Annotated in this window: 756 protein-coding genes, 1 tRNA gene, 7 pseudogenes, 4 riboswitches and 1 other annotated feature (1 of these 769 only partly in view); of the genes and pseudogenes, 584 read left to right on the top strand and 180 right to left on the bottom strand. The window is 63.2% G+C overall.

Going from position 1 to position 922,746, the window contains the following annotated elements; genetic code table 11:
• From B8V81_RS07625 to B8V81_RS07600, 6 genes are all read left to right on the top strand, one after another.
• Nucleotides 1-851: the end of an ABC transporter substrate-binding protein gene (locus tag B8V81_RS07625; RefSeq protein ID WP_342352562.1), read on the top strand. 913 nt of this gene lie to the left of the window's left edge; only the last 851 of its 1,764 coding nucleotides appear in the window; its start codon lies off the left edge, out of view; the stop codon is at nt 849-851.
• Nucleotides 852-1,061: 210 nt separating this feature from the next.
• Nucleotides 1,062-2,030, top strand: a complete 969-nt coding sequence (locus B8V81_RS07620) for an ABC transporter permease (protein ID WP_101808074.1) — start codon at nt 1,062-1,064, stop codon at nt 2,028-2,030.
• Entirely contained in the window at nt 2,027-2,998 is a 972-nt protein-coding gene (locus tag B8V81_RS07615; protein WP_101808073.1) for an ABC transporter permease, read from the top strand. The genes B8V81_RS07620 and B8V81_RS07615 overlap by 4 nt, the downstream gene beginning before the upstream one ends.
• Nucleotides 2,965-4,002, top strand: coding sequence for an ABC transporter ATP-binding protein (locus tag B8V81_RS07610; RefSeq protein WP_101808072.1), 1,038 nt, complete (start codon nt 2,965-2,967; stop codon nt 4,000-4,002). The genes B8V81_RS07615 and B8V81_RS07610 overlap by 34 nt, the downstream gene beginning before the upstream one ends.
• On the top strand, nt 3,999-5,027 hold the full coding sequence (locus B8V81_RS07605) for an ABC transporter ATP-binding protein (RefSeq protein WP_101808071.1): 1,029 nt from the start codon (nt 3,999-4,001) through the stop codon (nt 5,025-5,027). The genes B8V81_RS07610 and B8V81_RS07605 overlap by 4 nt, the downstream gene beginning before the upstream one ends.
• A 190-nt stretch (nt 5,028-5,217) precedes the next feature.
• On the top strand, nt 5,218-5,619 hold the full coding sequence (locus B8V81_RS07600) for a DUF2500 domain-containing protein (RefSeq protein ID WP_180968393.1): 402 nt from the start codon (nt 5,218-5,220) through the stop codon (nt 5,617-5,619).
• 301 nt (nt 5,620-5,920) lie between these two features.
• Here B8V81_RS07600 and lplA read toward each other — a convergent pair whose 3' ends face one another.
• The 3 genes from lplA to B8V81_RS07585 form a co-directional block, all read right to left on the bottom strand.
• Nucleotides 5,921-6,907 (bottom strand): lipoate--protein ligase, encoded by a 987-nt coding sequence (gene lplA, locus B8V81_RS07595; protein ID WP_101808069.1) that lies wholly within the window; start codon nt 6,905-6,907, stop codon nt 5,921-5,923.
• A gap of 138 nt (nt 6,908-7,045) precedes the next feature.
• On the bottom strand, nt 7,046-7,276 hold the full coding sequence (locus B8V81_RS07590) for a hypothetical protein (RefSeq protein WP_028600476.1): 231 nt from the start codon (nt 7,274-7,276) through the stop codon (nt 7,046-7,048).
• A gap of 292 nt (nt 7,277-7,568) precedes the next feature.
• Nucleotides 7,569-8,465 (bottom strand): phosphatidylinositol-specific phospholipase C/glycerophosphodiester phosphodiesterase family protein, encoded by an 897-nt coding sequence (locus B8V81_RS07585; protein WP_052333601.1) that lies wholly within the window; start codon nt 8,463-8,465, stop codon nt 7,569-7,571.
• 161 nt (nt 8,466-8,626) lie between these two features.
• Between B8V81_RS07585 and B8V81_RS07580 the strand changes: the two genes are divergently transcribed.
• The 23 genes from B8V81_RS07580 (at nt 8,627) to B8V81_RS07470 (ending at nt 34,261) form a co-directional block, all read left to right on the top strand.
• Nucleotides 8,627-9,064 carry a GtrA family protein gene (locus B8V81_RS07580; protein WP_101808068.1) on the top strand — a complete coding sequence of 146 codons (438 nt, stop codon included), beginning with the start codon at nt 8,627-8,629 and terminating at the stop codon, nt 9,062-9,064.
• Nucleotides 9,065-9,543: 479 nt separating this feature from the next.
• Nucleotides 9,544-9,846, top strand: coding sequence for a hypothetical protein (locus tag B8V81_RS07575; protein WP_101808067.1), 303 nt, complete (start codon nt 9,544-9,546; stop codon nt 9,844-9,846).
• Nucleotides 9,847-9,961: 115 nt separating this feature from the next.
• Nucleotides 9,962-10,735 carry a YveK family protein gene (locus tag B8V81_RS07570; RefSeq protein ID WP_043111925.1) on the top strand — a complete coding sequence of 258 codons (774 nt, stop codon included), beginning with the start codon at nt 9,962-9,964 and terminating at the stop codon, nt 10,733-10,735.
• Entirely contained in the window at nt 10,716-11,414 is a 699-nt protein-coding gene (locus B8V81_RS07565) for a CpsD/CapB family tyrosine-protein kinase (protein ID WP_028600479.1), read from the top strand. Before B8V81_RS07570 ends, B8V81_RS07565 begins: the two co-directional genes overlap by 20 nt.
• A 92-nt stretch (nt 11,415-11,506) precedes the next feature.
• Nucleotides 11,507-12,421: a UTP--glucose-1-phosphate uridylyltransferase GalU gene (gene galU, locus B8V81_RS07560; RefSeq protein ID WP_043111928.1), complete on the top strand. Its 915-nt coding sequence runs from the start codon at nt 11,507-11,509 to the stop codon at nt 12,419-12,421.
• A gap of 1 nt (nt 12,422) precedes the next feature.
• Nucleotides 12,423-13,322 (top strand): glycosyltransferase, encoded by a 900-nt coding sequence (locus B8V81_RS07555; RefSeq protein WP_028600480.1) that lies wholly within the window; start codon nt 12,423-12,425, stop codon nt 13,320-13,322.
• Between the two features lie 92 nt (nt 13,323-13,414).
• Nucleotides 13,415-14,839, top strand: coding sequence for a lipopolysaccharide biosynthesis protein (locus B8V81_RS07550; protein ID WP_101808066.1), 1,425 nt, complete (start codon nt 13,415-13,417; stop codon nt 14,837-14,839).
• A gap of 5 nt (nt 14,840-14,844) precedes the next feature.
• Nucleotides 14,845-15,834 carry a polysaccharide pyruvyl transferase family protein gene (locus B8V81_RS07545; protein WP_101808065.1) on the top strand — a complete coding sequence of 330 codons (990 nt, stop codon included), beginning with the start codon at nt 14,845-14,847 and terminating at the stop codon, nt 15,832-15,834.
• A gap of 104 nt (nt 15,835-15,938) precedes the next feature.
• The gene (locus B8V81_RS07540) at nt 15,939-16,586 is read left to right on the top strand and encodes a sugar transferase (RefSeq protein WP_052333616.1); all 648 of its coding nucleotides are present in this window, start codon (nt 15,939-15,941) and stop codon (nt 16,584-16,586) included.
• A 28-nt stretch (nt 16,587-16,614) separates the two neighbouring features.
• Complete coding sequence (locus B8V81_RS07535) at nt 16,615-17,547, top strand: GDP-L-fucose synthase family protein (protein WP_028600483.1); 933 nt, start codon at nt 16,615-16,617, stop codon at nt 17,545-17,547.
• Nucleotides 17,548-17,590: 43 nt separating this feature from the next.
• Nucleotides 17,591-18,586, top strand: a complete 996-nt coding sequence (gene gmd / locus B8V81_RS07530) for a GDP-mannose 4,6-dehydratase (protein WP_028600484.1) — start codon at nt 17,591-17,593, stop codon at nt 18,584-18,586.
• Between the two features lie 4 nt (nt 18,587-18,590).
• Nucleotides 18,591-19,964 (top strand): hypothetical protein, encoded by a 1,374-nt coding sequence (locus tag B8V81_RS07525; RefSeq protein WP_101808064.1) that lies wholly within the window; start codon nt 18,591-18,593, stop codon nt 19,962-19,964.
• A gap of 16 nt (nt 19,965-19,980) precedes the next feature.
• Nucleotides 19,981-21,129 (top strand): glycosyltransferase, encoded by a 1,149-nt coding sequence (locus B8V81_RS07520; protein WP_052333604.1) that lies wholly within the window; start codon nt 19,981-19,983, stop codon nt 21,127-21,129.
• 27 nt (nt 21,130-21,156) lie between these two features.
• Nucleotides 21,157-22,377 carry a glycosyltransferase gene (locus B8V81_RS07515; protein WP_052333605.1) on the top strand — a complete coding sequence of 407 codons (1,221 nt, stop codon included), beginning with the start codon at nt 21,157-21,159 and terminating at the stop codon, nt 22,375-22,377.
• Nucleotides 22,374-23,030 (top strand): WcaF family extracellular polysaccharide biosynthesis acetyltransferase, encoded by a 657-nt coding sequence (locus tag B8V81_RS07510; RefSeq protein WP_101808063.1) that lies wholly within the window; start codon nt 22,374-22,376, stop codon nt 23,028-23,030. Before B8V81_RS07515 ends, B8V81_RS07510 begins: the two co-directional genes overlap by 4 nt.
• Before the next feature lie 69 nt (nt 23,031-23,099).
• Nucleotides 23,100-24,467, top strand: a complete 1,368-nt coding sequence (locus B8V81_RS07505) for a glycosyltransferase family 4 protein (RefSeq protein WP_101808062.1) — start codon at nt 23,100-23,102, stop codon at nt 24,465-24,467.
• The gene (locus tag B8V81_RS07500; RefSeq protein ID WP_028600486.1) at nt 24,467-25,843 is read left to right on the top strand and encodes a sugar phosphate nucleotidyltransferase; all 1,377 of its coding nucleotides are present in this window, start codon (nt 24,467-24,469) and stop codon (nt 25,841-25,843) included. The genes B8V81_RS07505 and B8V81_RS07500 overlap by 1 nt, the downstream gene beginning before the upstream one ends.
• A gap of 61 nt (nt 25,844-25,904) precedes the next feature.
• Nucleotides 25,905-27,107 carry a glycosyltransferase family protein gene (locus tag B8V81_RS07495; protein ID WP_028600487.1) on the top strand — a complete coding sequence of 401 codons (1,203 nt, stop codon included), beginning with the start codon at nt 25,905-25,907 and terminating at the stop codon, nt 27,105-27,107.
• A gap of 33 nt (nt 27,108-27,140) precedes the next feature.
• Nucleotides 27,141-28,487, top strand: coding sequence for a UDP-glucose dehydrogenase family protein (locus B8V81_RS07490; RefSeq protein ID WP_028600488.1), 1,347 nt, complete (start codon nt 27,141-27,143; stop codon nt 28,485-28,487).
• Nucleotides 28,488-28,709: 222 nt separating this feature from the next.
• Nucleotides 28,710-31,445, top strand: a complete 2,736-nt coding sequence (locus B8V81_RS07485) for an S-layer homology domain-containing protein (protein ID WP_101808061.1) — start codon at nt 28,710-28,712, stop codon at nt 31,443-31,445.
• A gap of 94 nt (nt 31,446-31,539) precedes the next feature.
• Nucleotides 31,540-32,094: a hypothetical protein gene (locus tag B8V81_RS07480; RefSeq protein ID WP_028600490.1), complete on the top strand. Its 555-nt coding sequence runs from the start codon at nt 31,540-31,542 to the stop codon at nt 32,092-32,094.
• A 6-nt stretch (nt 32,095-32,100) separates the two neighbouring features.
• Nucleotides 32,101-33,306 carry a copper amine oxidase N-terminal domain-containing protein gene (locus tag B8V81_RS07475; protein ID WP_101808060.1) on the top strand — a complete coding sequence of 402 codons (1,206 nt, stop codon included), beginning with the start codon at nt 32,101-32,103 and terminating at the stop codon, nt 33,304-33,306.
• A gap of 43 nt (nt 33,307-33,349) precedes the next feature.
• Nucleotides 33,350-34,261, top strand: a complete 912-nt coding sequence (locus B8V81_RS07470; protein WP_101808059.1) for a hypothetical protein — start codon at nt 33,350-33,352, stop codon at nt 34,259-34,261.
• Between the two features lie 1,065 nt (nt 34,262-35,326).
• Here the strand turns inward: B8V81_RS07470 and B8V81_RS07460 are convergent.
• Entirely contained in the window at nt 35,327-35,689 is a 363-nt protein-coding gene (locus tag B8V81_RS07460) for a helix-turn-helix domain-containing protein (RefSeq protein WP_028600493.1), read from the bottom strand.
• A 359-nt stretch (nt 35,690-36,048) separates the two neighbouring features.
• Here B8V81_RS07460 and B8V81_RS25700 point away from each other — a divergent pair, with 359 nt between their 5' ends.
• From B8V81_RS25700 to B8V81_RS07445, 3 genes are all read left to right on the top strand, one after another.
• Nucleotides 36,049-37,077, top strand: a complete 1,029-nt coding sequence (locus B8V81_RS25700; protein WP_244912726.1) for an HNH endonuclease — start codon at nt 36,049-36,051, stop codon at nt 37,075-37,077.
• A gap of 446 nt (nt 37,078-37,523) precedes the next feature.
• The gene (locus B8V81_RS07450) at nt 37,524-38,072 is read left to right on the top strand and encodes a CAP domain-containing protein (RefSeq protein ID WP_323744206.1); all 549 of its coding nucleotides are present in this window, start codon (nt 37,524-37,526) and stop codon (nt 38,070-38,072) included.
• A 490-nt stretch (nt 38,073-38,562) separates the two neighbouring features.
• On the top strand, nt 38,563-39,219 hold the full coding sequence (locus B8V81_RS07445; protein WP_228551653.1) for a 3D domain-containing protein: 657 nt from the start codon (nt 38,563-38,565) through the stop codon (nt 39,217-39,219).
• Between the two features lie 80 nt (nt 39,220-39,299).
• Here B8V81_RS07445 and B8V81_RS07440 read toward each other — a convergent pair whose 3' ends face one another.
• Together B8V81_RS07440 and B8V81_RS07435 are read right to left on the bottom strand one after the other, a co-directional pair.
• A complete protein-coding gene (locus tag B8V81_RS07440; protein ID WP_028600496.1) occupies nt 39,300-40,139 on the bottom strand; it encodes a polysaccharide deacetylase family protein in 840 nt (279 codons plus the stop codon).
• A gap of 154 nt (nt 40,140-40,293) precedes the next feature.
• Complete coding sequence (locus B8V81_RS07435) at nt 40,294-41,550, bottom strand: methyl-accepting chemotaxis protein (RefSeq protein ID WP_101808056.1); 1,257 nt, start codon at nt 41,548-41,550, stop codon at nt 40,294-40,296.
• Nucleotides 41,551-41,818: 268 nt separating this feature from the next.
• On the opposite strand from B8V81_RS07435, the gene B8V81_RS07430 reads away from it, so the two are divergent.
• A complete protein-coding gene (locus B8V81_RS07430; protein ID WP_028600498.1) occupies nt 41,819-42,247 on the top strand; it encodes a hypothetical protein in 429 nt (142 codons plus the stop codon).
• A gap of 72 nt (nt 42,248-42,319) precedes the next feature.
• Here the strand turns inward: B8V81_RS07430 and B8V81_RS07425 are convergent, their stop codons facing one another.
• From B8V81_RS07425 to B8V81_RS07415, 3 genes are all read right to left on the bottom strand, one after another.
• Nucleotides 42,320-42,538, bottom strand: coding sequence for an alpha/beta-type small acid-soluble spore protein (locus tag B8V81_RS07425; protein ID WP_028600499.1), 219 nt, complete (start codon nt 42,536-42,538; stop codon nt 42,320-42,322).
• Between the two features lie 72 nt (nt 42,539-42,610).
• Nucleotides 42,611-43,468 carry a TIGR03943 family putative permease subunit gene (locus B8V81_RS07420; RefSeq protein WP_028600500.1) on the bottom strand — a complete coding sequence of 286 codons (858 nt, stop codon included), beginning with the start codon at nt 43,466-43,468 and terminating at the stop codon, nt 42,611-42,613.
• A 19-nt stretch (nt 43,469-43,487) separates the two neighbouring features.
• Nucleotides 43,488-44,486 carry a permease gene (locus B8V81_RS07415; protein WP_028600501.1) on the bottom strand — a complete coding sequence of 333 codons (999 nt, stop codon included), beginning with the start codon at nt 44,484-44,486 and terminating at the stop codon, nt 43,488-43,490.
• 451 nt (nt 44,487-44,937) lie between these two features.
• Between B8V81_RS07415 and trpS the strand changes: the two genes are divergently transcribed.
• On the top strand, nt 44,938-45,921 hold the full coding sequence (gene trpS, locus B8V81_RS07410; protein WP_101808055.1) for a tryptophan--tRNA ligase: 984 nt from the start codon (nt 44,938-44,940) through the stop codon (nt 45,919-45,921).
• 140 nt (nt 45,922-46,061) lie between these two features.
• On the opposite strand, the gene B8V81_RS25150 is transcribed toward trpS, so the two are convergent.
• Nucleotides 46,062-46,229 carry a hypothetical protein gene (locus B8V81_RS25150; RefSeq protein WP_164820167.1) on the bottom strand — a complete coding sequence of 56 codons (168 nt, stop codon included), beginning with the start codon at nt 46,227-46,229 and terminating at the stop codon, nt 46,062-46,064.
• A gap of 135 nt (nt 46,230-46,364) precedes the next feature.
• Here B8V81_RS25150 and B8V81_RS07405 point away from each other — a divergent pair, with 135 nt between their 5' ends.
• Nucleotides 46,365-46,586, top strand: a complete 222-nt coding sequence (locus B8V81_RS07405) for an alpha/beta-type small acid-soluble spore protein (RefSeq protein ID WP_028600503.1) — start codon at nt 46,365-46,367, stop codon at nt 46,584-46,586.
• Between the two features lie 145 nt (nt 46,587-46,731).
• On the opposite strand, the gene B8V81_RS07400 is transcribed toward B8V81_RS07405, so the two are convergent.
• Nucleotides 46,732-47,718 (bottom strand): metal-dependent hydrolase, encoded by a 987-nt coding sequence (locus tag B8V81_RS07400; RefSeq protein WP_028600504.1) that lies wholly within the window; start codon nt 47,716-47,718, stop codon nt 46,732-46,734.
• A gap of 180 nt (nt 47,719-47,898) precedes the next feature.
• Between B8V81_RS07400 and B8V81_RS07395 the strand changes: the two genes are divergently transcribed.
• The gene (locus B8V81_RS07395) at nt 47,899-48,189 is read left to right on the top strand and encodes a hypothetical protein (RefSeq protein WP_101808054.1); all 291 of its coding nucleotides are present in this window, start codon (nt 47,899-47,901) and stop codon (nt 48,187-48,189) included.
• On the opposite strand, the gene gerQ is transcribed toward B8V81_RS07395, so the two are convergent.
• Together gerQ and B8V81_RS07385 are read right to left on the bottom strand one after the other, a co-directional pair.
• Complete coding sequence (gerQ, locus tag B8V81_RS07390) at nt 48,186-48,629, bottom strand: spore coat protein GerQ (protein ID WP_043111933.1); 444 nt, start codon at nt 48,627-48,629, stop codon at nt 48,186-48,188. The two genes, B8V81_RS07395 and gerQ, sit on opposite strands and share 4 nt — an antisense overlap.
• A 52-nt stretch (nt 48,630-48,681) precedes the next feature.
• Nucleotides 48,682-49,104, bottom strand: a complete 423-nt coding sequence (locus B8V81_RS07385) for a cell wall hydrolase (protein WP_101808053.1) — start codon at nt 49,102-49,104, stop codon at nt 48,682-48,684.
• Nucleotides 49,105-49,395: 291 nt separating this feature from the next.
• On the opposite strand from B8V81_RS07385, the gene cyoE reads away from it, so the two are divergent.
• From cyoE to B8V81_RS07365, 4 genes are all read left to right on the top strand, one after another.
• Entirely contained in the window at nt 49,396-50,292 is an 897-nt protein-coding gene (cyoE, locus tag B8V81_RS07380; protein WP_052333607.1) for a heme o synthase, read from the top strand.
• 74 nt (nt 50,293-50,366) lie between these two features.
• A complete protein-coding gene (locus B8V81_RS07375) occupies nt 50,367-51,002 on the top strand; it encodes an SCO family protein (RefSeq protein WP_028600506.1) in 636 nt (211 codons plus the stop codon).
• A gap of 93 nt (nt 51,003-51,095) precedes the next feature.
• Nucleotides 51,096-52,028 (top strand): AEC family transporter, encoded by a 933-nt coding sequence (locus B8V81_RS07370; RefSeq protein WP_028600507.1) that lies wholly within the window; start codon nt 51,096-51,098, stop codon nt 52,026-52,028.
• 90 nt (nt 52,029-52,118) lie between these two features.
• Nucleotides 52,119-54,488, top strand: coding sequence for a bifunctional diguanylate cyclase/phosphodiesterase (locus B8V81_RS07365; protein ID WP_101808052.1), 2,370 nt, complete (start codon nt 52,119-52,121; stop codon nt 54,486-54,488).
• Nucleotides 54,489-54,594: 106 nt separating this feature from the next.
• Here B8V81_RS07365 and B8V81_RS07360 read toward each other — a convergent pair whose 3' ends face one another.
• From B8V81_RS07360 to B8V81_RS07355, 3 genes are all read right to left on the bottom strand, one after another.
• Nucleotides 54,595-54,969, bottom strand: a complete 375-nt coding sequence (locus B8V81_RS07360) for a toprim domain-containing protein (protein ID WP_028600508.1) — start codon at nt 54,967-54,969, stop codon at nt 54,595-54,597.
• Nucleotides 54,970-55,170: 201 nt separating this feature from the next.
• Nucleotides 55,171-55,308, bottom strand: a complete 138-nt coding sequence (locus B8V81_RS25145) for a hypothetical protein (RefSeq protein WP_164820166.1) — start codon at nt 55,306-55,308, stop codon at nt 55,171-55,173.
• A gap of 131 nt (nt 55,309-55,439) precedes the next feature.
• Nucleotides 55,440-56,603, bottom strand: a complete 1,164-nt coding sequence (locus B8V81_RS07355; protein ID WP_101808051.1) for an MFS transporter — start codon at nt 56,601-56,603, stop codon at nt 55,440-55,442.
• 203 nt (nt 56,604-56,806) lie between these two features.
• Between B8V81_RS07355 and B8V81_RS07350 the strand changes: the two genes are divergently transcribed.
• The 17 genes from B8V81_RS07350 to B8V81_RS07270 all read left to right on the top strand — a co-directional run bounded on the left by B8V81_RS07350 (nt 56,807) and on the right by B8V81_RS07270 (nt 76,434).
• Nucleotides 56,807-57,235, top strand: coding sequence for a hypothetical protein (locus B8V81_RS07350; protein ID WP_028600510.1), 429 nt, complete (start codon nt 56,807-56,809; stop codon nt 57,233-57,235).
• A 51-nt stretch (nt 57,236-57,286) separates the two neighbouring features.
• Nucleotides 57,287-58,654, top strand: coding sequence for a transglutaminase domain-containing protein (locus tag B8V81_RS07345; protein WP_101808050.1), 1,368 nt, complete (start codon nt 57,287-57,289; stop codon nt 58,652-58,654).
• 251 nt (nt 58,655-58,905) lie between these two features.
• On the top strand, nt 58,906-59,874 hold the full coding sequence (locus B8V81_RS07340; protein WP_052333610.1) for a metal ABC transporter solute-binding protein, Zn/Mn family: 969 nt from the start codon (nt 58,906-58,908) through the stop codon (nt 59,872-59,874).
• Complete coding sequence (locus B8V81_RS07335; protein WP_101808049.1) at nt 59,871-60,812, top strand: metal ABC transporter ATP-binding protein; 942 nt, start codon at nt 59,871-59,873, stop codon at nt 60,810-60,812. The genes B8V81_RS07340 and B8V81_RS07335 overlap by 4 nt, the downstream gene beginning before the upstream one ends.
• A complete protein-coding gene (locus B8V81_RS07330; RefSeq protein ID WP_028600513.1) occupies nt 60,809-61,777 on the top strand; it encodes a metal ABC transporter permease in 969 nt (322 codons plus the stop codon). Before B8V81_RS07335 ends, B8V81_RS07330 begins: the two co-directional genes overlap by 4 nt.
• Before the next feature lies 1 nt (nt 61,778).
• Nucleotides 61,779-62,663, top strand: coding sequence for a metal ABC transporter permease (locus B8V81_RS07325; protein WP_028600514.1), 885 nt, complete (start codon nt 61,779-61,781; stop codon nt 62,661-62,663).
• Nucleotides 62,664-62,828: 165 nt separating this feature from the next.
• Nucleotides 62,829-63,884 carry a glycosyltransferase family 2 protein gene (locus tag B8V81_RS07320; RefSeq protein WP_028600515.1) on the top strand — a complete coding sequence of 352 codons (1,056 nt, stop codon included), beginning with the start codon at nt 62,829-62,831 and terminating at the stop codon, nt 63,882-63,884.
• A 190-nt stretch (nt 63,885-64,074) separates the two neighbouring features.
• Nucleotides 64,075-64,827 carry a Cof-type HAD-IIB family hydrolase gene (locus tag B8V81_RS07315; RefSeq protein ID WP_028600516.1) on the top strand — a complete coding sequence of 251 codons (753 nt, stop codon included), beginning with the start codon at nt 64,075-64,077 and terminating at the stop codon, nt 64,825-64,827.
• Nucleotides 64,828-64,829: 2 nt separating this feature from the next.
• Nucleotides 64,830-65,318, top strand: coding sequence for a DUF456 domain-containing protein (locus tag B8V81_RS07310; RefSeq protein ID WP_028600517.1), 489 nt, complete (start codon nt 64,830-64,832; stop codon nt 65,316-65,318).
• Between the two features lie 49 nt (nt 65,319-65,367).
• Nucleotides 65,368-66,096: a ThuA domain-containing protein gene (locus B8V81_RS07305; RefSeq protein ID WP_101808048.1), complete on the top strand. Its 729-nt coding sequence runs from the start codon at nt 65,368-65,370 to the stop codon at nt 66,094-66,096.
• Between the two features lie 229 nt (nt 66,097-66,325).
• The gene (locus B8V81_RS07300; RefSeq protein WP_043111935.1) at nt 66,326-68,011 is read left to right on the top strand and encodes a putative polysaccharide biosynthesis protein; all 1,686 of its coding nucleotides are present in this window, start codon (nt 66,326-66,328) and stop codon (nt 68,009-68,011) included.
• 77 nt (nt 68,012-68,088) lie between these two features.
• Nucleotides 68,089-69,651 carry a copper amine oxidase N-terminal domain-containing protein gene (locus B8V81_RS07295; protein WP_146000461.1) on the top strand — a complete coding sequence of 521 codons (1,563 nt, stop codon included), beginning with the start codon at nt 68,089-68,091 and terminating at the stop codon, nt 69,649-69,651.
• A 26-nt stretch (nt 69,652-69,677) separates the two neighbouring features.
• The gene (locus B8V81_RS07290) at nt 69,678-70,022 is read left to right on the top strand and encodes a thioredoxin family protein (RefSeq protein WP_028600519.1); all 345 of its coding nucleotides are present in this window, start codon (nt 69,678-69,680) and stop codon (nt 70,020-70,022) included.
• A 2,150-nt stretch (nt 70,023-72,172) separates the two neighbouring features.
• Nucleotides 72,173-73,102 (top strand): COX15/CtaA family protein, encoded by a 930-nt coding sequence (locus tag B8V81_RS07285; protein WP_028600520.1) that lies wholly within the window; start codon nt 72,173-72,175, stop codon nt 73,100-73,102.
• Complete coding sequence (locus B8V81_RS07280; protein ID WP_101808046.1) at nt 73,099-74,871, top strand: UbiD family decarboxylase; 1,773 nt, start codon at nt 73,099-73,101, stop codon at nt 74,869-74,871. Before B8V81_RS07285 ends, B8V81_RS07280 begins: the two co-directional genes overlap by 4 nt.
• Before the next feature lie 25 nt (nt 74,872-74,896).
• A complete protein-coding gene (locus B8V81_RS07275) occupies nt 74,897-75,622 on the top strand; it encodes a Cthe_2314 family HEPN domain-containing protein (RefSeq protein ID WP_028600522.1) in 726 nt (241 codons plus the stop codon).
• Nucleotides 75,623-75,648: 26 nt separating this feature from the next.
• The gene (locus B8V81_RS07270; RefSeq protein WP_028600523.1) at nt 75,649-76,434 is read left to right on the top strand and encodes an SDR family oxidoreductase; all 786 of its coding nucleotides are present in this window, start codon (nt 75,649-75,651) and stop codon (nt 76,432-76,434) included.
• Between the two features lie 59 nt (nt 76,435-76,493).
• On the opposite strand, the gene B8V81_RS07265 is transcribed toward B8V81_RS07270, so the two are convergent.
• Nucleotides 76,494-76,739, bottom strand: a complete 246-nt coding sequence (locus B8V81_RS07265; RefSeq protein WP_028600524.1) for a NifU family protein — start codon at nt 76,737-76,739, stop codon at nt 76,494-76,496.
• A 67-nt stretch (nt 76,740-76,806) separates the two neighbouring features.
• On the opposite strand from B8V81_RS07265, the gene B8V81_RS07260 reads away from it, so the two are divergent.
• Nucleotides 76,807-77,076: a YuzB family protein gene (locus B8V81_RS07260; protein WP_028600525.1), complete on the top strand. Its 270-nt coding sequence runs from the start codon at nt 76,807-76,809 to the stop codon at nt 77,074-77,076.
• Nucleotides 77,077-77,099: 23 nt separating this feature from the next.
• Here B8V81_RS07260 and B8V81_RS07255 read toward each other — a convergent pair whose 3' ends face one another.
• The 3 genes from B8V81_RS07255 to B8V81_RS07245 form a co-directional block, all read right to left on the bottom strand.
• Complete coding sequence (locus B8V81_RS07255; RefSeq protein ID WP_028600526.1) at nt 77,100-78,167, bottom strand: NAD(P)/FAD-dependent oxidoreductase; 1,068 nt, start codon at nt 78,165-78,167, stop codon at nt 77,100-77,102.
• Nucleotides 78,168-78,246: 79 nt separating this feature from the next.
• Nucleotides 78,247-79,350, bottom strand: coding sequence for an aminofutalosine synthase MqnE (gene mqnE, locus B8V81_RS07250; protein WP_028600527.1), 1,104 nt, complete (start codon nt 79,348-79,350; stop codon nt 78,247-78,249).
• Between the two features lie 303 nt (nt 79,351-79,653).
• Nucleotides 79,654-80,532 carry an AraC family transcriptional regulator gene (locus B8V81_RS07245; RefSeq protein ID WP_028600528.1) on the bottom strand — a complete coding sequence of 293 codons (879 nt, stop codon included), beginning with the start codon at nt 80,530-80,532 and terminating at the stop codon, nt 79,654-79,656.
• Between the two features lie 134 nt (nt 80,533-80,666).
• Here B8V81_RS07245 and B8V81_RS07240 point away from each other — a divergent pair, with 134 nt between their 5' ends.
• Both B8V81_RS07240 and erpA read left to right on the top strand, forming a co-directional pair.
• The gene (locus tag B8V81_RS07240) at nt 80,667-81,446 is read left to right on the top strand and encodes a phytanoyl-CoA dioxygenase family protein (RefSeq protein WP_028600529.1); all 780 of its coding nucleotides are present in this window, start codon (nt 80,667-80,669) and stop codon (nt 81,444-81,446) included.
• A 171-nt stretch (nt 81,447-81,617) separates the two neighbouring features.
• Entirely contained in the window at nt 81,618-81,977 is a 360-nt protein-coding gene (gene erpA / locus B8V81_RS07235; protein ID WP_028600530.1) for an iron-sulfur cluster insertion protein ErpA, read from the top strand.
• A gap of 142 nt (nt 81,978-82,119) precedes the next feature.
• Here erpA and B8V81_RS07230 read toward each other — a convergent pair whose 3' ends face one another.
• The 4 genes from B8V81_RS07230 to B8V81_RS07215 form a co-directional block, all read right to left on the bottom strand.
• On the bottom strand, nt 82,120-82,437 hold the full coding sequence (locus tag B8V81_RS07230; protein WP_028600531.1) for a DMT family transporter: 318 nt from the start codon (nt 82,435-82,437) through the stop codon (nt 82,120-82,122).
• Between the two features lie 56 nt (nt 82,438-82,493).
• Complete coding sequence (locus B8V81_RS07225) at nt 82,494-82,826, bottom strand: DMT family transporter (protein WP_028600532.1); 333 nt, start codon at nt 82,824-82,826, stop codon at nt 82,494-82,496.
• A 202-nt stretch (nt 82,827-83,028) separates the two neighbouring features.
• Nucleotides 83,029-83,607, bottom strand: coding sequence for a TetR/AcrR family transcriptional regulator (locus tag B8V81_RS07220; protein WP_028600533.1), 579 nt, complete (start codon nt 83,605-83,607; stop codon nt 83,029-83,031).
• 182 nt (nt 83,608-83,789) lie between these two features.
• The gene (locus B8V81_RS07215) at nt 83,790-84,116 is read right to left on the bottom strand and encodes a hypothetical protein (RefSeq protein ID WP_028600534.1); all 327 of its coding nucleotides are present in this window, start codon (nt 84,114-84,116) and stop codon (nt 83,790-83,792) included.
• Nucleotides 84,117-84,354: 238 nt separating this feature from the next.
• Here B8V81_RS07215 and B8V81_RS07210 point away from each other — a divergent pair, with 238 nt between their 5' ends.
• The 4 genes from B8V81_RS07210 (at nt 84,355) to B8V81_RS07195 (ending at nt 89,120) form a co-directional block, all read left to right on the top strand.
• Nucleotides 84,355-85,143, top strand: a complete 789-nt coding sequence (locus B8V81_RS07210) for a response regulator transcription factor (protein ID WP_052333611.1) — start codon at nt 84,355-84,357, stop codon at nt 85,141-85,143.
• A 70-nt stretch (nt 85,144-85,213) separates the two neighbouring features.
• Nucleotides 85,214-86,341 carry a sensor histidine kinase gene (locus tag B8V81_RS07205; RefSeq protein WP_052333612.1) on the top strand — a complete coding sequence of 376 codons (1,128 nt, stop codon included), beginning with the start codon at nt 85,214-85,216 and terminating at the stop codon, nt 86,339-86,341.
• A gap of 90 nt (nt 86,342-86,431) precedes the next feature.
• Nucleotides 86,432-87,208 carry an ABC transporter ATP-binding protein gene (locus B8V81_RS07200; protein ID WP_028600536.1) on the top strand — a complete coding sequence of 259 codons (777 nt, stop codon included), beginning with the start codon at nt 86,432-86,434 and terminating at the stop codon, nt 87,206-87,208.
• Nucleotides 87,183-89,120 carry an ABC transporter permease gene (locus tag B8V81_RS07195; RefSeq protein WP_101808044.1) on the top strand — a complete coding sequence of 646 codons (1,938 nt, stop codon included), beginning with the start codon at nt 87,183-87,185 and terminating at the stop codon, nt 89,118-89,120. The genes B8V81_RS07200 and B8V81_RS07195 overlap by 26 nt, the downstream gene beginning before the upstream one ends.
• Before the next feature lie 139 nt (nt 89,121-89,259).
• Here B8V81_RS07195 and B8V81_RS07190 read toward each other — a convergent pair whose 3' ends face one another.
• Nucleotides 89,260-89,772, bottom strand: a complete 513-nt coding sequence (locus tag B8V81_RS07190; protein ID WP_028600538.1) for a hypothetical protein — start codon at nt 89,770-89,772, stop codon at nt 89,260-89,262.
• A gap of 444 nt (nt 89,773-90,216) precedes the next feature.
• On the opposite strand from B8V81_RS07190, the gene B8V81_RS07185 reads away from it, so the two are divergent.
• Both B8V81_RS07185 and sda read left to right on the top strand, forming a co-directional pair.
• Entirely contained in the window at nt 90,217-90,867 is a 651-nt protein-coding gene (locus tag B8V81_RS07185; RefSeq protein ID WP_028600539.1) for a YheC/YheD family protein, read from the top strand.
• Between the two features lie 231 nt (nt 90,868-91,098).
• Nucleotides 91,099-91,242: a sporulation histidine kinase inhibitor Sda gene (gene sda / locus B8V81_RS07180; RefSeq protein WP_043111940.1), complete on the top strand. Its 144-nt coding sequence runs from the start codon at nt 91,099-91,101 to the stop codon at nt 91,240-91,242.
• Between the two features lie 448 nt (nt 91,243-91,690).
• On the opposite strand, the gene B8V81_RS07170 is transcribed toward sda, so the two are convergent.
• Nucleotides 91,691-92,686, bottom strand: a complete 996-nt coding sequence (locus tag B8V81_RS07170; protein WP_101808043.1) for an NAD(P)/FAD-dependent oxidoreductase — start codon at nt 92,684-92,686, stop codon at nt 91,691-91,693.
• 203 nt (nt 92,687-92,889) lie between these two features.
• Between B8V81_RS07170 and B8V81_RS07165 the strand changes: the two genes are divergently transcribed.
• From B8V81_RS07165 to B8V81_RS07140, 6 genes are all read left to right on the top strand, one after another.
• The gene (locus B8V81_RS07165; RefSeq protein WP_101808042.1) at nt 92,890-94,083 is read left to right on the top strand and encodes an NAD(P)/FAD-dependent oxidoreductase; all 1,194 of its coding nucleotides are present in this window, start codon (nt 92,890-92,892) and stop codon (nt 94,081-94,083) included.
• Nucleotides 94,083-94,349, top strand: coding sequence for a hypothetical protein (locus B8V81_RS07160; RefSeq protein ID WP_101808041.1), 267 nt, complete (start codon nt 94,083-94,085; stop codon nt 94,347-94,349). The genes B8V81_RS07165 and B8V81_RS07160 overlap by 1 nt, the downstream gene beginning before the upstream one ends.
• Nucleotides 94,350-94,584: 235 nt before the next feature.
• Nucleotides 94,585-96,357 carry a cache domain-containing sensor histidine kinase gene (locus B8V81_RS07155; RefSeq protein WP_101808040.1) on the top strand — a complete coding sequence of 591 codons (1,773 nt, stop codon included), beginning with the start codon at nt 94,585-94,587 and terminating at the stop codon, nt 96,355-96,357.
• A gap of 133 nt (nt 96,358-96,490) precedes the next feature.
• A complete protein-coding gene (locus B8V81_RS07150; protein WP_052333613.1) occupies nt 96,491-97,945 on the top strand; it encodes an ABC transporter substrate-binding protein in 1,455 nt (484 codons plus the stop codon).
• 102 nt (nt 97,946-98,047) lie between these two features.
• Complete coding sequence (locus B8V81_RS07145; RefSeq protein ID WP_228551651.1) at nt 98,048-98,971, top strand: carbohydrate ABC transporter permease; 924 nt, start codon at nt 98,048-98,050, stop codon at nt 98,969-98,971.
• Nucleotides 98,968-99,843, top strand: coding sequence for a carbohydrate ABC transporter permease (locus B8V81_RS07140; RefSeq protein ID WP_028600546.1), 876 nt, complete (start codon nt 98,968-98,970; stop codon nt 99,841-99,843). Before B8V81_RS07145 ends, B8V81_RS07140 begins: the two co-directional genes overlap by 4 nt.
• A 74-nt stretch (nt 99,844-99,917) precedes the next feature.
• On the opposite strand, the gene hemQ is transcribed toward B8V81_RS07140, so the two are convergent.
• Nucleotides 99,918-100,664: a hydrogen peroxide-dependent heme synthase gene (hemQ, locus tag B8V81_RS07135; RefSeq protein ID WP_028600547.1), complete on the bottom strand. Its 747-nt coding sequence runs from the start codon at nt 100,662-100,664 to the stop codon at nt 99,918-99,920.
• 185 nt (nt 100,665-100,849) lie between these two features.
• Here hemQ and B8V81_RS07130 point away from each other — a divergent pair, with 185 nt between their 5' ends.
• From B8V81_RS07130 to B8V81_RS07100, 7 genes are all read left to right on the top strand, one after another.
• Nucleotides 100,850-101,137 carry a YuiB family protein gene (locus B8V81_RS07130; protein WP_028600548.1) on the top strand — a complete coding sequence of 96 codons (288 nt, stop codon included), beginning with the start codon at nt 100,850-100,852 and terminating at the stop codon, nt 101,135-101,137.
• A 210-nt stretch (nt 101,138-101,347) separates the two neighbouring features.
• The gene (locus B8V81_RS07125) at nt 101,348-102,859 is read left to right on the top strand and encodes a replication initiation and membrane attachment family protein (protein ID WP_101808039.1); all 1,512 of its coding nucleotides are present in this window, start codon (nt 101,348-101,350) and stop codon (nt 102,857-102,859) included.
• 36 nt (nt 102,860-102,895) lie between these two features.
• A complete protein-coding gene (gene dnaI, locus B8V81_RS07120; RefSeq protein ID WP_101808038.1) occupies nt 102,896-103,867 on the top strand; it encodes a primosomal protein DnaI in 972 nt (323 codons plus the stop codon).
• A gap of 894 nt (nt 103,868-104,761) precedes the next feature.
• Nucleotides 104,762-105,886, top strand: coding sequence for a sulfate ABC transporter substrate-binding protein (locus B8V81_RS07115; protein ID WP_028599273.1), 1,125 nt, complete (start codon nt 104,762-104,764; stop codon nt 105,884-105,886).
• A gap of 49 nt (nt 105,887-105,935) precedes the next feature.
• Nucleotides 105,936-106,769 (top strand): sulfate ABC transporter permease subunit CysT, encoded by an 834-nt coding sequence (gene cysT / locus B8V81_RS07110; protein WP_028599272.1) that lies wholly within the window; start codon nt 105,936-105,938, stop codon nt 106,767-106,769.
• A gap of 12 nt (nt 106,770-106,781) precedes the next feature.
• Nucleotides 106,782-107,672 (top strand): sulfate ABC transporter permease subunit CysW, encoded by an 891-nt coding sequence (cysW, locus tag B8V81_RS07105; protein ID WP_028599271.1) that lies wholly within the window; start codon nt 106,782-106,784, stop codon nt 107,670-107,672.
• A 3-nt stretch (nt 107,673-107,675) separates the two neighbouring features.
• Nucleotides 107,676-107,867 carry a YezD family protein gene (locus B8V81_RS07100; RefSeq protein ID WP_028599270.1) on the top strand — a complete coding sequence of 64 codons (192 nt, stop codon included), beginning with the start codon at nt 107,676-107,678 and terminating at the stop codon, nt 107,865-107,867.
• A 137-nt stretch (nt 107,868-108,004) separates the two neighbouring features.
• Here B8V81_RS07100 and B8V81_RS07095 read toward each other — a convergent pair whose 3' ends face one another.
• From B8V81_RS07095 to B8V81_RS07085, 3 genes are all read right to left on the bottom strand, one after another.
• On the bottom strand, nt 108,005-109,237 hold the full coding sequence (locus B8V81_RS07095; RefSeq protein ID WP_052333324.1) for an MFS transporter: 1,233 nt from the start codon (nt 109,235-109,237) through the stop codon (nt 108,005-108,007).
• Nucleotides 109,238-109,335: 98 nt separating this feature from the next.
• Nucleotides 109,336-109,617: an ArsR/SmtB family transcription factor gene (locus tag B8V81_RS07090; RefSeq protein WP_028599269.1), complete on the bottom strand. Its 282-nt coding sequence runs from the start codon at nt 109,615-109,617 to the stop codon at nt 109,336-109,338.
• Nucleotides 109,618-109,759: 142 nt separating this feature from the next.
• Complete coding sequence (locus B8V81_RS07085) at nt 109,760-109,912, bottom strand: YqzM family protein (RefSeq protein ID WP_101808037.1); 153 nt, start codon at nt 109,910-109,912, stop codon at nt 109,760-109,762.
• A gap of 282 nt (nt 109,913-110,194) precedes the next feature.
• Here B8V81_RS07085 and uvrC point away from each other — a divergent pair, with 282 nt between their 5' ends.
• Nucleotides 110,195-112,120, top strand: coding sequence for an excinuclease ABC subunit UvrC (gene uvrC, locus B8V81_RS07080; RefSeq protein WP_052333323.1), 1,926 nt, complete (start codon nt 110,195-110,197; stop codon nt 112,118-112,120).
• Between the two features lie 78 nt (nt 112,121-112,198).
• Here uvrC and B8V81_RS07075 read toward each other — a convergent pair whose 3' ends face one another.
• Complete coding sequence (locus B8V81_RS07075; RefSeq protein WP_052333322.1) at nt 112,199-113,821, bottom strand: CPBP family intramembrane glutamic endopeptidase; 1,623 nt, start codon at nt 113,819-113,821, stop codon at nt 112,199-112,201.
• A 247-nt stretch (nt 113,822-114,068) separates the two neighbouring features.
• Nucleotides 114,069-114,253, top strand: a riboswitch (cyclic di-AMP (ydaO/yuaA leader).
• A gap of 70 nt (nt 114,254-114,323) precedes the next feature.
• Between B8V81_RS07075 and B8V81_RS07070 the strand changes: the two genes are divergently transcribed.
• The gene (locus B8V81_RS07070) at nt 114,324-115,676 is read left to right on the top strand and encodes a TrkH family potassium uptake protein (protein WP_052333321.1); all 1,353 of its coding nucleotides are present in this window, start codon (nt 114,324-114,326) and stop codon (nt 115,674-115,676) included.
• A gap of 21 nt (nt 115,677-115,697) precedes the next feature.
• Nucleotides 115,698-116,375: a potassium channel family protein gene (locus B8V81_RS07065; RefSeq protein WP_028599267.1), complete on the top strand. Its 678-nt coding sequence runs from the start codon at nt 115,698-115,700 to the stop codon at nt 116,373-116,375.
• A 40-nt stretch (nt 116,376-116,415) separates the two neighbouring features.
• Here the strand turns inward: B8V81_RS07065 and B8V81_RS07060 are convergent, their stop codons facing one another.
• Nucleotides 116,416-117,348, bottom strand: coding sequence for a LysR family transcriptional regulator (locus B8V81_RS07060; protein ID WP_028599266.1), 933 nt, complete (start codon nt 117,346-117,348; stop codon nt 116,416-116,418).
• Nucleotides 117,349-117,594: 246 nt separating this feature from the next.
• Between B8V81_RS07060 and B8V81_RS07055 the strand changes: the two genes are divergently transcribed.
• From B8V81_RS07055 to sdhB, 3 genes are read left to right on the top strand one after another with little or no spacing between them, the layout of a single operon-like run.
• Nucleotides 117,595-118,260, top strand: coding sequence for a succinate dehydrogenase cytochrome b558 subunit (locus B8V81_RS07055; protein ID WP_028599265.1), 666 nt, complete (start codon nt 117,595-117,597; stop codon nt 118,258-118,260).
• A gap of 27 nt (nt 118,261-118,287) precedes the next feature.
• Entirely contained in the window at nt 118,288-120,036 is a 1,749-nt protein-coding gene (gene sdhA, locus B8V81_RS07050; RefSeq protein WP_028599264.1) for a succinate dehydrogenase flavoprotein subunit, read from the top strand.
• A gap of 18 nt (nt 120,037-120,054) precedes the next feature.
• Nucleotides 120,055-120,825, top strand: a complete 771-nt coding sequence (gene sdhB, locus B8V81_RS07045; protein WP_028599263.1) for a succinate dehydrogenase iron-sulfur subunit — start codon at nt 120,055-120,057, stop codon at nt 120,823-120,825.
• A 1,417-nt stretch (nt 120,826-122,242) separates the two neighbouring features.
• Here the strand turns inward: sdhB and B8V81_RS07040 are convergent.
• Both B8V81_RS07040 and B8V81_RS07035 read right to left on the bottom strand, forming a co-directional pair.
• Nucleotides 122,243-123,175: a hypothetical protein gene (locus B8V81_RS07040; RefSeq protein WP_028599262.1), complete on the bottom strand. Its 933-nt coding sequence runs from the start codon at nt 123,173-123,175 to the stop codon at nt 122,243-122,245.
• Between the two features lie 173 nt (nt 123,176-123,348).
• A complete protein-coding gene (locus B8V81_RS07035; protein ID WP_028599261.1) occupies nt 123,349-123,657 on the bottom strand; it encodes a winged helix-turn-helix transcriptional regulator in 309 nt (102 codons plus the stop codon).
• Nucleotides 123,658-123,819: 162 nt separating this feature from the next.
• On the opposite strand from B8V81_RS07035, the gene B8V81_RS07030 reads away from it, so the two are divergent.
• A complete protein-coding gene (locus B8V81_RS07030; protein ID WP_028599260.1) occupies nt 123,820-124,215 on the top strand; it encodes a DoxX family protein in 396 nt (131 codons plus the stop codon).
• Nucleotides 124,216-124,480: 265 nt separating this feature from the next.
• On the top strand, nt 124,481-125,302 hold the full coding sequence (locus B8V81_RS07025) for a DUF695 domain-containing protein (RefSeq protein ID WP_028599259.1): 822 nt from the start codon (nt 124,481-124,483) through the stop codon (nt 125,300-125,302).
• A 9-nt stretch (nt 125,303-125,311) separates the two neighbouring features.
• On the opposite strand, the gene B8V81_RS07020 is transcribed toward B8V81_RS07025, so the two are convergent.
• From B8V81_RS07020 to B8V81_RS07010, 3 genes are all read right to left on the bottom strand, one after another.
• The gene (locus B8V81_RS07020) at nt 125,312-126,238 is read right to left on the bottom strand and encodes an EamA family transporter (RefSeq protein ID WP_228551649.1); all 927 of its coding nucleotides are present in this window, start codon (nt 126,236-126,238) and stop codon (nt 125,312-125,314) included.
• A 190-nt stretch (nt 126,239-126,428) separates the two neighbouring features.
• A complete protein-coding gene (locus B8V81_RS07015; RefSeq protein WP_028599257.1) occupies nt 126,429-127,238 on the bottom strand; it encodes a histidinol-phosphatase in 810 nt (269 codons plus the stop codon).
• An 11-nt stretch (nt 127,239-127,249) separates the two neighbouring features.
• Nucleotides 127,250-128,152 carry a LysR family transcriptional regulator gene (locus B8V81_RS07010; RefSeq protein WP_028599256.1) on the bottom strand — a complete coding sequence of 301 codons (903 nt, stop codon included), beginning with the start codon at nt 128,150-128,152 and terminating at the stop codon, nt 127,250-127,252.
• Between the two features lie 237 nt (nt 128,153-128,389).
• Between B8V81_RS07010 and B8V81_RS07005 the strand changes: the two genes are divergently transcribed.
• Nucleotides 128,390-129,712 carry an MFS transporter gene (locus B8V81_RS07005; protein ID WP_101808036.1) on the top strand — a complete coding sequence of 441 codons (1,323 nt, stop codon included), beginning with the start codon at nt 128,390-128,392 and terminating at the stop codon, nt 129,710-129,712.
• Between the two features lie 135 nt (nt 129,713-129,847).
• On the opposite strand, the gene corA is transcribed toward B8V81_RS07005, so the two are convergent.
• The 3 genes from corA to uraA form a co-directional block, all read right to left on the bottom strand.
• On the bottom strand, nt 129,848-130,783 hold the full coding sequence (corA, locus tag B8V81_RS07000) for a magnesium/cobalt transporter CorA (RefSeq protein ID WP_101808035.1): 936 nt from the start codon (nt 130,781-130,783) through the stop codon (nt 129,848-129,850).
• Nucleotides 130,784-131,587: 804 nt separating this feature from the next.
• Nucleotides 131,588-134,713, bottom strand: a complete 3,126-nt coding sequence (locus B8V81_RS06995) for an S-layer homology domain-containing protein (RefSeq protein WP_101808034.1) — start codon at nt 134,711-134,713, stop codon at nt 131,588-131,590.
• A gap of 311 nt (nt 134,714-135,024) precedes the next feature.
• On the bottom strand, nt 135,025-136,323 hold the full coding sequence (uraA, locus tag B8V81_RS06990; RefSeq protein ID WP_101808033.1) for a uracil permease: 1,299 nt from the start codon (nt 136,321-136,323) through the stop codon (nt 135,025-135,027).
• A gap of 226 nt (nt 136,324-136,549) precedes the next feature.
• Nucleotides 136,550-136,659: riboswitch (SAM riboswitch) on the top strand.
• 117 nt (nt 136,660-136,776) lie between these two features.
• Between uraA and metA the strand changes: the two genes are divergently transcribed.
• The 4 genes from metA to mqnC all read left to right on the top strand — a co-directional run bounded on the left by metA (nt 136,777) and on the right by mqnC (nt 141,526).
• Nucleotides 136,777-137,694, top strand: coding sequence for a homoserine O-acetyltransferase MetA (gene metA, locus B8V81_RS06985; RefSeq protein ID WP_028599252.1), 918 nt, complete (start codon nt 136,777-136,779; stop codon nt 137,692-137,694).
• A gap of 24 nt (nt 137,695-137,718) precedes the next feature.
• Nucleotides 137,719-138,888 carry an aminotransferase class I/II-fold pyridoxal phosphate-dependent enzyme gene (locus tag B8V81_RS06980; protein WP_028599251.1) on the top strand — a complete coding sequence of 390 codons (1,170 nt, stop codon included), beginning with the start codon at nt 137,719-137,721 and terminating at the stop codon, nt 138,886-138,888.
• Nucleotides 138,885-140,084 (top strand): trans-sulfuration enzyme family protein, encoded by a 1,200-nt coding sequence (locus B8V81_RS06975; RefSeq protein ID WP_043111415.1) that lies wholly within the window; start codon nt 138,885-138,887, stop codon nt 140,082-140,084. Before B8V81_RS06980 ends, B8V81_RS06975 begins: the two co-directional genes overlap by 4 nt.
• 308 nt (nt 140,085-140,392) lie before the next feature.
• Nucleotides 140,393-141,526, top strand: a complete 1,134-nt coding sequence (gene mqnC, locus B8V81_RS06970) for a cyclic dehypoxanthinyl futalosine synthase (protein WP_028599250.1) — start codon at nt 140,393-140,395, stop codon at nt 141,524-141,526.
• A 1,856-nt stretch (nt 141,527-143,382) separates the two neighbouring features.
• Here the strand turns inward: mqnC and B8V81_RS06965 are convergent.
• Entirely contained in the window at nt 143,383-144,504 is a 1,122-nt protein-coding gene (locus tag B8V81_RS06965; RefSeq protein WP_043111414.1) for a GGDEF domain-containing protein, read from the bottom strand.
• Nucleotides 144,505-144,709: 205 nt separating this feature from the next.
• Between B8V81_RS06965 and ytxC the strand changes: the two genes are divergently transcribed.
• The 3 genes from ytxC (at nt 144,710) to B8V81_RS06950 (ending at nt 148,944) form a co-directional block, all read left to right on the top strand.
• Complete coding sequence (gene ytxC, locus B8V81_RS06960) at nt 144,710-145,657, top strand: putative sporulation protein YtxC (protein ID WP_052333319.1); 948 nt, start codon at nt 144,710-144,712, stop codon at nt 145,655-145,657.
• A gap of 349 nt (nt 145,658-146,006) precedes the next feature.
• Nucleotides 146,007-147,947: a threonine--tRNA ligase gene (gene thrS, locus B8V81_RS06955; RefSeq protein WP_101808032.1), complete on the top strand. Its 1,941-nt coding sequence runs from the start codon at nt 146,007-146,009 to the stop codon at nt 147,945-147,947.
• Nucleotides 147,948-148,101: 154 nt separating this feature from the next.
• Nucleotides 148,102-148,944 (top strand): 3D domain-containing protein, encoded by an 843-nt coding sequence (locus B8V81_RS06950; protein ID WP_101808031.1) that lies wholly within the window; start codon nt 148,102-148,104, stop codon nt 148,942-148,944.
• A 47-nt stretch (nt 148,945-148,991) separates the two neighbouring features.
• Here the strand turns inward: B8V81_RS06950 and B8V81_RS06945 are convergent, their stop codons facing one another.
• Nucleotides 148,992-149,450 (bottom strand): Lrp/AsnC family transcriptional regulator, encoded by a 459-nt coding sequence (locus B8V81_RS06945; RefSeq protein ID WP_028599248.1) that lies wholly within the window; start codon nt 149,448-149,450, stop codon nt 148,992-148,994.
• 384 nt (nt 149,451-149,834) lie between these two features.
• Between B8V81_RS06945 and liaF the strand changes: the two genes are divergently transcribed.
• From liaF to serC, 13 genes are all read left to right on the top strand, one after another.
• Nucleotides 149,835-151,001: a cell wall-active antibiotics response protein LiaF gene (gene liaF / locus B8V81_RS25140; RefSeq protein WP_244912725.1), complete on the top strand. Its 1,167-nt coding sequence runs from the start codon at nt 149,835-149,837 to the stop codon at nt 150,999-151,001.
• Nucleotides 151,002-151,011: 10 nt separating this feature from the next.
• Nucleotides 151,012-152,049: a sensor histidine kinase gene (locus tag B8V81_RS06930; protein WP_101808030.1), complete on the top strand. Its 1,038-nt coding sequence runs from the start codon at nt 151,012-151,014 to the stop codon at nt 152,047-152,049.
• Nucleotides 152,046-152,708 carry a response regulator gene (locus B8V81_RS06925; RefSeq protein WP_101808029.1) on the top strand — a complete coding sequence of 221 codons (663 nt, stop codon included), beginning with the start codon at nt 152,046-152,048 and terminating at the stop codon, nt 152,706-152,708. Before B8V81_RS06930 ends, B8V81_RS06925 begins: the two co-directional genes overlap by 4 nt.
• Nucleotides 152,709-152,862: 154 nt before the next feature.
• A complete protein-coding gene (locus B8V81_RS06920; protein WP_028599244.1) occupies nt 152,863-153,282 on the top strand; it encodes a YugN family protein in 420 nt (139 codons plus the stop codon).
• A gap of 198 nt (nt 153,283-153,480) precedes the next feature.
• The gene (locus B8V81_RS06915) at nt 153,481-155,079 is read left to right on the top strand and encodes a S1C family serine protease (protein WP_101808028.1); all 1,599 of its coding nucleotides are present in this window, start codon (nt 153,481-153,483) and stop codon (nt 155,077-155,079) included.
• 137 nt (nt 155,080-155,216) lie between these two features.
• Nucleotides 155,217-155,912, top strand: coding sequence for a response regulator transcription factor (locus B8V81_RS06910; protein ID WP_028599242.1), 696 nt, complete (start codon nt 155,217-155,219; stop codon nt 155,910-155,912).
• Between the two features lie 2 nt (nt 155,913-155,914).
• Nucleotides 155,915-157,390, top strand: coding sequence for a sensor histidine kinase (locus B8V81_RS06905; protein WP_101808027.1), 1,476 nt, complete (start codon nt 155,915-155,917; stop codon nt 157,388-157,390).
• A gap of 87 nt (nt 157,391-157,477) precedes the next feature.
• Complete coding sequence (locus tag B8V81_RS06900) at nt 157,478-158,428, top strand: 4-hydroxy-3-methylbut-2-enyl diphosphate reductase (protein ID WP_028599240.1); 951 nt, start codon at nt 157,478-157,480, stop codon at nt 158,426-158,428.
• Nucleotides 158,425-158,979 (top strand): DUF2062 domain-containing protein, encoded by a 555-nt coding sequence (locus tag B8V81_RS06895; RefSeq protein ID WP_101808026.1) that lies wholly within the window; start codon nt 158,425-158,427, stop codon nt 158,977-158,979. The genes B8V81_RS06900 and B8V81_RS06895 overlap by 4 nt, the downstream gene beginning before the upstream one ends.
• A gap of 1,469 nt (nt 158,980-160,448) precedes the next feature.
• Nucleotides 160,449-162,845 carry a glycosyltransferase family 39 protein gene (locus B8V81_RS06890; protein ID WP_180968392.1) on the top strand — a complete coding sequence of 799 codons (2,397 nt, stop codon included), beginning with the start codon at nt 160,449-160,451 and terminating at the stop codon, nt 162,843-162,845.
• A 189-nt stretch (nt 162,846-163,034) separates the two neighbouring features.
• The gene (gene aroF, locus B8V81_RS06885) at nt 163,035-164,096 is read left to right on the top strand and encodes a 3-deoxy-7-phosphoheptulonate synthase (RefSeq protein ID WP_028599237.1); all 1,062 of its coding nucleotides are present in this window, start codon (nt 163,035-163,037) and stop codon (nt 164,094-164,096) included.
• Between the two features lie 332 nt (nt 164,097-164,428).
• Nucleotides 164,429-165,853 (top strand): type I glutamate--ammonia ligase, encoded by a 1,425-nt coding sequence (gene glnA / locus B8V81_RS06880; protein WP_101808024.1) that lies wholly within the window; start codon nt 164,429-164,431, stop codon nt 165,851-165,853.
• Between the two features lie 220 nt (nt 165,854-166,073).
• Nucleotides 166,074-167,162 (top strand): 3-phosphoserine/phosphohydroxythreonine transaminase, encoded by a 1,089-nt coding sequence (serC, locus tag B8V81_RS06875; protein WP_101808023.1) that lies wholly within the window; start codon nt 166,074-166,076, stop codon nt 167,160-167,162.
• Nucleotides 167,163-167,292: 130 nt separating this feature from the next.
• Here the strand turns inward: serC and B8V81_RS06870 are convergent, their stop codons facing one another.
• Nucleotides 167,293-168,018, bottom strand: a complete 726-nt coding sequence (locus tag B8V81_RS06870; RefSeq protein ID WP_028599234.1) for a response regulator transcription factor — start codon at nt 168,016-168,018, stop codon at nt 167,293-167,295.
• 116 nt (nt 168,019-168,134) lie between these two features.
• Here B8V81_RS06870 and trmL point away from each other — a divergent pair, with 116 nt between their 5' ends.
• Together trmL and B8V81_RS06860 are read left to right on the top strand one after the other, a co-directional pair.
• Nucleotides 168,135-168,599, top strand: a complete 465-nt coding sequence (gene trmL, locus B8V81_RS06865) for a tRNA (uridine(34)/cytosine(34)/5-carboxymethylaminomethyluridine(34)-2'-O)-methyltransferase TrmL (protein WP_101808240.1) — start codon at nt 168,135-168,137, stop codon at nt 168,597-168,599.
• A gap of 211 nt (nt 168,600-168,810) precedes the next feature.
• Nucleotides 168,811-169,059, top strand: coding sequence for an AbrB/MazE/SpoVT family DNA-binding domain-containing protein (locus B8V81_RS06860; RefSeq protein WP_101808022.1), 249 nt, complete (start codon nt 168,811-168,813; stop codon nt 169,057-169,059).
• A 290-nt stretch (nt 169,060-169,349) separates the two neighbouring features.
• Here the strand turns inward: B8V81_RS06860 and B8V81_RS06855 are convergent, their stop codons facing one another.
• Nucleotides 169,350-170,942, bottom strand: a complete 1,593-nt coding sequence (locus tag B8V81_RS06855) for a helix-turn-helix domain-containing protein (RefSeq protein ID WP_028599231.1) — start codon at nt 170,940-170,942, stop codon at nt 169,350-169,352.
• Nucleotides 170,939-172,789 (bottom strand): sensor histidine kinase, encoded by a 1,851-nt coding sequence (locus B8V81_RS06850; protein WP_052333316.1) that lies wholly within the window; start codon nt 172,787-172,789, stop codon nt 170,939-170,941. Before B8V81_RS06850 ends, B8V81_RS06855 begins: the two co-directional genes overlap by 4 nt.
• 223 nt (nt 172,790-173,012) lie before the next feature.
• On the opposite strand from B8V81_RS06850, the gene B8V81_RS06845 reads away from it, so the two are divergent.
• The 5 genes from B8V81_RS06845 (at nt 173,013) to B8V81_RS25135 (ending at nt 179,209) form a co-directional block, all read left to right on the top strand.
• Nucleotides 173,013-173,894: a carbohydrate ABC transporter permease gene (locus tag B8V81_RS06845; protein WP_028599230.1), complete on the top strand. Its 882-nt coding sequence runs from the start codon at nt 173,013-173,015 to the stop codon at nt 173,892-173,894.
• Nucleotides 173,891-174,724, top strand: coding sequence for a carbohydrate ABC transporter permease (locus B8V81_RS06840; protein ID WP_373864125.1), 834 nt, complete (start codon nt 173,891-173,893; stop codon nt 174,722-174,724). The genes B8V81_RS06845 and B8V81_RS06840 overlap by 4 nt, the downstream gene beginning before the upstream one ends.
• Before the next feature lie 218 nt (nt 174,725-174,942).
• On the top strand, nt 174,943-176,244 hold the full coding sequence (locus B8V81_RS06835; protein WP_043111412.1) for an ABC transporter substrate-binding protein: 1,302 nt from the start codon (nt 174,943-174,945) through the stop codon (nt 176,242-176,244).
• Between the two features lie 208 nt (nt 176,245-176,452).
• Nucleotides 176,453-177,781, top strand: a complete 1,329-nt coding sequence (locus tag B8V81_RS06830; RefSeq protein WP_028599227.1) for an ABC transporter substrate-binding protein — start codon at nt 176,453-176,455, stop codon at nt 177,779-177,781.
• 606 nt (nt 177,782-178,387) lie between these two features.
• Nucleotides 178,388-179,209 (top strand): hypothetical protein, encoded by an 822-nt coding sequence (locus B8V81_RS25135; protein ID WP_180968391.1) that lies wholly within the window; start codon nt 178,388-178,390, stop codon nt 179,207-179,209.
• Between the two features lie 124 nt (nt 179,210-179,333).
• On the opposite strand, the gene B8V81_RS06820 is transcribed toward B8V81_RS25135, so the two are convergent.
• Nucleotides 179,334-180,083 carry a DUF2161 family putative PD-(D/E)XK-type phosphodiesterase gene (locus B8V81_RS06820; RefSeq protein WP_101808021.1) on the bottom strand — a complete coding sequence of 250 codons (750 nt, stop codon included), beginning with the start codon at nt 180,081-180,083 and terminating at the stop codon, nt 179,334-179,336.
• Between the two features lie 248 nt (nt 180,084-180,331).
• Between B8V81_RS06820 and B8V81_RS06815 the strand changes: the two genes are divergently transcribed.
• The 4 genes from B8V81_RS06815 (at nt 180,332) to B8V81_RS06800 (ending at nt 186,022) form a co-directional block, all read left to right on the top strand.
• Nucleotides 180,332-182,227 carry a PrkA family serine protein kinase gene (locus tag B8V81_RS06815; RefSeq protein ID WP_101808020.1) on the top strand — a complete coding sequence of 632 codons (1,896 nt, stop codon included), beginning with the start codon at nt 180,332-180,334 and terminating at the stop codon, nt 182,225-182,227.
• A 401-nt stretch (nt 182,228-182,628) separates the two neighbouring features.
• Nucleotides 182,629-184,173, top strand: coding sequence for a circularly permuted type 2 ATP-grasp protein (locus B8V81_RS06810; RefSeq protein ID WP_101808019.1), 1,545 nt, complete (start codon nt 182,629-182,631; stop codon nt 184,171-184,173).
• A complete protein-coding gene (locus B8V81_RS06805; RefSeq protein WP_028599223.1) occupies nt 184,167-185,159 on the top strand; it encodes an alpha-E domain-containing protein in 993 nt (330 codons plus the stop codon). The genes B8V81_RS06810 and B8V81_RS06805 overlap by 7 nt, the downstream gene beginning before the upstream one ends.
• Complete coding sequence (locus B8V81_RS06800; protein ID WP_028599222.1) at nt 185,156-186,022, top strand: transglutaminase family protein; 867 nt, start codon at nt 185,156-185,158, stop codon at nt 186,020-186,022. Before B8V81_RS06805 ends, B8V81_RS06800 begins: the two co-directional genes overlap by 4 nt.
• 52 nt (nt 186,023-186,074) lie before the next feature.
• Here B8V81_RS06800 and B8V81_RS06795 read toward each other — a convergent pair whose 3' ends face one another.
• From B8V81_RS06795 to B8V81_RS06770, 6 genes are all read right to left on the bottom strand, one after another.
• Nucleotides 186,075-187,163, bottom strand: coding sequence for a GerAB/ArcD/ProY family transporter (locus B8V81_RS06795; RefSeq protein ID WP_101808018.1), 1,089 nt, complete (start codon nt 187,161-187,163; stop codon nt 186,075-186,077).
• Between the two features lie 17 nt (nt 187,164-187,180).
• Nucleotides 187,181-187,414: a hypothetical protein gene (locus B8V81_RS06790; protein WP_028599221.1), complete on the bottom strand. Its 234-nt coding sequence runs from the start codon at nt 187,412-187,414 to the stop codon at nt 187,181-187,183.
• An 11-nt stretch (nt 187,415-187,425) separates the two neighbouring features.
• Entirely contained in the window at nt 187,426-188,637 is a 1,212-nt protein-coding gene (locus B8V81_RS06785) for a Ger(x)C family spore germination protein (RefSeq protein WP_101808017.1), read from the bottom strand.
• On the bottom strand, nt 188,634-190,133 hold the full coding sequence (locus tag B8V81_RS06780; protein ID WP_101808016.1) for a spore germination protein: 1,500 nt from the start codon (nt 190,131-190,133) through the stop codon (nt 188,634-188,636). Before B8V81_RS06780 ends, B8V81_RS06785 begins: the two co-directional genes overlap by 4 nt.
• Before the next feature lie 223 nt (nt 190,134-190,356).
• Nucleotides 190,357-191,331, bottom strand: a complete 975-nt coding sequence (locus B8V81_RS06775; protein WP_028599218.1) for a LacI family DNA-binding transcriptional regulator — start codon at nt 191,329-191,331, stop codon at nt 190,357-190,359.
• 83 nt (nt 191,332-191,414) lie between these two features.
• Nucleotides 191,415-194,795, bottom strand: coding sequence for a GH36-type glycosyl hydrolase domain-containing protein (locus B8V81_RS06770; protein WP_101808015.1), 3,381 nt, complete (start codon nt 194,793-194,795; stop codon nt 191,415-191,417).
• Between the two features lie 271 nt (nt 194,796-195,066).
• Here B8V81_RS06770 and B8V81_RS06765 point away from each other — a divergent pair, with 271 nt between their 5' ends.
• The 3 genes from B8V81_RS06765 (at nt 195,067) to B8V81_RS06755 (ending at nt 198,159) form a co-directional block, all read left to right on the top strand.
• A complete protein-coding gene (locus B8V81_RS06765) occupies nt 195,067-196,308 on the top strand; it encodes a sugar ABC transporter substrate-binding protein (RefSeq protein WP_028599216.1) in 1,242 nt (413 codons plus the stop codon).
• 99 nt (nt 196,309-196,407) lie between these two features.
• Entirely contained in the window at nt 196,408-197,292 is an 885-nt protein-coding gene (locus B8V81_RS06760; protein WP_028599215.1) for a carbohydrate ABC transporter permease, read from the top strand.
• A gap of 12 nt (nt 197,293-197,304) precedes the next feature.
• Nucleotides 197,305-198,159 (top strand): carbohydrate ABC transporter permease, encoded by an 855-nt coding sequence (locus tag B8V81_RS06755; protein ID WP_028599214.1) that lies wholly within the window; start codon nt 197,305-197,307, stop codon nt 198,157-198,159.
• Between the two features lie 36 nt (nt 198,160-198,195).
• On the opposite strand, the gene B8V81_RS06750 is transcribed toward B8V81_RS06755, so the two are convergent.
• Nucleotides 198,196-198,999 (bottom strand): YheC/YheD family protein, encoded by an 804-nt coding sequence (locus B8V81_RS06750; protein ID WP_028599213.1) that lies wholly within the window; start codon nt 198,997-198,999, stop codon nt 198,196-198,198.
• A 219-nt stretch (nt 199,000-199,218) separates the two neighbouring features.
• On the opposite strand from B8V81_RS06750, the gene B8V81_RS06745 reads away from it, so the two are divergent.
• The 4 genes from B8V81_RS06745 to B8V81_RS06730 all read left to right on the top strand — a co-directional run bounded on the left by B8V81_RS06745 (nt 199,219) and on the right by B8V81_RS06730 (nt 210,470).
• Entirely contained in the window at nt 199,219-200,688 is a 1,470-nt protein-coding gene (locus B8V81_RS06745) for a phenylacetate--CoA ligase family protein (protein ID WP_180968390.1), read from the top strand.
• The gene (gene sbnA / locus B8V81_RS06740) at nt 200,688-201,680 is read left to right on the top strand and encodes a 2,3-diaminopropionate biosynthesis protein SbnA (RefSeq protein WP_043111411.1); all 993 of its coding nucleotides are present in this window, start codon (nt 200,688-200,690) and stop codon (nt 201,678-201,680) included. Before B8V81_RS06745 ends, sbnA begins: the two co-directional genes overlap by 1 nt.
• A gap of 88 nt (nt 201,681-201,768) precedes the next feature.
• Entirely contained in the window at nt 201,769-202,734 is a 966-nt protein-coding gene (locus B8V81_RS06735) for an ornithine cyclodeaminase (RefSeq protein WP_028599211.1), read from the top strand.
• A gap of 779 nt (nt 202,735-203,513) precedes the next feature.
• The gene (locus B8V81_RS06730) at nt 203,514-210,470 is read left to right on the top strand and encodes a pullulanase (protein ID WP_101808014.1); all 6,957 of its coding nucleotides are present in this window, start codon (nt 203,514-203,516) and stop codon (nt 210,468-210,470) included.
• Between the two features lie 387 nt (nt 210,471-210,857).
• Here the strand turns inward: B8V81_RS06730 and B8V81_RS06725 are convergent, their stop codons facing one another.
• Nucleotides 210,858-211,583, bottom strand: a complete 726-nt coding sequence (locus B8V81_RS06725) for a MerR family DNA-binding transcriptional regulator (protein ID WP_307719985.1) — start codon at nt 211,581-211,583, stop codon at nt 210,858-210,860.
• Nucleotides 211,584-211,741: 158 nt separating this feature from the next.
• On the opposite strand from B8V81_RS06725, the gene B8V81_RS06720 reads away from it, so the two are divergent.
• The gene (locus B8V81_RS06720; RefSeq protein WP_028599208.1) at nt 211,742-212,623 is read left to right on the top strand and encodes an alpha/beta fold hydrolase; all 882 of its coding nucleotides are present in this window, start codon (nt 211,742-211,744) and stop codon (nt 212,621-212,623) included.
• Between the two features lie 86 nt (nt 212,624-212,709).
• Here B8V81_RS06720 and B8V81_RS06715 read toward each other — a convergent pair whose 3' ends face one another.
• The gene (locus tag B8V81_RS06715) at nt 212,710-213,333 is read right to left on the bottom strand and encodes an FMN-dependent NADH-azoreductase (RefSeq protein ID WP_028599207.1); all 624 of its coding nucleotides are present in this window, start codon (nt 213,331-213,333) and stop codon (nt 212,710-212,712) included.
• Between the two features lie 238 nt (nt 213,334-213,571).
• On the opposite strand from B8V81_RS06715, the gene B8V81_RS06710 reads away from it, so the two are divergent.
• From B8V81_RS06710 to B8V81_RS06700, 3 genes are read left to right on the top strand one after another with little or no spacing between them, the layout of a single operon-like run.
• On the top strand, nt 213,572-214,405 hold the full coding sequence (locus B8V81_RS06710) for a phosphotransferase family protein (protein WP_240479030.1): 834 nt from the start codon (nt 213,572-213,574) through the stop codon (nt 214,403-214,405).
• On the top strand, nt 214,402-215,166 hold the full coding sequence (locus B8V81_RS06705; protein ID WP_180968389.1) for a GNAT family N-acetyltransferase: 765 nt from the start codon (nt 214,402-214,404) through the stop codon (nt 215,164-215,166). Before B8V81_RS06710 ends, B8V81_RS06705 begins: the two co-directional genes overlap by 4 nt.
• The gene (locus B8V81_RS06700) at nt 215,163-215,342 is read left to right on the top strand and encodes a hypothetical protein (protein WP_028599205.1); all 180 of its coding nucleotides are present in this window, start codon (nt 215,163-215,165) and stop codon (nt 215,340-215,342) included. Before B8V81_RS06705 ends, B8V81_RS06700 begins: the two co-directional genes overlap by 4 nt.
• Nucleotides 215,343-215,399: 57 nt before the next feature.
• On the opposite strand, the gene B8V81_RS06695 is transcribed toward B8V81_RS06700, so the two are convergent.
• Nucleotides 215,400-215,882 carry a DinB family protein gene (locus B8V81_RS06695; protein ID WP_028599204.1) on the bottom strand — a complete coding sequence of 161 codons (483 nt, stop codon included), beginning with the start codon at nt 215,880-215,882 and terminating at the stop codon, nt 215,400-215,402.
• A gap of 115 nt (nt 215,883-215,997) precedes the next feature.
• A complete protein-coding gene (locus tag B8V81_RS06690) occupies nt 215,998-217,620 on the bottom strand; it encodes a stalk domain-containing protein (RefSeq protein WP_028599203.1) in 1,623 nt (540 codons plus the stop codon).
• A 174-nt stretch (nt 217,621-217,794) separates the two neighbouring features.
• Between B8V81_RS06690 and B8V81_RS06685 the strand changes: the two genes are divergently transcribed.
• Nucleotides 217,795-218,289: a DUF6933 domain-containing protein gene (locus B8V81_RS06685; RefSeq protein WP_028599202.1), complete on the top strand. Its 495-nt coding sequence runs from the start codon at nt 217,795-217,797 to the stop codon at nt 218,287-218,289.
• A 71-nt stretch (nt 218,290-218,360) separates the two neighbouring features.
• Here the strand turns inward: B8V81_RS06685 and B8V81_RS06680 are convergent, their stop codons facing one another.
• Nucleotides 218,361-219,794 (bottom strand): SpoVR family protein, encoded by a 1,434-nt coding sequence (locus tag B8V81_RS06680; protein ID WP_028599201.1) that lies wholly within the window; start codon nt 219,792-219,794, stop codon nt 218,361-218,363.
• A 160-nt stretch (nt 219,795-219,954) separates the two neighbouring features.
• Here B8V81_RS06680 and B8V81_RS06675 point away from each other — a divergent pair, with 160 nt between their 5' ends.
• The 13 genes and pseudogenes from B8V81_RS06675 to B8V81_RS25685 all read left to right on the top strand — a co-directional run bounded on the left by B8V81_RS06675 (nt 219,955) and on the right by B8V81_RS25685 (nt 232,101).
• Nucleotides 219,955-220,530, top strand: coding sequence for a Uma2 family endonuclease (locus B8V81_RS06675; protein WP_028599200.1), 576 nt, complete (start codon nt 219,955-219,957; stop codon nt 220,528-220,530).
• Complete coding sequence (locus tag B8V81_RS06670) at nt 220,530-221,420, top strand: aminoglycoside phosphotransferase family protein (RefSeq protein WP_028599199.1); 891 nt, start codon at nt 220,530-220,532, stop codon at nt 221,418-221,420. The genes B8V81_RS06675 and B8V81_RS06670 overlap by 1 nt, the downstream gene beginning before the upstream one ends.
• A 150-nt stretch (nt 221,421-221,570) precedes the next feature.
• A complete protein-coding gene (locus B8V81_RS06665; RefSeq protein WP_052333311.1) occupies nt 221,571-222,218 on the top strand; it encodes a TetR/AcrR family transcriptional regulator in 648 nt (215 codons plus the stop codon).
• A gap of 15 nt (nt 222,219-222,233) precedes the next feature.
• The gene (locus B8V81_RS06660) at nt 222,234-223,430 is read left to right on the top strand and encodes a YhgE/Pip domain-containing protein (RefSeq protein ID WP_101808012.1); all 1,197 of its coding nucleotides are present in this window, start codon (nt 222,234-222,236) and stop codon (nt 223,428-223,430) included.
• Nucleotides 223,431-223,554: 124 nt separating this feature from the next.
• Nucleotides 223,555-224,640, top strand: a complete 1,086-nt coding sequence (locus B8V81_RS06655; protein ID WP_052333310.1) for a glycoside hydrolase family 88/105 protein — start codon at nt 223,555-223,557, stop codon at nt 224,638-224,640.
• A 290-nt stretch (nt 224,641-224,930) separates the two neighbouring features.
• Complete coding sequence (locus B8V81_RS06650; RefSeq protein ID WP_028599196.1) at nt 224,931-225,170, top strand: hypothetical protein; 240 nt, start codon at nt 224,931-224,933, stop codon at nt 225,168-225,170.
• 251 nt (nt 225,171-225,421) lie between these two features.
• The gene (locus B8V81_RS06645; protein WP_028599195.1) at nt 225,422-227,239 is read left to right on the top strand and encodes an APC family permease; all 1,818 of its coding nucleotides are present in this window, start codon (nt 225,422-225,424) and stop codon (nt 227,237-227,239) included.
• Between the two features lie 221 nt (nt 227,240-227,460).
• Complete coding sequence (locus B8V81_RS06640) at nt 227,461-228,339, top strand: VOC family protein (protein ID WP_043111445.1); 879 nt, start codon at nt 227,461-227,463, stop codon at nt 228,337-228,339.
• Between the two features lie 84 nt (nt 228,340-228,423).
• Nucleotides 228,424-228,687, top strand: coding sequence for a DUF3886 domain-containing protein (locus B8V81_RS06635; RefSeq protein ID WP_028599193.1), 264 nt, complete (start codon nt 228,424-228,426; stop codon nt 228,685-228,687).
• Nucleotides 228,688-228,899: 212 nt separating this feature from the next.
• Nucleotides 228,900-229,187 carry a hypothetical protein gene (locus tag B8V81_RS06630; RefSeq protein ID WP_028599192.1) on the top strand — a complete coding sequence of 96 codons (288 nt, stop codon included), beginning with the start codon at nt 228,900-228,902 and terminating at the stop codon, nt 229,185-229,187.
• 3 nt (nt 229,188-229,190) lie between these two features.
• A complete protein-coding gene (locus B8V81_RS06625) occupies nt 229,191-229,964 on the top strand; it encodes an alpha/beta fold hydrolase (protein WP_101808011.1) in 774 nt (257 codons plus the stop codon).
• A gap of 719 nt (nt 229,965-230,683) precedes the next feature.
• Nucleotides 230,684-231,598, top strand: a pseudogene (locus B8V81_RS25690) (glycoside hydrolase family 43 protein); the annotation flags it as partial.
• Nucleotides 231,565-232,101, top strand: a complete 537-nt coding sequence (locus B8V81_RS25685; RefSeq protein ID WP_244912741.1) for a carbohydrate-binding protein — start codon at nt 231,565-231,567, stop codon at nt 232,099-232,101. The pseudogene B8V81_RS25690 and the gene B8V81_RS25685, both read left to right, overlap by 34 nt.
• A gap of 82 nt (nt 232,102-232,183) precedes the next feature.
• On the opposite strand, the gene B8V81_RS06615 is transcribed toward B8V81_RS25685, so the two are convergent.
• Together B8V81_RS06615 and B8V81_RS06610 are read right to left on the bottom strand one after the other, a co-directional pair.
• Nucleotides 232,184-232,519, bottom strand: a complete 336-nt coding sequence (locus B8V81_RS06615; RefSeq protein WP_028599189.1) for a type II toxin-antitoxin system PemK/MazF family toxin — start codon at nt 232,517-232,519, stop codon at nt 232,184-232,186.
• Nucleotides 232,516-232,782, bottom strand: coding sequence for an AbrB/MazE/SpoVT family DNA-binding domain-containing protein (locus tag B8V81_RS06610; RefSeq protein ID WP_240479028.1), 267 nt, complete (start codon nt 232,780-232,782; stop codon nt 232,516-232,518). The genes B8V81_RS06615 and B8V81_RS06610 overlap by 4 nt, the downstream gene beginning before the upstream one ends.
• 235 nt (nt 232,783-233,017) lie before the next feature.
• On the opposite strand from B8V81_RS06610, the gene B8V81_RS06605 reads away from it, so the two are divergent.
• The 8 genes from B8V81_RS06605 to B8V81_RS06570 all read left to right on the top strand — a co-directional run bounded on the left by B8V81_RS06605 (nt 233,018) and on the right by B8V81_RS06570 (nt 244,735).
• Nucleotides 233,018-234,316 (top strand): ABC transporter substrate-binding protein, encoded by a 1,299-nt coding sequence (locus B8V81_RS06605; RefSeq protein ID WP_028599187.1) that lies wholly within the window; start codon nt 233,018-233,020, stop codon nt 234,314-234,316.
• Between the two features lie 109 nt (nt 234,317-234,425).
• On the top strand, nt 234,426-235,313 hold the full coding sequence (locus B8V81_RS06600; protein ID WP_028599186.1) for a carbohydrate ABC transporter permease: 888 nt from the start codon (nt 234,426-234,428) through the stop codon (nt 235,311-235,313).
• Nucleotides 235,314-236,153, top strand: coding sequence for a carbohydrate ABC transporter permease (locus tag B8V81_RS06595; protein WP_028599185.1), 840 nt, complete (start codon nt 235,314-235,316; stop codon nt 236,151-236,153). It begins immediately after the preceding gene.
• Nucleotides 236,154-236,178: 25 nt separating this feature from the next.
• Nucleotides 236,179-237,924, top strand: a complete 1,746-nt coding sequence (locus B8V81_RS06590; RefSeq protein WP_028599184.1) for a family 43 glycosylhydrolase — start codon at nt 236,179-236,181, stop codon at nt 237,922-237,924.
• Nucleotides 237,925-237,986: 62 nt separating this feature from the next.
• A complete protein-coding gene (locus B8V81_RS06585) occupies nt 237,987-239,471 on the top strand; it encodes an extracellular solute-binding protein (protein WP_240479027.1) in 1,485 nt (494 codons plus the stop codon).
• Between the two features lie 21 nt (nt 239,472-239,492).
• Nucleotides 239,493-241,337 (top strand): cache domain-containing sensor histidine kinase, encoded by a 1,845-nt coding sequence (locus B8V81_RS06580; RefSeq protein ID WP_052333309.1) that lies wholly within the window; start codon nt 239,493-239,495, stop codon nt 241,335-241,337.
• Nucleotides 241,312-242,943 (top strand): response regulator, encoded by a 1,632-nt coding sequence (locus B8V81_RS06575; protein ID WP_180968388.1) that lies wholly within the window; start codon nt 241,312-241,314, stop codon nt 242,941-242,943. The genes B8V81_RS06580 and B8V81_RS06575 overlap by 26 nt, the downstream gene beginning before the upstream one ends.
• 19 nt (nt 242,944-242,962) lie before the next feature.
• Nucleotides 242,963-244,735: a glycoside hydrolase family 2 protein gene (locus B8V81_RS06570; RefSeq protein ID WP_101808009.1), complete on the top strand. Its 1,773-nt coding sequence runs from the start codon at nt 242,963-242,965 to the stop codon at nt 244,733-244,735.
• Nucleotides 244,736-244,847: 112 nt separating this feature from the next.
• Here B8V81_RS06570 and B8V81_RS06565 read toward each other — a convergent pair whose 3' ends face one another.
• Both B8V81_RS06565 and B8V81_RS06560 read right to left on the bottom strand, forming a co-directional pair.
• Entirely contained in the window at nt 244,848-246,926 is a 2,079-nt protein-coding gene (locus tag B8V81_RS06565) for a serine hydrolase domain-containing protein (RefSeq protein ID WP_101808008.1), read from the bottom strand.
• Nucleotides 246,927-247,125: 199 nt separating this feature from the next.
• Nucleotides 247,126-249,189 carry a prenyltransferase/squalene oxidase repeat-containing protein gene (locus tag B8V81_RS06560; protein ID WP_101808007.1) on the bottom strand — a complete coding sequence of 688 codons (2,064 nt, stop codon included), beginning with the start codon at nt 249,187-249,189 and terminating at the stop codon, nt 247,126-247,128.
• A gap of 122 nt (nt 249,190-249,311) precedes the next feature.
• Between B8V81_RS06560 and B8V81_RS06555 the strand changes: the two genes are divergently transcribed.
• Complete coding sequence (locus B8V81_RS06555; protein ID WP_028599177.1) at nt 249,312-249,413, top strand: hypothetical protein; 102 nt, start codon at nt 249,312-249,314, stop codon at nt 249,411-249,413.
• A 136-nt stretch (nt 249,414-249,549) separates the two neighbouring features.
• On the opposite strand, the gene yhbH is transcribed toward B8V81_RS06555, so the two are convergent.
• Nucleotides 249,550-250,695 (bottom strand): sporulation protein YhbH, encoded by a 1,146-nt coding sequence (gene yhbH, locus B8V81_RS06550; RefSeq protein WP_028599176.1) that lies wholly within the window; start codon nt 250,693-250,695, stop codon nt 249,550-249,552.
• A 181-nt stretch (nt 250,696-250,876) separates the two neighbouring features.
• Here yhbH and B8V81_RS06545 point away from each other — a divergent pair, with 181 nt between their 5' ends.
• The gene (locus tag B8V81_RS06545) at nt 250,877-251,260 is read left to right on the top strand and encodes a DUF423 domain-containing protein (RefSeq protein ID WP_028599175.1); all 384 of its coding nucleotides are present in this window, start codon (nt 250,877-250,879) and stop codon (nt 251,258-251,260) included.
• Between the two features lie 112 nt (nt 251,261-251,372).
• Here B8V81_RS06545 and B8V81_RS06540 read toward each other — a convergent pair whose 3' ends face one another.
• Entirely contained in the window at nt 251,373-251,840 is a 468-nt protein-coding gene (locus tag B8V81_RS06540) for a hypothetical protein (RefSeq protein ID WP_101808006.1), read from the bottom strand.
• A 194-nt stretch (nt 251,841-252,034) separates the two neighbouring features.
• Here B8V81_RS06540 and B8V81_RS06535 point away from each other — a divergent pair, with 194 nt between their 5' ends.
• Together B8V81_RS06535 and B8V81_RS06530 are read left to right on the top strand one after the other, a co-directional pair.
• Nucleotides 252,035-252,622: a biliverdin-producing heme oxygenase gene (locus B8V81_RS06535; RefSeq protein ID WP_180968387.1), complete on the top strand. Its 588-nt coding sequence runs from the start codon at nt 252,035-252,037 to the stop codon at nt 252,620-252,622.
• 69 nt (nt 252,623-252,691) lie between these two features.
• Nucleotides 252,692-255,220 (top strand): diguanylate cyclase domain-containing protein, encoded by a 2,529-nt coding sequence (locus B8V81_RS06530; RefSeq protein WP_052333308.1) that lies wholly within the window; start codon nt 252,692-252,694, stop codon nt 255,218-255,220.
• Between the two features lie 560 nt (nt 255,221-255,780).
• Here B8V81_RS06530 and uxaC read toward each other — a convergent pair.
• Nucleotides 255,781-257,181 carry a glucuronate isomerase gene (gene uxaC / locus B8V81_RS06525; protein ID WP_101808004.1) on the bottom strand — a complete coding sequence of 467 codons (1,401 nt, stop codon included), beginning with the start codon at nt 257,179-257,181 and terminating at the stop codon, nt 255,781-255,783.
• Between the two features lie 149 nt (nt 257,182-257,330).
• Nucleotides 257,331-258,329 carry a LacI family DNA-binding transcriptional regulator gene (locus tag B8V81_RS06520; protein WP_028599171.1) on the bottom strand — a complete coding sequence of 333 codons (999 nt, stop codon included), beginning with the start codon at nt 258,327-258,329 and terminating at the stop codon, nt 257,331-257,333.
• A 196-nt stretch (nt 258,330-258,525) separates the two neighbouring features.
• Here B8V81_RS06520 and B8V81_RS06515 point away from each other — a divergent pair, with 196 nt between their 5' ends.
• Nucleotides 258,526-260,790, top strand: a complete 2,265-nt coding sequence (locus tag B8V81_RS06515) for a helix-turn-helix domain-containing protein (protein ID WP_101808003.1) — start codon at nt 258,526-258,528, stop codon at nt 260,788-260,790.
• A 92-nt stretch (nt 260,791-260,882) separates the two neighbouring features.
• Here B8V81_RS06515 and B8V81_RS06510 read toward each other — a convergent pair whose 3' ends face one another.
• Nucleotides 260,883-261,761, bottom strand: coding sequence for a carbohydrate ABC transporter permease (locus B8V81_RS06510; protein ID WP_028599169.1), 879 nt, complete (start codon nt 261,759-261,761; stop codon nt 260,883-260,885).
• A 399-nt stretch (nt 261,762-262,160) separates the two neighbouring features.
• On the opposite strand from B8V81_RS06510, the gene B8V81_RS06500 reads away from it, so the two are divergent.
• From B8V81_RS06500 to B8V81_RS06485, 4 genes are all read left to right on the top strand, one after another.
• Nucleotides 262,161-263,018 (top strand): ABC transporter permease, encoded by an 858-nt coding sequence (locus tag B8V81_RS06500; RefSeq protein WP_240479031.1) that lies wholly within the window; start codon nt 262,161-262,163, stop codon nt 263,016-263,018.
• Between the two features lie 31 nt (nt 263,019-263,049).
• Entirely contained in the window at nt 263,050-264,600 is a 1,551-nt protein-coding gene (locus B8V81_RS06495; protein WP_028599166.1) for an extracellular solute-binding protein, read from the top strand.
• Between the two features lies 1 nt (nt 264,601).
• The gene (locus B8V81_RS06490; protein WP_052333307.1) at nt 264,602-265,774 is read left to right on the top strand and encodes a glycoside hydrolase family 88/105 protein; all 1,173 of its coding nucleotides are present in this window, start codon (nt 264,602-264,604) and stop codon (nt 265,772-265,774) included.
• Between the two features lie 68 nt (nt 265,775-265,842).
• The gene (locus B8V81_RS06485) at nt 265,843-266,160 is read left to right on the top strand and encodes a YunC family protein (RefSeq protein ID WP_028599165.1); all 318 of its coding nucleotides are present in this window, start codon (nt 265,843-265,845) and stop codon (nt 266,158-266,160) included.
• Nucleotides 266,161-266,225: 65 nt separating this feature from the next.
• On the opposite strand, the gene mtnA is transcribed toward B8V81_RS06485, so the two are convergent.
• Nucleotides 266,226-267,317, bottom strand: a complete 1,092-nt coding sequence (gene mtnA, locus B8V81_RS06480; RefSeq protein ID WP_101808002.1) for an S-methyl-5-thioribose-1-phosphate isomerase — start codon at nt 267,315-267,317, stop codon at nt 266,226-266,228.
• Between the two features lie 60 nt (nt 267,318-267,377).
• Nucleotides 267,378-268,589, bottom strand: coding sequence for an S-methyl-5-thioribose kinase (gene mtnK, locus B8V81_RS06475; RefSeq protein WP_101808001.1), 1,212 nt, complete (start codon nt 268,587-268,589; stop codon nt 267,378-267,380).
• 129 nt (nt 268,590-268,718) lie between these two features.
• Between mtnK and B8V81_RS06470 the strand changes: the two genes are divergently transcribed.
• From B8V81_RS06470 to sufB, 6 genes are all read left to right on the top strand, one after another.
• On the top strand, nt 268,719-269,351 hold the full coding sequence (locus B8V81_RS06470) for a DUF1802 family protein (RefSeq protein ID WP_228551637.1): 633 nt from the start codon (nt 268,719-268,721) through the stop codon (nt 269,349-269,351).
• 156 nt (nt 269,352-269,507) lie between these two features.
• A complete protein-coding gene (gene sufC / locus B8V81_RS06465; RefSeq protein ID WP_028599161.1) occupies nt 269,508-270,287 on the top strand; it encodes a Fe-S cluster assembly ATPase SufC in 780 nt (259 codons plus the stop codon).
• 20 nt (nt 270,288-270,307) lie between these two features.
• Complete coding sequence (gene sufD, locus B8V81_RS06460) at nt 270,308-271,606, top strand: Fe-S cluster assembly protein SufD (protein ID WP_028599160.1); 1,299 nt, start codon at nt 270,308-270,310, stop codon at nt 271,604-271,606.
• On the top strand, nt 271,603-272,829 hold the full coding sequence (locus B8V81_RS06455; RefSeq protein WP_101808000.1) for a cysteine desulfurase: 1,227 nt from the start codon (nt 271,603-271,605) through the stop codon (nt 272,827-272,829). The genes sufD and B8V81_RS06455 overlap by 4 nt, the downstream gene beginning before the upstream one ends.
• Nucleotides 272,816-273,259, top strand: coding sequence for a Fe-S cluster assembly sulfur transfer protein SufU (sufU, locus tag B8V81_RS06450; RefSeq protein ID WP_101807999.1), 444 nt, complete (start codon nt 272,816-272,818; stop codon nt 273,257-273,259). Before B8V81_RS06455 ends, sufU begins: the two co-directional genes overlap by 14 nt.
• Nucleotides 273,260-273,298: 39 nt before the next feature.
• On the top strand, nt 273,299-274,696 hold the full coding sequence (gene sufB, locus B8V81_RS06445) for a Fe-S cluster assembly protein SufB (RefSeq protein ID WP_028599157.1): 1,398 nt from the start codon (nt 273,299-273,301) through the stop codon (nt 274,694-274,696).
• A gap of 821 nt (nt 274,697-275,517) precedes the next feature.
• On the opposite strand, the gene B8V81_RS06440 is transcribed toward sufB, so the two are convergent.
• On the bottom strand, nt 275,518-275,991 hold the full coding sequence (locus B8V81_RS06440) for an ImmA/IrrE family metallo-endopeptidase (protein WP_101807998.1): 474 nt from the start codon (nt 275,989-275,991) through the stop codon (nt 275,518-275,520).
• A gap of 34 nt (nt 275,992-276,025) precedes the next feature.
• On the bottom strand, nt 276,026-276,379 hold the full coding sequence (locus tag B8V81_RS06435) for a helix-turn-helix domain-containing protein (RefSeq protein WP_084137343.1): 354 nt from the start codon (nt 276,377-276,379) through the stop codon (nt 276,026-276,028).
• 210 nt (nt 276,380-276,589) lie between these two features.
• Here B8V81_RS06435 and B8V81_RS06430 point away from each other — a divergent pair, with 210 nt between their 5' ends.
• From B8V81_RS06430 to B8V81_RS06325, 23 genes are all read left to right on the top strand, one after another.
• Nucleotides 276,590-277,294 (top strand): RNA polymerase subunit sigma-24, encoded by a 705-nt coding sequence (locus B8V81_RS06430; protein WP_146000460.1) that lies wholly within the window; start codon nt 276,590-276,592, stop codon nt 277,292-277,294.
• A 340-nt stretch (nt 277,295-277,634) separates the two neighbouring features.
• Nucleotides 277,635-278,033, top strand: coding sequence for an HK97 gp10 family phage protein (locus B8V81_RS06425; RefSeq protein ID WP_101807997.1), 399 nt, complete (start codon nt 277,635-277,637; stop codon nt 278,031-278,033).
• Complete coding sequence (locus B8V81_RS06420; protein WP_101807996.1) at nt 278,030-278,443, top strand: hypothetical protein; 414 nt, start codon at nt 278,030-278,032, stop codon at nt 278,441-278,443. Before B8V81_RS06425 ends, B8V81_RS06420 begins: the two co-directional genes overlap by 4 nt.
• Entirely contained in the window at nt 278,433-278,675 is a 243-nt protein-coding gene (locus B8V81_RS06415) for a hypothetical protein (RefSeq protein WP_101807995.1), read from the top strand. Before B8V81_RS06420 ends, B8V81_RS06415 begins: the two co-directional genes overlap by 11 nt.
• Nucleotides 278,676-279,989, top strand: a complete 1,314-nt coding sequence (locus B8V81_RS06410; RefSeq protein WP_101807994.1) for a phage tail sheath family protein — start codon at nt 278,676-278,678, stop codon at nt 279,987-279,989. It begins immediately after the preceding gene.
• Complete coding sequence (locus B8V81_RS06405; protein ID WP_101807993.1) at nt 279,990-280,457, top strand: phage tail tube protein; 468 nt, start codon at nt 279,990-279,992, stop codon at nt 280,455-280,457.
• A gap of 136 nt (nt 280,458-280,593) precedes the next feature.
• Entirely contained in the window at nt 280,594-281,016 is a 423-nt protein-coding gene (locus B8V81_RS06400) for a phage tail assembly chaperone (RefSeq protein WP_043111402.1), read from the top strand.
• Nucleotides 281,017-281,069: 53 nt separating this feature from the next.
• Complete coding sequence (locus B8V81_RS25970) at nt 281,070-281,198, top strand: hypothetical protein (RefSeq protein ID WP_255309683.1); 129 nt, start codon at nt 281,070-281,072, stop codon at nt 281,196-281,198.
• Between the two features lie 21 nt (nt 281,199-281,219).
• On the top strand, nt 281,220-283,676 hold the full coding sequence (locus B8V81_RS06395; RefSeq protein ID WP_028599148.1) for a phage tail family protein: 2,457 nt from the start codon (nt 281,220-281,222) through the stop codon (nt 283,674-283,676).
• 42 nt (nt 283,677-283,718) lie between these two features.
• Entirely contained in the window at nt 283,719-284,456 is a 738-nt protein-coding gene (locus B8V81_RS06390) for a LysM peptidoglycan-binding domain-containing protein (RefSeq protein WP_052333304.1), read from the top strand.
• Between the two features lie 4 nt (nt 284,457-284,460).
• Nucleotides 284,461-285,453: an XkdQ/YqbQ family protein gene (locus tag B8V81_RS06385; protein WP_028599146.1), complete on the top strand. Its 993-nt coding sequence runs from the start codon at nt 284,461-284,463 to the stop codon at nt 285,451-285,453.
• Between the two features lie 3 nt (nt 285,454-285,456).
• On the top strand, nt 285,457-285,753 hold the full coding sequence (locus B8V81_RS06380; protein ID WP_028599145.1) for a DUF2577 domain-containing protein: 297 nt from the start codon (nt 285,457-285,459) through the stop codon (nt 285,751-285,753).
• The gene (locus B8V81_RS06375; protein WP_052333303.1) at nt 285,750-286,121 is read left to right on the top strand and encodes a DUF2634 domain-containing protein; all 372 of its coding nucleotides are present in this window, start codon (nt 285,750-285,752) and stop codon (nt 286,119-286,121) included. The genes B8V81_RS06380 and B8V81_RS06375 overlap by 4 nt, the downstream gene beginning before the upstream one ends.
• Complete coding sequence (locus B8V81_RS06370; RefSeq protein WP_101807992.1) at nt 286,114-287,190, top strand: baseplate J/gp47 family protein; 1,077 nt, start codon at nt 286,114-286,116, stop codon at nt 287,188-287,190. The genes B8V81_RS06375 and B8V81_RS06370 overlap by 8 nt, the downstream gene beginning before the upstream one ends.
• Nucleotides 287,183-287,767, top strand: coding sequence for a putative phage tail protein (locus tag B8V81_RS06365; protein ID WP_028599142.1), 585 nt, complete (start codon nt 287,183-287,185; stop codon nt 287,765-287,767). Before B8V81_RS06370 ends, B8V81_RS06365 begins: the two co-directional genes overlap by 8 nt.
• Entirely contained in the window at nt 287,764-288,048 is a 285-nt protein-coding gene (locus B8V81_RS06360) for a hypothetical protein (RefSeq protein ID WP_028599141.1), read from the top strand. Before B8V81_RS06365 ends, B8V81_RS06360 begins: the two co-directional genes overlap by 4 nt.
• Nucleotides 288,049-288,050: 2 nt before the next feature.
• Nucleotides 288,051-290,462, top strand: coding sequence for a hypothetical protein (locus B8V81_RS06355; RefSeq protein WP_028599140.1), 2,412 nt, complete (start codon nt 288,051-288,053; stop codon nt 290,460-290,462).
• Nucleotides 290,459-291,019 carry a hypothetical protein gene (locus B8V81_RS06350; protein WP_052333302.1) on the top strand — a complete coding sequence of 187 codons (561 nt, stop codon included), beginning with the start codon at nt 290,459-290,461 and terminating at the stop codon, nt 291,017-291,019. The genes B8V81_RS06355 and B8V81_RS06350 overlap by 4 nt, the downstream gene beginning before the upstream one ends.
• Nucleotides 291,020-291,175 (top strand): XkdX family protein, encoded by a 156-nt coding sequence (locus tag B8V81_RS06345; protein WP_084137341.1) that lies wholly within the window; start codon nt 291,020-291,022, stop codon nt 291,173-291,175.
• A 40-nt stretch (nt 291,176-291,215) separates the two neighbouring features.
• Nucleotides 291,216-291,530, top strand: a complete 315-nt coding sequence (locus B8V81_RS06340; protein WP_028599139.1) for a hypothetical protein — start codon at nt 291,216-291,218, stop codon at nt 291,528-291,530.
• A 24-nt stretch (nt 291,531-291,554) separates the two neighbouring features.
• Nucleotides 291,555-291,836, top strand: a complete 282-nt coding sequence (locus B8V81_RS06335; RefSeq protein WP_101807991.1) for a phage holin family protein — start codon at nt 291,555-291,557, stop codon at nt 291,834-291,836.
• Entirely contained in the window at nt 291,829-292,830 is a 1,002-nt protein-coding gene (locus B8V81_RS06330; RefSeq protein WP_101807990.1) for a peptidoglycan recognition protein family protein, read from the top strand. The genes B8V81_RS06335 and B8V81_RS06330 overlap by 8 nt, the downstream gene beginning before the upstream one ends.
• Nucleotides 292,831-292,870: 40 nt before the next feature.
• On the top strand, nt 292,871-293,947 hold the full coding sequence (locus B8V81_RS06325) for a glycine-rich domain-containing protein (protein ID WP_101807989.1): 1,077 nt from the start codon (nt 292,871-292,873) through the stop codon (nt 293,945-293,947).
• Between the two features lie 84 nt (nt 293,948-294,031).
• Here B8V81_RS06325 and B8V81_RS06320 read toward each other — a convergent pair whose 3' ends face one another.
• The 3 genes from B8V81_RS06320 to B8V81_RS06310 form a co-directional block, all read right to left on the bottom strand.
• Complete coding sequence (locus B8V81_RS06320; protein WP_101807988.1) at nt 294,032-295,087, bottom strand: HD-GYP domain-containing protein; 1,056 nt, start codon at nt 295,085-295,087, stop codon at nt 294,032-294,034.
• Nucleotides 295,088-295,183: 96 nt separating this feature from the next.
• Nucleotides 295,184-296,227, bottom strand: coding sequence for a ThiF family adenylyltransferase (locus B8V81_RS06315; RefSeq protein WP_101807987.1), 1,044 nt, complete (start codon nt 296,225-296,227; stop codon nt 295,184-295,186).
• Nucleotides 296,224-297,033 (bottom strand): molybdenum cofactor biosynthesis protein, encoded by an 810-nt coding sequence (locus tag B8V81_RS06310; RefSeq protein ID WP_101807986.1) that lies wholly within the window; start codon nt 297,031-297,033, stop codon nt 296,224-296,226. Before B8V81_RS06310 ends, B8V81_RS06315 begins: the two co-directional genes overlap by 4 nt.
• Nucleotides 297,034-297,160: 127 nt before the next feature.
• On the opposite strand from B8V81_RS06310, the gene moaA reads away from it, so the two are divergent.
• From moaA to ytvI, 7 genes are all read left to right on the top strand, one after another.
• Nucleotides 297,161-298,156: a GTP 3',8-cyclase MoaA gene (gene moaA, locus B8V81_RS06305; protein WP_101807985.1), complete on the top strand. Its 996-nt coding sequence runs from the start codon at nt 297,161-297,163 to the stop codon at nt 298,154-298,156.
• 31 nt (nt 298,157-298,187) lie between these two features.
• On the top strand, nt 298,188-298,679 hold the full coding sequence (locus B8V81_RS06300; protein ID WP_101807984.1) for a hypothetical protein: 492 nt from the start codon (nt 298,188-298,190) through the stop codon (nt 298,677-298,679).
• Nucleotides 298,680-298,736: 57 nt separating this feature from the next.
• Complete coding sequence (locus tag B8V81_RS06295) at nt 298,737-300,182, top strand: bifunctional metallophosphatase/5'-nucleotidase (protein ID WP_101807983.1); 1,446 nt, start codon at nt 298,737-298,739, stop codon at nt 300,180-300,182.
• 116 nt (nt 300,183-300,298) lie between these two features.
• The gene (locus B8V81_RS06290; protein ID WP_028599130.1) at nt 300,299-301,420 is read left to right on the top strand and encodes an HD-GYP domain-containing protein; all 1,122 of its coding nucleotides are present in this window, start codon (nt 300,299-300,301) and stop codon (nt 301,418-301,420) included.
• 150 nt (nt 301,421-301,570) lie between these two features.
• Nucleotides 301,571-302,701, top strand: a complete 1,131-nt coding sequence (gene yfkAB, locus B8V81_RS06285; RefSeq protein ID WP_052333300.1) for a radical SAM/CxCxxxxC motif protein YfkAB — start codon at nt 301,571-301,573, stop codon at nt 302,699-302,701.
• 60 nt (nt 302,702-302,761) lie between these two features.
• Nucleotides 302,762-304,111: a hemolysin family protein gene (locus tag B8V81_RS06280; protein ID WP_101807982.1), complete on the top strand. Its 1,350-nt coding sequence runs from the start codon at nt 302,762-302,764 to the stop codon at nt 304,109-304,111.
• A gap of 97 nt (nt 304,112-304,208) precedes the next feature.
• Complete coding sequence (gene ytvI, locus B8V81_RS06275; RefSeq protein ID WP_028599127.1) at nt 304,209-305,240, top strand: sporulation integral membrane protein YtvI; 1,032 nt, start codon at nt 304,209-304,211, stop codon at nt 305,238-305,240.
• Between the two features lie 92 nt (nt 305,241-305,332).
• Here the strand turns inward: ytvI and B8V81_RS06270 are convergent, their stop codons facing one another.
• On the bottom strand, nt 305,333-306,061 hold the full coding sequence (locus B8V81_RS06270; RefSeq protein ID WP_101807981.1) for a YwaF family protein: 729 nt from the start codon (nt 306,059-306,061) through the stop codon (nt 305,333-305,335).
• Between the two features lie 463 nt (nt 306,062-306,524).
• Here B8V81_RS06270 and B8V81_RS26245 point away from each other — a divergent pair, with 463 nt between their 5' ends.
• The 3 genes from B8V81_RS26245 to B8V81_RS06250 all read left to right on the top strand — a co-directional run bounded on the left by B8V81_RS26245 (nt 306,525) and on the right by B8V81_RS06250 (nt 307,820).
• The gene (locus tag B8V81_RS26245) at nt 306,525-306,740 is read left to right on the top strand and encodes a spore coat associated protein CotJA (RefSeq protein ID WP_028599125.1); all 216 of its coding nucleotides are present in this window, start codon (nt 306,525-306,527) and stop codon (nt 306,738-306,740) included.
• Nucleotides 306,741-306,749: 9 nt separating this feature from the next.
• Nucleotides 306,750-307,031 (top strand): spore coat protein CotJB, encoded by a 282-nt coding sequence (locus B8V81_RS06260; RefSeq protein ID WP_028599124.1) that lies wholly within the window; start codon nt 306,750-306,752, stop codon nt 307,029-307,031.
• Between the two features lie 219 nt (nt 307,032-307,250).
• Nucleotides 307,251-307,820 (top strand): manganese catalase family protein, encoded by a 570-nt coding sequence (locus B8V81_RS06250; protein ID WP_028599122.1) that lies wholly within the window; start codon nt 307,251-307,253, stop codon nt 307,818-307,820.
• Nucleotides 307,821-307,907: 87 nt separating this feature from the next.
• Here B8V81_RS06250 and B8V81_RS06245 read toward each other — a convergent pair whose 3' ends face one another.
• The gene (locus tag B8V81_RS06245; RefSeq protein ID WP_052333299.1) at nt 307,908-308,258 is read right to left on the bottom strand and encodes a hypothetical protein; all 351 of its coding nucleotides are present in this window, start codon (nt 308,256-308,258) and stop codon (nt 307,908-307,910) included.
• 185 nt (nt 308,259-308,443) lie between these two features.
• Here B8V81_RS06245 and B8V81_RS06240 point away from each other — a divergent pair, with 185 nt between their 5' ends.
• Nucleotides 308,444-310,321, top strand: a complete 1,878-nt coding sequence (locus tag B8V81_RS06240; protein WP_052333298.1) for a PAS domain S-box protein — start codon at nt 308,444-308,446, stop codon at nt 310,319-310,321.
• A complete protein-coding gene (locus tag B8V81_RS06235) occupies nt 310,318-311,010 on the top strand; it encodes an HAD family hydrolase (protein ID WP_043111399.1) in 693 nt (230 codons plus the stop codon). Before B8V81_RS06240 ends, B8V81_RS06235 begins: the two co-directional genes overlap by 4 nt.
• A 733-nt stretch (nt 311,011-311,743) precedes the next feature.
• Here B8V81_RS06235 and B8V81_RS26115 read toward each other — a convergent pair.
• From B8V81_RS26115 to B8V81_RS06205, 6 genes are all read right to left on the bottom strand, one after another.
• The gene (locus B8V81_RS26115) at nt 311,744-313,540 is read right to left on the bottom strand and encodes a YheC/YheD family protein (RefSeq protein WP_101807979.1); all 1,797 of its coding nucleotides are present in this window, start codon (nt 313,538-313,540) and stop codon (nt 311,744-311,746) included.
• Entirely contained in the window at nt 313,497-314,477 is a 981-nt protein-coding gene (locus tag B8V81_RS25965) for a GNAT family N-acetyltransferase (protein ID WP_052333297.1), read from the bottom strand. The genes B8V81_RS26115 and B8V81_RS25965 overlap by 44 nt, the downstream gene beginning before the upstream one ends.
• A 1-nt stretch (nt 314,478) precedes the next feature.
• On the bottom strand, nt 314,479-315,645 hold the full coding sequence (locus tag B8V81_RS06220) for a YheC/YheD family endospore coat-associated protein (RefSeq protein ID WP_028599120.1): 1,167 nt from the start codon (nt 315,643-315,645) through the stop codon (nt 314,479-314,481).
• Nucleotides 315,645-317,015 carry a YheC/YheD family endospore coat-associated protein gene (locus B8V81_RS06215; protein WP_028599119.1) on the bottom strand — a complete coding sequence of 457 codons (1,371 nt, stop codon included), beginning with the start codon at nt 317,013-317,015 and terminating at the stop codon, nt 315,645-315,647. Before B8V81_RS06215 ends, B8V81_RS06220 begins: the two co-directional genes overlap by 1 nt.
• Nucleotides 317,016-317,055: 40 nt before the next feature.
• Nucleotides 317,056-318,210 (bottom strand): YheC/YheD family protein, encoded by a 1,155-nt coding sequence (locus tag B8V81_RS06210; RefSeq protein WP_052333296.1) that lies wholly within the window; start codon nt 318,208-318,210, stop codon nt 317,056-317,058.
• A 69-nt stretch (nt 318,211-318,279) separates the two neighbouring features.
• Nucleotides 318,280-319,656 carry a YheC/YheD family endospore coat-associated protein gene (locus B8V81_RS06205; protein ID WP_043111398.1) on the bottom strand — a complete coding sequence of 459 codons (1,377 nt, stop codon included), beginning with the start codon at nt 319,654-319,656 and terminating at the stop codon, nt 318,280-318,282.
• Nucleotides 319,657-319,908: 252 nt separating this feature from the next.
• Between B8V81_RS06205 and B8V81_RS06200 the strand changes: the two genes are divergently transcribed.
• Nucleotides 319,909-322,965, top strand: coding sequence for an ATP-binding response regulator (locus tag B8V81_RS06200; RefSeq protein WP_146000459.1), 3,057 nt, complete (start codon nt 319,909-319,911; stop codon nt 322,963-322,965).
• A 3-nt stretch (nt 322,966-322,968) separates the two neighbouring features.
• The gene (locus tag B8V81_RS06195; protein ID WP_101807977.1) at nt 322,969-323,739 is read left to right on the top strand and encodes a response regulator; all 771 of its coding nucleotides are present in this window, start codon (nt 322,969-322,971) and stop codon (nt 323,737-323,739) included.
• Here the strand turns inward: B8V81_RS06195 and B8V81_RS26240 are convergent.
• A pseudogene (locus B8V81_RS26240) lies at nt 323,692-323,940 on the bottom strand (transposase); the annotation flags it as partial. The gene B8V81_RS06195 and the pseudogene B8V81_RS26240 overlap by 48 nt on opposite strands.
• A gap of 477 nt (nt 323,941-324,417) precedes the next feature.
• Here B8V81_RS26240 and B8V81_RS06185 point away from each other — a divergent pair.
• The 13 genes from B8V81_RS06185 to B8V81_RS06125 all read left to right on the top strand — a co-directional run bounded on the left by B8V81_RS06185 (nt 324,418) and on the right by B8V81_RS06125 (nt 357,035).
• Nucleotides 324,418-329,685: a hypothetical protein gene (locus B8V81_RS06185; RefSeq protein WP_101807976.1), complete on the top strand. Its 5,268-nt coding sequence runs from the start codon at nt 324,418-324,420 to the stop codon at nt 329,683-329,685.
• 31 nt (nt 329,686-329,716) lie between these two features.
• Nucleotides 329,717-337,339 carry an S-layer homology domain-containing protein gene (locus B8V81_RS06180; RefSeq protein WP_101807975.1) on the top strand — a complete coding sequence of 2,541 codons (7,623 nt, stop codon included), beginning with the start codon at nt 329,717-329,719 and terminating at the stop codon, nt 337,337-337,339.
• Nucleotides 337,340-337,421: 82 nt separating this feature from the next.
• Nucleotides 337,422-346,163, top strand: coding sequence for a chitobiase/beta-hexosaminidase C-terminal domain-containing protein (locus B8V81_RS06175; protein WP_146000458.1), 8,742 nt, complete (start codon nt 337,422-337,424; stop codon nt 346,161-346,163).
• A gap of 52 nt (nt 346,164-346,215) precedes the next feature.
• Nucleotides 346,216-346,902, top strand: coding sequence for a S1C family serine protease (locus B8V81_RS06170; RefSeq protein WP_180968386.1), 687 nt, complete (start codon nt 346,216-346,218; stop codon nt 346,900-346,902).
• A gap of 63 nt (nt 346,903-346,965) precedes the next feature.
• Nucleotides 346,966-347,310, top strand: a complete 345-nt coding sequence (locus tag B8V81_RS06165; RefSeq protein WP_028599112.1) for a YlbF family regulator — start codon at nt 346,966-346,968, stop codon at nt 347,308-347,310.
• A gap of 431 nt (nt 347,311-347,741) precedes the next feature.
• On the top strand, nt 347,742-348,068 hold the full coding sequence (locus B8V81_RS06160; protein WP_180968385.1) for a glycoside hydrolase family protein: 327 nt from the start codon (nt 347,742-347,744) through the stop codon (nt 348,066-348,068).
• A 101-nt stretch (nt 348,069-348,169) separates the two neighbouring features.
• Complete coding sequence (locus B8V81_RS06155) at nt 348,170-348,445, top strand: hypothetical protein (protein ID WP_101807972.1); 276 nt, start codon at nt 348,170-348,172, stop codon at nt 348,443-348,445.
• 100 nt (nt 348,446-348,545) lie between these two features.
• Nucleotides 348,546-348,734 (top strand): YjfB family protein, encoded by a 189-nt coding sequence (locus tag B8V81_RS06150; protein WP_101807971.1) that lies wholly within the window; start codon nt 348,546-348,548, stop codon nt 348,732-348,734.
• Nucleotides 348,735-349,107: 373 nt separating this feature from the next.
• Nucleotides 349,108-350,301 carry a GntR family transcriptional regulator gene (locus B8V81_RS06145; RefSeq protein ID WP_101807970.1) on the top strand — a complete coding sequence of 398 codons (1,194 nt, stop codon included), beginning with the start codon at nt 349,108-349,110 and terminating at the stop codon, nt 350,299-350,301.
• 147 nt (nt 350,302-350,448) lie between these two features.
• Complete coding sequence (locus B8V81_RS06140) at nt 350,449-351,429, top strand: carbohydrate ABC transporter permease (protein ID WP_101808238.1); 981 nt, start codon at nt 350,449-350,451, stop codon at nt 351,427-351,429.
• Nucleotides 351,419-352,339 (top strand): carbohydrate ABC transporter permease, encoded by a 921-nt coding sequence (locus B8V81_RS06135; RefSeq protein ID WP_101807969.1) that lies wholly within the window; start codon nt 351,419-351,421, stop codon nt 352,337-352,339. The genes B8V81_RS06140 and B8V81_RS06135 overlap by 11 nt, the downstream gene beginning before the upstream one ends.
• A gap of 85 nt (nt 352,340-352,424) precedes the next feature.
• A complete protein-coding gene (locus B8V81_RS06130) occupies nt 352,425-353,897 on the top strand; it encodes an extracellular solute-binding protein (RefSeq protein WP_101807968.1) in 1,473 nt (490 codons plus the stop codon).
• Between the two features lie 120 nt (nt 353,898-354,017).
• Complete coding sequence (locus B8V81_RS06125; protein WP_101807967.1) at nt 354,018-357,035, top strand: alpha-mannosidase; 3,018 nt, start codon at nt 354,018-354,020, stop codon at nt 357,033-357,035.
• A 79-nt stretch (nt 357,036-357,114) separates the two neighbouring features.
• Here the strand turns inward: B8V81_RS06125 and B8V81_RS06120 are convergent, their stop codons facing one another.
• Nucleotides 357,115-359,952, bottom strand: coding sequence for a GxGYxYP domain-containing protein (locus tag B8V81_RS06120; RefSeq protein WP_219623311.1), 2,838 nt, complete (start codon nt 359,950-359,952; stop codon nt 357,115-357,117).
• A 286-nt stretch (nt 359,953-360,238) separates the two neighbouring features.
• Complete coding sequence (locus B8V81_RS06115) at nt 360,239-362,275, bottom strand: amidase family protein (protein ID WP_101807966.1); 2,037 nt, start codon at nt 362,273-362,275, stop codon at nt 360,239-360,241.
• A 224-nt stretch (nt 362,276-362,499) separates the two neighbouring features.
• Between B8V81_RS06115 and B8V81_RS06110 the strand changes: the two genes are divergently transcribed.
• The 8 genes from B8V81_RS06110 (at nt 362,500) to B8V81_RS06075 (ending at nt 369,883) form a co-directional block, all read left to right on the top strand.
• Nucleotides 362,500-363,846, top strand: coding sequence for a DRTGG domain-containing protein (locus B8V81_RS06110; protein ID WP_052333287.1), 1,347 nt, complete (start codon nt 362,500-362,502; stop codon nt 363,844-363,846).
• Nucleotides 363,847-363,983: 137 nt separating this feature from the next.
• Nucleotides 363,984-365,333, top strand: a complete 1,350-nt coding sequence (locus B8V81_RS06105) for a right-handed parallel beta-helix repeat-containing protein (RefSeq protein WP_101807965.1) — start codon at nt 363,984-363,986, stop codon at nt 365,331-365,333.
• Nucleotides 365,330-365,986, top strand: a complete 657-nt coding sequence (locus B8V81_RS06100) for a nitrous oxide reductase accessory protein NosL (RefSeq protein WP_101807964.1) — start codon at nt 365,330-365,332, stop codon at nt 365,984-365,986. Before B8V81_RS06105 ends, B8V81_RS06100 begins: the two co-directional genes overlap by 4 nt.
• A gap of 3 nt (nt 365,987-365,989) precedes the next feature.
• Nucleotides 365,990-366,808 (top strand): ABC transporter permease, encoded by an 819-nt coding sequence (locus B8V81_RS06095; RefSeq protein ID WP_101807963.1) that lies wholly within the window; start codon nt 365,990-365,992, stop codon nt 366,806-366,808.
• Nucleotides 366,801-367,553: a heme ABC exporter ATP-binding protein CcmA gene (gene ccmA, locus B8V81_RS06090; protein ID WP_052333284.1), complete on the top strand. Its 753-nt coding sequence runs from the start codon at nt 366,801-366,803 to the stop codon at nt 367,551-367,553. Before B8V81_RS06095 ends, ccmA begins: the two co-directional genes overlap by 8 nt.
• Nucleotides 367,554-367,619: 66 nt before the next feature.
• Nucleotides 367,620-367,748 carry a hypothetical protein gene (locus tag B8V81_RS25960; RefSeq protein ID WP_276203377.1) on the top strand — a complete coding sequence of 43 codons (129 nt, stop codon included), beginning with the start codon at nt 367,620-367,622 and terminating at the stop codon, nt 367,746-367,748.
• 2 nt (nt 367,749-367,750) lie between these two features.
• Nucleotides 367,751-368,260 (top strand): TlpA family protein disulfide reductase, encoded by a 510-nt coding sequence (locus B8V81_RS25130; protein WP_052333283.1) that lies wholly within the window; start codon nt 367,751-367,753, stop codon nt 368,258-368,260.
• A 948-nt stretch (nt 368,261-369,208) separates the two neighbouring features.
• Nucleotides 369,209-369,883: a hypothetical protein gene (locus B8V81_RS06075; RefSeq protein WP_028599100.1), complete on the top strand. Its 675-nt coding sequence runs from the start codon at nt 369,209-369,211 to the stop codon at nt 369,881-369,883.
• Between the two features lie 103 nt (nt 369,884-369,986).
• Here the strand turns inward: B8V81_RS06075 and B8V81_RS06070 are convergent, their stop codons facing one another.
• The 5 genes from B8V81_RS06070 to B8V81_RS06050 form a co-directional block, all read right to left on the bottom strand.
• Nucleotides 369,987-370,475, bottom strand: a complete 489-nt coding sequence (locus B8V81_RS06070) for a FixH family protein (RefSeq protein ID WP_028599099.1) — start codon at nt 370,473-370,475, stop codon at nt 369,987-369,989.
• Between the two features lie 17 nt (nt 370,476-370,492).
• Complete coding sequence (locus B8V81_RS06065) at nt 370,493-371,893, bottom strand: PepSY-associated TM helix domain-containing protein (protein WP_084137322.1); 1,401 nt, start codon at nt 371,891-371,893, stop codon at nt 370,493-370,495.
• Between the two features lie 239 nt (nt 371,894-372,132).
• Nucleotides 372,133-372,462, bottom strand: a complete 330-nt coding sequence (locus B8V81_RS06060) for a YtpI family protein (RefSeq protein ID WP_043111396.1) — start codon at nt 372,460-372,462, stop codon at nt 372,133-372,135.
• Nucleotides 372,463-372,753: 291 nt separating this feature from the next.
• Nucleotides 372,754-373,275: a sporulation membrane protein YtrI gene (locus tag B8V81_RS06055; RefSeq protein WP_052333282.1), complete on the bottom strand. Its 522-nt coding sequence runs from the start codon at nt 373,273-373,275 to the stop codon at nt 372,754-372,756.
• 9 nt (nt 373,276-373,284) lie between these two features.
• Nucleotides 373,285-373,611, bottom strand: a complete 327-nt coding sequence (locus B8V81_RS06050) for a YtrH family sporulation protein (RefSeq protein ID WP_028599096.1) — start codon at nt 373,609-373,611, stop codon at nt 373,285-373,287.
• Nucleotides 373,612-373,805: 194 nt separating this feature from the next.
• Here B8V81_RS06050 and B8V81_RS06045 point away from each other — a divergent pair, with 194 nt between their 5' ends.
• Nucleotides 373,806-377,027 (top strand): DNA polymerase III subunit alpha, encoded by a 3,222-nt coding sequence (locus tag B8V81_RS06045; RefSeq protein WP_180968384.1) that lies wholly within the window; start codon nt 373,806-373,808, stop codon nt 377,025-377,027.
• A gap of 1,097 nt (nt 377,028-378,124) precedes the next feature.
• On the opposite strand, the gene B8V81_RS25955 is transcribed toward B8V81_RS06045, so the two are convergent.
• Nucleotides 378,125-378,253: a hypothetical protein gene (locus B8V81_RS25955; RefSeq protein ID WP_255309748.1), complete on the bottom strand. Its 129-nt coding sequence runs from the start codon at nt 378,251-378,253 to the stop codon at nt 378,125-378,127.
• A gap of 375 nt (nt 378,254-378,628) precedes the next feature.
• Here B8V81_RS25955 and B8V81_RS06040 point away from each other — a divergent pair, with 375 nt between their 5' ends.
• The 8 genes from B8V81_RS06040 (at nt 378,629) to ppk1 (ending at nt 387,037) form a co-directional block, all read left to right on the top strand.
• Complete coding sequence (locus tag B8V81_RS06040; protein WP_101807961.1) at nt 378,629-379,129, top strand: phosphatidylglycerophosphatase A family protein; 501 nt, start codon at nt 378,629-378,631, stop codon at nt 379,127-379,129.
• Nucleotides 379,130-379,508: 379 nt separating this feature from the next.
• Nucleotides 379,509-379,697 carry a hypothetical protein gene (locus tag B8V81_RS06035; RefSeq protein ID WP_028599093.1) on the top strand — a complete coding sequence of 63 codons (189 nt, stop codon included), beginning with the start codon at nt 379,509-379,511 and terminating at the stop codon, nt 379,695-379,697.
• 41 nt (nt 379,698-379,738) lie between these two features.
• Nucleotides 379,739-380,629 carry an acetyl-CoA carboxylase, carboxyltransferase subunit beta gene (gene accD / locus B8V81_RS06030; protein WP_101807960.1) on the top strand — a complete coding sequence of 297 codons (891 nt, stop codon included), beginning with the start codon at nt 379,739-379,741 and terminating at the stop codon, nt 380,627-380,629.
• Nucleotides 380,619-381,707 (top strand): acetyl-CoA carboxylase carboxyltransferase subunit alpha, encoded by a 1,089-nt coding sequence (locus B8V81_RS06025; protein ID WP_052333280.1) that lies wholly within the window; start codon nt 380,619-380,621, stop codon nt 381,705-381,707. The genes accD and B8V81_RS06025 overlap by 11 nt, the downstream gene beginning before the upstream one ends.
• A 208-nt stretch (nt 381,708-381,915) precedes the next feature.
• On the top strand, nt 381,916-383,670 hold the full coding sequence (gene pyk / locus B8V81_RS06020) for a pyruvate kinase (protein WP_028599091.1): 1,755 nt from the start codon (nt 381,916-381,918) through the stop codon (nt 383,668-383,670).
• A gap of 164 nt (nt 383,671-383,834) precedes the next feature.
• Nucleotides 383,835-384,359 carry an acyl-CoA thioesterase gene (locus B8V81_RS06015; RefSeq protein WP_028599090.1) on the top strand — a complete coding sequence of 175 codons (525 nt, stop codon included), beginning with the start codon at nt 383,835-383,837 and terminating at the stop codon, nt 384,357-384,359.
• The gene (locus B8V81_RS06010) at nt 384,356-384,802 is read left to right on the top strand and encodes an FxsA family protein (RefSeq protein WP_028599089.1); all 447 of its coding nucleotides are present in this window, start codon (nt 384,356-384,358) and stop codon (nt 384,800-384,802) included. Before B8V81_RS06015 ends, B8V81_RS06010 begins: the two co-directional genes overlap by 4 nt.
• A gap of 147 nt (nt 384,803-384,949) precedes the next feature.
• The gene (gene ppk1, locus B8V81_RS06005) at nt 384,950-387,037 is read left to right on the top strand and encodes a polyphosphate kinase 1 (protein WP_101807959.1); all 2,088 of its coding nucleotides are present in this window, start codon (nt 384,950-384,952) and stop codon (nt 387,035-387,037) included.
• Between the two features lie 74 nt (nt 387,038-387,111).
• Here the strand turns inward: ppk1 and B8V81_RS06000 are convergent, their stop codons facing one another.
• Nucleotides 387,112-388,662: a Ppx/GppA phosphatase family protein gene (locus tag B8V81_RS06000; RefSeq protein WP_101807958.1), complete on the bottom strand. Its 1,551-nt coding sequence runs from the start codon at nt 388,660-388,662 to the stop codon at nt 387,112-387,114.
• Between the two features lie 346 nt (nt 388,663-389,008).
• Between B8V81_RS06000 and citZ the strand changes: the two genes are divergently transcribed.
• The 4 genes from citZ (at nt 389,009) to B8V81_RS05980 (ending at nt 393,256) form a co-directional block, all read left to right on the top strand.
• Nucleotides 389,009-390,121, top strand: coding sequence for a citrate synthase (gene citZ / locus B8V81_RS05995; RefSeq protein ID WP_028599086.1), 1,113 nt, complete (start codon nt 389,009-389,011; stop codon nt 390,119-390,121).
• 123 nt (nt 390,122-390,244) lie between these two features.
• Nucleotides 390,245-391,540: an NADP-dependent isocitrate dehydrogenase gene (gene icd, locus B8V81_RS05990; protein WP_101807957.1), complete on the top strand. Its 1,296-nt coding sequence runs from the start codon at nt 390,245-390,247 to the stop codon at nt 391,538-391,540.
• A gap of 119 nt (nt 391,541-391,659) precedes the next feature.
• Entirely contained in the window at nt 391,660-392,610 is a 951-nt protein-coding gene (gene mdh, locus B8V81_RS05985; RefSeq protein WP_028599084.1) for a malate dehydrogenase, read from the top strand.
• 82 nt (nt 392,611-392,692) lie between these two features.
• Nucleotides 392,693-393,256 (top strand): hypothetical protein, encoded by a 564-nt coding sequence (locus B8V81_RS05980; RefSeq protein WP_101807956.1) that lies wholly within the window; start codon nt 392,693-392,695, stop codon nt 393,254-393,256.
• 56 nt (nt 393,257-393,312) lie between these two features.
• On the opposite strand, the gene B8V81_RS05975 is transcribed toward B8V81_RS05980, so the two are convergent.
• Both B8V81_RS05975 and B8V81_RS05970 read right to left on the bottom strand, forming a co-directional pair.
• The gene (locus tag B8V81_RS05975) at nt 393,313-394,161 is read right to left on the bottom strand and encodes a nucleotidyltransferase domain-containing protein (protein ID WP_101807955.1); all 849 of its coding nucleotides are present in this window, start codon (nt 394,159-394,161) and stop codon (nt 393,313-393,315) included.
• 31 nt (nt 394,162-394,192) lie between these two features.
• Entirely contained in the window at nt 394,193-394,957 is a 765-nt protein-coding gene (locus tag B8V81_RS05970) for an AAA family ATPase (RefSeq protein ID WP_101807954.1), read from the bottom strand.
• 95 nt (nt 394,958-395,052) lie between these two features.
• Here B8V81_RS05970 and B8V81_RS05965 point away from each other — a divergent pair, with 95 nt between their 5' ends.
• The 5 genes from B8V81_RS05965 (at nt 395,053) to B8V81_RS05945 (ending at nt 400,356) form a co-directional block, all read left to right on the top strand.
• Nucleotides 395,053-395,559, top strand: a complete 507-nt coding sequence (locus tag B8V81_RS05965; RefSeq protein WP_101807953.1) for a hypothetical protein — start codon at nt 395,053-395,055, stop codon at nt 395,557-395,559.
• 107 nt (nt 395,560-395,666) lie between these two features.
• The gene (gene recQ, locus B8V81_RS05960) at nt 395,667-397,838 is read left to right on the top strand and encodes a DNA helicase RecQ (RefSeq protein WP_101807952.1); all 2,172 of its coding nucleotides are present in this window, start codon (nt 395,667-395,669) and stop codon (nt 397,836-397,838) included.
• A gap of 191 nt (nt 397,839-398,029) precedes the next feature.
• Nucleotides 398,030-398,455, top strand: coding sequence for a hypothetical protein (locus tag B8V81_RS05955; protein ID WP_101807951.1), 426 nt, complete (start codon nt 398,030-398,032; stop codon nt 398,453-398,455).
• A gap of 145 nt (nt 398,456-398,600) precedes the next feature.
• Complete coding sequence (locus tag B8V81_RS05950) at nt 398,601-399,554, top strand: sugar kinase (RefSeq protein WP_101807950.1); 954 nt, start codon at nt 398,601-398,603, stop codon at nt 399,552-399,554.
• A 4-nt stretch (nt 399,555-399,558) separates the two neighbouring features.
• The gene (locus B8V81_RS05945; RefSeq protein ID WP_028599076.1) at nt 399,559-400,356 is read left to right on the top strand and encodes a DeoR/GlpR family DNA-binding transcription regulator; all 798 of its coding nucleotides are present in this window, start codon (nt 399,559-399,561) and stop codon (nt 400,354-400,356) included.
• Nucleotides 400,357-400,628: 272 nt separating this feature from the next.
• Here B8V81_RS05945 and nagA read toward each other — a convergent pair whose 3' ends face one another.
• Together nagA and nagB are read right to left on the bottom strand one after the other, a co-directional pair.
• Nucleotides 400,629-401,801, bottom strand: a complete 1,173-nt coding sequence (gene nagA / locus B8V81_RS05940; protein ID WP_101807949.1) for an N-acetylglucosamine-6-phosphate deacetylase — start codon at nt 401,799-401,801, stop codon at nt 400,629-400,631.
• Nucleotides 401,774-402,541, bottom strand: a complete 768-nt coding sequence (nagB, locus tag B8V81_RS05935) for a glucosamine-6-phosphate deaminase (protein WP_052333279.1) — start codon at nt 402,539-402,541, stop codon at nt 401,774-401,776. Before nagB ends, nagA begins: the two co-directional genes overlap by 28 nt.
• Nucleotides 402,542-402,770: 229 nt before the next feature.
• Here nagB and fni point away from each other — a divergent pair, with 229 nt between their 5' ends.
• Nucleotides 402,771-403,841, top strand: a complete 1,071-nt coding sequence (fni, locus tag B8V81_RS05930) for a type 2 isopentenyl-diphosphate Delta-isomerase (protein ID WP_101807948.1) — start codon at nt 402,771-402,773, stop codon at nt 403,839-403,841.
• A 15-nt stretch (nt 403,842-403,856) separates the two neighbouring features.
• Here the strand turns inward: fni and B8V81_RS05925 are convergent, their stop codons facing one another.
• Genes B8V81_RS05925 through B8V81_RS05915 form a run of 3 tightly spaced genes read right to left on the bottom strand, consistent with a single transcriptional unit; the run spans nt 403,857 to nt 407,441 of the window.
• On the bottom strand, nt 403,857-404,999 hold the full coding sequence (locus tag B8V81_RS05925) for a Ger(x)C family spore germination protein (RefSeq protein ID WP_101807947.1): 1,143 nt from the start codon (nt 404,997-404,999) through the stop codon (nt 403,857-403,859).
• Nucleotides 404,986-406,113, bottom strand: coding sequence for a GerAB/ArcD/ProY family transporter (locus B8V81_RS05920; RefSeq protein WP_101807946.1), 1,128 nt, complete (start codon nt 406,111-406,113; stop codon nt 404,986-404,988). The genes B8V81_RS05925 and B8V81_RS05920 overlap by 14 nt, the downstream gene beginning before the upstream one ends.
• Nucleotides 406,110-407,441: a spore germination protein gene (locus B8V81_RS05915; protein ID WP_101807945.1), complete on the bottom strand. Its 1,332-nt coding sequence runs from the start codon at nt 407,439-407,441 to the stop codon at nt 406,110-406,112. The genes B8V81_RS05920 and B8V81_RS05915 overlap by 4 nt, the downstream gene beginning before the upstream one ends.
• A 150-nt stretch (nt 407,442-407,591) precedes the next feature.
• Here B8V81_RS05915 and B8V81_RS05910 point away from each other — a divergent pair, with 150 nt between their 5' ends.
• From B8V81_RS05910 to B8V81_RS05900, 3 genes are all read left to right on the top strand, one after another.
• A complete protein-coding gene (locus B8V81_RS05910; RefSeq protein ID WP_101807944.1) occupies nt 407,592-408,335 on the top strand; it encodes a class I SAM-dependent methyltransferase in 744 nt (247 codons plus the stop codon).
• Entirely contained in the window at nt 408,332-409,480 is a 1,149-nt protein-coding gene (locus B8V81_RS05905; RefSeq protein ID WP_101807943.1) for an MBL fold metallo-hydrolase, read from the top strand. Before B8V81_RS05910 ends, B8V81_RS05905 begins: the two co-directional genes overlap by 4 nt.
• A gap of 88 nt (nt 409,481-409,568) precedes the next feature.
• The gene (locus B8V81_RS05900; RefSeq protein WP_101807942.1) at nt 409,569-409,925 is read left to right on the top strand and encodes a cupin domain-containing protein; all 357 of its coding nucleotides are present in this window, start codon (nt 409,569-409,571) and stop codon (nt 409,923-409,925) included.
• A gap of 224 nt (nt 409,926-410,149) precedes the next feature.
• Here B8V81_RS05900 and B8V81_RS05895 read toward each other — a convergent pair whose 3' ends face one another.
• Complete coding sequence (locus B8V81_RS05895) at nt 410,150-410,704, bottom strand: phosphatidylglycerophosphatase A family protein (RefSeq protein WP_028599068.1); 555 nt, start codon at nt 410,702-410,704, stop codon at nt 410,150-410,152.
• Nucleotides 410,705-410,842: 138 nt separating this feature from the next.
• Here B8V81_RS05895 and B8V81_RS05890 point away from each other — a divergent pair, with 138 nt between their 5' ends.
• The 3 genes from B8V81_RS05890 (at nt 410,843) to rdgB (ending at nt 413,524) form a co-directional block, all read left to right on the top strand.
• Nucleotides 410,843-411,928 carry a GerMN domain-containing protein gene (locus tag B8V81_RS05890; protein WP_101807941.1) on the top strand — a complete coding sequence of 362 codons (1,086 nt, stop codon included), beginning with the start codon at nt 410,843-410,845 and terminating at the stop codon, nt 411,926-411,928.
• A 199-nt stretch (nt 411,929-412,127) separates the two neighbouring features.
• Complete coding sequence (gene rph, locus B8V81_RS05885; protein WP_101807940.1) at nt 412,128-412,874, top strand: ribonuclease PH; 747 nt, start codon at nt 412,128-412,130, stop codon at nt 412,872-412,874.
• Nucleotides 412,871-413,524, top strand: coding sequence for an RdgB/HAM1 family non-canonical purine NTP pyrophosphatase (rdgB, locus tag B8V81_RS05880; protein ID WP_101807939.1), 654 nt, complete (start codon nt 412,871-412,873; stop codon nt 413,522-413,524). The genes rph and rdgB overlap by 4 nt, the downstream gene beginning before the upstream one ends.
• A 1,136-nt stretch (nt 413,525-414,660) precedes the next feature.
• Here rdgB and asnB read toward each other — a convergent pair.
• Nucleotides 414,661-416,505: an asparagine synthase (glutamine-hydrolyzing) gene (gene asnB / locus B8V81_RS05875; protein ID WP_028597474.1), complete on the bottom strand. Its 1,845-nt coding sequence runs from the start codon at nt 416,503-416,505 to the stop codon at nt 414,661-414,663.
• 160 nt (nt 416,506-416,665) lie between these two features.
• On the opposite strand from asnB, the gene B8V81_RS05870 reads away from it, so the two are divergent.
• Both B8V81_RS05870 and B8V81_RS05865 read left to right on the top strand, forming a co-directional pair.
• Nucleotides 416,666-417,013 carry a hypothetical protein gene (locus B8V81_RS05870; RefSeq protein WP_028597475.1) on the top strand — a complete coding sequence of 116 codons (348 nt, stop codon included), beginning with the start codon at nt 416,666-416,668 and terminating at the stop codon, nt 417,011-417,013.
• Nucleotides 417,010-417,351: a hypothetical protein gene (locus tag B8V81_RS05865; RefSeq protein WP_028597476.1), complete on the top strand. Its 342-nt coding sequence runs from the start codon at nt 417,010-417,012 to the stop codon at nt 417,349-417,351. Before B8V81_RS05870 ends, B8V81_RS05865 begins: the two co-directional genes overlap by 4 nt.
• A gap of 98 nt (nt 417,352-417,449) precedes the next feature.
• Here B8V81_RS05865 and B8V81_RS05860 read toward each other — a convergent pair whose 3' ends face one another.
• Nucleotides 417,450-418,391 (bottom strand): YihY/virulence factor BrkB family protein, encoded by a 942-nt coding sequence (locus B8V81_RS05860; RefSeq protein ID WP_228551624.1) that lies wholly within the window; start codon nt 418,389-418,391, stop codon nt 417,450-417,452.
• A gap of 180 nt (nt 418,392-418,571) precedes the next feature.
• Here B8V81_RS05860 and B8V81_RS05855 point away from each other — a divergent pair, with 180 nt between their 5' ends.
• Nucleotides 418,572-419,528 carry a DNA-binding transcriptional repressor DeoR gene (locus B8V81_RS05855; RefSeq protein ID WP_028597477.1) on the top strand — a complete coding sequence of 319 codons (957 nt, stop codon included), beginning with the start codon at nt 418,572-418,574 and terminating at the stop codon, nt 419,526-419,528.
• A gap of 162 nt (nt 419,529-419,690) precedes the next feature.
• Here the strand turns inward: B8V81_RS05855 and B8V81_RS05850 are convergent, their stop codons facing one another.
• Both B8V81_RS05850 and B8V81_RS05845 read right to left on the bottom strand, forming a co-directional pair.
• Entirely contained in the window at nt 419,691-420,119 is a 429-nt protein-coding gene (locus B8V81_RS05850; protein ID WP_028597478.1) for an EamA family transporter, read from the bottom strand.
• A gap of 172 nt (nt 420,120-420,291) precedes the next feature.
• Nucleotides 420,292-420,368: transfer RNA gene (locus tag B8V81_RS05845), tRNA-Arg, on the bottom strand.
• A 361-nt stretch (nt 420,369-420,729) separates the two neighbouring features.
• On the opposite strand from B8V81_RS05845, the gene B8V81_RS05840 reads away from it, so the two are divergent.
• The 9 genes from B8V81_RS05840 (at nt 420,730) to yihA (ending at nt 432,300) form a co-directional block, all read left to right on the top strand.
• On the top strand, nt 420,730-421,461 hold the full coding sequence (locus B8V81_RS05840; RefSeq protein ID WP_240478926.1) for a hypothetical protein: 732 nt from the start codon (nt 420,730-420,732) through the stop codon (nt 421,459-421,461).
• A 99-nt stretch (nt 421,462-421,560) separates the two neighbouring features.
• Nucleotides 421,561-422,862, top strand: coding sequence for a trigger factor (gene tig / locus B8V81_RS05835; protein WP_028597479.1), 1,302 nt, complete (start codon nt 421,561-421,563; stop codon nt 422,860-422,862).
• A 231-nt stretch (nt 422,863-423,093) separates the two neighbouring features.
• On the top strand, nt 423,094-423,690 hold the full coding sequence (gene clpP / locus B8V81_RS05830) for an ATP-dependent Clp endopeptidase proteolytic subunit ClpP (protein ID WP_028597480.1): 597 nt from the start codon (nt 423,094-423,096) through the stop codon (nt 423,688-423,690).
• 24 nt (nt 423,691-423,714) lie between these two features.
• A complete protein-coding gene (clpX, locus tag B8V81_RS05825) occupies nt 423,715-424,968 on the top strand; it encodes an ATP-dependent protease ATP-binding subunit ClpX (protein ID WP_101807938.1) in 1,254 nt (417 codons plus the stop codon).
• A 125-nt stretch (nt 424,969-425,093) separates the two neighbouring features.
• On the top strand, nt 425,094-426,203 hold the full coding sequence (gene ispG, locus B8V81_RS05820) for a flavodoxin-dependent (E)-4-hydroxy-3-methylbut-2-enyl-diphosphate synthase (protein ID WP_028597482.1): 1,110 nt from the start codon (nt 425,094-425,096) through the stop codon (nt 426,201-426,203).
• Nucleotides 426,204-426,346: 143 nt separating this feature from the next.
• Nucleotides 426,347-427,411, top strand: a complete 1,065-nt coding sequence (locus B8V81_RS05815) for a serine hydrolase domain-containing protein (protein ID WP_180968383.1) — start codon at nt 426,347-426,349, stop codon at nt 427,409-427,411.
• Between the two features lie 133 nt (nt 427,412-427,544).
• On the top strand, nt 427,545-429,245 hold the full coding sequence (lonB, locus tag B8V81_RS05810; RefSeq protein WP_028597483.1) for an ATP-dependent protease LonB: 1,701 nt from the start codon (nt 427,545-427,547) through the stop codon (nt 429,243-429,245).
• Between the two features lie 38 nt (nt 429,246-429,283).
• The gene (gene lon, locus B8V81_RS05805; protein ID WP_101807936.1) at nt 429,284-431,683 is read left to right on the top strand and encodes an endopeptidase La; all 2,400 of its coding nucleotides are present in this window, start codon (nt 429,284-429,286) and stop codon (nt 431,681-431,683) included.
• Nucleotides 431,680-432,300 carry a ribosome biogenesis GTP-binding protein YihA/YsxC gene (yihA, locus tag B8V81_RS05800; protein WP_028597485.1) on the top strand — a complete coding sequence of 207 codons (621 nt, stop codon included), beginning with the start codon at nt 431,680-431,682 and terminating at the stop codon, nt 432,298-432,300. Before lon ends, yihA begins: the two co-directional genes overlap by 4 nt.
• Before the next feature lie 142 nt (nt 432,301-432,442).
• Here the strand turns inward: yihA and B8V81_RS25655 are convergent, their stop codons facing one another.
• Entirely contained in the window at nt 432,443-432,661 is a 219-nt protein-coding gene (locus B8V81_RS25655; RefSeq protein WP_228551621.1) for a hypothetical protein, read from the bottom strand.
• 15 nt (nt 432,662-432,676) lie between these two features.
• Here B8V81_RS25655 and B8V81_RS25650 point away from each other — a divergent pair, with 15 nt between their 5' ends.
• The 24 genes from B8V81_RS25650 to B8V81_RS05680 all read left to right on the top strand — a co-directional run bounded on the left by B8V81_RS25650 (nt 432,677) and on the right by B8V81_RS05680 (nt 459,715).
• The gene (locus tag B8V81_RS25650; protein WP_228551619.1) at nt 432,677-433,060 is read left to right on the top strand and encodes a non-ribosomal peptide synthetase module; all 384 of its coding nucleotides are present in this window, start codon (nt 432,677-432,679) and stop codon (nt 433,058-433,060) included.
• A 295-nt stretch (nt 433,061-433,355) separates the two neighbouring features.
• A complete protein-coding gene (gene speD, locus B8V81_RS05790; protein WP_028597487.1) occupies nt 433,356-433,754 on the top strand; it encodes an adenosylmethionine decarboxylase in 399 nt (132 codons plus the stop codon).
• Nucleotides 433,755-433,985: 231 nt separating this feature from the next.
• The gene (hemA, locus tag B8V81_RS05785) at nt 433,986-435,353 is read left to right on the top strand and encodes a glutamyl-tRNA reductase (RefSeq protein ID WP_101807935.1); all 1,368 of its coding nucleotides are present in this window, start codon (nt 433,986-433,988) and stop codon (nt 435,351-435,353) included.
• A 162-nt stretch (nt 435,354-435,515) separates the two neighbouring features.
• Entirely contained in the window at nt 435,516-436,232 is a 717-nt protein-coding gene (gene ccsA / locus B8V81_RS05780) for a cytochrome c biogenesis protein CcsA (RefSeq protein ID WP_244912724.1), read from the top strand.
• Nucleotides 436,233-436,266: 34 nt separating this feature from the next.
• Nucleotides 436,267-436,914, top strand: coding sequence for a precorrin-2 dehydrogenase/sirohydrochlorin ferrochelatase family protein (locus B8V81_RS05775; protein WP_101807933.1), 648 nt, complete (start codon nt 436,267-436,269; stop codon nt 436,912-436,914).
• Nucleotides 436,915-436,926: 12 nt separating this feature from the next.
• The gene (gene hemC, locus B8V81_RS05770; RefSeq protein ID WP_101807932.1) at nt 436,927-437,889 is read left to right on the top strand and encodes a hydroxymethylbilane synthase; all 963 of its coding nucleotides are present in this window, start codon (nt 436,927-436,929) and stop codon (nt 437,887-437,889) included.
• Between the two features lies 1 nt (nt 437,890).
• The gene (cobA, locus tag B8V81_RS05765) at nt 437,891-439,468 is read left to right on the top strand and encodes a uroporphyrinogen-III C-methyltransferase (protein WP_043110894.1); all 1,578 of its coding nucleotides are present in this window, start codon (nt 437,891-437,893) and stop codon (nt 439,466-439,468) included.
• Nucleotides 439,469-439,592: 124 nt separating this feature from the next.
• The gene (gene hemB / locus B8V81_RS05760; RefSeq protein WP_028597491.1) at nt 439,593-440,594 is read left to right on the top strand and encodes a porphobilinogen synthase; all 1,002 of its coding nucleotides are present in this window, start codon (nt 439,593-439,595) and stop codon (nt 440,592-440,594) included.
• A complete protein-coding gene (gene hemL / locus B8V81_RS05755; protein WP_028597492.1) occupies nt 440,591-441,910 on the top strand; it encodes a glutamate-1-semialdehyde 2,1-aminomutase in 1,320 nt (439 codons plus the stop codon). The genes hemB and hemL overlap by 4 nt, the downstream gene beginning before the upstream one ends.
• Before the next feature lie 3 nt (nt 441,911-441,913).
• Complete coding sequence (locus B8V81_RS05750) at nt 441,914-443,161, top strand: RluA family pseudouridine synthase (RefSeq protein WP_219623310.1); 1,248 nt, start codon at nt 441,914-441,916, stop codon at nt 443,159-443,161.
• 169 nt (nt 443,162-443,330) lie between these two features.
• On the top strand, nt 443,331-444,842 hold the full coding sequence (locus B8V81_RS05745) for a LysM peptidoglycan-binding domain-containing protein (protein WP_028597493.1): 1,512 nt from the start codon (nt 443,331-443,333) through the stop codon (nt 444,840-444,842).
• A gap of 542 nt (nt 444,843-445,384) precedes the next feature.
• Nucleotides 445,385-448,045: a valine--tRNA ligase gene (locus B8V81_RS05740; protein WP_028597494.1), complete on the top strand. Its 2,661-nt coding sequence runs from the start codon at nt 445,385-445,387 to the stop codon at nt 448,043-448,045.
• A complete protein-coding gene (locus tag B8V81_RS05735) occupies nt 448,045-449,415 on the top strand; it encodes a bifunctional folylpolyglutamate synthase/dihydrofolate synthase (RefSeq protein WP_028597495.1) in 1,371 nt (456 codons plus the stop codon). Before B8V81_RS05740 ends, B8V81_RS05735 begins: the two co-directional genes overlap by 1 nt.
• A gap of 5 nt (nt 449,416-449,420) precedes the next feature.
• On the top strand, nt 449,421-450,833 hold the full coding sequence (gene murC / locus B8V81_RS05730) for a UDP-N-acetylmuramate--L-alanine ligase (RefSeq protein ID WP_028597496.1): 1,413 nt from the start codon (nt 449,421-449,423) through the stop codon (nt 450,831-450,833).
• A gap of 222 nt (nt 450,834-451,055) precedes the next feature.
• Nucleotides 451,056-452,588 (top strand): SPOR domain-containing protein, encoded by a 1,533-nt coding sequence (locus B8V81_RS05725; RefSeq protein WP_101807931.1) that lies wholly within the window; start codon nt 451,056-451,058, stop codon nt 452,586-452,588.
• A gap of 72 nt (nt 452,589-452,660) precedes the next feature.
• Nucleotides 452,661-452,903, top strand: coding sequence for a DUF4321 domain-containing protein (locus B8V81_RS05720; RefSeq protein ID WP_028597498.1), 243 nt, complete (start codon nt 452,661-452,663; stop codon nt 452,901-452,903).
• Between the two features lie 38 nt (nt 452,904-452,941).
• On the top strand, nt 452,942-453,715 hold the full coding sequence (locus B8V81_RS05715) for a Maf family protein (RefSeq protein WP_101807930.1): 774 nt from the start codon (nt 452,942-452,944) through the stop codon (nt 453,713-453,715).
• A gap of 162 nt (nt 453,716-453,877) precedes the next feature.
• Nucleotides 453,878-454,564 (top strand): RadC family protein, encoded by a 687-nt coding sequence (gene radC, locus B8V81_RS05710; protein WP_028597500.1) that lies wholly within the window; start codon nt 453,878-453,880, stop codon nt 454,562-454,564.
• A gap of 42 nt (nt 454,565-454,606) precedes the next feature.
• Complete coding sequence (locus B8V81_RS05705; RefSeq protein WP_028597501.1) at nt 454,607-455,632, top strand: rod shape-determining protein; 1,026 nt, start codon at nt 454,607-454,609, stop codon at nt 455,630-455,632.
• 38 nt (nt 455,633-455,670) lie between these two features.
• On the top strand, nt 455,671-456,528 hold the full coding sequence (gene mreC, locus B8V81_RS05700; protein ID WP_028597502.1) for a rod shape-determining protein MreC: 858 nt from the start codon (nt 455,671-455,673) through the stop codon (nt 456,526-456,528).
• On the top strand, nt 456,525-457,046 hold the full coding sequence (gene mreD / locus B8V81_RS05695) for a rod shape-determining protein MreD (RefSeq protein ID WP_043110895.1): 522 nt from the start codon (nt 456,525-456,527) through the stop codon (nt 457,044-457,046). Before mreC ends, mreD begins: the two co-directional genes overlap by 4 nt.
• Nucleotides 457,047-457,105: 59 nt before the next feature.
• Nucleotides 457,106-457,768, top strand: coding sequence for a septum site-determining protein MinC (locus tag B8V81_RS05690; protein WP_028597504.1), 663 nt, complete (start codon nt 457,106-457,108; stop codon nt 457,766-457,768).
• Nucleotides 457,769-457,771: 3 nt separating this feature from the next.
• Nucleotides 457,772-458,563 (top strand): septum site-determining protein MinD, encoded by a 792-nt coding sequence (gene minD / locus B8V81_RS05685; protein WP_028597505.1) that lies wholly within the window; start codon nt 457,772-457,774, stop codon nt 458,561-458,563.
• Nucleotides 458,564-458,569: 6 nt separating this feature from the next.
• Entirely contained in the window at nt 458,570-459,715 is a 1,146-nt protein-coding gene (locus B8V81_RS05680; RefSeq protein ID WP_101807929.1) for an FtsW/RodA/SpoVE family cell cycle protein, read from the top strand.
• 226 nt (nt 459,716-459,941) lie between these two features.
• Here the strand turns inward: B8V81_RS05680 and B8V81_RS25515 are convergent, their stop codons facing one another.
• A complete protein-coding gene (locus B8V81_RS25515; protein ID WP_219623315.1) occupies nt 459,942-460,028 on the bottom strand; it encodes a putative holin-like toxin in 87 nt (28 codons plus the stop codon).
• 206 nt (nt 460,029-460,234) lie between these two features.
• Between B8V81_RS25515 and B8V81_RS05675 the strand changes: the two genes are divergently transcribed.
• From B8V81_RS05675 to yajC, 24 genes are all read left to right on the top strand, one after another.
• Nucleotides 460,235-461,443 carry a M23 family metallopeptidase gene (locus B8V81_RS05675; protein ID WP_052332945.1) on the top strand — a complete coding sequence of 403 codons (1,209 nt, stop codon included), beginning with the start codon at nt 460,235-460,237 and terminating at the stop codon, nt 461,441-461,443.
• Nucleotides 461,436-462,314 (top strand): site-2 protease family protein, encoded by an 879-nt coding sequence (locus tag B8V81_RS05670; protein WP_028597507.1) that lies wholly within the window; start codon nt 461,436-461,438, stop codon nt 462,312-462,314. Before B8V81_RS05675 ends, B8V81_RS05670 begins: the two co-directional genes overlap by 8 nt.
• Before the next feature lie 52 nt (nt 462,315-462,366).
• Nucleotides 462,367-463,632, top strand: a complete 1,266-nt coding sequence (locus tag B8V81_RS05665; protein WP_043110896.1) for an Rne/Rng family ribonuclease — start codon at nt 462,367-462,369, stop codon at nt 463,630-463,632.
• Nucleotides 463,633-463,790: 158 nt separating this feature from the next.
• Nucleotides 463,791-464,102, top strand: coding sequence for a 50S ribosomal protein L21 (gene rplU, locus B8V81_RS05660; protein WP_028597508.1), 312 nt, complete (start codon nt 463,791-463,793; stop codon nt 464,100-464,102).
• Nucleotides 464,103-464,112: 10 nt separating this feature from the next.
• A complete protein-coding gene (locus B8V81_RS05655; RefSeq protein ID WP_028597509.1) occupies nt 464,113-464,448 on the top strand; it encodes a ribosomal-processing cysteine protease Prp in 336 nt (111 codons plus the stop codon).
• A gap of 17 nt (nt 464,449-464,465) precedes the next feature.
• Nucleotides 464,466-464,777, top strand: a complete 312-nt coding sequence (gene rpmA / locus B8V81_RS05650; RefSeq protein WP_028597510.1) for a 50S ribosomal protein L27 — start codon at nt 464,466-464,468, stop codon at nt 464,775-464,777.
• 78 nt (nt 464,778-464,855) lie between these two features.
• Nucleotides 464,856-465,590: a Spo0B domain-containing protein gene (locus tag B8V81_RS05645; RefSeq protein ID WP_028597511.1), complete on the top strand. Its 735-nt coding sequence runs from the start codon at nt 464,856-464,858 to the stop codon at nt 465,588-465,590.
• A gap of 16 nt (nt 465,591-465,606) precedes the next feature.
• A complete protein-coding gene (obgE, locus tag B8V81_RS05640) occupies nt 465,607-466,929 on the top strand; it encodes a GTPase ObgE (protein ID WP_028597512.1) in 1,323 nt (440 codons plus the stop codon).
• Nucleotides 466,930-467,253: 324 nt separating this feature from the next.
• A complete protein-coding gene (locus B8V81_RS05635) occupies nt 467,254-467,928 on the top strand; it encodes a class I SAM-dependent methyltransferase (protein ID WP_028597513.1) in 675 nt (224 codons plus the stop codon).
• A 197-nt stretch (nt 467,929-468,125) separates the two neighbouring features.
• Complete coding sequence (locus B8V81_RS05630; RefSeq protein WP_028597514.1) at nt 468,126-468,563, top strand: ACT domain-containing protein; 438 nt, start codon at nt 468,126-468,128, stop codon at nt 468,561-468,563.
• A 36-nt stretch (nt 468,564-468,599) separates the two neighbouring features.
• Nucleotides 468,600-469,886, top strand: a complete 1,287-nt coding sequence (locus B8V81_RS05625; protein WP_028597515.1) for a homoserine dehydrogenase — start codon at nt 468,600-468,602, stop codon at nt 469,884-469,886.
• Nucleotides 469,886-470,857 carry a homoserine kinase gene (thrB, locus tag B8V81_RS05620; RefSeq protein ID WP_052332946.1) on the top strand — a complete coding sequence of 324 codons (972 nt, stop codon included), beginning with the start codon at nt 469,886-469,888 and terminating at the stop codon, nt 470,855-470,857. Before B8V81_RS05625 ends, thrB begins: the two co-directional genes overlap by 1 nt.
• Nucleotides 470,854-471,756: a prephenate dehydratase gene (pheA, locus tag B8V81_RS05615; RefSeq protein ID WP_101807928.1), complete on the top strand. Its 903-nt coding sequence runs from the start codon at nt 470,854-470,856 to the stop codon at nt 471,754-471,756. Before thrB ends, pheA begins: the two co-directional genes overlap by 4 nt.
• A 97-nt stretch (nt 471,757-471,853) precedes the next feature.
• Nucleotides 471,854-472,183 (top strand): hypothetical protein, encoded by a 330-nt coding sequence (locus B8V81_RS05610; protein WP_028597517.1) that lies wholly within the window; start codon nt 471,854-471,856, stop codon nt 472,181-472,183.
• 181 nt (nt 472,184-472,364) lie between these two features.
• Nucleotides 472,365-474,107 carry a LysM peptidoglycan-binding domain-containing protein gene (locus tag B8V81_RS05605; protein ID WP_043110897.1) on the top strand — a complete coding sequence of 581 codons (1,743 nt, stop codon included), beginning with the start codon at nt 472,365-472,367 and terminating at the stop codon, nt 474,105-474,107.
• Nucleotides 474,108-474,180: 73 nt separating this feature from the next.
• Nucleotides 474,181-474,861, top strand: coding sequence for a BofC C-terminal domain-containing protein (locus B8V81_RS05600; protein WP_052332947.1), 681 nt, complete (start codon nt 474,181-474,183; stop codon nt 474,859-474,861).
• Nucleotides 474,862-475,099: 238 nt separating this feature from the next.
• Complete coding sequence (gene ruvC / locus B8V81_RS05595) at nt 475,100-475,603, top strand: crossover junction endodeoxyribonuclease RuvC (RefSeq protein WP_028597518.1); 504 nt, start codon at nt 475,100-475,102, stop codon at nt 475,601-475,603.
• A complete protein-coding gene (ruvA, locus tag B8V81_RS05590; RefSeq protein WP_028597519.1) occupies nt 475,600-476,223 on the top strand; it encodes a Holliday junction branch migration protein RuvA in 624 nt (207 codons plus the stop codon). The genes ruvC and ruvA overlap by 4 nt, the downstream gene beginning before the upstream one ends.
• Nucleotides 476,224-476,245: 22 nt before the next feature.
• Nucleotides 476,246-477,247, top strand: a complete 1,002-nt coding sequence (ruvB, locus tag B8V81_RS05585; protein ID WP_028597520.1) for a Holliday junction branch migration DNA helicase RuvB — start codon at nt 476,246-476,248, stop codon at nt 477,245-477,247.
• 4 nt (nt 477,248-477,251) lie between these two features.
• Nucleotides 477,252-477,779 (top strand): thiol-disulfide oxidoreductase DCC family protein, encoded by a 528-nt coding sequence (locus tag B8V81_RS05580; RefSeq protein WP_101807927.1) that lies wholly within the window; start codon nt 477,252-477,254, stop codon nt 477,777-477,779.
• Nucleotides 477,776-479,872: a SpoIID/LytB domain-containing protein gene (locus tag B8V81_RS05575; RefSeq protein WP_028597521.1), complete on the top strand. Its 2,097-nt coding sequence runs from the start codon at nt 477,776-477,778 to the stop codon at nt 479,870-479,872. The genes B8V81_RS05580 and B8V81_RS05575 overlap by 4 nt, the downstream gene beginning before the upstream one ends.
• Before the next feature lie 4 nt (nt 479,873-479,876).
• Complete coding sequence (queA, locus tag B8V81_RS05570; protein WP_028597522.1) at nt 479,877-480,920, top strand: tRNA preQ1(34) S-adenosylmethionine ribosyltransferase-isomerase QueA; 1,044 nt, start codon at nt 479,877-479,879, stop codon at nt 480,918-480,920.
• Nucleotides 480,921-480,937: 17 nt separating this feature from the next.
• Nucleotides 480,938-482,071, top strand: coding sequence for a tRNA guanosine(34) transglycosylase Tgt (gene tgt / locus B8V81_RS05565; protein ID WP_028597523.1), 1,134 nt, complete (start codon nt 480,938-480,940; stop codon nt 482,069-482,071).
• Between the two features lie 53 nt (nt 482,072-482,124).
• Nucleotides 482,125-482,487, top strand: a complete 363-nt coding sequence (gene yajC, locus B8V81_RS05560; RefSeq protein WP_043110898.1) for a preprotein translocase subunit YajC — start codon at nt 482,125-482,127, stop codon at nt 482,485-482,487.
• Nucleotides 482,488-482,587: 100 nt separating this feature from the next.
• Here yajC and B8V81_RS05555 read toward each other — a convergent pair whose 3' ends face one another.
• The gene (locus tag B8V81_RS05555; RefSeq protein WP_101807926.1) at nt 482,588-483,754 is read right to left on the bottom strand and encodes a helix-turn-helix transcriptional regulator; all 1,167 of its coding nucleotides are present in this window, start codon (nt 483,752-483,754) and stop codon (nt 482,588-482,590) included.
• Between the two features lie 109 nt (nt 483,755-483,863).
• Here B8V81_RS05555 and B8V81_RS05550 point away from each other — a divergent pair, with 109 nt between their 5' ends.
• Entirely contained in the window at nt 483,864-484,754 is an 891-nt protein-coding gene (locus B8V81_RS05550) for an SDR family oxidoreductase (protein ID WP_101807925.1), read from the top strand.
• A gap of 116 nt (nt 484,755-484,870) precedes the next feature.
• Here the strand turns inward: B8V81_RS05550 and B8V81_RS05545 are convergent, their stop codons facing one another.
• Nucleotides 484,871-485,674 carry a phosphatase PAP2 family protein gene (locus B8V81_RS05545; RefSeq protein ID WP_101808235.1) on the bottom strand — a complete coding sequence of 268 codons (804 nt, stop codon included), beginning with the start codon at nt 485,672-485,674 and terminating at the stop codon, nt 484,871-484,873.
• A 136-nt stretch (nt 485,675-485,810) separates the two neighbouring features.
• Nucleotides 485,811-486,200, bottom strand: coding sequence for a TIGR04086 family membrane protein (locus B8V81_RS05540; RefSeq protein ID WP_028597526.1), 390 nt, complete (start codon nt 486,198-486,200; stop codon nt 485,811-485,813).
• 200 nt (nt 486,201-486,400) lie between these two features.
• On the opposite strand from B8V81_RS05540, the gene B8V81_RS05535 reads away from it, so the two are divergent.
• Entirely contained in the window at nt 486,401-487,177 is a 777-nt protein-coding gene (locus B8V81_RS05535) for a YetF domain-containing protein (RefSeq protein ID WP_101807924.1), read from the top strand.
• A 47-nt stretch (nt 487,178-487,224) separates the two neighbouring features.
• On the opposite strand, the gene spoVB is transcribed toward B8V81_RS05535, so the two are convergent.
• Nucleotides 487,225-488,811 carry a stage V sporulation protein B gene (gene spoVB, locus B8V81_RS05530; protein WP_101807923.1) on the bottom strand — a complete coding sequence of 529 codons (1,587 nt, stop codon included), beginning with the start codon at nt 488,809-488,811 and terminating at the stop codon, nt 487,225-487,227.
• A gap of 235 nt (nt 488,812-489,046) precedes the next feature.
• Between spoVB and B8V81_RS05525 the strand changes: the two genes are divergently transcribed.
• The 18 genes from B8V81_RS05525 to B8V81_RS05445 all read left to right on the top strand — a co-directional run bounded on the left by B8V81_RS05525 (nt 489,047) and on the right by B8V81_RS05445 (nt 513,244).
• Nucleotides 489,047-489,319, top strand: coding sequence for a post-transcriptional regulator (locus B8V81_RS05525; protein ID WP_084136561.1), 273 nt, complete (start codon nt 489,047-489,049; stop codon nt 489,317-489,319).
• 84 nt (nt 489,320-489,403) lie between these two features.
• On the top strand, nt 489,404-490,675 hold the full coding sequence (secD, locus tag B8V81_RS05520; protein WP_052332950.1) for a protein translocase subunit SecD: 1,272 nt from the start codon (nt 489,404-489,406) through the stop codon (nt 490,673-490,675).
• On the top strand, nt 490,665-491,609 hold the full coding sequence (secF, locus tag B8V81_RS05515) for a protein translocase subunit SecF (RefSeq protein WP_052332951.1): 945 nt from the start codon (nt 490,665-490,667) through the stop codon (nt 491,607-491,609). Before secD ends, secF begins: the two co-directional genes overlap by 11 nt.
• A 16-nt stretch (nt 491,610-491,625) precedes the next feature.
• Nucleotides 491,626-492,522 (top strand): cation efflux transmembrane domain-containing protein, encoded by an 897-nt coding sequence (locus B8V81_RS05510; protein ID WP_101807922.1) that lies wholly within the window; start codon nt 491,626-491,628, stop codon nt 492,520-492,522.
• A 62-nt stretch (nt 492,523-492,584) separates the two neighbouring features.
• Nucleotides 492,585-495,008 (top strand): single-stranded-DNA-specific exonuclease RecJ, encoded by a 2,424-nt coding sequence (recJ, locus tag B8V81_RS05505; protein WP_101807921.1) that lies wholly within the window; start codon nt 492,585-492,587, stop codon nt 495,006-495,008.
• Nucleotides 495,009-495,028: 20 nt separating this feature from the next.
• On the top strand, nt 495,029-495,541 hold the full coding sequence (locus B8V81_RS05500; RefSeq protein ID WP_101807920.1) for an adenine phosphoribosyltransferase: 513 nt from the start codon (nt 495,029-495,031) through the stop codon (nt 495,539-495,541).
• Nucleotides 495,542-497,608: 2,067 nt separating this feature from the next.
• Complete coding sequence (locus B8V81_RS05495; RefSeq protein WP_028597533.1) at nt 497,609-499,786, top strand: RelA/SpoT family protein; 2,178 nt, start codon at nt 497,609-497,611, stop codon at nt 499,784-499,786.
• A 16-nt stretch (nt 499,787-499,802) separates the two neighbouring features.
• The gene (gene dtd, locus B8V81_RS05490) at nt 499,803-500,246 is read left to right on the top strand and encodes a D-aminoacyl-tRNA deacylase (protein ID WP_028597534.1); all 444 of its coding nucleotides are present in this window, start codon (nt 499,803-499,805) and stop codon (nt 500,244-500,246) included.
• 113 nt (nt 500,247-500,359) lie between these two features.
• Nucleotides 500,360-500,536, top strand: coding sequence for a hypothetical protein (locus B8V81_RS25125; protein WP_153783986.1), 177 nt, complete (start codon nt 500,360-500,362; stop codon nt 500,534-500,536).
• Between the two features lie 192 nt (nt 500,537-500,728).
• Nucleotides 500,729-500,974: a binding site (T-box leader), on the top strand.
• A gap of 110 nt (nt 500,975-501,084) precedes the next feature.
• Complete coding sequence (gene hisS, locus B8V81_RS05485; RefSeq protein WP_028597535.1) at nt 501,085-502,335, top strand: histidine--tRNA ligase; 1,251 nt, start codon at nt 501,085-501,087, stop codon at nt 502,333-502,335.
• Between the two features lie 39 nt (nt 502,336-502,374).
• Nucleotides 502,375-504,207 (top strand): aspartate--tRNA ligase, encoded by a 1,833-nt coding sequence (aspS, locus tag B8V81_RS05480; RefSeq protein WP_043110899.1) that lies wholly within the window; start codon nt 502,375-502,377, stop codon nt 504,205-504,207.
• A gap of 152 nt (nt 504,208-504,359) precedes the next feature.
• Complete coding sequence (locus B8V81_RS05475; protein WP_101807919.1) at nt 504,360-505,115, top strand: tRNA threonylcarbamoyladenosine dehydratase; 756 nt, start codon at nt 504,360-504,362, stop codon at nt 505,113-505,115.
• 169 nt (nt 505,116-505,284) lie between these two features.
• The gene (gene add / locus B8V81_RS05470; protein ID WP_028597537.1) at nt 505,285-506,334 is read left to right on the top strand and encodes an adenosine deaminase; all 1,050 of its coding nucleotides are present in this window, start codon (nt 505,285-505,287) and stop codon (nt 506,332-506,334) included.
• 330 nt (nt 506,335-506,664) lie between these two features.
• The gene (locus B8V81_RS05465) at nt 506,665-507,990 is read left to right on the top strand and encodes a replication-associated recombination protein A (RefSeq protein WP_028597538.1); all 1,326 of its coding nucleotides are present in this window, start codon (nt 506,665-506,667) and stop codon (nt 507,988-507,990) included.
• Between the two features lie 1,022 nt (nt 507,991-509,012).
• Nucleotides 509,013-510,377 carry an Nramp family divalent metal transporter gene (locus B8V81_RS05460; protein ID WP_101807918.1) on the top strand — a complete coding sequence of 455 codons (1,365 nt, stop codon included), beginning with the start codon at nt 509,013-509,015 and terminating at the stop codon, nt 510,375-510,377.
• Between the two features lie 89 nt (nt 510,378-510,466).
• The gene (locus B8V81_RS05455; protein ID WP_101807917.1) at nt 510,467-511,033 is read left to right on the top strand and encodes a TetR/AcrR family transcriptional regulator; all 567 of its coding nucleotides are present in this window, start codon (nt 510,467-510,469) and stop codon (nt 511,031-511,033) included.
• A gap of 50 nt (nt 511,034-511,083) precedes the next feature.
• A complete protein-coding gene (locus B8V81_RS05450; RefSeq protein WP_028597541.1) occupies nt 511,084-512,052 on the top strand; it encodes a quinone oxidoreductase family protein in 969 nt (322 codons plus the stop codon).
• Nucleotides 512,053-512,170: 118 nt separating this feature from the next.
• Entirely contained in the window at nt 512,171-513,244 is a 1,074-nt protein-coding gene (locus B8V81_RS05445; RefSeq protein WP_101807916.1) for a hemolysin family protein, read from the top strand.
• Nucleotides 513,245-513,372: 128 nt separating this feature from the next.
• Here the strand turns inward: B8V81_RS05445 and B8V81_RS05440 are convergent, their stop codons facing one another.
• Entirely contained in the window at nt 513,373-513,888 is a 516-nt protein-coding gene (locus B8V81_RS05440; protein WP_052332952.1) for an SRPBCC family protein, read from the bottom strand.
• A 379-nt stretch (nt 513,889-514,267) separates the two neighbouring features.
• Between B8V81_RS05440 and B8V81_RS05435 the strand changes: the two genes are divergently transcribed.
• Together B8V81_RS05435 and B8V81_RS05430 are read left to right on the top strand one after the other, a co-directional pair.
• Entirely contained in the window at nt 514,268-515,284 is a 1,017-nt protein-coding gene (locus B8V81_RS05435) for a daunorubicin resistance protein DrrA family ABC transporter ATP-binding protein (RefSeq protein WP_028597543.1), read from the top strand.
• Nucleotides 515,281-516,096, top strand: coding sequence for an ABC transporter permease (locus B8V81_RS05430; protein ID WP_028597544.1), 816 nt, complete (start codon nt 515,281-515,283; stop codon nt 516,094-516,096). The genes B8V81_RS05435 and B8V81_RS05430 overlap by 4 nt, the downstream gene beginning before the upstream one ends.
• Before the next feature lie 145 nt (nt 516,097-516,241).
• Here the strand turns inward: B8V81_RS05430 and B8V81_RS05425 are convergent, their stop codons facing one another.
• A complete protein-coding gene (locus tag B8V81_RS05425) occupies nt 516,242-516,571 on the bottom strand; it encodes a hypothetical protein (protein WP_146000457.1) in 330 nt (109 codons plus the stop codon).
• 317 nt (nt 516,572-516,888) lie between these two features.
• Nucleotides 516,889-518,031, bottom strand: a complete 1,143-nt coding sequence (gene mnmA / locus B8V81_RS05420; RefSeq protein WP_101807915.1) for a tRNA 2-thiouridine(34) synthase MnmA — start codon at nt 518,029-518,031, stop codon at nt 516,889-516,891.
• Nucleotides 518,032-518,286: 255 nt separating this feature from the next.
• On the opposite strand from mnmA, the gene cymR reads away from it, so the two are divergent.
• From cymR to B8V81_RS05335, 17 genes are all read left to right on the top strand, one after another.
• Nucleotides 518,287-518,706 carry a cysteine metabolism transcriptional regulator CymR gene (gene cymR, locus B8V81_RS05415; protein ID WP_028597547.1) on the top strand — a complete coding sequence of 140 codons (420 nt, stop codon included), beginning with the start codon at nt 518,287-518,289 and terminating at the stop codon, nt 518,704-518,706.
• 29 nt (nt 518,707-518,735) lie between these two features.
• A complete protein-coding gene (locus B8V81_RS05410; RefSeq protein ID WP_101807914.1) occupies nt 518,736-519,887 on the top strand; it encodes a cysteine desulfurase family protein in 1,152 nt (383 codons plus the stop codon).
• Between the two features lie 12 nt (nt 519,888-519,899).
• Nucleotides 519,900-520,451, top strand: coding sequence for a PRC-barrel domain-containing protein (locus tag B8V81_RS05405; RefSeq protein ID WP_228551615.1), 552 nt, complete (start codon nt 519,900-519,902; stop codon nt 520,449-520,451).
• A 25-nt stretch (nt 520,452-520,476) separates the two neighbouring features.
• Entirely contained in the window at nt 520,477-520,677 is a 201-nt protein-coding gene (locus B8V81_RS05400) for a hypothetical protein (protein WP_028597550.1), read from the top strand.
• A gap of 217 nt (nt 520,678-520,894) precedes the next feature.
• Nucleotides 520,895-521,965 carry an AI-2E family transporter gene (locus B8V81_RS05395; protein WP_028597551.1) on the top strand — a complete coding sequence of 357 codons (1,071 nt, stop codon included), beginning with the start codon at nt 520,895-520,897 and terminating at the stop codon, nt 521,963-521,965.
• A 478-nt stretch (nt 521,966-522,443) separates the two neighbouring features.
• On the top strand, nt 522,444-525,080 hold the full coding sequence (alaS, locus tag B8V81_RS05390) for an alanine--tRNA ligase (protein ID WP_101807913.1): 2,637 nt from the start codon (nt 522,444-522,446) through the stop codon (nt 525,078-525,080).
• A gap of 61 nt (nt 525,081-525,141) precedes the next feature.
• The gene (locus tag B8V81_RS05385) at nt 525,142-525,402 is read left to right on the top strand and encodes an IreB family regulatory phosphoprotein (protein WP_028597553.1); all 261 of its coding nucleotides are present in this window, start codon (nt 525,142-525,144) and stop codon (nt 525,400-525,402) included.
• Nucleotides 525,403-525,440: 38 nt separating this feature from the next.
• On the top strand, nt 525,441-525,845 hold the full coding sequence (gene ruvX, locus B8V81_RS05380) for a Holliday junction resolvase RuvX (RefSeq protein WP_043110901.1): 405 nt from the start codon (nt 525,441-525,443) through the stop codon (nt 525,843-525,845).
• Between the two features lie 9 nt (nt 525,846-525,854).
• On the top strand, nt 525,855-526,163 hold the full coding sequence (locus B8V81_RS05375; protein WP_028597555.1) for a DUF1292 domain-containing protein: 309 nt from the start codon (nt 525,855-525,857) through the stop codon (nt 526,161-526,163).
• Nucleotides 526,163-526,465, top strand: a complete 303-nt coding sequence (locus B8V81_RS05370) for a DUF1292 domain-containing protein (RefSeq protein WP_101807912.1) — start codon at nt 526,163-526,165, stop codon at nt 526,463-526,465. The genes B8V81_RS05375 and B8V81_RS05370 overlap by 1 nt, the downstream gene beginning before the upstream one ends.
• A gap of 107 nt (nt 526,466-526,572) precedes the next feature.
• A complete protein-coding gene (gene mltG / locus B8V81_RS05365; RefSeq protein ID WP_174817669.1) occupies nt 526,573-527,670 on the top strand; it encodes an endolytic transglycosylase MltG in 1,098 nt (365 codons plus the stop codon).
• Between the two features lie 25 nt (nt 527,671-527,695).
• Entirely contained in the window at nt 527,696-528,634 is a 939-nt protein-coding gene (locus tag B8V81_RS05360; RefSeq protein ID WP_101808234.1) for a peptidase U32 family protein, read from the top strand.
• A 28-nt stretch (nt 528,635-528,662) separates the two neighbouring features.
• The gene (locus B8V81_RS05355; protein WP_174817668.1) at nt 528,663-529,916 is read left to right on the top strand and encodes a peptidase U32 family protein; all 1,254 of its coding nucleotides are present in this window, start codon (nt 528,663-528,665) and stop codon (nt 529,914-529,916) included.
• A 263-nt stretch (nt 529,917-530,179) separates the two neighbouring features.
• Nucleotides 530,180-532,342, top strand: coding sequence for a methyl-accepting chemotaxis protein (locus tag B8V81_RS05350; RefSeq protein ID WP_028597560.1), 2,163 nt, complete (start codon nt 530,180-530,182; stop codon nt 532,340-532,342).
• Between the two features lie 228 nt (nt 532,343-532,570).
• Complete coding sequence (locus B8V81_RS05345; RefSeq protein WP_028597561.1) at nt 532,571-534,712, top strand: methyl-accepting chemotaxis protein; 2,142 nt, start codon at nt 532,571-532,573, stop codon at nt 534,710-534,712.
• A gap of 129 nt (nt 534,713-534,841) precedes the next feature.
• Nucleotides 534,842-536,692, top strand: coding sequence for a peptidoglycan D,D-transpeptidase FtsI family protein (locus B8V81_RS05340; RefSeq protein ID WP_101807911.1), 1,851 nt, complete (start codon nt 534,842-534,844; stop codon nt 536,690-536,692).
• Between the two features lie 87 nt (nt 536,693-536,779).
• Nucleotides 536,780-538,870 (top strand): methyl-accepting chemotaxis protein, encoded by a 2,091-nt coding sequence (locus B8V81_RS05335; RefSeq protein ID WP_101807910.1) that lies wholly within the window; start codon nt 536,780-536,782, stop codon nt 538,868-538,870.
• 89 nt (nt 538,871-538,959) lie between these two features.
• Here B8V81_RS05335 and B8V81_RS05330 read toward each other — a convergent pair whose 3' ends face one another.
• Complete coding sequence (locus B8V81_RS05330; RefSeq protein WP_101807909.1) at nt 538,960-540,066, bottom strand: AI-2E family transporter; 1,107 nt, start codon at nt 540,064-540,066, stop codon at nt 538,960-538,962.
• A 156-nt stretch (nt 540,067-540,222) separates the two neighbouring features.
• Between B8V81_RS05330 and B8V81_RS05325 the strand changes: the two genes are divergently transcribed.
• From B8V81_RS05325 to B8V81_RS05315, 3 genes are all read left to right on the top strand, one after another.
• Nucleotides 540,223-541,638 (top strand): polysaccharide deacetylase family protein, encoded by a 1,416-nt coding sequence (locus tag B8V81_RS05325; protein ID WP_028597564.1) that lies wholly within the window; start codon nt 540,223-540,225, stop codon nt 541,636-541,638.
• A 103-nt stretch (nt 541,639-541,741) separates the two neighbouring features.
• Entirely contained in the window at nt 541,742-542,317 is a 576-nt protein-coding gene (locus B8V81_RS05320; RefSeq protein WP_028597565.1) for an RNA polymerase sigma factor, read from the top strand.
• A complete protein-coding gene (locus B8V81_RS05315) occupies nt 542,314-543,300 on the top strand; it encodes an anti-sigma factor (RefSeq protein WP_101807908.1) in 987 nt (328 codons plus the stop codon). The genes B8V81_RS05320 and B8V81_RS05315 overlap by 4 nt, the downstream gene beginning before the upstream one ends.
• A gap of 82 nt (nt 543,301-543,382) precedes the next feature.
• Here B8V81_RS05315 and ilvD read toward each other — a convergent pair whose 3' ends face one another.
• Complete coding sequence (ilvD, locus tag B8V81_RS05310) at nt 543,383-545,068, bottom strand: dihydroxy-acid dehydratase (protein ID WP_028597567.1); 1,686 nt, start codon at nt 545,066-545,068, stop codon at nt 543,383-543,385.
• 193 nt (nt 545,069-545,261) lie between these two features.
• On the opposite strand from ilvD, the gene B8V81_RS05305 reads away from it, so the two are divergent.
• The 11 genes from B8V81_RS05305 to nfsA all read left to right on the top strand — a co-directional run bounded on the left by B8V81_RS05305 (nt 545,262) and on the right by nfsA (nt 554,692).
• Entirely contained in the window at nt 545,262-545,714 is a 453-nt protein-coding gene (locus B8V81_RS05305; protein WP_052332954.1) for a copper amine oxidase N-terminal domain-containing protein, read from the top strand.
• A 196-nt stretch (nt 545,715-545,910) separates the two neighbouring features.
• Complete coding sequence (locus B8V81_RS05300) at nt 545,911-546,615, top strand: response regulator transcription factor (RefSeq protein WP_028597568.1); 705 nt, start codon at nt 545,911-545,913, stop codon at nt 546,613-546,615.
• Nucleotides 546,605-547,708 carry a sensor histidine kinase gene (locus B8V81_RS05295; protein ID WP_228551611.1) on the top strand — a complete coding sequence of 368 codons (1,104 nt, stop codon included), beginning with the start codon at nt 546,605-546,607 and terminating at the stop codon, nt 547,706-547,708. Before B8V81_RS05300 ends, B8V81_RS05295 begins: the two co-directional genes overlap by 11 nt.
• 402 nt (nt 547,709-548,110) lie before the next feature.
• Nucleotides 548,111-548,416: an urease subunit gamma gene (locus B8V81_RS05290; protein WP_028597570.1), complete on the top strand. Its 306-nt coding sequence runs from the start codon at nt 548,111-548,113 to the stop codon at nt 548,414-548,416.
• A gap of 40 nt (nt 548,417-548,456) precedes the next feature.
• Nucleotides 548,457-548,825, top strand: coding sequence for an urease subunit beta (locus tag B8V81_RS05285; protein WP_028597571.1), 369 nt, complete (start codon nt 548,457-548,459; stop codon nt 548,823-548,825).
• On the top strand, nt 548,822-550,537 hold the full coding sequence (ureC, locus tag B8V81_RS05280) for an urease subunit alpha (RefSeq protein WP_028597572.1): 1,716 nt from the start codon (nt 548,822-548,824) through the stop codon (nt 550,535-550,537). Before B8V81_RS05285 ends, ureC begins: the two co-directional genes overlap by 4 nt.
• A gap of 8 nt (nt 550,538-550,545) precedes the next feature.
• Nucleotides 550,546-551,253, top strand: coding sequence for an urease accessory protein UreF (locus B8V81_RS05275; protein WP_101807907.1), 708 nt, complete (start codon nt 550,546-550,548; stop codon nt 551,251-551,253).
• 32 nt (nt 551,254-551,285) lie between these two features.
• Nucleotides 551,286-552,038: an urease accessory protein UreG gene (gene ureG, locus B8V81_RS05270; protein WP_052332955.1), complete on the top strand. Its 753-nt coding sequence runs from the start codon at nt 551,286-551,288 to the stop codon at nt 552,036-552,038.
• Between the two features lie 95 nt (nt 552,039-552,133).
• Entirely contained in the window at nt 552,134-553,060 is a 927-nt protein-coding gene (locus B8V81_RS05265) for an urease accessory protein UreD (RefSeq protein WP_101807906.1), read from the top strand.
• A gap of 177 nt (nt 553,061-553,237) precedes the next feature.
• Complete coding sequence (locus tag B8V81_RS05260) at nt 553,238-553,681, top strand: MarR family winged helix-turn-helix transcriptional regulator (protein ID WP_164820097.1); 444 nt, start codon at nt 553,238-553,240, stop codon at nt 553,679-553,681.
• Between the two features lie 237 nt (nt 553,682-553,918).
• The gene (gene nfsA / locus B8V81_RS05255; RefSeq protein ID WP_244912723.1) at nt 553,919-554,692 is read left to right on the top strand and encodes an oxygen-insensitive NADPH nitroreductase; all 774 of its coding nucleotides are present in this window, start codon (nt 553,919-553,921) and stop codon (nt 554,690-554,692) included.
• Between the two features lie 306 nt (nt 554,693-554,998).
• Here nfsA and B8V81_RS05250 read toward each other — a convergent pair whose 3' ends face one another.
• Nucleotides 554,999-555,493 carry a hypothetical protein gene (locus B8V81_RS05250; protein WP_028597576.1) on the bottom strand — a complete coding sequence of 165 codons (495 nt, stop codon included), beginning with the start codon at nt 555,491-555,493 and terminating at the stop codon, nt 554,999-555,001.
• A gap of 180 nt (nt 555,494-555,673) precedes the next feature.
• Between B8V81_RS05250 and B8V81_RS05245 the strand changes: the two genes are divergently transcribed.
• The 3 genes from B8V81_RS05245 to B8V81_RS05235 all read left to right on the top strand — a co-directional run bounded on the left by B8V81_RS05245 (nt 555,674) and on the right by B8V81_RS05235 (nt 558,320).
• The gene (locus B8V81_RS05245; RefSeq protein ID WP_028597577.1) at nt 555,674-556,630 is read left to right on the top strand and encodes a 3'-5' exoribonuclease YhaM family protein; all 957 of its coding nucleotides are present in this window, start codon (nt 555,674-555,676) and stop codon (nt 556,628-556,630) included.
• A gap of 111 nt (nt 556,631-556,741) precedes the next feature.
• The gene (locus B8V81_RS05240) at nt 556,742-557,464 is read left to right on the top strand and encodes an NAD-dependent protein deacylase (RefSeq protein ID WP_028597578.1); all 723 of its coding nucleotides are present in this window, start codon (nt 556,742-556,744) and stop codon (nt 557,462-557,464) included.
• Between the two features lie 298 nt (nt 557,465-557,762).
• Nucleotides 557,763-558,320 carry a nitroreductase family protein gene (locus B8V81_RS05235; protein WP_028597579.1) on the top strand — a complete coding sequence of 186 codons (558 nt, stop codon included), beginning with the start codon at nt 557,763-557,765 and terminating at the stop codon, nt 558,318-558,320.
• Nucleotides 558,321-558,356: 36 nt separating this feature from the next.
• Here the strand turns inward: B8V81_RS05235 and B8V81_RS05230 are convergent, their stop codons facing one another.
• Nucleotides 558,357-559,988 (bottom strand): AraC family transcriptional regulator, encoded by a 1,632-nt coding sequence (locus tag B8V81_RS05230; protein ID WP_101807905.1) that lies wholly within the window; start codon nt 559,986-559,988, stop codon nt 558,357-558,359.
• 125 nt (nt 559,989-560,113) lie between these two features.
• On the opposite strand from B8V81_RS05230, the gene B8V81_RS05225 reads away from it, so the two are divergent.
• Genes B8V81_RS05225 through B8V81_RS05200 form a run of 6 tightly spaced genes read left to right on the top strand, consistent with a single transcriptional unit; the run spans nt 560,114 to nt 567,507 of the window.
• Entirely contained in the window at nt 560,114-561,961 is a 1,848-nt protein-coding gene (locus tag B8V81_RS05225; RefSeq protein WP_052332958.1) for an IucA/IucC family protein, read from the top strand.
• A complete protein-coding gene (locus B8V81_RS05220; RefSeq protein WP_052332959.1) occupies nt 561,958-563,976 on the top strand; it encodes an IucA/IucC family protein in 2,019 nt (672 codons plus the stop codon). Before B8V81_RS05225 ends, B8V81_RS05220 begins: the two co-directional genes overlap by 4 nt.
• Nucleotides 563,960-565,354 carry an AMP-binding protein gene (locus B8V81_RS05215; protein ID WP_028597580.1) on the top strand — a complete coding sequence of 465 codons (1,395 nt, stop codon included), beginning with the start codon at nt 563,960-563,962 and terminating at the stop codon, nt 565,352-565,354. Before B8V81_RS05220 ends, B8V81_RS05215 begins: the two co-directional genes overlap by 17 nt.
• 38 nt (nt 565,355-565,392) lie before the next feature.
• The gene (locus B8V81_RS05210) at nt 565,393-565,629 is read left to right on the top strand and encodes a phosphopantetheine-binding protein (RefSeq protein ID WP_339280068.1); all 237 of its coding nucleotides are present in this window, start codon (nt 565,393-565,395) and stop codon (nt 565,627-565,629) included.
• A gap of 1 nt (nt 565,630) precedes the next feature.
• Nucleotides 565,631-566,638: a DUF6005 family protein gene (locus tag B8V81_RS05205; RefSeq protein ID WP_101807903.1), complete on the top strand. Its 1,008-nt coding sequence runs from the start codon at nt 565,631-565,633 to the stop codon at nt 566,636-566,638.
• Entirely contained in the window at nt 566,635-567,507 is an 873-nt protein-coding gene (locus B8V81_RS05200; protein ID WP_101807902.1) for a sugar phosphate isomerase/epimerase family protein, read from the top strand. The genes B8V81_RS05205 and B8V81_RS05200 overlap by 4 nt, the downstream gene beginning before the upstream one ends.
• 68 nt (nt 567,508-567,575) lie before the next feature.
• Here B8V81_RS05200 and B8V81_RS05195 read toward each other — a convergent pair whose 3' ends face one another.
• From B8V81_RS05195 to B8V81_RS05185, 3 genes are all read right to left on the bottom strand, one after another.
• Nucleotides 567,576-567,851: a hypothetical protein gene (locus tag B8V81_RS05195; protein WP_101807901.1), complete on the bottom strand. Its 276-nt coding sequence runs from the start codon at nt 567,849-567,851 to the stop codon at nt 567,576-567,578.
• A gap of 15 nt (nt 567,852-567,866) precedes the next feature.
• Nucleotides 567,867-568,169 (bottom strand): hypothetical protein, encoded by a 303-nt coding sequence (locus tag B8V81_RS05190; RefSeq protein WP_219623309.1) that lies wholly within the window; start codon nt 568,167-568,169, stop codon nt 567,867-567,869.
• A gap of 123 nt (nt 568,170-568,292) precedes the next feature.
• A complete protein-coding gene (locus B8V81_RS05185) occupies nt 568,293-569,171 on the bottom strand; it encodes a helix-turn-helix transcriptional regulator (protein ID WP_101807900.1) in 879 nt (292 codons plus the stop codon).
• Between the two features lie 137 nt (nt 569,172-569,308).
• On the opposite strand from B8V81_RS05185, the gene B8V81_RS05180 reads away from it, so the two are divergent.
• The 6 genes and pseudogenes from B8V81_RS05180 to darG all read left to right on the top strand — a co-directional run bounded on the left by B8V81_RS05180 (nt 569,309) and on the right by darG (nt 574,217).
• On the top strand, nt 569,309-570,082 hold the full coding sequence (locus B8V81_RS05180) for a sugar phosphate isomerase/epimerase family protein (RefSeq protein WP_101807899.1): 774 nt from the start codon (nt 569,309-569,311) through the stop codon (nt 570,080-570,082).
• Nucleotides 570,083-570,136: 54 nt separating this feature from the next.
• Nucleotides 570,137-571,156: a Gfo/Idh/MocA family protein gene (locus tag B8V81_RS05175; protein WP_101807898.1), complete on the top strand. Its 1,020-nt coding sequence runs from the start codon at nt 570,137-570,139 to the stop codon at nt 571,154-571,156.
• A 299-nt stretch (nt 571,157-571,455) separates the two neighbouring features.
• Nucleotides 571,456-571,803: pseudogene (locus tag B8V81_RS05170) on the top strand (sigma-70 family RNA polymerase sigma factor); the annotation flags it as partial.
• A 98-nt stretch (nt 571,804-571,901) separates the two neighbouring features.
• Nucleotides 571,902-572,375 carry a hypothetical protein gene (locus B8V81_RS24705; RefSeq protein ID WP_127464326.1) on the top strand — a complete coding sequence of 158 codons (474 nt, stop codon included), beginning with the start codon at nt 571,902-571,904 and terminating at the stop codon, nt 572,373-572,375.
• 162 nt (nt 572,376-572,537) lie between these two features.
• Entirely contained in the window at nt 572,538-573,173 is a 636-nt protein-coding gene (gene darT / locus B8V81_RS05165) for a type II toxin-antitoxin system toxin DNA ADP-ribosyl transferase DarT (protein ID WP_052332961.1), read from the top strand.
• 12 nt (nt 573,174-573,185) lie between these two features.
• Nucleotides 573,186-574,217, top strand: coding sequence for a type II toxin-antitoxin system antitoxin DNA ADP-ribosyl glycohydrolase DarG (darG, locus tag B8V81_RS05160; RefSeq protein WP_052332962.1), 1,032 nt, complete (start codon nt 573,186-573,188; stop codon nt 574,215-574,217).
• A gap of 53 nt (nt 574,218-574,270) precedes the next feature.
• On the opposite strand, the gene B8V81_RS05155 is transcribed toward darG, so the two are convergent.
• From B8V81_RS05155 to B8V81_RS05145, 3 genes are read right to left on the bottom strand one after another with little or no spacing between them, the layout of a single operon-like run.
• Entirely contained in the window at nt 574,271-575,197 is a 927-nt protein-coding gene (locus B8V81_RS05155) for a tyrosine-type recombinase/integrase (protein ID WP_084136575.1), read from the bottom strand.
• Nucleotides 575,198-575,209: 12 nt separating this feature from the next.
• Nucleotides 575,210-576,304: a tyrosine-type recombinase/integrase gene (locus B8V81_RS05150; RefSeq protein WP_164820096.1), complete on the bottom strand. Its 1,095-nt coding sequence runs from the start codon at nt 576,302-576,304 to the stop codon at nt 575,210-575,212.
• Between the two features lie 4 nt (nt 576,305-576,308).
• Nucleotides 576,309-577,838: a tyrosine-type recombinase/integrase gene (locus tag B8V81_RS05145; protein WP_084136582.1), complete on the bottom strand. Its 1,530-nt coding sequence runs from the start codon at nt 577,836-577,838 to the stop codon at nt 576,309-576,311.
• Between the two features lie 686 nt (nt 577,839-578,524).
• On the opposite strand from B8V81_RS05145, the gene B8V81_RS05140 reads away from it, so the two are divergent.
• The 28 genes and pseudogenes from B8V81_RS05140 to B8V81_RS05010 form a co-directional block, all read left to right on the top strand.
• Entirely contained in the window at nt 578,525-578,884 is a 360-nt protein-coding gene (locus B8V81_RS05140; protein ID WP_043110905.1) for an HIRAN domain-containing protein, read from the top strand.
• A 64-nt stretch (nt 578,885-578,948) separates the two neighbouring features.
• The gene (locus tag B8V81_RS05135; protein WP_028597587.1) at nt 578,949-579,902 is read left to right on the top strand and encodes a helix-turn-helix transcriptional regulator; all 954 of its coding nucleotides are present in this window, start codon (nt 578,949-578,951) and stop codon (nt 579,900-579,902) included.
• A 38-nt stretch (nt 579,903-579,940) separates the two neighbouring features.
• Complete coding sequence (locus tag B8V81_RS05130; RefSeq protein ID WP_127464325.1) at nt 579,941-582,904, top strand: PD-(D/E)XK nuclease family protein; 2,964 nt, start codon at nt 579,941-579,943, stop codon at nt 582,902-582,904.
• Entirely contained in the window at nt 582,897-586,214 is a 3,318-nt protein-coding gene (locus B8V81_RS05125; RefSeq protein ID WP_164820095.1) for a UvrD-helicase domain-containing protein, read from the top strand. Before B8V81_RS05130 ends, B8V81_RS05125 begins: the two co-directional genes overlap by 8 nt.
• A 33-nt stretch (nt 586,215-586,247) precedes the next feature.
• Complete coding sequence (locus tag B8V81_RS05120) at nt 586,248-587,702, top strand: type I restriction-modification system subunit M (RefSeq protein WP_028597590.1); 1,455 nt, start codon at nt 586,248-586,250, stop codon at nt 587,700-587,702.
• On the top strand, nt 587,699-588,865 hold the full coding sequence (locus B8V81_RS05115) for a restriction endonuclease subunit S (RefSeq protein ID WP_084136588.1): 1,167 nt from the start codon (nt 587,699-587,701) through the stop codon (nt 588,863-588,865). The genes B8V81_RS05120 and B8V81_RS05115 overlap by 4 nt, the downstream gene beginning before the upstream one ends.
• A complete protein-coding gene (locus B8V81_RS05110) occupies nt 588,866-592,231 on the top strand; it encodes a DEAD/DEAH box helicase family protein (protein ID WP_028597592.1) in 3,366 nt (1,121 codons plus the stop codon). It abuts the gene before it with no gap.
• 113 nt (nt 592,232-592,344) lie between these two features.
• Nucleotides 592,345-594,561 (top strand): AAA family ATPase, encoded by a 2,217-nt coding sequence (locus tag B8V81_RS05105; protein ID WP_084136591.1) that lies wholly within the window; start codon nt 592,345-592,347, stop codon nt 594,559-594,561.
• Between the two features lie 221 nt (nt 594,562-594,782).
• Nucleotides 594,783-597,467 carry a DEAD/DEAH box helicase gene (locus B8V81_RS05100; protein WP_084136594.1) on the top strand — a complete coding sequence of 895 codons (2,685 nt, stop codon included), beginning with the start codon at nt 594,783-594,785 and terminating at the stop codon, nt 597,465-597,467.
• Between the two features lie 224 nt (nt 597,468-597,691).
• Nucleotides 597,692-600,220 (top strand): DEAD/DEAH box helicase, encoded by a 2,529-nt coding sequence (locus tag B8V81_RS05095; RefSeq protein ID WP_228030105.1) that lies wholly within the window; start codon nt 597,692-597,694, stop codon nt 600,218-600,220.
• Nucleotides 600,221-600,274: 54 nt separating this feature from the next.
• Entirely contained in the window at nt 600,275-600,829 is a 555-nt protein-coding gene (locus tag B8V81_RS24700; protein WP_146000456.1) for a hypothetical protein, read from the top strand.
• 125 nt (nt 600,830-600,954) lie between these two features.
• Nucleotides 600,955-602,748, top strand: a complete 1,794-nt coding sequence (locus B8V81_RS05090) for an McrB family protein (RefSeq protein WP_028597596.1) — start codon at nt 600,955-600,957, stop codon at nt 602,746-602,748.
• Nucleotides 602,745-604,085 carry a 5-methylcytosine restriction system specificity protein McrC gene (locus B8V81_RS05085; RefSeq protein ID WP_084136603.1) on the top strand — a complete coding sequence of 447 codons (1,341 nt, stop codon included), beginning with the start codon at nt 602,745-602,747 and terminating at the stop codon, nt 604,083-604,085. The genes B8V81_RS05090 and B8V81_RS05085 overlap by 4 nt, the downstream gene beginning before the upstream one ends.
• A gap of 317 nt (nt 604,086-604,402) precedes the next feature.
• The gene (locus B8V81_RS05080) at nt 604,403-607,486 is read left to right on the top strand and encodes a DEAD/DEAH box helicase (RefSeq protein ID WP_164820093.1); all 3,084 of its coding nucleotides are present in this window, start codon (nt 604,403-604,405) and stop codon (nt 607,484-607,486) included.
• Complete coding sequence (locus B8V81_RS05075) at nt 607,483-608,859, top strand: phospholipase D-like domain-containing protein (RefSeq protein WP_028597598.1); 1,377 nt, start codon at nt 607,483-607,485, stop codon at nt 608,857-608,859. Before B8V81_RS05080 ends, B8V81_RS05075 begins: the two co-directional genes overlap by 4 nt.
• Complete coding sequence (locus B8V81_RS05070) at nt 608,856-610,895, top strand: hypothetical protein (protein ID WP_028597599.1); 2,040 nt, start codon at nt 608,856-608,858, stop codon at nt 610,893-610,895. The genes B8V81_RS05075 and B8V81_RS05070 overlap by 4 nt, the downstream gene beginning before the upstream one ends.
• Before the next feature lie 24 nt (nt 610,896-610,919).
• On the top strand, nt 610,920-611,354 hold the full coding sequence (locus B8V81_RS05065) for a hypothetical protein (protein ID WP_028597600.1): 435 nt from the start codon (nt 610,920-610,922) through the stop codon (nt 611,352-611,354).
• A gap of 20 nt (nt 611,355-611,374) precedes the next feature.
• On the top strand, nt 611,375-612,958 hold the full coding sequence (locus tag B8V81_RS05060; RefSeq protein ID WP_028597601.1) for an Hsp70 family protein: 1,584 nt from the start codon (nt 611,375-611,377) through the stop codon (nt 612,956-612,958).
• A 414-nt stretch (nt 612,959-613,372) separates the two neighbouring features.
• A complete protein-coding gene (locus B8V81_RS05055; protein WP_043110908.1) occupies nt 613,373-614,878 on the top strand; it encodes a recombinase family protein in 1,506 nt (501 codons plus the stop codon).
• 695 nt (nt 614,879-615,573) lie between these two features.
• The gene (locus B8V81_RS05050) at nt 615,574-616,491 is read left to right on the top strand and encodes a helix-turn-helix transcriptional regulator (RefSeq protein ID WP_043110909.1); all 918 of its coding nucleotides are present in this window, start codon (nt 615,574-615,576) and stop codon (nt 616,489-616,491) included.
• 6 nt (nt 616,492-616,497) lie between these two features.
• Entirely contained in the window at nt 616,498-617,859 is a 1,362-nt protein-coding gene (locus B8V81_RS05045) for a dynamin family protein (RefSeq protein WP_084136608.1), read from the top strand.
• A complete protein-coding gene (locus B8V81_RS05040) occupies nt 617,825-620,146 on the top strand; it encodes a dynamin family protein (protein WP_028597605.1) in 2,322 nt (773 codons plus the stop codon). The genes B8V81_RS05045 and B8V81_RS05040 overlap by 35 nt, the downstream gene beginning before the upstream one ends.
• A 13-nt stretch (nt 620,147-620,159) precedes the next feature.
• A complete protein-coding gene (locus B8V81_RS05035) occupies nt 620,160-620,795 on the top strand; it encodes a hypothetical protein (RefSeq protein ID WP_047914210.1) in 636 nt (211 codons plus the stop codon).
• A gap of 4 nt (nt 620,796-620,799) precedes the next feature.
• Nucleotides 620,800-624,123, top strand: a complete 3,324-nt coding sequence (locus tag B8V81_RS05030; RefSeq protein ID WP_043110910.1) for an ATP-binding protein — start codon at nt 620,800-620,802, stop codon at nt 624,121-624,123.
• The gene (locus B8V81_RS05025) at nt 624,120-624,728 is read left to right on the top strand and encodes an HNH endonuclease (RefSeq protein ID WP_028597606.1); all 609 of its coding nucleotides are present in this window, start codon (nt 624,120-624,122) and stop codon (nt 624,726-624,728) included. Before B8V81_RS05030 ends, B8V81_RS05025 begins: the two co-directional genes overlap by 4 nt.
• Entirely contained in the window at nt 624,728-625,105 is a 378-nt protein-coding gene (locus tag B8V81_RS05020; RefSeq protein ID WP_028597607.1) for a hypothetical protein, read from the top strand. The genes B8V81_RS05025 and B8V81_RS05020 overlap by 1 nt, the downstream gene beginning before the upstream one ends.
• A 519-nt stretch (nt 625,106-625,624) precedes the next feature.
• The gene (locus B8V81_RS05015; protein WP_028597608.1) at nt 625,625-626,215 is read left to right on the top strand and encodes an ATPase; all 591 of its coding nucleotides are present in this window, start codon (nt 625,625-625,627) and stop codon (nt 626,213-626,215) included.
• A 53-nt stretch (nt 626,216-626,268) separates the two neighbouring features.
• Nucleotides 626,269-626,643: pseudogene (locus tag B8V81_RS05010) on the top strand (sigma-70 family RNA polymerase sigma factor); the annotation flags it as partial.
• 108 nt (nt 626,644-626,751) lie between these two features.
• On the opposite strand, the gene B8V81_RS25645 reads toward B8V81_RS05010, so the two are convergent.
• Complete coding sequence (locus B8V81_RS25645) at nt 626,752-626,967, bottom strand: helix-turn-helix domain-containing protein (RefSeq protein WP_255309588.1); 216 nt, start codon at nt 626,965-626,967, stop codon at nt 626,752-626,754.
• Between the two features lie 254 nt (nt 626,968-627,221).
• On the opposite strand from B8V81_RS25645, the gene B8V81_RS05000 reads away from it, so the two are divergent.
• From B8V81_RS05000 to B8V81_RS04955, 10 genes are all read left to right on the top strand, one after another.
• A complete protein-coding gene (locus tag B8V81_RS05000; protein WP_028597609.1) occupies nt 627,222-628,196 on the top strand; it encodes a Gfo/Idh/MocA family protein in 975 nt (324 codons plus the stop codon).
• A gap of 54 nt (nt 628,197-628,250) precedes the next feature.
• Complete coding sequence (locus B8V81_RS04995; protein ID WP_028597610.1) at nt 628,251-630,479, top strand: helix-turn-helix domain-containing protein; 2,229 nt, start codon at nt 628,251-628,253, stop codon at nt 630,477-630,479.
• Nucleotides 630,480-630,494: 15 nt separating this feature from the next.
• Nucleotides 630,495-632,162 carry an extracellular solute-binding protein gene (locus B8V81_RS04990; protein WP_101807897.1) on the top strand — a complete coding sequence of 556 codons (1,668 nt, stop codon included), beginning with the start codon at nt 630,495-630,497 and terminating at the stop codon, nt 632,160-632,162.
• Between the two features lie 234 nt (nt 632,163-632,396).
• A complete protein-coding gene (locus B8V81_RS04985; protein ID WP_101807896.1) occupies nt 632,397-633,365 on the top strand; it encodes an ABC transporter permease in 969 nt (322 codons plus the stop codon).
• A gap of 13 nt (nt 633,366-633,378) precedes the next feature.
• Nucleotides 633,379-634,278, top strand: a complete 900-nt coding sequence (locus B8V81_RS04980; protein WP_101807895.1) for a carbohydrate ABC transporter permease — start codon at nt 633,379-633,381, stop codon at nt 634,276-634,278.
• 185 nt (nt 634,279-634,463) lie between these two features.
• Nucleotides 634,464-636,047 (top strand): ABC transporter substrate-binding protein, encoded by a 1,584-nt coding sequence (locus B8V81_RS04975; RefSeq protein ID WP_101807894.1) that lies wholly within the window; start codon nt 634,464-634,466, stop codon nt 636,045-636,047.
• 102 nt (nt 636,048-636,149) lie between these two features.
• Nucleotides 636,150-637,640: an alpha-L-fucosidase gene (locus tag B8V81_RS04970; protein ID WP_244912721.1), complete on the top strand. Its 1,491-nt coding sequence runs from the start codon at nt 636,150-636,152 to the stop codon at nt 637,638-637,640.
• 39 nt (nt 637,641-637,679) lie between these two features.
• Nucleotides 637,680-640,037: a peptide-binding protein gene (locus B8V81_RS04965; protein ID WP_101807892.1), complete on the top strand. Its 2,358-nt coding sequence runs from the start codon at nt 637,680-637,682 to the stop codon at nt 640,035-640,037.
• 20 nt (nt 640,038-640,057) lie between these two features.
• Nucleotides 640,058-641,488 carry an alpha-L-fucosidase gene (locus tag B8V81_RS04960; protein WP_101807891.1) on the top strand — a complete coding sequence of 477 codons (1,431 nt, stop codon included), beginning with the start codon at nt 640,058-640,060 and terminating at the stop codon, nt 641,486-641,488.
• A gap of 18 nt (nt 641,489-641,506) precedes the next feature.
• Complete coding sequence (locus B8V81_RS04955) at nt 641,507-643,846, top strand: glycoside hydrolase family 2 TIM barrel-domain containing protein (RefSeq protein WP_101807890.1); 2,340 nt, start codon at nt 641,507-641,509, stop codon at nt 643,844-643,846.
• A gap of 365 nt (nt 643,847-644,211) precedes the next feature.
• On the opposite strand, the pseudogene B8V81_RS25640 reads toward B8V81_RS04955, so the two are convergent.
• Nucleotides 644,212-644,289 (bottom strand): annotated as a pseudogene (locus B8V81_RS25640) (IS1096 element passenger TnpR family protein); the annotation flags it as partial.
• Between the two features lie 347 nt (nt 644,290-644,636).
• Between B8V81_RS25640 and B8V81_RS04945 the strand changes: the two are divergent.
• Nucleotides 644,637-645,254 carry a histidine phosphatase family protein gene (locus B8V81_RS04945; RefSeq protein ID WP_028597618.1) on the top strand — a complete coding sequence of 206 codons (618 nt, stop codon included), beginning with the start codon at nt 644,637-644,639 and terminating at the stop codon, nt 645,252-645,254.
• A 63-nt stretch (nt 645,255-645,317) separates the two neighbouring features.
• Here the strand turns inward: B8V81_RS04945 and B8V81_RS04940 are convergent, their stop codons facing one another.
• Complete coding sequence (locus B8V81_RS04940; RefSeq protein ID WP_028597619.1) at nt 645,318-646,178, bottom strand: helix-turn-helix transcriptional regulator; 861 nt, start codon at nt 646,176-646,178, stop codon at nt 645,318-645,320.
• A 442-nt stretch (nt 646,179-646,620) separates the two neighbouring features.
• Between B8V81_RS04940 and B8V81_RS04930 the strand changes: the two genes are divergently transcribed.
• From B8V81_RS04930 to B8V81_RS25120, 23 genes are all read left to right on the top strand, one after another.
• Entirely contained in the window at nt 646,621-648,072 is a 1,452-nt protein-coding gene (locus B8V81_RS04930; RefSeq protein ID WP_028597620.1) for an RICIN domain-containing protein, read from the top strand.
• A 177-nt stretch (nt 648,073-648,249) separates the two neighbouring features.
• Nucleotides 648,250-649,305 (top strand): LacI family DNA-binding transcriptional regulator, encoded by a 1,056-nt coding sequence (locus B8V81_RS04925; protein ID WP_101807889.1) that lies wholly within the window; start codon nt 648,250-648,252, stop codon nt 649,303-649,305.
• A gap of 361 nt (nt 649,306-649,666) precedes the next feature.
• Complete coding sequence (locus tag B8V81_RS04920) at nt 649,667-652,471, top strand: beta-galactosidase (RefSeq protein WP_180968382.1); 2,805 nt, start codon at nt 649,667-649,669, stop codon at nt 652,469-652,471.
• A 102-nt stretch (nt 652,472-652,573) separates the two neighbouring features.
• Nucleotides 652,574-654,049, top strand: coding sequence for a glycoside hydrolase family 30 protein (locus B8V81_RS04915; protein WP_180968381.1), 1,476 nt, complete (start codon nt 652,574-652,576; stop codon nt 654,047-654,049).
• A gap of 29 nt (nt 654,050-654,078) precedes the next feature.
• Nucleotides 654,079-656,157 carry a hypothetical protein gene (locus B8V81_RS04910; protein WP_101807886.1) on the top strand — a complete coding sequence of 693 codons (2,079 nt, stop codon included), beginning with the start codon at nt 654,079-654,081 and terminating at the stop codon, nt 656,155-656,157.
• A 100-nt stretch (nt 656,158-656,257) separates the two neighbouring features.
• Nucleotides 656,258-659,116: an extracellular solute-binding protein gene (locus B8V81_RS04905; RefSeq protein ID WP_180968380.1), complete on the top strand. Its 2,859-nt coding sequence runs from the start codon at nt 656,258-656,260 to the stop codon at nt 659,114-659,116.
• Nucleotides 659,113-660,063, top strand: a complete 951-nt coding sequence (locus B8V81_RS04900) for a carbohydrate ABC transporter permease (protein WP_164820091.1) — start codon at nt 659,113-659,115, stop codon at nt 660,061-660,063. Before B8V81_RS04905 ends, B8V81_RS04900 begins: the two co-directional genes overlap by 4 nt.
• An 81-nt stretch (nt 660,064-660,144) precedes the next feature.
• On the top strand, nt 660,145-660,954 hold the full coding sequence (locus tag B8V81_RS04895; RefSeq protein WP_127464327.1) for a carbohydrate ABC transporter permease: 810 nt from the start codon (nt 660,145-660,147) through the stop codon (nt 660,952-660,954).
• 22 nt (nt 660,955-660,976) lie between these two features.
• Nucleotides 660,977-662,431: an NHL repeat-containing protein gene (locus tag B8V81_RS04890; RefSeq protein ID WP_028597626.1), complete on the top strand. Its 1,455-nt coding sequence runs from the start codon at nt 660,977-660,979 to the stop codon at nt 662,429-662,431.
• 51 nt (nt 662,432-662,482) lie between these two features.
• Nucleotides 662,483-663,109, top strand: coding sequence for a YIP1 family protein (locus B8V81_RS04885; RefSeq protein ID WP_028597627.1), 627 nt, complete (start codon nt 662,483-662,485; stop codon nt 663,107-663,109).
• A 4-nt stretch (nt 663,110-663,113) separates the two neighbouring features.
• A complete protein-coding gene (locus B8V81_RS04880) occupies nt 663,114-665,738 on the top strand; it encodes a DUF5696 domain-containing protein (protein ID WP_028597628.1) in 2,625 nt (874 codons plus the stop codon).
• Nucleotides 665,739-665,750: 12 nt separating this feature from the next.
• Entirely contained in the window at nt 665,751-666,686 is a 936-nt protein-coding gene (locus B8V81_RS04875) for a carbohydrate ABC transporter permease (RefSeq protein ID WP_028597629.1), read from the top strand.
• Nucleotides 666,673-667,668 (top strand): carbohydrate ABC transporter permease, encoded by a 996-nt coding sequence (locus B8V81_RS04870; protein WP_028597630.1) that lies wholly within the window; start codon nt 666,673-666,675, stop codon nt 667,666-667,668. Before B8V81_RS04875 ends, B8V81_RS04870 begins: the two co-directional genes overlap by 14 nt.
• A 48-nt stretch (nt 667,669-667,716) precedes the next feature.
• Nucleotides 667,717-670,509, top strand: a complete 2,793-nt coding sequence (locus B8V81_RS04865) for a beta-galactosidase (RefSeq protein ID WP_101807884.1) — start codon at nt 667,717-667,719, stop codon at nt 670,507-670,509.
• A 187-nt stretch (nt 670,510-670,696) separates the two neighbouring features.
• On the top strand, nt 670,697-672,553 hold the full coding sequence (locus B8V81_RS04860; RefSeq protein ID WP_101807883.1) for a heparinase II/III family protein: 1,857 nt from the start codon (nt 670,697-670,699) through the stop codon (nt 672,551-672,553).
• A 249-nt stretch (nt 672,554-672,802) separates the two neighbouring features.
• A complete protein-coding gene (locus B8V81_RS04855) occupies nt 672,803-673,744 on the top strand; it encodes a carbohydrate ABC transporter permease (protein WP_101807882.1) in 942 nt (313 codons plus the stop codon).
• 55 nt (nt 673,745-673,799) lie between these two features.
• The gene (locus tag B8V81_RS04850) at nt 673,800-674,603 is read left to right on the top strand and encodes a carbohydrate ABC transporter permease (protein ID WP_043110945.1); all 804 of its coding nucleotides are present in this window, start codon (nt 673,800-673,802) and stop codon (nt 674,601-674,603) included.
• 129 nt (nt 674,604-674,732) lie between these two features.
• Nucleotides 674,733-676,130: an ABC transporter substrate-binding protein gene (locus B8V81_RS04845; RefSeq protein ID WP_028597633.1), complete on the top strand. Its 1,398-nt coding sequence runs from the start codon at nt 674,733-674,735 to the stop codon at nt 676,128-676,130.
• Nucleotides 676,131-676,202: 72 nt separating this feature from the next.
• A complete protein-coding gene (locus B8V81_RS04840) occupies nt 676,203-677,834 on the top strand; it encodes a response regulator transcription factor (protein ID WP_101807880.1) in 1,632 nt (543 codons plus the stop codon).
• Nucleotides 677,831-679,696, top strand: coding sequence for a cache domain-containing sensor histidine kinase (locus B8V81_RS04835; RefSeq protein WP_244912720.1), 1,866 nt, complete (start codon nt 677,831-677,833; stop codon nt 679,694-679,696). Before B8V81_RS04840 ends, B8V81_RS04835 begins: the two co-directional genes overlap by 4 nt.
• The gene (locus tag B8V81_RS04830; RefSeq protein WP_244912719.1) at nt 679,689-680,849 is read left to right on the top strand and encodes a glycoside hydrolase family 88 protein; all 1,161 of its coding nucleotides are present in this window, start codon (nt 679,689-679,691) and stop codon (nt 680,847-680,849) included. Before B8V81_RS04835 ends, B8V81_RS04830 begins: the two co-directional genes overlap by 8 nt.
• 12 nt (nt 680,850-680,861) lie before the next feature.
• The gene (locus tag B8V81_RS04825) at nt 680,862-682,892 is read left to right on the top strand and encodes a DUF2264 domain-containing protein (RefSeq protein WP_101807879.1); all 2,031 of its coding nucleotides are present in this window, start codon (nt 680,862-680,864) and stop codon (nt 682,890-682,892) included.
• Entirely contained in the window at nt 682,889-683,056 is a 168-nt protein-coding gene (locus B8V81_RS25120) for a hypothetical protein (RefSeq protein ID WP_153783927.1), read from the top strand. Before B8V81_RS04825 ends, B8V81_RS25120 begins: the two co-directional genes overlap by 4 nt.
• A 525-nt stretch (nt 683,057-683,581) precedes the next feature.
• Here the strand turns inward: B8V81_RS25120 and B8V81_RS04820 are convergent.
• Complete coding sequence (locus B8V81_RS04820; RefSeq protein ID WP_052332975.1) at nt 683,582-684,214, bottom strand: DUF1796 family putative cysteine peptidase; 633 nt, start codon at nt 684,212-684,214, stop codon at nt 683,582-683,584.
• Nucleotides 684,215-684,392: 178 nt separating this feature from the next.
• On the opposite strand from B8V81_RS04820, the gene B8V81_RS04815 reads away from it, so the two are divergent.
• Nucleotides 684,393-685,646 (top strand): MFS transporter, encoded by a 1,254-nt coding sequence (locus B8V81_RS04815; protein WP_028597636.1) that lies wholly within the window; start codon nt 684,393-684,395, stop codon nt 685,644-685,646.
• Nucleotides 685,647-685,983: 337 nt separating this feature from the next.
• Nucleotides 685,984-688,713: a discoidin domain-containing protein gene (locus B8V81_RS04810; RefSeq protein ID WP_028597637.1), complete on the top strand. Its 2,730-nt coding sequence runs from the start codon at nt 685,984-685,986 to the stop codon at nt 688,711-688,713.
• A gap of 372 nt (nt 688,714-689,085) precedes the next feature.
• Here the strand turns inward: B8V81_RS04810 and B8V81_RS04805 are convergent, their stop codons facing one another.
• The gene (locus B8V81_RS04805; protein ID WP_028597229.1) at nt 689,086-690,027 is read right to left on the bottom strand and encodes an ArsR/SmtB family transcription factor; all 942 of its coding nucleotides are present in this window, start codon (nt 690,025-690,027) and stop codon (nt 689,086-689,088) included.
• A 142-nt stretch (nt 690,028-690,169) separates the two neighbouring features.
• On the opposite strand from B8V81_RS04805, the gene B8V81_RS04800 reads away from it, so the two are divergent.
• The 19 genes from B8V81_RS04800 (at nt 690,170) to B8V81_RS04710 (ending at nt 714,412) form a co-directional block, all read left to right on the top strand.
• Nucleotides 690,170-692,968 carry a glycoside hydrolase family 2 protein gene (locus tag B8V81_RS04800; RefSeq protein ID WP_244912718.1) on the top strand — a complete coding sequence of 933 codons (2,799 nt, stop codon included), beginning with the start codon at nt 690,170-690,172 and terminating at the stop codon, nt 692,966-692,968.
• Between the two features lie 115 nt (nt 692,969-693,083).
• Nucleotides 693,084-694,082: an aldose 1-epimerase gene (locus B8V81_RS04795; RefSeq protein ID WP_101807877.1), complete on the top strand. Its 999-nt coding sequence runs from the start codon at nt 693,084-693,086 to the stop codon at nt 694,080-694,082.
• Between the two features lie 50 nt (nt 694,083-694,132).
• The gene (locus B8V81_RS04790) at nt 694,133-695,590 is read left to right on the top strand and encodes a glycoside hydrolase family 32 protein (RefSeq protein WP_028597226.1); all 1,458 of its coding nucleotides are present in this window, start codon (nt 694,133-694,135) and stop codon (nt 695,588-695,590) included.
• A 201-nt stretch (nt 695,591-695,791) separates the two neighbouring features.
• The gene (locus B8V81_RS04785; protein ID WP_028597225.1) at nt 695,792-696,637 is read left to right on the top strand and encodes an AAA family ATPase; all 846 of its coding nucleotides are present in this window, start codon (nt 695,792-695,794) and stop codon (nt 696,635-696,637) included.
• A 43-nt stretch (nt 696,638-696,680) separates the two neighbouring features.
• On the top strand, nt 696,681-696,950 hold the full coding sequence (gene rpsN, locus B8V81_RS04780) for a 30S ribosomal protein S14 (protein ID WP_028597224.1): 270 nt from the start codon (nt 696,681-696,683) through the stop codon (nt 696,948-696,950).
• Nucleotides 696,951-696,954: 4 nt separating this feature from the next.
• Complete coding sequence (locus tag B8V81_RS04775) at nt 696,955-697,311, top strand: DUF3024 domain-containing protein (protein WP_052332885.1); 357 nt, start codon at nt 696,955-696,957, stop codon at nt 697,309-697,311.
• A gap of 131 nt (nt 697,312-697,442) precedes the next feature.
• Nucleotides 697,443-697,838, top strand: a complete 396-nt coding sequence (mscL, locus tag B8V81_RS04770; RefSeq protein ID WP_028597222.1) for a large conductance mechanosensitive channel protein MscL — start codon at nt 697,443-697,445, stop codon at nt 697,836-697,838.
• Between the two features lie 241 nt (nt 697,839-698,079).
• Entirely contained in the window at nt 698,080-699,177 is a 1,098-nt protein-coding gene (locus tag B8V81_RS04765; RefSeq protein ID WP_028597221.1) for a GntR family transcriptional regulator, read from the top strand.
• A gap of 249 nt (nt 699,178-699,426) precedes the next feature.
• Entirely contained in the window at nt 699,427-700,452 is a 1,026-nt protein-coding gene (locus tag B8V81_RS04760; protein ID WP_101807874.1) for an iron-siderophore ABC transporter substrate-binding protein, read from the top strand.
• Complete coding sequence (locus B8V81_RS04755; protein WP_043110755.1) at nt 700,449-701,510, top strand: FecCD family ABC transporter permease; 1,062 nt, start codon at nt 700,449-700,451, stop codon at nt 701,508-701,510. The genes B8V81_RS04760 and B8V81_RS04755 overlap by 4 nt, the downstream gene beginning before the upstream one ends.
• 56 nt (nt 701,511-701,566) lie before the next feature.
• Nucleotides 701,567-702,613, top strand: a complete 1,047-nt coding sequence (locus B8V81_RS04750) for a FecCD family ABC transporter permease (protein WP_101807873.1) — start codon at nt 701,567-701,569, stop codon at nt 702,611-702,613.
• Between the two features lie 36 nt (nt 702,614-702,649).
• Entirely contained in the window at nt 702,650-703,474 is an 825-nt protein-coding gene (locus B8V81_RS04745) for an ABC transporter ATP-binding protein (RefSeq protein WP_101807872.1), read from the top strand.
• 205 nt (nt 703,475-703,679) lie between these two features.
• A complete protein-coding gene (locus tag B8V81_RS04740) occupies nt 703,680-704,621 on the top strand; it encodes a glycoside hydrolase family 43 protein (RefSeq protein WP_101807871.1) in 942 nt (313 codons plus the stop codon).
• Between the two features lie 209 nt (nt 704,622-704,830).
• Nucleotides 704,831-706,258 (top strand): family 43 glycosylhydrolase, encoded by a 1,428-nt coding sequence (locus B8V81_RS04735; protein ID WP_101807870.1) that lies wholly within the window; start codon nt 704,831-704,833, stop codon nt 706,256-706,258.
• Nucleotides 706,259-706,457: 199 nt separating this feature from the next.
• Complete coding sequence (gene araD, locus B8V81_RS04730) at nt 706,458-707,153, top strand: L-ribulose-5-phosphate 4-epimerase (protein ID WP_101807869.1); 696 nt, start codon at nt 706,458-706,460, stop codon at nt 707,151-707,153.
• Between the two features lie 12 nt (nt 707,154-707,165).
• Nucleotides 707,166-708,869 (top strand): ribulokinase, encoded by a 1,704-nt coding sequence (locus tag B8V81_RS04725; RefSeq protein ID WP_101807868.1) that lies wholly within the window; start codon nt 707,166-707,168, stop codon nt 708,867-708,869.
• 16 nt (nt 708,870-708,885) lie between these two features.
• Complete coding sequence (gene araA, locus B8V81_RS04720) at nt 708,886-710,370, top strand: L-arabinose isomerase (protein ID WP_101807867.1); 1,485 nt, start codon at nt 708,886-708,888, stop codon at nt 710,368-710,370.
• A 15-nt stretch (nt 710,371-710,385) separates the two neighbouring features.
• Nucleotides 710,386-711,891 (top strand): iron-containing alcohol dehydrogenase, encoded by a 1,506-nt coding sequence (locus B8V81_RS04715; protein WP_101807866.1) that lies wholly within the window; start codon nt 710,386-710,388, stop codon nt 711,889-711,891.
• A 463-nt stretch (nt 711,892-712,354) separates the two neighbouring features.
• On the top strand, nt 712,355-714,412 hold the full coding sequence (locus tag B8V81_RS04710; protein WP_101807865.1) for a DUF2339 domain-containing protein: 2,058 nt from the start codon (nt 712,355-712,357) through the stop codon (nt 714,410-714,412).
• 550 nt (nt 714,413-714,962) lie between these two features.
• Here the strand turns inward: B8V81_RS04710 and B8V81_RS04705 are convergent.
• The 5 genes from B8V81_RS04705 to B8V81_RS04685 form a co-directional block, all read right to left on the bottom strand.
• On the bottom strand, nt 714,963-715,502 hold the full coding sequence (locus B8V81_RS04705) for a methylated-DNA--[protein]-cysteine S-methyltransferase (RefSeq protein ID WP_028597210.1): 540 nt from the start codon (nt 715,500-715,502) through the stop codon (nt 714,963-714,965).
• Entirely contained in the window at nt 715,499-716,125 is a 627-nt protein-coding gene (locus tag B8V81_RS04700) for an Ada metal-binding domain-containing protein (protein ID WP_180968379.1), read from the bottom strand. The genes B8V81_RS04705 and B8V81_RS04700 overlap by 4 nt, the downstream gene beginning before the upstream one ends.
• A 138-nt stretch (nt 716,126-716,263) precedes the next feature.
• On the bottom strand, nt 716,264-718,813 hold the full coding sequence (locus B8V81_RS04695) for a DsrE/DsrF/DrsH-like family protein (protein WP_101807863.1): 2,550 nt from the start codon (nt 718,811-718,813) through the stop codon (nt 716,264-716,266).
• Nucleotides 718,810-719,103: an ArsR/SmtB family transcription factor gene (locus B8V81_RS04690; protein WP_028597208.1), complete on the bottom strand. Its 294-nt coding sequence runs from the start codon at nt 719,101-719,103 to the stop codon at nt 718,810-718,812. The genes B8V81_RS04695 and B8V81_RS04690 overlap by 4 nt, the downstream gene beginning before the upstream one ends.
• Nucleotides 719,104-719,310: 207 nt before the next feature.
• Nucleotides 719,311-719,706: an SET domain-containing protein gene (locus tag B8V81_RS04685; RefSeq protein WP_028597207.1), complete on the bottom strand. Its 396-nt coding sequence runs from the start codon at nt 719,704-719,706 to the stop codon at nt 719,311-719,313.
• 279 nt (nt 719,707-719,985) lie between these two features.
• On the opposite strand from B8V81_RS04685, the gene B8V81_RS04680 reads away from it, so the two are divergent.
• The 8 genes from B8V81_RS04680 to B8V81_RS04645 all read left to right on the top strand — a co-directional run bounded on the left by B8V81_RS04680 (nt 719,986) and on the right by B8V81_RS04645 (nt 733,363).
• Nucleotides 719,986-720,627, top strand: a complete 642-nt coding sequence (locus B8V81_RS04680) for a C40 family peptidase (RefSeq protein WP_052332883.1) — start codon at nt 719,986-719,988, stop codon at nt 720,625-720,627.
• Nucleotides 720,599-722,839 carry an ATP-binding protein gene (locus B8V81_RS04675; protein WP_101807862.1) on the top strand — a complete coding sequence of 747 codons (2,241 nt, stop codon included), beginning with the start codon at nt 720,599-720,601 and terminating at the stop codon, nt 722,837-722,839. The genes B8V81_RS04680 and B8V81_RS04675 overlap by 29 nt, the downstream gene beginning before the upstream one ends.
• Before the next feature lie 14 nt (nt 722,840-722,853).
• Nucleotides 722,854-724,263, top strand: a complete 1,410-nt coding sequence (locus B8V81_RS04670) for an ATP-binding response regulator (protein ID WP_180968378.1) — start codon at nt 722,854-722,856, stop codon at nt 724,261-724,263.
• Nucleotides 724,260-725,174 (top strand): response regulator transcription factor, encoded by a 915-nt coding sequence (locus B8V81_RS25950; protein ID WP_101807860.1) that lies wholly within the window; start codon nt 724,260-724,262, stop codon nt 725,172-725,174. Before B8V81_RS04670 ends, B8V81_RS25950 begins: the two co-directional genes overlap by 4 nt.
• Before the next feature lie 988 nt (nt 725,175-726,162).
• A complete protein-coding gene (locus tag B8V81_RS04660; RefSeq protein WP_101807859.1) occupies nt 726,163-726,810 on the top strand; it encodes a DUF1906 domain-containing protein in 648 nt (215 codons plus the stop codon).
• 6 nt (nt 726,811-726,816) lie between these two features.
• Complete coding sequence (locus B8V81_RS04655; protein WP_101807858.1) at nt 726,817-728,043, top strand: hypothetical protein; 1,227 nt, start codon at nt 726,817-726,819, stop codon at nt 728,041-728,043.
• A 76-nt stretch (nt 728,044-728,119) separates the two neighbouring features.
• Nucleotides 728,120-729,685 (top strand): hypothetical protein, encoded by a 1,566-nt coding sequence (locus tag B8V81_RS04650; RefSeq protein WP_101807857.1) that lies wholly within the window; start codon nt 728,120-728,122, stop codon nt 729,683-729,685.
• A 30-nt stretch (nt 729,686-729,715) separates the two neighbouring features.
• A complete protein-coding gene (locus tag B8V81_RS04645) occupies nt 729,716-733,363 on the top strand; it encodes a hypothetical protein (RefSeq protein WP_101807856.1) in 3,648 nt (1,215 codons plus the stop codon).
• A 652-nt stretch (nt 733,364-734,015) separates the two neighbouring features.
• Here B8V81_RS04645 and B8V81_RS26235 read toward each other — a convergent pair.
• Together B8V81_RS26235 and B8V81_RS04640 are read right to left on the bottom strand one after the other, a co-directional pair.
• Nucleotides 734,016-734,168 (bottom strand): annotated as a pseudogene (locus B8V81_RS26235) (DUF6199 family natural product biosynthesis protein); the annotation flags it as partial.
• An 88-nt stretch (nt 734,169-734,256) separates the two neighbouring features.
• Entirely contained in the window at nt 734,257-735,150 is an 894-nt protein-coding gene (locus tag B8V81_RS04640) for a S8/S53 family peptidase (protein WP_180968377.1), read from the bottom strand.
• Nucleotides 735,151-735,410: 260 nt separating this feature from the next.
• Between B8V81_RS04640 and B8V81_RS04635 the strand changes: the two genes are divergently transcribed.
• Nucleotides 735,411-737,861, top strand: a complete 2,451-nt coding sequence (locus B8V81_RS04635) for a heavy metal translocating P-type ATPase (protein ID WP_028597200.1) — start codon at nt 735,411-735,413, stop codon at nt 737,859-737,861.
• A 130-nt stretch (nt 737,862-737,991) separates the two neighbouring features.
• On the opposite strand, the gene B8V81_RS04630 is transcribed toward B8V81_RS04635, so the two are convergent.
• The gene (locus B8V81_RS04630; RefSeq protein WP_028597199.1) at nt 737,992-738,423 is read right to left on the bottom strand and encodes a MarR family winged helix-turn-helix transcriptional regulator; all 432 of its coding nucleotides are present in this window, start codon (nt 738,421-738,423) and stop codon (nt 737,992-737,994) included.
• Nucleotides 738,424-738,608: 185 nt separating this feature from the next.
• Between B8V81_RS04630 and B8V81_RS04625 the strand changes: the two genes are divergently transcribed.
• Nucleotides 738,609-739,076 (top strand): CBS domain-containing protein, encoded by a 468-nt coding sequence (locus B8V81_RS04625; RefSeq protein WP_028597198.1) that lies wholly within the window; start codon nt 738,609-738,611, stop codon nt 739,074-739,076.
• 243 nt (nt 739,077-739,319) lie between these two features.
• On the opposite strand, the gene B8V81_RS04620 is transcribed toward B8V81_RS04625, so the two are convergent.
• From B8V81_RS04620 to B8V81_RS04610, 3 genes are all read right to left on the bottom strand, one after another.
• Nucleotides 739,320-740,606, bottom strand: coding sequence for a glycoside hydrolase family 27 protein (locus B8V81_RS04620; protein ID WP_028597197.1), 1,287 nt, complete (start codon nt 740,604-740,606; stop codon nt 739,320-739,322).
• Between the two features lie 123 nt (nt 740,607-740,729).
• Nucleotides 740,730-741,611, bottom strand: coding sequence for an AraC family transcriptional regulator (locus B8V81_RS04615; RefSeq protein ID WP_028597196.1), 882 nt, complete (start codon nt 741,609-741,611; stop codon nt 740,730-740,732).
• A gap of 225 nt (nt 741,612-741,836) precedes the next feature.
• Nucleotides 741,837-743,147: a glycosyl hydrolase family 18 protein gene (locus tag B8V81_RS04610; protein ID WP_028597195.1), complete on the bottom strand. Its 1,311-nt coding sequence runs from the start codon at nt 743,145-743,147 to the stop codon at nt 741,837-741,839.
• A gap of 313 nt (nt 743,148-743,460) precedes the next feature.
• Nucleotides 743,461-743,594: riboswitch (cyclic di-AMP (ydaO/yuaA leader) on the top strand.
• A gap of 4 nt (nt 743,595-743,598) precedes the next feature.
• Here B8V81_RS04610 and B8V81_RS04605 point away from each other — a divergent pair.
• Both B8V81_RS04605 and fosB read left to right on the top strand, forming a co-directional pair.
• Nucleotides 743,599-744,090: a C40 family peptidase gene (locus B8V81_RS04605; RefSeq protein ID WP_028597194.1), complete on the top strand. Its 492-nt coding sequence runs from the start codon at nt 743,599-743,601 to the stop codon at nt 744,088-744,090.
• Nucleotides 744,091-744,188: 98 nt separating this feature from the next.
• Nucleotides 744,189-744,611 carry a metallothiol transferase FosB gene (gene fosB / locus B8V81_RS04600; RefSeq protein ID WP_028597193.1) on the top strand — a complete coding sequence of 141 codons (423 nt, stop codon included), beginning with the start codon at nt 744,189-744,191 and terminating at the stop codon, nt 744,609-744,611.
• A gap of 255 nt (nt 744,612-744,866) precedes the next feature.
• On the opposite strand, the gene B8V81_RS04595 is transcribed toward fosB, so the two are convergent.
• Nucleotides 744,867-745,877, bottom strand: coding sequence for a LacI family DNA-binding transcriptional regulator (locus B8V81_RS04595; protein ID WP_028597192.1), 1,011 nt, complete (start codon nt 745,875-745,877; stop codon nt 744,867-744,869).
• 162 nt (nt 745,878-746,039) lie between these two features.
• On the opposite strand from B8V81_RS04595, the gene B8V81_RS04590 reads away from it, so the two are divergent.
• From B8V81_RS04590 to helD, 9 genes are all read left to right on the top strand, one after another.
• Complete coding sequence (locus tag B8V81_RS04590; RefSeq protein ID WP_028597191.1) at nt 746,040-746,381, top strand: UxaA family hydrolase; 342 nt, start codon at nt 746,040-746,042, stop codon at nt 746,379-746,381.
• A 116-nt stretch (nt 746,382-746,497) separates the two neighbouring features.
• Complete coding sequence (locus tag B8V81_RS04585; protein ID WP_101807854.1) at nt 746,498-747,646, top strand: UxaA family hydrolase; 1,149 nt, start codon at nt 746,498-746,500, stop codon at nt 747,644-747,646.
• Between the two features lie 10 nt (nt 747,647-747,656).
• Entirely contained in the window at nt 747,657-748,769 is a 1,113-nt protein-coding gene (locus tag B8V81_RS04580) for a Gfo/Idh/MocA family protein (protein WP_043110749.1), read from the top strand.
• Nucleotides 748,763-749,194 carry an L-fucose mutarotase gene (gene fucU, locus B8V81_RS04575; RefSeq protein ID WP_028597188.1) on the top strand — a complete coding sequence of 144 codons (432 nt, stop codon included), beginning with the start codon at nt 748,763-748,765 and terminating at the stop codon, nt 749,192-749,194. The genes B8V81_RS04580 and fucU overlap by 7 nt, the downstream gene beginning before the upstream one ends.
• Nucleotides 749,191-749,964 (top strand): SDR family NAD(P)-dependent oxidoreductase, encoded by a 774-nt coding sequence (locus B8V81_RS04570; RefSeq protein WP_101807853.1) that lies wholly within the window; start codon nt 749,191-749,193, stop codon nt 749,962-749,964. The genes fucU and B8V81_RS04570 overlap by 4 nt, the downstream gene beginning before the upstream one ends.
• A gap of 36 nt (nt 749,965-750,000) precedes the next feature.
• Entirely contained in the window at nt 750,001-750,912 is a 912-nt protein-coding gene (locus tag B8V81_RS04565) for a fumarylacetoacetate hydrolase family protein (RefSeq protein WP_028597186.1), read from the top strand.
• A gap of 135 nt (nt 750,913-751,047) precedes the next feature.
• Nucleotides 751,048-751,929 (top strand): deoxyribonuclease IV, encoded by an 882-nt coding sequence (locus B8V81_RS04560; protein WP_028597185.1) that lies wholly within the window; start codon nt 751,048-751,050, stop codon nt 751,927-751,929.
• Nucleotides 751,930-752,042: 113 nt separating this feature from the next.
• Nucleotides 752,043-752,831: an isochorismatase family protein gene (locus B8V81_RS26230; protein ID WP_425320483.1), complete on the top strand. Its 789-nt coding sequence runs from the start codon at nt 752,043-752,045 to the stop codon at nt 752,829-752,831.
• A 74-nt stretch (nt 752,832-752,905) separates the two neighbouring features.
• On the top strand, nt 752,906-755,332 hold the full coding sequence (gene helD, locus B8V81_RS04550; protein WP_101807852.1) for an RNA polymerase recycling motor HelD: 2,427 nt from the start codon (nt 752,906-752,908) through the stop codon (nt 755,330-755,332).
• A 20-nt stretch (nt 755,333-755,352) separates the two neighbouring features.
• Here the strand turns inward: helD and B8V81_RS25615 are convergent, their stop codons facing one another.
• Nucleotides 755,353-755,865, bottom strand: a complete 513-nt coding sequence (locus B8V81_RS25615) for a hypothetical protein (RefSeq protein ID WP_101807851.1) — start codon at nt 755,863-755,865, stop codon at nt 755,353-755,355.
• Nucleotides 755,866-756,033: 168 nt separating this feature from the next.
• Between B8V81_RS25615 and B8V81_RS04540 the strand changes: the two genes are divergently transcribed.
• The 6 genes from B8V81_RS04540 (at nt 756,034) to B8V81_RS04515 (ending at nt 764,407) form a co-directional block, all read left to right on the top strand.
• Complete coding sequence (locus B8V81_RS04540; protein ID WP_101807850.1) at nt 756,034-757,584, top strand: response regulator; 1,551 nt, start codon at nt 756,034-756,036, stop codon at nt 757,582-757,584.
• Nucleotides 757,585-757,860: 276 nt separating this feature from the next.
• The gene (locus B8V81_RS04535) at nt 757,861-758,721 is read left to right on the top strand and encodes an ABC transporter permease (RefSeq protein ID WP_101808229.1); all 861 of its coding nucleotides are present in this window, start codon (nt 757,861-757,863) and stop codon (nt 758,719-758,721) included.
• Nucleotides 758,722-758,742: 21 nt separating this feature from the next.
• Nucleotides 758,743-759,612 carry a carbohydrate ABC transporter permease gene (locus B8V81_RS04530; protein ID WP_101807849.1) on the top strand — a complete coding sequence of 290 codons (870 nt, stop codon included), beginning with the start codon at nt 758,743-758,745 and terminating at the stop codon, nt 759,610-759,612.
• A gap of 22 nt (nt 759,613-759,634) precedes the next feature.
• Nucleotides 759,635-761,296 (top strand): extracellular solute-binding protein, encoded by a 1,662-nt coding sequence (locus B8V81_RS04525; RefSeq protein WP_101807848.1) that lies wholly within the window; start codon nt 759,635-759,637, stop codon nt 761,294-761,296.
• A 76-nt stretch (nt 761,297-761,372) separates the two neighbouring features.
• Nucleotides 761,373-763,115 carry a sensor histidine kinase gene (locus B8V81_RS04520; protein ID WP_101807847.1) on the top strand — a complete coding sequence of 581 codons (1,743 nt, stop codon included), beginning with the start codon at nt 761,373-761,375 and terminating at the stop codon, nt 763,113-763,115.
• Nucleotides 763,112-764,407: an ABC transporter substrate-binding protein gene (locus B8V81_RS04515; protein WP_101807846.1), complete on the top strand. Its 1,296-nt coding sequence runs from the start codon at nt 763,112-763,114 to the stop codon at nt 764,405-764,407. The genes B8V81_RS04520 and B8V81_RS04515 overlap by 4 nt, the downstream gene beginning before the upstream one ends.
• On the opposite strand, the gene B8V81_RS04510 is transcribed toward B8V81_RS04515, so the two are convergent.
• The 3 genes from B8V81_RS04510 to B8V81_RS04500 all read right to left on the bottom strand — a co-directional run bounded on the left by B8V81_RS04510 (nt 764,393) and on the right by B8V81_RS04500 (nt 767,345).
• The gene (locus B8V81_RS04510) at nt 764,393-765,445 is read right to left on the bottom strand and encodes an HAAS signaling domain-containing protein (protein WP_101807845.1); all 1,053 of its coding nucleotides are present in this window, start codon (nt 765,443-765,445) and stop codon (nt 764,393-764,395) included. The genes B8V81_RS04515 and B8V81_RS04510 overlap by 15 nt on opposite strands.
• A complete protein-coding gene (locus B8V81_RS04505; protein ID WP_101807844.1) occupies nt 765,432-765,797 on the bottom strand; it encodes a PadR family transcriptional regulator in 366 nt (121 codons plus the stop codon). The genes B8V81_RS04510 and B8V81_RS04505 overlap by 14 nt, the downstream gene beginning before the upstream one ends.
• A 261-nt stretch (nt 765,798-766,058) precedes the next feature.
• Complete coding sequence (locus B8V81_RS04500) at nt 766,059-767,345, bottom strand: amidohydrolase (RefSeq protein WP_101807843.1); 1,287 nt, start codon at nt 767,343-767,345, stop codon at nt 766,059-766,061.
• A gap of 73 nt (nt 767,346-767,418) precedes the next feature.
• Between B8V81_RS04500 and B8V81_RS04495 the strand changes: the two genes are divergently transcribed.
• The 4 genes from B8V81_RS04495 to B8V81_RS04480 all read left to right on the top strand — a co-directional run bounded on the left by B8V81_RS04495 (nt 767,419) and on the right by B8V81_RS04480 (nt 770,772).
• Complete coding sequence (locus B8V81_RS04495; protein WP_101807842.1) at nt 767,419-768,477, top strand: MerR family transcriptional regulator; 1,059 nt, start codon at nt 767,419-767,421, stop codon at nt 768,475-768,477.
• Between the two features lie 161 nt (nt 768,478-768,638).
• The gene (copZ, locus tag B8V81_RS04490; RefSeq protein ID WP_101807841.1) at nt 768,639-768,839 is read left to right on the top strand and encodes a copper chaperone CopZ; all 201 of its coding nucleotides are present in this window, start codon (nt 768,639-768,641) and stop codon (nt 768,837-768,839) included.
• Nucleotides 768,839-769,528 carry a response regulator transcription factor gene (locus B8V81_RS04485; RefSeq protein ID WP_101807840.1) on the top strand — a complete coding sequence of 230 codons (690 nt, stop codon included), beginning with the start codon at nt 768,839-768,841 and terminating at the stop codon, nt 769,526-769,528. The genes copZ and B8V81_RS04485 overlap by 1 nt, the downstream gene beginning before the upstream one ends.
• Nucleotides 769,525-770,772 carry a sensor histidine kinase gene (locus B8V81_RS04480; protein WP_101807839.1) on the top strand — a complete coding sequence of 416 codons (1,248 nt, stop codon included), beginning with the start codon at nt 769,525-769,527 and terminating at the stop codon, nt 770,770-770,772. Before B8V81_RS04485 ends, B8V81_RS04480 begins: the two co-directional genes overlap by 4 nt.
• A gap of 80 nt (nt 770,773-770,852) precedes the next feature.
• On the opposite strand, the gene B8V81_RS04475 is transcribed toward B8V81_RS04480, so the two are convergent.
• A complete protein-coding gene (locus tag B8V81_RS04475) occupies nt 770,853-771,248 on the bottom strand; it encodes a VOC family protein (protein ID WP_101807838.1) in 396 nt (131 codons plus the stop codon).
• Nucleotides 771,249-771,638: 390 nt separating this feature from the next.
• Here B8V81_RS04475 and B8V81_RS04465 point away from each other — a divergent pair, with 390 nt between their 5' ends.
• The 3 genes from B8V81_RS04465 (at nt 771,639) to B8V81_RS04455 (ending at nt 774,276) form a co-directional block, all read left to right on the top strand.
• A complete protein-coding gene (locus B8V81_RS04465; RefSeq protein WP_028597175.1) occupies nt 771,639-772,742 on the top strand; it encodes a Gfo/Idh/MocA family protein in 1,104 nt (367 codons plus the stop codon).
• Nucleotides 772,743-772,906: 164 nt separating this feature from the next.
• Nucleotides 772,907-773,887 carry an aldo/keto reductase gene (locus B8V81_RS04460; protein ID WP_028597172.1) on the top strand — a complete coding sequence of 327 codons (981 nt, stop codon included), beginning with the start codon at nt 772,907-772,909 and terminating at the stop codon, nt 773,885-773,887.
• A 5-nt stretch (nt 773,888-773,892) separates the two neighbouring features.
• Nucleotides 773,893-774,276, top strand: coding sequence for a MerR family transcriptional regulator (locus B8V81_RS04455; protein ID WP_028597171.1), 384 nt, complete (start codon nt 773,893-773,895; stop codon nt 774,274-774,276).
• A gap of 132 nt (nt 774,277-774,408) precedes the next feature.
• On the opposite strand, the gene B8V81_RS04450 is transcribed toward B8V81_RS04455, so the two are convergent.
• From B8V81_RS04450 to B8V81_RS04440, 3 genes are all read right to left on the bottom strand, one after another.
• Complete coding sequence (locus B8V81_RS04450) at nt 774,409-775,182, bottom strand: hypothetical protein (protein WP_028597170.1); 774 nt, start codon at nt 775,180-775,182, stop codon at nt 774,409-774,411.
• A 24-nt stretch (nt 775,183-775,206) separates the two neighbouring features.
• Nucleotides 775,207-777,174, bottom strand: a complete 1,968-nt coding sequence (locus tag B8V81_RS04445; RefSeq protein WP_101807836.1) for a stalk domain-containing protein — start codon at nt 777,172-777,174, stop codon at nt 775,207-775,209.
• A 128-nt stretch (nt 777,175-777,302) separates the two neighbouring features.
• Nucleotides 777,303-778,061, bottom strand: a complete 759-nt coding sequence (locus tag B8V81_RS04440) for a YdcF family protein (RefSeq protein ID WP_101807835.1) — start codon at nt 778,059-778,061, stop codon at nt 777,303-777,305.
• A gap of 295 nt (nt 778,062-778,356) precedes the next feature.
• On the opposite strand from B8V81_RS04440, the gene B8V81_RS04435 reads away from it, so the two are divergent.
• From B8V81_RS04435 to B8V81_RS04425, 3 genes are read left to right on the top strand one after another with little or no spacing between them, the layout of a single operon-like run.
• Nucleotides 778,357-779,361 carry a methionine ABC transporter ATP-binding protein gene (locus B8V81_RS04435; RefSeq protein WP_101807834.1) on the top strand — a complete coding sequence of 335 codons (1,005 nt, stop codon included), beginning with the start codon at nt 778,357-778,359 and terminating at the stop codon, nt 779,359-779,361.
• 32 nt (nt 779,362-779,393) lie between these two features.
• The gene (locus B8V81_RS04430) at nt 779,394-780,053 is read left to right on the top strand and encodes a methionine ABC transporter permease (RefSeq protein WP_028597167.1); all 660 of its coding nucleotides are present in this window, start codon (nt 779,394-779,396) and stop codon (nt 780,051-780,053) included.
• Nucleotides 780,054-780,103: 50 nt separating this feature from the next.
• Nucleotides 780,104-780,952: a MetQ/NlpA family ABC transporter substrate-binding protein gene (locus B8V81_RS04425; RefSeq protein WP_101807833.1), complete on the top strand. Its 849-nt coding sequence runs from the start codon at nt 780,104-780,106 to the stop codon at nt 780,950-780,952.
• A gap of 679 nt (nt 780,953-781,631) precedes the next feature.
• Here B8V81_RS04425 and B8V81_RS04420 read toward each other — a convergent pair.
• The 3 genes from B8V81_RS04420 to B8V81_RS04410 form a co-directional block, all read right to left on the bottom strand.
• On the bottom strand, nt 781,632-783,104 hold the full coding sequence (locus B8V81_RS04420) for an NAD(P)/FAD-dependent oxidoreductase (protein WP_101807832.1): 1,473 nt from the start codon (nt 783,102-783,104) through the stop codon (nt 781,632-781,634).
• A 48-nt stretch (nt 783,105-783,152) separates the two neighbouring features.
• Nucleotides 783,153-783,251, bottom strand: a riboswitch (purine riboswitch).
• A 274-nt stretch (nt 783,252-783,525) separates the two neighbouring features.
• Nucleotides 783,526-784,095, bottom strand: a complete 570-nt coding sequence (locus B8V81_RS04415) for a C40 family peptidase (RefSeq protein WP_101807831.1) — start codon at nt 784,093-784,095, stop codon at nt 783,526-783,528.
• 221 nt (nt 784,096-784,316) lie between these two features.
• Nucleotides 784,317-785,570 carry a CynX/NimT family MFS transporter gene (locus B8V81_RS04410; protein WP_240478903.1) on the bottom strand — a complete coding sequence of 418 codons (1,254 nt, stop codon included), beginning with the start codon at nt 785,568-785,570 and terminating at the stop codon, nt 784,317-784,319.
• Between the two features lie 374 nt (nt 785,571-785,944).
• Here B8V81_RS04410 and spoVAC point away from each other — a divergent pair, with 374 nt between their 5' ends.
• The 16 genes from spoVAC to B8V81_RS04330 all read left to right on the top strand — a co-directional run bounded on the left by spoVAC (nt 785,945) and on the right by B8V81_RS04330 (nt 800,002).
• Complete coding sequence (gene spoVAC / locus B8V81_RS04405) at nt 785,945-786,436, top strand: stage V sporulation protein AC (RefSeq protein ID WP_028597163.1); 492 nt, start codon at nt 785,945-785,947, stop codon at nt 786,434-786,436.
• A gap of 1 nt (nt 786,437) precedes the next feature.
• Entirely contained in the window at nt 786,438-787,457 is a 1,020-nt protein-coding gene (gene spoVAD, locus B8V81_RS04400; RefSeq protein ID WP_028597162.1) for a stage V sporulation protein AD, read from the top strand.
• The gene (gene spoVAE, locus B8V81_RS04395; protein ID WP_028597161.1) at nt 787,454-787,804 is read left to right on the top strand and encodes a stage V sporulation protein AE; all 351 of its coding nucleotides are present in this window, start codon (nt 787,454-787,456) and stop codon (nt 787,802-787,804) included. Before spoVAD ends, spoVAE begins: the two co-directional genes overlap by 4 nt.
• 182 nt (nt 787,805-787,986) lie before the next feature.
• Nucleotides 787,987-788,943, top strand: a complete 957-nt coding sequence (locus B8V81_RS04390) for an AAA family ATPase (RefSeq protein WP_101807830.1) — start codon at nt 787,987-787,989, stop codon at nt 788,941-788,943.
• A gap of 2 nt (nt 788,944-788,945) precedes the next feature.
• Nucleotides 788,946-790,229, top strand: a complete 1,284-nt coding sequence (locus tag B8V81_RS04385) for a DUF58 domain-containing protein (RefSeq protein ID WP_043110746.1) — start codon at nt 788,946-788,948, stop codon at nt 790,227-790,229.
• Nucleotides 790,216-792,483, top strand: a complete 2,268-nt coding sequence (locus B8V81_RS04380; protein WP_101807829.1) for a transglutaminase TgpA family protein — start codon at nt 790,216-790,218, stop codon at nt 792,481-792,483. Before B8V81_RS04385 ends, B8V81_RS04380 begins: the two co-directional genes overlap by 14 nt.
• A gap of 239 nt (nt 792,484-792,722) precedes the next feature.
• Nucleotides 792,723-793,250, top strand: coding sequence for a YqeG family HAD IIIA-type phosphatase (locus B8V81_RS04375; RefSeq protein ID WP_028597159.1), 528 nt, complete (start codon nt 792,723-792,725; stop codon nt 793,248-793,250).
• Between the two features lie 20 nt (nt 793,251-793,270).
• Complete coding sequence (yqeH, locus tag B8V81_RS04370; protein WP_043110816.1) at nt 793,271-794,389, top strand: ribosome biogenesis GTPase YqeH; 1,119 nt, start codon at nt 793,271-793,273, stop codon at nt 794,387-794,389.
• Between the two features lie 35 nt (nt 794,390-794,424).
• Nucleotides 794,425-795,321 carry a shikimate dehydrogenase gene (gene aroE, locus B8V81_RS04365; protein ID WP_101807828.1) on the top strand — a complete coding sequence of 299 codons (897 nt, stop codon included), beginning with the start codon at nt 794,425-794,427 and terminating at the stop codon, nt 795,319-795,321.
• A gap of 47 nt (nt 795,322-795,368) precedes the next feature.
• Nucleotides 795,369-795,665 (top strand): ribosome assembly RNA-binding protein YhbY, encoded by a 297-nt coding sequence (gene yhbY, locus B8V81_RS04360; protein WP_043110744.1) that lies wholly within the window; start codon nt 795,369-795,371, stop codon nt 795,663-795,665.
• Between the two features lie 35 nt (nt 795,666-795,700).
• Nucleotides 795,701-796,315 (top strand): nicotinate-nucleotide adenylyltransferase, encoded by a 615-nt coding sequence (nadD, locus tag B8V81_RS04355; RefSeq protein WP_101807827.1) that lies wholly within the window; start codon nt 795,701-795,703, stop codon nt 796,313-796,315.
• Entirely contained in the window at nt 796,308-796,877 is a 570-nt protein-coding gene (gene yqeK, locus B8V81_RS04350; protein ID WP_101808228.1) for a bis(5'-nucleosyl)-tetraphosphatase (symmetrical) YqeK, read from the top strand. The genes nadD and yqeK overlap by 8 nt, the downstream gene beginning before the upstream one ends.
• Before the next feature lie 18 nt (nt 796,878-796,895).
• Nucleotides 796,896-797,243 carry a ribosome silencing factor gene (gene rsfS / locus B8V81_RS04345; RefSeq protein WP_028597153.1) on the top strand — a complete coding sequence of 116 codons (348 nt, stop codon included), beginning with the start codon at nt 796,896-796,898 and terminating at the stop codon, nt 797,241-797,243.
• The gene (locus B8V81_RS04340; RefSeq protein ID WP_101807826.1) at nt 797,240-798,337 is read left to right on the top strand and encodes a CvfB family protein; all 1,098 of its coding nucleotides are present in this window, start codon (nt 797,240-797,242) and stop codon (nt 798,335-798,337) included. The genes rsfS and B8V81_RS04340 overlap by 4 nt, the downstream gene beginning before the upstream one ends.
• A 22-nt stretch (nt 798,338-798,359) precedes the next feature.
• Entirely contained in the window at nt 798,360-799,133 is a 774-nt protein-coding gene (locus B8V81_RS04335; protein ID WP_101807825.1) for a class I SAM-dependent DNA methyltransferase, read from the top strand.
• 332 nt (nt 799,134-799,465) lie between these two features.
• The gene (locus tag B8V81_RS04330) at nt 799,466-800,002 is read left to right on the top strand and encodes a GNAT family N-acetyltransferase (protein ID WP_101807824.1); all 537 of its coding nucleotides are present in this window, start codon (nt 799,466-799,468) and stop codon (nt 800,000-800,002) included.
• 229 nt (nt 800,003-800,231) lie between these two features.
• On the opposite strand, the gene B8V81_RS04325 is transcribed toward B8V81_RS04330, so the two are convergent.
• Nucleotides 800,232-800,954: a 3-ketoacyl-ACP reductase gene (locus tag B8V81_RS04325; RefSeq protein WP_101807823.1), complete on the bottom strand. Its 723-nt coding sequence runs from the start codon at nt 800,952-800,954 to the stop codon at nt 800,232-800,234.
• Between the two features lie 495 nt (nt 800,955-801,449).
• On the opposite strand from B8V81_RS04325, the gene leuS reads away from it, so the two are divergent.
• Nucleotides 801,450-803,891 (top strand): leucine--tRNA ligase, encoded by a 2,442-nt coding sequence (gene leuS, locus B8V81_RS04320; RefSeq protein ID WP_101807822.1) that lies wholly within the window; start codon nt 801,450-801,452, stop codon nt 803,889-803,891.
• An 87-nt stretch (nt 803,892-803,978) separates the two neighbouring features.
• Here the strand turns inward: leuS and B8V81_RS04315 are convergent, their stop codons facing one another.
• Together B8V81_RS04315 and comER are read right to left on the bottom strand one after the other, a co-directional pair.
• Nucleotides 803,979-804,707, bottom strand: a complete 729-nt coding sequence (locus B8V81_RS04315) for a hypothetical protein (RefSeq protein ID WP_101807821.1) — start codon at nt 804,705-804,707, stop codon at nt 803,979-803,981.
• A 282-nt stretch (nt 804,708-804,989) separates the two neighbouring features.
• The gene (gene comER, locus B8V81_RS04310) at nt 804,990-805,829 is read right to left on the bottom strand and encodes a late competence protein ComER (RefSeq protein ID WP_101807820.1); all 840 of its coding nucleotides are present in this window, start codon (nt 805,827-805,829) and stop codon (nt 804,990-804,992) included.
• Nucleotides 805,830-806,074: 245 nt separating this feature from the next.
• On the opposite strand from comER, the gene B8V81_RS25510 reads away from it, so the two are divergent.
• The 4 genes from B8V81_RS25510 (at nt 806,075) to B8V81_RS04290 (ending at nt 812,293) form a co-directional block, all read left to right on the top strand.
• A complete protein-coding gene (locus B8V81_RS25510; protein WP_219623307.1) occupies nt 806,075-806,899 on the top strand; it encodes a ComEA family DNA-binding protein in 825 nt (274 codons plus the stop codon).
• 54 nt (nt 806,900-806,953) lie between these two features.
• On the top strand, nt 806,954-808,267 hold the full coding sequence (locus tag B8V81_RS04300) for a homocysteine synthase (RefSeq protein ID WP_028597146.1): 1,314 nt from the start codon (nt 806,954-806,956) through the stop codon (nt 808,265-808,267).
• Between the two features lie 82 nt (nt 808,268-808,349).
• Nucleotides 808,350-808,892: a deoxycytidylate deaminase gene (locus B8V81_RS04295; RefSeq protein WP_240478902.1), complete on the top strand. Its 543-nt coding sequence runs from the start codon at nt 808,350-808,352 to the stop codon at nt 808,890-808,892.
• Between the two features lie 629 nt (nt 808,893-809,521).
• Nucleotides 809,522-812,293, top strand: coding sequence for a ComEC/Rec2 family competence protein (locus B8V81_RS04290; protein WP_052332871.1), 2,772 nt, complete (start codon nt 809,522-809,524; stop codon nt 812,291-812,293).
• Nucleotides 812,294-812,416: 123 nt separating this feature from the next.
• Here the strand turns inward: B8V81_RS04290 and B8V81_RS25610 are convergent, their stop codons facing one another.
• On the bottom strand, nt 812,417-813,391 hold the full coding sequence (locus tag B8V81_RS25610; RefSeq protein WP_244912717.1) for a cyclase family protein: 975 nt from the start codon (nt 813,389-813,391) through the stop codon (nt 812,417-812,419).
• 76 nt (nt 813,392-813,467) lie between these two features.
• Between B8V81_RS25610 and B8V81_RS04280 the strand changes: the two genes are divergently transcribed.
• The 3 genes from B8V81_RS04280 to B8V81_RS04270 all read left to right on the top strand — a co-directional run bounded on the left by B8V81_RS04280 (nt 813,468) and on the right by B8V81_RS04270 (nt 816,119).
• Entirely contained in the window at nt 813,468-814,157 is a 690-nt protein-coding gene (locus B8V81_RS04280; RefSeq protein WP_101807819.1) for an RNA polymerase sigma factor, read from the top strand.
• Entirely contained in the window at nt 814,154-814,699 is a 546-nt protein-coding gene (locus B8V81_RS04275) for a hypothetical protein (protein ID WP_101807818.1), read from the top strand. The genes B8V81_RS04280 and B8V81_RS04275 overlap by 4 nt, the downstream gene beginning before the upstream one ends.
• Before the next feature lie 238 nt (nt 814,700-814,937).
• The gene (locus B8V81_RS04270; RefSeq protein WP_146000453.1) at nt 814,938-816,119 is read left to right on the top strand and encodes a hypothetical protein; all 1,182 of its coding nucleotides are present in this window, start codon (nt 814,938-814,940) and stop codon (nt 816,117-816,119) included.
• Nucleotides 816,120-816,214: 95 nt separating this feature from the next.
• On the opposite strand, the gene B8V81_RS04265 is transcribed toward B8V81_RS04270, so the two are convergent.
• Entirely contained in the window at nt 816,215-817,126 is a 912-nt protein-coding gene (locus B8V81_RS04265) for a LysR family transcriptional regulator (RefSeq protein WP_028597139.1), read from the bottom strand.
• Between the two features lie 206 nt (nt 817,127-817,332).
• On the opposite strand from B8V81_RS04265, the gene B8V81_RS04260 reads away from it, so the two are divergent.
• The 3 genes from B8V81_RS04260 (at nt 817,333) to B8V81_RS04250 (ending at nt 819,601) form a co-directional block, all read left to right on the top strand.
• Complete coding sequence (locus B8V81_RS04260; RefSeq protein ID WP_101807816.1) at nt 817,333-817,818, top strand: DinB family protein; 486 nt, start codon at nt 817,333-817,335, stop codon at nt 817,816-817,818.
• On the top strand, nt 817,815-818,213 hold the full coding sequence (locus B8V81_RS04255) for a nuclear transport factor 2 family protein (protein WP_101807815.1): 399 nt from the start codon (nt 817,815-817,817) through the stop codon (nt 818,211-818,213). Before B8V81_RS04260 ends, B8V81_RS04255 begins: the two co-directional genes overlap by 4 nt.
• Nucleotides 818,214-818,368: 155 nt before the next feature.
• Nucleotides 818,369-819,601, top strand: coding sequence for an aminopeptidase (locus B8V81_RS04250; RefSeq protein WP_101807814.1), 1,233 nt, complete (start codon nt 818,369-818,371; stop codon nt 819,599-819,601).
• A 210-nt stretch (nt 819,602-819,811) separates the two neighbouring features.
• Here B8V81_RS04250 and B8V81_RS04245 read toward each other — a convergent pair whose 3' ends face one another.
• A complete protein-coding gene (locus B8V81_RS04245) occupies nt 819,812-820,612 on the bottom strand; it encodes a phytanoyl-CoA dioxygenase family protein (protein WP_101807813.1) in 801 nt (266 codons plus the stop codon).
• 151 nt (nt 820,613-820,763) lie between these two features.
• On the opposite strand from B8V81_RS04245, the gene B8V81_RS04240 reads away from it, so the two are divergent.
• Nucleotides 820,764-821,564 carry a helix-turn-helix domain-containing protein gene (locus B8V81_RS04240; RefSeq protein WP_052332870.1) on the top strand — a complete coding sequence of 267 codons (801 nt, stop codon included), beginning with the start codon at nt 820,764-820,766 and terminating at the stop codon, nt 821,562-821,564.
• Here the strand turns inward: B8V81_RS04240 and B8V81_RS04235 are convergent.
• The 8 genes from B8V81_RS04235 to kduI all read right to left on the bottom strand — a co-directional run bounded on the left by B8V81_RS04235 (nt 821,549) and on the right by kduI (nt 830,093).
• Nucleotides 821,549-823,036: a CehA/McbA family metallohydrolase gene (locus B8V81_RS04235; RefSeq protein ID WP_101807812.1), complete on the bottom strand. Its 1,488-nt coding sequence runs from the start codon at nt 823,034-823,036 to the stop codon at nt 821,549-821,551. The genes B8V81_RS04240 and B8V81_RS04235 overlap by 16 nt on opposite strands.
• Nucleotides 823,037-823,062: 26 nt before the next feature.
• Nucleotides 823,063-823,932: a carbohydrate ABC transporter permease gene (locus B8V81_RS04230; protein ID WP_228551578.1), complete on the bottom strand. Its 870-nt coding sequence runs from the start codon at nt 823,930-823,932 to the stop codon at nt 823,063-823,065.
• Between the two features lie 3 nt (nt 823,933-823,935).
• The gene (locus tag B8V81_RS04225) at nt 823,936-824,811 is read right to left on the bottom strand and encodes an ABC transporter permease subunit (RefSeq protein WP_101807811.1); all 876 of its coding nucleotides are present in this window, start codon (nt 824,809-824,811) and stop codon (nt 823,936-823,938) included.
• Between the two features lie 34 nt (nt 824,812-824,845).
• A complete protein-coding gene (locus tag B8V81_RS04220; protein WP_101807810.1) occupies nt 824,846-826,273 on the bottom strand; it encodes an extracellular solute-binding protein in 1,428 nt (475 codons plus the stop codon).
• Between the two features lie 20 nt (nt 826,274-826,293).
• Nucleotides 826,294-827,337 carry a LacI family DNA-binding transcriptional regulator gene (locus B8V81_RS04215; protein WP_101807809.1) on the bottom strand — a complete coding sequence of 348 codons (1,044 nt, stop codon included), beginning with the start codon at nt 827,335-827,337 and terminating at the stop codon, nt 826,294-826,296.
• Nucleotides 827,338-827,639: 302 nt separating this feature from the next.
• Nucleotides 827,640-828,386: a 2-dehydro-3-deoxy-D-gluconate 5-dehydrogenase KduD gene (gene kduD, locus B8V81_RS04210; RefSeq protein WP_174817677.1), complete on the bottom strand. Its 747-nt coding sequence runs from the start codon at nt 828,384-828,386 to the stop codon at nt 827,640-827,642.
• Nucleotides 828,387-828,425: 39 nt separating this feature from the next.
• A complete protein-coding gene (locus B8V81_RS04205) occupies nt 828,426-829,196 on the bottom strand; it encodes a DeoR/GlpR family DNA-binding transcription regulator (RefSeq protein WP_101807808.1) in 771 nt (256 codons plus the stop codon).
• A 63-nt stretch (nt 829,197-829,259) separates the two neighbouring features.
• The gene (gene kduI / locus B8V81_RS04200; RefSeq protein ID WP_101807807.1) at nt 829,260-830,093 is read right to left on the bottom strand and encodes a 5-dehydro-4-deoxy-D-glucuronate isomerase; all 834 of its coding nucleotides are present in this window, start codon (nt 830,091-830,093) and stop codon (nt 829,260-829,262) included.
• Nucleotides 830,094-830,937: 844 nt separating this feature from the next.
• On the opposite strand from kduI, the gene B8V81_RS04195 reads away from it, so the two are divergent.
• From B8V81_RS04195 to B8V81_RS04185, 3 genes are all read left to right on the top strand, one after another.
• Entirely contained in the window at nt 830,938-832,284 is a 1,347-nt protein-coding gene (locus B8V81_RS04195; RefSeq protein WP_101807806.1) for an extracellular solute-binding protein, read from the top strand.
• 105 nt (nt 832,285-832,389) lie between these two features.
• A complete protein-coding gene (locus B8V81_RS04190) occupies nt 832,390-833,685 on the top strand; it encodes a carbohydrate ABC transporter permease (RefSeq protein WP_101807805.1) in 1,296 nt (431 codons plus the stop codon).
• Complete coding sequence (locus tag B8V81_RS04185; RefSeq protein WP_028597126.1) at nt 833,685-834,527, top strand: sugar ABC transporter permease; 843 nt, start codon at nt 833,685-833,687, stop codon at nt 834,525-834,527. Before B8V81_RS04190 ends, B8V81_RS04185 begins: the two co-directional genes overlap by 1 nt.
• A gap of 231 nt (nt 834,528-834,758) precedes the next feature.
• On the opposite strand, the gene B8V81_RS04180 is transcribed toward B8V81_RS04185, so the two are convergent.
• The gene (locus tag B8V81_RS04180) at nt 834,759-836,849 is read right to left on the bottom strand and encodes an MMPL family transporter (RefSeq protein WP_244912716.1); all 2,091 of its coding nucleotides are present in this window, start codon (nt 836,847-836,849) and stop codon (nt 834,759-834,761) included.
• Nucleotides 836,850-837,234: 385 nt separating this feature from the next.
• Nucleotides 837,235-837,852 carry a TetR/AcrR family transcriptional regulator gene (locus tag B8V81_RS04175; RefSeq protein WP_028597124.1) on the bottom strand — a complete coding sequence of 206 codons (618 nt, stop codon included), beginning with the start codon at nt 837,850-837,852 and terminating at the stop codon, nt 837,235-837,237.
• Nucleotides 837,853-838,895: 1,043 nt separating this feature from the next.
• On the opposite strand from B8V81_RS04175, the gene B8V81_RS04170 reads away from it, so the two are divergent.
• From B8V81_RS04170 to B8V81_RS04140, 7 genes are all read left to right on the top strand, one after another.
• Entirely contained in the window at nt 838,896-844,568 is a 5,673-nt protein-coding gene (locus B8V81_RS04170; RefSeq protein WP_425320488.1) for an S-layer homology domain-containing protein, read from the top strand.
• 1,505 nt (nt 844,569-846,073) lie between these two features.
• The gene (locus B8V81_RS04165) at nt 846,074-848,782 is read left to right on the top strand and encodes a discoidin domain-containing protein (protein WP_101807803.1); all 2,709 of its coding nucleotides are present in this window, start codon (nt 846,074-846,076) and stop codon (nt 848,780-848,782) included.
• Between the two features lie 115 nt (nt 848,783-848,897).
• Nucleotides 848,898-849,794 (top strand): glucose 1-dehydrogenase, encoded by an 897-nt coding sequence (locus B8V81_RS04160; RefSeq protein ID WP_028597122.1) that lies wholly within the window; start codon nt 848,898-848,900, stop codon nt 849,792-849,794.
• A 215-nt stretch (nt 849,795-850,009) separates the two neighbouring features.
• Nucleotides 850,010-850,702: a response regulator transcription factor gene (locus tag B8V81_RS04155; protein WP_101807802.1), complete on the top strand. Its 693-nt coding sequence runs from the start codon at nt 850,010-850,012 to the stop codon at nt 850,700-850,702.
• Nucleotides 850,695-851,828 carry a sensor histidine kinase gene (locus B8V81_RS04150; RefSeq protein WP_052332866.1) on the top strand — a complete coding sequence of 378 codons (1,134 nt, stop codon included), beginning with the start codon at nt 850,695-850,697 and terminating at the stop codon, nt 851,826-851,828. The genes B8V81_RS04155 and B8V81_RS04150 overlap by 8 nt, the downstream gene beginning before the upstream one ends.
• Before the next feature lie 74 nt (nt 851,829-851,902).
• Entirely contained in the window at nt 851,903-852,955 is a 1,053-nt protein-coding gene (locus B8V81_RS04145; RefSeq protein ID WP_052332865.1) for a M15 family metallopeptidase, read from the top strand.
• A gap of 29 nt (nt 852,956-852,984) precedes the next feature.
• Nucleotides 852,985-853,569, top strand: coding sequence for a VanZ family protein (locus tag B8V81_RS04140; RefSeq protein ID WP_052332864.1), 585 nt, complete (start codon nt 852,985-852,987; stop codon nt 853,567-853,569).
• Nucleotides 853,570-854,025: 456 nt separating this feature from the next.
• On the opposite strand, the gene B8V81_RS04135 is transcribed toward B8V81_RS04140, so the two are convergent.
• Together B8V81_RS04135 and B8V81_RS04130 are read right to left on the bottom strand one after the other, a co-directional pair.
• The gene (locus tag B8V81_RS04135; protein ID WP_028597120.1) at nt 854,026-854,964 is read right to left on the bottom strand and encodes an aldo/keto reductase; all 939 of its coding nucleotides are present in this window, start codon (nt 854,962-854,964) and stop codon (nt 854,026-854,028) included.
• A 2-nt stretch (nt 854,965-854,966) separates the two neighbouring features.
• A complete protein-coding gene (locus B8V81_RS04130) occupies nt 854,967-856,037 on the bottom strand; it encodes a Gfo/Idh/MocA family protein (protein ID WP_084136467.1) in 1,071 nt (356 codons plus the stop codon).
• A 116-nt stretch (nt 856,038-856,153) separates the two neighbouring features.
• Here B8V81_RS04130 and B8V81_RS04125 point away from each other — a divergent pair, with 116 nt between their 5' ends.
• The 7 genes from B8V81_RS04125 to holA all read left to right on the top strand — a co-directional run bounded on the left by B8V81_RS04125 (nt 856,154) and on the right by holA (nt 865,574).
• Nucleotides 856,154-856,990 carry an AraC family transcriptional regulator gene (locus B8V81_RS04125; RefSeq protein ID WP_028597119.1) on the top strand — a complete coding sequence of 279 codons (837 nt, stop codon included), beginning with the start codon at nt 856,154-856,156 and terminating at the stop codon, nt 856,988-856,990.
• Between the two features lie 324 nt (nt 856,991-857,314).
• Nucleotides 857,315-858,898, top strand: a complete 1,584-nt coding sequence (locus B8V81_RS04120) for an ABC transporter substrate-binding protein (RefSeq protein WP_101807801.1) — start codon at nt 857,315-857,317, stop codon at nt 858,896-858,898.
• Nucleotides 858,898-860,748 (top strand): sensor histidine kinase, encoded by a 1,851-nt coding sequence (locus tag B8V81_RS04115; protein ID WP_101807800.1) that lies wholly within the window; start codon nt 858,898-858,900, stop codon nt 860,746-860,748. Before B8V81_RS04120 ends, B8V81_RS04115 begins: the two co-directional genes overlap by 1 nt.
• A complete protein-coding gene (locus tag B8V81_RS04110; RefSeq protein WP_101807799.1) occupies nt 860,745-862,343 on the top strand; it encodes a helix-turn-helix domain-containing protein in 1,599 nt (532 codons plus the stop codon). The genes B8V81_RS04115 and B8V81_RS04110 overlap by 4 nt, the downstream gene beginning before the upstream one ends.
• A 295-nt stretch (nt 862,344-862,638) precedes the next feature.
• Nucleotides 862,639-863,187: an RNA polymerase sigma factor gene (locus B8V81_RS04105; RefSeq protein ID WP_028597116.1), complete on the top strand. Its 549-nt coding sequence runs from the start codon at nt 862,639-862,641 to the stop codon at nt 863,185-863,187.
• Entirely contained in the window at nt 863,184-864,266 is a 1,083-nt protein-coding gene (locus B8V81_RS04100) for an anti-sigma factor (RefSeq protein ID WP_101807798.1), read from the top strand. Before B8V81_RS04105 ends, B8V81_RS04100 begins: the two co-directional genes overlap by 4 nt.
• A 261-nt stretch (nt 864,267-864,527) precedes the next feature.
• Complete coding sequence (holA, locus tag B8V81_RS04095; protein WP_101807797.1) at nt 864,528-865,574, top strand: DNA polymerase III subunit delta; 1,047 nt, start codon at nt 864,528-864,530, stop codon at nt 865,572-865,574.
• Between the two features lie 90 nt (nt 865,575-865,664).
• Here holA and rpsT read toward each other — a convergent pair whose 3' ends face one another.
• Entirely contained in the window at nt 865,665-865,937 is a 273-nt protein-coding gene (gene rpsT / locus B8V81_RS04090; protein ID WP_028597113.1) for a 30S ribosomal protein S20, read from the bottom strand.
• Between the two features lie 174 nt (nt 865,938-866,111).
• Between rpsT and gpr the strand changes: the two genes are divergently transcribed.
• Nucleotides 866,112-867,116 carry a GPR endopeptidase gene (gene gpr, locus B8V81_RS04085; RefSeq protein WP_028597112.1) on the top strand — a complete coding sequence of 335 codons (1,005 nt, stop codon included), beginning with the start codon at nt 866,112-866,114 and terminating at the stop codon, nt 867,114-867,116.
• A gap of 20 nt (nt 867,117-867,136) precedes the next feature.
• On the opposite strand, the gene B8V81_RS04080 is transcribed toward gpr, so the two are convergent.
• Nucleotides 867,137-867,739 (bottom strand): TetR/AcrR family transcriptional regulator, encoded by a 603-nt coding sequence (locus tag B8V81_RS04080; RefSeq protein WP_028597111.1) that lies wholly within the window; start codon nt 867,737-867,739, stop codon nt 867,137-867,139.
• Between the two features lie 277 nt (nt 867,740-868,016).
• On the opposite strand from B8V81_RS04080, the gene B8V81_RS04075 reads away from it, so the two are divergent.
• The 7 genes from B8V81_RS04075 to B8V81_RS04045 all read left to right on the top strand — a co-directional run bounded on the left by B8V81_RS04075 (nt 868,017) and on the right by B8V81_RS04045 (nt 876,358).
• Nucleotides 868,017-868,781 (top strand): SDR family NAD(P)-dependent oxidoreductase, encoded by a 765-nt coding sequence (locus B8V81_RS04075; RefSeq protein ID WP_028597110.1) that lies wholly within the window; start codon nt 868,017-868,019, stop codon nt 868,779-868,781.
• A 174-nt stretch (nt 868,782-868,955) separates the two neighbouring features.
• Nucleotides 868,956-870,155, top strand: a complete 1,200-nt coding sequence (locus tag B8V81_RS04070) for a stage II sporulation protein P (RefSeq protein WP_101807796.1) — start codon at nt 868,956-868,958, stop codon at nt 870,153-870,155.
• Between the two features lie 38 nt (nt 870,156-870,193).
• Nucleotides 870,194-870,685, top strand: coding sequence for a hypothetical protein (locus B8V81_RS04065; protein ID WP_028597108.1), 492 nt, complete (start codon nt 870,194-870,196; stop codon nt 870,683-870,685).
• Between the two features lie 94 nt (nt 870,686-870,779).
• The gene (lepA, locus tag B8V81_RS04060) at nt 870,780-872,597 is read left to right on the top strand and encodes a translation elongation factor 4 (RefSeq protein WP_028597107.1); all 1,818 of its coding nucleotides are present in this window, start codon (nt 870,780-870,782) and stop codon (nt 872,595-872,597) included.
• A gap of 153 nt (nt 872,598-872,750) precedes the next feature.
• Complete coding sequence (hemW, locus tag B8V81_RS04055) at nt 872,751-873,968, top strand: radical SAM family heme chaperone HemW (protein ID WP_101807795.1); 1,218 nt, start codon at nt 872,751-872,753, stop codon at nt 873,966-873,968.
• 21 nt (nt 873,969-873,989) lie between these two features.
• Nucleotides 873,990-874,457, top strand: coding sequence for a HEAT repeat domain-containing protein (locus tag B8V81_RS04050; RefSeq protein WP_228551576.1), 468 nt, complete (start codon nt 873,990-873,992; stop codon nt 874,455-874,457).
• A gap of 326 nt (nt 874,458-874,783) precedes the next feature.
• The gene (locus tag B8V81_RS04045) at nt 874,784-876,358 is read left to right on the top strand and encodes an alkaline phosphatase (RefSeq protein ID WP_416362107.1); all 1,575 of its coding nucleotides are present in this window, start codon (nt 874,784-874,786) and stop codon (nt 876,356-876,358) included.
• 92 nt (nt 876,359-876,450) lie between these two features.
• Here B8V81_RS04045 and B8V81_RS04040 read toward each other — a convergent pair whose 3' ends face one another.
• Complete coding sequence (locus tag B8V81_RS04040) at nt 876,451-876,762, bottom strand: hypothetical protein (protein ID WP_028597103.1); 312 nt, start codon at nt 876,760-876,762, stop codon at nt 876,451-876,453.
• Entirely contained in the window at nt 876,737-877,312 is a 576-nt protein-coding gene (locus B8V81_RS04035) for a DUF1572 family protein (protein WP_101807793.1), read from the bottom strand. The genes B8V81_RS04040 and B8V81_RS04035 overlap by 26 nt, the downstream gene beginning before the upstream one ends.
• Before the next feature lie 126 nt (nt 877,313-877,438).
• On the opposite strand from B8V81_RS04035, the gene B8V81_RS04030 reads away from it, so the two are divergent.
• The 15 genes from B8V81_RS04030 to rbsK all read left to right on the top strand — a co-directional run bounded on the left by B8V81_RS04030 (nt 877,439) and on the right by rbsK (nt 894,871).
• A complete protein-coding gene (locus B8V81_RS04030; protein ID WP_028597102.1) occupies nt 877,439-877,906 on the top strand; it encodes an N-acetyltransferase in 468 nt (155 codons plus the stop codon).
• A 218-nt stretch (nt 877,907-878,124) separates the two neighbouring features.
• Entirely contained in the window at nt 878,125-879,396 is a 1,272-nt protein-coding gene (locus B8V81_RS04025) for an RICIN domain-containing protein (RefSeq protein ID WP_228551574.1), read from the top strand.
• A 207-nt stretch (nt 879,397-879,603) separates the two neighbouring features.
• Complete coding sequence (gene hrcA, locus B8V81_RS04020) at nt 879,604-880,623, top strand: heat-inducible transcriptional repressor HrcA (protein WP_101807792.1); 1,020 nt, start codon at nt 879,604-879,606, stop codon at nt 880,621-880,623.
• 102 nt (nt 880,624-880,725) lie between these two features.
• Nucleotides 880,726-881,334 (top strand): nucleotide exchange factor GrpE, encoded by a 609-nt coding sequence (grpE, locus tag B8V81_RS04015; protein ID WP_228551572.1) that lies wholly within the window; start codon nt 880,726-880,728, stop codon nt 881,332-881,334.
• Between the two features lie 95 nt (nt 881,335-881,429).
• Nucleotides 881,430-883,274 carry a molecular chaperone DnaK gene (dnaK, locus tag B8V81_RS04010; RefSeq protein WP_028597098.1) on the top strand — a complete coding sequence of 615 codons (1,845 nt, stop codon included), beginning with the start codon at nt 881,430-881,432 and terminating at the stop codon, nt 883,272-883,274.
• 139 nt (nt 883,275-883,413) lie between these two features.
• A complete protein-coding gene (dnaJ, locus tag B8V81_RS04005) occupies nt 883,414-884,523 on the top strand; it encodes a molecular chaperone DnaJ (RefSeq protein WP_101807791.1) in 1,110 nt (369 codons plus the stop codon).
• 172 nt (nt 884,524-884,695) lie between these two features.
• Nucleotides 884,696-885,391 (top strand): FadR/GntR family transcriptional regulator, encoded by a 696-nt coding sequence (locus tag B8V81_RS04000; RefSeq protein WP_028597096.1) that lies wholly within the window; start codon nt 884,696-884,698, stop codon nt 885,389-885,391.
• Between the two features lie 177 nt (nt 885,392-885,568).
• Complete coding sequence (locus B8V81_RS03995; RefSeq protein ID WP_101807790.1) at nt 885,569-886,936, top strand: acyclic terpene utilization AtuA family protein; 1,368 nt, start codon at nt 885,569-885,571, stop codon at nt 886,934-886,936.
• Nucleotides 886,933-887,259: a DUF4387 domain-containing protein gene (locus B8V81_RS03990; RefSeq protein ID WP_101807789.1), complete on the top strand. Its 327-nt coding sequence runs from the start codon at nt 886,933-886,935 to the stop codon at nt 887,257-887,259. Before B8V81_RS03995 ends, B8V81_RS03990 begins: the two co-directional genes overlap by 4 nt.
• A gap of 3 nt (nt 887,260-887,262) precedes the next feature.
• Nucleotides 887,263-888,156, top strand: a complete 894-nt coding sequence (locus tag B8V81_RS03985; RefSeq protein WP_028597093.1) for an ABC transporter permease — start codon at nt 887,263-887,265, stop codon at nt 888,154-888,156.
• A gap of 16 nt (nt 888,157-888,172) precedes the next feature.
• Complete coding sequence (locus B8V81_RS03980) at nt 888,173-889,045, top strand: carbohydrate ABC transporter permease (protein ID WP_028597092.1); 873 nt, start codon at nt 888,173-888,175, stop codon at nt 889,043-889,045.
• An 86-nt stretch (nt 889,046-889,131) separates the two neighbouring features.
• Entirely contained in the window at nt 889,132-890,622 is a 1,491-nt protein-coding gene (locus B8V81_RS03975) for an extracellular solute-binding protein (RefSeq protein WP_101807788.1), read from the top strand.
• 12 nt (nt 890,623-890,634) lie between these two features.
• Nucleotides 890,635-891,819 (top strand): ADP-ribosylglycohydrolase family protein, encoded by a 1,185-nt coding sequence (locus tag B8V81_RS03970; RefSeq protein ID WP_101807787.1) that lies wholly within the window; start codon nt 890,635-890,637, stop codon nt 891,817-891,819.
• Nucleotides 891,816-893,942 carry an ADP-ribosylglycohydrolase family protein gene (locus B8V81_RS03965; protein WP_101807786.1) on the top strand — a complete coding sequence of 709 codons (2,127 nt, stop codon included), beginning with the start codon at nt 891,816-891,818 and terminating at the stop codon, nt 893,940-893,942. Before B8V81_RS03970 ends, B8V81_RS03965 begins: the two co-directional genes overlap by 4 nt.
• A complete protein-coding gene (gene rbsK / locus B8V81_RS03960) occupies nt 893,939-894,871 on the top strand; it encodes a ribokinase (RefSeq protein WP_280522968.1) in 933 nt (310 codons plus the stop codon). Before B8V81_RS03965 ends, rbsK begins: the two co-directional genes overlap by 4 nt.
• 47 nt (nt 894,872-894,918) lie before the next feature.
• Here the strand turns inward: rbsK and B8V81_RS03955 are convergent, their stop codons facing one another.
• From B8V81_RS03955 to B8V81_RS03940, 4 genes are all read right to left on the bottom strand, one after another.
• Nucleotides 894,919-895,959, bottom strand: a complete 1,041-nt coding sequence (locus tag B8V81_RS03955) for a FecCD family ABC transporter permease (protein ID WP_028597088.1) — start codon at nt 895,957-895,959, stop codon at nt 894,919-894,921.
• On the bottom strand, nt 895,956-896,963 hold the full coding sequence (locus tag B8V81_RS03950) for a FecCD family ABC transporter permease (RefSeq protein ID WP_028597087.1): 1,008 nt from the start codon (nt 896,961-896,963) through the stop codon (nt 895,956-895,958). The genes B8V81_RS03955 and B8V81_RS03950 overlap by 4 nt, the downstream gene beginning before the upstream one ends.
• A 96-nt stretch (nt 896,964-897,059) precedes the next feature.
• On the bottom strand, nt 897,060-898,334 hold the full coding sequence (locus B8V81_RS03945) for a stalk domain-containing protein (protein ID WP_052332859.1): 1,275 nt from the start codon (nt 898,332-898,334) through the stop codon (nt 897,060-897,062).
• A 144-nt stretch (nt 898,335-898,478) separates the two neighbouring features.
• Nucleotides 898,479-899,207 (bottom strand): hypothetical protein, encoded by a 729-nt coding sequence (locus B8V81_RS03940; protein WP_127464469.1) that lies wholly within the window; start codon nt 899,205-899,207, stop codon nt 898,479-898,481.
• 166 nt (nt 899,208-899,373) lie between these two features.
• On the opposite strand from B8V81_RS03940, the gene B8V81_RS03935 reads away from it, so the two are divergent.
• The 11 genes from B8V81_RS03935 (at nt 899,374) to B8V81_RS03885 (ending at nt 912,606) form a co-directional block, all read left to right on the top strand.
• Nucleotides 899,374-900,171, top strand: a complete 798-nt coding sequence (locus tag B8V81_RS03935) for an ABC transporter ATP-binding protein (RefSeq protein WP_028597085.1) — start codon at nt 899,374-899,376, stop codon at nt 900,169-900,171.
• A gap of 18 nt (nt 900,172-900,189) precedes the next feature.
• A complete protein-coding gene (locus tag B8V81_RS03930; protein WP_084136494.1) occupies nt 900,190-900,975 on the top strand; it encodes an IucA/IucC family C-terminal-domain containing protein in 786 nt (261 codons plus the stop codon).
• 234 nt (nt 900,976-901,209) lie between these two features.
• A complete protein-coding gene (locus B8V81_RS03925; protein ID WP_164820145.1) occupies nt 901,210-902,145 on the top strand; it encodes an ATP-grasp domain-containing protein in 936 nt (311 codons plus the stop codon).
• 11 nt (nt 902,146-902,156) lie between these two features.
• Nucleotides 902,157-903,512: a diaminobutyrate--2-oxoglutarate transaminase gene (locus B8V81_RS03920; RefSeq protein ID WP_028597082.1), complete on the top strand. Its 1,356-nt coding sequence runs from the start codon at nt 902,157-902,159 to the stop codon at nt 903,510-903,512.
• A gap of 122 nt (nt 903,513-903,634) precedes the next feature.
• Nucleotides 903,635-905,239, top strand: a complete 1,605-nt coding sequence (locus B8V81_RS03915; RefSeq protein ID WP_228551570.1) for an IucA/IucC family protein — start codon at nt 903,635-903,637, stop codon at nt 905,237-905,239.
• Nucleotides 905,232-906,992, top strand: coding sequence for an IucA/IucC family protein (locus B8V81_RS03910; protein WP_228551568.1), 1,761 nt, complete (start codon nt 905,232-905,234; stop codon nt 906,990-906,992). The genes B8V81_RS03915 and B8V81_RS03910 overlap by 8 nt, the downstream gene beginning before the upstream one ends.
• Nucleotides 906,989-907,768, top strand: a complete 780-nt coding sequence (locus B8V81_RS03905) for an HpcH/HpaI aldolase family protein (RefSeq protein ID WP_028597079.1) — start codon at nt 906,989-906,991, stop codon at nt 907,766-907,768. Before B8V81_RS03910 ends, B8V81_RS03905 begins: the two co-directional genes overlap by 4 nt.
• On the top strand, nt 907,765-909,072 hold the full coding sequence (locus B8V81_RS03900) for a type III PLP-dependent enzyme (protein ID WP_101807784.1): 1,308 nt from the start codon (nt 907,765-907,767) through the stop codon (nt 909,070-909,072). The genes B8V81_RS03905 and B8V81_RS03900 overlap by 4 nt, the downstream gene beginning before the upstream one ends.
• Nucleotides 908,966-910,828 carry an IucA/IucC family protein gene (locus B8V81_RS03895; protein ID WP_240478898.1) on the top strand — a complete coding sequence of 621 codons (1,863 nt, stop codon included), beginning with the start codon at nt 908,966-908,968 and terminating at the stop codon, nt 910,826-910,828. Before B8V81_RS03900 ends, B8V81_RS03895 begins: the two co-directional genes overlap by 107 nt.
• Before the next feature lie 41 nt (nt 910,829-910,869).
• On the top strand, nt 910,870-911,925 hold the full coding sequence (prmA, locus tag B8V81_RS03890) for a 50S ribosomal protein L11 methyltransferase (protein ID WP_028597078.1): 1,056 nt from the start codon (nt 910,870-910,872) through the stop codon (nt 911,923-911,925).
• 6 nt (nt 911,926-911,931) lie between these two features.
• Complete coding sequence (locus tag B8V81_RS03885; RefSeq protein WP_028597077.1) at nt 911,932-912,606, top strand: site-2 protease family protein; 675 nt, start codon at nt 911,932-911,934, stop codon at nt 912,604-912,606.
• A gap of 618 nt (nt 912,607-913,224) precedes the next feature.
• On the opposite strand, the gene B8V81_RS03880 is transcribed toward B8V81_RS03885, so the two are convergent.
• Nucleotides 913,225-913,536: a hypothetical protein gene (locus tag B8V81_RS03880; RefSeq protein WP_028597076.1), complete on the bottom strand. Its 312-nt coding sequence runs from the start codon at nt 913,534-913,536 to the stop codon at nt 913,225-913,227.
• Between the two features lie 330 nt (nt 913,537-913,866).
• Between B8V81_RS03880 and B8V81_RS03875 the strand changes: the two genes are divergently transcribed.
• Genes B8V81_RS03875 through B8V81_RS03865 form a run of 3 tightly spaced genes read left to right on the top strand, consistent with a single transcriptional unit; the run spans nt 913,867 to nt 916,502 of the window.
• A complete protein-coding gene (locus tag B8V81_RS03875; protein ID WP_101807783.1) occupies nt 913,867-914,670 on the top strand; it encodes a 16S rRNA (uracil(1498)-N(3))-methyltransferase in 804 nt (267 codons plus the stop codon).
• A complete protein-coding gene (gene mtaB / locus B8V81_RS03870; RefSeq protein ID WP_028597074.1) occupies nt 914,658-916,016 on the top strand; it encodes a tRNA (N(6)-L-threonylcarbamoyladenosine(37)-C(2))-methylthiotransferase MtaB in 1,359 nt (452 codons plus the stop codon). Before B8V81_RS03875 ends, mtaB begins: the two co-directional genes overlap by 13 nt.
• Nucleotides 916,017-916,064: 48 nt before the next feature.
• On the top strand, nt 916,065-916,502 hold the full coding sequence (locus B8V81_RS03865) for an NUDIX hydrolase (protein WP_028597073.1): 438 nt from the start codon (nt 916,065-916,067) through the stop codon (nt 916,500-916,502).
• A 132-nt stretch (nt 916,503-916,634) separates the two neighbouring features.
• Here the strand turns inward: B8V81_RS03865 and B8V81_RS03860 are convergent, their stop codons facing one another.
• Complete coding sequence (locus B8V81_RS03860; RefSeq protein WP_101807782.1) at nt 916,635-917,621, bottom strand: Na/Pi cotransporter family protein; 987 nt, start codon at nt 917,619-917,621, stop codon at nt 916,635-916,637.
• A gap of 115 nt (nt 917,622-917,736) precedes the next feature.
• Between B8V81_RS03860 and B8V81_RS03855 the strand changes: the two genes are divergently transcribed.
• From B8V81_RS03855 to B8V81_RS03845, 3 genes are all read left to right on the top strand, one after another.
• The gene (locus tag B8V81_RS03855; RefSeq protein ID WP_028597071.1) at nt 917,737-919,155 is read left to right on the top strand and encodes a class I SAM-dependent rRNA methyltransferase; all 1,419 of its coding nucleotides are present in this window, start codon (nt 917,737-917,739) and stop codon (nt 919,153-919,155) included.
• Between the two features lie 213 nt (nt 919,156-919,368).
• A complete protein-coding gene (locus tag B8V81_RS03850; protein ID WP_028597070.1) occupies nt 919,369-920,547 on the top strand; it encodes an exonuclease SbcCD subunit D in 1,179 nt (392 codons plus the stop codon).
• Nucleotides 920,544-921,365: an AAA family ATPase gene (locus B8V81_RS03845; RefSeq protein ID WP_101807781.1), complete on the top strand. Its 822-nt coding sequence runs from the start codon at nt 920,544-920,546 to the stop codon at nt 921,363-921,365. The genes B8V81_RS03850 and B8V81_RS03845 overlap by 4 nt, the downstream gene beginning before the upstream one ends.
• 106 nt (nt 921,366-921,471) lie before the next feature.
• Here the strand turns inward: B8V81_RS03845 and B8V81_RS03840 are convergent, their stop codons facing one another.
• The gene (locus tag B8V81_RS03840) at nt 921,472-921,921 is read right to left on the bottom strand and encodes a hypothetical protein (protein ID WP_101807780.1); all 450 of its coding nucleotides are present in this window, start codon (nt 921,919-921,921) and stop codon (nt 921,472-921,474) included.
• A 15-nt stretch (nt 921,922-921,936) separates the two neighbouring features.
• On the opposite strand from B8V81_RS03840, the pseudogene B8V81_RS03835 reads away from it, so the two are divergent.
• Nucleotides 921,937-922,746, top strand: a pseudogene (locus tag B8V81_RS03835) (SMC family ATPase); the annotation flags it as partial.

Here is a 922,746-nt window from a genome sequence, read left to right as displayed (position 1 = left end):
AAGAGAACCTCAACGTCATTCTCGAGCCGGGTCCTCTGTATGAGTACATGAGCTTCAACTTCAACAAAATGAACTGGGGCGGCAAGGAGTCTCCGTTCACGGGCGAAAAGACGCGTCAGGCGATCGCTTATGCGATCAACCGTCAAGGCGTGCTCGACAACATCCTCAAAGGCACCGGCAAGGCGCTCAACGCTCCGTTCCTGCCAGGCACCTGGGCAGATCCGGGCAGCGATGCCGTGACCTACGACTATAATGTCGAAAAAGCGAAGCAGCTGCTGGCCGAAGACGGCTGGAAAGACAGCAACAACGACGGCACGGTCGACAAGGACGGCTTCGAGTTCAAATTCGAGCTGCAGTACAACTCCGGCAACAGCCGCCGCGAAGCGGTATCCGCTGTTATCCAGCAAAACCTGGCCGACATCGGCATCGGCGTCACGACCAAGGGCATCGACTTCTCGTCCTGGATCGAGCAGAACATCACGCCGGGCAAATATCAAGCCGCGCTGCAGGCATGGTCGCTCAACAGTCCGGATCCGGACAGCGAATCGATCTTCTCGTCCAAGTACTTCCCGCCGAACGGCCAAAACTCCGGCTGGTACAAAAACGAGACGCTGGACAAGCTGTGGATCGAAGGCTACTCCACGACGGATCAGGAGAAGCGCAAAGAGATCTACAAGCAGGTCGCACAGCAGATCTCCACGAACCTGCCTTACGTCTTCCTGTATCAATATGGTACTCCCGCTGTATACAATACGCGCGTGAAGTATGAGGATGCATGGAAGCCTGTACCTGCTCTTGCATACGGAAGCTTCTTCGGCATTAACAAATGGTGGCTGGAAGAAAAGAAATAAAATCTTGTTCGCCTGAGAATCAGCCGATAGAGGGGGAAGGGCAATGTCCTTCCTCCTTTGTCCTTTCTCAGTCGCCGATCCAGCCTTATCCAGCGATGGAAAACGGTTTTGCTCCGCGCATAACCGCTTCTCGCGCAGAATGTCCGGTTATGCCCGGCGCAAAGCCGGCAATCCGTATTCGAGCAATCAGCATACAAGGAGGATAACCTTATGGGCGAGTATTTAATCCGACGGACGCTGCAATCCGTCATCGTGCTCTTTCTCATCACCATTTTCACCTTCGGCCTGATCCATGCAGCGCCGGGCGGCCCGACCCAAATCTTCCTTTCTCCCGGTCTATCGATCGAAGCGGGCCAGATCAAGGCGGAACAGCTCGGCCTTAACGACCCGCTGCCGCAGCAGTATTTTCGCTGGCTCGGAAATATGTTAAGCGGCGATCTCGGAGCGACGTTCAAGAACAACATACCTGTCGCAGATATTTTGTGGCCGACGGTTAAAAATTCCGTTATCTTAATGAGCGCGACCTGGATTTTGACGCTGCTGATTGCCATTCCGTGGGGCATCTATAATAGTACGAGAGAGTACGGTCTGTCCGACCAGACCGCTTCCTTTGTCTCCTATGTCGGCTTCGCGATGCCGACGTTCTGGTTCGGCATCATCTTGCAGAGTTATGTTTCCATAAAGCTGGACTTGCTGCCGCTATCAGACATGTATACGATCGGCAAAGAAGGTAATATTCCTGATCTGTTGATGCATATGGTGCTGCCGGTATCCGTGTTGACGCTTGGTTCCTTGGCAGGTTATTTAAAGTACTCCCGCTCCAGCATGCTGGAGGTGCTGCAGCAGGACTATATCCGCACTGCCCGTGCCAAAGGCGTAAGAGAGAATAAAGTGGTTTTCCGCCATGCGCTGCGCAACGCGATGATTCCGCTCATTACGCTTGTGGGCCTCGACTTGCCGATGCTGGTCGGAGGCGCCGCCTTGACGGAAGCGGTATTCAACTGGCCGGGCATGGGGCGGCTTTTCGTAGATATGGCGAATGCACGTGAATATTCCGTCCTGATGGCCATCACTTTGCTTGGTGCGGTATTCGTCGTCATCGGCAACCTCATTGCGGATATTCTGTATGCAGCTGTAGATCCGCGCGTCCAGCTGAACAAAGGAGGGAAGGCCGCATGAGCGCCCAATTGCAGTCTGCATCCAGTACAGAAGCTCCAGCCAGCCCCACTCCGCTGTCTGACAAGCCGCTCGGGCCTTGGCGGATGGCTTGGAACAAGTTCAAGCGTAATCCGTTCGCGATGAGCGGGCTTGTCGTTCTGCTGCTGTTTATTGTGGGAGCCGTCGCTGCTCCTTGGATCGCTCCGTATGATCCAGCTCGGCAAGACCTGCTGAGCGCCAATCTGCGGCCGTTCACAGGCGACCATGTGCTCGGCACGGACGAGCTGGGGCGCGATATCTTCTCGCGGATCATCTTCAGCGGACGCATCTCGCTGGCAATCGGCTTTGCTGTAGCAGCTGTAGCGGTTACGATCGGTTCTCTTATCGGTGCGATATCCGGCTACTTCGGCGGTTGGACCGACATCATTTTCATGCGTATCGTCGACGTCATGTACTCCGTGCCGACGCTGTTCCTGAACATCCTGATCGGAGCCATCTTCGGCACGAACTTCATGCTGATGATCATGATCCTGTCGTTCACGAGCTGGATGGGCGTGGCGCGGCTCGTCCGCGGCAACTTCCTGCAGCTGCGCGAGATGCAGTACGTCGAGGCCGCCAAGTCTATGGGCGTCAGCAGCTGGGGCATCATTTTCCGCCATTTGCTTCGCAACTCGACGTTCCCGATCATTGTAAATGCGACGCTCATGGTCGGCGGCGCGATCCTGGCTGAATCCGCACTCTCCTATCTTGGGCTGGGTATTCAATCCCCGGCTACCAGCTGGGGGCTGATGCTTAGCAACGCTCAGGAATTCATGCTGCTTGACCCGCTTCAGGGCGTGTATCCCGGCGTCTGCATTCTAGTCGTCGTACTAGCCGTGAACTTCATCGGCGACGGCATCCGAGACGCGATGGACCCTCGTCAAAAAGCACAACTTTCTCCAAGGAGGCTGGACCAATGGCGCGCAAAATTCTCGAAGTCAACGAAATGAGTGCCGGCTTCCTCGTGAACAAGGAGATCGTGAAAGCGACCGACCGCATCTCCTTCAACGTGGAAGAGGGAAAGACGCTGTGCATCGTCGGCGAGAGCGGGAGCGGCAAGAGCGTCACTTCCCTCGCCATCATGCGCTTGATTGATTACGCCGGAGGAGCGATCCTCGAGGGCGACATCTCCTTCAACGGCGAATCGCTGTCGGCGAAGGAGCAGGAGGAGATGCGCCGCATTCGCGGCAATCAGATCGCGATGATCTTCCAGGATCCGATGAGCGCGCTCAATCCGGTGTTCACGGTCGGCGACCAGATCGCCGAAAGCCTGCGCCTCCACCAGAACAAATCCGACAAGGACGCGATGAAGGAAGCGGTGGAGCTGCTGCGCCAGGTCGGAATTCCGTCTCCGGAAGTCCGCGCGAAGCAGTATCCGCATGAGCTGTCGGGCGGCATGTGCCAGCGCGTCGTCATCGCGATCGCGCTGGCGTGCCGGCCGCAGCTGCTAATCGCCGACGAACCGACGACCGCGCTCGACGTGACGGTGCAGGCGCAGATTCTGGACCTGCTTCAGAACCTGCAGCGGGAAACCGGCATGGCGATCATCCTCATCACCCATGACATGGGCGTCGCGGCGGAAGTCGCCGACCGGATCGTCGTCATGTATGCCGGCGGCATCATGGAAGAGGGCTCGGTCGAGGAGATCTTCTCCAAGCCCAGCCATCCGTACACCGTCGGCCTGCTGAAGTCGATTCCCGGCTTCGAGGCCAACGACGGCAACGACCTGTACACGATCAAAGGCACGATTCCGCGCATCAACCAGCTGCCGACCGGCTGCCGCTTCCATCCCCGCTGCGAGCATGCGATGGATGTCTGCCGCAAGCAGGAGCCGGGCTTCTTCCAGCTCGGACAGGACCATAAAGCCGCTTGCTGGCTGTTCGAGGAGCATGCCGCCGAGTCGAAGGTCTCGCCGGCACGGGCAGCGATCGAGCACGGGGAGGTAAGGGTATGAGCAAGCAGCTCTCGAACGAGACGCTCATCGAGGTCAAGCACATCAAGAAATACTTCCCGATCAAAAAAGGGCTGCTCAGCCGCGTCGTCGGCCAAGTAAAGGCGGTCGACGATATTTCCCTGGAAATCAAGAAGGGAGAGACGTTCGGCCTCGTCGGCGAGTCCGGCTGCGGCAAATCGACGCTCGGCCGCGTCATCCTGCGCCTGCAGAGCGCGACAGACGGCGAAGTCATCTACAACGGCCAGAACATCCACGCCCTCGGCAGCTCGAAGCTGCGCGACCTTCGCCAGGATCTGCAGATCATCTTCCAGGATCCGTTCGGCTCCTTGAACCCGCGCTTCCTCGTCAGCGACATCATCGGCGAGCCGCTCAAGGTGCATACGAACATGACGGCCGCGCAGATCGACGCCCGCGTCGTCGAGCTGATGGAGCTGGTCGGTCTTGACGCCTCCCGCCGCAATCGCTATCCGCATGAGTTTTCGGGCGGCCAGCGCCAGCGCGTCGGCATCGCGCGCTCGATCGCGCTCAATCCGAAGTTCATCGTCGCGGACGAGGCGGTAAGCGCCCTGGACGTTTCGGTCCAGTCCCAAGTGCTCAATCTGCTGGCCCGACTGCAAAAGGAGCTGGGCCTGACGTTCCTGTTCATCGCCCACGGCCTGAACGTTGTCCGCCACATTTCCGACCGGGTCGGCGTCATGTATTTGGGCAAGCTGGCGGAGGTCGGACCGACGGAGGAGCTGTACAACAAGCCGCTGCATCCGTATACGGCGGCGCTGCTTTCCTCGATTCCGCGTCCAAATCCGGCGCTCAAGCGCGAGCGCATCATCCTTAAGGGCGACGTGCCTTCTCCGGCCAATCCCCCGAGCGGCTGCCGCTTCCATCCACGCTGCCCGATGGCGCAGGATCGCTGCAAGGCGGAGGAGCCGCTGCTCGCCGAAGCGCTGCCGGGCCGTCAGGTCGCCTGCCACTTCCCGCTCGTCGAGGACGGCTCGCTGGAGCGGCTGGCTGCAAAAACGCTCGGCTGAGCCGAACGAACGACAAGCTGTTCCGCTATGCCGGCTGCGCTGGCAAGGGCGGAACAGCTTTTTTTGACGGGAGCTGCGCTGGAGCCGCTGCGATGGGGACGAGTCCGGCCAATCCCCTCGAATAAGCGCCCCGCTCCGACATAAAATGGGACTAAGGAGCCTAAGGTCAGTCATCGGGGAGGGAACGCGAGTGGGAACCGATTCGGGCATCGATTCGATCTTTACGACGGCGGGAACGAGCTTGACGATTCTGATCGCGGTCATCGCGGTCATCATCGGCGCAGGGCTCATCCGTTCGTATGCGAGCTGGAGCCGCAACAGCGCGCAGCCGCTGCTCTCGGTCAAGGCGGCGGTCGTCAGCAAGCGCTCGCGCGTGCGAAGCCAGCAGCCGTACGAGGAAGGGCAGCCGCAGCAGACGAAGACCGATTATTACGCGACGTTCGAGGTGGAAAGCGGAGACCGGATGGAGTTCGCGATCAGCGGACGCGATTACGGCCAGCTGGCCGAAGGCGATATCGGCAAGCTGTCGTTTCGCGGCAGCCGCTTCCAGGGCTTCGAACGCGACAACAACCGCGTCATTCAGTTCGGCTGAAGGCAAGCGGAGCTTGCGCGGCGATTCCGCCGAATATCGTCTTGACCCGGAGGCCGAGCACGGCGCCCGCACCGGATAGAGCCGGATTTCCTCTTGAGGAAATCCGGCATTTTGGCGTGGTTTTCTTTTTCAGGCGAATCCGGAGTTGACTCTCCTGCAAAAGGAGGGTGTACAGCAAGGCAAGGAAAGGAGGAGGGCGCATGCTTGGGGGGGAGCGAAATGGCGGAGGAGAGCGGCGTGACGGTCGACGTATTGAAGATCAGTCGACATGGGAGCTTGCTGGCGTATGGACAAGCTTCTGTCAGAACAGCAGCTGCAGGAATTCGTCCAGCTCGACCGGGCCAAGATAAGGGACGAGATCGACGCCGGCGAGCGCTTCGCGTACCGCTTCGGGCTCATAGCGGATGCCGGACAGCAGCTCCTCCAGCTCGGCGACCTCGGCGATGCCGAAAAAGTCGCCGTAGATCGAGGCTTGCTCGATGCGGCCCGAGGCTACGTTGAGCCGGACGTCGTACGTGCCGGCGGACAGGCGCTTGACTTGCCGCATGTTGAACGCCGGCGAGCGGCCGTAATTCCAGTCCCAGCTGCGATACCGCTCGTCCGCGAGCTTGCGGACGCCTTCCCAGTCGGCTGCGGAGAGCTCGTACGTCTCCGGCGTACGGCCCTCGTACAGCGCCGAGAGCAGGCGGGAGCGGAATTGCTCGACCGACATCGGTTCCTGCAGGAACTCGGAGATGTTGGCGACGCGGCTGCGGACCGATTTGGTCGACTTGGACTTGAACTTCTCCGGATTGACCTTGAGCGCGGAGGCGACATGGGAAATGTCGGATTGGAACAGCAGCGTGCCGTGCGTATACATGCGGCCGCGCGTTGCGAACTGCGCGTTGCCGGATATTTTGCGCTCGCCGACCTGGATGTCGTTGCGTCCGCTCAGCTCGGCCTCGACGCCCATCGAGCGCAGCGCCTCGATGACTGGAGCGGTAAACTTGCGGTAGTTGCGGAACGACTCGCCGTCGTCCTTGGTGATGAAGCTGTAGTTGAGATTGCCGTGATCGTGGTAGACGGCGCCTCCGCCGGAAAGACGGCGCACGACATGGATGCCCTGCTCCTTGACGTACTCCTCGTTGATTTCCTCGAGCGTGTTCTGGTTTTTGCCGATGATGATGGACGGCTCGTTGATGTAGAACAGGAGGTAGTCGTTGTCGGCGGGAAGATGGCGCAGGATGTATTCCTCCAAGGCGAGGTTGAGGGACGGATCGTGCATGTCCCGATTCGAGACGAACAGCATGGCGGCTTCTCCTCCATTGGATAGGATGCTTGCGATGAGAACAATGTACCATATCGGGCAAGCGATTCCCAATTCGGGCAGCAGCAGAAAAAGCCCCGCTCCACGTCATGCGGAGCGGGGCAGGCCTGAGCCATCCGATCAATAAAGCGAGATCGTCAGCGTATCCTTTTCGTTGTACGTATGAAGCGTCGCTTCGCTGCCGGTAATTTCCACGCTGATCAGCGAACGGAGGCTGTTCTTCAGCGAATTCTTGCCGGTAAACAGCTTGCGGTTCATGACCTCGCCCAGTTTATCCAGCGCTTTTTTATTGTTTTGTTCCGTTACATAAACGGGAATTTTTTTGTTTTGAAAGGAAATGAGCGTTCTCATCGCTTTTCACTCCAATTCTTTTCGAGTTGGTCCTGCTTTTATCGGTCTTTCCTCGTCGTTCTTGGTTGTTCTTATTGTAACCAAGCAAGATTAAGAGATTCTTAAAAAAGCGTTATGAAATGGTTACAAAGGCATTGACATGGACGTTTGCAAGCATAAATAGCATGCAATTCGTCTCTTTCATAAAGTAAGTATAATCAAACTTGACAACAGTTGCAACCTCTGATACAAATTTCTTCCCTACAAGGTTTTCTGGATCGAATCCGTCATTCCTGCTTGCGTACGCAAGAGATCAGGAATTTCTTTTGGGCAGCTGGATTCGGGACTGCTCCAGGCGCCCGTACGTCATCGAATCGCTGTAAATGCCATGCACGCCGATCGCCGCCAGATCGCGGATGATCGTCTCGTCGTTGACGGTATGCGCATAGACCGGCACGCGCATGGAAGCGAGCTTGGCGATGAACGGAGCGGACTTCAGGGCGCGGTCCTGCGCCATCGTGATAGCGTCCACCTTCGGTTCCGCGAGGACGAAGTCGAGCACCTGACGCTCGCTGTCCTGCGATTGGTACAACGTATATATATAGGAAGGAAAAGCATGGATGCTTTCCACCCAGCGAAGCATGTCCCGGCTGTAAAGCTGCGGAATGACGCGCTCCAGCACGCCCTCCTTGCCGCTTGCGGCGCGCATCATCGCCTCGAACTGCTGCCGCACTTCTTCCTCGCTCGTTCCTTTCGTATCGGTGACGATCCATAGATCGGGATGGTTTTGCAGCAGCTCGACGATCTGCTCAAAGCTCATCGCGTGGTATCGGCCGTAGATCGGCAAGGAGAGCAAGGGCTCCAGCGGAGCCGGGCGGTCCATCTGCTCGCGGGGGATGACCTGCTTGAAGCGGTCGTACAAATAGTTGCCCCAATCGTGGCGGCTGAGCAAAAAGCCGTCTGTCGTCAGCTGCAGATCGACCTCGAAAACGCGATAGCCGCGTGCATAATTTTGCTCGAAGGCTTCGCGCGAATTTGTAAAGAACAGCTGATCCACCGACCCCATCGCATGAGCGACCAAGGACTGGCTCGTCCAGGCCGGCGGCGGCTCCCGCCAATCCAGCAGGGCGGGCCGGCTGCCGGACAGCAGGGGCAGAGCGGCTGCGGCGAGCGCGATTCCAATCGCAGCCCGCTTTAATCGTTCGAACATGATTTCTCTTTCCTCGCTCTCTCGGAATGCAATCCTATCTATTATATAATCCGAAGCCTTGATTTTCGATCTTTTTCCAGCATTCGGAAGGCGCTTGACGCAAGCCCTTGCGTTGGCTTACGGTTAAAGGCGGAACGTCACTCGGAGTCGGGAAGGAAAGAATGATGGGAACTCTAGTCAAATACGGGCTGACCGGCGTCATGAACACGCTGGTCGATTACGGCGTATTCGCTTTGCTGCATGCGCTGCTCGGCGTCAATTACCTGATCGCCCAGACGGCAAGCTTCGCATGCGGGACAATCAACAGTTATGTGGTGAACCGCAGCTGGACCTTTGGTCGCAGAGGCCGGGCCCAAAAAGCCGAAATGCTTAAATTCCTTGCCGTAAACGGTCTAATGTTCGGATTATCGACCTCCATTTTAGTGCTTTGCGAGGAATGGCTCGGCTGGAATGCGCTGATCGGCAAAGCGATTTCGATCATTGCCGCTACTGGAATCGGATTCATCCTGAATCGGCTGTGGGTATTTCGAGAATCGGGGCCAGCGGACGAGGCGACCAAAGTCGCGAGCCTTGTCGAATCGGAGCCGGGAAAGAGCTGATCCGGGAAAATCGACGGGGAAGCTGATTCGCAAGTCCTTGTCCTGCCGCCGGCCCGGCAAGGCCATGTCAGCTGATCCGTCACCGTCAAAGACCGAAAAAGCCGCTCTGCGAGCGAGATTTTCGGTCTTTTTCACGTTGACCGGATCATGAGTCCGAAGTCATTGGCGCTGGCGAAGCGAACGTTTTCTAGGAATAGGAAAGGGAGCGCATACATGGCAGTGGAAGCGGAAACAAATCTGAATATTCATGCGGGGCTTCCAGCCGGAAGTAGGAGAGGAGGCGTGAAAACCGGGCATGAAAATGAACAGGAAAGACTAATCCGAAACATGCCTTTCTTCCCTCAACCAGTTGCTACTATTTGTGTCATAATCGTTACGAACAAGCTATCCCCTGTCGGATGCTTGTCCGTAAAGCGAAGCGGTTTCTGACGGCTGTTGTCTGATCCATGCGAAGTCTGATGATTCGGGGAGGAACCGATATGGCGCTTCAAAAGCAGGCGGAAGAGGGATCGCTGACTGCGAAGCGGGAGAGGCTGCGCGCTTTTTTCGATCGCCTGGCGCTGGACGAGACGCTGGGGGCGAACGGACCGAGAGCCTCCGTCCGGGCGGACCGTGCGCTCGCTTCGGCCGGCGCGGGCTCGCCTGCGGATGCGGCCGGGCTGCTGACCGGACTGTTGCGGGAACGCGGCATCGCCGATTGCGTCGAGCAGCTGGTGGAGCATGTGCTGCGCGGAGGCAGCGTCGAGGCGTTCCTTCAGAGAGCGGACGATAAGCGAAGATAGAGCAGACAAAGGAGAAGGATCCGATGGATGCTATTTTTTTTCCTTGAAAGTTCTCGTTTCGAATAATTAAAACTATTTAATAACTCGTTTAGAATTCTCATTTGGAGGGGACATCTTGGAACTCAACCACTACCTGTTCATTATCCGCAAGCGCCTCTGGATGATCGCGGCCATCGTCGTCATCAGCGGCTCGCTCGCGGCGACCTACTCTTACTGGTATGCGAAGCCGCAGTACGAAGCCTCGGCCAAGCTGCTCGTCGGCCAGGTAAAGGATGGCGGAGGGCTGATGTCCAGTCTGGATCTGAATCTCATCAACAGCAATATCCAGCTCATCAAAACCTACAAGGAAATCATCAAGACGCCGCGCATCATGCAAATCGTCGCCGAGGAATATCCTCAGCTGCATCAGACGGCCGGCGAGCTCGCCGGCAAGGTGACCGTCAGCTCGGTCAACGACACGCAGGTCATGTCGGTCACGGCCAGGGACGGCAGCTATGAGAGCGCGGCGCGGATCGTGAACGCCGTCTCCGTCGTGTTCTCCAACGAGATTCCGAAGCTGCTGCAGGTCGACAACGTCTCGATCCTCAATCAGGCGGATCCGCAGGCGGTGGCCGCCCCGGTCGCCCCGAACGCGAAGCTCAACATCGCGATGGCGCTGGCGCTCTCGCTGCTCGCGGCGCTGGGCCTGGCGTTCCTGCTGGAGTATCTGGACGATACGATCAAGACCGAGGAGGATGTCGCGGAGGTGCTCGGGCTTCCGGTGCTGACCGTCATTCCGAAATTCAAGGACAGCGAGGCGCTGCCGCCAGCCGGCACGCATCGGGACAAGAAACCGTTGCCGGCCGCGGGCCGAGTAGGGAGGAAAAGCAATGTCACGCTCGACGCGTAGCTGGAGCCTGATCGCCCAGAACAATCCGAAATCGCCGATCTCCGAGTCGTACCGCATGCTGCGGACGGGGGTCGAATATGCCGGCGTCGACGAGCCGGTCGACCTGCTCATGGTCACTTCCTGCCGAGCCGGAGAAGGAAAAAGCACGACATCGGCCAATGTGGCGGTGACATTCGCGCAGACCGGACAGAAGGTGCTGCTCATCGACGCGGACATGCGCAAGCCGTCGCAGCATCATATCTTCGGACTGTCGAACCGCGCGGGACTGACCTCCGTGCTGCAGGGAAGATGCAGCCTCGCCCAAGGCATCCAGGAAACGTCGGTGGAAGGACTCGACGTGCTGACCGCCGGCCAGACGCCGCCCAATCCGTCGGAGATGCTCGGCTCCAAGGCGATGACGTCGCTGCTGGAGCTGGCCAAGGGCAGCTACGACCGGGTCGTCATCGATACGCCGCCGATCATGGCGGTGACCGACGCGCAGATCGTCGCCGGCAAATGCGACGGCGTGCTGCTCGTCATCGACTCCGGCAAGGTGAAGAGCGATATCGCCCGCAAGGCGAAGGCGGTGCTGGAGCAGGCCGGCTCGCGGCTGCTCGGCGTCGTGCTCAACAACGTGGACCGCTCGAGCGGTAGCGGCTATTACTATTACTACTACGGCGGGGAAGAGCAGCAGGGCTGAAGCCGAGGCTGTCCGCGGACAGACCGGCCCGGACCGGAGCAGGGCGGGCCGAGCGTCAACCACCAATTCGATCCAAAGAAGGGATGAGGGGCATGCAAAAAGTAAGGAAAGCGATTATCCCTGCCGCAGGGCTCGGAACGAGGTTCCTGCCCGCGACGAAGGCGATGCCGAAGGAAATGCTGCCGATCGTCGACAAGCCGACCATCCAGTACATCGTGGAGGAAGCGATCGAATCCGGCATCGAGGACATCATCGTCGTCACCGGCAAGGGCAAGCGGGCGATCGAGGATCATTTCGACATCGCCTTCGAGCTCGAGCATACGCTGGCGGAGAAGGGCAAGCTCGACATCCTCGAAAAGGTGCGCCGCTCCTCCAACGTCGAGATCCACTACATCCGCCAGAAGGAAGCGAAGGGGCTCGGCCATGCCGTCTGGTGCGCCCGCAACTTCATCGGCGACGAGCCGTTCGCGGTGCTGCTCGGCGACGACATCGTGCAGTCGGACATCCCGTGCACGAAGCAGCTCATCGAGCAGTACGAGCGCTCCGGCAAGTCGGTCATCGGCGTGCAGACGGTCGGCGTCGACCAGACGCATCGCTACGGCATCGTCGATCCGATCGGCCATATCGAAGTGCCGCAGAGCCGGCTGCACGGCGTCAGCCGCTTCGTCGAGAAGCCCGCTCCGGGCGAGGCGCCGTCGAATCTGGCGATCATGGGCCGGTACGTGCTGACGCCGGAGATCTTCGACTTTCTCGGGAGGCAGGAGGTCGGCGCAGGCGGAGAAATCCAGCTGACCGACGCGATCCAGCGGCTCAACGAGAGCCAGGGCGTATTTGCCTACGACTTCGAAGGCATCCGCTATGACGTGGGGGAAAAGCTCGGCTTCATCCTGACGTCGCTGGAGTTCGCGATACGCAACCCTGAGCTGCGCCATCCGCTGCTGTCGGAGATGAGCGAGATGCTCGAGCGCGAGCTCGGCCGGGGCCTGATGGCGGCGCGGGGCGAGTAGCATGAAGGTGACTGTTGCGATCTGCACGCACAACCGTGCAAAAGACACGCGAGAGGCGGTGGAAAGCGTGCTCGCCCAGCAGGTCGACGAGTCGCAGTACGAGGTGCTCGTCATCGACAACCGCTCGACCGACGGCACGGCGGATGCGATCCGCGGCATCCAGGAACGACCCGGCGTCGGCCCGGAGCGGGTGCGCTGCATCCGTGAGGACAAGCTCGGCCTGTCGGCCGCGCGCAATCGGGCGATCCGCGAGGCGAGGGGCGAGTACATCCTGTTCCTCGACGACGACGCGGTGGCGAGGCCGGGCTGGATGGGCGCGATCGTCGACGTGTTCGAGCGGGACCCGGCGATCGGCTGCGTCGGCGGACGCATCGACCCGGTGTGGGAGGGCGGAGAGCCGGACTGGCTGCCGGAGGCGTTCAAGACGCTCTACACGGTGCTGGACTTCGCGCCGCGCGTCGTCGAAATGGAGGCGCCGCGCATCCCGTTCGGAGCGAACGTCGCGTTTCGGGCCGCGCTGTTCCGGGAGCATGAGCCGTTCCGCGAGGATCTCGGCCGCGTCGGCAGCAGCCTGCTGTCCAACGAGGAAAGCGAGCTGATCGGCCGCATCCGCCGGAGCAGCACCGTCTACTACACGCCGCATGCGGCCGTCGACCATAAAATCGACCGCAGCCGCATTAGCCGCAAGTGGTTCCTGCGCCGGGTGTACTGGCAAGGCATCAGCGACGCCGCGCGCGGAGGCCGGGGAGCGGCCTACATGCTAAAGCAGGCGCTCAAGATCGGCCCGTCGGCGCTGCTGCTGCTGCTCTCGCTGCCGAATCCGCAGAAGCAGATGGTGCAGCTGCGGCGCATCCAGTACAGCAACGGCTATATTGCCGGGAGGCTCGGCTGGTTCAAGTAAGGAGCGGACGGCTGCGGCGGCGCGCGGCCGGGCGAGCTGACGCTCTTATGGTCGCATAATGAATAATTTTTAGTGAAAAAGGAGAATCGCTCATGAGTCTGGACCCGATCCGGCCGGAAATCGCGCTCCCGGCGCAGCCGCCATCCCGGCGGCGGGGCCGGATCGGCCGCCTGGCCGGCGCGCTCCGCGGCAAAGGCGCGCTGGCGACGATCGCCCGCACGAGCGGCGTCAACCTGCTCATCCTGCTGCTCGGCACGCTGAGCTCCATCCTGACGGCCCGCCTGCTCGGAGCGGAGGGCAAGGGCGAGCTGGCGGCGATCCTGTTCTGGCCGGCCTTCCTCGCCGGGCTGACCGGCTTCGGGCTGCCGACGTCGCTGATCTACCAGGTGAAGCGCGGCGCGGCGCTGCGGGAGGCGGCGGCGCTCGCCTTCTCGCTGCTGCTTCCGGTCAGCCTGCTGACCGGCACGCTCGCCTGGTTCCTGCTGCCGCAGTGGATGGACGGCTATAGCGCCGAGGCGATCGCGGCGGCCCGCTTTTACGCCGCGCTCGCCGTGCCGATGGCGCTGGCGGCGAACCTGATCGCCGCCGCCGCCCAGAGCCGCGCGAGGTTCGGCGTGTACAACGGCCTCCGGCTGTACGTGCCGCTGCTCAACCTCGCCGGACTGGCGGCGCTGTGGGCGGCGGGAGCGCTGACGCTGACCGCCGCCGCCTCGGTCTATCTGGCGACGACCGGCGCGGTCATCGCGGCGGCGCTGTACGCCTTGCGCGACGAGCTCGGCTTGGCGCCGCTGCGGCAAGCGTGGAGCCGGCGCGTCGCCGGTCCGCTGCTCGGCTACGGCAGCCGCGTGTACGGCACCGACCTGCTCGGCACGCTGTACGGCCAGTTCGACAAGCTGATCATCCTGGCGCTGCTGGCGCCGCGCGACTTTGGCGTCTACTCCGTCATCTACGCGCTGTCCCGCATGTTCAACGTCGTGCAGACGGCGATCACGAGCGTCGTATTCCCGAAGGTGACGGGCGAGAGCAAGGAGGTCGTCATCGCCTCGGTCAGCCGGGCGTTCCGGCTGTCGATGGCGCTCATGACGCTCGCGGTCGTGCCGGCGATGTGGATCGGCGGCCGCCTGATCGGCCTCGTGTTCGGCCCGGACTTCGCCGGCTCGAGCGCCGCGTTCTACCTGCTGTCGATCGAGTGCATCGTCGGCGGCGGCTCCTGGATCCTCGCCTCGGCGTTCAACGCGATGGGACGGCCGGGCATGGTGCTCGTGCGGCAGCTGGTCGCGCTCGCCGCGACGATCGGGCTGTTCTTCGCCTTCGTCCCGCTCTGGGGACTGGAAGGACTGGCGCTCGCGCTGCTCGGCGGCGCGTTCATCCGGATGGCGTTCTCGATCGCCTCGATGAAGCTGCTGTTCGGCGTCCCGATCCGCCGCATCCTGTCCGGCAGCGAGGACCTGAAGTTTCTGAAGGCTCGAATCCAAGCAAGAAAAAAGGCGGCATCCGCCGCCGAAGGGGGAGCATGAGACGCATGGGCAAGACCGAGATCGAATCGCCGCTCGCGGCGGGCCGCCTGGGCCTGCATCCGATGGAGCAGCTCAAGGAGAGGCTGTCGCTCATTACGAAGAGCATCCCGAAGGGCTCGGAAATCATCTACATCGACTACCCGGTCTACAGCAACATCGGCGACATCCTCATCATGAAAGGAACCGAGGCCTTCTTCCAGGCGCATGGCATCCGCGTGAAGGCCCGCTACAGCGTCGCCGACTTCCCGGACGATCTGCGCGTGCCGCCCGGCGTCATCCTCGTGCTGCAGGGCGGCGGCAACTTCGGCGACCTGTACGCCAAGCATCAGCTGCTGCGCGAGAGCGTCGTGGAGCGCTATCCGGGCAACCGGATCGTCGTGCTGCCGCAGACGATCTTTTACAAGAGCGAGCTGAACTTCGGCCGCACGGCCAGCATCCTGAACCGCCATCCCGACCTGCATCTGTACGTCCGGGACTCGCTCTCGTACGAGATGGCGAGCAAGAAGTTCAAAAACGTGCAGGTCTACCTGTCGCCCGACATGGCCCATCAGCTGTATCCGATCGCCGCGCCGGAGCATCCGACGAAGGACACGCTGTTCTTCCTGCGGACGGACGTCGAGAAGACGCCCGAGCAGGAGAAGCTGGAGCGGAAGGCCGGCGGCTCGGAGAGCAAGGACTGGCAGCATCTCTACCATCCGGCGGAGCGGAAAGGCATCGTGCTGATCATGAAGCTGTACCGCTTCACGGCAGCCCGGGGGCTGCTGCAGCGCGTCTGGTACCGCTACTCGCAGCATCTGGTGGACAAGGCGGTCAGGCAGTTCGGCTCCTACCGCATGATCGTCACCTCCCGGCTGCACGGCCACATCCTCGCCAGCCTGATGGATCTGCCCCATGTCGTCCTCGACAACTCCTACGGCAAGAACATGAGCTATTACCAGGCTTGGACGAGGGATGTGCCGGGAGCGGAGCTGTCGACGGCCGAGCAGGCGAACTGATCGGGGAACGACGGGCGAACGGACCGGCGGGCGGCCGCCGGTCGAACGAATCCAAGGAAAGGGGAACGGTTCACTTGGCATATCCAGACCGAAGCGAGGAAATGATGGCGGCGGGAGGCGGATGTCCGGCCCAGGCGCGGCAGATCGCTTTGTACGAAGGCATGAAGCGGGCGGTTGACGTCGGCTGCTCGCTGATCGGCCTCGTGCTGCTCAGTCCGGTGTTCGTGCTGATCGGCTTGCTGATCAAGCTCGAGGATCCGAAGGGAAGCGTCTTTTTCTACCAGACGCGCGTCGGCAAGGACGGCAAGCCGTTCCGCATGTTCAAGTTCCGCTCGATGGTCTCGAACGCGGAGGAGCGGCTGAAGGAGCTGCTCGCGCAGAACGAGGTCCAGGGAGCGATGTTCAAGATGAAGAACGATCCCCGCATCACGCGGGTCGGCCGCTTCATCCGCAAGACGAGCATCGACGAGCTGCCGCAGCTGGTCAACGTGCTGCAGGGCAGCATGTCGCTCGTCGGCCCGCGGCCGCCGCTGCCGCGCGAGGTCGCGGAGTATACGCCTTACGACCGCCAGCGGCTCGACGTCACGCCCGGCTGCACCGGGCTGTGGCAGGTGAGCGGACGCAGCAGCCTGACGTTCGAGCAGATGGTCGAGCTCGACCTGCAGTATGTGCGCGAGCGCTCGCTCGGCATGGACGCGCGCATCCTGCTGCGGACCGTGCGGGTGCTGCTCGGCAGCAAGGACGCGTTTTAATCCCATCAGCAAAAAGGAGCGGAAGGACATGGACAAGCAATCGGCCATCTACGTCGCCGGCCATCGCGGACTGGCGGGCTCGGCCATCTGGCGGGCGCTCGAGTCCAGAGGCTTCGCCAATCGGATCGGCCGCACGAGCCGCGAGCTCGACCTGCGCGACGCGGGGGCGGTCGAGGCGTTTTTCGCCTCGGCGGGAATCGAGTACGTCTTCCTCGCCGCCGCCAAGGTCGGCGGCATCGTCGCCAACAACGACTACTGCGGCGATTTCATCCGCGACAACCTGCTCATCCAGACGAACGTCATCGACGCGGCGCGTCGGCATGGCGTGAAGAAGCTGCTGTTCCTCGGCTCGACCTGCATCTATCCGAAGCTGGCGCCGCAGCCGCTGCAGGAGGACAGCCTGCTGCGCGGCGACCTGGAGCCGACGAACGAGGCGTACGCGATCGCCAAGATCGCCGGCATCAAGATGTGCCAGGCGTACAACCGCCAGTACGGCACGACGTTCATCTCGGCGATGCCGACGAATCTGTACGGTCCGAACGACAACTTCGACCTGGAGACGAGCCATGTGCTGCCGGCGCTGCTGCGCAAGATCCACGAGGCGAAGGAATCCGGAGCGCCGGAGGTGCAGATCTGGGGCACCGGCACGCCGCGCCGCGAGTTCCTGCACGCGGACGATCTGGCGGACGCCTGCCTGCATCTGATGGAGCATTATGACGGCAGCGACATCGTCAACATCGGCGTCGGCGAGGACATCGCGATCCGCGAGCTGGCCGAGCTGATCGCCGGCGTCGTCGGCTACGAGGGCCGGCTGGCGTTCGACGCCTCCCGCCCCGACGGCACGCCGCGCAAGCTCGTCGATACGAGCCGCATCAACGGCCTCGGCTGGCGCGCCTCCACCCCGCTTGCGGACGGCATCCGCCAGGTGTACTCCGGCTATCGGCAAGCGGCGCTGGCTTAGCTTTTCAACCAAAAATCTATCATCCAATAGGGGGATGCGGCATATGAAAAAAGCGCTCATCACAGGGGTAACCGGTCAAGACGGATCGTATCTGGCGGAGTTCCTGCTCGGCCAAGGGTATCAGGTGTACGGCATGCGCCGGCGCACGAGCACGCCGAACTACGAGAACGTCGAGCACATCAAGAACCGCATCAACTGGGTGTCCGGCGACCTGACCGACCTCGCCTCGCTGATCGAGGCGGTGCGCGTCTCCGATCCGGACGAGGTGTACAACCTGGCCGCGCAATCGTTCGTAGCCGCATCCTGGCCGCAGCCGCTGGCGACCGGCCATCTGACGGCGATCAGCGTGACGAACATGCTCGAGGCGGTGCGCATCGTCAAGCCGAGCGCGCGCTTCTACCAGGCGTCTAGCAGCGAGATGTTCGGCAAGGTCGTCGAGACGCCGCAGAAGGAGACGACGCCGTTTTATCCGCGCAGCCCGTACGGCGTAGCCAAGGTGTACGGCCACTGGATCACGGTCAACTACCGCGAGAGCTTCGGCATGTTCGCCTGCTCCGGCATCCTGTTCAACCACGAATCGCCGCGCCGCGGCATCGAGTTCGTGACGCGCAAGGTGAGCGACGGCGTCGCCCGCATCAAGCTCGGCCTGCAGAAGGAGCTGCGCATGGGCAACCTCGACGCGCTGCGCGACTGGGGCTTCGCCGGCGACTACATCAAGGCGATGTGGCTCATGCTGCAGCAGGACGAGCCGGACGACTTCGTCATCTCGACCGGCGAGATGCACACGGTGCGCGAGCTGCTGGACGTCGCGTTCTCCCATGTCGGCCTCGACTACCGCGACTACGTCGTCATCGATCCCGAGTTCCAGCGGCCGGCGGAGGTCGACCTGCTGCTCGGAGACTGCGCCAAGGCGAAGGAGAAGCTCGGCTGGACGCTCGAGGTCGGCTTCGAGCAGCTCGTCAAGATGATGGTCGACGAGGACCTGAAGCGCGTCCAGCACGAGGCGTCCTACCTGCACGCGATGAGCGTGAACGCCTAGCGCCATGGCCATGGCAAGCTCGCAGCCGCTGCAGCCCGCTTTCCGCCGGAGCGGCCGCTTGAGGGGGACGTCGCTAGAGGACTGGGCGCGCCGGGGGCTGATCGCCTACTTCATCTTCGCCTCGATGGCCTATTTGCCGGAGGCGCTCAACGATATCGCGAACATGCGCGTCTCCTACGCCAAGTTCGCGATCGGCGAGCCGCTGTTCGGACCGAGCCTCCGGTACGTCAAGGACATCCTGATGGTCGCGCTGCTCGGGCTGTTCTTCTGGATCGACATGCGCAGGCAAGAGCGCTACCGGCTGGCCGCGCACTACCTGCCTGTGATCCTGCTCCTCCTGTATGGCACCGCCGTGCTCGCCTATCGGGAGTCGACGGTCAACCTCTATCAGGTCGCGGCCGGAGGCCGCTCGCTGCTGCTGATCCTGTTCTGCGTCAAAGCGATCGGGCTGATGCGCGGCCGACCGGAGTTCATCCGCGCGCTCGCCCGCTGCATCGGCTGGCTGCTGCTGGTCGAGTTCATCGTGCTGGCGATCCAGTACGCGCTGTTCACCAGCCGGTTCGGCGTCGTGAATCCGTTCTCGCTGCGGCTGATCGGCACGTTCGGCGGCATCTCGCTCGCCGGCTACCTGGCGCTCGGCAGCGCGATGATCCTGTACGCCGCCCGGCCGCGGCTCGGCCGGGTCCAGCGCAGGCTGGGGCCGCTCCTGCAGCTGCTCGCGCTCGGCGTCGCCGGCATGTCCGGCACGCGCTCGGCGATCATCGGCTGCTTCCTGATCGTGTTTTTCCTGCTCGTCGAAAAGGTGCTTCTCGGAAGGAAGCGCCCCGGATCGGCGTACTTGACGCCGGCGATCATCTGCTTCTCGCTGCTCGCCCTCACGGGCGGCGTGCAGGCGGCGACGCTGATGGCCGACCGCGGCAGCATCGTCGAGGCGCAGGTGGAGGGCGGACGGATCGACATGCTGACCGGCTTCTTCACTTCGAATCCGCTGAGCGTCGTGCTGTTCGGCGACGGCATCGGCTACGGCACGAATGCCGGCGTCAACCTGAACAAGCAGCTCGAGGTCGAGCTCGACCACCAGATCATGGACGGCACGTTCAACTCGATCCTGACCCAGTACGGCCTGCTGTCGCTGTCGCTGCTGCTGGCGGCGGCGATCGCGGCCGCGCCGGGCCTGCTGCGCAAGCTGCGGAGCCGCAGCCTGCAGCTGTACGTGTTCGTCGTCGTCAATTTCGTCCTCTGCATCTCGACGAACATCCTGGAGCAGTTCGTCTACCTGTTCCTGCTGGCGGCCTGCTGGGCCGTGCTGACGGACGGCGAGCCGAGCCGCTCCGCCTCCGGAGCGCTCGGCCGGACAGCCGCTCCGATGCCAACCTGAAGGGAGAAATGACGCCATGAAGCCGCTTGTACTGCTCACCGACGCCTATGGCGGACACGGCGGCATCGCCAAGTTCAACCGCGACCTGCTCGGCGCCGTCTGCTCCAGTCCGCAGGTCGAGCGGGCGACGGCGATCCCCCGCATCATGCCTTATCCGCCGGGAGAGCTCCCGCCGAAGCTCGACTACGTGACGGCCGGCCTGAACAGCAAGCCCCGCTATCTGAAAACGGTGCTCGGCTCGCTGCTGGGACGGGCGAGAGGCAGCGACGTCATCCTCTGCGGGCATATCAATCTGCTGCCGTTCGCGGCGCTCGCCAAAAAAATGACCGGCGCCAAGCTGGCGCTCATCATCCACGGCATCGACGCCTGGGACCCGGTGACGCGCGGCGGCACCGGCTGGGCGCTGAGCCAGCTGGACGCCGTCATCTCGGTCAGCCGGCTGACGCTGGACCGCTTCTGCGGCTGGACGGGCCTGGCCGGCATTCCGTCCTACGTGCTGCCGAACTCGTTCGAGCCGGGACAGTTCACGCCGGGGCCGCGGCCGGCTTATCTCATGGAGCGCTACGGGCTGCAGCCGCAGGACCGGATCGTCATGACGCTGGGACGGCTCGCGGGCCAGGATCGGCGCAAGGGCTTCGACGAGGTGCTCGAGGCGCTGCCGACGCTGAGGCGGCAGGTGCCTCGCCTGCGCTATCTGATCGTGGGCGACGGCAGCGACCGCGCGCGGCTGGAGGCGAAGGCCGCCGCCCTCGGCGTGGACGATGCCGTCGTGTTCACGGGCTTGATCGCAGAGGAGGAAAAAGCCGACCACTACCGGCTTGCCGACGGCTTCGCGATGCCGAGCCACGGCGAAGGCTTCGGCATCGTGCTGCTGGAGGCGATGGCCTGCGGCGTGCCGGCGCTGGCCTCGAGCAAGGACGGCAGCAGCGAGGCGCTGATGCACGGCAAGCTCGGCGAGCTGATCGATCCGGCCGATCCGGAGCAGGTGCAGGGGGGCATCCTGCGCCTGCTGTCCAAGCCGCGCGGGGAAGTGCCCGAAGGACTCGGCCATTTCAGCTACGCGAACTATACGGCAAGACTGCATGACATCCTGCAGCGGATCGGCGGCGATGCGGCCGTTCCCGCAGGGGGCTCCTTGCGCAGCACGGGCAAGCTGTCCGGCTGACCATTTTGAGAACAGGGAAGTGAAGGCATGAACATCCTGCATGTGATCGCCAATCTGGCGCCCCGCTACGGCGGCCCGGCAAAGGCCGGAATGGAGATGGCGGCGGCCCTCGCGGCGCGCGGCCACGACGTGACGATCTTCACGACCAACCAGGACGGAAGCGGCGTGCTGGAGGTGCCGACCGACCGGACGATCCGCAAGAACGGCGTGGACATCCGGTACTTCCCGGTCATCCAGCCGAAGTTCTGGCGCACCTCGCCGGCGATGGCGGCCGCGCTGAAAAAGGAGATGCCGCGCTTCGACATCGTGCATATCCACTCGCTCTATCTGTTCCACGGGATGGCTGCCGGCCATTACGCCCGCAAGCACGGGGTGCCGTACATCGTCCGTCCGCACGGGACGCTCGATCCGGTCATGCATGCCCGCCATCGCTATCGCAAGAAAATCATGGAGACGCTGTTCGAGGACCGCAACATCCGCCGCGCCGACGCGCTGCACTACACGACCGAGGAAGAGCTGCTGCTCGCCGAGCCGTACGTGCACGGAAGCTCCGGCTTCGTCGTCCCGAACGGCATCAACTCCTCCGACTACCGCGAGCTGCCGCCCAAAGGAACGTTCCGCTCCCGCTACAAGCTGCTGGAAGGCAAGAGGATGCTGCTGTTTTTCAGCCGCATCAACTTCAAGAAGGGGCTCGACGTGCTGGTCGAGGCGTTCCGCGACATCCATCGGCGCCATCCCGATACGGTGCTCGTGCTGACCGGACCGGATGACGAGAATTACGGCCAGAGGGTGCGCGACTGGCTGAAGGCGGCGTCCTTGAGCGAGTTCGCGATCTTCACCGGCATGCTGACCGGGACGGACAAGCTCGCCGTGCTGCGCGACGCCGACCTGTTCCTGCTGCCTTCGTACTCGGAGAACTTCGGCATCGCCGTCGTCGAGGCGATGGCCTGCGGCGTGCCGGTCGTCATCTCCGACAAGGTCAACATCTGGCGCGAGGTCGTCGCCGAAGGGGCGGGGCTGGCGACGCCGGTCGACCCGATCCGGGTCGCGGACGCGGCCTGCCAGCTGCTGGACGATCCCGAGCTGCGGGAGCGGATGGGCGAGCGCGGCCGCGCGATGGCCTCGCAGTATTACGAGTGGTCGCAGGTCGCCGCGCAGCTGGAGCAGGAATATCGCAGGCTCGCCGGAGAGGCCGGCCGGGCCGGAAGCGGGCGCGGCGCTCAAGCCGGCCTGACCTGGGGCTCATGAGCGCGAACCGCATCCGGCTCGACCGGTACGACCAGAGCGGGTACTCGCGCGGACGGAGCGGGGCGGTCGTGCTGCTCTGGTGGCTCGTGCAGGGCAGCCTGTTCCGCTACTCGCTGCATCCGATGTACGGCTGGCGGCGCTTCCTGCTGCGGCTGTTCGGCGCGCGGATCGGGCGCGGCGTGCAGGTGCGGGCGACGGCGCGCTTCACCTACCCGTGGAAAGTGTCGATCGGCGACTGGTCGTGGATCGGCGACGAAGCGGAGTTCTACAGCCTCGACCGGATCGAGGTCGGCGCCCACTGCGTCGTCTCGCAGCGCAGCTATCTGTGCACCGGCTCCCATGACATCGAGGATCCTCGCTTCGGCCTGGTGACGCGGCCGATCGTCCTCCGCGACGGCGCCTGGGTCGCGAGCGACGCGTTCGTCTATCCCGGCGTGACGGTCGGCGTCATGGGCGTCGTCGCCGCCCGCAGCACGGTCACCCGTCCGGTGCCGGACGGCGAGGTGCATGCCGGCACGCCGGCGGCGTTCGTGAAGCGCCGGATCGTCAAGGACGGCGCGGAAGGCGCGGGAGGCGCGGGAGTCGCGGAAGGCGAGGCCATGACGGACGGCGGACTCCAGAAGGACCGCCGCGCAGGACGGAACGCCGGTTGACAATCGGCATCAAGCGAGGGAGACCGGCCGCAGCGCCGGCGAGCCCGCACGAAAGGAGGCCAAAGGGCGATGAGCAAGCCGCGCATCGTGTTCGTCATCAATTATTTTTATCCCGACTATGCCTCGACCGGGCAGATCCTCACCGAGCTGTGCCTGCATCTGCAGCATGACTTCGACATTACGGTCATCGCGCAGCAGCCGGGCTACGCCGGGGAGAAAAAGGACGCCAAGGCGCCGCGCTACGCCGAGGACCGGCTGGAGAACATCTCGATCCTGCGCATCCGCCTGCCGGAGGTGGACAAGCGCAGCAAGGCGAGCCGCCTGCGCTACATCTCGGCCTACTTCCTGCATGCGGTGCGGCTGCTGCTGCGGCAGCGCAAGGCGGACTTCGTCTACACGATCTCGCAGCCGCCGGTGCTCGGCGGCCTGATCGGCACGATCGGCAAGCTGGCGCTGCGCTCCAGGCACATCTACAACATCCAGGACTTCAACCCCGAGCAGGCGCAGGCGGTCGGATTCATGAACCATCCGCTCCTGCAGCGGACGGCGCTCCTGCTCGACAAGCTGAACTGCCGCCTGGCGGACCACGTCATCCTCGTCGGCCAGGATATGAAGGAGACGCTCGTCCGCCGCTTCGGCGGCAAGAACGTGCCGCCGCACTCGGTCATCAACAACTGGACCGACGAGCAGGACATCGTGCCGCTGAGGCGCGACGATCCCGGCGTGGCGGCGTTCCTGAAGCGGCACGGGCTGGAGGACAAGTTCGTCGTCATGTACTCCGGCAACCTCGGGCTCTACTACGATCTCGAGAACCTGATCCGCATCGCGCCGCAGTTCCGCGAGCTGTCCGACCTGATGTTCGTGTTCATCGGCGAAGGCGCGGTCAAGCCGCTCATGGAGCAGTTCGCGCGCGAGCAGGGGCTGACGAACGTCCTGTTCCTCCCCTACCAGCCGAAGGACCAGCTCCGCTACTCGCTCGGCGCGGCCGACGTGCATCTGGTCGTCAACCAGAAGGGCATCAAGGGCGTGTCGGTGCCGAGCAAGATCTACGGCGTCATGGCGGCGGGCAAGGCGGTCATGGGCGTGCTGGAGGAAGGCAGCGAGGCGCATCGCCTCATCCGGGACAGCGGCTGCGGCACGTCGACCGAGCCCCAGCGCTACGGCGACGCCGCGCGCCAGCTGATGGCGCTGTACAGCCTCGGCCGCGCCGGCCTCGCCGAGCGGGGACTGCAGGGGCGCGACTATCTGGAGCGCCATCTGCGCCGCAGCCTGTCGCTCGAGAAGTACCGCGAGCTGCTGCTGTCGCTGCATGCCGGCGGCGGCCGCGGCCGCAAAATTCCGGCTGGCCGCGCGGCGGCGGCCGGCCGGCCGCAAGCAGAGGCGGGAGCCGGCGCGCGCGTTCTTACCCATTCCAATCTGAAAGGCGGAGATCGATGATGAAGCTCGTCCTGTTGTCCGGAGGCTCCGGCAAGCGGCTGTGGCCGCTTTCCAACGACCTGAGGTCGAAGCAGTTCCTGAAGGTGCTCGAAGACGGCGAAGGCTCCCGCGTCTCCATGGTCCAGCGCGTCTGGGGCCAGATCGAGGAGGCGGGCTTCGCCGGCTCCGGCTACATCGCGACCGGCGCCACGCAGACGGAGCTGATCCGCGGCCAGCTCGGCCCGGACGTGCCGCTCATCGTAGAGCCCGCGCGGCGGGATACGTTCCCGGCGATCGCGCTGGCGGCGGCGTACCTGTTCTCCGTGGAGAAAGTCGATCCCGGCGAGACGGTGGCGGTGCTGCCCGTCGACCCGTACGTCGAGGACCGCTTCTTCCAGACGGTGGCGAGCCTGGACGGCGTGCTGCGGGACAGCGGCGCCGACCTCGCGCTGATCGGCGTCAAGCCGACCTACCCTTCGGAAAAGTACGGCTACATCGTGCCGGAGGCGGGAGGGGACGCTCCGGGCGCAGGCGGGACGCTGCGCGTCGGCGGCTTCCGCGAGAAGCCGTCCGAGGCGGCGGCGCAGGAGCTGATCGCGAGCGGCGCGCTGTGGAACTGCGGCGTGTTCGCCTTCAAGCTCGACTACATGCTGAACATCATGGCGGCCAAGGGCATCCCGCTGTCCTACGACCGGCTCGCCGCCGACTACGAGAGCCTGGAGAGCATCAGCTTCGACTACGAGGTCGTGGAGCGGGCGCAGAGCATCGCGGCGGTGTCCTATGACGGCTATTGGAAGGACCTCGGCACATGGAACACGCTCACGGAGGAGATGAAGGACGCGCGCATGGGGCGCGGCATCGTCAGCGGCGACTGCACGAACACGCATCTCGTCAACGAGACGGACATCCCGGTCACGGTGATCGGCCTCTCCAACGTCGTCGTGGCGGCCAGCCCGGACGGCATCCTCGTCGCCGAGAAAGGCGCCAGCACGCGGCTGAAGGAATTCATCGGCCACGACCAGCGCCCGATGTACGAGGAGCGGCGCTGGGGCTGGGTGCGCGTGCTCGACGACCGCAGCTACGACGACGGCACCGCCGTGCTGACCAAGCGCGTCGGCATCGACAGCGGCGCCAGCATCGGCTACCGGCTGCATCAGCACCGCGAGGAGGTGTGGACGGTCGTGAAGGGCTCGGGCGAGTTCATCTGCAACGGCACTTATATGAAGATTCGCGCGGGCAACGTCGTCCACATCCCGATGAAGACGCTGCACGGCGTCCGGGCGGCGGACGATCTGGAGTTCATCTCCGTGCAGACCGGCCCGAAGCATCTCGAGAACTCGATCATGGAGCTGTACGGCAGCTGGGAAGAGATCGAGCAGAACTGCCTGCGGGCGTAGAGCGTCCGCGGATGCCGCGGTCATCCGCAGATTTCAGCTAGGGCAAAGGAGGCCGCGAGGCATGGCTTTATCGATCGCCTATTACGTTTCGGACTACGGCTACGGCCATGCCTCGCGCTCCATCGCGGTCATCCGCGAGCTGCTCCGCCAGGCGGACGAGGCCGGGCTGCCGCTGCAGCTGCATCTGGCCAGCGGCCGCACGCTGCCGCTGCTGGAGCGCTCGCTGGCAGGCGGCTTCGCCGCAGCGGCCCGGTCCGGCGGCCTCGATCATCGGCTGCTGGCGCGGCGCATCGATTCGGACCCGGGCTACTCGCTGCGCCCCGGCAGCCTGCAGGCCGATCCGCCGCGGCTGCGCGCGGAGGTCCTCGCCTACCTGGAGGGGCTGCCGCTGCGCATCCGCCGGGAGGCGGCCTGGCTCGGCTCGACCGGAGCAAGCCTGACCGTCTCGGACATCGTCGCGGAAGCGTTCCCTGCCGCTCGGCGGGCGGGCATCCGCAGCGTCGGCCTGTCCAACTTCACCTGGTACACCGCCTATCAGGAGCTGCTGCCCGAGGAGCTGCTCGCGCCGCTGGCCCGGCCTTATCTGGACATGGACGCCTTTGTGGCGCTGGCCGGAGCGAGCGAGCCGCAGTGGGGGAGCGAGCCGATCGAGCGGACCGGATATTTTTGCCGGGCTGCCGATCCGGAGCGCGCGGCCGAGCTGCGGCGCCGGCTTGATCCGAGCGGAGAGAGGCGGCTGCTCGCGCTGTTTCCCGGCATGGGCTCGGGACCGGGCAGCCCGCTCGAGCGGCTCGGCCTGCTGCGCGATCCGCGCTGGCTGGCGGTCGTCTCCTCCGGCATGGAGCTGCCGGACGGGGCGGAGGCGGTCCGCATCCCGGAGAGCTGCACGGAATCGCAGCTGTACGTCGCGGCCTGCGACGCGGTGCTGACGAAGCCCGGCTGGGGCACCGTCTCCGAGGCGGTCTGCCTCGGCAAGCCGCTCGCGCTGCTGGAGCGGCCCGGCTTCCGCGAGGACCGCTGCATCGCGGAGACGCTCCGCGGCCGGCATCCGCTGCTGATGCTCGGCGAGCCGGAGCTCGCGTCGCCGGAGCTCGGCGGCCGGCTGCTGAAGCTGCTTGCCGGCGGGCCCGGCTCGGCGGCGGCGGCGGCCGGCAGCCTGCTGGAGGAGGCGCCGCTCGCGCCGCCGGGAGAAGCGGCGCGGATCGCCGCCCGGCTGCTGGAGCGGGCCGCCGCAGGCGGACAGGCGCCCGGACTGAGCATGTAGAGAGTGTCCAATAAACGATCGGGAGTGGAAGCGATGAAGATTACGGTAGTAGGGACAGGATATGTCGGCCTCGTATCGGGCGTTTGCTACGCGGAGCTGGGGCACAGCGTCATCTGCGTGGACAAGGATCCGCTGAAGGTCGCGACGCTCCAGAACGGGGAGATCCCGATCTACGAGCCGGGCCTCCAGGAGCTGTCCGTGCGAAACGCGGAGCTCGGGCGGCTGCGCTTCACGTCGAGCCTCGGCGATTCGGTCAAGGGCGCGGATCTGATCGTCATCGCCGTCGGCACGCCGCCGCTTCCGGGCGGCCAGGCGAATCTGGCGTACATCGAGCTGGCGGCGCAGGAGATCGCGGACGCGATGGAAGGCCGTCCCGTCGTCGCCATCAAGAGCACGGTGCCGGTCGGCACGAACGAAAAGGTGCGCGAGCTGATCCGGGAGCGGACCGACTGCCCGTTCGACAGCGTCTCGCTGCCGGAGTTCCTGCGGGAAGGCTCCGCCGTCTCCGACACGATGCATCCCGACCGGATCGTCATCGGCACCGACTCGCCGCGCGCCGAGGCGCTGCTGCGCGAGCTGCACGCCGGCCTCGGCTGCGCCTTCGTCGTCACTGACATCCGCAGCGCCGAGATGATCAAATACGCCTCCAACGCCTTCCTCGCGACGAAGATCTCGTTCATCAACGAGATCGCCAACATCTGCGAGAAGGTCGGGGCCGACGTCACCCGCGTCGCCGAGGGCATGGGCCGCGACAAGCGGATCGGCGCCTCGTTCCTCAAGGCGGGCATCGGCTACGGCGGCTCCTGCTTCCCGAAGGACACGCAGGCGCTCATCCAGATCGCCGGCCACGTCGACTACGAGTTCAAGCTGCTGCGCTCGGTCGTCGAGGTGAACCAGGACCAGCGGTTCAACGTCATCCGCAAGCTCGAGACGATTTTCGGCGGCGAGCTGTCCGGCCGCACGGTCGCCGTCTGGGGCCTCGCGTTCAAGCCGGACACCGACGACGTGCGCGAGGCGCCCGCCCAGGAGATCATCGGCGAGCTGCTGGCGCGCGGCGTCGAGGTGCGGGCGTACGATCCGATCGCGATGGACAACTTCCGCAGCCAGTTCGGCAGCGGAGACGGCTCCGTCGTCTGGTGCGGCAGCGCGCTGGAGGCGGCGGCGGGCTCCGACGCGGTCTGCCTGCTTACCGAGTGGAGCGAGTTCGGCGAGACGGACCTGCAGCGGCTGCGCGCCGTCGTCCGCGAGCCGGTGCTGATCGACGGGCGCAACGCGTTCGACGAGGCCGCGCTCCAGGGAACCGACTTCATCTATTATTCCGTCGGCAGGCCGAGCCTCGCCCGCGGCGTCAAGGCTCCCGTGCCGGAGCTGAGCTACTAGAACCAAGCCGCACGCCGCTTCGGCGGCGGCTTTGCGCGTCAAGCCGAGCGCCGGGCCGAGCGGCAGGCAGAGCGTCAAGCTGCACGCCAGGCCGTCCGCTCGGGCAGCGCGCCGGGCAGCGCTCAAGCCGCGCCTTAAGCCGGGCGCGGTACGGCGCCTTGCTCGGCGGCCGGCCTGCTATCTCCCGCAACGCCTATCCGAACAATCGAGGTGAGGAAACCTATGACGAATCATCGCAAGCTGTCTCTGGCCATGCTCGCCGCTGTCATGGCGGCCGGCCCGTTGTCCGCGCTGCCTTCGGCCGCGCTTTCTTCCCTGTCCGGCGGCGGCATCGCCAGCGCGGCCGGCTCGCTGCCGCAGCCGCCGAACATCGACGGCGCGCTGGCGCAGCTGTACGCGCTGCATGAAGCGCTGCTCGCCGGAGATCCGTCCGACCTGCAGGACGTGCTTCGCTTCCGCGAGGAGCTCGAGGCGCTCGATCCGGCCGCCGAGTTCCAGCTCGCCGCGCCGGTATGGGACAAGATCGACGCCAAGCTGCCGGCTTCGGCGGACCGCGAGTTCATCCGGAACAACCTGTTCGCGCTGTACCGCGACACGCTCGCGCTGACGTACCGTCCTACCTACGACGACCTGCGCAAGCTGCGCTCCAACGCCGACTACCGCGCGGCTCTGGCCGCGATCGTGCGCGCGGGCGGCGACAGCGACCTGACGATGGACGAGGTCGTCGCGTTCTTCTACGGCGACGGCGGCTCGCGCCTCGGCGTCGAGGGCACCGTGCGCAAGCGTATCGCCGAGCTCAGCCAGGCGCAGCTGTTCCAGCTGCTCTACGAGCCGCAGAAGCGCAACGAGCTCATGCTGCGCGTGCTGAACGACCTGCTCGCCCGCACGGACGAGTATACGTTCGCCGCGATGCTGCAGGAGTACGGCATTACGAGCATGGACCTGCAGCAGACGATGGTGGGCTTCCAGGAGCGGCTCGCGTACGAGAAGCCGGCCGCGTCGGCGCTGCTCGTCGCGCTCATGCGGCTGACGAGCGCCGAGCAGGTGCAGGTGTCCCAGCAGGGACGGCAGCATCAATACTCGCTGACCGTCAGCGGCATCGCCATTCCTTCGGTAGCGCTCACCTGGGCCAAGCTGTCCGGCAGCGACGACGTGGCCGTCACGGGCAGCGGCATCGTTACGATCCCCGGCAGCGCCTCCTCGGGGAGCGCGGTCATCCAGGCCCGGCTGCTCAACCCGTACGGCGGCCCGGACAAGGTCATCTTCCAAAAGGAGATTACGCTGACGGCCGAAGGCGCGACGCCGACGCCAAGCGCGTCTCCGACGCCGACGCCGAGCGAGTCCCCGACGCCGACGCCAAGCGCGTCTCCGACGCCGACGCCGAGCGAGTCTCCGACACCGACGCCAAGCGCGTCTCCGACGCCGACGCCAAGCGCGTCTCCGACGCCGACGCCGAGCGAGTCTCCAACGCCGACGCCGAGCGCGTCTCCGACGCCAAGTCCGACGCCGGACCCTGGCGGAGGCGGCTTCCCGGGCTTTCCCGGGTTCCCCGGCTTCCCGACGCCGACCCCGGGCAGCGGAGGCGGGTCCGGCGAGGAGCCGGGCAACACCGGTCCGGGCAGCGTAGCGGAGCAGATCGCGGCGATCCTGCAGCAGTATTTCGCCAAGCTCGAGTCGATCAAGCAACGCTACAACGCCACGAGCTCGATCAGCGAGAAGCTGAAGCTGATCCGCGAGGCGTTCAAGGCGGCGCAGGAAGCGCTCGATGCGATCGGCAAGATCAAGGTGCCGGCGCCGACGCCGCGCTCGGCCGGAGCCTTCAGCGCCGAGTGGAACGCCGAGGAGGCGGGCAGCCAGTTTTCGGCCATCTCGGACGCGGCGGCCCAGATCAAAGGCGCGCTCGCCGATTTCGAGGGAGCCGGACAGGCCGGCACGAGCTCGCTGCGGGTGAGCGCGGAGCTTGACTTCGAGACCGAGCAGGCCGACAGCTGGTCGCTCGACATCCCGGCCGAGGTGCTGGAGTCGGCCAAGAGCAGCGGCATCGACTTCATCGGGCTCCAAGCGGAGGGCGCGCGCGTCTCCGTACCGGTGGCGGCGCGGACCGGCAAGCTGTCGATCACCTTGAGCCGCCTGCAGGACAGCGCCGTCACCTCCGCCTCCAGCCTGCCGCTGGCGTCGAGAGCGTACACGTACGAGATCGAGCAGTCCGGCCGCAAGATTACGAGCTTCGGCAGGCCGGTGCGGCTCGAGCTGCCGCTCTCGCGTTCCGGATCGGTCGACGCCGACCGGCTGAGCCTCGTCAAGATCCGGGCGGGCCGGGCAGCCGACTTCCAGTCGGGCGTCGCGGGCTCGGTCTACTCGGCGGACGTGCAGGATGCCGGCTCGGTGTACGCGGTCGTCGAGAACCGGGTGGCGTTCAAGGACATTCCGGCCTCGCACTGGGCGCGGACGACGATCGAGACGATGGCGGCCAAAGGCATCATGAACGGCGTTTCGGCCGGCGCCTTCGAGCCGTCGCGCAGCGTGACGCGCGCCGAGTTCGCCAAGATGCTCGTGCGCACGTTCAACCTTGGCGCCGACGCGGTGCCGCTGACGTTCAAGGATGTCCGCGAGTCCGACTGGTTCGCTCCGTATGTGGGCACGGCGGCAGCGAGCGGCATCACGAGCGGCCGCAGCGCCGACAGCTTCGCTCCGCATGCGGCGATCAGCCGCCAGGAGATGGCCGCGATGATCGCGCGCGCGCTCCAGCAGGCGGGCGGCTATCCGACGTCGCTGCTCACCGAGCAGGCGCTCGCGAGCTTCAAGGACCGGGCTTCCGTCAGCGCTTCGCTGAAGCCGGCCGTAGCGATCGCCGCGCAGCTCGGCATCATCGGCGGCGGCGGCGAGCTGAAGCCGCAGCAGCAGGCTTCGCGCGCCGAGGCGTCGGCGATGCTGTACCGCGCCGCCAAGCAGCTGTAGCCGAATCGAATCGCGGGGGCGGAGCCTTCGCCGGACGGAGGGACATCCGTTCGGCGTCCGCCCTTGCTTTCGTTGCGGGGAAGGAGGATGGATCATGCGCAAGCGCGTGAAAAGGCTGCTGATCGGCCTCGCGGCCGCGCTGCTGCTCGGAGGCGGAGGCTGGATCGCCGCCGAGCGCGCCGCCGACAAGGCGCTGGCCGCCTTCATGGAGCAGCTCGCTCCCCAGCTGGCGGCGGAGGCGGGAGCTTCGGCAGCGGCCGCAGGCGATCCGCTCCTGGCGGGAGCGGTCCCGCCCGCTGCGGGCGCTGCCGCCCCGCCGCTGGAGGCGGAAGGGGCTCCGGCAGCGGCCGGCTCCGAGGCGAGCGGCGGCCCGTCCGGCGCGGCAGCCGCGCCGGCAGTGCCGGCGGCCTATGCCGACGCTGCCGCCCGGCTGTCCGCAGCCGAGAAGCGGGAAGCGCTCTCCATCGTCGCCGGCGCGATGGACCGGCAGGAGGCGCTCGGCCTGCTGCGGCTCGCCGCAGGCGGGGTGACGGCGGAGGAGAAGGAGCAGATCAAGCGCAAGCTGCGGGCCGGACTGGACGAGGCCGATTACGGCCGGCTGCGCGAGCTCGCGCGCAAGGCGCTGGACAAGAAGGATGAAGGAGGCTGATCGGATATGAATCGGAATGGGGCAAGCAAAGGGGCGCTGCTGGCGGCCGCGCTGCTGCTGTTCTCGCCCGCAGCGGCGGGATCCTCGGCGGCCGCTCCGGCCGCCAAGGCCGCGGCAGCGGCGAAGACGGTGTCGGCGCTGTCGCTGCCGGCGACGATCGCGGTCGGGGGCCAGGTGCTCGTGCTGGACAAGGGGAGCTCGGTCTTTTTGCATGAAGGAAGGACGTACCTGCCGCTGCGGGCGGCGTCGGAGGCGCTCGGACTGGAGGCGGCGTGGGACAACGCCGCCAAGAAGCTGTCGCTGCAGCAGCCGTCCGATGCCGGGCGCCAGGCGCTGGCGGCGAAGCTGGCCGCTCGGCTCAAGGCGGAAGGCCGCTCGGCGGACGGAGGCGTCAAGCTTGCCCTGACGCCGGTCCCGGTCCGCTTCCACGCCTTCGGGCAGGAGGCCGCGCTTCCGTCCGGGCAGCAAGTATTCATCGCCAAAGGCACGCTTTACGTCCCGCTGCGCTTCGCCGCGGAGCTGACGGGAGCGTCCGTCGCCTGGGACGGCAAGCGGCTGCGCGTCGACATCGCGCCGGAAGCGCAAGCCGGCAGCGGCGGCGGGGCCGAGGACGGACTGAGCGGCGGGGAGGACGTCGCCGCTCCGCCGGCCGGCGGAGCCTCGTCGCCGGCCCCGACCGCTTCGCCGTCTCCGGCCGTCCCGCCTGCAGGCGGAGGCGGAGGAGGCTGGGCTCCGCCTCCGGCAACGCCTGCGCCGAGCGCCTCTCCGGCTCCATCGGCGCCTCCGGGCTCTCCGGCTCCGTCGCCGACGGCATCGCCGTCTCCAGGCGCGACGCCGACGCCATCTCCAGGCGCAACGCCGACGCCGTCTCCAGGCGCAACGCCGACGCCGTCTCCTTCGGCATCGGAGGAGGAGATCCATCGCCAGGCAAGGAGCGAAGCTGACGCGCTGCGCGGCAAATGCCGCAGCGATCTCGTCGCGCTCGCGCTGCGCTACTCGTCCGCCTCCACGGGCGCGGAGAAGGCGAAGGCGCGGCAGGAAGGAGAAGCCGTATTCGCGGCTTGCGACGCTGCGTTCGAGCGCATCATGAGCGGGACGAGAGCGAAGCTGGAGGCCGGGGGCTATTCGACCGAGCGTCTGCAGGAATACCGCAAGGAATATGAACGGGAACTGGCGGAAGGGCGCGCGCTGCTGGAGGGACTGCTCGGCTGATTCAAGGACGCGCGCAGCATAAGCGAAAGAGGGGACGGTCATCATGGGCCATCGAAACAAGCGCAAGAAACGTTCCGTCGTCGGCCGCGGAGGGCCCCGGGCCGGGCGCCTGCTGCTCGCGCTGGCGATGGCGGCGGCCGTCGTGCCGGCCGTGCTCGGGTATCTGAATCATCGCGAGCTGGAACGGGGAACGACGGAGACGGCGATGGCGCTGCTGCCGCAGCGCTCCGCGGCTCCCGCGCCCTCGCCGGCAGGCGCAGCAGCGGACCCTGGCGAGGGCACGGGGGCGAGCGGCGCGGCGGCGAGCGGAGACGGAGCGGCCGAAGCTGCGCCTCCGCTCGCCGCTGGTGCCGGCGACGCTGCGAAGGAAGCTTCCGGCGAAGCTCCCCAGTCGGCCGCCGCCGGTGCCGAAGGCGACGCGGAGGAAGCATCCCAGTCGGCCGGCGCGGGAGCGGGCGGCATCGCGAAGGAGGCTTCTCGGCCAGGCGGCGCGGGAGCGGGCGGGCCTTCGCCTGCGGGAGGGCAGTCGGCCGGACAGCCGGCGGGAGCTGCTCCATCGGCGGCGCCGTCTGCGGCGAAGCCGCCGGCCGCGAGTGCCGAGCCGGACACTGCCGTCTACGAGCGGAGGCTGGAAACGATCCGCGAGCAATGCGTCTCGGCGGGAGCCTCGGTGCTCCAGGAAGGCGAGGCACGGCTCCGCGAGGCGAGGAGCGGAGAGCTGACGGAGCAGCAGCGGCAGCAGGCCGGCGCGGAGCTTGCCGGCGAGATGGAGGCTGCCGAATCTGGCTGCCGCAGCCGCTTCGACCGGCTGATCGCGGAGGCGGAGCAGGCGAATGTCCCTGAGAGCGAGCGCAGCAAGTGGAAGCAGAGCTACGAGCAGTCCCGCGTGCTGCTGCGCGCCGGGCTGAGCAAGCAGCTCGACGCCTTGGCGTCGGCTGCAGACCCGCTTAGTTAGTTAGGGGCATCTATCCCCGCCTTTTTGCCCTCTGCTTCGTCACGCAGGCTCGACGTACCCCTGGGTACGCCTATGCCTGCATTCCTGCAGGGATCAAAAATCCGGCCCTATCTGCCTCCTTCGGAGTATGCAAACACGCCCTAGAGCGTGCCCTAGAGCGTGCCCTAGAGCGTGCCCTAGAGCGTGCCCTAGAGCGTGCCCTAGGGCGTGTTCCGCGACGGCCGGCGCCTGATCCGCGACGGGCCGTGGGCGTTGGCTGGCAAGCGAAAGGGGCCGCAACTTCAAGAGGGCTGTCCCGCAGGTCGATATCTGACCTCGGCCAGCCTGTTCGTTGCTTCCGCATGCGCGGTTTTTCCGCGCGTAGGAGGCGCGCCCAAGCCGCAGCGGCAAGCTACGCGCGGTTTTTCCGCGCGTAGGAGGCGCGCCCAGGCCGCAGCGGCAAGCTACGCGCGGTTTTTCCGCGCATAGGCGGCGCGCCCAGGTCGCAGCGGCAAGCTGCGCGCGGTTTTTCCGCGCATAGGCGGCGCGCCCAGACCGCAGCGGCAAGCTACGCGCGGTTTTTCCGCGCATAGGCGGCGCGCCCAGACCGCAGCGGCAAGCTACGCGCGGTTTTTCCGCGCATAGGCGGCGCGCCCAGGTCGCAGCGGCAAGCTGCGCGCGGTTTTTCCGCGCATAGGCGGCGCGCCCAGGCCGCAGCGGCAAGCTACGCGCGGTTTTTCCGCGCATAGGCGGCGCGCCCAGACCGCAGCGGCAAGCTACGCGCGGTTTTTCCGCGCATAGGCGGCGCGCCCAGACCGCAGCGGCAAGCTACGCGCGGTTTTTCCGCGCATAGGCGGCGCGCCCAGGTCGCAGCGGCAAGCTACGCGCGGTTTTTCCGCGCATAGGCGGCGCGCCCAGGCCGCAGCGGCAAGCTACGCGCGGTTTTTCCGCGCATAGGCGGCGCGCCCAGGCCGCAGCGGCAAGCTGCGCGCGGTTTTTCCGCGTGTAGGCGGCGCGCCCAAGCCGCAGCGAGCTGTGGCGGTGTCTGACTGCTCTCAGGCAGATAAAAAAACCGGTCAAGGCAGTTCAGCCTTGGCCGGTTTGATCGTTGCGGAGCCTTTCGCGGACGACGCGCTCGAGCAGCAGCCGGACGAGCTCGACGTCCTCTTCCTCCAGCGGAATTCCGTCCCAGTGCAGCTGCTGGAGGTTCAGCCATTCGCGGGCGTTGCTGCTCGGCTCGACCGGCTCGGCATATTCCGTGAGGCCGAGCAGATAATCGGACGTCGTATGCAAGCGGCGCGCGATCGTCTGGATCGATTCCAGGGTCGGCTGGCGGTATCCGGACTCATAGCCGGCGTAGGTGCTTTTGGCGACCCCAACATAATCGGCTACTTCCTGCATCGTAAGCTTTCTCTTTTTACGCAGCGCTTTGAGTCGTTTCGCAAACATCCGCCACCATCCCCCCCTGCGGCCTACGTTCCCGTCCGGTGCCGCCAAGGCGTTCCAGAGGGTTCATGCCGGTCTGAAAATGTCACATGTACTGAATATTCGTATTATAGCATGGCTTCTAGGAAGATGCACCCGTAATTATAGGACATTAGTAACATGGCATTGAGACTATAGTCTCAACATCGAGCCGAAAATTTGTATAAATTGTCATTATTGGACGTGACGGGTTATTTCAAGCGGGCTTTCTCGTTCCGCAGAGCGGCGTTTCGAAAAGCGAACCGCTTACGGCGCTGTTTATCGGCAAGCTCCGTTATGGTATGCTTTGGAGAAAGACACTCGGCGAACGGAGCGTACGATTCATGGATACCAAACAATGCGCCGTATGCGGCCGCGACAAACCAGAAGGAGCCTTCCCGAAGCGCACCGGCCGCAAGGGGCGCAGAGGCACGTGCAGAGCTTGCCAGCGCAGGCGCAAGCGGGACGAAGTCGGTGCGGAGGCTCTGCTCCCGCCGGCCGCCGCTCGTCGTGCGCGCGGCCGCGCGGCCGTCCTCGCCCCAGGAGCGTCCGCCGCCGCGCCGACCGCCGGCGGGGGCGAGCGTGCCCCGGGAGCGTCCGTCGCCGCGCCGGCCGCCGGCGGGGGCGAGCGCGCCTCGCAATCCGTCGCCGCGCCGGCTGCCGCCGCGGCCGAACGGGACCCTGCCGCCGGCAAAGGAGCGGCCGCCGTTGCGGCGGCGCGGAGAACCGCGCCCGATCCGCCGGCCGCCGCTTCCGGACGGGAGCCGAGTCCGGACAGTCCGGCCGCGGAGGCGCGGCCTTCCGCCGGCGCTTCCGGCACTGCCGCCGCCCGCTCGCCGGAGGCGGTCGTCTCGTCGGCCGATGCCGTCTCGGAGACGGGACCGTCCAAGCGCAAGCGCAAGCGCCGCCGCCGCCGCAAAGGGCGCAAGGCGGCCGTCGCCGCTTCGCATTCCCATACGCCGGGAGTGCGCTTGCCGTACAAGCCTATCCGGCCGTTCAAGGGTCCTTTTTCGTACGATCCGTCGGTGCTCAACGATAGAGGAACCGGCCTCATCCAGCTGCGGGGCCGCCGCGAGAGCGGCAAGCGCTGGCATACCGAAATCGACCGCGACATCGCGGTGCGCATGGTTCAGGAAGGGGCGGCCGGCATTCTGCATCCGCGCCTCATCCACAAGCTGTACACCAAGAGCGATTTCCGCCTGCTCATCCTGCAGCGGGACAACTATGTCTGCCACTATTGCGGCCGCTTCGGCGATACGATCGACCATGTGTTTCCCAAGTCCAAGGGCGGCCTGAGCACCCCGGACAACTGCGTCTGCGCCTGCTCCGCCTGCAACCTCAAAAAAGCCGATACGCTGCCGGACTATCTCTAGATCCAAAAGTCGAGCCGGATGCGCTCGGCTTTTTTTCGTTCTCTTTTTCCCGTTTGGAACTCCGAACGCCGATGAGAGAATTCTCATTGCTCTCAGGACGCGTTTCGCAACCCGCATCCCGACTGAATTTCGAGCCTTCGAGCGTTCTCATTTTTCAGTCTCCAGCTTGAGTTGCCAGGAACTAACAGCGTTTTTCGGCGGATCGGCGTGCTAGGATAGAGGAGCGAAAGGCTTGCACGGCCTTTTACTCGACCTTCGGCTGACGAAGGATAACAGGAGGAGAATTCATTTTGAATAAGAAATTTCTATCTCTAGCATTGGCCGCCGGAGTCGCGTTCACGGGCGTCTCGGCCGCCGGAACAGCCAGCGCAGCGCCTGCTCAGCCTTCTTCTTCGGCCTTGCTTCAACAGCTTTATGCCGGCTCGGGCTTCAACTTTGAAGAGCTTTTGAATAAACTGCAGCAAAACGGCTTTACATGGCCGGGATATACGGCGAAGCCGACGACGGCCCCAACGGCGACGCCGAAGCCGACGACGGCCCCAACGGCGACGCCGAAGCCGACGACGGCCCCAACGGCGACGCCGAAGCCGACGACGGCTCCAGGGTCCGGACAGGAGGAGAGCGGCACGGCCACCTTTGCGCAGCAGGTCGTCACGATCGTGAACCAGGAGCGCGCCAAGCAAGGATTGGCCGCGCTCAAGAGCGACTCGCAGCTGTCTGAAGTCGCGCTCGTGAAAGCGAAGGACATGTACACGAACAATTACTTCTCGCATACGTCCCCGACGTACGGCTCGCCATTCGACATGATGAAGCAGTTCGGCGTGACGTACAGCTATGCAGGCGAGAACATCGCCAAAGGCCAGCGCACCCCGGCCGAAGTAATGAATGCCTGGATGAACAGCGCGGGCCACAAGGCCAACATCCTGAAGGCCGAGTACACGAACATCGGCGTCGCGTACCATAACGGCGTTTGGGTGCAAATGTTCAAGGCGTAATCTCTCTCTGTAGATCGGCTTGACCGGGCAAGGGCTGTCTCCGATTCGCCATGAGGCGACCGGGGGCAGCCCTATTCGGCTTTCCGGACGGCATTGAGGGCATCGGGGGCATCGGACGGGATCCAGCTGCATGGAACGAAATCTAGCGGCATCGGACAGGATCGGCAGGCAGCGGGCGGCCCGGAAAATGACGCGGCGGCACGGAGTTTTTGATCGCCGCCCACGCGGGCGAGGCTGCATTAGAGTTTTTTCATCCGCCGCCCATGCGCGGTGCCTGCGGGACGCTTCGGGCCTTGCGCGCCTAAGGATTGACCGCTGTCGGGCGAAAATGAGAGCCTTTCATAATCCGCAGCTGGTTGTTTTTGGCTGGTCCGCCGCGAGGAAGCCTGTGTTATTCTGACACCCGTAGGTTTTTGCGCGGACCGCACCATTCCGCTGCCGGGCCCGACGAACGGAGCCCGAAGCGTCCCACCAAGGAGGAACCATGCCCATGACGATGAAGACCATGCTCCGCCCGATGATCAAATCCGCCGCCGCCGTTTTGGCCGGCCTCGCGCTTTTGAGCTCTCCCGTATCGGCCTCCGCCGCTACGACGTATGTCGCCAAGGACGGCGATACGTTCTGGAAGCTCGCGCAGGCGTTCCATGTTCCGCTGGACAAGCTGATGGAGATGAACGAAGGCATCGAGCCGACGAACATCTACTCCGGCTTGAAGCTCTCCATTCCGGCCGGCACGACGATCCACGCCTCGTCCGCAGGCATCCGCCTGATCGCCGCCGACGAGGGAACGAAAAAAGTCATCGATCCGACCGGCAAGTCCTACGAGGTAGGACGCACGCTTCAGATCAAGGCAAGCGCCTATACGTCCGCGGCTTCCGAAAACGGAAAATGGGGAGCGGTCGACTATTTCGGAAACCCGCTTCGCGTCGGCACCGTCGCGGTCGATCCGAAGCAGATTCCGCTTGGAACGAAGCTGTACATTACCGGCTACAGCTACGACGGCCTGCCGGTCGGCGGCATGATCGCGACCGCGACGGATACAGGCGGCAGCATCAAAGGAGACCGAATCGACATCTTCGTGCCCGGCACGACGGCCGAAGCTCGTTCGTTCGGCTTCCAATGGGTCAAGGTGCATGTCCTGACCTGATCCAAGCCAAACCAAACCATACCATACCGCTTCATTTAGATAGAAGAACCGGCTCCTTTCGCCAAGGAGCCGGTTCTTTGTCAATAGAGGCGCATTTTCTCGATTTCTTCCGATTCGCCGAGCAGCTCCGGCACCGTCACCATCTCGTAGCCCTGATCGCGCAGCATGCGGATGAGGCGGGGCAGCGCCTTGACGGTGCCGCTCAGATCCTCGCCGATGCCGCCGCCGGCATGCTGCAGGATGATGCTGCCCGGTGCGAGCGTCTTTTGGGCGTTGCGCACGATCTGGTCGGCGGACAGCCCTCTCCAGTCCTGCGTGTCGACATCCCAATTGACGACGAAGTAGCCGCGGCTCTGGGTCCACATCAGCTGGCGGGGCGTGATTTCTCCGTAGGGAGGCCGCAGGAAGCGCGGCGTGAAGCCGAGATGGGTCCTGAGCAGGCGGCTCGTCGACTCGATCTGTTCCTCGAACTTCGAGGGAGGCAGATGGGCGTAAGACGTATGGTCGTACGAATGATTGCCGATGGCATGGCCTTCCGCGCGGATGCGGCAGAGCACGGAGGGCGCCTTCGCCGCTCTTTCTCCGACGACAAAAAAGGTGGCCCGCACATGCTCTCGGGCCAGAATGTCCAGCACCTCCGGCGTATACTGCTCGTCCGGCACATCGTCGAACGTCAGCGCCACGCGCTTGATGCCGGCCGGTCCGCGCGTGGCGAACGCCCCGGGATACTCCCGCGATAGCGTAATCCAGGAAACCGTCCTTGGCTTGAGGGCGGCCGCCTGAACGACCGCTTCCGCCGGGGCAGCGGTCGGGGCCTCCCCGGCGGAAGCGGCGCCGGCGATCTTCGGCGTTCCGCCCAGAAGCGGCAGCAGCGCGAGCAGCAGGGCGGGCCAACCCGGCCAACGGCGCAAAGGCTTCATCGGTACACCTCCTACAGGGATCAAGCCGGCCTTCCGGATGGCGGTCCAGAGGCTTGCGGATTAGCTATTCCCTGCGTTCCCCCGCTCCATACGGCCCATCGGCCATGAAGAGAGCGACGGCCGATGGCGGCGTCCTTCGCGGACAAGAGACGGATCAGAATTTGAAAATCTGAATCGTGCGCTGCAGCTGGGAAGCCATCTGCTGCATCCGTCCGGTCTCCTCGACGATCGTCTGGATGGAGTCGACCTGCTCGTTCATCGAAGCGGACACCTGCTGGGTGCCGGCGGCGGACTGCTGCGTGATCGCCGAGATGTTGCCGATGGCCTCGGAGATGGCGCGCGCGTTGTCCAGCATGCTCTCGCTCTCGCGGGCGAACTGCTCGATCTGGCTGGAGATGAACTGCACGCTCTCCACGATCTCGCGGAACACCGCTTCGGTCTCGCGCAGCATCTGCGACTGGAGCTCGACGGCCTGCTCGTTGATCTTGATGTTGGCGTTGGCGTCCTTGAGGCCGTGCTCGATGCCTTTGACGAGCGTGAACACTTCCTTGGTCGACGCCGTCGATTCCTCGGCGAGCTTGCGCACCTCCTGGGCGACGACCGCGAAGCCCTTGCCGTGCTCGCCGGCCCGGGCCGCCTCGATGGAGGCGTTGAGCGAGAGCAGGTTCGTCTGCTCCGCCAGATCGGAGATCGTGCGGGTGATGGCGGAGATGCCGCCAGCCGCCTCGGACAGGCGGGCGATCGCCTCGGAGACATGGGCCGCGGCCTCAGCCGTGCGGCGGGTGCCTTCGGCCTGCGTCTCGACGGACTGCTGCCCGCGCTCGACGAGGCGCATCGCCGCCTCCGAGCGCTCGTTCATCATGCGGCTCGATTCGGCGTAGGTGGCCACCTTGGACTCGATCTCGCGGATCGAGTCGCTCATGCCGCCGACCTCCTCGGCGATTTCGCCCGCTCCGGAGGCGAGCTCGCCGGCCGAGGTGCCGACCTGCTCCATGACGGCTTTCACTTGCGAGTTTTTGTTGTAGATGCTCGTGCTCGTCTCGTTGACCATGCGGCCGATGCGGGACGTGTCGGCGAGAATCTCGCGGAGCTTGTCGATCATGCTGTTGAAGGAGTGGGCCAGCTGCCCCAGCGAGGCGCTGGACGTATCGACCCGCTGCGTGAAGTCGCCCTTGGAGATGCCGTAGGCGACCGTCGTCATCTCCTCGATGGAGCTGGTGAGCGAGCGCTCCACGACGGCGGCGAGCGGATAGGAGGCGGCGGCTCCGGCGACGAGCGCGACCGCGACCGGCCAGAGCGGCGAGCCCGCCATCAGGCTGAGGACGAGGAAAAACAGGATGGATACAGCGAGCGCCGTAAAGATGCCGAAGCGAACCTTGTTCTTGATGGAGAGAGAATGATACCATTCCATGCTGAAATCGACTCCTATCGCTGATATGGATAAAGAAAGCGTTACCTAATAATCGGTAATCCGACCATGAAGATGTAGACCTGGGGCCAGGGAAACGAAAAAAAGGGGGAATTGCGTCGAAAGGTGCTTAAGTCCTATTGGGAAGTAGATCGATGTACCCTAAAAAGGGTTAAAACTCTATCCTATTCTGTTAATATTTAGTTGAACCTGAAAAAACGCTGTCCTATAATGTCGCTAAACGACTTCATTTCGATCGGAGGTGAATTAGATGCAAAGCAACAGCGCTTCGCCTCTGGCACGGCAAGTCGACTTTGTATTCCGTCAGCTTGAGTCCGAGCTTACCCATGCCTCCTCGGGTACAGTGCTGATCCATATCCGCAACAATACGGTCGGAAAATACGGCATCCGCCACAATCCTATCGAGCTGAAGCCTCCCGCCTCCCCCCAATCGCCAGCGGGATTGACAGCCGAGCAGGTCAAGGAATTCCGGCAGATGGCGGTGGATGCGCTCAAGAGCAAGTGGAGCTGGACCCATGGCGAGCTTCTATACGACTTCTCGGTGCGCCGCCAAGGAGCCGCCTCCAGCTGGTCGGCCAGCATGCTATGCGAATCGAATTACAATATGGCCAGTTCTCATTTCCGCTACGAGCCGAGGCATCCCGGCCTGTGGGATCGCGGCAGCGTGTCGGAAGAATGATGTTCCCTGAAAAACAGCCTTTGTCCATGGCGGACAAAGGCTGTTTTTCGTTCTGTCTTCGGAGCTGCGCTCTCAGCGCATAGGACGGGCGTTGCCGGACAGCTGCTGCTCGGCGATCTCGACCAGACGTTTCGTTATGTAGCCTCCGAGAGAGCCTGCATCGCGGGTCGCCATGTTGCCGTAATAGCCGTCTTGAGGAATCTGGATGCCCAGCGCCTGAGCGGCCTCGTATTTCATCTGCTCCAGGGCGGCTTGGCAGCCCGGAACGACGAGCCTGTTGTTGCTTGCCATATGCGTCACCTCCTTTTTGATGGAGGTAGTATGCGCCTCGTCTGCCAATATATGCACATCGAGGTCCTCGATTTAAAAATCGGGATCGAGATAGACGTACGGGGAGGCGGGCGGAGGAGCGGATCGCGTCTGTTCGGCTCGGAGCACGAGCGCGGGCTGGCCGTCGTAGACGCCTTCCTCGAGCACGCCTTCCACCGTGAGCCACTCGTCGGTCCGCCGCTGCTTCGCCTGCGCGTCGAGGACCGGCAAGCCGTAGGCCCGGGCGTCGGCGGGACAGCAGGAGACGGCGAAGCGGCTGAGCAGATAGACGCCGTCCGTCGCGCCGGAATCGCGATGGACGAAGCCGGTCAGGCGGATGCGATGGCCTGCGAACGCTTTTCGGTACAGGTCGATCGACGAGAGCGTCTCGATATAAAGCGGCTCCGGAACGTCGATCAAGGGCAGCGCGTGCAGCCGGCGGGCCAGCTCGGCGTAAGGACGGGTGAATTCGTCGAACGGAAACGCTTCGGCATCCGCCGCCGTGTCGGAGCGCTGCGGGTGCTCCGCCGCGGCGCCAGGCAGATGGATGCCGGCGCGGGCGGCGTCGGCGCTGCCGAGCGGCACGGCGGGCAGCAGCCCGAAGACGATCGGCAGCAGGAACATCGCGTACACGGCCAGCTGCCTCGGTCCCGCAGCCGCAGGGCCGTGGGCGCCGCAGCCGCAGTCCGCCTCGGCGTCGTCGCCCTGCCAGGCGCGCAGCGCGATCCAGAGCCGGAATACGGCGAGCGCGAACAGGGCGAGCGCGGACAGCTTGACGCCGAGCTCGAGCTTCGGCGCGATGTAGCGGTTCAGCGTCCCGGTCCGTGCAAGCTGCGTGAGCGACAGCGACAAAGCCGCGAGCACGGCCGATTTGGCCGCATGATGAAGGGCGGCGAGAGCGGTTGGAGCCATTTTGCGGAGCGCCTCCTTGTCAAGGAAGATAGACGGCTTCGAGCAGCCAGGAGCCGGTCAGCGTGAAGACGGCGGCCAGGCTGGCGACGAGCAGAACCGTGCGGGCGCGGAACGAAGCGAGCAGGAGCAGCAGGCTCTTGAGATCGATCATCGGTCCGAAGACGAGGAAGGCGAGCAGCGCGCCGTTCTCGAAGCTGCCGCCGAAGGAGGCGGCGACGAACGCGTCCGACGTCGAGCAGAGCGAGAGCAGGAAGGCGACGCCCATCAGGAACAGATGCGACAGCAGCTGGTTGCCGCCGAGCTCCTCGAGGAAGGAGCGGCTGACGGCTGTCTGGAACAGCGTGGCCAGCGCGGCGCCGAGGATGAGATATTTGCCCATGTCGAAAAACTCGTCCGTCGCATGGAGCGCGGCCGACTGCAGCCGGCCTCCGAAGGGGCGCGCCGGCGGCTCCTCCTGCGGCAGCGAAGCGTAGAGCGAGGCGAGATCGGCCTTCAGCGGATCGCTTTTGAGCGTCTTCCACAGGATGGCTCCGATCGCGAAGGCGACGGCGAAGGCGAGCCCGGTCCGCGCGATGGCCATCTGCGGCGTGCCGCCAAACGCGGCCCAGGTGGACGAGAAGACGACGGGGTTGACGACCGGTCCGGCGAGGATGTAGGCGATGCCCGCGTAGGCGGGCATGCCTTTGCGGATGAGGCGCCGCACGGCCGGGATCATGCCGCATTCGCAGAGCGGAAAGACGATGCCGAGCAGTCCGGCCGCCGTCACCGCGAGCAGCGGATGGCGGGGAAGGAGGCGGCGCAGCAGCCGCTCCGACAGATAGATCTGCACGACGGCGGAGATGGCGACGCCGAGCAGCAGGTAGGGCAGCGCTTCGAGCAGGATCCCGATGAAGACGGAGCCGAAGCGGGAGGCGGCAGCCGCGTCCAGCCCCATGTCGCGCCGCGCGATCAGCAGCAGGATTGCACCCGCGCCGATCGTCGAAACGGCGGCGAGCAGCGGCAGCAAGCGTCGGGTCATCGAAAGGAGCTCCTTTCCGGTCCGGCTTGTCCTGTCCTGCGCCGAGAAAGGGCGGACAGGCTGGACGTTCCTCCTCCATGCCTATGCGCGCTCCGCCGAGGACAGAACGGGAACTTCCGCTTTCTGGCCGCATCGCCCAGTTTGGCGTGCTCGCCTTGACTTTTCGCAGAGCGGGACTATAATCGTTCTAAAGGCAACGACAGAATGGAGTACGCGCAGCCAAGGACGTTTCCCAGAGAGCCGGCGGATGCTGAGAAGCCGGCGGAACGGACCGCGCGGAATGGACTCTGGAGCCGGGCTTGTCCCCGCTTGATCCCCGTTAGCGGATCCAAAGGCCGATGCAGCCCCGAAGCGGGCGCCGGCGAATTAGGGTGGCACCACGGTCTCTCGTCCCTTGCGGAGGAGAGGCCTTTTTTGCGTTCAAAAATTCCAAGAGAAGGCGTGAAGCAAGATGAAAAAAGTGCTTTCCGGCATCCAGCCGAGCGGCCAGCTGACGCTCGGCAACTACATCGGAGCTCTCCAGAACTTCGTCCGCCTGCAGGAGACGCATGAATGCTACTTCATGGTCGTCGACCTGCATGCGATCACCGTTCCTCAGGAGCCTGCCGCGCTGCGCGAGCAGTCGCAGTCGATCGCCGCCCTCTATCTGGCGGCGGGCATCGACCCGCAGCATGCGGCCATCTATATGCAGTCCCATGTGCGGGCGCATGCGGAGCTCGGATGGCTGCTGACGACGCTGACGTCGATGGGCGAGCTGGAGCGGATGACGCAGTTCAAGGACAAGTCGGCGGGCAAGGAGTCGGTCGGAGCCGGGCTGTTCGTCTATCCTTCGCTCATGGCGGCCGACATCCTCGTTTACAATGCGGATCTCGTGCCGGTCGGCGACGACCAGAAGCAGCATCTGGAGCTGACGCGCGATCTCGCAGGCCGCTTCAACAGCCGCTACGGCGACTATTTCACGATTCCGGAGCCGTACATTCCGGAGATCGGCGCCCGCATCATGTCGCTCGACGACGTTTCCAAAAAGATGAGCAAGAGCAACCCGAATCCGGGCAGCTTCATCGCTCTGCTCGACGAGCCGGATGTCATCCGCAAGAAGATCAGCCGCGCGACGACCGATTCGGGCCGCGAGATCCGGTTCGACCGCGAATCGAAGCCCGAAGTGAGCAATCTGATGGGCATCTACTCGCTCATGTCGGGCCTCTCGCTGCCGGAGGTCGAGGCGAGATTCGAAGGCCAGGGCTACGGTCCGTTCAAGAAGGAGCTGGCCGAGCGCATCGTCGACGTGCTGGAGCCGCTGCAGCAGCGCTATCGCGAGATCCGCAGCTCCGGCATGCTGGAGGAAGTGCTGAAGCAAGGCGCGGAGAAGGCGTCCGTCGTCGCCGACCGCGTCGTCGCCGGCGTCAAGGAGCGCATGGGCTTCCTTAAAGCCTGATCCGGCCGCAGGCCGAGGCGCGAGGCTGGCGGGTCGCCTTCCGCGGGCTCAGGCAAGCCGCATGAGCCATGCGCGCAAAAAAAAGAAGCGTCTGCCCTTGCGGGCGGACGCTTCTTTTCGTTTTGCCTGCAGCCGGCCGCTCAGCGCTTCTTGAGGCGCGACTTGAGCACGAAGCCGGCTCCGATGAACAGGAACGTGGCCAGTCCGAGCGCGATGGCGGCGCGGCCGCTGTAGCTGATGGAGATCGCGGTGGCGGTCATGAGCGCTACGGACAGCAGGGCGTAGACGAGAGCAAGGGGCTTGGACATGGGGAACGGCCTCCCGAATATAAAGTGGAGAAAAAAACGCGATAGTGAGAATAGAACGAAGCAATCGGAACATAATAAGCTTGCAAGCTTGCAACACACACAACACAGTGCGAACTTCGAAAGGAGCAATTCACAATGGCAAGCAACAACAGCGGCAGCAACAGACTGGTCGTACCAGGCGCAAAACAAGCCCTTGAGCAACTGAAATTCGAAGCGGCACAATCCCTGGGTGTTCAAATCCCGGCTGACGGCTACTACGGAAACGTAGCTACGCGCGACGCTGGATCGCTGGGCGGCTACATCACCAAGAAACTGGTGCAAATCGCCGAGCAGCAGCTGTCCGGAACTCAACGCTAAGCCATACAAGAAAAGGTCCAAGGGAAACCTTGGGCTTTTTTTCTGCTTTTGCCGGGCCAGGCGCACGGGAAAAATGCTGCGCGGCGCACGAAAGCCCCCATCTATTGTGCAGGATGGGGGCGCTCTCGGTCAACCGGCAGGACGTTCAATACGTATTCATCCGCAGCCTCTTCTGCAGCCGCTCGTCGCTCAGCCAGCCGACGTAAGAGCCGAGCGTCTTGTAGTCGCGGTCCATGACGACGACGGCGACGAACGGATATTGCTTGCGATGCCGATAGCGGACGTCGAACCAGCGCACCTCGTACCCCCAGGCATGCTCGGTCATTTCCGAGCAGGCGAACGAGGTGAAATAAAGGAAGGAGCGGACGGAGGCGTCGAACTTCGACTGGTCGATCGCCTCATGCTCCTCGCAGCGGGCGGTGCCCGTCCACGAAAGCTTGCCGCCGCGCAGGTCTCCGATGCGGAAGGCGCCGTCCTTGAGCTGCTTCACGACGTTCCAGCTGGCGGGCTTCAGCGTCGGGATGAGGATGTAGCGCTCGCCCTCGGCCGCTTCGGGGTCGAGTCCGGGCAGCGAGCTTGCGGTGCGCCGATGGACGAGCGTTCTCCAGACGTAATAAAGCACGACGAACGCGTAGAGGACCGGGAAGACGACCTGCGGGGCGGCCGCTCCGAGCGCCCACAGCAGCAGGGCGGCGGCATGGGCGGCGAACAGGAACGGATCGAAAATATGGATGATGTTCCAGGAGATCCATTTGGACGAGATCGGACGGGCCGCCTGCGTGCCGTACGTATTGAAGCAGTCGCTGAAAACATGCACCGAGACGGCGAGCAGCACCCAGAAGGCGAGATGCGTCCACGAGACGTTTCCGCGCCAGGCGAGCCCGATCGCGGCGGTGATGAGAAGCGTCCAGCCGAGCACGGCCGGCAGCGAATGCGAGGCTCCGCGGTGGTTGCGGATATAAAGCGCGTTGCTTTTCAACCTTAGCAGGCCGTCCAGATCCGGCGCCTGGGAGCCGACAATCGTGCCTGCGAGGACGGCGCCGAACATCGCCGGGCTGGCGGCGACGATGGGATCGACGGTGGCGAGTCCGGCGAGTCCGAGACCGAATACGAGATGAGTGCCCGTATCCATCGGTGGATGTCCCCTTTCGATGTTGGACTTCTCTCTAGGCTCCCCCGGGAGAAGGCGGATTATCCGGCTTGAGGCGAGCCGGCCGGGACGAGCCGCGCTTGTCCGGCAGGCCGGTCAATGGTAGGATGAGGCGATCGACCTCGGGCGTTGCGCCGCCCGGGTGCGGACAGGAGGACAAAGATGGACGGATATGCGCTGATGGTGGAGTACAAGATCGAGGAGCGGCACCGGCACGAGTACCTGGAGCGGCTCCGGGAGCTGCGCGAGCGCTGGCCGGACGTCCGGCTCTATGAAGGCTCCGAGCAGCCGGGACTGTTCGTGGAGATCTGGCCTGCGGCCTCGGAGGCGGCGGCCAAGGCATGCCAAGAAGAGCGTCTGGACGGACGCTCTCCTTGGTCGGCGATCGGAGGCTGGACGGCAGGCGGGGCGGGCCGCATCCATGCGTGGACGTTCCGCCCGGCGCCGCTCTAGCGCTGGGCGGCCGGAGTCTGGTTCGTGATGGTCTGCCCCTGGAAGCTGTACTCGTACGCGATCGGACCGTCGAACGTGACATAGTCCAGGTTCAGCGTGAGCAGCAGGTAGCGCATGCCGGTGGACGGATCGCTGATGATGATATGGTCGCGTCCGGCCGCCTCGACGATGCCGCGGAAAATTTTGGCGTTCCACTCTTTGTTGTTCTCGTACGTCATGTAGAACGTAGCCATCTTGCCGCGGTTCAGGCGCAGGATGTTCTCGACGTAGGATTCCTCGGTCGCCGGCAGCATCTGCACCGTTCCGCCCTGAGGCGTGACGACGGCGCCGCTCGGCACGGCCGGCGGCATGGCGACGAAGTTGCCTCCGTAAGGCGATTGCATCGGCATGCCGGGATAGCCGCCGTGGGCGTACATACGGTAATCGTAAACATTCGACATGGTTGTTTCCCCGCTCTCTAGTGGTTGTCGTTGCTTGGTCCTGCAGCTTGCTTCAGTAGACGTTCGGACAGTCCTCGGCGGTCGGCGCGAAGAAGCAATGCGCCTTGAAGCGGCCCGTATTGGCCTGATTGTACCAGGTGCCGGGGCAGCTGCCCGACGGCCGGAAGAACCACAGCGCGTTGCTCGCCGGATGCTGGCGCTCGCCGGCGATGACCCGCTCGGCGAGCCGGATCTCCTTGTCGCGCGCCTTCTGATAGAAATAGCTTTTTTGCACGGCCTCGTATCCGCCCGGACTTTGATACACCATATCGGGAATCGACCGGATGTTGCGGAAGTCGAGGCAGTTGCCGAGGACGCGGTTGACGCTGACGTTGCCGACCATGAGCATGCCGAGCTCGCCTTCGCCTTCCGCCTCCGCCCTCATCAGCCGGGCTAGCAGCCTCGTATTCTCGGCGTTCGTCTTGATGACGGCCATCTTTCTGATCACGCTCCTCCTGCGGGAGTCTGGCCTTGAGCCGGATGCCCTCCGCCTGGGCTCCTGACCACATCTCTAATCTATGCGGGCCGCCGCGGTGTGTTCCTGCGGACAATCCTGCAGCTGCAAAAAAAGTCGGATTGTTGACGCTCCGGCATGTCGAAATCTTGAACAACTTCGGCGCTCCGTTGTCACCGTGTTTGATTTTCGGTATCATAAGTACCGTTGACTACTGAAGCCCTTAGCGCCCCGTTGCGCTTTTGCCGCTCCAAAAACAGGAGGCGCACGAATGTGCTGAAAGACCTGATCGCTCTTACCAAGCCGGGCATCGTCCGGATGAATGCTTTTGCCGCGTTCGGCGGCTTCTGGGTGGCGTCCAAATGGCAGGTCGACTGGCTGCTGCTCGTCTGGATGCTGGCCGGAACTTGCTTGACGATGGCTTCGGCCTGCGTCATCAACAATTACTGGGACCGCGAGCTCGACACGCGCATGGAACGCACCCGCAACCGCGCGCTGCCGACGGGCCGGGTCTCTCCCCGCTTCGTCATCACATACGGCGTCGTGCTCGGCGCGGCGGGACTGGCGCTGCTGTTCGCGCTCGATCCGCTGACCGGCTGGCTCGGCCTGCTCGGCTGGTTCGTCTATATCGTCGTCTACACGATCTGGCTCAAGCGCAGCTCGACGTGGAGCACCTCGATCGGCGGCGTGTCCGGCGCGATGCCGCCGGTCATCGGCTATGCCGCCGTCACCGGCGAGATCGACGCCGGAGCCTGGATCCTGTTCGCGCTGCTGTTCCTCTGGCAGCCCGCCCATTTCTGGTCGCTCGCCATCCGCAGGGTGGAGGAGTACCGCGCCGCCGGCTATCCGCTGCTGCCTGTCGTCAAAGGCATCCGCCGCACCAAGCTGCAGATGATTCCGTATGTGCTGCTGCTCATCCCGACCGTCATTCTGATGTATGCGTACGATTATGTCGGACCGTGGTTCCTGTGGATCTCGGGCATTCTCACCGTCGTCTGGTTCGTGCATACGTTCACCGGCGTCTACGCCTCCACCGAGGAGAAGACGGAAAAATGGGCGAAGGTCAACTTCCTCATTTCGGTCAATTATCTGCTGATCGTGTTCCTGCTCATGATCGCGGACACGTCGCGCCAAGCCGGCCTGTCGATCTGGACGAGCCTATTCTCCTGATCGGCCTCGCGCCGCCGGAGCCCGCAGCGGCTCCGCCTACATAAGGCCATGGGGGCCATAAGGAGAGAACCACGTTGACCTTCATCCGCAGGCACGCCTTCAAGATCGCCCTCTTCGCGCTGTGCGCGCTGATGGGCGCCTATCTGCTCGTCACCTATCTGCAGGACAACCGCAGCTCGGTCAGCTTCCCGATGGACACGCCGGCCCCGGCGTACACGCTGCAGAGCGAGCTGGACGGCGGCAAGGCCTTCTCATCCGCCGAATCAGACGGCAAGGTCCGCCTCGTCTACTTCTATTGGGCGAGCTGCCCGGACGTCTGCCCCGCGACGACGTTCATCCTGTCCAAGGTGCAGGACCAGCTCAAGGAAAAAGGGCTGTTCGGCACCAAAGCCGAGCTGCAGTCGATCACGTTCGACCCTGAGCGCGACACGCCGGAGGCGATCCGCTCGTTCGCGGCCAAGTTCCATGCCGATCCGGCCGGATGGCGGTTCCTGCGCCAGGACGACGCGGCCGCCTCGGAGCAGCTCGCCAAGGACTTCGGCCTCATGGTCGTCAAGGACGAGTCACGCAATTATTCCCATACCGACGCCATTTTCGTCGTCGACAAGAAGGGCAGCATCCGCAAGTACATCATCGGCGGCAACGATCTCAAGAAGACGCCGGACGAAATCGCCGCCTCCCTCGTCGAGGCGGTCGAAGCTCTCACCTAGACCAGGCTGGCCGCTCGCAGCGCCGCGTCCTATCCCGGGCCGCGCCGCGAGCGCCGGCCTTTTGCCGTCCCGCAAAGAAAGGAAGGCGCGCCCATGGCTCTGCTCGGCTCGATCCTGCTGCACAACATCATTCCGCTCTGCGTCATGATCCTGATCGGGGTGTCCCTGCAGCGCATCTTCACGCTCGACATCCGCACGCTGTCCAAGCTGAACTTCTACCTGTTCTCTCCGGCCGTCATCTTCAAGCTGCTGTACTCGACGGACATTCCGGTCTCGCTGATCGGGCAGGTGCTGCTGTTTTTCGCCGTGTTCATGGCGCTCCAATACGCCTTCGTCGAGCTGGTTGTCCGCCTGCGCGGCTACGAGGGCGGGATGCGGGCGGCGATGCGCAACAGCGTGCTCTTCTACAACAGCGCCAACTACGGCATTCCGCTCAACCAGCTCGCCTTCGCGGCGAATCCGTTCACGCTGTCGATCCAGGTGCTCATCATGATGATGCAGTCGCTGCTGCCCAATACGTACGGCATCTACAGCGTCAACGCGCATAAGAGCAGCTGGGCCGGCATCCGCCGCCAGATTCTGTCGCAGCCGGTCATCTACGTCATTCCGCTTGCCTTCCTGCTCAACTGGACGCAGACGCCGATGCCGGTCTACCTGCAGACTCCGCTCGACTATGTGGCCGACGCGTTCATCGGCACCGCGCTGCTGACGCTCGGCGTGCAGCTCGGGAGCATGAAGCGGGGCGCCGCGCCCAAGGCGGGCCGCGGGCTCGATCTCGGCCTGTCGCTCGGGCTGCGCCTTGCCGCCGGACCGGCGCTCGCCGCGCTGACCGTCTGGCTGCTCGGCATCGACGGCCTCGCCGCCAAGGCGCTGATCGTCAGCTCCGCCGTGCCGACCTCGCTCAGCAGCGTGCTGCTGGCGGTCGAATTCGACAACGAGCCGGAATTCTCCTCGCAGGCGGTGCTGCTGTCGACGGTCGCGAGCATCGCGACGGTGACGGGCGTCATCGCGCTGCTGGACCTCTAATCGCGCTTCCCCCCAGTGCCGATAAAGGGAAGAGTTGCATCAAGACGATTCGGCCTGCCCGTGGGGCCAGGCCCGGAGGGAGTCCGCCGCGTGAGAGAATCCATCCGCCGCTACATGCCGTCCCGACGCGAACGCCTGACCTTGTGGGGGCTGCTCGGCTTGCTGTTCATCCTGCTTTCGTCCATGGTGCTGTGGAGCACCGCGCTCTACCGCCAGCAGCTCGTCGACGAGGCTTACCGCGACGCTTCCCGGCAGATGGCGTTCAAGGCCAACGAGCTGAGGCTCGGCGTCGAGCGCCGGGTGCTGCTGACGGAGAGCCTGGTCGCCTTCGTCGAAACGGAGCTGCGCTACAACGGCCATGTCGATTACGGCAGGTTCAACCAGTTTTCCTCGCATTTCGTGCCGGCGCTGCCGGATGTGCGCAATCTGTCCCTCTACCCGAACGGAGTAGCCTGGTACGTCTATCCGCAAAAGGGCAACGAGCTGCTGCTCGGGAACGACTTGTTCAAGGACAAGCGTCCGGCGGTCAAAGCCAACGCGGAGCGGGCGAAAGGGCTGAGGACGGTCACGCTGGTCGGGCCGCTTGACCTGATCCAAGGCGGAAGCGGTCTCATTACCCGACAGTCGGTCTATCTGGACGACCAGTTCTGGGGCTTCGCCTCGGTCGTGCTGGACATGGAGGACCTGCTCAAGGGCATTTCGGACGAGTTCGTGGACGAGCAGTTCGACATCGCGCTGCGGGTGAACGGCAGCGTGCTGCTTGGCGACTCCGGCTTGTTCGGGGACAGTCGCCTCAGGGAGCTCGTGGACGTGCCGGACGGGACATGGGAGCTCGCCGGGGCGCTCAAGAAAGAAGTTCTGGGACAGATCGAGCTGAAGCTGTGGCTGGCCCGCATCGGCAGCGTCGTCGTCATGATGCTCGTGCTGTACTTGCTGTACATGCAGCTGACGGGCCGCTACAAGCTGGAGGCCAAGGTCGATATGCGCACGCGCGAGCTGCAGGAGGCGAACGAGGAGATCGAGGCTTCCAACGAGGAGCTGATCGCGATCGAAGAGGAGCTGCGCGCCCAGAACCGCATGCTGGCGAGCAAGGAGCGGGAGCTGCATTTCCTCGCCTACCGCGATCCGCTGACGGGGCTGTTCAACCGCTCCTGCTTCAACCTGCATCTCGAGCAGACGATCGCCAGAGCGGGGGAGACGCCGGGGAGGAGCGTGGCGCTCCTCTACCTCGACCTGGATCAGTTCAAGCTCGTCAACGACACGTTCGGGCATCAGCTCGGCGACCACCTGCTGCGCGAGGCTTCGCTGAGGCTGACCGACCGGCAGGAGCGGGGGCTGGAGCGGATGCCGGGAGACGGCCCGGCCTGCTTCCGGCTCGGAGGCGACGAGTTCACAGTCGTGCTGCCGGATGTCTCCGGCATGGCCGAGGCGGAGGCGCTGGCCGATGCGATCATCGGCCGCTTCCGGATGCCGTTCCAGCTGCGCGGAGCGGAGTATTTCCTGACGACGAGCATCGGCATCGCCCTCTATCCCGAGCATGGGGCGGACGCGGAGGAGCTGACGAAGCACGCCGATCTGGCGATGTACCGGGCCAAGGACGAAGGCAAGAACCATTACAAATGGTTCGACGGCACCGAGGAGGCCGGAGCCGCGGAGCTGATGGAGCTGCGCAACGGCCTGCGCCGCGCGCTGGAGCGGGGAGAGTTCGAGCTGTACTACCAGCCGCAGATCGAGGCGGCCTCCGGCCGGCTGACCGGGCTGGAGGCGCTGCTGCGCTGGAACCATCCGCGCCTCGGCCAGGTGTCGCCGCAGACCTTCATCCCGCTCGCGGAGGAGACCGGCCTCATCGTCGAGATCGGCGCATGGGCGCTGCGCGAGGCCTGCGCCCAGAACAAGGCCTGGCAGGACGCCGGCGCGGCGGGGCTGCGGATCGCGGTCAATCTGTCGGCGCGCCAGTTCGCGGCTCCGGATCTGGTCGGCACGGTGCGCGGCGTGCTGGAGGAGACGGGGCTCGACCCGAGCTGCCTGGAGCTCGAGATCACGGAGAACATGGCGATGCGCAACGAGAATCTCGCCACGCTGGAGCAGCTGCGCGACATGGGCATCCTGCTGTCGATCGACGACTTCGGCACGCAGCATTCCTCGCTCAGCTACCTGAAGCGGCTGCCGGTCGGGCGGATCAAGATCGACCGCAGCTTCGTCAGCGGCATCGGCGTCGACGAGCGGGACGAGGCGATCATCCATGCGATGCTGCTCATCGCCAGGAGGCTGAAGCTGTCCGTCGTCGCCGAAGGCGTCGAGTCGGAGCTGCAGCTGAGCTATCTGCTGGAGCATGACTGCGACGAGCTCCAGGGCTATCTGTTCTTCCGGCCGCAGCCGGCGGAGCAGACCGGAGAGGTGCTGCGGCGCGTCCGCCACCGTCCTTACGGCTCGCGCCAAAAAGGCCCGGAGCGGGCCTGAGGCTGAGGCGGCTCGCCGGCCTCCCGCCCGCGCCCGCCGTGCCAAGTTTGCACGGACTTCGCCTCGCGAGAAAGAAAAAGAAGACGGCCTGCGGCGCATCCATGCGCTACAGGCCGTCTTCTTTGCTCCAGCGGACGCCCTCCGGCTGCTCCGGGAAGATCAGCTCCTCCTCGAAGCCGGCTTTCTGGAGCTGCTCCAGCAAATATTCCGGCGGCGTCTTCTCTACGCCGGGGTAGCCGCGCCGCGTGTAGATATGCTCGGCGTCCGGGAACTGGTCGCGCAGCATGCCGCGGATGCGCTTGCCGGACGCGTCGTTGTCGGTGAAGATGAACACCTGGGCGTCGCCGGCCTGCTTGCGCAGCAGCTCCAGCTGCGCCGTGCCCGGTGTGCCGTAGGTGCACAGGATGCCGACTTCCTCGCGCAGCACGCGCCGCAGCCGGCTGCGGTCGTTCTTTCCTTCGACGATGATGACGCTCCTCATTCGCCGCCACGCTCCTTTTCGCCCGGCGCGGGGGCGGCTTGTCCGCTCCCGCGCCGTCTCTGTCTTCTTACGATACCCTTCTTGGGGATCCGCTACAAGCAGGCGGGCCGGGCCGGCAACGCGCTTGTCCCTCCTCCTTTCAAAAGGAAGGCCCGCCGAGGCGGGCCTTCAAGGGGTTTTTATGAGAGCGGGGGCTCCGGATTAGTAGCAGAAGCTGCTGATGATGATTACGAGCAGAATGAACAGGACGAGGATCGCGCCCGTGGAACCCCACGCGCCGCCGACTCCGCCTACAGGACCGCAAGCGCCTGCACCTGCAACACCTTCGACATAAGACATCTGATTTGTCACCCCTTTGCTTGCATGTTGGGGTCGTTCGGAGGGAAGCGCCGACGCTTCGGCGTGCTCTCCGGCAGACATGATGCAGTATATGTCCCTCCCTGGCACGCGCCCTGTGCATTCACCCAGGTTCAGCGCAATTGGGCGGTCGGGGAGGCGGAGCGGCGCCGGAAGCCGCCGTAGAACGGCAAAATCGCCGCCGCCGTCATGAGCACGAGGAACGAGATGAAATAAGGCGACACGAGGTGGCGCACATGGCCGGCGATCATCGGACCGAGGAAGGCGCCGACCGAAAAGGAGATCGACAGCATCGAGAACGTGCGCCCGTAGCGGTTGCTCGGACTGAGCTCGATGAGCAGCGTCGAGAGGGCGGGGAAGATGACGCCCTTGGCCATGCCGACGACGAACAGCAGGTAGACGAGCGGCAGCGGAGCCTCGGCGGCGATGCCGTAATAGGCGGCCGCGAGCAGAAGCGCGCCGAGCAGCGTGCGCGAGAAGGCCGAGACGCGGTTCAGGAACAGCATGCTGAGCGTGACGAGTCCGCCGAGGCTGACGACGGAGAACAGGATGCCGGTGCGCATCATGCCTTCGGTCGTGGCGGACAGCAGCGGCAGCTCGAAGGAAAGGATGCCCTGCGAGCAGCTGACCGCTACAGGCAGCGCATAGAGCAGCCACGGGATGCGGGCGGTCCCGCCGGCCGCCGCCGAGGGGGGCTCGATGGCGGGCGCGGCCGCCTCGGCCGGGGCGGTCTTCGGATCGCGCACGAACAGGATGGAGCAGACGGCGGTGGCGATCAGCACCCATCCGAGCAGGTAAAACGCGCTGGCGAAGCCGATGCGGGCGACGAGGAAGGCGCCGGCCGCCGGCGAGACGACGGACGCGAGCGTGTGCACGAGCCCGCTGCCGGACATGAGCCGGCCCTGCTGCAGCGCCGACGTGGCCATGCGCGCGAGCAGCGCGCTGCAGGCCGGCGAGAGGAAGGCGAGCACGAAGCCGCTCACCGAGCGCAGCGCGAGCAGCTGCCACGGATTGGTCACCTGCGCCTGCAGCAGCAGGATGACGCCTGCGCCGAGCAGGCTCAGCGAGATGAACAAGCGGCTGCCGAAGCGGTCGATGCCGTAGCCGGCGATCAGGTTGCCGGGCAGATGCGTGAGCGAGTACAGCCCCATCATCAGGCCGATGAAGGACGGCGCCGCGCCGAGCGAGACGGCGAACGGCGTGAGGATCGGATACTGGGCGTGCAGGTCGAAAAACGCCACGAAAAGAAACAGGTACAGCCAGACGGCTGTCTTCACGGCGAACAACCTCCTTTGCGGCGTTCATTTGCCCCGGCGGGGCATGCGGTCAGGCTCTACTACTTGTACGCCCTGCGGCGCCCGGATATGACGGGCCTGGACCGGGGCCGCGTTTACGCTCCGAAGGGAGGCGGGTATAATGGGGACTGGGGATAGAAGAAAGGCGCCGACAATCCGCGCGCCTCACACAGGGGGCTTGAACGATGGATCTTTCCGGACTCGATCTGGATACATGGAAAACGTTCTTCGAAGAAAACTGGCTCGTGCTGGCGGCGGGGCTTGTCGTGCTGCTGCTCGTCGTCGGCATCGTCAAGACGGTCGCCAAGTGGGCGCTGGCGGCGGTCATCGTGATCGGGCTCGTGCTGTACAGCGGCTACAACCTGCAGGATCTGCGCGATCTGGGGGACAAGGTGCGCGACCAGGCGGTGACGGCGATGGCCGGCGAGGCGGCGGAGGCCGTCTACAAGGACAACGGTGACGGCACGTTCACGGTGACCACCCGCAATCTCGAGCTGACGGGCTCGAAGGGCGAGGACAAGGTCGACGTCTCGTTCAAAGGCGCGCCGCTCGGCAGCTGGAGCATCGACGGCACGATCCGCGCCCTGATCGACGGCGCGAAGCGCGGCGGCTAGAAGGAAGCCGCTGCGGATGCGGCTAGCGCCGCCGGAAGGGAGGAGAAGTCGATGGAGGAGCCGGCATGGCTGCGCTCGCTGCTCGGGCTGGAGCCGGTCGCTCTGGCCGTGCTGCTGCTGATTGTCGTGTCGCTGCTGCAGGGCTTCCGCCGAGGAGCGGGGCGCTCCTCGCGGCGGCTGTTCTCATTCGTCTGGGACGGGGTACTGCTCGTCCTGTCGCTGCTCGGCGCGGCCAGGCTCGCGCAGCTGCTGTCCGCTCCCGCGGCCGACTGGCTGCGGAGCCGGGTGGCCGTGCCGGAGCGCGGCCTCGGCTCGTTCGAGCAGATCTGGTACACGTTCCTGACGAGCGTGCGCGATCTGCCGCTGCTGCGGCTCGGCGTGCTGTTCCTGCTCGCGTATGCGGCGCTGCGGCTGCTGCTGTCCGCGTTTACGCCGCTGGCCTGGAAGGGCTACGAGGCGCTGGCCCGTCCGCCGCGCAGCGACGACGAGGATGAGCTCGGACCGGAGCGGCATCATCGCGGCGAGCCGTACGCCGAGCATCGGCGTCGCGGGCGGGACGGCGGATACGGGCAGGATCGCTGGAGCGCTCATGACGAGCCGGATGGGACGTACGGGTACGATCCGGAGGAGCGGCATGCGGAGGAGGACGGACCGCGCCGCGGCGGTTCCTTCCGCAGTCCGCGCCCGTCGCGCCGCTCTCCGGGAGGAGGGCTGGCCAGCCGCGCGGCAGGCGCGCTGCTCGGCGGGCTGCATGGCATCGGCCGCTCGCTCGTGCTGCTGGCGGGGCTGTTCCTGTACGTCTCGCTGTTCCCGGCGGCGCCGCTGGCGGCAGGCATCGAGAGCTCGCCCGTCTACCGGCAGGCGGCGGACCGCCTGCTGCAGCCGCTTGCCGGCGATCTGCTGAAGGGCGGCGGTCCGGTCATTACCGAGGCGGTCGGCAGCGAGCTGCAGCAGGTCATGCAGCGCCGCTACGAGCTGATCGACGCCGACATTCCCGACGAGATCGCCGCGGCGGCGCTCCGGATTACGGCCGGCGCGGACGGCGACCGCGACAAGGCGCGGCGGCTCTATGACTGGCTCGGCAGCCGCATCGCCTACGATTGGGACAAGGCCGACGGCTATGTCGAGCGCGGCGTCTGGAAGGAGCAGAATCCGGAGGATACGTTCCGCACCCGCAAGGGCGTCTGCATCGACACGGCCCGGCTGTACGCCGTGATGGCGCGTTCGGTCGGACTGGAGGTCAAGGTCGTGACGGGCATGGGCGCCGACGGCCGCGGCGGCTTCGGCTCGCATGCCTGGAACGCGGTCCGGCTGACGGACGAGGACGGCGGCTGGATACCGCTCGATGCGACGTGGGCGCGGACGGGCGACTGGTTCGACTCGCCGGATTTCGAAAAGACGCATGTCGCAAAAGCATGAACGCAGCCGGTCAAGCCGGTTGCGCAGCACGGCCGCAAGGCGCGCCGTCTCCGCTCGTTCCCGATTTCGGGAGCGCGCCGGGGCGGCGTTTTTTGCGTTCGACGCGACCCGGAAATGTTAGTCCGACAAAAATATGTTGCACAAGAGAAACAAAATTGTGTAGGATGAACATATAGTCGCTCGGCCAACATGTCCTCGGGATAGGCAAGGAGCGGAAGAGGAAAAGGAAAAAGAGAGGGGAGACGCTAGCGATGCAACGAAGCATGCAGAGGCTGATCGGCAGCATGGTCCTGCTCGGAACGATGCTGGCCGTCCAGGCTTGCGGCCAAGCCGGCGAAGCGGGAGGCAAGGAGGAAGGAGGCGCAGCGGCCGCGCTGGCCGTGACCGCCACGACCGGGATGATCGCGGACGCGGCCAAGGAAGTCGGAGGAGAGCGGGTGAGCGTGACGGCGCTGATGGGACCGGGCGTCGATCCCCATCTGTACAAAGCTTCGCACGGCGACATGGTGAAGCTCGACGAAGCGGACGTCGTGCTTTACGGCGGGCTGCATCTGGAGGGCAAGATGACGGAGGTGCTGGAGAAGCTGGGCCGCTCCCGGCCCGTCGTCGCCGTCACGGACGGCATTCCCGAGGACCAGGTGCTCGAGAGCGAGCCGGGCTCGGGCTCGCCCGATCCGCATGTCTGGTTCGACGCCAGCCTGTGGAAGCATGCCGTGGAAAAGATCCGCGACACGCTGATCGAGCAGGACCCGGAGCATGAGGCGGGCTATCGCGAGCGTGCGGACGCCTACCTCTCGGAGCTCGAGGAGCTGCATGCCTACGCGCTGGAGCGGATCGGGTCCATCCCGGAGCAGCAGCGCGTGCTGGTCACCGCCCATGACGCCTTCGGATACTTCGGCCGCGCCTACGGCCTGGAGGTGACTGGGTTGCAAGGGATGAGCACCGCCTCCGAATACGGCTCCAAGGACGTCGCCGCCTTGCGCGATTTCCTCGTCGAGCGCGGCATCCCGGCCGTATTCGTGGAGTCGAGCATCCCGCGCAAGTCGATCGAATCGGTCATCGAGGGAGCAGGACGCCTCGGCCATAAGGTCGTCATCGGCGGAGAGCTGTTCTCCGACGCGATGGGCGAGGCGGGCACGCCGGAGGGAACGTATGTCGGCATGTTCCGGCACAACGTCGATACGATCGCGGACGCATTGAAAGGAGAGAGCGCATCATGAGCAGCAGCGAACGGAATGAAATCGGGCTCGAAGCCTCGCCGTCCGAGCAAGGCCAAGGAGCAGGCGCGCGGCCGGCCCGGCGGCAAGAGGGCGCGCCGCCGGTGCTGGAGGTGAGCGGCCTGAGCTCCGCCTACCGCAGCCAGGCCGTGCTGCGGGAGGTGAGCTTCGAGGCGCCGCAGGGCGAGCTGATCGCGATCGTCGGCCCGAACGGAGCCGGCAAGTCGACGCTCATCAAGACGATCCTCGGCCTGAACCCTTCGCTCGGCGGCAGCGTGCGGGCGTTCGGACGGCCGGTCGCCGAGGTGCGGGGACGCATCGGCTACGTGCCGCAGCGCGAGTCGGTCGACTGGGACTTCCCGACGCATGCGCTCGACGTCGTTATGATGGGCCGCTACGGCCGGCTCGGCTGGTTCCGGCGGCCGGGCCGCAAGGAGAAGGCGATCGCCATGGAATGCCTGAGAGGAGTCGGCATGGAGGCGTTCGCCGAGCGGCAGATCAGCCAGCTGTCCGGCGGCCAGCAGCAGCGGATCTTCCTGGCGCGGGCGCTGGCGCAGGAGGCGGACCTGTATTTCATGGATGAGCCGTTCGCCGGCGTCGACGCCGCCACGGAGAAGGCGATCGTCGAGCTGCTGCGCCGCCTCCGCTCGGAGGGCAAGACGGTCATCGTCGTGCATCACGACCTGGCGACCGTGCCGGACTACTTCGACAGCGTGCTGCTGCTCAACGTCTCGCTGCAGGCGTTCGGCCCGACGGCCGAGACGTTCACGCAGGAAAACCTGCAGCGGACGTACGGCGGGCGGATGGCGTTCGCAGCCGCTGCGGCAGCCTCGTCTCCGGCGGCATCCCCGCCCGCTTCCGAGCTCGGAGCGGCTGCGGCAGCGGGACCGCTCCGCGCGGCCGAAGCCGCCTCCGCATCGGCGAAGGGGGCAGAGGCATGAACGGCCTCTGGAATTCCTTTTCCGCGCTCGCCAGCGATCCGAACCTGCGCTGGATCGCGCTCGGCTGCATGCTGCTCGGCCTGAGCAGCGGCATGATCGGCTGCTTCGCCTACTTGCGCCGCCAGAGCCTCATGGGCGACACGATCGCGCATACGGCGCTGCCGGGCATCTGCGTCGCCTTCCTGCTGAGCGGCACGAAGTCGCTGCCGCTGTTCATGCTCGGCGCCGTCGCCGCCGGCATCGTCGGCACGCTCGCCATCCGGATCATTACGGCCCGCTCGCGGATCAAGCCGGACGCGGCGATGGGCATCGTGCTGTCTTCGTTTTTCGGCGTCGGCATCGTGCTGCTGACGATGATCCAGCATAGCGGCGACGGCAGCCAGAGCGGGCTCGACAAGTTCCTGTTCGGCCAGGCGGCCTCGATGATCGGCTCGGACGTGCAGCTCATGGCCGGCGTGAGCGTCGTGCTCGCGGCGGCATGCACGCTGCTGTTCAAGGAATTCAAGCTGCTCTCGTTCGACCCGGCGTTCGCCAAGGGAGCGGGCTTCCCGGTGTCGGTGCTGGACTTCATCCTGCAGGCGCTGTTCGTCACGGCGGTCGTGGCGGGCATCCAAGCGGTCGGCGTCGTGCTCGTCGCCGCGCTGCTCATCACCCCGGCCGTCTCCGCCCGCTTCTGGACAGAGCGGCTCGGCCGCATGCTCGCGCTCTCCGGCCTGTTCGGCATGGTGAGCGGCCTGCTCGGCGCGTGGATCAGCTCCCAGGTGAGCCAGCTGCCGACAGGTCCGGTCAGCGTGCTGGCCGCGGCGGCGCTGTTCCTCGTCTCGGTCGTGTTCGGCACGAAGCGAGGGCTGCTGACGGCCCGTCTGACGCGCCGCGAGGCCCGCCGCCGGCTGCTGCTGCATGCGGCCGAGGCAGCCTCGTCCGCGTCGGCATCATCCTCGACATCGGCAAAGGAGGCCGGCTGACATGAGCATGGACTTCTGGATTTTGCTGACCGGCTCGCTCGCCGCCGTCAGCTGCGCCATTCTCGGCTGCTTCCTCATCCTGCGCCGGATGGCGCTGATCGGCGACGCCATCAGCCACTCGGTGCTGCCCGGCATCGTCATCGCCTACATGGTCAGCGGCTCGCGCGGCTCGATCCTGATGCTCGTCGCGGCCGCGATCATGGGGCTGCTGTGCGTGTTCCTGATCCAATGGTTCAATCAGCGCGGCATCCAGAGCGACGCCTCCATCGGCGTCGTGTTCACGGCGCTGTTTGCGATCGGGGTCGTGCTCGTCAGCCTGAACGCGCGCCAGGTCGACCTCGATCTCGACTGCGTGCTGTACGGCGAGATCGCCTACGCCGCCTGGAACACGCTGCAGATCGGCGGCGTCGATCTCGGCCCGCGCTCGGTCTGGCTGCTCGGCGGCACGCTGCTGCTCGTGCTGGCCGTCATCGGCACGTTCTACAAGCAGTTCAAGCTATGCGCCTTCGACCCGATGCTCGCTGCGGCTGTCGGCATCCCGGCGGCGCTGTTCCATTACCTGCTAATGGGACTCGTCTCCGTCGCCACGGTCAGCTCGTTCGAAAGCGTCGGCGCGATTCTCGTCGTCGGCCTGCTCGTCATCCCGCCGTCTGCGGCTTATCTGCTGACGGACCGGCTCGGCGTCATGATCGGCCTGAGCGCGCTTATCGGCGTCGCCTCGACGGTGCTCGGCTATGCGCTGGCCGTGCGGCTCGACGCCTCCATCGCCGGCTGCATCGTCGTCGCCGCGGCCGCGCTGTTCGCCGCGTCGTTCCTGCTCTCGCCGAAGCACGGCCTGCTGTCCGCCAAGCTGCGGCGCTCCCGCCTGAGCCGCCGCGCGGCATGACGGAAGGCGCCGTCGCCGATCAGGCATGTGGCGGCGGATGGCGGAATCCATTTCAACCGAACGCCGGACTTCCTCGCGGAGGCTCCGGCGTTCTTTTGACGAAAGAAGGAAAAACGCGAAAAAACGCGAAAATCTTCCCTAAAAATGAGGGATAGGGGAGAACTCATGCAGCCAACCGTCAGCATCGTCATGCCCGCCTATAACCGCGCCCATGTCATTTCCCGGGCAATCGGGTCGATCCGGGAGCAGAGCTTCCAGCACTGGGAGCTGATCGTCGCGGACGACCGCAGCACGGACGGCACGAAGGGCGTCGTCGAGGAGCTGGCCCGGCTCGATCCGCGCATCCGCTATGTCCGCAGCGAGCGGGCCAAAGGACCGGGAGGAGCGAGAAACTGCGGCCTGCTGGAGGCTCGGGGGGACTATGTGGCGTTTCTGGATTCCGACGACCGCTGGCTGCCGCGCCATCTGGAGGCGAGCCTGGACACGCTCCGGCGGACGGGGGCGGAGGTCGCCTTTGCCCTTTGGCTCGAGCGGCACGGTGACATCGAGACGAATACCTTCGACGGGGAGACGGAGCAGCGGCTGCTGCGGGAGATGGGCGAGCGGTTCGACCGCGACGGGACGGCGATCGTGTTCGGAAAGGGGCTGTTCGAGCAGTTTCTGCGGATGCCCCGCAATTTCTTCCAGCTGAACACGATGGTGCTGCGGCGCGAGCTGCTGGACCAGGTCGGGCTGATCGGAGAAGAGCATCATCTGGGCGAGGACACGACCTTCCTCATGCGCTTCTTCGACCGCTTCCGCATCGCGCTGCAGCCCGAGCCGCATTCGGTCTATTACGAGTCGGACGACAGCCTCTACTTCTTCTGCGACCGCCGCCGCATCGATCCCGATGCGCTCGATGCCGAGCTGCTGAGCCGCTTCGAGGCGCTCGGCGAACGCTCCGTCGCCGTCCGCCGCCAGCTGCGGCTGCAGGTGGAGCGCTCGGACGCGATCGGCGAGTCGGCGAGAAGGCGCTGCCTGAGAGGCATCGACTACGGCATTGCCGGCAAATACTTCACGATGGCCTATCTGGCCAAGCGCGACCGGGCGAAAGCGCTGGCTTACTGCCGCCGCTCGCTCGCGGCCAAGCCGCATCTCTATGCGCTGCTGCTGGCGGCGCGCCTGCTGACGGGAAGAAGCGGCGGCAGCCGGATGCTGCGGCGCGCGCTGGATCTATGGTAAGCGGCCGCGGGAGCGGACATGCCAAAATCGAACGAGGATTCGCCAAGATCGGATGGAGAATGGCCGGGCCGTACGTCCTATAATGAAGAGGCCGGCACGTTCAAACGGTTGACCCTCTTCGCCGAGCGTTTGCCCGCCCGCTGTGATAGAATGGCAGGGGAAACCATCTGGCAGGGAGGAACTTCGCACAATGTACAAGCTGCTTGCCCTGGACATGGACGGAACGACTTTGACGGACACGCAGACGATCAGCGAGGAGAACGCGGAGTGGATCGGACGCGCCATGGAAGCCGGAATCACGGTCTGCTTCTCGACTGGCAGGGGCTTTCAGGGAGCGATTCCGTTCGCCGAGCAGCTCGGACTCGAGACGCCGCTCATCACGGTCAACGGCAGCGAGATCTGGAGCCGGCCGCATGTGCTGCACCGCCGGACGCTCATGGGAGCGCAGGAGATCCGCCGCCTGCACGAGCTGGCCGTCCGCCACGCGGAGCCTTGGTTCTGGGGCTATGCCGTCGAAGGCGTGTTCAACAAGGAGAAGTGGATCGAGCCGGCGGACGGCTTTGACCGTCTTCACTGGATGAAGTTCGGGTATCATACGGAGAATGACGCGATCCGCGAGTCGATCCGTCAGGAAATCGAGAGCTGGGGCTCGCTGGAAATCACCAACTCCTCGCCGTGGAACCTCGAGCTCAATCCGCTCGGAGTGAACAAGGCGTCGGCGCTGCGCGAGCTGTGCGGCCTGCTCGGCATCGCGATGGAGGAAGCGGTCGCCATCGGCGACAGCCTCAACGACATCGCCGCCATCCGCGAATGCGGCCTCGGCATCGCGATGGGCAACGCCCAGGACGAGGTCAAGGAAGCGGCCGACGCGGTCACGCTCGGCAACAACGAGCATGGCGTCGCCTATGCGATCCGAGAGCTCGTGCTGAAAGGGCGGGGATGACGATGGCGCTCGACATCGTCGGCTGGGTGCTCGTCATCGCCCTGTTCGCGGTCGGCATGGCGGGAGCGGTCTATCCGATCCTGCCGGGCGCGCTGGCGATTTACGCCGCCTTTTTCGTCTACGGCTTCTTCATCGGCTTCGAGCCGTTCGGCTGGGTATTCTGGACGCTGCAGACGATCATCGTCGCGGCGCTGTTCCTGGCCGATTATGCGGTCAACGCCTGGGGCGTCAAAAAATTCGGAGGCTCCCGCGCTTCCGTCATCGGCAGCACGATCGGCATCATCGCCGGACCGTTCGTCATTCCCGGCTTCGGCCTCCTGATCGGTCCGCTGGCCGGAGCGGTCATCGGCGAGCTGATCGCCGGCTCAAGCTTCGACAAGTCGCTCAAGGTCGGCTTCGGCGCGGTCGTCGGCCTGCTGTCGAGCACGCTCGTCAAGATCGCGCTGCAGCTCGCCATGATCGTGCTGTTCGTCATCTGGCTGCTGAATTAACCATCCATTCAATCATCCAATCTGAAAGTCGAAAAGGAGATCCATTCCCATGATCAAGCTTACGATCTGGAACGAATTCGTTCACGAGCAGGAACACGAAGAGGTGCGCAAGGTGTATCCGGACGGCATCCACAACACGCTGGCCAAAGGGCTGGCGGACGCCGAGCTGCAAATCCGCACCGCGACGCTGCAGGAGCCGGAGCACGGCCTCAGCAAGAGCGTGCTGGCCGACACCGACGTGCTCGTCTGGTGGGGCCATATGGCGCATGACCGCGTCGACGACGCGATCGTCGAGCGCGTGCACAAGCGCGTCATGGAGGGGATGGGCCTGATCGTGCTGCACTCCGGCCACTTCTCCAAAATCTTCAAGAAGCTGATGGGCACCGGCTGCGACCTGAAATGGCGCGAAGCCGGCGAGCGCGAGCGCATCTGGGTCGTCAACCCGGCGCATCCGATCGCTTCCGGCCTGCCGGAGCAGTTCGTGCTGGAGCAGGAAGAGATGTACGGCGAGCATTTCGACATCCCGGCGCCGGACGAGCTCGTATTCGTCAGCTGGTTCGAGGGCGGCAACGTCTTCCGCAGCGGCTGCACGTTCCATCGCGGCCAAGGCAAGATCTTCTACTTCCGTCCCGGCCATGAGACGCATCCGACGTACTATGACGCCAACGTGCTCAAGGTCATCGGAAACTCCGTCCGCTGGGCCGCTCCGTCCAACGCCGCGACCCCGGTGCGCGGACATAGCGAGCCGGCTCTCGAGCCGATCAGCGCCAAAAACTAAATCCTTATCTGCTGCGTCTAAAGCAAAAGCGCAGCAGGCATCCGAGCCGAATCCGGCCGCCTTCGCGCGGCCCGGATTCGGCTTTTTTCCATTCCGCGGCGATGCGTCCGAACGGCTGGGGCAAGCCCGCCTTTTGTGATACACTGTCAGAAGCCGGCCTGACGGCCTCTTGCACTCGTCATTCTCAGATCGACGCCAGATCTGCACAGGAAGAAGGATGGACCCTCCTATGGTCAAAAAGGACTCTCTCATTCGCGGCACGCTCATTCTGGCTGCCGCGGCTCTGATCGCCCGCGTGCTGGGCGTGTTCCAAAAGGTTCCGCTCGATTACTTGTTCACCGGCGGCGGCTCGGGCTATCTCGGCATCGCCAACAACGTCTACCTGTATCTCCTCGTCATCGCGACGGCAGGCATTCCGAGCGCCATCAGCAAGATGGTGTCGGAGCGCTATGCGATCGGCCGTCCGGACGAAGCCCAGCGCATCTACCGGGCGGGGCTGCTGTTCGGCGTCGTCACTGGCGTGACGCTCGCCGTGGCTCTGTGGGCGCTCGCTCCCTGGTATGCGGAGCATATCGCCAAATCTCCGGGCGCGGCGGCATCGGTGCGCGCCATCGCGCCTGCGCTCATCCTGTTCCCCGTCATCGCGATGATGCGCGGCTATTTCCAGGGCCGCCAGATGATGAGCGCGGGCGGCATCTCGCAGATCGTCGAGCAGATCGCGCGCGTGCTGCTCGGCGTCGCGCTCGCGGTCGCCGTCTTCAACCTCGGCTGGGGCGACACCTGGGTGTCCGCGGCGGCGACGTTCGGCAGCGTGTTCGGCAGCATCGGCGCGTTCCTCGTCATGCTGTACTACGCCCGCAAGCTGAAGCGCTCCGATCTAGAGGAGCGGCTGGCGGCAGGCGCGGAGGCCGCGGCGGCCTCCGCCGCCGAGACGGGGCGCCGCTCGGCGCCGCCGATGCGGCTGAAGGCCATCTACAAGGAAATGTTCGCGATGTCGATTCCGGTCGTCGTGACCGCGATGACGGTGCAGTTCATCTATCTCGTCGACGCGTCGTTCTTCATCCGCTGGACGGACGGCTTTTTCGCCAGCGAGGCGGCCGCGGAGCAGGTGCGGAACTACCTCATCTACAACGGCCAGTCGATCGCCGGCATCCCGCCGATTTTGGCGATCGCGCTCAGCCAGTCGATCCTGCCGGTGCTGTCGGCGGCCAACTCCGTCGGCCGGCTGGACGAGGTGCAGCGCCAGGCGTCGCTCGTCATGCGCATCGTCGTGTTCACCGGCGTGCCGGCGGCGCTGCTGCTCACCGTGGCCGCGCATAGCGTCAACGGGCTGCTGTTCGTCGACCCGGCCGCCAGCGGCATGGTCGCGGCGCTCACGGTCGGCACGATTTTCCAGATTACGATGATGACGTCCAACTCGATCCTGTTCGGACTCGGCACGCCGCGGCCGGCGATGATCAGCACGCTGATCGGCTACGCCGTCAAGATCGTCGGCAGCCTGCTGCTCGGTCCGCTGCTGGGAGGGTACGGCTTCGTGCTCGCCTCGATGCTCTGCTTCATGGTCATCACCTCGCTCAACCTGCTGGCGATCCGCCAGAAGGTGCGGCTGCAGGTGCTCGGCAAGCGCTGGACGCCTTATCTGGCGGCGGTGCTCATCACCGCGGCGGCCGGCTTCGGCACGGACATGACCGTGCGCGGCATGCTCGGCACGGCGCTGCACGCCAAGCTCGTCTTCCTCGCGGGCGCGATCGCCACGAGCCTCGTCTGCGGCTTCTTCTATCTTTTCCTGCTGATCGCGCTCGGCGTCATCCGCGAGGCCGACGCCAAAAGCTTCCCCGGCCCGCTGCGCAAGCTGCTGCTGCCGCTCGTGCGGCGGCTCGGACGGCGCGAGGGACAGGCCTCGGCAGGCTTGTGAGCCTCTCTTTCCCATTCGTTTCCTGTCATGGTAGAATAGACGGGATTTGATAGAGACGAGAGAGGATCGTGGGTCTTTTGAACCGTAAATTCCGATTAAGCTTGATCCTGCTTTGCCTGCTGGCTGTCACGGCGGCCGGCTGCCAGTCGATCGCCGGACTGGACCTCAACACGGCGATCTTGCAGTCGATGAAGGCCCAGACTCAAGAAAGCCGCAGCACGGTCGCGCTGGCCGTCGCCTTCGAGCCCGAAGCGTTCGAGGGATTGGACAAGCGCGAGCGTCAGCAGCTGGAGCTGCTGCGCGACCTGCGCCTGCGCATCGACTCCGCCAAGGTCGAGAGCGGATCCCGCAGCTCCGCGAGCGGCGCGCTGCTCGTCGGCGGCAAGGAGATCGGCTTCTCGCTGCAGCAGGACGAGACGTCCGCGATTCTGCGCATCGACGGCTTGAAGCGGCCGATCTCGCTGGCGCTCGACGAGGCGTCCTTGCTCGAGCTCGGCTCGGGCGCCTCGCTGACGGATATCGTCGGCGGCTCCGAGGCGACGCCGGAGCAGACCGGCGCGCTCGTCCGCGATCTGGTCGACCGCGCCGGCGCGTACTGGATCCACAACCTGCCGAACGCGAGCCGCTTGAATGTGCAGCCGGTCGCGCAGAGCGTCTACGGCGGCGGCTCGGCGCTGTGGCAAGTAGACGCCGGCTGGAAGGGAATGGAGCTGTTCGATTGGGCGCATGCTTATGTCAAGGCGCTGCTGTCCGACTCCGAGGGGCTCGCTGCGATGCTGGACGGCCTGTTCGAGGTGCTGCAGGACCATCCGGAGGCCGGAGCGGCCAATGAGGACGGAGAGCCGCTGTCCGACGCGGACAAGCCGGCATTCGTGGAGGAAGGCCGGGAAGCGCTCGCGGAGATGCTCCAGGAAGCATCCGACTCGATGCAGGAAGCCCGCGACGCGGGCGAGCTCGAGGAGATGTTCACCGACGGCAGCTCGCTGAACGTCAAGCTGCTGCTGGATGCCGGCCTCGACATCCGCAGCCTGGATGCGGCGCTGACCTGGGCTCCCGGAGCCGCGGCGTCCGAGGACATCCCGGTGTCGTCGGTCTCGCTGCGGATCCAGACGGAGCTGTGGAACGTGAACGGAGCCGTCGCCGCCGACAAGCCGCAAGCGGATGCCGTGAGCTGGAGTCCGGAGCGCTGGTCCGGGACAGCCGGAGCTTCCCGCTTCCTCCGGGACTTCGACCGCGGCTCCGACGCGTATAAGCTGCTCAAGCAGGAGCTGCGGCTGGGCCGCCAGTCGGCGCAATTCTACGCGTACGGCTACGACAGCTACATCTCGGTGCCGTCCGGACAGACGCTCGTGCCGCTGCGCTCGCTCGCGGACAGCATGGGCGCGTCGCTGACCTACGACAGCGGCCGCAGCAAATGGGCGCTCCAGGATGAAGCCCGCGGCCAGACGATCTGGCTCGCCAAAGGCAGCAAGACCGTTTATTCCGGCGCCGCCAAGACGCAGCTGAGCTTCCCGCCGACCGTCGTCGACGGCACGCTTTATGTCCCGGCCCGGGACATCGCCAAGCTGCTCGGAGCGACCGCGAGCATGACCAAGGCCAGCTATTCCAACATCGTCGAGATCGTCCGCGAAGTCGGATAGTCCCGCAACCGGAAAGGAAGATTCCCATGCAGAAGCTGACGACCGAAGAGCAGTACCGCCAGACCGTCTCGAATAGCGGCGTCACCGTCGCCGTATTCAAGACGACCTGGTGCCCGGACTGCCATTTCATCGATCCGTTCATGCCGGAGCTCGAGCAGAAGTACGCCGGGCGCATCGCGTTCGTCGAGATCGACCGGGACGACCTGCCGGAGCTCTGCTCCGAGCTGAATATCCTCGGCATCCCGAGCTTCGTCGCCTTCCGCGAAGGCAAGGAGCTGGTGCGCTTCGTGAACAAGCTGCGCAAGTCCCGCGAGGAGATCGAGCAGTTTCTGGATCGGGCGCTGGAAGTGGCGGACGCCCTCCCGGGCTGACCGCCGGCGGATAGGAGGAGGCCGAAGCCGCTCTAGGCTTCGGCCTTCTTTGATGTTCTCCGTCACCGGAACGGACCGGAGACGGAAGGCGGCTGCGCGGGCCGAGCCACTCCCGTGGGCAAGAAGGGGGCTTCGCAGGCCGTGCCTTTCTCGGCAGGCAGCCGGCAAGTCCAATGGACAAGAAGCCCGCTGCGCGAGCCGAGCCACTCCGGTGGACAAGAAGGCGGCTGCGCGAGCCGAGCCACTCCGGTGGACAAGAAGGCGGCTGCGCGAGCCGAGCCTTTCTCCGATTCCACTGGAAGCCGGATGCCCTGATTTTTTGACCTCCTATTCGGAGGCCATCCGTCTTCCAAGAGGACCGCTGCCGCTTCTCCGAAAGGCATCGTCTCGCTCCGCTTGCCTTGTCCCTGCCCCGCCCCTCCCTCTTTTTATTTGGGGGAGGGGGCCGTCTCCCGCATACCTGGGAGACGGCAGCGCTTCTCGCGGCCGGTACGATTCGGCGGCTGCAGATCAGCCAGCAAGCCGCATGCGGCTTGCTGCCCCGCCCCCCTCGACTCGGGCGTGTAAACCATACCGGGCGCGAACCAAGCGCTTTCGCCCCTCATCGAGCAGGCGCGCCAATATCCTGCGCTCCAAGGAAATCTCGACTCGGTCGTCTCGGATATGTGAAGGTCGAACGGTCAGAGTTGCGCGGGAAAACCGAGTAACTCGGGCGAGTGAAGGGTCAAACGGTCGGAGATACGCGGAAAAACCGAGTAACTCGGGCGAGTGAAGGGTCAAACGGTCGGAGATGCGCGGAAAAACCGAGTAACTCGGGCCAGTGGAGGGGCGAACGGTCGGGGTTACGCGGAAAAACCGAGTAACTCGGGCATTGGGAGGCCGAACGGTCGGAGATGCGCGGAAAAACCGAGTAACTCGGGTTAGTGGAGGGTCAAACGGTCAGAGTTGCGCGGAAAAACCGAGTAACTCGGGCGAGTGGAGGGAGAACGGTCGGGGTTGTGAGGTCAAATCAAGTCATTCCGGTAGGCAGGCGTATCGGTTGCAGCCTGAAAGAAGGGCTTGCGAGCCGCTGTAACCCGAATTATTCGGGTTGGAGCCTGAAAGAAGGGCTTGCGAGCCGCTGTAACCCGAATTATTCGGGTTGGAGCCTGAAAGAAGGACTTGCGAGCCGCTGTAACCCGAATTATTCGGGTTGGAACCTGAAAGAAGGGCTTGCGAGCCGCTGTAACCCGAATTATTCGGGTTGGAGCCTGAAAGAAGGACTTGCGAGCCGCTGTAACCCGAATTATTCGGGTTAGGTTTAAAAGACGAACGGTCGGAGATACGCGAAAAACCGAGTAGCTCGAGCGAGTGGAGGATCGGACGGGAGCAGGACTGCACTTTGGCGAGCGCAGAGGAGAACGGAACGCCGCGGGTGTCCGGGAGGAATTGGGAACCAGGAGCGAAGCGGACGGGGGCTCGTGGAGAAGCGGCAGCGGTTCCCTTGGAGGCCGGATTGCACCCCTGCTGGGGAATGGGATCAAAGGAATCTGGGCTCCAGGGAGATCGGAACGAGTCCCCGCTCCGCGAAGCGGTTTCGGTTTCGATCCCGCTGGTGGGTCCCGGCGCCGGTTCCGAGTCCCCGCTCCGCGAAGCGGTTTCGGTTTCGATCCCGCTGCGGGGTCCGGCGCCGGTTCCGAGTCCCCGCTCCGCGAAGCGGGGCCGTTCCGGCACCTCGTTTCGGTCCGACGTTCCGGCCTCCGCCCAATAATGGCTTGAGCTTGGTATTTGCTCCGTTTTTCCCCGTCCGCTTCCCGTCCGTTCCTCGTCCGCTCCTGGTCCGTACCTGGTCCGCATCTCGTCCGCTCCCCGTCCGTTCCTCATCCGCACCTCGTCCGCTCCTGGTCCGTTCCCCGTCCGCTCCTAGTCCGTTCCTCGTCCGCACCTCGTCCGTTCCGCCGCCGCTTATTGCCACTTGGAACGAGGACGGGAGCACCGCTTTCGGGGCAAGCTAACGAGGCGGCCGAAAGCGTCGGAAAGACACGGCCGGAGCGGCCCGGACCGCCACGGTTTCGGGGCGGGATCGTCACATTTTCAACATGGCTTTTGCATTTTTTTGCCGCTATAATGAGGGTTGTATCCATAGGAAGAAGGGGTGACAACCGACAATCATGTTCTCCCGAGCTTACCGCCTGCTTGCATGGATGTCCTGCATCGGCATGTTCCTGGTCCTGCTGGCCGGAGCGCTTGTAACCAATACCGAATCCGGCCGCGGCTGCGGAGACGACTGGCCGCTTTGCAACGGCAAGTTTATTCCCGCCTTTACGCTGGAGACCGCCATCGAATACTCCCACCGCGCCGTAACCGGCGTCGTCGGCATCATCGTGCTCGCCACGTTTGTGCTGACCATCCGGCTGTTCCGCCGCCACGGCCATCGCGAGCCGCTCTGGTACGCCGGCCTGACGCTGGCCTTTACGATCATCCAGGCGCTCATGGGCGCGGCCGCGGTCATGTGGTACCAGAGCCCGCCGGTCATGGCGCTGCATTTCGGCATTTCCTTGCTCGCGGTCGCATCGACCGTGCTGCTCGTCATCTGGGTCCGGCGCCACAGCAAGGGCTACGACGCCGCGACCGCCCCCCGGCTGCCGCGCTCGGTCTATGCGCTCGTGCTTACGGCTTGCATTTATTGTTATGTCGTCGTTTATCTCGGCGCGTTCATCCGCCATACCGACTCCGGCGGAGGCTGCCTCGGCTGGCCGCTCTGCAACGGACAAGTCGTGCCTGAGCTGACCGGCGCGACCGGCATCGTCTTCATCCACCGCGTCGCAGGCCTGCTGCTCGGCCTGCTGTTCCTGTGGCTGTACCTGCGCGTGCGCAAGCATGCCCCGGCAGGAGACCGAGCGACCCGCTCGGCCCGCCTCGTGCTGATCCTCGTCGTCTGCCAGATCTTCAGCGGCGCCTGGCTGACCGCGACGATGCACGACGAGCAGTGGTTCCTGTTCACCAACATGCTGCACAACCTGATCATCACCATTCTCTTCTCCATCCTGATCGATCTCGGCATCCAGGCTTGGAAAAGACAGGAAGGACGGACTTCATGAATTTTGCGAATCTGAGGCAATTCACGGAAGCGCTTCGCCAGGACGGCGATCTGGCGGTCATCGACGCCCCGGTCGACCCGAATCTGGAGCTTGCCGAGATCCATCGCCGCGTCATCGAGGAGGAGGGCCCCGCTCTCCTGTTCACGAATGTGAAAGGAAGCACATTCCCCGTGCTCACCAATATGTTCGGCACGGCGCGCCGCGTCGATCTGGCCTTCGGCCCGAAGCCGGAGCAGCTCATGAAGACGATCGTCGGCGCCGCCGACCGGCTGCTCCCGCCGACGCTCGGCGCGATCTGGGGCGAGCGCGGCATGATGCTCGACCTGCTCAAGGTCGGGCTCAAGGATGTGCCGAGCGGCTCGGCTCCGGTGCTGCAGCAGGTGCGCCGCGAAGCTCCGCTTCAAGGGCTGCCGTTCCTGACCAGCTGGCAGGAGGACGGCGGTCCTTTCGTCACGCTGCCGCTCGTCTATACGGAGCATCCGCTTCATCCGAAAAAGCATAACCTCGGCATGTACCGCATGCAGATCTTCGACGACCGCACGACCGGCATGCACTGGCAGATCCACAAGGGCGGCGGCTTCCACTACCATGAGGCGGAGAAGCTGAACCAGGAGCTGCCGGTGAGCGTGTTCCTCGGCGGTCCGCCGGCGCTCATCGCCGCGGCGATCGCGCCGGTGCCGGAGCATCTGCCGGAGCTGATGATCGCCTCGCTCATCCTCGGCGGCAAGCTGCCGGTGACGCAGGATCCGCTCGGACGCCACCGCATCCCGGCCGAGGCCGAATTCGCCATCCACGGCACGGTGCCGCCCCATGAGCGCCGGCCCGAAGGACCGTTCGGCGACCACTTCGGCTACTATTCGCTGCAGCATGACTTCCCGGTGTTCAACGTCAAGCATATGCATCACCGCAAGGACGCCATCTATCCGGCGACGATCGTCGGCAAGCCGCGTCAGGAAGACTACTACCTCGGCGAATACCTGCAGCGCCTGCTCAGCCCGGCGTTTCCGATGGCGATGCCCGGCGTCAAGGACCTGTGGGCTTACGCCGAGACCGGCGTGCATGCGCTCGCGGCCGCCGTCGTGCGCGAAAGCTACTCGCGCGAGGCGCTCGGCACCGGCTTCGCCATCTTCGGCCAAGGCCAGCTGTCGCTGACCAAGTTCCTCATGCTGACCGATCAGCCGATCGACCTGTCCAGGTTCGATACGCTGCTCGAGACGGTGCTGGAGCGATTCCAGCCGGAGACGGATCTGTTCGTGTTCGACAACACGTCCCACGACACGCTCGATTATACGAGCGGCAAGCTCAACCACGGCAGCAAAGGGCTGCTGATCGGCGTAGGCGAGCCGGTGCGGACGCTGCCCTATGAATATACGGAGGGCCCGATTGCGGAGATTAACGACATCGCCGTCTACTGCAAAGGCGCGCTGGTCGTATCGGGGGCGTCCTACGCCGCCGATCCGGAGCTGGCGTCCAAGCTGCTGGAGCGCGTCGCCGAACGCGGCACCGAATGGCCGCTCATCGTGCTCGTCGACGATGCGTCCACGGTCGCCTCGGCGCAGACGCCGTTCCTGTGGACGGTGTTCACCCGCTTCAATCCGGCGGACGACATCTACGCGCTGTCCGACGCGCGCCGCCATCATCTGGCCTATCGTCTGCCGATCGTCATCGACGCCCGCATGAAGCCCGGCTACCCGGACGAGCTGTTCCCGCGCGAGGATATCGTGCAGCTGGTCGACCGGCGCTGGAAGGAATATTTCCCCGGAGCTTGAATTACATCCTAGAGGAGGTCGGCCCATGCTCCGCATGCTGTTTGGAGAAGAGCCGGCAGCGCCGGCCGGCGTTGTCGCCGATGCGCTGAAGGCCATGCAGGCTTATGCCTCCGCCATGCATCTTCATGCCGTCGCGGGACGAGACCAGGACCACAAGGCGCGTACCCGCGAGGTCATGGCCTTCGGCCTGATGGCCTCGCTCGACGAGCTGGAGCAGAGCTGTTATGCCGCTTCGCGCTTCGGCGCGCTCGTGACGAGCGATTCCTGGGCCGACATGCCTCAGGAGGAGCGGCTGCATTACCGCCGTTACGTCTATTTCGACAAAAATGCCTTCATCCGCCTGTTCTCCCTGCTGGACAAGCTCGGCACGCTGCTGAACGAAGCGCTGGAGCTGAACACGCAGCAGTTCAAGGAGCGCTTCTCTTACTTCACCGTGCTGCGGCGCATGCGGGAGAAAAAGCTGCATCTTGCGCTCGGAGGGCCGCTGAGCGACCTTAAGGCCCGGCATGAGAAGCCTGTCGCGCGGCTGCGCAAGCGCCGCAACGAGGAGATCCATAACCTGAACTCCGAGCTGCAGGACGATCTGCTGCAGATGCATCTTCATTTCGGCGAGGAGATCGGCCTGGAGAGCATCTCCGACCAGCTGGAGGACATGGCGAGCGGCCTGGAGCTCGCGGCGGCGTCCCTGCAGCTGGCATTCGCCTACTTGGCGAAGCTGGCGGAGGAGAAAGCCCCGCAATCCGGCCGATAATCGGCGAGGAGGAACGATCCGTGGAGCTGAAAGGAAAAACGGCCCTGATCACCGGCAGCGCCAAAGGGCTCGGCAAGCGGGCGGCGGAGGAGCTGGCCCGCTGCGGCTGCGATATCGTGCTCAACTACCGCACGAGCGCGGACGATGCAGAAGCGCTGGCGCGGGAGCTGGAGAGCCGCTTCCGCGTGCGCAGCCGCGCGATCCGGGCCGATCTGGCCCTGCCCGGCGAGGCGGCAGAGCTGGCCCGCGAGGCGCTGCGGCTGACCGGCCGGGTGGACATCCTCGTCAACAATGCCGGACCGTTCATCCGCGAGCGCCGGGTGTTCGGCGATTACGAGGAAGAGGAGATCATCGCGCTGCTGCACGGCAACCTGCTCGGCGCGATGCTGCTGGACCGCCATCTGCTGCCCGCGATGCGCGAGCGGCGGTGGGGACGCATCATCCACTTCGGCTTCGGCCATGCGATGGAAGGCCGCGCCTGGCCTCATCGGGCCGTTTATGCCGCGGCCAAGACCGGGCTCGTGTCGTTCACCAAGACGCTCGCCGTCGAGGAGGGCTCCCATGGCGTCACCGTCAACATGGTCTGTCCGGGCGACATCCGCGGCGACTACAAGGAAAAGTCGATCGCCGACGTGCAGGGCATCGCGGACGACGACTCTCCGCTGGGCCGTCCCGGCACGGGCGAGGACGTCGCCCGCGTCATCGCCTTCCTGTGCCTGCCGCAGTCGGACTTCCTGACGGGCAACATCATCGACGTGACGGGCGGCTTCGACCCGATCCGCACGAGCATCAAGCCGGCCTCGCCCGGCTGAACAAAAAAACGGCTGGCATCCCGGGAGGGGAGCCAGCCGCTTGTTATTTCGAAACCTTCTTAGAAGACCTGGACAACCTCTTGCACGCCTTCGACTTCTTCCAGCAGGGCGCGCTCGATGCCGGCCTTCAGCGTGATCGTGGAGCTCGGGCAGCTGCCGCAGGCGCCGACGAGACGGAGCTTGACGATGCCGTCCTCCACGTCCACGAGCTCCACGTCGCCGCCGTCGCGCTGAAGGAACGGACGAAGCTTGTCAAGAACATCCAGAACCTCGTCGTACATCGTGCTTTGTGCGTTTTCGCTCATTGCATTCAACTCCTTTCTTCCCTATTATAATACAAAGCAAGACGATTGAAAACGGAGGTACGCCATGCTGAAGCCCGTCGTTGAATTCTGCTCGAGCAACATGCATCATGGCACCGACCGGCTGATGCGCGCTCTAGAACAGGATGACCGATATGAAGTCATCGAATACGGCTGCCTCGGCAATTGCGGCGAATGCTATCTGTCGCCGTTCGCGATGGTCGACGGCGAGATCGTCGCGGCCGATACGGTCGAGGAACTGGAAACGGCCCTGCAGGAGAACGTTCTCCGCAAGGCCGCCGAGCGCGAGGCGCTGGACAAGCTGATCGACGACCTGTAGGCGCGATCGGCTTGTTTTCCGTCTCATCCGAAATGGTTTTTGGAACGCCAGAGCACGCCGGTTTTGAGCACTCGCGGCACGCGGCCCATGATGGCCGTATTGCCCATGAGGCCGAAGCCGGCTTTTTTGCCGAGCGAGCCGAGCGTGCCCTTGAGCTTGATCTTGCCGACCTTCGGCGTGCGGCCTTTCCAGATCGCCTGCATGACGTCCGCGACCTGCTTGCCCATCGCGCCGGCAAGCTGTCCGCTCGGAGAGAACGGCACGGACGCGCAGTCGCCGATGACGAATACTTCCGGATAGTCCGGCAGCTGATGAAGCTCGTTGAGCACGAGGCGGCCCTGATGGTCCTTGGCCACGTTCAGCTCGCGCACGACCTCGACCGGCTGGATGCCCGCGGTCCAGACGGTGGCGTCGGTGTAGATCGGCTCCGGCGAGTTGCCGTCATGCAGGACGCCGTCCTCGAGCAGCTTGAGCGACACATGGCCGCGCATCTCCACATGATGCTCGAGGAACCACGCCGAGACGTACGTCTTGAGCTTCGGAGGGAAGGCCGAAAGGATGCTCGGTCCGCGGTCGATGATGCGGATGTTGAGATCCTTGCGCGCCTCGCGCAGCTCCGCGGCGATCTCGACGCCGCTCAGGCCGCCGCCGATGATCGATACTTGGCCGTACGGCTTGACGTCGCCGAGCACCTGGTAGGTGCGGCGCGTGTTCGCGAACGTCTGGATGCTGCAGGAGTTCTTTTCGGCTCCGGGGATGCCGTGATAGTTGTCCGTGCAGCCGAGGCCGATCGTCAGCCAGTCGTACGATACCGGGTCCTGCCCTTCGAGCAGGACGCGCTTGCCGTCGAGGTCGATGCCCGTCACCTCGCCGTAGGTGATGAGCAGGCGCGAGTCGCTCGGGAAAGAAACCCGGAGATCGATCTCCGGAGACGTTCCCGCGGCCAGCGCGTAGTATTCCGTCTTGAGTCCTTGGAAAGGCATGCGGTCGATCAGCACGATGATCGTATCCGAAGGGATGTCCCCGTCCAGCAGCTCCTGGGCCAGAGCCATGCCTCCGTATCCGCCGCCCAAAATGACAAATCGCTTCATTCGTATCCCAACCCTTGTTCGCTTTTCACGGTGCCGCGATGAAGATGGATGAACCTAATATGCTCGCTGCCGAGCGGAATTACTCGAATACCTTGATCTCGTTGTAAAAGGTGTCGCGCTCGACGGGAACGCGGCCCGCTCCTTTTATTAACCAGATCAGGTCCTCGCGCGACAGTCCTTCCGGCGTGAGCGCTCCTGCGGCATGGCTGATGCGCTCGCGCACGAGCGTGCCATGCACGTCGGAAGCGCCCATCGTCAGCGACACCTGCGTCAGCTGCGGGCCGATATTGATGAAGTACGCCTTGATGTGGTCGAAGTTGTCGAGCATGAGGCGGCTGATCGCGATCGTCTTGAGATCCTCGTAGGCCGAGTTGCGGCGGCGGATGCCGGCGCGCGGGCTATGCGGCTGCATGGACAGCGGGATGAACACGAGGAAGCCGTTCGTCTCGTCCTGCAGCTCGCGGATCGACATCATGTGCTGGATGCGCTGCTCATGCGTCTCGACGGCGCCGTACAGCATCGTCGTATGCGTCTTGATGCCGAGGTCGTGCGCCGTGCGGTGCACGTCGAGGTACTGGCTGACGTCGGCTTTCTCGACGCGCATCTTTTTGCGGTACTGGTCGGAGAGGATCTCCGCGCCGCCGCCGGTGAGCGATTCGAGCCCGGCCTTTTGCAGCTCCTGCAGCACCTCGCGGTAGCTGAGCCCGCTGATGCGGGAGAAGAAGTCGATCTCGGCCGCCGTATACGTCTTGAGCGTCACATGCGGGTACTGCTTCTTGAGGGCGCTCAGCGAGTCGACGTAGTATTGGAAAGGCACATGCGGGTTATGGCCGCCGACGATATGGAACTCGCGCACCGTCGGGGTGATGTGCTTGTCGACGTAGTCGATCATCTCCTGCGGAGAGAGCGTATAGGCGCCCTCGTCGCCTTCGTCCTTGCGGAAGCTGCAGAACGCGCAGTGCGCTTCGCAGACATTGGTGAAGTAGAGCGTCATCGTATCGATGAAATAGACCTTGTTGCCGTTTTTGCGCAGGTTGGCCTCGTTGGCCATCTGGCCGATGCTCAGCAGGTCGTCGGACTTGTACAGGAACACGCCGTCCTCGAGGCTGAGCCGCTCTCCCGCGCTGACCTTCTCGCGGATGCCTTGCATGACGGAGGCTTCCGTCGGAGTGATGATGTTCATGGATATGGACCTCCTTGTCCGTGCATCCTGCCTGGCCATGCCTGGCGGGCAGAAGAATCGGGAATGGTCGGCAGGGCGGTTGCCTTTCGCGGCTGTCCTGCCTTGGAGAACTTTGTGAAAAAAGGAACTTTCCCGTGCGTCTACTGCAAACAAACCGTCTTCATTATAAACCTATGGTGGTGAAGCTTCAATATAAAAACGGCAAATGAAAAGGGAAGATGAAGGGGAAACGGATGGAAGGATGTCCGCGCTGAGAGGACGCGGCAGCGAAGCAAAGCAGCGAAGAGAGCCGGCTTGCAAGCCTCACTCCGCCGGCGCGGCGCCGCTTCGCTTGCGGAATTCGCCGGGCGGCATTCCTTTGGCGGCGCGGAACATGCGGGTGAAATAATGGACCGAGGCGAAGCCGGTCCGCTCGGCGATCGCCTTGATCGGCAGCTCGTCGAGCGTCAGCAGCCGGGACGCCTCGCGGATGCGCTCTTGGCGGACATAGCCGGAGAAGCTTTCGTGGATGCCTCCGGAAAACAGGCGCGACAGCTGGCGCTCGGACAGATGCAGCGCGGAGGCGACCTCGGAGAGCGAGAGCGGACGGGCAAGGTTGTCGCGGATGTACCGCTTCGCCCGGCGCAGCAGCCGGCTCGGCCTTGGAGAAGCGGGAGCGGTCCCGGCAGGCTCTGCGCCGAACAGCGTCCGCAACGAAGCCAGCAGGGCGAAGGCGGCGGCGGGGAGAGCGCCGTCAGGCAGCGGGAAGCGCCCGTCCTCGCGGGTCAGCAGCGATTCCCACAGCAGAGCCGACGGCGTGCCGGAGGCATCGGTCCGAACCGGCTGAGCGGAGCGTTCCAGCTCCCGCCAAGCGGCGGCGGCCTCGGGCTCCGAGCCGGACTCGTCCAGCTCGAACGCGACGAAGACGATCGCAAGGCCGTCCTCGGTCGTGATCTGATGCTCGACGCCCGGACGGGAGAGGAAAAGGACGCCGCTTTGCAGCTCGTAGAGCGCCTCGGCATCCCGGTACGTTCCGGTGCCCCTCAGCACATAACAGGCCTCGAAGAAGGAATGCTTGTGCGCCGGATTGCTCGGCAGCCGTCCGTCGGCCCCCCAATAGTGGATGAAAAACCGCTCGGCGCCCGTCTCCGCTGCGGAGATCCGGCTGTTCAGCCGCTCGGCGCTTTCCCGGAATCGGTACATCGATTTCCGCCTCCCTTGGCTTCAAAGTGCAAAACGAAGGCTTCGGCTTCCAAAGACGCCGCCTCCTCCTTTGAGTACGATTATAAGCAAGAACGGCGCAAAATCAATCGGGTGTCCATCGAGGAGGAAACGTCATGATCAGCGAGCGCGAGGTCGATTTTTACAAAAAGAACGGGTATCTGCTCGTCAAGGGAGTGTTTTCGGACGAGGAGGTGGAGGAGATGAGAGGCGGCGTGGAGCGCATCATCCGCCGCGCCGCCGAAGCCAAGCGGGACGACAACGCCGCTTGGCAGGGCGAGTTCCTGCCGCCGGCAGAGCTGAAGAAGCTCGTGCTCAAAGGCTTCCACGACGTCCATTACCATGAAGCCTGCTTCATGCGGGCGGTCGTGCATCCGAACATGGCGGCGATCCTCTCGCGCCTGATCGGGCCGAACGTGCATCTCCACCATACGAAAATGCTCGTGAAGCCTCCCGAAAACGGAGCGGCGTTTCCGATGCACCAGGACTATCCGTACTTCCCCCATGCCCAGCATACGATGCTGGCGGCAAGCGTGCATCTGGACCGCGCAGACGAGCAGAACGGCTGCCTGAGGGTCGTTCCGGGCTCGCATGCGGAAGGCAGCCTGCCGCATGTCGGCTCGTACTATTTGAACCACAAGCAGTATCCGATCTCGGACGGCATTCCTTGTCCCGCGGATGCGGGCGACGTGCTGTTCTTCAACTACCTGACGATCCACGGCTCGGACGCCAACCGCAGCGAGCGCACGCGCCGCAACGTGCTGTTCCAGTACAAGGACCCGGCCGACGAGCCGACGGAGAACGTGCACGTCGATTGGGGCGCGGGCCTGATGGTATGCGGCGGTAACCCTCGGTTCGACAAGGTGAAGCCGGAGTTCCGGGTGACGGGAGTCTAGGCTCGTTCGGTCGGAGCTAGGTTTGGCGGAAACTTGCATCCTTGACGAGAGCTGTGGAAGCTGGCGTTCGGAGCGCTGTGCGCTTCTCCCTTGAGCGTCCCGGGCAAGAGGAGTATACTTGGGAGACGAAGGGCAAGACTACGCAACGCTTCGAACAGGAGGATGATGAGGATGATCGAGATCAGCGAAACAGCCTCGGATAAAATAAAGGAAATGCTCGCGGCCGAGGAAGGGCAGGAGCTGTTCCTGCGCGTCGGCGTCAAGGAGGGCGGCTGCAGCGGCTTCTCCTACGGCATGGGCTTCGACGACGAGCAGAAGGAAGACGACCAGCAGCTCGACGTGAACGGCGTCAAGGTCGTCGTCGACAGCGACAGCGCCAAGTATTTGCGCGGCCTGGAGATCGACTGGAAGGAAGGCGCCATGGGCGGCGGCTTCACCATCCATAATCCGAATGCTACGGTCACCTGCGGCTGCGGCTCGAGCTTCCGCACGGCGAGCGACGCCGGCAAGCCGAAGCCGGACGAGTGCTGAGCGCATGACGATAGCAAGAGCCTGAGGGATCATTCTCTCAGGCTCTTTTTTTGCAGGACTTACATGCAAGGATGCAAAAAAAGCCTTCCTGGAATGGGATATTTATCCTCATCGTATACGCCATGTCCAGGCTCGTCAATGCTCAGCCGGAAACCGCCTTCAGCCCGGTCACGCCGACGATGATCAGCGCCAGGCTGAACAGCCGCAGCGGGCTGCGGGATTCGCCGAAAAACAGCATGTTGACGATAACGGCCAGCGACGTGCCGAGCCCTACCCATACCGTATAGGCGACGCTCAGCTGCAGATGCTGGAACGAGGCGTACAGCAAGGCGAACGAAGCGGCGAAGCCGCAAATGAACCAGAGGCCGTTTTGCAGCGTCTTGCGCTCGGTGAAGCGGTTCAGGCCGACGACGCCTGCCAGCTCGCAGAACGCCGCGGAAAATACGAATACCCAGCCCATGATGATCTCTCCTTGGATGCGAAAATTGGTTTCGATGTCCGCGCGCGGACTAATCGTCAGCGCGAAGAATCGTCTTTGCCGTCGGCAAGCTTGAGCAGGATGACTCCGCTCAGCAGCAGCGCCATGAAGCCGAGCTTAGCGAAGCTGAGCGAGCCGCCGAACAGCAGCAGGTCCATGAGCGCGGCTCCGGCGGTGCCGGCGGCGGCGAAGATGGCGTAGACGGTGCCGGTAGGCAGCAGCTCGCAGGCGCGGAACAGAAAATAAAAGTCGACGGCGATGACCGCGGCGACCAGAACGAAGTGGAGCGGCGCAGTCGCGGCATGAAAGCCGTATACCCATACCAGCTCCATGATGCAGGTGAGCGTGACGAACAGCCAGCCTTTGTTCATGCGGGGCTTGGCTTTGGTCATGACTTGAGAGGACATCTGGAAAAGCTCCTTTCGGGGATAGGAATGAGTTGAACTTAGTGTGGCCTCGATGGACAGGGTTACTCCGGTCCGCAATCGCTTCTGTGCAAGGAAGCAAGCGGCAGGCAAGCACCGGCAATTATGAATGACTGTCAGTCATTTCGGGGCGAAAAGACCGCCGCGTTCAGGCGATCGGCTCCGATCCGAGCGCTGCGGCGAGGAATTGCTTCAGCTCCGCCTTGTGCCCGGCTACCGCGTCGGCCTCGGCGGACGCATAGAGGAAGTTCTGCTCGGCGGCCGTTTCGATCAGCCCGAGCACGAGGCGAGCCGAGAAGTCGGGGCGAGCGGTCGGACGAATTTCGCCGCGCTCGCGGAATTGCTCCAGACGCTCGCGGATCCAGCCGTAGATCGGATCGTAGATCGCTTCCCACTCGCGCACATGCTCGGTCTGGGTGATGCCGGAGTAGATCAGCGCCGTCAGATCGCGATGCGTCTCGGTCACCTCGAAGATCGCCTCGACCATGCTGTCCAGCTGGTCGCGAGCCGAGCCGTCCGGGCGGATCTCCTGCAGCCGCTCCAGAATCCGTCCGACCATGATCTCCGCGATCGCGGGCATGAGCGCGAGCTTGGAGGGGAAATAGAGGTAGAACGTGCCCTGCGCGATGCCGGCCCGCTTGACGATATCGGAAATTTTGGCCTTCTCGATGCCGAGCTCCTGAAAGACGTCGAGCGCCGCCTCGATGATCCTCTCCCGCTTGTCCAAGCGATCCTCTCCTTCCGCGAATGAGATGAATGACTGTCAGTCACTATTAAGATTCATTCTAGCACGCGCGGCTCGATAAAGGCAACCCGGGCAGCGGCGCGAGCGACCGACAAAACGCCTCGGGCAAAGCTGCCCGAGGCGGGTAAGCCGGATTGGATCGGCGAAGCTTAAGCTTTGTATCCTTAGTACCGTGGAGGCGGACCGTAATGCTCGGGACGGCGAGGACCGCCTTGGAACGCCGACACGAGGAGCAGCAGCGCGGAGATGACGTGCAGGAAAAAGCCGAGGAACGGAATCCAGCCGAGCAGCGAGGCGGCGAGGCCGGCGGCGCTGCCGTACACGGGCTCGCGATGCGAGAGCGAGACGAACAGCACGATCAGATGGAAGACGAACATGAAGCCGAGGGCGGCATAGCCGCTGGAGATGACGAACAGGCCGCCGAGGATCGGGATGGCGAGCAGCCCCTCGCAGATGCCGCTGATGAGCCGCAGCGCTTTGGACAAAGACATGGACAAAACCTCCTGGTGGATGGACGTTGCCGGCAACCGTCCGTTTGAGCCAACATACGAAGCATCGGCAGCGAAGTTTCAGGGCTGAAGCTTTTTGCGAAAAAATCCGTGCTTCGGTCCAGCGTCTGCGGCCTGGCGGCCCCGTCCGGGGTCCAGTCGGGATCGGCCGGAGGGTGTGGTAAACTAAGGCGACAGATGGCGTCAAGCATCGGAAGGAATGGTCAAGGAGGAAGGCTCAATGTATCGCATCACGATCGTCGAGGACGACGACAAGATCGCCCGCCTGCTCGGAGAGGCGCTGGAGCGCTACGGCTTCCAGCCGCAGCGGGCGCAGCGGATGAAGGAGCTGACGCTCGACTTCGAGGAGCAGACGCCTCATCTCGTGCTGATGGACATCAATCTGCCGTACTTCGACGGCTTTTATTGGTGCAGGCAGTTCCGCCAGCGCTCCACGGCTCCGGTCATCTTCATCTCGGCCCGCTCGGGGGAAATGGATCAGGTGATGGCGATCGAGAACGGCGGGGACGACTTCGTCACGAAGCCGATCCATCTCGACCTGCTGATCGCCAAGATCAAAAGCGCGCTGCGGCGCAGCTACGGCGAGTATGCCGCCGCGCCGCTCGAGCCGGAGAGCGGCTCCGGCCTGACGGCGCCGGCCGGCGACGAGGCGGGCCGCGCTTCGTCCGCAGGCGGCTTCGAGCTGCGCTGCGGAGAGCTGCGGCTGGACGTAAGCCGGAGCCTGCTGCTCTGGCGCGAGCAGGCCGCGCAGCTGAGCCGCAACGAGCGGCTGCTCGCCGAGGCGCTGCTCGAGGCGGACGGCGCGATCGTCTCGCGCGACCGGCTGCTGGAAAGCCTGTGGGACGATACGTCATTCGTCGACGACAATACGCTGACCGTCAACGTGACCCGCCTGCGCCGCAAGCTGGAGGAGCTCGGGCTCGGCGGCGTGCTGGAGACGCATCGCGGGCAGGGCTATCGGCTGAACGACGCCGAGCTGGCCGCCGGACCGGATGGGGGTAGCCGATGATGCCGCTCGACATCGTCCTGCAAGCGGTCGGCAGCCCCGGTCGGCCGCTGCCCGCTGCAAGGAGGCTCCGATGAGCCGCAAAAATGGAGGCGCAAGCGCAGCCGGAAGCAGCTCCGACCGCCGCCTGCGGCGCACGCTGCTGGCGCTCGGCCTCTACGCGCGCGGGCAGCTCGCCGCAGCGGCCGTGCTGGCGCTTGCGCTCGGCGCCGGATCGGTCATCTGGTATCTGGAGCGTACCGGCATCGGCCAGAGGATGGACTGGAGCAATCTGCTCTATTTTTGGCTGCTGTCCGCCGCCGTCGGGGCGACGGCCTTCGGCATCGGCTTCCTCCGCCAGCGCAGCTATCTCGATGCCCTGCTGCGCCTGTCGGAAGCTCCCGGCTGGCGTCCGCTGCAAGGCGCGGCGACGGCGGAGCAGCGCCAGACGGCGCGCATGCTCGAAGGTCTGAGCCGCCTCGCGCAGGACCGGCTGCAGGCGCATGACCGCGAGCGGGAGCTGCATCGGCATTTTGTCTACCAGTGGGTGCATCATATGAAGACGCCGGTCTCGGTCATCGACCTGATCGCGCAGAGCCAGGCTGCCAAAGCAGGGCTCGGGCAGGACGAGCTGCGCGAGCTGACGGACAGCCTGCGCGAGGAGACGGACCGCCTGGCGCGCGGCCTGGAGCAGATGCTGCATACGGCGAGGCTGGAGGAATTCGCGCTTGATCTGCATCCCCGGCGCGTCGCGCTGCATGAGGCCGCCCGCGAGGCGGTCAACCAGCACAAGCGGCTGTTGATCGCGGCGGGCGTCTATCCGCGCATTGAGGGCGAGGCCTGGGCCGAGACCGACGGCAAGTGGGTGCTGTTCCTGCTCGTCCAGCTCGTCGGCAACGCGGTCAAGTATTCCAAGCCGAAGCCCGGCTCCAAGCGGCTCGACATCGCGATCGGCGCCGGCGAGGACGGCGCCGCCTGGATCGAGGTGGCCGACGAGGGCATCGGCATTCCGGCGCAGGACGTGCCGCGGGTGTTCGATCCTTTTTTCACCGGGGAAAACGGCAGGCGGACCGAGGAGTCGACCGGCATGGGGCTCTATCTGTGCCGTCAGGTAGCGGCCAAGCTCGGCTTGACGCTCGAGCTGCGATCGGAGGAAGGGCGGGGCACGACGGTCCGCATCGGCTTCGAAGGCCGCGCCATCCACAACCTGACAAGATTGTAAGCTTCCGTGTAAGGTCGATCGATGGGTGGCGTTCCTTGGTCCGGGTATACTGGAGTCATTCGATAGACGAAACCGGGAGGACGACATCGCATGGACGTATTGGAAGTAAAAGCGTTAGGCAAAATCTACAGCACCAAAGGAGAGGTCAGCTACAAGGCGCTTGACGGCATCGACATGACCGTGCAGACGGGCGAGTTCGTCGGCGTCATGGGCCCGTCGGGCAGCGGCAAGACGACGCTGCTCAACCTGCTCGCGACAATCGACAAGCCGACCTCGGGCAGCATCTCGGTGCGCGGCATCGACCCGTCGGGGCTGAGCGACCGCAAGCTGGCGCTGTTCCGGCGCCGGGAGCTCGGCTTCGTGTTCCAGGACTTCAACCTGCTGGACACGCTCAGCCTCAAGGAGAACATCGCGCTGCCGCTCGTGCTCGAGGGCAAGTCGCCGGCGCAGATCGAGCGGGCGCTGCAGCCGGTGGCGTCGCTGCTCGGCATCGCCGCCATCCTCGAAAAGCGGCCGTACGAGGTGTCCGGCGGCCAGAAGCAGCGCGCCGCGATCGCGCGGGCGATCATTCACGAGCCGTCGCTGCTGCTCGCCGACGAGCTGACGGGCAACCTCGACTCCAAGGCGGCCAAGGACGTCATGGAGTCGCTCAAGGATCTCAACGAGCGGCTCGGCGCGACGGTGCTGATGGTGACGCATGATCCGTTCAGCGCGAGCTACTGCAAGCGGATCATGTTCATCAAGGACGGACGGTTCTTCTCGGAGATCCGCCGCGGAGACAATCGCCAGGCGTTTTTCCAGCAGATTCTGGATTCGCTGAGCGTGCTGGGAGGGAATTTCGATGACGTTCCGTTCGCTCGCGCTTAACAATATCCGCGGCAATTGGCGTTCGTACGCGGCCTTTTTCCTCAGCAGCGTCTTCTCCGTCCTCATCTTTTATCTGTACGCCTCGTTCGTGCTGCATCCCGATGTCGTGAACGGCAAGATCGAGCAGGCGCAAGGGGTGAAGAAAATGATGGAGGTCTGCATGTACCTTATCCTCATTTTCTCGTTCTTCTTCGTCCTCTACTCCAGCTCGGCGTTCGTCAAGACGCGCAAGAAGGAGTTCGGCCTGCTGACGCTGTTCGGCACGACGCGCGGCCAGCTGCGCAAGATGGTCGTGTACGAAAGCCTCGCCGTCGCCGCATTGTCGATCGCGGCAGGCCTCGGCCTCGGCATCCTGCTGAGCAAGCTGTTTATCCTGACGCTCGGCGTGCTGATCGGCACCGACGTGCCGATCCGCTTCCTCGTGCCGGGCCGGGCCGTGCTGCTGACGGCAGGCGGCTTCCTGCTGCTGTTCTTCGTCATCTCGCTGCTGAGCGCGCTGCGCGTCGGGCGGTCGGAGATCATCGACCTGCTGGGCGAGGGACGGCGCCCGAAGCGGCCGCCGGCCTTTTCGCCGGGGCTGTCGGCGCTCGCCGCGCTCTCGCTCGGCGCCGGCTACGCCATGGCGGCGATGACGACGGTGCAGACGTTCATGATGCTGGCGCTGCCGATCATCGGATTCACGGTGCTCGGGACGTATTTCCTCTACACGCAGCTGAGCGTAGCCGTCATCCGCCTGCTGCAGCGGCGCAAAAGCTTCTACTATAAGGGCACCAATCTGCTGTCCATCTCGCAGCTGGCGTTCCGCATCAAGGACAATGCCCGCATCCTGTTCGTCGTGACGGTGCTGGGCGCGATCGTCATGAGCGCGGCCAGTACGGTGTATGTATTCCAAAAGCTGCAGCGCGACCAAATTCTCGAGCATACGCCGTATACGGTCGGATATGTGGAGCAGGGTCCGGGCCATTCGGTCATGGACCCGGATCAGGCGGCCGCGCTGCTGGAGCAGGACGGCGGCTCCGTAACCGAGCGCTCCGAGGTGAAGGGACTGCATGCGAGCGGTCTGGTCGGAGCCGCGTTCCGCGACGACCGTCCGGGCGACGCGATGGTCGTCGCGCTCAGCGACTACAATCGCGAGGCCGAGCGGGTCGGCTTGCCGAAGCGGAGCCTGGACGGCGACGCCGGCTTTCTCGTCGAGCCCTTCCGCAGCATGCAGGAGAAGGGCAAGCCCGAGGGCGAGCTGCTTGGACGGATCGGCGACGAGCCGCTGCGGCTGAAGCTGGACGAGTCCGCGTACGGCGCCGCGCTGAGCCCGATCGCCCAGGCGTCCTGGCTGCTCGTCGTGTCCGATCGGCAGATGGAGCGGTGGACCGCCGCGGCTCCGGCCTCCGCCAAGCTGGCGTTCTACGGCTTCGAGCTGGCCGATTGGGAGCATCGCCTGGCCGATGTGAAGCGCTTCGACGAGGCGCTGACGCCGGCAGCCAAGGAGCAGGCGCAGACGTACCGCGTCTCCAGCTATATCGAGATGCGGCAGTCGATCGGCCTGACCGTATTCATCGGCCTGTTCATCAGCGTGCTGTTCTTCATCGCCTCGGGGAGCCTGCTGTACTTCAAGCTGTTCACCGAGCTGCAGGAGGACCGCAGCCAGTTCCGCGCCTTGAACCGGATCGGCCTGACGTCCGGCGAGCTGCGCCGCACGGTCGGCGTGCAGGTGGGGCTGCTCTACCTCGTGCCGTGCCTCGTCGGCATCGTGCACAGCCTGTTTGCGATGCAAGCGCTCGGCACGCTGATCGGGCGGCCGGTATGGATGTACGGCCTCGTCGTCATGGGCGTCTATATTTTGATGCAGGCGGCCTATTGCCTGATCTCCTGGACGACGTACACCCGCAGCATCGTACGGGATTCCCGGGTCTGACGGGCGACTTAAGAATCGGCCGGAGCCCCTGCCCGCGGCGCGGGCGCGGCGGATGAATCTCCAGTCAAAAAAGCTCCTTTCGGAACCCGGTTCCGAAAGGAGCTTTTGGTCGTGCCGGCTCGCTGGCGTCAAGCCTCGATCAGTCTTCGCGCCGCTTGCGAGAGAGCAGCAGGAACGAGCCGCCGAGGATGAGGACCAGCGCAGCATACGGATAATAGCTGTCCAGGCTGGCGGTCAGCGCGCTGATGGAAAAGACGGCGCCGAACAGCAGGCTCAGCACGATCAGGATGTTGATCGGAATGAGCAGCCACCGGTTGCGTCCGCCGAACCAGTAGAGCTCCCAGAGGCCGAGCGCGACGGCCAGGATGAAGCCGGGCCAGATCGAGCCCCAGTTGTCCAGCAGCATGGCGAACTGGCTGACAAGGCCGGCGCCGAGCAGGATCCCGCCGGGGACGAGCAGGCCGACCCCTCTGCGATTGAGCATGGAGAAGTACATCCAGTGGAAGAAGATGCCGAGCGGAATGACGAACAAGCTTGGCCAGAAGTGGCCGAAAATTTGCGCGGGCCCGATCCGGGCTCCCTGCTGGAGCATGAGATAGGCTCCGAGCAGGACGAGGACGGCGCCGAGCACGGCCTTGGCATGACGATTCATGGGAGATCCACCTTTCCTGATCCGATTCTTCGATGCCTCTACTTTATCAGCCCCTGCGGCATTTGTCCTCCATCCCGAGACGGAGCTCCTCCGGACGATAGGCCGAGACCGTTGAAGGACGATCGCCTGATCGCATTCGCCGGGAAACAGGGCGGTTCGGCCGCGGACAATCATCCAAGAGAACGGACGCCCGAAAGCATAGAATAGAGTAGAAGAAGAAAGGAGATCAAGAGGATGAACGAAGAGATTCGCTTGGAGGCGGCGCCTGCTCCCGATGCCGCCGCCGCGCTCCCCGCTCCCGCCGAGCCGGTCCCTGCCGCCGCGGCCGAGCCGCTGCATGCGCATGCCCCTGCCGAGGAAGGGGCGGCAGACGCCGAGGAAGAGCTCGCCTATGTGCAGAAGGTGCTGTCCAAGCCGTTTCCGAAAGGAGGCGCGAGCGGACGCATGCTCGCTAGCAAATGGGCGAAGACAGCCGCGCTGCTCGGCCATCCGTCGATCGCGCCGCATATTCCGCCGACCCGCCTCTATTCCGAAGCGGCGCTGAAAAGCATGCTCGACCAGCATGGGATGGTCGTCATCAAGCCGGTGCGCGGCACCGGAGGGCTCGGCGTCATCAAAATCAGCCGCGTGGACGGCGGCTACAGCTATTCGTCCGGCTCCAGCACGAAGCGGGCTTCGTCGATCGGCTCGCTGCATCTGGCGTTGAAGCCGCTGCAGAAGGGACGCTCCTACCTGATCCAGAAGGGCATCCATCTGGCGACGGTCGGAGGCCGTCCGATCGACTACCGCGTCAAGTACGTCAAGAACGGAGCCCGCTGGGAAATCCGCTCGATGGTCGGCCGCGTCGCCCGCTCGGGGCTGTTCGTCACGAATCTGTGCCGGGGCGGCAGCCAGCTGACGGCGTCGCAAGGCATCGGCCGCTCGCTGCCGGGAGCGAGCATCCGCGGCAAGAAGCAGGAGATGAGGCGCTTGACGAGGCTGTCGGCGGCGGTGCTGGAGTCCAAGTTCCCGGGCATCGGGCAGCTTGGCTTCGACTATGGCCTGGACCGGAGCGGCAAGATTTGGATTTTCGAGGTGAATACCCGTCCGAAGTAATCAAGGAAGAAATATCCATAAAACTTATTTATCGCTATTCCCGCGTATTCAGCTGTGTATAACTCTATCCACATCCTTCCCCTGATTTTTCCTCGTAATTCCCGTTCTACTCACATATTGTGCACATCTTGTCCACGAGAGACTGTGGATATTCGAACGCTTGTTCCTCGATTTCCGCTCATGCTAAGATTGGGAAGCACATCCAATCCGCAGCGGAAGGAGGCTGGTAAGATGGAGCTGTTGTCTGACGAATTGCTGATCGAAACCTACTTCAGCGCGGTTCAATTCAATCTGGACATGGAATTCATCAAGCTGCTCGCAAGCGAGATCAAGCGCAGACAACTGAACCCGGAAATGATTCGACTAGGAGCCTGAAGCCCGAACGTGACGCCTGACAAAGAGGCCGCTACGGAGCAGCCGTAGGGCCAGCCGGAACCGCCCTACCCCAGCGTAAGCGGAACGCCGGCATCGCTGCTGTGCGAACAGACGGTACAATACAGCCTGTGCATGCAAACCGGTACCACCTGCCGCTCTTTTTCGGGAGCGAGCATCGACACGGCCGCGGCCGGCCCGTAAGGGGCGTACGGACCCGCCAGATCCTGTTCGGGGCCGCAGTCGAGCAGCGGCTCCAGGCAGCGAGGGCAGTCCGCCTCAAGCAGTCGAATGCCATTGCATACGGGACACATCATGAAAAGGGCATCCTCCCTCGGCATTGAAGTCGAGGTGTAGGATGCCCTTTGGCCGCTTCAGCTAGTCGAATCCGTCCGGCGGCGGCGCACCGCGGAGCCCGGGGGGCTCCGGGCGAGAGGCGGGAAATCCGCGGCTACAGCTTGAGGTTGCTGCTATGTCCGGGAGACAGCTTGGCGGTCGGATCGAGATACACCTTGGCGTTGTTGATCGCCGTAGGCGCCTCGCCGAAGCCGACGGCGATCAGCTTGAGCTTGCCGGGGTAGGTCGTAATGTCTCCTGCGGCGAAGATGCCGGGGATCGACGTTTCCATGCGGGTGTCGACGACGATGCTGCCTCCTTCGATGGCGAGGCCCCACTCCGCGATCGGGCCGAGCGAGGAGACGAAGCCGAAGTTGACGATGACGTCGTCGACGTCCAGCGTCTGTTCCTCGCCGGTCTTGGCGTGGGCGAGCGTGACCTTCTCGACGTACACCTCGCCCTCCAGCCGCGCGATCTCCATCGGCACGAGCACCTCTACGCTCGACGCCCGCAGCTTCTCGACGCTATGCTCATGGGCCCGGAACTTGTCGCGGCGGTGGATGAGCGTCACGCTCTCCGCGATCGGCTCCAGCATGAGCGCCCAGTCGACGGCGGAATCTCCGCCGCCGCTGATGAGCACCTTGCGGCCCTTGAACTGCAGCAGGTCGGTGACGAAATAATGGAGGCCCCGGCTCTCGTAGGCCGCCGCCTCCGGCAGCTCCAGCCGGCGCGGCTCGAACGCGCCGACTCCCGCCGTAATGATGACCGCGCGGGCGAGATGCGCGCCCTTGTCGGTGCGGATCTCGAATTCCCGCTCGCCGTGCTTGATCAGAGCGGTCACCTTTTCCTCCAGGCAGATCTCCGGATTGAAATGGTCCATCTGCCGCCGCAGCGAGTCGACGAGTTCCTGCGCCGTCACCTTGGGAAAGCCGGCGACGTCGTAGATGTACTTCTCGGGATAAAGGGCGGCGAGCTGTCCGCCGAGCTGCGGCATGCTCTCGATCAGCTTCACGGAAGCCTGCCTCATGCCGCCGTAAAAGGCGGCGAACATGCCTGCGGGTCCTCCGCCGATGATCGCGATGTCGACCGGCTCCACTTTCACGTCTGTCATTGCCTCGCACCTCCAGATCGTGTTCCTTTCCCTTCCATTATACGTCTCGGAAGCGCGCGTAGAAAGCGCGCCTTCCTTGCGGCCTTTGTACGTTCTTCTAATATTTTTCGTAGGAATTCACCTTGAAGTGGCTCTTGCGGATTTGTTATCATGGCTTGAGTATAAATAAAGGGATTAGAGATGGATGGGAAGGGACGCACCATATGAGCAATATACCAAAGATCGTCATCTTGGGAGCCGGCTATGGCGGCATTCTGACCGCCCTCAAGCTGCAGAAGCAGCTCAACTACAACGAAGCCGACGTCACCTTGGTGAACAAGCATGATTACCACTATATCACGACCCATTTGCATATGCCTGCCGCCGGCACGGACAATCCGGAGAACGCCCGCGTCAACATCTCCAAGCTGATCGACGAGTTCAAGATCGACTTCGTCAAGTCCACCGTCGTGCAGATCCGCACGCAGGACAAGAAGGTCATCCTCGAGGACGGCACGCTGTCCTACGACTATCTCGTCATCGGCCTCGGCGGCGAGCCGGAGACGTTCGGCATCCCGGGCTTGGCGGAGCATGCGATGAGCATTCGCAGCATCAACTCGGTGCGTCTGATCCGCGAGCATATTGAATATCAGTTCGCCCGCTACAAGCGCGAGCCGCATCGCACCGACTACCTGACGTTCGTCGTCGGCGGAGCGGGCTTCACCGGCATCGAGTTCGTCGGCGAGCTGGCTGACCGCATCCCGCAGCTGTGCCGCGCCTTCGACGTCGACCGCTCGCTCGTCAAGCTGTACAACATCGAGGCGGCGCCGAGCGCGCTGCCGGGCTTCGATCCGGAGCTCGTCCAGTACGGCATGGACGTGCTCACCAAGAAGGGCGTCATCTTCCGCATCGGCACCGCGATCAAGGAATGCTCGCCGGACGGCGTCATCGTCGGCGACGGCGAGGAGATCCGCTCCAAGACCGTCATCTGGACGGGCGGCATCCGCGGCAGCCGCCTCATCGAGGAGGCCGGCTTCGAGACGATGCGCGGACGCGTCAAGGTCGACGACTACCTGCGCGCGCCGAGCCACGAGAACATCTACATCATCGGCGACAACTCGCTGATGTTCAACGAAGAAGGGCGTCCATACCCGCCGACCGCCCAGATCGCGATGCAGCAGGGCGTCACCTGCGCCCATAATCTCGTCGCGGCGATCCGCAGCCAGCCGCTCAAGACGTTCGCCTTCAGCAACAAGGGCACGGTCGCCTCGCTCGGCAAGGGCGAGGGCATCGGCGTCGCCTTCGGCAAGAAGTATCTGGGCCGCAAGGCCGCCTGGCTCAAGAAGCTGATCGATCTGCGCTACCTGTTCATCATCGGCGGCATCCCGCTCGTGCTGCGCAAAGGGAAGTTCTTCTAATGCGGCACTGCAGCGTCCAGGTGCGCGGCCTGCTGACCCGCGAGGAGCTTGACCGCTACAACGCGCTGATGGAGGTCGGCTCCTACCTGGAGTCGCAGAGCCGCCACGATCTGGCGTATGCGATCCAGCAGGAGGTCGACCGGCTGATCGTGCCGGGCATCGAGCGGCTCAAGGAAAAGGGCCGCCAGCGCGACCGCGACACGGAGGCGTATCTGAGCGCCAAGCGCGAGGCGGCCGATTCGGACGAGGACGAAGACGAGGACTAGAACCAGGGCCGCCCCCAGGCGGGTGAAAAATGGAACGCGAAATGAAGGACGGCGAAGCTTTCGCCGTCCTTTTTGGGCATTTTTCCAAAGGAAAAACGGCGGCTGGCGCTCGGCGAAGCGGAATCGTAGAATCGGACCTCATCCTCGTAATATAACCCATAACGTTCCTGTTTTTATCCTTATATAATGGGCCAATAGCGCGGCTTTGACTACAACTGCTCTGGGGGCGGGCCCGATGATGCATCGTCTGTACAAGCTGAATCTGAAGCAGCAATTCGTCCTGTTTTTTGTTTTGTTGATCGTGCTGCCCATCCTGCTCGCCTACTGGCTGGTCTCCGTGAAGGTGACCTCGGTGACGGAGAAGCAAATGGGCGATACGCTGTTCCAGCTGGCGAAGACGAGCCATCTCACGCTGGACGAGGTGATCGCCTCGGTGGACGGCACCTCGGAGAAGCTGCTGATCTCGCCGGAAATCAGACGGCTGCTGGACGCGCCCGTGTACACGGATTACGACCGGCTCAAGGAATATTTGGCTCTGGATCAGCTGCTCATGAACTACTCGTCGCCGAACGCGATCAATTATTCCGTCTGCATCCCCGATCTGGCGATGCGATATACGTTCGCGCCGACGTCGGACGTGAAGCCGAACGGAGTGTTCTTCTCCTGCGATACGCTGCCCGGCGGCTGGTTCCAGGATGCGGTGAACGGACGGGGCTCCGGCATCATTCGCATTCTGGTCAAGCCTGGCGACAATGCGAGCAGCGAGAAGACGGCCGCCTACGTGCGGGGCATGACGAGCGCTCACGACAAGGACCGGCCGGCAGCCGTGCTCGTCATCACGGGCTTGAACAGCCTGCTCCAAAAAAATATCCAGTCGCTGCGCATCCCGAGCGGCGGCCAGATCGTGCTCCTCGACAAGTCCAATACGATTTTGGCCGACAATGCCGAAAATCTCGCGGTCGGCGATGTCCTGTCCGTGCCGGCGTCGGTGAGCGGCGCCGAGCAGGGCGTCATTTTGGAGCGGAACGGGCGCGATTCCTGGATGTACGCCTTCCACAGCAGCGCGGACAGCAAGACGAAGCTGCTGTTCAAGATTCCGCGCCAATCCATCGTCGGCGAGCACGAAGGGATCCGGCAGCTGTTCAATACGCTGATGATCGCCTATTTCATCCTCCTGCTGCTCGCCAGCCTTTATTTCATCCGTCATATTTTAAGTCCGCTGTCGCGATTGACGCGGCTGACGCGGTCGTTCGAGCCGGGACGGACGCTCGGCAACGACATACGGGTCGACCGCCATGACGAGATCGGGATGCTCCACCAGTCCTTTATCGAGATGACCAAAAGGCTCAACCAGACCGTTCACGACAAGTACGTCCTGGAGCTGAAGCATAAGGAATCGGAGCTTGCCTTATTGCATTCCCAAATCAATCCCCATCTGCTCTACAACACGCTGGAATCGATCCACTGGCGGATCCGGCTGGAGGGCGGCGAAGAATCGGCGGAGATGGTCCGCGATCTGTCGCTGCTCATGCGCATCGGCCTGAGCCGGGGGGAGAGCCTCATTACGGTCGAGGAGGAGCTCCGGCATGTCGAGGCGTACATCCGCCTGCAGCTGAAGCGGTATGAGTACGGGTTCGTCGTCCACTGGGACATCGAGGAGGAGACGAAGGCCGTTCGGATTCCGAAGGTCATCCTCCAGCCGCTGGTGGAGAACGCGATCCTTCACGGCATCCGCAAAATGGGCAGCGACGGCCGCCTGAGCATCTCGCTGCGGATCAAAGCAGGCGACCTGCAGATCGCGATCGCCGACAACGGCTACCGCGCGGCCGACATTTCCAAGCTCCATGCGATTTTAGAAGGCAAGCTGCCCCAGCAAGGGTACGGCATCACGAACGTGCACCGTCGCATCCGGCTTCATTTCGGAGACGGCTATGGCCTCTCCTACAAGGAGGTGGCCTCGGGCGGCACGCAGGCCGTCATGGTGATGCCGCTCCATCCGGCCGACTGAGCGCGCGGCCCGCCTCGGGACCGAAAAGCGTAATTTTACACCTCACGCCCGTTAGATCGCACCTCGAAGGGAAGGCCGGTCCTACCCTACAATAAAGGTGCAAGCAAATATAGGGAATGCGAGGGGTTAGACCATGAATAAAGGGAAAAGCAAACGCGCGCTGGCGTACGGAGGCATGGCGATGTTCGTGCTCTTGGCCGGATGCGGCGGCAATGCGAACACCGAAAACACGAAAACGAATTCGAACGCGAGCGCAAACGCGCCGACGGAAAATGCGGCTGCGAACGTGCAGGAGGAAGCGCCGCCTGCCGAAAAGGTGAGCATCGTCGCCTACGCGTACCCGCCGGACAAAACCGCGGAAAACGCCGCGCTCGACGCCCGGATCAAACGGTTCACGGAGAAAAATCCGAATGTCTCCATCACGCCGAAATACTGGAAATACGAGAACTCGGAAATCGCGATCAAGATGGCGTCGAACAGCGCGCAGACCGAATTCACGACATGGGCGACGGAAGGCAAGCTGCTGACCGACAAGAAGTGGATCGCCGATCTGAGCGACTACATGGCGAGCTGGCCGTATGCGAAGGACTTGAACGCGTTCGCTACGAAGCCTTTCGTCATCGAGGGCAAGACGTACGGCATTCCGATCGATGCCTACGGCATGACGATTACCGTCAACAAAAAAATCTTCGAAGACAAAGGCGTGCCGCTGCCGCCGATGGATTGGACGATGGAGGAATTCATCGAAGCGGCGAAATCCGTGAACGATCCGGCTAAAGGCATCGCGGGCTTCATCCCGATGGGCAAGGGCACGGAGGCCGGCTGGAACTGGACGAACTTCCTCTACACGGCAGGCGGCGACATTCAGACCGTGGCGGACGGCAAGGTGACGGCGGCGTTCAACAGCGAAGCCGGACTGAAAGCGCTTCAATTCTACAATGACCTGAAGGTCGCGGGCGTCATTCCGAAGCAATGGGCGCTCGGCTACGGCGACGCGCTGGCGATGTTCAACCAAGGACGCGGCGCGATGGTCATGTGCGGCAGCGGCAACGCGCTGGATGGCGCGATCAACCAGGGCGGCATCAGCAAGGACGACGTCCTGATCTATCCGATTCCTTCCGTCTCCAAAGGCGGCAAGCATATCGGCGTGGCCGGCGGCAACTACAAGGTCATCAACGGCCTGGCCGACAAGGCGCAGCAGAAGGCCGCGTTCGACTTCGTCGTCGACGAGTACTTCACGCAAGAGTACCTGGACGCGATCGATCAGCAGATCGTCGACCAGAAATCCAAAAACCAAGTGTACGTTCCGCAGCTGATCAACTACTGGAACGACGACTCCGAATACGGCAAGAAGTATCAAGCGGTTCTGGATAAGCATGACAACGTCTATAAATATTCCCCTGAGCTGATCCAGCTGATGGAATCGAAGCCGGAAGCGACGTACGAGACGCAGGCCTACTATGCCGAGATGGCGAACGTCATCCAGAAAGTGCTGATCAGCAAAGGCGATCTGGATCTGCAGAAGCTGCTCGACGACGCGGCGGCCAAGGTGCAGAAGGAAAACTTCGATAAAGTCAAGGTTCAATAAGACCGGCAGGCAAGGGGGACCGAGCGGACAAAGTTCGGCGTCCCCCTTTTCGATTGCCCGCACGGGCGATTGCGGCGGAAAGGAAGGAGAAGGGATATGGCGATGCAAGTTCAACCGCAGGCGCCGGCGAAGGCGGATGCGCCCCTTGCCCATGCGAGCCTGGGCAGGCGAATGAAAAAATACGCGTGGGGAAGCTTGTTTCTGCTGCCGGCGGTACTGATTTTCTTGTTGTTCCTGTGGGTTCCGATCGCCAAAGGGATCGGGTACAGCTTCTATCAGGTCGATTTCGTCAATGGCAATACGTTTGTCGGATTGCAGAATTATCAAGAAGTGCTCGGAAATCCCGACTTTTATACGGCAATCAAAAACACGCTGTATTACATGGGGCTGGCGCTCGTCATCGGCTTCTGGGTGCCGATCGCGATGGCGATCGGGGTGTCGGAGCTGAAATGGTTCCGAGGTCCGGCGCGCATCATCGGCTATTTGCCGAGCATCATCCCGGCCATCGTGCTTTACGGCATGTGGCAATGGTTTTACGATCCGATCGGCCCGATCAACACATTCCTGAATTTCTTGGGCTTGCCGAGCTTTGACTTCTACAGCAAAGAACACGCCATGTTCTCGCTCGTCATCTTGGAAACCTGGCAAAATTTCGGGAGCGCGACATTGATCTATATCGCAGGGCTGTCCGCCATTCCGAAGGACATGTACGAGGCGGCCGAGCTGGACGGCGCCGGCGTATGGGGACGGATCCGGTACGTGACCTTGCCGGGCATCAAAAATCTCATCCTGCTGCTGCTCGTGCTGCAGCTGATCTCCACCTCGCAAGCGTTCCAATCCCAGCTGATCATGTTCGGCGGCGGCCCGGACAACGGCACGCTGACCTATCTGCTGCTGACGACGCGCGAAGCGTTCACGTACTTCAACTTCGGCAAGGCGAGCGCGATGGGCGTCTTGATGTTTGTGTTCCTCGTCGTCTTCTCGCTGCTTACGATCAAGCTCAGAAAAGGAGATGATGCCGCATGAAGGCCGAGCAGGAGCGGGCGATCATGTCCCGCTATGATTTTCGCAAGCCGGCCGTCCGGGCAATCTACGGCTTCGTCGTGCTGGCGATCGCGCTCATCTCGGTGTCGATGCTGTACCCGTTCGTCAATACCGTGCTCAACTCGCTCAAGTCGACGCAGGAGTTTTTCGAGTTTCCCGCGCCGTTTTTCCCGAGCGAGTGGCACTGGAGCAATTACAAGGAATCGTTCGGCTACCTGAACATCCCGATGCATTTCAAAAACACCTTGCTCATCTTCGTCGGCAACACCGTCTTCTCGCTGGTCGTCCTCGGCTTGGCCGCTTACGGCTTGTCGCATATGCAGGTGCCGTTCAAAAAAGCGGTGACGCTCTACTTCATGTGCACCCTGCTCATTCCGGCCGCGTCGTACTTGATCCCGAACTTCTTGAACCTGAAGGATCTGGACCTCTTGAACCGATACTGGGCGTTCTGGCTGCCGGCAGGCGCCAATGCCTTTTATCTCATGCTGCTCAAAAACTTCTTCGACGGCATCCACAAGGAAATGCTGGAGGCGGCCCGCATCGACGGCGCTTCCGAGCTGCGGAGCTTCGCGATGATCGCCGTTCCGCTGTCCATGCCGATCCTCATCACGATCACGATGCTCGGATTCTCCACGACCTGGAACGACTTCTACTGGTCCAGCCTCGTCATGCAGGAGGACATGCAGCCGCTCGCCGCGGCGATCTATACCAAAATCATTTATGCCGGCTCCACGATCAACTGGAACGTGCGGTTCGCAATTCTGTCGATGACGCTGCTGCCGCCGGCGGTCATCTTCCTGTTCTTCCAAAAGTATATCGTCGGCGGCTTGAGCGCCGGCGCCGTCAAAGGATGAAAAGCGGGCCTGGCCTCGCATAAAAAAGCCGCTTCCCAAGAGGGAGCGGCTTCATCTTTTGGCGGGCGCGGATCTTACACCTGGAGCAGCTTGACCAGCTTGTCCGCATCGAGCCGATTGCCGACGTAGAAGTCGCCGAAATCGCCGTAGCGGGCGCTCACTTCGTCGAAGCGCATCTCGTACACGAGCTTCTTGAACTGCAGCGCGTCCTCCGCGAACAGCGTCACGCCCCACTCCCAGTTGTCGAAGCCGACGGAGCCGCTGATGATCTGCTTGACCTTGCCGGCGTACTGACGGCCGATCATGCCGTGGCTGCGCATCATCGCGCGGCGCTCGTCCATGCTCAGCATGTACCAGTTGTCGCCGCCGTCGCGGCGCTTGTTCATCGGGTAGAAGCAGATGTGGCGGGCCTTCGGCAGCGTCGGCTTGAGGCGCGCGACGATGTCGGGATTGGACATCGGGTCCTCGCCCGGCTTGCTCATGTAGTTCGACAGCTCGACGATGCTGACGTACGAATACGCCGGCTTCGTGAACGCGGCGAGCGGGCTCTTGTTGAAGCTGGTCTCGAGCTCATTCAGCTCCTCGAGCGTCTCGCGCAGGTGCATGAGCACGAAGTCCGCCTTCTGGCCGACGATGGCGTAGAACGCCGTGCTGCCCTGGCGCTGCTCCTCCTGGGCGCTCCAATCGGCGAGCATCGACTGGATCGCGTCCAGCGCGGCGGCTCGCTCTCCTTCTCCGGCCTGCTTCCAGGCTTGCCAGTCGATCGTGCGGAAATCATGGAGGACGTACCAGCCCTCCAGCGTTTGTGCGGCATCACTCATCGTTGCATGGCTCCTTCCTTCATTAAAGGGAGCGGCGTACGCTCCCGAATTTCGCTCGTAGATCCATTCCCCATTGTAGCCGATCCACCCGTCTTCGTCGAGCCGGACGGCCTTTTGCAAATTGACTTGCCAGGGGGCTTGGCATAAACTGAAAAGGAACGCTAGCCGAAGGGATGATTGGCCGCATGCTTCAAATCGTGATTGCGATGGTGTTGTTTTTTGTCATGATGTTCGGGATCGGCTTCATTCTCAACATGCTGATGAAGACGACTTGGTTCCCCATCTATCTGTTCGTCATCGTGCTGGTGCCGCTTTACATATGGTCGACCTGGGATCACGCCGCTACCTTCAGCGCCAACCTGGCGGAGTTCACCTTCATCGACTGGCTGCCCGTCGTCGCGGCGCTTGTCGGCGCCTACGTGAGCGGCTACGCCATCCGCGCCCTGCGGATCGGCGGCTACAAGATGTTCTAGGGCGCAGGCCGGACAGGCGGCCCGCTTTTCCAGACGGTTCCACCGGAGCCGCGGGAGGAGCGGGCCGTCCTCTTTTTCGGCGACGCCTCCGGGAGACGCAAATGGCAAAAGGAGGCCGCCGCTTTCTCGTGGCGAATGCTGTCGGATGCGGCCGCTCTATGATAAACTGATAGGACGAAAAACGGATTTGAACGGAGGAGAGGCACGCCCATGCGCATCGGAAGCAAGCTGGCTTTTACCGAGCATCACCGGTTCTGCGTCTACCGGGGCTTCGCGCTGAGCCCGCTCGACCAGCGGATGCTCGCGCTCATCTATCAGCCGATGACCGGCGGAGCGGCCTCTTCTCTGTATCAGCTCCTGTACCATCAAGTGGACGAGGGCTACAGCGGCTACTCTCCGATGGACGCGCAGCGCAGGCTGTTCCTCGGGCTCGGGCTCGATCCGAGCGAATCGGGACGCCGCGAGCTCATGCGCTGCGCCTCCGTGCTGGAGGCGCTCGGCCTGCTGACGACCTGCCGGCTGTTCCTGCCGGGGCAGGAGGAGGTCGTCTACGAGTACGAGCTGCATGCGCCGCTGTCTCCGGCGGAGTTTTTCCGCAGCCAGCATCTCAGCATGCTGCTGCGCGACAAGGTCGGCAAGTACGGCGTCGTCGCGCTCCAGGAGACGCTGCTGCGGCGAGAGCCGGACGAGCTGGCGCAGCATGAGCTGCAGAGGGAGAATATCTCGATGCCGTTCTACGAGCTGTTCCGCCTGAGCGCCGCCGTGGACGCCGAGCTGGAGCAGGCGCTGGAGGAGTCCGCGCCTCTCCGGCAGCCGCCGGAGCCTGTCGCCCAGCCGGGAGCGGGCATCGAGTACGGCGACATTCTGTACCGCTTCCCCCGCGGCTCGCTCAACCGGCCGTTCGTGGAGCGGATGCGCGGGGACAAGGACGCGCTCGCCCAGCTCAACTACATCGCCTACAAATACGAGCTCGGTCCGGCGGATCTATGCCGCCTGCTCGACGAGGAGGACGCCTTCGACCGGCGCGGCGGCATCCAGACCGACGCGCTGCAGCTCAAGGCGGCCCAGCTGCATCGGCAGGACCGCAAGCGCGAGGAGGAGCGGCGCGCCGCCGGGTCGCGCCTGCAGGAGGAGGCCGACGCCGAGCTGCCGGAGCAGGGCGTGCAGGCCGAGCATTACTTGCCGGTGCCGTCCCAGCTGACGGGACGCTGCGACATCCAGCAATACAACATGCTCATGCGCAACGAGCCGCATACCCGCTTCCTGAAGCGTTTCTTCCCCGGAGCGGTGCCGGACTGGATCGAGCGGCAGTTCGAGCGCATCGACCTGCACTATCGGCTGCCGGCCCCGGTCATCAACGTGCTCGTGCATTATGTGTTCGGCATGAAGGGCTCGGCGCGGGTGACCAAGACGTTCATCGAGGCGGTCGCTTCGAACATGCTCGTGCAGCAGGTCGACGAGTTCGAAAAGGCGGTGCTGTACGTGCGCAGCCAGACCGAGCTCGAGCGCAGCAAGGAGGCGGCCGAAGCCTCAGGCGCGGCCAAGCCGGCAGGACGCGCCGCCGCCGGAGCGAGAAGCGCGGGCGGGTATCGGCGCGGAGCCGGCCAGCCGCGCAAGCCGGTGCTGCCGGTCGTCGGCGACGATGCCGCGCCGGAGCCGGAGATCAGCGATGAGGAGCTGGAGGAGATGCGCAAGCTCGCGCGCAAGCTCGACGGGCGCTAGCGCAACGAGCCGATCCGAACGAAGGAGGTGGAAGCAATGGAATCGCTGCGCGATCTGCTGAAGAGCATGCCCGGCGGCAGCAAGCTGCGCGCCCGCGCGCAGGAGCAGCTGGACGAGCTGATGCGCGAGCCTAAGGTGCGGAGGCTGATGGAGCAGCATCCGGAGCTGGACGAGGACGTGCTGCGGCGCAACTCCAATCTGGTGTACCAATACGTGCGCGAGCATCGGAGCTGCGAGAGCTGCCCGGGACTCGATCGCTGTCCGAACGATTTCCAGGGCCACTACACGCTGCTGTCAACCGAGACGGTCGCGGACGAGCTGCGGCTGATCGACCGCAAGACGGCCTGCCGCAAGTTCATCGCGCGCCGCAACGAGGAGCAGATCCGCTCCCGCATCCGCAGCTTCTACGTCAGCGAGCGCACGCTGGAGAGCGCCTACTCGGCGGACGAGATTCTGATGAAGGACCGCGCCCGCTCGACGGCGGTCATGAAGGTGCTGGAGTACATCCGCCGGACCAAGGAGCAGGGCCTGCAGCCCGAAGGGCTGTACCTGACCGGCTCGTTCGGCACGGGCAAGACGTTCCTGATGAGCTATCTGCTCAGCGAGCTCGCCAAGAACGGCTGCTCCGGCGTCATCGTCTACATGCCGGACTTCGTCGAGGATCTCAAGGCGATGTTCGGCGAGCCGGGCAAGCTCAAGGAGACGATCGACCTGATGAAGGAAGCCGACATCCTCGTCTTCGACGACATCGGCGCCGAGAATCTGAGTCCGTGGGTGCGCGACCATGTGATGGGCTCGATCCTCAACTATCGGATGGAGCGCAAGCCGACCTTTTATACGTCCAATCATGCGCTGGACGACCTGGAGCAGCATTTCAGCTTCACGAGCAAGGACGGCGAGGAGTATCACAAGGGTCGGCGCCTGATGGACCGGATCCGTCCCTTCGTCGAGGTCGTGCATGTCAAAGGCACGAACAAGCGCGGCCGCAAGGACAGCGCCGAGGAATAGAAGACAAGCCGCTTTTTTCGATCCGCTTGCCGGACGGAAAGAGCGGCTTTTTTTGATCCTCCGTAAAGATGCCCGCGGGCTGCCGCGCTTCGTCGCGCCTAGAGCAGCTTGAGGATGGCGATTCCGTCGTCTCCGAGTCGTCGGAGCTGTGCGGAAAAACCGCGCAACTCGGGTCGAACGGGTGCCGGACGGGGGAGTTGCGCGGAAAAACCGAGTAATTCGGCTCGAATGGGTGCCGGACGGGGGAGTTGCGCGGAAAAACCGAGTAATTCGGCTCGAATGGGTGCCGGACGGGGGGAGTTACGCGGAAAAACCGAGTAATTCGGGGCGAACGGGTCTCGGACGGGGGGAACTGTCAGCCGTGCCATTGGATTGCGGATGGCCGAGCGAAGCGGCAGAGCGAACCAAACCGGAAAGCGAAGCGGACGGGGGCTTGTGGAGAAGCGGCAGCGTTTCCCTTGGAGGCCGGATTCCTTCCTTTTTGAAAAATTGAATCAAAGGAATCTGGGCTCCAGGGAGATCGGAACGAGTCCCCGCTCCGCGAAGCGGGTGCCGGTTTCAAATGCTGCTCCGCGAAGCGGGCGCTCTCGATGTCAGTCCCCGCTCCGCGAAGCGGGTGCCGATTTCATATACGCTCCGCGAAAGCGGGCGCTGTTTCCGATGCCCGCTCCCCGAAGCGAGAGCCGGGCCCTCGTTTCAATTTCCCGCCGCGTTATCCCTTATAAGCTCTCCTTATGCGTTGCATAAATCCGGTTGAAAAATCCGTTGACACGGATAGGAATAGGCTGGTATGATTCGTTTCATAAACCAACTAAACAACTGGGAATTGACGGCTTGTTACCGGACCACCGGCATGAGCGCGGATCGACCAAAAAACCAAGGGGTGTGTCCATCATGTCCAAAAGAAACTCGCTCTCCAAGTGGCCTGTCCTGCTCCTCACGGCTTCGCTCGCTCTCGGTCTGACCGCATGCGGGTCCGGCAACAACGCTGCAAATTCGGCAGGAAGCGGCGGCGCCGCGAACGCGCCGGCTGAAAATACGGCTGCGAATGCCGGCGCGACGGAAGCGCCGGCGCCGAAGGATCCGGTCGAGCTGCTGAACGTCTCCTACGATCCGACGCGGGAGCTGTATGTGTCCTTCAACGCGGCGTTCGCGAAGTACTGGAAAGACAAAACCGGTCAGGAAGTAACCGTGAAGCAGTCGCACGGCGGCTCCGGCAAGCAGTCGCTGTCGGTCATCGGCGGCCTCAAGGCCGACGTCGTGACGCTGGCGCTCGGCTACGACATCGACGCGATCGCCGAGAAAGGCCTGCTGAACAAGGACTGGAAGGGCAAGTTCGAGGACAACAGCGCGCCGTACACGTCGACGATCGTCTTCCTCGTCCGCAAGGGCAATCCGAAAGGAATCAAGGACTGGAGCGATCTCGTGAAGGACGGCGTTCAGGTCATCACGCCGAACCCGAAAACGTCCGGCGGCGCCCGCTGGAACTACCTGGCGGCATGGGGCTACGCGCAAAAGCAGGACGGCGGCGACGAGGCCAAGACGAAGGAATTCATCAAGAAGCTGTTCCAGAACGTGCCGGTGCTCGATTCCGGAGCCCGCGGCTCGACGACGACGTTCACCGAGCGGGGCATCGGCGACGTGCTCCTGGCATGGGAGAACGAGGCGTTCCTGTCCCAAAAGGAGCTCGGCGACAAGTTCGAGATCGTCTATCCTTCGCTCAGCATCCTGGCGGAGCCTCCGGTCGCGGTCGTCGACAAGGTCGTCGACAGCAAGGGCACGCGCGAGGTGGCGGAAGAGTACCTGAAGTATCTCTACACCGACGAAGGCCAGAAGATCGCCGCCGACAACTTCTACCGTCCGATCAACCCGGATATCGCCGCCCAGTACAAGGACACGTTCAAAGACCTCGAGCTGCTGCAGATCGACAAGGACTTCGGCGGCTGGGCGGAAGCGCAGAAGAAGCACTTCGCCGACGGCGGCACGTTCGACGAGATCTACACGCCGGGCTCCAAGTAAGCTGAGCGGACCGACCGCGCTATCCTACCGTTACAGGAGCTGACTTCACATGAAAGGTTCCCGGTCTCGCAGCGTGCTGCCGGGCTTCGGCCTCACGATGGGCATCACGGTGCTGTATCTCGGCATCATCGTCCTCATCCCGCTGGGCTGCATCTTCCTCAAGACGTCCGATTTGAGCTGGGGCGAGTTCTGGACGACCGTGACCGCCCCGCGGGTGATGGCTTCCTACCGGATCAGCCTGCTCACCTCGCTTGCCGCCGCTCTCGTCAACCTGCTGTTCGGGCTGATCGTCGCCTGGGTGCTCGTGCGCTACCGGTTTCCGGGGCGCAAGCTGCTCGACAGCCTCGTCGACCTGCCGTTCGCGCTGCCCACGGCGGTCGCCGGCGTCGCGCTCACGGCGATCTACGCCCCGAACGGCTGGATCGGCCAGTGGCTCGAGCCGCTCGGCCTGAAGGTCGCCTTCACGCCGCTCGGCATTACGATCGCCCTGATCTTCATCGGCCTGCCGTTCATCGTGCGGACCGTGCAGCCCGTGCTTGAGGATCTCGACAAGGAAATCGAGGAGGCGGCGGTCATGCTCGGGGCGGGACGCTGGCGCACGGTGCTGCGCGTCGTGCTGCCGGAGCTGACGCCGGCGCTGCTGACCGGCTTCGCTCTCGCCTTCGCCCGCGGCATCGGCGAGTACGGCTCGGTCGTCTTCATCTCCGGCAACATGCCGATGAAGACCGAGATCGCGCCGCTGCTCATCATGACCAAGCTGGAGTCGTTCGAGCTCGAGCAGGCGACGGCGATCGCGGTCGTGCTGCTCGTGATGTCCTTCGCCATGCTGCTCGTCATCAACTACATCCAGTGGCGCGCCAGCCGGCGCGCCCTGGCGGAATAGGAGGGATCGCCCATGGCAGGCGGAATCGCCACCTCCCGCTCCGTCCGCAAGCCGGCTCCGGCCGACATCGGCCGTCCGACTTCGGAGCCGGCCGCCGTCCGCTGGCTGCTGATCGGCATCGCCGTGCTGTTCCTGACGCTGATCGTGCTGCTGCCGCTCATCACCGTGTTCGTCGAAGGGCTCAAGCGCGGCTGGGAAGTCTACCTGAGCGCGCTCATCGACCCCGACGCCGTGTCGGCGCTCAAGCTGACGCTGCTCGTCGCGGCGATCGCGGTGCCGCTCAACACGGTGTTCGGCATCGCGGCCTCCTGGCTCATCGCCAAGTTCAGCTTCCGCGGCAAGAGTCTGCTGCTCAGTCTCATCGATCTGCCGTTCTCCGTGTCGCCGGTCATCGCCGGCTTCATGTTCCTGCTGCTGTTCGGCGCCCAGGGCTACCTGGGGCCGTGGCTGGACGAACGCGGCCTGCAGGTCGTGTTCGCTCCGCCGGGCATCGTGCTGGCGACGATGTTCGTCACGTTCCCGTTCGTCGCCAGAGAGCTGATCCCGCTCATGCAGGCTCAGGGCATTCAGGAGGAGGAGGCGGCGGCCACGCTCGGCGCCAAGGGCTTCCGCATTTTCTGGAGCGTCACCTTGCCGAACATCAAGTGGGGCCTGCTGTACGGCCTCGTGCTCTGCAACGCCCGCGCGATGGGCGAGTTCGGAGCCGTCTCGGTCGTCTCCGGCCATATCCGGGGCGAGACGAACACGCTGCCTCTGCATGTCGAGATTTTATACAATGAGTACCAGTTTTCCGCATCGTTCGCGGCGGCGTCGCTGCTCATGCTGCTCGCGCTGCTGACGCTCGGGGCGAAAAGCCTGGTCGAATGGAAGACCGCTCAGCGGAATCAAGATCTGGAGGGATGAATCATGGCGAAGCCGGTGGAATTGGATGAAGCGTGGCTCGATCGGATCGCAGATCAGGTCAACGGTCTGGAATACGGCTCGGTGCTCATCACCGTGCATGACGGGCGGATCGTGCAGATCGACCGGACGGAGCGCAAGCGGTTCGAAGCTGCCGCGGCACGGCAGCAAGGAACGGCCGCCTCTGCCCAAGGATGATTTCGACGGCAGCGCGGGTCGACTCAAAAAAGGACAGGAGCGGATTTCCGCTCCTGTCCTTTTTTTGACTCGACGAGGCCGTCCGGCAGGCGCTACGCCCGCTGGACGGCGATGCTGGAGCTTGATTTGCGGAATGGTTACTTGGCGTCCTCCAGATCGATCTCCTTCCTGACGATGCCGGCTCCAGGCAGGATCGCCTTTCGGCGCCTCGCGGCTGCCGGGCTGAGATAGCCGAACGATGCGGCTGCGGTCAGCGTCGCGACAGCGACGGCTGCGGCACCGATCCCGCTCGTGGCCGCCAGCGAAGAGCTCTTTACGGCCAATCCGCCGAGGCCGGCTCCGGCTGCCATGCCGAGCTGGAGCATGGAGCTGTTGAGGCTCAGCATGATGCCGGCCGCTCCAGGCGCCAGCGTGAGCAGATGATACTGCTGGGTCGGACCCGACGACCAGGCCGCTATGGACCAGAGCATGAGCAGCGGAACGACGATGGCGGCAGAGTCGGCGAACAGGAACAGCAGCAGCAGGAAGATCGAGTGGAGAACCATGCCGCCGACCAGCATGCGGGGGAAGCCCCACCGGTCCGTGCCGAAGCCCCCGAGCTGGGAGCCGATCAGGGCGGCGATGCCGAGCGCGAACAAGGCGATGCTCACGCTTCGATCGCTCATTCCCGTCACGTCCAGCAGGAAGGGAGAGATGTAGGTATATGTGATGGAATAGCCGCCGATCCAGAAAAACGTGATCAGGAGTCCGATGGCGACCCTCGGATTCGCCAGCAGCTTCAGCTGCTCCCTTAGCGGAGCCGGCTTCTCTCCGTCGGTCGACGGAACCGCATAGATCACGAGCAGGATCGCGAGCAGGCCGAGCAGGCCGATGGCTCCGAACACGAGATTCCAGTCGTACGCGGAGGCGATGAGCCGGCCCAGCGGCACGCCGATGATCAGCGACATGCTGAAGCCCATGACGAGCGTCGCGATGGCGCGGCCCTGCTTGTCAGGCGGGGCGAGCTTGGAGGCGACCGTCATCGCGGTGACGATGAAGACGCCGCTGCTGAGAGCGAGAATGATGCGGGAGACGATCAAGGCTCCGTAGCCGGTGAACGCGAGCGCGGCGAAGTTGCCGGCGGCGAAGACGGCGAGGGAGACGATCATGAGCTTTTTGCGGTCGGCCTTGGCCGCGGCGGCCAGCAGGAAAGGAGTGCCGAAGGCATAGGCCAGGGAGTAGACGGTGATCAGCTGGCCGGCTGCGGCGAGCGAGACTCCGATATCGGCGGCGACCTGATCCAAGATTCCGGCGATAATGTATTCCGACGTGCCGACCAGAAAGCTGACGATGGCCAGCATATAGATTTTCCATTTCCAGCTTGCCGTCATTTTTCTCCAGCTCCTATTTGTTTATATTTCTAAAAATATCGAAATAATAGCCATGAAGTTATATTTCCATAGATGTCGAAATAAAAGGTGAAGAAAAATTACTCCAGCAAATAAGGAGCATACTTGCGGGCGATCTCTTTGTTGACGCTGTAATAAATGTACGTTCCGTCCTTGCGCTGCTTCAGCAAGCCGCTTTCCGTCAGCTGCTTGAGGTGGTGGGAGAGCGTGGAGCCGGCGACAGAATCGAGCTTGCCGCTGATGTCGGAGCAGCAGAGGTTCTGTTCTTCCGTGAGCAGCATGGCGATTTTTATGCGGGTCGGTTCTCCGAGAGCTTTGTAGACCTTGACGGCTTGCTTGACGTCCTCGTTGTCCTCGACCATGTCATCCCCGCCTTTCCCAATAGTTCTATAAAGATAGAAATAAACTACCACAGACGCCTCGCCGGCGCAAGAAGGACCTTGAAAAAATGAATACCCTCCTGGCCGAGGGCCGGAGGGTTGAGTTGGATGGGGTAGCGGAACGTTAATCGATGATGTATTTGACAATCACCATGATGATATAGGCGACGGTCATAAAGCCGATCATGCCGCCGAATCCGAACACGAGATCCTTCAGGTCGTCTCGCGGTTCCTCGTTCACATGCTCGCGCGGGTCTCTGACGTTGACGTTCTCCATAGTGCGTCCTCCTCGCTTCAATATCGCTGTCCTGCCGCCGGCGCGGCGGAGTCCATGGCCGGGGGCCAGCACCTCACGTGACAACTTCTCCTAGTAGTATACCCAGACTCCGGAACTTATGTAAAGGCGAATTTTGCCTGTCCGGCTCGGATGGAAGCGATTGCCGCCGAGCGGCCGCCAGCCCTTGCGGACAGGCGGGGACTGACTCGCCGAAGCCCCCTGTGCTACAATAGAAGGTACGGCAATCCAGCGGATGCGCCGCGAAAAGGAGGCCTCTGGACGATGGACCACATCAAGGGCAAGCTCGCCCTGCTGCCCGATCAGCCGGGCTGCTATCTGATGAAGAACGGGGAAGGCACCATCATCTACGTCGGCAAGGCGAAGGTGCTGAAGAACCGGGTGCGCTCGTATTTCAACGGCACCCACAACGGCAAGACGCAGCGTCTCGTCTCGGAGATCCGGGACTTCGAATATATCGTGACGGCAAGCAACATGGAAGCGCTCATTCTCGAGTGCAACCTCATCAAGCAGTACCACCCGCGCTACAACGTCCTGCTCAAGGACGACAAGACGTTCCCGTACATCAAGATCACGAGCGAGAAGCATCCGAAGCTCGAGGTGACGCGGCGGATCGTCAAGGACAAGGGGAAATATTTCGGCCCCTATCCGAACGCCTATGCGGCGCAGCAGACGAAAAAGCTGCTCGACCGGCTGTATCCGCTGCGCAAGTGCAACACCTTGCCGGACAAGGTGTGCCTCTACTATCATCTCGGACAATGCATCGCTCCATGCGAGTACGACATCGAGCCGGGCACGTACGAGGCGATGGTGCAGGAGATCGCGCGCTTCCTGAACGGCGGCCAGGACGAGGTCAAGGCGGAGCTGCAGCGCAAGATGGCGGCCGCGGCGGAGGCGATGGAGTTCGAGCGGGCCAAGGAATACCGCGACCAGATCCAGGCGATCGACGCCGTCATGGAGAAGCAGAAGATCACGCTGTCCGACGCGCTCGACCGCGACGTGTTCGGCTATGCGACCGACAAGGGCTGGATGTGCGTGCAGATCCTCTACATGCGCGGCGGCAAGCTGATCGAGCGGCGCACGACGTCGTTCCCGTATTACGGCGAGGCGTATGACGATTTCATGACGTTCGTGACCCAATATTACAGCGACAACCCGGCGTTGCCCAAAGAAATCCTGCTGCCGCTGCCAGGCGCCTCCGCGGCCGTCAAGGAAGGCGAGGCGGACGCCGGGGAAAGTCTCGCTGCGTCCGCTTCTGCCGCGGACTCGGCGGCAGAAGCGGACGGCCTCGCGGAGCCGGAGCCGGAATCGGACGGCGCGGACCCGGCCCCGGGCTCGGCCGCCGACGAGGTGAGGGCCTCGCTCCAGAGCTGGCTCAAGGTGAAGGTGCATTTGCCGCAGCGCGGCCGCAAGCGCGAGGTCGTAGCGATGGCCGAGGGCAACGCCAAGGTGACGCTCGACGAGAAGTTCAAGCTGATCGAGCGCGACGAGGAGCGCAGCGTCAAGGCTCAGGCGGGCCTCGCGGCCTATTTGGGAATGACCGACATCCGCCGCATCGAGGCGTTCGACAACTCCAACATCCAGGGCACGAACCCGGTATCCGCGATGGTCGTGTTCACCGACGGCAAGCCGGACAAGAAGGAGTATCGCAAATACAAGGTGCGCACGGTGCAAGGGCCGGACGACTACGAGACGATGCGCGAGGTCATCCGCAGGCGCTACGAGCGGGTGCTCAAGGAAGGGCTGCCGCTGCCGGATCTGATCGTCGTCGACGGCGGGCGGGGTCAGATCAGCGCGGCCAACGACATCCTCGAGAACGAGCTCGGGCTGCAGGTGCCGGTATGCGGTCTCGTCAAGGACGCCAAGCACAAGACGGCGCAGCTCATGGTCGGCGACCCGCCCGAGCCGGTGACGCTGCCGCGCGACAGCCAGGAGTTCTACCTGCTGCAGCGCATCCAGGACGAGGTGCACCGGTTCGCGATCTCGTTCCACCGCGAGCAGCGCGGCAAGTCGATGACCGAGTCGCGCCTCGACTCGATTTCCGGCATCGGGGAGAAGCGGCGCAAGCAGCTGCTGCGGCATTTCGGCTCGCTCAAGAAGATCCGCGAGGCGAAGGCCGAGGACTTCCGTCCGCTCGGCATCGGCGACAAGCTCGCAGAGCGCATCGTCGAGGCGCTGCGCGAGGAGTAGCGGCGAGGGCGGCCGGCCAGCAAAAAGAGACGAAGCGGGAGGGAGTCCGCTTCGTCTTTTTCGTCTGCGCCGGCCGCGTCAGGCCGGCGGCGGATAGGCGGCCGCGCGCCTTTGCAGGCCGTACCGCCGCATCAGCCACGCGACGGCGATCGGCGCGACGATGTAGATGACGCCGGCGACCGTCTCGGCCGGACGGCCGGTCATGAACAGGGACATCGACATGAGCACGCTGTTCATGACCGCATGGGTGAAGACGGCGGTGAAGAAGCCGAATTTCAGGAACAGGTACGAGAACAGCAGGCCGAGGATCGTCAGCTCGATGAGCCTCGTCGTCGACGGATAGATCGGGTAGGTGACATGGCCGAGCGCCCAGATCACCGTCGGGATGAGCGAGGCGAGGAACGGATTTTTGATCCATTTCATCAGCAGGCCGATGCCGAACAGCCGGTACACCGCCTCCTCCTGGATGGCGGCGCACCATGCGAGCAGCGGCATGAGCCAGAGCGCCGCCATGTTGTACGGCGACTGGGTCACGTCCGTCGTCGCCCAGGCGCCTGTGGCGGCCGAGAGACCGCCGAGGATGAGCGTCTGCAGGCCGAGCAGCAGGAAGGCGAACGCGTAGGAAAGCTTCATCGCGCTCCACGCCTCGGCTCCGAAGCCGGGCTCCGAGCCGGCGGTCCAGAGCGGCCGGCCCTGGGCTCGCCACAGCCCGTCTCCGGCCACGAGCGAGAAGTACGCTCCGACCGCCATGACGAAGGTGAGCGCCGTCATGAAGACGAGCTGGGCCATCGCCGCCAGCTCTGCGTTGACCTCGCCCCCGTAGATCGCCCGCAAGCCGTCCAGCAGATTGAAGTTGTTGATTGTGTAGAAGGCGAGGAAGACCAGCGCCAGCGCCCAGCCCCGGCGGAACGACGTGAAGCGCCTCATGACGATGGCGTAGACGATGGCCAGCAGCGTCATGATACCGGACGGCAGCAGATTGCCGAGCAGCGACAATTGCTCGCCGAGCCGGTCCTGCTCCATCGTATAGGCGGCGTAGGAGGCAGGGACCTCGTAGACGGGCTGGAAGCGGGTCAGCCTGATCTCGCCCTCCAGGCGCTCGCCGGCGGCGAGGACGATCAGGCCCGCTTCGCCGACGGTGATCGCCGCCGCCTCGTAGCGGACGGAGCCCTCTTTGGCCGGGCCCGAGCGTCGCAGCTGGCCGAGTCCGAGCTCGTCGGCCTGTCGCTGGACCGTCCGGTCCAGCGCCTCGCCCTCCAGCGCGGAGCTTCCTCCGTCGCCTCCGGTCGGACCGAGCACCTGCTTCCAGCCGACGAGCTTGCCGCTCGTCATGCCGATCTCGACGAGCAGCCGCCGGCCGTCGTCGAAGTTCTGCGTCACCTGCCAGACATCGACGGGCACCTTGAGTCCGGCGCTGCTGTCCAGCGTCTTGCCCAGCTTCTCCTTCGCCACATAGCCCGCCATCAGCCTGTCGGCCTGATGGACCGCGTGGGCGTTCTGGGGCAGCGCGCGCAGCTGCTTCTGGGCAAAGTCGGCCGCAGCCGCCATCGCCTGCCCGCGGCTGACCGGGTGGACCGGCTCGCTCTCCGCGCCGACTCCGGCTGCCGAGGGGATGACCTGCAGCAGCAGGAATAAAGCGGCTCCGATTGCGCCACACCAAACGTATCTTCGAAAAGCCTGGTCAAGATGGGATGAATTCATCGAAGTCCTCCTTGCTGATGGCGCTGCCTGGTTGGATCCATGGTTTAACCTTACCACAGCGGCTTTCCTTTTATCCATGCCGCCCGGCCGCGCGGACGAGCCAGCGGGCAAAAGAGCGAGCGCGGAGGGGCTAGCATCCTCCGCAATGTCCGCCAGCCTCCAAAAACGAAGCAAATCGGCCGCCAACGCCTGCGGACGCATTTGGTAACCTGTCCTTTATCCTATATAATCAAATCCGATCCTATAGAACTTTAAACTGCCGAATTCCGGACGACAAGCGCCGGGAACGGGGGAACCAGCGCGGACGGCGGCTCGTGGAGCCGGACAGCCGATCCGCAGGGGTGAATTCCGCTCGGAACTTTTCCGGGGGGATAGGGCGGCCGTCACGCCCGAATCCGTCAGCTAACCTCGGAGGCTTCCATGACAGGACTCACACAGGCGCTGGGCACCGGGTGTTTCCGGTGCCTATTTGTCGTGTGCAAAAAAAGGAGAATGGCCGCCTATGACCGCTTGGAGGCTGCAGCTGAGGCAGCTGCTCATCCCTTCCCCGCCGAGGATTCTGATCGCCGGCTTCGCTTTCATCATCGCGCTCGGCTCGCTGCTGCTGATGCAGCCGTTCGCGACCGCGGACGGCCTGAGGACGCGCTGGATCGACGCGCTGTTCACGGCGACATCCGCTACCTGCGTCACGGGCCTCGTCGTCGTCGACACCGGAACGCATTATTCGCTGGCGGGCCAGCTCATCATCCTGGTGATGATCCAGATCGGCGGACTCGGCTTCATGACGATGGCGACGCTGTTCGCGCTCGTGCTGCGCAAGCGCATCTCGCTCAAGGAGCGGCTGCTGCTGCAGGAGGCGATGAACCAAGGCTCGATGGAGGGCATCGTACGGCTGATCCGCCGCGTCCTTTTGTACTCGCTCGTCATCGAGGGCTGCGGCGCGCTGCTGTATGCGCTGCGCTTCCTGTCCGACATGCCGCCCGGGCAGGCCGTCTATTACGGCATCTTCCATGCGGTGTCCATGTTCAACAACGCCGGCTTCGACATCATGGGCAACTACAGCAGCATGACCGCCTATGTCGCGGATCCGCTCGTCAATCTCGTCACCGTCTCGCTCGTCATCCTCGGCGGCCTCGGCTTCATCGTCCTGTCCGATCTGGTCGACTTCCGCAGGCATCGGCGGCTGACGCTGCACTCCAAGGTCGTGCTGCTGACAAGCGGCGGCCTGGTGGCGCTCGGGACGGCCGTCATCTTCCTGTTCGAATACGGGAATGCCGGCACGATGGGACCGCTCGACCTCGGCGGCAAGCTGCTCGCGTCGCTGTTCCAATCGGTCGCGACGCGCACCGCCGGACCGAACTCGGTGGACATCGGAGCGCTGACCCAGGCGAGCCTGTTCTTCATGATCCTCCTCATGTTCATCGGAGCGTCGCCCGGCTCGACCGGCGGCGGCATCAAGACGACGACGTTCATGACGCTCGCGGCGGCGATGTGGGCGATGCTCCGGGGCAAGGAGGACATCGTGCTGTTCCGCTACCGGCTCGCCAAGGAGCGCATCCTCAAGGCGCTGACGATCACGATGCTGTCGATCGCCATCGTGCTCGCCTCGACGATGGTGCTCTGCACGCTCGAGGACCGCGACTTCCTGCGCATCCTGTTCGAGACGGTGTCGGCGTTCGGCACGGTCGGGCTGAGCACCGGCATTACGCCGGGGCTGCAGGATGTCAGCAAGCTCGTGATCAGCTTCGTCATGTTCGCCGGCAGGCTCGGCCCGCTGACGATGGCGTACGCTCTCCGGCCCAAGGCCAGCAAGGAATATTACAAGCATCCGGAAGGCAAGATCATCATCGGATAGGAAAGGAAAGAAAGAGAGACAATGGGTAAGGGAGCCAAAGGAAGTCAATTCTGCGTCATCGGACTGGGCCGTTTCGGATCCAGCCTCGGCAAGGAGCTCGTGCAGCTCGGCCATGAGGTGCTCGGCATCGACCGCAGCGAGGAGCTCGTCGACGATCTGAGCGGCACGCTCACGCATACCGCCTGCGCGGACTCGACGGACGAGGAGGCTCTGCGCGCGCTCGGCATCCGCAATTTCGACTGCTGCATCGTCGCCATCGGCGGGGATATCCAGGCCAGCATCATGACGGCGATCCTCGTCAAGGACGCCGGGGTCAAAAAGGTCGTCGTCAAGGCGGTCAGCGAGCTGCACGGGCGCGTGCTGGAGAAGCTCGGCGCCGATCGGGTCATCTATCCCGAGCGCGATATGGGCATCCGCGTCGCCCATCAGCTCGTCTCGCCGAACCTGCTCGACTACATCGAGCTGAGCTCCGATTACTCCGTGGCGGAGCTGTCCGTGCCGCGCTGCTTGGCGGGCAAGACGCTCGCCGACATCGATCCGCGCAAGCGGTTCGGCTGCAGCATCGTAGCCGTCAACAAGCCGCAAGGCATCATCATCGCGCCCAAGGCCGAGCAGGTGCTGGCCGAGCGCGACGTCATGGTCGTCATCGGCACGAACGAGGGGATCGAGGACTTCGAGAACATGGTCAGCGAGCGCTGACTGAGGGCATCCGGCTGCGGCGGACCGAGCCGGCAAGCGGCTACGGCTGGCCCGGCAGGCCGCTGCGGGCGCTCAGCGGCAAGCCTGAACGCGCCGCGTAGCCGGCCGCCGCTTCCGCGATCCATTGGCGGACGACAGGCTCGAGCAGCGACGGATCGCCGTGGATGAGCGAGGTCGTGCGCCGAGTCTTTTTCAGCTCCGGCAGCGGCACGAGCATGAGGTCGTTGTCCTCCGCCATCTGCGGCCGGATGTACGATCGCGGCAGCAGCGTCGCCGCTCCGCATGTATGCAGCAGGCGCAGGATCGCCTCGAAGGAGTCGATCTCCATGCGCACGTCGGGATGCAGGCGGAACTTGTCGAACAGCTCGTCGGTAAGCGTGCGGAACCAGGTTCCCTTGGAGAACAGGATCATCGGCAGCCCGTTCAGGTCGCCGATCGCGAGCTTGTCGGACAGCATGCGCCCGCGCGGCAGCACGAGCTCGAGATGGTCGTCGAACAGCTTCACGCAGTGCAGCTGCGGATCGTCGATGACGGATGCCACAAGGCCGAGCTCGATTTTCCGGTCCCGGACGAGCGAGACGATCTCGTGGGTCTTGCCGGTCACGGCCTTGATGTCGATCTCGGGATGGCTGGCGGTCAGCGCCTGGATGAGGTCGGGCAGCGTCGTCTGCAGCGTCGTCAGGCTGGCGCCGATCGTCAGCGTGAAGCGGTGGGTCTGCTTGAACTCGGCCAGCGTGAGCAGATACTGCCGATGCATCTGGCGCAGCTGCACGGCGTAGTCGTACGTCAGCTCTCCGATGCGCGTCAGCTCCAGGCGGCGTCCGACGCGGCGGAACAGCGGCGCTCCGAGCTCCTCCTCGAGCTTGGCGATCTTGCGCGAGAGGGCGGGCTGCGACAGGTTGAGCAGCGCCGACGCCTTGTTCATGCTCGACTGCTCGACGATGACGGCGAACAGCTGAAGATCTTCCTGCATCGCGTTCCATCCTTTCGGCGATCCGATTTGCTTATGCTCCTATGTTATAACATTGTATAAAAAATAAACAATATCTTTATAAGCGAAAAAAGGGTACGATGGGAACTGTGGCTAATCTGTGTCCGTCCTGAAGTCGGATGCTGTCGTGAATTGTTGACGCTCCCAAGAACGGGCTGTAAAATGGATAAGGTTTGTCCCTGACGATGATTACGCATTCAAACGGCTGGAAAGGAGAACGCATTATTTATGAAAGGAAATTCCTATTTGGCGCGCAAGCTCCACTCGCTGCTCGGGGTCGTTCCGCTCGCCCTGTTCCTCGTGAATCACGCCATCACCAACTACTCGGCGTTCGAGGGAGGCCCGGAAGGGTTCAACGAAAGCGTCGAGATGCTCAACGGCTTGCCGCTGATCTTCTTCCTGGAGATTTTCGGCATCTTCCTGCCGCTGATCTTCCACGGGGTATACGGCCTTTACGTCGCCTACCAGTCGAACTGGAACAACTCCCGCTTCCAATACGGACGCAACTGGGCGTTCACGCTTCAGCGCCTGTCGGGCGTCATTACGTTCATCTTCATCGTATGGCATGTCTATCAGACCCGCTACCAGGTGCTGATCGGCGAGCTGACGCATGAACAGCTCGGCCATCAGATGCATGAGATCTTCACGAATCCGGTCAGCGTCGTCCTGTACACGATCGGCGTCCTGGCCGCCGTCTTCCACTTCGCCAACGGCATGTGGTCCTTCCTCGTGAGCTGGGGCATCACCGTCGGCCCGCGCGCGCAGCGCATCTCCTCCTACATCTGGATGGGCGTCTTCGTCATCGTGTCGGCTCTGTTCCTGCTCTCGATCGCGGCCTTCCGCAGCGACGAGTTCGCGGAGACGGCAGCGGCCGTACGGACCTGGATCGGATAACACGATAGAGAAGGAGGACCCACTCACATGGCTAAAAACAACATCATCGTCGTCGGCGGCGGACTGGCCGGGCTCATGGCCACGATCAAGGCGGCCGAAGCCGGCGTCCACGTCAACCTGTTCTCCCTGGTGCCCGTAAAACGCTCGCACTCCGTGTGCGCGCAAGGCGGCATCAACGGAGCCGTCAATACGAAGGGCGAAGGCGACTCTCCTTGGGAGCACTTCGACGATACGGTCTACGGCGGCGACTTCCTCGCCAACCAGCCTCCGGTCAAGGCGATGTGCGAGGCCGCTCCCGGCATCATCCACCTGATGGACCGCATGGGCGTCATGTTCAGCCGCACGCCGGAGGGCCTGCTCGACTTCCGCCGCTTCGGCGGCACGCAATACCACCGCACGGCGTTCGCGGGCGCGACGACCGGCCAGCAGCTGCTGTACGCGCTGGACGAGCAGGTTCGCCGCTGGGAGGCCGCCGGCCTCGTCAGCAAGCATGAGCATTTCGAGTTCATGGGCGCGGTGCTCGACGACGACGGCGTCTGCCGCGGCATCACCGGCCAGGACCTGCGCACGATGGAGGTCGTCTCCTTCCGCGCGGACGCGGTCATCCTGGCGACCGGCGGCCCCGGCATCATTTTCGGCAAGACGACCAACTCGGTCATCAATACGGGCACCGCGGCGAGCGCGGTGTACCAGCAGGGCGTCAGCTACGCCAACGGCGAGATGATCCAGATCCACCCGACGGCCATCCCGGGCGACGACAAGAACCGCCTCATGTCCGAGTCGGCGCGCGGCGAGGGCGGACGCATCTGGACGTACAAGGACGGCAAGCCGTGGTACTTCCTCGAAGAAAAGTATCCCGCCTACGGCAACCTCGTGCCGCGCGACATCGCCACCCGCGAGATCTTCTCCGTCTGCGTGGACGAGAAGCTCGGCATTGGCGGCGAGAACATGGTCTACCTCGACCTGTCGCACAAGGATCCCAAGGAGCTTGACGTCAAGCTCGGCGGCATCATCGAGATCTACGAGAAGTTCGTCGGCGACGATCCGCGCAAGCTGCCGATGAAGATCTTCCCGGCTGTCCACTACTCGATGGGCGGACTGTGGGTCGACTACAACCAGATGACCAACATCCCGGGCCTGTTCGCTTGCGGCGAATGCGACTACCAGTACCACGGAGCCAACCGTCTCGGCGCGAACTCGCTGCTGTCGGCCATCTTCGGCGGCATGGTGACGGGACCGAAGGCAGTCGAATACATCAAGGGGCTCAAGAAGTCCGCCGAGGACGCTCCGTCCTCCATCTTCGACCGCGAGGTCAAGCTGCGCACGGACAACTACGAGTCGATCCTGAAGCTCGGCGGCACGGAGAACGCCTACGTGCTCGGCAAGGAGCTCGGCGAGTGGATGACGAACAACATGACCGTCGTCCGCTACAACGACCGCCTCGTGCAGACGATCGACAAGATCAAGGAGCTCAAGCAGCGCTATTCCAACATCAACATCAACGATACCGCGCGCTGGAACAACGCCGGCGTCGCCTACACGCGCCAGCTGTGGAACATGCTGGAGCTGGCCGAGGCGATGACCAAGGGCGCCCTGCTGCGCGACGAGAGCCGCGGCGCGCACTACAAGCCGGAGTTCCCGGAGCGCAACGACGAGCAGTTCCTCAAGACGACGATCGCCAAGTGGACGACGGAAGGTCCGGAGATCTCGTACGAGGATGTCGACACCTCGCTCATCAAGCCGCGCAAGCGCGACTACTCGAGCAACAAGTCCTAACGAGGAGGGAGAACGACCATGGCAACCGAAACCCCGGTCAAGGCGGGCAAGACGGTCAAATTCATCATCACCCGCCAAGACTCGCCGGAAGCGGCTCCTTATACCGAGGAGTTCGAGCTTCCGTACCGTCCCAACATGAACGTCATCAGCGCGCTGATGGAGATCCAGCGCAACCCGGTCAAGACCGATGGCGCCAAGACGACTCCGGTCGTCTGGGAGTCCAACTGTCTCGAGGAAGTTTGCGGCGCCTGCTCGATGGTCATCAACGGCAAGCCGCGCCAGGCGTGCAGCGCGCTCGTCGACAAGCTGGAGCAGCCGGTGCGCGTCGCTCCGATGAGCACGTTTCCGGTCGTGCGCGACCTCGTCATCAACCGCGAGCGCATGTTCAACGCGCTCAAGCGCGTCAAGGCCTGGATTCCGATCGACGGCACGTACGACCTCGGTCCCGGACCGCGCATGGCCGAGACGAAGCGCCAATGGGCCTATGAGCTGTCCAAGTGCATGACCTGCGGCGTCTGCCTCGAAGCCTGCCCGAACGTCAACGACCGTTCGAGCTTCATCGGCCCGGCGGCGATCTCTCAGGTACGCCTGTTCAACGCCCATCCGACGGGCGAGATGAACAAGGCCGAGCGCCTGGAGACGCTGATGGAAGACGGCGGCATCGAGGGCTGCGGCAACTCGCAGAACTGCGTCCGCTCCTGCCCGAAGGGCATCCCGCTCACGACGTCGATCGCCGCGATCAACCGCGACACGACGGCGCAGCTGTTCAAGAACTGGCTGAGTTTCTAGGCTCGGCAATAGGAAAGCCTTCCGGACTGCTCTTTGCGAGCGGTTCGGGAGGCTTTTTTGGCTTGGAAAGGGGACTTCAGGGGACAGGAAGTCGGCTGCGCGATCCGGGCTACTCCGGTGGACAAGAAGCCCGCTGCGCGAGCCGAGCCTTTCTCGGCAGGCAGCCGGCAGCATACTAGGGACAAGAAGCCCGCTGCGCGATCCGAGCCACTCCGGTGGACAAGAAGCCCGCTGCGCGAGCCGAGCCTTTCTCGGCAGGCAGCCGGCAGCATACTAGGGACAAGAAGCCCGCTGCGCGATCCGAGCCACTCCGGTGGACAAGAAGCCCGCTGCGCGAGCCGAGCCTTTCTCCGACTCCACTGGAAGCCGGATGCCCTGATTTTTTGACCTCCTATTCGGAGGCCATCCGTCTTCCAAGAGGACCGCTGCCGCTTCTCCGAAAGGCATCGTCTCGCTCCGCTTGCCTTGTCCCTGTCTTCTCTGCTCCCCCTTTTTATTTGGGGGAGGGGGCGTCTCCCGCTTACCTGGGAGACGGCAGCGCTTCTCAGCGGCCAGCACGAATCGGCCGCCGCAGATCAGCCAGCAAGCCGCATGCGGCTTGCTGGCCCGCCCCTCGAATAGGGCGTGTAAACCAAACCGCTGGCGCGAACCAAGGCGCTTGCGCCCCTCATCGAGTCAGCACGCCAACCATCCTTTCGGAGTTGCGCGGGAAAACCGAGTAACTCGGGCATTGGGAGGTCAAACGGTCGGAGATGCGCGGAAAAACCGAGTAACTCGGGCGAGTGAAGGGGCAAACGGTGGGAGATGCGCGGAAAAACCGAGTAACTCGGGCATTGTGAGGCCAAACGGTCGGAGTTGCGCGGAAAAACCGAGTAACTCGGGCGAGTGGAGGACCAAACGGTCGGAGATGCGCGGAAAAACCGAGTAACTCGGGCAAGTGGAGCCGAACCGGGCGGAGTTGCGAGGTCAAATCAAGTAACTCCGGTAGGCAGGCGTGGCGGTTGGAGCCTGAAAGAAGGACTGGCGAGCCGCTGTAAGCCGAATTATTCGGGTTGGAGCCTGAAAGACGGGTTGGTCAGCCGCTGTAACCCGAATTATTCGGGTTGCAGCTTGAAATAGGGGCTGCCGAGCCGCTGTAAGCCGATTTATTCGGGTTGGAGCCTGAAAGACGAGCCTGCGAGCAGCTATAACCCGATTTTCCCAGGGGTTCAGCCCGTTATAGAGGCTTTAGAGCGTTGCGGAGAATGCGCGATCGCCGAAATCCTCGAGGGCATGGAGATCGGAGCGACTCTCTGCGAAGCGGACGTGGCTCGTGGAGAAGCGGCAACGGTTCCAGCACCGCTGTCCGCTTCCGGGCGAAAAAAAACGGCCTATAGGCCGTCTTTTCAAAGGATCGTCTGTCCGCTCGCCATCAAGATCAAGGAGCTGCTGTATCCGTCGCTGCGGCTTGGATCAGCTGCAAGGAGTTGTCGAGCTTTTGCGTGTCGGCGCGGATGGTGGCGATGAACGTGTTGCCGGCAAGGCCCATGCTTTTGATCAGCGGGCTGTCGGAGACGTCGACCCCGAACCATTGCTCCGTCGACGGATCGTCCGTCGTCACGGTGCGCACGGCGCGGCTGTCGTCTGCATCGAGGCCGAGCTTGGCGGCGTGAGGGGCGAGATCGACCAGGGCGCCGTCTCGCGCCAGCTTCTCGAAGTTCAGCTTGTCCAAAATATAGACGTCGTCCTTGTTCGAGATGAGGTCGATGAGGCTTTTTTGGACCATGGCCATATCCTGACTCGACTGCGGCTCTTCCGGGACGAAGGTCAGATGCACGATCGCCCGCTTCCAATCGGGGAACCGCTTCACGATCTGCTCCTCGGCCGTCTTCAGGTCGACGCCGCCGCCGATCGGGCTGCTGCCGTCCGCGCCGATGAACTGGCCGAAAAACGAGACGGCGATCGCGGCCGGAGGCAGCTTGGCCAGCTCGGCCTCCTCGCGCTTCTTGTCCTGATAGGCGTTGATGCCGTAGACGACGGCGGCGATGAGCACGATCGCTCCGAGCAGATGGAATTTATAATAGCTGAAGAAATGGTCGATCTTCTGCATCGCGGGAGCCATGCCTTTATATTTGCCGTAGGCCTGCTCGTTGTACGCTTCGGTCGATTCCGCGCGATCCCGCTCCTGGATGGTCCGGTAGGCGGCGTTGATCCGCTCCAGCTCGACCTGGCCCTCCTGCAGCTGCGCTCCCGACCTGCTGCTGCGCGCGCGGCGGAGCAGCAGGTCGTACCGCTTCTCCACGTCTTCCTTCGCGGCGCCTGGCTCCAGCCCGAGCTCCGCATACGCCTGCTTGATCTTTTCGTTGTCCATGCCTCACCCTCACTGTCCGCTTGTAGATATCCTCTTTAGTATATCGCCCGCGAAGAAGCGTTTCCACTATCGATGCGGAAGCTCGGCCGTCAAGAGCGGTCCTAATCCCGGCCGCGCGCTCATATGCTGCTAACGGAACGAAAAAAAGCCGCCTGCAGGCGGCGCGGCGGCGATTAGAGCCAATCTTCTCCCCAGTCCTGAATGGACTCGATGACCGGCTTCAGATGCCGTCCCTTTTCGGTCAGCTCATATTCAATGCGAACCGGCATCTCCGGATACACGTTGCGGGTAACGATCTGGCTCGTCTCGAGCTCCTTCATCCGGTCGGTCAGCATCTTGTCGCTCATCTCCGGAATCTGCTCCTTGATTTCCTTGAACCGCTTCGGTCCTCCAAGCAGCACGCGGATGATCAGGCCCGTCCATTTCTTGCCGAGCAGCTCGATCGCCGCCTCATACTTGGGACACATCGTGGAGTAGTCCATTCGCATCACTCCTTCTGTTGCCGCTATTGTATCACATTGACTAAGGAAATGTAAGTGACTGCGGTCCACTAAATAAAGAAAATATATTTACTTGACTTTAGTTAGTTATGGGGATAAGATAAGTCCATCGCAAGACCAGAACCGATAAAGGAGAGGGTTGGAATGTTGGATACGGGGTTGCTCATCTTGAGGATTGTCGTCGGCTTGCTGTTCATCGGCCACGGCGCGCAGAAGCTGTTCGGCTGGTTCGGAGGCTATGGCATCAAAGGCACGGCCGGCTGGCTGGAGTCGCTCGGAGCCAAGCCGGGAGCGCTGATGGCCGTGCTGGCCGGAGGAGCGGAGCTGCTGGGCGGCCTGCTGCTCGCGCTCGGCCTGTGGGTATGGGTGGCGGCCGCGCTCATCGTCTTGACGATGCTCGTAGCGATCGTGAAAGTGCACGGAGCGAACGGCATCTGGTCGACAGCGAACGGCTACGAGTACAATCTCGTGCTGATCGCGGCCGCGCTCGCGATCGGCTTCACCGGAGCCGGCGCTTATTCCATCGACGCGCTTCTATAATAGCCGGATCATACGCACAGAACGTCCCTTCGTCAGGATGCCGACGAGGGGATGTTTTTTTTCGTTGATGCCGTCAGGAGGGGCGGCCGGACGGCAGGCGATGCGGCGCATTCGGGCTCGTCCCGGGGATGGAAATGAGAGGAGCTGCGCAACTTTTGCGGCCAAGATTCGTCTTTTGAGTAAGATGCTCGGCAAAAAGAGATGAGATGGCGGCAAGCATTCGTTATAATGAGTGGAACGGATCCACCAGAGAGGAGGAGACTCCATGCCGGATGATTGGGGATTTTTCGAACGCTTGACGGAGTCCAAGGAGCAGATGAGGATCCTCGTCAATTGCGCCTGGAAAAAAGAGACGCCTCCCTCCGGTCTGAACCGGCTGCTCTCCATCACGATCAACCTGTACTCGGTGCGCAGCCGCCAAAAGAAGAAGGCGGCCATGATCGCCGAGCTGGAGAAGCTGGAGCAGCGCCTGGAAGAGGCCGTTCTGGCGGGCGGGGAAGCTTTTTATGCCGGACGGATCAATACGCCGAAGAGGCTGGAATATTACTACTACATCGCGGAGGACGCCGGGCTGGAGCCGCTGGAGAACATGATCCGCGGGCATCAGGACTACCGGCTGCAATATTATGCGAAGCCGGATCCGCAGTGGGAATTTTACCGCTTCATGCTGCCGGATGCGCTGGAGGAGCTGTTCATCCATAACGCGCAGATGGTGTATGCGCTGCTGAACCGCGGGGACGACATCCGCCAGCCGCGCAACGTCTATCACTGGCTGCTGTTTCGGGATTCGGACGACCGCAAGCTGATGCGCATGAAGCTCGAAGGGATGGGCTATCGCATCGAGGAGGGGAAAAGCGGGGAGCCGGAGCCCGATTATCCGTATCCGCTCGTCATCAGCCGATTCGAGGACGTCCGTCTGGAGACGGTGAACGGCCGCGTCGACGAGCTGTACCGCGTCCTCGGCGGAGGCGGCGGCAAGTACGACGGCTGGGGCTCGGTGATGAAGCAGCCGGCTCTGTACCGGCTGCGCCAATGGGCCAAGAAGCGGCTCGGCATCCAGCGGCTGTCGGGCCGGACCAAGGGCTGAGCCGGACGGCTACAGCCGGATGACGATCAGCCCTGCCATGAGGCAGGCGAAGGCGAGCCATTGCAGCCTTGTCAGCCGTTCCCGGTACAGCAGGATGGAGCCGGCGGCGACGACAAGGCTGTTTGTCGCGAAGATCGGTGCGGCAAGATTGGCGGGGCCAGTCTCGAGCGCCCAAGCGTACAGCTGCAGCCCGCCATAGGAGAACAGTCCGGCGAGCAGGCCGAAGCGCAGGCCGATGCCGAACGGCGATGCGGCCGCGGACGGCTTCTTTGGAGCGGACAAGGGAGAGGCGCCGACCGTTTCCGCGGCCGGCCGGCGGGGCCGCTCCCGCCAAGCGGCGGCGGCGAACCAGGCCAGCGACAGCAGATAGCCGCTGAACAAGACGGCCGAGGAGGGCAGGCCGGCTTCGCCGGTCACCTTGAGGCCCCCGTTGCGGAACGTGAACAGCAGCACGGCGGCGCCGGTGTAGATGTACCAGAGGCGGCTGGAGAGGCGGAGCTTCTCCGCAGGACGGATGGCGATCAGCACGGCGGACGCCAGCAGTAGCGCGATGCCGGCCGCTTCGGCCAGGCCGAGCGTCTCGCCGTACAGCCCGACCGACAGCGCCACGACGAGGACGATGTTGAGGTTCGTGAGCGGAGAGGTGATGCTCGCCGGACCGTGCTCCAGCGCCTTCATGAACACCGCGTTGCCCCACGCCGAACCGGCGCCGACGATGCCGCCGGCGAGCCACAGCCGCCCGTCGCCGAGCGCGCTCCAGCCGCCGTCCATCAGGCACTGCGCGGCAAAGCCGGCCGTGCCCGTCGCGTACAGCCCGAGCAGCAGCGCCGTCCGTCCGCCTTCCTTCATTTGGGACACCTTCATCCACCAGCCGGCGAGGCCGAAGACGAGCGCGCTGCCGATCGCGGTCAGCAGCCAAGGCATGTCAGCGGGCATGAGGCGGCGTCTCCTTCCCGCGGCTCGTCCGGCGGACGGGGTAGTCATGCATTTTGTTACACAAATGAAATATTCCTGTCACCGTTTTATTACAAGGAGCGGTTATGATAGTTGCATGACCCCCTTTTAATAAATATTTCTTGGGACCTTCCTTCGGGAAGGTCCACTTTTTTTTGTCCGGCCGCCGGCCTCAGAGAGGCACGCGCACCTGCTGCTTTTGCCGATAGAAGACCCACTCCCGGTAACCGATCTCCTTGAGCTTGGCCCGCACTTCCTCTATCTCGTCGCCGACGCGCGACGGCACATGGGAATCGGAGCCGAAGCTGACCTGCACGCCGTAGAACAGCGCGCGCTCGAGGATCGCATCGGACGGATACCAGCCGCCGACCGTCTTGGTCTTGCCGGAGGTGTTGATCTCGATGGCGGCGCCGCTGCCGGAGATGGCCTGCAGCGCCAGGTCGATGCTCTCGGAGGCCGGGATGTCGGAGAAGGCCGGGTAATAGCCCTTCATCGCGTCGATGTGGCCGAGCACCTGGAACATGCCGCTGACGGCCGACTGGCGGATGAGCTCGTAGTATTCCCGTTTTTGCTCGATCTGCACGAGGTCGGACAGCCCTTTCCAGCGGGTGCGGTTGAAGATGCTCTTGCCCCCCGACAGATGCACGGACCCGATCAGGTAGTCGAACGGATACGGCTCGTAGGCGCGGCGGTACGTCTCGGCATGCTCGGGGAAAAAGTCTGATTCCATGCCGAGCAGCACCTCGATGCGTCCCTCGTACTTGGCCTTGAGCGCCAGCACCTCCTCGACATAGCCCGGCAGCGAGCTGCGGGCCATCGCGATGCCCGGCTGAGGATGATCCTCCTCGCTGCCGAAATACGGCGAGTGGTCCGAGATGCCGATGACGGACAGTCCGGCGTCGATGGCGGCGCGGATATAGTCCTCGATGCAGCCCTCGGCGTGTCCGCATCGCGCATGGTGGGTATGCAGGTCGAATTTCATGGGAACTCCTCCTATTCGCTGCTGATGAACTGCGCCTCGGGCATGCCCTTGAGGTCGCTCAGGAACTGCTGCATCGCCGAATTCAAATAGCGGCCCGACTTGTAGACGACGCCGACCGGATGGCTCACCTCAAGCTCGCTCACCTTGATCATGCGCAGCGTGCCGAGCCGCAGCTCGCTTGCGATCGACTGCTTGGAGACGACGGCGGCGCCGAGGTTGATCTCCGCCATCCGCTTGACCTCCTCGCTGCTCGACAGCTCCATGACGATGTTGGGCACGATGCCGTGCTCGGCGAAGACGCGGTCGACGAAGCGGCGGCCGAGCGTATCCGGCGAGAGCATGATGAGTGGCACGTCCCGCAGCTTGTCGAGCGAGGCATGCTTGAGCGAGGCGAGCGGATGGCTCGGAGAGACGACGAGCTCGAACGTGTCGTAGTACAGCGTCGCCGTCCGCACATGGGGATGATGCTCCATCAGATAGGTCAGGCCGAGATCGACGCTGCCGTTCTCGACGCTCGAGAGCACCTGCGCCGAGGGCATCGTATGGATCGTCGTCTTGATGAGCGGGAACTGGTTCTGAAAATAGGAGAGCACGCGCGGCAGGATCTGGATGGCGATCGAGCTTGTCGTGCCCAGCACGATATGGCCCTGAGGCGTATGGTTCAGGTCGGAAAGCTTCTGCTTGAGCTCCTCGACGATGTCGAGGATGCGCGTCGCGTGGTCAAGGAACACTTGGCCGCGATCGGTAAGCGTGACCGGCTGATTGCGGTCGACGAGCACCGTCTTGAACTCCTCCTCCAGGCTCTTGATCTGGGCGGAGACGGCGGGCTGGGTCAGGTTGAGCAGCTCGCCGGCCTTGCGGAAGCTCATCGTTTTGGAAATGGTAAGAAGCGTTTCCAGCTGGCTGATATTCAGGGGCAGGCTCCTCTCTCGCCTCCGGCAGGGATAGGATTCGATCATCCCCGGTCGATAAGACTTTTTTATCACTCTGCTATTTAGTATAGCCAAGCCGAGGGCGGGTAGTAAAGCGAGCGGGCCTTTACGCAAAAGCAACGAGGAAGCGGCCGTCAAGGGGGCAGGAATCGGCCGGAGGGCGGCGAAGCTCTAAACCGATGGACGGCGAGCCGTCCGGAGGAAACGGGGGAGTTAGGGATGGATCGAAAAGCGATCCGAGGCTGGATCTGGTACGACTGGGCGAATTCAGCCTTTGCGACGACGATGCTGGCTGCCGTCATGCCGGTCTACTACGAGGGAGTGGCCGCGAAAGGCTTGGCGGAGGGCGCCGCTCAGTCGTACTGGGCGAATACGCAGAGCATCGCGATGCTGCTCGTCGCCGTGCTGGCGCCGCTCGCCGGCGCGGCGGCCGACCTGTCGCGCTCCAAGCTGCGGTTCCTCATCGCCTTCACGGTGCTGGGCGCCGCATCCAGCTCGCTGATGGCGCTGGCCGGGGAGGGCGACTGGCTGCTCGCCTCGTGCCTGCTCGTGCTCGGCATCGTCGGCTTCTCCACCGGCAATACGTTCTACGACGCGCTGCTGCGCGACGGCGTGCCGGAGGAGCAGCGCCATGCGGTGAGCGCCAAGGGCTACGCATACGGGTATGCCGGAGGCGGCGCGCTGCTGGCGATCAACCTCGTCATGATCCTGCAGTGGGAGGCGCTCGGCTTCCCGAGCAAGACGGCCGCGACGCAAGTCGTCTTCGCGACGGTCGGCCTCTGGTGGCTGCTGTTCTCGCTGCCGCTGTTCACCCGCTGGAAGGAGCGGCCGGCGGCCGCGGCGAAAGCGGGCGGGCCGACCGTGCTGCAGGCGGCGGGAGCCTCGTTCGGCCGCATCGCCCAGTCGCTGCGCAGCCTGCGGCGCTATCCCGAGCTGCTCAAGTACATGGCGGCGTTCTGGCTGTTCAACGACGGCATCAGCACGGTCATCGTCATGGCGACGATCTACGGCGCGGGCATCGGCATCGACTCCGACGACCTCATCCTCGCGCTGCTCGTGACGCAGTTCGTCGGCCTGCCCGCGACGCTCGCGTTCGGACGGCTCGTCGGCCGCTTCGGCGCCAAGCGCATGCTGAGCGCGTCGCTGCTCATCTATCTCGGCATCGTCATCCTCGGCTACTTCATGACGACGTCGCTTCATTTCTTCGTGCTCGCGACGCTTGTCGGACTCGTCCAAGGCGGCAGCCAGGCGGCCGCACGCTCGCTGTACGCGCGGCTCGTCCCGGCGGACCGCTCCGGCGAATGGTTCGGCTTCCTGGCGCTCAGCAGCAAGTTCACGTCGGTGCTCGGGCCGCTCGTATTCTCGCTCAGCGCGACGCTGACCGGCTCGAGCCGAGCCGCGATCCTGTCGGTCGCCGCCTTCTTCGTATTCGGCTGGCTGCTGCTCCAGCGCGTCGACTTCCGGCGCGGCGCGGAGCAGGCCGCTGTCGGCAGCGGCGACGGCCCGGGGAGCGGATTGCCGCCGGCGGGCCTGTCCTCCTGACGTCAGGAGCGAGCCTTGGCTGCGCAGCTGCTGCATGGACGCAGCAAACCCCCTTGTCGGTTCGGCCACGGGCCGGCAGGCAAGGGGGTTTTTCGGGTTCGGGCTCGGGCTCGGGCCGATCCGGCGCGGCGGGGGTCACAGCCAATCCTTTTTGCGGAAAAGGAACAGCATGCCGCCGCCGAGCATCAGCATGAAGCCGAGCAGGAGGTAGAAGCCGTAGTAGAAGTTCTGGCCGGGCAGATGGACGAAGTTCATCCCGTAGATGCCGGTGATGAACGTCAGCGGCATGAAGATCGTCGTCAGCGCGGTGAACACGCGCATGATCTCGTTCGCCCGGTTGGACAGGCTCGACTGGTACGCCTCGCGCAAGTTGGCCATGAGGTCGCGGTACGTGTCGAACGTCTCGGTGATCTTGACGGCGTTCTCGTAGATGTCGCTGAAGTACTTCTGCAGCTGGTCGTCGATCAGGCGCAGATCCTTCTTGTTGAGCGTGGCGATGACGTCGCGCTGCGGCCCGAGCACCTTCTTGAGCCACAGGATCTCGCTGCGCAGGCCGATGATCTCGTTCAGATGGGACTTCTTGGTATGCATCAGGATGTCTTCCTCGAGCCGCTCGATGCGCACCTCGATCCGATCGCCGACGAGGAAATAATTGTCGACGACGATGTCGACGAGATGGTACAGGAAGCGGTCGGGCCGGCTGACCTCCTGCTCCCACAGGATCGGCTTGAGCGAGCGCAGCTCGTTGATCTTCTGCTTGGTGACGGTGATGATGAAGTGCCGCCCGAGGAAGATGTTCAGCGCGCGGAGGAAGATCTCCTCGTCGTCGAAGCGGATGCTGTTGATGACGATGAAATAATGCCCTTCGTGCAGCTCGATCTTAGGGCGCTGCTCCTCCTCGCTGAGGCAGTCCTCCACCGCCAGGTCATGCAGGCCGAACAGCGGCTGCAGATAGGCGAGATCCTCGACGTCGGCGTCGATCCAGTAAAAGCCCTCCAGCGGAGGGGCGAGCGTCGTTTCCAGCTCGTCTACAGGCGTGAATACGCCGTTGTTGACCATTCGAATCTTCATGGCCGTTCAATCTCCTCTCGTGCGCGAAGACGGACGAGAGCCGGCCGGGCATCCGGGCCGCGGCGCGCCGAAGCGGCCGTGCATCCGCGCGAGCGGTGGACGGCACGGCGGCAACGGGCGGCGGCGAAGGGAGGTCATCCGCCATGCGAGGCGGGGTCCGGCTGGTCGTCTTCGCGATGCTTGCTTGCGGGTGCTGCTGTCGGGACGGGCTTCGGCCTATCGCCTTCCATGGCGTTTCACTCCTTTGCTACCGGTTGAAAGTCTTGTCTAGTATACTCTTCCGGCCGACCACACTCAAGAAGGAAAAACAGGCTGCGCGGCGGGCGCGGCCGGGGCCGGCTGGCGGCGCTCGCAGAGCCGGCTGCGGGGCGCAGACGCGCCGGCGGGGAGCGCGCCGAGGGCAGCGAGCGCGCAGGTCGGCGAGCGCGCCGAGGGCGCGGGTCGCGCCATGTCCGCTCGGGCGGACATGGCGGCCTTTCAGCGGCGCCATTCGGGCCATGGCCCATCTTATTCGACTGCCGGGAAAAGGTGCGGCCAGGCCGAGCAGGGCCTGGATGCATCGCTCGGCGCCATGAAAGGTCATCTCATCGGTTTAGCGCAGGACGAGCCGTCAGCTTTCCGGACCACGCCTCCGAGGCTGGCTTTGCCCGCACGCCGCCGGCTGAAAATGGCAGCAGAGCGCAAAGACCCTCGATACGCAGAATCGGCTCTGCCATCGAGGGTCTTTGCGCGCTTAGGAGCGGCCTTTCTCATCTATTCCTTCCTGGATGCGGCGCTCCGCGATCCAGGCCGGGCTGCGCTGCCTTATCGGCTCTGCGGCACCAGCTGCAGCAACCGCCACAGCGCGACCGCAGCCTCGGCGCGGGTCGCGGGCTTGGCCGGCAGCAGCCTGCCCTCGGCGTCTCCGCCGAGAATGCCGGCAGCAGCCAGCGCCTGGACCGAGCTGCGCGCATACGCCGCGATAGCCTCCCGATCCCGGAACTCGGCCGCAGCGGCTGTCGGCGACGCGGAGCTCCCTGCCGCGTCGAGCCGCTGCCGCGCGCGTTCGAGCAGGACGGCCATGTCCTGCCGCCGGATCGGAGCGGCCGGATCGAAGCGGCCGTCGCCGGTTCCGGCCGCGAGGCCCGCGCTGGCCGCGGCGCTCACCTCGGCGGCGTACCAGGCTCCGGCCGGAACGTCGGCGAACGTCGAGGCGCCCGGCTCCGCCGCCGGCAGCCGCAGCGCGCGGACGAGCAGCGCTGCGAATTCGGCTCTCGTCATCGGCCGCTGCGGCTCGAAGCGGCCGCCCGGCACGCCTTGCACGAGACCGAGGCGGGCCAGCCCGCTCGCGGCCGCTGCGGCCCAATGCGTTTCCTTCAAGTCGATGAAGGAAGGCGAAGGCGAGGCGCTCGGAGCTGCCGAGGCGGTCGGAGCCGCGCTGGCCGACGGGGCCGGCGTCGGGGCTGGCGTCGGCTGCGGAGCCGAGGTTGGCGACGGAACGCCGCCCGTTCCCGGAGATGCCGTTGGTCCCGCGCTCGGCTGCGGATCCGGGCTCACGCTCGGGCTCGGCTCCGCGCTCGGCTGCGGGTCCGGGCTCGTGCCCGGCAGCGGCTCGATCTCGCCGGACGGCTCGCCGACGACGATGCCGAGGCCGTTCGTCGCCATGTAGACGCGGCCGTACACGCGCGGATCGCCGGTGATCGCCCGGTTGGCGGCGCCGAACTGATGGGCGTCGTCGTTGATGCGGATCCAGCTCGCGCCGCCGTCGTCGGAGCGGTAGACGCCCCATTGGCCGCCCTGCTTGGCGTAGCTGTACAGAGCCGGCTCGTCCTGTCCCGGAGCGGCTTTGCCGAAGCCGATCGTGACCGCTTCCTCGATGCCGTCCAGACGCTCGAACGTCGCGCCGGCATCGGTCGAGCGGTACAGCCCGAACGCGTCGTCCGGATTTTTGTTGTCCCGGCCGCCGGCGATCCACACCTCGCCCGCCCGGCCGGGCACGGCCTTGAGCTTGCTCGTGATCTTGCGCGGCAGCCCTTCCGCGCCGGTCGCGGCGAACGTCGCTCCGCCGTCCTCGCTCGCATACAGCACGCCGTCCGCGAAGCCGTAGAAGCGGTCGGGATCGACGCGGTCGGAGGCGACGATCGCGCCTGCCGGGATGCCGGCCGCTGCGGTCCACGTCGCGCCGTCGTCCGTCGAACGATAGACGGCTTGTCCTTCCGCTCCCCAGACGATCGAGCCGCCGTCGGCCGCCATCGCGACGAAGCCGCCGTTCACGGACGCGCCGCTGCCCCATGGATTGGCGCCGGGCTGCCAGGTGACGCCGTTGTCATGCGAGACGCCGATGCCGACATCGCTGCCGGAGACGTTGCCGACGCGCACGACATCGTTCGGATCCAGCTCGGCATAGTCGATGTCGGTGCTCGAGCCGATGTACGGATTCGTGATCATCTCCGGCGCACGGCCCAGATCGGCATGGCGGAAGCCTCCGATGTCGCCCATCGCGCTCAGCAGCGGCGCGCCTGACGGCGGGCTGACGAGGCCGAGCACGGCCGTCTCCTCGATGCCTTCGGCCTTGACGGAGATGCGCACCTTCTCGTACACGTCGCCGCCGACCGTGACCGGACGGTCCATCGCGGTCGCGTTGTCCGAGCCGTACATCGTCGCTCCGGTTCCGTAGAGGAAGGAGTCGGAGTCGAACGGATCGATCTTGAGATCGCCGATCATCCAGCCGAGCTTCGGCGACGTCTCCGGCAGCGGATCGGTCTTGCGGCCCCAGTCGAGCCATGGCGACAGCGAGTAGTCCAGCTCGTACTTGTTGACGCGCTCGGGATAGCTGCCGAACGTCCAGAACGGCGTCCAGCTGCGGCCGCCGTCGAGGCTGCGGTAGATCTGCTCGTCCGGCCACCACTTGTTCAGCGTAGCGGCCATCACGATGTCGGGGTTCTGCGCGTCGACCGCGAGCCCGCCGTACGGGCTGGAGGTGGAGCCGGGCCCTTCCGGACTGATGTCGGTCCAGTCGCCGCTCTTCGTATCGAGCGCCCAAAGCGAGCCTTCGCCGCCGTTGTAGGGGCCGATGTCCTTGGCATAGCTGACGTAGAGGCGGCCGTCGCGCGAAAGCACCCCGCGGTTCGGCAGGAAGCCCTGCTCCGGCTGGCCCGGAACCGGCTGCCACGTCTCGCCGGCATCCGTCGAGCGGTAGATCGGGCTTGTCCGCTCGGCCGTTCCGGCGTAGAGCGTCGGCGTCGGGCTGCCCGGCTGCCCGGAGGACTTGTCGAAGACGACCCAGGCGATGCCGAGCGGATCCTTCATGTAGTCGTCGGCGACTTGGCCGACCGCGGTGAACGACGCGACGCGCGCCCAGGTCGCGCCGGCGTCGGAGCTTTTCCAGAGGCCGTTGCCGCTGCGCGCGCCGAAAAACAGCACCCGACCGTCGTTCGGATCGACGGAGAGCCGCTCGCCCATGTTCCGGCCCGGCATGTTGCCGCCGAGCTTGAACGGAAGCTCTGTCCGCTGCCACGTCTCGCCGCGGTCGCTCGAGCGGTACATGAAGCCGTTCATGTCCGTCCAGTCGTTCGTATACGTGCCGAGAGCGGCGTAGACGCGGTCGGCATCGGACGGATCGGCCGCGATGCTCTCGACGCCGAGCAGGTTCCATTCCTCCATGCCGACGCCTTCGAGCAGCTGCTTCCACTTGCCCCCGGTCGAGGCGTCGCGGCGGTAGGCGCCGCCCATGTCGGTGCGCGCATACGCGAGCCCCGCCTCCGCCTCGCTGTAGACGATGCCGGGGATGTATCCTCCTCCGACGACCGCGGCGCGGCTCCACGCGTACGGCTGCTGACGCACGGCAGGCTCCGCGCCTTCCGCCGAGGCTGCCGCCGCGGACGCAGGCGGGACGGCCAGCGGCGCGAGCAGGCAGGCGGCCAGAGCGGCAACGCTCCATTTCTTGAACATCCGATCAGCTCCTTCTTCTCGTCGGCTTCAGCAAGCGGGACTAGGAGAGGAACGAGTCCAAGCCCGCTTTCTGAAAGCGATTTCATCAATCCCTCCTAGTATAAGCGGGAGGTTCGGGACAACCTACCGGCTGAATTGGAGAAATTATCCGTTCACGATCGGACATTTGCGCGGCGGAGAAGGAAAAGACAAACAGGACGAAGCGGAGTCCGTCTCCGTTTCGTCCTGTCTGGATGGGATGAGCATGAGGGGCGATGCGCGCTCGGCGCGATGCGCCTGGCGCGGCGCAAGCGGCCTGCAGCCGCTCGCGGTCAGTGAGCCGACTCCTCCCTGTCGTTGGACAGGCGGGTCACCTCGAACAGCTTGAACAGCAGGCTGAACACGATGGCGGCGACCGTGGCGAGGCCCATGCCCGACAGCGTGAAGTCGCCGATGACGATCTTCGCGCCGCTCAGGCCGGCGACGAGCACGATCGTCGTCAGGTAAAGGTTGGTCGGGCGGCTGTAGTCGATCTTGGACTCGACGAGCATGCGCAGTCCCGAGGCGGCGATGACGCCGAACAGCAGCAGCGATACGCCGCCCATGACCGGCTCCGGAATGTAGGCGATGAGCGCCGAGAACTTGCCGAGGAAGCTGAGCAGGATCGCGAAGACGGCGGCCCCGCCGATGACGTACGTCGAGTAGACGCGGGTAATCGCCAGCACGCCGATGTTCTCGCCGTACGTCGTGTTCGGCGTCGCGCCGACGAAGCCGGACAGGATCGTGCTGATGCCGTTGCCGAGCATCGAGCGGTGCAGGCCGGGATCCTTGGACAGATCCTTGCCGACGATGTTGCCGGTGACGACCAGATGGCCGACATGCTCGGCGATGACGACGAATGCCGCCGGCACGATGACGATCATCGCGCTCAGGTGGAACTCCGGCGTCGTGAACACCGGCAGCTTCAGCCAAGCCGCGTCTACGACGGCCTCGCCTGCCGGTCCCGTCATTCCCATCGCCCAGGCGAGCATGTAGCCGCCGACGATGCCGACCAGGATCGGGATGATTTTCAGGAATCCGCGGAACAGCACCGAGCCGAGCACGGTCAGCAGCAGCGTGGCGATCGACAGCAGGATGGCATCGGTATTCGGCGTCCATTCGCTGCCTGGCTCCCGATTGATCCAGCCGGCCATGCCGGCGGCGACCGGAATCAGCTCGAGGCCGATGACGGCGATGATCGCGCCCATCGCGGCGGGCGGGAAGATGACGTGGATCCAGCCGGTGCCGGCGAGCTGCACGATGATCGCGACAATCGTGAAGACGACGCCGGCGGCGATGAAGCCGCCGAGCGCGGCCGCGTAGCCGCCCCCCGATGCCTGGGTGCCGATGACGGTCAGAGCCGGCACGATGAACGCGAAGCTCGAGCCGAGATACGCGGGAATCTTGCCTTTGGTGATGAAGATGTACAGCAGCGTGCCGATGCCGTTCATGAGCAGGCAGATGGCCGGATCGACGCCGAGGATGTTCGGCACGAGCACGGTCGAGCCGAACATCGCGAACAGATGCTGCAGGCTCAGCAGCAGGCCGAGCCCGGTTGCCGGCCGCTCCAGCACCCCGATTTCTTTTTTCATTTGACTAAGACGCCCCTTCGACTAGCGGATGGTCGGAACGATGCGGATCGGCTAGGCTTGCCTCCGGCCGCATGCACAAACGGTTTCATTCTACAGGGATCGACGCGGTTTGACAATGATTATTCCCTGCTCGCTCTTGTTTCCTGCAAACGATTCTTGACGGAGGACGGCGCAACCCTTATTGTAGAGGGGAGCAGCAACCTGACCACGAACTGAATACGTAACTTTCTTATCAAGAGTAGGCGGAGGGACCAGCCCGATGAAGCCCGGCAACCGGCGTTGACACGCACGGTGCTAATTCTTGCGGACATGAAGCGCATGTCTGAGAGATGAGAGAGGTGCATGTGTTTCCATACACGACCCCTCTCTGTCAGGATAGGGGTCTTTTTTTGCGCCCTTATCCGTGACGGTATTCGGTACGGCCGATTCGCTAGCCGAGAAGGAGTGACCATCATGCCAATCAAAGTGCCCGATTTTCTGCCGGCCAAGGAAGTGCTGGCGGAGGAAAATATTTTCGTCATGGACGAGAGCATCGCCTACCAGCAGGACATCCGCCCGCTGCGGATCGCGATCCTGAACCTGATGCCGACCAAGGAGACGACCGAGACGCAGCTGCTGCGCCTGATCGGCAACACGCCGCTGCAGGTGGAGGTCGTGCTGCTGCATCCGCAGTCCCACACGTCCAAAAATACGAGCTCCCAGCATCTGCAGTCGTTCTACAAGACGTTCTCCGAGGTGGCCCATCTGTACTTCGACGGGCTCATCATCACCGGCGCCCCGGTCGAGCATCTGCCGTTCGAGCAGGTCACCTACTGGGAGGAGCTCAAGGACATCATGGACTGGAGCCGCAGCCACGTCACCTCGACGTTCCATATCTGCTGGGCGGCGCAGGCGGGACTGTACCACCACTACGGAGTGGAAAAATACGACCTCGACCAGAAGATCTTCGGCGTCTACCCGCACACGATCAGCAAGCGCAACGTCAGCCTGCTGCGCGGCTTCGACGAGCTGTTCTTCGTGCCGCAGTCGCGGCATACGGACGTGCGCCGCGAGGACATCGAGCGCATCGGCGATCTCGAGATCCTGTCCGAGTCGCCGGATGCCGGCGTCTACCTCGTCGCCTCGCGGGACGGACGGCAGATCTTCGTCACCGGCCATTCCGAATATGATCCGGAGACGCTCAAGTACGAGTACGACCGCGACATCGCCAAAGGCATGGCCATCGCGCTGCCGGCCAACTACTACCCGGGCGACGATCCGTCCCGGCAGCCGTTGTCGACCTGGAGAGCCCATGCCAACCTGCTCTACAGCAACTGGCTCAACTATTACGTGTACCAGCAGACGCCGTTCGAGCTTGGCGCGCATATCTGATTCGCAAAGGAGACCTTGAAGCCCATGAAGATTGAAAGCCGCCTTGCCCAGATCGGATCCATCCAAGAGCCCGTCACCGGTGCCGTCAGCTTCCCGGTATACCAGGCGACGGCGTTCCGCCATCCCCGCCTCGGCGAAAGCACGGGCTTCGACTACGCCCGCACGAAAAGCCCGACCCGCGCCGTCCTCGAGGAAGCGGCGGCGGAGCTCGAATCGGGCGACGCCGCCTTCGCCTGCAGCTCCGGCATGGCCGCGCTGCAGACGATTTTCGCGCTGTTCAGCCAAGGCGACCATCTGATCGTCTCGCTCGATCTGTACGGGGGCACGTACCGGCTGCTCGAGCGCATCATGTCCCGTTTCGGCGTCACGACCTCCTACGTCGACACGAACGACATCGAGGCGATGGACAAGCTGCTGCAGCCGAATACAAAGGCGGTCCTCATCGAGACGCCGACGAATCCGCTCATGATGATTACGGACGTCGAGGCCGTCTGTACATGGGCCAAGGCCAAGGGCATCCTGACGATCGTGGACAACACGCTGCTGACGCCGTTTTTCCAGCGCCCGCTCGAGCTCGGCGCCGACATCGTCATCCATAGCGCGACCAAATATCTCGGCGGCCACAACGACGTGCTCGCCGGCCTCATCGTCACCAAGGGCAAGGAGCTGTCCGCCGAGATGGCGGTGCTGCACAACTCGATCGGCGCCGTCCTCGGTCCGCAGGACAGCTGGCTGCTCATGCGCGGGATGAAGACGCTCGCGCTGCGCATGGAGCGCCATCAGTACAATGCGACCCGCCTGGCCGAGTACCTCCAGGGGCATGACGCGATCGCGGAGGTGTTCTACCCGGCGCTCCCCGAGCATCCGGGCCATGACGTGCAGAACCGCCAGTCGTCCGGCAACACGGGCATTTTCTCCTTCAAAGTGAAGGACGCGCGCTACGTCGAGCCGATTCTGCGGCATATCCGGCTGATCGCCTTCGCCGAAAGCCTCGGCGGCGTCGAGTCGCTCATGACGTATCCGGCCGTGCAGACGCATGCCGACATTCCCGAGGAGATCCGCCGCGCCGTCGGCGTCGACGACCGGCTGCTGCGCTTCTCCGTCGGCATCGAGCATGCCGACGACCTGATCGCCGATCTCGGCCAGGCGCTGGAGGCGGCGCGCCGGGAGATCGCCGGCGAGGTGACGGCATGAGCGGCCGCGTACCGGGGCAGGACGACGCGCGCGGACCTCACAAGGCGCCCTCCGAGCGCCGCTTCGCCACGAAGCTGCTGCATTTCGGCGGAGAGATCGACGCGGTCACCGGCGCCTCCAGCGTGCCGATCAACCAGGCGTCGACGTTCCACCATCATGACATCTACGCCCCGCCGGCGTTCGACTACAGCCGCTCCGGCAACCCGACGCGCGCGGCGGTCGAGAGCGCGATCGCGCTGCTCGAGGGCGGCACGCGCGGCTTCGCCTTCGCCTCCGGCATGGCGGCGATCTCGAGCGCGCTGCTGCTGCTGTCGGCGGGCGACCACATCATCGTCACCGAGGACGTCTACGGCGGCACGTACCGGCTGCTGACGACGATCCTGACGCGCATGAACATCGAGACGACGTTCGTCGACATGACCGACCTGGGTGCGGTCCGGGCGGCGCTGAAGCCGAACACGGCCGCCGTCTTCATGGAGACGCCGTCCAATCCGACGCTCAAGATCACCGATGTCGCCGCCGTCGCCGCCTGGGCCAAGCAGCATGGCCTGCTGACGATGGTCGACAACACGTTCATGACGCCCTATCATCAGCGTCCGCTCGAGCTCGGCGTCGACATCGTGCTGCATAGCGCGACCAAGTTCCTCGGCGGCCACAGCGACGTGCTGGCGGGGCTGGCGGTGACGAAGGACGAGGCTCTCGGCAAAAGGCTGTACGCGCTGCAGAACGGCCTCGGCTCCGTGCTCGCCCCGCAGGAAGGCTGGCTGCTCATGCGCGGCATGAAGACGCTGCAGGCGCGCATGGACCAGAGCGAGCGCAGCGCGAGACGGCTCGCCGAGTGGCTCGCCGCGCGCCGCGACATCGTCCGCGTCTACTATCCGGGCTTGCCGGAGCATCCCGGCCGCGACGTGCATGAGCGCCAGTCGCTCGGCTACGGGGCCGTCGTCTCGTTCGACGTCGGCAGCGGCGAGCGGGCCAAGCGCGTGCTGAGCCGCGTCCAGCTGCCGCTCGTCGCGGTCAGCCTTGGCGCCGTCGAGAGCATCCTCTCCTACCCGGCGATGATGTCGCATGCCGCGATGCCGCCGGAGGTCCGCGCCGAGCGCGGCATCGGCGACGGACTGCTGCGCTATTCCGTCGGGCTGGAGCATATCGACGACCTGCTGGAGGATCTGGAGCAGGCGCTTGACGAGAACTGACGGTTTTCAGATGTGACTTTTTTCCTAGCAGTCCCGTCGGCTCGTCCGGCCGGGCTGCTTTTTGCATCGTGGACACAAGCCGAGCTCGGATGCAACACCGCGCGCGGCTTGAATGGAGCGGCTGCGGCGGGCGGAAGCTCCGCTTGCTCCTCCGTGCTCGCTCTACGTCACGGGATTGCAACGTGACGAGGGATGCCGTTCATGTTACGATAGGCTGTGAAAATAGGAACGTAGTGAATCATGACAGCGGCGGCGCCGCCGGGCGATCGGGCCCGGTCGCCGCCTCGCGATAGAAGGAGGCCGCAAGGATGCAACAAGTGGACCGCGTGCTGGACAAGGCGCTGCAGGGCGAGCGGATCAGCCTCGAGGACTGCATCGTCCTTCTGGAGTCGGACGAGATTGAAAAAATGGGACGGGCCGCGGACGAGATCATGAGGCGGCGCCATCCCGAGCCGATCGTCACCTTCAACATCGGCCGGAACATCAACTACACCAACGTATGCGACGTGTACTGCCGCTTCTGCGCGTTCTACCGTCCGCCGGGCTCCAAGGAAGGCTATGTGCTGCCGGACGAGACGATCCTGCAGAAGATCCAGGAGACGGTGGATGTCGGCGGCGACGAGATCCTGATGCAGGGCGGGGTCAACCCGGACCTGCCGTTCGAGTATTACCTCAATATCCTGCGCAAGATCAAGGACCGGTTCCCGGGCATCACGATGCACAGCTTCTCCCCGGCGGAGATCCAAAAGATGAAGGTGCTCTCCGGCCTGTCGCTCGACGAGACGCTGCGCGAGCTGCATGAGGCGGGTCTCGACTCGCTGCCGGGCGGCGGCGGCGAGATCCTCGACGACCGGACGCGCCGCAAGATCAGCCGGCTCAAGGGCTCCTGGACGGACTGGATGGACACGATGAAGGCCGCCTGGCGCAACGGCATGAACACGACCGCCACGATGGTGTACGGCTTCGGCGAGTCGATGGAGGAGCGGGCGCTGCATATGCTGCGCGTGCGCGAGGCGCAGGACGAGTGCAAGGAGCTCGGCTATCCTTCGCCCGGCTTCCTGGCGTTCATCACCTGGCCGTTCCAGCCGGACAACACGAACCTCAAGCGCGAGAAGTCCAAGCCGGAGGAATACCTCAAGATGGTCGCGATCAACCGGATCATGCTGGACAACATCCCGAACATGCAGGCGAGCTGGGTGACGATGGGGCCGGAGATCGGCAAGCAGTCGCTGTCTTACGGCGTCAACGACTTCGGCAGCACGATGCTGGAGGAGAATGTCGTCTCCGCCGCCGGCACGACGCATAAGGTCAACATCGAGCTGATCCTGCAGTATATCCGCGAGGCCGGCAAGATTCCCGCGCAGCGCAACACGCGGTATGACATTCTTCGCGTCTTCCACGAGGGCGAGCATGCCGAGCGCGATTTTGTGATGCAGAACTGAAGCTGGACGTAGTGGAGGAGCCTTTTCCCGATTCCGGGAAAGGGCTTTTTTGTCGTTGGACAAGAAGCCCGCTGCGCGAACCGAGCCACTCCCGGTGGACAAGCAGTCCGCTGCGCGATCCGAGCCACTCCCGGTGGACAAGCAGTCCGCTGCGCGAGCCGGGCCACTCCGTTGGACAAGAAGTCCGCTGCGCGACCCGAGCCACTCCCGGTGGACAAGAAGGCCGCTGCGCGACCCGAGCCACTCCCGGTGGACAAGAAGTCGGCTGCGAGAGCCGGGCCTTTCTCGGCAGGCAGCCGACAGCATACTAAGGACAAGAAGCCCGCTGCGCGATCCGAGCCACTCCGGTGGACAAGAAGCCCGCTGCGCGATCCGAGCCACTCCGGTGGACAAGAAGTCCGCTGCGCGAACCGAGCCTTTCTCCGATTCCACTGGAAGCCGGATGCCCGGATTGCCTGACCTCCCATGCGGAGGCCATCCGTCTTCCAAGAGGACCGCTGCCGCTTCTCCGAAAGGCATCGGCTCGCTTCGCTTGCCTTGTCCCAGCCCGCTGCTCCCCCTTTTTATTTGGGGGAGGGGTCGTCTCCCGCTTACCTGGGAGACGGCGGCGCTTATCGCAGCCGGCACGATTCGGCTGCCGCAGATCAGCCAGCAAGCCGCATGCGGCTTGCCGCCTCTCCCCCCTCGACTCGGGCGTATAAACCAAATCGCTGGCGCGAACCAAGGCGCTTGCGTGCCCCCCTCGTAGAGCCGGCACGCCAACTATCCTTTTGGAGATGCGCGGAAAAACCGAGTAACTCGGTCAAGTAGAGGGGCAAACGGAGGGAGTTACGCGGAAAAACCGAGTAACTCGGGCAAGCAGGGGCCAAACGGTCGGAGTTGCGCGGAAAAACCGAGTAACTCGGGCAAGCAGGGACCAAACGGTCGGAGATGCGCGGAAAAACCGAGTAACTCGTGCATTGGGAGGGCCAAACAGTCGGAGTTACGCGGAAGAACCGAGTAACTCGGGCAAGCGGAGGCCGACCCGGTGAGAGTTGCATGGAAAAACCGAATAACTCGGGCAAGTAGAGGGGCAGCAGAGGCGTTTCGAGAAAACACGGAACGAGTCCAAAGAAGCTGCAATGCAATTGGAACAAGGCAATGCAAACCGAATACCAAGCGCGAAGCATGAGTTTGAACTAGGCAGAGCTTGCGAGCAGCTGTAACCCGATTAATTCAGGTTGGAGGCCGAAAGACGAGCTTGCGAGCAGCTGTAACCCGATTAATTCGGGTTGGAGGCTGAAAGACGAGCTTGCGAGCAGCTGTAACCCGATTAATTCGGGTTGGAGGCTGAAAGACGAGCTTGCGAGCAGCTGTAACCCGATTAATTCGGGTTGGAGCCTAAGAGACGGGCTTGTGAGCCGCTGTAACCCGATTAATTCGGGTTGGAGCACGAAAGACGGCATTAGCACTTAACCGATCGGATCGTGATGGGGCTAGCGGTAATGAGCGAGGGCACCGAGCCTATCGTTGAAACCAAAGAGCGAAGCGGACGGGGGCTCGTGGAGAAGCGGCAGCGGTTCCCTTGGAGGCCGGATTCCTTCCGTTTCGGAAGAATAGAATCAAAGGAATCTGGGCTCCAGGGAGATCGGAACGAGTTCCCGCTCCGCGAAGCGGATGCAGGTTTCACTTGCTCCGCGAAGCGGGTCCAGGTTTCACTTGCTCCGCAAAGCGGGTCCAGGTTTCAGCCGCTCCGCATCGCCGATGCCGGTTCAACACGTCAGCCACCCGCTCCGCATCGCGGATGCCGGCTTCACCCGCCCCGCGAAGCGGACAAAAAAACAGCCCCTTCCCGCAGGAAAGGGCTGTCATAATACTCACTGCCACGCGAAGCGGGACTTCGACCCGGGGTCGGGCTCCGCTGCGGCGGTGACGATGCGATTTTTGCCCGTGGACTTGGCGGCGTAAAGCGCCTGATCCGTGCGCACGAAAAATCGCTCCTTGCCCTCGCCGAGGTAATCGGCGAAGCCGATGCTCACCGTGATCTTGCGCGAGCCGAGCTCCTCGTACGAGGCCGCCTCGATGTTATGGCGGATCGTCTCGAGGAGCTGCAGCGACTTGTCGGCGCTTTTGTCCGTGAAGATGAGCGCCAGCTCCTCGCCGCCGTAACGGGCGACGAAGTCGTTCATGCCGGCCTGGGAGCGGACGAGATCGGCGACCTGCTTGAGCACGGAGTCGCCGGCGCGATGGCCGAACTGGTCGTTGACGGACTTGAAGTTGTCGATATCGATGAGGGCAAGCTGCAGCGGCATCGAGGTCGTATCGTGATGCTCGATCAGCTTGTCCAGGTATTCGTGGAACGTAATATGGTTGTACAGCTCGGTCAGCGCATCGGTCTTGGCCAGCTTGTCCATCAGGATGTTCTTGACGAGCAGCTCCTGGTTGGACTTGGCGGCGTGGATGTAGTAGCTGCGCATCTCCTTGCCTCGGGAGATGACGCCCCAGGCGATGAGGCAGAACGCTCCCAGCATCGCGGTCAGCGACAGGATGCCGACGACGGAGATGTCCAGGCTCCGGTTGAAGAAGTACAGGCTGTACAGCGTCGTCAGCGACATGACGACGGCGGCGATGAGCTTGCGCGAAGAGAAGTAGAAGATCGAGACGAGCACGGGCAGGAACAGCGCCGGAATGATGTAGCCGATCTCGATATTGATGTCGACGATGATGAAGGTCAGCAGCGAGGAAGCCGCCAGCAGCGCATAGTCGCGCAGCCGCTCCTCGAGAAAGCGCAGGCAGAGCTCCGTCAGCACGAGCACGCTCAGATGGAGTGACGTCGGCAGCAGCATGTAGCGCCGCAGAAAAACATCCGGAGCAAGCGGAGTGATGAAGATCAGAAACAGGCCTTCCAATATGACCATCAAGACGAGCAGGCACCAGAAGCCGTTCATCAGCATCCGGTTCCAACGCGCCCGGGTGAAGTCGAGCAATTGATCATCCAAGGTTAGGTTCACTCCAGCTAGAAAGCTAATGATGCACGCACGTTAACCAATATACCATGAATATGGATTCAATCCAATCCTCCTCTAAATAGATATTTCATGATTAACCACCATTTTCCTACATCTATAGGGCTTGGAGCCGACGCCTTCCGAGCCGCATATCCGACCGCGCTCAGCCATATACTAGCGGAAGGAAGGGAGGCGGATGGCGATGGAACTGCTTGTCGTGGAGCTCATCGATAAAGGAGAGGACGGCGGAGCCGCGCTGCTGGACCGTCTGAACGCGCTCGCCGCCTCGGTCGCGAGCCAAAACGGAGCCGCCTCGGAGGAGCCTCTCTGGAGCTGGCGGCTGTCGGAGGAGGGCTGCCGGCTGAGCTGCATGGCGAATCTGCCCCGCTTCCGGCTCGGCGAGCATGGAGCGCTGCTGTACGACGGCGCGGCCAGCGTCCTGTCCGACTATATCGTCGATCGGCATGAGGGCGATCTGATCCGCCACATCATCCGCAAGAACTACCGCTATTCGCGGGAGGAGGAGCTTGCGGTCGAGCGCTGCTGCGGCCTCGTGCTGTCCGGCGAGCAGTGGAGCCCCGGAGAGGACGGTCCTTCGCCGACAGCCGGACGCAGCCAGCGGAGCGGCCGGATCGCCGCCGAGCTGAGGGCCTACATCGAGGAGAACTCGAGCCTGCATCTGCAGGGCTACGTGACGTTCCGCCTGCACGGCTATTGGCAGGAGCTGCGGGAGGCGGCGGAGTACGCGGTCGAAGAATACGTGATGGATAAGCAGTATCAAGAATTCATCTCGCTGCTCAAGTATTATGTAGCCTCGCAGCCGAGCCGCCGCGGCCTCGTGCATGTGCTGCATGAGCCCGAGCGCGGCATCCGGCTGCTCGACGAGCGCTGCGAGCCGCTCGACATGCGGTCGGAGGAAAAGGCGCTGTCCGAGCTCGTGGACGCGGAGCTGAACATGGAGGACATGGTGCTCAGCAGCCTGATCGCCGCCTCGCCGGCTTCGATCCGGATCCATACGTCTGATCCGGAGCATCAGGTCGTGCGCACGATCCGGTCGATCTTCGACAGCCGGATCGGCATCTGCGAGGGCTGTCCCGACTGCGCCGGACAGCGCAGGGAAGGATTGGGCGGCGGGGAGCCTTGACGGGCTCGCCTGATCGTCGCTATAATGGCATCACAAAGCCGTGACGAAGACACGCGGCATCCGACAGCCCTTTTTCAGAGACGGGAGCCTTGGCTGCAAGCCCCCGATGCGAGCGCGGATGGCGTACCCCTTCGAAGCTGCAGGATGGAACCCGGTCCCCCGGCAGTATATCCTGACGACTCGTCCCCGTTACCGGACATCAGGAGAACGCTCCTTTTTCGGCCGGCGCGGCCGAGGGACGTTGAATGAGGGTGGAACCACGGGTCTGAACCGACAGCACTCGTCCCTTTGCGGGACGCAGTGCTTTTTTGCGTCCTGACACACTTCTATTTCACGGAGGCGAATGGACATGGCAGTAGAAATCAAGCTCCCCGACGGAGCGGCGCGCTCGTACGAGGCGGGAGCGACCATCGAGGACGTAGCCGGCTCGATCAGCTCCGGCCTGCGCAAAAACGCGGTCGCCGGCAAGCTGGACGGCAAAGTCGTCGACCTGAACACGCCCGTGACCGAAGGCGCGGTCGTCGAGATCGTCACGCTCGACTCGGCCGACGGCCTCGAGGTGTACCGGCACAGCACGGCCCATCTGATGGCGCAGGCGATCAAGCGCATCTACGGCGACAAGACGGTGAAGCTCGGCATCGGGCCGGTCATCGAGGACGGCTTCTATTATGACATCGACATGGAACAGTCGCTCACGCCGGAGGATCTGGAGAAGATCGAGAAGGAAATGGAGCGCATCATCAAGGAGGACGTGCCGATCCGCCGCCGCGAGGTAAGCCGCGAGGAAGCGGTCCGCCTCTTCGCCGAGTTGGAGGACCCGCTCAAGCTGGAGCTGATCCGCGACCTGCCGGAGTCGGCCGTCATCTCGATCTACGACCAGGGCGAGTTCTTCGACCTGTGCCGCGGACCGCATCTGCCGAGCACGGGCCGCATCAAGGCGTTCAAGCTGCTCAGCGTGGCGGGCGCCTACTGGCGCGGCGACTCCAAGAACAAGATGCTGCAGCGCATCTACGGCACGGCATTCCCGAAAAAGGCTCAGCTCGACGAGCATCTGCATCTGCTCGAGGAAGCGAAAAAGCGCGACCACCGCAAGCTCGGCCGCGAGCTGAAAATGTTCACCTTCTCCAAGGAAGTCGGCCAGGGCCTGTCGATCTGGCTGCCGAACGGCGCGCGCGTGCGCCGCACGCTCGAGCGCTACATCGTCGACCTGGAGGAGCGTCTCGGCTACCAGCATGTGTACACGCCGGTGCTCGCCAACGTCGAGCTGTACAAGACGAGCGGACACTGGGAGCACTACAGCGAGGACATGTTCCCGAAAATGGTCATGGACAACGAGGAGCTCGTCCTGCGCCCGATGAACTGCCCGCACCATATGATGGTGTTCAAGAGCGACATGCGCAGCTACCGCGATCTGCCGATCCGAGTCGCCGAGCTCGGCACGATGCACCGCTACGAGATGTCCGGAGCGCTTACCGGCCTCCATCGCGTGCGGGCGATGACGCTCAACGACGCGCATATCTTCTGCCGTCCCGATCAGATCAAGGAGGAGTTCGCGCGCGTCGTGAACCTGATCCAGCAGGTGTACGAGGACTTCGGCATCAAGGAGTACCGCTTCCGCTTGTCGTACCGCGATCCGAAGGATACGGAGAAATACTTCCAGAACGACGAGATGTGGGAGATGAGCCAGCGCATGCTGCGCGAGGTCGCCCTGGAACTCGGACTGCCGTTCTTCGAGGCGGAGGGCGAGGCGGCGTTCTACGGGCCTAAGCTCGACGTGCAGATCAAGACGGCGCTCGGCAAGGAAGAGACGCTCTCCACCGCCCAGCTCGACTTCCTGCTGCCGGAGCGGTTCGAACTGGAGTACGTCGGCGAGGACGGCAAGAAGCATCGTCCGGTCGTCATCCACCGCGGCATCATCAGCACGATGGAGCGCATGACGGCGTTCCTGCTCGAGAACTTCGCCGGCGCGCTGCCGCTCTGGCTGAGCCCGCAGCAGGCGCGCGTCATCCCGGTGTCCCAGGCGTACGAGAGCTATGCCCGCAGCGTCGAGGAGCAGCTGCTCGCCGCCGGCGTGCGCGCCGAGAGCGACCTGCGCAACGAGAAGCTCGGCTACAAGATCCGCGAGGCGCAGCTGGAGAAAATTCCGTACATGCTCATCGTCGGCGAGAACGAAGCCGGAGCCGGCACCGTCTCCGTGCGCAAGCGCGGCGAGGGCGACCTCGGCGCCCGTCCGGTCGCCGAGCTGGCGGCTCAGCTGGCGGAGGAGATCCGCAGCAAAGCCGTGCAATAGGATCACGTCTACAGGTATCATCGACACCTTATGGATCGTGATCAACGACCCCAAATCAGCGCTCTCCAGCAAGTGGAGGGCGCTTTTTTTGGCCCAAATCTGAATAAGCCCCGGCGGCGGCGGGTAACCTCCGTCTAAAGGGGAGATTGCCACCATGCCGAAAGGCTATCGAAAGCAACCATCTGCGAATCCGCGGTTCGCCTGGACGTTCGTCCATCCGCTGCTGCTCGTGCTCGTCGCCGCGCTTTGCCTGGCCGCCGGACGAATCGTCGTCGTAGCGGACGAAGCGAAGCAAGCCGCTGAGCCGGCAGCCGCTGCCGGGGCGAAGCGCGAGGAGCCGCGCGAGACGAGCCGAATCCGGCTCGCGGCAGCTCCAGCCAAGCCGCTGCGCGAGACCGCCGGACTCGTCGCTCTGAACGCGCGAGCCGCCGTCCGTGACGGCGCGCAGGGCCAGCCCGGCATCGCCCGGCTGCAGCGCGTCATCCGGGCGCGCGAATCCGCGGCGGCGAGGCCGGCGATTCCGCAGCGGCGCCATGCGGCGGACAAGCTTGCCTCCGCCGCTCTGGCGAGCCGCGCGGTTCCGGCCGCCCTCAAGTCGATCTCGGTGCTCGCGACCGGCTATACGGCCGGCATCGAGTCGACAGGCAAAAAGCCGGGGCATCCGCTCTACGGCATCACCCGCTCCGGCGTCAAGGTCCGGCGCGGCGAGGTGTCGACGATCGCCGCCGACACGAAGGTGATGCCGATCGGCACGATCGTTTATGTGCCCGGCTACGGGTACGGCGTCGTCGCCGATACCGGCTCCAAGATCAAGGGACGCCGCATCGACCTTTATTTCGATACGACGAAGCAGGTATACAAGGAATGGGGCAAGAAGCAGGTCACCGTGCAGGTGCTGAAATACGGCAGCGGGAAGCTCGACCAGTCGACGCTGAACCGGTTGAACCAAGCGATGAAGGCCGGCAAGGGACTGCTGCTCGACGAACAAAAAAGCTGAAGCCTCCCTCGGGAGGCTTCAGCTTTTTTGCGCTTCATATCGGAATGCTAGACGTCCAGCCCGCTGGCTGACTTGTATTTCTTGATCATGAGCTGGGTCTGCACATTGACGACGCCTGGGAGCACATAGAGCTTGTCGTAGAGAAACATCTCCAGCTCCTCCTCGTCCCGCAGCAGGGCGTGGACATGGAGCGTGCTGGAGCCGGTCATCTGGTAAATGCTGATGACCTGCACCTCCTCGGACAGCTGGAGGCCGACGGCGTCGACGTGGCGTGGCTCGACCTGCACTTCGAAAAAGGCCGAAACCGTCCGTCCGAGCTTGGCGACATTGACGCGGACGGTGAAATGCTCCAGCACGCCGCTCTCAAGCAAGGACTCGACGCGCTTTTGGATGGCGACGCGCGACAGGCTCAGTGTCTCCCCGATCTTGGCGTAAGGCATCCGTCCGTTCTCTAGAAGCAGCTGTACGATCCGTTGATCGATCTCGTCCAGGTGGGGGAGCTTCATGGCCGTTGAACTCCTTTCTAGAATCCACTTTAATGTTAATAAACATAACATATGGATAGGAAAATGAATAGAGGTTTTTGATTGCGAACAGCAACGCCGCCTCGTCCATTTAACGCTTTATGCAAGTAAAATGAGGAGGCTGGAGAGTGCGGCGGGAAAAAATGGATTCACTGGAGCGCTTGCGCCGCATGAGCTATGTGAGATGAATGTGAGGAAAGCGGCTTCGGGCGGCTTTCCCTTCCAGCTGCCGAAAGCAGGAGCCGCAACCTGTCCTCGGTCTGCAGACCGAGGCGGGCATCGACCGCCAGCCTCTGGAGGGATGCATTTCCATGCGCTATACTTCAACTATCACGAACGGTACTACATCCAAGGAGCGTGTCATAGATGAACCATGCCAAACTGAACCAGGTGCTGACGGGCCTCGCCATCGTCGGAATCGGGGCGCTGTTCCTGTTCCACACGGCCGGACTGTTCGGCTTCGAGCCGCTCGGCATCGGCGAGTTCATTTCCCGCTACTGGCCGATCGCGCCGCTTTATGTCGGCGTGTCGATGCTGCTCGGCGGAGGATGGCTGCCGGGAATCGCGGTGACGCTATTCGCGCTCGTCATGCTCAGCCGCAATACGGGCATCTACGATCTAGAATTCAGCGACGCGATGCGCTACCTGATTCCGGTGGGCATCATCGCTTATGGCCTCCAGCTGCTGCTGGGCCGCTCGGGCAAAAGCCATCGCAAGGAGCTCAAGGAGGATGAATGGACCTCCTACAATTCCTATCCGGACGACGTGCCGGAGCCGCCTCCGCTGCATCCCGATCCGCTCGGCAAGGATCTGGATCGGGAAGGCCGGCCGGAGGCCGGCTCCGCTCCTCCGCCGCCTTATGGCGACGAGGCCGGACGGCGCGGAGACGCCGGCGCGGGCCAAGGCGGCGGTGGCGGCGGTGGCGGCGGTGGCGGCGGAATATTCGGAGGCGGCGGTGGCGGAGGATCTCAGGGGAAGGACGACTGGCGGGAGGAGCTGCGCCGCGCCAAGCAGGAGCTGAAGCATGATTTCAAGGAGATCAAGGAAGATATCCGGGAAGCGGCCAAGCACGGCCGCCACTCCCATCGGTCCCATCGCCGCGAGCGCCAGGAGGGGGCCGGCGGGCGCACCGAATGGTGGAACACCGACGAGAACGTCCAGACCCGTTCCAACTTCATCGGGGACATCCATCTCGGCCATGACTATTGGGATCTGGTCCCGCTCAACATCTCGCATTTCATCGGCGACACGGTGATCGACTTGACGCGCGCGAACATCGCGCCCGGAGAGACGCGGATTACGGTCAGCTCGTTCATCGGCGACGTCAAGGTATTTCTGCCGACGGACTGCGACATCGGCATCCAGGTCGTCTCCAGCGCGTTCATCGGCGACTCCAAGGTGCTGGGACGCAAGGAAGGCGGCATGTTCCGCCACATGGACACGCAATCGTCCGGCTACCGCGACAACGAGCGCCGGATCAAGCTGGTATGCAGCACATTCATCGGCGATGTGCGAGTGACGAAGGTCGGGTGAGAAATCGGTCATGATGGTCAAGCTGCTGAGAAGCGGGAAGATGGAGCTCGTGATGTTTTTCATCGTCAGCTCCGTGCTTCCGTGGAGCATCCTTTATGCAATCAAGCATGCGGTCATGCCGGAAGCCTCTACGGCGCAGCTGTGGGCGATCGGCACGATCGTGTTCACGCTGACAAGCGTAGGCTTCGGGTACGGCGTGGGCCGCAGGCAGCAGTCGCGCATCGACGCTCTGCACCTGGCGCTCAAGCAGGCGGCGCAGGGCAATCTCGCCGTTCGCCTGCCGGAGCGCGAAGGCTACTCGCTGGGCGCCGCCTACGCGGAGTTCAACGAGCTGGCGAGCAAGCTGGAGCGGCGGCTGCAGGTGATGCAGCGGCAGAACGAGATGCATGTGCTGCAGCAGGCGGCTTCTAATGAAGAAGCGGTGCTCGAGGAGCGCAAGCGGCTGGCGCGCGACCTGCATGACACGGTGAGCCAGCAGCTGTTCGCCATCCATATGTCGGCCTCCTCGCTGCCCAAGCTGCTCGCGGCGAGTCCGGAGCGCGCGGGCGAGGTGATGGAGCAGCTCATCACGATGAGCTCCCATGCGCAGAAGCAGATGCGCGGCCTGATCGCCCAGCTGCGCCCGCTGGAGCTGGAGGGGCGCTCGCTCGAGGATGCGCTGGAGCGATGGTTCCCGGACTATTGCCGGCAGAACGGCCTGCAGGGCGAGCTGGACTGGCGCGTGCAGGGCAGCATATCCGAGGCCAAGGAGCATCAGCTGTTCCTGATCGTGCAGGAGGCGATGGCCAACGTCGTCAAGCATGCGCAGGCGACGAGCGTCACGCTCAGCCTGTCGGACAACAGGACGGGGCTGACGATGCTGCTGCAGGACGACGGCCATGGGTTCCGCGCGGATCAGGTCCGGCCGGGATCGTACGGGCTGTCGACGATGCAGGAGCGGGCGCTGCAGCTCGGCGGAGACGCCGCCATCGTCAGCAAGCCGGGAGGAGGCACCCGCATTCGGGTGTCGCTCCCTAATTATGGAGCAGAGGAGCGGGCGGAAGGATGACGGAGACGCAAACATGCCGGATCATGATCGTAGACGACCACGATATGGTGAGGATGGGACTGAAGACGTATTTGATGCTGGAGCCGAAGTTCGAGGTCGTAGCGGAGGCGGGCAGCGGCGAGGAAGCGCTGCGGCTGCTGGAGAAAGGCTTGCCGGACGGTCCGCCGGACCTCGTGCTGATGGATCTGATGATGCCCGGCATGGACGGCGTCGAGACGACGCGCCGCGTCATCGAGGCGTTCCCGGAAATGCGCATCGTGCTGCTGACGAGCTTCCTCGAGGACGAGAAGGTCGTCGCCGCGGTGGAAGCCGGGGCGGTCAGCTACGTGCTCAAGACGGTCAGCTCCGAGGAGCTCGTCTATGCGCTGAACGGAGCGCTGCGCGGCATGCCGGTCATGACCTCCGACGTATCCCAGGCGCTTACGCGCGGCTTGCGCCAGCGCTCCGCGCAGGGCGTCGACGAAGGGCTGACCGAGCGCGAGAAGGAAGTGCTGCTGCTCATCGCCGAAGGACGGGCCAACAAAGAAATCGCCGAGGAGCTTCATATCAGCATCAAAACGGTTAAGACCCATGTAAGCAACCTGCTTATGAAATGCGAGATGGAGGACCGGACCCAGCTGGCCGTCTATGCGCACCGCAAGGGCTGGGCCAAAAGCTGACCGGCCGGGCGCGGCACGAGCGCCTGCGCGCCTCTGGCGCCGATCCGCTCCGATGAACATCGGGCGCTGCTTGCATGGCGCCTCTTCTCTCGCACATAAGCCGGCTCCCGTCAGGGAATGCTGATCCTACTTGAGCCGACAAGGAGAGGTGTCCATGATCGCGATTCAATCCCCGCTGGAGGGGACCGAGCATGATTTCGTTCAGATCAAGCGCGTGCTGGAAAAGCAGGGCTTCGTGCTGGGAGGCAACTGGGACTACGGCAGCGGCTCCTTCGATCTGAACCTCGACGAGCAGAACAAGGTGTGGCTGCGCCTCGGCTTCGACGTGCTGCGCGGCAACATCGACGACCAGACGGAGGACAACGACGCCTCCATCAAGCTGACGACGCCGTATGTGCTTCGCCATCTGTACCGGGAAGGCAACGATCCCGAGGCGAAGGCGCGCACGGTCGGCGCGCTGTTCGACCAGTTTCAGGCGCCGGTCGATCCGGACGCCGAGGTGGACGGCAAGTGGGTCGATCAGGCCGGCGAGCAGCTCCGCCGCGCGGAAGATCAGCTGCTGACGGCGCGCTGACGTGGATATCCGGCTCGCGGGCAGCGAGGAGAGCGGGAATTTCAAAAGCCCATGTCCCGAAATTGGGGAGCATGGGCTTTTTTATGTTGTCTTAAACGCTTTTTCAGTTTCTTTTAAGGAAGGTTGTGCATGATAGGAACATACCAGTCAGGCGCCGCTAGGCGCATCTCATAGAGGACTAAGAGGAGGAACATGGACATGGACGATCGCAAGCGCTATGACGAGTTTTGGAACGGCAAGGACTCCGAGCCGGGGCAGGAGCGGGAAGAGCGGCAGGAGCGCGAGGAGCGCTCGGATCGAGCTCAAGGCTCTTCCTCCTACTATTATTCGTACGGGCCGTTCAAGCAGGGCCAGCCGGACGGCGCGCAGCGAGAAAGCTCCCGTCTGCCGGAGGAGCGGGCTCAGGCCGATAGCGAAGAAGCCGCTCCCCGCAACGTCGTCGTCACGCCGCCGCGCCAGCTCCGGCCGTTCGTGCCCGCCTCCTCGGCCGGCAAGGGCGAATGGCAGGGCGGCGGCGGCGGAGGCGGCAAGAAGCGCGGCAGCGGGCTGCGCACGGCGGCCGTCTCGTTCCTGGCCGGCGTCATCGCCGTCGGCGGCCTGATGTGGAAAGCCGACACGGACAATTGGTTCACCGGCGATTCCGCTCCGACGGTCGCCCTCTCCGGCCAGAACTCCACGAACGTGCCGGCGAGCGGCAAAGCTTCCACGGCCGCCGATACGACCCGCCCGATGAACATCGCCCAGATTTCCGAGCAGGCGTCGCCGGCAGTCGTGCTCATCACGACGTTCGCGAGCGGGCGCAGCAGCAGCTCCGGCAGCAGCCTGTACGACGATCCGTTCTTCCGTCAGTTCTTCGGCGACCAGTTCGGAGGCGGCCAAGGCGGCCAGGGCAACGGCGGTCAAGGCGGAAGCGGCGGCGAGCTCCAGGAAACGGGCCTCGGCTCCGGCTTCTTCTTCGAAAAGGACGGCTACATCCTCACCAACCAGCACGTCATCGACGGCGCTCAGGAGATCAAGGTCAAGGTGCAGGGCGAAAGCAAGGAGCTGACCGCCAAGCTGCTCGGCTCGGCCAAGGATCTCGACCTGGCCGTGCTGAAGGTCGAGCCGGTGGACGGCAAGGAATTCCCGACGCTGCCGCTCGGCGACTCTGAATCCGCGGCGATCGGCGACTGGCTCGTCGCCATCGGCAACCCGAACGGCTTTGACCATACGGTGACGGTCGGCGTGCTCAGCGCCCGCGAGCGCACGATCCAGGTCGCGGCGGACAGCACGGGCAGCACGGCGCGCACGTATCAGCATCTGCTGCAGACGGACGCCTCCATCAACCCCGGCAACTCCGGCGGACCGCTGCTCAACACGAGCGGCGAGGTCATCGGCATCAATACGGCCATCAGCGCGGACTCGCAGGGCATCGGCTTTGCGATCCCGACGTCGACGATCAAGGAAGTGCTCGAGCAGCTGAAAAGCAGCCAGAACGTCACGATGCCGACGCCGTTCATCGGCGCGACGCTCGCGGACATCAGCGAGCAGATGCAGCAGAACCTCGGCCTGCCGAGCACGGACGGCTCGATCGTGCGCGAGACGCTGTTCAACTCGCCTGCGTACAAGGCCGGACTGCAGCAGTATGACGTCATCACCGGCCTGGACGGCAAAGCCTATGCCAAGAAGGAAGAGCTGATCGCGGAAATTCAGAAGAAAAAAGTCGGCGACAAGGTCGTCCTGGACGTCATCCGCAAGGGCGACAAGATGCAGGTGACCGTGGAGATCGGCGACAAGAGCAAGTTCGACGTGCAGTAATTCCCGGGAGCCGGCGATTTATGGCGGCAGGCCGGAGCCGCTCCAGACGCGCAGGCGCTTTGAACAGGCGCCTGCGCTTTTGCATGCGGCAGGAATACGGTACGATAGAGGCAGCATGGACGGAAGGGGAGCGGAACATGAGACCGCATATCGTCATCGTCGACGACGACGAGAAAATCATATCGATGCTGCGCCGCAGCCTGGCTTTCGAGGGCTATGAGGTGACGACGGCGAGCAACGGACTGGAAGGGCTCAAGGTGCTGCTCGGCATCGAGCCGCAGCTGCTCATCCTCGACGTGATGATGCCGCAGGTGGACGGCTGGGAGGTATGCCGCCGCGTGCGCGAGGGAGGCAGCTCCGTGCCGATCCTCATGCTCACGGCCAAGGACGACATCGGCGACCGGGTCAAAGGGCTCGATCTCGGCGCGGACGACTACCTCGTCAAGCCGTTCGCGCTGGAGGAGCTGCTGGCGCGGGTGCGCGCCCTGCTGCGGCGCAAGCCGGACAAGCTCGAGGAGCCGTCGAACCGGCTCGTCTTCGAGGACCTCGTGCTCGATCTCGATTCGCGCGAGGCGATCCGCGGCGGGCGGCGCATCGAGCTGACGGCCAAGGAGTTCGACCTGCTGCAGTATTTCATGAGCAACCCGAAGCGGGTGCTGACGCGCGACTCCATCATGGACAAGATCTGGGGCTACGACTACAGCGGCGAATCCAACGTGCTCGAGGTGTACATCGCCATGCTGCGCCAGAAGACCGAGGACGCGGGCAAGGAAGCCCGCCTCATCCAGACGGTGCGCGGCACCGGCTACGTGCTGCGCGGGGGAGGGGGCTGAAGATGCCGATCCGCCTCAAGCTGACGCTTTGGTACAGCGGCATCCTGGCGTTCGTGCTGCTCATCCTGAGCGGCTCGGTGTATGCTTTCCTCTACCACAACACGTATAACGAGATGAAGGGCAAGCTGCAGAATCAAGGCCAGGAGCTGGGGCAGCAGATCGTGCAGAACAGCGTGTTCGATCCCGGCCGGCTGCAGGTGAACCGGTCTTCCTATCTGCAGGACGAGTATTACATCCAGATCTACAATTATCGGACCAGCGAGGGACAGCAGTCTACGGGCCTGGCGCAGCGCAAGCTCGTCTTCCCGTACGAGAAGGACCCTTCCAAGGTCGGCGAGGCGCGCTTCGTCAAGACGGTCGTCTCCGGCAATCCGTTCTACATCTACGAGGTGCCGATCCAGGCGACGAGCACCCAGCAGACGGTCGGCCTGCTGCAGGTCGGGCTGTTCGTCGGCGCGCAGGAGAACCTGCTCCAGCAGCTGCGCACGATTCTCGTGTTCTCGTCGATTATGGGGCTGCTGCTGGCGTTTTCGGTCGGGCTCATCATGGCGCGGCAGGCGCTGCGGCCGATCGAGATCGTCATTCAGGCGGCGGAGCAGATCGACAAAGGCTCCGACCTGCGCATGCGCATCGCCTGGGACGGGCCGAACGACGAGCTCGGGCGGCTGACCGATACGCTCAACGGCATGCTCGGCCGGATGGAGCGCGCCTACAACGAGCTCGACGAGGCGTACGACGCGCAGCGCCGGTTCGTCTCCGACGCCTCGCATGAGCTGCGCACGCCGCTGACGACGATCCGGGGCAACATCGACCTGCTCGAAAAGATGTGGACGCCCGCCCTCGAAGCCGAGGCCGGCCGCTCCGAGCCGATCTCGGAGCAGGAGGCGCTGCGCCAGGAGCTGTCGCGCGAGTCGATGCGCGACATCGGCGACGAGGCTCGGCGCATGAGCCGCCTCGTCAACGACCTGCTCGCGCTCGCCCGCGCCGACGCCGGCTTCGTCATGGAGAAGCAGCCGGTCGAGCTGCTGCCGCTGCTCGAAGACGTCGTGCGGCGCGCCGCGCTGCTGCCGCGCACGGCGCAGTGGCGTCCGGGCGACCTGTCGGCGCTGGAGGGCGTAGGCGTGGTCGGCAACGCGGATTACTTGCGCCAGCTCATGTTCATTTTCATCGAGAACGCGTTCAAGTACACGCCGGAGGGCTTCGTGCGGCTGGAGGCGACGCTGAGCGGCGGCCAGGCGGGCATCCTGATCCGCGATACCGGCCTCGGCATGAGCCCGGAGCAGATCCCGCACATCTTCGAGCGGTTCTACCGCGCGGACGAGTCGCGGGGCGTGACGAGCGGCACCGGCCTCGGCCTGTCGATCGCCAAGTGGATCATCGACGAGCACGGAGGCTCGGTCGAGGTGCATACAAGTCCCGGCGCGGGCACGACGTTCACCGTCTGGCTGCCCGTCGCCTTTTCCGTCCCGGCTAGATAGAGTATACTGGAGACAGCTAGCGCCGCGGGCTCGGGGGATGCCGGATCGGAATTCCGCGAGCGGCGGCAGGGAAGGCAGGTCATCCAAGTGGAAGTTGTCAAAATATCGCCCAGGGGCTACTGCTACGGGGTCGTCGACGCGATGGTGCTGGCGCTGCAGACCGCGCGCAATCTCGACCTCCCGCGCCCTATCTATATTCTCGGCATGATCGTGCACAACGCGCATGTCACGGACGCCTTCAAGGAAGAAGGCATCATCACGCTCGACGGCGAGAATCGCCTGGAAATCCTGGAGCAGGTCGAGTCGGGCACTGTCATCTTCACCGCGCACGGCGTCTCTCCGGAGGTGCGCCGACGCGCCAAGGAGAAGGGGCTGACCGTCGTCGACGCCACCTGTCCGGACGTCACCAAGACGCATGACCTCATCCGCGAGAAGACGGCGGAGGACTACCAGATCATCTATATCGGCAAAAAGAATCATCCCGAGCCGGAAGGCGCCGTCGGCGTCGCGCCGGACCGCGTGCATCTGATCGAGCGCGAGGAGGACATTGAGCGGCTGGACGTGACGGGCGACCGCATCCTCATCACGAACCAGACGACGATGTCGCAGTGGGACATCCGCCATCTCATCTCCCGCCTGCTCGAGAAATTTCCGCATGCGGAGATCCATAACGAGATCTGCCTCGCGACGCAGGTGCGCCAGGAAGCGGTCGCCGACCAGGCGGGCGCGGCGGAGCTGACGATCGTCGTCGGCGATCCGCGCTCCAACAACTCCAACCGGCTCGCGCAGGTGTCGGAGGAGATTTCCGGCGTGCCGGCATACCGGATCGCCGACCTGTCCGAGCTCAAGCTGGAGTGGCTGCAGGGCAAGCAGCGCGTCTCGGTCACGTCCGGCGCCTCGACGCCGACGCCGCTGACGCGCGAGGTGATCCAGTTCCTGGAGCAGTACGACGAGCAGGACCCGGCCACCTGGGAGCTGAAGCGGACGGTCGACATGGCCAAGCTGCTGCCCAAGGTCAAGGTCAAGTCGACCCCATGACCGCCCGGAGAGCAGCGGAAAGGCCGCGGCGGGCGGGACTTCGCGGCTGGCTGGCCGGCATCCGCCGCTGGGCGCGCTTCAAGCTGCTGCAGCTGCTGCGCGCCCCGGGCGGGCCGACCTTCGTCGCGACGGGCTTCGCCGTCGGCTTTTTCTGCGAGATGTTCACGCTGCCGACGTACGGTCTCGCGTTTTTCCTGATCTTCCCGCTCATCTATGTGCTGCGGGGGAGCCTGGCGGGCGCGCTCGTCGGCTTCGTGCTGGGCAAGGTCGTTTACCTGCCGCTCGCTTACCTGCACTCCGTCGTCGGAGGGTGGGTGCTGCCGACGCGGCTCAGCTTCCATCTGCCGCTCATCGGCGAGGAGATCAACCGCATGCTGCTGCTCAACCTCAAGCTGATCGTCGGCGGCATGGTCGACGGGCTGTGGATCGGCGCGGTGCTGTTCATCGCGATGCGCTCCTTGCTGCTTTATCTGGCGGCGCAGCGCAAGGAACGGCGCCGGCTTCGTCGGCGCCCCGGTGCTGCAGCCGAGCCGGACATCGCGCGGGGCTGAGCGGAGCGCTGTCCGCTTGGCGGCCCGCCGATGGCCGCCGCCGGCGCAGGCAGCGTCGCATTTGCAATTCGACTAAGCCGTCCGCGAGCTTCGTGCTCGCGGACGGCTTTTTGCGCGTCACGCCGGTCTTCGGAGTAGCGCGGAAAAACCGAGTAACTCGGGCAGGCAGGTGGCGAACCGGTGGGAGTTACGCGGAAAAACCGAGTAACTCGGGCAGGCGGGGGCCGAACCGGTGGGAGCTGCGCGGAAAAACCGAGTAACTCGGACAGGAGGAGGGCGAACCGGCGGGAGCTGCGCGGAAAAACCGAGTAACTCGGGCAAGCGGGTGGCGAACCGGTGGTAGTTGCGCGGAAAAACCGAGTAACTCGGGCAAGCGGGTGGCGAACCGGCGGGAGCTGCGCGGAAAAACCGAGTAACTCGGGCAAGCGGGTGGCGAATCGGAGGGAGTTACGCGGAAAAACCTAGTAACTCGGGCAGGCGGGTGGCGAACCGGCGGGAGCTGCGCGGAAAAACCGAGTAACTCGGGCAAGCGGGTGGCGAATCGGAGGGAGTTACGCGGAAAAACCGAGTAACTCGGACAGGAGGAGGGCGATGCGCATCAAGTACCTTTTGCCAAGCATGAGTTGGAACTAAGTGGAGCGAAGTAAACGGGGCTCGTGTAGCGACAGCGATTCCTCTGAAGCTGGATTCCTTCCGCTACAGAGGGGCTTACGAATAGCTGTAACCCGATTTAATCGGGTTGGAGCTTGAAGGACGGGCTTGTGGGCCGCTGTAACCCGATTTAATCGGGTTGGAGCTTGAAGGACGGGCTTGAGAGCCGCTGTAACCCGATTTAATCGGGTTGGAGCTTGAAAGGCGAGCTTGTAAGCCGCTGTAACCCTAAGTTTTCGGCATTCAGCTCGATATAGGATTTTTTCTAGGGTTCCGGAGAAATGCGATCAAAGAAATCTGGGGTGCATGGAGAGTATAATGAGTTTCCACTCCGCGTTCGGAGGCAGATTCGGCATTATTCTCTAAACGATCGTATCGGTGAGGTCACGAGAGTTAGTGCTGATGAGCGAGGGCACCGAGCCTATCGTCGAAACCAAAGAGCGAAGCGGACGGGGGCTCGTGGAGAAGCGGCAGCGGTTCCCTTGGAGGCCGGATTCCTTCCGTTTCGGAACAGGGAATCAAAGGAATCTGGGCTCCAGGGAGATCGGAACGAGTCTCCACTCCGCGAAGCGGATGCAGGTTTCGAATGAGCTAGCTCCGCTCCGCGAAGCAGGTGCAGGTTTCGAATGCGCTAGCTCGCAGCGAAGCGGGTGCAGGTTTCGAATGGCCAGCTCCGCGCAAAGCGGCCCATTCAGATCCCGAATCCTGGTCGTCCGCCCCAGTGGTTCGTTTTGAGCGCGGCCTCGTTCATTTTTCGTTCATTTTGATCCCGTAAGATGGTGGAATCAGCCCGGATTGGACGAGGAGAGTGGGAAACGATGAACGGACAAGAGAAGGCGGCGCGGCTGCGCCGCGGCATCGCCGTGGACGGCTGGCTGCTGGCGGCGGTCGCCGCCGCGGTCTTCCTGAACGGATACGGCATCTGGCAGGAGGCCTACGCCAACACGTACTACACGACGGCGGTCGGAAGCATGCTGCAGAGCTGGCACAACTTCTTCTACGGCTCGCTGGACTCGGCCGGGTCGGTGACGGTCGACAAGCCGCCGCTGACCTTCTGGATCCAGGCGGCGTTCGCCTGGGTATTCGGCCTGCAAGGCTGGTCGGTCATCCTGCCGCAAGCGCTGGCGAGCGTCGCGACCGTACCGTTGCTGTTCGCGTGCGTGAAGCCGACGTTCGGCGCAGTGGCGGCGCGTGCGGCCGCCTGGGCGATGGCGCTGACGCCGGTCGCGGTCGCGGTGTCGCGCACGAACAACATCGACGGGATGCTCGTGTTCACGCTCGCGCTAGCGGCCTGGTTCCTGCTGCGCGGCGTCCGCGAAGGACGCGCGGGCAGCCTGCTGGCCGCCTTCGCGCTGATCGGGGCGGGCTTCAACATGAAGATGCTGCAGGCGTACATGGTGCTGCCGGCGTTTTACCTGCTTTATGTGCTGGGCGTGCGGATGAAGGCAAAGGCGAAGTACGGCCTGCTGGCCGGCTGCACGGCTCTGATGCTGCTGATCTCGGTCTCGTGGGCGGTTGTCGTCGACGCGGTGCCGGCGGACAAGCGGCCGTACGTCGGCAGCAGCGAGACGAACTCTGTGCTGGAGCTGGCGTTCGGCTACAACGGCATCTCCCGCCTGACCGGCGACCGCGGCGGAGCTGGCGGTCCAGGGGGACAGGGCAGCTTCCCCGGCGCGATTTCGCCGGACGGCACGATGCAGGACGCAACCGGGCAGGACTCGGCAGGCGGCTTCGGCCAAGGCGCGGCGGGTGGCGATGGGGCTCGCGGGAATGCAGCCGGCAGGCCGGGCGCGGCTGGCGGCGCAGGCACAGACTCCGGAGCAGAGCGGCCGGAGGGCGGAGGCGCAGGAAGATTCGCTGCCGGAGGCTTCGGTTCCGCCGAAGGCAGGACGTTCGGCGATGGCGGAGGCCGGATGGGCGGCGGAGGCGGCATGTTCAATACGGGCGAGGCGGGGCCGCTGCGCCTGTTCCAGCAGTCGCTGTCCGGCCAGGCCAGCTGGCTGCTGCCGCTGGCGCTGCTGTCGGCGCTCGTCCTGCTCTTTCCGCTGCGCCTCCGCAGCCTGACGGCAGCGCAGAAAGAGACGCTGTTCTGGCTGGCGTGGCTGCTGCCGGCAGCGGCATTTTTCAGCGTCGCAGGCTTTTTCCACTCGTATTATCTCATCATGCTGGCGCCGCCGATCGCCGCGCTGGCAGGCGCCGGAGCGTGGACCCTATGGGTCCGCTATCGCGAGGGGGCGGGCTGGCAGTCCTGGCTGCTGCCGGCCTCGATCGCCGCGACCGCGCTGTTCCAGTGGTACATCCTGCAAGCCTACGAATCCACGATCGGGCTCGGCTGGTCGATCGCCGTCGCCGGTCTCGGCCTGCTCGGCGCGCTCTTGCTCGGCGCGACCGCGACAGCGGGAAGAGACCGCCGCTCCGTCCGCTGGATCGCGGCAGCCGGGCTGGCCGTGCTGCTGATCGGCCCGGCCTACTGGTCGGCGACGCCGATCGTGTACGGGCAGAACGCGATGATTCCGGCCGCCGGACCGGACTCCGGCATGGGCGGCTTCGGCGGGGCGATGTCCGGCCGAGCTGCGGCCGGGATGGCCGGCGGTTTCCCCGGCGGATTGCCCGGCGAAATGCCGGCCGCGGGGGGACCGGGCGGCGCCCAAGGCAATGGCGCGGATGACGGCGCAGGCGGCGGCTGGAGCGGGGGAGCTCCAGGCGGAGGGCAAAGCGGCAGGGCCGGCGGCGCGGCGAATCCGCAGGCGCAGGGCGGCATGGGCGGCATGGGCGGCATGGGCATCATGGGAGGCATGATGCCCGGCTCGTTCTTCGGAGGAGGTCGCGGCGAGGCGGCTGCGGTCGATCCTGGCCTGCTCGCGTACTTGCGGGACAACCAGACGACGGACTACCTGCTTGCCGTATCCGACTACGGAACGGCGGCCCCTTACATTGTCGGCGAAGGCGAGAAGGTCGTCATCCTGCACGGCTTTCAAAACTCCGATCCGGTCTACGACGAACAGAAGCTCGAAGCGCTCGTCCGTTCGGGCAAGGTGAAGTATTTCCTCGTCGGAGGCGGAGGCTTCGGGGGCGGCGGACGCGGCGGCAGCAACGGCGGCAGCGGCAGCGATCTGAATGCCTGGATCGCCGAGCACGGCAAGGCGGTCGATCCGTCCGCCTACGGCTCCTCCGCGAGCGGAGCGGCGACGCTGTATGAAGTGACGCTCGATTAGCGGCAGGCGGCCGCTTTTCGTGCGAGGAGCGGGCCGCCTGCTCTGGAAGGGCGTCTTGACAGAGGGAGCGGAATCGCGTATATTTACTTTAGCAAATAAAAGCATAAAAGCTTAAAAGCGAACAAGTGCGAAAGTCTTGTCCGAATGCATAGCGCCACCTTATCCGAACCCCGAAGGAGAGAACCATCCATGATCGTCATCACTCAGCCATCCGTCACCGACGAGCGCATCGCCGAGATTGTCGCCCAGATCGAGCAGGCCGGCGTCACGGCCCATGTGTCGAGAGGAACGGACCGCACCGTCATCGGCATCATCGGCCAGGCCGCGCCGACGCTCGCCGAGCATCTGCGCCAGCTCAAGGGCGTCGAGAACGTCATCAAGATCTCCAAGTCCTACAAGCTTGCGAGCCGCGACTTCCATCCGGAGGATACGGTCATCGACATCAAGGGCGTCCGCATCGGCGGGGATAATCTGGTCATCATGGGCGGTCCGTGCGCCGTGGAGTCGGCGGCCCAGATCGACGAGATCGCCCGCCTCGTCAAGGCGGCCGGAGGCCAGGTGCTGCGCGGAGGCGCGTTCAAGCCGCGTACGGGACCGTACAGCTTCCAGGGCGTCGGCGTCGAAGGACTGCAGATGATGCGCGAGGCGGGCGAAAAGCACGGCCTGCTCACGATCACCGAGGTGATGACGCCGGAGTACGTGGACATCTGCGCGGAGCATGCCGACATCCTGCAGGTCGGCACGCGCAACATGCAGAACTTCGACCTGCTGCGCAAGCTCGGCACGATCCAGACGCCGGTGCTGCTCAAGCGCGGCTTCAGCAGCACCTACGACGAATTCCTCAACGCGGCCGAGTACATCCTCGCCGGAGGCAACCCCAACGTCATGCTGTGCGAGCGCGGCATCCGCACGTTCGAGACGTACACGCGCAATACGCTCGACCTGTCGGCGATACCGGTGCTGCAAGGGCTGAGCCACCTGCCCGTCATCTCCGATCCGAGCCACGGCACGGGGCGGCGCGAGCTCGTCGAGCCGATGGCCAAGGCGTCGGTCGCCGCCGGCGCGAACGGGCTCATCATCGAGATGCATACCGATCCGGACAACTCGATGACCGGAGACGGCGTCCAGTCGCTCTTCCCCGACCAGTTCGCCGGCCTGCTCAAGGATCTCGAGCGCCTCGCCCCGATCGTCGGCAAGAAATTTGACACGAAAAAGGAGCAGCCCGAGGCGTTCGCCGTCTGGCAGCGCTGAACGGAGCTTTTCGAGGAGAGAGAAAGAAAGCGTTTTCGCATAAATATGTAGAGAGACGAATAACGACAGGCTCCGCATTCGCTCCTATTGTTCGTGAACATCCGTAAAACCTTGGATTCTCAGGGATTTACGGATGTTCGTGCGGAAAGGCGGTTCGCAATGTGAATATTGTATAAATGTTGTGAGTAATGCTTACACTTGTGCCAAAAATACCTTACATAGCTATTGACGGTGTTAATCGAGAGTTTTATAATTACTTCAAGGTTTAGGGTCAAAGTTGAACAATTTGGGCTCCAATCAATGCTAACGTTCGGAAATGGAGGAAATTTCAGATGTCAGTTCAAGGTGTTTTGGACAAAATCAAAGAAAACAGCATCCAGTTTGTCGATTTCCGTTTTGTGGATCTTGCCGGCCGCGCTCACCACATCACCCTTCCTGCGACGGAAGTGGATGGTGACACGTTCGTCAACGGCGTAGCGTTCGACGGTTCCTCGATTCCGGGCTTCCGCGGCATCGAAGAGTCCGACATGGTCATGATGCCGGATACGGAATCCGTCTTCATCGATCCTTTCACGGACCATCCGACGCTCAACGTGATGTGCAACATCCACACGCCTGACGGCGAGCGCTACGATCGCGATCCGCGCAGCATCGCCCAAAAAGCGGAAGAATACCTCCAATCCTCCGGCGTTGGCACGGCGGCATTCTTTGCCCCAGAGTCCGAATTCTTCATCTTTGACGACGTGCGCTACGAGAGCTCCATGAACACCTCCTTCTACTCGGTCGACTCCGAGGAAGCGGCTTGGAACACGAACCGCAAGGAAGAGGGCGGAAACCTCGGCTTCAAGGTCGGCGTAAAAGGCGGCTACGTGCCGGTGGCGCCGGTCGACTCCCAGCAGGACATCCGCAGCGAGATGGTCCGCCTGATGCAAGAAGCGGGCCTGCGCGTCGAGCGCCATCACCACGAAGTGGCGACGGCCGGCCAAGCGGAGATCAACTTCCGCTTCGACACGCTGACCAAAACGGCTGACAACCTGCTGCTGTACAAATACCTCGTGCACAACACGGCTCGCCAGTACGGCAAGGTCGCGACGTTCATGCCGAAGCCGCTCTTCGGCGACAACGGCAGCGGCATGCACGTCCACCAGTCGATCTTCAACGGCGACAGCCCGCTGTTCTACGAAAAAGGCGCTTATGCCAACCTGAGCCAGATGGCGCTGCACTACATCGGCGGCATCCTGCACCACGCTCCGGCGCTGATCGCCCTGACGAACCCGAGCACGAACTCCTTCAAGCGCCTGGTTCCAGGCTACGAAGCTCCGGTCAACCTCGTGTTCTCCAAAGGCAACCGTTCCGCCGCGGTGCGCATTCCGGTCGCAGCGGTCACGCCGAAAGGCTGCCGCATCGAGTTCCGCACGCCGGACTCCACGGCCAACCCGTACCTCGCGTTCGCCGCGATGCTGCTTGCCGGCCTGGACGGCATCCAGCGCAAGATCGACCCGACGGCTCTCGGCTACGGTCCGTACGACAAAAACATCTACGAGCTGTCCGACGAAGAGAAAAAAGAGATCCGCAGCGTTCCTGGAACGCTGGACGAGGCTCTGGACGCTCTCGAGGCCGACTCCGCGTTCCTCACCGAAAGCGGCGTCTTCAGCCAGGACTTCATCGACAACTATGTGGCCTTCAAGCGTCAAGAAGCCAAAGCCGTCGCGATTCGTGTCCATCCGCACGAGTACGGCCTCTACTTCGACTGCTAGTCGGAACGCACTCATACCTTCAAGGCTCCCTGGTTCAGGGAGCCTTGTTTTCATGCGAGGAGCGGCGAGGCATAGTTCTAGCCTAAATCCGAATGATGTCGGGTCTTTTCCCGGTCAGCATTCGCGAATTTGCCCTTGAAGGATGAACTCAAACTTGTTAAGATACTCATAACTTTACTGGAGCGTTTCGTTCCAGCGACAGAGACAGGGGTGCGAGAGCGTGACGAAGAGAGCCTACAATTTCAATGCCGGTCCGGCGGCGCTGCCGCTTGAAGTGCTGCGGCAGGCACAGGAGCAGTTCGTCGACTACAACGGAGCGGGCATGTCCATCATGGAGATGTCCCACCGCAGCAAGGCGTTCGAGGGCGTCAACGACAACACGGAACGCCTCGTGCGCGAGCTGTTCGGCGTGCCGGACGGCTACAGCGTCATGCTGCTCCAGGGCGGAGCGAGCACCCAGTTCGCGATGGTGCCGATGAACCTGCTTGCGGACGGCAAGACGGCCGCCTACGTAAACAGCGGCAGCTGGGCCAAAAAAGCGATCAAGGAAGCGAAGCTGATCGGAGAGACGCGCGTCGTCGCCACGTCCGAGGACGCGCGCTTCACCCGCATGCCGGACCTCGCCTCGGTGGAGCTGCCGGACAATGCGGCCTACCTGCATCTGACGTCCAACGAGACGATCGAGGGCACCCAGCTCGCTTCCTTCCCGAGCACGGGAGCGGTTCCTCTCATCGCGGACATGTCGAGCGACATCATGTCGCGTCCGCTCGACATCGCCTCGTTCGGCATGATTTATGCCGGCGCGCAGAAGAACCTCGGCCCGTCCGGCGTCACGCTCGTCATCGCCCGCGACGACCTGCTGGAGCCGAGCCGTCCCGGCGTGCCGACGATGCTCCGCTACGATACGCATGCCAAGTCCAAGTCGCTTTACAATACGCCGCCTTCCTTCGCGGTCTACATGGTCGGCCTCGTGCTGGAGTGGATCCGCGGCAAGGGCGGGCTGGCCGAGATCGACCGCCTCAACCGCGAGAAGACGGGCCTCATCTACAGAGCCATCGACGGCAGCGGCGGGTTCTATCGCGGCGTAGCGGAGTCCGGCAGCCGCTCGCTCATGAACGTCACGTTCCGCTTGACGAGCGAGGAGCTGGAGAAGAAGTTCATCCAGGAGTCCGAGCGGGCCGGCTTCGTCGGCCTCAAGGGCCATCGCGACGTCGGCGGCCTGCGGGCTTCGACCTACAACGCGGTGCCGCTCGAGAGCTGCCGGGCGCTTGCCGAGTTCATGGCCGAATTCCAGCGTAAAAACGGCTGAAGCGGAACGCGCCGCTTGGCCTGAAGCAGCAGCGCCCTTGCCGGAGATGCCGGCAAGGGCGCTGCTTTTTGGGGCGAGAAGGCGGGGAGCGATGCCCTTGAACAGGTTCGCGAGCACGCTCTAGCACGCTCTAGGCCAGCGCGCTCCTCCGATCGTTCGGTCCGGGGCCGGTGAGCTTGTATCCGACGTTGCGCACGGTCATAATGAATTCCGGGGAACGGGCGCTGCGCTCGATCTTGTCCCGCAGATGGCTGATATGCACGTCGACGATGCGGGTATCGCCGAGGAAGTGGTAGTCCCACACGCCCTGGAGCAGCTGCTGGCGGCTCAGCACCTTGCCGCGGTGCCGGCAAAGGAAGGCGAGCAGCTCGAATTCCTTCGGGGTCAGCTCGATCGCCGCGCCGTTCAAGTGAACCTCGCGGCGGCCGAGATCGACGCGCAGCGGGCCAATCTCGTAATGGATCTCTTCCATCTGTCCGGGCTGCGCCTGCACGCGCCGCAGGACGGCCTGGATCCGCGAGATCAGCTCCTGCGGACTGAACGGCTTGGTCATGTAATCGTCCGCGCCGTTGTCGAGCCCGGCGATGCGGTCGGTGACGTCCTGCATCGCCGTCAGCATGACGATCGGAACGGCGTTGCCGCGCCGGCGCAGCTCGCGGCATACCTCGATGCCGTCCATCTTGGGCAGCATCAGGTCGAGCACGATCAGATCGGGACGGAACGGCTTGAGCATATCGAACACGGCCAAGCCGTCGTGGACGGAGCGGACTTCAAAGCCGGCAAGGTTGAGATTGAATTCCAGAAGCATGGAGATGGAAGGCTCGTCATCAACAATGAGAACTTTTTTTTTCGTCACCTTGGTCGGTCTCCTTTTCCAGGTTCTTTAATTCAGAATAAAGCGTTACCTTCAGAAAGGAATTAATGGCGCGTAAAAGGAATGTAAAAGCGTAAACGAAAGGATGCATGAAAGCCATGGCTTTTCATATCGTACTCGTCGAGCCGGAGATTCCGGCCAATACCGGCAATATCGCCCGCACCTGCGCGGCGACAGGCGCCCATCTGCATCTCGTCCGCCCGCTGGGCTTCCAGACGGACGACCGGACGCTGAAGCGCGCCGGCCTCGACTACTGGCACGCGGTCCGCGTGTCCTACTACGATTCGTTCCAGGAGGTGCAAGAGCGGTTCGCGGAAGGGCGGTTCTTTTTCGCCTCGACCAAGGCGAGCCATCGCTATGATAAGGTCGCATATCGCGACGGTGACCTGCTCGTATTCGGCAAGGAGACGAAGGGGTTGCCGCCGGAGCTGATCGAGGCCAACCGCGAGACGGCGATCCGCATGCCGATGACGGGCGACGTGAGATCGATGAATCTGTCCAATTCAGCCGCTGTCATTTTGTTCGAGGCGCTGCGCCAGAACGGGTTTCCGGGGATGGACTGAGCTTCGGAGAAGAGAACCGCTTTCCGGACCATCCAAACGAAGTCCATTTTGCCAAGAGTTGGACTATATTAAGAAATAAGGCGATTGCGGAAGGATTCTGATCGCGCAAAGCGAACAACAGGGGAATAGACATCCAATAGCCCTGAGACTGCAAGGTCCGCCGAGGGTTGGTTGTGACTAGATTTTCAGACATAAGGAGAGAATACAACCGATGAAACCGGCCGGAGTCGTGCGCAAAGTCGATCAGCTGGGACGAATCGTCCTGCCCAAATCGCTGCGCAAACGCTATCAAATGAATGAAGGCGATCCCGTGGAGATCCTCGTGCAAGGGGATCACATCATTCTCGAGCGCTATCGTCCCCGCTGCGTCTTTTGCGGATCGATGGAAGAGGTAAGGGAGTTCAAGGAACGGTTCCTGTGCGCGGAGTGCATGGGACAGATGCTGCAGCTGCGACGCTGAGCCGTTGCAGAGGCGGAGCACGCGCAAGAAAAAGGCCAGGCTGGCCGGAGAGATCCGGGCTGCCTGGCCTTTGTTGTTCGTCGTATTGCAGTGCCGAGCCGAAGCCTTTTTACAGGCCTTTGGTCTTGTCGTCGTTGTACGCCGCGGTGAGCATCGCCGTCAGGAAGAGCAGCGAGACCAGCACGACCACGATAAACGGTAAGGACATATGTAGCACCTCCGTACGAATTGTCTTCATTATACCCAACTGGGGAAAAAAAGAAAACGATTCAAGTTGTGAACAGAATGTGTCAGTCGCGATGGCGGTATTGGCCCGGCGAGCAGCCGGAATGCTTCTTGAACACTTTGCTGAAATATTTCTCGTCCGTATAGCCGACCTGGGCGGCGACGTCGCTGACGCGCAGCTCCGACGAGGACAGCAGCTTGCGGGCCTTGTCCATGCGCAGGCTCTCGACATGCTCGCTCAGCGTCTGGCCGGTCTCCTGCTTGAAGCGCCGGCTCACATGCTCGCGGCTGAGGAAAAAGCGCGAAGCCAGCGCCTGCAAGCTCAAGTCTTCCTCCAAATGCGAAGCGATATACGAGCTCATCTCGTCGATGATGCTGCGTTCCTGGCGGATGCTGCGCAGCAGCGCGTCGAGCCAGTCGAGCAGCAGGAGGCGCCATTCCTTCTCCGTCTCGTCGAGCAGCAGCCGGCCCTGGTCGCTGAACACCAGCGGCAGCTCCTGGTCGCGCAGCGTATCGATCTCGTACTCCTGCTCGATGCGGCTGCGGATGACGCCCATCTGCGTCTCCCACGCGCGGACGGAGGCCGGCGTGACGACGCCGTGGCTGCGGACGAGGCGGAACCAATTGCCGAGCGCGGAGGTCGCCTCGGCGGCGTTGCGCACTTGAATCGACAGGCGCAGCGCGTCGCCGAGCGCCGACAGGTTCGGGAGCGCCGCGCCTGCCGCCGCCGGAATGCCGCCGCGATGGATGCGCAGCTCCGGCGTCAGCAGATTGCGCTGGGAGAGCGCGATCCGAGCTTGCTTGACGGACTGCCAGGCGGCGGACGCCCGCTCTTCCTTGCCGCCGATGCCGGCATGCAGCTCCGCCTTGAGCGTCATCGACACCGCCTCGATCAGCAGGCGGACGCGCTCCTCCAGCAGGTCGAAGCGGTCCCAGAACAGGGCGATCAGCTCGTCGGGCGCCTCGGAGCTGCGGAACGCGTAGCCGCAGCGCCACTCCGAGCGCAGCAGGTCGTTCAGCACGTTGACGATTGCAAAATCGAGCAGCTCCCGGTCGCCGCGGAAGCGGCGCAGCAGCTTGTCCGGGATCGGGTACAGGCTGAGCAGCACCGCTTGCATCGGCGCCTGGTCGGGAAAGCCGGAAAACTCGGCCTTCAGCTGCACGGCGGCCGCCTCGGCCTCCTGGGAGCCGGCGAGCAGCCGGCCGAACAGATGGCTCCAGTACACGGGCTTGTACTGGTTCAGCGCGATGCCGCTCTCGACCTGGCGCTGCTTTTCCCTCGTCTCGCTCCGATGCTCCTCGAGCGCGCGCTGCACCGCCTCGTTCAGCTGGTCGGGGTCGATCGGCTTCAAAATATAGTCTCGGCCGCCGTACTTCATCGTCTTGCGGACGTACTCGAAGTCGTTGTAGCCGCTGATGGCGATCACCTTGGCTTCCGGATGATGCGTGCTGGTCCACTCCATGAAGCGGATGCCGTCCGTGATCGGCATATGGATGTCGGTCAGGATGAGCATCGGATTGTGTTCATCCATGAGCATTTTGGCGGCTTCGCCGTTGTCCGCCTCGAGCACGCGCTCGAAGCCGAGTCCTTGCCAGTCGACAAGCAGCTTCGCCGCATCGCGCGCGTGGCTCTCGTCGTCGACGATCAATACGTTCATGGGGACACCTCGCTGGTCTGGGATGGAAGCTGATCGGGCAGCAGGAGCGTGACGGAGAAGCCGCCGAGCGGCTCCAGTCCGGAATCGAGCCTCATCGAGGCTTCCTCGCCGCAGTGAAGGGCGAGCCGCGCCGCGACGTTGGCGAGTCCGATGTGCTCGCCGATCGAGGCGCTCTCGTCATCGACGCCGAGCAGGCTCGCGCGCAGCGCCTGCAGCCGCTCCGGCTTGACGCCGGGACCGTTGTCGGCGATCTCGATCCGGATCCGGCCGTCCTCGCGGAAGCAGCGGATCGATACATGGACTTCTCCGCCGGACGGATCGAAGGCATGCTTGAATACATTCTCTACGATCGGCTGGATGACCATGCGCGGCAGCGGCGCCTCGCCGACTCCTTCGTCCATCGCGATCTCGTAGGTGAGCTTGTCGTCGAAGCGATGGCGCTGCAGCTCCAGATAGGAGCGGGCATGGTCGATTTCCTGGGAAATAGCGACAAATTCCTCGGCCGTATTCATCGAGTACCGCATCATCTTGCCCAATTGCATGATGAGCTTGTACAGGTCGGGAACGCCGCGCTTGAGCGCGGTCGTGCCGATCGACTGCAGCGCGTTGTACAGGAAATGCGGATGCACCTGCGCCTGAAGCGCCTTGAGCTGGTTCGTCTTGTTGGCCAGCTCGAGCTTGTACTCGCGCAGGACGAGGTTGTTGATCGTCTCCATCATCATGCGGAACCGCCGGGCGAGCTGGCCGATCTCGTCGGCCTGGCCGAGATGGATGTCGGTCTGCAGCTGGCCGGACTGGATCTGGCTGACGTAGCCGGTCAGCCGCTTGATCGGGCCGGTGATCCAGAACGAGATGAACAGCGCGGCGGCTGCGACGATGAGCAGCGAGCCGATCAGCACGCCGGTGTTGACCTGCGTCACTTGATTCGTCGCCCTTCTCAGCACGGAGTCGGGAATGCGCTTGACGAGCGTCCAGTTGCTGTCCCCCGCCTCGATCTGCTCGTAGATGAACACCGCTTCGTGATCGCCGCCGCCGAGCCGCGTCGAGCGGGCTCCGCCCGGAGCGTCGTGGCCATCCGGCAGCGACGACTGCTCGAGCAGCTCCTGCGCCCACTCGGCATCGAGCTTGAGGCCGAACCGGTCGGAATCGGGACCGTAGATGATGACGCCGGACGGATCGAGCAGGTACACCTCCTCGCCTTGGTCGCGCTGATACAGCTGATCGCAGATCGAGATGATCATCTCGGGCGTGATGTCGAGCGAGAGCGTGCCGATCTGTTTGTCGCTCGGAATTTGCAGGATCGGACGGATGACGGTGATGACGCGCTTCGAGAGGAACGGCGGCGCGGCGCTGATGTTGTAGTTGGTGCTCATATGCAGCGGCCGGATCGAATAGGCGACCCCTTCCGGCAGCGACGTGCCGGGAGCGTTGACGATCTGCTCCATCCGCTTGTACTGGCCCTTGGAGTACAGGTAGCCGCGTTCGGCAAGCGGAGAGTGGAGGTACACCTGGTAGATTTCCTTGACCGACGACGACATGAGCTGCAGGCTGACGAAGATCTGGTTGTCCGTCAGATAGTCGCTCCGTCCGGTCTCGAGCGTGCGGTACAAGGTCGTGTCGGAATAAGGCGCGAGCGAGGTCTGGAAAAAGGAACGGAAATAGTTGTCCAGATTCGTCTTCCCCTGGTAGAGCAGATTGGAATTTTGCCGGATCGTGTCTTCCTCGACGAAGCGGGCCGTCCGCGTATTCGTAATCGTGATGGAGACGAGCATCGGAATGCCGATCGCCAGCAGCAGGAAGACGGCCAGCTTGGTCCGGATGCTGCGCCTCACCCAGTAAAATTTCACGGCAGAGCGCTCCTTTGCCTGCCTTCCGGTCGGGAAGGGCTATCGTTCGATTATAGCGGCAAGCGGCTGCAGCATCAATATTTTACACCTTTCCCGTCATCATCCTCGGTGGGAGGAGGGTCCTTCCGCCTTTATACTTAAGGATAATCAGGCAAGCGGTGGGCATATTTCGACATTCTGCAGGCCAAACTGACTACGATTCAAGCGAAAGGGGAGATACGGGATGAAAAGCAGCGGATGGTCCAAATCATGGATCCAGCAGATCGTCTTCACGGGCCCGGTCACGCTCGCGTTCGCGATCATTGTTGCGCTTCCCTTCTTTATGGGCATGTACTACTCGTTCTTCGAGTGGAACGGCGTGTCCGACAACGCCGAATTCATCGGCCTGAGCAACTTCATCAACATTTTCAGCGATCAGACCTTTTTGAGCTCGTTCGCCTTCACGGCGCGGTTCACGGTCGCCGCGGTCATCCTCTCCAACCTCGTCGGCTTCCTGCTGGCGCTGCTGCTCGTGCAGCCTCTCAAGTCGCGGAACGTGCTGCGCACGATCTTCTTCATGCCGAACGTCATCGGCGGCTTGCTGCTCGGCTTCATCTGGCAGTTCATCTTCGTCAAAGGCTTCGCGGCCGTCGGCGAAAAGACAGGCTGGGCGCTGTTCAACCTGCCTTGGCTCGGCGACGAGACGACCGCCTTCTGGGGCATCGTCATCGTGACGATCTGGAGCACCGCCGGCTATCTGATGGTCATCTACATCTCCGCGCTCATCAACGTGCCGCGCGAGCTGATCGAGGCGGCGTCGATCGACGGAGCGACCCCTTGGCAGCGGCTGCGCCACATTACGGTGCCGCTCATCATGCCGGCCGTCACGATCTCGCTGTTCCTCGCGCTCAGCTGGTCGTTCAAGTCGTTCGACATCATCCTGTCGCTGACCAAGGGCGGACCGTACAACTCGACGCAGTCCGTCGCGCTCAATATCTACAATGAAGCGTTCCAAAACAACAACTACGGTCTCGGCACGGCGAAGGCGCTGGTCTTCTTCATCGTCGTCGCGCTGATCTCGTCGGCGCAGGTATGGCTGACGAAACGCAAGGAGGTGCAGGTCTGATGGAAAACAGCCGCTATCGCTGGTCGACGATTATCCTGGAAATCGTCGCGGTGCTCATCGCGCTCGTGTTCCTCGTCCCGTTCTACTTCCTCGTCAGCAACTCGCTGAAAAAGTACGCGGACATCCTGCTCGACTCCGCCGCTCTGCCGAATCCGTGGACGTTCGACAACTTCACCCGCGCCTGGGAAATCATGAAGTTTCCGGCGTCGTTCATGAACTCGTTCCTCATCACGGTGACGAGCATCATCGGCCTGGCGATCATCTGCTCGATGTGCGCCTACCGGATGGTCCGCCATCCGTCCAAGTACAACAACATCCTGTTCATGGTGTTCGTCGCGGCGATGGTCATCCCGTTCCAGTCGATCATGATTCCGCTGATGAAGGTAGCGGCTACGTTCGGCCTGACGAACAGCATCTGGGGGCTGTGGGTGTGCTATATGGGCTTCGGCTCGTCGCTCACGATCTTCCTGTATCACGGCTTCGTCAAGTCGATTCCGGTCGAGATCGAGGAGTCGGCGACGGTCGACGGCTGCTCGCCTTACGGCGTGTTCTGGCGCATCGTCTTCCCGCTGCTCAAGCCGATGACGGCGACGATCATCATCCTGAACAGCCTTTGGATCTGGAACGACTTCCTGCTGCCGAACCTGATGCTCGGCGAGGCGAACCGGACGATCCCGCTCTCGACGTATTCCTTCTTCGGGCAGTACACGAAGCAGTGGGACTTGGCGCTCGCCGGCCTCGTCATGGGCGTGCTGCCGATCCTCGTGTTCTTCCTGACGCTGCAGCGTCATATCATCGAGGGCATTACGGCCGGCTCGGTGAAGGGCTGATCGGATCAAAGGAGCATAGCCGGACATTCCCCGAGGGGGAGGATGTTGACCCGCGCGAAAGCGAGGTCAATATCCTCCCCCTTTTGCCGCAATATCGTATGTGCCAACGTTTGCACAGAACGGGTATACTAAGGCCATAAACCAGAGACGCTTCCGCATCCGATGCCGAAACATTGGCATACTAAAGGGAGCAAGGATAGGAAAGGGGCTTGAAAAAGATGAAAAAGAGCTTGATGACCGCGGTATCCGCGGGCGTAGCCATCGCCATGCTGGCCGGCTGCAGCACGACGAACAACGGCGGTGCCGGCAACGAGGCGGCGGGCAATTCCGGAGGCGCCGGAAGCGGCGAGAAGGTGACGCTGAACATCTTCCAATTCAAGGTGGAGATCGCCGACGCGATGAACCGCCTCAAGGCCGATTACGAGAAGGAGCATCCGAACGTCACGCTGAACATCGAGACGATGGGCGGCGGCGCGGACTACGGCGCGGGCCTGAAGGCGAAATTCGCCTCCGGCCAGGAGCCTGATATTTTCAACAACGGCGGCAACGCCGATCTGACGACCTGGGTCGACAAGCTGGAGGATCTCAGCGGCGAGCCTTGGCAATCCGACGTTATCGATACGGCGAAGGAAGGCATCACCTCGGGCGGCAAAAACTACGGCCTGCCGATGGGCATCGAAGGCTACGGCCTGCTGTACAACAAGGATCTGTTCGCCAAAGCGGGCATCGATACGCCTCCGAAGACGCTCACCGAGCTGAAGGCGGCCGTCGAGAAGCTGAAGGCGGCCGACATTACTCCGTTCGCGAACGGCTATCAGGAGTGGTGGGTCCTCGGCAACCACACGTTCAACGTCGCGCTGGCGGATCAAGAGGACCCGGCCGCGTTCATCCAGTCAATGAACGAGAAGAAGGGCGATCTGGCGGGCAATAAAGTCGTCGGCGACTGGTTCAACCTGTTCGACCTGATGATCCAGAACAGCAACAAGAACCCGCTGACGACGGACTACAATACGCAGGTGACGCTGTTCGCGAGCGGCAAGGCGGCGATGATGCAGCAGGGCAACTGGACTCAGGTGCAGATCGACGGCATCACCCCGGACATGAACATCGGCGTGCTGCCGATGCCGATCGACGACAGCGAGAAAAGCGGCAACATCTTCGTCGGCGTGCCGAACTATTGGGTCGTGAACAAAAACGCCAAGAACAAGCAAGCCGCCAAGGACTTCCTCAACTGGCTGGCGACGAGCGAGACGGGCAAGCGCTACACGGTCGAGGAGTTCAAGTTCATTCCGGCGCTCAAGTCGATCGAGGTGACCGACGAGAAGGTGCTCGGCGCGATCGCGAACGACATCATGGCCTATTCCAAGGACGGCAAGACGTCCGGCTGGTACTTCAACCAGATGCCGGAAGGGCTGCCGCAGGAAGTCGGCGCGGAAATGCAGGCGTACGTCGCCGGCAAGTCGAGCAAGGAGCAGATGCTTAAAAACATTCAGACCAAGTGGGGCACGTTCGCGAAATAAGGCGGCAAGCCCGCAGGGGGAAGATATTGATCCGGAGATTCGGCATCAATATTTTCCCCCTTTTTGTTCAACATCCTCGGTGGTAGCGTTTGCATGACCGAAGGTATACTTGGATTGTTCCCAGGAGAATCTAAGGGAACATCAGCCAATATAGAACTCAGGGCGCTTGCAGGACGAACGAGGGTCATTATCCAAGGAGGAAAAGCGAATGAAAAAAACGATGGTAACCGTCTTGTCCGCCGGTCTGGCGCTCAGCCTGGCGGCAGGCTGCAGCACTTCCGGCAACTCGGGCTCGAACGGCAACGAAGCCCCGGCCAATACGGCGACGAACGCCGGCTCCGGAACGAACGCGGGCAGCGGCGAAAAGGTCACGCTCAATATCTTCCAATATAAAGTCGAGATCGCCGATGCGATGAACCGTCTGAAAGCCGACTACGAGAAGGAGCATCCGAACGTCACGCTGAACATCGAGACGATGGGCGGCGGCGCGGACTACGGCGCGGGCCTGAAAGCGAAATTCGCTTCCGGCCAGGAGCCGGACATCTTCAACAACGGCGGCAACGCCGAGCTGACGACCTGGATCGACAAGATGGAGGATCTGTCCGACCAGCCGTGGGTAAGCGACGTGCTCGACACGGCGAAGGAGCCGATCAGCCGCGACGGCAAGATGTACGGCATGCCGATCGGCATCGAGGGCTACGGCTACATTTACAATAAGGACCTGTTCGAAAAAGCGGGCATCACCGAGCTGCCGAAGACGCTCACGGAGCTCGACGCGGCCGCCAAGAAGCTGCAGGACGCCGGCATCACGCCGTTCTCCAACGGCTACCAGGAGTGGTGGGTGCTCGGCAACCATCTGTTCAACGTCGCGCTCGCCGATCAGGATGATCCTGCGGCGCTGATCCAGGGCCTCAACGAGGGCAAGGGCGGCCTGGCCGGCAACCCGGTCGTGGAAAAATGGTTCAACCTGTTCGACCTGACGATGAAGTACAGCAACAAGAACCCGCTGACGACCGACTACAACACGCAGGTGACGCTGTTCGCCAGCGGCAAGACGGCGATGATGCAGCAGGGCAACTGGACGCAGGTGCAGATCGACGGCATTACGCCGGACATGAACATCGGCGTGCTGCCGATGCCGATCGACGACAGCGAGAAGAGCGGCAACATCATGGTCGGCGTGCCGAACAACTGGGCGGTCAACAAGAACTCCAAAAACAAGGAAGCGGCCAAGGAGTTCCTCAACTGGCTGGCGACGAGCGAGACGGGCAAGCGCTACATCGTCGAGGAGTTCAAGTTCATCCCGGCGCTCAAGTCGATCGAAGTGACCGACGAGAAGGTGCTCGGCGCGATCGCGACGGACATCATGGCCTACTCCAAGGACAACAAGACGTCCGGCTGGTACTTCAACCAAATGCCGGAAGGCTTGCCGCAGGAAGTCGGCGCGGAGATGCAGGCGTATGTCGCGGGCAAGGTGGATAAAGCCGGCCTGCTGAAGAACATCGAAGCGAAATGGACCAGCATGGCGAAAAAATAAGCGGTTCTAAGGCGCGTCCCTGAAGCATATATGCTTCAGGGGCGTTTTTTTGCGCGGAGGGATCGAGGCAGGCGCCGGGCAAGGGGCGGATGGAGCGGGCTGGGCGAAGGCGGCCGTGCGACGGCGGCGTGGAATGGAGGGCCTGATGCTGGGCCGAAAAAAGGAGGGCGCCGGGCATGGCGATGGAGAGAAGCTTCGGCTGCATAGCGCTGGACCGTCCGGGAGAAGCGCTGCGGCTGTACGCCGACAGCGAGGTGCTCGAGGCGGTTCGGCGGGCGCTGGCGAAAGGGAAGTCGTCCATAGGCGAGGATGCCGGCCAGCGGCTGGCCGCGCTGCTGCAGCGCGCGCTCGGCGCGGAGGAGACGGCGCGGCCGGGCGAGGGCATCGTCGTCGCGGCGAGCGCGGAGGCGGCGCTGGAGCTGGTCCGGCGCGCGCTCGCCGCGACAGGCGGCAGGCTCGGCCCGGTGCCGCAGCGTCAAGGCGCAGGACATCTGCGCGAGCAGCCGGAGCGGAGCGATGGGAAGCGAGCGCGCGGGCCAGCGGGCGAGGAGCGGCAAAGTCCGAGGCGGAGCGACGCCTCGCCGGACGACGCGAATGAGGAGCCGAATGCTTGGCAGGTCGAGCTGCGGCCGGACAGCGCCTGGTCATGGCGTCCGGCATCGGGAGCAGGTGCAGGCGGAGTCGCAGGGGGGCGTGCAGGAGCAGGCGGCGGCGCAGGAGCGGATGCAGGAGGGCGTTCAGGAGCGGGCGGAGGCGCAGGAGCGGATGCAGGAGGGCGTGCAGGAGCAGGCGGAGGCGCAGGAGCGGATGCAGGAGCGGGCGGCGGCGCAGGAGCAGATGCAGGAGGGCGTGCAGGAGCGGGCGAAGGCGCAGGAGCGGCGGCGCCGGCGAAGCGGGGCGCGCCTGGCGGGCATGCCGCCAGGCGGCTGCTCGCCGTCGGCTCGCTCGCGAGCGGCGTGCCCGGCCTGGGCGCAGCCTGGGCGAGCGGGCCGCCGGAGCTGCTGCGGCGGGTGCGCGAGGAGCAGCGGCGCTCCGGCGCGGCGAGCGGCTGGGAGCTGCTCGTCATGGAGGAGCTCCTCGGCCTGGGCGAGCTGGAGCCGCGCCGCGGCGGCAGCGGCTTGCGAAGCGGCGCTGCAGGAGCTGGAGGAGGCGCTGGACGCCGCCTCCATGCCGGCCGGGCTGCGCTGGCGGCGCGATCCGCGCGGCGCAGCGATGGAGCTGCTGCTGCCCGAGGGGCTGGACGCGCGCGCTCTGCAGCGCGCGGCCCGGCTGCGCGGGCTGTGCATCGGGGTTGCCGGCGCCGGCCTCGGCGCAGCGCCGGGTTCAGGCGCCGCGAGGCTGGCCGCCGGAGCCGCGAGCGGAGCGCAGCTGGCGATGGCGCTGAGCGGACTCGCGGAGGCGATGCGCGAGTTCACCGCGCGCAGCTGAAGAAGCCGGGGAGCGCGGCCGTATCCGCCGCCGAGCGGGGAAGGCGCTTGGCCTCTCGAGGCTGGCGGCCGGTCCGTGCCGAGGCAGATTCGAGCCTCGCCGGAGCGAGAGCCGCTCCCGGCTCTCAGTCCCGCTCCGCCTCCCGCGCGGCCGCGCCCTGCTGCAGCAGCCAGCCGTCGATGACGGCGGCATGCTCCGCGAGAGCGGCTTCGCCGGCCGGCAGCAGCCGGTAGACGCCGCGCTCGACCTTGGCGAACCAGCCGTAGTAGTTGGCGCGCAGGAACTCGCCCGACTTGGCGACGCCGGTCAGCTCGCGCGCGCGCGCCGGCGACAGCGCTCCGTGCGCCTGGAGAGCCCAGGCGAGGCGGAGCGCTTTTTCGCGGTAGGCGGTCATGAGCCGGCTGCCCCGGACGCGCCCGCTGCCGCCGACGTTGTAGTCGCCGCTGCGCTCGCGGAACTCCTGCAGCAGCCGCCGCTCGCGGGACGGGCGCCGTCCGCGCAGCGGCGCGTCGCCGGGCTTGCAGAGCAGCTCCAGGACGGGAGATTTGGTCTTGTAGAACGTAACCGTCATCAGGCCGAGCCCGAGCATGCGGCACAGCTCCGCCAGCTCGCCGAAGCGCTGGTTGACCGCCCCTTTGCGGGAGCGGTTGCGCTCGATCGCGAGCAGCACCTTGTCCGCGATCCGCAGCCGCTGGACGCCCTGCAGCAGCAGCGCGAGCGTGAACGTCTTTTTCATCTCGACGATCAGCGTATCGCCGTCCGGCCGGACCGCCACCAGATCGCAGCTCAGCACCTCGCCCTTCACCTCGTAGCCCCGCGCCTCCAGATAGGCCTTCACCGGCCCGTACAGCTCCGCTTCCTCCTTCACCGCCATGCCCTCTCGGCCTCCCCGCCGCCCGCCGCGCCACCGGCACAGGCGTTCTCATTCCGTCCATTATAGGAGATCCCCGAAGGTCTGGCAAATCTTGTCCGACTCCAAATTTCCGGTCAAGTTATCGCCCCCCTCCGCATAGGCTTTAATACTTCGAATACGATGCTATTCAGGAGTGGGAAGCAGAGATACAGCCTGGGCGGAGCGGACGGCGAGGGTCTTGACGCGGAAGGAATGGGAGGAGGCGCAGCATGGATATTTTCAAACGGATCGCGGAATACAAGTCGGAGGGCGAGCGGCTCGCCTGGACGGGGACGTTCAAGGAGTACATCGAGCTGCTGCGGAACGATCCGGCGCCGGCGATGACGGCGCATGCGCGGGTGTACGAGATGATCAAGTCGCATGGCATCAACGAGAAGAACGGACAGAAGAGCTACAAGTTCTTCGAGCAGGAGATTTTCGGCCTCGACCGGGCGGTCGAGAAGCTGATGGAGGAATATTTCCACTCGGCGGCGCGGCGGCTGGACGTGCGCAAGCGGATCCTTCTGCTCATGGGTCCGGTCAGCGGCGGCAAGTCGACGATCGTCACGATGCTCAAGAAAGGGCTGGAGAAATTCTCGCGCACGGACCAAGGGGCGGTGTATGCGATCAAGGGCTGCCCGATGCACGAGGATCCGCTCCACCTCATCCCGCATGAGCTGCGGCCGGAGCTCGAGCGGGAGCTCGGCGTACGGATCGAGGGCAACCTGTGCCCGCACTGCCAGCTGCGGCTGAAAAACGAGTTCGAGAACGACATCGAGAACGTGCAGATCGAGCGGGTCTTCCTGTCGGAGGACAACCGCGTCGGCATCGGCACGTTCAGCCCGTCGGATCCGAAGTCGCAGGACATCGCCGACCTGACCGGCAGCATCGACTTCTCGACGATCACGGAGTACGGCTCGGAATCCGATCCGCGCGCCTATCGGTTCGACGGCGAGCTCAACAAGGCCAACCGCGGCCTGATGGAGTTCCAGGAAATGCTCAAATGCGACGAGAAGTTCCTCTGGAACCTGCTGTCGCTGACGCAGGAAGGGCAGTTCAAGGCCGGCCGCTTCGCGCTCATCAGCGCGGATGAGCTGATCGTCGCCCATACGAACGAATCCGAGTACAAGGCGTTCATCTCCAACAAGAAGAACGAAGCGCTGCAGTCGCGGATGATCGTCATGCCGATCCCGTACAACCTGCGGGTGTCGGAGGAAGAGAAGATCTACAGCAAGCTGATCGCCCAGAGCGACCTGCGCCATGTGCACATCGCGCCGCATGCGCTGCGCACGGCGGCCATCTTCTCGATCCTGACGCGGCTCAAGGAGTCCAAGAAGCAGGGCATGGACCTCGTCAAGAAGATGCGCATGTACGACGGCGAGGAAGTCGAAGGCTACAAGGACGCCGACCTCAAGGAAATGCAGAACGAATTCCTGGAAGAAGGCATGTCGGGCATCGACCCCCGCTATGTCATCAACCGCATCTCCAGCGCCCTCATCAAGGGCGAGATGGACCATATCAATGCGCTCGACGTGCTGCGGGCGCTCAAGGACGGGCTCGACCAGCATCCTTCGATCACGAAGGAGGAGCGCGAGCGTTACTTAAACTTCATTTCGGCGGCGCGCAAGGAATACGACCAGCTGGCCAAGAACGAGGTCCAGAAGGCGTTCGTCTACTCGTTCGAGGAGTCGGCGCGCACGCTGTTCGAGAACTATCTCGACAACATCGAAGCGTACTGCAACTGGTCCAAGATCAAGGACCCGCTTACCGGCGAGGCGCTCGATCCCGACGAGCGGCTCATGCGCTCCATCGAGGAGCAGATCGGCGTCTCGGAAAACGCGAAGAAGGCTTTCCGCGAGGAGATCCTTATCCGCATCTCGTCCTACTCCCGCAAGGGGCGCAAGTTCGACTACACGAGCCACGAGCGGCTGCGCGAGGCGGTGGAGAAGAAGCTGTTCGCCGACCTCAAGGACATCGTCAAGATCACGACGTCGACCAAAACGCCGGACGAGAACCAGCTCAAGCGCATGAACGAGGTGACCAAGCGCCTCGTCGACGAGCACGGCTACACGCCTGCCAGCGCCAACGAGCTGCTGCGGTATGTCGGCAGCCTGCTGAACCGGTAAGGGCGAAAAACTTGGAGGAAACCTCCGAATCGTAAAACGTGGATTTCGAAAATAACCCGTTTCCAGTGGCTAACTTGGACGGGTTATTTTCGTTTTAAGTAAGCGAGCAATGCTAGCAGGAACATCCCGAGCATCATCACTTCCTGTAGCGAAAATGACATAGGCGTCACCTCCGTTCTGGAGGCGAGCTTTTCCATCCAAGCGTCGTGCATGGACAAATAGACGAATTCAGTAAGCCCCTGTATAGGGGGCTTTTTTGCACTCTAATAATGTCAACTATATTGACATAAATTGATAGATCCTTGTATGATTGGGTAAAAATACCCAAGCGCTTCGATCCATCATGGAGGGCACCTCGAGCGTTTCCCGCTGCAGGTTGACCCGGAGGGAGGCCGTCAGCCATGTCTACCGCAGAACCGACCCGTATTCCAGCCTATGATTCCCGTTCCTTCTACGACGAGATGTATGACGAGCGAGGCCGCGTGCGGCTCCACTACGAGCATGTGCATCGGAGCTTCGCCGCGATGGGGCCGTCCGAGCTGGCGAGACGCCGGCAGGCTTTCGGCAGCCGCATGCTGGAGGAAGGCATCACCTTCACGCTCTATGCGCCGGGAGCTCCGGACCCGCTGGAGCGCACGATTCCTTTCGACTGCGTCCCGCGGATCATACCTGCCGCCGAATGGAGCCTGCTCGAGGCCGGGCTGCGCCAGCGGACCGTCGCGCTGAACCGCTTCATCCGCGACCTTTATCACGGCCAGCGCTGCGTGCGCGACGGAGTCATCCCGCGCCGCATGATCGTCGGCAACACCTACTACCGGCCGGAAATGGCCGGACTGGACGCGCCGGGAGACGTCTACGTCACGGCGGCCGGCATCGACCTCATCCGCGACGAGACGGGCTATTACGTGCTGGAGGACAATCTGCGCAGTCCGTCGGGCTTCTCCTATCTGTTCAAGGGGCGCAGCCTCATGAGCGAGCTGTTTCCCGACCTGTACCTGCCGAGCGCGATCGAGGATACCGAGCGCAGCCTGAACGTGTTTTTGACCAGCCTCCGCTCGCTCGCCCCCTCGGGCAAAAAAGACCCGTTCATCGTGCTGCTCACTCCCGGCCCGTACAATTCAGCCTATTACGAGCATGCCTTCCTCGCGCAGCAGCTCGGCATCCATCTCGTCGAGGGAAGGGACCTCGTCTGCAAGGACCACAAGATCTACTTGCGCGACCTGCGAGGATTGCGTCAGGTCGATGTCATTTATCGTCGCATCGACGACGAATTTCTCGATCCGCTTTCCTTCCAGCCCGACTCGATGCTCGGCGTCGCCGGCCTGATGAACGCCTATCGCGCCGGCAACGTGGCGATCGCCAACGCTCCCGGCACCGGCGTCGCCGACGACAAGGCGGTCTATGCCTATGTGCCGGACCTGATCCGCTATTATCTGGGCGAGGAGCCGATCCTGTCGAACGTGCCGACCTACATCCTGTCCCGCAAGGAGGAGCGCGAATATGTGCTGGATCGCCTGGAGGAGCTGGTCGTCAAGGAGACGTCGCTGTCGGGCGGCTACGGCATGCTGATCGGACCGCAGGCGTCGGCGCAGGAGCTGGCGGCGTTCCGCGAGCGGATCCGGGAGCAGCCGGGCCGCTATATCGCTCAGCGCACGATGAAGCTGTCGACCGCGCCGGTCATGGGGGCGGGCGGCATGATGCCTCGCCACATCGACCTGCGGGGCTTCGTCCTCAGCGGCAGCGGCGGAGAGCCGCATGTCGTCCCCGGCGGGCTGACCCGGGTCGCCTTGCAGGAAGGCTCGCTCGTGGTGAATTCCTCGCAGGGCGGCGGCGTGAAGGACACATGGGTGCCGAGGCGCGGACGTCCAGGCCCGCGCGGCGATCAGAGCCGGTGCGAGGCGCAGAGTCAAGACCAGGATCGGAACGAGGAGGAATGCGGATGCTGAACCGGAACGCAGAGGCACTATGCTGGATCGGACGGTATATGGAGCGGACGGAAAACCATGCGCGCTTCGTGGACGTGCTCTATCATCTGCAGCAGCTGCAGCCGCGCGAGGCGGTCGACGACCGCCTGAGATCGGAGGTGGACAACGCGGGCAAGTGGGCGCTCGTCGTCGGCGCCATCGGCGACCGCAAGGAGTTCGAGAGCGCGTACGACGGCTATTACGAGGATGACGTGCTCCAGTACGTCACGATGGACCGCGCCAATCCGAACTCGATGCTCAGCTGCGTAAGCGCCGCGCGCGCGAATTTGCGGACGCTGCGGGAAAAGCTGCCGGGGGAGCTGTGGGATGCGCTCAACGGCATGTACCTGTGGCTCCGGGAACGGCAGGAAGACGGCTGGCGCAAGGAGGCGCCGCATGCTTTCTTCCGCCAAATGAAGGATTGGGCGAGCCTGTTCCAGGGCTATAGCCAATCCGTCATGCCGCGCGAGAATGAATGGCGCTTCCTGGAATGCGGCCGCTATCTGGAGCGGATGGAGAACACGCTGCGCATCCTGCAGGCGGTGCGCGGATGGGTGCCGGGCGGAGGCTGGCACGAGCCGGAGGCGTATCCGTACCTGCAGGCGGTGCTGCGCTCGATCAGCGGCTACGACTCGTTCCGCCGCTATCATGCGGACGGGCTCGGCGTGGATGCGATCATGGAGTTCGTGCTGCTCAACGCGGCCTTTCCGCGCAGCGTGCAGTATTCCCTCCGCAAGATGGACGCGCATCTGAGCCTGCTGGAGGCGCAGGAGCCGGCGATGCGCGCCCGCCGCGACAAGCTGCTGCGCAGCTCGGCGCGGGTGCTGGCCGATCTGGCCTGCCTCGAGCGCGACGACCTGCTGCTCGATCGGGACGGCCGGATCGTCGCGCATCTGCTGGAGCAGTCGAGGCAGCTGGGGGCGGCGATGGAGGCGGCGTTCTTTCGCCTCGGGGAGGCTACCGCATGAAGCTGCGCATCTCGCATGTCACCACGTACCGGTACTCCGACCCGGTCCGGGACAGCGTCAACGAAATCCGGCTCACGCCGGTGACCAATAAGCATCAGTCCTGCTATCAGCACAGCATCTCCGTCGAGCCGAACGCGCCGCTGCTCGCTTACGAGGATGCGTTCGGCAACAAGGTGCATGCCTTCACGGTCAACGCCGCCCATCGCTCGCTGACGGTGCGGACGCACTCCATTGTGACGACAAAAGAGCCGGGCGGGGCCGCCGGACGGGCGGAGGCCGAAGCAGATGCGGCATGGAGCTGGCTCGGCGGGGACGAGGCGCTCGACCGCTTCGCGGAATATTTGCTGCCGACCGGCTATACGGAGCAGACTGCGGGCATCCGCTCCTACACGGACGGCCATCCGCCGGACGAGCGGGGCGTCGGCTCGTGGCTGGAGCGGCTCTGCGGCCGGATCCGCGACGAATTCATCTACGATCCGCTGGCGACGACGGTGCAGACCAAGGCGTCCGATCTGCTGCAGACGCGGCGCGGCGTCTGCCAGGATTTCGCCCATCTGATGATCGCCTGCTGCCGCTGCCAAGGCGTTCCGGCCCGGTATGTGAGCGGGTACCATTTCGTCGGCGACCTGAGCGGCGGCAACGCCGACTTCGAGCAGGCGTCCCACGCTTGGGTGGAGGCCTACGTGCCCGGCGCGGGCTGGAGAGGCTACGATCCGACCAATGCGTCGCTCGTCGGCGAGCGCTACGTCAAGCTGGGGCACGGACTCGACTATCGCGACATCGTCCCGTTCAAAGGCGTCTATCTCGGCAGCGGCGTCCAGACGCTCGAGGTCCATGTCGACGTCAGCCCGGCGGAGGAATGACATCGGGCAAAAAAAGCAGCCGGCTCCGTCATGAGGACGGGGCCGGCTGCTTTTAGGCGCGCGCGCGGATGAGGTGGACGGCGTAGAGGAGCAGCGGCGCGAACACGAGGAAGATCGAAGCGAACGGCGTCCAGTTCTTGGAGAGGAAGTCCTGGACGAACACCGTATTGGGGTAGCACAGCTGGGCGACGACAACCATGCCGACGCCGAGCGGCAGCGTCAGCGCCAGCGTGGAGCGCAGGCCGAACAGCTGGCCGAGTCCGATGAGGGCGGCGTCGAACGTGATGACGATCTTGATCAGGATGGACAGCACCCAGATGAAGATGATCATGCCTTCGATCCGCTCCAGGAAATGCCCGATGCTGATGTTCTTGGCGAGCGCATAGGCCGGGAACAGCTGATTGGCCGTCACGCCGGCGCACAGCACGCCGATGCTGGCGGCAGTCGTGACGACGAGCACGATCCCGCCGAGCACCGTGCCTCCGATCATCGCGCCGGACCTGCCGGCCGCCCGGCGCACGTACGGATAGAGCATGAGCAGCACGATCATCTCCTGCAGCGCGAACAGATTGATGCCGCCCTTGACGATCGGCCGCAAGCCGAACTCCAGCAGCGGCTCGAAATTCCGGGGATCGATCCGCGGAAGCGTCGTCAGCACGAGCAGCGTGAACAGCAGCAGCAGAAACGGAAAGAACAGCTCCGCCGCCCGCGAATAGGCCGACTTGCCGAGACGGACGGCGTAGACGGCGAGCAGGACGAACAGCAGCTGCAGCACCTCGATCGGAGTCTCCGGCAAGTTCTGCGTCGTCAGGAAATAGCCGAGATCTCCGATCATGAGCGAGGCGAGCAGATAGAAGAAGGCGACGAAGGCGAGCCCGAGCAGCCCTCCTGCCCAGCGGCCGAGCGCGCTGACGCACATCTGCACGAGCGACTCGTGCTGGCGCAGCTTGCCGAGGGCGGCATAGAGCGCGACGAGCGCGATGTTCAGGCCGACTCCGAACAGGGCGGCCATCCATGCATCCTGCTTGGCCGCGAGGGCAAGCCCGGCAGGGGCGATCAGGATGGAGGTGCCGATCATGAAATAAACCGTCAGCACGGCGAACCCGCGCGCGGAGATCGAGGTGTTCCGTTCCTCATTCATGAGGCCAGCCTCCTTCGTTAGGAAAAGAGCGAATTAAAGACGTCGACGTACCCGTGCAGCGCCACGGCGATCCATTGCAGCGGATTGGGCGGCTCGGGGAGAGTCCCGTACAGCGTCGCTCCGATCGCCGCCGCCGCCCAAGCCGCAGCGGCGGCGAGACGTTCCTTCGCCGCTCCTTTGCGGCGCAGGCGGGGCCAATCGAGGAGCAGCGCGCCGAGCAAGCCGGCGCACAGTCCGATCCAGAGCCACATGGCTTTTCCTCCTAAGGTCGCGATTCGTCCTTCATGGACTTGAAGGTCGTGCCGATCCGGCGAATCGTCGTTTTTGAGCGGATGTCGATCTTGGCCCGGTCGTAGATCGAATCCCAGTCCTCGATGCGCCGCCACAGGCCGGGATGCTGGCGATGAAGCGCGCTTCCGAAGCCGAACACGTCGACCTTCAGCTCCTTCTGCGATTTGCGGATGCTCCGCTGAAGCAGATCGACGAGCTTGGCGTCGACCAGTTGCTCCAGCTTCTCCTGATTGGCCGGATCGATCACGTCCATCTTGCAGCCGATGTCGGCGATGTCCTGCTGCGAGCGCAGCTCGACCTCGAACGCATCCGGACGATGCGCGGTGATGCGCGCATGCGCCTGATTCAGCTCCAGCGTCACGAGCCCTTCCTCGTTCGGGCACTCGACGGTGAGGAAGGTATGATGCGTCTCGTTCTGCAGCAGGTTGAGCGCGCGGACGTCATTCTCGTTGAGCCAGCCGACCATGCGATCGCCCCGGAAAGCCGCCATGCCGTCGTATCGGAGCAGCGTCTGCGGCTCGATGTTCTGGGCGCTTTTCATCTCCTCGCCGCTGTGGCGGTTGCCGAGCAGCTCGATGGACGTGAGCGCGGGTCCCTTGCCTTCGGTCGCTAGATCCCGGATGAGGCGGTCGAGCGTCACCTTGCCGGTCGCCGACCAGATATCGTCCGACGTGTCCAGCTTCGTGTACAGGCTGTTCGCCGGAATCGGATCGATCGGGCTGTACATGTCGAGAATATCCGAGGCGGACGCCTTTTTGGCGACGACGAGATAAAAGTCCGTCCGCAGCTCGCGGTTGCGGGCGATGAAGTCGAGCGGCTTGCTCAGGCCGCTGCGCGCGATCTCCTCGCCGATGACGAGGATGCGCAAATGGGCGAGATAGAGCTCGCGGGCCGCCTTGAGCGTCAGGCGCGCCAGAGCGTCGGGCAGCGTCTTCCCGTAGGAGCGGAAGGTGACGACGGGACTGAAGGAGCTGGTGGACGTTTTTTTCGTCGTCACCTGGCTCGGATTGACGATCTGGACCGACACGATGTACCCGTCATCCTTTGCCTTGTCCACGCCCATGCCGACGACGATGTTGATGCCGTTGAGCTCGTTGCGGCTCCAGCAGCCGGAGAGCGGGGCGGCCAGCGCGGCGATCAGCAGCAGCGCGAGCAGCCTGGACGCCAGCCCGAAGCGGTTCATTGCTGCCTCCGCAGCTTTTGCGGCTTGAGGCTGATCGGCCGGTTCTTCATCCAGGGAATCGGCAGGCGGAACAGCGTATCCTTTTGATCGTCCCGCTGGTACGGAGCGAGCGGCGCCATATACGGAACGCTGAAGGAGTGGAGGCTGCACAGATGCAGCACAAGCGCGATGATCCCCATGAACACGCCGTACAAGCCGAACGAGGCGGCGAGCGTCATGAGGCCGAAGCGGATGATCCTCGCGGCGATGCCCATGTTGAACGCGGGCAGGACGAAATTGGCGATGGCCGTGATGGAGACGACGATGACCATGGCCGCGCTCACGAGCCCGGCGTCCACCGCCGCCTGGCCGACGACGAGCGTGCCGACGATCGAGATCGACTGGCCGATCGTCTTGGGCATGCGCACGCTCGCCTCGCGCAGAATCTCGAACGTCACTTCCATGAGCAGCGCCTCGATGAATGCGGGAAACGGCACACCCTCGCGCTGGCTTGCTAGGTTGTAGAGCAGCGTCGTCGGCAGCATCTCCTGATGGAACGTCGTGATGGCGATGTAGAACGACGGCGTGAGCGTCGCGAGCAGGAAGGAGAGGAACCGCAGCAGGTGGATCAGCGTGCTGAAGTCGGCTCGCTGGTAGTAGTCCTCGCTCGACTGGAAAAACTGGCTGAACAGGGCCGGGACGAGCAGCGCGAACGGCGTGCCGTCGACCATGATGGCGACCCTGCCCTCGAGCAGGCCGGCGGCGACGACATCCGGCCGCTCCGAGTTGAACACGGTCGGAAACGGCGTGTAGATCCGATCCTGGATGTACTCCTCGATGTAGTTGCTCTCGAGGATGCTGTCCATGTCGATCGTCGCCATCCGGTCCTTGACCTCTTGAAGCACCTCCGGCGAGACGATGTCGCGGATGTATACGATCGCGACCGCGGTATTCGTCACCGTCCCGAGCGTCGTCGGCTCGAACCGGAGGTCGGGACTGGCGATCTTCCTCCTCAGCATGGCGATGTTCCAGGCGAGCACCTCGGTGAAGCCCTCGCGGGGGCCGCGCACGACCGATTGGACGTTCGGCTCCTCGATCGAGCGGGCCTTCACATCCTTGGTCGCGACGGCAAGCGCGTGCGGGCTGCCGTCCGCGAACAGGACGGTATGGCCGTCGAGCAGCATCGAGCAAACCTCCGCCAGCGTGCCCAGGACATGGATCTCTCCCTCCGGCAGGATGCGGGCGCGGCATAGGTCGAGCCATTCCTCGGCGCTGCCGCAGATGAGGCTTCTTCGTACATCCGGGGCGAACAGAGCCTGCAGCAGCGGAGCGGAGTTCGAGATGCCGTCGATCGCCCACGCCGTTCCGCGCAAGATCTCCCCGCCGTCCAGCTCCGCCTGGAACTCGCGCGCGAGCAAGTCGGGGCTGATGCCGAAGCGGTCGCGGAGCCGGCTGTCATTGACCTCCAGCGAGCGGCTGAGCGAGTCCGCGGACTCGGCGGTCGACTGTTTCGTCATCCTCTCACCTGATTTCCTTTCCAGAATAGATGCCTTGAACTAGGATGTTCCAGTTGAGGGGCGGCTATCCATTATTGGCGAAGCGGGAGCGGCGGCATCGCAAAAAGCGGCTTTCCGCGCGGCGCGAGGCCGCGGGAAAGCCGCTTTGGGGACAGTGCGGGAGGAGACGTCCGCGCTTGCCCGAGGGATGGGGGGCGAGGAAAGGGAGCGGCAGAGCCTCGGCTCAGCGCCGGTCCTTCACTGATCCGCTCTCGACGAGCGAGACGTAGATCCGCTCATGCTCGACCTCCTCGCCGGCGATCATCCGCAGCAGCTGCTCGGACGCCATCGCGCCCCAGCGGTACTTGGAATACTCGATCGTCGCCAGGCGAGGCTGGATGTAGCGGGTGAGGGCGATGTTGTCGAAGCCGACGAGCGACAGCTCCTCGCCGACGCGGATGCCGGAGTCCGACGCGGAGACCGCGTTGAACAGGCCGATCGCCATCTCGTCGTTGAGGCAGAAGACGCCGGCCGGTCCTTGCCACTGCTCCAGGATGAGCCGGCCGGCCGCTTCGCCGGAGCCCTGATTGAAGTCGCCCTCGAGCACGGTCGCTTCGAGCTCCGGATGCCGGTCCAGCGTCTGCCGCACGGCGCCCATCCGCTGGCGCGCGTCGAAGCTGTCGGACGGGCCGGCGACGATGTAGAGGCGGCGATGGCCGGTCTCGATCAGATAGTCCATCGCCAGATTGGCGCCGGCCTTGTTGTCGAGCAGCACCTGATTGACGGCGGGATGGTTCAGCTCGCGGTCGAGCACGACGAGCCGGTGGCCCCGGTCGGCGTAGTCGAGCAGCTCCTCGTCCGAAAAGGCCGAGTCAAGGATGATCGCGCCATCGATCATCCGCTCGGGCAGCAGCCGATGCGACTGCAGTCCGCTGCAGACGATCAGGTCGTAGCCTTTGCGGTTGAGCACTTCCTTCATTCCTTGCAGCAGATCGCCGTAGAAAGCGCCGGTGAAATCGGTCAGGAACGCGCCGATGATCCGGGACTCCCGCTTCTTGAGCTGGCGGGCCGCCCCATTGGGAATGTAGTTCATTTCCTTGGCGATCGCCCGTATTCGAGCGCTCGTTTCAGGGGTTACCTTGGGATTGCCGTTCAGCGCATAGGAGACGGTCGAGATCGACACGCCGGCCTTGCGGGCAATATCCTTGATGCTGACCACCGCGATACCTCCCGTGGACGGCTTTTTGTTCACTATACCACAACTTTCCATCGCTGTTCTCGTGCGGCTGCGGCAGCGGAAGCTCAAGCCTCGACGAGAATGTCCTGCAGCGCCCCGGATTCATCGTTCCAGAGCGGCTCCAGCTCGTCCAGAGACAGCTCCGCGCCTCCGCTCCGGTACGGATGGGGCAGGCGGGCGAAGGCGGCCTCGCGGCCGTTGACGGAAATGCGCGACACCGGCGATCCGCTCAGGCGGTACACGATGCGGACCGGCCTGCCGGCGAGCTCGAAGCGGACGGAGAGGCCGTCGAGCGATGCGGGCAGCGCCGGGTCGAGCACGATCCGGCCGGCGGCCGCGCGGATGCCGAGCACGCTGGACACGAGCTGGTTGAGATAGATGCCTGGACCGCTCGAGTAGATGCGCCAGCCGCCCTTGACGGGCGCCGCGCCGCTGCGCAGCTCCTCGAACCGCGCCGCCGCCTCGCGGCGATTGGCGAAGGCGCCGTCCGAGCTGCTGAAATAAGCGTTGCTCTGGCGCGGAGCGGCGTTCGGGACCGCCTCCTCGATGCCGACCGGACTGATGACCTGCAGCGCATGCCACGCTTCCTCGCTTTGGCCGAGCTTGGCCATCGCCTCGATGTAGCGGATATGCGCATGCACGTACTGCAGCCCAATCTCGCGGCCGAAGTTGGCCGCCTGCTCGGCTCGCTTGAAGCGCACGCTCACTCCGCCCTCGTAAGCGGCCGGACGGTTCATGAGGCGGACGCCGTCCGGGAAGCGGAGCTCGCGCCGGATGAGCTCCCGATGCGCCTCCGCCTGCTCGGGCGTGAGCAGCTCCGCGATCATGCTGCGCGTCATCGGCAGCAGGCGGTAGCGGATGCCGGTGCGGACGTCGTCCGGATGGAGCAGCTTGGCCGGACGGGCCGGGTCGGCGAGATCGAGGAAGCCGGGAATGACGCCGTCCGGATCCATATAGGCGGCGAAGTCGCGGCGGATGCCGTCCGCCAGGGCGAGCAGCTCCTCCGACCAGGAGGCGTGCCCGGGCGCGGAGGCGAGCGCCCGGCCGAGCGTCCGCATCGCCTGATAGGTCAGCGCCACCGTCCAGCTGCTCGCCATCGAGGCGCGCAGCTCTGGACGCGCCGGCTGCAGCGTGTCGTCCCAGTCGCCGTCGCCGTAGGCGGACAGCATCGTGCCGGGCAGGAAGCGGTCGCGGATATGGGCGAGCTGCCGCTCGACATGCTCCCGCAGCGGATGCCGCCCCGCCGTAAAGTCGAACGTCGTCTCATCCGTGTACGGAAGCTTCTCGTCCAGCAGGCCGTAATCGCCGGTGGCGGAAAGATAATCGCCGAGCAGCTTGAGCGGCCACACGACGATGTCGCCGTGGCTCTCGTGCTGCTGGATGCGGCTGTAGCGGTCGAACATGAACCATTGCGGCCAGCCGCCGCTCTGCTCATATTGATGCTCGTACACGGTCCGCAGGATGCCGCGGACCGCGTCCCAGCGCTGCATCGCGAGGAAGAACTCGGCCGGACCCTGGCAGACGTCGCGCGTGCCCCAGGCGGCGCCTCCGTACTGCTCGAGGCCGTGCGGAGAGAGGAAATGCACGCGCATGTTGTGGACATACCACCATGACAGCAGATCAAGCCGCCGCACCGACGGATCGCCGCCGGGATGCTCGAGGCGGAAGCCGCGCATGAGCTCCGCCATGCCGGCGCGGTACGCCGCCGCCGACTGCGGGAGCTCCGGCGCCGGCGCGGCCGCGGCCGGCAGCCCGTCCAGCCGGCCCTCGATCCGCACGCTCCAGCTCGCCGACGCTTCCGTCTGCAGGACGAGCAGCGGCGAGACGCCGGGCTCCAGATCCGGCACGAGCCTGCGATCGTCGAAGCGCTCGAAGCCCGTGCCGGCGACCGTCAGCCGGTACGCGAGCTCGGGGTAGGCGCCGGCGATCGGCGAGCCGGCGGCCGCGCGGAAGCGCAGCGAGCCGTCCGCCGGCGCCTGGAGCCGATACGGGCCTTCCAGCTCCCGCTCGCCCATCGTAATCTGCGCCGTGAGCAGGTAGCGCCGCGAAATGCCGGCGGCGGACGCGATGTCCAGCGTCGCCTCGGGCGCGTCCGCGGACGTCCAGCTCGTCACCGTGACGGTGTCGCCGTCCAGCGCATACACCCAGCGGGCGTAGTTGAAGCCCATCTCGAACAGGCTCGGCATCGCCAGCAGGCGGAACCGGCCGTCCTGCTCGGCGTACAGGCGCAGGCCCGACGCATGCGCCGCGTTCAGCGCGCTGCGGGCATGGCCGATGAGCTTGTTGAAGCTGGTGTTGCCGACGACGAGCTGCGAATGGAAGATGCCGTACATATAAGCGGTCGTGGCCAGCACTTCCGCTCCGGGCATATCCGGCGCTCCGCTGAGCAGAATATGGCCATGCGGCCGCTCGAGGAGCAGCTCCTTGGCCTTGAGCGCGACGTGGGCGTACTCCGGCGTGAAGAAGGCATGCAGCTCCCCGTCCCGCCGCTCCTCCTCGATCCGCAGGGGGTAGAGCGCCGCGATTTCCTGCTCGCTCAGCGAGCGCGCCTGCAGCGGCTCGCCGAGATCGTCCGCGCGGCGCGGCGTCGGCTGCGTCGGGACGGCTTCATTTTCCTCTCGGCAAAGCTCCGTCCACGCCCGCTCGATCTCCTCGCCGAACTCGGCCCGTTCGACCGCCTCGGGATGATCGTCGCGGAACAGTCCGTAAAATACGATCTCCGCGCCGTCCGCCGGATCGACCTCGCGCGACTGGAGCGCCGTATAGGCGAACTCGTACTGCAGCACCTCGCCCGGCAGCCGGTCCAGCTTCAGCGCCTCCGGCTGATGCGTCTCCTTGAACGAGCGGCCGAAAAAGGCGAAGCCGTCGGTCGCGAACGAGACCGCCCCGGTCAGGCAGCCTTGCTGCGCATACGGGAAGCGTCCGTCCTGCGGCTGGTTCTGGCGGGTGCAGACGATCCAGCCGCGATGCTCGTCCTCGTAGGCGGAATGGTCCAGGTAATGAGCGTTGTACGCTTCGTTGCCGCGCACGGCGCCCGGAGCGCCCAGGCCGATATCCTGGCCGTAGACGATGTCGGCGGAGCGTCCGCGCTCGTCCGCCTCGAGCCGGACGCTCCAGAACCAGGCGCCGCCCGAGCCGAGCCGAAAAGCGGCCTCGTAGCGGACGCCGGCGGCCTCGCCGCTCCAGACGATGCGGTCGCGCCCGCGGCCGACGCGGCTGTCCGAGCGGATGCCGATCAGCGGATAGGCATGCATGCCCTCGGGGCCGCGCACGCGCAGGTACAGCTGGTTGAGCGAGCCGTCCAGCGGATGGCTGCGCAGCTGGTTCAGCATCATGCCGCTGCCGGACGCCTCGTACAGGTCGCCGGTCGGGTGGAAGGTGAAGGCAAGTCCGTCGCGCTCGAGCCGCCAGCTGGCGGATGGCAACGGCTTGGATTGGGATCGCATGGTGCTTCCTCCTTTTCTTGCAGAGCCGCTTGATAAAAGTCGTAGAAACGTTTCGAAAACAACCAAGACGAGTATATACAATAGCGCTGAAGGAAGTCAAACGGCGCTCCGGGCCATGGCGTCGAACGGGTGTATCGACTTCCCCGCTATTAATGAAGCGAAAAATGATTGGCAAAGAGGACTTGAATGCGATTTCAATTTGATTTATACTTTGTTCGAAACGTTTCACTTATAACGGGAAGCAACCGGAATCCAGGGGAGGATATGGCGAATGGATACGAAAAGAACGATCGCGGCGCTGGCTGCCGCCGCGCTGGCAGGCAGCCTGATCGCAGGCTGCTCGTCTGGCGGAAGCGGCGCAGAGGAAGGCAAGACGAAGCTCACCGTATGGGCGATGGGAGACAGCAGCAAGCCGATGGAGCAGATGGCGGCCGCGTACCAGAAGGAGAACCCGGACGTCTCGATCCAAGTGCAGGCGATTCCGTGGGGCAGCGCGCATGACAAGCTGCTGACGGCCGTCGCCTCCAAAAAAGGTCCGGACGTGCTTCAGATGGGCACGACGTGGATGCCGGAGTTCGCGGCGGCCGGCGCGCTGGCCGACCTGACCGCCGACCTGGCCGACTACCCGGAGCTGGCCGCGGACAATTTCTTCGACGGCACGGTCACGTCCACGCAGTTCGACGGCAAGACGGTCGGCGTGCCGTGGCTGGCGGAGACGCGCGTCCTGTTCTACCGCACGGACGTGCTGCAGTCGGTCGGCTACGATCATGCGCCGAAAACCTGGGATGAGCTGCTCGACGCTTCGAAGAAGCTGACCGAGCGGGGCAAGGACAAATACGGCATCGGCCTCGATCCCAAAGAGCCGACGCTCAGCTTCATGTTCGCCCGCCAGAACGGCTCCAAGCTGATCGAGGACGGCAAGGCCCAGTTCGATCAGCCGGCATTCGCGGAGACGGTCCGCTACCTGGACGGGTATTTCAAAAACGGCTACGCGCCGGTCGATCTCGGCCTCGATACGTCCCAGACGTTCGGCGGCGACGGCATGGTGCCGATGTTCATCAGCGGCCCGTGGATGATCAAGACGGTCGCGGACCAGATCCCCGACATCGAGGGCAAGTGGGCGACGGCGGTGCTGCCGTCCAAGGACGGCAACATGAGCTCGCTCGGCGGCTCCAACCTGAGCGTATTCGGCTTCACCGAGCAGAAGGCGGCCGCGATGAAGTTCATTGCGTTCCTCAGCAAGCCGGAGAACCAGCTGGAGTGGATGAAGCAGACCGGCGAGCTGCCGGCGAACAAGAAGGCGTGGGAGGACCCGCAGCTGAGCGGCGATCCGAACATGGCCGTCGTCGGCGAGCAGCTGAAAAATGCCGAGCCGATGCCGCTCGTCAAGGCGTGGGACAACATCTCCCAGAACTTCCTCAAGACGTTCGAGGAGATCTACCGCGCGGACGCGGACATCGACGCCAAGCTGAAGGACTTCAACGAGCAGTCGCAGAAGCTGCTCGACAAGTAAACGAACGAGGCCGCGGCGGCGGCCGGAGGACGGGAGCAGCCCGCCGCCGGCTTCCGCCTGCCGTTCGGAGCGGCCACGACTTGCAAAGGAAGTGAGTGTATGAAGGGTTCCTCCAAAATGGCGCCGTATGTGTTCATCGGACCGACGCTGCTGCTGCTGGCGGTGTTCTCGCTGCTGCCGATCCTCGTCGCGCTGGGCATCAGCCTGACCGACATGGACCTCGCCGGGCTGGCCGACTATTCGTCCATCTCCTTCGTCGGCCTGGCCAACTATGCCGACGTGCTGGGCGATCCGGTATTCCTGCTGGCGCTGCGCAACACGCTGTTCTACGTCGTCATCGGCGTGCCGCTCGTCATCGCCTGCTCGCTCGGCGTGGCGCTGCTCATCCAATTCGGCCGCTCGCGGCTGTTCAAGGTGTTCCGCGTCGTCTACTACTTGCCGTCGGTGACGAACGTCGTCGCCGTGGCCGTCGTCTGGAGCTATCTGTACAACCCGGGCATCGGGCTGTTCAACTACATCCTGACGTCGATCGGCTTCGACAAGGTGCCGTGGCTGACGGAGCCGACGATCGCCAAGCTGTCGCTCATCCTGCTGGCGCTGTGGCGGAGCATCGGACTGAACATGATCATCTTCATCGCCGCGCTGCAGGGCATCGACCGCTCTTATTACGAGGCGGCGCAGCTTGACGGGGCGAGCGGCTGGCAGCAGCTGACGCGGATCACGCTGCCGATGATGCGCTTCGCGATCTTCTTCGTGACGATCACGACGATGATCGGCTGGCTGCAGTTTTTCGAGGAGCCCTTCGTCATGACGCAGGGCGGACCGCTGAACGGCACCGTCTCGGCGTCGCTGTTCATCTACCAGAACGGCTTCCAGTACAGCCACTTCGGCTATGCGGCCGCCGGCTCGTTCGTGCTGTTCTTCCTCATCATCGCCGTCACGATGGTCCAGCTGCGCCTGCAGCGGAAGCAAGCCGAGGAATAGGAGGAGGCTCTCATGAAACAAGCGACGACTCGAAAGCCCGCCTCGGCCGCTCCGAGAGGCCGGCTCCAGCAATGGGCCGCGGGCATCGTGCTGACCGTATTCGGCATCGCCATGGTGCTGCCGTTCGTCTGGATGGTGCTGTCCGCCTTCAAGACCGAAGGCGAGATCAAGCGCATCCCGCCGACGCTGTGGCCGGAGGCGTTCACCGTGGACAATTTCACCCGGCTGTTCACGGAGATGGACTTCGGCACGTACTTGGGCAACACGCTGCTCATCACGCTGTTCTCGTTCGTCGGCCTTCTGCTGAACGCGATGGCGGGATTCGGCTTCGCCAAGTACCGGTTCAAGGGGCGGGAAAAGCTGTTCCTGCTCGTGCTCGCCACGATGATGATCCCCGGCCAGGTGACGATGATCCCGGTCTACCTCATCCTGAACGGCGTCAGCCTGACCAATACGATGCTCGGCATCGTGCTGCCCGGCTTCACGAGCGCCTTCGGCATCTTCCTGTTCCGCCAGTTCATGAGCACGCTGCCGGAGGAGATCATGGAGGCGACGCGGCTCGACGGCGCGAGCGAGTACCGGCTGTTCGCGCAGGTCGTGCTGCCGATGTCCAAGCCGATCCTCGCCGTGCAGGCGATCCTGACGTTCATCGGCGGCTGGAACAGCTTCCTGTGGCCGCTCATCATCGCCAACGACGAGAAGCTGTACACGCTCTCGGTCGGCCTGCAGCTGCTCAAAGGGCAGAACACGACCAACTTCGCCCTGCAGATGGCCGGCGCGGCGTTCATGGTGCTGCCGATCATGGTCATCTTCATCTTCTTCCAGCGGCAGATCATCGAGAACTACAATATTTCCGGCATCAAGTGAACGGATGAGAAAAGGATGACAGCGAAAAGCGCCCCTTCAGGGCGCTTTTTTCGCTTTGTTGCAGATCAGCTTGTAATGCCGTCCGTAGCCTTTGCCGTACTCGACGATGCGCCGGATGATCGCCGGATCGTCGAGCTTGGTGAACGGGCATGGATCGGGCCGCGTGTTCACCTCGAGAATCCACGGCTTGCCGCTCGTATCGACCGCCAGGTCGAGGCCGAGCTCGCGCAGCGCCGGGTACGACCGGCCGAGCTCGCCCGCCGTCTGCAGCGCGATCCGGTCCATGCGGCGCAGCAGCGCCTCGGCCTCCGTCTGGCCGAAGGCGGGCGCGAGCAGACGCATCGGCTCGAAGATCGTGCCGCCCTGGCTGCCGTTGCTGACGATCTTGGCGGGATGGGCGACGCGCGCCGCGGTGCCGTTGCATGCCCATGCCCCCGACCGGTCCTGCTGGATCATGAGGCGAAAATCGAACGGACGTCCTTCGTGCTCCAGCATGCGGATGCCCCTCTGCACCAGATAGGGCGTATCGCCGATGCGCTTGGCGAGCGAGCGGTACAGCCCGCTGCGCGTCGCGAAGCGCCGCACCTTCTCTCCGCTCTGGTAAGCCCAGCCGCTGCCGGTCCGCTCGACGCGCATGACGCCGATGCCCATCCGGCCGACGTCGGGCTTCACGTAGACCATGCGGTGCTTGCGGAGCAGCTCGGCGAGCGACTCCTCGTTCAGCCAGCGCGTCGCGGGCACGGACTTGGCCAGCTGCGGATGCTGAAGCAGCCGCTGCGTCTTTTCCATCTTGCTGGCGACGGATCGCCGGGTGGCGTCGCCGCCTTCGCCGCTAGACATGCCGCTGGCTCCTCTCGCTAGGGATTGGTTCCAGTGTATGGGCAATTGGCGGCGGGCGACTGGGCGCGCGGGGAAGGATCGTGACCGTGGAGCTCGTAGAGCCCCATTTGCCGTTGGCGGCGGCGTTGCGGGCACATACGCACGAACCTGACAGGCGTCATGGGCATACGGTAGTGCGATGGGCGGAATCGACTCCGCCGACTAGAGGAGGGCGAAGCGATGCGGACAGCGGAGTGGAGCGCGGCGATCGGACGGCTGCGCCGGAGCTTTCCGTGGATCGATGGGCTGGCAGGGGCAGCCGTCGAGGGAGCGGCGGGCAGAGCGGATGCGGCGGCCGGGGCAGCGGAAGGAGCCGGCGGCGGAAGGCCGGATGAGGCCGAGTTCGGCGGCGGTCTGGCGGGGGCCGCGGATGCCAAGGACGAAGCCGGCGGCGGAAGTCCGGATGAGGCTGATTTCGGCGACGGTCTGGCTGGGGCCGCGGATGCCGAGGACGAAGCCGGCGATGGAAGGCCGGATAAGGCTGATTCCGGCGACGGTCTGGCCGCGGCGCTGCAGCTGCTGGAAGGGTTGCCGCTGCTGACGGCGTCGGCGCTGGAGCGGCACTACTATGCCGAGGGCAACCCGCTCGCCGCGCAGCCGGGCCTGAACGTGTACCGCACGTCCGGCACGAGCTCCGGCCGGCGCAAGGCGATCTACTACTCGCCGCAGGACGAGGCGGATTACCTGCGCGTCAAGCTCGACGTGTTCCGCGAGCTGCTGGCCGGCGGCGAGTGGCGGACAGCCGTCTCCGACATGGGCACCGGCCATGCCGAGGCGACGGCGGGCGAGGTGTTCCGCGAGCTCGGCTTGTCCGTGGAGACGCTGCCGTTCCGGCTGCCGATCGCCGAGCATGTCGCCGCGCTCGAGCGGCTGCGGCCGGAGGTGCTCTACACGATGCCGTCGATTCTCGACCGCATCCTGGCGGCGGCGGCGCGGCCGGCGGAGCTCGGCATCCGGCGCGTGCTGCTCGTCGGCGAGCTGGCCTCGCCGGGATGGCGGCGCGCGGCAGCGGCTCGGCTCGGCTTGACCGAGCTCGACATCGCGGATACGTACGGCTCCATCGAGATCGGCACGATCGCCTCCTACTCCCCGGAGCATGGCCGCTATTTGCTGGCTGACGGGCTGCTTGCGGAGGGCGTGCCGGCGGAAGCGCTCGGCGACGGGCTGGAGCCGCTGCCGGAGGGCGAGGCGGTGCTCGTGCTCACCTCCGCGCTGCGCGAAGCGTTCCCGGCGCTTCGATATGTCACCTATGACGTCGTGCGCGACCTGCGGCCGATCGTCGCAGGCGGCCGGCTGCGCCAAAGCTTCGCCGGACTCGTCAAGCGCATCGGGCCCGACCTCAAGCATGGCGAGAAGATCAGCCTCTATGACATCGAGGACGCGGTCAGCCGCCGGCTGCCGGACGCGCGGCTGCGCGTCGAGGTGCGGGGCAACCGGCTGGCGATCGGCATCGACAGTCCGTCCGCCTCGGACGAGGAGTTCGAGCTGGCGGGGCGGGACGTGGAGGCGCGCATCCCGGCGATCGGGGAGATGATCCGCAGCGGCTTGCTGGAGGGCATCGCGGTGCGGCGGGTGCGGCTCGGGGACGAGGCGGCCGAAGGGCCGATCAAGCGCAAGAAGATCTTTTACGGAGAAGGAGAGACGCCGTGATGCGGGAACCGGATCTGAATGGAGGCATCGCGTCGGCGATCGGGCGGACGCCGCTCGTGCGGCTCTCGCGGCTGTTCGAGGGGGAGGCGTTCGAGGTCCATGCCAAGCTCGAAGGGATGAATCCGGGCGGGAGCGCCAAGGACCGGGCCGCGCTCCATATGCTGAAGGAGGCGATCCGGCGCGGAGAGCTGGCCGCCGGCGGCACGGTCGTCGAGTCCAGCTCCGGCAATCTGGCGATCAGCCTCGCCCAGCTATGCCGGCAGGCGGGCCTGCGCTTCGTCTGCGTCGTCGATCCGCGCACGACCGAGGCGCATAAGGCGCTCATCTCCGCTTACGGCGGAGAGATCGAGCTGGTGAGCCGGCCCGATCCGGCGACCGGCGAGTTCCTGCCGGCGCGCATCGCCCGCGTGCGGCAGCTGCGGGCGTCGATTGCCGGGGCGTACTGGACGAACCAGTACGCCAACCCGGACAACGCCGCCGCGCATGAAGCCACGACGATGGCCGAGATCGCCGAGAAGCTCGGCACGGTCGACTGGCTGTTCTGCGGCGTCAGCTCCTGCGGCACGATCCGGGGCTGCTCCGACTACATCCGCGGCCGCGGCTGGCCGACCCGGATCGTCGCGGTCGACGCCCAGGGGAGCGCGCTGTTCGGCGGGGGCAGCGGCGTTCGCCGCTTTCCCGGCCTCGGGGCGGCGCTGGAGCCGGGGCTGCATCGCGCGGACTTGGCCGACGAGGTCGTCCGCGTCAGCGACGCCGATTGCGTGCGCGGCTGCCGCAGCCTGCTGCGGCGCGAGGCGATCCTCGCCGGAGCTTCCTCGGGCGGCGTCGTCGCCGCGATCAAGCGGATGGCCGGCAGCCTGCCTGCCGGAGCGGTCGTGGCGGCGATCCTGCCGGACCGGGGCGACCGCTATCTCGATACGGCGTTCGACGCCGGATGGGCGAGCCGCGAGCTCGGCCTTGGACCGGACGAGGAGCTGGCCGCCGCGCCGTGACGGAGCGTTTGAGCGGCAGCGAGACGGGCAGCAGCGAGACGACGGTCGGGGAAAAGGCCAGGAAGCGCAGGAAAGAGGAGGAGAAGCGATGCTTTACTTGAACGACGAGCATATCCGCGAGCTCGGCTGGGACTGGAGCCGCTTGGCGGATCTCATCGAGGAAGCGGTGCGCACGATGGACGCGGGCGGTAGCGCCGCTCCGCTCAAAGGCTATCTGCGCTTTCCCGGCACGCCGAACCGGATCATCGCGACTCCGGCCTATCTCGGCGGAAGCACGGAGCTGGCCGGCATCAAGTGGATCGCCGGATTTCCCGGCAACCCGCAGCGCGGGCTGCCGCGCGCCCGCAACCTGATCGCGCTGAACGATCCGTCGACGGGCGAGCCGCTCGCCGTGCTGCGCAGCGATCGGCTGAACGGACTGCGCGCGGCGGCGGTCAGCGGCGCCATGCTGCGCTGGTACGCCGAGCTGCGTCCGGCGTCCGGGGGCGGCTTCACGGTCGGCATCATCGGCTGGGGGCCGATCGGCCGCCTGCATCTCGACATGGCGGCGGCGCTGCTCGGGCCGCGCCTGGAGCGGGTGCTGCTGCATGACGTGCGCGGCATCGCGGAGGACAGCATCCCGCCGGAGCTGCTCGGCCGCGTCGAGGCGACGACGGACTGGCGGGAGCTGTACCGGCAGTCGGACGTGACCGCGACCTGCACGGTCGCGCCGAGCCGCTACATCGACGAGCCGCCGCCGCAGGGAGCGCTGCTGCTGCATGTGTCGCTGCGGGACTACGAGCCGCACAGCGTCGCCGGCCTGCGCACGTTCGTCGACGACTGGAGCCAGGTATGCCGCGAGGATACGGACATCGAGCGGCTGCACGCGGCGGGGCTGCTGGCGGAGCCGGACGCGCTGACGCTGGCGGACGCCGTCTGCCGCGACGCGCTGGCTCCGCTCGCGGGCGAGACGATCTTTTTTAATCCGATGGGGCTCGGCATCTTCGACCTGGCGCTGGCGGGGGATTTCTACCGCCGCGCGCTGGCGGAGGGGCTTGGGGTGGGGCTGGATTGACCTGACGAGATCATTAAGGTCGCAAGGATGATTCTGCAGGAGGGGGAAGGGAGCGCGTTGCGCCGCCAGGCGTGATGCGCTTCCAGACCCGCTAAGCTCCATGCCCGCCAAGCTCCAGACCTGCCGAGCTCCATGCCCGCCGCGCCGCTTCGCTCGCCCATCGGGGCGAGCGAAGCGGCGTTCCCATACGCCTGCTCCGCGATCTAATGATACTCACAGACCTTATTTCGTCCGATTGGCGCCGAATGAAATCCTAACGATACGGACAGACCTTATTGCTGCCCAAGTCGCTCCCGAAGCTGCTTTTTCGACAAAATAGCGCTCCTCCGTATCGTTGGCTGCGAAAAAACCATCAAAACCGCCGAATAGCGTTTCCTGGTATCATTGAGACGTCAAAAAGTTCGATCTGGCTGCATAACCAGCCCCTCCTCCCAACGAATCTTCGTTCATGAACCGTCCGCGGTCGGGTCATGCCCGCGAGCTTCCGCATAAGTTCATCATCGTCATCTGATGACGGGATATGACTCGTTCTCGATTCGCGCGATAGGATCGCTTTGCTTTGGAGGAAATTTTAAAGTTGACGATCTTGCTTTTCATCCCTAGAATAGGTTGTGCAAACGTTTTCTGTGAAAGCGCTTTATATTTATCCTGGTGCTTGCCGTCCCGTGGATTGCCTTCGTTCCTTGGACGAGCGGGTATCTTTTTCCACCCTTATGCAAACGTTTGCTTAACGATCATTGTCTTAGGAGTCATTCATTCAGAGGAGGGTCTAGTTGAACATGATCATGAGCGCTACGACGAAGCGTTTCGCTTCCATCACCGCCATTTTCGCGCTGCTGCTGTCGCTGTTCGCCGGGGCTTTGCCCGTGCAGGCGAACGCGGACGCGGCGGCTGGCGAAAACGCAGCCGTGCAGGCGGAAACGGCGCCGCCGGTGGCGGATGGCCATCTGCGCGTCCATTACCAACGTACGGACGGCAACTATGAGGGCTGGGGGCTATGGCAATTCGAGGACGTCGCCCAGCCGTCTTCGAACTGGCCGAACGGCGGCACGCCTTTCCCGGCCGGACAGGCCGACGGATACGGAGCGTACGTCGATATTCCGCTGAAGGCGGACGCCAAGAACGTCGGCCTCGTCGTCATGAAGCCGGCCAACGGCGACAAGGACGCCGGCGACAAGAAGTTCTCGCTGGCCTCGCCGGCGATGAACGAGGTGTGGCTGAAGCAAGGCTCAGATGCGGTACATAGCTTCGAGCCGGTCGAGCTGCCGGCCGATACGGTGCGCGTGCATTATCAGCGCTCCGATGGCGAGCATGCCAAATACGGCGTATGGTCGTGGGGAGAGGTCGCGGCTCCTCCGTCCACATGGCCGACCGATGCGGCGATGTTCTCCGGCGAGGACGCCTATGGCGGATTCGTAGATCTGAAGCTCAAGGAAAACGCCCAGGAAATCGGCTTTCTGCTGCTTGATCCATCCAAGGGCGACGCCGGCAAGGACGGCGGCGACAAGAAGTTCGCCTACGTGAGCAGCTACAAGCATCTGTTCGTGAAGCAGGGCGACGACAAGGTGTATATCTCTCCGTTCGGCGAGCTGCCGGTGAACGAAGGAGCGCCTGCGCTCCTGTCCGCTCAGCTGCTCGCCGGTGGCCGCATTCATGCGGACTTCACGCTGACGACAGGTCTGGATACGGCGGCGCTCAAGGAGGCGCTGCAGCTCAAGGACAAGAGCGGAGCGCAGCTTTCGATCGCTTCCGTCGAGATCGACAGCGCGACGTCGATCCGCATCCAGGCGGATTTCTCCGACGCCCAAGCGCCGCTGCAGCTGACCTACGAGGGCAAGACCGTCGCCGCCGCTGCCGGCTGGCGCATGATGGACGAGCTGTACGCCTACGACGGCAGCGATCTCGGCGCGACCTATGCCGCCGGCGGAGCGACGCTCAAGCTGTGGGCGCCAAAGGCGTCAAGCGTCACAGTCAACGTCTACGACAAGGACGACGCGACCGTCAAGGTCGGCTCCCTGCCGCTCGACCAAGGCGAGCGCGGCGTCTGGTCGATCCAGCTCCAGCCGAACGATCTCGGCGTGACGGATTTCAAGAACTATTTCTACCAATATGAAGTGACCAATGGCGGCGTGACGAAGCGCGTGCTCGACCCGTACGCCAAGTCGATGGCCGAGTTCCACGTCAATACGAAGGGCGAGACGGGAGCGGACGGCGACGCGGTCGGCAAGGCGGCGATCGTCGATCTGGCCGGCACCGATCCGGAAGGCTACGGCTTCGCCGACATCGACGGCTACGAGAAGCGAGAGGACGCGGTCATCTGGGAGATCCACGTCCGCGACTTCACGTCCGATCCGTCGGTCGAGAGCGACCTCCACGAAGCGACCTGGGGCACGTTCGACGCCTTCAAGCAGAAGGTCGACTACATCAAGTCGCTCGGCGTGACCCATGTGCAGCTGCTGCCGGTGATGGCCTGGTACTACGGCGACGAGGCGGCAATGAAGGAGCGCGAGCTCGCCTACTCGGCGATGAACAATGAGTACAACTGGGGCTATGATCCGCACAGCTACTTCTCTCCGGACGGAGCATACTCCGAGAATCCGGCCGATCCGGAGCTGCGCGTCCGCGAGCTGAAGGCGATGATCGACGCGATCCACGACGCCGGCATGGGCGTCATCCTGGACGTCGTCTACACGCATATGGCCAAGGCGGACTTCCTGAACGACATCGTTCCGAACTACTATGCGTTCCAAGGACCGAACGGCAACTTCCTCGGCGGGTTCGGCAACAACCTGGCGACGAACCGCAAGATGGCCGAGAAGCTCATGGTCGACTCGGTGAAATATTGGTTCGATGAATACAAGATCGACGGCATGCGCTTCGACATGATGGGCGACGCGACCTATGAGTCGATCCAGAACGCTTACGACGCGGCCGCGGCGATCAACCCGCAGGCGCTGTTCATCGGCGAAGGCTGGCGCACGTTCGCCGGCCATCAGGCAGATCCTTACCTGGCGGGCCACGGCGCCGATCAGGACTGGATGGACAAGACCGACGATGTCGGCGTCTTCTCCGACGAGTTCCGCAACGAGCTGAAGTCCGGCTTCGGCAGCGAAGGCGAGCCGCGCTTCATCACGGGCGGGGCGCGGGACATCAGCGTCATTTTCAACAATATCAAGGCTCAGGCCGGCAACACGAAGCAGGACGATCCCGGCGACATGGTGCAGTACGTCGAGGCGCATGACAACCTGCCGCTGTACGACATCGTGGCGCAGGCGATCAAGAAGGATCCTTCCGTTCCCGAGAACAATCAGGAAATTCTGAAGCGCGTCCGTCTCGGCAACCTGCTGACGCTCACGTCTCAAGGGACTGCGTTCCTGCATGCCGGTCAGGAATACGGCCGCACGAAGCAGTGGCTCGGCGAAGGGGTGCCGGAGCAGAAGTACCATGAGCTCAAGGATGAAAAAGGCGTTACGTTCGGCTATTTCGTCCATGACTCCTATGACTCCTCCGACGCGATCAACAAGTTCGACTGGGCGAAGACAACGGATGCGAACGTCTACGGCGAGAACGTCAAGACCGTCGAGTATACGAAAGGCCTCATCGATCTGCGCCAGTCGAGCGACGCGTTCCGCCTCGGCGACAAGGCCCTGGTGGATCGCAACGTGACGCTGCTCCAGGTTCCGGAAGTGAACGCGCAGGATCTGGTCATCGCGTACAAGAGCCAGTCCTCCGACGGCAAGGACGACTTCTATGTGTTCGTCAACGCCGACAGCAAGTCCCGGAAGCTGACGCTCTCCGAAGACCTGACCGGCGGTCTGGTCGTCGCGGACGACGACGAAGCGTTGGCGGCGGGCGTATCCGCTCCGAGCGGCTTCTCGCTCGAGTCCGGCTCGATCACGCTGCAGCCGCTGACCGCGGTCATCATCCGCACGGAGGGCAAGACGGCTCCTCCGACGGAGAAGCGCTACGTGCAGGTCAACTATATCCGTCCGGACAAGAGCTACAAGGACTGGAATATGTGGGTATGGAATACGGGTGTCAAGAACGACCAAATCGATTTCCAGACGTTCGACAACGGCATCGCTTCGGTGCTCATCGAGGTCGCGCCGCAAGCGACCAGCGTCGGCTTCGTGCTTCGCAAAGGCACCGATTGGAATACGGCGAAGCAGGATATTCCGGATGACCGCATCATCCCGCTCGTTCCGGGCGAGGCCTTTACGAAGGTCAACGTGACGAGCATGGTCCGCGAGCTCGACATCAAGCCGAGCCTGACCGGTCCGACGCTCGACGACGGAACGATCACGTTCCGCTATCGGGACGATGCGCTGTTCCGCACGAACCGCATGAATGAGATCGAGGGCGTGAAGCTCCTCATCGGCGGACAGGAGCATGCGATGACGTATGTGCCGGAGCAGGAGCTGTTCCGCTACGTGCTGAGCGGCATCGAGCCGGGCACGCATGAGTATTCGTTCGCGGTGACGAAGAACGGCCAGACGGCCGAGATCACCGATCCGAAAAACACGGTGGATGGAAAGTCGACCGTCACTTATGTAAGGCCGGATGTAGCCATCTCCGCATCGGCATCCCCAGCAGCGATCGCTGCAGGCCAGCACGCCGTGCTGGAAGTGGAAGCGGAAGCTTCCGAAGAAGTTGCATTCAAGGAAGCTTATCTGGATCTGACGGCGCTTGGCGGACCGGCCAAGGTGAAGCTGGACACGGAGCTCATGCAGCAGACGGTCGCCGTCAAGGACTCGGTGCCTGCGGGAGAGAAGACAATCCCGATTACGCTCGTCGATTCGTACGGCAACCGCCACCATGGCAGCGCCGAGCTGACGGTGCAAGCGAAGAGCACGGCCGGCGGCAAGCTGGACTTCGACTTCGACGAGTCCCGCATCTACTTCGTGCTGACCGACCGCTTCGCGGACGGCGACGAGACGAATAACTTCAACGTGAACAAGAACCATCTGGAGGCGTATCATGGTGGCGACTTCCAGGGATTGATCGACAAGCTCGACTACATCGAGGATCTTGGCGTCAATACGCTGTGGATCACCCCGATCGTGGACAACATCGACTTCAACAAAGGCACCGACTTCGGCGGCGAGCAGTACGGCTACCATGGCTACTGGGCCAAGGACTTCGCCAAGCTCGACGAGCATCTCGGCGATCTGGACACGTTCAAGCAGCTCATCGACGAGGCTCATGACCGCGGCATCAAGATCATGGTCGACGTCGTGCTCAACCATACGGGCTACGGCATGAAGCCCGGAGATCAGTACCCTGGCGTGACGCAGGCAGACAAGGATCGCTTCGCGGGCATGCTTCGCACGGACGGCCTCTCCGCCGATACGGATGCGATCAAGGGCGAGCTGGCCGGCTTGCCGGACTTCTTGACGGAAAATCCGGATGTCCGCAGCCAGGTCATCCGCTGGCAGACCGACTGGCTGGAGCGCGCGAAGAGCGATCGCGGCGATACGATCGACTACTTCCGCGTCGATACGGTCAAGCATGTCGAGGACACGACGTGGAAAGCGTTCAAGAACGAGCTGACGCGCATCGATCCGAACTTCAAGCTGATCGGCGAATACTTCGGCGCGACCGTCGACAGCGACGGCGGCACGCTGCAGAGCGGCCAGATGGACAGCCTGCTCGACTTCGGGTTCAAGGGCCAGGCCAAGGCCTTTGTCGAAGGCAACGTAGAGGCGGCAGACGCTTATCTGACGGAGCGCGCCGCCAAGCTGGACAATACGCGCGTCATGGGGCAGTTCCTGAGCAGCCATGACGAGGACGGCTTCCTGAGCGAGTATGTCGGCGGCGACAAGGCCAAGCTGATGGCTGCCGCGGCCATGCAGATTACGGCCAAGGGCCAGCCGGTCGTCTACTATGGCGAGGAGCTCGGCCGCTCCGGCAAGAGCGGCGGCAAGTTCGAGAATGGCGAGTTCAGCGAGAACCGCGGCGACATGCCGTGGGACAAGCTGGAGTCCGAGTCCAAGCTGCTGGCGCATTACCAAAAGCTGCTCGGCATCCGCGCCGACTATTCGAAAGTGTACGCCAAAGGCGAGCGGGTCAGCCTGGAGGCTTCCAATGAGAAAGGCTACATGGCCTTCCTCAACCGCTATGAAGGCGAGCAGCTCGTGACGGCGCTCGGAGTCAAGACCGCCGCGCAGGAAGTGACTCTGGCCGTGCCGTTCGCGGCAGGCAGCAGCGTAAAGGATCTGTATGGCGGCAAGACCTACGCGGTCTCTGCCGACGGCAAGGTGTCGTTCTCGCTGCCAGCGATGGCGGATGGAGGCACGGTCGTGCTGGCGAGCGTGAAAACGACGCCGACGCCGACACCGGAGAATCCGACGCCGACGCCGGCAACCCCGACGCCGACGCCGGAGAACCCGACGCCGACACCGGCAACCCCGACGCCGACACCGGCAACCCCGACGCCGACACCGGCAACCCCGACGCCGACACCGGAGAACCCGACGCCGACGCCGGCAACCCCGACGCCGACGCCGGAGAATCCGTCGCCGACACCGGAGAACCCGTCGCCGACGCCGGAGAACCCGTCGCCGACGCCGGAGAACCCGTCGACACCGTCGCCGGTCACTCCGACTCCGGCGCCGAGCTCCTCTCCTGCCAAGCCGGAGAACGTGGTCGAGCTGACCGCGGATGCGCTCAAAGCCTCGGCTTCCATCACGCTTGAAGCTGGGATCGCGGAAGTCCGCCTGCCGCTTGACGCGAGCACGATTCTGGGCTCGAAGCCGCTGGAGCTGAAGCGCGAGGGACTGACGGTGCAGCTGCCGTCAGCTCTGCTGGCGCAGCTCGCCAAGCTGATGCCGGCAGGCGAGTCGGAAGGCGCGTACCTCCGCTTCCAGGCCGCCGATCTGGATGCAGCGGCAGCCGTAGCGGCCGCGGATCAAGCGGCGACGAAGCTGGATGCCGAAGTCAAGCTCGGCAGCAAGCTGGTGGAGCTGAGCCTCGCCGTCGTGACGAAGGCAGGCCAAGCCTACTCGCTTGATCGCTTCGAAGCTCCGGTCCAGCTGACGTTCGCGCTGGACTCCGGCGTGAGCTTGCAGCTGGCCGGCATCTACTACCTGTCCGGCGAGCAGCCGGAATACGTCGGCGGCAAGCTGGCGGATGGACGTCTGACGGCCAGCGTAAGCCACTTCAGCCGCTATGCGGCGCTTGAAGTCGACAAGACGTTCGCCGATCTGTCCGGCCACTGGGCCGAAGCGGCCGTGAAGCGGCTGTCGGCGAAGCAGATCGTCGCCGGCACGAGCTCCACGACGTTCACGCCGGCCAAAGCCGTCACCCGCGCCGAGTTCGCCGCGATGCTGGCGAGAGCGCTCCGACTGGACGCGCCGGCAGCGGGCAGCGCGTTCAACGACGTTCCGTCCGGCGCCTGGTACGCCTCCGCCGTCGAGGCGGCTCGCCATCACGGCATCGTCACCGGCAAAGGAGACGGAACGTTCCAGCCGCACGCGGCGATTACCCGCGAGGAGATGGCGCTGATGCTGGTCCGTGCCTACCGCGCGCAAGCGGCGGATGCCGCAGCTGCCGCTCAAGCGGCTGCTGTCCGCGATCTCGACCGCGTATCCGCATGGGCGGCCAAGGACGTGCAGGACGCGCTGGCGCTCGGCCTGCTCAAAGGCCGCGCCGACGGCAGCTTCGCGCCGGCGGCTTCCGCAAGCCGCGCGGACAGCGCGCAAGCGATCCTCAATCTGGCGGATCGTCTCGGGCTGTAGCGAGCCGAGGCGACTCCAGCAGCATGCTGCATGCAAAAAGGACTGCCCTTACGGGGCAGTCCTTTTTCGGTCTTCAGGTACAGGCTGATTTTCGCCTTCCAGGGAGAGAAGCACACAAGCGGCGCGTCTCCGCATGGCTTACGAGCTGAAAGACGAAGCAGTCCGAAGCGAGCATGCTGGATTTCATCGAGAGCGTAGACAACCCGCAGAAGCGCGAAGATGCCTATCGGCTGCTGGACCTGTTCACGGGAACGACCGGACAGGAGGCGAGGATGTGGAGGCCGAGCATCATCGGCTTCGGCTCCCCTATCCTTACAAGTACGCCTCCGGTCACGAATCGGTGCAGGGGCCTTTAACCAACCCCGTCACCTTTTCGCCCACGCCGGTTCATTCAAGGCTGGCTTTTATGAGCTGCTTCCGATAAGCCATCAGCTCCGCGATCGCTTGAAACTGCCGCTCCAGCTGACCGTTCAGCTTCTCCAGAGCGAGCTCGAAGGAAGCCTCGACGCTGGAGAGCTGCCGGCCGTCCAGCTCATCGAGCAGCTTTTTCATGTTGTCTATCGAATAGACCGATTGTCTCAAGCTGCTGATGACAAGAATCCGGCGCAGCTGGCGATTCGAGAACAGGCGGTAGCCGTTGGCGGGATTCCGCTCGGAGGCGATCAGCCCCTCCTTCTCCCAGTGGCGGATCGCGGATGGCCGGACGCCGGCCAGCTCCGCCGCTTCTCCGATCGTCCTTCCTTTCTTGCGGTCCGCTCTCTCTGGCGGATCCGACTCAGCCGACCGGATCCAGACGAGGAGCGACTCGACCCGCTCCTTTTCCGCCTGGATATCGGCTTGCTGCCGATTGACGCCCCACAGCGCCTGCCCGCCTCGTCCCTGCTTGAGGAGCCGCATCGTTTCGTAGGCGAGCGGGATCGAGCCGGCCTTCAGCAGAGCCCGGATCGTCTGAAAAGCTTGCCGATGAAGCTCGGCATAGCCTCTGCGTCCGCTTTCCGTTCGAGGCACATCCGGGATCAGGCCCAGATCCTCGTAGCGGCGCAGCGTCGTCGTGCTGACCTTCAGGAGCTCGGCCAGCTGGCTAGGCGCGTAGAGCTTCTGCATCTTCTGCATCGCCTCACCTTTCCTCCTTCATGTAGAACCTTGAAGCGCTACAACAACATTGAACCGGATTGAGACCCGCAAATCAAGGCTTTCCGCCCGTCGAACCGAAAGCTTGCCTTCATGTAGTAGCCTGATAAGGAGAGGGAAAAGGAAAGGAAGGATGCCGAATGGACCGAAAGGCGAAGCTGTCTCGCGGGGAGATCGATGTCGGGGTTGCGGGGAGGCCGGATGGACGAGTCGTCCTGCTGCCGGGAGCAAAACGGAGCGTATACGGAAAGGAGGCCGATGCGCTCTTGCAGTGGGGAGTCGACCCGCTTCTTGGAGAGCGGTTCGTTCAAGGGCTGGCGGAATCGTTTCGGGTCGTATATTTCGACTATGAAAGCTATCTTTTCTCGAATCCGTATCCGGAAGGCTTGACTGCCGAGCGAGCCGCAAGGGACATGCTGGAGATCGCGGATGCCGCGGAGGTCGGGCGCTTCAGTTATTACGGGTACTCGTGGCTCGCTCTGGTCGGCTTGCAGGTGGCGATCCGCACCGATCGGATGGAAAGCCTCGTCATGGGAGGTTTCCCTCCTCTGGACGGGCCTTATGCAGAGATGCTGGAGGTGACCCGCCGCACGCATGAGCTGGCCCGGCAGAACTGGCTGCGGCCTGGCGCTTCCGTGCCGCCTCCAGAGTCTCCGCCATCCATGGAGGAGCATGACTGGGACAGCGCTCCGGTCACGGTCGATCCGCAGGTCGCGCTGCAGTTTCGGACGTTGTATGAAAGCCTGGCGGACTTCGATGATCGGCGCGTCCAGGACAAGCTGGGGATGCCGAGGCTGGTCTTTGCCGGAGAAAGGGACATGATCGCCTACGGGGAAAGGTTCGGCGGCGTGACCGTCGATATCGCCGGGCCGATCGAGCGCCATCGGAGATCCATGGAGCAGGCAGGATGGCGGGTGGAGCTTCTTCGGGGAGCGGATATGGACCATGTGAAAGCGATGCAGCCGGACGCCGCGCTGCCGCTGATCAAGCCCTGGCTGGAAAAAGCTCTGGCTCCCCGATGACCCGGCATCGGTCGCCCGAATAGCAAAAAAACGGAGGATCTCCATGCCAGGCATGGGGATCCTCCGTTCGTGGTTGCAGCCGTTTCTTAGAAGTCGGAAGCGACAGCCTTCACTTTGTCCAGACCTTCGCGCAGAATGTCGGCGGAGCGGTCGCGGAACTGGTTGTGGCCTTCGATGACGAGCTCTTGCACGTCGGCTCCGAACAGGCCGAATGCGCCTTTGAGCGGACGGACAGCCGCTTCGAAGTCGGCCATCGGACCTTCGGAGTACACGCCGCCGCGCGCGCTCAGCAGCACGACTTTTTTGCCTTTGGCCAGGCCTTCCGGACCGTTCGCCGTGTAGCGGAACGTCTTGCCGGCTTGGGCGATGTATGCGACATAGTTGATCAGCGGAGCCGGAGCGGCATAGTTCCACAGCGGAACCGTGATGACGACCTTGTCGGCTTCGAGGAACTGGTTGACGTATTGGTTGACGCGATCGGCCGCTTCCTGCTCCTCGGCCGTCAGCTCCATGCCTTGCGCGCCTTTGAACATCGCGGTCATCGCCGTGTTGCCGTAGAACGGCAGGAGCTCCGTGTACAGATCAAGCTCGGTCACCGTGTCGCCGGCATGAGTGCTCTTATAAGAGTCCAGGAAGGCGTCGTACATTTGAACGCTGACGGCCTGATCCGAAGGACGGTCGTTTGCTTTGATGAATAGAACATTTGCCATGAAAAAAATCGCTCCCTTGAAAATGAATTGTGACTGAATAAGTCACAGTATAGCGTGATAACTAAAAATGTGCAACTAACTTTTTTTAGGACTGAGGACAGGATCTGGGGATCGGTCCTGAGGATTCGATAGCTTGCCTGTTGGAAGCGATCTCAATGTGTCGATTCCGGGGCGGTCGGCATATTTACACGATAAGGAAAAATCTGTATGCTAGATCCATCGAAATGAGGTGGGTTCATTGAAGGATGGGTTGGCTTCGACCCTCGGCGAGCCGATCGGCAGGGGGAACACGGCGACGATTTACCGCTGGGGAAAAACGGAGGTCGTCAAACTATTCCATGACGGTTCGACGGCTCGTCAGGAAGCCGAGAAAGAAGCGGCCAAGGCCGTCTTTTTTCAGAAGCTCGGCTTGAATGCCCCTTCTTTTGGCGGATTCGTCGAGTTTGAAGGTCGGCCGGGACTGATTTATGAGCGGATCGAGGGCTTGACGATGCTATGGACGATCGAGCCGTCGGCGGCAAGCGTTTCCGCCTATGCCCGGATGATGGCTCGTCTGCAGAACGAGCTGCACGGCGTCCGCGCCGAGGGCGGTCCGGAGCTCAAGACGGATATGGCGCGGATGATCCAATGGGCGCCTTGGCTCACGGAAAGCGAAAAGCAGGCGTCTCAGGCCGTGCTGGACGTTCTGCCTGCAGGCGAGCGAGTATGCCATTATGATTTTCATCCGGACAATATCATTCTGTCTCCGCGAGGACCGGTCATCATCGACTGGATGAACGCGCTTGTCGGCGATCCGGCGGCGGATGTAGCCCGCAGCTCGATGATGCTCCAGGGGCGGTCGCTCCCGCCCGGCGCTCCGGAATGGGTGCGCCGGCGCGAGCTCAGGGAGCTATTTCATCACGACTATCGCCAGGAGTACTTCTCGCTGTCCGGGATGGACCCGGCGCTGGCGGATGCCTGGATGGTTCCGACCTTCGCGGTCCGCGCTGCGGAAATGGACCGTGGCGACGACGGCAGGCATGCGGCTCAGCTGCGCAGCCTGCTCGCCGCGACGCCAGGAGGATGGACATGATTCTAATCGTGCTTATCGCGCTTCTTATGCTGACGTTCAGCCTGTACCAGAAAACGAAGTCGGTTCAGGAGGATTTGACCGCCATTCGCGAAAAGCTCGGCCTGCTGCGGCCGGAGGAGCTCGCGGAGCGCGAGCTGAAGCGGGCGATGGAGGAGGAAGCGAAGCTTGCGGAGCGCGAGACGCATGATCCCGAGCTTGAGGCGTACAACCGCGAGATCGAGGAAGAGCTGGAGAGGATGCACGAACCAGAAGAATCCGTCTCTAGCGCTGACGGCTCGGGGCCTGGCGCGCAGGTGCGGCTGGTTCCGGCTGCCGTCGAGGATGCGCCGCGACTTGCGCAGATGAATCGGATGCTGATCGAGGACGAGCGCAGCTCGAACCCGATGAGCGACGAAGAGCTGCTGGAACGGATGCGCGGCTGGCTCCTCTCGGAGGAGTGGCATGCCCAATGGATCATGCTTGACGAGCGGACAGCCGGTTATCTGCTGCATCGGCGGAGCGAGGATGGGAACGGCCAGATCCGGCAGCTGTTCGTGGAACGGCAGCATCGGCGCAGCGGCATCGGGCAGCAGGCTGTCCGGCTGTATGTGGACCGCCATGCTTCTGCAGGCACGGAAGTGACCGTCGATGTTTTGGAGAGCAATCCCGAAGGGATGGCTTTCTGGAGAAGCGCTGGCTTTCGGCCCTATTCGACCCGGCTGAAACGGCCGACAAAATCTGCGGCAGGAAAAAATGCCGCTGAATCCGAGGAGGAGCAATGAATTCGGCTACCGGCTTTTCCGCATTTAGCTTCTTTTTGCCCCTTGGCATTGGCATCGTCTACCTGCTATTGATTGGTATTGGATTTTACGTGCTCTATCTTCTAATTAAGCTGCTGAAACGCGCTATCGCCGCGCTGGACATCTACCTGGACGAAAAGCGCAACCATCGGCTCTAGTTCCTTACGCTGATACAAAAAGAAATCCAAGGCTCTCATAAGCCTTGGATTTTTTGTTCAGCCGGCGTTGGCCGCTTGCCGGTTCAGCTGGCGGCGGATCGCCTGGACGGCTCCGATATGCAGTCCTTCGTGAAAGATCGTGCGCACAAGCACTTGCTCGATCGTATGCATCCCCATCTCCGTCGGCGGATAGCTCTCCTCGAGCCGATCGCCGTACCGCTCCCTCAGCTGCAGCGGCTGCTGCCGCAGCAGCTCCAGCAGCTGGCCGTACGAGGGGGTCTCGGCCGTGAAAAGGCTCGGGTTCGTGCCGTATCCGAACCAAGCGGGGAAGCCTGGCGGCAGGGGGACCTCCTCCTTCGTCAGCGCCCGGATCCACAGGTACTGGTCCGTGAACACATGTCCGAGATTCCAGCGGATGTTGTTGGCGAATCCGTCCGGGATCCGGTCGGCGGCGTCCTCGCCTGCCGCCTCGGCGAGTTCGAGCAGCTCGCTTCGATACGCTTCAAGCTGGTTGAACAACACTTCATGCCGGGTCTGCATCGCTCATTCCTCCTCCTTTTTCCACGACTACTTTGGCATCAGAGGGCCGAATTCCTCCAGTCGTGTAAAAATCGGGGAGAAAATGTCGCGTCGTCGTCCCGATCAGGCTATGCGCTTAATGCGCGTGGTCATGCTCCTCGCCATGCTCATGCCCTTCGCCGTGGGCATGGCCGCCCGCGCCGAGCAGCTGGATGCCGAGCAGGCTTTCCAGATCATGCTCCTGGATGTAGGCGGAGCCGCCGACGAGCCGGATCGGAGCATGCAGCTCCGCCGCCTTGCCGCCTGCCTTCGCCGTCCGGCCGCCGATCGTCAGCTGCACGGACAGGCCCTCCCCGCTCACCGCGATGCCGGCGCCGGCTTGCCACTGCACGCGCAGGCCGAACGCTGCGGCCGTGCTGCGCAAAGGCAGCCAGGCATGATCGTCCTGCATCAGCGGAGCGGCCGCCAGCGGCACGGATTTATCGCCGCGCTTCAGCGCCGGCTCCGCTGCCGCTGGAGAAGCGGACGGCTCGGAGGCGGACGGCGCATCGTCGCCGCCCTTTTTCTCCAGCAGCTCCAGCCGGGTCGGCTCGCCGCCGACCTCCAGGTAGCGGACGAGCTTGCCGGAGGCCAGCTCGACCTGGGCGATCCGTCCCTCGCCGGGCAGGCTGACATAGGCGTAGCGCGCGCTCGTGGCGATATCCGGCAGCACCGCCTTGTCGACATGCTCATGGAAGTCGGCGCTCCAGCCTTTGCCGATCGCCGTCGCGCGCAGCAGGCTGCCGCTGGCCGAGTCGCGGATCTCCAGCATGCCGGATCGGCGCAGGCTCAGCAGGTACGCCTGATCCGAGGACACCGCCTGGCGGATCGACGGCTCGATCGCGACCGTCTCATACGCATAGGGCTGGCGGCTGGCGTCCAGCTTGTACAGCAGCGGCAGCGTGCCTTCCGTGTAGCCCCAGAACACGCGGTCCTTGCCCTCCAGGAAAGCGGCGACGCGCTGCTTCTCCGGATAGTCGATGCGCGCGACGGCCTTCGCCGTCTCCGCGCCCTGCGTGCCGACGACCAGCGTGCCGTTCTGGCAGCCGAACAGCAGGCGGCCGCTCGGCTCGTCCTCGGCGATTCCGTGCAGCACCGGGCAGCCGGGGATGCGCGTCTTTTCCTGGCCGCTCTCGAGGTCGAGCACCTGGACGAAGCCTTGCTGCAGATGGCCGACGTAGAGCAGGCCGCCCGCCTCGGCATAGTGGTAATGGGCGTTGCCCGCCAGCGCGAGCTTGCGTACGCTCACGCCGTCCAGCGAGTCGAGATCGCCGCTGAGCAGCAGCAGCTCCGCTTTGGATTCGTTGGCGATCGTCGGCAAGCCGGCCACGGGATGCGAGCTGTCGGGCGAGTAGCCCTCGAACGTGCGTGAGACGATCGGAGGACGGGCGGCGCCGGTCGCCGGATCGAAGCCGGTGTTCACGACGGTGACGTAATCCTTGTCCGTGTCGCGGCCGCGCGTGACGAACAGATGGCGGGCGTCCGGCGCCAGGCTCAGGCTCATGATCGAGGCCGGCGTGGACAGCCGCGAGACCGTCTTGCCGCTCGGCAGATCGATCGTGACGAGATCGCCATTCTGGCCGTCAGCCACGAACAGCCGGGCTTCGGCTGAGGTGCTTTCCGAAATGCGTTCTACCGTCCCGTGCGCCATGGCGCCGGATGCAGGCAGCAATAGAGCAAGCGCGCTCAGCGAAAGCGCGAATGCGGACAGCTTGTTCAATCCAACCCTCTCCTATATGTAAAAATTACGAACAAGGATGATGCTACAGCTATTCGGCAATGCTTGTCAATGCTTTTTTCAAGGAATGGCGGCTGAAGGATGGACGAGCCGGCGGTGCTGGCCGTATAGTGGAAAGTAAAATCGGAACCGCCGAACGGAAATGAGGACGGAAGCATGATTACGCTGCGAATGACCCAGTCGCTGCTGAAGGACATGAAGGCAAAGCCGGACGAGCAGGCGGCGGACGGCCTGTACAGCTGGCATGCGAACATCATCAAGCTGAACAACCGCAAGCAGATCCTGCTCGTCAATGACGAGACGCTGCTCTGCCTTTTTCTCGAGGGCATCCGCGCCGGCCAGCTCGACAAGCTGCAAAGCGCCTTCGTGCAGACGCTGCGGGAGTACCTGCTGCAGCAAAAGCTGGAGGAGCGGGCGGTAAGCCTCTACCTGGAAGAAGCCACGACTTTCTCCATCGCAAAAACGAACAGCCGCAGCGTCATCGGCACGATGACGGAAATCTCCTTCTTCCAGCGGGATGATTTTGCCCATCCGCTTGACCGCATCGGCTATCATAACCGCATCATCCGAAAGCCGCTGAACTACGACCGGCCGATCGAAGCTTTCCAGAAAGCGCTGTGGCTGAACATGAAAGCAAGAGCGGGCGGCTGACGTCCGGAGTTTCCCTGCTCAGACAAGCAAGCCGTCCCGTTCGCGCGGGGCGGCTTGCTTTCGCTTCCGATTCAGATGAATTTCCGGCTCGTCTTTTTGCCGTCGCAGCTGAAGACGATTTTTTTGTCCTCGACGACCGTCTCCAGATGGACCGCCTTGCCCCAGAGGTTGACGACATGCGGCAAGGTGCGCTCGACGTACTTGAGGTCGAGCTCGACGCCCTCGTACTTGTGCCCGAGGTACAGCTCGCCGACGCGGTTGAAGTCCCCGTTCAGCACCTCGAGCACGGGGAAGCCGCCGTTGATGCGGGAGACGACGAGCTGCTCGCGGACGTTTTTCCACGTCTTGTCGGTGATTTTCCACTCCGGGCCCTTCTTCTCGAAAATGTACAGGTCCATGTCCTCGACGAGCTGCTTGGTCAGGTAGTTGCGGAGGAACGAGATGTCGGAATCGAGCTCGCGCACCTCGAAGATCTTCTCGCGGCCGCGTCCCGGCTTGTAGCCGAAGCGGCGCCGGTCGTCCTCGCTCGGCTCATCCCAGCGCTTCTCGATGTCCTCGAAGATCTTCAGCCCCAGGTAGTACGGATTGAGGCTGCCGCGTCCGGGGATGACGACGGAGGAGTTGAGCTTGGCGAACTCGATCGTCTCCTCGCTCGTCAGGTCCATCTCGCGGATGATGCGCTGATGCCAGTAGGAGGCCCAGCCCTCGTTCATGATCTTGGTCTCCATCTGCGGCCAGAAATACAGCATCTCCTCGCGCAGCATGCTCATGATGTCGCGCTGCCAGTCCTGCATCGTCGGACTGTGCTCCTCGATGAACCAGACGAGATCCTTCTCCGGCTGGCGGGGGAAGCGGTGGGGGTCCGGCTGCACGTCCTGGTCGCCGGCATCGTCCTCGTCGAGCGACCAGAGGTCGTCGTAGGCGCCCGCGGGCGGCGCTTCGGCTTCCTCGGCTTCCCGGCGCAGGAACTCGCCCTGCAGCGACTTGTCGAGCTGGCGCGGCTTCACGAGCGCGGGATCGATATGCTCCTGGATGGCGAGCACCGAGTCGATGAACGCCTCGACCGTCTCCGTGCCGTACAGCATCTCGTACTGCGTCACGCGCTCGGCCGTAGCGGACATGCTCTCCACCATGTCGCGGTTCGTATTGCGGAAGCGGGCGTTGTTTTTGAAAAAGTCGCAGTGGGCGAGCACATGCGCGACGATGAGCTTGTTCTGGATGAGCGAGTTGCCGTCGAGCAGGAAGGCGTAGCAGGGGTTGGAGTTGATGACCAGCTCATAGATCTTGCTGAGGCCGAGATCGTATTGCAGCTTCATTTTGTTGAAGGACTTGCCGAAGCTCCAGTGCGAGAAGCGGGTCGGCATGCCGTAGGCGCCGAACGTATAGATGATGTCCGCGGGGCAGATCTCGTAGCGCATCGGGTAAAAGTCAAGGCCGAAGCCGGCCGCGATCTCCGTGATCTCGTCGATCGCCCGCTCCAGCTGGCGGATCTCGTCCTGAGTCATGTCCGTTCCATCCCTCCGTGCGAAAGTTGAGGTTCATACCCAATCTATGCGACGGTGGACGGGACTATGAGGGATGGGGGCAAGTGCAGTCCCTGAAGAGATGGGGTATACTTTCCCTAGAACGATCCGAGGATGCAGGAACTCGAAGGAGGAGAGACCGATGTCATTTCCGGACGAAAAAGCCGTCTACAGCTACCAGGACTGGCAGACATGGGAAGGAAACTGGGAATGGATCAACGGGAAGGCGTACAGCATGTCTCCCGCCCCTACACCGCTCCATCAGTCCGTCGTCGGAGAGCTCCATTTCGCTTTGCGAGCTTACTTCCAGCGCAGAAGCTGCCAAGTCTTCGTCGCTCCCTTCGATGTCTTTCTCAGCGAAAGCGGTGATTACCGCTCGCCCGATCATGTGGTGCAGCCGGATCTCTCCGTCGTATGCGCCAAGGATCAGATCGGGAAAAAGGGCTGTCATGGAGCCCCGACGCTGGTCATCGAGGTCTTGTCGCCGTCCACCGCCCTCAAGGACTTCAATGAGAAATTCGAGCTGTACCAAAAATATGGCGTCGCCGAATATTGGATCGTAGACCCAGGCAACCGTGCCGTCCATGTGTTTGCGCTGGCAGATGGCGAGTACAAGGTCAAGGAGCTGTATATGGATAAGGGCAGCGTGCCCTCCTTTGTATTCGAAGGGTTTCAAGTCCAGCTGGAAGAGCTGTTCCGCTTGGAGGCGGATGCCTGATGGGGACGATCGGCATCACCTCCGACCTCGTCCAGAGGCTGATCGCCCGCCAGTTCCCCCAGTGGAGCCGTCTGGAGGTGCGTCCGGTCGACGAGAGCGGCCATGACAACCGCACGTTCCGCCTCGGTCCGGAGCTGGCCGTCCGCCTGCCGAGCCATGAGCGCTACGCATCCGCCGTGGAAAAGGAGCAGAAATGGCTCCCCGTCTTTCAGCCGCATCTGACGCTGCCGATCACCGTGCCCGTCGCCAAGGGCGAGCCGGATGAGGAGTATCCGCTGCCCTGGTCGGTCAATCGCTGGCTGGCCGGCGAGCCGGTCTCCCGTGCCGCGATTCGCGATAAAATCGAGTTCGCCGAGGATCTTGCCGCTTTCCTGCTGGAGCTGGAGGCCATCGACGCGACGGACGGCGTGCCGGCAGGCGAGCAGAATTTTCATCGCGGCGGCGATCTCGCGGTTTATGAAGACGATGCCCGCTCCGTGCTGGCGAGGCCGGGCGCTCCGTTCGATGCCGCGCTGCTGACTGAGGTCTGGGAGAGGGCGCTGGCGGCGCCGTTCTCCGGCCAGCCGGTCTGGCTGCATGGAGACGTCGCGGTCGGCAACCTGCTGGCGAGCGGCGGCCGCCTGAGCGGCGTCATCGACTTCGGCACGATGGGCGTCGGCGACCGGTCCAGCGATTTGGTGATGGCATGGAATTTTTTTGATGCCCCAAGCAGAGCCGTGTTCCTGGGGCGCATGGCCGCCGACGAGGGCGTGATCGACCGCGCCCGCGGCTGGGCGCTCTGGAAGGCGCTCATCACCTACGAGTGGCATGAAAAAGGCTCGGAGCTGTCCGAATGGGGCAGGCGCGTAATCGATGAGATCGCGGCGGAGCATCGCGGCCGGCGGAGCTGACGGATCGTCGGCTATCCGGGCCGATAGGAGGGGGACAGCGTTCGGGGCCGGCATCCGGCGCCGAGCGCTCTTGACCGTTGCGCAGCGGAGTGATATAACCCAGTGAGTAAGTACTTACTTTTGAATCGGGAAGAATGAGGTGAACGGAGGTTGACCAGCAACCTGTTCCAGGAAATCCTGCTCTCCGGCGCATCCAAGCTGACGGTCAAGCAGGAGCGGATCGTCGAGGCGGCCATTCAATTGTTCGCCGAAAAGGGCTATTCCAATACCTCGACGGCGGAAATCGCAAAAGCGGCCGAGGTGTCGGAGGCGAGCATCTTCAAGCAATACGGGACGAAGGAGAAGCTGCTGCTTCATCTGCTCGTCCCTCGCGTCAAGGAAATCTTTCCGGTCATGGCGGAAGAGGTCATTGGAAGCATCGTCCGCACCAACTCGTCGCTCGAAGGGTTCCTGCGGGCGTTCATCCGCAACCGGGTCGATTTCGCGCTGGAGAACAAGGACATCCTCCGCGTCCTGATCAAGGAGCTGATCTACAAGGAAGAGCTCAAAAACGACATCCTGCCCTATCTGGCCGATGTCGCGGCTTCCCGGCTCATTCCGGTCATCGAGCTGTTCCAGCAGCGGGGGGAGCTCATTGAACTGCCTCCAGCTATGCTGCTCAAAAATCTGTTCACGTTCGTCGGCGGATTTTTCGCTTCGCGCCTCGTGCTCCTGAACCAGGACGTCATCGAGGACGAGGAGATCGAGGAAGCGGTCCGCTTCCTGCTCCGCGGAATTGGAAATCCATCGTCTATCTAAAGGGAGGATCCTGACATGCAAGCCAAAGAAAAAAAGCTCGTCCTGCTCGCGCCGGTCATCGCGCTGCTGATCGTATTCGTATTCTCGCTCACGCTGTTCCCGAGCGTGCAGGTCAAGCCTCGGCAGCTGCCGATCGCCGTCGTCAACGAGGATCAGGGAGTCGAGATCTCCGGCCAGCCGAAGCTCAATATGGGCGAGACGATCGTCGAGACGATCCGGCAAGCGCCGACGGCCCCCGGCGAGGAGCCGGCTGTCGAGTGGGTCGTCGTGAAGGATGAGGACGCGGCGCGGCAAGGCCTGAACGACAAGGACTATTATGCCGCGCTCGTCATCCCGCAGGATTTCAGCGCCAAGCAGGCTTCGCTGCGGACTCCGTCTCCCTCGTCGCCGGAGCTTCGGATCTACCTCAATCAGGGCTTGAACGCGGCGGCGGCTACCGCGGCCGGCCAAGTGCTGAACGGCGTCGTCGATACGTTGAGCGAGAAGATCCGCGCGCAGGTGCTGGATGCGTTCCAAGCCCAGGGAGCGACGCTGTCGCCCGACCAGGCGGCCGCGCTGGCCGTTCCGATCGCCAAGAAGGTGACGAACGTCAACGAGATCGGCACGAAAAGCGCAAACGGCAACGCGCCGATCTCGCTGTTCCAGCCTCTCTGGATGGCGAGCATGGCCTGCTCCGCCGTCCTGTTCCTGGCATTCGGCAAATCCGCGGCCTCCGATCGCAAGCGGTCGCTCGCGACGAAGCTCGTCCACATCGGCGCGGGAGCCGTCGTGGCGCTGCTCGTCGGCTTCGGCTTCGCCTGGATCGCGGAGGCTATGATCGGGCTTGCGATTCCGCAGTTCGTCGATACGGCTTTGTTCCTCGCGCTTGCCTTCTTCAGCTTTTTCCTGCTCATCACGGCCGTGGTGTCCTGGCTGGGGCTCAAGGGCATCGCCGTGTTCGCGCTGATGCTGTTCTTCGGCGCTCCGCTGCTCGCTCTGGCTCCGGAGATGATGTCGCCGTTCTACCGGGACTGGATCCATCCTTGGCTGCCGATGCGGTTTATGGTCGACGGACTTCGGGAGCTGTTCTTCTTTGGCAAAGGACTGAGCTGGAATCATGCCGTCGCCGCGCTGACCTGGATCGGAGCGGGCGGAGCCGCCGTCACGCTCGCTTCGGCTCTCAAGTCCGGCGCAGCCGAGAAGCGCCGCCGCCAAGACTCTGCTTTTCGCTGAAACAAGTCGGATATCTGTATGTCATCCCGCTCGTGAAGCCGTTATAATCCATTACAAACGACAGCATGCGGACGGAGCAGGCCGAATGTCCGCATGCTTTTCAGGAAATGGAGGGCTTGGACGGATGAACATACTGGCTTCCGCGGACCGGCTGAACCAGGTGGCGGATCGGGTGGTCGACTATACGTTCGGGATGGATCTGACCTGGGACTGGCCGGGCGGCGTCGCGTTTTACGGCGTCAGCCGGGCATACGAGGCGACGGGCGACAAGACGTATCTGGAGCGGATGATCCGCTGGGTCGACGAGTATATCGAGGTCGGCCTGCCCGGCTGGACGGTGAACACCTGCGCCATGGGGCATATGCTGCTCACTCTGTACGAGGAGACGAAGGATCAGAAATACCTCGACATCATCCTGAGCAAGATCGATTATTTGGAAAATCGCGCGCTGCGGTTCGGCGACCGGGTGCTGCAGCATACCGTGTCGTCCAAAAACGACTTTCCGGAGCAGTGCTGGGCGGATACGCTGTTCATGGCGGCGTACTTCATGCTGCGCGTCGGCGTCAAGCTGAACGAGAAGCGGCTGATCCATGACGGGCTGCATCAGTTCCTGTGGCACATCAACTACTTGCAGGACGAGGACAACGGCCTCTGGTACCACGGCTACACCCACGTCCACCAGAACCATATGTCCGGCATCCACTGGGCGCGCGCGAACGCCTGGGCGGCCTATACGATGTCCCGAGCCGCCGGCGAGGTGCCGGAGGGCTACCTGTATCCGCCGATGATGCATATCTGGAGCTCGTTGCGCGACCAGCTCGCAGCGCTCAAGAAGCTTCAGAAGGACGACGGCCTGTGGGGGACGGTGCTGGACTGCCCGGATGCGTACGGCGAGGTGTCGGCGACAGCGGGCATCGCCGCGGCGATGGTCCAGCAGGGCAACCCGCTTCATACGAAGTACGTTCAAAAGGCTCTCGACGGCGTGCTGGCGAATATCGCCGACAACGGGCGGGTCCGAAACGTGTCGGGCGGCACCGCCGTCATGAACGACGTCGACGCTTATCTTCAGATCGACCGCAAGTGGGCGCAGGGCTGGGGCCAGGGACTGGCGCTCGCGCTCCTCTCGTCCGTCATCCAGCGGGCGGCAAAGCGGAATGAAGCCGCAGCGGCCGGGCCGGCGGAAGAAGAGGCGGCAAGCGCAACGGAATAGAAGGACAACAGCGTCGGCGGATCCCGCCGGCGTTTTTGCTTGCGGGGAAAAAAAGCGGCCCGCCGGTGGCAGCCGGCGAGCCCAAGATGATGCTCTATTCAAAGGGGGGTCATGTGTTCATTTTAAGCATCGAATCTTAAACCAACCTGAAGAAAAAATCTCAATCCCGTTACATCTCGTTTACAAATGAAACTGCCGGTGGAAAACAGGTTAAGCCGAATCGGGCCTCGCGGGGGAAGAGACGCGCCTCTATGATGGAGGGAGATGCAGAATAAAGGAGCAGGAACGACATGGCAATCGACAAGCGCGGCCGTCTGAACGAAGAAATATTTACCTATAAGCGCACCAAAAACAACGGGATATTCCTCTATTGGAATGGCAAACATGTAAAGACTCTCGCCGGCAAGGCAAGCGACAGGTTCTTGAGCGCGATTGCAGGCCAGGACCATAAAGGAACGCAGCTCGTCATGGCCAAGCTGACCGGAAACTTCAAGCACGGCAACGAGAAGGACGACAAGTCCAGTCATTGAGCCGCCTCCGCCGAAGAGCTCTTGCCGGCTGCAAGGGCTCTTCGGCGCGTTCAGGCCGAACGGGACGGCTCGAATTGCGTTTCGGAAGGATGGTTTTCGGTTGAAAGGAGAGAAGCAAGAAGCTTAGGTGTAAATGTTTATTTACAGCGATAAGGGCCGGGTGTAAGATACATCATGGCTCCGGCGCAGACGGGGCCGCCAGCACTCAACCATGTCAAGGCGCAGCGCGCGCAAAGGGGAAAGCAAGCATGATGGCAAACCGAATGAAACGGCTGCTGATCGGCCGGCCGATGAAAAGCAAGGAGCTCGAAGGAGAGAAGCTGGGGCGGCTTAAGGCGCTCGCCATCCTGTCCTCGGACGCTTTGTCCTCCGTCGCCTACGGCACGGAGCAGATCCTGATCGCCTTGATGGTCGCCGGCTTCGCCGCGGTCTGGTACAGCATCCCGATCTCGATCGCGGTGCTCGGCCTGCTGCTGATCCTCATCCTGTCGTATCGCCAGACGATCTTCGCCTATCCGATGGGCGGCGGCGCCTATGTCGTGGCCAAGAACAACCTTGGCACGACGACCGGCCTGCTGGCCGGCGGCTCGCTGCTGATCGACTACATCCTTACCGTCGCGGTCAGCGCCTCCGCCGGCACCGATGCGATCACGTCGGCGTTCCCGTCGCTGCACGACCACCGAGTGCTGATCGCGACGGTCGTCATCCTGTTCCTCACGCTCATGAACCTGCGCGGCGTCACCGAGTCGGCCTCGGTGCTCGCGATTCCGATCTATCTGTTCGTCGTATCCATCTTCGTGCTTATCGTCTCCGGCGTCATCCGCTACCTGACCGGCGGAGCCCATCCCGACATTCCGGAGCTCGGCACGGCCGTCAGCAACGTCAGCCTGTTCCTGCTGCTCAAGGCGTTCAGCTCCGGCTGCTCGGCGCTGACCGGGGTCGAGGCGGTGTCCAACGCCATTCCGAACTTCAAGCAGCCGGCCGAGCGCAACGCCGCCGCGACGCTCGTCATGATGGGCCTCATCCTCGGCGGCATGTTCCTCGGCATCAGCGTGCTGGCGTATTGGTACGGCATCACGCCGAGCCACAACGAGACGGTCGTGTCGCAGATCGCCGCCTCGACGTTCGGCCGCGGCTTCCTGTACTATTTCATCCAGGGCGTGACGGCGCTCATCCTGTTCCTGGCGGCCAATACGGCGTATTCGGCGTTCCCGCTGCTGGCGTTCATGCTGGCCAAGGACAAATACATGCCGCATGCGTTCATGGTGCGCGGCGACCGGCTCGGCTTTTCCAACGGCATTCTATTCCTCGCCGCGTTCTCGATCGTGCTCGTCGTGCTGTTCGGCGGCGATACGGAGAACTTGATCCCGCTGTACGCCGTCGGCGTGTTCATCCCGTTCACGCTGTCGCAGCTCGGCATGATGGTGCGCTGGGTGCGGCTGCGGCCCAAGGGCTGGGGAGGCAAGCTCGCGATCAATACGGTCGGCATGCTGACGACGCTGGGCATTACGCTCATCTTCATCTTCACGAAGTTCTCCCAGGTGTGGATGGTGTTCGTCTTCCTGCCGGTCGTCATGTGGCTGTTCCTGCGCATCCATCGCCACTACGTCAAAGTCGCCGACGAGCTGCGCATCGACCTCGCCGCCGACAAGCCGGTCATCAAAGGCAGCACGGTCGTCGTGCCGGTCGCCGGCATCACGCGCGTCGTGAGCAACTCGATCGGCTACGCCAAGTCGCTCACGGACAACGTCGTCGCCGTCTACGTCGGCTTCGACGACGACTCCATCGAGCGGATGGAGGCCAAGTGGGCGGAGTGGAACCCGGGCGTTCGCCTGATCGTGCTGCGCTCCAGCTACCGCAGCATCACGCGGCCGCTGCTCAAGTTCATCGACACGGTCGAGTGGAAGACGGCGGAGACCGACCATATTACGATCCTCATCCCGCAGTTCGTGACGAAGCACTGGTGGCAGCACATCCTGCACAATCAGACCGGCCTGCTGCTGCGGACGTATCTGTTCAACCGCAAGGACATCGTCATCGCGACGGTCCCTTATCATTTGAAGCATTGACGAGAGACAAGAGCGCTCCGCTCCGATCTCCTGCGGCCGGCTCGACTTTGAATGAAGCCGCTCGAAATGGATACGATAGGGAAGAGCCGAAAAGGGACGAGGCGGGCGCTGCTCGCAGCGTCCCTTTTTCATGGGAACGAATCGGATCCGCTGACGATTGCATCTATTTACTTTATGTATTATACTAACTAAAAATAAGTAACTAATGAGGTGCATCCATGATGAATAATCCTTTGCAGGGCTCGATCGATCCCGCCGTCCGCATCGGCAAGGTCCGGCTCAAGATCCGCGACCTGGACCGTTCCATCGCCTATTATCGCGACATCCTCGGCTTCCGCGTACTGAGCCGCAGCGGCGGCGAGGCCGCGCTGGGCCATGCCGGCTCGGACGAGGCGCTGCTGGAGCTGGAGGAAAGGCCGGATGCCGCGGCGGTCGACCGCCGCTCGGCGGCCGGACTGTATCATTTCGCGGTGCTCGTGCCGGATCGCCGGTCGCTCGGGCTCGTGCTTCGCAACATGGCCGAGGCGGGCATCCACATCGGCCAGGGCGACCACTGGGTGAGCGAGGCGCTGTACATCACCGATCCTGACGGCAACGGCATCGAGATCTACCGCGACCGTCCGCGCAGCGAGTGGACGTACGACGAGAGCGGCCATGTGCGGATGGGCACCGATCCGGTCGACGTCGAGGGCTTGCTCGCGCTGGCGGAGGGCCAGCCGTGGGAAGGGCTGCCGGACGGCACGGTCATCGGCCATGTCCACTTCCATGTGGCGGAGCTGGAGGCGGCCCGCCAGTTCTACTGCGGCCTGCTCGGCTTCGATCTGATCGTCGACGGCTGGCAGTCGATGGGGGCGCTGTTCATTTCCGCCGGCGGCTATCACCATCATATCGGGCTCAACATCTGGGCCGGACGAGGCGCCAAGCATCCGCCGGAGAACGCCGTCGGCCTGAAGTTCGCCACGATCCTGTTCCCGGACGAGGCGGCGCGCCAGGCGGCGGCGGACCGGCTGCGGGCAGGCGGCGTCGACGTTCGCGAGGCGGAGGGCGGCCTTGAGGTCGTCGATCCTTCCGGCATCACGCTGCGCCTGTCGATCGGCTGAGCCGAGCGCGGCAGATGCCGGGAGGGGCGCGCTGTGGTATAATCGCCTGCGAGCAAGCTAGACGCGAGGGGAGGATGCCGCAATATGGCCAAAAAGAATCGGGGCCGCGCGCCGGAGCCGCGTCCGGAAGCGGCGGCGAAGCCGGCGACGCTGAAGGATCTGCTGCCGGCGGAGCTCGTCGACCGCCTGAAGAACCAGGCGGGAGACATGCGCGCGGAGCAGGAGCGCGTCCGCGAGGAAGAGCGCCGTCGCGCCGAAGAAGCGCGCAAGGCCGAGCAGAAGCGCAACGAGAGCAGCATGGAGTATCTGCTTGAGAACAGCAGCATGGACTGGAAGAAATTCAAGTAGAATCGAGCCCTTTTTCCGCATGCTCTGCGGCGGATGGACCCTTTCCTTTCCGGCAAGGCCCTTCCCTTCCATAAGGGAGGGCCTTTTCGTTGTTTCACTCGGACTCGCGGTGGTAATAAAGGAAGCGGACGGCAGCGAGGGCTGCCCGGCTCGGAGCGAAACGAGCCCATCCGGACCGAAACGAACGCGAGAAATCAGGAGGTACGACAACGATGAATTCCATGATGATGATGAACGAATACAGGATGCAGGACGATCGGCTGAGCCAAGGCTTTGCCGCCAGCCAGGCGGGGCCGGGGGAGCTGGAGGAGCTTGAGCTGACGCTGGCCGAGATGCGCCAATATGTCGAGCGCTACCCGGAGGACGAGACGGGGGTGCTGCATCTGCAGCAGTTCGAGCGCAAGCGCGCGGCGCTCGCCGGCGAGCTGGAGCTGCTCGATGCGGCGATCCTCGCCTGCTCGATCGGCGGCGCGGAGACGGCCGGCTCGCTGCAGGTCTAGACGATGAGCGAAATTGCCAACTCCCAGTCCCGCCCGAAGCGCCGGCGCAGCACCAAGGCGGCGATGTGGATCGGCGCCTCGCTGCTCCTGCTGGCTGCGGCCGGACTGATCGCGCTGAAGGCGCTGAGCTACGGTCCCGCTGCCGAGGCCGAGGAAGCGCTGCGGGCAGCCGACGTCGAGGTCGAGCAAACCGACTCCTTCATCGCCTTTGTCCCGACGGGCGATCGCAAGAGCCCGTCCGTCCTGCTGTATCCCGGAGCGCTTGTCGATGAGCGCAGCTACGCGCCGCTGGCGCTTGAGCTCTCCCGCCGAGGCTACCCGGCCTATCTCATCCGCATGCCGCTCGACCTCGCCGTGCTGGGAGGGAGCCGCGCCGACGGGGTGCTGGACTCGGCCCGGGACGGGAGCTTTGTCATCGGCGGCCATTCCCTCGGCGGCGTGATGGCGGCCCGATATGCGGCGGAGCATCCGGACCGGCTGGCGGGCGTGTTTTTCCTCGCCTCCTACCCCGACCCCAAGGGCGACCTGAACGGAAGCGGCCTGAAGGCTCTGTCCGTGTTCGCGACGAACGACGAGGTGATGGACCGCGGCGATTGGGGCCAGGCGAAGCGCTGGCTGCCGCCGGACACGGCGTACGTGCCGATCGAGGGCGGCAATCATGCCGGCTTCGGCGCTTACGGCGAGCAGCGGGGCGACGGCAAGTCGACTCTCCCTGCAGGCGCGCAGGCGCGTCACACCGCCGAAGCGATGGCCGCGTGGCTGGAAAGCCTGCCGTGAAAGCGGTCCTCCCGCAAGGCGCATGGCGCAGAGGAATGGAAGCAGCAAACGAGACGAAGCCGCAGGAAGCGGCTTCGTCTCGTTTGCGTTGCATCATTTTCTTGACGGCGCGGCTCGCCTGGCGGAGAAGCTTCGTTGCGGCCTGGCCGGTTCGCTTGTCGTCTCCGTGCTGGCTTGCAAGCCAGCAGCCGGAATGATGCCAACGAGCAGCTGAACTGCTGCCGGCAAGCAGCCGGAATAATGCCAATGAGCAGCTTGAACTGCTGCCGGCTGACGGCATTCCGCGGCAACGATCCCTGGTGCGCTTAGAGCCCCATATTCCGCCTTCATGATCGACTAACGACGCGTCATACGCTTAAACCGCTCCGACGCCCCCATTTCGCTCATTTTTTTCGTCTTTTTAACGGCTAAGCCCGCCACGCGTCGTTAGGCATGGAAATGGCGTCATTTCAACCTGCTAACGATCTGATTCGTCGTCAGCTCCCTGGCTTCGGCAAGAGAATTGCTTCGGCCGCTCGAGCCGCCGCTGAATCGTTCCAGATGGACGATGCCGATTCCGTCTAGAGCCGGTCGGCTTGCCCATTTGCGGCCATTTCCATTCCACGATCTAGAAATACGTCCGGCATCTGCAAAAGGATGTCCTGGAAGCGCTTCCCTGAACCGAGTAGACTGGGCTTGGCGCATCTCGCATATGCGACCATCCCAAGGAGGAATCGATCATGATCAAACGCCTCGCCCTGATGGCCCTCGCCTGCTTCCTCGCCGTCACGCTGGTGCTGCCGCTCGGCGCCGAGCGCGCGCATGCCGCCCCGGTCTCGACCTTCTTCAACGTCATCAAGCAGGACGGAGCCGATCCATGGATGTACAAGCATACGGACGGCTACTACTATTACACGCAGACGACGGGCGGCAACATCACGCTGTCCCGCTCCAGGACGCTCAGCGGCATCGACGCCGGCGAGAGCGCCGTCGTCTGGACGCCGCCCGCAGGCACGATGTACAGCTCCAACCTATGGGCGCCCGAGCTGCACTATCTCGACGGCAAATGGTACGTCTACTTCGCCGCCGACAACGGCAGCAACGAGAACCATCGCATGTACGTCCTGGAGAACGCCAGCGCCAATCCGATGACCGGCAGCTGGACGCTCAAGGGCAAGATCAGCGACGCGACCGACCGCTGGGCGATCGACGGCACCGTGCTGACCGTCGGCGGCAGCCGCTACTTCCTCTGGTCGGGCTGGGAGGGAACGGTCAACGACAAGCAGCATCTGTACATCGCGCAGATGAGCAACCCGTGGACGATCAGCAGCGCGCGCACGCGCATCGCCACGCCGACGTACAGCTGGGAGACGAACACGACGCCGCAGGTCAACGAAGGCCCGCAGGTCATCGTGCGCGGCAGCACGATCAGCCTCGTCTACTCGGCGAGCGGCAGCTGGACCGACGGCTACTGCCTCGGCCTCATCACCGCCGGCACGTCCGCGAACCTGCTGAACGCTTCGTCCTGGACGAAAAAGAGCACGCCGATCTTCGCCAGCGCGAACGGCATCTACGGCCCCGGCCACCACAGCTTCACCAAGTCCCCGGACGGCGCCGAGGACTGGATCGTCTACCACTCCGCCCGCTGGCAGGGCGCCGGCTGGACGCGCCAGGTGCGCGCGCAGAAGTTCGGCTGGAACGCCGACAATACGCCGAACCTCGGCTCCCCGCCGCGCCGAATGCGCCGATCGCCGTTCCGTCCGGCGAGCCGTCCCGCGAGCGCTATGAGGCGGAGAACGCCGCGCTCGGAGGCGGCGCGGCGGCGACCAACGAGGCCAGCGCCTCCGGCGGCCGCAAGGTCGGCTACATCGATACGGCGGCGAGCTACGTGCAGTTCACGGTCAGCGCTCCTGCGGCCGGCTGGTACGTGCTCGCAGCGCGCACCGGCAACGGCACGAGCGGCCAGCCGTGGGCGATCCACGGGCTGTCGGTGAACGGCGGAGCGGCCTCGAACTTCTATGTCGCCTACTCCGGCTGGAACAACTGGGGGACGTCCACGGCCAAGGTCTATCTGAACGCCGGCTCGAACACGGTGCGCTTCACCCGCGTCAGCAACTACGCCGAGATCGACAGCCTGGATCTGTTCCCGAGCCTCTGACCGAAGCCGGCAGCCTCGAGGGATGCCGGCGCAGCGTCTTGTTTTTGGAACGACTCCATCGGAGTCCATCGAAAGATGAGGGTCAAGCCAAAATGGAGCGGACATTCTGAAGCACGCTCTTGAAAAAGTCCGATTCCGGCGCCGCGTTCCCGACGACCTTGATCTTCCTTTTCCGAACGTCAAGGCTCTTGAATTGATCGGTCAGGACAACTCCGGAAAACGCCAGGCCTTCCGGAATCGGCACTTCAAACGCATAGTCTTTGGCTTGATTGGTGATGGGACATACAACGGCAAAGCCGGTAAGCTCGTTGAACAAAGCTTCCGACAAGACAAGGGCGGGGCGGCGGCCTGCCTGCTCTCTGCCTGCCTGCGGATCAAAATCGAGCCAGACGAGATCGCCGCGTGCGGGAAAGGTCAAATGAGCTCGTCTCCTTCGATTCCCAAGTCGATCTCCTCATGCCGCGAGGAATCCGGCTTGATTTTCGAGAGCAGCATGTTCAGATGCTCCCGCAATTGTTCGTTCGCATCCGTCTGATTCAGCGGACGCAGCAAGATGCAATTATCTTCCGTCAGCACGGCTTCCATTTCCGCGCCTTCGACCAGATTCATCCTCTTGAGAAACTGGTTCGGAATTCGGATGCCGCTGCTGTTGCCCCAACGGCTGAGCGTTACCGTCGTCATAAGGACCCTATCCCTTCGTATTTGATGGCTCAATTATATCGCCCTCCTCCCAATTTGTATATCCACAGGATATACATATAAGCGGGTTTAGATTCCTCTTTCCGAAGACAGGACCTGTAAAAATGTCCACTTCATCTGTAGAAGCGCCATTTTTCAAAGCGTCTCCTTCCCTTACGATAAGGCTATCCAACGAGCCTCGCTCGTGGAAGACCGACATAAAAGGGGAGTATCTCGGATGAGCAAACGCAACCGGAAAAAAGCCTCGATCCTCGCCATGACGCTGATGGTGCCGCTTCTGGCCACCGCCTGCTCGGGCAACGGAAACGGAAATGGAAACGGCAGCGGCAGCGCGGCCGAAAATCAGTCCTCCGGAGGAGGAAGCGGCAAAGCGACGGAAATTCTGTTCTGGTCTCCTTTCTCCGGCTCGGACGGCCCGTTCATGAAAAAGATCGTGGACCAATACAACAGCTCGCAGGACGCCTACAAGGTGAAATTCGTCATCCAGCCGAACGGCGAGTACTACAAGCAGCTCGACGTCGCGCTCAGCACCGGCAAGGAGCGGCCCGACCTGATGATCATGCACGTCGACTCCGTGCCGACGTACCAGAGCAAGGACCAGCTGCAGCCGGTCGACGACCTGGCGTCCCAGGCCGGCATCAACGCCGCGGACTTCGCCGAGGCGCCGATCAAGTACGCGACGATCGACAGCAAGCTGTACACGATCCCGCTCGACATCCACCCGGCCGTCATGTACTACAACAAGGATCTGTTCGAGCAAGCCGGCATCTCCGCTCCGCCGACGAACCGCGCCGAGTTCGACGCCGCCGTCGAGAAGCTGACGAACAAGGACAAAGGCGTGTACGGCTACGTCGTGCCGACGCTGTGGCCGCAGCAGTTCATCTTCCCTTCGCTTGTCTGGCAGAACGGCGGCGAGCTGTGGAACGGCTCCGACGTGGCGTACAACTCGCCGGAGGCGGTCGAGATGGTGCAATGGCTGCGGGATATGGTCGAGAAGGGCATCTCCCCGGGCAACGTGCAGCAGGACGGAGAGAACACGCTGTTCCTCCAGGGCAAAAACGCGATCCAGTTCAACGGTCCGTGGATGAAGTCGCAGTTCGACGAAGCCGGCCTGAACTACGGCGTCGCCGTCATGCCGCAGATCGGCAAGGCGAAAAAAGCGGTCTACGCCGGCTCGCACGGCTTCGTCGTGCCGAAGGCGGTCACGGATGCGGATAAGCTCGCCGCGATCGGCGACTTCCTCAAGTTCGTCTCCGGCGACTCGCTCGCTTGGGCGGAGTCCGGCCAGGCGGTCGCTTCCAACAAGGTGCTGGAATCGCCGGAGTTCAAGGCGCTGGAGTTCCAGAGCACGGTCGCCGGCAGCTTCGCCGACGTGCAGTTCGCGCCGAACGTGCTCAACTGGGGCACGATCGTCGAGCCGCTGTGGGGCGAGCTGAGCAACGCGATCCTCGGCAAGAAGCCGGCCCAGCAGGCGATGGACGACGCGGTCGCCAAGTCCCGCCAGGCGATGAAATAATCCGGCTTGCCGGGAAGCGAAAGCGGAAGGACGGCAGAGCGGGCTGTGCGCTCTCTCGTCCTTCTTTCCTTCTCGCCCGCCCGCTGCCCATGAAAGGAAGGACCCATCCATGAAATGGACCTCGCGGCTCACCTCGTTCCTGTTCGTGCTGCCCTATCTGGCCTGCTTCGGCCTGTTCCTGCTGTTCCCGATCCTGTACGGGGTCGTCATCAGCCTCCAGGACTTCGAGCTGCTCTCGAGCGAGCATGCGTTCGTCGGCCTGAGCAACTATATCTCCATCCTCACGCCGGGCACGTACGAGAACAGCCTGTTTTTCCGCGGCCTGTGGACGACGGCGCAGTTCGTCCTCTACTCGGTGCCGCTGCTCATCTTCGTCGCGCTCGCCCTGGCCATGCTGCTGAACGCGCTGCCGGCGCGCGTGCGCGGGCTGTTCCGCACGTTCTACTTCCTGCCGTACGCGCTCTCGGCGTCGGTCATGGCCGTCATCTGGCTCATGATGCTCGATACGAACGCCGGCTTCATCAACAGCCTGCTCGCGCGGCTCGGCTTCGCCGGCATTCCGTGGCTCACCGACACGCCGTGGGCGTGGGTGTCGCTGATCGGAGCGACGATCTGGTGGACGATCGGCTTCAACATGATCATTTTCATCAACGCGCTCAACGAGGTGCCGGAGGAGCAGTACGAGGCGGCCTCGATCGACGGGGCGGGCGCCTGGTCGAAGTTCGTCTCCGTGACGCTGCCGACGATCCGTCCGGTCATGCTGTTCGTCATGATCACCTCGACGATCGCCTCGTTCAACATCTACGCGCAGCCGTTCCTGCTGACGCGCGGAGGGCCGGGCGACACGACGCGCGTGCTGCTCATCAACGTGCTCGACCAGGCGTTCGCGCGCAAGGACGTCGGCTCGGCGTCGGCGATGGCGATCCTGATGGCGCTGCTCATCATGGCCGTGTCCGTCGTGCAGTTCAAGCTCACCAACCGAAAGGAGAAGGCTTAGATGACGACTTCGAAACGGAACCAGGCGATCCTTCTCCTGCTGGCCGCGATCATCGCCGCGGTCATGGTGCTGCCGCTGATCTGGATGCTCTCGACCGGCTTCAAGAACGACTTCGAGGCGCTGTCCGGACGGATGGACTTCCTGCCGCGCAAGCCGACGCTCGACAACTTCCGGCAAGGGCTCGGCGGCGAGCTGATGAACACGCCGGTGCTGCGCTGGATCGCCAACTCGCTGTCCGTCGGCGCCATCGGCACGGCGATCGTGCTGGTCATCGACTCGATGGCCGCCTTCGCGCTGGCGCGCCTGACCGACCTGCCGCTGCGCCGGCTGCTGCTGCCGATGTTCATCGCCTCGCTGATGATTCCGGGCGTGCTGACGTTCCTGCCGATGTACATGGAGTTCAACGCGCTCGGCCTCATCAACACGTATCCTGCGCTCATCCTGCCGGCGACGGCGGGCGCGTTCGGCGTGTTCCTGCTGTACCAGTTCTTCCTCTCGTTCCCCAAGGAGATCGAGGAGGCCGGCCGCATCGACGGCGTCAACAAATGGCAGCTGTACGCCCGCATCCTCATGCCGTCGGCCGTGCCGATCCTGGTGACGCTCGGCATCTTCACGTTCATGGGCATCTACAACGACTTCGTCTGGCCGCTCTACGCCACGACGTCGCCGGAGATGCGCACGATTACGGCCGGCATCGCGATGATGGCGACGGGCAGCTACACGCAGAGCTACGGCAAGCTGATGGCGATGACGACGGTCGCCGCGCTTCCGGTCGTGCTCATTTTCATCCTCGGGCAGAAGTCGTTCGTCCGCGCGATTACGAGCAGCGGCGTCAAATAAGGCAGCTTAGAAGGAGAACGAGGCGATGCGGCTGAAAAGGAATCGAGGGACGGCGACGCTGCTGGCGGCGCTGCTCCTGCTTTTGATCGCGGGAGGAGGCTATTGGATGTGGAGCAAGCAAGGACATCCGGATGAGACGGATGCGTCGTACGCCGGACACGGCGGCACGTTCAAGAACACGCTGGCCGAGATCGACACGCCGGACCCGAGCGTCGTCCATCACGGCGGATTCTACTACATGACGTTCACCCATGGCGGCACGGACATCATGGTCATGAAGTCGCGCACGCTCGACTTCCGCTCCGCCGAGCGCAAGGTCGTCTGGCATCCGCCGGTCGGCACCGCCTATTCGGCGAACCTGTGGGCGCCGGAAATCCAGCATGTGCGCGGAAAATGGCTGATCTACTTCGCGGCCGACGACGGCGACAACGCCAACCACCGCATGTACGCGCTCGAAGCGGCGACGGACGACCCGATGGGCGAATACGCCTTCAAGGGCAAGATCGCGGACGACACGGACAAGTGGGCGATCGACGGGCTCGTCATGGAGCATGAGGAGCGGCTGTACTTCATCTGGTCGGGCTGGGAGGGCGACGTCAACGAAGCCCAGAACACGTACATCGCTCCGATGAGCGATCCGCTCACGATCAGCGGGCCGCGCGTGCTGCTGAGCCGTCCCGACCTGGACTGGGAAAAGGCCGGCGGACCGCCGTACATCAACGAAGGGCAGTCGGTGCTGCGCCGGGACGGACGCGTCCATATCGTCTATTCCGGCGCCGGCAGCTGGACGCCGTACTACAGCATCGGCGCGCTCTCGCTGCGCGAGGGCGGCGATCCGCTGCGGGCGGAGGACTGGAGCAAGCATCCCGAGCCGCTGCTCGCGCCGGACGCGGAGGCCGGCGTGTACGGGCCGGGGCACAACTCGTTCGCGGCGTCGCCGGACGGGACGGAGACGTGGATCGTCTACCACGCGACGAGCGGCGAGTCCGACGGCTGGGCGAACCGCAAGGCGCGCGCCGCCAAGGTCGGCTGGACCGCGGACGGCCTGCCGGACTTCGGTCCGCCGCAGCCGCTGGAGGCGGCGATCGAGGCGCCGTCCGGCATGGGCGTCCTGCGGGCGGAGGACGCGCGGCCGGACGGCGAGGAGCTTGTGTTCAGCGACGTCGTCTCCACCGTCGAGACGGTCGTGCCGGTGCTGCTCCACTACCGGATGGCGGAGGGCGGCGCGGGACGCATCTCGCTGAGCTCCTCCGCCGGCAAGGCCGAGACGGCGGAGCTGGAGCCGACCGCGACGGGAGCAGTCGGCTATGCCTACGCCGAGCTGAAGCTGCCGGAGGGCGGCGGCGAGCTGCGGGCGCGGGCGAGCGGCGGAGCGGAGCTGCTGGCGCTGGAGCTGCCGCGCTTCGAGGCGGAATGGGGCGAGATGCTCGGCGGCGCGGAGGAGAACGAGAACGTGTTCGCCTCGCGCGGCGCTGCCGCGCTGCTGCATGAGGCCGGCGCCGGCGTGCGGCTGCCGAACGTGCGCGTGCCGAAGTCCGGCACGTACACGGTGTCCGTGGCCGTGCTGAACCCGGCGGACGGCTCCAAGCTGGAGATATCCGCAGGCGGCGCGAAGCGGACGCTCGACATCGAGCCGCAGCAGCGGGGCGAGCTGCGGATGTACGAGGCGGAGCTGAAGCTGCCTGCCGGCGCGAGCGCCATCGAGCTGACGGCGCGGGCCGGCAGCCTGCGCGTCGACTTTGCCGACATCTGGATTCGTCCCGGCGGTTGACGGCAGCCGCCTTGCCGGAGGAAACTTAAGGCGACAACGATGAAGCGGCAGGGGGATGGCGCATGAGAAGCGGCGGACAGCTCGGCAGGAGCGGCGGACGGCACGGATGGAAGCGCGAGGGCGGCAGCATGGACTGCGAAGCCGGAAAGGCGCGGCGGAGCGGAGCGCGCGCCGCCGGAGACGGCGGCAGGAGCGCCTGGAAAGGCAGCGGCGGCTGGAGAGGCTGGAAAGGCAGCGGCGGCTGGAGAGGCTGGATCGGCCGGAGAGGCTGGCGGCGGCTCGGATGGGCCGCAGCGGCGGCGGCGCTGCTCGCGGCGGGCTGCTCCGGGGCGGCCGAGCCGCAGCCCGATCCGGGCCCGGCGGTCGAGCCGATCGTGCTCGAGTACTGGACGCCGTTCAGCGGCGGCGACAACATTTTCATGACGGATATCGTGGAAGCGTTCAACTCGGAGCATCCGGACATCCGCGTCGAGCAGATCAACTCGCGGCTGGACGACTACTACTCCCGCCTGCGCACGGCGATTCTCGCCGGCAACGCGCCGGATCTGGCGATCGTGCATGCGACGAACCTGCCGCAGTTCGTGCAGAACGGCTACATCGAGCGGCTGGACGAGCCGGCGGCCGCGGCGGGGCTGGACTGGAGCCAGTTCAACGCCAACATCGTCGAATCGACGCTCTACGAGCAGGCCCACTATGCGGTGCCGCTCGACACGCATGCGCTCGTGCTGTACGCCAACCAGGCGCATCTGCGTCGCGCCGGGCTGCTCGGCGACGACGGCAAGCCGCTGCTGGAGCCGGGCAAGGAGGGCTTCCTCCGCTTCCTGGAGCGGCTCAAGGCGAGCAGTCCGCCCGGCGTCGCTCCGCTCGCGCTGCCGAGCACGCGCATCGACTCCGTATGGCTGTGGTGGAGCCTGTACAACCAGATGGACGGCGGCGGCGCGTTCTACAGCGCGGACGGCGGCAAGGCGGTGTTCGACAATCCGCAGGCGCTCGAGGCGCTGGAGCTCGTCGACAGCCTGTACCGCAAGGAGCTCATCCCGTCCGGCATCAACGACGCGTTCCAGCTGTTCCACGACGGCGACGCGGCGCTGCTCGTCACCGGCATGTGGGGCACGGGCGCGTTCGAGCAGGCGCCGGGACTGGAGCTGTCGGTCGTGCCGTTCCCCGTGCTGTACGACCATGCCGCCGTCTGGGGCGACACGCATACGCTGGCGCTGCCGGCCAAGGCCGGCTTGACGCCGGAGAAGCGGGCGGCGGCGCTGACGTTCGCCAAGTGGGCGGTCGAGCACGGCGACCTGTGGGCCAAGGCCGGCCATGTGCCGAGCTCGAGCCAGGTCGTGGCGAGCGAGGCGTACGCGCGGCTCAAGTTCCGCAGCGACTATGCGGAGGTGGCCAACGACGTCGCCTACTGGCCGCGCCAGGTGAAGCAGTGGAGCATGATCGAGCTGCTCATCAAGGAGTGGGAGCGGATGATCTACCGGCAGCAGACGCCGGCCGAGGCGCTGCGGCGGGCGCAGGCGGCGGTCGACGCGGCGCTGGCCAAGTAGCGGGCGAAGGAGAGAGGCAGCATGAAGGCATTCGGCATCTGGTTCCGCAGCCTCGAGCTCGCGCGCAAGCTCATCCTCATCAACGCCGTGTTCATCGTCCTGCCGCTCGGGCTGATGGGCGGCTTCGCCTTCGCCCGCTTCTCGGAGACGACGGAGGCCAAGGTCGGCGAATCGCAGCTGCAGGCGATCAAGCAGATGACGCTGAACATCGACACCTATATGAACGAGCTGAACCGGCTGACGGTCATGCCGTACCAGTATCCCAAGGTGACGGCGTTCCTGGAGTCCAAGCGGACGCCGGGGCAGCCGCTCACGCTCGAGGAGATCAGCGAGCTCAACAATTTCGTGACGCAGGTGTTCCTGAACGGACGGGTCGACATCCTCGGGGTGTCGCTCTACGGCCGCGACGGCGCCTCCTATGTCGTCCTGCCGGAGAGCCAGTACGTGACGACCTACAAGCTCGACGAAAGCGTCGCCTGGCTCGACCGCTTCGAGGGCCATTACGGCGAGCCGGTATTCGTGCCGACGCATGATGTGCGCTCGACCGGCGGCATCGTCTACCAGGCGTTCTCGATCGCGCGCGAGCTGCGCAGCTTCGACAGCGGCCGCACGCTCGGCCATATCGTCATCGACGTCGACCCCAAGTTCATCCGCGAGATCCTCTCCAAGGTGAAGCTCGACGCGGAGGAGTCGCTGTACATCGCCGACGACGAGGGAAAGCTCGTCATCCGCAAAGGCGGGGGCGGGGCGGCAGCCGCTCCGCTCGACCTCGCCGGAGCGGGAGCGTCGCTTGTCGCCGGAGGCGACGGGCTGAGCCAGGTCGAGGAGCGGGGCCGCGGCCTGCTCGTCTCCCGCTTCAAGTCGGAGGTGACCGGCTGGACGACGGTCGGCGTCGTGCCGCTCGCGAGCCTGATGAAGGACGTCGACACGCTGCGCACGTTCCTGATCCTGTTCGGCACCGTCTGCGTCGGCCTCGCGCTGCTGCTCTACGTGTTCATCGCGTACCGCGTCACGCAGCCGCTGCGCAAGCTGAGCCGGCTCATGCGGGGCGTCGAGCGCGGCGACCTGAGCCAGCGCTTCCCGGCCGAGGGGCGCGACGAGGTCGGCGCGCTCGGCCAGTCGTTCAACGAAATGACGGCGAAGCTGAGCGAGCTCGGCTACCTGCTCTACGAGACGGAGATCCGCGAGAAGGACGCGCAGATCGCCGCGCTGCAGAGCAAGATCAATCCGCATTTCCTCTACAACACGCTCGGCTCGATCAGCATGTATGCGGAGATCGAGGGCAATCGCGAGATCATCACGATGGCCAACAGCCTCAGCCGCCTGCTGCGCTACAGCCTGAGCGGGCGCAAGGAGCGGGTGACCCTCGGCGACGAGCTCGACCATGTGCGCGGCTACATGAGCATCCAGCAGATGCGCTACGAGGAGCGCATCAAGTTCACGCTGGAGGCCGATCCGGCGCTGCTCGGCTGCGAGGTCATCCCGCTGCTCGTGCAGCCGCTCGTCGAGAACGCGATCAACCACGCGATCGACAAGGGCGCCGGCGAAGGCCGGATCGTCCTGAGCGCCGCGGCCGAAGGGCAGACGCTCGTCATCGCCGTCGCCGACGACGGCATCGGCATGACGGGCGAGGCGCTGGAGGCGCTGCGCGAGCATCTGCGGCATACGCGCGAGCTCGGCGGCAGCTCCGGCAACGGACTGCTGGGCGTCCACCGCCGCCTCGTGCTGCACTATGGAGAGGAGTACGGCCTGCAGCTGGAGAGCATGCCGTACCGGGGCTTCCGCGCCGCGCTGCGGCTGCCGCTGCTGCCGCTCGATACCGGAAAGGAGGAGGATTCGGATGCCGAGCATCCTGATCGTCGATGATGAATCGATCTTCCGCAAAGGGCTCCGCAAAATGATCGGCGGCCTCGGCGAGGACTGGACGGTCGCCGGGGAAGCCTGCGACGGCCATGAGGCGCTGGACCGGCTCGAGGAGCTGGCGCCGGACGTGCTGCTGACGGACATCCGCATGCCGCGGATGGACGGCATCCAGCTGCAGCGGCTCGCCGCCAGCCGCCAGCCCGGCCTGCTGACCGTCGTCGTCAGCGGCTACGACGACTTCTCCTACGCGCAGCAGTCGATGCGCCAAGGGGCCAGGGACTACCTGATGAAGCCGATCGAGCGCGAGGAGCTGGCGCGCGTGCTCGGCCGGCTCGGGGAGGAGCTGCGGACGCGGCGCAGCGCCGAGCGCCGGGCGGAGGCCGGCTGGAAGGCGCAGCCGGAGGTGCGCCGCCATCTCGCCGGCCATCTGGCCGAGGCGCTGCTGGCGGGCCGGATCGGGCCCGGCGAGCTGGAGCTGCTGGAGCAGATGGGAGCGAGCTTCCGCCACCCGTACTTCGTCTGCCTCGTCATCAACCTCGACAAGCATTCGGTCGGCGAGGAGCGCTACCGCAGCGGCGATCCGTCGCTGTTCCAGCTGTACATCCAGCAGTTCGCCCAGGAAATGCTCGACCGCCATGCGGAAGGCATCAGCTTCGTGCTGTCGGAGACGAAGGTCGTCGCGCTCGTGAACCGGCCGACGCCGGAGCCGCTGCGCTCCGGCGCGGACTCGCTGGCGGAAATGATCCGCCGCCAGATCTCGTCGCTGTCGCGGCTGACGGTGACGATCGGCGTCAGCGTGCCGGCCGAGGGGCTGGGCGGCATCCCGCGCGCCTACGGCGAGGCGGAGATCGCCCTGCTGCACCGCCTGATCGCGGGCGGCGACTGCGTGCTCGACTACGCCGAGGTCGGCGGCCGCGGCTCGGCTGCCGGCGAGGCGGCCCGGCGCTCGGCCGACCGGCTGGAGCAGGCGGTGCTGGAGGGAGCGCCGGAGCGCATTGCCGCCGAGGCGGCCCTCTGGGTCGGCGAGCTGTGCGAGGCGGCCCGCTCGCCGGAGGCGATCCACCAGCAGCTGTGCAAGCTGCTGCTGCGCTACTACGAGCTCGCGGAGGAGCTCAGGGCGTCGTCCGCCTGGCTCGGCGGCCAGGACATCGGCAAGCGGCTCGCGGAGGTATGCGCGATCAGCTCGCGCGAGGAGCTGTCCGAGCGGCTGCAGGAGCTGCTCGTCCGGCTCGCGGCGGCGATCGCGCAGGCGCGGGCGCTGCAGGAGCGCGATCCGGTGGCGGCTGCGGCGCGCTACATCGCCGAGCATTACCGGGAGCCGCTGACGCTGCGCGACGTGGCGGAGGCGGTGTACCTGAATCCGGCCTATTTCAGCAATCTGTTCAAGCAGCGCACCGGCGAGACGTTCGTCGAGCATTTGACCGGACTGCGGCTGCGCGAGGCCGAGCGCCGTCTGGCGCTCACCTCCGACAAGATCCAGGCGATCGCCGAGGAGACGGGCTTCGCCCATGTGAGGCATTTCAACCGGGTGTTCAAGAGCCGGACCGGCGCATCGCCGAAGGAATATCGGGAACGCATGAGAGGGAGCGCCGAGGCGCGCTCCCGCTAACACGAGGAGGATTCGCAACATGGCAGAACAACCGCGCGCGGAGCATCCGCGGCCGCAGTTTTACCGCGAGGCATGGATCAATCTGAACGGGGAATGGGAGTTCCAGTTCGACGACGCCGGCGAGGGCGAGAGCCTCGGCTGGCAGCGGGGAGAGACGGAGCTCGGGCGGCGCATCGTCGTGCCGTTCGCGCCGCAGAGCAAGCTCAGCGGCATCGCCGAGCCGGGCTTCCACGACATCGTCTGGTACCGGCGGGAGCTGGAGCTGCCGGAGGCGTTCGCCGGCAAGCGCATCCTGCTGCACTTCGGCGCCGTCGACTACGAGGCGAGCGTCTGGGTGAACGGCGCGCTCGTCGTCCGGCACGAGGGCGGCCATACGCCGTTCCGCGCGGACATCACGGACGCGCTGCGGGCGGCGGGAGACGGGCCGCAGCGGCTCGTCGTGCGGGCGGCCGACTACAGCCGGGACGTGACGCTGCCGCGCGGCAAGCAGTATTGGAAGGAAGACTCGGCCAGCATCTTCTACACCCGCACGACCGGCATCTGGCAGACGGTATGGCTGGAGGCCGTCGAGGCGACGCGGCTCGACCGAATCAAGCTGACGCCCGACATCGACGCCGACCGCATCGAGCTGCGCTCCTGGGTGAAAGGTCCGCTGCCGGACGGGCTGACGCTGCGCGCCGACATCTCGTTCGAGGGCGAGCCGGTGGCGAGCGACACGTTCTCCGTGCGGCGGGGCGAGGAGTCGCGCGCCATCGCGCTCGGCGACTTCAGCGACCACGGCCTCGGCCGCTGGTGGTCGCCGGAGAAGCCACAGCTGTACGATGTCGCGCTGCGGCTCGTGGACGGCGACGGCAAGACGCTCGACGAGGTGCAGAGCTATTTCGGCATGCGCAAGATTTCCGTGGAGAGCGGGCGGCTGTGCCTGAACAACCGGCCGTACTTCATGCGGCTCGTGCTCGACCAGGGCTACTTCCCGGACGGCAACCTGACGCCGCCGAGCGACGAGGCGATCCGCCGCGACGTCGAGCTGACCAAGGACATGGGCTTCAACGGGGCGCGCAAGCATCAGAAGCTGGAGGACCCGCGCTACCTGTACTGGTGCGACCGGCTCGGCCTGCTCGTGTGGGGCGAGGCGGCCAACGCCTACGCCTACTCCGAGGAGTATGTCGGCCGCTTCACGCGGGAGTGGCAGGAGAGCGTCGAGCGCGACTACAACCATCCTTGTCTCGTCGCCTGGGTGCCGCTCAACGAGAGCTGGGGCGTGCCGAACATCGCCGTCGACAAGCGCCAGCAGCAGCATGCGCTGGCGATGTACCATCTGACCAAGTCGCTCGACGCGACGCGGCCGGTCGTCTCCAACGACGGCTGGGAGATGGTGCGCACCGACCTGTTCAACATCCACGACTACGAGTGGCGGCGGGGCGTGCTCGAGCGGCGGTACGCCACGGCGGAGAGCGCCGTCGCCGCCTCGCCGGCCGGCCGCGTGCTGGCGGTCGACGGCTTCCCGTACGAGGGACAGCCGATCCTCGTCACCGAGTTCGGCGGCATCGCCTACAAGAAAAGCGACTGGGAGGGCTGGGGCTACTCCGGCGCGTCGAGCGACGAGGACTTCGCCGAGCGGCTGGACAACGTCATCTCGCCGCTGGCTGGCGGCGTCGTGCAGGGCTGGTGCTACACGCAGCTGACCGACGTCGAGCAGGAGATCAACGGCCTGCTGACGTACGACCGGCAGCCCAAGCTGCCGCTGGAGACGATCCGCGCGATCGTCGAGGGACGGTACGCGCAGGGCTGAGGCGGGGCAGCGGGAATAGGAAGGCAAAAACAGGACGATGCGAGGGACCTCCCTCTGCATCGTCCTGTTCGGTTTCCATGAAGTTGAATCGGCTTCAGCTTCGCGCGGAGCTTTATTTCCTGCTCAGCGTGATGCCGAACGCCGAGCCAGGCTCGCCCGCGAAGACGACCGTTCCGCCCGCCGGCAGCGCGACGGAGGTCGTGCCGATGGCGACGCTGCTGCCTGCGGGGAGGCCAGCGGCGTCATACACGGTGAATCCGCCTGCGGCCGGCAGCTTCACCGTCATCGTCTTGCCCGCTGCCGCAGCGGGAATCGTGAACCATCTGGCATGGCCGTCCTGCTTCACCGTCACGGCCGACTGCTTGCCCGGATGCAGCGGCTTGACCGCATCCTCGCTGATATAGCGGATTCCGGCCGATTCCAGGTATTCGGCGCCGGCCTGGCGGTAGAAGCGGTAGGCGGCCAGATCGCGGCCGCCCATGGCGGGAATCTGCAGCCGGCTTGCGGCGCTGTTCGGGCCGGTGATCTGCTTGTCGTTCGCATACCCGCCGAACTCGACGACGCGCCGGATGTCCTGCTTCGGGTTCAGCAGGTAGAGCATCGACGTGTATTTTTCATTGAGCGGGTAGTAGGTCTTGCCTTCCCGTTTCGCCCAGGCCGAGGCCGTCTCCCGGGGAAGCGGATTGCTGGCGAGCTTCTGCATCGTATAGTGGGACAGCGCGGTCTGTCCGAGTCCCGGCACCGAAATGTACTGGCGGACCCAGACATAGGTCTGGCCGTTCGTTTCCTTCACGAGCTCGATCTTGACGGTTCCGGCTTCGTCCATGAACGTTCCGTCTGCCGTATACATATATTTCTCCGCGGGATATTCCGGCGCGTTAGGCAGCGTGACGGACATGCCGTCGCCCTTCAGCTCGACCTTCGCCAGCTGTCCGGACATGCCGTAGTAGCCGGCGAGCTTCTTCATGCCGGCCGGCAGAGGGGCCGGCGCCGGCTTGCCGAACGATTTGTCCGGCTTGATGTCTGGGATTTCTCCTTTTTCCTTCAGCGCCTCCAAAAGAATCTGGTTCGCCAGCAGCTGGGCGGTCGAGCTGCTTCCGCCCGAGGACAGGACGGCCGCCGCCATGTCCTGCTCCGGCAGGACGACGAGCGACGCATGGTAGAACATCGTGTCGCCGCCCTTGGTCAGCGCCTGGATGCCGTAATCGCCGAACGGATACAGGCGGACGCTGTCCCAGCCGAGGCCGTAGTCGATGCTGTTGTCCGCTTCTTCGGGCCACAGCCCCCTCTTGTATTCGGGCTGCTCCATGGCCTCCGCCGCCTCGGCCGAGAGGATGCCCTGCTCCTCGTCCGTAAACAGCTGCGAGAACCGCGCCAGGTCCTCCGCCGTGGAATAGATGCCGCCTGCGCCGAAGATGTTGACCGTCTCATTCGGCAGCTGCCGCGCCATCGCCGGGAAGTACAGTCCCGCCATCCGGGCGGGATCGACCCCGTCCGCAGGCGTCTTCGTATGCTCCATGCCGAGCGGATCGGTGAAATGCTGGTGCACGAAGGCGGTGAAGGCGATGCCGCTCACGCGCTCCACGAGCAGCTCCGCGAGCGTGAAGCCGTCGTTGCAATAGACGGAGAAGGCGCCGGGATCGGCTTTCAGGCTTTGCTCGGCCAGCTGCTGCAGCAATGTATCGTGGGCGTAGGAGTCCGGATCCTCGAACAGAAACACGTTGTTCAGGCTCGAGCCCGGCAGTCCGGAGGAATGGTTCAGCAGCATGCGCGGGGTGATCTGCTTATGCCGCTCGTCCTTCATCGTGAAGTCGGGCATGTACTGGACGAGCGGGACATCCAGGTCGATCTTCCCCTCGTCGACCAGCTTCATGACGGCTGCTGCGGCGAACATCTTGCTGACCGAGCCGATGCCGTACATCGTGTCCGCGGCCAGCGGAATTTTCCCTTGCTCGTCGTTCTTGCCGTTCTGGCCGGAGACGACGATGCTCCCCTCGTCGATGAGCGCGTACTGGACGCTGACCGTGCCGTACTGCTCGGTGAGCAGCCTTGCCTTGTCCGCGGCGATCCGCTCCAGTCCTTGTCCTTGGGCGGGAGCGGCCCCTTGCGGGGCGGACGGAGCCGCGGAGACGGGCAGCACGGGAGTCGCGACGAGCGCGGCGGCCAGCATCCAGGCGATCCTTTTTTTCATTGAAAATTCCCTCCTTTTGTAAGGCGATCCATCTTTCGTACGCCTGAAGCGCCGGCAAAGTTCAAGATCGGCGATAAAAAGGAGTTTGGTCGCAGCTTCTAGGCTCCTTCTAGGACCTGCCGGCTAGTACAGGTCCGAAGCAGCCCTCGCCCCGAGGCGGGGGCTCGAGCCGGCCCTCCGCCGGGGCGGGGTCCCGGTGTCAGCCCTCCGCCGGCATGCCGCCGCCGTAGCGCCGGACATACTGCGCCAGCACGCGCAGCGGCCAGATGTAGCGGCTGCTGCCGTAGTGCAGGTATACATGCCCCGGCAAGCCGCCGCCGGCGGGATAGCGTCCGCGCCAGTCGTCCGCCTCGAGCAGCGCGCACAGGCAGGCGATGCCGCGCTCGACCGCCTCCCGCGGCGCATGCGGATGGGCGAGCAGCCCCTCCAGCGCCCAGGCGGTCTGGCAAGGCGTGCTGGCGCCGAGCGGCACATACTTGCCCTCGACGTCGCTGGCGCAGGACTCGCCCCAGCCGCCGTCGCCGTTCTGCACGGAGAGCAGCCATTGCATGCCGCGGTACAGGGCGGACGCCGAGCGGGGCGCCTTGACGGCGAGCAGGCCGGCCAGCGCCGCGCCGGTGCCGTGCACGCGGCAGATGCCCCAGCGTCCGGCCCAGCTGCCGTCGCGGTCCTGCTGCGAGACGATCCATGCGCAGGCCCGGCGCACGGCGGCAGCGGCGGCGGCCGTTTCCGCATCGTCGTCCTCCGCCTGCAGCGCGGCGGCGAGCCAGCCCGGCAGCGGGGCGGAGGCCAGCGCCGCCCACTGGAGCGTGCGCGCGGTCAGGTCGACGGTCGGCGGATCGGTTACGATCTGCGCGCTTTGCTCGAACTGGATCAGCCCGATGAGCGGGCTGCCCGACTCGCGCTCGAACGCCGGCCAGCCGCCGCTGCGGTTTTGCAGCGCCCAGGCCCAGCGGCTGCCGCGCTCCTGCGCGGCCTCGCTCCAGTACGGAGCGCCGCCGCTCTTGCCTGCCGCCCGCTGCAGCAGCAGCAGCGCCGCCGTCGTATCGTCGACATCGGGATAGCGCGTGTTGACGGCGCTGAAGCCCCAGCCGCCCGGCTTGACGCCGGGAACGCGGCGCCGCCAGTCGCCGGCCTCGCTCTGCTGCCGGGCGGCGACCCAGCGGGCGGCCCGCTGGATCGCGTCCGCTTCGGGGGGCATGCCGCTTTCCAGGAGGGCATTGGCGATCATGGCCGTATCCCACAGCGCGGAGTCGGCGATCTGCAGATGCGCTCGCTCCGGCTGCGGCGCCGGGCCGGCCGCGGCATGCTCCGGAGGTGCCGATGCCGTTCCCGTGGCCGCCGCCGCCGCCGCGATTTCCACAGCCTCGGCCTCTTCCGGCTCCTGCCAGACGAGCGAGCGGACGCCGTCCAGCGCGCGCCGGATCGTCTCGTCGCCGGGATCGTAGCCGATCGACAGCAGCGCCGCGACCATGAGCATCGTGGCGGTCGAGTACGTGAGCAGCGTGCCGTTCGGCTCGATCCGCTCCAGCAGGTAGCGCTCGGCGCGCTCCAGCGAGGCCGGGTAGAGCGGCGTGTGGCCGTCCGCCATCGCCTGCAGCATGCCGGCGAGCGGCTCGGGCAGCAGCGTCGGCAGCGAAAAGCCGCGGTCCTCGCCGGCGATCAGCTCCGTCAGCTGCGGCAGCCGGCCCTCGCCGAGGCGGAACGAGCCGGAGCTGAGCATGAGCACCGGCACGAGATGGGCGCGCGCGTGGCCGGACAGGTCGAACAGCGACAGCGGCAGCCAGGAGGGGGCGAGCAGCGCCTCGACCGGCAGCCGCAGCTCCTTGGGCCACGGCAGCTGGCCCGTCATCGCCAGCAGCACCTGCGTCATCATCGCCCGCACGCGGGTCAGGCCGCCCCGCTCGAGAATGAAGCGGCGGGCGTGGACGAGCGCGGGATCGCCGTATTCCAGCGCGCCGCTCGCGAGCAGCGCGTAATACGCCTCCACGCTCGACTCCAGATGGCCTTCGCGCTGATCGGCATGCAGCCGCCAGCCGCCGTCCTCGTGCTGCAGCGAGGCGATGCGCGCGGCGATGCGGCGGATCAGCTCCTCGTCCTGCGGCGGGCGTCCGAGCGCCTGCAGCAGGATGAGCAGGTAGGCGTCGCTCATGACGCCGCTTTCGCATATCATTCTCCAGGCGCCGTCGCCGCTCTGGCTGCGGAGCAGCTCCTGCTGCAGCCTCGAGATGGCGGCCGAGGCGAGGCGGGCCGGGTCGGACATGGCGTTCAGGCCTCCTTTCAAGATCGGATCGTTCCGGCTGCAAGGGCATGGGCATGCGTCCAGAGCAAACGCCCGAACCGGGCATATGCTGGACTATTCAAGGCAAAAGGAGTGAAGCATCCATGTCATATGCTGCAGGAGCCGGGGCAGGCTGGACCAGCACGAGCGTCATCCTCGTCCTTTTCATTCTTCTCGTCATCATCAGCCGCATCTTCCTGGTGTAGCGCCTCGGGGCTGAAGCCCGGCGCGCCGCATCCCGCCAGCCAAAGGGCTGCGCATCTTCCGCGACCTGCATGCAGGTCGCGGAAGGGCGCAGCCCTTTTTCATGCCGGACGCCGGCGGACAGGCGGGGCGCCGGGCTCAGCCGGCGGGCTTGGCGAAAAACTTCTTGAGCGCGTCGTACACCTCGCTCTTGTCGCGGATGACGGAGAACAGGAATTTTTTGTCCTGGATATGCTTGTAGGCGGACATGAGCGTGCTGCTGCGGTTGTACTGGTTCACCTCGCCGTAGCCGAACAGGTTCGAGCGCTTCATCAGCTCGTCGATCAGCTTGACGCATTTCTCGTTGTCGGAGGTCAGGTTGTCGCCATCGGAAAAGTGGAACGGGTAGATGTTCCAGTTCGCGGTCGGATAGCGGCTGTCGATGATGTCGAGCGCCTTCTGATAGGCGGACGAGCAGATCGTGCCGCCGCTCTCGCCGCGCGTGAAGAACTCGTCCTCGGTCACCTCCTTCGCCTCGGTATGGTGGGCGACGAAGACGATCTCCACATGCTCGTACTTGCGCCGCAGGAACTTCGTCATCCAGAAGAAGAAGCTGCGCGCGCAATATTTCTCGAACGAGCCCATCGATCCGCTCGTGTCCATGAGCGCCAGCACGACCGCGTTGGAGTGGGGCTTCATGACCTCCTGCCACGTCTTGTAGCGAAGGTCCTCGGGCGTGATGCCGCCGATGCCCTTGCGTCCGCTGCCCGCGTTGCGGCGCAGGTTCTCAAGCAGCGTCCGCTTCTTGTCGATGTTGCTCATGATGCCCTTCTTGCGGATATCCTGAAAGACGACGTCGGCCGCCTGCACGTTCTCCTTCTGCTTTTGCTCCAGCCGGGGGAGCTCCAGCTCCTCGAACAGCAGATCCTCCAGCTCATCCATCGTGACCTCGGTCTCGAAATAATCCTCGCCCGCCTGGTCGCCCGCGCCCTGGCCCTTGCCGGAGCCCTTGGCCGAGCTCGGATCGACGCCGAGCACGTCGCCGACCTGCGAGTCGCCGTCGCCTTGTCCGACATGCTGCTTCTTGTTGTAGTTGTACACGAACCGGTACTCGTCGATGCTCTTCACCGGCACCTTGACCGTCTCCCTGCCGTTCGACAGGATGATGCTCTCGTCGCTGACGATGTCCTTGAGGTTTTTCTTGATGGCCTCGCGGACCTTCTGCTGATGCCGGGTCTGGTCCTGATAGCCCTTGCGGTGCAGGGACCAGTCCTCGCGCGAGACGATGAACAACGGTTCCGTCATGCCGCTCACCCCGCTTCGTTCGATATTCAGAGTCCGCCGGACCTGTTCTCCAAGTATATTCAGATGGAGGACGATCATGACGGAGCGCCGGGCGGCGCGGACGGGACCGGCGCCGGCGGGTTGTGCTATACTACGGTAGAATCCGTTCCTTCCGGGACGACAGAAGAGGTGAGTCCAACCGATGTTTCCCCGCTACGTCGCCTTCGGCGCCCTTTACGCTCTTGCGGGCGTCGCTCTCGGCGCTTTCGGCGCCCATGGGCTGGAGGCTCATGTGGAGCCGGACCGGCTCGAGATTTTTGAAACGGGCGTGCGCTATCAGATGTACCATGCGATCGGCCTCATCCTGCTCGCCTTCGCCGCGAGCAAGCTCGGCGACCGGAGGCCGCTCCGCCTCGCCGGCCGCCTCATGCAGGCCGGCATCTGGATCTTCTCCGGCAGCCTGTACGTCCTCGTCCTGAGCGGCGTCACCTGGCTCGGCGCGATTACGCCGATCGGAGGCGTCTGCTTCATCGCCGCCTGGGGGATCGCCGCCTGGAGCGCCTGGAGGGCGAGGGGAGAAGGCTGATCTGCCGCATCGGCCCTCATGCTTTAAAAAAGAAGACCTTGCCTCGGACAAGCATCGAGGCAAGGTCTTTTGAGTTGGGAAAAGGTTCGGGCCGCCAGCCGCCAGCCGGCGGCTACAGCAGGAAGTCGTCGATCTCGCCGATGCCGAACGTGTACACCTGCTTCTCGTCGACATGGTAGACGGTCAGCAGCGAGGACGGCTCGTCCCAGCGCAAGATCCGGCAAGGCACGCTCAGCCGCACGCCTTTGCCGCGGTTGATGCTGAGCCGTACGAGGCGTCCGTCATCGACGCAGCGCCGGATCAGATCGAGCGCGAGATCGCGCAGGCCGTCGGCAGGCTGGCCCGGGGTCGGGACGGGCGCGGCCGGGACGGTCGCGGCGCCGGATGCGGCAGGGGCGTCGGTGTCGGGCAGGAGCGAGAAGCCGATGAGGGTTCCTTTGCCGATCCGGTAGCGGTCGAGCCCCGCCTCGTCGAGGCGCTGCCTGAGCAGCGCCTCGGCCGCATCGCGGGTGCTTGCCTCGACGACCAGATCGGTCTGGAAAGAATAGGTATGGAGTCCTTTTCCATTCTTGATAGCCATAGTTCCTCCGTACTTGATTGAGATAGTTCATTAACTATATCATTGGAATTGTTGAACATATAGTCCTATTTTTCTCGGCATTTCAAGGCTCTCTTTGAATATGGTAGGATGGGTGAATGGACGTTTTTTCTCGCTCCATGCCGGGATGTACGGCAGCGACATTTCCGCCGAGGCGGTTAAGGAAGAGGTGGATCATGGGCCAATCGATCATGGAACGGCTTCGCGGCCAGACCGCGGAGGAGCACGAGCGCATGGAGGAGAACCGGTATGCTCGGGCGATCATGGAAGGCACGCTGGATGCGGCGGGCTATCGCCGCTATCTGGAGCTGTTCTACGGCTTCATCCAGCCGGCGGAGGAGCGGATCTATCCCGATGCGGAGCTGGAGTCGCTCGGCCTCGAGGCGGCCGTTCGGCAAAAGGCGCCGCTGCTTGAAAGCGATCTCGAGAAGCTGGGGTTGTCGAGGGAGGAGCTCGGCGCCATTCCGCGCTGCGCGGAGCTGCCCGACTTGTCCGATCCGGCGCGCAAGCTCGGCTATCTGTACGTCCTGGAGGGCTCCACTCTCGGCGGACAGATCATTTCCCGCAAGCTGGCGGCCAGCCTCGGGCTGGACGAGGACCGGGGACTCGCTTATTTCCGCGCCTACGGAGACGACACCCGCAGCCGCTGGCTGGAGATGAGGAGCATCATCGAGCAGGGAGCGGCGGGACGCGAGGAAGAGACGATCGCCGCCGCCAAGGAGACGTTCGCCCTGCTGGAGCGCTGGGTCGCCGCCTCCGCCTGACGGACGCCGCGCGTTCCGCGAATCCAACCGCCGAGGAGGAGAATTCCCATCAAGAAGGAACGAGCAAGCATGGAGGAGGGGACGCTGGACCGGACTCTTCTGGACGAGGGAGAGTACGAGCACGGTGCGCAGATCGACCTGACGAACTGCGACAAGGAGCCGATCCATATTCCCGGCAGCATCCAGCCCCACGGGGCGCTGCTGGCGGTGACGCGGGACGAGCGGCCGCTCATCGTGCAGGCGAGCCGCAGCACGCTGGAGCTGTTCGGCTATCCGGCGGAGGAGCTGATCGGGCAGCCTCTCGAGCGCCTCGTCGGCCAGGACAAGGCGGAGCAGATCGCAAGCACGGATCCGGACGCGACGATGACGGCGGACCTCCATTATGTCGCCGTCCCGGTCTCGCGCGCCGACGGCAGCCGGATGACGTTCACCGGCATCGTCCATGTGAGCGAAGGGCTGCTCATCCTGGAGCTGGAGCCGTGCGAGGAGGAGCTCGGCCCTTCGCTTCACGATTTCCAGTGGATCAATACGTTCTTTTCCCGGATCAAGCAGGCGTCGAGCCGGATCGAGGCGAGCCAGGCGGCAGCCGAGCAGGTCAAGGAGATGCTCGGCTACGACCGCGTCATGATCTACGAGTTCGATGCGGACTGGAACGGCAAGGTCATTGCCGAAGCCAAGGAAGAAGGGCTGGAGCCGTTCCTCGGCCATCACTATCCGGCCTCCGACATTCCGAAGCAGGCGCGCGCGCTGTACTTGCGCAACTGGCTGCGGACGATCGTCGACGTCCGGTACGAGCCCTCGGCCATCGTGCCGACGGTGCAGCCGCTCACCGGCAAGCCGCTCAACCTCAGCCTGTCCTCCCTGCGCAGCGTGTCTCCGCTCCATATCGAATACTTGGGCAACATGGGCGTCGCGGCGACGACGACGATCTCGCTCATCCACGACGGCGAGCTGTGGGGCCTCATCACCTGCCACCACTATTCGCCCAAGTACGTTCCGCATCGGGTGCGGAGCCTGTGCAACTTTCTCGGCGCGTTTTTCTCGAACGAGCTGTACCAGCGCCAGCAGCTGGAGGAGTACGAGCGGACGCTGAGCACCCGCTCCGCCGCGTCCCGGCTCACCGGCCTGTTCGCGGGCGGCAATGCGCTGCGGACGATGCAGAAGGTGGAGCAGAGCCAGCGGCAGCTGCTCGAGCTGCTCGGAGCGAGCGGCGCCGCCGTCTGCTTCCGCGACAAGCTGCAGCTGTTCGGCAGGACGCCGACGGCCTCGCAGGTGCGCGAGCTGGCCGGATGGATGGGAGCGCAGTCGGCCGACTACGCGTACCATACGTCCAGGCTCGGCCAGGAATACGCTCCCGCCGCCGCTTATGCGGACAAGGCGGCGGGAGCGGTGTTCCTCGCGCTGTCGCCCGGCCTGCAGCATTACATCCTCTGGTTCCGTCCGGAGCAGGTGGAGGTCGTCGAGTGGGCGGGAGATCCGGCCAAGGCGGTCATCCAGGCCGATGACGGCTTGCGGCTCTCTCCGCGCAAGTCCTTCGAAAAATGGCGAGAGGTCATCAAGGGCAAGTCGGAGCCGTGGAAGGAATCGGAGCTGAGCGCGCTGCAGGAGCTGAAGTCGATCGTACAGCGCGAGACGGAGCATCAGCTCGTGCAGGCCGAGGAGCAGGCGCTGCAGAACGCCCGCGTGCTTCGCGACAACGAGAACCGCTATCTGCAGCTGATGGAGTACTCTCCGGTTCCGTTCCTGACCGTCACGGGCGGGCGCGTCGTATACGCCAACGGCCAGGCGGCGGAGCTGCTCGGCTGCAAGTCGGCCCGGGAGCTGGAAGGGGCCGGATTCCTCGACTTCTTCGACGAGCAGGGACGAGGCGAGCTCGGGGCGCGGCTGGACAGCCTGGGCGAGAACGTCGCCCTTTTGGACTCGTATCGGGGGACGTTCCTGCCCAAGGGGAGCGGTCCGGTCGAGCTGGATCTGACGCTGGCCTCCGTCATCCACGGCGGAGAGCCGTCCGCGATGGTCATCGCCAAGGAAGTCAAGGCGGAGCCCGAGCAAAAGGAGAATTTCTCCCATATCGCGAGCCAGCTGGAAAGCTATGTGACGAGCGATTCGCTCACCGACCTGCCGAGCCGGCTTACGTTCGAGCGGGATCTGGAAGCCGACTGGGACGAGCCGGAGCGGACCGGCGAGCCGCTGTCGCTGCTGCTCGTCGACATCGACGATTTCCGGTCGTACAACGCGCTGCACGGCTTCCGCGGCGGCGACTTGTGCCTGCAGTGGGTCGCTGACGCTCTCGGCGTCATCTCCAAGCAGCATGGAGCTTATTTGGCCAGAATCACGGGCGATACGTTCGTGCTGAAGCTGCGCGAAGACGAGGAGGCCGCGGCGCGTCTGGCGGAGGAGATCCGCAGCAGCGTGCTGTCGCTGCAGATTCCGCGCGACGGCGCGAGCGGCGGCTTCATCTCCGTCGGCACGGGCGCGGCGACGGCGCGGCCGGCCGACGGCCAAGCCTCCGCGCAGCTGCTGCAGGCGGCGCAGGAGGCGCTGCGGCAGGCGAAGGCCGCCGGCACGGGCCGCGGCGCGAGCGCCTCGCCGCAGTAGGCCGCGGCCGCGATCCGGCAGCGGCGCGCGTTCGCAGCGCGCGGCAGCCAGAGGCTGTGGCGGCGTCGGAGCTGATCGCCGCCGGCGATAGAGTGAAACGAGCGGGGAAGTCCAAGGCGGGCCGACTCGTCGAATCCAAGGCATAAATGTGCCTTGGATTGCCGGACGCAGGCCGACTCGTCGAATCCAAGGCATAAATGTGCCTTGGATTGCCGGACGCAGGCCGACTCGTCGAATCCAAGGCATAAATGTGCCTTGGATTGCGGACCGCCGGCCGACTCGTCGAATCCAAGGCACAAATGTGCCCTGGATTGCGGACCGCCGGCCGACTCGTCGGATCCAAGGCATAAATGTGCCTTGGATTGCGGACCGCCGGCCGACTCGTCGAATCCAAGGCATAAATGTGCCTTGGGATTCAACCCTCGTGACACCGTCACAAGCAGCGCGCAAAAGGCCCAATAGCACGAATAGCGCGAATAGCGCCAAACAGGCGCAAAAGCAAAAAAACCGCCGGCCTCCCAAGCAATCGCTGGGAGGCCGGCGGCCTTTCGCGTCCAGCTTCAGCCTTCGCCGAAGCCGAAGTAACGAGCGGCGTTGCCGTAGGAGATGTCGCGCACGAGCGCGCCGAGCGTCTCGGCGTCGTCCGGCGCTTCGCCGCGGGCGGCGTACTCGCCGAGCAGCTCGCACAGCACGCGCCGGAAGTATTCGTGCCGCGTGTAGGAGAGGAAGCTGCGCGAGTCGGTCAGCATGCCGACAAAGCGGCCGAGCAGGCCGTGGTCGGCGAGCAGCGTCAGCTGGCGGCGCATCCCTTCGCGCGTATCGTTGTACCACCAGCCGGAGCCGAGCTGCATCTTGCCGGGCACGTCCTTCTGGAAGCAGCCCATGAGCGCGAGCAGCGCCGGATAATCGTTCGGATTGAGCGAGTAGAGGATCGTCCGCGGCAGGCCGCTCGACGTCTCGGCCCGGTCGAGCAGCCGGGACAGCGCGGCGGCCAGCGGCCCGTCCTGGATCGCGTCGAAGCCGGTGTCCGGGCCGAAGCGGCGGCCCATCGGGGTGTTGTTGTTGCGGCTGGCATGGATATGCAGCTGCATCGTCCAGCCCTGAGCCTCGTACATGGCGATCAGCTCGAGCAGCAGCGCCGTCCGGTAGGCGGTCTTCTCCGACTCTTCCAGCTGCTCGTCGCGGATGCCTTTGGCGAAGATCCGCTCCAGCTCCTCCGGCCCCGCCTCGCCATAGGCGAGCGTATCGAGCGCATGATCCGACAGCCGGCAGCCCTGCTCATGGAAAAAGCCGACCCGCGCCCGCAGCGCCTGCACCAGCTCCGCATAGCTGCCGACCGCCGCTCCCGACGCCTGCTCCAGCCGTCCGATCCACGAGGCGAAGCCCTCGGCATGGATGTTCAGCGCCTTGTCCGGACGGAAGGTCGGATAGACGGAGAACTCGCTCTCCTCCTCGCGCAGCAGGCGATGAAACTCGAGGCTGTCGGCGGGATCGTCGGTCGTGCAGATGACGCGCACCTGCGAGCGCTTGATCAGGCTGCGCCGGCGGAACGCATCGGTGGCCAGCAGAGCGTTCGCGCGCTCCCAGATATCCGGGGCGGTCCGCTCGCTGAGCAGCTCGTCGATGCCGAAAAAGCGCCGCAGCTCCAGATGCGTCCAGCTGTAGAGCGGATTGCCGACGGCGAGCGGAAGCGTGCGCGCCCAGGCGAGGAACTTGTCGTAGTCCGGCGCGTCGCCGGTGATGAGCTCCTCGGGGATGCCGTTCGCGCGCATCAGCCGCCACTTGTAGTGGTCGCCGGCGAGCCAGGCTTCGGTCAGGCTGCGGAACGGCTTGTCTTCGTAGATCTCTTTCGGATCGAGATGGCAGTGGTAGTCGATGATCGGCTGGCCTGCGGCATGATCGTGGTACAGGCGGCGCGCGGTGCCGGTCGTCAGCAGGAAGTCGTCGTTCAGAAAGCTCATCGCAATATCGCTCCTTGTCGATTGAGGATCGGCGTGCCTGCAGCGTCACGCCGGTATTGAAGGGGGACGTTCCGGGACGGTCTCGGAAGGCGTTCCGTGTTTCGGTTCCGATTTCGCACACGTTAACATCTTGCTGCAAAAAGCGGACGCTACCGCAGGTCCGCCACGCTGTCCCTCGCCATCAGCTCGGTCTTCACCAGCAGCTGGGACGCCGCGAGCGACGGATCGCGCATGAGCGCCAGCAGCTGCTCCGCTCCGAGCCGGGCGATCTCCGCCACGGGACGGCCGACGGTCGTCAGCGCCGGGCTGGCATAACGCGCATAGGGGATGTCGTCGAACCCGATCAGCGACATCCCGGAGGGAATCGCGACGCCCTGGGCATAACAGGCGTTCATCGCGCCGATCGCCATGTCGTCGTTGGAGCAGATGACGACGCTTGGGCGCTCCTCCAGCTCCAGCAGGCGGAGCATGGCGGCATGGCCGCTTTCGGGGCCGTAGTCGCCCTGGACGAAGCATTCCTCGCACAGCGGCAGGCCGTGGCGGATGAGCCCGTCGATGTAGCCGGCCCGGCGCTGCGCGGTCGAGCGGAAGCCGCTTCGTCCCTCGATCAGCGCGAAGCGGCGATGGCCTCTGGCGGCCGCGTAGGCGACCGCTGCGGCGACGCCGTCCCGGTCGCTGGCCGACACCGTCGCGACGCTGGGATCGTCCAGCTGGCGGTTGAGCACGACGAGCGGCAGCGACGCCTGCCGGACATGGTAGATGAAGCCGTTGTCCGCGTCGCTCTGGCTCATCAGCAGGATGCCGTCGTAGCGCTGCGGCGTGACGGAGTCGTAATGCTCCATCATGTCGAGGCCGGCTACGGACAGCAGGTAGTCCTCGCCGATCTGCTGGCGGATGCCTCGGAGCGCCTCGGCGAGGAAGCTGGCCGACGTGCCTTGCGCGATGCTGGAGAAGAACAGGCCGATCGTGTACGTCCTGCGCTGGACGAGGCTCTTGGCGCTGAAGTTCGGCGCGTAGTTCATGTCGGCGGCGATGCGGGCGATGCGCTCGCGCGTCTCGCGCTTGATCTGCGGGCTGCCGCCGAGCGCCCGCGAGACGGTCGTGTGGGAGACTCCGGCCGCGCGGGCGATGTCCTTGATGGTGACCATGCTGTCGTCGTCCTTCCTTTCCCGCCGCCGGCTCGATTCCGTCCTTCGTGCATTTGGCGACGCCTTCATTGTAGGCCCGGCCCGCGAGCCCGTCAAGGACCGGAAAGCGTTTTCCGCACACGTTTTAAAAATATTGGCAGATCATGGAATGCGAATTATAATAGGGCAAGAACGCTGAAGAGGGGCTCATATCGCCATGACCATCCGGTTCCGCCAAGGCAAGACCTTCTACCGCATCTTCCTGCCGATCCTCGTGCTGGGTGTCGCGCTTGCTTCCGGGCTCGGCAGCTATATTTACATGACGACGACCCATTCGGTCATCGACCGGCTGGCCGCGGGCAAGCTGAGCTTCGTCTCCCAATCCAAAAATACGCTCGAGCAAAGCATACGCACGATTGAATACGCTTTCACAACCTACAGCACGACGAGCTCCTTCCGGGAGGCCGTCTCGCAGCCGATCAGCGAGCAGTCGTTCCAGGAGTTCCGGAGCGTCAACTCGCAGCTGAACTACATCGCCACGATGGGGATGGACGGCGCCGAGTATACGCTCATCAGCCTCCAGCAGCGCTGGCAGATCGCCAGCGGCAAGCTGACCCAGCTCTCGGACGAGGAGCTCCGGCGGCTGCAGGACGACTACATCGGCGGCCGCAGGACGGGCTTGTTCTGGATGCCGACGCAGGACGGCCTGCGGCTGGTCCATACGCTTCCGGCCTTCTCGATCGCCAAGACCGCCGTCGCGCTGTCGGACCTGCCGAAGGCGAGCCTCGACCGGATGCTGGCGACGCGCGAGGACTCGCCGCTGCTCATCCTCAACAGCGAGGGGACGCCGCTGTACGAGCCGCGTCCGCTCGGACTGGACGCCGCCGCGGTCCGCCTGCTGGCCGGGGAAGCCGCCAAGGGGACATCCGGCGTCGTGACGCTGACGGACAGCTCCGGGCGAAGGACCCAGGCGGCTTACGTCCGCTCGGACTACAACAGCTGGGTATACGCGACGCCGCTGCGTCCGCAGGAGACGGCCCAGGCGCTTCGCCCCGCTTTGTACGGCCTCATCCTGATGGGAGCGCTCATCGCCGGCCTGATCGTCGTCGTCGCTTATTTCATCGCCTACTACTTCGCCAACTCGATCCGCCGCATCCAGGTCCGCCTGCCGAGATCCGCCGGAGCGCAGGCCGCCGACGCGCCGGCCAAGGACGAGATCGACTGGATCGTCCGCTCGATCGACCATCTGCTCGTCGAGAAGCAGAGCCTGGAGAGCCTGCTCGAGACGGAGCTGCCCAAGCTGGAGACGCAGCTGCTGCTGAACCTGTTCCGCGGCCGCATGGAGGCGGACGAGCTCGCTCACCAGCTCCGCCGGTTCGGCTACCGCCTGTCGCCCGAATGCCGCTATGCGGTCATGCTGATCCAGCTTGACAGCTACGGCTCGCGAGGCGCGGCTGACAAGGACATGCTGCTGCTTGCGGCCAGCCGTCTCGTGGAGGAGCTCGTGCCGCGCGAGCGAAGGCTGCTGCCGATCGTGCTCAATGAAGGCACGCAGGCGACGGTGTTCACGTTCGACGGCTGGACCGACGAGGAGATCCAGCGCTGCCTGCAGCAGGCGGCCAAGCAGGCGATCGTCGGCGCGCGCGAGCGTCTCGGCGTCTCGATCAGCGTCGGCTTCAGCCGGATCTACCGGGATCTTGCCGGCGGCAGCAGGGAAGCCGTCGAGATGGGCAAGCAGGCGCTCCATCAGCGGCTGCATCTCGGCAAGGAATCGATCATCTTTTACGAGGATGTGGCGGAGGTCGTCTCCGGTCCGGTGCTGCTCCGCTATCCGGCGCAGCTGGAAAACATCCTGTTCGACGCGATCCGCCTCGGCGACGAGCAGGCGGCCGCGGCCGCGCTGTATCCGTTCCTCGCCGAGTGGATGAAGACGAGCAAGAACTCGACCGACTTCGAGGTGATGCTCGTCCGGTTCGTGCACGACCTGATCCAGCTGGAGCAGCTGCTCGGCATCCAGGTGCTGCTGGCGCCGGACAACGAGTCGCTCTACCAGCGCGTGCTGCAGATCCGCAATCCGGAGGAGATCGAGCGGATCCTGATGGAGGGCGCGGTGCTGCCGATGGCCCGCTCGATGAAGCAGAAGACGAACGAGCAGTTCCGCTCGCTGTCGGACCGGATCGCCGCGATCGTGCGCAGCGAGTACGACCGGGAGCTGTCGCTGGAGTCGATCGCGGACCGGCTGCACTACAATCCGAACTACTTGAGCAGCATTTTCCGCAAGGAATACGGCATCACGTTCAGCGAGTTCCTCATGAACTACCGGCTCGAGACGGCGAAAAAATGGCTGGCCGAAACGGAGCTGCCCGTCAAGGAGATCGCGGAGCGGCTGCAGTACCAGAATCCGCAGAACTTCATCCGCTCCTTCCGCAAGAAGGAGAACATGACCCCGGGCGCCTACCGCAAGGAGCGCCGCGGAGCGTGAGCCTCAAGCGGCGCCGCCCTGCGGGCCGCCGGCCGCGCCCGCAAAAAAAGCGAGGAGGGAGCCCGCCCAGGCAGGCTCTCTCCTCGCTTTTCTCATCCCTTGACCGCCCCGAGCAGCGCTCCCTTCACGAAATGCCGCTGCACGAATGGATAGGCGAGCAGCATCGGCAGCGTGGCGACGACGATGACGGCCATCTTGATCGTCTGGGCGGGAGGGACGACGTCGACGGAGCCGCTTTCGGCCTGCATGCCGCTCGAGACGATGACGATCTGCCGCAGCAGCACCTGGATCGGCCAGCGGACGGAGTCGGTGATGTAGAGGATCGCGGTCATGTAGGTGTTCCAGTAGGCGACGGCATAAAAAAGCGAGATCGTCGCCACCGAGGGCAGCGCCAGCGGCAGCATGATCTTGAAGAAGATGCCGAGGTCGTTGGAGCCGTCGATCTTGGCCGATTCCTCCAGGCTGTCCGGGATCGCCTGGAAGAAGTTCCGCATGATGATGAGGTTGAACGCGTTGACCGCGACCGGCACGATCATCGAGGCATAGGAGTTGATCAGGCCGAATTCCTTGACGACGAGGAACGTCGGGATCATGCCTCCGCTGAACAGCATCGAGAAGACGACGATGAAGTTGATCGCTCCGCGGCCGCCGAGATAGCGGCGCGACAGGCCGTACGCCATGAGCGCCGTCAGCGCCATGCTGACGATCGTGCCGGCCGCCGTCACGCCGAGCGAGACGCCGAGTCCTTTGAACAGCGTCGGCGTGGAGAGGATGTAGCGGTAGGCGTCGAGCGAGAACGTCGTCGGGAACAGGATGAAGCGCCTCGAGACGACCTCGGATGTCGAGGCGAACGAGCTGGCGATGACATGGATGAACGGCAGCACGCAGACGAGCGCGGCCGCACCCAGAAAGCTGTAGTTGAACACATCGAACAGCCGGCTTCCGGGAGCGGGACGGTGGGATCGGTTCATGCGAATTCCTCCTTGGAGATGGTCCATGCTCCGACTGTATCAAGGGAACGGAGTTCCGCCTATAATCACCAGGCGCGGATCTGCGATGCCGTCCGGAAGCGCCGCCGCGCGGCGGCCGCCGCTGCGATGATCCTCAGCTGATTCCATGCGCTCCGTCTCAGCTCCATGACCGGAAAAGCCCGCAGCGGCAAGGAAAAGGCCACGATGATCAGCAAATGATTATAGGCGGAATGGCGGGCGCGGGCTATGCTGGAAACAGATTTGACAGCGCTTGCGAGGGGGCAATGATTCATGAAGGATTCCTTGGCGGCACCGGCGAGCCGCTCGCCCGGAGCCGCTCTGAAAAGCAGGGCCGCGCATCGATGGAAGGGATGGCGGCGAGACAAGCTCCTCTATCTGATGATTCTCCCCGGCTTCCTTTATTTCGTCGCATTCAAGTATTTGCCCATGGGGGGGCTGATCATCGCCTTCAAGGACTATCAGCCCTTCCTCGGCCTCGGCGGCAGCCCGTGGGTCGGACTGAAGCATTTCGAGCGGTTGTTCGCCGAGCCGACGTTCCTGATGCTGCTGCGCAACACGATCGTGCTGTTCCTGATGGACGTGCTGCTCGTGTTTCCGCTGCCGATCCTGTTCGCGCTGCTGCTGAACGAGGCGCGGGCGAGGCGGTTCCGGAACGCCGTCCAGACGCTGCTCTATTTGCCCCACTTCATGTCCTGGGTCATCATCGTCTCCATCTGCTACGTGTTCCTGTCGGTCGACGGAGGCGTCGTCAACGAGGCGCTCGCCAGCGTCGGGCTGCCCCGGATCGACTTCCTCACCTCGCCGGAATGGCTCCGCTTCATGTACATCGGCCAGATCATCTGGAAGGAGCTCGGCTGGTCGACGATCATTTTCATCGCGGCGATCTCCGCCGTCGATCCGCAGCTGTACGAGGCGGCGGACATGGACGGCGCGAGCCGGCTGCGCAAGATGTGGCATGTGACGCTGCCGGCCATCCGTCCGGTCATCATCACGCTGCTGATCCTCAAGATCGGCCATACGCTCGACCTCGGGTTCGAGCATATGTATCTGCTGCTCAACTCCATCAACCGCGAGGTGGCGGAGATCTTCGATACTTACATCTATACGGCGGGGCTGAAGAACGGACAGCTCAGCTACAGCACGACGATCGGCCTGTTCAAGGGGCTGGTCGGCCTGGCGCTCGTCATGCTGGCCAACCGGCTGGCGAAGAAGATGGGCGAGGACGGAGTCTATTGAATCAACCACATGAAGAAAAGGGGCGAGCGACATGGAAACCAAACGAATGAAGCAGGCTGGGCTGACGCTGCTCGGATGCGCGCTGCTGCTGTCGGCATGCAGCGGCAATGGGGCGGGAGGACAAGCGGAAGGCAAGGGCAGCGCAGGAGCGAATGCCGGAGCGGCAGGGACGGGCGGCGCGGCCGAGCCGGCCGAGCCGGTGTCGATCACCTGGCTGAACGTGCTGCATACCGCCTCGCCTCCGACCGGCACGGTCGTGAAGAAGATCGAGGAAGCGACGAATACGAAGCTCAGCTTCTCCTGGATCCCGGACGCTTCCAAGGAAGAGCGGATCAATACGTCGCTCGCGTCGGGCTCGCTGGCCGATATCGTGACGCTGACGATTCTGGACAATTCCTCGGTGCGCAGCGCGCTCAAGTCCGGCATGTTCTGGGAGGTCGGGCCTTATCTGGACGAGTTCCCGAATTTGAAAGGCATCTCCGCCGATACCCGAAAGTCCGCCTCGATCGAGGGCAAGCTGTATGGCGTGCCGCTGCAGAAGGCGCTCGCCCGCAACGGCGTCATCATCCGCAAGGACTGGCTCGACAAGCTCGGCCTGCCGCTGCCGAAGACGACCGACGAGCTGCTGCAGGCCGCCAAGGCGTTCACCGAGCAGGATCCCGACGGCAACGGCATGGACGACACGACCGGATTTACGGACCGCAGCGATCTCGTTTACGGCGCGTTCAAGACGCTCGGCTCCTATTTCGGCACGCCGAACGTATGGAAAGTGGAGAACGGCAAGGCGACCCCGGAATTCGAGACGGAAGGCTACCTGAACACGATGAACTACATGAAGCAGCTCTATGACGGCGGCTACATCAATCAGGACTTCGCCGTGACAGCCAAGACGGACCAGCAGCAGAAGCTGGCGCAGGGCAAGGCCGGCATCTACGTCGGAGCGCTGTTCGACAGCAAGAACCTGCTGAACATGGCCAAGGGCGTGCAGGACGGCATGGAGCTCGCGATGGTGAACGACATTACGGCGCCAGGCCAGCCCCGCGCGCTGTGGAGCGCGAACAACGGCATCGGCGGACTGCTGGCCTTCCCTCGATCGGAAGTGAAGGACGAGGCGGAGCTGAAGCGGGTGCTGAAGTTCGTCGACGATCTGATGAGCGAGGACATCTACGCGCTCACGACCTACGGCATCGAGGGCGTCCACTATTCGGTCGATGCCGACAAGGCGGCGACGATCACGAACCAGGATCTGTGGCAGCAGGAGGTGCAGCCGCTCGCCGGCTCTCGGCCGAAGGACTACGATTACGCCATCCATGACGCCGACAAGCTCAAGCAGGAGGCCGACCGGCTGATCGCCGAGAACGCGGATTACGCCGTGCTGAACCCGTTCTATTCGCTGGAATCCCAGACCTGGTCGACGCAGGGCTCCGAGCTGCAGAAGATCATCACGGACGCGACGTACAAGTTCATCCTCGGCAAGATCGACGAGGCGCAGTTCAAGGCGGAGGTCGAGAAGTGGAGGAAGTCCGGCGGCCAGTCGATCATCGAGGAATACGAAGCGGCCTACAAGCAGGCGGGGCATTGACATGAGGGAGACGACCTGGGCGGTCCGGACGGCCGAGACGATCCTGCAGCGGACGCCGCTGCTGAGCCGCGACAAGGGTTATGGAGGCAAGTGGTCGTACGATTACGGCGTCGTGCTGCAGGGCTTCCTGCAGCTCTGGAAGACGACGGGGGAGAGCCGCTGGCTCGACTTCATCCGCACGAACCTCGACGAGTTCGTCGCGGAGGACGGCAGCATCCGCAGCTACCGTCTGGACGAGTTCAACATCGACCATATCAACAACGGCAAGCTGCTGTTCGACCTGCATCGCGAGACCGGGGAGGAGAAATACCGGCTCGCCGCCGGCAGGCTGCGCGAGCAGCTGCGCCGCCACCCCCGCACGGCGGAAGGCGCGTTCTGGCACAAGCAGATCTATCCTTATCAGATCTGGCTGGACGGCCTGTACATGGGAGCGCCCTTTTACCTGCGATACCTGCTCGAATACGAGGGCGGGGAAGGGCTGGACGACGTGACCCGCCAGTTCCTCCTCAGCGAGCGCCGCACCCGGGACGAGAAGAGCGGCCTGCTCTATCATGCCTGGGACGAAAAGCGCGAGCAGCCGTGGGCGGATCCCGTCACCGGGCAGTCGCCGAGCTTCTGGTCGCGCTCGATGGGCTGGTATGCGATGGCGCTCGCGGACGTGCTGGAGCTGCTGCCGGAATCCCACCGCGATCGCGGAGAGCTGATCCGCATCCTGAAGGACCTGCTGCAGGCGCTGCGCCGCGTCCAGGACCCGGCCTCCGGCGTCTGGTTCCAGGTGCCGGATCAGCCCGGCCGCAAAGGCAATTATCTGGAGGCGTCGGCTTCGTCGATGATCGCGTTCGCGCTGGCCAAAGGACTTCGCCTCGGCGTGCTGCCGGAAGAGTGGCGGCCGATGCTACATCAAGCGTTCGCCGGCATCGTGGCGGAGTTCGTGCTCGAGACGAAGGAGGGCTGGATCAACCTGAACAAGGTATGCCAGGTCGCTGGCCTCGGCGGCGCCGACAAGCGGGACGGAACCTACGCGTACTACATCAGCGAGCCGATCGTGGCCAATGATCAGAAAGGCTTGGGCGCGTTCCTCCAGGCCTGCGTGGAATATGAATGGAAGCTGCTGCAGGGAGTGCCGCCGTTGCAGGCGGGGCAGGCGGCCCAGACGCCAGGCGGGCCTGCCTGACGGCGGCACCATCCCTCCCCTGGCTCGCATACGATAGGGAAGCGAGCTTGGGAGGAGGTAGGGGAACGATGATGCAACTGGTTCCGATCCCGCTCGGGGACGGAATGACGGCGCTCGGCGTCGAGGTCAAGCTGCCCAAGACGACGCTGCTCGCCGTGACGACGGACAAAGGCTACATCATGTGCGGTGCGCTCGACGTAGCTCTGTTCGACAGCAATCCGAAGCTCAAGGAGCGGGGCGTGCTGGCCGCGCGGGCCGTCGGCGTGCGCACCTTGCAGGAGCTGCTGGACGCGCCGCTGGAGTCGGTCACGGAAGCGGCGCAAGCGGCAGGCCTGTCGGTCGGCATGACCGGCATCGACGCGGTGCGCAGGCTGGCTTCGCTTTAAGCGGGCCGAAGAAATGAAAAAAGGCATCGCGTTTTCCGAAATGGAAAGCGCGATGCCTTTTTTGCTCAGCCTTGCTTCAGCTTTTCGAACAGCTTTTTCAGGCTGTCGCCGTACGGCGGGCGGATGACGCCCTTCTCGGTGATGATGGCCGTGACGTACTCGGCCGGCGTCACGTCGAACGCCGGATTGAACACCTTGACGCCCTGCGGCGCGGTGCGCTTGCCGAAGCCCTCGGTCACTTCCTCCGCGTGGCGCTCCTCGATCGGGATCTCGGCGCCGGTCGGCGTGCCCATGTCGATCGTCGACAGCGGGCAGGCGACGTAGAACGGGATGCCGTGCGCCTTGGCCAGAACAGCCACGCTGTAAGTGCCGATCTTGTTGGCGACGTCGCCGTTCGCCGCGACGCGGTCGGTGCCGACGATGACGGCGTCGATCCAGCCCTTGCCCATGACCATGCCGGCCATGTTGTCGCAGATGAGCGTCACGTCGACGCCGGCCTGCTGCAGCTCGAACGCCGTCAGGCGCGCGCCCTGCAGCACGGGGCGGGTCTCGTCGGCGAAGACGCGCAGGTTCATGCCCTGCTCCTTGGCCAGATAGAACGGCGCGAGCGCCGTGCCGTACTTGGCCGTGGCGAGGCCGCCGGCGTTGCAGTGGGTCAGCACGCCCATGCCGTCCTTCATCAGCTCGAGCGCATGCTCGCCGATGCGGCGGTTCGTCGCTTCGTCCTCGCTCTGGATGAGGATCGCCTCGTCCAGCAGCGCCTGCTTGGCCTCGTCCAGCGGCACGAGCGCTTCGGCGAGGGCGGCGGCGCGGGCCTTCATCCGGTCGAGCGCCCAGAACAGGTTGACGGCCGTAGGACGGCTCGTCGCCAGGTAGGCGGCCGTTTCCTGGACGCGTCCGAGCCAGGCGCCGAGGCTGTCGTCCGGCGCTTCCTGGCCGGGCAGGCCGCTGCCGAGGACGACTCCGTAAGCGGCGGCGATGCCGATCGCGGGCGCTCCGCGCACCTTCATGTGGCGGATCGCTTCCCAGACGCCCTCGGCGTCGGTCAGCGGCAGATAGACGGTCTCCTCCGGCAGCAGCCGCTGGTCGAGCAGCTGCAGCTGGCTGCCGGCCCAGATCAGCGAGATGAGGCCGGGATACGTGCTGGCAGTAGTCATGTTGAATGTTCCTCCATTTCAAATCGCCATGCGGTCAGGCCGGCATGAGGCGGCGGCCGGTCAGCGCGCGGCTGCGGTGAGGGCGATGTCGATCGCCTGCTCGATCGAGCGGATCGAGCGGTTCTGGCGGATGAGCTCCTTGCCGATGGCGAGGGCGAGGCGCTTGGCGCGCTCGCGGACGGCGTCGTCGGGAATCGTGTCGAGGTCCGCGACATGGGCGAAGCCGACGACGCGGCGCACCATCTTGGCGCCGGCGAAGCCGATCGTATCCTGAAGCAGCCGCTCCATATACAGGTCCTGATAACCCGGAGCGTTGGAGAATACCGGGTCCTTGCCGTGCTCGTCCCACAGCGTGCGGAACTTGGCGCTGAACTGCGTCCACGTGCCGCGCACCGTCTCGAGCAGGAACTCGCGGTACTCCTTGCGGGACGGCTCGTCCGCGCTCCAATGCTCCTGGCCGGCGTAGTTCAGCAGCAAGTTGGCGATGACCGCGCCGATGTCGAAGCCCATCGGGCCGTAAAAGGCGAATTCCGGATCGATCACCTTGGTCGAGTCCGGCAGGGCGAAGATGCTGCCCGTATGCAGGTCGCCGTGCAGCAGCGCCTCGCCGCGCGTCAGGAACTTCTCGCGCAGCAGCGCGATCTCCGTGCGCAGGGCGCCGTCGGAGCGGAGGGCGGCCGCCTCGTCGGCGATGGCGTCCTCGTAGTTGTTGCGCTCATGCTCGCGGTACGGCTCGTCGAAGATGAGGTCCTCGGTGATCTGGCACAGCTCCACGTTGACGAACGCTTGCTGGCGCAGCTTCTTCTCCTGCTGGCTCATGCCGAGGTCGGAGGTGAAGAACAGCGTCTGCGCGAGGAACGTCGAGATGTCGCCCGCGAAGCGCGGGTAGACGGTCCGGTCCATCAGCCCCTTGCGCAGGATGACGTGGTCGCTCAAATCCTCCATGACGGTGATCGCCTGCTCGTGGTCCGTCAGGAACACCTGCGGCACGAGCTCGGGCGCGAGCGCATGCTGGATCTTGAGCGCCTCGCCCTCGATGCGGGCGCGGTCGATCGACAGCGGCCATGATTCTCCGAACACCTTTACATAAGGAAGGGCCTGCTTGATGATGAGGCCCTTGCCCGTCGCCGGCTCGGTGATGTGGAAGACGAGGTTGAGGTTGCCGTCGCCGATCTCGCGGCAGCTCAGCTCCGCTTCGGGAGAAAATACGTCCGGGAACGAGCGCGCCAGCTCGATCGCTTCGGCTTCGCTGTAGGGATGATAACCTGGCATGATGGTTGAACCGCCTTTCCTGCTCCATTTAATAAGGATTGTCCAATTATAGCCCATCTTTTTTCGACTTGAAATAGCGGGATTTGGTATAATGGCACGAGACATGGAAGGATAAGGAGCGTGAGGACCGTGACGAACGGGGAAGCAGCGGAGGCGCGGACAGCCGAGGCTGCGCTCATGGAAGGACCGGCCGCCCTCAAGGAGTGGGCCGCCACCGTGCGGGCGCTCGAGCAGGGCCGCCAGATCGTCGTGCTGCGCAAGGGCGGCATCGCCGAGGAGACGCGCCGCTTCCGGCTGGAGACGCCGGACTTCTATTTGATGCCCGCGTACGAGCATCAGCGCCGGGAGCTGCTCAAGCCGGAGGCGCAGAGCCTGCTGGACGAGGTGCTGGGCGAATGGGAGGGGCCGCAGGCGGGCGCGATCGCCATCTCGAGCCGCGCCCATGCGGCCGAGGACATCCTCGTGACCGATCCGGAGGCGCTGCTGCGCATCCGCGATCTGCATATCTGGACCGACGCGTTTGCCGAGGAGCGGCTGAAATGGAAAAAGCGCGAGCCGCTGCATGTGCTGCTGCTTCGGGTGTACCGGCTGGCGGAGCCGATCCGGCTGCCGATGGAGCCGGCGTTCACCGGCTGCAAGTCGTGGATCGCCGCCGGGCCGCCGATGGCAGGGGACGGCGCCGTGCCGGTGCTGGACGACGCCGAGTTCGCCCGGCGCAGCGACGAGATCCGCCGCCGGTTGGGAACAGCTGGCGAACATTGATTTATAACGAGTTTTATACTAAAATTATTATTGAGAATCAAATGAGAATGACCTTCCTCGCCGCGGATCCGGTCCGCGCGGGGACGATGCATGCGAATACCCGCTTGACCGCCAGCGGCGGCAAGTACTCATAGGTCGAAGGGAGCAAGGTTCATTATGGCAACGCAATTCACGATTGAAGGACTCAAGGCCGAGATCGAGGGCAAGGAAATTCTCAAGGGGCTCAGCCTGAGCATGAAGGGCGGAGAGATCCACGCGATCATGGGTCCGAACGGCACGGGCAAGAGCACGCTGGCCTCCGCGCTGATGGGACATCCGAAGTATGAGGTGACGGAGGGCTCCGCCGAGCTGAACGGCGAGGACCTGCTGGAGATGGGCGTCGACGAGCGCGCCCGCGCCGGCCTGTTCCTGGCGATGCAGTATCCGAGCGAGATCACCGGCGTGACGAACTCCGACTTCCTGCGCAGCGCGATCAACGCCCGCCGCGAGGAAGGCAACGAGATCAGCCTGATCAAGTTCATCCGCCAGATGGAAAGCAAGATGAAGGAGCTGGAGATGAACCCCGAGTTCGCCCACCGCTACCTCAACGAAGGCTTCTCCGGCGGCGAGAAGAAGCGCAACGAGATCCTGCAGATGATGCTGCTCGATCCGAAGGTCGTCATCCTCGACGAGATCGACTCCGGCCTCGACATCGACGCTCTCAAGATCGTCGCCCAAGGCGTCAACGCGATGCGCGCCGACGACCGCGCGTTCCTCATCATCACCCACTACCAGCGCCTGCTGAACTACGTCAAGCCTGACTTCGTGCACGTCATGATGCAAGGCCGCATCGTCAAGTCCGGCGGACCGGAGCTGGCGGAGCGCCTCGAGGCGGAGGGCTATGACTGGGTCAAGGCGGAGCTCGGCATCGTAGACGAAACCGTCGGCCAGGCTTAAGAGAGACGGGAGGGATTAGGATGAGCACACAACTGGACAATCCCGTCGGACGGGAATTCGCGGAGGCGCTGTCCCGCAGCAAGGGAGAGCCGGCATGGCTCACTTCCCTGCGCGGCGAGGCGGCCGAGCTGGCCGAGTCGCTGGAATGGCCCAAGCCGGAGAAGATCCGCATCGACCGCTGGAACCTGACGGCATTCGGCGAGTATGCCAAGCCGCAGGCGCTGTCCTCGGAGAGCGAGCTGCCGGAAGCGGCCGCATCGCTCGTCTCCGGAGACGGCGCGCTGCTCGTGCAGCGCGGCTCGGGCACGGTGCTGCGGCGCCTGCCGGAGGAGCTGAGCGCTCGCGGCGTCATCTTCACCGATCTGGAGACGGCCGCGGCCGAGCATCCGGAGCTGGTGCAGAAGCATCTGTTCCAGGCGATCGCCAAGGACGAGAACAAGCTGACGGCGCTGCACGCCGCCCTCTGGAACGGAGGCGTGTTCCTGTACGTGCCGAAGGAAGTCGAGATCGACGTGCCGCTGCAGGCGTTGTTCTACAATGACGACGCGTCCGTATCGTTCGCGCCGCATATCCTTATCGTGGCCGAGCGCCACAGCCGCGTCACCTACGTCGACAACGCGCTGACGATCGGCGGCGGCGCGGATGCCGTGCACCACTCGATGATCGAGGTCATCGCCGGCGACGGCGCCAAAGTCGACGTCGCCTCGATCCACCAGCTCGGCGCCAACGTCATCGACACGACGATCCGCCGCGCGGTGCTGGGCAGCGACGCCCGCATCCAGTGGGTCATCGGCGACCTCAACGACGGCAACGTCCTCTCCGACACGCTGTCGGTGCTGAAGGGCAACGGCTCCTCGTCCGATGCGGCCGTCGTGAGCATCGGCGCCGGCAAGCAGCGCATGAGCCTGACGACGCAGGCCAAGCACTTCGGCCTGAACTCCGACAGCAACATGGTGACGCGCGCCGTCATGAAGGAAGAGGCGACGGCGATCATCAACGGCATCACCAAGATCGAGAAGGGCGCGACCAAGGCGAACGGCGTGCAGACCGAGAAGGTGCTCATGCTCAGCCCGAAAGCCCGCGGAGACGCCAACCCGATCCTGCTGATCGACGAGGACGACGTGACGGCAGGCCACGCGGCGAGCGTCGGCCAGGTCAACCCGGAGCAGGTGTACTACCTGATGAGCCGCGGCGTGACCAAGGCCGAGGCGGAGCGGCTGATCATCTACGGATTCCTGGCTCCGGTCGTGACGGAGGTTCCGATCGACGCCGTCCGCGAGCAGCTGCAGCAGCTGCTCGAAAGGAAGCTGGAGGCATGAACATAGAGGAAATCAGGAAGCAGTTCCCGATTCTCCATCAAGAGGTGAACGGGCATCCGCTCGTTTACCTCGACAGCGCGGCGACTTCCCAGAAGCCGCGCTCCGTCATTGAGGCGGTCAAGCGCTACTACGAGCTCGACAACTCCAACGTGCACCGCGGCGTGCATACGCTCGGCTCCCGCGCGACCGAGGCGTACGAAGGGGCGCGCGAGCGCGTCGCCCGCTTCCTGAACGCCCCGTCCGCGGAGCAGATCATCTTCACCCGCGGCACGACCTCGGCGCTCAACCTCGTCGCGACGGGCTACGCTCCGTCGGTGCTCCAGGAAGGCGACGAGATCGTTATCACGCCGATGGAGCATCACAGCAACCTGATTCCGTGGCAGCAGGCGGCGAAGCGCTCCGGCGCGGTGCTGAAGTACATCCCGCTGCAGCCGGACGGCACGATCGCGCTGGCGGACGTGGAGAAGGCGATTACCGGCCGGACCAAGATCGTCTCGGTCATGTACGTCTCCAACGTGCTCGGCGTCATCAACCCGATCAAGGAAATCACCGAGATCGCCCATCGCCACGGCGCGGTCATGGTCGTGGACGGCGCGCAGAGCACGCCGCATATGCGGATCGACGTGCAGGCGCTGGATTGCGACTTCTATGCCCTCTCGGGCCACAAGATGTGCGGTCCGACCGGCATCGGCGCCCTCTACGGCCGCCGCTCGCTGCTCGAGAACATGGAGCCGATCGAGTTCGGCGGCGAGATGATCGACTTCGTCGATCTGTACGAATCGACCTGGAAGGACATTCCGTGGCGCTTCGAGGCCGGCACGCCGATCATCGCCGGCGCCGTCGGGCTGGCCGCGGCGATCGACTTCCTCGAGGAGATCGGGCTGGACAACATCGACCGCCACGAAAAGGAGCTGGCCGCTTACGCGTACAGCAAGCTGTCGGAGATCGACGGCATCACGATCTACGGCCCTCGCGAGGGACGCGTCGGCCTGATCACGTTCAACCTGGACGACGTGCATCCGCATGACGTCGCCACGGTGCTCGATTCCGAAGGCATCGCGGTGCGTGCCGGACACCACTGCTGCCAGCCGCTCATGCGCTGGCTGGATGTGACGGCGACCGCCCGGGCAAGCTTCTATCTGTACAATACCGAGCAGGACGTAGACCGGCTGGCGGCCTCGCTGCTCCGGACAAAGGAGTTCTTCGATCATGCAATTGGATGATCTGTACCGCCGGGTCATCATGGATCACTACAAGAATCCCCGCAACCGCGGCACGATCGACGAAGGATCCGTGACGGTCAACCTGAACAATCCGACCTGCGGCGACCGCATCTCGCTGCAGCTGCAGGTCGAGGACGGCAAGGTGTCCGACGCCCGCTTCACGGGCGAAGGCTGCTCGATCAGCATGAGCTCGGCCTCGATGATGACGGAGGCGGTCAAAGGCCGCACGCTGGACGATGCCTACGCGATGGCGGAGAAGTTCTCCGCCCTCATGAAGGGCGAGCCGGTCGAGTTCGACGAGCTGGAGGACATCGAGGCGCTGTCCGGGGTCAACAAGTTCCCGGCGCGCATCAAATGCGCGACGCTCGCCTGGAACGCGCTGCGCAAGGGCGTCGAGTCGCAAGGCCAAGGCAAGCCGGAAGGGCATTGACCTTTCCATCCAAGCCCCACCACAAGGAGCGTGACCAAGATGGCAAAATCGATGCCGGAAATGGAAGAATATAAATATGGCTTCCGCGACGAGCACAAGGCGATCTTCCAGTCGGGCAAAGGCCTGACGCCGGAAATCGTCCGCACGATCTCGGAAATGAAGGGCGAGCCGGAGTGGATGCTGAACTTCCGCCTCAAGTCGCTCGACCAGTTCAACAAGATGGCGATGCCTAAATGGGGCGGCGATCTGGACGATCTGGACTTCGACGACATCCAGTACTACGTCAAGCCTTCCGAAAAGCAAGGCAAGACGTGGGAGGAAGTGCCGCAGGAGATCAAGGAGACGTTCGACAAGCTGGGCATTCCGGAGGCGGAGCAGAAGTTCCTCGCCGGCGTCTCGGCGCAGTACGAGTCCGAGGTCGTCTACCACAGCATGCAGGAGGACCTGGAGAAGCAAGGCGTCATCTTCACCGACACCGACACGGCGCTGCGCGAGCATCCGGAAATTTTCCGCGAGCACTTCGGCACGGTCATCCCGCCGGCGGACAACAAGTTCGCGGCGCTCAACAGCGCGGTCTGGTCCGGCGGCAGCTTCATCTACGTGCCGAAGGGCGTGAAGTGCGAGATTCCGCTGCAGGCTTACTTCCGGATCAACTCCGAGAACATGGGCCAGTTCGAGCGCACGCTCATCATCGCCGACGAGGACAGCTTCGTGCATTACGTCGAGGGCTGCACCGCTCCGGTGTACAGCACGAACTCGCTGCATAGCGCCGTCGTCGAGATCATCGTCAAGAAAAACGCGCGCGTGCGCTACACGACGATCCAGAACTGGGCGCCGAACATCTACAACCTCGTCACCAAGCGCGCCGTCGCCGACGAGAACGCGACGATGGAGTGGGTCGACGGCAACATCGGCTCCAAGCTGACGATGAAGTACCCGGCTGTCATCCTGCGCGGACGCGGCGCCAAGGGCATGGTGCTCTCCATCGCCGTCGCCGGCAAGGGCCAGCACCAGGACGCGGGCGCGAAGATGGTCCACCTGGCGCCGGACACGACGTCGACGATCGTCTCCAAGTCGATCTCCAAGCATGGCGGCAAGGTGACGTACCGCGGCCTCTGCTCGTTCGGCCGCGACGCCGAAGGCGCCAAGGCGAACATCAAGTGCGACACGCTCATCCTCGACAACCAGTCGACGTCGGACACGATCCCGTACAACGAGATCAAGAACGACAACGTCACGCTTGAGCATGAGGCGACGGTCTCCAAGGTATCCGAGGACCAGCTCTTCTACCTGATGAGCCGCGGCCTGAGCGAAGCCGAAGCGACGCAGATGATCGTCATGGGCTTCATCGAGCCGTTCACCAAGGAGCTGCCGATGGAGTACGCGGTCGAGATGAACCGTCTCATCAAGTTCGAGATGGAAGGTTCGATCGGGTAAGCGATAAAAGATGTAAAACTTAACTTTCGTTGAATCCGCAGAAAAGTTCTGCGGATTCTTTTTTATTGCAAGCAGGGCTCCACGCTCGATGAACGCCTTGCCCATACGGACTGAGAAAGCCCTTGCCGATGAAAATAAAAAAAGGCCCGCTAATTGCGAGCCCCTGTCCTATGCACACGATCGAAATGCATCTCCGCGTCTTTAGACCAGCATCGAGAGTTCTTCTAGGCCCCAGGTGGAAATGGACACCATGACGATTCTGTAAGTAGGCAAAAGCAATCAGGACATCAGCCAGATCCACATATCGCTTGAAGGCGACTGCCATACGCCTGCTTTGGGGCTCCGTTTCCAAGGAATGAACGAATACGCCGTCGTTATACTCCAGGGCAATGACGCCCAATATGTCATTAGACTGTGCACACTGAAGCTTATAGCATGTGCACTGTGGATGGCTTTTCATAAAGGTAGTCCAATCAAACCATCCATCACGATCCCGTTTCAGCATGGGACGAAGTCGTCTGCAGTCTTCCAAAGTAAGCGGAGTGATTTTTCCCTGATGGACGCGCCCCCCAGGATCATGTAACTTCCAAGACAATAACCAACACCTTGCAATGGCTATAATAAAACCACCTATGTCCAAACCTGCGGATCTCGTACCACAATCGGTTTAATGATTTCATGAATTTCCCAAAATGAATTGCTCATCCATGAATGGCGTGGCATAACCAAGCGGGGCGACATGGGGAGCCTCCAGCAGGATAAACCCAAAAACCACGCGAGACCGTCCTGACGGTTCGCGTGGTTTTTTACTATAGCACCCATCAGCGCTCGAACATCTCGACGACGCCGAGCGGATCGAAATAAAGCGTGAACCGGTCGAGCACGACCAACTGGCCGTACTTCTCCTGGTAGTGGACGATCGACTCCTGCAGGAACGCCTCGGTCACCTCCAGGTAGTCGGCGATCTCAAACGCGTTGCGGCAGCCGGCGAGATAAGCGCCGATCAGCTCCGACAGCGGGACGAGCTTCTCATAGCCCCAGTTGCGCGCGAGCTTCTCCTGCTTGCGGTTGGCGATGACGGACTGGTCGGTGATGTCGCCCGCAGTCGTATGGTAGTGCCCGAGCTCCTCGGCGAGAATGCAAGCCTTGTCGGCCGATGTGCGCAGGCTGCGGCTGAGCAGGATCGCCTGGACGGCGCGCGTTTCCATATACAGTCCCTTGACCGCTTCGGGCAAGTCGGCGTCCTCGCGAAGAAGGATGGGCGTCTGCTTCAGCAGGCGTTCATATTTGGACATAACCTCTCTCCTAAACGGGTCCTCGTGTCGTTCGTTACGGCTTGGCCAGGGCGATGCGCAGCGCAAGCTTGATCTGCTCCAGCTCCTGGCCGGTCAGCGGCCCTTCATGGCCGATCCGATGCGCGGCCAGCGTCAGGATCTGCTCTTCCGACAGCTCCAGCTCCAGTTCCTGAAGGCTCGGGGAGGCGGCAACGGAGCCGGCGAGCAAATAATCCGAGGAGACGCCGAGCAGCTCCGCCAGCTGGCTGAGCTTGTCGCTCGGCGGGGCGCTTTTGTCCCGTTCGTAGCTGGATATGTTCGCTTCCGACATTTGGAGCTTCGTCGCGAGCTGCATCTGGGTCAAGCCTCGTTTGACCCGGTATTCCCGAATTCGTTTGCCGAGCGACATGGCGGTCCTTCCTCCCTTTTCCATTTCCCTCTTGCTCAAATATAATTTGGGTGTTATGCTAGTATTCCGCAAGGATGCTCAAAGGAAATTCGTCTTTATGGATGCATTATACCTTGAAATAGGCTGATAGACAACAAGGGGTTGAAAAATGGAATTTCAACGGCTTGAACTCAAATTAAATTTGAGTAAACGGAAAGGGGCTTGGAAAGAATGGAACGACTCGAAAATCGCGCTGAAGCGGAACGGGGACGGAGACCGCTCGATGAGCTGCTGGACGAGCTGGACAATCGGCAGCTGGAAAGCCTCGTCCGCGACGAATGCCGCCGCTGGCGAGAGCTGAAGATGCAGGTGAAGGTGCTCGGCAGCTATTCGATCGGAGCCGGGATGACCGTCAGCCGCCTCAATCAGGAGGACCAGCTGCAGGACCTTCACCGCCGTCTGAAAGGGATGCCTTCCTATATGTATCTGAACGCTCGGGAGCAGAAACTGGAGACGATCGCAAATGCGTACCTCGATCCGGACAAGCATCCGGTCGGCACGAAAGCGCAGCTGGCGGCGATCCCGACGAGAGGGAATGATCTCGAGGACGACCGGCTGCTGCGGGAGCTGAGAGGCAAGCTGGAGAAGGTGATCGAGGCTCGCGCGGGGCGGATCGGCGATTATGATGCCGTGCTGGAGCGGATGGCGAAGCTGCAGCGGCTGCAGGCCGAGCTGGAGCAGCTGGAAGAAACGATGCGGCTCGCGGAGGAGCAGCAGGAAGGGTACGGCAGCCTCATTCGACTGTATTACGTTGAGAAGCGGACAGCCGAGGCTTGCGCGATGGCGCTTTGCATCTCCCGCCCGACGTTCTTCCGCTGGAAGCCGCAGGCGGCCCGGCTGTTCCTGCGGATTCTGGAATGGCAGCGGGATGGATAGAGGACCGCCAAGCGGCGGCAGCATAGGATGGAGATAAGGACGGAGCGAAAAAGCGCTCCGTCCTTTTTCATGCGCCGAAACGACGCGAGAAGATCAGCCTCCCCCGGTGAGACTCCAATGAGACGGAGTGGAGACGCGAAAGAGACGGAGTTGAGCCGCTGAGGCCGTTTTGACCGTGGTAAGATGCTAGTATCAGGAACGATGACAAGAGACGAGCCGCCCCTAACCGGGCGGCTTTTGTCGTTCCTGTGCCTGTCGGAGGAGAAGAGGCCGCGAGGAGAGCTGACGATCGGTCTGCACGAGAAACGGCGGGAAGCAAGAGAAGGAAGGAGGAGCTGGCATGGGAGGAATCGCAGCTTGGAGGCTGGACGATCCGGACCAGCTGCTGCGCAAGCTGAGGGAGCTGGAAAAGCGGGCGCCGATCGTGCTGGAGCGGCATCTGCTGGAGCAGGCGGAAGCCGCGGCTCGATCCGCAGCGGCTCGAATGCCGCCGGGAAGCGGCGAGCTGGCGAAGGGCTGGCGCGTCGGACCAGTGAAGCGCGCGAGCCGGGTGCTGTCGGTGGAGATCAGCCACCCGGCGCCGGAAGCCGCCCGTCTCGAGTACGGGACAGAGGGCGAAGGCGGACAGCGGGGGCGCTTCATGCTGGCGCTCGCGCTGGCGGAGCTGGAGCGGGACTGGCCCCGGCGTCTGGAGAGCGTGCTCGAGACGCTGCTCTCCGGGAAAGGAGCAAGCCGATGAGCGAAAGCTGGATCGACGTGCTGCTGGACCGGCTGAGAGCGGCGTTCCCGGATTACGCCGTGTCCGCCGGCCAGTCGGAGCCCCCGCCTGCGCAGCCGAGCCTGGAGCTGGTGGAGCTGGCGGTCGAACGGCAGCGGCTGCTCGGCGGCCGCTGGCGAGAGGCGTGTCGACTGGCGCTGATTTGCCGGTCCGCGGAGCGGGCCGACCTCGTCGCGGAGCGGCTGCTGCCGCTGCTGGCGTCGGTGCCGCTGGCGGACGGGCGGTTCGCCAAGGGCTCCGCCGTGAGCCGGGAGCTGGCCGAGGGCAAGGTCGTTTTTACTTGGAGCGTACGCCTGGACGGAGCGGATGAGACGGATCGTCCGCCGCTCATGCGGAGCTTGCGCAAGGAGGTCGAGTCGAATGGCATTTAGGAAAAAGGCGGAAAAAACGGCTGACGCGTCCCGTGCGGACATCAAGCCGCCGCAGCAGCAGCAGCAGCAGGCGAGCCTGGAGCCGCGCTTCACGAAGGCGGCGCTGCTGGGGAGCCGCAGGTACGGCGCCAGCAAGGACTTGATTTCCGTGCTGGTCGGCGACGAAGAGCGCTGCGGGCATGAGGAAGTCGAACGGCGCATTCAAGCATTCATTAAAAAGGAGGCCGACTAAATGGCTGGAGGCATGTTTACGGCAATGAATAAGGTACGTCCGGGGGTCTACATCAATTTTGCGACGGAAGGGACGGCGGTGACGACGGGCGACAGGGGCACGCTGGCGCTGCCGCTGCCGCTGTCGTGGGGAGAGCCGCGGCGGATTACGGTGCTGGAGGGCGGCGAGAATCCGCTGGAGAAGCTCGGCTACGCGCTGAGCGCGCCGGAGCTGCTGCTGGTGCGCGAGGCGATGAAGCGCGCGGGCAAGCTGCTCGTCTACCGCCTCAATGGTGGAACGGCGGCCAAGGCGACGCTTGGCGGCATCACCGCCGAAGCCCGCTATCCCGGCGTGCGCGGCAATGATCTGCGCGTCTCGGTCGAGGCGAGCGTGGACAAGCCGGGCCAGATGGAAGTCGCGACGTTTGTCGGCGGCTCGGAGGTCGATCGCCAGATCGTGCTGAACGCACAAGGCCTGAAGGCGAACGCGTGGATCGTCTGGACGGGCTCGGGAGCCCTCGAAGCCACGGCAGGCGTTCCGCTTGCGGGCGGTACGGACGGCGCGGCGACGAACGAGGATTATGCCGGGTTCCTGCAGGCGATCGAGCTGCAGGACTTCCATGTGGCGGTGTATCCGGGGACGGATGTCACGATGAAAAGCCTGTTCGCGGCGTTCGCCGCGCGGCTGCGCGAGGAGGAGGGACGCAAGATCCAGGTCGTGCTGGAAAACTACGCTTCGGCCAATCATGAGGGCGTCATCAGCGTGCGCAACGGCGTCACGCTGGAGGACGGCAAGACGCTGACGCCAGGACAGGCGGCGGTCTGGGTCGCGGCGGCGACAGCGGCGGCCGGTCCGGCCGCATCGCTGACCTACGCCGTTTATGAAGGCGCGAGCGACGCGTCTCCGCGCCTGACGAACTCGGCTACGGCGGCGGCGCTGCTCGGCGGCGAGTTCGTCTTCACGGCCCGCTCCGGCTCGGTCGTCGTCGAGCAGGACATCAACTCCTATCATAGCCCGACACCGCAGAAGGGCCGCATTTTCGCCAAAAACTCTGCGCTGCGCGTGCTCGACGGGATCGCGACGGACTTCAAGGCGACCTTCGAGAGCCTGTATATCGGCAAGGTCGGCAACGATGCGAACGGCCGCGCGCTGTTCCGCAAGGACTGCGTGAAGCTGCTGGAGCAGTACCAGGAGCTGGGGGCGCTGCAGAATTTCGACGCCTCCAAGGACGTGACGGTGGAGCAGGGAGCGGAGGCGGACGCGGTTGTCGTGTCCGTATCCGTGCAGCCGGTCGATGCGATCGAAAAAATCTACATGAAAGTACAGGTGAGCTAAATGAGCGTACTGAAAGCGGGAGACACGATTGCCGGGCACTCCGGGACGGCCTATGCGACGATTGGCGGACAGACGGTGGAGATGTTCTATGTGAAGAACCTGCGGGCAACCGCGAAAAAGAACAAGGCCGACATCAAGACGCTCGGCAGCCGCAACGTGCAGAAAAAAGCGGCCGGCTGGGAAGGCACCGGCACGATGACGCTGTATTACGTGACGTCCCGCTTCCGCGAGATGATGCGCGATTACATCAAGACCGGCGTGGACACCTATTTCGACATCCAGGTGACCAACGACGATCCGGCCTCGGCTGTCGGCAAGCAGATCGTCACGCTGATCGGCGTCAATCTCGACGAGGTCGTCATGGCCGCGCTCGACGCGGAGTCGGATGCGCTGGACGAGGAAATTCCGTTCACGTTCCATGACGTCAACATCGGCGAGCCGTTCAAGGACATCCAGGGACTGGGCTGATCGGGCGCGACGCGCCGACTCCAGGCAGAGCAAGCGTCCCGCCGATCCGCCGGCCTCATTCGCGGTCATTTGCCGGGAGCGTCCGTCACGGACGCTCCCGCTTCATTCGATTTTCCATTCCAAGGAGGAACTGTTCATGTCCATGAAGCTGTTTTTTGCCCACAATGCCGTCGCCGCCGAAACGCAGGAGGTCGTCGTCTCGGACCGATTCCGCGACGAGTCGGGCCGGCCCGCCGCCTGGAAGCTGCGCGCCATCTCGGAGGAGCTGAACGAGGAGCTGCGCTCCGCGTCGATGAAGCGGACGAAAGGAAAAGGCGGCCAGGCGATGCCGGAGATGGACTACAACGCTTATCTCGGCCGCATGGTCGCGGCTTGCGTCGTGCATCCGGATCTCAATGACGCCGAGCTGCAGCAGTCGTACGGCGTGCGCGGCGCGGCGGCCGTCGTGCGCAAGATGCTGCTGGCGGGCGAGTTCGCCAACCTGGCGGCCAAGGTGCAGGAGATCAACGGCTTCGACCGCGAGGTCGGCGAGCTGGCCGAAGAAGTAAAAAACGACTAGAGGAGGGGGAAGGCGAGTGGAATTATGCGTACTTCGCTCTCAATGAATACGGGGTGCTGCCATGGGAATTCGCAGAGCTGGGAACGCGGCGCAAGGCCGCGCTGATCGGCATGATCCGCGTGCGGCTGGAGGCCGAGAAGCAGGCGCGGCTCCAGTCCTCGCGGAGCGGCAAGCGCCGATGACGGAAAGGAGGGGGCGAAGCGATGGCGACGTTGCAAGCGACGATCCGGCTGTATGACCGCTTCAGCGGCGAGCTGCGCAAGGTGAATCAGACGCTGGAGCGCACGATTCAGCTGAGCGACAAGCTGCAGCGCCAGCTGGCGAAGCCGCTCAAGGTGTCGGTGCAGACGAGCGGCGCGCATCAGGAGATCAATGGCGTGATGCAGCGGCTCGGACGGCTCCGGCAGTCCCGCCTCGCGCTGCAGGTCCGCCTGAACGTGCCGGAGGAGGACATCAGCCGGCTGCGCAAGCAGATTCAGAAGCGGCTGGACGAGCCGTTCAAGGTGAGCGTGAAGGCGGCGGGGGATGGAGCGCAGAGGGATCCAGGCGGCGGATTCGGCAAAATGGACCGCGTTACGAGCATTTTTCGGTTCGTCGCTGGCGCTAAGGACTTCCTTAAAGCGCTCCCGGAGCTTACGAAAATGTTCCTGGCCTTCCGTGCGGGCGGGCTGAAGGCGCTGCTTGGGCTTGGCGCCGCTGGAGCCGGAGCTGCCGGAGCGGGCGCTCTGGGCGCCGGCGTGCTGGGAGGAGCGGCTGGCGCGGCCGCGGCAGGAGCGTCGCATGCCGGAGAGGGAGCACCGAGCGTCGCTCAGCTGATGACAAGCGGCCTGACGGCGGCATTCCGAACAGCGGTGCCGTTGTTCAAAAGCTCCGTCGGGGGCGCGATGGCGCAGCAGGAGACGATCGACCGCTACTCGGTGGCGGCAGGCAGCGACGCCGGCGGCCAAGCGATCTTCGATGCGGTGAGCAGGCAAGCGCTCGGCGCGAACGTGAATCCGGCGGAGGCGCAGCAGACGGCGCTGTCTTTCCTCAAGGTGACGACCGACCCGACGCAGGTGGCCGCTCTCAACCGGATGGCGATGCGGATGCAGAAGCTGAACCCTCAGAGCAGCCTCGAAGAATCGGCCGGCGCGATGAGCGCCATGATGGCGGGCGATCCTGCGGAACTGCTGAAAGGGCTTAATCTGTCCGAGAAGCAGCTGCAGGAGAGCGGAGCCGGCAAGGCCGTCGCTTCGGGCGACATGGACGGGTTCTTGCGCGCTATGGATGGATTGCTCGCCAAGCAAGGCATGAGCGACGCCGGCTTCGGCAAGCTGACCTCCACCCCGGGAGCCAAAATGGAAGGCATCCAGCAGAGAGCGCAGTTCAAGCTCGGCGAAGCCGGCATGCCGGCCATGGAGGCGCTCGTGCCGGTGATGGACAAGCTGCTGGCCGCATTCGACTCCGGCAAATTCGACCCGTTCTTCGACGCGTTGTCGGCGGGTCTGTACATCATGGCGGAGCTGCTTTCAGGGGCGGCGGATGCCGCGCTGTTCCTGATGGACCTGTTCGCCACGCACGGCGGAACGATCGCGGACGTGCTGACCGTGCTGACCGCGGTGCTGCTGCCGCTTATGGCCGTCTGGCTGTGGAGCATGGTTGCGCCGATCCTGGCGATGGCCGCCGCCTTCTTCATGGCGAACTGGCCGCTGCTGCTCATCATCGCGATCATCGGGCTGCTGGTATACGCGCTGCTTCAGACGGGCACGAGCGCAAGCCAGATCATCGGCTTCATCGTCGGGCTGTTCTTCGTCCTCGGCGCTACGATCTACAACATCATCGCGTCCGCCTGGAACCTGTTCGCGACGTTCGCGGAGTTCCTCATCAATCTGTTCATCGACCCGGTCTACGCCGTTCAGAAGCTGTTCTACGATCTGGCGATGATGTTCGGCAATGCCTTGTATCAAATGCTGCTCATGACGGAGTCCTTCGCAGGCGGCTTCATGGAAATCATTCTGGAGGGCATCAACGGCGTCATCGGCTTGGTGAACGGGCTGGGAGCCGGCATGGCGAAGCTGTTCGGCAAAGAATACAAAGGCATCGCAGAGCTGGACGTAAAGGATCCCCATGCCCTGAGCAGCAAGCTGAAGGGCATGCTGGATAAAATCGAGCCGCCGACTTCGGAGAAGGACCCCGTCCGCATCGGACGGTTGGATGCGCTGGATCCATCAGCGGCAGGCAAGAAGGGCTACGACTTGGGCAAAGGAGCACTGGACAAGGCAGGCTCGCTCTTCAACGGGGAGAAGGATCCCATAAAGGATCTCTTCGCAGGCGAAGACAAGTGGAAGGGCGGAGGCGGCATGGCCGACAAGCAGAACAGCATGATGGGCGGAGCCGGAGCAGGAGCCGCGCCGGGCGGAAACATCCCCAACATCGGCAAGGTCAACGAGGTCGGCAGCATCGGCAGCGAGGTCGACATCGGCAGCGAGGAGCTGAAGGTGATGCGCGATCTGGCCGAGATGAAGGCGATCCAGAACTTCGTCACGCTGACGCCGACGGTGCAGGTGACGACGGGACCGATCCACAAGCAGGTCGACGTCGACGACGTCGTGCGCAAGATCGCCGCGAGCATGGAGCAGGAGATCGAGTCGTCCGCCCACGGGGTGTACGCCCGCATTTAGCAACATTACGAAGCGCAGCATTGCGCGGAAAGGAGGTCGCCGATGGCTATACCGATTCGGGTCAGCCCTCAGCCGGCCAAAGCGTTCGCCGGCATCCGGCTCGACTTCAACCACGGCACGGAAGGCTGGGAGCTGCCGGTGATGCCGTCCAAGCTGTCGATCCGCCGAAGCGGCTCCGGCAAGGACTACAATCTGCTCGGGGCGGGACCGATCGCGACGATCGAGAAGCCGGGACTGGCCGAGGTCGAGTTCGAGAGCTTTTTTCCCAGCCAGCCCGGCCCTTACGTCGCGACCCGGTCCATCCTGAAGCGTCCGGAGCAGTTCGCCGACGACATCGGCCGCTGGATGCGCTCCGGCTATCCGCTGCGGTTCATCTATGCGCGCCATGCCGACCGGTTCGAGAATCCGTACACGCTGCAGATTCCGATGACGATCACCGGCTTCGACCGCTGGGAGGAGGCCGGCTCGCCGGGCGACGTGTTCTACACGCTCAAGCTGAAGGAATACGTGTTCTACGCGCCGGTGAAGCTGCAGGCGGTGAAGACGGCGGACGGCTCGACCGCCGTGGCGAAGGAGCCGGACAAGCGGCCCGATCTGAAGGTGCCGCCGAAAGCCTACACGATCGTCAAGGGCGACACGCTCAGCGGCATCAGCATGAAGCTGTACGACGGCGACAGCAGCCGCTGGCCGGAAATCCAAAAGCTGAACGGCATCGGCAACTCGGAGCTGAAGCGGCTGCAGATCGGCCGCGTGCTTCAGGTGCCGCCGCCGAAGGAGTGAGGGCATGCTGAAGATCGAGCTCGACCTCCGCGACGGACGGCTGTGGGACGTCACCGGCATGGCCACCGAGCTGAGCTGGAAGACGTCCCGCATCGGCAAGGCGGGCACGCTGGAGTTTTCGATGATGCGGGGGCCGAGCCTGGCGGCGCAAAGCCAGCTGCCGATCGCTCCCGGCAACGTCGTACGGGTGAGCGACGGCGGCGTACGGCTGTTCTACGGCTATGTGTTCACCTTGGAGGAGGACGAGGATCGGGTCGTGCGGGTGAAGGCCCAGGATCAGCTCCGCTATTTGCTGGAGACGGATACCTACGTCCGTACGAATGTGACGGCGACTCAGGTCATCCGCGACCAGGCGCTGGCTATCCAGGCCCGGCTCGGCCCCATCGCGGATACGGGCCATCCGATTCCGAAGTTCAGCCAGGACGGGCAGAAGCGGCTGGACATGATTTTCAAGGCGCTGGACGAGACGCTGCTGGCGAAGGGGAAGCTCTTCGTCTTTTATGACGATGCGGGCCTGCTGACGCTGCGCGACGTGGCCGACATGAAGGCGAACGTCGTCATCGGCGAGAACAGCCTGCTGACGGGCTATTCGTCCAGCCGCAGCATCGACAGCGAGACGTATAACCGCATCAAGCTCGTGCGCGACAACAAGCAGACGGGCGGGCGGGACGTCTATATCGAGCAGGACGGCGCCGCGATCGCCCGCTGGGGACAGCTGCAATATTACCAGAAGGTGGACGAGGGACTCAACGAGGAGCGGATCAAGGAGATGCTGAAGCAGCTGCTCCAGCTGAAAAACCGCGAGCAGCGGAAATTCAGCCTGGAGGCGCTCGGCCATCCGACGATCCGCGCCGGCTCGGTCGTGCAGGTGGCGATTCCGCGCTTGCAGCTGAACCGCCACTTTCTCGTCGAGGAGTGCACGCACGCCTATTCCGGCCGCTCGCACACGATGCAGCTTGAGCTGTACGTCATCGACGGCATGGTAAAGGAAGGATGAAGCATGAGCATCAACGATTCGATCAAGCAGATCATGGCGCGCTCGCTGGAGGCGCAGCAGCTGACGAAGGCGGTATTCGGCAAGGTGACGGGGCTCGAGCCGCTGGAGGTGGCCGTCGAGCAGCGCTTCACGCTGCCGGCGGAGCTGCTCGTCGTGCCCGAGCATCTGCGGGAGCTGGCGGTGGAGCTGGGCGGGGAGCGCTTCGTGCTGCGGCGCGGCCTTGAGCTCGGCGACCGGCTCGTCCTGCTGCGCTCGGAGGGCGGCAGCCCTTACGTCGCGCTGGGGAGGGTGGAGGCATGAGCGTGCCGGAGCAGACGGGATTGGACTGGACGGCGGCGGAGGCGGTCGAGCGGCCGAGCCTGACGTACCCGATCCATTTGGACGGACGCACGGGGGGGAGGATCGACGGGCTGGCCGCGATGCGCCAGTTCGTCTTCAAGCAGCTGTCGACCGTGCGCTGGGAGCATGAGGTGTACACGGGAGAGGTCGGGCTCGAGCGGTCGAGCTACGACATCGCCGCCGCGGTCGAGGAAGCGCTGCTGGCGGACAGCCGCGTGCTGGCGGTCGAGGACATGCAGATGAGGCGGGAAGGAGACGGCGTGTCCTTGACGTTCACGGTGCGCACCGTCTTCGGCTCGTTCAAGGAGGAGGCGATGGCCGGTGTATGAGCATCAGACGTACCGCGAGATCATGGGCCGCATGCTGGCCCGGATTCCGGATGAGCTGGACAAAAGGGAAGGCAGCGTCATCTTCGACGCGCTTGCGCCCGCAGCGGCCGAGCTGGCGGCGCTTTACGCCGAGCTGGACGTGCAGCTGGCGCTTTCGTTCGCCGATACGGCGGACGGGGAGTATTTGACGCGCCGCGCCGCTGAGCACGGCGTGCGTCGAAAGGCTTCGAGCCGGGCGATGCGCCTCGGCCGGTTCTTCGGCACGGCCGGAGGCCCGGCGGAGGTGCCGCTGCGCTCGCGCTTGGCGGCCGAGGGGACCGCCTACGAGGTGGAGGAGCGGCTCGCGCCGGGGACGTATCGCCTCGTGGCCGAGCAGCCCGGCCGAGCCGGCAACGAGGTGGCGGGAGCGCTGCTGCCGCTGGACTACATCGACGGCCTGGCCCGCGCCGAGCTGGCGGACGTGCTCGTGCCGGGCGAGGACGAGGAGGGAGACGCCGAGCTGCGGGCCCGCTTCTGGCAAGCGGTCAGCGAGCAGCCTTTCGGCGGCAATATCGCGGATTACCGGGCGAAGATCGGCGGCCTGCCCGGAGTCGGCGGGGTCAAGATCCATCCCGCTTGGAACGGCGGCGGCACCGTGAAGGCGACGGTAATCGCCAGCGACTTCGCTCCGGCGGCGGCCGCGCTGGTGCAGGAGGTGCAGGCGGCGATCGACCCGGAGTCGGCGGGACAAGGCATCGGTCTCGCCCCGATCGGCCATCGGGTGACGATCGTGGCGGCGGACGCGGTCCCCGTCGACATCGCCACGCAGCTCACGCTGCGCGCCGGCGTGAGCGCGGTCCAGCTGGAGCGGGACATCGAGGCGGCGGCAGAAGCGTATCTGCTGGAGCTGCGGCGAGCCTGGGCGGGAGAGAGCCGGCTGATCGTGCGCATCTCCCAGCTGGAGACGAGAGTGCTCGCGCTGCCGGGCGTCGAGGACATCGGCGGCACGACGCTGAACGGCGCGCCGGCCAATCTGGAGCTGGAAGCCGACGAGGTGCCGACGCTCGGGACGGTGACGCTGAATGGCTGAGCCGCTGATCGGAAGGCTACCGGCGTTTTATTCGGACAGCCGCGAGATGACGGAGCTGTTCCGTTCGGAGGATGAAGAGATCGCCTCGGCGGAGCAGGCGCTGGAGCGCCTGCTGGATGACCGCTTCGTGCTGACCGCGTCCGTGGAGGCGATCCGCCGCCACGAGCGGCTGCTCGGCATTCGGGCGGACGAGGCGCAGGAATCGCTGGCATTTCGGCGCGTGCGCGTCGTCAACCGGTATTCCACGAAGCCTCCTTTTACCCTGCGGTATCTGCAAGAGAGGCTGGACGATCTGGTCGGGAAGGGCCGCGCGCTGGCGCAGGTAGACCTGGAGGCGCAGGTGCTGACGATCTCGGCCGCGATCCAGAACGCGCCGCTGTTCCGCGAGGTGGAGCAGACGGTGACGGCGCTGAAGCCGGCGAGTCTGGTCTATGTGCAGCAGACGGCGGTTGCGGATACGCTGCGCCTGAGGGAGGGCATCCGCCATCGGCGGCTGGCCCGCGAGACGAGGCTCGGCAGCTGGAAGCTCGGCGCGACCGGATTCACGACAGAGAAGGAAGAGGTGATCGTACGATGATGGAGGCTTCGCTGATCCAGGACGTGGCCGCCTATGTGGACGGTCGGATCGCCCGCGTCTCGCTCAACGGCGGCGCGGTACTGCTGACGGAGTTCACGCTGAAGCGGGCGTCGCAGGGAGTTGTCGAGCTGAGGTATTACATTCCGGCGGAGGCGGTAGGCACGGTGCATCGGATCGAGCTGCAGGATGCGTACGGCAAGACGCTGAGCACAAGCGACGTGCAGATCCCGATTGCGAGCGATACGCTGATGCTGCAGTCGATCACGGTAGAGGAGGGATGACGATGGCCAAGACGGATTGGAAATTCAACGATGTCGTCACCGAGGCGGATCTGAACGCGCTCGGCGGCGAGGTGAACGCCGCGTCCGCCCATGCGGCGTCGACGAGCGGCGCTCACGGGGCGACGAGCGAGGCGTCGCCAGGCAAGCTCATGCAGCGCGACTCCGCCGGCCGCGTCAAGGTGGCCGCCCCGGCGGCCGCTGATGACGTGGCGCGGAAGGCGGAGGTAGATGCGGCGATAGCAAGGGCAGACGCATCGACAGCTCCCCTGGCTGCGGAGCTCGAGGATCGGATTCCGACAGCCGTTACGCTTGTTCCGGGCGTGCAGACGGTCCAGGTGCCGCGTCCTGCGCCGCTTCGGATCAAGAGCATCAAAGGACGGACGCTAGTGAATTTGTTAGGGCGAGTTGGTAACTGCGAAGATTTAAGCAAATTCGCTGCAACTGGAGCAACTGTCGCTCTTAGTGCTTCAGATGTCTATAGCGGTACAACGTCCCTAAAGGTAACCGCTAACGCTACCACGGCCTTTGCTTATTCGACTCAGCAATTCAGCCTGATCGCAAACCGCTTCTACATCCTTGTCGGCATGGTGAAGAATGGGAATGCGGCATCCGGAAAAGTGTATTTGGGAGGCACGTCCGCTTCCAAGGGAGACACGATTGCAGCTACCAGCACAACTTCCTACACTCCTGTCTGGAGAGCTTATGCGCCAACATCTGGCGTCTCCGGCTTAACGCTGCAGCTCGCCGTGACTGGAGCAAACGGGCAGTACGTGTTTGGAGATGCATTCAGGCTTTACGAAATTACGATAACGGAGTATGCAGCTTTGGATGGTATGACAGCCAATCAAATCGCGGCTAAGTATCCTTACGTCGATGACTTCAAAAACGTCAACGGTATTTATATTCGTCAGATTGCTGCGCAGTCTGCTGATGATCAATATATCTTTTATCCGGATTGCCAGCTCGCTGCTAGTACGGACGGGAATGTATCTGACGAGTTGTATATGGATTCGGATGGGCGGGCGCGGGTCAAGCGACGGTTTCGGTCACTGGAATTGACTGGGGACATGGCGTGGACTTTTTTAGGAGCTGCAACAGGGTATAAGACCTTGCTCTGCAAAATTCATAATCCCTTGAAAGACACAGGGCAGGTTGTTAAATATGACGGTAAATTAACAACTCGTATTAATCAAGGCGCAAATCCAATAGGTGTCGATCAGCACGTTATAACGGATGAAAGTGATCCTTCTAATAAATCGGTCGTGGGCCTTTTTGTTGCAAATATAGATTCTGGTTGGGGCGACAACTATATACCGTCGACGGATGAAATTAAGGCGTATTTTAACGGCTGGGTCATGTATGACGGTTCAGTTGGAGCGAATTATGCACCTTTTAATGGATCGGGCAGTAAATGGTGGGCCTATCGCCTTTCATCGTGGACGCCGACCAATCGATCGGCATTAGGGGGTGGAGGGGAGAATTCGGTCCCCTCAGCTAACGTCTGGGGAAATGGTTTTGCTCCTTACCGCTTGCAGTACCAACTATCTACGGCAGTTGACGAGCCACTGAGATCTGAAGGTGGGATTCTGCAGTTAGCGGGTACGAACAATGTGGAGGTCGGTTGCGGGGGAATCGTTCGGGAACTCGCTAACATTAAGATAAATACTACGAACGGTTTCGCAGAAATCAATTCGACAGGGGCAAGTGGCACGTCCGATAGTCGCCTTTCTTTTCGATCCAAAAAAATACTTTCAATATTTCGCAATCGGACGTTGGATCGGAATTGGATTGCGCATGAGCTGGCTGATATTACCGATTACGGAGTCGACCGGGCTTACATTCGGCTTAGTGAGTACGAAGCATCCGCCGTATACGAGGTAACCTATCTTGCATTGGACACACATCTAATCGGCATCCCGCCTGCACAGATTAGCGCGGAGTACACGACCAACCTGCGGACGATCACGACCGATGCCTCCAAGGCAGCCGTGCAGCTGGCGCGGCGGGTTTCGGTTCTGGAATACGGGTCTGCGCAAGTCAAGCAGCCTCAATGGATTACGCCGACGCTACTCAATGGGTGGGGACCTTATTCAGACCAGGTCTACTCCACCTCATATCGAACTGCGCAGTATCGTCTTAATACAGATGGATCTGTTTCCCTGCGTGGAGTCATATCCGGAAGTACGGGAACTTCTACTACCGCTCTGTTTATCTTGCCTCCGAGTTGCCGACCTCTTTATCCGGAGACATTCATTGTACCTTATTCGGGAAGTGGTGTGGCTTACACCAATCCCGGTCGTGTAACAATTATGCCTAACGGCATGGTCGTAATCGCAAACGACTTGACAACCCACAGTCAGACGGCGCCGTTTTGGCTTGCCTTGTTCGGCGTTAGAATCGGAGGTTCTCAATGAAAGAAGCCATCATCACAGACCTTGACGGCCTGCTCGCGGATGTCGCCCTCGCGGACGACAGCGAGACGGGCTATTCGCCGATCTACGAGACGGCGGCCGTGGGCGGCGAGCCGGAGCTGATCGGCTATCGCGTAGCCGTGCCGGTTCCTGCCGGACTGTACCGGCCGCGCTTTGACAAGCTGGCGTACGACGAGCACCAAGAGGCGTTGAGGCTGCACTTATCCGCTGTGGCTGCTTGGGAGGCTCTGCCGGAGCACGAGCGGAGCGAATGGCCCCAGCAGCCGGATGTTCCTGCTTTTTGGGTCGAAGGGTTGACCCCGGAGGAAATCGCATCGCTGCAGTCGGGCACACATGAGATTTCTCCAGTCGAGCAGCTGCAAGCCGATAATGCCTTGCTTCTGCTTGATCTTGCCGAGACACAGGCGCGCCAAGCCCAGACGGAGCAGGACAACGCCATCCTATTGCTGGCGGTGGCGGAGCTGGAGAGCAGGCAGCGCCAGATGGAGCAGGATTATGCGGCATTGAGGCTTGCGGTTGCCGAAAGAGAGGTGAGCTAAATGGACTGGCATGCCACGATCAAACGATATTACGAGCTTGGCTGCTACTCCGCGGCGCAAGTCCGTCGTTTTGCGGAGCTCGGAAAACTCACTGCGGAGCAGGCCGATGCGCTGCTTGACACGGCTCGGCAGGAGGTCCCCGCCAGCGAGCCGTAACTCGCCGCAAAAGCCCCCCGTTCGAAAGGAGAAACCCGGCATGAGCAGACCCGAGAACCAGCTCCAGGCGATCGTATCCCAAGTGGTGAAGCTCGAGACGCTGCAGGAAGTCAACACTCGGGCTCTCGGCGAGTTGGCCTCCGGAGTCGCGCGGCTCATCGAACGCCTGGAAAAAAGCGACGAGACGGCGCGCGAGGCCGCCCAGAGGGCGCGCGCCGCGCATCACCGGATCGACGAGATCCGAGCCAGCATCGACGGCATCAAGCAGGGCCAGCGCTGGCTGATCACGACCTCGTTCACGCTTATCGGCCTGGCGGCCTCGCTGCTGGGCCTCGTTTTCAAAATACTCGAATAAAGCGAAGCCAAAGGAGGAAGCCAGATGGACTGGACGCTCATCCAATCGATGATCCATCCCGAGCTGGCCGGCGTCGTCGCCGTCTGCTGGATCATCGGCTACGGCCTCAAGCGGACGGCCGGCATCCGGGACTGGATGATCATCTACTTTGTCACCGCGGCCGGCATCGTCTTCGCCGGCTTCACGGCCGGCTGGACCGCCGACGGCGTCATGCAGGGCATCTTTTGCGGCGCCGTCGCCGTCTACGGCAACCAGCTTGTGAAGCAGACCGCGCAGGCGCTGCGCAAGGAAGACGCCCATGATTGACCTCGGCTATCCGATCGAGCGCCGCTACATCCGCATCCGTCCGCAGACGAGGCCGGGCCTTCGGCTGACCGCCGGAAGCCCGGCTTTTTTTGTCGCTCATGATACCGGCAACCCGGGCGCGACGGCCGACGCCCATTACCGCTATTTCGACCGCCAGACGGAGCGGATCGCTTCGGCCCATGTGTTCATCGACGACACGCGGATTTTGGAGATCATCCCGACGGGCACGGGAGACGACCCGGCGGAAAAGGCGTACCATGTGCAAAGGCAGGCCCCGGAGGACAACCGCCGCTTCGGCGCAGACGCCAACGACGCCGCGCTCGGCATCGAGCTGTGCTATGGCGGCGCGATCCGCTTCGAGGCGGCCTACGACCGCTATGTCGCTTATCTGGCCTATTGCTGCGCCAAGTGGAGCAAGGTTCCTTCGACGCATATCGTGAGCCACGGCCAGCTCGATCCGACGCGCAAGCGCGACTGCGAGCAGGCGCTGGCGACGGCCGGCCGCACGCTCGCCGATCTGATCCGCGACGTCGAGCGCAAGCTGGCGGCGGCCGTCCAAGCGGAGGAATCCTCCGCCCGCCCAGCCGAGCCTTCCTCCGCCGGCTCCAGCGGGCGGAATCAAGCAGGAGCGGCCGCCGATTCGGCCAAGACGCAGCAAGACGGCGCGACTGCGGCCTCTTCGCCGGCTGCCCTTTCTGCCGCCACCTGTTCCCATCTTGTCCGCTCCTACATCCAGCCGGCGTGGCACGAGCGTATCCAGGCGGGAGACAGCGAAGGCGCCGCGCACTACGCCCGCTTGGCCGAGCGCCTGCGCCGCTGCGTGGACGGAGAAAGGCTGCTTAAAAGCAACGCGCAGGAAATCATCGTCGGCTGGCTGTCCCCGGCTTGGTTCAAGACCCGCGCCAAGGGCGAGAATCCGGACCGCTTCCGCGCCATGGCGGACGAGCTGCGCCGCTGCGCGGCCATTCCCCCGAGCGGATCCGCGCTATGGTAAGATAAGGCTATCTTTTCTTCCTCTTCGAAAGGAGAAGCCGATGACTCCAAGCTCCCTTTTTCTGCTCGCTCTCTTCGCTCTGCTCGTCCTGTCCCTCGTATCGGCTCGAACGAAAACTCGCCGATCGGCGGAGCGTCCCTTGTCCTCCTCCAAAAATCCGCGTCGGAACGCGGTCGCCGAGGCCGCCCGCGAAACCGCCGGCTGGCTGGATCTCGGCGCCTTGCCGGACGCGCCGCTGCAAGCGACGGCGGCCAAGCTGGACAAAGCTTTGCCCGCCTCCTATGTCGAGCAGCTCCGGCAGCGCTATTTGACGGAGCATCCCGACTGCTCGCCAGAGCGGTTCGAGCTGCTGCTGCTGGAGCTGAAGCGCTATTTCGTGCTCTGCTCGCTGCTGCGTACCGTGCCGATGTTCGGCGACGAGGTGGACGGGGTCTGGCATGAGATGCTGATGTACACCCGCGAATACGAGCGCTTCGGCAAAGAACTGATCGGCGGACCGCTGCATCACGCGCCGGCGGCCGAAAGCGTCCCGGATCCCGGAGGTCGCGCCTGGTTCGATCTGGCCTATGCGGCGCTGTTCCGTTTCCACGCTTTCGCTCCTGTCGCCTGGGGAGCCTTTTTCCGCCATCCGCTCAATGCAAAGAGGCTGGAGCGGCTGCAGGACGCGGAGCCGCGAGAGCTGCGCTCGGAGCTGTTCCGTCCCGAAGCGGACGAGCGGCTCGTCTCCTATATGCTGGATAAGCTCCGCCGTCAGGCCGCCGACGCGCGCGAGGCTCGAAGCGCCGATCGCAGCGACTCGCCTGGCCGATTGTCCGGGAGCAGCTATGCCGATCCCGGCTACGGAGCGATGCTGGGAGGAGCGCTGCTCATGAGCTCGATGGGCGGCTCGTTCGACGAGCAGATGGAGCGGCATCTGCCGGAGGCGGAGCGCGAGCGTTCCCAAAGCGGCTGCTCGGCATCGGGCTGCGCGGGCGGCGACTCGTTCGACGAACGGGGAAGCGGCAGCTCGGACAGCGGCGGAGATGGCTCTTCCGACGGCGGTTCCTCCAGCAGCTGTTCCTCGAGCAGCTGCAGCTCGAGCAGCTGCTCGTCCAGCAGCTGCGGCGGAGGAGACTGACGAGGGACAGCGAACGTCCGGGCCGACGCCCTGCATGCAAAAGACCCCCTAGCCGCCTCATGGCGGCTAGGGGGTCTTTTCAATTTACATATAAATCTGCGTAATCTCCAGCTCCCGCTGCTCGGACAGGTCGAGGAAATCCTCGCCGACCTGGATGAGCGGGCGGAAAAACTCGCTCGGATGCGTCATGATGAAGGTTCCGAACTGTCCGTTGTCGAGCTCGACGCTTTTGCCGATGAAGTTCGGAATCATATGGCGGATGAACGTGTGGGTCGTGTGCGGATCCAGCTCGTGGAAGCTCATGCGGTACAGCTCGCGCAGCACGTAGAGCAGGTCGCGCTTCTGCTGGTAGGAGCGGGTGGAGATCATGGCGCTGTACACGTCCGCGACGGCGACGATCTTGGCGATCGGGGAAATCTCGATGCCGTCGATGCCGTGAGGGTAGCCGGTGCCGTCCATGCGCTCATGATGCTGGAGAGCGGCGGAGGAGAGGAACGGATCGTCGTAGGTGCTGAGGATGATCTCTTCGCCGTACAGCGTGTGGCGCTTGATCTCGCGGTACTCCTCGCTCGTCAGCTTCTCCGGCTTGTTGAGGATGTCCTTGGAGATTCGGCATTTGCCGATGTCGTGCAGGAAGCCGGCCTTGCCGATGCGCGCCGCCTCTTCCTCCGGGAAGCCGAGCCAGGAAGCCAGGTAGTAGGACAGCATGCCCACCTGGACGGAATGCTGGTACGTATAGTCGTCGTCCGTATTGAGCAGCAGCAGCATCGAGACGACGTCTTTCTCCATCTGGAAGCTGGACATGAGCGGACCGAACGACCGGTCCACGTCCTCTTCGCTCACTTTGCCTTCTTCCAGCGCCTTGCGGAAAAGATCCTCGCAGCCGGAGATGGCGTTCTCGTAAAGGGGCTTTATGGACGGCAGCCAGCGCGGCGGCAGGCCGGACTCGATCGTCCGGTATCCGGCGGCGACAGGCGCCTCCATCTCGACCTCCACATAGTCGATGCTGTGCTGCGTCAGCTTGGCGATCTCGTAGGAGGTCAGCCGGGTTCCTTTGGCCATGACATTCAAGCCAAAATGGTTGAAGGCGTCGCTAGACAGCAGATCGCCTTCCTTTAGATCGGAAATATGAACCCTCATGGTGCACCTCGGCAAGGTTAGTCTTGGACGGCATCGTGCCGTCTGCTACTATTGTCGGATCTGAAAGCGGGGCAATATCGTTCGTCCGACCTATTATCATCCTAGTATATCGGCATAAACGGCTTTCGCTTTAATAGGATCTTCCAAGCCTTGGATGAGCGCTCTCGAATCGGGGAAAAAGACGACCGAAATCCGCTCGTCCCGCTCGTACCGGAGCGAGTAGGGAGTCAACCGGACTTCTCCCGCCATCGCGAGCCGTTCGGCCAGCGCGGGCAGATCGAGCGGCCGGCTGCGGGCCGGCCGGATCTGCACGGTGGCGCGCCCGCACAGCGCCGCCGCCATGTCCTCCTCCGGCTCGAGAAACGGAAATTCGCGGCGTCCGCAGCATTCGCAGTCGGAGCGCCTGGCTCCGGCTACGCCGAGCGGCATCCACGAGTTGCGCCAAAGATCCAGCTGCAGCAGGTCTCCCCGCATCTCCTCGCGCCGGCCGGAAAGCCACTTGATCGCCTCCATCGCCTGCAGCGAGCCGATCACGTCGACGAGCGGCGAGACGACGCCTGCCGTCTCGCAAGTATCCGCCAGCCCCGAGGCGGGCGGCTCGGGGAAGAGGCAGCGGTAGCACGGACCGGCGTCCGGCAGCACGCTCATCGTCATGCCCCCGGCTCCGACCGCGCCGCCGTAAATCCAGGGAATGCCGGCGCGCACGGCATAGTCGTTGAGGAGATAGCGAGTGTGGAAATTGTCCGTGCCGTCGAGGATCAGGTCCGTACCCCCGAGCAGCTCGTCGGCGTTGCCGGCATGCAGGTCCGCCGCATAGGCGCGGATGGAGACGCTGCTGTTGGCGCGGCGCAGCTTCGCCGCGGCGGCCTCCGCCTTGGGTAGGCTGGAGGCGGCATCGTCCTCGTCGTACAGCAGCTGCCGCTGCAGGTTGCTGAGCTCCACGATGTCGCGGTCGATCAGCCGCAGCTCGCCGACGCCGCCGCGCGCCAGATGCGAGGCGATGACGCAGCCGAGCGCGCCGACGCCGACGACGGCGACGACGGAGCCTCCGAGCCGCTGCTGGCCGTCCGGGCCGATCGGCGCGAAACGCGTCTGGCGGATGTAGCGGTCTGGGAGCGCCGGCCGGCTGCCTTCGCTCATTCGGATAGCTCCCGCTCGGCTCCGACCGCAGCCGCGGCTTCTTCCGCAGGAAGCTTGTCCGAGGCTGCGGGCGGGACCGGCGGAGCCAGGTCCGAGAGCGGATTCCAAGGCCCCGTCTGATGTCCTTTCCACTCCGAGCCGTCCTCCCACACTTCCTTCTTCCAGATCGGAACGATCTGCTTGAGGCGCTCGATCGCGTAGCGGCTCGCCTCGTAGGCGGCCGCCCGATGCGGCCCGGAGACGGCGATGACGACGCTCGCCTCGCCGATGCCGACGACGCCGATGCGATGATGGATCGCGCAGCGCGTGCCCGGCCAGCGCTCGTCCAGCTCGCGGCGGATCTGCTCCAGCGTGCGCAGCGCCATCGGCTCATAGGCTTCGTACTCGAGCTTGACCGTCCGCTGTCCGGCGGTCCACTCGCGGGTCGTGCCGATGAAGACGATCGCCGCCCCGTGGTCGGGATGCTCGACCAGCGAAGCGACCTCGGCCGCGTCGAGCGGCTCGGCGCAGATGCGGCAGGCGGCTGCCGCCGCGATAGGAGCGCCGCTGCCGTCGCCGCCGGATACCGGCGGCAGCAGCGCGAGCTCGTCGCCGCAGCGGACGAGCTCGCCGTCGGCGGCATAAGCTTCGTTGCGGGCCGCGAAGCAGACGGCGATCAAGCCGGCGTGGGCGGGATAGGCCTCGCTCAGCGCGGCCTTCAGCTCGCCGACGGTCATCTCGGACCGGTCGGATGAGAGCTCGGCCTGCCGCGTCCCGAGACGCTCCGGCAAGCCGGCGAACAAAGCGATGCTCCAGCTGTAGCTCATGGTAGATAACCTCACCTGTCCCCGCGGGGTTTTGCTTCCAGCATATCATAAGTCCGCCAAAAATGATAAACTGATAGACACGAAACTGCAGGCTTCCGGCAGGAAGCCCGGCCGAGGGGGAAACGCGATGCTGAGGGACCGATTCGGAAGAATACACGACTATTTGCGCATCTCGGTGACGGACCGCTGCAACCTGCGCTGCCTCTACTGCATGCCCGAGGAAGGAATGGAGTTCGCCGACTCGTCCGAGCTGCTGAGCTACGACGAAATCGTCCAGGTCGTCGAGGCCGCGGCCGGCCTCGGCTTCCGGAGGTTGCGCATCACCGGCGGCGAGCCGCTCGTGCGGCCGGGCCTGGACGGTCTGATCCGCCGGCTCAAGGCGATCCCCGGCATCGAGGAGATCTCGATGACGACGAACGGCATGCTGCTCGCGAAGCAGGCGGCCGCGCTGAAGGCGGCCGGCCTCGACCGCGTGAACATCAGCCTCGACACGCTGGATGCGGCCCGCTTCCGCTTCATCGCGCGGCGCGGCGGGCTGGAGCAGGTGCTCGCGGGCATTCGCGCGGCCGGCGAAGCCGGGCTCGGCCCGATCAAGCTGAACTGCGTGCTGCTGAAGGGCATCAACGAGGACGAGATCAAGAGCTTCCTGCGCCTGTCCGTCGAGCAGCCGCTCCATGTGCGCTTCATCGAATACATGCCGATCGGCCATGCCGACGAGCAGTGGCGCAGGACGTACCTGCCGCTGACGGCGGTCATGGACGCGGCGCGCGAGCTCGGCCTGCCGATGGCTCCGCTCGAGGAGCTCCGGGGCAACGGCCCTTCGGAAAACTGGGCGTTCGAGGGGGCGGCCGGCTCGTTCGGCCTGATCCATCCGGTCAGCGACCGTTTCTGCGCGCGCTGCAACCGGCTCCGGCTGACGGCGGACGGCAGCCTGCAGCCTTGCCTCTACTGGGTGGACGAACTGAACGTCAAGCCCGCGCTCGGCAGCCGCGCGGCGCTCGAGGCGCTGTTCCGGCGCGCCGCGGACATCAAGCCGGAGAACCATGAGATGGCGGCGAGGCTGCACGGCGAGGCGCTCAGCCATAGCCCGACGTCGCGGCGGATGTCGCAGATCGGCGGCTGAGCAAGAGTGCAGCGGATAGGAGAGATGGAGCATGGCAAAGGAAATTGAAATCCGGCAGCAGCGTCGGGGCGTCCGGGCCGCTGCGCCCGAGTCGCTCTCGGCGCGCATGATGGCGGAGCAGGCCGGCGCCGTCTTCCCGCTGTTGGAGCGGGTGCCGGACGGCAGCGGCGAGGCTTTCGGATTGATCGACTGGCATCGGGGCTGGCTGGAGCAGGCGGCCGCAGCCGGCAGGGAGGACGTCGTCGCGGCGCCGACCCATGTGAAGGTCGTCGCGGATGACCGCTTCGAAGCGGTCATTTCTTGGCGCGAGGCCGCTCAGGCGGCGTTTCTGTTCGCCCGCGAAGGCGTGCCGCTGGAGCGCGAAGGGCCGCTGCGCCTCTATGTGCCGGACGGCAGCAGCAAATGCCTGAACGTCAAGCGGGTCGTCTCGCTGACGCTGCTGGAGGAGCCCGAGCTCGGCGGCGACGCTGCGTACGGCTTCAAGTCGGATTTTTCGCCGGAGGACCTTAGGAAACGCCGCTGAAGCCGCCCGCCGGCCGGCACGCAGGCGAAAAAGGGCAGGCATGGAAGGAGCGCGCGCATGGAACGATCAACGGACAACAAACGAAGCCGGCTGCTCCTGCTGCACAGCAACGACGTGCACAGCCGCCTGGAGGAGGCGGGGCGGATCGCCGCCGCCGTCAAGGACGCGCGCCGGGATGAGGGCGAGCAGGGCGTGCTGTACGTCGACATCGGCGACCATCTCGACCGGATGCGGCAGGAGACCGAAGGCACCGGAGGCTCCGTCAACATCGCGCTGCTGAACGCGGCGGGCTGCGAGGCGGCCGTGCCGGGCAACAACGAAGGGCTGACGTTCACCCGGGACGAGCTGGAGCGCATCTACGCGGGCGCCCGCTTCCCGATCCTCTGCTGCAATCTGCTCGATGCGCGCACAGGCGAGCGGCCGGAGTGGCTGCTGCCCGGGACGGTGCTCGTCAAAAACGGGCTGCGCGTCGCGCTGATCGGCGCGACTGCGGCCTACCCGGCCTTTTACAGCCTGCTCGGCTGGACCGTCACCGATCCGCTCGAAGCGGTCCGCGAGCAGGTCGGCCGCCTGCGCGGGGCGGCGGACGCGGTCGTCGTGCTGTCGCATCTCGGCTTGCCGGTGGACCGCCGGCTGGCCGAGGAGATCGACGGCATCGACGTCATTCTCGGCGGCCATACGCATCATCTGCTGGAGGAGCCGGAGAGCGTCCGCGGCGCGCTGCTGTGCGGAGCCGGCAAGTTCGGCGAGCGGCTCGGCCTCGTCGAGCTCGGCCTCGATCCGTCGAGCGGGCGGCTCGAGGCGGCCGGCCGCCTGCTGCCGATCGCCTCGCTGCCGATCGACGAGGAGGCGGCCGAGCTGCTGAGCGAGCACGGCGAGACGGCCCGGCGCGAGCTGTCGCGTCCGGCCGCCACGCTCGAGCGGCCGCTCGAGCTCGACCCGGCCCGCGAATCGCCGCTCGCGAACCTGCTGGCGGCCGGCGTGCGCGAGTGGACCGGGGCGGACATCGGCCTCGTCAACGCCGGGCAGCTGCTCGGCGGGCTGCCGGCCGGAGAGATCAGCGAAGGGCTGCTGCATGCGCTATGCCCGTCGCCGGTCAATCCTTGCCGCATGCGGCTCGTCGGCCGGCGCATCCGCGAGGCCGTGGAGCAGTCGCTGCAGCCGGAGTTCTACGGCAAGGAGCTGCGCGGCTTCGGCTTCCGCGGCACGGTGCTCGGCACGCTGGCCGTGGACGGGCTTGAGATCGACTGGAGTCCGGCCGCGGACGGAGGCGGCCGGATCGTGTCGATCCGCTGCGGCGGCCGCGAGCTGGAGGACGAGCGCGAGTACGACGTCGGCACGCTGGACATGTTCACCTTCGGCGCCGGGTATTTGCCGCTCAAGGAAGGGCGGGACGTCCGCTATTTTTTGCCGGAATTCATCCGCCAGGTGCTTGCCGCCGAGCTGAACAAGCCGGAGGCGCTGCGGCGCTGCGGCGAGCCGAGGTTCAGGCTCGTTCGCTGATCTGTCGAATTGACGCCGATCGGCTCGAAAAACGCTGTCGAATCTAATGTTTTTCCTCGTCGATGTCGATAGATAACAGGATAGGATTCTAATCGTACCCAGGGAGCGACCCGTCCATGATACTGATGCCCCTAAGCATGTGCCGGCCCGGGATGAGGCTGGCCAAAAAGGTTCTCTCCGGGGAGGGACTCGTCCTGCTTGGCGAAGGCTTCGAGCTGACGAGCCGGCTCATCGAGCGGCTCCAGGAATGCCAGATCAATTTCCTTTTCATCCAGGACGAGGCGACAGACGACATCCTGATCAACGAGCTGATCAGCGAGGATACGATGCGGGTCGCGATGACGGAGATCCGGGCCAGCTTCCGGCAAATGATGGATTTGCCCCAGCGCAGGCGCGGAGCGGCCTATCCGTTCGTCGGACCGCAGCTGCGCGACGTCATGAATCGGGTCATCGACGACCTGTCCGCGCATAAGGAATCCGTCGTCATGCTCATGAACATGGCGTCGGTGGACAATTATCTGTACCAGCATTCGTTCAACGTCTGCGTCTACTCGACGATGCTCGGCATCCATCACGGCTACTCGCGCGACGAGCTGACCGTGCTCGGCATGGGAGCGCTGCTGCATGACGTCGGCAAGACGATGGTGCCGGTCGAGCTGCTCAAGAAGCCCGGTCTGCTGACGCGGGAAGAATTCGAAGAGATGAAGCGCCATACGGAATACGGCTACGAGCTTCTCCGCCATGAGGCGGGCGTGCCGGCCGCCGCCGCGCTGTGCGCGCTGCAGCATCACGAGCGGCTCGACGGCAGCGGCTATCCGTTCGGCCTCAAGGGCAAGGAGATCCACGAGTTCTCCAAATGGATCGGCATGGTCGACTCGTACGACGCGATGACGACCAACCGGATCTACCGCGAGCCGATGCTGCCGCATCAGGCGGTCGAGGCGCTGTACGCCGGCACCGGCACCCAGTACGAGCAGTCGATGGTGCAGCTGTTCCGCGACAAGGTCGCCATCTATCCGGTCGGCATGACGGTCCGCCTTAAGACCGGCGAGATCGGCGTCGTCGTCGACGTGCGGCCGAGCTGCCCGCATCGGCCGGTCGTGCGCGTCCTGCGCGACGACGAGGGCGTGCGGCTGCGCGCGCCGTACGAGATCGACATGTCGCTGCAGCTTACCCGCATGATCGCCGGCGTCAACGACGAGTTGCCCGAGGCGCAGCTTGCGGGCGCGCCGTCCTGATCGTTCCGGCAGCATCAGGCAGCGGTTTCGGGGAGCCTTCGGGCTCCTTTTTTTGCGTTGGCCGCGCCCGGCGGTTTGATTCGATCGGGAAGGGGAAGTACAATAAAGGCCAAGTGTTTCATTAATAAACGATAAGGTGCTGGATCGAACATGAACCCAGAAATGACGCTTCAACCGCTGCTGACGCCGCTGTCCCCGCAAAACGACCCGTGGGACCCGCTCGGCAGCCTGGAGCGCTTCGGCCGACATGCCCTGACGAGCGTCGAATTCACGGTCACGAACCTGTGCAACATGCGCTGCGAGCATTGCGCGGTCGGCGACACGCTGACGATGCGCGAGCCGGACAAGCTGCCGCTCGAGCTGATGCTCTCGCGGCTCGACGAGGTCGAGCAGCTGCAGACGATCAGCATCACCGGCGGCGAGCCGTCCTATTCCGAGCGGACGGTGCGCGACTATATCGTGCCGCTGCTGAAGTACGCTCGCAGCCGCGGCATCCGCTCCCAGCTCAACTCCAACGTCACGCTCGACTATTCGCGCTACGAGCTGATCGCTCCTTACCTTGACGTCATGCATATCTCGTTCAACTACACGTCGGCGGACGACTTCCATGAGGTGGGCTTCGCGCGCTCGGGCCATTCGGTGCCGCGCTCGGCCGCGGTCCGGATGTACGAGCGGATGATCGACAACGCGCGCCGGCTGAGCGACGCGGGCGTGCTCGTCTCCGCCGAGTCGATGATCAACTACCGCACCTGGCGCAAGATGCCGGAGATCCACCGGCTCATCCGCGAGATGGGCTGCGAGCGCCATGAGGTGCATCCGATGTATCCGAGCGCCTGGGCCGGCGATCTGCCCGCACTGAGCAAGGAGCAGATGCGTCAGGCGGTGGAGGAGCTGCTCGACGCGCGCGACCCGCAGCTGTGGATGCTGTTCGGCACGCTGCCGTTCTACTCGTGCAGCTCCGATCCCGCCGACCGCGACCTGCTGGCGCGGCTCGGGCGCGAGCCGAACGTGACCGTGCGCAACGATCCCGACGGCCGCAACCGGCTCAACGTCAACCTGTTCACAGGCGAGGTGTTCGTGACGGACTTCAGCGACATCCCGGCGTTCGGCAACGTGCAGGACGAGCGGCTCGACGACGTGTTCGCCCGCTGGCTGGACCATCCGCTCAGCCGCAGCGTCAGCTGCCATTGTCCGGCTGCCGCCTGCTGCGGTCCGAACCTGCTCGTGAAGCAGATGTATTACGAAGAGGTCGATTTCATGAAGCAGAAGGCCGTGCTCTAGGGCGGTGTTTGCAAACACGCCCTGGCCGGCGCATTCTGCCCGTAACGGAGGCCGAACGTCATGACAACCGAGTTCCATCCGGGCGATATCGCGCTGAACCTGCTCGTCGTCGTCGTGCTCGTGCTGCTGAACGGCTTTTTCGTCGCGGCGGAGTTCGCCCTCGTCAAGGTGCGGACGACCAGGCTGACGCAGCTCGCCTCGGAAGGCAGCAAAAAAGCCGGCTACGCGCTGCGCATCGCCCATCGCCTCGACGCCTATCTGTCCGCGACTCAGCTCGGCATCACGCTCGCCTCGCTCGGCCTCGGCTGGGTCGGCGAGCCGGCGATCTCCCATCTGATCGCCGAGCCGCTGCTGCACCGAATCGGCATCGCCGACGAGACGGTCGTCTCGACCGTGTCCATCGTCATCGGCTTTCTCGTCATCACGTTCCTGCACATCGTCATCGGCGAGCTGGCGCCGAAGTCGCTCGCGATCCAGAAGTCCGAGGGCGTGTCGCTCTGGCTGTCCGCGCCGCTGCTGTTCTTCTATGCGATCTTCAAGCCGGCGATCCTGCTGCTGAACGGGGCGGCGAACCGGCTGCTGCGGCTGATCGGCATCGAGCCGGCGAGCGAGCACGAGTCGGCCCATACCGAGGAGGAGATCCGGCTGCTCGTCAACCAAAGCGCGCAGAGCGGCATCATCGACGACAACGAGATGAAGCTTGTCGGCAATGTATTCGACTTCGCGGACCTGCTGGCGCGCGAGGTGATGCTGCCGCGGACGGACATGGACTGCCTGTTCACGACGCGCTCGCTCGAGGAGAACCGCGAGATGGTGTATCGGACCCGGCATACCCGCTATCCCGTGGCGATTGAGGAGAAGGACCAGATCATCGGCTTCGTGCACATCGCCGACCTGCTGACTGCGGACCGCGGCAGCGTGCCGGATCTGCGCAAGCTGATCCGGCCGGTGCTGAACGTGCCGGAGTCGATGGAGGTCAGCCAGGTGCTGCAGCTCATGCAGGCGCGCCACAGCCAGCTCGCCGTCGTCGTCGACGAGTACGGCGGCACGGCGGGCATGCTGACGGCCGAGCTGATCCTCGAGGAGATCGTCGGCAAGATCCATGACGAGTTCGACGAGGCGCCGCCGGCGATCACGGTCCAGGGGGAGGCGACGACCGTCGACGGCCGCATGCTGATCGACGACATCAACCGCCTGCTGCAGCTCGATCTCGAGGACGAGGAGGTCGATTCCATCGGGGGGTGGATGTTCCGCCGGCTGGGCGGCACCCCCGAGCAAGGCAAGAAAATCGGCTATCGCGAATATACATTCGAGGTAGCGGAATGCCAGCCTCTGCGCGTGCTGCGCGTCCGCATCTACCGCAATCCCGAAGCCGCTGCAGATCGGGACGAGCCGGCAGAGGAGAGCTAGCGCGGAGCGTCCGGAGAGCTTCTTTTCGGGAGCCCGGCAGCGGCCAGCCTCGCCGGAAGGGAGATCTGCGGGGACTGCAGCCCCGGGGAGAATGGCTTTGCCGATCAAAACGCTCGTTTTCATTGCCGTAGGCTTGCTGCTGCTGTACCTCAGCTTCACCGTCGGCGCGCCGTTCCTGCTCGCGCTTGTCGTCGCCATCTTTTTGGAGCCGCTCAACCGGCTGCTGATGCGCAAGGCCGGCATGAGCCGGCTCGCGGCCGCGGCCGCGAGCAGCACGCTGTTCACCGTGCTGCTGCTGGCGCTTGCCGCCGGCATCGGCTTCAAGCTGGCGGCGGAGCTGATCGCCTTTTGGAACCGCGCGCCGGCGATGGTGGCGGATGCGAACGTCTTTTTCCGAGAAAAGTTCGAGCATGCCAAGGATGTCTACATGACGATCCCGCCGGAGACGGCCGTGCAGCTGGAAAAGGTGCTAAACGGGCTCGCCAGCTCGCTGACGGGCATGGCGACCGCGCTCTCAGGCTCGGTCGTCGCCGTCGCCTCGGGCCTGCCGGGAATGTTCATCTTCACGATCGTGTTCCTCGTCGCGGTGTACATGTTCAGCTTCGGCCTCGACACGATGAGGGCGTCGTTCCTGTCGCTGTTCCACGAGGACTCCCAGCCGCAGCTCGGGCAGGTGCTCGACAACCTCAAGGACTCGATCTTCGGCTTCCTGCGCTCGCAGCTGCTGCTCAGCCTCGTGACGTACGTCCTGACGCTGATCGGCCTGGCGAGCATGGGCATCGACTACGCGATGGCGATCGCGCTGCTCGTCGTTGTCGTCGACATCCTGCCGATCCTCGGCACCGGGTCGGTGCTCGTGCCGTGGGCGGCCTACATGCTGCTGGCCGGCCACAGCGGCACCGCGTTCGGCCTCGTGCTGCTGTTTCTCGTCATCACCGTCGTGCGGCGCATCATCGAGCCCAAAATTCTCGGCGACTCCGTCGGCATCGGCGCGATCTCCGCGCTGATCAGCCTTTATGTCGGCTTCAAGCTGGTCGGCGTCATCGGCGTTTTTCTCGGCCCGCTCGTCGTCATCATCTACATGGCGGCGCGCAAGGCCGGCCTGTTCCAGCTCAAGATCCGCCTGTAGCCGCCTTCGGCGCAGGCGAAAAAGCCCGCTTTTCCCGACTGTCGGGAGAAGCGGGCTTTTTTGGCGCGCACGGCCTTCCTCAAGGGAACCGCCTAAGGCGACGGGGCGCGGGCCGGCTCCCTTCCGCGCCGTCCGCTTCGCGCGAACGGCAGGTAGAGCAGCAGGAACAGCAGCAGCGCGACGGCCTCGAGCGACAGGATGTACCACGGGTACGGGCCGAGATAGTCGAGCAGCGACGAGCTCGGCGGCTTGCGGGCGAGGAACATGTAGTTCGCTCCGGTCAGCCGGTTGACCGCGAACACGAAGGCGGCGATCGCGTTGACCGCTCCCCAGGCGATGAACGGCGAGCGCAGCGTCGGGCGGAAGCCTTCGACCCAGACCATGTAGAGGGCCGCCAGGAGCAGCAGACCGTGCGCGGCAAAAAACTCGAGGAAGCGGAAATGCGGAAACGCATAGCCGAGCACGGGCGTGGCAAGCGCCTGCAACGCGCCGCCGATCGCGGTGAAGTAGACGATCTGGAACAGCAGCCGGCTGCGCAGCAGCAGCATGATGACGGACAAATAAAGCGAGATGCTGCACAGCTCCAACGGAAGGGTGGCCTCCGGGCGGAACACGCCGTTCGAGACGTACCAGACGTTCAGCAGAATCTCGCAGGCGGCGAGCAGTCCGGCCAGCGCGTAGCGACCGGACGCGGGGCGGCGGCGGGCCAGCGGCCCGCGGAAGGCGAACAGCAGCAGGACCGCGGCGAAGATGAGTCCGAGGCTGATCAGATGGGCAGGACTGTAGGCGACGAAGCGCTCGGTAATGTCGGAATCGAACATGGCGACCTGCCTTTCGGACGGAGTTGGGAGGAGGCGCAGGGAGCGCGATCGCTTCTACTTCGCCGTAGCCCCGGCAAAGTCCTATCGGATGGCATCGCCAAAAAGTAAAAGGCAAGTTGGATAAGCCCCGGCTCATACGCTTTAAGGAGCAGCACAGCATCCGGCCTGCAGCCGCTGCGTCGACAGAAGGAGGCTCGGCCGGGCAAGGAGGCAGGACATGAGGCTACAGGCAGCAAGAGGTATGTTCGGAGGCGGCCAGGGCGGTTATGCCGGCCAGCCCGGCGGCGTCGCGTATGGCGCCCCGGCCTATGCCGGCGGGGCCCCTGGCTTCGGCGCCCCGCAGCAGGCTTACCGCAGCGAGGCGGAGCTGGCGGCTGCGGCCGCTTACGGCCAGCCCGCATACGGCGCGGCGGCGGGCTACGGAGCGCAGGCGGGAGCAGCGGGCGAGCTGCCGCCGCCGGGCGTGCCGGGAGCCGGCTACAGGGAATGGCTTCCCTTTCGGGGAGCATGCGATCCGTGCCCGCCGATCGGCGTCAGGCGGTATGTCATTCCGCCGAATCAGTACATCCTGTACCAGCCGACGGGGTTGCCTCAATATCCGCTCGAGGAGGCGCTGCGCCTCGGCACGCTGTGGCCGGCGCTGTACAGTCCTTATGAGCCAGGCTGCGGAAGGAGCTGAACGGATTCGATGAGCGAGGAGCAGCAGAAGCAGGCATTCGACAAGGAGGCCTATCAAGCCGGACTGAAGGAGCTTCAGGTGCTGGATTTTGCGCTGGTGGAGCTGAACCTGTACTTGAACACGCATCCGGGGGACTTGCAGGCGATCCAGCAGTTCAACCAGCTGGCGCAGAAGCGGCAGGCCGTGGCGCAGCAGTTCGAGCTGCAGTTCGGACCGCTGGTCAATTTCGGCAACAGCTATTCCCGGTATCCTTGGCAATGGAACGAGACGCCGTGGCCTTGGCAGGTATGAGCATGGACGATCGGCGCGGAGCGGCGGAGCGGCCGCCCGGCCCGGCGGAGCGGCATGCGGCGCTGGCGGCGGAGCCGGGATGCAGCAGAGCCTGCTCCCGCCCGTGTCCGCGCAGGGAGGCGAGGGCCCGGGCCGAGGCGGCGGAGCGCGCGCCGCAGGCGGCCGGGCATGGACAAGAGCAACAATCGCGGATAGACGCCAGCGAGGGGGGATGAGGGCATGTGGCTGTATGAGAAGAAGCTGCAATATCCGGTAAAAGTCAGCAAATGCGACCCGATGATGGCGAAGTTCCTCGTCGAGCAGTACGGCGGCGCGGACGGCGAGCTCGCGGCGGCGCTGCGCTACCTGAACCAGCGGTATACGATTCCGGACAAGGTGATCGGCGTGCTGAACGACATCGGGACGGAGGAATTCGCGCATCTCGAGATGATCGCGACGATGATCTACAAGCTGACCAAGGACGCGACGCCGGAGCAGCTGCGCGAGGCGGGCCTCGGAACCGACTTCGTCAATCATGGCGGGGACTTGTTCTACAACAGCGCGGCCGGCGTGCCGTGGACGGCGACCTACATCGCGGCCAAAGGCGATCCGCTCGCGAATCTGTACGAGGATATCGCGGCCGAGGAAAAGGCGCGGGCGACCTATCAGTGGCTCATCGACTACACCGACGACGTCGACTTGCAGGACAGCCTGAAGTTCCTGCGCGAGCGCGAGATCGTGCATGCGATGCGCTTCCGGGAATCGGTCGAGATCATCAAGGCGGATATGGGGCAGAAGAAGATTTACTGACGGCTGCCCGACATAACAGGAAGGCACGGACATAGAAGCAGACGGAAAAAACGCCCGGAGGCAGGCTCCCGGCGTTTTTGCGCATAATCAGGGAATGATGCGGTCAAAGATGGACGGACGATGGCCGCCGCCATGGAAGCCGCCGCCGCCGTGGAAGCCGGGGCCGCCGTGAAAGCCCGGGCCGCCCGGCCCGAAGCCGGGACCGCCCGGGCCCCCAGGGCCGAAGCCAGGACCGCCGGGGCCGAAGCCGGGACCGCCCGGGCCGTGAAAGCCGGGACCGAAGCCCGGACCGAAGCCGGGACCGAAGCCGGGACCGAAGCCGCCGATCGGCAGCGGTATCGGCAGCGGCAGCACCTCCGGATAAGGAGGGTAGGGATACGGGTACGGATAAGGATAGGGATAGGGAGGATAGGCGGGCGGTACGGGAACAAAGGACATGGGATGCGCCTCCGTTGCAATGGGATGCTACAGCTTATGCGCGGGAGGGCTGGGAGGACACTCGCCTATTTGATCGCCGGCTTCCAATAGGCAGATTTTGGCTTGCTAACCGGGACTGGAGCCGCTACATTCATGTCAACGGGCAACGATTGCCGATCATGCCGCATGGACGGGGGGACAGCGCGATGGACAGAGAGCTGCGGGAAGAGATGGATCTGGCTTTGCTCTGGGACAAGGTGGAGGAAGCGGTGTACGTGCTGGATCCGGAGTGGAGGTTCATCTATGCGAATCGGATGACCGAGCATTTTGCGGGCAAGCCGCGGGAACAGCTGATCGGCACTCTGCTGTGGGATCTGTTTCCGGCGAATTGGGTCGAGCGGGCGAAGCCCGTCTTCGAGCAAGCAGCTGCGACGGGACGCTCGTCCCGCTTCGAGGAATATTCTCCCGAGTCCGACCGCTGGTACGCCGTGCAGGCGCTGCCGCTGCCCCCGGGGCTGGCCGTCGTCTTGCGCGAGATCACGGCGGAGCGCAAGAACAGCCAGCGTCTCGACCAGCGCTATGAGTCGCTGTTCCGGCAAAATCAGGACTCGGTGTTCCAGATGGATCTGGAAGGGCGCTTCGTGCTCGTCAATCCCGCGATGGCCGCGATCACCGGCTATTCGGAGAGAGAGCTGATCGGCAGCAGCTTCGAGCCGCTGCTTCATCCGGACGAGCTTCCTGAGGCGAGGGAGCACTTCCGGCTCGCCGCTGCCGGCCAGCCTCAGTATCGCGAATATCGGATCATCAACAGCCAGGGGCATGAGCTGTACGGGCAGGTGACGAAATTCCCGATTGTCGTGGACGGGCATGTGATCGGCATTTTCGGCATGGGCAGAGACGTCACGCTGCAGAAGCGGAGCGAGCTGAAGATCCGGGAAGCCGAGCGGCGGCTGCGGTCGCTGATCGCCCATCATTCGGATGCGATTCTGGAGCTGGACAACGACGGAAAAGTGAGGGAATGCAATCCTGCCGGTCTGAAGCTGCTCGGAGCGCAGCCGGAGGAGCTGGCCGGGATGCGGCTTGACGAGCTGATGAAGCTCGACGAAGAGAGGAGAGACGAGCTCACCCGGCTCTGGGATGGCGCCGATTGCCAGATGTCTCCGCTGGCGCTGCCGTTGCCGCTGCGGAGCGGAGAAACGATTTTGGCGGAGGTGGAGTTCGTGCCGATCCTGATCCATGGACAGCGGGACGGCGCGTATTTGATCCTCAAGGATCTGACGCAGAAGCTCGAGACGGAAAAGCTGCTGCTCAAATCGGAGAAGCTGCAGACGGCGGGCCAGCTCGCCGCGGCGGTCGCGCATGAGATCCGCAACCCGCTCACCTCGCTCAAAGGCTTCGTCCGGCTGCTGGAAACCTATAACGAAAGGCCGGAGAAAGCCTACATGTTCCAGATTCTGCAGGAGGAGATCAGCCGCATCGATTCGATCACGAACGAGCTGCTCATGCTGGCCAAGCCGCAGAAAAGCATCGTGAAGCAAGTGCGCTTGGACGGCATTCTGGAAGCGGTTGCAACGCTGATGAGCCCGCAGGCGCTGCTCAAGAGCATCGAGCTGAGGCTGGAGCCGCTTCCGGAGGCGGTCGTGCTCGGAGAGGAATACGGGATCAAGCAGGTGTTCGTCAACCTCGTCAAGAACGCCATCGAGGTCATGGAGCAGGGTGAGATCCGCATCGAGCTGGAGGCCGCTGCGGAGGGTTGGCATGTGCGCGTGGCCGACGAGGGCGGAGGCATGCCGGAAGAATGCCTCGACCGGCTCGGCGAGCCGTTCTATTCCACCAAGGAGAAGGGGACGGGGCTCGGGCTGATGGTGACGAAGCGCATTCTGGAAGCCCATGACGGCACGATCGAGTTCCGCAGCCGCAGGCATGTCGGCACGGTCGTGGAGGTGTATCTGCCTCGGGAAAGCCCGCTGCAGAAGCGTCGGATCGCGGAAGCGGGCGAGCTGCCGGGCGACCGGCTGCGCCTTGCCGGGGCGGACAGGCTGGGCTATAGTGGGAAAAGCGAGGAAAGGGGAGAACCGGGATGACGGAACAAGCGGCCGGAAACGTGCGGCTCGAGCGGCCGGAGGCGATCCTGTTCGACATGGACGGAACGCTGCTGCAGACGGAGACGCTGCTGATGGAGGCGCATGGGCGCATCTTCGCGGCGCTGCGCGAGGAGGGACTGTATGCGGAGCCGGAGCCGCCGGTGGAGGCTCTGCTCGGCTGCCTCGGCATGCTGCTGGAGGACATCTGGCTCAAGCTGATGCCGACCGCGTCCGAGGCGGCCCGCGAGCGCGCCAACGAGCTGCTGCTGCAGTTCGAGCTGGAGGAGCTGGCGGCCGGCAAAGGCGTGCTGTACGAAGGCGTAACCGAGACGCTCGCCGAGCTGCGCGCGAGGGGAATCCGGCTGTTCGTGGCGAGCAACGGCCTGCAGCCTTATGTCGAGGGCATCGTCCGGCACAAGCGGCTGGAGCCGCTGTTCGACGGCCTTTACACGGCCGGCGGCCGAGGCACGGCGACCAAGGCAGAGCTCGTCCGCCTGCTGCTCGCAGAGCATGGCGTCGCCCGCGCCTGGATGGTCGGCGACCGCTCCTCGGACGTCGATGCCGGCAAGCGCAACGGCTTGCCGGTCGTCGGCTGCGATTACGCCGACTTCGGCGCGTCGTCCGAGCTCGACGGGGCGGATGTCCGCATCCGCCGCTTCGGCGAGCTGCTGGAGCTGCTCGGAGAGTAGAGCGGCCGTCAGCCGGGGAGCGCGGCTGGACGTAGAGAAGCAAGGCGGGACGCCCGAGCGCGGCGCCGGCTGCGGAAAGCCCGCGGCCGGATTGCAAACGGAAAACCAGGACGAGGCCGGGAAGCGGCTTCGTCCTGGTTTTTTGATGTACGTATCTTTTCGTGTACAGCCGCTTTGCGGAGGAGCTGCGCCTTGGGGAGTCCGTAAGCCGATTTTATCGGGTTGCAGCCCGAGGAGCGAGCTCCGGGGAGTCCGCAAGCCGATTTTTTCGGGTTACGGCCCGAGAATCGCGCTCCGGAGAGTCTGCAAGCCGATTTTATCGGGTTGCAGGCCGAGGATCGCGCCCCGGGGAGTCCGCAAGCCGATTTTATCGGGTTGCAGCCCGGGGATCGCGCCCCGGGGAGTCCGTAAGCCGATTTTTTCGGGTTGCAGGCCGAGGATCACGCCCCGGGGAGTCCGTAAGCCGATTTTATCGGGTTGCGGCCCGAGAATCGCGCCCCGGGGAGTCCGTAAGCCGATTTTTTCGGGTTACGGCCCGAGAATCGCGCCCCGGGGAGTCCGTAAGCCGATTTTTTCGGGTTACGGCCCGAGGATCGCACTCCGGAGAGTCTGCAAGCCGATTTTATCGGGTTGCAGGCCGAGGATTGCGCCACGGGGAGTCCGTAAGCCGATTTTTTCGGGTTACGGCCCGAGAATCGCGCCCCGGGGAGTCTGGCCGATTGACGGATTCCGTCTACTCCCCGTTCTCCTCCGTCTGCGGCGCGGCCGCTGTGTCGACTTGCTCGGCCGACGGATCGGCCTGCTTCGCCGACGAATCGGCCTGCTTTACCGATGGATCGGCCTGCTTCGCCGCCGTATCGGCCGGCGCGGCAAGAGGCTCAAGCTCCGCCTCATCCATGTCAGCGGAAAGAGCGGAACTCGCCGGCGCCGGGACGGAGCGGATCGTCGGCTTGTTCGCCGCGAACGGACCCGATCCGGCCAGCGGTCTCGGCTTGCGCCGTCGATTCGGCGACTCGTTCTCCTCGCGCCGCCCGCCAGGCGGCTGCTTCGAGACGCGTCCCTGCGCGCCGCCTGCCGCCGAGCGCTTGCCGCCGTCCGCGGCCGCGCTGGCCGCGCCGCTTTTGCCGCTGCCTGCCGCCGATCCGGCCGCGCCGCTTTTGCCGCTGCCTGCCGCCGATCCGGCCGGACCGCTTCTGCCGCTGCCTGCGGCCGCCCCGGCCGGGCTGCGGCTGCCGCCGGGCTCCGCATTCCGGTGCTTCGAGCCGGAGCCGAGCGTCGCCGCTTCGTCTGCCGCCGGCCCCGAGCCGACCGGCTGCGCGCCGCCCAGGCTTGAACCGGTCGTGCGCGAGCCCGTCGTCCTCGATCCGGCCGTGCGCGAGCCTCTCGTGCGCGACCCGGCCGTGCGTCCGCCTGTCGTGCGGCCGCCGGACTTGCGTCCGCGTCTCGAGTAGAGGTACAGCGCGTACTCCAGCGGCTTCACGATGGCCCGCTCATAGGTCGCGAGATCGCCGCTCTGGCGGAACACCTCGCGCGCGGGCTTCGGATTGACCTCGAGCAGCCAGATGCCGCCTTTCTTGTCGATCGCCAGGTCGAGCGCCAGCTCGCACAGGCGGCCGTACTGCCGTTCCAGATGGGCCGCGACTTCGACGCCGAACTGCTCTGCCTCGCGGCGTACGGACGCGGCCAGCTCCTCGTCGCCGACCCAGGAGGAGAGCAGCTCCTCCATGCGCATCGCCTTGCCGCCGCCGTGCAGGTTGGAGGTGATGCTGCCCGCCGCGCCGACCCGGCCCGCGCAGCCGGTCGGCTCCCATTCGCCGCGGCCGTTCTTCTGCACGAGCAGCCGGTAGTCGTGGACGCGGCCGCTCGGCAGCTTGATCATGATGCCCTGCTGCACGATGTACTTGCCGCCGCCGAGGCTCCAGGAGGAAAGCCGCTCCTGCAGCGCGGCCGCTCCGACCTTCTGCGGCCGGATGATGCGCCGAGACTGATCGCGTCCTTGGATGAGATAGACGCCTTCCTTCTGCCGCTCGATCCGCAGGATGCCGCGCCCGCCCGTTCCGTTGATCGGCTTGAGGAAGACGAGCGGGAAGCGGCGCAGCATGTCGGCCAGATCCTTGTGTCCGGCATACATCACGGTCAGCGGCTGCCGTCCTTGAAACCGGCTTTGCGCGGCCAGCGTCTTGTACACGGTCCATTTGTTGCGCAGCATCCGGTTGAGGAAGGTCAGATGGCCGTAGCGGGAGCGGAATTTCTGAAGCTGCTCGAAGCGGTAGCTCTGCTGGATGCGGCAGCGGTCGAAGATCATATGGGGAAAGGAGGTCCAGCGCCGCGACCACGTCTTCGACGACGGATCGTAGATCATCGCCTGGATCCGGTTCTTCTCGTAATCGACGTCGGCAGGCGTGAAGACGAACACGTCGAGCCCCATTTTCTTGCCGGCGACGATCATCCGCTGATAGATCGGGCGCTCCTCGAGCGCCTTGTTCTCATTGAGGTATAACGTTAAGATGCCGAGCACCGGCTGAGCCATGATCATCCCTCCTTGCAGCAGCGGGCTTTTTCGGAAGGAGCTCGCGGCCGGAAGGCCGGGAGGAGGGGGTTCGCGCCGCGCCTGCGGTGCGCGCTGCTTTCGTCGCCCCCGCCTCGGACCGCCCTACCTGGGACCGCCCCACCTGGGACCGCCCCACCTGGGACCGTTCCGCCTGAGGCCAAGCCGCCTCGGACCGCTCCGCCTCGGACCGCCCCACCTGGGACCGCTCCGCCTGAGGCCAAGCCGCCTCGAACCGCTCCGCCTCGGACCGCCCCACCTGGGACCGCTCCGCCTGAGGCTGAGCCGCCTCGAACCAAGCCGTCTCGAACCGCTCCGCCTGAGGCCGCTCCACTTCGAAACGCTCTACCTCAGACCGACCCGCCTGGGAACGCGCCGCATTGACTTGCGCCGTCTCAATCCGAGCCGCCTCGCGTAGCGCCTCCGCCCGCGCTGCGCCGTCTTGCGCGCCTTGCGCGGCAAGCGCGCCGGCGCCGCTGCGGAACACGAGCGTCGGCTTGCCGGTCGGGCCGTCCTCCAGCGCCACTGCGGCCATGCCAGCGCGGAAGCACATCTTCATGCTCGCGGCGTTGTCCGCGGCGACGCGGCAGTCGAGCGCTCCCCACGTCCGCTGCAGCTCGCGCAGCAGCCGGCTGCCGGCTCCTCGGCCGCGGCAGGGCGGCGAGACGGCGACAAGGCAGGCCTCCCGGCCTGCCTTGCGGGCAAAGGCGATGCCCGCCGGACGTCCCTGCTCCAGCAGGACGGCCAGCGCCGCCGCCGGAGCCCCTCCGCCCGCGGTCTCCAGCTCCTCCGCCCGCAGCTCCTTCAGAGCCGCTAGGCCCGCCGCCGAGAGCCGTCCGCCGCCCCAGGCGGCCATCAGCCGCAGGAGCGGCTCCCGGCTGCGGGTCCATTGCTTCGGTGTCAGAAGCATTGCCTTCATGTCAAGCGCCTCCAGCCTTTCCCGGCTTCGGCGAGCGCATCAGATAGCTGCCGTAATGGAAGATGCGCTCGAGCGATTTCTTGCGGATATGAGGCTCGTCGAACTTCATCGGCTTGGAGTTGGCTTCGAAGAACCACAGTCCGCCCGCGGCATCGACGCCGAGATCCATCGACATCTCGCCGTGGCTATGGCCGCTGGCCGACTCGATCTGACGGGCCAGCTGCACGCAGGCGCTGCGCGCACGGCTGATCAGCTGGCGCGCCTTCTCCGCGCCGAACGCATGGCTGAGCAGCTTCTCCGGATCCTCGATGCTGCCGCCGCGCGGCACATGGGTCGTGATGCTCTTGGAGCCGGCGACCCTCGCGCCGACTCCGGTGACCGACCACTGGCCGGCGCCGTTCTTTTGCACGAGCGCGCGCAGGTCGAACCGCCGCTCCTGGTACAAGGCAAGGTCGATCCCTTGCTGGGCGATGTACGTTGCGCCGCCGCTCTCTTTCAGGATACGCGCCCATAGCTTGGTTACCGTCGAACAATTATAGGTGCTGCTTTTTTTCCGGTTCTGGATGCTGAGCCGGTACGGCAGCGGCTTCTCCGGATAGACGCGGATCGTCATGATGCCCTTGCCGGCCTTGCCGCTGACGGGCTTGAGGTACAGGTACGGATGCTTGCTCATCATCCGGTCGAGTCCGCCCACGGTCGCCATCCGGCGCGTCGCCGGGATGTAGCGCTTCGTCGCCTGCGATTTCCGCAGCCATTCGAACAGCTCCCATTTGTTGAAAAAGGACGGGTTGAACACGCCCTTCACGCGGGGACTCGCGAGCAGCAGCTTCAGCTTGCGCTGGACGCGCGGCATGAGCTCATCCTCGCGCTGCGGGATGCGGTTGTAGACGAGGTCGGGGAAAGGGAACAGTCCCTTTTCCCACTCGCCGCCCTTGCCCGCCGAGTCGGCGAGCGAGAAGCCGGTCAGCATCGGCTGGGAGAACTTCAGGTAGCGCATCGGCAGCACGTAGACGATGAAGCCCATCTCTTTGCCGGTACGGACCAGATCGGCGAAATTAGCCCGGTTGCCGCGGAAGCCGAGCTTCGGATCGGACATCGTCAATATCGCCAGCACAGGCTTGCGCGCGGTCAGCTCGGCTGAAAATCCGTACGGAAGCTCGTATTCCATCAGCTGTCCCTCCCCCGGAAGCGGCTCAGGTAGAGGCAGTGCTCGAGGATGTACTCCAGCGAGGCGCGGCCCTCCGGCTTGAGCGCCGGATGCTTGAAGATCGAGCGGCCGGGCTTGGCGTTGGCTTCGAACATCCACACCTCGCCGTCCTTGTCGATGCCGAGGTCGAGGCCGAGCTCGCCGAGCCGATGCGGGTAGTTGCGCTCGATCGCCTCGCTCATCTTGACCGCGACGCGCTTCGCCTTCTCCAGCACCTCGCCGGCCTGGCTGCCGAACGTGCGCGAGAGCGCGTTGCCCGGCGTCATGAGCACGCCGCCGTTCTTGATATGCGTCGTCACGCTGCCCTTGCCGGCTTTTTTCGCTCCGATGCCCGCCGTCACCCATTCGTTGCGGCCGTTCTTGTGCATGTGGAAGCGGAAATCGAGCGGGCAGCCCTCGATCTCGACGAGCCGGATGCCCTGCTGCACGACATAGCCGCCGAACGAGCTGCCGTGCCGCGCGTGCATCGTGCGCATGAGCGCCTGGAAGGTGCCGAAGCGCAGCAGCACGTTTTTGCCGCCGCTGCGGTAGCGGGCGAAGTAGCCTTGCTTCGGCTGGTACGTCAGCCGGTAGATGCCGGCTCCGAGGCTGCCGCCGCTCGGCTTGAAGTAGACGAAGTGATGCTTTTCCAGCAGCTCCTTGATTTTGGCGTCGCTCGGACCGGAGACGGATTCCGGCAGATGGCGCAGCGCCTCGACGTCCTTGTCGAGCAGCTTGTAGACGTCGGACTTGTTGAAGTAGCTCCAGTTGAAGAACGGGATGCCCTTGCGGACGAAGCGCTCGCGCAGCGAGCTGATATAGGAACCGGTCTCGGCCTTGCGGCTCGGCAGCCGGTTGTAGACGACGTCGGGGAGGGGCACGGTCTTGCGATACCAGGAGCCGTCGGCGTTCAGGAAATAGCCGTTCACCGTCTCCTGCGACCAATTGATGTCCTTGGGGGTGAAGCCGAAGAAATACGCCTTCTTCTCGCCGATGCGGATCAGGTCCTTGATGAAGCCTGTGCGCGAGCCGAACGGCAGGGAGGAGCTGACATAACCGTCGCTCAGGATGCCGACGAGCGGCCCGAGCTGCACCTCGTTCTCCGAGGCGTGCAGCATGAACACGTTGCCCGACTTCGGCACGCGGATCTGCTGGCGGAGCGCCGAGCTGAGAAACACATGATTGCCCTCGCGCTTGACCGCCTTGACCGAGGCGGTGACCGTCTCCCGGCCGAGCTTGATCTGCAGCTTCTTTTTGTCCGACAGCTTGAGCGATCGGTACAGCGGCCCGGATACATAGACGACACGGTCCTTCTTATCCGAAAAATGCACGTTGCACAAAGTAAGACTCATGATGAACCTCCTGAACGTTCTGTCGCTAGGTTGGGTCGATTTATCGCGAAGGAGCGGCCGACGATCGGGCGCCGGAACGCTCCGGGACAGGGCGCGCGCCCAGCAGGCGGGCGTAGAGCAGCGGGCGTTCCACCGCCGTACGGGCGATGCCGCCGGGAAAAGACGAGAAGGCGTCGCGGCCGGGACGGGAGTTGAGCTCCAGCAGCCAGAGGCGGCCGTCCGGCTCGACGCCGAAGTCGAGGCCGAGCTCGGCGAGCCGGCCGAAGGCGTTCTCGGCCGCTTCGGCGGCAAGCAGCGCCAGCCGGTCGATCTCGGCCGAGCAGCGGGCCGCCCCTTCGGCGCCGAGCAGCAGCTCGAGGCCGTCGCGGGCGGGCAGCGCCTCGCCGCCGCCGTGCAGGTTGGAGGCGATGCCGCCGGGACGTCCGCGCCGCAGCGCCGTGCCGGTCAGACGCCAGCGTCCGCGCCCGTCCTTCTGCACGAGCGCCCGCACGTCGAACGGCCGGCCTTGGCGGTCGCATAGCGGCAGCTGCGGCTGGAGGATGTAGCGGCGTCCGCGGACCAGCCGCTCCGTCCGCTCGGCCGCCGCCTCCAGGTCGGGCAAGCGGGCGGCCAGCGTCCGGCCGTCCCCGGCGCGGCCGCGCAGCAGCCAGCCGCTGCCGTCCGGACCGAGGGAGAGGACGCCGCGTCCCTGCATGCCGCCGTCCGGCTTGAGGAAGACTGCTCCCCATTCGCGCGCGGCCTCCGCGACGGAGGACGCCCCGTTCAGCAGGCGGGTCGGCGGCGCGAGCGCGGCCAGCTCGGAGCCGGCGCGGCGCAGCGCCTCCAGCTGCGCGAGCTTGCCGGGCAGCCAGCTGCTGAGCCGCGCATGAGGATGGAGGCGGCGCATCCGCTCCAGCTGCAGCTCGCTGAAGCGACGGCTGGACGCTCCGCTCGGTCCGCAGCGGTCGTAGACGACGGCCGGCAGCGCGACTTCCCGCTCCTGCCAGCATCCGCCTTCGCGGACGTAGCCGGTCAGGGAGCCCGTTTCGGCGCGGAAGCCTTCCGCGGCGAACAGATGCAGCGGCAGGCGCAGCTCGGCGGCCCGTTCGGCCAGAGCCGCGAGGAATCCGTCCTCGGGAACCGTCAGCCTGCCGGAGCCGTCCGGCCGTGGCGCCTTTCCGATCCATACTCCGATTACGCCTGCATCGCTTTTCATCGCGGGCTCCTCCTCACGGGGTTCAGCTGCTGCTGCCGGCGGACCGGCGGCGGGCTGGCGGGCCGGACGCTATTGGAAGCCGGCCAAGTAACGCGCGTATTGGATCATGTTCCGCACCGAGGGGCGGATCTTGCCCCCTTCGAGCGGCGTGTTGTCGTTTTTGGACGGCTTGGAATTGACCTCCAGCAGCCAGACGCGGCCGCCGGTATCCATCGCCAGGTCGATGCCGAGCTCGCCGAAGTGGGCGGGAATGCGCTCCTCGATCCCCTTCGCGATGTCGAGCGCGGCCTTCTCCAGCTTGGCGCTTGCGCCGGCCTTGTAGCCGGGAGCGAGGCTGCTGCGCCCGACCGCCTCCTTGACGCGGCTGAGCGTGCCTCCGCGAGCCAGGTTGGAGACGAAGTGATTGCTGCCGGCCGTGCGGGCGACGACCGACGTGACGATCCAGGCGCCGGTGCCGCTGCGCTGCACGAGCGCTCGGAAGTCGACCGGCCGCTTGCCGATGTCGATCAGCGTCAGGCCTTGCTGGAGCTGGTAGCGGACCGTCTTCATCTTGCCGCCGAGCGAGCCGTAGAACTTGGCGAGAGTCGGATACGCCTGCCGCCGGATGCCGGTCGGGGCGGTGTAGGTGGCGAGGATGCCCTCGCCCTCCATCCGGCTCGCCTTGATGATGCCTTTGCCGAGGCTGCCCCGCACCGGCTTGAGGAAGACGGTAGCGTGGCGGGAAGAGACCGTCTTGAGATCGGCGAAGCTCTTCAGCAGCCGCGACTCCGGCAAGTATTTGCCGAGCGAGGGGTCCTTGCCGAGCGCATCGAACACCTCATGCTTGTCGAGGAACTTTTCGTTGAACACTTGCGTGCCGTAGCGGGACTTGGCTTCCCTGAACAGCTGCTGGACGGACGGACGGTTCTCGAGCTTGCGCGCCGTCAGCCGATTGTTCACGACGTCGGGCACGGGCAGGCTCGCCTTGCGCCAGCCGCCGTCGCCATGCACCCAGCCGTCGATGCGCGGACCGGGACCGGCCGCCTCGGGCGTAAAGAAGTATACATGGGCGCCTTGCGCGGCGCAGGCGTCGACCAGCTCGCGGCAGAACATCGTGATCGAGCCGAAGGGCCGATCGGGCTGCTGCGGATAGTCGCGGCTGACGAGCACGCCGATCAGCGGGCCGAGCGACAGCGTCTGGGTGCTCGGCCGGAAGTGCAGCCGCAGCGAGACGGCTCCGTGGATGCCCAGGCTGCGGGCCAGCGCGGAGGGCAGCCGCATCGTGTCGCCCTTGCCGCCGGATACGACCCGCACGGCGGTGCGGTACGAGCCGAACCGGAGCGCGATCGGAGTGCCGGACGGAATCTTGTGATGCTTGAGGACGGACTCGCCGAGCACGATCGCATCGTCGGCTCCGTGGCCTCCTTGGGTCACCTGGACGGCGATCTTGGACTTGGATTTGAGCATCGGTGAATCTCCTTCCGGAACGAAGGGTAACGCATGGCAGGTCTAGGTGAATGAAGCGAATTAATTCATCATATGAGGACATCTATCTCGTGGTTCTAGGCGCGATCCAAGAAGGACGGGACGCTTTGTACCAGCAGCGAAGACGCGGAGCCGTCAAGCGATTGTCCTCCGCCTCTTCACGATTGCCTCGTCGAAGCCGATAAATAAGACCTGGAAATATTGATATGTAAGTAGTGGGTGGGGGCGGAACGGTTGTGGCGTAAGGGGTTGGGCGTCGTTGGGATCGTCGTGCTGTTCGGCATCTGGCTGCCGCTGGGCATCTTTTCGGAGCGATGGGGCGGACAGCAGCCATTCCGGGCGGAGCAAGGCGTGATCGATCTGGCGGGCTGGGACGGCTCCGGCCGGATCGCGCTGGACGGGGAATGGGAGTTTTATTGGAACGAGCTGCTGCAGCCGGGCGAGACGCCGCGGGGAGAGCGCTCGTGGATGGAGGTGCCGGGCGTATGGAGCGGCAGCCGGGCTGCAGGCGCGGAGCGGCCCGTCTACGGAGCGGCCACCTATCGGCTGCGCCTGACCCATCTGTCCGAGCCGGGCGTGTACAGGATCAAAAAGATGAACATCCGCTTCGCCAGCGCGATCTACGTCGACGGCCGGCTCGTGCTCGAGGACGGCAAGCCCGCCCTTTCGGCGGAAGCTTACGTTCCGGGCAATTCTCCCGGCCTGGCGGTCGTCGAGATCAAGGGCTCGGAGGCGGAGATCATCGTGCATGCGGCCAATTACGATTATATTGATGCGGGCGTGCCGATGTCGCTCTATTTCGGCAAGGAGGAGGCGATCAACGCAGCCCATGAGCGCAGCCTGATCCGCGAGTCGGCGATGGCGGTCGTGCTGGCGGTCATCGGGCTCATCCATCTCGTGCTGTTCGCGGCGGTATGGCTGTACGGCCAGCGCGACGAGCCGCTGCTGCTGTTCGGCCTCACCTGCGTGACGATGGCCGTCTTCAACGGCTTGCTCGGAGAGCGGCCGCTTGCCCTGCTGCTGGACGGGCTTTCCTTCCAGACGCTGTATACGATCAAGGACATGAGCGCGCTGGCCGGCTTCCTCGTCTCGCTCTACCTGATGATGCTGCTCCAAGGGAAAGGGGCGGACCGGCGGCTGACGAAGCTGTTCGCGCTCCTGCTGCTGGGCAGCCTGGTGCTGTTTCCGTTCCTCAGCATCCGCGAGTATCTCCCCTTGTACCGCGTCACGATCCTGCTCGAGCATGTGCTGATGGCCCGGGTGCTGTGGAGCGCTGCGGCGAGGCATCTCGCCGCTCCTCGCGGCCAGCGCTACGAGTCGCTGCTGCTGCTGCTCGCCGTGCTGCTGCTCAACCTGTATTCCTACGGCTGCCTGCTGTTCGGCATGTCGATGCTGGGCTCCCTGCTGATCAGCCAGATCTATCTGATTCTGTTCAGCCTCGTCGTGTTCCTCGTCATCGTCTACCGCTTCTACGAGGCGTTCCGCGACATGGAGCGCATGCATCGCAAGCTGCTGCGGCTCGATCGGCAAAAGGACGAGTTCCTCTCGTCGACGACCTACCAGCTCAAAGCTCCGCTGCAGGACATCGTGCATCTGGCGGACAGCCTGGCGCATGCCGACGGGCCTGCTCCCGGCTCCGCGCGCAGCCTTGCGCTGATCGCCGGCACGGGCCGCCGTCTCGGCTATCTCGTGCAGGATCTGCATGACTTTTCCCGCCTCAAGCATGAGGACATCGTGCCGGAGCCGCGCAACCTCGATCTCCGCTCCGCGGTCGGCTCGGTGCTGGAGCTGCATCGCTTCCTGCTGAGCGGCAGGCCGATCGAGCTGGCGAACGGAGTGCCGGAAACGCTGGCGGCTGTTTATGCGGACGAGGATCGGCTCGAGCAGATTCTGCACCGGCTGGTCGAGCGGGCGGCGCTGCGGGCGGAAGAAGGCCGGATCGAGGTGACGGCGGAGGAGGAGCTCGGCTTCGCGGTCGTGACCGTCGATTTCGACGGCCGGCCGAGGCCCGCTCCGGATCCGGATGTCGCGCCATGCCTCGCCGCCGCAGACGGGGAGGCTGCCGATCTCGCGCTGTCGATCACGCGCCGGCTGATCGAGCTGCAGGGCGGACTGGCGCTTCAGCCGCTGCCGGGCAAGGAAGGACGCTCCTTCCGCTTCTCCCTGCTGCTGGAGAAAAATCCCGCCGCTTCCCGCAAGGCCGCCTGGCCGGCCGCAGGGGAAGCGGCGGCAGCCTCCGAAACGCTCGTCGCCCTGGCCGGCGGCAGCCGGGGCCAGACGGTCGTGCTCGTCGCCGAGCCGGATGCCGCCAGCCGGCATGCGGTGTGCCAGCTGCTCGCCCAGGAAGGGCTGCGGGCCGTGAGCGTCCGCTCCGCGGAGCAGGCGCGTGCGGCGCTTGCGCTGGAGGGGGAGCTGAGCCTCGTGCTGCTTGGCGTCTCGCTCGCGGACGGCAGCGGCTTCGATGCGCTCGAGCAGCTGCGGAACCGCTTCTCGCCCTCTGAGCTGCCGGTGCTCATGCTGACCGGGCGCAGGCGCGAGGAGGAGCGCAGGCTCGCTCTCGACCTGGGCGCCAACGACTACATCTCCAAGCCGTTCGAGGCGGAGGAGCTGCTGGCGCGAGTCCGCAGCCTCGTCAAGCTGCGGCAGTCCGTCCGCGAGGCGCGAGAGCGGGAAATCGCCTTCCTGCGCTCCCAGATCAACCCTCACTTCCTCTACAACGCGCTCGGGGCGATCGCCGAGCTATGCGTGGAGGAGCCGGAAAAGGCGGAGCGGCTGACGCTCCATTTGTCGGGCTATCTGCGGGGCAGCTTCGACTTCGGCCAGCGGGACGGCATGTCGACGCTCGGCGCGGAGCTGAGGCTGATCGAGGCGTATACCGAGATCGAGAAGGCCCGCTTCGGCTCGCGGCTCCAGGTGACGCTGCGCTGCGAGGCCGATCCGGCGCTGCGGTTTCCGCCGCTGCTGCTGCAGCCGCTCGTGGAGAACGCGATCCGGCACGGCCTGCTGTCGAGGCCGCAGGGCGGCGAGGTGAAGGTGACGGTGGTCGAGCGCGAAGGCTATGTGCATGCGGCGGTGGAGGACGACGGAGCCGGCTTCGACGCGCAGGCGATGCTGTTCCGGCTCGAGCAGCCGGAGCGCATCGGCGGCGTCGGCTTGTGGAACGTGAGCGAGCGGCTGCGGCTGCTGTACGGGGAGCGGCTCGGCATGGACAGCCGCACGGGCTTCGGCTCGCGGCTGACGTTCCGCATCCCGGCGTCGAGCCGGACGAGCGAACCGAAAGAAGGAGGATGACCGATGCTGAGAGCGATCATCGTGGACGACGAGGAGCTGTCGATGCGCAGGCTGGCGAGAATCGCCGGCGAGCTGGGGGGCGTGGAGATCGCCGCGACCTTTTTCCATCCGTCCGAGGCCTGCGCCTACGTCCGGGATCATCACGTCGACGTGGCGTTCCTCGACATCAACATGCCGGAGATCGACGGCATGGAGCTCGGGCTGCGGCTGAGGCAGCTGCGGGAGCCGCTGCAGATCGTCTTTGTCAGCGGGTACGACCGCTATGCGGTCGACGCCTTCGAGCAGGACGCGGTGGACTATGTGCTCAAGCCGGTCAACGCGGAGCGGCTCGCCAAGACGCTCGAGCGGCTGAGCCGGCGCGCGCGTCCGCCCCAGCCGCCTCCGTCGGCGCCGAAGCTCGGCGTGCGGATGTTCGGCGGCCTCCGCTTTTTCCGCACGGACGGCCCCGGACGCGAGACGCCGATCAAGCTGCGCAGCCCGAAGACCGAGGAGCTGTTCGCCTATCTGCTGTGCAAGGGGACGGCGAGCCGGGAGGAGGTCGCCGACACGCTCTGGCGCGGGCTGGAGCCGGACAAGGCGGCCAAGAACATCAACTCGACGCTCTACTACATCCGCAAGTCGCTGGCCGAGGCCGGGCTGGAGCCGCTGCTGCTGGCCGGGCGCTACGACATCCGGATCGACGCCGCGAGGGTCGACTGCGACCTGTACGAGTACGAGCGGCTCGTCCAGCATGCGGGCAAGGGAAAGCGCCCCGGCCTCCAAGCCTACTTTTAGTAAGCCGCGAAGCAGGAACCCCCGGAACCCCCGGTTGTTTTTCAGTTGTCCAAACACACTTTCCGGCTCATGAATCCTCCGGACGGAAAGGGCGTGTCCTTCTTCACGGGAGAGTTTATCGCGCTCCTTCTTCTTTGGCATCATGTACTGCGGGCTGACGCTGATTTCTCGGTTTCCTTCCGCTTCCGTGCAGGCTGGTTTCCGGCGAATCGAATCCAAGGCACAATTCTGCCTTGGATGGCCCGGTTCCCGGCCGGAGAGCCGAAACCAAGGCACAATTCTGCCTTGGATGGCCCGGCTCCCGTCCGGAGGGCCGGAACCAAGGCACAATTCTGCCTTGGATGGCCCGGTTCCCGGCCGGAGAGCCGGAACCAAGGCACAATTCTGCCTTGGATGGCCCGGCTCCCGGCCGGCGAGCCGAATCCAAGGCACAATTCTGCCTTGGATGGCCCGCTTCCCGGCCGGCGTCTACTCCTCCCGGAAGAGGAAGTTTTTTTGTGTTAACCCATTTAGAAGAGGGTGTCCCTAAGCCAAGGCTGTCGGGACTCCCTCTCTTTTTGCGCTTGTTTATCGGCTGTTTATTTTTCGTTTATTCCCTTTTCTTAGAATTGTCTCAGAATATGTCGAATCATCGGGACGTTTGTCTCATTTCGACAAGGGGATAAGGGGGGCAACAATGTGTTGCTGCGCAAAAAAGGCAAGCGGGGACTTGGGCTGCTGCTGGCGGCGAGCCTGCTCGCGGGAGCGGCGTCCGGAGGCTGGGTGAAGCCGGCCGAGGCGGCCGCGGCGGACATCGAGGTCAAGCAGAAGTTCGGCAACCGGATCGGAAACCTCAGCTACGGGGCTGAGAACGCGTTCGGCAACTTTTACAACAACATGGAAAGCGGCTTCTACATGGAGCATGATTCGTCTACGTCGGCCGACTGGGGCGCCGGCGACGTCTTCACGGACGAGTCGGGCGCGACCTATACGCTGCGCGTAGGAGAGAACCCTCTGCTGTCGGCGATGGCCCAAAGCGGCCATGCGACGTTCAAGATCGGCTTCGCCGTGCTGCGCAAGCATTACGGCGTCTTTTCCGGCTCCGAGAATTCCAGCATCACCGTGACCGTGAACGGCCGGGAGCTGATGCACTACGATACGGACGTCACGAGCGGAAGCACGCAGATCTACAACAAGTCGGAGCAAGAGACGCTGACGCCGGGCGCGGTCATCAAGATCCGCATCTTCGGCCAGGACGACGACGACGGCCCGACCGGCGTGCGCGGCCTGTACATCCTGTTCGAGGACAAGCAGCGTCCCGTGCTGGAGGACTACACGTTCACCGGCAACGGCGCGACGCGCTTGAACACCGAGATCAACCAGACCGAGCTCTACGTCAAGAAGAACGAGTTCGTCGACCTCGCCTACAACTTCAGCGAGCCGATCCGGCCGACCGCCGTATCGGCGGGCTTCTCGGACTATTTCCTGAGGCATCCGCTGTTCGTCAACCAGGCCAATACCGGCTTGCCGGCGGAGGGCCAGCAGCAGTACCTGCAGAACACGACGTACAGCGCGGCCAACCTCGGCACCTACCACGACCGGCTCGCCTATCGCTACGTCGCCTCGGCGTACCACAACAGCGGCAACCTGCCGCTCGAGCCGAGGGTCGACACGAGCACGCTGAACGCGCTGCCGATGGACCTCTCGCTCAAGGAGAAGCTCGAGCAGGCCGTGCTGGCGGACGCCGCCGGCAACGTCGCCTCGATGCGCTTCCCCAACAAGGCGAGCGCGGGGAGCCTGCCGGTCGTCGTCTCTGCCGGCCGCGCCGTCGATCCGTTCGACTACAAGTCCGGCGGCTACCGCGTCATCGTCGACGCGGTGCGTCCGAAGTACACGAAAAGCGGAAACGGCATCCAGCCGGAAATTCTGACCGGCACGACGCTGAACAAAGGCGACGTCATCGACTTCAGCGTGCAGCTCACCGAGCCGGGTATCGTCAATCGGCTGTGGGAAGGGCAGGAGAACGGCACGTACCTGCTGTTCAACAACGGCATGCGCGCCTACTACGTCTCCGGCTACAGCAAGTCGGTATGGAAGTTCCGGGCGACGATCGGCGATTCCGTGGATCTCGAGACGCCGCTGCTCAAGGTCGTCTCGCTGTCCCATGACCGCAAGACGCCGCAGACATCGGACCTGGAGGTCATCCAGGACTACGCGGGCAACCTGCTCATCCAACCGGCCGATTACAAAGGCACGTTCGGGAACCTGCCGAAGGATCTGGAGCCGTCGGATGTCCAGTCCAAGATCGACTGGGCCAACCTCATGATCGACAACACGAGGCCGCTCATCGGCTATCGCTACGAGCAAGGCGGAGCGACCGGCGCGACGTATGCCAAGGAAGGCAAGATGACGATCGACGCCAACGATCCGGCTCTGATCGTGCCGCCGCTCGACTCGTCCTTGGAGGACCGCGGGCTGGAGCGTCCGAGCCGGGGCATCTACCGGCCGAGCAACATGAGCGCCGAGGCGTCGCCGTCGATCGGCCTCGTCTACTACACCTGGAGCCAGTCGCCGGCCGATCCGCTCGCGGGCAAGGAAAGCGACCATTTCGCCGCGATCAAGCGCTACTCGCTGTCGGCCAAGCAGCCTGCGGAGGAGCTGTATCCGGAGATGACCGGCCTCACGCTGTCGGTGACGAACAACAAGACGAACCTGATCGCGCCGCCGCCCGAGGCGCTGCTGCCGGAAAACAGCGGCAAGTGGTACCTGCACGCGTGGACGGCGGACATGACGTGGGATACCGCCCGCGAGCTGATGCAGTACGACAAGAGCAAGGACTACGTCGCCGAACATCCGCAGCAGTACGAGGCATGGAAGGCCGAGGCGCCGGGCGAGTCGGAGGCGGACAAGATCGTCTACGCCGACAACAAGGCGCTGCAGGCGGTCGGCCAGTACGGGGACTCCAAGCTCTGGGAGCTGGACGACTTCAAGCGCGACGACTCCAACTGGACGCATGAGGTCGGCGTGCTGCGCTTGGACAACAAGCAGCCGGTGCTGCAGCCGGCATCCGTCTCGGCGGACGGCACGGCGAACGTGACGGTCGAGGCGCTCGTCGAGGAGCCCCATAGCGGCATCCGCAGCATCGGCTACCAGTGGGTCAAGGAGGGCTTCGATCCGCAGGAGCTGGAGTGGAAGCCCGCGACGACGGTGGCGGGCGCCGTGTACGGCGATGACGCGCCGTCCTATACGGTGACGCAGTCGACCTACAGCGACGTGTTCGAGGACGGAGCCTACTGGCTCTACCTGAGAGCCGAGGACCAGGCCGGCAACTTCGTCGTCGACACGCCGCAGAGCGCGCCGATCACGGTGAGCTCGGAGCAGGCCGTGCCGACGCGCTTCCTGCCGGAGCCGAACGCCAGCTTCGTCCGCAGCTTGGAGCTGACGTTCCATATCGGCGAGGCGCTGCCGGATTCGCTCGGCTACGCCTGGTCGGACAGTCCGCTGCGTCCTGCGGACGGCGCGTTCTCGCCGCTCGATCCGCTCGGCACCGACGAGCTTGACTGGACGAGCTATACGATCCCGGATGAAGGGAAAAGCGGCGTCCGCTACGTGCATGTGAAGGCGCAGCTCGGCGACCGTACGCAGTATTACTCCCGGGCCTACTATTTCGACAACGAGCCGCCGCAGATCGGCTTCGGCCTCGAGGGGCTGAGCTATCCGCTGCCCATTCAGAGCGTGCTCGTCACGGTAGCGGAGCTGTACAGCAAGAACAACCTGAACGCCTGGTTCCAATGGGTCCGCGAGGGCGACCCGGAGCCGACCGAGAGCTCGGGCGGCTGGCAGGAGCTGAAGAGCGACCGCGTCGCGCAACTGGATGGCGCGGAGCGGCTGGCGCCGGGCGAGACGGCGGACTTCCGCCTGTACGTCAAGGCCGTGGACGGCGCAGGCAACTCCGCGCTGGCGGCCACCTCCGGCACGTTCAAGCTGGCCGGCCCGGTCAAGGACGCTCCGGCCGCTCCCGGCACGTCCAAGCTCATCTCCCTGACCGGCGACGAAGAGGACGGCTACACGGCGATCGTCAAGCTGGGGCTGCAGACGGAAAATCCGTCGGGCTACGACTACTCGGTGTCCCCGGACGGGGGATCGACCTGGCTGAAATGGCGTCCGTACACGACGTTCGCCAGCCTGAAGGTGCCTTCGGGAGATCCGGCCGCGCTGCAGGTGCAGGTCAAGTACCGCTCGCCGGGCGGCAAGGTCGGCGACGTCTATCCGGTCGACGCCGCGGGCTTCGACCCCGACGCCGAGCCGGTCTATGCGGTGGCGACGATCCCGTCGCTGACGCCGGTGAACGCCCAGACGGGAGCGACGATCGAGATCGCGCCTCCGCCGGGCATCCGCATCGTGCCGTCGAAGCTCAACCATGTGCAGCCGGTCCGCTCCGGCAACCGCTTCAACGTCAAGGAGAACGGCTTCTACACGTTCGATCTGAGCGATCTGAACGATGCGAAGCGCAAGGAGACGCTCGTTGTCGTCGTGAACCATGTCGACGGCACGCCTCCGGCCGGCATCATCCAGTACTCGGTCAGCAACAACGTGCAGACGAACGGCAGCGTGACGGCGATGCTGACCGGCACCGAGCCGATCGTCGTGACGAACAACGGCGGCAAGAGCGCCTACACGTTCACGGACAACGGCAGCTTCACCTTCACCTTCAAGGACGCCGCCGGCAACACCGGCGAGGCGACCGCCGTCGTGGCCAACATCGACCGCACGCCGCCGCGCGTCAAGATCGAGCGCTCCTACGCCTACGGCAAGGACGGCAGCCGGACGTTCGGCACGATCACCGACGGCAGCGGCAGCGTCGTGCTGTCCTCGGGCGTGACGCTGTCGGTCGTCAAGGCCGACGCCGGGGCGCGCGACTTCGTCGTGCACAGCCAGAACAACGGCGTCGCCGTGACGAAAAACGGCCTCGTCTCGTTCACGGTCGGCGACGCGCTCGGCAATACGCTCGTCGTCAAGGAACAGGTGGACGGCATCGCCAGCGAAGGCCCGCAGCCGGAGCGCGTGTCCTACACGTTCATCGACGCGAGCGGAGCGGAGCTGCCGGCGAGCCGCATCGCCACGATCGGCGGCAAGAAATACGCCGCCGGCAGGATGAAGGTGACGGTCAGCGGCAAGATCGCCGCGCCGAACGCCGTCTTCTCGGGCCTGCGTCCGCTCGGGACGCCGGGCGCCTACAGCAACCAGGTGAGCGATGCCGGCGGTGCCTACTCGTACTCTCGCCTATTCGAGACGAACGGCGTGTCCTCGATCTCGATCTCCGACGCGCTCGGCAACGCCACGCAGATTCCGGTGACGGTAGCGGGCCTCGACAACGCCGCGCCGACGCTGCGGCTGAAGCAAGGCTCCGTCGGCATCGTGCAGAACAAGGCCGGCTTCAATGCGGCAGCCGACCTCGGCGGCTACGAGGCTTCCGACAATGTGTCGGCGGCGGACAAGATCAAGGTGGAGATCAGCGGCCTTGACCTCGGCCAGCTCGGCCGCCAGCGCGTCGCCTACACGGCGACCGACGAGGTCGGCAACCGCACGGTCGCGTACCAGGACGTCGTCGTCGTCAAAAACGGCGGGCTGCTCATCTTCGGCAACGGCACGCTGCTGTCGGCCTCGTCCGGCGAGCAGGCGCTGTTCGATACGAACCGCATCACGTTCCGCGTCAGCGGCTACGGCGACATGAAGGTCGGCGGCAAGGCGGCGGTCAACGAAGCGGGCACGTTCGAGCTGCTGTATCAGCCGGGCCTGTACCGCGAAGGCCAGATGAAGTCGATCGCGACGAAGCTGACGTACGAGCAGCTGGCAGGCAGCGGCTTCACCGTCGCCTTCCCGAAGGCGGGCTGGTATACGGTCATCGTCCGCACGCAGGAGCGCGATCGCGAATATGCGAGCTTCTTTGTCGGATCGGTCAAATAGAGTGATGAACGAAGGAACTGGGGGATGTTCGGTGAAGCTGCTTAAACGCGGACTGTCGTCGCTGCTGGCATTCGTGCTCGTATTTCCCGCCCTGTTCGAGAGCGGCCACGCGGTGGCCGCCGAGCTGGGCAAGAGCCGGACGACGACGATCCAGAACGACTATATCAAGGTGACGGTCGACAACGAGACGGGACGGTACGGCATCCGCACGATCGAGGGACAGCCGGTCCGCAAGCAGGACCAGAACGTGAGCCTGCTGTTCCGCGGTGACGATCCGGAGACGTCGTTCACGACGTTCCGCATCGACGGCACGGACTATATTTTCGGCAACAAATACAAGTTCGGCAGCGAGCAGTCGCGGACGACGGAGCCGACGCTCGTCGAGAAGCCGAACGGCACGAAGCAGCTGGAGATGGTCTGGTCGATGAAGGGCGTGTCGATCAAGCAGATCCTGCTGCTCTATACGGACGGCAAGGACAAGATCAACTCGGGCAACGTGAACATCCGCTACGAGGTGACGAACAGCAGCGGCGCCAAGGTGGAGGTCGGCAGCCGGATCCTGCTCGATACGATGGTCGGCGGCAACGACGGCCCGGCGTTCCAGGTCGGCACGGCGTCCAAGGCGCCGCTGCTCGTCGAGCGCCGGCTGACGCATGAGCCGGAGAAGATCGGCATTCCTCCGGAAGACGCGCCGCTGTACAAGCTGCCCGCCTACTGGGTCATGCGCGACAAGCTCGACCTCGAGAACCCGCAGGCGACGAACGTCGTCGCCTACGGCTTCAACAACGTCGCCGAGCAGAACATCAACATCGTCGACGAGATGGTCGTCGGCCATTGGAACGGCCTGGCGAACACGAAGTGGGACTATGAGGTCCATCCGAACCTCGACTTCACCCGCGACACGAACGACTACGGCAGCGCGGATTCCGCCGTGGCGTTCTACTGGAACCCGGATGCGATCGATCCGGGACGCATGCAGAGCTTCGAGACGATCTACGGCCTCGGCGAGATCGTCGCGCCGGACAAAGTGTTCTCCATCCGCTACGTCGATCCGGTGCAGCAGCTCGCTACGCTGCCGGACTCCAGCGGCTATCGCGACGAAGGCGTATTCGACATCATCGCCGAGGTCGAGAACCTGCCGTCGTACAACATGGAGCATTCGCGCCTGGAGCTGGAGATGACGCTCGAGAGCGGACTGAGCTTCGTGCAGCTCGACGAGCAGGGGAACATCAAGCGCGACGGTTCCGGCAAGCCGCTCGTCGACACCGTGAGCAGCAAGCGCGTCGAATACCGCAAGGAGGCGACGCCGGAGGAGGCCAAGCTCGGCATCCAGCCGAAGTACAAGCCCGGCGATACGGTGACGGCGACGTTCAAGGTGATGGCCAAAGGCCGGCCGTGGCCGACGACCCGCCAGTACATGCTGACGGCGCGCAGCCCGGAGACGCGCAGCAAGATCGAGGGCATCGCCGACGAGAGCATCCAGGCGCAGTACGAGTCCGTCAAGACGAACTTCATCCTGCTGCCGCCGGTCGGCCAGGCGACGCCGACGTACGTGTACGGCGTCTCGCCCAAGGAGCTGTACCGCACGGACGTCAAGTACATGACGGTCAACCTGTCCAACATCGAGGCGTACACGACCGGCGGGGGCGGCACGGAGCCGAACTTCGACCTGTTCCTGGTCGAGAAGTCGACCCGCGAGCGCTACCGGGTGCCGGTCGCCGATTCGGTGCTGCTGCAGCCGACCGACGACGGCCTGACCGGCGACATGCGCATCACCTACCGCGGCGGCGACAAGGTCGACGAGGCGGGCAGCGTGATCGAGGAAGGACTCGGTCCCGAGCTGCCGCTCGGCGAGTACGAGATCGTCATCGACTACAAGGGGACGGCCGGCGACGATCCGGACCTCGCCTCGATGTACGACATCGCGTCGGGCCAGACGATCCTCGTCACCGACAACGACGAGTCGCGCATCCGCGAGGCCGGCATCCTGGCGCTGTACAAGGAAGTCGTCGATCTGAGCGGCATCGACAACGGCGCGACGGTCGGCGAGGAGCGGCTGGAGCAGCTGAACAGCCTGTTCCCGGGCGAGCCTTTCGAGGAAGGCAGCTTCCTGTACGAGGCCGCGACGCAGTACAAGAAGACGCGCGCCCTGATCGGCGCGGCCAGCAAGGCGGTCGATCCGGAGTTCGAGCTGAGCGAGTTCGCCGACGAGGCCGCCCTCTCGGAGACGCCGCTTTACAACTATCAGATCTTCGAGAGCGAAGAGGATCTGGAGGCGTTCGAGGAGCAGGCCGAGGAGGATGAGATCGAGCGCGAGACGCTCGTCGTCGTGCGCGGCATGGTCAAGCAGGTCGGCAGCGGCGACGATCAGCAGATCATCGTCGATACGAAGACCGAGCCGGCGATCATCAACGGCGCGGTCGCCTACAGCGGCAAGGATCTCGTGCTCGTGCGCGGCAAGCTCGACATCCTCGGCATCAAGCAGCCGGAGGGACTGCCGCTGCTCGACACGCTGTTCGTCAAGGGCGACGGCACGCTGAGCGTGGCCAGCAGCGGCTTTATTTTCCACAAGGGCGAATGGACGCTCGACTTCTTCAACGGCTTCGACAAGACGCTCGGCGGGGAAGGCTTCGGCATCCCGCGCGCCGGCAGCGGCGAAGAGGAAGAAGAGGACGAGGAGGAAGAGAGCCAGGACGCCAACAAGCAGTCGGCGACGAATCCCGAGGACGACAGCCAGAACGGCAGCCTCAAATGGGCCGTCGGCGGCGTCGGCGACCGGCTCAATCCGCTTCGCCAGATCATGCTGGAGAACGTGTACTTCAACAAGCACTCGCTGTTCAGCGCTCCGAGCTTCTCGATCGACGGCTTCGGGCTGTCGCTGAACGACTTCATCCTGCGCGAGGGCGGCATCTCGTTCGGCGGCTCGATCTCGCTGAAGATCGTGAACGCGGAGATCAACAACGTCATCTTCAACGACAAGGGCTTCGTCGGCATCGACGCCAAGCTCGGCTTCGACCTCAACGAAAGCCTCGGCCTGTTCGGGCCGAAGGAGGACAAGAAGTCGGGCGAGGAAGGTCCGAAAAAGCCGAGCGGCAGCATCGGCGTCACCCACTACGTCCAGAAGGTGGACGGCATCAACAACACGTACGGCCTTGAATTCGAGGCGCAGCTCAAGAACATGACCGAGGTCGCGATCGAGTTCTCGCTCAAGCAGGTCGACGACGGGCGCATCCTGCCGGATGTGATCGCCTTCGGCACGCAGCTCAAGAGCCCCGGCATCCTCATCACCGGCGCGACGTACCTGACCGCGATCCGCGGCGCGGTGCGCGAGCTGGCCGATACGATCGCCGGCGGCACGGCGGAGGATCCGTTCCCGCTGACGATCCAGGCGGGCGTCGGCGTGCGCTTCGGCATGGCGCCGGCGTACTTCTTCGGCGACATCGACCTGACGCTCAAGCGGACGGGCATCAAGATCGAGGGCGTGATGGATTATTCCCCCGACGCCAACGCGGAAAAGGACGACCGCATCGAGATGATCACGATGGCGCTGCTGGAAGCCCAGTGGGTGACGCCGTGGTTCGTGCGCGTCCAAGCCGAGGTCGACATCGGCGGCTGGGACATCATCGTCGGCAAGGCCGGCATCTTTGTCGGCCAGAACCTGGAGAAGAACCGCACCGACTTCGAGGGCTACATCGGCTCCAAGGTGCAGATTCCGGGCTCGGTGCCGGTCGTCGGCGGCATGCCGCTGGCGAGCGTGTTCCTCGGCGTCAACAACGACAAGCTGTGGGGCAGCGTCGGCATCCTGTTCATCAGCCTCGGCATCACCTACTACTGGGGCGGAGGCGTCGAGTTCGGCACGTCGACCGACCAGCTGCCGGAGGGCCTCGCGCATCTGGTCATCGAGGATCCGGAGCGCGGACCGCGGCTGCTCGTCATCGGCTCGGGCGTGCAGGCGCTGGCCGATTCCCGCGTCGCGGCGGAGCAGGAGACGCAGGCGATCGAGTACCGCGAGATCGGAAACGGCATGAAGATCGTCGACAACGGCGACATGACGCTCGGCCTCGGCGGCATTACGGTCAAGAACGGCGGACGCGTGCATGAGATTCCGCTCGGCGGCGTCAGCGGCAACGCGATCATCGAGGTGGAGTACGACAGCAAGGAGATGCCGGCCTTCACGCTGAAGGACGGCAGCGGCAAGCCGTACCCGATCAAGTTCGACAACACGAACACCGACAAGACGGCCAACGCCTTCACGCAGGTCGTGCCTGCGAAGGACAAAGGGAAGGACGTCGACTCTCGCAAGGCTTACGTCATCGTCCCGGCGGCCAAGGCGGCCGCAGGCGGAACATGGACGCTGACCGCACAGGCGCCGGTCGAGACGAAGCTGCTGAACGTGCCGACGGCGCCGCAGCTGAGCGAGGTCGGCCTGACGGCGGATCCGGCGGACGAGAACAAGTTCGCCGCGACGTGGAAGGTCGACAACGCCAAGCCGGGCGATACGGTGAGCCTGTATTTGGCGAAGGACGCCGTGACGGATGAGGTCGAGACGCTCGCAAGCGGCGACGTCGTGCGCAAGGCCGGCGACGCGGGCATGCTGATCGCCAAGGACCTGCCGGCAGCGGCGGGACGGGCGAGCATCGACGTGAGGCGCATCGAGCTGGCGGGCGGCACGGAGGACATCCGCGGCCTGCTGCGTCAAGGCAGCTATCATGTGCGGGCGGAGCTCAAGTCGGAAAACGCCTTCGCCACGAAGACGTCGGCGCAGCGCTTCGAGCTGAAGGACCCGATGGCTCCGAACAAGGCCAGCGACGTAGCGGTGAAGCCGGCAGGCAACGGCTATTTCCATCTGTCGTTCAAGCCGGGCGCGGTCAAGAGCGGCCAGCAGGCTTACGAGCGCAGCTATGTCGTCGAAGCGTTCGAGAACGGGACGGCGTACGAGCCGTTCGGCGACGTGCTCATGACCGAAGAGGAGCTGCAGCCGTACTGGAACGCTGCGAGCGGCAAGTACGAGGGCATCCCGATCGGCGGCTGGGCGGCCGTGTCGGCTTCGGATCAGATCGATACGTCCGGACTTGGCGGCACGCAGCTGGTCGGCGAGGAGGGCAAGGAGGCGCCGAAGGTGTCCCATGCCGGACTCGAGACCGGCCGGACGTACGTCGTCGGCGTCAGCGCCTCGGCGGTGCCGACGGAAGCGGACGACAAGAACCGCAACCCGCATTACGCGGATCGGGCCGACACGGCGGCGACGCTGCTGCCGCTCGTGCAGAAGCCGCAGCTGACGCTCGGCGGCGGTCCGGTCAAGACGAGCGAGCCGGGCAAAACCTTCTGGACCTACCTGACGAGCGGCACCGAGCAGACGATCTCGCTGCATTCGGCGCAGCCGAACGTCGAGGTGGAGGCTTATGTCGGGGAGGAATACCTCGGCAAGGCGGACATGCGCAGCGAGGGCGGCATCAGCCGCGGCTCGCTCAAGCTGACCCGCTTCGCGACGGACGGCACGTTCGCCGTCGAGCTGCGGTCCCGCAACACGGCGACGGGCGACGTCTCGGTCACGATGCTGTACCTGACGGTCGATACGATCGCGCCGGTGCTGTACATCGACGAGCCGGCGACGGGAGCGCGGACGCAGGCCGGCCGGGTGCGCGTCGCCGGATCGACGACGCCGGGCGACGTGCTGACGGTCGCCGGACAGCCGGTCGAGGTCGAGGAGGACGGCCGCTTCGGCGGCGAGGTGCTGCTGCCGGAGGATGCCGGCGCGTCGGCCGAGCTGAAGTTCGTCGCCCGCGACGCGGCGGGCAATGAGAACTCGGCCGTCGTGGACGTCACGAACGACGGCTACCGCGCCCCGAGCGCGATCGTGCTGAAGCCGATCCCGACGCTCCGTCCGGGCGACAGCGTGAAGCTGCAGGCCGTGCTCCAGGTGGCGGACGGCAAGGACGGCAGCGGCAAGACGCGCTATAAGGAAGTCGCGCTGACCGAGGCCGAGCGCGAGCGCCTGACCTTGACGGTCGACGGCGACTCGGCGCTGCTCGCCGAGGACGGCACGCTGACGGCGCTTGGCGCCGGCGCGAGCCTGATTACGGCGGAGTACCGCGTGTCGGACGGCATGACGCTGCAAGCGATGGCGGTCGCCGAGGCGAAGCTGCCGCAGCCGACCTCGCTCGGCGCGCTCGGAGCCGAGGCAGAGGCGGTGCTCGGCGCGACGGACAAGACGCGCGTCGTCGTGACCGATGCCGGCGACATGACGGGGCAGCAGCTCGCGTACCGCGTCTATAGCGCGGGAGCGAAGCTGCCAGCCTTCCAGGAGGACCTGTCGTCCTGGAGCCTGCTGCCGGCGGACGGCATCGTCGCGGCGAAATACGGCGACACCGTCGTCGTGGCGAAGCGCTTGTCCAGCGGCAAGCTGGCGATGGCGGCGAAGCTGATGCCGGCGAGCATCTGGATGATGATGCCGGGCGGCTTCGGCTTCGGAGGAGGCGGCGGAGCTCCTGCGGGCGACAAGCCGCAGGCGAGCGTGAACGGGGCGGCGATCGAAGCCGCCTGGGAAGGCAAGACGGCGCTGATCCGTCTGGACGGCTCTGTCCTGGAGGGCGGCGTCGCGGCGGATCTGACGCTCCGCTCGGCCGAGGCGGGAGCCGAAGGCTACCGCGTCACGGTGGAGCGGGCGCTTGCGGACAAGCTCGCCGCGGCGGGCAAGACGCTGCGCATCGAGCTGCCGATGGCGAGCCTCGCGCTCGGAGCGCCGCAGCTGCGCGGCGGCAACAACGATCTCGTGCTGGCGTTCGGCTTGAACGACAGCGGAGAGCGGACGCTGCTGGATGCGGCGGCCGCGGCCCAAGGCTTCCGGCTGCTCGGAGGCGGCGCAGGCACCAAGCTGCAGCTCGGCCTCGCGCCGGCAGGCTGGAAGCCGGCGCCAAGCGCGACGCTGCCGCTGCCGGAAGGCGTCTCGTCGAAGGACGTGACAGCGGTGCTGCTCCGCGCGGCGGACGGCAGCTGGACGCCGCTGCCGTGGAAGCCGGCCGCCGGCGGCTCGGCCGCCCTGGTGCGGCTGACCGGCTCGGGCAGCGTGTACTACGCGGCGAGCACGCGGACGTTCACGGACGTCGCGCCGCTGTTCTGGGCGGCGGACAGCATCCGCCAGGCTTCGGCCCGGATGCTCGTCCTCGGCCAATCCGCGGACAAGTTCGCGCCGAACGCCAAGGTGACGAGGGCCGAGTATCCGACGATCCTGCTGCGCGCGGCAGGCTACATGAACGAGCCGGCCGCGGCGGTCCGCTTCGGCGACGTGCCGGCGGACAGCTGGTACGCCCGCACGGTCGGCATCGCAGTCGGCCTCGGCCTGGCGAGCGGCAAGAGCGCGGAGCGCTACGATCCGAACGCGGCGCTGACGCGGCTCGAGGCGATGGCCATGGCCGGCAGGCTGATGGCGATCGCGCAGCCGGGAGCGCAGCTTGAGGAAGCGGAGATCGCGCGCGTGCTGGGCGCCTTCGCCGACGTCAAGGCGATCCCGGACTGGGCGCGCGGCCCGGTTGCGGCCGCCGTCAAGGCGGGGCTCATTCAAGGCATCGACGGCAGCATCCGTCCGGGCGATCCGCTGACCCGCAGCCAGGCGGCTGCGATCGCGGTCCGGGCGAGCGACTGGATGAATTCATAACCGGCCGGCAGGCGAGCCCGCATCATGCTTCAGGCGTGATGCGGGTTGTCTGCTAAGAACGGATCTAAGTGGGGGGCAGGACATGAAGGCAAGGAAAAGATATCGGACCTGGAAGATGGCGGCGCTCGGCGCCGCCATCCTCGCCGGGGCCGCCGGCGGCACGGCCATGCTGGCCGGAGCCGGAGCCCAGACCTGGGACGGCTCCGCGGATACGAGCTGGTTCGACGCGACCTACACGACGTTCAAGATCGACACGCCGGCCAAGCTGGCGGGCATCGCCAAGCTCGTCAACGGCGAGAACGGCGAGAACGGCGTGGACGGCCTGAAGGGCAAGATTTTGGAGGTCGACCGGAGCCTCGACCTGTCGGCGTACGACTGGCTGCCGATCGGCACGGAATCCCATCCGTTCAAGGGCACGCTGATCGCCAAGGACGGAGCGATGTTCGGCATTTCCGGCATGCGCGTTCCGGCCGCCATTCCTTATCAGGGACTGGTCGGCAACATGGACGGCGGCACGGTCGGCGGCTTCCGCTTCGAGGCGGACGGCGAGATCGACGTCACCGTGGCCGGCAACGTCTACGCGGGCTCGGCCGTGGGCAAGATGATCGGCTACAGCATCGTCTACGATATCGAGAACGAGCTTGCGATCGAGGCCGAGAGCGGCAGCGGCGTCGCCTATGCGGGCGGCATCGTCGGCTCGGGCTCGGGCCAGGTGTCCAATGCGCTCAACGAGGCGCCTGTCACCGTGGCGGGCTCCACCTACGCCGGCGGTCTGGTCGGACATGTGTCCGAGGGCGGCCTGACGCTGAAAAAGGCGGCCAATGACGGGGCGGTCTCCGCGAGCGGCGGAGCCGCGAGCGAGCTGTACGCCGGCGGTCTGACCGGCCTGACGGCAGGGGCGCTCGACATGCAGGGCGAGAGCACGCCGATCCGCAACGGCGGCGCCGTGACGGTGACGGGCGGCCGGCTCGCGCATGCGGGCGGCCTCGCCGGGCATTACGGCTCGCCGGTGACGTTCTCGGCCGATACGGCGAACAGCGGCGAGGTCAGCGTGACGTCGCCGGATGCGGAGGAGAGCTACGCCGGCGGCGTGGCGGGCTCGATCGGCGGCGTCCTGCCGGACGCCTCTGTCGCGCTGCGCCAGACGGCCGCGGTCCATCATGCCGGCGGCGAACGCGTCTACTCCGGCACGATCGCCGGCTTCGTCGGCCCTGCGCTGACCTGGTCCAAAGGCTTCGAGCAGGCGATTCCGATCGCCGCCGAGGGCAAGGACGTTTATGTCGGCGGCCTGTTCGGCTATGCGGCGCAAGGCGTCAGCCTGACCGACGATGCGCCTGCGGCGTATGTCTCGGCGGCCGCCGTCGAGGCGCAAGGCACGGGCGCGGTATACGCCGGCGGCATCGTCGGCTACAACGGCGGCGGCCTGATCCGCCATGCGTCGTTCAAGAGCGGCCTGACGGCCGACACGGCCGGCGACAGCGCCGTTTATGCCGGCGGCATCGCCGGTTATCTGGCGGCGGGAGCCGAGATCAGCGGCTCCGCTGCCGGCGGCACGGCGGCCCAGCCGCTCGCGATCGTCGCCGAAGGCGAGCTGGGCGGCATCGCCGGCCATTCCGACGGCACGATCTCCGCTTCGTCGGCTTCCTGGCTGACGCTGCGGGCGCAGCGCTCCGGCAGCGCGGCCGGCGGCATCGCCGGCGCCGCCTCCGGCACGATTGCAGACGCTCGCGCCGGCGATCCGTCTGCGTCCGATTCGGCGAGCCTTCGCTTCGAGACGGCGATCGCTTCGCCGGCGGGCGGACGCGACGACTTCGCTGCCGGCGGCCTGATCGGCCGCGGCATCGGCGAGCTGACGGTGAGCGGCAGCCGGGTCGACCGGGTATCCGCCGCTCTGCCCGCGGGCATGACGGGAGTCGCGTTCGGCGGCGCGGCCGGCCGGATCGACGGCGCGGCCGTGCTCGGCACCTCGGCGCAGCCGCTGGCGGTCCGCGCGGTCACGCTGGAGGCGCAGGCCGACGAAGCCGCGCTTGGCGGCGGCATCGGCCGGCTTGACGGCACCGCTCAGGCGAGCCTGCTCGTATCCGGCTTCGAGGTCGACTCTTCCGGCGCCCGCGCCCGCATCGGCGGCATCGCCGGCGAGAACGCCGGCAGCCTGAGCGGCGGCGCGGCCGAGGCGGTCACGATCCGCTCGACCGGCGCGGACGCGCGGCTCGGCGGCGCGTCCGGCCTCAGCCGCGGCTCGATCCTCGGCGCCGCGGCGCGCAGCGTCGCGCTTGCGGCCGAAGGCTCCGGCGCGGAAGCGGGCGGACTCGTCGGCCGGCTGGAGGGCTCGGCGGACAGCCGCGCCACGCTGACCGACTCGAAGCTTGAGGGCGGCGAGTCGCCGACGGCAGCGGCGACGGCGGCGGGAGCGCGCATCGGCGGCATCGCCGGCTACGCCGTCCATGCCGATCTCATCCGTCCGGCGGCGCTCGCAGAAGCGCCGAACTACGTCGCGCTAACGCTGAGCGCGCCCGGCATCGAGGCCGGCGGCTTGGCCGGCCGCGCGGACAGCAGCCGGATCGAGGGCGATCTGCAGCGGGTGAACATGCAGAACCTGCTCCTGACCGCATCGGCGGACGCCTCGCAGGCGAAGGCCGGCGGCCTGGTCGGCAGCAGCGTCGAGACGACGCTGCGCGGCCTCGTCGGCAGCGGCGCGAACTTGCTGCTGAGCGGTCCGGATTCGGCGGCGGGCGGCCTGGCGGGCACGCTCAAAGGCGGCGAGGCGGCTGCGATCGTCGATACGGTGTTCGGCGGCATGCAGCTGAAGGCCAACGCCTCCGCAAGCGGCAGCTTCGTCGGCGGCATGGCGGCACGGCTGGAGGCGCGCGCGAGCGACCCGGCAGCCGCTCCGGCCAGCTCGAGCGGCATCATCGTCAACAGCCGCGTAGCCGGCAGCGTGCAGGCGCTCGCGCCGGGCATGACGGTCGGCGGCCTCGTCGGCGAGAACGCCAGCCTGATCGCCAACGTCAGCGTGACGGACAAGATTCCGGTTTCCTCCAAAGGCGCGAACGCCGTCGTCGGCGGCTTCGTCGGCCGCAACGCGGCGACGGGCACGCTCTACTACACGTACACGAACGCCAATCTGACGATCGAGGGCCAGGGAACGCTGGCCGGCGGGCTCGTCGGCGACAACGCCGGCCGCATCCTCGCTTCCTATACGGATCTTGATCTGACGAGCAAAGCCTACGGCACGTCCGGCCAGCCGGTGTTCCTCGGCGGCCTCGCCGGCCGCAGCTCCGGCACGGTCGAGCAGTCGTACGCCGCCTCCAAGGTGACGGCTTCCGGCGCCTATGCGCAGGCCGGCGGCCTGCTCGGCGAGCTTGCGGGCGGCTCGGTCAAAAACGCCTACAGCGCCAAGAGCGTGACGGCTTCGGGCAGCGGCTCGTATGCCGGCGGCTTCGCCGGACGGATCGTCTCCGGCCGCATCTCGTCGAGCTATTCCGCCGCCGAGGTGTCGGCGAGCGGGACGGCGCTGGCGGGCGGCTTCGCCGGCCGCTACGACAACGCGAGCAAGGAGCTGCTGTACAAGAGCTATTACATCAAGGACGAAAAGCTCAACCTGAACAAGGATCTGCCGGACTTCGCCGACGGCGAGTACCGCTGGCTGAGCGTGCTCGGCCGCCTGAGCACGATCCTGTCGTCGACGCTGTCGGACCGCTCGGAGTTTCCGGCGCTGTCGGGCTGGGATTTTGCCGCCGCCTGGAAATACGGCTCGCTCGGCGCCCAGTACCAGTATCCGGAAGTGAACCGCGCGGCCAGCAGCGGCGGCGGGGAAGAGGGCACGGGCGGCAACGTCAACGCCAACCTCAACTGGTACTTGCGCGACAAGGACGCGACGACGTTCCAGATCGGCACGGAGGCCGAGCTGGCAGGTCTGGCGGCCATCGTCAACGGCACGCTTGTCGGCGTCGAGCCGTTCAGCTTCGCCGGCCGCACGATCGAGATCAAAGGTCCGATCCATGTGCAGTCCGCCCAGTGGAGCCCGATCGGCGTCAGCGAGGCGCTGGCGTTCCAGGGCGAGCTGCTCGGCGGCGGCCATCTGATCGACGGCTATGCCGTCAGCGGCGAGGTTCCGTTCGGAGGCTTGTTCGGCGTCATCGGCGCGGACGGCTCGGCGAGCGGCCTCGCGCTGGAGCCGAAGGAAGCGCGCGGCTCCTCGTATGCCGGAGCGCTGGCCGGCCTCAACTACGGCCGCATCGCGGACATCGCGCTGAAGCTGCCGGCGGGAGCGTCCGTCTCCGGCGGCGTCGCCGGCGGCATCGTCGGCCGCAGCGAAGGCGCGGCGGAGGGCCTGCGGGCCGAGCTCGCCGGCGGCCGCGTCGAGAGCGCGGCGGCGGGCGGAGCGGCCGGCGGCATCGCCGGCGAGAACGTCTCCGCGATCGCGGCCGGCAGCTGGAGCCTGACGACATCGGGCGAAGCGGCAAGCCGCATCGCGGCAAGCGGCGACGATGCGGCGGCGGGCGGCCTGGCGGGACGCCAGAGCGGGACTTCCTCGGCGCTGAAGCTGGAGCTGACGCGGCTTGCGGTCGAAGCTTCCGGCGTCGGCTCCGCGGCGGGCGGCCTGTTCGGCTCCTATTCGGACGGCGACGCCTCGGAGCTTTCCGTCTCGTTCGGCGAGGCGGTCTCCGTGAGCGCCGGCGCGGACGATGCGGCGGCGGGCGGCCTGATCGGCCGCTCGGCAGCCGGCAACGGCCTCGGCGGCCTGAAGGTCGAGGCGGCTCCGTCCGCGCTCGGCGTAACCGGCGGCGGCTCTGCCGGCGGCTTGATCGGCGAAAAGACGGGCCGCGGCATCGCGGCCTGGGACATGCGTGACGCTTCGGTCCAAGGACTGGCCGTAAAAGCTCCGGCCGGCTCGGACGAGGCGGCGGTCGGCGGCCTGATCGGCCGAGCGGACCAGACGGCGCTTGGCGGCGTCAAGGCCGGCTTCGCGTCGCTGGATGCGCGCGGAGAGGCCGTCTATGCCGGAGGCATCGTCGGCCGCGCGACGGAGACGACGATCCAGGACGCCGAGGCGTCCGGACCGATCGCCGCCGCGCTCGACGCCGGCTCCGCCGGCGCGCTGGCGGCTGGCGGCATCGCCGGCGAGCTGAGCGCATCGGACCGCGATGCGGGACTGCGCTTCGGCGACCTCTATCCGCTGTACCGCGGCCTGTATCAGGCAGAGTACGAAGGCCAGCTGAACGTGGCGGCCGCAGGCGGCGAATCCGCGCTGCATGCGGGCGGCCTCGTCGGCGCGCTGCGCGGCGCCTCGATCTATGACTCGCAGAGCCGCGCGCATATCGCCGCCGGCTCGGCGGGCGAGCTCGACGCGGGCGGCATCGCCGGCTTCAGCAGCGGCATCCTCGTCCATGCCGATGCGTTCGGCGGCATCGACGCCTCCGGCAGCGGCGTCTACCGCGTCGGCGGCCTTGTCGGCCGCGCGCTGGACGGCGAGATCCACTACAGCCGCGCCGTCGCCGCCGGCGGAGCGCGGATCGCGGTCGGCACGGCGCTGACGATCGGGGAAAATCTCCCGGCGACGTTTGTCGGCGGCGCGCTCGGCCAGGGCGACCGTCTCGTCGTCGCCCGCAGCTCCGCGTCGATCCCGGTCGACGCGGCGGACGGCAACATCGACACGACGCTGTATGCCGGCGGCTTCGCCGGACAGCTCGGCGAGAACGGCGCGGGCAGCGGCTCGATCCGCTACGCCTATGCGGACGGCGCGGTGACGGCTGCCGGCAAGCGCGGCTCCTACGCGGGCGGCTTCGCCGGCTCCATCAACCGCTTCGCCGTCGAGGACAGCTATGCGTCCGGCTCGGTCAGCAACACCGGCCAGGACACGCGTACCGGCGGCTTCGCGGCCGCCGTCGAGCGCAGCGGCAGCGTGCTTCGCTCCCATGCGCTGCAGGAGCGCGTCGCCACGACCGGCCTCGCCGGCACGACCCGCTCGTATACGGGCGGCTTCGCCGGCTACAACGACGGCAAGATCGAGCAGGCGTACGCGTCCGCGATCGAGCTGGCCGTCAGCGCCAAGGGCACGGACACGCATAAAGGCGCGCTCGTCGGCTACAACTTCCGCGACGGCCGCATCGCCTCGTCCGCCTACAGCGGCAGCGGCGCGGCGGTAGGACGCAATGCAGGCGCGGCGGCTTCGGCCGAGGCCGTGCCGGCGCGCGATCCGCGTCCGGCGGGCAGCTGGGCGGCGACGTACGATCCGTCCGTCCTGCGCCTGTCCGCAGACGGCGAGATCGCGATCGGCAGCCGCGCGCAGCTGGACGGCTACGTTCGACTGAGCAACGACACCGGCGCCGCCTACTTCAAGCTGTTCGACCGCGCGGCCACGGCTTCGCCGCTCGGCTCCGGCGACAAGCTGCGGCTGACGGCGGACATCGACCTGTCCGCGTTCGGCTGGACGCCGCTGCAAGCCTTTGACGGCGAGCTGGCCGGCGACGGCCATCGGCTGATCGGCCTGCGCGCCGACGGCGGCACCGGCGACGCGGCGTTCGCGCTCGTGAGCCGCGGCCTCATCGCCGACCTGCAGCTCGTCGGCGCGAGCGTGCAGGCCGGCCGCCATGCCGGCCTCGTCGCCGCGATCAACGCGGACGGCGGCGAGATCCGCGGCGTCACGGCCGAGGGCAAGGCCAGCGGCGGCGCTGGCGCGGGCCTCATCGCCGGCGTCAACGAATCGGGCGGCATCCTCCGCGACGTCACGGCCGAGGGCTCGGCGAGCGGCGCCGACGCGGGCCTCGTCGCCGGCATCAACGCGGCCGGCGGCGACATTCGCGGCGCGACGGCCGAAGGCTCGGCCAGCGGCCGCCTGAGCGCCGGCCTCATCGCCGGCGACAATGCCGGCCTCATCGCCGAGTCCGGCTCTGCCGGCCTCGCGAAAAGCGAAGCCAGCGCCGGCGGCCTCGTCGGCCTCAACGCCAAAGGCGGCGTCATCGAGCGCTCGTACAGCGCGGCCGATGCGTCGTCTCAAGGCTCCGAAGCCGCAGCCGGCGGCGCGGCCGGACGCAACGACGGCCGCATCTCCGACACGCTGGCGTCCGGACGGACGACGGCGGACGGCACGGCGCTCGCTTGGGCGGGCGGCCTCGCCGGCCGCAGCGCAGGCGCCGTCGAGCGCTCCGTCGCGGGCGGCGAAGCGGTCGCTTCGATCCAGGGCGCGCTCGTGCCGGGACGCAGCTTCTTCGGCGGCATCGCCGGGCAGCTGGCGGACGGCGGCACGATCGCGGACGCCTCGTTCCAGCGGCAGCTGGTCAAGCGCGGCGTCGCTTATTACGACGCTGCAGGCATCATCCGCACGGAGGGCGGCCTTGACGGCGCGGCGCTGACGAGCGGCACGCTTCCGTCCGGCCTGTCCGGCGGCGTCTGGCGCGCAGCGGCCGGCTTCTATCCGGCGCCGTCCGACAGCCCGCTCGCCCGCCTGGCGGCCGCGGCCGTCATGCCGGCGGCCGGCGATACGATCAACCGCCTGACGGCAGGCTTCGGCCTCAGCCGGGCGGACGGCCTCCTTTGGAGCGCCGATCCGTCGCTCGTCCAGCTCCAGTCCGGCTCCGGCCGGCTGCTGGCCGGCGGCGTCGCCGAGCTCGAAGCCTCGCTGGGCGGCTTCGTCCGTACGATGGTCCTGAACGCGCCGGAGCTGCGCTGGCCGCAGGCCGCAGCCGCTCCGCAAGTCGTCTCGGGCGATCGGGAGTTCACGGAGAAGGTCGAGATCGTCCTCTCCGCCGAGCCGGGAGCCGTCATCCATTACACGCTTGACGGCAGCGAGCCGAGCGAGCAATCGGCCGTCTACTCTTCGCCGATCCCGCTCAAGGCGACGACGACGCTGAAGGCGATCGCAGTCGTGCTCGGCAAGGAGCACAGCCCGGCGCTGAGCGGCGAGTGGAAGCTGCAGCCGCCTCCATCGCCGTCGGGCGGAGGAGGGTTCTTCTTCCCGGCGCCGAGCCCGTCTCCGACGCCTGAGCCCAAGCCTGCCGTCGAATCGAACATCGGCAAGCCGGCGATCGGCGACGAGCAGCCCGCCGCCGTGCGCGCGCCGCGCGGCAGCATCCTGCGCCTGACCGCGCCGGAGGGCAAGTGGATCCGCTATACGACCGACGGCAGCGACCCGACGGAGTCCAGCCCGCGCTTCACCGGCGAGCTGGTGCTGAACCGCTCCGTGACGGTGAAAGCGCTCGTCGAAGGCGACAAGCGCATCCTGACGTACAAGTTCGACGTCGGCGCCGCGCAGTACAGCCTGCGCAAGGATGCCTCGACCGTGCGCTACGCTTCCGGCTATGCCGACGGCAAGTTCAAGCCGGACGCGGCGATGAGCCGCTACGAGCTGATCGAAGCGCTTGCGCCGCTGCTTGACCGCGAGGAGGGCGAGCTGTACAACGCCTTCCCGGACAAGTCGGGACGCAGCGACCAGCTCGTCGCCTTCTTCGCCTCCGCCGGCATCGTCGGCGGCTATCCGGACGGCACGTTCGGCGGCGACCGCGGCCTGACGCGCGCGGAGTTCGCTGTCATCGCCGCGCGGGCGCTCCAGATCAGCGTCGACGGCGATGCCGTGCCGAAGCAGAAGGATGCGCGCAAGCACTGGGCGTCGGGCTTCATCGCCGCCCTGACCGATGCGGGTTATATCCAGGGCTTCCCGGACGGCAGCTTCCGTCCGAACAGCCCGCTCACCCGCGCGCAGGCGATCTCGCTGCTGAACCGCATGGCCGGCACGGCCAAGCGCGCGGACGCCGAGCCGCTGTATGGCGACGTGCCGCCGAGCCACTGGGCGTACGCCGACATCATGGCCGCAACCCGCGACTGAGCCGTCCGTCCGGCCAGGCATGATTTCCGATCCAGGAAAGGAAGTTCAAGCGATGAAAAAAGGATGGATCGCCGTCCTGGCTCTAGCCGCCGTGCTGGCGGCAGGGCCGTATGCGGCAGGCACGACGCAGGCGGAGCGGCAGGCGCCGCTGGCGGCCGATGACAGCTACCGGCTCGCCTCGAGCGCCGTGTTTTACCTGAGGGCGCTTGGAGCCGACGGCGCCGTCGGCGCGACGGGCACCGGCGTGCTGCTCTCCGCGAGGGGCGATGCCGCGACGGCCTATCATGTCGTGAAGGGCGCGGCGAAGCTGGAGGCGGTGCTCGCGGACGGCAAGACCGTCTCGCCGGTGAAGGTCGTCCGCTACGACGAGCGGACCGATGCGGCCGTGCTGGAGCTGCCCGCTCCGAAAAGCGGAGGCGGCTATCCGTTCGTCGCCCGCCGCGCGGAGAAGCTGGAGCATGGCGACGCCGTCTATGCGATCGGCTATCCGCTCAAGCAGACGCCGATCGTGACGCAGGGCATCGTCAGCAGCCCGGACGCGGTCGTGAGCGGCCGCAGCCGCGTGCTGATCGACGCCGCCATCGCGAGCGGCATGTCGGGCGGTCCGCTGCTCGACGAGCAAGGGCGGCTGGCCGGGATCATTTCCGGCTCGCTGCGCACGATGGCCGGCATCCATCTGGCGGTCGGCATGGCCGATCTGAACGCTTTGCTGCCGGACGGCTTGCGGACGGCGGACTGATTTTTGCTTGGCGGGGCGGACGGGTGGTATGATGGGCTCAGCCATATCGAAGGAGATGAAGCCATGAGCGTATACGACAAAGCTTACGAATTGGCCAAAGCTCTGGAAGACAGCCACGAGGCGAAGACGATGCGCGCCGCGCGCGCGGCCGCCGACGCCGATCCCGACGCCCGCCGGATGCTGTTCGATTTTCAAAAGAAGCAGGTCGATCTCCAGCAGCGGATGATGAGCGGCGAGGAGCCGTCGGCCGACGAGCTGGAGGGCATGAGCCGCCTGTACGAGGTGCTGAGCCTCAATCCGCTCGTGCAGAAGTATTTCGAGGCGGAAAAGCGCCTCTCTGTCGTCGTCGAGGACGTCAACCGCATCATCGGCAATTCGTTGCAGTCCCTGCTTCTCTCTTCCGAGTAGACCAATGACCGGAACCGGAAGCTTGGCGGCCCATCTCCCTGCCCGGGGGGAGCGGGCCGCTTTTTTCATGCCGGGAGGAGAGTCGAGCCTCTAACGGGACAACGGCGGCTTTTCAGTGCGATGCGCTGAACCGTATCATAAATAAGTGTAAGTTTTTTTGCGGAATTCCTTGCGGGCATGAATTTGTATATTTGTGTGTAGAATTTGGGCTACGAAAACGCTGGAGAGGTCCATCAGGTTATCGCTTTTTGAGTGGCCTCGATGGTTATCGCCTCGATTCCGATGATCATATAACCGTTTGCGCAATGAAAGGAAGGGGATCACCATGCAAGCGCCATTGTTCAGAGATCCGATCTACGACGGAGCGACCGATCCGACGCTCATCTACAACCGGGCGGCGGGGGAATGGTGGCTTGTGTATACGAGCCGGCATGTGGTATAAGGACGAAGGGAACGGCTCGGCCACCTATGCGGCGGACAGCGACGACCTGTACGAGTGGAAGCCGGTCGGTGCCGCGCTATCCCATCGTGGACACGAAGGGCCGAACGTGTTCCGCTTTAAAGGCAGCTATTGGATGATTGTCGACGAATGGCGGGGGCAGGGCGTCTTCCGGACCGACGATCTGGAGAGTTGGGAGCCTCAGGGCCTGATTCTGGACGAATCCGGGCTCCGCGACGACGACGCGGGCTTCGGCCATCATGCTGATGTCGTCGTGTCGGGCGACGAGGCGTTCGAGCTGAATTTGAAGGCGGAATAGCAGCTCAAGGTCCCTGGTCTCTGCCCCTCTTCAAGCAAGAGCATGTTCTTCCATCCACCCGCATACAGTGGAAGAGACAAGCCAAGGGGAGGAACAGGGCGATGAGAAAGTGGAAGCACGGCATCTATCTGCTCGCCGCGCTCGGCATGCTGGTCTATGCGCTGCCGCGGCTCGAGCTGAGCGGCGCCTGGACGGCTGCGACCGTGTTCGGCATCATGTGGTCGGCGCTCGCGATGCTCGTCATCGCGGCCAACCTGCGGGCGCTGGCGAGCGACCGCGAGCGGGAGCGGCGGCGGATCGCGGCGATCCGCCGGCAGCAGGCGTACAGCCGCGAGCAGGCCGCCGCCCGCCGGCGCTCGGCCCGGCGGGGCGGCTGACCCGACGCAGGACGAGCTTGCCGAGGTGTCGAAAACGGGCTCTCGAGCCGATATGTTCCATAGTCCGCCCTTGAGGAGGACGAAAGGAGGCTGACGGCCCATGAGCAGCGTCTCGCAAGGATTGGCCGCTTCGGCCGCGATGACCCAGCATGCGCTGGCAATTGCGGTCGGCACCGGCGTCATGAACATCTCCAAGGACATGTTCGAGCAGCAGGGGCAGCAGCTGGCGGAGATGATCCGCCAGGCGCCGCATCCGACGCTCGGCGGCTCCTTGGACATCAAGGTGTAGGCCGCATCATCCAAAAAGAGCCTCGCCCCGGCCGGAACGGCTGGCGGCGGGGCTCTTTTTTTATATATTCCCAGCTTGCAGCGAGTCCATGCGGCTTGGCGTGAGCGTGCGGCGAAGCTGCAAGCTGTAGTGAAATCAGCGCTGCGGCTCGTGATGATTGCCTTTTTTAAAAGAGAATTCTTTCGGTGAGGGATTAGTAGATCGTGTATCCGAGCGGGAGAACGACAGCAGAAGGCCTTGTCATGCGGTCTTTTCGACGAGGGGATAATATCAGGGGAAAGGGCGTCTTTTTTTTTCGTATATGCAAGACCTGTTGACTAAATGCTATAATCGATATAATTTGGTAATATAAAAGGTAAGGAGAAAATCGCATATGCAAAATGATCGAGCGCCATTGTATGTTCAAATCCAGCAATATTTCAAAAACCTGATTCATCGTCAGGAATTGAAGAGCAACGATAAAATTCCATCCGAGAAGGATCTGATGAAGCAATTCAACGTCAGCCGGATTACAGTAGCCAATGCGTTGGTGCAGCTGGCGAAGGAAGGTTGGATCTACCGCGTGCCCGGCAGAGGAAGCTTCGTGAGCGAGCGTATTGGCGATTTGATCGGCGGACTGTCGGAGGAGGGCTTGTCCGAGACGGATATCGTCACGCCGGATTATCCGATGACGGCGGGAGGGCAGGCAGCCGCTGTCGGGCGAACGATCGGACTGATTTTGCCGGAACTCGCGGATCTCTTCGCCCTTCGTCTCATTGAAGGCATCAGCCGCAGGCTTACGGAGAAGGACTACCGCTTGCATATCGTGATTACGTCCAATTCGATCGACAGGGAGAAGGAAGCGATCCGGAGCCTGCTCCATTTCGGCGTGCAAGGACTGCTTATTTTTCCCTGCGATGCAGAGACGTATAATGAGGAGATTTTGTCGCTGAAGGCCACCGGATTCCCGTTCGTGCTCATCGACCGCTACTTGGCCGGCATCGACACGAATGTCGTGCGCAGCGACGGGCTAATCGGGGGCAAGCGGGCGGTGGACTATCTTTGGGAGCTTGGACATCGGGATATTGCGATCTGCTCGGATTCCATCTTGCCGACAATTACGGTCGAGGACCGCATTGCTGGCTATATGGAGTCGCTCAAGCATCACGGCGCGTTGATCAATCCTGCCTTGATCCTGACGGATTTTAATGTGGATTATAAGAACGCCGACGAGACCCATCCTTTGTATCGCTTCGTCAGGAACCGGATGGCAACCGCCTATGTTACGCTTAATGGCAGGCTCGGCATTCATATCGCTTCGATCTGCAGGAGCCTTGGCCTTCGAATTCCTGAGGATGTTTCGATTCTAACCTTTGATGATCCTTATTCAGGGCTTGCTGAGGATGGCTTCTATACTCACATCTCCCAATCTGAGACGACGATGGGGGAGAAGGCTGCATCCATATTGACGGATGTCATCGAGAGACAGCAAGCTCGGGAGCAATATGTCAAGACGGTGCTGGCTCCCGAATTAATCGTCCGACATTCCACCGCTTCGGTATCGGAGCGAGAGAGCAGCAGAGCCTAACGAACAGAGCCTGCATAAGAGCTGCATGATGCAGCTCTTTTTTTATTGACATATTAGATATATTCAATATTTACATAAGGTTTTTTTCCGTCTATAATAAGGAACATCCGATGTAATCAATTGTTATAGAGAATGGGGAGATGCGCAATGCAGCGGATTACCGCTGAAGGAGTGGCGGAAGACAAATCATGGAGTTCGTGGAAGCGTTTTATGAAGAGGCGAAAAGATGCCTTGCTGGCTGCGGTTATCTTGACTCCGCTGATCGGGTTCTGGCTGATCGTCAACGGATTCCCGACGTTGTTTGGCTTCGCGCTAGGCTTCTTCAACTGGGTCGGGCTGAACGATCGGCCTTCTTTCGCAGGGCTGGACAATTTTATCTCCTTTTTCAAGGACTCTTTGTACACGGGAGCGCTATGGCGGTCTATTTGGATCGGAGCCCTTGTCACTATCGTAACGCAAGCAGCGGGGTTCGGAGCAGCTCTCCTGATGAACATGCCGCTATTCGCAAAGGGGTTCTACCGCACGATCTGGTACATTCCGGCAGTGACGTCTACAGTAGCGACGACCCAGATTTTCAACCTGCTGCTGAGTCCAAACAATGGCATTATAAACAACATCCTCATTTCGCTTGGCAAGGAGCCGATCGTCTGGCAATACTCGGTCGGCTGGAGCATCTTCTGGATCGTCGTGTATTCGGTCTGGAAGGGCGTAGGGGCAGCGTCGCTTCTCTGGCTGGCCGGGCTGCAGTCGGTCGATCCGACGCTATATGAGGCGGCAGAGGTCGATGGGGCCGGCAGAATGGCTCGTTTGCGGCATGTGACGATGCCCGGCCTCAAGCCGATTGCGACGTTTATCTTTATTACAAGCCTAGTGGCGGCCATTCAGATTTATGAACAAGTTTTGTTCATTACCGGAGGCGGACCCTACAGTCAGACCGAGGTTCTTGTGCTTCGGATTTATCGGGACGGCTTCTGGGACTTCAACCTGGGCATGGCCGGGGCTTCCTCGCTCATTATGGCCGTTCTGGCGATGTCCATCACTATGATCTACTACCGATGGTCGTCCAACTCCGACCGCCGCGCCACAATCCCGATCAAAGGAGGGGGAGCAAGCCGTGATGGCAAGTAAATCCCGTTCGACTCGTACAAAAGGCACCGCCTCCCTAATTTTCGCTCACGCCGTACTGCTGGGCTTCGGAGCCGTTCTGCTATATCCGCTAGTATTTATGGTGCTGGCCGGATTCTTTACGAATGCGGAGTTCAACGGCACGGTGCTGGGGGCATTCCCGATACCGGAACGCCCGACGCTGGCCAATTATAAATCACTTGTGTCCGGTACAGTAACGGCTGAGGTCACGAAGTACATGTGGAACACGATATTGCGCACGGCTTACTCGACCTTCTTTGCGGTGCTGACCTCGTTTCTGGCCGGCTTTGTCTTCTCACGGCTGAAGTTCAAGGGCAGGGACATCTGGTTTCTTGTCCTGCTGGCGACCCAGACCATTCCTACGACAATCTCGATCATTCCGACTTATTTGGAATTCGCCCGTTTCCCGTGGGCCGGAGGCAATGATATCTTTGTCGGCGGCACCGGCATTCTGAATACTTGGTGGGTCTATCTGATTGGCGGTCCCGCAGTGAACATCATGGGGATGTTTCTTGTCAAGCAATCGCTCGAGAAAGTCCCGATCGAGCTGGACGAGGCGGCCAAGATGGACGGAGCAGGGACGCTTCGCCTCATGTTCCAGATTCTGTTCCCGCTTCAGCTTCCCGTTATCGCTTATATTGCTATTACAACTGCGCTGGGGACCTGGAATGACTTTATTACGCCGTTCTTCTATACGAGCAGCGACAGCCTTCTGACGCTTCCGGGCGCGATTGCCCGTCTCTCATCCATCAGTTCCGGAGCCGGAGGAACGATCAATTACCCACTCATCATTACGCTGGGCTTGGGGAATACGATTCCCGCTGTGCTGATCTTCTTTTTCTTCCAGAGGTATATTGTTCAAGGGCTTGCGAATAGCGGCGTGAAGGGTTGAACGAAATAAAACATATTGAATATGTTATTAATATGTGATATGTTTTAATGGTGAATCGCTACTTTACTCAAGGAGGGTCTATAGGATGAAAAGCAAAAAAAGTTTGTTGGCTATCAGCGCATTGATGGTAGCGGTAGGATTGTCCGCATGCACCAACAATGGGAACGGCGGCAATAACGCGGGATCGAACGCTTCCGAATCGGGCAGCGTGTCGTCCGCATCTCCTGCCCCTTCTGCCTCTGCGTCGAAGCCGGTGGAGATCAAAGTGTTGACAGAGGGGTCTGTGAATGTCGGCACGGGGGTGCTGAACGACAGCCTGCTCGAAACCAAAAAGAAAGCGCTTATCGCGGATGAGACGGTCAGCCCGAGAGTGCAGGCATCCGACTTCAGCTATGTCAAAGGCCAGTCTTACAAATCCAGCCTGTATGCCTATTTTTACCAGAATATCATTAAAGATAAGATGGCGGAGAAAAACATTTCCGTGAACATGGAAGACTGGGGCTGGGGGGAGACTCTTACCCAGAAGGAAACGGCCGGCTTCTTGGCCGGCAATATCCCGGATGTTATCGTAGGCGAGACGCAGATGCCAGGCTTCGCTATGCAAGGTCTGCTGGAGCCGTTCCCGGACGACATGGCCGAAGAGATTCGCGAGAACATTGCTCCTGCCGCCTGGAAGCCTATGGAGGTAGGCGGCAAAATTTACGGCTTCGCGGCGCAGCCGGGAGTCAGCAGTCTGTTCTGGAACAAAGCGCTGGTCAAGGAAGCCGGCATCGATCCGGATAAAGCTCCTGAATCGTGGGACGAATTACTCTCCAACATCAACAAGGTAACGGAAGCAGGAAAAGGCAAATTCTATGGCGGCGGTGTTTATGCCGGTCCAAATGCGGGCGGGTACCTTCGCTACGGTCCGCTGCTCGTCATTAATAACGGAGGATTCATCGATGCGGAGGGCAATCCGGCGTTCAACAGCGATGCCAACATCAAGACGGTCGAATTCCTCCGCAGCTTGTACGCCAACCACCCGGCAGGGTTGATGGTGAGCCCCGAAGAGGGCCCTTACTTCGATGCGTTCAAGAAGCAGCAGACAGCGTATATCATTGATGGTCCTTGGCGGGCTTCCGAGAGCGTCGCGCTCGGAATCGACTACGGAATGGCTCCGATTCCATTGTCCGAGGGCGGTCAGGCCGGCAATATCACAATCGGCGCCGCGTTTAATGCAGTACCGAAGAACGCGAAGAACAAGGAAGCCGCGTTCGAATACATTCGTGCGTTGTACAGCGATGAAATTCAGAATCTGATCGCGGACGGCGATCTTCGTTCTCCGGTCAAGAAGTCGGTTGCCGAGACGGCGGAATATCAGGCCGCGCATCCGGCCATGTACCTGCACTATCAAGCCATGAGCGGAAACGTTCAAGGGCTGCCGACCTTCAAGAACAACGATTCCAAGGTGTGGCAGCTGTTCGGAGACGCGATTACCAAGGCGGTCATGTCGAACGGCGACATCAAGGCCACTCTCGACGACGCTCAGGAGAGAGCGGATAAGGAAATCGGCAAGTAGGTCCGAGAACGATAATAAGGAACACATTGGTTGACGCAACAGAATAGGGATAAACGAGCGAGAGTGCGACAATGTCGCGCTCTCCCTTCGTTCCCGCCATGTTTAAAGGGGAGAGCCGACATGCCGCAAGAAATTGTAGAAGTCATGATGGAAAGAATTAAACAAACGAAGGAACGGCTAAGTGAACGGATCTATCGCCCTCTCGTTCCGCTTGCAGTGGAAGCATGGGTTACGCGAGAGCCGGTGCCTTTCGCTGAACGCGAAACGGGCAGTTATCGGAAGCTGGAGCCCGGAGATCGTTGGGGAGACCTGTGGGATTGCGCCTGGTTCCGCTTCAGAGGCGTTGTTCCGGCTGAGGCCCAAGGACAAAAGATCGTGCTCTTGATCGATGTAAACGGCGAGCTGTGCGTTGTCGATGAAGCGGGCACCCCGCGGCAAGGCCTGACGAACGTGAACTCGGAATTCGAGATGAAGCTCGGGAAGCCGGGCAAGCGAGTCGTGGAGGTGGCCGACGCCTGTTCCGGCGGAGAAGAGGTCGATTTGTGGGCGGATGCAGGCTGCAACGATCTGTTCGGACTTTATCGAAGCGGCACCTTGAAGGAAGCGGATATCGCGGTGTGCAATGAGGCCATCCGCAGCCTGTACTATGATTTCGAAGTGTTGCTGGAGCTGGCCGAGCAGGTTCCGGAACGAAGCTCGCGACGGGCGCGAGTAATGCGCAAGCTACATGAAGCCGCTCTGACGCTGACCGATCCGACGGGCGAAGCGATTGAGCGGGCGACGGCGCTGCTGGCCCCCGAGCTGCGGCGGCGCGGCGGCGATGCGGAGCTGCAGGTCAGCGCGATCGGGCATGCCCATATCGACCTGGCCTGGTTGTGGCCGATCCGCGAGACGATTCGCAAGGGAGCGCGCACCTTTTCGACTGTGCTGCGAAATATGGAGAAATATCCGGAGTATGTGTTCGGAGCCAGTCAGCCCCAATTGTATCAGTGGATGAAGGAGCACTACCCCGAACTGTACGCTCAGATCAAGGAACGTGTTGCGGAAGGGCGCTGGGAAGTTCAAGGGGCCATGTGGGTCGAGCCGGACGTGAACATACCCGGCGGAGAGGCGCTTGTTCGGCAGATTCTGTACGGCAAGCGTTTCTTCCTTCAAGAGTTCGGCGTGGAGACGGAGACGCTCTGGCTGCCGGATGTGTTCGGTTATACGGGCAGTCTGCCGCAGCTCCTGGCCTCCTCCGGCGTTCGATACATGATGACGCAGAAGCTGTCATGGAGCGTGTACAATCAGCATCCGCATCACAGCTTTATCTGGGAAGGGATCGACGGCACCGGCATCCTGACGCATCTTCCTCCCGAGGACACGTACAATAGTCCGGCCGCACCCCGCTCGCTCGCCAAGATTGAGCGGGATTATCTGGACAAAGGCGTATCTGGCCATGCATTGATGCTGTTCGGAATCGGCGACGGCGGAGGCGGTCCGGGAGAAGAGCATCTGGAGAGGCTGTCCAGGCTAAGCAATCTGTCCGGCCTGCCTCCGGCAAAGCAGGAAACTTCGCTGGCCTTCTTCCGGAAGCTTGAGGAGGAGGAGCCGCTGCTTGAGCGGCATCGCGGCGAGCTGTACCTGGAAAAGCATCAGGGGACGCTGACGACCCAGGCCCGAAGCAAGCGCTATAATCGGCTGATGGAGCTGGCGCTCCGGGAGACGGAATTCGCGGCGTCGCTTGCGCTGGCATTAGGCGGAGAAGGCTATCCGGGCGAGATGCTGGAGCGGATCTGGAAGGAAGTGCTGTTGTATCAGTTCCACGACATCGTTCCAGGCTCCTCTATCGGGCGAGTCTACGACGAATCGCTGGAGCGGTACGAGGTTCTGTACAAGGAGACGCTTGAGCTGCAGCGCGAGGCTTACGTGAGGCTGGCCGGACTTTTGGGCGCGAACGGAGAACCTGTCCTCTTCAATTCGCTCCCCTGGGAGCGGGAGGAGTGGATTGAGCATGAAGGGGAGTGGCTGGCGGTACGAGTGCCGTCGATGGGAGGCGTTCGCCTGACGGAAGCTTCTCGCGAGCTGCCGACCGCATCCATGCCGGTCTGCGCGGAAGGAGTGCTGGAGAATGATCGGCTTCTTGTCCGCTTCGCGGCCGACGGCAGCCTGTCATCGGTTTTCGACAAGGCGGCCGGACGCGAAGCGCTGGCGGCGGGAGGGCGCGGCAATGTCCTTGCTGTCTTTCATGATCTGGGGGATGCCTGGGACTTTCCAAGAGATTATCGCCAGACGACGGCAGGGGAGATCAAGCTGAAGCAAGCGGATTTTCGCCTGGAAGGCCCTCGCGCAGTCTCCAGGCAGGTCTACACGTATGGACAGTCCGAAATCCGTCAGACCGTCAGTCTGGCTGCGGGGGCAGATATGGTCGTCTTCGAGACGGAAGTCGACTGGAGGGAGTCGGGCAAGATGCTGAGGACCTCCTTCGACACCTCGATCAGAGCTGATATGGCGAGCTGCGAGATTCAATTCGGCTATCTTCGCCGACCGACCAGCCGCAATACGCTGCATGAGTTCGCTCGAGACGAGGTGTGCGCTCAGCGCTATATCGATCTGTCCGAGTCGGACTTCGGCGTCGCCCTGCTGAATGATTGCAAGTACGGGCATCGCACAGAGGGCGGCACGCTCGATCTGAACCTACTGCGAAGCCCGTCCTATCCTGATCCGAACGCCGATCGGGCCACTCATCAGTTCAAGTATGCGCTCATGCCGCACAAGGGCGACCATGTTCGGGCGAATGTCGTTCGCCGCGGCTATGAATTCAACGTTCCGCCGGTTGTTCTGTACGATAGCCCCGCTGCCCGGCCGGGAGCGACGAACGGCGAAGGCTTCCGGTCCTGGTTGTCGATCGATAGTCCTGCTCTAATCATTGATTCCGTGAAAAAGGCGGAGGACGGAGACGAGCTTGTTCTTCGCGTTTATGAGAGCGGCGGAAGTCCGGTTGCCTGCGCAAGGTTGAGCATCGGATTTCCTTGCGCGGACGCGTGGGCGTCCACGATCATGGAGGAGAGGGGCGAGAGCCTGTCTATCAAAGATGGCCATGTAGAGCTGGAATTCCGTCCGTTCGAGGTGAAGACGATCGTTCTTCGTTGTCAGTGAAGATAGGAAAGAGGATCCATGCGGAAGAGGCTGTCTCTCAAACGAGAGACAGCCTCTTTTTCATGCCGCGTCCTACATTTTAATGAATGGTGATCTTGTCGACGGTCAGGGTGGCCTTGTCCTCGAAGCGTACGCGATACTCGAGCTTGTGTCCAGGGAAGTCATTCACAAAGTCGAGCGTGAAGGTCTGGTATTCATTCGATGCTGCGAATTGCTGGCGCAGGATCGAGGTTGTGGCGATCGATGCGCCTGTTGTCGCATCGTAGACATCCAGAACTGCCACGGGATCGTTGCCGCCTCCGTTGTTGTCCACCTTCAGGCGGAATGCGGCTTTGTGCGTTCCGACAGGCACATTCCCATCGTATGGACCGTACAGCATATGCCCGCTGTTGTCCTGCGAGGGAGAGGCTTGCCAGCCGTCTGCGACGGCGCGGCCGACTGCATGGCCGACGACGGAGCCTTCCGCTTCATACTGGCCGATGCTGCTCGTGATCGTGACCTTGTCGATGTTCAATGCCGAATTGTCGTGATAGTAGGCTCTGAATTCCAAAGCGTGTCCAGCCGCATGTTCGAACGCAAGGCTGAAGTTCTGGTACAGTCCGCTCGCCTTGAATTGACTGCGGTGCAAGTCGATCGAAGAAAGAGTCTTTCCGGTCGTGTTGTCGCGAACATCGAGCGTAAGCACCTTATCATTATTGCCTGCCAGAGAGTCGATCTTGATCCGGTATGTCGCCGTCAGCGGGCCTTCGGGATAGGAGGTCGCGTAAGGTCCCCAAAGCATAAAGCCGGCGTTGTCCTGGAAGACGTTGGCCGTCCAGCCGTTGTCATCTGAGCGTCCAACGCTGTGGTTGAACGGGGAGGAAGCATAGCTGGTATCCTCCGCTTCAAGCCGGGCTATCAGCGTGTCCGGATCGACCGGCAGGCCGTTGTGCTCCCGCATAAGCTGGAAGTAGGTATCAGTGCGCACGAACTTGTAGTCGGAGTTATGAGCATAGTGGTTCATCGCAGCGACAAGATCTTCATAGTCGGTCTGCCAAGGATTCGCCTGAATCGAAATGAATCTTGGAGACTGTCCATCCCAATTCGAGCTTGCCTGCGCAATCTCATTAATCAGGGAGTCCGCAGAATCCCCATACGTTGCATTAAGGTTCTGAGCAGGCATCAAGTTGTTGTAGACGGTAATGCCGCCGCCTCCTTGCTGTGTCGTCACCCCTAGCAACGAAGGGGCGTAATCGGCGAAGCTGTTGCCGACGTTGCCGTTGATTCCTCCGTTGATATAGTTCCAAATGGTCGCGACCTTGAGCCCGGCGCGGCTCATATAATCGTTGGATTGGGCGACGAATTGATTGAGATAGGTCTGATTGCTCCAGAAGTTAGGGTAGGTGTATCCGATGCCGCTTGGCCCCGAGATGAACACGTCATTTTCGGTCGCGGTATCGTAGTAATAGTTCAGCACACCCGGCATGGCGTCGAGCATAGCGGGCGATATCGTCCAGCCGAGCGGAACAGTCCCGCGGCTGGCGCTGTCCCAAAGTTTGCGGAAGCGATGCTCCATGTACTGAAGGTTGTCCCCGTCGCTCATAATGAAGCTGACATAGATTTTATTCTCGAGAGGAATCTTGTTAGGCATCGGCTTGACGGCCATCGTGCGCGAGGTGCCGCTGAATACGGTCAAATTGCTGGACCAGTCCGAAGCAACAGTCGATATCCCGTATTCCGACACGCGCTGTACGCCGGATGCTTCATCCGCCCACCAGCCCATATAGGCGGAGCCTGCGGGCATATCGCTCAGAAAATCGCGGAGTAAAGCGTCTTCTTCGGCAATTCTGGGGTCGAGCCAAACGACTGAAGCTTCAATAGCGGAGGCATAGTCACGGAGATACCCGGCTACGTTCGAATTGAGACCGATTAAAACCCGATGGGTCGTCTGCGGCCAATAATGGTCTTTCAGATAGCGGTAGACTTGCAGCTTGTTCGTAAAGTCGCCTCGAAGGTCTTCGAGAATCGGCAGATTATAAGGCGCGGAGGTCAGAGTCGCGACAAGATCCGGCGCCGCTACGATGCCGTTCTGCAAGGAGGCGATCGTCGTGGCCAGATTCAACGTGTCGGGCACATCATAGTCGTACACGACAATGCCGCTGATCTCGCTTCGGTACTTGGTCAGGAGCGACCATTTGTCGGAGACGCTCGCATATCCGAGGCCAAGCGAGTCGGCCCATGCGTATTCTCCCTCTTCTCCGCCAAGCGTATAAATGCGAGGTTGGCTTTTGGCCAATACCCCTTTGAGCGAGGTGAGCAGATTGGAAGCATCGACCAGGCTTCGCGGCGTCGTGCCGACGCTGGAGAGGCTGACGAGCGAGGTGCCGAGCCAGCGGACCCTGAATTCCAGCGCATGGCCGGCTGTGGCGTTATGGTACGTCAGCTCGAAGCGCTGAAAGGAGCCGGCGCCTGTCCACTCATGACGAGTGAGCGTTCGAGAGGCCAAAACCTGATTCGTCGTATGGTCGAACACATCGATCGTCGCCACGTTGTCATTGTTGGCCGTATTGTTGTCGACCAGCAGATTGTAAAAGGCCGTGTTGATGCCGGTCGGAATATCGGTCGCATAGGGACCGTAGGCCATCAGCTTGCCTGCCGTATCAATTGAAGTTTTGGCCGTCCAGAAATTCTGGTGATAGCGAGATTCTGCTTGGCCCGTCTCATGCAGAATTTGGGTTCCTGTCGCGCTATAAGAATATTCGGTCTTGAGATCGACGGCGTCAAGCGTCGCCGCTGGCGATGACAATGAGGGCAGCAGCTGCGAGGCCGGCCAGGACACGGAAGCGTAAGAGGAAGAAGCACCAGCGAAGGCCATGCAGAAGCCGAGCAGAATGGATACGGACGTACGGAAGCTTTTTTTGAATATTTTCTTCTCCATCGGAGAATCTCCCTTCGATTTATAGATTTCGGTCAGAAGCTGACCGAGCGAACAGCGATAAGTCCCTCCTTTCTAATACTAGACCGAAATGTAAGCGTTTGATCGACTCAATGACATGTTATATATATTTATTATGTTAGTCAATATATCTTTTTTCACTGGCGGCCCATGATCTGATTTCTCTTCCTCGCAAAAAGAACCTGCGCCGATCCAAGGATCTGGCGCAGGTTCTTTTTTGATTTATTGAAGCTCCGCCCATGCGAAGCTGCAACGTTCAGCAACGGACCTAGATGTGCAGAAATCCTGCCCACCACGATTGATAAAGCTTCAAATACAGGGCGTTTCCGGCTTCATCGACTTCTTTTTGCGTGGCGAAGTTGCTGCTGTAGGCAGCGGCAGCGGCATCGTAGGCATCGCCGCTTACGCCGTTCGCGGCTGCATCGTCGAGGAGCTGCTTCAGGCGGGTTTTGACCGCCATGCCCGGCGCGATCCGCGCTTGAGTCGCTTGCTCGAAGGCATATCCCATCTGAATGAGCTGCTCTTCTGTAAAAGCGTCGCCGGTAATTTGCAGGTTGACCGGCTCCCCGTTGCTGCCTTCCGCCGTGCGGTAAGAGGCCGGCAAGGTGATGCTTGGATAACCGGCTTTGGCGGCGATGCCGGTCGTGGCGCCGTTCAAGCCGATAAGAGCGTCCAGCTTGTATTTGTCAAGCAAATAGTTGATGCCGTTTTTGCGGGAGTAGGCGATATCGGCCGCCCGATCCTTTTCGTAGCTTGCATAATCGGCGGATCCAGGCGTCATGTCGTAGGCGACCGACTCTTCCAGGATGCTCTGGCCGTATTTCAGGACGCTTAGGTTTTTCTTGTTGTAGTCGATGACATCCTGGAGGCTTTTGATGATCGTTTGTTTGTCGCTCGCCACAATCGGGTTTTTCTGCGAGCTCAAGTAATGTTCGATATCCTGCTTGAAGTCGTAGTAAAGCACCTTCGATGCCGGAGCCGCCGGCAGCTCGCTGCTCATGCCGGCGCCGTTGGCGCCATACACGATGGAGGCTCCCTGCGCTTGCAGCGTCTTGATCGCCTCGGTGAACGCCTTGTACAGATCAGGCTGAGTCTCCTGATTGGGAATGCTGTATACGCCGAGCACTTTGCCTTTAAGCCCGTCCTTTTTCAGGTAGGCCGTATAGTCTTCCATGCGGGGAGCCAGGTACGATTCGTCGACGACAATTTCGTTGTCTACGCCCATGTTGATCGGAATGTCGCTGGCGTCATAGCCTTGAATTGCGGTGAGCAAGGACGCTACATCAGCGACATTGCGCCCCATGGGGCCGGCTGTATCCTGGCTGTGGGCCAGCGGGATGATGCCGCTGCGGCTGACGAGTCCTACCGTCGGCTTCAAGCCGACCAGGGAATTCCGCATCGACGGGGAGAGGATGGAGCCGGATGTTTCCGTGCCGATCGTTATGGCGGACAGCGCGGCGGCGCCGGCCGAGCCCGAGCCGGATGAAGAGCCGGACACATCGAGCACTCCGGGCAAGTAAGGATTGAGAACTTGTCCATTGAGCGTCGAATAGCCGTTCTTCATGCCGCGGGTAATGAAGTTGGCGAACTCCGACAGGTTCGTCTTGCCGAGGATGATCGCGCCGGATTTCTTCAGCTGCGCCGCGACGTAGGAGTCGTCGGCGACGAAATTGTTGGCGAGAGCTATTGAGCCTGCCGTCGTCGGCATGCCGTCCGCGTCATCGGTTCCGATATTGTCTTTTATGAGCACAGGGATGCCGAACATGCCCGCTGCTTTGGACGGATCAGCCTTCACGGCCGCATCTGCGGCTGCCGCCAGCTTCAGCGCATTGGGATTCAGGCTCGATACGGCATTGAGTTGAACGGTATGGGTGCTGTACAGATCGATTCGAGAAAAATACATTTGGAGCAGTTTTTCGTAAGAGAGCTTGCCGGATTTGACCATCGCCTGGATGTCGGAGATCGTTGCTTTTTGCAGGTCGATCGTGAGCGTGTCGATCGCGACCCGCAGCTGAAGCCGGGTCTGGTCGATGTTGAAAACAGGGCTGTTCGGAGTGAGGTTGCTTACCTTCGAGAGGGCATGCTTGACTTGCGCCGCATACTCGGCCGGGTAATCGTTCAGCTGCAGCTTCTTCGCTTCTTCGACGACGGCCTTCAGCCGGTTCAGGGCAGCTGTCGTTGTTGCCGCTTCTTCGAACACTCCGTTGTCATTCAGGGCATAAGCCGGCAGGACGCCTCCCAGCAGCATTGCAGCGAAGGCAGGAACACCTAACAAGCGACGGTAGCTCTTTGTCTTCATCCCCATGCCAAAACAACCCCCTATGTAATGAATTCTTACACGAGGGATCTTAGTGCATATCGATTGACTTGTCAAAGCATTTTTAGAGCCTTTGCATGTACGAGGTCGAAGCGGGTCTTCGCGAATATCGCCTGCGGCAGGCGAGCGCGCAAAAGACAGCGCCCGCCCGATTCGCTATAATCAAGGGAACAAAAGAAGCGTCAGCGAAAGGAAAGGCGGAAGAACCTCTCATGCCACCCGATAACCATCCCCCGTCGTCGCTTGAGACGATGACCAAGCACGAGCAGCTGATCCGGCACATCGAGGCGCTGGAGCCGGGCACGCGCATCTCCGTGCGCGGCATCGCCCGCGAGCTCGACGTCAGCGAAGGCACGGCGTACAAGGCGATCAAGGAGGCCGAGGAGCTCGGCGTCGTCGCCACCAAAAAAAGGATCGGCACCGTCCGCGTGCACCGCTCCCGGCGGGGCTCGCTCGAAGGACTGACGTTCGGCGACGTCGCCGACATCGTCGAGGGCCAGCTGCTCGGCGGCTCCGGCGGCCTGCAGCGGACGCTGCACAAGTTCGTCATCGGCGCGATGGAGCTCGATGCGATGCTTCGCTATATTAATGAAGACAGCCTGCTCATCGTCGGCAACCGCGAGGAGGCGCACCGGCTCGCGCTCGAGCAAGGGGCGGGCGTGCTCATCACCGGCGGCTTCGATACGAGCGACGAGGCCAAGCGGCTCGCGGACGAGCGCGGGCTGCCGATCATCGTCTCGCGGCATGATACGTTCACGGTCGCCTCGATGATCAACCGCGCCATGTACGACCGTCTCATCAAGCAGAAAATCGTGCTCATCGAGGACATCATGAGCTTCGCCCGTCCCGCCGACGTGCTGAAGCACGGCGATACGGCGGCCGACTTCCACCGGCTGGCGGGACTGACCGGCAGCTTCCGCTTCCCCGTGCTCGACGAGCGCGGCCGCGTGAGCGGCATGATGACCGCCAAGGACGCTGCCGGCTCTGAGCCGGACGCGCCCGTGGAGCGGCTCATGACGCGTCATCCGATCACCGCCGCGCCCAACATCACGGTGACGTCGGCCGCGCATACGATGGCCGCCGAGGGCATCGACCTGCTGCCGGTCGTCGACCGCCACCGGCGGCTGCTCGGCGTCATCACGCGCCAGGAGGTGCAGGAGGCGATGCGCATCACCGGCCGCCAGGGCGAATCCGGCGAGACGTTCGACGAGCTGATCCTGGCCGGCTTCAAGCCGGACGGCAGCGCCAAGGGCTTCCGCTACGCCGGCGTCGCCGCCGCCCAGATGTCCGGCATGCCGGGCACTGTGTCCGAAGGCGTGCTCTCGACGCTCATGCTGCAGGCGGCGCGGCGCATGGTCCGCGAGAGCGGTCGAGGCGACCATATGGTCGAGAGCGTGACGACGTATTTCTTCCGTCCGGTGGCGATCGACGCCGAGCTCGTGCTGGAGCCGGCCGTGCTGGAGCTGAGCCGCAAAAACGCCAGGCTCGAGATCGAGCTGTCGGATCCCGGAGGCGTAGCCGCCAAGGCGATCCTGTCGATGCAGCTGATGGACGGCTAGAAGCGCTCTTCGCCGCCGCGGCTTTCGTTCGGGATTTCTTCACAGGGGATAGCTCCAACGGGTCATGCCGCGCCGCCCGCGGACGATTATGCTGGAGTCAGGCGCCAAGGACGCGCATCGACGGAAAGGAGGAGAGGATGATCGGCAAAATCGCGTATCGCCTGGCGCTGGCCGCCGTCCTCGCGGTCGGCGCAGGCGCGGCAGGGCCGATCCCGGCATCGGAGGCCGCCCAGGCCGAAGCGGGAGCGCTGCAGAAGCTGATCGACGAGGCGCCGCATGGAAGCACGGTCGTGCTGCCGGCGGGCGATTATGACGGGGAGCTCGTCGTCGACAAGCCGCTCGTCGTGCAGGGCGAAGGCGTCACGCTCCATAGCGGAGTAGCGGACACGCCTGCGGTCGCCGTCCGCGCGGACTTCGCCTCCATCTCCGGCCTGTCGATCGTCAAGGACAGCGGCGGCGAGGCGGCGGCCGTGCTCGTCGAGGGCGACGGCGTCCGCGTGGAGGGGCTGCGCATCGTGACGAGGACGATCGGCATCCAGCTGCAGGAATCCGACGGCACGGTCATCCGGAACAATGCCGTCGAGGCGACGCCGGAGCTGCTCGGCCGTTCCGCCCGCGCCTCGGAGCGGCGCAACGGCATCGACTTGTACCGGTCGCACGGCAATACGATCGAGAACAACCGCGTCAGCAGCATGTTCGACGGCATCTACCTGGAGGGCAGCAACAATACGGCCGTCCGCGGCAATGTCGTGGACTTTTCCCGCTATGGCGTGCATCTGATGTACACCAAAAACACCGATGTGGAGGGCAATCGCGGCTCGCATAACGTGACCGGCATCATGGCGATGGTGTCGCGCGGCGGGACGATCGCGGGCAACGCCTTCAAGCTGCAGAAGGGGAGCGTCAACTCGCAGGGCATGCTGTTCTACGAGGTCGAGGACATGCAGGTGACCGGCAACGAGCTGGTCGGCAACCGCGTCGGCCTCTACATCGAGCGCTCCGCGAACAACGTATGGACGGGCAACGACGTCTCCTACAACTTCGTCGGCATCCAGCTACTCGACTCGGCGGACAACGAGCTGGCCGGCAACCGCTTCGTCTCCAACGTCATCGAGACGATGGCCGACGGCAGCGCGGGCAACCGGATCGAGGGCAACTACTGGGACGCGTTCCAGGGCCTGGACCCGAACGGAGACGGCAAGAGCGATCTGGCCTATCCGATGAATCCGTTCTTCCAGCGGCTGACGAAGGATACGCCGGCGTTCCAGCTGTTCTTTCAGTCGCCGGGCATGAAGTTTCTCGAGGGCCTCATGGCGGCCGATTCCGCGGACTGGACCCGCGACCGCGCTCCGCTCATGAAGCAGCCGGTCCTCGCAGGCGCCGCGGACTCCGCAGCGCCTGCGGCGGGAGGGGCGACCGCCGCGGCCGGAGCGGCGCTGCTGCTGGCGGCGTCGACCATCATTATATTGGGGGTAAGGAAACGATGACAACAAAACGATGCCTGAGCCGGACGCTGCCGCTGGCGGCGCTCCTGACGCTGCTGCTGCTGCTGGCGGCCTGCGGCTCCAAGGACTACGGTCCGGTGCCGATCGACGAGTCCGTCGACAAATGCGCGATCTGCAACATGACCGTCAAGGACGACGCCTTCGCGACGCAGCTGACGACGACGGAGGGCAAAACGTTCAAGTTCGACGATATCGGCTGCATGAACGACTGGAAAGCGAAAAACGCCGCGGCGAAAATCGGCGGAGAGTACGTTCGCGACTACAACGACAAGGAATGGATCGCATACGCCGACGCGTACTACGTCTATGACAAGGATCTGAAGACGCCGATGGCGTACGGAATCGTCAGCTTCAAGGACAAGGCATCGGCCGAGGCGTTCGCCCAGGAGCAGGGCAAAGGGCAGCTGCTGACGGCGGCCGAGCTCGGCAGCCACGGCTGGGAGCAGAACATGGACATGATGGGCATGGGCGAAGGCCACTCCCACGACGGCGACGCGGGCGAGAGCCATGGCGACGGCATGGACATGAGCGAGAACGCAGGTCATGAAGGCGGCATGGACATGAGCGAGAACGCAGGTCATGAAGGCGGCATGGACATGAGCGAGAACGCATCCAATGCGGGCTCCGGCCACTAGGCGATGAACGCGGTCCATGTCGCCCGCAGGGAGATCAAGCTCGGCTTCCGCAACCCGTGGTCCTATTCGTTCCTCGTGCTGTTCACGATCTTCTCGCTGCTGCTGCTGCTGATCGGGGCGCAAAGCCCCGGCGGCGGCTATACGAGCACGACCGGCTCGATGCTCAGCCTGATCCTGTACCTGCTGCCGCTCATGACGCTGCTCATCGGCAGCTTTTCGCTCACGGCGGAAAAGGAAGAGGGCAGCTGGCAGCTGCTTGCCGTCTATCCGCTGCGCACCTCCAGCTTCGTCTTCGGCAAATATGCCGGCCTGTCGCTCGTGCTTGGCGCGATCGTCGCCTTCGCCTTCGGCGCCAGCGGAGTCGCGGGCGCGCTCGCGGGCGGCGGCTTCGACCTGCGGACGCTGCTGCTGTTCCTCGCCTTCTCGCTGCTGCTCGTGCTGCTGTACCTGGCCGTCGCGCTGCTGATCGGCACCGTGGCGGCGAATCGCTGGCAGGCGCTGACGTATGCGGTCGCCTTCTGGTTCTTCACCGTCATCGGCTGGCCGACGCTGCTCATCGCCGTGCTTGGCTACTTGCCGTATCTATGGATCAAGCCGGCGCTGACCGCGCTGACGCTGCTCAATCCGGCGGAGCTGGTGCGGCTGTTCGTCGTCGTCCGGCTCGGCGGCGGCTCGATCCTCGGACCGGACTATTACCGCTGGGTCGAGGTGATGGCGGGAGGCTGGGGACCGCTGCTGTTCGCGGGCATCTGCCTCGCCTGGATCGCCGGAGCCGGCGGCATCGCCGTCTGGGCTTGGGAAAGGGGGCGGCGTCATGGCTGACGCAACGAAGCCGCTGCTGCGCGTGGAGCAGGTCGGCAAAACGATCAAAAGCCAGACGCTCGTGCGGGACATCTCGCTGGAGCTCGGAGCGGGCCGCGTGCTGGCGCTGTGCGGCGGCAACGGCGCAGGCAAAAGCACGCTGCTGCGGCTCGTCATGGGGCTGCTGCAGCCGACGTCCGGCCATGTAGAGGTGGACGGACTGCGCTGGCAGCAGGATCGGCGAGCTTATGCGGACAAGCTCGGCTACATGCCCGACGACTATACGTTCGCGCGCGGCCTGACCGCATGGGAGACGCTGCAGTTCTGGGCGTCGCTGCGCGGGCTGCCGAAAAGCCGCACCGAAGAGGCGCTGGTGGAGGTCGGCCTCGCGGACATGCGGGACCGCAAGGTGACGGCCTTCTCCAAAGGGATGCGGCAGCGGCTGCTGTTCGCCCAGGCGATGCTGGCCAAGCCGCCGCTGCTCGTGCTCGACGAGCCGACGAACGGGCTCGATCCGTACTGGATGGACTCGTTCGTGGAGCTTGTGCGCAAGCTGCGCTCGGAAGGCCACTCGGTGCTGTACTCCACGCATCAGCTCCCGGTCGCCGAGGCGAGCGCGGACGAGGTCGTGTTCATGCGCGAGGGCTCGGCGGTGCGCCAGGGCTCCGTCGCGGAGCTGCTGCGGCAATACGGCAGCGGCGGCCTGCACGCGGCCTTCACCGACAGCCGCCAGGCGGGCGGCGCGGCAGAGCGGGGGCAGACGTGAGCGCTTCGTCGGAGGAGTATCGCGACCGCACGGGCGCCGGGCCGGCAGGCGGCGAAGGAGAGGGCGGTGGCCCGAACGCCGGGCGTGAAGGCGGCGAAGGAGAGGGCGGTGGCCCGATTGTCGGGCGTGAAGACGACGGAGGGGCGGACGGTTCTGTCCGTCGGCCAAGGCGCAGGCGGGCGGCAGCCTGGCTGAGCTTGCTCGTCTTGGCGGGAACGGCCGCAGCTATCGGCTGGCTGCTGCTCGGCGGCGCTCCGCGAGCGTCCGACGGGCGGATCGCGGTCGGCGAGCCGGCCCCGGCGATCGAGGCGGCGCTGCCGGGGACCGGAACGCGGCTGCGGCTCGCCGACTTTCGGGGGGAGCCGGTGCTCGTCCATTTTTGGGCGACATGGTGCGAGCCTTGCAAGCGCGAGCTGCCGCGCATCGACTTGGCTGCGGCCAAGCTGGCGGAGCGGCCGCAGGGGAGCGGCGCGGTGCTTGTCGTCAACGTCGGCGACAGCCGCGCTACGATGACGGAGTTCGCCGAGGCGAGCGGCATCGCGCTGCCGCTCGCTTCCGACGCTGCCGGCGAGTCGGCGGGCGCGTTCCGCGTACGGGCGCTGCCGGCCTCGTTCATCATCGGGCCCGACGGCCGCATCGAGCGCATCGTGCAGGGCGAATTCGCCAGCGCGGACGAGGTGCTGGATGCGCTGGACGCGGCGCGCTAAGGCAGAAGCTCTGTCCTGACGGTTCTATGCTTTTTTTTAGATCGGCATCGGTCCGGCGGATGAGGGAGTCGAGAGTGCCTTGGTTGGTCGCAACCAGCCGGGTCGACGCCGCGAGGGAGTCGAGAGTGCCTTGGTTGGTCGCAACCAGCCGAGTCGACGCCGCGAGGGAGCCGAGAGTGCCTTGGCTGGTCGAATCCAACCTGGTCGACGTCACCAGGGAGTCGAGAGTGCCTTGGCTGGTCGGAACCAGCCGAGTCGAAGCCGCGAGGGAGTCGAGAGTGCCTTGGTTAGTCGGAACCAGCCGAGTCGACGCCGCGAGGGAGTCGAGAGTGCCTTGGCTGGTCGGAACCAGCCGAGTCGACGCCACAAGGGAGTCGAGAGTGCCTTGGTTAGTCGGAACCAGCCGAGTCGACGCCGCGAGGGAGTCGAGAGTGCCTTGGTTGGTCGGAACCAGCCGGGTCGACGCAGCGAGGGAGTCGAGAGTGCCTTGATTGGTCGTAACCAGCCGAGTCGACGTCACCAGGGAGTCGAGAGTGCCTTGGTTGGTCGGAACCAGCCTGGTCGACGCCGCGAGGGAGCCAAGAGTGCCTTGGTTGGTCGGATTCAGCCGAGTCGACGCCGCGAGGGAGTCGAGAGTGCCTTGGTTGGTCGCAACCAGCCGAGTCGACGCCGCGAGGGAGTCGAGAGTGCCTTGGTTGGTCGCAACCAGCCGAGTCGACACCGCGAGGGAGTCCAGAGTGCCTTGGCTGGTCGCAACCAGCCGAGTCGACGCCGCAAGGGAGCTGAAATTGCCTTGGTTGTTCTTATTGCCGAAGCCGGCATAAAATGGTAGAGTATTTCCATAGAAGAATAACCGTGACGAAGAACGTCCTGTTCGATTGCCTTCCCCATTTAAGATGGGCGAGGGGCAATCAAACAGGACGTTTTTTGTTGAAAAGGAGGAGCGTCATGAAAGGACTCGCTGAGTTTCAATCGGCTCACGCTTTATGGCTTCAAAAGCATGTCCAGTCTCGATCCGGAGAGAGAAAGGATCGCCTGCTAAGAGGACACGGCCATGGGGAGAGGCTCTTTCTCGAGCGTGTCTGGTGGCCTATGTTCGGCCATTTTGACGGCCTGCATCCGGAATATGAGGTGCGTGACTGGCGAGGCTCGCCTAGCTTTTTGGATTTTGTCTGGTTTCGCGGCGCATACCGGTTGAATTTCGAAATCAAGGGCTACGGCCCGCATGTCCAACAGAGCGACCGCACAAAGTACACCCGGGAGCTGCTGAGGGAAATGAATCTCTATGGACTCGGCTACCGGACGGTGTCGGTTCCCTATGACGCGCTTGCCTCCGAGCCGCAGCTGGTCCAAAGCCTTCTTCAAGCCATCCTGTCCCGACTTGACCTTTCATCCGGCTCCGAGCGTCGCTTCTCTCCCATTGAGGCTGGCTTGCTGCAGGTTGCCCGGAGAACGGACGGATATCTATATCCGCATCGAGCAGCTGAGCAATTGGGAATTCATACAAAAACGGCCCAGCGGTACATGAGGAAGCTGGCAGCAGAAGGATGGCTGGTTCCCGTCCAGAAAGGAACGAGAGTTTGCCGCTACTGGCTTCCCGCATGGAAGGACGATGTAACCTGATCTAAAAAAAGCCTGCCTGGCTTGTGAGGCCAAGCAGGCAGGCTTTGGATGGCCGGACCGTGCGGTGTCGAGGATTCCCGCCCGTTCCGCGTCGATCCGCCGCTCAGTGATGATGTCCGGCTGGAGCCGGAACTGCCGCAGCGGCGCCGGCTTTTTCCATCTCGGCCAGCGCCTCGACGGCTTCGGAGCCGATCGCGAAGCGCTTGGACGGCATGATCTCGTAGTCGGCCGAGACGCCGCTGAACTTGATCCGGTAGACGCCTTCCGGGCCGATGGCCTGCACGAAGGAATACGTTCCGGGCGCGGTCTTCTCGGCCTGCGCGGTCACCGGAGCGGACGAGCCGTCTTCGGGCCACAGCTGGAAGCGCGCTTGATAAAAGCCGTCATAAGGCTCGCCGTTCTCCTTCACGACGATGGCGAAGCGGCCTTCCTGGCCTTGCTCCAGCTGCTCCGGCAGCTGGAGATCGACGGTCAGATGGGGCTTGAAGCCTTTGTCGTCAAGCCCTGAAGTGTCCGCCTGGCAGCCGGCGAGCAGCATCGATGCGCCGGCCAGCAGCGCGCTGGCGGCGATTGCGATCCGATTTCGTTTCATTGTCGTCGACCTCCCTTTCAGACCGCGAACCAGCGGCGCAGCGCCGGCACGCGGCGAATGACGAGCCAATCCAGCGCGAGCACGGCCAGCAGCGAAAGCCCGACGAGCGGCATGAGCACGCCGAGGACGGCCATGATGATCAGGACGCCGATCGACGCTTTTTTCTCCCGCGGCTTGTTCGGAGCGCCCAGCTTGCCGGCTGGAGCCCGCTTGCGCCACATGACGTACGAGCCGGCGGAGATGAGAATGAGGCCGAGGCAGGCGAGCAGGCCGAGCAGCTGGTTGGCGATGCCGAACAGCTTCCCTTCGTGGAAGGCGATGCCGAGCGTGATCAGCTTGGCCATGACGCCGTATTGCTCATAGCGGACATCGGTCAGCACGGTGCCGCTGTACTGGTCGACGTGAAGCGTGGCCGAATCCCATGGCTTGGCATCGGCGGTTGAGATCGTATATACGCCTGTCTCGCCGCTTGGCATCGTAATCGTATACGGCCTTTGCACATGCTGGCGGTCGGCGATGCCGGCGACCTCGTCCACCGTGATGGGCACGTAGCCGCCTGGCGCCGATGCCGGCACGGGCAGGCTCTCGGCCGCCCAGGGCAAGTCCGCGGCGATGTCCTTGGCGCGCGTGACCGACTCCGGCGCGCCCATGAACGAGTAGGCGTAAGGCGGATTGTTCGTGTTCGTCGCGTTGGCAGCCTTGTCGATCTGGCCGCCCAGCACGCCCGACCAAGGCAAGCCGGTGAGGATGAGGGCAAGGATGAGGATCGACAGCCAGAACGCAGGCACGGCGTGCAGGTCTCTCCAGAACAGCCGATTGCCCGGCTTGCCGAGGCGAGGCAGCAGCGTGCCCCAGACGCTGAACCGTCCGCGCGGCCACCATAGATACAAGCCGGTCACCGTCAGCACGAGCCCCCAGCAGGCCGCGAGCTCGACGATGCGGTTCGGCAGCGTTCCCGGCAGAAGCAGCTGGCTGTGCAGCTTTTTGAATACGGCAGAGAACGTCTTGTCGGAATCCAGCGTTCCGGCGATTTTGCCCGTATAAGGATCCGCGTACAGCGTCGTCGGCACGCCTCCCTGAACGACGCTCATCTTGACCGTGGATCGCGCGTCGGACGGCAGCGTTAGCGATTGGATGGCAAGTCCCGGGTTCTCTTTGCGCACGGCGGCCGACAAGGCGTCCGGCGACATCCGGACCTGGCCGACCTCTCGAACCGTCAGCAGATCCTTGTAGAGCTGGCCTTCGATCTGAGGCTTGAACAGATAGGCTCCGCCGCTGACGGCGAGAAGAATCAGGAACGGCGCGAAGATGATCCCGGCATAGAAATGCCATCTCCAGACGCTTTGATACAGCGCCGGCAGCAATCCTTTCTGCCGCGCCTTCGTTCCCGGCGTTGCTCCTGCAAGCTGAGTGCTCATTCGAAACGACTCCCCCTGGTTGAATTGAATCATGACTGAACCAGTATAGGGGCTGAAGGCGAGCAGGACATGACTCTTTCAGGCTATGGACGTCATCGGCTGGGGTGAAATTTTAGTGACGGATCGGGGGAAAAAACGACGACTCGCGTTCTTTCGTTGGCGGCGAAAAAGGCAAACCGAAAAACGCCCCCGTCCGGACAGGCCGGATTCGGGGGCGCGGCAGCGGCTGGATGTCAGCGTCAGCGGGACTTGCCTTCGGCGGCGCGGGCGATGACGCCGCGGATGATGCTGCGGTTGCGCAGCCCGGCGAAGATGTTGAACAGGCCGAGCAGCATGAACACGGCGCCGACGATGACGCGGATCGTGGAGCCCTCGTACAGGAACATCTGGATGAGGGCGATCAGGATGAGCATCGTGCCCATGCTGATGTTCATCTGAGCGGCGTAGAGGATCTTGAGGTTCGCGTCCTTGGTGCGGCGCGAGCGGAAGCTGTTCAGCACCGAGAGCGTGCAGCTGAGGACGATGCCTGCAATGAGCACCCATTGCAGCCAGGCGACGGAGTCGTTCATAGAGCCGAGATTTCTCCTTTGGAATGGGCGGCAGGCCCGGGGGTTTTGGTAAAGACAAGCAAATGCAAAGGCGCATCGCGGCTGCAGATCTTGTCTTTCTGGATGCGAGACGTGCATCGCCGCCAGAGGACGGAGAGAGCCAGCCCGCCTTGCGCCATTGTATCATAAAAGCTCCGCTCGGCGAAGCCGTCCGACCGGCTCGACCGGCTCGTCCGGCCTGCGCCAGCCCTGCGTTTCTTCCGGTCCATGCTGGTTCTGCGGCTCGTCCGGCTCACGCTATCCCGGCCCGCGCTAGTCCTCCGGCTCGGCGCTGCTGCTGATCTCCGGCCCGCGGCGGCGGATGCTCGCCCACACCTGCAGCTTGTTGTCGACGACAAGCACGGTCTTGATCTCGAGCGAGAAGCTCTTGTCCTTGTCGCGGTACACCTTGCCCGCCAGCAGCTCGCGCGCGAGCCGCGACTCGCGGTCGATCTCATAGATGCTCTGGCCCTCGAGCACGAGCAGATCCTTGTGCAGCATCGCCTTGAGGCGGGCTTTCGTCGGCTCGTCGAGCCCGGCCGCGTCGGAGCTTTCCTCGAAGCGGATCTGGACGGTCTTGATGACGGAGTGCTGCTCCTTGAACTGGTTCAGCTTGCTCAGGTCGTTGTCGCGCTCGTTGAGCTGATCCTCCAGCTTGCCGATCTGGTTGGCGGCCCGGTCGAACTGCGCTTGGAACAAAGCATGATAAAAGGCCGCCCCGATGACCATGCCGGCGAGCACGAGGCCGACGCCTTGCGTGAAGCGGACGAAGCGCTCGAACGGAGGAATTCGCATCGCGCGCGCTCACCCCGATCCCCGGCAGACGAGGCGGATGAGCTCCGTGCCGGCATGGGCGCCGATGAAGGCGCACAGGATGAACAGCAGCTGCTGGGCGACAGGCGACAGCTGGCCGTGCATCATATGGCTCTCGATGACGCGCATCGGATCGATCGTGCCGCCGACGGCCGCGACGAGCGCCCATATTTTCAGCCGGTCCGCCGTGTCGAGCATCATCGCGCTGGGCGGGGAGAAGGCCAGCACCGAGCCGATGCCGGCGAGCAGCGAGCCTCCGACGACGACGCCGAAAGCGATGAAGAAGTCGATCAGGGCCTTGCTCAGGATCAGGTTCATGCTCCGCATCCGCCTCACCTTTCCGCTAGGGAGTATGGGAATGGCTTCCCTTGTCCATTGTATGGGACTGCGGCGCTCTTTTATGATAAGATAGAAAGAAAGAGCGAACAGATGTGCCCCAGGGCGCCGCCGGAGCCGAAGCCATGGGGCGACGGTCCGCGCAGCGGCGGGGCGGCGTCGGAAGGAGGGGCGGGATGAGCGGGAGCGAACGATTCGTGCACCTGCATGTGCACAGCGAATACAGCTTGCTGGACGGAGCGGCGCGGATCCGCGACCTGACGGCGCGGGCGGCGGAGCTCGGGATGGACTCGCTGGCGCTGACCGACCACGGCGTCATGTACGGGGCGGTGCCCTTTTACAAGGAATGCGTGAAGCGAGGCATCAAGCCGATCATCGGCTGCGAGATGTACATGGCGGGAGGCTCGCGCACGGACAAGGGAACGCGCAAGGACAATCCGATCTACCATCTGATCCTGCTCGCGCAAAACGAGGCCGGCTACCGCAACCTCATGAAGCTCAGCAGCATCGCCCATCTCGAGGGCTTCCACTACAAGCCGCGCATCGACCACGACGTCCTGCGGGAGCATGCCGAGGGACTCGTCTGCCTGAGCGCCTGCCTGGCGGGCGAGGTGTCGCAGCATCTGCTGCATGACCGTCCGGAGGAGGCGAGGCGGGCCGCGCTGCGGTACCGCGAGACGTTCGGCGACCGCTTTTATCTGGAGATCCAGGACCACGGCATGGCCGAGCAAAAAAAGGTGATCGCCGGCATGATCGCCCTCTCGGAGGAGACCGGAATCCCGCTGGCCGCCACGAACGACGTGCATTACCTGCGGCAGGAGGACGCGGCCGTGCAGGACGTGCTCATCTGCATCGGCACGGGCAAGAGCGTGAGCGATCCCGACCGGCTGCACATGCATGGGGACGGGATGTATCTCAAGAGCGCCGACGAGATGGCGCGGCTGTTCCCGCATCTGCCCGAGGCGCTGGCCAATACGGCCCGCATCGCCGACAGCTGCCGGCTCGAGCTCGCGCTCGGCGTGCATGCGCTGCCGGAATACCGGCCGCTGCCGGACGGTCTGAGCGCCGCGCATTATTTGGAGCGGCTTTGCCTCGCGGGCATGCAGGCTCGGTACGGAGAGTCCGGCGAGCGGCTGGCGGAGGCCGAAGAGCGGCTGCGCTACGAGCTCGGCGTCATCGAGCGGATGGGCTTCAGCGATTATTTCCTCATCGTCTGGGACTTCATCCGCTACGCGCATGAGCAGGGCATCCGCACGGGCCCCGGACGGGGATCGTCGGCGGGCAGCCTCGTGGCCTATTGCCTGCGCATCACCGACGTCGATCCGCTCAAGCACCGGCTGCTGTTCGAGCGCTTCCTCAATCCGGAGCGCATCAGCATGCCCGATATCGACATCGACTTCAACGACGAGCGGCGCGACGAGGTGATCGCCTACGTCAGCCGCAAGTACGGCTCCGACCATGTGGCGCAGATCATCACCTTCGGCACGCTCGCGGCCAAGGCCGCCGTGCGCGACGTCGGGCGGGCGCTCGACGTGCCGCCGGGCGACATCGACCGCGTCGCCAAGCTCATCCCCGGCCATCCCGGCACGACGCTGGAGTCGGCGATCGCCTCGGTGCCGCAGCTGCGGGAGTACGCCGAGCGCGAAGGGACGCGCGAGCTGATCGCCACCGCGCTCAAGGTCGAGGGCATGCCCCGCCACGCCTCCACCCACGCGGCGGGCGTCGTCATCTCCGGCCGTCCGCTGACCGACTACGTGCCGCTGCAGGGCGGCTCGGAGGCGGCCGCGCTGACGCAGTATTCCATGGAGAACGTCGAGGCCGTCGGCCTGCTCAAGATGGACTTCCTCGGCTTGCGCACGCTGTCGATCCTGGAGCGGACGCTCGACTGGATCCGGCGGCCGGACGGCGGGACGGTCGACTTCCGCGAGGTGCCGGACGACGATCCGGCGACCTACGAGATGCTCGGACGCGGCGATACGACCGGCATCTTCCAGCTGGAGTCCGCGGGCATGCGGCGCGTGCTGCGGGAGCTGCGGCCGAGCGGCTTCGAGGACATCGTGTCCGTGCTCGCGCTGTACCGTCCCGGCCCGATGGAGTTCATCCCCCGCTTCATCGCGGGCAAGCACGGCAAGGAGCAGGTCGAATACCCGCATCCTTCGCTCGAGCCGATCCTGAGGGATACGCACGGCATCATCGTCTATCAGGAGCAGATCATGCAGATCGCTTCGTCGATGGCCGGCTTCAGTCTGGGGGAAGCGGATCTTCTGAGGCGCGCCGTGTCCAAAAAGAAACGGGAAATTCTCGACGAGCAGCGCGCCGCCTTCGTCCGGGGCTCGCTTCGCCAAGGCTACGCGGAGGCAGAGGCGAACCGCGTCTACGACATGATCTTGCGCTTCGCGGACTACGGATTCCCGCGGGCGCATGCGGCCGCTTACGGCGTGCTCGCGTTCCAGACCGCTTGGCTGAAGCGCCATCACCCGGTCGCCTTCATGGCCTCGATGCTGGCCTCCGTCACGGGCAACCAGCGCAAGACCGGCGAGTACATCGACGAGTGCCGCCGCATGGGCATCGAGGTGCTCCCGCCGGACGTGAACCGCAGCTCGGTCACGTTCAGTCCCGAGGGCGAGGCGGTGCGCTTCGGCCTCGCCAGCATCAAGAACGTCGGCACGCAGGCGATCGAGTCGATCCGGCGGGAGGCGGCGCTCCGGCCGTTCGCCAGCCTCATCGACCTGTGTCGCCGCGTCGACCTGCGCGTCGTCAACAAGCGCGTGCTGGAGAGCCTGATCGGCGCGGGAGCGCTGGAGTCGCTGCCGGGCCATCGCGCGCAGCAGCTCGCCGCGCTCGACGAGTCGGTGGAGGCGGCGCAAAAATGGCGCAAGGAGCGCGAGGAGCTGCAGATCGAGCTGTTCGGCTTCGAGGAGGTGCAGAACTGGGATATCGAGCTGCCCCAGGTGGAGCCCTATTCGCAGACGCAGCTGCTGGAGCTCGAGCGGGAGCTGCTCGGGCTCTACCTGTCCGGCCATCCGCTGGACGCGGCGGAGGAGCGGCTCGGCGAGCTCGGCCTCGACCGGCTCGTCGAGCTGGAGGAAGCGCCGGAGGGGACGCCGGCCGTAACGGCGGTGCGGATCGTCTCCGTGAAGACGCTGCGCACGCGCAAAGGCCAGCCGATGGCCTTCGCCGAGGTGGAGGACCGCATCGTCCGCGCCGAAGCGGTGTTCTTCCCGTCCGCCTGGGCGAAGCTCGGCGAACGCGTCGCTGCCGGCGGCCTGGCGGTCGTGCAGGCCTCCGTGCAGAGAGGGGACGAGGACTTCAAGCTGATCGTCGACGACCTCGTCCCCCTCGACGACTCCGAGCTGCGCTCCGGAGTCGAGCGGCTTCGCCAAGGCGCGCGCGTCTAGCCGCTCCGGCGGCTCGGCGCCGCGGCCGGGGCAGAGCTCACGGTAGGGCGCAGGAGGGCCGGCTGCCGGCGCGGCATCGCCGCCGGCGAGGCGCTCCGGCGCTGCGTCGGCGGCGGGAGCAGGCGAAGCCTCGGCGCCAGCTGGCCGCCGCGTCGCGGCGCAGCCGGAGCGCTCGTCGAGCGCCCGACGCTGGCGCGTCCACGCCGGCGCGTGCCGCCGCCGCGCAGCGGCTGTACCTCAAAATCAAGGCGGATGAGACGCCCGTCGTCCTGGAGCAGCTCAAGACGCTCCTGGCCGAGCATGCGGGACCTCTCGGCACCGTGCTCTTTTACGAGCGGGAATCACGCACGATGGCGCTGAGCGAGCGCTACCGCGTCAAGCCTTCGCCGGAGCTGATCGAGCGTATCGAGAGCCTGCTCGGACCGGGCTGCGCGGTCGTGAAGTAGCTGGCGGAGTCTGGCGAGCGCTACCGCGTCATTGTCGATTTGAGCGTCGATGTCGGCACGGGCGTCAGCGAGGGCTTGTCAGCTCCCTCTTCGTCGCTTGCTTGTTCAACCGCTGCCGGCCTATGGCCGGCGGCGGTTTTTTTGTTGGCCGCGCAGCCTCTGCTGTCAGCGCAGAACAGACGACTACGCGCGGAAGAACTATGCGTAGCCGCACTACTCAGAGCAGAACAGACGACTACGCGCGGAAAAACTGTGCGTAGCCGCCGCCCTCAACGCGGAATAGACAGCTACGCGCGGAAAAACCGCGCGTAGCCGCCGCACTTAGAGCGGAACAGACGACTACGCGCGGAAAAACTGTGCGTAGCCGCCGCCCTCAGCGCGGAATAGACAGCTACGCGCGGAAAAACCGCGCGTAGCCGCCGCACTTAGAGCGGAACAGACGACTACGCGCGGAAAAACTGTGCGTAGCCGCCGCCCCCAGAGCGGAACAGACAGCTACACGCGGAAAAACCGCGCGTAGCTACCGCTCCCAGAGCGGAACAGACGACTACGCGCGGAAAAACTGTGCGTAGCCGCCGCCCTCAGTGCGGAATAGACGACTACACGCGGAAAAACCGCGCGTAGCTGCCGCCCCCAGAGCGGAACAGACAGCTACACGCGGAAAAACCGCGCGTAGCCGCCGCCCTCAGAGCGGAACAGACAGCCGTTGCACCCAGCCGCCGCATTCAGCAACCTTCGCACCTCCGCATCGCCGCCCTCGCACGACATGCCGCGATCCATGAGATGCCCATTCCTCCTTTCTATCCCTTCACTTGAAGGTTGAAATAGGCATCTGCGAGCACGAGTGCCTTCGTCGCAGCGGCTGCGGAGCGCCCTTCTGCTTCGTCGGCGTACCGCATCGACGCGGCCGCAGTCTCTTGGAGGCTCTATTTTTCCGGAACATTTCGCGGGACAGGTGCATAGAGTAGGAAGCACAGCAGCCTTAGGCTGCGAGCCGAGCGCCTCTGACGGCGGATAGGCAGGCGGTGGGGAGGCGGGAATCGCGTCCCTCTACGGCTGTCTCCTTCGCGGAATGGCGCTGCGGCGCAAGCGCCGCAGCCTGTCCCGAAAGATCAGGTCGGCGCTTTGGCAAAGCGGAAAGCGGGAGGAATGCGGATGAACATCGAATTGGAGCGCTGGCTGGAAAGGCGCGGAGTCACAGTAGCGGATGTCGCGGAAATCGTCCACTCCTTGCAGCTCCCCTACAACCCTCATCTCACGATGGACGAATGCGTGGACAGCGTGCGCACGGTGCTGGGCAAGCGCGAAGTCCAATATGTGCTCTGCACGGGCATCGCGCTCGACGAGCTTGCGGAGAAGCGGCTGCTGCCGGCTCCGCTGCAGCGAATCATGGAGAAGGACGAATCGCTGTACGGCGTCGACGAGACGCTGGCGATGGGCATCACGCATGTGTACGGCATGATCGGCTTGACGAGCTTCGGCTATCTGGATAAGGTGAAGCCTGGCATCATCAGCCGCCTGAACGACAAGTCGACGGGCGAGATCCACGTCTTCCTCGACGATCTCGTGGCCGGACTGGCCGCGGCGGCATCGGCCCGGATCGCGCACCAGGACCCGAGGGCGACGGACTACAGCGAGGACGGCACGAAAGCCTGAGGGCGTGCAGGAATCGGCGGCTGCGGGAGCGAATCGTTCCTGCAGCAAGCTGCCGCCGGCCGGCGGCCAAGCGGACCGCTCCCCCGGCTCGGGACCGCGAAGCGCGGCCGTCCGCGCCGCTGCGGGACAGGCCGCTCCCCGGCAGCCCGCGCCGCCGGCGGACGGACCGCTCCCCCGGCGGACGGACCGCTCCCCGGCTGCCCGCGCCGCCGGTGGACGGAGCGCTCCCCGGCCGGGACCGCGAAGCGCCCGGCCGAGCCGCTCTCCCTAGCGGCTTTCGGCCCGGATCGGCCTAGGCCTTTCTTGCTAGCAAAACTTCTCCTATGCTATGATTGTGAGATCATGTGACCTGTTTCCGGGATATCAGGAGGTACCTTTCATGTGGACGGTCATCTACATCGCGCCTACGGCGAAGATCGCGGAGAGCATCAAACGAAGGCTAACCGAAGAGGGGTTCCTCGTCCAGACAAGACCCATCAACATGTCCAAGCAGCAGTACGAGATCCTCGTGCCGTCCGGAGAACTGGAAGAAGTCCAGGAAGTGCTGACGTCCATTCTCCATTCCTGATTCCGGCCCGACTATACTTAGCGTCTTGAGAGGTGTCACTTGTGTTCAAGGACCTGTTCCATAAGCGAAAATACGCCACCGTGCCTTCCGAGAGGGAGCGCGGGGACCAGCAGGAAAGGCCGAAGCGGGACATTCCCGAAGGCTTGATGAACAAATGTCCCAAATGCGCGGCGATCCAATTCTCCAAGGAATTGGACAAGAACCACAAAGTATGTCCGTCCTGCGGGCATCATTTCCGGCTGAGCGCTTGGGAGCGCATCGGAATGACGCTCGATGACGGACGTTTGTCTGAATTCGACCGCGACATGATCTCGGAGGACCCGCTGGAGTTCCCCGGCTACGCGTCCAAGCTCGAAGCGCAGAAGAAGAGCTCCGGCCTGAGGGACGCCGTCGTGACGGGCGAAGGCGCGATCGGGGGCTTCCCGGTCGTCGTCGCCATCATGAGCTTCGACTTCTTCAGCGGCAGCATGGGCTCCGTCGTCGGCGAGAAGATCACGCGGGCGATCGAGCAGGCGCGTCTGCGCAAGCTGCCGATGCTCATCTTCTCGACTTCGGGCGGCGCGCGCATGCAGGAGAGCATCCTGAGCCTCATGCAGATGGCCAAGACGAGCGCCGCGCTCGCCAAATTCCAAAGCGAGGGCGGCCTGTACATCTCGGTCATGACCGATCCGACGACAGGCGGCGTCACGGCGAGCTTCGCCTCGCTCGGCGACTACAACCTGGCCGAGCCCGGCGCGCTCATCGGCTTTGCCGGCCGCATCGTCATCGAGCAGACGATCCGCCAGAAGCTGCCGGACAACTTCCAGACTTCGGAATTCAACCTGCAGCATGGCCAGCTCGACCGCGTCGTGCACCGCAAGGACATGAAGTCCACGCTGACGCGCCTGCTTGACATGCATGCCGTGAAGGAGGAAACGGGACATGGCGGGTGAACTGCCGTTCGAAAAGCCGCTGGGCGACCTGAGGCGCAAGATCGAGGAGCTCAAAGGGCTCAGCCAAGGCAAGGGCATCGACTTCAGCGACGAGATCGCCCGGCTGGAGGCGCGCTGCCGCCAGCTGGAGGAGGAGCTCTACAGCGAGCTCGGCGCCGCCGAGAAGATGCATCTGGCCCGCCATCACCAGCGGCCGACGTCGCTTGATTTCATCCAAGCGATCTTCACCGATTTCCTGGAGCTGCACGGCGACCGGCTGTTCGCGGACGATCTGGCGATCGTCGGCGGCCTCGCCAAGCTGAACGGCATGCCGGTCACCGTCATCGGCCATCAGCGCGGCAAGGATACGAAGGACAATATCGCCCGCTTCTTCGGCAGCCCCCATCCGGAGGGCTTCCGCAAGGCGCTGAGGCTCATGCAGCAGGCGGACAAGTTCCGCCGTCCGATCATCACTTTCATCGACACGAAGGGCGCCTATCCCGGCAACACCGCCGAGGAGCGGGGGCAGTCCGAGGCGATCGCCCGCAACCTGCGCGAGATGGCGCTGCTCGGCGTGCCGGTCATCTGCGTCGTCATCGGCGAAGGCGGCAGCGGCGGCGCGCTCGCGCTCGGCGTCGGCAACCGCGTGCTCATGCTCGAGAACGCGATCTACTCGGTCATCTCGCCGAACGGCGCGGCATCCATCCTCTGGAAGGACGCCTCCAAGGCGGACCAGGCGGCCGAGGCGATGAAGATCACCGCCAAGGACCTGCTGTCGTTCGGCATCATCGAGGAAGTCGTGCCGGAGCCCCAGGGCGGCGCCCACCGCGACTACGAGCAGCAGGCGGAGTCGATCAAGGAAGCGGTCTGGCGCCATCTGCAGGAGCTGCTCGCGATGTCGGCGGAGGAGCTCGTCGAGGATCGGTACATGAAGTTCCGCAAAATCGGCCGCTTCGCCTTCGCGGCGGAGGCGGGCTCGGAGCAGCCGGACGGCGCGCTGGAAGCGCCGGAGGCTGCCGGACTGCCGGCAGAAGCCGGAGCGGAGCCGGCCGCGCCGGGCGACGCCTCGCCCGCCGCGGAGTCGGCCCGAGTGCACTAAGCAGGAGTCAGGTTCGCAAGGAGCGGCCGCAAGCGGCCGCTTTTTCGCGTCTTGAGAACGCATTTCTTTTGCGGTCTGAATCGAAAGTCATGCTTTTTACCGGACGAAAGTCTTGTAAAGAGAGGAATGTCATGTCTATGCCGCTGCCAAATGTGATAGAATGAATGATAGTGTTCAAGCAAGCTAACTGATGGAGGAATCATGAACCATGCGTAAAACGAAAATTGTATGTACGATCGGACCTTCCAGCGAGTCGCTGGAAAATACAAAGAAACTGATTCTGGCCGGCATGAACGTCGCCCGCCTGAACTTCTCGCACGGCGACTTCGAAGAGCACGGCAACCGCATCAAGAACATCCGCCAGGCCTGCGCGGAGCTCGGCAAGACGGTCGCGATCCTGCTCGACACCAAAGGCCCTGAGATCCGTCTCGGCAAGCTGAAGGAAGAGCCGATCGAGCTGCAGCAGGACGACTACATCACGCTGACGACCGAAGAGATCCTCGGCGACCGCCACCGCATCCCGGTGACGTACAAGAACCTGCCGGCCGACCTGAAGGTCGGCTCGACCGTCCTCATCGACGACGGCCTCATCGGCCTGACCGTCGTGGACATCCAGGGCACGGAGATCAACTGCAAGATCGTCAACAGCGGCCCGATCAAGAGCAAAAAGGGCGTCAACGTTCCGGGCGTGCACATCTCCCTGCCGGGCATCACTGAAAAAGACGCCGGCGACATCGTATTTGGCGTCGAGCAGGGCGTCGACTTCATCGCCGCTTCCTTCGTGCGCAAGGCTTCCGACGTGCTTGAGATCCGCGAGCTGCTGGAGCGCCACAACGCGGGCCACATCCAGATCATCTCCAAGATCGAGAACCAGCAGGGCGTGGACAACCTCGACGAGATCCTCGAAGTGTCCGACGGCCTGATGGTCGCGCGCGGCGACCTCGGCGTCGAGATTCCGGCCGAGGAAGTGCCGCTCGTGCAAAAGTCGATGATTCAAAAGGCGAACCTCGCCGGCAAGCCGGTCATCACGGCGACGCAGATGCTCGACTCCATGCAGCGCAACCCGCGTCCGACCCGCGCCGAAGCGAGCGACGTGGCGAACGCCATCCTTGACGGCACCGACGCGATCATGCTCTCCGGCGAGACCGCCGCGGGCAAGTACCCGACGGAATCCGTGCTGACGATGTCCCGCATCGCCGAGCGCGCCGAGTCCGCGCTGGACTACCGCGAGATCCTGACCAAAACGGCGATCGCGCAGCAGACGACGGTCACCGAGGCGATCAGCCAAGCGGTGGCGAACTCCGCCCTCGACCTGCAGGCCAAGGCGATCGTGACGTCGACCGAGAGCGGCTATACCGCCCGCATGGTGTCCAAGTACCGTCCGAAGGCTCCGATCATCGCCGTGACGACCGACGAGCGCATCATGCGCCGCCTGAACCTGACGTGGGGCGTCATCCCGACGAAGGGCGTCGCCGCCGATACGACGGACGAGATGTTCAACTTCGCCGTCGAAGGCGCGCTCGGCACGGGCCTCGTCTCGCTCGGCGACACGATCGTCATCACCGCCGGCGTGCCGGTAGGCCGCGCGGGCACGACGAACCTCATCAAGGTGCATCACATCGGCGAGCTCGTCGCCAAAGGCCAAGGCATCGGCAGCCAGACCGCTACGGGCAAGATCGTCGTCGCCCGCACGCCGGAGGAAGCGATCGCCAAGACCAAGGAAGGCTCCATCCTCGTCACCGTCTCGACCGACAAGGACTACATGCCGGCGATCGAGAAGGCTTCGGCGATCATCACCGTATCCGGCGGCATCACGAGCCATGCGGCCGTCGTCGGCCTGAACCTCGGCATCCCGGCGGTCATCGGCATCGACAACGCGTTCGAGCTGCTGCATGACGACATGGAAGTGACCGTCTACGGCGAGATGGGCGTCATCTACACCGGTCAAAGCAAAGTCCTGTAAGAAGCCGGGCCGGCTCCGGCTTGGCTCTGACTGCCAAGCCCTGCGTCTGCTCAGGGCCAAGGCCGATCCTCTCCCGCCGAGAGGATCGGCTTTTTTGCATATTGCCTGATTTGAGCCGATAATAAAGGGACAAGGATAGAGGCAGGAAGGGGCAATTAGGGCTTATGGAGCAGGCGGAATGGACGCTGCACCCGCTGCGGGTGCGCTATCAGGAAACGGACGCGATGGGCGTCGTGTATCATGCGAATTATTTGACCTGGTTCGAGATCGGGCGCACGGAGCTGATCCGCTCCGCGGGGTACGCCTACGGCCGGATCGAGCAGGAAGGGCTGATGCTGCCGCTGACGGATCTGGACAGCCAGTTCCGCCAGCCGGCCCGCTACGACGACGCGATCGTCGTCTGCACCCGGGTGGAGCGCTTCACGCCGATGCGGCTCGGCTTCCGCTATCAGATCCGCCGGCTCGAGGCGGGGGCGGCGGAAGCGGCGCTGCCTGCGCTCGGCGAAGGCGCGGTCCGCGCCGCGGGCGAGGACGGGGCCGGACTTCCGGGCGAGCTGCTTGCCACCGGGGGCACTCGGCATGTGTGGGTGGATCGCAGCTTCCGTCCGGCGCGGCTCGACCGGCGCCTGCCGGAGCTGTACGCGCTGATCCGGCGCATGGCGCCGGCTGGAAAGGAGGAGGGGGCATGAACCGAAGACTCGGAACGGTGCAGAAGGCGCTGCTCGGCGGAGCGGCCTACGTGCTGCTGGAGGTGATCGCGATGGCCTGGCTCGGCAGCCGCATCGGCGTCGGCGGCGTGTTCCTGCTGCTCGTCGGCACGGCCGTGCTGGGCACGGTGCTGATGCGCACGCACGGGCGCAAGGCATGGGCGGAGATGCGCCGCAAGATGGAGCTCGGCGAGCCGCCGGGCCATGCGCTGCTGAACGGCCTTTGCCTGATGGCCGGCAGCCTGCTGCTCATTTTCCCCGGCGTGATCGGCGACCTGGTCGGCCTGACGCTCGTCCTGCCCGTCACCCGCGGCTTCTACCGCCTGCGCCTGTACCGGCTGCTGGAGCGGCTGCTGCGGCGCGGAGGCGGCGGAGGCTTCGGCGGTCCGGGCGGCGGGCGGTTCATCTTCATCGGGCGCCGCTGAGGCCGGCGTCCGGCATGCCTTCGATCCGCAGCGGGGGGCGTGCCGGCCCTCGCGGCCGCAGGCATTTACCTGGCCTTTACCGCATCTTAATATAGAAGTAACAGTGACGCTGCATAATAGGGACAACGACAAGGAGGCTCTTCAGCGATGAGTAAAGCATTGTCCCCCTATGTGAACCGCGACCTGAGCTGGATCGAGTTCAACCGCAGGGTGCTGGAGGAAGCGCAGGACCCGACGACGCCGCTGCTGGAGCGCGCGAAGTTCCTGTCCATCGTGTCCAGCAACATGGATGAATTCATGAGCGTCCGCATGGCGGGCATCCAGGACCAGCTCAAGGCGGGCTATACGAAGATGGATTTTACCGGCTATACGCCGCAGGGGCTGTGGAAGCGGCTCATCAAGCGGACGGGCCAGATGGTCGCCGAGCAATACCGCACCTATCGGGAAGTGATGAGGGGGCTGGCGCGAGAGGGCATACATATCCGCGAAATGGAAGATCTGAACGCCTCGCAGGCCGCGGCGGTCGAGCATTATTTCCGGACGATCGTCTTTCCCGTGCTGACGCCGATGGCCGTCGACCAGAGCCGTCCGTTCCCGCTCCTTCATACGAAGGAGCTGTATCTGGCCGTGCTGCTGCGCGATCCCGAAGAAGAGCCGGAGGCCGAGCCGTACTTCGCGATCGTCCAGGTGCCTTCGATCCTGCCGCGCTGCGTGGCGCTGCCGGTCCGGGGCAACAGCAAGAAGCTCGAGTACGTGCTGCTCGAGGACCTTATCCGTTCGTTCATCCATACGCTGTTCAGCGGCTACAGCCTGGAAGCCGTGCATCCGTTCCGCCTGACCCGCAACGCCGACCTGACGCTCAACGAGGAAGGCGCCGAGGATCTGCTTGAGGAGATCGAGAAGGAGCTTCGCCGCAGGCGCTGGGGCATGCCCGTGCGGCTCGAGATCGGCGAAGGCTTCCATCCGTACGCGCTCGACCTGCTGCAGGAGGAGCTGGAGATCGGCGATCATGTCGTCCGCATCGGCGGACCGCTCGATCTCAGCTTTCTGATGCGCTTCGCCGGCTCGATCGGCGGCAAGGAGAGTCTCCGCTATCCAAAGCTCGAGCCGGTCTACCCGCGGGAGCTCGAGGAGCATGAGCTGATCTTCGATACGATCCGCGAGCGCGACGTGCTGCTGCATCATCCGTACGAGTCGTTCGAGCCGCTGGCCGAGTTCGTCCAGCAGGCGGCGGACGATCCGCAGGTGCTGGCGATCAAGATGACGCTCTACCGCGTCAGCGGGCAAAGCGAGCTCGTGCAGGCGCTCGCCGCCGCGGCCGAGGCGGGCAAGCAGGTGACGGTCGTCGTCGAGCTCAAGGCGCGCTTCGACGAGGAGCGCAACATCGCCTGGGCGCGCCAGCTCGAGAAGGCGGGCTGCCATGTCGTCTACGGCCTCGTCGGCCTCAAGACGCATGCCAAGATCCTGCTCGTCGTGCGGCGCGAGGCCGACCAACTGCGGCGCTACGTGCATGTCGGCACCGGCAACTACAACGACAGCACGGCCAAGGCGTACACCGACATCGGCCTGTTCACGTCGCATCCGATCATCGGCGCGGACGCGTCGGCGCTGTTCAACGAGGTGACCGGCTACTCGTCGCCTTACGAATGGCAAGCGTTCAGCGTCGCGCCGAGCGGGCTGACGGAGCAGCTGTTCCGGCTGATCGACCGCGAGCGGCGGCATGCCGAGGAGGGCCGGGGCGGCTACATCGCCGCCAAGATGAACTCGCTCTCCAACCAGGAGATGATCGACAAGCTGTACGAGGCGTCGCGCTCGGGCGTGCGCATCGACCTCATCGTGCGCGGCGTCTGCTGCCTGCGTCCCGGCGTGCCGGGCCTGAGCGAGAACATCCGCGTCGTCAGCATCGTCGACCGCTTCCTCGAGCATTCGCGGCTGCTGTACCTGCGCAACGCCGGCGAGGAGGAAGTGTATTTGTCGAGCGCGGACTGGATGACGCGCAACCTGACGCGGCGCATCGAGCTGATGTGCCCGGTGTTCGACCCCAGCCTGCGCGACAGCCTGATCGCGCTGCTGCGGCTGCAGCTGAGCGACAACGTCAAGGCGCGGGAGCTGCAGGCGAGCGGCGGCTACGAGCGGATGCGGCCTGCCGAGGGCGAGGAGCTGCTGCGCAGCCAGTTCCAGGCGGAGCGGATCTCCAGCTGGAAAAAGGCGCTGCCGCAAGCCGAGCAGGCGTAAGCGAAAAGGGGCTCTCCCGCAAGGCCGTCGAAACGGCCCTCGGGAAAGCCCCTTTTTGCCTGCATTGGCTTCGTCTAGCGGACGGACAGCTCGGGCTGAAGCCCCCACAGCTTGGCGAACTCGCGTCCGGCCTCCTCGACCTCCTGCCGCTCCAGAGCGAGCGAGCCGGACGGCCGCACGGCGCTGAGCCGCAGGCGGCCCTCCTCCGGTCCGAGCGACGCTTCGGCCTCGAGCCGGCTGATCGGCTGCGTCTCGCTGCGGTCGAGCGCGGCGGCGAGCTGGAGCAGGCTGCCCAGCAGGGCGGCCGCCTCCACGTCTCCGGGCTCCAGCAGCGCCGCGTACGGCTCGAGCTGCGACTTGCAGCGGCTGCGGCTGCGGAACGCCGCAATCGCGGCGGTCAGCACGTTCTCGCGATGCGACATGCCGTTCAGGCTGCAGTTGGTCAGCAGATAGAACGTATGCTTCGGATAGGCGGCGTGGTCGATCGACGCTCCGATCCGGTAGAGCAGGGAGGCGGCGTCCAGCAGCTTGGCCGCCCGATCGCCCAGCCGCTCCAGCGGACGGCCGGGAGCGGAGCCGCGCAGCGTCTCGAGCAGCTGCAGCGAGAGGCGGTTGACCTGGTTCACATGCGGGAGCGGCGCCTCGGGATAGAGCGCGTACGTGTTGCGCACGCTGTAGCCCAGCACGTCGTCGAGCCGCGGCCGCTCCGGCGACTGCACGGAGAAGAACAGGCCGTCGCGCAGGCCGGCCGCGCAGACGCGGTATTCCGCAGCGCCGGTCAGGCGCCGGAACAGCCGCAGCGCGGCGAGTCCGGGTACGATCAGGTCGACGCGGTCCTTGGACAGGCCCGGGAACTTGCGGCGCTTGTCCAGCGGCATCGCGCGCAGCGTATCGAACAGACGGTCGGCGTCCTCGGCCGGAATCGCATAGTTGTGCGTCTGCGGGAAAGGATAATGGCGGACCGCCTGATGGATCTTGGCCAGCGCGCGGATCGTGCCGCCGACGCCGATGAGCGGCAGTCCCGGCGACCAGCGCAGCCACGGATGCTCCTCGCTCGCCCGCAGCGCCATCTCCTCGAGCCGGCGCAAGCCGTCGTCGCCGAGCATGCCGCGGTCGGCATAGCTGCGGGCGAGGTTGACGCAGCCGAACGGAAAGCTGACGCTCTGCACGAGCGTGCGCTCCTTGAACAGGGAAATTTCCGTGCTGCCTCCGCCGATATCGATGAGGAAGCCGTCGCGGACGTCCATCGTGTTGACCATGCCGAGGAAGCCGTAGCCGGCTTCCTCCTCGCCCGGCAGCAGCTCGATGTCCAGTCCGGACTCGGCGCCCAGACTCCGCAGCACCTCGGCGCCGTTGACGGCGTTGCGCATCGCGGCCGTCGCGACGGCGCGAACGGCGCTCGTCCCGTGATGCGCGCAGAGCATGCGGAAGTGGCGGAGCGTCTCGGCCAGCTCGGCGACCGTCTCCTCGTCGATGCGCCCGTCGGCCGTGATCCTCTGGCTGAGCCGAGCCGGACGCTTGCTGCCGTCGATGACGCGATGCGCGCCGGTAGCCGTCGTCTCGTAGACGACGAGGCGGATGGAGTTGGAGCCGATGTCGATGATGCCGATGCGTTGCTCGTTCATGGAGCGGATTCCCCTTCCCTCGGACTATGGCTTCGCTGAAACGCTGATTCCATCAGTGTAACACCTTGCCGGCCAACCTCCAAACGGGCGACAAGTAAATTCTATGAAGGCGATAAAGCATTTTTATCTTCGATCGGTTGGATTCATCATGAAAATACTTTATGATAAAAAGGATTGCTGCGGTCGCCGATTTGCCCATCCTTGACATCCGCTGTTCTCGCCTGCGCGACCCGGAGGCGTGAATGCGCTGTCAAAGGCGGTGCAAGCCTTTTTCCGCAGCCTGATGTTGACAGTCCCATTACCGGCCGCTTCCTATCCGCGCGCCGAAGACAAAGGAGAGAGTTCAATGACAGCTACCAAAGGTCTCGAAGGCATCGTCGCCACGACCTCGTCCATCAGCTCCATCATCGACGGAGTGCTGACCTATCGCGGAATCAACATCGACGAGCTGGCCGAAGGCGCTACGTTCGAAGAAGTCGCCTACCTGCTCTGGTACGGCAAGCTCCCTACGGCATCCGAGCTCGAGGAGCTGAAGTCCAAGCTGAGCGCCTCCGCCCCGATTCCGGCCGAGGTGATCGACGCGATCCGCCTCTATCCGCAGGACGCCAACTCGATGGCGGCGCTCCGCACGGCGGTATCCGCCCTGGCGCTGTACGATCCGGCCGCCCAGGACATGAGCCGCGAGGCCAACGTAGACAAGGCGATCCGCCTGCAGGCGCAGCTGCCGACGGTCATCGCCGCTTTCGACCGCATCCGCAGCGGCCAGGAGCCGATCGCTCCGAAGGCCGGCCTGTCCGTCGCGGCCAACTTCCTCTACATGCTTACCGGCGAGACTCCGGACGATGTAGCGGTCAAGGCTCTCGACCAGGCGCTCGTGCTGCATGCCGACCATGAGCTCAACGCCTCCACGTTCGCCGGCCGCGTCACCGTCGCGACGCTGTCGGACATCTACTCCGGCGTCGTCTCCGCGATCGGCGCGCTCAAGGGCCCGCTGCACGGCGGCGCCAACGAGGCGGTCATGGTCATGCTCGAGGAGATCGGCTCGCCGGACCGCGTCGAGTCCGTCATCAACGAGAAGCTGGCCAACAAAGAGAAGATCATGGGCTTCGGCCATCGCGTCTACAAAAACGGCGACCCGCGCGCCAAGCATCTGCAAAAGATGTCCGAGGAGCTCGGCAAGCTGAAGGGCAACCTCGACCTGTACGACATGAGCGTGAAGATCGAGGAGATCGTGACCGGACAGAAGGGCCTGAAGCCGAACGTCGACTTCTACTCCGCGTCCGTCTACACGACGCTCGGCATCAAGCGCGACCTGTTTACGCCGATCTTCGCGATCAGCCGCCTGTCGGGCTGGACAGCGCATATCCTGGAGCAGTACGATAATAACCGTCTGATCCGCCCGCGCGCGGAGTACACGGGTCCAGCAAGCGCCAAGTTCATTCCGATCGAGCAGCGCTGATCTCCCTCCCCCCGGCTTCATGTCCGGGGGGCTTCGGCTGCGCACGCAGCTTGTCCCGTTTCCGCCGCTTGGCCGGCGCAGGGACCCGCATGATTTTCATACCAAGAGGAGGAATCATCCCCAATGGCACAACTCGAAAAATTCGCCCTTCCGACCGAAGGCGAGCAGATCACGATTGAAAACGGCAAGCTGAACGTTCCGAACAACCCGATCGTTCCGTTCATCGAAGGCGACGGCACGGGCCGCGACATCTGGCGCGCCTCCAAGCGCGTCCTCGACGCGGCAGTCGAAAAAGCCTACAGCGGCGAGAAGAAGATCGCCTGGTACGAAGTATTCGCCGGCGAAAAAGCGTTCAACCAATACGGCGAATGGCTGCCGGCCGACACGCTGACGGCGATCCGCGAGTACATCGTCGCGATCAAAGGACCGCTGACGACTCCGATCGGCGGCGGCATCCGTTCCCTGAACGTAGCGCTGCGCCAGGAGCTCGACCTGTACGTCTGCCTGCGCCCTGTGCGCTACTTCGACGGCGTGCCTTCCCCGGTGAAGCGTCCGGAGCTGGTCAACATGGTCATCTTCCGCGAGAACACCGAGGACATCTACGCCGGCATCGAGTACCAAGAAGGCACGGACGCGGTCAAAAAAGTGCTTTCCTTCCTGCAGAACGAGATGGGCGTGAACAAGATCCGCTTCCCGGAAACGTCCGGCATCGGCATCAAGCCGGTATCGGCCGAGGGCTCCAAGCGCCTCGTGCGCGCGGCGATCGAGTACGCGATCGAGCACGGCCGCAAGTCGGTCACGCTGGTCCACAAAGGCAACATCATGAAGTTCACCGAGGGCGCCTTCAAAAACTGGGGCTACGAAGTGGCGGAAGCCGAGTTCGGCGACAAGGTGTTCACATGGGGCCAATATGACCGCATCAAGGACGAGCAAGGCACGGATGCGGCCAACAAGGCTCAAGACGAAGCTCTGGCGGCCGGCAAGATCCTCGTGAAGGACGCCATCGCCGACATCGCCCTGCAGCAAGTGCTGACCCGTCCGACAGACTTCGACGTCATCGCAACGCTGAACCTGAACGGCGACTACCTGTCCGACGCCCTGGCGGCTCAAGTCGGCGGCATCGGCATCGCGCCGGGCGCCAACATCAACTACCTGACCGGCCACGCGATCTTCGAGGCGACCCACGGCACGGCTCCGAAATACGCCGATAAAGACGTGGTGAACCCGGGCTCCGTCATCCTCTCCGGCGTCATGATGCTCGAGCATCTGGGCTGGCAGGAAGCGGCCGACCTCATCTACAAAGGCATGGAAACTTCGATCAACAACAAGACGGTCACCTACGACTTTGCCCGCCTGATGGAAGGCGCCAAAGAAGTGAAGTGCTCCGAGTTCGCGGATCAAGTCATCGCCAACATGTAAATCGTTCAAGAGTCCGCTCCGGCGGGCTCTTCTCTTCTCTTTCGGCGCTGCTGCCGAGGCAAGGCCGCGTATCGTTTCATGCAGGAGGCTGGACATTCCAATCCGATGGAGGGATTCTCATGGCTATCGCACGCAAGAAGATCACGGTCGTAGGAGCCGGGTTCACGGGAGCGACGACGGCGCTCATGCTCGCGCAAAAGGAGCTCGGAGACGTCGTGCTCGTCGACATCCCGCAGCTGGAAAATCCGACGAAGGGCAAGGCGCTCGACATGCTGGAGGCTTCGCCGGTGCAAGGCTTCGACGCGCGCATCACCGGCACGTCCGATTATGCCGATACGGCCGGCTCCGACATCGTCATCATCACGGCGGGCATCGCGCGCAAGCCGGGCATGAGCCGCGACGATCTCGTCGCCGTCAATGCCGGCATCGTGCGCTCCGTCTGCGAAAGCGTCAAGGCGACGAGTCCGGACGCGTACGTCATCCTGCTGTCCAACCCGGTCGACGCGATGACCTATGTCGCCTACGAGACGCTCGGCTTCCCCAAAAACCGCGTCATCGGCCAGTCCGGCGTGCTCGACACGGCCCGCTACTGCACGTTCATCGCGCAGGAGCTGAACGTGTCGGTCGAGGACGTGCGCGGCTTCGTGCTCGGCGGCCACGGCGACGACATGGTGCCGCTCGTGCGCTACTCCAATGTCGGCGGCATCCCGATCGAGACGCTCATCCCGGCGGAGCGCATCGAGGCGATCGTGCAGCGCACGCGCGTCGGCGGCGGCGAGATCGTCGGCCTGCTCGGCAACGGCAGCGCCTATTACGCGCCGGCGGCATCGCTCGTGCAGATGACCGAGGCGATCCTGAAGGACAAGAAGCGCGTCCTTCCGGTCATCGCGCTGCTGGAGGGCGAGTACGGCTACGACGGCTTGTTCCTCGGCGTGCCCGCGATTCTCGGCGGCGACGGCATCGAGAAGGTGTTCGAGCTGGAGCTGACGGCGGAGGAGCAAGCGGCGCTCGACCGCTCGGCCGACTCCGTGCGCGCGGTCGTCAAGCTGGTGGCGGCGCCGCAAGGCTGAGCCTGAATGAAAAACAGCCCCGAATCCGAAAGACGGATTCGGGGCTTTTCGGTTAAGATGGAAAAGAAAGGGGGTGCTTGCGATGAGCGCATGGCGCCATGGACGCTGGATGCGAGCCGGAATCGCGGCGGTCGTCCTGCTGCTGGCCGGCAGCCTGATCTGGTGGTTCTTTCCGCAGCGCATCGACCGCACGCTCCAAGGCTACGAGTTCACCGCCGGACAGCCGGAGCGTCCCGGACGTTCCTTGACGCTGAAACTCGAAGGCACGCTTCAGCGGACGCTGGCCGGCTTCTGGAAAGGAGCGGGCAAGTTCGAGGGCAAGCTGGTCATCGTAGGCGAGTCCTACTCCGGCGTGCCGGAGGATGCGACGCCGTTTTTTTATCTCCATGATGGAGTCGGGAGCATGGCATTCTCCTGGCTGAAGCGGGAGTCCATCGGCAACAGCGTTCCGGGACTCCATGTGGAAGGCATGGTGTATGCTTCGACGGACTTGAAAGAGCTCGTTATAATCCGCACGAGCCGTTCGGCTGGGGCGAACAACGGCAGCGTCGTGGCGGTCGCCGCGCCGGCGAACGATCGGGAGGAAGGGATGGCGCTGGCGAACCGGATTCTGATCGAAAAGCTTGGAGCTCCTCTGATGCCATGATGAAAGCATCGCTCAAGTGCGGCGGGAGTCGTTTCACGAATACGGTCGGTCGATGCTCAGAGTCCTCTATTTGCCGGCATCAACGCCTCCGTCTCCCGGATGAGCTCCTGCAGCCGGGAAGCGGCCTGCGCCAGCTTGTCGGCGTCGTCGCCGAGCGCCGCGAACAGGCGGCCGATGCGGCCGGAGTAGTCTGCAGGAGCGAGCGGAAGCGAGCCGGCAATCGCGGCCGCGCCCTTCTCGTTCATCCAGTACGCTTCGTTCAGCGCGAACAGCGTCTGGTTGAGGCAGGAGACGGAGCGGAAAAAGCAGCCCGCGACATACGAGGCGTCCCCTTTGGGGATGCCTTTTCGTCCGTTGTCGAGAGCGAACGAGGCTTCCCAAAGGAAACGGCCGATCGTCGCTCGCTGCAGCGCAGGCGGATAAGGGCGCACGCTCCGCTTCAGCCGCTCCAGCACGCCCTGCGGATCCCACAGCGGCTGGCAGAGAGCGGCTTCGGCGAAGTAGATGGAGCTCACGAAGCCATGCGGATGCCCGGGCTGGTAGTCGATCCGGATCGAGCCTTGCCGGCAATCGCCGATGACGCGCTCGACCTGATCCAGATCGCGGTACAGCAGGTCGACCGGCATGCCGCCGACCCGCAGCCAGCCTCCGCCGTTGATCCAAGGTCCCCAGTCGCCGAGCGGGGTGACCGCCTCCGCGCGGCTCTCGTCGTCGAGCCTGCGCGCCGCCTCCCGCAGCTGCGTCAGGTCCGGCGGGGCGTCCGGCCGGTAATACAGGCCGAGATCGAAGTCGGAGCCGGCGTGGGCGGTTCCGCGGGCGCGCGAGCCGCCGAGCGCGATCGCGGCGATGCCTTGCACGTTGGACAGCTCCTTCACGGCAAGCTCGAGAATGCTTTCTGCCTCCATGGGCTAGCCTCCTTTTTCACGCAACTGGGGATCAATCATCCGCCAACAGCTCGTCCAGCATCGCCTGCTTGCGGTTGACGAACTGCTTCATGACGGACCAGTGGGGCGTCTGCTCCAGCTCGACCCGCTCGGCGCCGTCCGGTCCGAGCAGGTAGATGTCGGCGTCCGGGTAGGCCATCAGGATCGGCGAATGGGTGGCGATGATGAACTGCGAATGCTTTTGCACGAGCTGATGGATGCGCGAGAGCATCGACAGCTGGCGCTGCGGCGACAGCGCCGCCTCCGGCTCGTCGAGGATGTACAGGCCGCGCCCGCCGAAGCGGTGCAGGAACGCGGCGAAGAACGACTCGCCATGCGACTGCTCGTGCAGCGGCTTGCCGCCGTAGGAGTCGATGATCGGCGGGCCGGAGGCTCGCGCGCCGTCGGGACGGTCCAGCCGTTCGATCTCGCTGGCGAGATTGTAGTAGCTTTCCGCCCGGAAGAAAAAGCCGTCCCGCGGCTTGTGCACGCCGCGCGCCAGCCGCAGATGGCGATGCAGCTCCGAGTGCGTCTCGGCGGTGGAGAAGCTGAAGTTGATCGTGCCGCCCTCGGGATTGAAGCCCCAGGCGACGGCGATCGCCTCCAGCAGCGTCGACTTGCCGGTGCCGTTCTCGCCGATCAGGTAGGTCACCTTGGGATGGAGCGGCAGCCGCTCCAGCGTGCGGACCGCCGGCAGGCTGAACGGGTACTCGCGCGGATTCGCGATTCCGGAGCGCAGCAGCTCGATGCTCTTGAGGTAGCCGGGTCCTCGGCTCATTCTAATCTCCCCTTCCTTGAAAGAGCTTCCTCCACCCAGTATACTCGATGGACGGTTGGATCACGAAGATCGAGAAGGCTAGGGGGAACGCGGATATGGAAGAGGAATCCTGGATTACGCATGAAGAATACTTGGCATCGGCGGAGCTGTTCCGCTCGGCGTTCCCGGCGTTCGCCGCCGAGGTGGCGCGCGTCGAGGCGATGCGCGGCAAGCTCAACGAGTTCCAGCTGAGCCGCGCGGTGACGATGGCCGCCGACAGCGTGGAGATTCTCGGCTGGAACAGCCGCCGCACCGTGCTGGCGATTTTCGACGTCTATGTCGAGCTGTACCGCGGAGAGGGGCGCGAGGCGGCCGACCGCTGGGTGGAGGCGACGTTCGGGGCCGGTCTGCTGCCGGCGCCAGGCGGCGCGCCGGACTCGGCCGATCCGGGGCTGCTGGCGCGGCTCGGCGAGGTCGAGGAGGAGATCCGCGAGCGCGAGGCCGAGCTGCTGGAGCTGTACCGCGAGCTGACGCGGCTCAAGGCGGCGGCGAGCGGGACGCGGCCGGCGGATGGACTGCGCGGGCAAGGTGAGGACGAGGGCGAGGCGGCTGCCGGCAGGTAGACACCTTTTCTCCGACCTGTCACAATAGAGGGATGAGCGCCGGACGGGCCCGCTCAGGGAGTCCGGCCGTCCACGGAAACAGGAACAGGAAAGGGAGTCGGAGGCCTATGCTGCAGGAAGCGCGCGAGCTGCTGAAGCGCGTCTATGGATACGATTCCTTCCGCCAGGGGCAGGAAGGGATCATCGAAGCGATCACGGGAGGCAGGGATACGCTGGCGATCTTGCCGACAGGCGGAGGCAAGTCGGTCTGCTACCAGATCCCGGCGATGCTGATGACCGGCACGACGATCGTCGTTTCGCCGCTCATCTCGCTCATGAAGGACCAGGTCGACGCGCTACGGCGCGTCGGCGTGCCGGCGGCGTACCTCAACAGCTCGCTCGGCGCGGGCGAGTACCGGGACGTGCTGCGCGCGGCGCTGAACGGGGAGTACAAGCTGCTCTACATCGCGCCGGAGCGGCTCGACGGCTCGATGTTCGGCGAGCTGTCCGAGCGCATGCGCATCCCGATGATCGCGATCGACGAGGCGCACTGCGTCTCGCAGTGGGGCCATGACTTCCGTCCGAGCTACCGGCAGCTGGCCGGCTGGATCGGGCGCATGGAGGATCGGCCGCTCGTCTCGGCGTTCACCGCGACGGCGACGCCGGAGGTGGCGGACGACATCACGGCGATGCTCGGACTCCGCGAGCCGAGCGTGTTCGTCAGCGGCTTCGCGCGGGAGAACCTGTCGCTGTCGGTCGTCACCGGCGCGGACAAGAAGCGGTTTCTGACGCAGTTCCTGCAGGAGCGTCCGGACCAGTCCGGCATCATCTATGCGGCGACGCGCAAGGAGACCGAGGCGGTCCATGAGGAGCTGCTGCGCCAGGGCATCCCGGCGGGCAAGTACCACGGCGGCCTGGGCGACGCGGAGCGCGCGGAGGCGCAGGAGAAGTTCCGCTTCGACGAGACGCGCGTCATGGTGGCGACCAACGCGTTCGGCATGGGCATCGACAAGCCGAACGTGCGCTTCGTGCTGCACTGGCAGATGCCGGGCGACGTCGAGTCGTACTATCAGGAAGCCGGACGCGCGGGCCGCGACGGCGAGGAGTCGGAATGCGTGCTGCTGTTCGAGCCGCAGGACGTGCAGATCCAGCGGTTCCTGATCGAGCAGGGCCAGGGGGACGACGGGCGCAAGTCGGTGCAGCTGTCCAAGCTGTACGCGATGATGAATTTCGGCCGCACGGAGCGCTGCCTGCAGCAGTTCATCGTCGACTATTTCGGCGAGAAGGGCGTCGAGCCCTGCGGCAAATGCGGCAACTGCCTCGACAAGAGCGAGCGGCTCGACATGACGAGCGAGGCGCAGAAGGCGCTCAGCTGCGTCGGCCGCATGAAGGGGCGCTTCGGCGTGACGATGGCCGCCAAGGTGCTGAAGGGCTCGCGCGACAAGAAGATCATCCAGTTCGGCCTCGACCGGCTCTCCACCTACGGACTGCTGCGGGAGTGGCCGGAGCGGGAGATTTCCGACTGGCTGTACTGGCTCGTCGCCGAAGGCTATCTGCGCCTGAGCGAAGGCCAGTACCCGACCGTCTCGCTGACGGCCGAGGCGCTGCCGGTGCTCGAGGGCAGCAAGACGGTCGTGCGCCGCAAGTCGACGTCGGTGCGCCGCGCGGCCTCGGCCGCCGCGTCCGGCGAGGCGTCGCCGCTGTTCGAGGCGCTGCGCCAGTGGCGCAAGGAGACGGCCGCGCGCGAGGGCGTGCCGCCGTTCATGCTGTTCTTCGACGCGACGCTGCGCGAGCTGGCGGCCGCCGCTCCGGCGAGCCGCGACGAGCTGCTGCGGGTCAAGGGCATCGGCGCGGCCAAGGCCGACAAGTACGGCGACGCGCTGCTCGCGATCACGTCCGGCGAGGAGGCGCAGGCGGGACGGCAGCCGGACTTGTTCCAGGCGGCTGACGCCGGCCGTGCGCCGGCGCGGGCGGAGGCGTCCGTCTCCGGTCGGGGCGAGAGCGGCAGCCATCTGGCGACGTACGAGATGTTCCAGGCGGGCGGCACGATCGAGCAGATCGCCCAGGAGCGCGGCATCAGCCGCGTCACCGCCGAGAGCCATCTGATGCGCTGCGCGGACGAAGGGCTGGAGCTGGACTGGAGCCGCATCATTCCCGAGGATCAGGAGCCGCTCATCCTGGAGGCGGCGAGCCGCCTCGGCGCCGACAAGCTGCGTCCGCTCAAGGACGCGCTGCCCCCGGAGGTCGACTATTTCGCCATCCACGGCGTGCTGCGCAAGCATGGGCTGAAAAGCGGCTGAGTTCCGGAAGCGCCGCGCCCCCTGAGCGAAAGCGAAACCGGGGCGCGCGGTCCGATGCGGCCGGATAAAGGCCCATATAAGTCGGAAATAGGACGAGAGCGGCCGAAAACGGAAGCAAATGAAGCGTTTCCTTTTGTCATGGCCGATTTCATCTAGTATACTTGTCGTAGACAAGCCTAGGAGGATGAAAGATGACGCAAATTATGGTATTCCTGCATGTGCTCGGCGCGGGCGGACTCGGCTTCTACCTGATCCTGCCGTTTCTCGTCGGCCGCGCTTCCCGTCTGGCCGGAGCCGGACAGCAGGGACTGGCCGAAGGACTCGTGACGGGCAACCGGATCGCGCAGTACTTCCTGATCCTGCAGTTCCTGACGGGAGGCTACCTGATCTCCAAGGCCGACTACACCGTCGCCTGGATGATCCTCTCGATCGTGCTGTTCCTCGCCATCGCGGCGCTGGGCGGCATCCAGACCAAGCCGCTCAAAGGCATCGTCAGCCAGATCCAGGCGGGCCAGAGCGCGACGGCAAACATTGCCAAAGTGCGCATGTTCAGCTTCATCCTGCTCGCTCTGTACGTGGTGATCCTGTACTTCATGGTCAACCCGTTCTTCGAATAAGAGCAGCGGATCCAACGCCTTGCTTTCCCTTCAGGCCGCGAGGACTCGCAAAACCGCTCCTGCGGCGGACGCGTCCTCCGGCCTGATGGACGAAGCAGAGGCTTTATTCCTTTAACGCGAGCAATCAGGAGAGGGGAAGCAGCACATGACGGTTTCACCGGATCTCATCACCTTCGGCGAAAGCATGGCTCTGTTCATGCCGCAGGAGAACCGCGCCTTGGAGCATGCGGACTCGCTGCAATCCGCCTTCGGCGGCGCGGAGAGCAATCTGGCCATCGGCGTATCCCGCCTCGGCGGCTCGGCCGGCTGGTGCGGCGCGCTCGGAGCCGATCCGCTCGGGCGCCGCATCTTGAAAGCGCTGCGAGGCGAAGGCGTCGACGTGTCGCGCGCGCATCTCAGCCCGGAAGCGCCGACGGGGCTCATGTTCCGCGAGGAAGTGGCGGGGCGCCTGGCGGTCCACTACCATCGCCGAGGCTCGGCGGCGAGCCGGATGACGCCCGATCGGCTGGACGCGGACTACATCCGCGGGGCCAAGCTGCTGCATGTGACGGGCATCACGATGGCGCTGTCGGACGGCGCCCGCGAGACGGTGCTGGAGGCGATGCGGATCGCCCGCGACGCCGGAGTCAAGATCAGCTTCGATCCGAACCTGCGGCTCAAGCTGTGGAGCATCGAGGAGGCGCGCCGGGCGCTGCTGCCGGCGGCCGAGCTGGCGGACTATTTCCTGCCGGGATGGGACGAGCTCAAGCTGCTGTACGATACGGACGACGAGGGGGACATCCTCCGGCGCGTCCAGGCGCTCGGCTCGGTCGCGGTGATCAAGAGCAAGGGCGACGGCACGCTGCTGCTGGAGGGCGGACGGAGCGCGTTCATTCCGTTCTACCCGGCCGAAAAGGTCGTCGACACCGTCGGCGCGGGGGACGGCTTCTGCGCCGGATTCCTGGCCGGGCTGCTCAAAGGCATGGAGCCAGCGGAAGCGGTCCGGCTCGGCAGCATCTGCGGCTCGCTGGCCGTGCAGGGGCGCGGCGACTGGGAAGCGCTGCCGGACTGGGCCTCTGCCGAGCAGCGGCTGAACAATTCCGTATGGGTGGAGCGTTGAACCGATGACCGAAATGAACAAGGGAGAACGCAGGCGCGAAGGCATCCTGACGGTGCTCAAGCAGCAAGGGCGGATCACGATTTCCGATATCGTGGAGCGGTTCGGCTGCTCGGAGGCGACGGCGCGGCGCGACCTGGAGCTGCTGGAGCGGACCGGACCGCTCGTGCGGACGATCGGCGGGGCGATGTACGACGGGATGAATCCGGTGCGGGACAGCTCGTTCGCCGAGCGTCAGGGCATCTCGCTGCTGGAGAAGGAGCATATCGCGGCCGAGGCGGCCCGCCATATCGTGGAGGGCGACGTCGTCGGCCTGTCCGGGGGAACGACGAACTATCTGATCGCCAAGCTCATCAAGATGCGCCGCGGCATCACGGTCGTGACCAATGCGGTCAACATCGCGATGGAGCTGGCCGGCAGCGACATCCAGGTCGTCGTCACCGGGGGCATGATGCGGCATAACAGCTTCGAGCTGTGCGGGCCGCTCGGCGAGGGCATGGTGTCGCATCTGAACATCGGCAAGATGTTCATCGGCGTCGACGGCATCTCCGAGAACGGCGGCATCACGACGTATTCCGAGCAGGAGGCGCAGATCGCCAAGGCGCTCATCAGCCGCTCGCAGATCACCTATGCGGTGTTCGACCAGAGCAAGGTCGGGCGCACGTCGCTGTTCTCGATCGCCCAGCTCAAGGATCTGGACGCGGTCATCACCGACCGTCCGCTCGAGGGGGCGCTGTCCGATTACGCCCGCCGCTGCGGCGTGACCGTCTATTTGGCGGGCGACGAGGACGAGGAAGAAGCGTAGCGCCGATCCCGAAGCTTGACGAAGGCCGCTTTCGGGCGTAAACGCTCGTTCCGCGCCCGAAGCCTCTCTCCGATTCAGATGAAGGCGGATTCCGCCGATTCTCCTATTTTAAGCGGATGGCATCGACGCCGCTCTGGAGCGGAGCTTCCGCAAGCCGATCCAAAAAAAGCGTCCTGCCCGATGAAAAATCGGGCGGGACGCTTTTTTGGAATTCAGCGATAAAGGGCGGAGGCTTCGCGGACGACGCCGATACAGCCCGCTGGAAGCGGAAGTCAGCGCGGCTCGGCTTCGAAGACGCGGCGGCCGCACACCCAGGTGCCGACGACGTCGAGCTCCTCGGTCAGCAGCACGAGGTCGGCCCATTTGCCTGCGGCGATGCTGCCGGTCTGCTCGGAGAGGCCGAGCAGCTGCGCCGGGTTGGCGCTCGCGAGCACGCTCGCTTGCGGCACGGTCCAGCCGGTCGCCTGCACGAAGCGCTTCAGCGCCGCCTCCATCGTCAGCGTGCTGCCGGCGAGATTGCCGCCATCGACGAGGCGGCAGACGCCGTCCTTCATCGTGACGGCCAGGCCGCCGAGCTCGTACATTCCGTCCTCGAGGCCGGCTGCCGCGATCGCATCGGTGATGAGCGTCAGCTTGCCGGGCGGCTTGGCGCGGGCGAGCAGCCGCATCGCCGCATCATGGACATGATGGCCGTCGGCGATCAGCTCGGCATGGATGCGGTCGTCGGTCAGCGCCGCCCCGACCGCTCCAGGCTCGCGATGGTGCAGGCCGCGGCAGGCGTTGAACGTATGCGTCATGCCGCGCAGGCCCGCGTCGGCTGCCGCCTGCATGTCGTCGAAGCGCGCGTCCGTATGGCCGGCGGAGGCGACGATGCCTCGCTCGGAGAGCCAGGCGATCATCTGCAGCGCGCCTTCGCGCTCCGGAGCGAGCGTCATCTGCTTGATCAGCGTCGGATAGGCGTCATGCCACTCCTGCAGCCAGTCGAGCCTCGGATCGACGCGATGCGCGGGATTCTGGGCGCCCATCCAGTCGGGACTGACGAACGGCCCCTCGAGATGCACGCCGGCCAGACGCGCATAAGGCATCGGCGCGCTGCGGTACTCGTCGACGGCATCCAGCGTAGCGCGGATGCGGCCCGGCGATTCGGTCATCGTCGTGGCGAGCATCGTCGTCGTGCCGTGCTGGGCATGGAATCTGGAGATCGTGTCATAGGCCTCGTGGCCGGCATCCATGAAGTCGGCGCCGTAGCCGCCGTGCACGTGAAGATCGATGAAGCCCGGCAGCAGCCAGCCGCCGCGCCCGTCGATCGTCGTCTCGCCGGCTGCCGGCTCGGCGCCTGCGTCGGGCGAGATCGAGTCGATCCGGCCGTCCTTCACGGAGACGGAGCCGTGAACAGCGGCTCCGTCGACGGCGATCGTTACATTGCTGATGCGAAAGGGCTGCATCCTTGGTTCCCTCCTGTTGCCAGCAGGCTTGCTGCCTCCTTGTCGAGCAGGACCGTGACGTCGGCGTGAAGCTGCAGCAGCGAGGCCGGGCAGTCCGTCGTGACCGGACCGGCCAGCGCGCGCTTCACGACCTCGGCCTTGTCGGCGCCGCGGACGACGAGCAGGATGCGCGCCGCCTTGAGGATGGAGCCGACGCCCATCGTGACCGCCTGCGTCGGCACTTCGTCGAGCGAGGCGAAGAAGCGGGCGTTCGCCTCGCGGGTCGCCTCGTCGAGCGTGACGACATGGGTGCCGGCGGCAAGCTCGCGATCCGGCTCGTTGAAGCCGATGTGGCCGTTGTGGCCGAGGCCGAGCAGCTGCAGATCGACGCGCGCGCTTTCGAGCATGCGGTCGTACTTCGCGCAGAAAGCGTCCAGATCGGCCGCCATGCCGTCCGGCAGGAACGTCTGGTTCAGCGGGATGTCGATTTTGGAGAACAGATGCTGGTTCATGTAATAAGCGTAGCTTTGCTCGTTGTCGGGCGTCAAGCCTACGTACTCGTCCAGGTTGTAGGTCGTGACGTTTTTGAAGGTGATGCCCTCCGCAGCGGCCGTCTCGACCAGGCTGCGGTAGATTCCGACCGGAGTCGAGCCTGTGGCGAGCCCGAGCACCGCGTTCGGCTTGGCTTTCGTCAGATCGGCGATGAGCCGCGCCGCCGCCTGGTCAAGCTCCAGATTGTCTTCAAAGATCCGAATGTCCATCTCAGCTTCCCCTCCGATAAACTTCCCTCATGGTTTCCTTTAGTTTACGCGCTTTCTAGCTCGGTGACAATAAATTTGATTGAAATGTACATAAAATTGAACAATGCAATCAAGTCGATGCCGAGAGAAGCGCCATTTGCCCCTGCGGCACTCGAGCGGGTATGATGGGGACACGAAAGGCCGGCGCAGGACGGCGCCGCAGGCCGAACAAGGAAGGATGGGGAACGCGATGACGGAACCGTATCGCCAGCCCGGAGGCGAGGATACGGGCTCGCGCAAGGCCGAGCATATCCGGATCTGCCTCGAGGAGCAGGTGGAGAGCCGGTCGTCCGGCGGAGCAGGCTTCGACCGCTACCGCTTCGAGCATGAGGCGCTGCCGGAGCTGGACTGGCAGGAGGTGGACCTCTCCGCCAGCTGGCTCGGCCGCAAGCTCAAGGCGCCCCTGCTCGTCAGCTCGATGACGGGCGGGACGGACGAGGCGGGACGCATCAACCGCGGCTTGGCGGAAGCGGCCCAGGCGAGGGGCTGGGCGATCGGGCTCGGCTCGATGCGGGCGGCGTGGGAGAAGCCGGAGCTCGCGGCCTCGTTCGAGATTCGCCGCGACGCTCCGGACGTGCCGATCATCGCCAACGTCGGCGCGGTCCAGCTCAACTACGGGCTCGATGCGGACGCCTGCCGGCGGCTGGTGGAGCTGGCCGAGGCGGATGCGCTCGTGCTGCATCTCAATGCGCTGCAGGAGGTGTTCCAGCCGGAAGGAGACACGAACTTCCGGGGGCTGCTGCGGCTGATCGAGACGGTATGCCGCAGCAGCGGCGTTCCGGTCGGCGTCAAGGAAGTCGGCTGGGGGCTATCGGCCGCGACGGCGGAGCGGCTCGCCGATGCCGGAGCGGCGTTCATCGACTGCGCCGGCGCCGGCGGAACGTCGTGGAGCCAGGTCGAGAGACATCGCGCTCGCAGCCGCCTGCATGCGGAAGCAGCGGACGCGTTCGCCGACTGGGGCATTCCGACGGCCGAATGCGTGCCGGCGATCCGCTTGCGGCTGCCGCAAGCGACGCTGATCGCCTCCGGCGGCCTCCGCAGCGGCGTCGACGCGGCCAAGGCGATCGCGCTCGGCGCCGATCTGGCCGGGTTCGGCCGGCTGCTGCTGCCGGACGCGGCATCGGGCGGCGATGCCGCGCGGAATATTTCCGCCCGCATGGAGCAGATCGAGTTCGAGCTGCGGACCGCGATGTTCGCCTCGGGCTCCGGCACGCTGCGCGAGCTGGCGCAGGGAGACAAATTGAAGCCGGTCCGCCTTTAAGGGGACAGGCTTCTTTTATTTGATCCGGCCGGCTCCCTGGATGTTCACGTCCGTACGGATATGGAATTTCAGCGTCGGATACATCTCCTGCCATTCCTCGAACGCTTCCTTGCTGATATGGGTCGCCCGAAAGCGGAGGCCGAACTGCAGCGGGTCGACGCCGCTGCGCTGGATTTTTCGGAGCAGCGACTCCGTCCGTTTCGAGAAATCGCGCTCGAAGCTCTTTTCGACGATGGCGGAGTGACGGTGCAGGATGTCGTTCGGGCCTTCCTCGAGCGTGCCGACGGCATGAATCCGCAGGTCGAGCTGTCCCTGGCCGGGACCCAAGCGGTCGATCCGCTGGCGCACGGTCAGGCCCATGACGGCCAGCATGACGGTACGTCCTTCGAATCCGGTCTTGATCGTGGAGTTGATGTACTGGCGGTCGAGCTGGTTGAACAGCTGCGTCTCGTCGGGATTCAGCACGGCCCGGACGCGGGTCTTGTCCAGCAGGGCGAGCCGGTCGACCTCGTAGCCGTTTTTCGTCAGCTGGACGATCGGCAGGTACGGGTCCATGCCGCGCTCGTTGATGCGGCGGAACAGGTCGAACAGCTTGATCGACCGGATGAACGAGGACTTGGTGGCGTCCCCGCCGAAGGTGAGGAACAGCGTGTTGCCGGAATAGTGCTCGGAGAGCGGCATCTGCTCGAGGATGCTCCGCCCGTCCGGCTGGCCGACGGCGACGAAGGCGGCGGACTGGATGTCGCGCCGGCGCATCATCCACTCGACCGAGTCGGAGATGTCCTCCCGGGCCAGCGGCTCGCCGAGAATCAGCACCTTGCAATGCCCGAGATCGATTTCCTTGTCCACGCGGGATTTGAGGATGCGCAGGCCCTCGGATATTTCCTTCGCGTCGATCGTCTCGATCTGCGACTTTTCCATGCCGGGCTCGGTCTTGGAGTTCGGAATCGAAAGCCGGATCGTGATGCGGTACGGCTTCTTGTCGTTGCCGGACTTGTCGATGGCGAGCGCGACGACGAAGAAGCGCTTGTCGATGTCGATGAAGCCGCAGCCCCCCGCCTGCAGCAGCAGCGCGGCGGCCAGCAGCGGAGCCGCCAGCCTGCGCCAGGCGGCGCTCAGCGGCGGGCCGGTCCGGCGCCGCGCGTCACGCGGAGTCATGGGCGGCCTCCTTTCCGGAGTCGCGCGGGCGCCTCAAGCTCAGCACGAAGAGCAGGACCGCCGCTCCCTGCTCGATGAACATGCGGAAGGTGAGCCAGATCTGCGCCACGAGAATCGTCAGCCTTTCGTCCAGGATGAACATGGCGGCGACGCAGAGGGCGAAGAAGCAGCCGCTGATCCACCAGGACGAGCGCGGCGTCTCCGTGTAGTCGACCTCGATCTTGCGGCTCTTGCGCAGGCTCTGGAGAAATTCGATCGCCTGATGCCAGCCGATGCTCGTATACAGCAGCGTCAGCGCCAGATAGACGAGGATGAACAGGAACAGCACGCGCTCGATGAAGCCGAAGCTCATCGTCATCGAATCGGCGGTCTGCGTCCAGACGTACATGTAGCGGTCGACCGCCATCGTGCCGTGGTAGCCGATCGGGAGGAAAAACGTCGTCAGCAGGATGCCGCTGCCGAGGATCGGGATGAGCCAGCGGCCCTTCAGCCGGAAATTCGGCGGATGGAGGCGGTTGAAGATCGCCAGGTTGATGTAGCCGGTAAAGATGAACGTGCCCGCGGCGACGCTCGTCAGGGTCGGCCGGACCGTGACGTATTGGGCGATCGTATAGATGGCGTTCCAGGAGACGTCGGGGCTGCGGATGCCCTTGAACAGGACGAAGAGGATGACCGGCAGCGTCAGCACCATCGTCATCTCCATCAGGAACAGCAGCGTCATCGACGAGCGGGTCGAGCCGTAGATGCAGATCAGGCCGAGCACGAGCAGCAGGTTCCACGCCGGCAGGTCGGGCGTCAGCACGCGGTTCAGGAGCAGCGTATAGCCGACGAGCGCGAAGCTCGACGCGAAGAAGAAGACGAACGCGAACAGCGCGAGCAGCGGCTTCACGATCCATTCCGGCATGTACAGGCGGAGGATTTCCGGCACGCCGAGTCCCGGAAAGCGGGCCAGCGCGCTCGTGACCGCATAGGCGGTCAGCGTGCCGAGCCCGATCGCCACGAGCAGCGAGGATACGGCGCCGGTCATGCGCTCCTGGAGCAGCACCGAAGGGACGTACAGCATCAGATTGAGCATCGCGACCATGATGAAGCTGTAATAGAAATAGCGGTTCACTCCGCTTTCACCTCTCCGATGTCCGCATGCCTCCAGTCGATCGGAAGCCGCAGACGGAAATAGGGCTTGCCGAAGCTGCGCTGGCTGCACAAGTAGATCAGTCCGGCGAAGACGCCGCCCGCGACGCCCGGCAGGCCGAAGAAGATCGCGAGGACGATGAGCGGGTACTTGATGAAGCGCACCGAGAGCGACAGCGAGTAGATGGGAATGACGAAATTCGAGATCGCCATCACGGAGGTGACGATGATCATGATGCTGCTGACGAGGCCGGCCTGCTGGGCGGCCTGGCCGAGGATGAGGCCGCCGACGGTCGTGGCCGTGGAGCCGATGTACTTGGGCAGCCGCACGCTCGCCTCGACGAGCATCTCGATCATGAACAGCATGATGAACACCTCGATGAAGGACGGATAAGGCACGGACGCGCGGCTGCCGGCGATCGAGAACGCGAGCTGCACCCGGAACAGCTCCGGATTGTAGGAGATGACCGCGATGTAGAGGGCCGGGAGCGTCGTCGTCATGAGCAGCGCGACGAAGCGCAGCGACAGCAGCAGAAGGGACATCCAGAACGATTCGTAGCGGTCCTCCGTGGCGCTCATCAGGTCGGTGAAGACGATCGGCAAGAGCAGCGCGAACATGCTTCCCTGCATCAGGACGACGATCTTGCCCTTGCTGAGCCCGACGGACAGCCGGTCGATGCGCTCGGTGATCATTTCGACGGGAAAAAGCCGCTTCCGGTTGTCGTTCATGAACTTGGCCAGCTGGCCGGACGCGCTGAGCACGTCGGTCTGGATGCTGCGCAGCTTCAGCCGCACGATCTCGAGCACGGCCGGATCGACGCGGACCTGGTCGTAGATCATGACGACCCTCGTCTTGGACAGCGAGCCGACCGTGAACTCCTCCTCCAGCAGGTCGGGACTGGCGTAGCGGCTGCGGACCATGTTGATCGAATCCATCAGATCCTCGCTGAGCGCGACCTGCGGGCCTTCGATCGTGCTCTCGACCGTAGTCTCCGGCGTGGAGTTGCGGATGATGCGGGCCGCATCCATCTTGTAGATGGCCGAGTTCAGCTTGAGGAGCACGAAGCCGCGCAGCAGCGAGTCGGTCCAGCGGGCGGGATCGTCCAGCGGCTGGAAATTCGGATTGCGGCGCAGCAGCTCGTCGAAGGGCACCTCTTCCTTGGCGAAAGGAACGAGCACCATGTCGCTGACCTTGCTCTCGTCGACAAGGGTGGCGATGAAGGCGACCTCCGCGATGAAGCGGCTGTTCGTGATCCGATGGGTCTTGACGTCCGTCGCGCTCGCGAACCGTTCGCGGATCGCCTGCAGCATGTCCTTCCTCTCCCTTCCAGTTCAGCCGTAGTATGTCGCTCTGGCGGGCAGTCTATGCCAAGCTTTGCCGGATCGGCCGCTGTTGGAGTACAATAACAGGATGATAGAGAGGGGCCTGGAAGCGGGTCCTTGAAAAAGGAGTGGACTGGCTTGTCGGAATGGTTCGTGCGCAGTTTTGGCGAGGATTACAAGATCGCATACCGACATCGCGACTGGGAGCAGGCGGAGCGGGAGGTTGGACGGCTGGCCGCGCGGCTGGAGCTGAGGCCCGGAGCTCGGATCGCCGATATCGGCTGCGGCATGGGCCGGCATTCGCTGGCGCTGAGCCGGCTCGGCTATGAGGTGAGCGGCCTCGATCTGTCGCCGGCGCTGCTGCGGGAGGCGCGGTCGCAGCCCGGCAGCGAGGCCGTCTCCTGGTTCGAGGGAGACATGCGCCGGATGCCGTTCGAGGACGGGCAGTTCGACGCGGCCGTCAATCTGTTCACCTCGTTCGGCTATTTCGAGGAGGACCGGGAGCATCTGCAGGTGCTGCGCGAGATGAGGCGGATCCTCAGGCCCGGAGGGCGGTTCGTCATCGACTTCCTCAATGCCGAGCAGGTGAAGCGCACGCTCGTGCCGGAGTCGAGGCGGGTGGACGAGGAGACCGGCACCGCCATCGTCGAGCGCCGCTTCATCGAGCATGGGCGCGTCGTCAAAAAGATCGAGCTGACGGATGCCGCAGGCGGCGAGCCGCGGCGCTACACGGAAAGCGTGCGCCTGCTCGGCGAGCCGTGGTTCCGCTCGGCGCTGGCGGAAGCGGGTCTCGTGCTCGAGGCGGCTGGCGGCGGGTATGACGGCGAGCCCTACGAGCCCGAGCGCTCGAAGCGCCTCGTCCTGTTCGGACGGAGGCCATGACGGAGCGCCGGCAGCACGGCGAAGCGCCGGAAGCCGCCGTCCGGCCGACGGAAGCGGCGGACGCCTCCGGCCGGACGCAGGGAGAAGCGAGCGGCGCCGGCCGGACGGCCGTGGGAGCCGGACGCGATCCGCTTCAGGCGGAGCCGCTTGGCGGGGGCTGGCTGCGGGTGCCCGTGCCGCTGCCTTACTCGCTGCGCTTCGTCAACGCCTACCTCGTCCCCGAGCCGGACGGCGGCTGGACGGTTGTCGACCCCGGCCTCAATACGGAGGAAGCGCGGACGACGTGGCGGGAGCTGCAGCAGCAGGCCGGCATCGCGCCTGGAGACATCCGCCGCGTGCTGCTGACCCACCAGCATCCCGACCATTACGGCCTGTCGGGATGGATGCAGCAGGAGCATGGCTGTCCCGTCTGGATGACGCGGCAGGCGCATCGGTACGCAGTCCGCATGTGGGGAACGGACAGCCGCTTCCCGCGCGAGCTGGAAGCGTGGTTCCGCAGCCACGGCATGCCGGACGAGCTGCTCGCGCTCCTCGGACCGCATCTGGATTCGTTCCGCGAGCGGGTCGAGCCGCAGCCGCAGCCGTCCTATCTGGAGCCGGGAGAGAGTGTCCAGCTCGGGGGCCGCAGCTGGAGGCTGATCGACGCTCCGGGCCACGCTCCAGGCGCGGTATGCCTGTACGAGCCCGGCCGGCGCGAGCTGATCGCAGGCGATCAGGTGCTGGCGCGCATCACGCCCAACATCAGCCTGCTGCCGGGCGACGGCGTCGATCCCGATCCGCTGCGCTCCTATCTGGCGAGCCTGGCCGAGCTGGCGAAGCTGCCGACCGAGCGCGTCTATCCCGGCCACCGCGAGCTGTTCGCGGACGCGGGCAAGCGGGCTCGCGAGATCGCCGAGCATCATGCGCGCCGGCTGGAGCATCTGCTCGGATTGCTTGCGGAGCGGGGGGAGGCCAGCGCGTTCGAGCTGTGCGAGCTGGAGTTCGGCGTCCATCTGCGGCGCAACATCCATAACCTGCGCTTCGCGCTCAGCGAGACGCTGGCCCATCTCGCCTACCTCGAGCGGGACGGGCGGGCGGAGGCTCGCTTCCGCGCGGACGGGGCGATCCGCTACCGCGGGGTGGCTCGCGAGAACGGCATCGGATAGCAGCGGGCAGGGCGCCGCAAATTGCCCGTTTCGGCGGCGGACAGCAGGATCGTGACCGGCAAAAGAAGAAGCGAGAGGAGTCGAGCGGATGAAGATCTACCAGTTGCCGGGCCGGGAGTGGCCGATCGATGCCTTTTCGAGCCAGGGCGTCATGTTCTCCGGCATTACCCGTCATGACGGGCGGATTCAGCTGAGCAGCATGCGGATCGAGGCGAACGGCATCGTCGGCAGGCATGTTGCGGAGGCGAGCCAGCTGTTCCTGCTGATCGACGGGGAAGGCTGGGTGAGCGGAGCGGACGGCAAGCGGATTTCCGTAAAGGCGGGCCAGGCCGCTTATTGGGAAGCCGGCGAGGAGCATGAATCCGGCTCTAGGACGGGCATGACCGTCATCGTCGTCGAGGGCGGGCAGCTGCTCGTCGAGATGGAGGAGCTCGCTTCATTCTAGGCTGGCTTGCCGGGCTGGCTCGGCGCCGGCCGGTTCACGAGCAGACGCGTCAAAAAAGCGTCCTTCCCCGTTCGCACGGGGCGGGACGCTTTTTTGGCGATCGGTCGGACGGGCGGCACCCGCGCCGGTGCTGCTCCCGGCCTAGGGCGTGTTTGCATCCCCCGAATGAAGCAGGGGGCAAAAAGGCGGTGATCGATGCCCTTGAGCGGGTTCGCAAACATGCCCTAGGGCAGAGGCACGTCGTCCTGGCGCTCGCCGCGGGCTTCCTCGCGCTCGGCCTGCTTGCGGTGGGCGATGCGGCTTGCGGCGGCTGCCGCGATCGCGCCGACGATGTCGTCGAGGAACGTATGGATCTGGCCGTCATGCTTGTCGTTGAGACGGACGAGGATGCCGGGCTTCAGCTTGTCGACGTAGCCGAAGTTCGTCAGGCCGATGCTTCCATAGACATTGACGATGGACAGGGCAAGAATTTCGTCGCAGCCGTACAGTCCCTCGTCGTTGCGGATCATTTCCTGCAGCGGCGGCAGCAGCCGGCCTTCCTCGGCAAGCAGGTCGAGCTGGATGCCGGTCAGAATCGCATTTTGAACTTCCCGTTTGGAAAGGACCGCCTCGATGTTTTCTTCGCATTCCGCCAGAGACAGGTCCGGATAATAATCCTTCTGCAGGAAGAAGGTCAGCTCGGCGATCTCGGCTTTTGTCACGCCTCGCTTGGCGAGCCATTCGGCTGTCGCCTCGGCGACAGCCTTGCTGTTGAGGGCATAAGCGGCAGGTTTGGACATGCTGGAAACCCCCTTGGACGGTTTTGGGAACAAGCTTGGTCTAAAAGGATGGTACAACCCATACAAATAGTACTACAAACGGGCTAGTACCACCAGGCGGCGCAAACGCGGCCGGTAACCAAGGGAGGATACAGGAACATGGAACAGCAGCGCTACAGATGGATTCGCAAGGCGGCGTTGACGGGAGCTCTGACGCTGCCGGTCATGGTGGCCGGCTGCGGCTGGTTCTCGCCGTCGGACAGCAAGGCCGTCGATCCGCCGCAAGGCGAGACCGGCTCGGCCATTACAGGCGCGGACGGCCAGACGTCCGCGGCGGCGACAGGCTCGGCCGAGGTGTCGGCGCAGGGCGAGGCATCCGGCCTGACCGTCTACCTCAAGGACGCCGAGGGCTATCTCGCTCCCGTCACGATCCAGGCCAAGCTGGACAGCAAGCTGACGGCCGAGGCGCAGGCGCTCGAGCTGCTCGTGGACGGTGGCGCTTATTCGAAGCTGCTGCCTGAAGGCTTCAGCGGCGTGCTTCCCCAAGGCACGCAGGTGCTGAACGTTCAGGTCAACGAAAAGACGAAGCTCGCCACGGTCGAGTTCTCCAAGCAGTTCAGCGACTACAACGAGCAGGACGAGCGCACGATGCTCGAGGCGATCACGTATACGCTGACGGGCCTGGACGGCATTCAAGGCGTGGAGCTGTGGGAGGAAGGCGAGCGGCTGCAGGAAATGCCGGTCGGCCAATATCCGCTCGACCGCGCCCTCACCCGCGCGATCGGCATCAATCTGGAGGCCGACAGCGGAGTCGACTACAGCTTGTCCACGCCGGTGACGCTTTATTTCTCCAGCAAGACCGAGCTTGGCGATCCTTACTTCGTGCCGGTCACCCGTCTCGTTCCCCGGACGACCGACAAGCTGACGGCAGCGCTCGACCAGCTCGCCGAAGGCCCGCTGGAGGAAAGCCGGCTGCTGCCCGTCTGGCTGCAGGACGTGAGCGTCGACAAGATTACGCAGAACAAGGATACGATCACGCTCGACCTGAAGGACGAGGCGTACAAAAAAGGCGATGTCGCTCCGGCCGAGATGATGCGCGCGGTCGTGCTGTCGCTGACCGACAACGCCGGCGTCGACCAGGTGCAGATCAAGCTGAACGGCGCCTCCGACTTCAAGGATGAGCTCGACACGTCGTACACGGAGCCGGTCAGCCGGCCGGAGCAGCTGAACGCCTTCAAGTCCTAGCCCAACGATTCCGGCAGGAAACCCTTGCCGCAGCGATAGCCCGCTTCCGTCCGGCTCAGGCCGCCCGGAGCGGGCTTTTCCGCGTCCGGCGCATGACGGGATGGGGAAGGCCCGCAGGCGGCGGGATGATTTTCGCGGGCGCGTCTGCTACAATGGGGGCTACTTGCACGGATGCGAATGAAGGAGGAGTTCAGTCAGAATGAGATCGGATGGACGCAAGCCGAGTCAGCTGAGGCCGGTCGCGATCGCGGTCGGCGTGAACAAATATGCGGAAGGCTCGGTGCTGATCGAGGCTGGAGACACGAAGGTGCTGTGCACCGCCTCGGTCGAGGAGCGGGTCCCGCCATTTATGAAAGGACAGGGCAAGGGCTGGGTGACGGCGGAGTATTCCATGCTGCCGCGCGCGACCCATACGCGCAGCCAGCGCGAGTCGCAGCGGGGCAAGGTGAACGGCCGCACGATGGAGATCCAGCGGCTGATCGGGCGCGCGCTGCGCTCGGTCGTCAACCTGCAGGCGCTCGGCGAGCGGACGATCACGCTCGACTGCGACGTGCTGCAGGCGGACGGAGGGACGCGCACGACGTCGATCACCGGCAGCTTCGTCGCGCTGGCGCTGGCGGTCGCCAAGCTCGACGCGCGCTCGCCGTTCGCCGTCTATCCCCTTACGGATTACCTCGCCTCGACGAGCGTCGGCATCATCGGCGGCGAGCCGCGCCTGGACCTGCACTATGAGGAGGATTCCCGCGCCAAGGTGGACATGAATCTCGTCATGACGGGCGCAGGCTCGTTCGTGGAGCTGCAGGGCACGGGCGAGGAGGAGCCGTTCTCGCGCGAGGAGCTGGACCGCCTGCTGTCGCTCGGCGAGCAGGGAATCCGCGAGCTGATCGAGATTCAGCAGATGGCGCTTGGAGCCGCAGGCGCGCGCATCGGGACGGGCCGAGCATGAGCGGGGGCTATATCGTCGTCGCCACCGGCAACGCCGGCAAGGTGAAGGAATTCGCCCATGCCTTCGCCGGGCTCGGCTTGTCCGTGCGCAGCCTGAAGGACTACCCCGAGCTGCCCGAGCCGGTAGAGGACGGCGACACGTTCGCCGCCAACGCCCGCATCAAGGCCGGCACGATCGGCCGCCTGCTCGGCGCGCCGGTGCTCGCCGACGACTCCGGGCTATGCGTCGACGCGCTCGGCGGAGCGCCGGGCGTCTACTCCGCCCGCTACTCCGGGCCGGGCGCGACGGATGCGCGCAACAACGCCAAGCTGCTGCGCGAGCTGGAGGCGGCCGGAGCGGACGCGTCCGGCCGCGCCGCCGCGCCGCCAGACGGCGGCCGGCTGCTCAGCGCGGGCCGCTTCGTCTGCGCGCTGGCGCTGTACGTGCCGGAGCGGGACGGCTACATCGAGAGCGAGGGCGCGATGGAGGGCTTCGTGCTGGACGCTCCACGCGGCAGCGGGGGCTTCGGCTACGATCCGCTGCTCTGGCTGCCGGAGCTCGGCCGCTCCGCCGCCGAGCTGAGCGTCGAGGAGAAGCAGCGCGTCAGCCATCGCGGCGAGGCGCTGCGCCGCCTGCTCGCCGAGCTGGAGCGCTCCGGCATCCGGCTGTAGCGATGCCTCGCAGCTTCAGCTTCTTGGACGGCGCGGTCCTTGCGGCCGCGCCGCCGCCGCGAGAGGCGTCCCACCACAGCGACGCCGCCGCGAAGGGCGGTCCCGCCACAGCTCGAACGTTCCGCGCTGGCGGAGCCAGCCGGTTCGCAGCCGGCTCGCCACATCCCTCCAAAAAAGGCGTTTCCTTCCTCGGCCCGGCCGAGGAAGGAAACGCCTTTTGGCTTTGCAACTAAGCAGCTCCTCTCGAACGAGTGCCCCATTGGCGGAGTTACGCGGAAAACCCGAGCAGCTCGATTCAAACGTGGGCCCGGACGGCGGAGTTACGCGGAAAACCCGAGCAGCTCGATTCAAGCGCGGGCCCGGACGGCGGAGTTACGCGGAAAAACCGAGTAACTCGGGCAAGCGGGTGCCGAACCGACGGGAGTTACGAGGAAAACCCGAGCAGCTCGATTCAAACGTGGGCCCGGACGGCGGAGTTACGCGGAAAACCCGAGTAACTCGGTTCAAACGCGTGCCCGGACGGGGGAGTTACGCGGAAAACCCGAGTAACTCGGTTCAAACGTGGCTCGAATGGTGGAGTTGCGCGGAGAAACCGAGTAACTCGGTTCAAAAGTGCGCCCGAACAGGGGAGTTACGCGGAAAACCCGAGTAACTTGGTTCAAACGTGGGCCCGAATGGTGGAGTTGCGCGGAAAACCCGAGTAACTCGGACAAGCGGGTGCTGAACCGTCGGGAGCTGTGCGGGAATCCGTTGGGAGGCGGTCGGAGGGGCTCGATGTCGGGTCCGCAAGTCGAAGGAATCGAGTTGGTCGGGTGTGAGGAGGTTCTTCCGGACAAGCTGCGCAAAAAAGAGCAGCTGACCAATCGGGGAACGATCGGTCAGCCGCGAAATCGAGTTGCAGATGGCGAGCGAAGCGGCGGGGATGAGAAACCGGGGGAGCGAAGCGGACGGGGGCTCGTGGAGAAGCGGCAGCGTTTCCCTTGGAGGCCGGATTCCTTCCGTTTCGGAAGAATAGAATCAAAGGAATCTGGGCTCCAGGGAGATCGGAACGAGTCCCCGTCCGCGAAGCGTCTTCCGGTCTCGGTTCCCGCTCCGCGAAGCGTTTTCCGGTTACGGATTCGGTCTCGGACTGCCGGTCAGACGACCCGCACGCCGTACTGCGTCAGCCAGCGGTTGACCTGGTACAGGTAGGCGAACAGCTGCGGTCCGCTCATCAGCTGGCCGAACCAAGGGATATTGGAGCTGGCGGCGTCGGACTCGGCGATCTCGCGCACCTTCTTGGCGTTGATGAGCGGCAGGATCGGCGAGGACGGATCGTCCAGCACCTCCATCAGCTTGGAGCGGACGGCGTTCAAATAGTTCGGGTTATGCGTCTTCGGATACGGGCTCTTCTTGCGGAACAGCACGTCGTCCGGCAGCGCGCCGCGCAGCGACTGGCGCAGGATGCCCTTCTCGCGGTCCCCTGCGGTTTTGATCGCCCACGGGATGTTGAAGACGTACTCGATCAGCCGATGATCGCAGAAAGGCACCCTCACCTCGAGCCCGGCCGCCATGCTCATCCGGTCCTTGCGGTCAAGCAGCGTCGGCATGAAGCGCGTGATGTTGAGATAGCTCATCGTGCGCATCTTGCGCTGCAGCTCGTTCTCTCCGCTCAGATGCGGCACGGCGGCGACGGCCTCGCTGTAGCGGTCGCCGATGTACTCGAGCGGCCGCGTCCATTCCTGCATCTCCGGCGACAGCAGCTCCGCCCGCATCGGCGAGGCGAGCGCCCACGGGAACGTGCCGGCGTTGAGCGACTCCTCGCGATGGAACCAAGGATAGCCGCCGAAAACCTCGTCGGCCGCCTCGCCCGAGATCGCGACGGTGACGCCCTTCTTGATCTCCCGGCAAAACAGCAGCAGCGAGGCGTCGACATCGGCCATGCCCGGCAGGTCGCGCGCCGTCAGCGCGTCGTCGAGCGCGGCCACGAGCTCGGGCGTATCGAACTTGATGTCGTGATGCGCCGTGCCGAGACGGCTCACCATCTTTTCGATCCACGGCGCGTCCGCGTTCGGCTGGAACGCATGCGACTTGAAAAACTTGTCGTTGTCGACATAGTCGACCGAGAACGTATCGAGCGAGCCGGCTCCGCTGCGGCCGTAGAAGTCGACCGCCAGCGCGGTCAGGGCGCTGGAATCGAGGCCGCCGGAGAGCAGCGTGCCGACCGGCACGTCGGAGGCGAGCTGGCGCTCGACCGTGTCGCGCAGCAGCTCGCCGACATGGGCGGCCGTCTCCTCGACGCCGTGCTCATGCTCCCGGCTGCGCAGCTCCCAGTACGTGTGCACGCGCGCGCCGCCGCGGTCGACGGTCATGCATTTGCCGGGCAGCAGCTCGGTCAGGTCCTTGTACACGCCGACGCCGGGCGTACGGGCCGGGCCGACGATGAACAGCTCGGCGATGCCCTGGGCGCCGACATCGGACGAGACGGCGGGATGGGCGAGCAGCGCCTTCGGCTCCGAGCCGAAGACGAACTGTCCGCCCGCATGGCTGACGAACAGCGGCTTCACGCCGACGCGGTCGCGCGCGAGAAACAGCTTCTGCTCCTGATCGTCCCAGATGGCGAAGGCAAAGATGCCGTTGAATTTCTCGACGGCAGCCGGTCCCCATTCCATATAAGCGGTGAGCAGCACTTCCGTATCGCAGGTCGTCGTGAAGCGGCGTCCGCGGCCCTCCAGCTCGCGCTTCAGCTCCGGCGCGTTGTACAGCTCGCCGTTGTAGACGATGACGAATTTCTGGCCGTCCTGGCTGCGGATCATCGGCTGAGCGCCGTTTTCCGGGTCCATGACCGACAGCCTGCGGTGTCCGAGGGCGCAGGAGCCCGAGATCCAGGTGCCGGAAGCGTCCGGTCCCCGCAGTGCAAGGGTAGCGGTCATCCGTTCCAAATCCTCGCTATGCAAGGTCAGGTCGCGCGTCCAATCGATCCATCCGGTGAATCCGCACATGGGGTTCATTCCTCTCTTGTTCGTAAGCTTGCGGCGTAAAGCGACATACGACCATGAATATGCGGAATCGGGGCATAACATGTCTGTCCGCCGGGAGAAACTACGGGGGAAATGACGGATCCGGGCGGATCCTCGAACCCGAAAGGAGAGGGCGGACGAGATGGCAGACTATGGCACGGAAGGCAAGCGGAAGCATTATTACGTGGCGGTTGGAGCGGGACAGGTGCTGGAGGACAAGGAGGCGGCGGCCTATGAGCTGGAAATCGTCGCGACCGAGGAGGAGAAGGACGGACTGAAGGCGCTGTTCGCGGAGATGTCCAGCATGGACGAAGCGACGATGGTGCATTTCCACAGCCATCCGTTCGGATCGGCCAGCGTCGAAGAGATGAACCAGGGCTACGAGGGCATCCTCAAGCAGATCTATACGCTCGTCTACCGTCTCGGGACGGAGGAGACGCGACGCCATGTGGCGTCGCTGGACCTGGACATCGGAGGGCTGCCAGGATGAACGTGCTGGAGGCTCATGTCGCCCGATCGCTCGAAAAGGACGGGACGCCCTGCGCAGAGGTGCAGGTGCGCACTGACGATCCGCAATGCGAGCAAGTGCTGGCTTATTTCAGCCTGTCGGCAGATCAGGACTATGACCTCGTCTCGATCGTCCGCGACGATGCCGACCTGCTGACCGACTGGTTCGACAACAGCATGCACACGGCTTACGAGGACATCACGATGCAGTGGTTCGAGAACGAGTCGCTCAAGACCGACTGGGGACGGCGCGAGACGTTCAAGCAGCAGGTGCTGGCGAGCGGACAGGTGCGGGAGGACTTGAGGGAGCTGCTCGGTTGACGCCGAACGACAATGGGTTACGCGCAAAGGCCCGCCGGACATGGGTGCATGACCGGCGGGCCTTTGCGTATGCGGATGGGTAAGGCGGGGCGCTGCTTCTACAACGGAATGCGCTTGTCCGGACCCGGCGCTCTACCGGACGGGACGCCCTTCTTGCGGAACAGGCGCAGCCCGAACGACTTGGCGGGCCGCTTCTTTTCGACGCCCGCGCTGCCGAAGCTCAGCGCCGCGTTGATTTCTCCGCCGAGCACGATGATGATCGAGCTCAGGTACAGCCAGATCAGCAGGACGATGACGCCGCCGAGGCTGCCGTACGTCTTGGTATAATTGCCGAACTGGCTGACGTAGTAAGAGAAGGCGATCGAGGTGACGACCCAGCCGAGCGAGGCGAAGCAGGCTCCCGGAAGCGCCTCGCGGAACGTCAGCCGGCGGTTCGGCGTGAACCAGTACAGCAGCGTGAAGACGAGCGCCATCGCCGCGATAGGCAGCACGTAGCGGACGATCGTCCAGAGCGCTTCGAAGCCGGCCGGATAGTCGAGCCACTGGAACAGGAACTCGCCGACTCCGCGGCCGAAGACGAGCAGGACGACGACGAGGATGACGACGGCGGCGAGCACGATCGTCGCCAGCAGCGAGAGGCCGCGCACCTTCCAGAACGGGCGGTCCTCCTCTTCGTCGTAAGCCTTGTTGAGCCCTTTGATGATGGCGTTGACTCCGTTGGAGGCGGCCCAGATCGTGCCGATCATGCCGACGGACAGCAGCGCGCCGCTGCCTCCCGTGGACACCTCGCCGAGAATGGTGCGCACCGTCTCGCCGCCCTCGGCGGGCATCATCGCGATCATGTCGGCGATCAGCTCGTCGCCGTTCAGGTTGAGGAAACCGAGCAGGCTGACGAGGAAGATCAGGAACGGAAAGAAGGACAGCAGCAAATAGTAGGTCAATTGGGCGCCGAGCGCCGGCACCTCGTCGTCCTGGAAGCGGGCGTACAGGTTTTTGCCGAGCTCGACGGCTCTCGTCATGAAGGGGGCTTTGGCAGCCATGGCGATTCCTCCGTTTCCATTCGCTTTCTTTGTTCCTCCATTACCCTGGCGCGCAGCCCCGAAAACGAGGGCGGCGGCAGGAAGGCGGCTTGTTCGTTTCTTTTATTGCTTTTATCCACTAAAGGATTCTATAATCGAAGGATCAAGCATCGGCTGCGCGCGGACTCGAGGTGGAAAGACATGTCAGAAAAGCTGGAAAAAATCGTGGAAGCGGCCAGGCTTTATTATCAAATGGACTTCAGCCAGCAGGACATCGCCAAAAAGCTCGGCGTATCCAGGCCGACGGTGTCCCGCTTCCTGCAGCAGGCCAAGGCGGACGGCATCGTGCAGATCACGATCCATGATCCGCTGGAGAACAACGATCTCGTCTGCCGCCAACTGGAGAAGCGGTTTGGACTGAATCGGGCGATCGTCGTGAGCACGCCTTCCCACGAGGACGCCGTCGTCAAGAAATACATCGGCGAGGCGGCTGCGGCACATCTGTACGAGACGGTGGCCGAGGGCGATACGATCGCGGTGACCTGGGGCTCGACGCTGTACGAGGTCGCCCAGCGGCTGCCGCTCAAAAGCGTGCGCGACGTGAAGGTCGTGCAGCTGAACGGCGGGCTGAGCTATTCCGAGACGAATACGTTCGCGTCGGAGATCGTGCATCTGTTCGCGGGAGCGTTCAATACGTCTCCGCATCTGCTGCCGCTGCCGGCGATCGTCGATCAGCCGCTCGTCAAGCGGGCGATCGAGGCGGACCGGCACATCGCCAAAATTTTGGAGATGGGACGGCAGGCGAACATCGCCGTATTCACCGTCGGCGTGCCGACGGCCGACTCGCTGCTTGTCCGCGCCAATTACCTCAGCGCGGAAGAGCTCGACATCGTGCATCAGGCGGGCAAGGGCGACATCTGCTCCCGCTTCATCGACATCGACGGCAACATCTGCCTGAGCGAGCTCGACGACCGTACGATCGGCATCCGGCTCGAGGAGCTTCGGCGCAAGGAGCATTCCGTGCTCGTCGCCGGCGGCATCGACAAGGCCGATGCGGTATTCGCCGCCGTCAAGGGCGGGTATCCGAACACGATCGTGACGGACGCGTTCACGGCGCGCCATCTGCTCGAGCGGGATCAGGCGCGGGTGACGGCCTGAGGCGTACCGGCCTCACGGCGCGCCTGTCGCCGAGGCCGGCGTCGCGATTGCTGCCCGGCCCACTTGCGGGCATGGCGCCTGACGTCCGAGCGCCAAAAAGGGTCCCTTGGCTCATGAGCCGAGGGACCCTTTTTGGGGTTGGAACGGAGGAACGGGAGGGCGTCACTTGAGCGAGGTCAGAATGACTCCGGCCGTGATCATCAGCACGCCGACTCCGTTCCAGACGGTGATCTTCTCTCCGAGGAACAGCAGCGCGAGCACGATGGCGAACACGACGCTCAGCTTGTCCACCGGGCCGACTTGAGAGACGGTGCCGGCCTTGAGCGCCAGGAAGTAGAACAGCCACGACAGCGCCCCAGCCGCTCCGCTCATGGCGACGAACGCGAGCGCCTTGCGCTGGGCGAAAATCTCGCCGACCTGGCCGAACTTGCCCTGGGCGGCCACGACGCCGAGCAGGAACAGCGCCATGATGACGGCACGCAAGGCGGTCGCGGAGTTGGCGTCGAGATCCTTCAGGCCGATCTTGCCGAAAATCGAGACGAGCGCCGCGAACACGGCGGACAGCAGGGCGTACGGAAGCCAAAGCATGATGGAATCCTCCCGAAGGCGGCCAGGCCGCCGGTGATAGGCTTGCCCGGACAGCCTCCTTTGCGGCAGGACTCGGGACAAGCGGCTGCTAGCCATAGCATGCCGCGCGGGACGGGCGGTATGCGGCCGATGCAGCAAAAAGCCCCTCCGAAAGAGGGGCGTGCATGCGGAATGATGGCGTCCCGGAAGGGATTCGAACCCCCGACCGTGCGCTTAGAAGGCGCATGCTCTATCCGACTGAGCTACCGGGACAAACGGCTCGCTTGCGGTCCCGAAAGGACAGGTCCAAAAAAGCGATACTTGTAGATCATACAGGAAGATCATGCATATTGCAAGGATCGCGCCGTTTTTCCTTCTTTGCCGGCTCATGTTATAATGTAGCCAAACTTTGGTGAATAAAGGTCGTCACAGAAGATGAGGCGGTGATCCCATTACGACGATAGACGATTCAACCCGCGGCGAAAAAGACAACCTTTATCTATTCCCGAGCTCGCTCGATCATTATCAGGAACAGCTCACCCGCCTGCTTGAGTCGGAGCACTATGCGGAAGCCAAGCGGCTGCTGCAGTTCCTCCTCCAGTGCCGGGGAGAGGAGCCCCGCCATTATGAGGAATTGAGCAATCTGCTCGCATGGCTGGAGATGGCGTTCCCCGGCGGAGCCGAGGAGGAGGACGGCGAGCCGAGCGAGGACGACTTGCGGCGGACGGCGCTCAGCCCGGCCGAGCAGGACGAGTCCTACGTGCAGCAGGTGCTGTACATCATGAAGAACCATCCGATGCTCGACCAGCAGCTGCTGGCGCTGGAGCGGGCCGCCCATCTGCGCAGCTCCGAGGTGGACGAGACGATCCGCACGTGGCTGGAGCAGGAGACGCTGCATCCGATGGTGCAGTTCAAGGCTCTCCAATGCCTCCGCCGCAGAGGAGATGCGGGCGTCGTCCGGCTGGAGCGGCTCGGCGAGACGGCGGAGCTCGAGATCGAGCGCACGCCGCTCGATCTCGACGACTATCCCGAGCCGGTGCGGCTGATCCTCGAGCGGGTCGAGGGCGTGACCGAGACGATGGACCCGACGCTGCCGCATTTCGCCCGCGAGCTATGGAAGGAATGCCTGCAATATTTGTACGGCAGCTCCGCCTACGCCCGCATGCTGAGCGAGGAGGAGGCGGTCGTCGACAGCTACGCGGCGGCGCTGCATCTGACGCTGCTCCTGGCCGTGTACGGCACGGCCGAAGAAGAAAAGATCCGGCATACATACGGCATCACCGACGAGCTGCGATTCCGCTACGAGCAGGCTTGCCGCGCGATGCGGCAGATCACCGACTTGCAGGAAGGTTATGGCGATGGCTAGCCTGTCTTGTAATCGGACGCCCAGTTGATTATAATGGAATGGTTTATTACAACGCAGATAATTGGGGCTAGCGCCTATTTTTTGGAGGGGACAGCATAAATGACAGCAACTTGGGAGAAAATAGAAACGAACGTCGTCGCAATCGACGTGGAAGTAGGCGCGGAGCAAGTGAAGGAAGCGCTCGATCAAGCGTTCAAGAAAGTGGTTGGACGCGTCAACGTGCCGGGCTTCCGCAAAGGCAAAGTGCCTCGCTCCATCTTTGAATCCCGCTTCGGCGTAGAAAGCCTGTACCAGGACGCGATCGACATCCTGTTGCCGACCGCTTATTCGGAAGCGCTGAAAGATACCGGCATCGAGCCGGTCGACCGTCCGGAGATCGACGTCGAGCAGTTCGGCAAGGGCCAGCCGTTCAAGTTCAAGGCGAAAGTCACCGTCAAGCCGGAAGTGAAGCTCGGCGAGTACAAAGGCATCGAAGTGCCTGCCGCGAGCAGCGACGTGACGGACGAGGAGCTGAGCGCCGAGCTGGAGCGTCTGCAGCAGCGCCATGCGGAGCTGGTCGTCGTGGAAGAGGGCGCGGCTGAGAATGGCGACACCGTCGTCATCGACTTCGAAGGCTTCGTCGACGGCGAGGCGTTCGAGGGCGGCCAGGCCGAGCGCTACTCCCTGGAGCTGGGCTCCAATTCCTTCATCCCGGGCTTCGAGGAGCAAGTCGTCGGCCTGGCGACAGGCGACTTCAAGGACGTGGAAGTGACGTTCCCGGAGGAGTACCATGCCGAGAACCTGGCCGGCAAGGCCGCCGTCTTCAAGGTCAAGCTGCATGAGATCAAGCGCAAGAACCTGCCCGCTCTGGACGACGAGTTCGCCAAGGACGTGAGCGAGTTCGACACGCTGGACGAGTTCAAGCAGGATCTCTCCAAGAAGCTGCAGGAGCGCAAGGAAAAAGAAAACGAGCAAGCGCGCGAGACGGCTCTCGTCGACAAAATCGCGGCAGCGGCCGAAGTGGAGATCCCGGAAGCGATGATCAACACGGAAGTGGACTACCTGCTGCGCGACTTCGAGAACCGCATCAAGCAGCAAGGCCTGAACATGGAGCTGTACTACCAGTTCTCCGGCCAGGACGAAGCGGCTCTACGCGGACAAATGCGCTCCGACGCCGAGAAGCGCGTGCTGAACAACCTCGTGCTTGACGCCATCGCCAAGCAGGAGTCGATCGAGATCTCCGAGGAAGAAGTCGGCGAGGAGCTCGAGAACCTGTCCAAAATGTACAGCCGTCCGGCGGCCGAGCTGCGCGAAATCTTCGAGCGCAACGGCAACCTCGACAACATGAAGGAAGATCTGAAGCTTCGCAAGACGATCAAGTTCCTTCTCGACAACAGCAAAATCGCGAGCGAAGTCGCCTAAGGCGGCTTCCGCTCCACTCCGCAAGGCACGTCGCTCGCACGTGCCTTCTTTTTACCCGCTGAACCCACATAAGCATCGCCCCTGCCTCGCGCAGGAATGGGGACTCCGTCCCTTACATAAGATTGGAACACGGCAGGCAGGCCAGGAGATCCGGCAAAAATGACATGGAAGCTCCAAACATGCTAGAATGAAAGTGGTTCTGAACTCCAAAGCGGAAAGTAGGTTGGTCGCATGAATCTGGTACCGATTGTAGTAGAGCAGACGAATCGCGGGGAGCGTTCTTACGATATCTATTCGCGTCTTTTGAAGGATCGCATCATCTTCCTCGGAAGCGCAATCGACGATGACGTTGCCAATTCGATCATCGCCCAGCTGCTCTTCCTCGCGGCTGACGACCCGGAGAAGGATATTCACCTGTATATCAACTCTCCCGGCGGTTCGGTGACCGCGGGCATGGGTATTTATGATACGATGCAATTCATCAAGCCGGACGTATCCACGATCTGCGTCGGCATGGCCGCGAGCATGGGCTCGCTGCTGCTGACGGCAGGCGCCAAGGGCAAGCGCTTCGCGCTTCCGAACAGCGAGGTCATGATCCATCAGCCTCTCGGCGGCGTGCGCGGCCAGGCGTCCGACATCAAGATCCATGCCGACTGGATCCTCAAGACCAAGCAGAAGCTCAACCAGATCTATGTCGATCGTACGGGCCAGCCCTACGAGAAGATCGAGCGAGACACCGACCGCGACAACTTCCTCAGCGCGGACGACGCGCTTGCCTACGGGCTCATCGACAAGGTCATTGCCGTCCCGGAAGCGGGCCTTTTGTAACATCTTCCTTTAAGGGGTGATCGAGTGTTTAAATTCAACGAAGAAAAGGGCCAGCTGAAATGCTCTTTTTGCGGCAAATCCCAGGACCAGGTCCGCAAGCTGGTAGCCGGTCCCGGCGTCTATATATGCGATGAATGCATCGAGCTCTGCACGGAAATCGTGGAGGAGGAGCTTGGGCACGAGGAAGAGCTGGATCTGAAGGATATTCCGAAACCGAAGGATATCCGCGCGATCCTCGATTCCTACGTCATCGGGCAGGAAGCCGCCAAAAAATCGCTGTCCGTCGCCGTCTACAACCATTACAAGCGGATCAACTCCCAGAGCAAGCTCGAGGACGTCGAGCTGCAGAAGAGCAACATCATGCTGGTCGGCCCGACGGGCTCCGGCAAGACGCTGCTCGCGCAGACGATGGCCAAGATCCTCAACGTTCCGTTCGCGATCGCGGACGCGACCTCCCTCACGGAGGCCGGCTATGTCGGCGAGGACGTCGAGAACATCCTGCTCAAGCTGATCCAGGCGGCCGACTACGACGTGGAAAAGGCCGAGCGCGGCATCATCTACATCGACGAGATCGACAAGGTCGCCCGCAAATCCGAGAATCCGTCCATTACCCGCGACGTGTCGGGCGAAGGCGTGCAGCAGGCGCTGCTCAAAATTCTCGAGGGCACGGTCGCTTCGGTGCCTCCGCAAGGCGGCCGCAAGCATCCGCATCAGGAGTTCATCCAGATCGACACGACGAACATCCTGTTCATCTGCGGCGGAGCCTTTGACGGCCTCGAGCAGATCATCAAGCGCCGCATCGGCAAAAAGGTCATCGGCTTCAACACGGGCGACGGCACGAAGGACATGAAGGCGGGCGAATACCTGTCCCTCGTCCTGCCGGAGGATCTGCTCAAGTTCGGCTTGATCCCCGAGTTCGTCGGCCGCCTGCCGGTCATCTCGACGCTGGAGCCGCTCGATGAGGCGGCGCTCGTGCGCATCCTCGCCGAGCCGAAAAACGCGCTCGTCAAGCAGTACCAGAAGCTGCTCGAGATGGACAACGTCAAGCTCGAGTTCGAAGCCGGAGCGCTGGACGCGATCGCCAAGGAAGCGATCAAGCGCAATACCGGCGCCCGCGGCCTGCGCGCCATCATCGAAGGCATCATGCTGGAGATCATGTACGAGGCGCCGTCCCGCGAGGAGCTCAGCACCTGCGTCATTACGGAAAAGGTCGTCCAGGACCGGGTCGTTCCGGAGCTGACGGCCAAGAAAGGCAAGAAAAAAGAAGAAAGCGCCTGACCTTGTCGCGGCTCCGGCCGCGCGGATGGCGGCTGCTCTTTTCAACCCGCCATCGTTCCACCCGATTCCGGATCGCCGTCCGGGATCCGGTGGACTTTGGCCTTTCATAGGGAGAGATGCTACGTATGTATTCTCGCAAGGACACGGTGCCGGTTCGCGTCGGCGGCTTGACGATCGGCGGCAGCAATGAGGTCATCATCCAGAGCATGTGCACGACCAAGACGGCCGACGTGGAGGCGACGGTAGCCGAGATCCTCCGTCTCGAGGAAGCGGGCTGCCAGGTCGTGCGCGTCACGGTCAACAACAAGGAAGCGGCCGAGGCGATCAAGGAGATCAAGCGCCGCATCCATATCCCGCTCGTGGCGGACATCCACTTCGACTACCGCCTCGCGCTGCTCGCCATCGAGAACGGGGTGGACAAGGTCCGCATCAATCCGGGCAACATCGGCCGCCGCGAGAAGGTGGAGGCCGTCGTCGCCGCCTGCAAGGAAAAGGGCATTCCGATCCGCATCGGGGTCAACGCCGGCTCGCTGGAGAACCATCTGCTGGAGAAGTACGGCTATCCGACGCCGGAGGCGATGGTCGAAAGCGCCTTGTTCCATATCGGCATTCTCGAAGAGCTGGACTTCCATGACATCATCGTCTCGCTCAAGGCATCCGACGTGCCGATGGCGATCGCGGCTTACAGCATGGCGGCGGAGAAGATCAAGTATCCGCTGCATCTGGGCATCACCGAGGCCGGCACGCTGCACTCGGGCACGATCAAGAGCTCGGCGGGCATCGGCGCCCTGCTGGCGATGGGCATCGGCAACACGGTGCGCATCTCGCTCAGCGCCGATCCGGTCGAGGAGGTCAAGGTCGCGCGCGAGCTGCTCAAGACGTTCGGCCTGATCACGAACGCGGCGACGCTTATCAGCTGTCCAACCTGCGGACGGCTCGACATCGATCTGTTCTCGATCGCCAACGAGGTGGAGGAGTACATCTCCAAGATCAAGGTGCCGATCAAGGTTTCCGTGCTCGGCTGCGCGGTCAACGGCCCCGGCGAGGCTCGCGAGGCGGATATCGGCATCGCCGGCGCGCGCGGCGAGGGCATGCTGTTCCGCTACGGCCAGATGATCCGCAAGGTGCCGGAGGCCGAGCTGCTGTCCGAGCTCAAAAAAGAGATCGACGAGATCGTGCGCGTCTTCGAGGAGACGGGCGAGATTCCCGGCCGCAAGGAGCATCTGCCTGCCTGACGCTCCAGCGGCGAGAATGAAAGAGCCTTCGCAAGTCCTGTGGACTGCGAGGGCTTCTTTTCGCTTGTCCGGGCTTTTTGGGGCAACGAGGCGCCGAGCGGCGCCGTATACAACCGATGACAATCGAACGGGAGGGATTTCGGATGGAACGGATTCAGGAAGCGCTGCGCCGCAAAAAGACGAGGGCTTGGCTGGAAAGGTCGCTGCACGATCCGGTCGTCGCCTGGGTGAAGGGCGGCGAGCGGGGCTATTGGAGCCGCGACGATGCGGACGAGGAAGCGCTGAAGAGCCGCCGGTACGAGATCGGTTCGATTACAAAGACGATGACCGGCTGCCTGCTCGCCTCGCTGGAGCGTGACGGGCGGCTGAGCCGAGAGGACGCGCCGGCGGCGCTGGCGCCGGAGCTGGCGGCGTCGGCCTTCGCCTCCAAGACGACGCTGGCCGAGCTCGTCTCCCATACGTCGGGGCTGCCCCGGCTGCCGGCCAACATGCGGGCGCATGTGCGCGACAAAGAGAATCCATATGCCGCTTACGGCACGGATGCGCTCGTCGAAGCGGTGCTGAAGGAGCCTTATCGGGACGGAGCCAAGCCGTCCTCTTACTCGAACTACGGCTTCGGCCTGCTCGGCTGGCTGCTCGCGCGAAGCTCAGGCGAACCGCTCGCCGAGCTGCTGCAGGCTCGGCTGTTCGAGCCGCTCGGCCTGGAGCGGACGACGCTCGATTCCGACGCGGAGGACGGCGCCTCCTTGCGGCCGGTGCATCGCAGCTCGGGCGCTCCCGCCAAGCCGTGGACGTTCGGCGAAGCGATGGCGGGAGCCGGAGCGGTCCGCTCGACGGCGCCGGATCTGCTTCGGTACGCCGAAGCCCAGCTGGCCGCGGCGTCAAGCCGCGAGACGGGGGATCCCGTCCGCGAGACGATGCGTCTGGCCCAGACGCGGCTGGTGGGATCGCCGCAAGGCGTCGGCATCGGCTATGCGTGGATCATCCGTCCGGAGCCGGACGGCAGCCATACGTTCTGGCACAACGGCGGAACGTACGGCTCCAGCAGCTTCCTCTCCTTCAATCCCGAGCATGGCGCCGCGATCGCCGTGCTCTCCAACCGCGGCGCTTCGGCCGCGAGCCAGCTCGCTCCGCTCATCGGGCTGAGGCCGATGAGCGCCGACTTGCTCGGCGCCGAGCTCGGCAAGGAGCTGTACCGCGCCGAGTGAGGCGGCCGGCCTGTCCGGAGCGATCGTCCGATGCGGTCCGCTTCTCCATTTTTCGGGACTAACTCCTGCCGGGGCAGGCAATACTATCCGGTATGGGTCTTTTATTCCGGCAAGCATGAGAGGAGCGGATAGCATGACGTTAAGTCTATTTTTGATGCTGGTGCAGGTGTTTTTCGCGGTCGTAATCGGGGTGTATTTCTGGAACATGCTGCGCAGCCAGCGCACGAACAAGTCGGCCGTCGACAAGGAATCCCGCAAGGAGATGGACAAGCTGCGCAAGCTTCGCTCCATCTCGCTGACCAAGCCGCTCGCGGAGAAGACGCGGCCGCAGACGATGAACGACATCGTCGGCCAGCGGGACGGACTGCGCGCGATGAAGGCGGCTCTGTGCAGCGCCAATCCGCAGCATGTCATCGTCTACGGGCCTCCGGGGGTGGGCAAGACGGCGGCGGCGCGCGTCGTGCTGGAGGAAGCCAAGAAAAATCCGACCTCGCCTTTCCTCGCGGAAGCGAAGTTCACGGAGATCGACGCGACGACGGCCCGCTTCGACGAGCGCGGCATCGCCGATCCGCTGATCGGCTCGGTCCACGATCCGATCTATCAGGGAGCCGGCGCGATGGGCGTGGCGGGCATTCCGCAGCCGAAGCCCGGCGCGGTGACGAAGGCGCATGGCGGCATGCTGTTCATCGACGAGATCGGGGAATTACACCCGATCCAGATGAATAAATTGTTAAAAGTGCTCGAGGACCGCAAGGTCTACCTGGAGAGCGCCTACTACCATTCCGAAGATCCGAATATCCCGATGTACATCCACGACATTTTCCAAAACGGCCTGCCGGCGGACTTCCGGCTCGTCGGAGCGACGACGCGCTCGCCGCAGGAGCTGCCGCCGGCGCTCCGCTCGCGCTGCATGGAGATCTACTTCCGGCCGCTGCTGCCGGACGAGATCGCCGAGATCGCCGACAACGCGGTCAAGAAGATCGGCTTCGCCCCTTGCCCGGAGGCGGTCGGCGTCGTCAAGCGCTATGCCACCAACGGCCGCGAGGCGGTCAACATCATCCAGCTGGCGGCGGGGCTGGCGCTGTCGGAGAAGCGCGAGACGATTGGCGCGGCCGACATCGAGTGGGTCGTCAACAGCAGCCAGATTCCGCCGCGTCCGGACCGCAAGGTGCCGGCCGCGCCGCAGATCGGCTTCGTCAACGGCCTCGCCGTCTACGGGCCCAACATGGGCACGCTGCTGGAGATCGAGGTGAGCGCCATCCCGACGGCAGCCGGCAAGGGCAGCTTCACGATTACCGGCGTCGTCGACGAGGAGGAGCTCGGAGGCGGCCAGCGGACGCTGCGCCGCAAGAGCATGGCCAAAGGCTCGGTCGAAAACGTGCTGACGATGCTGCGTCGCATCGGACTGCGTCCGCAGGACTTCGACCTGCACATCAACTTCCCGGGCGGGACGCCGATCGACGGTCCGTCCGCCGGCTCGGCGATGGCGACGGCGATCGCCTCGGCGATCCGCGGCGTGCCGGTCGACCACACGATCGCGATGACCGGCGAGGTCGGCATCCACGGCAACGTCAAGCCGGTCGGAGGCGTGCTCGCCAAGGTGGAAGCGGCCTTCCAGGCCGGCGCCCTCACGGTGTACATTCCGAAGGACAACTGGCAGGCGATCTTCGCCGATCTGAACGGCCTCAAGGTCATTCCGGTCGATCGCGTCGAGGAGATCTTCCAGGATCTGTTCCCGGACGACATCCGCCAGGGCCAGGAGGAGCTTTCCCCGATCGCGGATCTGTTCCTGACGCCTCAAGTACCCTATTTGCAGGCGGATTCGCGGGAATGATACAATAGGAAGACTATCTTAAGGTGGGAGGTGTTGGCATGGGACCTGCCAAAGGAAAAAGCCGCAGGCTGCCGCTGCTCCCTCTGCGGGGACTTCTCGTTTATCCCAGCATGGTGCTTCATCTCGACGTCGGAAGGGAAAAGTCCGTCAAGGCGCTTGATCGGGCGATGCTGGGCGATCATATGATTCTGCTCAGCTCCCAGTCGGAAGTGAACATCGAGGAGCCGACGGAGGAGGACATCTACCGCATCGGCACGATCGCCAAGGTGCGCCAGATGCTGAAGCTGCCGAACGGCACGATCCGCGTGCTCGTCGAAGGCGTCATGCGCGCCGAGATCCAGGACTACCTGCCTCAGGAGGAGTTCTACGAGGTGACGGCGCGGGAGCTGCCGGAGGAGGAGTCGACCGATCCGGAGATCGACGCCCTCATGCGCTCGGTGCTGAGCCAGTTCGAGCATTACATCACCCTGTCCAAAAAAGTGACGCCGGAGACGCATGCGGCGGTATCCGACATCGACGAGCCGGGCCGGCTCGCCGACGTCATCACGAGCCATCTGTCGCTCAAGATCAAGGATAAGCAGGAGATTCTCGAGACGGTCGACGTGAAGGCGCGGCTCGAGAAGCTGCTCGACCTGCTCGGCAACGAGCGCGAGGTGCTGGAGCTCGAGCGCAAGATCAGCCAGCGCGTCAAGAAGCAGATGGAGAAGACGCAAAAGGAATACTACCTGCGCGAGCAGATGAAGGCGATCCAGAAGGAGCTCGGCGACCGCGAGGGCCGCGCCGGCGAGGTCGAGGAGCTGCGGGCCCAGATGGATGCGGCGGAGCTGCCCGAAAAGATCAAGGAAAAGGTCGTCAAAGAGATCGACCGGCTGGAGAAGATGCCGGCGTCCTCGGCCGAGGGCGGCGTCATCCGCAATTATATCGATTGGCTGCTGTCGCTTCCATGGAGCAAGCGGACCGAGGACGACCTCGATCTGGCCAAGGCCGAGGCCGTTCTTGACGAGGACCATTACGGGCTCGACAAGCCCAAGGAGCGCGTGCTGGAATACTTGGCCGTGCAGAAGCTCGTGCAGAAGCTCAAAGGGCCGATCCTCTGCCTCGTCGGCCCTCCCGGCGTCGGCAAGACGTCGCTCGCGCGCTCGATCGCGCGGTCGCTCGGCCGCGAGTTCGTCCGCATCTCGCTCGGCGGCGTGCGGGACGAGGCGGAGATCCGCGGGCATCGCCGCACGTACGTCGGCGCGATGCCGGGCCGGATCATCCAGGGCATGAAGACGGCCGGATCGATGAACCCGGTGTTCCTGCTCGACGAGATCGACAAGATGGCGTCGGACTTCCGCGGCGATCCTTCGGCGGCGCTGCTCGAAGTGCTCGATCCGGAGCAGAACGGCACGTTCAGCGACCATTTCATCGAAGCTCCGTTCGATCTGAGCTCCGTCATGTTCGTCACGACGGCCAATGCGCTGCACAATATTCCGCGGCCGCTGCTGGACCGGATGGAAGTGCTGTACATCCCCGGCTACACGGAGCTCGAGAAGGACCAGATCGCCCGCCGCTACTTGCTGCCCAAGCAGAAGCGCGAGCATGGCCTCGAGGAGGAGCAGCTGACGCTCGAGCCGGATGCGCTGCTCGCCCTCATCCGCGAGTATACGCGCGAGTCGGGCGTGCGCAACCTGGAGCAGCAGGTCGCCTCGATCTGCCGCAAGGCCGCCAAAAAGCTCGTCTCGGAGCCGGGCAGCGCGCCGATCTCCGTCGACCGGGCGCTCGTCAAGGAGTGGCTCGGACCGGCCAAATTCCGCTACGGCCTCGCCGAGGCGGAGGATCAGGTGGGCGCGGTGACGGGCCTTGCGTGGACCGAGGTCGGCGGCGACACGCTCGTCATCGAGGTGACGGTGCTGCCGGGCGCCGGCAAGCTGACGCTGACCGGCAAGCTGGGCGACGTCATGAAGGAATCCGCGCAGGCCGCGTTCAGCTTCACGCGCTCGCGGGCGGAGGAGCTGGGGCTCGATCCGCAGTTCCATGAAAAGAACGACATCCACATCCATATTCCCGAAGGGGCGATTCCAAAGGACGGTCCGTCCGCAGGCATCACGATGGCGACCGCGCTCATCTCCGCGCTCACCGGCCGCAAGGTCAGCAAGACGGTGGCGATGACCGGCGAGATCACGCTGCGCGGCCGCGTGCTGCCGATCGGCGGCCTCAAGGAAAAGTCGCTCGCCGCGCATCGCGCCGGCATCCGCAAGGTGCTGCTGCCTGCGGACAACGAGCGCGACCTCAGGGACATCCCGGACAGCGTGCGCGCCGACATGGAGTTCGTGCCCGTGGCCCATATGGACCAGGTGCTCGAGCATGCGCTGCTGCCCGAGGCCGCTCCCGTTTCCGCGCTTTCCGCGCCGGAGGCGGCAGCAAGCGAAGAGAAAGCAGGGACACCGATTCTATGAAAATCACGAACGCCGAATTCATCATCAGCGCGGTCCAGCCGCATCAATATCCTAGCGACGCCTTGCCGGAGATAGCTCTGGCAGGGCGTTCCAATGTCGGCAAATCGTCATTGATCAACAAGCTGATCCTGCGCAAGAATCTCGCCCGGACGAGCTCCCAGCCCGGCAAGACGCAGCAGCTCAACTACTACCGCATCAACGAGGCCTTATATTTCGTCGACTTCCCGGGCTACGGATACGCCAAGGTTTCCAAGACCGAGCGCGAGGCCTGGGGCAAAATGATCGAGCGCTACCTTCAGAACCGCGAGGAGCTGAAGCTCGTGCTGCTCGTCATCGATATCCGCCACGACCCGTCCAAGGACGACGTGCTCATGTTCAACTGGCTCAAGCATTTCGGCATTCCGATGTGCATCGTCTGCACCAAGGCGGACAAAATTCCGAAGAGCAAGTGGGACAAGCATAAAAAGGCCGTGCGCACGACGCTCGGCGCCACATCGAAGGATGCGCTCGTTTTGTTCTCCTCCGAAACGGGTATGGGAAGGGAAGAGCTTTGGGACGTTCTGGCGCAATCGGCCGGAATTGCGAGCGAAGAGCAGCAAGGAACAGCGAATTCCTAAGGAAATCGGGTTTTGCCTTCTCCGAATCGCGGCTGGCCGCTTCTAATTCTGAAATACGGCGGATTATCAAGCGCGGCTGGCAGGAAACGCCGCCGCCGATCACGTATAATGAAGATAAGAAACGAAATCCAGAGTCCCTTTTTCAAACCAGAGAATTGAGGAGATTTTTATGGCTCAGCGGATAGCCACCGAGTATGTTCAAGCCAAACTGCAATTGACCCGTGAAGAGATGACCCGTTTTTACCGCTTCATCAAGGACCAGCATGTGCGCATAAGCGTCATGGTGCTTGAGGGCGGCAATCAGGAGGCGGTTCTCGAAGACAGCGCAGGGAGGGAAAAAGTCCGCTTTGTATTTCAGCAAGAAGATGGCTGCTTCGTGTGCGAATGGTCCTGCCGGATCACGCAGCCTGCGCTCACGAACGTGATGCGCAAGCTCGTTGCGACCTTCAAGGGCGACGCGGTCGTCAACCGAATCTATAGCCATTATACGATGACGTACGAGTATCAGGCCGGAGCGGTGCAGCGCATCAGCGAGCAGACGGCCAAGGGCACCCGGCTCGTCTATCAGTTCAAGGACACGCTGGGCGAGCTGGAGCGCACGTTCCGGCTGAATGCCGCCGAGCAGGAGATCGACTGGCTCAAGGCTTCGGTGAACCGGCTGCTGGACAGCCGCCTGACTGCCGCGGACGATGCCGAGCGCCGCGAGATCGACCGCCTGCTGGCCGATCATTCGAGCCGCCTGTTCGCGCTGGAGGCATAGCTTCCGAGCGCGGGCCCGCATCCAGCGGCCTTTTCGTTCCAGACCGTCCGGACCTCGCGTCCGGCGGTCTTTTTTCGTTCTCCGCAGCCGCCCGTTTTTTACAGAAAAAAAGGTTGCATTTGGGGGGGATAGATGGTATTTTTAATTTCGTTGAAAAAAACCCAATATAGGAACCAGGATTCACTCAGGACATGGATATGTTGCGAGAGAGAGTTATCCCTCGGGAAGTGAATGACGTAGGTCCTAGCGGATGAAATTTTTAATCATTTTATTCCTAGGAAGGGGGAGCCGGAAGATGGAATACTCAACTTTCGGAAGACATGTTGCGGTTGATGCTTGGGGAGTAGATTTCGAACTCATTAACAACGCCGAGTTTCTGCAAGCCCACATGGTAGAAGCGGCGGAGGCATGCGGCGCATCTGTGCTCTCGGTTCAAGCCAAGCAATTCGAGCCCCAAGGCGCAACGGTACTGGTGCTCTTATCGGAGAGCCACCTCTCGATTCACACGTATCCAGAAAGAGGCTTCGCCGCGCTCGACTGCTACACCTGCGGCGAGACGGTAGATCCGCAGCTCGCGATCGACTACATGCTGGCCGTCCTGAAGCCGAAGACGACGCACGCCAAGAAGCTCGTACGCGGTATGGGAGAGCTTCAAGTCGTAGAACCGGAACTGAAAGCAACCGAACTGGTTTAAAAGACCGGAACTCTGTACAAATGACCATGGAGCTCTCCATGGTTATTTTTTTTAGGGAGAATACGGATCTGCAGCCAGGACCAAACTAGATGCCGTAAGGATAGACAGGCTTCGCGTCAACAAAACGTCAAAGTTTGCGCGAGCGGACTTGTGCTTGTATGTTATAATGATTCTAATGTACGGAATAGACTCGTCTTATAAGGCACAGACATAGAGAGGCGGTGATGTCACATGCATATTGTTGTGGTCGGCCTGAACTACCGTACCGCGCCGGTCGAAGTCCGCGAGAAGTTCGCGATCTCGGACTCCGACCTTCCTCGTGCGGTAGAGGCGCTGAAGGCGACCTCCAGCATCCTTGAATGTGTCATTGTCGCGACCTGCAACCGCACCGAGCTGTATGCCGTCGTCGATCGGCATCAGCTGTGCGCCTATCATATCCGCTCCTTCATGGAGCAGTGGTTCCATCTGCCGAGAGAATCGTTCACGAACCATCTCTATATGCATGAGGACGACCGTGCGATCCGCCATCTGATGCGCGTGACGAGCGGCCTCGACTCGATGGTCATCGGCGAGACCCAGATCCTCGGCCAGGTGCGTAGCGCGTGGCTGCTGTCCCAGCAGAAGCGGGCGACCGGCACGATCTTCAACATGTTGTTCAAGCAGGCGGTGACGATGGCCAAGGCGGCCCACTCGGAGACGTCGATCGGCGAGTCGGCCGTGTCGGTCAGCTATGCGGCCGTCGAGCTCGGCAAGCGCATCTTCGGCCAGTTCAACCGCAAGACGGTCATGATCATCGGCGCGGGCAAGATGAGCGAGCTGACGGCCAAGCACCTGTATGCCAACGGCGCGGACCGGGTGCTTGTCGTCAACCGCACGTTCGAGCGCGCGGCCGAGCTGGCCGCCAAGTTCAACGGCATTCCCTGCTCGATGGACGAGGCGGTGCGCCGTCTCCATGAGGCCGATATCGTCATCAGCTCGACCGGCTCGAGCGGCTATGTGCTGGCTCGGGACGTCGTCGCCGCCGCGATGCAGCGCCGTCGCTCCAAGCCGATGTTCATGATCGACATCGCCGTTCCGCGGGATCTGGATCCGGCCATCGCCTCGGTCGACAATGTCTTCCTGTATGATATTGACGACCTGGAGGGGATCGTGGAGATGAACCTGGAGCATCGCCGTCAAGAGGCGGAGAAGATCGAGACGATGATCGCTTCGACGATGGACGAGTTCCACCAGTGGTATCGGACGCTTGGCGTCGTGCCGCTGATCCGGTCGTTGCAGGAAAAAGCCGACGACATCCATCGCCAGACGATGGACAGCCTTGCCAAGAAGCTGCCCGATCTGGACGAGCGCGAGCTCAAGGTCATCCAGAAGCTGACCAAAAGCATGTTGAACCAGATGATGCAGGATCCGATCCATGGCATCAAGGAGCTCGCCGGGGAGCGGAAGGCGGACGACGCGATGGAGCTGTTCGCGAAGCTTTTCGACCTCAAGGATCAAGAGCCGGAGCCGGAAGGCGGAGCCAAGGGGAAAGTCCTAGCCGACAAAACGACGGCGGCCCGTTCCCAAGCCGCTTCTCCGCTTGCGATTGTCGCGCCCTGACCGATCCGCAGCCGCCGTGCGGCCTCGCCTATGCAGGAATAGGACAGGAGGGCGCCATGTATGGGTACGTACTGGTTTTACGATAGCTTGTTGTATATATACGCCCTGAGCCTTCTGTTTTACTTCTCCGACTTCGTGGATTCGAACCGGAGGGCGAAGCGGATGGGCGCAGGGCTGCTTGTGTTCGTCTGGGTGCTGATCACCGGGGTCGTGCTGTACCGGATCTGGGCGCATATGGACATGACGCTGTTTTCCCGGTTTGAATATTGGCTCGGCGTTTCCTGGCTGCTGTTGACGGCCTCGCTCGTCATCAGCCGCTTCTTCCGAATCGAATTCATCGTTTTTCTCGTCAATCTGATCGCTTTCAGCGTGCTCGCGCTCAACCTGTTCAGCGACCCGAGCGCGGAAATTCCGCTCGCCCCGTGGAAGCTCGCCCAGGAGCTGCTCATCCTGCATATCAGCCTCGTGCTCTGCGCGTTCTCGCTGCTGGCGATCTCCGCCGTATTCGCCGGAATGTACCTGTTTCTGCACGGCAGGCTCAAAACCCGGCGCTGGAGCCGCGGCGTGGCGCGGCTGCCGAGCCTGGAGCAGCTGGATCGGTTCTCGTATCGGCTCGTGCTGTTCGGCGTGCCGCTGCTGGCGCTGTCGCTTTCGGTCGCGGTCGTCTCGGTCGTCGTCGAAGGCCGCCTCGGCTATCTGCTCGACTGGAAGGTCGTGAGCTCGTTCGCCGCGCTCGGGCTGTACGCCTATGACCTGTTCCGGCGGGCGGTCAAGCGCAGGCCGGCGCTGCAGAGCGCGCGCTGGAACCTGATCTGCTTCGCGATGCTCGTCCTCAATACGCTCATCAATCCCGCATCCAACTTCCATCGCTGGTCCTGAGCCGGACCGGCCGACCCCGAGGAGGCTCCCTGCGATGACCGCATACCCCGCCATGCTGCGGCTGTCCGGCCGCCGCTGCCTGATCGTCGGCGGCGGCCCGGTCGCTCAAAGAAAAGCCGACGGACTGCTCGCCGGCGGCGCCGACCGGCTGGAGCTGGTCGGCCTCTCCTTTACGCCCGGCTTGCTGGAGCTGGCCCGTCAGGGGCGGCTTCAGCTCCATGCGCGCGAATATCGCAGCTCGGATCTGGACGGGGCTTTCCTCGTCGTCGCGGCAACGGACGATCCTGCGCTCAACGCGCGGATCGGGCGCGAGGCCGAGCGGCAGGGCCGGCTGTTCAACGATGCTTCCGGCTCGTGGCCAAGCAGCTTCGAGACGGCCGCGGCGGTCCGCGACGGAGCGGTTTTGCTCGCGGTGCATGCCGGCGGCGAGGCGCCGGCGTTGGCCGCCGTGCTGCGTTCCGAGCTGGAGCGGCGGTACGGCGGCGGGCGTTACGCCGAGGCGGCGCGCCGCATGGGCGAGCTGCGGCGGCGATTGCTGGAGCAGGAGCCGGATGCCGACGTCCGCCGGGAGCGGCTGCGGCGCGAGGCTGTCCGCCTGTCCGCCTGGGCTGCCGACGGACGCGAGGAGGCGCCCGGGGCGAAGCGGACGGAGGGCAAGGACGACCGGCAGCAGTCTACATAAGGAGGAACTCCCATGCAGCAACTATCCAGAGAAGCGCGGACGATCGTCGTCGGCACGCGCCAGAGCGCGCTGGCGCTGACCCAGACGGGCCATGTCATCGAGGCGCTCCGCCAGATCAGCGAAGCCCGCGGCTTCGGCTACGAATTCGAGATCCGCAAGATCGTCACCAAAGGCGACCGCATCCTTGACGTCACCTTGTCCAAGGTGGGCGGCAAGGGGCTGTTCGTGAAGGAGATCGAGCAGGCGCTGCTGGACGGAGAGATCGACCTGGCCGTCCACAGCATGAAGGACATGCCGTCCGAATTGCCGGAAGGGCTCATGAACGGAGCGGTGCCGAAGCGCGTCGATCCGCGCGACTGCGTCATTACCCGCGGCGGCGTCCCGCTGTCGGAGCTTCCTCGCGGAGCTGCGATCGGCACGAGCAGCCTGCGCCGCGCGAGCCAGCTCAAGGCGTACCGGCCTGACTTCGAGATCCGCTCGATCCGGGGCAACATCGACTCGCGCATCCGCAAGCTGGAGACCGAAGGACTGGATGCGATCGTGCTGGCGACGGCGGGACTGCTGCGCATGGGCTGGGAAGACCGCATCAGCTCTCCCGTCGATCCCGACATCTGCCTGCCGGCTGTCGGCCAGGGAGCGCTCGGCATCGAGTGCCGCGAGAGCGACGCCGGCGTGCGCGAGCTGCTCGCGCTGCTTGACGATGCCGATACGGCGCTGGCGGTCGCGGCCGAGCGTACGTTCCTCGGCGCGCTGAACGGCGGCTGCCAGATCCCGATCGGCGCCCATGCCGTCATCACGAGCCGTACGGAGCAAGGACCGGAGCTGACGCTGACCGGCATGGTCGGCTCGGCGGACGGCGCGACGATCCTCAAGGAGATCCGCAAGGGCACGGATCCGCAGGCGCTCGGCCTCGAGGTGGCGCAGGCGTTGCGCGACCAGGGCGCGGACCGCATTCTCGCGGAGCTCGGAAGCTGACATGACCGCCAAGGGGATCGTTTATCTGGTGGGCGCCGGGCCGGGAGACCCGAAGCTCATCACCGTGCGGGGGCTGGAGCTGCTCTCGCGCAGCGACGTCGTCGTTTATGACCGGCTGGCCAGCCCGCGCCTGCTGCGCCAGCTGAAGCCCGGCGCCGAGACCATCTATGTCGGCAAGCTGCCGGATCGCCACACGATGAAGCAGGAGGAGATCAACCGCCTGCTCGTCGACCTCGCCCTCCAAGGCAAGACCGTCACCCGGCTCAAGGGCGGCGACCCGACGATTTTCGGCCGCGTCGGCGAGGAGGCGGGGCTGCTCGCCGAGCACGGCATCGAGTTCGAGATCGTGCCGGGCATCACGTCGGCGATCGCAGTCCCTGCGTATGCCGGCATTCCGGTGACGCATCGCGACCACGCGTCCTCGTTTTCCGTCATCACGGGCCACGAGAGCCCCGACAAGCTTGACCAGTCGATCGACTGGGAAAAGGTGACGAACGCCACCGGCACGCTGCTGTTCCTGATGGGCGTGGCCAAGATCGGCTACATCGCCGCGCAGCTGATCAAGCATGGCCGTCCGGACTCGACGCCGGTCGCGCTCGTCCGCTGGGGCACGCGGCCGGAGCAGCGGACGCTGACCGGCACGCTCGGCGACATCGAGGCCAAGGTCGAGGAGGCCGGCTTCAAGCCGCCGGCCGTCATCGTCGTCGGCGAGGTCGTCCGCCAGCGGGAGGCGCTGCAGTGGTACGAGCGCAAGCCGCTGTTCGGCTGCCGCGTGCTCGTCACCCGCGCGCGCGAGCAGGCGAGCGGTCTGTCCGAGCTCATCGAAGAGATGGGCGGGGAGCCGTGCGAGTATCCCGTCATCGAGACGGTGCCGGTCGAAGGAGCGGCTGCGGACGCGGAGCTCGCGGCCGCGCTGGACGCCGCCGCGACGTATGACTGGCTGTTTTTCACGAGCGTCAACGGCGTGGAGCATTTCTTCCGCCGCCTGCGCGGCGCCGGAGGCGACATCCGCCGGTTCCATCGGGCGCGCATCGCCGCCGTCGGGCCTAAGACCAAGTCGGTGCTCGAAGCCCGCGGCCTGCAGGCCGAGGCGCTGCCGATGGAGTTCCAGGCCGAGGGCATGCTGGACCATCTGTCCGGCCTGATCGAGGCCGGGCAGCGCGCTCTGGTCGTGCGCGGAACGCTGGCGCGCGATACGTTGCCGCTCGACCTGGAGCGCCGCGGCTTGCTGACCGATCGGCTGACCGTCTACGATACGGTGCTGCCCGAGCGGCAGGACGAGTACGCGCTCGAATGCCTGCGCGACGGCCGCGTGCAGGCGGTCACGTTCACGAGCTCGTCGACCGTAACCAATCTGCTGACGATGCTGCGCCGCGCCGGCGAGGACGATCCGCTGCGGCTGCTGGCCGGCTGCGAGATCGCCTGCATCGGGCCGGTGACGGCCCGCTCCGCCCGCGAGGCGGGACTTGAGCCGACCGTGCTGCCCGAGGCGGCGACGATCGAGTCGCTCGCAACCGCGCTCGCCGCAAGGATGGCGGAGCGGCGTCTATCCGCATCTGCCGGCGATGCGCCGGCCTAAGCGTCTTGCCCGAGCGGCGGCGGCATCCGGCCCCGCCGCTCCTGCGTTTCTTGCTATTTTTTTCGAGTCGAATGACCAGACCGTACGACCGAACGAACGAATTCTAAAGGAGGCCCATCCCGCCATGACCCATCCCATAGTCCGACACCGCCGCCTGCGCCGCACATCCGCGCTGCGCTCGATGGTCCGCGAGACGCTGCTGACGCCAAGCGACTTCATCTATCCGGTGTACGTCGTGCACGGCGAGAACAAGGTGGAGGAGATCTCCTCCATGCCGGGCGTATTCCGCTATTCGCTGGACCGCCTGGAGGCGGAGATCCGCGACATCGCAGCGCACGGCATTCCGTCGATCATGCTGTTCGGCATCCCGGAGAGCAAGGATGAAGCCGGCAGCTCGGCCTACGACGCGAACGGCATCGTGCAGCAAGCGACGCGCCTCATCAAGCAGTGGGCGCCGGAGCTGGTCGTCATGGCCGATACCTGCCTCTGCCAATTCACCGATCACGGACACTGCGGCGTCGTGCATCAGCATCCGCGCACGGGCGAGGTCGAGGTGGACAACGATCCGTCGCTCGAGCTGCTTGTGCGCGCGGCCGTCTCCCAAGCGGAGGCGGGAGCGGACGTGATCGCTCCTTCCAACATGATGGACGGCTTCGTCGGCGCGATCCGAGCCGGCCTCGACGAGGCGGGCCATGCCGACATCCCGATTCTTTCCTACTCGGTCAAGTACGCCTCGGCCTACTACGGACCGTTTCGCGAAGCGGCGAATTCGGCGCCTCAGTACGGCGACCGCAAGGCGTATCAGATGGACCCGGCGAATATCCGCGAGGCGCTGCGCGAGGCGGACACGGACGTGGCGGAAGGCGCGGACATGCTGATGGTCAAGCCGGCGCTCGCCTATCTCGACGTCGTGCGCGCGCTCAAGGAGAACTTCGATCTGCCGCTCGTCGCCTACAACGTCAGCGGCGAGTATGCGATGGTCAAGGCCGCGGCCGCGAACGGCTGGGTCGACGAGCGCAAGATCGTGCTGGAGACGCTGCTCGGCATGAAGCGGGCCGGAGCCGATCTCATCATTACGTACCACGCCAAGGACGCGGCCCGGTGGCTGAAGGAGGAGCAGGCATGACAAGCGGACAAGAACAGGCAGGCGGATTCGGACGGAAGGACGACACGCGCTCGCGCGCGGCATTCGAGGAAGCGAAGCGCTTCATCCCGGGGGGCGTCAACAGCCCCGTGCGCGCGTTCAAGTCGGTCGGGCTGACGCCGGCCTACATGGAGCGCGGCGAAGGCGCGGTCGTCTACGATCTCGACGGCAACAAGTACATCGACTACATCGGCTCCTGGGGGCCGCTCATCCTCGGCCACGCGCATCCCGAGGTGATCGAGGCGATCAAGTCCACGGCGGAGAAAGGCACGAGCTTCGGCGCGCCGACGCTGCTGGAGACGGAGATGGCCAAGCTGGTGTGCGAGCGCGTGCCTTCCTGCGACATCGTGCGCATGGTCAACAGCGGCACCGAGGCGACGATGAGCGCGCTGCGCCTCGCCCGCGGCTATACGGGCCGCAGCAAGATCCTCAAGTTCGAGGGCTCGTACCACGGCCATGCGGACAGCCTGCTCATCAAGGCCGGATCGGGCGTCGCGACGCTCGGCCTGCCGGACAGCCCGGGCGTGCCGGAGTCGACCGCCTCGCATACGATCACCGTTCCCTACAACGACCTCGCGTCCGTCCGTCTCGCCTTCGAGAAGTTCGGCGAGGAGATCGCCTGCGTCATCGTCGAGCCGATCGCCGGCAACATGGGCGTCGTGCCTCCGCTGCCGGGCTTCCTGCAAGGGCTGCGCGACGTGACGAGCGAATACGGCAGCCTGCTCATCTTCGACGAGGTGATGACCGGCTTCCGCGTCCACTACAACTGCGCGCAAGGGCTGTACGGCATCACCCCGGACCTGACCTGCCTCGGCAAAGTCATCGGCGGCGGCCTGCCGGTCGGCGCCTACGGCGGACGCCGCGACCTCATGGAGCGGATGGCTCCGGCGGGGCCGATCTATCAGGCCGGCACGCTGTCGGGCAATCCGCTGGCGATGGCGGCGGGCTTCACGACGCTCAGCCTGCTGACGCCGCAAACCTACGAGCAGCTCGAGCGGCTGTCGCTGCGGCTGCAGGCGGGCTTCGAGGACAACGCCCGCGAGGCCGGCGTGCCGGTGACGATCAACCGCGTCGGCTCGATGGTAGGCCCGTTCTTCAACGAGCGGCATGTCGTCAACTTCGAGACGGCGCAGGCGAGCGACCTCGGCCGCTTCCGCGCCTACTTCGGCTCGATGCTCGAGCTCGGCGTGAGCGTCGCCCCGTCGCCGTTCGAAGGCATGTTCGTCTCCGCGGCGCATACGCCGGAGCTGATCGACCGCACGATCGAAGCGAACCGCGAAGCGCTGCGGCGGCTGTAAGCGATGGATCCGTCCGCGAGGGAGGCTGCGGCGGCCGGTTCGCGGCCTGACGCGCCTGAGGCGCCGAAGGCGAGTCCGCAGAGCTCCGCGCTGCTGCTGGACGCGGCGGAGCGGAGCGGCGAATGGCTGCGCGTGCCGCTCGGGCCGGGAGCGGAGCAGGCGGGGCTGAAGGCAGGCTCGCATCCCCATGAGGCGAGGCTGCGCTTGTTGGAGCTGAACCTGTTTCCGGCGAAATGGCTCGGGCTGCTGCTGTCCACCGGCGGCATCCGCTGGAGCGGGGCGGCCGGCGCACGAAGCGAGGCGAGGAGCGGCAGCGGCGGGCCGGAAGGCGGGCTAGGCGCTGCCGAGGGCGGCTTGCCGGCGCTGGAGCTGCGGGCGTTCCCGGCGGCGGATGTCCTGGCTTCGCCGGAGCAGCGCGCGGCTCGAGAGCGGCTGGCCGGCTGGGGCGGCCGCTACCCGGACAGCTGGCCGCAGCCGCTGTACGAGGATGACTGGTGCCTCGTCCTGGACAAGCGGGCCGGCCTGCCGGTGCACGGCAGCGGCGCCGCGCCGTCCGCATCGCCCCGAGTGAGCGACGGACGGACGCAGAGCCGCTTCCGCGGCGCGGAGCGGACCGGGAAACAAGGCGGTCCGGCGTCCGGATTCGAGGAAAGCGTCGGCTCGCCTGCTACGCTCGACGAGGCGGCGCTCTGCCGCTGCTTGAGCCTGGGCGACCCGCTGCCGGTCCGCCATGTCCACCGTCTCGACGACGACACATCCGGTCCGGTGCTCTACGCCAAAAACGATCTCGCCCAGCAGACGCTCGACGCCGCCATGCGCGAAAAAGCGATCCGCCGCGTCTATTGGGCGATCGTCCGCGGAGTCCCGCGCCGCCGCGAGGGCGTCGTCGACGCTCCGATCGGCCGCGACCGCCATCACGGCGCGCGCCGCCGCGTCTCGCCGACCGGCGACCATGCGCTTACCCGATACCGGGTGCTGGAGGCGTTCGGCGGCGAGGCGTCGCTGCTCGAGCTGGAGCTGGAGACCGGCCGTACGCATCAAATTCGGGTGCATATGAGCCATATCGGGCATCCGCTGCTCGGCGATGTCCTGTACGGCGGGGCTTCGCCGCTGCTGGGCCGCCAGGCGCTGCATGGCCGGCGGCTCGAGTTCCGGCATCCGTGGAGCGGACGCGAGCTGGCCGTCGACGATCCGCTGCCGGCGGATCTGGAGGCGCTGCTGGAGCGGCTGCGGCGGACAGCCGGGCGCTGAGCCGGCGGCGCGCCTGTCTTTTCGGCGCGAATCGCGCATCCAGCCGCCGAGCGGGCCGAAACAGGCGCGCGTCCGGTCAAAGTAGTCATGCTCCCGACTCCCTGCCCATATAGATGGTAAGGAGCAAATCGCATGCCCAAGCACCATCATGGGGAAGGGAGGCTTTAGCGTGAGCGAACAATCGCAAGGACTGCGCTTCGACGTCTACGAGCGGGTGCATCTGCCCGAAGAGGTCGCGGCCATCGAGGAGCTGGAGGAAATCGAGCTCGTCCCCCGCATCCAAGTCATCCAGCAGGGGGAGCAGGCCATTCTGAGGGGAAGGCTGCTGCTGAACGGCGTGTATCGGAGCGCGGACCGCTCCGGGGCCGCGCAGACGATGGAGCATCAGATTCCGGTCGAGATTACGCTGCCGATGAACCGGATCGAGAGCCTGGAGGACATTTCGGTCGAGATCGACAACTTCGATGTCGATCTGCTGTCCTCGCGGACGCTGAACATCACCGGCGTGCTGTCTTTGAGCGGCATCCGCGTCGAGGCGGCGGCAGACGACGGCGCGCAGTGGCAGGAGGAGCCTTATACGGTCGTGCATCGCGCGCCGGCTTCGGCCCAGGCGACCGGCGATATTTCGCCGGGCCGCTATCTGGAGCTGGAGGAGGAGGGGCAGGAGGCTTCGTTCGAAGAGGACGAGACGGCGGCCGTCGCGGAGTACCGGGACGATGGACGTCGAGAAGCCGCGTCGGTCGCGCAAAGCCGGGAAGAGGCGGCTTTCCGCTCCTATGAGCGGGAGGAGGACCAATGCCCTCCGGAGGCGGCGGATTCCGCGCAGCCTGCAGCCCACTCGTCCGCTTACTCGGGCTTCGAGCAGCCGTCCGCGGCCGGGCCGGATTCGTCCGGGCAGACGTCAGGCTGGACGCAGCTCGGCGCCTGGAGGCAGGAGCCGGAGCCGTCCGGCGGCAGCGAGGCGGAGGAGGACGCCTCCTTCTCGTTCGCGCCGCCGCAGGCGGAATTTCCGCCGCCGGCCGCGGCGCCCCGCTCGGCCTCGTCCGACGAGGCGGAGGCCGACCGCAGCGGCGCCTTCAGCTCCCTGCGGTCCATCGCCTCGGGCGAGAGGACGGCCGAGCCGGCGGAGGAAGCGGAGCCGGCTGCCGTGCTGTACGGCCGGCCGCAAGCCGAGCCGGCCGCCGATACGGCGGAGCCGCCGGTGCGGGAAGCGGCCTCGCCGCCGGAAGCCGCCTCTGCGCCGGAAGCCGCGGCTTCCGCCTCCGCCTTTGGCGAAGCCGACGTTCAAGCGGCCGAAGCCGAGCCGGAGCGCCAGGAGCTGCGAGTCGCCTTCGGCGCGAAGCGCAGCGCCGCGGCCGCCCCGGACAGCGGCGAGGAAGGGCTGACGTCGCTCATCGGCTCGAGCCGGCGCGAGCGCGAGCAGCGCCAAGCGTCGGAGCGCAGCCGCCAGCAGGAGGCTCCGGCGGCTCCGCCTTCGGAGGAGGTCGAGTGGCAGTCGCTGTTCCTCAGCCGCACGGTGGAGGAGCAGCCGTTCCGCAAGGTGCGGATCTGCATCGTGCAGCGCGAGGAGACGCTCGACACGATCGCCGACCGCTACCAGCTGCAGGCGCGGGAGATCGCGCTCCACAACCGCCTCGCCGATCAGGGCGTGGCCGAAGGGCAAGTGCTCTACATTCCTTGACGGCCTCGCCCGAGCTGCGCCGGCCCTCGCCGCAACGGCTCCGGGCCGACCGCTCCGGCGTCCGCCGTCCCAGGCCGCTGCCCATCCGATGCGCTTCCCGCTCCGGCAGGAAGCGCCTTTTTCATTTTGGGCGGAAGCCTAGGCGAGTTGACTATGCCTCTCAACAACGGTAAACTGGAAGGGATATTCAAAGCATCATTCCATTCAACGACGAGGATGGGGAAGAGTGCGCCGTGCGCCTACAGAGAGCAGACCGCAGCTGGTGGAAGGTCTGCAGGCCGCAGAAGCGTGACAGGTCGCCCCGGAGTCGCGGACCGCATTCTGCCAGCATGCCCTCAGGGCCGCTGCAGGAGCAGCTCCGCCGGCCGCAGCCGTTATCCTGCTCCAAGTGCCGTCCATGGACTCGAGGTCCCGGGCGGAATGAAGGTGGTACCGCGGAAGCTGAAGTCTTTCGTCCTTTGCGTTCAAGGGGCGGAAGGCTTTTTTTGTCGGTCAGCCGCCTTTTTTTAAACTCCATCAACCAAACGAGGGTGAACTTGCCAATGTCAGAGCAGCAGCATACAACCGAAATGCCGACGACCTACGATCCCCGCAGCGCCGAGCAGAACAGCACCGAGCTATGGAGCAAGGGCGGCTTCTTCAAGGCCGGCCGCGTGCCGGAAGCGAAGCCGTACACGATCGTCATCCCGCCGCCGAACGTCACGGGCATGCTCCATATCGGCCATGCGCTCGACTTCACGCTGCAGGACATCATGATTCGCACGAAGCGGATGCAGGGCTTCGACGCCCTTTGGCTGCCGGGCACCGACCATGCCGGCATCGCCACGCAGACGCGCGTGGAGCAGAAGCTCCGCGAGAGCGGCAAGACGCGCCACGACCTCGGCCGCGAGAAGTTCCTGGAGCAAGTGTGGGAATGGAAGGACACCTATGCCGGCACGATCCGCAGCCAGTGGGGCAAGATGGGCTTGTCGCTCGACTACTCCCGCGAGCGCTTCACGCTCGACGAGGGGCTGTCCAAGGCCGTGCGCGAGGTGTTCGTCCGCCTCTATGAAAAAGGGCTGATCTACCGCGGCGCGAAGATCATCAACTGGGACCCGGCCGCCCGCACGGCGCTGTCGGACATCGAGGTCGAGTACAAGGAAGTGCAGGGGAGCCTGTACCACCTGCAGTACCCGCTCGAGGACGGCAGCGGCCATGTGACTGTGGCGACGACCCGTCCGGAGACGATGCTCGGCGACACCGCCGTCGCCGTCCACCCGGAGGACGAGCGCTACCGGGCTCTCGTCGGCAAAAATCTCGTGCTGCCGGTCATCGGCCGCCTCATCCCGATCGTCGCCGACGAGTACGTCGAGAAGGACTTCGGCTCCGGCGCCGTCAAGATCACCCCGGCCCATGACCCGAACGACTTCGAGGTCGGCCAGCGCCATGACCTGCCGCAGATCATCGTCATGGACGAGAGCGGCGTCATGAACGCCGAAGCCGGTCCTTACCAGGGACTCGACCGCGCGGAGGCGCGCAAGAAGCTTGTCGCCGACCTGAAGGAATCCGGCGTGCTCGTCCGCATCGAGGACCACGTGCATCAGGTAGGCCACAGCGAGCGCAGCGGCGCCGTCGTCGAGCCGTACCTGTCCACGCAGTGGTTCGTGGCGATGAAGCCGCTGGCCGACCGCGCGATCGAGGCGCAGAAGTCGGGCGCCGGCGTGAACTTCGTGCCGGAGCGCTTCGAGAAGACGTACCTCAATTGGATCGAGAACGTGCGCGACTGGTGCATCTCCCGCCAGCTCTGGTGGGGCCACCGCATCCCGGCCTGGTACTGCGACGCCTGCGGCACGATCCATGTCTCCGCGGACGACATCGGCTCCTGCCCGGACTGCGGCGGCGAGCTGCGCCAGGACAACGACGTGCTCGACACGTGGTTCAGCTCCGCGCTGTGGCCGTTCTCGACGCTCGGCTGGCCGGACGAGGAGAGCGCCGACTTCAAGCGGTACTACCCGAACGACCTGCTCGTGACGGGCTACGACATCATCTACTTCTGGGTGGCGCGCATGATCTTCACCGCCCTCGAGTTCACGGACCGGATTCCGTTCAAGGACGTGCTCATGCACGGCCTCGTGCGCGACGCCGACGGCAAGAAGATGTCCAAGTCGCTCGGCAACGGCGTCGACCCGCTCGACATCATCGAGCAGTACGGCGCGGACGCGATGCGCTTCATGCTGTCGACCGGCAGCACGCCGGGACAGGACCTGCGCTTCCGCATCGAGAAGGTCGAGCAGGCGCGCAACTTCGCCAACAAGATCTGGAACGCCTCGCGCTTTGCGCTCATGAACCTGGAGGGCTTCCGCTACGAGGACATCGACCTCGGCGGCAAGCTCGGCACGGCCGACCGCTGGATCCTGCACCGCCTGAACGAGACGGCGCGCGACGTGACGCGCCTCATCGACGCCTACGACTTCGGCGAGACGGGACGGCTGCTGTACAACTTCATCTGGGACGATCTGTGCGACTGGTACATCGAGGTATCCAAGCTCAGCCTGTACGGCACCGACGCCGAGGCCAAAAAGGCGACGCAATCCGTGCTCGCCTACGTGCTCGACCGCACCCAGCGCCTGATCCACCCGTTCATGCCGTTCATCTCCGAGGAGATCTGGCAGCATCTGCCTCATGAGGGCGAGAGCATTTCGATCGCCGCCTGGCCGCAGTACGACGCCGCCTTCGAGGCGCCGGACGCCGTGCGCGAGATGGAGCTGCTCATGAGCGCGATCCGCGCCGTGCGCAACATCCGCGCCGAGGTGAACGTGCCGATGAGCAAGAAGATCGAGCTGCAGATCAAGCCGAGCTCGGATGCCGAGCTCGCGATCCTGCAGGCCAACGAGGAGCTGCTGCGCCGCTTCGCGGGCACGTCGTCGCTGACGATCGACGCCGCCCTGTCCGCGCCGGACAAGGCGATGACGGCGGTCGTGACGGGCGCCGAGCTGATTCTGCCGCTCGCCGGCCTGATCGACATCGAGCAGGAGATCGCGCGCCTGCGCAAGGAAGCCGCCACGCTGCGCTCCGAGGTGGAGCGCGTCGACAAGAAGCTGTCCAACGAAGGCTTCGTCGCCAAGGCTCCGGCCAAGGTCATCGACGAGGAGAAGGCCAAGCGGACAGACTACCAGGCCAAGCTCGACAAGGTATTGGCCCGGATCGAGGAGCTGCAGGGCTGATGGACAACGAACAGCGGCAGTTCGCCGGGATGGCGTCGTACGAGGAAGCGCGCGAATGGATCGAGGGGCTCGTCAGCTTCGGCGTCCGCCCGGGCCTCGACCGGATGCGGATCATGATGGAGCGGCTCGGCCATCCGGAGCGCCGCCTTCGCTTCATCCATGTCGCGGGCACGAACGGCAAGGGCTCCGTCTGCGCGTACTTGACGGAGGTGCTCGTGCGCGGCGGCTATGACACGGGGACGTACACATCCCCTTATATCACGAAGTTCACCAACCGGTTCCGCTACAACGGCCAGGACATCGAGGAGGAGACGCTGCTGCGGCTCGCCAACGAGCTGCGGCCGCTCGTCGAGGAGATCGCCGAGACCGAGCACGGCTCTCCGACGATGTTCGAGGTGTCCACGGCGCTGGCGATCCTCTACTTCGCCCGCGTCACGTATCCGGACTATGTCGTCTGGGAAACGGGCCTCGGCGGCCGGCTCGACGTGACGAACATCGTCACGCCGGTGATCTCGATCATCACCAACGTCGGCCACGACCATATGGACGTGCTTGGCGACACGATAACGGACATCGCCCGCGAGAAGGCGGGCATCATCAAGCCGGGCGTGCCGGTCGTCAGCACGGTCGAGAACGAGGAGGCGCTCGCGGTCATCCGCGAGGCGGCCCGCTCGTCCAAGTCGACGCTGTATCAGCTCGGCGAGCAGTTCGAGGAGACGGCGATCGAGGCGACGGAGTCGGGACAGAGCTTCGGCTTCAAAGGGCCGTTCCGGTCGATGTCCCGGCTGGAGCTGACGCTCGCCGGCGCGCATCAGCGCAAAAACGCCGCCGCTGCCGTCATGGCGCTGGAGGTGCTGCGCCAGTACAACGCGCTGCTCGTCGACGACGAGCAGCTGCTGGAGGGACTGCGCTCGGCGCAGTGGCCGGGCCGGCTCGAGATGGTGCGCCGGGAGCCGCGGCTGCTGCTCGACGGCGCGCACAATCCGGAGGGCGCCGAGTCGCTCGCGGCCGCGCTGCGGGAGCTGCACGGAGGCGAGCGCATCCATGTCATGATCGGAATGCTCGGCAACAAGAATCACCGCGGAGTGCTTCGGCATATACTCCCTATAGCGGACACACTTGTCGTTACGCAGCCCGCTTTCCGCAAGGCGCTGCCGGCCGAGGAGCTGGCGGAAGTCGCGCGGGAGCAGGCCCGCGAGATGGGCGTCTCGCCCGAGATCGTCGCCGAGCCCCGGTGGCCGGACGCGCTGGAGCGGCTGGAGCGCGCCGCCGCCGGCGGCGGCCTGCCCGTCGTCACCGGCACGCTCTATCTCATTGCCGATGTCCGCGCCTTCGTGCTCGGACTGCCGGATTCTGAAAAAGGTTGGTGACCGTCATGACGACGACAGCAGAACACGTTCATTTTATCGGGATAGGCGGATACGGCATGAGCGCGATCGCGCGCGTCATGCTGGAAATGGGCTATAAAGTGACGGGCTCGGACGTCGCGCGGGCGGAGCTGACCGAAAAGCTGGCCAAAAAAGGCGCGGAAATCCATATCGGGCATGACGCGAGCCATGTGCGCGGCGCCGATCTCGTCGTCTACAGCACGGCGCTGTCCAAGGACAACGTCGAGCGCAGGGCGGCCGAGGAGCTGAAAATTCCGGTGCTGCACCGCAGCCAGATGCTCGCCCGCCTCATGAACGCAGGCAAGGGCATCGCCGTCGCGGGCGCGCACGGCAAGACGACTACCTCGTCGATGATCGCGCTCGTCATGGAAAGCTGCGGCGCCGATCCGACCTACATCATCGGCGGCGAGATCGTCAATGTCGGCACGAACGCCAAGGCCGGCAAGGGCGAATACGTCGTGGCGGAGGCGGACGAGAGCGACGGCTCCTTCCTGCACTACCATCCGGCGATCGCCGTCGTCACCAATATCGAGCCCGACCATCTCGAAAACTATGACGGCGACTTCGAGAACCTGAAGTCGGCCTACGTGCAGTTCTTCTCGCAGGTCAAGGAGGACGGGCGCGCCGTCGTCTGCATCGACGACCCGATCGTGCGCGAGCTGCTGCCGCGGGCGGCGGGCGCGCTGCCGGCGGAGCGCATCGTCACGTACGGCATCGACAGCGCCGACGCCGAGTACAGCGCCTCGAGCCTCGTGCTCGGCGACCGCAAGGTGACGTTCACGCTGTCGCGGCGCGGCCAGGAGCTCGGCGTCGTGCAGCTGTCCGTGCCGGGCCGCCACAACGTGTACAACGCGGTCGCGACGCTCATCACATGCATGGAGGCGGGCGTGCCGTTCGGAGCGGCCGCCGCAGCGATCAAGGACTTCATCGGCGCCAAGCGCCGCTTCCAGGTGCTCGGCGAGGTGAACGACATCCTTGTCATCGACGACTACGCGCATCATCCGACGGAGATCCAGGCGACGATCAGCGCCGCCAAGGCGACCGGCAAGCGCATCGTCGCGGTGTTCCAGCCACAGCGCTACACGCGCACGTTTTTCCTGCTGGAGCCGTTCAGCCGCGCGTTCGCCGAGGCGGACGAGGTCATCATCACCGACATCTACTCGCCGGCCGGCGAGAAGGAGATCGAAGGCGTCAACTCGCGCCGCCTCGTGGAGCTGATCGTCAAGAACAGCAACGCGAATACCTTCTACCTGCCGACCAAGGAAGAGGTGCAGGCCGAGCTGGCTACGCGCCTCGCCCCGGGCGACCTCGTGCTGACGATGGGAGCCGGCGACATCTGGAAGGCCGGCGACGCGCTCGTCGGGCTGCTGCGCCAGCGGTTCGAGCCGGCGGGCGAATAAGGGCTTTGCGGGATGGAAGCATCCTGCCATAGGCAAGAGACGAAGCGGAGGGCGGATGCCCTCCGCTTTTTGTCGCGTCCGCGGCGGGCGCGGACCGAGAACCGGGTCAGAAGCGCGGCTGGCTCTCCGCGCCTTTCGCTTGCCCTCTTTCTATCGGTCATAATCGAGCCGCTAGTCTCATAGAGTAGAGCAGAGTCCACCACAGGGAGGAGAAAAACGATCATGACGAAGGTTCGAGTCACGTATCGTCCGGATGGCAGCGGCAGGCTCGTGCAGGAGGGACGCGCGGCGTCCGGCCTGCCGCGCTCCGGCAGCGAGCCGCGCTCCGGCCTCCGCTCCGCCGTCGGCATGGACGCTGCGGCGGGGATGGGGGAGAGGGCCGAGCTGGTGTTCGCGGAGTCGTATTCGCCTTGGATCAGTCCGTTTCAGGACAAGCCGATCTGGGAGACGGCTCCGGACCTGCTGCGGGCGGGACAAGCCGAGGGCGATGCCGCCGAAGAGCCGGCTTGGTCGGCTTGGCCGGGCGAGTCGCCGGAGCCGGGCTTCGAGGCTGCGCCGCCTCCCGCCGCGCCGGGAACAGCCGATCCGGAATCGGATCATCCGGCATGGTCCGGGAACAGCGGCCGCAGCCAGGCAGGCAAGGCGGATCGGGTCGAGCCGGACGGTGCGGAAGAGCCGGAAGATTCGGAAGAGCCGGGCGAGTGGCCTTGGGCCGCCGCGCCGGCTTCCGGCGGCCGGGCCGTTCAGAGCGGAGCCGCCGCCTATGAGGTCGGCTACGACGAGCCGGAGGCGTGGCCGGCCGGGCCGATCGTCGAGCCGGACGCCGCGCGTCCGGCTCGCGCGGGGGGGATCGGCGCCCGGATGAAGCGCGCCTCCGGGACGGGAGGCGGAGCGGGACCGTCCTGGCTGGCGGTGCTGCTGTCCATCGGCGGAGCGATCGCGACGGGAGCCGTGCTCGGCTACATGACGCTGACGCTGTTCGCCGGGCAAGGCCTGCTGCCGGCGCGGGAAGGACAAGCGGCCGATGCGTCCGCTGCCGCCGAGGGAGGGCTGGCCGAGCCGGCGGCTTCCTCTGCTCCGGCCTCTGCGCCGGCGGCGGAAGCCGCGCAGGGAGCGGCGAAGGTCCAAAGCGTGGCGGCCGGTTGGCCGGAGCGGACCTACCAGCTGCTTCAGTACGGCGTATTTTCTTCCAAGGGAAGCGCCGAAGCGGCCGCCGCGGAGTTGAAAAAAGCCGGCTTGGCCGCAGCGCTGCGCCACGACGGCGATTATCGCGTCTACGCGGGCGTCGCTTCGAGCCGCGGACAGGCGGAGAAGCTGGCCGCCGGCATGACGGGCACCGAGGTGTATCTCAAGGAGATGAAGCTGCCGAGCGTGTCGGAGATGGCCTTCGCGGGCACGGCCGAGCAGCTGAAAGCTTATGACGTGGGCGCGGCGGAATTGATCGGCGACTTGGCCGGGCAGACGTCGGCGCTGCTGGCGGGAGACGCCGCGGGCATGGACGCCGCGAGCCGCGCCGCCTGGGCCGAGCGGCTGGACGGCTGGCTGAAGGATGCCGCAGCCGCCGAGCCGGCTTGGTCCGGCAAGGCGGCGCAGGAGGCGGCGGGAGCGCTGGCCGACGCGCTGCGGCAAGCCGGCGCGAAGCTGACGGCGTACGGCGAATCGCCGCAGGCGGAGCGCCTTTGGGCGGTGCAGGCGGAGCTGACGGCTGCCGCGCTGGCCCAGCTGCAGCTTCGGGAAGCCGCGGTCGCGGGCTGAGGTCCGTTGCTCCTTCGGTCCGCTTCCCTTATAATGGGACGAGAATTCGGACCGGGAGAGGGCGCGGACGCGATGAAGAAAAACGGATGGACGCTGCTGTTGTTCGGCGCGCTCGGCCTGCTCGCCGGGGCGCTTGCCGACCGGTGGCTCAAGCAAGTTCCGGCGCTGGCGCAGCTGACGCGCTCCGCCGAGCTGAACTGGAGGCCCGCCGCCGACCTCGGCGTGCTCCGCTACGAGCTTGATCTGACGCTCAATTTCAGCGTCGTCAGCCTCGCCTGCCTCGTGCTGGCGTTTCTGCTCTACCGCAAGCTGTAGCGGGCGCTCGACTAGCCAAGATGGAGGAGTTCAGACGTATGAATGAAGACAACCTGCCGCAGCGGCTCGTGCTCGCCTCGTCCTCGCCGCGGAGGCGGGAGCTGGCGGCCGCGCTGCGGCTGCCGATTCCGCTCGAGGTGCTGGCGACGGATGCGGACGAGTCGGTCGCGCCGGAGCTGCGGCCTCATGAGATCGTCGCGGAGCTGGCTCTGCGCAAGGCTAAGGCCGCCGCGCTCAGGATCGAGGAGGCCTCTGGAGCGGAGGGCGGCCGCGCGCTCGTGCTTGGCGGCGACACGATCGTCGTGCTGGACGGCGAGGTGCTCGGCAAGCCGGCCGACGCCGAGGATGCGCGCCGCACGCTGCGCCGGCTGAGCGGCCGCGTCCATGAGGTGTACAGCGGCGTCGCGCTGCTGGCGGCAGGCGAACCCGTCGCGGGCGGCGCGGCGACGCTGCCGCCGGCCTTTCCGCCGGCCGGAGCGGACCCGTCGCAAGCGTCCGGCGCCGTCTGGGGCGATCGGCAGCGGCTCGGCGACATCGGCGCTTACCGCGTGGCGGCGCCAGGCGGGACGGCTTTCGCGGCCTGCGGCTATACGCGCAGCGCCGTCCGCTTCCGCGAGCTCGACGACGCGCAGATCGCCGCCTACGTGGCGACCGGCGATCCGCTCGACAAGGCGGGCAGCTACGGCATCCAAGGGCTCGGCAGCGTGCTGGTCGAGCAGATCGAAGGCGATTTTTACAGCATCATGGGCTTGCCGCTGAATCTGCTTTACGAGCTGCTGCGGCGATTCGGACTTGATCCGCTGCGAAGCTGAAGCCAAGCTTTTTTCGTCCACCTCCGTCCGGGGGTGGACTTTTTTGATGCTTCGCTCGTCAAGGAAGAGATGAAGATCGAAATTCCTCGAAAAGAGGAGGAGATAATGCCGGAAATCAATGGTAAACTAGAGGAAACCTAGCGCAAAGGCGGTCGTCGAACGATGTCGGATTCCGTTTCTCTCAAACAATGGCCGGAGGAGGAGCGTCCGCGGGAGCGGATGCTGCAGCATGGAGCGGAAGCGCTCAGCCATGCTGAGCTGCTCGCCATCCTGCTGCGGACAGGCTCCTCCAGCGAGACGGCGGTGCATCTGGCTGCCCGCATCCTGCAGCAGTCCGGCAGCTTGCGCGGGCTCGTGGACATGGGCCACGGCGATCTGACCCGCATCAAGGGCATCGGTCCGGCCAAGGCGCTGCAGATCCGCGCGGGCATCGAGCTCGGACGCCGGCTGGCGCGCAGCCGCCGCGAGGAGACGGTCGCCGTGCGCCGTCCCGAGGACGCCGCCGACTATTTGATGGAAGACCTTCGCTATCTCCAGGTGGAGCATTTCGTCTGCCTGTTCCTGAATACGAAAAACCACATCGTCGCCCGCGAGACGCTGTCCGTCGGCACTCTCAACGCCTCGCTCGTGCATCCGCGCGAGGTGTTCCGAGCGGCGATCCGTCACGGCAGCGCCTCGCTCATCTGCGCCCACAACCATCCGAGCGGCGATCCGACGCCGAGCGCGGAGGACCGGGCGCTGACGGCGCGCCTGCAGGAGGCCGGACAGCTGGTCGGCATCGAGGTGCTGGATCATATTGTCATCGGCGATGGACGCTTTATCAGTTTGAAGGAACGAGGCCTCATGTAATATAATGAATAGGATTGCCGCATTTTAGAAGGGAGTAGTACGATGTTCGGAGTTTCAAAAGATTTGGGGATTGACCTCGGCACAGCCAATACGCTGGTCTATGTAAGAGGAAAAGGAATCGCCGTCAGGGAGCCGTCCGTGGTCGCCCTTCGTACCGATACAAAAACGATTGAAGCCGTCGGCGAGCACGCCAAGAAGATGATCGGCCGCACGCCGGGCAACATCCGCGCCATCCGTCCGATGAAGGACGGCGTCATTGCCGACTTCGAGACGACGGCTACGATGATCAAATACTTCATCCGCCAGGCGCAGAAGCAGCGCTCGCTGTTCCCGCGCCATCCCAACGTGATGGTATGCGTCCCTTCCGGCATCACGTCGGTCGAAAAGCGCGCCGTCGAGGACGCGACGCGCCAGGCCGGCGCGCGCGACGCCTATACGATCGAGGAGCCTTTCGCCGCTGCGATCGGCGCTGACCTGCCCGTATGGGAGCCGACCGGCAGCATGGTCGTCGACATCGGCGGCGGCACGACCGAGGTGGCGGTCATCTCGCTCGGCGGCATCGTCACGAGCCGTTCCGTCCGCATCGCGGGCGATGAGATGGACGAGGCGATCATCCAGTACATCAAGCGCCTGTACAACCTGATGATCGGCGAGCGCACGTCCGAGCAGCTCAAGATGGAGATCGGCTCGGCGATGCCGCTGGAGCAGCCGGTGACGATGGAGATCCGCGGCCGCGATCTCGTGACGGGCCTGCCCAAGACGCTGTCGATCACGTCCGAGGAGATTACCGAGGCGCTCGCCGATACCGTATCGGCGATCGTCGACGCGGTCAAGATTACGCTGGAGAAGTGCCCGCCGGAGCTGTCCGCGGACATCATGGACCGCGGCATCGTGCTGACCGGAGGCGGAGCCCTGCTGCGCAACCTGGACAAGCTGCTCTCGCGGGAGACCGGCATGCCGGTCATCGTCGCGGAGAACCCGCTGGACTGCGTCGCGATCGGGACGGGCCGCGCGCTGGAGAACATTCATCTTTTCAAGAACAAAGGCGGCTCGCGGTCGAAGAGGTAAGGCGCGAGCGGAGCTGAATAAGACGGGCGGGTGGACCCATGTTTAAGCATTTGCGGAACAGGCGGCTCTTCGTCCTCATGGTCAGCTTCATTCTCTTCATCGCGGTCATCGGCTTCTCCATCAGCTCCAAGGCGGGGCTGACGACGCCGGAGAAGTTCCTGCGCGATACGACCGGATACGTGCAGCAATGGTTCTACAAGCCCGCTGGCTACATAGCGGGCTTGTTCCAGGCTGTCGGCGATCTGCGCAAGGTGTACGAAGAGAATGACCGGCTGCGCATGACGGCAGCGGCCTACGCGCGCGACAAGGTGGAGTACAACGCGATCCGGCAGGAGAACGAGCGCCTGCAGGAAAAGCTCAAGTTCACCGAGGAGCAGAAGAAGATCTACGATTACAACTATCTGATCGCCCAGGTCGTGGCGGTGAGCCCGGACGCCTACAACCGGACGCTGACGATCAACCTCGGCGCCCGCGAGGGCATCCGCGAGCGGATGGCCGTCATTTCCGAAAAGGGCATGATCGGCTACGTAAGCAAGGTGTCGGAGTTGACGTCGACCGTCATGCCGATCACGAGCCTCAACTCGGAGGAGTCCGGCATCTCGGCGACCGTGCTCGGCAAGCAGAATCAGTCGTTCGGCATCCTGTCCGGCTATAATTCGGAGTCGCAGCGGATCCTCATGACCAAGATCGCCGCGGACGATCCGATCAAGAAGGACGACATCGTCATCACCTCGGGGCTCGGCAACGTGTTCCCGCGGGGGATGGTCATCGGCACGGTCGAGAGCATCCAGGACAGCGACATCGGCCTGACGCGCATCGCGAGCATCAAGCTGTCGGCGGACTTCGACCATCTGAGCGAAGTGTTTGTCGTGCAGACATCGGGGACTGCCGAATGAAGATGCAGAGCATGGTGCTGCTGACCTTCCTCGCATTCCTCGTGCAGACGAGCCTGTTTCCGTGGCTCGTGCCGTCTGCCTTTTCCGATCGGCTGCTGCCGCATTTCACGTTTGTCCTTATCCTATATGCCGCGCTTTATCGCAGCCGCCATGCGGCGCTTCTGCTCGGCGCGGGCTTCGGCCTGCTGCAGGATATCGTGTTCCGCGGCCATCTGCTGGGGCTGCATGCCTATGCGATGGGGCTGATCGCCTACTTGATCGGCCTGCTGCTCGGAGGACGCCGGCTCACGATGCTGTCGGCGCTGGCGGTCGTCGCGATCGGCTCGCTGCTGTACGATATCGCGGTCTATTACGTCTACGACGTATTCCGCTTTACGGCGGAGCCGCTCGCCTGGGCGCTGCAGCATCATATTTTCCCGAGCCTGTTCCTGCAGCTGGCATTCGCGCTCGCCGTCTACATCCCGATCCGACGGGCATTCGAAGGCAATCCGCGCGCCAAGCCGACGGCTTCCGCTTGACTGGCCGAGCAGGAATCGGCCGGCTTCGGGACGAATGATATCGTCAAGGAGGGACCGACGTGACCGACAAACCGCATATTACGATTAAAGGAGTCAAGGACGGTCTCATCTTCCTCTTTGACGATAGTTGCGATTTCGCCGAGCTCATGGACGAGCTTCGGTTCAAGCTCGAAAAATCCCACCAGCAGCTCCTGTCGGGGCCGCTGGTTCACGTTCATGTGAAGCTCGGCTCGCGGCCGGCTTCCGAGGAAGACAAGGAGCAGATCCGCAGCGTCATCCGCCAGCGGGGCAATCTGCTCGTCCAGACGATCGAATCGGAGGCGCCCCGGCCGGACCCGGCAGGCGCCTCGGAGGCGTTCAAGCTGATGACCGGCACGATCCGCTCCGGCCAGACGGTCGAGCATGACGGCAGCCTGCTGCTGCTCGGCGATCTCAATCCCGGGGGAGCGCTCCGCTGCACCGGCGACATCTACGTGCTGGGCGCGCTGCGCGGGATGGCCCATGCGGGGACGGAAGGACGGACCGACGTCATCATCGCCGCCTCGCAGCTGCGTCCGACGCAGCTGCGGATTTCCGACGTCATCAGCCGGCCGCCGGAGGAGTGGATGAGCGCCGACGCCTCGATGGAGTACGCCTATCTGGAGGACGGGCGGATGCAGATCGACAAGATGAACCAGCTCGTGCGCATGCGCAAGGAGCCGATGCTGTTCAAAGGGGTGTAGAGCATGGGAGAAGCAATCGTCATCACATCAGGCAAAGGCGGCGTCGGCAAGACGACGACCTCCGCCAATCTGGGCACCGCCCTGGCTCTGCTGGGCAAAAAGGTCGCGATGGTCGACACGGATATCGGGCTGCGCAATCTCGATGTCGTCATGGGGCTGGAGAACCGCATCATCTATGACCTGGTCGACGTGGCGGAAGGGAGGGTGCGGCTGCAGCAGGCGCTCGTGAAGGACAAGCGCTTCGACGACCTGAGCATGCTGCCCGCCGCCCAGACGAAGGACAAGTCGGCCGTGACGCCGGAGCAGGTGCGGGACATCGTGCTGGAGCTCAAGAAGGAATACGATTATGTCATCATCGACTGCCCGGCGGGCATCGAGCAGGGCTTCCGCAACGCGATCGCCGGAGCCGATCGCGCGATCGTCGTGACGACGCCCGAAAATGCCGCCGTACGCGACGCCGACCGCGTCATCGGGCTGCTGGAGCAGTCCCAGGTGCCGGCCAAGCTGGTCATCAACCGCATCAAGCATGCGATGGTGAAAAGCGGCGACATGCTCGACATCGACGACATCTGCCAGGTGCTGGCGATCGATCTGCTCGGCGTCGTCCCGGATGACGAGCGCGTCATCAAGGCCGCCAACTCCGGCGAGCCGACGGTCATGGACCCGACGAGCAAGGCGGCGATCGCCTATCGCAACATCGCGCGCCGCATCCTCGGCGATATGGTGCCGCTCATGCCGCTCGACGACAAGCCCGGACGCTTCCGTAAGCTGCGCAAGTTTTTAGGGATTGGATGATTTGAAGTGATCAACAAGCTCAAAAAAATGGACGTCGGCATCCTCACGCTGCTCGTCTGCTTCATGGCGATCAGCGCGATCCTGCTTTACAGCGTCGGGAACGCGGACGCGAGCTATGCCAGCCATTACAAAAAGACGCTGGTGTTTTATGCTCTTGGATTCATCGTCCTTTTCGTAACGACGCTGGTCGACTATCGGCTCGTCCTCAAGGCATGGCCGGTCATCTACGGGGTCGGCGTCATCCTGCTCGTCGCCGTCAAGTTCGCCGGAGCGAAGCTCAACGGCGCCTCCGGCTGGTTCACGATCGGCGAGCTGAGCTTCCAGCCGGCCGAGGCGGGCAAGATCGTGCTCATCATCGCCGTCGCCTACCTGATGGGGCGCAGGCAAGGGGAGAAGCTGCAGGTCATGCGCGACCTGATGCCGATCGCGGCCGTGGCCGGACTGCCTTTCCTGCTCGTCGTCATCCAGCCGGATCTCGGCAACGCCATCATCTACCTCGTCATCCTGCTCGGCATGCTCTGGATCGGCAACGTCAAGTACACGCATGTGCTGCTCGGGCTGGCCGTCGTCGTCGGCACGCTGACGCTGTTCGTGACGCTGTTCACGACCTACAACGACCAGATCAAGGAGTACGCCAAGAAGCATGACGTCACGCACTGGTACGAGCGGATCAACACGTTCGTCGATCCCGACAACGCCGACCCGGACGCCAAGTACCAGTCCCGCAACGCCCGCATCGCCGTCGGCAGCGGCGGCCTGACCGGCGATGGCTTCCTTCAGGGCGACTCCAAGAAGCGCGGCGTCGTGCCGTATACGTACTCCGACTCGATCTTTGTCGTCGTCGGCGAGGAGTTCGGCTTCCAGGGCTCGGCGGTGCTGCTGCTGCTGTATTTCCTGCTCATCTACCGGATGATCATGATCGCCTTCCAATGCTATGATTTGCGAGGGGCGTTCATCATCATCGGCATCGCCTCGATGTACGTGTTCCAGGTGTTCCAGAACGTCGGGATGATGATCGGCATCATGCCGATCACCGGCATCACGCTGCCGTTCGTCAGCTATGGCGGCACGTCGCTGCTGCTCAACATGCTGTGCGTGGGGCTGGTGTTCAGCATCCGCGCGCATCAGGAGCGGTACCAGCTGGAGAACTGACGGAGGCGGGCTGGAGAGAGAATTTTCCATTATGAGGCGGACGGACGGTATACAGAAGATCGTTTTCGGGTATAATAGACGTATCTGAGGGATACGCAACCAATAGCGAGACAACAAGGAAGAGAGCGCCCGCCAGCGCTCTCCCCTGTACAGCCTCACTATAGGCGGAACCCTCCCTATTGCTCTAACATGAGAGTAACCCGTCAGGCGGTCAACCTGTGGCGGGTTACTTTCGTTTGTCGATGTAGGTCAGGAGAGCCAGCAGAAAGCTGCCGAAGGCAAACATGGCCATGATCGCTTGGAAAGTTTCCATAGCATCCCTCCTTTCCGGAGGGAGCCGTCACAAGTTGAGCTGTACTGGACAATTATACCAGCTGGCCAAGCCCCCGCACAGGGGGCTTTTTCATGCTTGCCGCAGCCGGCGGCTCCGTCTCCCGCATACTCGGATAAGCCCTCACATACAGATAGAACAAGCCTTTCCGCTGCCAGCGGAGCGGGGGAAAGAAGGAGGGAACGGGCATGTGGGGCAATCCGAACGACAGGCGCGGCCAAGCCGGCCGGGAAAAAAAGGACAAGGCGGCGCGCGGCCTGACGAGCGCGAATCGGGAACGCAGGCAGGAACGCATCCGGGAGCTGACGGAGCGGATGGAGGCGGAGGCGGCGAGGCAGGCGGAAGCGTCCGCCCGGCGGGACGGCAGTTCCGGCGGGACGCTCTTCAGGGATTCGGGCCAGCAGCCGCCTGCCGGCAAGTCAGCCGGCTCGAGAGCGCGGCCGAACAGCCGCAAGGCGCCTGAGGCGCTGCGCTCAGCCGGCCCGCGCGACGGGAAAGGCGCGGTCACGGACGGACCTTACGGAACGAGAGTGTACCGGCCGGGCGCTCCCGCGGAGTGGGAGCAGCCGCTCGGCAGCGGCTGGCCGGACGAGGCTTGGCCGCAGCCGCAGGAGAAGGACCCGGAGGCGGAGTGGAAAAACAATGCCAACCCGTGGGAACGGCTGGAGCAGGCAGGTGGAAGCCTGACCGGGCTCGCTCCGAGTCCGCTGCGAGGAAACGCCTCCGGCGGAGCCGGTCCGGGCGGAGGAGGCGGCTATCGGACCGCCCCCGGCGCCGCGGGGCGCTTCGCGCGCAGCTTCGGCCGCAGGCTGCTCGTCTCCGCCGCGCTGTTCGGCGCGGTATGGGGGCTGTTCCAGCTCGACAACCCGGCAGCCCGCGAAGGCCAGCTGATCGTGCGCGAGGCGCTTTCCGAGCCGATGGACATGTCGGCGATCGCGGGCTGGTACGAAGGCGTCTTCGGCGCTCCGCCGTCCTTCCTTCCCGGCTTCGGCAAGCTCGGAGGCACGCAGCCGGCGACGGCGCCGGCCGAGCGGGCGGCAGTCGCGCCGGTCGCGGGCGGCAGCATCGTGCATCCGTTCGCGGAGCTGCTCGGCGGCGTGGAGATTTCCGGAGCGCCGGGAGCGGACGTGCTGGCGGCGGAGGAAGGGCGCGTGCTCGTCGTCTCTGCGGACGACGCCAAAGGCCCGACCGTCGTGCTCCAGCATGCCGGCGGACGGACGACGTACTACGGCCGGCTGGGCGAGGCGCTGGTCGCGGCGAACGACTGGGTGACGGCGGGAGAGCCGATCGGCCGTCTCGGCGCCGCGGCGGAGGGGAACGCGGAGGCGCTGCTTTATTTTGCCGTGAAGGAGCAGGACCGCTACATCGATCCGGCGGACGTGATTCCGCTTGATTGAGCTCGGAGGAATCCGCTGGAGCCTCCATCCGCTGCTGGCGGTGCTCATGCTGCTGTCGGTGCTGACCGGCTATATCGGCGAGCTGCTGACGCTGTTCGTGCTCGTCTTCGTCCATGAGCTCGGCCACGCGGCGGCGGCCTACGCTTTCGGCTGGAAGGTGCTCGAGATCCGGCTGCTGCCGTTCGGAGGAGTCGCCGAGCTGGAGGAGAAGCCCGGCGCGCCGGCCTGGGAGGAGGCTGCCATCGCCCTGGCCGGCCCGCTGCAGAACGTCTGGATGGCGGGAGCGGCATGGGCTCTCGGCGCGGGAGGGGCGATGGACGCCCAGCTCGCTGCCTATCTCGTTCAAGCCAATCTGCTCCTGCTGACGTTCAACCTGCTGCCGATCTATCCGCTCGACGGCGGCCGTCTGCTGCGCTTCGCCTGCGGCCTGCGCATGAACTATTACGGCACGCTCCGCTTCAGCGCTTGGGCGGGGATGGGCTGCAGCCTGCTCATGATCGGCTACGCGCTCCTGCCGCAGCTCCAGCGCGGCGGCTCCGGCGGCGTGCAGGCGAACCTGCTGGCCGTCGGCTTGTTTCTGCTGGCCGCCAACTGGACCTATCGCAAGCAGATTCCGTTTCTGTTCATGCGTTTCCTGATGACGAGGGGCAGGTCGGCGAAAAGGAGAATCCAAGCCGGCTCCAGAGCGCGTCCGATCGTCGTGACGGGACGCCACCCGATCTGGACGACGGCGCGTCTTTTTCTCCGCGACCACTACCATCTCGTCTATGTGATGGACGATCCGGGCCGGATCGTCGGCGTGCTTCCGGAGCAGCGGGTCGTCGAGGGGTATTTGTCGGGGGACCGTGCAGTTTCGGATCTTTTGCGGTAAAATAAGAGCCAACTAGGTCCGGCTTGGGACCGGAAGGCGGTGTGCCGCTACAATGAACAAAGCGATGCTCGTCCACGGCGACGGCGCGATGCTGCAGACGGCTGTGCTGCAGGACGGCCGGGCCGTGGAATTTTTCATGGAATCCGTCCAGCAGGACGGCCTTGTCGGCAACCTGTACAAGGGAAGGGTCGTCAACGTGCTTCCCGGCATGCAAGCCGCTTTTGTCGATATCGGACTGGCCAAAAACGCCTTTCTCTACATCGACGAGCTGCTTCATCCGGCAGCCGCCAGGCAGGCGGACAAGCCGTCGATCGCGGAGCTGGCGCGGCCCGGGCAGGAGCTGCTCGTGCAGGTCATCAAGGAGCCGATCGGCGGCAAGGGTGCGCGCGTGACGACGCATTACTCCTTACCGGGACGCTGGCTCGTCTACATGCCCGGCGCGGATTACGTCGGCGTCTCCAAGAAGATCGCCTCCGAAAGCGAGCGGGCGCGGCTGCGCGGCATCGGAGAAGGCTTTCGCCGCAGCGGCGAAGGCGTCATCATGCGCACGGTGGCGGCCGGCGAGAGCGAGGAGTCGCTGCAGGCAGATCTGGCGCAGCTGCGGCGACAATGGGAGGAGGTCGAGCGGCGGGCCCGCGAGGCCAGGCCGGCCGAGCCGGTCATGCTGGAGGCCGGGCTCATGCGCCGCGTCTTCCGCGACAGCTACGCGGCCGGCATGGAGGTGCTGGTCGACGACCGGACCCGCTTCGCCGAGGCGCAGCAGCTGCTGCGTGAGCTCGCTCCCGGCAGCGAGCGGCAGCTGCGGCTGTACGACCGCGAGCTGGAGCGCAAGCCGCTGTTCGACCGCTTCGGCGTGACCGCCCAGCTGCAGGCCGCGTTCGCGACCCGCATCTGGCTGCCGAGCGGGGGCTACCTCGTCTGGGAGCAGACCGAGGCGCTTACGGTCATCGACGTCAATACCGGCAAATTCACCGGATCGAGCGGGCTCGAGGACACCGTATTCCATACGAACATGGAGGCTGCGCGGGAAATATCCCGGCTGCTGCGGCTGCGCGATGTCGGGGGCATCGTCGTCGTCGACTTCATCGACATGGAGGAGGGGGCCAACCGCGAGCGGGTCCGGCAGGAGCTGGAAAAAGCTTCGCGAGAGGACCGCAGCAAGTGCCAGATCCATGGCTGGACCCGGCTCGGCCTGCTCGAGATCACCCGCCGCAAAGCCCGCCGCAGCGTCGGCGCCCAGCTGTTCCCGCTCTGCGGCTGCTGCGGCGGCAGCGGACGCCGCGCGCCGGAAAAGCGGCGCGACGACTCGACGAAATAGCTTGATCGGGCTTTTCGCCTATGATACAATGTCTTGGTGTATGTCTCGGATGAGGCATCATGGTACCGCACAGGACGGGTTTTCCAAGCCTCGGCCGCGCCCCGCGCGTCCGTCACCCGATCGTGGCGAGTCTTCGACTACAAGGAGGTGCACCATCCATGTTCGCAATTATTGAAACGGGCGGCAAGCAATACAAAGTCCAGCAAGGCGATGTGCTCTACATCGAGAAGCTGAACGCCGGCGAAGGCGAGAGCGTGACGTTTGATCGCGTCCTGGCCGTATCCAAGGACGGAGGTCTCGTGACCGGTTCCCCGGTCGTTGCGGGAGCGACGGTTTCCGGCAAGATCGAGAAGCACGGCCGCGGCCAAAAGATCACGGTCTACAAGTACAAGCCGAAAAAGAACTACCGCCGCAAGCAAGGCCATCGCCAGCCGTACACGAAAGTAACGATCGAAAGCATCCAAGCGTAAGCTCAGGGCCATGATTGTCGTTACCTTCACCCGGCGGTCCGATGACCGGCGTATCGTCGCTTTCTCCGTAGAGGGGCATGCGCGGTATGCCAAAGCGGGCAAAGATATCGTATGCGCAGGTGTATCCGCCGTCACGGTGGGCACCGTTAATGCTATCGAAGTGCTTGCGGGAGCCGAGCTTCCGGCAAGCATGAAAAATGGATGGCTCCAGTCGGATATTCCGGAGCTGGCCGATTCCGAGGCGGATGCCCGGATGCAGCTGCTCCTGGAATCCATGAAGGTCATGCTGGAAGGAATCGCGGATTCCTACAGCGCCCATGTGGCCCTCAAAGAACAACTCAAGTAAGAAGGGAGGACTCCGTCATGTTGAAACTGAATCTTCAATTGTTCGCATCCAAAAAGGGTGTCGGCTCCACGAAGAACGGACGCGACAGCCAATCGAAGCGTCTGGGCGCGAAGCGTGCGGATGGACAGACCGTAACGGCAGGGAACATCCTGTTCCGCCAGCGCGGCACGAAGATCCACCCGGGCAACAACGTAGGCATCGGCAAAGATGATACGCTGTTCGCACTGATCGACGGCGTGGTCAAGTTCGAGCGTTGGGGACGCGACCGCAAAAAAGTCAGCGTATACCCGGTTGATCTGGCTCCGGTAGCCGCAGCAGTAGAAGCTTAAGAACCAGAGACACGCGACCCGGCCTGATACGAGCAGGCCGGGTTTTTTTATCATCCGGGCAGAAAGTGGGATCGACGTATGAATCGCTATCATTCGGCCAAGCTGTATGCAGCGGGCTCGGTTCTGCTGCCGGCGGCTGCCGCGGCCGCTTGGCCTTCGTGGCTGTGGACGCAGCTGCTGTTCCTGCTTTGGACGGCGGCTGCGGCGGCGGTATGGATCCGTCTGGAGAGGAAGCAGCATCGGCTGCAGCTGCAAAAAAGCCTGGCGGCGGTGCAGCAGGCTTCCATCCAGACGCTGGGCCATCATCGTCATGACTGGATGAACGATCTGCAGGTGCTGTACGGCTATATCCGGATGAACAAGCCGGATCGAGCGCTGGCGACCGTCGAGCGGATTCGGGAGCAGATGCTTCGCGAGAGCAAGATCTCCAAGCTTGGCTGCCCGGCGCTGACCGCCTACCTGCAGTCCTTCCGCACGCTCTCGCAATCGATCGTGCTGGAAGTCGACATCGAGGACAACCTGTCGCTGGAGGAGCTCAGCGAAGGATGCGACGGGGCCGGAGAAGCGATCATTGAAGTCATCAATGCCTATCGCTTCAGCATCAAGCCGGGCGGAGGCGATCCGGCCCGGCTGCAGCTGAGGCTTTCTCGCGGCAGCGGCGAGCTTTTAGTGGAGCTGGAGTTTGCCGGCGAGCTGATGGACGACGCTGAACTCGTGGAAAAATTGGAGCAGCGCCTGCGCGGAACGCCGCTGCAGGCAGACAGTCTGAAGCAGCATCGCCATGTTCTGCTGAAGGCACCGCTCTGCGCATAGATGGAGGAACTGAATCATGTTTGTCGATAAAGCCAAAATATTTGTCAAAGGCGGCGACGGAGGAGACGGCATCGTCTCGTTCCGCCGGGAAAAGTACGTTCCCGAAGGCGGTCCTGCCGGCGGCGACGGAGGACGCGGCGCGAACGTCATCTTCCGCGTGGACGAAGGCCTGCGCACGCTGATGGATTTCCGCTACCAAAAGCATTTCAAAGGCGACCGCGGCGAGAGGGGCCGTCCGAAGACGATGCACGGAGCAAGGGCGGAGGACATGATCGTCCGCATCCCTCCGGGCACGATCATCATCGATGACGACACCGGCGAGATCGTCGGCGACCTGACCCGCCACGGCCAGGAAGTCGTCGTCGCCAAGGGCGGACGCGGCGGACGCGGCAACCCGCGCTTCGCCACGATCAGCAATCCTGCGCCTGAGATCGCCGAAAAAGGCGAGGAAGGCCAGGAGCGCTGGCTCGTGCTGGAGCTCAAGGTGATGGCGGACGTCGGCCTCGTCGGCTTCCCGAGCGTCGGCAAGTCGACGCTGCTGTCGATCGTCTCGGCGGCCAAGCCGAAGATCGGCGCCTATCACTTCACGACGATCACGCCGAACCTCGGCGTCGTCGACGTCGAAGAGGGCCGCAGCTTCGTCATGGCGGATCTGCCCGGCCTGATCGAGGGCGCGCATGAAGGCGTCGGCCTCGGCCACGAGTTCCTGCGCCACATCGAGCGGACTCGCGTCATCGTGCATGTCGTGGACATGTCCGGCTCCGAGGGCCGCGATCCGTTCGAGGACTGGCTCAAGATCAACGAGGAGCTCGTGCTCTACAACGCCAAGCTGGCGGAGCGCCCGCAAATCATCGCCGCCAACAAGATGGACATGCCGGATTCGGAGGCCAACCTCGAGCGGTTCCGCGAGCAGCTCGCCGAGCGCGCCGAGGAGCGGGAGTACGAGATCATGCCGATCTCCTCGCTGACCAAGGAAGGCATCCAGGAGCTGCTTTACAAGGCGGCGGCGACGCTCGAGGCCATCCCCGAAGCGCCGGAGCTCGAAGAGGTCAAGGGAGTCGAGGAGCGCAAGATCTTCCGTCATTCCGAGAAGGAAGAAACGCCGTTCCGCGTCTACAAGGAGAACGACTACTTCGTCGTCGAGAGCGAATCGTTCGAGCGTCAGATCAAGCGCATCCATCTCAACTCCTACGATGCGGTCATGCGCTTCGCCCGCATGCTGCGGCGCATGGGCGTGGACAGCGCCCTGCGCAAGATCGGAGCCAAGGACGGCGACACAGTGCGCATCGGCGAATTCACCTTCGAGTTCTTCGAGGGCAGCGACTATTCTCCTGAATGAGCAAAGCTTGCTTCTGTCTAGGGTCCGCTTGGCGGACTTGGACCGGCAGCTTCAAAGCAGCGGCCCCCGGCGGGGGCCGCTTTTTTATTGGCTTCGCGCTCGACGGCTGGATGGATGATCATGCGGAATCGCCTGAGCCGCAGGATCGCTTCGGTCCTATCGGACGATCGAGCAATAGCGCCGCTCCTGGGACGGCGCTAGGCTGGAGGTCAAGCCCTTGCTGATTATAGATAAAGGCAATATATTAATCCCTATTCTATATTTCAAAATAATAACGTTCCGTGTTAAGCTGAACCCATTCCAAAGGGAAGAGGCGAAGCGGAGATGGACGAAAAGGTGAGGGAGCAGTTCGAGCTGGCGGCAGCCCGGTACGACGAGGAGCGCAGGGTGCTCATTCCCTGCTACGACGACTTTTACGGCAGCGCCTTGAAGTCGGCGCGCACCGATGCCGAAAAGCCGCGCATCCTGGAGCTCGGGGCGGGAACGGGGCTGTTCTCGGCGATGCTGCGGCAAGCGTATCCGTCCGCGGAGCTGACGCTGATGGACTTCAGCCCGTCCATGCTGGGCAAGGCGCGCGAGCGGTTCGCCGACGACGACGGAGTCCGCTTCGCGGAAGGCGACATGGCGGACGGCCTGCCGGAAGGGCCGTTCGACCTCGTCGTCTCCTCGCTGGCGATCCATCATCTGCCGCATGAGGCGAAGCGGAGGCTGTTCCGGCATGTCCGAGGCAGCTTGGCTGCGGGGGGCCGGTTCGTGAACGCGGACCAGGCGGCGGCCGAGTCTCCTGTCTTCGATGCGATTTACCGCGAGCTGTGGCTCGAGGAGATCTACGACGGACGCATCCGCAAGGAAGCGGCCGACGCCTCGGTCAAGCGACGGGAGACGGACATCAACGCCAAAGCCTCGGAGCAGCTCGCCTGGCTGCGGGAGGCGGGCTTCGCCGATGCGGATGTCGTCTATAAGTTCCGCGATTTCGCGGTCTTCTGCGCGCTCGTATGAGACGGCGCCGATGCAACGCCCTCGCGGGCGTTGTTTTTGTTTCTTTTCCAGAGAAAAGTACGTTATAATGTACAAAATTACTCTATCAAGAACAAACTCGACGGAAGCTGCATAGAAAAAAGGTTGCTGTCATCGACGGGCATCCGGTATAATGTCCACTATATGAAAACAACTGTCTATGGTAGGAGGACGCCAGCTTGACGGAGCGATACTATGTCGTTCGCGAAGACCTGCTGCCGGAGGCGATCGTCAAGACGATCGCGGTCAAGGAGATGCTCGGCCGCGGCGAGGCGGCGACGATCCACGAAGCGGTGGAGCGGGCGGGCTTGTCCCGCAGCGCCTTTTATAAGTACCGGGAAGGCGTGCTGACGCTGGGCGAGCTGGAGCGGGGGTCGATCATCACGATCTCGATCGATCTGGAGCATCGCTCCGGCATTCTGTCCCATGTGCTTGGACTCGTCGCGTCGCGTGGCGGCAACGTGCTGACGATCCACCAGAGCATCCCGCTGCAGGGCTACGCCAATGTCGTCCTGTCGGTGGATACGGCGCCGATGAAGGAGGACCGCTTCGCCTTTCTCGACGAGCTGCGGCTCCAGAATGGCGTCAAGCGCGCCTCCGTCATCGGACAGGGTTGAGCAGCGGAACATATGGAATACGGGGGATGATGAAGGATGAAACCAGTTAAAGTCGGCCTGCTTGGCCTTGGAACGGTAGGGACGGGCGTCGTGCGGATCGTGGAGCGCCATCAGGAGGATCTGATGAGCCAGGTCGGCTCGCCGATCGTCATCGAGAAAGTGCTCGTGCAGAACGTCGACAAGTCCCGCAGCATCGACGTCGACGCCGCAAAGCTGACGACCGATGCGTGGGAGATCATCCGCAACCCCGACATCGACGTCATCGTCGAGGTGATGGGCGGCATCGAGCGCACCAAGGAATATCTGCTGGAGGCGCTGTCGCTCGGCAAGCATGTCGTCACGGCCAACAAGGACCTGATGGCGCTGCATGGCCGCGAGCTGCTCGCCACGGCGAGCGAGAACCGCTGCGACGTGTTCTATGAAGCGAGCGTCGCCGGCGGCATCCCGATCATCCGCACGCTGATCGAGGGCTTCTCCTCGGACCGCATCACGAAGATCATGGGCATCGTCAACGGCACGACGAACTACATCCTCACGAAGATGAGCCAGGAAGGCGCCTCGTACGCGGACGTCCTCAAGGAAGCGCAGGAGCTCGGCTATGCCGAGGCCGACCCGACCTCCGACGTGGAGGGGCTGGACGCGGCGCGCAAGATGACGATCCTCTCCCGCCTCGGCTTCCGCTGCGAGGTCGGCCTGGAGGACGTATCCGTCAAAGGCATCTCGTCCGTCGGCAAGGAGGACATCGCCTACGCCAAGCGGCTCGGCTACGAGGTCAAGCTGCTCGGCATCGCCGAGCGCCAGGGCGAGTCGATCAGCGTCAGCGTGCAGCCGACGATGGTCAAGGCGAGCCATCCGATCGCGTCGGTGAACGGCGTGTTCAACGCGGTCTACGTGCATGGCGAGGCGGTCGGGGAGACGATGTTCTACGGCGCCGGAGCCGGCGAGCTGCCGACGGCGACGTCGATCGTCGCCGATCTCGTCGCCGTCGTGAAAAACCTCAAGATCGGCGTGAACGGCCTTGGCGGAGCGAGCTCCTTCAAGGAGCGCGTGCTGAAAAGCGACGAGCAGATCAGCTCGAAGTATTTCCTCCGGCTGCATGTAGCGGACCGCGCCGGCGTGCTCGCCCGCATCACCCAGGTGTTCGCGGAGTACGAGGTGAGCCTCGAATCGGTCATCCAGCAGCCGAACCCGGAGCTGAAGGAGGCGGAAATCATCGTCATCACCCATAACGCCAGCAAGGCGGCCATGAACAAGGTCGTAGACGCCTTCGAGACGCTCGACGTCATCCAGAAGGTCAAAAGCGTCTACCGGGTGGAGGGCTGATGGGCATGACCCGCGTGCTGGTGCGCGTCCCGGCCAGCACGGCCAATCTGGGACCGGGCTTCGACAGCCTCGGCATGGCTCTCTCGCTGCATGCCTGGGTCGGGATGGGCGTCTCCGAGCGCACGTCGATCCGGCTGCATGGCGGCGGACTGGACGGGATCCCGACCGACAAGAGCAACCTGCTCTACAAGGTCGCGGCGCTGCTGCATGAGGAAGCGGGACTGCCCGTGCCGGAGCTCGACATCGACATGAGCAGCGACATCCCGCTGACGCGCGGCCTCGGCAGCAGCGCGAGCGCGATCGTCGGCGCGCTGGCCGCGGCCAACGAGCTGGCGGGACGCCCGTTCGACCGGGACGGCCTGCTGCAGCTGGCGACCCGCCTCGAGGGGCATCCCGACAACGTCGGCGCCTCGCTCTACGGCGGCCTCATCGCCGCCGCCTGGGACGGCAGCCGCGCCGATCTCGTCCGTCTGGACCCGCCCGAGCGGCTGGCCGCGATCGCAGCGATTCCGCGCTTCGAGCTCGCCACCGAAAAAGCCCGGCATGCGCTGCCGACGCAGCTGCCGATGAAGGATGCCGTATTCAACGTCGGCCGCAGCTCCCTCCTCGTGGCGGCGCTGGCGTCGGGCCGGCTCGAGCTGATCGCGCGGGCGATGCAGGACAAGCTGCATCAGCCGTACCGCGCCCCGCTCATTCCCGGCATGGCCGAGGTGCTGGCCGGCGCGGCCGAGCACGGCGCGCTCGGCGCCGCGCTCAGCGGAGCGGGCCCGACGCTGCTCGCGCTCGTCGACCGGGAGAGCCCGCGCCTGGCGGAGCTGGAGACGTTCCTGCTCGGCACGCTGGCGGCGGCGGGCATCGAGGCCGACCTGATCCGGCTGGAGCCGGACCTGGAAGGTCCCGTCGTGCTGGACGAGCATCTGGCGCCTTGGCTGGCGCCGCAAGGCCATAGCAAAGGAGATTCCGAAGCATGATGAAAGTCGCCCTGCTTCCCGTCGTCTCCACCTCCGACGAGGCTGCCCGCAGCCTCTGCGGCGAGGACGGCGCGGAGCGCGTTTACTACCCGATGATTTCCGACGTATTCCTTTCTACGGTAGAAGGCCGGACGGACTACAGCGTCATCCCGATCGAGAATACGATCGAGGGCTCGGTCAACCTGCATATGGACTGGCTGCTGCACGAGGTCGACCTGCCGATCCAGGCGGAATGGATCTACCCGTCCCGCCAGCAGCTGATCGGCCATCGCGGCGAGCTGTGCGGCGAGGACGGCGAGCCGGAGTACGGCCGCATCGTGCGCGTGCTGAGCCATCCGGTCGCGATGGCGCAATGCCATAGCTTCCTGCGGGCGAACCTGCAGCATGCCGAGTGGGAGCATGTGAGCAGCACGGCCGAGGCGGTCAAGATCGTCAGCGAGAATCCCGGCAAAGGCTGGGCGGCGATCGGCCTTACGCTCGCCGCGGCCCATTACGGGCTCGACGTCATCCGCCCCGGCGTGACGGACCACGACAACAACTACACCCGCTTCCTGCTCGTCGGCCGCGAGCCGTTCGAGCTGCGGGAGTCGCCGGTGCGCAAGACGTCGATCCTCGTCACGCTGCCGGAAGACTTCCCGGGCGCGCTGCACCAGGTGCTGTCGGCGTTCGCCTGGCGGCGCATCAACCTGGCGCGCATCGAGTCGCGTCCGACCAAAAAGCGTCTCGGCACGTACCATTTCGTCATCGACATCGAGATGGCGCTCGACACGGTGCTGCTGCCCGCCGCGCTGCAGGAGATCGAGGCGATCGGCTGCCAGGTGCGGGTGCTCGGCTCGTATCCGAGCTTCGGCAGCACCGCTCCGGAGCTGGCGCAAGCGGCGGCGGAGAGCCGCGCTTGAAGCGTTATTCGACAAGAGAAAGCGTCCATTCGGCCTGAGGGGCTGGTCGGGCGCTTTTTTTATTCCAACGATCACAACGGCAGGAGGAGAGGAAGAGATGGACAAGCGCAGCGATCGGATCGCGGAGATCGACAGCCTCTACGGGTCGATGACGGAGCAGGAGCGGGAGAAGTGGCGTCAGACGGCGGGAAGGTCATGGATCGGAGAGGTGCCGGAGCTGGCAAGCGGCGATTGGGACGGATGGGAGGAGGAGCGGCTGGAGGCGCTGGCGGGCATGCTGCGCGGCTTTCTCCTGACGGTTCGGCAAGCGGTGCCCGACATCCGGGAAGCCTATGCAAAGTTTCAAGCGGAAGGGCGGCAGCTGCCGCGGAAGGTCAGCTTCGGCTTCGAGCCGGAGCCAGGCAAAAAGAAAGACGAGGAAGAGTAGCTTTCGCTTCGCCGTTCAGGCGCTCCGACGGAGCGCTCTTTTTTTTGCAATGCGCGCGGGGCTTGGATTATTTTGCGGAAAAGGGTGGCAGATGCCTAGTCGCTGCATACGATGTAACGACGGGCAGATGGGCGGGCAGCCGCCGCATTCGCAAGCATGCGAAGAGGAGGGAGTCGGCAAAGTGAAAATCCATATCGTGAAGAAGGGCGACACGCTGTACCTGATCGGCCAGAAATACGGGGTGAGCGTAGAAGAGCTGCAGAAGCTCAATCCGACCTTGACGAATCCTCATAACATCCTGATCGGCACGAAGGTCAAGGTGCCGGCATCGGCGAGCAAGCCGGGAGCGCCGGAGCTGATCCACAAGTACAAGGCGAAGATCGGCGATACGCTGTGGAAGCTGGCGAAGGCTTGGGGCGTCTCGCTGCAGGAGCTGATCAAGGCCAATCCGCAAATCGTGGATCCGGCCGAGCTCAAGGAAGGCGATACGGTCCATATTCCGAAGCCGTCCTCATCGCCGCTCACCGCGCAGCACAAGGCGGAGCCGGAATCCGGCGAGGGCGGCAAGAAGAATACGGCGCCGAAGGAAACGCCGGTCCCTGAGCCGGCAGCCGAGAAAAAGACGGAGGTCCAGGCGGAGCCCGTCACGCCGCCTCCGGTCGTGCAGACGGAGGAGCTGGTCGTGCCCGTCGTCGAGAAGCCTTCCTACGGTTCGTACGGCTCCGAGCACAAGGACTATGCTCCATCGCCGCTTTCCGCCGCCGCTCCAGCCCAATCCGGCTATGGCCATAGCCACGCGGCCGGGGAAATGAACGAAACGGCGCATCCGTTCCTGCAGGAGAAAATTCCGGCGACGGAAGCCTTCGCTCCGCTCTATCAGATGCCGCAGCTTCCGGGCTCGGTCGCCGGTGCGGCGGGAGCGGCGGGAGCGGGCTACGGCGGATACGGCCCTTACGGCTCGGGCTATTCGCAGGAAATTCCGGGGCTTGTCGCGGGCGCTGGAGAGGGCGGCTATGGCTCCGGTTACGGCGGTTACGGCAGCCCTAGCGGCTACGGCGGCTACGGCGCTTCGCCGATCGCCTCGTCGGAGCCGGTCCATGGCGGATACGCCGGACACGGCGGACCGTCGCCGTTGGCCGCGGCCGAGTCGGCATTCGGCCCTGGCCACGGCTATGGCGGCTACGGCTCCGGCGTTCTCGGGGCGGAGAGCGCGGGCTACGGATCGCCTTACGCTCCTTACGAGCCGTTCGCCGCCGGCGCCGCGGACGGCTATGGCCAGCCGGGCGGCTGGCCGGCCGGCATCTCGCCTGCCGCCGCTCCTTGGGGCGGCCAGCCGATGTACGGCGATCCGTATGCATCGGTTTATGGCGGCCAAGGCTATGCCGGCGGTTACGGCGGCTATGGCGGCTATCCGGCCCAGCCATTCGCCGGAGCGGCCGCCGGCTACCCGGCGGCTGCGGAGCAAGGCGCCGCGCCGTGGGCCCCCGGCCTCAGCGGCTCCTACAGCTACGGAGGCAGCGGCACCTGGCAGCCGGAGGCGGCGCTGCCCGCCTCCGCCGGGCAGGGCGGCTACGGCGCGCCGATGGCTGCCGGAGCGGCAGCGGGCTATGCGCAGCCGTCCTGGCCCGGCGCCACTGCCGGACTGCATGCGGGCGGCTACGGCCAGCCCGCGGCCGCCGCTCCGGCGCAGCTGAGCCCGGTTCAGGCGCAGCCCTGCGGATGCGGGGAGCGCGAGCAGGAGGCCGGCGAAGCCGAGCCCGCTGCCGCGGCGGCGGGAGGGCTGACGGTCAAAGGGCCTTCGAAGCCGGCCAAGACCGGCACGGCGTCGCCGCGCAAGCCGGCCAAAAAGGCGGTCATCCGTTCGGCGGCAAGGCCGACCGTGCGCCAGTCCAAGGGCAGCCGGCCGTGGATCAACCGCCGCTAGCGCTATGCATGCATAATTCCTCCAGCATCCGCTCATCCTAACGGCAAACGCGCCGGAAAGGGTGAAGGATGTCATGCTCAAGCTGTTCCGCCTGTGGCCCAAACGGAATTGGAACCCTCTGCGCCGCCTGCCGCTGCGCCTCGCCTGCGCCGCGACCGGCGCGGCGCTGCTGCTCGCCGGCTATCCGCCTGCTTCGGCCGCCGCGCCTCAGCCTGCAGCCGCGGCGGCTCAGCCTGCCCGGACGGCCGAGCCGGCGGATGGCGGAGCCGGCGCGATGGAACCGGATCAAGGGGCGGCCGCTTTCCTTCGAGGCCGCGAGGCCGCTCCCGTCGTGCTGCGGAAAGTATATTTATGCGGCGTCGAGACGCAGCCGCTCGGCCGGCTGGAGGCGGAGGAAGTGCATCGGCTGCTGCTGGAGCAGCCCCGGCTGACCGCTACGGTCGATAGCGGCGAGGTGCTGCTGACGGAATGGATCGACGATCTGTCGGACGCATGCCGCCGAAGCGCCACGTTCGGCGTGGACGCCGACGGCAGCCTCACCCTTTTCGAAGGACCGCCGGAGGAGGAGAAGGTCATCAAGACCTTCTATCAGCTCGATCTGCAGCATATGGAAAGCTCGCTGCCGAAGGAGGAGCTCGACCGCCTGTTCGGCGGCATCCGGGTGGAGGACAAGGACGAATACAACAGCGTGCTCTCGAGCTACGGCGACTTCGCGGTCGGCGTCAGCCAGGGCGCCATGCATCAGACGTATTGACCGCTTGCGCGGGCATCCGCACGCCGCGGCGGCTTTCCTTGCCGCTCCGCATCTTTTCCCGCAAGGCTTCGCCAGCCCCTGATCTCCCGTCGGAGACAGGGGCTATTTGCCGGCTCCGCCAGCTCCTCTGAGAAACGCTTGTTCTCATGAGAGAGTTATTTTGCTATACTGATAGAGTCTGTACCCCGGGCATCGGGGTTTTTTCTTTTTTCAGAAATGACGGCAGGGAGTGGCGCGGGTGCGCATTTTAGGGATTGACCCGGGCATCGCCATCGCCGGGTTCGGGTTCATCGACAAGGACGGGAGCAAGCTGGCGCCGGTGCAGTACGGCTCGATCGAGACCGAGGCCGGGACGCCTCACGAGCTGCGGCTCAAGCAGGTGTACGAGTCCGCCTCGTCGCTCATGGATACATACAAGCCCGACTGCGTGGCGGTAGAAAAGCTGTTCTTCAACCGCAACGTCACGACGGCGTTCACGGTCGGCGAGGCGAGGGGCGTCATCCTGCTCGCCGCCGCGCAGCGCGGCTTGCCGATCAGCGAATATACGCCGATGCAGGTCAAGCAGGCCGTCGTCGGCTACGGCAAGGCCGAGAAGCGCCAGGTGCAGGAGATGGTGCGCATGTTCCTGCGCCTCGCCAAAATTCCCAAGCCGGACGACGTGGCGGACGCGCTTGCAGTCGCGGTCTGCCATGCGCATTTTTCCGTCCTCCAGACCAAATTGAACGAGGTGCGCCGAAGATGATCGATTATGTGAAGGGCCGCGTCGCCCAGGTCGATGCCGACTCCGTCGTCATCGACGTCCGCGATATCGGATACCGCGTGTACACGCCCAACCCGTATGCCTTCGCGCGCAGCGAGGAGGCGGTGACGGTGTACTGCCACCATCATGTGCGCGAGGACGCCGCCCAGCTGTTCGGCTTCCAGACGCGCGAGGAGCAGGCGCTGTTCCGGCAGCTGCTGGAGGTGTCCGGCATCGGGCCGCGCGTCGCCGTCGGCATCCTCGCCGGAGGGCGGCCGGAGGCGGTCGTCGCCGCGATCCACCGCGAGGACCTGAGCTTCCTGACGCGGCTGCCGGGCATCGGCAAGAAGACGGCGCAGCGCATGATCCTCGACCTCAAGGACAAGCTCCAGCTCGCCGTGCAGACGGTCGAGCTGCAGTGGGAGGCGGAATCCTCCGGCGGCGGCACGGTCGCCGGAGCCGGCAGCGAGGCATGGACCGAGGCGCGCGAGGCGCTCGCCGCGCTCGGCTATACGGCGGCGGAGCTCGATCGCGCCTGGGCCGGCATGGGCGACGCCCAGCTGCCCGGCGAGACCGTCGACGCGCTCATGAAGCGCGCGCTGCAGCAGCTGTTCAAGGGCTGAGCGCGCAGGAGGAGGGGAGCAGATGGAGGATGATCGCATCATTTCCGCCAATCTGATGATGGAGGACCAGGCGGTGGAGTACAGCCTGCGCCCCCGCTATCTGAACGAATATATCGGCCAGTCCCAGGTGAAGGACAACCTCAAGGTGTTCATCGAGGCGGCCAAGCTGCGCAAGGAAGCGCTCGACCACGTGCTGCTGTACGGCCCTCCGGGCCTCGGCAAGACGACGCTGTCGAACATCATCGCCAACGAGCTCGGCGTCAGCCTGCGCACGACGTCGGGCCCGGCGATCGAGCGTCCGGGCGATCTCGCCGCGCTGCTGACGAACCTGCAGGAGAACGACGTGCTGTTCATCGACGAGATCCACCGGCTGAACCGCTCGGTCGAGGAAGTGCTCTATCCGGCGATGGAGGACTTCTGCCTCGACATCATGATCGGCAAAGGCCCGAGCGCGCGCTCCGTGCGGCTCGACCTGCCTCCGTTCACGCTGATCGGCGCGACGACCCGCGCCGGCCTGCTCAGCGCGCCGCTGCGCGACCGCTTCGGCGTCGTCAGCCGGCTGGAGTATTACGGCACGGACGAGCTGGCGTTCATCATCTCGCGCTCGGCCGAGATTCTGGACGTGCGCATGGTCGGCGAAGCGGCGCATGAGATCGCGCTGCGCTCGCGCGGCACGCCGCGCATCGCCAACCGGCTGCTCAAGCGGGTGCGCGACTTCGCGCAGGTGCGCGGCGACGGCATCATCACGAGCGAGCTCGCGGAGCTGGCGCTGTCGCTCATCGCCGTCGATCCGCTCGGACTCGACCGCATCGACCACAAGCTGCTGCAGGCGATGATCTCCCATTATCGCGGCGGCCCGGTCGGGCTCGACACGCTGGCGGCGACGATCGGCGAGGAAAGCCAGACGATCGAGGATGTGTACGAGCCGTATCTGATGCAGATCGGCTTCCTGCAGCGCACGCCGCGCGGGCGCGTGGCGACGCCGCTCGCCTACCGGCATCTCGGCTTGCCGGTGCCGGAGTAGCGCCATGAGAGGCCGGTCCGGCGCCGCTGGCGCGGCGGGAGAGCGGCGGCGCGGCAGCGCGGATGCCGGGCTGACGGTGCTTTACGACGGCGGCTGCCGCCTCTGCCAAGGAGCGGTGGATCGTCTTCAGGCGCTCAAGCCAAGCGAGCCGATTCGCTACGCGGCCGTGCAGGAGCTGACGGAGGACGAGCTGCAGCAGCTGTTCCGCGGAGCACCTCCCGCCTCCGGGCAGCTGCTGGAGAAGATCCACGCGGTCGCACGCGACGGCGCCGTCTACGCCGGCAGCGCTGCGGTCGTGCGGGCGCTGCGCTCCGTGCGCGGCTTCGGCCGCATCGCCTGGCTGTACCGGCTGCCGGGCATGCGGCCGCTCGCCGATGCGCTCTACCGGTACGTCGCGGCCCGCCGCTACGCCTGGTTCGGCCGCGTCTCGACCGGCTGCGGCGCGGACTGCGTCATGCCTTCGGAGCGCGGAAGCGACGGGGACGGCGACGGACATGAAGCGGAATGCGACCATCGAAAGGAGACCCAATGAAGCGATCGAGAGCATATAAAGCGGCGGCCTGGCTCGGTCCGGCCGCGCTGGCGGCAAGCCTATGCCTTCCTTCCGCGGCGATGGCTGACGGAGAGGCGGGGCGCGCCATCCGGGTCGGCATCTTCATCACGGTTCCAAACAAATACACGCTGTCGACGCCTGCCGCTACGCTGAGCTCGGCGGGCGGGCTGCGTCTGGCCGTCAAGAAAAACGGCGAGACGGGGCTGCTGGACGCCGTTCCGGCAGGCGTCGAGCTGCGGGCGATGGCCGAAGGATATTCGGCGCTGCTGGGCCAGAGCGCCGACTTCTCGGCGGCGCTGGCCGTGGCCAAGGCGGTCAAGTCGGCCGGAGGCAATCCGGTGCTGGAAAAGACGTCCCGCGCAGGCATGGCGGCGTACGAGGTGACGGAGGGGTCTTATGCGACCGCCTCCGCGGCTTCGACGGCGCTCGCCAAGTGGATGCAGAACGCGACCGTCAAGACGTTCGGCGGCGGAGCCGGCGCCGTGCGCGGTCCGCTTCATCTGGAGACGGCCGCCTATGCGACCGAAGCGGAGGCGCTCGCCGCCGCCGGCGCGTTCGGCGCGGCCGGCGTCGAGACGTTCGTGGCGCTTCGCCCGGGCGGGAGCGGCACGTCCTATTCCGTGCTCGTCGGAGCGGCGGCCGATGCCGCCGGCCTCGACGCGATCCGGCTCAAGCTGGCGGGCGTCGCCGAAGCGGCCGGCCTCGCGCCGGCTTCCGCCGGCGCCTACCTGATCAAGCGGCAGGAGCTGACGGTCAGCCAGAAGGAGGGCTCGCCGACGCCGCTGTACCAGGCTCCGTCCGGCTCCTTCGCCGTCATCCGTCCGGCGGGCGCCGAGCCGGTGAAACTTGCCGAGAGGTACGGACGTACATACAGAGGTCAGGTCGAAGTCGGCAGCTACAACGGCGCGCTCGCCGTCATCAACGAGCTCGATTTCGAGGAGTATCTGTATTCCGTCGTCGGCGGCGAGATGCCGGGCTCCTGGCATGCGGAGGCGCTCAAGGCGCAGGCCGTCGCCGCCCGTTCCTACGCGCTCGCCCAGGGCAGCGGCTTCGGCATCGCCGAGGTCGTCGACACGACGCTCAGCCAGGCGTACAACGGCACGTCAGCCGAAAAGGCGACGACGATCCAGGCGGTCGACGCGACGGCCGGCATCGTTCTGAAGTCGGGAGGAAAGCCCGTCGAGGCGGTGTTCTCCTCCAGCTCGGGCGGCCGCACGGCGGACCCCGCCGAGGTGTGGGGCAACCCGGTTCCGTATCTGGCGAGCGTGGACAGCCCCGACGACACCTCCGAAAAAGGCCTTCTCTCTTGGCATCGGGTGCTGACGCCGTCGGGCAAGAGCGGCTTCGTCCGCTCGGACACCGTGACGCTGTCCGGCACGAATGGCGCCGCCGCCCAGACCGCCGTCGTCAAGTCGGCGGATACGAACGTGCGCCCGATCCCGCTCGTCCAAAGCGGCGTCGATGCGGTCGAGAAGCTCGGCGCGGGAGCCAAAGTGACCGTGCTCGAGACGGTGCCCCAGTCCAACGAGATGAACTGGATCCGGGGGCCGTTCACGAGCCAGCAGCTGGTGGACGCGATGAAGGGCAAGACGACTTCGGCGGTCTCGGGCCCGATCACGCGCCTCGAGGTCGGCGAGCGCGGACCTTCGGGCCGCGTGACCAAGCTGCTCGTCAACGGCAAGGAGCTCGGCGTCAAGTCGCCGGACAGCCTGCGCGGCGCGCTTGGCGGATTGCCGAGCACGCGCTTCTGGATCGAGCCGGCGTCGCTGTCGCTGCTCGGCGGCGGCGGCCAGCCGGGCTCCAAGGAAGCCGGCGCAGCCGTGCAGGTGCTGGGCGCAGGCGGGGCCAAGGCTTCCTCCTCCGGAGGCGCGTCGCTGAACGTCATCGGCGGGGACGGCTCGATCCGTCCCGTCGCTTCCGCGGCGTCGTGGTATATCCGCGGCACGGGCTACGGCCATGGCCTCGGGCTGTCGCAGTACGGAGCAAAAGGCCTCGCCGAGCAAGGGTATGCGTACGATGCGATTCTGAAATACTACTATAAAGAGATTGAACTCGTTAAGGACGGATCCTGACCTTATGAATGTAGAAGACTACGATTTTCATCTCCCGGAGCATCTGATCGCGCAGACGCCGCTCGCGGAGCGGACCGCCTCGCGCCTGCTGACGCTGGACAAGAAGACGGGAGAGCTCGGCCATCATGCGTTCCGCGACCTCAAGGACTATCTTCGTCCAGGCGATACGCTCGTCGTCAACGACACGCGAGTCATTCCGGCCCGTCTGCTCGGCGTCAAGGAAGACACGGGAGCCAAAGCGGAGCTGCTGCTGCTGAAGCAGCTGCACGGCGATACTTGGGAGACGCTGGCCAAGCCCGGCAAGAAGCTGCGGACCGGAGCCGTCGTCGCCTTCGGCGAAGGAGAGAACGGACAGCCGCTGCTGCGCGCCGTCGTCGAGGCGGAAGGGGAGATGGGCGGCCGCACGGTCCGCTTCCTTTACGAAGGCATCTTCCCCGAGCTGCTCGACCGGCTCGGCGAGATGCCGCTTCCGCCGTACATCAAGGAGCGTCTCGACGACCGGGAACGCTACCAGACGGTCTATTCCCGCCAGGCGGGATCGGCTGCCGCGCCGACGGCGGGACTTCATTTCAGCCAGTCCTTCCTGGAGGAGCTGCAGCAGGCGGGCGTCGAGGTCGCGCCGCTGACGCTTCATGTCGGCCTCGGCACGTTCCGTCCGATCTCGGCGGATACGATCGAGGAGCATGTGATGCACTCGGAGTATTATGAGCTGAGCGAGGAGACGGCCGCCCGGCTGCGCCGCACGCGCGAGCGCGGCGGCCGCATCGTCGCCGTCGGCACGACGTCCGCGCGCACGCTGGAGACGGTCGCGGCCCGCTTTCCGGACGGATTGCAGGCTTGCAGCGGCTGGACCGACATCTTCATCTACCCCGGCTATGAGTTCAAGGCCGTGGACGCCCTGCTGACGAATTTTCATCTGCCCAAGTCGACCCTTGTCATGCTGGTCAGCGCGCTGGCCGGCCGCGAGAACGTGCTCGCCGCCTACGAGGCTGCCGTCCGGGAGCAATACCGGTTCTTCAGCTTCGGCGATGCGATGTTTATCTACTAGGAATGGAAGAGTGAACCGTGGCTGTAACTTACGAACTGATCAAAACCTGCAAGCAGACCGGAGCGCGGCTCGGCCGCGTCCACACGCCGCACGGCGTCATCGAGACGCCGGCATTCATGCCCGTCGGCACCCAGGCGACCGTCAAGACGATGAGCCCCGAGGAGCTCAAGCAGATGGACGCCCATATCATCCTCAGCAATACGTACCATCTGTGGCTGCGTCCGGGCCATGAGCTCATCGCCAAGGCGGGCGGCCTGCACCGCTTCATGAACTGGGACCGTCCGATCCTCACCGACAGCGGCGGCTTCCAGGTGTTCTCGTTGAGCAACATGCGCAAGATCCGCGAGGAGGGCGTGGACTTCCGCTCCCATCTGAACGGAGACAAGCTGTTCCTTTCCCCGGAAAAGGCGATGGAAATCCAGAACGCGCTCGGCTCGGACATCATGATGGCGTTCGACGAGTGCCCGCCTTATCCGGCGGAGTACGACTACATCAAGCAATCGCTCGAGCGCACGACGCGCTGGGCCGAGCGCTGCCTCAAGGCGCACGCCCGTCCGGGCGACCAGGGACTGTTCGCGATCGTGCAAGGAGGCATGCATGCCGACCTGCGCCGCCAGAGCGCGGCTGATTTGACTTCCCTTGATTTTCCGGGGTATGCTATTGGTGGTCTGAGCGTCGGCGAGCCGAAGCATCTCATGTACGAGGTGCTGGAGGAGACCGTGCCGCTGCTCCCGTCGAACAAGCCCCGCTATCTGATGGGCGTCGGCTCGCCGGACGCGCTGCTCGACGGCGCCATCCGCGGCATCGACATGTTCGACTGCGTCCTGCCGACGCGCATCGCGCGCAACGGCACGACGATGACGAGCCAGGGCCGCGTCAATATCCGCAACGCCAAGTATACGGAGGATTTCGGACCTTTGGATCCCGAGTGCTCCTGCTATACGTGCCGCAACTACTCGCGCGCTTATCTCCGCCATCTCATCAAGGCGGACGAGACGTTCGGCATCCGCTTGACGACGTACCACAACCTGCATTTCCTGCTGGAGATGATGCGGGGCGTGCGGCAGGCGATCCAGGACGATCGGCTGCTCGACTTCCGCAATGAGTTCTTCACGATGTACGGCCTGCACGACAACGAAAAAGGCTTCTAGAATCCGGCCGAGAGGCCGGATGAATCGACACGCAACTGAAAGGGGTCCTTTCCATGTATCTTGCATCTCAAGCCGGAGGCGGCAACATCTGGACGATGCTGTTTCCCTTCATCCTCATGTTCGTGGTGTTCTACTTCCTGCTGATCCGTCCGCAGCAAAAGAAGCAGAAAGCCCGCAACGCGCTGCTCGGCGCGCTTAAAAAAGGCGACAAGATCTCGACGATCGGCGGCATGCACGGCACGATTGTCGAGCTGACTGACGATACCGTCGTGCTTCGCGTCAACGACACGACCCGCATCACCTTCGAGCGCAGCGCCATCAACACGGTGCTGAACAGCGCCCCGGCTCCGGCAGAGAGCAAAGCGGCCGCGAAGGAAGAGAAGAGCGACAAGGTAGAGCCGGAAGGCACGCTCTAACGCGCGCATCGGCCTGCATCGCCGGCCATGGGGCGGCTTCGGCCGTCGAGGCCGGCGGCTTAAAAAGGACCAAGCTGATTTTCAGCTTGGTCCTTTTTCGCTATTGCGGCTCCTCATGGCCGCGGACGGCCCGCAGCGCGCGCTCTCGAACGAGGCGGCGCAGCTCCGGGGGGCTCAGCGCGGCCGCCCCGGGAGCAAGCGACAGGATGACGCTGGCGGCGTAGTCCATCGTGTCGAAGCGGACTTCGGCCTGCAGCCAGACTTGCGCAGCCGCCGCAGCCGCCTCGTCCGGCTCGCCTGCGGAGCCGTCGGCGGAGACGGTCGGCAGCTCTGCTGCGGCGCTGCCGACGGCAGGCACCGGCGGCTGTCCGGCACAGCTGCCGGATGCCGTGATCGACGCGCCCTCGCGCAGACGGACGGAGCCTTCGTCGACGCTGACGTAGCGCATCCGCTTCAGGCGTGCCAGCGCGTCCGCAGTGACGAGCAGCCCGGCCGTCATCGGCTTCGGCAGCGCCGACTGGAAGTCGGCTACCGACGCGGCCCACCAGGAGGGCAGGTCGAACGTCTTCGGACGCTGGAAAGCTTCCGCCTCGAGCCTTGCTTCAAGCACCCGCGAGACGCGGAACGTTTTGCGGACCGGCTCCTGCGGGGCGGAATCGGGCCGCCCGCTCTCCAGCTCGTCGGCGACGAGATACCAGGAGCTTCCTTTGCGCACAAGGCCGAGCGGACAGGCGAGCCGCTCGCGGGGAAGCGGGCTGGAGGACGGCGCCGCTGGCGCCGGCGATGCGGCCGGCGAGGCGTAGCGGAAGCGGATGCGCCGATCCTGAAGCACCGCTTCCATGAGCAGGCTGAGATGCGGCTGCTCCTTCTCGGCCGCCGTCCAGCCTTCGCCGTCGAGCAGCAGCCTCGACTGCAGCGCGGATGCATGCGGCAGCGAGGCGCTCGGCTGCACCGCCCTGAGCTTCAGCAGCGCGCTCTCCAGCTCCGCCGACCAGCCGAGCTCGTCAGCGGCCGGGCTGCCGGAGGCGAGCAGCAGCGCTCTCCATTCCGCGTCCGTCATGCCGGTCAGCCGGGTGCGATAGCCTTCCATCAGCCTCCAACCGCCGCCGCCGCCCCGCTCGGCGACGACGGGCACGCCTGCGGCGGAGAGCGCATCGAGGTCGCGCTGCACGGTGCGAGGCGATACTTCAAGCTGCCGGGCGAGCTCGCGCACGCTTTTTTTGCCTTCTGCCTGAAGCAAGAGCAGCAGCTCCAGCTGTCTCGTCATGGTTCCAAGCCTCCTTTTCTACATTATATCCTCGTGAATAGGACAGAGGATGGCTTATTCGCAAGTTAGGATGGAAGGGAACGCGAAAAAAGAAGGAGAGTGGTTGGGCATGATATGGAAGCCGGAGCAAGACTTGAAGGGCAGGATCGCGCTCGTTGCCGGCGGCACGAGGGGAGCCGGTAGAGGCATCGCGGAGGCGCTCGGCGAGCGCGGCGCGACCGTGTACGTCAGCGGCCGGACGACGCGCGAGGCGCGTTCGGAGCTGGGGAGGCCGGAGACGATCGAAGAGACGGCGGAGCGGGTCGAGCGGGCCGGGGGCAAGGCGGTCGCGGTCCGCACGGACCATATGGTGCCGGCTCAAGTGGAGGCGCTCATGGAGCGGATCGGCCGCGAGCAGGGACGGCTCGACATTCTCGTCAACGACATCTGGGGCGGGGAGAAGCGTTCCCACTGGGGCAAGCGCTACTGGGAAAGCCCGCTTGACGATGCGCTGGCGATGCAGCGCACCGTCATGGAGACCCACTACATTACCGCTTACCTTGCCGCGCCGCTGCTGGCGCTGTCGGACGGAGCCCTGATCGCCGAGATCACGGACGGCATCGACTACCGCTATCGCGGCGAGCTCGCGTACAGCCTGATCAAGGCTTGGGGCATCCATATGGCGGCAGGACTTGCCGAGGAGTGGAAGGCGGCAGGAGCCGCAGCCGTGTCGCTGACGCCGGGCTTCCTGCGCTCGGAGGAGATGCTGGACCACTTCGGCGTCTCGGAGGAAAATTGGCGCGATGCGGCGAGCCAGGACCCGCATTTCCTCGAATCGGAGACGCCGCTGTTCGTCGGGCGGGCGCTCGCATGCCTGGCTGCCGATCCGCGACGGCAGGAGCTGTCCGGCCGCGCGCTCAGCTCATGGGAGCTGTCGGATCGGTACGGCTTCACGGACCGCGACGGCCGGCGGCCGCATTGGGGGGCTTATTTCGCCACGATCGAGAATGCCGTCCACTGAGCTTCTCTGAGGGTCAGGCAAGCGAAAGCATGAGTCTGCGCAAAAAAGGACCGCGATCATCCCGCACGCGGCGGAAGGATCGCGGTCCTGCTTGCTGCCCATGAACGAGCAAAGCTTCAGCCCTGCACCGTCGGCAGCGGCTTGCGGATCGAGCTCAAGTCGGCGAGCCGATAGGCGAGCGCGACGGAGAAGACCGCCAGGCCGAGGCCGCCGAGCATGTCGGTCAGCCAGTGGATGCCCATGTAGAAGATGGTGAAAATAATGATGGCGGCGTTGATGCCGGCGAACCAGGCCCAGCGGCGATTGCCTGAACGGGCGGCGAGCAGCGCCATCGTGACGGAGATCGACGTATGCAGGCTCGGGAAGCAGTTGTCGAGGCCCGACAGGCCGCGATACATCGACTCGAACGCCGGGAATGCCTCCAGCATGTAGAAGTGGACGTTCGGATCGTACGCCCATACCTCCTTCACCGGGAGAAACAGATAGAACGGAATGGCGACGAGATAATTGATCATCACGGCATAACAGGTCGCCTTGAACTGCCGGCCTGAACGGTCGCGGAACATGTAGATGCCGAGCGAGGCGACGAGCACGCTCTGGAACACGACGATATAAAAGAAGGCAAGAAACGGCGTCAGCCATTCGGCATGGAACAGCTGCTGGAAGTTCTCGACGAAGCGGCCTTCGAAGCTGAAGATGTACGGCGTGAAATCCGGCTGCGGCTTCATCGCCTTTTCGAGCGTGAGCTCGAACTTGTTCAAGAACAAGATGCCCAGCAAAGAGGCGAACAGCAGCAGGTAGCGAGGACGGGTCGCCAAATTGCGGACGAACACCCAGGCCGCCCGCAGCGGATTGCGGCCGGTGCCGAAGCCGATGAGCAGGGCCGAGGTCAGGATCGTATATATCGTGACTTGATTCATGGAATGAAAGATCGCCAATATGCTTCCCCCTAAAGGTCAACCTGATGCGCCGCCGGCCGAGCGGGTCCCGGCAGACGAACGTAAGCAAGTATAGCATATCGGCTTGTTATTTACACGGCTCTCAGTTGATTCCAGATTATTTGCGCAAATTGACGCCGACCATGCCGCCGAAGGCGCCGGCCAGCGCGACGATCAGGAACAGGATGCCCGTGCGCGCCCCGATGCCGGCATCCGCCGCCAGAAAGCTGATGATCAGCACGAGCAGCCCGTAGCCGAGGCCCAGCAGCCCGCCATGGTACCAGCCCTTCGAGCCGCTTCGCTTGCCGGAGGTGAAGCCGCCGCACAGCGCGGCCGCGCCATGGATGCCGAGCGACCATGCCGGCAGCGACGATTCGTTCAGGCTGCCGGCATAGAGGAGCAGCGACAGGAGCAGCGCGCCGAGGGCGAGCCATAACGCGGCGAAGACGAGTCCGGCCAGCATCGGCGAGCCGAGCCTTACTTTAGGTACGGTCTTGATCGGATTCATTCGGATCCCCACCTTCCGAGAGTTCGGTTTATTCCACCATATGGCCAAGCCGGCAGAAATAGTACAAGTCGCGGCATGGCCGCAGTGGCGCGGACCGAGGCAATTGCCAACATTTCGATGCGGCAAGGGCCGCATGGCGGATCGGCGGGAAGGCGACAATAGCCCATGAGCAAGCGCCAGAGAGGGGAGGCGATCCGGTCATGGACCTTGGATCCTTGCTGCTTCGCACGGTTCTGATTTATTTCGTCGTGTTCCTGATCATGCGGCTGATGGGCAAGCGCGAGATCGGCAAGATGAGCGTCTTCGACCTCGTCATCTCGTTCATGATCGCGGAGATCGCGGTGCTCGTCATCGAGGATACGGAAAGGCCGCTGCTGGACGGCATCGTGCCGATGGTCATCCTGATGGCCGTGCAGGTCGGCATCGCCTATATCGGCATGAAGAACCGGCGCATCCGGCTGCTGTTCGACGGCAAGCCGAGCGTCATTATCGCCGACGGCAAGCTCGATCCGGAAGAAATGAAGAAGCAGCGCTACAATCTGGACGATCTGCTGCAGCAGCTGCGGGAAAATCAGATCGCTCGCGTAGCGGATGTCGAGTTTGCGATTTTGGAGACGAGCGGCAAGCTGTCGGTCATACCCAAGGAGCAGGAGGAGAGCGGGGCGGGCGGCGGAAAAGCGGACGAGCAAGGCGGCCAGGACAGCGCGGGCGGCTCCGGCGCGAGCCCCAAGGCAGACGGCGTGCAGCACAAGCCGGTGCAGATGAAGCTGCCGGCCAGCTACCGCTTCGAGACGCTTCCGATCCCGCTCATCATGGACGGCAAGGTGCTCGACCAGAGCTTGGAAAGGCTCGAGAAAAACCGCTTCTGGCTCAAGCAGCAGCTTCGCAAGTTCAATGTGTCGGATTACAAGCAGGTGTTTTTCTGCTCGGTCGACCACAAGGGAGAGCTGTTTGTCGATGTGAGGAAAAAACAATGAGCAGCCGTTTTCCGCGGCTGCTTTTTTTGTCGTAGGGACCGCCTCGTTCAGAACCAGCGTCCGATGCCGGGGATGCGCCGGAGGTCATGCCGGTCGATAATGCCCATGACGGCCATGAGCGCGAGGTAGAGGAGCGCGCTGATCGTGCAGGCGGCGGCGAGGCCGAGCCATTCGAGCGACAGCGGATGATGGGACATGATCCAGCGGCAGGCCGCCCCCATGATGATCATGGCAGCGCCGACCTTGACGAAATCCGGCAGCTTCATGCGAAAGCCGGAAATCCGCAGCACGCTGATGCCGTGCAGCAGCGTGACGAGCACGATGTTGACCGAGATGGCGATGACGGCGCCGTAGATGCCCAGCTCGGGACGCGAGGCCAGCTCGACGATCAGATACAGCTTCACGGCGGCTCCGATCGTCGTGTTGAGCAGCGCCGTGCCCGGCTTGTCGAGCGCCTGCAGCGCGGCTTGAAGCGGCCCTTGCAAATAGATGAAGATGCCGACGGGGGCGAGCAGCGTCAGCAGCGGTGCGATCTCGGCGTGGTCGTACAGAATGCGGCAGAGCGGCTCGGCGAGCAGCCCCATGATGACGACGAACGGAGCGCCGCTGACGAGCGCGAGCCGCAGCGACTGATGCAGCCGCTTGTGGATGGCGGCTCGGTCGCCGCGCGCCGCCGCCGCCGACAGCGACGGGACGAGCGAGACGGACAGCGAGTAGGTGAGGGCGGTCGGCAGCAGCAGCAGCGGGATGATCATGCCCTGGAGCGCGCCGTACTGGGCGGTCGCCGCTCCGGTAGCGATGCCGGCTGCGGCAAGGCTGCGGGCGGTCAGGATGGATTCGAGCAAATACGACAGCGATCCGACGAGCCGGCTTCCGGTGATCGGCACGGACAGCCGGAGCAGCTTGCGCAGCACGGGAGCCCGTCCGGCCGGCAGCGGCTCCAGCGGCAGCGCGGCCCCTTCCGCCGGCATGTCCAGCCCGTCCCGCTCGCGGGGATGCTCCAGACGGTCCTTGCGCGCATGATGCAGCATGACGAGCAGCGAGGCTACCTCGCCGAGCACGGTGCCCATCATCGCTCCGGCCGCCGCCCATTGCAAGCCCATCGGCAGCAGCAGCGCGGCGAGCGTCAGCTGGGCGGCGATCCGCAGCACCGTCTCCACGACCTGCGACTGAGCGGTCGGAATCATGTTCTGCTTGCCTTGGAAATAGCCCCGATAGACGGAGGAGACGCCGATCAGCAGCAGCATCGGCGCCATTACGAGAAACGCCTCGTACACCCGCGGATCGGTCAGCACCCGCGTCGTGATCCATTTGGCCGACAGCAGCATGACGCTCGTCATGATCAAGCCGAGGGCGACGGTCAGCCCCATCGCGGTGCGGAAGATCTGCCGCACCCTTGCCCCGCCTCCCTGGGACTCGGCTTCGGCGACCCATTTGGCGACCGCGACCGGGATGCCGCCGGTGATGAGCGTCAGAAGGACGCCGAGAAAAGGATAGCAGAGCTGGTACAAGCCGACGCCTTCGGCGCCGATGACCCGGGGCAGCGCGATCCGGGGCACGAAGCCGAGGATGCGGTTGACGACGCCTGCGGCGAGCAGGATCATCGCTCCCTTGATGAACGTTTGTTTCGTCATGGCAACCTCTCTTTTCCGCTAGACCGTAATTTGGCTCTGCCGGCGCCTTGAAGATGGCGGCGAGGCGCAGAGCGCGTCCGTAGAGGAGTCTATGCGGACAGGGGGCGGGGGCATGTCTGCCATTTTCAAAAGAAAACAGGCATACCGGCAGGAAAAGGCGCCTCGGTGTCGAAGGGGTACAACTGGAAACGATGACGGCTGGACGATAGGAGCAGCGAGGGAGGCGGCAGGCCGAATGACGGAAATTCATCCCTTCAGGGAGCAGGCGGGCGGGATGTCGGAGGACGAGATCGCGGCAGAGCTGTTCGTCCTGTGCGAGAGCAAGGCGGAGGAGTTCCGCTGGATCGGATACGAATCGGTGACCGGACCGGACATATGGGAGTGCGTGCACGCAAAATATGCCAAGAGCGGAGCGCCGCCGCTGTATCGGCTCGTGAACGACATCCTGTCGCTCAAGCCCCAGCAGCTGATGCATCATCTGACGATGAGCGCCTGGCAGAACCCCTGAGAGCAGGGGTTTTCTTTTTTGACTCCCATTTTAGCGCTCGGTATAATAGATACGATTGAGAACTTAAGGAGGAACATCAGGCATATGAAACGGATGCTGGCATTCCTGCTCATTGTCGTCGTAAGCTTAGGCGTCATTGGTGCAACAAGCCCCGCCCTGCTTGACAAGACTAGACTCGGCCTCGACCTCAAGGGCGGATTCGAGATCCTGTACCAAGCCACGCCCTTGTACGAAGGCGGCACTGTAACGAAGGAATCGTTGAACGAGACGGCCAAAAGCCTTGAAAAACGGGTGAACCAGACCGGCGTCTCGGAGCCGGAGGTCACGACGGAAGGCGCGGACCGGATCCGCATCCGCATCGCCGGCATGGAAGAGAGCAAGGAAGCCGAGCTTCGCGAGACGCTCGTCAAGCCGGCGAACCTGACGTTCCGCAGCGCGCGCGGCTGCAAGGACGGAGAAGGCTACTGCAAGATCGAGCTGACCGGCCAGGACTTCAAGGAGAACGGGGCCGCCCTGCAGCAGAGCGCGCTCAACGAATACGGCATCTCCATCAAGCTCAAGGACGCCTCCAAGTTCGCCGAGGTCACCCGCGAGGTGGCCAAGCTTACCAATGGCAAAAACGTGCTTGCCATCTACCTTGACGAAGAGGAGATCTCCGCGCCGAGCGTACGGAGCGAGATCAACCAAAGCGAAGCCTCCATTACGGGCAGCTTCACGCGCGACGAGGCGATGGCTCTGCGCGACACGATCAACCTCGGCGCGCTTCCGCTGAAGCTCGAGGTCAAATACACCCAGTCCGTCGGCGCGACGCTGGGCCAGAAGTCGCTGGACGACACGATTTTCGCCGGCGTCATCGGCACGGTGTTCATCGTACTCTTCATGCTGATCTTCTACCGCGTTCCGGGCATCGCGGCCAGCGTATCGCTGATCATCTACACGTGGCTGCTGCTGGCGGCGCATATCGCGCTGGACGCGACGCTGACGCTGCCGGGCATCGCGGCGTTCATCCTCGGGGTCGGCATCGCCGTCGACGCCAACATCATCACCGCCGAGCGGATCAAGGAAGAGCTGCGATCCGGCAAGAGCCTGAACAGCGCCTTCCGCGCCGGCTCCAAGACGTCGCTGCGCACGATCATCGACTCCCATGTGACGACGATCATCGCTTCGCTCGTGCTGTTCTTCATCGGCGTCGGCTCCGTCAAGGGCTTCGCGATCACGCTGCTGCTCAGTGTGCTGATCAGCCTCATTTCCAACGTCGTCGTATCCCGCTACCTGCTCTGGCTCATGATCAAGAGCGGACGATTCGCCAAGCCGGGCTACTACGGGGTAAAGGAGAGTGAAATCCGTGCCCTCTAAGGACAAGGACCTGCGCAACTTCAAGGAGTCGAAAATCGACTTCGTCAAATACAGCAAATATTTCTATCTCTTCGCGATCGTCGTGACGCTTGGCGGCATCATCTCGCTCGCCTCGCTCGGCTTGAATTACGGCGTCGACTTCAGCTCGGGATCGAGCGTGGACGTGCAGTCGTCCAAGAGCCTCGAGAGCCAGCGCGCCGAGATCGAGACGTTCCTCACCGAGGGCGGATACGGCAAGCACAATGCGCCGACCTTCGGCCAGGACCGCATGACGATCCGCTTCGACGAAGTGCTGAGCCAGGATCAGGAGAACAAGCTCAAGACCGACCTCAAGGCCAAGTTCGACCCGGCCGCCTCGGTCGAGGTCAACACGGTCGACGTGGAGATCGCCCGCGAGATGCAGTGGAACGCGCTCAAGGCGATGATCGTCGCCAGTATCGGCATCGTCCTCTACATGGCGATCCGCTTCGAGTGGCGCTTCGGCCTCGCGGCCATCGTCTCGCTCGTGCATGACGCGTTCCTCGTCATCAGCATCTTCTCGGTGTTCCGGCTTGAGGTCAACCTGCCGTTCATCGTGGCGATCCTGACGATCATCGGCTATTCCATCAACGATACGATCGTCATCTTCGACCGGATCCGCGAGAATCTGCGCTTCGCCAAGATCAAGTCGCCGGACGATCTGCGCAAGCTCGTCAACGACAGCATCTGGCAGACGATGACACGCTCGATCAACACGGCGGTAACCGTCCTGTTCGCCGCCGCCGCCCTGTTCGTGCTGGGCAGCGAATCGATCCGCCTGTTCTCGCTGGCGATCTTGATCGGCCTGTTCTGCGGCGCTTATTCCTCCATCTTCATCGCGAGCCCGCTGTGGCTGCTCATGAAGTCCAAGTCCAAGCAGAAGCAGGCGCCTGCGGGCAACCCGGCCGCTTCGTAGTCAGGAGGCGCGTCCGATGGCCATCAAGCTACAGCCCGCCGCCGATTCCGGCAAAAGGGGAACCGCTGTCCATATCGGCCTGGCGCTTGCCAAAGGAACGTCGGGAGCGCTGCTCGGCAGCTCGGCCGTGCTCTCCGATGCGTTCCGCTCGGCGGCTGACGCCTGCGGCAGCTACTTGTCGAGCGGAGAAGGGGCCCGGCGCGGACGTTCGGCTCTTTCCCGCCGATGGCTGGGCGGAGCCGAGCATGCGCCGGCCTATCTGTTCTCGATCCTGCTCATGCTGATCGGCCTGGAGCTGGCGATGCTGGCCGTGCAGGATCTGCTTGATCCGCCCGACCTCTATCCGAGGTGGCCCGCGGCTTTTGTCGTACCGGCCTGCCTTGTGATCCGCCTGCTTCTGGTGCGCGGAGCGGCTCCGGCGACCGAATGGCTGTCCTCGATCGCGGCTACGGCCGGGTCGGGAGCGGCATGGGCAGGCGGAGAAAGCGGCATCGAATGGCTGCTGTACATGGATCCGATCGCTTCGGCGCTGATCGCAGCCGTTCTCGTCAGCAAGGGCTACGGCCTCATCATGCAGGCCGGGAGGCCGCGCATCGAGACGCGGCAGGCGGATGACGGCCTGGCGAGCGACCTGATGGAGCTGATCCAGCGCGTCGACGGCGTCGTCACGGTCGAGGCCGTGCAGCCTGTCCACAACGGGGGCAAGCTGGCGGCGGACATCGTCATCAGCGTCAACCCGCGCATCTCCGTGATGGAGGGCTCCGAGATCGCCGGCAGAGTGAGGACGCTCGTGCAGAAGCGCTTCCTGCAGATCGTGGAGATGCGCATCTGCGTGGAGCCCTACAACCCCGGCTATCCGTACAAATCGAACCATGATCCGAATCAGGAGCATATGCCGACCTTATTGCAATAAACAGGTGAGTCGACGCTGCCGCTAAGCGGCAGCGTTTGTTTGCTGGAAAGGCTGGTGACGGATTGATCCCGTCCAAAACCCGCTGGCGCATCCGCGAACTGGATGCGTCCGGCGAAGAAAAAGCCGCCAAGCTGGCGGCGCAGCTGCGGCTGTCGCCGCTGGCGGCGCGCCTGCTCGTCCTGCGGGGCCAGGAATCGCCCGAGCAGGCGGAGCGTTTTTTGCGCGGCGGCGTGGAAGAGCTGCATGATCCTTATGAGCTCCTCGGCATGGAGGCGGCCGTGCGGCGGATCCGCCAGGCAGCCGACGGCGGCGAGCGGGTGCTCGTCTACGGAGACTACGACGCGGACGGCGTATCCTCGACGTCGCTCATGCTCTATCTGCTTCGCGAGCTGGGCATGCGCCATGATTATTATATTCCGCACCGGATGAAGGAAGGCTACGGTCTGAACGTGCCGGCCGTCGAGCGGGCCGCCGAGCAGGGCTTCTCCCTCATCATCACGGTCGACAACGGCATCAGCGCGGTGGAGCCGATCGCGCGAGCGAGAGAGCTCGGCCTGTCGGTCGTCGTGACGGATCATCACGAGCCGCCCGAGTCGCTTCCGGAGGCGGATGCGATCGTCAATCCGAAGCAGCCGGGCTGTCCGTATCCGTTCAAGGGACTTGCCGGCGCCGGCGTCGCCTTCAAGCTCGCTCAGGCGCTGCTCGGGCGGCCGCCGCTGGAGTGGAGCGACATCGCGGCGCTCGGCACGGTCGCGGACCTGATGCCGCTCGAGGACGAGAACCGTTTCCTCGTACGCTGCGGACTCGAGACGATGCGCCGCTCGCCGAAGCCGGGCTTCAAAGCGTTGGCCGAGGCTTGCGGAACCGCGCTCGAATCGGTGACGGCGTCCGATATCGGCTTCCAGATGGGACCGCGCATCAACGCGGCGGGCCGGCTGGAGCATGCCGATGCGGCGGTGCGGCTGCTCGTGTCGGAGGATTTGGCCGAGGCGGCTGGACTCGCCGGCGAGCTGGACGAGCTGAACGTCCGCCGCCGGGCGATCGTCGAGCAGATGACGCTCGAGGCGGAGGAAGCCTGGCAGGAGCGCTGCCGCCGCGCCGACGAAGCCGGCGAGCCTCATCCCGGCGTCATCGTGCTCGCGCGCGAGGGATGGAATCCGGGCGTCATCGGCATCGTCGCCTCGAAGCTGCTGGATCGGCATTTCCGTCCGGCGGTGCTGCTCGGCCATGATCTAGAGACGGGGCTTTGCAAAGGGTCGGCCCGATCGATTCCGGGCTTCGACCTATACGAGGCGCTGAGCGCCTCCAAGCACCTCATGGAGCATTATGGCGGCCATGCGGCAGCTGCAGGCATGACGCTGAAGCATGAGCATCTGGCCGAGCTCGAGCGCGGCCTTTGCCTGGAAGCGGCCCGTCAGCTGCAGCCGGAAGATTATGTGCCGGTGAGCGAGATCGATCTTGTCTGCCTGCCGGAAGAGGCGTCGCTGAAGACGATCGAGCAGCTGGCGCTGCTGGAGCCGTTCGGCAGCGGCAACCCGCTGCCGAAGGTGCTGCTGCAAGGAGCGAGGCTGGCCGAGCTGCGAACGATCGGCAAGGACCAGTCCCATCTCAAGCTGTCTCTCGGCAAGCCGGGAGCCTCCGCGCTGGACGCGATCGGCTTCGGCCTGGGCGGGCTGTCCGAGCAGCTGGCAGGCAGCTCGGCCGCCGACATCGTCGGAGAGCTGAGCGTCAACGAGTGGAACGGCCGGAAGCGTCCGCAGCTCATGATCCGCGACCTTGCCGTCCGGCAGCCGCGCGTATACGATCATCGGGGCACGCGCGATCCGCTGGCGCTCGTCGCTCGGCTAAGGGAGCGGCTGCTCCGAGAAGGCGCGACAGGAGCGGTCATCGCATCGCCTGCGAGACTGCAAGGGCCTTTGCGGCAAGAGACCGCCGCCGCCGCTTCCGGCGCGGCAGGCGGCTTCCGCTGCTGCGACCCCGCCGAGCTGCCGGCAGGCGGCTTCGGCTGCCGCGAGCTGGCGCTGCTGGAGCCTCCGTCCTCGTGGGCCGAGCTGGAGGCTGGCCTGCGCCTCACGCCAGGACTCGCGGCTGTCCATCTGCTTTATCCGAAGCAGCAGCCGGCCGGCGCCGATTGGACCGAGCGGGAGCGGATGGGCCAGCTTTACGCGCGCCTGCGTCGCCTGGCGCCGCTGCCTGGCGGTCGCGCCGAGGCGGTACGGCAGCTCGCGCAGCAGGCGGGCTGTCCTAGCGCCGCGGCCGCGCTCGCGCTGGCCGTATTCACGGAGCTGGGTTTCCTTCGGGAGGAGGGCGGCGCGCTTGCGCTGGAGCCAGCTCCCGGCCGGCGGGAGCTGACGGAGTCGGCCTCCTGGAGAGCGGCGCGGGAAGAAAGCCGGCTGGCCGCTCTTCTTCAGGACAGTCCGGAGGCGATCAGCGCCTGGCTGTCGCAGCTCCGACCGGAGCTTCAAGCCGAATCCATTTTGAATTGAACAAAAGGAGATCAACGACCATGAATTATAAAGACTATATCCGCGTCATCGAGGACTTCCCGCAACCGGGCATCCGCTTCAAGGACATCACGACTCTGCTCGGCGACGGAAAAGCGTACCGCGCGGCCATCGAGGACATGAAAGCCGCGCTCAAGGACAAGCAGATCGACCTGATCGCCGGACCGGAGGCGCGCGGCTTCGTCATCGGCGCTCCGCTGGCGCTGGCGCTCGGCGTCGGCTTCGTGCCGATCCGCAAGAGCGGCAAGCTGCCAGGCGAGACCGTCGAGGCTTCCTATGACCTGGAATACGGCAAGGACAAGCTGGCCATCCACAAGGATGCGATCGCGCCGGGACAGCGCGTGCTGATCGCCGACGACCTGCTGGCGACCGGCGGCACGATCGCGACGACGATGGACCTGATCCGCCAGGTCGGCGGCGAGGTCGTCGGAGCCTCGTTCCTGATCGAGCTCTCCTACTTGAACGGACGCGAGAAGCTGGGCGGAACCGATGTTTTCTCGCTCATCCAATATTAATTATTTCTCAGGAAATAATGACGGCCGGCCGGGACGATTCCCGGCCTTTTTTGGTTTTCGGCGGACGAACAGGCCGCAGTGTGAGCCGAGCCTTTCTCCAGGTGAAGCCGGGGAAGCAAGTTTGGGAAACGAACAAGCCGCAGCGCGATCCGAGCCTTTCTCCGGGCGGTCTGGAGAAGCGAGAGAGGTGGGACGAACAGGCCACAGCGCGATCCGATCCTTTCCCAGGTGAAGCCGGGGAAGCAAGTTTGGGAAACGAACAAGCCGCAGCGCGAGCCGAGCCTTTCTCCGGGCGGTCTGGAGAAGCGAGATAGGTGGACGAACAGGCCGCTGCGCAAGCGAGCCTTTCCCAGGCGGTCTGGAGAAGCGAGATAGGTGGGAGGAATAGGCCGCAGCGCGAGCCGAGCCTTTCTCCGATTCCACTGGAAGCCGGATGCCCTGATTTTCTGACCTCCTAGGCGGAGGCCATCCGTCTTCCAAGAGGACCGCTGCCGCTTCTCCGAAAGGCATCGGCCCCCTCCGCTCTCCTCGTCCCACAGCCAGCCTTCCCCCTTTTTTAGGGGGTGAACCGTCTCCCGCATACCTGGGAGACGGCAGCTCGCTCGGCACGCGGCAGCATGAACGGCCGCTGCGGAAAGAGCCAGCAAGCAGCCCCAGCTTGCTGGAAATGACCCAGACTGCAACGACTTGGGCGCATCGGAGTTGCGCGGAAAAACCGAGTAACTCGGACAAGCGGAGGCCGAACGGATGGAGTTGCGCGGAAAAATCGAGTAACTCGGGCAAGCGGAGGCCAAACCGGTCGGAGTTGCGCGGAAAAACCGAGTAACTCGGACAAGCGGAGGTCAAACCGGATGGAGTTGCGCGGAAAAACCGAGTAACTCGGACAAGCGGAGGCCGAACGGATGGAGTTGCGCGGAAAAACCGAGTAACTCGGGCAAGCGGAGGTCAAACCGGATGGAGTTGCGCGGAAAAACCGAGTAACTCGGGCAAGCGGAGGCCGAACCGGATGGAGTTGCGCGGAAAACCGAGTAACTCGATCAAGCGGAGGTCAAACCGGATGGAGTTGCGCGGAAAAACCGAGTAACTCGGGCAAGCAGAGGTCGAACCGGTCGGAGTTGTGAGGTCAAATCAGTAACTCCGGTAGGCAGGCGTGTCGGTTGGAGCCCAAAAGACGGACTTGTGAGCCGCTGTAACCCGAATTATTCGGGTTAGAGTCCCAAAGACGGGCTGGTTAATCGCTGTAACCCGATTTATTCGGGTTAGGGCCAAAAAGACGGGCTTGCGAGCCGATGTAAGCCGATTTAATCGGGTTGGAGCTTGAAAAACGGGCTTGAGAGCCGATGTAACCCGAATTATTAGGGTTAGAGCCCAAAAGACTGGCTGATTAATCGCTGTATCCCGATTTATTCGGGTTAGGGTCAAAAAGACGAGCTTGTGAGCCGCTGTAACCCGATTTTTCCGGGGGTTCAGCTCGTTATAGAAGCTTTCGAGGGTTCCGGAGATTGCGATCAAAGAAATCCTGTGTGCATGGAGATCGGAATGAGTCTCTAAGAAGCGGACTGGGGGCGGGTTCGGCATTAGCGTCTAACCGATTGTACGGTGACGGGGCTAACGGTGCTGAGCGAAAGCACCGAGCCTATCGTCGAATCCAAAGAGCGAAGCGGACGGGGGCTCGTGGAGAAACGGCAGCTGTTCTCTTGGAGGGCGGATTCCTTCCTTTTTGGAAAATAAAATCAAAGGAATCTGGGCTCCAGGGAGATCGGAACGAGTCCCCGCTCCGCGAAGCGGGAGTCGGCTTCAGCGTCAATCGCCTGCGAAGCGGGAATCGGCTCAGCGTCAATCGCCTGCGAAGCGGCAGCCGGATTCAGCGTCAGTCGCGGCTGAAGCGCGAGCCGGTTTCAGCACATCTACCTACGTCGGCATCCTGTCTGGGATTGTCGAAAAGCGTCTGCCGGGCAGCGAGTTGACGGACGCCGCATGATGGGGGCATAATAAGAGTTAAACCAATTTTCATAGGTACGGGGACACGGCTGGAGTCGAATCCTGACACTCAGAAAGGGACGTTCCATGGGCATAGACCAACTACTCGCTAAGGCGTCAACTTATATGAAGGAACAGGATCTCGCCCGAATCAGGGAGGCCTATGTTTTTGCCGACCAGGCTCACTTCGGCCAAGTGCGCAAGTCCGGGGAGCCTTACATCCTCCATCCGGTAGCGGTGGCGGAGATTCTCGTGAACATGCAGATGGACGTGACGTCGATCATCGCGGCCCTGCTTCACGATGTCGTCGAGGACACGACGGTGGAGGTCGAGCAGGTGAGAGCGCGCTTCGGCGACACCTGCGCGATGCTTGTCGACGGCCTCACCAAGCTGGAGAAGATCAAGTTCCGCTCCAAGGAGGAGCATCAGAACGAGAACTACCGCAAGATGTTCGTCGCGATGGCGCAGGATATCCGGGTCATTCTGATCAAGCTGGCCGACCGGCTGCACAACATGCGGACGCTCAAGTTCCAGTCGGAGGAAGCGCAGCGGCGCATCGCCTACGAGACGCTGGAGATTTTCTGTCCGATCGCGCACCGGCTCGGCATCTCGGCGATCAAGTGGGAGATGGAGGATACCGCGCTCCGGTACCTCAACCCGCAGCAATACTACCGGATCGCCAACCTCATGAAGAAAAAGCGCGCAGAGCGCGAGGACTTCATCGGCCAAGTCATCTCGCGCATCAGCGAGAAGCTGGACGAGATGGGCATCGAGGGCGACATCTCCGGCCGCCCCAAGCATATTTACAGCATCTACCGCAAGATGACGATGCGCAACAAGCAGTTCAACGAGATCTACGACCTGATGGCGATCCGCATCATCGTCGACAACATCAAGGACTGCTACGCCACGCTCGGCATCATCCACACGCTGTGGAAGCCGATGCCGGGCCGCTTCAAGGACTATGTCGCGATGCCCAAGGCGAACATGTACCAATCGCTCCATACGACCGTCGTCGGTCCGAACGGAGAGCCGACCGAGGTGCAGATCCGCACCTGGGAGATGCACCGGACGAGCGAGTACGGCGTCGCCGCGCACTGGGCCTACAAGGAAGGCACGGCGCCGGGCGGCAACATCGAGGACAAGATGAGCTGGTTCCGGGAAATTCTGGAGCTGCAAAACGAGGCGGAGGACGCGTCGGAGTTCATGGAGTCGCTCAAGATGGACTTTTTCTCCGATCTCGTCTTCGTCTTCACGCCGAAGGGCGAGGTGATCGAGCTGCCGGCCGGCTCGGTGCCGCTCGACTTCGCCTACCGCATCCATACCGAGGTCGGCAACCGGACGATCGGAGCCAAGGTCAACGGCCGCATCGTGCCGCTCGACCATAAGCTCAAGACCGGCGACATCGTGGAGATCCTCACGTCCAAGCATTCCTACGGGCCGAGCCAGGACTGGATCAAGCTCACCAAGTCTTCACACGCACGGGCCAAGATCAAGCAGTGGTTCAAGAAGGAGCGCCGCGAGGAGAACGTCGTCAAAGGCCGCGAGGCGCTCGAGCGCGAGCTGCGTAAGCTGGGCCTGGAGCCGTCGGCGTGGATGATCGAGGACAAGCTCATGGAGGCCGCCTCCAAGTTCAGCTTCCACGATCCCGAGGACATGATGTCGGCGATCGGCTTCGGCGGCATCACGGCTGCGCAGATCTGCACCAAGATGACCGAAAAGATGCGGCGGGAAGCCGAGGCGGCGCAGCAGATCGAGCTGACGAGCGAGCCCGTCGAGATGAAGTCTCCGGGCACGCGCAAGAAGGCGGCTACGGGAGGCGTGACGGTCAAGGGCATCGACAACCTGCTCGTCCGTTTCGCCCGCTGCTGTAACCCGGTCCCGGGCGACGCCATCGTCGGCTATATCACGCGCGGGCGCGGCGTCAGCGTGCATCGCAGCGACTGTCCGAACATCCCGATCGAAGAAGGCGGAGAGGACGCCGAGCGCGTCATCGAGGTCGAGTGGGAGGAATCGGCGGAGTCGAACTACAGCGTCGACATCGAGATTACCGGGTACGACCATCGCGGGCTGCTCAACGAGGTGCTGCAGGCGGTCGCGGAGTCCAAGACGAACATCTCCGCCGTCACCGGCCGCACCGGCCGCAACAAGATGGTCATCATCCACATGACGATCCTCATCCGCAACATCGAGCATCTGCAATCGGTCGTGGAGAAGATCAAGCGCGTCAAGGACATCTACTCCGTCCAGCGCATCATGCAATAAGAGGAGGCGGCATGCCGTGAAAGTAGTCGTGCAGCGCTGCTCGTCGGCTCACGTAGCCGTCGACGGCGAGACGACGGGCCGCATCGGGCGGGGACTCCTGCTGCTCGTCGGCCTCACCCATGAGGACGGCGAGGCGGATTTGCGCTGGATGGCCGACAAGATCGCCGGGCTGCGCATCTTCGAGGACGAGTCCGGCAAAATGAACCTCAGCGTCAAGGAAGCGGGCGGCGACATCCTTTCGGTGTCGCAGTTCACGCTTTATGGCGACGCCCGCAAGGGCCGGCGGCCGAACTTCATGGCGGCGGCCCGCCCGGAGCAGGCGGAGCCGCTGTACGAGGCGTTCAACGAAGCGCTGCGCTCAGCCGGACTCAAGGTCGAGACCGGCCGCTTCGGCGCGATGATGGACGTGGCGCTCGTCAATGACGGGCCGGTCACGCTGGTGATCGACAGCAAGGAGTAAGTCGGATCGAACGGCCTCCCCGGCGACGATTAAGTCCGGGCGGGCGTGGCAACACTACTTATCGGAATGGTTCGCGGTAATCGTGGCTCAATTTTCGAAAGGAAGTGCATGTCATGCGAGTGGGACGCAAGCAGCTCGTGCTGGGCGCCGCGGGGCGCCGTCTGCTGCAGGCCGAACGGCGGGAGGCGCTGCTGCTGGAGGAGCTGGAGGAGGATCTCGAATTCGCGGAGGACTGGGCCTGCTCGGCACCGCTGCCGGAACGCAAGCAGCCCGAGCCTGACCGCCCTTGACCGTTTTGTCATCGAATTGTAATCCGACCGGAACGCTGCCTTAACATAAGAGGGCTATACTGAACCTCGACCCCCTTTTTAATAGGTTCACCTGTTGCCCGGAGCTGCCGCTCCGGGTCCTTTTTTTGCCGGCGGCGCCACGCTTCTTGACTTGATCCCTGCAGCGCGGTAGAATGGTGGAAATTCACTCATATGACTTCGATGATGGGAACGAGTAGTTCAGCGCACATACGCAGAGAGGGACGCCGTTACGGCTGCAAGCGTCCTTATGGTGGCTGAAGGAAGGACATCCCGGAGAACGGTCGGCGAACGAGGAACGAAAGTAGCCGATCGCGTGTGGCGGGCGTTAACCGCATCGGAGCGGACGCGCGGGCTGGCCATGGCCTTCGCATTCGGAATCAGGGTGGCACCACGGGAGATACAGCTCTCGTCCCTGGCGACATGTCGTCGCCGGCGGACGGGAGCTTTTTGCTGTTCCGCAGCGCGGGGACGCAACCGACGCAAGACGCAAGACGCAAGCGATGCAAGAGAGACAGGAGGGGCGCTACATGAAATTTCAAAAAATGCCGGGCACGCAGGACCTGCTTCCCGGAGCGGTCGAGCGCTGGCAGCTCGTCGAGGCCAAGGCGCGGGAAATTTGCCGACGCTTCAACTTCCGGGAAATCCGCACGCCGATCTTCGAATCGACGGATCTGTTCCGCCGCGGCGTCGGCGAGACGACCGACATCGTCGAAAAGGAGATGTACACGTTCGAGGACCGCGGCGGACGCAGCCTGACGCTCCGTCCGGAGGGCACGGCGGGCGTCGTGCGCGCCTACGCCGAGAACAAGCTGTACGGCGAGCCCGATTTGACTAAGCTGTATTACATCGGTCCGATGTTCCGCTACGAGCGCCAGCAGGCGGGCCGCTACCGCCAGTTCCACCAGTTCGGCGTGGAGGCGCTCGGCTCGGCGGAGCCTGCGCTCGACGCCGAGGTGATCGCGCTCGGCTACACCTTCTACACCGAGGTCGGACTGCGCGGCGTGCGCGTCGAGATCAACTCCGTCGGCACGCCGGAGGTGCGGGCGGACTTCCGCGCCAAGCTGCTCGGCTTCCTCGAGCCGAAGCGGCAGCTGCTCTGCAAGGACTGCCAGTCGCGCATGGACCGCAACCCGCTGCGCGTACTCGACTGCAAGGTCGATCAGGCGCATTTCGAAGGCGCGCCGTCGATTCTCGACAGCCTCGACGAAGCATGCGCGGACCACTTCGCCAAGGTGAAAGCGGGCCTCGACGACATGGGCATCCCGTACGAAATCAATCCGCGCCTCGTGCGCGGCCTCGACTACTACACCCACACCGCCTTCGAGTTCAAGGCGGAGGGCATCGGCGCGATCGACACGATCGGCGGCGGCGGCCGCTACAACGGCCTCGTCGGCGAGATCGGCGGACCGGATCAGCCTGGCGTCGGCCTCGGCCTCGGCCTCGAGCGCACGGTGCTCATCCTCGAGCATCAGCAGGGCGAGGCTTCGACGGCGCAGCCGCTGGATGTCTACCTGGTCGCTCTCGGCGAGGCGGCCGAGCGCGAAGTGTCCCGGCAGCTGCACGCGCTCCGCGCGGCAGGACTGTCGGCGGATCGCGACTACCAGGGACGCAAGATGAAAGCCCAGATGAAATCGGCCGACCGCTACGCCGCCCGGTTCACGGCGATCCTCGGCGACGACGAGCTGGCGCAAGGCCAAATCGCGCTCAAGCGAATGGATACGGGCGAGCAGCGGATGGTGCCGCTCGGCGAGCTGGCCGCGGCAATCCAGGGCGAATAGCGCAATCATGCAGAAATTACCGACAAGGAGTGGGGATTAATGAGCAGCATCATTCATTGCGGACGCCTGAGCAAGGCGGACGTAGGCAAGACCGTTGAACTGAAAGGATGGGTGCAGCGCCGCCGCGACCTCGGAGGCGTCCTGTTCATCGACCTGCGCGACCGCACGGGCATCGTGCAGATCGTTTTCAACCCGGACTTCTCCGGCGATGCGCTGGCAGTCGCCGACCGCGCGCGCAGCGAGTACGTGCTTGCCGTCAAGGGCAAGGTCGTCGAGCGGGACGAGGAAACGCGCAACCCGAACCTGGAAACGGGCGAAATTGAAGTGCGCGTCACCGAGATCGAGGTGCTGAACGCGGCCAAGACGCCGCCGTTCCCGATCGAGGACGGCATCGAGGTCGACGAGACGCTGCGCTTGAAGTACCGCTATCTGGACCTGCGCCGTCCGGAAATGCAGCGCACGCTGCTGCTCCGCTCCAAGGCGGCCAAAATCTTCCGCGACTTCCTCGACGGCGAGCAGTTCGTCGAGGTGGAGACGCCGATCCTGACCAAGAGCTCGCCGGAAGGCGCACGCGATTACCTCGTGCCGAGTCGCGTGCATGCGGAGGAATTCTTCGCGCTGCCGCAGTCGCCGCAGCTGTACAAGCAGCTGCTCATGGTCGGCGGCATCGAGCGCTATTACCAGATCGCTCGCTGCTTCCGCGACGAGGACCTGCGCGCCGACCGCCAGCCGGAGTTCACCCAGGTCGACATCGAGACGTCCTTCCTGAGTCAGGACGAGCTGCTCGCCATGATGGAGAGCCTCGCCCAGCGCCTGTTCAAGGAGACGATCGGCGTCGACATCCCGGCTCCGTTCCAGCGCATCACTTACGCCGACGCCATCGACAAGTACGGCTCGGACAAGCCGGACCTGCGCTTCGGCCTGGAGATCGAGGACATCACGGACATCGTCTCGACGAGCGACGTCAAGGTATTCGCCAGCGTCGCGGCGGGCGGCGGCGTCGTGCGCGCGCTCAACGCCAAGGGCTGCGCGGGCTGGAGCCGCAAGGAGCTCGACGACCTGCAGCCGTTCGCGGCCCGCTACGGCGGCAAAGGCCTGGCCTGGATCACCGTCAAGGACGGCGAATGGCGCGGACCGATCGTCAAGTTCCTAAAGGCCGAAGAAATCCAGGCGCTCACCGAGCGGCTCGGGGTGGAAGAGGGAGACCTGCTCACGTTCTCCGCGGACAAGAAGAAGGTCGTCGCCGACGTGCTCGGCAACCTGCGCCTGAAGGTCGGACGCCAGCTCGGCCTGATCGACGACTCGGCGTACAAGTTCGCCTGGGTCGTGGACTTCCCGCTGCTCGGCTGGGACGAGGAAGCGAAGCGCTACGTGGCGGAGCATCATCCGTTCACCCGTCCGAAGGACGAGGACCTGCATCTGTTCGAGACCGATCCGGGCGCGATCCGCGCGCAAGCGTACGATCTCGTGCTGAACGGCTACGAGGTCGGCGGCGGCTCGATGCGGATCTACAAGCGCGAGGTGCAGGAGCAGATGTTCCAGGCGCTCGGCTTCTCGATGGAAGAAGCGCATGACAAGTTCGGCTTCCTGCTGGACGCGTTCGAGTACGGCACGCCTCCGCACGGCGGCATCGCGTTCGGCTTCGACCGCCTCGTCATGCTGCTGACGAACCGCAGCAACCTGCGCGAGACGATCGCCTTCCCGAAAACGGCCAGCGCGACCGACCTGCTCATGGACGCTCCGGCGCAGGTCGACCTTGCCCAGTTGCAGCAGCTGCACATCCGCACCGTGCCGAAGCCGGGCTCCAAGCCGGCCGCGCCGCAAGGCGGCCAGCCGGCCGAAGCGGCAGCAGGGGCCCCGGCCCAAGGCTAGCCGCCAGCCGCGGACAAGACGCAACTCGCCCGAAGCGGCGGCAAGCCCGCTGCTTCGGACCATAGCACGGCCGCCAAAGCCGCACCGGCTCCGGTGCGGCTTTGGCATCGCCCGCGGGCAAGATAACCCAAGAGGAAAGGAAGGCGAAAGCCATGTTGAACCAATTTTCCCGCACCGAGCTCGCGTTCGGTCCGGAAGGCATCGACGTCATGAAGCGCAGCACGGTCGCCGTGCTCGGCATCGGCGGCGTCGGCTCGATCGCCGCGGAGGCGCTCGCGCGCACCGGCGTCGGCCGGATCATCCTGATCGACAAGGATGTCGTCGACATTACCAACATCAACCGCCAGATCCACGCTTTGACGACGACGGTCGGCCAGCCGAAGGCGGATCTGATGCGCGACCGCATCCAGCTCATCAACCCGGAGTGCGAGGCGATCAGCCTGCGCATGTTCTATACGGAGGAAACGTACGAAAAGCTGTTCGAGTACCCGCTCGACTACGTGCTCGACGCCTCCGACACGATCTCGTACAAGGTGCATCTCATCAAGCAGTGCCTGGAGCGGAACATTCCGATCATCTCCAGCATGGGCGCGGCCAACAAGATGGACCCAACGAAGTTCACGGTGACGGACATCTCCAAGACGCATACCGATCCGATCGCGCGCGTCGTCCGCCAGAAGCTGCGCCGGGAAGGCGTGCGCAAGGGCGTGAAGGTCGTCTTCTCGTCGGAGATGCCCAAAAAGCCGCGCGAGGACGTGACGCAGCGGATCGTGCCGGACAACGCGCCCGAGATCCGCAAGGCGCAGCAGCCGCCGGCGAGCAACGCGTTCGTGCCGCCGGTCGCGGGCCTCATCATGGTGAGCGTCGCCGTGCGCGACCTGCTGGAGAAGAACGGCGTCGAGGTATAGGCGGGGGCATGCGGGCCGGATGCCGAACCTAAACGGTTTCATCCATTCGCATCTAGGTTAGGTCAATGTCATATATTTTGGGAATAAGCCTATTTTGGGTCAGGTATATTGACATTGATCTTGTGAGGAAGTACCATCGTTCTAATACCCTGCGGGAAGGTGATGGACGATGGAGATGAGTTTGATGCGCCGCTTGCCTAAGATCGAGCTTCATTGCCATCTGGATGGAAGCGTGCGTCCGGCGACGGCGGCCGAGATCGCGGAGGAGGAAGGGATCGAGCTCAGCTGCGCCGATCTGCGCGAGCTGACCGGCCGGATGACGGCGCCGCCTTCCTGCTCGAGCCTGGTCGAGTATCTGGAACGGTTCGAGCTGCCGCTGCTGCTCATGCAGACGCGCTCGGCGCTGAGGCGGATCGCCTATGAGGCGGCGGAGGACGCCGCGCTCGACAACGTCCGCTATCTGGAGGTTCGGTTCGCGCCACAGCTGCATACGCGCGGTGGCTTGTCCGTAGACGAGATCGTCACGTCGGTGGCGGCGGGTCTGGCAGAGGCCGAGGCCAAATACGGCCACTGCGTGCGCATGATCCTCATCTGCATGCGCCATCACGGCCAGATGGACAACGAGGAGGTCGTGCGCGCCGCCAGCCGGTTCATGCCGCTCGGCGTCGTCGGCGTCGATCTGGCGGGCGACGAGGCCGGCTACCCGAACGAGCTGCATGCCGAGGTGTTCGAGCTGGCGCATCGGCTCGGCCTGCCGATCACGATCCACGCCGGCGAGGCGGCCGGAGCGTGCAGCATCCGCTGCGCGGTCGAGAAGCTGCGCGCCCGCCGCATCGGACACGGCGTCCGCCTGCGCGAGGACGCGGAGGTGACGCAGCTCATCCGCGAGCGCCGCATCCCGCTCGAGCTGTGCGTCATCAGCAATGTGCAGACCAAAGCGGTGCCGTCGATGGATCTTCATCCGATCCGCGACTACCTCGACAGCGGACTGCTCGTGACGGTCAATACGGACAATCCGACGGTGTCGGGCACGAACCAGACGCGGGAATACGAAAATCTGGCCCATCGTTTCCGCTTCTCCGAGCGGGACATCAAGAAGGTCGCGCGGCATGCGATCGAGGCCGCTTTCGTCGACGAGGAGCGCAAACGGCAGCTGAAGGCGAGCTTCGAGCGCGAATGGCAGGAGCTCGGCCTGACCGCCGCGGAGGCGCAGGCCTGACCTGCGCTTCCACGGCGTGCACGCAGCCGCAGACGCGCCGGCGTCGCCCCGAGCCGGCGAGCCGTGGCGGTCCGGGCTGCGGCAATCGTAGCTGAAGACGAAGCAAGCAACGATGCCGAACGGCGACGCAGCCGACATAAGACGAGGCGGACGCGAACCGATGTCATCAAGCTCAGGCATGACGGGGCTTGATGACATCGGCCTGCTGGCCGCCTCGTCTTTTTGCCATGCCCGCCCGCGCGCCTTCGGACGCGCAAGCGAACGTTTGTACGCCGAAGCCGCGGTATGGTACACTTTCAGGAGACATTTTTATGAACCGAGGTGGCAGGCATGGACTTGTTCGACTACAAGGAAGAGGAGCGGCAGCCGCGGGCAAGGCTGCTGGCCGATCGGATGCGGCCCCAGACCCTCGACGAATATATCGGCCAGGAAGACGTCGTCGGCCCGGGCACGCTGCTGCGCCGGGCGATCGAGGGCGACCAGGTCAGCTCGCTGCTGCTGTTCGGTCCCCCCGGCAGCGGCAAGACGACGCTCGCCCACATCATCTCCCGCCGGACGGAGGGCGAGTTCGTCAAGCTCAACGCCGTCGACGCGACGGTCAAGGACGTGCGCGACGTCATCGAGCGGGCCAAGAGCTCCAAGTCGCTATACGGGCGCAAGACGATCCTGTTCCTCGACGAGGTGCATCGCTTCAACTCCTCGCGCCAGGACGCGCTGCTGCCTGCGGTGGAGCAGGGCATCATCATCTTCATCGGCGCGACGACCGAGAATCCGTTCCACTCCGTCAACGGAGCCTTGCTGTCGCGCTCGACGCTGTTCCGGCTGCATGCGCTGGAGAGCCGGCATGCGCTGGAGGCGATGCGACGCGCGATCGCCGACAAGGAGCGCGGGCTCGGCTTCATGAAGCTCGACGCGCGGCCCGAGGCGCTGGAGCATATCGCCGGCATGGCGGGCGGCGACATCCGCCGCGCGCTCAACGCGCTGGAGCTCGCTGCGGTGACGACGCCTTCCGAGCCGGACGGCACCGTCGTCGTCACGCTCGAGGTCGCCCAGGAGTCGATCCGCAGCCGTGCCGTGCAGGCTGACGAGTCGACCCAGTACGACGTGCTTTCGGCCTTCCACAAAAGCATCCGAGGCTCCTCCGACGCGGCGCTCTTCTGGTTCCTGTACGCCGTCGAGAAGCTCGGCATGGATCCGATGGTGTTCATCCGCCGCCTCATCGTCGCCTGCAGCGAGGATATCGGCCTCGCCAACCCGCAGGCGATGCTGCAGGCGGTCGCCAGCATGGACGCCTACCACAAGATCGGCTGGCCCGAGGCGAAGTACAACGTCGCGCAAGCGATCCTGTTCGCGGTCGAGAGTCCCAAGTCCAACGCGACCGCGCTCGCCATCGGCAAGGCGATGGCAAAGATGGACGCCGTCGGCACGGCGGAGGTGCCGCTGCATCTGCGCGATACCCACTACAAGGGCTCGCAGCAGCTCGGCCATGTCGGGTACCAGTACCCGCATGACTTTCCCGGCCACTACGTCGACCAGCTCTACTATCCCGAGCGGCTGGCCGGCTCGACCGTCTACGAGGCGACCCGCCAAGGCATGGAGGACAAGATCCGCCATAACCAGCAGCAGCGCCGATCGGCCCCAAGCCAGCGTCGCTGACGCGTAGCTCAAGCCGGCTGATCCCGGCTGACCTATTCATCCGCATCGACCCCGGAGGCTTCAGTCCCGGCCCGTCGCCCACCCAGGCGGCGGGCTTTTTCGCATGACCAGGCGGCAGGCCATTTCGCATGAGGATAGCCTTCTCCGAGCTGCGCGGAAAAACCGAGCAGCTCGGGTCGGATGTGTGGTCGGATGAGGGAGTTGCGCGGAAAAACCGAGTAACTCGGGTCGAACGAGTGCCCGAACGGGGGAGTTGCGCGGAAAAACCGAGTAACTCGAGTCGGAAGTACGGTCGGATGAGGGAGTTGCGCGGAAAAACCGAGCAGCTCGGGTCCAACGTGAGCCCGAACGGGGGAGTTACGCGGAAAAACCGAGCAGCTCGGCTCGAGTGAGTCGAAAAATCGGGTTGCAGACTGTTGGGAGACGTGTCGGTGAGGCAGTAAGTCGAAAAAATCGGGTTACAGGCTGGTAAGAGGCACGATAACCGAATTGCTCAGATGTGAGGGGAGCCAAACGGCGTGCAATCGGGTTGCGGATGGCAAAGCAAAGCGGCGGGGATGTGGAACCGGGGAGCGAAGCGGACGGGGGCTCGTGGAGAAGCGTCAGCGGTTCCCTTGGAGGGCGGATTCCTTCCTTTTGGAAAATAAAATCAAAGGAATCTGGGCTCCAGGGAGATCGGAACGAGTCCCCGCTCCGCGAAGCGGGTTCCGGTATCGGTGTTCTCCCGCTCTGCTAAGCGGGTTCCGGTTTCGATGTTCTGCGACGAGAGGGAATTGGTTTCCCGCTCTGCGAAGCGGGGGCTCCGGTTTCGGTATTCTCCCGCTCCGCGACGAGAGAGTGCCGCCATCGGCCTTCGTCCAGCCGTAAAATTGCCGCTTAACAGCGACAATGTTTAGAGTTAAACTATATAGAGGTGTAACACTTGCGATCCCCTGTCATATTCATAACGGGAGAGGAATCGTCGGCTCTAAAAGTTTCCCTAACTCAACATAGATGTGCGTGCGCAAAAGGAGAGATGAGCGATGAAGAACGAGCGAGCGGTCGGAAACGAAGCGGCGCTGGAATCAGGCGGCTGGAGAAGAAGCGGAGGGGAGCCGTCGCTCGCCGAAGCGAACCGCAGTCTCCAGGTGCCGAGGAAAGGAAGCTGGCTGCGCAAGCTGCTCGCCTTCATGGGACCGGGCTATCTGGTCGCCGTCGGCTACATGGATCCCGGCAACTGGGCGACCGATCTGGCGGGCGGCTCCTTGTTCGGCTACACGCTGCTGTCGGTCGTGCTGCTGTCGAACCTGATCGCGATGGTGCTCCAGTCGCTCGCCGGCAAGCTCGGCATCGTCACCGGGCGCGATCTGGCGCAAGCCTGCCGCGACCACTACAGCAAGCCGGTCGCGCTGATGCTGTGGGCGCTGTGCGAGCTGGCGATCGCCGCCTGCGACCTGGCGGAGCTGATCGGCACGGCGATCGCGCTCAACCTGCTGTTCGGCCTGCCGCTGCTGTGGGGCGTCATCCTCACCTCGCTCGACGTCATGCTCGTGCTGCTGCTGCAGAACAAGGGCTTCCGCTACATGGAGGCGCTCGTCATCGTGCTGATCGGCACGATCGGCGGCTGCTTCCTGCTGGAGCTGATCTGGGCGCAGCCGGTCGTAGCCGACGTCCTGAAAGGCTTCGTTCCGTCTGGCCAGATCGTGTCCAACCCGGCCATGCTCTACATCGCGATCGGGATCCTCGGCGCGACGGTCATGCCGCATAATCTGTACCTGCACTCCTCGATCGTGCAGACGAGGCGCTTCGAGCAGACGCCGCTGGGCAAAAAAGAAGCGATCCGCTTCTCCACGATCGACTCGACGATCGCGCTCGGGCTGGCGCTGTTCATCAACGCCGCGATCCTGATCGTCGCCGGAGCGGTGTTCCACACGAGCGGCCATACGGACATCGCCGAAATCGGCGACGCCTACCGGCTGATGGCGCCGCTCATGGGCGGCGCGGCAGCGAGCGTGCTGTTCGGCGTGGCGCTGCTCGCCGCCGGCCAGAACTCGACGCTGACCGGCACGCTCGCCGGCCAGATCGTCATGGAGGGCTTCCTCGGCTTGCGCATGAAGCCTTGGCTGCGGCGGCTCATCACCCGCCTCATCGCGCTCGTGCCGGCCGTCATCGTGACGGCGCTCTACGGCGAGAGGGGCACGACCGAGCTGCTCATCTTCAGCCAGGTCATCCTGTCGCTGCAGCTCAGCTTCGCCGTCTTCCCGCTTGTCAAGTTCACGAGCGATCCGCGCAAGATGGGCGAATTCGCCAACCGTCCGCTGCTCAAGGCCGTCGCCTGGAGCTGCGCGGCGCTGATCGCGGTGCTGAACCTGTATTTGCTCGCGATGACCGTGGGCGGCTGGTTCTGATCCTGCAAAAGGGCGGAGGCAACAGAAAAAAAACAGCATGCAGTTATTTTTATCTTGAATGAACGTTCCAAAACTGCTATAGTCGAAACATGGCCAGATCGAAAACTTTTGATGTTGATGCCGCTCTTGACGCCGCGACGAACGTGTTCCGCCAATACGGATTCGAAGGCACGTCAGCGCAGATGATTGTTGATGCGATGGGAATCGGTCGCCAGAGCCTCTACGACACTTTCGGCGACAAGTGGCAGCTCTATTTGACAGTAGTCCGTCGTTATGCCGTCTCGGAGAGCAGCGCGCATCGTGCAGCACTGGGTCAAGGGGAGCGCGCGGTCGACGGCATCCGGGCGATGCTCCACCGGGTCGTGCGCGAGGCCTACACTCCTTGTCTCGGCGTCAGCTCGATTGCCGAATTCGGATGCTCGCGTCCCGAGCTCACGGCGGTCAATGCTGCGGCCGAGCGCGAGCTTCGCGCCGTCATGATTGAAAGCATCCGCAAGGCGCAGTCCGAAGGTGATATCGCCGAAGGACTCGATCCCGATCAACTGGTGACTTTCCTCATTGCAAGCATCTCAGGCATTCGGCTTGCGGCTCGTGGCGGAGCTCAGCCGAATGATCTCGCCAATCTTGGCGAAATGGCGCTTCGGATAGTACGATAGCCATTTTTTTTTGCTAATAACGGAACGATCATTCAAGAAAGGTGATGACGATGAAAGCGATTGTAATGAATGGGGTCGGCGAAGCCGACCGACTTGAATATGTGGAGCGCCCTGATCCCATGCCCGGAGTCGGAGAAGTACGGATTGATGTCGCTGCTGCTGGAGTCAATTTCATGGATATCGGTGTCCGGCGCGGGAGCGCATGGGTGGAAATGCCCAACCCGAAAATTTTAGGCGTGGAGGGCGCGGGGCGCATTGAGGCGGTTGGAGAAGGCGTGACGGACTTCGCTGTCGGAGACCGCGTGGCATGGGTCTTTGTGCCTGGCAGCTATGCCGGGAAGCTGGTCGCGCCTGTCGATTCGCTCGTTCGCATTCCAAACGCCATCGATGACCGAACTGCCGCTGCGGTCATGATGCAGGGGTTGACCGCCAGCCACTTCGCCACCGACTTCTATCCCGTACAGGCAGGCGACTCCGTGCTCGTCCATGCGGCGGCTGGCGGCCTCGGCCAGCTCCTCACCCAGATCGTAAAGCTGCGCGGCGGCACGGTAATCGGTCGCGTATCCAGTGAAGAAAAGGCTGAAGCGGCGCGCAAGGCCGGCGCCGATCACGTCATCGTCGACAGGGAAGGAAAGTTTGCTGAGCAAGTACGCGACCTGACTAACGGCGAGGGCGTGCATATCGTCTACGACGGATCCGGTCCAACGACATTTGCGGGGTCGATGGCGGCTCTGCGCCGTTCGGGAACGTTCTGCTGGTACGGACCCGTTCTCGGCGGTCCCGGCTCGTTGGATATCATGAGCTTGCCGAAAAGCATCAAGCTGGGCTATGCCGTCTTCACCGACCACATTCCCACGACCGCGCTGCTGCGTGAGCGCGCCGCGCGCCTTTTCGATTGGATTGCTCAAGGCAAGCTGAACATTGAGCTCGGCGGCGTTTATCCGTTGACAGAAGCTGCGAAAGCTCACCGTGAGATGGAAAGCCGCCGGACAACCGGCAAGCTCCTCCTCATTCCCTGACAAGCCTGAAGCTTGAATATTGCGGCTCCTCCGTCCATACACATAGAGATAATCGACTTGAACTGGAGGAGGTGCGCCCGACTTCCGCATCCGTCAAGGAGCGGAAGAAGGGAAGAGCGTGTCCGACGACCCCTTGCCGCTCGGCATCAGCTTGCTGCTTATTGTGCTTCTCGTTTTCCTGAACGGCTTTTTTGTCGCCGCGCAGCTCGCGATGGTGAAAGTACGCGGTAGCCGCATCAGCGCTCTCGTCTCCGAAGGCAACGGTAAGGCGCGGTTCGCCTCCCGCCTGACCGGCAGCCTCGATTCCTTCGTCTCCGTCTGCCAGCTCGGCATTACGCTCGCCTCGCTCGGCCTCGGCTGGGTCGGGGAGCCGGCCGTCGCGGCGCTGCTCGAGCCGCTGCTGCTGCGCTTCGGCTTCGGCGGTCCGGCGGCCGGGACCGTCACGTTCGTCGCCGCCTTCGGCTTCATCGCCTTGTTCCACATCGTGCTCGGCCAGCTCGCTCCCAAGACGCTTGCCATCCGCCAGGCCGAAAAGGTGACGCTCTGGACCTCGCGCCCGCTTATCCTGCTCCACTCGCTGCTCTATCCCGTCATCCGCGTGCTGGACAGCATGGCCGGCCGGCTGCTGCGCTGGAGCGGACTCGAGCCGGCTTCCGGGCCGGAGCCGGCGCATAACGAGGAGGAGCTGCGCCTGCTCATGCAGGAGAGCCGCAGGAGCGGGCTGATCGATCCGGCGGAGCTGACGCTCATGGACAATATTTTCGACTTTGCGGATACGCAGGCGAGGGAGATCATGATTCCGCGGACGGACATGGTCTGCCTGTTCGTGGACCGTTCGCTGGAGGAGAATAAAGCCGCCGCCCTGCAGCGCATGTTCACACGCTATCCGGTATGCGACGGCGACAAGGACGACGTGATCGGCTTCGTCCACATCAAGGACCTGCTCCGCGCGGGCATGCAGGCGACCGACCTGCACGGCCTGATCCGTCCGGTGGCGGCGGTGCCGGCGTCGACGCGCATCCATGCGCTGCTGGCAAGGATGCAGCAGGACAAGGCGCAGCTCGCGATCCTGATCGACGAATACGGCGGCACGGCGGGGCTGGTGACGCTGGAGGACATCGTGGAGGAGATCGTCGGCGACATCACCGACGAGTTCGACGCGGAGCGGAGCCTGCGCGATACGGGCAGCTGAAAGGCCGGCCGAAGGCAGGCAGCAGCCTGCCCTCGGCGCCAGCCAGGGCGTCGGCAGTCAGCATTCAGCAGTCAGCAGTCAGCATTCATAAGGCTGTTTCGGGCATCCGTCCCTTCTGGACGTCCGAATCAGCCTTTTTCGCGGTCCATGCGGCGGAGGCAGGCCGCCAGCCGATCCCAGGTCTGGCTCATGCCTTCGACGACGCCGAGCTTGAGCGAGCGCTTCAGCGCCTGGGAAGAGACGAACTCGGCGCGGCTCGCGAGCCGGGTGCGGCCGCCTTCCTCCCGGAACTCCAGGGAGACGAGCAGGCCCTGTCCCTCGGGCACGGCTCCGGACTCGTCCGCGGCGTAGTCCTCGTAGACGAGCCGCTCGTTTTCCTGCAGCTCGCGGTAGACGAACTTGCCCCAAGTCTTCCGGCTGCCGTCCTCGGCTGCAAGCCCGTAATGCCAAAAGCCGCCCGGCTGCAGCTCCATGCGGCTCTCCGCCACCGTCCAGCCCTTCGGCCCCCACCACTCGCGGAGCAGCTCCTCCTCCGTATAGGCCCGGTACAGCTGCGAGGGCGAGGCCTCGAAAGCCCGCTCCAGCAGCAGCGTGTTTCCTTTAGCCTTGGAGACGACCGCAGGCGCCGGTTTTCGTTTCAACATCAAGCATCGATCCTCTCTGTCGCTTCAATTGAATTCTATTATGGGGGAGAGCGCCCGGCCATTCAAGGCGCCTATGCCGAGCCGCGTCCGTATTCCGGCGTCCGCATGCCGCGGAAGGCGGGGCTTCGCGACTGCCGCGCCGGCGTCGCTCCCGCTCACGGACAAGCGGCATCCTCTCGACGTCGCTGGCCAAAAAAACAAAAAGGGCGAATTCCCTTGCACGGTTCCGTCCGCGCCGCAGGAACAGCCTGCACCCCAATCTGCTTCTCGCAATCCATCATCCATAAATGCCTCGCGATTTCCTTTGATTCGGTTCAAATCGAGTTCACATTCGAGGGTTATGCTTGCAGCGAACGATAACCAGGGAGGATGAACAACGATGAAATCCAATCCAGCCAGCACGAGCGAGTGGGCGGTCGAAGCGCGCGGACTCGTGAAGCAGTTCGGCGACAATCGGGCTGTCGACGGCGTGGACCTGAAGGTGCGCGCCGGCTCGATCTATGGCGTGCTCGGCCCGAACGGAGCGGGCAAGACGACGACGATCCGCATGCTCGCGACGCTGCTGCGCCCCGATGCGGGCGAGGCGCGCATCTTCGGCGTCGACGTGATGCAGAAGCCGCAGCAGGTGCGGCAGCTGATCGGCGTGACGGGACAGTACGCCTCGGTCGACGAGTCGCTAAGCGCGACCGAGAATCTCGTAATCTTCTCTAGGTTGCTCGGTCTTGGCCGCGCCGAGTCGCGCCAAAAGGCGGCGGAGCTGCTGGAGGAATTCGGCTTGACCGAAGCGGCCAAGCGGCCGCTCAAAAACTTCTCCGGAGGCATGCGCAGGCGGCTTGATCTGGCGGCCAGCCTGATCTCGCAGCCGCCGCTCATCTTCCTCGACGAGCCGACGACGGGCCTTGATCCGCGGACGCGGGCGCAGATGTGGGACACGATCCGCAGGCTCGTCAAAAGCGGCTCGACCGTGCTGCTGACGACGCAGTATCTGGACGAGGCCGACCAGCTGGCTGACCGCATCGCGGTCATCGACCGCGGTCGCGTCGTCGCCGAGGGCACCGGAGACGAGCTGAAGGCGTCGGTCGGCAGCTCGTCGCTCCATCTGCGCGTGACGGATCCGGGCCAGATCGCGACCGCCCGCGAGACGGTGGAGCGCGTGCTTCAGACCCGCTCCAGCGCGACGGCGGAAGCCGGGCGGATTACCGCTCCGATGGCGGAGGCCGGCCAGGTGACCGACCTGCTGATCGCCCTGCGCGGCGCCGGCGTCGACTTGGCGGAGATCAGCGTGCAGAAGCCGACGCTCGACGAAGTGTTCCTGACGATAACCGGCAGCGGACCGGCGGCTACGGCGCCGGACGCGTCCAGCGCCAACGAACGAATGGAGGCTAGAAACGCATGAAGACCGAAATTGCGCCGGCAGGCGCTTCCAGGCGGATCGTCCAGCGGGGCGGCATCGTCCAGGCCTTCCGCAACTCGCTGACGATGGCGTACCGAGGGCTGCTCAAGATCAAGCGGACGCCGGAGCAGCTGTTCGACGTGACGCTGCAGCCGATTCTGTTCACGCTCATGTTCACGTACATTTTCGGCGGCGCCATCTCCGGCGACGTGGCCAGCTATTTGCCGGTCATCATCCCCGGCATCCTCGTGCAGACGGTCATCGGCACTTCGATCGTCACCGGCGTGCAGCTGCGCGAGGATATGGACAAAGGCGTGTTCGACCGCTTCAAGTCGCTGCCGATCGCGCGCATCGCGCCGCTCGCCGGCTCGCTCCTCGCCGATACGGTGCGGTATACGATCGCCACGGTGCTGACCTTCGTCATGGGCTATCTGATGGGCTACCGTCCCGAGGGCGGCCTCGGCTACGTGGCCATCGCCGCCGTGCTCGTCATCGTCTGCTCGTGGGCGGTCAGCTGGATCTTCGCCTTTTTCGGCGTCATCGCCCGCAGCGCCTCCAGCGTCCAGGGCATCTCGATGATCGTGCTGTTCCCGCTGACGTTCCTGTCCAACGCGTTCGTGCCGGTCGAGACGATGCCGGATTGGCTGCAGTGGTTCGTAAAGTTCAATCCGGTCTCGCATCTGGTCAGCGCCGTGCGCGATCTGGCGAACGAAGGGACGCTCGGGGCCGAGGTCGGCTGGTCGCTGCTCGCCGCGGCCGCCATCGTCGCGATCTTCGCGCCGCTGACAGTGAAGGCGTATATGCGCCGCACTTGAGGGCTTGAGCGCCGGCGTGCTCGAACCGTCCTGTGGCTTATTCTTATTCGGGCGGAAAACATTTAGGGACACCCTTCTAGAACGGGCTCGCTGAAGCTGATCGGCGCTAGGGAGCGCCGGTCAGCTGAAGGAAAGTCGGCGCTCCCTAGCGCCGCAGCCAAGGAGACACGCTTGCTGAAGGAAAATCGGCGCTAGCAATCGCCGCAGCCAAGGAGATGCGCTCGCTGAATTGCTGCACGACGAAAAAGGGTCTGTCCCGAAGGTCATCGACGATGACCGGGGACAGACCCTTTCCATTCTCGGCCTGAACCGGCGGATCCAAGGCAGAAAAGTGCCTTGGATCCGAAATCTCGGCCTGAACCGACGGATCCAAGGCAGAAAAGTGCCTTGGATTCCGAATCTCGGCCTGAACCGGCGGATCCAAGGCAGAAAAGTGCCTTGGATCCGAAATCTCGGCCCGAATCGGCGGATCCAAGGCAGAAAAGTGCCTTGGATCCGAAATCTCGGCCCTAATCGGCGAATCCAAGGCAGAAAAGTGCCTTGGATCCGAAATTTCGGCCCTAATCGGCGAATCCAAGGCAGAAAAGTGCCTTGGATCCAGAAATCTCGGCCTGAATCGGCGAATCCAGGGCACAAATGTGCCTTGGATTCCCGATCTCGGCCTGAACCGAAAGATCCAAGGCAGAAAAGTGCCTTGGATCCCCATTCTCGGCCTGAACCGACGGCTCCAAGGCAGAAAAGCGCCTTGGATTCCCAATTCCGGCATCATTCCCGGCCGTCCCGCCGCCTCCGTCAGGCGCGGCCGGACTCCGCGAACGTCCGCTCGTCGACGAGCGACACGGTCTCGATCGTGCCGCCGCCGAGGCAGCGCTCGCCGTCGTAGAACACGACCGCTTGTCCGGGCGTGACCGCCTTTTGCGGCTGGTCGAACACGACCTCCGCGCCGCCGTCCGGACGAAGCCGCAGCGTGACGCCCTGATCGGGCTGCCGGTAGCGGAACTTGGCCGTGCAGCGGATGTCGCCCGCCGGACGCTGCGGGTCGATCCAGTTGACCTCGCTCGCGGTCAGCGAGGAGGAGTACAGGCGCGGATGCGCGTCGCCCTGCACGACGTAGAGGATATTCGCCTCCAGATCCTTGTCCGCCACGAACCACGGCTCGCCTGTGCCGGAGCCGCCGATGCCGAGGCCCTGGCGCTGGCCGAGCGTGTAGTACATGAGCCCGTCATGCCGGCCCTTGGTCTCGCCGGTGCGCAGATCGACCATCGGCCCGGACTGGGCCGGCAGGTAGCCGCTCAGGAACTGCTTGAAGTTGCGCTCGCCGATGAAGCAGATGCCGGTGCTGTCCTTCTTGCGGGCAGTCGCGAGGCCGTTCTCCTCGGCGATCCGGCGCACCTCGGGCTTCGGCAGATGGCCGATCGGGAACATCGCCGAGGCGAGCTGCTCCTGGCTGAGCTGATGCAGGAAGTACGTCTGGTCCTTGCCGGCGTCGACGCCGCGCAGCAGCGTCGTGACGCCTTCCTCGTCGCGGACGACGCGCGCGTAATGGCCCGTCGCCAAATAGTCCGCGCCGAGCGACTTGGCCTTGGCGAGGAACTCGCCGAACTTGATCTCGCGGTTGCACATGACGTCCGGATTCGGCGTGCGGCCGCGGCGATACTCGTCGAGGAAGTACGAGAATACCTTGTCGTAATACTGGCGCTCGAAGTTGACCGTATAATAGGGAATTCCGATCTGCTCGCAGACGCGCCGCACGTCCTCGGCATCCTCGTCCGCGCTGCAGACGCCGTTCTCGTCGGTCTCATCCCAGTTCTTCATGAAGATGCCGATGACGTCGTAGCCTTGCTCCTTGAGGAGAAGGGCGGTCACGGACGAATCGACTCCGCCGGACATGCCGACGACAACCCGCTTGGAGCGGTTGCTTTCCTGCGCTGCCATAGTAATCCACCACCTTGACAATCTGGAGCCTTCCCTGCTATTCTGACAACTTGTGTCCGTCCCTGCCGCTGACGGCCGGGCGGGAAGAGTTCTCCCATTGTAGCACAACGGAGCCTAGAGTTTCATCCGATGATGAATTTCTGGCGGCCGAACGCCGAATTTAGCGGACGTACAGCCCTGAACTGTGCTAACATATCAGTATTATGGGAATACCTTGATTTAGTTTGTCGACCAATCAGGGAAAGAGGTGCAGCCATGAAAATTTCTACGAAGGGCCGGTACGGCCTTACCATTATGATGGAGCTTTCCGCCAAGTTCGGAGAAGGCCCGATCTCGCTCAAGAGCATCGCCGAGAAGAATCAGCTGTCGGAGCACTACCTCGAGCAGCTGATCGCTCCTCTGCGCAACGCCGGCCTCGTCAAAAGCATCCGCGGAGCCTACGGCGGCTACATCCTGTCCAAGGACCCGGACACGATTACGGCCGGCGACGTGATCCGCATCCTCGAAGGGCCGATCTCGCCGGTCGACTTCACCGAGGAGGACGATCCGGCCAAGCGCAACCTGTGGCTGCGCATCCGCGACAGCATCGCCGAGGTGCTCGACTCCACGACGCTGCTCGACCTCATCCAATATACGGACAAGAGCGAAGCCGACAGCTATATGTTCTATATTTGATTCCGATTCGAGAAAGGTCTTGAAACGCGATGGAACGGATCTATTACGACCATGCCGCCACGACCCCGCTGCATCCCGAAGCCGCGCGGGCGATGCTCGAGGTGCTGCAGGGGCCTCCGGCGAACGCCTCGAGCCTGCATAGCTTCGGGCGCGACGCCCGCAGGCGGGTGAGCGCGGCGCGGGACGCGATCGCCGCCACGATCGGCTGCCGTCCGGATGAGCTCGTCTTCACCTCCGGCGGGACGGAGGCGGACAACTACGCGCTGCGAGGCGTGCTGGAGGCGCAGGCCGCGAGCGGCAAGCGCCATCTCGTCACGAGCGCGGCCGAGCATCATGCCGTGCTCAAAGAATGCGAGCGGCTGCAGCGCGGCGGCTGGCGCGTCACCGTGCTGCCCGTCGACGGCGACGGTCTCGTCTCGCCCGATCAGCTGCGCGACAGCCTGAGCGACGATACCGGGCTCGTGAGCATCATGTACGCCAACAACGAGACCGGCGTCCTCCAGCCGATCGCGGAGCTGGCGGCGGCGGCGCAGGAGCGCGGGGTGCCGTTCCATACCGATGCGGCCCAGGCGTACGGCAAGCTGCCGATCGACGTCGCCGAGCTGCCGATCTCGCTGATGACGCTCTCGAGCCACAAGATCAACGGCCCGCAAGGAGTCGGCGCGCTGTTCGTGCGCCAAGGCACGCCGCTTGCGCCGCTGCTCGTCGGCGGCTCGCAGGAGCGCAAGCGGCGGGGCGGCACCGAGAATGTCGCCGCCCTCGCCGGATTCGCCCGCGCGGCCGAGCTCGCCGCGCGCGAGCGGGAGCGCCGCGCGGCCGCGATGGAGCAGCTGCGCGAGCTGTGGCTGCGCAGGATGGCGGAGGTTACGGACGGAGCGGCCGTCCTGCTCGGCCATCCCGAGCGGCGGCTGCCGGGCATCGTCAACCTGGCGATTCCCGGCTTCGACCGGGAGTCGCTGCTGATGAATCTCGACCTGGCCGGCATCGCCGCCTCCGGCGGCTCCGCCTGCACGGCGGGCGCGCTGGAGCCTTCGCATGTGCTGCAGGCGATGGGCGTGCCGGAGGAGCTTTCCGGCTCGGCGGTAAGATTCAGCTTCGGATTGGGCAATACTACAGAAGAAATGGAGCTTGCGGCCGAACGCGTTGAAACTTTTCTCGGCCGTAATCGTAAATCTTCTTAGGAGGCGCTTTGCGTGCCGAATGCCGCCGACCGCATGCTGAAGCTGCAGGAAGTCATCGGGCAGCCCGCCTTTTTCGCCGCTTCCGGCGCCCGCGCCGGCAAAATCCGCGACGCCTGGTTCGACGAGCACTGGACGCTGCAGGGCTTCGTGCTCGACGGCTGGTGCTGGCGGCCGGGCCATGCCCGGACCGTGCTGTGGGACGACGTGCTCGTCTGCGGCGCCGACTGCGTGTTCCTCCGCTCGGCCGAGTCGATCGGGGTGAGGCGCCTGAAGTCGCTGCCGCGCTCGTTCCTCGGCGGCTGCGTGCGGCTCAAGGAGCTTCCCGTCGTCACGGCGGAGGGAGATCAGCTCGGCCGGATAAGCGATGTTTATTTTGACCCGAATCAGGGTACACAGGTAGTAGGCTTTGAACTGACGGACGGATTTGTCTCAGACCTTAAGGACGGTCGGAGATGGCTGAGAGCGCCCCGGGATCCGGATGTCTTCTTGTTAGGGGAAGATGCGATTGTCGTCCCGCCGCTGGACGAGAGTGCCCTGGAGCGTGTCGCAGCTTCCGATCCGTAATGTAGGGAGAAATGAATCGATGAGCATGAGATGTCCCAACTGCAATTCCCGAGATATCGGCAAGATCGGCTCGCATCAGTTTTACTGCTGGGGCTGCTATATCGAGCTGACGGTCAACGGCGATAAAATGTCGGTCTATCAGGTCGAGGAGGACGGAACGCTCAGCTCGCTGGACGATCTGTTCTTCGAGGACGACATCGCCTCGTCCGAGATCCACGCGAACTGAAGCAGGCCGACCGAGATATCGGGAGCTGCGCCCCTGACGGATTTCCGTCAGGGGTTTTTCCTGTCCGCCGAAGCGCGAAGCGCGGCAGCGGACAGGCAAGGTATGGGAGCGGCGGAAGCCGCATATACTTTAACGGACCTGCCGGGCAGACAGGCTCTCCAGCAAGCTTGGACGGTCCCGGCTTTCGGACAGCGGATGCGAGAGGGGAGGGGCTGGGATGGAAAAATGGACGCAGAACCGGATGCTGCTCGGGCTCGTCTACGCGATCCTCGGCCTGCTCGCCCTGTTCCTGCTGCTGCTGCTCAAGCCGCTGCTGCTGACGGTATACCGCTTCGCGAGCGCCGTGCTGACCCCGTTCCTGATCGCGATGGTCATCGCCTACGTGCTTCACCCGATCGTCAGCCTGCTCAGCGCCAGGCGGGTGCCGCGCTCGCTCGCCGTCCTGCTCATCTACGCCGTGTTCTGCTCGGCGCTCGCCGTCATCCTCATGAACCTGATCCCGATGGTGACCGAGCAGGTGCAGGAGCTCGGGGAGCATGCGCCGGAGCTGACGATGCGGGCGCAGAGCCTCGTGCGGGACTTCAACCATACGTCGTTCCTGCCGGAGAGCTTCCGCGAGGCGATGATCCGCGCGCTCGCCGGGCTGGAGAAGCGGCTCGCGGAATCGACGACCGACTTCATCAACAACATCGGCTCCATGCTCGGCGCCGTGTTCCTGTTCTTCATCATTCCGTTCCTCGTGTTCTATATCCTCAAGGACTTCGAGGTGATGGAGCGCGCGGTCATCGCCTGCGTGCCCAAGTCGCATCGCAAGCCGGTCGTCCGCATGCTCAAGGACATCGACGAAGCGCTCGGCAGCTACATCCGCGGGCAGTTCCTCGTCTGCGTCATCATCGGCCTGCTCGCTTACGCCGGCTATGCCATCATCGGGCTGCCCTACGCGCTGCTGCTCGCCTCGATCGTCGCGGTGACCAACGTCATTCCGTATCTCGGACCGTTCATCGGAGCGGCGCCCGCGCTGCTCGTCGCCTCGACGGTTTCGTTCAAAATGATGCTGCTTGTCGCCGTCGTCAATACGGCGTGCCAGATCCTGGAAGGGAACGTCATCTCGCCTCAGGTCGTCGGGCGCACGCTGCATATCCATCCGCTCATGATCATCTTCGCGCTGCTCGTCGGCGGCCAGCTGGCCGGCATTCCCGGCATGATCCTCGCCGTGCCCGTATTCGCGGCGCTCAAGGTGATCCTGCAGCATGTGTTCGCGTATTACGTGCGGCGGCGGACCGTGTAGGGCGTTTTTGCAACCTCGCCAAGGCTCCTATAGCCGGCAGAGCAACCAAACCGCTTCCAGCCGCGTCCGTCCGCCCATACAAATTGACAATCCTGCCGCTCTATCCTATAATCGGCGGTATATGGCCGCAATACGTCCCGCTGAGGCGAGGCCGCATAGACACAGCGTTGATGGGATGCCAAGTAGGGCGCAGCCCGGCAATCAGAGAACGGATTCCTTTCGGATGGAGCGCCGAGCGCCCGCCGGACGGCTGCGAGAATCCGCCTGCCGAAGAGCGTGCCGAAGCTGATCTCGGAGCGTGGATCAACTCCACCGGCCGCCGGAGCCGTTATCTGCCGGATCGAGGAGATCGCTGCCCGTCCGCACATCGCGGAGCCGGAGCGATAACCAGGGTGGTACCGCGAGTTCAATCGTCCCTGTCGGCAGACAGGGGCGTTTTTTGTTTTCACATTCCGCGATAGGAAAGGTTGGATTTGTCATGAAAGCAGCAGAAATCCGCGCCAAATGGCTGAAATTCTTCGAAAGCAAAGGACATAAGGTCGAGCCGAGCGCCTCGCTCGTGCCGCATAACGATCCGTCCCTGCTCTGGATCAACGCCGGCATCGCGCCGCTCAAGCCGTACCTCGACGGCCGCGAGATTCCGGACAATCCGCGCATCACCAACGCGCAGAAGTGCATCCGCACGAACGACATCGAGAACGTCGGCAAGACGCGCCGCCACCAGACGTTCTTCGAGATGCTCGGCAACTTCTCCATCGGCGACTACTTCAAGGACGAGGTCATCGTCTGGGCGTGGGAGTTCCTCACGTCGAAGGACTACATCGGCTTCGATCCGGAGCGCCTGAGCGTGACCGTGCATCCGGACGACGAGGACGCGTACCGGCTCTGGAACGAGACGGTCGGCCTGCCGGCGGAGCGCATCGTCAAGCTGGACGGCAACTTCTGGGAGATCGGCGAAGGCCCTTGCGGCCCGTGCACCGAGATCTTCTACGACCGCGGCGAGCAGTACGGCAACGATCCGTCCGATCCGGAGCTGTATCCGGGCGGCGAGAACGAGCGCTACCTCGAGGTGTGGAACCTCGTCTTCACGCAGTACAACCTCAACAAGGACGGCAGCTACACGCCGCTGCCGAACAAGAACATCGATACCGGCGCCGGCCTCGAGCGCTTTGCCTCGATCCTGCAGGACGTCGACTCCAACTTCGACACCGACCTGTTCCTGCCGATCATCGAGAAAACCTGCGAGATCGCGGGCGTCAAGTACAAGGACAGCGTGGAGAAGGACATCGCGCTCAAGGTCATCGCCGACCACGCGCGCACGGTCGTGTTCGCCGCCGGCGACGGCGTGCTGCCGTCGAACGAGGGCCGCGGCTATGTCATCCGCCGCCTGCTGCGCCGCGCCGTCCGCTACGGCAAGACGCTCGGCGTCGACCGCCCGTTCCTGTACCGCCTGACCGAGACGATCGGGGACATTATGGGCGTCTACTACCCGGAGGTCGTCGAGAAGCGCGAGTTCATCGAGAAGGTCATCCGCGGCGAGGAGGAGCAGTTCCACCGCACGCTCGAAGGCGGCCTCGGCCTGCTGGAGCAGCTGGCCCGCGCGGCCAAGGCGGACGGCCGCACGGAGATCGGCGGCGAGGACGCGTTCAAGCTGTACGATACGTTCGGCTTCCCGTTCGACTTGACGGAGGACTACGCCAGCGAGAACGGCCTCGGCGTCGACCGCGGCGGCTTTGACCAGGCGATGGAGGCGCAGCGCAGCCGCGCCCGCGCGGCGCGCCAGGAGACGGGCGGCATGAGCGTGCAGGGCGGCGCCCTGTCGGAGTTCACGGAGCCGAGCGAGTTCATCGGCTACTCCCGCCTCGTCGGCGACGCCGTCGTCACCGGCATCGTCCTGGACGGCGAGCTTGTCGACATCGCCGGCGAAGGCAGCCGCGTGCTCGTGCTGCTCGACCGCACGCCGTTTTATGCCGAGAGCGGCGGCCAGGTCGGCGACAAGGGCCTCCTGCAAGCGCCGGGCCTGAAGCTGCAGGTCGAGGACGTCACCAAGGCGCCGCACGGCCAGCCGGTCCATCATGCGCTCGTCGTCGAAGGCGCGCTGCGCAAGGGCGGCCAGGTGGCGGCCGAGGTATCCTCCTCCTCGCGCGGCGACACGGTCAAAAACCATACCGCGACGCATCTGCTGCACAAGGCGCTCAAGGAGACGCTCGGCGGACATGTCAACCAGGCCGGCTCCCTCGTCGAGCCGGACCGGCTGCGCTTCGACTTCTCCCATATCGGCTCGATCTCGGCCGCGGAGCTGGCGGAAATCGAGCGCCGCGTCAACGAGCAGATCTGGGCCGGCACGCCGGTCGTGATCGAGAGCAAGCCGATCGCCGAGGCGAAGGCGATGGGCGCGATGGCGCTGTTCGGCGAGAAGTACGGCGACGTCGTGCGCGTCGTGCAGGTCGGCGACTACAGCATCGAGCTGTGCGGCGGCTGCCATGTCGAGAACACGTCGCAGATCGGACTGTTCAAAATCGTCGGCGAAACCGGCATCGGCTCGGGCGTGCGCCGTATCGAGGCCGTAACCGGCCGCAGCGCCTACGCGTATCTCGAAGGCCGGCTCGAGCTGCTGGAGCAGGCGGCGAGCCTGCTGAAGGCTGGCGCGGCCGACGTGCCGCGCCGCCTGGAAGCTCTGCTCGGCCAGGTGAAGGAGCTGCAGCGCGACAACGAATCGCTGCAAGGCAAGCTGTCGCGCATCGAGGCGGGCCAGCTGGAGAGCGGCGTCAAGAATGCGGGCGACGTCTCCGTGCTGGCGGCGCAGGTGAGCGCGCCGACGATGGACGCGCTGCGCGGCATCGCCGACGAGCTGCGGCTCAAGCTGCCGGCGGCGGTCATCGCGCTCGGAGCTCCGGCGGACGGCAAGGTCAACCTTGTCGTATCGGTGCCCCAGGAGCTCGTCAAGAAGGGCTTCCACGCCGGCAAGATCATCAAGGAAGCGGCAGCCGCTTGCGGCGGCGGAGGCGGCGGCCGTCCGGACATGGCCCAGGCGGGCGGCAAGGATCCGTCGAAGCTCGGCGAAGCGCTGCGCCTTGTCGAAGAACTGGTTCTCGCCCAGGCAAATGTGATATAGTGAAGATGTATCTTTAATCGCGCCCTTACGATCCGGGCCAGAGGAAAGCGAGGTGCTGGCGGTGAGCTCCATGGACAAGACAATGAAGTTCGACGTGGTTGCAGACGGTCCTGAGGCTTCCTCCAAGGAGATCCTGCTGACGGTGTATGACGCGCTGGTCGACAAGGACTACAATCCGATCAACCAGATCGTCGGGTATCTGCTATCCGGAGATCCCGCCTACATCCCGAGGCATAACAACGCACGAAGCCTGATCCGCAAGAAGGAACGAGACGAGCTGATCGAGGAGCTGGTCCGCTCGTATCTGGCCGCTCACCGCTGATCGGGCCCGCGACAGGAGAATGCAGACTGACTAGACTTATGGGCTTGGACTACGGCGACCGCCGCATCGGCGTTGCCCTCAGCGACCCGATGGGCTGGACCGCCCAAGGGCTCGAGGTGCTGCAGCGCAAGGGCGGCGGCGAGCTGCAGCGAATCGCGCAGCTTGCCGCGGAGCACGAGGTGTCCGAGATCATCGTCGGGCTTCCTAAAAATATGAACGGCACGATCGGTCCGCGTGGCGAAATTTGCATCGCATTTGCCGAGGAATTGAGGCAAGCAGTCCACTTACCTGTACACCTATGGGACGAACGACTGACGACGGTATCCGCGCAGAGGACGCTGCTCGAAGCGGATGTCAGCCGCAACAAACGCAAGCAGGTCGTCGACAAGATCGCGGCCGCGCTGATTTTGCAGAATTATCTCGACTCTAAGATGAAAAGGTGAGGGTAAACGATGGCAAAGGACGACATGCAGTTTGAAGAGCCGGAAATCATCTACATTCCGGACGAGGAAGGCAACGAGGAAGAGTTCGAGGTCATCATGAAATTCGAAGTCGACGGCTCGGACCAGAAATACATGATGGTCGTTCCGCTCAGCGCGGAGGAAGGCGAGGACGAAGAGGAAGACGAAGTCTACGCGTTCCGCTACGAGGAGGACGGCGACGACCTCAAGCTGTACACGATCGAGGACGAGGAAGAGTGGAGCATGGTCGAGGAGACGTTCAACACGCTTCTCGGCGAGCTGGAGGACGGACAAGGCTGATGAGCGCAGGACTTCCGCAGCGCGTGTCGCTGCTCAAGCAGGCTTTTGGCCGCGAAGTGCTCCTCGTCGACGAGGACGGGGCTGAGATCGCTTTTGTCATCCTCGCCGAGTTCGAGCTGGACGGCTCGCATTACGCGGCGCTCCAGTCTCCGGCCGGACGCAAGGAAGGCGAGGTCGAGATGTTCCGGGTCGCCGCGCATGGCGGCGAGCCGCAGCTCGAGACGATCGAGGACGACGAGGAATGGGAGCTTGCCGCCGAGGCTTACGACGTTTTGCTTTTCGAAGAATCGGGCAAGGAATAGCAGGCGGGTTGGGGCGGGCAATTGCCGCCCCTTTTCTACTGCCCGGGCGCGCCGCGAGGGCGGGCTGCGGAATTCAGGTACAGTCGGAAGCGGGGGACAGAAGCCAGATGCGAAGGAACGATCGAGTCGAAGGGGACGCGCAGCAGCCTGCAGGACCTTCGAGAAGCCGGATTACGGTATGGGTATTGTTGACGCTCGTCACGTTGCTGCTGCTTACGGCAGCGGGGCTGGGCGGCTATATATGGAACGGCCTGAGGCCGGCGGAGGCGGGCGAGGCCAGGCAGGTCGCCATCGAGCGGGGCATGTCCCCGAACCGGATCGCCGACCGGCTGGAGCAGGAGGGCATCATTCGCGATGCGTTCATTTTCAAGTATTACCTGAAATTCCGGGAGCAGGGCGGCGCGTTCAAGGCCGGCACCTACGAGCTGTCCCCGGGCATGGAGCATGACGCCATCATCCGCAAGCTGAACGAAGGCGATACGGTCAAGGAGGAGACGATCCGCTTCACGATTCCCGAAGGCTTCACGCTGCTGCAGATCGCGGACAAGCTGGCGGCGGAGGGCTTCATCGACAAGACCCGCTTCCTTGCCCTTGCGGACGAGAAGAGGGACTGGGAGGCGGAGGCGGTCAAGTCGATTCCGGACGACGCCAGGCTGCGCCACCGGCTGGAGGGCTATCTGTTCCCCGAGACGTACGAGCTCAAGAAAGGCAGCACCGAGGAGGACATCCTGCAGCGGATGCTCGCCGAGACCGACCGCAAGCTGGCCGAGCTGGGCGAGATCGACGAGCCGCTGGCAGAACGCGGGCTGACGCTGCATGAGCTCATGACCGTCGCCTCCCTCGTCGAGCGCGAGGTCGTCGTCGACCAGGAGCGCGCGGCCGTGGCCGGCGTCATCTACAATCGGCTCGCCAAGCCGATGCGGCTGCAGATCGACGCCACCGTCCAGTATCTGCTCGACAAGCCCAAGGAGCGGCTGTTCGAGAAGGATCTGGAGGTCGAGAGCCCGTACAACACCTATCGCAGCGACGGGTTGCCGCCGGGGCCGATCAGCAGTCCGAGCCTGAAGTCGATCGAGGCGGCGCTGCAGCCGGAGAAAAACGACTTCTACTACTATGTGACGAAAAAAGACGGCTCGAGCGAGCATCTGTTTGCCGTCACCTATGACCAGCATCTGAAAAACATCCGCGAAAGCGGCAAGCAATAGAAGCAGGAGCAAGGAGGAATCAATGGTGGCGACAAAACCGGAATTGCTGGCGACGGCCGCTTCCCTGGAGGAGCTCCGCCTGCTGGCGGACGCCGGCGCGGACGCCTTCGTCATCGGGGAATCCCGATTCGGAGCCAGGCTGCCGGGAGAATTCGGGCTGGAGCAGATCGGCGAGGCCGTGCGGATCGCTCGCGGCTCGGAGCGCCGTCCGCGCATCTACGCGGCGGTCAACAACCTGATGGACAACCGCACGGTGGGCGAGCTGCCCGCTTATCTGGGCCGGCTCGCGGAGATCGGCGTCGACGCGATCGTTTTCGGCGACCCGTCGGTGCTGATGGCAGCGCGCGAGGCGGCGCCGCAGCTGCGGCTGCACTGGAACGCCGAGATGACGTCGACCAGCTACGCGCAGGCCGACTATTGGGGCAAGCGGGGGGCGTCGCGCATCGTGCTCGCCCGCGAGCTGAACATGGAGCAGATCGTCGAGGTCAAGCAGCGCACGTCGCTGGAGGTCCAGGTTCAGGTTCACGGCATGACCAACATCTACCACTCCAAGCGCTCGCTCGTGGACAGCTACCTCGGCCATCTGGGCAAGGCTCCGGAGCAGGTGGACAGCGCGCTCGGGCAAGGCCTCTTCCTGATGGAAGCCGACCGCCGCGACGAGCGCTATCCGATCTACCAGGACGCGTACGGGACGTACATGATGAGCTCGGACGACATCTGCATGATCGAGAACCTGCATGAGCTGCTGGAGGCCGGCATCGACAGCCTGCGCGTCGAAGGCCTCATGAAGACGCCGGCGTACAACGAGACGGTCGTGCGGGCCTATCGCGCCGCGATCGACGCTTATGCCGCCGATCCGGCAGGCTACCGCTTCGACCCGTCCTGGCTCGCCGCGATCCGCCGCGTGCAGGATCCGTCCCGCGAGCTGAGCTACGGATTTTTCTATAAGGAGCAGGTCTATTGACGGCCGAGCTTCAGGAGGTGAACGAACGATGGGCATGACGATGAACAAGCCCCGCTATCAGGGGAAACGATACCGGCTCGACCGGCCGGAGCTGCTTGCGCCCGCAGGCAATCTGGAAAAGCTGAAATTCGCCGTCCATTACGGCGCGGACGCCGTCTACATCGGCGGACAGAAGTACGGCCTGCGCTCCGGCGCCGACAACTTCAGCTTCGAGGAGATGCGGGAAGGCGTCGAATTCGCCGCCCGTTACGGCGCCAAGGTGTTCGTCGCGACGAACATCTACGCCCACAACGAGGACATCGACGGCCTGGAGGCTTATTTGCGCAAGCTGGAGGAGGTCGGCATCGCGGCGATCATCGCCGCCGATCCGGCGATCGTCGAGACGGCGCAGCGGGTCGCTCCGGGCCTCGAGGTGCATCTGAGCACCCAGCAGTCCGTGCTGAACTGGCGGACGGTGCAGTTCTGGAAGGAGGAAGGGCTGCCGCGCGTCGTGCTGGCGCGCGAGACGAGCCTGGAGGAGATCGCCGAGATCAAGTCCCATGTGGACATCGAGATCGAGGCGTTCATCCACGGCGCGATGTGCTCCTCCTTCTCCGGCCGCTGCGTGCTGTCCAACCACTTCACCGACCGCGACTCCAACCGCGGCGGCTGCTGCCAGTCCTGCCGCTGGAAGTACGACCTGTACGTCGACGGCGACACGATCGCCGAGGGCGAGGAGCAGATGTTCACGATGGGCTCCAAGGATCTGTGCATGATCCGCCACATCCCGGAGCTGATCGACGTCGGCGTGGACAGCTTCAAGATCGAGGGCCGGATGAAGAGCCTGCATTACGTCGCGACGATCGTCAATGCGTACCGCCAGGCGATCGACGCCTACTTCGCCGACCCGGACGGCTACGAGCTGCGGCCGGAATGGCTCGAAGAGGTCCACAAGGCGGCCAACCGTCCGCTCAATACCGGCTTCTTCTTCGATACGCCTGGCACCGAGGACCACATCTACGAGCCGGAGGAAAAAGCCGCGCCGTACGATTTCGCCGGCGTCGTGCTGGAGTATGACGAGCAGACGGGACTTGCCGTCGTCCAGCAGCGCAACCACTTCAAGCCGGGCCAGGAGATCGAGTTCTTCGGCCCGGGCGGCACGTTTTTCAAGCAGACGGTCGACGAGCTGCGCGACCGCGAAGGCAATCGGCTCGACGCGGCGCGCCATCCGCTGCAGGAGATCGTGCTGCGCGTCGCCGAGCCGGTGCGCCCGATGGACATGATGCGCAAGCGCATCCGCTGATCGCCGAAGCGAGACAGTCCGGACCTTTACACAGGTCCGGGCTTTTTTTTGCGCGATTGAATACGGTTACATGAATTTCGATTGATTTCTTTATTGCCTTATCTCGTTAACGAGTGAAAGAAAATATCGCAATCACTGGATAATGGAATTAAAATCCAAAATAATTCATGAATATAAAGCTGACATAGGCATAAAGGACCATCTCGGACGATCCGATACAAGGGAATACAAGGATACTAGCAAACGGATGGAGTGTGGCTGTCATGCGGAATGGATGGAAGAGCCGATGGGAGCGGGCGAGGAGCAAAATCAAGCCGGACGATGGACGCGAGCAGATCGGGGAGGCCGAGCGGCATCAGGCCGTCGCGGGCCGTCCCCCGTCCGTTTCCCCGCCCAGGCGGACGCTGTCGATCGGATTGAAGCTGTTCCTGACGGTATTCGCCAGCATCCTCATCTGCGTGCTTGCGATGGGGCAGCTGTCCTACAGCATCTCCAAGTCGATCATCGAGCAGCAGGCGACGGACTCGTCCAGCCGGACCTTGAAGCAGCTGGCCGAGAAGCTGGAGCTCGTCTTCGGCAAGTTCAACGACATCGCCGTGCAGTTCGTCTCGGACACGACGCTGCAGAACATGATCGGCAGCACGCTTTACGCGAGCAGCGAGACGGCGCTCGCGAACGCGCAGCGGGAGCTGAACAACAAGATCCAGAGCATGGTCATCGGAATGTCCGGCGTCGAGAATCTGAACCTCATCCCGCTGCGGGAAAGCCTCGGCAGCAAGGTGCTCGGAACGGGCAGCCTCGACAAAGCCAAGCTGGAGCAGCTGGACTGGTACCAGGCGGCCGTGAAGACCGAGAACAAGTCGATCTGGATTCCGACGCAGACCGCCGGCTTCCAGGACGGCGGAAAGCCGACGATCGGCCTGGCGCGCGCGCTGCGGGAGCCGGGCGGCACGGACGCGGTCTACCTGCTGCTCGTCGAAATTCAGGATTCGGCGCTGCAAGATCAGCTCAAGGGCGCCGAGCTGGGAGAAGGCAGCGGCATCTCGATCGTCGACGAGACGGACCGGGTGCTGCTGGACAGCTCCGGACGGGAAGCGATCGGCAAGCAAGCGCGCGTGAAGGTGGCGGCGGAGGCGGCAGCCCGTCCGAGCGGCTCGCTGGTCAAGGAAGAGGAAGGCGGAAAGGCGCTGGCGATCTACGACCGGCTTCCTTCCAACGGCTGGGTCCTGACCGGCGTCGTTCCGGTCGGCCTGCTCGTGCAGGAAGCGGACGCGATCTACCGGATGACGTTCCTCGTCTCCGCGGCGGCGGCCTTGCTGGCCGCGCTCATCGGGCTGTTCGTCATGCGCCTGGTCGGCCGCCCGCTGCAGCGGCTGCGGAGCTTGATGCAGAGGGGCCGCGAAGGCGATCTGACGGTACGGGCGCAGCCGCGCAGCACCGACGTGATCGGCCAGACGGAGACGAGCTTCAACGATATGATGGCGCAGATTACGGAGCTGGTCCAGCAGGCGCGAAGCGGCTCGGTGCAAGTGCTGAGCACGGCGGGCGAGCTTGGAGGGGCCTCGCGGCGGACGGCCGAGGCGGCGCGAGAGATCGCGACCGCATCGGAGGAGATTGCCGGCGGAGCGACCAGCCTGGCGGCCGACGCCGAGCGCGGAAGCGATCTGACGGCCGACATGAGCCTTGGGATGGAGCAGCTGCGGCGGAGCAACAGCCAGATGGGCGAGACGGCCGCTCTGGTGGAGGCTTCCAGCCGCCGCGGGACCGAATGCATGACGCAGCTCGTCGAGAAGACGGCGCTTACGGAATCGGCGACAAGCTCGCTGGCGGCGCAGGTCGAATCGCTGCAGGAGAGCACCCGCTCCATCCGCCAGATCATGGACGTGCTCGGAGGCGTCGCCAAGCAGACGAACATCCTCTCGCTCAACGCCTCCATCGAGGCGGCCCGCGCGGGAGCGGCCGGCAAAGGCTTCATGGTCGTGGCGGCGGAGATCCGGCAGCTGGCGGAGCAGAGCCGGCAGTCGATCGCGCTGGTCGAGACGATTACCGGACGGATCCAGCAGCAGATGGCCCAGACGGCCGCTTCGATCGGCGAGGCGAAGCCGATGTTCCAGGAACAGATTCAATCGGTCAAAGAGACGAGCCAGATTTTTCTGGAGGTGCAGGGCCGGATGGGCGAGTTCACGGAGTCGCTCGACCGCGTAAGCGAGTCGGTCCGCCTGCTGGACGACGTCCACGCCCAGCTGAGCGAAGCGATGAGCAGCGTAAGCGCCGTCTCGCAGCAGGCATCGGCTACATCCGAGGAGGTGGCCTCGCTTACCCAGGAGCAGCAGGGCGTGAGCCAAGGCCTGGTCGAGCTGTCCGCGCGGCTCGAAGGCGTCTCGCAGTCGCTGCAGGCCGCGCTGGAGCGTTTCCGCACCGAATGATTCGATCCCGCAAGCCCGAGTTGACGAAGCGTCCCGCCGGCCCATGCAGCCGACGGGACGCTTTTTTCGTTCGGCCCGCTCGGAGGAGGCAGAGGCTTCTCGATCGACCGGATCGAGGCTTGTCAAGAGCCGGCAGCCTTGTTTATTTTTAAGATGGATTAAACTTCGTCCACGCAGACTCCGATATGGATAGGGAAAGCTTTCATGAATAGAGGATGGTGTATACAGATGCAGAATCCATTCCAACGCCGTATGCGCAAGTCGGGCGGCGGAACAAGCACGGAGCCTTCCCTGTCGGACAAGCCCACCGGCGCCAAGGCAGATGCGCGGGCCCGGCTCCGCAATCCGCTACATCTTTTAAGCGTGAGGCTGTTCCTGATCGTTTTCGTCAGCATCGTCGCCTGCGTCGCCGTCGTCGGCACGCTCAGCTTCCAGATTTCCAAGGGCGTCATCGAAAAGAAGGTGACCGCCGCTTCCAATGAGACGATCGATCAGATCCGCGGCAAGCTGGATCTGATTCTGGGCAACTACGAGAACTTCTCGATCCAGTTCATTACGGACAAGTCGCTGCAGGACAACATCCGGGAGCTCGGGAGCAGCGCTTCCGACGAATACGCGATTTTCGAGAATCAGCGCGCTTTGTCGACCAAGCTGAGCGCGATGGCGATGTCCAACGCGGAAGTCATGAACGTCAACTATATTCCGCTGCAAGAGAAATACGGAACGAACGTGCTCGGCACGGGCAATCTGAAGTACGAAACGGTCAAGGACGCGCCTTGGCTCAAGCAGGCGGTCGAGCTGGGAGGCAAGTCGATCTGGATCCCGATCCAGGAAAAGGGCTTCCAGGGCAACGACCAGAGGTCGTTCGGCCTGGCCCGGACGATCCGGGATACGTCGGGCAGCTACGCGTACGCGCTGCTGATCGAGCTCAAGGCCTCGCTGCTCGAGCAGCAGCTGCAGAACGTCAAGATCGGAGAAGGCAGCCGCATCCGGATTCTCGATGGCGACAATACGATCCTGATCGACAATATCGAGTCCGGCCTCGCCGGGGAGAAGTCCGTCATCGACTTCGCCGGCAGCGGCGCGTCAGCCGATAGCGGCAGCTTCATCACGGAAAGCAACGTCGGACAGGTGCTGGCCGTCTACCAGACGCTGGAGACGGTCGGCTGGAAGGTGCTCGGCATGATTCCGACGTCGGAGCTGGTGCGCGATGCCAAAGAAATCGAGAGAATGACCTGGCTGATCGCCGCGGCTGCCGCCCTGATCGCGATCCTTGTCGGCGTCTATGTCGTCGCGAGCGTCGGCAGGCCGCTGCAGAAGCTGCGCAATCTGATGGGGGAGGCCAAGGACGGCAATCTCGCCGTCCGCTCCGACATCCGCTCGCAGAACGAGATCGGCCAGCTGTCGGAGAGCTTCAATGACATGATGGGCCAAATAACGGCTCTCGTCGGCCAGACGAGGGACAACGCCCAGCATGTCCTGCATACCGCCTCCGAGGTCGGAGAAGCCTCCCGCAGGACGGCAGGAGCGGCGCGGGAGATCGCGGTCGCGACGGAGGAGATCGCGGGCGGAGCGACCAGCCTCGCGATGGAAGCCGAGCGAGGCAGCGATCTTGCCGGCGGCATGGATCAGAACATGCGCCAAGTGAAGGCGATGAGCGACGAGATGCGGCTGTCGGCCGAGCAGGTCGACCAGGCGAGCCGGCAGGGCACGGAGCATATGGCTGCGATGATCCAGAAGACGGGAGAGACCGAGCAGATGGTCCGCGACATGACCGAAAAAGTCGGCCGCCTCCAGGAAAGCACCAGCTCGATCCGCAAGATTCTGGAAATGCTCGGCGGCGTCGCCAAGCAGACGAACATCCTCTCGCTCAACGCGTCGATCGAAGCCGCCCGGGCCGGCGAGGCCGGCAAAGGCTTCATGGTCGTCGCTGGAGAGATCCGCCAGCTGGCGGAGCAGTCCCGCCAGTCGATCGGCATGGTGGAAAGCATCACGACGACGATCCAGACGGAGATCGAGGAGACCGTCGAGGCGCTCGGCAAGGCGCAGCCGGTATTCCAAGAGCAGATCGGCTCCGTCAAGGAAGCGAACGGCATTTTCCATGAGGTCCAGGCTCGCATGAATTCGCTTGCGTCGACGCTGGAGAACGTGGCCGAATCGATCCGTCTGCTCGATGAGTCGCAGCAGCAGATCGGCTCCGCGATGGGCAGCGTCAGCGCCGTAGCGGAGCAGTCGTCCGCCACCTCCCAGGAGGTCGCATCGCTCAGCAGCGAGCAGCTCGGCGTGAGCGACAGCCTCGTCGGACTCGCCGCCCAGCTCGAGCAGGTCTCGCAGTCGCTCCAGCGATCGCTCGACCGCTTCAAGGCATGACTTCTGACTCCTTCCTGCTTCGACCCAGCCCCGCCTCCGGCGGGGCTTTTCGCGTGTAGGCGGGGAGCGGCAGGGGAATACTGGATTCCAGAACAACCGCGACATCTGGAACCGAAGGAGGAACGGCCCATGTCCGCTTCCCGAATGAAGACGGCGGCGGCTCTGATCGCCGCTTTGCTGCTTGTCGCTCTGCTCCGCCTCGGCTGGGTGATGCTTTGGCCGTGGAGCCCCGCTTCCTCGGCCCGCCATGCGACAGCGTCCGAGACAGCGGTTAGGCAGCGCAGCCACCGCCTGCTGCTGGACGCCGGAAGAGGCGATTTCGTCGACCGCTCCGGGCTGCCTTTGACAGGCTTCGCTTATGAGGCGCTGGCGATCTTTCCGCATCCGTCCGGCCAGCCGCGCGGCAGCGGCCGGGACATGGCCGAGCTGGCGCGAGTGCTGCAAGCCGGCTCCGAGGAGCTGTGGCAAGAGCTGGAGCGGAGGAAGGAGCCGGGCTTCTGGATGGATGCGAAAAGCGGCCTGCCGCTGCGGCTCAGTCCGCGGCAGCGGACCGAGCTGGCGGGCCTGAAGCTGGAAGGCGTGGCCATCCTGCCCTACCGCGCCCGCCGCGATCCGTCGTCCGCTGCCGTCCAGGCGATCGGATATGTCAGCGAAAATCCCGAACGGATCGCCGCCGCATACGGCAAGCGGCTGGCCGCAGGCAAGGCGAGCCTGCGCGACGCAACGGGAGGCGGCGGTCTCGAGCTGTCGCTGGACGGGCTTCTTCGGGGGACGGGGCCGGCCTATGCCAGCTATATGACCGATGCGGCCGGCCTGCCGCTCAAAGGGCTCGGCCTGACCGTGGAGCGCCCGGCCAACCCGCGTTATCCGCTGCAGGTGCGGACGACGCTCAGCCTGCCTCTGCAAGTCGAGCTTCAGCGGTATGCGGGCGAGGCCGGGCTGAAAAAAGGCGCGGTCGTCGTGCTGGATGTCCGGAACTCGGACATTTTGGCGATGGTCTCCAAGCCCGACATGGAGCTTCCGGCACGAGGAGAAGCTTTTTTTGACGGAGCGGCCAATCGGGCCGTGCGCGCCTATGCGCCCGGCTCGATCTTCAAGCTTGTCACCGAGGCGGCGGCGCTGGAGGCCGGAGCGGCCGAGCCGGGCGAGGAATTTTATTGCGGAGGCGAATACGGCCATCATGGCCTGTCATGCTGGAAAGAAGGCGGCCACGGCCGGCTCACGCTGGAGCAAGGGCTGGCGCAGTCCTGCAACATCGTGTTCGCCGCTCTGGCGGAGCGGCTGCGGCCGGATGAGCTCGCCGCGGCGGCGGACAAGCTCGGTCTCGGCAGGCGCATCGGCTGGCATCTCGAGGCGGGCCGCAGGGAAGGCGCGCTGTCCGGACCGCTGCGCCTGATCGGCGAGGAGGAGGCGGGCACGGTATTCGGCGCGGCAAGCCCATGGAGCCGGCTTGAGCTGCTGCGCAGCGGCAAGCTGGCCCGCAGCGGCATCGGGCAGGAGGATGTGCGGATGACGCCGCTGCAGGCGGCGAATTTGGCGGCGACGATCGTCAATGGCGGCAGGGTGGCCGAGCCGGCGCTCGTGAAGGAAATCGACTTTGCCGACGGCCAGCGTCTCGCCGCGCTGCGCAGCCATGCCTCGCCCTCCGCGCACGGGCAAATCTCGCCGCGCACGGCCGCCATGCTGAGGAGAGGCATGGAGCAGGTCGTAGCCAGCGGAACCGGACGCGGCCTTCACCGAGCCGCCTGGCCGCTGGCCGGCAAGTCGGGGACGGCGGAAAGCGGCAGGCCCGGAGCGGGGAACAGCCAGTGGTTCATCGGCTACGGGCCTGCCGACCATCCCCGCTATGCCGTCGCCGTCCTGGCCGAGGAACGTCCGGAGGGAAGCGCCAACCTGGCGGCGCGGCTGTTCGGCGGCGTCATGGATCGGATCGCGGCCTGGGAGCGCGCCGCCTTGGCCTCGTCCGCCCAAGAAAAGTGAAAAAGAGCCCTTTGTTAATAAAAATATCCCCTCTACGTTCCGATAGGTATAAAGACACCCCTTTTTCGGAATTGGAGGCGATTTCAATTGAATCAATTTGTTTCGAAGTGGATCCTTCGCCCTTTTCGCCTCATCAGCGTAAAGCTGTTCCTGATCATTTTCGCCAGCATCGTCGCTTGCGTGCTCGCCATGGGCTTCATCTCGTATGGAATCGCCAAATCGGTGATCGAGCGCAAGGTGACGGAATCGACGGTGGAGACGGCCAATCAGGTCGCGGATCGGCTGGACATCGTGCTGGATGACTACCTGCGCTTCTCCATGCACTTCCTGACGGACAAGATCGTTCAGGAATCCGTCAGCGAGCTGGTATTCGCCCATAAGGAAGAAAACGTATTCGAGCGCTTCAAGGCGCAGCGGACGCTGTATGACCGCATCTCCTCGATGGCGATGGCGAACAAGACGATCCGCCATATCGCCTTCATCCCGATCGACGACCGGCTGCAGACCGAAGCGGTCGGCACGTTGACGCTCGACGTGAAGCTGGCGAAGGAGGAGGCCTGGTACAAGGAGGCGGTCAGCCTGGACGGCAAGCCGTATTGGACGCCTTACCAGCCGGGAGGCTTCGATGCGAAAAGCCCGCCTTCGATCGGTCTGGCGAGAGTCATCAAGTCGATCTCGGGCGATCCGGCCTTCCTGATGCTGCTGGAGCTGGATGCCGACTTCGTCGGCAGCCAGTTGGAGGGCATCCGGCTCGGATCCGGCGGCGAGATCAGCCTGATCGACGAGCGGGGAATCGTGCTTTCGGATTCGAGCGGAGGCCAGCGGGCCGGCCAGGCGAGTCCGCTGCAGCTCAAGGGCTCGGAAACGCCCATCCATTATTGGAGCGGCTCGCTGCTCATGATCGAGGATCATCTCAAGAACAGTCCTTGGACCGTGGCGGCCACGATTCCGGGCGGAGAGCTCGTCAAGGATGCCAAAAGCATTTTCGTCATGACGGTCTGGGTCGCGGCGGGAGCCGCCCTGCTGGCGGTGCTCGTCGGCGCGTTCGTCGTCTGGAGCGTCGGCAGGCCGCTGCGCAGCCTGCGCTCGCTCATGCGGCGGGGCAAGGACGGGGAGCTGAGCGTCCGGTCGAGCCACCGCTCCAAGGACGAGATCGGCCAGCTTGCGGCGAGCTTCAACGGCATGATGGAGCAGCTCGGCCAGCTTGTCGGCCAGACGAGCCGCATGGCCGCCCAAGTGCTTGATACCGCCGGCCAGATGGCCGATCAGTCTCGCCGAACCGCCACGTCCGCGCGGGAGATCGCAGCCGCCACGGACGAAATCGCGGCCGGAGCCTCCAGCCTCGCCGTCGAGGCCGAGAAGGGAATCGAGCTGACGGAGAAGATGGATGAAGGCATGGAGCGGATGAAGCTCAGCACGGACGAGATGCGCGCATCGGCCGGCCAAGTGGAGTCCGCGAGCCGGGAAGGGACCGGCCATATGGAGAAGATGCTCGGCAAGACGGAGGAAGCGGATCGGATCGTAAGCGACATCTCCGCCAAGATCGCCCGCCTGTCCGACAATACGCGCTCGATCCGCGGCATCCTGACGCTGCTGTCGGGCATCGCCAAGCAGACGAACATCCTCTCGCTCAACGCTTCAATCGAGGCGGCCCGCTCGGGCGAGGCCGGCAAGGGCTTCGTCGTCGTCGCCGGCGAGGTGCGGGAGCTGGCGGATCAGTCCAAGGCTTCCATCCAGCAGGTCGAAGCCATTCTCGCCGCGCTTCAGACCGAGGTGGGCGAAACGGTCGAGACGCTGGCGACGGCTCGCCCGGCATTCCGGCAGCAGCTCGATTCCGTGCAGGAGGCGGGCAGCCTGTTCCTTCAGGCGCAGTCCCGGATGGCGCTGCTCGGGGAGAGCCTGGCGCGCGTCGACGAGGCGATCGTCGAGCTCGGCGCTACGCAGCTGCAGATCGGCCAGGCGATGTCCGGCGTGAGCTCGGTCTCGGAGCAGTCGGCCGCCGCCTCCCAGCAGGTCGCTTCGCTGAGCAGCGAGCAGCTCGGCGTGAGCGACAGCCTGGTCGGCTTGTCCGCCCGCCTGGAGGAAGTCGCCTCGTCGCTGCGCGCTTCGCTGGGGCATTTCCGGCTGGAGCAGGAAACAAGCTCTTCCGCCGGCAAAAACGGACCCGCCGCCGGATAGGTTGGAATGAAGCAGGCAAAGGGCCGCATCCGCTGTCATCATGACAGCGGATGCGGCCCTTTTGGGCTTGGCTCGAGGCAGGAACGGCGTCAGCCCTTCTCCGCCAGCTCGACGTCGTACTCGTCCTTGGGAGGAGTGATCCAGCGGCGGAAATAGCCCTGGTCGTACAGCGCCTTGACGAGAATGACGAGCACCGGAGAGAGGATGACGCCGGCGACGCCGAACAAGGACAGCGAGATGACCATGAATGCGAGCATCGTGAAGGCGGAGACGCCGAGCGTGTCGCCGGTGATGAGCGGCTCGAGAATTTGCCGGGCGGCGACGATGACGAGGAACAGGATGCCGAGCCAGATCGCCAGGTTGTAGTCGCCGACGACGAGCAGGTAGGCGATCCACGGGACGAACACGGTGCCGACGCCGAGCAGCGGCAGCACGTCGAACACGGCGGCGATGGCGGAGATCGTCAGCGCGTTGTCGACGCCGAGCGCCAGCAGCGAGACGAAGATGACGATGAAGGTGATCGAGATGAGCTTCATCTGGGCTTTCAGGTAGCCGACGATGCCCGAGAAGACGTTTTCGCGCAGGAAGACGAAGGCTTTCTTGAACGTGCGGGGCGTCTTGCTCGAGGCGATCCGCTTCCAGTCGGCGATCTCGATGCTCAGGAAGTACGCCAGGATGACGCCGAGCACGAAGTTGAACATGAACGTGGAGACCGAGTTCAGGTAGCCGGCGGCCTTCAGCAGGAAGCCTTCCGCGACCTTTTGCCCCCAGCGGGTCAGAGCGTCGATGTAGTCCTGGATCTTGTCCACCGTATCGGGCGGCAGCGCGCTCGTCTTGTCCTTGAGCCAGGTGGACCCTTGGGCGAGCTGCTCCTGCAGGATCGCCTGGTATTGAGGCAGCTTGTGGGCGATCGAGTTCGCTTCCCGCACCATGATGTAGCCTGCGCCGAAGAAGATGCCGAGCACGATCGCGGAGAAGAGCAGGATCGAAAGCGCCGAGGCGATCGACTTCTTGAGGCCGAGCCGGTGGAGCAGCCTTGCGAGCGGCTCGATGACGGCGAAGATGAGCAGGGAGAGGAAGATCGGAGCGGCGATGGAGTAAAGGAAGCTGAACGCGAGCATAATGAGGTACACGGTTAGGGCGATTAGAGCGATATCGAATGCGGTGCGCCAATATTTGCGGTAAAACATCAGCATGAGAGAAATCCGGCTCCTTTGCAGCGTCAATTGGAAATCGATTCATATTTCCGCTTTGATTGTACTATAGATTTTAAAGATGCAGGCGGTTTTTTGAAACTCGTTTATGCTACAATGGGTGGTAGACTTCTAGAGAATATGGTGGGGAACAGAAACATGGAGAATTTGCTCGTCTGGGGATTCTACTTCCTATCGCTCTATGCGTTTATCCCGGGACTGATCAGCCGCCTGTTCGGCTTCCGCGTGTTCAAGCGCGGACTCGCGGACAAGGAGATCGCGCTTACCTTCGACGACGGCCCGGATCCCGTCTACACGCCCATGCTGCTCGATCTGCTCGCCAGGCATCGCGCCAAGGCGACTTTTTTTGTCGTCGGGTCCCATGCGGAGCAGCATCCGGAGCTGCTTCGGCGGATGAGGGACGAGGGGCATACGGTCGGCATCCACAATTACGTGCACAAGAGCAACTGGATCATGCGGCCGAAAACCGTCAAGCGGCAGATCGCCCTGACGAGCGCGGTCATCGAGCAGGCGATCGGGGAGACGCCCGTTTATTACCGACCGCCCTGGGGAATCGTCAACCTGTTCGATTTCTCCAAGAAGGGCCAGTACAAGATCGTGCTCTGGTCGGGCATTTTCGGCGATTGGAAGGCTCATGAAACGTCCGACAGGCTGAAAAGGCGCCTGCTCAAGAAGCTTCGTCCCGGCGAGGTGATGCTGCTGCATGACTGCGGCCGCACGCTCGGAGCGGACGAGGACGCGCCGGCCCAGATGCTGGAGGCGCTGGAGGTGTATTTGGAGGAGGGCGGCCGCAAGGGCTTCCGCTTCGTTGGCGTCCCGACGCTCATGGAGCTGACCGAGAAAAACAAGGCGAAGCGTCCGACGGCGTTCAACCGTCTGCTGGCGGGCGCCTGGCTGCAATACGAGAAGCTGTTCCATCTCGTGTTCCGCTTGAAGCCGGTCGCCAGCGAGAAGGGCGGCAGGCCGGTCTTTCACTATCGCAAAGTCGCCTACAACGGTCCGCCGATCGAGCTGAGCGAAGGCGAGCGCATCGTCAAGGGAGATCCGCTCGCCGAGATCCATCTCGACAATGAGATGCTCCGCCAGGCGGCGGTCCGCTCCTCCTCTCCGCTCGCGGTCATCATCCGCCTCCTGCGCGAGATGGAGTCGGCTCTCCCGGCCCTGTCCGCCGCGGTGCTGAACGATCCTGCGATGGACAAGGTCAAGGCGCTCTACGGAGTGACGATGATCCACAACGGAACCGACAAGCTCGGCTTCCAGGTGTTTGACCTGCCGGAGAACCTGTTCGCCAAGGCATCCCGCATTTATTTGAAGATCCTTTTCCGAATTCTATCCGCCAAACCGCGCGCCAAGTCCCGCAAGCCTCGCGGAGCGCAACCGCGCGGCGAGGCCAAGCCGATGTATCCGCGCATGCTGTTCCTCTCCCGCAGAGACATGGAAAGCTATACGAGCACTTCCGCCCCGGCTCCGCGCCAGCCTGTCGCGGCCAAGCCGGAAGCCGCTTTGGCCGCTCTGGCGAGCGAGCCTGCGGCTGCTCCGGGCATGCTGTCCTGACCTTGCCGGCCGGTCCCCTTACGGGAGGACCGGCTTTTGTTTTTGCGGCGGATTGGACTTTTATCCCCTAGGGGATATGATAGATAGGAAGGGAGAGGAACACATGACCGAGGCAGACTGGGAGGAGCATCTGATGCTTCAGATCGCCTCCCGGAGCAGCGATGCGCTGGAGAAGCTATACGATCGCTACGAGAAGCCGTTGTACTCGTTCGTCTACCGAATCGTGAAGGACAGCATGGCGGCGGAAGAGATCGTTCAGGAGCTGTTCCTCAAGCTCTGGAACCATGCCGAGGCGTATGTATCGAACGGCCGCTCCGGGAAGGTCAGCACCTGGATCTTCACGATGGCGCGCAACGGCGCGATCGACTGGCTGCGCAAGCGCGACCGCCGGCCGGCCGCCGGCGGCCAGGACGGCATGGATGAGCTGCGCGACCCGGTCACGACGGAGCTTACCGTCGAGAACCGGATGCTGGCGGAGCAGATGAGGCAAGCTCTGTCCGGACTCAGCCAGGAACAGCAGCAGGTGATCGAGTGGGTTTATTTCGGCGGGTATACCCAGCAGGAAATCGCGGACAGGCATGACATCCCGCTAGGCACGGTCAAAAGTCGGATCCGCCTCGGTCTTCGCCAGCTGCGCAGTCAGCTGGGCGAATCGTGGAGGGGGGAGGTTCGATCATGAGGGAAGGACATGAGGAGGAAAATCGCAAGCCATGCTCGGACATCGATCTGTATGCGATGGGCTTGCTGGAAGGCGAAGAACGAGAGCGCATGGAGCGGCATATCGCAGGCTGTAGCGATTGCCGTGAGGAGCTGGCCCGGATCGAGGAGCTGCTCGGCCTGCTGCCGCTAGCCGCCGAGCCGGCCGAGCCGCCGCAGGGAATGCGCGAGCGCGTGCTGGGCCAGGTGCTGGGCCGTCCTCAGGCGGACCGCTTGGAGGAGGACGCGGCCGAGCGCTCCGAGCCGGCGCTGCCTCCGGACGTTTTTGCGCTTCGCCAAGACGAGGACGGAACGGACGCGAGGCAGCAGCTTGCGGACCGCAACGAGCGTTCGTCGGCCGCGCCGCTCTCCGGAGCGGACCGGACCGAGCGCCCGGCCGAGCGCGCGCAGGAAGCGCCAGCCGCGGAGGGGACCGGGAGGAGAAGGCGGCTCGCGGTCGGAGCGCTGGCCGGTGCGGCAGCGGTCATGCTGCTCGTGACCGGAGTGCTGGCCCAGCGCATGGACAGTCTCGGGCGCGAGAACAAGCGGCTCTCGGCCGAGCTGCATGCGTCGACGCAGACGCTGGACAGCACGATCGAGCAGCTGCGCAAGACGGAGCAGCCTTTTGCCGGCGCGATGGTCAGCCAGATCGTCTCGCTCAAGCCGGTCAAAGATCTCGTCGCCAGAGGGCAGGCCTATCTCGTCGTGGACGATCGCGGCACCCATCTGATCGTGCAGGCGAGCCGGCTTCCGGAGCTGAAGGACGAGCAGGCGTTCCAGGTGTGGCTGATCAAGGGCGACAAGCCGGTCAATGCCGGCACGTTCATGCCGACGGGCAACGCCGGCGCGGTCACGTTCACGTTCCCCGGCGGCTCGTACGACCAGGTCGCCATCACGCTGGAGCCGGACGCCTTCGGCCAGGAGCCGCGAGGCAGCATCGTGCTCGCCGGAGCTCTCAAGACATAGATGGACAGCACCGCGACAATTCAACCTGTAAACCAAAAGCTCCCCGGCGCTTCGAGCGCCGGGGAGCTTTTTGGGTAAGGAATCAGATTTTCATGACGCCGCCGGTGCTGGCGGAGGTGACGAGATGAGCGTAGCGGGCGAGGTAGCCGCGCTTGATCTTGAGCTCGAAGCCGGTCCATTCGGCGCGGCGCTTGGCCATCTCCTCGTCGCTGATCTCAAGCTGGATCGTGCGGTTGTTCATGTCCAGCTCGATGATGTCGCCGTCGTGGACGAACGCGAGCGGACCGCCGTCCGCCGCCTCCGGCGAGATATGGCCGATGCTGATGCCGCGCGAGGCGCCCGAGAAGCGGCCGTCGGTGATGAGGCCGACCTTGGCGCCGAGGCCCATGCCGACGATCTGCGACGTCGGAGCGAGCATCTCCGGCATGCCGGGGCCGCCCTTCGGCCCTTCGTAGCGGATGACGACGACATGGCCTTCCTTGACGAGGCCTTTGCTCAAGCCTTCCAGCACGGCGTCCTGCGAGTCGAAGCAGATCGCCGGGCCGCGGTGGTAGCCGCCCACGGACTTGTCTACGGCGCCGACCTTGATGATCGCTCCGTCCGGAGCCAGGTTGCCGAACAGGACGGCGAGGCCGCCGCGCTCGGAGTGCGGATCGTCGATCGGGCGCACGACGTCGCGCCGCTTGATTTCCGTATTTTCAACGTTCTCGCGGATCGTCTTGCCGGTGACGGTCATGCATTCGGTATGCAGGGCGCCCGGCTTGTTGAGCAGCTCGCGCAGCACGGCGCTGACGCCGCCGGCCTCATGCACGTCCTCCATGTGAAGGTCGGACGCCGGAGCCAGCTTGGACAGATGCGGCACGCGGTTGGCGACTTCGTTGATGCGGGCGATCGGGTACTCGATGCCGGCTTCATGCGCGATCGCGAGCGTATGGAGGACGGTGTTGGTCGATCCGCCCATCGCCATGTCGAGCGCGAACGCGTTGTCGATCGCCTCCGCCGTGACGATGTCGCGCGGACGCAGGTCCATCTCGATCAGCTTCATGAGCTGGCGGGCGGACTCCTTGACGAATTCCTTGCGCTCCTCCGCTACGGCGAGGATGGAGCCGTTGCCCGGAAGGGCGATGCCGAGCGCCTCGGCGAGGCAGTTCATCGAGTTGGCGGTGAACATGCCGGAGCAGGAGCCGCAGGTCGGACAGCCGAACTGCTCGAGCTCGGTCAGGCCGACCTCGTCGATCTTGCCGGCCATGAACTGGCCGACGCCCTCGAACACGCTCGTCAGCGAGATCGCGCGTCCGTCGCTCGTGCGGCCGGCCTTCATCGGGCCGCCGCTCACCATGATGGACGGGATGTTGACGCGCAGCATGCCCATCATCATGCCGGGAGTGATCTTGTCGCAGTTGGGGATGCACACCATGCCGTCGAACCAGTGCGCGTTGACGACCGTCTCGACGGAGTCGGCGATGATCTCGCGGCTCGCCAGCGAGTAGCGCATGCCGATGTGGCCCATCGCGATGCCGTCGTCGACGCCGATCGTATTGAACTCGAACGGCACGCCGCCCGCTTCGCGGATCGCTTCCTTGACGACCTTGCCGAATTCCTGCAGGTGGACGTGGCCGGGGATGATATCGATATAGGAATTGCAGACGGCAATGAACGGCTTGTCGAAGTCTTCTTCCTTGACGCCGGCAGCGCGCAGCAGGCTGCGGTGCGGGGCTCGGTCGAAGCCTTTTTTGATCATGTCAGAACGCATCTTCTTCGGTGCCATGCTTGTCCCTCCCAGGATTAACATCATTCCAATTAGTGTACCATATGTGCCCTGGATTGACTACCGATTGCCGCATTCCTGCATTAAAGTGGAATGAATCCTATCGGCATCGCAACTTCTTGATATCGTCAGCGTTTAAGTCGTTCGGGAAGCGGTTTAATGAGAATCAAATCCGCTCCGAGGAGGCATGTTCATGAGTACATATCGAAGCAAGAAAGCGGCCGGCCTGCTGCTGGCCGGCATCCTGATCGCCGGCGCGGCCGCGCCGGCCGCAGAAGCCGCCAAGGAGGCGCCGAAGGTGCTGGTCAACGGCGTGAATTACGCGCTCGACAAGGAGCCGCTGGTCAAGGACGGACGCACGCTCGTGCCGCTGCGCGGCATCTTCGAGGCGCTCGGAGCGACGGTCGACTGGAACCAGTACGAGCAGACGATCACGGCGACGCGCGGCAAGAACGAGATCTTCCTGCAGGTGAACAAGACCAAGGCCAAGGTCAACGACATGGAGATCGAGCTGTCGGTGCCGGCGCAGAACATGAGCGGCACGACGATGGTGCCGCTGCGCTTCATCGCCGAGGCGCTGGGCACGTACTGCGTCTACTATGCCGACCAGAACCTCATCACGATCACCGATCGCGTGGAAAGCTAGCTTTCCCGCAAGAAACGGCGCTGCCCCCTTCCAGCCGGAAGGGGGCTTTTCGCGCCTCCGGCTTCGGAAAAAGCCGGTCCGGCGCCGGCTTTCCTGAAGAAAGCCTGAAGATTCCTTAAACGGCCCTTTCGATCGGGCGCGCGCGCTTCCAAGGCCGGCGGCCGTGCGGTATAGTGGCTGTAAGGAGTGGTAATCGGTGAAAAAGCTGCTGATCGTAGACGACGACCGCGAGATCGCGGAGCTGATCCAGATCTATCTGGCCAACGAGGGCTATGCGACCGTGCTCGCCCATGACGGGGAGGAGGCGCTCGCCATGGCCGCCGCGGAGCCGTTCCATTTGATCGTGCTCGACATCATGATGCCCAAGGCGGACGGGCTTGAAGTATGCCGGCAGCTGCGCCGCGAGGGATCGGCCCAGGTGCCGATCCTCATGCTGAGCGCCAAGGCGGCGGACATGGACAAGATCATGGGGCTGATGACCGGAGCGGACGACTATATGGTCAAGCCGTTCAACCCGCTGGAGCTCGTCGCCCGCGTCAAGTCGCTGCTGCGGCGGGCCTACCAGTTCCCCAAGGCGGGCGGCGGGTCCGACGCCGGCGGGGCGGTGGAGCTCGGGCCGATCGTCATCGACAAGTCGACCCATACGGTCACCTGCCGCCAGGACGGGCGGCAGCTGCATCTGACGAGCACGGAGTTCGGCATCCTCCATCTGCTCGCCTCGCATCCGGGCAAGGTGTTCAGCGCGGAGGACATTTTCCAGCAAGTGTGGAAAGAAAAATTTTACGAATCGAACAATACCGTCATGGTGCATATCAGCAAGCTGCGGGACAAGCTGGAGCAGGAGACGGGAGACAAGTTCATCGTGACGGTGTGGGGGGTCGGCTACAAAATTGAAGGATGACAACGTCGTCAAGGACATGACGTTCCGCCTGCTGCTCCATCTCGCGCTGAGCGCCGCGCTCTCGGTCATCTCGTCGGTGCTGCTCGTCGTCGTCGCGGAGCGGCTGGCGAGCGAGCTGCCCGCGCTGCGCTGGATCGCGCATCTGCTGATCGACCAGTTCGGCGACTTCACGCTCGTCATTCTCGCGATCGGGCTGTTCCTCGTCTTCCTGCTGCTGCTCCAGCAGCGCCAGTTTCGCTATTTCCGCGACGTCAGCCGCAGCGTGCGGTACATCGCCGACGGCAACTTCGACTACCAGGTGCCGGTGCGGCAAAAAAACGAGCTCGGCGATCTCGCCGCCTACATCAATTATCTCGTGCACAAGCTGCAGCTGTCGCTCGACGACGAGCGGCGGGCCGAGCAGACCAAGAGCGAGCTCATCACGAACGTCTCGCATGACCTGAGGACGCCGCTCACCTCGATCATCGGCTATCTCGGCCTGATCGAGCAGGACCGCTGCCGCGACGAGGTGGAGGTGCGCCAGTACGTGCATATCGCTTATGAGAAGTCGAAGCGGCTCAACGTGCTGATCAACGACCTGTTCGACTATACGAAAATGCGGTACGAGACGTCTCCGCAGCGCATCCATACGTTCAATCTGACCGAGCTGCTGCGCCAGCTGCTCATTCAATACCGGGTGCCGCTCGAGGAGGCGGGACTCGTCGGCGCGCTCCATGCCCCGTCCGGCAAGCTCGCCGTCACCGGCGATCCGGACAAGCTCGTGCGCGTGTTCGAGAACCTGCTCGCCAATGCGATCCATTACGGCAAGGACGGCGGCAAGGTCGATCTCCATGCCTCGGCGGAAGGCGAGGAGGCGGTCGTGGAGGTCGTCAATTACGGCGAGATGATTCCGTCGGTCGACCTGCCGCATCTGTTCGACCGGTTCTACCGCGTCGACAAGGCGCGCGGCCTCGACAGCGGCGGCTCCGGCCTCGGCCTGGCGATCGCCAAGAGCATCGTCGAGCAGCACGGGGGCGGCATCTCGGCCGCGAGCGATCCGTATCTGACTTCGTTCCAGGTGAGGCTGCCGCTGGCGCAGGATCACGATCTTTAGACTTTCTTAAGGTTTTTTTAGGATTGCTTTACGGCATGAACGATCCGTCCTGCGGTACAATGATCCTATCGAAACCAAGCGGAAGCGGAGGGACGTCCATGAGATACCTGTGGATGATGGTCATGGCATGCGCAGTGATGCTGATGGCCGTCTTGCTGATCGGCAGCCAGGAAGGGGAGTCCGCCGGACTCGTCGACCTGCTGCTGCGCATCTGGTAGCGCCGGCTGCCGGCGCCCTTTTTCCCGGACCCTGTTCCGACTCGCCTGCCCCGTCGTCCTTCTGGACGGCGGGGCTTTTTTCGCGCTTCCCGGTTGCTTTATGTCAGATAATCTCACATAACTCATTTACTTTCCTGCGGCAGCGCGCCTATAATGGAGCTATTCCGGAGAAGAGGTGAAGGGCATGCAGTTGACCGAGCGCGAGAAAGAAAAGCTGCTCATCACGGTGGCGGCCGACGTCGCCCGCCGCAGGCTGAACCGAGGCGTGAAGCTCAATTATCCCGAGAGCATCGCGCTGATCACGTCCGAAATCATGGAGGGCGCGCGCGACGGACAGACCGTCGCCCGCCTGATGGAATACGGCACGCGCATCCTGACCCGCGACCAGGTGATGGAGGGCGTGCCGGAGATGATCCACGAGGTGCAGGTGGAAGCGACCTTCCCCGACGGCACGAAGCTCGTGACGGTGCATCATCCGATCGGCGGCTAGAGAGAACAGGCCGTTCGGCGGCCATGAGGGAGGAACAGTCATGATACCGGGGGAATACCGCACGGCTCAGGGGAGCATCGTGCTCAATGAAGGACGCCGCACGGCGGAGCTGATCGTCGTCAACGGAGGAGACCGGCCGGTGCAGGTCGGCTCGCATTACCATTTCTTCGAGGTGAACCGCGGCCTCAGGTTCGATCGGGAATCGGCCTTCGGCATGCGGCTGGACATCCCGGCCGGCACGGCGGTCCGCTTCGAGCCCGGCGAGGAGAAGCCGGTCCAGCTCGTCGAGCTCGGCGGCAGCCGGCTCGGCTACGGCCTCAGCGGGCTGACGAGCGGCCCGGCTCCGGCCGGCGCGATGCCGGACGACGTGCGGCGCAGGCTGGAGCAGTGGGAGGGCGGCCGATCATGAGAGAGATGGATCGGAGCAGCTACGCCGGCATGTTCGGCCCGACGACGGGCGACGCGGTGCGGCTGGCGGATACCGAGCTGTGGGCCGTCATCGAGCGCGACCACACGGTGTACGGCGACGAGTGCAAGTTCGGCGGAGGCAAGGTCATCCGCGACGGCATGGGCCAGTCGAGCTCGGCGCTGCGCAGCGACGGCGTGCTGGACACGCTCATCACGAATGCCGTCGTCATCGACCACTGGGGCATCGTCAAAGGCGACATCGGCATCCGCGACGGGCGCATCGTCGCCATCGGCAAGGCGGGCAATCCCGACATCATGGACGGCGTGACGCCGGGCATGGTCGTCGGCGCGAGCACGGAGGTGATCGCGGCCGAGGGCAAGATCGTCACGGCGGGCGGCATCGACGCGCATATCCACTACATTTGCCCGCAGCAGATCGAGACCGCGCTCTCGTCGGGCGTGACGACGATGATCGGCGGCGGCACGGGCCCGGCGACGGGAACGAACGCGACGACCTGCACGCCGGGCGCCTGGCATATGCGGCGCATGCTGGAGGCGGCGGAGGCGTTCCCGATGAACCTCGGCTTCACCGGCAAAGGCAACGCCAGCTTCATGGAGCCGCTGATCGAGCAGATCGAGGCGGGGGCGATCGGCCTCAAGCTGCATGAGGACTGGGGCACGACGCCGGCGGCGATCGACGCCTGCCTGCAGGCGGCCGACCGGTACGACGTGCAGGTCGCCATCCATACCGACACGCTCAACGAATCGGGCTTTCTCGAGGATACGCTGGCCGCGATCGGCGGCCGCACGATCCACACCTACCATACCGAGGGCGCCGGCGGCGGCCACGCGCCGGACATCATCCGCGCGGCGGGCGAGCTGAACGTGCTGCCGAGCTCGACGAATCCGACGCGTCCTTTTACGGTGAACACGATCGAGGAGCATCTGGACATGCTCATGGTCTGTCATCATCTGGACTCGCGGATTCCGGAGGACGTCGCGTTCGCCGACTCGCGCATCCGGCCGGAGACGATCGCCGCCGAGGACATCCTGCACGACATGGGCGTGTTCAGCATGCTGAGCTCCGACTCGCAGGCGATGGGACGCGTCGGCGAGGTCATCCTGCGCACATGGCAGACCGCGGACAAGATGAAGCGGCAGCGCGGCCCGCTCGCGCCGGACACGGAGGGCGGCGACAACTTCCGCATCAAGCGCTACATCGCCAAGTACACGATCAATCCGGCGATCACGCACGGCGTCTCCCATCTCGTCGGCTCGATCGAGCCGGGCAAGCTCGCCGACCTCGTCGTCTGGAGCCCGATGTTCTTCGGCGTCAAGCCGGAGCTCGTGCTCAAGGGCGGCATGATCGCCTACGCCCAGATGGGCGATCCGAACGCTTCGATTCCGACGCCGCAGCCGGTGTTCGGCCGTCCGATGTTCGGCGCGTTCGGCAAGGCGATGCAGCGCACGAGCATCACCTTCGTCTCCCAGGCGGCGTACGAGGGCGGCATCGCCGAGCGGCTCGGGCTGCAAAAATGGGTCGAGCCGGTCAAGGGCTGCCGCTCCGTCACGAAAAAGGACATGATCCTCAATGACGCGACGCCGGAAATCGTCGTCGATCCGGAGACGTACCGGGTGACGGTCGACGGCGAGCCGGCCGTCTGCGAGCCGGCCGAGGTCGTGCCGATGGCGCAGCGGTACTTCCTGTTTTGACGGGGGCGATGCCGCCGCGGGGCGGGGCGCCGCTCGTGCCGTGGCTCGTGCTGCAGCAGCTGCTCGACTCGGCGCTGCCGATCGGCGGCTTCTCGCATTCGTTCGGGCTCGAGACGCTCGTCCAGGAAGGCGACATCGCCCGTCCCGACGAGCTGGAGGCGTACTTGCGGGCGATGCTGCGGCAGAGCTGGACGACGACCGACGCGCTCGTCGTCCGCGCCGTCTACCGCGACGCGCCCGCAGAGGCGTGGGAGCGGCTGTGGGCGGCCGAGCGGCTCGTGCATGTCGGCCGCATGAGCGCCGAAACCCGCTCCGGGATGGAAAAGATGGGCCGCCGCCTGCTCAAGCTCGCGGGCAGCAGCTATCCGGAGCTTGACCTTGCCCGGCTCGAGGCGGCTTATCGGAGCGGCGACTGCCTGCTGACCCATCCGCTCGTGTTCGGCTGGATCTGCTGGCAAGCCGGCATCGGCGAGGAGCAGGCGCTTCAGGGCTGGCTGTACGGCTGCCTGAGCAATGCCGTGAACAGCGCGCTGCGCCTGATGGCGATCGGCCAGACCGAGGCGCAGCGGCTGCTGGCGCTGCTGTCGGGCGAGACGGTCCCGGCCGCGCGCGCGGCGCTGGCGATGGAGCCGGAGGACGCCTGGAGCGACATGCCGGGCTCGGAGCTCGGCATGATCCGCCACGAGACGCTTTACTCCCGGCTGTTCATGTCCTGATCGAATTCATTTATCCCAAGGAGGAATTCCCCATGTGCCAAGGCCAAGGACATACCCATATCGAGTGGAACACGAATCCGATCCCGCAAGGACGTCCGGTGCGCATCGGCATCGGCGGCCCGGTCGGCTCCGGCAAGACGAAGCTGGTCGAGACGCTGTCCCGCGAGCTGAAGGACCGCTGGAGCCTCGCCGTCATCACCAACGACATCTATACGAAGGAGGATGCCCGCATCCTCGCGGCGACCGGCGTGCTGCCGGAGGAGCGCATCATCGGCGTGGAGACGGGCGGCTGTCCGCATACGGCGATCCGCGAGGACGCCTCGATGAACTTCGAGGCGATCGAGGAGCTGGAGGAGCGCTTCTCGCCGCTTGACCTGATCTTCATCGAGAGCGGCGGAGACAATCTGGCGGCGGCGTTCAGCCCGGAGCTGGTGGACCGCTTCATCTACATCATCGACGTGGCCCAAGGGGAAAAGATTCCGCGCAAGGGCGGCCCGGGCATCATGCGCTCCGACCTGCTCGTCATCAACAAGATCGACCTCGCGCCGCATGTCGGAGCCAGCCTTGCGGTCATGGAGGAGGACTCGCGCCGGATGCGCGGCGATCGGCCGTTCGTCTTCACCAATCTGTTCGGCGGGAACGGGGTGGCGGAGATGGTCGACTGGATCGAGCATGAGCTCGCCCATGCCAAAGGAATTTCGCATGGCCACGGAGCGGATGCTGCCGCGCTGAGCCCGACCTTGACGCCGCTCCGGATGGCCGGTTCGGGCGGCGCGCTCGCTTGAGCCGCACCGCCCGGGCCGGCGGCGGTGCGGGCGCGTCTGCGGGCGCGTCTGCGGGCGCATCTGCGGACGCAGCGGAGAGGAGCTCGCTCGGAGGCGTGTCCGCTGAGCGCGCCTTCTCCCACGGGGGCGCGGAGCATGCGAAGGCGCGAGCCGTCTTCGCCGGCGAGCTGACCGGCGCCGAGACGGCGGCGCGCGGAGCGTCCGTCCTGCAGGCGCGCTTCGAGGAGCGCGGCGGCCTGACCCGGCTCGTCTCGCGCTACCACACGTCGCCGATCAAAATCGCCAAGGCGTTCCCGCTCGGCTCCGGCGCCGGCGTGCTCGTCATGGACGTCTCTCCGGGCATGCTGAGCGGCGACCGCTACGAGCTCGACTGGAGCCTCGGCGCCGGCGCTTCGGTGCAGATCTCCAACCAGAGCTTTCTCAAGGTCCATCCTTGCGAAGAGGAGGGAGGCGCGTCGCTGCGCCAGCGCTTCGCGCTGGAGAACGGCGCCGTATGCGAGCATCTGCCGGAGCCGGTCATGCTGTACGAGGACGCTTCGCTGCTGGCGGACACCGAGGTGCGGCTCGCTCCGGGCGCCGTCTGGATGCAGACGGAGGTGCTGTGCCCTGGACGCACGCTGCGCGGAGAAGTGTTCCGCTATCGCCGGCTCGACAACCGGCTGACGGTGTACGCCGACGGCGAGCTGATCTTCCGCCAGCTCCAGCGGGTCGAGCCGCGCGCGCAGCAGCTCGCGGCTCCCGGCAGCTGGCATCGGTTCACGCATTGGGGCACGTTCTGCCTGTTCGGACGCGGCGCGGACGCGGAGCTGGAGCAGCGGCTGCGCCAGCTGCTGGACCGGCTGCCGCAGCTGCCTGGCCGGGAGGTGCGGACGGGCGTGTCGCGCACATGGCGGAGCGGCATCGTCGTGCAGGCGGCCGGCCATGCGGCATGGACGGTGCAGCGCGTGCTGGAGGAAGTCCGGCTCGAGTCGCGCAAGGCGCTTTGGAGCGAGCCGCCGCCGCCTTTCGTCAAGTCTGTCTGAATAAAAAATGAAACCCGATCCCTGCCTTCGGCGTAGGAAGCCTCTAAGGATGCTTCCGTCATGCGCGGAGCTGCCCGAGGATCGGGTTTTTGTCTTTTTTTGCTTTACCTACAAGAAGTTGACCTTATAAGGTTATCCTACATCAAGATTGCGAGAGAAGAAGCAGGAGGCGAAAGCATGGTACAGGATGGGGCATTGGAAGAGCTGACCAAGCAGCTGGATGACCGGTTCCGGCTGGTGCGCAAGCTGATCACATCGGAATGGAACCGGGACAACGAGCACGGGCTCGGCCTTACGCATGCCCGCATACTGACCTTGCTGGCCACGGAAGGGCCGCAAAAAGCGTCGGTGCTCGCGGACAAGCTGCTCATCACGTCGGGAGCGGTGACCGGTCTTGCGGACCGGCTCGTCGAGCTCGGCTATATCGCGCGCGAGCGCGGGGAGTCGGATCGGCGCGTCGTGGTGCTGAGCATCGACAAGAAAGGCCTCAAGCTGCTCAAGCAGATCGACGAGACTCGGCATGCGCTCATGCTGAAGCTGTATCGCGGCATGGAGAAGCAGGAGATGGATATGATGCTCAAGCTGTTCGACCGCATGATCGCCAATCTGCAGAAAGAGTAGGCCGAAGCTGCAAGGGCGGTCTGCGGGAAGTGCCGGGCGTGATGCGCGGCATGAAGCGGACGGGAGCTATGGGAGCCGAGGAAGCGTTCAGACCCGCAGGCGGGCTTGGACGCTTTTTTTGTCCGCAGCGCCAAGGTTTAGGCGAGCCGCAGCCGCAGCCGCCCTGCGGTTGACAAGCCCTGGCCGATTGCCTATTCTAGGCACGAATGGAATCGAGGAGGAACGGGAGGGTTCGCGATGAACGAAAGCAAGAAGGAGCGGCCGGACGCGCTGCGCATGGAGGAGACGCTGTCGCTGCTGGAGCGCCACCGCTCGATCCGCCGCTATGCGGACGAGCCGGTGACGGCCGAGCAGCTGGACCGGATTCTCGGCTGCGCGCAGATGGCCTCGTCGTCGAGCCATATGCAGGCTTACAGCGTCATCGGCATTACCGATCCGGAGCTGCGCGGACGGCTCGCAGAGCTGGCCGGAGGCCAGCGCCATGTGCGCGAGGCGCCGACCTTCCTCGTCTGGTGCGCCGATTTGAGCCGCTTCGCGGAAGCGGCGGGCATGCACGGCGCGCAGCTGCAGACGTCGACGGAGTATTTCCTCGTCGCGACGGTGGATGCGGCGCTGGCGGCGCAAAATGCGGCGATCGCCGCCGAGGCGCAGGGCCTCGGCATCGTCTATATCGGAGGCATCCGCAACGACATGCGCGCCGTCTCGGAGCTGCTGGAGCTGCCGCCGCTCGTCTACCCGGTGTTCGGCATGTGCATCGGCGTGCCGGCCGAGGAGCCGGACCTCCGGCCGCGGCTGCCGCGCTCGGCGGTTTATGCGGAAAACCGCTATCCGGCGGGCAGCCGTGCCGAGCAGCTTGAGGCATACGACGACGAATACCGCGGCTACATCCGCGGCCGCTCCGGCGGCGGCCGCGATACGACGTGGACGCAGGAGATGAGCGGGCGGACGGCGTATCCGCCGCGCACGTTCACCGGGCTGCTGCGCGAGAAGGGGTTCCGGCTGGAGGATTGACGCTGCCGCGGGCGGCGGGGCGAGGCGGTGGAAGAAGAATCGGAGCCCCGCAGCTAGTGAACCGAGGGAACAAGGGAAGAAGCTCCCTTGTTGGAGCGCCGCAGCACGCGAAGCCGTGGAACAAGGGAAGAAGCTCCCTTGCTGAAGCCCCGCAGCTGGAGAACCGAGTGAACAAGGGAAGAAGCTCCCTTTTCCCCTCGGCAGCATTCCGCAGCGAACCAAAAAAAAGGGACGGAGCCGAAGCTTCGTCCCTTTTCGCGTTCTCACGCAACGATCCGCGCCGCGCATGGCGTTGCGGCCAGCTTGCTAGCGGCTTTCCTCCTGCGGAGCGGAGCCGACGCCGTTCAGCAGGTCGGTGCCATGGAATTCGTCGGGCGGCGCGACCGGATCGACCGGCGTGCCTTCCGTCAGATCGAGCTCGGCGTCGGAGCTCGGCCTGGCCGCCGCCCGGCCCGGCTCGGAGTCCGCCTCGACGCTTGTCGGCGCGGGCGCCGGCGACTCTCCTACCGGCGTCTCGACGGCATAGTCGCCGCCTTCGCGCTGGCGGGCATAGTCTCCCGGGTCAGGGCCTTCCGCATAGGCGATATCGTCCGCGAGGCGCTCGTTCGCCTCGGCGGAAGCGATCGTGTAGCGGTCGACCTGCACGCCGCCGTAGGTGCCTTCTCCGGACGGATACGTGCGGAGAAGCTCCTCCTCGGCGCTGGGGACGCGGCTGCCCTCCGCCTGATCCTCGAACAGGCCGTGCCGCGGATCGATGTCCTTTTCCGTCGAGAGTCCGTGATCGTTGTCGTTGCGCTTCATGAAGATTCCTCCTCCGTCGAATCGAGCTTGGCTACTCGGATACGTTGATCTTACCCTCCTGCAAGGGTTTCCAATCGCCGGCGCGTCCATACGCCGGCAGGGGAGCAGGACGATTATCCGTGCGCAGCCAAATCGAGTATAATAGGTTCATTATGGTTATACCGGAAGGAGCTTTCACGCATGACCCTGATCAGCACGCTGACCGACAAGCAAGAGGTGACCGGATTCTTTCTCGTCAAGGAGCTGGATGTCAAGCAGACGAACGCGACTCCGCCGAAGGATTACTGGGATCTCGTGCTTGCCGATTCAAGCGGCCAGATTACGGCCAAATACTGGGATCTGAAGCCGGCCGAGAAGGAGTCGCTGCAGTCGCTGCAGGTCGCCAAGGTGCACGGCATCGTGCAGCTGTACCGCGACCGGCTCCAGCTGAAGATCATCCGCATCCGCCCGACGAGCCCGGAGGACGGCGTGCAGCTGACCGACTACATCCGCGCCGCGCCGGTCGAGGCCAAGGAGCTCGTCGCGCAGATCCGCGCCAAGGTCGACAGCATCGGCGACGCCGATATCCGCAACATCGCCGCTTATTGCGTCGTCAAGGCCGGCGACCGGCTGGAGCATTACCCCGCCGCCAAGAGCCATCATCATGCCTACTATGCCGGTCTCGCCTACCACACCGTGCGCATGCTGGAAATCGGCGAGTTCCTGTGCGCGCAGCGTCCGTTCCTGAACCGCGACGCGCTCATCGCCGGCATCGTCCTGCATGACCTGGCCAAGCCCGAGGAGATGAACGCGCAGCTCGGCATCGTATCCGAATACAGCGACCGCGGCCGCCTGATCGGCCATCTGGCGCTCATCTCGGGCTGGATCGTCGAGGCGGCGCTCAAGCTGGGCGTGCCCGCCGACTCGCCGAAGGTGACCGTGCTGCAGCATCTCGTGCTGTCGCATCATAATCTCGGCGAGTGGGGCAGTCCCGTGCAGCCGCAGATGGCGGAGGCGGTGGCGCTTCATTATATCGACTCGCTGGACGCCAAGCTGCAGATGGTCGAGGACGCGCTCGGCTCCATCCCGGAGCAGGAGGCTTGGACGCCGATGATCCGCGGCCTTGAAAACAAGGCCGTCTATCGGACGAGGCTCTAGAGCGGACAAGGACGAGCCGTCCTCCGACGAGCGGCGCGGCCGCTCCGGCTTGACGGAGCAAGCTGTTCCAGCCGAGGCATCATCTACCCTGACTAGAGGAGAGTGGCGGCCATGACGGGTCCAGACTATCGCGAGGCGATCGGCCGCAGCCGGCGCATCGTCTTTTTCGGCGGCGCCGGAACCTCGACCGAAAGCGGAATTCCCGACTTCCGCTCGGCCGGCGGCCTGTACGAGCAGCGCACGAGCAAGATGTACGCGCCGGAAGAGATTTTGAGCCGGGACTTCTTTTTCGACCATCCCGGCGACTTCTATGCGTTCTATCGGGAGCATATGCTGCATCCGCAGGCGCTGCCGAACGCGGCGCATCTCAAGCTCGCCGAGCTGGAGCGGGAAGGCCGGCTGAAGGCGGTCGTCACGCAGAACATCGACGGGCTGCACCAGCGCGCGGGCAGCGTCAACGTGCTGGAGCTGCACGGCTCGGTGCATCGCAACCGCTGCCTCGACTGCGGCCTGTTCCATCCGCTGACGGCGGTGACGGGAGATCCGCGGCCGGTGCCGCTCTGCTCGGAATGCGGCGGCATCATCAAGCCGGATGTCGTGCTGTATCAGGAAAACCTCGACTTCGAGCTGCTCGAGCGCGCCGCCGAGCAGATTCGGCAAGCGGACACGCTGCTCGTGGCGGGCACCTCGCTGACCGTGCAGCCGGCGGCGGGCCTCGTCTCGCTGTTCCGCGGCGACAGCCTCGTCATCATCAACCGCACGGCGACGCCGCTGGACCGCATGGCGACGCATCTCGTGCGCGGCAGCATCGGCGAGGCGCTCGGGTCGCTGTAGCCGACCTGGGCCGCCCTTGGATCGTGAGGACGGACGAAGGCGCTTCACGACAAAAGGCCGGCCGATTCGGGTCCGTCCAAATGGAGGCGCAGGAACAGATCCCAAACGAGCCGCCTCGCCAGTCCAACGACTGGCGAGGCGGCTTTTTGCGCGCTTGGCAGGAAGGATCGCGGCCGAGCGGGCGGTTTTTTTGTCCATGCAAAAGGGGCAATGCTCTCCATAGCCTCGCCGGCGCAGGCACGGTTATGCTAGGACATGCGGGCGGCAAGCCGCTCCGCAGCTTGAGACGGAGGTAGCCATGGAACTGAACGAACTGATTCGCGGACGGCGCAGCGTGCATGTATTCGAGGATCGCGAGGTCGATCCGCAGCTCGTCTCCGACCTGCTCGATACGGCGGTGTGGGCGCCCAACCATCGCATGACCCAGCCGTGGCGGTTCATCGTCGCCGCAGGCGAAGGACGCCGCAAGATCGCCGACGCCTGCCGCGCGATGAACGAGCGCTGGGAGCGGGATCCGGCCAAAAAGCAGGAGACCGGCCAGAAATATTACCGCAAGATCATGAGCAATCCGCTGATCGTCACGGTCGTCATGAAGGAAAATCCTTACCTGCAGGTGAGGGAGGAGGATTATGCCGCGACGGCGACGGTCATCCACAACTTCAGCCTGCTCGCCTGGGAACAGGGAATCGGCATGGTATGGGAAACGTACGAGTGGCTGCACGAAGACGTCTTCCGCGAGGCGGTCGGCATCCGGCCCGGCGAGCGGGCCGTCGGCAACCTGCATGTCGGCTATCCGAAAGCGATCCCGAAGGCCGAGCTGAGAATCCCGGCCGCGCAGCTCATCACCTGGCTGTAGCCGGCGGAGGCGGCCAGGCGCGAGGCTCGAGCCGGATCAGCGCACGCGCGCGGCTCCGCGGGGCATGCCGCTGAAGTAGCGGGCGCAGTCGTAGATGGCGAACTCCCGCCCCGAAGGTCCCCATGGATCCCATTCGCGGCTGTCAGGCACATGCAGCCGGCCTTCGCGGACGGCGCGCAGCTCCCTCCAGGCCGGGTGGGCGCGCAGCCGGGCCAGCTCGCGCGCGTCGCTCCATACGACGAGGATGCTGTCCGGATCCATCGACAGCAGCTCCTCGAACGCATGGCTGCGGTAGAAGCCGTGGCGGATGCGGCTGTGCGGGCAAAAGCCGAGCGCTCGATAGAACAGATCGCTGAAGGCATGGCCGTCGGCGCCGAACAGGCGGAAGTCGCCCGGCAGCACGCGCACGATCGCCAGCTCTCCGGCCGCTGCGGCGGCGGAGGCGAGCTGGCCGCGATACGCGAGCTCGATGCCTTGCACGCGGCTTACGGCGGCTTCCGCCTCGGCTTCCCGGCCGAGCATGGCGCCGAGCGATTCGAGGTAGGCCTGCCAGCCGCCGAAGCCGTCCATGCAGACGGTGTTCGGCATGCCGCGCCACGGGCCGTCGGTCGGATTGCCGCCGAAATCCATCTTGATGATGAGGTCGGGCGACAGGCTCTGCACGTCGCGCGGGAGGATGGAGGTCTCGGCGTTGAGCGGCTTCGTGCCCTCCAGCTGCGGCTGCAGATAGTCCGGGAATCCCGAGGGCGTGCGATAGACGCTCGGAAAGGCGGGCGCGGCGACCGGCTTGATGCCGAGCGCCAGCAGATGATCCTGCAGGAACAGATGGCTGACGATCGCGACGCGCGTCGCGCTGCGTCCGGCGAAGGCGCTGGGCGAGACGCCGGCCGTCTTTTTGAACAGCCGGCTGAAATACAGCTCGTCCGCGTAGCCGACGCTGGCGGCGATGTCGCGCAGCGTCGGCCGTCCCGGCTGCCGCAGCAGCTCCTTAGCCTGGCGCATGCGCAGCTCCGTCAAATAGGCGGTCGGCGACTGCCCCGTCGCTTTTTTGAACGAGCGGCAGTAGGCGCTCGGCGTCAGGCTGGCCATCCGCGGCAGCTCCCCGACCTGGATCGGCTCCATATAGTGCGTCTCCAAATAACGGATCGTGCGCTGGACCGCTTCCTGAGCGCCGTTCTCCTCCTCGCCCGGCATGAGGCTGACCCGGTGCAGCAGCTCGTAAAGCAGCGCCTGCCGCCGGAAAAAGGCCGAGGGCGTCCGGCTGCGGCCGAGCTCGAGCATGCCGCCGAGCAGCGTCAGCACGGAGCTCGGGGCGGCGATGCGGACGCTGCGTCCCGGCAACTCGGGAGCGCCCGGCCGAGGCTTGGCCGCGGCGCATAGAGGGAGCACGGACGGCCCGCTGCCGTCGTACTCCAGCACATAGGCGTCGAGCGGCCGATCCGGCTGCAGCTCCGCCTTGATCCAGGTGCCGGGAGCGAGCGCCCAGCAGCTTTCGGGCTCGAGCGGGCAAGGCTGTCCGTTGAGCTCGAGCCGGCCGGAGCCGTCGAAGAGGAAGATGAGGGCATGGCGGAGCAGGCGGAACGGCTGGACCGGCGATCCGCCCTCGAGACGATGGCGTTTCAAGGAGACGAACGTATAAGAAGAAGCGCGCTTCGTGACGCTGGGCATGGAAAGCTCCTTTTTTTTGTGGATTTAATGAGAATGATTATCATTATTATAATCGTTCCTTCCTGATCCTGGCAAGCCGCCCGACCAAAGCGGATGCCTGAATAAGTTGAACAAGGGGGTCTATTATGAACGAGGCCAAATCGGTCGCGGAGCGGACAGCTCTGCAGGCGATGGTCAACTGTTATGCCCGCGAGGCGGGAGCGGACGCCGAGCTGCGGCTGCCGCAGGAAACGCCGGCCGGCGCGCAGCCGGGCCGGGCCGGCATGCTGGAGCTGCGGCTGAGCGCGCAAGGCATCGTGCTGTGGGTCGGGCTGGACTACCATTCGCCGACCGGCCGGCATGCGGCCAGCGGCAAGGCCTGGTACCGGCCGGAGCTCGGCGGCGCGCTGGCGGAGGCCGACTACATCACGGCGTCGGCGCTGCTCGTGCAGGAGCTGGCGCTGACGAGGCCGGGCCTCGCGCGACGCGACGAGCTGCTGCTGCGCATCATCCAGAGCTGCCGCAACGTGGAGGAGATCGTCGCCGCCGCGCTCGCCCGGCCGGAGCCGGAGTCCGGCGGGAACGACTTCCTGTCCGCCGAGCAGTCGCTCGTCTTCGGCCACGGCTTCCATCCGACGCCGAAAAGCCGCCAAGGCATGAGCGGCGCGGAAGCGGGCGTCTACTGCCCCGAGCTCGGCGGGCGCTTCCGGCTGCATTATTTTCAGGCGCATCGGTCGATCGTCAAGGAGCGGTCGGCTGCCGGCAGCCCGGCCTCGGAGCTGCTGCGCGGCGAGCTGCTGGCCGATCCCGAGGCCGCGCCGGAGCTCAAGAAGCGCTGCGCCGAAGCCGGCTGGACGATGCTGCCGGTGCATCCGCTGCAGGCGCGCTGGCTGCTGGAGCAGCCGCGCACGCAGGACTGGCTGGAGCGCGGGCTGCTGCGGAGCCTGGGGCCGGGGGGCAGAGAGTATTTTCCGACCTCCTCCGTCCGCACGGTGTATCATCCGGATGCCGCCTACATGCTGAAGTTCTCGCTGCGGGTGAAGCTGACCAACTCGCTGCGGGTGATGAAGATCAACGAGCTGGAAAGCGGCATCGAGATTCGGCGGCTGCTCGATACGCGCATCGGCGAGGCTTGCCGGGCGTACCCCGGCTTCGCGGTCATGACGGATCCGGCCTACGCGACGCTCGGGGAGGAAGAGGGGCCGGCGAGCGGCTTCGAGGTCGTGCTGCGGGACAATCCGTTCCGCAGCGGCGGCTCCTGCCGCGCCGTCACGCTCGCCGCGCTCGCCCAGGAGGCGCTGCCGGGCCGGCGCTCGCCGCTCGGCCGCCTGATCGGCCGGCTCGCCGAGCGGACGGGCCTCGCCGAGGCCGAGGCGTCGAGGCGCTGGTTCCGCCGCTATCTCGAGCTGTCGCTGCGGCCGCTCGTCCGGCTGCATCTCGCGTACGGCATCGCGCTCGAAGCCCATATGCAGAACAGCCTCGTCGAGCTGGACGGCGACGGCTGGCCGGTGCGGTACTGGTTCCGCGACAACCAGGGCTATTATTTCAGCCGCTCCATGCTCGGCGCGCTCGAGCGCGAGCTGCCGGGCATCGGCAGCAAGAGCGGCGACGTGTACGCCGACGAGGTGACGGACGAGCATCTGATCTACTATTTGATGGTCAACCATCTGTTCGGCCTCGTCGGCGCGTTCGGCGTCGAGGGCTTGGCGAAGGAGGAGGAGCTGCTGCTGGACATCCGGCGGGAGCTGGAAGCGTTCCGTCCGCTGGACCGGGAGGGCTCGCGCTTCCTCGAGCGGCTGCTGCAGGCGGAGGAGCTGCCGTGCAAAGGCAATCTGCTGACGCGGCTCCATGACATGGACGAGCTGGAGCTGCCGCTGGAGCGGCAGTCGGTCTATGTGCCGATCCCCAATCCGCTGCTCGCCGCGGCAGGGCTCGGACGAAGGAGCGGCGGGCGCCGGGCGCTTGCCGAAGCGATGGGAGGAGGAGCTTCATGAGGCCGGACAGGCGGGAGGAAAGAACGCGGCAGGACGAGCTCGTGCGGAAGAACGAACGATCGACGCAGGACGAGCCGTCCGGGCAGGGCGAGCTCGTGCAGAAGGACGAACGATCGACGCAGGACGAGCCGATGCCGCAGGACGAGCTCGTGCAGCGGGCGCTGCGCTCCGCCGCTTACGACGAGGTCGGCGAGCGGATGCGCCGCCAGCTGGTCGAGTCGATGCTGTTCGAGCGGCTCGTGCCGTTCGAGGAGCTGGAGGCGGCAGGACATGCGGAAGGAGAAGGCGCGGCAGGACGCGGGCGGCTAAGGTTCGCGCTGCGGGCAGCGGACCGGGACGGCGCCCCCGTCCGCTATGAAGCGGAGGGGCGGCGGACGGCGACGTTCGGCCGCATCCGGCTGGACGGGCCGGTGCGCCGCAGATCGGCCGGCGGCACGGCGGAGGGAACGCCGCTCGGCATGATGATGGCGGAGCTGCTGCGCGGCACGGAGGTCGAGCCGGACAGCCTCGCCGCGTTCATCCGCGAGCTGGAGGAGACGCGCCTCAAGGACGCCGTCTATCGCTGCCTGCATCCTTCGCCGGTCGCCGAGCTCCGCGAGCTGCCGTACGGCGAGCTGGAGACGGCGCTCGGCGAGGGCCATCCTTATCATCCCTCGTACAAGTCGCGGGTCGGCTTCGACTACGCCGACAACTTCCGCTACGGGCCGGAATATCGCCCGCAGCTGCGGCTGCTGTGGGCGGCGGTGCGGGACGACGGCTGGCTGCATCTTGCCTGCGCGCCGGAGCGGACGCTGGAGAGCCTCGCCCGCGAGGAGCTGGGGGAGGAGACGCTGGAGGCGTTCCGCTCCAAGCTGCGCGGGCTCGGGCATGATCCGGACGCCTACGCGCTGCTGCCGGTCCATCCTTGGCAATGGCGGCGTCAGATCGCGCGGGCGCTGGCGGACTGCATCCGCGAGGGCACGGTCGTGCTGCTGGGCGAGGGCGGAGACCTCTATGCGCCGCAGCAGTCGATCCGCACGATGACGAACCGGTCCCGGCCCGAAAGGCCGTACGCCAAGCTGGCGATGAGCCTCGTCAACACGTCGGCCTCGCGCTATCTCAGTCCGCATTCGGTGGCGAGCGCGCCGCAGACGTCGCGCTGGCTGAGCGGCATGATCGGGCGGGACGCCTATCTGCGCGACGAGGCGAGGCTCGTGCTGCTGGAGGAATTCGCCGGCGTCGTCTACGATCCGCCGCCGGCGGACGAGAGCGTCGAGCCGGACATCTACGGCGTGCTCGCCTGCCTCTGGCGCGAGTCGCTGGAGCCGAAGCTGGAGGAGGGCGAGCAGGCCGCGCCGTTCAACGCTTTGTTCGCGGAGGATGCGCGCGGCACGTTCGTCGGCCCCTGGCTGGAGCGCTACGGCGCCGAGCGCTGGGTGCGCCGGCTGCTGGAGGTGTCGCTGCTGCCGGCCGCGCATCTGCTCGTCGTCCATGGCGTCGCGCTGGAATCGCACGGCCAGAACATGGCGCTGCTGCATCGCGGCGGCTGGCCGGAGCGAGCCGCGCTCAAGGACGTGCACGAAGGCTTCTACTACCATCCGCCGCTGCTGGCCGAGCCGCAGACGGTTCCAGACTACCGCTCGATCCACGAGAACTTCCGCCTCGCCGCGCCGAACGCGCTGTTCGAGCAGGACGATCCGGCGGCTGTGCGCGATACGCTGCTGGACGCGCTGCTGCTGTTCAACCTCGGCGAGCTGAGCTGGATGCTGGAGCGCCGCCACGGCTTCGCGGAGGAGGCGTTCTGGGAGCTGGCGGCAGAGCTGCTGGACGCGCATTTCGAGCGCTTCCCGCAGCCTGCGGAGCGGATGGAGGCGTTCAGCCTGTTCCGTCCGCTCTGCCAGGTCGAGGCGCTGACCAAGGGCCGCCTGTTCCCCGATCCGACGGTGACCTACTGCCACGAGGCTCCGAACCCGCTGCTGGCCGCCCGCAGCCGAATTCAGGAAAGGAAGGCGATGCTCCATGTCCAGCCGATTTGAATCGCATTGGTCCGGCTTCCGCCGGCTGCCGCATCTCGCGCGGCCGTCGGGGAGGCTGTACGCGCTATGCCTCGAAAGCCGCGAGGAAACGGCCGCGCTCGCGCTCTATTTGCGGGAGGAAGGCGGGTCCGCGCTGCTGCTGAGCGAGGACATGCCGCTGGACGCGGCGTTCGAGACCTCGCTCGAGAGCGGCTGCTGCGGCCTCGTCTACGGCCGCGCGGAGCAGTTCCTGGCCGGTCCGCAGCCGCAGGAGCGGACGCCCTGGGAGCCGTCGCTGCTCCAGCACTCGTCCGGCACGACCGGCCGCTCCAAGCTGCTGCGGCGGACATGGGCCGAGATCGCCGAGGAGACGGCCGACTACAACCGGGCGCTCGAGCAGGCCGGCGCGGGGGCGGACAGCGGCCTGACAACGGTCGTGCTCGCGCCGGTGTCGCATTCGTTCGGGCTGCTGTGCGGCGTCGTCGCCACGCTGGCGCGGGGAGCCGAGCCGGTGCTCGCTCCGGCCCGCAATCCGAAGGCGATGCTGGCCGCGCTGCGCGAGCATCCGCGCCATCTCGTCTACGGCGTGCCGCTGCTGTTCCATCTGATTTCGTCGCTCGCGGGAGAGGGCATGCGCTTCCACAGGCTGCTCTCCTCCGGCGCGCCGATGACGGAGCCGCTGTTCAAGCGGCTGCAAGCCCAGGCGGATACGCTGATGCAGCAGTACGGCTGCACCGAGCTCGGCTGCGTCTCGCTGTCGGCCCGCATGGCCGGCGTGCAGGACATCGGGACCGAGCTCGGCCGCTTCGAGGCGCGGGCGGGCGGCGGCCCGGACGAGCCGGCGGAGCTGACGCTGCGCCGCCGGGGGCCGCTTGCCGCGAGCTCCGGCGAATACGGGCGCGGGGTCGGCGCATCCTGGCGGCCGCTGTCTGCGGCGGAGAAGAGAAGCGGCGAGCGTCGTCCGGACGGGATCGTGCTTCCGGATCCGGGAGGACGCCTCCCGGAGCGCGGAGCTGCCGCCGCGCAAGCGGAGTTCCGCACCGGCGATCTGGCCTACCGCGCCGAAGACGGCGGGCTGCGGCTCGTCGCCCGCGCCGACGACGTCATCAACATCGGCGGACGCAAGGTGTATCCGGCCGCGGTCGAGCGGGCGCTGCTGCAGGTGGCCGGCGTGCGCGAGGCGGTCGTCTACGGCAGCCGTCATCCGGTCATGGGCGAGCGCGTGAGCGCGCGCGTCGTCGCCGACGGCAGCGTCGGCGAGGAGGCGATCCGCGAGGCTTGCCGCAGGCTTTTGCCCGCCTACCAGGTGCCGGCCGCGATCGCGCTCGTCTCCAGCCTGCCCGCGCTGCCCTCGGGCAAGATCAGCCGCGCGCGACTGCGCCGGGAGGAGGAATCATGATGCCGAGAGAAGCGAGAAGGAGCGGGCTGCGCGGCCTGATGGAGCAGGACCTCGGCCTCGGACAGCTGCCGGAGCGGCTGGACGACGAGCTGCGGCTCGCCGAGGACCTGGGGCTGGACTCCATCCTCGTCATGCAGCTGATCGTCTGGATCGAGGTGCGGCTCGGGCTGGCGGTGCCGGATGCGGAGGTCGATCCGCGCGCGCTGGCGACGGTCGGATCGGTGCTGGACTTCATGGGGGAGCTGCGCCCGCTCGCAGCGGAAGGGAAGGGTTGACATGAGCATCAAGATCCATTGCCTGATGAGCTGCCTGTGCGAGATCGTGAAAAGGCGCGGAGAGGCCGACCACCGGCCGTTTTATTTCGGCGTGTGGGATGCGGAATTCGACGTGACGGACGACGGCCGCCTCGCCTATCATTCCGAAAGGCTGTCGCATCAGCGGCGGTTCGACGACTACGAGCGGCTGTTCGGCCTGCGCGCGCAGCGCTGGCATGACCCCGGCCTCTCGCCGGAGCGCAACGTGGAGCGGCTGCTGGAGCTGATGAAGGAGCAGCCGGAGCATCGCTACCTGCTCGTCATGCTCGACATGAGCCGGCTGCCGGACCGCGAGACGAAGGCGAGCATGAGCCCGTTTCCTCATTATCTGATGGTGTCGAAGACGGATCGCGACGATACGTGGTTCGTGTTCGACCCGGACTTCCGCTGGGAGGGCGAGGCCAAAAAGGACGACGTCGTGGCGGCCATCCTGGCGATGGGCGAGGACGGGGCCGGCTACTCGATCGATGCGCAGGCCGTGGGCGCGCCGAGCCTGGAGCTCGTGGACGCGTACTTCCGCGAGACGTTCCGGCCGGAGCGCAACGAGCTGACGGAGCAGGTGCGCGCCATCGTGGCGAGAGCGGCCGGAGCCGGCACGCCGGAGGCGCTCGCCTATCTGCTGCCGGCGCTGAAGCAGCTGAAGGTGCTCGCGATCCGCAAGTACGGCTACGAATACGCCTTGATGTATTTCCAGGATACGCTCGGCTACTCGCGCGACCGCTTCCTGAAGTGGGCGAACCAGATCGAGGACCTGTGCCAGACGTACTCGACCGCCCACTACTTGTCCGTGAAGATCGCCATGACCGGCAAAAAAGCGCTCGTCGAGACGCTGCTTGAAAGCCTCGACGAAGCCGACGCGATCGAACGCGGCATCAAGGAGGAGATCTGGCGCCAGTACGACGGCTGGCGGCAGGCGGCGCTCGGCGAGCCGGCCCCGCCGCTGCGGGGGCAGGCGGAGGTGCCGGCATGAAAACGGCGCTGTGCACGATCTCGTTCCGCCACCAGCTCGTCTCGTTCCGCGAGCTGGCGGAGCTGGCTGCCCGGCTCGGCTATGACGGCATCGAGCTGTGGGGCGCCCACGCCGCCCAGCTCCATGAGCTGAACCGCCGGCAGGCGGAGGAGGATCTCGCGCGGCTGCGCGCGCACGGCCTCGGCATCTCGATGGTGAGCCATTATGTCGACATCTCGCCGGAGGCCGACTTCGCCGCGAGTTGCGACAGCTGCCAGCGGCTGATCGAGCGCGCCCTTTGGTGCGGGGCTCCGCGGCTGCGCATCTTCGCCGGCAGCCGCGGCAGCGCCGAGCTGGACGGCGGCGAGCGCCGCGTCGTCATCGAGCAGGCCTGCGAGCTCGGGGCGCTCTGCCGCGAGGCGGGCGTGCAGCTGCTGCTGGAGACGCATCCGGCGACGCTGCTCGACACGCCGGCGATGGCGGCGGAGATGATGCGGCTGGCCGATGCGCTGCGGCCGGGAGCGGCGCTGCTCAACTTCGACGCCCTCCATCTGTGGGAGGCGGGAGGCGAGCCGTCCGCCTGCTGGCGGGCGCTGAAGCCGTGGATCGGCTATGTGCATCTCAAGAACATCGACCGGCTGGAGCATGTCGGCGTATTCCGGCCGGACATCGTTTATGCGGCCGGCGGCAGCCGCGAGGGCATGGTCGCGCTCGGCGACGGCGCGATCGACTACGAGCCGCTGCTGGAGCTCGCCGCGGGCGAGCCGGAGCTGTACGGCTCGGTCGAATGGTTCGGCGGAGACCCCGCCGGCATGCTCGCCCGCGAGAGCGTCTGGCTGCGCGGCCGAATCGCGCGGGCGCAAGCGGCGGCCGCAGGCGCTCTGCGCTGAGGCTTTCTTTGGGGTAAAAAAAGCTGCTCCGCCAAGTCCGTCGACTTGGCAGGGCAGCTTTTTTGCGGCTAGCTTCCGCTCGCTGCGATCAGCGCGCTCAGCATGGAAATGGCGAGTCCGACGCCGATCAGGATCAGGAAAAGCAGCAGGTAGGCGCGGCTCAGGTTGCGCTTGTTGACGTTGGCGTTCTCGCCGAACGCCCATACGAAGAGCAGGATGAGGCCGACGATCGGAATCGCCAGGAGCAGCTGGGTGACGAACCAGTTGCCGGTCGTCATGACCGAGCTGGAGCCGCCCCCGTGATACGGATCGCGGGCCGAGCCGGAATAAGGCTGTGCGTTCATGTCGAAATTCCTCCTTTAGACCGGCATTTCGCTCAACGCGCTGATCATGACAGCGCCGAAGATCGCGAATAGGACGAGGTAGAATGCGATGCCGATGAGCGCCCAGAGCAGATAGGCGCGCGAGAAATGCTTGCGGTTGAGATTGGCGCTGTCGCCGAACGCCCAGACGAACAGCATGACGATGTTCACGATCGGAATCATCAGGATGACGAGCGTGATCAGCCAGGATTTGACGCTGACGGGCTCGTCGCTGCGATAAGGCGCGTAAGGATTCGGGCCGGACGGGCTTCCGTCAAGCGGTTGGATGGTCGTTTCCATCGGTGGACTCTCCCCTTGTCTATAATCGAACCCAAAGATTATCGGCAGGAAGATATGGGAAGTTGAGTGTTTTTTATAAAAAGGATGGAAATGCGAGGGTCGACGTTATCGTGCCGTGACCGGTCATTCCGGCCCGGTTTCTCCGCCCGAACCAACCGGGCCGCCCGAGCTGGCCGAGCCGCCCGAGCCAACCGGCCCGCCCGAGCCTCGCTCGTGGTGAAGCGAACGGTACTCCAGCGGCGAAAGCCCGAAATGCGTCCGAAAGACGCGGTGGAAATAAGAATAGCTGGCGAAGCCGCATGCCTTCGCGATCCGCTCGAGCTTCAGCTCGCCGTATTTGATCTGCTCGACGGCCGCTTGCAGCCGGATCTCGATGGCGTACTGGATCATCGTCTTGCCGAACTGCTCCTTGAACAGCCTCACCGCTCGGGAGAGGCTCAGTCCGGCATGCCGCGCGGCTTCCTCGAGCTTGAAGGTGGAGAAGGCCCGCTCCTCGATGAACCGCTTGATCTTGAGCGCCGCCGTTCCCGGCGTCCCGCTCGGCGCGCTTTCGGCGATCGCCCGGTCGATATACAGGCAGAGGCTGCGCAGAAGCGCGTCCTTCAGCTCGGCATCCTCGTCGAGGGCATGGCGGCGCTTCTCCAGCAGAAGGCTGCGCCAGAGCGTAATGAGCTGCTCGTCGGCTCCGACGCGGCTGACCGTCGGGCGCTCTTTGCGGCTCCACCAGGCGTCGATCCAGGGACCATGGCAGAACAGATAATAATCTCCGCTCGACAGCCGTCCCTTCTTGGCCGGCTCGCTTATGCTCAGATGGTAGTCGTCGCCGGGCCGAAGCAGGAGCAGGTCTCCTCCCGCAAGCCTGTAGGAGGCGCCGCCCGAGCTGACCTCGCAGGTGCCTTCGGCCTGCAGGCGAAATAGGTAATGCTGCAGGCCGCTCCTCACATCATGGAGAAACGGCTTGTAATGGCTGGAATAATCGCAGATCAGCAGGGAAGTTTCCACCGGGAACGGCCTCCGTCTTCAGATTTCCAAGCAAATCGTTCATGTTTTGCCGGAATTGTATATGTTCATTCTAGAGGGGGATCGCCTAGAATGAAACCTGAGCCTAAAAATCCTTTCCGTAGAGGAGATCGACCACCATGACCAAGATCAGCATCGGCCTGCAGCTGTTTACGCTGCGCGAGGAGACCGCATCCGATTTCAAGGGCACGCTGCGCAAGGCGGCGGCGCTCGGCTATCAAGGCGTCGAGTTCGCAGGATACGGAGACCTCTCCGCCGAAGAAATGAAAGCGACGCTGGACGAGCTGGGGCTGAAGGGCTTCAGCAGCCACGTCTCGCTGCACGCGCTGCGCCAGAACCTGCAGAAGGAGATCGACTATCTAAAGACGATCGGCGCGACCTACATGATCTGCCCTTATCTGATGGAGGAGGACCGGCCGCAGACGGGCGAGGGCTGGACCGCTCTGTTCGCCGAGCTGCAGGCGATCGGCGCCGAGGCGGCCAAGCAGGGACTGGTCTTCGGCTATCACAACCATGACTTTGAGTTCCACGGTCAGGTCGGCGAGGAGAATGCGTTCGACGCCATGTTCCAAGCGACGGCGCCGGAAGCGGTCCAGGTCGAGATGGACGTCTGCTGGGTGCAGTTCGCCGGACGGGATCCGGTGGCGTACATCGGCAAGTATGCCGGCCGGCTGCCGCTCCTTCATCTCAAGGACTTCGCCCTCGACGAGCAGGGCGGCATGAAGACGCTGGAGCTCGGACAAGGCGGCGTGGACCTGCCGGCCGTCATCGAGGCGGCCGAGGCAGCGGGCGTGCAGTGGCTGATCGTGGAGCAGGATCATTGCCAAAATCCGCCGCTCGAGAGCGTAGCGAACAGCTACGCCTGGGTGCAACGCCATTATTTGACCGTTTGAACGCTTGATTCCAATTTCGATTTCGATTTCAATTCCGAAGGGAGAACCGATCCGATGAGCAAAATCAAAATCGCGGTCTTCGGCTGCGGCGCGATCGCCCAGCGCAGACATATTCCCGAGTATGCCGAGAATGAGCTGGCGGAGCTGGTCGCCTTTGCCGATCCGATCCTGGAGCGGGCGCAGGCGATGGCGGACCAATACGGCGGCAAGGCTTACGCCAGTTATGAGGAGCTGCTCGCGAGCGAGGACGTCGATGCCGTGAGCGTGTGCACGCCGAACCATCTACATGCCTCGATGGCGATATCTGCCGCGAACGCGGGCAAGCATGTGCTGGTCGAGAAGCCGATGGCTGCGACGGCAGAGGAAGGCGAGCAGATGATCGAGGCGGCGCGCAGGAACGGCGTTTTCCTCATGGTCGGCCACAATCAGCGGCTGATGCCTCCGCATGTCAAGGCCAAGGAGATCCTCGACTCCGGCGAGCTCGGCCGCGTGCTGACGTTCCGCACGTCGTTCGGCCATCCCGGTCCCGAGGGCTGGAGCGTCGACGGCGCGGGCAGCTGGTTTTTCCGCAAGGACGAGGCCGTCATGGGCGCGATGGGCGACCTCGGCGTGCACAAGTCGGACTTCATCCGCTATCTGCTGAACGATGAGGTGGCGGAGGTCGCCGGCTTCATCGGCACGGTGGACAAGAAGGATACGGACGTGGACGACAACGCCGCCTGCCTGCTGCGCATGAAGAGCGGCGCGATCGGCACGCTCGTCGCCAGCTGGACGCAGTACAAGGGCGGGGACAACAGCACGGTGCTCTGGTGCGAGCGCGGCGTCATGAAGATCGGCACCGTCGACGGCGACGAGGTCATCGTCGAGCCGACCGAGGGCCTCACCCAGACGTACAAGGTCGGCGCCATGGCGACCAACGAGAAGCAAGTGCCGAGCGGCGTCATCGACGCGTTCCTGGAATCCGTCTCGACCGGCACGCCGCCGGCGATCTCCGGCGAGGAAGGCTTGAAGTCGCTGAAGGTCATCCTCGCGGCGTTCGAGTCCCAGCGGACCGGGCAGTTCGTCAAGCTGTAAGAGGCTGCCTGCAAGAAGCTGCCGATTGCGGCGGCAGGCTGGGGGGAGAGTCGAAGGCTCGCCGACAGCGGCAAGGAGCGAAGCGATCGACGCTTCGCTCCTTTTTTAGGTTCAGGCAGGCGGGAGTGCCATCGGCTCCCCTTATCCGGATCGAATGAAACCGCGCGCCGAATGTCTAATTTTGCGGCTCGATGGCGGAGTACAGGCACTTCTGGGCGGCCGCCCACATAAACTAACCGTACATCTGCACCGCCTGCCCCTGGCAGAGACGGTAGTACCGCATGGGGGTGGCCTCCGAAATGCCTGGACTTTTTGCCGCAATCGCCCTGTTCATCAAGCAGCTCAGCCTGCTTGTGTCCTATGTCAAAAACAATGCGTTTCCGCAGCCGTTGCAGGAGGAGGATGAGCTCCGCCATCTGAAGCTGATGGCCGAGGGCAACCAGCAGTCGCGCAATCTGCTCATCGAGCACAATCTGAGGCTCGTCGCGCACATCGTCAAAAAATTCGACAATACAGGCGAGGACGCGGAGGATCTCATCTCGATCGGCACGATCGGGCTCATCAAGGCGATCGAAAGCTTCCAGACCGGCAAGGGCACGAAGCTGGCGACATTCGCCGCCCGCTGCATCGAGAACGAGATTCTAATGTCATAAGTGTTGCATTAAAGAAAGGCTTATTACTTATGAAGCCACATCAGAGCATGTGGCTTTTTGAATACTTGTGGGTACGGAAAGGGTTGCGGAAAATGAAAGATGAGAAATCAAAAAGTGAAATGTACAAGCATTATTTCATGGGTGTTATTGAAGAACTAAAAAAGATGGATTACTCTGAGGCAGAGGCAAGAATGATGTTCGATGGACTTTCAAACGATATCTTAGAAATATGGGGTTTTTATTTAAATACTTTTGACTTTGCTAAAGAAATCGTTGAGTTACATAAGGCAGTTCAAAGAGAGTTTGATCCCAAAAACCCTGATCACACTAATTTAGACGATATGGGTGATTGTACTCAGAAAAATGAACCATCGAGAACAGCGATAACATTTTCAATAAGTGAAGAAATCATGAAAAGTATTAATCAATGGGACCAATGTAAAGCAGTTGACGTAAGCGGGGCTAAATTCGCTTTTACTTTTATCCCCTCGGGCTTAGGCACATATCTAATTGTTAAATGTGATGTGTGTCAACGTGAATTACATATTTCTGATGACATGGAGTAATTCCGAGTTAAATTCTTTGAATAACATCATCAGTAACTTTTGACTTGATTAAATCATTCGAATATAATAAATACGAACATATATTCTGTTGCTACCTGGGAGGAAATTCATTTCCTTTGTCGAAATAACACTCTAACGTGATTAGACATGGAGTGTAGCTAAATGGTGCCGAATCCAACATTTATTTATCATATAACGAGTATTGGGAATTTACATTCGATCCTTAACAATAATGGTCTCGTTTGTATAAACCAATTACACGAGCACGAAAGCTCTTTCGTGAATATTGCTTATGAGCAAATTCAATCTAGACGCTCGGAAAAACAAGTTCCAATACATCCATACGGTAATCTACATGATTATGTTCCTTTTTACTTTGCGCCGCGGTCACCAATGTTGTATACAATTAATCAAGGAAATGTGCCACAGTATCAAGGTGGTCAAAATCAAATTATATATTTGGTATCAACGGTACAACAAGTGTTATCAGAGAAAATCCCATTCGTGTTTACAGATGGACATGCGATCATGAGTTATTCCGAATTTTACAATGACCCGGTTGATTTAGAGCAAATTGACTGGGGAATAATGAGATCCCAATATTGGTATGATACTACTGAATATCCTGACAGAAAACGGAAACGGCAGGCGGAGTTCTTGGCTTTTGAGTTTTTTCCCATTGACTCTATACTTGAAATTGGTGTAATTAATGAAACTTACAAGGGTGAGGCACTTAAAATTTTGCGTAATAACTCGATTAATATACCTGTTGAGGTACGCAGAGAATGGTATTACTAAGGTGGTGAGTTTGTGATTGAGTATAAGAAAGGTAACTTGTTGGAATCCGAGGCCGAGGCTTTAGTAAACACGGTGAATTGTGTAGGAGTAATGGGTAAGGGGATAGCACTTCAATTTAAACAGGCTTATCCTGATAATTTTAAAGAGTACGAAAAAGCATGCAAAAATAATATGGTTATGCCAGGTAAAATGTTTGTTGTTGATACAGGGTCTATGTTTAATCCTCGATACATCATTAACTTTCCAACAAAGCGTCATTGGAAAGGAAAGTCAAAGATTGAAGACATACAGTCTGGATTAATTGATTTTATTGAGATAATTCGGGAGTATGGAATTAGATCAGTAGCAATCCCTCCATTAGGCTGCGGTAATGGTGGTTTGAACTGGGAAGACGTTCGGCCACTAATTGAGGAAGCGGCATTGAAAGTTCCTGAGGTTTTATTTATGGTTTACCCGCCAATTGGAAGTCCTGAGCCTGATAAAATGCGTGTTGGAACCGAAAAGCCGAAGTTAACTCGTGCTAGAGCCTTACTTATAATGCTAATGAATCTCTATGCTGCACCGGGCTACAAACTGTCAATGTTGGAAATACAGAAACTTGCTTACTTTTTGCAAGAGAGTGGAGAGGATTTAAAGCTAAGATTTGTTAAAGCTCAGTTTGGACCGTATGCTGACAATTTAAATCATGTTCTTCAAAGACTTGAAGGGCATTATATACGGGGATATGGAGATCGAAATCGGGATGCGGAGATTTATCTTTTACCTGAAGTAACAAGGGAAGCTGAAGGCTTTCTGAGTCAATTAAATGATGGGAGCACGGAAATAAGGCTTCAGCATACCAAACAAATAATTGAAGGTTACGAAACCCCATACGGACTTGAATTGCTAGCTACGACCGATTGGATTATTAAGCATTTTCCTGATTCCAGAGATAATGTGAAGATTGCGATTGATCATTTTAAAGCCTGGAATGAAAGGAAGAAGAATGTCTTTAAAGATACACATATCGAGATGGCTTGGAGACATTTAACTGCCATAGATTAATCCTACAAACGATATGAATGCCCTGTCCAATTCAGCATTGGAAGGGCATTTTTTTAATCCTCGTCTAATATCAAACTAACCGAAATGGGGAGGTACTCCAACGTGGTACCTAACAACTCATGCCTTAATTGTTGTTGAATTGCTCTCAAGTTTGCACCACTTTTAAGCATCAGAAATCCGGTAGTTCTTCTGAGATCATGGGGAATGACCCTTCTATTAATCCCGGCTTTTTCTGATATAGATCTGACTATAGATACCATTTGATTATTATAGAGTTTACGTTTTTTTCTTGAGAATACATATGGACTAAAATCTTCTTCAATGGTCTCCTTATATTGTCTGAAGTGTTTCAGTTCGTTTGCTAGGAACCCAGGAATGGCGACCCCCTTAGCATTTGTTTTTTGACCTTTGTTAACTATCACCATATTATTTTGAAAGTTGATCTGCTCAAATGAAAGGCAACATATTTCATTGTTTCTAAGTCCGGTTGTAATGGCTGTCCAAATCAACAGATAGTAATATTTGGAGAAGGGCTCCTCTAGAAGGGCTGCTTTCAGGAGGTCTTTACACTCAACCTCAGTCAAGAAATTAATATTTATATTTCGTTCATAATATTTGTTTGTATAATGGGCCATGGGGTTGTGGCTTATCATATTTACTCGATCAAGAAAGTTGAAAAAGCTCTTTAATGAACTAATTTTATTGTAAATGGTTTTATTTGAAAGCCCTGGATTTGATGATATAAGATACTGAACAAATTGATCAATGAACGATTTGTTAATCGGTTCAAAATCATTTGATTCAACATAATATGTGAATCGGTCAAAATCTAGATTGCCTTCGAAACCGTTCTCCAAAAGAAATTCCTGAAGTGTGGCGAGAACCTTTTTGGTTGCTGAGCATGCTGGTTTCTTTAAGCCAGAGTGTTCACTCCAAGTTTTAAAATAAATAGAGTCGAATACAATTCCAGAGGGCGTCATTCCGTCTCCACCTCAATCAAATAAATTTGCCGCTAACGAGCGAGCGAAAGGATGTTTTTCGATTGCCTGTAGAAGCATGCTGTTAAAGAGTTGCAAATAAATGGTTGTTGTTTTTAATGATTTATGGCCAAGGAGTTTCGAAATACTGACAAGATCCACGCCCTCTTCTAAAGCGAACAATGCGAAAGAATGACGTAAAGAATGGACAGATAATCGCTCTTTCTCATCTGGAGAAATGGTCTGTGCCTCAGAAATTAACCCATCTAACATCTTTTGGACTGTACTATCACTGATAGGGGTAACTCCCTTATCCGTTGAAAAAACATACAAATCAGTATAATTAGGCTGACTCTTAAGTGACCCGTATTTAAAACTTACATATTTTCTAAGAAGCTCTAATGATGTAGCTGTAATCCGCCGAGGAACTTTTTGAAGCTTTTTCCCCTTAACACGAACTTTTATATTCTGAGAATTATAGCAAATATCCCCGATTTGAAGTTGAGTCAACTCGTTAAGGCGAATACCGCTGCCAAGAAAAGTCCATAAGATGACAAAGTTTCTAAAACCATCGTTGGTCAGCCGCGATAAGTTTATAATTTCCTCTACTTGTTCTTTCGTAAAAGCCTTTGGAAGATCTTCATCAAACTCAACGTCAACTATCAAGGTTTCCTTGATCTTTTTAATATCTATTTCAAAGAATCGTGTGAAGGTAACAGTGAAAAAGTCCCTTAAAAATGAAGCTTTTTTTGATCGCGTATTTTGGGTTTTAACTGGCTTAAGGTAATCAAGTAGTACTTTGGGATTCTTCTCAAATGAAAGCAAAGATGGAGTTTCCGGCAGCGAATCGACATATGAAACAAACTGGTTCAATTCAGAACGATATGTCTTTTGAGTAGCTTCACTCTTTCGTCCGAATTCAGAGCTTTGTAAGTACCAATTTACGGCTTCCTCAAACGTTACATCTTTCCGTTCCTTTGGTTCTTCAACGAAAATAAGATTGCTTCTTTCTAAAGCTTGTCTCATATGATCATGACTGTTGGTCGCAGCAAGTTTCTGCAAGTGGACCATCAGATTAGCGACAGGTGAGTTACCTTCTACCTTGAACATGAAATCATCTCCATATAGAATCGATTTTTTGCATTGCATCATTAAGTTCTTGATTTTGCCTATGTAAATACTTTGAGGTCGTGTCAAGTCTGGTATGTCGAGCTAGACGTTTGATGATTTGCGGATGTACGTTTTTTCTAAGACTCAGTTTGGTGATAAATGTGTGCCTGAACAAATGAAGACCTCCGGGGAATGTCCAACCGGATATCAAAGAGTATAACTTGTATTTATCTAACATTTTTCCGTATAAAACTTTTTTAGATTGTCTTCCCTTAAAGACAGATTTCTCGTCCGTACGAACTTTATATAGGGATTCTAAATATTGATAAAGTTTTTTCGGCAAGTGTAAGGGTACAGGTTTCCCAGCTTTGCCCTTACCCCGGATTTTGATTATCCTTGCTTGAAAATTAATATCTTCCCAATTTAGACGCTCGGCTTCACAGAATCGTAGTCCGAGATGCAGCAAGGATCCAAAAAAAGCTGTATCATACTCAGGATCATCCGAGTATCTAGCTATAGTATTGAAGAAATCTGATAATTGATCTTTATTGGGGATATCACGATGAAGATACCTCTGTGCTGATATTCCTCTTATTGAACCGATATTCTTTGGGATAATTCTGTTGTCATACAGATACTTAAAGAACGAAATCACACAGTAGAATTTATTGCTAACCGTTATTTCGCTGTAAAGGCCTTTTGAATGGCAACGTTTAAGGTAATTTTCAAACTCTAAAATATGGTCTCTTTCGATTAACCAAACAGGTATTGCATTCGGTGAGAAATCATTGAAACTAGCGTAATTGTTAACAAGCCAGTTTAAAAACAACATTACGTCGCGGTTAATATCTTTTATATATCCTCCGGAACGACCTTCTGATTGAATTTGGTCATTGAAGTTTTTCAAATAGGGATGCAGTTCATGATCGGCTAGTTTAGAGAGGATCCTTTTGTTTTGCTTGACAATATTGAATCTTCTTCCTGGGAAGTACAATTTAGCGATTTGGTTGAGCAAGAATTTCTTTATGTCTGAATTGACGTTTTTCAGACAATACTGAAAGTTTATTTCTGTAATATCAAGATCGTTAAGCTGCCAAATCGGCTTTTTAATGTATGTAGAGATCTGTTGTTGAAATTCCAGTGCTTCCTCGTAGAAGCCGTAAAGTTCGATCGGTGCCTTTGATGTCTGAATCCGTTTAAAATAATTTTTCACTTTGTCCAATTTGATACTTGGCTGAACTCTGTTTTCCCACAACCAATCAGCGATGTTCCCTTTAGTGTGGGGCAGATCAGTGGAGTTGTCATAACCTTCATAATTAAATAATGTATCCATAATGTTCCTCACTTTGCTCTTACTAACGTCCCATACGGCGTCAGTTGTAAGATGCACATCGTGAGGATTTTTTATTCCATTTATAAATTCTTCTGTGGAAGAAGCATTCCACAGAAATAATTCTGTTCCTTTCCACAGTTCGTTTTGTGGCTTCTGGTTGCTAATTAATTCATTAATTGCGTTTTTGGAATCTTTATCCATGTCGGGACCTCCTTAATTTGATTTCAAAAAGCTAATAAGACTGAGGTGAGAAAGTGGCAAAGGTAGTACCAACCAAAATTAGAGTCATTTATGGGGATAATCATAAACAGTCACTCTTGTCAGCAATTGAAATTTTGAAGTCGAAAGCTACTGTCGAGATTACCGCTTCGAAAATGGGTAACAACAGTGCTATTAACGTTTTGAAGCATGATTAACTTTTGAAGTATTCATTCCACTTGTTTTTGATTCTTTACTTGCAGCAAGAGCCCGAATTGCAGATTGAACATTATGTTGAAAATGATTGCCTTTAAAACACTTGATTACCTTAGGTGAAACAAGCCCCATAAACATTACCTCTTTCAAAAAGGCATAGAAAAACAAAAAAGGGACCCAAAATACCACAGTTACCTGTGGAAAAATTGGATCCCTTTCGCGTATGCCAGAAACTTATATTCATTAACAGTTGAACTATTAAGAATTCAGCAGAGGAACTTTCCGCATCCCGCATAACAGGGGAAAATTCTGCCTATGACTCTGCCTATGTTTCATACTATAAAAGATAGTAGGACTTGTTGTCAATGCCCCCACGTTAAAAAAAATTAGAACGTACATTCGCTGACAATCTCTTGTCTCTTTGATTCGTCATAATGGAGGAAAGACATACGGGAGTGAGTACAGTGGACCAAATGATCTATGTCGCCGTTACGGGCACGCAGCACTATTACGGAGCTGATTTCCTAAAGCCGGGTCAAATCGTTCACTTAATCAAAGACCCGGATAATCCGCATGACCATGAAGCAATAAAGGTGGATATGATCCCATTGGGCAAAATCGGTTATGTCGCCAACAGTCCGCATACCGTACCGAAAGGATGCCGGAGTGCCGGACGGATTTATGATCGATTTGAACAACATGTTTGCGGTATGGTGCGATTTGTCGTGAAGGATACAGCCATTGTTGAACTTACACCGGGCATAGAGGAAATGTACATCATCAAAACGACAGAGGACGTTGTGTTTTCTCCTTGTCTAGGCAGGAAGAACTAGGTAAAAAGTAGAATCCCAATATGATAACCATTTACATTCCATATGCCACGATGGGAGCTATAATATGACGGATAAAGTGATACGACTCTTTAAAATGCTACTTGCCATTCAAGCCAATCCGGGGATTTCAGCCAAAGAGCTGGCAGATAAATGTGAGACAACGGATCGAACGATTTACAGAGACTTGAGGATATTGGATTTAATCGCACCGATCACGAACGAGGGGTATGGGAAAGGGTACCGTTTTGTCGGTAATTTCGCCATGTATCCGCTGAATTTCACGGAACAGGAAGCGTTGGTATTTTCTGTCCTGCCTTCCGTGTTGGACACCAGCAAACTGCCTCCAGGCTTTGAATCCGCCTACGACAAGGTGATGGCTACGCATGTGAAAGAAACCCGGAAGCGGTACGATACATTGGAAAATGTCGCGGACATGATCCAAATGGGCACCCCGGCTTATCGGGAGAACAATGCCAACTTTTTGCTGCCCATCATGGAAGCGATTATCGCCTGCAAGACGATCAGGGCTGTTTATCATACCCAGAGCCGGAATGAATTGACGGAGCGCGAAATTGATCCGTACTACCTGGTTCCAAGGGATCAGCGGTTTTATTTGATCGGTTATTGTCGTGCCAAGCGGGAGATTCGCACATTTCGCGCCAGCCGTTTCCGGCATGTAGAGCTGACAGGAAATCATTTTGACAAGGGCGATTTCAGCATCGCGCAGTACATGAAACACACCTGGTCTATTGAACGCGGGGATTCCTTAATCACCTTCAAGATTAAATTCCATCCGGATGTCGCCCGCTATGTAAAGGAAGAAGAATTGTTCGTGAGACCGAAGATGACCGATCTGCCAGACGGCAGCTTATTATTCGAAGTAACCGTCAACCACGAGCGCGAATTTATGAATTGGGTGGTTCAGTACGGACCTTCGGCGGAGATCCTAGAACCTGCATCTGTGCGGGAAAAGTTTAAGGAACAGCTGCAACGTTGGGGACAGTTGTATGGGCAGTAAGTGCAAATGTGCGTTTAACCGAAAGGAAGGTGTCCCTTGTGAAAGTAGAAGGTACATTTCTAGAACGTTTATATGATGCAATCCGTAAAGAGCCTTTTCGCCGCAAAATTGTTATTGCTCCTTCCTACGTCGAAGGACAGTCCTGGCTTATGCGAATATGCCGGGAATTAGGGCCGGTTATGAACGTGGAGGTCCAAACGGTTCAATCCTTTGTAAGAAGTCAGGTTCAGTTCTTCCTGTATAAACAAGGGATGACATTAATCGGGGAGCAGCGTTCATTCTGGATTATCCATGATGTCATGGAACAAATGGCTTCCGAGCCGGATTCCTACATCTCCATGGATCAAGTAAAGCCCGGTATTGCCATGCATGTTCACCAAGCCATTATGGATTTACGCCGTGCCGGGGTGAAAGCAGAAGAACTGCGAAGCGATCAATTTTTGAGCCAGCAAAAAGGCATCTATGTCAGAAAGGTGCTGTCAGCGTATGAGCGCTTTCTGAATCAGCGGAGCTGGACCGATTTCCCCGGCCTTTTGTCGCATTTACCAACCCAATTGCCGGAAAACGTGGAGCTTATTCTGCCAGACCCTATGCCGCTTTCACCGGTTTCCGCTCGAATGTTGGAGCGGTTGTCAAACGGACGGATGACGAGGATTATAGCGGTTTCTTCCTTCACTGACGTCCAATCCACAATGCCGTTCGGAGAGGTTCAGTTCTATCATGCGACCGGAAGGCTGGCGGAGGTTCGCGAAGCATTGAGACGAATCATTCAGTGTAGGATTCCATTGGATGAAGTAGAGATGATCGTCCCGGATGAAGAATATGCGTTGGTTATTTCGACCATGTGTGCTTCTTTCGGTCTTCCCTCTTCCTTTGCAGACGGGCTGCCTGTGATTACATCCGGAATGGGAAGAGCCGCACATTTTCTGCTGAACTGGTTGGAGTCCGGTTATCAGGTGCGGCAGCTCGTATTGATGCTGCAGCAGCAATTGATCACGTTCTCCGATCGTGACCAAAGAATAACGAATGCAGATTGTATTCGAGCCCTGGAGAAAAGCGGAATCGGCTGGGGGAAAGAACGGTATATCAAGTTGCTGGTGGCAGGGCATGTTCGGTCCCAAGGGGATTCAGATGAAAAACCCGAAGAATGGGAGCGGACGGAACAACAACAGCGGGATGACGAGATCAAGAAGCATCTGACAAACCTCCTGGGAGAATTGTTTCCTGACGAAGCGGCGCTCTCCTCTCCTAAGGGAATCTGGGGATGGCTAGTTAACATCTTGGATCGATTTGGTGTATGCGGAACGGAAGAGGATGCGATCGTCCTGCAAGAAATGAAAGGTATCGCTAAAGAACTGCAGGAATGTCCTGTTCCGGACTCGATGCCGTTTCAGCAAATGTTCTTGTATGCCCGAGACATGCTGCAGGAACTTCGAGTCGGGGTGCAACGGTTACCCAAGCCCGGATTCCTGTACATATCGAGTTTGTCGAACGGGGGGAACAGCGGGAGAAAACAGACGTTTCTTCTCGGGATGGATGAACATTCGTGGTCCGGGAATATCAGGCAAAATCCCATGCTTCTCGATGAAGAGTGCAGACGGATCGGTGCCGGGCTTCAAACAGCCGTGCAGAGACAAAGAGATCGGCAACGCCTTCGTGATGGTCGGCTTGGGATGATAAGCGGCAATATCACATTTAGCTTCTCGTCGTATGACTTGGCAGAAGGAGCGACAGCAAGCCCGGCTTTTCAACTTCTTCAGGTATTCCGAAAAGTATCCGGAGAAACGAATGCGGACTATGAGATGTTGCACCGAAGCTTAGGCGAACCTGTCGGGTATTTGGATGTAGAACAGCCATCCTCTACTGAGCTAAATGGACTGCCATTAGACGGCTCTCATTATGTCTTCCGACAAATCCATGCGAATGTAAACCTTATGAGGGACCGGCAATCCTTCATCGAATCGGTCTATCCTTCGCTTCGTCAAGGCAGACTTGCACTCGAGGCGCGTGGCAGCTCGCAAGTGACGGAGCATGACGGATATATAGCGGGGGATGAATGGACTGATTATTGGAAAGGCCGAGACGAACGGACGCTTAGCGCAAGTCAATTGGAGAAGTACGCGGAATGTCCGATGCGGTACTTTTTCCAATATGTGCTCAGGATTCGCGTGAAAGATCAGGTGACTTTTGATCGTACCTCCTGGCTGAAGCCGAATGAAAGAGGCTCGCTGCTGCACGAGGTTTATCGTCGTTATATGACGGAAGTCAGCGCAAGTAAAGTCATGCCTATTACACACGATCATGCCCGTTTGCTTCGTATTGCTGAGGAGACGATTCTCTTGTATGCCGAGCGGATTCCGGCACCGAGCCCTCATGTGTTTGAGAGGGAACGGCAAGCGATGCTCCGGGATGTTGAAGTATTCTATCGCATGGAAGTGCAGGCTAAGACGGCTCCCCGGTTTTTCGAACAAGAGCTCATCGTGGACGGCCAGCCGTTGCACCTTGAGCTTGGCGAGGACATGGCGATTACGCTGCGCGGGATCGTCGACCGGATCGATCAAGTTGCGCCGCATCAATATCGAATTATCGACTATAAGACCGGCAGTCCTCGGCCTTACAAGGAAAATGGCATGTTCGCAGGCGGCACGCAGCTGCAACATGCGCTTTACGCAATGGGGACGGAGCTTTGGATTCGGCAAACGGGTGTGGATTCTGATGCAAAAGTGCTTGAAGCGTCTTACGTCTTTCCAAGCGAACGGGGGCACGGGCAAGTGATTGCACGTTCGCAAACCGAACGGAATCGAGTCACCGCGGTGATCCGAGGAATCCTTTCGTCGATGGAACAGGGATTGTTTATTCCCGCTTCAAATCCTGCGGTCTGCCGATATTGCGACTATGCGGCTGTATGCGGAGAGCACGCAGAGATGATGGCCCATAAGCGAAAGGATGAAGCAAATTCGGAGCTGTTGCACACGCTGCTGGAGGTGGAGAACATTGAATGAACCATCCGATCAACAAGCTAGAAAGAGGATATTGGAGGAGCTGAACACGACCTTTCTGGTAGAAGCCGGTGCAGGCTCGGGAAAGACAACCAGCTTGGTCGGCAGATTGCTGGCACTCATCGAGTCCGGAACGGCGAAGATGGAGCATATTGCGGCGATCACCTTTACGAATAAAGCGGCGGATGAGATGAAGGAGCGTTTCCGCATTGCTTTAGAGCAGAAAACGGCTGATGTTGAAGGAGAAACTAGAGAACGAACGGAAGAAGCGTTGGCCAATCTGGACCAAATCTTCATTGGAACGATCCATGCGTTCTGTTCCTCCATGCTTCGCGAGCGACCGATTGAGGCCGGATTGGACCCTTCTTTCGAAGAAATGGATGATGAAATGAATCGCGCGTTCCACGATCAATGCTGGGATGAATATCTGATTCAGCTGCAGGAGGAAGATAGTGAAGCACTTGCCTCCTTTGCCGAGGTGGGAATCGACGTCAGCATCCTGAAGAATGTCTATGATCGGGTATCCCTTTTTACGGATCTCCAAATCCCTTGCGAACCGGTTCATCGTCCTGATTTCAATCTCATCCGGCTCTCCCTGCTTCCTATGATCGAAGAAGCCAACAGGTTTCTACCGACAGTTGAACCGGAAAAAGGGTGGGATAATCTTCAGGCAAAACTGCGAACTGCTACTCGCATGCTGCGATTGACGGATGGACAGGACGATATGTTGATACTAACGCTTGCGAAGATGTTTGACTTCAAGCTGGATGTGAAGCAGTACAAATGGACGGAAAAGAAGCAAGCCAAAGCCACCTCCGAACGTTTTCACGATTGGCAAATCACGGTCCTGTTCCCCTTCCTTCAATCGTGGCGGGAATATCTGTATCCCAAGGTCATTCAATTTGTCCTGCCTGCATTGGAGTATTGCAAAGAACGGCGATTGCAGGCAGGGAAGCTGAACTTTCAAGATCTTCTGATGTATGCATGCCGTCTGCTGCGTGATTACCCGGAGGTTCGCGCGTTTTTCGCCGGGCGCTACCAACGGCTAATGGTCGACGAATTTCAGGACACCGACCCGGTCCAAGCGGAAATGATGTTTCTCTTAACGGGTGCCGGCGATGATCCGAATGAACGGAATTGGCGGAAGCTTACGCCAAAGCCTGGCTCCTTGTTCGTCGTGGGCGACCCGAAACAGTCCATCTATCGTTTCCGCCGCGCGGATATTTCCATCTATAACGAGGTTAAATCGCGGATTCAAGCATGTGGAGATGTGCTTCACTTGACCAGCAATTTCCGGTCCGTCGATGCGATCGGCGATTTTGTGAACGGGCAATTTGTCGGCAAGCTTCCCGTTCGGGAGACCGATGTTCAAGCCGCTTATGTCCGGATGGAAACGAATATACCGAATCCAAAGGGGAATAAGCGCGCGGGTCACGGGGTTTATGCACTCACTTACCCGAAAATTCCCGGAGGCAAGGAGGAAGTAGCGGCGGTTGACGCACGGCGTATTGCCGCATACATCGAGTGGGCTTGCCGTGATGGAAATTTGCACATTCAGGAGCGAGATGGTACATCTTGGGTACTCAGAGAGGCACAGCCCAGCGATTTTCTTATATTGACAAGAACGAGACATTATTTGCATCTATACGCGGAAGAGCTGGAGAAAAGGGGCGTTGCCGCGGAAACCGTCGGAAGCTCCGCTCTATATCCCGAACTTCATACGCTGGGACAATTGGTCCTCTACCTGGCCGATCCGTTCGATCAAGTAGCGATGCTGAGTGTATTGCGCGGACCACTATTCGGTGTTAGCGACAAGGAGCTGATTGCGTATCGTGCTCTAGGGAATGCGTGGTCGATCTATCGGCTGCCAGAGGAGTCATCCGAACAAGAGAATCGAGTTGCATCTGCATGCCGGAAACTTCGGGAATATGTTGGCTGGGTGAAAGAATTGCCTGCATGGGCAGCCTTGTACCGCCTTTTGGAGGATACCGGTCTCTTGCCTTATTCCACGATACAAGAGGCAGGGGCAAATCGATCGGGAACACTGCTTAAGATGTTGGAGCGATTGCAGCGTGACGCCATGCTCGCATCGGATTGGCATGAACTGGCGCATGCGATTTCGGCCATTCGGGAGAGCCAAGGTATGGAAAACGCCAGTCTCTACACAGGCAAAGGGCAATCGGTACGGATCATGAACGTGCATAAGGCAAAAGGGCTTGAAGCGCCAATCGTATTTCTAGCTTGTCCCTGTGGCGAAAAGGATCATAACGCTGACCAGTTTGTTGATCGTTCGGAGACAGAGGCCGCGGGCTATTTCCTGATCCAACAATCGAAAGGGTTTCAGAAAGAAACGATTGCCCAGCCGGTCGGCTGGGAAGCGATGAGCGTGCGGGAACGAGCCTTCATGCATGCGGAGCGGGATCGTCTTCTCTATGTCGCGGCGACAAGAGCAAAACAAATGTTGGTTGTCAGCCTCTACCCTGAGCAGCCGGCGAAATGCCCGTGGAGCTCGCTAATGGAGGGGATGGATCAAATCCGGGAGCTAGATGTTCCGGAAACGGATGTAGGGACTGAAGAGTGTGATGAGGAGATGGAGCGAGATATCTCATCTATTGATTTGGGAGCATACTTGGCTCAGAGGGAGCAGGTGTTCCATCAGCTGCGCCAGCCTACTTACGCGGAAGCAACCGTTACCGGGCTGACGAAGAACTTGGCCGACACGCCGGAGTGGTCAGCCATTGGGAGGGGCCAATCATTCGGCAGTGTAATCCATAAGGGACTTGAGGCGGTCGGAAAAGGCCTTCCGATGAGTGAATTGCCTGCGTACGTTCAATATCTCTGCCAGTTCGAAGGGGTTGCAGAGGAGGATGCGGGAGATGCTCTGCCAACACTCCGGGAAGTGCTGGAAAGTGGACTCTGGCAACGTAGTCAGCAAGCTAAGCAACGGTTGTTTGAGATCCCGACCATGATGCATCAGAGAAATGGGGAGGCAACGCCTTATCCCGCAACCGAGCAAAAGATGTTCGAAACAGCCGCCGCGGCATTGACGCAACAATCCAATAACGGCTTAAATCTCTTGGTGAAAGGTGTAATAGATTTCACCTTTGAAGAAGAGGATGGCTGGGTGATCGTCGACTTCAAGACCGATCAGCTTGACGAAGGCAAATTGCAGCAGTTTGTCCATTTCTATGCGCCTCAAGTTCAGGCGTATGCTTTGGCTTGGTCTGAGACGTTCGGATATCGGGTGAAGGAAGCAGGATTATATTTTGTTAGTCTGCAGAAATATGTCACATTAGGGCAGTCTGTTGTATAATTAGACAAGAATCTACATACAGAGGAGAACGTTATGATTACAGGTGAATTAAGGCAAAAAGTAGACCGGATTTGGGAGACATTTTGGACCGGCGGAATCACTAACCCATTAAGTGTGATCGAACAGTTTACATATTTGTTGTTCATTAAAGGACTGGACGAAGCGGAAACGCGTAAGGAAAATGAATCCGTGCTGCTGTCGTTACCTTTTACCGAATTATTTCCAAGTGACAAGCAACACTTACGCTGGAGTCAATTTAAATTGTTCGATCCTCAGCGGATGTATGATGTTGTCTCGAACGAAGTGTTTCCTTTCATCAAGACGCTTCACGGAGATAAGGATTCAGCCTATGCCAAATACATGGGTGATGCCATCTTTATGATCCCGACTCCGAATATGCTTGTACGCATTGTCGAAGGCATCGATACGATTGACATGAAGGATAGAGATACTAACGGGGATTTGTATGAGTATCTGCTATCCAAGGTAGCTACAGCTGGAACGAACGGACAGTTCCGGACTCCGAGACACATTATCGAAATGATGGTTGCTTTGATGAAGCCGACTCCGGAAGATATCATTTGTGACCCGGCAGCAGGATCGGCGGGTTTTCTGGTTGCTGCAGGAGAATACTTGCGTGACCATCATGCCGATCTATTTCTGATTCAGGGTTTGAAGGAGCATTTCAACAATCATATGTTCTACGGTTTCGATATGGACCGTACGATGTTGCGCATCGGGGCCATGAATATGCTGCTTCATGGAGTGGATAACCCGAATATCGAATATCGCGATTCCCTGAATGAAAATAATACCGACAAAGACAAATATACGCTAATTTTAGCCAATCCGCCGTTTAAAGGGTCGCTTGATGCGGATGCGGTAGCAGCGGACTTATTGCGTGTGACCCGCACAAAAAAGACGGAGTTGCTGTTCCTTGCTCTGTTCCTACGTATGCTCAAAGTTGGGGGACGCTGCGCTTCCATTGTACCGGACGGTGTTTTATTCGGGAACAGTACGGCTCATAAAGATATTCGTAAGGAAATTGTTGAGAATCACAAACTTGAAGCAATTATTTCAATGCCAAGCGGGGTTTTCAAGCCGTATGCTGGGGTTTCGACAGCTATTATGATCTTTACCAAAACAGGAGCAGGCGGGACAGATCACGTTTGGTTCTATGACATGAAGGCGGATGGTTACTCGCTAGATGATAAGCGGAATCCGATTGAGGCGAATGATATCCCCGATATTGTTGGGCGTTTTGGTAATTGGGATGCAGAGAAAGAGCGTAAACGCACGGAGAAATCGTTCCTGGTTCCGGTCGATGAGATTCGCTCCAATGCCTATGATCTCAGTATTAATCGCTACAAGGCAACAGAGTATGAGGAAGTTCAGTACGAGGACCCGAAAGCTATTCTGGCTTCGATCAAGCAACTAGAGGAAGAAATCGTTGAAGGTCTCGAGGAACTGGAGGCGCTGCTAGGGTGAGAGTTAGAAGGATTGGAGATTTATTTACAATTGCTAAAGGAAAAAAATATGAAGATACTCAAGCAAATGCTGCGAACGAGATGGTTCGTTATATACAGATTGAAGACCTACGAAATGACAACAACATTAAAATGGTAAACAAAATTGATAATGGCGTATACGTAACAAGTAATGATGTATTGATTGCATGGGACGGCGCCAATGCGGGAACAGTTGGCTATAATCTCACGGGAATTATAGGCAGTACATTAGCTGTATTAAGACCACGGGATTCCGATAATTATATTCCATATATAGCAATGTTTCTTCGATCAAAGAGTTCTTATCTAAGAGATAATTGCACTGGGGCAACAATTCCGCATATTCATAAGAAAGTTTTAGAAGATATTGAAGTCCCGTTACCTTCGTATGATCGACAAAAAGAAATTGCATATTTACTAGATAAAGCCCAAGCTTTAATCGACAAACGCAAACAAGCAATAGCCAAGTTTGACGAATTGGTTCAAGCTGTGTTTTTGGATATGTTTGGTGATCCAACAATAAATCAAATGGGTTATCCAATAGGTATAATAAGAGACTTAATTATTGAAGCTAAGTACGGAACTAGTAAAAAAGCTAATGAAGGTACGGGTCAATTTCCGTACTTGCGTATGAATAACATTACTTATCAAGGTTATATGGACTATAGTAATCTTAAATATATTGATTTGGACGATAAAGAACAGGAAAAGTATCTGGTACAAAGAGGCGATCTACTGTTTAACCGTACAAATAGTAAAGAATTAGTTGGAAAAACGGCCGTTTTTGATAGTGATGAAAAAATGGCTATAGCCGGTTATATAGTTCGAGTAAAGACAAATGACGCAGGCAATCCTTACTTTATTTCAGGTTACTTAAATTCAAAGCATGGTAAGAAAGTGTTACAAGAAATGTGTAAAAATATCATTGGGATGGCCAATATTAACGCGCAGGAATTGCAGAACATCACTATTTTAATTCCGCCAAGGGAACTGCAAGATAGTTATGAAAGAAAGGTTAAAGCAATCCTTGAAGAAAAGAAAAAACACCTTACGCAACTCCAACACCTAGAATCCAACTTCCAAGCACTACTTCAAAAAGCTTTTAAGGGCGAATTGAAAGTGAAGGACGGTGTAGAGGTCTAGATGAGCGATGTACAATTATCAAATTTTGGATTTCTCAGTGCAAATAAAACATATGCCAGCTTTGCAGGTGCATGTGTAGAGGCGGAGAAAGCATTGGTTGTCAGTCCGGCGACCAGTGCTATCCTGTGCAGACGGGCTTTGGAGCTTGCTGTAAAATGGCTGTTTACCTATGATAGCGACTTGAAGGTTCCCTATCAAGACAATCTGTCAAGCTTGATTCACGATGTAACTTTTCTCCGCGTAATCGATCAATCCATGTTACCTCAGCTGAAATATATCACGAAGCTAGGCAATGCCGCTGTACATTCGAATGCGACGATCAGCCGCGGCGAAGCAATTCTGTCACTTCGTAACCTGCATAACTTTATCTGCTGGATTGATTATTGCTATTCGGTCGAGTATACCGCGAGAAGCTTTGATGAACAACTCCTGTTGGAAGAGAACAAGCGCCAAGAGAAAGTGAGACCTCAGGAACTCCAGGACTTATACGACCGTTTAGGTTCAAAGGACCGTAAGCTGGAAGATCTGATTAAAGAAAACGAAGAGCTTCGGAAGCTGCTGACAGAACGCAAAGCACAGAATACCCTTGAGTATGACTTTGCGCCGGATCAAATCAGTGAATATGAGACCCGCAAACGTTATATTGATCTCGAGCTAAAGCTTGCAGGATGGACATTCCGGCAAAATGTATTGGAAGAGTTTGAAGTCCAAGGTATGCCAAACGGACAAGGGATCGGTTATGCCGACTATGTGTTATTCGGTGAGAACGGGAAGCCCCTTGCCGTTGTGGAAGCGAAACGAACAAGTTCTGATCCCAATATAGGTAAGCAGCAAGCAAAGCTTTATGCGGATTGTTTGGAGCAAAGGTACGGACAGCGTCCGGTCATTTATTATACGAACGGTTTTATAACGAACTTCTGGGATGATCTTTACTATGCCAGTCGGCAAGTATCCGGGTTCGCCAGTCAGGATGAGCTGCAGCTTCTCGTGAACCGGCGCTCGATCCGAAGGCCGCTGCAGGATGTACAAATCAACAACTCCATTGTAAATCGTCCTTATCAGCATGAAGCAGTCCTCTCGGTTTGTGATGCATTAAACAAAGGACAGAGGACCGCTTTACTTGTCATGGCGACAGGCAGCGGTAAAACACGTACCGCGAGTGCTATTGTTGATGTGCTTAGCCGATATAACTGGGTGAAGAATGTGTTGTTTCTTGCTGATCGTACAACGCTTGTTCGTCAAGCCAAAAACAGCTTCAGCCAGTATTTGCCCGATATGACACTATGCAACTTGCTGGACAGCAAGGATAATCCGGAAACGGCGAGAATTGTTTTCTCTACGTACCCGACGATGATGAACGCAATCGATGAGGCCAAGCGAAAGGACGGCAAAAAGCTGTTTACGGTTGGTCATTTTGACTTGATTATCATCGATGAATCGCATCGAAGCGTCTATAAGAAATATAAGGCCATATTCGATTACTTTGATGCCATACTCTTAGGGTTGACAGCAACTCCTAAAGATGAAGTTGACAAAAATACATACGACGTGTTCCGTCTGGAAAATGGTGTTCCGACTTTTGCCTACGAACTAGAGCAAGCAGTCAAGGAAGGACATTTGGTGGATTACCGTACCGTGGAAACAACGACCAAGATTATGGACGATGGCATCCGCTACGATGATCTGTCCGATGAGGAAAAAGAGCAATACGAAGAATTGCTTTTGGAGGATGAAGAAGAGGAACCGCGGGATATTGACAGTGCAGCGATCAATGAGTGGTTGTTCAACCAGGATACCATAGACCGGGTGCTGCAGTTAGTTATGGAGCGGGGTCTGAAGGTTGAAGGCGGAGACAAGCTGGGCAAGACCATCATTTTTGCCAAAAACCACCGGCACGCTGTTGCGATCGTGGAGCGATTCGATAGCCTGTATCCGACATTGAAGGGGCATTTTGCACGGGTCATTGATATCAAAACGAATTATTATCAATCCTTGATTGATGATTTTTCCATATGGAGCAAGCTTCCTCAAATTGCTGTTTCTGTAGATATGCTGGATACGGGCGTAGACATCCCTGAGGTTGTCAATTTGGTATTTTTCAAGAAAGTACGCTCGAAGTCAAAGTTTTGGCAGATGGTTGGTCGTGGGACACGGTTATGTAAAGATCTTCATGGTATTGGTGAGGACAAAAGGGAATTCTTGATCTTTGATTTTTGTCGCAACTTTGAGTTTTTTCGGGCAAATCCAAAAGGGAAGGATACCAATATTACCGAGACTTTATCGGAGAAATTGTTCAATGTTCGTACCCAGATTGTACGTGAACTTCAGCAACTGCGTTATCAAGAACCGGAGTATATCGCCCATCGCACGGACTTGGTGAATCGGCTGAAGAATAGCGTGAACGCGTTGAATGAAGAACATTTTCGCATCAGGCAGCATATCCAATATGTCCATAAATATAAACAAGACGCTGCATGGCTTTCCCTAACCGATACCGATATGGGAGATTTGAAAGAGTACATAGCTCCTCTTGTCGTTTCTATAGAGAATGACGAATTAGCAAAACGGTTTGACTATATGATGCTGATCATCGAATTGGCTAAGCTTCAGGGAACACAATCGGTGAAACCAATTCGTAAAGTCATGGAAACGGCAGAAAAACTCTCCAAGTTGGGTACGATTCCTCAAATCGTCGCTCAGCGAGATGTAATAGAGAAAATCCAAACGGCAGAGTTCTGGGAAGAAGCGGACATCTTCGAAATGGAGAAAGTACGTGAAGCTTTACGGGATCTTATTAAGTTCCTGGAACGGGAAACGCAGCAAATTTACTATACGAATTTCAAAGATGAATGGCTTGCTGTAGAGGAGAGCCGCGGCTTTTATAACACCAATGACCTGCAAAATTACCGCAAGAAGGTTAGCCAATATTTGCAAACCAATAAGGATCAACTAGCAATCTATAAACTGCGCAACAACAAGCCGATCACGAAACAGGATTTGGAGACGCTCGAACATATACTGTGGGGAGAACTCGGAACCAAAGAGGATTATGAGCGGGAATATAAAGATTTACCAGTAACTAAGCTTGTGCGAACGGTCGTGGGGCTTGATCAGGAGGCTGCGAATGAAGCATTTGTGGTATTCTTGCAAGAAAACCGATTGAATGTCAATCAACTTCGGTTTGTAAAGCTGATTATCGATTATGTAGTTAAAAACGGTATCATTGAAAAATCCGTACTCCAAGAGGAGCCGTTCCGCTCGGTTGGCAGTATAACGGAACTGTTCAGTAATAATCTGGACGATGCACGAGCAATTATCGGTGTTATTGATACGATTAATAAGAACGCTGAGGTTGTTGGGGCTTAGTTTTTACGGATTATAGACACTTCAAATTTAATTACTTGCATCTGGGCGTAACTAAAATGGACATCTATTTTAGTTACGCCTTTTTTAATTAACGTTTACGGGGTGAAAAAGTAATGATTAAAGAAATTTCCATTAAGAAGATAGCGACTTATAATAATTCAGGTGTTATCTTTAGTGGATTAAAGAAAATTAATTTTTTCTACGGTTCTAATGGAAGTGGGAAAACTACATTGTCGAATGCTATGAAAAATATTGAAAACTTCACGGATTGTAATATTGATTGGGCATCACAGCCATTAAAAACATTGGTATACAACCAGAAATTTGTGGAGGAAAATTTCCATCAGGATTCGAACATCAAGGGTATATTCACCTTAGGTAAGGAGTCAACTGAAATAAAAAATGAAATTACTGAAAAGAAGAGGCTTGTTGATAAGTTTGACGAAGAGATTCGTAGAATGCGCACTAACTTGTCCAATAAAGAAGAGGAATATAACGCGAATGAAAATGAATTTATAGATGATTGCTGGGAATTAAAAAGGAAATATGATAATGAGTTTTTACAAGCTTTTTCAGGAGTGAGAAATAATAAAATAAACTTTATGAATAAATGTAAACAGTCGCATTCACTTGAAGTTCAGCAATGTGATTTTGAGGATTTACGTGTTCGTTCAAATAAATTATTTAATGGAAGTTTAGTGAAAATCCAAACGCTTCAATCGATAAAAAATGATGAACTGAACGCTGCTTGTTCAAGCGAGATATTCCAAAAACAAATTGTTGGTAAGCAGGAGGTCGATATCGCAGCTCTCATTTCTAGACTGGCTTTAAGCGATTGGGTAAAAAAAGGATATGACCATGTACATAATTCAGATGGAATGTGCCCTTTTTGTCAACAGTCATTGCCGGATGGTTTTATACATCAATTAGAAGAATATTTTAATGAAACTTATGAAAATGAAATGAAGGAACTAGCAAATAATGTTGATCAATACATGGAAACTTATAGCAATCTCGAAACTTCAATCCAGGACCTATTGTTAAATGAATTACCGTATATCGATAAGGAGAAGATTAGTCAACAATTTGAACTAATCAGATCGAAAAATGAAATCAATCTCGAATTAATTGAACAAAAACGAAAAGAGCCGAGTAAGGGAATTGTTTTAGTTCCTGTTCATGAGTTTATAAAAAATATAAATCTGGAAATCGAGAGAATAAATCAGGAGATCCAAGCACATAACAGGTTGGTTGATAACCGAGCCCAGGAAGAACAACTACTAAAGGATGAGGTATGGAGATTCATAGCAAATGAAAATCTGCATAATCACGAAAAATATGTACGAAAAGAATTTAGTATCAAGAATGCAATAACCGGGATAAAAGATGGTATCACGTCAAAAACATCTGAGAAAAATAGATTAATTTCCGAAATCGAAGGTTTAGAGGCACAAATCACAAGTGTAACTCCATCCATAAATGAAATGAATCGTCTGTTAAAGGCGTATAATTTTACAAATTTCAAATTTGCACATACTCAAAATCAGGGGAATTATCGTTTGATACGATCTACTGGAGAAGATGTAAATCAGACTTTAAGTGAAGGAGAAAAAACATTCGTAACATTCCTATATTTTATGCATCTGTTGAATGGAAGCAATAACAGAGATCTTATTACAGAGAATAAAGTAGTTGTGATTGATGATCCAATTTCTAGCTTGGATAGTAATGTACTATTTATCGTTAGCAATCTCATTTTGAAACTTATTGATGATATTAGGAACAATAGAAACAATGTCGTTCAATTATTTGTTTTAACCCATAATGTTTACTTTCATAAGGAAGTAACCTTTGATAAAAAGCGATCAAAAGGCGGAAAATTACACGATGAAACCTTCTGGATTATTAGAAAAGTTAATAATGTTACAGATGCTCAGCCCTATGATACAAATCCAATAAAAACTTCATATGAATTAATGTGGCAAGAACTTAGATCCGCAGCACAGAGCAGTTCCACAACAACGGTTCAAAACTTGATTCGTAGAATTATAGAAAACTATTTTAAAGTATTTGGTAATATTAGTGAAGCTGATATTCTGAAAAAATTCGAAGAAGAAGAAAAGGTATTATGTAAATCGCTTTTATCCTGGGCAAATGATGGGTCCCATTTTGCAAGCGATGATATATATATTGAACATCCGCTAGATACAAATGCAAGGTACCTTAATATATTCGAGAAGATATTCAAGGTTACAAACCATCATGCACATTACAAAATGATGATGGGTATTGAGGAAGCGAATGAGATTCCTCAAGCGCAGGTATCATAATCACTTTAGTTTTTTTAAAAATATATACAATGAAACTTACCCAAACAAAGCGGGTTGCTTTGTTTGGGTTTTTTTGTATTTCCACAGGACTTATTGCCTATATTGTCGAATTATCAATAAAGGGATTTTATTCCACAGGAACGTATATTCGATGACAACCTATTGTCTAATCATTATGTTTAAATAGGATCAACAGACATTAGCGATGGAGGGATTAGGTAATGGCATTTCTGAAATGCTCGGAATGCACCAATATGCTAAAGGCAATTCAAATTTCCAATAAAATCAGCCAAGTTGGGGAGCAACGATTACTTGAATATTCGCCAACCGGGATTAAATGCTCAGACTGGACTCCCGTAATTGAAAACCTCCGAGGATTCGCAGAAGGAATTTACTGTCCGTCTTGTTTTGCTATCGTTCCTCTAGAGAAAGAAGAATTTGTACTATGTGAGGATAACCGAATTCCTGGCGTCGTAAGTCATGAATTTTCATCAGAAGATGTACTGGATAAGCTGAAGAAGTTGGGCGAGGAAGAGGCCGCTGAGATTTATGTACATACACTTCCTGCCAAAGAGGCAACTTTTGCAAATATTCCTGAATCTACACCGGAGCCCATTAAGGACGCCTTATATCGAATGGGAATTAAGCAGTTATATTCACACCAAGCAGAAACGGCCGATGCAGTCCATTCTGGTTCTAATGTTGTCTTGGTCACTTCAACGTCATCCGGAAAGACGTTGTCCTATAACCTGCCGATTCTTAGTCGTTTATATAACCATCCCGAAGAACGTGCGTTATACATATTTCCAACAAAAGCGTTAGCAAATGATCAGTTAGATCAAATTAGGCGTTTTGGCTTACAACAGGCGGAGAATCCTTCTTCCCTGGATGAGTGGTTTGAGACCCAGTTGCATTTGGGAGATCGTCTGATTCATATTGGCCGGCTGGATGGGGATACCGAGAATGGGCCGCGGCAGCGAATCATGGAAAAAGCACAGGTATGGATGACGAATCCGGATATGATTCATTACTCCATTCTCGGGCAAGTTCAGAAGGTGAAGTATGCGACCGCGCACCACATTCGAAATTATCTGCGGAACCTCAAATTTATCGTGCTTGATGAGATGCATATGTACCGAGGTACATTCGGAAGTCATGTCGCATTGGTACTCAGACGCCTGCTTAAGGTTTGTCGAGAACTTGGTAATACTCACAACATCCAGATTATTACGAGCTCAGCAACGATTGAAAATCCTATTAGATTAGCAGAGGATCTTACAGGTCTTAGCGGATTCACCCTCATCAATACAGATGGTTCCGCCCATCAGAAAAAGGGGATCGTCCTCTGGAATCCCGGTATGTCAGCCGATGAACAAGTCCGCCGCGCGCCTTCTACCGATGCCATTACGATGGCGAAACAGATCATGACTGTTGATCAGAAAGTGATTAAGAGCATCATTTTTCAACCTTCTCGCAGTCAGACTATGGTATTTACCCGTTATATCAAAGACGTCTTGCGCCAGCCTCTCCGACTACCAAAAGAGAAAGTGGAAGGAGAAAAACTCGCGGCATTTTATACCGGAATACTGCCGAATGATACTCGGAAACGGATTATTGAGAGACTCAAGTCCCACGACATTCATGTCATTATTACTACCAATGCCCTTGAAGTCGGGATTGATATCGGTGATTTGAGTCTTGCCGTTCTTGTTGGTTATCCCGGATCGAAAGCGGCTTTCTCCCAACAGATCGGACGTGTTGGCCGCAAAGGCGAGGGTGTTGCCATACTGATCTGGCAGGATGAACCGCTTCAGCAGTATTACATGCGTAACCCGCTTGAATTTATCCATAAAGCTCCCGAGGTAGTTAGGATTAATCCAACAAATTACAAGTTGTTAGCCATGCACATCCCGTTACTAAGAGAAGAGCTCGGGAGAGAAGTCACGAAGGAAGACTTGCAGGACATGTTTCCTGGATTACTCGAAGATTATATTGAGACTGTACTGCAAGTAGCTGCAACAGCTAACGATGAGGCGACCGTTGATGACAAGTTTAGTCTTCGATCAATGTCTGGTAAAAATTACAGCGTAACCATTCGGGGACAAAATCAAACGATAGTAGACAGTTTGGATGAGTGGAGTGCTCTTCGTGATTTTTATGAAGGCGCGATCTATTGGACTCCTGGAGAGAAAGGCTATCGAGTAGACTCTATCAATCGCAGAAAAGGTGAAATTATTGTATTGCCTATTCAGGAACTAACCTATTACACTCAATCTACTTATCGCGATATCATCGATATTATGCAGACTTATCAGAAGCAACACATCGAAGGAATCGATATGGCTTATGGTGAACTGGAGATTAAGCGGAGTGTCTTCGGTTATAAAAAAGTTTACTTCGGACAGAAGCATGAGTCTGAGCAGGTTCAATTGGATCATCCGTCCGTCACCCGATTCACTCCGGAAGGAATGTGGGTTACACTAACGGATTCTCAATGGAGCCAATTGAAAAATGGCATTCAGGAGTTAGCGGATGAGGGCAGATCCATCGACTTATTGGCTGAAGCTTCCCTTCACGCTGCAGGTCACGCTATGACTTCGGTTATTCCTGACCTCATTATCTGCGACGCTAATGATTTTACAGGGTTTTCGGCGAGCGGGATGACGGCTTTTGCCAATAGACCTGTTATCGGCTTCTATGGCGAGAACGGGTCCGGTCTCGGGACCATCGAAGCGATCTATGAGAAACTTCCGCAAGTGCTTCGAAAGGCTCTTGAACTTATTGAGAGCTGCCCTTGTGCCGAAGGATGTCCTAGCTGCGTGCAGCTCCCAGGTAAAGGGAATATTGAATTGTTCAAACCTGGAGCCAAAATGCTGCTGAAGATTTTGATAGAAGGGAACGATTAAGAATGCCTGTAATCTGTTCCGCTTGCGGAGGCCAAAGACCTTACGGGGACTTCATTCAAATCAGCTATAAGGCGGATCCAAAGGGCTATTACCGTAAGATCCATCAACGGGCAAACGGGATTCGAGTTTCAGAATGGCGCTCCCTTGAACCCGATACGGAGTCCTATATAAACAAACCATCCGGCGTTTATTGTTCACATGATAGACATTCAATCTTGGACGACATGCTGACACCGGAAGAAATGGAATTGCTCACAGACCGAAGACTTCCTGTTCAACATGTATTCGATAGTGAAAAACTCGTCCAGAATTTGCTCGAACTCGGAACTCGTATTCGAAGTGACGTCCACGTGCATCAAATTGACGCCAACCAAGGCGCTTATGCTGACCAAATCCTTATGCCCAGTTGGCTGCAGCGGAAGCTTCATTCTCTGGGGATTAATAAACTGTATGAGCATCAAGGGGAAGCTATACAGAACATCCGTGAAGGCAGAAATGTCGTTCTCTGCACGAAAACCGCATCTGGAAAATCATTGGCGTACAATGTTCCCATCATCGAAAAATTGGTTGCTGATCCGAATGCCTGTGCGCTTTATTTGGCCCCGTTCAAGGCATTAGTCGAGGACCAGTACGCTCACTTGAAAAAATGGGCTGATGATGTAGAAGAGCAGGGGAATCAAATCTCGCTTAATGGATTTTCTCGATTCTCTGTTAATGGACAGCAATTATCCGTTGGGGTTCTCCACGGGCAACGTAACGTTCCAGAGCATATGAGAAAAGATCAGGCATCTAGCTTCGTGTTCTCTGAGGGGCGCTATTGGCTGACCAACGTACACTATCTGCATTTAATTCTTCAAGGTGCAGGTTCGCCTAAGGGAAAAGGCCCCCAACTGTTGCGCTTTCTGCAAAATCTTCGGTTTGTCGTCATTGATGAGCTGCATCAATACTCAGGCTTGTTAGGTTCAAAGGTTTCTTTGGTCCTTCGCAGATTAAGAATGTTATGTGACAGGTTGGGAAATAAAAACGTCCAGTTTATTGCCTGCTCGGCTACAATTGCTAATCCAAAGTATCTAGCTGAAGAATTAACAGGAATGCGTGGAATGAAAGGATTTCATGAAATATCGGGAGTACAAGCGCCAGTAAAGAAGAAAGCGATTTTGATGTGGAATCCGGGCTTATCAGACGTTGAGCAAAAGAAAAGGGCCGTTGTTTCCGATCTCTATGAGATTCTGCGCACGATCTACAAGGATGGAAGATGGCCGAGAAGTATCATTTTCACAAGCAACCGCCAGCAAGCCCAGCTTTTAAGTCGTGAAATAAACATGATACTGCGCAGCCACCTTCATGATCATGGCGGGCTTTCGGCAGACGAACCACATGAGTTTTTTCTGCCGTACCATGCATACCTCACGCAAGAAGTTAAAGAACGAACCATACAAAAACTTGAGCAAGGCGAGATCCTTGGAGTGGTCACTACTAGCGCCCTAGAGGTCGGAATTGATGTGAAGTGTCTGGATGTATGTATCTTACTCGGATACCCTGGCTCCCAGGCTTCCTTTTGGCAGCAGGCTGGACGAGTGGGACGCAGCAGAGACGGTGTGGTGATTATGATGCTTCAGGAAGAGCCATTGCAGCAATACTTTGCCCGCAACCCTGAAGAATTCTTTACGCTTTCGCCTGAATCTGCGGCGATCAATACAACGAATCCCAAGCTATTAAAGGAGCATCTCGCATACGCGGCTCACGAACTGGGAGGGACGTTGACGAATGCTATGAATTATGTTCGCTCTTCGGCGCTTCGCAAGGTGGTTGCGGAAGCAAGCGACCAGTGGCAGCAGATTGAAGGGAAACTACACTATCAAGGAGAAACACCCCGGTATCAAACTTTGTTCACTATGGGCGATACCTATACGGTTGTAACCAAGAACGGGTGGAATGAGGACATCCTATTTCAAAGTGTGGACGGACGTTCCTTGATTCGAGATTATCATGTAGACGCCGTATTTCTGGGACCTGACAATCGTACCTTCTATAAGGTCAAGTGGGTCAATAACAAGCAACGCAAAGTGGTTGTAGAGCCAGTAAGAACGGATTATCATACTCGCGGAATTGTTCGTGATAGCATTGAAATCCATGATGTTACCAATCCTCTGATAAGTGACGCGGCGATCAAATCCAATCTTGGAAGCATCATCGTAAAACGAAGCACATTTGGCTACAAAAAAATCTATAATCACGGCGCAATGCCTCTCGAAACCGTACAATTAACAAACACATACCCTGTCAGTTTCCAAACAGAGGCATTTTGGCTGATGTGGGACCACCAAGGAAGGAATGAACTTAGAGGTCTGCTCAAGGATGTGCAGAATCGCGAATCCATTGACTTGGAGACCCTGGTTGAGGGAAGCCTTCATGCCGTTGAACATGCCATAGCATCTGCGATACCGGCTGTTGTAAGGTGTAGTATGGCTGATTTTCAGCACACCTCTTTTTATTCTGGCTCGGCCTTGTTTGGAATGCCCGGGATGTTCTTCTACGACAGCCAAGCAGGAGGCGGTTCGGGTATCGTCGAGGTTGTTGCGGAAAAGTTCGGGGTTCTCTTGGATAAAGCCCAACAGATCATTAGCAGCTGTGGTTGTTCAGACGGCTGTCCATCGTGCATTCAGTTATTTCATTGTGAAAAACAGAATGAGCCGCTGCATAAGGTTGGGGCTTTGTTGGTAATCAACCATTTACGAAAATCTTTCGGATAAAGGGAGCTTAAAGCCATCTTAGTCGCGGCACATTAACCCCAAGGAGTGAGGAATATGGATAAATTCCGGGCTTATGGCCAGTTTCTCAAAAGAGGTGAACATATATATCGTACATCCGCCCATCTTCAGTGGGGAGACTCAACGAAATCTTTAGGATGTTGTGTACTACTTAACCCGGGGTCAGCCACGTTGGAAAAAGTCGCTCCTGAAGTATACTCTCGTTTATTAGCAGATGGAAAGGCACATGGCCAAGTTATTCCTGATCCAACCATGATTCAATTGGCCACGTTATTGGAACGAATTTTTGGACAATCCCTAGAGGGGCAGTTTCAGATATATAATTTGTTCTGGCTGCAAAATACAGACGATCAAGATGCAATAGAGCAATACGTGGAACTTGTTGCAAGAGAGGAATTTCAATTCGATGAGTCATTGATTGAATTGGTCGAGCTGAAACAACATCCATGGGTTCTCCTAGGTTGGGGAGTGAAAAAGCACAAAAGACATTGGCATCCTTTTGTCCAAATTAAAGACAAATGGGTCTCATTAATTCAGACCTCGGGCGTCCCTTGCTTTGGAAAGGAGCACCCCAAACAAAAGTCAGGATAGTACTACTATCATCCGTGCCCTCAGATTCCAACCCACCGGCCACAGATTATAAATGATTTGGAAGAGATATATTATCGCGATGTATGGCATTTATTTAAAAATCAACAATAGTGAGGATGAAATTCATGGCACAATTTAAAGAATGGGATACCACCGCCGTTTATCGGTATGCAGATCAATGGAAAGGGAAGAGTCTCATTGATGGCACATCATTGCTTTGGCCGTCTGAGCAAATTTGGACCACAGCGAATTTGAATGCATTTAAAGCTTGCTTTATAGAGAATGTAGATGAATCATCAGAGATCTTTGAGAACAAACTGCAAGGGCAACTGAAGGGTCAGAAGCAAGAGGTTGTTCAGCTTGCATGCGAACTCGTCTATCTCTACTTGCTGTTTCCCTCCACGATTACATTTCGAAGAAAAAAAGAACTTCTGAATACGATTGCATCATTTGCCGGACTTACATTGGACGATCAGAATGAGGCGCTGACAGCATTGGAGCCTGGCATAGGCGGACCGGGTATCGCCTACAATACAAGACGTTATTATGAAATACGTTATATAGCTATGTTCGCAGATGCGGTTCTGCAGAAACCTGAAAATGACCGGATTATGTTTTTATCCGACCATATCAAGGTACGAAATATGCTCGATACTATAAAGGAGGACACGAACCCGCTATCCCGACATATTATTTTGCACCTCCTATACCCTGATCAATATGAAAGAATGGCGAGTCAGGGTCATAAGCAACAGATTGTTGAGGCCTTCCTGGAAATTCTGGATGAAGACTCCGTGCCTGAAGATATTGATGATCGCATCCTGGCTATTAGAACAAAGCTCGAAGACATTCTTGGAGAAAAGGATCTTGATTTCTATCGAAGTCCACTCGTTGAATGTTGGGATTATAGTGACCATGATTCGGAGGTTCTACCCATTCAAGGGCTGCAAATCAAGAAGCAGATTGTTTTGTATGGACCTCCGGGAACCGGGAAAACTCATGAAGCAAAGCAATTAGCCGGACAGTTTATTCGCCAAGAGACTTTACGCCTGTGGGGAGCGGGGGAATTCTTTAAAAAGCAAGAGGATGTGAACAAGCTAGTAGAGCGGAGGATTCGCCGTGTACAATTCCATCCGGGCTATGGATACGAAGATTTTATACGGGGGATGCAGCTTGAACAGAATCGGACCGTTTATAAAAAAGGCGTGTTACTACAGGTCTTAGAGGAAATTGAAGCAGCGGAAGCCGGAATCGGTAAAGGCTTGCCTTATGTCCTCATTCTCGATGAAATGAACCGTGCGGATCTCAGCAAGGTGTTGGGAGAGTGCTTTTCCTTAATGGAGGATCGTGAAAGTGCTGTGCTGCTTGCCGGTCAAGATGGCCAACCATATGCGCTAACTGTACCTGAGAATCTATATATTATTGGAACTATGAATTTGATTGACCAATCGCTGGAACAAGTCGATTTTGCGCTTCGCCGTAGATTTCTCTGGTTTTTCCGAGGATTCGATCGTAATGATCTAGTCACTCTACTGAAGGGAAAATGGGAACGTTGGCCACAGAAGTATGGAAAACCTCGTAAATGGAACCGTGTGGAGGATGAATTTGAACTTCTAGCGGACCGTTGCGTCCAGTTGAATCATTTAATAGCTGGGCATGAACATATGGGACCGCTTTATGTCATTGGTCATACCTATTTCAGTGACGTGGTTTCATTTGCCCAGAAGTATATTTATTCACAACCGGGCGTTCAGCAAGTACTATGGAACCGGAATAAGCAAGCTCGTGGGCCTGTAACTGCTTTGTGGAATTATTCGTTGGCTCCGTTATTGGAGCAGTATTTATCCGGGGCCGATTTATACAATGGAAAGCAATTTATGGAACAAGCGAAAAGCACTTTCCTGTGGGGGAAGGTATGAAGTCCGCACAAGGAAGAACAGAAATCATTGCAAATGACTTATCTGAGATCGGATTAATAAATGATGATGAGAAGATATGGTTGCAGAATTTGTGCCTTTATCTCGATAAAGAACTGTTCACAATTCGTCTCACTGACAAATCGGATGATGAGCCGGTAATTGAATTTCGCCACGGACGCTGGTATGCCGGAAGGTATGTTGGAGAGATCCAATATATGGGGAGAACCCTGCGTATAACACCACGTTATGAAAGCTCTTTTCACCGCTGGATTAGCACTATATGGGGAGTGCGAATGATTCAGAGTAAGGGCTCCTATCGTAATGCGAATATGTGGCTGTGGGAGCTAATAGCCCGAATTTGGGGTGAGCAGCTTATCCGTGGAGCCAAGCATGGGTTACCGTATACTCGAATGGAAGAAACACTGAAGGCTCCATCTCTACGCGGTCGTATGAAAGTTATGGAAACGGCTCTAGAGATAGGCAAGGGAACGAATCGACTTGCAAGTCTATCCAGGTCCAAGGTTGTTCATCCTGACATTGCGTACATACTCAGCAACGGTTATCGAAGAATTAAAAAGGAACTGGGGCATCGAAATGCACATAACTGGTTGTCCGACAGAGGAAGGGAAATCATTGGCCTTTTACTCCAATCCGAAGGATGTAGAAACTATAAGACCATTTATAAAATTCCCAAAATTAAATATACCCCCATCCTGGAATCCTATCGCCCAGTTGTTGATTTGACTTTGAGGATTTTGCAACAAAAATCATTCGGGGTCTCTTCGAACGGTGCCCAAGAAGTAACAGGAACCCTTCTGGATATGGCCGAAATTTGGGAGCTTTATGTTTATCATCTTCTAAGAAATGCTCTAGCAGGGGTAGAAGTGATTCATACTGGACGAGTTAGAGAAGCCGTTGGCCACTTATTTGTAAACGGAAACGGCAAGAAGCTAGCTGCTCTAAAGCCGGATTTTATTATACGGAGGCCATCTTCGAAACAAGTGCTAGCGGTAGTCGATGCAAAATATAAGCACACTTTTGTAAGTTTATCAAAACCAACGGGTTTGGAACGGAATGATTTGTACCAGATTCATGCGTACATGGATGCTTTCTCCGATCAGGGGTATTCGGCTCCGGGTTTTCTGGTTTATCCGGATGAAAAAGATGCTGAAATTCGGCGATATCAACAAGGGAATCCGTGGTTCTCATCTCAACTGAAAAGCAATCTTTATTTTTATGGGGTTAATGGTGAATTAGGCGAAGAGGATTCGGATAACGGGCTGACCCCATCAGAAGAGCAATTCTGCATGGGAGTTCGAGAATTGCTGGGGAATTAGTAGTGAAGAGGAGGGCGAAAAATGAAAGGCACAATTTTGATACCCTGTACATCCTGGTTACGATAAAGCGTGTTTGTTTGGACTGATCCAGTACCTTATAGCCACTGATATCAGAAAGTTCATAACCATACGAGACTTTGTAACAGAGGACGTAAAGACATATTATTCCGATCCAGAAGGAATTATTATTTTTTTTGTCGAATAGACTAATGGTTTATTATATCATTAGAATCGACTGTATTAGATGGGATGACGGTTACCCAAGGGTAACCGTTTTGTCTTAAATACAAAAAATGAAAGTAAACTGGAGGATTTACATGGTAAACAATGGTTGGCTTGACCAATGCAATGTAACTGCTTTACTTGAGCTCAACCCACGCTTTACTTTTAGCGAGGTATTGCACAATCCTTCTGGCAAATCAGCTTTAGTGTATCAATACCGACTGGATGCTTCATTGAATGAAGATGTAGCTTGGAATGATTTCTATATCCAGATGGATATGCTGAAGCGCCTTGAACAAGTAGGTGCTCTTTCACTTCTCTCTTACGGGCAGCATAGGATTGATGAGGGAGTCTCCTCTTATTTTGTAGCAGTGGAGAAGCCATCACAATTTCGACGATGGGATCAGGCCTATCCTGACATCTTGAGATTAGATTTATCCAAGAGGATTCGCATCTGGATGGATCTCGTTGAGCATATAGCACAAATCCACGGCATTTTATCTTATCATGGGCGGCTCTGTCCTGAGGATGTATGGATCGAGTTGGCGGAAAAAGGCGGAACGGCCAATTATATTTTCCCTGGTATACAGCAATGGCGAATGAAGCAATTTTTCTCGTTGGAAGAAGATTGGAGCTGCTGCGCTGACTACACCACGAGGACTTCTATGAAAAAATCGTATCGAAGTGCGTCAGACGATCGTTATGCGTCAGGCTGTTTTCTCTTTACACTGGTGTTTCCGGGAAAGTCGATACCTGATTCGGACCAGGCACTGCATGCTTATGAATCGGAGTGCGATTCCGGGTTGTTCACCATCTTATCGGCTTTGTGGGATTCCGTAAAGGAAACACCACTTTCCGTCATTCTCGAGATGGCCAACCGCTATTTATCCCAGAAGATGGACGAGGTCGTCTGGACAGTAGGCTGGCACGCGGATGAATCGGCCGGTCTGTTGCAGCGCTCTGATCTGTCTCGCGAGGAGTGGGAGCAGCGGTTTGGGACCGATGCAGCGCCTGAATCTTACTTGTACAGTCGATTCGATTCACAGAACCGAAGGATGCTTCTTTATGTTATTGGATCGACTTATGAGTGGATCTTTCAAGTGAATGCGGGCAAACAAGGCGGGCCGGATTTGATCATTCAAGACTGCGGTGAAAAATCACCTTTCGAGAGAGAGAGGGCTAAGGAACGCGCTAAGAGGTTTCGCGGTGGATGGACCTTTGATAGACGATCCGATTCAAAAACATCAGGAATTTCTCTGCTGGAGTATATTAAGAGCGAGTCGATTATGTCGAATTCGAAACGGGCTCAGAACCGGCAGACAAGAGAAGTGTTTGACCAATGGGAGGATGTTTTACGCCTGCAGCTAGAGCGGCTGAATGCGGATGATAAGCGGTACGCATACCGTGAATGGAGGCTGATTGAAGATGGTTCAGTGCTGGAGGTTCAGCTTCTGGTCGAACGGCAACTATCTTTCGCGGCAGGAACGGAAATGATGTTCGTCACCGACAAAGCTCAGCACCCGGCAGGCCGTTACATCCGACAGGAAGGCAATAAGGTTTATTTGGAAACCGTAAGAGATTACGGCTCTGAAGAGCTTCCCGAGCTTGGCGACTTATGCGAAAACACGCAGCGGGAAAAAATTCAGCTGAATCGGCAGCGTCAAGTGCTGCAGCAATTCAGGATGGGGCGCAAAATCAACCGATTGCTTCTAGAGCATTTAGTAGAGCCCGCACATGCGAATACATATCCGGCTTCTACTATAAGCACGTATCAAAATGTAAACCAAGATCAGAAACTCGCGCTTCAGGCCGCTCTGGGTGCCGAATCGATCTTTTTACTGCAAGGACCGCCCGGCACGGGCAAAACGACATGGATTACGGAACTCATGTTGCAAATTTATCGCCGTGAGCCGAAGGCCCGCATTTTGCTGGCATCGCAGTCCAATGTGGCCATCGATCATGCCTTCTCTAAATTTATGAAGATTGTCGAACAGCATGCGCATGAATTCCGCCAAGCGCCTATTGCTGTGCGGATTGGGAATGAAAAGATCGGAGAGAGTGTACAACAGTGGACGATCGATCCGGCTCTTCAGCGTTGGGTCGAGCATCTGGAGGATAATGTGGACGGTAAAATATGGTCCATTATGGATCGAATCCAGGATCCGGCCCGCTATAACCGTGTATTGGACATTTATAACGATTGGAAGACGATGTTCGGCAAAGAGGATGAGATGAAGCCGTTGTTTCTGGCTCAATCTCCGACCTTGATCGGTGCTACTTGTATGGGAAGCTATCCTTTGTACCAATGGGATTTGTCGTTCGATTGGGTCATTATCGATGAAGCAGGGAGAGCAACGCCGCCGGAATCGCTTCTCCCAAGTATCAACGGCAAGAAGGTCGTCTTTGTAGGCGACCACAAGCAGCTTCCGCCGGTTATTGACCGGTTCTTGGATGAAGCCGGAGAGGATAAGTTGAAAATTAACTCGCTGAAAGTCAGCTTGTTCGAAGATTTGTTCAAGCGAATCCATACGGACAGTCGAGCTACCCTTCAGACGCAATACCGGATGCATCCCGCGATTGCACGAATGGTATCCGCGCTATTCTACTCGGATACGCCATTGATGCCGGGTTGTACCGAAGAAGAAAGGGCGTCGGGAATTCACGACTGGAAGCCGATAACCTGGATTCGTACGGATGATCATCAGCAGGCTGCGGAAAAGCAGCTGGGCACATCCTATTTCAATCTAGCTGAGGTCAATGCTGTTCAAAACGCATTGCTGAATTTAGATAAGTGTCTGGGAGATACGGGAACGCGAAAATCAGTGGCCGTTATTACGGGATATATGCCGCAGCGAAATAAACTGCGCGAAGCGATTGATGTATTAAAGCTGGAGCATCTAGAGGTAGAGGTTGACACTGTGGATGCATTCCAAGGACGAGAAGCTGACCTCGTACTATACAGTATGGTGAGGAATAACAGTGAACGCAATCTTGGCTTTCTAAGGGATGAGCGAAGAATGAACGTTGCCCTCTCCCGCGCGAGGGAGCTGCTCGTTATGATCGGAAGTACGGAGATGGCAAGAGGATTAACCCCTCAGCACATCGTCCGAGGGATTTACGACTACATAGCAACCGATCGCGATGCAGCGATTCGTTCCTGGAAGGAGTTGCAGCCATGAAATTGCTGGATCTCGCGCAGCAGCAAGAGTTTGCGATCCCCGGGGCGCGTTTGGTTGCCTTCTATGAGAAAGATTTTCCCGTTTACCGGATGGAGCTGGCTATACGCGTGCGGGGCAAGAGAGGTATGAGCCTGCTAGCGCAATTTGTGCTGCGGTTGATTAAAGAGGAGTTTCATGAGGAGACTGATCTGGCAGACTTTTTCGGTGTGCCGCTGGGGGAACTGCGCAAATGCCTGGGCGAATTATCCGCACTTTCTTATATCATCGAAGTTCCAACCTTGACCGGCCGCATTTACAAAATAAACCCGAAAGGTCTGGAAGCGCTGGAGCTGGACCGAATCGTTACGACCAGGGAAGAGATTTTTACAGTAAAACTGGATGCGATTTCAGGCAAATGGCATCATCTACACTCCATCGGATCTTATGCGCTGCGAGCGGATTCAGGAAATACTCTAAGACCATATGTGCCTGCTCCGACTTTGTATGAGGTATCGCAGCATTTCTCAGAACTTAAGGAACTGTATAAAGACTATAAAAATCGTTACCAGCAAAACGAGAAGACCGAGCTCGATGATATCGTCGGCATTCCAGGCAATGTGTATACCGAATATCAAAGGTTGCGACTGTTGGTGTATCGAACGGAGGAAGGGAAATTTATTTTCCAAGTGTTTGACCGGCATCATTATGCCCCAGAATATTCCGGGCCCTTGGCCCAGATGGCTGAAAGCGGTGTAGAGATCTGGGAGATGACGGAGCTTCCAGCTTCTATTCGCGATGAATTGCCACTGCCGCATCAGTCTGGGACAACCGGACCATATGAGGAGGAAAAGGCGCTGAAGGAGCTGTGGACAGCTTTCGATGTACCGAAGCTGGAAGATCGACCTGAAGTTAACGGGGCTGTATACCCTCTTACTACGACTGAGCATTTTGCTAAGATGCAGGAAGCACTGGAGAATGCGGAGCATACCGTGTACATCGTCAGTCCATGGGTTTCCAACGAGGTAATCGATGAATTATTCCCAGTGATGAAATCGTTTCTGAGAAGGGGCGGCCATCTCTGGATCGGATATGGCTACCCGCATGATGAGGAATATAAGGGCAAGCGAACGGAGAAAGCTGTTAAGCAGCTCAAAGAAAAACTGGCCTCCAATCGATTCCATGCGGTCCGGCTGGGAGATACCCACGAGAAAATACTAATTTGTGACGATAAATTCGCCATCGTCGGCAGCTATAACTGGCTCTCCTTCAGAGGGGACCGTAAGCGCGGGTTTGTCGCCGAGACCAGCCTCTATGTTGGTATTCGGGATGTGGTGCTACAGCTAGTCGAGCGAGTGCGCAGAAGGTTTGATAAGAAAGAAGGCGGGAGTCAGTGACGGAGCGATTAACAATAGAGGCTCTGAAAAAGATAGTGCAAGCTGATGGGGCAGGTGGGCGCAGTTCTGGAGACACGATCAAACTTCTTATCAAAGAAGCTTCATTTGATTGTCTGGAGTGGCTCGTATCAGCTCCGACTGAGCTTGAGAAACGGCAGATTTTCGATGGTGGCGAAATGTCGATAGAAATAAAAAAGTGGAAGAAGGCACCATGGGAGGAGGCGCTGTTTCATCACCTCATTCCGCATATTGTGTTTTATGAGTCGGTGTCCAATTCTAAGTCTGAGCATACGTTAGCCAATTTTCATCGCTCACTCACTCGGGTCCACAGCCGATATCCGGACGATTGGAACCTGTTTATTGATCGACTGAAGACATGGCAGGCATGGTTATGGGGGGCACAGCAAGCTGAGGCTGAATTCCCATATGCTGAGATCAAGACTGGGATAGAGACATACATTGCAAATAAAATTTCCCAATCGGAGAATAAAAAGGTTCAACAAGCACGGAAAAATCTGGATAAATTCCTGTTGGGATTTGAAGAGTGGAGGAGCAACCGCCGATATGGTCCCAGTGAAAGAGTTGAACCAGAGCGGCCAAGCAAGTTAATCGAGCTCGAAGTGTTGAGACAACCAGATTGGTCGCTGCCGGATGGTGAGGACGACTTAGCAAAGTGGTTGAAGTCCCAGGCGGATTTGGTGGTGAAAAGCTTAAAATATCATTACCATGTACAATCAAGTCTAGTTGGCATTGACTATTCTAAGCTTGCGAAGCTAACGTTTGCTATACCGTTCCTGACTGTATATGACAATTCTATTGAGAAGGTATTGGAGGCGATTGAGCTTTATATTCGGTGGAGGAATCCGCAAGACGATGCACTCGATACTAAATCGCCCCGAAGTGAAAGAGCGCTCGGAGTAAGCATGAAAGTGTTGAGCATGTTAGGATTGATGGCGCATTACGATCGTTTCGTGGAGATACTGGAGAAGCGGCTTACACTGCAGGAGATCGACGATGTAGAGGGCTTCGTCAGGTATTTTCATACAGATACAGGATTGCTGGAATATTTGGCATCCGATGCGATCTTGGGCGAGATGTTTGCCGCAGCATTCACTAGTTTGCTTGTGAAGGATGAATTTCCATGGGAGGACGCTTTTACCTCGCATCGTAAAACGGCCTATCGGCTTGTTCAAAAGGCGATTTCCGGCGACCGGCAAGTGGAGCTTATCCTCAATAGATTAGCGGGGCGAATAGGGGAGACGGTAGGGAAATCCCCTTCCTTTATTCGAAGCGGCTTGATAGAGCAGGGAGAACTGGAATGGCTGTTTGTCATCGAACCTCGCAACCTGAGAGGGATGCTGGGCCCTATAGAATTCGTAAATAACAATGAGGAACTGCTGCAGCGAATATTGACAAGTTTTTTGGAGGTTCACTGGTACAAGAGGGACCGAAGCAGCTTGAACGTAATATATTGCCGGTACTGGCAATATGCATTCGAGTACGTACCCGCCTTTCGAGAAGATATACGGTGGCTCGCTTTGTACGGATGCCACGGGGGAGACGCAGCTTACATCAAGGACTGGGTGTTCGAGCCGCAGGTTCAGAACGATATGCTCCACCACCTGAAACAATCTTGGGACAAGCTTCCTTTACAGGGCTTAGAGGCTATTGGAGCTCATTACTTGTCTGACGCCGGGCTGGAGGAGTTGTTGATGGATCTTTACGCTTGTAGGGGAGATCAGATATGGCCTGTTCAGGAAGTGTTGAGAGCATTCGGTTGCAGCATAATCGGAACCGATCACGATGGGAGAGCCCTGTCTTCGGAGCAGCTGCAAAGTATGGTTCGTCAGCACCCAGAACGTTTTGAGCTGGAGACTGCTTTAAGTGAAATGTCCGGTATTACTTTTCGTTACGAGCTCGTGGAACCAGGCTTGCTGATGAAGAACAGTCGTGTCTTGGTTCGCTCTGTCGTACGCGGGGAGATTGAAAACGAAGAAAAGCTGGACGATATATTTAACGGCTTATTCAATCTATAAAATTCCGACAGGGGGGACACAAAGATGTTTGCTTCTATCAAAAGATATTTCCAACGAAAAAGGAAGTACGAGCTCGGTTTTACGAATGAACAGGTAGCCGCTCTTCAGCGGCTTAGCGGACAATATTTGCTCCGTCTGGAGGACGCCACTAGAATGTTGCCCGAAATCTCGCAGGAACTTGAAGCTTTTTTCTGTAAGAAAGGAGAGGGCTGGGAATGGTTCCCCGATCGTTGGGATGGGAAGCATCTACGAGAGCAGGTTCATCGGAATCCTCGAATGTTTGAACTAGAGAATACAATTCCGGACCTTGATGGTCACAACGTTGAATTTCGTCTGTCGGAGCTTGGGATTCGAAGCATGCGGGACGGTTCTGTGCTGTGCAGAGCAAAGCTTTACGTTTATAAAGAAAGAAGTGATGAAGAGCTTGACGAATTTTTGGCGGAACTTGCAAAAATCTAAGACAGAAGGGGATAAACTGGATGTATTACGTGGGTATTGATTTCGGAACGACAAACAGCTCGATCGCCGTTATCGATAATGAAACGGGAGAAGTGAGGGTTATCGAGCTTGAAGGGGGATACTCTCCTGGGCGTCAACTGCTTCGCACAGTGCTATACTTTAATCCAGATGGTTCAGTTGAAGCAGAAGAAACGAGCGCTTACAACGATTCATTGCGAGGAATCATTTCGTTGAAACGGCACCTCATGAAGGACATCCATTATTCCAGGACCATAAACGAAAAGACGTACTCCTCCGATGAACTGGTTGGTTTGTTTTTGACTGACCTATTAAGGCGTGCGCAACTTAATGCCAGCGATATTTCAAGACTCGTTATGAGTGTTCCTACTCATTATAACGAGGATTTAAAAAGCTTGATGGAAAGAGCCTGCAAGCGACTAGGCATTTCATCAGATGTCATATGGTTCATAGACGAGCCGATCGCCGTTCTCTGGGATTATAAAGACAGGTTCATCAGAGAAGAAACGATGCTAGTATTTGACTTTGGCGGTGGCACGTTGGACCTTGCTGTTATGAATAAAAGCGAAAATGCGAATGGCGTGGAAACGGCGGCTTCCATTTTGAAACAGTGGAATAACGGAAGTACCGATAATTATAGTCGTGGCAAGATCTTAGTCAAAAAGGGAATTGTCGTTGGCGGCGATGACATAGACATGATCATTATTAAATTCATCATCGAAGAGGGTAAGAAGCAGGGGAATCCAGTATGCCAAGCTTTGGATTTAGCCATTTTTGACGATGAGAAACGGATAGAAAATTTAAAGCAGAACGAAATATACCCACTGCTGAAAAAGACTGCGGAGCGGATTAAGATTGCACTCTCCGAGGTAGAGGAGTACAGCACTTCAATGCCGCCACTGCTACCAAAGCACGATCGGGTAGGCATTCGTAGTATCAAGCTAACGCGCAGAGAGTTTGTAAGCCGCTGCCAACCTCTGTGGGATTACATCGAACAAGGGCTGCTGCAAATGAACCAGGAGATGAAGAAAAATGGTGAGTCTGGCTTTGAACGGATCGAGACGGTTCTATTGTCGGGGGGAAGCAGCCTAATTCCGCATGTACATGATATCCTGGAAAAGTTACTTCCGAATGCCAAGCTCGGCATGGAGAAGCAATACCTGCAGACAGCGATTTGTCGCGGCAATGCAAGATACAGTTATAACGATGGGGAGATTCTGGTTGACGATTCCGTAAATGCCGCGTACGGGATTTACAATCACCACGATAAAGAAACTGTCACTGTTATTCAGGAGAGTGACACTTATCCGATCGAGGTGAAGAAGCGGATCGCTACGATGAGACCGCATCAGGATCAGATCGAAATCATTCCGATGGCCCGCAAGGGAGGCAAATATGAACCGTTGACCAAGGCGAATGGATCGGTCTATTATAGAATGAAAATTAGGCCGTCGAGTCGTTGCCGCGATCTTTCCCGCATCAGCGTCACGTTCCAGATAGATAAGGCCCAAAAGCTGAAAATATCGGCCTACGATAATCTTTTTAAAGAAATGATTGGTGTGGAAGAGGTTGATTTGGAAGCCTAACTCAGTTACTACATCTAAGTGTAAACTTCCAATGAAAGTGAAACATCAACTATAATATTTCGAACGATATGTGGACTAAGAAAGTTAGGAGCTAAGACGTATCGATAGGCAATTGTTCAAGCTCGTGTAGGATGAACCTCAGCTCAATACCCTGAATTTATAAGTTTTTTCAGTAATTATATGTCAATACGGTTCATTAGATTTACTGGAATACTGATTATGAAGTGATATAGCGACCATGGACAAATAAATGTCTATGGTCGTTTTTTATTATCAAGTGTCCAAGCCGTATCAGCATATCCTCCATTAGGAGGCGATGCCGGGTGCATGTGAAACTGATTGCGGGCGACTCTAATGACAAAATACGCATGGCCTGTTATGATTATCTCCTAGAGAAGTTCAGGAGGGAGAAACATGATCGCTATTTACGCCAGGGTGAGCACAGAAGAACAAGCAAAACATGGATTCAGCCTGAACGATCAGATTCGTCAGTGTCGGATGAAAGCGGAGACGAATAAAGTTAAAGAATATGTGGACGATGGGATATCTGGAGAGTTTCTAGATAGACCAGCCTTAACCAAATTACGGGAAGATGTTAGAGAAGGGATCATAAACAAAATCATATGTCTGGATCCCGACCGTTTATCGCGGAAATTAATGAACCAATTAATCATAACGGATGAGTTCGATAGAAGAGGAATAGAACTGGTATTCGTGAATGGAGAGTATTCCAAAACCCCGGAAGGAAACCTGTTCTATTCTATGCGTGGGGCGATAGCCGAATTTGAAAAATCCAAGATTAACGAACGAATGAGCCGCGGCAGACGAGAAAAAGCGCGACAAGGTAAAGTGTTGAGAGATTTTCAAGTCTACGGATATAGTTATGACAAAGAGTCGGAGCAATTCCTTGTCAATGAAGACGAAGCTGCAATCGTAAGATTAATTTTTGATTTATTTACACAGCCCAATACATTGGTTCAAGGTTTAAATGGTATCGCACTATATTTAACTAGCAAAGGTGTACCTACCAAACGAGGAGCTCCAGTATGGCATCGTCAAGTCGTTAGACAAATCATAATGAATCGAGCCTATATTGGCGAGTTTTATCAGAATCGTTGGAATACCGAAGGAATGCTTGGCAACAAGCATAGAAAAGATGAGGAAAAGGTTCCAATGAGGGAGAGGCCAAAGAGTGATTGGATCCTGATACCTTGCCCTCCCATTATCGAAGAGGCCCAGTTTGAACACGCCCAGAGACTGCTTTCAGAATCACGTCGAAGATGGGCACAGAAGAGTAAGCATCCATATTTATTAAGTGGCTTGCTTAGATGCGGAGACTGCGGCAATACAATGACCGGACGATTATCAAATAATTGGGGCAAAAAGGTCCCTGAATATACAGATATTAAAAATACAGCCGGTGCAAAACAAAAAGGCTGTGGTAGAAGAATTAAAGCCCAGATGATCGAAGATCAAGTATGGGAGCAAGTCGCTGGTTGGTTAAATAATCCTGACGAAATTGCCGCGGCGTTGCAGCAGGAGAAAACAAAAGAGCCTTTTGAAGCTGGAGAAATAGCTAGGCTTGAAAAGGAAATCGAAAAAACTAAAAACGCCCGAAAAAAATTAATCAAGTTATTTGCAGCCAGTGAAGACGGTATTGGGGAAGAGGAAATCCGGCAGGAATTGAAGGAGTTAACTCAGAAAGAGGAAGCTCTGAATAACCAACTAGCCGAGTTATCGGATATGTTGAATTCTACACAGAACAATGAGTATAACATTAACGTCCTAATGGAAGCCGTTCAGTATTATCTGTCAAAAGGGCAAGACGAACTATCGTTTGAAGAGAAGCGGGATTTAATCCGGCAGGTTGTAAGGGAAATACGGGTGTATGAGGATTCGGTTGAGATTTTTACGTTTTAATACCGGATTGATTCAGGAACGAACCAAGTGTGGCCTGGTAGGATGTATGGATTGAAATTTGGAGCAGCGGCTTGGCGTTTATCCCATTCTAAAAAGATGAAACCTGCTGGTTACTTGCAATGAACTCGGGGATAGTAACTAAAACAAAGCATTGCTAGTATCAACTCCCCGAGCATGAATATCTCTATGCCTTTGCAGGGAAGTCCTGGGGCAAGAAGGAAGCTGTGTCCTTGTTTGATGACCGTTTTCAACAGTACGATCATCAGCACACGAAACATAACTATGCAGGATATGTACTAATGCGCGGTGAATTATTGGCCGCGCATTCTTTTTATTTATTTCACACTACTAGAATAATTGAGTTTTTTCAGTCCAAAAGGTTAATCTGAACCGTTAAGAACGACACTAATTTTTACGTAACAGTAACACGTTGTAACAGGGCAAGGAACCACCGTTGCTCATCGAACAAACAGCGCCGGGCGACTTCTCAACTAGTACATATTTTGAACCTTAAAATACTCTCTACAAAATTCTACAGTATTCGACATATCGAAAAGTGTAATATTAGATCATATGTCATGGATAATTGTAACTAGGATGAATCCGAAATTAGTTAAGTGAAATCTTACTATCCCAATATATGTCCATCCGGTTGTGATATAGTTGAAAAAACTGTTTAAGAAGGGGATATTTGCTTGAACCTTGATTTTAACGGTAATAAAGGATTTCGTCTATTGAATATGCACGAACTGCTCAATAGAGGCGAACTCATCAAGAAGGCAGAGCTTGCCAAGCGATACGGAGTAACAGAAAAAACGATTCAACGTGACATTGACGAATTAAGAGTATATTTGGCAGACACCCGTTTTGCGGAAGGGGAGGTATCCATTATTTATGATAGATTTCGTTCAGGATACTACCTTGTCCGTATGGAGCGCGAGTGGATTACTAACGAAGAGGTTTTAGCTGTATGTAAAATCCTTCTAGAGAGCCGGGCGTTTTGCAAGGAAGAGTTGGATGCGCTTGTCGCAAAATTATTAGCGCAGGTAACGTTAAATGACCGCAAGCAGGTCGAGAACATGATCCGTAGTGAACAGTTTTATTATGTTCCATTGAGGCATGGCAAGAAGCTTCTCGGGACAATATGGGAACTTTCGCAGTATATAACTCAAAACGAAGTAATCCGGATTACTTATGTCCGCAAAGATGGTGTGGAGCGGGAGCATGAATTGAAGCCGGTCGCCATTATGTTTTCAGAATACTATTTCTATCTGGTTGCTTTTATGGCCGATGATCGCCATGATTTCCCTACGGTGTTTCGTGTGGATAGGATCGAAAGGTTTCAAAGTTCTGGAGCCAAATTTAAAGTGCCATATAAGGACAAGTTCAACGACGGAGAGTTTCGCAAACGGGTACAGTTCATGTACTCAGGAGAATTGCGAAGGGTGAAGTTTAAGTTTAGCGGTGATTCTATTGATGCTGTGCTGGACAGGCTTCCGACGGCAGAGATATTATCGGAAAATCAAGGGATTTATGTGATTTCTGTCGAAGTATACGGAAATGGTGTCGATATGTGGATGCGAAGTCAGGGAGAGAAGGTTGAGGTGCTATAGCAACGAATGGAAATTAATCTGCGAAACAATTTTATAACCTCACATAGCTTGATATCGCATCCGCTAAAGAGGGCGAAGAAAAAAACTAGGATTCAATACTATGTCATACTCGAATATCTTGTGAACCGATGTGCAGGTTTTGCCGAATACTCGAAAGCTCGGTTATCACAATACCATGCAATGCTTATCGGAGATGAGAGTGCACTTGTCTTAACTGATGGGAATCGTGAACGCATGATTCGTTCAATGGTCAATGACTGGTTAAGACCATGGATGTGGAAATATCGCTTCTGGCTTATGTGTGACATTGCGCTTATCGCAGCGGATAAAAACGCAATTGAGAAAGCTCTAAAAATCTTAATGGGATACTTGAACAAACGGCAGTCTGCAGCAATAGGTAACCTGGTGTCTGCCTTATTTACTGATGAGACTATCCCGCAAAAGCTATTGTTTGCAGAGGGGTTGATTCACCAGTTTCGGTTAAACCGAAGATTTGTTGCTCAACAAGAAATACGAATTTTGATTACAGCCAACATGAGCGCTGGCAAGTCTACGCTTATCAATGCCCTGATCGGCAAGCAGGTTGCCCGAACGTCACAAGAAGCTTGCACAGCGAACCTATGTTACTTATTCAACAAGCCGGTTGAAGATGGATCGATTCATTTGCTCGGTCCGCGGCTCAATCTGTATGCAGCATACGACGATCTGATGAATGCGGGGCGAGCAGGCAGCAGTGAGATCGCCTCTTTTTTCCGTTCTTTCGTACATTCGGATTCGCCAAGTCGAATTTGTCTGATCGATACTCCCGGTGTAAATTCCGCGATCAATCGGGAGCATGGCGAACGTACTCGTAGTGCGCTGCGTGAAGAGCATTACGACAAGCTCATCTATGTACTAAATGCTAACCAGCTCGGGACAGACGAGGAGATACGTTACTTAAAATACGTTTCCGAATATGTACCAAAGGACAAGGTCATTTTCGTGTTAAATAAGCTTGATAATTTCAAAAGTGCAGACGATTCCATCGCCTCAAGCATTGAGGGTGTCCGAAATGATTTGCTTCATCTTGGATTTGAAGAGCCTGTAATATGCCCGTTGTCTGCATACTTCGCACTATTGTTGAAAATGAAGATGTATGGCGAGGCCATGACTGAGGATGAGCAGGATGCGTATGACTACTATGTAAAAAAATTCAGCAGGGCTGAGTATGACCTGTCTGTCTACCTTCCTAAATCCAGCGCTCAAGTGCAGGCTGCAGAAGACAAGCAATCGGCACTAGCAGTGAGTAGCGGGCTTTACGGTCTGGAAAACATACTATACGGAGGAAAGACCGATGAAAAAAGTATTCGTGAAATACAATCCATATAAGCTTGAAACGGAAATCACTGTTGAAGGGAAACGTTTGGCACAAAACAGCAAGCTTGGCGAGAAAGCTGCCGACGGCTCCCGATTGCAGGATTGGGTAGAGGAACTCCCGCGCATCCTTATCGACGAGTACAATGACACGGAGTTTGAAGTTACGTTCCACGGCACGCTGCTCGACTACGAGGACTTGGTCGATGTATTCACTAAAGCATATGAGAAGAATGATTTAAGAGCAACGATTAAGCGTAAGGCTGCCAAAGAAACATCGGATAAGGAAGCTCTCATCGATGATGTGTTCAAACAAGTCCAGCAAGGTCCGTTCGATGAGTTGAAGGATGTGGAGATCGTGAGCGCATTCGAGCATGCCAAGAGCAGCGATTTTGAGGTTTGTGTGGTCGCAACGATGAGCGCCGGCAAATCCACGCTGATCAACTCGGTGCTCGGCGTAAAGCTGATGCCCTCCAAGCAAGAAGCCTGTACTGCTATTATTACACGGATTAAGGATATCACCCAAGACGCAGTGCCATTCAAAGCGGAAGTTTATAATAAAGAGGACGAGCTGGCTGAGACGCACGCCAAATTAACATATCCGATCATGGAACGATTGAATGCCAGCGAGAATGTTTCCGCTATCCATGTCTCAGGAAATATTCCATTCGTTTCGTCGGAGGATGTTTCTCTTGTACTAATCGATACGCCGGGGCCAAACAATTCACGCGACCCCAGACATAAGAAGGTCCAGAGCGAGCTTCTTGGCAAGTCATCCAAAGCGCTAGTCCTTTACATTATGACAGGCGAATTCGGTACGGACGATGACAATGCACTGTTGAGTCGGGTCGCTGAGAGCATGAGTGTCGGGGGTAAGCAGTCGAAGGACAGATTTATCTTCGTTGTCAATAAACTGGATGACCGCAAGAAAGAGGATGGCGATACGAGCCAAACGTTAGAGCGTGTACGTGCTTACCTGAAAAACCATGGTATAGCGAATCCGAATTTGTTCCCTGCTTCCGCCTTGCCTGCGCTGAACATCAGGCTCATTGCAAGCGGAGCGGACGTGGATGTGGACACGATCGATGAGACGGAGATGAAGATCAAGAAGTTGAACCGCAACGAATCCTTGCATTTTGAATCGTATGCCGCGCTCCCCCCAAGCATTCGCGGCGAGATCAACGAACAGCTTGCGGCTACAAGAGCAGCATGGAATGGCAGAGCTAATGAAAATCCGGATGAAGCATTAATTCATACCGGCGTCGTTTCTATCGAAGCAGCTATTCGTCAGTATGTGCAGAAATACGCCAAAACGGCAAAAGTTAAAAATATAGTGGATACGTTTTTGCACAAGTTAGACGAGGTGGGCGCCTTTGAGGAAACAAAGCGTGAGCTTGCTCATAATCGCGAGGAAAGCAAACGGATCGTGAGCTTGATCGATTCGATCCGCAAGAAGATGGACGATGCACGTGATGCGAAGAAATTTAGGGAAAACGTTGATGATGCTATTACCAAGGTGAAAAAGTCTTCCGAAGTAGTCGTTGAAGAAGTAATAGAGAAGTTCCAAAGCAAGATCACCAAGCGTATCGACGATTCGCGAGGTCAGGAGATTTTACATGATGAGGTCAAGGACGAAGTTGATCGGTTGAATAAGTTCGCAAAGAAATTAGAACCGGATTTCGAAGAAGATCTTGATGATCTCATCCGAAATGACTTAGAAGAGACTGGAAACGCCTTGTTAGCCGAATATCAGAAAAAGCTTCGCTCTTTGCTTGAAGAGGTGGATACCAAGGATCTCAATGGTATAACCATTGATCCTTTTAAGATAATGAATGGAAGTGTCCAGGCACTCGATTATTCCGTAAAGCATCTTGAACATGAAGAAGAGCGGGTTGTGGGTCAGGAAAGTTATGAAGTAAAAGAACGTACAAGAGGCTGGTTTAAAGGCATTGCTTTTTGGCCTAAGGATGAATATGTCACCAAGTACAGGGATATTCGTAAAACCATTCGCTACATTAAAGGCGATGAACTGGCGCAATGGTATTTAACCCCTGTACAGGAAAGCTTATACGATAACGGCGATGCTGCTAAAGAATATGCAATTCAGCAGTCGGAACGAATCGCAGCACGCTTTAACAAAGAGTTTGTGCGGCTTGATGGTATACTCAAGGAAAAGCTTGCCGAACTGGAGAGTTATGCTACCGATAAAGAAAAAGCCGAGGAACGTATTAAGGAATCGGAACGCAAGCTGAGCTGGCTGGAGCAGATCAAGGCCAAAGTGGAACTAATAGTGGAAATCTAAGGGGGGCACCATCGTGGCTATTACGAATGCTTTTATAAACGCAGTTGAAGCAGGAAATGTCCGAAGTATCCGTATTATGATGAAAGATAGTCTGCTTGTTGACCCGACATTTGCTGAATTCAACCAAATGGAACAGTATGCTCGAAATATAAACGGGCTTTATGATGAACATGACGGTCGGGAGCTTAAAGAGGATAAAACTTCCTGGAACGACGACTACATGAATAAACTAATGGTTCAGGTTGTCGGCAACTTCTCGCACGACCGGATCAGTCGTCTCAAGGAGATCGTTAGACATCTACGCCCGGTTGCTTCAAATACACCAGCAAGACATTCAAACGGCAACGGGATCAGTAGTGTTCCCGGTAATAGCAGTAGCAGAATGGATGTTGCTAATAATGGTAACTATCCCTTTCGCCAACCCTCCAGCAATTCATGGAGATCATCGCCTCCCAGTTCCCGGCAACAGCAGTGGATTGGTAAGCAAAATAAGCGATTGCGTACTACCAGAGTCACAACAGGAGCCCTCGCAGGCGGAGTCGTTGTCGGTACGGCCACAGCCATTGGCGGAGGCAGCTTTATCGCAGGTGCTGCTGTCGGAGCGGTCGTCGTTGGGGCAGCAGTATTCATTGCAACGCACAGGAGGTAGTCGTATGAGTGATTTTGTAGATTTGACCGGCGGGAAGACTATGTCGGTGAGCGAACCGTCGGAGCCAACGCTTCCGCCATCGCCTAAAAGCAATGTTCCGAGCTATAACGTGCTTGAAGGTCAGCTTACCGAAGCAAGCTTGCTTGTTGATGACATCGTGCTCAAAAACTATTTAACTAAGCTGACTGACTTTGACATTATTCCGCTACCTGATAGTCTGAAGCAAATTAGCGATATTCGCATGTTTAAAATAACGGAAATGGTTTACCAGAATCATGAATATTCAACCTATAAATTTGCTTCAGTTTTCAATGCGGTGCAAAACCTGAACTGCGGTGTGTTTATTATTGCCGACAGCAACGGCGAGAAAACCGACTTTTATATGGGCGTGCGCGCACTTGACGATAAACGAACAACAAAATCGCTCAAAGATACGTTAAGAAATGCGTTGCGCGGTCAGTTCCCCGGTGTAAAGACGGTCGATCTTCTCGACTCTGCTGCGGAAAGCTTTCTTGAGAACATTCCGTCGGGAAATATCGCGTCGGTCTCGTGTGTTGCCAACAATAAAGATGCGGAATTCACTGACAACGAGCGGTTTATTCAAGGACTCGACAAGCTTGTACTTGCCATGCAGGGTCAGCGTTATACTGCCGTTGTGTTAGCCAAAAGCACGCCGTCCGCTCAGTTAGCAGAAACCCGCCGCGCCTACGAAAATATGTACACACAGCTTTCACCGTTTGCCAATATGCAGCTAAGCTACGGCACAAATACGGCTATAAATGTATCAAATGCTTTTTCGCAAGGAACGACAACAGGCACGTCGCATTCGACAAACCGCTCGACCCAAACCGGCACCAGTCGTTCAACGAGCTCGACGATAAATGAATCCGAAACGAAGACTGATACCGCCACTATGGTTATGAAAGGGGTGGGTGCAGCATTGCTTGGCGCAGCAGGCATTGTTACCGCTCCGCTAACCGGGGGCGCCAGCCTCGTTGCAGCAGGAGCGATTATGGCAGGCCATGTTGGCCTTAGCGCGATCAATCCCAAGTCAACAACGAAAGGTACATCCACGAACGAAAGCTACTCCGATAGTTCATCGGAGTCGTTTGGGGAGTCGGATACGACGAATGAAAGCACGAGCGAAAATAGCACCAAAACCATGGGTTTAGTATCCGGGACGTCGGATAACATGCAGCTTACAACGCAAAATAAAACGCTTATTAACACGCTTGAGCGGATTGATTTGCAGTTAAAACGTATTGATGAATGCGAAAGTCTCGGCATGTGGGAATGCGCTGCTTATTTCTTGTCAGACAGTCAAGAAACGGCGGAGATGGCGGCAGGCACCTATCGAGCATTGATGAAAGGCGAGAAGTCCGGTGTTGAAACATCGGCGATCAACTTCTGGGGGCGCCAGCATACAAAGCAGATTCCTATGCTTCGGGAGTACATTACGAACTTTATTCATCCCGTCTTTGCTTATCAATCACATTCGACGAGGTTGCCAGTGACAGCCTCATCGCTCGTAAGCGGTAACGAGCTTGCGATTCAGATGGGACTTCCCCGCAACTCGGTATGCGGCTTTCCCGTCATTGAACACGCTGATTTCGGCCTGGAAGTGGTCAAGTACAATCAGCGTAGTAATCGCGAGAGCAGCTTTATTCTGGGCAACGTATTCACGATGGGAAGCGAAACGAATACGGAAGTGCGTCTTGACCGTGATTCCATGACGATGCATACGTTTGTGACAGGCTCTACCGGTTCCGGCAAAAGTAACACCGTGTACGAACTACTCAATCAATTACGGAACGTCTACGATATTCCGTTCCTAGTCATTGAGCCTGCTAAGGGCGAGTACAAAAACGTTTTTGGGCAATTTGCCGACGTATCTGTATATGGGACAAATCCCAAGAAAAGCGATTTGCTCCGGATCAATCCGTTCCGGTTTCCAGCCGACATTCATGTTTTGGAGCATTTGGATCGACTTGTAGAATTATTTAATGTATGCTGGCCGATGTATGCCGCAATGCCCGCCATCTTAAAGGAAGCGATGGAACGATCCTATACTGCGGTGGGCTGGAATTTAAGCGCCTCTGAAAATCCGAAAGGTGATATATATCCAAACTTTGCAGATTTATTAGAGCAGATTGAAACCGTAATTAATGAGTCCAAATACTCGTCTGATAGTAAGAGTGACTACTCCGGTGCCTTGTGTACCCGTGTCCGATCGCTGACGAATGGGTTAAATGGTCTGATTTTCACAAGCGATGATTTAACGGATACCGAGTTGTTCGATAGGAGCGTAATTGTAGATTTGAGCCGTGTCGGATCGACGGAAACCAAGTCGCTTATCATGGGACTGCTCGTTATGAAGCTCAATGAATACCGGATGACCTATGGTCAAACGAACAGCTCGCTTAAACATATCACTGTGCTTGAGGAAGCACATGTCTTATTAAAGCGCACATCAACAGAGCAGTCCGCTGAGAGCTCCAATCTTCTCGGTAAATCGGTAGAGATGCTTGCCAATTCTATTGCAGAGATGAGAACGTATGGAGAAGGCTTTATTATCGCCGATCAATCGCCTGGGCTATTGGATATGTCGGTCATTCGCAACACGAACACCAAAATTATTCTGAGATTGCCGGAACGAAGCGACCGTGAGCTTGTAGGGTATGCCGCGAATCTGGATGAAGAGCAGATTGGCGAGCTGTCAAAGCTGGAGCGTGGTGTAGCGGCTATTTATCAGAATGATTGGGTAGAACCTGTATTAGTTAAGGTGAATAAATGTGATATTGATGGAAAGCGCTACGACACCAAAGCGCATAATTCGGCAACAGATGTCCGGAAGGTTTGGACACAGCTCCTGTCGTTACTCATCCAGGGGAGAGTGCGTGAACACCTGAACTTTGATTTAAGCGAAATTGAACGTGGGGTGACTATGCTTCAATTATCCTCTCACAACAGGGAATTTGTCGAGGAGCAAATCATTGAGTATCAATTAGAGGGTAAATTGTCCTTGTGGAGTCCTTCGGAATTTATTAAGCTTTCCCGCCGCATTACGGGTTTGCTTGGTGTTCGTGCGCAAGTCGAAAGCTATGTGGCTACTTCCGTTAACAATTCCGAGCTGACCAGGAAGCTTGCAGGGCTCGTGAATCAATTCGTATCCCATGCCTCCGAAGAAGTGACTCTTGCCGTAAGCCAGTGCTTGATGAAGGATATAAGTGTACAGCAAGAGGAATCGGAGGTTCGTGAACGGATATATATGCAATGGATCGATGAGATAAAAGAAAGTTTTAGGAAAAACGGCGGGGTGAATATATGAGCATTGCTTCGTTTAAAGAAATAACGGAGATATCGCAAAAGCGGTTCTCCGACAGTCCGCTCGGCAAGATGACGGAGAATAAAACATTCGAAAAACCGATGAGCGAGTATGATAAGCCATTAGGCGCTGTGCTTGATAATTTTAGGAACTGTCCTATTGAGGGTAATAATGGTCATTGGGATGGCGAACGCGGCGATTCCAAATGGATTCCCGACCAAGATTATGTCCCGCCTGAAGTGAAAGGAAAAACCCGTTCCAACCCCGATGGCTTAACAATGGGGCAGCTGCTCGACAAATACGGTATTGATGGCGGAATAGTTTATAAGGACGGCGAGCCCGATTTTAGCGAGGTTAGCAAAGGTACCGTTGAGATTGAACCGTTCTCTACCGAACGTACGGATAATTTCGACAAGGCCGATCTAGCGCTGGCCCAACAAAAAGGTTGTACACCTGAAGAAGTTGCACAATGGCGCAAAGACAATAATTACACGTGGCACGAATGTAAGGACATGAGAACGATGCAGAAAGTCCCCAATGAAATTCATGCAAATTTTTCGCATAGCGGCGGAATTGCTGAAGCTAAGAAAGGTAAAGGTGATTCCTAATGAATAATCCGGTGTTTGGTAAGCTTATTTTCAACATCGGTTGGAAAGCTGAAACGGAGATTTCGCTTTTTAATAAAAACTATAATGTAATCATCAAAGCGGCAGCATACTTTGAAAAAGACGGTATCACCGGAGAACAGGAAGCGGCGATTGTTGATTTCGATGACCATAAGAATGAACGTTTAAAAATGGTCGAAAAGCTGCTAACTGATTTTTCTGAAGGAGATGCCTCTCAGCAATTTATTCCACGTACCTTATTGTTCCAACGTAATGGCAATTATGCCTTGCTTCTCGATGATAAAGAAGATGAAGATGAAGGCATAGCAGTTTGTCTTCTACCAGAAGCGAAGATTGTATCTCAGGATGAGTATCTTTAATTTATCTTTAGCCGAGTTTCGTAAAATTGATGGATTTCATCGACTACGTTCTTAATGACATAATACCAAGAAGCTGATAGACAGGAAGGTTAATGATGCGACCTTAGACAGATAAATGTCTATGGTCGTTTTTTCTTAACAAGTGGGGTTACACAGTAATGGGATATCACGGAATGAACTTATTAAATAGCTCAATGGTACTGAAGCGATTGCTGCCGTGATTCAGCATCATAAAGTGCTCGATCATGAGCTTAGCTGTTTGTGTAAAGGTCCTTATGTTATAATTTTAGGCATAGATATTTAGTGGGCTATTTCCCGAATAATACAATTATAATCAGGCGGTGATTCATGTGAACCGGATGCAGGACATAAATAAATACATTAAACTTACAGGCGATCGAGCGAAATTAGATGCAAAAGCTTATGGCACATACATTGTGTATAAGACAAGCGATGGTCATATGGTTAGGGAGTATAGCAATGGGGAAATAGAACGTATCGAGGATTCGGAGCTCCACAATGAATAGCCCACTTGCAACAATGTTTGTGTTCGCTGGAAACAACGGCAGTGGCAAAAGTACAATTCGCAATCTTATTGTGGATCGTATTGGTGTTAGTATAAACATTGATGCAGATGCACTGGCTCGCGCGATTGATGCGGAACAACCCGAGCGTTACAAAGTAAGTGCCGGAAAAGAAGCAATTAAGATAGTAAGAGATTGTATTCGTAACAAACGGGATTTTTCAATCGAGACGACTTTGGCAGGCGGTAACGTCATTCGTCAAATGCGTGAAGCGAAGAGTAAAGGCTTTGAGGTTGTCATGTTCTATGTTGGATTAGGTGATTATCGATTGAATATCGAAAGGGTTGCCGCCCGGGTGAAAAACGGCGGTCATCATATCCCATCCGAAGATATCATAAGGCGGCACCATACCTCCGTAGAGAATTTACTTGCTCATCTTGATCTTATCGATTATTTAGTTCTGATCGACAATAGTGAGTCAGATGGCAAGATCGTTATGGAGGCCGACCAAAAACGTGTTATTTATCGAGCTGCTGTGCTGCCTGAGTGGGCAAGGAAAGTTGAGAAGCACCTAGATCAGTTCTAATTCAAGAGCGTATAGATGAGATAAATGCTAAAAAAATCATGAACACTAATGACATTAGAATCGAGATCCTCATGCACTTAAGGTCGCTCAAAAAGACGCGCAAGGATGTCTCCCTGCATGATCCGATCGGCACGGACAAGGAAGGCAACGAGATCACGCTGATCGACATCCTCGGCTCGGAGCATGACGACGTCGTGGAGAAGGTGCAGCTGAAGATCGAGAAGTCGAAGATCTACAAAAACCTCGACATTCTCGACGAGCGGGAAAAGGAAGTGGTGATCGCCCGCTTCGGGCTGGAGCACGGCGGAGAGGAGCGCACGCAGCGCGAGATCGCCAAGGAGCTCGGCATCAGCCGCAGCTATGTGTCGCGGATCGAGAAACGGGCGCTCATGAAGCTGTATCATGAGTTTTACAAGGCGAAGAAATAAAGGCCGGCTCGCATGGCCGGATCAAAAGGCCGCTCTCCTGCTTTAAGCGCAGAGGGCGGCTTTTTGCTGCGCTTGCGGCATGAGCCATGCGGGCGGCTGCGAGCGCCGTCAGCTGGCCCCGCCTTCATATCCATATTTCTTTCGGAAATCGCTTGGCGTGATGCCTTCCATCTCCATGAAGACCTTATTGAAGTAACTGGCCGTAGGATAGCCGGATGAAATCGCGACTTGATGAATGGGGCGAGCAGGATGGCTCAGCAGCATTTGTTTGCTTTTCAAAATCCGGCATTTCGTGATATAAGCAAGAGGAGTCGTCCTGGTCACCTTTTTAAAGAGGCTGAAATCCTTTACGCCCGATTCGCGTTGAACATCATGCTCGTCCGGGCTGGTGTATTTGCCGACCGAATGAGGGGAACAGAAGAAGTTGAGCTCATCGCTGTTGTATGTTTCTATTTGCGGCTGTCCAGAACTGATTTATAATTTATGTGAAATTGTAGCATCGTTCCAACTCTAATTGAATGCGCTTACACGAAAGGCGTTTTTATCGGGTATACTTGAAGACTAGGGGGAATCTGAAGATGACGATCAAAATCGGGCTGTTCGGAACAGGAGGATTCGGCAAGATGCATGCCGATCTGCTGTCTGCCATGGACGGCGTGGAGATTAGCGCGATATGCGGCTCCTCGCAACAAAAAGCGGAAAGCATGGCCCGCGACTATCCCAACGCAAGAGGGTACGGCTCCGTGACGGAGATGCTGGATGACCGCAGGCTGGATGCGGCCTATGTCTGCGTACCGCCTTTTGCGCACGCTCATATTGAAGAGTCTCTCGTGCAACGCGATATTCCATTTTTCGTGGAGAAGCCGCTGGCCGCCGACCTCGAAACGCCGACGCGTATCAGGAAGGCCGTGGAGGAGAAGAAGCTTCTCACCTCGGTCGGATACCATTTCCGTTATATGGACGGAACGGCCAGAGCGCAGCAGCTGCTGGAAGATCGGACCGTCGGCATGGCCATCGGCTATATGATGGGAAATATGCCTGGCGTATACTGGTGGCGCAAACAGGAAGGCTCGGGCGGTCAGTTCGTCGAGCAGACGACTCATATCGTAGACCTGCTGCGTTACTTGCTCGGAGATGTCGATGAGGTGTACGCCGCATTCGCAGGACGCTTCATGCATACGAAGGAAGACGGGGTGGAGGTGCCGGATGTTGGAACCGTGACGCTGAAGATGAAAAGCGGCGCCGTCGCGACCATTTCCAATACATGCATGCTGCCGATGGGACATACGGCGGGACTCCATGTGTACACGGACACGGGCGTTCTGGAGGTGAGCGGGACAGGATTGAAGGAATTCGCGGCCGGGAGGACGACGGAATATGCGAGCCGCTCGAATCCCTACGAACTGGAAAACAAGGCTTTCATCCATGCCCTGCGGACCGGAGACGCTTCCGGCATCCTTTCCACCTATAGCGATGCGTGGCGGTCTCAGCAAGCAGCGACGGCAGCTAGCCTGTCTGCATCGACGAACCGGCCGATCAAGCTCCAGGACTGATTGCATCCGGCGCTGATGCGCCTTGCTGACGGAAGCCGAGTAGGGGAGAAGCTCATGAATAAAATATGGCTTCGAAAGATGATCTGGTCCTATATTCCGCTTTTTTTAGTCGTTTTTTCCTTTCTCGCTTTTTTCTTCCTGCAGGCGATGGTGGAGCAAAACCGTAAAAATGCAAAGGAATCCAATGAAGTATTCGCGGCGCAATTGCTGCAATCGGTTGAGGTTTCGTTGAAGACGGTCGACCACATGGTCATTCGGGAGCTTCTGAACAATAAGCTGCTGGCAAGCTACTACGAGGAATCCGACAGCAGCAATGTCGTGCTGAGTTATGAAGTGCTTAAACGCGTGAACGAGCTTAAGCAAGAAGTGTCGCTGATCGATTCTTTTTACCTGTATCGCTATAGCGACGGAACCATATTTTCAGGCAGCATGCAGAACAAGCTCGATCAGTTTGAGGACCGTGAGTTTGCTCGTTCGATGAGCGGCATGTCTGCAAGGCCCAATTGGACGAATATTCGCCGCTATCAGGAGTTCTCGTTCCAGAACCCGAGGCAAGTGATCAGCGTCGTGCATGAAGTGCCGGTCAATTCCGGGACGCAGGGGCTATTTGTCATCAATATCGACATTTCTTCTTTTCGAGCTACGGTGTCCTCGCTCTACAATGAATCCAGTACGTTCGTGAATATATTCGATCGCCAAGGCAACCCGATTTATGCCGACAACCTGCAGCAGGCCCGGAAGGTGATGGCAAGCCTCAAGTCCTCTTATACCGGATGGAGCATTGAGAGCGGGATGAACAGCGGGCTGCTGGCCAGCTCGACGTCCGCATTCTCAAGCGTTTGGTTCGCTGTCGGCGTGCTTGTTTTTATATGCGGGCTGGTGCTCATCATCTACATTACTCGCGCGAACTACAAACCGCTCGAGGAGCTCGTCGTCAAATTGAACCATACGCTGTTCTCGAGCGGCGGTTCAGCCGTCAGCCTGGCAGCAGATGAGTTCGCCTTTATCGAATCTGCCATCAACAACTTTGCCGCCCAGTCGAAGCTGGCGGAAAGGGAGTTCAGCAAGGCGGCTGTTCTGAAACGCAAAAACGCGTTCAGCATCATGATCTACGGGGATCATGAGCAGCGGGACGCCGCCGAGGCGTCGCCGTTCGAGGGATTGAGCTTGCCGACCTACCATGCCCTGAAGGCTGTTGTCATCGAGGTCGACAACCCGGAGCAGACGTTCTTCACCTACAGCGGCCGAGATCGTTCGTTGTTCAAGTTCGTCATCAGCAGCGTCGTCAACGAGATGGTGCAGCAGCGGGGGATGGCGGTGTGGCTGGAATGGACATCCCCGACCCATTTGACCGGCATTCTGTTCGTGGATGAGCAGCAGGACTTGACTCCCATCTATGAATCGATCATCGACTGGGTCGCCAAAAATCTCAAGTTCACGGTAACGATCGGCGTCGGCCGTTCTTCATCCAGCCTCGAAAAGGTGCGATTATCCTATGAGGAGGCCTGTTCGCTGCTTCACTTCAAGGCTGTGCTGGGTACGAACCGCATCATCCGCTACACAGATGCCCAGAATCAGCAGCAGAAGGATGCACATGAACATCTCCGTACGATTCATGAGATTTCCACCGCTTTCCGCCAGGCAGACGAAGGATGGAGGAAGCTTTTCCGAACATTCTTTGACGATATTCGCGCAGACAAGCCCACCAAGGCCGAGATCGTCAAGCTCATGAACTACATGCTGGCCCACTTGGAGCTCCATCTCTCGAGCAGTTCGAGAGAGGAATATCAGATGATTCGACAGGCGCTGGAGGAAGCGCGCCAAAAAATGGAGTCGTTTGATACGTTGGATGAAATGAGCGAGGCGCTATACGTCACGTTGGATGCAAGCGTCAAGAAATTGCAGGAGGTTCGGGAATCCCGCCACCATTATCACATGCTGCAGGACGTGAAGGAGTATATCGAAAGAGAGTATGCGAACCCGGATCTGTCGCTCGATTATTTGAGCGAGAAATTTTCCATCTCCGCGAAATATTTGAGCCGGCTGTTCAAAGAGTCGTTTGGCGAGAATTTTCTTGATTCTTTGATGTCCATCAGGATCGGCATAGCCAAAGAGCTGCTTCTCCAAAATCAGGATTCGGTCCAAGAGGTTGGGGAGAAGGTCGGGTACCCCAATGCAGCTACATTCCGCCGCGTGTTCCGGAAAGTGGAAGGCGTCTCGCCGCAGGACTACCGCAGCCGTTCGCACCATGAGCAGAATGACAGTGCCAGAAGGCAGCCCTAACCTTCCGGGAGGTGGATGATGAAAACAGCTCGCCCTGTTGCCCTGGCGATCATCGTTGGGCTGCTTGTCATAGCGGCCTTGTTTCTCTATTTGAGTCCGCGAGCCGATCGGGCCGACCACGAAGGCGCGGAACAGGCCATATACGGTCCCGGCGAATTTCCGATCGCCGACAGCCGGATAGAGCTTGAGGTATTTGTCGCGTCTGAACCGACGAAGGAAGAGCTGGAGAAGAACCGGTTCACCTCGTATGTGGAACAGAAGCTCGGCATTAAGTTCAACTTCGTGACGACGAGTACGAGCGCTTTGGACGAAGCGGAAGACATCCTGTTCGCCAGCGGCGATTACCCTCCGATCCTCCTCAGCGGCAGCCTTACGACGGATGAGCAAGTCCGTTACGGCAAGCGCGGCATCCTTCGTCCCCTGAATGCGCTTATCGACCGCTACGGCGATCGTCTTCATGAGATTTTTCAGCAACGGCCCGATCTGCGACAGTCGCTGACCGCTCCGGACGGAAACCTATACGCGCTTCCCGCCATCAATGAATGCTTTCATTGCTGGTACGCTCAGAAATTATGGATCAATACATCGTGGCTGGAGCGGCTGGACCTGCCCATGCCGAAAACAACGGATGAGCTGTATCAGGTGCTCCAAGCCTTCAAACGAGATGATCCGAACGGAAACGGACTTCATGACGAAATTCCGTTAAGCGGGGCGGTGAACAGCTGGCATTCGGAGATTACAGGATTTTTGATGAGCGCCTTCATCTACAATACGGATAGGAACTACTTCTATATCGAGAACGGCCATGTCGGCTTAGCCGCCGTACAGCCGCAATGGAGAGACGGGCTTGCCTATATCCATAAATTGTACAGCGAGGGTCTGATCGATCCGCAAGTATTCACGCAGTCCATCGACGGAGTGATCGAAAAAGCGACCCGTCAGGATAATGTCCTTGGCGCCATCACGGTCGGACATATCCGGATGGCGTACAATAACGGCAACAATATCAGGCAGAGCGAATACGAAGCGGTGCCCCCCTTGATCGGTCCTGCCGGCTACCAAGCAGCCGGATTTTTCAGTTCATTTGACCGATCGACCTTTGCGATTACTGACAAAGCAACGGAAACCGAAGCGGCAGCCGCGATGCGGCTGGCTGACTTTCTTCTGACGGAAGAGGCCACGGTACGCAATGAATGGGGGATGGAGGATCTATGGTGGCGAAAAGGAAAGCCAGGCGAATTCGATGAGCATGGACGTCCTGCGAAATACTGGCTCGCGCCAGAGTTTGCCCAATCGGATACGCAGAACGAGATTTGGGCTCAGATGGGCCTGCTCTATCGCGATCGAAACTTGCGCGAATCATGGGCCGTGTCGCAGGATCCTTACTCCATTGTAGGCTACGAACACCGGCTTTATCAGGAGACACAGAACAAGTACGAGGGCAAGGAGCCGGCTGAGGTCTATCCCGATTACATCTTCATGGAGATGGCGGAAGCTCAAGAAGCCGCAAGGCTCAGAATTCCGATCAACGATTACATCCGGTTCAATATGGTTCAATTCATCACAGGCGTAAAGAATGCCGATGCCGATTGGGATGACTACGTAGAAGGGCTGGAAAAATTAAAGCTGGATCGTTACCTCGAGCTTCATCAGAACGCGTATGACTCCTATCGGCAAAAATGAGCGTTAGCAAAGGCCTTGACCCAGAAACCCTTCTGGATCAAGGCTTTTTTCAATCGGCGAATAGTAATCGGCATGTGAATATTGAGCGATACGGCTCCAGAACGCAGCTGGGAAGCGCTTTTAGAATTCTGTGCCGCAAGTGATTTCTGTTCGTTGACGGTCCTCGGGATGATTCGCTAACGTGGAGCCAGACGAACAATTCCGCTTCACGATGAGAGGGGTGTGGTCACAGAGATGGGAACAACCGGGACAGTAAAGGCTTTGCACGACGTTCAAAAAGAAAGTAAAGCGCTGGCTGCAAGACGTCTCTGGAAAGGAATCAAAAGGCATTGGCAGCTGTACCTTCTTGTACTTGCACCGCTGGTCTATTTCATTATTTTCAAGTACATCCCCATGTACGGGGCGCAGATCGCATTTCGCGATTTCAGCATTGTGAAGGGGATTACGGGAAGCGATTTTGTCGGCTTGTCTCATTTCGAAGCTTTCTTTAAGTCGCCGAATTTCTGGCTCCTCATCAAGAACACGATGGGGATCAGCCTCTATTCGCTTCTCATCGGATTCCCTGCTCCAATTCTTCTGGCGCTTGCGCTAAATGAAGTCAGGAGCATGAGGTTCAAGAAAACCGTTCAATTGGTGACGTTTGCGCCGTTTTTTATTTCGACCGTCGTCATGGTGTCGATGCTGATCATCTTCCTTTCTCCCCGTCTCGGGTTTGTCGATCAGATCGTCCAGGCACTCGGCTTCGAATCGATCAACTTCATGGGGGTTCCAGGCTATTTTAAAAGCATTTTCGTCTGGTCGAACGTCTGGCAGAGCATCGGGTACGGCGCCGTCGTCTATTTGGCCGCCTTGGCCGGGATCAATCCAGAGCTCTATGAAGCGGCCAAGGTTGACGGCGCTTCTCGTTTTCAGAAGATTCGGAATGTTGATCTCCCAGGCATCGCGCCCGCTGCCATTATTTTGCTGATCCTGAGCGTGGGACAGATCATGAATGTCGGGTTCGAGAAAATCTATCTGATGCAGAATCCCCTTAATGTAAGCACATCCGAGGTCATCTCGACCTATGTCTATAAAACGGGTCTGCTCGGCGCGGATTTCAGCTTCTCCGCCGCGGTGGATCTGTTCAACTCCGTGATCAACCTGATCTTGCTGATTACGGTCAATTCGATCGCCAAACGCATCTCTGACAGCAGCCTATGGTAGAGGAGGAATTCGAATGAGTCGTGCCCATGCCATCCGAGAGTCGCTTGGCGACCGGATCTTTCTGGCCTTCATCTATGCCTTTCTCATCCTTGTCCTGGCGACCGTCATTTACCCGCTCATCTTTATTGTAAGCTCCTCCTTCAGCTCGTCCGAAGCGGTCGTCAGCGGCCGCGTATGGTTGTGGCCGGTCGACTTCAGCCTGGAAGGCTACAAAGTCATCTTCAGCAACCCCATGATCCTGACGGGATATAAGAACTCGATTCTATATACCTTTTTTGGAGTGCTGGCCAATGTCGTGCTGACGGTTGCATTAGCCTATCCGCTGTCGAGGTCCACGTTCATCGGCCGCAATCTGATCATGATGCTTCTCGTTTTTACGATGCTGTTCAACGGCGGCCTGATTCCGACGTATCTGACGGTCAAATCATTGGGCATTCTCGATTCTCCATTGGCGATGATCCTGCCCGGTGCGATTGCCGTTTTCCAGGTCATCATTGCCCGCACGTTTTTCCAGTCCACCATCCCCAAGGAGCTTGGCGAGGCTGCCGAGCTTGACGGATGCTCGGACATCGGCTTCTTGTGGAGAGTCGTTCTTCCGCTCTCGAAAGCGATCATCGCCGTATTGGTGCTGTTCCACGCTGTCGGGACGTGGAATGCCTATTTCGATGCTTTGATCTATCTGAAGTCGCCTGAACTGTTTCCGCTTCAAATCATCCTTCGAAACATCCTGATCCTCAATTCGGTCGATGCCGGCTCGCTTGTGGACGCCAATCAGTTTGCCGCAAGGCAGGGGCTGCGGGATCTGTTGAAATTCTCGCTTATCGTCGTTGCCACCGTACCGATCCTATGCATTTATCCATTCGTGCAGAAATATTTCGTGCAGGGAATCATGATCGGATCGGTCAAGGGCTGATCCTCGAGGGAGATTTCGAAGGGAGGTGAGGCTTCGAGGTCGGGCTTCGAAGTCAGGCAGCAGGTTCAGGTCTTCGTCGTTTATTCTTCAAGGCTTTTCGTACGCCAATCAAAGGAGGAGTCATTCTGAAAAAGAGAAGTAGAATTGGGCTCGTCACGAGCATCGCGCTGCTGCTTGTCCTGGCGATGAGCGCATGCAGCAGCAACAACGCGGGCAATAACGTTTCTGGCGATAGCGCCGGCAACGGACCGGTTACCTTGGATACCTTCATATCCGTAAATCCCCGCATAGAAGATATCAATACGAATACGATAACGAAGCTGATCGAAGAAAAGGTCCATATCAAATTCAAGTTCGAAGCGGCGCCTAGCGCCAGCGCGGCCGACAAGAAGAAGCTGCTCCTGGCCAGCGGCGATTATCCGTCCGTGTTTCTGTCCGGCGACTTCACCCAGGCGGAACAGATCGATTATGGCCAGCAAGGAGTCCTGCTTCCGCTCAACGACCTGATCGATAAGTACGGCAACGAGATCAAGCGGGCATTCGAAGAAGACCCGGATCTGAAGGCGGCGATTACAGCTCCGGACGGCAACATCTACTCGCTGCCGAGCATCAATGATTGCTTCCATTGCTGGTATTCCCAGAAAATGTGGATCAACAAAGCGTGGCTGGACGAGCTCGGCCTCGAAATTCCGAAAACGACAGAAGAGTTCTACCAAGTTCTCAAGGCGTTCAAGACGCAGGATCCGAACGGAAACGGAAAAGCAGACGAGATTCCGCTCACGGGGGCCTACAATACTTGGCACGGCATTCCTTCTCATTTCCTTATGAACTCGTTTGTGTACGACGACGACAACACCTTCTTCACGATGAAAGACGGCAAGGTAAGCCTCGCCGCAAACCAGCCCGAGTGGAGACAAGGTCTGGAATATGTGAACAAGCTGTACAGCGAGAATCTGATCGACAAGGAAGCGTTCACGCAAAACAACGATGCCGTCATGCAAATCGGCAACAAGGAAGGGGACAATGTGATCGGAGCGGTATCGCTGGGTCACATCGGGATGGCGTTCAATGTCTACGATGGACAGACGCGACATAAAGACTATGTGTCGTTAGCCCCGCTTGCAGGCCCGAACGGTGTCGCGTATGCAGGATACTACAAGGGATACGGCAACGGCGTCTTTGCGATCACGAACAAGGCTACGGAAGCGCAGCAGATCGCTGCGATCAAAATGGCCGATTATATGTACTCCGAGGAATTTGCAATCGCAAATGAGTACGGTCTGGAAGGAAAGTATTGGGAGAAGGCGCAGCCCGGAGAGAAAAACGGCCACGGCGAACAGGCGAAGTACAAGCTTACGCCGGCATTTTTCGAAATCGGCACTACGTTGAACGATCATTGGGACCAGATGGGCATTACCCGCCGCACGCGCGAAATCCGGGAGTCGTGGGTTGTCCCGAACGATCCGCTGACGGCGGAAGGGTTCGAGTACCGCTTGTTCCTGGAGACCGCGAAGAACTACGAGAACAAGCAGCCGAAAGAAATCTATCCGCCTGCCGTCTTCCTGGAGGCGTCCGACGCCAAGCAGGTGAATATGATCAAACCGCAGCTGGTCGATTATATCAACTCGAATATGGCGCAATTCATTACGGGATCCAAGCGTCTGACGGATAGCGAATGGAATGGATATGTGAAGGGCTTCGATGGATTGAATCTCTCGACTTATCTTGACATCTATCAGAAAGCGTATGACCGGTTAGAGGGCAACTAACCGTCCGATTCGAGGAGCGGAAGCGGATGAGGCTTCCGCTCCATGATCGGGCACGCTTGACGAGGACAGCTGCCAATAAGAGAAACGAAGGAGCGGATGGAAATGATCGACAATAAAATCGCAAAAGGTCCTTTTGAACCGACTTTGGAATCGCTTCGGACATTTGAATGCCCGGAATGGTTCCGGGATGCCAAGCTCGGCATCTGGTCGCATTGGGGAGCCCAATCGGTTCCCATGTTCGGCGATTGGTATGCCCGCAACATGTATTATGAAGGGTCGGATCAATACCGGTACCACATCCGGCATTACGGTCACCCGTCTAGATTCGGCTACAAGGATCTCGTTCAGCTCTGGAAAGCCGAGAAGTTCGATCCCGAAGGGCTGATGGACTTGTTCGAGCAGGCGGGAGCGAAATATTTTGTTGCGCAAGCGATGCATCACGACAACTTTTTCAATTACGATTCGAAGCTCCATAAGTGGAATTCGGTCCAAATGGGTCCCAAGAAGGATATCGTCGGCCTGTGGAAGGAAGCGGCTACGAAGAGAGGCCTGCCGTTCGGATTGACGGAGCATCTCGGGGCGACGTTCAGCTGGCATCAGTTGAATAAAGGGCAGGACAAGGAAGGACCGTTCAAAGGCGTTCCGTATGACGGCAATGATCCGCAATTCGAGGATCTGTACTTGCCGAATCGGGAGCATTACGATCCGGACAAGTACGATCTGGATCCGTGGTACACCTCCAACGCCTGGTGGCATCAGCGCTGGTTCGACGTGATGAAAGAAGTGATCGACTTGTACCAGCCGGATCTGCTGTACTCGGACGGGGCCTTGCCGTTCATCAATACATGGGGCAAGTCGGATAACGGACTGGACAACGCCGATTTTGAAGCAGGCCTGCATGCGGTCGCACATCTGTACAATACGAGCGCTGCGCTTAACGGCGGACAGAACAAGGCAGTGTACAACCAGAAGGATCGTAGGAAAGAAGTCTACTCCGTAGGCGTGATGGATATCGAACGGAGTCAGGAGCAGGAAATCAAGCCTGAGCCTTGGCAAACGGATACTTGCGTCGGCGACTGGTTCTACAACGTTAAAACCGTATACAAGCAGCCGGGACATGTCATCGAAATTCTCATTGATATCATTTCCAAAAACGGCAATCTGCTGCTGAATATTCCCCAGAAGCCCGATGGCACGATCGACGACGAGTGCACGCACATCCTGAAAGAAATGGCCCAATGGTTCGCTGTGTGCTCGGAGGGCGTCTACGGCACGCGTCCGTTCCGCGTGTCGGGCGAAGGGACCTCCAGCGTGGTGATCGATCATTTCAAGGAAGACAAGGTGGAATGGAACAGCTCGGATTTCCGTTTTACGCAAAAAGGCAATACGGTCTATGCGTTCCAGATGCGCGCTCCGAGCGACGGTCTCGCTGTGATCCGGTCGCTGACCCCGCAGGATAAAGTGAAGAAGGTGCGGCTGCTCGGCGTAGGAGACGTGCCGTTCCAACAGGCTTACGGCGCTCTGGTCGTATCGCTGCCGGAGCATCTTCCGACACCGTATGCCAATTGCATGGCCATAGAGCTGGAGCATTAGGGACATCGGAAAGAACAGAGACAAAGGGGATCGGTAGGGATGCTCGACGAGAAATGCCTGTACGTTTCAACCGACGGCAACGACCATGCCAGGGGCACGGCGGAGCAGCCCTATGCTTCGATCGGGCGCGCGATGCGCGCCGCCAGGGAAATCATCGCCGCTGGAACACCGGTACGCGTGAAGGTCCATGGAGGCACGTATGACTTGCCGGAGCCGCTTCGGTTCGGACCGGAGGACTCGGGATCAGAGTCCTCGCCGGTCCTGTACGAATCCATCGGAGACGATCCGGCGGTCATTACGGGCTCCAAGGTCCTGCAGCTGGATTGGAAGCCTTATCGCGACGGCATCATGCAAGCGCGTGCGCCAGAGGGACTGGTGCTGGATCAGCTCTACATCGATGGCCGGCTCTACCATATGGCCCGCTACCCGAATTATGACGAAGAGATCCGCATCATGAACGGCTATGCGGCCGACAGCATCCGTCCGGAACGGGCGGCCCGATGGCGCAATCCGGAAGGCGGCTATGTCCATGCCATGCACAGCCATCTATGGGGCGACTACTGGTACCGGATTGCCGGCAAGACCCAGGATGATGTGCTTGAGCTGGAGGGCGGGTGGCAGAACAACCGGCAGCTGGGCATGCACAGCGAATTCCTTTACGTCGAGAATATCGTGGAAGAGCTTGATGCGCCCGGAGAGTGGTACTACGACGACAAAGCCGGCCTCTTGTACGTCTTCCCCTATCCAGGCACAGATCTGCTGACCGCGGAAACGAGAGGCGCTCATCTGCCTCATCTCGTCGAGATCATAGGCACGCCCGGGACAAGCGCACAGCATCTTACGCTCAAAGGCTTTGCGTTCGAGATGACTTCCCGTACGTTCATGGAAAACCGCGAGCCTCTTCTGCGCAGCGATTGGACCGTATATCGAGGCGGAGCGGTACTGCTGCGCGATACGGAGCATTGCTCGATTGCGGATTGCAGCTTCAGGAACCTTGGCGGGAATGCCGTATTCGTGGATGGCCGCAATCGCCATGTCCGCATCACAGGCTGTCACCTGGAGGAGATCGGATCCAACGGGATCGCATTCGTAGGGCGGCCGGACAGCGTAAGAAGCCCGCTGTTCGAATATGGAGAGCGGCAGAAGCTGTCGGAGATCGACCGGATGCCAGGTCCGAAATCGGAAAATTATCCCGGCTCGTGCCTTGTCGAGGATTGTCTGATCACTCGTGTAGGGCGAGTGGAGAAGCAATCGGCTCCCGTTCAGCTATCGATGGCGATGGACATTACGATCCGCAGCTGCAGCATATACGATGTGCCGCGGGCCGGCATCAATATTTCGGAAGGCACGTTCGGCGGGCATCTGATCGAAAACTGCGACGTGTTCGATACCGTGCTGGAAACGGGAGACCACGGTTCCTTCAATTCATGGGGCAGGGACAGGTATTGGCTGCTCGAGGATATGGATATGGATTCCTTGAATGAGAATCCAGGCGAGCCGGACGATCCGCTTCCCGTACTCGATATCGTACGGCCCATCGTCATCCGCCATAACCGGTGGCGCTGCGATTACGGCTGGGATATCGATCTGGATGACGGATCAAGCTGGTATGCCATCTACAACAATCTGTGTCTGGCAGGCGGGATCAAGCTGAGGGAAGGCTTCTACCGCCGGTGCGAGAACAATATAATCGTCAATAATTCGCTTCATCCGCATGTATGGTTCAAGGGCAGCAGAGACATCATCCGGCGCAACATTGTGTTTACGGCGTATGTGCCGATCCGGGTGCCGCAGCCGTGGGGGACAGAATGCAATGACAATCTGCTTCATGTTCCTGGCGCCCAGCCGTCGCCGGCAGACGAGCTCCAAGAAATGAGCGGGCGCGATCAACGATCGCTGGCGGCAGATGCGCAGTTCATCGATCCGGATATCGGCGACTATCGTGTCCGTGACGGATCGCCGGCGCTGGCGCTCGGCTTCAAGAACTTCCCGATGGACGCGTTCGGTGTCCGCAGTCCCCGGCTGAGGAAAAGAGCCAAAACGCCAAGACTGCCGCAGATCGGGGAGAGGACGGGCGAGTCGGGGCGTCTCCACCAGCATTCGCTCTGGGGCCATTGCAAGGTGAAAAACATTGTCGGCCTCGGCGAAGTTTCCGCTTCCGGCCTACCCGATGAGACAGGCGTCCTGATCGAGACGATACCATGGGGGAGCTGGCAAAATGAACGAGGCTTTCAGATCGCAGACGTTGTCCTTGACCTGAACGGAAGCAAGGTGGACACCGTGAACGATCTGCTCGAAAGCTATGAAGCGGTCCGAGAAGGCGAGACGTTCACAATTGCCGTGTTTCGTGGACAGAAGCGGGTCGTGCTCACGATCGACAACGCCAAGAATGACTAATGGAAATGGAGGACAGCACAATGACGAAGGAGCTGATCCGATACGCCGCCCAGATTCGGCCGTCCGAACGCCAGCTGGCCGTGCAGGAATTGGAGTTCTACGCATTCATCCACTTTACGGTCAATACGTATACAGGCAAGGAATGGGGGATGGGGGACGAGGACCCGTCCATCTTCAATCCGGTCGAGTTCGACGCGGACCAATGGGTGGCGGCCTGCACGTCTGCCGGCATGAAAGGACTGATCCTGACCTGCAAGCATCATGATGGCTTCTGCCTGTGGCCTAGCCGCTATACCGAGCACTCCGTCAAAAACAGCCCTTGGAAAAACGGAACGGGCGACATGGTCAAGGAGGTTTCGGAGGCTTGCCGCAGAGCCGGCATTAAATTCGGCGTCTATCTGTCTCCGTGGGACCGGCATGAACCGACCTACGGTGACTCGCCCCGCTATAACGAGCATATGCTCAACCAGCTGACCGAGCTGCTTTCGAATTACGGGGACATATTCTGCGTATGGTTCGACGGCGCCTGCGGGGAAGGGCCCAACGGCAAGCGTCAGCAGTACGATTGGGATGCCTACTATGCACGGATTCGCGAGCTGCAGCCGAATGCCGCGATATCGGTCTGCGGGCCGGATATCCGCTGGTGCGGCAATGAGGCAGGGCATTGCCGGACCTCGGAATGGAGCGTCGTACCGGCCTCTCTCCGAGATAATGAGAAAATCCAGGAGAAGTCGCAGCAGGCCGATGACCGGGAGTTCGCAAGGCGCTACCAGTCGGACGAGAACGATCTAGGCAGCCGTGCCGTCATTCAGCATGAACGCGAGCTCGTGTGGTACCCGGCTGAGGTGAACACATCGATTCGCCCCGGCTGGTTCTATCACGACTTCGAGGACGATCAGGTGAAATCTCTCGATGAGCTGCTGCAGGTCTATTATGGATCGGTCGGCGGCAATGCGACCTTCCTGCTGAATCTCCCGCCGGATCGACGGGGACTCATTCATGAGAATGATGTCGCACGTCTGCAAGAGCTCGGAGACAAGCTGCGCGAGACATTCCGGACGAATCTGGCCATCGGCGCTTCGGCAGCTGCAACGGAGTCGTCGGCAGGCTTCGATGCGGGCAGGCTGCTGGACGGGAACCGGGATACGTTCTGGGCGCCAGAGGAAGGCACGGAGCAAGCGGTTGTCGAGCTCGACCTCCAACGCGAGCAGACCTTCAGCCACGTGGTGCTGCAGGAGTATCGATATACCCAGCGCATCGAGCGTTTCGAGCTCGAATACAAGGATGGGGAGCACTGGAAGCCGTTGTTCGAGGGCACGGTCGTCGGGCATAAGCGCATCTGCCGGTTCCATCCCGTCGCCTCGCGGCATATTCGATTGAAGATCACGGAATCCAGATGGCAGCCGCAGCTTGCCGCATTTGAAATCTATTCATCCATCCCATCAGCTTAAGCGAGGTAATCGAACCTTATGATCAAACAGGACTTGAACCGGCAATGGACCTTCAAATCTTCGCAGCTGCCTTCCGGCATCGTTGATCTGCCGCATGATTTCAGCATCTTGCAGAAACGGGATCCCGATACGCCTGCCGGCATCGGAAACGGATATTTCCCTGGCGGCGTAGGCGAATATCAGAAGAATTTGTTCGTTCCAGTGGAGTGGAGAGGCAAAAAGGTGATGCTGGAGTTCGAGGGCGTATACATGAACGCCACGGTCCGCATCAACAGTCATATCGTCGCGCAGCAGCCGTACGGCTACACCACGTTCCACTGCGACTTGTCTCCTTATCTGATGTACGGGAAGGACAATACGATCGACGTCCATGTCAACAACAGCGCGATCCCCAATACGCGCTGGTACAGCGGTTCCGGAATCTACCGCCCTGTATGGCTGATGGTCGGCGAGCAGGTTCATATCAAGCCATGGGGCGTATTCGCAGCCGCTCAGGAAGTCTCTGCCGAGTCTTCGACGACAGCGGTCAGGACGGAAGTCGAGAATAGCGGCGAAGCAGCCGCTGCGGCCATCGTACGCTCGACGCTGCTCGATGCTGCCGGATCTGCCGTAGCCTCTCACGAGGTCGAGGTGCAGATTCCAGGCAAGTGTTCGATCGAGGCCAGTCAGACGCTTGTCGTTGAGCCGGCCCGGTTGTGGTCGGTGGAGGATCCCTATCTCTACACATTGAAAAGCGAGGTCTTGCTGGAAGGCAAGGTCGTGGATCTCGCGGAGACAAGCATCGGGATCCGTTCCATTTCCTTCGATGCCCGGCAGGGGTTCCGGCTTAACGGCGTTCCGACGAAGCTCAAGGGCGGCAACGTCCATCATGATACCGGATTGCTGGGGGCGGCCGCTTACGGCCGTGCCGAAGAACGAAAGATCGAATTGCTGATGGCGAGCGGCTACAATGCCGTACGATGCGCCCACAATCCGCCGTCGCCAAGCTTTCTGGATGCCTGCGACCGTCTAGGCATGCTGGTGATGGACGAAGCGTTCGATGTCTGGCGGGAAAGCAAGGTGACCAACGACTACCATCTGTATTTTGCCGACTGGTGGGAGCGGGATCTGGCCGCGATGGTGCTTCGCGACCGCAATCATCCCAGCATCATCCTGTGGTCGACAGGCAACGAGATCGGCGAGAGGGACGGCCGCTCGGACGGTTATGCCTACGCCCGAAAGCTGGCCGACTATGTCCGCTCGCTTGACGATACCCGGGCCGTAACGAACGGCATTTGCTGGGTCGCTTCCCTGCGCTTCTCCCCGATCGGCATCGATCCCTCGGCGATCCCCGAAGGGTTCGACTACTGGGGCGAGACGACCGAGAGCTATGCGGAGCCGCTCGATGTCGTAGGCTACAACTATGAGCAGAAGCGCTACAAGAGCGATTCGGTCAAATACCCGGATCGAGTCATCTGCAGTACGGAGAACTACCTGATGGATTCGCTGGAGTACTGGATGACGGCGGACGAGCATCCGAATGTCATCGGCGATTTTTATTGGACCAGCTTGGACTATCTCGGTGAAGCCGGAGTCGGAGCGGTCCGATACGGCGGCGAAAAGGAAGTCATCCGCTATCCATGGCATGTGGCCTACTGCGGCGATATCGACATCTGCGGCTTCAAGAGGCCGCAGTCGCATTATCGCGACTGTGTCTGGGAAATCGCGAAGGCTCCCTACATCGCGGTGTACAAGCCGGAACACTACGGGAAAAATCCTGTGCTGTGGGGCTGGTCCTGGCCGGATGTGGTCCCGTCCTGGACTTGGCCCGGCTATGAGGGGAAGCCGACCGTCGTGGAAGTGTACAGCACGGATGAAGAGATCGAATTGTTCCTCAATTCAACATCGCTAGGCCGGCAGGGAGCCGGCAAGCCGAACAAGTACAAGGCGGCATTCGAGCTGCATTACGAAGCCGGAGAGCTGCTGGCCGTAGGCTATCGGGCAGGAAGCGAGGCTTCCCGCACCGTGCTCCGAACCGCAGGGGCGCCTGCCGCCATCCGCCTGACGCCGGATCGAAGCCGCTTGAAAGCCGAATTCGGCGATCTGTCTTATATCACGGTCGAAGTGGTCGATGCATCGGGAAATGTCGTGCATGACGCAGCCGACGATATTTATTTCACCGCGTGCGGAGCCGGTACGCTGATCGCTGTCGGCAACAGCAATCCCGTCAGCGAAGAGATGTATGTCGGCCATCGACGCAAAGCCTATGAAGGCCGGGCCATGGCCGTCGTACGGGCTGATGGCGAGTCCGGGGAGATCGTCTTGACTGCGATGGCCGAAGGGATTCCTGCCTCTACGGTTGCGATAGCGGTAGGCTAGATTGAAACAGAAGCGCCGGGAGATTCTCCCGGCGCTCTTTAGGCTTGGGCGGATGCGCCGCAGCACGGTTGAAGCGCAGCGGCCTGCTCTCTCTAGGCGCGGAGGGCGGCTGTTTTCTGTTCATGATGGCTCGAGAATAATCAACTTCACTTCAATGGATTCCAACTCTCCATTCTTCCTGCCGCGCATAAGTCCTTCGCCTAAATCCATCGTAATTGAGCATACAGTTCGGCCAAGTTGTCATGAATGCCCCAGCCGATTCCTGCTGTTTTCGAAACAACGGCTTCGAGGCGCTCCTTGATTTCGTCGAACCATTCGGCCGTTTCATCGTCGTTCACTTGATCTCGGCATACACTGACGCGATGTTAAAAATGGTAGTTTTCCCATCCCATGAACGTTTGAATGATCTTGTGAAGCTGATGAAACGTCACGTCCGGATGAAATTGAAACTCCCGTCAGATCTTCGGGGTGATTTCATTGAGCTCGATCCTGCATCTATAAACCATGATCGCATTCTCCTTTCAAGTAGTCTGGGGATTTTAACAGACCCACTGTATACCAGAAGGGATTGGGATGGATGGAAGATAGAGTGAAAACTAAGGCTTCTCCAAGGATGTCATCGATGGAGTACCAATAGTATAAGATGCACAGATCCGAAGCCATGAGCTAGCCCCGCGATCCCGGCCGAAAGCCGTCTAGCAAGAAGCCAGCGGATCTCGAAATGTATTTACATGTCCATCTAATTAGATTAATATCGAAATAGATAATGGGAATGGAGGAAATTCTGACGATGAAGACGACTTTTTTTCTTGTTCGGCATGCAGTCAAGGAAAAAGCGATGGGCGATGTCGGCTTGACCTCTGAAGGGATCGAGCAGGCCCAATTGACGGCGGTGCATTTAAGTCGATTTCCAATTGACGCCGTAAGAACAAGTCCTCTGCAAAGAGCAAAACAAACCGCACAGCATATCGCCTCGATGACAGGCGCTAAATTGGCGGAGGATAATCGTTTGCGCGAGCGGGTGAATTGGGGCGATGCCCCCGGCCAGACTTTCGAACAGTTCATAGAAATGTGGAACCGCTGTACTAATGAGCCGGACTACAGGCCAGAAGCCGGCGATTCGGCAAAGGAGGCGGGCGCGCGTTTAGCATCGGCATTATCTACGTTGTCAGAACAGAGTCCGCCGGGAAGTCATATCGTAGTCGTCACTCACGGGGGAATCATGACGGATTTTTCCGTTCACTTTCTCCCCCAAAACGATCTCGAGCTATGGCATCCTCATTTTGTATCCAAGCAAAGCGAGCTGATTCCTGAATGCTCAATTACGACGCTTATCATTGAAAATGGGGAGTGCCGGATAGAGGATTTCGCATCCGTCGTCCATTTGAAAGCAAAAAATGGCCGATAAAGCACGCTACGTGGCAAACGAAGCTTCTATGCAATACGGCAGCCGACGTCCTGTCTCCTCTTCTCACGAAGTAAACTGCTTCCGGAACTTGAGCGGCGAGACGTTCGCGAACTGCTTGAAGCAGCTGGAGAAATACGGCGCGAACTGGAAGCCGACCTGCTCCGCGATTTTGGCGATGGGCCAGTCGGTCTTCAGCAGCAGCAGCTTGGCCTGCTCCATGCGGTAGTCATGCAAATATTCCATCGGCGTGCAATGGTAGATCTCCTTCATGCACCGGATGACATAGTTCGGATGGTAGTGCAGCGCCTCCGCGAGCGATTCGTTGGTCAGCGGCGATTGGTAGTGCTGCCGCAGATACGCCTCCGTCTGCTCGGCGAGCCGCACGATCGGCGAGCTCTTTTTGCCGCTGAACCGCTCCTCAAGCAGCTTGAGCAGCTCCATGAACAGCTGCTGCTCGTTCCAGAACGCCTCATGCCGGAGCTCGCCGGAATAGGCGAGCAGCTGGTTCAGATGCCGCTCGGCCATCGACAAGTCGACGGACGTCGAATATTGCCGCATCCGGATCGAATACCGGTTTTCCCAGGCGTTCCGCGCCGAATGATAGGGACTGGAAGCCGTCTCCGCCTGGACGGCCGCTCCGGCATAGTCGAAGTGGATCCAGTAGAAGACGGTCTCCTCCGCGCACGGCTTGACCGCATAATGGAATCGGTCCGGCAGGAGCAGCAGCGTCTGGCCCGAAGAAACCTCCCACTCCCGATCGTCCTCGCCGATATAGAGCGTTCCCTTGACGACCCACAGCAGGTCGAACAAGCCGAGATGGCGGCGGCTCGGATGCTGCTCGCCCGGCTGCAGCGTCGCCCGGCCGATCGCCACATAGTGGGGGATCGGCGGGACCTCCATGACGACGAGATTCCGTTCGTTCATCTCCCCACCCCTTGGTCTCGTTTGGTCGTTCGCAATCCATTTGCTAGAAAAGATACCCTTAAACGCTTTCATAGTCAACTCGAGCCGCGCGGTCTGCGCCGAGGGCCTGCCCGCGGTAAACGCCGGAAAGCCTCGACATACGCAGCTGCTGCTGCGGGATGCCGAGGCGGAGGCTTGCGTTCGCGAAGCGGCAGCCCGGAACGGAGATCAGCCTTTGATCGATCCGATCAGGACGCCTTTGTAGAGGTACTTTTGCAGGAACGGGTAGACGATCAGCACCGGCAGGGTGGAAAGCCGCGTTTGTTCATAAAAGACAGAATTGTATACTGGAACAATCGACTGTATGCGCTTACAGTCGTGGGGGAGGAGGTGAAGAACCGCCGTGTTCCAAGGGGAATATCGCCCCGTCTCTAGACTCATCTAAATAAAGAGGAGGAATGAAATGATGACTGGAGGAAAGAGGATCGTTTTGCTCGCGCTGATGCTGCTGATCTCGGCGACGATCGGGTTCATGCCGCTGGGCAGTACAGGGGAAGCGGCTGTCGTGGGCGTCACGAACGGCATCGCCTTCAAGAATACGAGCGGCGGAGTCGTCCACGCTCATGGCGGCGGCATGATCAAGGTAGGTGCCTACTACTACTGGGCGGGGGAGAATCGGGACGGAACGAACTATGTCTCGCTCTATCGCTCGACCGATCTCAAAAACTGGGAGTTCAGAGCAAATATTTTGTCCAAGTCGTCCGCCGCGGAGCTGGCGACCGCAAATATCGAGCGTCCGAAAATCATCTACAACGCGGCGACCTCGAAGTACGTCCTGTGGGCGCATAAGGAAAACGGAGTCGATTATGGAGAAGCTCGCGTAGCGGTCGCTTCCTCCTCTTCCATCGAGGGGCCGTACACGTATCACGGCAGCTTTCGCCCGCTCGGCTACGATTCCCGGGACATGACGGTGTTCAACGACAACGGGACCGCGTATCTGATCTCCGCGACCCGGGTCAACGCGGATCTGAACATCTATCGCCTGACGCCGGACTTCCTCGGCGTGGAATCGCTCGTGCAGACGCTGTGGCCGGGATCGTACCGCGAGGCGCCGGCTATGTTTAAGCGCGGCTCGACCTACTTCCTGATCACTTCCGGAGCGACCGGCTGGAGCCCCAATCAGGCGAAGTACGCGACAGCGTCCAGCATCAGCGGCTCCTGGAGCGCACTGGCGAATCTCGGCGACTCGACGACCTTCGGCTCCCAATCGACCCATGTCGTTCCGGTCGAAGGTTCTTCCGGAACGTCCTATCTCTATCTGGGCGACCGCTGGGCGGGGGCCTGGAGCAGTCCGGTCAACGACTCCAAGTATGTGTGGCTGCCGCTAAGCTTCCCATCCTCGACCACGCTGTCGATGAGCTGGTATCCGAAGCTGAACATCGACGCGGCGGCAGGCACGGTCGCGGGCGTGCCGTTTTCGGTCAACTCCAACGTCAATTATGAGCTGGTGAACCGCAAGAGCGGCAAGCTGCTGAACATCAAAGAAAGCTCGACCGCGACAGGCGCCGACGCGGAGCAGCGGGCCGACGGCAACCTGGGCAGCCAGCGCTGGCGGCTCATCGACGCCGGCAGCGGCTATTACAAGCTGCAGAACCAGAACGGCGGCCTGCTGCTCGGGCCGACGGGCGGCGCTTCAGCGGACGGCACCGCGCTGGAGCAGTGGACCGATGGCGGCTGGACCAGCCAGCACTGGCAGCTGATCGACGCCGGCGGCGGATTTTTCAAGCTGACAAATCGGGCCACGGGCAAAGTGATCGACGTCTCATCCGGCTCGCTCGTTGACGGCGCGAACGTCATCGGCTGGACGGACAACAACGGCGCGAATCAGCAATGGCAGATCGTAGAAGCGAATTGAGCCTTGCATAAACGATGGAGCATCGAAGCGGCACGCGCCTTTCTGGCGCGTGCCGCTTTTTTCTCTAAAGGGAAAAGAGCAGAAGCAGCCGGGAAAGAGCTTGCACGCAAGGGCTGGCGATGCTACGATAATGCAACCGATTTCAAATTGGGTTGAAGGAAAGGGAGAAGTCCGCCAATGAAGACGGTCACCGTCTATGATATCGCCAGAGAGGCCAACGTCTCGGTAGCGACCGTTTCGCGGGTGCTGAACAACACGGCGCCGGTCAAAAAGGAAACGAGAGAGCGCATCAGCGCGCTGATTGAGAAATACCAGTTCCAGCCGAATGCTCTGGCCCGCAGTCTGATCCGCAAGGAGACCGGCATGATCGGCTTCATTTTGCCGGACATCACCAATCCTTTCTTTCCGGAGGTGCTGGCGGGCTTCGACCGCGAGGCGCGGAAGATGGGGTATACGTACTTTTTGTGCGACACGTTCTCGACCAACGAGGAGACTCTCAATCAGTACGAGCGGGAGTCCCAATATATCAGCCTGCTGATGGAGAAGCAGGTCGACGGCATCGTCATGCTCGGCGGGCGCATCGATCTGTCGCGACCGGATCCCCAGATGATTCGCGAAGTGGAGGAAGCGGCGCGGCGCGTTCCGTTCCTGCTGCTCAACGGAAGCCTGCCGCAGGTCGGGCTGAACCGCGTCGCCACCGACCAGAAGCTCGGCGCCGTGCTGGCGACGCAGCATCTCCTCGAGCTCGGGCATCGCGACATCGCCGCCGTCGGCGGCTATTCGGCGATGAGCAATACGCAGCAGCGGCTGCAGGGCTTCCGCTCTGCGATGAGGGAGAACGGCCTGCAGCCGCGCAAGGAATGGATGCTGCAGGACGGTTTTTCGGTCGAGGCTGGCGTGGAGTTCACCTCCCGGCTGCTCGCCATGAACCCGCGTCCGACCGCGATCTTTTGCCTGAACGATCTGGTTGCGATCGGAGCGCTCAAGGCGGCGAGCCGCGCCGGCGTGCGCGTGCCCGAGGAGCTGTCGATCATCGGCTACGACGACATCCAGTTCGCTGCCAACAGCATCCCGGAGCTGACGACCGTATCGCTCAAGGCCGCCGAGATCGGCCGCCTCGCCGCCGAGACGCTGCATCGGATGATCGGGAAGAAAAAGGTGCCGAAGCTGCTTTCGGTCCTGCCCGAGCTGGTCGTGCGCCAATCGACGGCCGCCGTCCGCAAGGGGGGATGAGCGCCCCCCGGCTCCCCCTGCTCATCGGCAGGAGCGGGTACGGAGAGCGCGCGGCAAGGGACATTCCTAAAAAATTTTACTGACAGCGATTGACATCCACGAGGCCGCGGACTAGAATGACATTATCCAAATGAAACCCCTTACAAAAAAACGGCATCGATTCGAATTCCTCTATTTCACTTCCTTATCTATGAAACCCATTACATAAAAATCATTGAGATCGATCCTGTGAAGGAAAAAGCATCGGATCTATTTCAACGAGGCTGTACCGTTTCTGCTCCTGGCTTGATTCCGATGGGAAGCAATTCGTTCTAATCTTTAGTGAAACCCGTTTCATAGTCTGACTATGGAGGATGAACCGATGATGAAATCGCCCGCCCTCGCCGCAGCTCCCGTCAGTCTGGCGGCAAATGAAGTCCGCATCCAGGGAAAGTCCGAGCTGCTCCTTTGCGCCTCGCTGTTTTACTTCCGCATACCGCGAGCCTTATGGCGGGAAAGGATGCTCCAGCTGAAGGCATTCGGCTACAACGCGATCGATGTCTACTTCCCGTGGAATTACCATGAGCCGGAGGAAGGGCAATGGGATTTTGCCGGCGAGAAGGATGTCCGCGCCTTCTTGCAGGAAGCGCATGAAACTGGACTGTTCGTCGTCGCCAGGCCGGGTCCCTATATCTGCTCGGAGTGGGATGGAGGGGCGCTGCCTGCCTATCTGTCCGCCGCCGAAGGCATGAGGCTGAGGGACAACGATCCGCTTTTCCTCGCAGCGACGGCGAAGTGGTTCGACCGCATCCTCCCCGTATTGAAAGCTTATGAGATCGGCAGCGGCGGCACGATCGTCGCCGTGCAGCTGGACAACGAGCTGGACTTCTACGGCTGCAAGGACCCTCGCGGCTACATCTCCGCCTTGCGCGAGATGGCCCTCGAGCGGGGCATCGCCGTGCCGCTGATCGCCTGCGCGGGGCAGGGCGGCCTGATGGAGGCGTCGGGCTTCGCGGATGGAGTCGTGCCGACCTGCAACTTCTATCCGAACGACCGCGACCCTGCGTTCGAGGAGAAGGTCGGCCGCTATCAGGAGCTGCTCGCCGGGAAGGGACTGCCGCTGCTGGTGACGGAGACGAACCGCTCCCACTTCCTGCTCCGGCGGCTGCTGTCCTGCGGCGCGAAGCTGCTCGGCCCTTATTTGCAGGTGTCAGGGACGGATTTCGGATTCACCAACGCGACGAACAACTGGGGCAAGCCGCTTGCTTTCCTAACCTCGGACTATGACTTCGGCGGCATGATCTCTCCGGAAGGGCATATCCGTCCCGAGGCGTACGAGGGCAGGCTGCTCGGCCGCTTGATGGCGGCCTATGGCGCGACGCTGGCGGAAGCGGCGCCTGCGGGGCAGGGGATGATGCGGACCTTGGCGGCTCCGGAAGGAGCGGCGGCCGGCTCGAGAGCGCTTAAGCTGCGGGACGGCGGCTATCTCGGCTTCGTCTCCAACGTCGCGGAAGAAACGGCGGCTGTCGTGCTGGAGATCGCCGGGACGCGGATTCCGCAGCGGTCGACGCTCCGGCTGGAGCGCTGGCGCTCCTTGGCGCTGCCGGTAGGCGTGCCGCTTCGCGCCTGGGGAATCGAGGGCACGCTGCTGCATGCGACGGCGGAGCTGTGGAGCTGCCGCAAGCTCGGCTCAAAGACGGTCCTCGCTTTCCACGCGGAAGGCCAGGGCGAGATCGCGCTGAAAATCGAGGGAGCGACGGTGCTGGAGACGTCGGGCATGGACGCGGATGAAACGGCTGGAGCGCTCATGCTGACCTTCGATTCGAGCGAGGACGCGGCGTGCAGGATCGCGCTCCCGGACGGCTCCGTGCTGGAGCTGATCGCGATGGACCGCTCCCGCGCCTTGCTGCTGGAGGAGATTGGAGAAGACGGCGAGCTGCGGTTCGGGGAAATGCCGGACTATCGAAAGGAAGCCGTCGAGCTTGACATTCCGTGGACGTTCTCGCCCGTGGAGGCGGATCGCCCGCTATCGACATCGCGCCGCCACGGCTTCTCGGCCGGCGGGGCCGGATATCTGGAGTCGTACGGAATCCAACGAGGCTACGGCTGGTACGTCGCGGAGACGGAGCCGCCGCCAGCCGCGGAGCCGCAGGGGCTGCTCGTGCGCAACGGAAGCGACGTCCTGTCCCTTTATGCGGGCAAGCGGTACTTGGCCACGATCGTTCCTGGAGGATCGAGCCGATACGTTCCGTTCGCAGATCCGGCGACGGACGGTCCGATTCCGATTACGGTGCGGGCGGAGATCTGGGGGCATAGCAATTTCGACGATATCCGTCTTCCTGGACTACGGCTGCACGCCGGCAAAGGATTGACGGGGCTCGCCACCGTCACGAAAGTCATCCCTCTGACGGGAAACTGGCGGGTGAAGGCCGCCACGGACCGCGAGCCGAAGGAGGAATGGATCGGCAGGACGGCCGACGAAGCGTTATGGCCGATCGTCAGCTTCGGAGGCTGGCTGTCGTCCGCGAGACCCGCTCTCGAGTATTATCGTAACCGCTTTCAAGCGGCGAGCGACGCAAATTGCTGGACGCTGCATTTCGACGGTCTGCAGGCATCGGTCCATGTCTTCGTCGACGGAAAGGACGCCGGCCCGGTTCATCCGGGCGATCCATACGTCGATCTCTCCGCTTTTGTCCAGCCTGGAGAGCCGGTTCAGCTCGCGGTATTCATGGAGAGGCAGCCTGGGCCCGCCGCCGGCAAAGTGACGCTGTACGAGGGCGTCGCAGCCAACCGATGGGAAATCTTCTCCGGCGAGGAAGAGCAGCTGCATGCCCACGCCCAGTCGCTGCAGGAAGCGGCAAACGTCCGGCTGCCCGTCCAGCTGGAGGCCGGAGACATGGGCTGGCTGATCGGAGCCGTCGGCCATTCGAATGACGGCAAAGGCTGGCGGGTTCAGGCGAAAGGCTCGAATCTCAAGCTGACGGCGCTGTTCAACGGGCGTCTGGTCGGCCGCATCTGGCTGCAAGGCAGCCGTTCTCGTCCCTTCTTCACGGGCGGGAGCCAGGATTCGTTTTATGTGCCGGGGCCGTGGTTCCGGGAGGAGGCCGGCCAGCTGGCGCTCCTGCTGGAGGCGGTCGACGGCGAAGCGCCGTCCGTGCTGGAGGAGCTGTCGTTCCGCCCGGTATAGGCTGGACGGGGGTGGAGGCGAGCGGGGCTGTCGATTTATGTAACCCGTTTCATCATAGTCCATACGTCGATGACGGCAGCGTCCAGGATAGGGGGAGAAGCGATGCGGAACAGGTCAAAGAGGATCGTTCTGGCCGGATTGGCAGGTCTGGCGGCATGCGGCATCTTGATTCTGCTCCTCGCGATGCCGCTGTCGCCAAAGCACGGCGCGGATGAGGAGCCAGGGAAAGGGGAAGCGCTCATGGGCAAACGGATTCAGCTGGACTACGACACGGCTTACCAGACGATCGACGGATTCGGAGCCTCCGGAGCGTGGTGGGCGCAGGAGGTCGGCGGCTGGAAGCATCTGGATGCGATCATGGACCTGCTGTACGACGACAAGCAGGGCATCGGGCTCGACATCTACCGCTACAACATCGGAGCCGGCAAGCCGACGATCGCAACCGATCCGTGGCGGACGACGATGACGGTGGAGGTATCCCCCGGCGTCTATGACCTCGACCGGGACCGGAACGCGGTCCAGGCGATGAAGGAGGCGGCCAAGCGCGGAGCGGACATCGTGCTGTTCGCCAACAGTCCGCCCGCCAGGCTGACCGCATCGGGCTATTCCTCCGGAGAGCCGTCGGGCAAGCCGAATCTCCCTCCGGAGAACGAGGAGGCGTTCGCCAAGTATCTCGTGGACATCACGGAGCTGATCGTCCGCGAAGGATTACCGGTCAAATACTTGAGCCCGATCAATGAGCCGCAGTGGGACTGGAAGGGAGGGCAGGAGGGCTGCCATTACGAGCCGGAGCAAGTGATCCGCCTGTCCCGCAAGGTGGCGCTGGAGCTGGAGGCGAGAAAGCTCCCCGTCAAGCTGCTGGTCGCCGAGTCGGGCACCTGGAACGACCCGGAGTACACGCTCGCGATGTATAAGCGGATCATGGGCGACGAGGTGCTGTCCCGCGCGATCGACGCCTACGCCGTGCATTCCTACTGGTCGAGCGTGAAGGACAAGAAGATCGCGGCCGAGTATTTCTCGCAGTTCGACGACCTGCTCCCGCTGCATCAGACCGAATGGTGCGAGATGGTGGACGGCAACGCGGCGGGCATGGAGGCGGCTCTCGTGCTGGCGAGGACGATCCATGAGGATATGACGATCCTGTCGGTATCCACCTGGGAGCAGTGGCTGGCCGTCGCCAAGGGCGACTATCGCGACGCCCTGGTGTACGTCGATCCGTCCACGAGGCAGTTCGGCGCCGCGAAGCGGATGTGGAGCTTCGGCAATTATTCGCGGTTCATCCAGCCGGGCTCGACCCGGATCGGGGCCGCGAGCGAGGACAGCGACGTGCTGGCCTCCGCTTATGTCAGTCCGGACCAGGACCGGACCGTCATCGTGGCGGTCAATGCCGGGAAGCAGGAGAAGCCGGTCTCGTTCGCCGGGCTGCATGGCAAAAAGGCGGAGATCTACGAAACGTCGGAGGCTCGCGACCTCGGCCTCGTGAAGGAGGTGAGCTCGCTCGGGAACTATGTCCTGCCGCCGGAATCGGTTACGACATTCGTCGTCCAGGCACGAACGGCCGGATTTTGGCAAAGATGAAGGCGCAAACCAAATGGGGAGGATCGAACATGGCAATCCAATCGAAAAGGCTGCCTGCGATGTTCATGGCCATCGCGATGTTTTTCACCGTCTTGATCGGCTGCGAGAATTCGAACGGAGATCCGGCAGCGGAAGCTCCGGCTAAAAACGAAGCGGCGCAAAACAAGGAGGAGCCGCAGCCGAGCGGAGGAGGCGGCAAGGGAGAGCCGACCGTCATCGTATTCGGCACCCACTGGCAGGCGGGAGACGACCCGAGCTGGAAGGATCCTGTGACCGGCGAGCCGGGCATGTCGCCGGAGCAGCTGCTCGCCCGCCAGAAAGCCCAGGAGGCGGTGCTCAGCGAGCTCAACGTCGAGATCAAATGGCTGCAATACCCGACCGACCTGCGGGAGTCGCTGCTGAAGTCGGTGCTCGCGAATGCTCCGCTCGTCGACCTGGCGCTGCTGTGGGGCGGCTCGCAAGGAACGCTCATCGGGCAGAACATCTTCCAGCCGCTGGACGAGTACGAAAGCATCTTCAGCGATCCGGACGACGCCTGGATGCTCGGCGAAAAGATGTTCGGCAACAAATATTTCCTGAACTACATCCTCGACTTTGTCAACGCCTGGCCGCTCGTCTACAACATCTCGTACCTCGACAAGGTCGACGCGCTCAAGGAAAACGGCAAGACGGTCTATCCGCATGATCTGTGGAAGCAAGGCAAATGGACCTGGTCGGCCTTCGAGAGCTACCTGTCCAAGGTCAACGAGTATTACGCGAACAAAAAGTCGCCGGTGCGGACGGACGTGCCGATCAAGCCGTTCCAGACCGACTATCGCTATACGGCGTTCCAGGCGATCCACGCCAACGGCGGAGCGGTGTACGGAGCCGACGGGCTGACGGCGGATTCGGCGGAAGCCAAGGAGGCGGTAGCCTATCTCGATCGGCTGATGTCGAAAAGCCTGATGATGACGTCCCGATACGGCGACGACTCCTCCGTTCCGGGCTGGACCTGGAACGGCAGCGATTTCGGCAACGGAGAGACCGTGTTCACCAACATGGTGCCGTGGCTGTCGAACGGAGCGGGCCAGACGCTGGCGTCCCGCGGCGAGTCGATGGGCGTCGTGCCGTTCCCGAGACCGGACGGCATCGCGGCCGACGATCCGAAGTATGGCCAGGTCATTTTCCCGAACAATCAGTTCGCCGTCCTGAAGGGCGTCTCCAAAGAGAAGACGGAGCTTGCGCTGAAGGCCTACAAGACTTATTGGTCGACCGTCTACAAGACGCTGGCGAGCAGCGACAAGGCGCTGGACTTCTTCAGCAAGCAAGCGAAGAGCACGGCGATCAACTACGGCTTCGACGTCACGAACGAGCAATATGGAGACGCCGTTTTGGAAGCGTTCACAGCCATCTCCGGCAGCAGCCCGAACGAATATGCGTCGATCATGCCATGGAGCAACATATGGACGGACGTCATCCTCGGCAATTCCTTGTACGGACTGAACGGCTCTCCGAAATATGCCGGCGCGATCGACGCGCAGAAAAACGTCATCGTAGACGCGATGGCTGCGGTTGAAAAGACGATCAGCTCCGGCGAATCGAAGGACAACATGCCGCCTGCCTTTACGGCGACCGGCACGCCGATCGCGATTCCGGCCGGCACGGATCCGTCGACGATCAAATGGGATGCGTTCGTCAAGGCGGCGGACGGCATTGACGGCGAGATTCCGTTTGCAAGCGTCGCGGTCGACGTCTCCAAGACGAAGTTCGATACGGTCGGAAGCTATGACGGAGGCCTTGCGCTTTCCGCCAAGGATGCCGCCGGCAACGAAGGCAAAGGAGCCTTTGCCGTCATCGTCTACGATCCGAACAACAAAAAGCCGCCGACCCTCGCCGCAAAAGCGGAATACCGCAAGGTGAAGGTGGATGAAGACGCCTCGGCCATCAACTGGGGAGCGGACTTCGTGGATCAGGCGGTCGACAAGGACGGCTTCGATCTGAAGGGCCAGATTGCCGCGGACATCGGAAGCCTCGATGTGACGACGCCGGGCACCTATGACGTGAAGCTCTCGGTGAAGGACTTTGCCGGCAATGCGGCGGAGCTGACCGTTCCGGTGACGGTCGAGTAAGGAGCAGACGCGAATCGCTGCGGGCTGCGGATGCGGCGCCCAGCCGGGCGGCGGCCGCCGTCCGCAGCCCTTTAATGGAGGGTCCAGGCGTATGTCCAAGATGAAAAGAACGATGTTGTGCGCGGCGCTGGCCTTGCCGGCATTCGCCCTGCTCCTGTCTGCGGCAGGAGCAGGCAGCGTGAATGCGCTGACGGCGGATGGAACGCAAGAGCGGCAAGGCTATCTCGAGGAATCGTACCGCGCCTACCTCGAGAGCGCCGGTTATGCAGGGAAGATGGCTTCCTCGGCCATCGAGGTGGATGTCGCTTCCTTCACCGCCTCGGACGGCATGGAGGCAAGCTACCGGGACGGCGCGGCCATCGCTGGCGAGAACGGCAGCATCACCTGGAGCGTGCCGGTGCGGGAGGCGGGATTCTACCATATCGCGCTCACGTATGCGCCTGTCGCAGGAACGAACGCGAAGATCGAGCGCAAGCTGCGGATCGACGGCAAAAGCCTGTTCGCCGGCATGGACCAGCTGGTCTTCCATCGCGTATGGGACAGCAGCGCGGCCATCGCGCAGAAGGATGGGAACGAAATTCGGCCCAACGCGATCGAAAAGACGGAGCCGATGACGGTCTATCTGAACGACTCGCGCAAGCGAGGCTTGGAGCCGTATGCCTTTTACTTGAGCGCGGGCACGCATGACCTCATCTTCGAATCCGTCAAGGAGCCGATCGAGATCCGCGGCATCGCGCTGCAAGCGGCGCCTGAGATCAAGCCCTATGCGGACGCGCTGGCGCAATGGCAATCGACGCTCAAGGTGTATGAAGGAGCGAGCCTCGTCTATCAGGCGGAACGGACCGACGGCCGCACGGTCGGAATCGAGAAATCGTCGGTCGACATCATGCTGGCCACCGACTACGCCAATCCCAGCACCGTTCCCTACCATCCCTATAAAATCAAGCTGAACACGATCGGCGGCACGAGCTGGAGGACGCCGGGCGACTTCATCTCCTGGCGCATCGAGGCGCCGGAGGAGGGGCTGTACCGGATCTCCTTCCGCGGGGCGCAGAATACGAACCGCGGCGTCATGTCGTACCGGCAGCTGAAGGTGAACGGGGAAGTCCCTTTCCGCGAGGCGGAAGCGATCCCGTTCGCCTTCCATTCCGGGTTCGTCCACTATGTGCCGGGAAGCGGCGGCGAGGAATACCTCATTCCGCTGAAGCAAGGCGAGAATACGATCTCGCTGGAGGTCGTGCTGGGCGATTTTGCCATGCCGCTGTCGGAAGTCGAGAAGAGCGTGCTCGCTCTGAACGGCTTGTACCGCAAGACGGTCCAGATTACCGGCCTCGTGCCGGATCGGTACATCGACTATGAGATCACGAAAAAGATTCCCGGCTACGCGCAGACGCTGCAGGAGGAGAGCGAGCGGCTGCAGGCTGTCGTCCGCGAGCTGGTGAGGATCACCGGCGAAAAGGGCGAGAAGACGGCGATGATTGAAAAAATGCAGGTGCAGGCGGAGCGGCTGAGCCAAAATCCGGAAGCGGTCATCACGGAGCTGGCCACGATGGAGAACAACATCTCCTCGATGGGCACCTGGATCTCTTCGATCTCGGAGATGCCGCTGCAGCTCGACAGCTTTACGCTGTCCGCGCCCGACGCCCCGCTCCCGGCCGCCAAGCCGAATCCGTTCGTCCGCGCCTATTACGGAGCGGTCCGATTTTTCTCGACCTTCTTCGTCGATGAGACGACGCTGTCCAGCGGCGAGCAGGACGGCGCCATCAAGGTGTGGATCGCGGCGGGACGGGATCAGGCCCAGGTCATCAAGACGCTGATCGATCAAAGCTTCACGCCGAGGTCGAACATCCCCGTCGAGCTGCAGCTGATCCCGGAGGAGGTCATCCTGCCGGCGACGCTGGCGGGCAACGGCCCCGACGTCGCACTCGCCATCCCGCAGGCGACGGTCGTCAACTTCGCGATGCGCAGCGCGCTCGCGGACTTGTCCAAGCTGGACGGCTTTGACGGCATCCGCGGCCGCTTCAACGAAAGCCTGTGGAGGACGGTATCGTACCGGGACGGCGTATACGGAATTCCCGAGCAGTCGACGTTCCTGATGATGTTCTACCGCAAGGACATCCTCGACCAGCTCGGCCTGCAGCCGCCCGGCACCTGGGCCGAGGCCGAGCATGTCATCTCCGTCCTTCATGCCAACAACTACGACTTCTATATCTCCGGCCAGGAGCTTTATCCGTCGCTCGTGTACCAATCGGGCGGAGACCTGTACCAAGGCAGCGGCAGCGATTACGGCATCCAGAGCGGGCTGGCCAGCGATGAAGCGATGAGCGCGTTCAACCAGCTGACCCGCTTCTTCACGAGCTATCGCCTGCCTGTCACCGCCGACTTCCCGAACCGGTTCCGCACCGGATCGATGCCGGTCGGGATCGCGCCGTACGTCACCTACAACCAGCTCGAGGTGTTCGCTCCGGAAATCCGCGGCTTATGGTCGTTCGCGCCGCTGCCGGGAGTCGAGCAGGCCGGCGGCGGCGTGAACCGCGCCGCGCTGGCGACGACGATCGACAGCGTCATGATGGAGGCGTCGGACAAGAAGGAAGCGGCATGGGAATTCATGAAGTGGTGGGCCGAGACGGAGACGCAGGCTCAATACGCCAATGCGCTTGAATCGGTCATGGGCTCCGCCGCCAGGTACCCGACTGCGAACGTCGACGTGCTGAAGCGGCTGCCCTGGGCGGCGAAGGACGCGGAGCAATTGATGCGGCAGCTCGAGGACACCGTCGGATTCCCCGAGGTGCCGGGCGGCTACATGACGCCGCGGGCGATCGATTATGCGTTCCGCTCGGTCGTGACGAGCGGCCGGAACCCGCGCGAGGCGCTGTATATGAACATCAAGCAGATCGATCGGGAGCTGGAGAAGAAGCGCAAGGAATTCAAGCTCTCCACAGATAGAGGGGCAAGGTGAGTATGCAGACGAGTCGGAATTCGATCCGGGAACCTATCCTGACCCGCAAGAGCGAGACGTCGATCTCGCATGTCTGGAAAAGACATAAAGAGAAATACTTGCTGCTGCTTCCGTTCTCCGTCATCTTTGTCGTGTTCACCGTCATTCCCGTCCTGACTTCGATCGTGCTCAGCTTCACCTCGTTCAACATGCTCGAGCTGCCGAAGTTCGTCGGATTCGGGAACTACATCAACTTGCTCGTGAACGACGAAATCTTTCTGGTCGCGGTGAAGAACACGCTGTTTTTCGCGCTCATCACCGGGCCGATCAGCTATATCATGTGCTTCGTCTTCTCCTGGCTGATCAACGAGCTGACGCCGAAAGTGCGCGCGGTCATGACGCTGGTATTCTACGCGCCTTCGATTTCGGGCAACGCCTATCTGATCTGGAAGCTCATCTTCTCGTCCGACATGTACGGCTATTCCAACGCCTGGCTGCTGAGGCTCGGCTTCATCAGCGAGCCGATCCTGTGGTTCGACAAGAAGGAGTACGTGTTCCCGATCCTGATTCTGGTCCAGCTGTGGCTGAGCCTTGGCGTGAGCTTCCTGGCGTTCATCGCGGGCTTGCAAAACGTGGACCGGACGCTGTACGAGGCCGGACAGATCGACGGCATCCGCAACCGGTGGCAGGAGCTCTGGTTCATCACGCTGCCGTCCATGAAGCCGCAGCTGCTGTTCGGAGCCGTCATGCAGATCACCAGTTCGCTGTCGGTGTCGCAGCTGTCGATCGAGCTCGCCGGCTTCCCTTCGGTCGAGTATTCGGGCCATACGATCCTGACGCATCTGCATGACTACGGCTTCATCCGCTACGAGATGGGCTACGCCTCGGCGATCGCGACGGTGCTGTTCTTCATCATGGTCTTCACGAACATCATCGTGCAGAAAGCTTTGAGAAGGGTAGGGGTTTAGGTGAGCGTCGTTCCTGCAGCGGTCAAAAAAGCGTACTTGTCGCGAAAGTTCAGGCGAAGGAACCGAAGCATCCTGGGCGACATGAGCCTGACGTTTTTCCTCGGCCTGTTCGGCCTGTTCAGCGTCTGGCCGCTTGTGTTCATCCTCAACAACGCGTTCAAGCCGCTCAACGAGATTTTCCTCTTCCCGCCGAAGCTGTTCGTGCTGAGCCCGACGCTGACGAACTTCCAGGATCTGCTCATCATCATCGGCAACTCCTGGATCCCGATGTCCCGCTATCTGTTCAATACGCTGTTCCTTACGGCGGCCGGCACGGCGGGCACGGTCATCATCGGCTCGATGGCGGCTTTTCCGCTGGCCAAATACGTCTTTCCCGGCTCGAAGACGATGTCGAAGCTGATCGTCTACTCCCTCATGTTCAACGGCACCGTCACCGCGCTGCCGAACTACGTCATCATGTCGAAGCTGAATATGATCGACAGCTACTGGGCGGTCATCCTGCCCTCGGTCGGCTCGACGCTCGGACTGTACCTCATGCTGAACTTCATGGTCCAGGTGCCCGACGCGCTGATCGAGGCGGCCAAGATCGACGGAGCGAGCGAGTTCACGATCTTTTGGAAAGTCATGATGCCGCTGTCCAAGGCGGCCTGGATCACTCTCATCATCCTCTCGTTCCAGAACTTCTGGGGGACGACGGGCGGCGGCTTCATCTTCAGCGAGAAGCTGAAGCCGATCAGCTATGCGCTGGCGCAGATCGTCAATGCCGGCGTAGCCCGCACGGGGGTCGCCTCGGCCGTGACGCTGATCATGCTGGTCGTGCCGGTGGCCGTCTTCATCTTTTCGCAGAGCAACGTCATCCAGACGATGGCCTCGGCAGGCATCAAGGAATAACGACGGAGAGGAGGGTTCCGCGATGATGAAAACGTTGCGGGCGGCCGGCATCGCGGCCGTGCTCTGCTTGATCTGGCCGCTGGCGAGCGCGCATGCCGCCACGACGTTCGAAAGCAATTACACGTACGACGCCTGGGGGAACGTCAAGCGAAGTCCCCCGGCGTTCGAGCTGGTCGATACGCTGGACAGCCGGGACATGGAGCCGATCAAGGTCGGAAGCTTCGATGATGTCTTCGTCTCCGAAGACCGGATCTTTGTGGCGGACGCGACGGAAAGCCGCATCAGCGTCTTTGATGCCCAGCTCCGTTTCGCAGCGTCGATCAAGCTCATCCGCGACGGAGCCGGCAAGATCATGGTGAGCGAAGCGACCGGCAAGCAGCTGATGCTGACGAATCCGGAGGGCGTGTTCTACAGCGAGGCGTCCGAGGAGCTGTATATCGCGGACACGGGCGCGGAGCGGATCGTCGTCCTGGACGGGATGACCTATGCGTTCAAGCGGACGATCGAGAGGCCGGAGAACATGGTCGGAGCGACCCTGTTCAAGCCATCCAAGCTCGTCGTCGACAAGAACGGGAAAATCAGCGTCGTCGTGCAGGGCAGCTACGAAGGCATCATCGAGATCCAGCCCGACGGGTCCTTCTCCCGGTATTTCGGCTTGAACAAGCCGCGGGTCGATCTGGCGGACTTCTTCTGGAAGTCGCTGGCCTCCAGCCAGCAGAAGGAAAAGATGAAAAAGCTGTTCGCGCCTTCCTTCAACAACATCAGCATCGATGCGGAAGGACTCATCTATGCGACGACGTTCGACCCGTCCGCGCAGAACAAAGTGTTCCGGTTCAACTCGAAGGGGGAGAACATCCTCGTCCAGAACGGATATTTCCCCGTCATGGGCGATCTGACGCGGGTCACGGGCCAGGAAAGCCAGTTCGTCGACATCGCCGTTTCCGATTACGGCGTGTACGCGCTTCTGGACAAGACGATGGGCCGGGTGTTCCTTTACAACTTCGAGGGCGACATCATGAACGTGTTCAACTCGATCGGCAACCTGAAGGGGAACGTCAAGGAGCCGACCTCGATCGCCTGGTTCGGAGATCGGCTGATCCTGCTCGACCGGCAATTCGGAAGCGCGTCCGTGTTCCAGCCGACGGAGTTCGGAGCGGCCGCGCTGGAAGCGGAGAAGCAGTATTTCAACGGGAATTGGAAAGCGGCGGGCGGAGCCTACCTGGACACGCTCGAGCGCAACGCCAACTACGACATCGCCTATACGGGAGTCGGCCGCAACCTTCTGATGCAGGACGAGTTCGACGAGGCGATGTACTACACGAAGCTCGGCAACAGCCGCGGCTATTATTCGCAGGCGTTCGCGGAGTATCGCAACCTGTTCATCCAGCATCATTTCCTGTGGTTCGTCCTCGTGTTCGTCGCGTTCGCGGTCCTGTTGTTCTATTCGGAATACCGGTACAACCGAAAGACCGGCTGATCGATGCGTCGGCTCCATCATGTTCTCGAAAGAAAGGCAGGATCGCGACTTATGACCGGAATTGTCGAAGACGGCAAGTCTATGCTCCGCGTGCTCTTCCATCCGTTCGACGGGTTCTACGAGGTGAAGTTCCTGGGCAAACGGAATTTCGCGCTGGCGACGATCATCATGCTCCTTTGCGGCTTGACGGGCATCTTGAGCTATCAGTACACCGGCTTCATCCTGAACTACTTCCCGCTGTTCGAGATGAACAGCATCGCCCTCTTCGTGACGACGCTGTTTCCGTTCCTGTTGTTCCTGCTCAGCAATTGGAGCGTGACGACGCTGTTCGACGGCAACGGCACGATCGGCGACATCTACATCGTGCTCAGCTATGCGCTCCTGCCGAAGCTGGCGTTCGACCTCGCCGGCATCGCGCTGAGCAATGTCGTGACGCAGGAGGAGGCGGGGCTGCTGCAGGCGTTTACGGCGATCGGGACCGTATGGTTTGCGTTCCTGCTGTTCTGCGGCTTGACCGTCACGCATGAATATTCGGCTCTCGTCAACATCGTGACGCTGGCCGCATCATGCGCCTCGGCGGTTCTGATTCTTTTCCTGTCGATGCTCTATTTCACGCTGATCGGGAAAGTCGTCGGATTCGTCTATGCCGTGTTCCTGGAGCTATCAAAGAGGTGGTGACGACATGCTGAAGGATTTGCGCGAAGCGGCGTCCTTCCGAAAAAAGGCCGCGGGCCGGATGGCGCTGGCGCTCGCGCTGCTGGCCGTGCTGGCGTCCGCCGCGATCGCTTATCTCCCCTCCGTCGTCCAGCATTACAGCATCGGACGGCAGCCGCTGCCGGAATACGAGCGGGCGGGACTGTCGCCCGCGACGGGCGAGATCGACAAGGGGGCCGGCACGGTGCTGCTGGCCCAAAACGAAGGCAGGGAGCTGTACCTCGACGCCCGCACGCTGAATCTGAAAGTCGTGGACGCGCAAAGCGGAGCGACGTGGAACAGCCTGTATGAGGACGGCAAGAGCGGGGATGCCGAAAAATCCCCGCTCCTCATCCGGTTCCTCGGCAAGGACAGCGCGATGTACGAATGGGATGCGTACAAGTACGCGATCCAGAACGGCCGCTACACGCTGAACCGGATCGACGGCGGCGTGCAGATCGTGTTTGATTTTTTTGAATCGGAATCGTACCGCCTGCAGGAGTACCTGCCGCAGAAAATCTCGATCGAACATTACGAGAAGCTCTTCCTCGAAAAGCTGGAGCAGGCGGTGAGCCAGGGAAAGCTGACGGAGGCTCAGGCGAAAAAGCATGAAGAGTCGCTCTCCATCGCGTATCAGCGGGATGAGGACAACGGCCTCTACTTCTTCAAGTTTTCCGGGCTGCCGCCGCTCTCGCTCGTGAAGGATCTGATCCAGTTCTCCAAGGCGGTCGGCTATACGACCGAGATGCTGCTGGCGGACAGCCAGCAGTATGGCATTTCGGTCACGATCGCGCAGCCGGCCCGCTTCGTCGTGACGATGGAGGCGAAGCTCGATCGAGGCGATCTCGTCGTCCGCGTGCCGTCCTACTCGATCGAGGGAGACAACGACTTCTACACGATCCAGAACATCAGCGTGCTTCCTGCGTTCGGACTGGTGTCGGCCGAGAAGGCGGAGGACGGGCAGATCGTCGTGCCGGACGGGGCGGGCGCGCTGTTCCAGATCAATACGTTCAACGGCAAGTTCCCGGAATACGAGCGTCCGCTGTACGACAATACCTACTACAACACGTTATACGAGCTGCCGGAATATCCCGAAACGCTGTCGATGCCGGTGTTCGGCCTGTACGCGACCGATCTCCGCGGGAGATCCCAAGGACATCTGGGCATCGTCGAAAAAGGCGCGGAGCTCGGCTACGTGAAGGTGCAGCTCGGCACGAAGGACGCTTCGGCGGGAGGCTCGCTGTACAACAAGGTGTACAGCTCCTTCGACTCCACGCAGTATTCGCGGGTGAAGGTGTTCGGGCCTTACAGCGACAACGAGGCTCGCTTCCTGGCGGACACCGGCTTGATCCCGGTCGACTACACGGTCCGTTACAAGCTGTTCGCCGGGAAGGTCGACTATTACGATCTGGCCCGGACGTATCGCCAGCATCTGATCGACACCTACGGCCTGAAGCCGGCCTATTCGACGGAGCCGAAGCTGTTCCTGGACGTGATCGGAACGGTCACGCTGGAGAAGAGGAGGCTCGGCGTCCCGTATACCGAGCCGTATTCCATGACGACATACAGCCAGCTGCTGGACATCGTCAAGGATCTGCAGGACGTGAACGCGGTCGTGAACTACAAGGGCGTCTTCAACGGAGGCATGGACAACACGATCGGGAACAAGGCGGAGCTGGTCGGAGCGAACGGCAGCAGGAAGGAGCTGGAGGCGCTGCGCAAGCAGGTCGAGAGCGGGAACGGCTCGCTGTTCCTCCACGCCGATCTGATGCGGGTGGCGGACACGAGCGGAGGCTTCTGGCCGAAAAGCAACGCCTTGTACGGATACGACGGCAAGCCGGTCGAGATCCGCAAGTACAATTATGCCTTCGGCAATTTCGATCCGGACAGCCGAGGCCGCTATCTGCTCCATCCGCTTCGTTTGAGCGACACGGTGGACAAATTCCTCAAGGACTCGCAGGCGTATCCGAATCTCTCGCTCGGCGACATGGGCTCGACCTACTATGCGAGCTACAATCCGCGTGAAATCGTCGATCCGGTCATCAGCCGCGGCATCGTCGAGGAGAACCTGAAGAAGCTGTCCGCCCGCAAGAAGCTCATCCTCGAAAATCCGGCCATCGACCGGATCGGGTATGCGGCGTATGCCTCCGACATCTCCCGGGAGAGCAGCGGCTATGCGACGATGTACAGCTCGATTCCGTTCCGGCAGCTCGTCATGAACGGGTTGACGGAATATACGACGCTGGACGTGAACCTTGCGGCGGATCGCAGCGATTACTTCCTCCTGCAGGCGTTCGAGCTCGGCAGCCTGCCGAAGTTCACGATCAGCGCGGAGAACGTCGACGTCCTCAAAAACTCGGAGTACAGCGACTACTTCTCCATGCAGTACGCCGTCCTCGCCGACGAGATCAAGGCCGTATACGCCGAATACAGCGAGGGGCTGGCGGCGATCGGCTCCAAGGAGATCGTCGGCCATCGGATGCTTGCGGATAATGTGTTCGAAACGACCTATGCCTCGGGCGCCTCGGTCATCGTCAACTACAATAAATTTCCGGTCGCAGCAGCCGGATCGAATCTGGACGCTCTTGGCTATGTCATCCAGCCAACGCCGTAAGGAGGTAATGCCATGCCGGGTGCGGCAGAAAAGATTCGGAAGAGATCGCGCCTCTCCTACCAAACGATGCAGAAAATCCATGGCATCGTGTTCGTGCTGCCGTGGCTGATCGGGTTCGGCCTGTTTTTCGTCACGCCGCTGGCCAGTACGATCAAGTACGCTTTTCATGAAGTCGGCGTGGCGGAAACGGGCGGCATGGCGCTCCGGTATGTCGGCCTCGACAACTTTACGAATCTCTTCAATGTCGAGGTATCGAGCCAGAGCCAGCCGTTCCTGAGGGTGTTCTCCGACGAGAACGTCAATATTTTCATCAACACGCCGGTCATCGTCGTCTTCAGCCTGTTCTGCGCGATTCTGGTCAACGTGAAGTTCAAGGGCCAGGGACTGGCGAGGGTCGTCTTTTTCCTGCCGATCGTGCTTGGACTGAAGGTCGTCGTCGACCTGATCATGGTCTCGACAGGCGGGGACGTGGCCGATGCGGCCGTCGACAGCACCATCGACAACGAGATGATCTTCGATTTCCTGAGGGAGTACACGTTCCTGCCCCGGGACATTACGATGTTCATCTCGGATCTGGCGACGAACATCTTCCTGCTGCTCTCGCAGACAGGCGTGCAGACGCTTATCTTCCTCGCCGGACTGCAGTCCATCAACCCGTCGCTCTACGAGGTGGCGAAGATCGAGGGCGCCAACAGCTACGAGATCTTCTGGAAGATTACGCTGCCGCTGGTCGGCAACATCTCGCTGTTCGCGCTGATCTATACGTTCGTCGACATGTTCCTCAAGTCTCCGATTTCCACGGAAATCTATTATTTCGCCTTCAACAAGAACAATATCGGCGCGGGCTCCGCCTTGTCGGTCGTTTATCTCGTCAACGTGCTGGCCGACCTGCTGCTATTGATGCTGATCATGAACCGGGTGGTGAAGCTGAGCCATGCTGCAAAGTGAAACGCGGACGAAAAATCCAGTCCAGGCTTATCGGCTCAAGAAGGCGATCCGCGGCATCGTCATCGGGTATTTCTTCTATTCGCTTGTCATCGGGCTCGGGTTCGCCATCCTGTATCCGTTGATCAAGCTGATTCCGTTCGTGTTCAACAACCTCGAGGATCTCGGCAATCCCGACGTCATCTGGGTGCCGATCGAGCTGTCCGTAGACAGCTTCCGGGCTGCGATGCGGCTCGTCTTCGGCAACGGCCTGCCGTTGCTGCAGTCCGTCGCCTATGGGGCGGCGATCGCCTTGATTCAGATCTTCATGTCCGCCATCGCCGGCTATTCGCTCGGCCGGATCGGTTTTTGGGGCCGGAACGCCGTCATGGGGCTCGTCATCCTGTCCTTCGTCGTCCCGCCTCAGTCGCTGCTCATCTCGCAATACTTGAGCTTCAAAAACTTCGATGTCCTGGGGATCGCCTCGGCGCTCGGCGGCGGCCCGATCGACCTGATCAACCAGCCGTATACGCTGTACGCGATCGCGCTGCTCGGCTTCGGCGTGAAGCAGAGCATGTTCGTCTTCATTTTCCGCCAGTTTTTCAAGGGGATGCCGGCCGAGCTCGAGGAAGCGGCTTATATCGACGGCTGCGGCTTCTATCGGACGTTCTTCAAGATCGGGCTGCCCAACGCGCTTCCGGCGATCATGACCGTCGGAATCCTCGCTTTCGTATGGAACTACGGAGATACGTACTATACCGGCTACTTCCATCCCGATGGCCCGTACCTGAGCATCAAGCTGGCGACGACGTTCGCTCCTGCGAACGTAAACAACATCCTGTACGCGGTCCGCACCTGGTACGACGTGCCGGGCGCGACGACGTTCGCGTTCGACGCCGTCAAGCAGGCGGCGGCTCTCATCTTCCTGCTGCCGCTCCTGATCCTGTATTTCTTCGCGCAACGGCGGATCGTCGAAAACCTGGAGCAGTCCGGCATCGTCGGGTAACCGGCCGGGCTGCCGATCCCATCCAGACAGAAAGAGGCGTACACCTTTATGAAATCCTTATCCTTATCCAGATCTGCCGGCCAGCGGCAGTCGAGAGTCGACTTCGACCGCAAAAGCTTTGTCATCGATGGCGAGCGGGTCTTCCTCCAAAGCGCCTCCATCCATTATTTTCGAATGCCGCGCGCGGAGTGGCGGGAGACGCTCGTCAAGGCGAAGCTGGCGGGGATGAACAGCATCGACACGTACTTCGCCTGGAACGTCCATGAACCGGAGGAGGGGCAGTGGCGCTTCGAGGGCGATGCAGACTGCGGAGCGTTCCTCGACCTGTGCGCCGAGCTCGGCCTATGGGTCATCGTCAGACCGGGGCCGTTCATCTGCGCCGAATGGGACTTCGGCGGCTTCCCGTGGTGGCTCAGCCGCAAGGAGGGCATCCGCTTCCGGGAAGCGAACGAGACGTTCCTGCGCGCCGTGGACATCTATTTCGACCGGATCGGCGAAATCATCCGGGACCGCCAGCTCGGTGCCGGCGGCACCGTCATTCTCGTCCAGGTCGAGAACGAATACGGCTATCTGGCCGATGACGAGGCCAGCCGGCCGTACATGGCTTATTTGCGGGACGGCTGGCTGCGGCGGGGCATCGAGGTGCCGCTGATCACCTGCGCCGGCGGCGTAGAGGGGGCGGTGGAAGGCGCGAACTTCTGGAGCGGGGCGGATTCGCATTTTGACAAGCTCGCCCGGAAGCAGCCGGATGCTCCGAAAATCGTGACCGAGTTCTGGAGCGGATGGTTCGAGCATTGGGGAGCGCCGGCCGCAATTCAAAAAACGCCGGAGCTGTATGAGAAGCGGATGTTCGAGATCATTCGGGCCGGATTTTCCGGGATCAGCCATTACATGTTTTTCGGCGGCACGAACTTCGCCGGATACGGCGGCCGGACGGTCGGCGCGAGCGATACGTTCATGGTCACCTCCTACGGCTACGATGCGCCGCTCGACGAGTACGGCCGGACGACGCCGAAATATTTCGCCGCGAAGCGGCTCGCCTGCCTCGTGCAGGCCATCGAGCCGTTCCTGCTGGAGTCGGAGCCGCTGGATGCTGCCGCCGTCAGGGCGTCGGCAGGGCTGGACGTGCGCGGCAGGAGGCTGGGGGATCAGCGGCTGCTGCTCGTCGAAAGCGGGAAAGAGGAAAGGGAGACGTTCCATCTGACGCTGGAGGACGGCAGGACGCTGCCGGTCATCGTCCATCCCGGCGAGATCGCCCCCGTGCTCGTCTCCGTCGACATTGGCGGAGGGCTGCGTCTGACGAGCACGGCGAGCCTCGCCTGCAACGAGCCCGTCGGCGGCGTGCGGACGCTGATCGTCCATGCGCGCGACGGACTGCGCTCGTTCGTGGAGCTGACCGCCGCCGCGCCGATCCGGCTCGCAGGCGAGCGGCCGCAGCTCGCCTCCTGGAGTCCGGACGGGAGAACCGTTTCCTTCGACCTCTACCATTTTCGCGAGCCGCAAACGATCGAGCTGACGATAGGCGGGGAAGCGCTGCGCCTGATCGTGCTGAGCGGCAGCGAGATGGACCGGACCTGGCGCCTCGGCGCCGGGCGGTGGCTGTTCGGCTGCGACGATGTCGATCTGACGCCCGCAGGCGAGGGGGAGTTCCAGGTCGCGGTCAGCCGTGCGGCCGCCCGCCTGCCGCAGCCTCCGGCGCTGCTGGACTGGTCGAGCGCGGCGTTGGAGCTGGACTGCATCGGCGGCATGCCGGTCGATCGGCCTCGGGACTTCACGAGCTGGGGGCAGCCGTACGGCTATCTGCTGTACAGCTGCGAGATCGAGCGGGAGCGCGAGGGCTGGACGACGCTGATTCTGCCGAGGCTGGAGGATCCGGCGCGGGTATTCGTCAACGGAACCGAAGCCGCGCTGATCCGCGAGGTCGGCTCGGCTGCCGTCCGCCTTCCCCTGCGGCAAGGAAGCAATCGGCTGCAGCTGCTCGTGCAGAACATGGGCCGCTTGAACTTCTCGCCCGATCTGGGCGAGCCGAAAGGGCTGTTCGACACGGGATATGTCGATGGCGTGGCGCTCGACCTGCGCGCGGGCTGGAAGGCCGATGACGGCGAGACGGAGGCGGCCGTTCATTTGGACCGGGTCGCTGCCGTCGACGGGCAGCCGAGCCTGTCCCGCATGTTCAGCCTGGACGGACAGGACCGGGCGCTGCTCGTCGGCGCCGTGGCCGTTCCGCTTCGCGTCAACGGCCGGATCGTGCCGCTCGAGGGCTACCAGAACTGGTTCGCTCACCGGACGGTCGATCTGTCGGCGTATGTGCAGCAAGGCATCAACATCATCGAGATGCCGTACTTCAAGTCCCCGATCCCGCGCCTGGAGCTGCTGGCTTACCGCTCCGCCGACAGCGTCGGAGGCTGGAGCATGGCCGGCATCGGAGAGGAGCGGCCGGAGGCGGCGGCCCGGCTCGGCGCGGCTGCAGCGACGGTTGAGGAAGCCGAAGCGGCGAGGGCGGACGGTGCGGCGAGGGCGGCCGGAAAAGAAGCGGCTGCCGCCGCCGGGACTCCAGCTTGGCATGCTTGCGAGTTCGCAGCGCCGTCGCTGCCGGAGACGCTGCGCCCGAGGCTCAAGCTGCGGCTGACAGGCATGAGCAAGGGCTCGATCTGGCTGAACGGCATCGACCTCGGGCGATATTGGCAGATCGGACCGCAGGAGGACTACAAGATTCCGATGTCCTGGCTGCAGGAGCGCAACCGGCTCGTCCTGTTCGATGAGCAGGGCCGCTCGCCGGACCGGGTGCGGCTGCTGTATGACGAGGCGTCAGCCCGCGAGTGGGAGCCGCATCTCGAGTAGGAGAACGCCGGCCGCCATGGACTCGACGATCCGCGAGGAGGCGCGCTGGCGGAGCCGAAAGTCAATATCGCCGTCAAAAGGGTAAAAAAGCCGATACCGGCCCGTTCATTTTCGCGCTAAAATGATCGAAACGATGGATTCGCGGACCGCCGCCGGCTGCTGCGGACCGCTAAAGGAGAGTGCTCGCTTGCAGCCAGACCGATCGAAGGAAACGGAGATCGCCTTCTATGAGCCGTATCCGGCTGCCGGGCTCTACGGACGGGACGGCGAAGCGCCTGACTGGGCCGCGATCGCGGCCGATCCCGCTCTCGCGGAGCCGATCGCCGAGCTGCGCGCCGAGGCGGCCCGCCTGCAGGAGCGGCCGGAGCCGCAGCTGACGGAGGAGCTGTATGCCGAGTTCGAGCGCGAGGGCAGGAGGCTCGGCTACGAAGCGGCCTATTTCGAGCGGCGCGGACGGCTGACGGCGTTCGGGCTGCTGACGCTGCTCGGCCTCGGCGGCGATTCCGCGCGGGCGCTGCTGCGTCAGACGATCGACGCCGTGCTGGGCGAGAACACCTGGTGCCTGCCGGCGCATATGAAGGGCGAGGCGATCGAGCGCGGCATCGACCTGTTCGCGGCCGAGACCGGCTTCGCGCTGGCGGAGCTGCTCGTGCTGGGCGGCGACGCTCTGGACGAGCCGCTGCGCCGCCGGATCGCCGGGCAGCTCGAGCGGCGTCTGTTCGGCCCGTATTTGGAGCAGGGGCCTTATCCCTGGGAGACAGCCGAGCATAACTGGTCGGCCGTCTGCGCCGGCTCGATCGGCGCGGCGGCGCTGCTGACGCTGCCGGCCGACGATCCGCGGCTGGAGCGGATCGTCGCCAAGGCGCTCGGCTCGATGGATGCCTACCTTGCGGGCTTCGGGGATGACGGAGCTTGCCTGGAAGGAATCGGCTACTGGACGTACGGCTTCGGCTACTATGTCTATTTCGCCGATCTGCTGCGGGCGCGCACCGGCGGCAGGCTCGATCTGCTGGACGGTCCGAAGGCGCAAGCGATCGCGGGCTTCCAGCAGAAAGCCTATCTATGCGGCAGCCGCACCGTCAATTTCTCGGACGCCGAGCCCCATGAGCGAGCCATGCCCGGCCTGGCCGCCTATCTGAGCCGCCGCTATCCCGGCCTGCCGTCGCCTCCGCCGTCCGTGCTGGGGCGCTTCGGCGACGATCCCTGCGCCCGCTTCGCGCCGGCCCTGCGCAATCTGCTGTGGAGGGCGCCGGCGGAGCGCGGCGCGCCGGCGCCGGAGAGCTGGCCGAGCGGCAGCTGGCTGCTGCCCGATGCCGGCTGGCTCGTCTCCCGCCATCGCAGCGCCGGCGGGAGCTTCGGCTTCGCCGCCAAGGGCGGGCACAACGCCGAGCCGCACAACCATCTCGACCTCGGCCATTTCCTGCTCGTCGAGGAGGGAGAGCCGGACTTCGCCGCCGATCTCGGCAGCGGCGAGTACACGGCCGCCTACTTCGGCCCGGAGCGGTACGGCTATGCCTGCGCCGGGGCGCACGGACACTCGCTGCCGTCGCCGCTCGGCCTCTCCCAGCTGCCGGGCAGGGAGCGCTTCGCCCGCATCCTGGAGGCGGAGGCCGGCGCCGCCGAGGACCGGCTGCGCCTGGAGCTGGCCGCCGCCTACGGGCTGCCTCTCGGCGCCTCGCTGACCCGCCGCCTCCGCTGGCGCAAGCAGGAGCTGCCCGAGCTGGAGCTGACCGACGAGCTCCGCCTGCCGGAGCTCGCCGGCGCGGCGCGGCCGGACGGCGTGCCGCTGCTCGCGACGGCGCTGATCACCCGCTGCGAGCCGCTCGGGCAGGAGGACGGCAGCCTGCTGCTGCAAGGGAGCCGTCGCCGGATGCGCATTACATGGCCCGCAGGCTCGCTCCAGCTCCGCATCGAGAGGCATTCGTTCTCGAACCACTCCGGGCTGGAGGAAACTTACGTCCGCCTGGCCTTCGAGACGGCGGCCCCTGTCGACGCGGCAGCTTCGTCCGCGTCCATTTCGCTGTCGCTGCGCTTCCTGCCGTAGGAGTCGAGTCGCCGGAGCGCTGACTCGTCCGCCTGCGGAAGCCATCCGAGACTTGCCTGCAGCAGCCGTCCTCCGGCTGCTGCTTGTTTCGTTTCCGCCGCTTGCGCAAGCAGTCAAAATGAGCGTGAACGAGATCAAAATACCGTCACTGCGTCGCGCGGGCTTTTCCTATACTGGAACGAGGAGGCGGCCATCCCGGGAGCATGCGGCCGGGATGGCCGTCCATCGTGCAAAGGCGAGGTGGACCTCATGAAAGCAACGACGACTGGCGGGGCGGCGGTCGAAGCCGCCGCCCCGCCCTCGAAGGCGCGGAGAAGAAGCCGGGGGGAGGAGCTGTGGGGCTGGCTGTTCGTCAGTCCGATGCTGCTCGGCGTGACGGTGCTCGTGCTGCTGCCGATCGTAGCCACGTTTGTCCTCAGCCTGGCGGACTGGAACTTCGTCCAGGGCTGGGACGGCATCAAGTGGATCGGACTGGACAATTTCGACAAGCTGCTGCGGGACGACCTGTTCCTCCGATCCGTCCGCAACAACGTCATCTTCCTGCTCGCCGTCCCGGTCTACATGGCGATCTCGATGATCCTGGCCGTCGTCATCGACCGCCATGTGTATATGAAGGGCTTTTTCAAGGTCGCGTACTTCATGCCCTACATCTCCAACATCGTGGCCGTCGCGGTCGTCTGGCAGGTGCTGTTCCACCCGTCGAACGGACCGGTCAACCAGATGCTGCGCGCGCTCGGCTTCAGCCAGCCGCCGGGCTGGCTCGCCGATCCGAACTACGCGCTGCCCTCGATCATGCTCATCGTCGTCTGGACGTCGATCGGCTTCAACCTGATCCTCTACATGGCCGGCCTGCAGTCGATCCCGCGCGACCTGTACGAGGCGGCGGAGATCGACGGCGCGAGCGGCTGGGTCAGGTTCGCCCGGATCACGGTGCCGCTGCTGTCTCCGACGTCCTTCTTCCTGCTCGTCACCGGCGTCATCAGCACGTTCAAGGTGTTCGACATCATCGCCGTCACGACGCAGGGCGGGCCGATCGGCTCGACCTCGATGATGGTCTGGTACCTGTACGACACCGCCTTCGTCAACCTGAAGGTCGGCTATGCGTCCTCGATTGCCGTCGTGCTGTTCGCGTTCGTGCTGCTCATCACGCTCGGCCAGTGGGCCGCCCAGAAAAAATGGGTCAATTATTAAAGGGGGGGAAGACCAAGTGACGGAAACCGCCGCCGCATTCAGCTGGAAAAAAGGCATCCTGACCGCCGCGCTGCTCGTCCTCAGCCTCCTGTTCCTGCTGCCGTTCGTCTGGATGCTCGTGACGTCGTTCAAGCCGGAATCGGAAGTGTTCGTCTATCCGATCCAGTGGATTCCGAAGCAATGGAACGCCGTCCAAAACTACTCGGAGGTGTGGGCCGGCTCCTATCCGTTCTGGCGCTACTATCTCAACTCCATCCAGGTCGCCTTGATCACGACGGCGATCTCGGTGGCGGTGTCGAGCCTGGCCGCCTACGGCTTCTCCAAAATCCGCTTCAAGGCGGCGGGGCCGCTGTTCCTGATCGTGCTCGCCACCTACATGGTCCCGCATCAGGCGATCCTCGTGCCGCAGTTCATCCTGTACCGCCGCATCGGCTTGTTCGACAGCCATCTCGGCCTCATCCTGCTCGGCTCGTTCAGCGTGCTCGGCACGTTCATGCTGAGGCAGTTCTTCATGGGGGTGCACAACGAGCTGATCGAATCGGCGAAGATCGACGGCGCGAGCCATCCGCGCACGTTCGGGTCGATCGCGCTGCCGCTCGTCCGCCCCGCCGTCGCCACCTACGCGATCCTGCGCTTCATCTGGACGTGGAACGACTACCAGAACCCGCTCATCTTCCTGCGCAGCGATTCCCTGTTCACGATCCCGCTCGCGATGCAGAAGTTCACCTCCATGAGCGGCCAGTTCTACTCGCTCATCATGGCGGCGGCCGTCTCGGCGATCCTGCCGCTGCTGATCGTGTTCATCCTCGGCCAGAAGAGCGTCATCGAAGGCATCGCCACGGGCGGCGTCAAAGGCTGAGGCCGGGGATGTAAACGGAACCAAAAAAGTAAAAATGCCGCTAGTTCCAGTCAAGATAACGACATTGGCGGCGAGCGCCGGCTTCTATAATGAAGAAGCAAGCCAACGAGAACGGAGAGGGGAATGCATATGGCAAGAACGAAACCTTGGATGACGACCGTGCTGGCAGGGGCGCTCGTCGCCGGACTGCTGTCCGGCTGCGGCAACGGGGACGCCGGCGGCAACGGAGGCCAGGCCGCCGCAGGCAACGACGGCCAGGCGGGCGCGAGCGGCGATCCGGTCCAGCTGCGGCTCTATACGTACGGCACGGAAGAGGCTTATAATTGGCAAAAAACGCTCGCCGCCTATACGGAAAAGAAGCCCGGCGTCTCGATCGAGCTCGTGCAGCTGAGCGAGAAGGGCGATACGCAGGAAGCGTTCAAGAAGCTGGACCTGGCGGCCGCCTCCGACGAGCAGATCGACGTGCTGATGTTCTCCGATCCGGCCGGCTACGCGCAGCGGGTGGCGCTCGGCATGGCCGCTCCGCTCGACGACTTCATCGCCAAGGAAGGCATCAAGCTCGAAGAGGAGTACAAGGTCGACACCCGTCTGAACGGCAAGGTGTACGCGCTGCCGGGCAAGTTCAACCCGTGGTACGTGCTGCTCAACAAGGATCATCTCGCGGAGGCGGGACTCGACGTTCCGACCGAGTGGACCTGGGACGAGTTCGCCGATTATGCCAAGGCGCTGACGAAGGGCGACGGCCCGTCGAAGCGTTACGGCGCCTATTTCCACGGTCCTCAGAACGGCGGCTGGATGGAGTTCCTGAAAATCGCCATGGAGAACCAGCCGGAGGGCGCGGATTTCCTGAAGGAAGACGGCACGTCGAACCTCGACAGCCCGAACTTCCGCAAATCGCTCGAGCTGCGCGTGCGGATGGAGAAGGAGGATCAGTCGACCGTTCCTTACGCGGACATGATCTCTCAGAAGCTGGCCTACCGGAACCAGTTCTTCAACCAGACGGCGAGCATGATCCCGATCGGCTCCTGGATGAACACGGAGATCGGCGGCACGGACAAGGTGCCGCTGACGTTCAACGTCGCGGTCGCGCCGTTCCCGAAAACGAACGCGGCCGACGAGAACGGCCTGACGCCGGTGACGACCGACTACGTCGCCGTCTACGGCAAGTCGAAGCATCAGCAGGAGGCGTATGAGTTCGTGCGCTGGTACACGACGGAAGGCCAGGTCGTGCAGGGCAAGAACATCCCGGCCTGGAACGGAGTCAAGACGGAAGACGTCAGCGCGACGATCGACACGATCCTGTCCGGCACGAAAAATCCGGAGCTCGTCGACAAGGAGTCGCTCGTCACGGTCATGCTGGAATCCAAGGCGTCCCAGATCATCGCGCCGGCGACGTACCAGAGCGAGGTGTACAAAGCGCTGAACGAGGAGTATGAAAAGCTCATCCTGGGCAGCCAGGATATCGACAAGACGATCGAAGCTTCCAAGAAACGCGTCGACGAGATCATCGCCGCGAACAAAAACTAACGAAGCGGGGAAGCGGCAGGGGACTCGGTCCCTTGCCCGTTTCCCTTTCCTTGATGGAGGGGAGGGGCTCGGATGTACAAGGTGCTGCTGGCCGACGACGACTATCCCGTGCTGGAGCTGCTGTCCGAGGCGATCGACTGGACGGAGCTCGGCTTCGAGCTTTGCGGAGCGTACGAGAACGGAGCCGCCGCTTGGGCGCATGCCGAGCGGGACATGCCGGACGTGCTGGTGACCGACATCGGCATGCCCCGGATGGACGGGCTCGAGCTGTGCCGCCGGATGAAGGAGCGGCATCCCGGATTGTGCGTGGCCATCCTCTCCTGCCATTCGGATTTCCACTACGCCCGCCAGGCGATGCGGCTGAGCGTGCAGGAGTATCTGGTCAAGGACACGCTCGACCCGGCCGACCTCAAGGAGGTGCTGCGCAAGTTCAAGCAGGCGCTCGACGCGAAGCTCGAGACAGACTGGGAGCATATGCGCATGAAGCAGGTGATGCGGGAAGCGGGCGAGCTCGGCAAGGAGAAGTTTTTCCGCAGCTTCATCCAGCAGCCGCTGCTCAGCTCCGGACAGTGGCAGCAGGAAGCGGCCGCCTACGGGCTGCTGCGCGGAGGGGAGCATGTGCTGCCGGCGCTCGTCTGCACGGAGAGCTACGAGCGGCTCAAGGAGCGCTTCTCCTCCGAGCAGACGCTTCACTTTGCGATCGGCAACGTGCTCGGCGAGCTGCTCCAGCATGAGGGAGCGATCCATGTCGGCTACGGCCAGCGCCATACGTTCCTGCTGTTTTCGTTCCGGCGGGGCATCCACAGCCGCCCGGTCGGCGCGGCGGAGGAGACGCTGGTCCGCCTGCAGCGGGAGCTGGAGCGGGTGCTGGGCGTGCGCTTCGCCGCTCTCATCGGCACGGGAGCGGGCACCCCGGAGGAGCTGCGGCGGGGGATGAAGGAGCTGCTCGCGGCGACCGAGCAGCGCTTCTACCTTGAAGAAAGGGAGATCGCCCGGCTGACGCCCGTCGCGCCCGGACGCGGGGATCTGTTCAGCCGCTACGACGAGGCGCGGACCGAAATCCGCGACGCGGTCGCCAGCCCCGATCCCGGCGCCCGCAGGCTGGCGCTGCGGCGCTGGATCGACGTCATCCGCGCGGAGCGGCATCCGGAGCATGCCGTCAAGGAGTGGATGCTGAAGCTGCTGCTCGATCTGAGGCTCGGCCTGCGGCGCATTCCGTATGCCGGAGCCGCGCCCAGCGCCGACCGGATGCACCGGGAGATCGTGGAGACGGACTCGCTCTGGAGCCTGGAGCAGTGGACGGCGGAGCGGCTCGACGCCTACTACCCGAGCGCGCCGAAGCGAGGCGGAACGGGGCCGCGGCCGGAGGTGGCCGAGGCTTGCCGCTACGTTTCGCGGAACCTGGAGCGGCGGATCGCGCTCGAGGAGGTGGCCGGGCAGCTGCATCTCAACGCGAGCTATTTCAGCCGGCTGTTCAAGAAGGAGACGGGGCGCACGTTCATCGAGCATGTGACGGTCGAGAAGATGGAGCGGGCGCGGGAGCTGCTGGAGCATACGGCGCTGTCCGTCGGCGAGATCGGCGAGAAGCTCGGCTACGACAACCTGAGCTACTTCATCAAGACGTTCCGGTCCCACGCGGGAGCGACGCCGATGGAGTACCGCACGGCGGGCGCCGGCCAGGCCGGCGGAGGCGGCCGGGCGTGAAGGGCGGCTTCGGGAGGCTGCCGGGCTTCCGATCGATCCGCGGCAAGCTGATGGCTGCGGTCGTCGTCTGCGTGCTGGCGCCGGCGCTCCTGACGCTGCTGCTGTTCAGCTCGCTCGCCGAGGACGCGGTGCAGCGCCAGGCGATCGCGAATGCGGAGAACGCGATGAAGCTGACCGGGGCTTCCATCGAGACGCAGCTCGGCGACATGCTGACGATCGCCAACCACATCCAGCTCAATCCGGACATGACGGGGTATTTCAAGCGGTACGTGCGCTTCGGGTCCGAGCAGCCCGATCCGGTCGGGAAGTTCGCGGCCGGCAGCCGCATCCTGCAGCAGCTGGAGAGCCTGAGCGCCGTCGGGGACCGGAGCTACATCAGCATCCTGCTCACCGACGGCACGGTGTTCACCAACTACTCGACCGACGAGTTCCATCCCCGGCGGTTCCGGGAGGAGGCCTGGTTCGGGGAGCTGCAGTCGTTCATCGGCCTGCAGAGCTACTGGATACCGACGTCTCCGACCGTGTTCCTGTACGAAAAGAAGAACAGCCCGTACCAGCTGAGCGTCGCGCGCACGCTCCGGCTCGACGACTCGACGATCTACGGCTATGTCGTCGTGACGACGATGGAGAGCCGGCTGCGCGTCCAGTTCGAAAAAGTGGCGCAGGAGCGCCGGGTGCTGCTCGTGGACGAAGAAGGCACCGTGCTGTCGGGACCGGAGCTGAGCGACATCGGCTCCGCGCAGCTCGCCAGAGTCCGGCCGGCCGATGCAGGCGTCCCAGCATCGGTCGTCGTCCGCGAGGACGGCGGAAAGCGGCTCGTGACGGAGATGCGCCTTGGCATCAACGGCTGGAGCCTCGTCTCCGTCCAGCCCTACAAGGAGGCGATCGCCAACATCAGCCAGATCTTCAACCGCGTCTTCCTGGCGCAGCTGCTGCTGTTCGTCGCGATGCTGGCGCTGCTCGTCGGCATCATCCGCCGGCTGACGTATCCGCTCGTCCATCTCGGCAAGGCGGCGAGCGCCGTGCAGCGAGGTAATCTGGAGATGCGGACGGGCGTGCGCGGGCCGGACGAGATCGGACGGCTCGGCATCCTGTTCGACCAGATGCTCGACCGCGTGCAGGACATGATCCGGGAAATCTCGGCCGGCCAGGCGCGCAAGCGGCTGGCGGAGCTGGCGATGCTGCAGGCGCAGATCAACCCTCATTTCCTGTTCAACGTGCTGAACTCGATCCGGATGAAGGTGCTGCGCTCCGGCGACGCCGACAGCGCCAAGATGATCTCCTCGCTGTCGCGGCTGCTGCGGATGACGATCAGCCGGGAGGAGGCCGCGATCACGCTGCATGAGGAGATCGAGCTGCTGCGGCATTATGTGGAGCTCATGAACCTGCGGCAGAAGGAGGGAGCCGATCTTGTCCTGGACATCGACGCGGACGCTTTTCTCGTGCCGGTGCCGCGCTTCATCCTGCAGCCGCTCGTAGAGAATGCGCTCCTCCACGGCCTCAGCCGCAGCGGAGGGACGGTGCGCGTGGAGGCGCGGCTGGAGGCCGGCGGCGCGCGGCTGCTGCTGCGCGTCGAGGACGACGGAGCGGGCATGGACGAGCCGAGCCTGGAAGGGCTCCGGCGCCGCCTCGAGGAGCCGCGTCCGCAGGAGGCGTCGGCTGCGGAGGCGAGCATCGGCCTGTCGAACGTCGGCGAAAGGATGCGGCTCATGTATGGCGAAGGGTTCGCGATCGAAGCAGACTCGTCCCCGGGACGAGGAACGTCGGTGACGATGAGGGTGCCTTTGCCGGCCGCGCGGCCGGCGGAAGGAACGATCGCGGCGAAGCGGCAGATGACAAAGGGGGAACGAGAGGATGGGTAACGAGACGATGGCGGATATCGAGCGCAAGGCGGGAGCGAAGTGGGCGGAAGCGGCATGGGAAAGGGCGCTCGCCAAGACGCTCCGCGTCAGCAGGCGCATCGGCGCGGAATTCCCGCATGCGAGCCAGGGCGGCTCGTACGGGCTGGAAGCGCCGCATTGGTGGACGGCAGGCTTCTGGCCCGGCATGCTGCTGCTGCTCGACGAGGGCGGGCGCGCTCCGGAGCTGAGGGAGATCGCCGAGCGATGCGAGGAGCGGCTCGACGCCGTGCTGGACGGCTACGACAAGCTCGACCACGATCTCGGCTTCATGTGGGTGCCGACGAGCGTCTATCGCTATAAGCGGACCGGTGCGGAGGACTCGCGCCGCCGCGCCTTCAAGGCGGCCCAGTATTTGATGGGGCGCTTCAATCTGCAGGGACGCTACATCCGCGCCTGGAATCCCTGGTTCGAGGGCGACGACAACGCGGGACTGGCCATCATCGACTGCTCGATGAACACGTCGCTGCTCTACTGGGCTTCCCGCGAGAGCGGCGATCCGCGCTACCGCCATGCGGCGAACGCCCATATGGATACGGTCGTGAAGCATTTCGTACGCGAGGACGGCTCGGTGCGCCACATCGTCCGCTTCGATCCCGAGACGGGCGAGGCGCTCGAGGCGCTCGGCGGCCAGGGCTGGTCGCCGGAATCCGGCTGGTCGCGCGGAACGGCCTGGGCGCTGTACGGCCTGGCTCTCGCCTATCATCATACCGGCCGCGAGCCTTATTTGAACGCGTCCAAGCGCGTGGCCCACTATTTCCTGTCCCAGCTTCCCGAGGACGGGGTGCCGCACTGGGACTTCCGCGCGCCGGAGGACACGCTGCATCTGCGCGACAGCTCGGCCGGCAGCTGCGCGGCGTCGGGGCTGCTGCTGCTCGCGGGCCTCGTGCCGCCGGCCGAGAGCGCGTCGTACTGGCGCGCGGGCGTCCGCCTACTGCGGGCGCTCGACGAACGCTGCGGCGCCTGGGACGATCCGGCCGAGGAGGGGCTGCTGAGACATGGCACGAGCCACTATCCCGAGCGCAAGCATCTCGACGTGCCGCTCATCTACGGCGATTATTTCTTCGTCGAGGCGCTGGCCCGCCTGCGCGGCGCCGACGTCATCGGCTGGGAATAGGGGGCGGCCGTCATGCATGGATCGATCCGGCATCCGGCGGCGGACAATCCGCTGCGTACGAGAGCCGAACTGCAGGAGGCGGTCCGCCAGCTGATCGCCCCGCTGCGGCCCCATTACAGCGAAGGCGGCGCGCGGCTGCGGCTGGGAGCGACCGGCGCGAGCTACGCGCCCGAGGTGTCGCAGCTCGAAGGCTTCTCGCGCGTGCTGTGGGGCGTGGCGCCCCTGCTTGCGGGACAGCGCGGCTCGGAGCTGGCGGCGGACGATCGGGACTGGGCGGAGCGCTGCGTCCGGGGCTTCCGCTCCGGCACCGATCCCGCCCATCCCGATTACTGGGGCGACTTCGCCGACTACGACCAGAAGATGGTCGAGACGGCCGCGTTCGGCTTCGCGCTCGCGCTTGCGCCCGAGCGGCTGTGGGAGCCGCTGTCCGAGGCGGACAAGCAGCGCGTCGCCGCCTGGCTGTCCTCGTTGAGCGGACATCCCGTCTGGGACTGCAACTGGCTGTTTTTCCCCGTCATCGTCAACCTCGCGCTGCGCAAGCTCGGCCTTCCTTGGGACGAGGCGCTCGTGGAGCGCAATCTGGACCGGATCGACGCCTTCTACCTGAGCGAAGGCTGGTATGCGGACGGCGCGGGCGCCCATGCGGACTACTACGTGCCGTTCGCGTTCCACTATTACGGCCTGTTCTACAGCGTGCTGATGGGACAAGAGGATCCGGAGCGTTCGGCGAAATACCGGGAGCGCGCCGCGGCCTTCGCCCTCGACTTCGTCCACTGGTTCGATGCGGACGGCGCGGCGCTGCCGTACGGCCGGAGCCTGTCGTACCGCTTCTCGCAGGCCGCCTTCTGGGGCGCGCTGGCCTATGCGGGCGTCGAGGCGCTGCCGTGGGGCGTCATGAAAGGGCTGCTGCTGCGCCATCTGCGCTGGTGGCTGCGGCAGCCGATCTTCGGACCGGACGGCGTGCTGACGATCGGGTACGCGTATCCGAACCTCGTCATGGCCGAAAACTACAACGCCCCGGGCTCGCCGTACTGGGCGCTCAAGTCGTTCCTGCCGCTGGCGCTGCCGCAGGATCATCCGTTCTGGACGGCCGAGGAGCTGGCGCTGCCTGCGCTGGAGGCGATCCGTCCGCAGCGGCCGGCGCGCCTCGTGCTGAGCCGCGCTGCCGGCGGCCGCCATGTGGCGGCGTTCAACGCGGGCCATCCGGGAACGAACGAGCATACGCATGCGTCGGCCAAGTACGAGAAGTTCGCCTACTCGACCGTCTTCGGCTTCAGCGTGCCGCGCGCGGAGTGGGGGCTCGCCCAAGGCGCGTTCGACTCGATGCTGGCGCTGTCCGAGCGGGACAATCTCTACCGGGTACGCCGGCGCAACGAGGAGTCGCAGGTGGACGGAGAGTTCCTGTACGCGCGCTGGCAGCCTTGGCATGACGTCGAGATCCGCACCTGGCTGGTCGCGGGGCTGCCCTGGCATATGCGGATTCACCGCATCGAAAGCGCCAGGCCGCTGGACGCGGCCGAGGGCGGCTTCGCGCTGCGGCGGGATCTCGCCGACCCGCAGGCCGAGCAGGGCCCGGGCCTGGCGGCCGCTTCGGGCGCAGGCGGAGCCGTGGCGATCGAGGCGCTGCTCGCGGGCGGCGAGCGGAGCGGCGAGCTGATCCAGGCGCAGGCGAATACGAATGTGCTGCATCCGCGCACGTTCATCCCGATGCTGCGCTCGAGCCACGAGCCGGGGATATTCTGGCTCGCCTCCGCCGTCTTCGGAGCGCCGGGAGAGGCGGTCGGGGCGGATGCTGGAGCAGGAGGCGGCTCCAGCGCCGCGCCGAAAACGGCGGGAGCCGCAGGGGCGGAGCTTGCGGGAGCGGGAGCCGCAGGCGCAGAGGCGCCGGCAGCGGAAGCAGCGGTCGCTGCCTCTGGGCTGCGCGGCGGATGGCGCGCGTTGTTCGCCTTCGAGGAGCGCCAAGGCTCGCTGCAGGTCCAATCTCTCGGGTCGGGACGGACGCTGACGATCGACCTCGACTCCGGCGGATGGAGCCTCGTATGAGGGCGGACCCGGGCCGGCAGTCGGAGGAGGAGCAGGAGGAGGTCCGTCAGGGCGGCAGCCAAAAGGGCGGCAATGGTCAGGACGGCGTGCGGCGAGGTCGGCAACGACTAGCTCCGCAAGGCAGCGCCAAGCAAGCAGGGCAAGGCAAGCAGGGCAAGGCATAAAGTAGAGAGAATGGAAAAAAGCGGCGAGGCGTCTGCCCCGCCGCTTTGGCGCGTTTTCAAGTTTGGGATAGCGAAGCGCGCCTGCTGCCGGTTGCGCAGCGGCTGCAGCTTCGGTTGAGAAGCCGGTTGAGAAGCTGATTGCTTCTCGATTGTGAAGCCAATAGCGAAGTCGTCCATGGAGCTAACGACGAATCAGCTCGCTAGAGCGCTGATTTCGGCTCTCTCCATACCGTAACGACTCGTGAGACGCTTAGAGGCGGAAAATGAAGTCCAATCGGCCTAAATAACGGTCCTGGTGACTTGTAAGCGTCTGAGGCGTCGTTAGCTGGTCGGAAAGTCGAAAACCAGGCTTCTAAGCGTTTGACGCGTCGTTAGCGCGTGAAGCTACATCGATTTTTGCTGGTCCAGCAGCTCGCGCCAGCGCGAGACCTTTAGACATGATAGATTCCGTCCAGCAGCTCGCGCCAGCGCGAGACCTCTAGACGTGATAGATCCCGTCCAGCAGCTCGCGCCAGCGCGAGACCTCTAGACGTGATAGATCCCGTCCAGCAGCTCGCGCCAGATTCCATCATTGTCATGGAACATGTCGGGGACGCGGGGGATCTGCACGGCGCACACATGGGGGATGCGCCAGCCGAGGTCGACGATGCCCTCCGTATCGCCATGCTGCACGTAGAGCACGGCGAACGTCGCGCCGACGAGCGAGCGCAGCACGAGCTGCAGCTCGAACAGCTCCGGATAGCTGCCCTCGGTGCGCACGAGCAGGATGCGGCTGCTGCCGGAGAGCTTGCCGAGCATTCGGTCGACGCGCCGGTCGAGCTTGGCCTTCACCTCGGGATAGGGAAGCAGCGCCTCCGCATGGTCGGCACGCACCGGGTAATCGTGGTTGGATACGATGTGGTAGGCCGGATCGTACACGAGATAGCAGCCGGCGTTCGGATCGATGCCGGTGACGCTCAGGTTGCGCAGCTCCATGAAGCTCGCAAAGCGCTCCTGCAAGGCGCGCGAGACGCCGCTCAGCAGCGGGGAGCCCATCCAGTCGATCGGCCCGGAGTAGCGCCGGAGGCCGTTCTTGGCCAGCTGCACGCCCGGCAGGCAGTTGTGGCCGAGGCTGTAGATCGCGTCGTAGGGTCCTTTCAGTTCCGAAAGCGTCATCATCGGATGTCCCTCCTCGTTCAGCTTTCTATCAATAGATGCTAGAAGGCGATAGATGGACAGGGCAGGCGCAGAAAGCGGGACAAATTGGGCAGGCGGTGCTATAATCCGTCCTGACACCAATCCTGCCCGTCCGGCAGAGGGCCGGCGAGCGGCGGGAGAGACGGAAGGAAGAGAAGAAATGGGCTCAAGGCTAAGGTGGAGGCTCCCCGCACGCGCGGTGCTTCCGCCGGAAAGAAGGCTCGGCCGCGACGCGGTCGTCTCGCTGATCATCCACAGCTGCTTCCAGTTCGGAGCGTCGATGTCGGGGCTGTTCCTCAACCTGTATCTGTGGCGGCTGACGGAAAGCCTGGCGGTGAACGGCATGTACAACATCATCAGCTTCGGCATCACGCCGGCGGCCTTCGCGCTCGGCGGCTGGCTCGCCAAGCGCAAGGACCGGATGGTCGCGTACCGGCTCGGCATCGTCATGATCGCGGTCTTCTACCTGCTCGTCGTCATCGCCCAGGAAAACGTCGCCGAGTTCTTCGTGCTCTTCGCCTTGCTGAACGGCATCTCGTCGGGCTTCTACTGGGTCGGCTACCTCGTGCTCCAGTACGACGTCTCGACCGAGGCCAACCGGATCCGCTACCTCGCGTTCAACATGATCTGCTTCAACTCGGCCGGACTCGCCGGGCCTGCGCTCGCGGGCTTCATCATCCGCCGCAGCGAGGGGCTGCAGGGCTATATCGTGATCTTCGCCCTCGCCTTCCTCATGTTCGTCGTCGCGGCGGCCGTCAGCTTCCGCATCCCGTTCAAGCCGGACCGGCACCGGACCTACTACCTGAAGCTGATGGGGCTGCTCATGGGCAAGAACCGGCGCTGGCTGCTGGCGCTGTACGGCTTCCTCGTGTTCGGGCTGTTCCAGGGCGTCATGCTGTTCCTGCCGAACATCCTGCTCTTCCGCACCGTCGGGCGCGAGGACTGGGTCGGATACCTCGGCGTCTTCTTCTCCGCGCTGACGGTCGCCACCGGTTATGTCATCTCCCGCTCCGCTCAAAAGGAACAGGTCCACAAGTACCTGCTGATGTCCTCCAGCGGCGTCACGATCGGAGCGTCGCTGCTGCTCGTCGACGTCTCGCTCTGGTCGGTCGTGCTGTTCATGATGCTGTTCTCGATCTTCAACCCGCTCGCGGTCAACACGCTGACCTCCTACTATTACCGGCTCATCGGCACGCTGCCGCTCAAGGGCAACCTGAGGGTGGAGTCCGTCATCATGCGCGAGCTGTTCCTCAATACGGGGCGGGTCATCTCCATCGGCATCCTGCTGCTCGTCGCCGGCGGCCTCCAGCCTGCCGGCATGGCGCTCGTGCTCGTCGCGATGGCCGGCCTGCAATTCCTGCTGCTGGTGCTGGTCCGCCGCGACGAGCCGGCTGCGGAGCCGGCGGAGGGATGAAGGGCCGCGCCTTCCGACTCGGATGGGCGGATGCAGAGGTTCTCCCGGCCCGTTCGATCCAGCCCGCCTTCGCGCTTTCCGGCGCGAGGGCGGGCTTTTCGAATGCGGCCGGCGGCGCAAACTTCAGCCGTTAGGTTTGTTTTTTCAAGAACTTGGAAAAATCCCATATCCAGCCTATAGGAGGCGATTTATACTGGAAAAGCCATCCGCCCAAGCGGGGGCAGAAGCACCGGCGATACGGAGAGAGAGGAGGCGGCTGACAACCTTTTTGAAAACGATTACAGAAAGACGGCCAGCCTGAAAAAACAAGCAAGGCCAATCCGAAGGAGGATGAAAAATGAAGCGATTGTTCCTGACGGCCGCCGCGGCGATGGCGCTGGGCGGCCTGGCGGCTGGGGCGGCCTCGGCCGCTCCGGTCAGCGACGCCAACACGACGATGTTCGGACCGGACGTCTATGTGTTCGATCCGTCCATGCCGGCGGCGGACATCTCCGCCACGGCGACGTCGATTTTCGGCTTGCTGGAGTCGGCCGAGTTCAGCACGAGCCGCAAGGCGCTGCTGTTCAAGCCGGGCACGTACAACGTCAGCTTCAACGTCGGCTTCTACACGCATGTCGCCGGACTCGGACGCAATCCCGGCGACGTGACGGTGACCGGCGGGGTGAATGTCAATGCCGACTGGGACAACGGCAATGCGACGCGCAACTTTTGGCGCGCGATCGAGAACATGACGCTTGCGCCGGCTAGCGGCAAGACGCAGATCGCCGTCTCCCAGGCCGCGCCGCTGCGCCGCCTGAACGTCAAGGGCGAGCTCGACCTGTTTGACTTCGACTCCAACTGGAATGCCGGCTGGGCGAGCGGCGGCTTCCTCGCCGACTCCAGGGTCGACGGCAAGATCGTGCCTGCGTCGCAGCAGCAGTGGTTTTCCCGCAACAGCGAGTGGGGCGAGTGGACGAACGGCGTCTGGAACATGGTGTTCGTCGGCAGCAAAAACGCGCCGGCCGCCAGCTTTCCCGATCCGCCCTACACGGTCGTGCCGACGACGCCGCTCATCCGCGAGAAGCCTTATCTGTATGTGGACGGAAACGGCCAGTATCAGGTGTTCGTGCCCGCGCTGCAAAGCGGCACGCAGGGCGTCAGCTGGGCGGCCGGCTCGACGCCGGGCCAGTCGATTCCGATCGGACAGTTCTACATCGCGCGTCCTGAAAGCGCTACCGCAGCCGCGCTGAACGCCGCGCTCGCTCAAGGCAAGCATCTGCTGTTCACGCCGGGCATCTATCATCTGAACGATACGATCCGGATCACCTCCGCCAATACGGTCGTGCTCGGCATCGGCATCCCGACGCTCGTGCCGGATACGGGCCTGGCGGCGATGAGCGTCGCCGACGTGGACGGGGTGAAGATCGCCGGGCTCATGTTCGACGCCGGCCCGGCGAGCTCGCCGGTGCTGCTGGAGGTCGGCCCGCAGGGCAGCGCCGCCCGCCACCAGGCCAATCCGACGTCGCTCCATGACCTGACGTTCCGCACTGGCGGAGGATCGAACGGACGCAACGAGGTCAGCCTGCGCATCAACAGCAGCGACGTCATCGGCGACCATTTCTGGATCTGGCGGGCGGACCACGGCGCCGGAGCGGGCTGGACGTCCAACGTCTCCAAGAACGGGCTCGTCGTCAACGGAACCGACGTTACGCTGTACGGCCTGTTCAACGAGCATCACAACGAGTACCAGACGGTGTGGAACGGCAACGGCGGGCGGCTGTACTTCTACCAGTCCGAGATTCCGTACGACGTCCCGAACCAGGCTTCCTGGAAAAGCGGCGGCGGCGCCGTGAACGGCTATGCCTCCTACAAGGTCGGAGACGGCGTGACGAGCCACGAGGCGTGGGGGCTCGGCATCTACTCCTACTTCCGCGACGCGGCCGTCAAGCTGGGCAGCGCCATCGAGGCGCCGAACGCGCCGGGCGTGAAATTCCACAACATGACGACGATCTGGCTCTCCGGCACGGCAGGCAGCGAGATTACGCATATCGTCAACAACATCGGCGGCCGCGTGTACGCCAACACGCCGGCCGAGGCGATGCGCCAGACGCTGACGGAATGGGCCGGCAACGGCTCGGCGACGCCTGCTCCAAGCGCGACTCCGACACCAACGCCGACACCAACGCCGACACCAACGCCGACACCAACGCCGACGGCAACTCCGACACCAACGCCGACGCCGGGAGCGGCGCTGGACCGTACGGGCTGGACGGCGAGCAGCACGCCGTCGAGCGGCGACGCCGCGTCCAACCTGCTGGACGGCAGCATGGCGACGCGCTGGAGCACGGGCACGGCGATGGCGCCGGGGCAGTCGATCACGATCGACATGAAGGCGTCCAAGTCGTTCAGCAAGCTCGTCATGGACTCCACGGGCAGCGACGGCGATTATGCTCGCGGCTATGAAGTGTACGTGTCGGCGGACGGCGCGAGCTGGGGCAGTCCGGTCGCGACGGGCACCGGCAGCGGACCGGTCGTGACGGCCACGTTCGCGTCCCAGACAGCGCGCTATATCAAGATCGTGCAGACCGGCACGGCGAGCAGCTGGTGGTCGATCCGCGAGCTGAACGTGTACGGCACGGCAGGCGGAGGCCCGACGCCGACGCCAAGTCCAACGCCGTCCCCGAGTCCGACGCCGGGAGCGGCGCTGGACCGTACGGGCTGGACGGCGAGCAGCACGCCGTCGAGCGGCGACATCGCGGCCAACCTGCTGGACGGCAGCATGGCGACGCGCTGGAGCACGGGCACGGCGATGGCGCCGGGGCAGTCGATCACGATCGATATGAAGGCATCCAAGACGTTCAGCAAGCTCGTCATGGACTCGACGGGCAGCGACGGAGATTATGCGCGCGGCTATGAAGTGTATGTGTCGGCGGACGGCGCGAGCTGGGGCAGTCCGGTGGCGATGGGCACCGGCAGCGGACCGGTCGTGACGGCCACGTTCGCGCCCCAAACAGCGCGCTATATCAAGATCGTGCAGACCGGCACGGCGAGCAGCTGGTGGTCGATCCGCGAGCTGAACGTGTACTAGCACAACGGGCTTTTCGGCCGGGCGGCCGGAACCAAGGCATAAACCTGCCTTGGATTTGCGAAAACCGGCCGGGTGGCCGGAACCAAGGCATAAACCTGCCTTGGATTTGCGAAAACCGGCCGGGCGGCCGGAACCAAGGCATAAACCTGCCTTGGATTTGCGAAAACCGGCCGGGCGGCCGGAACCAAGGCATAAACCTGCCTTGGATCATCGAAAACCGGCCAGGCGGCCGGAACCAAGGCACAAACCTGCCTTGGATCCGCGAAAACCGGCCGGGCGGCCGTCCCGCCCAACTCAAAGGGGCAGGGTCAAGGTCCATTTTGGACCTTGACCCTGCCCCTTCTCCTTGCCCGGCAAGACCCGACCTGAGCGTCAGCCCTCGTCCGGCCTGACGCGGCGCACAAAGCTCAGCACGAGATCCTGCGCGTAGTCGCCGAAGCCCGTGCCGAACAGATTGAGGCCGCGAGCGTTCGCCGCATCGGCGGCGACGGCCAGCCTGATGCGGATCGGCTCGTTGAACGCAAGCGTCAGGTCGCCGAGCGACAGCTCCGAGCAGCGCTCGCCGTTCAGGAACGAGCCGTCCCGGGTCACCTTCCACTCCGTCAGCCGGCCATACTCGGTATTGCCGCGCCAGCGCTCCGGCGTGAAGCGTCCCTTGCGGTCGCCGAAGTCGCCGGGACTCGTCCAGGTGCCGACCGGCAGGCCGTCGACGAGCATCGTGATGTCGGACGGCCAGTCGTCGCGGAAGCCGGGCGCCTCGGAGCAGAGCTCGGCCGTCAGGACGAGCTCGTCGAGCTCCGCTCCGGGCGGCATCGGATTGGCGAATTCGTACTCCAGGCTGCCGCTGCCGGAGAACCAGAGGATGGCGGCCTCGGCGCGCTCCGGCATATAAAAGACGCGCGGGTCGTCCGGCGACCCGAGTCCGGCTCCTTCCCGAGAGGCCATGCCGCATGGGGCCTGGATGTCGCAGCGGGAATAGAGGCCGATCGGCATGCGGATCTCCTCCACGCGGCGAAGCGCGTCGCCGGAGCGCAGCGGAAGCTCCAGCAGCACGGAGCGGCAGCTCGCCGTGCAGATCTTCTCGCGCCCGCTGCCCTGGCGGCAGGAGACCAGCTCGGCCTGCTCGAGCGCCTGCACGTTGATCGAGATGGTCGGCTGAGCCGCTCCGAGCGCCTCGGCCAGCTGGCTGACGCTCATCGGGCGCTCGCCGAGCGCCTCCAGAATCCGCAGGCGGATGTCGCTCGACAGCGCCTTGGCGACGTCCAGCAGACGGGAGGCGGGATAGCGGATCAGCTCTTGTTTCGGTTCGTTCATGTCAGCCCGTCCTTTGGCGAAATTGGGATGCTTCTAGTCTAGCCGGAATCCTCAATATTGTAAAATAACAATACATATTGCGAAATCATTATGTATGCGCTATGATGAGGGCAATTCCTGCTGGAAAGGTGTGTGTCCGAACGTGCCATCCCTAACCGAAACGAAGCTTGAACAGCCTCGCCCCGAGCATCCCCGCCCCGATTGGGAGCGACGGGACTGGCTGAATCTGAACGGCGAATGGGACTTCCGCTTCGAGGCGGCCGCTGCTCCGACCGCTGCTCCGACCGCTGCTCCGACCGCTGCTCCGGCAGCCTCCGGCCAAGCCGCCGCCGAATCCGAATCCGCCGCGTCCTCCCCCCGCAAGCTGCCGGAGGACGCGGACTTCGACGCCCGCATCACCGTGCCGTTCTCGTGGGCGAGCCCGCTGTCGGGCTGGGGCCGCGACGAGAAAGGCGTCGGCTGGTACCGCCGCGCCGTCCGCTGGAGTCCTGCCGCCGCCGGCTCGCTCGTATTCCTGCGCTTCGGCGCCGTCGACTACGAGTGCGACGTCTGGGTGAACGGTGTCCATGCCGGCTCCCACCGAGGCGGGTACGGCTCGTTCGACCTCGACGTGACGGCTGCCTGGCGGGCGGAGGCGGACAATGAGATCGTCGTGCGCGCCGAGGACCTCGACGGAGCCTGGCAGGCGCGCGGCAAGCAAGGCTACGGCGAGATCCGCGGCATCTGGCAGCCGGTCTGGCTGGAGGGCCGGCCGCTGACGTTCGTGCGGAGCGCCAAGTTCGAGACGGCGATCGACGGCTCGGTCGAAGCCGTGCTGCGCATCGAGGCCGCGCAGGCGGGAGAGGCGCTGCTGCAGCTGGACTTCGGACCGGACGCGTCCGCCAGCGAGCAGCTGCAGCTGGGCGCCGGCGCGAACGAGGCGCGGGTCCGCTTCTCGGTCACGGAGCCGCGGCTGTGGAGCCCGGACGCTCCGCATCTGTACGAAGGCGGGCTGACGCTGACCAGCGTGGCGGGCGAGGACCGCATCGGCACGTATTTCGGCATCCGCGAGATCGGCGCCGAGGCGTTCGGCGAGCGCGGCTATAAGTGGGTCACGCTGAACGGCAAGCCGATCTACCTGAACGGCACGCTCGACCAGTCCTACCACCGGACGGGCTACTTCACGTACCCGTCCGACGAAGAGATGCGCGAGGAGATCTATTTGATGAAGAGGCTCGGCCTCAACTTCGTGCGCATCCACATCAAGCCGGAGGAGCCGCGCAAGCTGTACTGGGCCGACAAGCTCGGCATTCTCGTCATGGAAGACATGCCTTGCTTCTGGGGCAATCCGGACGAGCGGGCGCGCGCCGCGTACGAGAGCGAGGCGCGGGAGACGATCGAGCGCGACTGGAACCATCCGTCGATCTTCTCGTGGGTCATGTTCAACGAGACCTGGGGACTGAAGACGGATGCAGGCGCGGTGTCGACGACGGGGGACGCGGGCCAGCAGCAGCTGTACCTCCCGGAAACCCAGGAGTGGGTGCGCCGCTGCTACCGCTGGGCCAAGGAGCTGGACCCGACCCGTCTTGTCGAGGACAACTCGCCGTGCAACTGGGATCATGTCGAGACCGACCTCAATACGTGGCACTTCTATGTCAACGGGTACGCCAAGCTGCGCGAGCATGTCGAGCATGTCGTCTCGGGCACGCATCCCGGCTCCGAGCTCAACTACATCGGCGGCAACAAGCAGGCGGACGCCCCGCTCATGAACAGCGAGTGCGGCAACGTCTGGGGCATCGAGGGCGGAGCGGGCGACAGCGACCTTGCCTGGCATTACCGCTATATGCTCAACGAGTTCCGCCGCCACGACAAGCTATGCGGCTTCGTCTTCACCGAGTTCCGCGACGTGACGAACGAATTCAACGGCTACTACCGGCTGGACGGCACGTCCAAGGACTTCGGCTATGACGGCGTCATGCCGGGCATGAGCCTGCGCGACCTGCACGCGGCCGACTTCATCGTCGTCGACGAGCCCCCTTGCCGGACGGTGGAGGCCGGCTCCGAGGCCGAGGTGAAGCTGCTCCGCTCCAGCTACAGCGACGCCTATCACGGCCGGACGCTGACGCTGCAGTGGGAGCTGGCCTATGACCGGGACGGGGCGCGGACGATCCGCGAGAGCGGCAAGGCCGAGCTGGGGTGGGACGGCTACGGCGTCGCCGAGCTGCAGCCGCTGCGCGTGACGATGCCGGACGAGGACGCGGTGGCCGTGCTCGGCCTGCGGCTCGTCGACGATAAAGGCGCGGTCGTCAGCCGCAACTTCACGACATTCGACGTCAGAGGAAGGGCCGCCAGCCCGCTCGCCGCATCCGTGCCTGTCGCCGAGACGGCGGAGCGCTCGTTCGAGCCGGATTGGACCGCGATCGGCGGGCAAAAGCTGAACGGCGGCCGCGCAGGCAGCTTCGCCTACGAGATCGCGCTGCCGGACGCGCAGCGGCTGCCGCTGCTGTCGGAGGTGGAGATCCGCTTCGAGGCCAGCGCCAAGCGCCTGCTCGCGCATCATGTGGAGGGACAGAGCCAGGCGGCGAACGTCAACTTCATGCACGGCGACCGCGCCGACGCGCAAAACAACGCCAACACGCACTTCATGACGGGCGAGGAGAAGCATGCCTCGCAGGTCGACGTGCTCGTGGACGGGGAGCAGATCGCGACATTCGTCCTGCCGGACGATCCGGCCGACGCGCGCGGCATCCTCTCCTGGCACTACCAGGAGGCGGACAACCGGCTGGATGAAGCCGGCTCCTACGGCTGGCTGTGCCGGGCCCAGGTGCCGGCGCGGATCGCGGCGAAGCTCGACGCCAGCCGCCGCCTGCGCCTGGAGCTGCGCGCCGCCGAAGGCGGCCTGTCGCTGTACGGCCGCGATGCCGGTCGCTATCCGGTCGCGATCGAGGCGATCTGCCGCTGAGGCGAGGATCGGGCCGCGAAGGGAAGCCGAGGAGTCCGTCCTATGGACGGACTTTTCGCCATGCGGTAAGGTAAGGTGGAGAAGGACACGCGAGTCATGAGGAGGAGCCTGAGACATGAAGCATGAAGCATACGAGGGTACATACCAGGGCGAAAAGGCGGTCTGGCTGCGGTCGGGCAAGTATGAAGCGGCGCTGCTGCCGGAAATCGGCGGCAACCTGATCGCCTTCCGCGACGCGGAGACGGGCAGCCGCTTCCTGCATGAGCCGGCCGAGGACGAGATGGAGGCGTTCAAGGCGCGCCCGATGATCCACGGCATCCCCGTGCTGTTCCCGCCGAACCGCTACGAGGACGGAGCTTTTCCGTGGGAGGGCCGCACGCTCCAGCTGCCGGTCAACGAGCCGGAAACGGGCAACCATCTGCATGGCTTCGTCTACAACATGCCTTGGGAGATCGAGGAGTTCGGCACGACGGCGAGCGGCAGCTACGTCGTCACGTCCATCCGCGTCGACGAGAGCCATCCGAGCTATGCGAGCTTCCCGTTCCGCTATACGATCCGGCTGAAATACGAGCTGGGCGAGCTCGGCCTCGCCCAGCAGGTTCAGGTCGTCAACGAGGGCGACGGCGCGCTGCCTTGCCTGCTCGCGTTCCATACCGCGGTGCGGGCGCCGTTCCATCCCGGCAGCGCGGCATCCGACTGCAAGGTCAAGCTGACGATCGGCGAGCGCTGGGAGCTGGACGGCCGCATGCTGCCGACCTCGCGCCATCAGCCGCTCAGCCCCGAGGAGGAGCAGCTCAAGGGCGAGGGCGTCTATCCGTTCTACGCGGCGATGGACAACCACTACACGGCCGTGCCGCAGCAGGGCCGCAACCGGATGGAGCTGACCGACGCCAAGGCGGGCTTGACGCTCGTCTACGACGTCGGCACGTCCTACAAGCAGTGGATGATCTGGAACAACTTCGCGACGGAGGGCTTCTTCTGTCCCGAGCCGCAGGTCAACCTCGTGAACGCGCCCAAGTCGCCGCTGCCGGCGGAGGAGATCGGCCTGTTCCGCCTGGAGCCCGGCGAGATCTGGGAGGAGCGCGCCCGGCTGTATGTGAAGGCCGCCCGCTAGCGTCCGCTCCGGGCAGGGCAAGCCAATCGGCAATAGAGGAGAGAGGCGACATGTCCGCGCATGATCGGGGCAAGCTCCATTTCTCGGCCAAGGAGAACTGGCTGAACGACCCCAACGGAATGGTTTATTTCGAAGGCGAGTATCATCTTTTCTTCCAGCACCATCCCCATGGCATGACGCATGGACCGATGTACTGGGGCCATGCGGTCAGCCGCGACCTGACGGAGTGGGAGGAGCTGGACATCGCGCTCTTCCCCGACGAGCACGGCATGATCTTCTCCGGCAGCGCGGTCGTCGACTGGAACGACACGACCGGCTTTTTCGGCGGCGAGCCGGGGCTGGTCGCGATCTTCACCCATCACCTCGAGCGCGAGGGACAGCCGGCGCTGCAGACGCAGAGCCTGGCCTACAGCAAGGACAGAGGCAGGACATGGACGAAATACGCCGGCAATCCGGTGCTGAAGCACGACGACTACATCGACTTCCGCGATCCGAAGGTTCTGTGGCATGAGCCGACGTCGCGCTGGGTGATGGCGGTCGCTTGCGGCGACACCGTCTGCTTCTATGCCTCGCCTGACCTGAAGGAGTGGACGTTCGGCAGCGAGTTCGGCGACGGCATCGGCTCCCATGACGGGGTCTGGGAATGCCCGGACCTGTTCGAGCTCGCGGTCGACGGCGATCCGGCCCGCTCCAGATGGGTGCTGCTCGTCAGCATCGGCGATGCTCCCGCTGTGGAGGAAGGCTCGCGCACGCAGTACTTCACCGGCTTCTTCGACGGCGCCTCCTTCGTCCCCGACGCGGCCTCGCAGGCTGTCCGCTGGCTGGACGGAGGGCGCGACAACTATGCGGGCGTAACCTGGTCGGACGTGCCGAAGGAGGACGGGCGGCGGCTGCTGATCGGCTGGATGAGCAATTGGAAATACGCCAACCTGACGCCGACGGAGGGCTTTCGCGGCGCGATGACGCTGCCGAGGGAGCTGGCGCTCGCCTCGACGCCGAGCGGCGACACGCTCGTGCAGCGTCCGGCGAGAGAGCTGGAGCGCGCGCTCGTCCCGCTGCTGGAGCTTGCGGATGCTCCGCTCGCGGCAGCCGCCGAGGCGCTGGCCGCTCTGAGGCTGGACATCTGCCTCATCCGGGCCGTGCTGCCGGCGCAGTCCTCCTTTGTCCTGGAGGTGCGCAAGGGCGCCGCGGAAACGACCGAAATCGGCTTCGACGCGAAGCTTGGACAGCTGTACGTCGATCGGACCCGCTCCGGCCGGAGCGGCTTCCACCCGCAGTTCGCCGGACGGCATGCGGTCGCGGCGGAACCGGCCGACGGCCGGATCGAGCTCGACATCTGGGTGGACCGTACATCGGTCGAGGTGTTCGCTTGCGGTGGACAGGCGGTGCTGACCGACCTGATCTATCCGTCTCCCGGCTCCGACGGCTTCTCGCTGAGCTCCGAGGACCCGGAGCTGCAGCTGCCGTCTCTGCGCGTGTTTGCGCTGGAGCTGCCTGGCCGGGGCTGAGGAGCGGCGGACGAAAAGCTCGTGAAACGAAAAAAGCGCCGCGGACGTCCGGGAACCGAGACGTTCGGCTGGAAAAAGGCTGCCGCTGAGGCGGCCTTTTTGCTGTTGGAATGGAGACGGCCGGAAAGAGCGGTTTGACAAAACCGCTCGCCCGCCTATAATAGTAATTATTACGTTTAGATCCGAAGGAGAATTAGACTCATGAGCAAGTCGTCGGCCTACCGCCTGCCGCGCTCCAAAGGAACCGATACGGCGACGGTGTACAGCCCGAAGGAATGCGCCCGCAGGACGAGGCGCATCGTCTACCAGGAGGACAACCGCCGCATCGTCGAGGAGTTCCTCCGCATTCTGAGCCTGAAGGACAAATTCGCGGAGCATGACGTTCCGATTCCGAACAAGCTGCTGCTGTACGGCCCGCCGGGCACGGGAAAGACGCTGACGGCCTTTGCGATCGCCGCCCGGCTCGAGGTGCCGCTGCTGCTCGTACGGCTCGATTCCATCATCCACAGCCATCTGGGCGAGACGGCGAGCAACATCCGGCGGCTGTTCGACTACGCCCGCTCCCAGCCCTGCGTGCTGTTCCTCGACGAGTTCGACGCCGTGGCGCGCACGCGGGAGAACAACGACGAGGTGAAGGAGATGACGCGCGTCGTCAATACGCTGCTGCAATGCCTCGACGAGTTCGAGGAGGGCAGCGTGTTCATGGCGGCGACGAATCTCGACGGCGATCTCGATGCCGCCATCTGGCGGCGCTTCGATACGAAGCTGAGCTACGCCCACCCCGACGAGCCGGCGCGGCTGCGGTTCGTCGGGCTGCTGATCGGCGACTTCCCGGCCGAGCCCGCCTTGACGGCAAAGGCATCCGATTGGCTGCGCGGCTGCAGCTTCGCCGACATCGAGCAGATCATGCTGAAGGCCAAGCGCAAGGCGATTCTGGCCGACGGGCCGCTCACGGCCGCGCTTGTGCGGGAGGCGGGCGAGGAGTACCAGCCGAGGCGGACGCCGGACCTGGAGGAGGCGCCGGGCGCAAGCGCTCTGGCGCTGTGAGGATTCCTGCTTGAAGATTCTCATTTAAAAGGAGAGAGGCAACATGGCCAAGAAGTCCAAAGTCGTCAAAGAACAGAAACGCAAGGCGCTCGTCGAGAAGTATGCGGAGCGGCGGCGCCAGCTCAAAGCGGAAGGAAATTACGAGGCGCTCGCCAAGCTGCCGCGCGACTCCTCGCCGACGAGGCTGCATAGCCGCTGCGAGATGACCGGCCGCCCGCATGCCTATTTGCGCAAGTTCAAGGTATCGCGGATCGCGTTCCGCGAGCTGGCTTACAAGGGCCAGATTCCCGGCGTCAAAAAAGCGAGCTGGTAGTCCCGTGGCGATCGATCCGTTCACGAGATTCCGGATCAGCCGCATCATGGAGGGCTACGCCGAGCTCAAGGTGCCGCGTCCGCTGCGCGACCAGGTGCGCCTGTCGAGCGAGTGGGACGAGGACTGCTTGACGCTGCTGGAATGGCGGCCCGCCATGCGCGGCAGCAAGCCGCAGTGGGAAGCGCGTCCGATCGCTCGCTTCCGGCATGACGGGCAGCTCTGGGAGGTCCAGCGGCTGGACCGGTCCGGCAAGGCGTGGAGCCGAGTGCCGCATATTTCGCCGGATGCCGACTTCGAGCGTCAGCTGGAGCAGGTGGAGCACGATCCGGACGGCCTGTTCTGGGCGTCGCTCGCCGACTAGCGCCTGCTGGCGCACGGCCCGGCTGCCATCCGCCGCAGGCAGGATCGAAAAGACTCTTTCTCATCGGCCTGGAAAAGGTATACTTGGAAGAGATCCTCAACCAGGACAATTGAAAAGGAGTGGACAACCCCATGTGGAAAGACTTCAAGGCGTTCGCCATGAAGGGCAACATCATGGAGCTGGCGATCGCCGTCATCATCGGAGCCGCCTTCGGCAAGATGGTCAGCTCGCTCGTCGCCGACATCGTCACGCCGCTGCTCGGCATCGTGCTCGGCGGCATCAACGTCTCGGGGCTAGAAGTCACCGTCGGAGATACGGTGCTGACGTACGGCCTGTTCCTGCAGTCGATCATCGACTTCTTCATCGTCTCGTTCTCGATCTTCCTGTTCATCCGCCTGCTCGGCAAGCTCAAGCGCAAGGAGAAGGTGGAGGAAGGACCGGCCGAGAAGGAGATCGTGCTGACCGGCGAGGAGAAGCTGCTCATCGAGATCCGCGACCTGCTCAAGGAGCAGGCGAACCGCCCTTAGGCGCACTTGCCCCAGTCCCAGCCTGATAGCTTGGCCCGAAAACCGCTCCTGCGCGCGAGGAGCGGTTTTTTGGCGCGTCGCGGCCCTGTCGCCCCGGCTCTGACCCGCCTCGGCCTTGCAGCGAGGCGCTTCCGTCCACGCGTGTCCGCCCCAACCCCATCCCCGCCCTTCCGTCTCCGACATGTCCGTACAAGCTTGCATGTGGTATACTGGTCGGTAGCTTGATGGACGGGGTGCAGGCATGGAAGACAGACAACCGAAATACCGCTTGCTGAAGCAGCAGATCGAAGGCTGGCTGCGAGCGGAAAAATACCGGGCGGACGAGCAGCTGCCGTCCGAGAACGAGCTGGCGGCCCAGTTCGGGCTGAGCCGCCAGACGGTGCGCCAGACGATCGGCGAGCTGGTCAGCGAAGGGCTGCTCTACCGCGTGCACGGCAAAGGCACGTTCGCGAGCCCGTCGGCTCGTCCGGGAGCGGGCGGCGGCACGGCCGTCGGCATGATTACGACGTACATCTCGGACTATATCTTCCCGCATATCGTACGGGGAGCGGAGGCCGAGCTGAGGAGCCGCGGCTGCGGGCTGCTACTGTCGAGCACGGACAACAGCAAGCAGGCGGAGCGCCAAGGGCTCGAGCGGATGCTCGCCCATCCGGTCAAGGGGCTGATCGTCGAGCCGACCCGCAGCGCCCAGGGCAACACGAACCTGGATCTGTACGTGCGGCTCCAGCTCGACGGCATCCCGCTCGTCATGATCAACGAGCGCTACCCGGATCTGGACTGCCCCTGCGTCAAGGTGGACGACGAGGCCGGCGGCTACGCCGCCGCCGCCCATCTGCTCCGGCTCGGCCACACGCGTCTGGCCGGCCTGTTCAAGACCGACGACATGCAAGGAACGCGGCGCCTGCAGGGCATGCTGCGCGCCTGCCGCGAGCATGGCCTGACGCCGGAGCCGGACCGGCTCGTGCTCTATGCCTCTGAGGACAAGGCGAGCAAGCCTGCGGCCGCCGCGAAGCGGCTGCTGGAGCTGCCGCAGGGCGAGCGCCCGACGGCGCTCGTCTGCTACAACGACGAGCTCGCCGTGCAGCTCGTCGACCTTGCGAGCGGCCTCGGCCTGTCCGTTCCGGACGAGCTGTCGGTCGTCGGCTTCGACGACTCGCAGCTCGCGCTCGCCGGCTCGGTCAAGCTGACGACGCTGTCGCATCCGAAGTCCGAGCTCGGGGCGCGAGCCGCGCGGCTGCTGCTCGACCTGGCCGACGGCCAGCCGGCTCCGCCCCAGGAGCAGCTCATTTATGCCCCGGAGCTGATCGAGCGCGGCTCGACGGCTCCGTGGAACGGCTAATCCATTGCTTTTTGCTGCGCGGCTCGATTTATTTTTTTATTCGCATCGTTTTGCAGAGGCGTGAACCAAAAAATAAATCGAGTTGCAGCATCAATAATACGAAAAACAATATACTTTCGATTATTCCCATAAATTTCATCCCCATTTTCGCCTCATTTATCCCCTCGTCCTTGCTTGACAAAGGAAAGTAAATTGAATATCCTTGACGATAATGATTCTCAATCGCATAGACAAGAAAAGGGGATATTCATGTTCAACTTGACTAAACGGCTCGGCGGCGTTTCGCTCGCCACGGCAATCGTCATCGGTCTGATGGGCTGCTCGGGAGCCAACAATAACGGAGCGGACAGCTCCAATTCGACCAATGCCAATCCAAGTCCGTCGCCTGCCGCGACGGAATCGTTCAACGCCAGCATCGACACCAAATTCGGCCAGGTGACGATCGCCGAAGAGCCGAAGCGCGTCGTCGCGCTCGGCTGGGGCGATGCGGAGACGGCGCTCAGCCTTGGCGTGCAGCCGGTCGGCGCAAGCGATTGGCTCGCCTTCGGCGGAGACGGAGTCGGCCCATGGCTGGAGGGAGCCTATGCGGAAGCTCCGACGATCCTCGGCACGATGGAGCTTGACTACGAGAAGATCGCCGCGCTCGAGCCCGATCTGATTCTGGACGTGAAGTCCTCCGGCGACGAAGAGCGCTACAAGCGCCTGTCCGAGATCGCGACGACGGTCGGCGTTCCGGCAGACGGAGACAACTATTTGACGTCCGCGAGCGAGCAGGTCGACATGATCGCCAAAGCGCTGGGCAAGGAAGAAGAAGGCGCGGCGCTGCTCAAGCAAGTCGACGACGCCTTTGCAAAAGCGGCTGCGGCCTATCCGGAATTCGCCGGCAAGTCCATTGTCGTCGGAGCTTATTCCTCCGACGGGTTCGGCGCTTACGTCAAGGGCGATGCTCGGGTCGACTTCATGGAACGGCTCGGATTCAAGAACAAGGCCGAGGTCGAGCAAAAGGCCGACGGAAACTTCTATGTGAAGGTTTCGGACGAGCAGCTCGACCTGCTGGATGCGGACGTGACGGTCGTCATGCCGATCTGGGTCGATCCAAAGGAAATTACGGACAACAAGCTGTTCCAGAAAATTCCTTCCGTCGTAGACGGCCGAGCCATCATTCTGGATGAGAACACATCCAATGCCTTCTCTACCGGCACGATTCCGTCCCTGCTGTGGACGATCGAGAATTTGCCGAAGCAGATTCAAGCCATCGCTAAAACCGGAGCGTGAGAACGTTGGCCAAGCAGCCCAAGCATGATCAGGCTCGAACTCGACCTGTCGGGTCCTTGCGATCCAAAAGGATAACGGGGTTCATCATCGCGCTCCTCCTGCTTGCGGCTGCCGTGTGCCTTAGCTTGATGATCGGAGCGAAGCGGCTTTCCATCGAGACGGTTTTCCAGGCGCTGCTTTCCAGCAGCGACACGTATGAGCATCGGGTCATTCTGGACTCCCGGCTGCCGCGCACGCTGCTCGCGCTCGCGGTCGGTCCTGCGTTTGGACTCGCGGGAGCGCTCATCCAGGCTTTGACCCGAAATCCATTGGCTGACCCCGGCATTCTTGGCGTGAGTGCAGGGGCAGCCTTTGCTGTTGCTGTGGGGGTCGGCGTCTTTTCGATCGGCACGGTGACGGGATATGTGGGCTTCGCGCTTGCCGGCGCGTTCGCGGCGACGGTCCTCGTGTATTTCATCGGCGGAGGCGCGGGCAAAAGCTCTCCGACGCCCGTCCAGCTGACGCTGGCGGGGGTCGCGATCGGAGCGGTCTTGAGCGGATTTACGACCTCCATGACGCTTTTGAACAGCAAGGAGTTCGAGCGCATGCTGAACTGGACCGTCGGTTCGCTCGCCCGGGCGAGCCTGGCCGACATCTGGCCCGTGCTGCCGATCCTGCTGGTCGGCGCCGGGCTGGCGTTGGCCCTCGCTCCCGCCTTGAACGCGATTGCCTTCGGCGAAGACCGGGCAGCCTCGCTGGGCGTCAACGTCATCCTGATCCGCGGCATCGGCCTGGTCGCCGTCACGCTGCTTGCCGGCGGAGCGACGGCGATCGCCGGCCCGATCGGCTTTCTCGGCCTCATGGTCCCCCATTGCATCCGCTGGTTCGTCGGACCGAGCCAGCCCTGGATATTCATCTACTCGCTCGCCGTCGCTCCGCTGCTGCTATTGATCGCCGACATGATCGGAAGAATCGTGCTTCTGCCGAGCGAGGTGCCCGTAGGCATCATCATGGGCTTCATCGGCGCGCCGATCCTGATCCTCCTTGTCCGTCGCCGCGCCGCCAGCAAGCTGTCTTGAATGGAACGAAGTTTGGAAGCAAACGCTATTTTCTAAAAGGTGGAGGAGTGGCTGCAATGACTCCCGTTCCGTTCGGCAGGCGGTACATACGAATCAAAAAGGGGATCCAGCTTCGGATCGATGCGAGGAGCCTGGCCGTGACGGCCGTGCTCGTCTCCATGACCTTGGCGCTGGCGGTCGCCGGACTGATGATGGGCTCCTTGCGGCTCAGCGTGGCGGAAGTTTGGGCCGCGTTGAACGGGGAAGGAACCAAAATGGCACGGACGATCGTCGTCGAGTGGAGGCTGCCGCGCGTGCTGGCGGCGATCGTCTTCGGCGCCGGGCTGGCCGTCAGCGGCGCTATTTTCCAGTCGATGACGCGGAACCCGCTCGGATCGCCGGACATCATCGGGTTTACTTCCGGCTCGTATACAGGTGCTCTTGTCGCCATGCTCATCGTCGGCTCCACGTCGTTTGCAGGAATCGCGGCGGGCGCGCTGATCGGCGGCCTGGCGACGGCCGTCCTCATTTATTCCTTGGCCTTCCGCAAAGGGACGCAGGGCTTCCGGCTGATCATCGTCGGCGTCGCCATCTCCACGATTCTGAGCAGCTTGAATTCAATGCTGCTGCTGCGCAGCAAGGCAGAGGTCGCGCTCACGGCCGCGGCCTGGGGCGCAGGCTCGCTTAACGGCATCAGCTGGGCCCAGTCCGCTGGAAGCCTGATCGTCGTCGCCGCGCTGCTGCTGGCGGCTATGGCCATGATCCGTCCGCTGCAGGCGATGGAGCTTGGCGAGGACGCGGCTAAAGCCCGCGGCGTCCGCGTGGAGCGCTCGCGCCTCGTCCTCATCCTGCTGGCTGTCGTCCTGACCGCCGCTCCGACGGCTGTCATGGGGCCGGTCAGCTTCATCGCCCTGGCGGCGCCTCAAATCGCGCTGCGGCTGACTAAATCGCTGCATAGCTTCGCTCCGGCGGCGGCGATGGGCGCGTTCATCCTGCTGAGCGCGGATCTGGCCGCGCAGCGGCTTGTGCCGGGCGTCCTGCTTCCGGTCGGAGTCGTCACGCTGACGATAGGCGGCTTGTACCTCGTAGGCATATTGTTCAGGCAAGCGCGGTCGGCCTTGTAGCCGACCCATCGGCCTGGAAAGGAACGGAACCCTGACATGACAAGATCCGTGGATGGCAGCCGGCAAGCGAGTAGCTCCGAGCCGGCGTCGAGGCTTTGGACGGAAGACATTACGATCCGCTATGACGACCGCATCATCTCGCAGAACCTTTCCGTGACCATACCGGACGGCTCCTATACGGTCATCGTCGGACCGAACGCATGCGGAAAATCGACGCTGCTGCGGACGCTGGCCAAGCTCATCAAGCCTGCCGCCGGGCAGGTCTTGCTGGACGGCAAAGACATCTCCGCCTACAAGTCCAAGCAAGCGGCGCGCAAGCTCGGCCTGCTGCCGCAATCGTCGACCGCGCCGGACGGCATCACAGTGGCCAATCTGGTCGCGCACGGACGCTACCCGCATCAAAGCTTCATCCGGCAATGGACCGACGAGGACGAAGAAGCGGTCGTCGACGCGATGCGGCTGACCGATACGAGCGAGCTTGCGCAGCGCTTCGTCGATGAGCTCTCCGGCGGCCAGCGCCAGCGCGTCTGGGTCGCCATGGCGATCGCGCAGCAGACGCCGCTGCTGCTGCTCGACGAGCCGACGACCTATTTGGACATCGCCCATCAGATCGACCTGCTCGAGCTGTTCAAGGACCTGAACGGGCAAGGCCGAACGATCGTCGCCGTCCTGCATGACCTGAACCATGCGGCGCGATATGCGACTCACCTCATCGCGATGAAGGATGGCCAAGTCGTCGCGCAAGGGAATCCGAGCGAGATCATGACGGAGCGGCTGGTCGAAGACGTCTTTGGCCTGAAGTGCAGAATCATCGACGATCCGGTATCGCATACGCCGCTTGTCGTCCCGCTCGGCAGGTGACGTCCGAGCAGCGCAGGCCGCAGCGGCCGCGCCATGAGCCGCATCCAACTGCGAGACAGCCCCTTCTTTTGCGAGAAGGGGCTGTTTTTTTCTTTGCCGGAAGTTGACGCATGAACGCGGCATCGTACAAGATGGATGGAGCGCTCGGATTCCAGTTCTGGAATCGATTTCGCAGCGGATGCGCATGATGAAGGGGGAGCCGGACATGACGGAGGCTTATTTGTTCGTTCATTTCAAGGAAAAGGAAACGCCGGACGGAGAACAGGTGTACTTCGGCCTCAGCAAGGACGGGTTCCGCTGGGAGCAGGTGAACGGCGGCAGGCCGGTGCTCGAAAGCGTGCTCGGAGAAAAGGGCGTCCGCGACCATACGATCGTCCGTACCCGCGAAGGCGGCTTCTGCATCCTGGCGACGGATCTCAGCCTCGCGAACAGCTTCCACGGCAAGTACAAGGGCGACTGGGGCAACATCGGCATCGACGGAAGCAAATGCCTCTCCCTATGGAAGTCGAGCGACCTGATCCACTGGTCCGAGCAGCGGCTGTTTCCGCTTGGCGACGACTCGTTCGGCTGCCTGTGGGCGCCGGACATCGTCCATGACGAGCGGAGCGGCGACTATATCGTCCACTGGTCGTCCTCGCACGCGTCCAACGGTTACGGGCCGAAAGCGATCTACTATTCCCGCACGCGCGACTTCGAGCAGTTCAGCCAGCCCGAATTGCTGTGCCGCAAGGAAGACAGCGGCATCATCGACTCGGCGATCTACGTGGAGGACGGGAGCTTTTATCGGTTCTTGAAAAGCGAGGCCAATCCGGCCGCGATCGTGCTGGAGAAGGGAACGGCGGTCGCCGGAGACGATTATGTCCGCGTCGAAGCCTTCGACGCAGAGATGGCCAAGCTCGAGCAGGGCGTCTACGAGGCTCCGACCGCTTTCCGCCTGCCGGATGGCAGATGGTGCCTGATGCTGGATTTCTACGGCGTGCAGGGCGAAGGACAAGGCTATGTGCCGTTTGTCGCCGAATCGCTCGCGAGCGGAAGGTTCATCCGTTCCGACGAGCTGTTCAGCTTTCCGTACGGATTCAAGCACGGCACGGTGCTTCCGATCTCGACCGAGGAATACGATCGGATCAAAGCCCGCTTCGGCGGCTGAATGTCGTGGCGACGGGGGGGGGCGCTCCGTATCGCGCTGCAGCAGCCCTCCTGTACGATTTGGCATTTTTGCATATTGTTGAGAATTGTTCACTGCCCCTAACGGCCGTTTGTCCATCTTCTTGCTCTTTGTTCACTAGTCCAGACGTGGCGCAATTGGTATACCTAAAAGAGGAAGCGCTTCCAAATTGACGTGAAGAAAGAGGGAGAATGATGAAAAGCTGGCTCAAGCTCATTCTGTTGCTCGCCTTGATCGTCCCATGCCTGACGCTGCAGCTGCCAAAAGAAGCGAGCGCCGCGGTCCAGACGATCGCGAACGGCACGCCGTGGAAGGATGTGAACAACGCCTCGTTCCAAGCCCATGCCGGCTCCATCCTGCAGGTCGGCTCGACCTACTACTGGTATGGAGAGGACAAGATCCACAACAGCGCGAACTTCAAGGCCGTCACGGTGTACTCCTCCACGAACCTGAAAAACTGGACATGGCGCAGCTACGCCCTGACGACGGCATCCAGTCCGGAGCTGGCGTCCGCCAAGATCGAGCGTCCCAAAGTCATCTATAACGAGGCGACGAATAAGTACGTGCTGTGGGCCCACTACGAGGACGGCAACGGCTACACGCTGGCTCGCGTCGCGGTCGCTTCCTCCTCTTCCCCGATAGGACCGTTCACCTACCATGGCAGCTTCCGGCCCAACAGCAAGGAATCGCGCGACATGACGATTTTCAAGGACACGGATGGACAAGCCTATCTGTTCTCCTCCTCCGACAACAACTACAACCTGCGCCTGTACAAGCTGACGCCGGATTATCTGGGCATCGCGCAAGAGATGAACATGATCTATGAAGGCGATCATCGCGAGGCTCCGGCCATCGTCAAAAAAGGCTCGCTCTACTACCTCATCACGTCGGGCGCGACGGGCTGGTACCCGAACCAGGCGATGTACTCCACCGCGACGAGCCTGAACGGGCCTTGGTCGGCCTTGCAGCCGATCGGAGATCCGTCCACGTTCTACACCCAGCCGGCCTTCATCTTCACGATCCAGGGCTCCAGCGGCTCCAACGCGATCTATGTCGGCGACCGCTGGAATCCGAGCGCGCTTGGCGATTCCAGATACGTCTGGCTGCCGCTCGTGCTGAACGGGACGAGCGCCTCGCTGACGTACTCGGATCAGATCCAGGTGGACGCGGACACGGGCTTCGTCGCCGGAGTCAACAACGGGACGCTGCTCTCTCAAGGCAAGCCGGCGACCGCGCAGACCGCGCAGGCCGCCTATCCGGCGAGCCGCGCCAATGACGGCAATTACCAGACGGGCTGGGTGGCGACGGGAGTGACGTGGCCGCACTGGTGGCAAGTCGATCTCGGCGCGGTCAAAAGCATCAAGAACGTGCAGATTTCATGGTACATGTACAAAGGCTCCGAAGCGTTCTACAAGTACAAGATCGAGACGAGCAGCGACAACGTCAACTGGACCGTCGCTCTGGACCGGACGGGGAATACGACGTACGGCTTCACTTCGGACTCGCTGACGGCGACAGCCCGCTACGTCCGCATCAACATGGTCGACGCCGATTTGTGGAACAATCCCGGCAACTGGTACACGCCGCAGCTGTGGGAGGTCAAGGTTTTCGGCACTTAACCGTTACCCGTAACCGTAGGCCAATATCGAAGCGTCGGCCGGGAGCCTCGCGCTCGGAACGAGGCTCCCGGCGACAAGAAAGGACGGCGAAAGCCGTCCTTTCTTGTACATACCACTATGCAGCAATAAAAAAGATCTTCCCAACATGTACATACAAGTTTATACTAAGGGCATATTCATGCGAAGGGAGCATGCAGGCATGCTGGAGCAGCTGAAGCAAGAGGTGCTGGAAGCGAACCTCGACTTGCCGCGCCACGGGCTGGTCACGTTTACATGGGGCAACGTAAGCGGCATCGACCGGGAGACCGGACTTGTCGTCATCAAGCCGAGCGGAATCGCCTACAGCGACATGTTGGCCGAGGACATGGTCGTCGTCGACCGCAAGGGGGCCGTCGTGGAGGGCAAGTGGAAGCCGTCCTCGGATACGGCGACCCATCTGGTATTGTACGAGGCGTTTCCCGGCATCGGCGGCATCGTCCATACGCATTCGCCGTGGGCGACCTCGTGGGCGCAGGCCGGACGTCCGATTCCGGCGCTCGGCACGACGCACGCGGATTATTTCTACGGAGAGATCCCGTGCACGCGTCCGATGCGGGATGAGGAGATCGCAGGCGCTTATGAGGAGGAAACGGGCCGCGTGATCGTGGAGACGTTCGCACGGCGCGAGCCGGACGACATCCCGGGCGTGCTCGTCCACGCCCACGCGCCGTTCGTGTGGGGCAAGACGCCGGCCAAGGCGGTGCATAACGCGGTCGTGCTGGAGGAGGTCGCCAAGATGGCGTACCATACGTTCCAGCTCCGCCCCGAGGCGCAGCCGATGGCGGCCAGCCTGCTCGACCGGCATTACCTGCGCAAGCACGGCGCGGGCGCTTATTACGGACAGACCACGACCTAGGAGGAGATCAGGATGGCCAAGTATGCAATCGGCGTCGATTACGGCACGCAGTCCGGACGCGCCGTGCTGGTGAATCTGGCGAACGGGGCGGAGATCGCGGATCATGTGACGCCCTATCCGCATCATGTAATCGACCGCAAGCTGCCCGGAACGGGCCAGATGCTGGAGGACGACTGGGCGCTGCAGCATCCAGGCGACTACATCGCCGTGCTCGAGCGCTCGATCCCGGAAGTGCTGCGGCAGTCCGGCATCGATCCGGCCGAGGTGATCGGCATCGGCATCGACTTCACGGCCTGCACGATGCTGCCGGTCGACGAGAGCGGCACGCCGCTCTGCCTGCTGCCGGCGCATAGCGCCGACCCGCACAGCTGGGTCAAGCTGTGGAAGCATCATGCCGCGCAGGACGAGGCGAACCGGCTCAACGAGATCGCGGCCGAGCGCGGAGAGCGCTGGCTGGCCCGCTACGGCGGCAAGATCTCCTCGGAATGGATGTTCGCCAAGATCTGGCAGATCCTCGACGAGGCTCCGCATATTTACGAAGAGACGGACCTGTTCCTGGAGGCGACCGACTGGGTCATCTCGCAGCTGACGGGCGTGACGCTGCGCAACAGCTGCACGGCGGGCTACAAGTCGATCTGGCACAAGCAGGACGGCTATCCGAGCGGGGATTTCCTGAAAGCGCTTGATCCGAGGCTGGAGCGGCTGGCGGAAACGAAGCTGCGCGGCGACATCGTGCCGCTCGGCACGCGCGCCGGCGGCCTCACGCCGGAGATGGCGGAGCGCACCGGCCTGCGGGCGGGCATCGCGGTCGCGGTCGGCAACGTCGACGCCCATGCGGCCGTGCCGGCGGTCGGCGTCGTGACGCCGGGCAAGCTCGTCATGGCGATGGGCACGTCGATCTGCCACATGCTGCTCGGCACGGAGGAGCGCGAGGTGGAGGGCATGTGCGGCGTCGTCGAGGACGGCATCATCCCGGGCTACTACGGGTATGAGGCGGGCCAGTCGGCGGTCGGCGACATTTTCGAGTGGTATGTGACCGAGGGCGTGCCGGCCTATGTGCGCGAGGCGGCGGACAACGCGGGCGTCGGCGTGCACGAGTGGCTCGAGGCGGAGGCGTCCAGGTCCCGTCCGGGCGAATCCGGCCTGCTCGCGCTCGACTGGTGGAACGGCAACCGATCCGTGCTCGTCGACACCGACCTGACCGGCGTGCTGCTCGGCTATTCGCTGCAGACGCGCCCCGAGGAGATCTACCGCGCGCTGCTCGAGGCGACGGCCTACGGCACGCGCAAGATCGTCGACGCCTTCCACGGCAGCGGCGTGCCGGTCGACGTGCTGTACGCCTGCGGCGGCCTGCCGCAGAAAAACCGCCTGCTCATGCAGATCTACGCCGACGTGACCGGGCGCGAGATCCGCATCGCCGACTCGCGGCAGACGCCGGCGCTCGGCGCGGCGATGTTCGCCGCGGTCGCGGCCGGCGAGGAGGCGGGCGGCTACGCGACGATCGTCGAAGCCGCCGCCGCGATGGCGCGGGTCAAGGAAGAGAGCTATCATCCGATTCCGGAAAATCAAGCCGTCTACGAGCGCCTGTACGAGGAGTACAGCAAGCTGCACGACTATTTCGGCCGCGGCGCGAACCCGGTCATGAAGACGCTCAAGTCGATCCGCGAGACCGCAAAATCGGCGGCTCATGCGGAAGCATCCCCAACCACCAACTGAAAGCGAGGCTGACACTATGCCCACTGTACCCGCCTATCAATTTTGGTTCCTGACCGGCAGCCAGCATCTTTACGGTCCCGAGACGCTGCAGGAGGTCGCCGCGAACGCCGCTGCGATCGTCCGCCATATGAACGAAGAAGGAGGACTGCCGTACGAGGTGTCGCTGCGCCCGGTCGTCAAGACGCCGGACGAGATCCGCCAGGCGCTCGTCAGCGCAAGCGCGGACCCGCTCTGCGCGGGCGTCATCACCTGGATGCATACGTTCTCTCCGAGCAAGATGTGGATCGGCGGCCTGAGCGCGCTGACCAAGCCGCTGCTGCATCTGGCGACGCAGTTCAGCCGCGACATCCCGTGGGATGAGATCGACATGGACTATATGAATACGAACCAGTCGGCGCACGGCGACCGCGAGCACGGCTTCATCACCGCCCGCATGAACGTGCCGCGCAAGATCGTGTTCGGCCACTGGCAGGACGCGGCGGTGCTGAGCCAGCTCGGCGGCTGGCAGCGCACGGCGGCGGCGCTGGCCGAGAGCCGCTCGCTCAAGGTTGTCCGCTTCGGCGACAACATGCGCCAGGTCGCGGTCACCGAGGGCGACAAGGTCGAGGCGGAGATCAAGTTCGGCTGGTCGGTCAACACGTACGGCGTCGGCGATCTGGCTCAGCGCGTAGAGGCCGTGACGGCGGAGCAGGTCGAGGAGCTGATGGCTCTCTACGCGGAGCGCTATGAAATCGTCGCTCCGGGGCCGGAGCAGCGCGAGGCGATCGCCTACCAGGCGCGGCTGGAGCTGGCGATCCGCTCCTTCCTCGAGAAAGGCGGCTTCACGGCGTTCACGACGACGTTCGAGGATCTGCACGGCCTGCGCCAGCTGCCGGGCCTCGCGGTGCAGCGCCTCATGGAGGACGGCTACGGCTTTGCGGGCGAAGGCGACTGGAAGACGGCCGCGCTCGTGCGCCTCATGAAGGTGATGGCGGGCAACGAAGGCACCTCGTTCATGGAGGACTACACCTACCATCTCGAGCCGGGCAACGAGCTGGTGCTCGGCGCGCATATGCTGGAGATCTGCCCGACGATCGCGGCCGACAAGCCGCGTCTGGAGGTGCATCCGCTCGGCATCGGCGGCAAGGAGGACCCGGCGCGCATGGTGTTCAACGGCCGCGCCGGCGAAGCGCTCAACGCGACGATCGTCGATCTCGGCGGACGGTTCCGTCTCGTCGTGAACGAGGTCGAGGCGGTCGAGGTCAGCAAGCCGCTGCCGAAGCTGCCGGTCGCGCGCGTGCTGTGGAAGGTGCTGCCGACGCTCAAGGACGGGGTCGAGGGCTGGATCGCAGCCGGCGGCGCGCATCATACCGGCTTCTCGTACGTCGTGAAGACGGAGCAGCTGCTCGACTTCGCGGAGATGGCGGGCATCGAGGCGGTCGTCATCGGCCGCGGCACCGATCCGGGGCGCCTGCGCCAGGAGCTGCGCTGGAGCGACCTGGCCTGGCGGCTCGGCCGCTAGGCGGCGGGTGCGGTCATGAGCGATCTGAGGGAAAGCTTCCGCCGCCAGGCGGAGGCGCTTGGATTGGAGGAGCGGCTGCAGGCATGCCCGCTGCCGGAGCCGATCCTTGTCGAGGCGGACGCGCTGGAGCGGGTGCCGGCCTATATCGCGGGCCAAGGCTGGCGCAAGGCGGCGATCGCCTGCGACGAGCGGACGGCCGCCGCGGCGGGCCGGCGGCTGCAGCGGCTGCTTGAGCAGGCGGGCATCGACGCTTTTGTCGCCGTCATAGCGGCGGATGCCGCCGGGGACGTCGTCGCCGACGAGGCGTCGCTCATGGAGCTGCTGCTCGCGGCCAAGCCGGCGGGAGCGGACGTGCTGTTCGCGGCCGGAGCGGGCACGATCCACGACCTGACCCGCTTCGCCGCTTATGCGCTCGGCATTCCGTTCGTCAGCGTGCCGACCGCGGCTTCGGTCGACGGCTTCACCTCGCTCGGCGCGCCGCTGCTGCTGCGCGGCGTCAAGACGACGGTCGCGGCCGTCGGCCCGGCGGCCGTGTTCGCCGAGACCGGGCTGCTGCAGGCCGCGCCGGCTCCGCTGACCGCCGCCGGCTTCGGCGACATGCTCGGCAAGCTGACGTCGCTCGCCGACTGGCGGATCGAGCATCTGCTGTCGGGCGGCGCGCAGGGCGGCTGGAGCGCAGGCGTGGCGGCGCTGACCGACAGCGCGCTGCGGCGAAGCATCGAGCAAGCGGATCGCTTGCGAGGCGGCGAGGCCGCCGGTGGCGCGCAGGCGAAGCAGGGCGGAGCGGTTGTGAGCGGCCAAGCGGAGGCTGGGCAGGACGGAGCCGTCGATGGCGCGCAGGCGGAGGCCGAGCGGGGCGGAGCGGCATCCGGCGTCGAGACGCTCGCCGAGGCGCTGATCGAATCGGGCCTCGCGATGCTGCTGCTCGGCGCGTCCCATCCGGCGTCCGGCGCGGAGCATCATCTGTCCCACTACTGGGAAATGGAGCTTCACCGCGCAGGCGCGCGGCCGCTGCTGCACGGCGCGAAGGTGGGCGTCGCATGCGCGATCATCGCCGACTATTACCGCGCCATCGTCGCCGCTGCTTCGGGCAAGGACGGAGGGGCAGGCAGCGGCGAGGCAGCTGCTGCGGCAGCGGGCACAGGGCGGGCTGCGGGAGTGGATGCAGAGGCGAGGCCGGGAGCGGCCGAAGGGGCTGAGCCGGCATCGCCGCCAAGCCGTAAGTCCGAGCTGGCTGCTTCAACGTACGCCAGCCTGCCTCCCGTGTCGGCGGAGGCGGCGTCGCGCGTCGCCGCCGCGGCAGGTCCGGCCTGGAGCGAGATCGAGCGGATCGTCGGCTCGCTGCCTTCCGGCGAGCGGATTCGGGAGCTGCTCGCTCTGGCGGGCGGACCGGGAAGCCCGACCGAGCTCGGCCTGAGCGACGCCCAGGTCGAGCGGGCGCTGCTCGAGGCCGACCGGGTGCGCCCGGGCCGGCTCACGCTGCTCCGCGCTTACAACGAGGAGCTTCGCAAGCTCGGCTGAGTCGTGTCTGCATGCTCCGAAGAAAGCCGATATTGCCGAAATTTTCGATCCCTGCAAGGAACGTAGGCGATGGCGTACGGGGGTACGTCAAGCCTGCGTGACGAAGCAGGAGGCGAAAAGGCCGTGACGCGATGCCTCGGAGCGGGTTTGCAAGCACGCTCTTAGGCTGGAAGCTGCAGAGCCAGCGATGAGGCGGCCGAGCCGGAATCGCTTGGCGGCAGGATGATCCCCAAGCATCGCGGCTTTCTGCGGAGGCTGTCCTAGAGGTCAGAGTCATTGACCGAGGGACAGCCTCTTTTTTTTGCAGCTGGAATCGGCCGGCTCACGAAATGGCTGCGAGCCATGCGCAGCAGGCAGGATGAGGCATGATATCAACAGCCGCCGCATCCCGTCGAAAGCGTTGACAGGCGATGGAAGGCATTGCCATAATAGGACGACCATGCGATGCGGAAGGGGGACGCCGATGAATCAGGAAACGATGGAGGCGCGGGTCGCGCGGCTCGAGGAAGAAGTGCGGGAGCTCCGGCGTCAGCTGTACCGATACGGGCGGCTGCTTCAGGACGGGGGGCCGCTGCAGGCAGAGGCGCAACCGCCAAGCAGCCAGCTGCAGGCAGAGGAGCATTCCGGGGCGCGTCCGTCAGGAAGCCACCTGCAGGCGGCGCCTCCGCCAGGCAGCCAGCAGATAGGGGCGCATCCGCCGGGCAGCGGCCAGCAGACAGGGGCGCATCCGCCGGGCAGCGGCCAGCAGACAGGGGCGCATCCGCCGGGCAGCGGCCAGCAGACAGGGACGCATTCGCTTGCCGGGCCCAATCAGGCCGCTTCGCCTCCGCAGGCTGGCCATCTTGAAGCTCATTCGAAAGAAGGACCGCTCGCGGGAGCTCCATGGGCCGGCCAGAGCTCGGCCGCAGGCGCGGCAGAGCCGCCGCTGGCGGCAGGGCATCCGGCTGCCGGCTGGAGCGGAGCGTCTGCGCATTCGGGCGCCGAAGGGCGGCCGGGCCAGCCAGGGGCGGCCGGAGCCGGAGCGGGAGCGAATTCGCCGCGGCCGCCGGTGGATTGGGAGCGCCAGATCGGCCAGATATGGCTGCCGCGGATTTTCATCGTCGTCCTGCTGATCGGCGTGCTGTGGGGCTTCTTGGCCGCGGCGAGCGCGGGCTACATCACGCCGGCGATCCGCTGCTGGATCGGGCTGGCCGCCTCGGCGGCGATGTTCGGGCTGGGCGTCCGCTGGATGCAGCAGGATCGGCGAGCGCTGGCGCAGACGCTGCTTGGCGGCGCGAACGGAGTGCTCGTGCTGACGCTTTTCGCCGCCCACATGCTGTACGGCTTCATCGGCCCGGCAGCGGCCTTCGCCCTGTACGTCGCCGCCGTGCTGCTGTTCGTCGGCTGCTCGCTGCGCTACCGGTCGCAGGCGCTCATGCTGGCGGCCGGAGTCGCCGGCGCGCTCGTGCCGTTCCTCGTCGACTCGGTCGCTCCGAGCCTGCCGCTGTTCATCGGCTACGAGGCGGCGTTTGCTGGCGCGGCGCTGCTGCTCAGCTACCGATTCGGCTTCCGGATCGCCTATGTGCTGTCGTATGTGCTGCTTTTGCCGCCGATGCTGTTCGGAGGGGTCAGCGCGGACGAACCTGGCGAGCGCTGGCTCGTGCTGGGCGCGCTGCTGCTGCATTATGGGCTGCAGCTCGGACTGTCGCTGCGGGATGCGGAGTTCGCCAAGCGGCCGGAGCGGCAAGGGCTGCTGCTCGCTTCGTTCGCGCTGAACGCGGCCTGGCTGCATGAGCTGGCCGGACCGTCCGGCTACCGCTGGACGATCGCCGCGCTGTCGCTGCTGCTGGCTGGAGCCGCCTTCGGCTTCCGTTCTCTGGACAAGGACCGGATGCGCCTCTACGCGGCCGCCTCGACGCTGGGCTGGGTGCTTTTGGCCTTCGACGCCGCCTCGTACCGCTACCTCGGTCCGGTGCTGCTCGCGCAGGGCGTCGCATCGCTGTATCTAGGCCTCCGGCTGTCCTCCTGGATGCAAAAAACAGCGGCTGCCGCCACGCTGTTCCTCGGCGTCGGCCTCGTGCTGAACGCCCCGATCCGCGAGGCATGGTCGGAGGAGACGTTCGGCTGGCTCGCGCTGCTCGCCGCTTGGGCGGCCATGTACTTCCTGCTGCGGCCGCTGCGCCACAAGGAGCTGCCGGGCGGTCCCGGACCGCTGCTGCTCTGGAGCGGGGGGATGCTCGTGCTCGTGTTCCTCACGCAGCTGACGCTCGTGCTCGCCGAGACGCTCGATCCGGACCGCCGCTCGCTCGTCCTGTCCGCCGTCTGGGTCGCGTATGCGGTCGCGCTGTTCGCCATCGGCCTGCTGGCGCATAAGTCCAAGGTGCGAGCCGCCGGCATCGTGCTGCTGTTCCTGACGCTGATCAAGGTCATCTTCGTCGATCTGCCTGGCGTCTCGACGGCCGTGCGGGCGGTGCTGTTCATCGGTCTCGGCGTCGTCGGCATCCTCGCGTCGCGGCTGCTCTACCGCAAGCAGCAGGAGTAGCGGGCGGGATCGGTCGGAGCCGCAGGGACGGAGGCTTCGTTCAGTCGGAGAATCCTTCACGGTGAAATTGGCGCTAGGACTCTCCTTAACGGCAAAATTGTCGTTAAGAAGCCCCGCAGATGATGAATGGCTCTCCTTAGCGGCAAAATTGTCGTTAGGAAGCCCCGCAGCTGAGGAACGGCTCTCTTTAGCGGTAAAAATGGCACTGGAGAGCCGCGCCAGTCGGCTGCTGGGACAGCTCGAAGAAGTCCTATTTCGTAAAAAAGCGTCCAGCCCCTGGAATGGGGCTGGACGCTTTTTGCCTGTCGAGGACGGCATGTCGCGGCGAAGCCGCCTCAAACGCTTCGCCGCCGACTCTCTGCCGCGGCGCTGCCAACGGGCGCCGGCTCGTTCATCGCTGCCGCGCCGTCGCCGCACCGCCGCCAATGTTCACCGGCTCGCTCCACGACGCCGCTGCGCCGCCAACGTTCACCGGCTCGCTCCACGCCGCGCCGTAGCCGTGAGCCGGCTCGCTCCACGCCGCAGCCGCCGCCAGCGAAATCCAGCTCGCTCAGCGCTCCGCGGAGAGCCGCAGCCGGACGGAGCTTTCCAGCTCCAGCAGCCGGCGCTTCATCTCCAGCCCGCCTCGGTAGCCCGTCAGCGTGCCGCCGGAGCCGACGACGCGATGGCAGGGCACCGGCATGAGCACCGGATTCGCCCCGATCGCCGCGCCGACGGCGCGCGCCGCCGACGGACGGCCGATCGCCTCGGCGATCTGGGCGTACGTCCGCGTCTCGCCGTACGGAATCCGCCGCAGCTCGTCCCATACGGTCCGCTGGAATGCGGTGCCGCCGAGCGACAGCGGCAGCCGGAACTCGCGGCTCGCTCCGCTCAGCAAAGCGGCGAGCTCGTCCAGATAGGGCTGGAGGACGCGGTCCGACCGCTCCAGCGCCGCGCCTGGCCGGCGGGCCGCCGCCCACTCGGCCAGCTCCTCGAACGGCGCGTCCTGCGATCCGCAGAACGCGAAGCCGTCCGCATCCGCCGCGGCATGCAGCCGCCAGCCGTCCTTTTCCAGCACGCTCCAGTACAGCCTGTTCTCTTCTGCGCTCATTCGGCCTTGCCTCCCTCGGCATCTCGGTTTCCGCCTGTCCGGCGGCGGTACTCGGCGGGCGTGCAGCCCGCTTCCTGGCGAAACAAAGCGATGAAACGGCTCGCGGAAGGGATGCCGCATTCCTTGGCGACGGCCCCCGCGGTCAGCTCCGTATCGTCCAGCAGCCGCTTGGCCCGCGCGATCCGCTCGCGGCGGATGTACTGCTGCGGCGTCAAGCCCGTCGCCCGCTTGAAGCGGCGATGCAGATGCCAGGGCGACAGGCAGGCGGCGTCCGCCAGCTCGCCGAGGGACAGTCCGGCGCGCAGCCGCTCGGCGATCAGTCCCTCCATCTCGGACAGCCAGGCCTCGTCGGGCTTGGCGGCCTTTTCCGGCTCGCAGCGCTTGCAGGATCGGAAGCCGGCGGCCATCGCCTGCTCCGGCGTCCGGAACACGAGCGTGCGGTCGCGCCGCGGCTCGCGGGAGCGGCAGGACGGCCGGCAAAAGATGCCGGTCGAGCGCACGGCGTACCAGAACGCTCCGTCCGCCGACGCGTCGCAGCCGGTGATGGCCGTCCATTCGACGTCCGACGGGAGCTCGCCGCCAAGCAAGGCTCCGGCCGGGCCGGAGCGGGTCGTTCGCTTCATGCGAGTCACCTCCATGACGCCAGTATACCCTTTTTCAGGCGCTTGCGGGCGCATCGGAGGATGAAACCGCAAGAATGGAGCATGGGGCGGGCAGGCGGCCTTTTTCCAGGCCCTTCTGTCCGCCCCATGCGGTTTCGGCTAGATGAACAGATTGATGCCCGACTGGTCCGCCTTGCCGAGGTAATAGCCGACGCCGCCGACTTTGATGCCGTCGATCAGCTCCTCGCGCTTCAGCCCCATGACGTCCATCGACATCGAGCAGGCGACGATCTCGACGCCCTGGTCGAGCGCCGTCTGGATGAGCTCCTCCAGGGAGGAGATGCCGCTGCCCTTCATGACGCCGCGGATCATCTTGGCTCCGAGGCCGCCCATGTTCATGCGGGACATGCCGAGCCGCGTGCTGCCGCGCGGCATCATCAGGCCGAACATCTTGCCGACGAGGCCTTTGTCCGCCTGTACGCGCTCCGGCTTGCGGATGATGTTGAGCCCCCAGAAGGTGAAGAACAGCGTCACCTTCTTGCCGCTCGAGGCGGCGCCGTTGGCGATGATGAAGGAGGCGATCGCCTTGTCGAGGTCGCCGCTGAAGACGACGAGCGTACTGCCCTCGGGCGTGGCGGGAGCGGCTGCCGGAGCGGCGGACGCTGCGGCGCCTGCCGCTGCGGACGGCGACGCCTGTGCGCCGGCTGCCGGCCGCTTGCGCAGCAGCGCCTCGAAGCGGCCGCCTGCCGCGCGGCCGGACTGCAGCAGCTCCGCTCCGTACATGCGGGCCCATGCGCCGACATCCTCGCCGAAGCCGGGATCGGTCGCCTGCACGCGCAGCACTTGGCCGGGCTCGAGCGCGTCCATGCGCCGCTTGACCTCGACGAGCGGGCCGGGGCAGGAGAGGCCGCAGGCGTCGAGCGTCGCGTCCGGCTCCGGGGAGCCACCATCGCCGACGGCCTTGCCGCCGGGGCTGTCCGGAGCTTCCGCCGTCGCCGCGATCGGCATCGCAGCCGGAGCTTGGCGGCTTGCTTCCGCGGCTTTTTCGCTCATCCGCTTCGCCGCCTCGAACAGTCGGTACGTCTTGAAGCCGCCGCTCAGGTTGCGCGTCCGGTAGCCGTGCTGGGCGAGGATGCGGGAGGCGGTGTAGCCGCGCATGCCGACCTGGCAGTACACCCAGATCTCGCGGTCCGGATCGAGCTCGGCGAGGCGCTCCCGCAGCTCGTCGACCGGCACCAGCAGCGAGCCCGGAATGTGGCCGGCCTCATGCTCCATGACCGAGCGGACGTCCACGAGCAGCGTCGCGGACTCGTCGCGCTCCGCCAGCTCCGGCGCATGGAAGACCGGCATCCGTCCGGCGAGGATGTTCTCCGCCGTGTAGCCGGCCATGTTGACCGGGTCCTTGGCGGAGGAGTAAGGCGGCGCATAGGCGAGCTCCAGCTCCGCCAGATCGTGGACGGTGCCGCCGAGCCGCAGCGCGGCCGCGATCGAGTCGATGCGCTTGTCGACGCCGTCCGCTCCGACCGCCTGCGCGCCGAGGATAGCGCCGTCCGGGGCGAACAGCAGCTTGAGCGCCATCGGCGCGGCATTTGGATAATAGCCGGCGTGGGAGGCGGGATGCACGTACGTCGCTTCGTACGGGACGCCTTGCTCGCGCAGCGTCTTTTCGCTGCGGCCGGTCGCCGCTCCGGTCAAGCCGAACACCTTGATGATCGACGTGCCCTGCGCGCCCTTGTACGTCGACGGCAGGCCGCAGATCGCATCGGCGGCGATGCGGCCCTGCTTGTTCGCGGGGCCGGCGAGCGGCACGGCCGACGGGCGGCCGCTGCCCAACTCGCGGACGAGCACGGCGTCGCCGACGGCGTAGACGCCCTCCGCGCTCGCGCGCATCGACTCGTCGACAAGGATGTGGCCGCGCTCGCCGAGCGCAATGCCGCTGCCCTGAAGGAAAGCGGTGTCCGGCTCGACGCCGACCGCCAGCACGACAAGCTCGGAGCGGACGAGGCCGCCTCCGGCGAGCTCGGTCTCGACGGCGCCTCCGGCGAGCTCGCGTAACGCCTTGGCCGTCTCATGCAGCAGGACGCGCACGCCTGCGCGCTCCAGCTCGGCTTGGAGCATCGAGGCGAGCTCGGGATCGAACGGGGCGAGGATTTGGCCGGAGCTTTGCACGAGCGTCACGTCAAGTCCGGCCTCGCGCAGGTTCTCGGCCATCTCGACGCCGATGAAGCCGCCGCCGACGACGAGCGCGGAGCGCGTGCCTTGGCGGTCGACGAGCGACTTGATGCGGTCGGTGTCCGCCAGGTTGCGCAGCGTCGTCACCGCGCCGAGGCGGGCGCCCGGCACGGACGGCACGATCGGCTTCGCGCCGGGAGAAAGCAGCAGGGCGTCATACGTCTCCTCGTACGTCTGTCCCTCGCGGGTGCGCACGGTGACCGTGCGGACCGCCGAATTGACGGCGACGACCTCGCTGCGGACGCGGATGTCCAGCCGGTAGCGGGCGGTCATCGCCTCCGGCGTCTGGACGAGCAGGCGGGAGCGGTCCTGGATCGAGCCGCCGATGTAGTAGGGCAGGCCGCAGTTGGCAAAGGAAATATGGTCGTCGCGCTCGAACAGGACGATCTGCGCGTTCTCGTCGAGCCGGCGCAGCCGGGCGGCGGCCGAAGCGCCTCCGGCGACGCCGCCGACGATCAGAATTTTTTTGCGGGTCATGATGGGGTCTCCTCCTTGAGCAGGATGCCGGCGAGCTGCTTCACGCGCTCGTCGGCGATCGTATAGTGGACTTCGAGGCCGCTGCGGGACGTCTGCACGATGCCCGCGGCGCGGAGCTTCTGCAGATGCTGGGAGACGGTCGATTGGGGCAGGCCGAGGCAGTCCTGCATGAAGCTGACGTTGCAGGAGCCTTTGGCGAGCAAGCCGTTCACGATGCAGAGCCGCACGGGATGGGCGAGCGCCTTCAGCAGCTCCGCCGCCTCCTCGAACGCTCGGCTGTCGGTGTTCATGGGCGGATCTTCCTTTCGGGAAAAAGAATCGTTATAACTTAATATTACGATATATGGATGGAAAGGGCAAGCGAGGCCGCGGGCAAGGGAAAACTTGCCGCGTCCGCAGGCGCCAGACTGCATCGGGCTGGGCTCGCGCCCGCGCCGAGCGATCCGAGCGGAGCAAGGGCAAAAACGCCCCTGCTGGCCGCGCCTCTTACGTCCGGCTCACTTCTCCTCCGGCTCGTCGTTTTCGGTGAACCAGAGCGGGTCGTCGCAATCCGGCTCGCCGTTGTAGTTGATCATGATCTCCTCGCCCGCCGCGATGTCGCGATAGGCGTAGAACTCGACGGTCAGCTGCTCGAAGTTCAGCTCGTACACCGCGTTCGGCTCGTAGGAGTGGTTGAACAGGCTTCCGTATCCCAGCACGAGCGCGCCGTGGTTGGCCCCGAAGTTGAACACGTAGTCCTCGAGGATCGTCTGCTCGATCAGCTCATGCTCCTCGTTCGGGTATGTGACGACCGGAGCCTCGTGGAACAGCGTTCCTTTGGCGATGTCGCGGGTCGCGAAGACGCCTCGGGTGAATTCGCCCGTCGTATTCGGGGATTGGCGCACTTCCAGCATAGAGCGGCTCACCTTCCTCTTCTTTGGAATGAATATCTCAGTTTAACCCGCCCCCGCGAAAACGGCAAACCATGCCTTTAGTCTCCTGCCTGAAGCAGCGCTTTCATGGTAAAATTGGATTGCGCTTCCTGCGCGAGGACCTTCGCGTCCGCACGGCCTGTTTTTCCGCCAGCCGCACCTGCTCACACGACACGAGGCGGCACTCGGATGAACGGGCTTTTTGACGATGCGGCGCGCCTGCGGACGGCAGCGACATGGGTGATGGGGAGAGGGATGGCAATGGCTCTGCAATCGGCTTGGACGGAATGGGAACGCACGCTTCAGACGGGGGACCTGGTGTTTTTTCACGGCATTTTCCTCGAATCGGAGGAGATCGAGATCATCAGCCGCTCGGAATGGTCGCATGTCGGCATGGTCGTAAGGCTGCCCGGCTTCGATGAGGCGCTGCTGTGGGAGTCGACGACGACCGAGACGCTCGAGGACGTCGAGCAGCATCGCATCAAGACCGGACCGATGCTCGTGCGGCTGCGCGAGCGCATCGCGACCGACGAGGCGGACCGGTACGATTCGCGGTACGCGTTCCGGCAGCTGCAGGGAGACAGGCCGGCGGACACGCTGGACAAGTTCCAGGCGTTCGTCGAGGAGGTGCATGACGCGTCGTTCCCGAGCCTGACGAAGATGGCCGAGGAGCTGCTCGCGGGGAGCTGGGATTGCCAGGCGGATGAAAAGACGTTCTTCTGCAGCGAGCTGGTGGCGGAAACCTACATGCGCCTCGGCTGGATGGAGCGCGGGCATCCGTCGAATTATTATACGCCCAAGCTGCTGGCCAAGAGCCAGGACCTGCCGCTCGCCGCCGGGCTTGTGCTCGCCCGCGAGCTGAGGTATTTGAAGGATGCCGAAATTCCGACCGTCCAGCCGTAAGCGATGGCGGCTCCTGCCGGCCGCGCTGCTGCTGCTGACGATCGGGGGGGCGGCGGCCTGGACGCTGCTGGTGCCGGATAGCGGCGGGGAGCAGGCGCCTGCGGCGACGGCGGGAAAAATCGACCTGACCGGCCAGCCGTTCGACGAGGCGATCGCGCTGCGCGGACAGTGGGAGTTCTACCCCGGCCGGCTGCTGGAGCCCGCCAGCTGGGATGCCGGTGCCGGAGCGCCGCCGCAGCCGGCCGGCTACATGGACGTGCCCGGCTACTGGAACAGGCAGCCGATCGACGGACGGACCTATCCGCTGGAGGGCTGCGCGACGCTGCGTCTGACGGCGCTTTTGCCGGAGGAGCTGCCGCTGCTCGCCGTCAAGCTCGGCAATACGTTCACCTCGTACCGGCTGTGGGCGGACGGCCGCGAGACCGCGTCGGCCGGCGTCGTCGCCTGCTCGCGGGAGGAGGCGGTGCCGCGCCAGATCGTGCAGGTGGCGCCGCTGGAGAGAGGAGACGGGCCGGAGCTGGAGCTCGTGCTGCAGCTGTCCAACTACGACTACTATAAAAGCGGCTTCCAGCGAAGCCCGCTGATCGGCACGGAAGCGCAGCTCGAAGCGGCGTATCGCCGCGACGCGGCCGTCTCCTGGTTCGCCTTCGGAGCCTGCGGCATCATCGCGTTTTACCATCTGCTCGTATTCGCCGTGCGGCGGCGCCATCTCGCTTCGCTGTATGTCGGCTCGTTCTCGCTGCTCATGTCCGTGCGGACGCTGCTGGTGAACGACCGCCTTGTCTATACGATCTTTCCCGAGCTGGACTGGCAATGGTTCGCCAAAGCGCTCTACCTCATCTTCTACCTCGGCCTGCTGCTGCTGACCCGGATGCTGCGGGAGCTGTATCCGGCGTTCGTCGGACGCCGGCTCGTCCGCGCCTCCGACGCCGTCGGCGGCCTGGGAGCGCTGCTATGCCTGCTGACGGAGCAGCGGGTGTACGAGCATGCGCTGCTGCCGGCGGAGCTTTACGCCTGCTTCGTCATGGCGTACGGGGCCGGCGCGATCGCCGTGGCCGTCGCCCGGGGCGAGCGGGGGGCGCTGCTGTTCCTTTGCGGCTTCGCCGTCCTCGCCGCTACGATCATCCACGACTTCTTCTACATGGCGGACCTGACGCGGGCGGCCTCGCTCGCTCCGCTCGGCTTCCTGGCGTTCTCTCTCTTCCAGTCGGTTCTGCTCGCCCGCCAGTACGCCGGCTCGTTCGCCGAGGCCGAGCAGCTGGCGCGGCGGCTGCTGGCGATGGACCGGCTCAAGGACGAGTGGAGCCAGACGCTCGAGCAGCGGGTGCAGGAGCGGACGGCGGAGCTGCAGGAGGCGATGGGACGGCTGGAGTCGGCGCAGCGGCAGCTCGTGCAGGCCGAAAAGATGGCCTCGCTCGGAAGTCTCGTCGCCGGCGTCGCCCATGAGATCAACACGCCGATCGGCATCGGCGTCACCGCGTCGAGCCATCTCGCCCAGCGCGCCGAGCGGCTGCGGCAGCTGTACGCCTCCGGGCAGATGAAGCGGACCGAGCTCGAGCGGTTCCTGGCCGAAAGCTCGGAGTCGGCGTCCATCCTGCTGTCGAACCTGCAGCGCACCGAGCAGCTCGTGCGCAGCTTCAAGCAGGTCGCCGCCGGCCAGGCGAGCGAACTGCCCCAGCGGTTCGAGGCCAAGCAGGCGGCGCTCGACGTGCTGATCAGCCTCAGCCCTCTGCTGCGGGAATCCGGCGTCCGGCTGGACGTGCGGGTCGAGGCGGAGGAGGGGCTGGAGACGACGGGATATGTAGGGGCTTTTTATCAGATCCTGACCAACCTGCTCGTCAACTCCGTCACGCATGCGTATCCGGAGGGCGGCTCCGGCATCGTCGCGATCACCATCTCGCGGCTGCGGGAGCGGGCGGGGCTCTATGTGGAATTCGAGGACGACGGCGTCGGCATGGAGCCGGAGCTGGCCGCGCGGATCTTCGATCCGTTCGTGACGACGCGTCGGGGCCGCGGAGGAACCGGGCTCGGCCTCAGCCTCGTGTACAGCCTCGTCGCGACGACCTGGGGGGGAGCGGTCCGCATCTGGAGCGAGCCCGGACGCGGCGCGCGCTTCGAGCTGGAGCTGCCCGAGGCGGCGGAGGAGACGGGCGAGGAGCAGGCGCACGAACGGAGGGACGGCGGGCAGGCGCAGGCAAGGAATCGGTCATGAAGGAGGAGCAGAGGATGGAGGAAGAGGAGATCGGCTTCGCGCCGGAGGAGGAGCCGGCGGCCGAAGACGGCTCCGGCTGGAAGTTCCTGATCGTCGACGACGATCCGGACATCCACCGCGTCACCCGGCTCGTGCTCGGGCCGGAGACGTTCGAGGGACGGCCGCTCGTTTTTTACAGCGCCTACAGCGCGGCGGAAGCGCTGGAGCTGCTGCGCGGGCATGCCGACTTCGCGGTCGTGCTGCTGGATGTCGTCATGGAGACGGAGGATGCCGGACTGCGGCTGGCGAGATCGATCCGGGAAGAGCTCGGCAATGCGCTTGTCCGCATCGTGCTGCGCACCGGGCAGCCGGGCCAGGCTCCCGAGTCGGACGTCATCCGCAGCTATGACATCAACGACTATCGCGAAAAGACGGAGCTGACCAGCTCGAAGCTGTTCAGCACCGTCTACGCCTCGGTCCGCGCCTACCGCGCGGCCGTGGAGCTGTCCCGCTCGCAGTCGCGGCTCGAGGAGGCGGTCCGCCGCCGCACGCAGGAGCTGGAGGAGCGCGGCCGGCAGCTGGAGGCGTCCATCCGCTCGGCCTACGAGGCGATGGCCGAGGTGGCCGTGCTGGAGGAGCGGGGGCGGATCGCCCGCGAGATCCATCACAGCGTCGGCCATACGATGACGGCGGCGATCGTGCAGCTGGAGGCGGCGCGGCGGCTGCTTGCCGCCGGCGAGGGCGACGAGGCCGAGGCCAAGGTGGAGATCGCCCGCCAGCTCGCGCGCAAGGGGCTGGAGGAGATCCGCGGCTCGGTGCGCGCGATCGCCGCGGACAGCTCGGTGCGGCGGTCGGCGGGCGAGGAGCTGGAGCAGGTGGCCCGGGAAGCCGAGTGGGCGAGCGGCGTCCGGGTGGAAGCAAGCTTCGGCGGCTTGCCTCCGCTCAGCTGGTACCAGGCGCGGCTGCTGCGGGATATTTTGCGGGAAGGGCTCACCAACGGCATCCGCCATGGCGGAGCGCAGCGCTTCGCCTGCCGGGCGGAGGTGGAGCCGTCCGCCGAGGGCGGGCGGCGGATCGCGCTGTCGCTCTGGAACGACGGCCGCTGGAGCGGCGACGCGGAGCCCGGCTTCGGGCTGCGCGCCCTGCAGGGGCAGCTCGCCGAAGCCGGCGGCAGCCTGACGCTCGCCGCGTCCGCGCGCGGCGGCGCGGAGCTGCGGGCCGCGCTGCCGCTGCCGCGAGAGGCGGCCGCGGCCGCATCGGCGGAGGAGACGGCCAGCGGGGCAAGGTTGCGGACCGTGCTGCCGTTGAGCCGCGAGCCGGAGGCGGCGACAGCGCTCGCTGATGGGGCGGCTCCCTCCGAGGCAGGAGAAGCGTGCGACGGAGCGGCGGCCAGCGAGCGTGCGGATCGTTCCGAACCGCGTTCGCCAGGAGGCGGGACGCCATGAGTCCGCTGCGCATCGTCATCGCCGACGACCAGGCGCTCATGCGCGACGGCCTGCAGACGATCGTGCGGCTCGAGCCCGACATGGAAGTCGTCGGTCTGGCGGCGGACGGAGCGGAGGCGCTGGAGCGGGTCCGCGAGCTGGAGCCGGACGTGCTGCTACTCGACATCCAGATGCCCCGCATGGGCGGCATCGAGTGCGCTCGGAGGCTCGCCGAAGAAGGCTCGCCCACCGTCGTGCTGCTGCTGTCCACATTCCTCGACGACGGCTACGTCCGGGACGGGCTCGCGGCGGGCGCATGCGGCTATCTGCTGAAGGACATGGACGCCCCGCAGCTGCTCGACGCGATCCGCGACGCCGCCAAAGGCCGGCTCGTCATGCCGGCCGCCGTCGCCTCCAACGTCGCCGCGCAGCTGCGTCGGCTCGCGGAGGAGGCGGCGCCAGCTGCAGCCGCAGGCGCAGGATGTCGAGCGGATGAAGGATATCGAGCGGGTGAAGGCGCAGGATGCCGAGCGGGTGCTGGCGCAGGTCAAGCAGCGGAAGCTGGTCGAGCGGGAGCAGCAGGCGCTGGGCAGCTGCGGGAAGCTGGTCGAGCGGGAGCAGGCCAGGGGCGATCCGTAGAAGCATGGCGTTCGGGAGGACCCGGTTCGGGACCGCGCGCCACCGCGAGCTCCGGCCATCGCACGGGCGTCGGCAGGCTGCCGGGCACGCCTGCGGGAGCAGCATGGGGGTTTACCGAGCGTGAGCTGGAGGTGGCGCGCCATATACGCAGCGGCTTGTCCAACAAGCAGATCGCGGCTGCCATGTTCATGAACGAAGGTACAATTCGCAACTATGCCAGCGTCATCTACAGCAAGCTCGGCGTCGGCGACCGCACGGCGGCCGTACTGCTTCTGCGCGAAGTCGAGCTGTAACGTCAAAGATGTCCCTCTATCATCCTCTGCGGATGACAGGGGGACATTTTTTTAGCGGCGCAGGCAGCACGTGCCGGCTTCAACTGCATGGTGACTGGAAGCGAGATCCAGCAGCCCGATAAAATCGGGTTGCAGGCGCATGGAAGCTCCGAACGCAGGCTGTAGCCTGAAAAAATCGGGTTGCAGGCGCATGGAAGCTCCGAACGCAGGCTGCAGCCTGAAAAAATCGGGTTGCCAGTGCATGGAAGCTCCGAACGCAGGCTGTAGCCTGAAAAAATCGGGTTGCAGAGGAAACCACCTAGCTGAGTCGATTACACGAACAGAATTACGCGGAAAAACCGAGCAGCTCGGGCGTGCGGGGACGAAACGGGCGGAATTGCGCGGAAAAACCGAGCAGCTCGGGCGTTCGGGGACGAAACGGACGGAGTTACGCGGAAAAACCGAGCAGCTCGGGCGTGCGGGAACGAAACGGACGGAATTACGCGGAAAAACCGAGTAACTGGTCGCTGTGCTGTCCTAGGAGACGTTCGAGTGTGCGGGGCAACTGCTCGCCAGCTCGAAAATCGAGTTACTCAGGAACGAGGAAGCGCAGCATGATGGCGGTGTGGGCGAAAAGCTGGAGCGGAGAGGATCGACCCTCTTGGAGAAGCGGAGCGGTTCCCTTGAAGGCCGGATTCCTTCCGTTTCGGAAAGGGAGATCAGAGGAATCTGGGCTTCACAGGAATCGGAAAGAGGGTCCATCCGCGGAGCGGCGTTGCAGCAAGCAAAGAGTTCCATCCGCGCAGCGGCAAAGATGCAGGCAGTCGAGGAATTTCATGACGCCCGCCATCTCCGGCCTCCCCGCTCCATGACGCCCGCCATCTCCGGCCTCCCCGGTCCATGACGTCCGTCACCGCATACTCTGACAAAAAACGGCGACGCCCGTCTCTGTCCGAATGACGCGCCGTCCCGGTATAACGGAGACAGGAAGTCGAAAGGAGAGGATAGGATGGCGAAAGGAATCGACACGGCGGTCAACTGCCACTCGCTGGTCAAGGCGATCCACGAGGCGGGCTATGCGTTCGTCGGCCGCTATTACAACCGCAACCGGCCGCAGAAGAATTTGACGAGGGAGGAGGCGGCCGCCCTGAGCGCGGAGGGGCTCTACATCGTCGCGGTGTGGGAGAACGGCTTTCCGACGAGCGCGGCGTACTTCGACTACGAGGCCGGCAAAAAAGACGGCGCCGACGCGGCGGCCTACGCCCGCCGGACGATCGGGCAGCCGGGAGGCACGCCGATTTACTTCACGGTCGACTACGACGCCTCCGAGGCGGACCTGAACGGACCGGTGCGGGACTATATCCGCGGCGTCGTCGAGTCGGTGCAGGCGGAAGGAGCCGAGGCGGCCGGCAAAGGCGGCAAGCCGTACGCGATCGGCATCTACGGTTCGGGCTACAGCTGCAGCCGCATCCGCGCCGAGAATCCGCAGGTCGCCTACGCCTGGCTGGCGGAGTCGCGCGGCTGGCGGGGGCATGAGGCGTTCGCCGGCTGGAATATCCGGCAGCTGCAAAGCACGACCGTCTGCGGCCTATCGGTCGACACGAACGAGTCGAGCGGCGACGGCGGCGGCTTCCGCATCGCCGTGCCGGCCGGGTAGCGGCCGATGGAGCTGACGCTTCGCAAGCCGCCGCGTCCGATCCGCGGCGCCGCGCTGCCGGCGGCGATCGCGCTGCTCGTGCTTGCGCTGGCGCTGCTGCCGCCGCTCGTGACCGCGTACAACCTCACCAAGGCGCCGACGCGGACGCTCATCGCCGAGCTCGATCGGGGCCGGACCGACGGGCTGCCCGTGACGGCCGATGAGCTGAAGGACCGACAGGCAGCCAAAACCGCCGTCGCCCGGCTGCTCGGCCCTCCCCGAGAAATGAGCGCCCCCGCCTTCGGAGCGAATTCGACGGCAAACGGGCTCGGCTCCGGCACGGATCCGTCCGCCGACGCTGCCGCCGACGCTGCCGCTGACGCTGCCGCAGGCGGATCCGCCGGAACGGGCGCCCTGGATGCCGACGCGGTTTCCACGCCCGGCTCCCTGAAAGCGGCGCCCGTTCTCCCGGCCGGCTCCTCGCTGGCCGCTGCCGCCCCTGCTACCGTCGTCGCTGCCGCCCCCGCCCCCGCGCTCGATCCCGAGCGGCTCGCCGAGCTGAAGGAGTCGCTCAGCTCCGGCCAGGGGGCGCTCTGGGCCGGGCACGCGCTGCTGCTGGCGCTGCTGTGCGGACTCGTCAGCAAGCGGCTGACCGGCCGCTATCGCGGGCTGCTCGTGAACGAGCGCAACGTCATGAGCTTGTCCCGCTTCCAGACCGTCGTCTGGACGGTGCTGCTGCTGTCCGCCTACTACACGGCCGCCTCGCTGCGAGCGTACGGCCTGGCGGATCCGACGGCCGCGCTGCAGATCGACATGGACTGGCAGCTGTGGGCGCTCATGGGCATCAGCGTCACCTCGCTCGTCGCCGCGCCCGTCATCCATGCGCAGAAGCAGGACAAGCAGCCGGACCCGGCTGCGGCGGCCAAGCTCGACCCGGAGCAGGTAGCGGCCGGCGACGGCATCCTGCTCGCCAAGCCGCGGTTCCAGGATGCGGCGTGGAACGACCTGTTCCAGGGCGAGGAGCTCAAGACAGCGGGCTACGTCGACCTGGCCAAGCTGCAGCTGTTCTTTTTCACCCTCGTCGGCGCGGCCGCCTACAGCGCGCTGCTGCTCCAGCTGTTCGGCACCGTCCCGGCGGAGGAGCTCGGGCAGCTGCCGACGCTGGGCCAAGGCTTCCTCGCCGTGCTCGGCATCAGCCATGCCGGCTATCTCGCTAGCAAGACCGTCGACCGCACGCAGACGGCGGACGATTGAGAGGCGCCGCAGCGCCATGTCCCTTCAGCCAATCCAATTTCCACCTATCCCCATCCGAAAAGGAGTGCAAAAAACGATGACCGACAGCCGCAACGCCCTGACCGACTTCGACCTGTGCCTGGCGCTCGCCCAGACGAGCCTCGACAGCCAGCTCGGCTACGCCTGGAAAGCCTGGAAAAGACGGCGCCAGCTCGACGAGACGCTGAAGCTGCATCCGCTCAAGAAGGACGGCACGCCGTCCCCGTATGGACTGACGGCGACGCTCGCCCCGCTGCGCGTCGATCTGAACGTGCCGGACGCCAAGCTGGCGCAGGTGAAAGTGACGCTGACGCTGCTGAGCGGCACCGTCACCTATTACGACGAGGACAACGACGAGGCGGCCGAGGCGCCGATCGACAACTGGAGCGTGTCCTTCCTCACCGATCTGGACAAAAAGCCGGTCGATCTCGTAGCGCTGCGCGCGATCGACCCGGCCAGCGCCCAGACGGCGCAGGACGCGATCGACTCCGCCAAGCAGCAGGCCGGCTTGCCGGATGACGTGTTCTCCATCGAATACCTGTTCCTGGAGCTGACGAACGCGAACCTGCTGATGGCCGACAACCACGACGTGAACATCCCGCCGGACGTGCCGCAGGCGGCGCGCGTGAAGGCGCTGTCGCTGCTCGGCGGGCTGCTGCAGTCGGGCGACTCGGACGACTTCCTGCTCGGTACGGTCGTGCGCCGCAACGCGGGCCAGCAGCAGCCCCCGACGTTCGCGCTGACCGACTTCGTGTTCGACGTGCATGCGGTGCCGGAAGCGCCCGCCGCGAGCACGCTCAGCTACCTCGGCGCGCTCGCCGGACGTCCGCTGCCGGCGGACAAGGACGGCGCGCGCGTCGCGCTCCAGGACCGCTGGATCGATCCGGCGATGGTGGACGGCTCCAAAGGGCTCGTCTCCGGCCTGCTCGCGATCCGCAAGGAGGTGTTCGTGGACAACTACCTCATGCCCCAGTTCGCCAAGGCGCTCGGCGGCCTGCAGCCGCAGGCGGACGGCTTGAACCGCCGCTTCCTTCGCGAAGAGACCCAGTCGAACCGCAGCCGCGACATCATCGACCATTTCATCGACCTGACCAAAGGCTTCGAGCTGAACGTGGCGATCCGTCCGGGCAGCGCCTCGATGGACGTCACCGGCCGCGTCTACTGCTCCTTCGTCTATCGCGAGCATACGCTCGGTCCGGCCGGCATGGAGACGGCCAAGCTCGACGCCGCCGGCGAAGCCCCGATCACGGGCAGCGTCGCCCTCTCGACGCCGGGAGGCACGAGCGCGTTCCGGCTCGATCCGCAGCTCGACTATTCGTTCGGCGACTTCCATACGACCCGCAATGAAGCGAGCGGCTTCGGCAAGGTCGAGGAGGCGTTCTCGGAAATTCCGAAGCTGCTCGGCATCACGGGCGGCACGCTGCTGGAAATCATGACCCATGCCGCCAGCGACATCGTCGGCGAGCTGGAGTCCGGCCTCCGGCAGGCGTTCTCGCAGCTCGAGCTCGACCTGTCGCAGCACAGCTTCGTGCCGCCGGGCGGAGGCGTGTTCGCCTTCCAGAACTTCCGGTTCTCCGGCGCGACGGGCGACCTGCTGCTGGACGCGATCTACAAGGCGCCTTGAGGCGCGACCTTAGAAGGGAGAGGGATGGATATGGCAGACAAGCAGCCCCGCGTGGAGGCGTTCTCGGCAAAGGATGCCTCAGGCAAGGAGTGGAGCTTCACCGTCAGCTCCGACATTATCGACCACTATGAGCAGGCGCGCGTATTCGGACCGGAGGCGCTCGCCGATCCGGCGGAGGTCGGGCGGTACCAGCGGCGGATTGTCTCGCTGCCGGATCATCGCGGCGGCGCCGTGCTGCCGATGCTGCTCAGCATTGGCACGGACGGCGAGCTGTTCCTGGCGCGGCGCGACCTCGAGTCGCCCGACGGCTGGCAGACGATCGACCTGACGCCCGGACGGACGGCGGACGGATCGCCCCGCGTGCAGGCGATCGGCGCGGCGTGGACGGAGGACGACCGGATCGCGCTGGCGGTCGCGACGGAGGAGGCCGGCGGTACGGGCGCGAGCCGGATCTGGACGGCCTTTGACCTGAGCAGCGCCGCCACCGTCTGGGAGACGCTGGTCTGGACCGACGGCGGGACGAGGGAAGGGCGGCGCGTTGAGGCGATCCGCGTGCTGGACGAGGGCGACGGCAGCTGGACGGCCGTGCTGGCCGGACACGGGGGAGCGGGCGATCTGCTCTATCTGCTCCGCAGCGGCGGCAAAACCGGCTTCGCCGACGCGCTCGTGTTCAATCCGGCGACGACGCTGGACGAGATCTACGACTTCGAGGCGGGCGTGCATCCGACCTACGGCTCGGGCCTGTATGTGCTCGGCATCGGAAGCGGCACCGACACGCTCATGTTCCGGCCGTTCCCCGACTATGACGCATCCGGCCATGCGGCGACCGTGCCGCCGGTCGTGCCGCTGCCTTGTCCGGCGGGTGCCCGCCTGCTGGAGACGGGCCTGACCGGAGCGGACGGCACCGACCTGTACGTCGGCGGCAGCGGCGTCAGCCTGCTGACGGCGGACGAGCAGGACAACGCCGACCAGGCCGCGGCGGCGGTCGTCGTGCCGCCGGAGGCCGCGCCGGCCGTGACCGATCTGTGCCTGGCCGAGCGTCCCTCCGCAGGCGGCAAGGCGACGAGCGTCTGGTGCCTGCTGCAGGACGGCGGCCTGTTGACGGCCGCCCAGGACGCGGGCGGCGGCTGGCTGGCGCCGCTGCTCGTGCGGACCGGCGTGCTGGAAATGGCTCCGGCCATGGGCGACGGCAGCCTGCGCTCGTCCGTGCTGGCGGTGTACGCCGGCGGCGGAGCGGGGCTGATCGCTCAGGCGGGGGACGGCCGCAGCTGGCAGGAGACGGAGCTGCGCGTGCAGGATCCGGACGCGATGATCGCTTCCACCTGCTACGCCGTCACGCTGCGCGTCGTCGAGCCTTCCACCGGCGAGCCGCGCCTGGGCGTCGCCGTGCAGGTCGAGGCGTCCGCGCCGACGAACATCCTGATCGGCGGCCGCCCGGCCTTCATCGGTCCGGGAGTCTCGGCGCAGGCCGTCACGGGTCCGGATGGCGGCATCGCCCTGTACAGCCGCGTCCAATCGCTGGCGCCGCCGTCGTATCGGCTGACGGTCGCCGGGCTGGACGGCCATCTCGACCTGCAGCCGGCGGCGGCCGCGCTGGAGCGGTTCGCCAGCCTGACCGGCGCGGAGCTGCGCTCGGCGACGGTGGCCATGCCCGGCGGCGAGCAGCCGCTGCTGCCGGATGCCTGGCGCTCCGGCTCGGGCGCGGGACAGGCCGACGCCGTCGCAAGCGCGCTGCGCCAAGGCGCGCAGCTCGCCGCCGGGCCGAGCGGCAGCTCGTGGACGATCCGGCGCAGCGCGGCCGGAGACCCGTACCGCTCGGACCTTTCCGCCTCGTCCGTGCCGGACGGCTACCGCTGGGGCATCGTCGCCGACGGCCGCGGCGGCGTGCAGGCCGCGGACGACAGCGTCATCGGACGCCTCGTGCAGGCGGCGGAGAGCGCGGAGAGCTTTTTCGTCCAGCTCGGCCATACGGTCGCGGACTTTTTCGAGGGACTGGCTCATCGGGCGGAGGAGGCGTGGACGTTCGTGCTGCACAAGGCGGAGGACGCGCTGCACTTCGTCTGCGAGCTCGGCGGCAAGATCAAGCGCTTCGTGCTGAGCTGCCTCGAGGAGGCGGCGGGCTTCTTCCGCTGGCTGTGGCGGCAGGTGGAGACGGGGCTCGACAAGGTGTGGCAGTTCCTCAAGTTCCTGTTCAGCTGGGAGGACGTGCTGATCGTCCGCGACGCGATGAAGGAGGCGGTCGACGACGCGCTCGGCTACGTGCGCAGCCGGATCTCCGCGCTCAAGCCGACCGTGGAGAGCGGCTTCCGCTCGGCGATGCTGGCGCTCGACAGCTGGCGGCCGGAGGGGGGAGCGGCGTTCCAGCCCAGCCCGCCGGCTCCGGGCGAGAGCCTTCAGGACAAGCTGGAGGCGGCCGCGTCTCCGGTGCGGGAGTTGATCGACGCCATCACCGGCAACAGCGTCGTCAGCTGGGTGCGCCGCAAGCTCGACGACGCGGTCGGCGAGATCGTGCATGTCGACGGGCCCGATCCGGCGGCGGAAACGATCCAGGCGGTGGAGACGTTCATCGAAGGGCTCGTGTCCGACGAGGCGCAGGCGCTGATCGACACCTGGGACCGCGTCGAGGCGGACCTGTCGGCGCTGTTCGGCGGCAAGCTGCCGGGACGGTCGGCGCTGTCGCTGGAGACGTTCCGCGATGCGGCGGCAGCCGTGGCGGCCGACGTCGCGGAGGGGCTGCTCGAAGGGCTGCAGGCGCTCGTGCTGCGCTCGCTCGACCTGATGGACGCGCTTATGGGGGCGCTGCGCGACGCCCTGTTCGCGAGAGTCCGGTTCCCGTTCGTGGAAAAGCTCGTCGAGCTCGTCGCGCCGGGCACGCATGTCGACGCCTCCTTCTCGCTGATCGACGGCATGCTGCTGCTGCTCGCCGTGCCGGCGACGATCGCCTACAAGCTGATCGTCGGCGAGGCGCCGCTCGCCAAGGGCGAGATCGTGCCGCTCGCCTTCGGCAACGTCACGGCGCAGTCCGGCTTCTCGGCGCTGAACCGGTTCAGCTGGATCGGCGGACTGGTCGGATCCTTCCTCAAGGCGGGAGCCGCCGCCTACGCCTGGGCGCAGCAGGCGAGCGACGACGCCAAGCCGTCCAAGCCGGCGATGTTTTTCGGCGTCGCCGTCCAAGGCATCGGCACGGCAGTCGAGGCGATGAGCCGGCGCACGAGCCGCGGGGACGCGGTGGAGGCGATCGACGACACGAACCTCGCGATCTCCTCCTTCATGTCGGCCAAGGCGCTCGTGCCGGCGCTCGCTTCGCTGACGGACAAGTACAGTGATCTCGAGTCGGCCGCGTTCAAGAAGCTGGCCAAAGCCAATGCCGCGCTGGATCTCGTCTGCACCGGCGTCCGCACCGTGCTGCGTACGGCGGCGTTCGGCATCCTGATCGACGAGGAGCGCAAGTCGGACGATCCTGCCGTGCGCGGCTTGCAGACGGCGGAGTCGCTGCTGTGGGTCGACAACTTCTTCGACTATACCGGGTCGATGCTCGCCTCGGCCGCGGTGCTGGACGACGAGCCCGAGACGAAGACGATCCTGCTCGGCGTCAGCACGGCGGAAAAGGCCGCCGCGATGCTGGTAGACATCGGCTACGTGATCGCGGTTCAGAAAAACAATCAGCCGGCGTTTTGACGGGAGCCGGGATAGGCGGATAGGAGAGGGAGAGGCCGATAGAGGATAGGCCGATAGAGCGGAATGGACCTGAGGCGGAGCGATCCGCCTCGGGTTTATTTTGTTCGGGAGCGAGGGGGGGCCTGCCGGGAGGAGGGAGCGCCAAAGCGGGGCGGGATTGGGGCGAGAGGAAGCGCGGCGAGATCCGCCGACGGGTGGTCGGATGGGGGATGCCCGATGCGGAAAGCGGGCTGCAGGCGCTGGCGGCGGAACGGGCAAAAGTGCCGGCTGGCGGGGTTGGCGGAAGTGCCGGAGCTGGCGGGGTTAGCGGTGCTGCCGGTGGGATTGGCGGGTGCTGACAGAGGCCGTCGACGCTGGCGGGCTGCGAGAACTGCCGGAACTGCTGGAGCTGCCGGAGCTAACGATACTGCAAGTCGCTATTGGCCCGAAAAGAGCGCGATTGGAAATTTAACGATACGGAGAAGCGCTATTGGCGGGGAATACGTTGATTGTGCAGCGGAATCGGCCCGATAGCGTCTGCGAGTATCGTTAGAATTTCGGAATGGCCGTTTTGAGCGAAATAGCGTCTCTGAGTATCGTTGGCGTTATGGAGCAGGAGGCGGGGCGCCTTACCGTACTGGCTGAGACGGGGGATTCGGCCGACCCAAGTGCATTAGTCGAAAAGATAAGCCAGGCATCCCATCAATACGATGAACAAAAAGGCGACCGACAGAATCTTCAAATAAATGAGGTAGGAGTCCGATGGCTCGGTTCCGTCGTCCGTTGTCCAGCCAATCGTAATCCGCCATACTTTTTCCGGATAGAACCAAGTCGCGACCGATCCCCCTCACGAAATGAACATTCGACTCCAGCCATCGGCGCCTTGCCGGGAGCGGATCATGGGATTCAACGGCTCATAACAACAGCGGCCAATGGCTGCTTCCTTCGTCGTCGGCAATGAATTCGGCGCCAGCCAGCAGCAATGCGAGCTGCTCATCCACGCCGATGCCGGGAAAGCGGCTGCAAAGAGCTGCCAGCCGACCGGCCGCGAAGGCTGCCGCGCCGCTCGTATGCCCCGGCGGATGCACGGGAGCGAACAACGTGGTGCCTCCCCAGGCCGAGGCTGCCGGCGCTCGCTGGCTGTTCGGCTCGAGCATCCAGCCGCCAGCCGCACCCCCGTCCGCTTCGCGCAGCCGCTCCTCCAGCAAGCCCCCGTCCGCTTCGCCGAGTCGCTCCGCCTCCTGCACACAACCGTCCGCCTCGTCCCGTCTCCCCTCGCTCCGCCCGCAAACGGCTGCGCCGACGCTGACCGCGTCCGGGCAGCTGGCCGGCCAGGACATGCCCCAGCAACGCTGCCGCCGCGCAGCAGCATAAAAATTGCCGGCCGCAGCGACAAAAGCGACGCCTCGCCGCCGCAGCTCGCGGATCCGCTCCGCCGTCTCCGGCTGGCCGTCCGGCTCGTCCGGCAGCAGATGCCGGCCGTCGCCGAAGGCGGCGCAGACGACCGTCGGCCCCTCCGGCAGCTCGCGCAGGATGCGCTCAAGCGCGTCGGCGACCCGGCCGCGCTCCCACAGCGCGCCTCGCCGATCGAGCAGCCGGACCGGCACGAGCCGGATCGGCGCCGGCCCGCAAGCCTCGAGCAGCGTGCGCGCGACGGCCGTGCCATGCCCATGCGGATCGGAGCTGTCGTCCGGGGAGCCGTGCCGGCTCATGTTGAAGCCGGCGTGCAGGCGGACATGCGGAAATTCCTTGGCTGCGTCCGGATCGAATCCGGTATCCATGACAAAAACCGTCACCGCTGCAGGCATGAGGCAGAGCCTCCTTTCGTCTGCGAGCCCTTTTCGATGCCGCGGCTGCCGATTCCTGCTCAAGATGCGCGGAGCCATGAGGCGCAAGGACGCCGATCGGCGCCAGCCTGGCCCGCAACGCCCTCCGATGCCGCCGCATATCGACGCCGGCATGGAGCCAATCTAAGGAAATAGGCGATTGATGGCGGATTTACTTCTTGACCAATATAGGGGTGGGGGGTATATTGGAGTCAAGGAATCACCATTGGAGGAGAAGCGAGATGGCTCGAACAGACTCAACGACGGCCCCGTCGGGCGAGCATAAATCCGTCCTGCAGCTGACCGGCATGACCTGCGCGGCCTGCGCGACGCGCATCGAGAAGGGCTTGGGCAAGATGGACGGCGTTTCGGCGGCCAGCGTCAATTTCGCGACCGAGCAGGCGAGCGTCGTCTACGATCCGGGCAAGGTCGACCGCGAAGCGTTGGAGGATAAAGTGAAGAAGCTGGGCTACGGCACGGCGAACGATACGATCCAGCTGCGGCTGGAGGGCATGACCTGCGCCGCTTGCGCCGCGCGCATCGAGAAGGGGCTCTCCCGCATGCCCGGCGTCGCCTCGGCGACGGTGAACTTTGCGATGGAGACGGCGCGCGTCGACTACGCTCCGGGCGAGGTCGGCCTCGCCGACATGCAGGAGAAGGTGGCGAAGCTCGGCTACAAGGCGCTGCCGATGGAGCAGGAGGAGGGCGGGGCGGAGGCGCGCAAGCGCAAGGAGCTGAAAAGGCAGGCGCTGCGCCTCGCCGTCTCGGCGCTGCTCTCGCTGCCGCTGCTGTACACGATGGCGGCGCATTTCGGCTTCCTGTCGTGGCTGCCGGTGCCGGCGCTGCTGATGAATCCGTGGCTGCAGCTCGCCTTGGCCACGCCGGTGCAGTTCGTGATCGGGGCGCCTTTTTACCGGGGGGCGTTCAACGCGCTGCGCAGCGGCGGGGCGAACATGGATGTGCTCATCGCGCTCGGCACGTCGGCGGCCTATTTCTACAGCCTGTACCTGACGATCGAGTGGCAGCTCGCCGGCGGCGGCGCGCATCACGGCGCGCCGTCGCTCTACTACGAGACGAGCGCCGTGCTCATCACGCTCGTCGTGACCGGCAAGCTGCTCGAGGCGCTGGCCAAGGGCCGCGCGTCCGAGGCGATCAAGTCGCTCATCGGCCTGCAGGCGAAGACGGCGACCGTGCTGCGGGACGGCCTGGATGTCGCGGTGCCGCTCGAGGAAGTCGCCGTCGGCGATCTCGTGCGCGTCCGCCCCGGCGACAAGATTCCGGTGGACGGACTCGTCGAGGACGGCAGCAGCAGCGTCGACGAGTCGATGCTGACGGGGGAGAGCCTGCCTGTCTCCAAGCAGGCCGGAGATTCGGTCACTGGCGCGACGATCAACAAAAACGGCGCGCTGCTCGTCCGCTCGACGCGGGCCGCAGGCGACTCCACGCTGGCGCAGATCGTCCGCATCGTCGAGCAGGCGCAAGGGTCCAAGGCGCCGATTCAGCGGGTCGCCGACCGCATTTCCGGCATTTTCGTGCCGATCGTCGTCGCGGCGGCGCTCGCGGCCGGACTTATCTGGTACTTCCTGATCGCTCCGGGGGACTTTGCCCGCGCGCTGGAGATCGCGATCGCCGTGCTCGTCATCGCCTGCCCGTGCGCGCTCGGCCTGGCGACTCCGACCTCGATCATGGCGGGCTCCGGGCGCGCCGCGGAGCTCGGCATCCTGTTCAAGGGCGGGGAGCATCTGGAGCAGACGCATAAAGCCGATACGATCGTGCTCGACAAGACCGGCACGGTCACCGAGGGCAAGCCGGTGCTGACCGACGTGCTGCCGGCGATGGAGCGCGACGAGCTGCTGCGCCTGACGGGAGCGGCGGAGCTCGGCTCCGAGCATCCGCTGGCCGAGGCGATCGTCGCCGGCATCCGCCGCGACCTGCCGGAGCTGCCGGAGCCGACGTCCTTTGAAGCGATCCCGGGCTACGGCATCCAGGCGGTGGTCGAAGGCCGCCGCGTGCTCGTCGGCACGCGCCGCCTGATGGAGCGCGAGGACGTGGACGCCGCAGCCGCCCATCCGCAGATGGAGGCGCTGGAGCGGGACGGCAAGACGGCGATGCTCGTCGCCGTCGACGGCCGCTACGCCGGGCTGGTCGCCGTCGCCGACACGATCAAGCCGAGCTCGGGCGAAGCCGTGGCGAAGCTGAAGGAGATGGGCTTGCGCGTCATCCTGATGACCGGAGACAACGAGCGCACGGCCCGGGCGATCGCCGCCCAGGCCGGCATCGAGGAGGTCAGGGCCGAGGTGCTGCCGGAGGGCAAGGCGGACGAGGTGAGCCGCCTGCAGCGCGAAGGCCGCGTCGTAGCGATGGTCGGCGACGGCATCAACGACGCGCCGGCGCTCGCCACGGCCGACATCGGCATGGCGGTCGGCACCGGCTCGGACGTCGCCCTGGAGGCGGCCGACGTGACGCTCATGCGCGGCGACCTGCGCAGCATCCCGGAAGCGATCCGGATGAGCCGCAAGACGATGGCCAACATCCGCCAGAACCTGTTCTGGGCGCTCGGCTACAACTCGCTCGGCATCCCGGTCGCGGCCGCCGGCCTGCTGGAGCCGTGGGTCGCCGGCGCGGCGATGGCGCTCAGCTCCGTCTCGGTCGTGCTGAACGCGCTGCGCCTGCAGCGCGTCCAGGCGGGCTGATCCGCCTCGCGGGCTGATCCGACAAGCTGCCCTGATTGGCCGGCTCGCCGACCCGCTTCGCGGACGCGACTTCGCCGGCAGACCCGCCGACCCGACTCGGCAGGCCCGCCTCGCCGGCTGATCCGCCGATCTAGCCCTCCGACACGGACTCGCCGAACTTCTGGAGCAGGCGGCTGAACTGCTCGACCTCCTGCGCGGTCCAGCCTTCCAGCAGCTCGCCGACGCGCTCGGTCCGCATCTGCTTGTTCCGCTCCAGCTCCAGGCGGCCGAGCTCGGTCAGCTCGAGCGTATAAGCGCGGCGGTCATTCTCCACCGGCCTGCGCGCGAGATGGCCCTTCTTCTCGAGCGCGGCCGTCTGGCGGCTGATTGTCGAGCTGTCCAGCCGGAACTCCTCGGCCAGCGTCTTGACCGACGCCCAGCCGCTGCCGGCGATATGGTCGAGCAGCAAATAGGCGGCGCGGTCGAGGCTGTCGCCGCTCTTGCGGTACGTCGTTTCCGCGATGAGGCGCCGGATCAGGTGGGCCAGCTCCATTTCGATCGTTTCGACTGCATGTGGGTCCATCGTCTCTCCTCCTGACAAGAGAGGCGGCGCCGATCGCCTTCCCGGGCGCCATCCGCCGTCTCCTTGGCCTGCCATGACGCATACTCTGCATTGACAGGCATCTATACAGTTGTATAATACAATTATATAGTTGCATGATGCAAGTATTGTCTAGCAGACGGGAACGCAGCCGGGGGGTGCGGGGGATGAAGGCGCATGAGATCATGGTCCGCCAGGTCCACAAGGTCAAGGAGACGGACACGCTCAAGGACGTCGTCGAGAAGTTCATCAAGTACAGGATCAGCGGCTTGCCGGTCGTCAACGAGCGCAACGAGATCGTCGGCTACATCAGCGACGGCGACATCATGCGCTACATCGGCCAGCGGGAGGACTTCGTCCTCGACGCGTTTTATTTTTCGGCCGTGATGAGCATGAACGAGGGCGAGTACGACGACCGCACGCGCCGGCTGCTCGGGCGCAACGTCATGGAGCTGTCGCGCAAGAAGGTCGTGGCGGTCAGCCAGGACGAGGACGTCGCGCAGATCGCGGGACTGCTCGGCCGCAAGCGGATCAAAAAGGTGCCCGTGCACCGCGGCGGCGTGCTTGTCGGCATCATCAGCCGCGGCGATGTCATCCGGCATTCCTTCGGCAGCTATTTGACCGAGGAAAGCTGAAAAAGGTGGAAGGAGAACCGGCCGAGCCGGCTTCCCTTCCACCTTTTTTGCGTCCGCAGCGCCCGCCGAAGCGGGATCAAGCCGAGCCGAGCGCCGTTCCATGCGAGGGCGGCCCGCCGCTCGGTCCGGCTTCCCGCCGGCAGGATCGCCGCAGCGCAGCCCGCTCGGGCCGGCTTCCCGCCGGCAGGATCGCCCCGGCGCAGCCCGCTCAGCCCGCGGCCTGAACCACGGACTGCCTCCCCGCTAGGCGGGATCGAGCCGGTACAGCGCCGCTCCGTGCGGAGGCAGCTCGGCGCTCAGCCGGCCGTCCGCAAGCTCGGCGGACCGGCCGCTCCACAGCTCCTTGGCCGTGAAGGCGCCGGCGCCTCCGAGCTCGGCGAGCGTCGCCTCGACGGCCGCCGCCCGCTCGCCGACGTTGAACAGCGCCGCGTACAAGCTGCCGCCGTCGCCGTCCGCCGCCCAGACGATCGAGCCGCCCTCGCGCTTGACCAGCCGGGCGCCGCTGCTGCTCCGGTGCAGGCGCAGCACGTCGCGGTTCGTCAGCAGGCTGTTCGTCCACGCGTCGTTGTCGCGCAGCTCGCCTCCGAAAAACAGCGGCGAGCGGAACAGGCACCAGAGCGTCATCATCGTCACCTGCTCGTCCCGCGTGAAGCGGGTCAGCCGGTCGGCGCCGCCTCCGTCGACGGAGCGGATGCCGATATGGCCGAGCGGCAGCATGTCGCAGTCCGGCCAGGCGCCGTCCGCTCCGAGGCCCTGCCACCGCTCGCAGCGGTCGAACATGTCGAGCAGCAGCTCCCAGCGGTCCCAAAAGTCGTCGGTGATGCGCCATAGATTCGCTCCGGCCTTGAGCTGCTCGGCCTGCTCGACCGCCGCGGGTCCGGGCGACAGGCTCAGCACGATCGGCCGCCCGCAGCGGTCGATCGCCCGCCGGATCAGCGCGATCTCCTCGAGATGGGCGCCGTACAGCCGGGACGCGGCGATGTCGTCGACCTTGACGAAGTCGACGCCCCACTCCGCATACAGCTCGAACAGCGAGTCGTAGTACGCCTGCGAGCCTTCGTGCCGCGGATCGACGCCGTACATGTCGGTGTTCCACGGGCAGATCGAGTTCGGATGCGCGATGTCGCGCGCCGTCGCCTCGCTGCCGAGGATCGGGGACGCGGCATGGACTGCCTGGCGGGGGATGCCGCGCATGATGTGGATGCCGAACTTCAAGCCGAGCCCGTGCACGTAATCGGCGAGCGGACGGAAGCCTTTGCCGCCGGCGGCGGACGGAAAGCGGTTCGCGGCGGGCATCAGGCGGGAATGGCCGTCCATCTCCAGTGGAACGAACTTGCGGTAGAGGGAGCTGCTCGCTCCGGGCTCGTACCACTGGATGTCGACGACGACGTACTCCCAGCCGAACGGCTTCAGCCGCTCGGCCATGTATTCCGCGTTGCCGCGGATTTCTTGCTCGGTGACGGCTGCGCCGTAGCAGTCCCAGCTGTTCCAGCCCATGGGCGGGGTCGGCGCGAGGTTCAGATGGCTCATCGTTTCCTCCTGTTTTCGCATCAAGCAGCGTTCTTTCTTGAACTATACTCGACGCGTCCCGGCGCCAACTACGACAATTTCACGCAGGCAATAGCATGAAATTGCTGTCTTGCTCCGAGAGGATCAGTCGAAAAAGATGCGGCTGTAGGGAAGCCCTTCGCCGCCCAGGCGGAACGAGCCCGGCGTCCGGCCGGTCAGCCTGCGGAACGCCTTGATGAAATAGCTGCCGCTGCTGTAGCCGACAGCCGCGCCGATCCGCTCGATGCTCCAGTCCGTCGAGCCGAGCAGCTCCACGGCCTTCTGGATGCGCACGCGGGCGAGGTACTGCGCCGGCGTCACGCCGGCATGGCGGGCGAAGCTGCGGACGAAGTGGAATCGGGACAAGCCGACTCGGTCGGCCAGCTCATGCTGGCTGATCATGTCGGCATAGCGCGTCCGCATGCAGTCGGCCGCTTCGCGGATCGCAGCGGGCCAGTCCGTCTCCGGCCGGGCGCCGGTCGACGCCCAGCGGCAGAGCTCGACGAGAAAGGCGTGCACGCAGGAGGAGGCGACGAACGGATCGGATATTCCGCCCGCGCTGGCGCGCTGGAACAGATCGCGCAGCAGCAGGATCGGCGGACTGTCCGCCGACAGGCGGGGAAAGGGGCCGGTCCTGCTTTTGACGTAGTCCCACAAGCCCTGCGCATGCGTCGGCCGGAGGAGAACGAAATAGAACTCCCACGGCTCCTTTCCTCCCGGATAGCGGTAGCGGTGACGCCCGGGAATTTCCGTCATGAACGCTTCTCCCGCCGCCAGCCGGCGTTCGCCGCCGCTCTCGTAGATTCCTTCGCCGCTCGTCGTATATTGGAAAAGCAGGAGCGGGCCGTCGGTCCTCTTCTCCCCGTCCCAGTCGTAGTCCGTCGAGTCGATCGCCTCACGGCCGACCGCGAACAGGCTGCAAAGCGGCAGCTCCGCGCTCTCCTGGAAGCGGAACCCGTAGATGCCGTAGCCCTCGTTTCTCGCCATATGCGCCCGTCCCTTCCTCCATGCTGAATGAATCCATCGTAAAGCGGACGGGCGGCGCTGTCCACCTGCGGTAGGCGCTTGGGAGAAAAACGAGCGGCGGCAAGCCGCCGGAGACGATGCGTCCGCGCGTCAAGCGAGCCGCGGCAGGCGAAAAGGCGAAAATGCCGCAGGTCCGTTTGGACCAGCGGCATTTCTCCGCGCCTGCCGTCATGCCGGGCGAGGCGGTCAGGAATTCAGCGCCGTGTGGATCGCTCCCAGCAGCTCGCCGTCCAAGTTCTGCCCGTACTCCCAGAACATGATGCCCGCGAGGCTGTTCGCTTTCAGGTACTTGACCTTTTCGGCTAGCGACTGCGTGTCGTCGTAGCTGAGGAAGCCGCCGCCGCTGTTCGTCAGATACGGAGCCTTGGCCGCATCGTCCCATTGGCGCGTCCAGCCGTTTTTGTTGATGAAGCCGGCCTTGAGCTCGTCGTACGTATAGTCGGCCGTGCCGTGGGAGTAGAACGCGCCGCCGATGACCAGCTTGGACGCGGGCAGCCCCTTGCTCTTGAGCAGCTTGACGGCGGTGTCGACGCTGTAGCTGGCGCGCGAGGAGTTGTAAAGCGCCGTATGATGCGTGCCCGAGCCGGCCTGCATGTCGTAGGTCATCACGTTCAGGAAGTCGAACGACGGCTGCACGGCGGCGATGTCGATGTTGCCGAGGCCGTAGTCCGAAGCGCCTACGGCGGCGGTCAGCTGGTACTTGTTGCTGCCTCGGCCGTCCGCTGCGCTGCCTGCGTCAAGCACCGAACGGAGCTTTTGGATGAACAGCGTATAGTTCTGCTTGTCGCCGGCGGCCGGGTATTCCCAGTCGATGTCGACGCCGTCCAGCTTGTTGGCGCGGATGTAGGAAAGGGCGCTGTTCGCGAACGCCGTCCGGCTGGCGTCGGTCGAGGCCGCGCCGGCGAAGCCTTGCGAGCGGCCCCAGCCGCCGACGGAGACGAGCACCTTCAGGCTCGGATTTTTGCTGCGCAGCGTCGTCAGCTGGGCGAGCTTGGAGGCGTCGCCGCCGCTCACGCCGTTGTTGGCCACGTCGGCGAAGGCGTAGAACACATGCGTCAGCTTTTCGGCCGGCACGGTGCTCACGTTCGGGAAATGCCAGTCGGCGACGTAGGCGCCGGTAATCTTGCCGCCCGGAGCGCCGGGCGTCGGAGTCGGCGTCGCGCTAGGCGAAGGCGTCTTGGTCGGAGTCGGCGTCGGAGTCGGAGCGGACGAGCAGGCGCCGAGCGATTTCCATGCGCCCCATGGGCCGGACAGGTCGGGGCGCTCGTTCGTCGTCCACCACTTCGCTTCGTACAGCGTGCTGCTGTACACGGCTTTCTGGCCCGCGGTGTAGATCGCCGAGGCCGACCAGGCGGAGACGCCGGTGCAGGCATCGGCGGCATGGGCGGTGCGGACGGCGAGCGAGCCCGGCACGATCGAGCCGATCAGGAACACGGCGAGCAGCAGCGCGCGCAAAGCCTGGAAGCGGGGGGTGGAAGTGCGGGATTTTGCGGACATGAAAGTCCTCCTTTTCAAAAGTAGGATAAAAAAGCGGAATTCGGCAGGCGGCCTCCTTTCACTCGAAGAGTTCCACTATTATCCTATTAAATTCATAACGCTTAAAGGATAGTTTCTCAGAATGGCAGGGGGAAATATCCATTTCTTCCTCTGGGCAGGAGGACAGGGGCGAAAATCGCGTCCATTCGATGATATGAGCAGAAGGGCCTAGGCTGATTTATGAGAAAAGTAAGGGATTTGATGAGGGACTTCTAATATTTCCCGGGCAGGGATTCGACAAAAAACTACGAATATTAACCTTTAATAAAAATGATGAATCATCATGCCGAATTTTCGAGAAGAAAAACGGGGGAACCATACCGGGTGAATGAATCTTGCAAGAGAGGATTCTAGGGAACCTTCAACCGAACCCACAGCTAACTTCGTAGGCATCCGAAGGGAGAAGCAACTTGTGAAGAAAGTCATCCTGTCCATGCTTGGCCTGGTTCTGCTTCTGACGTTCAGCAGCAGCGCGTTCGCGAATACGCCGGATCTCGACAGCGCGATCAAAAAAGTCATCGGCACGCCTTACAAATACGGCGGCACGACGACAGCCGGCTTCGACTGCTCCGGCTTCGTCCGCCATATTTTCAACCAGTTCGACGTCAAGCTGCCCCGCACGTCCAAGTCGCAGGCTCAGGTCGGCTCCAAAGTGGACAAGGACGATCTTCGTCCCGGCGATCTCGTCTTCTTCAATACGAGCGGCCGCGGCATCTCGCATGCCGGCATCTACGTCGGCGACGGCAAGTTCGCCCACGCCTCCAGCAAGGGCGTGCGCTACACGAAGCTGAGCGATTCCTACTACGCCAAGCGGTACGTCACCGCCCGCCGCGTCGTCACCGGCGAGGACTACAGCAAGATGATCGGCGAGGACGACGGCGAGGACGTCGCCGGCGAAGAATAAGCATGGTCGTTGAAGTCCCGGCAGCTTGGCTGCCGGGACTTTTTGCATCCGGACCCGCAGGGGAGCCGTTGGCGATACAGGAGGAGGAGGAGTCCATCATGAAGCTGCAAGGCCTTAATCATCTGCTGTTCAGCGTCTCGTCGCTGGAGCGGTCGATCGCGTTCTATCGGGAGGCGTTCGGCGCGAAGCTGCTCGTGCGCGGACGGTCGACCGCTTATTTCGATCTGGACGGTCTGTGGCTCGCCTTGAACGAAGAAAAGGATCTCCCGCGCGAGGAGATCCGTCTGTCTTATACGCATATCGCCTTTTCCATTAAAGAGGAGGAGTTCGACGAGGCGGTGTCCCGGCTGCGGCGCATCGGCGCGGACATCTTGCCGGGACGGGAGCGGGACGAGCGTGACCGGCGCTCGGTCTACTTCGCAGACCCCGACGGCCACAAGTTCGAATTCCATACCGGCACGCTGGCGGACCGGATGGCCTATTATCGCCAGACCAAGCCGCATATGGAGTTTTTTGACTAGAGGCTCCGCATGGCTCATAGGCCCGCGCAGTCGTTTCGTTAGCGCTTAGAAGCCTCGCTCGCGGACAGAAAGGAACAAGGGGCTGTCCCGGCATCCGTGAAACGGACGTCGGGACAGCCCCTTGTCGCATGGCCGCCTCTGGCGCCGCAGCCTCTCGCTCCTCGGGTTCGCGAACGGCAGAGCCGCGGCTTCTCGCCGCTCGGATTCGCGAACGGCAGCGCCGCTCCAGGCTCCAGGCCTACCGCGCAGCTGCTTTCATCGCTCTCGCTTGCGGCTCGACGAGCGCACGATCAGCTCCGCCGGCAGGATGAGCGTGCGCGGGCCGCTGCCGTCGCCGTTTTCGATCCGGTCGACGAGGCGCTCCAGGCCGAGCGCGCCGAACTGATAGGCCGGCTGCGCGGCCACCGTCAGGAACGGACTCAAAATGCTGGCGAAGCCGAGATCGTCGAAGCAGACGACCGACAGATCGTCCGGCACAGCCAGGCCGCGCTCGCGCAGCGACTGGATGACGCCGAGCGCGAGGAAGTTGTTGGCGGCAAAAATGGCCGTCGGCGGGGAGCTCAACGCCAGCAGTGGGTCGAGATCGCTCGGATTGAAGCCGTCCGAATAGTCGAGATGGCGGACGAGCGTCTCGTCATACGGGAGGTCGTTCAGCTTGAGCGCGTCCCGATAGCCCGCATGGCGCTCGCGCGCGGTGGAGACGTCCTCCGATCCGTTCACCAGCGCGATGCGCTCGTGGCCGAGTCCGATCAGATGCTCGACGAGCCGGCGCGCCCCGTCGCGGCTTTCGCCGAGGATGCGGTCCGCCTGGATGCCGGGCACGTCCCGGTCGAGCAGCACATAGGGAATGCGGTGCTGCTCCAGCAGCCGCAGATGCGGGGCGGAGCCGTCGCCGGCCGGAGCGAACAGCACGCCGTCCACGCGCGTGGAGAGGATCATGTCCACATAGTCCTTTTCCTTGCCGTAATCCTCGTCGCTGTTGCCGAACAGCAGCCGATAGCCAAGCCGCTTGGCCGCATCCTCCGCCCCCCGCGCCAGCGTCGTATAAAACGGGTTGGCGATGTCGGCAATGAGCAGGGAGAGGATATTCGTCTTTTGCAGGACGAGGCTGCGGGCGTTGGAGTTCGGCACGTACTGCAGCTCCTCCATCACCTGCCGGACCCGCTTTCTCGTCGCTTCGCTGATCCGGCCGGTATCGTTGATGACCCGCGACACTGTCATGGCGGAGACGCCGGCCACGCGGGCGATGTCGTAGATGGTGACCATGAAGCTCCTCCGTTCCCTTTTTACAAGCTGCAATCATTGTAGCCAATGCGGTCTATTGACAGCAAGCATGAGGTCGCTTACATTTGAGTTACCGATAACTCAAATCGAGGAGCGCGGCCAGCCGATCCAAGTCGTCTGCCGGCGCAAAGAGGAGGAGAAGGCATGGAGCATGCGTTGGAAGCGGGAGCGGACGCGATCGTCATGGATGTCCGCGACCATGTCGCGACCGCGCTGCGGGATGTGGCGGCAGGAGAGACGATCCGCTACAAGACAGGCGGGCGGGAAGGAAGCGTCGTCGTCGCGGAGCCGGTCGCGTTCGGCCACAAAATCGCGATCGCGGCCGTAGCGGCAGGCGGCGAGGTGCGCAAGTACGGCGAAGTGATCGGCCGCGCCGTGACGGCAATCGAGGCGGGGCGCCACGTCCATGTGCACAACATCGAGGGCATCCGCGGACGCGGCGACCAGGCCGGCGCGGCTGCTGGAACAGGAGGAGGAAAAGCATGAGGGAACCGGAAGGGCAGGCGTCAGGCCAGGCAGCGGCAGATCAGACGGAGTCAGGCCAGGCAGCGGCAAGCCAAGCCGCAGATCAGGCGGCAGCAAGCCAGGCAGCCCCTGCGATCATGGGCTACCGAAGGGAGAACGGCGACATCGGCATCCGCAATCATCTGCTCATCATTCCGACCGTCATCTGCTCGAACCAGGTGTGCAGCCGCATCGCGCAGCTCGTGCCGGGCGCGGTCGCCGTGCCGCATCCGCATGGCTGCAGCCAGATCGGGGCGGACAAGGACCGCACGTTCAGCGTGCTGGCGGGGACGGGGGCGAACCCGAACGTCGGTGCGGTGCTGATCGTCAGCCTCGGGTGCGAGGTGGTCGATCCGCAGCAGCTGGCCGACGCCATTCGAGTTACCGGTAAACCGGTCGAATGGTTCGACATCCAAAGCGTCGGTGGCTCGGTGAAGGCGATCGAGCACGGCGCGAAGCTGGCGCGGCAGCTGCAGGCGGGCCTGATGCGCCAGCGGCAGGAGCCGGTGCCGCTGTCCAAGCTGAAGGTCGGCGTCAAATGCGGCGGCTCGGACGCGACCTCGGGACTCGCCTCCAATCCGGCGCTGGGCGCCGCGGCCGACAGGCTCATCCGCGAGGGCGGCACGGTCGTCATCGGCGAGACGACGGAAATCATCGGCGCGGAGCATGTGCTTGCCGAGCGCTGCCCGGACGCCGCGGTGCGCGAGCGGCTGTACGCGATCGTCGGCCGCTTCGAGCGCGAGGTGGAGCGGATGGGCGCCGACATGCGCGGCGGCAATCCGAGCCCCGGCAACATCGCCGGCGGGCTGTCGACGATCGAGGAGAAGTCGCTCGGCTGCATCAGCAAATGCGGCACGTCCCCGATTCTCGGCGTCACCGAATACGCCGAGCCGCTGCCGGAGGGCGGACTTTATTTCATGGATTCTCCCGGCAACGACATCGAATGCGTCTCCGGCATGGCGGCGGCCGGCGCGCATATCGTCTGCTTCACGACCGGCCGCGGCACGCCGACGGGCTCGGCTGTCGTTCCCGTCATCAAGATCACCGGCAACGGCCGCACGTTCTCGCTCATGGAGGACAACATGGACGTCGACGTCAGTCCGATGCTGGACGGCTCGCTCGACGTGGAAGCGGCCGGCGAGAGGATCTGGCAGGAGATCGTCGAGGTCGCGGACGGCAAGCTGACCAAGGCCGAGATTCTCGGCCATCAGGAATTTTCCATCAACCGCATCGGCCCGAGCCTGTGAAGGAGGTCCTATGAACGTCATCGATCTGGAGCTCGACTACAAGCCCAAGCTGCCGCAGGACGCCCGCATCGGCATCGCGATCATCGGCGCGGGCGAAATCGTCGGCGCCTGCCATCTTCCCGCTTACCGCAAAGGCGGCCTGAACGTCGTCGGCATCTACGATCTGAACGCAGAGCGCGCCGCGGCGCTAGCCGCGCAGTTCGGCCTGCCGCGCGTCTATCGCACGCTGGAGGAGCTGCTTGACGATCCGGCCGTCCGCGTCGTCGACATCGCCGTGCCGGCCAAGGCGCAGCCGGCCATCGCGCGCCAGGCCGCGGCCGCCGGCAAGCATATGCTTTGCCAGAAGCCGCTCGCCGAAAGCTACCGCGAGGCGGCCGCCATCGAGCGCGCTTGCCGCGAGCACGGCGTCCGCGGCGCGGTCAACCAGCAGATGCGCTGGTCGCCGGGCATCCGCGCCAGCCATGCGATCCTGAGCCGCGGCTGGCTCGGAGAGCTGACGCAGGCGACGATCTCGGTCGACGTCCGCCAGGATTTTGCCGCGTGGAGCTGGCTGCGGGAGATGCCGACGCTGGAGGTCATGTACCACAGCATCCATTACCTCGACAGCATCCGCTTCCTGTTCGGCACGCCGGACTCGATCTACGCCGACGGAGCCCGCTTCCCCGGCCAGCGCACGGTCGGCGAGACGCGCACGATGCTGTCGCTGCGCTATCCCGGCGAGCGGCGCGCGCTCGTCCACGACAACCACAACCATATCGCCGGCGAAGAGGACTGGCACGCGACGTACCGGTTCGAGGGCACGGAGGGCATCGTCCAGGGAACAAACGGCTCGCTGTACGACTATCCGGTCGGACGGGAGGACACGCTCAGGTTCCACTCGCGGCTGCTCCATCCCGATTATTGGTTCGTTCCGACGCTGCACGGCAAATGGTTCCCCGACGCCTTCCTCGGCACGATGGGCGAGCTGCTGCGGGCCGTGGAGGAGGATCGCGAGCCGGAAACCTCCGTCCGCGACAACCTGGAGACGATGCAGCTCGTCTTCGCGGCTTACCGCTCGATGAGCGAGGACCGGCCGGTCGCGCTGCGCGAAATTGCAAACGAAGAGGAGGAAGCGGCATGCTGAAAGGAATTTCTCCGCTGCTCTCGCCTGAGCTGCTCCATGCGCTGAGGGCGATGGGGCATGGCGACGAGCTTGTGCTGGCCGACGTAAACTTCCCGGCCGCATCGACGGCGGCGCGGCTCGTCCGGGCGGACGGCCATGGCATCCCGGAGCTGCTGGACGCGATCTTGACCTTGCTGCCGGTGGACACCTACGTGCCGCAGCCGGCCGTCGTCATGGCGGTCGTGCCCGGCGATCCGCCTGCCCCCGCCGTCTGGCAGCAGTACCGGGAGCTGCTGCGCCGGCATGAGCGGCGCGAGGTCGACATCGCCGAGCTGGAGCGCTTCGCTTTTTACGAGCGGACGCGCCGGGCCTATGCCGTCGTCGCGACGAGCGAGGCGGCTCCTTACGGCAATCTGATTTTGACAAAAGGCGTGGTGCGGATATGAGGCTGAAAGACAAGATCGCGCTGATCACCGGGGCCGGCTCGGGCATCGGACGCTGCTCGGCGCTGCGCTTCGCCTCGGAGGGAGCGCATGTCGTCGTCGCCGACATCAACCTGGAGGCAGCCGCAGAAACGGCCGCCCTGATCGCCCAAGCAGGCGGCGAGGCTTCCGCCGTCGCCTGCGACGTCACCGATCCCGCCTCGGCGGAGGCGATGGCGCGGCAGACGCTGGAGCGGCATGGGCGGATCGACGTGCTGTTCAACAATGCGGGCATCAGCGGCGTCGGCGCGCTGCACGAGGTCGAGCCGGACGCCTGGGACCGCGTCATCAGCGTCAACATCCGCGGCACCTATTTGCCGAGCCGGGCCGTGCTGCCGTCGATGATGGAGCGCCGCGGCGGCGTCGTCATCAACATGAGCTCCTGCATCGCCGAGATCGGCCTCGCGCGCCGGGCTTCCTACGCCGCGACCAAGGGCGCGATCCTCGCGCTGACCAAGTCGATGCAGGTCGACTATGCGCCGTACGGCATCCGCGTGAACGCACTCCTGCCCGGCACGATTTTGACGCCGTTCGTGGAGAAGTACCTGCGCGAGTCGTACTCGGACCCGGAGGAAGGGCTCGCCGGCATCCGCAGCCGCCAGCTGAGCGGCGATCTCGGCCGGCCGGAGGATGTCGCCGAAGGCGCGCTGTTCCTCGCCTCCGACGAGTCGAAGTTCATGATGGGCTCGCCGCTGTATTTGGACGGCGGAGTCGTGTTCGGCAAAAATGCCTGACGGCAAGGCAAGCATGAGAAAGGGGAATCGGCGATCATGAAGTTGTTGACATACCGCAAGGAGGGCCGGCTCGCGCTCGGCGTGCGCACGGAGCAGGGGGTGCTGGACGTGGCGGCGGCTGCGATCCGGCTCGGAGAGGGGCGGCAGGTGCCGCTGACGGTCGAGGCCGCGATCGAGGGCGGAGCCGAGGCGCAGCGGACGCTGGAGACGCTGGCCGCTCAGGCGGACGGAGTCCCCGAGCTGTGGCTGGACGAGGACGCGCTGCAGCTCGGGCCGTGCGTGACGGCTCCCGGCAAGATCATCTGCGTCGGCCTGAACTACCGCAAGCACGCGGAGGAGACGAATGCGCCGATTCCGGAGTATCCGATCCTGTTCAACAAGTTCAACAATACGCTGGCCGCGCATCGGGAGGACATCCCGCTGCCGCGCGTCAGCTCGGAGGTCGACTACGAGGCGGAGCTCGTCATCGTCATCGGGCGCACGGCCAAGGACGTCGGGCGCGAGCAGGCTCTGGAGCATGTGTACGGCTACTGCTGCGTCAACGACCTGTCGGCCCGCGACCTGCAGATGCGCACGCCGCAATGGCTGCTCGGCAAGACATGCGACAAGTTCAGCCCGCTCGGCCCGTATCTGGTGACGGCCGACGAGGTCGGCGATCCGAACGCGCTGGCGATCTCCGCCGTCGTGAACGGCGAGACGCGCCAGTCGTCCCGCACCTCGGACATGATTTTCCGCTGCGACGAGATCGTCAGCTACATCTCGCGGCATATGACGCTGTCGCCCGGCGACATCATCCTGACCGGCACGCCGGAGGGCGTCGTGCTCGGCCTGCCTCCGGAGAAGCGGGTTTACCTGCAGCCGGGCGACGTCGTTGAGATTTCCATCGAGAAGCTCGGCACGCTGCGCAACCGGATGACGGCGGAGCAGGGCGCGGAGGCTCGGATCTGACGATCAGGCTTCGGAAGAATAAACGAGCGATGCCGGGGCAAGCCCCGGCGTCGCTTTTTTAATGGGAGAAGCGTATCAGGACTCTTTTTTCCGCAAACGCTGAATGGGAAGGAACGGAAAAAGAGGAGGGACGGCATGCGGATCGGCAGCCATGTATCCATGGGCGGGAAAGAAATGCTGCTCCAAGCGAGCAAGGAAGCGGCTTCGTATGGTGCGAATACGTTCCTGATCTACACGGGCGCGCCCCAGAATACAAGAAGAAAGCCGATCTCGGCCTATCGGATCGCCGAGGGGCAGGCGCATATGCGGGAGCACGGCATCGCCGACATCGTCGTGCATGCTCCGTTCCTGGTCAATCTGGCCAACGCCGTGAACGATCAGGTGTTCCGCCACAGCATCTCGTTTCTGCGCGACGAGCTGGAGCGGACGGAAGCGCTTGGCTCGAGGCAGCTCGTCCTGCATCCGGGAGCTCATGTCGGGGAAGGCATCGACATCGGGCTGGGCAAAATCGTCGAAGGCTTGAACGAGGTGCTGGAGCCTGGCGGCAAAGCCCAGATCTCGCTGGAGACGATGGCCGGCAAAGGAACGGAATGCGGCAGCCGATTCGAGGAGCTGGCCCGCATTTTGGACGGGGTCACGCATAACGACTCCCTTTCCATCTGTCTCGATACCTGCCATGTGCATGATGCCGGCTACAATATCGTGGACGATTTCGACGGGGTGCTCGATCAGTTCGACCGCCTGATCGGCCTGGACCGGCTGAAGGTGCTGCACATCAACGATTCCAAAAACGTGCGGGGCTCCCGCAAAGACCGGCACGAGAATATCGGCCACGGCTTCATCGGCTTGAAGGCGCTCGATTCTATCGTCCATCATCCCCAGCTGGCCGACATTCCGATGCTGCTGGAGACGCCTTCCTTTGGGCCGGTCAAATATAAGAACCCGCCCTATAAGCACGAAATCGCCCTGCTTCGCAGGCAATTGGCCGATCCGGTGAACAAGGAGCCGACCGCGTAGGCGGGACAAGCTTGGTTTGACGCGCCCAGGCGGGCCTCTGGCAACGCTGCAAGGATTTTGAAATTTCGGGGAAGGCTAGGTGCAGAATCGCATGCTGAGGAGGCTGAATCGTGATGTTCACTGTCGATCCGACGACGACCGGCATCGTCCTGACCGATCCGCAAAATGAATTTTTGTCGCCGGGGCATCCCGGGTATGAGCTGCTCAAGCCGGTCATTTTGCAAAACAATACGGTCGGCAACCTGGTGAAGCTGCTCCAGTCAGCCAAGCAAAAGGGGTATAAGGTCTTCGTCTCTCCCCACTACTTGTATCCGCATGACCATAAGTGGCAGTTCAAGGGAGCGGAGGAGACGCTCCTCCTTTCCACCTACGCCTACGATCGTCCCGATGCGCGGAGCCCGGTGCCGCCGGCCTCCGGAGCGGCATTCGTGCCGGACCTGCTGCCGTTTCTCGAAGACGGGCAGACGATCATCGCCAATGCGCACAAGATCGCCAGCCCGGCAACGAACGATCTGTGCTTGCAGCTGCGCAAGCAAGGGGTAAGCAAAATCGTTCTGGCCGGGGTCCGTATCCAATGTGTGCGTCGAATCCCATATGAGGCATCTGATCGAGGAGGGATTCGAGGTCGCGATCGTTCAGGATGCGACGGCGGCTCCTGCGGACGGGTTCAATGCCGCTCTCGTCAATTTCAAAGGGTTCGCCTCGGCTGTCTGGACGACCGAGCAGGCAGTCGTCAATCTATAGAGCCTTGTCGAAAGGCAAACGAAAGACCCCCGGTCCACGGACCGGGGGTTTTTTTATGCTGCCGCGCCATTGCGCGCAAAACGAAGCTATGGTATCATCAGAAAACCAGTCGCTTCAATTTTTTATTAAAATCCACAGTTATTGCATCTTACCTTTAATTCAATATTACCATGGGTCGCGGCTGGATGTCAAATGCCTTTTTCAGAGGAAAACGGGAGGAGTCGGTGCGGACATGCGGCATGAGCGAGAATGGAACGAAGAGCAGGCACGGCTGGATCGAGTCGCCCAAAAGCTGCGGGAGCGGATCGCCGAGCTGGAGCCGGAGGTGGCCGGGCTGCACGGGCAAGCGGGGGACATCCGCAAGCGCTTTTGGGAAGAAGTGACGGTCAACACGGCCACGGACGAGGACTTCGAGGAAACGTTCTACAGCATCCGGCAGCAGGAGGCGCTGCTCTCGGAACGGGAGCGCAGCCACCGGCTGCGGCTGCAGCAATGGAAGAGCATGACCCGGCTGCTGCCCTCCCCGTACTTCGGACGCGTTGATTTTCGCGAACATGGCGTCGGCTCCGCCGAGCCGGTTTACATCGGCGTCTCCTCCTTCGTCGACGCGGAAGGAATGGACTTCCTCGTCTACGACTGGCGCACGCCGATCGCGAGCTTGTACTACGACCACTCTCCGGGGCCAGCCTCCTACGACACGCCGGACGGAGCCGTGCGGGGCGACATGGAGCTGAAGCGCCAGTACCAGATCCGCCAAGGCCGGCTGCTGAACGTATTCGACACGAGCCTGACGATCGGCGACGAGCTGCTGCAGCAGGCGCTCGGACAGGGCGCAGACTCGCAGATGAAGAGCATCGTCGCGACGATCCAAAAAGAGCAGAACGCCATCATCCGCGACGACAGGAGCCGGATGCTCATCGTGCAGGGAGCGGCGGGCAGCGGCAAGACGTCTGCGGCGCTTCAGCGCGTGGCGTACCTGCTCTATAAAAACCGGGACCGGCTGAAGGCGGACCAGATCGTCCTGTTTTCGCCGAATCCGATGTTCAACAGCTACGTCTCGACCGTGCTTCCCGAGCTCGGCGAGGAGAACATGCAGCAGGCGACGTTCCAAGAATATCTGGAGCAGGGCATCGGCTCGATCCTGAGCCTTGAGGATCCATTCGATGCTATCGAATACGTCCTGCAGATGGCCGGCTCGCCGGAGCATGACGCCCGGGTGGAGGGCATCCGCTGCAAGGCGTCGGGAGCTTTCCTGCAGGCGCTGAGGGACTATGCGGAAGGGCTGGGGCAATCCGGCATGCGCTTCAGCGGCATCCGGCTTGGAGATCGCGAGCTTATTCCGGCCAGCCGGATGGCGGAGCGCTTTTACGGGTACGATCGTTCGATCCGCCTGGCCAATCGCGTCGCCATGCTCCAGGAGTGGCTGCTCCAGGAGCTGGCCGGGCTGGAGCGCAAGGAGCGCGGCGCGGACTGGGTGAGCGAGGAGCTCGACTATCTCGACAACGACCGCTACGACGCCGTGCACCGGGAGCTGCACAAGGAACGGGGCGTGTTCGACTTCGCCGAGCAGTACGAGCGCATCCAGGAGTTCGTGCAGAACAAGCGGCGCCGGGACGAAGGAGACTTCGACTACGCGGAGAGGGAGCAGGAGCTGCTGGCCGGCGCGATCGTCCGGGAGCGGTTCGAGCCGCTGCGGCGAAGCGTGAGGCGGATGCAGTTCGTCGACATGGCCGGATTGTACGCGCAGCTGTTCGATCCGGAGCAGGCTTATGCGGCGCTGGCAGAGCAGGCGGCCGCGCCCCGGCTTTGGCCGGATATCTGTGATCAGACCCGGGAGAAGCTGGCTCGCGGGGAGCTGTTCAGCGAGGATGCGACGCCGTTCCTTTATTTGCGGGAGCTTGTGGAAGGCATGCGGACAAATACGCAAGTGCGGCATGTTTTCGTCGATGAAGGCCAGGACTACTCGATGGTTCAATATGAATATTTGCGGAAGCTGTTTCCCCGCGCCCGCATGACCGTGCTGGGCGACTTCGGCCAGGCGATCTTCGCCCAGGCGACGGAGCTGGACGGCGAGGACTCGCCGCTGATGCGGCTTTACGGGGAGGCGGACACGAGGCTGATCCGCCTCGTCCGCAGCTATCGGTCGACGCGCGAGATCGTCGAGTTCACCAAAGCGCTGCTGCCGAGCGCAAAGGAGATCGTGCCCTTCGCCCGAAGCGGCAAAAAGCCGCTGCTGATCCAGGCGGACGACAGCGCACGGCTGGCGGCGCGGATGGCCGAGGAGCTGGCGGCGCTGCAAGCGGAAGGCTTCGCCTCGATCGCCGTCATCACGAAAACGGCCGCCGAAAGCCGCGAGGCGCATGAGCTCCTGACCAAGCAGGGCTGCCCGTCGCTGCGGCTCGTCACCAAGGAGACGCCGACGTTCGAGAACGGGACGCAGGTCATCCCGGCCTATCTGGCCAAAGGCGTCGAGTTCGACGCCGTGCTGATCTACGACGCTTCGTCGCGGACCTATCAGCGGGAAAGCGAGCGGAAGCTGTTCTATACGGCGTGCACGCGCGCCATGCACCGGCTGCAGCTGTATGCGGCAGGAGAATGGACGCCGTTCCTGCAAGGCGTCGAGCCGTCTCTGGTCGAGGAGGGGGGCCAGACTCGCTAGGGCGTGTCTGCCAGCATGCTCTAGGAATCGAGAGCGGCGGATTCGATCTTTCCTTTGCCGTTCTTGTCGAGCTTGTACAGCACCTTATGGAACGATTCGCTTCCCTCTTCGTTCATCGCATGCTCATTCACTTTCACTTCCCAATCGGACTCTTGCTCGGCTATGGAGAGGATGGATGGATAGAAATTCCGCTCCTGCTTCGCGTGCATGAACGTGAACAGCCGCTCGATCGCTTTTTGTTCTGCCGCAGGGACAGCGATCTCGTACAGGTTCGCCGGAGCTTGGAGGGGAAAGGACGAATTGACGCCATCGTCCTCATAGAATACCTCCACTTTGGTTCCGATCTTCAACCGGGTGATTCCTTTGCGCATCAGGACGATCGGATTTTCCTCGCTGTTCGCGCCGACAATGACGGTTTTTTTGTTTTCCTTGTCGTATTTGTAGATGTAGCCGATGAAGTCAGGCTCTCGCTGCGAGCAGCCGCTTGCCAGCAGCAAGGCGAGTACGAATAGAAGGAAGAGGAGCTTTTTCATGATAACCTCCTTGGAATGGATGGCATCAGCGACAGAGCATTTAGAAAAATTATACTTAAATGAGCCGAATAACGAAACTGCCGCGCCGTTTTCAAAAACATCTCCTTTTTATCCCAAGGTCGGCTATAATAGGTCCTTAATAGCGTCCGACATGGGAGGAAGCCAAGCATGCAGCCTTGCCGAGTACTGCTCGTCGACGACGAGTTCATCATCCTGGACGGAATCGCTTCGGTCATCCCTTGGGAGCGCCATGGGACCGTGCTTGCCGGTACGGCGCAGAACGGCATCGCGGCGCTGGAGCTGATGGAGTCGGTCCGTCCGGACATCCTGATTACGGATATCCGCATGCCGGGCATGGACGGACTGGAGCTTGCCGAGCGGGTGTCCGAGGCGTACCCGGATGTCGGAATCATCATGCTGACGGGATTCAATGAGTTCGAATATGCCAAGTCGGCGATGCAGCACGGCGTCAAGCATTATTTGCTGAAGCCTTGCAGCTCGGAGGATGTGACCGCCGCGCTCGACGAGATCGTCGCCGCTCAGCGGGAGCGGGACTCCGGGCGCCGCTTCCTGGAGTCGGTCAAGCACAACCTGGCGCAGGCGCTGCCGTACGCGCGGGAGCAATTCCTGCGCGAGCTCGTCTCCAACAAGCGGTACGGAGAGCGCGAATGGACCCGCGGCCGCGAGATGTTCGGCCTTCAGCAGAACGTCGGGAGCATCCGCCTGCTGCTGTTCGAGGCGGATGGCGATCCGGAGTACGAGCAGCTCTTCGCCATGAAGAACATCGCGGAGGAGCTGCTGCCCGGCTGCCTGCTCAGCGCGCTCAGCGGCAGCTACGCGATGCTCCTGCTGGAGGATGGCGACGAGGACGAGCTGTATCGGGGCATCGATCTCGTGCGCGAGGCGTACCTCCGCTATTACCGGCTGGACGCGACGGCCGCGCTCAGCGAGGCCGGCCCGCCGGAGCAGGCGAGGCGGCTGTACCTGCAGGCGCTGAGCTGCCTCGGCTACCGCTTCTATCTCGGCGAGGGCGGCCTCATCACGCCGCAGGACGTCATGGAGCCGCTGGCAGAGACCGGGACTCGGGGCGAATTCGACATGCAGCGGCTGCTCATGCTGATCCAGGCGGGCAACGAAGCTGAATCGCGAAAGGAACTGGACCGGCTCATGGAGGAGCTTGCCGCCTGGCGGCTGGACGTGCCGGAGGCGAAGTCCTACCTCATCCAGCTGTTCATGGAGCTGAGCCGCCTGTACGGCCGCGAGGAGATGGACCGCAGCCTGGAGCGGCTGTCGGAGCTGATCGCGACCGGCTCGATCCGGCCGCTTCAGGGGCTGCTGGAGCAGATGCGGCGCGAGATCGCCGGACAGCGCGCCGAGCAGACCCGCCGCCGCCACTCCCGCATGGTCGAGTCGGTCAAGGCGATCGTCGAGCGGAGCTACGCCGACGAATCGCTGTCGCTCTCCTCGGCAGCCAAGGAGATGTTCATGAATCCGGACTATGTCGGCAAGCGGTTCAAGCTGGAGACCGGCGAGAGATTCACCCAGCATGTGCTTCGCTACCGCATCCAAAAAGCGATCGAGCGGATGGAGCAGGATGCCGGCATGACCGTTGCCCAGCTCGCCGAGGAGACGGGATTCGGCTTCAACGCTTCCTATTTCAGCAAGATGTTCAAAAAGATGACCGGCGTCTCCCCGACCGAATATCGCGGCTCCCGCTGATTGCCCTCGCTCCCTCCGAGCGGGGCTTTTTTTCGTTTCGGCAATGCTCGGTTTTTTGCTGCTCTTGTCCGGTTTTGGACATGGGAAATAAAGGATGGCGAAGGTAAAGTAAAGGAGTGCATTGAAAGCGCTTCACGCTGCCAGACGGCGAAAGGAAAGAACGGGGGGATCGACTTGAAGCTGGAAGAGGCCGCGGCGGCGGGAAGGACCGGATGGACGCGGAGCCGGACGGCCTGGATCAAGAAGGAGCTGTTTCGCAACAAATATGTCTATCTCATGCTGGTGCCGGTAATCGCTTATTATGCCGTCTTTGCTTACGGACCGATGTATGGACTGCTCATGGCGTTCCAAAAGTCCTACAGTCCCGTGAGGGGGATTCTGGACGGGCAGTGGATCGGCTTCGACAACTTCAAGATGTTCTTCAACAGCTACTACTTCGAGCGTCTGATCAAGAACACGCTCCTGCTCAGCCTCTACAGCATCGCCATCGGCTTTCCCGCGCCGATCGTGCTGGCGCTGCTGCTGAACGAGGTGCGCAAGAAATGGTTCAAGAGCGCCGTCCAGACGTTCAGCTACATGCCGCACTTCATCTCGGTCGTCGTCGTGGTCGGCATGCTCAAGACGTTCTCCTCGCTGGACGGCGGCCTGTTCAACGTCATCCGCGGCCTGTTCGACCTGCAGCCGGTCATGTTCCTGGCCGAGAAGGATTTCTTCCGGCCGCTCTACATCCTGTCCAACATCTGGCAGGGCGCGGGCTGGGCCTCGATCATCTTCCTGGCCGCGCTCAGCGGCATCGACCCGCAGCTGTACGAGGCGTCCAGGATCGACGGCGCGGGCCGCTGGCGGCAGCTGCTCCATGTGACGCTGCCCGGCATCCTGCCGACGATCGTCGTCATGCTCATCCTCCGGCTGGGCGCGGTCATGAACGCCGACTTCCAGAAGATCCTGCTCATGCAGACGGCGCCGACCTACGAGACGTCCGACGTCATATCCACCTTCGTCTACCGATCCGGCATCCTGGAGGGCAACTATACGTACTCCACCGCCATCGGGCTGTTCAACGGACTCATCAACTTCGGCTTGCTCCTGCTGGCCAACGCGATCAGCCGCAAGGTGAACTCGACCAGCCTGTGGTAGCGGCGAAAGAAAGGAGGACCCATGAGAAGGTCTCTCGGCGAAAAAACATTCGATGCCGTCAATACGGTTCTGCTGCTTGGCGTCATCGCCATCTCCTTTTATCCGATGCTGTACGTGCTCAATTCCTCGATCAGCGATCCGGAGCGGATGCTGCGGTCGCGCTCGTTCATGCTGACGCCCGAAGGCTTCCAGCTGGACGCTTACGCGTATGTGCTTAAAAACCCCAAGATCCTTCAGGGCTATCTGAACACGCTGTTCTACGTCTCCGCCGGCACGCTGGTCAACCTGATCATGACCTCGCTCGCCGCCTACACGCTGTCGCGGCCCGATCTGCTCGGTCGCAAGACGATGATGAAGCTCATCACGTTCACGATGTTTTTCGGCGGAGGCATGATTCCTTCGTTCCTGCTCGTGCAGAATCTCGGACTCGTCGACACCCGCTGGGCGATCATCATCCCGGGCGCGATCAGCACGTTCTATTTCCTCATCATGAAAACGAGCTTCGAGGGCTTGCCGATCAGCCTGATCGAATCGGCGAAGCTCGACGGAGCGAACGATCTGCTCATCCTCGCCCGCATCGTGCTGCCGCTGTCCAAGCCGATCCTGGCCGTCATGACGCTTTATTACGCGGTCGACCATTGGAACGACTTTGTCGGTCCGATGCTGTACCTGCGGAGCCAGGAGCTGTACCCGATCCAGATCGTCATGCGCGACATCCTGATCAGCAGCAGCACGGAGGCGATGGGCGCCGGCATCGATACCGGCTTCGCGCTCGGAGAGAACATCAAGTACGCGACGATCATCGTCTCGACGCTGCCGATCATGCTGCTCTATCCGTTCATCCAGCGATTTTTCGTCCAGGGCGCCCTGATCGGCGCCGTCAAGCAATAACCCATCTATGGAGGCGAATCCAATGGTAAAAAAATCAGGGGCCATCCTGCTCTCCGCTGTCATGCTGGCCGCGCTGGCCGCATGCTCCGGCAACGCCGACAGCCCTTCCGCAACTCCCGGAGCGGAAACGAACGCCGGGCAGCCGTCCGCCGCGCCGCAGCCGCTCAGCGAGATCCCGCTGCCGATCGTGAAGGAGCCGCTCGAAATCAAGTATTGGCGGGCGAATGACGCCAAGCTGACCGCTTCTCTGGAAAACTTCGGCCAGATGGCGGGCTACAAGAAAAAAGAAGAGCTGACCGGCATCAAGGCGACGTTCACCCACCCGCCTCTCGGCCAGCAGAAGGATCAGTTCAACCTGCTGATCTCGACGAATGAGCTGCCCGACATCATCTACTACAACTGGGCGGATGCGGTCGGCGGACCGGAGAAGATGATCGAGGACGGGCGCATCATCCGGCTGAATGAGCTCATCGACCAGTACGCGCCGAACCTCAAGAAGATCATCGAGTCCGATCCGGATGTGAAGAAGCAGATTACGCTCGACGACGGCACGATCTACATGTTCCCTCTCCTCAAGCTGGACGCGGTGAAGCTGAACGCGACCTCGGGCCTGATCATGAGGAAGGACTGGCTCGACAAGCTCGGCCTGCAGCCCCCGACGACGATCGACGAATGGCATGCCGTCCTCAAGGCGTTCAAGGAAAAGGACCCGAACGGCAACGGAAAGCCCGACGAGCTGCCGTTCACGGGCAACTGGGGACCGGGCAACCTGACGAAGCTGCATGACTTCACGACCGCTTTCGGCCTCATCGGCGGGTTCCAGATGCTGGACGGCAAGGTCGCCTACGGGCCGATCCAGCCGCAGTACCGCGACTTCCTCGAGACGATGTCCGTCTGGTACAAGGAAGGGCTCGTCGATCCGGAAATCATGACCAATGACGGCAAGGCGTTCGACTACAAGGTGACGAACAACCTGGCGGGCTCTTATGCCGGCGGCGTGTTCAGCGGCATGGGCAAGTATTTCAACCTGATGCGCAAGGACAACCCGGACTTCAACCTGACCGGCGTGCTGGGACCGGTAGCTCCGGACGGAAAAGTCTACGCCGCGTTCAATCTCGAGAACAAAGTGCTGTCCTACGGGGAAGCGATCACCTCCAGCGCGTCCAAAGAAAAGCTGCCGTACCTCGTCCAGTGGATGGACTTCAACTACAGCCCGATCGGCCATGAGCTGTTCAACTACGGCATTGAAGGGGAGAGCTACGTCAAGGAAGGCGACGGCATCAAGTTCACGGAGACGATCACGAACAATCCCGGCGGCCTCACCTACGACCAGGCGCTCGCCTCCTACGCGCTCTCGATCATGGATGGTCCGATCAATCAGGATCCGAAGTATCTGGACGCCTTGCTGTTCGATGACGGTCAGCGCGAGGCGAACAAACAGTGGATGAAGGCGAGCTCCGAGCTGACGCTGCCTCCGCTGCGCTTGACGACGGACGAGGCGAGTCAGGTCAGCTCCATCATGAGCCAGGTCAACACGTATCTGAACGAGACGATGACGGCGATCATCAGCGGGCAGAAGCCGATCTCCGAATTCGACAAGATGGTGGAAACGATCAAGGGCATGGGCATCGACGAGGCGGTCCGCCTCCATCAGGTCGCTCTGGACCGCTATAACGCCAAATAAATCGATAGCATGAAGAGACCGCCGCGGGACCCCCGAGTCCGGCGGAGTCTCTTTTTTGCGTAAAGGAGAACCTTCCATGTGGATGTTCAGCCGGCTCAATATCCTCCAAAGAACATTCCTGCTCATTCTGATCGCGGCGGTGCTCATTCTGGCTACGGCGTTCGGCTCCCTGCAATACGCCTACTCCATCTACGACAAGCAGCTCTACGACAAATCGCATCGTCTGCTGAACCTGTCGTCGACGGTCATCGACCGGGAGCTGCAGAAGCTGGAGGCGCTCAGCCTCGGCATCCTGTCGGACAGCCAGGTGCAGGTCGGACTGAAGCAGCTGTGGGAGGGAAGCTCTGACTACGCGGGCTACCAGATCCGCAAGCAGCTGACGGAACGGCTGTTCAAGCAGATCAGCTCGTCCGAGCGCTACGTGCAGTCCGTCCAGGTCATCGACGCGACGGGAACGATAAGCCGGTACGGAGCCTCGCCTTCGTTCACGGAAGCCAAGTACGCTTCCGTGATCGAGGCGTCCGAGGAAGGCAGGGGAGGCGTCCGCTGGTTCTATCCCGATGAAGGCGACTCGACGCTGATGCTAGTGAGGCAAATCCGCGCCTATGAGCCGATGACGCTGAAGCGGATCGGCGTCCTCATCCTGCGCGTGAACATGGAGCGGCTGATCGAGGATTATGCGGGCTTCGCCTCGACCGACAGCGACATTATCGTGCAGACGGGCGGTCGGGTGCTGTTCCCCTATCAGGGCGAAGGCGCTGCGGCATCGCCGCATGCGCTTGCGGACGATGGCTACCGGATCGTGAAGAAAGGAGGGGAGACCATTTTTCTTTCCTATAAAAAATCGGCCTACATGGGGTGGGCCTATGTCAATTCCGTGCCGTACGAGGGAATCTTCCAGAAGATCATCCATCTGAAGAACACGCTGCTCGCGGTGTTCGCGCTGCTGCTCGTCCTGCTGCTCGTCATCGGCAGGGGCTTCGCCAAAAGCCTGACCCGTCCGATCCGTTCGCTGATCAGCCAGATGAAGGAGGTGCAGCACGGCCAGCTTGAGCAGATCGATGTCGCGGCCTTTGCGCCTCCATCGCAGCAGCTGGACGAGATCGGACAGCTGCATCGCACGTTCCGTCTGATGATCGCCCGCATCAACACGCTGATCCGAGAAAACTACGCCAACCAGATCCTGCTCAAGGAAACGGAGTTCAAAGCTCTCCAGGCGCAGATCAATCCCCACTTCCTCTACAATGCGCTCGACTCCATCCACTGGCTCGCGCAAAAAAACGCCCAGCCGCAAATCTCGAGCATGGTGCTCTCGCTCGGCTATCTGCTGCGGGCGTCGATCAGCAACAAGAAAAAGGTCATTACGCTCGAGGAAGAGCTCGCGACGGTCCGGCACTACGCGACGATCCAGAAGCATCGCTTCCGGGACCGCTTCGATTTTGCCGTCGATATTCCGGAACGGGTCATGGAAGTCAGGCTCCCGAAGCTGACGCTGCAGCCTCTGATCGAAAACGCCATCCTGTATGCCCTGGAGCCGTTCATCGAGCCGTGCCGCATCCGGGTCTATCTGGACCGAGAGCATCCGGACGGGCTGGAGATCGTCGTCGAGGACAGCGGGCCTGGCATCGACCCGGAGCAATTGCAGAAAATCTGGGCCGGAGAAGTGGAGACGAGAGGGACGGGGATCGGCCTGCTCAACATCAAGGACAGATTGAGGCTCGCCTTCGGCAATGCCGGCGGCATCGAAGTCGAGAGCGCTCGCGGCGGCGGCACCCGAGTGCGCGTCCGCTTGCCTTTGCCGGAGGAGGATCCTTCATGAAGAAACCGTTCAAAGCGATCGTTGCCGTTATGATCCTGCTGCTGGCGGCGGCCGGCATCCGTTGGTGCGCTTCGCAGCCTGCGGAGCCTCCGACCGTCGCGCCGGAGCCGCTGACGCTGCGGATCGCCTGGTGGGGAGGCGACTACCGCAATGAAGCGACGATCAAGGTAATCCACCGCTACGAGCAGCTGAACCCGCATATCAAGATCGAGTATGACTACAGCGCCTTCAATGAATATTGGAAAAAGCTCGCGCCGCTCGCAGCCGGCAACGTCTTGCCGGACATCGTGCAAATGGATGTCTCGTACTTGTATGAATACATGAGCCACGGCTTGCTGGCGGATCTGCAGCCGCTCGTGGAGCGCGGCCTGATCGGCAGCAGCGACATTCCGGACGCTCTGCTCGCGGGCGGACGCAGCGCGGAAGGCGGCCTGTACGGCTTCAGCCTGGGCACGAACGCCTTGTTCGCCGCCTATGATCCTGCCGTGCTGCTCTCGCTTGGGCTGGAGCGGCCGACTGCGGATTGGACCTGGGACAGCTTTGCCGAGCTGGGGCAGGCCATTCAGGGAAAAGGCGTCTATTTGAGCCTCGATCTGACGCCGGAGCAGTTTTTCGCCTATTACCTGCGCCAGCACGGCCGATCGTTGTATTCGAGCGACGGCAAGCGCCTCGGCTATGAGGACGACCGCTTGTTCGTCGACTTTTTTGCCCGCCTGCAGAAGCTGGCGAAGGCCAAGCTGATGACCTTGCCGAGCATCTGGAACAATAAAGCGATGACGGATAACAATCCGTTTGTCGAAGGGAAAGCGCTGTTCAACTGGGGGTATTCCAATCAGTTCATGGCGATGAACGAGGACAGCAAAAGCGAATTGGCGATCGCTCCCATGCCAGGCCCGGACTCCAGCAAAGGCTTGTTCCTCAAGCCGGGCATGTTTTTCTCCATCGCCGAAAGCTCGCCGCACAAGGCGGAGGCGGCCCGCTTCATCGATTATTTCATCCATGATCTGGAGTCGAACCTGATCCTGAACGGAGAACGAGGGGTGCCGGTATCGGCGGCCGTAAAAGAAGGGATGCTGCCTCATATCAATCCGGCGCTGGCGAAGGTATTCGCCTATGTGGATTGGGTCCAGGCCAACAGCTCGCCGATGGATCCGCCGGATCCGCCGGGCGCCGCGGAGGTGACGGCGGCGCTGCGCGAGCTGAACGATCAGCTGCTCTTTCAGCGGATCGAGCCTGCGGCGGCGGCGGCGGAGTTCCGGCGCAGGGCCGAACGGATTTTAGGGGCGCGGTAGCGGCTTTTGGCTGGCCTTTGCAGAAGAAGGAGTCTTGCTCCGGAACCATGCCATGAATTCAAGGACGATGTCGACCAGGGCATAGACGAGGAGAACGTTCACGAGCAGGCCGTTCAGGCGGGGCCAGACCGACACCAGCGTATCGAAGCCTTCGCCGTCCGACGGCAAGGGGCTCGCAGCGGCCAGGTCCGCTATGAACGTCGGGTTCCAGAGGGCGTCGTCGGCCAGCATGAGGCAGGCCAGCGTCGTGATCAGGACCGTCATCGCGATATGGAAAGCGAGCAGCCGGCCCGATCTTCGCTGCGCGATCAGCCGCACGCTTTCCTTGAGGATGGCGAGGGCGGCCAACCCGCACAAAAGCGGCGCATAGTGGCGGATTACATCGCTCTCAAAGAAAGGAACGCTTGCGGTCGAGCCGTCGTGGATCCTCCACACGCCGATCAGATCGGGCGAGAAGAGGGCGAGCATGATGGCGGCGACGGCAAAAAAGATGCCGAAGATCGGTCCGCTTTTCTTGACCTTCTGGCCGGCCTCGGGAATCGGCGGCAGCTCGGAAGGCTTCCATGCCTTTTTCATGCGCCCGCTTCCGGCCGTTTTGGCCCGTTGGCTGCGCTCGACGCAGACGAAGATCAGAGTGACCCAGAGAAAGCCTTGGGCGACGCTCGAGACGAGCGAGGCAAGGAAGGACATGATGCTGTCCAGCGTCCCCGCGTCCGTCCGGAACGAATCGATCGCGAGGGCGGCGGCCAGGCTGAATACGATCGCGGCCGTCACGATCTTGAGCGTCGTCCAGTACGCGTCGATCAGCCCCGGTCCGATCAAATAACGCTCGTAGCCGCGGTATTTCGCGGCCAGCTCGCTCGGATGGCCGAGCTCCTGCAGCACGCTTTCCGCGTCTTCGACGGTCGGGGGGCTCTCCGGACTGCGCTCCTCCAGCATGTCTTCGATCAAGCTCTGCAGTTCCCGCTTGATATCCTCTCTCTGCGCCTCAGGCAGGCGCGCCGTCACCGCATGAATATAGCGATCAACGAGTTCCATCCCGATCTCCTCCTTCAGGTTCGTTCATTAGGCCTTCCATGCTGGCGACCAGCTTGCGCCACTCCTGCTGCAGCTCCGCGAAGACTTGCTTGCCGAGCTCGCTCAGCAGGTAGTATTTGCGCGGGCGGGACTCGTTCGTATCCCAGCGGCTCTCGAGCAGCTCCTGCTTCTCGAGCCTGCGCAGCAGCGGGTACAAGGTGCCAGGCTCGACGGCGATTCCCTTTTCCTCCAATAGCGACACCAGCGAATAGCCATACTGCGGCTCGGCCAGCTGGCTGAGCACGCCCATGACGATCGTGCCTCGGCGCAGCTCGCTGAGCAGGCCTGCCAGCGTCTCCTTCACATCCGTCATATGCATCAGCTCCTGGAAATCATTATAGTGTATGGCGCATACTATTGTAAATGGGCCGCTAATAAATAAGGTACAATGATCGTTGGCGCTTAGGAGTTGCGTCGCGGGCGAAGAGGGCGGCAAGCCGTACTCGATCGTCATGGAGGTGCCGCTGCCGGACCGGCAGCGGCAGGGAGAAGCGGCGGCGTCTGGGTGTGGAGGAACGGGGAACGCATGGTGAATAGGAAAGGACATCCGGGAGGATGTCCTTTTGCGTTGGATTCAAATGCCCTCCACGATGCGCTTGGCGCGCGCGGAAACTTCCCGCAACAGCTCCTCCTCGTCGATCGTCAGCAGCCGGCGGCCTCGCATCAGCATCTTCCCGTCGACGATCGTCGTGTCCACATCCGCGCCGTTCGCGCAATAGGCCAGCAGGGAATGGATCTGGTGGACCGGCTGCAGATGGGGCTTGCGCAGATCGACCAGGATGAGGTCCGCTTTTTTGCCGGCCTTCAGCGTTCCGACGTCTCGGCCGATGTCCAGCAGCTGCGCGCTTCCGGCCGTCGCCATGCGCAGGGCCTCCGCAGCCGGGAGCCTCGCCGGATCTCCGTAGTCCAGCTTCTGCAGCCAGGCCGCGGCGCGGATCTCCTCGAACATGTCCAGCGTGGCGGCGCTGCCTGCGCCGTCCGTGCCCAGTCCGACCGTGACCCCTTGCTCGGCCATGTCCAGAATCGGCGCGATTCCGCAGCCGAGCTTGAGGTTGCTCACGGGGTTGTGGCACGCGCCTCCCCGCATTCCTTTCAAGAGGCCGACATCCCGGCGGCTCAGGTTCGTGCTGTGGGCGAGGATGACATGAACGCGGTCGAACAGCCCGAGCTGATGCAGGTATTCCGTCGGCGTCCGGCCATGCTTTTCCCGGATCTTGATCCCTTCCTCCTTGCTCTCGGCCAGGTGGGTATGGATGGCGAGCTTCTCCTGCTCGGCCAGCAAGATGATTTCGCGGAACGGCTCCGGCGGAACGGTGTAGGGAGAATGCGGTCCGAGCATCGTCGTGATTCGGCCGCCGGCCTTGCCGCTCCAGCGGCGGACCAGATCCATCGCCTCGTCCATCCGGCGGCCGCCGTCGGGCTGAAGAAAGACGAGCCCCCGGGTCAACGAAGCCCGCATGCCGACTTCTTCGACTGCTGACGCGATTTCGTTCATGTGGATGTACATGTCCGCGAACGCGGTCGTGCCCGAGCGGATCATCTCCGCCATGGCCAGCTTCGCTCCCCAATAAACGTCCTCGGGCGTCATGCGGGCTTCAGCGGGCAGCATTTTTTTGTCCAGCCAGTCCATCAGCTTCAGATCGTCGCAAAATCCCCGCAGCAAGCTCATCGGGGCATGCTGGTGGGCGTTGATCAGCCCCGGCATCGCCGCCATGCCGCGAGCGTCGATCACCTCGTCGGCCTCCGCGTCCAAGCACGGCTGGATGTCCGCGATCCGATCCCGGTCGATCAGGATGTCCCCGCAGAACGCCTCTTCCTTTTCCATCGTCAACACTAGCGCGCCTTTGATCAACGTCTTCATTCGGGTAGCCGCCTCCTTTATTCGGCTTTATAATAGACGTTGACGTTAGGAGAGGGTAAAGGGGGCGCCGCTCATGAAAATCAAAGAAGCCGCCGACAGGCTGAACTTGTCCGCGAGGGCGATCCGCTTTTATGAAGCAAAAGGGCTTATCGCTCCGTCCAAGCAGGAAGACAATCGATACCGCCAGTTCGGCGAGGAAGACATCTGGCGGCTGCAGACGATCGTCGCCTTGCGGGAATCGGGAATGCCGGTAAGCGAGATCCGCAAGGCGCTGGAGGCGATTCGGACGGACGAAGGAAGCAGTCCGCTGCTCTATTTTCTGGAGCTCCAACGCTCGGTCATGGCCTCCAAGTGGGTCGAGATGAAGCAGATCCTGGAGACGACGGACGAGATGATCGAGACGCTGAAAAGCCGTCGCGAGCTTCCGCTGGACGACATCTACGCGCTGGCGGAAGGATCGAGAAGGCTGAGGGAGCAGCGGGCATGGAAGGACAGATGGGGCTTCGACCGCCAGGCCTCCGCGCATGACCGGCTCGTCCGGGAGGATCAGCATCGGTACAAGGACTATGACGAGGCGCTCGGCTGGATCGTCAGGCTGGTGTCGCCGCTGCGCGGGGAGAAGGGATTGGATATCGGGACCGGGACCGGCAATCTGGCCGGCCTTCTAATTGATGCGGGAGCGGCGATGGCGGGAGTGGACCAGTCGGGCGGGATGCTGAAGGAATGCGAGCGCAAATATCCGGCGATGGAGACGAAGCTCGGCAACTTCCTGGCGCTTCCTTACCTCGACGGGAAATTTGATTTTGTCGTATCGAGCTTCGCCCTGCATCATCTGAACCGGAACCAGACGGGGATGGCGATCCGGGAAATGCAGAGGGTGCTCAGGCCGGGCGGCCGCATCTGCATCGCGGACCGGATGGAGGAGATCGATAGGGAGAGCATAGCCGATGCCGCCGAGGACACGGACAAAAGCGGGAGCGAGAGCAGGAGCGAGAGCAGGAGCGAGAGCAGGAGCGCGGAGCCGGCTTCCGTCCAGGAGCTCGTTTCCATGCTCGAGGCCAGCGGTTATATTACGAAGCAGCGCAGGATCAATGATTCGCTGCATGTCATCCTTGCGGCGACGCTGCGCTGACGGAGCAAACCTTCTCCTTGGGGCAAGCTCGGACATGCGCTGGCATCGGCATCCGCCTCGGAGCGGAGTCAGAGTTGACTTATATACCCCCAGGGGGTATATTGAAGGGGAAGAAGGCAACCCTATTACCTGCTCGGATCCGAGCCGAAGGAGAAGTTGAGATGAAAACCGAAACGCTGCAAGTGAAGGGCATGTCCTGCGGCCACTGCGTAAGCTCGGTCGAGTCCGCCGTCAAGGAAGCCGGTGGAGCGGCCAAGGTCGATCTGTCCGCAGGCAAGGTGACGGTCGAGTTCGACGAGGCGAAGCTCTCGCTGCAATCCATCAAGGAAGCGATCGAGGAGCAGGGCTACGACGTCGTCTGATGGCGTCGGTGCTGATCGTCGACGATGAGCCGCTGATCCGGGAGGCGCTCGCCTCCTATTTGCAGCGGGAAGGATATGAGACCTCCGAGGCCGCGAGCGGCGCGGAGGCTCTTCGTCATGTCCGCGAGGGCCGGTTCGATCTCGTCGTGCTCGATTTGATGCTGCCGGACGGCAGCGGCGAGGAGGCGTGCCGGGACATCCGCCGCTTCAGCCCGGTGCCGGTGCTGATGCTGACGGCCAAGTCCTCGGCCGAAAGCCGGCTGCGCGGACTGGCGCTCGGCGCGGACGATTATGTCGTCAAGCCGTTCGATCCGCGCGAGATCGTCGCCCGCATCCGCGCGATTCTGAGGCGGGCCGATCCCGGCTCGCTGCTGGCGGAGCGGCTGAGCTTCCGCGGCGGCCTGCTGGAGCTGGACGCGCTGTCCGGCGAGGCGCGCTGCGCCGGCCGGACGGTCGTCCTGACGCCGGCGGAGCAGCGGCTGCTGCAGACGCTCGCCCGGCGGCCGCGACGCGTGTTCGCCCGCGACGAGCTGGCGGAGCTTGCGCTCGGACCGGATTACGAGGGCGACGTCCGCACGATCGACCAGCATGTCAAGAACATCCGGCAGAAGCTGGAGCCTCCTGCCGGAGAGCCGCCGTTCATCGAGACGGTGTACGGGCGGGGCTATCGCTTCGGGGGCGAGCCGTGAGCGGCCGCCGAAGCGACGGCGGCCGGCCGGCGCGCTGGAGCGGCTGGCGGGCGCTGCGCCGGGGGGCGGCCGCCCGCGCGCTCGGCAGCGGGAGCCTGCGCGGCCGGCTGACGCTGCTGCTGCTCGGCTTCGCGGCGCTCGTGCTGCTGCTGTTCGCCGGAACGGTGCTGGCCGGGCTGCATCTGCATGTCGCCATGTACGAGCGGGAGCTGCTGCTGGCGCGCCATGCGGCGGAGGCGTCGCTGAGCGGCCATCTGGAGCGGGCGATCGCCGAGTCGGTGCTCTGGACGCTGCTCGGCTCGGTGCTGATCGCCGGAGCGATCGCTTATGCCGCGGCCGGCCGGCTGGAGCTGCCGCTCGTGCGGATGAAGGAGGCCGCCGCCGACATGGAGCGAGGCGCGTATTCCGCCCGCGTGCAGGCGGCCGGGCCGGCCGAGCTGGCGGAGCTCGCCGCCTCGATGAACGGGCTGGCCGCCCGGCTGCAGGAGCAGGAGCGGCTGCGGCGCAGCATGAGCGAGAACATCGCGCATGAGCTGCGCACGCCGCTTGCCGCTCTCGGCGCCTCCCTTCGCGCGATGGAGGACGGGGTGTGGGAGGCGACGCCGGAGCGGCTGGCCGCCAGCTATGGGGAGGTCAGGCGGCTGGGCCGTCTGGTCGAGGAGCTGGAGGAGCTCGGCGGCTACGGGCGGCCGGAGTTCCGGCTGGAGCCGTCGCTCCAGTCCGCGGGCCGGCTGCTCGCGGAAGCGGCGGCGAGCTTCGAGGCCCGCTGCGGCGCGGCGGGGATCGAGCTGCGGCTGGAGCCGGTCCCGCAAGCCTGGTCGGTCGTCGCCGATGCGGGCCGGATCGGGCAGATCCTGCACAACCTGCTCGACAACGCGGTCAAGCACACGCCTCCGGGCGGGGCCATCGCGCTGCGGGCCGAAAAGAGCAAGCGTTTGCTGGCGCTCATCGTCGAGGATGACGGCTGCGGCATCCCCGAGGAGGAGCTGCCGTTCGTGTTCGAGCGCTTTTACCGCGCGGATCGCTCTCGCCGGCGCTCGCCGCAGGCGCCGGACGGCGCCTCGGGCCTTGGCCTCGCGATCGCGCGCCAGCTCGCTGAGGCGCATGGCGGCTCGCTGCGCGCGGAGCGCTCCGCAGCCGGCGGCGCCCGGCTGAAGCTGGAGCTGGAGCTGCCGGAGCGCTCCGGCGCCGGGCGTACGGCTGATTTCTGGCCGCCTGGTTCGCGCGGGGATTTCCAGCCATAAGGTCAGTCGAGATAAAAAAGCCAGCCTCATGGGCTGGCTTTTTGTTGCGATTTCAGCTCTGCGGACAAGTCCGCTGCGGCTTAGGACGATTCCTCTTGCGTGGCAATCCACCACGTGTTTCCGGCAGGATCCTTCACTCCTGCACGTCGATCGGGATCTCCTTCTTTGCGGGTCGGCTCCATGATTGATTTACCGCCGGCATGAACGGCACGCTGATAAGCGCTTTTGACATCCTCTACATAAAGATGCAATTGAGCGACCGTTGCACTCCAAGCAGGGGTGGCTTCTCCAAGCATAACAACCGTATCTTCGATCTGCAGTTCGACATGCATGATCGAACCATCCGGCCTATAAAAACGTCTTAGCTCGTTTGCGTCGAACGCTTCCTGCAAAAAATGGATTGCACGCTCTGCGCTGGGCACTACCAAATAGGGGGAAACGCTCGAATATCCTTTCGGCTTCCATGCGTTAGACATGTTCGTGCCTCCTGTTTAAACAAATGACGTTCAAGGGCAAGAAATCCAACCGCTCAGGCTGTCGAAATACTGGCAAGGCTGGGTTGAAGAGATGGAGCCAGCCGTTTTTTTCAGCGTACTCCATCACGGCGGGATTGGCAATGCGGCAGTCGAAGGAGCCGCTGGCGATTTCTACCCGGCTTTGTCGAAAATGCCGAAGGCCGAAGAAGAGGCGTTTTCTTCGTCCAGAGAAATTCGCTCGCGCCGCGAGAGCGAGCTCGTGCCTTTGCATGTTGTCGCGATTTCGCACCCTCGATGTCCGATTCCGATAGTCCCCGCGCTTGTTGTGCTGTGCTACAGTAGAGGCATGGACGCGAAGTCCGAGATTATCGAACCGGGAGGAACTCTGACATGACCCAAACGCTCCGAGTCGGCATCATCGGCTGTGGCGGCATCGCAAACGGCAAGCACTTGCCCGCGCTCAGCCAGAACAAGCACGTCGTGCTCGCCGCTTTCTGTGATATCGAGGTGGACAAAGCCCGCGACGCCGCGGAGAAGTACGGCATCGAGGGAGCCGGCGTCTACGCCGACTACCGCGAGCTGCTCAAGGACGGAAGCCTCGACGTCATCCACGTCTGCACGCCGAACGACTCTCATGCGCCGATCTCGATCGCCTCGCTCGAGGCGGGCAAGCATGTCATGTGCGAGAAGCCGATGGCCAAGACGGCGGCGGAAGCCCGCGCGATGCTGGACGCCGCGAAGCGTACCGGCAAAAAGCTGACGATCGGCTACAACAACCGCTTCCGCAGCGACAGCCAGCATCTCAAAAAGGTGTGCGAGGCAGGGGAGCTGGGCGACATCTACTATGCCCGCGCCCATGCGATCCGCCGCCGCGCGGTGCCGACCTGGGGCGTCTTCCTCGACGAGGAGAAGCAGGGCGGAGGTCCGCTCATCGACATCGGCACGCATGCGCTCGACCTGACGCTGTGGATGATGGACAACTACAAGCCGGTGTCCGTGACGGGCTCGGTGTACCACAAGCTCGGCTCCAAGGAGAACGCGGCCAACGCCTGGGGACCATGGGACCCGGCCAAGTTCACGGTCGAGGACTCCGCGATGGGCTTCATCAAGATGGAGAACGGCGCGACGATCACGCTCGAGGCGAGCTGGGCGCTCAACACGCTGGACATCGACGAGGCCAAATGCTCGCTCAGCGGCACGGAGGGCGGCGCGGACATGAAGGGCGGCCTGCGCATCAACGGCGAGGAGAACAGCCGCCTGTTCGTCAAGGAAATCGACCTGAACGCCGGCGGCGTCGCGTTCTACAGCGGCAGCAGCGCGCGCGACATCGACGTCGAGTGCGCGGCTTGGATCGACGCGATCCTGCAGGACAAAGACCCTGTCGTACTGCCGGAGCAGGCGCTCGTCGTGACCGAGATCCTCGAGGCAATCTACGAGTCGGCCCGTACGGGCAAGACGGTGTATCTGAATCAGGATCAGCCCGCTGCGGTCTGATCGCGGCTTCAAGAAGGGCTAAAGGCCGTTTCCGCCATCGCTGGCGGGACGGCTTTTTGCCGTTTCACATAATTTCGACGCGGCAAGGCTTGACTTGGAGAGGACTCCAGGAGGTAGACTTTCCATAGGCTGGCCACTATGAATCCGAAGGAGCGCTGCAACGAATGGACTACGTGAAGCTGGGAAAGACCGGATTGGACGTCTCGCGGATCTGCTTGGGCTGCATGGGCTTCGGCGACGCGACGCGCTGGACGCATCCGTGGGTGCTGGACGAGGAGCGGAGCCGGGAAGTGATCCGGCAGGCGCTGGAGCTCGGCATCAACTTCTTCGACACGGCGAATGTCTACTCGGCCGGCACGAGCGAGGAATATCTCGGACGCGCGCTGCGGGATTACGCGAACCGGGATGAGGTCGTGATCGCGACGAAGGTGCATTTCCGCATGCACGACGGTCCGAACGGGGCCGGGCTGTCCCGCAAGGCGATCCTGAGCGAGATCGACAAGAGCCTGAGCCGGCTGGGCACGGACTATGTGGACTTGTACCAGATCCACCGCTGGGACTACGACACGCCGATCGAGGAGACGATGGAGGCTCTGCATGACGTCGTCAAGGCAGGCAAGGCGCGCTACATCGGCGCTTCCGCGATGTTCGCCTGGCAGTTCCAGAAGGCGCTGCATGTGGCCGAGAAACGGGGATGGACGAAGTTCGTCTCCATGCAGAACCATTACAACCTCATCTATCGCGAGGAGGAGCGAGAGATGCTGCCGCTATGCCGGGAGGAGGGCATCGGCGTCATTCCTTACAGCCCGCTCGCGGGCGGACGGCTGACGCGCGGCCGGGAGGAGTCGACGCTCCGCTCGGAGACGGATCAGGTGCAGAAGTCGAAATACGACCGCATGGCCGAAGCCGATCAGGCGATCGTCGATCGCCTCGCCGCCATCGCCGAGCAGCGGGAAGCTCCTCGCGCTCAGGTCGCGCTCGCTTGGCTGCTGCAGCAGTCGCCGGTATCCGCTCCGATCGTCGGCGCGACGAAGGCCGCCCATCTCGAAACGGCCGTGGCCGCGCTGTCGGTCCAGCTGACGCCGGAGGAAGCCGCTGCGCTCGAGGCGCCTTATGTGCCGCATCCGGTCGTCGGCCCGCAGTGATGCCGATGACCATATCGGAAGTGAGCGAGCGGTTCGGGCTGTCGCAGGATACGCTCCGCTATTACGAGCGCATCGGCTTGATTCCGCCGGTGCGCCGAAGCGCCAGCGGGATTCGGGACTATGGGGAAGAAGACTTGAAATGGATCGACTTCGTCAAGTGCATGCGGCAGAAAGCCGGCCTGCCGGTCGAGATGCTGATCGAATACCTGGCGCTGTTCCAGCAGGGAGACGGCACGCTGGATGCGCGCAAGACGCTGCTCGTCGAGCAGCGCGGCCGGCTGGCGGAGAAGATCGACGACATGACGAGCACGCTCCGGCGGCTCGACGACAAGATCGCCCGCTACGAGCAGACGATCGGCGGCAAGGAGCAGGCGCTGCGCGCGCCGTAATCCGGCACGCCGCCGATCGTTCCGTCCGCTTGGACGAGCGCTTGGAGAGAGGCAGGGACGAAAAAGGGACGAAACGGCGCAGGCGCCGTTTCGTCCCTTTCTATTGCGATCATTGCGGAACCCGATTCCTCCCTACAGCGAGGACATTCCGAGCAGGGCGCCGCCGACCAGGAAGATGATGCCGGGCAGCTTGTAGTAGCCCAACTCGCCGGACTCCGGATCGGGGTCTTCCCGGCGCAGCCAGTCGAGGGAGAGCCAGTAGAACGTACTCCGCACCCGCTCGAAGCGCAGCAGGCCCCAGCCGAGAACGAACAGCAGCACGGCGAGGCCGAACGGGATCGGCTGGCCGCGGCTTTCCTGAAAGTCCGGGTAGGCTGCCGTCAAGACGGCAGCAGGATGGAACCGCTCCGGAACGGTGCCGCCGCCGACGGGAGCTCCGTTCGCATAGGCGGCCGCGCCGGCATAGAACTCTCCCTCGGCGTCATAAGCAAACAGCAGCCCTTGCGACCATTCGACCCGGTAAGCCTCGCCCCCGGGATAGGCGATGCGGAACACCGCGTCGGCCATGGCAGGCGGCTTGCCCGCCTCGGCTACGAGCTCCTCGATGCGGAACTGGTAGCCGCCGGCCGTGACGACCCTCTCCGTGTCCGAGCCGGCTGCGACGACCGCTCCGGCCGCGCTGCCCGTCACCGGCGCGTACCGCCTCGTCTCTCCGGCAGCCGACTCCAGCTTGTAGAGGGTGCCGTCCAGCTCGAAGACGCGCGCGGAGAAATGCTTCGCCGCCAGGACGCATACGGCCAGCAGCAGAAGCCCCAGCACGGCGTCGCGAATCCATCTCTTCCGCCGGCTCGCGCGGACATCCTCCGGATGCTCCGGCTCGTACTCGTCCCGCCATTTCAGCGTCAACGGTCAGGCTCCTTTCTTGCCCTTCTAGCTCTTGAGAGGAGGCATCGGCTGGAACACCATCGTGATCGGCAGGTTGCTGCCGGAGGCGATCATGTACTTGAGCTCGACCGTCTCCGGGCTGTCGCCGGAGCGGTGCAGCACGGCCGCCTCGCTGGAGTTCTTGAGCTGCTCGTTGTTCGTCACCGGCACGATCTGGCCGTTGACGATGAACGCTCCCGCATACAGGCCGCCGCGCGGATTGAGGTAGATGACCGTGCGCGGGGCGAGCGTGACCGTCATTTTGTACAGCACGCCGAAGTTGCCCCGGTTGAGCTGCAGCGAGCCGTCGGAGTTGTCGTAGCCGTCGAGGTACGGATCGAGCTTGTTGTCGCCGAGCACGACGCGCTCCGCCTTGCCGCCTTCGCCGAGCATGCCGTCGATGTGGATGTCGCGCGTCGTGTTGTTGAACGAGCCGCGCGTGTGGGTGCCGTCCGCCGGCAGCAGCGAGAGCTGGTCGAGCGCGGCGATCGGCTCGCGGCCGTCCCGCACGACGACGACGCGGAAGCGCAGCGTGCGGTCGGCGGTGACGTCCGCGTAGGCGGAGTACACCATGCCCGGCTTGATCGCATTTTGCGAGATTTCGTTCAGCACGAGCTTCGTCTCGCCCGCCTTGATGTCCGTGTACGTCTGCGGTCCATTGGCGTTGACGGCGGTCAGATAGCGGATCGTCGACAGCTTGCCGGTGCGGATCTCGGACGGGTCGGGGCCGCCGGTGCCGGTCGCGCCGACGCCGAAGCGCGCCGTCTGGTAGCCCTCGTTGGTGACGGCCAGATACATGCGCACGTTGCCGGACATGTTGTTCTTGTTGTGGAACAGCAGCCGCACCTTGCCGTCGAACTGGTCGTCGAAGACGATGCCTTCCTCGTTCCAGATCTCCGGACTGTTGCTGCGGATCATCTTGGACGGCTCGGAGTCGAAGTCGTAGCTGCGCGTCGGGATGTTCAGCACCTGATCGCCGTCGACGCGGATCTTCTCGCCCGGCTGAGCGAACAGCAGGCCGAATTCATTCTCCGTGTAGAGGATCTCGTCGGTGACGGAGATCGTTTTGCTGACGGTCGACGTCAGTCCCTGCGCATCGGTGACGGAGAGCGTGACCGTATGGTCTCCGGGCGAGAAGAAGGCGTCCTGCTTGCCCGTCCACTTCGTCTTGGCGGGATCAATCGCGTTGTTGTCGTCGCTGCTCAGATCCGTGTAGGCAATCTTCTCGCCTTGGCGGTAGACCGGCTTGTCGGTCGTGAAGTCGGCGACCGGCGGCTGGTTGACCGCGAGCACCTGCACCGTGACGGTGAACGGCTCGCTCCAGTTGCCGTCCGCATCCTGCGCGCGCCGAGTCACCGTATACGTGCCCGGCTCGACGAAGACGTCCTGGCGTCCCGTCCATTCTTCATTCAGCAGCGGCGCTCCGGACGGCGAGGCGTACTGGTCGACGTAGGTCACCGGATCGCCGGCATAGATGACGGCAGGCTGCACCTGGAAGCCTGCGGTCGGCGCCTGCTGCTCCGTCCAGCGGAGCAGGATCTGCTTGCCGCTGAAGCTGATGCTGCTGCCGCTGATCTTGGCCCAGGTGCGGATCGGAATCATGAGCGAGCCTTTTTCGGAGTAGCTCGCCGCCTCGCCGGTCCATTTGGTCCCGTCGACCCAGATGTCCTTCGTATTCATCCGGAAGCGGATCTCGCCGCTCGGCGTCTTGGCGATCGATTCCTTGGCCTTGGCGTCGTAGGACGTCTTGTAGCCGTACAGCTGGGCGAGCGTGCTGAACGCCGCATAGCTGACGTCGTTCTTGATCGTCAGCGGCTGCACCGCCGTAATCGCCGCGCCGTCCTTGTCCATCTGCTTGCTTCCTTTGGTCAGCGTGATCGTGTTGACTCCCGGCTCGGCGCTCGCTTCGCCGGCGGCTCCGTAGAGCGGCGCGGCGGCAAGGCTGAGCAGGGCCAGGCTTTTCCACCATTTCATGAACGTGAACGACTCCTTTTCGCATCCTGCATGCAGGGTGATTCCCCGTGAGGCTCCCGTAACTAAGAACGCGCCCGGACTGGAAAAGTTGCGCCGAAGGAGGGAAATGTTCCCGGATGCGGGAGGCGTCACAGGCCGAGCTTAAGCGCGGCCAGGCCGAGATGCTCCTTGAGCGCCGCCTGGCTGAGCGCGAGCGCGGCGCCGGAGGGCAGCAGCTTGCTCCAGTACCAGCGAGGCTGGACCGGAGCCGCATAATCGACCGGATAGGGAAGAGGCTCGAGGCCGGCCTTGCGGAACTGCTCCAGGGCGCGGGGCAGATGGAGCGCGCTCGTCAGCAGCATCGGCCGGCTCAGGCCGCGCTCGTACAGGAGGCGGCGCGTCAGCCGCGCATTCTGCTCCGTATTGAGCGAGCGGTTCTCCAGCAGGATGCGGTCCGGGGGCAAGCCGAGCTCCCGCAGCTGGCGGCCGGCGATGTCCGCCTCGTTGCCGCTGTCCGGGTACACCTGGCCGCCGCTGAACAGCACCGGCAGCCCGGTCGAGCGCGACAGCCGGACCGCGGCGAGCAGCCGCGCCTCGGCGGTGGCGGACATGTTGCCGAGGCCGCCGACATCCGGCGTGTCCGGCACGGCGCCCGCTCCGAGCACGACGATGACGTCGCTCGCCGTCTCGTTCAGGGCGGGCTGCGGATACCGCTGCTCGAGGCTGCGGGCGAGCCCGTCGGCCGCCCACGGCGAGGACAGCGCATAGAGCAGCAGCAGCGCCGCGAGCGGCAGCATCGCCCAGCGGCGGTCTCGCCGGAGCATGCGCCACGAGGCGGCGCCGAGCAGCAGCAGGAACAGGCCGGGCGGCAGCAGGAAGCTATAGATGGCTTTAATGAAGTAGATCAACCAAGCACCTCCAGCTGTAGAGATCGGTTCGTTTCTTTTATCATCGAGGAGCGGGCGCTCGGGCGCAAGCCCTTCGTTTCTTGCATTCTCGCGGTGATGAGGTGCATTGACACCATTTTCGGGTACCTTTAAAATAAGTTGTTTGGTAACCGGGGTATGCTTTTTCGGTTCCTTTCGCAATCTAAAATTCATGCAAGCCGCTATAGACAAATGATAGGTCAGACTCTATAATACCACTTAAATCACTTGGTTTTGTAGGAATATTGACGGGCGGTGTTGTGCAGGAGGGATTAACCTGATCGAGTTGCAGCATGTCACCAAGATCTACAAGGGACGCGGAGGCACGGTCGACGCTGTCAAGGACGTCTCGCTCAAGGTGGAGCCGGGAGAAATCTACGGCATCATCGGCCATTCCGGCGCGGGCAAGAGCTCGCTGATCCGCTGCATGAACCTGCTGGAGCGTCCGAGCTCCGGCAAGGTGCTGTTCGGCGGCCGGGAGCTGACATCGCTCAAGGAGCGCGAGCTGCAGGCGGAGCGCCGGCGGATCGGCATGATCTTCCAGCATTTCAACCTGCTGACGAGCGCCACGGTGCGCGAGAACATCGCGTTCCCGCTCGTGCTGGCGGGCCAAAGCAAGCGCAGGCAGGCGGCGCGCGTGGACGAGCTGCTGGAGCTCGTCGGGCTGCAGGCGCACGGAGACAAATATCCGGCGCAGCTGTCCGGCGGGCAGAAGCAGCGCGTCGGCATCGCGCGGGCGCTGGCGGCCGAGCCGGCCGTGCTGCTGTGCGACGAGGCGACCTCGGCGCTCGACCCGCAGACGACGAGCTCGATCCTCTCGCTGCTGCTGAGCATCAACGAGAAGCTGGGGCTGACGATTATACTCATCACTCATGAGATGCAGGTCATCCGCTCGATCTGCGACCGCGTCGCCGTCATGGACGCCGGACGCGTCGTCGAGGAAGGGCCGGTGCTGGACGTGTTCCTGCGTCCTGCGCATGGCGTGACCAAGCAGTTCGCGGACGAGCTGTCCGAGCTCGAGGGCGGCGCTCCGCTGCCGCGGCGGGCCGGATCGAAGCTGGTGCGGCTGCACTTCGTCGGCGAGGAGACGTATGAGCCGGTGCTGTTCGAGGCGGTCAAAGACAGCGCGGTCCAATGCGCCATCCTGCAAGGAACGGTGTCGCGGATGAAGCATACGCCGTACGGCCAGCTGCTCGTCGAGCTGAGCGGCAGCCCGTCCGACATCGACGGGGCGATCGCCTCCCTGCGGAGCAGCGGCATCGACGCGGAGGTGCTGCCATGAGCGAGAACCTCAGCGCGCTGCGCTCTACCGGGATGGACTGGAGCCGCATCGATCCGGCCGAGATCTGGACCGCCACGCAGGACACCTTGTCGATGCTCGGCCTGTCGCTCGTGTTCACGATCGCGCTCGGCCTCGTCATCGGCGTCCTGCTCTATCTGACGTCCAGCCGCCAGCTTCTCTATCTTCCGGTCGTCTACTCGTTCTTGTCCCTCGTCGTCAATATTCTGCGCTCGGTGCCGTTCATCATCCTGATGATCGCCGTCATGCCGCTCACCAAGGAGATCGCCGGCACGACGATCGGCGTCGCCGGCACGATTCCGCCGCTCGTCATCGGCGCGGCGCCGTTTTTCGGCCGGCTCGTCGAGACGGCGCTGCGCGAGATCGACCGCGGCATCATCGAGGCCGCCCAGGCGATGGGCGCGTCCAAATGGGACATCGTGCGGCGGGTGCTGCTGCGCGAATCCCGGCCCGGCCTGCTGGCGGCCGTCACCGTGACGGCGATTACGCTCGTCTCGTACACCGCGATGGCGGGCGTCGTCGGCGGCGGCGGACTCGGGGATCTGGCGATCCGCTACGGCTACCAGAGGTATCAGACCGAGGTCATGATCGTCGCGGTCGTCGTGCTCATCCTTTTGGTCCAGCTGCTGCAGATGCTCGGCGACTGGCTGGTGCGCAAGATCAGCCGCAAGTGAACCTAGCTATACGATTTTTATTATAGAGAGAACCTACAGGAGGGTTAACCATGAACAAATGGCTCAAAGGAATCACCGTCGCGGCGCTGGCCGTATCGCTCGCCGCTTGCGGCGCAAAAAACGAAGGCAACAACGCTCCGGCTGACAACGCTGCGAACAGCGGCGGCGCGGCTGCCGAGCCGGTCACGCTGACCGTCGGAGCGACCGCGGTTCCGCATGCCGAGATCCTGAACCACGTCAAGGATCAGCTGGCCAAGGAAGGCGTCGACCTCGTCGTGAAGGAGTTCACCGACTACGTGCAGCCGAACGTGCAGCTGTACGAGAAGCAGCTCGACGCGAACTTCTTCCAGCATGTGCCTTACCTCGACGATCAGAACAAAGAGCGCGGCTATGACCTCGTGAAGGTCGTGAACGTGCATGTCGAGCCGATGGGCGCCTACTCCGACAAGATCAAGTCCGTCGACGAGCTTCAGGACGGCGCGACCGTAGCGATCCCGAACGACGCGACGAACGGCGGCCGCGCGCTGGCGCTGCTGGCCGAGAACGGCCTGATCACGCTCAAGGAAGGCGTCGGCATCGCCGCGACGGTGAAGGACGTGACCGAGAACGCGAAGAACCTCAAGTTCAAGGAGCTGGAAGCCGCGACGCTGCCGCGCGTGCTCGGCGAAGTCGATCTGGCCGTCATCAACACGAACTATGCGCTCGAAGCCGACCTGAACCCGACGGCGGACGCCCTCTTCATCGAGAGCAAGGACTCCCCGTACGCCAACATCCTCGTCGCCCGTCCGGATAACAAGGACTCCGAGGCGATCCAGAAGCTGGCCAAGGCGCTCAACAGCGAAGAAGTGAAAACCTTCATCGACGAGACGTACAAAGGCGCGATCGTCGCTGCATTCTAAACGCACATGATTGAAAAGGCCGTTCCCGGAAGTCCGGGAGCGGCCTTTTTTGACATTATGGGTAGCCTTGGCCCCGCGTGCCGGGGAGCCTGCACGTCAGTGGTAAAAATACCACTGGTGGAAGCGCTGCGGCGGAAAAGGCGCCCGTTAGTGGTAAAAGTACCACTGGTGGGGGCGCTGAGGCGGGATTGGCGTAGCAAAAGACCGCTGACGCTTCTCCGAACGGCAGCGGCCCGCTCTGCTTGATTGGCCTGATCGTACTCCGCGTTCAGCCGGAGACGATAGAAATTGCAATGGCCTCAGGCGAGGCGATCAAGCCGTCAGCGAGGTTGAAACCGGATGCGAAGCGGACGGGGGCTCGTGGAGAAGCGTCAGCGGTTCCCTTGGAGGCCGGATTCCTTCCGTTTCGGAAAAATAGAATCAAAGGAATCTGGGCTCCAGGGAGATCGGAACGAGTCCCCGCGCCGCGAAGCGAATGCCGGTTTCGGTGCCGCTCCGCGAAGCGAATACCGGTTTCGAGTCCCCGCGCCGCGAAGCGAATGCCGGTTTCGGTGCCCGCGCCGCGAAGCGAATGCCGGTTTCGGTGCCCGCGCCGCCGAGCGGTCTCGCTCCGGTCCCGCTTTCTGGTCGTCCGCCGAATGTTGGTCCCCCCGAATGTAATCGTCCGCCAGCAGCGCCGTCAGAGCGTCGGCAGAGCCGCCTCCGCTCCGGCAGCGGAGCCGCTCGTCCGGCGCAGCATGGCGCGTGCGATCCAGACGCCGGCCGCGCCGGCCTGGGCGAGGCCGCGCGTGATGCCGGCTCCGTCGCCGCCGCAGTACAGGCCGGAAATCTCCGTCTCCAGGTCGTTCGTGAGCTTCGGACGGGCGGAGTAGAACTTCGCTTCGACGCCGTAGAACAGCGTATGCTCGGACGCGATGCCCGGCGTCACCTTTTCCAGCGCCTCGACCATCTCGATCAGGCTGCGCATCGTGTTGTAGGGCAGCACGAGGCCGAGATCGCCCGGCACCGCCTCATGCAGCGTCGGCTCCAGGAAGCCCTCGCGGATGCGGCTCGCGGTGGATCGCCGTCCGCGCAGGATGTCGCCGTACTTCTGCACGATGACGCCGCCGCTCGACAGGTCGTTGGCCCGCTGGCAGATCTCGCGCGCGTACTCGTTCGGCTTGTCGAACGGCTCGGTGAAGCGGTGCGAGACGAGCAGCGCGAAGTTCGTGTTGGACGAGCCGAGCGCCGGATCCTTGTAGGAGTGGCCGTTGGCCGCCATGACGCCGCTGTGGTTCTCGACGACGACGTGGCCGGACGGATTGCTGCAGAACGTGCGCACGCGCGTGCCGACGGAAGTGTTGTAGATGAACTTGCCCTCGTACAGATGCTCGTTGATCTCGCGCATGACGACGTCGCTCGTCTCTACGCGCACGCCGACGTCGACCTGGTTGTTGTGCATCTTGAGGCGTCGGCGCTTCAGCACCTCGGTCAGCCAGGCGGAGCCGTCGCGGCCTGGGGCGACCATGACGACGTCGGCTTCATGCGTCTCGCCGCCGCGGATCGTAATGCCGGTCACGCGGTGCGCGCCGTTCTCCTTGACGGTGACGAGATCCTCGACCTCGGTCTTGAAGCGCATGTCGACGCGCGTCTGCAAGTAGTCGAAGATCGACTTCAGAATCGCGAGGTTCTGCTCCGTGCCCAGATGGCGCACCTCGGCGCGCAGCAGCTTGAGGCCGGCGGCGTAGCCGCGCTGCTCGATGTCGCGGATCGTATCGGTCGTCGGATCGGTGATTGCCGTCGTCGCTCCGTGCTCGAGGTTGATGCGGTCGACGTAGCGGATGAGCTCCAGCACTTGAGAAGGAGGCAGATAGTCCGTCAGCCAGCCGCCGAATTCGGTCGTGATGTTGAACTTGCCGTCGCTGTACGCGCCGGCGCCGCCGAAGCCGGCGGTGATCGAGCAGGCCGGCAGGCAGCCGGCGAATTCCTTCTTGCCCGCGGGCGGAGGACAGAGCTGGATCTTCTCTTCGAGAATTGGACAGCTGCGGCGGTCGATCGAGTGGCCCTTGTCGACGAGCAGCACCTTCAGCTGCGGCGCTTTGAGCGTGAGCTCGTAGCAGGCGAAGATTCCGGCCGGACCGGCTCCGACGACGATGACATCATATTTTCCCATGACCTTCATTCTCCTTTGGACGCAAAAATTCCCGGCTGCAAACGGGTATGCGAAAAGCAACCCGTTCGTAGCCAGGAATTTACGGTTCCTTGTAGAGACCCTCGGGCCGATTCCCGAGGATATACGAACGCGCCTATCGGCGACAGTTGATATCGTAGCTCAGGAAAGCGGATGTGTCAACGATGGGGATAAAAATCATTCGCCTATCAGTAGTTTGGAAGAGAGAATGTATAGGTTCCATCGAATAAAATGACCAAAATCCGAACGATGAATCGGCGACGAGTCTCCGATCAAAGCTGGAAGTCCGAAGCGGACGGAAGCGAACGGAAGCGAATGGAAGCATGTGAAAACCAACGGAAACGCCCCTCGATCCAGGCCGTGGAACGGCCGGAACGAGGGGCGTTTAGGGAGATGGCGCTCGCTATAGCACGCGCGCGGCGGAGACGAATCGTTTCTGATAGGTGCTGTTGAAGCTGCTGATGACGACGCCGTTCACATTGGAGCCGATCGTATTATGGATGAACTTGCCGTCGCCTATGTAGATGCCCACATGGCTGATCTTCGAGGAAGAGCCGCTGCTGCTGCGGAAGAACATCAGATCGCCTTTGCGAAGGCTGTCCTTGCCGACCTTGACGCCTTGCTTGCTTTGCGCCGTCGAACCCCATTTCAGGCTGACGCCTTCGGAAGCAAACACATATTTCGTAAACGAGGAGCAGTCGAAAACAAGCCGGGACGGCTGGTTCGCGCCATAGACGTACTTGACCTTGCCTCGCAGCGACTGGGCGAAGGCGATGATGCGGTCGGCTTTCGAGCTGGCCGAGACGGATGCGGCTGCATCGTCAGCCGAAGCGCTTGCCGCCGATGTCGAGACGGACGATACTGCGGCGGTGCTGGCGGCGGCCGTAGAGGGCAGCGAGAGTCCGGCGACAAGCGTCGCGGCGGCCGTGACGACAAGCAGACGGCGAAGCATCGGATGGTGGTGATGGTTCATGTTGGAGCGCCTCCTTATGCGTTGTGGGCCGATTGTAGCATCGGAGGACGAGCCTGGGTATCCTTCTTAGAAGATCCTAATACAGGAAAATGAAGGCAAAAAAAGCCCCGGTCCTGAGCAAGGACCGAGGCTTGGGGGAGAGCGAATTCAGGTTGAAAAGCCGAGCCGCCCGTCTGGCGGGCCGTCAGCGGGCTATCAGCGGGCCTTCAGCCGCCCGTTTGTCAGCGGGCAGGTCCGGTCAGCTTGCCGCCGGCCGGCGAGCGCAGCCCGCTCGCGCCGCCATGCGGCTCGCTGATCGTGCCCGGCCGGCCGGCGCCGAGGCCTAGGGCGACGACAACGACGGAGACGAGCAGCAGCACGGCCAGCACCGGATTCCACGAGCCGGTCCGGTCATGGAGCGTGCCGAGCAGCACCGGGCCGAAAGCGGCAAGAAAATAGCCGATCGACTGAGCCATGCCCGACAGGCGGGCGGCTTCTGCCGCCGTGCGCGTGCGAAGGCCGAAAAACGTCAGCGCCAGCGAAATCGTGGCGCCTTGGCTCAAGCCGAGCAGCGTGATCCAGAGCAGCGACATCGACGCCGAGCCCCAAAGCAGCCCGGCATATCCGCTCAACGAAAGGGCGCCGGCAATGCCGACGAGAGGCACCTGGGAGCGCATCCGGCTCGCCCAGACGGGAACGAAGAAGGAGGTAGGCAGACTGACCAGCTGCATCAGCGACAGCAGCCAGCCCGCCGACGCCGCGCTGAAGCCGCGCTCGTGAAACAGCACGGGCAGCCAGGTGATCGTCGCATAGAACGTGAGCGACTGCAGACCCATGTACAGCGTGATCCGCCAGGCGAGCGGCGAGCGCAGCATGCGCGCCGGAGACTGGGCCGGCGCGGCGGCAGTCACGCGCTTGGAGCTCAGGCTGACCGGCAGCCAGACCGCGAACGCCAGCGCGGCGAGCAGCGCCCAGAGCAGCAGCGAGCGGCTCCAGTCCCAGCCCGGCAGCGCGGCGAGCGGCACCGACGCGCCGGAAGCGATCGCCGCGAAGACGCTCATCGTCACGGAGTAGGAGCCGGTCAGCAGGCCGATCTGTCCCGGGAAGTCGCGCTTGATGAGGCTCGGCAGCAGCACGTTGCTGACGGCGATCGCGAGCCCGAGCAGCGCGGTGCCCGCGAACAGCGCCTCCGTTCCAGGGAGCGCGCGGATCAGCATGCCGGCGAGCAGCAGCGCCAAGCCGTACAGCAGCGAGCGCTCGGAGCCGAGCTTTTCGGCCAGGCGGGGAGCCAGCAGCGACATCGCTCCGAAGGCGAGCAGCGGCAGCGAGGTAAGCAAGCCGGACATCTCGCTGCTCAGGCGATAATCCGTCGCGATCCGGTCGAGCAGCGGACCGACCGAGGTGATCGCTGCGCGCATGTTGGCGGCGATGAGCAGGATGCCGGCGACGGCAAGCCATGTCGGACGGCGTCCGGCAGGCGAGGAATGAGGAATCATGGATAAAGCCCTTCTTTCTGACATGCCTGTCATGACATAAGATGTAAGGTTATAAAACGGCCTGACACGTACTATAGCGCATCTGGAGCTTTTCGTAAACGGCGGACAGGCTGTTCTATGCGAATGTAAAGCGGTGATGCGGTTGAAGATGCAGCTCTTCTAATGCTTGCTGCGGTCGCCGGCCGCCTTGCGGACATGAGGGAGGGGCGGCTTTTGTTAGCCTCTCCTGAGCCGCCGCGCCTGACGAGCGGAAGGTTTTCGGGGACGAGCGATAGGATAAGGTCGGCCGCCAACGCTCATACTAATCCCAGACCATGGGCCGATCGCCGCGGTGGACCGCGTGCCGATCCAGCGGCCAGACAGGGGGATTCGACATGCCAGGCAACAGCGTTAAAGGCGAGGACTATAAAAAAATGACGATGTCTCCCAAGGAGTACAAGGCATTCGCGAAAAACCGGGAGCCGGCGCGCTCCGTGCTCGGCAACTGCATTCGCGCGTTCCTCGTCGGCGGCTTCATCTGCCTGATCGGACAGGGCGTCCAAGAATTTTTCATGCATGCCTTCGGCTTCGATGCGGAAAAGGCGGCGAACCCGACGGTCGCGGTCATGATTCTGCTGTCGATCATCCTGACCTGCCTCGGCGTCTACGACAAGATCGCCCAGTGGGCGGGAGCGGGGACGGCCGTGCCGGTGACGGGCTTCGCCAACTCGATGTGCTCCGCCGCGCTGGAGCATCGGAGCGAGGGGCTCGTGCTCGGCGTCGGCGCCAATATGTTCAAGCTGGCGGGCTCGGTCATCGTATTCGGCACCGTAGCGGCTTTTTTTGTCGGCATCGCGCATCTGATCCTCGGCACGGGGGGGCAGTGAGATGAAAAAAGGCAAGCAGACCTGGTGGTTCGAGAACCGGCCGGTCATCATCGGCACGGCGACGGTCGTCGGTCCGGACGAGGGCGACGGGCCGCTCGCGGCCGACTTCGATCTCGTCCATCCGGAGCTCGACCTGCAGCAGAAAAGCTGGGAGAAAGCCGAGCGGCTGCTGCTCGAGCAAGCCTCCGACCTGGCGATCAAAAAATCGGGAATCGCCAAGGACGAGTTGGAATTCTACGTCGGCGGCGATCTGATGAACCAGATCATCAGCAACACGTTCGCGGCGCGCACGCTCGGCGTGCCGTATCTTGGCGTCTTCGGCGCCTGCTCGACCTCGATGGAGTCGCTGGCGATCGCCTCCATGATCGTCAATTCGGGCAACGGCACCCATGTGCTCGCCGGCACCTGCAGCCATAACTGCACGGCCGAGAAGCAGTTCCGCTATCCAACCGAGTACGGCTCGCAAAAGCCGCCGACCGCCCAGTACACGATCACGGGAGCGGGCGCGGCGATCGTCGCTCCGGCAGGCAGCGGGCCGGTCGTCGAATGCGCGACGATCGGCCGCATCGTCGATCTCGGCGTCAAGGATCCGTTCAACATGGGAGCGGCGATGGCGCCGGCGGCCGTCGATACGATCCAGGCGCATCTGACCGACACGGGCCGCTCGCCCGGCGACTACGACATGATCGTCACCGGCGACCTGGCGACGGTCGGCCACCGGATCGCGACCGATCTGCTCAAGCGCGGCGGCGTCCCGATGGAGGAGACGGTGTTCGCCGACTGCGGGCTCATGGTGTACGATGTCGACCGTCAAAAGGTCCAGGCCGGCGGCAGCGGCTGCGCCTGCTCCGCTGTCGTCACCTACGGCCATCTGCTCAAGCGGATCGAGAAAGGCGAGCTGAGGCGGATCCTGGTCGTCGCGACCGGCGCGCTGCTGTCGCCGCTGTCGTTTCAGCAGGGTGAGAGCATCCCGTGCATCGCGCATGCCGTATCCATCGAAAGAAACGAGGTGAAGCCATGATCTATCTGTGGGCGTTTGTCATCGGAGGGGCGATCTGCGTATTCGGGCAGCTGCTGTTCGACGTCGTGAAGCTGACTCCGGCGCATACGATGTCGCTGCTCGTCGTGCTCGGCGCGATCGTCGACGGGCTCGGCTGGTACGAGCCGCTCATCAAGTTCGCCGGCGCGGGGGTGACGGTGCCGATTACCAGCTTCGGCAACTCGCTCGTGCACGGGGCGCTGACGGAGCTGCATGATACCGGCTGGATCGGCGTCATCTCCGGCATCTTCAAGGTGACGAGCGCGGGCATAAGCGCCGCGATCATCTTTTCGTTCCTCGCCGCGCTCATCGTTCGTCCCAAAGGGTGAAACCTTTTGGCCGTTCCGCTCGTTGATTGGAGAATCCTCCTCCTGGAGGATTCTCCAATTTTTTTTGCGATGCGAGCGGACTGGGAAATGTTGTTGAGGCATCCCGGTTCCTGTAAACTAATGAGACCAGCGTCCCATGGCGCTGGCTCACTCGATGTAGAATTCGGGAAGGAGTTGTCGACTTGGAAGTCTATGCCCCTCATACGCGGCTGTGCTCGTCCATCCGCAGCAACCTGGAATCCGTCATCCTCGGCAAGGAGCGGGAGATCGAGCTTGTTCTGATCGCGCTTCTCGCCGGCGGCCATCTGCTGCTGGAGGACGTTCCCGGCACCGGCAAAACCCAGCTGGTCAAAGCTCTTGCCCGTTCCATCGGCGGCGATTTCCGGCGCATCCAATGCAATCCGGACCTGCTGCCTACCGATATCACCGGCCTCACGATCTATCATCCCCGCGAAGAACAATTCATTTTCCGTCCCGGTCCGATCATGTCCCATCTCGTGCTCGCCGACGAGATCAACCGCGCCACCACCAAGACCCAGTCCGCGCTGCTCGAGGCGATGGAGGAGAACAGCGTGACGGTCGACGGCGAGACGCACGCGCTTCCCGCGCCGTTCATCCTGATCGCCACCCAGAATCCGATCGAGTTCGAAGGCACCTATTTGCTGCCCGAGGCGCAGATGGACCGCTTCATGATGAAGCTGTCGCTCGGCTATCCCGGCGAGGCGGACGAAAAGCGGATGGTGCTGGGGCGCCAGAGCGGCCATCCGGCAGACGCGCTGGAGCGCGTCGCCTCGATCGCCGACATCATCGCCCTGCAGCAGCAGGCGGAGCGGATCCATGCCGACGAAGCCGTCGCCGACTATCTCGTGCGCATCGTGCGCGGCACGCGCGAGCATGAAGGCGTGCAGCTCGGCGCCAGCCCGCGCGCGGCCGTAGCGCTCATGCGCGCGGCCAAAGCGCGGGCGCTCGTCGAGCAGCGGGAATACGTCATTCCCGACGACGTCAAGCAGCTTTCGCCCCATGTGCTCTCCCACCGGCTGCTGCTGCAGCCTTCTGCCCGTCTGCGGGGGACGCGTCCCGAGACGGTCGTCCAGGATGTCATCGAGCGGACCAAGGCTCCGGTCCGTCTGGAGCGATGAGCATGCGACGGCCGGCCACGGATCGACGCTCCGTCCGAGCGCGGCGCCGCTGGGGGCTGATGGCCTCGCTTTACGTCAGCAGCCTGCTGTACATGCTGTTTCAGGGCGGCAAGACCGCGGTCATGCTGTTCTGCATCTTCAATGGCCTCATCCTTTATCTGATCCTCGGTTATTGGAGCGGCATCCGCCGCATATCGGGCTCGCGCCGGATCGCCGCGACCGCTCCGGCAGGCATGGCCGCGGGCAGCGCCGACAGCCGGGTGCTCGCGGCGGGCGACAGCCTGCGCGTAGAGATGCAGCTGCGGCTGCCCGGCTATTATCCCGTTCCTTATGTGCTCGTGCAGGAGCGTCTCGAACGCAACGGCGGAGAGACGATTCCGTTCGAGGTCAGCTTCGTGCCGGGCATGCGCCGCAGCGGCGCCGCCGACTTCGAGACGCCGCCGCTGCGGCGGGGCGTCTACCGCTTCCTGCCGACGCTTTGCACGACCAAGGACGTCTTCGGCTTCCTCGAGCATGAAGGCAGCTTCGAGGAGGAGATGAGCTTCTCCGTCCGTCCGCGCACGATCGCGGTGCCGGGCTGGGACCGCGTCAGCCGCGGAGCCAAGGGGCATTTTTCCCACTCGGCGGCGCCGCGCTCCTCGCGCGAGACGACGCAGATCAACGGCATCCGCGAGTTCATCCCGGGCGACCGCCTCTCGCGCATCCATTGGGGAGCGACGGCCAAGACCGGCCAGTGGAAGTCCAAGGAGTTCGAGCGCGAAGCGCTTCCCCGCACGATCGTGCTGCTCGACGCCTGCGTCCGCAGCGGACCGGGCGAGGCCGAGCGGTTCGAGACGGCCGTATCGGCCGCCGCCTCGCTGTTCGAGCACGGCATGAAGCGGGGCACGTCGATGGGGCTGTGGTGCTCCTCGGCCGTCCCTGCCGCGCTCAAGGCGAGAAGCGGCGGCGACCAGCTGCATCGCGCGATGGAGCTGCTCACCGAGGCGAGCCGGGACGGCGCCGACCGGCTGGCGCAGGCGGTGCTGCGAGCCGATCCGATTCTGGAAGCGGGATCGATGACGCTGCTCGTGACCGACGCTCCGCCGGAGGAGATCCGGCAGGCGATGAGCTGGCTCGCTCGGCGCGGGCATAACCCGTGCTGCATCCGCGTGCTGGATGAAGACCAGGCCCGCTCCGCCGACGGCTTGTCCGATCATGCCGTCGGCCCGGTGCATGCGATCCGCAGCCTCGAGGAGCTGCCTGAGGCGCTGAGCGGAAGGGAGGCGGCTGCCGATGCTGGAAGCTGAACCGACGCGCGGCCGGATGCGCACCTCGCGCGGATGGGAGCGGCTGCAGCCGCCGGCGCGGGCGCGCTGGTTCCTCGCGCTGTCCGGCGTATTGACCGCCGTCATGATCGCGAGCTCCCTTTCGGTGCTGGAAGAGCTTTGGTGGGAAGAGACGTATACGATCGTCTATGCCGTGCTGGGCGTTGCGGCGCTGCTGGAGCTGCTGCCGGTGCGCCGTCTGCTGCGGCTCGTCCTGCAGGCTGTGGCTGTCGCCGTCATTTTGGTGCAGCTGGCGCCGGTCGATTGGAGCCTGCTGCCGAGACCGGCCGAGATCGGCTTAGGGGAGAGCGTCCGGGCCGCCGCGACGCTGCTGCATCCGTTCTGGGAAATCGCGCTCGCCGTTTGGGCCGTGCATGCGATGTTCGCCGCCTGGAACCGGGCGCGCATCCGCATCGTCGGCTTCACGACGGTCAACCTGCTCGTGCTGGCGATCTCCGACTCGTTCACGCCGATCTACTTGTGGGACAGCGTGGCGATCGTCGTGTTCGCCGGCCTCGTCTGGCTGATCGCCGAGCATTACGCCGGCTTCCAGCAGCGGCATCCGGTCAGCTGGCGGCGGCTGCTGCGATATCCGCTGCAGCTGCTGCTGCCGATCGTGCTCGTGCTGTCGCTCGTCATGGCCGCCGGCCTGGCGGCCCCCGAGATTCCGCCGCTGCTCAAGGACCCGTACACGGCCTGGCAGGAGTCCAGAGGGGTGGCGGTCCAGAACTTCGTCGGCGACAAGGGCATCGCGCCGGCCTCCTCCAAGAAGTCGGCCAAATCCGGCTACAGCCGGGACGACAGCAAGCTCGGAGGCGGCTTCAACTTCGACTATTCGCCGGTCATGGAAGTGTCGTCCACCCACAAGAGCTACTGGCGGGGAGAGACGAAGGATTATTACAGCGGCGAGGGGTGGAAGGCGAGCGAGGCAATCTCAAGCCCCTTCGAGCTTCCGCTCGGCACCGATCTTGGCGATCGTCCGGACATCGCCGGGGCGGAGACCGTGATGGTCGACCAGACGTTCACGATGCTGCGCAAGGACAAGTTTCCGGTGCTGCTCGCCGCTCCTTCCGTGCGTTCGCTGAAGCCGCCCGAGCGCGAGGACGGCTCGCGGATGCGGGTGCTGTACGATTCTAGGACGGAAAAGCTGATGCCCGATCCGGGCGGCAATGCCTATCCTTCCAGCTATACGATCCGCTCGGAGCAGGTCGTGCTCTCGGAAGAGCTTAAAGCGGCTCCAGCCATTATGGAGACTGGCATGATTTCCGACTATTACCGCCAGGTTCCTTCAAAAACGCCGAGCCGCGTCGCCGACCTCGCCCGCGAGATTACAGCCGGCGCGGCGACCGACTACGACAAGGCGAAGGCGATCGAGACGTATCTGAGCACGACGTTCCCGTACACGAACGAGCCCGACTTGACCAAGAAAAAGAGCGCCGACTTCGTCGACTCGTTCTTGTTCGAGATCCAGGAGGGCTACTGCGACTACTTCTCGAGCGCGATGGCCGTGCTGGCCCGCTCCGCCGGCTTGCCGTCGAGATGGGTCAAAGGCTACGCTTCGGGCACCGGCACGGTCGATCCCGAGGCGATGATGCGCGGAGGGCGCGAGGCGGCCGAGCGGATGGACCGCGACGGGGCCGATACGTATACGGTGCGCAATTCCGACGCCCACTCCTGGGTGGAGATCTACTTCGAGGGCTACGGCTGGATTCCGTTCGAGCCGACGCCGGGCTTCGCCTTCCCGTACGCTTCGGCCGCGGCCGAAGCCGCGCCGGAGCCGAGCCTCGCGCCGGAGCCGTCCGCAGCGCCAGACGCGACAGAGGCTCCGGCCGAAGCCGCAGGGCCGCTCGTGCCGAGATGGCTGGGCTGGACCGGGCTGGGCCTGTTCGCGGCGGCGGCGGCGGCGCTCGCTTTCCTGCGCCGCGACTGGCTCGCCGCCAGATGGCGCGGCTACCGGACCCGCTCGCTCACGGCCGAGCAGCGGATCGTCTGGGAGACCGAGCGGCTCATCCGCTCGGCGCGCCGCCACGGCCTCGCCAAGGCGGAGCATGAGACGCTGCGCGAGGCGGTGGAGCGCTGGTCCGGCCAGCGCCGCTTCCTCAAGCAGGAGCTGGGTGAAGTGCTCGGCCTGTTCGAGCGCACGAAGTACGGCGGCCGGCCGGCGACGCGCGAGGAAGCCGATTCGTATGCCGCCAAGGTCCGGGAGCTGAGCGGAAGGCTGCGCTCGCCGGGCTGATGCCCGGCCGGCGCGCTTGCGCCGGCGGCGCTCGGCAGGGCCTTCCCCTCCGAGCCCCGCAAGCCATCCCTGCGCGCCGCATGGATGCGGCGAAAGACTCCGTTTCGAGCGCTGGCGAGCCGGCGCGCGGGACGGGGTTTTTCGCGCTTTTGCGCTTAAGGTTCCATTTTGCGCCTGCATCCTGTACTATGGTATAGTTTCGTAAGACAAGCAGGCTCTATAGCAAGGGAGACAAAGCGATGTTCGAACGGCTGGTGCCGCACATGCGCGTGAAATCTATATATGATATCGATCTGGATCTGCTCGCCCGCAAAGGCGTCAAGGGCATCATCACCGATCTCGACAACACCCTTGTCGGATCGAAGATCGCGCTTGCTACGCCCGAGCTGATCGTTTGGCTCGACCGGGTGCGGGAGCTCGGCTTCCAGGTCGTCGTCGTGTCTAATAACCACGAGACCCGGGTGTCGCGCTTCGCGCTGCCGCTGTCGATCCCGTTCATCCATGCCGCCCGCAAGCCGTCGACGCGCGCCTTCCGCAAGGCGCTCGTCGTGCTCGGGCTCGAGGCGGAGCAGACGGTCGTCATCGGCGACCAGATGATGACCGACGTGCTCGGCGGCAAGCGGATGGGATTGTACACGATTCTCGTCTCCCCGATCGCGCCGCTGGACGAAGGCTTCGGCACCCGGATCAACCGGCTGCTGGAGCGGATCGCCCTGACGCGGCTGCGCCGCAAGGGCCTGTGGCAGGAGGAGGAAACAGGCAAGTGAGCAAGCAAGTGAAGCCGATAATAGGGAAAAATAAGGACAAGCCGTCCTGCGCCGGCTGCGGCGCCGAGCTGCAGACGCTGAGCAAGGACCGGCCGGGCTATGTGCCCGCCTCCGCGCTCGACGCGGATGGGGCGATCTGCCAGCGGTGCTTCCGCATCCGCAATTACAATGACGCGGTCCAGGTGTCGATGGACCACGACGAGTTCCTCCGGCTGCTCGGCGGCATCGCGTCCACCGACAGTCTCGTCGTGCATATCGTGGATCTGTTCGACTTCGAGGGCAGCCTGATCTCGGGCCTGCAGCGGTTCGTCGGCGCCAATCCGGTGCTGCTCGTCGTCAACAAGATCGACCTGCTGCCCAAGGGCACGAACTACAACCGCATTCGCAACTGGGTGCAGCGCCAGGCCAAGGCCCAAGGGCTGCGCACGGTCGACGTCGTCCTGTGCAGCGCCAAGAAGGGCATGGGCTTCGAGCGCGTCGTCGAGTCCGTGGAACAGCTGCGCGGCCGCCGCGACGTCTATGTCGTCGGCGCGACCAACGTCGGCAAATCGACGCTCATCAACCGGCTCATCTCCGACTACAGCGACCTGGACCGCGAGCTGACCGTCTCGCGCTTCCCGGGCACGACGCTCGACGAGATTCGCATCCCGCTCGACGACGGCAAGGCGATCGTCGACACGCCGGGCATCGTCTACCCGTCGCGCCTGACGGAGCTCGTGCCGCGCGGCGTGCTCGGCGCGCTGCTGCCGGACAAGCCGATCAAGCCGCTCGTCTATCAGCTCGACGCGGGGCAGACGCTGTTTTTCGGCAGCCTCGTCCGCTTCGACTATACGCGCGGCTCGAATCTGAGCTTCACGCTCTATACGGCCAACGGGCTCAAGGTGCATCGCACGAAGCTTGAGCGCGCCGACGAGCTGTACGCCCAGCACAAGGGCGAGCTGCTCGCGCCGCCGACCGCGGCGGAGCTGGAGACGATGCCGGCCTGGACGCGCCATTCGCTGCGCGTTCCGCGCGGCAGCGAGTCCGATATCTTCATCTCCGGCCTCGGCTGGATCCGCGTCAACGGCACGAGCGGAGCCCAGATCGAAGTGTACGCGTCCAAGGGCGTCAAGGTGCTTGTCCGCGAAGCGCTCATCTAGAAGCTGCGCCACATCTCGCTACGGGAGGACTTACGATGCAGACCCGACTGGACGGCTCGGACCGGATCGCCGTCGACAGCTCGACGACGCTGTTCGGCGTCATCGGCGATCCGATCCGCCATTCCAAATCTCCGATCATGATGAACCGCGCCTTCCGCGAGACGGGCGTCAACGGCGTCTACGCGGCGTTCCATGTGACGGCGGACAAGCTCGGCGACTTCTGGCTCGGCGTCCGCGCGATGGGCATCCGCGGCGTCAACGTCACGATTCCGCATAAGCTGGACGTCATGCGCCATCTCGACTTCGTCGACGAAGGAGCGCGGCGGATCGGAGCGGTCAATACGGTCGTCAACAACGGCGGCATGCTGACCGGCTACAATACGGACGGCATCGGCTACGTGCGCTCGCTCAAGGAAGAGGCGATGCCGGAGCTGAAGGGCAAGCGCATCGCCGTCATCGGCGCCGGCGGCGCGGCGCGCGGCATCCTGTACGCGCTGCTCGGCGAGCGGCCGGAGCGGGTGAGCGTGCTGAACCGTACGGAGTCGCGGGCCCGGGAGCTGGCGGACGCCATGTCCGACCGCGGAGAGGTCGAGGCGCTGGCCGCGGCCGGCACGGACGCCGACGAGGCGATCCGCCGCGCCGATCTGGTCGTCAATACGACGTCGATCGGCATGTACCCGTATGTGGCCGACATGCCGATCGACATCTCGCTGCTGCGGCCGGATGCCGTATGCAGCGATCTCATCTACAATCCGCTGGAGACGGCCTGGCTGGCCGGCGCGCGCGAGCGCGGCTGCCGCACGCACGGCGGACTCGGGATGTTCATCTACCAAGGCGCTTACGCCTTTGAATATTGGACGGGACTGCCGGCTCCCGCGCAGGCGATGCGCGAGACTGTGCTGCAAGCGCTGCAGGTCCCGGCCGCGACTTGAAATTCCCGCCTCGCAGCGGGACGAGACAGAGAGGAAATGTGACGTTCATGACATTGACCGGCAAGCAAAAGCGCCATCTGCGCGCGCTGGCCCACCACCTGACCCCGATCTTCCAGATCGGCAAGGGCGGCTACAACGAGCAGCTGGTGAAGCATATCGAGGAAGCGATCGAGAAGCGGGAGCTGCTCAAAGTGAACCTGCTCAACAACTGCGACGAGGATCCGCGCGAGGTCGGCGCCCAGCTGGCCTCAGGCTCCGGCTCGCATCTCGTGCAGGTGATCGGCAAGACGATCGTCCTGTACAAGGAGTCCAAGGACTACAAGACGATCGAGCTGCCGCGCTAGGCATTCGGCCCGCGATCGCGTAGAGGAGGAAGCCGATGCGCAAGATCGGACTGATGGGCGGCACGTTCGACCCGATCCATATCGGGCATCTCGTCGCCGCCGAGCGCTCCATGGAGGCATGCGGCCTGGACCAGGTATGGTTCATCCCGAATGCCGGCCCGCCGCTCAAGGAGCGCGCGCCCGGGGCGTCCCCCGAGGAGCGGCTGCGCATGACGGAGCTCGCGACGGAGGGTCATCCGGCCTTCCGCGTGCTGGATCTGGAGCTGCGGCGCGGCGGCGTCAGCTATACCTACGATACGGTGGAGGAGCTGAGCCGGCTGGAGCCGGACGCGGAGTTCCACCTGATCGTCGGCACCGACCGCATTCGCGATCTGCCGCTCTGGCACCGGATCGGCGAGCTCGCGCAGCGCATCCGCTTCATCGGGGTCGACCGTCCCGAGGACGGCGGCCAGCCGGCGGACCCGGCGCTCATGCCGCCGCTGCCGGAATCCCTGCGCGAGCGCGTCATCCGCGTGCCGATGCCGCAGCTGGACATCTCGTCGACGGCGATCCGCACGCGGCTCGCCGCAGGTCTGTCCGCGCGCTATCTCGTGCCGGACGCCGTGCTAAGCCATCTGACCGCAAAGGGGCTGTACCGCCATGATGGATAAGGAGCGTATGATCGAGACGATCCGCTCCGGCATGCCGGAGCGCCGCTGGCTGCATGTGCAGGGCGTCATCGAGACGTCGATCGTGCTGGCGCGGCGCTTCGGCGCCGATCCCGCCAAGGCCGAGCTGGCCGCCATCCTGCATGATCTGGCCAAGTATTGGCCGGTCGACCGGATGGAGGCCTACATCCGCGAGGAAGGCGTCGATCTGGACGTGCTCGGCTACGACAAGGAGCTGTGGCATGCTCCGGCCGGCGCCTATGCGGCGGCCAAGGACTTCGGCGTGACCGACGCGGAGGTGCTGGACGCCGTGCGCTGGCATACGTCCGGCCGCGAGTCGATGACGCTGCTCGACCGGGTCGTCTGCCTCGCGGACTATATGGAGCCGAGCCGCGAGTTTCCCGGCGTCGACCGCATCCGCGAGCTCGCCCAGACCGATCTGGACGGCGCGCTGACGGCCGGCTTCGATTCCACGATCCGCTTCCTGCTCGACAAAGGCAAGCGCATCTATCCGCTTACTGTAACGGCCCGCAACGGCCTGATCCGCAACACCACTACCACTTAAGCCCAAGGAGGCAACGGAATGGCCCTGAATTCCGAACAACTGCTGCAAGCGGCCGTCGAGGCGGCCGAAGATAAAAAAGCCGGCAACGTCGTCGCTCTGAACCTCAAGGAAATCTCGCTCGTCGCCGATTATTTCGTCATCTGCCACGGCAACTCCGATACGCAGGTGCAGGCGATCGCGACCGAGATCCGCAAGCGCGCCCAGGAGGGCGGCGTGACGATCCGCGGCATCGAGGGCATGGACACGGCCCGCTGGGTGCTGATCGACCTCGGCGACGTCGTCGTGCATGTGTTCCACCGCGACGAGCGGGATTATTACAGCCTGGAAAGGCTCTGGTCCGACGCCAAGGTCGTGGAGTTCGCATGACGACCTACGCCGGATCGACGATGAAGCTGAGGGTGGCGCGCGAAGTGTCGCCCTTCGGCTATTTTTTGTCTCTGGGCGACGATGAGGACACGGAGGTGCTGCTGCACTACTCCGAGACGAACGGCGTCAAGGTCAAGGAAGGCATGGAGGTCGAGGCGTTCCTGTTCCATGATACGGACGACCGCCTTTCCGCTACGCTCAAAAAGCCGCTTATCCGGCTCGGCGAGCTGAAGCGCCTCGCTGTCGCGGACATCCATCCGCGGCTCGGCTGCTTCCTCGAGATCGGGCTCGGCCGCCAGCTGCTGCTGCCGATCTCGGAGCTGCCGGAGCTGATCGACCTGCGTCCGCTGCCGGGGGACGAGGTGTTCGTGACGCTGACGCATGACAAGAGCGGCCGCCTGCTCGCCAAGCTCGCCCGCGAGGAGGACCTGGCCAAACATGTGTTCCCGGCTCCCGCCACCTGGAAAAACGAGTGGAAAGAGGGCTGGGTGAGCCGCACGCTGCAGATGGGATCGTTCGTCGTGCTCGACGGCGGCGTCGTCGGCTTCGGCGCGTACGGCATGATTCCGGCGGCGGAGCGGCCGGAGCCGCTGCGCCTCGGCCAGCGCGTGAGCGCGCGCGTCACGTTCGTGCGCGAGGACGGCCGCGTCAACCTGTCGATGGGCAAGCTCAAGCAGGTCGGCCGGATCGAGGACGCCGACCGGCTGCTTGCTTTCCTCAAGGAGCGTCCGGGCGGCGCGATGCCGTATTCCGACGAGACGCCGGCGGAGCTCATCAAGAACAAGTTCGGCATCAGCAAGTCGGCGTTCAAGCGCGCGGTCGGCAAGCTGATGCGCGACGGGATCGTCCGCCAGGAGGGCAACTGGACGAAGCTGCTGACCGAAGAGGAAGCGGCGGCGTTCAAGGCCATGGCGGATGCGGCGAAGGCGGAGTCTGCGAAGGCGGAGTCTGCGAAGGCGGAGTCTGCGAAGACAGGGGCGGCGCCAAAGCAGCCTGCCGCCACGGAACGCGCAGCCAAAGAGCCGGCGTCCAGGGAACCGGTGAAAAAGGCGTCGCAGAAAAAGCCTTTCCCGGGTCCGAACCGCGGCCGCTAGCCAGGAAGGAGATGCGAACGCGATGAGAGCGTACCGTCAATTCGCCGGCGTCTACGACCGGCTCATGGAGGACATGCCGTATCCGGACTGGATCCGCTTCATGCGGGAGTGCTGGGACCGCTACGGCATCCCGGAAACGGTGGCCGATCTCGGCTGCGGCACCGGCAGCCTGGCGATTCCGCTGGCGAAGTCCGGCTTCACCGTGTACGGCATCGACCTGTCGGCCGACATGCTGGCGATCGCCCGCAGCAAGTGGGACGAGACGCCGCAGCAGGCGATCCGTCCGCGCGCGGGCTCGGTCCGCTGGCTGCAGCAGGACATGCGCGACTGGGAGCTGCCGCAGCCGGTCGACGCTGCGATCAGCTTCTGCGACTGCCTCAACTACTTGACAGAGGAAGAAGACGTCGAGGCGGCGTTCCGCGCAGCCTATCGGGGACTGAAGCCGGGAGGCGCGCTGCTGTTCGACGTTCATGCGCCGCTCACGCTGCGCCGCTACGCCGAGGAGCAGCCGTTTACGCTCGACGAGCGCGACGTCGGCTACATCTGGACGTCCGAGCTTGACGACGAGCGCGTCGAGATCCGCCATCATCTTACGATTTTCGCGCGCGACGAGACCGACCGCGAAGGCCGGTTCGTGCGCTTCGAGGAAGTTCATCAGCAGCGCGCCTACGATCCGGACTGGATCGCCTCCGCGCTGCGCGCCGCCGGCTTCTCCCGCGTCGACCGCTACGCGGACTTCCGCCTGCACGAGCCGACGGAGCAGTCGGAGCGGCTGTTTTTCGCGGCCGTGAAGTAGATCTTCACAAAACCTCCAGCTATTGCGCCGGAGGTTTTTTTGTCAAATCAGTGCCGCTGGCCCTATAGCGAAGGGGCTTCCTGCAGCAAAGAAGCGCATTTGGACGGCAACGCGGCCTCTTTGTGTGAAATCTCGTACAAATCCCTCTCGAAACCAATTCGTATAGACCAATTTGGGTGATAAACCACACAACATCTCCGTAACATCTGCTAGAGAGGCATGGTTTATATGAAAAATGGCGCAAAATGCTTCGAATCTCCGTCAGGAGAGCTCTATTTGTGTGATTAATCATATAAGTATGAATTATTTATATAGAGAGGGGAGATCCGACGATGGACAAGCCGCTTAGGCTCGCCGCTCCATGCCTGGAGCTGAGGGCGGCCTACGAGTCGTATTACCGGGAATGGCTGGAGAGCGGGGAGACGTTCGTACCCTGGGTTGCGGAAAGGAAGCCGGAGCCGTTCGAGGAGATGCTCGCCTGGCTGGAGGAACGGGGGCTGGAGGACAAGCAGCCGCCCGGCTGGGTGCCGGACTCGACGTTCTGGCTGACAGACGGTGCAGGACGCGTGCTCGGCGCGGCCAACCTCCGGCATCGTCTGACGCCGGGCTTGCTGGCGGCGGGCGGGCATATCGGCTACGGCATCCGGCCGTCGGAGCGGGGAAAAGGCTACGCAAAAGCGCTGCTCAAGCTGACGCTGGAGCAGGCGGCGGCGCTCGGTGTCGAGCGGGCGCTGCTCGTCTGCGACCGGAGCAACGAGGCGTCCGCCCGCGTCATCCTTGCCTGCGGCGGCGTCGAAGACGAGCCGCATGAGGAAGCGGACGGCAACGTCGTCCGCCGCTTCTGGATCGGCTTGCCATCCGCGCGGTAAGCGCTTCGCTGCATTACGACGAACTGCCGCAGGCCAGACGAGGCCCGTCCAGGCGCTTGTCATGCTCGCCCCGCTGACCTTGAGGGCGATGCCTCGCGCTTCAGCTTCTGTCTCATCAGCTCCTCGTGCGAGGCACTGCTGCCTGCTGCTCCGTCAAAATAACGCGGCGGCCGCTCCCGGAATCGTCCGGGCCTGCGGCCGCCGCGTTTTTGCGTGCGTGGATCAAAGGTCAAGGATTCGTCGTCCAGATGCCGGCCGTCTTGATGAACACGCGTTCCGGCAGCTTGAGCGTGGCGACGATCAGCTCGGCGACGTCCTCCGGCTGGAGGATGCCTTCGTCGTGCTCGCCGCCCTTGAGCAGGCCGTTGGCCGAGGCGAGCGGGGTGTTGACCGTGCTCGGCGTCAGCGCCGTCACGCGGATGTTCGATTTGCGCACCTCCTGCATGAGCGCCTCGGTGAAGCCCATGACGCCGAACTTGGAGGCGTTGTACGCGGAGCCGGTCGCGAAGCCGCGCTCGCCCGCCGTCGAGGCGACGTTGATGATCGAGCCGGACTGGCGCTCCAGCATGAACGGCAGCACGGCATGCGTCACATAGTAGGTGCCGAACAGGTTGATGCGCACGATGCGCTCCCACTCGGCCGGTTCCATGTCGGCGACCTTGCCGAAGCTGGCGACGCCGGCGTTGTTGAGCAGGATGTCGACGCGTCCGAGCTCCTTGGCCAGCCCCTGCGCGGCCTCGGCGGCCTGGGCGGCTTCCGCGATGTCGGCAACGGCGTAATGGACGTCGACGCCGTAGCGGTCCGACAGCTGCTTGGCGAGCGCGGCGAGCTCGGTTTCCGTGCGCGAGATGAGGCCGAGGCTGACGCCCTCGCGGGCAAGCGCTTCGGCGGCGGCGCGGCCGATGCCTTTGCCGGCTCCGGTGACGATGGCGGTCTTTTTCTTGAGCTCCATGAATGATCTCTCCCTTGTCTCGGTGGATAGGTCCAGCCTCAGTATATCGGATGGCGCGGCCCGGCGCCAAACGGAGCTGCGAGCAGGGCCGGACGGCAATGCGCGCTGACCGGTAGCGCTCGCGGCTCTGCGCGCTCCAGCTTGACACGCCCTCCAACGATCCACTATAATCGAGGTTAATTCGCTATAATTGGCGTTGATGAGGAGCAGTAGGCTCCGCAGCGGAATTCAGAGATCCGGAGAAGTGGTGCGAGCCGGAGCCGCAGCGTGCCGAATCTCGCCTCGGAGCCGCAAGGTCATCCCCGCGCGCGGGAGCAGCCTTGCCGACCGGCCCGCGTTAAGGGCGTCAAGAGGGGGCGGACCGGGCCATCGGCCGGACGTCAACTAGGGTGGTACCGCGGGAATTCAAACCTCTCGTCCCTAGCGTTCAGCGCTGGGGGCGAGAGGTTTTTTTGCATGTCCGCACCGCTTCAACTCGAACAGGAGGCCATAACGATGAGTCAAGACCGCAACCACAGCCAGGGCTACAACCCCCAGCAGCTGGAGCCGAAATGGCAGCAGTACTGGGATGAGCATAAGACGTTCGCCACGACCGAGGAGCCGGGCAAGCCGAAGTTCTACGCGCTCGACATGTTCCCGTATCCGTCCGGCGCCGGCCTGCATGTCGGCCATCCCGAGGGCTACACGGCGACCGACATCGTCTCCCGCTACAAGCGGATGAAAGGCTATAACGTGCTGCATCCGATGGGCTGGGACGCGTTCGGCCTGCCGGCGGAGCAGCATGCGCTCGACACGGGCGAGCATCCGCGCGACATCACGGTCAAGAACATCAACAACTTCCGCCGCCAGATCAAGTCGCTCGGCTTCTCCTACGACTGGGACCGCGAGATCAGCACGACCGATCCGGACTACTACAAGTGGACGCAGTGGATCTTCATCCAGCTGTACAAGAAGGGCCTCGCCTATGTCGCCGAGATCCCGGTCAACTGGTGCGAGGCGCTCGGCACGGTGCTGGCCAACGAGGAGGTCATCAACGGCTTGTCGGAGCGCGGCAACCATCCGGTCGTGCGCAAGCCGATGCGCCAGTGGGTGCTGAAGATCACCGAGTACGCCGAGCGGCTGCTCGAGGATCTGGAGGAGCTCGACTGGTCGGAGAGCATCAAGGACATGCAGCGCAACTGGATCGGCAAGTCCGTCGGCGCGGAGGTCGCGTTCGCGGTGGACGGCTCGGACGCCGAGATCCACGTGTTCACGACGCGTCCGGACACGCTGTTCGGCGCGACGTACTGCGTGCTGGCGCCGGAGCATGAGCTCGTCGACGTCATCGCCAGCGAGGAGCAGCGCGCCGCCGTGGCGGCCTACCGCGAGGCGGCCGCCCGCAAGAGCGATCTGGAGCGGACCGACCTGGCGAAGGAAAAGTCCGGCGTATTCACCGGCGCGTACGCGATCAATCCGGTGAGCGGCGCGAAGGTGCCGGTCTGGATCGCCGACTACGTGCTCGCCGGCTACGGCACGGGCGCGATCATGGCGGTGCCGGGCCACGACCAGCGCGACTGGGAGTTCGCCAAGCAGTTCGGCCTGCCGATCGTCGAGGTCGTGCAGGGCGGCGATATCGAGCAGGAGGCTTTTGCCGGCGACGGCCCGCATGTGAACTCGGAGTTCCTGGACGGCAAGTCCAACGCCGAGGCGATCGCCGCGATGATCGCACGCCTCGAGGAGACCGGCAAGGGCCGCGGCAAGACGACGTACCGGCTGCGAGACTGGCTGTTCAGCCGCCAGCGCTACTGGGGCGAGCCGATCCCGATCCTCCATCTGGAGGACGGCAGCATGAAGCCGGTGCCGGAGGACCAGCTGCCGCTGCTGCTGCCGGATGTCGACGCGATCAAGCCGTCGGGCACGGGCGAGTCGCCGCTGGCGAACGTGACGGACTGGGTCAACACGACCGATCCGGAGACCGGCCTGCCGGCTCGCCGCGAGACGAACACGATGCCGCAGTGGGCCGGCAGCTGCTGGTACTACCTGCGCTTCATCGACCCGCACAACGACAAGGAGCTCGTCTCCAAGGAGAAGCAGCGCGAGTGGATGCCGGTCGACCTGTATATCGGCGGCGCGGAGCATGCGGTGCTCCACCTGCTGTACGCGCGCTTCTGGCATAAGGTGCTGTACGACATCGGCGCCGTCGACACCAAGGAGCCTTTCCACAAGCTGGTCAACCAGGGCATGATCCTCGGCACGAACAACGAGAAGATGTCCAAGTCGCGCGGCAACGTCATCAACCCGGACGACATCGTCAGCCAGTACGGCGCCGACACGCTGCGCCTGTACGAGATGTTCATGGGGCCGCTGGAGGCGACCAAGCCGTGGAACGAGAGCGGCGTCGAGGGCATGCACCGCTTCCTGAGCCGCGTCTGGCGCCTGTTCGTGGGCGAGGGCGGCGAGCTGAACCCGCGCATCACGGAAGAGGCCGGCAGCGACGCGTACAACCGCGTCTGGCACCGCTCGATCAAGAAGGTGTCGGACGACTTCGAGAACCTGCGCTTCAACACGGCGATCAGCCAGCTGATGATCTGGGTCAACGAGGCGTACAAGGCGGAGACGCTGCCGCGCCGGTCGATGGAGAACTTCGTGCAGCTGCTGTCGCCGCTCGCCCCGCATATCGCGGAGGAGCTGTGGGAAAAGCTCGGCCGCGAAGGCTCGATCAGCTACGTCGCCTGGCCGGAGTTCGACGAGCAGTGGACGGTCGACCAGGAGGTCGAGATCGTCGTGCAGGTGAACGGCAAGATCGCCGAGCGCGTCTCGATCGCCGCCGATATGGATACGGCCGAGATGGAGCGCGTCGCCAAGGAGCTGCCGCGCGTGGCGGAGCTGATCGCCGGCAAGACGGTGCGCAAGGTCGTCGCCGTCAAGGGCAAGCTCGTCAACATCGTGGCGAACTGAATCGGCTGGGGCTTGGAGCGTTTCACCCTCATGGAGAAAGAAAGGCCCGTCGTCCAGTTGGACGACGGGCCTTTTTCTAACTCGATATCAGTTTGTTGACGAAAGGGAAGCTTCAATCTTAAGAATGGCTTTGTTCATTTGGTGTTCATTAGCTAAAACGGATTCACTGTCTACGGCATCAACACCACGATAGACATATTTGGTATTCTGATAAAAATCAAAAGCAAAGGAATCTAACGGCAGATTCTCGGCGTCATCCATGAAACGTTCTAGGACGACTGCTCGGAATATATTTGATAACATATATTCATCATCATCTTTCTTGGTCAGATAGGTCTTGTCTGAATATTCCTGTAAAATAAATCCAGAAAATTCGAGCAGTTCATCTTGAGTAGGCTTATATGTACGGGCCAATGCCTCGGCCGCGTCAGCTCGTTCTGTTTTTGTTCCTGAGATATCAGCGATTTGGAATAGTTCATCCTTCCAGTTCGCAGCTGTCTCTACATTAGGAGTCGAAGCTGGCTTTGCTTCGGTCTTTTCAGGAATAGGGGAAGCAGTTTCTTCTTTTGGCGTAGAGACTGAATCGTCTGACGGTTCAGGACTTTCCATGACGGCAGGAACAAGAGAATCCTGGGACGCGACTTTTGGTTGAGACTCGGGAATCATGATTGTACTAATAAAGAAGACAATGAATCCAGAAGCAGCGAAAATCAAATGCTTCTTAAAAGTAGAGCTTTTGCGAACTTTCCCTACAATCCCCATTGTCAAAAAGACAATGAAAGAAATGAAACCGACAATCATCAGTAAAACCGACATCGTTTAACTTCCCTTCGAATGTTTTGTAATAATATTACTTCATTTGTCGAATTAGGTCTATAGAATCATGTACATAGAACTATATATCCTTATTAAAATAAATCTTTATTATTATAAGAGTAAAAAATGCTGATGGAATGTATTGATTTTTTGTGTCAGAAATACATCATAAGGGCTGAATTATGCTATGATGAAAAAAAAGCCCCCGAGGGGGCTTGATCTTTCCTGAGGAAAGCATCCCGGAGAGGTGAACGGACCCTGAGTCCGCTTCTTATGAAGCGGTCAGGGACCGTTCACCTCTTCGCCGTATAGGGCGGCTTGCACCTTCTCGAGATCCTCGCGGTACTTGTCATGCGTCGTGCGGATCAGCTTCTGGAACACGCCGTCGGTTTCCTGGCGCAGCAGCTGCAGCCCCTGCTGGGTGATGCCGCCCGGCACGGAGACGCGCTGGATCAGCTCCTTCGGCGTCATGCCGCCTTCGGTGAGCAGCTTGCCGGTGCCGAGCAGCATGGCGCTCGTAATGGCGACCGCCTCGTCGGGGTCGATGCCGGTCACTTCGACCGCGGCGTCGACGAGCCGCTGCGCGAGGAACGCCATGAACGCCGGCCCGCAGCTGGACAGGTCGGACACGACGCGCGTGTACTGCTCGTCGATGAGCAGCGGCTCGCTGATATGGGAGAGCAGTCCTTCGAGCAGGCAGCAGTCGGGCACGGTCATGCGGCTGCCGAACATGCAGAGCGAGACGCCGCTCAGGACGCCGCTCGTAATGCTGGGAATGACTTTGGCGATGCGGCAGGGGAGCTGGTCCTCGAGCTGCTGGATGAGGATCGGGCTCGTGATCGAGACGACGATCTGATCCTCCCGCGCCCACGGGCGCAGCTCCTGCAGCACCGTCTTGAATTCGGACGGCTTGATGCAGAGGAACGCGCAGTCGCATTGCAGGATCAAGTCGCGGTTGCTCGCGGCGGCGGTCATGCCGGGATAGGCGGCGGCGAGCCGCTCCGCTTTGGCTTGGGTGCGGTTGGCGACGACGACATCGGATGCCTCAAGGGCTCCCGAACGGACTAAGGCGTCCACGAGCAGGCTGCCCATGCTGCCGGTACCGATGAAACCCACCTTCATGAATGAATCCCTCCTAGCGGGCTGAGGCGCGCTCTGTACCGGCCTGGCTTGGCAGGGCGCCTCGCATGGAACCGGCTGGGAAATTGCCGCTTGCGCGGGAATTCCGCCGATTCCGTCAGGCCATCCGGGAGCCGCTGGGCGGACGGATGGCGAATCGCTATTACTGTATGCGGCGAGGCCCGGCCAACATGTCGAAACGAACGTCGGATTTTGGAAAAACATGAAAACAAGGAAGGATGAGGGGCATGGACGATCGGATGAAAGGGAGGCAAGGGTGGAAGAAGGCGGGCATCGGCGTGCTGGCGGCGACGGGCTGTCTGCTGCTCGCGCTCGGCCTGCAGCCGGCTCGGGAGGCGGAGCCGTCCGGCTGGATCCGGCTGGACGCCGCCGCAGGGGATTCGGCGGCGCTGACGGCCGCTGCGGGGGAGAGCGGGCAGGAAGCGAAGAGCGGGCAGGCGGGAACGAGTGACGGGGGCGGTGCCGGGAGCGGGAAAACAGGAATTGGTGACGGGGACAATGCCGGGAGCGGGAAAACGAAGGATGGAGCGGGGAGCAGCCAGCAGGAGCAGGCTGCATCCGGAACGGAGCGAGGCGCGGATCAGAGCGCTTCGAGCGGCGCGGTCTCTGCAGCGGGGCAGGGCGGAACGGCGGGAGCGGCCGGCGGAGCCGCGGGTGCAGGAGCGGGAAGCGGAGCGGCAGGAGCAGGTGCAGGGGCGGGAGGTGGAGGCGAGGGAACGGGGGGCGGAGCGGCAGGAGCAAGTGAGGGAACGGGAGGCGGAGCGGCGGGCGCAGGCGAGGGGGCGGCCGCTGATTCCGGCAGCGGCCAAGGAGGCGCGTCCGCGCCTGCCGGCGGCTATGCGGCGGACGGCCGCCTCGACCTGAACCGGGCGACGGCCGAGGAGCTGGACGGCTTGCCCGGCGTCGGTCCCGCCAAAGCGAAGGCGATCGTGGACGACCGCGAGCGCAACGGACCTTTTGCCAGCGTGGAGGATGTCGAGCGGGTCAAGGGGATCGGCCCGAAGCTGCTCGAGAAGTGGAAAAATCTTGTTGTGGTCTCCCATCGGATGTGAGAAGATGGACAGGACGAAACCAATTAATCTTACCGATATAGGAGGAGAATGAATATGGCAGAACAACGCAAGCCGGCCCCGGAAACGCTGGCCGTACACGGCGGGCAGGAAATCGATCCGACGACGCAGTCCCGCGCGGTGCCGATCTACCAGACGACGTCCTACGGCTTCGAGAGCACGGAGCATGCCGCAGACCTGTTCGGTCTCAAGCAGTTCGGCAACATCTACACGCGCATCATGAACCCGACGAGCGACGTGTTCGAGAAGCGCGTCGCCGCCCTCGAAGGCGGCGCGGCCGCGCTTGCGGTCGCCTCGGGCTCCTCCGCGATCACGTTCTCCATCCTCAACATCGCCTCCGCGGGCGACGAGATCGTCAGCTCCTCCAGCCTGTACGGCGGCACGTACAACCTGTTCGCGCACACGCTGCCGAAGCTCGGCATCACGGTCAAGTTCGTCGACAGCTCCGATCCGGAAAACTTCCGCGCCGCGATCACGGACAAGACGAAGGCCGTCTTCGGCGAGACGATCGGCAACCCGCGCGGGGACGTGCTGGATATCGAGGCGGTCGCCGCGATCGCGCATGAGAACGGCATCCCGCTCATCGTGGACAACACGTTCCCGAGTCCGTACCTGCTCCGTCCGATCGACTTCGGCGCCGACATCGTCGTGCACTCCGCGACCAAGTTCATCGGCGGCCACGGCACGTCGATCGGGGGCATCATCGTCGACAGCGGCAAGTTCGACTGGACGCAGAACGACAAGTTCCCGGGCCTGACGCAGCCGGATCCGAGCTACCACGGCCTCGTGTACACCGATGCGGTCGGCCCGATCGCCTACATCATCAAAGCCCGCGTGCAGCTGCTGCGCGACATCGGCGCGGCGATTTCTCCTTTCAACTCCTTCCTGCTGCTGCAAGGACTGGAGACGCTCCACCTGCGGCTGGAGCGGCATAGCACGAACGCGCTCGCGGTCGCGCGCTGGCTTGAGGGGAACGACGCCGTCGCCTCCGTCAGCTACGCCGGCCTGGAGAGCCACCCGTCGCATGGGCTGGCGCAGAAGTACCTGCCGCGCGGCCAAGGCGCGATCCTGACGTTCGAGATCAAGGGCGGCGTCGAGGCCGGCAAGGCGCTCATCAATTCCGTCCAGCTGTTCTCGCATCTGGCCAACGTCGGCGATTCCAAGTCGCTCATCATCCATCCGGCGAGCACGACGCACCAGCAGCTGTCGCCGGACGAGCAGCTGAGCTCCGGCGTGACGCCGGGCCTGATCCGGCTGTCGGTCGGCACGGAGCATATCGACGACATCCTGCATGACCTGGAGCAGGCGATCCTGGCGAGCCAGGCCGTAGCGGCCGGATCGGCTAGCTGAAGGCGGCCGGCAGCCGTATGACTTTCCTTTCGAATCCGGTATAATGGCTTCAGACAGGATTCGACAGGGAGGAGGGGCTTCGATGCCCGATCGGATGCCAGGACAGCAAGAAGAGGTCCGCAAGGACTGGGATACGTATTTCATGGACATCGCCTATATGGTCTCAACCCGCTCCCGCTGCCCGCGGCGGCATGTCGGCGCGCTGCTCGTGCAGGGCAAGAAGCTGCTCGGCACGGCGTACAACGGCGCTCCGATGGGCGTCTCCGACTGCTCGGAGGCGGGCTGCATGATCGTCGAGGAGTGGGAGCAGCGCGAGGGCGTCGCCGGCGAGCCGGAGATGGTCAAGAAGCAGCGCTGCATCCGCACGATCCATGCCGAGCAGAACCTGCTGCTGTTCACCGACCGGATCGACCGCGAGGGCTCGACGGTGTACGTGACGGACCAGCCTTGCTGGACGTGCGCGAACATGCTCGCCAACAGCGGCATCGTGGAGATCGTGTTCCACCGGGGCTACCCGAAGGATGCGGCCAAGGTGGAGCATCTGATGGCGCAGAAGGGCATCGTGTTCCGCCGGCTGGACGGCTATGCGCCTCCTCCGCAAGCGGGCGCGGCGGTGGTCGACTGAGCAGCCGGACGGCTGCCGGGTGATGAAGGCGGCTGGCGAAGGGCGGTCGAGCAAAGGCTCTGGGGCGAACTGGTTCGGGTGGCTCGGACGAGCACGGAAGTGAACGGACGAGCGACTCCTCGACGGAGCATTCGGCTTGGAACGACCCGATAGGCGGCAAGGACGAGGTTGAAGAATGGTTGCAAGGAGGAAGCACCTCCTGGAGCATCGCGTGTTCGCGATGGCCAGGAGGTGCTTTTTTCGTTGCGAAAAGGGACTTTAGCGAGCGGCTCCAATGCCGAGCGGCGGAGTTGCGCGGAAAAACCGAGCAACGAGGCTCGAACGGGAGCCCTCGCGTCGGAGTTGCGCGGAAAAACCGAGCAACTAGGCTCGAACGGGAGCCTTCGCGTCGGAGTTGCGCGGAAAAACCGAGCAACTAGGCTCGAACAGGAGCCCTCGCGTCAGAGTTGCGCGGAAAAACCGAGTAACGGGGTTCGAACAGGGGCCTTCGCGTCGGAGTTGCGCGGAAAAACCGAGCAACTGGGTTTGAACACGCGTTTCGCAGTGACGAATGTTTCTAACGCCAACTGTATCCGTTAAGGAGATTCGCGATGAACCACGCTTGAATGGATATGAGGAGGTGAAGCCGGATGATCGAGCCTTCGATGCGTCAGCAGCGGGGAGTGGCGGCCGAGCCGCTCCGGCAAAGAGAAGGCTGGCCGATCGAGCCGCATCGGCGGATAAAAGGCTGGCTGGACGGGCGGCCGCTCGTGTGGGCGGCCGTCTGCTTCGTCGCGGGCAGCTCGGCGGCCGCGTATGCGTCCCCCGGCGGCATGCTCGCCGCCGGGCTCGGGCTCGGCCTGGTCCTGGCGGCGCTGGCGCTCGCCGGTCAGGCCAGGCCCGGGCTGGCCGCCGCTTGCCTGGCGGCCTATGCGCTTGCCGCAGGCGAGCGGCAGTGGGCGGAGGCGCGGTCCGTGACCGCGCTCGCCGCCGAATACGCCGCCGCCGCGGCGCAGCTGGAGCCGCCGGAGCTGCGCGCCGAGGCGGCCGGGACGATCGCGTCGCCGATCCGGATCGACGGCGACGTGGCGCAGCTGCGCGTGGAGGCGCATCGCCTCCGCGCGGGGGACGCGCAGCAGGCGACGCCGCTGCGCGAGACTTTGCTCGTGCGCGTGAAGCTGCTGCACGAGCACGAGCTTGCCGCCGCCCGAAGCTGGCGGCGCGGGGACAGCGTGCGGCTGCGCGGCACGCTGGAGGTGCCGGCTCCGCCGGCCAATCGCGGCGGCTTCGACTACCGCCGCTACCTGCGCAGCCAGGGCATCGCCTGGCTGCTGCAGGTGCAAGGCGCGGACGCGGTCGAAGCCGCGCCCGGCCGCCCCTGGAGCGCCGCCGCGCTGCTCGGCCGCATGGACGCGGCCCGCGCGTCGCTCGGCGGCGCGCTAGCTCGGCTGTATCCGGCGGACCAGGCCGGATACATGCAGGCGCTCGTCCTCGGCGACCAGGACGAGACGGACCCGGAGCTGTACCGCCGCTTCGCCCGGCTCGGCCTGACGCACATCATGGCCGTATCGGGCATGCATGTGGCGGTCATGCTCGGCTTGCTCGGCGGTTTGCTGCGCCTGCTCCGGCTGTCCCGAGAGCGCATCCTGCTGCTGCTCATGCTCGCCGTGCCGCCCTATGTGCTGCTGACCGGCGCGTCGCCGTCGATCCTGCGCGCCGGCTTGATGGCGCTGCTCGGCCTCGCCGCCGCCCGCGCCGGCAAGCTCAAGGACGGCCTGCATCTGCTTGCCGCCTCCGCGGTGCTGCTGCTTCTTTGGGAGCCCCGGCTGATCGAAAGCGTCAGCTTCCAGCTCAGCTACATCGTCACCGCCGGGCTCATCCTCGGCGTGCCGGCGGCGCAGCGCGTCTGGCCCCGTCCGCGCGGCCGGTCGCGCTTCGTCTACGATGCCGTCGTCGTCACGATCGTCGCGCAAGCGGCTTCCTTTCCCGTGACGATCTTCTATTTCAACCAGCTCCATCTGCTGTCGCTGCCCGCCAACCTGCTGCTCGTGCCGTTCATCAGCTTCCTCATCATGCCGGCCGGCGCGGCGGCGATGCTGCTTGATCCGCTGTGGCCGGGGCTGGCGCAATGGATCGCGTCCGCTTCCGCTGTCGGCAACGAATGGACGTTCCGGCTCATCTCCGGGATGGGCGGCTGGCGGCCGGGAGCGACGGTGTGGGCGACGCCTCCGCTCTGGTGGATCGGCGCCTACTACGGGGCGGCGTTCGGGCTGCTGCTGAGCCTGGCCCGCTGGAAAAGCCATCGGCAAAACGAAGCGGCCGCCGCCGCCGAGGCCGGGGAAGACGACACGCAGCCGCTTGGCGTCCTGGCGACGGCAGCGCCAGCGAGAGCGGCCTCCGCTGGAGGAATCGGCCCGCGAATGCATCGCCTCGACGCTGTTCTCGCTTATGCGCGAAGCCTGTCGCCCCGTCTCCGTTCGCTCGCGGCAGCGGCCGCCGCAGGCGCGGCGCTGCTCCTCCTGCTGCTGCATGCCGCCCATCCGGACTGGAGCGGGCGCTCCGCGACCGTGTCCTTTCTGAACGTCGGCCAGGGCGATTCGATCCTGATCCGCACCGCATCGGGCAAAACGATGCTGATCGACGGCGGCGGGACGATCTCATTTCAAAAGGAAGCCTGGCGCGAAAGGCGCGATCCGTACGAGATCGGCCGCAAGCTGCTCGTGCCTCTGCTGATGAAGCGCGGCGTCGACCGCATCGACCTGCTCGTCGCGACGCATCTCGACCAGGATCATATCGGCGGCCTGGAGGCCGTCGTCGACAGCCTGCCCGTGCGGCGGCTGCTTTGGAACGGCAGCCTCGACGCCGCAGGCGAGCCGCCGCCTTTTCTCGCCAAGGCGATGGAGCTCCGCATCCCGCTCTACGGCGCTCAGAGCGGACAGTCCTGGCAGCTCGACGGCGAGACGAGGCTGGACATGCTGTGGCCGGACGAGCAGGACGCCCTGCAGCCGCAGGCGGAGCAGAACGAGCGCAGCGTCGTGCTGCTGCTGACAATTTCGGGGCGGACATTCCTGCTGACAGGCGATCTGGGCAGCGTCAGCGAGCCGAGCGTGCTCGCAGAGGCGCGCGCGCATGGGCTGGCAGGCCCGATCGACGTGCTCAAGGCGGGGCATCATGGCAGCAAGCATTCCACGTCGCCGGCTTGGCTGGCCGCTTGGCGTCCGTCGATGGCGGTGCTGTCCGCGGGCCTCGGCAACCGGTACGGCCATCCGGCGGAAGAGGTGCTGGAGCGGCTGAAGCGCGCCGGCTCGCAGCCTCTGCGCACGGACCACAGCGGGGAGATCGAGTTCCGGATCCATCGGGACGGAGAGATGGAGATAAGGCTGCTGCGGGACGAAGGGGAGGCGATAGGGCAGCGGAGCTGAAATGCTTGATCGCATCCAAGAGGGAGCAGATCAAATCAACGGTCGGCCTGCAGCCGCGCCGAGCCAGGGCGTGTTTGCCAACCCGCTCAAGGGCCTCTATCGCCGTCTTTTCGCCCCTTGCTGCTAGATTCTTGCAATGATCCGCGCGATCGAAGAATCTGCCCGAATCGAAAGAGGCAGCGCGATGACCTCAAACGCCGGGACATGGAGCAGCTGGTCCAGATTCGTCAAATTCTCTGCGATGAGAATCCTATTTTCAAATAAACACTTATGGATTTCAAAAGGATCGCGATCCGGCGACGGCATGTCCAGCCCGATCATTTTGATCTGCTTTTTTACGATCAGCTGCGCGAATTCCATCGTCAGGACGGGATGGTCCGAGAAATAGCCAGGCTGCCCGAAACGGCTGCCGAAGCCGGTGTAGAGAAGGACGATCTGATTGTTCTTGATCCTTTCCTCGTACTCTTCTTTATAAGCGATTTCTTTCATGCCCCCCGATACATCGATCACGACGCCTTCTCCGATAAACGTCTCCAACGGAATCTCGCTCAAATATTCCTTTCGGTCCAGCAAATGCATCGGTCCGTCAATGTGCGTGCCGGCGTGCATGTTGATCGTCAGTTGATGGTTGTTATAAAAGTCTCGTTCATAGACCTTGGAATGCACTAGCGTCGTTTCCGTATCGCCCGGATACGGAGGCATTCCGTCTTGAATTCGATGGGATAGGTCAATGATCTTCACCTCGCGAGCCCTCCTGTCGTTAGTCGCATACGTTCGGTAAAAAGGGGAGCAAGCGTTGGTCTTCCCTTTGAAGACGGTCCGTTTCGGCAACGGAATCGTGAACGGCTCCGGCGTCCGGCTTCCATCGCCGTCAAGCTCGCAGCTGTAGGAACGGCTCGGAGCGAGAACGCTTCGAGCCGCGTCATGAAACGGAATATGCCAAAAGTAAAGCAGCAGAAAGGCGGCCGCGAGCGGGGACAGAATCAGCACTCCGCGTCCGAGCCGCTTTTTGCGCTGCGCCCATCCGATGCCGAGCAGCGCGATCAAGGCGGCGGCAAGCAAGAAGGTAAAGGGGACATATGCCGGATTTGATGCCACGAAACCGCCTCCTTCCCGGATCGCCTGGGCGATCCGCAACCGCAGCCTGCGCCGAGCTTAAGGGGAATCTTTCTCCATGCGGCAGCGCCTTTCCCGCCTGACCGGACCTCCGCTCGAAAAAAAAGTTTCGCCAAGCGCAGGGGGAAGTCCCTCCCCGCTCGTCTATATTCAGGATGGGGAAAGGGGGGCGCAGACGATCAGGCAGGACGAAGCATGGCTTCGAGCCGTCCGGGACAGCGGGACGGACCGGTTCGGAGAGATCATCGACGAATATGGAGATTACCTGTACCGTACGATCTACGCGATTCTGCGCTCCCCCCACGATACGGAAGACGTGCTGCAGGAGGCGCTGCTCGCCATCAGCCGCGCCTTGCCGGAATGCCGCCTGGAAGGCTTCAAGACGTGGATCACCCGCATCGCGGTCAACCGCGCCATCGACTGGAAGCGGAGCAAAGCCCGGCGGGAGGAGCCGGCCGAGCTTCCGCTCGGGCACGAGGCCGCCGCGGCGCCATGGATGGAGCCGGGCGACGAAGCTCCGGGCACGGCCGAGCAGGTCATCGAGCGGGAGCGGAGGCGCGAGGTGCGGCGCAAGGTCGCCGAGCTGCCGCAGGAATACCGGACGATGATCCGCGACTTTTATTTTCGCCGCCGGACGCAGGAGGAGATCTCGCAGGAGAGAGGGCTGCGGCTGAGGAGCGTGGAGTCCAAGCTCTACCGCGCCCGCAGCTGGATGAGACGGCATTGGCAAAAGGAGGACTTCGAATGAACCCGCATCCACCGATGGAATCGTGGAGCCGCTATGCGGCCGGGCTCGGCGGCGCGCCGGAGCGGCTCGCCATGGAGCGGCATCTGGAGAGCTGCGAGCTATGCCTGGAGGCGTTCCAGGCCGCGGCTCTCGCAGAGGAGCCGGCGCGCGATGAATGCCCCGAGCAGGCTGCGCTTGCGGAGCGGCTTCGGGGAGAAGCGCTGGAGCGCGTCCGCGCCGCGGTGCTGGACGAGCTGGCCCGCGAGCAGGCGGACGCCGAGCGCAGGCCGCCGCCGCGGCGCCGGAGCTGGACGCGCCATCCGGCGTTCCACTACGGCCTGGCGGCTGCGCTGACGCTGCTGCTGCTCGGCAGCGGAGCGCTCGGCGAGCTCGGACGCCAGCTGGAGCACGCGGCTTCCGCCCATCCGCCGCAGCCGTCTCTCTCGGCCGAGCGTCCAGCCGCCGCCGAGGAGGAGAGCTGGTCGTCCCGCGTGGTCGACCGCACGTCGCGGCTGCTGCAGGAGTGGCAGTCGGCCCGTTATCGGGACGGCGGAGCCAGCTGACGGATGGCGCTTGCTGCGCGCGCCGTCGAAGCGCGGCTCCGTCCCGCTTGCTCCCGCACCGGCCGAACGGCCCTGCTAAATCCGGCGCCCTAGCCGCCCCGGCGGAGCTCGCGGCCGAATCCCGCGCTGCCGCCCTAGCCGAGCTCGCGTCCGAACCCGCCCTAGCCGCCCCGGATGAGCGTCCTCTATGAATTTTCCTAGCACGACATCTATTCCCGACAAAGGAGCGACAACGACCATGAACCACCCTATGCATCCCGCCCCTGCGGCGCATCCGCTGCTGGCGCTGCTGCTCGGCTTCCTGCCCGGAGCCGGACACGCCTATCTGCGCAAATTCGGGCGGATGGTGCTGTACGGCCTGCTGTTCTGGGGCCCGTCGGCGCTGCTGCTGCTGATCGCGGCGACCGGCAGCATGGACGGAGAATTCCTCGTGTTCGCGCTGTTCCCGATGCTCGTCTGGGGCGTCAGCATGATCGACCTGCTCGTCACGGCGCTGTCGGCGCCGGCAGCGCCGTCGCATGCGTTCGAGCCCGGTCCGATGGACGGCAGCGGCATCCCCTCCGCGCGTCTCGTGCCGACGATGGCGGCGGAGCGCCAGCGCGAGAAGACGGCGGCGATCCTGCTCGCCTTTGTCCCTGGGCTCGGCCATATGTACCTGGGCCTCATGCAGCGGGGCGCCGCCTTTCTCGTCTCGTTCGCAGGCCTCGGCGTGTTCGTCGTCTTCGTCGCCATCGTGATGGACACGCCGGTGTTCCTGCTCTTCCTGCTGCTGCTGCCGGTGCTGTGGATCTACGCGATGTTCGACGCCGTGCATCTCGTGCAGCGCAAGCAGGCGGGAGAGCCGCTCGTCGACCGCTCGCTGTTCGAGGAGCTGGAGGGGCATTTCGCCTCCGGCCGCAAAAACAAGATGGCCGCCGCCGCGCTCTCGTTCCTGCCCGGAGCGGGCCATCTGTACCTCGGGCTGCAGAAGCGCGGCCTGCAGCTGATGGGACTGTTCCTCGTGTCCATCTACTTGATGGACAGCCTGCGGATGACGCTGTTCCTGTTCCTGCTGCCGCTCGTCTGGCTGTACGCCTTCTTCGACGCGATCCAGCAGCATGGCCGCTCCCAGCGCGGCGAGCTGGCGGACGTGCCCGTCCTGACGGAGCTGTCGGCCTACAACCGCTGGATCGGCGCGGCGCTGATCGCCGTCGGCGCGTTTTTCCTGGCGGACCGGTTCGTCATGCCGCTCGCCGCCGAGCATGCCCCGCGGCTCTACGCTCTGTACCAGACCGTCCGCTACAACCTGCCCGCCGCGGCGACCGCGTTCCTGCTGCTCGCCTTCGGCCTCCGCATGCTGCTCGGCCGGCCGAATCCGCCGGCGGCGATGCCGCTGCATGAAGCTCCGGACGCCATGCGCCGTACGGAGCCGCTCGGCTGACTGCGGTCTCGAAGCGTCCAAGAGCTGCCTCCAGCCGGAGCAAAAAAGCGTTCCCATCCGCCTATGCGTGCGCGGATCGGAACGCTTTTTCCTTTTCACCCTAACGAACGGCGGCTAGCCTCCTGCGCCTTGTCGATAAAGTCTTGCAGAAGCTCCATGAACAGCTTCGCCGCTTGGCTCATGAACCGGTCCTTGCGGTAGAGGATGCAGATGTCCTGGCTCGGAGTCGGGTTCAAGAGGGTCACGGCAGCGATGGAATCGCGGCCGAGATTGTCTACGAGCAGCCGCGGCAGGATGCACGCTCCGACGCCTTGCTCGACCAGGGCGAGAAGGGTCGACAGCGAGGGCGCGACAATCGGGCGGTCGAGGAGGATTCCGGCTTTTCGACTGCTCTCCCGGATGACCTTGGTCATCTGGTGCTCGTCTCCGAAGGCGACCAGCTTCAGCTGCTGCAGCTGCTCGAAGGACATCGCTTTGGCCTTGGCGGCGGGATGGTCGGACCGGACCGCCAGCACGAATTCTTCATGAAAGAGCGGAATGACCGCGATGCGGTCATCCGGATCGGCCGGCGTCGTCGTCACGCCGATGTCCCGGACTCCTTCGAGCACCTGCCCGTACACCTCCGTCGTCTCCGTCACTTGGATCGACAGCTTCGGATAGGAGCGGTGGAAGTCGATCAGCAACGCGTCGAACAGAAGATCCCCGTCGCCGGGAAGGATGCCGATATCGAGCTGGCCGCCCTCCATCCGCTTCAAATCCGAGATCGCCGCTTGAATATAATCGACTCGTTCAAAAATAAGCCGGCTCTGCTCCAGGACGATCCGTCCGGCCTCGGTGAGCGCGATCCGCCTCCCGATGCGGTCGAACAGCGGAGTTCCCAGCTCGTTCTCCAGAAACTTGATCTGCTGGCTGAGGTTGGATTGGGTCGTGCAGAGAGCTTCCGCCGCCTTGGAAAAATGCATGTCCTTGCAGATGGCCGCGAAATAGTGGAGCTGCCTAAGTTCCATGTCATGGCTCCTTCATCGAATGAAGTGGTCGGGCACGGATGGTCCAGTTCATTCCATTATAGCGCAAAGCCGGCCGGCCGCGCATTGCGCCGCCCTTGGAGTAGCGAAACCGATCGATGGCATCGGAATTGCGGGATGGTTGGCTCTCCGCGATTTCGGTACTCTTGAATCAAGGAAGCCATCCGAAATCAAGGAGGAATTCAATCATGCATCAAGCCATCGTCCATACGAGTCAAGTGGTGCGTCAAGTCGTGCTCGGCCAGGTCCAGGCGGCAGCCGTGGAGCAGCTGGATCGGCAGCCGGAAGGCTTCGCCAACACAATCCGCTGGAATATCGGTCATATCGTGTATTGGAGGGATCGATATGCGGCCTTGTGCTTCGGCGTGCCGTCGGCCATTCCCGACCATTATGCGGCGCTGTTCGACTCGGGCACGAAGCCTGCGGATTGGACGGAGGCTCCCCCGACCAAGGCGGAGCTGCTGGAGCAGCTGGCCGCCCAGCTCGGCCGATTGTCGGAGATCGCGCCGGAGAAATGGGAGGCGGAGCTGAAGCCGCCGCTGGAGATGGGGCCGTTCTCGTTCCGCACCGCGGCCGAGCTGTTCAACTTCGCTCTCGTCCACGAGGGCATCCACCTCGGTGTCGTGATGAGCCTGCTGAGAGCGACCCGAACGAGCGGGGAGCGACGTCCATGAAGGCGGACCAAGTCTTGCTGAGCTATATGGAGAGGATGAGGGAGGTGGAACCGGCTCTCGAGTACGTCCACCCGGAAGCGATCTTCATCGCGGCCTGCGAGCATGAGTCGGAGCGGCATCCCTTTTATGGCACTTATCGCGGAGTCGAAGGGGTTCGGACGCTGTTGTCCAAGCTTCAGCGGGAGCTGGAGCCGCAGGAGGTCAAGCTGCATCGGATGCTGGCCGATGAAGGGACGGTTTTCGCCTGGGGGGAGTTCCGGCACCGGGTCCGCTCGACCGGCCGCATTTTTGCGAGCTCTTGGGCGGCCGCATGCGAGGTGGAGGACGGCAAGATCAAGCATTTCCGAGGGTTCGAAGATACGGGAGCGCTGGAAGCGGCTTTCCGTAAAGAGTAAACCGTTCCAGGGCTGCCTTGACGGCGGCCCTTTTTTCTCGTGCTGGCGCATGTGTGGAGCAACGCTTCGCCGCGCGACCCTGCCCTTGGAACTTGCCGCTGCGTTCCTTATACTGGAGAGATGCAGGCTATTCCTTTTCTTAGTGGAGGTTGACCATGATTCCGACTCAGCAGCAACTGGAAAACTACGCCGAACTGATCGTCCGCGTCGGCGTCAACGTGCAGCCCGGCCAAAAGGTCGTCGTGATGGCTCCGATCGCCGCCGCCCCGCTGGCGCGGCAGATCGTCTCCCGCGCCTACAGCGCCGGAGCGAGCGACGTGTTCGTCGAGTACAACGACGAGCAGCTCACCCGCATCCGTTTCCTCCAAGCGCCGGAAGAGAATTTCTCCAAGTATCCGATGTGGCGCGCGGAAGCGTTCCAAGGCTTCGTCGCCGAAGGCGCCGCCTTCATCCAGATCTATTCGCCCGATCCGGACTTGCTGACCGGCGTCGATCCGGAGCGTGTCGCCGCCAGCTCCAAGGCGGCGTCGACGGCGCTGGCTCCATACCGCAACGCGCTCATGAACCATGAGAACGCCTGGACGCTCGTGTCCTGGGCGACGCCGGAATGGGCGGCCAAGGTGTTCCCGGACGAGCCGTCCGAGACCGCGGTCGAAAAGCTGTGGGAGCGGATCGTCGACGCCACCCGCATCGGGCTGGAGGATCCCGTGGAGGCATGGCGCGGCCACAACGCCACGCTGCTGGACATGGTCGAGCGCCTCAACGCCAAGCGCTACGCGGAGCTTCGCTTCACGGCGCCGGGCACCGAGCTGACGATCGGCCTGCCGGACGGCCATCTGTGGCTGGGCGGCGGCAAGAAAAACGGCCGCGGCGTCCTGTTCAACCCGAACATGCCGACGGAGGAAGTGTTCACCATGCCGCATAAGGACCGGGTGAACGGCATCGTCCGCAGCACCAAGCCGCTCAACTACAGCGGCCAGCTCATCCAGAACTTCTCTCTGACGTTCAAGGACGGCAAAGTGACCGACTTCACCGCCGAGCAAGGCTACGAGGCGCTGGCCAAGCTGCTGTCGATGGACGAGAACGCGGTGCGCCTCGGCGAGGTCGCGCTCGTGCCTGACGACTCGCCGATCTCGAACTCCGGCGTGACATTCTACAATACGCTGTTCGACGAGAACGCCTCCTGCCATCTGGCGCTCGGCCAGGCGTATCCGGTCAACCTCGAGGGCGGAACCGAGCTGTCGCCGGAGGAGCTGGCGAGCCGCGGCGCGAACCGCAGCCTCGTGCACGAGGACTTCATGATCGGCTCGCCCGAGATGAATATCGACGGCGTGACGCAGGATGGCTCGGTGGAGCCGATCTTCCGCCGCGGCAACTGGGCTTTTTGATCGTTCGAGCCGAGCTTTCGGCGGCTTTTCCGCATTCCTATGACTAGAACCTTCCGGGCGTCGCGAACACGACGCCCGGAAGGTTTTTTTTGGACCGTTTATCCTCGCAGGCTGACAGGGCTGCGACGGAAAAATGCGCTCGCATGCCCAAGAGCGATCGGCTCCTCGTCCGCTCCTCCGCTCCAGCCTCTGAGCGGAGGAGCGGGGCGGTCAGTGATAGGCCGGCGTCTCGATGCCGCAGGGACCTCCGTCCGGATTGGCCTGCAGGCGCAGCTCCGTCCCGTCCGCGCGGTAGAGCGGATTGTACCAATGCGAGATGGACGTGGACGAGAGGCCGGCATAGTGGCAGATGAATGCGCGCCGGAAGCGGTCCTTGGACTTGTTGCGGTACGAGCCGTGGATGAGGCTTCCGTTGAAGAACAGCACGTCGCCGGGCTCCATGACGGCCGCGACCGGCTTCTCGTCCTTCGGCGGCTTGACGTAGTGGGTCGTAAAAGACTCCTTGACATCCGCCTCCTCCGGGCAGACGATATCGCTGACGTTCGTTTTCGGCACGAGCAGCATGCAGCCGTTCTCCTCGTCGCAGCGGTCGACGGCGGTCCAGGCGGCGATGCAGGTGCCGGGCTCGACCTTGAGGTAGAAGTTGTCCTGATGCAGCGCCTGGCCCCGCGATCCGGGCGGCTTGTAGTAGAACATGCTTTGGGCCGCGACCGCTTCCTCGCCGAGGAGCTCCCGGAGCACGCCCATCACGCCGGGATGCAGCATGAAGCTGCGGGACAGCGCATTGAACCGGTGCGGATGCATGACGCGGGGGTACCGCTTGAGGGGATCGGCGGCGGCATCGCTGCCGAACTGCGGCTCGAAATAGCCGGGGACAGCCGTTCCGGCGATGGCGTCGAACTCGCGCCGGATGGCATCGATCTCCTCCTGGCGGAGCAAGCCTCGTACGATGAGGTAGCCCTCGTCCTGGAACGAGCGCAGCGAGTCTTGAGGCGAAGCGGGCTGGGTCATGCTTCATCATCCTTTCGTGGGAGCGGGATGAGTCCAGCATAGAGGATGAAGGAGGACGCGCGGAAGTCCGGATCCTGCTTATAACTGGCTGGATTCTGCTGCCGCATCCGCATCCGCCGCACGGCGGCATTTGAAAAAAGGAGGGCGCGTCATGAGAGAAAGCATCCCCGGCCTCGTCGCCGGCCATTTCCGCCGCGGCGACGATTATTCCGTGCGCCGGCCGGAAGGCGCGGACAGCTGGCTGCTCGCCTACACGCTGGGAGGAAGGGGATATTTCCGCACCCCGGCCGAACAGAGCTCGTGCTCGGAGGGCGATCTGATCCTGCTGCGCAAGGATGTCGCCCACGAATACGGGACGGCAAAAGGGGAGCAATGGCATTTCATGTGGTGCCATTTCGCCCGTCTTCCGCACACCGGCCTGCTGCCGGAGAAGGAGCTGCTGAACGTGCCTTTGTCCGGCACTTTCCGCCGCCGCGCGCTGCGCTCGTTCCGGCTGCTGCTCCAGGATGCCCGGGAGCGCGGCGCTTACGGGCTGCTGCGCTGCGAGAACCATCTCGGGGCGCTGCTGCTGCTCGCGGCGTCGCAGCTCGGCGACCGCGTCGATCCCCGCGTCGCCGCCGTCCTGCGCGTGCTCGCCTCGCGCATGGAGGAGGAGCTGCGGATCGAGGACCTGGCCCGCATCGCCGCGCTTTCGCCCTCCCGGCTGTCCCATCTGTTCAAGGAGCAGACCGGCAGGACGATCCTCGAGACGCTCGCGGAGATGCGGCTCGAGCAGGCCGCGCTGCTCCTCGCGCATGCCGGCCGTCTGCCTTCGGAGGCGGCGGCGGAGGTCGGATTCCGCAGCTACAACCATTTCGCGGCTCTGTTCCGCCGCCGCTTCGGCGTCAGCCCGTCCGCATACCGGACGGATTCGGCCCGGCTGTCTGAAGGGGATTTTCAACGCTTGACATAGACCGGATTCGTCAGGCAGGTCACGAATGTCCGGGAAGAAGCGGGCAGGCGGCGCCGGGCCTCGAGACGATAGAACAGGCGGTCGCCGCTTCCGGCGAAGCTCAGCGTGGCGCGCCCTTCCCGGTCCGCACGGACATCCGTCGCCGGGACGTCCGGCTGGGCGCGGGATGAGCCTTCGCCCTCCGGCAAGCCGCCTGGACCGGCGAGCGACGCGTATGCCGCAGCCATCGCGGCTGCTTCCGGGGAGGGGTCCGCCCTGCCGGCCAGCCTCCATGCGGCTTCCAGGCCGCGATCGGACCAGAGGAAGATCTCGTCGTCCGCCGCCGCATGGATGCCGATCGTCAGCGGCAGGCTGCCGTCCGGATGCGGCGCAGCTTCGTCGCCGACGCCGGCGCTGCCGGAGCGCAGCGTCAGGAACGTATCCTCCGGATCATGGGAGAGGACGACCCTTCCCGCGCGCAGCGCCTGCATCAGCCCTGCCGTGCCCGGAGAGCGGGTCCAGAGGGACGCCGCCGGCCTTCCGTGGCGGACGTAGCGATCCGGGCGATGCGTATCGCTGCCTCCGAGGGCGACGATCCTGCGGCCGAGAGACAGCTGGCGCTGCCACCAGGACAGCGCCTGTTCGTTCAGCTCCCGCCAAGGACCGTTCCAGACCTCGATGGCGTCGAACGGCAGATCGAAGCCGAACTCCCAAGGGCAGTCGGGACAAAACGGATGATTGAGGGAGACGAACGCTCCGCGTTCCCTCGCCAGGCTCAGCTGCCGCTCCGCCTCTTGCGGAGACGCGACGCGGAAGTCGTCCAGAGCATCCGGATGGCCGAGCAGGTTGGCGTGGCCGCCATAGCTGGTCAGCTCCACGCCGGGCAGCAGCAGCAGGCGCTCGTCGGCCCGATCGGCGAACGCATTTTGCGAGGATGTATTATGGTCGGTCAACGCGAGAAAGTCGAGCCCGCGGCTCGCCGCCGACGAGCTGGCCTCGGCGAGCGAATAGGCGCCGTCGCTGTGCGTCGTATGCGCGTGCAGGTCGCCTTTGACCCAGCGGCTGACGGGCCGCCGGAGCCGCACCTCGACCGACACCGTGACGCCGCCCTCCGGAATCCGGTACGCTCCGAGCATGACCGCCCACCGCCCGCGCCCGGGCTTGCCGCTGCGGTAGCCCGGCGTAGCCTGCTCCGCGGCGACAAAAAAGCGGCTTCTCGCTCCGCCGCTCCATCCGACGATGCGCTCGGGCGAGCGCAGGCCGATGTCGATGACGGCCTCGCCGCCTTGACGGTCGTATTCGTAGAGGACCTCGATGCGCTCGAGGTCCTCTTCCACGTCAAAGGCGAGTTCCGGATAGGTCCTCCTCTCCTCCGCCGAGATCCGGCGCGTGAGCCGCAGCGTCTGGACGCCCGGATGCTCCGCGTCCGGTCCGTTCTCCAGGCGGTCCGCATCATAGCGGAGCCCGTCGTCCGGCAAGCTGTTTCCATTCATCTCCAGTCCTCCTTCTGCTCGAAGTCCTATTCCTTGTTGGCGCCTGCGAGAATGCCTTTCATGAAATGCCTCTGCACGAAAGGATAGACGGCGATCAGCGGCAGGACGCTGATGACGATGCCGGCCATCCGCACGTTGGTCGTGATCAGGTAGCTGCTCGAAGTGGCCGCCGAATCGACGATCATCGACTTCAGGGCGACCTGAAGGGTGATCTTGGCCATGTCGGTAATATACATGACCGCAGGCGTCAGCATGTTCCAGCGACCGACGAACTCATACAGCGTCACCGTCGCCAGCCCCGCCGCCGCGAGGCGCATGTACATCGTGAAGAAGACGCGCAGCTCGCCGGCGCCGTCGATCTTGGCCGACTCGGCCATCTCGTAGGGGATGGCGGAGAAGAAGTTCCGCATGAGCAGGATGGAGAAGCCCGACACGAGGCCGGACAGCACCAGCACGCTCAGCGTATTGATCAGATGCAGGTCTTTGTTCACGACATAGAGCGGAATCATGACGGCCTCCTGCGGCACCATCATCGTCAGCAGGATGAAGCTGATCATGAGCTTGCGGCCCGGCAGATGCGGATGGATGAACACATAGCCCGCCAGGCTGGACAAGAGCACATGGAGCGCCGTTCCGGACAGCGTGACGATCGTGCTGTTGAGCAGCGGCCGCCACAGGTCCAGGCTGCTCCAGACCGTGACGAACCCTTCGGTGCTGAAGTCCTTCGGGATCAGCACGATATCCGGCTGCATCGAGGCGATGCCGGAAGAGAAGGCCAAGGCGAGCACGTTCAGGAAAGGAATGATCATCGTCAGCATGAGCAGGATGAGGAATCCCGCATTCAAGGCGTCGAAGGTCCGATTGGCCCATCCGAGCCGGTCATAGCGATCTCCCACGGGCTACACCTCGTCAAAGCGGATCAGACGCCGGACGGCGAATGTCAGCGCAAAAGTCAGCAGCACGACGAGGAAGCTCGCTGCCGCTGCAGGTCCGATCTTCATTTCCAAAATGCCTCTCTGGAACGTATACATCATCAGCACGTCGACCTTGGAGGCGGTCGCCGGATTCCTCAGGATGAACACCGGATCGAAGATCCTCAGGATGCCGAGCGTGTTGAGCAGGAAAATGACCTTCATCGTGCCGGACAGCTGGGGCAGCGTCACATCGCGCATCTGCTGCCAGCGGGAAGCCCCGTCCATGCGCGCCGCCTCGTAGAGCGACGGGCTGATCGACACGATGCCGGCCAGAAACAGGATGCAGTTATAGCCCATGTCCTTCCACGTCGCGAGCAGGATGAGCATCCACCGGGACCAGCCCGCATCGGCGAGGAAATGGATCGGTCCGCTCATTCCGAGCTTGACGAGGACGACGTTCACGAGCCCCGTATCGGGGGAGAGCAGGAAGATCCACATCCCCCCGATGACGACCCACGACAGGAGATGGGGCAGATAGAGGACCATCTGGGCCGTCTTGCGGAACCAGCTGCGCAGCACCTCGTTCAGCGACAGGGCGATCGCGAGCGGGGCCGCGAAGCCGAGCGCCAGCGTGCCGCCGCCGATGAGAAGCGTATTGACGAACGCATCCAGGAAGGAAGCGTCCTGCAGCACGAGGCGGTAGTTGTCCCAGCCGATGTAGGGATGGGCGCCCATGAGCCGGTAATCCTGGAAGCTGATCTGAAGTCCGCGAGCCAGCGGATAGTAGGCGTAGACAAGGAAGTAGAGGACGACCGGAATCATCATCGCGTACAGGGCGCCGAAGCGCTTTATCGTCGTCAAGGCTGCTGCTCCTTTCCCGGGCCGACCGCCCTTGTTATTCGTCGATCAGCTTCTTGGCGAGCAGCTCCTGGCGCATCCGCTTGACCGCGTCGGCCGCTTCCCGCTTGCCGGACATCGCCTCGAGCGCGTACTGCTGCACGATCTTCTCCGCGTCGCTCCAGCCGGGCAGCGCCAGCTCGAGCGAGGCGTGGGCCTTGACGAGGTCCTGCGCCTCCTGCACGCCCGGCAGCTTGCCGAACGGAGGCTTCACGTTCTCGTTGTACCAGAACGGCACGCCGTGATCCATGTTGTGCATCTTGCCGATGTCCGTCAGCTTCAGGCTATCGCCTTCCTTGACGTAATCCTCGCCTTCGATGCCGAGGCTGCCCAGCATGATGCCGGGCTCGGTCTGCCAAAACTCGAGGAACTGCTTAGCCGCTTCGGGATGCTCGGCGTTGGCCGGCACGAACCAGTAGTCCGGGTCTCCCCGGCGCATGATCCGCTCGCCGTCCGGGCCTGACGCCGGCGGCAGCGCCGCCGCCGCGAAGGCGGTGCTGGGATCCTGCTGCTGGCGCAGGCTGTTGAACATGCCGACCCAGGCATCCCAGTACGTGACCATGCCGACCCGATCCGTGAGGAACAGATTGCGCATCTTGGCCGTATCGTTGGTGACGAAGTTCGGATCGAGGATGCCTTCCTTGAAGAGCTTGGCGAACCATTCGTACATCGGGACCGCGGCATCGGTGGCGTACGGAATCGTCCGTTTTCCGTCCTCCATCACATACCGGTATTTAAGTCCGGCCGCGCTCATGAAGCCCTGGATGTCATAGAGGCCGGAGGTGCTCAGTCCGTACGTGTCGTCCTTGCCGTTGCCGTCCGGATCCTGCTCCTTGAACGCCTTGAGGACCTCGTAGTAGTCCTCCAGCGTCTGGGGCTCGCTCAGCTTCAGCTTGTCCAGCCAGTCCTTGCGGACGATCGGCATCGTGCCTCCCTGGAACTTGCTGAAGACGGCCACGATCCGTCCGTCCTTGTCCGTCAGCTGCTCCCACTCCGCGGCGGGGATGACTTTCGGATCGGACAGCACGGCGGAGCTCTCGACGAACTCGGTCAGGTCGCTGACGACTCCCTGCTCGACGAAGGTATCGAGCACGCCCAGGTTGCTGCCCTCGATCAGATCGTATTTCTCGCCCGAGCCGAGCGCGGTCAGCACCTTCTGGTCGTAGCCCTCCGCCGGCTTCTCCAGCGTCACGTCCATTCCGGTGAGCTCGCTCAGAGCGGCCTCGAACTTCTCGTTTTCTTCCGGCGTCTTGCCGCCGACGTTCGCGCTCAGGATGCGCAGCTTCTGCGGAGCGGCAGGGCTCGCCGAGCTGCCGGGAGCGGGAGAGGCCGCGTTGCCGCCGTTGTCCGCTCCGCTGCAGCCGGACAGCAGGCTCGCGCTCAGCGCCGCCGCCATAGCGGCAGCCAGCCAAGGTTTCGTTTTCATGAAGATCAGCCTCCTTAGAATTAGACAGATTGAGGGGAAACGGCGGGAGCCGAGCAGGACGCCCGAGGGACGAGCTCGGCAGGAACCAGCGTCCGGCGCGCGGCCGAATTGCCGCTGCGCAGCTGCTCGATGAGCATGGCGGCCGCCTCCATGCCGAGCTGCTCCGCATGCTGCCGGACTCCGGCGAGCGGCGGGGAGAGCTCGGGGAACAGGACGGCATCGTCGCTGAAGGCAAAGACGGACAGCTCGCCGGGGATCGACAGGCCGAGGCTTTCCGCCGCCTTGTACACGCCTAGCGCCATCATCTCATTGTCCGCGATGACCGCCGTAATCGCGGGATGCCGCTCCAGCATGGCGCTGGCGGCGTCGAAGCCGAACTGATGGGAGGACAGGCCGCGCTCCGGCTTGTGGAGCAGCCTTTGCGGAGGAGGCTCCAAGCCCGCCTTGCGGTACGCCTCCCGGTAGCCGTGAGCGCGGTCCTCTGCGACGGTCCGCAGCTCGGGAGCATTGAGGAACAGGATGTCCCGGTGGCCGAGCTCCAGCAGGCAGCGGGTGACGCCGGCCGCGAGGCCCGCGTTGTCATGGTCGACATAGCTGACCTTGGCTTCATGCTCGGCGGAGGGACGGCCGATGACGACGAGCGGCGTGCCGCTGGCGAGCCGGTCCTCGATCCGGGCATCTCCTTTGGCGGAGGGGTCGAGGATGATCTCGCCGTCCACCGGGTCCGAGGCCAGGTTCTCGACCTGGCTGAGGTAGCCCGGGGACAAGGTGTTCACGAGCAGCCGGTAGCCATGCTCATAGCAGACGCGCAGCACGCCGTTCATGAGGGCGAGATGGAAGGGACCGAAGCGGTAAGGCTCCCCGCGGATGTTGAGCCCGATGATGCGGGTGGAGCGGCTCGCCAGGCTGCGCGCCCAGTAGTTGGGCTTGTAGTTCAAGCCGCGGGCGGCTTCCAGCACCCGCTCAGTCACTTCCTTGCTGATGGGGCGTTTCTTGCTGAACACGCTCGATACGGTGCCTTTCGACACGCCGGCTGCTCTTGCGACATCCTCGATGGTAGCCACGAATTGCGTTCGACCTCGCTTTCCTGTCTCTCGAAGCCCACATTAAACCGGTTTTATAAACTCACGCTAAACGTAGGGTGAACCTTTCGTAAAAAGCCCCGATTCGATGAAGATTGGCGCGATTTTGCAGGGCGATGTCGCTTCTTTCCCCACTTCAACGTCCGATCCCCGTCGTTAAACCGGTTTTGCAGCTGCGCCGGCTGCAAAAAAACAGGCTGCCCCTCGCTTTCGCGAGGGACAGCCTGTCGGACAAGGTCAAGCTTGGTCTGGATGATCGAAAAAACGGTACCATAACGGCCCGGTCAGCGCGCCAGCCAGCCCCCGTCCACGCAGAGCACGTGGCCGTTCAGGTAATCGGAGGCGGAGGAGGCGAGGAAGACGACCGGACCCTTCAGGTCGTCCGGCGTGCCCCAGCGTCCGGCCGGGATGCGCTCGGTGATCGAGCGGTAGCGGGCCTCGTCGGCGAGGATCGGCGCGGTGTTGTTCGTCTCCATGTAGCCCGGAGCGATGGCGTTCACCTGGATGCCCTTGGACGCCCACTCGTTGGCGAGCGCCTTGGTCAGGCCGGCGACGGCATGCTTGCTGGCCGTGTAGCCCGGCACGTTGATGCCGCCTTGGAAAGACAGCATCGAGGCGATGTTGACGATCTTGCCGCTGCCGCGTTCGATCATATGCGCGCCGGCGAGCTGGCTCAGGTAAAAGACGGCGTTCAGGTTGAGGTCGATGACCGCCTGCCAGTCCTCGCGGCTGTGCTGCGCCGCCGGCGTGCGGCGGATGATGCCGGCGTTGTTGACGAGGATGTCGATGCCTCCGAAGCGGGATGCGGCGCGCTCGAACACGTCGCCCAGCTCGTCGAGGCGGCTGAGATCGGCTTGCAGGTCCTCCGCCTCGCGGCCGAGGCCGCGGATCTGGCCGACCGCGGCCGCGCTGCCGGAGGAGCTGACGGCGACGACATTCGCTCCGGCTTCGGCGAGGCCGACAGCCATCGCCTGGCCGAGCCCGCCGGACGTGCCGGTCACGAGCGCGGTCTTTCCTTGCAGATTGAACATAGGGATCCGTCCTTCTTTATCGAGAATGGGGTCGTCCGCTCAAGAGGAAGGGCGCGCGCCGTTCCAGACGGCGATGCCGGCGGCGCGAAGCGGCCGGGTGGCCTCCTCGTCCGCGTCGGCATCGGTCAGGATCGCCGTCGCTTCGTCCAGACGGGCGAAGGTGAACAAGGCGCTCTGGCCGAACTTGCTGTGGTCCGCCACCGCATAGACGGCGCGGGCCGTCTCGACGAAAGCCCGCTTCAGCTCCAGCAGGTCGCCGGTGTAGATCGTAAAGCCGTTGTCCGGATGCACGCCGGTTGCGGACAGGAACGCCGTCTGGATGTTGAGCCGCCGCACGTACTGGGCCGCCTCGGCGCCCGCAAGCATGTTGCGCACCCGATAGCCGCCCGGCACGACGAGCTGGATGCGGTCCTTGGGCGCGAGCTCGGCGATGATGCGGACGTCGTTCGTGACGACGGTGAGCGGCTCGTTGTCGAGGAGCCGCGCGATCTCGAGCGTCGTGCTGCCGCCGTCGAGGGCGATGACGGCGCCCGGCTTGACGAGCGTGAGCGCCAGCGCGGCGATGGCGGCTTTTTCGGCATGGTGGCGCTCCAGCGGCTCCTTGGCCGTCAGGATGCCGAGCTGGCCGTCCTGGGCGAGCACCGCGCCGCCGTGGATGCGGGCGAGCAGGCCGCGCTCCTCGAGCTTCGCGAGATCCTCGCGCACCGTCTTGCCGGTCACCTGCAGCCGCTCGCTCAGCTCGGCGACCGTCACCTCGCGCTGCGCGAGCAGCATTTCCATAATCGTTTCATGTCTTCGCAATGGGTTCATCCGCGTTCATCCTATCCGGGTGCAATTTCCGCTTCGAGCAAGGGTTGCTCTTATCTTAGCGCATCAGCGCAGATCCTGCATCGCCACGGCGTCCATATCGTCGAACGCCTGGTTCTCGCCGGCCATGCCCCAGATGAACGTGTAGCTGCTCGTGCCGACGCCGCTGTGGATCGACCAGCTCGGGCTGATGACGCCTTGCTCGTTGCGGACGACGAGGTGGCGCGTCTCCTGCGGGTCTCCCATCAGGTGGAAGACGTTGCCGTTGTCCGGCATGTCGAAGTAGAAGTACACCTCGGAGCGGCGGTTGTGCGTGTGGCAAGGCATCGTGTTCCACATGCTGCCCTCCTGAAGCAGCGTCATCCCCATGACGAGCTGGCAGCTCTGGATGCCGTCGACGTGGATGTATTTGTAGATCGTGCGCTCGTTGGAGTTCGTCTGGCTGCCGAGACGGGCGGGCGTCGCCTCGCTGATCGCGGCTTTGACGGTCGGGTACGTCTGATGGGCCGGAGTGGAGTTGAAATAGTACTTCGCCGGGCTCGCCGCATCGTCGCTGCGCAGCTCCACGTCCAGGGCTCCGCGGCCGATGTACAGGCAGTCCTTCGGCCCCATCGCGTATTCCGTGCCGTCGACGACGATCGTGCCGCTGCCGCCGACGTTGATGATGCCGATCTCGCGGCGCTCGAGGAAGCTGGCGGCTCCGATCGTCTTCTTGTCGACGTCGAGCTTGATGCCGGTGCTGAGCGGCACGGCGCCGCCGACGATGAACCGGTCCACATGCGTGTGCGTCAGCGTCAGCCGGTCCGGCTGGAGCAGGCTTTCGATGAGGAATTCCTGGCGCAGGCGGGTCGTGTCGAATGCCTTGACTTCGTTCGGATGGGATGCATAGCGGATTTCCATGAATGAACCTCCTATGAGTTCGTATTCGTATGAATACGTTCATATTAGTTCAAATCGGTGCGGCGTGCAAGCGGGAATTGGTCGAGCCGCGGCTGCGCCGAGCCGCCCGGACGCCCCCGCCAATGGAGCAGCCGCCCCCGCCGCGAGCCGCCCGAACGCCCCCGCCATAAGAGCAAACGCCCTCGCCGCTAGCCGCCCTGCATTTCTAACGAAACTCACAGACGCTATTTCGCTATATTCGGCTCTCTGAACATTCTAACGAAACTCACAGACGCTATTGAGCCTGCTTGGCCAGCAAAACGGGGGGTTAACCTCCAATAGCGCTTCTGAGTATCCTTACATTTTGAAAAGCCCATTTCTAGGGTAAATAGCGTCCTGTAGTTTCGTTAGGCTGGAGCCTCGCCGTGATCGCCCGATTGGTTCCGGTCGAAGCTTGCAAACGAGTCTTGCGGGCAGAGTGGACAAACGGAGCGCGAGGCGCCGGGGAAGCGGACCGCGATAAGGGCGCGACAGCGGAGCGCGAGGCGCCGAGAAAGCGGACCGCGGTAAGTGCGCGGCGGCGAAGCGCGCGGAGCAGGCGGACGGCGAATAGCGAGCTGGCGGGAAAGCGGAGGCATGGACAGCGAAAGCATGGACAGCCAAAGCATGGACAGCGGAAGCGCGCGCGGCAGCGGAAGCAGTGGAACTTTTCTGAAGAAGCGATCGAGCCCTCAAAAGTCCGCCTCCGATCCCTTGGTCACAATCGTGCTCATCCCGGTCACCAGGTTGGTAGTGGCCCCATCCTCGCGCCATCTACAATGACATCATGCAAGCTGGATCGCGACACATAGGGGAGGATACAACGATGAACAAAAAAACGACCGCAGCGGCGGCGCTGGTGCTGGCGCTCTCGCTCACAAGCCTGGCGGCCTGCGGAAGCAACGGCAACAGCAACGGCAACAGCGGCAGCGCCGGCAATGCGGGCAGCGCCGCGAACGAAGCGGCGCCTACGGCCGCGCCGTCCAACGACGCCGCCGCGAACGCAGGCGGCGAAGCGAGCGGCATGCCGGAGAAGCCGGCCGAGCTGACGATCTGGCCGGACGACAACGCCGAGAGCGTCGCCGCCATCACGGCCATCACCGACAAGTACACGGAGAAGACGGGCATCAAGGTGAGCGTCAAGCCGGTCAAGATGAACGACCAGCAGCAGATCCTCTCGCTCGACGGACCGGCCGGCAAAGGGCCGGACCTGTTCTTCCAGCCCGGCATCGGCAACCTGGTGCTCAAAGGGCTCGTGCAGCCGGTGAAGGCGGAGCAGCCGGTGCTGGACGCGTACACGCCGGAATCGCTCACCGCGCTCAGCCAGGAAGGCCAACTGTACGGCCTGCCTTTCGTCACGGAGACGTACGCGCTGTTCTACAACAAGAAGCTCGTGCCGACGCCGCCGGCGACGGTCGCCGATCTGGAGAAGCTGGCGGCCGAGCAGACCGACGCGAAGAAGCAGAAGTACGGCTTCCTGATGGAAGGGCTGAACTTCTACTATGCGTGGGCGTTCATGGGCGGCAACGACGGCTATATCTTCAAGAAGACCGACACCGGCTTCGACACCGCCGACATCGGCCTGAACAAGGAAGGCGCCGTCGCCGGCGTGAAGCTGATCCAGAGCTGGTTCGAAAAGGGCTACCTGCCGAAAGGCGTGAACGGCGACGTCGTCGGCGGCCTGTTCGGAGCGGGCCAGGTCGGCGCGGTCATCAACGGACCGTGGGCGATCACCGACTACAAGAAGCAGCTCGGCGACGACCTCGGCGTGGCGCCGCTGCCGACGCTGGACAACGGCAAGCACCCGACGTCCTTCATCGGCGTCAAGGGCTGGATGCTCTCCAAGTTCTCCAAGAGCCCGGAGTGGGCGAGCGATCTGGCCGCGTTCATCACGAACGAGGAGAACGCGCTGGAGTATTACGAAAAGACGGGTCAGGTGCCGCCGGTCAAAGGCGTGCTGAACAACGAGAAGCTGACGGGCGATCCGCTCGTCGCCGGCTTCTCCGAGCAGGTGCAGTACGGCCAGCCGTTCCCGACCGTGCCGGAGCTGGACTACGTCTGGGATCCGATGGCCAACGCGCTGAAGTTCGCTTCCGAAGGCCGCGACGTGCAGCAGTCGCTTGACGACGCCGTCAAGCAGGTGCAGGACAAGATCGCGATGTCCGGCAAGTAAGCGAGCATGCACAAGCCTGCGGGCCGCCGGGCGACCGGCACGCTCCGCAGGCTTTATTTTCGGCCGCGCATGAGAAATAGAGCTGGGATAGGAAGGAGAGTCATCATGCAAAACGCGCTGCAAACCGGGCCTGGTCCGGGCGGGGCGCCGTCGCCGAAGCGGGCGGCGTGGCTGTCCGTCGTGCCCGGCCTCGGCCAGCTGTACAACCGGCGCTACATCAAGGGAGGCATCCTGCTGCTGCTGGCGCTGTCGCTGGCGGCGTCGCTCGGGGCGTGGACGGTCCAAGGGCTGCAAGGACTCGTCACGCTCGGCGAGGACCCGAACGTCGACGACAGCCGGACGCTGCTGACCGAGGGCATCCTCGCGCTGCTGCTCGGCCTCGCGCTGCTGGCCGCCTATGGGCTGAACATCCGCGACGCCTGGCGCGACGCGGTCCGCCGCCGCGAGGGCGAGCGCATCCCGTCGATGCGGCAGGCGTTCCACGACAGCTACGACAAAGGCTTCCCGTACTTCGTCGTCGTGCCGAGCTTCATCCTGCTGGCGATGGTCGTCATTTTCCCGCTGCTGTTCATGGTCGCGCTGGCGTTCACGAACTACAGCCTGTACAACTCGCCGCCGGCGAAGCTGCTCGACTGGGTCGGCTGGGCCAACTTCAAGGAGCTGTTCGTCAACCCGCTGTGGACGCAGAGCCTGCTGTCCGTCCTCTCCTGGACGGTCTTCTGGACGCTCGTCGCCACGACGCTCCAGATCGCGCTCGCGATGCTGCTCGCGGTGCTGGTGAACGACAGCCGCATCCGCTTCAAAAAGGCGATCCGCACCGTGCTCATCCTGCCGTGGGCGGTGCCGTCGTTCATGACGGTGCTCGTGTTCGCGGCGATGTTCAACGATACGTTCGGGGCGATCAACACGCAGCTGCTCGCGCCCTTCGGCGTTCAGATCCCGTGGCTGACCGACGCCGGCTGGGCGCGGACCGCGATCATCCTGATCCAGGTGTGGCTCGGCTTCCCGTATGTGTTCACGCTGTTCACCGGCGTGCTGCAGAGCATCTCCAAGGACTGGTACGAGGCCGCCGACGTCGACGGAGGCAGCCGCTGGCAGAAGTTCCGCTTCATCACGCTGCCGCATGTGCTGTTCGCCACCGCGCCGCTGCTCATCATGCAGTACTCGTTCAATTTCAACAACTTCAACATCATCTTCCTGTTCAACAAAGGCGGTCCGCCGGTGCCGGGCCAGAGCGCGGGGGCGACGGACATCCTCATCTCCTGGGTGTACAACCTGACGTTCACCGACAACAACTACAAGATGGCCGCGGCCATCAGCATCATCATGGGCGTCGTCGTCGCCGCCTTCGCCCTGTACCAGTTCCGGCGGACGCGCTCGTTCCGCGAGGAGGGATATTGATGGGCCGCACGCTGCGTTCCCGGCTGGAAGTGTCCGGCATCTACCTGATCGTCCTGGTCCTATTCGCCGTCATCCTGTACCCGCTGCTGTGGGCGGTGAGCATCTCGCTCAACCCCGGCAGCACGCTGTTCAGCGCCAAGCTGATTCCCGACAACCTGACGCTGGACCATTATCGCTGGCTGTTCGCCGATCCGCTGAGCGAATACGGGCTGTGGTACAAAAACACGCTCATCGTCGCCTCGTTCAACGCGCTCATCAGCGTCTCGCTCGTGTCGATGCTGGCGTTCGTATTCTCGCGCTTCCGCTTCGCGGGCCGCAAGCACGGCATCTACACGTTCCTGCTGCTGCAGATGTTCCCCGTGCTCATGGGCATGGTGGCGATCTACCTGCTGCTGAACCTCGTCAACCTGCTCGATACGTTCGCGGGGCTGATCCTGATCTATTCCATCGGCGGGCTGCCGATGAACGTCTTCCTCGTCAAAGGCTACCTCGACACGATCCCGCGCGACCTCGACGAGTCGGCGACGATGGACGGAGCCGGGCATCTGACGGTGTTCTTCCGCATCCTGATGCCGCTCGCCCGGCCGATCCTGGCCGTCGTGGCGCTGTTCACGTTCATGGCGCCGTTCATGGACTTCCTGACGCCGCGCATCATCCTGCGCTCGCCGGAGAAGTACACGCTGGCGCTCGGGCTGTACAACTTCATCAACGACAAGTTCTCCAACAACTTCACGATCTTCGCGGCGGGCACGATCCTGATCGCTGTCCCGATCGCCACCGTGTTCCTGCTGCTGCAGCGGTTCCTCATCTCCGGCCTGGCGGACGGAGCGACGAAGGGGTGACCGGATGGGGAGCCGTGGGAGCCGGAGGCGCGTAAGAGAGCCGTATGCGCTTCGGCAGCCGTCCCGATCCGTTTCATCAAAAAGAAGCGTCCCTCCCGCATCGCTGCGGGTCGGGACGCTTCTTTTTGAATTGGAGCGCTTGCGTATGCCTTCTGAATTGGAGCGCTTGCGTATGCCTTTTAAAATGGAACGCTTGGTGTGCCTTTTGAATCGGAACGCTTGCGGTCCGCCTTACGGCTTCCGCGCGGAAGCGACCTTCGCGACCTGCTCGCGCTCGCCGCCGGCCGCGTTCAGCTCGGCGATCAGCTTGTCGCCCTCGACGTCGAGGTTCGGCAGGATGCGGTCGAGCCAGCGCGGCAGGCTCCACGCCTTGTCGCCGAACAGCGCCATGACGGCGGGCACGAGCGTCATGCGGATGAGGAAGGCGTCGAGCAGGATGCCGAGCGCCAGCGCGAAGCCGATCTGCTTGATCATGATGTCATGCGTGAAGATGAAGCCGGCGAACACGGACACCATGATGACCGCCGCCGCAACGACGACGCGGCTCGCCTGCTCGTAGCCGTGCACGACGCTGTCGCGTCCGCGATGGCCGTGGACGTACGACTCGCGCATCGAGGAGACGAGGAATACCTGGTAATCCATCGCGAGGCCGTACAGGATGCCGGTGACGAGGATCGGGATGAAGCTCATGATCGGGCCGCCCGTATCGAAGCCGAGCAGGTCCTTCATCCAGCCCCATTGGAAGATGGCGGTCGTGATGCCGAACGTGGCGAGCACGCTCAGCAGGAAGCCGACCGTCGCCTTGATCGGCACGAGGATCGAGCGGAAGACGAGCAGCAGGATGATCAGCGACAGCAGCACGATGATGCCGATGTACAGCGGGAATACTTCGGCCAGTCGGGCCGACATGTCGATGTTGATCGCCGTGAAGCCGGTGACGCCGATCGTCACGCCGTTGCCCGCGGACAGGGCGGAGTCCTGGTCGCGCAGCGTCTCGACGAGCGTCTTGGTCGCCTCGTCGGTCGGGCCGGACTTCGGAATGACGCTCAGGATCGCCATCTTGCCGCCTTCGGAGAGGCCCATCGGCGTAACGATCGAGACGTCCTTCACCTGCTGCAGCTCGGCCGCCAGCTTGCCGAGCGCTTCCGGAGCGATCGCGCCGCCGGCTTCGCGCGGCTCGGCCACGAGCAGCAGCGGGCCGTTGTAGCCTTCGCCGAAGCCTTTGGCGATCGCGTCGTAGCTCTGGCGCTGGCCGGAGTCGAGGTTGGCGGTCGCGCCGGACGGGATGCCCATCTGCATGTCGCGGACCGGCAAGGCGGCCGCGCCGAGCGCGACGATGACGACGAGGATGGCGAGCCAGCGGAAGCGGATGATGAAGCGGACCCAGCTATGGGCGAAGCTGTGCTTCTGCGTTCCCCCGGCCTTGCGGCTTTTCTCGCGCGCCTTGGCCGAGCAGATGCGCTCGCCGACGAGCCCGAGCAGCGCGGGCAGCAGCGACAGCGCGACGAGCACGCTGATGAACACCGTGACGGAGGCGACGAGCGCCATCGTGCTCAGGAAGGCGATGCCGATGACGAGCAGGCCGCAGAGCGAGATGATGACGGTCAGGCCGGCGAAGAACACGGCGCTGCCCGCCGTGCCGACGGCGCGTCCGGCCGCTTCGCGCGCCGTCAGCCCCTGGTCGAGGATGAGGCGGCGCTGGCGGTTGACGATGAACAGCGCGTAGTCGATGCCGACCGCGAGGCCGACCATGAGGGCGAGGATCGGCGTGAACGACGTCATCGGCACGAAGCTCGAGATCGAGTACGCGCCGCCGACGCCGATGCCGACGCCGATGAGCGCGGTCAGGATCGGCAGGCCCGCGGCGACGAGCGAGCCGAGCGTGACGAGCAGCGCGAGGACGGCGACGACGAGGCCGTACACTTCGTTGGCGCCGATCGGAATTTCCGGCATGAGCAGCGAGTCGCTCGGCAGCGAGGTGATGCCGGTGCCGCTCTCGGCTTTTTCGACGGTGGCGATGATGTCGTTCAGCACGTCCGTCGGGACGGATGTCTTTTGCACCGTGAATTGGAACTGGAACAGAGCGACGCTGCCGTCGGAGGCGATCAGCGCGCCGGGAACGGGCTGGCCGTCGACGATCAGCGGGCCGTACGGCATCGCCGCCGCGCCGGTCGCGCCTGCGGCGGCTCCGCCTTGGGCTGCGCCCGCGGCCTGGTCCTGGGCGCCGGCGCCTTGGCCTGCGGCGGCATCCTGGCCGCCCTGAGCCGCGCCTTGCTGCGCCTGGGCGCCGGCCCGCCGCCAGATCGGCGGGGTTGATGACATACTCCTGCTTGTAGATGTCGGCGATGGCGGCGAGGATCGCCTGCTGGCGCTCCGGCGTGTCGAGCCGCTCGCCGTCAGGCGCGGTGAAGACGACGCTGCCCTGATCTCCGGCTGCCTGCGGCAGCTCCTGCTGGAGCTTGTCGAGCACTTTTTGCGATTCGGTGCCTTCGATCTTCATTTCGGAGCTGACGCTCACGCCATTGGATGCGATCAGGGCGACGACGGCGCCGAGGATGACGACCCAGGCGGCGATGAACGCCCATGGCTTGTCGAAGGCGGTCTTGCCGAGCTTGTAGAAGAGCTTGGACATGATGGGATGCATTCTCCTTTGATGGGGGATGAGGCGAGCGGGCGGCGAAGCGCCGCGCGGGCTGGGGCAGGGCGGTCAGAAGCCGCTTTTCAGATAGCCGAACGTCGTCTCCAGATGCTGCTCGAACGGAATCGCGTCCGGCGCGCGGTCCTCCGGATCTCCGGGCAGCCGCACCTTGAGGGTGCCGTCGAGAATCGGCAGCACCGCGCCGAATACGGCTCCGGCGAGCAGATGGGTGTAGACGATATCTCGGCCGTCCGCGGAGTAGCGCCGCAGCTCCTCCTCCGCGCCGGCCTGCAGTCGCTTGAGCACGCTCAGGATGAACGGCTCCAGCGTAGGATGGCGGCGCGAGAGCGTGAACAGCTCGCGCACCTTTCCCAGCAGGTCGGCCGTGAAGCGGGCCTGCAGCCAGCGATGCAGCACGTCGAGCGGCGAGAGCCGCTCCGCGAGATCGATGTGCAGCTCCTGGTCTTCGTCGACGTTGCCGTCGAACGTCATGGCGATCATCGCGACCGCCTCTTCCTTGCACGAGAAGTAGTTCGCGAACGTCCGCCGCGAATAGCCGGCCCGCTGCACGACGTCCTCGACGACGAAGCCGTCCAGCCCTTTTTCGAGCGCAAGCTCGAACGCCGCCTTGGCCAGGGCGTGGGCGGTCGCTTCTTTTTTAAGATCGCGCAGGCTGTGCGGGCGCATGTCAATCACCTCCTTGAATAAGCGGACTGAAAATAGCTGTTTTCATCGTACTTTACTTGTTGCCCAATGTGCAAGTTTGCCTTTTGAGCAACGCTTTCATTTTCTCCATGCAGCATTTCCCTCCGCTGCCTGCCGGTTCATAAGGCGCTCAGCCGCCCGATGCGCTATACTAGGCGGAGCCAAGGACAAAATCCGCGGCGCTGCGGTCCGCTCGGCCTCCTTCCCAGAGCGCTTATGTGAGAGTGGGCGCGGATGAGGGCTCCGGGCCGCAGCATAACCTTTCTGTCTCCTCCTGCACATACGTGCGGGAGGCTTTTTTGCGTTCCGCGGCGGCCTTGGCCTGCGCATCAGGTCACGATCTTGCTCTTGGAGGTCCTGTTTGTGGTAGAGGGCCGGTCCGTCTTTTCTTAAACTGAAAGCGCTTAGACGAAAGGACGACTCATGAGGGGGAACGACAGATGGGGAAAAGCTTCAGCCGGCTGCTGGCCGCGCTGCTCAGCCTGATCCTGCTGCTGCCGCCGCTGTCGGCGGCTGCGGCGGAGGAGCCGGGCGCAAGCGCTGGCGCGGGGACGGCAGCGACGGTCGGGGAGTCCGTGTATGTGCGGCTCAAGAACGAATGGAAGGGCTACTACCTGTATGAAGCGGAAGGGAAGCTGCGGTACGGATTCCCGGCGATCGCCGACCGTTCGGCCCAGTGGAGCGTGGAGGAAGGGCCGGGGGGAGCGAAAAGGCTCGTCAACCGGGCGACCGGCCATGCGGTGACGAGGGAGGGCGCGCCGAATCCGCTCGATGCGCTGGGCGTATCGAGCGCGGCTCTTGAAGAGGCGGCGGCTTGGACGTTGTCGGCAGCCGGAGGCGGCTATGGAGCGGATGCGGTGAACGTATCCGTTCCGGGAGCGCCGGGCCGTGTGCTTAACATCCAGATGCGGACCGGCTTCGCCAACGCCAGCGACTGGGCGCAGCCGTCCTGGGGCTCTGCCGTGTGGCATCTGGAGCGCGCGCTGGACGCCGAGCCGGTGCGGCTGGTGGAGGATTGGAAGGGCATGGCTCTGTATGAAAAGAACGGCCAGGTCGAATACGGAACGCCGGCTGCGAACGACCCGGCCTCGCATTGGCTCCGCGTGCCCGGCGCGACGCCGGGCAGCGAGCGGCTCGTCAACCGGGCGACCGGCCATGTGCTGAACCGCCTCGGCAACGACGGCGACGCGCTGAACGCGCCGGCGAAAGCGGCCGAGCTGCCGGAGGGCAGCTCGGCGGGCGACCTGCTCGTCGAGACTCAGGCCGGCGGCAAGCTTACGCTCCGCAGCGCGGAGCATCCGTCGTACATTCTGCATGTGCAGCAGCAGACCGGCTTTTTGCAGATCAGCGACTGGGCGCAGCCCGGCTGGGGCAGCTCGAGCTGGCGGCTGGAAGCGGCGACGGACGCGCCGGCCATGCGGCTGCAGGACGGCGGCTCGGGGCTGTATCTGGCCGCCCGGGACGGGGCCGTCGCTTCGCTCGCGGCGGATTATCAGGACCCGTCGTCGCATTGGGCGATCGAGGACGACGGCATGGCGGTGCGGCTGCGGAACGTCGCCGACGGCCGGTATATGAGCCGCGCGGCCGCAGGCGCGCCGCTCGCGCTCGCGGCTGCGGGCGCAGCGGGCGATTCGGTCCGCTGGAGCCTGACGCCGGCCCGCGACGAGCTCGGAGCGGGGACCAAGGCCGGCTTCGCCGCATGGGGAGAGCCGGAGCTCAAGCTGCATGCGGCCGCAGGAGACGGCACGGCCCGCGCGGGCGCGATCGGCGCGGAGCAGGCCGCCTTTGCCGAGTGGACGGTCAAGGAGCCGGCTCCGGACGCGGAGCTGTCGCCTTATGTGCGCATCAAGAACGATTATCTGGAGCTGTATCTGTTCGAGCAGGACGGCAAGCTCGCCTACGGCAACGCCGCGGCGGCGGATGAGGCCGCCATGTGGCTCGTCGAGGACGTGCCGGGCAAGGAGGGCGTCAAGACGATCCGCAACCGGGCGACCGGACATTACATGACGCTGGAAGGCGTCAAGCCGGACTCGCGCGAGCCGGTGCGGGTGGCGGAGCGGACGAACGGCTCCCTGCTTGCGGAATGGATCGTGAAGGACACGAAGGGGCTGCGGCTCATCCGCAGCGCGGCGGACGCGCGTCCGGAGTCCGCATCGGGCTACCTGAACGTCGAGCATCAGCTCAAGACGGCGGAGTACAACCCGATCGATCCGAACTGGGGCAGTCCGAAATGGCGCTTCGAGACGTTCGCGGAAGGCGGAGAGCCGCAGCCGCAGCCGCCGCTCGAGCTGCCGGACGGCTATGTGCGGCTGATCGGTCAAAGCGGCGGCGAGGCTCTGCTGGCTGGCGGCAGCGGCGCGGTGCTGTACGGCTCGGCGGAGCCGGGCGACGAGCGCTCCCACTGGCTGCCCGCTCCTGCGGAGGACGGCGGCTGGCGGCTGCAGAACCGGGCCACGGGCGGCTGGCTTCGCTGGAGCGCGGGCAAGGCTTATTTGACGGCAGCGGCAGCGGACGAATCCGGCTCGGCCGGGACCGGCTCCGGCTCCGGCTGGGCGCTGGAGCGCGGGCCGGCGGACGGCACGGCGCTGCTGCGCAGCCTGTCGCCGGGCCGCTCCGACGAATACGTGCATATCGAGGACGGCCAGGGGTATGCTCAGCTCGGCCTGCGCTCGGTGGACAAGGCCCGGGTGCAGTGGCGGCTGGAAGCCGCGCCGCTGGACGGGTTCGTGCCGGAGGAGGACGCCGCGATCGGCGACGGCTCGACGCCGGCCGCGCCGCATGGAGGCGTCTACCGGCTGAGGAATGGCGCGGATCGGTATGCAGGCATGGCAAGCGATGGCGCCGTATCGGCGCTTGCGGGCCGCGACGCGGGAGCAGCCGCGCTGTGGCGGCTGGAGGATTTCAACGGCAGGCAGCGGCTGCGCGGCGCGGGCGGCCGTTATCTGGCGGTCGGCGCCGATGGCCAGATCCGCTCCGTGGAAGCGTCGGAAGCGGCGGCGGAGCCGGCGCAGTGGCGGCTTGAGACGCGCGGCGGCAGGATCATGCTGCACAGCGCGGCGCGGCCGGGACAGGCGCTGGCGCTGTCCGGCGGAGGGCTGCGCCTGGAGGCGTCCGCCGAGACGGGGGCGGCGCCGGAGAGCATCCTGTGGACGCTCGAGGAGCTGCCTGGCGATATCCGCTACGAGGCCGAGAACGGCTTCATGAGCGGCGGCGCGGCGGCGTCGTCGCAGCGGGACGGATATAGCGGCTCGGGCTATGCGGCCGGAATCGGGCAGGCGGGCAGCCGCCTCATCGTGGCGGTGGCGGCCGGCGCGGCCGGCGACTACGAGACGGCGTTTCGAGTCGCGGCCGAGGGCGGTTCGGGGGCAGCGGACGTTGCCGTCAACGGCCTGCCGCAGGGACGGCTGGCGCTGGACGGCGCCGCAGGCTGGACGGACCTCTCCCTCGCGCTGCCGCTGCGCGAAGGGTCCAACTCGGTCGAGCTGAGCTTCCCGGACGGGGCTGCCGGCGGGCTGCTCGTCGACCGGCTGACGGTGAAGGGCGCGACCAGCCGCGCTTATCGCGGAGCGACGCTGCCTTTTTTGACCTATGAAGCCGAGCATGCGGCGACAAACGGCACGGCCGTCGGGCCGGACCGGGCGTTCATGACGTTCGCCTCCGAGGCTTCGGGCCGTCGCGCGGTCCTGCTGGACGCGCCGGGCCAGTTCGTGGAGTTCCGGCTGGACGAGCCGGCCAGCGCGATGACGCTGCGGTACGTCCTGCCCGACAGCGCCGACGGGGCGGGGCTGGACGCGGCGCTGAGCGTGACGGTCGACGGCGAGGATGCGGGCCGGATCGGCTTGTCCAGCAAGCATAGCTGGGTGTATGGCAGCTATCCTTGGTCCAACGAGCCGGAGGACGGCGATCCGCACCGGTTCTACGACGAGTCGCAGCTGCGGTTCGGCCGCACGCTGCCGGCGGGCTCGCTGCTGCGCCTGCAGCTTGGCGGCGACAGCGGAGCCGGGTATGTCGTCATCGACAGCGCGGACCTGGAGCTGGCTCCGGCGGCCTATGCCCGGCCGGACGGGTACCGGTCGATCGTCGATTACGGCGCCGCGCCGAATGACGGCCAGGACGACTCCGAGGCGCTTCGGGCCGCGATCGAGGATGCCCGCAGGGCCGGAGAGGGCGTATGGATTCCGGCCGGCACGTTCGAGCTGCGGCAAGGGCCGATCGAGCTGCGGGACATCGCGATCCGCGGCGCGGGCATGTGGCATTCCAAGCTGCAGGGCGCGGGCTTCATGGGCGTCGGCGGCGGCATTTCCGTGTATGACCTCATGATCGACGTCGGCGTGACGGCTCGGCATGACGAGCTGCGCGAGGCGGCGTTCGACGGCACGTTCGGGCGAGGCTCGACGATCCAGCAGGTATGGGTCGAGCATGCCAAAGCCGGCATCTGGTCGGTGCGCAGCGACGACGAGGACGGCGGCGTCGTCACGGACGGGCTGTACGCGGCGGGCTTGCGCATCCGCAATACGTACGCGGACGGCATCAACTTCTCGACCGGCACGCGGAACTCGATGGCCGAGCAGATCCACGTCCGCAACAGCGGCGACGACTCGATCGCGCTCTGGTCGGCGCGGCCGGAAGGCGTGAGCGCGGACGACGCCCGCGTGTCCGGCAACACGGTCCGCTACAACACGGTGCAGCTGCCGTGGCTCGCGGACAACATCGCGGTGTTCGGCGGCTCGGACAACAAGGTGCAGGACAACGTGCTGAGCGATACGGTCGGATTCGGCGCTGGCATCGCCTTGTCGACGCGCTTCAATCCGGTGCCTTTCGGCGGGCGCACGGTCGTCGAGCGCAACACGCTGATCCGCACCGGCGGGCGCGAGGCCAACTGGAAGCAGGACTTCGGCGGCATCTGGCTGTTCACGGACAGCCTGCCGATCGAGGCGAACATCGACCTCTTCGACAACAATGTGCTGGACAGCACGTACTCCGGCCTGTACGTCAGCGGCAATCAGCCGATGGGCGCGGCCGGAGGCGAGATCACGATCCGCAATCTGGTGCTGGCCGGCTCCGGCACCTGGGGCGTGCATGCCGGTCCGGGCGTGGCGGGCCGCGTGTTGCTCGAAGGGCTGGAGCAGCGCGGAGCGCTGCTCGGCAGCCGGTTCCGGGCCGGCGGCGCGACGGTCGAGCTGACCGAGACGCCGGGTGCGCCAGCGGCGGCGGCGCTGCCGTCCGACGGCGCGGCGACGGGAGAAGGGCTGGTCTGGCCGGGAGAACCGGGAGGACCGGGGGAGCCGGGTGAACCGGGAGAACCGGGTGAGCCGGGAGGACCGGGAGAGCCGGGCGGTCCGTCGGCGACACCGTCGCCGTCAGCTAGTCCGGCTCCTTCGTCCAGTGCCGCCCCGACGGCTTCGCCGACAGCCAATCCGGCAGCAGCGCTTGCCGAGGATGCAGACGCTTCTCTCGCCGCCAACGAACAGCTTGTGGAGGAAGCGGTCCGCACGGGACAGCGTTCCGTGCGGCTGCAGGCTTACCGCGCGGAGGACGGCCGATTGGCCGCGCTTGTGCCGCTCGCCGCGCTGCAGAGCTTGGCATCCGAGCCGGGCGTCCTGCTGCGGCTGGAAGCGGACGGCCGGGCGGTGGAGCTGTCGGCTCGCCAAGCGGCCGGGCTCGCCGGGCTTGTCGCGGCGGGCGATAAGGCGGCAGCGCTGCGGCTTGCGCTCGGCGACGCTCCGGCGTCGGCGAAGGCGCAGCTTGCGGCAGCGGCAGCGCAGCGCGGCGGCGTGACGGGAGCCGTCGCCGCCAGCTGGAGCGCCGAGCTGATCGCCGGCGGCAAGACGCTGCCGCTGCCGGACGGCTCGCTGGGCTACGTTTCCTTGCAGCTCCGTCTGGCGGAACGGCTGGATGCGGCCCGGACGGCCGCGCTCGTCGCCGGCTCGACCGGAGGCAAGCTGCGTACCGCGCCGGCGTTCGCAGCGCCGGACGCATCCGGCAGCCTTGTCGTCGTGCGCACGCTGAGCTCCGGCAGCTTCGCGGTCGCGCAGCTGCCCGCTCAAGCGTTCCGCGACGTGGCGGCCGGCCACTGGGCGGCAGGGGCGATTCATGCGCTTTCGGCCAAAGGCATCGCTTCCGGCGTGCCGGGAGGCTCGTTCGAGCCTTCGCGCCGCGTGACTCGCGCGGAAATCGCGCTGCTTCTGGCCCGCGCGTTCGAGCTGGAGGCGCTGCCTGCCGTTCCGGCAGCATGGAGCGACGCCGGCAAGCGCCCGAATGCCGCGGCGGCGCTGGCCGCCGTGCAGGCAGCCGGCATCGTGCAAGGCGATGCCGACGGACGCTTCCGTCCGGATGACGCGCTCAGCCGGCAGGAGCTGGCGGTGCTCGCCGCGCGCATTCTGGCGTTCGCGGGCGTTTCGGCAGCGAGCGGGGCCGCCGCTTCCGAGGCCGCTGCGAGCGCCGGCCTGGAGGCAGGCGGCGACGCGCAAGCAGAGGGGACTGCCGGAAGTTCCATTGCCGGAGCGGCAGCGTCCTCGGCGCCTGCGTTTGCAGATGCCGCCTCGATCCGCCCTTGGGCGGCGGACGCGGTACGCGAGCTGGCCGCTCGCGGCTTGCTGCTCGGCGCTCCGGACGGCAAGTTCCATCCGGAGGCAGACGTGACGCGCGCCGAGGCCGCGATGCTTCTGCTCCGCCTTCTGGAGCAGCTGCGGCCGTAACTCTATTTGACCGCACCTAGGAAGCTCTGGCCGTCCGTTTTGCCGATCCATCGGCATGCGGGCGGCTTTTTTGTTTTTGTCTCCGGAACGACGAGCCGAAGCAGCCGGTCCAAGGAACATGGGGGACGGCAGTCGCCTTTGTGCGATACGTTTGCGAGCCAGGATGTCAGCCAGTGGTGCGCAGTCGAGCCATTAAGTCGAGAAAATCGAGTTAGTCGGGATGCGGGGCGGAGCAACTCGGGCGAGCGGAGAGCCGAACAGTCGGAGATGCGCGGAAAAACCGAGTTACTCGGGCAAGTGGAGGGCCGAACGGTCGGAGATGCGCGGAAAAACCGAGCAGCTCGGGCAAGTGGAGGGTCGGACGGTCGGAGATGCGCGGAAAAACCGAGTAACTCGGGCGAGTGGAGGGCCGAACGGTCGGAGATGCGCGGAAAAACCGAGCAACTCGGGCAAGTGGAGGGCCGAACGGTCGGAGATGAGCGGAAAAACCGAGCAGCTCGGGCGAGTGGTGGGCCGAACGGTCGGAGATGCGCGGAAAAACCGAGTAATTCGGGTCAGTGGAGGGCCGAACGGTCGGAGATGCGCGGAAAAACCGAGTAACTCGGCAGTTCGGGTTGCATCTCGAAAGAAGAGCACGCGGCAAGCTGTAACCCGATTATCTCGGGTTGCAGCTCGAAAGAAGAGCACGCGGCAAGCTGTAACCCGATTATCTCGGGTTGCAGCTCGAAAGAAGAGCACGCGGTAAGCTGTAACCCGATTATCTCGGGTTACAGCTCGAAAGAAGAGCGCGCGGCAAGCTGTAACCCGATTATCTCGGGTTACAGCTCGAAAGAAGAGCACGCGGCAAGCTGTAACCCGATTATCTCGGGTTACAGCTCGAAAGAAGAGCGCGCGGTAAGCTGTAACCCGATTATCTCGGGTTACAGCTCGAAAGAAGAGCGCGCGGTAAGCTGTAACCCGATTATCTCGGGTTACAGCTCGAAAGAAGAGCACGCGGTAAGCTGTAACCCGATTATCTCGGGTTACAGCTCGAAAGACGAGCTCGCGGTAGGCTGTAACCCGATTATCTCGGGTTGCAGCTCGAAAGAAGAGCGCGCGGCAAGCTGTAACCCGATTATCTCGGGTTACAGCTCGAAAGAAGAGCACGCGGTAAGCTGTAACCCGATTAGTTCGGGTTGCAGCTCGAAAGACGAGCACGCGCCAAGCTGCAGCCCGATTGTTTCGGGTTACAGCTCGATGGGGCGGTGAATGAGGATCGGATCGCGCACGAATGGAAGCGAAAATCTGCTCAAAATGTCCGTACAGGTCACCAGAATGGTAGTATCCGCATCCGGTTGTCGAGATAATGGACTCGTAGAAAGCGCTTTCGACAAAGGGGCGAGCTTTTTCGGAGCCCGCATCTCGGCATGAAAGGGGAGAGAGGCGCAAACCAGGATTCGGACCGCCCGAAACGGTCCGCGGATGATGCCGAAAGGCGATCAGCCTACTTTTAAGGAGGAACAAGAATGAACCGATCTCCATGGATGCAGCGATGCGCTGCTGTCCTCGCCGCCGCCGTCCTGGCCGTGCAGCTCGTCGCGGCTGCGCCGCAAGCGTCCGCCGCGCCGACGATCTACGAAGCGGAGTCCGCCGCCCGAGCCGGCGGCGCGTCCGTCGCTAGCGACCATGCCGGCTATACCGGCAGCGGCTTTGTCGGCGGGTATACCGACGCGAACAAGGGCAGCGCCGCCACGACCTTCACGGTCAGCGCCGCCGCTGCCGGCAGCTACTCCGCCGCGCTTCGCTACGCCAACGGCACCGGCTCGTCCCAGACGCTCAGCCTGTACGTCAACGGCTCCAAGCTGAAGCAGCTGCCGCTGCCCGCCACGGCCAACTGGGACAGCTGGGCCGCCGCCAGCGAGACGGTGTCGCTGAACGCAGGCTCGAACACGATCCAGTACAAGTTCGACGCGGCCGACAGCGGCAACGTCAATCTCGACCATTTGGCGCTCGAGGCGTCGCTCGGCGCCAACCTGGCGCTGGGCAAAGCCGCCACGGCCAGCAGCAGCGTCGGCGGCTTCCCGGCTTCGAACGCGGTGGACGGAAATGTCTCTTCGTATTATGAAGGCGCTGCCGGCACCTACCCGAATACGCTGACCGTCGACCTGGGCAGCGCGCAGAGCATCTCCAGCGTAAAGGTCAAGCTGCCTTCCGGCTGGGGAACCCGCTCGCAGACGCTGGCCGTGCTCGGCAGCGCGAACAATACGTCCTACTCGACGCTGAAGGCGTCGGCCAGCTACACGTTCGATCCGGCGACGGGCAACGAAGCGGCGATTTCCTTTTCCGCCTCGTCCGCCCGGTACGTCCGCCTGAGCTTCACCGCCAACAGCGGAGCGACGGGCGGCCAGGCCGCCGAGCTCGAGGTGTATGGCCAGGCCGGGGCGACACCGACTCCGACCGCCACGCCGACTGCCACGCCGACGGCCACGCCAACCGCCACGCCAACCCCGACCCCTACGGCCACTCCGACCCCTACGCCTGCGCCGTCCGGCTCCTTCGGGGCGACGATGCCGTACGACACCTATCAGGCGGAAAGCCTGACCCACAACGGAACGGCCATCGGTCCGTCCCGCACGTTCGGCGATCCGGCCTCCGAGGCATCCGGCCGCAGGGCGGTGCGCCTGACCGGCGCCGGCCAGTACGTGCAGCTGACGCTGGCCAAGGCGGCGCAGGGCGTGACGGTGCGCTACTCGATCCCGGACAACGCCGCCGGCACCGGCATCGACGCAGGCATCAGCCTGTACGTGAACGGCACGCTCAAGCAGCAGGTGCCGCTGACGTCCAAGTACAGCTGGATCTACGGATCTTACAATACCGAGGGCGGCGAGATCCGCTGGTCCAACAACCCGAGCGCGCAGCCGACGACGCCTCATCACATGTACGACGAGGTCAGCTTCAAGCTCGACCAGAGCTACCCGGCCGGCACCGTCCTCAAGCTGCAGCGCGACGCCAGCAACTTGAATTTCGGGCAGACGTCCTACGTCACGGTGGACCTCGTCGAGACGGAGGCGGTTCCCGCCGCCCTTTCCAAGCCGGCGAACTATGTCTCCGTGACGGACTACGGCGCGACGGCGAATGGCGGCGGCGACGATACGGCGGCGTTCAACAGCGCGATCGCGGCGGTCAAAAACTCCGGCGGCACGCTCAAGGGCGTCTGGATTCCGGCGGGCTCGTTCACGATCGGCAGCGGCACGAAGGGCGCCGGCTACAACGGCACCGGCACCCGCCTGTACCTCGACAGCGGCGTCTCCATGCGCGGCGCGGGCATCTGGCATTCCGAGATCAACGGCGCGTATGCCGGACTGTACCTGCGCGGCGGCAACGTGACGATCTCCGACTTCAAGATCGCGCCGGACGACCGCATCCGCGACGACTACAACGGCGTGACGGCGGTCGAAGGCAACGGAACGAACTCCACGATCACGAACCTGTGGATCACCCATGCCAAGGTCGGCCTCTGGCTTACGAACCAGACGAGCGGCGCGACGTTCTCGAACTCCCGCATCCGCCACGTCTGGGCGGACGGCGTCAACCTCCACTACGGCACGTCGAACACGACCGTGACGAACAACTCGGTGCGCACGAGCGGAGACGACGGGCTGGCGATGTGGTCCGACACCTACCTGAACACGAACAATACGTTCAGCTTCAACACGGTGCAGATTCCGACGCTCGCGAACAACATCGCCATCTACGGCGGCAAGGACAACAAGGTGCTGAGCAACCTTTTGGAAGACACTGTCGTCAACGGGTCGGGCATCAGCTTCGGAACGAACTTCAATCCGCCGTCGATGACCGGCACGCTGACCGTCCAGAACAACCGCCTCGTGCGCGCCGGCTCCCTGCACAAGGACTACGGCTACGGCATCGGCGCGATCTGGGCGTACTGGCTGAACAACAACGGCAAGGCGCAAAGCCTGACCGTATCGGTAGCCGGCAATACGATCGAGGACAGCACGTACGCCGGCGTCTTCATCGAAGAACCCGCGCCGGGCATCTCGGTGACGTACAGCTCCAACACGATCACGAATGCCGGCACGCACGGCTTCTACGTGCGCGGCTCCGCGACGGGCAGCTCGACCTTTACGAACAATGCGGTGAACGGCGCGCCGTCCGGCAAGTTCGTGAACGACTCGCCGAGCTTCACGGCGAGCGGCTCCGGCAACAACTGGTAGACCGAACGGTTTTTCAGGCGAGACGGCGTTCATTTTCGCTCCCGAGGGGTATAACAAGGAGGAACAGGCCGGGTTGAACCGGCCGCAAGCCCCTCGATAAAGGAGAGATCGCATGATGAGCGACCCGAACCGCATGCAGGACCCGACGACGCAGTACCCGAAGGCCGGACCGGAATACAAGCAGGAGCAGGCTCCTCCGGGACTGGAAACGAAAATGGATCCGAAGCCGGATGACGGCTCCGGCAGCTACAAGGGCTCCGGACGGCTCGCTGGCCGCAAGGCCGTCGTGACGGGCGCGGACAGCGGCATCGGCCGCGCCGTTGCGATCGCCTACGCCCGCGAGGGCGCCGACGTCGTGCTGACGTATTTGCCCGAGGAGGAGGCCGACGCCAAGGAGGTCGTGCAGCAGATCGAGCAGGCCGGCCGCAAGGCGGTCGCCATCCCGGGCGACCTCAAGGACGAGGCGTTCTGCGAGTCGCTCATCGAGTCGGCGGTCAAGGAGCTCGGCGGCATCGACATCCTCGCCAACGTGGCGGGCATGCAGCAGTACGTCGAGGACATCGCCGACCTGACGACCGAGCAGTTCGACGCGACGTTCAAGACGAACGTCTACGCGCTGTTCTGGCTGTGCAAGGCGGCCATCCGCCACATGCCGGCCGGCGGCGCGATCATCAACACGTCGTCGATCCAGGCTTACTCGCCGTCGGAGATTCTGCTGGACTACGCCACGACAAAAAGCGCCATCAATACGTTCAGCAAGGCGCTTGCCCAGCAGGTCGCGCCGAAGGGCATCCGCGTGAACGTCGTCGCGCCGGGGCCGGTCTGGACGCCGCTGCAGATCAGCGGCGGCCAGCCGCAGCAGGTGCTGCCGGAGTTCGGCGCCAAGACGCCGCTCGGCCGTCCCGGCCAGCCGGCGGAGATGGCCGCGGCCTACGTGTTCCTGGCGAGCCAGGAGGCGAGCTACGTCGTCGGCGAGACGCTGAACGCCAACGGCGGCATGCCGACGCCGTAAGGCGGAGGCTGGCGAAGCCGCCTGTGGAACCCGCGTGAACAAGGGAAGAAGCTCCCTTGTCGGCGCTGGGGTGGAGCTGCGCCACGAAGCCCTTTCCCCAGCCCTGCCGCATCCAAAGCCCCCGTACAGGCGAGCCATTCGGCTTGCCTGCGCGGGGGCTTCGTTTTTCTTTCGCGCTCATTTCTGGTAGAACAGTAGGAAAGGCGGTGACGACGATGGAGGGACAAGCGACGATCCTGATCGCGGAGGACGAGGCCGAGATCGCGGATCTGATCGAGCTGCATCTGCAGAAGGAAGGCTTCCGCATCGTAAAGGCGAAGGACGGCCTCGAGGCGATCCAGGCGGTCGAGCTCGGGGGCATCGACCTGGCGGTGATGGATCTCATGATGCCCGGCATCGACGGGCTCGAGGCGACGCGCCGCATCCGCTCGGCGCATGCGCTGCCGATCCTCATGCTGAGCGCGCGCACGTCGGACTTCGACAAGATCTCGGGGCTCGTCATCGGCGCGGACGACTACATGACGAAGCCGTTCAATCCGCTGGAGCTGGTCGCGCGGGTGAAAGCCCAGCTGAGGCGCTCGGCGCTGCTCGCCCAGCCGAGGGTCGAGGACAGCGGGCGCGTCGAGGCGGCGGGCCTCATCCTCGACCCGGCGAGCCGCAGCGTGCGGCTGTACGGGCGCGAGCTGGAGCTGACGCCCAAGGAGTTCGATCTGCTCTACGCGCTGGCGCGCCATCCGGGGCAGGTGTTCAGCGGCGAGCAGCTTTTCCGGCAGGTGTGGAAGGAAGACTACTACGAAGGCACGAACACGGTGATGGTCCATATCCGCTCGCTGCGGCGCAAGCTCGGTTCCGACAAGGACAAGTGGATCAAGACGGTATGGGGAGTGGGGTACAAGTTCCATGCCTAGGTCCTTCCGCAGCTTCCGCTCGCGCATGATCGTGCTGCTCGCGCTCAGCATGGGCCTTGCCGGGCTGGCGACGTACATCGCGTACAAGCTGCTTCAAGCCTACTACACCTCGAGCGTGCGGTTCGAGGACGAGTCGGTCGTCCGCCTGCGCCAGCTCATCCGGCACGTCGGCGACTTCAACTTTTTCCTGCTGTTCTTCATCCCGCTCGCCGTGCTGTTCTTCTATGCGCTGTCCTCGCCTTACGCGCGCTACTTCCAGCAGATCTCGGGCGGCATCCGCGCGCTCGCGGAGGGCGACTTCGAGCGCCGCGTCGAGATCCGCTCGGGCGACGAGTTCCAATCGATCGCCGAGGATCTGGGGCAAGCGGGAGACAAGCTCCGGCAAGCGGTGCGCAGAGGCGACTTCGCCGAGAGCAGCAAGGACCAGCTCGTGCTCAACCTGGCCCATGACTTGCGGACGCCGCTCACCTCGGTCGTCGGCTACCTCGACTATGTGCTCAAGGACGACGGCTTGACGCCGGAGCAGACGCGCCATTATCTCGGCATCGCGGCGAGCAAGGCGCAGCGGCTCGAGCGGCTCATCGACGAGCTGTTCGAGGTGACGCGCCTGCAGCATGGCCAGCTCCCGCTGGAGCGCGCGGAGCTGGATCTGGCGGAGCTGCTGTCGCAGCTGAGCGAGGAGATGCAGCCGCTGTTTGAAAAAAACGGACTCGAAGCCCGGCTGGAGCTGGAGCCGCCGCTGCTTGTCCAGGCGGACGGCGACCTGCTCGCCCGCGTATTCGAGAACCTCGCCGTCAACGCCGCCCGCTACGGCGGGGACGGACGTTATGTGGACTTCCGCTGCTTCGCGGAGGGGGACGAGGCGGTCGCGCAGATCGTCAACTACGGCAGCCGCATCGAGCCGGAGGAGCTGCCGCATTTGTTCGACATGTTCTACACCGGCGACAAGTCGCGGCAGAGCGGCATCGGCGGCACCGGCATCGGCCTGTTCATCGCGCAGAACATCGTCGAGCGCCACGGCGGGACGATCGCGGCGCGCAGCGACATCGTGCGGACGGTTTTCGAGGTGCGGCTGCCGCGGGACGGGGCATCTGCATCTGCGAAGCCGATTTTAGAAAAAATTTAGGTTTGCCCGCCGGTTGTCTTTAGGTTCTTGCTCTAGCATAGAGCCTATCGGACAAGAGGAAGGCGGAGAGCGGCATGGACAACAGACGATGGCGGACGATCGGAATCGCGGCGGGACTCGCGGCCGTGCTGGCGGGCGGACTGCCCGGCTGCGGCATGGCGGAGCGGATGGCCGCAGCCATCGGCGCAGGGGAAGAGCATGGAGGCGGGAGCGCGGGGCAGGCGCAGACGGCTGGCGGGGATGCGGCCGGGAGGACGCCCGGAGGTGATACAGGGGACGGGGCGAGCGGCGCAAGCGGCGCGAGCAAGGCGGACAGCGCGAGCGATGCGGACGGCGGCAAAGCGGCCGGGGCGAGCGATGCGGCCAATGCAGCCAATGCGGCCGGAGAACGGCTGGAGGCGGGACTGGAGCAGGCTTTTTCCGGCAATCTGATGCTCGTCAACCGCGATCACGGCCTGCAGCCGGACGGCGCCCGGCTTGATCTCGTCACCCTGTCCAAGCAGCCGGGCGAGCTTCGCCTGGCGGAAGGAGAACAGGACGCCCAGCTGTCGCGCGAGGCGGCCGGTCGGTTCGCGGAGCTGGTCGCGGCGGCTCGCAAGGACGGCGTGGACGGGCTCGTCGTCAACAGCGCCTACCGCTCTGCCAAGGAGCAGGAGCGGCTGTACCGCGAGCAAGGGCCGGACTATGCCTTGCCGGCAGGGCACAGCGAGCACAACACCGGCCTGGCGCTCGACGTCGGCTCGGTGTTCGGCCGGATGGAGTCGACGGAGGAGGGCAGCTGGATGCGGGAGCATGCTTGGCGCTACGGCTTCGTCCTGCGGTATCCCGAGGACAAGACCGAGGTGACGGGCATCCAGTACGAGCCGTGGCATTTCCGCTACGTCGGCTTGCCGCATAGCGGAATCATGCAGGAGCGGGGCCTCGTGCTGGAGGAATACATCGCGCTGCTTCGGGAGGAAAAGAAGCTCCGCTTCAAGTCGCTCGGCAAGACGTACGCCATCTCCTGGCAGAAAGCGAGTCCCGGCGGAGCGGTTGCCGTCGCGGCTGGAAGCTTGGCGGAGCTGTCCGGGGACAATGCCGGCGGCATCATCGTCACGACTTGGCGGAACAAAGGCGGAGCGGGATGACAAACGAGACGGCAAGGAGGACAAGCGAGATGGCGAGTCGGACGAACGAATCGCTGCGGCGGACGAGCGGAACGGCCAGGCGTGCGGCGGCGACGAAAAGACAGGCTCCGATTGTCGGGCGCCTGCTTACGCTGGCTGTCTCCGTCCTGCTGCTCGGGTATGGCTGGGTGCTCGTCAAGGTCATCCTGTTCAAGCTCGGCACCGGCGACATCGGCTTTCTCGCCGAGCAGCTGAGGCAGTCCTTGAGCGACCCGGGACTTATCCTGGGGCGGATCCGCCGCGGAAATCTGGAGCCGTTCGGGCAGATTCGCAGCGACTGGGACGGAGGGAGCTCGATCGGACGGCTGAATCTGTTCGGCAATATCCTGATTTTCATTCCGTTCGGCATGCTGCTGACGCTCGCGCTGCGCCGCTCGCCGCTCCGGCTGCTCGGCGCGGCGGCGATCAGCTTCGCGGCCAGCCTTGCGCTGGAATGCGCCCAGGCGCTGCTCGGCATCGGCACGTTCGACGTGGACGACCTGATCCTCAATACGGCGGGCGGCGTGCTCGGCGCGATGGCCGCCGGAGCGGCGCTGCGGCTGTTTGGGCCAGGCCGGAAATCGGTGCGGCCTTAGGCAAGGCGTGTTCTGCTTTGCGAACGGACGGCGACCCAACGAAACGGAGGAGCCTTATTTTGTCGAATCGGACTCGTTTTTGCAACCCAACGATACGGACGAGCGCTATTCGGCCTTTCTGGCATGGCAGAAGCTCATTTTTGAAGCCATAAGCTCGCTGAGTATCGTTACATTTTTTGCGAGCCTCTTTTGGAGCAAATAGAGTCTGTCCGTATCGTTAGAGATGGTGGAGGGGCTGGTGGAGAGGCTGGAGGAACGGGAGAGGCTGGAGGGTCAGCGCAGCTCCCGGAATCGGACAGGGCATTAGGTTGACAGCCATCACGCATCGTCACACCTCGCGCGGGCAGCCGCGCGAGGTGCCGAAAGCTGCATCCAAGCCTGCAGCACGGCGGCCTATGATGGAGTCCGAAAAAAACGACCCGCCCGGCGTTTTCGCGCCAGGCGGGTCGTTTTTGCTTAGCGCGTCTCCGCCTGCAGGTCGAGCCAAGCGAGCTCGGCCGGAGAGAGCGCGATCTCGACTCCGTCGCGGCAGGAGCTCAGCTCGCCCGGGTTCTGCGCGCCGATCAGGGCGCAGGTCGGGAACGGCTGGTTCAGCACGTAGGCGAGCGCGATCTGGATCGTGCTGACGCCCTTCTCCGCGGCGAGCTCGCCTGCGCGGCGCAGCCGCTCCCAGTTGGCGTCGCTGTAGAACACGCGCACGAGGTCGGCGTTGCTGGTGTCCTCCGGTCCGAAGCGGCCGGTGAAGAAGCCGCGCGCCTGCGACGACCACGAGAACAGCGGCAGCTGCTCGCGCTCATGCCAGCGCAGCGTTTCCTCGTCGGCGGAGACGCAGCCGGCCCAGAACGGCTCTTTTGCCTTGGCCAGGCTCAGGTTCGGGCTGCTGAAGGCGAAGCCCGTCAAGCCGTGGGCGGCGGCGTAGTCGTTGGCCTCCTGCAGCCGCTGCCACGTCCAGTTGGAGCCGCCGATCGCGCCGATGCGGCCGGCCTCGATATGCTCGTTGAGCGCTTCGACGATGGCGCCGACCGGCACGGAGTGATCGTCGCGATGCAGCGCGTACAGCTCGATATGGTCGGTGCGCAGCCGCTCGAGGCTCGTCAGCAGATCGCTGCGGATCGCCTCGGCGTTCACGCGCGGGCCGGACTCGTCATGATGGGAGCCTTTGGTCAGGATCACGATGTCGGAGCGGTTGCCGCGCTCCTCCATATAGCGGCCGATGACCGTCTCGCTCTGCCCGCCGCAATAGATATGCGCCGTATCGATGGCGTTGCCGCCGGCGGCGAGGAAGGCGTCGAGATTGGCCGCCGCGCGCTCGTAGCTATCGTTCGTAAAATAATCCGAGCCCTTCATCAGCACGCTGATCGGCTTGGCGACACCTTTGACCGAGATCGTCTTCATGATCATTCGACTCCTTTCGATTCGAGAGCGCCGGCCGCGGCAGCCTCGGCCGAGCCGGCTCCGCAGGACGGCAGCTCGATGCGGACGCGCTGCTCCGCGGAGCGGAGGCATGCCTCCAGCACGCGCATGCCCGCGACCGCATCCTGCGGCGGGAAGCGCTGCGGCTCGCCGTGCAGCACCGTGCGGGCGAAGTCGTCGGCTTCGAGCGAGAAGTGGTCGACCTGCGGCACGTCGACATAGCGCCGGCCGCTGCCCGTCGTCACATAAAAGCCGGTCTCGCCTTCCAAGCCGGCCATGAACGCGGACGGCACCTCCAGGATGCCGTCCGTGCCCAGCACCTCGAGCTTGTTGCGGAATGCGCCCCACATGCCGCAGTCGAACGTGACGCCGAGGCCGCCGGGGAACTCCAGCAGCCCGCTCGCCATCATGTCGACGCCGCCGTGCTCGGGCGAGAACAGCGCGCGCGCCGTGACCGCCTCCGGCTCGGCGCCGATCAGCATCCGCGCGACGGAGATCGGATAGCAGCCGACATCGTAGAGCCCGCCGCCTCCCCATTCCTTGACAAAGCGCACGTTGCCGGAGCTGCCGGAGCTGTTGAACGTGAACGTCCCATGCAGGCTGCGAAGATCGCCGATCTCGCCGGAGGCGATGACCTCGCGGATCATCGCGTAGCGCGGATGATGCCGGTACATGAACGCCTCGGCCAGCTGGCGGCCGGCCTTCTGCGCCGCGAGCGCCATTTCCTCCGCCTCGGCGGCGGTCAGCGCGAGCGGCTTTTCGCAAAGCACATGCTTGCCGGCCTCGAGGGCGCGGATCGTCCATTCGCGGTGCAGATGATTGGGCAGCGGGATGTATACCGCCTCGATCGAATCGTCGGACAGCAGCTCCTCATAGCTGCCGTACGCCGCTTCGATGCCGAATTCGTCGGCCGTCCGCCGGGCTTTGTCCCGGTCGCGGCTTGCAAGGGCTTTCACTTCGTTGAGCTGCGAACGGAGCAGGCCGGGGATGACAGAGCCTCGCGCGATGCCTGCGGCTCCGAGCACGCCCCAGCGCAGCTTGGCTGATTGGGTCATGAACAACGCCTCCTTTAAGGTAGCTAATACGATATTGTGATTGTACCTGATGATTTACTTTTTAAAAATGAAAATATATGATACGAGTTAACACGATATTGCGATGGAGGTCGAACATGCAGCGACAGACGCATCTGCTCACGCTACCGGAGCAGCCCTATTTCATCCTGCCGGAATCGGTCGGAGTCTACTGCGACTACCCGGAGCATGAGGTGATGCGGGACGCCGGAGCGTTGAACAATTTCAGCATCCACATCGTCGTCTCCGGCAAAGGGTACGTGCGGACGGAATCCGGCCAGCAGGAGCTGACGCAGGGGCAGGCGGTGCTGTACTTTCCGCACGCGGCCCAGCAGTACGGCAGCAGCAAGGACGATCCGTGGGAGGTGCGCTGGATCCACTTCTACGGCGGCCGGCTGCGGGACTTCATGGTCGAGCGCGGCTTCCACCAGAACCTGCTCTGGAAGCTCCGCCAGCCGGCCGGCTGGATCGAGGCGCATCAGGCGCTGCTCGAGGAGGCGGAGGCGAGCAGCATGACGCGGCCCGCGCTGCTCTCGACGCTCGCCTACGGCGTGCTGGCGGAATTCGTGCAGCAGGCGGTGCCGCTCGGCTCGCCGTCCGCCAGTCCCGCGGAGGAGCGCATCCTGTCCTTGCTGCCGCGGCTCGAGGAGGAGGCGGCGAAGCCGTTCGTGCTGCAGGAGTGGGCGGAGCGCGCCGGCGTCAGCACCCACTATTTCTGCCGGCTGTTCAAGGGGGCGCTGGACATGACGCCGAGCGAGTTCGTCACGCGGGCCCGCCTGCAGCGCGCCAAGCAGCGGCTGCTGGAGCGGCGCGAGGCCAATATCGGCGAGATCGCGCTCGAGGCCGGCTATCCGAGCGCGAGCTATTTCAATAAACGGTTCCAGGAGCATGAAGGCATGACGCCGACGGAATACCGCAAGCTGTTCCGCGGCTGACCAGCCCGCTGGCGCACTCGCCTGCTAGCCGTCGCACACTCGCCCGCCGACGCACTCGCCCGCCGACGCATCCGCCCGCTGACGCACTCGCCCGCCGACGCACTCGCCCGCCGACGCATCCGCCCGCTGGCGCACTCGCCCGCCGACGCCTCCGCTCCGTCTCGCCCGCCCCGGCGATCCCGAGCCGCCGCGGCCCGCAAGGTCACAATCGTGGCATTCGAGGTCCGATTCCTAGTAGAAGCGCGGCCGGGGCCGGCGTATAATTGAAATCGCTTCCGGACCGGAACGGTCCGGATCATCGAACGAAGAGGGGACTGCCGCATCATGACCGACCACGATCTCGACCGCAGCGGGCTCCGCGCCCGCCGCGTCCGCCTGCTGGCCGCCGCCGGCGCGCTGCTGCTGCTCGCCGCTCTGGCGGCGTGGCCGGCCGTCCGATCCGAGCGCTCCTCCGGCGGAGAGCCGTCGCCCGGCTCCGCCGCGTCCGGCGCCGAGGCGTCCGACCGCCTCGTGCTCATGTTCCCGGCCAGCGTCGCGCCGCCGGACCTGCCGCTCGTGCAGGCGGAGATGAACCGCTACCTGCGGGACAAGCTGGACGCTTCCGTCGAGATCAAGCCGGTCGACATGAGCAGCTGGTGGGACCGCACGGGGCTCGTCTACGCTTCCGGCAGCCAGGTCGACCTCATGTTCACCGCCGGCTGGATGCGCTTCGGCGACGAGGTGTCGCGCGGCCGTTTCCTGCCGCTCGACGAGCTGCTGCAGCGCGAAGGCGCCGGCATCGCCAGCGTGCTCGATCCGGAAATTTTGCGGGCGAGCCGCATCGGCGGCAAGCTGTACGGCATTCCGACGAACAAGGAGTTCGCCGCCAGCAAGGGCATCGTGATGCGCGCCGATCTCGTCGAGAAGCACGGCATCCGCCTCGAGGCGATCCGCACGCTCGCCGATCTCGGACCGGTGCTGGAGACGATCAAGCGCCGCGAGCCGGGCGTGACGCCGCTGCAGGTGCGCGCCGACCGGAGCCCGCTGACATTCCTGCTCCAATACGGCCTGTTCGACATGCTCGGCGACGGTCCGGGCGTGCTGCAGCGCGCGGGCGGCAGCCTCAAGGTCGTCAATCTCGCCGCCGCCCGGACGTACCGCGACTACGCCAAGCTGATGTACGAATGGCGCCGCAGCGGCTACCTCAACGCCGACGCGGTCACCTCCCGCGACAGCGAGTACGAGGCGGTGAAGGCCGGCGCCGCCTTCGCCTTCGCGGAGTCGATGAAGCCGGGCTTCGAGATCCAGGCTTCGCGCAACACCGGCATGCCGATGGTCGCCGTCGAGCTGACCAAGCCGTACACGACGACGGCGGACGTGACGAGCGCGATGTTCGCCATCCCGCGGACGTCCCGCCATCCCGAGAAGGCGATGCGGCTGCTGGAGCTGCTGTATACGGACCGCTATCTGCTCAATCTGCTCGACTGGGGCATCGAAGGCCGCCACTACGTCGTGCGGCCGGACGGGCGCATCGCCTTCTCGCCGGGCGTGGACGCGCGCACGGTCCGCTACAACTTCAACCTGCCCTGGATGTTCGGCAACCAGCTGAATTCCTATCTGTGGGACAACGAGGATCCGCAGCAATGGGACAATTATCGCCGCTTCAACGAGGAAGCGGAGCCGTCCAAGGCGCTCGGCTTCGTCTTCGATCCGTCGCCCGTCAGCAACGAGATCGCCGCCTGCAGCCGCGTCGACGAGGAGTTCTCGCCCGCGCTCATCACCGGCGAGCTCGATCCCGACGCCGTCATCCCGATGTACCTGGAGCGGCTGAAGGCCGCCGGCGCGGACAAGGTCATCGCGGAGAAGCAGCGCCAGCTCGACGCCTGGCTCGCCGCAGGCGGAGCCTCCGCCGGAGAGGGGGAATCCTGATGCCGGCTGCCTGGCTGCCTGCGCGCCGCAACGGATCCGGCTCGGCACGGCCGAAGCAGGCGAAGACGCTGCGGACCCGCCTCATCATCGGCTTCGTCGGCGTGACGGCGCCGCTCGTGCTGCTTCTGCTGTGGAACAACCTTTATTCGACGTCGGTCGTCCGTTCCCAGGTCGCCCAGTCCAACCGCAGCCTGCTGACGATGTATCTGAACGACATGGACAAGGTGCTCGAGGAGGTCCAGAACTATCTGTTCAAGACGGCCGAGCAGAACCGCGACCTGATGACGCTCTCGCAGAACGAGCGGGGCGGCTGGGACTACTACCGGGCGAAAACGCAGGCGGCGGCCGATCTCGGAGCCAATACGAACTACTACGAGGCGGCCGACGTGCTGTTCGCCTACAGCTCCCGCTACGAGGACCTGTTCCTCGCCCAGCAGCAGAACGTCTCGTTCGAGCGCAAGGAGCGCATCGTCGCGCGGCTGCGGGACGTGCTGCGGGCCGGGCCCGGAGCGGACACGCCGTACACCGGCTGGACGCTGCAGCGGCTGGACGGCTCGTTCGCGCTGCTGCGCGTCGTCGACAACGGCTACGGCTCGGCGATCGGCGCCTGGGTCGATATCGGCCGGCTGATGGCGCCGCTGCATGAGCTCGGCACGGGCGGCAAAGGCTTCGCCGTGCTGACGAGCGGCTCCGGCGAGCCGCTGACGGAGCTCGCCGCCGGGCTGCGAGGCGGCCTCGCCGCGGGCATGCCGGGCGCGCTGGCCGAGGCGCTCGCCGGCTATGCGATCGCCGACGTGCCGCAGCCGCATCTGCTCGTCGCCAAGGATTCCCGCATGGCGGACATGCGGCTGCTGCTGCTCATGCCCGAAAAGTCGCTGCTGGAGGGACTGCCGTATTTCCGCTATCTGACCTATGCGGTGCCGGTGCTGGCGGCGGTGCTGCTCGGCGTCTACCTGTACGTCCTGCAGCGAGCGGTCGTCATGCCGATGTACCGGCTCATCCGCGGCATGCGTAAAATCCGCGCCGGCGATCTGAGCGCGCGGCTGCCGGACAGCCGCCTGCCCGAGTTCGATACGATCAACGAGACGTTCAATGGCATGGCGGAGCAGATCGAGCATCTGAAGATCGACATCTACGAAGAGAAGATCCGCACGCAGAAAGCCGAGCTCAAGCATCTGCAGGCGCAGATCCAGCCTCATTTCTTCATGAATTCGCTCAACATCGTCTACCAGCTCGCGCAGATCCGCAGCTACGACATCATCCAGAGCATCGCCCTCCATCTCGTGCGCTACTTCCGCTTCACGATCAACACGGGGGCGGCCTCGGTGACGGTGTCCGACGAGCTGGAGCATATCCGCGACTACCTGACGATCCAGAAGCACCGCTTCCCGGAATCGCTGGCCTTCGGCTTCGAGGTCGAGCCCGGCCTCGAAAGCTTCCCGCTGCCGCCGCTGTCGGTGCAGCCGCTCGTCGAGAACGCGATGGTCCACGGCTTCAAGGCGAGCGGGGGCGGGCCGTTCCGCATCGAGGTGACGGTCCGGCGGAGCCCGGAGGCGGAGGAGGACGCGGCCGGCGGCGAAGCGGCGGTCCTCATCGAGGTGAGAGACAACGGCAAGGGCATCGCGGCCGGCTCGCTCGGACCGCTGCTGGAGCGGATCCATGCGGCGGAGCCGGGCGAGCGCCATGTCGGCCTTTGGAACGTCGTTCGCCGCAGCCGCCTTTATTATGGAACGGCGGTGAGGCTTGAGCTGGACAACGGAGCGGAGGGCGGGCTGAGCGCGGTCCTCCGGCTGCCGCTGCACGCGCCGTCCTCGGGCCAGAGGACGGCAGGAAAGGAGAGGATGGCATGAACGCGCTGATCGTGGACGACGAGATCTATGCCGTCAAGGGCCTTCGCGCCGGCGTTCGCTGGGAGCGGGCGGGCATCGCCGAGGTGTACGAGGCGCACGGGGCGGAGGAGGCGCGCCGGCTGCTGCTCGAGCGCGAGGTGGACATCCTCATCTGCGACATCGAGATGCCGGAGCAGTCGGGCCTGGAGCTGGTGGAATGGGTGCGCGCGGAAGGGCTGCGGCTCGAGACGGTGTTCCTCACCTGCCACTCCGAGTTCCGCTATGCGCAAAAGGCGCTGCAGCTCGGCAGCAGCGACTATATCCTCAAGCCGGTCATCTATGCCGAGCTGGAGGAGGTGCTCCGCGGCCTCGGCGCCCGCATCGCCGAGCGGCGGCGGGGCGACGAGGAGTCGGAGCGCTACCAGCAGATGGCGGAGCAGTGGCAGATGCAAAAGCCGCTCGTCGCCGAGCGGCGCTGGAACGACCTGCTCGAAGGGCGCGACAGCGCCGACGGGCGCTGGCTGGAGCTGACCGCCGGAGCGGCCGATGCCGACCCGGACGCGCTGTCTCGAGTGCGGCCGCTGCTCATCAGCGTCGAGAACTGGGACAAGCCGATCAGCGAGCGCGACGAGCGCGTGATGGAGTTCGCCCTGCGCAAGGCCGCCGAGGAGCTGCTGCTCGCCGAGCATCCCGGCGCGGTCGCCGAGGACGACCGCGGCAACGGCTGGATTCTGCTGTTCGAAGGACGCGGCGCGCTCGGGGAGGCGGAGCTGATCGGGCTGTGCGACCGCTACCGCCAGGCGTGCCGCGACTATTTCTATTGCAAGATGTCCGTCTACATCGGCAGCTCCGTGCCGGTCGCGGAGCTGCGCGGCGAATGCCTCGGCGTGCTGCTGGACGAATACCGCAGCGTCGGCGGCGGCGATGCGAGCGTGCGGACCTCGCCGGAGCTGCGGCATGCGGGAGAGGAGCGCGAAGGCTCGCCGCCGGCGGCCGAGCTGCTGGAATGGGCGGATCTGCTCGAGCGGGAAGGAACGTCCGGCATGAAAGCGCGCTTGGCCGGGCTGGTGGCGGCCCGCCAGGACGAGCTCGCGCCGCGCACGCTGGAGATCTACGCCTACGCGCTGCTGCAGGCGGCCTATCTCGCGCTGCATCGCAAAGGCTTTCCCGCCCATCTGCTTCATCGCTGGCGGGAGCAAGGCGTGCATGCGGCCTCGCGCTCGGCGGAGCGCTTCCTCGCCTGGGCGGACGCCCTGCTCGAGCAGATCGGCTCGCTCGCGCAGTCGCGCCGCGCGGAAAGCCCGGTGCTGCGCCAGGTCAAGGCGTACATCGCCGAGCATCTCGACCGCGACCTGTCGCGCGAGGAGCTGGCCGAGCAGGTGTATCTCAATCCGGCCTATCTGTCGAGGCTGTTCCGCAAGGAGACGGGCAAGGTGCTGACCGACTACATCCTGCAGGAGAAGATGCGCGCGGCCGCCGCCCGGCTGCTCGGCACGGACGAGAGCGTCAGCGAGATCGCGGCGGGGCTCGGCTACGGCAACTTCTCCTACTTCGCGCGGCTGTTCCGCAAAGTATACGGCTTGAACCCGCAGGAATACCGCAAGCAGGGAGGCTAGGGCGCGTCCGCAGCCCCGCTCCGGGGCATCGCTTGCCGCTCTTGCCGCAGTCAAGCCAGCGCCGTCCGGCGGCCCGTTCGGCACGGTCTCCAGTTTCTCCCGCTCCCGGCGTCTATACGCCGGGAGCTTTTTTTGCTAAGGTAGGGGAGTGCTCTCGGGGCGGGGAAATATTCTCTCGTCCCGCTTCCTTGTGAAAATTTTTTCCATTACTCACTTTTTTATATTTATTTTGAATGCGCCGCAACCTTGAGCAGCCCGGCTGCGTCAGTGACGGTGCAAGAGAGGGGGAACCTTCGTGGTAGAGCCTGGCCTCATACGAGCCGCTCAACAGGGCGATCGCGACGCTCTCGTGTCCCTATTGCGCGACATAGAGAACCACGTTTACCGGACCGCCTATTACATTCTGGGCAACGAGCAGGACGCGCTGGACGCTTCGCAGGAGGCGCTGATCCGCATCTACACCAAGATCAACTCCTACGAAGAGAAAGCGCAGTTCAAAACCTGGATCCAGCGGATCGTCACGAATATATGCATCGATAAATTCCGCCGCACGAAGCCCGTCGTCTCCATCGAGGAACATGACATGGTGTTCCGGGAGAAGCAGGACGTGGAGGAGGAAGTGCTGTCCGCTTACGCGGCCAAAGATATTCGAGAGGCGATCGACAAGCTGCCGGATCACCACAGGGCGGTTGTCGTGCTTCGGTACCTGCAGGACTTTTCCTACAACGAGATCGCGGATTCGCTCGACCTTCCGCTCAACACGGTGAAGTCTTACTTGTTCCGGGCCCGCCAGCAGCTGCAGACGCTGCTCCATGATTATCAGAAAGGTGGTGTCCGAGGATGACTTGTCAAGAGGTGGTAGAATACATGAACCGATATCTGGACGGAGATCTTGACGAGCTGGAACGCCAGGAGCTGATGGAGCATCTCCGGCGTTGCCCGGACGACCAGGAGCTGTTCGAGCGGCTGCAACGGCTGTCTGGAGAGCTCGGGGAGCTTCCCAAAGTAACCCCGCCTTTCAGCCTGGTCGACTCGATCCTGCCGCAGCTCGACGAAATCGACGCGCATCGCGAAGCCAAGGCGTTCGCGCTCCAAGCGGCGGAGACGGCGGAGACGGGTGCAAGCGGCGGACAGCCTGCCCGTCGTCCGGCAGCAGGCCGCTTCACCCGGCGCGCCCGCATCTGGACGGGCTCCGCGGCGGCCGCAGCCGCCGCGGCGATCATTCTCATCCTCGCTCCGTGGGGCTCCGGACCGCAATCTCCGCTCGGCCATTCGAATACCGTGGCCGATACGGGCGGTGAAGCGGCGAGCCTGATGAGCGCGAGCGAGGAATCCGCTCCGGCCAGCGCCGACCGGACGGAGGGGGCGGCCTCGGGAGGCAGCGAGGCGGGGGCCGAGTCCAAGCAGCAGATCGTGGACAGCCAGACGGTGCCGACCTCGACGACGCCTCCCGACAGCGAAACACGGTCGGTGGCGCCCCGCACGGAACAGAACCAGCGGACGCAAGGACCGGAATCGCCGTCCGTCTCCGCAGGCGGAGGCCAGGGCTCGACGGTCTATCCGTCGCCTGGCGGCGGCGCCGCGCGCGAGTTCGCCAAGACGCCGCAAGGCATCATGAACTTCGCCGGTCCTTCGCCGGGCGTCGTCTCGGACATCATGGGCAGCGCCGACATGGGCTTCGCGGCCGTGCCGGAGGCGACGTATTCTCCGGATCGGGCGTACAGCTATTCGATCAGCCAGGGCTGGATCGTCATCCAGAATGCCGCCGGAGGCAAGGTGTTCGACCATACGTTCGAGGGCGTCGTGTCCCATCCGGTCTGGAGCGACGACAGCCGCTACCTGAGCGTCACCGTCACTGCGACGGACGGCACCGCCAAGCCGTACCGGATCGACGCCGATAACGGCGCGCTCGTGGAAGAATAGGCGGGCGGGCCAAGCACCGAATCGGGGGCATCCGCGTATGATGCTTCATCAGCCCGTCAGCGGGGAGGACGCAGCCCCTGACATCGTATGACCATCGGCCGAGGCGCCTGGGAGCCTTTGGATCGATGTTTATATAGATGGTCCGATCGTGCTCCAAAAGGCGCTGCCCTGCGACATGCAGGCAGCGCCTTTTGTCATGCGGCCGCTTGCCGGTCGACGCGATCTGTCCTATGATGGGACGACAGGCTAGGAGGGGACGGCATGCATGCGAAGGACGTAGGGAAAGACATCAAGGCGGGCCGGATCGCGCCGGTTTACGCGGCGTTCGGCAAGGACCGGTACCGCATGGGGCAGTTCGCCTCCATGCTCGCGGACAAGCTGCTGGCGCCGGACGAAAGGGAGCTCGGCATGGTCCGCTTCGATACGGCGGAGACGGCGCTGGAGGAAATCGTGGCGGAGGCGCAGACGCCGCCCTTTTTCGTGCCGCGCAAGCTGATCGTCGTGCGCGACGGAGCGGTGCTGTGCGCGGCCGCCAAGGAAAACGGCAAGCTCGAGCATAAGGCCGAGCGGTTCCTGAGCTATATGGAGCAGCCGTCCGAGACGAGCGTCATCCTGTTTCTCGTGCAGGCGGACAAGCTCGACGAGCGCCGCAAGATCGTGAAGCTGCTCAAGGAGCGCAACCTGATCGTCGCTTTTCCCGAGCTGAGCGAGGGAGAGCTGGCGTCCTGGGCGGTCCGGCGCGCGGCCGATCAGAAGCGCTCGCTCGACGAGGAAGCGGCGCAGCTGCTCGTCGCGCGGCTCGGCACCGGCATGCAGGCGCTCGCGCAGGAGGTCGACAAGCTCTGCCTGTACGCCGGCGAGGGCGGCGCCGTGACCAAGGACGACGTCGCCCGCTTGACGGCGGCGACGGTCGAGGAGGATGCGTTCGCGCTCGTCGACGCGGCGCTGGAGCGGCGCATGGACCGCACGCTCGCGCTATACCGCGAGCTGCTGCTGCGCAAGGAGGAGCCGATCCGCATCGCGGCGCTCGTCGCCCGCCAGCTGCGCATCATGCTGCAGATCAAGGAGCTGGAGCGCCACCGCTACTCGCCGCAGCAGATGGCCGGGCAGCTCGGGCTGCATCCTTATGCCGTCAAGCTTGCGGCCGAAAAGGCGCGCCGCTACGACACGGCCGTGCTCGGCCGGCATCTAGCCGCGCTTGCGGAGTTGGACTACCGGATGAAGACCGGCCAGGTGGACAAAGAGCTTGGCCTGCAGCTGTTCTTCCTGTCGATGGGAGCGCAGCCGGCCGCGGTGCCGCAGCCTTGAGCGCGCGAGCCGGCCGCCGGCGGCTTGCCTGGGAAGGCATCAAAAAAAGCCCCGCTCCGGGAGGAGCGGGGCTTTCCGCATTGGCGGCGATTAAGCTTGAGCCGTAAGGGCGTTCAGCTTCTTGGCCAGGCGGGATTTTTTACGGGCTGCGGCATTTTTATGGATCAGGCCTTTGGTAACGGCTTTGTCCAGCTTCTTGGAAGCCACGATCAGGGCAGCCTTCGCTGCTTCTGCATCGGTACCGGCGATAGCGACATCAGCCGACTTGACAGCCGTGCGAAGCGCGGATTTTTGGGAAGCGTTCAGAGCGCGGCGTTTCTCGCTCGTTTTCACGCGTTTGATGGCGGATTTAATGTTTGGCACTTGTGATTCACCTCCTACAAGGGGTACAGGCCCCGTACTGCAACACAACTTAAAGTATCTTATCATGGGCCTGCCCAAATTGCAACCATATAGGAAGGATGAGGGAACCGCTTCCGCATAAGATCGGAGGCCGCTTCGCACACTAGGGACAAAACGGGCAGAGGAGCTGTTCGCATGACCCATGATGTCGATTTGAGCCAATATGCCGTCCATACGGATCTGGCGCTGGAAGCGAAGGAAATGGCCGAGGAAGCGGGAAGCCCGGTTCCCGGCGTGCTGATGGAGACGGCGGAAGCGGACGGCATCAAGGTCACGCGCCTGGAGGTGCAGAACGAGGCGGGCTCGCAGGCGATCGGCAAAGTGATCGGCAAATACGTCACGTTCGAAGTGCCGGAGCTGCGCACGCATGACTCGGAGCTCGGCGACAAGGTGGCGACGCGCTTCGCGCAGGAGTTCGAGCGCTTCCTGCAGCAGCTCGCGGTGCCGGCGAACGCCAGCGTGCTCATCGTCGGGCTCGGCAACTGGAATGTGACGCCGGATGCGCTCGGCCCGCTCGTCGTCGAGAACACGATGGTGACGCGGCAGTTTTTCGAGCTGATGCCCGATCAGGTCGCGCCGGGCTACCGCGCCGTCAGCGCGGTAGCGCCGGGAGTGCTCGGCATCACCGGCATCGAGTCGAGCGAGATCGTGCAGGGCATCATTGAAAAGACGAAGCCGGACGTCATCATCGCCATCGACGCGCTCGCCTCGCGCTCGCTCGAGCGGGTGAACACGACGATCCAGATCGCCGACACGGGCATCCACCCCGGCTCCGGCATCGGCAACAAGCGCAAGGGACTAACGAAGGACATTCTCGGCGTGCCCGTCGTGGCGATCGGCGTTCCGACGGTCGTGTACGCGTCCACGCTCGTCAACAGCGCCATCGACATGATGAAGGAGCATTTTCGCAAGGAGCAGGGCGATACGAGCCAGATCATGGGCCTCGTCGACCAGCTCGCCGAGCAGGAGCGGCTCGCGCTCGTCAAGGAGGTGCTCTCCCCGCTCAAGCATGACCTGCTCGTGACGCCCAAGGAGATCGACCAGTTCATCGAGGATATCGCCAACGTCATCGCGAGCGGCCTGAACGCTGCCCTGCACGAGGCGGTCGACAGCTCCAACGTGGCGGCCTATACGCATTGACCCACGGCGTCAGGCGAGGCTTATTCGGGCCTCGCCTTTTCATTGAACGCGATATAATCGAGCCGGTGGTTGAGCTGCAGCATGAGCTGGCGCGCCATGTAGGAGGCCGAGAACTTGAACCCGGTCTCGGCCCAGTACAGCAGCGTCCCGATCGTGGCGGAAGCCCGGTAGTGCAGCATAAAGTCCTGATCGACCTCGGCGGGATCGCCTTCGAGCGTGAGCCGCAGGTCGCGCCGCATCGACTCTCTCAGCACGCGGGTCATCGCCTCGGGCAGGCCGGCATCCGTGCCGAGCAGCGCGAGGAAGGTTTCCCGGCTGCGCTCGACATGCTCGAACAGCATCAGGCTCGACGGGTAGATTTCCGCCGCCTCCACGCCGCTGCGGTCCGGATAGGGCGCGAGCAGCAGCTCGGAGAACCGGCGCAGGAACTCGCTGCGGATCTCCGCCAGCAGCTCCTCCTTGCCGGCGTAGTGGTTGTAAAACGTGCCGCGGTTGTAGTCGGCGGCTTCCGCGATGTCCTGGATCGTCACCGCCGACGCCTTCTTCTCGCGCAGAAGCCGCACATAGGCTTGCTGCAGCGCTTCCCGCGTCCTCCTTGATCTTCGGTCCAGCCTGTCTTCCATTCGCATCCGGGCTCCTTTCTGCTCCGTTAGTTTGCAGGGTTTCCGCTCTTTTCACTCGCGGCGGATGCGACATTATCGCCTGGAATGTCCAATTTCGCCGCTCCGGCCGACAGCTCGGCCGCCGCTGTCGCCTACCGGACAGCGAGCGGTCCGCTGCTCATTGCGGCCCTCGGAAGAGGGGCGTACACTGAAGGGGCAGCAGCATCATGAAGCGCTTCCGAACGCTGCGGCCGCCGTCCGGGAGCGACAGCATACAGAATAAAGGAGTGCATCGACAATGACAACCGAAGCCAAAACCGCCATCATTACCGGAGCAGCCGGAGGCATCGGCAAGGAGCTGGCCCGCCGGATGGCCGAGCGGGGCGTGAATCTGGTGCTCGTCGATCTGAAGCGCGAAGCGGTGCTCGCCGTCGCCGAGGAGCTCGGCCTGAACGAGACGAACTCGCTTGCCGTCGCGGCGGACGTCTCCGTCGAGGACGAGGTGAAGGGCTACGTCCAAGCCGCCCTGGACAAGTTCGGACGGATCGACTATTTCGCCAACAACGCCGGCATAGAGGGCCCGATGGGGCTGATCGAGGAGCAGAGCGTCGACGCGCTCGACCTGGTCTACCGGGTGAACGTGCGCGGCGTCTTCCTCGGCCTGCAGCATGTGCTTCCGGTCATGAAGCGCCAGCAGTCCGGAGCGATCCTGAACACCTCCTCGCTCGCCGGCCTGATGGGCGCGCCGGGCATGTCTCCTTACATCATGTCCAAGCATGCCGTCATCGGCCTGACCCGCGTCGCCGCCAACGAGGCCGCCCCGAGCGGCGTCCGCGTGAACGCGGTGCTGCCGGGCACGATCAACACGGCCATGATGCGCAAGATCGAAGCCAACTCCGGGACGCCGGACGCGTTCAAGACGGCCAACGAGTCGCTCACGCCGCTCGGCCGTTACGGCGAGCCGCAGGAAGTGGCGGCCGTCATGAACTTCCTGCTGTCGGACGAAGCGTCGTTCGTGACCGCCTCGCTCTATACGGTCGACGGCGGCATGGTCGCCCAGTAAGACATCGTTCCCGCCTTCGCCCGCCTCTTTAAGAGGCGGGCTTTTTTGCGCTTTCGGGTCCGATCCCGGTCCGCGGTTCTACCTTCCTCCCCCTGTTCATAGAGTAGATAGCAGTTGCTAGATTCGGCGGAGCGCAAGAGGGAAAGGCCATATCGGCATCAGGAGGGGACAAGCATGATTCGGATGGGAACAGGCAAGGAAGACGCAAGCCTGCGGCTGAGGCGGCTGCTCACCGCAGGGAGGACGTTCGTGGCGATCAGCCTTTGCTCGATGGTCGCGTTCATGCTGATCGGAGCGCTCGCGATGGTGCGGGAGCAGCGGGGGGCGGCCTCGCTGCAAGGGCTGGCGTCGACGGTTTCAACCGCCTTTTTTGCGGACATGCTGGGAATGGAGATTCCCGTCTACCATAGTCCGGCGCAGGGCAGCTTCTCCGACCGCGAGCTGGCGCAAGCGGCGGCCGAGACGCTGACGGAGGTCAACCCGGCCGATCCGCGCAGCCTGCTGGCCGCCGGCATGCCGGGCATGGAGCCGCCGGCGAGCCCGGTCCCTTCGCCGGACGGCGGAGCGCCGGCGGACGGGTCGGCCGGCGAAGAGGCCGACGATATGGACGCCCACGACCCGGGCGTGCTGGACGGAGAGGACGAGCCGGGCGTCGGTCCGGTCAGGGAGATGCCCGGGGGAGCAGTCGAGCCGGCTCCGCAGGGCGGAGGAGAGCAGCAGCCGTCCGCCGGCGAGACGGCGTCGAGCAAGAACCTGGTGTTCATTTACCATACGCATGCCCGCGAATCGTACGCGCCGGAGCTCGGCGGCGGCGTGAGCGACCCGCAGTCGGCCAAGATCAACGTCGGCCAGGTCGGCTCGCGGCTGGCGGAGCAGCTGGAGAAGCGCGGCATCGGCACGCTGCACGACACGACGGACTACCCGACGGCCGTCGCCGGCTACCGCTGGGAGCTGAGCTACAAGTACTCCAAGAAGACGGTGCAGCAGGCGATGAGCGAGAACGGGCAGCTGAAGCTGTTCTTCGACATCCATCGCGACTCGCAGAAGCGCAAGATCACGACGAAGTCGATCGGCGGTCAGGATTACGCCAAGGTGTTTTTCGTCATCGGCAAAGGCAATCCGGACTGGGAGCGCAACATGGCGTTCGCCGAGTCGATCCACGAGCGGCTCGAAAAGGATTATCCCGGCCTGTCGCGGGGCATCCTCGGCAAGACGAGCAAATCGGGCAACGGCGAGTACAACCAGTCGCTGTCGGGCCAGAGCATCCTGATCGAGATCGGCGGCGTCGACAATACGCTGGAGGAATGCTACCGGACGGCGGACGCGCTCGCGGAGGTCATCGCCGACCTGTATTTCAACGACCAGAAGGCTTGAGCGAAATAAGAGCAAATCGATGAAGGAGGGCGTCCGGCATGAAAAAAGGACCGCTGAAATGGACGATCGTCGGCGCCGCGCTCGCGGCGGTGCTGATGTTCGGGATGGAGATGACGTCGGCCGGCATCGGCCGCGTCTACGGCCCCGTCGAGGGCAGCGAGCCGGCCGAGATCGGGCGCTACGCGCAGGCGGTCCGGGAGCTGGAGCTGCAGCAGGCCAAGCTCAAGCAGCTGGAGTACGAGGCCGAGCTGAAGCGGCTGCAGAAAAAATACGGCATCGAGGCCGCGGCCGCGGTGCCGGAGGCGGGAGCTTTTCTCGGCGACGAGGAATCGGCGGCCGCGCCGGCGCTGGCGCAGACGCAGCGGGATCGGCGGCAGAGCGAGGACGGCTCGCGCCTGCCGGGCATCGCGGATCCGCAGGGCGAGACAGGCGTCAACCGGCTGGCCGACGGCACGGCCGGCGTGCTGCAGAGCGTGTCGAGCTCGGGCATCCGCTTCCTCGTGACGCTGTTCGACTCGATGACGCAGTAGGCGCGTGCGGCCGCCCCCGCCGTTTTCATTGCCCCTCATTCTCTGAAAAGGTATAATAAAGGTTAGACCTATTGAGGGGTGTGGATCACAAAGCATGGCAGACGTACGCGACCGCCAAAAGAAGATACGGAACTTTTCCATTATCGCGCATATCGACCACGGAAAGTCCACGCTGGCCGACCGGATCCTGGAGTATACCGGCGCGCTCACTTCCCGTGAAATGCAGTCCCAGGTGCTCGATCAGATGGAGCTGGAGCGGGAGCGCGGCATCACGATCAAGCTGCAGGCCGTCCGCCTGAGCTACAAGGCCGACGACGGCGAGGAGTACATCCTCAACCTGATCGATACGCCGGGACACGTCGACTTCACCTATGAGGTGTCGCGCAGCCTCGCCGCCTGCGAGGGCGCGTTGCTCGTCGTCGACGCCGCCCAGGGCATCGAGGCGCAGACGCTGGCTAACGTCTATCTGGCGCTGGACAACAACCTCGAGATCTTGCCGGTCATCAACAAGATCGACCTGCCGAGCGCGGAGCCGGAGCGCGTCAAGCAGGAGGTCGAGGACGTGATTGGCCTCGACGCGAGCGACGCCGTGCTGGCGTCGGCCAAGGCCGGCATCGGCATCAAGGAGATCCTCGAGCAGGTCGTGCTCAAGGTGCCGGCCCCGACCGGCGATCCGGACGAGCCGCTCAAGGCGCTCATTTTCGACTCCCACTACGATCCTTACAAGGGCGTCATCGTCTACGTGCGGGTCGTCGACGGGAGCATCAAGGCCGGCAAGAAGATCCGCTTCATGGCGACGGGCGCCGAGTTCGAGGTCATCGAGGTCGGCGCGTTCAAGCCGCGCATGACGATCGTGGACGAGCTCGCCGTCGGCGACGTCGGCTTCGTCGTCGCGGGCATCAAGAACGTCAAGGACACCCGCGTCGGCGATACCGTCACCGAGGCCAAGCGCCAGGCGCCGGAGCCGCTGCCGGGCTATCGCAAGATCAACCCGATGGTCTACTGCGGCCTATATCCGATCGACAACACGGAGTACAACGACCTGCGCGAGGCGCTCGAGAAGCTGCAGCTCAACGACGCCTCGCTGACGTTCGAGCCGGAGTCGTCGACGGCGCTCGGCTTCGGCTTCCGCTGCGGCTTCCTCGGCCTGCTGCACATGGACGTCATCCAGGAGCGGATCGAGCGCGAGTTCAACATCGACCTCATCACGACCGCTCCGAGCGTCATCTACACGGTGACGCTGACGAGCGGCGAGGTGCTCCACATCGACAACCCGTCTAACTACCCGGAGGTCGGCAAGATCGAGCATGTCGAGGAGCCGTACGTCAAGGCGGCCGTCATCGTGCCCAACGATTATGTCGGCACGGTGATGGAGCTGTGCCAGAACAAGCGCGGCGAGTTCGTCAACATGGAGTATCTGGACACGAACCGCGTCACGATCACGTACCAGATCCCGCTGTCGGAGATCGTCTACGACTTCTTCGACCAGCTCAAGTCGAGCACCAAGGGCTACGCCTCGTTCGACTACGAGCTGAGCGGCTACCGCCAGTCCAAGCTGGTCAAGATGGACATCATGCTGAACGGCGAGACGGTCGACGCGCTGTCGGTCATCGTGCACCGCGACCGCGCCTACCAGCGCGGACGGATCATCTGCGAGAAGCTCAAGGAGCTCATCCCGCGCCAGATGTTCGAGGTGCCGGTGCAGGCGTCGATCGGCCAGAAGGTCATCGCCCGCGAGACGGTCAAGGCGATGCGCAAAAACGTCCTCGCCAAGTGCTACGGCGGCGACATCAGCCGCAAGCGCAAGCTGCTCGAGAAGCAAAAGGAAGGCAAGAAGCGGATGAAGCAGGTCGGCAACGTCGAGGTTCCGCAAGAGGCGTTCATGGCCGTGCTCAAGATCGACGAGGATTGAGTCGGAGCCGGCGGCCCTCGCGGCCGCGCGGTTCCGAACCGGACGGAGGAGAGCGGCCGCTCTCCTCTTGCGCCGTTTTACGGGGCATCCGCGGCTAGGGCATGTCTGCAAGCACGCCCTGGTCCGCGCGGCTCCGCCGAGGAGGGAACACCTATGCTGCATCACGCGCCCAGAGCGCTTTACATCCATATCCCGTTCTGCACGAACAAGTGCCATTACTGCGACTTCAACTCCTACATCCTCAAAGGCCAGCCGGTCGACGATTATCTGACCGCGCTGGAGCGCGAGATGGAGCGGACGCTGTCGGCGACGCCGGCGGAGCGCATCGACACCGTATTCGTCGGTGGCGGCACGCCGACGGTGCTGACGCCGCCCCAGATGGAACGCTTCCTCGCCTCGGTGCGCCGGCTCTGGCCGCTGCACGAGGGCACGGAATTCACGATGGAGGCCAATCCCGGCACGACCGATCCCGACAAGCTGGCGGTCATGTTCGCCGGCGGCGTCAACCGGCTGAGCTTCGGCGTGCAGTCGTTCGACAACGGCCTGCTGCAGCGGATCGGCCGCATCCATGACGTCGACGACGTGTACCGCAGCCTGGACAACGCGCGGGCGGCGGGCTTCGGCAACCTGTCCATCGACCTCATGTTCGGCCTGCCGGGCCAAACGGTCGAGCTGCTGTCCGACAGCGTGGACAAGGCGCTCGCGCTCGACCTGCCGCACTACTCGCTGTACAGCCTCAAGGTCGAGGAGAACACGCTGTTCCATCATCTCTACGAGAAAAACCAGCTGCCGCTGCCGACCGAGGACGAGGATCTGGAGATGTACCTGCATCTCATCGGCCGCCTCCAGGGAGCCGGCTACGAGCATTACGAGATCAGCAACTTCGCGAAGCCCGGCTTCGAGAGCCGGCATAACTCGACCTACTGGCGCAACGAGCCTTACTACGGGCTCGGCGCGGGGGCGCACGGCTACTTGGAGCGCCATCGCCACGTCAACATCAAGGGCGTGCAGCCGTACATCGACGCCGCGCTGGAGCGCCTGCCCCGCCTGTCGGGGGAGACGGTGTCCGAGGCCGAGGCGATGGAGGACTTCATGATGGTCGGCCTGCGCCTGCTGGACGGCGTGCGCGGAGCCGACTTCGAGCGGCAGTTCCCGGGACGGACGATCGAGGGCGTGTTCGGAGCGCAGCTGCGGCCGCTGGTGGAGGGCGGGCTGCTGCTCCGTCTGGAGGACGGAGAGCACGGCAGCCTGCCGGGAGGCACGCCGCTGCGTCCGGGCCAGGGCTACCGGCTGTCGCCGCAAGGCGTGCTGCTCGGCAACGAAGTGTTCGGGGCGTTCATCGGCGTCCTGGACGATGCGATTCATTCTTAGAAGCGAAGGGGATTGAATTCCTTGAAAACGAAACCGAACCAAATCAAAGCCGATCCGGCAGAGCCGGAAGCCGTCGATCCGGTCGTCGAGCTCAAGCGCGCCGCCAGCCGCACCTCCGACTGGAGGGCGCGCCAGCAGGCGGCGTCCGAGCTGGCCGCCCTCAAGGCGCCGCAGTCCGCCGCCATCCTGCGCCGCCTGCTGGCAGACGATCCGGTGCATCCGGTGCGCGAGGCGGCCTACCGCGGCCTCGTCTCGCTCGGCGAGCCGGCGCAGGCGCCGGTCCGCAAAGGCTCCGTCCCGGTCAAGGGACTGGACAAGATCGTCGTGCGCGTGCGCAAGAGCCTGGCCGACGGACATAGCTTCGCCGACTTCAAGGAAAAGCTGAAGAAGATGAGGCTGGACGTGTATGACGTGCTCGAAGGCGACAAGGGAGCCGAGTTCGACGGCTGGCTCGAGGAGCAATGGAAGGCCTCGTTCGAGCGGAAGTAAAGGGCGAAGGCGAGCCGCGTCGCCCTCTGGCGGCGTGCCTCGTCCGTCCCGAAAAAGGAGCGCTTCTGGCAGCATCGGCTGCGGAAGCGCTCCTTTTGCGTTCTTTTAGCGGTATATGGTTCATGACTAAGATAGTATTATTTACGATTTATTTAAGTTCATTTGATCGGATTCGAGGCCGAAGTTTACAAAACGCTAACGGTTCTCCTTTAGGATGACAAAGAAACGAACGATGGAGAGGGGTTAACGATTTGAAAACGAGCAGGCTTTGGACGAAACGAATGATGGGCACGGCCGTCGCGGCGGCGCTGGTCGGCACGGGAAGCATGGCGGCGTTTGCGGCAGACGGCGCCTCCGTCGCGCCAGGAACGGCGGCGGAAACGGCGGGGGCGGACATTAAAAACGTCATCCTGCTTATCCCGGACGGCATGGCGAACGAGGCGACGGCGCTCGCAAGGTACTACAAGGGCTCCTCGCTGGCGCTGGACGCGCTCGCGACTGGCATGGTGCGGACGCATTCGGCCGACGCTCCGATCGCCGACTCGGCGCCGGCTGGAACGGCGTTTGCGACCGGCTTCAAATCGCATACCGGATTCGTCGGCGTGCTGCCGGACAAGGCGACGATGCCGGGACAGGCTGCGATCGCGAAGGGCGAGGAGCGCCGTCCGGTCGCATCCGTGCTGGAGGCGTCCAAGCGGGCCGGCAAAGCGACCGGCATCATCGCGACCTCGGAGTTCATGCATGCGACTCCTGCCGATTTTTCCGCGCACTATCCGGACCGGAAAAACTATGACGCGCTCAGCATGCAGCAGGTGTACAACGGCATCGACGTCGTGCTCGGCAGCGGCAGCAGCTTCCTGACGTCGGCCGGACGCAAGGACGGCAACAACCTGCTCGCGTCGATCAAGGCGCTCGGCTACGACTATGTGACGACCCCGGCCGCGCTGAAGGCGTCCAAGTCGGACAAGCTGTGGGGCATGTTCGGCAGCAAGGCGCTCGATTATGACCTGGACCGCGATCCGTCCAAGCAGCCGAGCCTCGCCGAGATGACGAGCAAGGCGATCGAGGTGCTGTCGAAGGACAAGGACGGCTTCTTCCTGATGGTCGAGGGCAGCAAGGTCGACTGGGCCGCGCATGCGAACGATCCGGTCGGCGTCGTCAGCGACGTGCTCGCCTTCGACAAGGCGGTAGAGGCCGCGCTCGGCTTCGCCAAGCGGGACGGGCAGACCGCGGTCGTAGCGGTGACCGACCACGGCAACGGCGGCCTGACGATCGGCAACGCGGCGACGACCGGCTCGTACGACGAGGAGCCGCTGTCCGCGTTCATCGGCCCGCTCAAAAAAGCGAAGGTGACCGGCGAAGGGTTCGAGTCCAAGCTGAACGCCTCCCGCTCCAACATCAAGGAGGCGGCAAAGACCTACCTCGGCATCACGGATCTGACGAGCGAGGAAGTGAAGTCGATCCGCGAGGCGAAGCCGGGCTCGATGAACTATGCCGTCGGCCCGATCATCAGCAGCCGTTCCGGCATCGGCTGGACGACGGGCGGCCATACGGGCGGCGACGTCGTGCTGTACGCCTACGCGCCGAACGGCGACCGTCCGAGCGGCGTCATCGACAATACCGACGTCGCCAAGTACATCGCCCGCGTGCTCGGCCTTGACCTCGGCCAGACGACGAAGCAGCTGTTCGTCGAAGCCCAGGCGGCCTTCGCGGCCAAAGGAGCCAAAACCGAAATCAAGGCTGCGAGCCTCGTCGTCACGAAAAACGGCCAGAAGCTGGAGCTGCCTTTCTACAAAAACCAGGCGCTGCTGAACGGCGGCAAGATCACGCTTGACGGCGTCGTCGTGTACAACGGCTCGAAAGTATACGTGTCGCAAAAAGCGGTGGACCTGATCTCGTAGAGCCCGCCGACGCTTCATCGTCCAGAATCCAGAAAGCGCCCAGCCCTTTGTCTCGACAAAGGACTGGGCGCTTCGCGTTCCGGGAAGGGGCCTTAGGACGAGCCGCGATCGCCGTTCGCGGCGTCGGAGGCATTCGGCTCCGCCGAGTCTTCGCGAAGCGTCTTGGTGAAATTGCGCAGCGAAAGGACGAAGCCTGCGAGGATGACGAGGGCCCTGGTGCCGAGGAGCATCCCATCCATCGCGGTCATTTTCGGGGGGCCGTTCCCGATCGCGCCGGTCTTCGGCACATTGTAGTCGATCCACATGTCAATGAAGACAAGGAGCTGGAAAAACAGCAGACAGCTGCTGGCGATCAGGAGGGCGGCGGCCCAGAAGCGCTTATTTTTCCGCATCGCCGGCCTCATGTCCAAGCCTCCGGTTGAACGCCCGAGACTCGTTCCGCGGTATGCTCAGCGACTGCCAGCTTGCCGCGCGCGAGGCTTTGGCCAGCTGCACGATCTGCCCGACATGGTAGCCGTAATGGGAAAGCTGGCGCTGGATCGTCTGCAGCACGAGATGCGGCTCGCTGCGGATCGTGACCGTGCGCAGGAGATCCTCCGGCCGCAGCCCGTCCAACGTCTCGAATACGATGCGCCAGCCGTCCTCCCACCAGCGGATCACCTCGGCGGCGGTCGTTTCGGGCGGCAGCTCGAACTCTCCGTCGCGGTCGCGCCACGGCTTTTCGCCGTCGGTCGTGAGGAAGTCCGTCCAGCGGGACTTCATATTGCCGGACAGATGCCGGACGATGACGGCGATCGAGTTCGACTCCGGCGCCGGGACGGCGAACAGCGCCTCTTCGCCTGCCTGCGCGAGAGCCCGGTCGCCGAGCTTCTTCTGGCTGCGGAACACGCTGCGGGCATCTTCAAGCATGCGGGCGCCCAGCTCGCGGGCGTCCGCTGCGTACGGTTCGGTCATGGGAACAGGCACCTCCTCTTTTTTTCCAGTATACATCGGCGGCGCGTTTTTTTCTCTTGAGCATTCATTCGCTTTGCTGTATATTTATTCATATTGCAAAGATGACGACGGAAGGAGGAGAAGAGTATGCTCGTACAGGAAGCCGTATGCCGCGCCGCCAAGCCGGAGGATGTCGATACGCTTTTTGAGCTCATCCAAGGCTATGCGGAAAAGGGGATCATGCTGCCACGGTCCAAGGACGTGCTTCTCCGCCAGATCGGCACGTTCGTCATCGCCGAGATCGCCGGCGCGGTCGTCGGCTGCGGATCGCTGACCCGGCTCGGCCAGGATCTCGTCGAGATCCGCTCGCTCGGCATCAGCGAAGGCCATAAGGGCGCAGGCATCGGCAGCAAGCTTGTCGCCAAGCTGATCGAGCAGGCTCAGGCCCAGGGCATTCCCAAAATCATGGCGCTCACCTACGAGGTCCGCTTCTTCGAGCGCAACGGATTTTCCGTCGTGAACAAGGAGATCTTCCCCGAGAAGGTATGGACGGACTGCGTGAACTGCCCGAAGCAGCATGCCTGCGACGAGATCGCGGTCATCCGCTATATATGAAGCGTTGAAATCCAGCCCGCCTGCCGATCGAGGACGGGCTTTTTTTTGCGACCCGAAATTCCGCAACTCCACCTAAAAAAAGGGGAATTTACTTCATATTGGGGCAGGAGCATACTAAGGGAGCTTCACCAGCCAAGCATGCCGAGACGAGAGGAGGAGCTGGAGACGACGGTTCGATGATTATGGAAGCGCTTTAAAAACAAAGGAGGAATGATTGCGTGAAGTGGAGAACGCTCGTCCTATTCTCTCTGGCCGCCCTGCTGCTGCTGGCGGGCGGCCGGCCGGCCGGAATGCCCAAAGCCGAGGCCGCGCCCGTGTGGAACCTAACGTGGAGCGATGAGTTCAACGGCGCCTCCGGCTCCGCGCCGGACGGCGGCAAGTGGGGCTATGACCTCGGCGCGGGCGGCTGGGGCAACAACGAGCTGCAAAACTATACGAACCGGAGGGACAATTCCTATCTGGACGGCAGCGGCAATCTCGTCATTAAGGCGATCAAGGAAAATTACAACGGCAGCGCCTATACGTCCGCGCGCCTGCTGACCAAGGGCAAGTTCAACCAGGCGTACGGCAAGTTCGAGGCGCGCATCAAGCTGCCTTACGGCCAAGGCATCTGGCCGGCGTTCTGGATGCTCGGCAGCAACCTCGACCAGGCGGGCTGGCCCGGCGCCGGCGAGCTGGACATCATGGAATACCTCGGCCATGATACGCGGACGGTATACGGCACGGTGCACGGACCGGGCTACTCCGGCGCGGGCGGCATCAGCAAGTCGTACACGCTCCCGAGCGGCAGCTTCTCGGATTCCTTCCATACCTTCTCCGTCGAGTGGGAGCCGACCCAGATCCGCTGGTACGTCGACGGCAACCTGTTCCACACGTTCAATAAAAGCCAGCTCGGGGCGGGACAGACGTGGGTATTCGACCATTCGTTCTTCATGATCCTGAACTTGGCCGTCGGCGGCAACTGGCCCGGCTATCCGAACGCCTCGACCGTGTTCCCGCAGACGATGACGGTCGACTACGTGCGGGTCTACTCGCAGGGCTCGTCGCCGTCGGCTCCGGTCGAAAGCGGCGCCGTCTACAAACTGATCAACGTGAACAGCAACAAAGCGCTCGACGTCTACGCGGCGAGCACGGCCGACGGCGCGAACGTGCAGATCTACACGGACAACGGCACCGGCGCCCAGCGCTGGCAGGCTTTTGCCCAGGCCGACGGCAGCTTTACGCTGATCAATCCTGCGAGCAACAAGGCGCTGGACGCGGCGGGAGCGGGCACGGCGGACGGAACGAACGTGCAGATCGCGAACCAGAACGGCTCGGCTGCCCAGAAATGGCGGATTACCGCCAATGCGGACGGCAGCTTCAAGCTGATCAATGTGAACAGCGGCAAGGCGCTCGACGTCTCCAGCTCGGGCACCGCCGACGGCACGAACGTGCAGCTGTGGACGGACAACGGCACCGGCGCCCAGAAGTGGAGGCTGGTCAAGCTTTAAGGCGGTTTTCGAGGCGAATGCCCCGGGAAAGGCGGCTCTTCCGAGAGCCGCCTTTCCCTTTTTTTTCGGCCTCCGCCTCACTTGACAACGCTCCGCCAGGTTTGGTATTTTGGTTATGAATGTTAGCACTCGATAGAGTGGAGTGCTAATCACTCGTCCGCCTCGGATTTTGGGAATCCGGAGGCATGCAGAGGGAGGATGGTACGGATGTTGACTGAAAGGCAGCAGCTGATCTTAGGCGTGATCATCGACGATTATATCCGTTCCGCCGAGCCTGTAGGCTCCCGGAGCATTTCGAAGCGGGGCGACGTGGCCTTCAGCCCGGCGACGATCCGCAACGAGATGGCGGATCTAGAGGAGCTGGGATTCCTGGAGCAGCCGCATACGTCGGCTGGACGCATTCCTTCCATTCAAGGCTACCGGTATTATGTCGATCATCTGATGAGGCGCGAGGCGGTCACCAAGAGCGAGCTGCAGGCGATCCGCTCGTTCGTCGCCAGCCGCATGATGGAGGCGGAGCAGGCGATCCAGCAGGCGGCGATGATCATCTCCAACCTGACGAACTACACGTCGATCGTGCTCGGTCCGGACTCGGTCAATCAGGCGCTCAAGCAGTTCCAGCTCGTGCCGCTCGGGGGCGACAAGGCGGTGGCGATCGTCGTGACCAATACCGGCCACGTCGAGAACCGCACGGTGACGATCCCGCCGGATCTGGACATGGATGACATCGAGCAGGCGGTGCGCTTCCTCAACGAGCGGCTGAGCGGGACGCCGCTCACCCGCCTGAAGTCCCGGCTCTTCTCGGCGGCGGGCGAGGAAATGGGCCGCTATGCGGATCAATGCGAAGGGCTGCTCAAGCTGATCGAGCAGGCCGTCCGCTCGGAGGACGACAGCCGGCTGTACCTGTCCGGCACGGCCCGCATCCTCGCTCAGCCGGAGTTCAAGGATGTCGACAAGGTCAAGACGATCTTCGGGCTGCTGGAGGAGACGCCGACGCTGCTGCGCCTGTTCTCCTCGCTGCCGCAGGGGCTGTCGGTGCGGATCGGCACGGAGAACGACCACGCCGCGATCGCGAGCTGCAGCCTCATTACGGCTTCGTTCACGATCGATGGCGAGCAGATGGGCACGATCGGCATCCTCGGCCCGACGAGGATGGATTACGGGCGCGTCGTCGGCCTGCTCGGCGAGTTCGGGCGCAGCCTGAGCAGCCTGCGGACGGAGCGCTGACGAACGCCGTCCAGGCTTGGACGCGGCGCGCAGGCAAGGGGCTTCGCGGCCCCTACATAGATTCAGCCGCGTTATGGAACCATTTACGGGAGGTGAGCATGCTTGGATTCCAAGAAGAATACGATAGATGAACAGACAAGCGCAGAGGACATTCTGGACGCCGATCAAGAGACGGCGGAGCAGGCGGCCGCGGCCGCTGGCGGCGAGCCGATCGAGGCCGAGCCGCAGGCGGCGGAGGAGGCCGGGCAAGCGCCGGAAGAGGATTCCCGCTATGCGGAGCTGGCTCGCCAGGCGGAGGAGCATCAGCAGCGGCTGCTGCGCGTCCAGGCCGACTATGACAATTTCCGCCGCCGCACGGCCAAGGAAAAGGAAGAGCTGGGCCAGTACGCCTCGGCGAAGCTGCTGACGCAGCTGCTGCCGATCGTCGACAACTTCGACCGGGCGATCGCCGCCGCGGCCGGCGGAGGCGATGCGGAATCGCTCGCCAAGGGCGTGGACATGATCTTCCGGCAGCTGCAGGGCGTGCTCGAGCAGGAAGGGCTGAAGCCGATGGAAGCGGTCGGGCAGCCGTTCAATCCGGAATTCCATCAGGCGGTCATGACCGTGGAGTCCGACGAGCATGAGGAAGGCATCGTCGTGGAGGAGCTCCAGAAGGGCTTCATGCTCAAGGACAAGGTGCTTCGTCCGGCCATGGTCAAGGTAAGCGGCTAGGACGGCCTTAATCTGCCTTTAAGATAAAGCGGGTATACTTGGATCGACCCGTAACGAATTCGATCCGCAATGGATATAAGGGAGGATATTTTACGATGAGCAAAGTAATCGGCATCGACCTTGGAACGACCAACTCCTGCGTAGCGGTCATGGAGGGCGGTGAGGCGGTCGTCATTCCGAATCCGGAAGGCAACCGCACGACGCCGTCCGTCGTCGGCTTCAAGAAGGACGGCGAGCGCATCGTCGGCGAGACGGCGAAGCGCCAGGCGATCACGAACCCGGACCGCACGATCATCTCGATCAAGCGCCATATGGGCACGAGCCACAAAGAAACGATCGACGGCAAGGACTTCACGCCGCAAGAAATTTCCGCCATCATCCTGCAAAAGCTCAAATCCGATGCGGAAGCGTACCTCGGCCAACCGGTGACGCAAGCGGTCATCACCGTGCCGGCCTACTTCAACGACTCCCAACGCCAGGCGACCAAGGACGCCGGCAAGATCGCCGGCCTCGAGGTGCTGCGCATCGTCAACGAGCCGACGGCCGCGGCGCTGGCCTACGGCCTCGAAAAGTCCGAGGACCAGACGATCCTCGTCTATGACCTCGGCGGCGGCACGTTCGACGTGTCCATCCTCGAGCTTGGCGACGGCTTCTTCGAGGTCAAGGCGACGAGCGGCGACAACCGTCTCGGCGGCGACGACTTCGACCAGGTCATCATCGACCACATCGTAGCCGAGTTCAAAAAGGAGCATGGCTCCGACCTGTCCAAGGACAAGGCGGCCGTGCAGCGTCTGAAGGACGCGGCCGAAAAGGCGAAGAAAGAGCTGTCCGGCGTCCTGACGACGACGATCAGCCTGCCGTTCATCACGATGGTCGACGGCGTGCCGCAGCACTTGGAGCTGAACCTGACCCGCGCCAAATTCGAGGAGCTGGCCGCGCCGCTCGTGGAGCGCACGCTCGCTCCGACGCGCCAGGCGCTGAGCGATTCCGGCCTGTCGGCCAGCGAGATCGACAAGGTCGTCCTCGTCGGCGGCTCCACCCGCATCCCGGCCGTCCAGGAAGCGATCAAGAAGCTGATCGGCAAAGAGCCGCATAAAGGCGTGAACCCGGACGAAGTCGTCGCCCTCGGCGCGGCGGTCCAGGCGGGCGTCCTGACCGGCGACGTGAAGGACGTCGTCCTGCTCGACGTCACTCCGCTGTCGCTCGGCATCGAGACGGCGGGCGGCGTATTCACCAAGATGATCGAGCGCAACACGACGATCCCGACGAGCAAGTCCCAGGTGTACTCCACGTACGCCGACAACCAGACGAGCGTCGAGATCCACGTCCTGCAGGGCGAGCGCGCCATGGCCGCCGGCAACAAGACGCTCGGACGCTTCATGCTCGGCGACATCCCGCCGGCTCCGCGCGGCGTGCCGCAGATCGAGGTCACGTTCGACATCGACGCCAACGGCATCGTCAACGTCAGCGCGCTCGACAAGGGCACGGGCAAGAGCCAGAAGATCACGATCACGTCCTCGAGCGGCCTCAGCGACGAGGAAGTCGAGCGCATGATGAAGGACGCCGAGCTCAACGCCGAGGAAGACCGCAAGCGCAAGGAGCTCGTCGAGGCGAAGAACAATGCCGACCAGCTGATCTACTCCGTCGACAAGACGATCAAGGATCTGGGCGACAAGGTCGACGCCGGCGAGATCGACAAGGCCAACAAAGCCAAGGAAGCGCTGCAGGCGGTCGTCGGCGGCGAGGATCTGGACGCGATCAAAAAAGCGACCGACGAGCTGACCGAGATCGTGCAGCAGCTGTCCGTCAAGCTCTATGAGCAGGCGGCGCAAGCGGAGCAGGGCGCTCCGGGCGCCGATGCCGGCGCGGCCCAAGGCGGCGCGGCCGGACGCGACAACGTCGTCGACGCCGACTACGAAGTCGTGGACGACAAGAAATAAAAAAGGTACGATAGCTTCATAGCTTCACCAAGCGGCTCCGCCTTTTTCCGAGCAGCGCCCCGGCTTTGAGCGCCGGGGCGTCAGGAGGGAGAGGGCGGTTGTTGCATGTCAAGCGGGCATTACATGGGGGTGAGAGGGATTGGCGGATAAGCGCGATTATTACGAGGTGCTGGAGCTCGGCAAGGACGCCTCGGCGGAGGAGATCAAAAAAGCCTACCGCAAGCTGGCGCGCCAGTACCATCCGGACGTCAACAAAAGCGCCGACGCGGAGACGAAGTTCAAGGAGGTCAAGGAGGCCTACGACACCTTGAGCGACGATCAGAAGCGCGCCGTGTACGACCAGTACGGGCATGTCGATCCGAACCAGTTCGGCGGCGGAGGCGGCTTCGGCGACATCTTCGACATGTTCTTCGGCGGAGGCGGCGGACGGCGCGATCCGAACGCGCCGCAGCGCGGCAACGACCTGCAGTATACGATGACGATCGAGTTCAAGGAAGCGGTATTCGGCAAGGAGACGGAAATTACGATTCCGCGCACCGAGAACTGCGACACCTGCCACGGCTCCGGCGCCAAGCCGGGCACCAAGCCGGAGAACTGCTCCGTCTGCCGCGGCACCGGCCAGCAGGAAGTCGTGCAGAACACGCCTTTCGGACGCATGGTCAACCGCCGCGCCTGCACGAACTGCAGCGGCACGGGCAAGATCATCAAGGACAAGTGCTCGACCTGCCACGGCGCGGGCAAGGTGAAGAAGCAGCGCAAGATCACCGTCCGCATCCCGGCGGGCGTCGACGAGGGCGCGCAGATCCGCCTGAACGGCGAGGGCGAGGGCGGCACGCGCGGAGGTCCGAACGGCGACCTGTACATCGTGCTGCGCGTCAAGCCGCATGAGTTCTTCGACCGCGAGAACGACGACATCTACTGCGAGGTGCCGCTCTCGTTCGCGCAGGCGGCGCTCGGCGACGAGATCGAGATCCCGACGCTGACGGAGAAGGTCAAGCTCAAAATTCCGGCGGGCACGCAGACCGGCACGTACTTCCGCCTCAAGGGCAAGGGCGTGCCCAAGCTGCGCGGCTACGGCAACGGCGACCAGCACGTCAAGGTGACCGTCGTCACGCCGACGTCGCTCACCGACGAGCAGAAGGAGCTGCTGCGCCAGCTCGGCGGCTTCGGCGGCGGCGCGGGCGCAGGCTCCGAGGAGCATCACGAGAGCATCTTCGACCGGATGAAAAAGGCGTTCCGGGGCGACTGAGCTCGTGCCGATCGCAAAGAAGGAGAAGGGGAGCGATTCCCTTCTCCTTTTTGTTTCGAAAAACCTTCTGAAAGCGCTTGACAGACCAAAAGCCGAGAAGGTATCCTTTACATGTGGTCAATTGGATGATCCAATTTAAAGACTGCAGGATAGAGAGGACCGAAACCGACTTATGACGATCAAGAAAATCAAATATCATCGGGTGTATGAAGATGTCATCGAGCAGCTCAAAAACCTGATTCTAGAGGGCAATCTCGCTCCCGGAGATTTCCTGCCGACCGAGCGCGAGCTGGCCCAATCGTTCGGCATCAGCCGCGGCACGCTGCGCGAAGCGTTCCGCATCCTGGAGCGGGAGGGGCTGATCGAGGCCCGTCCAGGCGGAGGACGCTTCCTCAGCAAGGCGCTCGACGTCGCCGAGGACCGGACCCGCATCCTGGACAACATCGAGCGGGCGACGATCATGGAGCTGCTCGAGGCGCGGGAGCTGTTCGAGACCGGCATCGTGGAGCTTGCCGCGAAGCGGGCGACGGCGGAGGATATCGCCGAGATCGAGGCGGCCTTCGAGACATGGGGAGAGGTCGGAGCGGACGGCGACCGCTCCAAGCCGGATCAGGCGTTCCACCTGTCGATCGCCAAGGCGACGCACAACGTCGTGCTGGTCAACATGATCGAGCTGCATATGGACCTGCTGCAGCGGACGCTCCGCAAGACAGCCGCCATTCCCGGACGCAAGAGCGAGGTATACGAGGAGCATCTGCTGCTCCTGCAGGCGATCAAGGAGCGCGACCCGGTCAAGGCGCGGCTGGCGCTGCTCCATCATTTGAGCCATGTGAAGGAGAACATCCAGAAAAACGCCGTCCAGCCCTGAGCGGCGACGGACGATCCATCGAACATGCGGCCTGACCGGCTCGCTCCGGACGAAAGGGGGCCTCCCCTTTTCTTTCATCAAATTGGATCATCCAATTACCCACCCTTCCAGGCGGGCGGCGCGGAAGGCTGCCGCTGCCGCAACCCAACCTGGCTGTACAAGAAGGAGAGACCTAAGATGAGCACAGACATTCGAATCCTGTCGCCCTGCGGCATGCTGGGATATGGATTTCCGGAGAAGTCCTTCAGGAACGGATTGGAAAAGGATCCGCACGGCATCGTCGTCGATGCCGGCTCCACCGACGGCGGCCCGCATAAGCTCGGCGCCGGCGTCTCGATCGTCAGCAAGCGGGCGGTCAAGAAGGACCTGGGCCTCATGCTTCCCGCCGGGCTGAGCCGCGGCATCCCGGTCGTGATCGGCTCGGCCGGAGGCTCCGGCGCGAGGACGCATGTGGAGTGGACGCTCGAGATCATCGACGAGCTGCTGGCCGAATTGGAGCTGGAGGCAAAAATAGCCGTCATTTGGGCAGACTTCTCTCAAGAGGACGTGCGGCAGGCAAGCGCGGAGGGGCGGATCTCGCCGCTCAGTCCGAACATCCCTGCGCTGACTGAGGAGGCGATCGCCGCCACGCCCCGCATCGTCGCCCAGATGGGACATGAGCCGATCGTCGAGGCGCTGCGCGCAGGCGCAGACATCATCGTCTGCGGGAGAGCCTACGACCCGTCGCCGTTCGCGGCGATCGGCATCCTGCACGGCAAGGATCCGGCTCTCGCCTATCATCTGGGCAAGATTCTGGAGTGCGGAGCGCTGTGCGCCGAGCCGGGCACGACGAAGGACAGCATCCTCGGGACGATCGGCGACGGCAGCTTCACGGTGGAGTCGCTCAATCCGCAGCGGCAGTGCAGCGAGACGAGCGTCGCCGCCCACACGTTCTACGAGAAGGAGCATCCTTACCTGCTGCATGGGCCCGGCTTCATGCTCGATCTGGAGCACTGCCGGTTCGAGGAGGCGGAGACGGGCGTCGTGAAGGTCAGCGGCAGCAGGCTCGTTCCGGCCGAGACGTATACGGTCAAGCTCGAAGGAGCGCGGCAGACCGCCTACCGGACGTTCGTCGTCGCCGGCATCCGCGATCCGATCCTGCTCGGCAAGCTGGAGGAGGTCGAGGAGCTCGTGCGCGCGCAAGCGAGAGAGTATTACCGGGACGTGCCGGAAACCGACTACTCGATCCGCTTCTACAACTACGGCATGAACGGCGTGCTCGGCAGCCAGGAGCCGGAGCCGTTCCGGGGCCATGAGGTCGGCGTCCTGTTCGAGGTCGTCGCCCGCACGCAGGAGCTCGCCAGCAGCATCTGCGCGACGGTCCGCTCCACGTTTCTGCATTACGGCTACGAGGGGCGCAAGTCGACGGCCGGCAACCTGGCGTTTCCGTTCGCGCCGAGCGATATCGAGTTCGGACCGGTTTATGCGTTTTCCGTGTACCATTTGATGGAATCGTCTCCGGACGCATTCACGATCGAGCACCGCAGAGGAGGGGCGAAGCGATGACCAAGCTGGGCGATCTGGCCAAAGTGCTGCGCAGCAAAAACTCGGGTCCGTTCGAGATCACGCTGGATGTCCTTTTCGACTCCAGGGAGAGCTACGAGCAGGTGAAGGGCTCGGGCTCCGTCACTCCGCGAACGGTCAGCGAGGCGTATGGAATTTCCGAGGAGCGGATCCGTCATTTCGTCTTTTTCGATCCGGCGCTCGGCTTCAAGGTGACGATGTCCCGGGAGGTCTCCTCCGGCAGCGCAGGAGACCGGGACGTCTACGGCGCCCAGCAGCATGCTCCGCTCATGCGGCTCGAGATCGACTGCGACCGGGAGGTGTAGCCCATGAAGGCCATGAAGCGGCTGCGGCAGGACTGGGTGCTCTATGCGATGCTGGCCCTGCCTCTGCTCTACTTTTTCATTTTCCATCTCATCCCGCTGTACGGCATGAAGCTCGCCTTCCAGGATTACCGCATCCTCGGCGACCATGTCTGGGTCGGCTGGAAGCATTTCGAGACGCTGTTCAGCTCGCCGGCGTTCGCCAGCGTGCTCCAGAACACCATCATCATCAGCTTGATGAAGATCGTCTTCGTCTTTCCGATCCCGATCGTGCTGTCGCTCTTCATCAATGAAGTGCGCAGCTCCAGGTACCGCAAGTACGTGCAGTCCGTCCTGTACTTGCCGCATTTCCTGTCCTGGGTCGTCATCGCCGGCATCTGGATCAGCCTGCTGAATCCGGCGACCGGCGGGGTGAACCAGCTCGCGAGCTTTTTCCAGCTGCCGTCCATCGACTACATGACGAGCAAGGAGCATATCCGCTGGGTGCTCGTCTTCTCGGAAATCTGGCGCAGCGCGGGCTGGGACTCCATCATCTATCTGGCCGCGATCATGAAGATCAGCCCGGGGCTGTACGAGGCGGCCAAGATCGACGGAGCGACGAGGCTGCAGCAGATGCGGTTCATCACGCTGCCCCATCTCTACAGCACTGTTGTAACCGTCTTCATCCTCAACCTCGGCTTCTTCATGAACGCCGGCTTCGACCAGGTGTTCAACTTCATGAACGCGTCGGTCATCAGCGTCGTGGACATCCTGGACACGTACGTCTACCGGATCGGCATCGGAAACGGCCAGTTCGCCTACGCGACGGCGGCCAGCCTGTTCAAGGGAGTCATCGGCATCGTGCTCATCCTGGGCACGCACTTCGTCTCGAAGCGCGTCTCGGGCAAAGGCGTCTGGTAAAGGAGGGGGAAACTGCGTGAGACGACTGGAAACATCCAAGCTGGCCATCTATCTGCTGCTGTTCGCCTTCACCTTGACGGTGCTCGTGCCGCTGCTCAACCTGCTTGCCCTCTCCTTCACGGCGCCGGGCAAGGCGCATCTGATGAGCGGGCTGGACCTGATCCCGAAAGGGTTCTCTACGATCAACTACGAGCTGCTCTTCTCGAACCCGCTCATCACGGGCGGCATCCTCAACTCGGTCTGGATCACAATAGCGGGCACGGCGCTTAATCTGGCGCTGACGTCGATGGCCGCCTATGTGCTCGCCCGCAACGAGTTCGTCGGGAAGAAGGCCGTGCTGTTCTTCCTGATCGTCATCATGGTGTTCGAGCCGGGCATGATTCCCGAATACCTGCTGGTCAAGGATCTCGGCCTGATGAATACGCTGACCTCCCTGATTCTGTACAAGGCCGTCAACGTGTACTATCTGTTCATCCTCATGCGCTTCTTCCAGGACATCCCGGAAGAGATCCTGGAGGCGGCGCGGATCGACGGCGCGGGGCATTTCCGCATGTACTCCCGGATCATGATGCCGCTGTCCAAGCCGGGACTGGCGACGCTCGGCCTGTTCTACGGCGTCTACCACTGGAACGAGTACTTCCGCGCGACGCTTTATATTTCGGAGCCGTCCAAGTGGCCGCTGCAGGTCGTGCTGAGGCAGTTCGTCGTCCGCAAGGACAACACGTCGCTGATCGGCAGCCAGAATCTGTTCGACAGCTCGATTCCGTTCGACTTCGCCTCCCTGCAGGCAGGCACCATCATCATCGCCATCGTGCCGCTGCTGGTGCTCTATCCGTTCATCCTCAAATACTACGCCAAGGGAGCTCTGGAAGGGGGGGTCAAGGACTGAAGCCGGAGAGCTCCGGCCGCCAGGCGAGGCAGGGAGGCTGCCCGCCGCAAGACGTACGCCATCATCCATAAGGGGAGATCACGCACATGAAAAAATGGACTACGATCGCATGGACGGCCGCGCTGGCTGTCGCCGTAACGGCTTGCTCATCCAACTCCGGCAGCCCCGCTGCCAACGAAGGGAATGCCGGCGCCGCGCCGGACGGCAGCGGGCAGCCGGTGACGCTCAAGATCGTCTACAAGGACGAAGGCACGGCGAACGCGGCTTCGGTCAAGTTTTTCGGAGAGCTGGAAAAGGCGCTGGCCAAGGACGAGGGGCTGAACGTCAAGTTCGAGCTCGTCGACCTCGCCCAGGGCAGCTACGCGGAGAACCTGAACCTGCTGCTGCTCGGCGGCACGATCCCGGACATCATCTACTTCCAGGGCGGCGACCAGCAGATGGCCGACCAAGGCCTGCTCGAGGACCTGACCCCGTACATCGAAAAGTCGGAGCATGTCAAAACCATCATGGAGCCGCACAACAAGACGCGCATGGACAGCTATCCGTACCTGCTCTGGATCAAGCCGCTGGCGCCGAAGGTGCCGGTCGTGCGGGCCGACTGGTTCGAGGCGCTGGACAGCTCCAAGGCGCTGACGGACAATCCGACCGTCGACAACTACTACGCCTTCTTCAAGGAGCTGGTCGAGAAGAAGCCGGGCTCTGGCAAGCCGAATTACGCGCTGACGGCGGCAGGCGACATCGCAGAGATCAATACGATCTTCAACGCGGCGTTCGGCCTCGATCAGACGTGGATCAAGAAGGACGACGGCACGTTCGAATACGCCCGGATTTCCGAGGGCGAGAAGGAGAAGCTGGCCTTCTACCACAAGCTGTACCAGGAAGGGCTGCTCGATCCGCAGTTCATCACCAAGCAGTGGGATACGAAGGAGGACGCCTTCTACAAGGGCGAAGCGGGCGTCATCACCGGCACGGCGGGCAAGATCATCGACCTGTACAACGGCCGCATGCAGGATCTTGGCGGCGAGAGCGCCAAGCTCGTCGTGCTGCCGCCGGCCAAAGGCGTCGGCCAAGGCTTCGGAGCTACGGATGTGACCAAGGAATCCCGCGGCCTGGCGATCTCCTCGCAGTCCAGCCATAAGGATGCGGCGTTCCAGGTATTCGATTATCTGGCGAGCCCGAAAGGGCAGATGCTCGACCGCCTCGGCTACGAGGGCGAGAACTACGCCGTCGTCGACGGCAAGATCGAGCTGAACGAGAACTACTACAACAACTGGTACGCCCGCTTCTGGGAGCCGGTCGACATCAAGTCGGAGATTCCGCTGCAGACGCCGCTGCTCGGCGAGCCGGGAGCGAAGTCGCTGGAGCTGGCGTCGACGTTCTACACCGAGGACAACGCCTTCATCATCCCCGAGCAGTTCGTCGCGAACTGGGATGCGATGAACAATCTGTACAAGGAATACTCGACGGACTTCATTACCGGCAAGAAGGATCTGAGCCAGTTCGGGGCATTTGTCGACGCCTGGAATGCCGCCGGAGGAGCCGAGATCACCGCCTACGCGAACGAAACCATCCAGTAAGGAGCTGCAGCCATGACTTCATTTCGCAGTCGGGTAAGAGGAGTGGTCGTCTCGACCGCTCTCGGAGACGCCATGGGCGCTCCGGTCGAGAAGCTGACGTACGGGGAGATCAAGTCGAGATACGGCCGGGTCGAGTCGCTGATGACGAGATGGCATAAGATGGACCTGCCCGAGGACATGCGGCTCGGCCGGGTGCGCGGCGACGGCATCGTCACCGACGATACGCTGATGACGAACGCGCTGATCCGGACGTACCAGGCCGAGGGACGGCATCTGGACGCCTATGACATGGGCCGCGAGTTCGTCAAAGAGATCGCTTTCCGCAAGACGTTCGTGCCTGAGCTGGACCGCGAGACGTTCATCATGGACCGCTTGTTCTACCCGGAAAAGCAGATCTTCCTGCGCCATGTGCTGGCGAACGCCGAGCCGCGCGAAGGCGGCCTCGGCAACATGGTGAACTGCGGGGCGGCGATGTACATCGCCCCGATCGGCGTCGTCAACGCCGGCAATCCCAAAGGCGCCTACGACGAGGCGATCCTATTCGCCATGGGCCATCAGAGCAGCTACGGCCTGGAGGCGGCCGGCGTGCTGGCGGCCTGCGTCGCCAAGGCGTTCGAGCCGGGGGCGACGGTCGACGACATCGTCGGCACGGCGCTGTCTTTGGCCAAGGACGGGACGAGAGCGGCGATCGAGGAGCTGGCGGCCGCGGCGCGCAGCCTGCGCGCCCGGCGGGACGACCGCGATGCCGTCGTCGCCGTGTTCCACCGCATCATCGCCAAGTACTCGCCGATGGGCGACGACGTCAGCCGGCATATCGACAAGGTCGGCGTGCCGAGCGACCACTACACGCCGAGCCGGCTGCGCTCGATCGAGGAGTTGCCGCTCGCGCTCGCCTATATCGTGCTGAACGAGGGCGACTATTACCGCTCGATCCTCGACGGCATCAACTCGGGCCGGGATACCGACTCCATCGGCGTCATGGCCGGCGTCATCCTCGGCGCGATGCACGGCGCGGAGGTCATCGAGCCGGGAGACATCGAGCAGCTCGACCGGGTCAACCGGCTCGACCTGCTGGACATCGCCGACCGGTTCGCCGAGACGGCCGCGGCCATCATCCGGCAGGACATGGAGGCGGCCGCGACGCGGCGGCGGCTGCTGGCCGGCATCGGCTGCTTGGGAGAGGAGGCGCGGCGATGATTCCGAACCGCTATCTGGAAACGGTGTACGCCAGCTTCATCGGCATGAACGTCGGCATCCGACTCGGCGCCCCGATCGAGCCGGTCGCCTGGACGTACGAGCGCATCCGGGACGTATACGGAGATATCCGCGGCTACGTCAAGCCGTATCGGACGTTCGCGGCGGACGACGACGCCAACGGCCCGGTGTTTTTCATCCGCGCGCTGTACGACGACGCCAAGGGCAGAGAGCTGACGGCCGAGGATGTCGGCCGCGCCTGGCTCAATTATGCGCGCGAGGGCATCGGCATGTTCTGGTGGGGCGGCGAGGACATCAGCACCGAGCATCGGGCGTATGTCAACCTGAGCAAAGGCATGGCCGCGCCGGCGTCGGGCTCCATCGAGACGAACGGGCTGGAGATGGCCGAGCAGATCGGCGGCCAGATCTTCATCGACTCTTGGGGACTGCTTTTTCCCGGCGATCCGGAGCGGGCGGCGGACTACGCGGAGAAGGCCGCGAGCGTCTCTCATGACGGCAACGGCCTTTACGGAGCCCGCTTCATGGCGGCCGCGATCGCGGCGGCGTTCGGAGCGGCTTCAATCGCGGACATCGTCGCCGCCGGATTGCGGCAAATACCGGCGGAGTCGACCTATGCGCGCGTCGTCCATGCCGTGCTGGACTTCCACCGCGACCATCCGGACGACTGGGCGGCATGCCGCCAGCATCTCGAGGACCGCTGGGGCTACGACAAGTATGGCGGGGTCTGCCATATCATCCCCAACGCCGGCGTATGCGCGCTCGCGCTGCTCTACGGCGGCGGCGACTTCGCTCGCACCGTGGAGATCGCCTCGATGTGCGGCTGGGATACGGATTGCAACGCCGGCAACGTCGGCTCCATCCTCGGCGCATTCGCCGGCCTCGACGGCATACCGGCGCATTACCGCGCCCCGATCAACGATTTCATCGTCGCCTCCAGCGTGTCGGGCTACCTCAATGTCGTCGACTTCCCGACGTTCGCCAAGGAGCTGGCGCTGCTCGGCTATCGGCTGAACGGAGAAGAGGCTCCGCAGCAGCTGGCCGACAGCTTCAGGCCGGGCGACGTGCAGTTCGACTTCGGCTTGCCGGGCTCGACGCACGGCTTCCGCACCTCCAATCCGTTCAAGACGCCGGTCGTCCGCCACTCCGTCCGCCAGGCGCTGCAGCCTGGTGGAGGCTCGCTGGAAATCGTCTTCGACCGTCTCGTCGCCGGGGACCGCAGCCATATTTATTGGAAGCCGTTCTATCGCCGGGAGGAGTTCAACGACGAGAAGTACAAGCCGACGTTCGCTCCGCTGGCGGTCAGCGGGCAGACGGCGTCCGCCTCCGTTTATGTCGATCAGTGGGAAGGAGAGCCGATCATCCTGACGCCTTATGTGCGGAATTCGGCCACGAAAGAGGAGCTGCTGCTGGAGCCGCGCCCGCTGGAGAACGGGGCCTGGAACGAGCTGTCGTTCGTCCTGCCCGATACGGACGGAGCGCTCATCGACGAGATCGGCTGGGTGCTGGAAAGTCCGTCGCCGCTCACGGATCGGGCGCTCGGCAGCCTGTTCATCGGGCGCTTCGGAGTCGCCGGAGCGGCGGCCTATGAGATCGACTTCGCCAAGCAGGCCAAGGAGTTCGGCTCGATTACGCCGTTCGCGCATCATCGGGGCGAGTGGAGGCTGGAGGGCGGGCGCATGATCGGCCGGGCACAGAGCGACGCGGCTTCGTTCTCGGGCAACTATTACGAGCGCGACCTCTCGGTGGAGGCGACGGTGCAGCCGCTGGAAGGAACGAGCCATCTGCTGGCTGTCCGGGCCCAGGGCGTCAAGCGCCACTATTTGGCCGGCTTCGACGGGCCGAACACCGTGTCGTTCATCAAGCAGGACTTCGGGACGAGCCGGCTCATCACGGCGAAGTTCGACTGGGAGCTCGGCCGCGAGTACCGGATGAGGCTGGTCGCCGAGCAGGATGCGTTCAAGCTCGAGATCGACGGCAAAACGGTGCTGGAATGCCGCGACGACTCGTTCGGCTACGGCATGTTCGGCTTCGCCTGCCTCGATGGCGGCGAGCGGGCGATCAGCCGCGTGTCGGTGCGGACGGGGTCTGCCAAGGGGCGGCCTTGAGCCGGCAGGCGTCCGGCGGGAGCCGGATCCTCGTCGCCGGCAGCATCAACATGGATATCGTCAGCCGCGTCGCTCGATTTCCCGAGCCGGGCGAGACGATCTCCGGACGCGGCACGTCGTATCATGCGGGCGGCAAGGGCGCCAACCAAGCCGCGGCGGCAGCCAAGGCGGGAGCGGCCTGCTCGATGCTCGGAGCGGTCGGCGGCGATCCGTTCGGCGACGCGCTCGTCGCCTCGCTGGAGGATGCCGGCGTCGGCGTGCAGTCGGTGCTGACCAAGGACGGGACGTCGGGACTGGCGATCATCACCGTCAACGAGGGCGGAGAGAACCATATCGTGCTGTCGGCTGGAGCAAACGGCCTGCTGACGGCCGAGGATGCGCTCGCCGAGGCGGACTGGCGCGGCGTCTACGCCGTGCTGCTCCAGAACGAGATTCCGTGGGAGACGAACGAAGCGCTCATCCGGTCGGCCGGCGAGGCCGGCGTGCGCGTCTGGCTGAACCCGGCTCCGGCGCGGGAGGTTCCGGCCGAGCTGCTGCCGCTGCTCGATACGATCATCGTCAACGAGACGGAGGCGGCCGCCGTCAGCGGGCTGCCGGTGCCGGACCGGGCCGCGGCCGAGCTGTTGGCGCGCGGCGCTCGCCGCGTCGTCGTCACGCTCGGCGAGCAGGGCTGCTTGTGCGCGGATGCGGCCGGGGAGCGGCTGTCCGTGCCCGCCTATGCGGTGGAGGCGGTCGATACGACGGCGGCGGGGGATACGTTCATCGGCGCATTCGCCGCCGCTTCCGCCGCCGGGACCGATACGGAGGCGGCGCTGCGGTTCGCCGCCGCTGCGGCGGCGATCGCCGTCACGCGGCCGGGAGCGCAAGGCTCGATCCCGTCCAGGGACGAGATCGAGGCGTTCCTGGCGCGGGAGCGAGCTTCGTTGTAAATCAAAGGAGATGCCCCAAGCGCGGCTTGGGGCATCTCCTTTTCTGATCAGGCATTTCGGCTGCGATACAGCAAATAAATGAAAAAAGGCGCTCCGACGCCGGCAGTGAACACGCCGACCGGAATGTCGTAGGGAAGGAACAGCGTGCGGGCGATCGTGTCGCTGGCGACGACGATCAAGCCGCCGATCAACGCGGAGATCGGCATCATGCTGCCGAAGGAGGAGCCGACGAGCTTGCGCGCCATATGGGGAGCGATCAAGCCGATGAAGGAGATCGCGCCTCCGACCGATACGGCGGCTCCCGCAAGCGCCACGCTCAGCATCAGCAGGAGGAAGCGCTGGCGGCCGACCCGGCTGCCGGCTCCCGCCGCCATGTCGTCGCCGAGCTGGAGGATGTTGACCTGCCGCGAATAAACGAAGGCCAGCGGGATGAACGCCGCCGCCCAGGGCAGGATGAGCAGGACGATGCCCCAATCGGAGCCGTACACCGAGCCTGTAATCCAGACGAATGCCTGGGAAGAGGTATACATCGGACTTTTGAGCAGGATGACCTTGGTCGTCGAGCCGAGCAGAAAGTTGATTCCGATCCCGACGAGCACGAGACGGATCGGCGTCACGCCTTGCTTCCAGGCGAGAAAATAAACGAGCAGGGACGTGCAGCCTGCTCCAAGCATAGCCGCAAGCGGCAGCCAGACGATGCTGACGGTGCTGCTGAGGACGCTGATGAAAAGGACAGCCGCAAGCGTCGCCCCGCTCGTAATGCCGATGATGTCGGGCGAGGCGAGCGGATTGCGGATGATGCCCTGCAGGATCGCGCCCGCGACAGCCAGCGACGCCCCGACGAGAAAGGCCGCCGCGATGCGGGGCAGCCGGAGCTCCTGCACGACCAGCCGATGCTCCTCCGTGCCGAATCCGAACAGCGCCCGGATCACCTCCAGCGGATGCAGGCGCATGTCGCCGAGTCCGGCGGAAAGCAGCATCGCGGCGACGCAGGCGACGGCGAGCCCGACCGTCAAGACCAATGCTTTCGGGTCGAGGAAAAACGAGATCGGGAGCCGTTCGAAGCGAACGGGCTTGAGCGGCTTCATCGTTCGATTCCCCCTTTCCTTGCAATGGCGATGAAGGCGGGGATGCCGATCATGGCGGTCATGACGCCGACGGGGAGCTCTTCCGGCTGGATGATGAAGCGCCCGGCCACATCCGCCGCGACGACGAGGATCGCTCCCAGCACGGCGCTGTAAGGCACCATCCAGCGATAGTCGTTGCCGGAGAAGAAGCGGGCGATGACGGGAATGACGAGTCCGATGAAGCCGATCGGCCCGGCGACCGCGACCGAGCTTCCGGCGAGCGCGACGATGACGAGGCCGGTGCCGAGCTTCACGAACGCCGTCCGCTGGCCGAGGCCTTGCGCGGCATCGTCGCCCATCGTCAGCACGTTCATATGGCGCGCGAGCAGCAGCGAGCCTGCCCAGCCGCAGCCCATGACCGGCAGGACGGCCTTCAGCATGTCGAAGGAGCGCCCGGCGACCGAGCCGGTCAGCCAGAAGATGACCTCGTTCAGTCCTTGCTCGTCCAGCACGAGCATGCCTTGGGTAAACGACGAGAACAACGCGCCGAGCGCGGCGCCGGCGAGAATGATCTTGAGCGGCGTCAGCCCGTCCTTGCCGAGCGATCCGAGCGCGTAGACGGCGGCAGCGGCGATGGCCGCTCCGGAGAAGGAGAGCAGCGTCAGCAGCGGCAAGGAGGAGACGGACAGCAGCGTCACGGCCAGCACGATGGCGAAGGACGCGCCATAATTGATGCCGAGTATGCTCGCGTCGGCGAGCGGATTCCTCGTCAGGCCCTGGATGAGCGTGCCGCTGACCGCGAGGCATGCTCCGACTGCGGCGGCCGTCAGCGCCCGCGGAACGCGCGAGGTCTGCACGATGATATGGGCGTTCGAGCTTTCGTCGAAGTGAAGGAACGAACGCACGACGTCCTTGACGGGAATCGCCGTGAATCCGTAGGCCAGGCTCAGCAGCAGGCAGCCCAGGAGAAGGAGCGCTCCGAGCGCGAGTCCGGCCGCTTTCGACCGGTTGGAGGAGAGGTTCATGGCAGCGGCCCCAGTTCCGCGACATGCAAAAGAATGGGCGGATTCGCCCATTCTTTTGAGTATCGCTGCTTTTTCTCGAGCAGGAGTTGAATCCGGTTAAATGTCATAGTAGAAGTACAAGTCGTCGAGCATCATTTTTGCGGCGGTGGCGCCGCCGGACATATTCCATGTAATATCGTTGACCTTGTAGTACTTGTTGTTTTTCACTGCTCTCAGATTGGTCCACAGAGCGTTTTTCTGCCATTCTTCCTGCGTCTTGAATTCTTCTCCGCCGTGATTGCTGGAGGTGATGTCGAAGATGATGTCGCCGTCCATGAGCGGAATCTGCTCCTGCGAAGCGACGTCCAGGAACACCTTTCCGCTTTCCGTCTGGACTTTCGGACGGCTCAGGCCGAGCTCCTTCAGGATGTCGCCGGCGAAGCCGGTATTGTAGATGCGGGCGCTGTTGTCGTCGTAGAAGCGGACGATGGACACCTCGTTCTTGCTGGCGCTGCCGACTTTGGCTTTGAAGGTGGCGACCTTTTTGTTCCAGTCGCTCATGAACGCGTCATAGACGCTTTCTTTGTTCAGCGCTTTCGACACGAATTCCATGTTGGACTTCCACTCGAACAGCTGGTCCGCGAATACGGTCGGGGCGATCTTGCTGAGCTGGCCGTAGATCTTCTCATGCCGCGTCTTGGCTCCGATGATCAGGTCGGGCTTCAGGGCGACGATCGCCTCCAGGTTCGGCTGGAGCTCGGTGCCGAGGCTTTTGACCCCGCTCATGTCGGATCTCAGATAGTGGTACCACGGCTGCTGGACCCACGATTCGACCGCTCCGACAGGCTTCACGCCGAGGGTGAGCGAGATGTCGACCATTCCGTTGAACAGCACGACGACGCGTTTCGGAACGGAAGTCAACGTCGTTTCGCCCATGGCATGCTGGATCGTCCGCTTCGTCTCGATCGATGCCGTCTTGGAGCTGCCGTTCCAGTTCACCCAGAGGCCGAAGGCTTCGCCCAGGAAGCGGAGAGGGACGAGCGTGCGGCCGTCCTTCTCGACGACCTTGGCGCCGAGCGTCACGGTTTTTCCGTCCACCGCAGCCTGGCTGCTGCCGAGCTTCAGCTGGACGGACTTCGCGCCGCGGCTGACTTTAAGCGTTTTGGTCTGCGAGTCGAGGCTCAGCTTGGCGCCGATCTTGGAGACGATCGCGCTGTAAGGGACCATCGTCGTTCCGTTGATGATTTGGGGAGGGACGTCGAAGCGAAGCGTGGAGCCGTCCACTTTGACCTGGATCGGGGCGGCTGCGGCCGTGCCGGTCGCGGGAATGGAAACGGCCGCGACAAAGAGGGAAAGCGCTAAAGCGATGGAGCGAAAACGAAGCTTTATCATGGAAAACAAGACCTGCCTTTCGGTTGGTTGCTGGACCTATATTGATAACGATTATCATTATCGAGCCAGTGGATAAACTTGTCAAGGATAAAATGGAAAAATGACTAAGCTGCTTCCATATGGGGCGGCAAGCTCCGCGTCAGGCTAGCGCGGAGCGGCTTGATCGGCCAGCTGGCGGAACGTCTGGTACAGCTCGTAGTCCAGCCGCAGCAGGGAGTCGTAATCGAGCGTGTCGGCGCCGATCAGCTCATCCAGCCCGTCCATCTTCTCCTGGATCAGGGCGGCGGCCTCGGCGTAGCTTGCACGCGCGTCCGGCTCGACGCTCGTCCAGGCGGCTTTTAGCTTGGCGGCCGTCGAACGGATCTTGGCGTCGTCCTGCTCCTCGACATCCTGCTTCAGCTGCTTGACCTGAGCGCGCGCCTCCTCGACAGACTTGCTCAGCTCGGCGGAGCCGGCGGAGGCGTCAGCGGCGGAGCTGTCGCTTTTGTTCAGGATGGAGCCGGCGGCGGCCTTGTTGACGGACTCGTTGTCTTTTTTAGACGTCGCCGCTTTTGGAGGCTCGGCCTTCTTCTTGACGGGAGCCGGCGACGGAGAAGCGGAAGGAGAAGCAGAAGCGGAAGGTGAGGGCGCCGGCTCCGTGGATGCGGTCGAATCCGCGGCGGGACTCGCTGCAGGGCTCGCCGATGGCGCGGGCTTGTCGCTTGCCGACGCGTCGGCCGGCTCGCTCGGCTGCGGCTCCGCCGGCTCCGAGCTCGCAGGAGCAGGAGACGCGGGGGAGTCGATATAGCGGTCCGACGAAGCGCTGCAGCTGGCCAGGAGCGATGCTGCCGCGAGGACCGCGGTTAGGATGAGCAATCGAATTCGGGAAAGCAATGGGGTTCCTCCTTGAGATGAAATCAATGGTCGAACTGGCATCCGAATCCATTTTAGGCGAGACGGAACAGGTTCGCAATGTTTTTTTTTGATAATCATTCTCATTGACAAGGAGGGGGAGCTCGCTTAAAGTGAATGGTAAATAAAGGGCGGGGAGCTGAGCCGCATGCATGCTCTGGAAACGCAAGGACTGTCCGTCCGCTACGGAGACACCTCCATTTTTGCCGATATGAACCTGACGATCGACAAGGGCAAGTTCACCGCCCTCATCGGCAGCAACGGCTGCGGCAAGTCCACTCTGCTGCGCACGATGGCCCGCTTGCTGAAGCCTTATCAGGGGACCGTCTTGCTGGAAGGAGCCAGCATCGCCCGGCTGCCGACCAAAGCCGTCGCGCAGCGGATGGCGCTGCTGCCGCAAGGGCCGACCGCGCCCGAGGGGCTGACCGTGCTGCAGCTGGTCAAGCAAGGCCGCTATCCGTATCAGTCTTGGCTGCAGCAATGGTCCAAGGAAGACGAGCGTGAGGTCAGCCGGGCGCTGGAGACGACCGGCCTGGCGGGCTTGGCCAACCGCGCGGTCGATTCCTTGTCGGGCGGACAGCGGCAGCGCGCCTGGATCGCGATGGTGCTGGCTCAAGGCACCGACATCGTCCTTTTGGACGAGCCGACCACTTATTTGGACGTCACGCATCAGATCGAGGTGCTCGATCTGCTCTACCGGCTGAACGTCGAGGAGGGGCGCACGATCGTCGCGGTGCTGCATGATCTGAATCTGGCTTGCCGTTATGCCCATCATCTGGTCGCGCTTCGCGATCAGGCCGTCTATGTGCAGGGCAAGCCGGAGGACGTCGTGACGTCGGACATGATTCAAGCGGTATTCAACCTGCAGGCGGATGTGATCGAAGATCCGCTGTACGGCACGCCGCTATGCGTGCCCCATGGCAAGGGCCGGAGGCTCGGCGCATGACATTTGGTCAGGAGGGCGATGATGGGCTTCGATTATGAACGGCATGAGATCGATCTGCTGACGGAGGAATTCCGTCTGGCGCTGGAGCCGTCGGAGGACAGGCGTCTCTCCATGCCGGCGCTCGATCTGCTGGATCGCGACAAGTGCCTGGGCTATATCGGCCGGGCGGGGGAGGTGTTCGAAGGGCAGACGATCGCGGCCAACGCTTCCTTGTTCGCCAAGCGATACAGCTACCTGACGATCGCCTCCAGCTTGTACGCGATGAGCGCCATGGACAAGGGACTGGACTATTCCATCGAGAACGCCCATATCGAATCCGTATGGAGAGGCAGCGCCTGGCTGCCTCGGATCCGTCTCGAAAAATGGGAAGCGAACCGGCCGGAGGCCGGGAAGAGAGAGGCTTGGCGAGAGCGGATCGTCGCCTCTGTTTTTGCGGATAACATCAGCCGGGCCTGGAACGCCATTTCCGCCTATGTCCCGGTATCCAAGGCGGTGCTTTGGGAAAATGCCGCGATCTATGTGTTCTGGCTTTATGAAAACCGTTTCCTGGAAGGCCTCGACGAGGAGCGGCAAGCGATCGTCCGCAGCGACCTGGCCTATCTGGTCGAAGCCCCGCCGCATCTGTTCGGAGAGAAAAAAAACCCGCTCGGACGCTATTATGGTCCTAAGGTGGCGACGGTCGCATCGGAGGAGCCGATCCGCATCCGCAAGACATGCTGCTTCTATTACCTGGCTTCCGATGACCCCGAGGATTATTGCCCCACCTGTCCTAAAATCAACCATCAGCCTTCCGGCGTGATGTAAGCACCCGGCAACTATGAAAAACGTCCTGCTTTTTTCACCAGCAGGGCGTTTTTTAGTATTTTATTCCTATATTGACAATTTCAGAGGTCGGATTTATGCTGATTATGTCTTTTGATATTGAAAATCATTATCAATCATTATCAATAAGATGCAGCCGATGGGGAAGGAGCGGGCTTGATGGATATCTGTTATCAAAACGCGCAAAATCGCTTCATTCACCAGAAAGCATTGGAGATGGGCATAGCATGCCGGCCGCTTCTCGAAGGAAGCGAGGAATTTCTGGAGCTGGAGCGCCAGGGCAAAAAACGGATCGTGAACCGGACCCGATCGCATCGCATGAAGCTGATGGCGGGCCTGCTGGCGAAAAACAAAGAGGCGTCCAATCTGCTGCTCAGGCGCCATGGGCTTGCCGTGCCGAACTATGTCGTCGTATCCGGCCATGGCGAAGAGGCCGCCCGCTTCCTGGCGGAAAATCGTCCGATCGTCGTGAAGCCGCTGGATGCGAGCAACAGCGTCGGCGTGACGCTTCGCGTCGCCGACGGGGCTCAGCTCGAGGAAGCGGTCGCGAGCGCGCTCCGGCATAGCGGCAAAGCGATGCTGCAGAAATATGTGGAAGGCACCGACGTCCGCATCGTCGTCATCGGAGGACGCGTCGTCGGCGTGCTGGAATACGTGCCGGCCTTCCTGATCGGCGACGGAGAAGCGACGATCGAGCAGCTCGTGAGCCGTCTGAATGAAGCTCAGCTGGCGCGGACCGGCGATCGGCAAGAGGGCTCCTACCAGCCGGTCGATCTCGGCTCGGCGCCGGTGATGGAGCGGCTGCGGGCCTGCGGTCTCGGGCCGGCAAGCGTGCTCGGCCAGGAGGAGAGGCTGGAGCTTTATCCGGACTCGACTCTCGCTGCGGATTCGATCCGCGAAATCGTGCTGGACCGCTCCGCCGACTGCCATCCGCATCTAGCGGAGGCGGCCGCCCGGGCCGCGAGCGCTTTGGAGCTCGACGTCGCCGGCATCGATATTCGCTGCAAGGACATTGCATCGCCGCTGGAGGCGGAAAACGGAGGGATTCTAGAAGTCAACGCGCTGCCGGATCTGATTGATCCGCATCTTTTCCTGACGGGCGATTCGATCGACGTATTCCGAATCTACCTGGACTATTTATTCGAAGAATAGGAGGGATCTTCATGTCCGACCGCACGCAGCAACAATACTTGCGGCTGCAAGCCGACCGGGAGTCGCAGGCGAGATCCTACCCTCGCCGCTTCCCGCTCGTCATTCAGAAAGCAAAGGGCGTCCTGCTCACCGACTTGGAAGGCAAAACCTATTACGACTGCCTGGCGGGCGCAGGAACGCTCGCTCTCGGCCATAATCCCGATGTCGTCGTCGAAGCGATCCGCAGCGCGCTCGACGAGCAGATTCCGCTGCATGCGCTGGACCTGGCGACTCCGCTCAAAGTCCGCTTCATGAGCGAGCTTTTCCTGCTGCTGCCGGAGGAGATGCGGGATACGGCCAAAATCCAGTTTTGCGGGCCGACGGGAGCGGATGCGGTCGAAGCGGCCATCAAGCTGGTCAAGCATGCGACGGGCGGAGGAGCGATCCTGGCCTTTCAAGGGGGCTATCATGGATCGACTCAAGGGACGATGGCGATGAGCGGCAACCTGAGCAAAAAAAGCAGGCTCCGCAGCCTGCTGCCCGACGTGCACTTCCTTCCCTTCCCGTACGAGTACCGCTGCCCGTTCGGCGTCGGCAACGGAATGACGGCGCGCATCAGCGCCCACTATATCGAGCATCTGCTGGACGACTGCGAGAGCGGCATCGCCGATCCGTGCGGGGTGATCGTCGAAACGGTCCAGGGAGAAGGGGGATCGATCCCGGCCGATCTGGAGTGGCTCCGGCAGCTGCGCCGCATGACAGCCGAACGGGGCATCCCGCTCATCATCGACGAGGTGCAGACCGGCATCGGCCGGACCGGCAAGATGTTCTCATTCGAGCATGCCGGCATCGTGCCCGATGTGATCGTCTGTTCCAAAGCGATCGGCGGCAGCCTGCCGATGTCGGTCGTCATCTACAAGGAAGAGCTGGACTGCTGGCAGGCGGGAGCCCACACCGGAACGTTCCGCGGCAACCAGCTCGGCATGGCGGCGGGCCTGGCGACGCTGGCCTACATGCGGGAGCACCGGGTGCTGGATCAGGTGAACGAGCGCAGCAAGCAGTTTTTTGAGGCGCTCGAACGGTTGAAGGCACGGTACGAGGAGATCGGAGACGTCCGCGGGAGAGGGCTGATGATCGGCGTGGAGATGGTCGATCCGAGCCTGCCCAAGGACGGGCTGGGCCATCATCCGCCGAGCGGGGAGCTCGCTGAGCGCATCCAGGAACGATGCTTCCAGAACGGTTTGATCGTCGAGTCCGGCGGCAGGCGTTCCGCCGTGCTCCGCTTCCTGCCGCCGCTTACGATTACCGAGGAGGAGACGGCCGCGGTGCTGGAGATTTTCGAGAAGTCGGTCGTCGAAGCCGTTGAAGCGAGCCGAGTGGCCGTCTAGGGGCGCGAACCGGCGATTCGCCCTGCTGCGGACGATTCTAAGAAAGAAGGTCGATGTCATTGCTCGGGAATCGGCAGCATGACGCCCAGAATGAGGCAAACCGGCATACATGCAGAACCTTGTTGAACTGTTATATCCGGGAGTTCGGCCAAGCATCCCGGTTTTTCGTCACGCCGGAGCTGGACTACTCGGTAACGTTTCCGGCCAGCGGCATTACGCTCGCCGGCAAGCTCGTCCGCCGGTCGGCCATCGGCGAGCACCGGTACAAAAGCTTCCTGCACGACGGACGGCCGCTCGACAGCGCCGAGCTGGCGCGATGGATCGCGCAGGAGATGGCGGCGGAAGCTCCATCGCTCGATCGACGCCTGCAGGAGCGGTTCCTGCAGCAAGTCGCGGGCAGCCGGCAGACGCTGGCGCTGTTCATGAGCCAGCCGGAGTCGGCGCTGCCCGACGGCTATCTCACCTCCGAACAGTCGCTGCTGCACGGACATCCGTTCCATCCGTTTCCCAAAAGCGTGCTCGGCTTTAGCGAGGCGGATGTCCGGCGCTACAGTCCGGAGCTGAAGGCTTCGTTCCGGCTGTGCTACATGGCGGTGCGCAGCGACAAGTTCGAGGAGGAATGGATCGGGGGCAAGCCCCGCATCGCAGATCCGCTCCAAGCGGTCGAGCAAGCTTCGCTGGAGCTTGGAGCATCGGCCTCGCTTTACCGGCTGCTGCCGGTCCATCCGTGGCAGTACGAGCATGTGCTGTCGCTGGAGGAAACGGGCGAGTATGTGCGGGAGCGCCAGATCGTGCCTCTCGGTCCGTGCGGCCCGCTCTGTCATCCGACCTCGTCGGTGCGGACTGTCTATGTGCCGGAGATGCGCTGCAACATCAAGCTGGCGCTGGATGTCCAGATCACCAATATGAAGAGGGTCAATACGAGGGAGCAGATGCGACGGACGATGGATGCCGCGTCCTACTTGCTGCAAAGCGGCTGCTTCGAGCAAGAGCCTCATACGCAGGTGGCGTACGAGGAAGGAATCGCGGCCTGCCGGATGCCGCGGGAGGAGCTGACCGCGCTGCTCGCGGTCGCGTACCGCCCGATCGAGTTCGATCCCTCCTGCACGTTCGTCATGTCCAGCCTGATCGAGACGAAGGCCGGGGATGACAAGCCGCTGCTGGCCTCGCTGATCGACAGCGGGCAGGCGGAGGCGTGGTTCCGCCGGTATTTGGACCTCTCGCTGCTGCCGATCGTGCGCGCCGCGGAGGAGAAGGGCATCCATTTCGAGGCCCATCTGCAAAATACGCTGCTTTCCATCCGCGACGGAATGCCCCGCTCGTTCGTGATCCGGGATCTGGAGGGCGTGAGCGTCGATCGCGGCCTCGCCGCCCCCGGCGCGCAAGGGCCGCTCTTTTATGAGACAAAAGACGCCTGGGCGCGCACGAGCTATTATTTCATCGTCAATCATCTCGGCTCCTTCATCCACGCCCTGTCCGCGTCGACGTGCAGCAGCGAGAAATCGTTCTGGGCAATCGTCCGCGACGTTCTCGAGCGGGAGCTGGAGCGAAAGGGCGGCGAGCTGCCGTTCGTCCGGCATCTGCTGACGGCGGACACGTTCCTCGCCAAGCGGAACATGGCGAGCTGCCTGGCCGGAACGAGCGAGACGCCGGCTTATGTGCCGGTAGACAATTTAATGAGACGGATAAGGAGTGTAGCGGATGCGGCAGACAAGCAGCTTGTCTAGAGCAGAGATCGTCGCCGGCGAGGTGGCGGACAGAGTGATGCGCCAGACGCTGCAGGCTCTTTTGTTCGAAGGAGTGCTGCAGGCGCAGCGGGACGGGAGAGAGTGGACGCTGCTCGGGCGCAAGGAGGACGGCTCGGCGGTCCGGTACTCGTTCGAAGCGGATGTGAAGCGGAGCTTCGGGCGGATCCGGCTCGTCCCGAACTCGATCCGCCGCGAAGGAGCGGCGGACTTCAGCCTGTACCTCTTTCTGGAGGAGGTGCTGCAGCATCGGCTGGAAGGATCCCGGTTGAGCGGCTTCCTCCACGAGCTGACGGAGACGTTTGTCAAGGACAGCCAGTCGAGAGCGGCGCAGGCCGAGCGAATTCCGGCCGCGGAGCGGCGCTATGAAGCGCTGGAGAGCCATATGGCGGACGGGCATCCGTATCATCCGAGCTACAAGTCGCGGCTTGGCTTCAGCCTGGAGGACAACGAGAAGTACGGACCCGAATTCGACCGGCCGATCCAGCTGCAATGGGTCGCCGTCAACGCCGCCTTGCTCGATGCGGCGCTTTATCCGGGACGCTCCCTGGAGGAGCTGTACGATCGGCATCTGACGGCCGGCGACAGGAGCCGGTTCGCCCTCGCGCTGAGCGAGCGCGGCGCTTCGGACAAGAGCTACGCGTTTGTGCCCGTCCATCCCTGGCAGCTCGAGAACATGCTGCCGAACGTATTCGCCGAGCAGCTGGCGAGCGGCGACATCGTTCCGCTCGGCGCGGCGGAGGGCCGCTATCGGGCGCAGCAGTCGATCCGCACGCTGGCGAGCCGGGAGCGGACGGATGCCTCCTATGTCAAGCTTTCGCTGAGCCTGACGAATACGTCGACGAGCCGCATCCTGGCCCATCATACGACGCAGAACGCTCCGCTCGTCAGCGCCTGGCTGGAGCGCATCGCGAGCAGCGACGAAGTGCTGCAGGCCGCCGGGTTCGGGCTGCTGAAGGAGGAGGGAGGCGTATCGTTCCGCTACGACGCGCTTCCGCCGCTGCAGTATCGGACCGCCTACGGCACGCTTGGAGCGATCTTTCGGCAAAATGTGTCACAGCATCTGCAGCCGGGCGAGGAGGCCTGGCCGCTCAACGCAGCGCTGCTGCGCCAGAAGAACGGCGAGCCGTTTCTCCGGGAAGCGATCGAGCGCCACGGCGTGGAGCGGTGGAGCCGCCGGCTCATCGCGGCGGCCGTCGTGCCGATCGCGCATCTGCTGTATGCCCATGGCATCGCTCTCGAATCCCATGCGCAGAACATCATCCTCGTCGTGGAGGATCTGCTGCCCAAGCGGATCATCGTAAAGGATCTGCATGACGGGGTGCGCTACGTCCCGGACAAGCTGCTGCGGCCGGATTGGCAGCCGGCGCTGCATCCCGAGCCGGAGACGCATCGCAAGTTCAACCGCTATTCGTTCCTGCAGGCGCAGACGGCGGAGGATGTGCGCGATTACGCCTATGATGCGTTCTTTTTCATCTGCATGACCGATCTCTGCTGGGCGCTGGAGGAATTCGGCCTGAGCGAGAGCGAGTTTTGGAGAAGCGTCGCGCAAGCGATCGCCGACTATCAGCGCCGGCATCCGGAGCATGCGGAGCGATACCGGATGTTCGACCTGTTCGGAGATGACGCGCGGATCGAGGAAATGACGAAGCGTCGCATTTACGGCGACGGCGAGCTGTACTTCCGCGCCGCTCCGAACCCGCTTCGCCAGGCGAGAGAAGAGCTCGGGACATGAGGCCGAACCGGCTGAAGGCCAAGCTGCGGGAAGGGCAGCAGGCATGCGGACTGTTCGTCTCGATTCCCCATCCGATCGTCGTGGAGCTGATCGGTCGCGCGGACTACGACTTCGTCATCATCGACCTGGAGCATGCCTCGACGAATTGGGAGACCGTCGAGGATATGGTGAGGGCGGCGGAGCTGCACGATCTGACGCCGCTCGTCCGCATATCCGCGGTGGATCGGATCGAGATCCTCAAGGCGCTCGACTGCGGCGCCCAAGGAATCGTCATCCCGGCCGTGGAAGCGCCGGAGCAGCTGGAGGAGGCGGTTCGGCACGCCTTTTATCATCCGGTCGGCAGGCGCAGCCTGAACAGCGGCCGTCCAGGCGATTTCGCCAAATACCCGCTGACCGACTATATCGTCCGGGCGAACGAGGAGCTGATGATCGTGCCGATGATCGAGAGCGCGGAGGGCGTCCGCCGCAGCATGGACATCTTGAGCGCTCCGCATGTCGATTTTGTGCTGGAGGGGGCGGCGGACCTTTCGCAGTCGCTCGGGGTGCCGTGGCAGACCGAGCATCCGGCGGTCGCGGCGGCGCTGGACCAGCTGCATGCCGCCGCCGTCGCTTGCGGCGTCCCTTATGCGGCCGTACTGCGTGGCAAGGACGGCCATCGGCGGTGGAGCGAGCGCGGCGTGCGCATTTTCGTGCTCGGCGACGACCGCAACACCGCGTTTCGGGCCTACGCGCAAAAGAAGGCGGACTATGCGGCAGGAACGGAGATGAGCTCATGAAGCGGCAAGTGGAGGCGCTGATCCAGCAATGGCAGCGGCAGAAGAGCGATCCGGTCTGCGCCTATGTGTACGATCTCGAAGGCATCCGGCGGCATGCCTCGTCCCTGCTGCCCGGCTTGCCGCGTCAAGGCAAGCTGTTCTACGCGATCAAGGCGAATCCCGATCCGCGCCTGATCGAGGCGCTGCTGCCGGTCGTCGCCGGCTTCGAGGTCGCTTCGATCGGGGAGCTGCGGCGAGTGCGGGAGGTGTCCGCAGAGGCGCGCATCCTGTTCGGCGGGCCGGGCAAGAAGGATGCCGAGCTGGAGGCGGCGCTGGAGCTCGGCGTGGCCTATCTCCATGTCGAGAGCCTGCTCGAGCTGCGCAAGATCATCTGGATCGCCGCCCGCCGGAGGCAGCCGGTCGAGGTGCTGCTGCGGGTCAACCTGAGCTCGGGGCAGCTGCCGCAGACCGCGATTGTCATGGGCGGACGGCCGAGTCCGTTCGGAATGGACGAATCGCATCTGGAGGAGGCGCTCGCCCTGCTCCGTTCGCCGGACAATCGGTTCGTCCTCTGCCGCGGACTTCATTTCCACTCCTTGTCGAACAATCCGGATGCCGAGCTGCATGCCGCCATGATCGAGCTGTACGTGGCCAAAGCCGAGGAGTGGAAGGCGCGCGGGCTCGACATCCGCGTCCTCAATGCCGGCGGCGGCTTCGGCGTGACGTACGACGGGACGCCGGGCTTCGACTGGGAGCGGTTCACCGGCCTGCTGCGGGAGCGGGGCATCGAGGACCGTCTAGGAGAAACGGAGCTGTTTTTCGAGCCGGGCCGGTTCATCGTCGCGAACTACGGCTGCTACGCTGCCGAGGTCGTCGACATCAAGAGCTCGCACGGACGGCATTTCGCCGTCGTGCGGGGCGGGACGCATCACAACCGGCTGCCTGCTTCCTGGGGGCATGACCATCCGTTCCATGTCGTGAGCTCGGAGCGCTGGCCCTATCCGTTCGAGCGCCCCTCCGTGGAGGGCGGGCTGGTCACGATCGCCGGCGAGCTGTGCACGCCGAAGGACCGGCTGCATGCGGACGCTTCCGTAGAGAGGCTGCGGGTCGGCGACGTGGTCGTGCTCGAGCAGTCCGGAGCCTACTGCTGGACGATCTCGCATCATGATTTTTTAGGTCATCCGCATCCGGAATTTCACTATTTGACAGGGGGAAACGATGATGCAGACGGCCAAGGTTCCGATCGAGGGCAGCGAGGCGCAGCGTCAGATCATGAAGGATCTGATGGATGCGCTGCTGTTCGAGGAGCTCATTCCGCTCGATGACCGCGTCGCGGGCCCGCTCGCCGCTCGGCCGGAGCTGGCGCCGCTGTTCAACGGAAGCGGCAGCTCGCTCGTCTATGACGGAGCGCTCCGGTTCCTGTTCGAGCCGGGCATCCGGCAGCGGCATGTGTGGGATGCGGCTTCTCCGGTCTATGTCCGAAACGGGGAAGGCGGCTGGAGGCAGACGGCCTCGCCGCGGGAAGCATGCGAGGCCGTGTTCCGGGCCGTCCTGTCGCCGGAGGCGTTCGCCAGGCGCGGGACGAGCGAATTTCTGGAAGGGCTCGACATCGCGGCTCGCCAGCTGGAGCTGAGCTTGGAACGGACGGCTGAGCCGCTCGGCTTCGCGCCGCAGACGCCGTTTGCCTGGCTGCTTAAAGGCGAGAGGATCGCTTCGCTGCGCGACCGTCCGTTCCACCCTCTCGCCAAGGCCAAAATCGGCTTGTCGGATGAAGACTACGCCGCCTGCATGGCCGAGTTCGGCCGGCCGGCCGCGATGCGCTGGGTCGCGGTCAAGCAGGAGAGCATCCAGCGGGGCAGCCTGGCGGACGAGGCCGAGCCGCTCGATCTGCTCGACGGGCGGGAAAGAGCCGCTGTGGAGGCCGAGCTGGCGCACAGGCGGCTGTCGGAAGCCGGCTACATGGCGCTGCCCGTTCATCCTTGGCAGCTGGAGCACAAGATCAAGCCCGAATTCGGAGACGAGATAGCCGACGGGACGATCGTCGTGCTGGACGTCGAGGCGGGCCGCTTCCTCGCGACCTCCTCGATCCGGACGTTCGCCTCGCCGGACGATCCGGAGCGGATGCTCAAGCTGCCGCTCAGCGTCCTGTCGCTCGGCGCCGCCCGCTACTTGCCGGTCGTCAAGCTGCTGAACGGACTGGCGGGCGAGCGGATGTTCCGCGAGGCGCTCGCCCGGGACGCGGCGCTGGCGGACCGCGTCTTCTTGTGCGAGGAGCGCAACTGGTGGGGGTTCTTGCCGGAGCCGATGGGGCTGTTCGACGACCGCCCCCGCCATCTCGCCGCGCAGATCCGCAAGCTGCCGGCGGAGGCGCTGGCCGAGGGCCGCAGAGCCGTGCCGATGGCATCGCTCGGCGTGCAGAGGAAGGAGGGCCATTTCCTCTCGGAGCTGCTCGGAAAGGACGTATCCGCGGAGGAAGCGGCCGCCTTCTACGAAGAAACGGCCGAGCTGTTCTACGACATCGTCATGCGCCTGTTCAAGATAGGCATCGTGCCGGAGATCCACGGCCAGAACTGCTGCCTGGTGCTGAGCGGCAATCGTCCGCACGGCCTGCTGTTCCGCGACCACGACTCCGTGCGGCTGCATCCGGCTTATCTCGAGCGGCACGGCATCGGCGACCCGCTCTACCGCATCCGTCCCGGCTACTCCAACAGCCTGTACAACGAGACGCCGGAAAAGCTGATCTTTTATGTGCAGTCGCTCGGCACGCAAGTCAATCTGGCGTCCATCCTGGAATCGCTGGCCGCCGCATACGGCATTCCGGAGCGGCGGCTGTGGCGCTCGACCGAGAGCGCCTGGCGCAAGGCATTCGCCGCTGCCGGGCTGCCGGAGCAGGATCGAGGCCGCCTCGAGCGCGCCATTTTCGAAAGCGAGGAGTGGCCGCTCAAGCAGATCGTCGTTCCGCTGCTCGAGTCCGACGGAGTGCCCGGAGCGATGCCTTCCGGCAAAGGGACCGGAGCCAATCCGTTCCAGCTGCTGAGGCGCTCGCATTTTGAAACCCCTCTCCGATCTGGTGTAAGATAGACGGGATAAGCCAGTAGGCGAAGAGGAGTGGGGCTGCACCGATGAAATACCATGAACTGACGATCTATACGACCGAGGAAGCGGTCGAGATGATTTCCAATTTCCTGCATGAGCAGGGAGCGGGAGGCGTGTCGATCGAGGAGTCCGGCTCGCTGGAGCGGCGGCGCGACCTGAGCTTCGGGCAGTGGTACGAGCTGCCGCTGAACGACATCCCGGAGGGCTTCGTCGTCATCAAGGGCTACTTCAACGAAGACGAGGACATGGACGCGCATGTGAAGGCGGTCCGTCCCCGCATCGAAGAGCTGCGGACGTACGAGATCGACCCCGGGCCGGCCGACATCTCGGTCGTGACGGTCGACGAGAACGACTGGGCGACCGCCTGGAAGCAGTATTTCAAGCCGATCCGCGTCTCGGAGCGGCTGACGATCAAGCCGACCTGGGAAGAGTACGAGGCGACCTCGGAGGAGCTGGTCATCGAGATCGATCCCGGCATGGCGTTCGGCACCGGCACGCATCCGACGACGTCGCTCTGCCTGCGCGCGCTGGAGTCCACGGTCCGCGAGGGCGACGAGGTCATCGACGTCGGCACCGGCTCCGGCATTCTGGCGATCGGAGCGGTCAAGCTCGGCGCGAGCCGCGTGCTCGCGGTCGACCTCGACCCGGTCGCCGTCTCGAGCGCGATCGAGAACGCCCGCCTGAACGGGCTCGAGGACCGCATCCAGGCGCTCCAGAGCGATCTGCTCGGCGTGCTCAAGATCAGCAGCGGCGAGGCGTCCTCCTGGAGCTCCGAGTCCAATCCGATCGAGGCCAAGGTGCGGGCGGAGCTGGCCGAGCGGGCCGTGAACGAGCCGCTGATCGTCCGCGTGCCGTGCGACCTGATTGTCGCCAACATCCTCGCCGAGATCATCCTGCTGTTCCTCGACGACGTCTATGCGGCGCTGAAGCCGGGCGGCACGTACATCGCCAGCGGCATCTACGAGAACAAGGAAGAGACGGTCGCCGCGGCGCTGCTCGCCGCGGGCTTCGAGATCGTCGAGCGCGTCCGCGAGGACAAATGGATCGCCTTCGTGGCGGCGAAGCCGAAAGGCGAAGGGTAGGCGCGGATGGAGGGATTGCAAAGCCTCATTCGCTTTCCGCTCGACGAGCTGCCGTTCATCGCGCTCGTGCTCATCATCGCGTTCACGCTGCATGAGTTCGCGCATGCCTATGCCGCGTACAAGTTCGGCGACGATACGGCGTACAAGCAAGGCCGGGTGACGCTCAATCCGGCCGTGCATCTCGATTTCCTCGGCACGTTCCTGATCCTGATCGCCGGCTTCGGCTGGGCGAAGCCGGTGCCGGTCAACCCGCTCAACTTCAAGCGGCCGCGTCTCATGAACATCGTCGTCGCGCTCGTCGGTCCGCTCAGCAACCTGGTGCTGATGGCGGTCGGCGCGTTTTTATGGCAGCTTTTCAACTCGACGGATCTGCTGCTCGGCGCTTCGGATCGCGTCGTCGAGGCACTTTCGATCTTCCTGCACTACTTCATCTATCTGAACGGCATGCTGTTCCTGTTCAACCTGCTGCCGCTGCCGCCGCTCGACGGCTATCGCATCCTGTACGAGCTGCTGCCGCGCCGCACGCGCATCCAGCTCGATCAATACTCCCAGTGGGGCATCCTCATCTTCTTGCTGATCGTCTTCATCCCGGCGCTCAATCGAGCGACGCTGCAGCCTTATCTGGCTCTTGTCGGAGATCTGCATGGCATGTTCCGAACGTGGTTTGAAGCTCTTTTTTAATCGTACTCCCAATCCGCACGGCAAGAAGGACAAAGCGAGATCGTCTCGCTTTGTCCTTTTTCACGTTCATCTAGTTGAAGCGGCCGCCTTCTTAGCCCACCTCTGTAAAGGACCGATCGGGAAGCAAGCGGTACCGTTGCAGCTGCGCTCTATTCCGCTCCGTGAGATTCCATGACACCGACGCATCGTCCCAATCGCGCGTATCGTCCCAATCCCGTATCGTCCCACTTGCGCGAATCGCACCGTCCGGAGGCGCTCGGTTTTGCGTGCGGCTGTTGCAGTCGAAGTGTAAAGGAGAGGGCCGCTGACGACGAATCAGATCGTTAGAAGCTCCGAATGGGGCGGCTCAAGCATCTAACGACGCGTGAAGAGCTTAGCCGTGCAAAATAGTCGAAAAAACGTGCGGAAACAGGCGAAAGGCGGTTCTAAGCGTCTGATTCGTCGTTAAAAATTTGGAGACGCGGAAAAAGGGGTTCTAAGCGTCTGAGGAGTCGTTAGATTCGGGCGGGGACGTTCCTTGCAGGGAACGAAAATTCGGCAACATCTGCTTCCTTCGGAGGTTGCAAACACGCGGAGGCTGCAAACACGCCCTAGCCGGTTGAATGCGCACTCTAGCAGCTAATGGCAGTTCTGCTCGAGCTGGACCTCGGTCCCCTTGAGCGTCAACGTGGAAAACCCGCTGGCATATTCCGTGTACCCGCATACGACCGTCTTCACGGAATCGCGGTCGCCGCCGATCCGGTACTCCACGTAGATCGACCCTTCCCCGGCATGCTCCAGCGCCGGCTTGAACGTCGCTTTGCGCCCGTTGTCCACAGTCCGGGACAAGCGGTCCAGCGAGCTCACGCCTTCGATTCCCGAACCGTCCCGCGAGCGGATGGAGATCGCCAGCACGTCGACGCTCTTGCCGGACTGGTTGTCGACGGTCAAGCGGAAGGGCCGGAACTCCTTCGAGAGGGAATAAAGAGGGAACCCGACGAGAAACAGGCCAGCGATGGCAGCGAGGATCAGCACGGCTAGTCCCCGATAGACCCATGGCGGGACAGGCGGTTTCGGCCGCGCCGCGCTCCCTCCACTCCCATGCCGGTCCTCATCATGCATGACATCGCCCTCTTTCCATCATTCTGGATTTCTATCCCAATAGACGGAAGATCCGCATGGAATGTATCGCCAAGCGGCGGCTTGCCCGCCGCCCGCATGGATTTTCATCCGCAAAAGGTGTATGATGGAGGATGACTTTTACGATACAGGGGTTATGAGATGCAGCGATATTTCGTCTCGCCGGAGCAGTTCGGCGATTCCACGGTCGTCCTCCGCGGGGAGGACGCCCATCATATGGTCAAGGTCATGCGCATGAAGGCGGGCGACGAGGTCATCGTCGCCGACGGCGTCTCGCTCGAGGCGCGCGTCGTGCTGAGGGAGCTGTCGGCGTCGGAAGTGACCGCCGACATCGCCGAGCGGCTGCCGATGGACCGCGAGCCGCTTTGGCGCGTGACGGTCGCCCAGGGCTTGCCCAAGGGGGACAAGATGGAGCTCGTCATCCAAAAAGGGACGGAGCTCGGCGCCTTCGCCTTCCTGCCTTTTCAATCCGAGCGGATGGTCGTGCAGTACGACGCCCGCAAAGAGGCGAAGAGGCTGGAGCGCTGGGGCAAAATCGCCAAGGAGGCGGCGGAGCAGGCGCATCGCAGCCGCCTGCCCGAGGTGCGGGAGGTGCATGGCTGGAAGCAGCTGCTCGCCGACGTGCCGCGGCATGATCTGGCGCTGTTCTGCTACGAGGAAGAGGGCCATGCTCCAGGCGCCCTTACGGGACTGGGCGACCGCATCCGGCAGGCGCGCGAGAGCGGCGTCCTGAAGGACGGCGAGCCGCATGCGGTGCTGCTGGTCGTCGGGCCCGAGGGCGGCTTCAGCCCCCGCGAGGCGGAGGAGATCCAGGCGGCGGGCGCGCTCGCGGCAGGCCTGGGACGGAGAATATTGCGGGCCGAGACGGCGGGGCTGGCGGGACTGGCCGCGCTCATGTACGAGTCCGGAGAAATGGGAGGAAGAGGAACGTCATGCCATCGGTAGCCCTTCACACCTTAGGCTGCAAAGTCAACTTTTACGATACCGAGGCGATCTGGCAGCTGTTCAAGAACGAAGGCTACGAGCAAGTGGACTTCGATACGGACAAGGCCGACGTCTATCTCATCAATACATGCCATGTCACCAACACGGGCGACAAGAAGAGCCGGCAGGTGATCCGCCGCGCGATCCGGCGCAATCCGGACGCGGTCATCGCGGTGACGGGCTGCTACGCGCAGACGTCGCCGGCGGAGATTCTCGACATCCCGGGCGTCGACCTCGTCATCGGCACGCAGGACCGCGAGCGGATGATGGACTACGTGCGCCAGGTGCAGGCCGAGCGCGTCCCGGTCAACGCCGTCCGCAACATCATGAAGACGCGCGAGTTCGAGGAGCTGGACGTGCCCGACTTCGCCGACCGCACGCGGGCGTTCCTGAAAATTCAGGAGGGCTGCAACAACTTCTGCACGTTCTGCATCATCCCGTGGTCGCGCGGCCTATCGCGCAGCCGCGATCCGCAAAGCGTCGTCGCCCAGGCGCGCAAGCTCGTCGAGGCCGGGTTCAAGGAGATCGTGCTGACCGGCATCCATACGGGCGGCTACGGCGACGATCTGGACAACTACAAGCTGTCCGACCTGCTTTGGGATCTGGACAAGGTGGACGGGCTGGAACGCATCCGCATCAGCTCGATCGAGGCGAGCCAGATCGACGAGGACATGATCGAGGTGCTGAACAAGTCGCCGAAAATGTGCCGCCATCTGCATGTGCCGCTTCAGGCCGGGGACGACACGGTGCTGAAGCGCATGCGCCGCAAGTACACGACCGAGGAATACGCGGCGACGATCCGCCGCCTGCATGAGGCGATGCCGGGTGTCGCCATCACGACCGACGTCATCGTCGGCTTCCCGGGCGAGAGCGAGGAGCAGTTCGAGGCGGGCTACGCGTACATGAAGGAGCTCGGCTTCTCGGAAATGCATGTCTTCCCGTACTCCAAGCGGACCGGCACGCCGGCCGCGCGCATGGAGGACCAGGTCGACGAGGCGGTCAAGAACGAGCGTGTCCACCGGCTGATCGACTTGTCGGAGACGATGCAGCTCGCTTATGCCGAGAAGTACGTCGGCCAGACGCTGGGCGTCATCCCGGAGCTCGAGCACAAGGGCAGCGCGCCGGGCTCGGGCCTGATGATGGGGTATACGGACAACTATATCCAGGTCGTCTTCGAAGGAGACGAGTCGATGATCGGCAAGCTGTGCCGCGTCGAGATCACGGAAGCGGGCGTCAACGAGAGCCGCGGACGCCTCGTCGAGGTCGTGCAGGAGCAGCCGGCAAGGCTGGAGAAGGCAGGAGCCTGACATGCGGCGCCGCGCCGTCAAGATCAGATCGGGGAGGATCGGAAGCGCATGAAGGAAATCTCAGCAGGCGGGGTCGTATACCGGCGGACGCCAGAGCATGGACTGCAGATCCAGCTCATCCAGGATCGGTACGGCAAGGTTTCGCTGCCGAAGGGCAAGATGGAGCCGGGCGAGACGGTGGAGGAGACCGCGCTTCGCGAGATCGCGGAGGAGACCGGCCTGCAGGGCCGGATCGTCGAGCCGATCGACCAGATCAAGTACCAGTACCGGCACGAGGCCAAAGGGCTGGTGGACAAGGAAGTCCACTACTATCTCGTCGAGGCGACCGGCGGCTCGCTGCAGGCGCAGGTCGAGGAGATCCGCGGCGTCGAGTGGTTCGAGCCGGAGGAGGCCTGGCGCCGCCAGAAGCAGTCCGGCTACGACAACAACGACCGCATCGTGGCGGGTGCCCTCAGGCTGCTCGGACTGAGCATCAGCGGCACGTAAGGCAGCGGGGCCGGCCCCGTCCCTAGGGCGTGCCTGCAACTTGTGAAGGAAGCAGCTGTTGCCGAATTTCCGTCCCTCACAGGGGGCGAAAAGGCGGCGATGGATGCCCCCGAGCGCGGTTGCAGGCACGCCCTAGGCTTTGGAAGCGGGGCTTTTGCCGGAGCGGCGGCGCAGCGGCAAGTAGCAGAGCGGCAGCGCGAGCAGCGAGCAGGCGACGTTGAACAGCGTCTGCGCATGCGCGAGCTGCGCCGACGCGCCCCCGCCGAACGAGGCGGCCGCCGCGGCCAGCTGCGGCGTCAGCGGCAGGAACAGCGCCGCTCCGCCGACGTTGAGCGCGACGTGGAACCAGGCGACGCCTGCGCCGGCGCGGCTGCCGCCGATGGAGGCGAGCACCGCCGTCAGGCAGGTGCCGACGTTGGCGCCGATGACGATCGCGATGCCTAGCTCGGGCGGCATCGCCCCGGCGGCGGCGAGGCTCATCGCCATGCCGATGACGGCGGCGCTGCTGTGGACGACGGCGGTGAGCGCCGCTCCGGCCAGCAAGCCCCACAGCAGGCTGTCATCGGAGCGCTCCATGAACCAGGCGTAGAACGGGCTGGCCTGCACGGCGGCTCCGATCGACTTCATGACGGAGATGCCGGCGAGCAGCAGCGCGAAGCCGAACACGGCGAGCGAGGCGCTGCGCAGCGGCCCGAGCCAGCGCTGGCGGTGGCGTCCGCCGGAGGGGCTCATCTCGCCGAGCGCGGCGGTGAGCAGCCAGCCGGCGAGCGCGGCGAGCAGCAGCGGCCCGGCGAGGCGCTCCAGCTCGAGGCCGATCAGCTCGGTCGTCAGGCAGGTGCCGACGTTCGTGCCGAGCACGATGCCGAGCGTGCGCGGCAGCGTCAGCACGCCGGCGTTGACCATGCCGATGGCGATGACGGTGACGGCGGTGCTGCTCTGCAGCACGGCGCTGATCGCCGCCCCGGAGGCGAGGCCGTGCAGCGGCGTGCGCGTGAAGCGCTCGACGGCGGCGGTGACATAGCGGCCGGCGGAGCGGTGCAGCGCGGCTTCCATCAGCTTCATGCCGAGCATGAAGACGGCGAAGCCGAGCAGCGCGGGGATGAGGATCGAGCTGAGCATGGACAGGACTCCTTTCGCTTTTCTACTTTATGTGGACGGGCGGGGAGGCATGACCGGAGACGCCGCGCGGCGCGCGGCCCGGGATCGATAGATCGCGAAAGGAATGGGATCAGGCTTGAGCAGAGCGAAGCTTTATTTGCATAAAAAGAAGACGAGGCGTCTGGAGCAAGGGCAGCCGTGGGTGTACGCCGGCGAGATCGAGCGCATGGACGGAGAGGCCGCGCCGGGCGACATGGTCGACGTCATGGCGGCGAACGGCCGCTACCTGGCGTCCGGCTACTGGAATCCCGCCTCGCAGATCCGCGTGCGCGTCGTCTCGCGGCAGCCGGAGCAGGAGCTGGACGAGGCGCTGCTGACCGCCCGCCTGGAGGAGTGCCGCGCGTATCGCGAGCGCTTCGTCTCCGAGCCGGACTGCCGGCTCGTCTACGGCGAGGCGGATTATTTGCCGGGGCTCGTCGTGGACCGCTTCGCGGACGTGCTCGTCGTGCAGATCCTGACGCTCGGCATGGACCAGCGCCGCGAGCAGCTGGTGCGGGCGCTCGTCGCCGTCTTCCGGCCCAAGGGCATCTACGAGCGCAGCGACGTCGGCGTGCGCCGCCTGGAAGGGCTGGAGGAGCGCACGGGCGTGCTGTACGGCGACTGTCCGCGCTACGTCGACATCGTCGAGAACGGCATCGTCATGGAGGTCGATCTGGAGGAAGGCCAGAAGACCGGCTATTTTTACGACCAGCGGGAAAACCGCGCCTCGATCGCGCCGCTCATGAAAGGCTGGGGCGCGCGCAGCGGCATCCGGCTCGAGCGGCGTCCGCTTGCGGAGCTGCCGGAAGGCTGGGAGGCTGCCGCGCCGGCAGGCGGGCGGCCGGACGGAGAGACGGCGCTCGTGCCGGTCAACAAGAGCGGCAAGCCTGTCGCCTACCCGCTCTGGGACGGGGCGACGGTGCTGGAATGCTTTGCGCATACGGGCAGCTTCACGCTGCATGCCTGCAAGTACGGAGCGAAAAAGGTCACCTGCCTCGACGTGTCGGAGCATGCCGTCGAGACGGCTCGCCGCAACGTGGAGCGGAACGGCTTCGCGGACCGGGTGGAGTTCGTCGTGGACGACGCGTTCCAGTACCTGCGCCGGCAGGTGAAGGGCAAGGACGAGCGCAGCGCGCGCGCCGAAGGCGCCAAAGGCGTCGATACGTCCCGCAAGCTGGAGGAAGGCGGCCGCACCTGGGACGTCGTCATCCTCGACCCGCCGGCCTTCGCCAAGACGAAGGGCGCGGTGGAAGGCGCCTGCCGCGGCTACAAGGACATCAACCTGCACGGCATGAAGCTCGTCAACGAAGGCGGCTATCTCGTCACGGCGAGCTGCTCGTACCATATGAGCCCCGAGCTGTTCCTGCAGGCGATCCAGGACGCCGCGGCCGACGCCGGCAAGTCGCTGCGCCTCGTGGAGTGGCGCGCGGCGGGCAAGGACCATCCGCAGCTGCTCGGCGTCTCGGAGGGCCATTACTTGAAGTTCGCGATCTTCGAAGTGCGCAGCCTGGGCTAAGGCGCGTCGGCAGCCTTCGAACGAAGCAGATAAGGGGCCTGCCCAGCCTTGAAGCGTTCCAGCCGTCCGGCGCCGACCCGGACGGCTGGTTTCGTTTCGCGCCCTCCGCTCCAGGCTTGTCACGCAAGGCGCGAAGATGCTACTGTATAAGAACATATGTTCATGATCGGCCGGGCGGGACGAGCCTGGCACGAGGGGAAGGGAGAGGCGCACATGAAGTTCATCCATACGGCCGACTGGCATCTGGGCAAGCTCGTGCAGGGCGTCTACATGACGGACGACCAGCGCTTCGCGCTGGAGCAGCTGCTGGAGGCGGTCGAGCGCGAGCGGCCCGACGCTGTCGTCATCGCCGGCGACCTGTACGACCGGGCGGTGCCGCCGACGGAGGCGGTGGAGCTGCTCGACGAGACGCTCTCGCGCCTTGTCATCGGCCTCGACACGCCGGTCATCGCCGTCGCCGGCAACCACGACAGTCCCGACCGGATCCGCTTCGGCAGCCGGCTGATGGCCGGCCGCGGCCTCCATCTGGCGGGGCGCTACGACCCGGACGCGGAGCCGGTGCGGCTGCGGGACGGCCATGGCGAGGTCCATTTCCACCTGCTGCCGTACTGCGATCCGTCCGTCGTCCGCCTGGCGCTCGGCGACGAGTCGATCCGCACGCATGACGACGCGATGCGGGCGGCGGCCGCGCGTCTGGCGGAGCGGCTCGATCCGGCCGCGCGCCATGTGCTCGTCGGCCATGCGTTCGTCACGCCCGGCGGCCGCCCGCAGGACAATACGAGCGACTCGGAGCGGCCGCTGTCGATCGGCGGAGCGGAGCATGTGGACGCGCGGCATTTCGATCCGTTCCACTACGCGGCGCTCGGCCATCTGCATCAGGCGCACTGGGTCGGCCGCGAGAGCGTGCGCTACGCCGGCTCGCCGCTCAAGTACTCCATCTCGGAGGAGCGGCATCGCAAGGGCTGGCTCGTCGTGGAGCTGGGCGCGGACGGCGAGGCGTCCGTCGAGCAGCGGCTCCTCGAGCCGCGCCGCGACATGCGCCGGGTGAGCGGGTACATACGGGACATCGAGGCGACGAAGGAGAGGAGCGACGATTACGTGTTCGTGACGCTGCTCGACGACAATCCGGTGCTGTTCCCGATGGAAAAGGTGCGCGCCGCCTATCCGAACGCGCTGCATGTGGAGCGCCGTCCGCTCGCGCCTCCGGCTGCCGCGGGCGACGGTCCAGCCTCTGCCGCCGACCGGGGAGGAGCGCGCCGCGCGACCGATCCGGCGTCGCTGTTCGAGGGCTTTTACCGGGAGGTGCGCGGCACCGAGCTGAGCGAGAGCAAGAAGCGCCTGTTCCAAGAGGTGTGCGGACGGGTGCTCGGCGGAGAGGAGGCGGCGGGATGAGGCCGATTCGACTGAGCATGACGGCCTTCGGGCCCTATCGCGACGAGGAGGCGATCGACTTCGAGCCGCTGCGCGGCAGAGGGCTGTTCGTCATCTCCGGCCAGACCGGCGCGGGCAAGACGACCGTCTTCGACGCGCTCTGCTACGCCCTCTACGGCGCGGCGAGCGGCGAGGACCGCGCGGAGACGCGGCTGCTGCGCAGCCATTTCGCGGGCGACGACCAGCCGACGTCGGTGGAGCTCGTGTTCGAGACCAAGGGTCGGCGCTACCGCGTGTTCCGCCAGATGGCCCACCGCCGGGCGGGCAACAAGAGCGAGACCGGCGGCAAGGCCGAGCTGTACGAGCTGTCTGCGGACGGCGAGGCTCCGGCGGTCGACCGGTTCCACGTCAAGGAGGTGGACGCGCGGCTGGAGGAGCTCGTCGGCCTGACGCGGGACCAGTTCATCCAGATCGTCATGCTGCCGCAGGGCGAGTTCCGCAAGCTGCTCACCTCCGACACGGAGAATAAGGAAGAGATCCTGCGGCGGCTGTTCGGCACGGAGCTGTACCGGCGGCTGGAGGAAAGCTTCGCCGCGCGCGCCCGCGAGCTGCGCGAGGCGGTCAAGGGCGACCGCCAGCGGCTGCTCTATATCGGCGAGCAGGCGCGGAGCGATCTGCCCGCGCGCGAGGAGAGCCGGCTCGCGGCCGTGCTGGCGCAGGAGCATGCTGGAGCGGCGCAGCTGCTGGACGGGCTGGCCGAGGAGGAGCGGCATTACGAGCAGGCGTGCCGCGAGCTGCTGGAGGAGCGGGAGCGGGCGCAGGCGGCCTGGGACGCATGAGACTCTACCGCCGAGGCGCGGGGTCAACGCGCGGCTGGGCGAGCGCGACGCGGCCCGCCGTCAGGCGGAGGCGCTGGAGGCGCGCGGCGGCGGGTACCCCGGCTGGCTAGGCTCGAGGCGGCCGGCGGAGCGCTGGCGAGCGCTCTGAAGCGTACGACGACAGGCGCGCCCAGCCTAGGGACCGAGACGGCCGCGCTGGAGCGCCGCCTGCGCGGTCGAGAGGCGGAGCGGAGGCGGCGCGCGAGCTCGAGGCGGCGGCCGCGGCGGCTCGGTGGAGCAGACGGGCTCCGCGCAGGCCGGAGCGGCTAGGCACCAGCTCGGGACGGCAGCCCGCTCCGGCGAGTGCGCTGAGCGTGCGCACGCTCGGCGAGCGCCGGGCGGATGAGGGTGCGGCCCGGGAGCGCAGCGTCGGCGCGAGCTGGAGCGCGCCGGAGCCGCGCTGGACGCCGCGCGCGCCGAGCGCCGCGAGCGCCAGGGGCGGCTCGAGGAGCTGGAGCGGGCGACGGAGCCGCTGCCGCAGCTCGAGCGGCGGCTGGAGCAGCTGCTGCGCCGTCATGAGGCGCTGAAGGCGATGCTCGAGGCGAGCCGGCAGGCGGAGGCGCTGGAGCGCTCGCGGGACGAGCGCGAGCGCGCCGCGCTGGCGAGCCGCGAGGCGGCGGACCGGCTGGAGCAGCGCTGGATCGAGGGCCAGGCGGGACGCCTCGCCGAGCATCTGCATGACGGCAAGCCGTGCCCGGTGTGCGGCAGCGAGGCGCATCCGCGCAAGGCTTCGGCCGACGTCGAGCCGGTGCGCCGCGAGCAGCTGCAGGAGGCCAAGGCCGCGCTGCTGCATCTCGAGCGCGAGCTCGCCGCCGCGGCCGCGCAGGCCGCCGCGGCGCAGGAGCGCGTCGCCGAGGCCGAAGGGCGCCGAGCGGAGCTCGAGATCGGAGCCGAGCCGCTGGAGCGGCAGCTCGAGCAGACGCTCGAGGAGGGCCGCCGGGTGCGCGGCGAATGCCAGCGGCTGCAGGCGCTGCAGGCGGAGCGCGGCCCGCTGCGCGAAGCGCTGGCCGAGCTGGAGCGCCGGCTGGAGGCGCTGGAGGCGGAGCGCGAGCGGCTGCAGGCGCTGCGCCAGCCGCTCGCGCTTGATGCGGCGGCGCGGGAGGCGCGCTTGGAGGCGGAGCTGGCCGCGGTGCCGGAGCCGCTGCAGGACGCGGCGGAGCTGGAGCGCCGCCACGGAGCCGCCGCGCGACTGGAGGCGGCGCTTGCCGCCGCGCTGCGCGCCGCGCAGGAGCGCCATGCGCGCGCCGGCACGGCCGCGGCGGAGACGTCGGCGCGGCTCGCGGGGCTTGCGGAGCAGGCGCGCGAGGCGGAGCTCGCCGCCGCTGCGGCGGCCGAGCGGCTC

Source organism: Paenibacillus pasadenensis (genome assembly GCF_002864175.1).
In the GTDB taxonomy this organism is placed as follows: Bacteria; Bacillota; Bacilli; order Paenibacillales; family Paenibacillaceae; genus Paenibacillus_O; species Paenibacillus_O pasadenensis.
This window is presented reverse-complemented; position numbering and strand designations above follow the sequence as displayed.

Bases quoted from the DNA above. Each gene is read 5' to 3' on its own strand.
- B8V81_RS06000 (WP_101807958.1), bottom strand. From the start codon at position 388,662: ATGAACGAGCAACGCATCGGCATCATCGACATCGGCTCCAACTCCATC.
- helD (WP_101807852.1), top strand. From the start codon at position 752,906: ATGCGGCATGAGCGAGAATGGAACGAAGAGCAGGCACGGCTGGATCGA.
- B8V81_RS05055 (WP_043110908.1), top strand. From the start codon at position 613,373: ATGATCGCTATTTACGCCAGGGTGAGCACAGAAGAACAAGCAAAACAT.
- B8V81_RS05740 (WP_028597494.1), top strand. From the start codon at position 445,385: ATGTCAGAGCAGCAGCATACAACCGAAATGCCGACGACCTACGATCCC.
- hemQ (WP_028600547.1), bottom strand. From the start codon at position 100,664: ATGAGTGATGCCGCACAAACGCTGGAGGGCTGGTACGTCCTCCATGAT.
- B8V81_RS04380 (WP_101807829.1), top strand. From the start codon at position 790,216: ATGCTGGAAGCTGAACCGACGCGCGGCCGGATGCGCACCTCGCGCGGA.
- B8V81_RS04260 (WP_101807816.1), top strand. From the start codon at position 817,333: ATGCATCAAGCCATCGTCCATACGAGTCAAGTGGTGCGTCAAGTCGTG.
- mltG (WP_174817669.1), top strand. From the start codon at position 526,573: ATGCGAAGGAACGATCGAGTCGAAGGGGACGCGCAGCAGCCTGCAGGA.
- B8V81_RS07185 (WP_028600539.1), top strand. From the start codon at position 90,217: ATGCTCGCTAGCAAATGGGCGAAGACAGCCGCGCTGCTCGGCCATCCG.
- B8V81_RS04710 (WP_101807865.1), top strand. From the start codon at position 712,355: ATGAATCAGGAAACGATGGAGGCGCGGGTCGCGCGGCTCGAGGAAGAA.
- B8V81_RS05815 (WP_180968383.1), top strand. From the start codon at position 426,347: ATGGAACGGATTCAGGAAGCGCTGCGCCGCAAAAAGACGAGGGCTTGG.
- B8V81_RS06040 (WP_101807961.1), top strand. From the start codon at position 378,629: ATGAACATCGAATTGGAGCGCTGGCTGGAAAGGCGCGGAGTCACAGTA.
- trmL (WP_101808240.1), top strand. From the start codon at position 168,135: ATGGCTTTTCATATCGTACTCGTCGAGCCGGAGATTCCGGCCAATACC.
- B8V81_RS04895 (WP_127464327.1), top strand. From the start codon at position 660,145: ATGAGCCTGACGTTTTTCCTCGGCCTGTTCGGCCTGTTCAGCGTCTGG.
- B8V81_RS06105 (WP_101807965.1), top strand. From the start codon at position 363,984: ATGATCGGCAAAATCGCGTATCGCCTGGCGCTGGCCGCCGTCCTCGCG.
- B8V81_RS06120 (WP_219623311.1), bottom strand. From the start codon at position 359,952: ATGGAGAAGAAAATATTCAAAAAAAGCTTCCGTACGTCCGTATCCATT.
- B8V81_RS03845 (WP_101807781.1), top strand. From the start codon at position 920,544: ATGAGGCCGATTCGACTGAGCATGACGGCCTTCGGGCCCTATCGCGAC.
- B8V81_RS05325 (WP_028597564.1), top strand. From the start codon at position 540,223: ATGGAGAATTTGCTCGTCTGGGGATTCTACTTCCTATCGCTCTATGCG.
- B8V81_RS07065 (WP_028599267.1), top strand. From the start codon at position 115,698: ATGGGTAAGGGAGCCAAAGGAAGTCAATTCTGCGTCATCGGACTGGGC.
- B8V81_RS05750 (WP_219623310.1), top strand. From the start codon at position 441,914: ATGGATCCGTCCGCGAGGGAGGCTGCGGCGGCCGGTTCGCGGCCTGAC.
- hemL (WP_028597492.1), top strand. From the start codon at position 440,591: ATGACAAGCGGACAAGAACAGGCAGGCGGATTCGGACGGAAGGACGAC.
- secD (WP_052332950.1), top strand. From the start codon at position 489,404: ATGAAACGGATGCTGGCATTCCTGCTCATTGTCGTCGTAAGCTTAGGC.
- B8V81_RS05040 (WP_028597605.1), top strand. From the start codon at position 617,825: ATGAAAAAAGTATTCGTGAAATACAATCCATATAAGCTTGAAACGGAA.
- B8V81_RS05175 (WP_101807898.1), top strand. From the start codon at position 570,137: ATGAGCAAAATCAAAATCGCGGTCTTCGGCTGCGGCGCGATCGCCCAG.
- B8V81_RS04890 (WP_028597626.1), top strand. From the start codon at position 660,977: ATGATGAAAACGTTGCGGGCGGCCGGCATCGCGGCCGTGCTCTGCTTG.
- B8V81_RS05970 (WP_101807954.1), bottom strand. From the start codon at position 394,957: ATGAGCCGAGGACCCGGCTACCTCAAGAGCATCGAGCTGCTGCGCTCC.
- B8V81_RS04330 (WP_101807824.1), top strand. From the start codon at position 799,466: ATGGACAAGCCGCTTAGGCTCGCCGCTCCATGCCTGGAGCTGAGGGCG.
- B8V81_RS06675 (WP_028599200.1), top strand. From the start codon at position 219,955: ATGTCATTTCCGGACGAAAAAGCCGTCTACAGCTACCAGGACTGGCAG.
- B8V81_RS05720 (WP_028597498.1), top strand. From the start codon at position 452,661: ATGAAGAAAAACGGATGGACGCTGCTGTTGTTCGGCGCGCTCGGCCTG.
- B8V81_RS05580 (WP_101807927.1), top strand. From the start codon at position 477,252: ATGAGAGGCCGGTCCGGCGCCGCTGGCGCGGCGGGAGAGCGGCGGCGC.
- B8V81_RS07145 (WP_228551651.1), top strand. From the start codon at position 98,048: ATGCAAGTTCAACCGCAGGCGCCGGCGAAGGCGGATGCGCCCCTTGCC.
- B8V81_RS04075 (WP_028597110.1), top strand. From the start codon at position 868,017: ATGACAACCGAAGCCAAAACCGCCATCATTACCGGAGCAGCCGGAGGC.
- B8V81_RS04905 (WP_180968380.1), top strand. From the start codon at position 656,258: ATGAAAAGAACGATGTTGTGCGCGGCGCTGGCCTTGCCGGCATTCGCC.
- B8V81_RS06300 (WP_101807984.1), top strand. From the start codon at position 298,188: ATGGCAAAGGAAATTGAAATCCGGCAGCAGCGTCGGGGCGTCCGGGCC.
- B8V81_RS06670 (WP_028599199.1), top strand. From the start codon at position 220,530: ATGGGGACGATCGGCATCACCTCCGACCTCGTCCAGAGGCTGATCGCC.
- B8V81_RS04135 (WP_028597120.1), bottom strand. From the start codon at position 854,964: ATGAAGACGATCTCGGTCAAAGGTGTCGCCAAGCCGATCAGCGTGCTG.
- B8V81_RS06380 (WP_028599145.1), top strand. From the start codon at position 285,457: ATGAGCATCAACGATTCGATCAAGCAGATCATGGCGCGCTCGCTGGAG.
- B8V81_RS04880 (WP_028597628.1), top strand. From the start codon at position 663,114: ATGCTGAAGGATTTGCGCGAAGCGGCGTCCTTCCGAAAAAAGGCCGCG.
- B8V81_RS04940 (WP_028597619.1), bottom strand. From the start codon at position 646,178: ATGAACGAACGGAATCTCGTCGTCATGGAGGTCCCGCCGATCCCCCAC.
- B8V81_RS05155 (WP_084136575.1), bottom strand. From the start codon at position 575,197: ATGACGCCCTCTGGAATTGTATTCGACTCTATTTATTTTAAAACTTGG.
- B8V81_RS04170 (WP_425320488.1), top strand. From the start codon at position 838,896: ATGGCTCTGTATGAAAAGAACGGCCAGGTCGAATACGGAACGCCGGCT.
- thrS (WP_101808032.1), top strand. From the start codon at position 146,007: ATGGCAGTAGAAATCAAGCTCCCCGACGGAGCGGCGCGCTCGTACGAG.
- B8V81_RS04160 (WP_028597122.1), top strand. From the start codon at position 848,898: ATGAGCGACCCGAACCGCATGCAGGACCCGACGACGCAGTACCCGAAG.
- B8V81_RS04525 (WP_101807848.1), top strand. From the start codon at position 759,635: ATGGTAAAAAAATCAGGGGCCATCCTGCTCTCCGCTGTCATGCTGGCC.
- mtnK (WP_101808001.1), bottom strand. From the start codon at position 268,589: ATGCCAGGTTATCATCCCTACAGCGAAGCCGAAGCGATCGAGCTGGCG.
- B8V81_RS07285 (WP_028600520.1), top strand. From the start codon at position 72,173: ATGTTCTCCCGAGCTTACCGCCTGCTTGCATGGATGTCCTGCATCGGC.
- B8V81_RS05355 (WP_174817668.1), top strand. From the start codon at position 528,663: ATGGGCATGACGATGAACAAGCCCCGCTATCAGGGGAAACGATACCGG.
- B8V81_RS04930 (WP_028597620.1), top strand. From the start codon at position 646,621: ATGATGACTGGAGGAAAGAGGATCGTTTTGCTCGCGCTGATGCTGCTG.
- B8V81_RS04125 (WP_028597119.1), top strand. From the start codon at position 856,154: ATGCAGCGACAGACGCATCTGCTCACGCTACCGGAGCAGCCCTATTTC.
- B8V81_RS04415 (WP_101807831.1), bottom strand. From the start codon at position 784,095: ATGAACCATCACCACCATCCGATGCTTCGCCGTCTGCTTGTCGTCACG.
- B8V81_RS05260 (WP_164820097.1), top strand. From the start codon at position 553,238: ATGGTACAGGATGGGGCATTGGAAGAGCTGACCAAGCAGCTGGATGAC.
- B8V81_RS06925 (WP_101808029.1), top strand. From the start codon at position 152,046: ATGACGGAGACGCAAACATGCCGGATCATGATCGTAGACGACCACGAT.
- mreC (WP_028597502.1), top strand. From the start codon at position 455,671: ATGTTTAAGCATTTGCGGAACAGGCGGCTCTTCGTCCTCATGGTCAGC.
- cysW (WP_028599271.1), top strand. From the start codon at position 106,782: ATGGCAGGCGGAATCGCCACCTCCCGCTCCGTCCGCAAGCCGGCTCCG.
- B8V81_RS04375 (WP_028597159.1), top strand. From the start codon at position 792,723: ATGTTCGAACGGCTGGTGCCGCACATGCGCGTGAAATCTATATATGAT.
- B8V81_RS06215 (WP_028599119.1), bottom strand. From the start codon at position 317,015: ATGAGTCTTACTTTGTGCAACGTGCATTTTTCGGATAAGAAGGACCGT.
- lon (WP_101807936.1), top strand. From the start codon at position 429,284: ATGGGACCTGCCAAAGGAAAAAGCCGCAGGCTGCCGCTGCTCCCTCTG.
- B8V81_RS06650 (WP_028599196.1), top strand. From the start codon at position 224,931: ATGGCAATCGACAAGCGCGGCCGTCTGAACGAAGAAATATTTACCTAT.
- B8V81_RS07070 (WP_052333321.1), top strand. From the start codon at position 114,324: ATGACCGCTTGGAGGCTGCAGCTGAGGCAGCTGCTCATCCCTTCCCCG.
- B8V81_RS06515 (WP_101808003.1), top strand. From the start codon at position 258,526: ATGACCATCCGGTTCCGCCAAGGCAAGACCTTCTACCGCATCTTCCTG.
- B8V81_RS07385 (WP_101808053.1), bottom strand. From the start codon at position 49,104: ATGGCCGTCATCAAGACGAACGCCGAGAATACGAGGCTGCTAGCCCGG.
- B8V81_RS05205 (WP_101807903.1), top strand. From the start codon at position 565,631: ATGAGCATCAAGATCCATTGCCTGATGAGCTGCCTGTGCGAGATCGTG.
- gpr (WP_028597112.1), top strand. From the start codon at position 866,112: ATGACCCATGATGTCGATTTGAGCCAATATGCCGTCCATACGGATCTG.
- B8V81_RS04685 (WP_028597207.1), bottom strand. From the start codon at position 719,706: ATGCTGGAAGTGCGCCAATCCCCGAATACGACGGGCGAATTCACCCGA.
- B8V81_RS05045 (WP_084136608.1), top strand. From the start codon at position 616,498: ATGGAAATTAATCTGCGAAACAATTTTATAACCTCACATAGCTTGATA.
- B8V81_RS07325 (WP_028600514.1), top strand. From the start codon at position 61,779: ATGAGCATGGACTTCTGGATTTTGCTGACCGGCTCGCTCGCCGCCGTC.
- B8V81_RS05915 (WP_101807945.1), bottom strand. From the start codon at position 407,441: ATGCTGCAGGCGATCCGCGAACGGTTCGCGAGCGCGACGGACGTCAAG.
- B8V81_RS07345 (WP_101808050.1), top strand. From the start codon at position 57,287: ATGGAGGAGCCGGCATGGCTGCGCTCGCTGCTCGGGCTGGAGCCGGTC.
- aroF (WP_028599237.1), top strand. From the start codon at position 163,035: ATGATCGTCATCACTCAGCCATCCGTCACCGACGAGCGCATCGCCGAG.
- B8V81_RS04250 (WP_101807814.1), top strand. From the start codon at position 818,369: ATGATTCCGACTCAGCAGCAACTGGAAAACTACGCCGAACTGATCGTC.
- B8V81_RS07200 (WP_028600536.1), top strand. From the start codon at position 86,432: ATGGACGTATTGGAAGTAAAAGCGTTAGGCAAAATCTACAGCACCAAA.
- B8V81_RS04625 (WP_028597198.1), top strand. From the start codon at position 738,609: ATGAAGGCGCATGAGATCATGGTCCGCCAGGTCCACAAGGTCAAGGAG.
- B8V81_RS06605 (WP_028599187.1), top strand. From the start codon at position 233,018: ATGAGCAAACGCAACCGGAAAAAAGCCTCGATCCTCGCCATGACGCTG.
- B8V81_RS07520 (WP_052333604.1), top strand. From the start codon at position 19,981: ATGAAGCCGCTTGTACTGCTCACCGACGCCTATGGCGGACACGGCGGC.
- B8V81_RS03885 (WP_028597077.1), top strand. From the start codon at position 911,932: ATGGAGGGATTGCAAAGCCTCATTCGCTTTCCGCTCGACGAGCTGCCG.
- B8V81_RS25120 (WP_153783927.1), top strand. From the start codon at position 682,889: ATGAGGGCGGACCCGGGCCGGCAGTCGGAGGAGGAGCAGGAGGAGGTC.
- uvrC (WP_052333323.1), top strand. From the start codon at position 110,195: ATGGACCACATCAAGGGCAAGCTCGCCCTGCTGCCCGATCAGCCGGGC.
- B8V81_RS04505 (WP_101807844.1), bottom strand. From the start codon at position 765,797: ATGACGGATGTGAAGGAGACGCTGGCAGGCCTGCTCAGCGAGCTGCGC.
- B8V81_RS04990 (WP_101807897.1), top strand. From the start codon at position 630,495: ATGATGAAAACAGCTCGCCCTGTTGCCCTGGCGATCATCGTTGGGCTG.
- B8V81_RS06220 (WP_028599120.1), bottom strand. From the start codon at position 315,645: ATGGAATACGAGCTTCCGTACGGATTTTCAGCCGAGCTGACCGCGCGC.
- B8V81_RS07085 (WP_101808037.1), bottom strand. From the start codon at position 109,912: ATGGAGAACGTCAACGTCAGAGACCCGCGCGAGCATGTGAACGAGGAA.
- B8V81_RS06055 (WP_052333282.1), bottom strand. From the start codon at position 373,275: ATGCGAATTCCTCCGTTCGAGCGCTTCGTCCGCTTCACGCAAGGCGTC.
- mdh (WP_028599084.1), top strand. From the start codon at position 391,660: ATGGCTATCGCACGCAAGAAGATCACGGTCGTAGGAGCCGGGTTCACG.
- B8V81_RS05200 (WP_101807902.1), top strand. From the start codon at position 566,635: ATGAAAACGGCGCTGTGCACGATCTCGTTCCGCCACCAGCTCGTCTCG.
- B8V81_RS06995 (WP_101808034.1), bottom strand. From the start codon at position 134,713: ATGTTCAAGAAATGGAGCGTTGCCGCTCTGGCCGCCTGCCTGCTCGCG.
- B8V81_RS05855 (WP_028597477.1), top strand. From the start codon at position 418,572: ATGTCAGAAAAGCTGGAAAAAATCGTGGAAGCGGCCAGGCTTTATTAT.
- B8V81_RS04610 (WP_028597195.1), bottom strand. From the start codon at position 743,147: ATGTCCGCAAAATCCCGCACTTCCACCCCCCGCTTCCAGGCTTTGCGC.
- cysT (WP_028599272.1), top strand. From the start codon at position 105,936: ATGAAAGGTTCCCGGTCTCGCAGCGTGCTGCCGGGCTTCGGCCTCACG.
- B8V81_RS06700 (WP_028599205.1), top strand. From the start codon at position 215,163: ATGAATTCGGCTACCGGCTTTTCCGCATTTAGCTTCTTTTTGCCCCTT.
- B8V81_RS07350 (WP_028600510.1), top strand. From the start codon at position 56,807: ATGGATCTTTCCGGACTCGATCTGGATACATGGAAAACGTTCTTCGAA.
- B8V81_RS07550 (WP_101808066.1), top strand. From the start codon at position 13,415: ATGAGTCTGGACCCGATCCGGCCGGAAATCGCGCTCCCGGCGCAGCCG.
- sdhB (WP_028599263.1), top strand. From the start codon at position 120,055: ATGGCAACCGAAACCCCGGTCAAGGCGGGCAAGACGGTCAAATTCATC.
- B8V81_RS04145 (WP_052332865.1), top strand. From the start codon at position 851,903: ATGGACAACAGACGATGGCGGACGATCGGAATCGCGGCGGGACTCGCG.
- uraA (WP_101808033.1), bottom strand. From the start codon at position 136,323: ATGAAAAAAGAAATCGGGGTGCTGGAGCGGCCGGCAACCGGGCTCGGC.
- B8V81_RS05220 (WP_052332959.1), top strand. From the start codon at position 561,958: ATGAGGCCGGACAGGCGGGAGGAAAGAACGCGGCAGGACGAGCTCGTG.
- B8V81_RS06685 (WP_028599202.1), top strand. From the start codon at position 217,795: ATGATTACGCTGCGAATGACCCAGTCGCTGCTGAAGGACATGAAGGCA.
- B8V81_RS07610 (WP_101808072.1), top strand. From the start codon at position 2,965: ATGGCGCGCAAAATTCTCGAAGTCAACGAAATGAGTGCCGGCTTCCTC.
- B8V81_RS05735 (WP_028597495.1), top strand. From the start codon at position 448,045: ATGGACAACGAACAGCGGCAGTTCGCCGGGATGGCGTCGTACGAGGAA.
- B8V81_RS06715 (WP_028599207.1), bottom strand. From the start codon at position 213,333: ATGGCAAATGTTCTATTCATCAAAGCAAACGACCGTCCTTCGGATCAG.
- B8V81_RS06440 (WP_101807998.1), bottom strand. From the start codon at position 275,991: ATGTCCAAATATGAACGCCTGCTGAAGCAGACGCCCATCCTTCTTCGC.
- B8V81_RS04335 (WP_101807825.1), top strand. From the start codon at position 798,360: ATGAGAGCGTACCGTCAATTCGCCGGCGTCTACGACCGGCTCATGGAG.
- B8V81_RS04590 (WP_028597191.1), top strand. From the start codon at position 746,040: ATGGAGCATGCGTTGGAAGCGGGAGCGGACGCGATCGTCATGGATGTC.
- B8V81_RS04515 (WP_101807846.1), top strand. From the start codon at position 763,112: ATGAAGAAACCGTTCAAAGCGATCGTTGCCGTTATGATCCTGCTGCTG.
- fucU (WP_028597188.1), top strand. From the start codon at position 748,763: ATGCTGAAAGGAATTTCTCCGCTGCTCTCGCCTGAGCTGCTCCATGCG.
- B8V81_RS07540 (WP_052333616.1), top strand. From the start codon at position 15,939: ATGGCGGCGGGAGGCGGATGTCCGGCCCAGGCGCGGCAGATCGCTTTG.
- B8V81_RS04735 (WP_101807870.1), top strand. From the start codon at position 704,831: ATGATGAAAAGCTGGCTCAAGCTCATTCTGTTGCTCGCCTTGATCGTC.
- B8V81_RS05345 (WP_028597561.1), top strand. From the start codon at position 532,571: ATGCAGAATCCATTCCAACGCCGTATGCGCAAGTCGGGCGGCGGAACA.
- B8V81_RS05450 (WP_028597541.1), top strand. From the start codon at position 511,084: ATGAAAGCGATTGTAATGAATGGGGTCGGCGAAGCCGACCGACTTGAA.
- hemC (WP_101807932.1), top strand. From the start codon at position 436,927: ATGCAGCAACTATCCAGAGAAGCGCGGACGATCGTCGTCGGCACGCGC.
- B8V81_RS03935 (WP_028597085.1), top strand. From the start codon at position 899,374: ATGCATGCTCTGGAAACGCAAGGACTGTCCGTCCGCTACGGAGACACC.
- B8V81_RS06145 (WP_101807970.1), top strand. From the start codon at position 349,108: ATGCAAAATGATCGAGCGCCATTGTATGTTCAAATCCAGCAATATTTC.
- B8V81_RS07360 (WP_028600508.1), bottom strand. From the start codon at position 54,969: ATGAGGAGCGTCATCATCGTCGAAGGAAAGAACGACCGCAGCCGGCTG.
- mqnC (WP_028599250.1), top strand. From the start codon at position 140,393: ATGCAACAAGTGGACCGCGTGCTGGACAAGGCGCTGCAGGGCGAGCGG.
- B8V81_RS07575 (WP_101808067.1), top strand. From the start codon at position 9,544: ATGGCGCTTCAAAAGCAGGCGGAAGAGGGATCGCTGACTGCGAAGCGG.
- erpA (WP_028600530.1), top strand. From the start codon at position 81,618: ATGATCGAGATCAGCGAAACAGCCTCGGATAAAATAAAGGAAATGCTC.
- B8V81_RS06280 (WP_101807982.1), top strand. From the start codon at position 302,762: ATGACAACCGAGTTCCATCCGGGCGATATCGCGCTGAACCTGCTCGTC.
- kduI (WP_101807807.1), bottom strand. From the start codon at position 830,093: ATGGAAATCCGCTATGCATCCCATCCGAACGAAGTCAAGGCATTCGAC.
- B8V81_RS05980 (WP_101807956.1), top strand. From the start codon at position 392,693: ATGAGCGCATGGCGCCATGGACGCTGGATGCGAGCCGGAATCGCGGCG.
- B8V81_RS05600 (WP_052332947.1), top strand. From the start codon at position 474,181: ATGCTCAAGCTGTTCCGCCTGTGGCCCAAACGGAATTGGAACCCTCTG.
- B8V81_RS07495 (WP_028600487.1), top strand. From the start codon at position 25,905: ATGGCTTTATCGATCGCCTATTACGTTTCGGACTACGGCTACGGCCAT.
- hisS (WP_028597535.1), top strand. From the start codon at position 501,085: ATGAAATTTCAAAAAATGCCGGGCACGCAGGACCTGCTTCCCGGAGCG.
- uxaC (WP_101808004.1), bottom strand. From the start codon at position 257,181: ATGAGCTTTCTGAACGACGACTTCCTGCTGACGACCGGCACCGCGCGC.
- B8V81_RS04100 (WP_101807798.1), top strand. From the start codon at position 863,184: ATGACTTGTCAAGAGGTGGTAGAATACATGAACCGATATCTGGACGGA.
- B8V81_RS05095 (WP_228030105.1), top strand. From the start codon at position 597,692: ATGCTGACACCGGAAGAAATGGAATTGCTCACAGACCGAAGACTTCCT.
- nfsA (WP_244912723.1), top strand. From the start codon at position 553,919: ATGAACGAAAGCAAGAAGGAGCGGCCGGACGCGCTGCGCATGGAGGAG.
- B8V81_RS05000 (WP_028597609.1), top strand. From the start codon at position 627,222: ATGACGATCAAAATCGGGCTGTTCGGAACAGGAGGATTCGGCAAGATG.
- B8V81_RS06610 (WP_240479028.1), bottom strand. From the start codon at position 232,782: ATGACGACGGTAACGCTCAGCCGTTGGGGCAACAGCAGCGGCATCCGA.
- B8V81_RS04820 (WP_052332975.1), bottom strand. From the start codon at position 684,214: ATGATGACGCTTTCGGAACTGAAAGGACCCTACGACGCGATCTACAGC.
- B8V81_RS06705 (WP_180968389.1), top strand. From the start codon at position 214,402: ATGATTCTAATCGTGCTTATCGCGCTTCTTATGCTGACGTTCAGCCTG.
- B8V81_RS05190 (WP_219623309.1), bottom strand. From the start codon at position 568,169: ATGGAAACGACCATCCAACCGCTTGACGGAAGCCCGTCCGGCCCGAAT.
- B8V81_RS07320 (WP_028600515.1), top strand. From the start codon at position 62,829: ATGCAGCCAACCGTCAGCATCGTCATGCCCGCCTATAACCGCGCCCAT.
- B8V81_RS05465 (WP_028597538.1), top strand. From the start codon at position 506,665: ATGGACTTGTTCGACTACAAGGAAGAGGAGCGGCAGCCGCGGGCAAGG.
- B8V81_RS07020 (WP_228551649.1), bottom strand. From the start codon at position 126,238: ATGCCCGCTGACATGCCTTGGCTGCTGACCGCGATCGGCAGCGCGCTC.
- B8V81_RS07555 (WP_028600480.1), top strand. From the start codon at position 12,423: ATGAAGGTGACTGTTGCGATCTGCACGCACAACCGTGCAAAAGACACG.
- clpP (WP_028597480.1), top strand. From the start codon at position 423,094: ATGAATCTGGTACCGATTGTAGTAGAGCAGACGAATCGCGGGGAGCGT.
- B8V81_RS06250 (WP_028599122.1), top strand. From the start codon at position 307,251: ATGTGGCTGTATGAGAAGAAGCTGCAATATCCGGTAAAAGTCAGCAAA.
- B8V81_RS05925 (WP_101807947.1), bottom strand. From the start codon at position 404,999: ATGACTCCGCGTGACGCGCGGCGCCGGACCGGCCCGCCGCTGAGCGCC.
- mtnA (WP_101808002.1), bottom strand. From the start codon at position 267,317: ATGACTACTGCCAGCACGTATCCCGGCCTCATCTCGCTGATCTGGGCC.
- araA (WP_101807867.1), top strand. From the start codon at position 708,886: ATGCCCACTGTACCCGCCTATCAATTTTGGTTCCTGACCGGCAGCCAG.
- B8V81_RS07205 (WP_052333612.1), top strand. From the start codon at position 85,214: ATGAGCCGCAAAAATGGAGGCGCAAGCGCAGCCGGAAGCAGCTCCGAC.
- ureG (WP_052332955.1), top strand. From the start codon at position 551,286: ATGTGCCAAGGCCAAGGACATACCCATATCGAGTGGAACACGAATCCG.
- yhbH (WP_028599176.1), bottom strand. From the start codon at position 250,695: ATGACGGAACCGTTGTTCATCGTCTCGCGCGAGGACTGGTCCCTGCAC.
- B8V81_RS04520 (WP_101807847.1), top strand. From the start codon at position 761,373: ATGTGGATGTTCAGCCGGCTCAATATCCTCCAAAGAACATTCCTGCTC.
- B8V81_RS05400 (WP_028597550.1), top strand. From the start codon at position 520,477: ATGAGATGTCCCAACTGCAATTCCCGAGATATCGGCAAGATCGGCTCG.
- mnmA (WP_101807915.1), bottom strand. From the start codon at position 518,031: ATGGCAGCGCAGGAAAGCAACCGCTCCAAGCGGGTTGTCGTCGGCATG.
- B8V81_RS06945 (WP_028599248.1), bottom strand. From the start codon at position 149,450: ATGAAGCTCCCCCACCTGGACGAGATCGATCAACGGATCGTACAGCTG.
- B8V81_RS05550 (WP_101807925.1), top strand. From the start codon at position 483,864: ATGATATGGAAGCCGGAGCAAGACTTGAAGGGCAGGATCGCGCTCGTT.
- murC (WP_028597496.1), top strand. From the start codon at position 449,421: ATGACGACGACAGCAGAACACGTTCATTTTATCGGGATAGGCGGATAC.
- B8V81_RS07275 (WP_028600522.1), top strand. From the start codon at position 74,897: ATGCTCCGCATGCTGTTTGGAGAAGAGCCGGCAGCGCCGGCCGGCGTT.
- add (WP_028597537.1), top strand. From the start codon at position 505,285: ATGGAGATGAGTTTGATGCGCCGCTTGCCTAAGATCGAGCTTCATTGC.
- B8V81_RS04980 (WP_101807895.1), top strand. From the start codon at position 633,379: ATGAGTCGTGCCCATGCCATCCGAGAGTCGCTTGGCGACCGGATCTTT.
- B8V81_RS04070 (WP_101807796.1), top strand. From the start codon at position 868,956: ATGATTCGGATGGGAACAGGCAAGGAAGACGCAAGCCTGCGGCTGAGG.
- B8V81_RS03995 (WP_101807790.1), top strand. From the start codon at position 885,569: ATGAGCACAGACATTCGAATCCTGTCGCCCTGCGGCATGCTGGGATAT.
- B8V81_RS07425 (WP_028600499.1), bottom strand. From the start codon at position 42,538: ATGGCAAGCAACAACAGGCTCGTCGTTCCGGGCTGCCAAGCCGCCCTG.
- B8V81_RS04130 (WP_084136467.1), bottom strand. From the start codon at position 856,037: ATGACCCAATCAGCCAAGCTGCGCTGGGGCGTGCTCGGAGCCGCAGGC.
- B8V81_RS04030 (WP_028597102.1), top strand. From the start codon at position 877,439: ATGCTCGTACAGGAAGCCGTATGCCGCGCCGCCAAGCCGGAGGATGTC.
- hrcA (WP_101807792.1), top strand. From the start codon at position 879,604: ATGTTGACTGAAAGGCAGCAGCTGATCTTAGGCGTGATCATCGACGAT.
- B8V81_RS04960 (WP_101807891.1), top strand. From the start codon at position 640,058: ATGACGAAGGAGCTGATCCGATACGCCGCCCAGATTCGGCCGTCCGAA.
- aroE (WP_101807828.1), top strand. From the start codon at position 794,425: ATGCAGACCCGACTGGACGGCTCGGACCGGATCGCCGTCGACAGCTCG.
- B8V81_RS04725 (WP_101807868.1), top strand. From the start codon at position 707,166: ATGGCCAAGTATGCAATCGGCGTCGATTACGGCACGCAGTCCGGACGC.
- nagA (WP_101807949.1), bottom strand. From the start codon at position 401,801: ATGCAGCCCTTTCGCATCAGCAATGTAACGATCGCCGTCGACGGAGCC.
- B8V81_RS07025 (WP_028599259.1), top strand. From the start codon at position 124,481: ATGCCGGATGATTGGGGATTTTTCGAACGCTTGACGGAGTCCAAGGAG.
- B8V81_RS05950 (WP_101807950.1), top strand. From the start codon at position 398,601: ATGACGGTTTCACCGGATCTCATCACCTTCGGCGAAAGCATGGCTCTG.
- B8V81_RS05675 (WP_052332945.1), top strand. From the start codon at position 460,235: ATGTGGGGCAATCCGAACGACAGGCGCGGCCAAGCCGGCCGGGAAAAA.
- spoVAD (WP_028597162.1), top strand. From the start codon at position 786,438: ATGAAAAAAGGCAAGCAGACCTGGTGGTTCGAGAACCGGCCGGTCATC.
- B8V81_RS04645 (WP_101807856.1), top strand. From the start codon at position 729,716: ATGGCAGACAAGCAGCCCCGCGTGGAGGCGTTCTCGGCAAAGGATGCC.
- B8V81_RS03925 (WP_164820145.1), top strand. From the start codon at position 901,210: ATGGGCATAGCATGCCGGCCGCTTCTCGAAGGAAGCGAGGAATTTCTG.
- B8V81_RS04475 (WP_101807838.1), bottom strand. From the start codon at position 771,248: ATGTCTAACGCATGGAAGCCGAAAGGATATTCGAGCGTTTCCCCCTAT.
- spoVAE (WP_028597161.1), top strand. From the start codon at position 787,454: ATGATCTATCTGTGGGCGTTTGTCATCGGAGGGGCGATCTGCGTATTC.
- B8V81_RS25950 (WP_101807860.1), top strand. From the start codon at position 724,260: ATGAGTCCGCTGCGCATCGTCATCGCCGACGACCAGGCGCTCATGCGC.
- B8V81_RS07480 (WP_028600490.1), top strand. From the start codon at position 31,540: ATGCGCAAGCGCGTGAAAAGGCTGCTGATCGGCCTCGCGGCCGCGCTG.
- tig (WP_028597479.1), top strand. From the start codon at position 421,561: ATGACAGCAACTTGGGAGAAAATAGAAACGAACGTCGTCGCAATCGAC.
- B8V81_RS04785 (WP_028597225.1), top strand. From the start codon at position 695,792: ATGAGCAAGTCGTCGGCCTACCGCCTGCCGCGCTCCAAAGGAACCGAT.
- B8V81_RS03900 (WP_101807784.1), top strand. From the start codon at position 907,765: ATGAAGCGGCAAGTGGAGGCGCTGATCCAGCAATGGCAGCGGCAGAAG.
- B8V81_RS04325 (WP_101807823.1), bottom strand. From the start codon at position 800,954: ATGGAGCTCAAGAAAAAGACCGCCATCGTCACCGGAGCCGGCAAAGGC.
- B8V81_RS04570 (WP_101807853.1), top strand. From the start codon at position 749,191: ATGAGGCTGAAAGACAAGATCGCGCTGATCACCGGGGCCGGCTCGGGC.
- B8V81_RS05965 (WP_101807953.1), top strand. From the start codon at position 395,053: ATGGAAGAGGAATCCTGGATTACGCATGAAGAATACTTGGCATCGGCG.
- B8V81_RS04585 (WP_101807854.1), top strand. From the start codon at position 746,498: ATGGGCTACCGAAGGGAGAACGGCGACATCGGCATCCGCAATCATCTG.
- B8V81_RS06160 (WP_180968385.1), top strand. From the start codon at position 347,742: ATGTGGTATAAGGACGAAGGGAACGGCTCGGCCACCTATGCGGCGGAC.
- lonB (WP_028597483.1), top strand. From the start codon at position 427,545: ATGACGTTAAGTCTATTTTTGATGCTGGTGCAGGTGTTTTTCGCGGTC.
- B8V81_RS07515 (WP_052333605.1), top strand. From the start codon at position 21,157: ATGAACATCCTGCATGTGATCGCCAATCTGGCGCCCCGCTACGGCGGC.
- B8V81_RS06810 (WP_101808019.1), top strand. From the start codon at position 182,629: ATGTCTACCGCAGAACCGACCCGTATTCCAGCCTATGATTCCCGTTCC.
- B8V81_RS06520 (WP_028599171.1), bottom strand. From the start codon at position 258,329: ATGGTCACCATCAAGGACATCGCCCGCGCGGCCGGAGTCTCCCACACG.
- B8V81_RS04765 (WP_028597221.1), top strand. From the start codon at position 698,080: ATGGAAGACAGACAACCGAAATACCGCTTGCTGAAGCAGCAGATCGAA.
- spoVAC (WP_028597163.1), top strand. From the start codon at position 785,945: ATGCCAGGCAACAGCGTTAAAGGCGAGGACTATAAAAAAATGACGATG.
- B8V81_RS04425 (WP_101807833.1), top strand. From the start codon at position 780,104: ATGAACAAATGGCTCAAAGGAATCACCGTCGCGGCGCTGGCCGTATCG.
- B8V81_RS04805 (WP_028597229.1), bottom strand. From the start codon at position 690,027: ATGAACGAACCGAAACAAGAGCTGATCCGCTATCCCGCCTCCCGTCTG.
- B8V81_RS06125 (WP_101807967.1), top strand. From the start codon at position 354,018: ATGCCGCAAGAAATTGTAGAAGTCATGATGGAAAGAATTAAACAAACG.
- B8V81_RS04120 (WP_101807801.1), top strand. From the start codon at position 857,315: ATGACCGACCACGATCTCGACCGCAGCGGGCTCCGCGCCCGCCGCGTC.
- B8V81_RS07310 (WP_028600517.1), top strand. From the start codon at position 64,830: ATGGCGCTCGACATCGTCGGCTGGGTGCTCGTCATCGCCCTGTTCGCG.
- araD (WP_101807869.1), top strand. From the start codon at position 706,458: ATGCTGGAGCAGCTGAAGCAAGAGGTGCTGGAAGCGAACCTCGACTTG.
- trpS (WP_101808055.1), top strand. From the start codon at position 44,938: ATGAAAAAAGTGCTTTCCGGCATCCAGCCGAGCGGCCAGCTGACGCTC.
- B8V81_RS04615 (WP_028597196.1), bottom strand. From the start codon at position 741,611: ATGGCGAGAAACGAGGGCTACGGCATCTACGGGTTCCGCTTCCAGGAG.
- B8V81_RS06645 (WP_028599195.1), top strand. From the start codon at position 225,422: ATGGCAAACCGAATGAAACGGCTGCTGATCGGCCGGCCGATGAAAAGC.
- B8V81_RS05180 (WP_101807899.1), top strand. From the start codon at position 569,309: ATGACCAAGATCAGCATCGGCCTGCAGCTGTTTACGCTGCGCGAGGAG.
- B8V81_RS04885 (WP_028597627.1), top strand. From the start codon at position 662,483: ATGACCGGAATTGTCGAAGACGGCAAGTCTATGCTCCGCGTGCTCTTC.
- B8V81_RS04840 (WP_101807880.1), top strand. From the start codon at position 676,203: ATGTACAAGGTGCTGCTGGCCGACGACGACTATCCCGTGCTGGAGCTG.
- B8V81_RS06165 (WP_028599112.1), top strand. From the start codon at position 346,966: ATGAGCGTATACGACAAAGCTTACGAATTGGCCAAAGCTCTGGAAGAC.
- B8V81_RS06360 (WP_028599141.1), top strand. From the start codon at position 287,764: ATGATGGAGGCTTCGCTGATCCAGGACGTGGCCGCCTATGTGGACGGT.
- B8V81_RS04190 (WP_101807805.1), top strand. From the start codon at position 832,390: ATGCAAAACGCGCTGCAAACCGGGCCTGGTCCGGGCGGGGCGCCGTCG.
- B8V81_RS04855 (WP_101807882.1), top strand. From the start codon at position 672,803: ATGAAAGCAACGACGACTGGCGGGGCGGCGGTCGAAGCCGCCGCCCCG.
- B8V81_RS05085 (WP_084136603.1), top strand. From the start codon at position 602,745: ATGAAGTCCGCACAAGGAAGAACAGAAATCATTGCAAATGACTTATCT.
- B8V81_RS07420 (WP_028600500.1), bottom strand. From the start codon at position 43,468: ATGGCTCCAACCGCTCTCGCCGCCCTTCATCATGCGGCCAAATCGGCC.
- B8V81_RS06565 (WP_101808008.1), bottom strand. From the start codon at position 246,926: ATGAAAAAAAGGATCGCCTGGATGCTGGCCGCCGCGCTCGTCGCGACT.
- B8V81_RS04430 (WP_028597167.1), top strand. From the start codon at position 779,394: ATGGACTGGAGCCGCATCGATCCGGCCGAGATCTGGACCGCCACGCAG.
- B8V81_RS06855 (WP_028599231.1), bottom strand. From the start codon at position 170,942: ATGAACGTATTGATCGTCGACGACGAGAGCCACGCGCGCGATGCGGCG.
- B8V81_RS07605 (WP_101808071.1), top strand. From the start codon at position 3,999: ATGAGCAAGCAGCTCTCGAACGAGACGCTCATCGAGGTCAAGCACATC.
- B8V81_RS06155 (WP_101807972.1), top strand. From the start codon at position 348,170: ATGAGAAAGTGGAAGCACGGCATCTATCTGCTCGCCGCGCTCGGCATG.
- B8V81_RS25150 (WP_164820167.1), bottom strand. From the start codon at position 46,229: ATGTCCAAGCCCCTTGCTCTCGTCTACGCCCTGCTGTCCGTAGCGCTC.
- ccmA (WP_052333284.1), top strand. From the start codon at position 366,801: ATGGCTGACGCAACGAAGCCGCTGCTGCGCGTGGAGCAGGTCGGCAAA.
- B8V81_RS06695 (WP_028599204.1), bottom strand. From the start codon at position 215,882: ATGCAGACCCGGCATGAAGTGTTGTTCAACCAGCTTGAAGCGTATCGA.
- B8V81_RS04205 (WP_101807808.1), bottom strand. From the start codon at position 829,196: ATGAACCCATTGCGAAGACATGAAACGATTATGGAAATGCTGCTCGCG.
- B8V81_RS06015 (WP_028599090.1), top strand. From the start codon at position 383,835: ATGGAGCAGGCGGAATGGACGCTGCACCCGCTGCGGGTGCGCTATCAG.
- ppk1 (WP_101807959.1), top strand. From the start codon at position 384,950: ATGAGTAAAGCATTGTCCCCCTATGTGAACCGCGACCTGAGCTGGATC.
- B8V81_RS04495 (WP_101807842.1), top strand. From the start codon at position 767,419: ATGAAAATCAAAGAAGCCGCCGACAGGCTGAACTTGTCCGCGAGGGCG.
- ruvA (WP_028597519.1), top strand. From the start codon at position 475,600: ATGATCGATTATGTGAAGGGCCGCGTCGCCCAGGTCGATGCCGACTCC.
- B8V81_RS07225 (WP_028600532.1), bottom strand. From the start codon at position 82,826: ATGAACAAAGGCTGGCTGTTCGTCACGCTCACCTGCATCATGGAGCTG.
- B8V81_RS06975 (WP_043111415.1), top strand. From the start codon at position 138,885: ATGAGCGGCCGCGTACCGGGGCAGGACGACGCGCGCGGACCTCACAAG.
- metA (WP_028599252.1), top strand. From the start codon at position 136,777: ATGCCAATCAAAGTGCCCGATTTTCTGCCGGCCAAGGAAGTGCTGGCG.
- B8V81_RS05955 (WP_101807951.1), top strand. From the start codon at position 398,030: ATGACGCAAATTATGGTATTCCTGCATGTGCTCGGCGCGGGCGGACTC.
- B8V81_RS04290 (WP_052332871.1), top strand. From the start codon at position 809,522: ATGATCGAGCCTTCGATGCGTCAGCAGCGGGGAGTGGCGGCCGAGCCG.
- B8V81_RS07490 (WP_028600488.1), top strand. From the start codon at position 27,141: ATGAAGATTACGGTAGTAGGGACAGGATATGTCGGCCTCGTATCGGGC.
- B8V81_RS04220 (WP_101807810.1), bottom strand. From the start codon at position 826,273: ATGAAAACGAAACCTTGGCTGGCTGCCGCTATGGCGGCGGCGCTGAGC.
- B8V81_RS04410 (WP_240478903.1), bottom strand. From the start codon at position 785,570: ATGATTCCTCATTCCTCGCCTGCCGGACGCCGTCCGACATGGCTTGCC.
- B8V81_RS05275 (WP_101807907.1), top strand. From the start codon at position 550,546: ATGCCGCCGCGGGGCGGGGCGCCGCTCGTGCCGTGGCTCGTGCTGCAG.
- B8V81_RS06355 (WP_028599140.1), top strand. From the start codon at position 288,051: ATGGCCAAGACGGATTGGAAATTCAACGATGTCGTCACCGAGGCGGAT.
- B8V81_RS07290 (WP_028600519.1), top strand. From the start codon at position 69,678: ATGCAGAAGCTGACGACCGAAGAGCAGTACCGCCAGACCGTCTCGAAT.
- B8V81_RS04925 (WP_101807889.1), top strand. From the start codon at position 648,250: ATGAAGACGGTCACCGTCTATGATATCGCCAGAGAGGCCAACGTCTCG.
- B8V81_RS04270 (WP_146000453.1), top strand. From the start codon at position 814,938: ATGAACCACCCTATGCATCCCGCCCCTGCGGCGCATCCGCTGCTGGCG.
- B8V81_RS06545 (WP_028599175.1), top strand. From the start codon at position 250,877: ATGTTTCCCCGCTACGTCGCCTTCGGCGCCCTTTACGCTCTTGCGGGC.
- ytxC (WP_052333319.1), top strand. From the start codon at position 144,710: ATGGCGATGGAACTGCTTGTCGTGGAGCTCATCGATAAAGGAGAGGAC.
- citZ (WP_028599086.1), top strand. From the start codon at position 389,009: ATGACAGCTACCAAAGGTCTCGAAGGCATCGTCGCCACGACCTCGTCC.
- B8V81_RS05545 (WP_101808235.1), bottom strand. From the start codon at position 485,674: ATGAATCAAGTCACGATATATACGATCCTGACCTCGGCCCTGCTCATC.
- B8V81_RS06395 (WP_028599148.1), top strand. From the start codon at position 281,220: ATGGCGACGTTGCAAGCGACGATCCGGCTGTATGACCGCTTCAGCGGC.
- B8V81_RS05140 (WP_043110905.1), top strand. From the start codon at position 578,525: ATGATCTATGTCGCCGTTACGGGCACGCAGCACTATTACGGAGCTGAT.
- B8V81_RS04740 (WP_101807871.1), top strand. From the start codon at position 703,680: ATGACGGAGGCTTATTTGTTCGTTCATTTCAAGGAAAAGGAAACGCCG.
- B8V81_RS04315 (WP_101807821.1), bottom strand. From the start codon at position 804,707: ATGTCGGTTTTACTGATGATTGTCGGTTTCATTTCTTTCATTGTCTTT.
- B8V81_RS04700 (WP_180968379.1), bottom strand. From the start codon at position 716,125: ATGAAGCGAACGACCCGCTCCGGCCCGGCCGGAGCCTTGCTTGGCGGC.
- B8V81_RS03945 (WP_052332859.1), bottom strand. From the start codon at position 898,334: ATGATAAAGCTTCGTTTTCGCTCCATCGCTTTAGCGCTTTCCCTCTTT.
- B8V81_RS06095 (WP_101807963.1), top strand. From the start codon at position 365,990: ATGAACGCGGTCCATGTCGCCCGCAGGGAGATCAAGCTCGGCTTCCGC.
- B8V81_RS06415 (WP_101807995.1), top strand. From the start codon at position 278,433: ATGGCATTTAGGAAAAAGGCGGAAAAAACGGCTGACGCGTCCCGTGCG.
- B8V81_RS06375 (WP_052333303.1), top strand. From the start codon at position 285,750: ATGAGCGTGCCGGAGCAGACGGGATTGGACTGGACGGCGGCGGAGGCG.
- B8V81_RS04830 (WP_244912719.1), top strand. From the start codon at position 679,689: ATGGGTAACGAGACGATGGCGGATATCGAGCGCAAGGCGGGAGCGAAG.
- B8V81_RS07035 (WP_028599261.1), bottom strand. From the start codon at position 123,657: ATGGACTACTCCACGATGTGTCCCAAGTATGAGGCGGCGATCGAGCTG.
- ureC (WP_028597572.1), top strand. From the start codon at position 548,822: ATGAGAGAGATGGATCGGAGCAGCTACGCCGGCATGTTCGGCCCGACG.
- kduD (WP_174817677.1), bottom strand. From the start codon at position 828,386: ATGTTCAATCTGCAAGGAAAGACCGCGCTCGTGACCGGCACGTCCGGC.
- B8V81_RS06635 (WP_028599193.1), top strand. From the start codon at position 228,424: ATGGCCAAAAAGAATCGGGGCCGCGCGCCGGAGCCGCGTCCGGAAGCG.
- B8V81_RS06010 (WP_028599089.1), top strand. From the start codon at position 384,356: ATGAACCGAAGACTCGGAACGGTGCAGAAGGCGCTGCTCGGCGGAGCG.
- B8V81_RS05460 (WP_101807918.1), top strand. From the start codon at position 509,013: ATGAAGAACGAGCGAGCGGTCGGAAACGAAGCGGCGCTGGAATCAGGC.
- B8V81_RS05645 (WP_028597511.1), top strand. From the start codon at position 464,856: ATGAATCGCTATCATTCGGCCAAGCTGTATGCAGCGGGCTCGGTTCTG.
- B8V81_RS07445 (WP_228551653.1), top strand. From the start codon at position 38,563: ATGACGATGAAGACCATGCTCCGCCCGATGATCAAATCCGCCGCCGCC.
- B8V81_RS05135 (WP_028597587.1), top strand. From the start codon at position 578,949: ATGACGGATAAAGTGATACGACTCTTTAAAATGCTACTTGCCATTCAA.
- B8V81_RS04040 (WP_028597103.1), bottom strand. From the start codon at position 876,762: ATGAGGCCGGCGATGCGGAAAAATAAGCGCTTCTGGGCCGCCGCCCTC.
- B8V81_RS06640 (WP_043111445.1), top strand. From the start codon at position 227,461: ATGAATAATCCTTTGCAGGGCTCGATCGATCCCGCCGTCCGCATCGGC.
- B8V81_RS05245 (WP_028597577.1), top strand. From the start codon at position 555,674: ATGACCCTGATCAGCACGCTGACCGACAAGCAAGAGGTGACCGGATTC.
- B8V81_RS05145 (WP_084136582.1), bottom strand. From the start codon at position 577,838: ATGGATAAAGATTCCAAAAACGCAATTAATGAATTAATTAGCAACCAG.
- mqnE (WP_028600527.1), bottom strand. From the start codon at position 79,350: ATGAACATCATCACTCCGACGGAAGCCTCCGTCATGCAAGGCATCCGC.
- B8V81_RS04955 (WP_101807890.1), top strand. From the start codon at position 641,507: ATGATCAAACAGGACTTGAACCGGCAATGGACCTTCAAATCTTCGCAG.
- B8V81_RS06420 (WP_101807996.1), top strand. From the start codon at position 278,030: ATGAGCGAAAGCTGGATCGACGTGCTGCTGGACCGGCTGAGAGCGGCG.
- B8V81_RS07230 (WP_028600531.1), bottom strand. From the start codon at position 82,437: ATGGGCTGGGTATTCGTATTTTCCGCGGCGTTCTGCGAGCTGGCAGGC.
- B8V81_RS04995 (WP_028597610.1), top strand. From the start codon at position 628,251: ATGAATAAAATATGGCTTCGAAAGATGATCTGGTCCTATATTCCGCTT.
- B8V81_RS05705 (WP_028597501.1), top strand. From the start codon at position 454,607: ATGTTCGGAGTTTCAAAAGATTTGGGGATTGACCTCGGCACAGCCAAT.
- B8V81_RS06780 (WP_101808016.1), bottom strand. From the start codon at position 190,133: ATGACGAAACAGTCGACCGCCGAGTCCGCGGACTCGCTCAGCCGCTCG.
- sufC (WP_028599161.1), top strand. From the start codon at position 269,508: ATGGCAACGCAATTCACGATTGAAGGACTCAAGGCCGAGATCGAGGGC.
- B8V81_RS05030 (WP_043110910.1), top strand. From the start codon at position 620,800: ATGAGTGATTTTGTAGATTTGACCGGCGGGAAGACTATGTCGGTGAGC.
- B8V81_RS07155 (WP_101808040.1), top strand. From the start codon at position 94,585: ATGATGCATCGTCTGTACAAGCTGAATCTGAAGCAGCAATTCGTCCTG.
- B8V81_RS26230 (WP_425320483.1), top strand. From the start codon at position 752,043: ATGTTCACTGTCGATCCGACGACGACCGGCATCGTCCTGACCGATCCG.
- B8V81_RS06345 (WP_084137341.1), top strand. From the start codon at position 291,020: ATGGACTGGCATGCCACGATCAAACGATATTACGAGCTTGGCTGCTAC.
- B8V81_RS07475 (WP_101808060.1), top strand. From the start codon at position 32,101: ATGAATCGGAATGGGGCAAGCAAAGGGGCGCTGCTGGCGGCCGCGCTG.
- B8V81_RS06905 (WP_101808027.1), top strand. From the start codon at position 155,915: ATGCCGATCCGCCTCAAGCTGACGCTTTGGTACAGCGGCATCCTGGCG.
- B8V81_RS03950 (WP_028597087.1), bottom strand. From the start codon at position 896,963: ATGAACCTCTCCTCCAACCGGTCGAAAGCGGCCGGACTCGCGCTCGGA.
- B8V81_RS07300 (WP_043111935.1), top strand. From the start codon at position 66,326: ATGGTCAAAAAGGACTCTCTCATTCGCGGCACGCTCATTCTGGCTGCC.
- B8V81_RS06170 (WP_180968386.1), top strand. From the start codon at position 346,216: ATGAAAAAAGGATGGATCGCCGTCCTGGCTCTAGCCGCCGTGCTGGCG.
- B8V81_RS07585 (WP_052333601.1), bottom strand. From the start codon at position 8,465: ATGTTCGAACGATTAAAGCGGGCTGCGATTGGAATCGCGCTCGCCGCA.
- liaF (WP_244912725.1), top strand. From the start codon at position 149,835: ATGAACCATGCCAAACTGAACCAGGTGCTGACGGGCCTCGCCATCGTC.
- yihA (WP_028597485.1), top strand. From the start codon at position 431,680: ATGAAAATCACGAACGCCGAATTCATCATCAGCGCGGTCCAGCCGCAT.
- B8V81_RS07340 (WP_052333610.1), top strand. From the start codon at position 58,906: ATGCAACGAAGCATGCAGAGGCTGATCGGCAGCATGGTCCTGCTCGGA.
- B8V81_RS07620 (WP_101808074.1), top strand. From the start codon at position 1,062: ATGGGCGAGTATTTAATCCGACGGACGCTGCAATCCGTCATCGTGCTC.
- B8V81_RS05510 (WP_101807922.1), top strand. From the start codon at position 491,626: ATGGCCATCAAGCTACAGCCCGCCGCCGATTCCGGCAAAAGGGGAACC.
- B8V81_RS05090 (WP_028597596.1), top strand. From the start codon at position 600,955: ATGGCACAATTTAAAGAATGGGATACCACCGCCGTTTATCGGTATGCA.
- B8V81_RS04705 (WP_028597210.1), bottom strand. From the start codon at position 715,502: ATGAGCGCAGAAGAGAACAGGCTGTACTGGAGCGTGCTGGAAAAGGAC.
- B8V81_RS06735 (WP_028599211.1), top strand. From the start codon at position 201,769: ATGCTTTACTTGAACGACGAGCATATCCGCGAGCTCGGCTGGGACTGG.
- B8V81_RS04640 (WP_180968377.1), bottom strand. From the start codon at position 735,150: ATGCCTGCAGCGGTGACGGTTTTTGTCATGGATACCGGATTCGATCCG.
- B8V81_RS04580 (WP_043110749.1), top strand. From the start codon at position 747,657: ATGAACGTCATCGATCTGGAGCTCGACTACAAGCCCAAGCTGCCGCAG.
- B8V81_RS03955 (WP_028597088.1), bottom strand. From the start codon at position 895,959: ATGAAGCCGCTCAAGCCCGTTCGCTTCGAACGGCTCCCGATCTCGTTT.
- gerQ (WP_043111933.1), bottom strand. From the start codon at position 48,629: ATGTCGAATGTTTACGATTACCGTATGTACGCCCACGGCGGCTATCCC.
- B8V81_RS04975 (WP_101807894.1), top strand. From the start codon at position 634,464: ATGAGCGCATGCAGCAGCAACAACGCGGGCAATAACGTTTCTGGCGAT.
- B8V81_RS04915 (WP_180968381.1), top strand. From the start codon at position 652,574: ATGCGGAACAGGTCAAAGAGGATCGTTCTGGCCGGATTGGCAGGTCTG.
- B8V81_RS07460 (WP_028600493.1), bottom strand. From the start codon at position 35,689: ATGTTTGCGAAACGACTCAAAGCGCTGCGTAAAAAGAGAAAGCTTACG.
- B8V81_RS05215 (WP_028597580.1), top strand. From the start codon at position 563,960: ATGTCCAGCCGATTTGAATCGCATTGGTCCGGCTTCCGCCGGCTGCCG.
- B8V81_RS05350 (WP_028597560.1), top strand. From the start codon at position 530,180: ATGCGGAATGGATGGAAGAGCCGATGGGAGCGGGCGAGGAGCAAAATC.
- B8V81_RS07055 (WP_028599265.1), top strand. From the start codon at position 117,595: ATGAAAGGAAATTCCTATTTGGCGCGCAAGCTCCACTCGCTGCTCGGG.
- pyk (WP_028599091.1), top strand. From the start codon at position 381,916: ATGCGTAAAACGAAAATTGTATGTACGATCGGACCTTCCAGCGAGTCG.
- B8V81_RS06070 (WP_028599099.1), bottom strand. From the start codon at position 370,475: ATGAAACGAAATCGGATCGCAATCGCCGCCAGCGCGCTGCTGGCCGGC.
- cobA (WP_043110894.1), top strand. From the start codon at position 437,891: ATGACCGCCAAGGGGATCGTTTATCTGGTGGGCGCCGGGCCGGGAGAC.
- B8V81_RS04385 (WP_043110746.1), top strand. From the start codon at position 788,946: ATGCGACGGCCGGCCACGGATCGACGCTCCGTCCGAGCGCGGCGCCGC.
- B8V81_RS07255 (WP_028600526.1), bottom strand. From the start codon at position 78,167: ATGAAGCGATTTGTCATTTTGGGCGGCGGATACGGAGGCATGGCTCTG.
- B8V81_RS07190 (WP_028600538.1), bottom strand. From the start codon at position 89,772: ATGAATCGTCATGCCAAGGCCGTGCTCGGCGCCGTCCTCGTCCTGCTC.
- B8V81_RS03905 (WP_028597079.1), top strand. From the start codon at position 906,989: ATGAGGCCGAACCGGCTGAAGGCCAAGCTGCGGGAAGGGCAGCAGGCA.
- B8V81_RS06795 (WP_101808018.1), bottom strand. From the start codon at position 187,163: ATGAATGAGGAACGGAACACCTCGATCTCCGCGCGCGGGTTCGCCGTG.
- B8V81_RS06320 (WP_101807988.1), bottom strand. From the start codon at position 295,087: ATGAGGGTTCATATTTCCGATCTAAAGGAAGGCGATCTGCTGTCTAGC.
- B8V81_RS06560 (WP_101808007.1), bottom strand. From the start codon at position 249,189: ATGTCCGACCCGGCCCGCCTCGCCTCGGCCGCCATCTCGAGGCTGCAG.
- B8V81_RS07090 (WP_028599269.1), bottom strand. From the start codon at position 109,617: ATGGTCGAGGACAACGAGGACGTCAAGCAAGCCGTCAAGGTCTACAAA.
- B8V81_RS06495 (WP_028599166.1), top strand. From the start codon at position 263,050: ATGGAAACCAAACGAATGAAGCAGGCTGGGCTGACGCTGCTCGGATGC.
- rsfS (WP_028597153.1), top strand. From the start codon at position 796,896: ATGGCCCTGAATTCCGAACAACTGCTGCAAGCGGCCGTCGAGGCGGCC.
- B8V81_RS07245 (WP_028600528.1), bottom strand. From the start codon at position 80,532: ATGTACCGATTCCGGGAAAGCGCCGAGCGGCTGAACAGCCGGATCTCC.
- B8V81_RS06140 (WP_101808238.1), top strand. From the start codon at position 350,449: ATGCAGCGGATTACCGCTGAAGGAGTGGCGGAAGACAAATCATGGAGT.
- B8V81_RS06980 (WP_028599251.1), top strand. From the start codon at position 137,719: ATGAAGATTGAAAGCCGCCTTGCCCAGATCGGATCCATCCAAGAGCCC.
- B8V81_RS06430 (WP_146000460.1), top strand. From the start codon at position 276,590: ATGGAACGACTCGAAAATCGCGCTGAAGCGGAACGGGGACGGAGACCG.
- B8V81_RS07060 (WP_028599266.1), bottom strand. From the start codon at position 117,348: ATGCAGGAAGATCTTCAGCTGTTCGCCGTCATCGTCGAGCAGTCGAGC.
- B8V81_RS05430 (WP_028597544.1), top strand. From the start codon at position 515,281: ATGAAGACCGAAATTGCGCCGGCAGGCGCTTCCAGGCGGATCGTCCAG.
- B8V81_RS25515 (WP_219623315.1), bottom strand. From the start codon at position 460,028: ATGGAAACTTTCCAAGCGATCATGGCCATGTTTGCCTTCGGCAGCTTT.
- B8V81_RS04865 (WP_101807884.1), top strand. From the start codon at position 667,717: ATGAAATCCTTATCCTTATCCAGATCTGCCGGCCAGCGGCAGTCGAGA.
- B8V81_RS05370 (WP_101807912.1), top strand. From the start codon at position 526,163: ATGAGCGCAGGACTTCCGCAGCGCGTGTCGCTGCTCAAGCAGGCTTTT.
- B8V81_RS05375 (WP_028597555.1), top strand. From the start codon at position 525,855: ATGGCAAAGGACGACATGCAGTTTGAAGAGCCGGAAATCATCTACATT.
- B8V81_RS03860 (WP_101807782.1), bottom strand. From the start codon at position 917,621: ATGCTCAGCTCGATCCTCATCCCCGCGCTGCTCGGCTTCGCCGTCTTC.
- B8V81_RS07265 (WP_028600524.1), bottom strand. From the start codon at position 76,739: ATGAGCGAAAACGCACAAAGCACGATGTACGACGAGGTTCTGGATGTT.
- B8V81_RS05715 (WP_101807930.1), top strand. From the start codon at position 452,942: ATGAATGAAGACAACCTGCCGCAGCGGCTCGTGCTCGCCTCGTCCTCG.
- B8V81_RS06770 (WP_101808015.1), bottom strand. From the start codon at position 194,795: ATGCGATCCCAATCCAAGCCGTTGCCATCCGCCAGCTGGCGGCTCGAG.
- B8V81_RS06060 (WP_043111396.1), bottom strand. From the start codon at position 372,462: ATGAACGACTCCGTCGCCTGGCTGCAATGGGTGCTCATTGCAGGCATC.
- B8V81_RS07170 (WP_101808043.1), bottom strand. From the start codon at position 92,686: ATGACAGACGTGAAAGTGGAGCCGGTCGACATCGCGATCATCGGCGGA.
- prmA (WP_028597078.1), top strand. From the start codon at position 910,870: ATGAAATACCATGAACTGACGATCTATACGACCGAGGAAGCGGTCGAG.
- B8V81_RS04790 (WP_028597226.1), top strand. From the start codon at position 694,133: ATGTCCGCGCATGATCGGGGCAAGCTCCATTTCTCGGCCAAGGAGAAC.
- leuS (WP_101807822.1), top strand. From the start codon at position 801,450: ATGAGTCAAGACCGCAACCACAGCCAGGGCTACAACCCCCAGCAGCTG.
- sufB (WP_028599157.1), top strand. From the start codon at position 273,299: ATGGCAAAATCGATGCCGGAAATGGAAGAATATAAATATGGCTTCCGC.
- B8V81_RS06270 (WP_101807981.1), bottom strand. From the start codon at position 306,061: ATGTTCGATTCCGACATTACCGAGCGCTTCGTCGCCTACAGTCCTGCC.
- B8V81_RS06535 (WP_180968387.1), top strand. From the start codon at position 252,035: ATGGGCCAATCGATCATGGAACGGCTTCGCGGCCAGACCGCGGAGGAG.
- B8V81_RS07100 (WP_028599270.1), top strand. From the start codon at position 107,676: ATGGCGAAGCCGGTGGAATTGGATGAAGCGTGGCTCGATCGGATCGCA.
- B8V81_RS05100 (WP_084136594.1), top strand. From the start codon at position 594,783: ATGGCATTTCTGAAATGCTCGGAATGCACCAATATGCTAAAGGCAATT.
- B8V81_RS05080 (WP_164820093.1), top strand. From the start codon at position 604,403: ATGGTAAACAATGGTTGGCTTGACCAATGCAATGTAACTGCTTTACTT.
- B8V81_RS04815 (WP_028597636.1), top strand. From the start codon at position 684,393: ATGGGCTCAAGGCTAAGGTGGAGGCTCCCCGCACGCGCGGTGCTTCCG.
- B8V81_RS04235 (WP_101807812.1), bottom strand. From the start codon at position 823,036: ATGAATGGAAACAGCTTGCCGGACGACGGGCTCCGCTATGATGCGGAC.
- speD (WP_028597487.1), top strand. From the start codon at position 433,356: ATGGAATACTCAACTTTCGGAAGACATGTTGCGGTTGATGCTTGGGGA.
- B8V81_RS05870 (WP_028597475.1), top strand. From the start codon at position 416,666: ATGGCAGACTATGGCACGGAAGGCAAGCGGAAGCATTATTACGTGGCG.
- B8V81_RS04565 (WP_028597186.1), top strand. From the start codon at position 750,001: ATGAAGTTGTTGACATACCGCAAGGAGGGCCGGCTCGCGCTCGGCGTG.
- B8V81_RS07400 (WP_028600504.1), bottom strand. From the start codon at position 47,718: ATGGATACGGGCACTCATCTCGTATTCGGTCTCGGACTCGCCGGACTC.
- B8V81_RS05495 (WP_028597533.1), top strand. From the start codon at position 497,609: ATGGGCATAGACCAACTACTCGCTAAGGCGTCAACTTATATGAAGGAA.
- pheA (WP_101807928.1), top strand. From the start codon at position 470,854: ATGATGAAAGTCGCCCTGCTTCCCGTCGTCTCCACCTCCGACGAGGCT.
- B8V81_RS04690 (WP_028597208.1), bottom strand. From the start codon at position 719,103: ATGAACACCGACAGCCGAGCGTTCGAGGAGGCGGCGGAGCTGCTGAAG.
- B8V81_RS06755 (WP_028599214.1), top strand. From the start codon at position 197,305: ATGAAACAAGCGACGACTCGAAAGCCCGCCTCGGCCGCTCCGAGAGGC.
- B8V81_RS03895 (WP_240478898.1), top strand. From the start codon at position 908,966: ATGATGCAGACGGCCAAGGTTCCGATCGAGGGCAGCGAGGCGCAGCGT.
- B8V81_RS05905 (WP_101807943.1), top strand. From the start codon at position 408,332: ATGACGGAGCGCCGGCAGCACGGCGAAGCGCCGGAAGCCGCCGTCCGG.
- B8V81_RS04280 (WP_101807819.1), top strand. From the start codon at position 813,468: ATGCGGCAGCGCCTTTCCCGCCTGACCGGACCTCCGCTCGAAAAAAAA.
- B8V81_RS04340 (WP_101807826.1), top strand. From the start codon at position 797,240: ATGACGACCTACGCCGGATCGACGATGAAGCTGAGGGTGGCGCGCGAA.
- B8V81_RS06570 (WP_101808009.1), top strand. From the start codon at position 242,963: ATGGCAGAACAACCGCGCGCGGAGCATCCGCGGCCGCAGTTTTACCGC.
- B8V81_RS05060 (WP_028597601.1), top strand. From the start codon at position 611,375: ATGTATTACGTGGGTATTGATTTCGGAACGACAAACAGCTCGATCGCC.
- B8V81_RS03975 (WP_101807788.1), top strand. From the start codon at position 889,132: ATGAAAAAATGGACTACGATCGCATGGACGGCCGCGCTGGCTGTCGCC.
- B8V81_RS06455 (WP_101808000.1), top strand. From the start codon at position 271,603: ATGAACATAGAGGAAATCAGGAAGCAGTTCCCGATTCTCCATCAAGAG.
- mreD (WP_043110895.1), top strand. From the start codon at position 456,525: ATGAAGATGCAGAGCATGGTGCTGCTGACCTTCCTCGCATTCCTCGTG.
- B8V81_RS05555 (WP_101807926.1), bottom strand. From the start codon at position 483,754: ATGACGAGACAGCTGGAGCTGCTGCTCTTGCTTCAGGCAGAAGGCAAA.
- B8V81_RS06530 (WP_052333308.1), top strand. From the start codon at position 252,692: ATGGAGGAGGGGACGCTGGACCGGACTCTTCTGGACGAGGGAGAGTAC.
- obgE (WP_028597512.1), top strand. From the start codon at position 465,607: ATGTTTGTCGATAAAGCCAAAATATTTGTCAAAGGCGGCGACGGAGGA.
- B8V81_RS07330 (WP_028600513.1), top strand. From the start codon at position 60,809: ATGAACGGCCTCTGGAATTCCTTTTCCGCGCTCGCCAGCGATCCGAAC.
- B8V81_RS04675 (WP_101807862.1), top strand. From the start codon at position 720,599: ATGCCGAAATTCCGACCGTCCAGCCGTAAGCGATGGCGGCTCCTGCCG.
- B8V81_RS25510 (WP_219623307.1), top strand. From the start codon at position 806,075: ATGGACGATCGGATGAAAGGGAGGCAAGGGTGGAAGAAGGCGGGCATC.
- fosB (WP_028597193.1), top strand. From the start codon at position 744,189: ATGAAGCTGCAAGGCCTTAATCATCTGCTGTTCAGCGTCTCGTCGCTG.
- B8V81_RS06335 (WP_101807991.1), top strand. From the start codon at position 291,555: ATGGACTGGACGCTCATCCAATCGATGATCCATCCCGAGCTGGCCGGC.
- B8V81_RS05525 (WP_084136561.1), top strand. From the start codon at position 489,047: ATGACGGAAATTCATCCCTTCAGGGAGCAGGCGGGCGGGATGTCGGAG.
- B8V81_RS04560 (WP_028597185.1), top strand. From the start codon at position 751,048: ATGCGGATCGGCAGCCATGTATCCATGGGCGGGAAAGAAATGCTGCTC.
- ccsA (WP_244912724.1), top strand. From the start codon at position 435,516: ATGGGCGCAGGGCTGCTTGTGTTCGTCTGGGTGCTGATCACCGGGGTC.
- B8V81_RS07305 (WP_101808048.1), top strand. From the start codon at position 65,368: ATGATCAAGCTTACGATCTGGAACGAATTCGTTCACGAGCAGGAACAC.
- B8V81_RS04845 (WP_028597633.1), top strand. From the start codon at position 674,733: ATGGCAAGAACGAAACCTTGGATGACGACCGTGCTGGCAGGGGCGCTC.
- B8V81_RS06390 (WP_052333304.1), top strand. From the start codon at position 283,719: ATGGCTATACCGATTCGGGTCAGCCCTCAGCCGGCCAAAGCGTTCGCC.
- B8V81_RS06730 (WP_101808014.1), top strand. From the start codon at position 203,514: ATGATCATGAGCGCTACGACGAAGCGTTTCGCTTCCATCACCGCCATT.
- B8V81_RS05655 (WP_028597509.1), top strand. From the start codon at position 464,113: ATGATTGTCGTTACCTTCACCCGGCGGTCCGATGACCGGCGTATCGTC.
- B8V81_RS06050 (WP_028599096.1), bottom strand. From the start codon at position 373,611: ATGAACCTGATCCTGAGCAAGGCCCTGATCGACTTCTTCATCGCTTTC.
- B8V81_RS04655 (WP_101807858.1), top strand. From the start codon at position 726,817: ATGGAGCTGACGCTTCGCAAGCCGCCGCGTCCGATCCGCGGCGCCGCG.
- B8V81_RS07545 (WP_101808065.1), top strand. From the start codon at position 14,845: ATGGGCAAGACCGAGATCGAATCGCCGCTCGCGGCGGGCCGCCTGGGC.
- B8V81_RS04420 (WP_101807832.1), bottom strand. From the start codon at position 783,104: ATGGGAAAATATGATGTCATCGTCGTCGGAGCCGGTCCGGCCGGAATC.
- ispG (WP_028597482.1), top strand. From the start codon at position 425,094: ATGTATTCTCGCAAGGACACGGTGCCGGTTCGCGTCGGCGGCTTGACG.
- ruvX (WP_043110901.1), top strand. From the start codon at position 525,441: ATGGGCTTGGACTACGGCGACCGCCGCATCGGCGTTGCCCTCAGCGAC.
- B8V81_RS03920 (WP_028597082.1), top strand. From the start codon at position 902,157: ATGTCCGACCGCACGCAGCAACAATACTTGCGGCTGCAAGCCGACCGG.
- glnA (WP_101808024.1), top strand. From the start codon at position 164,429: ATGTCAGTTCAAGGTGTTTTGGACAAAATCAAAGAAAACAGCATCCAG.
- B8V81_RS06330 (WP_101807990.1), top strand. From the start codon at position 291,829: ATGATTGACCTCGGCTATCCGATCGAGCGCCGCTACATCCGCATCCGT.
- B8V81_RS06630 (WP_028599192.1), top strand. From the start codon at position 228,900: ATGAATTCCATGATGATGATGAACGAATACAGGATGCAGGACGATCGG.
- B8V81_RS04630 (WP_028597199.1), bottom strand. From the start codon at position 738,423: ATGGACCCACATGCAGTCGAAACGATCGAAATGGAGCTGGCCCACCTG.
- B8V81_RS05455 (WP_101807917.1), top strand. From the start codon at position 510,467: ATGGCCAGATCGAAAACTTTTGATGTTGATGCCGCTCTTGACGCCGCG.
- queA (WP_028597522.1), top strand. From the start codon at position 479,877: ATGAATGTAGAAGACTACGATTTTCATCTCCCGGAGCATCTGATCGCG.
- B8V81_RS06890 (WP_180968392.1), top strand. From the start codon at position 160,449: ATGAACGGACAAGAGAAGGCGGCGCGGCTGCGCCGCGGCATCGCCGTG.
- B8V81_RS05195 (WP_101807901.1), bottom strand. From the start codon at position 567,851: ATGAACGCACAGCCTTATTCCGGCTCGGCCCGCGATCCGTATCACGGG.
- B8V81_RS06575 (WP_180968388.1), top strand. From the start codon at position 241,312: ATGCCGAGCATCCTGATCGTCGATGATGAATCGATCTTCCGCAAAGGG.
- comER (WP_101807820.1), bottom strand. From the start codon at position 805,829: ATGAAGGTGGGTTTCATCGGTACCGGCAGCATGGGCAGCCTGCTCGTG.
- recQ (WP_101807952.1), top strand. From the start codon at position 395,667: ATGCTGCAGGAAGCGCGCGAGCTGCTGAAGCGCGTCTATGGATACGAT.
- B8V81_RS04455 (WP_028597171.1), top strand. From the start codon at position 773,893: ATGACCATATCGGAAGTGAGCGAGCGGTTCGGGCTGTCGCAGGATACG.
- fni (WP_101807948.1), top strand. From the start codon at position 402,771: ATGACGGAACCGTATCGCCAGCCCGGAGGCGAGGATACGGGCTCGCGC.
- B8V81_RS06765 (WP_028599216.1), top strand. From the start codon at position 195,067: ATGGATACGAAAAGAACGATCGCGGCGCTGGCTGCCGCCGCGCTGGCA.
- ilvD (WP_028597567.1), bottom strand. From the start codon at position 545,068: ATGGCACCGAAGAAGATGCGTTCTGACATGATCAAAAAAGGCTTCGAC.
- B8V81_RS03875 (WP_101807783.1), top strand. From the start codon at position 913,867: ATGCAGCGATATTTCGTCTCGCCGGAGCAGTTCGGCGATTCCACGGTC.
- galU (WP_043111928.1), top strand. From the start codon at position 11,507: ATGCAAAAAGTAAGGAAAGCGATTATCCCTGCCGCAGGGCTCGGAACG.
- B8V81_RS05665 (WP_043110896.1), top strand. From the start codon at position 462,367: ATGAACAAAGCGATGCTCGTCCACGGCGACGGCGCGATGCTGCAGACG.
- hemB (WP_028597491.1), top strand. From the start codon at position 439,593: ATGACCCATCCCATAGTCCGACACCGCCGCCTGCGCCGCACATCCGCG.
- B8V81_RS25615 (WP_101807851.1), bottom strand. From the start codon at position 755,865: ATGAAAAAGCTCCTCTTCCTTCTATTCGTACTCGCCTTGCTGCTGGCA.
- B8V81_RS04745 (WP_101807872.1), top strand. From the start codon at position 702,650: ATGACAAGATCCGTGGATGGCAGCCGGCAAGCGAGTAGCTCCGAGCCG.
- alaS (WP_101807913.1), top strand. From the start codon at position 522,444: ATGAAAGCAGCAGAAATCCGCGCCAAATGGCTGAAATTCTTCGAAAGC.
- B8V81_RS07150 (WP_052333613.1), top strand. From the start codon at position 96,491: ATGAATAAAGGGAAAAGCAAACGCGCGCTGGCGTACGGAGGCATGGCG.
- B8V81_RS06750 (WP_028599213.1), bottom strand. From the start codon at position 198,999: ATGTCTAGCGGCGAAGGCGGCGACGCCACCCGGCGATCCGTCGCCAGC.
- B8V81_RS06325 (WP_101807989.1), top strand. From the start codon at position 292,871: ATGACTCCAAGCTCCCTTTTTCTGCTCGCTCTCTTCGCTCTGCTCGTC.
- sufD (WP_028599160.1), top strand. From the start codon at position 270,308: ATGAGCACACAACTGGACAATCCCGTCGGACGGGAATTCGCGGAGGCG.
- B8V81_RS06115 (WP_101807966.1), bottom strand. From the start codon at position 362,275: ATGGGGATGAAGACAAAGAGCTACCGTCGCTTGTTAGGTGTTCCTGCC.
- B8V81_RS06815 (WP_101808020.1), top strand. From the start codon at position 180,332: ATGGATATTTTCAAACGGATCGCGGAATACAAGTCGGAGGGCGAGCGG.
- B8V81_RS07095 (WP_052333324.1), bottom strand. From the start codon at position 109,237: ATGACGGCAAGCTGGAAATGGAAAATCTATATGCTGGCCATCGTCAGC.
- rph (WP_101807940.1), top strand. From the start codon at position 412,128: ATGAGATCGGATGGACGCAAGCCGAGTCAGCTGAGGCCGGTCGCGATC.
- B8V81_RS05610 (WP_028597517.1), top strand. From the start codon at position 471,854: ATGGACAAGCGCAGCGATCGGATCGCGGAGATCGACAGCCTCTACGGG.
- B8V81_RS04115 (WP_101807800.1), top strand. From the start codon at position 858,898: ATGCCGGCTGCCTGGCTGCCTGCGCGCCGCAACGGATCCGGCTCGGCA.
- B8V81_RS06235 (WP_043111399.1), top strand. From the start codon at position 310,318: ATGACGGAACAAGCGGCCGGAAACGTGCGGCTCGAGCGGCCGGAGGCG.
- B8V81_RS04680 (WP_052332883.1), top strand. From the start codon at position 719,986: ATGGCTCTGCAATCGGCTTGGACGGAATGGGAACGCACGCTTCAGACG.
- B8V81_RS04035 (WP_101807793.1), bottom strand. From the start codon at position 877,312: ATGACCGAACCGTACGCAGCGGACGCCCGCGAGCTGGGCGCCCGCATG.
- B8V81_RS04910 (WP_101807886.1), top strand. From the start codon at position 654,079: ATGGCAATCCAATCGAAAAGGCTGCCTGCGATGTTCATGGCCATCGCG.
- B8V81_RS07210 (WP_052333611.1), top strand. From the start codon at position 84,355: ATGTATCGCATCACGATCGTCGAGGACGACGACAAGATCGCCCGCCTG.
- B8V81_RS05475 (WP_101807919.1), top strand. From the start codon at position 504,360: ATGTTGAACCAATTTTCCCGCACCGAGCTCGCGTTCGGTCCGGAAGGC.
- B8V81_RS04825 (WP_101807879.1), top strand. From the start codon at position 680,862: ATGCATGGATCGATCCGGCATCCGGCGGCGGACAATCCGCTGCGTACG.
- B8V81_RS04245 (WP_101807813.1), bottom strand. From the start codon at position 820,612: ATGACCCAGCCCGCTTCGCCTCAAGACTCGCTGCGCTCGTTCCAGGAC.
- lepA (WP_028597107.1), top strand. From the start codon at position 870,780: ATGGCAGACGTACGCGACCGCCAAAAGAAGATACGGAACTTTTCCATT.
- B8V81_RS05225 (WP_052332958.1), top strand. From the start codon at position 560,114: ATGAACGAGGCCAAATCGGTCGCGGAGCGGACAGCTCTGCAGGCGATG.
- B8V81_RS04465 (WP_028597175.1), top strand. From the start codon at position 771,639: ATGACCCAAACGCTCCGAGTCGGCATCATCGGCTGTGGCGGCATCGCA.
- B8V81_RS07430 (WP_028600498.1), top strand. From the start codon at position 41,819: ATGCAAAGCAACAGCGCTTCGCCTCTGGCACGGCAAGTCGACTTTGTA.
- B8V81_RS25135 (WP_180968391.1), top strand. From the start codon at position 178,388: ATGCTTGGCAGGTCGAGCTGCGGCCGGACAGCGCCTGGTCATGGCGTC.
- B8V81_RS05535 (WP_101807924.1), top strand. From the start codon at position 486,401: ATGGACCTTGGATCCTTGCTGCTTCGCACGGTTCTGATTTATTTCGTC.
- ruvB (WP_028597520.1), top strand. From the start codon at position 476,246: ATGGAGGATGATCGCATCATTTCCGCCAATCTGATGATGGAGGACCAG.
- B8V81_RS07015 (WP_028599257.1), bottom strand. From the start codon at position 127,238: ATGAAATTCGACCTGCATACCCACCATGCGCGATGCGGACACGCCGAG.
- corA (WP_101808035.1), bottom strand. From the start codon at position 130,783: ATGAAGATTCGAATGGTCAACAACGGCGTATTCACGCCTGTAGACGAG.
- B8V81_RS06045 (WP_180968384.1), top strand. From the start codon at position 373,806: ATGAGCGGGAGCGAACGATTCGTGCACCTGCATGTGCACAGCGAATAC.
- B8V81_RS06290 (WP_028599130.1), top strand. From the start codon at position 300,299: ATGATACTGATGCCCCTAAGCATGTGCCGGCCCGGGATGAGGCTGGCC.
- B8V81_RS05120 (WP_028597590.1), top strand. From the start codon at position 586,248: ATGATTACAGGTGAATTAAGGCAAAAAGTAGACCGGATTTGGGAGACA.
- B8V81_RS05410 (WP_101807914.1), top strand. From the start codon at position 518,736: ATGGAACGGATCTATTACGACCATGCCGCCACGACCCCGCTGCATCCC.
- B8V81_RS07115 (WP_028599273.1), top strand. From the start codon at position 104,762: ATGTCCAAAAGAAACTCGCTCTCCAAGTGGCCTGTCCTGCTCCTCACG.
- B8V81_RS07215 (WP_028600534.1), bottom strand. From the start codon at position 84,116: ATGTCTTTGTCCAAAGCGCTGCGGCTCATCAGCGGCATCTGCGAGGGG.
- rpsN (WP_028597224.1), top strand. From the start codon at position 696,681: ATGGCCAAGAAGTCCAAAGTCGTCAAAGAACAGAAACGCAAGGCGCTC.
- B8V81_RS06860 (WP_101808022.1), top strand. From the start codon at position 168,811: ATGAAACCGGCCGGAGTCGTGCGCAAAGTCGATCAGCTGGGACGAATC.
- B8V81_RS04180 (WP_244912716.1), bottom strand. From the start codon at position 836,849: ATGTCATCAACCCCGCCGATCTGGCGGCGGGCCGGCGCCCAGGCGCAG.
- B8V81_RS04635 (WP_028597200.1), top strand. From the start codon at position 735,411: ATGGCTCGAACAGACTCAACGACGGCCCCGTCGGGCGAGCATAAATCC.
- B8V81_RS04485 (WP_101807840.1), top strand. From the start codon at position 768,839: ATGGCGTCGGTGCTGATCGTCGACGATGAGCCGCTGATCCGGGAGGCG.
- B8V81_RS06555 (WP_028599177.1), top strand. From the start codon at position 249,312: ATGTCATATGCTGCAGGAGCCGGGGCAGGCTGGACCAGCACGAGCGTC.
- mtaB (WP_028597074.1), top strand. From the start codon at position 914,658: ATGCCATCGGTAGCCCTTCACACCTTAGGCTGCAAAGTCAACTTTTAC.
- B8V81_RS07165 (WP_101808042.1), top strand. From the start codon at position 92,890: ATGAGCAATATACCAAAGATCGTCATCTTGGGAGCCGGCTATGGCGGC.
- B8V81_RS04295 (WP_240478902.1), top strand. From the start codon at position 808,350: ATGCCCGATCGGATGCCAGGACAGCAAGAAGAGGTCCGCAAGGACTGG.
- B8V81_RS06175 (WP_146000458.1), top strand. From the start codon at position 337,422: ATGAAGGCAAGGAAAAGATATCGGACCTGGAAGATGGCGGCGCTCGGC.
- B8V81_RS04715 (WP_101807866.1), top strand. From the start codon at position 710,386: ATGAGCGATCTGAGGGAAAGCTTCCGCCGCCAGGCGGAGGCGCTTGGA.
- B8V81_RS06210 (WP_052333296.1), bottom strand. From the start codon at position 318,210: ATGAAAAGCGATGCAGGCGTAATCGGAGTATGGATCGGAAAGGCGCCA.
- B8V81_RS06205 (WP_043111398.1), bottom strand. From the start codon at position 319,656: ATGCTCAAATCCAAGTCCAAGATCGCCGTCCAGGTGACCCAAGGAGGC.
- B8V81_RS06625 (WP_101808011.1), top strand. From the start codon at position 229,191: ATGAGCGAAATTGCCAACTCCCAGTCCCGCCCGAAGCGCCGGCGCAGC.
- sdhA (WP_028599264.1), top strand. From the start codon at position 118,288: ATGGCTAAAAACAACATCATCGTCGTCGGCGGCGGACTGGCCGGGCTC.
- B8V81_RS04195 (WP_101807806.1), top strand. From the start codon at position 830,938: ATGAACAAAAAAACGACCGCAGCGGCGGCGCTGGTGCTGGCGCTCTCG.
- B8V81_RS03850 (WP_028597070.1), top strand. From the start codon at position 919,369: ATGAAGTTCATCCATACGGCCGACTGGCATCTGGGCAAGCTCGTGCAG.
- thrB (WP_052332946.1), top strand. From the start codon at position 469,886: ATGGGCATGACCCGCGTGCTGGTGCGCGTCCCGGCCAGCACGGCCAAT.
- B8V81_RS05025 (WP_028597606.1), top strand. From the start codon at position 624,120: ATGAGCATTGCTTCGTTTAAAGAAATAACGGAGATATCGCAAAAGCGG.
- B8V81_RS07505 (WP_101808062.1), top strand. From the start codon at position 23,100: ATGAGCAAGCCGCGCATCGTGTTCGTCATCAATTATTTTTATCCCGAC.
- B8V81_RS25700 (WP_244912726.1), top strand. From the start codon at position 36,049: ATGGATACCAAACAATGCGCCGTATGCGGCCGCGACAAACCAGAAGGA.
- dnaK (WP_028597098.1), top strand. From the start codon at position 881,430: ATGAGCAAAGTAATCGGCATCGACCTTGGAACGACCAACTCCTGCGTA.
- B8V81_RS05775 (WP_101807933.1), top strand. From the start codon at position 436,267: ATGACCGCATACCCCGCCATGCTGCGGCTGTCCGGCCGCCGCTGCCTG.
- B8V81_RS07500 (WP_028600486.1), top strand. From the start codon at position 24,467: ATGAAGCTCGTCCTGTTGTCCGGAGGCTCCGGCAAGCGGCTGTGGCCG.
- B8V81_RS07240 (WP_028600529.1), top strand. From the start codon at position 80,667: ATGATCAGCGAGCGCGAGGTCGATTTTTACAAAAAGAACGGGTATCTG.
- B8V81_RS04150 (WP_052332866.1), top strand. From the start codon at position 850,695: ATGCCTAGGTCCTTCCGCAGCTTCCGCTCGCGCATGATCGTGCTGCTC.
- B8V81_RS06240 (WP_052333298.1), top strand. From the start codon at position 308,444: ATGGACAGAGAGCTGCGGGAAGAGATGGATCTGGCTTTGCTCTGGGAC.
- B8V81_RS06490 (WP_052333307.1), top strand. From the start codon at position 264,602: ATGAGGGAGACGACCTGGGCGGTCCGGACGGCCGAGACGATCCTGCAG.
- B8V81_RS07315 (WP_028600516.1), top strand. From the start codon at position 64,075: ATGTACAAGCTGCTTGCCCTGGACATGGACGGAACGACTTTGACGGAC.
- B8V81_RS06310 (WP_101807986.1), bottom strand. From the start codon at position 297,033: ATGAGCTACAGCTGGAGCATCGCTTTGTTCGCCGGCTTGCCGGAGCGT.
- B8V81_RS06135 (WP_101807969.1), top strand. From the start codon at position 351,419: ATGGCAAGTAAATCCCGTTCGACTCGTACAAAAGGCACCGCCTCCCTA.
- B8V81_RS25145 (WP_164820166.1), bottom strand. From the start codon at position 55,308: ATGTCTTATGTCGAAGGTGTTGCAGGTGCAGGCGCTTGCGGTCCTGTA.
- B8V81_RS03970 (WP_101807787.1), top strand. From the start codon at position 890,635: ATGACTTCATTTCGCAGTCGGGTAAGAGGAGTGGTCGTCTCGACCGCT.
- B8V81_RS04595 (WP_028597192.1), bottom strand. From the start codon at position 745,877: ATGGTCACCATCTACGACATCGCCCGCGTGGCCGGCGTCTCCGCCATG.
- spoVB (WP_101807923.1), bottom strand. From the start codon at position 488,811: ATGACGAAACAAACGTTCATCAAGGGAGCGATGATCCTGCTCGCCGCA.
- icd (WP_101807957.1), top strand. From the start codon at position 390,245: ATGGCACAACTCGAAAAATTCGCCCTTCCGACCGAAGGCGAGCAGATC.
- B8V81_RS05150 (WP_164820096.1), bottom strand. From the start codon at position 576,304: ATGTTCAAGGTAGAAGGTAACTCACCTGTCGCTAATCTGATGGTCCAC.
- B8V81_RS06720 (WP_028599208.1), top strand. From the start codon at position 211,742: ATGGACCGAAAGGCGAAGCTGTCTCGCGGGGAGATCGATGTCGGGGTT.
- B8V81_RS07440 (WP_028600496.1), bottom strand. From the start codon at position 40,139: ATGAAGCCTTTGCGCCGTTGGCCGGGTTGGCCCGCCCTGCTGCTCGCG.
- B8V81_RS06365 (WP_028599142.1), top strand. From the start codon at position 287,183: ATGGCTGAGCCGCTGATCGGAAGGCTACCGGCGTTTTATTCGGACAGC.
- B8V81_RS04165 (WP_101807803.1), top strand. From the start codon at position 846,074: ATGAACCGATCTCCATGGATGCAGCGATGCGCTGCTGTCCTCGCCGCC.
- B8V81_RS04810 (WP_028597637.1), top strand. From the start codon at position 685,984: ATGAAGCGATTGTTCCTGACGGCCGCCGCGGCGATGGCGCTGGGCGGC.
- B8V81_RS06195 (WP_101807977.1), top strand. From the start codon at position 322,969: ATGCTGAGAGCGATCATCGTGGACGACGAGGAGCTGTCGATGCGCAGG.
- B8V81_RS06930 (WP_101808030.1), top strand. From the start codon at position 151,012: ATGATGGTCAAGCTGCTGAGAAGCGGGAAGATGGAGCTCGTGATGTTT.
- B8V81_RS06150 (WP_101807971.1), top strand. From the start codon at position 348,546: ATGAGCAGCGTCTCGCAAGGATTGGCCGCTTCGGCCGCGATGACCCAG.
- gmd (WP_028600484.1), top strand. From the start codon at position 17,591: ATGAAAAAAGCGCTCATCACAGGGGTAACCGGTCAAGACGGATCGTAT.
- B8V81_RS05635 (WP_028597513.1), top strand. From the start codon at position 467,254: ATGGACGAAAAGGTGAGGGAGCAGTTCGAGCTGGCGGCAGCCCGGTAC.
- B8V81_RS06745 (WP_180968390.1), top strand. From the start codon at position 199,219: ATGCGGACAGCGGAGTGGAGCGCGGCGATCGGACGGCTGCGCCGGAGC.
- rdgB (WP_101807939.1), top strand. From the start codon at position 412,871: ATGAGCGGGGGCTATATCGTCGTCGCCACCGGCAACGCCGGCAAGGTG.
- hemA (WP_101807935.1), top strand. From the start codon at position 433,986: ATGCATATTGTTGTGGTCGGCCTGAACTACCGTACCGCGCCGGTCGAA.
- B8V81_RS07435 (WP_101808056.1), bottom strand. From the start codon at position 41,550: ATGGAATGGTATCATTCTCTCTCCATCAAGAACAAGGTTCGCTTCGGC.
- asnB (WP_028597474.1), bottom strand. From the start codon at position 416,505: ATGTGCGGATTCACCGGATGGATCGATTGGACGCGCGACCTGACCTTG.
- B8V81_RS06915 (WP_101808028.1), top strand. From the start codon at position 153,481: ATGGACGATCGCAAGCGCTATGACGAGTTTTGGAACGGCAAGGACTCC.
- B8V81_RS07470 (WP_101808059.1), top strand. From the start codon at position 33,350: ATGGGCCATCGAAACAAGCGCAAGAAACGTTCCGTCGTCGGCCGCGGA.
- B8V81_RS06400 (WP_043111402.1), top strand. From the start codon at position 280,594: ATGTCCATGAAGCTGTTTTTTGCCCACAATGCCGTCGCCGCCGAAACG.
- B8V81_RS03990 (WP_101807789.1), top strand. From the start codon at position 886,933: ATGACCAAGCTGGGCGATCTGGCCAAAGTGCTGCGCAGCAAAAACTCG.
- B8V81_RS06425 (WP_101807997.1), top strand. From the start codon at position 277,635: ATGGGAGGAATCGCAGCTTGGAGGCTGGACGATCCGGACCAGCTGCTG.
- B8V81_RS06025 (WP_052333280.1), top strand. From the start codon at position 380,619: ATGGCGGGTGAACTGCCGTTCGAAAAGCCGCTGGGCGACCTGAGGCGC.
- B8V81_RS06895 (WP_101808026.1), top strand. From the start codon at position 158,425: ATGACCGCCCGGAGAGCAGCGGAAAGGCCGCGGCGGGCGGGACTTCGC.
- sda (WP_043111940.1), top strand. From the start codon at position 91,099: ATGGAGCTGTTGTCTGACGAATTGCTGATCGAAACCTACTTCAGCGCG.
- B8V81_RS06950 (WP_101808031.1), top strand. From the start codon at position 148,102: ATGCCGAAAGGCTATCGAAAGCAACCATCTGCGAATCCGCGGTTCGCC.
- B8V81_RS05865 (WP_028597476.1), top strand. From the start codon at position 417,010: ATGAACGTGCTGGAGGCTCATGTCGCCCGATCGCTCGAAAAGGACGGG.
- B8V81_RS05015 (WP_028597608.1), top strand. From the start codon at position 625,625: ATGAATAGCCCACTTGCAACAATGTTTGTGTTCGCTGGAAACAACGGC.
- B8V81_RS06065 (WP_084137322.1), bottom strand. From the start codon at position 371,893: ATGAGCACTCAGCTTGCAGGAGCAACGCCGGGAACGAAGGCGCGGCAG.
- B8V81_RS05340 (WP_101807911.1), top strand. From the start codon at position 534,842: ATGTCCGCTTCCCGAATGAAGACGGCGGCGGCTCTGATCGCCGCTTTG.
- B8V81_RS06580 (WP_052333309.1), top strand. From the start codon at position 239,493: ATGAAGGCATTCGGCATCTGGTTCCGCAGCCTCGAGCTCGCGCGCAAG.
- B8V81_RS07565 (WP_028600479.1), top strand. From the start codon at position 10,716: ATGTCACGCTCGACGCGTAGCTGGAGCCTGATCGCCCAGAACAATCCG.
- B8V81_RS04750 (WP_101807873.1), top strand. From the start codon at position 701,567: ATGACTCCCGTTCCGTTCGGCAGGCGGTACATACGAATCAAAAAGGGG.
- B8V81_RS06920 (WP_028599244.1), top strand. From the start codon at position 152,863: ATGATCGCGATTCAATCCCCGCTGGAGGGGACCGAGCATGATTTCGTT.
- B8V81_RS04920 (WP_180968382.1), top strand. From the start codon at position 649,667: ATGATGAAATCGCCCGCCCTCGCCGCAGCTCCCGTCAGTCTGGCGGCA.
- aspS (WP_043110899.1), top strand. From the start codon at position 502,375: ATGAGCAGCATCATTCATTGCGGACGCCTGAGCAAGGCGGACGTAGGC.
- B8V81_RS04000 (WP_028597096.1), top strand. From the start codon at position 884,696: ATGACGATCAAGAAAATCAAATATCATCGGGTGTATGAAGATGTCATC.
- B8V81_RS06340 (WP_028599139.1), top strand. From the start codon at position 291,216: ATGAGCAGACCCGAGAACCAGCTCCAGGCGATCGTATCCCAAGTGGTG.
- B8V81_RS06260 (WP_028599124.1), top strand. From the start codon at position 306,750: ATGAGCGAGGAGCAGCAGAAGCAGGCATTCGACAAGGAGGCCTATCAA.
- B8V81_RS06760 (WP_028599215.1), top strand. From the start codon at position 196,408: ATGAAGGGTTCCTCCAAAATGGCGCCGTATGTGTTCATCGGACCGACG.
- B8V81_RS06075 (WP_028599100.1), top strand. From the start codon at position 369,209: ATGAAAGGACTCGCTGAGTTTCAATCGGCTCACGCTTTATGGCTTCAA.
- B8V81_RS24705 (WP_127464326.1), top strand. From the start codon at position 571,902: ATGAAAGATGAGAAATCAAAAAGTGAAATGTACAAGCATTATTTCATG.
- B8V81_RS06315 (WP_101807987.1), bottom strand. From the start codon at position 296,227: ATGAGCGAAGGCAGCCGGCCGGCGCTCCCAGACCGCTACATCCGCCAG.
- B8V81_RS25955 (WP_255309748.1), bottom strand. From the start codon at position 378,253: ATGGATCGCGGCATGTCGTGCGAGGGCGGCGATGCGGAGGTGCGAAGG.
- B8V81_RS04760 (WP_101807874.1), top strand. From the start codon at position 699,427: ATGTTCAACTTGACTAAACGGCTCGGCGGCGTTTCGCTCGCCACGGCA.
- B8V81_RS07195 (WP_101808044.1), top strand. From the start codon at position 87,183: ATGACGTTCCGTTCGCTCGCGCTTAACAATATCCGCGGCAATTGGCGT.
- B8V81_RS05250 (WP_028597576.1), bottom strand. From the start codon at position 555,493: ATGAAGCGCAACGACAACGATCACGGACTCTCGACGGAAAAGGACATC.
- holA (WP_101807797.1), top strand. From the start codon at position 864,528: ATGCATGCGAAGGACGTAGGGAAAGACATCAAGGCGGGCCGGATCGCG.
- B8V81_RS07370 (WP_028600507.1), top strand. From the start codon at position 51,096: ATGGCTCTGCTCGGCTCGATCCTGCTGCACAACATCATTCCGCTCTGC.
- B8V81_RS04300 (WP_028597146.1), top strand. From the start codon at position 806,954: ATGGCAGAACAACGCAAGCCGGCCCCGGAAACGCTGGCCGTACACGGC.
- B8V81_RS04065 (WP_028597108.1), top strand. From the start codon at position 870,194: ATGAAAAAAGGACCGCTGAAATGGACGATCGTCGGCGCCGCGCTCGCG.
- B8V81_RS04530 (WP_101807849.1), top strand. From the start codon at position 758,743: ATGAGAAGGTCTCTCGGCGAAAAAACATTCGATGCCGTCAATACGGTT.
- nagB (WP_052333279.1), bottom strand. From the start codon at position 402,541: ATGGACATTCGGATCTTTGAAGACAATCTGGAGCTTGACCAGGCGGCG.
- B8V81_RS05290 (WP_028597570.1), top strand. From the start codon at position 548,111: ATGCAGTTGACCGAGCGCGAGAAAGAAAAGCTGCTCATCACGGTGGCG.
- B8V81_RS03930 (WP_084136494.1), top strand. From the start codon at position 900,190: ATGATGGGCTTCGATTATGAACGGCATGAGATCGATCTGCTGACGGAG.
- B8V81_RS06680 (WP_028599201.1), bottom strand. From the start codon at position 219,794: ATGACTCAGGACGAGATCCGCCAGCTGGAGCGGGCGATCGACGAGATC.
- B8V81_RS05285 (WP_028597571.1), top strand. From the start codon at position 548,457: ATGATACCGGGGGAATACCGCACGGCTCAGGGGAGCATCGTGCTCAAT.
- B8V81_RS07615 (WP_101808073.1), top strand. From the start codon at position 2,027: ATGAGCGCCCAATTGCAGTCTGCATCCAGTACAGAAGCTCCAGCCAGC.
- B8V81_RS05110 (WP_028597592.1), top strand. From the start codon at position 588,866: ATGAGCGATGTACAATTATCAAATTTTGGATTTCTCAGTGCAAATAAA.
- B8V81_RS05395 (WP_028597551.1), top strand. From the start codon at position 520,895: ATGGAAAAATGGACGCAGAACCGGATGCTGCTCGGGCTCGTCTACGCG.
- B8V81_RS05860 (WP_228551624.1), bottom strand. From the start codon at position 418,391: ATGGCTGCCAAAGCCCCCTTCATGACGAGAGCCGTCGAGCTCGGCAAA.
- B8V81_RS05230 (WP_101807905.1), bottom strand. From the start codon at position 559,988: ATGCCCAGCGTCACGAAGCGCGCTTCTTCTTATACGTTCGTCTCCTTG.
- B8V81_RS03985 (WP_028597093.1), top strand. From the start codon at position 887,263: ATGAAGGCCATGAAGCGGCTGCGGCAGGACTGGGTGCTCTATGCGATG.
- B8V81_RS06820 (WP_101808021.1), bottom strand. From the start codon at position 180,083: ATGGCGGTGAAGGAGGAAGCGGAGCTGTACGGGCCGGTGAAGGCCTAT.
- minD (WP_028597505.1), top strand. From the start codon at position 457,772: ATGGGAGAAGCAATCGTCATCACATCAGGCAAAGGCGGCGTCGGCAAG.
- B8V81_RS06725 (WP_307719985.1), bottom strand. From the start codon at position 211,583: ATGCAGAAGATGCAGAAGCTCTACGCGCCTAGCCAGCTGGCCGAGCTC.
- sbnA (WP_043111411.1), top strand. From the start codon at position 200,688: ATGCGGGAACCGGATCTGAATGGAGGCATCGCGTCGGCGATCGGGCGG.
- B8V81_RS06845 (WP_028599230.1), top strand. From the start codon at position 173,013: ATGAAAAGCAGCGGATGGTCCAAATCATGGATCCAGCAGATCGTCTTC.
- B8V81_RS04875 (WP_028597629.1), top strand. From the start codon at position 665,751: ATGCCGGGTGCGGCAGAAAAGATTCGGAAGAGATCGCGCCTCTCCTAC.
- B8V81_RS07535 (WP_028600483.1), top strand. From the start codon at position 16,615: ATGGACAAGCAATCGGCCATCTACGTCGCCGGCCATCGCGGACTGGCG.
- B8V81_RS04650 (WP_101807857.1), top strand. From the start codon at position 728,120: ATGACCGACAGCCGCAACGCCCTGACCGACTTCGACCTGTGCCTGGCG.
- B8V81_RS04510 (WP_101807845.1), bottom strand. From the start codon at position 765,445: ATGGAACTCGTTGATCGCTATATTCATGCGGTGACGGCGCGCCTGCCT.
- B8V81_RS06435 (WP_084137343.1), bottom strand. From the start codon at position 276,379: ATGTCGCTCGGCAAACGAATTCGGGAATACCGGGTCAAACGAGGCTTG.
- rplU (WP_028597508.1), top strand. From the start codon at position 463,791: ATGTTCGCAATTATTGAAACGGGCGGCAAGCAATACAAAGTCCAGCAA.
- B8V81_RS06910 (WP_028599242.1), top strand. From the start codon at position 155,217: ATGAGACCGCATATCGTCATCGTCGACGACGACGAGAAAATCATATCG.
- B8V81_RS04460 (WP_028597172.1), top strand. From the start codon at position 772,907: ATGGACTACGTGAAGCTGGGAAAGACCGGATTGGACGTCTCGCGGATC.
- B8V81_RS05435 (WP_028597543.1), top strand. From the start codon at position 514,268: ATGAAATCCAATCCAGCCAGCACGAGCGAGTGGGCGGTCGAAGCGCGC.
- dnaI (WP_101808038.1), top strand. From the start codon at position 102,896: ATGGAATCGCTGCGCGATCTGCTGAAGAGCATGCCCGGCGGCAGCAAG.
- B8V81_RS05890 (WP_101807941.1), top strand. From the start codon at position 410,843: ATGGAACAGCAGCGCTACAGATGGATTCGCAAGGCGGCGTTGACGGGA.
- sufU (WP_101807999.1), top strand. From the start codon at position 272,816: ATGCAATTGGATGATCTGTACCGCCGGGTCATCATGGATCACTACAAG.
- B8V81_RS04870 (WP_028597630.1), top strand. From the start codon at position 666,673: ATGCTGCAAAGTGAAACGCGGACGAAAAATCCAGTCCAGGCTTATCGG.
- B8V81_RS04185 (WP_028597126.1), top strand. From the start codon at position 833,685: ATGGGCCGCACGCTGCGTTCCCGGCTGGAAGTGTCCGGCATCTACCTG.
- B8V81_RS07125 (WP_101808039.1), top strand. From the start codon at position 101,348: ATGCGCATCGGAAGCAAGCTGGCTTTTACCGAGCATCACCGGTTCTGC.
- B8V81_RS05900 (WP_101807942.1), top strand. From the start codon at position 409,569: ATGAAGATCTACCAGTTGCCGGGCCGGGAGTGGCCGATCGATGCCTTT.
- B8V81_RS07140 (WP_028600546.1), top strand. From the start codon at position 98,968: ATGAAGGCCGAGCAGGAGCGGGCGATCATGTCCCGCTATGATTTTCGC.
- B8V81_RS25965 (WP_052333297.1), bottom strand. From the start codon at position 314,477: ATGAAGGCAATGCTTCTGACACCGAAGCAATGGACCCGCAGCCGGGAG.
- moaA (WP_101807985.1), top strand. From the start codon at position 297,161: ATGCTGAGGGACCGATTCGGAAGAATACACGACTATTTGCGCATCTCG.
- B8V81_RS04140 (WP_052332864.1), top strand. From the start codon at position 852,985: ATGGCGAGTCGGACGAACGAATCGCTGCGGCGGACGAGCGGAACGGCC.
- B8V81_RS07395 (WP_101808054.1), top strand. From the start codon at position 47,899: ATGGACGGATATGCGCTGATGGTGGAGTACAAGATCGAGGAGCGGCAC.
- B8V81_RS05975 (WP_101807955.1), bottom strand. From the start codon at position 394,161: ATGGAGGCAGAAAGCATTCTCGAGCTTGCCGTGAAGGAGCTGTCCAAC.
- B8V81_RS06035 (WP_028599093.1), top strand. From the start codon at position 379,509: ATGTGGACGGTCATCTACATCGCGCCTACGGCGAAGATCGCGGAGAGC.
- B8V81_RS06100 (WP_101807964.1), top strand. From the start codon at position 365,330: ATGACAACAAAACGATGCCTGAGCCGGACGCTGCCGCTGGCGGCGCTC.
- B8V81_RS04795 (WP_101807877.1), top strand. From the start codon at position 693,084: ATGAAGCATGAAGCATACGAGGGTACATACCAGGGCGAAAAGGCGGTC.
- B8V81_RS05320 (WP_028597565.1), top strand. From the start codon at position 541,742: ATGACCGAGGCAGACTGGGAGGAGCATCTGATGCTTCAGATCGCCTCC.
- B8V81_RS04155 (WP_101807802.1), top strand. From the start codon at position 850,010: ATGGAGGGACAAGCGACGATCCTGATCGCGGAGGACGAGGCCGAGATC.
- B8V81_RS06350 (WP_052333302.1), top strand. From the start codon at position 290,459: ATGAAAGAAGCCATCATCACAGACCTTGACGGCCTGCTCGCGGATGTC.
- B8V81_RS04535 (WP_101808229.1), top strand. From the start codon at position 757,861: ATGCTGGTGCCGGTAATCGCTTATTATGCCGTCTTTGCTTACGGACCG.
- B8V81_RS04945 (WP_028597618.1), top strand. From the start codon at position 644,637: ATGAAGACGACTTTTTTTCTTGTTCGGCATGCAGTCAAGGAAAAAGCG.
- B8V81_RS05945 (WP_028599076.1), top strand. From the start codon at position 399,559: ATGACCGAAATGAACAAGGGAGAACGCAGGCGCGAAGGCATCCTGACG.
- B8V81_RS06800 (WP_028599222.1), top strand. From the start codon at position 185,156: ATGAAGCTGCGCATCTCGCATGTCACCACGTACCGGTACTCCGACCCG.
- B8V81_RS07280 (WP_101808046.1), top strand. From the start codon at position 73,099: ATGAATTTTGCGAATCTGAGGCAATTCACGGAAGCGCTTCGCCAGGAC.
- B8V81_RS05440 (WP_052332952.1), bottom strand. From the start codon at position 513,888: ATGTTGAAACGAAAACCGGCGCCTGCGGTCGTCTCCAAGGCTAAAGGA.
- B8V81_RS06805 (WP_028599223.1), top strand. From the start codon at position 184,167: ATGCTGAACCGGAACGCAGAGGCACTATGCTGGATCGGACGGTATATG.
- B8V81_RS05065 (WP_028597600.1), top strand. From the start codon at position 610,920: ATGTTTGCTTCTATCAAAAGATATTTCCAACGAAAAAGGAAGTACGAG.
- B8V81_RS05105 (WP_084136591.1), top strand. From the start codon at position 592,345: ATGATTAAAGAAATTTCCATTAAGAAGATAGCGACTTATAATAATTCA.
- B8V81_RS06405 (WP_101807993.1), top strand. From the start codon at position 279,990: ATGAGCGTACTGAAAGCGGGAGACACGATTGCCGGGCACTCCGGGACG.
- B8V81_RS07485 (WP_101808061.1), top strand. From the start codon at position 28,710: ATGACGAATCATCGCAAGCTGTCTCTGGCCATGCTCGCCGCTGTCATG.
- B8V81_RS06295 (WP_101807983.1), top strand. From the start codon at position 298,737: ATGGAACGATCAACGGACAACAAACGAAGCCGGCTGCTCCTGCTGCAC.
- B8V81_RS05210 (WP_339280068.1), top strand. From the start codon at position 565,393: ATGGAGCAGGACCTCGGCCTCGGACAGCTGCCGGAGCGGCTGGACGAC.
- B8V81_RS04175 (WP_028597124.1), bottom strand. From the start codon at position 837,852: ATGCGCCCGCACAGCCTGCGCGATCTTAAAAAAGAAGCGACCGCCCAC.
- copZ (WP_101807841.1), top strand. From the start codon at position 768,639: ATGAAAACCGAAACGCTGCAAGTGAAGGGCATGTCCTGCGGCCACTGC.
- B8V81_RS07005 (WP_101808036.1), top strand. From the start codon at position 128,390: ATGGATCGAAAAGCGATCCGAGGCTGGATCTGGTACGACTGGGCGAAT.
- B8V81_RS26115 (WP_101807979.1), bottom strand. From the start codon at position 313,540: ATGGCTCAGCCGGTGCTCGGCATCTTAACGTTATACCTCAATGAGAAC.
- B8V81_RS07525 (WP_101808064.1), top strand. From the start codon at position 18,591: ATGGCCATGGCAAGCTCGCAGCCGCTGCAGCCCGCTTTCCGCCGGAGC.
- B8V81_RS05240 (WP_028597578.1), top strand. From the start codon at position 556,742: ATGACGGGTCCAGACTATCGCGAGGCGATCGGCCGCAGCCGGCGCATC.
- lplA (WP_101808069.1), bottom strand. From the start codon at position 6,907: ATGCTGTTCGTCTCGAATCGGGACATGCACGATCCGTCCCTCAACCTC.
- B8V81_RS03840 (WP_101807780.1), bottom strand. From the start codon at position 921,921: ATGACGGCGCAGCAGCTGCTCCAGCCGCCGCTCGAGCTGCGGCAGCGG.
- B8V81_RS06590 (WP_028599184.1), top strand. From the start codon at position 236,179: ATGCGGCTGAAAAGGAATCGAGGGACGGCGACGCTGCTGGCGGCGCTG.
- B8V81_RS06510 (WP_028599169.1), bottom strand. From the start codon at position 261,761: ATGAACCGATCCCACCGTCCCGCTCCCGGAAGCCGGCTGTTCGATGTG.
- rpmA (WP_028597510.1), top strand. From the start codon at position 464,466: ATGTTGAAACTGAATCTTCAATTGTTCGCATCCAAAAAGGGTGTCGGC.
- B8V81_RS04045 (WP_416362107.1), top strand. From the start codon at position 874,784: ATGGCGGCGTTTGCGGCAGACGGCGCCTCCGTCGCGCCAGGAACGGCG.
- B8V81_RS04670 (WP_180968378.1), top strand. From the start codon at position 722,854: ATGGAGGAAGAGGAGATCGGCTTCGCGCCGGAGGAGGAGCCGGCGGCC.
- B8V81_RS05235 (WP_028597579.1), top strand. From the start codon at position 557,763: ATGGAACTGAACGAACTGATTCGCGGACGGCGCAGCGTGCATGTATTC.
- B8V81_RS05625 (WP_028597515.1), top strand. From the start codon at position 468,600: ATGAAACCAGTTAAAGTCGGCCTGCTTGGCCTTGGAACGGTAGGGACG.
- B8V81_RS07030 (WP_028599260.1), top strand. From the start codon at position 123,820: ATGTTGGATACGGGGTTGCTCATCTTGAGGATTGTCGTCGGCTTGCTG.
- B8V81_RS04240 (WP_052332870.1), top strand. From the start codon at position 820,764: ATGAGAGAAAGCATCCCCGGCCTCGTCGCCGGCCATTTCCGCCGCGGC.
- B8V81_RS06540 (WP_101808006.1), bottom strand. From the start codon at position 251,840: ATGGCTATCAAGAATGGAAAAGGACTCCATACCTATTCTTTCCAGACC.
- B8V81_RS06500 (WP_240479031.1), top strand. From the start codon at position 262,161: ATGATTCTCCCCGGCTTCCTTTATTTCGTCGCATTCAAGTATTTGCCC.
- B8V81_RS04540 (WP_101807850.1), top strand. From the start codon at position 756,034: ATGCAGCCTTGCCGAGTACTGCTCGTCGACGACGAGTTCATCATCCTG.
- B8V81_RS06835 (WP_043111412.1), top strand. From the start codon at position 174,943: ATGAAAAAGAGCTTGATGACCGCGGTATCCGCGGGCGTAGCCATCGCC.
- B8V81_RS06485 (WP_028599165.1), top strand. From the start codon at position 265,843: ATGATGCAACTGGTTCCGATCCCGCTCGGGGACGGAATGACGGCGCTC.
- B8V81_RS05315 (WP_101807908.1), top strand. From the start codon at position 542,314: ATGAGGGAAGGACATGAGGAGGAAAATCGCAAGCCATGCTCGGACATC.
- B8V81_RS05075 (WP_028597598.1), top strand. From the start codon at position 607,483: ATGAAATTGCTGGATCTCGCGCAGCAGCAAGAGTTTGCGATCCCCGGG.
- yfkAB (WP_052333300.1), top strand. From the start codon at position 301,571: ATGAACCCAGAAATGACGCTTCAACCGCTGCTGACGCCGCTGTCCCCG.
- B8V81_RS06655 (WP_052333310.1), top strand. From the start codon at position 223,555: ATGAACATACTGGCTTCCGCGGACCGGCTGAACCAGGTGGCGGATCGG.
- B8V81_RS03965 (WP_101807786.1), top strand. From the start codon at position 891,816: ATGATTCCGAACCGCTATCTGGAAACGGTGTACGCCAGCTTCATCGGC.
- B8V81_RS07075 (WP_052333322.1), bottom strand. From the start codon at position 113,821: ATGAATTCATCCCATCTTGACCAGGCTTTTCGAAGATACGTTTGGTGT.
- B8V81_RS06595 (WP_028599185.1), top strand. From the start codon at position 235,314: ATGACGACTTCGAAACGGAACCAGGCGATCCTTCTCCTGCTGGCCGCG.
- B8V81_RS07415 (WP_028600501.1), bottom strand. From the start codon at position 44,486: ATGACCCGACGCTTGCTGCCGCTGCTCGCCGCCGTTTCGACGATCGGC.
- cymR (WP_028597547.1), top strand. From the start codon at position 518,287: ATGAAAATTTCTACGAAGGGCCGGTACGGCCTTACCATTATGATGGAG.
- hemW (WP_101807795.1), top strand. From the start codon at position 872,751: ATGCTGCATCACGCGCCCAGAGCGCTTTACATCCATATCCCGTTCTGC.
- nadD (WP_101807827.1), top strand. From the start codon at position 795,701: ATGCGCAAGATCGGACTGATGGGCGGCACGTTCGACCCGATCCATATC.
- B8V81_RS04080 (WP_028597111.1), bottom strand. From the start codon at position 867,739: ATGGAAGACAGGCTGGACCGAAGATCAAGGAGGACGCGGGAAGCGCTG.
- B8V81_RS05500 (WP_101807920.1), top strand. From the start codon at position 495,029: ATGAATTATAAAGACTATATCCGCGTCATCGAGGACTTCCCGCAACCG.
- B8V81_RS07510 (WP_101808063.1), top strand. From the start codon at position 22,374: ATGAGCGCGAACCGCATCCGGCTCGACCGGTACGACCAGAGCGGGTAC.
- B8V81_RS07130 (WP_028600548.1), top strand. From the start codon at position 100,850: ATGCTTCAAATCGTGATTGCGATGGTGTTGTTTTTTGTCATGATGTTC.
- B8V81_RS05575 (WP_028597521.1), top strand. From the start codon at position 477,776: ATGAAGCGATCGAGAGCATATAAAGCGGCGGCCTGGCTCGGTCCGGCC.
- B8V81_RS03865 (WP_028597073.1), top strand. From the start codon at position 916,065: ATGAAGGAAATCTCAGCAGGCGGGGTCGTATACCGGCGGACGCCAGAG.
- B8V81_RS04275 (WP_101807818.1), top strand. From the start codon at position 814,154: ATGAACCCGCATCCACCGATGGAATCGTGGAGCCGCTATGCGGCCGGG.
- B8V81_RS04265 (WP_028597139.1), bottom strand. From the start codon at position 817,126: ATGGAACTTAGGCAGCTCCACTATTTCGCGGCCATCTGCAAGGACATG.
- B8V81_RS24700 (WP_146000456.1), top strand. From the start codon at position 600,275: ATGGATAAATTCCGGGCTTATGGCCAGTTTCTCAAAAGAGGTGAACAT.
- B8V81_RS07405 (WP_028600503.1), top strand. From the start codon at position 46,365: ATGGCAAGCAACAACAGCGGCAGCAACAGACTGGTCGTACCAGGCGCA.
- B8V81_RS05305 (WP_052332954.1), top strand. From the start codon at position 545,262: ATGAGTACATATCGAAGCAAGAAAGCGGCCGGCCTGCTGCTGGCCGGC.
- B8V81_RS04500 (WP_101807843.1), bottom strand. From the start codon at position 767,345: ATGAAGACGTTGATCAAAGGCGCGCTAGTGTTGACGATGGAAAAGGAA.
- B8V81_RS04445 (WP_101807836.1), bottom strand. From the start codon at position 777,174: ATGAAATGGTGGAAAAGCCTGGCCCTGCTCAGCCTTGCCGCCGCGCCG.
- B8V81_RS04965 (WP_101807892.1), top strand. From the start codon at position 637,680: ATGCTCGACGAGAAATGCCTGTACGTTTCAACCGACGGCAACGACCAT.
- B8V81_RS06130 (WP_101807968.1), top strand. From the start codon at position 352,425: ATGAAAAGCAAAAAAAGTTTGTTGGCTATCAGCGCATTGATGGTAGCG.
- B8V81_RS06830 (WP_028599227.1), top strand. From the start codon at position 176,453: ATGAAAAAAACGATGGTAACCGTCTTGTCCGCCGGTCTGGCGCTCAGC.
- B8V81_RS06110 (WP_052333287.1), top strand. From the start codon at position 362,500: ATGCCACCCGATAACCATCCCCCGTCGTCGCTTGAGACGATGACCAAG.
- B8V81_RS05020 (WP_028597607.1), top strand. From the start codon at position 624,728: ATGAATAATCCGGTGTTTGGTAAGCTTATTTTCAACATCGGTTGGAAA.
- B8V81_RS07160 (WP_101808041.1), top strand. From the start codon at position 94,083: ATGCGGCACTGCAGCGTCCAGGTGCGCGGCCTGCTGACCCGCGAGGAG.
- B8V81_RS04620 (WP_028597197.1), bottom strand. From the start codon at position 740,606: ATGAGCCATCTGAACCTCGCGCCGACCCCGCCCATGGGCTGGAACAGC.
- B8V81_RS04695 (WP_101807863.1), bottom strand. From the start codon at position 718,813: ATGACCCGCAAAAAAATTCTGATCGTCGGCGGCGTCGCCGGAGGCGCT.
- B8V81_RS05725 (WP_101807931.1), top strand. From the start codon at position 451,056: ATGACGAAGGTTCGAGTCACGTATCGTCCGGATGGCAGCGGCAGGCTC.
- B8V81_RS06660 (WP_101808012.1), top strand. From the start codon at position 222,234: ATGCAAGCCAAAGAAAAAAAGCTCGTCCTGCTCGCGCCGGTCATCGCG.
- B8V81_RS04255 (WP_101807815.1), top strand. From the start codon at position 817,815: ATGAAGGCGGACCAAGTCTTGCTGAGCTATATGGAGAGGATGAGGGAG.
- yhbY (WP_043110744.1), top strand. From the start codon at position 795,369: ATGACATTGACCGGCAAGCAAAAGCGCCATCTGCGCGCGCTGGCCCAC.
- B8V81_RS05540 (WP_028597526.1), bottom strand. From the start codon at position 486,200: ATGAATCCGATCAAGACCGTACCTAAAGTAAGGCTCGGCTCGCCGATG.
- B8V81_RS25125 (WP_153783986.1), top strand. From the start codon at position 500,360: ATGCGAGTGGGACGCAAGCAGCTCGTGCTGGGCGCCGCGGGGCGCCGT.
- B8V81_RS05330 (WP_101807909.1), bottom strand. From the start codon at position 540,066: ATGCTGATGTTTTACCGCAAATATTGGCGCACCGCATTCGATATCGCT.
- B8V81_RS07040 (WP_028599262.1), bottom strand. From the start codon at position 123,175: ATGGACAACGAAAAGATCAAGCAGGCGTATGCGGAGCTCGGGCTGGAG.
- B8V81_RS06785 (WP_101808017.1), bottom strand. From the start codon at position 188,637: ATGAACCGCTTCGGGCTGGCGTCCAGGCTGCTCGCGCTGCTGCTGATC.
- B8V81_RS06790 (WP_028599221.1), bottom strand. From the start codon at position 187,414: ATGTGGCTCTGGATCGGACTGTGCGCCGGCTTGCTCGGCGCGCTGCTC.
- yqeK (WP_101808228.1), top strand. From the start codon at position 796,308: ATGGATAAGGAGCGTATGATCGAGACGATCCGCTCCGGCATGCCGGAG.
- mscL (WP_028597222.1), top strand. From the start codon at position 697,443: ATGTGGAAAGACTTCAAGGCGTTCGCCATGAAGGGCAACATCATGGAG.
- B8V81_RS04110 (WP_101807799.1), top strand. From the start codon at position 860,745: ATGAACGCGCTGATCGTGGACGACGAGATCTATGCCGTCAAGGGCCTT.
- B8V81_RS07580 (WP_101808068.1), top strand. From the start codon at position 8,627: ATGATGGGAACTCTAGTCAAATACGGGCTGACCGGCGTCATGAACACG.
- B8V81_RS07335 (WP_101808049.1), top strand. From the start codon at position 59,871: ATGAGCAGCAGCGAACGGAATGAAATCGGGCTCGAAGCCTCGCCGTCC.
- radC (WP_028597500.1), top strand. From the start codon at position 453,878: ATGTCGGATTCCGTTTCTCTCAAACAATGGCCGGAGGAGGAGCGTCCG.
- B8V81_RS06410 (WP_101807994.1), top strand. From the start codon at position 278,676: ATGGCTGGAGGCATGTTTACGGCAATGAATAAGGTACGTCCGGGGGTC.
- darT (WP_052332961.1), top strand. From the start codon at position 572,538: ATGGTGCCGAATCCAACATTTATTTATCATATAACGAGTATTGGGAAT.
- B8V81_RS06385 (WP_028599146.1), top strand. From the start codon at position 284,461: ATGCTGAAGATCGAGCTCGACCTCCGCGACGGACGGCTGTGGGACGTC.
- B8V81_RS06585 (WP_240479027.1), top strand. From the start codon at position 237,987: ATGAGAAGCGGCGGACAGCTCGGCAGGAGCGGCGGACGGCACGGATGG.
- B8V81_RS04660 (WP_101807859.1), top strand. From the start codon at position 726,163: ATGGCGAAAGGAATCGACACGGCGGTCAACTGCCACTCGCTGGTCAAG.
- B8V81_RS07590 (WP_028600476.1), bottom strand. From the start codon at position 7,276: ATGAGAACGCTCATTTCCTTTCAAAACAAAAAAATTCCCGTTTATGTA.
- B8V81_RS06245 (WP_052333299.1), bottom strand. From the start codon at position 308,258: ATGTCCTTTGTTCCCGTACCGCCCGCCTATCCTCCCTATCCCTATCCT.
- yajC (WP_043110898.1), top strand. From the start codon at position 482,125: ATGTATCTTGCATCTCAAGCCGGAGGCGGCAACATCTGGACGATGCTG.
- B8V81_RS06600 (WP_028599186.1), top strand. From the start codon at position 234,426: ATGAAATGGACCTCGCGGCTCACCTCGTTCCTGTTCGTGCTGCCCTAT.
- B8V81_RS04970 (WP_244912721.1), top strand. From the start codon at position 636,150: ATGATCGACAATAAAATCGCAAAAGGTCCTTTTGAACCGACTTTGGAA.
- B8V81_RS04985 (WP_101807896.1), top strand. From the start codon at position 632,397: ATGGGAACAACCGGGACAGTAAAGGCTTTGCACGACGTTCAAAAAGAA.
- B8V81_RS05895 (WP_028599068.1), bottom strand. From the start codon at position 410,704: ATGTCCAAACCTGCCGCTTATGCCCTCAACAGCAAGGCTGTCGCCGAG.